This window comes from Microbacterium sp. NPDC089320 (assembly GCF_040684875.1).
Lineage (GTDB): Bacteria > Actinomycetota > Actinomycetes > Actinomycetales > Microbacteriaceae > Microbacterium.
Map to the genome: position 1 here is coordinate 1 of NZ_JBFBGY010000001.1, position 908488 is coordinate 908488.

General features: G+C 68.7%; 870 protein-coding genes, 11 tRNA genes, 2 rRNA genes, 1 other RNA gene, 3 pseudogenes and 2 riboswitches. Of the genes and pseudogenes, 326 read left to right on the forward strand and 561 right to left on the reverse strand.

Annotated elements, in window-relative coordinates; genetic code table 11:
* A 16S ribosomal RNA gene (locus AB0N61_RS00005) occupies positions 1-66 on the reverse strand; the annotation flags it as partial.
* Positions 67-660: 594 nt separating this feature from the next.
* On the opposite strand from AB0N61_RS00005, the gene AB0N61_RS00010 reads away from it, so the two are divergent.
* The gene (locus AB0N61_RS00010) at positions 661-1989 is read left to right on the forward strand and encodes a CoA transferase (RefSeq protein WP_363360866.1); all 1329 of its coding nucleotides are present in this window, start codon (positions 661-663) and stop codon (positions 1987-1989) included.
* Here the strand turns inward: AB0N61_RS00010 and AB0N61_RS00015 are convergent.
* The 4 genes from AB0N61_RS00015 to AB0N61_RS00030 all read right to left on the reverse strand — a co-directional run bounded on the left by AB0N61_RS00015 (position 1974) and on the right by AB0N61_RS00030 (position 5685).
* A complete protein-coding gene (locus AB0N61_RS00015; RefSeq protein ID WP_363360867.1) occupies positions 1974-2771 on the reverse strand; it encodes a DUF4184 family protein in 798 nt (265 codons plus the stop codon). The genes AB0N61_RS00010 and AB0N61_RS00015 overlap by 16 nt on opposite strands.
* A gap of 93 nt (positions 2772-2864) precedes the next feature.
* On the reverse strand, positions 2865-4166 hold the full coding sequence (tyrS, locus tag AB0N61_RS00020) for a tyrosine--tRNA ligase (RefSeq protein WP_363360868.1): 1302 nt from the start codon (positions 4164-4166) through the stop codon (positions 2865-2867).
* Positions 4167-4228: 62 nt separating this feature from the next.
* Complete coding sequence (locus tag AB0N61_RS00025; protein WP_363360869.1) at positions 4229-5044, reverse strand: hypothetical protein; 816 nt, start codon at positions 5042-5044, stop codon at positions 4229-4231.
* Complete coding sequence (locus AB0N61_RS00030; protein WP_363360870.1) at positions 5041-5685, reverse strand: SatD family protein; 645 nt, start codon at positions 5683-5685, stop codon at positions 5041-5043. Before AB0N61_RS00030 ends, AB0N61_RS00025 begins: the two co-directional genes overlap by 4 nt.
* A 59-nt stretch (positions 5686-5744) precedes the next feature.
* Between AB0N61_RS00030 and AB0N61_RS00035 the strand changes: the two genes are divergently transcribed.
* On the forward strand, positions 5745-6350 hold the full coding sequence (locus tag AB0N61_RS00035) for a DUF1349 domain-containing protein (protein ID WP_363360872.1): 606 nt from the start codon (positions 5745-5747) through the stop codon (positions 6348-6350).
* Between the two features lie 47 nt (positions 6351-6397).
* Here the strand turns inward: AB0N61_RS00035 and argH are convergent, their stop codons facing one another.
* The 23 genes from argH to infC all read right to left on the reverse strand — a co-directional run bounded on the left by argH (position 6398) and on the right by infC (position 31172).
* On the reverse strand, positions 6398-7828 hold the full coding sequence (gene argH / locus AB0N61_RS00040) for an argininosuccinate lyase (protein WP_363362016.1): 1431 nt from the start codon (positions 7826-7828) through the stop codon (positions 6398-6400).
* Positions 7828-8757, reverse strand: a complete 930-nt coding sequence (gene argF / locus AB0N61_RS00045; protein ID WP_363360874.1) for an ornithine carbamoyltransferase — start codon at positions 8755-8757, stop codon at positions 7828-7830. The genes argH and argF overlap by 1 nt, the downstream gene beginning before the upstream one ends.
* On the reverse strand, positions 8754-9965 hold the full coding sequence (locus tag AB0N61_RS00050) for an acetylornithine transaminase (RefSeq protein WP_363360875.1): 1212 nt from the start codon (positions 9963-9965) through the stop codon (positions 8754-8756). The genes argF and AB0N61_RS00050 overlap by 4 nt, the downstream gene beginning before the upstream one ends.
* Positions 9962-10879, reverse strand: a complete 918-nt coding sequence (gene argB, locus AB0N61_RS00055) for an acetylglutamate kinase (RefSeq protein WP_363360876.1) — start codon at positions 10877-10879, stop codon at positions 9962-9964. The genes AB0N61_RS00050 and argB overlap by 4 nt, the downstream gene beginning before the upstream one ends.
* Positions 10876-12033 (reverse strand): bifunctional glutamate N-acetyltransferase/amino-acid acetyltransferase ArgJ, encoded by a 1158-nt coding sequence (argJ, locus tag AB0N61_RS00060; protein ID WP_363360877.1) that lies wholly within the window; start codon positions 12031-12033, stop codon positions 10876-10878. Before argJ ends, argB begins: the two co-directional genes overlap by 4 nt.
* Positions 12030-13082, reverse strand: a complete 1053-nt coding sequence (gene argC / locus AB0N61_RS00065; RefSeq protein WP_363360879.1) for an N-acetyl-gamma-glutamyl-phosphate reductase — start codon at positions 13080-13082, stop codon at positions 12030-12032. The genes argJ and argC overlap by 4 nt, the downstream gene beginning before the upstream one ends.
* A 244-nt stretch (positions 13083-13326) precedes the next feature.
* Positions 13327-15477 (reverse strand): bifunctional hydroxymethylpyrimidine kinase/phosphomethylpyrimidine kinase, encoded by a 2151-nt coding sequence (locus AB0N61_RS00070; protein ID WP_363360881.1) that lies wholly within the window; start codon positions 15475-15477, stop codon positions 13327-13329.
* Complete coding sequence (gene thiM / locus AB0N61_RS00075) at positions 15474-16322, reverse strand: hydroxyethylthiazole kinase (protein WP_363360883.1); 849 nt, start codon at positions 16320-16322, stop codon at positions 15474-15476. Before thiM ends, AB0N61_RS00070 begins: the two co-directional genes overlap by 4 nt.
* A riboswitch (TPP riboswitch) is annotated at positions 16313-16406 on the reverse strand. (Overlaps the previous gene by 10 nt.)
* A gap of 22 nt (positions 16407-16428) precedes the next feature.
* Positions 16429-17391 (reverse strand): NAD-dependent epimerase/dehydratase family protein, encoded by a 963-nt coding sequence (locus tag AB0N61_RS00080; protein ID WP_363360885.1) that lies wholly within the window; start codon positions 17389-17391, stop codon positions 16429-16431.
* Between the two features lie 63 nt (positions 17392-17454).
* Positions 17455-18171, reverse strand: a complete 717-nt coding sequence (locus AB0N61_RS00085) for a DUF402 domain-containing protein (protein ID WP_363360887.1) — start codon at positions 18169-18171, stop codon at positions 17455-17457.
* 320 nt (positions 18172-18491) lie between these two features.
* The gene (gene pheT, locus AB0N61_RS00090; RefSeq protein WP_363360889.1) at positions 18492-20996 is read right to left on the reverse strand and encodes a phenylalanine--tRNA ligase subunit beta; all 2505 of its coding nucleotides are present in this window, start codon (positions 20994-20996) and stop codon (positions 18492-18494) included.
* The gene (pheS, locus tag AB0N61_RS00095) at positions 20996-22036 is read right to left on the reverse strand and encodes a phenylalanine--tRNA ligase subunit alpha (RefSeq protein ID WP_363360891.1); all 1041 of its coding nucleotides are present in this window, start codon (positions 22034-22036) and stop codon (positions 20996-20998) included. Before pheS ends, pheT begins: the two co-directional genes overlap by 1 nt.
* Positions 22037-22084: 48 nt before the next feature.
* Positions 22085-23026 (reverse strand): amino acid ABC transporter permease, encoded by a 942-nt coding sequence (locus tag AB0N61_RS00100; RefSeq protein WP_363360893.1) that lies wholly within the window; start codon positions 23024-23026, stop codon positions 22085-22087.
* Positions 23023-23679 (reverse strand): amino acid ABC transporter permease, encoded by a 657-nt coding sequence (locus AB0N61_RS00105; RefSeq protein WP_167947702.1) that lies wholly within the window; start codon positions 23677-23679, stop codon positions 23023-23025. Before AB0N61_RS00105 ends, AB0N61_RS00100 begins: the two co-directional genes overlap by 4 nt.
* Positions 23680-23738: 59 nt before the next feature.
* Complete coding sequence (locus tag AB0N61_RS00110) at positions 23739-24647, reverse strand: glutamate ABC transporter substrate-binding protein (RefSeq protein ID WP_167947704.1); 909 nt, start codon at positions 24645-24647, stop codon at positions 23739-23741.
* 46 nt (positions 24648-24693) lie between these two features.
* On the reverse strand, positions 24694-25440 hold the full coding sequence (locus AB0N61_RS00115) for an amino acid ABC transporter ATP-binding protein (RefSeq protein ID WP_167947706.1): 747 nt from the start codon (positions 25438-25440) through the stop codon (positions 24694-24696).
* 355 nt (positions 25441-25795) lie between these two features.
* Positions 25796-26734 (reverse strand): TAXI family TRAP transporter solute-binding subunit, encoded by a 939-nt coding sequence (locus AB0N61_RS00120; RefSeq protein WP_363360896.1) that lies wholly within the window; start codon positions 26732-26734, stop codon positions 25796-25798.
* Between the two features lie 38 nt (positions 26735-26772).
* A complete protein-coding gene (locus tag AB0N61_RS00125; protein WP_363360897.1) occupies positions 26773-28146 on the reverse strand; it encodes a HAMP domain-containing sensor histidine kinase in 1374 nt (457 codons plus the stop codon).
* A gap of 6 nt (positions 28147-28152) precedes the next feature.
* A complete protein-coding gene (locus AB0N61_RS00130; protein WP_363360899.1) occupies positions 28153-28821 on the reverse strand; it encodes a response regulator transcription factor in 669 nt (222 codons plus the stop codon).
* A 90-nt stretch (positions 28822-28911) separates the two neighbouring features.
* Positions 28912-29724 (reverse strand): RNA methyltransferase, encoded by an 813-nt coding sequence (locus tag AB0N61_RS00135; protein ID WP_363360901.1) that lies wholly within the window; start codon positions 29722-29724, stop codon positions 28912-28914.
* Between the two features lie 102 nt (positions 29725-29826).
* Positions 29827-30213 carry a 50S ribosomal protein L20 gene (gene rplT, locus AB0N61_RS00140; RefSeq protein ID WP_045252681.1) on the reverse strand — a complete coding sequence of 129 codons (387 nt, stop codon included), beginning with the start codon at positions 30211-30213 and terminating at the stop codon, positions 29827-29829.
* A gap of 32 nt (positions 30214-30245) precedes the next feature.
* On the reverse strand, positions 30246-30440 hold the full coding sequence (gene rpmI / locus AB0N61_RS00145; protein ID WP_060927878.1) for a 50S ribosomal protein L35: 195 nt from the start codon (positions 30438-30440) through the stop codon (positions 30246-30248).
* 72 nt (positions 30441-30512) lie between these two features.
* Positions 30513-31172, reverse strand: a complete 660-nt coding sequence (gene infC / locus AB0N61_RS00150) for a translation initiation factor IF-3 (RefSeq protein WP_167947716.1) — start codon at positions 31170-31172, stop codon at positions 30513-30515.
* A gap of 223 nt (positions 31173-31395) precedes the next feature.
* Here infC and AB0N61_RS00155 point away from each other — a divergent pair, with 223 nt between their 5' ends.
* On the forward strand, positions 31396-31794 hold the full coding sequence (locus tag AB0N61_RS00155) for a DUF1844 domain-containing protein (protein WP_363360904.1): 399 nt from the start codon (positions 31396-31398) through the stop codon (positions 31792-31794).
* 48 nt (positions 31795-31842) lie between these two features.
* Here the strand turns inward: AB0N61_RS00155 and AB0N61_RS00160 are convergent, their stop codons facing one another.
* Both AB0N61_RS00160 and priA read right to left on the reverse strand, forming a co-directional pair.
* The gene (locus tag AB0N61_RS00160) at positions 31843-32706 is read right to left on the reverse strand and encodes an SseB family protein (RefSeq protein WP_363360906.1); all 864 of its coding nucleotides are present in this window, start codon (positions 32704-32706) and stop codon (positions 31843-31845) included.
* A complete protein-coding gene (gene priA / locus AB0N61_RS00165; protein ID WP_167947720.1) occupies positions 32690-33436 on the reverse strand; it encodes a bifunctional 1-(5-phosphoribosyl)-5-((5-phosphoribosylamino)methylideneamino)imidazole-4-carboxamide isomerase/phosphoribosylanthranilate isomerase PriA in 747 nt (248 codons plus the stop codon). The genes AB0N61_RS00160 and priA overlap by 17 nt, the downstream gene beginning before the upstream one ends.
* A 407-nt stretch (positions 33437-33843) precedes the next feature.
* On the opposite strand from priA, the gene AB0N61_RS00170 reads away from it, so the two are divergent.
* Positions 33844-35124 carry an AAA family ATPase gene (locus AB0N61_RS00170; protein WP_363360908.1) on the forward strand — a complete coding sequence of 427 codons (1281 nt, stop codon included), beginning with the start codon at positions 33844-33846 and terminating at the stop codon, positions 35122-35124.
* Positions 35125-35202: 78 nt separating this feature from the next.
* Here AB0N61_RS00170 and hisH read toward each other — a convergent pair whose 3' ends face one another.
* The 4 genes from hisH to AB0N61_RS00190 form a co-directional block, all read right to left on the reverse strand.
* On the reverse strand, positions 35203-35844 hold the full coding sequence (gene hisH / locus AB0N61_RS00175) for an imidazole glycerol phosphate synthase subunit HisH (RefSeq protein ID WP_363360910.1): 642 nt from the start codon (positions 35842-35844) through the stop codon (positions 35203-35205).
* Positions 35841-36458 (reverse strand): imidazoleglycerol-phosphate dehydratase HisB, encoded by a 618-nt coding sequence (gene hisB, locus AB0N61_RS00180; protein ID WP_167947728.1) that lies wholly within the window; start codon positions 36456-36458, stop codon positions 35841-35843. Before hisB ends, hisH begins: the two co-directional genes overlap by 4 nt.
* Positions 36455-37549: a histidinol-phosphate transaminase gene (locus AB0N61_RS00185; RefSeq protein ID WP_363360912.1), complete on the reverse strand. Its 1095-nt coding sequence runs from the start codon at positions 37547-37549 to the stop codon at positions 36455-36457. The genes hisB and AB0N61_RS00185 overlap by 4 nt, the downstream gene beginning before the upstream one ends.
* Positions 37550-37640: 91 nt before the next feature.
* Positions 37641-38003: a LysM peptidoglycan-binding domain-containing protein gene (locus AB0N61_RS00190; protein WP_167947730.1), complete on the reverse strand. Its 363-nt coding sequence runs from the start codon at positions 38001-38003 to the stop codon at positions 37641-37643.
* Positions 38004-38285: 282 nt separating this feature from the next.
* Here AB0N61_RS00190 and lexA point away from each other — a divergent pair, with 282 nt between their 5' ends.
* Both lexA and AB0N61_RS00200 read left to right on the forward strand, forming a co-directional pair.
* The gene (lexA, locus tag AB0N61_RS00195; RefSeq protein ID WP_167947732.1) at positions 38286-38972 is read left to right on the forward strand and encodes a transcriptional repressor LexA; all 687 of its coding nucleotides are present in this window, start codon (positions 38286-38288) and stop codon (positions 38970-38972) included.
* 50 nt (positions 38973-39022) lie between these two features.
* On the forward strand, positions 39023-40888 hold the full coding sequence (locus AB0N61_RS00200) for a prolyl oligopeptidase family serine peptidase (RefSeq protein ID WP_363360914.1): 1866 nt from the start codon (positions 39023-39025) through the stop codon (positions 40886-40888).
* Here AB0N61_RS00200 and smpB read toward each other — a convergent pair whose 3' ends face one another.
* The 3 genes from smpB to ftsE all read right to left on the reverse strand — a co-directional run bounded on the left by smpB (position 40889) and on the right by ftsE (position 43423).
* On the reverse strand, positions 40889-41365 hold the full coding sequence (gene smpB, locus AB0N61_RS00205; RefSeq protein ID WP_060927199.1) for an SsrA-binding protein SmpB: 477 nt from the start codon (positions 41363-41365) through the stop codon (positions 40889-40891).
* Positions 41366-41450: 85 nt separating this feature from the next.
* Positions 41451-42365, reverse strand: a complete 915-nt coding sequence (gene ftsX / locus AB0N61_RS00210; RefSeq protein ID WP_363360916.1) for a permease-like cell division protein FtsX — start codon at positions 42363-42365, stop codon at positions 41451-41453.
* Complete coding sequence (gene ftsE / locus AB0N61_RS00215) at positions 42362-43423, reverse strand: cell division ATP-binding protein FtsE (RefSeq protein ID WP_363360918.1); 1062 nt, start codon at positions 43421-43423, stop codon at positions 42362-42364. Before ftsE ends, ftsX begins: the two co-directional genes overlap by 4 nt.
* A 139-nt stretch (positions 43424-43562) precedes the next feature.
* Here ftsE and AB0N61_RS00220 point away from each other — a divergent pair, with 139 nt between their 5' ends.
* Both AB0N61_RS00220 and AB0N61_RS00225 read left to right on the forward strand, forming a co-directional pair.
* On the forward strand, positions 43563-44966 hold the full coding sequence (locus tag AB0N61_RS00220) for a DUF2510 domain-containing protein (RefSeq protein ID WP_363360920.1): 1404 nt from the start codon (positions 43563-43565) through the stop codon (positions 44964-44966).
* A gap of 21 nt (positions 44967-44987) precedes the next feature.
* On the forward strand, positions 44988-46091 hold the full coding sequence (locus AB0N61_RS00225) for a DUF2510 domain-containing protein (protein WP_363360922.1): 1104 nt from the start codon (positions 44988-44990) through the stop codon (positions 46089-46091).
* Positions 46092-46105: 14 nt separating this feature from the next.
* On the opposite strand, the gene prfB is transcribed toward AB0N61_RS00225, so the two are convergent.
* The gene (gene prfB / locus AB0N61_RS00230) at positions 46106-47215 is read right to left on the reverse strand and encodes a peptide chain release factor 2 (protein WP_167947742.1); all 1110 of its coding nucleotides are present in this window, start codon (positions 47213-47215) and stop codon (positions 46106-46108) included.
* A gap of 108 nt (positions 47216-47323) precedes the next feature.
* Here prfB and AB0N61_RS00235 point away from each other — a divergent pair, with 108 nt between their 5' ends.
* On the forward strand, positions 47324-48556 hold the full coding sequence (locus AB0N61_RS00235; protein ID WP_363362018.1) for an MFS transporter: 1233 nt from the start codon (positions 47324-47326) through the stop codon (positions 48554-48556).
* The gene (locus AB0N61_RS00240; protein WP_363360924.1) at positions 48553-49107 is read left to right on the forward strand and encodes an NUDIX domain-containing protein; all 555 of its coding nucleotides are present in this window, start codon (positions 48553-48555) and stop codon (positions 49105-49107) included. The genes AB0N61_RS00235 and AB0N61_RS00240 overlap by 4 nt, the downstream gene beginning before the upstream one ends.
* Positions 49108-49159: 52 nt before the next feature.
* On the opposite strand, the gene AB0N61_RS00245 is transcribed toward AB0N61_RS00240, so the two are convergent.
* The 6 genes from AB0N61_RS00245 to AB0N61_RS00270 form a co-directional block, all read right to left on the reverse strand.
* On the reverse strand, positions 49160-49570 hold the full coding sequence (locus AB0N61_RS00245; RefSeq protein ID WP_363360926.1) for a pilus assembly protein TadG-related protein: 411 nt from the start codon (positions 49568-49570) through the stop codon (positions 49160-49162).
* Entirely contained in the window at positions 49567-50001 is a 435-nt protein-coding gene (locus AB0N61_RS00250) for a TadE family protein (RefSeq protein ID WP_363360928.1), read from the reverse strand. The genes AB0N61_RS00245 and AB0N61_RS00250 overlap by 4 nt, the downstream gene beginning before the upstream one ends.
* The gene (locus AB0N61_RS00255; RefSeq protein ID WP_363360929.1) at positions 49991-50401 is read right to left on the reverse strand and encodes a TadE/TadG family type IV pilus assembly protein; all 411 of its coding nucleotides are present in this window, start codon (positions 50399-50401) and stop codon (positions 49991-49993) included. Before AB0N61_RS00255 ends, AB0N61_RS00250 begins: the two co-directional genes overlap by 11 nt.
* A gap of 11 nt (positions 50402-50412) precedes the next feature.
* On the reverse strand, positions 50413-50625 hold the full coding sequence (locus AB0N61_RS00260; RefSeq protein ID WP_363360931.1) for a hypothetical protein: 213 nt from the start codon (positions 50623-50625) through the stop codon (positions 50413-50415).
* A gap of 87 nt (positions 50626-50712) precedes the next feature.
* Positions 50713-52335 carry a recombinase family protein gene (locus AB0N61_RS00265; protein WP_363360933.1) on the reverse strand — a complete coding sequence of 541 codons (1623 nt, stop codon included), beginning with the start codon at positions 52333-52335 and terminating at the stop codon, positions 50713-50715.
* A complete protein-coding gene (locus AB0N61_RS00270; RefSeq protein ID WP_363360935.1) occupies positions 52325-52561 on the reverse strand; it encodes a hypothetical protein in 237 nt (78 codons plus the stop codon). Before AB0N61_RS00270 ends, AB0N61_RS00265 begins: the two co-directional genes overlap by 11 nt.
* A 590-nt stretch (positions 52562-53151) precedes the next feature.
* On the opposite strand from AB0N61_RS00270, the gene AB0N61_RS00275 reads away from it, so the two are divergent.
* Together AB0N61_RS00275 and AB0N61_RS00280 are read left to right on the forward strand one after the other, a co-directional pair.
* Complete coding sequence (locus tag AB0N61_RS00275) at positions 53152-54003, forward strand: toll/interleukin-1 receptor domain-containing protein (protein WP_363360937.1); 852 nt, start codon at positions 53152-53154, stop codon at positions 54001-54003.
* Between the two features lie 328 nt (positions 54004-54331).
* Positions 54332-55027, forward strand: a complete 696-nt coding sequence (locus AB0N61_RS00280; RefSeq protein WP_363360938.1) for a hypothetical protein — start codon at positions 54332-54334, stop codon at positions 55025-55027.
* A gap of 15 nt (positions 55028-55042) precedes the next feature.
* Here the strand turns inward: AB0N61_RS00280 and AB0N61_RS00285 are convergent, their stop codons facing one another.
* The 5 genes from AB0N61_RS00285 to AB0N61_RS00305 form a co-directional block, all read right to left on the reverse strand.
* The gene (locus AB0N61_RS00285; protein WP_363360940.1) at positions 55043-55558 is read right to left on the reverse strand and encodes a hypothetical protein; all 516 of its coding nucleotides are present in this window, start codon (positions 55556-55558) and stop codon (positions 55043-55045) included.
* Positions 55559-55629: 71 nt separating this feature from the next.
* The gene (locus AB0N61_RS00290) at positions 55630-55914 is read right to left on the reverse strand and encodes a hypothetical protein (protein WP_363360942.1); all 285 of its coding nucleotides are present in this window, start codon (positions 55912-55914) and stop codon (positions 55630-55632) included.
* Positions 55915-56125: 211 nt separating this feature from the next.
* Positions 56126-57508 carry a phage/plasmid primase, P4 family gene (locus AB0N61_RS00295; protein ID WP_363360943.1) on the reverse strand — a complete coding sequence of 461 codons (1383 nt, stop codon included), beginning with the start codon at positions 57506-57508 and terminating at the stop codon, positions 56126-56128.
* A complete protein-coding gene (locus AB0N61_RS00300; protein ID WP_363360945.1) occupies positions 57495-58307 on the reverse strand; it encodes a bifunctional DNA primase/polymerase in 813 nt (270 codons plus the stop codon). The genes AB0N61_RS00295 and AB0N61_RS00300 overlap by 14 nt, the downstream gene beginning before the upstream one ends.
* 402 nt (positions 58308-58709) lie before the next feature.
* The gene (locus AB0N61_RS00305) at positions 58710-60038 is read right to left on the reverse strand and encodes a hypothetical protein (RefSeq protein ID WP_363360947.1); all 1329 of its coding nucleotides are present in this window, start codon (positions 60036-60038) and stop codon (positions 58710-58712) included.
* Positions 60039-60158: 120 nt separating this feature from the next.
* Here AB0N61_RS00305 and AB0N61_RS00310 point away from each other — a divergent pair, with 120 nt between their 5' ends.
* The gene (locus tag AB0N61_RS00310; RefSeq protein WP_363360949.1) at positions 60159-60431 is read left to right on the forward strand and encodes a hypothetical protein; all 273 of its coding nucleotides are present in this window, start codon (positions 60159-60161) and stop codon (positions 60429-60431) included.
* A 257-nt stretch (positions 60432-60688) separates the two neighbouring features.
* On the opposite strand, the gene AB0N61_RS00315 is transcribed toward AB0N61_RS00310, so the two are convergent.
* From AB0N61_RS00315 to AB0N61_RS00340, 6 genes are all read right to left on the reverse strand, one after another.
* The gene (locus AB0N61_RS00315; protein ID WP_363360951.1) at positions 60689-61417 is read right to left on the reverse strand and encodes a hypothetical protein; all 729 of its coding nucleotides are present in this window, start codon (positions 61415-61417) and stop codon (positions 60689-60691) included.
* A 129-nt stretch (positions 61418-61546) separates the two neighbouring features.
* Positions 61547-62056, reverse strand: a complete 510-nt coding sequence (locus AB0N61_RS00320) for a helix-turn-helix domain-containing protein (RefSeq protein ID WP_363360953.1) — start codon at positions 62054-62056, stop codon at positions 61547-61549.
* A 2-nt stretch (positions 62057-62058) separates the two neighbouring features.
* Positions 62059-62769 carry a hypothetical protein gene (locus AB0N61_RS00325; RefSeq protein ID WP_363360954.1) on the reverse strand — a complete coding sequence of 237 codons (711 nt, stop codon included), beginning with the start codon at positions 62767-62769 and terminating at the stop codon, positions 62059-62061.
* Between the two features lie 228 nt (positions 62770-62997).
* Positions 62998-63876 carry a type II secretion system F family protein gene (locus AB0N61_RS00330; RefSeq protein WP_363360956.1) on the reverse strand — a complete coding sequence of 293 codons (879 nt, stop codon included), beginning with the start codon at positions 63874-63876 and terminating at the stop codon, positions 62998-63000.
* Positions 63873-64730 carry a type II secretion system F family protein gene (locus tag AB0N61_RS00335; protein ID WP_363360958.1) on the reverse strand — a complete coding sequence of 286 codons (858 nt, stop codon included), beginning with the start codon at positions 64728-64730 and terminating at the stop codon, positions 63873-63875. Before AB0N61_RS00335 ends, AB0N61_RS00330 begins: the two co-directional genes overlap by 4 nt.
* Complete coding sequence (locus AB0N61_RS00340) at positions 64727-65695, reverse strand: ATPase, T2SS/T4P/T4SS family (protein WP_363362020.1); 969 nt, start codon at positions 65693-65695, stop codon at positions 64727-64729. The genes AB0N61_RS00335 and AB0N61_RS00340 overlap by 4 nt, the downstream gene beginning before the upstream one ends.
* Positions 65696-65756: 61 nt before the next feature.
* Between AB0N61_RS00340 and AB0N61_RS00345 the strand changes: the two genes are divergently transcribed.
* From AB0N61_RS00345 to AB0N61_RS00360, 4 genes are all read left to right on the forward strand, one after another.
* Positions 65757-67376, forward strand: coding sequence for a recombinase family protein (locus AB0N61_RS00345; RefSeq protein WP_363360959.1), 1620 nt, complete (start codon positions 65757-65759; stop codon positions 67374-67376).
* A gap of 866 nt (positions 67377-68242) precedes the next feature.
* Positions 68243-69235, forward strand: coding sequence for a hypothetical protein (locus AB0N61_RS00350; RefSeq protein ID WP_363360961.1), 993 nt, complete (start codon positions 68243-68245; stop codon positions 69233-69235).
* 89 nt (positions 69236-69324) lie between these two features.
* Positions 69325-70059: a hypothetical protein gene (locus AB0N61_RS00355; protein WP_363360963.1), complete on the forward strand. Its 735-nt coding sequence runs from the start codon at positions 69325-69327 to the stop codon at positions 70057-70059.
* Positions 70056-70307, forward strand: coding sequence for a hypothetical protein (locus AB0N61_RS00360; protein WP_363360965.1), 252 nt, complete (start codon positions 70056-70058; stop codon positions 70305-70307). Before AB0N61_RS00355 ends, AB0N61_RS00360 begins: the two co-directional genes overlap by 4 nt.
* Before the next feature lie 74 nt (positions 70308-70381).
* On the opposite strand, the gene AB0N61_RS00365 is transcribed toward AB0N61_RS00360, so the two are convergent.
* Together AB0N61_RS00365 and AB0N61_RS00370 are read right to left on the reverse strand one after the other, a co-directional pair.
* Positions 70382-70771, reverse strand: coding sequence for a hypothetical protein (locus AB0N61_RS00365; protein ID WP_363360966.1), 390 nt, complete (start codon positions 70769-70771; stop codon positions 70382-70384).
* A 226-nt stretch (positions 70772-70997) separates the two neighbouring features.
* Entirely contained in the window at positions 70998-71423 is a 426-nt protein-coding gene (locus AB0N61_RS00370) for a hypothetical protein (protein ID WP_363360967.1), read from the reverse strand.
* Positions 71424-71623: 200 nt separating this feature from the next.
* On the opposite strand from AB0N61_RS00370, the gene AB0N61_RS00375 reads away from it, so the two are divergent.
* The 3 genes from AB0N61_RS00375 (at position 71624) to AB0N61_RS00385 (ending at position 75812) form a co-directional block, all read left to right on the forward strand.
* Positions 71624-71989 (forward strand): hypothetical protein, encoded by a 366-nt coding sequence (locus AB0N61_RS00375; protein ID WP_363360968.1) that lies wholly within the window; start codon positions 71624-71626, stop codon positions 71987-71989.
* A gap of 114 nt (positions 71990-72103) precedes the next feature.
* The gene (locus tag AB0N61_RS00380) at positions 72104-74644 is read left to right on the forward strand and encodes a hypothetical protein (protein ID WP_363360970.1); all 2541 of its coding nucleotides are present in this window, start codon (positions 72104-72106) and stop codon (positions 74642-74644) included.
* Between the two features lie 946 nt (positions 74645-75590).
* Positions 75591-75812 carry a hypothetical protein gene (locus AB0N61_RS00385; RefSeq protein WP_363360972.1) on the forward strand — a complete coding sequence of 74 codons (222 nt, stop codon included), beginning with the start codon at positions 75591-75593 and terminating at the stop codon, positions 75810-75812.
* Between the two features lie 148 nt (positions 75813-75960).
* Here AB0N61_RS00385 and AB0N61_RS00390 read toward each other — a convergent pair whose 3' ends face one another.
* Genes AB0N61_RS00390 through AB0N61_RS00400 form a run of 3 tightly spaced genes read right to left on the reverse strand, consistent with a single transcriptional unit; the run spans position 75961 to position 77125 of the window.
* Positions 75961-76458: a hypothetical protein gene (locus AB0N61_RS00390; RefSeq protein ID WP_363360973.1), complete on the reverse strand. Its 498-nt coding sequence runs from the start codon at positions 76456-76458 to the stop codon at positions 75961-75963.
* Positions 76459-76466: 8 nt separating this feature from the next.
* Positions 76467-76715: a hypothetical protein gene (locus tag AB0N61_RS00395; protein ID WP_363360975.1), complete on the reverse strand. Its 249-nt coding sequence runs from the start codon at positions 76713-76715 to the stop codon at positions 76467-76469.
* Positions 76712-77125 carry a hypothetical protein gene (locus tag AB0N61_RS00400; RefSeq protein ID WP_363360977.1) on the reverse strand — a complete coding sequence of 138 codons (414 nt, stop codon included), beginning with the start codon at positions 77123-77125 and terminating at the stop codon, positions 76712-76714. The genes AB0N61_RS00395 and AB0N61_RS00400 overlap by 4 nt, the downstream gene beginning before the upstream one ends.
* A gap of 121 nt (positions 77126-77246) precedes the next feature.
* Here AB0N61_RS00400 and AB0N61_RS00405 point away from each other — a divergent pair.
* Both AB0N61_RS00405 and AB0N61_RS00410 read left to right on the forward strand, forming a co-directional pair.
* Positions 77247-77328: transfer RNA gene (locus AB0N61_RS00405), tRNA-Leu, on the forward strand.
* 66 nt (positions 77329-77394) lie between these two features.
* Positions 77395-78165, forward strand: coding sequence for a VTT domain-containing protein (locus AB0N61_RS00410; protein WP_167947760.1), 771 nt, complete (start codon positions 77395-77397; stop codon positions 78163-78165).
* 28 nt (positions 78166-78193) lie between these two features.
* On the opposite strand, the gene AB0N61_RS00415 is transcribed toward AB0N61_RS00410, so the two are convergent.
* Entirely contained in the window at positions 78194-79048 is an 855-nt protein-coding gene (locus AB0N61_RS00415) for a Ku protein (RefSeq protein ID WP_167947761.1), read from the reverse strand.
* Between the two features lie 58 nt (positions 79049-79106).
* On the opposite strand from AB0N61_RS00415, the gene ligD reads away from it, so the two are divergent.
* Positions 79107-81086 carry a non-homologous end-joining DNA ligase gene (gene ligD / locus AB0N61_RS00420; protein WP_363360979.1) on the forward strand — a complete coding sequence of 660 codons (1980 nt, stop codon included), beginning with the start codon at positions 79107-79109 and terminating at the stop codon, positions 81084-81086.
* Between the two features lie 3 nt (positions 81087-81089).
* Here ligD and AB0N61_RS00425 read toward each other — a convergent pair whose 3' ends face one another.
* From AB0N61_RS00425 to murI, 5 genes are all read right to left on the reverse strand, one after another.
* Positions 81090-82010: a cation diffusion facilitator family transporter gene (locus AB0N61_RS00425; protein WP_167947762.1), complete on the reverse strand. Its 921-nt coding sequence runs from the start codon at positions 82008-82010 to the stop codon at positions 81090-81092.
* A gap of 85 nt (positions 82011-82095) precedes the next feature.
* The gene (locus tag AB0N61_RS00430; protein ID WP_363360982.1) at positions 82096-82671 is read right to left on the reverse strand and encodes a dihydrofolate reductase family protein; all 576 of its coding nucleotides are present in this window, start codon (positions 82669-82671) and stop codon (positions 82096-82098) included.
* 56 nt (positions 82672-82727) lie between these two features.
* Positions 82728-83321 carry an RdgB/HAM1 family non-canonical purine NTP pyrophosphatase gene (rdgB, locus tag AB0N61_RS00435; protein ID WP_167947763.1) on the reverse strand — a complete coding sequence of 198 codons (594 nt, stop codon included), beginning with the start codon at positions 83319-83321 and terminating at the stop codon, positions 82728-82730.
* Positions 83321-84055 (reverse strand): ribonuclease PH, encoded by a 735-nt coding sequence (gene rph / locus AB0N61_RS00440; RefSeq protein WP_363360984.1) that lies wholly within the window; start codon positions 84053-84055, stop codon positions 83321-83323. The genes rdgB and rph overlap by 1 nt, the downstream gene beginning before the upstream one ends.
* 46 nt (positions 84056-84101) lie before the next feature.
* Positions 84102-84935, reverse strand: coding sequence for a glutamate racemase (gene murI, locus AB0N61_RS00445; protein ID WP_167947765.1), 834 nt, complete (start codon positions 84933-84935; stop codon positions 84102-84104).
* Between the two features lie 75 nt (positions 84936-85010).
* Between murI and AB0N61_RS00450 the strand changes: the two genes are divergently transcribed.
* On the forward strand, positions 85011-86336 hold the full coding sequence (locus AB0N61_RS00450; protein ID WP_363360987.1) for a nicotinate phosphoribosyltransferase: 1326 nt from the start codon (positions 85011-85013) through the stop codon (positions 86334-86336).
* A gap of 18 nt (positions 86337-86354) precedes the next feature.
* Here the strand turns inward: AB0N61_RS00450 and AB0N61_RS00455 are convergent, their stop codons facing one another.
* From AB0N61_RS00455 to AB0N61_RS00465, 3 genes are read right to left on the reverse strand one after another with little or no spacing between them, the layout of a single operon-like run.
* Positions 86355-86621 (reverse strand): DUF3039 domain-containing protein, encoded by a 267-nt coding sequence (locus AB0N61_RS00455; RefSeq protein WP_053096965.1) that lies wholly within the window; start codon positions 86619-86621, stop codon positions 86355-86357.
* A gap of 40 nt (positions 86622-86661) precedes the next feature.
* The gene (locus AB0N61_RS00460; RefSeq protein WP_363360989.1) at positions 86662-88227 is read right to left on the reverse strand and encodes a hypothetical protein; all 1566 of its coding nucleotides are present in this window, start codon (positions 88225-88227) and stop codon (positions 86662-86664) included.
* Positions 88203-90068 (reverse strand): ABC transporter ATP-binding protein, encoded by a 1866-nt coding sequence (locus AB0N61_RS00465; protein ID WP_363360991.1) that lies wholly within the window; start codon positions 90066-90068, stop codon positions 88203-88205. The genes AB0N61_RS00460 and AB0N61_RS00465 overlap by 25 nt, the downstream gene beginning before the upstream one ends.
* Positions 90069-90320: 252 nt before the next feature.
* Here AB0N61_RS00465 and AB0N61_RS00470 point away from each other — a divergent pair, with 252 nt between their 5' ends.
* The 4 genes from AB0N61_RS00470 to AB0N61_RS00485 all read left to right on the forward strand — a co-directional run bounded on the left by AB0N61_RS00470 (position 90321) and on the right by AB0N61_RS00485 (position 94005).
* Complete coding sequence (locus AB0N61_RS00470; RefSeq protein WP_167947768.1) at positions 90321-91013, forward strand: NTP transferase domain-containing protein; 693 nt, start codon at positions 90321-90323, stop codon at positions 91011-91013.
* 80 nt (positions 91014-91093) lie between these two features.
* A complete protein-coding gene (locus AB0N61_RS00475; protein WP_363360994.1) occupies positions 91094-92074 on the forward strand; it encodes a hypothetical protein in 981 nt (326 codons plus the stop codon).
* A 105-nt stretch (positions 92075-92179) separates the two neighbouring features.
* Entirely contained in the window at positions 92180-93778 is a 1599-nt protein-coding gene (locus tag AB0N61_RS00480) for an acyl-CoA carboxylase subunit beta (RefSeq protein ID WP_167947769.1), read from the forward strand.
* Entirely contained in the window at positions 93775-94005 is a 231-nt protein-coding gene (locus AB0N61_RS00485; RefSeq protein ID WP_363360996.1) for an acyl-CoA carboxylase subunit epsilon, read from the forward strand. Before AB0N61_RS00480 ends, AB0N61_RS00485 begins: the two co-directional genes overlap by 4 nt.
* A 196-nt stretch (positions 94006-94201) precedes the next feature.
* Here the strand turns inward: AB0N61_RS00485 and AB0N61_RS00490 are convergent, their stop codons facing one another.
* The 5 genes from AB0N61_RS00490 to AB0N61_RS00510 all read right to left on the reverse strand — a co-directional run bounded on the left by AB0N61_RS00490 (position 94202) and on the right by AB0N61_RS00510 (position 99859).
* Positions 94202-95401: an ROK family transcriptional regulator gene (locus AB0N61_RS00490; RefSeq protein ID WP_363360998.1), complete on the reverse strand. Its 1200-nt coding sequence runs from the start codon at positions 95399-95401 to the stop codon at positions 94202-94204.
* Positions 95402-95699: 298 nt separating this feature from the next.
* Positions 95700-96710 (reverse strand): hypothetical protein, encoded by a 1011-nt coding sequence (locus AB0N61_RS00495; RefSeq protein ID WP_363361000.1) that lies wholly within the window; start codon positions 96708-96710, stop codon positions 95700-95702.
* A complete protein-coding gene (locus AB0N61_RS00500) occupies positions 96707-97936 on the reverse strand; it encodes an ATP-binding protein (protein WP_167947772.1) in 1230 nt (409 codons plus the stop codon). The genes AB0N61_RS00495 and AB0N61_RS00500 overlap by 4 nt, the downstream gene beginning before the upstream one ends.
* Positions 97926-98588, reverse strand: a complete 663-nt coding sequence (locus AB0N61_RS00505) for a response regulator transcription factor (protein ID WP_363361002.1) — start codon at positions 98586-98588, stop codon at positions 97926-97928. The genes AB0N61_RS00500 and AB0N61_RS00505 overlap by 11 nt, the downstream gene beginning before the upstream one ends.
* A gap of 41 nt (positions 98589-98629) precedes the next feature.
* The gene (locus AB0N61_RS00510) at positions 98630-99859 is read right to left on the reverse strand and encodes a TRAM domain-containing protein (RefSeq protein ID WP_363361004.1); all 1230 of its coding nucleotides are present in this window, start codon (positions 99857-99859) and stop codon (positions 98630-98632) included.
* Between the two features lie 23 nt (positions 99860-99882).
* Here AB0N61_RS00510 and AB0N61_RS00515 point away from each other — a divergent pair, with 23 nt between their 5' ends.
* Both AB0N61_RS00515 and AB0N61_RS00520 read left to right on the forward strand, forming a co-directional pair.
* Positions 99883-100521 carry a nucleoside triphosphate pyrophosphatase gene (locus AB0N61_RS00515; RefSeq protein WP_363362022.1) on the forward strand — a complete coding sequence of 213 codons (639 nt, stop codon included), beginning with the start codon at positions 99883-99885 and terminating at the stop codon, positions 100519-100521.
* Between the two features lie 78 nt (positions 100522-100599).
* Positions 100600-102366 carry a biotin carboxylase N-terminal domain-containing protein gene (locus AB0N61_RS00520; protein WP_167947775.1) on the forward strand — a complete coding sequence of 589 codons (1767 nt, stop codon included), beginning with the start codon at positions 100600-100602 and terminating at the stop codon, positions 102364-102366.
* 72 nt (positions 102367-102438) lie between these two features.
* Here the strand turns inward: AB0N61_RS00520 and AB0N61_RS00525 are convergent, their stop codons facing one another.
* Positions 102439-103893 (reverse strand): NAD(P)H-quinone dehydrogenase, encoded by a 1455-nt coding sequence (locus AB0N61_RS00525; RefSeq protein ID WP_185274901.1) that lies wholly within the window; start codon positions 103891-103893, stop codon positions 102439-102441.
* A gap of 48 nt (positions 103894-103941) precedes the next feature.
* On the opposite strand from AB0N61_RS00525, the gene AB0N61_RS00530 reads away from it, so the two are divergent.
* From AB0N61_RS00530 to AB0N61_RS00540, 3 genes are read left to right on the forward strand one after another with little or no spacing between them, the layout of a single operon-like run.
* Positions 103942-104775: a purine-nucleoside phosphorylase gene (locus tag AB0N61_RS00530; RefSeq protein ID WP_363361006.1), complete on the forward strand. Its 834-nt coding sequence runs from the start codon at positions 103942-103944 to the stop codon at positions 104773-104775.
* A complete protein-coding gene (locus AB0N61_RS00535) occupies positions 104772-106442 on the forward strand; it encodes a phospho-sugar mutase (RefSeq protein WP_363361008.1) in 1671 nt (556 codons plus the stop codon). The genes AB0N61_RS00530 and AB0N61_RS00535 overlap by 4 nt, the downstream gene beginning before the upstream one ends.
* 5 nt (positions 106443-106447) lie before the next feature.
* Entirely contained in the window at positions 106448-106711 is a 264-nt protein-coding gene (locus AB0N61_RS00540) for an HPr family phosphocarrier protein (RefSeq protein WP_363361010.1), read from the forward strand.
* An 8-nt stretch (positions 106712-106719) separates the two neighbouring features.
* On the opposite strand, the gene AB0N61_RS00545 is transcribed toward AB0N61_RS00540, so the two are convergent.
* Positions 106720-108642: a PRD domain-containing protein gene (locus AB0N61_RS00545; RefSeq protein WP_363361012.1), complete on the reverse strand. Its 1923-nt coding sequence runs from the start codon at positions 108640-108642 to the stop codon at positions 106720-106722.
* Positions 108643-108807: 165 nt separating this feature from the next.
* Here AB0N61_RS00545 and AB0N61_RS00550 point away from each other — a divergent pair, with 165 nt between their 5' ends.
* From AB0N61_RS00550 to AB0N61_RS00585, 8 genes are all read left to right on the forward strand, one after another.
* Entirely contained in the window at positions 108808-109125 is a 318-nt protein-coding gene (locus tag AB0N61_RS00550; protein ID WP_363361014.1) for a hypothetical protein, read from the forward strand.
* Entirely contained in the window at positions 109122-109403 is a 282-nt protein-coding gene (locus tag AB0N61_RS00555; protein WP_167947781.1) for an HPr family phosphocarrier protein, read from the forward strand. The genes AB0N61_RS00550 and AB0N61_RS00555 overlap by 4 nt, the downstream gene beginning before the upstream one ends.
* Positions 109400-111085, forward strand: coding sequence for a phosphoenolpyruvate--protein phosphotransferase (ptsP, locus tag AB0N61_RS00560; protein WP_363361016.1), 1686 nt, complete (start codon positions 109400-109402; stop codon positions 111083-111085). The genes AB0N61_RS00555 and ptsP overlap by 4 nt, the downstream gene beginning before the upstream one ends.
* Positions 111082-112692, forward strand: a complete 1611-nt coding sequence (locus tag AB0N61_RS00565) for a PTS mannitol transporter subunit IICB (protein WP_363361018.1) — start codon at positions 111082-111084, stop codon at positions 112690-112692. Before ptsP ends, AB0N61_RS00565 begins: the two co-directional genes overlap by 4 nt.
* 551 nt (positions 112693-113243) lie before the next feature.
* A complete protein-coding gene (locus tag AB0N61_RS00570) occupies positions 113244-113675 on the forward strand; it encodes a PTS sugar transporter subunit IIA (protein WP_167947784.1) in 432 nt (143 codons plus the stop codon).
* Positions 113675-114832 carry a mannitol-1-phosphate 5-dehydrogenase gene (locus AB0N61_RS00575; protein WP_363361019.1) on the forward strand — a complete coding sequence of 386 codons (1158 nt, stop codon included), beginning with the start codon at positions 113675-113677 and terminating at the stop codon, positions 114830-114832. The genes AB0N61_RS00570 and AB0N61_RS00575 overlap by 1 nt, the downstream gene beginning before the upstream one ends.
* Positions 114833-114917: 85 nt before the next feature.
* On the forward strand, positions 114918-116237 hold the full coding sequence (locus AB0N61_RS00580; protein WP_363361021.1) for an NAD(P)/FAD-dependent oxidoreductase: 1320 nt from the start codon (positions 114918-114920) through the stop codon (positions 116235-116237).
* A 9-nt stretch (positions 116238-116246) separates the two neighbouring features.
* Positions 116247-116996: an alpha/beta hydrolase gene (locus AB0N61_RS00585; protein ID WP_363361022.1), complete on the forward strand. Its 750-nt coding sequence runs from the start codon at positions 116247-116249 to the stop codon at positions 116994-116996.
* A gap of 19 nt (positions 116997-117015) precedes the next feature.
* Here AB0N61_RS00585 and AB0N61_RS00590 read toward each other — a convergent pair whose 3' ends face one another.
* From AB0N61_RS00590 to AB0N61_RS00635, 10 genes are all read right to left on the reverse strand, one after another.
* Positions 117016-117873 carry a PfkB family carbohydrate kinase gene (locus AB0N61_RS00590; RefSeq protein ID WP_363361024.1) on the reverse strand — a complete coding sequence of 286 codons (858 nt, stop codon included), beginning with the start codon at positions 117871-117873 and terminating at the stop codon, positions 117016-117018.
* Positions 117874-117902: 29 nt separating this feature from the next.
* Complete coding sequence (locus AB0N61_RS00595; RefSeq protein WP_363361025.1) at positions 117903-119006, reverse strand: polysaccharide deacetylase family protein; 1104 nt, start codon at positions 119004-119006, stop codon at positions 117903-117905.
* A 3-nt stretch (positions 119007-119009) separates the two neighbouring features.
* Positions 119010-120125 carry an adenosine deaminase gene (locus AB0N61_RS00600; RefSeq protein ID WP_363361027.1) on the reverse strand — a complete coding sequence of 372 codons (1116 nt, stop codon included), beginning with the start codon at positions 120123-120125 and terminating at the stop codon, positions 119010-119012.
* Positions 120126-120177: 52 nt separating this feature from the next.
* Positions 120178-121470 (reverse strand): thymidine phosphorylase, encoded by a 1293-nt coding sequence (locus AB0N61_RS00605; RefSeq protein ID WP_167947790.1) that lies wholly within the window; start codon positions 121468-121470, stop codon positions 120178-120180.
* Positions 121467-121865 (reverse strand): cytidine deaminase, encoded by a 399-nt coding sequence (locus tag AB0N61_RS00610; RefSeq protein ID WP_042536471.1) that lies wholly within the window; start codon positions 121863-121865, stop codon positions 121467-121469. Before AB0N61_RS00610 ends, AB0N61_RS00605 begins: the two co-directional genes overlap by 4 nt.
* 7 nt (positions 121866-121872) lie before the next feature.
* Positions 121873-123159: an ABC transporter permease gene (locus tag AB0N61_RS00615; RefSeq protein ID WP_363361028.1), complete on the reverse strand. Its 1287-nt coding sequence runs from the start codon at positions 123157-123159 to the stop codon at positions 121873-121875.
* On the reverse strand, positions 123156-124475 hold the full coding sequence (locus AB0N61_RS00620; RefSeq protein ID WP_363361029.1) for an ABC transporter permease: 1320 nt from the start codon (positions 124473-124475) through the stop codon (positions 123156-123158). Before AB0N61_RS00620 ends, AB0N61_RS00615 begins: the two co-directional genes overlap by 4 nt.
* Positions 124472-125986 (reverse strand): ABC transporter ATP-binding protein, encoded by a 1515-nt coding sequence (locus AB0N61_RS00625; protein ID WP_363361031.1) that lies wholly within the window; start codon positions 125984-125986, stop codon positions 124472-124474. The genes AB0N61_RS00620 and AB0N61_RS00625 overlap by 4 nt, the downstream gene beginning before the upstream one ends.
* A 159-nt stretch (positions 125987-126145) precedes the next feature.
* Positions 126146-127255: a BMP family ABC transporter substrate-binding protein gene (locus AB0N61_RS00630; RefSeq protein WP_167947793.1), complete on the reverse strand. Its 1110-nt coding sequence runs from the start codon at positions 127253-127255 to the stop codon at positions 126146-126148.
* 147 nt (positions 127256-127402) lie between these two features.
* Positions 127403-128518 carry a mannose-1-phosphate guanylyltransferase gene (locus AB0N61_RS00635; RefSeq protein WP_167947794.1) on the reverse strand — a complete coding sequence of 372 codons (1116 nt, stop codon included), beginning with the start codon at positions 128516-128518 and terminating at the stop codon, positions 127403-127405.
* Positions 128519-128697: 179 nt separating this feature from the next.
* Between AB0N61_RS00635 and sdhC the strand changes: the two genes are divergently transcribed.
* From sdhC to AB0N61_RS00675, 8 genes are all read left to right on the forward strand, one after another.
* Positions 128698-129132: a succinate dehydrogenase, cytochrome b556 subunit gene (gene sdhC / locus AB0N61_RS00640; protein WP_072591539.1), complete on the forward strand. Its 435-nt coding sequence runs from the start codon at positions 128698-128700 to the stop codon at positions 129130-129132.
* Entirely contained in the window at positions 129132-129575 is a 444-nt protein-coding gene (locus AB0N61_RS00645; protein WP_363361033.1) for a succinate dehydrogenase hydrophobic membrane anchor subunit, read from the forward strand. Before sdhC ends, AB0N61_RS00645 begins: the two co-directional genes overlap by 1 nt.
* A gap of 19 nt (positions 129576-129594) precedes the next feature.
* The gene (gene sdhA / locus AB0N61_RS00650; protein ID WP_167947796.1) at positions 129595-131421 is read left to right on the forward strand and encodes a succinate dehydrogenase flavoprotein subunit; all 1827 of its coding nucleotides are present in this window, start codon (positions 129595-129597) and stop codon (positions 131419-131421) included.
* Positions 131422-131423: 2 nt separating this feature from the next.
* Positions 131424-132191, forward strand: coding sequence for a succinate dehydrogenase iron-sulfur subunit (locus AB0N61_RS00655; protein WP_167947797.1), 768 nt, complete (start codon positions 131424-131426; stop codon positions 132189-132191).
* A gap of 77 nt (positions 132192-132268) precedes the next feature.
* The gene (locus tag AB0N61_RS00660) at positions 132269-133471 is read left to right on the forward strand and encodes a YihY/virulence factor BrkB family protein (RefSeq protein WP_363361035.1); all 1203 of its coding nucleotides are present in this window, start codon (positions 132269-132271) and stop codon (positions 133469-133471) included.
* A 9-nt stretch (positions 133472-133480) separates the two neighbouring features.
* Entirely contained in the window at positions 133481-134323 is an 843-nt protein-coding gene (locus AB0N61_RS00665) for an exodeoxyribonuclease III (RefSeq protein ID WP_167947798.1), read from the forward strand.
* A 68-nt stretch (positions 134324-134391) separates the two neighbouring features.
* Positions 134392-135396, forward strand: coding sequence for a tryptophan--tRNA ligase (gene trpS / locus AB0N61_RS00670; protein WP_363361038.1), 1005 nt, complete (start codon positions 134392-134394; stop codon positions 135394-135396).
* Positions 135397-135420: 24 nt separating this feature from the next.
* Complete coding sequence (locus AB0N61_RS00675; RefSeq protein ID WP_363361040.1) at positions 135421-136191, forward strand: hypothetical protein; 771 nt, start codon at positions 135421-135423, stop codon at positions 136189-136191.
* Between the two features lie 36 nt (positions 136192-136227).
* On the opposite strand, the gene pth is transcribed toward AB0N61_RS00675, so the two are convergent.
* Positions 136228-136809, reverse strand: coding sequence for an aminoacyl-tRNA hydrolase (gene pth / locus AB0N61_RS00680; RefSeq protein ID WP_363361042.1), 582 nt, complete (start codon positions 136807-136809; stop codon positions 136228-136230).
* 119 nt (positions 136810-136928) lie between these two features.
* Positions 136929-137552, reverse strand: a complete 624-nt coding sequence (locus tag AB0N61_RS00685) for a 50S ribosomal protein L25/general stress protein Ctc (protein ID WP_363361043.1) — start codon at positions 137550-137552, stop codon at positions 136929-136931.
* Positions 137553-137774: 222 nt separating this feature from the next.
* Here AB0N61_RS00685 and AB0N61_RS00690 point away from each other — a divergent pair, with 222 nt between their 5' ends.
* Both AB0N61_RS00690 and gndA read left to right on the forward strand, forming a co-directional pair.
* A complete protein-coding gene (locus AB0N61_RS00690) occupies positions 137775-137900 on the forward strand; it encodes a hypothetical protein (RefSeq protein WP_363361044.1) in 126 nt (41 codons plus the stop codon).
* Positions 137901-137998: 98 nt separating this feature from the next.
* Positions 137999-139447, forward strand: coding sequence for an NADP-dependent phosphogluconate dehydrogenase (gndA, locus tag AB0N61_RS00695; RefSeq protein WP_167947802.1), 1449 nt, complete (start codon positions 137999-138001; stop codon positions 139445-139447).
* Between the two features lie 71 nt (positions 139448-139518).
* Here the strand turns inward: gndA and AB0N61_RS00700 are convergent, their stop codons facing one another.
* Both AB0N61_RS00700 and AB0N61_RS00705 read right to left on the reverse strand, forming a co-directional pair.
* Positions 139519-140190, reverse strand: coding sequence for an ABC transporter ATP-binding protein (locus AB0N61_RS00700; protein WP_363362024.1), 672 nt, complete (start codon positions 140188-140190; stop codon positions 139519-139521).
* An 88-nt stretch (positions 140191-140278) separates the two neighbouring features.
* Entirely contained in the window at positions 140279-141751 is a 1473-nt protein-coding gene (locus AB0N61_RS00705; protein WP_363361046.1) for an FtsX-like permease family protein, read from the reverse strand.
* A gap of 165 nt (positions 141752-141916) precedes the next feature.
* On the opposite strand from AB0N61_RS00705, the gene AB0N61_RS00710 reads away from it, so the two are divergent.
* Both AB0N61_RS00710 and AB0N61_RS00715 read left to right on the forward strand, forming a co-directional pair.
* Positions 141917-142645 (forward strand): response regulator transcription factor, encoded by a 729-nt coding sequence (locus AB0N61_RS00710; RefSeq protein ID WP_056280043.1) that lies wholly within the window; start codon positions 141917-141919, stop codon positions 142643-142645.
* Between the two features lie 26 nt (positions 142646-142671).
* The gene (locus tag AB0N61_RS00715; protein ID WP_363361048.1) at positions 142672-144135 is read left to right on the forward strand and encodes an ATP-binding protein; all 1464 of its coding nucleotides are present in this window, start codon (positions 142672-142674) and stop codon (positions 144133-144135) included.
* Positions 144136-144343: 208 nt separating this feature from the next.
* On the opposite strand, the gene AB0N61_RS00720 is transcribed toward AB0N61_RS00715, so the two are convergent.
* From AB0N61_RS00720 to AB0N61_RS00745, 6 genes are all read right to left on the reverse strand, one after another.
* Positions 144344-145918 (reverse strand): flavodoxin reductase, encoded by a 1575-nt coding sequence (locus AB0N61_RS00720; RefSeq protein WP_363361049.1) that lies wholly within the window; start codon positions 145916-145918, stop codon positions 144344-144346.
* Between the two features lie 27 nt (positions 145919-145945).
* A complete protein-coding gene (locus tag AB0N61_RS00725; protein ID WP_363361050.1) occupies positions 145946-146803 on the reverse strand; it encodes an FAD:protein FMN transferase in 858 nt (285 codons plus the stop codon).
* A gap of 15 nt (positions 146804-146818) precedes the next feature.
* On the reverse strand, positions 146819-147289 hold the full coding sequence (locus AB0N61_RS00730; RefSeq protein ID WP_167947807.1) for an FMN-binding protein: 471 nt from the start codon (positions 147287-147289) through the stop codon (positions 146819-146821).
* Between the two features lie 85 nt (positions 147290-147374).
* Positions 147375-148409, reverse strand: a complete 1035-nt coding sequence (locus AB0N61_RS00735) for a ribose-phosphate diphosphokinase (protein ID WP_167947808.1) — start codon at positions 148407-148409, stop codon at positions 147375-147377.
* A gap of 8 nt (positions 148410-148417) precedes the next feature.
* Entirely contained in the window at positions 148418-149848 is a 1431-nt protein-coding gene (glmU, locus tag AB0N61_RS00740) for a bifunctional UDP-N-acetylglucosamine diphosphorylase/glucosamine-1-phosphate N-acetyltransferase GlmU (protein WP_167947809.1), read from the reverse strand.
* 1 nt (position 149849) lies between these two features.
* Positions 149850-149921: transfer RNA gene (locus AB0N61_RS00745), tRNA-Gln, on the reverse strand.
* A 71-nt stretch (positions 149922-149992) separates the two neighbouring features.
* Here AB0N61_RS00745 and AB0N61_RS00750 point away from each other — a divergent pair.
* Both AB0N61_RS00750 and AB0N61_RS00755 read left to right on the forward strand, forming a co-directional pair.
* Complete coding sequence (locus AB0N61_RS00750) at positions 149993-150487, forward strand: MarR family transcriptional regulator (RefSeq protein WP_053097060.1); 495 nt, start codon at positions 149993-149995, stop codon at positions 150485-150487.
* 17 nt (positions 150488-150504) lie between these two features.
* Positions 150505-151428, forward strand: a complete 924-nt coding sequence (locus AB0N61_RS00755) for a pseudouridine synthase (RefSeq protein WP_363361051.1) — start codon at positions 150505-150507, stop codon at positions 151426-151428.
* Here AB0N61_RS00755 and AB0N61_RS00760 read toward each other — a convergent pair.
* The 6 genes from AB0N61_RS00760 to AB0N61_RS00785 all read right to left on the reverse strand — a co-directional run bounded on the left by AB0N61_RS00760 (position 151415) and on the right by AB0N61_RS00785 (position 158750).
* Positions 151415-152074, reverse strand: coding sequence for a methionine ABC transporter permease (locus tag AB0N61_RS00760; RefSeq protein ID WP_167947811.1), 660 nt, complete (start codon positions 152072-152074; stop codon positions 151415-151417). The genes AB0N61_RS00755 and AB0N61_RS00760 overlap by 14 nt on opposite strands.
* The gene (locus AB0N61_RS00765) at positions 152074-153117 is read right to left on the reverse strand and encodes a methionine ABC transporter ATP-binding protein (RefSeq protein WP_363361052.1); all 1044 of its coding nucleotides are present in this window, start codon (positions 153115-153117) and stop codon (positions 152074-152076) included. The genes AB0N61_RS00760 and AB0N61_RS00765 overlap by 1 nt, the downstream gene beginning before the upstream one ends.
* A gap of 100 nt (positions 153118-153217) precedes the next feature.
* Positions 153218-154138: a MetQ/NlpA family ABC transporter substrate-binding protein gene (locus tag AB0N61_RS00770; protein WP_363361054.1), complete on the reverse strand. Its 921-nt coding sequence runs from the start codon at positions 154136-154138 to the stop codon at positions 153218-153220.
* 91 nt (positions 154139-154229) lie between these two features.
* Positions 154230-156032 (reverse strand): Na+/H+ antiporter, encoded by a 1803-nt coding sequence (locus AB0N61_RS00775; protein ID WP_363361056.1) that lies wholly within the window; start codon positions 156030-156032, stop codon positions 154230-154232.
* A 123-nt stretch (positions 156033-156155) separates the two neighbouring features.
* Entirely contained in the window at positions 156156-157967 is a 1812-nt protein-coding gene (locus AB0N61_RS00780) for an ABC-F family ATP-binding cassette domain-containing protein (protein ID WP_363361057.1), read from the reverse strand.
* Between the two features lie 45 nt (positions 157968-158012).
* On the reverse strand, positions 158013-158750 hold the full coding sequence (locus AB0N61_RS00785; RefSeq protein WP_363361059.1) for an alpha/beta hydrolase family protein: 738 nt from the start codon (positions 158748-158750) through the stop codon (positions 158013-158015).
* Positions 158751-158853: 103 nt separating this feature from the next.
* On the opposite strand from AB0N61_RS00785, the gene AB0N61_RS00790 reads away from it, so the two are divergent.
* From AB0N61_RS00790 to AB0N61_RS00800, 3 genes are all read left to right on the forward strand, one after another.
* Entirely contained in the window at positions 158854-160188 is a 1335-nt protein-coding gene (locus tag AB0N61_RS00790) for a DUF222 domain-containing protein (protein ID WP_363361060.1), read from the forward strand.
* 203 nt (positions 160189-160391) lie between these two features.
* Positions 160392-160850: a hypothetical protein gene (locus AB0N61_RS00795; RefSeq protein ID WP_363361062.1), complete on the forward strand. Its 459-nt coding sequence runs from the start codon at positions 160392-160394 to the stop codon at positions 160848-160850.
* A 443-nt stretch (positions 160851-161293) separates the two neighbouring features.
* Positions 161294-161689, forward strand: coding sequence for a hypothetical protein (locus AB0N61_RS00800; protein ID WP_363361063.1), 396 nt, complete (start codon positions 161294-161296; stop codon positions 161687-161689).
* 111 nt (positions 161690-161800) lie between these two features.
* On the opposite strand, the gene AB0N61_RS00805 is transcribed toward AB0N61_RS00800, so the two are convergent.
* The 7 genes from AB0N61_RS00805 to rsmA form a co-directional block, all read right to left on the reverse strand.
* Entirely contained in the window at positions 161801-162922 is a 1122-nt protein-coding gene (locus AB0N61_RS00805) for a sugar-binding protein (RefSeq protein WP_167947820.1), read from the reverse strand.
* 60 nt (positions 162923-162982) lie between these two features.
* Positions 162983-164341 (reverse strand): multiple monosaccharide ABC transporter permease, encoded by a 1359-nt coding sequence (mmsB, locus tag AB0N61_RS00810; protein WP_167947821.1) that lies wholly within the window; start codon positions 164339-164341, stop codon positions 162983-162985.
* Positions 164338-165858: a multiple monosaccharide ABC transporter ATP-binding protein gene (gene mmsA / locus AB0N61_RS00815; protein ID WP_363362025.1), complete on the reverse strand. Its 1521-nt coding sequence runs from the start codon at positions 165856-165858 to the stop codon at positions 164338-164340. Before mmsA ends, mmsB begins: the two co-directional genes overlap by 4 nt.
* Positions 165859-166013: 155 nt before the next feature.
* Entirely contained in the window at positions 166014-167027 is a 1014-nt protein-coding gene (locus tag AB0N61_RS00820) for a LacI family DNA-binding transcriptional regulator (RefSeq protein WP_167947822.1), read from the reverse strand.
* Between the two features lie 101 nt (positions 167028-167128).
* Positions 167129-168061 carry a 4-(cytidine 5'-diphospho)-2-C-methyl-D-erythritol kinase gene (locus tag AB0N61_RS00825; protein ID WP_363361065.1) on the reverse strand — a complete coding sequence of 311 codons (933 nt, stop codon included), beginning with the start codon at positions 168059-168061 and terminating at the stop codon, positions 167129-167131.
* A gap of 13 nt (positions 168062-168074) precedes the next feature.
* Positions 168075-169142 (reverse strand): L-glyceraldehyde 3-phosphate reductase, encoded by a 1068-nt coding sequence (gene mgrA / locus AB0N61_RS00830; protein WP_363361067.1) that lies wholly within the window; start codon positions 169140-169142, stop codon positions 168075-168077.
* Positions 169143-169151: 9 nt separating this feature from the next.
* Positions 169152-170021: a 16S rRNA (adenine(1518)-N(6)/adenine(1519)-N(6))-dimethyltransferase RsmA gene (rsmA, locus tag AB0N61_RS00835; protein ID WP_363361069.1), complete on the reverse strand. Its 870-nt coding sequence runs from the start codon at positions 170019-170021 to the stop codon at positions 169152-169154.
* Between the two features lie 52 nt (positions 170022-170073).
* Between rsmA and AB0N61_RS00840 the strand changes: the two genes are divergently transcribed.
* On the forward strand, positions 170074-171327 hold the full coding sequence (locus tag AB0N61_RS00840; protein WP_363361070.1) for an MFS transporter: 1254 nt from the start codon (positions 170074-170076) through the stop codon (positions 171325-171327).
* Here AB0N61_RS00840 and AB0N61_RS00845 read toward each other — a convergent pair.
* The 11 genes from AB0N61_RS00845 to rsmI form a co-directional block, all read right to left on the reverse strand.
* On the reverse strand, positions 171306-172184 hold the full coding sequence (locus tag AB0N61_RS00845; protein ID WP_363361071.1) for a TatD family hydrolase: 879 nt from the start codon (positions 172182-172184) through the stop codon (positions 171306-171308). The two genes, AB0N61_RS00840 and AB0N61_RS00845, sit on opposite strands and share 22 nt — an antisense overlap.
* 2 nt (positions 172185-172186) lie before the next feature.
* Entirely contained in the window at positions 172187-173764 is a 1578-nt protein-coding gene (gene metG, locus AB0N61_RS00850) for a methionine--tRNA ligase (RefSeq protein WP_363361072.1), read from the reverse strand.
* Positions 173765-173802: 38 nt separating this feature from the next.
* Positions 173803-175344, reverse strand: a complete 1542-nt coding sequence (locus AB0N61_RS00855; protein ID WP_363361073.1) for a molybdopterin-dependent oxidoreductase — start codon at positions 175342-175344, stop codon at positions 173803-173805.
* Positions 175345-175387: 43 nt separating this feature from the next.
* Positions 175388-176557, reverse strand: coding sequence for a family 1 glycosylhydrolase (locus tag AB0N61_RS00860; RefSeq protein WP_363361075.1), 1170 nt, complete (start codon positions 176555-176557; stop codon positions 175388-175390).
* 12 nt (positions 176558-176569) lie between these two features.
* A complete protein-coding gene (locus AB0N61_RS00865) occupies positions 176570-178282 on the reverse strand; it encodes an ABC transporter ATP-binding protein (protein WP_363361076.1) in 1713 nt (570 codons plus the stop codon).
* A complete protein-coding gene (locus tag AB0N61_RS00870; RefSeq protein WP_167947832.1) occupies positions 178279-179193 on the reverse strand; it encodes an ABC transporter permease in 915 nt (304 codons plus the stop codon). The genes AB0N61_RS00865 and AB0N61_RS00870 overlap by 4 nt, the downstream gene beginning before the upstream one ends.
* Entirely contained in the window at positions 179190-180170 is a 981-nt protein-coding gene (locus tag AB0N61_RS00875) for an ABC transporter permease (RefSeq protein ID WP_363361077.1), read from the reverse strand. The genes AB0N61_RS00870 and AB0N61_RS00875 overlap by 4 nt, the downstream gene beginning before the upstream one ends.
* Complete coding sequence (locus tag AB0N61_RS00880) at positions 180167-181831, reverse strand: ABC transporter substrate-binding protein (protein ID WP_363361079.1); 1665 nt, start codon at positions 181829-181831, stop codon at positions 180167-180169. Before AB0N61_RS00880 ends, AB0N61_RS00875 begins: the two co-directional genes overlap by 4 nt.
* 142 nt (positions 181832-181973) lie before the next feature.
* Positions 181974-183083, reverse strand: coding sequence for a LacI family DNA-binding transcriptional regulator (locus tag AB0N61_RS00885; protein WP_363361080.1), 1110 nt, complete (start codon positions 183081-183083; stop codon positions 181974-181976).
* On the reverse strand, positions 183080-183739 hold the full coding sequence (locus tag AB0N61_RS00890; RefSeq protein WP_363361082.1) for a class I SAM-dependent methyltransferase: 660 nt from the start codon (positions 183737-183739) through the stop codon (positions 183080-183082). The genes AB0N61_RS00885 and AB0N61_RS00890 overlap by 4 nt, the downstream gene beginning before the upstream one ends.
* Complete coding sequence (gene rsmI, locus AB0N61_RS00895) at positions 183736-184554, reverse strand: 16S rRNA (cytidine(1402)-2'-O)-methyltransferase (RefSeq protein ID WP_363361084.1); 819 nt, start codon at positions 184552-184554, stop codon at positions 183736-183738. The genes AB0N61_RS00890 and rsmI overlap by 4 nt, the downstream gene beginning before the upstream one ends.
* A 48-nt stretch (positions 184555-184602) precedes the next feature.
* Between rsmI and AB0N61_RS00900 the strand changes: the two genes are divergently transcribed.
* Positions 184603-186162 (forward strand): phospholipid carrier-dependent glycosyltransferase, encoded by a 1560-nt coding sequence (locus tag AB0N61_RS00900; RefSeq protein ID WP_363361086.1) that lies wholly within the window; start codon positions 184603-184605, stop codon positions 186160-186162.
* Positions 186163-186166: 4 nt separating this feature from the next.
* Here AB0N61_RS00900 and AB0N61_RS00905 read toward each other — a convergent pair whose 3' ends face one another.
* From AB0N61_RS00905 to AB0N61_RS00935, 7 genes are all read right to left on the reverse strand, one after another.
* Positions 186167-186646 carry an Lrp/AsnC family transcriptional regulator gene (locus AB0N61_RS00905; protein ID WP_363361088.1) on the reverse strand — a complete coding sequence of 160 codons (480 nt, stop codon included), beginning with the start codon at positions 186644-186646 and terminating at the stop codon, positions 186167-186169.
* Positions 186647-186648: 2 nt separating this feature from the next.
* Positions 186649-188058 (reverse strand): amino acid permease, encoded by a 1410-nt coding sequence (locus AB0N61_RS00910; protein WP_363361090.1) that lies wholly within the window; start codon positions 188056-188058, stop codon positions 186649-186651.
* Positions 188055-189128 carry a histidinol-phosphate transaminase gene (gene hisC / locus AB0N61_RS00915; protein WP_363361092.1) on the reverse strand — a complete coding sequence of 358 codons (1074 nt, stop codon included), beginning with the start codon at positions 189126-189128 and terminating at the stop codon, positions 188055-188057. Before hisC ends, AB0N61_RS00910 begins: the two co-directional genes overlap by 4 nt.
* Positions 189129-189301: 173 nt before the next feature.
* Positions 189302-191101, reverse strand: a complete 1800-nt coding sequence (locus tag AB0N61_RS00920) for a DUF255 domain-containing protein (RefSeq protein WP_363361093.1) — start codon at positions 191099-191101, stop codon at positions 189302-189304.
* Between the two features lie 34 nt (positions 191102-191135).
* Positions 191136-191705 carry an FMN reductase gene (gene msuE / locus AB0N61_RS00925; RefSeq protein WP_363361094.1) on the reverse strand — a complete coding sequence of 190 codons (570 nt, stop codon included), beginning with the start codon at positions 191703-191705 and terminating at the stop codon, positions 191136-191138.
* 76 nt (positions 191706-191781) lie between these two features.
* Positions 191782-192618 (reverse strand): aldo/keto reductase, encoded by an 837-nt coding sequence (locus tag AB0N61_RS00930; RefSeq protein WP_363361095.1) that lies wholly within the window; start codon positions 192616-192618, stop codon positions 191782-191784.
* A complete protein-coding gene (locus AB0N61_RS00935; protein ID WP_363361096.1) occupies positions 192615-193802 on the reverse strand; it encodes a heparan-alpha-glucosaminide N-acetyltransferase domain-containing protein in 1188 nt (395 codons plus the stop codon). Before AB0N61_RS00935 ends, AB0N61_RS00930 begins: the two co-directional genes overlap by 4 nt.
* Before the next feature lie 25 nt (positions 193803-193827).
* Between AB0N61_RS00935 and hrpA the strand changes: the two genes are divergently transcribed.
* Positions 193828-197706, forward strand: a complete 3879-nt coding sequence (hrpA, locus tag AB0N61_RS00940) for an ATP-dependent RNA helicase HrpA (RefSeq protein WP_363361098.1) — start codon at positions 193828-193830, stop codon at positions 197704-197706.
* Between the two features lie 9 nt (positions 197707-197715).
* The gene (locus AB0N61_RS00945) at positions 197716-198660 is read left to right on the forward strand and encodes an NADP-dependent oxidoreductase (protein WP_363361100.1); all 945 of its coding nucleotides are present in this window, start codon (positions 197716-197718) and stop codon (positions 198658-198660) included.
* Between the two features lie 4 nt (positions 198661-198664).
* Here AB0N61_RS00945 and AB0N61_RS00950 read toward each other — a convergent pair whose 3' ends face one another.
* From AB0N61_RS00950 to AB0N61_RS01000, 11 genes are all read right to left on the reverse strand, one after another.
* The gene (locus tag AB0N61_RS00950) at positions 198665-198949 is read right to left on the reverse strand and encodes a WXG100 family type VII secretion target (protein WP_363361101.1); all 285 of its coding nucleotides are present in this window, start codon (positions 198947-198949) and stop codon (positions 198665-198667) included.
* Positions 198946-199431, reverse strand: a complete 486-nt coding sequence (locus tag AB0N61_RS00955; protein WP_363361103.1) for a hypothetical protein — start codon at positions 199429-199431, stop codon at positions 198946-198948. Before AB0N61_RS00955 ends, AB0N61_RS00950 begins: the two co-directional genes overlap by 4 nt.
* Positions 199428-199817, reverse strand: coding sequence for a hypothetical protein (locus AB0N61_RS00960; RefSeq protein WP_363361104.1), 390 nt, complete (start codon positions 199815-199817; stop codon positions 199428-199430). The genes AB0N61_RS00955 and AB0N61_RS00960 overlap by 4 nt, the downstream gene beginning before the upstream one ends.
* A gap of 289 nt (positions 199818-200106) precedes the next feature.
* Complete coding sequence (locus AB0N61_RS00965; RefSeq protein WP_363361106.1) at positions 200107-200703, reverse strand: alkylhydroperoxidase domain protein; 597 nt, start codon at positions 200701-200703, stop codon at positions 200107-200109.
* Positions 200700-201320, reverse strand: coding sequence for a CMD domain protein (locus AB0N61_RS00970; protein ID WP_363361107.1), 621 nt, complete (start codon positions 201318-201320; stop codon positions 200700-200702). The genes AB0N61_RS00965 and AB0N61_RS00970 overlap by 4 nt, the downstream gene beginning before the upstream one ends.
* Complete coding sequence (locus AB0N61_RS00975; RefSeq protein ID WP_363361109.1) at positions 201317-202336, reverse strand: putative FMN-dependent luciferase-like monooxygenase; 1020 nt, start codon at positions 202334-202336, stop codon at positions 201317-201319. Before AB0N61_RS00975 ends, AB0N61_RS00970 begins: the two co-directional genes overlap by 4 nt.
* Entirely contained in the window at positions 202333-203961 is a 1629-nt protein-coding gene (locus AB0N61_RS00980; protein WP_363361110.1) for an ABC transporter ATP-binding protein, read from the reverse strand. Before AB0N61_RS00980 ends, AB0N61_RS00975 begins: the two co-directional genes overlap by 4 nt.
* Positions 203958-204854: an ABC transporter permease gene (locus AB0N61_RS00985; protein ID WP_363361112.1), complete on the reverse strand. Its 897-nt coding sequence runs from the start codon at positions 204852-204854 to the stop codon at positions 203958-203960. Before AB0N61_RS00985 ends, AB0N61_RS00980 begins: the two co-directional genes overlap by 4 nt.
* Positions 204851-205798 carry an ABC transporter permease gene (locus tag AB0N61_RS00990; RefSeq protein WP_363361114.1) on the reverse strand — a complete coding sequence of 316 codons (948 nt, stop codon included), beginning with the start codon at positions 205796-205798 and terminating at the stop codon, positions 204851-204853. Before AB0N61_RS00990 ends, AB0N61_RS00985 begins: the two co-directional genes overlap by 4 nt.
* Before the next feature lie 22 nt (positions 205799-205820).
* A complete protein-coding gene (locus AB0N61_RS00995) occupies positions 205821-207455 on the reverse strand; it encodes a TIGR04028 family ABC transporter substrate-binding protein (RefSeq protein ID WP_363361116.1) in 1635 nt (544 codons plus the stop codon).
* A gap of 167 nt (positions 207456-207622) precedes the next feature.
* Complete coding sequence (locus AB0N61_RS01000) at positions 207623-209029, reverse strand: NtaA/DmoA family FMN-dependent monooxygenase (protein WP_363361117.1); 1407 nt, start codon at positions 209027-209029, stop codon at positions 207623-207625.
* 120 nt (positions 209030-209149) lie between these two features.
* Between AB0N61_RS01000 and AB0N61_RS01005 the strand changes: the two genes are divergently transcribed.
* The 5 genes from AB0N61_RS01005 to AB0N61_RS01025 are packed head-to-tail and all read left to right on the forward strand — an operon-like array spanning position 209150 to position 214248.
* The gene (locus AB0N61_RS01005) at positions 209150-209839 is read left to right on the forward strand and encodes a hypothetical protein (RefSeq protein WP_363361119.1); all 690 of its coding nucleotides are present in this window, start codon (positions 209150-209152) and stop codon (positions 209837-209839) included.
* Positions 209836-211128 (forward strand): aminotransferase class I/II-fold pyridoxal phosphate-dependent enzyme, encoded by a 1293-nt coding sequence (locus AB0N61_RS01010; protein ID WP_363361120.1) that lies wholly within the window; start codon positions 209836-209838, stop codon positions 211126-211128. The genes AB0N61_RS01005 and AB0N61_RS01010 overlap by 4 nt, the downstream gene beginning before the upstream one ends.
* Before the next feature lie 31 nt (positions 211129-211159).
* Complete coding sequence (locus AB0N61_RS01015) at positions 211160-212215, forward strand: LLM class flavin-dependent oxidoreductase (RefSeq protein ID WP_363361122.1); 1056 nt, start codon at positions 211160-211162, stop codon at positions 212213-212215.
* Between the two features lie 37 nt (positions 212216-212252).
* Positions 212253-213248: a Gfo/Idh/MocA family oxidoreductase gene (locus AB0N61_RS01020; protein WP_363361123.1), complete on the forward strand. Its 996-nt coding sequence runs from the start codon at positions 212253-212255 to the stop codon at positions 213246-213248.
* A complete protein-coding gene (locus AB0N61_RS01025; RefSeq protein ID WP_363361124.1) occupies positions 213241-214248 on the forward strand; it encodes an NYN domain-containing protein in 1008 nt (335 codons plus the stop codon). The genes AB0N61_RS01020 and AB0N61_RS01025 overlap by 8 nt, the downstream gene beginning before the upstream one ends.
* 19 nt (positions 214249-214267) lie before the next feature.
* Here AB0N61_RS01025 and AB0N61_RS01030 read toward each other — a convergent pair whose 3' ends face one another.
* From AB0N61_RS01030 to AB0N61_RS01065, 8 genes are all read right to left on the reverse strand, one after another.
* The gene (locus tag AB0N61_RS01030; RefSeq protein ID WP_363361125.1) at positions 214268-214561 is read right to left on the reverse strand and encodes a Dabb family protein; all 294 of its coding nucleotides are present in this window, start codon (positions 214559-214561) and stop codon (positions 214268-214270) included.
* Positions 214558-215583 carry a sugar phosphate isomerase/epimerase family protein gene (locus AB0N61_RS01035; RefSeq protein ID WP_363361126.1) on the reverse strand — a complete coding sequence of 342 codons (1026 nt, stop codon included), beginning with the start codon at positions 215581-215583 and terminating at the stop codon, positions 214558-214560. The genes AB0N61_RS01030 and AB0N61_RS01035 overlap by 4 nt, the downstream gene beginning before the upstream one ends.
* A gap of 27 nt (positions 215584-215610) precedes the next feature.
* Positions 215611-216462: a sugar phosphate isomerase/epimerase gene (locus AB0N61_RS01040; protein WP_363361127.1), complete on the reverse strand. Its 852-nt coding sequence runs from the start codon at positions 216460-216462 to the stop codon at positions 215611-215613.
* 82 nt (positions 216463-216544) lie between these two features.
* Positions 216545-217753, reverse strand: coding sequence for a substrate-binding domain-containing protein (locus tag AB0N61_RS01045; protein WP_167947865.1), 1209 nt, complete (start codon positions 217751-217753; stop codon positions 216545-216547).
* A gap of 2 nt (positions 217754-217755) precedes the next feature.
* Positions 217756-218805 (reverse strand): ABC transporter permease, encoded by a 1050-nt coding sequence (locus AB0N61_RS01050; protein WP_363361129.1) that lies wholly within the window; start codon positions 218803-218805, stop codon positions 217756-217758.
* Positions 218802-219884, reverse strand: coding sequence for an ABC transporter permease (locus AB0N61_RS01055; protein ID WP_363361131.1), 1083 nt, complete (start codon positions 219882-219884; stop codon positions 218802-218804). The genes AB0N61_RS01050 and AB0N61_RS01055 overlap by 4 nt, the downstream gene beginning before the upstream one ends.
* Positions 219881-221389 carry a sugar ABC transporter ATP-binding protein gene (locus AB0N61_RS01060; RefSeq protein ID WP_363361132.1) on the reverse strand — a complete coding sequence of 503 codons (1509 nt, stop codon included), beginning with the start codon at positions 221387-221389 and terminating at the stop codon, positions 219881-219883. The genes AB0N61_RS01055 and AB0N61_RS01060 overlap by 4 nt, the downstream gene beginning before the upstream one ends.
* On the reverse strand, positions 221386-222495 hold the full coding sequence (locus AB0N61_RS01065; protein ID WP_363361133.1) for a Gfo/Idh/MocA family oxidoreductase: 1110 nt from the start codon (positions 222493-222495) through the stop codon (positions 221386-221388). Before AB0N61_RS01065 ends, AB0N61_RS01060 begins: the two co-directional genes overlap by 4 nt.
* A 112-nt stretch (positions 222496-222607) precedes the next feature.
* On the opposite strand from AB0N61_RS01065, the gene AB0N61_RS01070 reads away from it, so the two are divergent.
* Positions 222608-223804 (forward strand): ROK family transcriptional regulator, encoded by a 1197-nt coding sequence (locus tag AB0N61_RS01070; protein ID WP_363361135.1) that lies wholly within the window; start codon positions 222608-222610, stop codon positions 223802-223804.
* Between the two features lie 29 nt (positions 223805-223833).
* On the opposite strand, the gene AB0N61_RS01075 is transcribed toward AB0N61_RS01070, so the two are convergent.
* Together AB0N61_RS01075 and AB0N61_RS01080 are read right to left on the reverse strand one after the other, a co-directional pair.
* On the reverse strand, positions 223834-224973 hold the full coding sequence (locus tag AB0N61_RS01075) for a Gfo/Idh/MocA family oxidoreductase (RefSeq protein ID WP_363361136.1): 1140 nt from the start codon (positions 224971-224973) through the stop codon (positions 223834-223836).
* Entirely contained in the window at positions 224973-225779 is an 807-nt protein-coding gene (locus AB0N61_RS01080; RefSeq protein ID WP_363361137.1) for a sugar phosphate isomerase/epimerase, read from the reverse strand. Before AB0N61_RS01080 ends, AB0N61_RS01075 begins: the two co-directional genes overlap by 1 nt.
* 108 nt (positions 225780-225887) lie before the next feature.
* On the opposite strand from AB0N61_RS01080, the gene AB0N61_RS01085 reads away from it, so the two are divergent.
* The 3 genes from AB0N61_RS01085 to AB0N61_RS01095 are packed head-to-tail and all read left to right on the forward strand — an operon-like array spanning position 225888 to position 228121.
* Entirely contained in the window at positions 225888-226499 is a 612-nt protein-coding gene (locus AB0N61_RS01085; protein ID WP_363361138.1) for a helix-turn-helix domain-containing protein, read from the forward strand.
* A 9-nt stretch (positions 226500-226508) separates the two neighbouring features.
* Positions 226509-227138 carry a DUF4166 domain-containing protein gene (locus AB0N61_RS01090; protein WP_363361139.1) on the forward strand — a complete coding sequence of 210 codons (630 nt, stop codon included), beginning with the start codon at positions 226509-226511 and terminating at the stop codon, positions 227136-227138.
* A 56-nt stretch (positions 227139-227194) separates the two neighbouring features.
* Complete coding sequence (locus tag AB0N61_RS01095; RefSeq protein ID WP_363362027.1) at positions 227195-228121, forward strand: DUF1731 domain-containing protein; 927 nt, start codon at positions 227195-227197, stop codon at positions 228119-228121.
* Here the strand turns inward: AB0N61_RS01095 and AB0N61_RS01100 are convergent.
* From AB0N61_RS01100 to AB0N61_RS01110, 3 genes are read right to left on the reverse strand one after another with little or no spacing between them, the layout of a single operon-like run.
* Positions 228118-228504, reverse strand: a complete 387-nt coding sequence (locus tag AB0N61_RS01100; protein WP_363361141.1) for a PLDc N-terminal domain-containing protein — start codon at positions 228502-228504, stop codon at positions 228118-228120. The genes AB0N61_RS01095 and AB0N61_RS01100 overlap by 4 nt on opposite strands.
* A gap of 38 nt (positions 228505-228542) precedes the next feature.
* Positions 228543-229472, reverse strand: a complete 930-nt coding sequence (locus AB0N61_RS01105; protein ID WP_363361143.1) for an aldo/keto reductase — start codon at positions 229470-229472, stop codon at positions 228543-228545.
* An 18-nt stretch (positions 229473-229490) separates the two neighbouring features.
* Positions 229491-229700: an XRE family transcriptional regulator gene (locus AB0N61_RS01110; protein ID WP_363361144.1), complete on the reverse strand. Its 210-nt coding sequence runs from the start codon at positions 229698-229700 to the stop codon at positions 229491-229493.
* A 94-nt stretch (positions 229701-229794) separates the two neighbouring features.
* On the opposite strand from AB0N61_RS01110, the gene AB0N61_RS01115 reads away from it, so the two are divergent.
* Genes AB0N61_RS01115 through AB0N61_RS01125 form a run of 3 tightly spaced genes read left to right on the forward strand, consistent with a single transcriptional unit; the run spans position 229795 to position 231272 of the window.
* On the forward strand, positions 229795-230172 hold the full coding sequence (locus AB0N61_RS01115) for a helix-turn-helix domain-containing protein (RefSeq protein ID WP_363361145.1): 378 nt from the start codon (positions 229795-229797) through the stop codon (positions 230170-230172).
* 21 nt (positions 230173-230193) lie between these two features.
* Positions 230194-230634 carry an ImmA/IrrE family metallo-endopeptidase gene (locus AB0N61_RS01120; protein ID WP_363361147.1) on the forward strand — a complete coding sequence of 147 codons (441 nt, stop codon included), beginning with the start codon at positions 230194-230196 and terminating at the stop codon, positions 230632-230634.
* Positions 230635-230669: 35 nt separating this feature from the next.
* Positions 230670-231272, forward strand: coding sequence for a GNAT family protein (locus AB0N61_RS01125; RefSeq protein ID WP_363361148.1), 603 nt, complete (start codon positions 230670-230672; stop codon positions 231270-231272).
* Here AB0N61_RS01125 and AB0N61_RS01130 read toward each other — a convergent pair whose 3' ends face one another.
* Positions 231273-231476, reverse strand: coding sequence for a hypothetical protein (locus AB0N61_RS01130; protein WP_185274902.1), 204 nt, complete (start codon positions 231474-231476; stop codon positions 231273-231275).
* A gap of 105 nt (positions 231477-231581) precedes the next feature.
* Between AB0N61_RS01130 and AB0N61_RS01135 the strand changes: the two genes are divergently transcribed.
* Positions 231582-232193 carry an NAD(P)H-dependent oxidoreductase gene (locus AB0N61_RS01135; RefSeq protein WP_363361151.1) on the forward strand — a complete coding sequence of 204 codons (612 nt, stop codon included), beginning with the start codon at positions 231582-231584 and terminating at the stop codon, positions 232191-232193.
* Position 232194: 1 nt separating this feature from the next.
* On the opposite strand, the gene AB0N61_RS01140 is transcribed toward AB0N61_RS01135, so the two are convergent.
* Complete coding sequence (locus AB0N61_RS01140) at positions 232195-232530, reverse strand: hypothetical protein (protein ID WP_167947880.1); 336 nt, start codon at positions 232528-232530, stop codon at positions 232195-232197.
* A gap of 97 nt (positions 232531-232627) precedes the next feature.
* Here AB0N61_RS01140 and pgi point away from each other — a divergent pair.
* A pseudogene (gene pgi / locus AB0N61_RS01145) lies at positions 232628-234306 on the forward strand (glucose-6-phosphate isomerase).
* Between the two features lie 62 nt (positions 234307-234368).
* Here the strand turns inward: pgi and AB0N61_RS01150 are convergent.
* The 4 genes from AB0N61_RS01150 to galU form a co-directional block, all read right to left on the reverse strand.
* A tRNA-Ala gene (locus AB0N61_RS01150) sits at positions 234369-234441 on the reverse strand.
* 49 nt (positions 234442-234490) lie between these two features.
* A complete protein-coding gene (locus tag AB0N61_RS01155) occupies positions 234491-235348 on the reverse strand; it encodes a hypothetical protein (RefSeq protein ID WP_363361153.1) in 858 nt (285 codons plus the stop codon).
* An 82-nt stretch (positions 235349-235430) separates the two neighbouring features.
* Positions 235431-236042, reverse strand: a complete 612-nt coding sequence (locus tag AB0N61_RS01160; protein WP_167947883.1) for a GNAT family protein — start codon at positions 236040-236042, stop codon at positions 235431-235433.
* A gap of 43 nt (positions 236043-236085) precedes the next feature.
* On the reverse strand, positions 236086-236973 hold the full coding sequence (galU, locus tag AB0N61_RS01165) for a UTP--glucose-1-phosphate uridylyltransferase GalU (protein WP_167947884.1): 888 nt from the start codon (positions 236971-236973) through the stop codon (positions 236086-236088).
* 40 nt (positions 236974-237013) lie between these two features.
* On the opposite strand from galU, the gene AB0N61_RS01170 reads away from it, so the two are divergent.
* The 3 genes from AB0N61_RS01170 to mscL are packed head-to-tail and all read left to right on the forward strand — an operon-like array spanning position 237014 to position 238351.
* Positions 237014-237610 carry a 5-formyltetrahydrofolate cyclo-ligase gene (locus AB0N61_RS01170; protein ID WP_363361155.1) on the forward strand — a complete coding sequence of 199 codons (597 nt, stop codon included), beginning with the start codon at positions 237014-237016 and terminating at the stop codon, positions 237608-237610.
* 15 nt (positions 237611-237625) lie between these two features.
* Positions 237626-237901 carry an FmdB family zinc ribbon protein gene (locus AB0N61_RS01175; protein ID WP_167947886.1) on the forward strand — a complete coding sequence of 92 codons (276 nt, stop codon included), beginning with the start codon at positions 237626-237628 and terminating at the stop codon, positions 237899-237901.
* A gap of 24 nt (positions 237902-237925) precedes the next feature.
* A complete protein-coding gene (mscL, locus tag AB0N61_RS01180) occupies positions 237926-238351 on the forward strand; it encodes a large conductance mechanosensitive channel protein MscL (RefSeq protein WP_363361156.1) in 426 nt (141 codons plus the stop codon).
* A gap of 86 nt (positions 238352-238437) precedes the next feature.
* Here the strand turns inward: mscL and AB0N61_RS01185 are convergent, their stop codons facing one another.
* Entirely contained in the window at positions 238438-238632 is a 195-nt protein-coding gene (locus AB0N61_RS01185) for a hypothetical protein (RefSeq protein ID WP_167947888.1), read from the reverse strand.
* Positions 238625-242293, reverse strand: a complete 3669-nt coding sequence (locus AB0N61_RS01190; RefSeq protein ID WP_363362029.1) for an AAA family ATPase — start codon at positions 242291-242293, stop codon at positions 238625-238627. Before AB0N61_RS01190 ends, AB0N61_RS01185 begins: the two co-directional genes overlap by 8 nt.
* Positions 242294-242533: 240 nt before the next feature.
* On the opposite strand from AB0N61_RS01190, the gene AB0N61_RS01195 reads away from it, so the two are divergent.
* Complete coding sequence (locus AB0N61_RS01195; RefSeq protein ID WP_363361158.1) at positions 242534-243049, forward strand: methylated-DNA--[protein]-cysteine S-methyltransferase; 516 nt, start codon at positions 242534-242536, stop codon at positions 243047-243049.
* 62 nt (positions 243050-243111) lie between these two features.
* Here AB0N61_RS01195 and AB0N61_RS01200 read toward each other — a convergent pair whose 3' ends face one another.
* Both AB0N61_RS01200 and AB0N61_RS01205 read right to left on the reverse strand, forming a co-directional pair.
* On the reverse strand, positions 243112-244749 hold the full coding sequence (locus AB0N61_RS01200; RefSeq protein ID WP_363361160.1) for a cation acetate symporter: 1638 nt from the start codon (positions 244747-244749) through the stop codon (positions 243112-243114).
* Positions 244746-245093 (reverse strand): DUF485 domain-containing protein, encoded by a 348-nt coding sequence (locus AB0N61_RS01205; RefSeq protein WP_363361163.1) that lies wholly within the window; start codon positions 245091-245093, stop codon positions 244746-244748. Before AB0N61_RS01205 ends, AB0N61_RS01200 begins: the two co-directional genes overlap by 4 nt.
* A gap of 109 nt (positions 245094-245202) precedes the next feature.
* Here AB0N61_RS01205 and AB0N61_RS01210 point away from each other — a divergent pair, with 109 nt between their 5' ends.
* From AB0N61_RS01210 to AB0N61_RS01220, 3 genes are all read left to right on the forward strand, one after another.
* Positions 245203-246060, forward strand: a complete 858-nt coding sequence (locus AB0N61_RS01210) for a LuxR C-terminal-related transcriptional regulator (protein WP_363361164.1) — start codon at positions 245203-245205, stop codon at positions 246058-246060.
* A 39-nt stretch (positions 246061-246099) separates the two neighbouring features.
* A riboswitch (guanidine-III (ykkC-III) riboswitch) is annotated at positions 246100-246167 on the forward strand.
* Between the two features lie 10 nt (positions 246168-246177).
* The gene (locus AB0N61_RS01215) at positions 246178-246504 is read left to right on the forward strand and encodes a multidrug efflux SMR transporter (protein WP_363361166.1); all 327 of its coding nucleotides are present in this window, start codon (positions 246178-246180) and stop codon (positions 246502-246504) included.
* Between the two features lie 38 nt (positions 246505-246542).
* Entirely contained in the window at positions 246543-246887 is a 345-nt protein-coding gene (locus AB0N61_RS01220; protein WP_167947895.1) for an Lsr2 family protein, read from the forward strand.
* Position 246888: 1 nt separating this feature from the next.
* Here the strand turns inward: AB0N61_RS01220 and AB0N61_RS01225 are convergent, their stop codons facing one another.
* Entirely contained in the window at positions 246889-247464 is a 576-nt protein-coding gene (locus tag AB0N61_RS01225; RefSeq protein WP_363362030.1) for a MarR family transcriptional regulator, read from the reverse strand.
* Between the two features lie 145 nt (positions 247465-247609).
* On the opposite strand from AB0N61_RS01225, the gene idi reads away from it, so the two are divergent.
* Genes idi through AB0N61_RS01265 form a run of 8 tightly spaced genes read left to right on the forward strand, consistent with a single transcriptional unit; the run spans position 247610 to position 255515 of the window.
* Complete coding sequence (gene idi, locus AB0N61_RS01230) at positions 247610-248131, forward strand: isopentenyl-diphosphate Delta-isomerase (protein WP_363361168.1); 522 nt, start codon at positions 247610-247612, stop codon at positions 248129-248131.
* A 2-nt stretch (positions 248132-248133) separates the two neighbouring features.
* Positions 248134-249225: a polyprenyl synthetase family protein gene (locus tag AB0N61_RS01235; RefSeq protein WP_363361169.1), complete on the forward strand. Its 1092-nt coding sequence runs from the start codon at positions 248134-248136 to the stop codon at positions 249223-249225.
* Entirely contained in the window at positions 249222-250127 is a 906-nt protein-coding gene (locus AB0N61_RS01240) for a squalene/phytoene synthase family protein (protein ID WP_363361170.1), read from the forward strand. The genes AB0N61_RS01235 and AB0N61_RS01240 overlap by 4 nt, the downstream gene beginning before the upstream one ends.
* A complete protein-coding gene (gene crtI, locus AB0N61_RS01245; RefSeq protein WP_363361172.1) occupies positions 250124-251725 on the forward strand; it encodes a phytoene desaturase family protein in 1602 nt (533 codons plus the stop codon). The genes AB0N61_RS01240 and crtI overlap by 4 nt, the downstream gene beginning before the upstream one ends.
* Positions 251725-252066, forward strand: a complete 342-nt coding sequence (locus AB0N61_RS01250) for a lycopene cyclase domain-containing protein (RefSeq protein WP_363361174.1) — start codon at positions 251725-251727, stop codon at positions 252064-252066. The genes crtI and AB0N61_RS01250 overlap by 1 nt, the downstream gene beginning before the upstream one ends.
* Positions 252063-252407: a lycopene cyclase domain-containing protein gene (locus tag AB0N61_RS01255; protein ID WP_363361175.1), complete on the forward strand. Its 345-nt coding sequence runs from the start codon at positions 252063-252065 to the stop codon at positions 252405-252407. The genes AB0N61_RS01250 and AB0N61_RS01255 overlap by 4 nt, the downstream gene beginning before the upstream one ends.
* On the forward strand, positions 252404-253291 hold the full coding sequence (locus AB0N61_RS01260; protein ID WP_363361176.1) for a prenyltransferase: 888 nt from the start codon (positions 252404-252406) through the stop codon (positions 253289-253291). Before AB0N61_RS01255 ends, AB0N61_RS01260 begins: the two co-directional genes overlap by 4 nt.
* 37 nt (positions 253292-253328) lie before the next feature.
* Complete coding sequence (locus tag AB0N61_RS01265) at positions 253329-255515, forward strand: MMPL family transporter (RefSeq protein ID WP_363361178.1); 2187 nt, start codon at positions 253329-253331, stop codon at positions 255513-255515.
* 4 nt (positions 255516-255519) lie between these two features.
* Here AB0N61_RS01265 and AB0N61_RS01270 read toward each other — a convergent pair.
* The 4 genes from AB0N61_RS01270 to AB0N61_RS01285 all read right to left on the reverse strand — a co-directional run bounded on the left by AB0N61_RS01270 (position 255520) and on the right by AB0N61_RS01285 (position 258244).
* A tRNA-Arg gene (locus AB0N61_RS01270) sits at positions 255520-255593 on the reverse strand.
* Positions 255594-255634: 41 nt separating this feature from the next.
* A complete protein-coding gene (locus AB0N61_RS01275) occupies positions 255635-256132 on the reverse strand; it encodes an HNH endonuclease (RefSeq protein ID WP_053099198.1) in 498 nt (165 codons plus the stop codon).
* A gap of 328 nt (positions 256133-256460) precedes the next feature.
* Positions 256461-257192, reverse strand: coding sequence for a M23 family metallopeptidase (locus tag AB0N61_RS01280; protein WP_363361181.1), 732 nt, complete (start codon positions 257190-257192; stop codon positions 256461-256463).
* 350 nt (positions 257193-257542) lie between these two features.
* Entirely contained in the window at positions 257543-258244 is a 702-nt protein-coding gene (locus AB0N61_RS01285; protein ID WP_167947904.1) for a metal-dependent transcriptional regulator, read from the reverse strand.
* Positions 258245-258343: 99 nt separating this feature from the next.
* On the opposite strand from AB0N61_RS01285, the gene serC reads away from it, so the two are divergent.
* A complete protein-coding gene (serC, locus tag AB0N61_RS01290; protein ID WP_363361183.1) occupies positions 258344-259456 on the forward strand; it encodes a phosphoserine transaminase in 1113 nt (370 codons plus the stop codon).
* Between the two features lie 71 nt (positions 259457-259527).
* Here the strand turns inward: serC and AB0N61_RS01295 are convergent, their stop codons facing one another.
* On the reverse strand, positions 259528-260202 hold the full coding sequence (locus AB0N61_RS01295; RefSeq protein WP_363361184.1) for a DUF3027 domain-containing protein: 675 nt from the start codon (positions 260200-260202) through the stop codon (positions 259528-259530).
* Positions 260186-260566 carry a cold shock domain-containing protein gene (locus tag AB0N61_RS01300; RefSeq protein WP_167947907.1) on the reverse strand — a complete coding sequence of 127 codons (381 nt, stop codon included), beginning with the start codon at positions 260564-260566 and terminating at the stop codon, positions 260186-260188. Before AB0N61_RS01300 ends, AB0N61_RS01295 begins: the two co-directional genes overlap by 17 nt.
* 138 nt (positions 260567-260704) lie before the next feature.
* Here AB0N61_RS01300 and AB0N61_RS01305 point away from each other — a divergent pair, with 138 nt between their 5' ends.
* From AB0N61_RS01305 to AB0N61_RS01330, 6 genes are all read left to right on the forward strand, one after another.
* Positions 260705-260980 (forward strand): multidrug ABC transporter ATPase, encoded by a 276-nt coding sequence (locus tag AB0N61_RS01305; RefSeq protein ID WP_363361186.1) that lies wholly within the window; start codon positions 260705-260707, stop codon positions 260978-260980.
* A gap of 10 nt (positions 260981-260990) precedes the next feature.
* Complete coding sequence (locus AB0N61_RS01310) at positions 260991-262706, forward strand: helicase-associated domain-containing protein (protein ID WP_363361188.1); 1716 nt, start codon at positions 260991-260993, stop codon at positions 262704-262706.
* Positions 262707-262717: 11 nt separating this feature from the next.
* Complete coding sequence (locus AB0N61_RS01315; RefSeq protein ID WP_363361189.1) at positions 262718-264358, forward strand: DNA repair helicase XPB; 1641 nt, start codon at positions 262718-262720, stop codon at positions 264356-264358.
* Positions 264359-264459: 101 nt separating this feature from the next.
* Positions 264460-265146, forward strand: coding sequence for a response regulator transcription factor (locus tag AB0N61_RS01320; protein ID WP_042539813.1), 687 nt, complete (start codon positions 264460-264462; stop codon positions 265144-265146).
* 55 nt (positions 265147-265201) lie between these two features.
* Entirely contained in the window at positions 265202-266899 is a 1698-nt protein-coding gene (locus AB0N61_RS01325) for a HAMP domain-containing sensor histidine kinase (protein ID WP_363361192.1), read from the forward strand.
* 125 nt (positions 266900-267024) lie between these two features.
* Positions 267025-267312: a WXG100 family type VII secretion target gene (locus tag AB0N61_RS01330; RefSeq protein ID WP_167947912.1), complete on the forward strand. Its 288-nt coding sequence runs from the start codon at positions 267025-267027 to the stop codon at positions 267310-267312.
* Positions 267313-267384: 72 nt separating this feature from the next.
* Here the strand turns inward: AB0N61_RS01330 and groL are convergent, their stop codons facing one another.
* From groL to AB0N61_RS01350, 4 genes are all read right to left on the reverse strand, one after another.
* Positions 267385-269004 (reverse strand): chaperonin GroEL, encoded by a 1620-nt coding sequence (gene groL / locus AB0N61_RS01335; protein ID WP_167947913.1) that lies wholly within the window; start codon positions 269002-269004, stop codon positions 267385-267387.
* A gap of 140 nt (positions 269005-269144) precedes the next feature.
* Entirely contained in the window at positions 269145-269705 is a 561-nt protein-coding gene (locus tag AB0N61_RS01340; RefSeq protein WP_363361194.1) for a LytR C-terminal domain-containing protein, read from the reverse strand.
* Between the two features lie 69 nt (positions 269706-269774).
* A complete protein-coding gene (locus tag AB0N61_RS01345) occupies positions 269775-270032 on the reverse strand; it encodes a DUF3263 domain-containing protein (protein ID WP_167947914.1) in 258 nt (85 codons plus the stop codon).
* A gap of 9 nt (positions 270033-270041) precedes the next feature.
* On the reverse strand, positions 270042-271034 hold the full coding sequence (locus AB0N61_RS01350; protein WP_363361196.1) for a DUF2332 domain-containing protein: 993 nt from the start codon (positions 271032-271034) through the stop codon (positions 270042-270044).
* A 69-nt stretch (positions 271035-271103) separates the two neighbouring features.
* Here AB0N61_RS01350 and msrB point away from each other — a divergent pair, with 69 nt between their 5' ends.
* Positions 271104-271508 (forward strand): peptide-methionine (R)-S-oxide reductase MsrB, encoded by a 405-nt coding sequence (gene msrB, locus AB0N61_RS01355; RefSeq protein WP_167947916.1) that lies wholly within the window; start codon positions 271104-271106, stop codon positions 271506-271508.
* Positions 271505-272053 (forward strand): nitroreductase family protein, encoded by a 549-nt coding sequence (locus AB0N61_RS01360; protein ID WP_363361198.1) that lies wholly within the window; start codon positions 271505-271507, stop codon positions 272051-272053. Before msrB ends, AB0N61_RS01360 begins: the two co-directional genes overlap by 4 nt.
* A gap of 5 nt (positions 272054-272058) precedes the next feature.
* Here AB0N61_RS01360 and AB0N61_RS01365 read toward each other — a convergent pair whose 3' ends face one another.
* On the reverse strand, positions 272059-273000 hold the full coding sequence (locus AB0N61_RS01365) for a DMT family transporter (RefSeq protein ID WP_363361199.1): 942 nt from the start codon (positions 272998-273000) through the stop codon (positions 272059-272061).
* 75 nt (positions 273001-273075) lie between these two features.
* Here AB0N61_RS01365 and AB0N61_RS01370 point away from each other — a divergent pair, with 75 nt between their 5' ends.
* The 6 genes from AB0N61_RS01370 (at position 273076) to AB0N61_RS01395 (ending at position 277929) form a co-directional block, all read left to right on the forward strand.
* Positions 273076-273729, forward strand: a complete 654-nt coding sequence (locus AB0N61_RS01370; RefSeq protein ID WP_363361200.1) for an SOS response-associated peptidase family protein — start codon at positions 273076-273078, stop codon at positions 273727-273729.
* 4 nt (positions 273730-273733) lie between these two features.
* On the forward strand, positions 273734-274117 hold the full coding sequence (locus AB0N61_RS01375) for an MmcQ/YjbR family DNA-binding protein (protein WP_363361201.1): 384 nt from the start codon (positions 273734-273736) through the stop codon (positions 274115-274117).
* Between the two features lie 103 nt (positions 274118-274220).
* Entirely contained in the window at positions 274221-275132 is a 912-nt protein-coding gene (locus AB0N61_RS01380; RefSeq protein ID WP_363361203.1) for an ATP-binding cassette domain-containing protein, read from the forward strand.
* Positions 275129-275938: an ABC transporter permease gene (locus AB0N61_RS01385; RefSeq protein WP_363361205.1), complete on the forward strand. Its 810-nt coding sequence runs from the start codon at positions 275129-275131 to the stop codon at positions 275936-275938. Before AB0N61_RS01380 ends, AB0N61_RS01385 begins: the two co-directional genes overlap by 4 nt.
* Positions 275939-275977: 39 nt before the next feature.
* Positions 275978-277243, forward strand: a complete 1266-nt coding sequence (locus AB0N61_RS01390; protein WP_363361207.1) for a histidine kinase — start codon at positions 275978-275980, stop codon at positions 277241-277243.
* Complete coding sequence (locus AB0N61_RS01395; protein ID WP_363361209.1) at positions 277240-277929, forward strand: response regulator transcription factor; 690 nt, start codon at positions 277240-277242, stop codon at positions 277927-277929. Before AB0N61_RS01390 ends, AB0N61_RS01395 begins: the two co-directional genes overlap by 4 nt.
* A 27-nt stretch (positions 277930-277956) precedes the next feature.
* On the opposite strand, the gene AB0N61_RS01400 is transcribed toward AB0N61_RS01395, so the two are convergent.
* The 3 genes from AB0N61_RS01400 to AB0N61_RS01410 all read right to left on the reverse strand — a co-directional run bounded on the left by AB0N61_RS01400 (position 277957) and on the right by AB0N61_RS01410 (position 280086).
* A complete protein-coding gene (locus AB0N61_RS01400; protein ID WP_363361210.1) occupies positions 277957-278910 on the reverse strand; it encodes an aldo/keto reductase in 954 nt (317 codons plus the stop codon).
* 92 nt (positions 278911-279002) lie between these two features.
* Positions 279003-279075 (reverse strand) — tRNA-Thr (locus AB0N61_RS01405).
* 42 nt (positions 279076-279117) lie between these two features.
* Entirely contained in the window at positions 279118-280086 is a 969-nt protein-coding gene (locus AB0N61_RS01410) for a thioredoxin domain-containing protein (RefSeq protein WP_363361212.1), read from the reverse strand.
* Between the two features lie 229 nt (positions 280087-280315).
* On the opposite strand from AB0N61_RS01410, the gene ugpC reads away from it, so the two are divergent.
* Positions 280316-281419, forward strand: coding sequence for a sn-glycerol-3-phosphate ABC transporter ATP-binding protein UgpC (gene ugpC / locus AB0N61_RS01415; protein ID WP_167947925.1), 1104 nt, complete (start codon positions 280316-280318; stop codon positions 281417-281419).
* 77 nt (positions 281420-281496) lie between these two features.
* On the forward strand, positions 281497-282801 hold the full coding sequence (locus AB0N61_RS01420) for a DUF4032 domain-containing protein (protein WP_363361214.1): 1305 nt from the start codon (positions 281497-281499) through the stop codon (positions 282799-282801).
* A 2-nt stretch (positions 282802-282803) separates the two neighbouring features.
* On the opposite strand, the gene AB0N61_RS01425 is transcribed toward AB0N61_RS01420, so the two are convergent.
* The 6 genes from AB0N61_RS01425 to AB0N61_RS01450 all read right to left on the reverse strand — a co-directional run bounded on the left by AB0N61_RS01425 (position 282804) and on the right by AB0N61_RS01450 (position 288356).
* Entirely contained in the window at positions 282804-283445 is a 642-nt protein-coding gene (locus AB0N61_RS01425; RefSeq protein WP_363361215.1) for an NAD(P)H-binding protein, read from the reverse strand.
* Positions 283446-283456: 11 nt separating this feature from the next.
* Positions 283457-284461, reverse strand: coding sequence for a 23S rRNA (guanosine(2251)-2'-O)-methyltransferase RlmB (gene rlmB / locus AB0N61_RS01430; protein ID WP_167947928.1), 1005 nt, complete (start codon positions 284459-284461; stop codon positions 283457-283459).
* A complete protein-coding gene (gene cysS / locus AB0N61_RS01435; RefSeq protein WP_363361217.1) occupies positions 284454-285857 on the reverse strand; it encodes a cysteine--tRNA ligase in 1404 nt (467 codons plus the stop codon). Before cysS ends, rlmB begins: the two co-directional genes overlap by 8 nt.
* Positions 285858-285919: 62 nt before the next feature.
* On the reverse strand, positions 285920-286510 hold the full coding sequence (locus AB0N61_RS01440) for a short chain dehydrogenase (protein WP_363361219.1): 591 nt from the start codon (positions 286508-286510) through the stop codon (positions 285920-285922).
* Positions 286511-286600: 90 nt separating this feature from the next.
* Positions 286601-287806: a 2-C-methyl-D-erythritol 4-phosphate cytidylyltransferase gene (gene ispD / locus AB0N61_RS01445; protein ID WP_363361221.1), complete on the reverse strand. Its 1206-nt coding sequence runs from the start codon at positions 287804-287806 to the stop codon at positions 286601-286603.
* Between the two features lie 67 nt (positions 287807-287873).
* On the reverse strand, positions 287874-288356 hold the full coding sequence (locus AB0N61_RS01450; RefSeq protein ID WP_053097304.1) for a CarD family transcriptional regulator: 483 nt from the start codon (positions 288354-288356) through the stop codon (positions 287874-287876).
* Positions 288357-288492: 136 nt separating this feature from the next.
* Here AB0N61_RS01450 and AB0N61_RS01455 point away from each other — a divergent pair, with 136 nt between their 5' ends.
* Positions 288493-289023 carry a DNA modification methylase gene (locus AB0N61_RS01455; protein ID WP_363361223.1) on the forward strand — a complete coding sequence of 177 codons (531 nt, stop codon included), beginning with the start codon at positions 288493-288495 and terminating at the stop codon, positions 289021-289023.
* A gap of 71 nt (positions 289024-289094) precedes the next feature.
* On the opposite strand, the gene AB0N61_RS01460 is transcribed toward AB0N61_RS01455, so the two are convergent.
* Together AB0N61_RS01460 and AB0N61_RS01465 are read right to left on the reverse strand one after the other, a co-directional pair.
* A complete protein-coding gene (locus AB0N61_RS01460; protein ID WP_053097307.1) occupies positions 289095-289778 on the reverse strand; it encodes a response regulator transcription factor in 684 nt (227 codons plus the stop codon).
* Positions 289775-290992 (reverse strand): ATP-binding protein, encoded by a 1218-nt coding sequence (locus AB0N61_RS01465; protein WP_363361225.1) that lies wholly within the window; start codon positions 290990-290992, stop codon positions 289775-289777. The genes AB0N61_RS01460 and AB0N61_RS01465 overlap by 4 nt, the downstream gene beginning before the upstream one ends.
* 221 nt (positions 290993-291213) lie before the next feature.
* Here AB0N61_RS01465 and phoU point away from each other — a divergent pair, with 221 nt between their 5' ends.
* Positions 291214-291912 carry a phosphate signaling complex protein PhoU gene (gene phoU, locus AB0N61_RS01470; protein WP_167947933.1) on the forward strand — a complete coding sequence of 233 codons (699 nt, stop codon included), beginning with the start codon at positions 291214-291216 and terminating at the stop codon, positions 291910-291912.
* 63 nt (positions 291913-291975) lie between these two features.
* On the opposite strand, the gene AB0N61_RS01475 is transcribed toward phoU, so the two are convergent.
* A complete protein-coding gene (locus tag AB0N61_RS01475) occupies positions 291976-292725 on the reverse strand; it encodes a phosphoglyceromutase (protein ID WP_167947934.1) in 750 nt (249 codons plus the stop codon).
* 60 nt (positions 292726-292785) lie between these two features.
* Here AB0N61_RS01475 and AB0N61_RS01480 point away from each other — a divergent pair, with 60 nt between their 5' ends.
* Positions 292786-293610 carry a class I SAM-dependent methyltransferase gene (locus AB0N61_RS01480; RefSeq protein ID WP_167947935.1) on the forward strand — a complete coding sequence of 275 codons (825 nt, stop codon included), beginning with the start codon at positions 292786-292788 and terminating at the stop codon, positions 293608-293610.
* Positions 293611-293648: 38 nt separating this feature from the next.
* On the opposite strand, the gene AB0N61_RS01485 is transcribed toward AB0N61_RS01480, so the two are convergent.
* From AB0N61_RS01485 to AB0N61_RS01495, 3 genes are all read right to left on the reverse strand, one after another.
* Positions 293649-294770: a folate-binding protein gene (locus tag AB0N61_RS01485; protein ID WP_363361228.1), complete on the reverse strand. Its 1122-nt coding sequence runs from the start codon at positions 294768-294770 to the stop codon at positions 293649-293651.
* 1 nt (position 294771) lies between these two features.
* Positions 294772-295374, reverse strand: coding sequence for an FABP family protein (locus AB0N61_RS01490; RefSeq protein WP_167947937.1), 603 nt, complete (start codon positions 295372-295374; stop codon positions 294772-294774).
* 164 nt (positions 295375-295538) lie between these two features.
* Positions 295539-295826 carry a hypothetical protein gene (locus tag AB0N61_RS01495; RefSeq protein WP_167947938.1) on the reverse strand — a complete coding sequence of 96 codons (288 nt, stop codon included), beginning with the start codon at positions 295824-295826 and terminating at the stop codon, positions 295539-295541.
* A 72-nt stretch (positions 295827-295898) separates the two neighbouring features.
* On the opposite strand from AB0N61_RS01495, the gene AB0N61_RS01500 reads away from it, so the two are divergent.
* The 7 genes from AB0N61_RS01500 (at position 295899) to pstB (ending at position 304095) form a co-directional block, all read left to right on the forward strand.
* On the forward strand, positions 295899-296582 hold the full coding sequence (locus AB0N61_RS01500; protein ID WP_363361231.1) for a response regulator transcription factor: 684 nt from the start codon (positions 295899-295901) through the stop codon (positions 296580-296582).
* A gap of 54 nt (positions 296583-296636) precedes the next feature.
* Positions 296637-298802: an RNA degradosome polyphosphate kinase gene (locus AB0N61_RS01505; protein WP_167947940.1), complete on the forward strand. Its 2166-nt coding sequence runs from the start codon at positions 296637-296639 to the stop codon at positions 298800-298802.
* Positions 298799-299776: an NUDIX hydrolase gene (locus AB0N61_RS01510; RefSeq protein ID WP_167947941.1), complete on the forward strand. Its 978-nt coding sequence runs from the start codon at positions 298799-298801 to the stop codon at positions 299774-299776. Before AB0N61_RS01505 ends, AB0N61_RS01510 begins: the two co-directional genes overlap by 4 nt.
* A 192-nt stretch (positions 299777-299968) precedes the next feature.
* Positions 299969-301072 (forward strand): phosphate ABC transporter substrate-binding protein PstS, encoded by a 1104-nt coding sequence (locus AB0N61_RS01515; protein WP_167947942.1) that lies wholly within the window; start codon positions 299969-299971, stop codon positions 301070-301072.
* A 129-nt stretch (positions 301073-301201) separates the two neighbouring features.
* Positions 301202-302170 (forward strand): phosphate ABC transporter permease subunit PstC, encoded by a 969-nt coding sequence (pstC, locus tag AB0N61_RS01520; protein ID WP_363361234.1) that lies wholly within the window; start codon positions 301202-301204, stop codon positions 302168-302170.
* Between the two features lies 1 nt (position 302171).
* Positions 302172-303281: a phosphate ABC transporter permease PstA gene (gene pstA, locus AB0N61_RS01525; RefSeq protein WP_167947944.1), complete on the forward strand. Its 1110-nt coding sequence runs from the start codon at positions 302172-302174 to the stop codon at positions 303279-303281.
* 34 nt (positions 303282-303315) lie between these two features.
* Positions 303316-304095: a phosphate ABC transporter ATP-binding protein PstB gene (pstB, locus tag AB0N61_RS01530; RefSeq protein WP_363361237.1), complete on the forward strand. Its 780-nt coding sequence runs from the start codon at positions 303316-303318 to the stop codon at positions 304093-304095.
* Between the two features lie 71 nt (positions 304096-304166).
* Here the strand turns inward: pstB and AB0N61_RS01535 are convergent, their stop codons facing one another.
* The 4 genes from AB0N61_RS01535 to sigK all read right to left on the reverse strand — a co-directional run bounded on the left by AB0N61_RS01535 (position 304167) and on the right by sigK (position 307286).
* Complete coding sequence (locus AB0N61_RS01535; protein ID WP_363361238.1) at positions 304167-305051, reverse strand: aminodeoxychorismate lyase; 885 nt, start codon at positions 305049-305051, stop codon at positions 304167-304169.
* 172 nt (positions 305052-305223) lie between these two features.
* Complete coding sequence (locus tag AB0N61_RS01540) at positions 305224-305853, reverse strand: DNA-directed RNA polymerase subunit beta (protein WP_363361240.1); 630 nt, start codon at positions 305851-305853, stop codon at positions 305224-305226.
* A 27-nt stretch (positions 305854-305880) separates the two neighbouring features.
* Positions 305881-306690, reverse strand: a complete 810-nt coding sequence (locus AB0N61_RS01545; RefSeq protein WP_363361241.1) for an anti-sigma factor — start codon at positions 306688-306690, stop codon at positions 305881-305883.
* Positions 306687-307286 (reverse strand): ECF RNA polymerase sigma factor SigK, encoded by a 600-nt coding sequence (sigK, locus tag AB0N61_RS01550; RefSeq protein ID WP_185274903.1) that lies wholly within the window; start codon positions 307284-307286, stop codon positions 306687-306689. Before sigK ends, AB0N61_RS01545 begins: the two co-directional genes overlap by 4 nt.
* A gap of 223 nt (positions 307287-307509) precedes the next feature.
* On the opposite strand from sigK, the gene AB0N61_RS01555 reads away from it, so the two are divergent.
* The 3 genes from AB0N61_RS01555 to AB0N61_RS01565 all read left to right on the forward strand — a co-directional run bounded on the left by AB0N61_RS01555 (position 307510) and on the right by AB0N61_RS01565 (position 309033).
* Positions 307510-308172 (forward strand): fasciclin domain-containing protein, encoded by a 663-nt coding sequence (locus tag AB0N61_RS01555; RefSeq protein ID WP_167947950.1) that lies wholly within the window; start codon positions 307510-307512, stop codon positions 308170-308172.
* 130 nt (positions 308173-308302) lie between these two features.
* Positions 308303-308375, forward strand: a tRNA-Lys gene (locus tag AB0N61_RS01560).
* Positions 308376-308484: 109 nt separating this feature from the next.
* Entirely contained in the window at positions 308485-309033 is a 549-nt protein-coding gene (locus AB0N61_RS01565) for a type 1 glutamine amidotransferase domain-containing protein (protein WP_167947951.1), read from the forward strand.
* Positions 309034-309056: 23 nt separating this feature from the next.
* Here the strand turns inward: AB0N61_RS01565 and AB0N61_RS01570 are convergent, their stop codons facing one another.
* Entirely contained in the window at positions 309057-309578 is a 522-nt protein-coding gene (locus tag AB0N61_RS01570) for a CGNR zinc finger domain-containing protein (protein WP_363361242.1), read from the reverse strand.
* A 25-nt stretch (positions 309579-309603) separates the two neighbouring features.
* On the opposite strand from AB0N61_RS01570, the gene AB0N61_RS01575 reads away from it, so the two are divergent.
* On the forward strand, positions 309604-309804 hold the full coding sequence (locus AB0N61_RS01575; protein WP_167947953.1) for a hypothetical protein: 201 nt from the start codon (positions 309604-309606) through the stop codon (positions 309802-309804).
* Positions 309805-309871: 67 nt separating this feature from the next.
* Here AB0N61_RS01575 and AB0N61_RS01580 read toward each other — a convergent pair whose 3' ends face one another.
* From AB0N61_RS01580 to AB0N61_RS01635, 12 genes are all read right to left on the reverse strand, one after another.
* Positions 309872-310399: a DUF1697 domain-containing protein gene (locus AB0N61_RS01580; protein WP_363361244.1), complete on the reverse strand. Its 528-nt coding sequence runs from the start codon at positions 310397-310399 to the stop codon at positions 309872-309874.
* On the reverse strand, positions 310396-310977 hold the full coding sequence (locus AB0N61_RS01585) for an isochorismatase family protein (RefSeq protein WP_363361245.1): 582 nt from the start codon (positions 310975-310977) through the stop codon (positions 310396-310398). Before AB0N61_RS01585 ends, AB0N61_RS01580 begins: the two co-directional genes overlap by 4 nt.
* An 85-nt stretch (positions 310978-311062) precedes the next feature.
* Positions 311063-311138: transfer RNA gene (locus AB0N61_RS01590), tRNA-Thr, on the reverse strand.
* A gap of 51 nt (positions 311139-311189) precedes the next feature.
* Entirely contained in the window at positions 311190-312746 is a 1557-nt protein-coding gene (locus tag AB0N61_RS01595; protein ID WP_363361246.1) for an alpha/beta hydrolase, read from the reverse strand.
* Entirely contained in the window at positions 312743-313900 is a 1158-nt protein-coding gene (locus AB0N61_RS01600; RefSeq protein ID WP_363361248.1) for a DNA polymerase III subunit delta', read from the reverse strand. Before AB0N61_RS01600 ends, AB0N61_RS01595 begins: the two co-directional genes overlap by 4 nt.
* An 87-nt stretch (positions 313901-313987) precedes the next feature.
* Positions 313988-314617, reverse strand: coding sequence for a dTMP kinase (gene tmk, locus AB0N61_RS01605; RefSeq protein WP_363361249.1), 630 nt, complete (start codon positions 314615-314617; stop codon positions 313988-313990).
* Positions 314614-317457, reverse strand: coding sequence for a type I DNA topoisomerase (gene topA, locus AB0N61_RS01610; protein WP_363361251.1), 2844 nt, complete (start codon positions 317455-317457; stop codon positions 314614-314616). The genes tmk and topA overlap by 4 nt, the downstream gene beginning before the upstream one ends.
* 98 nt (positions 317458-317555) lie before the next feature.
* Positions 317556-317885 (reverse strand): Rv3654c family TadE-like protein, encoded by a 330-nt coding sequence (locus AB0N61_RS01615; RefSeq protein WP_363361252.1) that lies wholly within the window; start codon positions 317883-317885, stop codon positions 317556-317558.
* Between the two features lie 28 nt (positions 317886-317913).
* Positions 317914-318258 carry a TadE family type IV pilus minor pilin gene (locus AB0N61_RS01620; protein WP_363361254.1) on the reverse strand — a complete coding sequence of 115 codons (345 nt, stop codon included), beginning with the start codon at positions 318256-318258 and terminating at the stop codon, positions 317914-317916.
* The gene (locus AB0N61_RS01625; protein ID WP_167947962.1) at positions 318258-318455 is read right to left on the reverse strand and encodes a DUF4244 domain-containing protein; all 198 of its coding nucleotides are present in this window, start codon (positions 318453-318455) and stop codon (positions 318258-318260) included. Before AB0N61_RS01625 ends, AB0N61_RS01620 begins: the two co-directional genes overlap by 1 nt.
* A gap of 54 nt (positions 318456-318509) precedes the next feature.
* Positions 318510-319382 carry a type II secretion system F family protein gene (locus tag AB0N61_RS01630; RefSeq protein ID WP_363361256.1) on the reverse strand — a complete coding sequence of 291 codons (873 nt, stop codon included), beginning with the start codon at positions 319380-319382 and terminating at the stop codon, positions 318510-318512.
* A 17-nt stretch (positions 319383-319399) separates the two neighbouring features.
* Positions 319400-320413 carry a TadA family conjugal transfer-associated ATPase gene (locus AB0N61_RS01635; protein WP_363361258.1) on the reverse strand — a complete coding sequence of 338 codons (1014 nt, stop codon included), beginning with the start codon at positions 320411-320413 and terminating at the stop codon, positions 319400-319402.
* Between the two features lie 402 nt (positions 320414-320815).
* Here AB0N61_RS01635 and acs point away from each other — a divergent pair, with 402 nt between their 5' ends.
* Positions 320816-322783, forward strand: coding sequence for an acetate--CoA ligase (gene acs, locus AB0N61_RS01640; protein ID WP_363361260.1), 1968 nt, complete (start codon positions 320816-320818; stop codon positions 322781-322783).
* Between the two features lie 69 nt (positions 322784-322852).
* On the opposite strand, the gene AB0N61_RS01645 is transcribed toward acs, so the two are convergent.
* Together AB0N61_RS01645 and AB0N61_RS01650 are read right to left on the reverse strand one after the other, a co-directional pair.
* Entirely contained in the window at positions 322853-323311 is a 459-nt protein-coding gene (locus tag AB0N61_RS01645) for a RidA family protein (RefSeq protein ID WP_363361262.1), read from the reverse strand.
* A complete protein-coding gene (locus AB0N61_RS01650; protein ID WP_167947967.1) occupies positions 323308-323532 on the reverse strand; it encodes a DUF4177 domain-containing protein in 225 nt (74 codons plus the stop codon). Before AB0N61_RS01650 ends, AB0N61_RS01645 begins: the two co-directional genes overlap by 4 nt.
* 78 nt (positions 323533-323610) lie before the next feature.
* Between AB0N61_RS01650 and AB0N61_RS01655 the strand changes: the two genes are divergently transcribed.
* From AB0N61_RS01655 to AB0N61_RS01675, 5 genes are all read left to right on the forward strand, one after another.
* Entirely contained in the window at positions 323611-326199 is a 2589-nt protein-coding gene (locus tag AB0N61_RS01655; RefSeq protein ID WP_363361263.1) for a transglycosylase domain-containing protein, read from the forward strand.
* Positions 326196-327131, forward strand: a complete 936-nt coding sequence (locus AB0N61_RS01660) for a metallophosphoesterase (protein WP_363361265.1) — start codon at positions 326196-326198, stop codon at positions 327129-327131. The genes AB0N61_RS01655 and AB0N61_RS01660 overlap by 4 nt, the downstream gene beginning before the upstream one ends.
* A gap of 53 nt (positions 327132-327184) precedes the next feature.
* Positions 327185-327258: transfer RNA gene (locus tag AB0N61_RS01665), tRNA-Pro, on the forward strand.
* A 69-nt stretch (positions 327259-327327) separates the two neighbouring features.
* A complete protein-coding gene (locus AB0N61_RS01670) occupies positions 327328-327804 on the forward strand; it encodes a VanZ family protein (RefSeq protein ID WP_167947969.1) in 477 nt (158 codons plus the stop codon).
* A complete protein-coding gene (locus tag AB0N61_RS01675; RefSeq protein WP_363361266.1) occupies positions 327801-328556 on the forward strand; it encodes an HAD-IIB family hydrolase in 756 nt (251 codons plus the stop codon). Before AB0N61_RS01670 ends, AB0N61_RS01675 begins: the two co-directional genes overlap by 4 nt.
* A gap of 25 nt (positions 328557-328581) precedes the next feature.
* Here the strand turns inward: AB0N61_RS01675 and AB0N61_RS01680 are convergent, their stop codons facing one another.
* From AB0N61_RS01680 to ffs, 17 genes are all read right to left on the reverse strand, one after another.
* Positions 328582-329841 carry an alpha-hydroxy acid oxidase gene (locus AB0N61_RS01680; RefSeq protein ID WP_363361268.1) on the reverse strand — a complete coding sequence of 420 codons (1260 nt, stop codon included), beginning with the start codon at positions 329839-329841 and terminating at the stop codon, positions 328582-328584.
* A 10-nt stretch (positions 329842-329851) separates the two neighbouring features.
* A complete protein-coding gene (locus AB0N61_RS01685; protein ID WP_363361269.1) occupies positions 329852-330574 on the reverse strand; it encodes an FCD domain-containing protein in 723 nt (240 codons plus the stop codon).
* A gap of 133 nt (positions 330575-330707) precedes the next feature.
* Positions 330708-331361 (reverse strand): thymidine kinase, encoded by a 654-nt coding sequence (locus AB0N61_RS01690; protein WP_363361270.1) that lies wholly within the window; start codon positions 331359-331361, stop codon positions 330708-330710.
* A gap of 7 nt (positions 331362-331368) precedes the next feature.
* Positions 331369-332841 (reverse strand): malate:quinone oxidoreductase, encoded by a 1473-nt coding sequence (locus tag AB0N61_RS01695; RefSeq protein WP_363361271.1) that lies wholly within the window; start codon positions 332839-332841, stop codon positions 331369-331371.
* 83 nt (positions 332842-332924) lie between these two features.
* Complete coding sequence (locus tag AB0N61_RS01700; protein ID WP_363361272.1) at positions 332925-333995, reverse strand: aspartate-semialdehyde dehydrogenase; 1071 nt, start codon at positions 333993-333995, stop codon at positions 332925-332927.
* 141 nt (positions 333996-334136) lie between these two features.
* Positions 334137-335420, reverse strand: coding sequence for an aspartate kinase (locus AB0N61_RS01705; RefSeq protein ID WP_167948085.1), 1284 nt, complete (start codon positions 335418-335420; stop codon positions 334137-334139).
* 88 nt (positions 335421-335508) lie between these two features.
* Positions 335509-336447, reverse strand: a complete 939-nt coding sequence (locus AB0N61_RS01710) for an EamA family transporter (protein ID WP_363361275.1) — start codon at positions 336445-336447, stop codon at positions 335509-335511.
* Entirely contained in the window at positions 336444-337037 is a 594-nt protein-coding gene (gene recR, locus AB0N61_RS01715; RefSeq protein WP_167947976.1) for a recombination mediator RecR, read from the reverse strand. Before recR ends, AB0N61_RS01710 begins: the two co-directional genes overlap by 4 nt.
* Positions 337037-339418, reverse strand: coding sequence for a DNA polymerase III subunit gamma and tau (locus AB0N61_RS01720; RefSeq protein ID WP_363361277.1), 2382 nt, complete (start codon positions 339416-339418; stop codon positions 337037-337039). The genes recR and AB0N61_RS01720 overlap by 1 nt, the downstream gene beginning before the upstream one ends.
* Positions 339419-339522: 104 nt before the next feature.
* Positions 339523-340602 (reverse strand): hypothetical protein, encoded by a 1080-nt coding sequence (locus AB0N61_RS01725; RefSeq protein ID WP_363361278.1) that lies wholly within the window; start codon positions 340600-340602, stop codon positions 339523-339525.
* A gap of 1 nt (position 340603) precedes the next feature.
* The gene (locus AB0N61_RS01730; RefSeq protein WP_363361279.1) at positions 340604-343108 is read right to left on the reverse strand and encodes a glycosyl hydrolase family 65 protein; all 2505 of its coding nucleotides are present in this window, start codon (positions 343106-343108) and stop codon (positions 340604-340606) included.
* Positions 343105-343905 (reverse strand): HAD-IA family hydrolase, encoded by an 801-nt coding sequence (locus tag AB0N61_RS01735; protein ID WP_363362031.1) that lies wholly within the window; start codon positions 343903-343905, stop codon positions 343105-343107. Before AB0N61_RS01735 ends, AB0N61_RS01730 begins: the two co-directional genes overlap by 4 nt.
* Positions 343906-344007: 102 nt before the next feature.
* Positions 344008-345228, reverse strand: a complete 1221-nt coding sequence (locus tag AB0N61_RS01740; protein WP_363361280.1) for an acetate kinase — start codon at positions 345226-345228, stop codon at positions 344008-344010.
* On the reverse strand, positions 345225-347348 hold the full coding sequence (gene pta / locus AB0N61_RS01745; RefSeq protein ID WP_363361282.1) for a phosphate acetyltransferase: 2124 nt from the start codon (positions 347346-347348) through the stop codon (positions 345225-345227). Before pta ends, AB0N61_RS01740 begins: the two co-directional genes overlap by 4 nt.
* Positions 347349-347408: 60 nt before the next feature.
* Positions 347409-348176: a hypothetical protein gene (locus AB0N61_RS01750; RefSeq protein WP_363361283.1), complete on the reverse strand. Its 768-nt coding sequence runs from the start codon at positions 348174-348176 to the stop codon at positions 347409-347411.
* Complete coding sequence (locus tag AB0N61_RS01755; RefSeq protein WP_363361285.1) at positions 348173-348790, reverse strand: rhomboid family intramembrane serine protease; 618 nt, start codon at positions 348788-348790, stop codon at positions 348173-348175. Before AB0N61_RS01755 ends, AB0N61_RS01750 begins: the two co-directional genes overlap by 4 nt.
* 43 nt (positions 348791-348833) lie before the next feature.
* Positions 348834-348930, reverse strand: an RNA gene (ffs, locus tag AB0N61_RS01760) — signal recognition particle sRNA small type.
* Positions 348931-348980: 50 nt separating this feature from the next.
* Here ffs and AB0N61_RS01765 point away from each other — a divergent pair.
* From AB0N61_RS01765 to AB0N61_RS01780, 4 genes are all read left to right on the forward strand, one after another.
* Positions 348981-351887, forward strand: coding sequence for a DEAD/DEAH box helicase family protein (locus tag AB0N61_RS01765; RefSeq protein WP_363361287.1), 2907 nt, complete (start codon positions 348981-348983; stop codon positions 351885-351887).
* A gap of 86 nt (positions 351888-351973) precedes the next feature.
* On the forward strand, positions 351974-352963 hold the full coding sequence (locus tag AB0N61_RS01770; protein ID WP_363361288.1) for a MoxR family ATPase: 990 nt from the start codon (positions 351974-351976) through the stop codon (positions 352961-352963).
* 13 nt (positions 352964-352976) lie between these two features.
* Complete coding sequence (locus tag AB0N61_RS01775; protein ID WP_363361289.1) at positions 352977-354188, forward strand: DUF58 domain-containing protein; 1212 nt, start codon at positions 352977-352979, stop codon at positions 354186-354188.
* Positions 354175-356430 carry a DUF3488 and transglutaminase-like domain-containing protein gene (locus AB0N61_RS01780; RefSeq protein ID WP_363361290.1) on the forward strand — a complete coding sequence of 752 codons (2256 nt, stop codon included), beginning with the start codon at positions 354175-354177 and terminating at the stop codon, positions 356428-356430. Before AB0N61_RS01775 ends, AB0N61_RS01780 begins: the two co-directional genes overlap by 14 nt.
* Before the next feature lie 39 nt (positions 356431-356469).
* On the opposite strand, the gene AB0N61_RS01785 is transcribed toward AB0N61_RS01780, so the two are convergent.
* The 13 genes from AB0N61_RS01785 to AB0N61_RS01845 all read right to left on the reverse strand — a co-directional run bounded on the left by AB0N61_RS01785 (position 356470) and on the right by AB0N61_RS01845 (position 367028).
* A complete protein-coding gene (locus AB0N61_RS01785; RefSeq protein WP_363361292.1) occupies positions 356470-357360 on the reverse strand; it encodes a rhodanese-related sulfurtransferase in 891 nt (296 codons plus the stop codon).
* A gap of 79 nt (positions 357361-357439) precedes the next feature.
* On the reverse strand, positions 357440-358174 hold the full coding sequence (locus AB0N61_RS01790) for a hypothetical protein (RefSeq protein ID WP_363361293.1): 735 nt from the start codon (positions 358172-358174) through the stop codon (positions 357440-357442).
* Positions 358171-358899, reverse strand: a complete 729-nt coding sequence (locus tag AB0N61_RS01795; protein WP_363361295.1) for an ABC transporter permease — start codon at positions 358897-358899, stop codon at positions 358171-358173. Before AB0N61_RS01795 ends, AB0N61_RS01790 begins: the two co-directional genes overlap by 4 nt.
* A complete protein-coding gene (locus tag AB0N61_RS01800; protein ID WP_167948089.1) occupies positions 358896-359612 on the reverse strand; it encodes an ATP-binding cassette domain-containing protein in 717 nt (238 codons plus the stop codon). Before AB0N61_RS01800 ends, AB0N61_RS01795 begins: the two co-directional genes overlap by 4 nt.
* 2 nt (positions 359613-359614) lie before the next feature.
* Positions 359615-361300 (reverse strand): daptide biosynthesis intramembrane metalloprotease, encoded by a 1686-nt coding sequence (gene mpaP / locus AB0N61_RS01805; protein ID WP_363361297.1) that lies wholly within the window; start codon positions 361298-361300, stop codon positions 359615-359617.
* A complete protein-coding gene (gene mpaM, locus AB0N61_RS01810; RefSeq protein ID WP_363361299.1) occupies positions 361287-362099 on the reverse strand; it encodes a daptide-type RiPP biosynthesis methyltransferase in 813 nt (270 codons plus the stop codon). Before mpaM ends, mpaP begins: the two co-directional genes overlap by 14 nt.
* Before the next feature lie 80 nt (positions 362100-362179).
* Complete coding sequence (mpaA3, locus tag AB0N61_RS01815; protein WP_363361300.1) at positions 362180-362299, reverse strand: MpaA3 family daptide-type RiPP; 120 nt, start codon at positions 362297-362299, stop codon at positions 362180-362182.
* 35 nt (positions 362300-362334) lie between these two features.
* Entirely contained in the window at positions 362335-362460 is a 126-nt protein-coding gene (gene mpaA2, locus AB0N61_RS01820) for an MpaA2 family daptide-type RiPP (protein ID WP_363361301.1), read from the reverse strand.
* A gap of 39 nt (positions 362461-362499) precedes the next feature.
* A complete protein-coding gene (gene mpaA1, locus AB0N61_RS01825) occupies positions 362500-362634 on the reverse strand; it encodes an MpaA1 family daptide-type RiPP (RefSeq protein WP_363361302.1) in 135 nt (44 codons plus the stop codon).
* Complete coding sequence (gene mpaC, locus AB0N61_RS01830) at positions 362635-363822, reverse strand: daptide-type RiPP biosynthesis dehydogenase (RefSeq protein WP_363361304.1); 1188 nt, start codon at positions 363820-363822, stop codon at positions 362635-362637.
* Positions 363812-365071: a daptide-type RiPP biosynthesis aminotransferase gene (mpaD, locus tag AB0N61_RS01835; RefSeq protein WP_363361305.1), complete on the reverse strand. Its 1260-nt coding sequence runs from the start codon at positions 365069-365071 to the stop codon at positions 363812-363814. The genes mpaC and mpaD overlap by 11 nt, the downstream gene beginning before the upstream one ends.
* Before the next feature lie 2 nt (positions 365072-365073).
* Positions 365074-366123, reverse strand: a complete 1050-nt coding sequence (gene mpaB / locus AB0N61_RS01840; protein ID WP_363361306.1) for a daptide biosynthesis RiPP recognition protein — start codon at positions 366121-366123, stop codon at positions 365074-365076.
* The gene (locus AB0N61_RS01845; RefSeq protein ID WP_363361308.1) at positions 366123-367028 is read right to left on the reverse strand and encodes a hypothetical protein; all 906 of its coding nucleotides are present in this window, start codon (positions 367026-367028) and stop codon (positions 366123-366125) included. The genes mpaB and AB0N61_RS01845 overlap by 1 nt, the downstream gene beginning before the upstream one ends.
* Positions 367029-367233: 205 nt before the next feature.
* Between AB0N61_RS01845 and AB0N61_RS01850 the strand changes: the two genes are divergently transcribed.
* Positions 367234-367321 (forward strand) — tRNA-Ser (locus AB0N61_RS01850).
* Positions 367322-367404: 83 nt separating this feature from the next.
* Here the strand turns inward: AB0N61_RS01850 and AB0N61_RS01855 are convergent.
* The 8 genes from AB0N61_RS01855 to AB0N61_RS01890 all read right to left on the reverse strand — a co-directional run bounded on the left by AB0N61_RS01855 (position 367405) and on the right by AB0N61_RS01890 (position 376417).
* Positions 367405-368004: a GNAT family N-acetyltransferase gene (locus tag AB0N61_RS01855; RefSeq protein ID WP_363361309.1), complete on the reverse strand. Its 600-nt coding sequence runs from the start codon at positions 368002-368004 to the stop codon at positions 367405-367407.
* A gap of 30 nt (positions 368005-368034) precedes the next feature.
* Positions 368035-368670, reverse strand: a complete 636-nt coding sequence (locus AB0N61_RS01860; protein ID WP_363361311.1) for a phosphatase PAP2 family protein — start codon at positions 368668-368670, stop codon at positions 368035-368037.
* Between the two features lie 30 nt (positions 368671-368700).
* Entirely contained in the window at positions 368701-369930 is a 1230-nt protein-coding gene (locus AB0N61_RS01865; RefSeq protein WP_363362033.1) for a multidrug effflux MFS transporter, read from the reverse strand.
* A gap of 283 nt (positions 369931-370213) precedes the next feature.
* Complete coding sequence (locus AB0N61_RS01870) at positions 370214-371365, reverse strand: cystathionine gamma-synthase (protein ID WP_363361313.1); 1152 nt, start codon at positions 371363-371365, stop codon at positions 370214-370216.
* A gap of 64 nt (positions 371366-371429) precedes the next feature.
* On the reverse strand, positions 371430-372806 hold the full coding sequence (locus AB0N61_RS01875) for a cystathionine beta-synthase (RefSeq protein ID WP_363361314.1): 1377 nt from the start codon (positions 372804-372806) through the stop codon (positions 371430-371432).
* Between the two features lie 89 nt (positions 372807-372895).
* Complete coding sequence (locus tag AB0N61_RS01880) at positions 372896-373861, reverse strand: carbohydrate ABC transporter permease (RefSeq protein ID WP_363361316.1); 966 nt, start codon at positions 373859-373861, stop codon at positions 372896-372898.
* Positions 373858-374997, reverse strand: coding sequence for a sugar ABC transporter permease (locus AB0N61_RS01885; protein WP_363361317.1), 1140 nt, complete (start codon positions 374995-374997; stop codon positions 373858-373860). Before AB0N61_RS01885 ends, AB0N61_RS01880 begins: the two co-directional genes overlap by 4 nt.
* A 103-nt stretch (positions 374998-375100) precedes the next feature.
* Entirely contained in the window at positions 375101-376417 is a 1317-nt protein-coding gene (locus AB0N61_RS01890; protein WP_363361319.1) for an ABC transporter substrate-binding protein, read from the reverse strand.
* Between the two features lie 281 nt (positions 376418-376698).
* Here AB0N61_RS01890 and AB0N61_RS01895 point away from each other — a divergent pair, with 281 nt between their 5' ends.
* Complete coding sequence (locus AB0N61_RS01895; RefSeq protein ID WP_363361321.1) at positions 376699-377703, forward strand: LacI family DNA-binding transcriptional regulator; 1005 nt, start codon at positions 376699-376701, stop codon at positions 377701-377703.
* A 115-nt stretch (positions 377704-377818) separates the two neighbouring features.
* On the opposite strand, the gene rplL is transcribed toward AB0N61_RS01895, so the two are convergent.
* The 3 genes from rplL to AB0N61_RS01910 all read right to left on the reverse strand — a co-directional run bounded on the left by rplL (position 377819) and on the right by AB0N61_RS01910 (position 380761).
* Positions 377819-378196, reverse strand: coding sequence for a 50S ribosomal protein L7/L12 (rplL, locus tag AB0N61_RS01900; protein WP_167948001.1), 378 nt, complete (start codon positions 378194-378196; stop codon positions 377819-377821).
* Positions 378197-378244: 48 nt separating this feature from the next.
* Complete coding sequence (gene rplJ, locus AB0N61_RS01905; RefSeq protein ID WP_053097428.1) at positions 378245-378733, reverse strand: 50S ribosomal protein L10; 489 nt, start codon at positions 378731-378733, stop codon at positions 378245-378247.
* A gap of 234 nt (positions 378734-378967) precedes the next feature.
* On the reverse strand, positions 378968-380761 hold the full coding sequence (locus AB0N61_RS01910; RefSeq protein ID WP_363361324.1) for a glycoside hydrolase family 15 protein: 1794 nt from the start codon (positions 380759-380761) through the stop codon (positions 378968-378970).
* 51 nt (positions 380762-380812) lie between these two features.
* Between AB0N61_RS01910 and AB0N61_RS01915 the strand changes: the two genes are divergently transcribed.
* Together AB0N61_RS01915 and AB0N61_RS01920 are read left to right on the forward strand one after the other, a co-directional pair.
* Entirely contained in the window at positions 380813-382177 is a 1365-nt protein-coding gene (locus tag AB0N61_RS01915) for a glucose-6-phosphate dehydrogenase (RefSeq protein WP_363361325.1), read from the forward strand.
* An 86-nt stretch (positions 382178-382263) separates the two neighbouring features.
* Positions 382264-382956 (forward strand): YqaJ viral recombinase family protein, encoded by a 693-nt coding sequence (locus AB0N61_RS01920; protein WP_053097431.1) that lies wholly within the window; start codon positions 382264-382266, stop codon positions 382954-382956.
* Positions 382957-382977: 21 nt separating this feature from the next.
* Here AB0N61_RS01920 and AB0N61_RS01925 read toward each other — a convergent pair whose 3' ends face one another.
* The 6 genes from AB0N61_RS01925 to AB0N61_RS01950 all read right to left on the reverse strand — a co-directional run bounded on the left by AB0N61_RS01925 (position 382978) and on the right by AB0N61_RS01950 (position 387161).
* Complete coding sequence (locus AB0N61_RS01925; protein ID WP_363361327.1) at positions 382978-383487, reverse strand: hypothetical protein; 510 nt, start codon at positions 383485-383487, stop codon at positions 382978-382980.
* Positions 383484-384137, reverse strand: a complete 654-nt coding sequence (locus AB0N61_RS01930) for a hypothetical protein (protein ID WP_363361329.1) — start codon at positions 384135-384137, stop codon at positions 383484-383486. Before AB0N61_RS01930 ends, AB0N61_RS01925 begins: the two co-directional genes overlap by 4 nt.
* Entirely contained in the window at positions 384134-384661 is a 528-nt protein-coding gene (locus tag AB0N61_RS01935; RefSeq protein WP_363361330.1) for a signal peptidase I, read from the reverse strand. The genes AB0N61_RS01930 and AB0N61_RS01935 overlap by 4 nt, the downstream gene beginning before the upstream one ends.
* Positions 384662-384817: 156 nt before the next feature.
* Positions 384818-385435: a SipW-dependent-type signal peptide-containing protein gene (locus AB0N61_RS01940; RefSeq protein WP_363361332.1), complete on the reverse strand. Its 618-nt coding sequence runs from the start codon at positions 385433-385435 to the stop codon at positions 384818-384820.
* A 2-nt stretch (positions 385436-385437) separates the two neighbouring features.
* Positions 385438-386058: a SipW-dependent-type signal peptide-containing protein gene (locus tag AB0N61_RS01945; RefSeq protein WP_363361334.1), complete on the reverse strand. Its 621-nt coding sequence runs from the start codon at positions 386056-386058 to the stop codon at positions 385438-385440.
* A 230-nt stretch (positions 386059-386288) separates the two neighbouring features.
* On the reverse strand, positions 386289-387161 hold the full coding sequence (locus AB0N61_RS01950) for a LysR family transcriptional regulator ArgP (RefSeq protein ID WP_363361336.1): 873 nt from the start codon (positions 387159-387161) through the stop codon (positions 386289-386291).
* A 70-nt stretch (positions 387162-387231) separates the two neighbouring features.
* Between AB0N61_RS01950 and lysE the strand changes: the two genes are divergently transcribed.
* Positions 387232-387891, forward strand: coding sequence for an L-lysine exporter (lysE, locus tag AB0N61_RS01955; RefSeq protein ID WP_363361337.1), 660 nt, complete (start codon positions 387232-387234; stop codon positions 387889-387891).
* A 19-nt stretch (positions 387892-387910) separates the two neighbouring features.
* On the opposite strand, the gene AB0N61_RS01960 is transcribed toward lysE, so the two are convergent.
* The 8 genes from AB0N61_RS01960 to AB0N61_RS01995 form a co-directional block, all read right to left on the reverse strand.
* On the reverse strand, positions 387911-388732 hold the full coding sequence (locus AB0N61_RS01960; RefSeq protein ID WP_363361339.1) for an amino acid ABC transporter ATP-binding protein: 822 nt from the start codon (positions 388730-388732) through the stop codon (positions 387911-387913).
* Positions 388719-389384, reverse strand: a complete 666-nt coding sequence (locus AB0N61_RS01965) for an amino acid ABC transporter permease (protein WP_167948011.1) — start codon at positions 389382-389384, stop codon at positions 388719-388721. The genes AB0N61_RS01960 and AB0N61_RS01965 overlap by 14 nt, the downstream gene beginning before the upstream one ends.
* Positions 389385-389387: 3 nt before the next feature.
* Complete coding sequence (locus AB0N61_RS01970) at positions 389388-390200, reverse strand: amino acid ABC transporter substrate-binding protein (protein WP_363361341.1); 813 nt, start codon at positions 390198-390200, stop codon at positions 389388-389390.
* A gap of 159 nt (positions 390201-390359) precedes the next feature.
* Positions 390360-391049 carry a 50S ribosomal protein L1 gene (rplA, locus tag AB0N61_RS01975; protein ID WP_167948013.1) on the reverse strand — a complete coding sequence of 230 codons (690 nt, stop codon included), beginning with the start codon at positions 391047-391049 and terminating at the stop codon, positions 390360-390362.
* Positions 391050-391060: 11 nt separating this feature from the next.
* A complete protein-coding gene (gene rplK / locus AB0N61_RS01980; protein ID WP_167948014.1) occupies positions 391061-391492 on the reverse strand; it encodes a 50S ribosomal protein L11 in 432 nt (143 codons plus the stop codon).
* Between the two features lie 191 nt (positions 391493-391683).
* A complete protein-coding gene (nusG, locus tag AB0N61_RS01985; protein ID WP_363361343.1) occupies positions 391684-392781 on the reverse strand; it encodes a transcription termination/antitermination protein NusG in 1098 nt (365 codons plus the stop codon).
* 41 nt (positions 392782-392822) lie between these two features.
* The gene (gene secE, locus AB0N61_RS01990; protein ID WP_042539545.1) at positions 392823-393095 is read right to left on the reverse strand and encodes a preprotein translocase subunit SecE; all 273 of its coding nucleotides are present in this window, start codon (positions 393093-393095) and stop codon (positions 392823-392825) included.
* A gap of 39 nt (positions 393096-393134) precedes the next feature.
* Positions 393135-393207: transfer RNA gene (locus tag AB0N61_RS01995), tRNA-Trp, on the reverse strand.
* Positions 393208-393399: 192 nt separating this feature from the next.
* Between AB0N61_RS01995 and AB0N61_RS02000 the strand changes: the two genes are divergently transcribed.
* Positions 393400-395223: an HSP90 family protein gene (locus tag AB0N61_RS02000; protein ID WP_363361346.1), complete on the forward strand. Its 1824-nt coding sequence runs from the start codon at positions 393400-393402 to the stop codon at positions 395221-395223.
* Positions 395224-395290: 67 nt separating this feature from the next.
* Positions 395291-398089, forward strand: coding sequence for a hypothetical protein (locus AB0N61_RS02005; RefSeq protein WP_363361348.1), 2799 nt, complete (start codon positions 395291-395293; stop codon positions 398087-398089).
* Between the two features lie 105 nt (positions 398090-398194).
* Here the strand turns inward: AB0N61_RS02005 and poxB are convergent, their stop codons facing one another.
* The 7 genes from poxB to gabT all read right to left on the reverse strand — a co-directional run bounded on the left by poxB (position 398195) and on the right by gabT (position 408212).
* The gene (gene poxB / locus AB0N61_RS02010) at positions 398195-399919 is read right to left on the reverse strand and encodes a ubiquinone-dependent pyruvate dehydrogenase (protein WP_363361349.1); all 1725 of its coding nucleotides are present in this window, start codon (positions 399917-399919) and stop codon (positions 398195-398197) included.
* Between the two features lie 99 nt (positions 399920-400018).
* Positions 400019-401383, reverse strand: coding sequence for an NAD-dependent succinate-semialdehyde dehydrogenase (locus AB0N61_RS02015; RefSeq protein WP_363361351.1), 1365 nt, complete (start codon positions 401381-401383; stop codon positions 400019-400021).
* 25 nt (positions 401384-401408) lie between these two features.
* Entirely contained in the window at positions 401409-402875 is a 1467-nt protein-coding gene (locus tag AB0N61_RS02020; protein WP_167948020.1) for an NAD-dependent succinate-semialdehyde dehydrogenase, read from the reverse strand.
* 46 nt (positions 402876-402921) lie between these two features.
* The gene (locus tag AB0N61_RS02025; protein WP_363361354.1) at positions 402922-404466 is read right to left on the reverse strand and encodes an APC family permease; all 1545 of its coding nucleotides are present in this window, start codon (positions 404464-404466) and stop codon (positions 402922-402924) included.
* Positions 404466-405350, reverse strand: a complete 885-nt coding sequence (locus AB0N61_RS02030; protein WP_363361356.1) for a universal stress protein — start codon at positions 405348-405350, stop codon at positions 404466-404468. Before AB0N61_RS02030 ends, AB0N61_RS02025 begins: the two co-directional genes overlap by 1 nt.
* Complete coding sequence (locus AB0N61_RS02035) at positions 405350-406732, reverse strand: NAD(P)/FAD-dependent oxidoreductase (RefSeq protein WP_363361357.1); 1383 nt, start codon at positions 406730-406732, stop codon at positions 405350-405352. Before AB0N61_RS02035 ends, AB0N61_RS02030 begins: the two co-directional genes overlap by 1 nt.
* A gap of 112 nt (positions 406733-406844) precedes the next feature.
* Positions 406845-408212, reverse strand: a complete 1368-nt coding sequence (gene gabT, locus AB0N61_RS02040) for a 4-aminobutyrate--2-oxoglutarate transaminase (protein WP_363361359.1) — start codon at positions 408210-408212, stop codon at positions 406845-406847.
* Positions 408213-408327: 115 nt separating this feature from the next.
* Here gabT and AB0N61_RS02045 point away from each other — a divergent pair, with 115 nt between their 5' ends.
* Complete coding sequence (locus tag AB0N61_RS02045; protein WP_363361360.1) at positions 408328-409836, forward strand: PucR family transcriptional regulator ligand-binding domain-containing protein; 1509 nt, start codon at positions 408328-408330, stop codon at positions 409834-409836.
* Positions 409837-409846: 10 nt separating this feature from the next.
* On the opposite strand, the gene AB0N61_RS02050 is transcribed toward AB0N61_RS02045, so the two are convergent.
* The 6 genes from AB0N61_RS02050 to AB0N61_RS02075 are packed head-to-tail and all read right to left on the reverse strand — an operon-like array spanning position 409847 to position 414840.
* Positions 409847-410713, reverse strand: a complete 867-nt coding sequence (locus AB0N61_RS02050) for a MurR/RpiR family transcriptional regulator (protein WP_363361361.1) — start codon at positions 410711-410713, stop codon at positions 409847-409849.
* Complete coding sequence (gene phnE / locus AB0N61_RS02055) at positions 410700-411533, reverse strand: phosphonate ABC transporter, permease protein PhnE (protein ID WP_363361362.1); 834 nt, start codon at positions 411531-411533, stop codon at positions 410700-410702. The genes AB0N61_RS02050 and phnE (AB0N61_RS02055) overlap by 14 nt, the downstream gene beginning before the upstream one ends.
* Positions 411530-412339, reverse strand: a complete 810-nt coding sequence (phnE, locus tag AB0N61_RS02060; protein ID WP_363361364.1) for a phosphonate ABC transporter, permease protein PhnE — start codon at positions 412337-412339, stop codon at positions 411530-411532. The genes phnE (AB0N61_RS02055) and phnE (AB0N61_RS02060) overlap by 4 nt, the downstream gene beginning before the upstream one ends.
* Complete coding sequence (gene phnC, locus AB0N61_RS02065; protein WP_363361365.1) at positions 412336-413139, reverse strand: phosphonate ABC transporter ATP-binding protein; 804 nt, start codon at positions 413137-413139, stop codon at positions 412336-412338. The genes phnE (AB0N61_RS02060) and phnC (AB0N61_RS02065) overlap by 4 nt, the downstream gene beginning before the upstream one ends.
* A 25-nt stretch (positions 413140-413164) precedes the next feature.
* Positions 413165-414154 carry a phosphate/phosphite/phosphonate ABC transporter substrate-binding protein gene (gene phnD / locus AB0N61_RS02070; RefSeq protein WP_363361367.1) on the reverse strand — a complete coding sequence of 330 codons (990 nt, stop codon included), beginning with the start codon at positions 414152-414154 and terminating at the stop codon, positions 413165-413167.
* 47 nt (positions 414155-414201) lie between these two features.
* Positions 414202-414840: a hydrolase gene (locus tag AB0N61_RS02075; RefSeq protein WP_363361369.1), complete on the reverse strand. Its 639-nt coding sequence runs from the start codon at positions 414838-414840 to the stop codon at positions 414202-414204.
* A 118-nt stretch (positions 414841-414958) separates the two neighbouring features.
* On the opposite strand from AB0N61_RS02075, the gene AB0N61_RS02080 reads away from it, so the two are divergent.
* Positions 414959-415612 (forward strand): amino acid deaminase, encoded by a 654-nt coding sequence (locus AB0N61_RS02080; RefSeq protein ID WP_363361371.1) that lies wholly within the window; start codon positions 414959-414961, stop codon positions 415610-415612.
* A 163-nt stretch (positions 415613-415775) separates the two neighbouring features.
* A complete protein-coding gene (locus AB0N61_RS02085) occupies positions 415776-417098 on the forward strand; it encodes an aromatic acid/H+ symport family MFS transporter (RefSeq protein ID WP_363361373.1) in 1323 nt (440 codons plus the stop codon).
* A 16-nt stretch (positions 417099-417114) separates the two neighbouring features.
* Here the strand turns inward: AB0N61_RS02085 and AB0N61_RS02090 are convergent, their stop codons facing one another.
* Positions 417115-418566, reverse strand: a complete 1452-nt coding sequence (locus tag AB0N61_RS02090; protein ID WP_363361374.1) for a helix-turn-helix domain-containing protein — start codon at positions 418564-418566, stop codon at positions 417115-417117.
* Positions 418567-418703: 137 nt separating this feature from the next.
* Between AB0N61_RS02090 and aceA the strand changes: the two genes are divergently transcribed.
* The 3 genes from aceA (at position 418704) to AB0N61_RS02105 (ending at position 422350) form a co-directional block, all read left to right on the forward strand.
* Positions 418704-420029 carry an isocitrate lyase gene (gene aceA / locus AB0N61_RS02095; protein ID WP_363361375.1) on the forward strand — a complete coding sequence of 442 codons (1326 nt, stop codon included), beginning with the start codon at positions 418704-418706 and terminating at the stop codon, positions 420027-420029.
* Positions 420030-420160: 131 nt separating this feature from the next.
* On the forward strand, positions 420161-421801 hold the full coding sequence (aceB, locus tag AB0N61_RS02100; protein ID WP_363362034.1) for a malate synthase A: 1641 nt from the start codon (positions 420161-420163) through the stop codon (positions 421799-421801).
* A gap of 114 nt (positions 421802-421915) precedes the next feature.
* On the forward strand, positions 421916-422350 hold the full coding sequence (locus AB0N61_RS02105; protein WP_363361376.1) for a hypothetical protein: 435 nt from the start codon (positions 421916-421918) through the stop codon (positions 422348-422350).
* 453 nt (positions 422351-422803) lie between these two features.
* Here the strand turns inward: AB0N61_RS02105 and AB0N61_RS02110 are convergent, their stop codons facing one another.
* Positions 422804-423874, reverse strand: a complete 1071-nt coding sequence (locus AB0N61_RS02110) for a helix-turn-helix domain-containing protein (RefSeq protein WP_363361377.1) — start codon at positions 423872-423874, stop codon at positions 422804-422806.
* 146 nt (positions 423875-424020) lie between these two features.
* Positions 424021-424530 carry an Lrp/AsnC family transcriptional regulator gene (locus AB0N61_RS02115; protein ID WP_363361379.1) on the reverse strand — a complete coding sequence of 170 codons (510 nt, stop codon included), beginning with the start codon at positions 424528-424530 and terminating at the stop codon, positions 424021-424023.
* Between the two features lie 115 nt (positions 424531-424645).
* On the opposite strand from AB0N61_RS02115, the gene ald reads away from it, so the two are divergent.
* Positions 424646-425740: an alanine dehydrogenase gene (gene ald, locus AB0N61_RS02120; protein ID WP_167948031.1), complete on the forward strand. Its 1095-nt coding sequence runs from the start codon at positions 424646-424648 to the stop codon at positions 425738-425740.
* A 69-nt stretch (positions 425741-425809) separates the two neighbouring features.
* Here ald and AB0N61_RS02125 read toward each other — a convergent pair whose 3' ends face one another.
* The 8 genes from AB0N61_RS02125 to AB0N61_RS02160 all read right to left on the reverse strand — a co-directional run bounded on the left by AB0N61_RS02125 (position 425810) and on the right by AB0N61_RS02160 (position 433912).
* A complete protein-coding gene (locus AB0N61_RS02125) occupies positions 425810-426646 on the reverse strand; it encodes a fumarylacetoacetate hydrolase family protein (RefSeq protein WP_363361381.1) in 837 nt (278 codons plus the stop codon).
* Complete coding sequence (locus AB0N61_RS02130; protein ID WP_363361382.1) at positions 426646-427053, reverse strand: RidA family protein; 408 nt, start codon at positions 427051-427053, stop codon at positions 426646-426648. Before AB0N61_RS02130 ends, AB0N61_RS02125 begins: the two co-directional genes overlap by 1 nt.
* 56 nt (positions 427054-427109) lie before the next feature.
* The gene (locus AB0N61_RS02135; RefSeq protein ID WP_363361384.1) at positions 427110-429500 is read right to left on the reverse strand and encodes a bifunctional salicylyl-CoA 5-hydroxylase/oxidoreductase; all 2391 of its coding nucleotides are present in this window, start codon (positions 429498-429500) and stop codon (positions 427110-427112) included.
* Between the two features lies 1 nt (position 429501).
* Positions 429502-431163, reverse strand: a complete 1662-nt coding sequence (locus AB0N61_RS02140; RefSeq protein WP_363361386.1) for an AMP-binding protein — start codon at positions 431161-431163, stop codon at positions 429502-429504.
* 34 nt (positions 431164-431197) lie between these two features.
* Complete coding sequence (locus tag AB0N61_RS02145; protein WP_363361387.1) at positions 431198-432064, reverse strand: acyl-CoA thioesterase domain-containing protein; 867 nt, start codon at positions 432062-432064, stop codon at positions 431198-431200.
* Entirely contained in the window at positions 432061-432501 is a 441-nt protein-coding gene (locus AB0N61_RS02150; protein ID WP_167948036.1) for a cupin domain-containing protein, read from the reverse strand. Before AB0N61_RS02150 ends, AB0N61_RS02145 begins: the two co-directional genes overlap by 4 nt.
* Before the next feature lie 78 nt (positions 432502-432579).
* The gene (locus AB0N61_RS02155) at positions 432580-433407 is read right to left on the reverse strand and encodes a PaaX family transcriptional regulator C-terminal domain-containing protein (protein WP_363361390.1); all 828 of its coding nucleotides are present in this window, start codon (positions 433405-433407) and stop codon (positions 432580-432582) included.
* A gap of 46 nt (positions 433408-433453) precedes the next feature.
* A complete protein-coding gene (locus AB0N61_RS02160) occupies positions 433454-433912 on the reverse strand; it encodes an Lrp/AsnC family transcriptional regulator (protein WP_363361391.1) in 459 nt (152 codons plus the stop codon).
* Between the two features lie 177 nt (positions 433913-434089).
* Between AB0N61_RS02160 and AB0N61_RS02165 the strand changes: the two genes are divergently transcribed.
* Positions 434090-435505 (forward strand): amino acid permease, encoded by a 1416-nt coding sequence (locus AB0N61_RS02165; protein ID WP_363361393.1) that lies wholly within the window; start codon positions 434090-434092, stop codon positions 435503-435505.
* A 56-nt stretch (positions 435506-435561) separates the two neighbouring features.
* The gene (locus tag AB0N61_RS02170; protein WP_167948095.1) at positions 435562-436761 is read left to right on the forward strand and encodes a pyridoxal phosphate-dependent aminotransferase; all 1200 of its coding nucleotides are present in this window, start codon (positions 435562-435564) and stop codon (positions 436759-436761) included.
* Between the two features lie 19 nt (positions 436762-436780).
* Here the strand turns inward: AB0N61_RS02170 and AB0N61_RS02175 are convergent, their stop codons facing one another.
* The 5 genes from AB0N61_RS02175 to AB0N61_RS02195 all read right to left on the reverse strand — a co-directional run bounded on the left by AB0N61_RS02175 (position 436781) and on the right by AB0N61_RS02195 (position 440107).
* Positions 436781-437182: a VOC family protein gene (locus AB0N61_RS02175; RefSeq protein ID WP_363361395.1), complete on the reverse strand. Its 402-nt coding sequence runs from the start codon at positions 437180-437182 to the stop codon at positions 436781-436783.
* Between the two features lie 68 nt (positions 437183-437250).
* A complete protein-coding gene (locus AB0N61_RS02180; protein ID WP_363362035.1) occupies positions 437251-438381 on the reverse strand; it encodes a UDP-N-acetylmuramate dehydrogenase in 1131 nt (376 codons plus the stop codon).
* 11 nt (positions 438382-438392) lie between these two features.
* On the reverse strand, positions 438393-438791 hold the full coding sequence (locus AB0N61_RS02185) for a MaoC/PaaZ C-terminal domain-containing protein (RefSeq protein ID WP_363361397.1): 399 nt from the start codon (positions 438789-438791) through the stop codon (positions 438393-438395).
* Positions 438791-439246 (reverse strand): MaoC family dehydratase N-terminal domain-containing protein, encoded by a 456-nt coding sequence (locus tag AB0N61_RS02190; protein ID WP_167948043.1) that lies wholly within the window; start codon positions 439244-439246, stop codon positions 438791-438793. The genes AB0N61_RS02185 and AB0N61_RS02190 overlap by 1 nt, the downstream gene beginning before the upstream one ends.
* Before the next feature lie 60 nt (positions 439247-439306).
* On the reverse strand, positions 439307-440107 hold the full coding sequence (locus tag AB0N61_RS02195) for a sulfite exporter TauE/SafE family protein (RefSeq protein WP_363361399.1): 801 nt from the start codon (positions 440105-440107) through the stop codon (positions 439307-439309).
* A 131-nt stretch (positions 440108-440238) separates the two neighbouring features.
* On the opposite strand from AB0N61_RS02195, the gene AB0N61_RS02200 reads away from it, so the two are divergent.
* Positions 440239-441810 (forward strand): AMP-binding protein, encoded by a 1572-nt coding sequence (locus AB0N61_RS02200; protein WP_363361401.1) that lies wholly within the window; start codon positions 440239-440241, stop codon positions 441808-441810.
* A 72-nt stretch (positions 441811-441882) separates the two neighbouring features.
* On the opposite strand, the gene rplQ is transcribed toward AB0N61_RS02200, so the two are convergent.
* From rplQ to AB0N61_RS02380, 36 genes are all read right to left on the reverse strand, one after another.
* The gene (gene rplQ / locus AB0N61_RS02205; protein WP_363361403.1) at positions 441883-442425 is read right to left on the reverse strand and encodes a 50S ribosomal protein L17; all 543 of its coding nucleotides are present in this window, start codon (positions 442423-442425) and stop codon (positions 441883-441885) included.
* A 63-nt stretch (positions 442426-442488) separates the two neighbouring features.
* On the reverse strand, positions 442489-443478 hold the full coding sequence (locus AB0N61_RS02210) for a DNA-directed RNA polymerase subunit alpha (protein ID WP_042538798.1): 990 nt from the start codon (positions 443476-443478) through the stop codon (positions 442489-442491).
* A 135-nt stretch (positions 443479-443613) separates the two neighbouring features.
* Positions 443614-444012, reverse strand: a complete 399-nt coding sequence (gene rpsK / locus AB0N61_RS02215; protein WP_045253826.1) for a 30S ribosomal protein S11 — start codon at positions 444010-444012, stop codon at positions 443614-443616.
* Positions 444013-444043: 31 nt separating this feature from the next.
* Complete coding sequence (gene rpsM / locus AB0N61_RS02220; protein WP_047524098.1) at positions 444044-444418, reverse strand: 30S ribosomal protein S13; 375 nt, start codon at positions 444416-444418, stop codon at positions 444044-444046.
* Between the two features lie 154 nt (positions 444419-444572).
* Positions 444573-444689 (reverse strand): 50S ribosomal protein L36, encoded by a 117-nt coding sequence (gene rpmJ / locus AB0N61_RS02225; protein WP_005050492.1) that lies wholly within the window; start codon positions 444687-444689, stop codon positions 444573-444575.
* Positions 444690-444753: 64 nt separating this feature from the next.
* Positions 444754-444975 (reverse strand): translation initiation factor IF-1, encoded by a 222-nt coding sequence (infA, locus tag AB0N61_RS02230; protein WP_017201569.1) that lies wholly within the window; start codon positions 444973-444975, stop codon positions 444754-444756.
* A 188-nt stretch (positions 444976-445163) separates the two neighbouring features.
* On the reverse strand, positions 445164-445832 hold the full coding sequence (locus AB0N61_RS02235; protein ID WP_363361406.1) for a thioredoxin domain-containing protein: 669 nt from the start codon (positions 445830-445832) through the stop codon (positions 445164-445166).
* Between the two features lie 163 nt (positions 445833-445995).
* On the reverse strand, positions 445996-446844 hold the full coding sequence (gene map / locus AB0N61_RS02240) for a type I methionyl aminopeptidase (protein ID WP_363361408.1): 849 nt from the start codon (positions 446842-446844) through the stop codon (positions 445996-445998).
* A gap of 10 nt (positions 446845-446854) precedes the next feature.
* Positions 446855-447451, reverse strand: coding sequence for an adenylate kinase (locus AB0N61_RS02245; protein ID WP_363361410.1), 597 nt, complete (start codon positions 447449-447451; stop codon positions 446855-446857).
* On the reverse strand, positions 447448-448770 hold the full coding sequence (gene secY / locus AB0N61_RS02250) for a preprotein translocase subunit SecY (protein ID WP_053097474.1): 1323 nt from the start codon (positions 448768-448770) through the stop codon (positions 447448-447450). Before secY ends, AB0N61_RS02245 begins: the two co-directional genes overlap by 4 nt.
* Positions 448771-448871: 101 nt before the next feature.
* Positions 448872-449495, reverse strand: a complete 624-nt coding sequence (rplO, locus tag AB0N61_RS02255) for a 50S ribosomal protein L15 (RefSeq protein ID WP_167948050.1) — start codon at positions 449493-449495, stop codon at positions 448872-448874.
* A complete protein-coding gene (gene rpmD / locus AB0N61_RS02260) occupies positions 449495-449680 on the reverse strand; it encodes a 50S ribosomal protein L30 (RefSeq protein ID WP_042538783.1) in 186 nt (61 codons plus the stop codon). Before rpmD ends, rplO begins: the two co-directional genes overlap by 1 nt.
* Entirely contained in the window at positions 449680-450354 is a 675-nt protein-coding gene (rpsE, locus tag AB0N61_RS02265; protein WP_363361412.1) for a 30S ribosomal protein S5, read from the reverse strand. The genes rpmD and rpsE overlap by 1 nt, the downstream gene beginning before the upstream one ends.
* Positions 450355-450374: 20 nt before the next feature.
* Positions 450375-450734 (reverse strand): 50S ribosomal protein L18, encoded by a 360-nt coding sequence (rplR, locus tag AB0N61_RS02270; protein WP_053097476.1) that lies wholly within the window; start codon positions 450732-450734, stop codon positions 450375-450377.
* Positions 450735-450736: 2 nt separating this feature from the next.
* Positions 450737-451273, reverse strand: coding sequence for a 50S ribosomal protein L6 (gene rplF / locus AB0N61_RS02275; protein WP_363361414.1), 537 nt, complete (start codon positions 451271-451273; stop codon positions 450737-450739).
* Between the two features lie 6 nt (positions 451274-451279).
* A complete protein-coding gene (gene rpsH / locus AB0N61_RS02280) occupies positions 451280-451678 on the reverse strand; it encodes a 30S ribosomal protein S8 (RefSeq protein ID WP_042538774.1) in 399 nt (132 codons plus the stop codon).
* 122 nt (positions 451679-451800) lie between these two features.
* Entirely contained in the window at positions 451801-452391 is a 591-nt protein-coding gene (gene rplE, locus AB0N61_RS02285) for a 50S ribosomal protein L5 (RefSeq protein ID WP_167948789.1), read from the reverse strand.
* Entirely contained in the window at positions 452391-452750 is a 360-nt protein-coding gene (rplX, locus tag AB0N61_RS02290) for a 50S ribosomal protein L24 (RefSeq protein ID WP_045253837.1), read from the reverse strand. The genes rplE and rplX overlap by 1 nt, the downstream gene beginning before the upstream one ends.
* 3 nt (positions 452751-452753) lie before the next feature.
* Positions 452754-453122, reverse strand: coding sequence for a 50S ribosomal protein L14 (gene rplN / locus AB0N61_RS02295; RefSeq protein ID WP_053097479.1), 369 nt, complete (start codon positions 453120-453122; stop codon positions 452754-452756).
* Positions 453119-453436: a 30S ribosomal protein S17 gene (gene rpsQ, locus AB0N61_RS02300; RefSeq protein ID WP_042538763.1), complete on the reverse strand. Its 318-nt coding sequence runs from the start codon at positions 453434-453436 to the stop codon at positions 453119-453121. The genes rplN and rpsQ overlap by 4 nt, the downstream gene beginning before the upstream one ends.
* Positions 453436-453753 carry a 50S ribosomal protein L29 gene (rpmC, locus tag AB0N61_RS02305; protein ID WP_017829202.1) on the reverse strand — a complete coding sequence of 106 codons (318 nt, stop codon included), beginning with the start codon at positions 453751-453753 and terminating at the stop codon, positions 453436-453438. The genes rpsQ and rpmC overlap by 1 nt, the downstream gene beginning before the upstream one ends.
* On the reverse strand, positions 453753-454172 hold the full coding sequence (gene rplP / locus AB0N61_RS02310) for a 50S ribosomal protein L16 (protein ID WP_167948788.1): 420 nt from the start codon (positions 454170-454172) through the stop codon (positions 453753-453755). The genes rpmC and rplP overlap by 1 nt, the downstream gene beginning before the upstream one ends.
* Entirely contained in the window at positions 454172-454927 is a 756-nt protein-coding gene (rpsC, locus tag AB0N61_RS02315; RefSeq protein ID WP_017201587.1) for a 30S ribosomal protein S3, read from the reverse strand. The genes rplP and rpsC overlap by 1 nt, the downstream gene beginning before the upstream one ends.
* A complete protein-coding gene (rplV, locus tag AB0N61_RS02320) occupies positions 454927-455325 on the reverse strand; it encodes a 50S ribosomal protein L22 (protein WP_060927232.1) in 399 nt (132 codons plus the stop codon). The genes rpsC and rplV overlap by 1 nt, the downstream gene beginning before the upstream one ends.
* Before the next feature lie 25 nt (positions 455326-455350).
* Positions 455351-455632, reverse strand: coding sequence for a 30S ribosomal protein S19 (gene rpsS / locus AB0N61_RS02325; RefSeq protein ID WP_017829205.1), 282 nt, complete (start codon positions 455630-455632; stop codon positions 455351-455353).
* Between the two features lie 12 nt (positions 455633-455644).
* Positions 455645-456484 carry a 50S ribosomal protein L2 gene (rplB, locus tag AB0N61_RS02330; protein ID WP_067121105.1) on the reverse strand — a complete coding sequence of 280 codons (840 nt, stop codon included), beginning with the start codon at positions 456482-456484 and terminating at the stop codon, positions 455645-455647.
* Positions 456485-456504: 20 nt separating this feature from the next.
* A complete protein-coding gene (rplW, locus tag AB0N61_RS02335) occupies positions 456505-456828 on the reverse strand; it encodes a 50S ribosomal protein L23 (RefSeq protein WP_017829206.1) in 324 nt (107 codons plus the stop codon).
* On the reverse strand, positions 456825-457487 hold the full coding sequence (rplD, locus tag AB0N61_RS02340; RefSeq protein ID WP_167948787.1) for a 50S ribosomal protein L4: 663 nt from the start codon (positions 457485-457487) through the stop codon (positions 456825-456827). Before rplD ends, rplW begins: the two co-directional genes overlap by 4 nt.
* A 2-nt stretch (positions 457488-457489) precedes the next feature.
* The gene (gene rplC / locus AB0N61_RS02345) at positions 457490-458149 is read right to left on the reverse strand and encodes a 50S ribosomal protein L3 (protein ID WP_363361416.1); all 660 of its coding nucleotides are present in this window, start codon (positions 458147-458149) and stop codon (positions 457490-457492) included.
* An 8-nt stretch (positions 458150-458157) separates the two neighbouring features.
* On the reverse strand, positions 458158-458466 hold the full coding sequence (gene rpsJ / locus AB0N61_RS02350) for a 30S ribosomal protein S10 (protein ID WP_017201594.1): 309 nt from the start codon (positions 458464-458466) through the stop codon (positions 458158-458160).
* An 866-nt stretch (positions 458467-459332) separates the two neighbouring features.
* The gene (locus tag AB0N61_RS02355) at positions 459333-459545 is read right to left on the reverse strand and encodes a hypothetical protein (RefSeq protein ID WP_363361418.1); all 213 of its coding nucleotides are present in this window, start codon (positions 459543-459545) and stop codon (positions 459333-459335) included.
* A 152-nt stretch (positions 459546-459697) separates the two neighbouring features.
* Complete coding sequence (locus AB0N61_RS02360; protein ID WP_363361420.1) at positions 459698-460642, reverse strand: M23 family metallopeptidase; 945 nt, start codon at positions 460640-460642, stop codon at positions 459698-459700.
* A 74-nt stretch (positions 460643-460716) separates the two neighbouring features.
* A complete protein-coding gene (locus AB0N61_RS02365; protein ID WP_363361421.1) occupies positions 460717-461226 on the reverse strand; it encodes a hypothetical protein in 510 nt (169 codons plus the stop codon).
* A gap of 79 nt (positions 461227-461305) precedes the next feature.
* The gene (locus tag AB0N61_RS02370; RefSeq protein ID WP_363361423.1) at positions 461306-462739 is read right to left on the reverse strand and encodes a sugar transferase; all 1434 of its coding nucleotides are present in this window, start codon (positions 462737-462739) and stop codon (positions 461306-461308) included.
* 150 nt (positions 462740-462889) lie between these two features.
* Complete coding sequence (locus AB0N61_RS02375) at positions 462890-464629, reverse strand: DUF4012 domain-containing protein (RefSeq protein WP_363361424.1); 1740 nt, start codon at positions 464627-464629, stop codon at positions 462890-462892.
* A gap of 73 nt (positions 464630-464702) precedes the next feature.
* Positions 464703-466772 carry a hypothetical protein gene (locus AB0N61_RS02380; protein ID WP_363361425.1) on the reverse strand — a complete coding sequence of 690 codons (2070 nt, stop codon included), beginning with the start codon at positions 466770-466772 and terminating at the stop codon, positions 464703-464705.
* Positions 466773-466938: 166 nt separating this feature from the next.
* Between AB0N61_RS02380 and AB0N61_RS02385 the strand changes: the two genes are divergently transcribed.
* A complete protein-coding gene (locus AB0N61_RS02385; RefSeq protein ID WP_363361428.1) occupies positions 466939-468066 on the forward strand; it encodes a glycosyltransferase in 1128 nt (375 codons plus the stop codon).
* Entirely contained in the window at positions 468063-469028 is a 966-nt protein-coding gene (locus tag AB0N61_RS02390; protein ID WP_363361430.1) for a glycosyltransferase family 1 protein, read from the forward strand. The genes AB0N61_RS02385 and AB0N61_RS02390 overlap by 4 nt, the downstream gene beginning before the upstream one ends.
* Here the strand turns inward: AB0N61_RS02390 and AB0N61_RS02395 are convergent, their stop codons facing one another.
* The 5 genes from AB0N61_RS02395 to AB0N61_RS02415 all read right to left on the reverse strand — a co-directional run bounded on the left by AB0N61_RS02395 (position 469029) and on the right by AB0N61_RS02415 (position 475054).
* Positions 469029-470027, reverse strand: coding sequence for a glycosyltransferase (locus AB0N61_RS02395; protein ID WP_363361431.1), 999 nt, complete (start codon positions 470025-470027; stop codon positions 469029-469031).
* A 104-nt stretch (positions 470028-470131) separates the two neighbouring features.
* Positions 470132-471181 carry a hypothetical protein gene (locus AB0N61_RS02400; RefSeq protein WP_363361433.1) on the reverse strand — a complete coding sequence of 350 codons (1050 nt, stop codon included), beginning with the start codon at positions 471179-471181 and terminating at the stop codon, positions 470132-470134.
* Between the two features lie 88 nt (positions 471182-471269).
* The gene (locus tag AB0N61_RS02405; RefSeq protein ID WP_363361434.1) at positions 471270-472940 is read right to left on the reverse strand and encodes an ABC transporter ATP-binding protein; all 1671 of its coding nucleotides are present in this window, start codon (positions 472938-472940) and stop codon (positions 471270-471272) included.
* A complete protein-coding gene (locus tag AB0N61_RS02410) occupies positions 472933-473784 on the reverse strand; it encodes an ABC transporter permease (RefSeq protein ID WP_363361436.1) in 852 nt (283 codons plus the stop codon). Before AB0N61_RS02410 ends, AB0N61_RS02405 begins: the two co-directional genes overlap by 8 nt.
* A gap of 103 nt (positions 473785-473887) precedes the next feature.
* Positions 473888-475054 carry a nucleotide sugar dehydrogenase gene (locus tag AB0N61_RS02415; protein WP_363361437.1) on the reverse strand — a complete coding sequence of 389 codons (1167 nt, stop codon included), beginning with the start codon at positions 475052-475054 and terminating at the stop codon, positions 473888-473890.
* Positions 475055-475094: 40 nt separating this feature from the next.
* Here AB0N61_RS02415 and AB0N61_RS02420 point away from each other — a divergent pair, with 40 nt between their 5' ends.
* Both AB0N61_RS02420 and AB0N61_RS02425 read left to right on the forward strand, forming a co-directional pair.
* On the forward strand, positions 475095-477428 hold the full coding sequence (locus AB0N61_RS02420; protein ID WP_363361439.1) for a glycosyltransferase: 2334 nt from the start codon (positions 475095-475097) through the stop codon (positions 477426-477428).
* Between the two features lie 132 nt (positions 477429-477560).
* Entirely contained in the window at positions 477561-479957 is a 2397-nt protein-coding gene (locus tag AB0N61_RS02425) for a glycosyltransferase (RefSeq protein WP_363361441.1), read from the forward strand.
* Positions 479958-479962: 5 nt separating this feature from the next.
* Here the strand turns inward: AB0N61_RS02425 and AB0N61_RS02430 are convergent, their stop codons facing one another.
* Positions 479963-480994 (reverse strand): polysaccharide pyruvyl transferase family protein, encoded by a 1032-nt coding sequence (locus tag AB0N61_RS02430; protein ID WP_363361442.1) that lies wholly within the window; start codon positions 480992-480994, stop codon positions 479963-479965.
* 36 nt (positions 480995-481030) lie between these two features.
* On the opposite strand from AB0N61_RS02430, the gene AB0N61_RS02435 reads away from it, so the two are divergent.
* The gene (locus tag AB0N61_RS02435) at positions 481031-482065 is read left to right on the forward strand and encodes a hypothetical protein (RefSeq protein WP_363361444.1); all 1035 of its coding nucleotides are present in this window, start codon (positions 481031-481033) and stop codon (positions 482063-482065) included.
* Between the two features lie 86 nt (positions 482066-482151).
* Positions 482152-484524 (forward strand): glycosyltransferase, encoded by a 2373-nt coding sequence (locus tag AB0N61_RS02440; protein WP_363361445.1) that lies wholly within the window; start codon positions 482152-482154, stop codon positions 484522-484524.
* Between the two features lie 380 nt (positions 484525-484904).
* Here AB0N61_RS02440 and AB0N61_RS02445 read toward each other — a convergent pair whose 3' ends face one another.
* A complete protein-coding gene (locus AB0N61_RS02445) occupies positions 484905-485723 on the reverse strand; it encodes a hypothetical protein (RefSeq protein ID WP_363361447.1) in 819 nt (272 codons plus the stop codon).
* A 176-nt stretch (positions 485724-485899) separates the two neighbouring features.
* Between AB0N61_RS02445 and AB0N61_RS02450 the strand changes: the two genes are divergently transcribed.
* The 3 genes from AB0N61_RS02450 (at position 485900) to AB0N61_RS02460 (ending at position 491729) form a co-directional block, all read left to right on the forward strand.
* The gene (locus AB0N61_RS02450) at positions 485900-487309 is read left to right on the forward strand and encodes a polysaccharide biosynthesis protein (protein WP_363362036.1); all 1410 of its coding nucleotides are present in this window, start codon (positions 485900-485902) and stop codon (positions 487307-487309) included.
* Positions 487306-488187, forward strand: a complete 882-nt coding sequence (locus AB0N61_RS02455) for an NAD-dependent epimerase/dehydratase family protein (protein WP_363361449.1) — start codon at positions 487306-487308, stop codon at positions 488185-488187. Before AB0N61_RS02450 ends, AB0N61_RS02455 begins: the two co-directional genes overlap by 4 nt.
* 68 nt (positions 488188-488255) lie before the next feature.
* The gene (locus AB0N61_RS02460; protein WP_363361451.1) at positions 488256-491729 is read left to right on the forward strand and encodes a glycosyltransferase; all 3474 of its coding nucleotides are present in this window, start codon (positions 488256-488258) and stop codon (positions 491727-491729) included.
* Between the two features lie 943 nt (positions 491730-492672).
* Here AB0N61_RS02460 and AB0N61_RS02465 read toward each other — a convergent pair.
* The 12 genes from AB0N61_RS02465 to AB0N61_RS02520 all read right to left on the reverse strand — a co-directional run bounded on the left by AB0N61_RS02465 (position 492673) and on the right by AB0N61_RS02520 (position 504460).
* Positions 492673-493338, reverse strand: coding sequence for a VanZ family protein (locus tag AB0N61_RS02465; RefSeq protein WP_363361453.1), 666 nt, complete (start codon positions 493336-493338; stop codon positions 492673-492675).
* A 142-nt stretch (positions 493339-493480) separates the two neighbouring features.
* Positions 493481-494671 (reverse strand): elongation factor Tu, encoded by a 1191-nt coding sequence (tuf, locus tag AB0N61_RS02470; protein ID WP_167948764.1) that lies wholly within the window; start codon positions 494669-494671, stop codon positions 493481-493483.
* 148 nt (positions 494672-494819) lie between these two features.
* On the reverse strand, positions 494820-496937 hold the full coding sequence (gene fusA, locus AB0N61_RS02475; protein WP_167948763.1) for an elongation factor G: 2118 nt from the start codon (positions 496935-496937) through the stop codon (positions 494820-494822).
* 85 nt (positions 496938-497022) lie between these two features.
* On the reverse strand, positions 497023-497493 hold the full coding sequence (rpsG, locus tag AB0N61_RS02480) for a 30S ribosomal protein S7 (RefSeq protein WP_050722490.1): 471 nt from the start codon (positions 497491-497493) through the stop codon (positions 497023-497025).
* Positions 497494-497498: 5 nt separating this feature from the next.
* Positions 497499-497867 (reverse strand): 30S ribosomal protein S12, encoded by a 369-nt coding sequence (rpsL, locus tag AB0N61_RS02485; protein ID WP_013584051.1) that lies wholly within the window; start codon positions 497865-497867, stop codon positions 497499-497501.
* A 221-nt stretch (positions 497868-498088) separates the two neighbouring features.
* On the reverse strand, positions 498089-498736 hold the full coding sequence (locus tag AB0N61_RS02490) for a spermidine/putrescine ABC transporter substrate-binding protein (protein ID WP_185274928.1): 648 nt from the start codon (positions 498734-498736) through the stop codon (positions 498089-498091).
* Between the two features lie 59 nt (positions 498737-498795).
* A complete protein-coding gene (locus tag AB0N61_RS02495; RefSeq protein WP_363361455.1) occupies positions 498796-499227 on the reverse strand; it encodes a hypothetical protein in 432 nt (143 codons plus the stop codon).
* 68 nt (positions 499228-499295) lie between these two features.
* Positions 499296-500321, reverse strand: a complete 1026-nt coding sequence (locus AB0N61_RS02500; protein WP_363361456.1) for an ABC transporter — start codon at positions 500319-500321, stop codon at positions 499296-499298.
* Between the two features lie 98 nt (positions 500322-500419).
* Positions 500420-500572: a hypothetical protein gene (locus AB0N61_RS02505; protein WP_363361457.1), complete on the reverse strand. Its 153-nt coding sequence runs from the start codon at positions 500570-500572 to the stop codon at positions 500420-500422.
* Positions 500573-500652: 80 nt separating this feature from the next.
* Entirely contained in the window at positions 500653-501579 is a 927-nt protein-coding gene (locus tag AB0N61_RS02510) for a sugar ABC transporter permease (RefSeq protein ID WP_363361458.1), read from the reverse strand.
* Position 501580: 1 nt separating this feature from the next.
* The gene (gene malF / locus AB0N61_RS02515) at positions 501581-503185 is read right to left on the reverse strand and encodes a maltose ABC transporter permease MalF (protein WP_363361459.1); all 1605 of its coding nucleotides are present in this window, start codon (positions 503183-503185) and stop codon (positions 501581-501583) included.
* 66 nt (positions 503186-503251) lie between these two features.
* The gene (locus tag AB0N61_RS02520) at positions 503252-504460 is read right to left on the reverse strand and encodes a maltose ABC transporter substrate-binding protein (protein ID WP_363361460.1); all 1209 of its coding nucleotides are present in this window, start codon (positions 504458-504460) and stop codon (positions 503252-503254) included.
* A 188-nt stretch (positions 504461-504648) separates the two neighbouring features.
* On the opposite strand from AB0N61_RS02520, the gene AB0N61_RS02525 reads away from it, so the two are divergent.
* Both AB0N61_RS02525 and AB0N61_RS02530 read left to right on the forward strand, forming a co-directional pair.
* Positions 504649-505137: a YajQ family cyclic di-GMP-binding protein gene (locus tag AB0N61_RS02525; protein WP_167948756.1), complete on the forward strand. Its 489-nt coding sequence runs from the start codon at positions 504649-504651 to the stop codon at positions 505135-505137.
* A 444-nt stretch (positions 505138-505581) separates the two neighbouring features.
* Positions 505582-506214: a GntR family transcriptional regulator gene (locus tag AB0N61_RS02530; RefSeq protein WP_167948734.1), complete on the forward strand. Its 633-nt coding sequence runs from the start codon at positions 505582-505584 to the stop codon at positions 506212-506214.
* A gap of 12 nt (positions 506215-506226) precedes the next feature.
* Here the strand turns inward: AB0N61_RS02530 and AB0N61_RS02535 are convergent, their stop codons facing one another.
* The 5 genes from AB0N61_RS02535 to AB0N61_RS02555 form a co-directional block, all read right to left on the reverse strand.
* Positions 506227-507240: an alpha/beta hydrolase gene (locus AB0N61_RS02535; RefSeq protein ID WP_363361462.1), complete on the reverse strand. Its 1014-nt coding sequence runs from the start codon at positions 507238-507240 to the stop codon at positions 506227-506229.
* A gap of 80 nt (positions 507241-507320) precedes the next feature.
* Entirely contained in the window at positions 507321-508694 is a 1374-nt protein-coding gene (locus tag AB0N61_RS02540) for an FAD-dependent oxidoreductase (RefSeq protein ID WP_363361463.1), read from the reverse strand.
* Between the two features lie 57 nt (positions 508695-508751).
* Entirely contained in the window at positions 508752-509813 is a 1062-nt protein-coding gene (locus AB0N61_RS02545; protein WP_167948731.1) for a polyprenyl synthetase family protein, read from the reverse strand.
* A 45-nt stretch (positions 509814-509858) separates the two neighbouring features.
* Positions 509859-510578 carry a class I SAM-dependent methyltransferase gene (locus tag AB0N61_RS02550; protein WP_363361465.1) on the reverse strand — a complete coding sequence of 240 codons (720 nt, stop codon included), beginning with the start codon at positions 510576-510578 and terminating at the stop codon, positions 509859-509861.
* Positions 510575-511138: a hypothetical protein gene (locus tag AB0N61_RS02555; RefSeq protein ID WP_363361466.1), complete on the reverse strand. Its 564-nt coding sequence runs from the start codon at positions 511136-511138 to the stop codon at positions 510575-510577. Before AB0N61_RS02555 ends, AB0N61_RS02550 begins: the two co-directional genes overlap by 4 nt.
* 61 nt (positions 511139-511199) lie before the next feature.
* Between AB0N61_RS02555 and AB0N61_RS02560 the strand changes: the two genes are divergently transcribed.
* Positions 511200-512489, forward strand: coding sequence for an isochorismate synthase (locus AB0N61_RS02560; protein WP_363361467.1), 1290 nt, complete (start codon positions 511200-511202; stop codon positions 512487-512489).
* Between the two features lie 21 nt (positions 512490-512510).
* Here AB0N61_RS02560 and AB0N61_RS02565 read toward each other — a convergent pair whose 3' ends face one another.
* The 4 genes from AB0N61_RS02565 to AB0N61_RS02580 all read right to left on the reverse strand — a co-directional run bounded on the left by AB0N61_RS02565 (position 512511) and on the right by AB0N61_RS02580 (position 515937).
* Positions 512511-513353, reverse strand: a complete 843-nt coding sequence (locus AB0N61_RS02565; protein WP_363361469.1) for a polyphosphate kinase 2 family protein — start codon at positions 513351-513353, stop codon at positions 512511-512513.
* A 44-nt stretch (positions 513354-513397) separates the two neighbouring features.
* The gene (gene menD, locus AB0N61_RS02570) at positions 513398-515062 is read right to left on the reverse strand and encodes a 2-succinyl-5-enolpyruvyl-6-hydroxy-3-cyclohexene-1-carboxylic-acid synthase (RefSeq protein WP_363361471.1); all 1665 of its coding nucleotides are present in this window, start codon (positions 515060-515062) and stop codon (positions 513398-513400) included.
* Positions 515059-515427, reverse strand: coding sequence for a PLDc N-terminal domain-containing protein (locus AB0N61_RS02575; RefSeq protein WP_167948725.1), 369 nt, complete (start codon positions 515425-515427; stop codon positions 515059-515061). The genes menD and AB0N61_RS02575 overlap by 4 nt, the downstream gene beginning before the upstream one ends.
* A gap of 108 nt (positions 515428-515535) precedes the next feature.
* Positions 515536-515937 carry a MerR family transcriptional regulator gene (locus AB0N61_RS02580; RefSeq protein ID WP_363361473.1) on the reverse strand — a complete coding sequence of 134 codons (402 nt, stop codon included), beginning with the start codon at positions 515935-515937 and terminating at the stop codon, positions 515536-515538.
* Positions 515938-515986: 49 nt separating this feature from the next.
* On the opposite strand from AB0N61_RS02580, the gene AB0N61_RS02585 reads away from it, so the two are divergent.
* Entirely contained in the window at positions 515987-516976 is a 990-nt protein-coding gene (locus AB0N61_RS02585; protein ID WP_363361474.1) for an oxidoreductase, read from the forward strand.
* Positions 516977-517005: 29 nt separating this feature from the next.
* Here AB0N61_RS02585 and AB0N61_RS02590 read toward each other — a convergent pair whose 3' ends face one another.
* Entirely contained in the window at positions 517006-518073 is a 1068-nt protein-coding gene (locus AB0N61_RS02590; RefSeq protein WP_363361477.1) for a PQQ-dependent sugar dehydrogenase, read from the reverse strand.
* 102 nt (positions 518074-518175) lie between these two features.
* Between AB0N61_RS02590 and AB0N61_RS02595 the strand changes: the two genes are divergently transcribed.
* From AB0N61_RS02595 to AB0N61_RS02605, 3 genes are all read left to right on the forward strand, one after another.
* Positions 518176-518919, forward strand: coding sequence for a hypothetical protein (locus AB0N61_RS02595; RefSeq protein ID WP_363361478.1), 744 nt, complete (start codon positions 518176-518178; stop codon positions 518917-518919).
* A gap of 16 nt (positions 518920-518935) precedes the next feature.
* A complete protein-coding gene (locus tag AB0N61_RS02600; RefSeq protein ID WP_363361479.1) occupies positions 518936-521011 on the forward strand; it encodes a DUF2156 domain-containing protein in 2076 nt (691 codons plus the stop codon).
* Between the two features lie 63 nt (positions 521012-521074).
* Positions 521075-522022 (forward strand): DUF1214 domain-containing protein, encoded by a 948-nt coding sequence (locus AB0N61_RS02605; protein ID WP_363361480.1) that lies wholly within the window; start codon positions 521075-521077, stop codon positions 522020-522022.
* 58 nt (positions 522023-522080) lie between these two features.
* Here AB0N61_RS02605 and arfB read toward each other — a convergent pair whose 3' ends face one another.
* Entirely contained in the window at positions 522081-522518 is a 438-nt protein-coding gene (gene arfB / locus AB0N61_RS02610) for an alternative ribosome rescue aminoacyl-tRNA hydrolase ArfB (RefSeq protein ID WP_363361481.1), read from the reverse strand.
* Positions 522519-522552: 34 nt separating this feature from the next.
* Complete coding sequence (locus tag AB0N61_RS02615; protein WP_363361483.1) at positions 522553-523854, reverse strand: MFS transporter; 1302 nt, start codon at positions 523852-523854, stop codon at positions 522553-522555.
* Between the two features lie 70 nt (positions 523855-523924).
* On the opposite strand from AB0N61_RS02615, the gene AB0N61_RS02620 reads away from it, so the two are divergent.
* On the forward strand, positions 523925-524542 hold the full coding sequence (locus tag AB0N61_RS02620) for a helix-turn-helix domain-containing protein (protein WP_363361484.1): 618 nt from the start codon (positions 523925-523927) through the stop codon (positions 524540-524542).
* Between the two features lie 20 nt (positions 524543-524562).
* Here the strand turns inward: AB0N61_RS02620 and AB0N61_RS02625 are convergent.
* Positions 524563-524638 (reverse strand): annotated as a pseudogene (locus tag AB0N61_RS02625).
* Between the two features lie 136 nt (positions 524639-524774).
* Between AB0N61_RS02625 and AB0N61_RS02630 the strand changes: the two are divergent.
* The gene (locus AB0N61_RS02630; RefSeq protein ID WP_363361486.1) at positions 524775-525710 is read left to right on the forward strand and encodes a hypothetical protein; all 936 of its coding nucleotides are present in this window, start codon (positions 524775-524777) and stop codon (positions 525708-525710) included.
* On the opposite strand, the gene AB0N61_RS02635 is transcribed toward AB0N61_RS02630, so the two are convergent.
* Positions 525699-526685, reverse strand: a complete 987-nt coding sequence (locus tag AB0N61_RS02635; RefSeq protein WP_363361487.1) for a WYL domain-containing protein — start codon at positions 526683-526685, stop codon at positions 525699-525701. The two genes, AB0N61_RS02630 and AB0N61_RS02635, sit on opposite strands and share 12 nt — an antisense overlap.
* Positions 526686-526746: 61 nt before the next feature.
* On the opposite strand from AB0N61_RS02635, the gene AB0N61_RS02640 reads away from it, so the two are divergent.
* On the forward strand, positions 526747-527814 hold the full coding sequence (locus AB0N61_RS02640) for an ATP-binding cassette domain-containing protein (RefSeq protein WP_363361488.1): 1068 nt from the start codon (positions 526747-526749) through the stop codon (positions 527812-527814).
* Positions 527811-528605 (forward strand): ABC transporter permease, encoded by a 795-nt coding sequence (locus AB0N61_RS02645; protein WP_363361490.1) that lies wholly within the window; start codon positions 527811-527813, stop codon positions 528603-528605. Before AB0N61_RS02640 ends, AB0N61_RS02645 begins: the two co-directional genes overlap by 4 nt.
* A gap of 91 nt (positions 528606-528696) precedes the next feature.
* Here AB0N61_RS02645 and AB0N61_RS02650 read toward each other — a convergent pair whose 3' ends face one another.
* The 5 genes from AB0N61_RS02650 to AB0N61_RS02670 all read right to left on the reverse strand — a co-directional run bounded on the left by AB0N61_RS02650 (position 528697) and on the right by AB0N61_RS02670 (position 534590).
* Positions 528697-530088 (reverse strand): DUF6716 putative glycosyltransferase, encoded by a 1392-nt coding sequence (locus tag AB0N61_RS02650; RefSeq protein WP_363361491.1) that lies wholly within the window; start codon positions 530086-530088, stop codon positions 528697-528699.
* The gene (locus AB0N61_RS02655; RefSeq protein ID WP_363361493.1) at positions 530085-530957 is read right to left on the reverse strand and encodes an N-acetylneuraminate synthase family protein; all 873 of its coding nucleotides are present in this window, start codon (positions 530955-530957) and stop codon (positions 530085-530087) included. Before AB0N61_RS02655 ends, AB0N61_RS02650 begins: the two co-directional genes overlap by 4 nt.
* Before the next feature lie 83 nt (positions 530958-531040).
* On the reverse strand, positions 531041-532216 hold the full coding sequence (locus AB0N61_RS02660; protein ID WP_363362038.1) for an acylneuraminate cytidylyltransferase: 1176 nt from the start codon (positions 532214-532216) through the stop codon (positions 531041-531043).
* Between the two features lie 38 nt (positions 532217-532254).
* On the reverse strand, positions 532255-533613 hold the full coding sequence (locus tag AB0N61_RS02665) for a polysialyltransferase family glycosyltransferase (RefSeq protein ID WP_363361494.1): 1359 nt from the start codon (positions 533611-533613) through the stop codon (positions 532255-532257).
* Positions 533610-534590, reverse strand: a complete 981-nt coding sequence (locus tag AB0N61_RS02670) for a glycosyltransferase family 2 protein (protein WP_363361495.1) — start codon at positions 534588-534590, stop codon at positions 533610-533612. Before AB0N61_RS02670 ends, AB0N61_RS02665 begins: the two co-directional genes overlap by 4 nt.
* Positions 534591-534742: 152 nt before the next feature.
* On the opposite strand from AB0N61_RS02670, the gene AB0N61_RS02675 reads away from it, so the two are divergent.
* Positions 534743-535636: a hypothetical protein gene (locus AB0N61_RS02675; RefSeq protein ID WP_363361497.1), complete on the forward strand. Its 894-nt coding sequence runs from the start codon at positions 534743-534745 to the stop codon at positions 535634-535636.
* A 37-nt stretch (positions 535637-535673) separates the two neighbouring features.
* On the forward strand, positions 535674-535958 hold the full coding sequence (locus tag AB0N61_RS02680) for a DUF4229 domain-containing protein (protein ID WP_185274927.1): 285 nt from the start codon (positions 535674-535676) through the stop codon (positions 535956-535958).
* 28 nt (positions 535959-535986) lie between these two features.
* On the opposite strand, the gene AB0N61_RS02685 is transcribed toward AB0N61_RS02680, so the two are convergent.
* From AB0N61_RS02685 to AB0N61_RS02700, 4 genes are all read right to left on the reverse strand, one after another.
* Positions 535987-536964 (reverse strand): 1,4-dihydroxy-2-naphthoate polyprenyltransferase, encoded by a 978-nt coding sequence (locus AB0N61_RS02685; RefSeq protein ID WP_363361499.1) that lies wholly within the window; start codon positions 536962-536964, stop codon positions 535987-535989.
* Positions 536965-537011: 47 nt separating this feature from the next.
* The gene (locus tag AB0N61_RS02690; RefSeq protein WP_363362039.1) at positions 537012-537659 is read right to left on the reverse strand and encodes a dihydrofolate reductase family protein; all 648 of its coding nucleotides are present in this window, start codon (positions 537657-537659) and stop codon (positions 537012-537014) included.
* A 33-nt stretch (positions 537660-537692) separates the two neighbouring features.
* Positions 537693-537983 (reverse strand): DUF4287 domain-containing protein, encoded by a 291-nt coding sequence (locus tag AB0N61_RS02695; protein WP_363361500.1) that lies wholly within the window; start codon positions 537981-537983, stop codon positions 537693-537695.
* Between the two features lie 89 nt (positions 537984-538072).
* On the reverse strand, positions 538073-538555 hold the full coding sequence (locus AB0N61_RS02700) for an Lrp/AsnC family transcriptional regulator (protein WP_363361501.1): 483 nt from the start codon (positions 538553-538555) through the stop codon (positions 538073-538075).
* A gap of 72 nt (positions 538556-538627) precedes the next feature.
* Here AB0N61_RS02700 and AB0N61_RS02705 point away from each other — a divergent pair, with 72 nt between their 5' ends.
* Together AB0N61_RS02705 and AB0N61_RS02710 are read left to right on the forward strand one after the other, a co-directional pair.
* Positions 538628-540067 carry a DUF6421 family protein gene (locus tag AB0N61_RS02705; RefSeq protein WP_363361502.1) on the forward strand — a complete coding sequence of 480 codons (1440 nt, stop codon included), beginning with the start codon at positions 538628-538630 and terminating at the stop codon, positions 540065-540067.
* 105 nt (positions 540068-540172) lie between these two features.
* Entirely contained in the window at positions 540173-540814 is a 642-nt protein-coding gene (locus AB0N61_RS02710; RefSeq protein WP_363361503.1) for an SDR family NAD(P)-dependent oxidoreductase, read from the forward strand.
* Between the two features lie 18 nt (positions 540815-540832).
* Here the strand turns inward: AB0N61_RS02710 and AB0N61_RS02715 are convergent, their stop codons facing one another.
* Positions 540833-542260, reverse strand: a complete 1428-nt coding sequence (locus tag AB0N61_RS02715) for an MFS transporter (RefSeq protein ID WP_363361504.1) — start codon at positions 542258-542260, stop codon at positions 540833-540835.
* Positions 542261-542351: 91 nt separating this feature from the next.
* Here AB0N61_RS02715 and AB0N61_RS02720 point away from each other — a divergent pair, with 91 nt between their 5' ends.
* Positions 542352-543419, forward strand: a complete 1068-nt coding sequence (locus AB0N61_RS02720; RefSeq protein ID WP_167948702.1) for a low specificity L-threonine aldolase — start codon at positions 542352-542354, stop codon at positions 543417-543419.
* Positions 543420-543428: 9 nt separating this feature from the next.
* On the opposite strand, the gene AB0N61_RS02725 is transcribed toward AB0N61_RS02720, so the two are convergent.
* The gene (locus AB0N61_RS02725) at positions 543429-544028 is read right to left on the reverse strand and encodes an NUDIX hydrolase family protein (RefSeq protein ID WP_167948701.1); all 600 of its coding nucleotides are present in this window, start codon (positions 544026-544028) and stop codon (positions 543429-543431) included.
* 113 nt (positions 544029-544141) lie between these two features.
* Here AB0N61_RS02725 and AB0N61_RS02730 point away from each other — a divergent pair, with 113 nt between their 5' ends.
* The 8 genes from AB0N61_RS02730 (at position 544142) to AB0N61_RS02765 (ending at position 555083) form a co-directional block, all read left to right on the forward strand.
* Positions 544142-544798 (forward strand): alpha/beta fold hydrolase, encoded by a 657-nt coding sequence (locus AB0N61_RS02730; RefSeq protein ID WP_363361507.1) that lies wholly within the window; start codon positions 544142-544144, stop codon positions 544796-544798.
* A gap of 257 nt (positions 544799-545055) precedes the next feature.
* A complete protein-coding gene (locus tag AB0N61_RS02735) occupies positions 545056-546660 on the forward strand; it encodes an ABC-F family ATP-binding cassette domain-containing protein (protein WP_363361508.1) in 1605 nt (534 codons plus the stop codon).
* 127 nt (positions 546661-546787) lie between these two features.
* Positions 546788-551380 (forward strand): ATP-dependent helicase, encoded by a 4593-nt coding sequence (locus AB0N61_RS02740; protein ID WP_363361511.1) that lies wholly within the window; start codon positions 546788-546790, stop codon positions 551378-551380.
* Positions 551381-551414: 34 nt separating this feature from the next.
* Positions 551415-552230: an EI24 domain-containing protein gene (locus AB0N61_RS02745; protein WP_363361513.1), complete on the forward strand. Its 816-nt coding sequence runs from the start codon at positions 551415-551417 to the stop codon at positions 552228-552230.
* Positions 552230-553003 (forward strand): DNA-formamidopyrimidine glycosylase family protein, encoded by a 774-nt coding sequence (locus tag AB0N61_RS02750; protein ID WP_363361515.1) that lies wholly within the window; start codon positions 552230-552232, stop codon positions 553001-553003. The genes AB0N61_RS02745 and AB0N61_RS02750 overlap by 1 nt, the downstream gene beginning before the upstream one ends.
* 81 nt (positions 553004-553084) lie before the next feature.
* Positions 553085-553492: a DapH/DapD/GlmU-related protein gene (locus tag AB0N61_RS02755; protein ID WP_042540126.1), complete on the forward strand. Its 408-nt coding sequence runs from the start codon at positions 553085-553087 to the stop codon at positions 553490-553492.
* Positions 553493-553545: 53 nt separating this feature from the next.
* Complete coding sequence (locus AB0N61_RS02760; RefSeq protein ID WP_363361517.1) at positions 553546-554286, forward strand: LysR substrate-binding domain-containing protein; 741 nt, start codon at positions 553546-553548, stop codon at positions 554284-554286.
* A gap of 74 nt (positions 554287-554360) precedes the next feature.
* Entirely contained in the window at positions 554361-555083 is a 723-nt protein-coding gene (locus tag AB0N61_RS02765) for a GMP synthase (protein WP_363361519.1), read from the forward strand.
* On the opposite strand, the gene AB0N61_RS02770 is transcribed toward AB0N61_RS02765, so the two are convergent.
* A complete protein-coding gene (locus AB0N61_RS02770) occupies positions 555080-555538 on the reverse strand; it encodes a glutaminase (protein WP_167948695.1) in 459 nt (152 codons plus the stop codon). The two genes, AB0N61_RS02765 and AB0N61_RS02770, sit on opposite strands and share 4 nt — an antisense overlap.
* A complete protein-coding gene (locus AB0N61_RS02775) occupies positions 555535-556749 on the reverse strand; it encodes a cation:proton antiporter (RefSeq protein ID WP_363361521.1) in 1215 nt (404 codons plus the stop codon). Before AB0N61_RS02775 ends, AB0N61_RS02770 begins: the two co-directional genes overlap by 4 nt.
* A gap of 84 nt (positions 556750-556833) precedes the next feature.
* Between AB0N61_RS02775 and purU the strand changes: the two genes are divergently transcribed.
* Complete coding sequence (gene purU / locus AB0N61_RS02780) at positions 556834-557685, forward strand: formyltetrahydrofolate deformylase (protein WP_363361523.1); 852 nt, start codon at positions 556834-556836, stop codon at positions 557683-557685.
* Between the two features lie 17 nt (positions 557686-557702).
* Here the strand turns inward: purU and AB0N61_RS02785 are convergent, their stop codons facing one another.
* Positions 557703-558755, reverse strand: a complete 1053-nt coding sequence (locus AB0N61_RS02785; protein WP_363361524.1) for a DUF561 domain-containing protein — start codon at positions 558753-558755, stop codon at positions 557703-557705.
* A gap of 103 nt (positions 558756-558858) precedes the next feature.
* On the opposite strand from AB0N61_RS02785, the gene AB0N61_RS02790 reads away from it, so the two are divergent.
* Positions 558859-559131 (forward strand): DUF6412 domain-containing protein, encoded by a 273-nt coding sequence (locus AB0N61_RS02790; RefSeq protein ID WP_363361526.1) that lies wholly within the window; start codon positions 558859-558861, stop codon positions 559129-559131.
* 62 nt (positions 559132-559193) lie between these two features.
* A complete protein-coding gene (yidC, locus tag AB0N61_RS02795) occupies positions 559194-559955 on the forward strand; it encodes a membrane protein insertase YidC (RefSeq protein ID WP_363361529.1) in 762 nt (253 codons plus the stop codon).
* Between the two features lie 12 nt (positions 559956-559967).
* On the opposite strand, the gene AB0N61_RS02800 is transcribed toward yidC, so the two are convergent.
* The 3 genes from AB0N61_RS02800 to AB0N61_RS02810 all read right to left on the reverse strand — a co-directional run bounded on the left by AB0N61_RS02800 (position 559968) and on the right by AB0N61_RS02810 (position 562409).
* Complete coding sequence (locus AB0N61_RS02800) at positions 559968-560978, reverse strand: DMT family transporter (protein ID WP_363361531.1); 1011 nt, start codon at positions 560976-560978, stop codon at positions 559968-559970.
* A gap of 44 nt (positions 560979-561022) precedes the next feature.
* Positions 561023-561907 (reverse strand): SDR family oxidoreductase, encoded by an 885-nt coding sequence (locus tag AB0N61_RS02805; RefSeq protein ID WP_167948689.1) that lies wholly within the window; start codon positions 561905-561907, stop codon positions 561023-561025.
* Between the two features lie 154 nt (positions 561908-562061).
* Positions 562062-562409, reverse strand: a complete 348-nt coding sequence (locus AB0N61_RS02810; protein ID WP_363361533.1) for an ATP-dependent DNA ligase — start codon at positions 562407-562409, stop codon at positions 562062-562064.
* 168 nt (positions 562410-562577) lie between these two features.
* Here AB0N61_RS02810 and AB0N61_RS02815 point away from each other — a divergent pair, with 168 nt between their 5' ends.
* The gene (locus tag AB0N61_RS02815) at positions 562578-563099 is read left to right on the forward strand and encodes an FHA domain-containing protein (protein ID WP_363361535.1); all 522 of its coding nucleotides are present in this window, start codon (positions 562578-562580) and stop codon (positions 563097-563099) included.
* Positions 563096-563620: a CinA family protein gene (locus tag AB0N61_RS02820; protein WP_363361537.1), complete on the forward strand. Its 525-nt coding sequence runs from the start codon at positions 563096-563098 to the stop codon at positions 563618-563620. Before AB0N61_RS02815 ends, AB0N61_RS02820 begins: the two co-directional genes overlap by 4 nt.
* 33 nt (positions 563621-563653) lie before the next feature.
* Here the strand turns inward: AB0N61_RS02820 and AB0N61_RS02825 are convergent, their stop codons facing one another.
* From AB0N61_RS02825 to AB0N61_RS02850, 6 genes are all read right to left on the reverse strand, one after another.
* Entirely contained in the window at positions 563654-564742 is a 1089-nt protein-coding gene (locus tag AB0N61_RS02825; RefSeq protein WP_363361539.1) for an alcohol dehydrogenase catalytic domain-containing protein, read from the reverse strand.
* Positions 564743-564751: 9 nt separating this feature from the next.
* A complete protein-coding gene (locus AB0N61_RS02830; RefSeq protein WP_363361541.1) occupies positions 564752-565477 on the reverse strand; it encodes an HAD family hydrolase in 726 nt (241 codons plus the stop codon).
* The gene (locus AB0N61_RS02835; RefSeq protein ID WP_363361543.1) at positions 565474-566640 is read right to left on the reverse strand and encodes a TIGR03364 family FAD-dependent oxidoreductase; all 1167 of its coding nucleotides are present in this window, start codon (positions 566638-566640) and stop codon (positions 565474-565476) included. The genes AB0N61_RS02830 and AB0N61_RS02835 overlap by 4 nt, the downstream gene beginning before the upstream one ends.
* Entirely contained in the window at positions 566637-568373 is a 1737-nt protein-coding gene (gene phnE / locus AB0N61_RS02840; protein ID WP_363361545.1) for a phosphonate ABC transporter, permease protein PhnE, read from the reverse strand. The genes AB0N61_RS02835 and phnE (AB0N61_RS02840) overlap by 4 nt, the downstream gene beginning before the upstream one ends.
* On the reverse strand, positions 568370-569215 hold the full coding sequence (gene phnC / locus AB0N61_RS02845) for a phosphonate ABC transporter ATP-binding protein (protein WP_363361546.1): 846 nt from the start codon (positions 569213-569215) through the stop codon (positions 568370-568372). Before phnC (AB0N61_RS02845) ends, phnE (AB0N61_RS02840) begins: the two co-directional genes overlap by 4 nt.
* A 128-nt stretch (positions 569216-569343) precedes the next feature.
* A complete protein-coding gene (locus tag AB0N61_RS02850) occupies positions 569344-570273 on the reverse strand; it encodes a phosphate/phosphite/phosphonate ABC transporter substrate-binding protein (RefSeq protein WP_363361548.1) in 930 nt (309 codons plus the stop codon).
* A 183-nt stretch (positions 570274-570456) separates the two neighbouring features.
* Between AB0N61_RS02850 and AB0N61_RS02855 the strand changes: the two genes are divergently transcribed.
* Positions 570457-571200 carry a GntR family transcriptional regulator gene (locus tag AB0N61_RS02855; RefSeq protein ID WP_167948680.1) on the forward strand — a complete coding sequence of 248 codons (744 nt, stop codon included), beginning with the start codon at positions 570457-570459 and terminating at the stop codon, positions 571198-571200.
* Between the two features lie 324 nt (positions 571201-571524).
* Here the strand turns inward: AB0N61_RS02855 and AB0N61_RS02860 are convergent, their stop codons facing one another.
* Positions 571525-572667 carry a histidine kinase gene (locus AB0N61_RS02860; protein ID WP_363361550.1) on the reverse strand — a complete coding sequence of 381 codons (1143 nt, stop codon included), beginning with the start codon at positions 572665-572667 and terminating at the stop codon, positions 571525-571527.
* A gap of 226 nt (positions 572668-572893) precedes the next feature.
* Here AB0N61_RS02860 and AB0N61_RS02865 point away from each other — a divergent pair, with 226 nt between their 5' ends.
* Positions 572894-573547 (forward strand): response regulator transcription factor, encoded by a 654-nt coding sequence (locus tag AB0N61_RS02865; protein ID WP_222839407.1) that lies wholly within the window; start codon positions 572894-572896, stop codon positions 573545-573547.
* Positions 573548-573686: 139 nt separating this feature from the next.
* Here the strand turns inward: AB0N61_RS02865 and AB0N61_RS02870 are convergent, their stop codons facing one another.
* From AB0N61_RS02870 to AB0N61_RS02880, 3 genes are all read right to left on the reverse strand, one after another.
* A complete protein-coding gene (locus tag AB0N61_RS02870) occupies positions 573687-575405 on the reverse strand; it encodes a DUF222 domain-containing protein (RefSeq protein ID WP_363361552.1) in 1719 nt (572 codons plus the stop codon).
* 295 nt (positions 575406-575700) lie between these two features.
* Complete coding sequence (locus AB0N61_RS02875) at positions 575701-576162, reverse strand: GNAT family N-acetyltransferase (protein WP_363361553.1); 462 nt, start codon at positions 576160-576162, stop codon at positions 575701-575703.
* Positions 576163-576307: 145 nt separating this feature from the next.
* Positions 576308-577171 (reverse strand): EamA family transporter, encoded by an 864-nt coding sequence (locus tag AB0N61_RS02880; protein WP_363361555.1) that lies wholly within the window; start codon positions 577169-577171, stop codon positions 576308-576310.
* 286 nt (positions 577172-577457) lie between these two features.
* On the opposite strand from AB0N61_RS02880, the gene AB0N61_RS02885 reads away from it, so the two are divergent.
* Genes AB0N61_RS02885 through AB0N61_RS02895 form a run of 3 tightly spaced genes read left to right on the forward strand, consistent with a single transcriptional unit; the run spans position 577458 to position 580785 of the window.
* Entirely contained in the window at positions 577458-578744 is a 1287-nt protein-coding gene (locus AB0N61_RS02885; RefSeq protein ID WP_363361557.1) for a M18 family aminopeptidase, read from the forward strand.
* 47 nt (positions 578745-578791) lie between these two features.
* Positions 578792-580237 (forward strand): cytosine permease, encoded by a 1446-nt coding sequence (locus tag AB0N61_RS02890; protein WP_363361559.1) that lies wholly within the window; start codon positions 578792-578794, stop codon positions 580235-580237.
* Positions 580234-580785, forward strand: a complete 552-nt coding sequence (locus AB0N61_RS02895) for an isochorismatase family protein (protein ID WP_363361561.1) — start codon at positions 580234-580236, stop codon at positions 580783-580785. Before AB0N61_RS02890 ends, AB0N61_RS02895 begins: the two co-directional genes overlap by 4 nt.
* Here AB0N61_RS02895 and AB0N61_RS02900 read toward each other — a convergent pair.
* A complete protein-coding gene (locus AB0N61_RS02900) occupies positions 580782-581492 on the reverse strand; it encodes an MBL fold metallo-hydrolase (RefSeq protein ID WP_167948927.1) in 711 nt (236 codons plus the stop codon). The genes AB0N61_RS02895 and AB0N61_RS02900 overlap by 4 nt on opposite strands.
* Before the next feature lie 82 nt (positions 581493-581574).
* Here AB0N61_RS02900 and AB0N61_RS02905 point away from each other — a divergent pair, with 82 nt between their 5' ends.
* Both AB0N61_RS02905 and AB0N61_RS02910 read left to right on the forward strand, forming a co-directional pair.
* A complete protein-coding gene (locus tag AB0N61_RS02905; RefSeq protein ID WP_363361562.1) occupies positions 581575-582102 on the forward strand; it encodes a WHG domain-containing protein in 528 nt (175 codons plus the stop codon).
* Between the two features lie 99 nt (positions 582103-582201).
* Positions 582202-583257: an alpha/beta hydrolase gene (locus AB0N61_RS02910; RefSeq protein ID WP_363361563.1), complete on the forward strand. Its 1056-nt coding sequence runs from the start codon at positions 582202-582204 to the stop codon at positions 583255-583257.
* Positions 583258-583275: 18 nt separating this feature from the next.
* Here the strand turns inward: AB0N61_RS02910 and AB0N61_RS02915 are convergent, their stop codons facing one another.
* Both AB0N61_RS02915 and AB0N61_RS02920 read right to left on the reverse strand, forming a co-directional pair.
* Positions 583276-584649 carry a pyridoxal-dependent decarboxylase gene (locus AB0N61_RS02915; RefSeq protein WP_363361565.1) on the reverse strand — a complete coding sequence of 458 codons (1374 nt, stop codon included), beginning with the start codon at positions 584647-584649 and terminating at the stop codon, positions 583276-583278.
* Positions 584650-584658: 9 nt separating this feature from the next.
* Complete coding sequence (locus AB0N61_RS02920; RefSeq protein WP_363361568.1) at positions 584659-585339, reverse strand: TetR/AcrR family transcriptional regulator; 681 nt, start codon at positions 585337-585339, stop codon at positions 584659-584661.
* A gap of 91 nt (positions 585340-585430) precedes the next feature.
* Here AB0N61_RS02920 and AB0N61_RS02925 point away from each other — a divergent pair, with 91 nt between their 5' ends.
* The 6 genes from AB0N61_RS02925 (at position 585431) to AB0N61_RS02950 (ending at position 592210) form a co-directional block, all read left to right on the forward strand.
* The gene (locus tag AB0N61_RS02925; protein WP_167948922.1) at positions 585431-586471 is read left to right on the forward strand and encodes an agmatine deiminase family protein; all 1041 of its coding nucleotides are present in this window, start codon (positions 585431-585433) and stop codon (positions 586469-586471) included.
* Complete coding sequence (locus tag AB0N61_RS02930; RefSeq protein ID WP_363361570.1) at positions 586468-588183, forward strand: amidase; 1716 nt, start codon at positions 586468-586470, stop codon at positions 588181-588183. The genes AB0N61_RS02925 and AB0N61_RS02930 overlap by 4 nt, the downstream gene beginning before the upstream one ends.
* Positions 588184-588273: 90 nt before the next feature.
* Positions 588274-589128, forward strand: coding sequence for a tryptophan 2,3-dioxygenase family protein (locus AB0N61_RS02935; protein WP_363361571.1), 855 nt, complete (start codon positions 588274-588276; stop codon positions 589126-589128).
* The gene (locus tag AB0N61_RS02940) at positions 589125-590120 is read left to right on the forward strand and encodes a hydrolase (protein WP_363361573.1); all 996 of its coding nucleotides are present in this window, start codon (positions 589125-589127) and stop codon (positions 590118-590120) included. Before AB0N61_RS02935 ends, AB0N61_RS02940 begins: the two co-directional genes overlap by 4 nt.
* 1 nt (position 590121) lies before the next feature.
* Positions 590122-591387, forward strand: coding sequence for an aminotransferase class V-fold PLP-dependent enzyme (locus AB0N61_RS02945; protein WP_363361574.1), 1266 nt, complete (start codon positions 590122-590124; stop codon positions 591385-591387).
* Positions 591377-592210, forward strand: a complete 834-nt coding sequence (locus AB0N61_RS02950; protein ID WP_363361576.1) for a PaaX family transcriptional regulator C-terminal domain-containing protein — start codon at positions 591377-591379, stop codon at positions 592208-592210. The genes AB0N61_RS02945 and AB0N61_RS02950 overlap by 11 nt, the downstream gene beginning before the upstream one ends.
* Here AB0N61_RS02950 and AB0N61_RS02955 read toward each other — a convergent pair.
* Positions 592188-593186, reverse strand: coding sequence for a LacI family DNA-binding transcriptional regulator (locus AB0N61_RS02955; protein ID WP_363361578.1), 999 nt, complete (start codon positions 593184-593186; stop codon positions 592188-592190). The genes AB0N61_RS02950 and AB0N61_RS02955 overlap by 23 nt on opposite strands.
* Before the next feature lie 163 nt (positions 593187-593349).
* Between AB0N61_RS02955 and AB0N61_RS02960 the strand changes: the two genes are divergently transcribed.
* The 4 genes from AB0N61_RS02960 to AB0N61_RS02975 are packed head-to-tail and all read left to right on the forward strand — an operon-like array spanning position 593350 to position 598903.
* The gene (locus tag AB0N61_RS02960; protein ID WP_363361580.1) at positions 593350-594645 is read left to right on the forward strand and encodes an extracellular solute-binding protein; all 1296 of its coding nucleotides are present in this window, start codon (positions 593350-593352) and stop codon (positions 594643-594645) included.
* Positions 594626-595663 (forward strand): sugar ABC transporter permease, encoded by a 1038-nt coding sequence (locus AB0N61_RS02965; RefSeq protein ID WP_363361581.1) that lies wholly within the window; start codon positions 594626-594628, stop codon positions 595661-595663. The genes AB0N61_RS02960 and AB0N61_RS02965 overlap by 20 nt, the downstream gene beginning before the upstream one ends.
* Complete coding sequence (locus tag AB0N61_RS02970; protein ID WP_363361583.1) at positions 595660-596550, forward strand: carbohydrate ABC transporter permease; 891 nt, start codon at positions 595660-595662, stop codon at positions 596548-596550. Before AB0N61_RS02965 ends, AB0N61_RS02970 begins: the two co-directional genes overlap by 4 nt.
* A 52-nt stretch (positions 596551-596602) precedes the next feature.
* Positions 596603-598903 carry a glycoside hydrolase family 3 N-terminal domain-containing protein gene (locus AB0N61_RS02975; protein ID WP_363362041.1) on the forward strand — a complete coding sequence of 767 codons (2301 nt, stop codon included), beginning with the start codon at positions 596603-596605 and terminating at the stop codon, positions 598901-598903.
* 6 nt (positions 598904-598909) lie between these two features.
* Here AB0N61_RS02975 and AB0N61_RS02980 read toward each other — a convergent pair whose 3' ends face one another.
* Positions 598910-599395 carry an FBP domain-containing protein gene (locus AB0N61_RS02980; RefSeq protein ID WP_363361584.1) on the reverse strand — a complete coding sequence of 162 codons (486 nt, stop codon included), beginning with the start codon at positions 599393-599395 and terminating at the stop codon, positions 598910-598912.
* Positions 599396-599525: 130 nt separating this feature from the next.
* Here AB0N61_RS02980 and AB0N61_RS02985 point away from each other — a divergent pair, with 130 nt between their 5' ends.
* The 3 genes from AB0N61_RS02985 (at position 599526) to AB0N61_RS02995 (ending at position 600724) form a co-directional block, all read left to right on the forward strand.
* Complete coding sequence (locus AB0N61_RS02985; RefSeq protein ID WP_363361585.1) at positions 599526-599873, forward strand: hypothetical protein; 348 nt, start codon at positions 599526-599528, stop codon at positions 599871-599873.
* A 177-nt stretch (positions 599874-600050) separates the two neighbouring features.
* Positions 600051-600350 (forward strand): hypothetical protein, encoded by a 300-nt coding sequence (locus AB0N61_RS02990; RefSeq protein ID WP_363361587.1) that lies wholly within the window; start codon positions 600051-600053, stop codon positions 600348-600350.
* Positions 600351-600517: 167 nt separating this feature from the next.
* Complete coding sequence (locus AB0N61_RS02995) at positions 600518-600724, forward strand: CsbD family protein (RefSeq protein ID WP_167948912.1); 207 nt, start codon at positions 600518-600520, stop codon at positions 600722-600724.
* A 46-nt stretch (positions 600725-600770) separates the two neighbouring features.
* On the opposite strand, the gene AB0N61_RS03000 is transcribed toward AB0N61_RS02995, so the two are convergent.
* Positions 600771-600935 (reverse strand): hypothetical protein, encoded by a 165-nt coding sequence (locus AB0N61_RS03000; RefSeq protein WP_167948911.1) that lies wholly within the window; start codon positions 600933-600935, stop codon positions 600771-600773.
* Positions 600936-601058: 123 nt separating this feature from the next.
* Here AB0N61_RS03000 and AB0N61_RS03005 point away from each other — a divergent pair, with 123 nt between their 5' ends.
* Genes AB0N61_RS03005 through AB0N61_RS03035 form a run of 7 tightly spaced genes read left to right on the forward strand, consistent with a single transcriptional unit; the run spans position 601059 to position 606689 of the window.
* The gene (locus AB0N61_RS03005) at positions 601059-601325 is read left to right on the forward strand and encodes a Rho termination factor N-terminal domain-containing protein (protein WP_363361590.1); all 267 of its coding nucleotides are present in this window, start codon (positions 601059-601061) and stop codon (positions 601323-601325) included.
* Between the two features lie 11 nt (positions 601326-601336).
* Positions 601337-602407 (forward strand): YbdK family carboxylate-amine ligase, encoded by a 1071-nt coding sequence (locus tag AB0N61_RS03010; RefSeq protein ID WP_363361591.1) that lies wholly within the window; start codon positions 601337-601339, stop codon positions 602405-602407.
* 50 nt (positions 602408-602457) lie between these two features.
* Complete coding sequence (locus AB0N61_RS03015; protein ID WP_363361593.1) at positions 602458-603864, forward strand: MFS transporter; 1407 nt, start codon at positions 602458-602460, stop codon at positions 603862-603864.
* A 60-nt stretch (positions 603865-603924) separates the two neighbouring features.
* Positions 603925-604620 carry a DUF899 family protein gene (locus AB0N61_RS03020; RefSeq protein ID WP_363361595.1) on the forward strand — a complete coding sequence of 232 codons (696 nt, stop codon included), beginning with the start codon at positions 603925-603927 and terminating at the stop codon, positions 604618-604620.
* Between the two features lie 17 nt (positions 604621-604637).
* Positions 604638-605432 carry an endo alpha-1,4 polygalactosaminidase gene (locus tag AB0N61_RS03025; protein WP_363361597.1) on the forward strand — a complete coding sequence of 265 codons (795 nt, stop codon included), beginning with the start codon at positions 604638-604640 and terminating at the stop codon, positions 605430-605432.
* A 37-nt stretch (positions 605433-605469) separates the two neighbouring features.
* Entirely contained in the window at positions 605470-606135 is a 666-nt protein-coding gene (locus tag AB0N61_RS03030) for a hypothetical protein (protein WP_363361599.1), read from the forward strand.
* Positions 606132-606689, forward strand: a complete 558-nt coding sequence (locus AB0N61_RS03035; protein WP_363361600.1) for a hypothetical protein — start codon at positions 606132-606134, stop codon at positions 606687-606689. Before AB0N61_RS03030 ends, AB0N61_RS03035 begins: the two co-directional genes overlap by 4 nt.
* 350 nt (positions 606690-607039) lie before the next feature.
* On the opposite strand, the gene AB0N61_RS03040 is transcribed toward AB0N61_RS03035, so the two are convergent.
* The gene (locus AB0N61_RS03040; RefSeq protein WP_363361602.1) at positions 607040-608320 is read right to left on the reverse strand and encodes a hypothetical protein; all 1281 of its coding nucleotides are present in this window, start codon (positions 608318-608320) and stop codon (positions 607040-607042) included.
* 138 nt (positions 608321-608458) lie between these two features.
* Here AB0N61_RS03040 and AB0N61_RS03045 point away from each other — a divergent pair, with 138 nt between their 5' ends.
* Positions 608459-608947, forward strand: coding sequence for a hypothetical protein (locus AB0N61_RS03045; protein WP_363361604.1), 489 nt, complete (start codon positions 608459-608461; stop codon positions 608945-608947).
* Between the two features lie 5 nt (positions 608948-608952).
* The gene (locus AB0N61_RS03050; protein ID WP_363362043.1) at positions 608953-609927 is read left to right on the forward strand and encodes a cation transporter; all 975 of its coding nucleotides are present in this window, start codon (positions 608953-608955) and stop codon (positions 609925-609927) included.
* A 121-nt stretch (positions 609928-610048) separates the two neighbouring features.
* Here the strand turns inward: AB0N61_RS03050 and AB0N61_RS03055 are convergent, their stop codons facing one another.
* Together AB0N61_RS03055 and AB0N61_RS03060 are read right to left on the reverse strand one after the other, a co-directional pair.
* Entirely contained in the window at positions 610049-610213 is a 165-nt protein-coding gene (locus tag AB0N61_RS03055; protein ID WP_363361606.1) for a hypothetical protein, read from the reverse strand.
* An 89-nt stretch (positions 610214-610302) separates the two neighbouring features.
* The gene (locus AB0N61_RS03060; protein ID WP_363361608.1) at positions 610303-611643 is read right to left on the reverse strand and encodes a cytochrome P450; all 1341 of its coding nucleotides are present in this window, start codon (positions 611641-611643) and stop codon (positions 610303-610305) included.
* 199 nt (positions 611644-611842) lie between these two features.
* Between AB0N61_RS03060 and AB0N61_RS03065 the strand changes: the two genes are divergently transcribed.
* Positions 611843-612280: an SRPBCC family protein gene (locus AB0N61_RS03065; protein WP_167948649.1), complete on the forward strand. Its 438-nt coding sequence runs from the start codon at positions 611843-611845 to the stop codon at positions 612278-612280.
* Between the two features lie 65 nt (positions 612281-612345).
* Positions 612346-613164: a CPBP family intramembrane glutamic endopeptidase gene (locus tag AB0N61_RS03070; protein WP_363361610.1), complete on the forward strand. Its 819-nt coding sequence runs from the start codon at positions 612346-612348 to the stop codon at positions 613162-613164.
* Between the two features lie 33 nt (positions 613165-613197).
* Here AB0N61_RS03070 and AB0N61_RS03075 read toward each other — a convergent pair whose 3' ends face one another.
* Positions 613198-614382: a zinc-dependent alcohol dehydrogenase gene (locus tag AB0N61_RS03075; RefSeq protein WP_363361611.1), complete on the reverse strand. Its 1185-nt coding sequence runs from the start codon at positions 614380-614382 to the stop codon at positions 613198-613200.
* Between the two features lie 219 nt (positions 614383-614601).
* On the opposite strand from AB0N61_RS03075, the gene AB0N61_RS03080 reads away from it, so the two are divergent.
* From AB0N61_RS03080 to AB0N61_RS03090, 3 genes are all read left to right on the forward strand, one after another.
* Positions 614602-615552 (forward strand): manganese catalase family protein, encoded by a 951-nt coding sequence (locus AB0N61_RS03080; protein WP_363361612.1) that lies wholly within the window; start codon positions 614602-614604, stop codon positions 615550-615552.
* Positions 615553-615705: 153 nt separating this feature from the next.
* Positions 615706-616050 (forward strand): ATP-dependent DNA ligase, encoded by a 345-nt coding sequence (locus tag AB0N61_RS03085; protein ID WP_167948645.1) that lies wholly within the window; start codon positions 615706-615708, stop codon positions 616048-616050.
* Positions 616051-616114: 64 nt separating this feature from the next.
* Positions 616115-617518, forward strand: a complete 1404-nt coding sequence (locus AB0N61_RS03090) for a threonine/serine exporter family protein (RefSeq protein ID WP_363361614.1) — start codon at positions 616115-616117, stop codon at positions 617516-617518.
* Positions 617519-617619: 101 nt separating this feature from the next.
* Here AB0N61_RS03090 and AB0N61_RS03095 read toward each other — a convergent pair whose 3' ends face one another.
* The 7 genes from AB0N61_RS03095 to AB0N61_RS03125 form a co-directional block, all read right to left on the reverse strand.
* Complete coding sequence (locus tag AB0N61_RS03095; protein WP_363361616.1) at positions 617620-618708, reverse strand: alkene reductase; 1089 nt, start codon at positions 618706-618708, stop codon at positions 617620-617622.
* Positions 618709-618770: 62 nt separating this feature from the next.
* The gene (locus tag AB0N61_RS03100; RefSeq protein WP_363361617.1) at positions 618771-619406 is read right to left on the reverse strand and encodes a DUF1684 domain-containing protein; all 636 of its coding nucleotides are present in this window, start codon (positions 619404-619406) and stop codon (positions 618771-618773) included.
* Positions 619407-619437: 31 nt separating this feature from the next.
* Entirely contained in the window at positions 619438-620013 is a 576-nt protein-coding gene (locus AB0N61_RS03105) for an NADPH-dependent FMN reductase (RefSeq protein WP_363361619.1), read from the reverse strand.
* 68 nt (positions 620014-620081) lie between these two features.
* Positions 620082-620585: a MarR family transcriptional regulator gene (locus tag AB0N61_RS03110; protein WP_363361621.1), complete on the reverse strand. Its 504-nt coding sequence runs from the start codon at positions 620583-620585 to the stop codon at positions 620082-620084.
* 76 nt (positions 620586-620661) lie between these two features.
* Positions 620662-621117, reverse strand: coding sequence for a MarR family transcriptional regulator (locus AB0N61_RS03115; protein ID WP_167948639.1), 456 nt, complete (start codon positions 621115-621117; stop codon positions 620662-620664).
* 1 nt (position 621118) lies between these two features.
* A complete protein-coding gene (locus AB0N61_RS03120; protein ID WP_363361623.1) occupies positions 621119-622840 on the reverse strand; it encodes an MDR family MFS transporter in 1722 nt (573 codons plus the stop codon).
* A 106-nt stretch (positions 622841-622946) separates the two neighbouring features.
* Positions 622947-623837: a helix-turn-helix transcriptional regulator gene (locus tag AB0N61_RS03125; protein WP_363361625.1), complete on the reverse strand. Its 891-nt coding sequence runs from the start codon at positions 623835-623837 to the stop codon at positions 622947-622949.
* A 102-nt stretch (positions 623838-623939) separates the two neighbouring features.
* Here AB0N61_RS03125 and AB0N61_RS03130 point away from each other — a divergent pair, with 102 nt between their 5' ends.
* Positions 623940-625187 carry a multidrug effflux MFS transporter gene (locus AB0N61_RS03130; RefSeq protein WP_363361627.1) on the forward strand — a complete coding sequence of 416 codons (1248 nt, stop codon included), beginning with the start codon at positions 623940-623942 and terminating at the stop codon, positions 625185-625187.
* A 38-nt stretch (positions 625188-625225) separates the two neighbouring features.
* Positions 625226-626251 carry a zinc-dependent alcohol dehydrogenase family protein gene (locus AB0N61_RS03135; protein ID WP_363362044.1) on the forward strand — a complete coding sequence of 342 codons (1026 nt, stop codon included), beginning with the start codon at positions 625226-625228 and terminating at the stop codon, positions 626249-626251.
* A 25-nt stretch (positions 626252-626276) separates the two neighbouring features.
* On the opposite strand, the gene AB0N61_RS03140 is transcribed toward AB0N61_RS03135, so the two are convergent.
* The 4 genes from AB0N61_RS03140 to AB0N61_RS03155 all read right to left on the reverse strand — a co-directional run bounded on the left by AB0N61_RS03140 (position 626277) and on the right by AB0N61_RS03155 (position 628480).
* Positions 626277-626633 carry a hypothetical protein gene (locus tag AB0N61_RS03140; protein ID WP_363361628.1) on the reverse strand — a complete coding sequence of 119 codons (357 nt, stop codon included), beginning with the start codon at positions 626631-626633 and terminating at the stop codon, positions 626277-626279.
* 96 nt (positions 626634-626729) lie between these two features.
* Positions 626730-627542: a DUF1206 domain-containing protein gene (locus tag AB0N61_RS03145; protein ID WP_363361630.1), complete on the reverse strand. Its 813-nt coding sequence runs from the start codon at positions 627540-627542 to the stop codon at positions 626730-626732.
* Complete coding sequence (locus AB0N61_RS03150; RefSeq protein WP_363361632.1) at positions 627539-628213, reverse strand: phosphatase PAP2 family protein; 675 nt, start codon at positions 628211-628213, stop codon at positions 627539-627541. Before AB0N61_RS03150 ends, AB0N61_RS03145 begins: the two co-directional genes overlap by 4 nt.
* A gap of 6 nt (positions 628214-628219) precedes the next feature.
* The gene (locus AB0N61_RS03155; RefSeq protein WP_167948634.1) at positions 628220-628480 is read right to left on the reverse strand and encodes a DUF6458 family protein; all 261 of its coding nucleotides are present in this window, start codon (positions 628478-628480) and stop codon (positions 628220-628222) included.
* Positions 628481-628596: 116 nt separating this feature from the next.
* Here AB0N61_RS03155 and AB0N61_RS03160 point away from each other — a divergent pair, with 116 nt between their 5' ends.
* Entirely contained in the window at positions 628597-629259 is a 663-nt protein-coding gene (locus AB0N61_RS03160) for a helix-turn-helix domain-containing protein (RefSeq protein WP_363361634.1), read from the forward strand.
* A gap of 59 nt (positions 629260-629318) precedes the next feature.
* Positions 629319-630515 (forward strand): DNA polymerase IV, encoded by a 1197-nt coding sequence (gene dinB, locus AB0N61_RS03165; protein ID WP_363361636.1) that lies wholly within the window; start codon positions 629319-629321, stop codon positions 630513-630515.
* Positions 630516-630525: 10 nt separating this feature from the next.
* Here the strand turns inward: dinB and AB0N61_RS03170 are convergent, their stop codons facing one another.
* The 4 genes from AB0N61_RS03170 to AB0N61_RS03185 are packed head-to-tail and all read right to left on the reverse strand — an operon-like array spanning position 630526 to position 633983.
* Positions 630526-630819, reverse strand: coding sequence for a hypothetical protein (locus AB0N61_RS03170; RefSeq protein ID WP_363361638.1), 294 nt, complete (start codon positions 630817-630819; stop codon positions 630526-630528).
* Positions 630820-630829: 10 nt separating this feature from the next.
* A complete protein-coding gene (locus AB0N61_RS03175; protein WP_363361640.1) occupies positions 630830-632140 on the reverse strand; it encodes a glycosyltransferase in 1311 nt (436 codons plus the stop codon).
* A complete protein-coding gene (locus AB0N61_RS03180; RefSeq protein WP_363361642.1) occupies positions 632134-633108 on the reverse strand; it encodes a hypothetical protein in 975 nt (324 codons plus the stop codon). The genes AB0N61_RS03175 and AB0N61_RS03180 overlap by 7 nt, the downstream gene beginning before the upstream one ends.
* Positions 633105-633983, reverse strand: a complete 879-nt coding sequence (locus tag AB0N61_RS03185; protein ID WP_363361644.1) for a WcbI family polysaccharide biosynthesis putative acetyltransferase — start codon at positions 633981-633983, stop codon at positions 633105-633107. Before AB0N61_RS03185 ends, AB0N61_RS03180 begins: the two co-directional genes overlap by 4 nt.
* Before the next feature lie 136 nt (positions 633984-634119).
* Here AB0N61_RS03185 and AB0N61_RS03190 point away from each other — a divergent pair, with 136 nt between their 5' ends.
* The 4 genes from AB0N61_RS03190 to AB0N61_RS03205 are packed head-to-tail and all read left to right on the forward strand — an operon-like array spanning position 634120 to position 638202.
* A complete protein-coding gene (locus AB0N61_RS03190) occupies positions 634120-635220 on the forward strand; it encodes a glycosyltransferase (RefSeq protein WP_363361645.1) in 1101 nt (366 codons plus the stop codon).
* Positions 635217-636356, forward strand: coding sequence for a glycosyltransferase (locus AB0N61_RS03195; protein WP_363361647.1), 1140 nt, complete (start codon positions 635217-635219; stop codon positions 636354-636356). Before AB0N61_RS03190 ends, AB0N61_RS03195 begins: the two co-directional genes overlap by 4 nt.
* Positions 636353-637363, forward strand: a complete 1011-nt coding sequence (locus AB0N61_RS03200; protein ID WP_363361649.1) for a glycosyltransferase — start codon at positions 636353-636355, stop codon at positions 637361-637363. Before AB0N61_RS03195 ends, AB0N61_RS03200 begins: the two co-directional genes overlap by 4 nt.
* Positions 637360-638202 (forward strand): galactosyltransferase-related protein, encoded by an 843-nt coding sequence (locus AB0N61_RS03205; protein WP_363361651.1) that lies wholly within the window; start codon positions 637360-637362, stop codon positions 638200-638202. The genes AB0N61_RS03200 and AB0N61_RS03205 overlap by 4 nt, the downstream gene beginning before the upstream one ends.
* Positions 638203-638234: 32 nt before the next feature.
* Here the strand turns inward: AB0N61_RS03205 and AB0N61_RS03210 are convergent, their stop codons facing one another.
* Together AB0N61_RS03210 and AB0N61_RS03215 are read right to left on the reverse strand one after the other, a co-directional pair.
* Positions 638235-638855, reverse strand: coding sequence for a cyclodeaminase/cyclohydrolase family protein (locus tag AB0N61_RS03210; RefSeq protein ID WP_363361653.1), 621 nt, complete (start codon positions 638853-638855; stop codon positions 638235-638237).
* A gap of 17 nt (positions 638856-638872) precedes the next feature.
* Entirely contained in the window at positions 638873-639259 is a 387-nt protein-coding gene (locus AB0N61_RS03215) for a hypothetical protein (protein ID WP_363361655.1), read from the reverse strand.
* Positions 639260-639368: 109 nt separating this feature from the next.
* Here AB0N61_RS03215 and AB0N61_RS03220 point away from each other — a divergent pair, with 109 nt between their 5' ends.
* From AB0N61_RS03220 to AB0N61_RS03230, 3 genes are read left to right on the forward strand one after another with little or no spacing between them, the layout of a single operon-like run.
* Positions 639369-639638, forward strand: coding sequence for a hypothetical protein (locus tag AB0N61_RS03220; RefSeq protein WP_363361657.1), 270 nt, complete (start codon positions 639369-639371; stop codon positions 639636-639638).
* Position 639639: 1 nt separating this feature from the next.
* Positions 639640-640395 (forward strand): histidine phosphatase family protein, encoded by a 756-nt coding sequence (locus tag AB0N61_RS03225; RefSeq protein WP_363361659.1) that lies wholly within the window; start codon positions 639640-639642, stop codon positions 640393-640395.
* Positions 640379-641239, forward strand: coding sequence for an ADP/ATP-dependent (S)-NAD(P)H-hydrate dehydratase (locus AB0N61_RS03230; RefSeq protein WP_363361661.1), 861 nt, complete (start codon positions 640379-640381; stop codon positions 641237-641239). Before AB0N61_RS03225 ends, AB0N61_RS03230 begins: the two co-directional genes overlap by 17 nt.
* 49 nt (positions 641240-641288) lie before the next feature.
* Here the strand turns inward: AB0N61_RS03230 and AB0N61_RS03235 are convergent, their stop codons facing one another.
* The 5 genes from AB0N61_RS03235 to AB0N61_RS03255 all read right to left on the reverse strand — a co-directional run bounded on the left by AB0N61_RS03235 (position 641289) and on the right by AB0N61_RS03255 (position 645737).
* Positions 641289-642953, reverse strand: a complete 1665-nt coding sequence (locus AB0N61_RS03235; RefSeq protein ID WP_363361662.1) for an alpha-amylase family protein — start codon at positions 642951-642953, stop codon at positions 641289-641291.
* Positions 642950-643915 (reverse strand): TIGR03885 family FMN-dependent LLM class oxidoreductase, encoded by a 966-nt coding sequence (locus AB0N61_RS03240; RefSeq protein ID WP_363361664.1) that lies wholly within the window; start codon positions 643913-643915, stop codon positions 642950-642952. The genes AB0N61_RS03235 and AB0N61_RS03240 overlap by 4 nt, the downstream gene beginning before the upstream one ends.
* Positions 643916-644051: 136 nt before the next feature.
* Positions 644052-644615, reverse strand: a complete 564-nt coding sequence (locus AB0N61_RS03245) for a DUF3618 domain-containing protein (protein ID WP_363361666.1) — start codon at positions 644613-644615, stop codon at positions 644052-644054.
* On the reverse strand, positions 644612-645025 hold the full coding sequence (locus AB0N61_RS03250; RefSeq protein WP_167948617.1) for a phage holin family protein: 414 nt from the start codon (positions 645023-645025) through the stop codon (positions 644612-644614). Before AB0N61_RS03250 ends, AB0N61_RS03245 begins: the two co-directional genes overlap by 4 nt.
* Entirely contained in the window at positions 645003-645737 is a 735-nt protein-coding gene (locus tag AB0N61_RS03255) for a hypothetical protein (protein ID WP_363361668.1), read from the reverse strand. The genes AB0N61_RS03250 and AB0N61_RS03255 overlap by 23 nt, the downstream gene beginning before the upstream one ends.
* 227 nt (positions 645738-645964) lie before the next feature.
* Between AB0N61_RS03255 and AB0N61_RS03260 the strand changes: the two genes are divergently transcribed.
* Both AB0N61_RS03260 and AB0N61_RS03265 read left to right on the forward strand, forming a co-directional pair.
* Entirely contained in the window at positions 645965-646666 is a 702-nt protein-coding gene (locus AB0N61_RS03260; protein WP_363361670.1) for a hypothetical protein, read from the forward strand.
* 52 nt (positions 646667-646718) lie between these two features.
* Positions 646719-646928, forward strand: a complete 210-nt coding sequence (locus AB0N61_RS03265; RefSeq protein ID WP_363361672.1) for a hypothetical protein — start codon at positions 646719-646721, stop codon at positions 646926-646928.
* A gap of 37 nt (positions 646929-646965) precedes the next feature.
* Here the strand turns inward: AB0N61_RS03265 and AB0N61_RS03270 are convergent, their stop codons facing one another.
* Both AB0N61_RS03270 and AB0N61_RS03275 read right to left on the reverse strand, forming a co-directional pair.
* Positions 646966-647439: a BLUF domain-containing protein gene (locus tag AB0N61_RS03270; RefSeq protein WP_363361674.1), complete on the reverse strand. Its 474-nt coding sequence runs from the start codon at positions 647437-647439 to the stop codon at positions 646966-646968.
* Positions 647436-647693 (reverse strand): hypothetical protein, encoded by a 258-nt coding sequence (locus AB0N61_RS03275; protein ID WP_363361676.1) that lies wholly within the window; start codon positions 647691-647693, stop codon positions 647436-647438. The genes AB0N61_RS03270 and AB0N61_RS03275 overlap by 4 nt, the downstream gene beginning before the upstream one ends.
* A gap of 111 nt (positions 647694-647804) precedes the next feature.
* Between AB0N61_RS03275 and AB0N61_RS03280 the strand changes: the two genes are divergently transcribed.
* The 4 genes from AB0N61_RS03280 to AB0N61_RS03295 all read left to right on the forward strand — a co-directional run bounded on the left by AB0N61_RS03280 (position 647805) and on the right by AB0N61_RS03295 (position 649925).
* The gene (locus tag AB0N61_RS03280) at positions 647805-648245 is read left to right on the forward strand and encodes a hypothetical protein (RefSeq protein ID WP_363361678.1); all 441 of its coding nucleotides are present in this window, start codon (positions 647805-647807) and stop codon (positions 648243-648245) included.
* A 50-nt stretch (positions 648246-648295) separates the two neighbouring features.
* The gene (locus AB0N61_RS03285; RefSeq protein ID WP_363361680.1) at positions 648296-648721 is read left to right on the forward strand and encodes a hypothetical protein; all 426 of its coding nucleotides are present in this window, start codon (positions 648296-648298) and stop codon (positions 648719-648721) included.
* 98 nt (positions 648722-648819) lie between these two features.
* Positions 648820-649116, forward strand: a complete 297-nt coding sequence (locus AB0N61_RS03290) for a hypothetical protein (RefSeq protein ID WP_363361682.1) — start codon at positions 648820-648822, stop codon at positions 649114-649116.
* A 119-nt stretch (positions 649117-649235) separates the two neighbouring features.
* Positions 649236-649925, forward strand: coding sequence for an SGNH/GDSL hydrolase family protein (locus AB0N61_RS03295; protein ID WP_167948609.1), 690 nt, complete (start codon positions 649236-649238; stop codon positions 649923-649925).
* Positions 649926-649957: 32 nt separating this feature from the next.
* On the opposite strand, the gene AB0N61_RS03300 is transcribed toward AB0N61_RS03295, so the two are convergent.
* The 3 genes from AB0N61_RS03300 to AB0N61_RS03310 are packed head-to-tail and all read right to left on the reverse strand — an operon-like array spanning position 649958 to position 652416.
* The gene (locus tag AB0N61_RS03300; protein WP_363361683.1) at positions 649958-650566 is read right to left on the reverse strand and encodes a response regulator transcription factor; all 609 of its coding nucleotides are present in this window, start codon (positions 650564-650566) and stop codon (positions 649958-649960) included.
* Positions 650566-652020 (reverse strand): ATP-binding protein, encoded by a 1455-nt coding sequence (locus tag AB0N61_RS03305; RefSeq protein WP_363361685.1) that lies wholly within the window; start codon positions 652018-652020, stop codon positions 650566-650568. The genes AB0N61_RS03300 and AB0N61_RS03305 overlap by 1 nt, the downstream gene beginning before the upstream one ends.
* On the reverse strand, positions 652021-652416 hold the full coding sequence (locus tag AB0N61_RS03310) for a hypothetical protein (protein ID WP_167948476.1): 396 nt from the start codon (positions 652414-652416) through the stop codon (positions 652021-652023). It abuts the gene before it with no gap.
* Positions 652417-652638: 222 nt separating this feature from the next.
* Here AB0N61_RS03310 and AB0N61_RS03315 point away from each other — a divergent pair, with 222 nt between their 5' ends.
* On the forward strand, positions 652639-653493 hold the full coding sequence (locus tag AB0N61_RS03315) for a hypothetical protein (protein WP_363361687.1): 855 nt from the start codon (positions 652639-652641) through the stop codon (positions 653491-653493).
* Between the two features lie 53 nt (positions 653494-653546).
* Here AB0N61_RS03315 and AB0N61_RS03320 read toward each other — a convergent pair whose 3' ends face one another.
* From AB0N61_RS03320 to AB0N61_RS03355, 8 genes are all read right to left on the reverse strand, one after another.
* Positions 653547-654359: an ABC transporter ATP-binding protein gene (locus AB0N61_RS03320; protein ID WP_363361689.1), complete on the reverse strand. Its 813-nt coding sequence runs from the start codon at positions 654357-654359 to the stop codon at positions 653547-653549.
* Positions 654356-655420, reverse strand: a complete 1065-nt coding sequence (locus AB0N61_RS03325) for an iron chelate uptake ABC transporter family permease subunit (protein WP_363361691.1) — start codon at positions 655418-655420, stop codon at positions 654356-654358. The genes AB0N61_RS03320 and AB0N61_RS03325 overlap by 4 nt, the downstream gene beginning before the upstream one ends.
* Positions 655417-656463, reverse strand: coding sequence for an iron ABC transporter permease (locus AB0N61_RS03330; protein ID WP_363361692.1), 1047 nt, complete (start codon positions 656461-656463; stop codon positions 655417-655419). Before AB0N61_RS03330 ends, AB0N61_RS03325 begins: the two co-directional genes overlap by 4 nt.
* Complete coding sequence (locus AB0N61_RS03335; protein ID WP_363361694.1) at positions 656460-657491, reverse strand: iron-siderophore ABC transporter substrate-binding protein; 1032 nt, start codon at positions 657489-657491, stop codon at positions 656460-656462. Before AB0N61_RS03335 ends, AB0N61_RS03330 begins: the two co-directional genes overlap by 4 nt.
* A 136-nt stretch (positions 657492-657627) precedes the next feature.
* Positions 657628-658473: an AraC family transcriptional regulator gene (locus tag AB0N61_RS03340; RefSeq protein ID WP_363361695.1), complete on the reverse strand. Its 846-nt coding sequence runs from the start codon at positions 658471-658473 to the stop codon at positions 657628-657630.
* Between the two features lie 281 nt (positions 658474-658754).
* Positions 658755-659204, reverse strand: a complete 450-nt coding sequence (locus tag AB0N61_RS03345; RefSeq protein WP_363361697.1) for an HIT family protein — start codon at positions 659202-659204, stop codon at positions 658755-658757.
* 88 nt (positions 659205-659292) lie between these two features.
* Positions 659293-660129, reverse strand: coding sequence for an alpha/beta hydrolase (locus AB0N61_RS03350; protein ID WP_363361698.1), 837 nt, complete (start codon positions 660127-660129; stop codon positions 659293-659295).
* Positions 660122-661126 (reverse strand): LysR family transcriptional regulator, encoded by a 1005-nt coding sequence (locus AB0N61_RS03355; RefSeq protein ID WP_363361699.1) that lies wholly within the window; start codon positions 661124-661126, stop codon positions 660122-660124. Before AB0N61_RS03355 ends, AB0N61_RS03350 begins: the two co-directional genes overlap by 8 nt.
* 71 nt (positions 661127-661197) lie before the next feature.
* On the opposite strand from AB0N61_RS03355, the gene AB0N61_RS03360 reads away from it, so the two are divergent.
* Positions 661198-662187: a DMT family transporter gene (locus tag AB0N61_RS03360; RefSeq protein ID WP_363361700.1), complete on the forward strand. Its 990-nt coding sequence runs from the start codon at positions 661198-661200 to the stop codon at positions 662185-662187.
* A gap of 77 nt (positions 662188-662264) precedes the next feature.
* A complete protein-coding gene (locus AB0N61_RS03365) occupies positions 662265-662603 on the forward strand; it encodes an ATP-dependent DNA ligase (RefSeq protein WP_363361702.1) in 339 nt (112 codons plus the stop codon).
* Positions 662604-662638: 35 nt separating this feature from the next.
* Here the strand turns inward: AB0N61_RS03365 and AB0N61_RS03370 are convergent, their stop codons facing one another.
* Complete coding sequence (locus AB0N61_RS03370; protein ID WP_363361704.1) at positions 662639-662941, reverse strand: YciI-like protein; 303 nt, start codon at positions 662939-662941, stop codon at positions 662639-662641.
* A 37-nt stretch (positions 662942-662978) separates the two neighbouring features.
* Positions 662979-663659, reverse strand: a complete 681-nt coding sequence (locus AB0N61_RS03375; RefSeq protein ID WP_363361706.1) for a ThuA domain-containing protein — start codon at positions 663657-663659, stop codon at positions 662979-662981.
* Positions 663660-663811: 152 nt separating this feature from the next.
* Between AB0N61_RS03375 and AB0N61_RS03380 the strand changes: the two genes are divergently transcribed.
* The gene (locus tag AB0N61_RS03380) at positions 663812-665053 is read left to right on the forward strand and encodes a Fic family protein (RefSeq protein ID WP_363361707.1); all 1242 of its coding nucleotides are present in this window, start codon (positions 663812-663814) and stop codon (positions 665051-665053) included.
* 74 nt (positions 665054-665127) lie between these two features.
* On the opposite strand, the gene AB0N61_RS03385 is transcribed toward AB0N61_RS03380, so the two are convergent.
* Complete coding sequence (locus AB0N61_RS03385; protein WP_363361709.1) at positions 665128-666114, reverse strand: alpha/beta fold hydrolase; 987 nt, start codon at positions 666112-666114, stop codon at positions 665128-665130.
* 135 nt (positions 666115-666249) lie between these two features.
* Between AB0N61_RS03385 and AB0N61_RS03390 the strand changes: the two genes are divergently transcribed.
* The 4 genes from AB0N61_RS03390 (at position 666250) to AB0N61_RS03405 (ending at position 670447) form a co-directional block, all read left to right on the forward strand.
* On the forward strand, positions 666250-667317 hold the full coding sequence (locus AB0N61_RS03390; protein ID WP_363361711.1) for a spore photoproduct lyase family protein: 1068 nt from the start codon (positions 666250-666252) through the stop codon (positions 667315-667317).
* A 116-nt stretch (positions 667318-667433) separates the two neighbouring features.
* On the forward strand, positions 667434-669086 hold the full coding sequence (locus AB0N61_RS03395; RefSeq protein ID WP_363361712.1) for a RecQ family ATP-dependent DNA helicase: 1653 nt from the start codon (positions 667434-667436) through the stop codon (positions 669084-669086).
* 115 nt (positions 669087-669201) lie between these two features.
* Positions 669202-669792: a histidine phosphatase family protein gene (locus AB0N61_RS03400; RefSeq protein WP_363361713.1), complete on the forward strand. Its 591-nt coding sequence runs from the start codon at positions 669202-669204 to the stop codon at positions 669790-669792.
* 130 nt (positions 669793-669922) lie between these two features.
* Complete coding sequence (locus AB0N61_RS03405) at positions 669923-670447, forward strand: VanZ family protein (RefSeq protein WP_363361715.1); 525 nt, start codon at positions 669923-669925, stop codon at positions 670445-670447.
* Positions 670448-670665: 218 nt separating this feature from the next.
* Here AB0N61_RS03405 and AB0N61_RS03410 read toward each other — a convergent pair whose 3' ends face one another.
* Positions 670666-671805, reverse strand: a complete 1140-nt coding sequence (locus AB0N61_RS03410) for a site-specific integrase (protein WP_363361717.1) — start codon at positions 671803-671805, stop codon at positions 670666-670668.
* A 347-nt stretch (positions 671806-672152) separates the two neighbouring features.
* Here AB0N61_RS03410 and AB0N61_RS03415 point away from each other — a divergent pair, with 347 nt between their 5' ends.
* The 3 genes from AB0N61_RS03415 (at position 672153) to AB0N61_RS03425 (ending at position 673747) form a co-directional block, all read left to right on the forward strand.
* Complete coding sequence (locus tag AB0N61_RS03415) at positions 672153-672389, forward strand: helix-turn-helix domain-containing protein (protein ID WP_363361718.1); 237 nt, start codon at positions 672153-672155, stop codon at positions 672387-672389.
* Between the two features lie 183 nt (positions 672390-672572).
* Positions 672573-672854 (forward strand): hypothetical protein, encoded by a 282-nt coding sequence (locus AB0N61_RS03420; RefSeq protein WP_363361720.1) that lies wholly within the window; start codon positions 672573-672575, stop codon positions 672852-672854.
* Between the two features lie 551 nt (positions 672855-673405).
* Positions 673406-673747, forward strand: a complete 342-nt coding sequence (locus tag AB0N61_RS03425; protein WP_363361721.1) for a hypothetical protein — start codon at positions 673406-673408, stop codon at positions 673745-673747.
* 172 nt (positions 673748-673919) lie between these two features.
* Here AB0N61_RS03425 and AB0N61_RS03430 read toward each other — a convergent pair whose 3' ends face one another.
* The 5 genes from AB0N61_RS03430 to AB0N61_RS03450 all read right to left on the reverse strand — a co-directional run bounded on the left by AB0N61_RS03430 (position 673920) and on the right by AB0N61_RS03450 (position 676660).
* On the reverse strand, positions 673920-674180 hold the full coding sequence (locus tag AB0N61_RS03430) for a DUF3892 domain-containing protein (protein ID WP_363361722.1): 261 nt from the start codon (positions 674178-674180) through the stop codon (positions 673920-673922).
* Between the two features lie 75 nt (positions 674181-674255).
* Entirely contained in the window at positions 674256-674411 is a 156-nt protein-coding gene (locus AB0N61_RS03435; RefSeq protein ID WP_363361724.1) for a hypothetical protein, read from the reverse strand.
* Positions 674412-674478: 67 nt separating this feature from the next.
* On the reverse strand, positions 674479-675492 hold the full coding sequence (locus AB0N61_RS03440; protein ID WP_363361726.1) for an ImmA/IrrE family metallo-endopeptidase: 1014 nt from the start codon (positions 675490-675492) through the stop codon (positions 674479-674481).
* Complete coding sequence (locus AB0N61_RS03445) at positions 675489-676145, reverse strand: hypothetical protein (protein WP_363361727.1); 657 nt, start codon at positions 676143-676145, stop codon at positions 675489-675491. The genes AB0N61_RS03440 and AB0N61_RS03445 overlap by 4 nt, the downstream gene beginning before the upstream one ends.
* A 2-nt stretch (positions 676146-676147) precedes the next feature.
* Positions 676148-676660 carry a sigma-70 family RNA polymerase sigma factor gene (locus AB0N61_RS03450; protein ID WP_363361729.1) on the reverse strand — a complete coding sequence of 171 codons (513 nt, stop codon included), beginning with the start codon at positions 676658-676660 and terminating at the stop codon, positions 676148-676150.
* A 448-nt stretch (positions 676661-677108) separates the two neighbouring features.
* Between AB0N61_RS03450 and AB0N61_RS03455 the strand changes: the two genes are divergently transcribed.
* Positions 677109-678188 carry a hypothetical protein gene (locus AB0N61_RS03455; protein WP_363361731.1) on the forward strand — a complete coding sequence of 360 codons (1080 nt, stop codon included), beginning with the start codon at positions 677109-677111 and terminating at the stop codon, positions 678186-678188.
* A gap of 12 nt (positions 678189-678200) precedes the next feature.
* Here AB0N61_RS03455 and AB0N61_RS03460 read toward each other — a convergent pair whose 3' ends face one another.
* Positions 678201-679640 (reverse strand): hypothetical protein, encoded by a 1440-nt coding sequence (locus AB0N61_RS03460; RefSeq protein ID WP_363361732.1) that lies wholly within the window; start codon positions 679638-679640, stop codon positions 678201-678203.
* A 607-nt stretch (positions 679641-680247) separates the two neighbouring features.
* Positions 680248-680712, reverse strand: a complete 465-nt coding sequence (locus tag AB0N61_RS03465; RefSeq protein WP_363361734.1) for a hypothetical protein — start codon at positions 680710-680712, stop codon at positions 680248-680250.
* A 29-nt stretch (positions 680713-680741) separates the two neighbouring features.
* Here AB0N61_RS03465 and AB0N61_RS03470 point away from each other — a divergent pair, with 29 nt between their 5' ends.
* Both AB0N61_RS03470 and AB0N61_RS03475 read left to right on the forward strand, forming a co-directional pair.
* Positions 680742-681335: a hypothetical protein gene (locus AB0N61_RS03470; RefSeq protein WP_363361735.1), complete on the forward strand. Its 594-nt coding sequence runs from the start codon at positions 680742-680744 to the stop codon at positions 681333-681335.
* A 12-nt stretch (positions 681336-681347) separates the two neighbouring features.
* Positions 681348-682799, forward strand: coding sequence for a relaxase/mobilization nuclease domain-containing protein (locus AB0N61_RS03475; protein ID WP_363361736.1), 1452 nt, complete (start codon positions 681348-681350; stop codon positions 682797-682799).
* Positions 682800-682806: 7 nt separating this feature from the next.
* On the opposite strand, the gene AB0N61_RS03480 is transcribed toward AB0N61_RS03475, so the two are convergent.
* Complete coding sequence (locus AB0N61_RS03480) at positions 682807-683412, reverse strand: helix-turn-helix transcriptional regulator (RefSeq protein ID WP_363361737.1); 606 nt, start codon at positions 683410-683412, stop codon at positions 682807-682809.
* Between the two features lie 43 nt (positions 683413-683455).
* On the opposite strand from AB0N61_RS03480, the gene AB0N61_RS03485 reads away from it, so the two are divergent.
* Genes AB0N61_RS03485 through AB0N61_RS03495 form a run of 3 tightly spaced genes read left to right on the forward strand, consistent with a single transcriptional unit; the run spans position 683456 to position 685242 of the window.
* Positions 683456-684088: a hypothetical protein gene (locus AB0N61_RS03485; protein ID WP_363361739.1), complete on the forward strand. Its 633-nt coding sequence runs from the start codon at positions 683456-683458 to the stop codon at positions 684086-684088.
* On the forward strand, positions 684072-684683 hold the full coding sequence (locus AB0N61_RS03490) for a helix-turn-helix domain-containing protein (protein ID WP_363361741.1): 612 nt from the start codon (positions 684072-684074) through the stop codon (positions 684681-684683). The genes AB0N61_RS03485 and AB0N61_RS03490 overlap by 17 nt, the downstream gene beginning before the upstream one ends.
* 22 nt (positions 684684-684705) lie before the next feature.
* A complete protein-coding gene (locus AB0N61_RS03495; protein ID WP_363361743.1) occupies positions 684706-685242 on the forward strand; it encodes a hypothetical protein in 537 nt (178 codons plus the stop codon).
* A gap of 60 nt (positions 685243-685302) precedes the next feature.
* Here AB0N61_RS03495 and AB0N61_RS03500 read toward each other — a convergent pair whose 3' ends face one another.
* The 3 genes from AB0N61_RS03500 to AB0N61_RS03510 form a co-directional block, all read right to left on the reverse strand.
* Entirely contained in the window at positions 685303-687141 is a 1839-nt protein-coding gene (locus AB0N61_RS03500) for a hypothetical protein (protein WP_363361744.1), read from the reverse strand.
* Positions 687142-687570: 429 nt separating this feature from the next.
* Positions 687571-688221, reverse strand: a complete 651-nt coding sequence (locus AB0N61_RS03505; RefSeq protein ID WP_363361746.1) for a hypothetical protein — start codon at positions 688219-688221, stop codon at positions 687571-687573.
* A gap of 88 nt (positions 688222-688309) precedes the next feature.
* Positions 688310-688762 carry a MarR family winged helix-turn-helix transcriptional regulator gene (locus tag AB0N61_RS03510; RefSeq protein WP_363361747.1) on the reverse strand — a complete coding sequence of 151 codons (453 nt, stop codon included), beginning with the start codon at positions 688760-688762 and terminating at the stop codon, positions 688310-688312.
* A 207-nt stretch (positions 688763-688969) separates the two neighbouring features.
* Here AB0N61_RS03510 and AB0N61_RS03515 point away from each other — a divergent pair, with 207 nt between their 5' ends.
* Positions 688970-690790 carry an NAD(P)/FAD-dependent oxidoreductase gene (locus AB0N61_RS03515; RefSeq protein ID WP_363361749.1) on the forward strand — a complete coding sequence of 607 codons (1821 nt, stop codon included), beginning with the start codon at positions 688970-688972 and terminating at the stop codon, positions 690788-690790.
* Here AB0N61_RS03515 and AB0N61_RS03520 read toward each other — a convergent pair.
* Positions 690777-693608, reverse strand: a complete 2832-nt coding sequence (locus AB0N61_RS03520) for an FAD-binding and (Fe-S)-binding domain-containing protein (protein WP_363361751.1) — start codon at positions 693606-693608, stop codon at positions 690777-690779. The genes AB0N61_RS03515 and AB0N61_RS03520 overlap by 14 nt on opposite strands.
* A 75-nt stretch (positions 693609-693683) precedes the next feature.
* Here AB0N61_RS03520 and AB0N61_RS03525 point away from each other — a divergent pair, with 75 nt between their 5' ends.
* Positions 693684-694340, forward strand: a complete 657-nt coding sequence (locus AB0N61_RS03525) for a GntR family transcriptional regulator (RefSeq protein ID WP_363361753.1) — start codon at positions 693684-693686, stop codon at positions 694338-694340.
* A gap of 3 nt (positions 694341-694343) precedes the next feature.
* Here AB0N61_RS03525 and AB0N61_RS03530 read toward each other — a convergent pair whose 3' ends face one another.
* The 4 genes and pseudogenes from AB0N61_RS03530 to AB0N61_RS03545 form a co-directional block, all read right to left on the reverse strand.
* Positions 694344-695273: an NAD-dependent epimerase/dehydratase family protein gene (locus AB0N61_RS03530; RefSeq protein ID WP_363361755.1), complete on the reverse strand. Its 930-nt coding sequence runs from the start codon at positions 695271-695273 to the stop codon at positions 694344-694346.
* The gene (locus AB0N61_RS03535) at positions 695270-695920 is read right to left on the reverse strand and encodes a MerR family transcriptional regulator (protein WP_363361757.1); all 651 of its coding nucleotides are present in this window, start codon (positions 695918-695920) and stop codon (positions 695270-695272) included. Before AB0N61_RS03535 ends, AB0N61_RS03530 begins: the two co-directional genes overlap by 4 nt.
* 50 nt (positions 695921-695970) lie before the next feature.
* Positions 695971-696800, reverse strand: a pseudogene (locus AB0N61_RS03540) (ABC transporter ATP-binding protein).
* Positions 696797-697159: a hypothetical protein gene (locus tag AB0N61_RS03545; RefSeq protein ID WP_363361759.1), complete on the reverse strand. Its 363-nt coding sequence runs from the start codon at positions 697157-697159 to the stop codon at positions 696797-696799. The pseudogene AB0N61_RS03540 and the gene AB0N61_RS03545 overlap by 4 nt, the downstream one beginning before the upstream one ends.
* Between AB0N61_RS03545 and AB0N61_RS03550 the strand changes: the two genes are divergently transcribed.
* Positions 697131-697439: a hypothetical protein gene (locus AB0N61_RS03550; protein ID WP_363361761.1), complete on the forward strand. Its 309-nt coding sequence runs from the start codon at positions 697131-697133 to the stop codon at positions 697437-697439. The two genes, AB0N61_RS03545 and AB0N61_RS03550, sit on opposite strands and share 29 nt — an antisense overlap.
* Before the next feature lie 45 nt (positions 697440-697484).
* Here AB0N61_RS03550 and AB0N61_RS03555 read toward each other — a convergent pair whose 3' ends face one another.
* The 3 genes from AB0N61_RS03555 to AB0N61_RS03565 form a co-directional block, all read right to left on the reverse strand.
* Positions 697485-698723, reverse strand: a complete 1239-nt coding sequence (locus tag AB0N61_RS03555; RefSeq protein WP_363361763.1) for an MFS transporter — start codon at positions 698721-698723, stop codon at positions 697485-697487.
* Complete coding sequence (locus AB0N61_RS03560; protein ID WP_363361765.1) at positions 698720-699391, reverse strand: GntR family transcriptional regulator; 672 nt, start codon at positions 699389-699391, stop codon at positions 698720-698722. The genes AB0N61_RS03555 and AB0N61_RS03560 overlap by 4 nt, the downstream gene beginning before the upstream one ends.
* Positions 699392-699477: 86 nt before the next feature.
* On the reverse strand, positions 699478-700530 hold the full coding sequence (locus tag AB0N61_RS03565) for a LacI family DNA-binding transcriptional regulator (RefSeq protein ID WP_363361767.1): 1053 nt from the start codon (positions 700528-700530) through the stop codon (positions 699478-699480).
* 71 nt (positions 700531-700601) lie between these two features.
* On the opposite strand from AB0N61_RS03565, the gene AB0N61_RS03570 reads away from it, so the two are divergent.
* Positions 700602-702002 carry an MFS transporter gene (locus AB0N61_RS03570; RefSeq protein WP_363361769.1) on the forward strand — a complete coding sequence of 467 codons (1401 nt, stop codon included), beginning with the start codon at positions 700602-700604 and terminating at the stop codon, positions 702000-702002.
* On the opposite strand, the gene AB0N61_RS03575 is transcribed toward AB0N61_RS03570, so the two are convergent.
* From AB0N61_RS03575 to AB0N61_RS03615, 9 genes are all read right to left on the reverse strand, one after another.
* Positions 701932-702894, reverse strand: a complete 963-nt coding sequence (locus tag AB0N61_RS03575; protein WP_363361770.1) for an acetylxylan esterase — start codon at positions 702892-702894, stop codon at positions 701932-701934. The genes AB0N61_RS03570 and AB0N61_RS03575 overlap by 71 nt on opposite strands.
* 56 nt (positions 702895-702950) lie before the next feature.
* The gene (locus tag AB0N61_RS03580) at positions 702951-704411 is read right to left on the reverse strand and encodes a glycoside hydrolase family 43 protein (RefSeq protein WP_363361772.1); all 1461 of its coding nucleotides are present in this window, start codon (positions 704409-704411) and stop codon (positions 702951-702953) included.
* Position 704412: 1 nt separating this feature from the next.
* Positions 704413-706806, reverse strand: a complete 2394-nt coding sequence (locus AB0N61_RS03585; protein WP_363361774.1) for a glycoside hydrolase family 3 N-terminal domain-containing protein — start codon at positions 706804-706806, stop codon at positions 704413-704415.
* Between the two features lie 31 nt (positions 706807-706837).
* The gene (locus AB0N61_RS03590) at positions 706838-709669 is read right to left on the reverse strand and encodes a family 78 glycoside hydrolase catalytic domain (RefSeq protein ID WP_363361775.1); all 2832 of its coding nucleotides are present in this window, start codon (positions 709667-709669) and stop codon (positions 706838-706840) included.
* Positions 709670-709737: 68 nt separating this feature from the next.
* Positions 709738-710586 carry an ATP-binding cassette domain-containing protein gene (locus AB0N61_RS03595; protein ID WP_363361776.1) on the reverse strand — a complete coding sequence of 283 codons (849 nt, stop codon included), beginning with the start codon at positions 710584-710586 and terminating at the stop codon, positions 709738-709740.
* Entirely contained in the window at positions 710583-712379 is a 1797-nt protein-coding gene (locus AB0N61_RS03600; protein WP_363361778.1) for a dipeptide/oligopeptide/nickel ABC transporter permease/ATP-binding protein, read from the reverse strand. The genes AB0N61_RS03595 and AB0N61_RS03600 overlap by 4 nt, the downstream gene beginning before the upstream one ends.
* A complete protein-coding gene (locus tag AB0N61_RS03605; RefSeq protein WP_363361780.1) occupies positions 712376-713317 on the reverse strand; it encodes an ABC transporter permease in 942 nt (313 codons plus the stop codon). Before AB0N61_RS03605 ends, AB0N61_RS03600 begins: the two co-directional genes overlap by 4 nt.
* A gap of 30 nt (positions 713318-713347) precedes the next feature.
* Positions 713348-714877, reverse strand: coding sequence for an ABC transporter substrate-binding protein (locus tag AB0N61_RS03610; protein ID WP_363361782.1), 1530 nt, complete (start codon positions 714875-714877; stop codon positions 713348-713350).
* A gap of 319 nt (positions 714878-715196) precedes the next feature.
* Positions 715197-715796, reverse strand: a complete 600-nt coding sequence (locus AB0N61_RS03615) for a GNAT family N-acetyltransferase (protein ID WP_363361784.1) — start codon at positions 715794-715796, stop codon at positions 715197-715199.
* A gap of 91 nt (positions 715797-715887) precedes the next feature.
* Here AB0N61_RS03615 and AB0N61_RS03620 point away from each other — a divergent pair, with 91 nt between their 5' ends.
* A complete protein-coding gene (locus tag AB0N61_RS03620) occupies positions 715888-716544 on the forward strand; it encodes a TetR/AcrR family transcriptional regulator (RefSeq protein ID WP_363361786.1) in 657 nt (218 codons plus the stop codon).
* A gap of 44 nt (positions 716545-716588) precedes the next feature.
* Here the strand turns inward: AB0N61_RS03620 and AB0N61_RS03625 are convergent, their stop codons facing one another.
* The 6 genes from AB0N61_RS03625 to AB0N61_RS03650 all read right to left on the reverse strand — a co-directional run bounded on the left by AB0N61_RS03625 (position 716589) and on the right by AB0N61_RS03650 (position 724452).
* On the reverse strand, positions 716589-717425 hold the full coding sequence (locus AB0N61_RS03625; protein WP_363361788.1) for an ATP-binding cassette domain-containing protein: 837 nt from the start codon (positions 717423-717425) through the stop codon (positions 716589-716591).
* The gene (locus AB0N61_RS03630) at positions 717422-719233 is read right to left on the reverse strand and encodes a dipeptide/oligopeptide/nickel ABC transporter permease/ATP-binding protein (protein WP_363361790.1); all 1812 of its coding nucleotides are present in this window, start codon (positions 719231-719233) and stop codon (positions 717422-717424) included. The genes AB0N61_RS03625 and AB0N61_RS03630 overlap by 4 nt, the downstream gene beginning before the upstream one ends.
* The gene (locus AB0N61_RS03635; protein WP_363361792.1) at positions 719230-720171 is read right to left on the reverse strand and encodes an ABC transporter permease; all 942 of its coding nucleotides are present in this window, start codon (positions 720169-720171) and stop codon (positions 719230-719232) included. The genes AB0N61_RS03630 and AB0N61_RS03635 overlap by 4 nt, the downstream gene beginning before the upstream one ends.
* 59 nt (positions 720172-720230) lie before the next feature.
* Positions 720231-721793 (reverse strand): ABC transporter substrate-binding protein, encoded by a 1563-nt coding sequence (locus tag AB0N61_RS03640; RefSeq protein ID WP_363361794.1) that lies wholly within the window; start codon positions 721791-721793, stop codon positions 720231-720233.
* A 128-nt stretch (positions 721794-721921) separates the two neighbouring features.
* Positions 721922-722875 (reverse strand): ROK family protein, encoded by a 954-nt coding sequence (locus AB0N61_RS03645; protein WP_363361796.1) that lies wholly within the window; start codon positions 722873-722875, stop codon positions 721922-721924.
* Positions 722860-724452: a family 20 glycosylhydrolase gene (locus AB0N61_RS03650; protein ID WP_363361797.1), complete on the reverse strand. Its 1593-nt coding sequence runs from the start codon at positions 724450-724452 to the stop codon at positions 722860-722862. The genes AB0N61_RS03645 and AB0N61_RS03650 overlap by 16 nt, the downstream gene beginning before the upstream one ends.
* 128 nt (positions 724453-724580) lie before the next feature.
* Between AB0N61_RS03650 and AB0N61_RS03655 the strand changes: the two genes are divergently transcribed.
* The 6 genes from AB0N61_RS03655 to AB0N61_RS03680 all read left to right on the forward strand — a co-directional run bounded on the left by AB0N61_RS03655 (position 724581) and on the right by AB0N61_RS03680 (position 733805).
* Positions 724581-725171, forward strand: a complete 591-nt coding sequence (locus AB0N61_RS03655) for a helix-turn-helix domain-containing protein (RefSeq protein WP_363361799.1) — start codon at positions 724581-724583, stop codon at positions 725169-725171.
* Positions 725172-725259: 88 nt separating this feature from the next.
* Positions 725260-726624 carry an MFS transporter gene (locus AB0N61_RS03660; protein ID WP_363361800.1) on the forward strand — a complete coding sequence of 455 codons (1365 nt, stop codon included), beginning with the start codon at positions 725260-725262 and terminating at the stop codon, positions 726622-726624.
* Positions 726621-729056, forward strand: coding sequence for a glycoside hydrolase family 2 TIM barrel-domain containing protein (locus AB0N61_RS03665; protein ID WP_363361802.1), 2436 nt, complete (start codon positions 726621-726623; stop codon positions 729054-729056). Before AB0N61_RS03660 ends, AB0N61_RS03665 begins: the two co-directional genes overlap by 4 nt.
* Entirely contained in the window at positions 729053-730534 is a 1482-nt protein-coding gene (locus AB0N61_RS03670; protein WP_363361804.1) for a glycoside hydrolase family 43 protein, read from the forward strand. Before AB0N61_RS03665 ends, AB0N61_RS03670 begins: the two co-directional genes overlap by 4 nt.
* A 4-nt stretch (positions 730535-730538) precedes the next feature.
* A complete protein-coding gene (locus AB0N61_RS03675; RefSeq protein WP_363361805.1) occupies positions 730539-731510 on the forward strand; it encodes an aldo/keto reductase in 972 nt (323 codons plus the stop codon).
* A gap of 36 nt (positions 731511-731546) precedes the next feature.
* Positions 731547-733805 (forward strand): glycoside hydrolase family 3 C-terminal domain-containing protein, encoded by a 2259-nt coding sequence (locus tag AB0N61_RS03680; protein ID WP_363361807.1) that lies wholly within the window; start codon positions 731547-731549, stop codon positions 733803-733805.
* Between the two features lie 44 nt (positions 733806-733849).
* Here AB0N61_RS03680 and AB0N61_RS03685 read toward each other — a convergent pair whose 3' ends face one another.
* The 4 genes from AB0N61_RS03685 to AB0N61_RS03700 all read right to left on the reverse strand — a co-directional run bounded on the left by AB0N61_RS03685 (position 733850) and on the right by AB0N61_RS03700 (position 738000).
* The gene (locus AB0N61_RS03685; RefSeq protein WP_363361808.1) at positions 733850-735382 is read right to left on the reverse strand and encodes a carboxylesterase family protein; all 1533 of its coding nucleotides are present in this window, start codon (positions 735380-735382) and stop codon (positions 733850-733852) included.
* Between the two features lie 73 nt (positions 735383-735455).
* Positions 735456-736148 (reverse strand): nitroreductase, encoded by a 693-nt coding sequence (locus tag AB0N61_RS03690; protein ID WP_363361809.1) that lies wholly within the window; start codon positions 736146-736148, stop codon positions 735456-735458.
* A complete protein-coding gene (locus AB0N61_RS03695) occupies positions 736145-737161 on the reverse strand; it encodes a zinc-binding dehydrogenase (RefSeq protein ID WP_363361810.1) in 1017 nt (338 codons plus the stop codon). Before AB0N61_RS03695 ends, AB0N61_RS03690 begins: the two co-directional genes overlap by 4 nt.
* 23 nt (positions 737162-737184) lie before the next feature.
* Positions 737185-738000 (reverse strand): enoyl-CoA hydratase-related protein, encoded by an 816-nt coding sequence (locus AB0N61_RS03700; protein WP_363361811.1) that lies wholly within the window; start codon positions 737998-738000, stop codon positions 737185-737187.
* 230 nt (positions 738001-738230) lie between these two features.
* Between AB0N61_RS03700 and AB0N61_RS03705 the strand changes: the two genes are divergently transcribed.
* Complete coding sequence (locus AB0N61_RS03705; RefSeq protein WP_363361813.1) at positions 738231-739769, forward strand: acyl-CoA synthetase; 1539 nt, start codon at positions 738231-738233, stop codon at positions 739767-739769.
* Positions 739770-739794: 25 nt separating this feature from the next.
* Here the strand turns inward: AB0N61_RS03705 and AB0N61_RS03710 are convergent, their stop codons facing one another.
* A complete protein-coding gene (locus AB0N61_RS03710; protein ID WP_363361814.1) occupies positions 739795-740595 on the reverse strand; it encodes an enoyl-CoA hydratase-related protein in 801 nt (266 codons plus the stop codon).
* Between the two features lie 111 nt (positions 740596-740706).
* Here AB0N61_RS03710 and AB0N61_RS03715 point away from each other — a divergent pair, with 111 nt between their 5' ends.
* The 7 genes from AB0N61_RS03715 (at position 740707) to AB0N61_RS03745 (ending at position 748016) form a co-directional block, all read left to right on the forward strand.
* The gene (locus AB0N61_RS03715) at positions 740707-741468 is read left to right on the forward strand and encodes a 3-hydroxyacyl-CoA dehydrogenase (RefSeq protein ID WP_363361815.1); all 762 of its coding nucleotides are present in this window, start codon (positions 740707-740709) and stop codon (positions 741466-741468) included.
* A 13-nt stretch (positions 741469-741481) separates the two neighbouring features.
* Complete coding sequence (locus AB0N61_RS03720; protein WP_363361817.1) at positions 741482-742486, forward strand: nitronate monooxygenase; 1005 nt, start codon at positions 741482-741484, stop codon at positions 742484-742486.
* Complete coding sequence (locus AB0N61_RS03725) at positions 742483-743637, forward strand: acyl-CoA dehydrogenase family protein (protein WP_363361820.1); 1155 nt, start codon at positions 742483-742485, stop codon at positions 743635-743637. Before AB0N61_RS03720 ends, AB0N61_RS03725 begins: the two co-directional genes overlap by 4 nt.
* A complete protein-coding gene (locus AB0N61_RS03730; RefSeq protein ID WP_363361822.1) occupies positions 743634-744812 on the forward strand; it encodes a CaiB/BaiF CoA-transferase family protein in 1179 nt (392 codons plus the stop codon). Before AB0N61_RS03725 ends, AB0N61_RS03730 begins: the two co-directional genes overlap by 4 nt.
* Positions 744809-745999, forward strand: a complete 1191-nt coding sequence (locus AB0N61_RS03735) for a thiolase family protein (protein WP_363361824.1) — start codon at positions 744809-744811, stop codon at positions 745997-745999. Before AB0N61_RS03730 ends, AB0N61_RS03735 begins: the two co-directional genes overlap by 4 nt.
* 65 nt (positions 746000-746064) lie before the next feature.
* Positions 746065-746844 carry a crotonase/enoyl-CoA hydratase family protein gene (locus AB0N61_RS03740; protein WP_363361825.1) on the forward strand — a complete coding sequence of 260 codons (780 nt, stop codon included), beginning with the start codon at positions 746065-746067 and terminating at the stop codon, positions 746842-746844.
* Entirely contained in the window at positions 746841-748016 is a 1176-nt protein-coding gene (locus AB0N61_RS03745; RefSeq protein ID WP_363361827.1) for an acyl-CoA dehydrogenase family protein, read from the forward strand. The genes AB0N61_RS03740 and AB0N61_RS03745 overlap by 4 nt, the downstream gene beginning before the upstream one ends.
* Before the next feature lie 7 nt (positions 748017-748023).
* Here the strand turns inward: AB0N61_RS03745 and AB0N61_RS03750 are convergent, their stop codons facing one another.
* The 9 genes from AB0N61_RS03750 to AB0N61_RS03790 all read right to left on the reverse strand — a co-directional run bounded on the left by AB0N61_RS03750 (position 748024) and on the right by AB0N61_RS03790 (position 759240).
* A complete protein-coding gene (locus AB0N61_RS03750) occupies positions 748024-748647 on the reverse strand; it encodes a TetR family transcriptional regulator (protein ID WP_363361829.1) in 624 nt (207 codons plus the stop codon).
* An 82-nt stretch (positions 748648-748729) separates the two neighbouring features.
* Positions 748730-750127 (reverse strand): 4-hydroxyphenylacetate 3-hydroxylase N-terminal domain-containing protein, encoded by a 1398-nt coding sequence (locus AB0N61_RS03755; protein ID WP_363361831.1) that lies wholly within the window; start codon positions 750125-750127, stop codon positions 748730-748732.
* 94 nt (positions 750128-750221) lie between these two features.
* On the reverse strand, positions 750222-751352 hold the full coding sequence (locus tag AB0N61_RS03760) for a serine hydrolase domain-containing protein (RefSeq protein ID WP_363361832.1): 1131 nt from the start codon (positions 751350-751352) through the stop codon (positions 750222-750224).
* Complete coding sequence (locus AB0N61_RS03765; protein WP_363361833.1) at positions 751349-752197, reverse strand: ATP-binding cassette domain-containing protein; 849 nt, start codon at positions 752195-752197, stop codon at positions 751349-751351. Before AB0N61_RS03765 ends, AB0N61_RS03760 begins: the two co-directional genes overlap by 4 nt.
* A complete protein-coding gene (locus AB0N61_RS03770) occupies positions 752194-754056 on the reverse strand; it encodes a dipeptide/oligopeptide/nickel ABC transporter permease/ATP-binding protein (protein WP_363361835.1) in 1863 nt (620 codons plus the stop codon). The genes AB0N61_RS03765 and AB0N61_RS03770 overlap by 4 nt, the downstream gene beginning before the upstream one ends.
* Complete coding sequence (locus AB0N61_RS03775; RefSeq protein ID WP_363361837.1) at positions 754053-754994, reverse strand: ABC transporter permease; 942 nt, start codon at positions 754992-754994, stop codon at positions 754053-754055. The genes AB0N61_RS03770 and AB0N61_RS03775 overlap by 4 nt, the downstream gene beginning before the upstream one ends.
* Before the next feature lie 63 nt (positions 754995-755057).
* On the reverse strand, positions 755058-756593 hold the full coding sequence (locus AB0N61_RS03780; protein ID WP_363361839.1) for an ABC transporter substrate-binding protein: 1536 nt from the start codon (positions 756591-756593) through the stop codon (positions 755058-755060).
* Between the two features lie 87 nt (positions 756594-756680).
* A complete protein-coding gene (locus AB0N61_RS03785; protein ID WP_363361840.1) occupies positions 756681-758234 on the reverse strand; it encodes an AMP-binding protein in 1554 nt (517 codons plus the stop codon).
* Between the two features lie 58 nt (positions 758235-758292).
* A complete protein-coding gene (locus AB0N61_RS03790; protein WP_363361841.1) occupies positions 758293-759240 on the reverse strand; it encodes a nitronate monooxygenase in 948 nt (315 codons plus the stop codon).
* Positions 759241-759447: 207 nt separating this feature from the next.
* Here AB0N61_RS03790 and AB0N61_RS03795 point away from each other — a divergent pair, with 207 nt between their 5' ends.
* From AB0N61_RS03795 to AB0N61_RS03805, 3 genes are read left to right on the forward strand one after another with little or no spacing between them, the layout of a single operon-like run.
* Positions 759448-760986 carry an ABC transporter substrate-binding protein gene (locus AB0N61_RS03795; protein WP_363361842.1) on the forward strand — a complete coding sequence of 513 codons (1539 nt, stop codon included), beginning with the start codon at positions 759448-759450 and terminating at the stop codon, positions 760984-760986.
* Positions 760983-761801, forward strand: coding sequence for a hypothetical protein (locus AB0N61_RS03800; protein WP_363361843.1), 819 nt, complete (start codon positions 760983-760985; stop codon positions 761799-761801). Before AB0N61_RS03795 ends, AB0N61_RS03800 begins: the two co-directional genes overlap by 4 nt.
* Complete coding sequence (locus AB0N61_RS03805; RefSeq protein WP_363361844.1) at positions 761798-762616, forward strand: Nif3-like dinuclear metal center hexameric protein; 819 nt, start codon at positions 761798-761800, stop codon at positions 762614-762616. The genes AB0N61_RS03800 and AB0N61_RS03805 overlap by 4 nt, the downstream gene beginning before the upstream one ends.
* A 33-nt stretch (positions 762617-762649) precedes the next feature.
* On the opposite strand, the gene AB0N61_RS03810 is transcribed toward AB0N61_RS03805, so the two are convergent.
* The gene (locus tag AB0N61_RS03810; RefSeq protein WP_363361846.1) at positions 762650-763273 is read right to left on the reverse strand and encodes a helix-turn-helix domain-containing protein; all 624 of its coding nucleotides are present in this window, start codon (positions 763271-763273) and stop codon (positions 762650-762652) included.
* 139 nt (positions 763274-763412) lie between these two features.
* On the opposite strand from AB0N61_RS03810, the gene AB0N61_RS03815 reads away from it, so the two are divergent.
* Positions 763413-765653 (forward strand): glycoside hydrolase family 3 C-terminal domain-containing protein, encoded by a 2241-nt coding sequence (locus tag AB0N61_RS03815; RefSeq protein ID WP_363361847.1) that lies wholly within the window; start codon positions 763413-763415, stop codon positions 765651-765653.
* Positions 765650-766924: an MFS transporter gene (locus AB0N61_RS03820; protein WP_363361848.1), complete on the forward strand. Its 1275-nt coding sequence runs from the start codon at positions 765650-765652 to the stop codon at positions 766922-766924. Before AB0N61_RS03815 ends, AB0N61_RS03820 begins: the two co-directional genes overlap by 4 nt.
* Positions 766925-766996: 72 nt before the next feature.
* Here AB0N61_RS03820 and AB0N61_RS03825 read toward each other — a convergent pair whose 3' ends face one another.
* Genes AB0N61_RS03825 through AB0N61_RS03845 form a run of 5 tightly spaced genes read right to left on the reverse strand, consistent with a single transcriptional unit; the run spans position 766997 to position 772255 of the window.
* Positions 766997-767737, reverse strand: a complete 741-nt coding sequence (locus tag AB0N61_RS03825; protein ID WP_363361850.1) for an SDR family oxidoreductase — start codon at positions 767735-767737, stop codon at positions 766997-766999.
* Complete coding sequence (locus AB0N61_RS03830) at positions 767734-768759, reverse strand: alcohol dehydrogenase catalytic domain-containing protein (protein ID WP_363361851.1); 1026 nt, start codon at positions 768757-768759, stop codon at positions 767734-767736. Before AB0N61_RS03830 ends, AB0N61_RS03825 begins: the two co-directional genes overlap by 4 nt.
* Positions 768756-769613 (reverse strand): fumarylacetoacetate hydrolase family protein, encoded by an 858-nt coding sequence (locus AB0N61_RS03835; protein ID WP_363361853.1) that lies wholly within the window; start codon positions 769611-769613, stop codon positions 768756-768758. Before AB0N61_RS03835 ends, AB0N61_RS03830 begins: the two co-directional genes overlap by 4 nt.
* Entirely contained in the window at positions 769610-770530 is a 921-nt protein-coding gene (locus AB0N61_RS03840) for an SMP-30/gluconolactonase/LRE family protein (RefSeq protein WP_363361854.1), read from the reverse strand. The genes AB0N61_RS03835 and AB0N61_RS03840 overlap by 4 nt, the downstream gene beginning before the upstream one ends.
* Before the next feature lie 9 nt (positions 770531-770539).
* Positions 770540-772255, reverse strand: coding sequence for an IlvD/Edd family dehydratase (locus tag AB0N61_RS03845; protein WP_363361856.1), 1716 nt, complete (start codon positions 772253-772255; stop codon positions 770540-770542).
* Positions 772256-772339: 84 nt separating this feature from the next.
* On the opposite strand from AB0N61_RS03845, the gene AB0N61_RS03850 reads away from it, so the two are divergent.
* Both AB0N61_RS03850 and AB0N61_RS03855 read left to right on the forward strand, forming a co-directional pair.
* Positions 772340-773014: an SDR family NAD(P)-dependent oxidoreductase gene (locus tag AB0N61_RS03850; RefSeq protein ID WP_363361857.1), complete on the forward strand. Its 675-nt coding sequence runs from the start codon at positions 772340-772342 to the stop codon at positions 773012-773014.
* Between the two features lie 9 nt (positions 773015-773023).
* Positions 773024-773800 carry an IclR family transcriptional regulator gene (locus tag AB0N61_RS03855; RefSeq protein WP_363361858.1) on the forward strand — a complete coding sequence of 259 codons (777 nt, stop codon included), beginning with the start codon at positions 773024-773026 and terminating at the stop codon, positions 773798-773800.
* Between the two features lie 39 nt (positions 773801-773839).
* Here the strand turns inward: AB0N61_RS03855 and AB0N61_RS03860 are convergent, their stop codons facing one another.
* The 5 genes from AB0N61_RS03860 to AB0N61_RS03880 form a co-directional block, all read right to left on the reverse strand.
* Entirely contained in the window at positions 773840-774778 is a 939-nt protein-coding gene (locus tag AB0N61_RS03860) for a carbohydrate ABC transporter permease (protein ID WP_363361859.1), read from the reverse strand.
* A gap of 1 nt (position 774779) precedes the next feature.
* The gene (locus AB0N61_RS03865) at positions 774780-775685 is read right to left on the reverse strand and encodes a sugar ABC transporter permease (RefSeq protein WP_363361860.1); all 906 of its coding nucleotides are present in this window, start codon (positions 775683-775685) and stop codon (positions 774780-774782) included.
* Between the two features lie 55 nt (positions 775686-775740).
* Entirely contained in the window at positions 775741-777051 is a 1311-nt protein-coding gene (locus AB0N61_RS03870; RefSeq protein ID WP_363361861.1) for an extracellular solute-binding protein, read from the reverse strand.
* 67 nt (positions 777052-777118) lie between these two features.
* Positions 777119-779224, reverse strand: coding sequence for a beta-galactosidase (locus AB0N61_RS03875; RefSeq protein WP_363361862.1), 2106 nt, complete (start codon positions 779222-779224; stop codon positions 777119-777121).
* Between the two features lie 132 nt (positions 779225-779356).
* On the reverse strand, positions 779357-780352 hold the full coding sequence (locus AB0N61_RS03880) for a LacI family DNA-binding transcriptional regulator (RefSeq protein WP_363362046.1): 996 nt from the start codon (positions 780350-780352) through the stop codon (positions 779357-779359).
* Between the two features lie 85 nt (positions 780353-780437).
* Here AB0N61_RS03880 and AB0N61_RS03885 point away from each other — a divergent pair, with 85 nt between their 5' ends.
* On the forward strand, positions 780438-782084 hold the full coding sequence (locus AB0N61_RS03885) for a DUF5597 domain-containing protein (protein ID WP_363361864.1): 1647 nt from the start codon (positions 780438-780440) through the stop codon (positions 782082-782084).
* 40 nt (positions 782085-782124) lie between these two features.
* Here AB0N61_RS03885 and AB0N61_RS03890 read toward each other — a convergent pair whose 3' ends face one another.
* Together AB0N61_RS03890 and AB0N61_RS03895 are read right to left on the reverse strand one after the other, a co-directional pair.
* The gene (locus AB0N61_RS03890) at positions 782125-783507 is read right to left on the reverse strand and encodes a glycoside hydrolase family 30 beta sandwich domain-containing protein (RefSeq protein WP_363361865.1); all 1383 of its coding nucleotides are present in this window, start codon (positions 783505-783507) and stop codon (positions 782125-782127) included.
* A gap of 51 nt (positions 783508-783558) precedes the next feature.
* The gene (locus AB0N61_RS03895; RefSeq protein WP_363361868.1) at positions 783559-785028 is read right to left on the reverse strand and encodes an MFS transporter; all 1470 of its coding nucleotides are present in this window, start codon (positions 785026-785028) and stop codon (positions 783559-783561) included.
* A 35-nt stretch (positions 785029-785063) separates the two neighbouring features.
* Here AB0N61_RS03895 and AB0N61_RS03900 point away from each other — a divergent pair, with 35 nt between their 5' ends.
* Positions 785064-785666 (forward strand): TetR family transcriptional regulator, encoded by a 603-nt coding sequence (locus AB0N61_RS03900; RefSeq protein ID WP_363361870.1) that lies wholly within the window; start codon positions 785064-785066, stop codon positions 785664-785666.
* Between the two features lie 21 nt (positions 785667-785687).
* Here AB0N61_RS03900 and AB0N61_RS03905 read toward each other — a convergent pair whose 3' ends face one another.
* From AB0N61_RS03905 to AB0N61_RS03930, 6 genes are all read right to left on the reverse strand, one after another.
* The gene (locus AB0N61_RS03905) at positions 785688-787103 is read right to left on the reverse strand and encodes an FGGY family carbohydrate kinase (protein ID WP_363361872.1); all 1416 of its coding nucleotides are present in this window, start codon (positions 787101-787103) and stop codon (positions 785688-785690) included.
* A complete protein-coding gene (locus AB0N61_RS03910; RefSeq protein ID WP_363361874.1) occupies positions 787100-788155 on the reverse strand; it encodes a 2-hydroxyacid dehydrogenase in 1056 nt (351 codons plus the stop codon). Before AB0N61_RS03910 ends, AB0N61_RS03905 begins: the two co-directional genes overlap by 4 nt.
* Before the next feature lie 89 nt (positions 788156-788244).
* Positions 788245-789246 (reverse strand): sugar ABC transporter substrate-binding protein, encoded by a 1002-nt coding sequence (locus AB0N61_RS03915; RefSeq protein ID WP_363361876.1) that lies wholly within the window; start codon positions 789244-789246, stop codon positions 788245-788247.
* Positions 789247-789307: 61 nt separating this feature from the next.
* Positions 789308-790318 (reverse strand): ABC transporter permease, encoded by a 1011-nt coding sequence (locus AB0N61_RS03920; protein WP_363361878.1) that lies wholly within the window; start codon positions 790316-790318, stop codon positions 789308-789310.
* Positions 790315-791841, reverse strand: coding sequence for a sugar ABC transporter ATP-binding protein (locus tag AB0N61_RS03925; RefSeq protein ID WP_363361880.1), 1527 nt, complete (start codon positions 791839-791841; stop codon positions 790315-790317). The genes AB0N61_RS03920 and AB0N61_RS03925 overlap by 4 nt, the downstream gene beginning before the upstream one ends.
* A gap of 253 nt (positions 791842-792094) precedes the next feature.
* On the reverse strand, positions 792095-792844 hold the full coding sequence (locus tag AB0N61_RS03930) for a DeoR/GlpR family DNA-binding transcription regulator (RefSeq protein ID WP_363361882.1): 750 nt from the start codon (positions 792842-792844) through the stop codon (positions 792095-792097).
* A gap of 68 nt (positions 792845-792912) precedes the next feature.
* On the opposite strand from AB0N61_RS03930, the gene AB0N61_RS03935 reads away from it, so the two are divergent.
* Positions 792913-793677: a DeoR/GlpR family DNA-binding transcription regulator gene (locus tag AB0N61_RS03935; protein ID WP_363361884.1), complete on the forward strand. Its 765-nt coding sequence runs from the start codon at positions 792913-792915 to the stop codon at positions 793675-793677.
* A gap of 93 nt (positions 793678-793770) precedes the next feature.
* The gene (locus tag AB0N61_RS03940; protein ID WP_363361885.1) at positions 793771-795825 is read left to right on the forward strand and encodes a bifunctional aldolase/short-chain dehydrogenase; all 2055 of its coding nucleotides are present in this window, start codon (positions 793771-793773) and stop codon (positions 795823-795825) included.
* A 60-nt stretch (positions 795826-795885) separates the two neighbouring features.
* Here AB0N61_RS03940 and AB0N61_RS03945 read toward each other — a convergent pair whose 3' ends face one another.
* Positions 795886-796833 carry a Gfo/Idh/MocA family oxidoreductase gene (locus AB0N61_RS03945; RefSeq protein WP_363361887.1) on the reverse strand — a complete coding sequence of 316 codons (948 nt, stop codon included), beginning with the start codon at positions 796831-796833 and terminating at the stop codon, positions 795886-795888.
* Here AB0N61_RS03945 and AB0N61_RS03950 point away from each other — a divergent pair.
* Positions 796753-797316, forward strand: a complete 564-nt coding sequence (locus tag AB0N61_RS03950; RefSeq protein ID WP_363361888.1) for a PfkB family carbohydrate kinase — start codon at positions 796753-796755, stop codon at positions 797314-797316. The two genes, AB0N61_RS03945 and AB0N61_RS03950, sit on opposite strands and share 81 nt — an antisense overlap.
* A 55-nt stretch (positions 797317-797371) precedes the next feature.
* Here the strand turns inward: AB0N61_RS03950 and AB0N61_RS03955 are convergent, their stop codons facing one another.
* From AB0N61_RS03955 to AB0N61_RS03980, 6 genes are all read right to left on the reverse strand, one after another.
* On the reverse strand, positions 797372-801013 hold the full coding sequence (locus AB0N61_RS03955; protein WP_363361890.1) for a GH116 family glycosyl-hydrolase: 3642 nt from the start codon (positions 801011-801013) through the stop codon (positions 797372-797374).
* A 192-nt stretch (positions 801014-801205) separates the two neighbouring features.
* Complete coding sequence (locus tag AB0N61_RS03960) at positions 801206-801655, reverse strand: hypothetical protein (protein WP_363361892.1); 450 nt, start codon at positions 801653-801655, stop codon at positions 801206-801208.
* A complete protein-coding gene (locus AB0N61_RS03965; RefSeq protein ID WP_363361894.1) occupies positions 801648-802016 on the reverse strand; it encodes a helix-turn-helix transcriptional regulator in 369 nt (122 codons plus the stop codon). Before AB0N61_RS03965 ends, AB0N61_RS03960 begins: the two co-directional genes overlap by 8 nt.
* A gap of 37 nt (positions 802017-802053) precedes the next feature.
* Positions 802054-802416 carry a hypothetical protein gene (locus tag AB0N61_RS03970; RefSeq protein WP_363361897.1) on the reverse strand — a complete coding sequence of 121 codons (363 nt, stop codon included), beginning with the start codon at positions 802414-802416 and terminating at the stop codon, positions 802054-802056.
* A 586-nt stretch (positions 802417-803002) separates the two neighbouring features.
* A tRNA-Ser gene (locus tag AB0N61_RS03975) sits at positions 803003-803093 on the reverse strand.
* Positions 803094-803150: 57 nt separating this feature from the next.
* The gene (locus AB0N61_RS03980) at positions 803151-804197 is read right to left on the reverse strand and encodes a hypothetical protein (protein WP_363361898.1); all 1047 of its coding nucleotides are present in this window, start codon (positions 804195-804197) and stop codon (positions 803151-803153) included.
* A gap of 102 nt (positions 804198-804299) precedes the next feature.
* On the opposite strand from AB0N61_RS03980, the gene AB0N61_RS03985 reads away from it, so the two are divergent.
* Positions 804300-805076, forward strand: coding sequence for a hypothetical protein (locus AB0N61_RS03985; RefSeq protein ID WP_363361899.1), 777 nt, complete (start codon positions 804300-804302; stop codon positions 805074-805076).
* A gap of 71 nt (positions 805077-805147) precedes the next feature.
* Here AB0N61_RS03985 and cydC read toward each other — a convergent pair whose 3' ends face one another.
* The 5 genes from cydC to AB0N61_RS04010 all read right to left on the reverse strand — a co-directional run bounded on the left by cydC (position 805148) and on the right by AB0N61_RS04010 (position 811880).
* On the reverse strand, positions 805148-806818 hold the full coding sequence (gene cydC, locus AB0N61_RS03990) for a thiol reductant ABC exporter subunit CydC (RefSeq protein ID WP_363361901.1): 1671 nt from the start codon (positions 806816-806818) through the stop codon (positions 805148-805150).
* Positions 806815-808482 (reverse strand): thiol reductant ABC exporter subunit CydD, encoded by a 1668-nt coding sequence (gene cydD / locus AB0N61_RS03995; protein WP_363361902.1) that lies wholly within the window; start codon positions 808480-808482, stop codon positions 806815-806817. Before cydD ends, cydC begins: the two co-directional genes overlap by 4 nt.
* 172 nt (positions 808483-808654) lie before the next feature.
* Complete coding sequence (gene cydB / locus AB0N61_RS04000) at positions 808655-809683, reverse strand: cytochrome d ubiquinol oxidase subunit II (RefSeq protein ID WP_363362048.1); 1029 nt, start codon at positions 809681-809683, stop codon at positions 808655-808657.
* Between the two features lie 7 nt (positions 809684-809690).
* The gene (locus AB0N61_RS04005; RefSeq protein WP_363361903.1) at positions 809691-811106 is read right to left on the reverse strand and encodes a cytochrome ubiquinol oxidase subunit I; all 1416 of its coding nucleotides are present in this window, start codon (positions 811104-811106) and stop codon (positions 809691-809693) included.
* Positions 811107-811199: 93 nt separating this feature from the next.
* Positions 811200-811880: an ArsR family transcriptional regulator gene (locus tag AB0N61_RS04010; RefSeq protein ID WP_167948546.1), complete on the reverse strand. Its 681-nt coding sequence runs from the start codon at positions 811878-811880 to the stop codon at positions 811200-811202.
* 100 nt (positions 811881-811980) lie between these two features.
* Between AB0N61_RS04010 and radA the strand changes: the two genes are divergently transcribed.
* Positions 811981-813348: a DNA repair protein RadA gene (radA, locus tag AB0N61_RS04015; protein ID WP_363361905.1), complete on the forward strand. Its 1368-nt coding sequence runs from the start codon at positions 811981-811983 to the stop codon at positions 813346-813348.
* Positions 813349-813384: 36 nt separating this feature from the next.
* Here radA and AB0N61_RS04020 read toward each other — a convergent pair whose 3' ends face one another.
* The 4 genes from AB0N61_RS04020 to AB0N61_RS04035 form a co-directional block, all read right to left on the reverse strand.
* Complete coding sequence (locus tag AB0N61_RS04020) at positions 813385-813795, reverse strand: dehydrogenase (protein WP_167948544.1); 411 nt, start codon at positions 813793-813795, stop codon at positions 813385-813387.
* 276 nt (positions 813796-814071) lie between these two features.
* Complete coding sequence (locus tag AB0N61_RS04025; protein ID WP_363361907.1) at positions 814072-814731, reverse strand: hypothetical protein; 660 nt, start codon at positions 814729-814731, stop codon at positions 814072-814074.
* 9 nt (positions 814732-814740) lie between these two features.
* Positions 814741-815244 (reverse strand): amino-acid N-acetyltransferase, encoded by a 504-nt coding sequence (locus AB0N61_RS04030; RefSeq protein WP_167948542.1) that lies wholly within the window; start codon positions 815242-815244, stop codon positions 814741-814743.
* Between the two features lie 183 nt (positions 815245-815427).
* Positions 815428-817953: an ATP-dependent Clp protease ATP-binding subunit gene (locus tag AB0N61_RS04035; RefSeq protein ID WP_363361908.1), complete on the reverse strand. Its 2526-nt coding sequence runs from the start codon at positions 817951-817953 to the stop codon at positions 815428-815430.
* Between the two features lie 227 nt (positions 817954-818180).
* Between AB0N61_RS04035 and AB0N61_RS04040 the strand changes: the two genes are divergently transcribed.
* The 5 genes from AB0N61_RS04040 (at position 818181) to AB0N61_RS04060 (ending at position 821656) form a co-directional block, all read left to right on the forward strand.
* Complete coding sequence (locus tag AB0N61_RS04040) at positions 818181-818801, forward strand: hypothetical protein (protein WP_363361910.1); 621 nt, start codon at positions 818181-818183, stop codon at positions 818799-818801.
* On the forward strand, positions 818801-819439 hold the full coding sequence (locus AB0N61_RS04045) for a hypothetical protein (RefSeq protein ID WP_363361912.1): 639 nt from the start codon (positions 818801-818803) through the stop codon (positions 819437-819439). Before AB0N61_RS04040 ends, AB0N61_RS04045 begins: the two co-directional genes overlap by 1 nt.
* Positions 819436-819666 (forward strand): helix-turn-helix transcriptional regulator, encoded by a 231-nt coding sequence (locus AB0N61_RS04050; protein WP_167948538.1) that lies wholly within the window; start codon positions 819436-819438, stop codon positions 819664-819666. Before AB0N61_RS04045 ends, AB0N61_RS04050 begins: the two co-directional genes overlap by 4 nt.
* Positions 819667-819746: 80 nt before the next feature.
* Positions 819747-820085 carry a hypothetical protein gene (locus AB0N61_RS04055; protein WP_167948537.1) on the forward strand — a complete coding sequence of 113 codons (339 nt, stop codon included), beginning with the start codon at positions 819747-819749 and terminating at the stop codon, positions 820083-820085.
* A gap of 143 nt (positions 820086-820228) precedes the next feature.
* On the forward strand, positions 820229-821656 hold the full coding sequence (locus AB0N61_RS04060) for a dicarboxylate/amino acid:cation symporter (protein ID WP_363361914.1): 1428 nt from the start codon (positions 820229-820231) through the stop codon (positions 821654-821656).
* An 87-nt stretch (positions 821657-821743) separates the two neighbouring features.
* On the opposite strand, the gene AB0N61_RS04065 is transcribed toward AB0N61_RS04060, so the two are convergent.
* Together AB0N61_RS04065 and AB0N61_RS04070 are read right to left on the reverse strand one after the other, a co-directional pair.
* Positions 821744-823474 carry a sodium:proton antiporter gene (locus AB0N61_RS04065; protein WP_363361916.1) on the reverse strand — a complete coding sequence of 577 codons (1731 nt, stop codon included), beginning with the start codon at positions 823472-823474 and terminating at the stop codon, positions 821744-821746.
* Positions 823475-823527: 53 nt separating this feature from the next.
* Complete coding sequence (locus AB0N61_RS04070; protein WP_363361917.1) at positions 823528-823806, reverse strand: MerR family transcriptional regulator; 279 nt, start codon at positions 823804-823806, stop codon at positions 823528-823530.
* A gap of 122 nt (positions 823807-823928) precedes the next feature.
* On the opposite strand from AB0N61_RS04070, the gene AB0N61_RS04075 reads away from it, so the two are divergent.
* From AB0N61_RS04075 to AB0N61_RS04115, 9 genes are all read left to right on the forward strand, one after another.
* The gene (locus AB0N61_RS04075; RefSeq protein ID WP_053097741.1) at positions 823929-824351 is read left to right on the forward strand and encodes an Hsp20/alpha crystallin family protein; all 423 of its coding nucleotides are present in this window, start codon (positions 823929-823931) and stop codon (positions 824349-824351) included.
* Positions 824352-824451: 100 nt separating this feature from the next.
* A complete protein-coding gene (locus AB0N61_RS04080; RefSeq protein ID WP_363361918.1) occupies positions 824452-825492 on the forward strand; it encodes an LLM class flavin-dependent oxidoreductase in 1041 nt (346 codons plus the stop codon).
* Between the two features lie 123 nt (positions 825493-825615).
* Positions 825616-825825, forward strand: a complete 210-nt coding sequence (locus tag AB0N61_RS04085; RefSeq protein WP_167948532.1) for a methyltransferase — start codon at positions 825616-825618, stop codon at positions 825823-825825.
* A gap of 108 nt (positions 825826-825933) precedes the next feature.
* On the forward strand, positions 825934-827166 hold the full coding sequence (glp, locus tag AB0N61_RS04090) for a gephyrin-like molybdotransferase Glp (RefSeq protein WP_363361920.1): 1233 nt from the start codon (positions 825934-825936) through the stop codon (positions 827164-827166).
* Positions 827163-827834: an NTP transferase domain-containing protein gene (locus tag AB0N61_RS04095; RefSeq protein ID WP_363361922.1), complete on the forward strand. Its 672-nt coding sequence runs from the start codon at positions 827163-827165 to the stop codon at positions 827832-827834. The genes glp and AB0N61_RS04095 overlap by 4 nt, the downstream gene beginning before the upstream one ends.
* Entirely contained in the window at positions 827831-828115 is a 285-nt protein-coding gene (locus AB0N61_RS04100) for a DUF6457 domain-containing protein (protein WP_363361924.1), read from the forward strand. The genes AB0N61_RS04095 and AB0N61_RS04100 overlap by 4 nt, the downstream gene beginning before the upstream one ends.
* A 127-nt stretch (positions 828116-828242) precedes the next feature.
* Complete coding sequence (locus AB0N61_RS04105) at positions 828243-829634, forward strand: MFS transporter (RefSeq protein WP_363361925.1); 1392 nt, start codon at positions 828243-828245, stop codon at positions 829632-829634.
* A gap of 2 nt (positions 829635-829636) precedes the next feature.
* Entirely contained in the window at positions 829637-831184 is a 1548-nt protein-coding gene (locus AB0N61_RS04110; RefSeq protein ID WP_363361927.1) for an FAD-dependent oxidoreductase, read from the forward strand.
* Positions 831181-833247 (forward strand): molybdopterin oxidoreductase family protein, encoded by a 2067-nt coding sequence (locus AB0N61_RS04115; RefSeq protein ID WP_363361929.1) that lies wholly within the window; start codon positions 831181-831183, stop codon positions 833245-833247. The genes AB0N61_RS04110 and AB0N61_RS04115 overlap by 4 nt, the downstream gene beginning before the upstream one ends.
* Positions 833248-833262: 15 nt before the next feature.
* Here AB0N61_RS04115 and pheA read toward each other — a convergent pair whose 3' ends face one another.
* The gene (gene pheA, locus AB0N61_RS04120) at positions 833263-834213 is read right to left on the reverse strand and encodes a prephenate dehydratase (RefSeq protein WP_167948525.1); all 951 of its coding nucleotides are present in this window, start codon (positions 834211-834213) and stop codon (positions 833263-833265) included.
* A gap of 62 nt (positions 834214-834275) precedes the next feature.
* On the opposite strand from pheA, the gene pgm reads away from it, so the two are divergent.
* Complete coding sequence (pgm, locus tag AB0N61_RS04125) at positions 834276-835919, forward strand: phosphoglucomutase (alpha-D-glucose-1,6-bisphosphate-dependent) (protein ID WP_363361931.1); 1644 nt, start codon at positions 834276-834278, stop codon at positions 835917-835919.
* Positions 835920-835933: 14 nt separating this feature from the next.
* On the opposite strand, the gene AB0N61_RS04130 is transcribed toward pgm, so the two are convergent.
* The 6 genes from AB0N61_RS04130 to AB0N61_RS04155 form a co-directional block, all read right to left on the reverse strand.
* Positions 835934-837034: a glycerate kinase gene (locus AB0N61_RS04130; protein WP_363361933.1), complete on the reverse strand. Its 1101-nt coding sequence runs from the start codon at positions 837032-837034 to the stop codon at positions 835934-835936.
* Positions 837031-838089, reverse strand: coding sequence for a LacI family DNA-binding transcriptional regulator (locus tag AB0N61_RS04135; protein WP_363361934.1), 1059 nt, complete (start codon positions 838087-838089; stop codon positions 837031-837033). Before AB0N61_RS04135 ends, AB0N61_RS04130 begins: the two co-directional genes overlap by 4 nt.
* 253 nt (positions 838090-838342) lie before the next feature.
* Positions 838343-839206 carry a sugar phosphate isomerase/epimerase family protein gene (locus tag AB0N61_RS04140; protein ID WP_363361936.1) on the reverse strand — a complete coding sequence of 288 codons (864 nt, stop codon included), beginning with the start codon at positions 839204-839206 and terminating at the stop codon, positions 838343-838345.
* Complete coding sequence (locus tag AB0N61_RS04145) at positions 839203-840375, reverse strand: dihydrodipicolinate synthase family protein (RefSeq protein WP_363361937.1); 1173 nt, start codon at positions 840373-840375, stop codon at positions 839203-839205. The genes AB0N61_RS04140 and AB0N61_RS04145 overlap by 4 nt, the downstream gene beginning before the upstream one ends.
* 2 nt (positions 840376-840377) lie before the next feature.
* On the reverse strand, positions 840378-841541 hold the full coding sequence (locus AB0N61_RS04150) for a Gfo/Idh/MocA family oxidoreductase (RefSeq protein WP_363361939.1): 1164 nt from the start codon (positions 841539-841541) through the stop codon (positions 840378-840380).
* A 287-nt stretch (positions 841542-841828) separates the two neighbouring features.
* The gene (locus AB0N61_RS04155; protein WP_363362050.1) at positions 841829-842782 is read right to left on the reverse strand and encodes a LacI family DNA-binding transcriptional regulator; all 954 of its coding nucleotides are present in this window, start codon (positions 842780-842782) and stop codon (positions 841829-841831) included.
* 158 nt (positions 842783-842940) lie between these two features.
* Between AB0N61_RS04155 and galT the strand changes: the two genes are divergently transcribed.
* The 3 genes from galT to galE all read left to right on the forward strand — a co-directional run bounded on the left by galT (position 842941) and on the right by galE (position 846425).
* Positions 842941-844176: a galactose-1-phosphate uridylyltransferase gene (gene galT / locus AB0N61_RS04160; protein WP_363361940.1), complete on the forward strand. Its 1236-nt coding sequence runs from the start codon at positions 842941-842943 to the stop codon at positions 844174-844176.
* Positions 844173-845369, forward strand: coding sequence for a galactokinase (gene galK / locus AB0N61_RS04165; protein ID WP_363361941.1), 1197 nt, complete (start codon positions 844173-844175; stop codon positions 845367-845369). Before galT ends, galK begins: the two co-directional genes overlap by 4 nt.
* Positions 845370-845447: 78 nt before the next feature.
* The gene (galE, locus tag AB0N61_RS04170) at positions 845448-846425 is read left to right on the forward strand and encodes a UDP-glucose 4-epimerase GalE (protein ID WP_363361942.1); all 978 of its coding nucleotides are present in this window, start codon (positions 845448-845450) and stop codon (positions 846423-846425) included.
* An 11-nt stretch (positions 846426-846436) separates the two neighbouring features.
* Here the strand turns inward: galE and AB0N61_RS04175 are convergent, their stop codons facing one another.
* The 4 genes from AB0N61_RS04175 to AB0N61_RS04190 form a co-directional block, all read right to left on the reverse strand.
* Positions 846437-847762: an MFS transporter gene (locus AB0N61_RS04175; protein WP_363361944.1), complete on the reverse strand. Its 1326-nt coding sequence runs from the start codon at positions 847760-847762 to the stop codon at positions 846437-846439.
* Positions 847759-848667 (reverse strand): polysaccharide deacetylase family protein, encoded by a 909-nt coding sequence (locus AB0N61_RS04180; protein WP_363361946.1) that lies wholly within the window; start codon positions 848665-848667, stop codon positions 847759-847761. The genes AB0N61_RS04175 and AB0N61_RS04180 overlap by 4 nt, the downstream gene beginning before the upstream one ends.
* Positions 848664-849803, reverse strand: a complete 1140-nt coding sequence (locus AB0N61_RS04185; RefSeq protein WP_363361947.1) for an ROK family transcriptional regulator — start codon at positions 849801-849803, stop codon at positions 848664-848666. The genes AB0N61_RS04180 and AB0N61_RS04185 overlap by 4 nt, the downstream gene beginning before the upstream one ends.
* Positions 849804-849879: 76 nt before the next feature.
* A complete protein-coding gene (locus AB0N61_RS04190; protein WP_363361949.1) occupies positions 849880-851313 on the reverse strand; it encodes a gamma-aminobutyraldehyde dehydrogenase in 1434 nt (477 codons plus the stop codon).
* 100 nt (positions 851314-851413) lie between these two features.
* On the opposite strand from AB0N61_RS04190, the gene AB0N61_RS04195 reads away from it, so the two are divergent.
* From AB0N61_RS04195 to AB0N61_RS04205, 3 genes are read left to right on the forward strand one after another with little or no spacing between them, the layout of a single operon-like run.
* The gene (locus AB0N61_RS04195) at positions 851414-851881 is read left to right on the forward strand and encodes an Lrp/AsnC family transcriptional regulator (RefSeq protein ID WP_056313418.1); all 468 of its coding nucleotides are present in this window, start codon (positions 851414-851416) and stop codon (positions 851879-851881) included.
* A 27-nt stretch (positions 851882-851908) separates the two neighbouring features.
* Positions 851909-853315 carry an FAD-dependent oxidoreductase gene (locus AB0N61_RS04200; protein WP_363361950.1) on the forward strand — a complete coding sequence of 469 codons (1407 nt, stop codon included), beginning with the start codon at positions 851909-851911 and terminating at the stop codon, positions 853313-853315.
* On the forward strand, positions 853312-853659 hold the full coding sequence (locus AB0N61_RS04205; protein ID WP_363361951.1) for a cupin domain-containing protein: 348 nt from the start codon (positions 853312-853314) through the stop codon (positions 853657-853659). Before AB0N61_RS04200 ends, AB0N61_RS04205 begins: the two co-directional genes overlap by 4 nt.
* Before the next feature lie 25 nt (positions 853660-853684).
* Here AB0N61_RS04205 and AB0N61_RS04210 read toward each other — a convergent pair whose 3' ends face one another.
* The 9 genes from AB0N61_RS04210 to AB0N61_RS04250 all read right to left on the reverse strand — a co-directional run bounded on the left by AB0N61_RS04210 (position 853685) and on the right by AB0N61_RS04250 (position 860965).
* On the reverse strand, positions 853685-854053 hold the full coding sequence (locus tag AB0N61_RS04210) for a hypothetical protein (RefSeq protein ID WP_363361952.1): 369 nt from the start codon (positions 854051-854053) through the stop codon (positions 853685-853687).
* A gap of 100 nt (positions 854054-854153) precedes the next feature.
* Positions 854154-855620, reverse strand: a complete 1467-nt coding sequence (locus AB0N61_RS04215; RefSeq protein ID WP_363361954.1) for a carboxylesterase family protein — start codon at positions 855618-855620, stop codon at positions 854154-854156.
* A 5-nt stretch (positions 855621-855625) separates the two neighbouring features.
* A complete protein-coding gene (locus tag AB0N61_RS04220) occupies positions 855626-855970 on the reverse strand; it encodes a type II toxin-antitoxin system PemK/MazF family toxin (protein WP_363361956.1) in 345 nt (114 codons plus the stop codon).
* Positions 855967-856212 (reverse strand): CopG family transcriptional regulator, encoded by a 246-nt coding sequence (locus AB0N61_RS04225; RefSeq protein ID WP_363361958.1) that lies wholly within the window; start codon positions 856210-856212, stop codon positions 855967-855969. Before AB0N61_RS04225 ends, AB0N61_RS04220 begins: the two co-directional genes overlap by 4 nt.
* A 93-nt stretch (positions 856213-856305) precedes the next feature.
* Complete coding sequence (locus tag AB0N61_RS04230; RefSeq protein WP_363361959.1) at positions 856306-857361, reverse strand: site-specific DNA-methyltransferase; 1056 nt, start codon at positions 857359-857361, stop codon at positions 856306-856308.
* A complete protein-coding gene (locus AB0N61_RS04235) occupies positions 857340-858389 on the reverse strand; it encodes a lipoate--protein ligase family protein (protein ID WP_363361961.1) in 1050 nt (349 codons plus the stop codon). Before AB0N61_RS04235 ends, AB0N61_RS04230 begins: the two co-directional genes overlap by 22 nt.
* 49 nt (positions 858390-858438) lie before the next feature.
* Positions 858439-859176, reverse strand: a complete 738-nt coding sequence (locus AB0N61_RS04240) for a DUF1684 domain-containing protein (protein ID WP_363361963.1) — start codon at positions 859174-859176, stop codon at positions 858439-858441.
* A 141-nt stretch (positions 859177-859317) separates the two neighbouring features.
* Positions 859318-860172: an alpha/beta hydrolase gene (locus AB0N61_RS04245; RefSeq protein ID WP_363361965.1), complete on the reverse strand. Its 855-nt coding sequence runs from the start codon at positions 860170-860172 to the stop codon at positions 859318-859320.
* Positions 860173-860227: 55 nt separating this feature from the next.
* Positions 860228-860965, reverse strand: coding sequence for a copper homeostasis protein CutC (locus AB0N61_RS04250; protein WP_363361967.1), 738 nt, complete (start codon positions 860963-860965; stop codon positions 860228-860230).
* Positions 860966-861046: 81 nt separating this feature from the next.
* Between AB0N61_RS04250 and AB0N61_RS04255 the strand changes: the two genes are divergently transcribed.
* The 5 genes from AB0N61_RS04255 (at position 861047) to AB0N61_RS04275 (ending at position 868248) form a co-directional block, all read left to right on the forward strand.
* On the forward strand, positions 861047-861487 hold the full coding sequence (locus tag AB0N61_RS04255) for a MarR family transcriptional regulator (protein ID WP_167948503.1): 441 nt from the start codon (positions 861047-861049) through the stop codon (positions 861485-861487).
* A gap of 5 nt (positions 861488-861492) precedes the next feature.
* Positions 861493-862839 (forward strand): MFS transporter, encoded by a 1347-nt coding sequence (locus tag AB0N61_RS04260; RefSeq protein WP_363362051.1) that lies wholly within the window; start codon positions 861493-861495, stop codon positions 862837-862839.
* A 74-nt stretch (positions 862840-862913) separates the two neighbouring features.
* Entirely contained in the window at positions 862914-863354 is a 441-nt protein-coding gene (locus AB0N61_RS04265; protein ID WP_363361969.1) for a hypothetical protein, read from the forward strand.
* 129 nt (positions 863355-863483) lie between these two features.
* A complete protein-coding gene (locus AB0N61_RS04270) occupies positions 863484-864665 on the forward strand; it encodes a hypothetical protein (RefSeq protein ID WP_363361970.1) in 1182 nt (393 codons plus the stop codon).
* Positions 864666-865068: 403 nt separating this feature from the next.
* Positions 865069-868248, forward strand: a complete 3180-nt coding sequence (locus tag AB0N61_RS04275; RefSeq protein WP_363361972.1) for a hypothetical protein — start codon at positions 865069-865071, stop codon at positions 868246-868248.
* Between the two features lie 806 nt (positions 868249-869054).
* Here AB0N61_RS04275 and AB0N61_RS04280 read toward each other — a convergent pair.
* The 8 genes from AB0N61_RS04280 to nrdH form a co-directional block, all read right to left on the reverse strand.
* On the reverse strand, positions 869055-871547 hold the full coding sequence (locus AB0N61_RS04280) for a tetratricopeptide repeat protein (protein ID WP_363361974.1): 2493 nt from the start codon (positions 871545-871547) through the stop codon (positions 869055-869057).
* The gene (locus AB0N61_RS04285; RefSeq protein ID WP_363361976.1) at positions 871540-872076 is read right to left on the reverse strand and encodes a hypothetical protein; all 537 of its coding nucleotides are present in this window, start codon (positions 872074-872076) and stop codon (positions 871540-871542) included. The genes AB0N61_RS04280 and AB0N61_RS04285 overlap by 8 nt, the downstream gene beginning before the upstream one ends.
* A gap of 184 nt (positions 872077-872260) precedes the next feature.
* The gene (locus tag AB0N61_RS04290; RefSeq protein ID WP_363361977.1) at positions 872261-873820 is read right to left on the reverse strand and encodes a hypothetical protein; all 1560 of its coding nucleotides are present in this window, start codon (positions 873818-873820) and stop codon (positions 872261-872263) included.
* Between the two features lie 128 nt (positions 873821-873948).
* Complete coding sequence (locus tag AB0N61_RS04295; RefSeq protein WP_363361979.1) at positions 873949-876585, reverse strand: DEAD/DEAH box helicase; 2637 nt, start codon at positions 876583-876585, stop codon at positions 873949-873951.
* A 446-nt stretch (positions 876586-877031) separates the two neighbouring features.
* Positions 877032-878012: a class 1b ribonucleoside-diphosphate reductase subunit beta gene (nrdF, locus tag AB0N61_RS04300; protein WP_167948500.1), complete on the reverse strand. Its 981-nt coding sequence runs from the start codon at positions 878010-878012 to the stop codon at positions 877032-877034.
* Between the two features lie 28 nt (positions 878013-878040).
* Positions 878041-880161, reverse strand: coding sequence for a class 1b ribonucleoside-diphosphate reductase subunit alpha (gene nrdE / locus AB0N61_RS04305; RefSeq protein ID WP_363362053.1), 2121 nt, complete (start codon positions 880159-880161; stop codon positions 878041-878043).
* A gap of 20 nt (positions 880162-880181) precedes the next feature.
* On the reverse strand, positions 880182-880643 hold the full coding sequence (gene nrdI, locus AB0N61_RS04310; protein ID WP_167948499.1) for a class Ib ribonucleoside-diphosphate reductase assembly flavoprotein NrdI: 462 nt from the start codon (positions 880641-880643) through the stop codon (positions 880182-880184).
* Positions 880644-880649: 6 nt separating this feature from the next.
* A complete protein-coding gene (gene nrdH / locus AB0N61_RS04315) occupies positions 880650-880883 on the reverse strand; it encodes a glutaredoxin-like protein NrdH (protein ID WP_363361981.1) in 234 nt (77 codons plus the stop codon).
* 389 nt (positions 880884-881272) lie between these two features.
* Between nrdH and AB0N61_RS04320 the strand changes: the two genes are divergently transcribed.
* The 6 genes from AB0N61_RS04320 to AB0N61_RS04345 all read left to right on the forward strand — a co-directional run bounded on the left by AB0N61_RS04320 (position 881273) and on the right by AB0N61_RS04345 (position 887298).
* The gene (locus AB0N61_RS04320) at positions 881273-882481 is read left to right on the forward strand and encodes an MFS transporter (RefSeq protein WP_363361982.1); all 1209 of its coding nucleotides are present in this window, start codon (positions 881273-881275) and stop codon (positions 882479-882481) included.
* Positions 882478-883392 (forward strand): sugar kinase, encoded by a 915-nt coding sequence (locus tag AB0N61_RS04325; RefSeq protein ID WP_363361984.1) that lies wholly within the window; start codon positions 882478-882480, stop codon positions 883390-883392. Before AB0N61_RS04320 ends, AB0N61_RS04325 begins: the two co-directional genes overlap by 4 nt.
* Before the next feature lie 44 nt (positions 883393-883436).
* Positions 883437-884195, forward strand: coding sequence for an alpha/beta hydrolase (locus AB0N61_RS04330; protein WP_363361986.1), 759 nt, complete (start codon positions 883437-883439; stop codon positions 884193-884195).
* Positions 884192-885352 carry an acyl-CoA dehydrogenase family protein gene (locus AB0N61_RS04335; protein WP_363361987.1) on the forward strand — a complete coding sequence of 387 codons (1161 nt, stop codon included), beginning with the start codon at positions 884192-884194 and terminating at the stop codon, positions 885350-885352. Before AB0N61_RS04330 ends, AB0N61_RS04335 begins: the two co-directional genes overlap by 4 nt.
* Positions 885353-885439: 87 nt before the next feature.
* Positions 885440-885907, forward strand: coding sequence for an Lrp/AsnC family transcriptional regulator (locus tag AB0N61_RS04340; RefSeq protein ID WP_167948494.1), 468 nt, complete (start codon positions 885440-885442; stop codon positions 885905-885907).
* A complete protein-coding gene (locus tag AB0N61_RS04345; RefSeq protein WP_363361989.1) occupies positions 885904-887298 on the forward strand; it encodes an aspartate aminotransferase family protein in 1395 nt (464 codons plus the stop codon). Before AB0N61_RS04340 ends, AB0N61_RS04345 begins: the two co-directional genes overlap by 4 nt.
* A gap of 15 nt (positions 887299-887313) precedes the next feature.
* On the opposite strand, the gene AB0N61_RS04350 is transcribed toward AB0N61_RS04345, so the two are convergent.
* A complete protein-coding gene (locus AB0N61_RS04350) occupies positions 887314-888786 on the reverse strand; it encodes a PucR family transcriptional regulator ligand-binding domain-containing protein (RefSeq protein WP_363361990.1) in 1473 nt (490 codons plus the stop codon).
* 165 nt (positions 888787-888951) lie between these two features.
* On the opposite strand from AB0N61_RS04350, the gene AB0N61_RS04355 reads away from it, so the two are divergent.
* Both AB0N61_RS04355 and AB0N61_RS04360 read left to right on the forward strand, forming a co-directional pair.
* Positions 888952-890436, forward strand: coding sequence for a CoA-acylating methylmalonate-semialdehyde dehydrogenase (locus AB0N61_RS04355; RefSeq protein WP_363361992.1), 1485 nt, complete (start codon positions 888952-888954; stop codon positions 890434-890436).
* Positions 890437-890472: 36 nt separating this feature from the next.
* Entirely contained in the window at positions 890473-891861 is a 1389-nt protein-coding gene (locus AB0N61_RS04360) for an aspartate aminotransferase family protein (RefSeq protein WP_363361994.1), read from the forward strand.
* 263 nt (positions 891862-892124) lie between these two features.
* Here AB0N61_RS04360 and AB0N61_RS04365 read toward each other — a convergent pair whose 3' ends face one another.
* The 5 genes from AB0N61_RS04365 to AB0N61_RS04385 are packed head-to-tail and all read right to left on the reverse strand — an operon-like array spanning position 892125 to position 897157.
* The gene (locus AB0N61_RS04365; RefSeq protein ID WP_363361995.1) at positions 892125-892853 is read right to left on the reverse strand and encodes a GntR family transcriptional regulator; all 729 of its coding nucleotides are present in this window, start codon (positions 892851-892853) and stop codon (positions 892125-892127) included.
* Between the two features lie 34 nt (positions 892854-892887).
* Positions 892888-893667: a 3-oxoacyl-ACP reductase gene (locus AB0N61_RS04370; RefSeq protein WP_363361997.1), complete on the reverse strand. Its 780-nt coding sequence runs from the start codon at positions 893665-893667 to the stop codon at positions 892888-892890.
* A gap of 43 nt (positions 893668-893710) precedes the next feature.
* Positions 893711-895072, reverse strand: coding sequence for an aldehyde dehydrogenase family protein (locus AB0N61_RS04375; RefSeq protein WP_363361998.1), 1362 nt, complete (start codon positions 895070-895072; stop codon positions 893711-893713).
* Complete coding sequence (locus AB0N61_RS04380; RefSeq protein WP_363362000.1) at positions 895069-895821, reverse strand: gamma-glutamyl-gamma-aminobutyrate hydrolase family protein; 753 nt, start codon at positions 895819-895821, stop codon at positions 895069-895071. The genes AB0N61_RS04375 and AB0N61_RS04380 overlap by 4 nt, the downstream gene beginning before the upstream one ends.
* The gene (locus AB0N61_RS04385) at positions 895802-897157 is read right to left on the reverse strand and encodes a glutamine synthetase family protein (RefSeq protein WP_363362002.1); all 1356 of its coding nucleotides are present in this window, start codon (positions 897155-897157) and stop codon (positions 895802-895804) included. Before AB0N61_RS04385 ends, AB0N61_RS04380 begins: the two co-directional genes overlap by 20 nt.
* Before the next feature lie 156 nt (positions 897158-897313).
* Here AB0N61_RS04385 and AB0N61_RS04390 point away from each other — a divergent pair, with 156 nt between their 5' ends.
* Positions 897314-898861, forward strand: a complete 1548-nt coding sequence (locus tag AB0N61_RS04390) for an amino acid permease (RefSeq protein ID WP_363362004.1) — start codon at positions 897314-897316, stop codon at positions 898859-898861.
* A 27-nt stretch (positions 898862-898888) separates the two neighbouring features.
* On the opposite strand, the gene AB0N61_RS04395 is transcribed toward AB0N61_RS04390, so the two are convergent.
* The gene (locus AB0N61_RS04395) at positions 898889-899161 is read right to left on the reverse strand and encodes a metal-sensitive transcriptional regulator (RefSeq protein ID WP_053097810.1); all 273 of its coding nucleotides are present in this window, start codon (positions 899159-899161) and stop codon (positions 898889-898891) included.
* A gap of 81 nt (positions 899162-899242) precedes the next feature.
* On the opposite strand from AB0N61_RS04395, the gene AB0N61_RS04400 reads away from it, so the two are divergent.
* Both AB0N61_RS04400 and cls read left to right on the forward strand, forming a co-directional pair.
* Positions 899243-900520, forward strand: coding sequence for a DUF445 family protein (locus tag AB0N61_RS04400; protein WP_363362006.1), 1278 nt, complete (start codon positions 899243-899245; stop codon positions 900518-900520).
* Positions 900521-900648: 128 nt separating this feature from the next.
* On the forward strand, positions 900649-902109 hold the full coding sequence (gene cls, locus AB0N61_RS04405) for a cardiolipin synthase (RefSeq protein WP_363362008.1): 1461 nt from the start codon (positions 900649-900651) through the stop codon (positions 902107-902109).
* Positions 902110-902136: 27 nt separating this feature from the next.
* On the opposite strand, the gene AB0N61_RS04410 is transcribed toward cls, so the two are convergent.
* From AB0N61_RS04410 to hutH, 4 genes are read right to left on the reverse strand one after another with little or no spacing between them, the layout of a single operon-like run.
* Positions 902137-903042, reverse strand: a complete 906-nt coding sequence (locus tag AB0N61_RS04410) for an arginase family protein (RefSeq protein WP_363362011.1) — start codon at positions 903040-903042, stop codon at positions 902137-902139.
* The gene (gene hutI, locus AB0N61_RS04415) at positions 903023-904240 is read right to left on the reverse strand and encodes an imidazolonepropionase (protein WP_363362013.1); all 1218 of its coding nucleotides are present in this window, start codon (positions 904238-904240) and stop codon (positions 903023-903025) included. Before hutI ends, AB0N61_RS04410 begins: the two co-directional genes overlap by 20 nt.
* Complete coding sequence (hutU, locus tag AB0N61_RS04420; protein ID WP_363362014.1) at positions 904237-905916, reverse strand: urocanate hydratase; 1680 nt, start codon at positions 905914-905916, stop codon at positions 904237-904239. The genes hutI and hutU overlap by 4 nt, the downstream gene beginning before the upstream one ends.
* Positions 905909-907462 carry a histidine ammonia-lyase gene (gene hutH / locus AB0N61_RS04425; RefSeq protein ID WP_363362015.1) on the reverse strand — a complete coding sequence of 518 codons (1554 nt, stop codon included), beginning with the start codon at positions 907460-907462 and terminating at the stop codon, positions 905909-905911. The genes hutU and hutH overlap by 8 nt, the downstream gene beginning before the upstream one ends.
* A gap of 91 nt (positions 907463-907553) precedes the next feature.
* Here hutH and AB0N61_RS04430 point away from each other — a divergent pair, with 91 nt between their 5' ends.
* Positions 907554-908291 (forward strand): IclR family transcriptional regulator, encoded by a 738-nt coding sequence (locus AB0N61_RS04430; RefSeq protein ID WP_363362055.1) that lies wholly within the window; start codon positions 907554-907556, stop codon positions 908289-908291.
* A gap of 111 nt (positions 908292-908402) precedes the next feature.
* On the opposite strand, the gene rrf is transcribed toward AB0N61_RS04430, so the two are convergent.
* Positions 908403-908488, reverse strand: a 5S ribosomal RNA gene (gene rrf, locus AB0N61_RS04435); the annotation flags it as partial.

A 908488-nucleotide genomic window follows, 5' to 3' on the forward strand; every position in this document is an offset into this window, starting at 1 on the left:
TTCGACTTGCATGTGTTAAGCACGCCGCCAGCGTTCATCCTGAGCCAGGATCAAACTCTCCGTAAAAAAGAAATGCATACGACACCGGGAAAACGATGACGCAGCGAGTTTGATGCTGACCAAAGAGACAAATTCATTGCTGACTTCATCCGTTGCCAACCCCCCGAAGAGGATTGGTCTTTGATCCAAAGGAATCTCATCCAGCCGAAGCTGAATCGAGGTTATTTGGCATTTGACAAGTGCACGCTGTTGAGTTCTCAAGGATCGGATGCTCCCACGACCCAGTCATCACAACCAGGCCCGAAGGGCAACTTCTCTATCTTAGCCATCCCGTCTCGCTTGTCAAATCAGCGCGCCGTGCGGATCTTGGATCCGATGCGCAGCTGTGGACAGCCGCAGATGGGGTGGATCTCCCATCCTAGACGCAGGCGTCTGTTCTCACAAGTGAGTGGATGTGGGAGGTGGTTCTCCGCTTGAGGGGGGTGAAGCTCTCGGCTCCTCCGCTTCCCTGTGGGGCGAACAAGTAATAAGTTACGTGGGTTCCGGGGTTCTGGCAAATCGAGCCACCACCCCCGGGCGTGTCGCCAGGCCCAGGGAGGGTGCTTTTCCCAGTCCAGCGCAATAATCGTCGAACGTCGTGGCCACGAGTACGATCACAGCGTGAGCCCGTCGACCGATCGCACCCCCGCTGCGGCACTGCTGGACCGCGTGTGGTCCTGTCTCGGAATCGAGCCGCAGGGCGCCCATGCCGATGCGCCTCCCCCTCGCGCCGTCCCCCTTCCGTCCCGTCTCGCGACGGCGGATCTCGCGTGGGCGAGCGTGCGGGCCGTGGGTCTCTCCTCCGGCATCGCGGCCCTCCCCGACCCCGACCGCATCGCCGTCGCCTATCGGAGCGACCGGGTTCTCACTGTGGACGGCCGAGCGCCCGATGTCTGGTCACCGTATTCCGGGTTCTTCCGGGCGTCCGACGGGTGGATCCGCACTCATGGCAACTACCCTCACCACGCGCAGCGGCTGCTCACCGGTCTGGGTCTGGCAAGCGACGCGTCGGGGGACGATGTGCGGTCGACCGTCCTGGCGCTGTCGAGAGCTGACGCGGTCGACCGGATCGCGGACGCGGGCGGGCTCGCCGTTCCTGTGCTGTCGGAGGACCCGAGCCACGACGCGCGACTGCGTGCGACTCCCCTGCTCCATGTCGATCGTGTCCCCGCCCCGCGACTCGCCGCATCGCAGAAGCGCGACGGTCACGATGCCGGTTCACCGCTGGCCGGCATCCGCGTGCTGGATCTCACCAGAGTGATCGCCGGACCCGTGTGCACCCGCACCCTCGCACTGCTGGGCGCAGACGTGCTGCGCATCGATCCGCCGCAGCTGCCCGAGCCGGAATCGCAGCACTTCGACACCGGTCACGGCAAGAGGTCGGCGCTGCTCGACGCACGATCCGACCGTTTCGACGACCTGGTCGTCGCGGCCGACGTCGTCGTGCTCGGATATCGGCCGGATGCCCTCGATCGTCTCGGACTCTCGTCGCACGCGCTGATCGCGCGCCATCCGGGTCTGGTGGTCGCCGGACTGAGCGCCTGGGGCAGCGATCATCCTTCTCGCGCCGGGTTCGACAGTCTGGTGCAGGCCGAGTCCGGGATCGCCATGGTGGAGACGCCCGACGGAGACCGTCCGGGCGCTCTGCCGGCTCAGGCGCTGGACCACAGCGCCGGGTACCTGCTCGCCGCCTCGATCATCTCGCTGCTCGAGCGGCAGCGCCGAGAAGGCGGCGGCTGGGCCGTGCGCACCTCGCTGCGGCGCGTGGCGGCCGAGCTCCTCGGGATGCCGCGGTCGGCGGAGGCGACGGCCGACGGCGACGTGGACCTCGATGCCCACACCGCGATGTTCGAGGTCGGCGGGCAGTCGATCACCACGGCGCAGTCGGTGCTCCCTGGCCTCGATTTCGCGGCGCCCCGACGCTGGGGATCCGATCAGCCGCGGTGGTGAACGCGCCGGAACAACGGCAGCGCCAGACAGAGCGCGAGAGTGAACGCGCCCCACAGCGCACATGCCGGCGGAAGCACCCGATAGGCCAGGTGCTGATAGGTGAACTCGCCCGTGAACGGCCCATATGCCGCGTACCCGACCATCCACGCGGTGATCAGCACCACCGGAAGAGACAGCCACCAGGCGATTCTGACGGACGACGGGATCACACGCTCGATGTGCTGGCGCGGTACCGCGCGCGTCACCCGCAGGATCGCCCAGATCCCGATGATGAGCAGCCCGATCGCGCTCGAGCCATGCTGCAGCCACTTGTACCCCGTGAACGGACCCCACATGTCGTCGAGCACGGGAAGCACATCGACTCCCCAGCGCCCCTCATGCGTGAAGAGATCCCACGCGATGTGCGACAGCACGCCCAGCACCAGCGATACCGCGAGCATCACCGGGTACAGCCGGTTCGGGCCACCGATTCCGACGGCGGTCCGCGCGGCGTCCCTGCCGGACTGCGACCAGTCGGCGGGGACTCGTCGGGCCAGCCAGAGCGGCGAGAGCTCGCCGACTGCCGGACGCAGCACCACGCGCCACAGCACGAACAGGACGAATGCGATCAGCGCGGTCCACACCGCATTGCCGAACGTGTGGGTGAACGAATACGGCAGACCCACCCCCCGGATGAACAGGGGGAGGTCCGGCGTCATGGCACCGACCGCGATCGCCGCCGGCACGAGCGGAGTGCGGATGAACGGCAGGGCGACCACCGCGTGGCTCGGCGTGAACGGCATCGGCTGGCTCCTGTCGAGTCGAACGGCGGAAGCGTGACGGCGGTCGTCCGAGATGTCTCAGACGACCGCCGTCACGCGATCAGAATCGGATGGTCACGCCAGGAAGACACCTGCGAGCGTCTTCCTGCCACGACGGAGCACGGACACCCCGCCCGGCAGAGTGCCCCGCACGGTGGCGGAATCGTCTTCGACACGGGATCCGTCGAGTGAGACCCCACCCTGGCTGATCGCGCGGCGCGCCTCGGACGAGCTGGAGACCAGCCCCGTGGCGAGGAGCGCATCGACGACCGACGACCCGGAGTCGACCGTGGCGTTCGGCAGCTCTTCGAGCGCCGTGCGCAGTGTCGACGCGTCGAGCGCGGTGAGATCTCCCTGTCCGAAGAGGGCCTCGGATGCCGCGATCACCGCGGCTGCGGCATCGACACCGTGCACGGTGGCGACCACCTCGAGCGCAAGACGCTTCTGCGCGGCGCGACGGAAGGGCTCGGACTCGACCAGAGCCTCGTACTCCTCGATCTCGGCCCTCGTGAGGAAGGTGAAGACCTTGAGCCTGCCGATCACGTCGGCATCCGCGGTGCTCAGCCAGAACTGGTACATCCGGTACGGGCTGCACATCTCGGGATCGAGCCAGACGGCGTTGCCCTCGCTCTTGCCGAACTTGGTTCCGTCGCTGTTCGTGATCAGCGGCGTCCCGATCGCGTGCGCCGACGCCCCCTCAGCCCGACGGATGAGGTCGGTGCCGCTGGTCAGGTTGCCCCACTGGTCGGAGCCGCCCGTCTGCAGGACGCAGTCGTACTGACGGTAGAGCTCGAGGAAGTCCATCCCCTGCAGGATCTGGTAGCTGAACTCGGTGTAGCTGATGCCCTCGTCGGAGCTCAATCGCGCAGCGACCGCATCCTTCTTCAGCATCGTGCCGACTCGGTAGTGCTTGCCGATCTCGCGCAGGAAGTCGATCGCCGACAGAGGCGCCGTCCAATCGAGGTTGTTGACGATGCGCGCGGCGTTCTCTCCCTCGAAGCTGAGGTAGCGCTCGACCTGCGTCCGCAGGCGTTCCACCCACGCCTCCACGGTCTCGCGGGTGTTGAGAGTGCGCTCTGCCGTCGGACGCGGGTCGCCGATCAGGCCCGTGGAGCCGCCGACGAGACCGAGCGGCTTGTGCCCGGCGAGCTGGATGCGACGCAGCGTCAGCAGCTGCACCAGGTTCCCGAGGTGCAGACTGGGAGCAGTGGGATCGAAGCCGCAGTAATACGTGATCGGATCCCCGGCGAGAAGGGCGCGCAGCGCCTCCTGGTCAGTGGACACGTGGACGAGGCCGCGCCACAGCAGTTCGTCCCACACGTTCTCGAACGTGGGGTCGATCGCCGGCGGGGCGGTCGTCAGAGCGGAATTCGACACGCGCCCCAGGCTATCAGCGGTGAGCACCCGCCATGCGCCGGTGCACAGCCGGATCGCTGCTGTCAGCTGTGGGCCGCCCACCAGACCAGGAACGCCGCGCCCAGCCCGATCACCCAGCTCACCAGGCTCCCGACCAGGAAGTACTCGGCCCGCGCCCCTGTCTCGCCGTCGCGCGAGATCTCGGGGAATCGCACGATGCCCTTGGCCGCGAGCATCGCCGCGAGGATCGGGTAGGCGGCCGCCAGCGTGAGGATCATCACCAGGATGCGCTCGAGCGGACCGATGAGACGCCCGCCCTTGAATCCGGCCCGAGGATCGGATGCCGAGATATCGGCAGAGGTGCCGTCGACGGCCACGATCTCAGCTGAGTCCGCAGCGGCGGGGCGTGCGGCGATCGGGTCCGCTGCTGCACTGTCGGTCGCGGATCGACGCAGTTCGGCGGGCCGCCACGTGTGCTCGCCGTCGAGCGCTGCCCGCACGACGAGGTTCGCCGACTCGAGGAGGAAGACCCCCGTGCCGAGCGTCAGGACCGCGAGGTCGAACGGCACGTCGCCGAACGGCGAACGGAGGTCCCACACGGTGCCGATCAGGCCGACATCGGTGCGGGCTCCCAGCCACACGACCGATCCGATGCTCACAGCGCCGAGAAGCACGGCGGGCCAGAACCCGAGTGGTGCGCGCCGATCAGACGGCATGCACCAGACCCAGAGCGCTCCGACCACAAGGCCCGCGAGCATGGGGAGCAGGGCATCGCTCACGCTGCCGACCAGCAGGAACATGACTGCCACCGTCAGGTATCCGACCCATCGGCGCGGGGCGAACTGACGGACGAGATCGGCTGATCCCACGGCGAGCAGGATGAATCCGGCGACGATCATGCGCTCGTTCCTCTCAGCGCGGCCGCGCCTTCGATCAGTGCCGCACTGCCCGCATTGCGCAGCGACTTCGAGACGCTCGGCTGTGAGATTCCCTCTGCGGCGGCGAGGTCGTGCTGCGACCTGCCGACCATTCGCCCGTAGGTGAGGCGACGCTCGCGCTCGTTCATGGCACCTACCAGCTCGTCACGGACCAGCAGGTAGGCATTCGATGCGGCGATCACGCTCTCCATGACCTCATCCTGCCCGGAGGCCCCGACAATCCAGGTCCGGGTGCGCGGCACAGTGCGTCCCTCTCTCGCGTGCACGGTCTCGATCGCCGCTCGCGCCGCGTACCAGCCCGGTCCGTCGGCCAGAGCGCCATGCACCGAGTCGACGGCGCGCACCTCCCCGATCCCGATGCCGAAGCGGAAGGCGATTCCGTCGGGAAGAGCGAGCTGGATCATGAGAAGCGACACCAGGGCGTCTTCGAGCCGGAGATAGACCCCCTGCTGCTCGTCCCCCACCGTGGGTGTGAGCGGCTGGTGCGCCAGAGGCAGGTCGGCGTCGACCCGAGCTATAGTCTCGTCGAGGATTCGCTGCGCCGCTGCGCGATCGTCGAGCTTGCGCGAGCCCACGATGTCAGCGAGTACAGCGATGACCATGTGATAACCGTATCACGAATATCTGTTGTTTATGCCTATATGGGTTATATGCTCGGAACATGCCTGAATCAGACATCATCCGCTGGGACGAAGGTTCCTGGACACACACGCCCGCCGCCCGGACCCTGATCTCCGCCGACGGCCATGCCGACGCGCATCTGGACGTGACCGCCGTCGAGGGCAGCGACGCCTGGCGACACACGGCGTACGGTTTCGTCCACGATACCGAGCACGCGCTCCTGGCGCCCCTGGCCGTGGGCGAGGCGATGGACGTCTCCTTCCGTGCACCCTGGGACGGCCAGTTCGATCAGGCCGGAATCTTCGTCCGCATCGATGACGAGCACTGGATCAAGGCGGGCATCGAGTACGCCGACGAGCACCTCGGCCTCGGAGCCGTCGTCACCGACGTCCGCTCCGACTGGTCGGTCGGATACGTCGACGACTGGCACGGCCGAGAGATCACCGTCCGGGTGAGCCGGTGGCCGGACGCGGTGATCGTGCGCGCACGCGCGGATGGCGAGGACTGGCGATTGGTCCGTGTCGCACCGTTCGCCGGTGACGCCGCCGCCTCCGCCGGCCCGTTCCTCGCCGGCCCGACCCGCGCCGGACTCGTCGTGCGCTTCACCCGCTGGGCGCGATCGACCGCCGACGTCGCGCTGCACTGACCCTCTCCGCTGGTCGGCGCGCATCGCGTCGACCAGCGGAGCGCCCGTCACAGGCCGAGAGCGTGCGCTGCGGCCTGCGCGCGGGCGACGAGTTCGGCACGCTGCTCGGCGACCCGGACAGGAGCCGTTCCCCCGGCCCCGGTTCGCGACGCCACAGAGCCTTCGATGGTGAGCACCTCACGCACCTCGGGAACCAGATGCGGGGAGACCGAGAGCAGCAGCTCGTCGGACGCGTCCTCGAGTCCGATCCCCTGCTCTTCGCACGCGCGCACGAGTGCGCCGGAGATCTCGTGGGCATCGCGGAACGGCACCCGGCGCTTCACGAGCCATTCGGCGACATCCGTCGCGAGCGAGAACCCCTGCGGCGCGAGCTCCGCCATCCGCTCGGTGTCGAAGCGCAGCGTGGCGATCATGCCGGCGAAGGCGGGCAGAACGACCTCGAGGGTCTGCACCGAATCGAAGACCGGCTCCTTGTCTTCCTGCAGATCACGGTTGTAGGCCAGCGGGAGGCCCTTGAGCGTGGCCATCAGACCCGACAGGTTGCCGATCAGGCGCCCCGACTTGCCACGGGCGAGCTCGGCGATGTCGGGGTTCTTCTTCTGCGGCATGATGCTCGACCCGGTGGAGTAGCCGTCATGCAGGGTGACGAAGCCGAACTCGCGCGTGTTCCAGAGGATGATCTCCTCGCTCAGGCGCGAGATGTCGACGCCCGTCATCGCCGTGATGAACGCGAACTCGGCCACGACGTCACGCGCTGCGGTGCCGTCGAGAGAGTTCTCGGCCGGGCGGTCGAGTCCGAGTTCCGATGCGACCAGTGCGGGATCGAGCCCGAGCGTCGAGCCCGCGAGCGCTCCCCCGCCATAAGGCGAGACGCCTGCACGATGTCGCCAGTCGACGAGACGCTCGAGCTCGCGCACGAGCGGCCAGCCATGGGCCTGCAGGTGGTGTGCGAGGAGTACCGGCTGCGCATGCTGAAGATGCGTGCGGCCCGGCAGGATCGCGTCGGGATGCGCCTCCGCCTGAGCGACGAGGGCGTCGATGACACGGAGGATGTCCCGCGCGATCACGCGAGCGTGGTCGATCAGGTACATCCGCACCAGGGTGGCGATCTGATCGTTGCGGCTGCGTCCGGCCCGCAGGCGCCCGCCCAGCTCCGGACCGAGCTCGGCGATGAGCGCCTGCTCGAGCGCGCCGTGCACATCCTCATCCGACGGGAGGGGACGCAGAGTGCCGTCGGCGACCTTGCGCGCGACAGCATCCAGTCCTTCGTGCATCCGATCGGCCTCGTCGGCCTCGAGATAGCCGGCGGCCTCGAGCGCTGTCGCATGAGCGTGCGAGCCCGCGATGTCATACGGGGCGAGGATCCAGTCGAAGTGCGTCGATCTGCTGAGCTCGACGAGCTCGGGCGACGGACCGCTCGCGAAGCGCGCACCCCACAGTGCGCCTTCGTTCGTGCCTTCGTTCTTCGAGTCGACCATCATGCGTCCTTCTTGCCGAGCAGCCAGACCAGCAGGGCCTTCTGCGCGTGAAGCCGGTTCTCCGCCTCGTCCCAGACGACGCTCTGCGGGCCGTCGATGACCTCGGAGTCCACCTCGTAGCCGCGGTCGGCAGGCAGGCAGTGGATGAAGATCGCCTCGGAATCGGCGATCTGCATCGTCTCGGGGGTGACCTTGTAGCCGCCCAGGTCGCGGATGCGGGCGAGCTTCTCCTCCTCCTTGCCCATCGACACCCAGGTGTCGGTGACGACGACGTCGGCGCCGGCGGCAGCCTCGACCGCGTCGGTGAAGAGCGTGATCGACCCTCCGGTCTCCGCGGCACGGCGGTCGGCTGCCTCGACGACATCCGCGCGCGGTGCGTACTCCGCCGGCGAGGCGATGCGCACGTGCATGCCTGCCGTGACGCCGGCCAGCGCGTACGAGTGCGCCATGTTGCTCTGGCCGTCGCCGAAGAACGTCAGGGTGAGACCCGTGAGGTCGCCCTTGTGCTCTCGGATGGTGAGCAGATCGGCGAGCAGCTGACACGGGTGGAAGTCGTCGGAGAGGGCGTTGACGACAGGAACCGTGGTGCCCGCTGCCATCTCTTCGAGCCCGGACTGCGCGTAGGTGCGCCAGACGATGGCGGCGACCTGGCGCTCGAGCACCCGCGCCGTGTCCGACGGGGTCTCCTTGCCGCCCAGCTGGCTGCTCGCTGTGGAGATGATCAGCGGCGTTCCGCCGAGATCGGCGATTCCGACCGCGAACGAGACACGGGTACGGGTGGACGACTTGTCGAAGATCACCGCGACCGTCTGGGGGCCCGCGAGCGCCTTGTTCGCCCAACGGTCCTTCTTGAGCTCGATGGCGAGATCCAGGATCTCCGCCTGTTCGGCGGGGGTCAGGTCGTCGTCACGCAGCAGGTGGCGGGTCATGCGGGTGCCTTTCCGGATTCGGCGAGGGATGCCTGTACGTCCGCGAGCGACGCGGCGAAGAGCTCGCGGAACTCGGTGAGTTCCGCGTCTCCGATGGTGAGAGCCGGGGCGATGCGCACCGTCTCGGGGTTGGCGGCGTTCACGATGAGGCCGCGCTCCTGAGCGGCGGCGACGACGTCGTTCGCGACGGGTGCGCCGAGTGCCACTCCGATGAGAAGCCCGCGGCCGCGCACTCCCGTCACGAGCGGCGAGTCGATCTCCGCGATGATCTGGCGGATCTCCTCGCCACGGCGCGCAGCGTTCTCGACGAGTCCCGCGCTCTCGATCTCGGTGAGCACGGCATCGGCCACGGCGGTCGCCAACGGGTTGCCGCCGAACGTCGATCCGTGGGAGCCGGGCGTGAAGAGCGAGCTCGCCGCACCGTAGGTGACGAGCGCTCCGATCGGGAAGCCTCCGCCGATGCCCTTCGCCAGCGTGATCGCGTCGGGCGTGATGCCTTCATGACTGAAGCCGAACCAGGCCCCGGTGCGTCCCGCACCCGTCTGGATCTCGTCGACGATGAGCAGGGCCCCGTGCTTCAGCGTGAGCGAGCGGGCAGCCTGCAGATAGCCGTCGGGAAGCTCGACCACGCCGGCCTCGCCCTGGATCGGTTCGACGATGACCGCCGCGACCCGGTCGTCGATCGCGGCCTCGAGATCCTCGATGGTCGCCGGAATGTGCTCCACTCCCCCGGGCATCGGCTCGAAGGGAGCCCGCATCGCGGCCTTGGCGGTCAGTGCGAGGGACCCCATCGTGCGTCCGTGGAACCCGTTCTCGAGTGCGAGGATCCGCGGCTTGTCCGTCCCCCCGTGCAGTCGGGCGAGCTTGAACGCGGCCTCGTTGGCCTCGGCACCCGAGTTCGAGAAGAACACGCGGCCGTCGATCCCGGCGCCAGCGAGCCGCTTCAGACGTGCGGCGAGCGCGAGCTGCGAGGGCGTCGCGAAGTAGTTCGACACGTGCGCGAGAGTCGCTGCCTGCGTCGACACCGCCTCGACGAAGACGGGGTGCGCGTGACCGAGCGAGGTCACTGCGATCCCGGCGAGGAAGTCGAGGTGGCGCTTGCCCTCCGAGTCCCAGAGGTAAGACCCCTCGCCTCGCGTGAGCATCGCCAGCCTCGGGCCCGCGTTGAGGACCAGATCGCTCGCTGCGTCATCCTGCCAGTTGCTCATGCGTTCGTCCCTGCGCTTCCCAAGACCACTTCTGTTCCGATTCCCTTGCTGGTGAAGAGTTCGACGAGCACCGAGTGCGGCACGCGTCCGTCGATGATGGCGGCGGCGTCGACGCCGCCTTCGATCGCATCCAGGCAGGCCTTCATCTTCGGGATCATGCCGGATTCGAGTGTCGGCAGCATCTCGATGAGAGCGTCCGAGGTGAGGTGCGACACGAGCGAGTCGCGGTTGGGCCAGTCGGCGTAGAGCCCGGGCACATCCGTGAGGATGACGAGCTTGCGCGCGTGGAGCGCAACGGCGAGGGCTGCCGCTGCGGCATCCGCGTTCACGTTGAGCGACTGGCCGGGGTGGTCGAGGTCGGGCGCGATGCTCGAGACCACGGGCACTCGGCCTGCTGCGAGGTGATCGAGCACCGGGGTCGGGTCGACCTCCACGACGTCGCCGACGCGTCCGAGGTCGATCTCCTCGCCATCGATCACGACACCGCGGCGACGCCCCCCGAACAGGCCGGCATCCTCACCGCTGAGACCGGTCGCGATCGGACCGTGCGAGTTGATCTTCGAGACGAGCTGCGGGTTCACCTGGCCGGTGAGCACCATGCGCACGACGCTGATCGCCTCGGTGTTGGTGACCCGGTAGCCGCCCTTGAACTCGCTCGGGATCTCGAGACGCTGCAGCATGTCGGAGATCTGCGGTCCGCCGCCGTGCACGACGACCGGCAGCACGCCGACGTATCGCAGATAGGCGATGTCCTGCGCGAAGGCCTCCTGCAGCTCGTCCGAGACCATCGCGTTGCCGCCGTACTTGACGACGACGATCTGGTCGCGGAACTTCTTCAGCCACGGAAGCGACTCGATGAGGGTCGCGGCCTTGACGGCGGCGACGTCCGGGGTGGTGTCCTGGATGTCGGTCATGAGGCGTAGGCGCTGTTCTCGTGCACGTAGTCGTGAGTGAGGTCGTTCGTGAGGATCGTCGCGGTGGCGTCGCCGACCTTGAGGTCGATCACGAGATGGGTCGCACGCGGGGTGAGGTCGACCTCCTCGCGCGGGCGGTCGGGACCACCCTCGCTGCACACGCGGACGCCGTTCATCCAGACGTCGACGTCGTAGGGATCGAACTGGGCGTTCGTCGTCCCGATCGCTGCGAGCACGCGCCCCCAGTTGGGGTCGTTGCCGAAGATGGCGGCCTTGAAGAGGTTGTTCCGCGCGACCGAGCGGCCGACCTCGACGGCCTCCCCCTCGGTCGCGGCGTGCTGCACCTCGATGGTGATGTCGTGGCTGGCGCCCTCGGCGTCGCCCTGCAGCTTGACCGCGAGCTCCTGGCAGAGCTCGGCGAGGGCCGCGGAGAAGTCCTTGAGGTCGGGCACCACCTCGGACGCGCCGTTGGCGAGCAGCGTGACCTGGTCGTTGGTCGACATGCATCCGTCGGAGTCGAGGCGGTCGAACGTCGTGCCGGTGGCGAACCGTAGCGCGGCATCCGCCTCGAGAGGCTCGAGAACGGCATCCGTCGTGATGACGACGAGCATCGTGGCGAGCCCGGGAGCGAGCATGCCCGCGCCCTTGGCCATGCCGCCGATGGTCCAGCCGTCTCGAGTGACCACCGCGGTCTTCGACACGCTGTCCGTGGTCATGATGGCCTCGGCGGCGACCTCACCGCCATCGGCCGAAAGCTCGGCGATCGCCCGTTCCGTGCCCAAGAGGACCTTTCCGCGGAAGACCTCGTCGCCGACTCCGATGAGACCGGTCGAGCACACGAGCACGTCGCCGGCGCCGACGCCGAGCAGTTCGGCCGCCTTCTCGGCGGTCTGGTGGGTCGTCTGGAAGCCGAAGCTGCCGGTGAAGCAGTTCGCTCCCCCGGAGTTCAGCACCACGGCCTCGACCACGCGATCGGCGACAGCCTGCTGCGACCAGATGATCGGGTTCGCCTTGGCACGGTTGCTGGTGAAGACGGCCGCACCGACCTTGCGCGGCCCGCGGTTGACCACGACGGCGACATCGGGCTTGCCGGTCGACTTCAGACCTGCAGCCACTCCGGCCGCTTCGAATCCTGCGGGGGCGGTGACGCTCACGGCGCGACTCCGTTCACTGAGAGGGCGCGGGACTCGGGCAGCCCCAGCGCGAGGTTCATGGACTGGACGGCAGCGCCTGCGGTGCCCTTGACGAGGTTGTCGACGGCCGTGACCACTGTCACGCGGTTGGCCGCGCGATCGATGGCCAGGCCGATCAGGGCGGTGTTGGCCCCGAGGACGTCGGCTGTGCGGGGGAACTCGCCGGCGGGCAGCAGCTGCACGAACGTCTCGTCACCGTAGGCGTCCTCCCAGGCGGCGCGGATCTCGGCGTCGCTGACGTCGCCCGCGATCGGCGCCGTCGATGTCGCGAGGATCCCCCGCGACATCGGGACCAGCACGGGCGTGAAGGAGATGCGGATGCCGTCGGCCGGAGCACCTGCGGCTGCGGCGAGCGCCTGGCGGATCTCGGGGATGTGCCGATGGGTGCCGCCGACCGCGTACGGGTTGGCGCTCCCGAGTATCTCGCTGGCGAGCAGGTTGGTCTTCAGGCTCTTGCCCGCGCCGGATGGCCCGACGGCGAGCACCGAGACGATGTCGCCCGCGTCGATCACTCCGGCTGCGACCCCGGGGGCGAGGCTGAGGCTCACGGTCGAAGCGTTGCAGCCGGGGGCGGCGATGCGTGTCGCCCCCCGCAGCGTCTCGCGCTGCTTGACACCGCCCACGAGCAGCTCCGGGACGCCGTAGGCCCACGGTTCGTGGAAGTGGCCGCCGTAGAAGGCGTCCCAGGAAGCCTGCGACGTCAGTCGATGGTCCGCTCCCGCGTCGATCACGAGCGGGGTGTCGCCGAGCGCGTCCGTGTACTGGCCGGACTGACCGTGAGGCAGAGCGAGGAACACGATGTCGTGACCTGCAAGAGTCTCGGGCGTGGTGTCCTGCAGGGTGAGGTGTGCGAGCGAGCGCAGGTGCGGCTGATGCTGCACGAGCGGCTGACCGGCGTTCGAGTGCGCCGTCACGGTGCGGATCTCGATGTCGGGATGAGACGCGAGAAGGCGCAGGATCTCGCCGCCCGCATAGCCGGAGGCGCCGGAGACGGCGACGGAATACGTCATTCTTCTACCTTAACGGTCGGACCCCTCGGCGAACGCGGGGTGCAGTGTCGGGAACCGGGGCGGCGACACCGGCACTCGACCGCCGTGCGTACGCAGGCAGAAGCGCAGGGTCGCCTAGAGTCGGCGGCCGCTGCGGCGTCGGCGCACGGCGATGACGCTCGGAGCGAGCGTCAGAGTTGCGGTGGCGGCCGAAGGCATGCCGCGACGATAGCGCGCTCGTCGCGGCATGCGCAAATCCGGTGCGTCATCTGCCGGGCGCGTGGGCTGCCGGCGCCGCGAAGAACGCGAGCTCATGAGCGCTCGAGGTCTCGAACGCGCGGAGCATGCGTCGGCGGCCTGCGGCATCCGACTGCGTCGCGGCGTGCATCACATGGTCGATCGCCTGCTCCGTCGCCTTCTCGAAGTCCGGATCGGCATAGGTCGCGAGCCACGACGCGTAGGGATGCTGCGGATCTCGGGCATATGCGCCGAACTCCCCTGCGCGCAGGCGAGTGCCGAGATCGGTGTACAGCCAGAAGCACGGCAGCACGGCGGCGACGAGCTCGGCGTAGTCCCCGCCGAAGGCCACCGAGCGGAGGTGGTCGAGGTATGCGACCGTCGCCGGCGCAGGATCGGCGATGGACGTCGCGGCCGCCACCCCCGCGCCCGGTGTCAGCCACGAAGCGTGGAGCTCGAGCTCTCCCGCGATCGCCCCGTGCGCCGAGTGCGCCCAGAACGCCTGCTCGTGCGGTGTGGGCGCGATCCGCGCGGCCGCGGCGAGCACTCGGGAGTACTCGCGCAGGTACAGCGCATCCTGTCGCAGGTAGAACAGGAACCATTCGCGGTCGAGAGTGCCGTCTGCCAGGGCACGGATGAAGGGCAGCTCGTCGACATCGGCCCGCACGGCGGCGATGTGATCCCACCACCGGTCGCGCAGATCGGCATGCTCGGGTGCGGGCGCGAGTCCCCCTCGTCGCCAGAGCCCGCCGAAGTGGTTCACGGGGCCGTGCCCGCGCCCGACGTCGAGCGCATCGCTGTGCCTCAGCGATTCCCGCAGCCAGGTCCTCGCCGAATCCACCGCGTCGACGGGAGACTCCCCTGCGGCGAGGCGAGTGGCCAGGGCCGACGACAGGGAGCATCCGGTGCCGTGCGTGTTGCGCGTCGCGATGCGCGCCCCGGGGTACCCGCGTCTCACGCCCCGGGACACATCGATCAGCGCGTCCGGAACGTCGTCGCCGCCGAGATGCCCTCCCTTGACGAGCACCGCCCCACCGGTCCGGGCGGACAGCGCGGCCCCGGCCTCCAGTGCGTCGTCCCATCCCGCAACAGGACGATCGGTGAGCGCGGCGAGCTCTGCGAGGTTGGGCGTCACGACATGCGCGCGATCGAGGAGCCCGCGGAGTGCACGCTCGGCATCCTCGTCGAGCAGCCGATCGCCACTGGTCGCGACCATGACGGGGTCGAGCACGACGATCGGCGGACGGACGGCGTCGAGCCACGAGGCGACCGTGTCGATCACGTCCGCGGTGGCCAGCATCCCGATCTTCACCGCATCGATGACGATGTCGTCCGAGATCGCGTCGAGCTGCTGACGGAGGAACTCCGCAGGAGGCACGTGCACCGCGCGCACTCCCCTGGTGTTCTGCGCCGTGAGCGCCGTGACGACAGCCATGCCATAGCCGCCGCTCGCGGCGATCGATTTGAGATCGGCCTGGATCCCCGCCCCGCCTGACGGGTCGCTCCCCGCGACGCTGAGCACACGAGGCGTACCCGATGCCCGCCACCTGCGGAGGAATTCCCGGGCCGTGCGCGTCGGGTCGGCGGCGGCGCAGATGGCGGAGACCACCGCGAGCCCTGCCGCTCCCGCATCGCGAAGATGCTCGATGTCGTCGACGTCCACGCCGCCGATGGCGACGCAGGGCAGCCCCGCCATCGCGGCGAGCGCGCGGAAGCCGTCGAATCCCAGGGCCGGCGGGTGGTCCGGCTTGGTGGTGGTGGGACGGATGACGCCGACGCCGAGATAGTCGACCGTTCCGGTGGGCAGCGCCGACACCGCGGCGAGATGCTCAGGCGTGTTGGCCGTCAATCCGATGATCGCCTCGGGTCCGAGGCGCTCACGTGCCCCCAGCACCGATGCGTCGCCCTGCCCGAGGTGCACGCCGTCGACCCGCGCTCCCCCGGCGCGAGCGAGGATCGCCGCATCGATGCGGTCGTTCACCACGAGCAGAGCACGGCCGTCGATCACTCGCGAGAGCTCGATCAGCTGATCGGCGGTCTCGGCATCCGTCGCGTCCTTGTCGCGCAGCTGGACGATGCGCACGCCACCTTCGACGGCGAGTCGCACCGTCTCAGCGACGCCCCGTTCACCGCAGAGGACGGGATCCGTGACGAGATAGAGCGAGAGGTCGGCGATCACAGCGCGTGCTCCCGCACACGCGCGGCAACAGCCAGGTCTTCCGGCTGCACGGCGGCGAGCGCGTCGAGCAGCGCGACCGCGAAGCTGCCCGGGAGCGAGGCCTGCGCCGCGGCACGCTCCGCGGCGATCGTGTAGACCAGGCTCGCCGACGCGACCGCGGTGAGCGGATCGACGGCGGTGGAGCGTGCTTCGCCGAGGAACGCCGCCATGACGGCACCCAAGGCGCATCCGCCGCCCGTGACCCGGGTGAGCAGCTCATGGCCGTTGGCGATGCGCAGCAGCCGCACACCATCCGTGACCAGATCGACCGGTCCCGACACCGCGACGACCGAACCGTGCCGCGAGGCGAGCGAGAGCGCCGCATCGGCCGCGGCATCGGTCGTGTCCGTCGCGTCGACACCGCGTCCTCCTGCGCTGCGACCTGCGAGGGCGAGGATCTCTGAGGCGTTCCCCCTGATCGCCGTGGGGCCCGCGTCGGCCAGCTCATGGGCGAGAGCGGTGCGCACCGGCAGCGCGCCGATCGCGACGGGATCGAGCACCCACGGCGTGCCGGCGGCGGCTGCTGCTGCCGCCGCTTCGAGGCCGGCCGCTCGCTGCTCCGGAGTCGGCGTTCCGAGGTTGATGAGCAGCCCCGAGGCCACCCCGGCGAACACACCCGCCTCACCGACGATGTCGACCATCGCCGGCGCCGCGCCCAGGGCGAGCAGCACGTTGGCGGTGAAACCCGTGACGACGCTGTTGGTGATGCAGTGGGTCAGAGGCGGACTGTCGCGCAGCCCTGCCAGCAGCTCAGCGGCCGAGGCAGCCAAGGTCGATTCGGAATCCGGACGCAGACGATCGCTCATTGCGACATCCCTTCGCTAGTACGAACTAGATCAGGTTCGACGGGTCTGTTCTCAGCCGCGGATGCGGCACCCCGTGTCACTGCTCGCAGTCTAGCGATGCCCGCGGTCAGTCGAGCAGCTGCAGCAGTGCGATCTCATCGGTGCGGGTCAGTCCGGCCCGGCGCTCGCGGTCGACGCCGCGGGCCTGCTCGTCATCGACCACCGCGGCGATCGTCTCGTCGAGCGGACGCAGCCTGCCTCCGGCCGCGTGGTAGCGCGCGTTCGATCTCGTCATGAATCCCGACATCCCGCTCGGCAGCCACAGCGGCAGCGATCGCTCCCCTGCCCAGTAGGCCACGCCCTTCTCGACGAGCCACTCATCCGTTGCCGTCACGGTGTCCCCGCGGTGTCCGGCACGGCGGCGCACGGCGTCGAGGACGTCGCCCAGCCGGCACCGATCGCCGATCGTGTTGATCACGCCGGTCACCGTCGTCGTCGCGATGAACTCCGCCAGATCCTCGACATCGATCACCTGCACGTCCCGCCCCTCGACGGGCGGGAGCAGCACAGGGGCGTCCTCGGCGCGCAGGAACGCAGCGGCCCAGTATCCGAAGCGATCGCTCGGGTCGCCCTCGCCCACGATCAATCCGGGGCGCACGATCAGGGCGCGATCGCCGAGAGCGCGGACGGCGTTCTCGGCAGCCACCTTCTGCCGACCGTACTCGTCGTCGGCCGTCTCGGCCGGCGCATGCAGCGCCGCCGTCTCGTCTGCGCCGACCGTGTCATCGTCGGAGTACGCCGACATCGACGACACGTAGGTCCATCGATGGGCTCGGTCGCCGAGCGACGCGACGGCGGCGGCGACATGGGCCGCATTCGACGAGACGTCGATCACGTGGTCCCAGTCGCGACCCGAGACCGCGTCATAGGCATCCTCACCGTCGCGATCGGCCAGCACCAGGCTCGCCCCCTCCGGAGACGGGCGCCCTCCCCGAGCGAGGCACATCACGGTCGAGCCGCTCACGAGCAGCCGACGGGCGATGCGTCCGGACAGCCAGCCGGTGCCGCCGAGGATCAGAACATCCGTCATGACCCCATGCCATCATCTTCGCCTGGCGAGGGGAAGAGCCTTCCGCTCATGGCGGATGCCAGGTCAGCTCGAGCGCAGTTCCGTCAGGCCCGGGAGTTCTGGCACCGTCCAGGAGGGATCGGGGCGCCAGTCGCGCCATTCCGACGCGAACGGCCAGTCGCCGTCGTGGAAGGACTCGATCGCCGCGTCCGCGTGTCGTTCGATCTGGGCCGCCTGTTCCGATGTGAGGCGCCCCTGCTCGACCGCCGCGATCACCTCGTCCTCGTCTTTCAGGTGCACCCGGCCGTCGGCCTCGATCTCGACGTCGAGGATGTGATCCGACGAGTACGTGTCGCGGTCGGTGCGCAGATGCGCATTCTCGAGGTTCACGTACCACCCCGCGAACTCCCACTCCGGACCGCTCACGTCGCTCCAGAAGAGCCACACCGACCAAGCCACTCCCGCCGGTGCGATCCGGAGGATGCCGTTGCCCCACCATTCCTCGACGATCCGTGTCCGCGGATCCAGCCATCGCCGCTCGAGCGGAACCGTGCGGATGCGCTCGCCCGTGGGAGTGCCCTGGCCCTCCTGGAGGGTGCCGGGAGCCAGCCAGGCGACCAGGCCCCGCTCATCGTCGCGCACAACCCGCATCGGCGTGATGGTCGACGCGTCGCCGGGCTGCCAGCCGGGCTTGCGGTAGTGCCAGGAGATCTGGTCGCCCGGCTCGAGGAACGGCGCCTCCCCCATCGGCCGGACGCCGTCGGGAACCGCCGCAGGCGTGCTGTGGGGAAGGATGCTCATTCCGACACGGTACCCGGCGTCCGCGCCGAGTTCCGTTCGGCTCGGCGGGGCGGTCGTATTGGTGGCGGGACGCGGGCCCGGGCCCCCCCCCACCCGGGGGGGCCGCGGCGGGCGGGGCGTGACGCCCCCCCCCCCGCACCCCCGCCCCGGCCCCGCGCACCGCGCGGCGTGGTCTCCCGCCCCCCCCCCCCCCGCGCGCGGCGGCGCGGGGGGGGGGGGGGGGGGTGGGGGGGGGGGGGGGGGGGGCGCGCCCCCCCCCCCCCCCCCCCCCACCACTCGGGTGCGGTCCGCGTGCGCGGATCAGTGCCGCCGCCGCGCCGTCAGTCGCGCAGGGACGCGTCGAAGCGCTCGGCGGCGACAGCGACACCGGCGAGCTTCGCCTCGGTCGCCTCGGCGGCGGTGAGGGTGCGATCATCGGCGCGGAATCGCAGCGCGAAGGTGAGGCTCTTCTGTCCCTCTGGGACGCCCTCTCCGCGGTAGTCGTCGACGAGGCGGATCGACTCGAGAAGCGCGCCGGCGCCCTCGGTGAGCGCAGCGCGCACGTCGCCCGCCGGCACGTCGGCTCCGAGCACGAGCGACACGTCCTGCGTGGCAGCGGGGAACGTCGACAGCGAGGCCGCGACGGCACGGGCGCCGCCGAGCGCGAGGATGCCGTCGAGGTCGAGTTCGAGCACGGTGGCGCGACCGGGAAGATCTGCGCCGGCAGCCACGTCGGGGTGGAGCTCCCCGACGTAACCGATCTCGACATCACCGACGCGCAGCACACCCGTGCGTCCGGGGTGCAGCGCCGCGCGCTGCCCCTGCACCACATCGAGGTCGACACCGGCTGCCGCCGCGATGACCCTGGCGGCGTCGAGAGCTTCGGAGAGCCCGTACGGCTGCGCCGCGCGTCCCGGCTGCTTGGCCACGACGTTGCCCGTGAACAGCGCTGCGACATGGCGGTGCTGCGGCGGGATCGACGCGTTCAGCGCGGCGAGCGTCTCGTCCGACGGACGCACACCCAGCGGGGGCACCTCGTCGGTGCCGTACTCGACGCCGGGCTCGGGCAGGAACACGACCCCCGTCTCGAACAGCGCGAGGTCGGTGAGGCCGCGCGAGATGTTGCGGTGCGCGGTCTGCAGCAGGCCGGGGATCAGCGATCGACGCAGGAACGGTGCGGAGCCGTCGAGCGGGTTCGCGAGCCGGATGCTGGGCAGATGCTCACCCGACGCCGACCCGTGCTGGTCGTTCTCGGCCTCGGTCGTGAAGGGGAATGAGGGCGTCTCGACGAGACCGGCGGCCGCCAGCGCGTCGGCGACACGGCGACGACCCTGCTGGTGTGCGGTGAGACCCCGGCCGGACGGAGGTGTCGGCAGCACCGAGGGGATCCGGTCGAGACCGTGGATGCGAGCGACCTCTTCGGCGAGAGACCACTTGTCGGTGAGGTCGGGGCGCCAGGTCGGCGGGATGACGGTCCACCCGGCATCTGACTCGGAGACCTCACCGCCGATGGTCGTGAGCGCGCCGACGATCTCGTCGTCGGAGTAGTCGACGCCGATGAGCCCCTGCACGAATCCGCGCGGGAGCTCGATGTCCGCGACGAAGACCTCGGCGAACAGGGCGCCGCCCTCGTCGGTGAGCGTGCCACCGGCGAACTCGACCATCAGGTCGGCGGCCCGGCGGGCGGCCACGAACGGCACGAGCGGGTCGACGCCGCGTTCGAAGCGCTTGGAGGCCTCGCTGGGCAGCTTGTGCCGGCGCGCGGTGCGTGCGATCGTGACGGGGTCGAACGTGGCGGCCTCGATCAGGACGTTGCGCGTCGTGTCGCTCATCTCGGTCGTGCCGCCGCCCATCACGCCGGCCAGACCGATGGGACCCGACTCGTCGGTGATCAGGAGATCCTCGACGTGCAGCGAGCGCTCCTGACCGTCGAGAGTCGTCATCTTCTCACCGGCGGTCGCGCGGCGCACCGTGATGCCGCCGGACAGCCTGTCGAGGTCGTATCCGTGCAGCGGCTGCCCGAGTTCGAGCATCACGTAGTTCGTGATGTCGATCAGGATGCCGAGGGAGCGCATGCCCGCGAGAGACAGACGCGCGATCATCCACGGCGGAGTGGGGCGGGAGGGGTCGACGTCGCGGACGACGCGGGTGACGAACTCGCTCGCCCCGACGCGGCCGCGCACGGGCGCTGTGTCATCCACGATCGCCGTGTGACCCGTGCCCGGCTGGAGCTCGGCGAAGTCGCGCTCGGCGGGGTCGCGGAACGGCGCCCCGGTGGCGTGCGAGTACTCGCGGGCGACACCGCGCAGCGAGAACGCGTATCCGCGATCGGGCGTGACGTTGATCTCGACCGCGACATCGTCGAGTCCGAACAGGCTGATGGCGTCGGTGCCGACCGGAGCGTCGATACCGAGGTCGGCCAGCACGAGGATGCCGTTGTGCTCGTCGCCGAGACCCAGCTCTCGCGCCGAGGCGATCATGCCGTCGGAGACATGGCCGTAGGTCTTGCGCGCGGCGATGGGGAACGGACCGGGAAGCACGGCTCCGGGCAGGGTCACGACGACCTTGTCTCCCGCGACGAAGTTGTGCGCACCGCAGACGATTCCGCGGACTCCTCCGTTCGCCTCGCCGACATCCACCTGACACCAGTTGATCGTCTTGCCGTTGGACTGCGGCTCGGCCTCGAGCGAGACGACCTGTCCGACGACGACGGGACCGGAGATCTCGAAGCGGTGGACGTCCTCCTCCTCGAATCCGACCGTCACCAGCGCGGCGAGGACGTCTTCGGGCGTCGCATCCGCTGCCAGATCGACGTACTCACGCAGCCACGAAAGCGGGACGCGCATCACACCACCATCCCGTACTGCTCGCTGAAACGGACATCGCCCTCTGCCATGTCCCGCATGTCCTGCACATCACTGCGGAACATGAGTCCTCGCTCCACACCCATGCCGAACGCGAAGCCGCTGTACACATCGGGATCGATCCCCGCCGCACGGAGCACATTCGGGTTGATCATGCCGCAGCCGCCCCACTCGATCCAGCGCGCGCCGCCCTTGAAGGTCGGGTGCCAGAGGTCGAGCTCGGCCGAGGGCTCGGTGAAGGGGAAGAAGTTCGTGCGGAAGCGCGTCTTGGCCTCGGGGCCGAAGAGCTGACGCGCGACGTGGTCGAGCGTTCCCTTGAGATGCGCCATCGAGATGCCCTTGTCGACGACGAGTCCTTCGAACTGCGTGAAGACGGGCAGGTGCGTCGCGTCGAACTCGTCGGTGCGGTACACACGGCCCGGGCACAGGACGTAGATCGGCACGTCGCGCTCGAGCATCGATCGCACCTGCACGGGACTCGTGTGCGTGCGCATCACGAGGTGGCGCGAGGGCGGATCGACGTAGAACGTGTCCTGCTCCTGGCGGGCAGGGTGGTCGACATCGAAGTTCAGGGCGTCGAAGTTGAACCACTCGTGCTCGAGCTCGGGTCCCTCCGCGATCTCCCAGCCCATGCCGACAAAGATGTCCGAGATCTGCTCGCTCAGCAGGGTCAGCGGATGCCGCGCTCCGACGCGCGTCCGCGAGGGAATCGCCGTGATGTCGAGGCGCTCGGACTCGAGGCGCGCCTCGACCTCGGCGGCGGCGAGCTCCTCCTCCTTGGCGGCGAGCGCTTTCGTGACCTGGCCGCGGCCCTGGCCGACGAGCTTGCCGAAGGCGGCCTTGTTCTCGGGAGCCACCTGACGCATCGAGGCGTTCAGGACGGCGAGCGGCGATCCGTCGGCGACATGCGCGGCACGGGCGGCTTTCAGTTCAGTCGTATCGGCGGCCGCGGCGATCGCTTCGAGCGCGGCCGCGACGGCGGCTTCGACCGCTTCCGGGGTGATTTCGGGAGACTCAGACACGAGACAGGAGTCTACCGGCGCGAGGCGGTCGCCCCGCGCCGGTGGACGTCACTTCGGATCGGAGCTGTCCAGCCCGCCCACCCCCCCGGTGCCGCCGAAGCCGCTGCCTCCGCGCTGCAGGGTGATGAGCTCGGTGTCGGTGCCGTCGCCATGCTGACGAGGATCCTCGGCAGCATGGATCGCCTTCACCTTGGGCGAGCGTCGGGTCTGGATCTCCACCCATCTCGCGATGCCCGACAGGATGAGGCACATGACGATGTAGATGCCGCCGATGACGAAGGCGGACTGCAGGATCGGGCGGCCCTGCTGCGACGTCAGCTGCTTCGCGTAGTACAGCAGCTCGGGGTAGGTGATGATGAAGCCGAGAGCGGTGTCCTTCATCGTGACGACCAGCTGCGCCACGATCACCGGGAGCATCGCCCTGATCGCCTGCGGAAGCAGGATGAGACGCATCACGCCGCTCTTGCGGAGTCCGATCGCGTAGCCCGCCTCCTTCTGCCCGCGGGGCAGGGACTCGATACCGGCCCTCAGCACCTCGGCGAGCACGGAGCCGTTGTACGCCATCAGCGCGATCACGACGGCCCAGTAGGGATCCATCTTGATGCCGACCACGGGAAGCCCGTAGTAGAGCAGCATCATGAACACCAGCACCGGGACGGCACGGAAGAGCTCGGTGACGGCTGTCACCGGGATACGGACCCACGCGTGCTCGGAGAGCCGGCCGATGGCCAGCACGAAGCCGAGGACCACGCTGAGGACGGCAGCGAGAGCGAACGCGGCGAGCGTGTTGCCCAGGGCCTTGAGGATTCCCATCCACACGTTGGAGAACGTGAACACGTACCACTTCTCCGCCGAGAACTGGCCCGTCTCCACCATCCTGAACACGACGAAGCCGACGGCGGCTAGCACGAGGACGACGGTGGCGACCGCGATCACCCGGTTGCGAGCGATCGCCCGGGGTCCGGGGACGTCATACAGTACAGAGCTCATCGCGCGATCCTCCAACGGTTCTCGAGATATCGCTGCAGCCAGCTCAACAGCAGCACCAGGACGACGAACACGACCGCGACCCACAGGAGGACCTCCATCGGGTTGCCGGGGCGGTCCGCCGAATCGTTGATCGTCGATCGGAGGGCCGCGAGCTCGGCGACCGAGAACCCGGCCGCGACGGTCGTGTTCTTCAACAGCGCGATGAACACGCTCATCATCGGCGGCACGACCGACCGGAAGGCCTGCGGCAGGATCACCAGACCCATCACCTGTCCGAAGGGGAGCCCGATCGCTCTGGCCGCCTCGGCCTGACCGACGGGGACGGTGTTGATACCCGCCCTCAGCACCTCGGCGACGTAGGTCGCCGTGTAGATGCCGATGGCGAGGATGCCGAGCACGAGGTTCGACAGTTCAGGCAGCCCGAGTTGCGGGTATCCGAAGACGAAGAAGAAGAACACGAGGGTCAGAGGGGTGTTGCGCACGGTGTTCACGTACACCGTGCCGACGCCGCGGGCGATGGGCACCGGTGAGACGCGCATCGCCCCCACGATCAGACCCAGGATCAGCGCGATGATCCCGCCCCCGAAGAACACGATCAGCGTGTTGCTGATCGCCTGTCCCCAGAGGTCGAGGTTGCCGAAGATGACGTCCACGCCACCCTCCCTTCTTCAGAGTGAATGGGCGGCCTCCCTGAGGAGGCCGCCCATGTCGATCAGTACGCGTCGACCTCGGGCTGTTCGACCTCGATGCCGCTGGAACCGAGGTTCGCGTCGAAGATCGCCTGCCAGATGTCGCCACCGTCGGTGAAGAGCTCGTTGATGTGCGCGCGCAGCGCGTCGTCGCCCTTCGTGAGGCCGACACCGTAGCGCTCCTCGGTGAAGAGTCCGCCCGTGACCTTGACGTCGTCGGGGTACTGAGCCGCGTAGCCGATCAGGATCGCCTGGTCGGTGGTGACCGCGTCGACCTTGCCGTCGATCAGGTCCTGCACGCAGGCGGAGTACAGGTCGTACTCCTGCGTCTTGATGTCGGGGAAGTTCGCCTTGATGTTCTGGATCGGCGTCGAACCGGTCGCGGAGCAGACGGTCTTTCCGTTGAAGTCCTCGAGCGCCTCGGCGTCATCGGCATCCGCGGCGACCAGGAGACCCTGACCGGTGATGAAGTACGGACCGGCGAAGTCGATGAGCTCCTTGCGCTTGTCGTTGATCGAGTAGGTGCCGACGTAGTAGTCGATGTCGCCGTTCGTGATCGCCTGCTCGCGGTTCGCCGAGGCGATCGGCTTGAACTCGATCTTGTCCTCGTCGTAGCCGAGCGATGCGGCGATCCAGCGGGCGATGTCGACGTCGAAGCCGGTGCGCTCGCCGGTCGTCACGTCGAGGTAGCCGAGACCGGGCTGGTCCTCCTTGACGCCGACGACGACCTTGTCGCGCTCCTGGATGGCGTCGAACGTCGGGCTGCCCTCGAGCTGCACGTCGTCGGCGACCTCGAACCAGGTGGAGTCCTCGCCCTCATCGCTGCCTGTTCCGGCGCCGGGGCTGGACGGGCTGCCGCTGTTGCAGGCGGTCAGCGCGAACAGTGCAACCGTCGCGATCCCGATTCCTGCCAGTGTCCGTGTGCGTCGCATGTGCGTCTCCTTGATGTGCTGTGTGTGCAAAGGTCTGTGAGGCTCGTCAGTGCGTGAGGAGCTTGGAGAGGAAGTCCTTGGCGCGGTCGCTCTTCGGGTTGGTGAAGAACTCCTCGGGGGTCGCCTCCTCGACGATCTTCCCGTCGGCCATGAACACGACTCGGTTGGCGGCCTTGCGCGCGAATCCCATCTCGTGGGTCACGACGATCATCGTCATGCCGTCGCGGGCGAGCTCGACCATGACGTCGAGGACCTCGTTGATCATCTCGGGGTCGAGGGCGCTGGTCGGCTCGTCGAAGAGCATGACCTTGGGCTGCATGGCCAGGGCGCGAGCGATCGCGACACGCTGCTGCTGTCCACCCGAGAGCTGCGCGGGAAGCTTCGAGGCCTGCTGGGCGACGCCGACGCGCTCGAGCAGCATCATCGCCTCCTTGTCGGCATCGGCCTTCTTCATGCCGCGGACCTTGATCGGGCCGAGCGTCACGTTCTCGAGGATCGTGAGGTGCGCGAAGAGGTTGAACGACTGGAACACCATGCCGACGTCTGCGCGCAGATTGGCGAGTCCCTTGCCCTCGGCGGGCAGGGCCTTGCCGTCGATGCTGATCGTGCCGCTGGTGATCGTCTCGAGGCGGTTGATGGTGCGACACAGTGTCGACTTGCCCGAGCCGGAGGGCCCGATCACCACGACGACCTCGCCGGCATTGACCGTGAGGTCGATATCCGTGAGCGCCTGGAAGTCGCCGTAGTGCTTCTGGACGTTGTCGACAACGACGAGGGGCTTACCGGTGGTCATCATTTCTCCAAACTAGCCAGGTCGCTCACGCGGCTCCACAGTGATGCATCGACATTTACACGTTCGTAACCACGCGACGGGGCCGATCCCGCCCGAGCACCGGAGTGCCCCACGGTCCGCCCCCGCGGACCGTGGGGGCGTCCCTGCTGCTCCGTTCCTCCCCCGAGTAGAACGTGGCAGCAAGCCTCCGACCGGATCCGATCGCAGGACGACCGGGGAGAGTGGCCGAGTCCGCGCCGCGATGAGGGGCGTGGGCTCTGTGGCATCTGACTTCTCCGTCGAATCGAGCGCGATCGACCCCCACATTGGCAGAGTGGCCCGCCGCCATGAGAGTTCTTGAGGATTTCTTGAGGCCTCAGTCGCGCTGGTCCCGGTAGTACTCGATCGCTCCGGGATGCAGGTCGACCGGCCCCGTGAAGATCGCCTGTCTGCGATCGAGCAGCGAGGCGACCGGAACCTGCCGAGCGATGGCGGTCCGAGCCTCGAAGAGTCTCGTGAGAACGTCCCGCACGACGCCGTCCGGAGTGGCGGCAGAGGTGACCAGGTAGTTCGGCACCGCCATCGTGGTCGTGGACTCGTCGAGTCCGTAGAGCCCGACGGGGAAGTCGGACGGACGGTACGCGTCGGAGTATCGCGCGTTGATCGTGGCGACCCACGTCTGTTCGATCGGCACCAGCCGCACGGGGGTCGTCGTCGCGAGCTCTGCGATGCCGGGCGTCGGGATTCCTCCCACCCAGAAGAATCCGTCGATGTCGGATCTCTCGAGCGCGTCGATCGACTCACCGAGATCGAGCTGAGGATCGGTGATCGTAGTGATGTCGACCTCCGCGGCATCGAGTGCTCGCGCCGCGATCACATTGACGCCGGAGTTCTCCGCTCCGAGCGACACGGTCCGGCCCGCGAAGTCGGCCAGTGTGTCGATCTCCGAGTCCGCGCGCACGACCACATGGAGGTACTCGTCATAGAGGCGAGCGACGGCCGTCACCGGCAGGGCCTCGTCGAAGGCTCCCACTCCGGCCACGGCGTCCGCCGCGGCATCCCCCTGCGCGAATCCGAGGAGGGCCTCCCCCGAACTCACACGCAGGAGGTTGTCGACCGACCCGGCGGTCTCTTCAGCCGCCACGCGAACACCCAACGACTCCGACAGCTCGTGAGCGAGTTCCGTACCGTAGGCGTCATAGACCCCGTTGGATCCCCCGCCGGCGATCTCGTACGCGGAGTCGTTCCAGTCGGCCGAGCGTGTGCTGCATGCGCTTGTCACGGCAGTGAGCACCAGGACGAGTGCTGTGGCCACCGCTCCCCGCCACCGTGCGCGCCGAACGCCCCGCCCGTTCACCCCTCGGCTCCGTCCGGCAGCACCAGCGAGACCAGCAGTCCGCCGTCCTCCGGCGAATCCACGTGCAGCTCCCCGCCGACCGACTCCAGGAGATCGGTCGCGATCGCGAGGCCGAGCCCGGAGCCGGGCACGTCGCCGCTGTCGTCGCTGCGCCAGAATCGTTCGGCGGCGTTCGCAGCCTGTTCGCGCGTCAACCCGGGACCACGGTCGCGGACGGTCAGCACGCAGCGTCCGCCCACCCGGTGCGCGTCGACCTCGACGACCGAATCCGCTGGCGAGAACTTCACCGCGTTGTCGATGACGGCGTCGAGCGCGCTCTCGACGATCGTGCGATCGGTGATGCTCATCACCGCGCCGGCTCCCGGCGAGTGCATCCGGATCCGTCGCTGCGACGCCACCTCCCGCCAGGCGTCCGCTCGACGGGCGGCGAGTGTGCTCAGGTCGACAGCCGACATCGTGGTGTCGGCGCGTCCGCCGCGCGCGAGTCCGAGAAGCGTCTCGAGGATGCGAGCCATCCGGCGCCCTTCCTCCCTCGTCTCCTCGACATCGTCCTTCCAGTCGTCCCCGAGGCCGGTCGAGAGATGCTCGACACGCAGCAGCAGGGCGTTGAGCGGATTGCGCAGCTCGTGCGAGGCGTTCAGAGCGAACTCCTGCTGACGTGTCATGACGCGCTCGATCTCGTCTGCCATGCCGTTGAACACGCGCGTCATCCGGCGCAGTTCGGGAGGCCCCGTGTCCTCGGCGACCCTCGTGTCCATCTCACCGCGTTCGATCGCGATCATCGCCTCGTCGAGACGCCGGACCGGAGACAGCACCCATCTCGCGAGCTGGAACACGAGCAGCACGCCGAGTCCGATCGCTGCGATGGACACGAGCGTCAGCACGAGTATCTGCTGGAGGATCCGAGTGCGGGGGGCCTCGACATCGGCGGAGAGCATCACGGCGCCGATCACGTCGCCGTCGTCGAACACGGGTTCGACGAGCGAGGACTCGGCCGCGCCCCAGGGGAACACGGGCTCGGGGGCTTCAGCCCGGCGCCCCGAGAGCGCGAGCCCCACCCTCTCGGCGTCATCGTCCGGCACGACGTCACTGCCGCCGCCCGCCGCCCACGTCCCGCCGGAGAGATCGAAGACGACCACGTCGATCCCGTACACCTCGTGGAAGCGAGTGACCTCGGCGTCGATGACCGTCGCACTGCCCGACCGCAGCGCCTGGCGCGCACTCGTCACGAAGTATCCGAGGTCTCCGAGCTGCTCGGTGTAGAACGCCTGCTGGATGCTGCGGGTCGCGCTCCAGGCCGTGGCGCCGCCCAACGACAGCAGGATCGCGACGAGCGGCACCAGGAAGACGACGACGAGACGTCTGCGCATCGGGTTCTACCCGGCCAGCCGATAGCCGACACCGCGAACGGTCTCGATCAGATGACGTCGCCCCGCCTTCTTGCGGATCGCACCGACGTGCACTTCGAGCGAATGCCCGAACCCGCGCCAGTCGGTGTTCCACACCTCGCGGATGAGCCGCTCTTTAGGGACGGCGACCCCGGGGTACCGGGCGAGCACCGCCACGATGTCGAACTCCTTGCGGGTGAGTTCGATCTGAGACCGGCCGATGAGCACCTGCCTCGCGACGAGGTCGATCTCGATCTCGCCGTCCTGCAGCCGCACGCGCGCCTCGGATTCCGGTCGCACAGGCCGGGAACGTCTCGTGACCGCCTCGATCCGGGCGAGGAGCTCGTGGACGTCGTAGGGCTTGACGACGAAATCATCCGCCCCGGCGCGCAGCCCTCTGATGCGCTCCGTGACCTGGTTGCGTGCCGTCACGATCACGATCGGCACCTCGGATCGTGCGCGGATGCGGCGGCAGAGGTCGATGCCGTCGACGTCGGGCAGACCGAGATCAAGCAGCACCACCTCGGTGTCCGCACCCAACTCGTGCAGCGCCGCGGCACCGTCTGCGGCGCGGACCGTCGCGTACCCCGATCGCGCGAGAAAGGCCTCGAGCGCAGCGGCGACACGCTCGTCGTCCTCCACGATCAGAATCCGCATCGACCCCGGTCCCCTTCTCCGCTCGAGCAGGGACAAACCTATCAGCAGGGTGGGAGGCTGCTCGCCCGTCGACGGCAGCTCCGGGGGCGATCAGGCCGAGGACGCCGCCCGCTGCGCGAATGCGCTCTCGTAGAGGCAGACACTCGCGGCCGTGGCGAGGTTCAAGGACTCGGCGCGTCCGAAGATGGGAAGCTTCAGCACCTGATCGGCCTGGTCGAGCGCTTCGTCTTCGAGTCCGCGCGCCTCGTTGCCGAACAGCCACGCCGTCGGCTCGGCGAGCACACCCTCCGCCCGAGCGCGGAGGAGATCCTCGCCCTTGACGTCCGCGGCCAGAATGCGAAGCCCTGCGGCGTGCGCCTTCTCGACGACGTCCGAGAGCTCCGCCCCCACTGACACCGGCAGATGGAACAGAGATCCGGTCGTGGCGCGCACGACCTTCGGGTTGTACGGATCGACGGTGCGGCCGGTCAGCACGACGGCATCGGCGCCCGCGGCATCGGCAGCCCGGATGATCGTGCCGAGGTTTCCCGGATCCCTGATCTCCTCGCAGATCGCCACGAGATGGGGGGATGCCGCGAAGATGTCACGTACCGACGTGGGCGCCTGCCGGACGACGGCCACAAGCCCCTGGGGGGTGACGGTGTCGGCCATCGCGTTGAGCACATGCTCCGTCACGTGCTCGACATCGATCCCGGCATCCGATGCCTTCGCGCGGATGTCCGGATGCCTCTCCCACCCGGTCGGGGTCGCGAAGAGCTCGACGATGGCCTCGGGGCTGTAGGTCAGTGCCTCGCGGACGGCTTGCGGACCTTCGAGAAGGTACAGACCTGTCTCTGCGCGCGCGCTGCGCTTGGTCAGCTTCGCGACGGCACGGACTCGGGGCGAACGGGGGTTCTCCAGCACGTTCACAGTCTAGGGAACGGCAGGAGCGTTCCCGCGCACACGGCCGACGAACGACAGAGGACGCCCTCCCGAAGGAGAGCGTCCTCTGTGGTGAAGAGCTGCTTACGCAGCCGACTTCGGAGCGTTGACGTCAGAAGGCAGAGCCTTCTTGGCCGTCTCGACCAGCGTCGTGAAGGTCGCTGCATCGTTGACCGCGAGGTCGGCGAGCATGCGACGGTCGACGGTGACGCCCGCGAGACCGAGGCCCTGGATGAAGCGGTTGTACGTGATGCCGTTCTGGCGTGCAGCGGCGTTGATGCGCTGGATCCAGAGACGACGGAAGTCGCCCTTGCGCTTGCGACGGTCACGGTACGAGTAGACCAGCGAGTGGATGACCTGCTCTTTGGCCTTGCGGTAGAGGCGCGAACGCTGACCGCGGTAACCGGAGGCGCGCTCGAGGATGACCCGACGCTTCTTGTGGGCGTTTACCGCCCGCTTGACTCTTGCCATTTTCCTGTGTTCCTATTCGTGCGTTCGGGCGCTCAGCGGCCGAGAAGCTTCTTGGCGACCTTGAAGTCGGCCTTCGAGAGCACCTGGTCCTGGTTCAGGCGGCGGGTGCGACGGCTCGACTTGTGCTCGAGGTTGTGGCGCATGCCGGCCTGCTGCTTCTTCAGCTTGCCGCTGCCGGTGATCTTGAAGCGCTTCTTAGCACCCGAGTGGGTCTTCTGCTTCGGCATCTTCTCTTCCTTCGTATGGCGCCTTCTCAGGCGACGGTGTCAACCCGCGGTGCGGGAGTCTGGGGGCGGGAGTTACTCCGCGGCGGCCTCGGCCGGAGCATCGGTGTCGCTCTTGGCCTCGCGGGCCGCCTGCTTGTTCGCTGCGCGCTGCGCGTCGCGAACCGCGTTCTGCTCCTGCTTCGCCTCGGACTTGCTCTTGAGCGGAGCCACGATCATGACCATGTTGCGGCCGTCGATGGTCGGGTTCGACTCGACGGTTCCGAGCTCGGCGACGTCCTCGGCGAACTTGCGGAGCAGACGCACGCCCTGCTCGGGACGCGACTGCTCGCGACCACGGAACAGGATCATGGCCTTCACCTTGTCGCCGGCCTTGAGGAAGCCCTCGGCGCGCTTGAGCTTCGTCGTGTAGTCGTGCGCCTCGATCTTCAGTCGGAAGCGGACCTCCTTGAGAATGGTGTTCGCCTGGTTGCGGCGAGCTTCCTTCTCCTTCTGGGCGGCTTCGTACTTGAACTTGCCGTAGTCCATGATCTTGACCACGGGCGGCTTCGAGTTGGGCGCGACCTCGACGAGGTCGAGATCTGCTTCCTGCGCAAGGCGCAGCGCCGCCTCGATGCGGACGACGCCGATCTGCTCACCCGCGGGACCGACGAGGCGGACCTCGGGGACGCGGATGCGCTCATTGGTGCGGGGATCGCTGATGCGTAGCTCCTTAGACGATGGGGATTCGGCCACCAGGATGCTGTCAGCACCCCGGGCGAAATCAGAATCGTCCCACCCGCCGGCATTCAGACGCCGGCTCCGCACCCTTCCTGCCGGCCCCCGTCTGACGACGAGATCCGGTGGAGTGCAAGACCCGGTAGCCTGGAACGGCAAGCGCGGGTGGGAAGTGAATCCTCTTTCGTGCCGGAGCATGACGCTCCGGAGCCCGACATAGTCTAACAGAAGGCAAGGCGAAGTGACGAACCAGGCATCGGATGAGGCTGCACGCGAGCGCGAAGAGCGTTGGGCACGGCAGGAGGAGGCGGCGTCCTCCGCCACGCGGGACATCGCCGATGTGCCCGCGGTCGAGGTCATCACGACCGCGGCCGTGCACCTCATGAGCGCCGCGGCGGTCAAGCTCGGCCTCGCCGACGACCCGCACGTGGCGGAGCAGCTCGACCTCGATGAGGCACGCAAGCTAATCAACGCTCTGGCCGGTCTGATCACCGCCGGCGCACCGGAGATCAGCGACATGCATGCTCGGTCGCTGCGCGACGGACTCCGCTCGCTCCAGCTCGCCTTCCGCGAGGCGTCGACCATTCCCGACCCGATCGGCAAGGGTCCGGGAGAGAAGTGGACCGGTCCGGTCAACTGACGGCCGCCGGCCGCCGCGGCTGACCGGTCGGCGTCACCGCCGCGCCGGTCAGACCGAGCGGCGCAGCTTCACGGTGAGGGAGTCGGCGAGCACAGCGACGCGATCATCCGCCGCCCATCGCTGAGCCAGACGCGCGAGCACGGCGTCCAGCACCTCACGCTCCAGTCCGTCGACCAGCTCGAGGATAACGATCAGCTCCGGTCCGCGCAGACGCGCATCCGGGTCCCCTGCTGCGACGGCGACATCGATCACCGCGAGTTCGTGCGCGACGCTCTCCTGCAGAGCGGTGAAGACCTCGGGCGAGAGGAAGCTGGGCTCCCACTTGAGGCCCTGCGCGACCGCCCACACCGCGGGACGGCGGAGGACGAACTCCGTGTCGGACGTCGGGTCGAGAACGATCAGATCCGTGTCCTCCGACGAGGCTGCGAGCGCCGCACGCACGGCTTCGACGGGGATCGGACGCGCCGTCGGATCCCAGCGCTGCATCGCCTCGACAGAGGAGAACACCGGCTGCACGCGACGACCGTCGGGGGCTGCGACCGTCACGATCGAGAGCTCCTGCGTCTTGTCGACGACGAGACCGCTGGGCGCGACGCCCTCCTCGCCCTTCTCCGCGACGAGGGGGATCAGCACGCGCGCCGACCGGAAAGCGTCGACGACGTCGGACTGAGCGCCCTCTCCCGCGCGAAATCGCACGAGCGCGTCGAGCAGGGCCGGATCGGCGGACCCGTCGTCTGCGGCATGCGGGTTCGACTGGAAGCTGCGGCCTTCCCACGGAACGCCGGCCGAATCGCCCTGGTTGCTCGACGTCTGCTCGTGGGAGCCGTGACCGACGTGCGAGCCATGACCGCCGTGCGAGCCATGACCGTCGTGCGGACCGTGGCCGCGGGCGTCGTCAGTCCCCTGCGACATCCAGCGCCTCGGCCAGCGTGAACGCGCCGGCGTAGAGTGCCTTGCCGACGATGGCTCCTTCGACACCCAGGGGCACCAGCTGACGGAGCGCCACGATGTCGTCGAGGTTCGAGATCCCGCCGGATGCCACGACGGGCTTCGGGGTGCGAGCAGTGACCTCGCGCAGCAGCTCGAGGTTGGGTCCCTTGAGGGTGCCGTCCTTGGTGACGTCGGTCACGACATAACGGCTGCAACCGGCATCCTCGAGGCGTTCGAGCACCTCCCAGAGGTCACCGCCCTCCTTCGTCCACCCGCGAGCGGCGAGCGTCGTGCCGCGGACGTCGAGTCCCACGGCGATCGCCTCGCCGTACCGACTGATCACGTCGGCAGCCCACTCGGGGTTCTCGAGCGCGGCCGTGCCGAGGTTGATGCGGGTCGCGCCGCTCTCGAGAGCCGCCTCGAGAGTCGCGTCGTCACGGATGCCGCCCGACAGCTCGACGTTGACGTTCTTGAACTGCTTGATGACCTTGCGCAGGATCGGCGCGTTGCTGCCGCGTCCGAAAGCGGCATCGAGGTCGACGAGGTGGATCCACTTCGCCCCCTGTGCGACCCACTCCCCTGCGGCGTCGAGCGGGTCGCCATAGCTGGTCTCGGTGCCCGCCTCGCCCTGCGTGAGACGGACAGCCTTGCCCCCGGCGACATCGACGGCGGGGAGGAGGGTGAGAGAGGGAGACTGCGCGAAGTCGTTCATGACGTCCTCAGGTGAGATGGAGAGGCCGATTCGTCGGCACGAGAATCGACACTAGCCCGCGTATCCGCCCGCTCCAAAACGATGACAGCAGAGATCATCCGGTGCCACGCGGTAGCCTCGATGACGCCCCTGTTCGGTCGGTGAGGAGATGTTCCATGGTGCGCGATGCGGATGCGCGAGGAGGCGGACCCCTCCGGCGCGGGAATGCGACGCCGTCCGGGACTCCCCAGGACCGCGCCCAGACACCGGCCGCAGCCGACGCGGGGTCCGCAGATCCACGCCCGAGGCCTACGGCCGAGAACGCGCCCTCGACGACGCCAGCGCCGGGAACTCGAGCAGCGGCGGCATGGGCGGCGGCATCCTCAGCGGCTCCGCCTTCCGAGGCTCCGCAGTCGGCGAGGCCCGCGATGCCGATCTCTCCGCCGCCTGCCGCGCCTGCCGTTCCGGCCACAGTGCCTGCCGCAGCGCCTGCCGTTCCGCCCGCAGCGCCTGCTGTCCCGGCCGCAGCGCCTGTCGTCCCGGCGCCGGCACCGTCCGACACACCCGTCGCCTCCGGATCCCCTGTCTCGTGGTCCGAGCCGCAGAGCTCCGGTCCCCACGGCCCCGCCCGCCCCTCGGCTCCCCCGAGCACAGCGCCATACGCGTCGGACTCCGACCTGCCGCCGACCCCGCCCCTACCCGCGCCCGCAGCCGCTCCGTCGGCCCCCAACGCCGCCGCCGCCGAGTCGGCGTCCTCGGCGTCATCGCGGCGTCAGGAGCGCGAACAGGGCGTCGGTCGCCGCTCGTTCCTCCAGGAGGAGCGCCGAGAGGAACCTGCGCGCCAGGGTGCGCGGGGGCTGCTCAATCGCGTCGGATTCACCGTGGGCCCGAGCGCGCGCGAACGCGCGATCCGCGACGACGAGCATGCCGTGAGCCGCCACTGGCCGGGGCCGCGCACGGTCGCCGTCGTGAACGGGAAGGGCGGGGCGGGCAAGACACCGGCCACCGTGCTTCTGTCAGCGGTCTTCGCCCAGTACGGCGGAGCCGGAGTTCTCGCCTGGGACAACAACCAGACCCGAGGCACTCTCGGCTGGCGCACCGAGACGGGAGCGCACGACCGCACGCTGCTCGAGCTGCTTCCGCAGACTCAGCGCCTTCTGGGAGCCCAGGGCCAGTCGGCCGACCTGGCCCACTTCGTGCATCACCAGCCGCAGGAGAAGTACGACGTTCTGCGGTCGAAGCCCGTCCGACTGGCGCACGAGAATCGCCTACGGCCCACCGATGTCGACTCCATCCACGCGATCGCGGCCAAGTTCTACCGCCTGATCATCATCGACTCCGGCAACGACGAGTCCGACCCGATGTGGCTGCGGATGATCGACCTCGCCGACCAGATCGTCGTCGCGACGACGACGCGCGACGACCATGCCGAGGCCGGCGCCCTCCTGCTCGAGGCGCTCGAGGACCGCGACGAGCGATCCGCACGGTTGGCTCGCGAATCGGTGGTCGTCGTCAGTCAGGCAGACCCGAAGGCATCCCCCGCCGAGGTTGCAGACGTCATCGAGGGATACCGGCCTCTCGCGCGCGAAGTCGTCGGCATCCCCTTCGATCGGGAGATGGTCGACGGTCACCTCCGGCTGCGAGCACTCGCGACGCCGACGCAGCGATCGTGGCTCTCAGCCGCAGCCGCCGTCGCGCGCGGCTTCTGAGCTGCTCAGCGGCCGGACCTGGCGGACCCGTCGTCTGAGCTTCGGGTCATGCGGCACGCCGAGGAGCCGCCCCCTACGTCAGGACCGCAGGCTGTCGACCCAGTTCCGGAGCAGCTGGATCCCGGCCTCGCCGGACTTCTCGGGATGGAACTGGGTGGCAGACAGCGGCCCGTTCTCGACCGCGGCGAGGAACGGATCCCCGTAGGTCGACCATGTGAGCACCGGCTGGGGGAACGGCGGGATGACGTCGAGCTCCCACGACTGCGCGGCATAGGAGTGTACGAAGTAGAAGCGTTCGTTCTCGATGCCCTTGAACAGCACGGAATCGGCGCCCGGATCGACCGTGTTCCACCCCATGTGCGGCAGCACCGGCGCGTTGAGCTCGGTGACCGCTCCCGGCCACTCGCCGAGTCCTGCGGAGTCGTGCCCGCGCTCGACGCCGTGGGCGAAGAGCACCTGCATGCCCACGCAGATTCCGAGCACGGGACGCCCGCCCGCGAGCCGACGGTCGATGATCTCGTCGCCTCCGTGCGCGTACAGCGCGTCGCGGACGGCCTGGAACGCGCCGACTCCGGGCACCACGAGACCGTCGGCCTCGAGGGCCTCCGTGCGGTCGCGCGTCAGCACCGCGTCGGCGCCCGCGGCAACGAGCGCCTTGACAGCCGAGTGCACGTTGCCGGACTCGTAGTCGAAGACGGCGACCCGCGGAGCCGTGCTCACAGTGCACCCTTCGTCGACGGGATGCCGACGACCTGAGGGTCGAGGGCCTTGGCCTGGCGGAACGCGCGAGCGAATGCCTTGTACTCGGCTTCGGCGATGTGGTGGGGGTCGCGACCCCCGAGAACGCGCACGTGCACCGTGAGGCCCGCGTTGAAAGTGATGGCCTCGAACGTGTGGCGGACCAGTGAACCGGTGAAGTGGCCGCCGATCAGGTGGTGCTCGAAGCCGGCGGGCTCCCCCGTGTGCACGAGGTAGGGACGCCCGGAGATGTCGACGACGGCTTGAGCGAGCGCCTCATCGAGCGGCACGAGGGCGTCGCCGTAGCGCGAGATGCCCGACTTGTCGCCCAATGCCTCGCGGATGGCCTGACCGAGAACGATCGAGATGTCCTCGACCGTGTGGTGTGCGTCGATCTGCGTGTCGCCCGAGGCGCGCACGGTGAGATCCGTGAGCGAGTGCTTCGCGAAGGCCGTCAGCATGTGATCGAAGAACGGCACCGACGTGTCGATACGGCTCGCACCGGTGCCGTCGAGGTTCACCTCGAGCTCGACGGTCGACTCCGACGTGCTGCGCACACGCGTGGCGGTGCGCGGGGTCTGGGCGGGGGTGCTCATGAAGCCGATCCTATCGAGGCGAGGGCGTCGAGGAAGGCCGTGGTCTCAGCCTCGGTGCCGGCGGTGACGCGGAGGTGCCCGGGGATCCCGACGTCGCGGACCAGGACACCCTGCTCGTAGAGCTGCTGCCAGACCTTCTGCGGTTCGGCCACTCCCCCGAACAGCACGAAGTTCGACCAGGATTCGTGGGGGGTGTACCCCAGTGCCTCGAGCGTCGCGGAGATGCGATCCCGCTGCTCGACGATCTCCTCGACCATGCCCAGCATCACAGCGGAGTTCCGCAGTGCAGCGACAGCGGCGGCCTGAGTGAGAGCGCTGAGGTGGTACGGCAGACGGACGAGCCTCAGGGCGTCGATGAAGGCGGGGTCCGCGGCGAGGTAGCCCACGCGCGCTCCCGCGAAGGCGAAGGCCTTGCTCATGGTCCGGGAGACGGCGAGCCGCGGCCGCCCCTCGAGGAGCGTGAGAGCCGAGACCGCCTCGTGCGGCGCGAACTCCTGATATGCCTCGTCGACGACGACGATCCCGTTCGATGCGTCGTACACAGCCTCGACGACATCGAGGCCGAGCGGTGTACCCGTCGGATTGTTCGGCGAGCACAGCAGGATGACATCGGGATCGACGTCCCGCACCTGCGCTGCCGCCTCTTCGGGCGTGATCGTGTAGTCGGGCTGTCTCGTTCCTGCGACCCAGCGCGCGCCGGTGCCTTTCGAGATCAGGGGATACATCGAGTACGTCGGACCGAAGCTGAACGCCGTGCGGCCCGGGCCGCCGAAGGCCTGGAGGATGTGCTGAAGGACCTCGTTCGAGCCGTTGCCGGCCCAGATCTGTGCCGGTTCCAGACCATGGCCCAGGTACTCGGCGAACCCCTCCCGCAGTGTGGTGAACTCGCGGTCCGGATAGCGGTTGACGTCGCGGAGAGCGACCGCGATGTCATCGAGGATGTCACTGGCCACGGCATCCGGGACGGGATGCGTGTTCTCGTTGACGTTGAGTGCGATCGGGAGAGGCGCTTGAGGCGCTCCATAGGGCGTGAGCCCACGGAGGTCGTCGCGCAGAGGGAGGTCGGCGAGTGATGCAGTCACCCTTCCCATGGTAGGCCGCCTTCGCGGCCGGGATGCCCGTGGTGACCGAGTGTGAACACGGTCACCACGGCAGCGACGATTCGGACGGACCCCGTCCCTGTCACTCCGAGTACTGCGCCGGGATCGCCAGCTCCTGCCCGATCTGCAGCTCTCCGCCGCGCAGCAGGTTCAGGCGCGTGATGTCGCCGATCACGTCGCGCGGATCAGCACCGGGGGCGACGCCCTCGGCGATCGACCACAGCGTGTCGCCCGGCATCACCGTCACGGTGGCGAAGGATGCCGTGGCGGCCTGCTCGCCCGAGGCCATCGCGCTGCCGCCGCTGAGCGCGGCGAAGGCGATTCCCGCCGCGAGCGGCACCGCGGCGATCGCGAGCACGACGCGTCGACCGCGTGCCGTCAGCTTGAGCCGCGTCGCCGGGCGGACCGGAAGGACTGCTGCGCTGCTGAAGGTGATGGTGCTCATGTCGTGCTCCTCTGCATCTACCGCTTGAGCGGTGAAGGTGGCGTAGCGTTCGCATCCGCGTCTCGGCCGGGAGCCGTGGATGCGAAGCTACGTTCCGAAGTTATCTTCGAATTCGAACATCTGTCAAGACTTCTTCGAAACACGTGGATGAGAATCACCCGACACGCTCGAACAGATCTTCCACTTCGGCGCGATTCTCGGATACGGTTTCGACAGGAACACCCCACCACGGGCCTCCGACATTCGAACCGAGACGCCGGAATCGCACACCTGAGGAGCACCATGAGCGACATCTCCGCCCCCGACGCCGACGTCCCGCGCACCCGTCGCCGCAAGAGCCTGAGCCCGAAGCAGATGGCGATCCTCGAGGTCATCCAGACATCGATCAGCCGTCACGGCTACCCGCCGAGCATGCGGGAGATCGGCGATGCTGTGGGCCTCAAGTCGCTCTCGAGCGTGACGCATCAGCTGGGCCAGCTCGAACTGAGCGGCTATCTGCGACGCGATCCGGGCAAGACCCGTGCCATGGAGGTTCTCATCGACCTCCCCGGTGCGAGTGGAGAGAACCCCGCTGATGTCGCGACACCTGTCGGCGACGCCGCGCTCGTCCCGCTGGTCGGCCGCATCGCCGCCGGCGTCCCGATCACGGCAGACCAGCAGGTGGAAGAGATCTTCCCGCTTCCCCGCCAGCTCGTCGGCAAGGGCGACCTGTTCATGCTCAAGGTGTCGGGCGAATCCATGATCGATGCGGCGATCTGCGACGGCGACTGGGTCGTCGTGCGCTCGCAGAGCAGCGCCGAGAACGGCGAGATCGTGGCCGCCATGCTCGACGGCGAGGCCACCGTGAAGGTCCTCCGTCGTCGCGACGGCCACACCTGGCTGCTCCCCCGCAACTCCGCGTTCGAGCCGATCCTCGGGGATGAGTCCGTCATCCTCGGCAAGATCGTCGCCGTCCTCCGAACGGTCTGACACCGCTCGCGCTGCCTGCGACACCGGGCGACGCGCCATAGGCTCGAACCATGTCGTCGCCGTTCGGTACCTGGCCCTCCCCGTTCACGCCCGCCCAGGTCGCCGCCTCCTCGCCGCGGATCGACGGAAGCGCGTTCGTGGCCGACGAGATCTGGTGGGGCGAGTCGGTCCCCTCCGAGGGCGGCCGCCTGACCGTGCGCAGTTCGACCGGTGCCGAGATCCTCCCCGCGCCGTGGAGCGCCCGGTCTCGCGTGCACGAATACGGCGGAGGGGCCTGGGCCGCCGCCGCCGACGGCACGCTGTTCTTCGTCGACGCGAAGGATCAGCGCGTGTACCGCATGCAGCGCGGTGGCGCTCCGACACCGCTCACCCCTCCGGGCCCGGCGCACGGCGGCCTGCGTCTTCAGCGAGGCAGGCTGCTCGCAGTGCGCGAGGACCTCTCTCCGACCCCTCACCGACGTGCCATCGTCGAGATCCCGGCGGACGGGTCGGCAGCCGACGACCCGTCGATGCTGAGGACCCTCGTCGAGGGCGCGTCGTTCTACGCGCATCCGACGCTGTCTCCCGATGGATCGCGCGCCGCCTGGGTCGAATGGTCGGGCGGACGGATGCCGTGGCAGCACGCGTCGCTGGTGCTCTCGGACGGAACCGCGCGCACGGAGCTGCCCACCCGCGCCGCCCTGCAGCCCGAGTGGACGAACGACGACGAGATCCTCTATGCCGATGACCCCTCGGGTCGCTGGGCTCTGCACCGACAGCGTGTGAGCGGCTCGCAGGCAGCCGGCCCGGCGGAGCAGATCGCCGACGCCGACGCGGACACGGGGTATGGGCTCTGGGTGCTCGGCAACCGCTGGTTCCGCCCGCTCGCCGACGGGCGGATCGTGGCCGTGCACACGAACGGTCGTGACCGGGTGGTCGTGATCGAGCGCGACGGCAGCGCTCACCGCGTACCCGTCCCCGCTGACGGCCATGTGAGCGTCGACGCCGTCGACTGCTCACGCGTGCTCCTCTCCGGGAACAGCTCGACGACCGAGCCGGGCGTCTGGTGCGTCGACGTCGACTCCGGTCATGTCGAGGTCGTCACGGGGGCGACGCCGGCGGACCCCGCGTGGATGCCGCCCGCGTCCGAAGTCCTGGTCGATGGATCCCACGGCCCCGTCCACGCCTTCGCGTACGCGCCGACCAATCCCTCGACGTCCGCGCCGGCTGCGGATGAGGAGCTCCCGCCGTACATCGTGCTCGTCCACGGGGGCCCGACCGCGCATGTGACCGGGGCGGCATCCGCCGCCATCGCATTCTGGACGAGCCGCGGCATCGGCGTGCTCGACGTCAACTATGGCGGATCGACCGGCTACGGCCGGGCGTATCGTGAACGACTCGACGGCGGGTGGGGGGTGGTCGACGTCGACGACGTGATCGCCGCCGCGCACGGCCTCGCGGATGCCGGACTCGCCGACCCTGCCCGCATCGCGATCAGAGGCGGCTCAGCGGGCGGCTGGACGGTGCTGTCGTCCCTGGTGCGAGGCGGGACGTTCGCCGCCGGGATCAGCAGATACGGGGTGGTCGACCTGCGGATGCTGAACGAGCACTCCCCTGACTTCGAGGCGCACTACATCGAGGGGCTCGTGGGCCCGTTGCCCGAGTCCGAGGCGGTCTACGTCGCCCGCTCACCCCTGACCCATGCTGATCGGATCGACGTGCCGGTGCTGCTGATGCAGGGGTCGGACGACCGCGTCGTCCCACCGTCTCAGTCCGAGGCGATCCGCGATGCGCTGACCGAGAGCGGCGTCGAACACGAGTACGTGCTGTACCCGGGCGAGGGCCACGGCTTCCGCTCGAGCGAGACGATCATCGACGCCCTCGAGAGGGAGCTCGCCTTCCTCGGACGCGTGTTCGGATTCACGCCCGCGCGCTGATCACTCCCCCACGCGGTTGCGCAGGCGCATCGCGCGCTCGGCCTCGCGGGTGTCCTGTCGCTCGCGCAGGGTCTGGCGCTTGTCGAACTCGCGCTTGCCCTTCGCGAGAGCGATCTCGACCTTGGCTCGACCGTCCGAGAAGTACAGCTTCAGCGGGATCAGCGTGTAACCGCCGGCGGACACCGCGTGCTGCAGCTTCGCGATCTCCTCGCGGTGCAGGAGCAGCTTGCGGACGCGCTTCGCCGAATGGTTGGTCCAGTGGCCCTGCGAATACTCCGGAATGTGCACGGAATCGAGAAAGACCTCGTTCCCCTTGACGAACGCGTACCCGTCGCTGAGGTTCGCGCGCCCCTGGCGCAGCGACTTCACTTCGGTGCCGGTGAGCACCATCCCCGCCTCGTACGACTTCTCGATGTTGTAGTCGTGACGTGCGCGACGATTGGTCGCGATGACCTTCTCCCCGCGTTCCCTGGGCATGATTCTCTCCTGATCCGCGTCGTGCAGTTGTTCCGGTGCCCTGTTCGGGCGCACGACAGCCTGTCAGTCTATACCGGCGGTCTGCTCAGGTGCGAAGCCAGCGACGGATCGCGAAGCCCGCCGACAGCGCCGCGAGCACGACGCCGATGCCGATCAGCACCGGAACGACGATGACGGCATCCTGCATCGACACCCAGGTCGTGATGAACGGCACGCGTCCTCGCAGGTAGCCGTCGACGCCGAAGTGCACGCCGGCGACGACCGCAGCGCTGGCGAATGCCGAGCCGAGGAAGGCCGCGAACACGCCTTCCAGTACGAAGGGTGTCTGGATGAAGCGGTTGGACGCACCCACCAGACGCATGATCCCGATCTCCTTGCGTCTGGCATAGGCCGAGAGTCTGATGGTCGTGCCGATCAGGAGGATGGCCGCGATCAGCATGAGCACGGCGATGCCGACCGCGATGTAGGTCGCGACGGTCAGGGCCGAGAACAGGGGTTCGAGGTACTGCAGCTGGTCCTGGACCTGCTCCACCCCGGCGACCCCGTTGAACGCCTCGGCGATGACCTGAGATTGACCCGGGTCCTTCATCGTGACGAAGAACACCTCGAACGCCTGCTCGGGCGAGATCACGCTCGCCTGATCCTCGCCGAGCTGGTCGACGAGTTTGGCGTAGGTGTCCTCCTTGGAGTCGAAGCTGACCTCGCTGATGAGCGGAGCCAATGCCTCGCCTTCGAGCTGCGCTCGCACGGCGTCGACCTGTTCCTGGGAGGCGCCGCCGTCGATGCAGGTGTCCTGCTCCGAGATGTCGGAGCACATGTAGACGGCGACCTGGGCCCGTTCGGCCCAATAGCCGCGCATCGTCCCGATCTGCGCCTGCATCAGGATCGCGGCGCCCACGAAGGTCAGTGAGACGAACGTGACGAGCACGACGGAGATGACCATCGAGATGTTGCGTCGCAGGCCCCCGAGGGCCTCGGCGAGGATGAGTCCGATTCTCACGACGTCGGCCCCACTTCTTCCGTGCCTTCGTCGGACAGACCGAGACGATCGGCCACCCCGAGCTCGGCGACGTCGACCTGCGGCAGCACGATGGGGTGGGTCCGCGGAGCGGCAGCAGGCTGAGCGACGGCGATCTGCTCCTCGACGACCGGCGGATCGATCGGCGCGGCCTGCGCCTCAGGAGTCTCAGACGCCGTCGGGACCGCATCCGCTGACACCGCCTCCGCCTTGCGCTGTGCGCTGAGCTCTTCGGCGAGAGCCGCACGGACCAGTGAGAGGTCGGCGGTCTGACGCTGCACCTCCTGCACAGCAGTGAGAGCAGCCGCCGCAGCGGCACCGCGCACCTCCTCGGGCACGAGACGCGGGATGTTGGACGTGTCTCCGTAGCCGCCGTGCACCTCGTCTCTCACCATCTCACCATCACGGAGCTCGATGACCCTGCGCTGCATCTGGTCGACGAAGCCGGCCTCGTGGGTCGCCATCAGCACGGTCGTGCCTCCGGCGTTGATCCTGGCGAGCAGCTGCATGATGTCGACCGACGTCGCCGGGTCGAGGTTTCCTGTCGGCTCGTCGGCGAGGAGCACCTGCGGACGATTGACGAGCGCCCGCGCGATCGCGACGCGCTGCTGCTCTCCACCCGAAAGCTCGTGAGGCATCCGCTTCTGCTTGCCGTCGAGTCCGACGAGCGCGAGGGCCTCGGGCACGGCCTGCTGGATGAAGCCGCGTGACGAGCCGGTCACCTGCAGCGTGAAGGCGACGTTCTGATAGACGGTCTTGGACGGCAGCAGGCGGAAGTCCTGGAACACCGATCCGATGTGACGGCGGAAGTACGGCACCTTGCGGTTCGCGAGCGAGCGCAGGTCGCGACCGAGCACGGCGACTCGGCCGGTCGTGGGTACGTCCTCCCGGAGGATGAGCCGCAGACACGACGACTTGCCCGACCCCGAGGCGCCGACCAGGAAGACGAACTCCCCACGCTGCACTTCGAAGTCGACATCGGACAGCGCGGGCCGCGAGGTCCCGCGATAGCGTTTCGTGACGTTCTCGAACCGAATCATGGCGATTCGAGCCTAAGCGCGCGCCTTCGTGTGCCTGCGAGCGACACCCCGCGCGGCCCCCCTGCGTGTCGCACTCCACTGCTATACATGGAGGTGCCGATCCATGCCGTCTGCGTGGACGATATTCCGAGGGGAAACCATGACGACGCCTGCAGGCTGGTACGACGACGGATCCGGACGCCAGCGGTGGTGGGACGGAACCCAATGGACCGAGCACTTCGCCCCCGTCGTGGATTCCGCCCCGTCCGGCGCCGACGACTCAGTCGCCGCGGGGAGCGAGGAGTCCGCCACGCACCCGGGTTCCGGGTCTTCCGACGCCGCGGGCGGTACCTCCACCGACGCGATCCCGGATTCCGCGGCAGCCGCAGAGACCGCCGCGTCGATCGAATCGGTCGCAGCCGTCGAGAGCCAGTCGTGGAACACCCCCGCACCCTCCGACTCACGCGTCGAAGCGCAGGCTCCGACCGGCACGTCCGCCGACGAGGGCGCGGTCGATCCCACCGCCGGCGAGACCGGAGGCGGTCACGAGCAGAGTTCCTCCGCGCCGGAGGCAACACCGCGGACCGACGACGTCGTGCCCCCGTATGCGAATGCCGCGGGCCCCTCAGACGGCGCACCCGCCTACGCGGGTGCCGCATCTCCGTCGTACCCCCAGGAGTATCCCGTCGCGCCCGCCTATCCGGGTTCGGCGGCGCCCGGGTACCCCGGCGCCACCGCCTACGCGCCCACCGGACAGCAGTACGGCGCCCCGGCCGGCTACCCGCCCGCCTACGGCTCCTCGACCCCTGCGGCTCCGGCCGGACCGTCGATCCTCGGCCTCGTCGGGCTCGGACTCGCGGCACTCGGAACGATCCTGTCGTGCATTCCCGTGATCTTCTGGCTCGGATGGCTCCTGCTGGGCGTCGGCTTCATCACCTCACTCATCTCGCTGTTCCTCAAGGGCAAGAAGTGGCCCGGCATCTCGGGGCTGATCCTCTCGGTCATCGGCGCGATCATCGCGGTCGTCATGTTCTTCGTCATCGTGTTCGCAACCGTGTCCGAGGCCGTCCGTGACCTGCCTACGGCGCCGCCGTCAAGCGACTCCGACACCGGAACCGACGACGGCACGACCGATGACGGCACGACCGACGACGGCATGGGCTCGGTGCAGGTCGAAGAGGGCACGATCGGCGATATCGTCACGCTCACCCTTCTGGGCGGCAGCGGTGAGATCACCGTCACGGACGCGCGCTGGTCGACCACTGACGGCTCGAGCGTCCCCTCGACCAACGGCGGCTATGTCACCCTCGAGACGACGTGGACCGGCGTCGAGGGCACGACGGCAGCCAACCCGCTGTTCACCTCGCTGGAGACGGCAGACGGCGTCGAAGGCCAGCTCGACTTCTTCGTGACGGGTGCACCGAACGAGCTGCTCGAGCCCGGGCAGACGGCGAGCGGCCCCATCACCTTCGACATCCCGCAGAGCGAGTCCTACGTCTTCGTCGTGACGGACGAGGCCGGGCGCGATATCGCACGCATCACCGTCACCCCGTCAGCCGGCTGAGACCAGGAGCGGGCGGCGATCATGGTGGTTCCGGCGGGGTGGTACGACGACGGATCGGGCCGTCAGCGCTGGTGGGACGGCGCGGCGTGGACAGAGCACACCGTCGCCACGGAGGCGTCGACGACGACTGCGCCATCGGACGCGCCGCATCATCGCGCCGAGCACGAGCGCGCCGACGACGAGCGCGCCGAGGACCAGCGTGTGAAGGACGCGTCCGCCGCACGCGCCTCGGGGGATCCGGCCTTCGAACCGCCCTACGCCTGGCAGTCAGGGAGTCCGTTCGCCGGCGCGCCCGGAGGAACGCCCCAGTACGGCCGCACCTGGACGCCCGAGACCTCTGCGGACGCCTTCGACCCCCGCCAGGATGCGACGGCTGGGTACGGATCCTACGGTGCTGTGTCGCCGAGGGGGGCCACCACGCTTTCGGTCCTCGGCATGATCGGACTCGGCGTGGCAGTCCTGGGAGTGGTCCTCGCGTGCATTCCGCCGATCTCGGTGGCGGGGTGGGTCCTGCTCGGAGCCGGATTCGTGCTCTCGCTGATCTCCCTGTTCCTGCGGGGTGCGAAGTGGCCGGGAGCGGTGGGGATGGTGGTGGCGGTGTTGGGCGGCATCGTCGCCGTGGCGGTGGTGCTGCTGACTCTCGGATCGGCAGGGCTCACCGCGACAGCGCCGACAGCCGCTGCGACCCCTGAGGCGTCCCAGAGCACAGACCCCGACGACACGGCAGCCGCACCCGAGGGCTCCGCAGGCGCTGACGGCGCCGAGACCGTCACGGTCAACGAGCTCGCGGTCGGCCACTGCCTGCCGCTGATGGAATGGGAGGAGGAGGTGTACGAGCTTCCGATCGTCCCCTGTGACACGCCGCACACCGATGAGGTGTACTTCATCTTCGATGCGCCGGACGGCGAGTTTCCCGGAGACGACGGGCTGCAGACCATCGCCGCAGACAGGTGCGATGCCGCGTTCGAGGAGTTCATCGGCGTCCCCTACGCCGATTCTGAGCTCGACAACTACTGGTTCGTGCCCACCGAGTCCTCATGGAAGCGGCTGAACGACCGCGCCATCCAGTGCATCGTGATCAGCTACGACGAGATCACGGGCACCCTCGAGGGCGCTGATCGCTGACAGACGAGCTGCGCTCAGTCTTCGTCCTTGCGCTTGCGCCAGCGGATCCCGGCAGAGATGAACCCGTCGAGGTCGCCGTCGAACACGGCCGCCGGGTTGCCCGACTCGTGTCCGGTGCGGAGGTCCTTCACGAGCTGCTGACCGTAGAGGAAGTACGAGCGCATCTGGTCACCCCAGCTCGCCGTGATGTTCCCGGCGAGCTCCTTCTTCTTCGCGGCCTCTTCCTCCTTCTGCAGGAGCAGGAGTCGAGTCTGGAGCACGCGCATCGCCGCCGCACGGTTCTGGATCTGCGACTTCTCGTTCTGCATCGAGACCACGATGCCGGTCGGAAGGTGGGTCAGTCGCACGGCGGAGTCCGTCGTGTTGACCGACTGTCCGCCGGGTCCCGACGAGCGGAACACGTCGACACGGATGTCGTTCTCGGGGATGTCGACCTCGGTCGCCTCCTCCATGAGCGGAATGACCTCGACCGCGGCGAACGACGTCTGGCGCTTGTCGGCCGAGCCGAACGGACTGATGCGCGCGAGGCGATGCGTGCCTGCCTCGACCGACACGGTTCCGAATGCGTAGGGCGCGTCGATCTCGAAGGTCGCCGACTTGATGCCGGCGCCCTCGGCGTACGACGTGTCGAGCACCTTCACGGGGTACTTGTGACGCTCCGCCCAGCGCAGATACATGCGCATGAGCATCTCGGCGAAGTCGGTGGCGTCATCGCCGCCGGCGCCCGAACGGATCGTGACGATGGCAGAGCGCTCGTCGTACTCGCCGTCCATCAGCGTCTGGACCTCGAGCTGGTTGATGATCTCGGTGAGCGCATTGAGCTCGGCGCGGGCTTCGACCGCGGAGTCCTCATCGCCCATCTCGTTCGCCAGGTCGACGAGGACCTCGAGGTCGTCGAGTCGACGGCCGATCCCCTCGACTCGGGCGAGAGCCGACTGCCGGTGGCTCAGGGCGCTGGTCACCTTCTGAGCGCGTTCGGGGTCGTCCCAGAGGTCCGGCACGCCGGCTTCCTCGCTGAGTCGCGCGATGTCGGAGCGGAGGGTCTCGACATCGATGACCTCGCGGATGTCACCGTAGGTGAGTCGCAGGGCCTGGATGTCGGCGGAGAGATCGAGTTCGAGCATGTCGCGTCCAGCCTAACGTGCCGCCCCTCCGGGCGGGGACGGCGTTCGGACCGGAGTAGCGTGAAGGGGGTGAGCAGCGCATCCTCCGTCCTGAAGCGATTCGGGCCGATGGTGTACCTGCCGACCGTGCTCTTCTCGCTCGGCGAGGGCGCGGTGATCCCCCTGATTCCGGTGATCGCAGCGCGGATGGGCGCCGACGTCGCCTTTGCCGCACTGGTGGCATCCGCCCTGGTCGTGGGTCAGCTGTGCGGCAACCTTCCTGCGGGGTGGGCTGTCGCGCGCATCGGCGAGCGCTTCACGATGGTGATCGCGGGCGCGATAGCCATCGCCGCCGGTGTCGGCATGGTGTTCGCTCCCTCGCTCGGCGTGCTGGCCGCATCCGTCTTCCTCCTGGGTTTCTGCGCCGCCGCCTTCGGACTGGCGCGACACGCATTCATGACGACGAGGGTTCCCCTCGCGTTCCGCGCCCGCGCCCTCTCGCTGCTCGGTGGCAGCTTCCGCCTGGGCATCTTCATCGGCCCTTTCGTCGCAGCAGGGCTGCTGCAGGTCTTCGGTTCGGAGTCCGCAGCGATCTGGTTCTTCCTGGGCTGCCTCGTCGTGATGGTGCTGCTCGTGCTGTTCGGGCCGGATCCCGAGAAGACGATCCCCCCGACCACCGCCGTGCGCACGGCCTCCCTCGCCGACGACTCCGGGGAGCCGGTCACCGGTTCGATACCCTCCGCAGCACGCACGGGCGTCTTCCGCACGATGTGGCAGCAGCGAACCGTGCTCGGTCGTCTGGGGCTCGCGGCCGCCTCGCTGTCGGCGGTGCGGTCGGCACGCCAGGTCGTGCTTCCCCTGTGGGGGCTCTCCCTCGGACTCGACGCGTCGACCATCGCTCTCGTCGTCGGCATCTCGGGCGCGATCGACTTCGCCTTGTTCTACGCGAGTGGTCAGGTGATGGACAGGTTCGGGCGTCTCTGGGCCGCGATGCCGGCGATGGTGCTGATGGGAGCGGGGTTCCTCGCGCTCTCCCTCACGCACGATATGGAGGCGGCGGTGCTGTGGTTCGGCATGTTCGCCGCCGTGCTGGGTGTCGGCAACGGCCTTTCGAGCGGCATCCTGCTGACCCTGGGTGCCGACGTCGCGCCGAAGCGCGAGCCGGCAGCGTTCCTCGGCTCATGGCGCACGCTGACGGATGCCGGAGGAGCCGCCGCTCCCCTGCTGGTCTCAGCGATCGTCGCGGTCGCCTCTCTGCCGGTCGCTGCCGCGGCGATGGGAGTGATCGGCCTGATCGGTGCGGGTGGATTCATCCGCTGGATTCCCCGTTTCGTCCCCCGCACCCGGGCTGACGAGTCATGACCGCTGCCCTCGGTGCGGACGTGCGTCGCCTGGTCGTCTCGGCCGCCGCGTCGACGGATCACGAGCGTGAGGCCGCAGCCGACTTCGCGATGTTCTTCGTCGATGATCATGGGCCCGTCCTCCGCGACGACGGTCCGCATCACGCGACCGCGTCGGCACTCGTCTTCGACCGGTCGCTCACCCGCACCCTGCTGGTCTTCCACGCCAAGGGTCAGTTCTGGGTGCAGCCCGGCGGTCATCTCGAGCCCGGCGACACCTCCGTCGTCGGCGCCGCACTCCGCGAGCTGCGGGAAGAGACCGGAGTCGACGTCTCCGCCCTCTCCGAGCCCCTCGTGTACGACCTCGACCACCACGCGCTCTCCTCGGCGTTCGGTCGGTGCGCATCGCATCTCGACATCGGGGTCGGCCTCATCGTCGGCGACGAGGCCGACCCCATCGTGAGCGACGAGTCGGAGGACGTGCGCTGGTGGGCGATCGACGCGCTGCCGGCGCAGACGCCGCACGGCTTCGCCGAACGGGTGTCTGGGATGCGCGATCGTCTCGCGCGCTGACGTCGCGCCGGATGAGGTCGTGTCTCACGGGACTCGAACCCTCGGGCGACGGTCATCCCAGGGCGGTGCGGCTGGTCCCGGTCGCCTCGAGGCGCACGCCGTCGGGTACGAACAGTGACACGAGCGGCGGCAGCCACCGGGTGGCGACCGTCACCCGGGCGGAGTGCCCGTCCGGGGTCGATGCGGCTTCCAGGATCACCGGCACTCGGAGCGCGGCGAGCATCGCGGCGGCCTGCTCCCTGACCCCCTCGTTCGTGAGGTCCGCACGCGCACTCCCCTCGTCGACGGCCAGGGTGAAGCCGTCTGCTCCGGCGAGCGCTGCGGCATCCGCGATCGCGTCCAGCCGCTTCTGCGAGATGTAGAGATCGGTCGCAGAGACGCTCACGAAGATGAGCGCCAGTGCGAGCAGCGCATAGCCGAGCGTCAACAGCAGCACGCTTCCGTCGTCGGTCCGCTGCCTCACCCTGTGCCCCACAGACGAGAGACCTTCTGCACCGCCGACCCTTCGACACCGATCGCTGCGGCGGTGTCCGAGCCGAAGACCGCGGGCATCAGCGGCAAGGCCACCGACGCCGTGATGGTGACGGTGACGATCGCGCCTGCCGACGGACATGCCGCGCCGGCTGGGAAGCAGGTCACAGTGAGGCCGGTGGATCCCTCATCGATACCGTACTGACCGGACACGTCGGCGAGCACACGCTCGCTCGTGGCGGCGGCGGTGGCCGGGTCCGGTGCGAGCGCGATGGTCCGCGCGACATGACGCGCGGCGGCCTCGACCCCCAGGGTCTGCTCCTGGATGGCGCCCAGCGCGATGATCAGATACACCAGGGGCACGAGCAGAATCACTCCCACGGTGATGAACTCGAGTGCAGCCGAACCGTCGTCATCCCGCATCCCAGGACTCCTCCGGGGCACGAGCCCGCACCTCGAGAGCGAGGGGCACCCCGAGCAGCCCGATCACCGGGAGCGTCGTGCGGATGCGTACCTCGATCGTCGGCTGATCGCCCCTCGTCGAGCGGACGACGCTCACGTCACCGGCGTACCCGGCGCCGACAGCACGGGTGATCGCCGTGCGTGCGCGTTCTGCGCCCTGCTCCGTCGTCGTGTCGGCAAGAGCGGCGTAGTAGGCGCCCTCGACGGCCGCATCGTGCACGACATTTCGCACATAGACGGCGAGAGCGAGTTGCATCACCGCGAGCGTGAGAAGTGTGAGCAGCGTTCCCACGAGCACGAACTCGACGGGACTCGATCCGCGCTCCTCACCGAGTGCGCGTCGCGGAGGTCCTGCAGGCATCGGAACACCCCTCACAGGCCGGACACACGCTGGATCGCCTGCTCGAACAACGCGCTGAGCGCCGGGCCCGCAACCGCCCAGATGAGCACGACGAGACCGGCCGTCATCAGGGTCACCAGCACCCACCCGGGCACGTCCCCCGATTCGTCGTCGATGAGCTCCTGGACAAGCCCGCGGGAGGCGGGGGCCGTGATGCGCGTGCTTCCTAATCGAGAGGTGTTCATGTCGTCCTTTCGTGATCGCTCAGCCGATGCCGAGTCGCAGGATGAAAAGGCCTGGGTAGATGGCGAAGAGCACCGACAGCGGGAGGATCAGGAAGACGAGCGGGAGGAGCGTGCCGCTTCCGTTGGCTTGCGTTCTGCGTCGTCAGCCGACAGGAACATCGAGGGGTCCAACACCCCGTGAATGGTGATCGCCTGGGGACGCCCCTGCACAACGTCCGACACGATCACCCGCACGTCGAGCAGCTCCACGACCTCGCGGCGCATAGCCGCCGATGCGTTCTCGAGACGGCCACGGGCGCGCTCCGCAAGTGCCGCCACGTCGGTGATCCGCTGTGCCTGCTCACCCCGCACCGACTGCATAGCCGTGAACGCCTCCAGGCGCTCCCGCACCTCGGAGAGTTCGCCGCGTAGGCGCTCCACGGTGGCCCGGTGCTCGTCTGGGTCGTCCGCCATGAGGTACAGGTCCTTGGCCCGGCCGATAGCCCGCTCCAACGTCGCCGCCTGCTTGCGGAGAGCAGCGACCACTGGGGCGTCGTCGTTCAGATCGGCTTCTTCGTCCACCTCAAGCCATTGGCGTGCGAGCCGCTCCAGCCGCTCCGGGTCGGCCAGCATCGCGGCGATCTCCGCCCACACCGGCTCGTCGATCGCCGGACCCCTGATCTGCGAGCACGAGCAGCGCGGCTGCTCCTTCGACCGGTACCGCCGCCCCGAGCACACGTAGTACGGGTTCGGGCGGGACTTCGTGGTCACGCCGTCATAGTGCTTGTCCATGTCGCAGGGTCCGAACAGTCGGCCGGTGAGCATCTGCCGCTGCGGGGCTGAGGGCGTCACCGATGCCTTCCTGTTGACCGCCCGCTGGAGGGCCAACCACTCCTGCCGCGTGAACACCGGGTTGCCGAGCGGCACCTTCACGGTGTCGCCGTATGTCGGTGTCCCGTCGCGGTTCATCTTCGTGACCCTCCGGGAAGCACGGTAGTTTCCGGTGGTCGCCGACCCCCACTCGGTCTCCCCCGTCCACAGCGACGGGTTCGTGACGGTCTGCCGGACCGTCTGGTACTGCCACTGCGCGGCCTGGCGCGGGTGCAACCCCATGAGGTTGAGTCGCTCGGCTACCTCTGCGGTCGAATGCCGTTCCTTGACGAACAGCCGGTACATCGCGCGGAGCACCTCACGCTCCCGGTCGTCCGGCACCGGCCGGGCGTCGCGCTTGAGCCCTTCGAGCTTCCACCCGAACGGTGGCTTCGATCCCGCCCAACCGCCTGCGCGACCTTTCGCCCGCTGACCGGCAGCGGTACGCGCCACGATTGTGTCGCGCTCCATCTCCGCGAACCCGGCCATGACGGTCCGCATCATCTTGCCCTGCGGGGTGCTCATGTCGATCTGCTCTTTCACAAGCACCAGGTCGACGCCCATCTCGGCGAAGCGGTCGGTCTCGCGGATCGCGTCAGCGGCCTTGCGGGCGAAGCGGTCGAGCTTGGACACCACGATCGCGTCGATCTTGCCGTCGCGGGCATCCTGGAGCATCTGCCGCCACTGCGGACGGTTCGCATCAGTTCCCGACAGCCCCTCGTCGACGTAAGCCCCAACGAGGTTCCATCCCCGGACCTTGATCGCGGCCTCGCAGATCTCGCGCTGCTCCGGCAGCGAGGTGTTATCGACCTGGAGGTCGGTGCTGACTCGGGCGTAGTAGGCGGCGCGCTTAGCGTTCATCGCGGAGTCCTTCGAGGTCGTTCGCGTCGTTGACGATCGCGAGAGCCAAGCTGGCGGGAATCTCGTTGTCTAACGTGAGGTCGGGGTCGTGCATTTCTGCGGCCCGGGCGACGTGCATCCGAATCTCGCGGAAGTTCTTGATCGTCTGGGCGGGATCGATCGGTCCCTGCGAGACCATAGTTGCGACGATGAACTCGTCGAGGGTGAAGCGTTCAGGCATTGCCATGATGCGTTCCTTTCGATCGGGCGTACGCCTCTCGGCGAGTTGCGTTGATGCAGTCGCGGCACCAGGACTGCCGCCCGGTGCCGCCTTTACGCTGGCGGGCGAAGTCGTCTACCGGCCGCTGCTTCTGGCAGTGCGGACAGAACTTGGTCACGCACCTTGGCAAGCCGGTGCTGCTCCGCCCGCCGTGGTCCTCTTGGTTCATCTCTAGATTCCGATACCCCTCTTGATCTGGTCTTTATCTGTACTTTCGATGAAAGCACCCGAGAATAGTCGGCCACAATTGCTACCTCCATAGGAATTACCGCCCGCGCGAGTAGCGGGCGAGGTTCTCGCTGCCCGCGCTCATGCGCCAACAGCAGGGCGCGGTCGAGGTCGGCATACGCCCACCCAGCTGCGTCGTTAACGCCGAGCATTGCTGCTAGCACCCGCTCGGCCGTTCGGGTGTCAGCCGCGGCGACCCGTGGGGTCTCCCGTGACCTCGCGGGCACCGGGACGGGCCGGACCAGGGTCGTGTCCCCCAAGGTCGCAGGAACGCCAGCCCGAAGCCGGACGAACGTTTCCGCTGTACACGCGACGCTATGGTGAGTGACGTGAAGGTGTTCATCAGTTGGTCCGGCGACAATTCCAGGCACGTCGCTGAAGCACTGCGCACGTGGCTGCCCACAGTCCTCGCCGGAGCCGTCGAGTGCTTTGTGTCGTCGAAGGACATACGTCGCGGCGAGCGCGGGATGGACGTTATCGCGAGCGAACTCGAGGATCGCGACTACGGGATCGTCGTCCTTACGCGGGACAACATGCAAAGCCCTTGGATCAATTTTGAGGCAGGTGCGCTCGGAAAGACACTCGGTGCCGGAAAAGTTGCGCCCCTCCTTCTCGACCTGACCCGAGCTGATGTGGTTGGACCGATCGCGCAGTTTCAGAGCACGCTTCTCCGCGACCGCCGAGACGTCAGACAGTTCATCGGAGACCTGGCTCACCTGACGCCCAACATCCCGGAGGAATCCATCGACGCGCTGTTCGATTCGAAATGGCCGGAGCTCGAATCGGTCGTCGACCAAGTGTCGGGAATGGACAGTCCACAGACGACACGTAGCGCTGAATCCATGCTTGAAGAAGTACTGGAGCGAGTGCGCCGTATTGAGCGTCAGGCTGCGGAGGCTGCAAACGAGGATCGGGACAGGCTCGGCCCGAACGTAGTCGAGGCGGCGCTGGTAGCCGTAACGCAACCGCCGGGTGCCCCATCGCCAAGAGTGTTTCGTAGCGCAAATCGCCACGGCCCGTCCCTGCGACTTGATACAGAATCCACCGAGGCAGAATTCGACACCGACCTTCTGCAAGCAGTCGCTGACGCCTACGACACGCAAATCTTCCTGATTCAGCAGGGCGTGACGTTCACACCAGCTGTGCGCGCTCGGCGCAGAAGAGACGATCCACTGGTGTGAAGCGTCCCGAGAGGAGAACTCATCCAAACGGACGTCGAGGAACAAGAGCCGATCAATCGTCGATCGAGACGTCCAAGGCTCTAGCGATCTCACTCCGATCCGATGCCCGCACGAAGCGGTCGAAGCGCGTCCTCTCATCCTTGGGTGCACGATCTGCCCGCGCGCATCCCGGCGGGCGTCCTCGACGTCCCAGGGGGTTCCCCGCGGCCTCTTGTACACCGAAATCGCCTGGAGGATGGTGCGCGCGTCCGCGGTCGCCGGAGAGGCTTCGAGCCGAGAAACAGCTGTAGGGATGCTGGGCCGAGGCGGAAGCCGATACGGTCGACCCATGGTGGCGAATGCACTGTTGTTACTTAGCCCGTTGGCTGTCGCCTCGACACGGAGGGGCACTAAGGAGGCGGTGCGGCGGCTTACAGGTGCCCATGACAGCATCAACGACTTGTTCGGCACGTTACATTCGCTGCGAGACGCCAAGATCAAGAGGGGCGTACCGATCGCGCGACTCTCGCACGGCGAAGTCGACATTCTCCGATCGGCCCTCGTGTTCTCCGGCGCGGGTCTCGACGCTGTTCTCAAGCAACTAACGCGCGACGCCTTGCCGACACTCCTCAGCACCCACACCGCCGCGCAGGGCGCGCTCCGGGAGTACAGCGGCCGCTTGAACACTGCGGAGCCCACAAAAGCCAAATCGATCCTCATGAGCTTGGACCCCACGAAGGCGCTTAGGGACGTATACATGGCGGACTTGACGAAGGGCAGTCTGCAAGGGCACAAGGAGCTGATCAAGCTAAGGAAGGCGCTGGGGCTTCCTGATTCTGGCGCCTTGGCCGACACCGCACTAAGTGGGTTCAGTGACTTCTTCATCGCTCGCAACCAGGTCGTGCATGAACTTGACCTTCTCAAGCCGACGGGTCCAGGCACCTTCTCGAGACGAACGCGGCGGATGAAGGAGACGCAGGACCTCTGCGACGCGGCTGTCAAGCTGGCTGGTGACTTCATCGTTGCCACCGAAAGTTACCTGTAGCTCTCACGCTCCTACTCACTGTCCACGCTCGAACTTGGGCGGTAGCTCGCGCCACCGATCCTCGACCGGCAGAGCCAATGCCCGCTCAAACCATTCAAACCAGACCGCGCGCTGGGTTCGCGTGAGATCGTGGAGCGCGGGCGGGTCCTCGTCGAACGAGAAGGCCACTATGTCAAGGAGGGTCTTCTCCAGCCGGTCCGCCTCCACGCGCCCGAGTACGTCGCCGAGACCGAAGCCGCGCTCGTGAGCCACGAATGCCAGCGTCCGGGCAAGGGCGTAGGGCGAGCGGTGCTGCTGCACTTCGGCCGCCCATGCCGGGTTGATCCGGCTGAACGTGTAGATCACCTGCCGGACAGTACGCTCCGCGTACGGCACCTCAGGCAATGGGTCATCGCGGTGCGTCTGCCGACGAACACCGAACTTGCGGTGCCGCTCGATCTGTTCACGGGAAAGCTGCGCCCAGGTGCCGATGTCGAACTCTCGCTCAGCGCGGTCGTATCGATCACGCGCCGGACTGTTGGTCTCGTTCATACTTGTTCTCCTTTGTTGGGCCCGGCGGCTGGCGCGGACGTCCGGGCGGGACGCTGCCAGCCGCCGGGGGTCTAGTTGTCGGCGGTTTCGAGCCGGGAGGTGCGCGCCTGCTCCGGCTGGCGCGCCACATCGGTCAGCAGATAGCGGGTCCCGCGCGGCTCCACCGGCACGGCCACTACGTCCCCGACAGCGAGAAGCAGGCCCAGTGCCGCGTCGTAGAGGTGCTTCTCCCGGCTATTCAGGCGACGGCGAAGATCCGAACGTGACACCCCGTGCGGTGCCTCCGAGAGCATCCGGCGAATGCGCGGAATCATGCGGCGCACCTGGGCCGCATCTGCTGCTGTTGTGTCGTTCATGAGAGCGCCTCCGTCGCGCGCGAAAAGGTTGGAAGAGATGAGAAGGTTGCGCTTCGCTGCACTCGTGCGAGGCGGTTTCGGTGGGTAGGCACACAGGTACACGTGATGAAGGGAGGGTTTTCGGAGATTCCCAAGTTGGGAGCACTAGAAAAATCCCCCCGTGAAAGGTGTGCCTGTGTGCCTATGCTCTGAGCGCCCTTGATCGCGTTCATCAGAAGTCCCCGATCCGGTCTTCGACCGTCTCGTTGACGCCGATGAGACGGAGCCCGAGAACCGCGCGCCCCTTGTTCCGGCCGCTGCCCTTCATGGGCTGTTCGCGGACGCTGGACGGGATGAGGTCAGCGATCACGGTCTCTCGAAGCTCGTCCAGCATCGTTGGGGTCGTCACCCCGACCTGGTGCCCCTGTTCCTGCCGGAACCTGTTGTACTCAGCGAGCAGTTCGCTGTTGTGAACGAACCCGGCGGGGTCGCGCACGAGGCGCAGGGTGACGAACTCCTGTGCGAGGTGCTGACTTCCGAGCCAGTCAGCGGTGCTGCGGCGCACGGACGGCGGGAACTTCGACTGATCCAGCAGGTGCGGCTGCTTGTACGCCCTCACTGCTCCCTCGACGAGCCACGCGAGCACCTCCGGGCGTGGTTGCTCGAACCACGCTTTGATCGCGGGGTCCTTCTTGCGCTCGTGGGCCTCCACAGGCTCTGCGGTGAAGGTGTACGGGAACGGGAGTTCCGCGAACCGCCGAGTGGTGCCCCGGTTGTGCGTGCGAATGCGTAGTGACGCGTTCGTCGAGATAAACAGGTCGTGACTCAGTTTGAAGTCGAATGGCCGGCCGCTGGGGAACCGCCCCTTCGCCTCCACCGAGTCGGTGATGCGCTTGACCACTGCCTCGTTCAACATCCGGTCCTCAAGTTCTTCCGCGAGGAGGAACCGCACTCCCTTGAGCGATGCCATGTGGTACTCGGGGTTGGTCCGTGCCCCGGCGCTGATCGCTTCGGGGTCGAGTCGCATCCCGTAGTCCCCGACCGCGGCCCGCACGGCGTAGGCGATCGTGGTCTTGGCGTTCGCCCCGCCGCCCTTGAGAATCGTGATCCTTGGGTGCGGCGACTGACGCCCGAACAACGAGACCCCGAACTCCAACTGTGCCCACTCCCGGGAGTCCTCCGGCACCGCCTCCAGCGCGCGTTCCCACTTCGTCCGGTCGACGTCAGGATCGAAGTTCACAGCGGTCTGTTTGGTGAAGCGGTCTCCGGGCTGGTGCGGCCGGACTGCTCCGGTCCGGAGGTCGACCACTCCGTTGGGGCAGTTGAGCAAGTCACCCTCGGCGTCGAATGTCGCAAGAGGTACGGCGAGCTTCCCTGACAGCAGCGACAGGACGGCCTGCGCCTTCTTTGCAGACCGGAGCATGTGGATCTCGCGCGGGTCGGGAGACTGCACGTTCGAGCAGATCCAGTCCGATACGGCCGCGAGTAGGGCTTCACGTGGAAGCGGTCGCCAGATGCCGTTTTCCTGGCGGAGCCAACCTGATTCGGTGTTCGCGTACTCGTCGGCCCATGCCTGCGCGAGTGTGCGTGCGATGTCGGCGTCAGTGGTTGCCATGCTTTGCCCCTCCGGACTTCTCGATTGCGCCCGCGAGGGCTGTGTTCCACTCCGCGACGGGGCTTTCCGCGGATGCGTGTGGTGTTTCGGCCCAGACTGTGGCCAGGCGGTCGAGCGCCTCAGGGACGCCGCCGTGGCCTTCGATGCCGAGCAGGACTAGGTGGGTTTGGACCTCGAGGAGCAGGTCGTGACCGGCGAAGTTCTCGGCGTCCGGTCCGGTGAAGCGGCGGACGACCTTCTGGACGGCGTGCGATGGGGTGAGGCCGGAGTGCTCGCCGAACCATGCGACGACTCCTCCGGCGTATGGCGTGCCGACTGCGCCTTCGCGGATCTTCCCGCCTTGCAGCGCGAGCGGCACGCGCACCTTGATTTGCGACACCGGCGGGAGCAGGTACGGCGTGACTACGTACCCTCCTCGGCTCTTGCGATCGACCCCGGGCACGAGCCCGTTGATCGAGGTGCTGAGGTCTCGGAACCACAGATGGAGTCCGAGCCCCGAGACCGACGCTCCCCGGAAGGTGGTGGGCGGGATGTGTACGCGTCGGTCGATGAGCGATTCCCAGCCGTCCGGCTTGCCGGGCTTGCGGTCAACGTCGATCACGGTCTTGTCGACGCGCCCAGGGGTGACGGCAGGAAGCGCGTTGGGTTTCCTCGTCCAGTAGTCGCGGATAACTGTGGGCGAGGTGTTGGCGAGGCTCTCCCAGTCGAGCCACCCCCAGTACGGGCGCTTGTCGGGCTGCACGGGGAATACGGGCCAGCCATTGGCCGCGTTGGCGAGCGCGATCTCCAGGTAGTTCACTGGGAGCCACCGCCTGCGGGGGCGTCGACAACCGGCGCGAACAGCAGTTCGCAGATCCGGCTCAGAGACTCGGGTGGGAGCGGGCGAACGTCCCAGTGAGACGGGACGTCAGGATGAAGTGTTGAACGAGACAAGAGTCAGAACCCCAAAGGTCCTGGCGTCTAGCTACGGCACCTTCTGGTGCTTCGCTGCCGGTCTACGGTGCCGGGTCCCTTCGCCCTCACCTACGCCTGGAGGTGAGTTCTCTTTCTCGTTTGTTGGCGCTTAGCGCCTTCTTCGTCCCCCATCTTACCAGCCGGAGGGGGACGTACACAGCAGTGCACGGGGGACGACGTGTCGCGCGTAACGTCGAGACGCCGCGCCCCGGTCTTTGAGGCCCGGAGGCGCATCAGCGGTCGGGAGTTACTCGCCGGTCCCGGCTGCAGCGTCGTCGAGCGCATAGCCGTTGCGATGGAAGAAAACCAACCACCCCTCAGCGGTCACCATGTTGATCGTGGCGCGTCCATCCTCTGGATCTACCTCACGCACCATGAGATTGGCGTTGGCGAAAACAGTCACGTATCCCGAGCCCTGCTGCTGGTCCTCGAAGCCGTACTTGCCCTCAAACTCGGACGACGCCGCGCGCCCATTGCCCTCACGGCAAATTCGCTCAAAGAACGTCCAGGCGGCAGGCTGGGCGCGCACCGTCCCAGTCGCTTTCTCAGCCTCTTCCGCCAACCAGATCATCAGGTACTCAGCCCTACCTGCGTCATCGGGGAAATCTCCGCCCGGAAACTGCCCGCGGAGCCACAACGAGAAGTTCTGCGCCCACGTCATCGTGTCCCGGAGATTCTGATTCAACACGCGGTACAAAGTCCGGAAGCTCTCGGGTGTGAGCGGCGGCACAGCTCCCTCACCGCCGTAACGCGTGATGCGTCGTCGCACTGCCTCCACCGCTGCATCCTCCGTAAGAACCGGAATGCGCGTGGGCGGCATGAACTCGCCGCTGAGCCGCTGGGTCCTTGCGCGGCTGACGATACCCCTCGACCCGCACAGCACCCAACGGATGTTGGGAACCCCGAGAACACGATCCCGCAGGACATCGAGCATCTTCGTTGCGTCACCGACTTTGCCCGCGAGTTCCAGATTGTCCAGAATGCACACGACGCCGCCCAAACCGCCGTCGTATGCGTCGGTCAGCACCTGGCGAATGGCGGCTGGAAGGCCACCCTTCGCGAAGCCCTCCGAAGTGTTCGGCTCATGCCCCGCACCCGCGTTCGCGTTGACTATCGCAACGCCCCCACCGGCCTGCCAGCTCTTGTACTCAGGCTTAGTCAACCAGTGCTCAAGGGCTGATAGGTTCGGGGCCTTCAATCCGACGTACTCGAACTTGTCCGCGTGCGCGATGAGCGTCTGCAAAACGATCCGGTACACCTCGGCTTCGAACTCATCTCCGTCGAGACGGATTTGGATGGTACCGGTCGCCGGTAGCCACAGTTCTCGCGATCTGGCCTCGGTCGACGCCTCAAGCAATTTGTAGGTGGCCACATTGAGCAGGCTTGTCTTACCAGCACCGACAGGACCCTCAAACGTAGGGCTCGCCAGGTCGCCCGCTATGCGCTCCATCGCGTCTTCGAGCAGCGCATCGCGCCCAGCGAGCAGCTGAGCCCCATCGGCGGACGCGGGCAAGGTCTTCTGGCTGTACGGGTTCCCGCTGAATCCGTACTTGGGCCAGATGTCAAAAAGTGCCATAGGCACGACAGTAGCGACCCATGAGCGGACAAGTCGAGGACACCGCATTCTCACCCGATCAATGTCGGACCCCCCGGTTACGCTCGGCTCAAATCTGTTCGTTATCTGAGGAGACAGCACATGGCGGTTCACTGGGTCAACTACGACCTCAACAAGTCCGGTCAGGACTACGCGAAGCTCATCGAGTATCTCAAGTCACACGACTCGTGGGCGAAGCCGCTCAAGAGCAGCTTCTTCGTGAAGACGTCGCTTACAGCGGGTCAGCTTCGCGACGGGATCAAGCAGCACATCGACTCGAACGATGGCGTTGTAGTCATCCCAGTAGACGGCCGAGGATGGGCATCGTATGGAATCCCTTCAAAGGTGACCGACTGGATGAAGAAGAACCTCTAGGGGTGGGGACAGTCCGAGACGATAGCGTCGTCTCATGACCCTCGTCGGAGAATGGACTTGCGACCACAACGGTTGCTTGAAGCACAGGATGTTGGATCTAAGTCTGGTCGTCGGGCACCGATGCTGCGGGCGTTGCGCCGAAGGACAAGCGCACAAGACCGCTGCATGGGGCGATGCGCCCCTGATCGAGCATGCCTATTACGAGGGGCTCGTCACCCCAGGCGTCTGCACCGTGTGCGGCGAGGGACCGCACTGATCTAGAACGGCACCTTTGCCCAGGGGTCCGGCTTCGGGGCCGCCCGCACGGCGAAGTACATCGATTTCTTCTCTCGGTTCTCATCGAACCACGTCAACACAAGCTGAGCCTTGTTTCGCTCGTCCGTTGATGTGACTACACCCCCGAACTCTCCGCGCGATTCTCCGGACAGATCGGGCCAGAACGCGGCATCATCAAAGGAAAACCATCCCGAGTCCGAGTTGTCCATACGAACGTTCATAGCAACGCTGCCCGGGACAAGGTTGAGGATGGCGTAACGCTGAGCATTCGGAGCGTCGCTCTTGAGCGTCACCAGCTTCCATCGAGGTTCAGGGCCGGGCAGTTTCGTCGACGCAACGCTGATCAGACTTCCCGCTTGCTGTCCCTCTCCTTCGCTCGCAATGCGATTCTCAACCATCACATCCACGAGTTTCTTCTTGAGCTTCTCCAACTCCGCCGAGTCGGCGATCGCCTTCGACGCTGCGGCCTTCGCCGCGCCCTCTACATCGGCAGAAACCACCTCGTAGAGGTTGGCGATATCGCGCCGGTGGCGTCGAACGCTGATGGGTCGCCACGACCACAACCACTTCAATCCAACGCGAACGTGTGGACCAATCTTCGGCAGGCGGGCAAAACCCCACAAGAGTGCGGCGAGGATCAAACCCCCAATGATCGTCGCGGCGAGTTGGTTGCTATTCACCCACGTCCAGAAGTCAGTCCACCAGTCCACACTGTCGAACATAGTGGCGGACCGCGCACGCTCGCCCAGCCAGAGACGGCGGGTCCAGAAACACGGAAAGACCCCGACGCCCTCCTAGGGGTGCCGGGGTCGTCCGATTCAAGGAAGATGCGCGGAGCGTCAATCCTGGATCAGGCCAGGTCGCGGCGTTGGTACTGCCGCGACGAACGTCTCCATGCCCGCGTTGAACTTGTCGAAGATCGACACGACCATCTGCATGTCCGGAGCCGCCTTCGCATCCTGTGCCGTCAGATCCGCATATGCGGCCGTGTGGTTCCGGAGCGCCTGCGATAGGAACTGCCGATCCCGGGGAGCCGTGGTCGATTCCAACAGGTCAAGCGTCTTCTCCGTCGCATCCATGATCCGATCGGAGAGTGCTGCACGCCGGTTCCGGGCGTACTCGCTCTGCACTCCCCTAGCCTTCGCCATAGCCTCAGGCGTGCCCGAAGAACTGGAGCCCGTGCGGGCGAACTCCAGCCCCTCGGTGTCCCGAACGATCCGCGAGACGGTCTGCGGGTGGACACCCACAGACTTGGCGACCTGCCCGCGCGTCTGCCCCTCACGGACCAGGCGCACGACCTCCGCCTCAACCTCGGGAGAAGTCCGGATCCCGGACTGACGCGCGGCCACGATCACGCCTGCTTCGCGACGATCGTGTCGCGGCGGAGGCTCAGGCCGTCCAGCTTCTCAACCTTGTAGTCGATCTGGATGTCACGATCCAGGTTCTCGTCGATCCCGAGCGCCGCGTAACCCTGCGGGTCGAGGCTTGCCACACGCGACATCGCACCGAGCGAAGCTGCACCCTCCAGCGCCTCAACCAGCAGGTTGCGCCATGCCGACACCAGATTGGCGTCAGCCGTCAGGTCTCGGACGCGAACAGCGGCCGGAACGCCACGCTCGACCAACTGCTGGAACACCAGCTCGCGAACCTCAGCAATCACTCCGGACGGGTCTGTCGATGCGAGCGCCTCAGGCGACACCTCGATCCACTGCGCGATCGCGGCCAGGCGAAGCGGGTTCGCCGCGAAGATGAGCGCCTCGAGCGACCGCCCAGCAGCCACCAGCGCGGCGACCTTGCGCCACTCGGCCTCCTGGAGCGCCACCTCATCAGCGTTCTTCGGCGCGAGCCCCTCGAGCACCTCCGCGATCTGCGCGTCCGCGTCAGCGTCCTTCGCCTCCGGGATCTGGTTGAGGAGCGCCGCGCGGGCGTCCATCACCTGCTTGAAGCGCTCACGGTGGAGTGCCGAGTTCGTGTAGTTCGGGTTCTGGTAGTCCACTGCCTGAGCCAGCGAACGCCGGAAGGTCGTAAAGGCCTGCACGAATGGCGCGGTGTTGACGGTCATTTTGTTCTCGATTCTCTGGGTGAACGCCGCCCTGGGGGGATCTCGCGATCCTGGGTGGGCTTCGCCCTGGGTGACCCGTCAGCCGTTGCTGGCGGGAGCTTTCGGGCGCGACAAAACCGTGCACGACCTCGTCGCACAAGTAACCACGTCGACAGAACGCATCATGCGGCCCTCCGGGCGTCCCGGAGAGCGACCTCGAACGGGAACTTCGGAAGCGTTACAGGAGCGTCAGATGCAAGCCGACCGAGCAGGGAGGAGCATCAGGATCTCCTTCCGACCGGCCTGTTCGATGAGCACCCGCTTGGCATCCTCCCGAGCGTCGCCCGCCTGCGCGTGCAGGACGGCCGAGAGCGGTGCGCCGTGCTCGAGCGCCGCCGTCACCTGATCGATGGCGCGTGAGAGTCCGGAGAGCTGCAGCCGCGCAGCCATCTCTGTGAGCGCATCGGAGAGCGGCGAGCCCGTTCCCACAGCGAGCACCACGCGGCGGAACTCGGTGGTGAGCTCGCCGGAGCCGACGGCCGAAACCCGGCGCAGGGAGTCGAGCAGCCCCTCGCCGGCCGACAGGCACAGCGCGAGGAACTCGAGCACCGTCGGCAGCTCGTCGGTCAACCGAGCGCGACGCGACGCCACACGAGCCGTGAGCCGCATGTCGTATCCGAACCCGGCGCCGGCCCCGAGGATGCCGGGGAGCAGAGCGACCGGCGGGCTCATCCGCCCGGCGATGGCGAGCGCGATCACAGCGATCGCGCCAGTGGCGACACCTGCAAGGATCCAACCGAGCTGACGCCCTCGAAAGGCTCCCTGCTCGAGAGGGATGCCTGCCTGCTCGATCCTCCGCCGCAGGGCTTCGCCGCCGCCGAGGAGGCGCTCAAAGAGGACTCGGCAGCGCAGCCAGATCCCGCCGTCACCCGCAGCAAGCATGCCGACTCGTGGGAGGGCGTCTGGAGGCAGGTCGTCGTCGGGAACAGCGTCTCGGACATAGGGCGCGATCCGCATGGCCAGCGGCGACGCCGACCATCGTGGCAAAGCCGCGAGCATGAACAGCCATCCCGCGCTGAGCGCTCCGCCGCCGAGCAGCGCGACGGCGATCGCGGAGACCGGATTCATCCGAACCACCGCCCCGGCTCGGCTAGGCGACCGATGTGGATCATGAAGCGATAGGCGATCACCGACACAGCAGCGCCGAGGCCGATCACCAGCATCCCCTCGCCGGTGCCGTATGCCGCCGCGCCCTCGGGGCGCAGCACCAGCAGACCGAGGATCACCCACGGCGCGACGGCGCCCAGCACCGCTGCCCCACGGATCCAGGACTGCCTGGCTTCGACCTCGCCCCGCAGCACGGCGTCTGTGCGCACTGACGACGACAGCGCGCGCAGGACGCCGGTGAGCTCGGTGCCGCCGACCTGCCGTGCCATGCGCAGCGTCTCGATGATCCGATCGGCGATGGGATCAGCCAAGGCGGACTTCAGCCGGTCGAGGCTCGTCTCGAAGCGGCCGGTGGCGCGCAGGTCCCTGGCGAAGACGACGAAGGCGGGCCGCATCATCATCGGCGATGACTCCGCCAGACTCGCCACGGCATCCGGCAAGGACAGTCCGACACGAATCGACGCGATCAACAGATCGCAGACGTCGGGCCAGAGTTGGCGGCGCAGTCTGCGCAGACGGAGGCGCCGGGATCGGAGGAAGACGATCGGCCCGACGGCCGCACTCGCTCCCGCCAGCCCCGCGAGGATCGGAATGGCCGTGAGGAGCCAGGCGACAGACGCGGCGGCGAGCGCGACCGTCAGCATCACCAGAAGAAGCGTGCGCGGGCGGACCGAGGCCATGCCGCCCTCTTCGAGCAGCGTGGCGAGCCGGCCCCGGTGCCTGCTCGTCGCCTCGTCAGGACGCGGCGGCCACAGCCACGGCGATGCGCACAGCAGCAGACCGGCAGCGAGCATCGCACCGAGCAGAACCGTCACCGAGCGCCTCCGTCCTGCTGACGTTCGCCGCGTCGCCAGGCCGCCTCGCCGGCGGACGCGATGTCGCCGCCGACGTAGACGGTTCTCGTGACGATCCGCCCGTCGACCACCTCGCCCGTCGGCGCGATGACCTCGTGCACCCGTCGCACTCCGGCCTCGTCGCGCACGCAATGCGCCACCAGGTCCACCGCGCCGGCGACGGCAGGAGCGATGAACGAGCGGTCGATGTTCCGTCCCGCGAGCAGCGGCAGGAGCGCGAGCTTGTCGAGCGCCTCGGCCGCGGAGTTCGCGTGCACGGTCGCAGCGCCCGGGACGCCGGTGTTGAGCGCGAGGACGAGATCGAGCGCCTCCGCGTCTCTCACCTCGCCGACCACGAGACGATCGGGTCGCATCCTGAGTGCCTCCTTCACGAGCCTGCGCAGCGTGATCTCCCCTGTTCCCTCGAGGCTCGCCTGACGGCCCTGCAACGACACGACATCCGGTCCCTGCACCGCCAGCTCGAAGGTCTCCTCGACGGTGATGATCCGCTGGCGGTCGGCGCACGAGTCGAGCAGCGCGCCGAGGAACGTCGTCTTGCCGGCGTGGGTGGCGCCGGACACCACGATGCTCTTGCCCGCTCGCATCGCTTCACGCAATGCCGCGGCGAGGTCCGCGGTCAGCGCCCCGTGGTCGACGAGTGCCGCGAGGCTGCGATAGCGGGGCAGGAACTTGCGGATGTTGACGGACCATGATCCGCGGACGACATCCGCGATCGCGACGTGCAAGCGGGAGCCATCGGGGAGCGACGCGTCCACGAAAGGCTGACTGATGTCGACACGGCGTCCTGTCGACTGCAGCATCCGCTCGATGAGATCGCGCAGTGACGACTCCGTGAGACGCAGCTCGACCCGCTCGGCGACTCCGCCACGGGCGACATGGACGCTCTCGGGCCCGTTGAGCCAGATCTCCTCGGTAACCCCGTCGATGCCCCGGGCAGAGGGTCGCCCCTAGGCGCACTCCTCCTCGACTAGATCGAAAGGGGCCATCATGACCATCACCATCGCCACCCCCACGGACCTCGTGGACCTCTACATCCGACTCAGCGTCGATGCCGAGGGCAAGGACTCCATGGAGCGCCAGGAGGCCGACCTCCGCGAGTGGGCCACGCGCGCTGGCCTCACCGTGCGCAAGGTCTGGCGCGACCGGGGTAAGTCCGGCTACAAACGCGGCGTAAAGCGCCCGGATTTCGACGCCGCTGTGGCCGCTGTCACCTCCGGGGAGGTCGCTACCCTCGCCATCTGGAAGCTGGACAGACTGAGCCGCCGAGGCGCGGGCCAGGTCGCCACGATCCTTGACGATGTCGATGCTGTCGGGGGCCGACTCCTTTTCCTTAAGGACAACCTGGACTCTTCGGTGCAGAACTCCCGCATGCTCATCGTCCTGGTCTCCGAGCAGGCCCGCGCAGAGAGCGCGAACACCTCCCTACGTGTCCGCGCTAAGAAAGTCTCTCAACGTAAGCAGGGCCTCTATCTGGGCGGCCGACGCCCCTGGGGATACTGCATCGGTGACGACCGCAAGCTACGCCCTCACCCCGAGGAAGCCCCACTTGTCCGCGAGGCCTACGAGCGTCTCATGCGCGGTGAGACGATGCTGGCGGTCTGTCGCGACTTCAACGCGCGCGGCATCCCTACCCGCTTCGGCGGCACCCACTGGCGTTCTTCGGCGCTCTCCACCACCTTCCGCTCCCCGACGCTGGCGGGTCTGACCCCCGATCACCGCGAGCAGCGCGAGACAGGCTACGAGGGGGCGGATATCCACCCCTGGCGGGACCCCGACACGGGCGAAACGGTGTCGCTCATGGCTGAGGGCGTTGCCCCCATCGTCAGCGAGGGCGAGCGCCGCGCTCTCCTGGAAGTCCTCGACTCCCGCCTACGCCAGTATGGGCGCGGGATGCGAGCCAAGAAGCAGCCCGAGACCCTCCTTGGCGGTGGTCTCGTCCTGTGCGCCGAGTGTCGCCGGACGTGCAACTCTTTCGGCGACGCCTACCGCTGCCGCAAGCGGGACTATGTCGGCGAGGAGTGCAAGCACCCACTCAGCGTCACCATTAAGACACTGGAGAAGGCCGTCAAGCGCGAGTGGGCTTTCTACCTCGCTCGCCTGGAGCCGGATGACGAGCGCCTGGGCGTCGTCGCCGAGCGCTGGCTTGCCCGCAACGACCCCGGCACCATGCGCGAGCGCGCCGACCTAGCCGACCGTCTGAGCACGCTAGAGGCCAAGCTCGCCGACGCGGACCACGACCGCTACGTGCGCGGCGTCCTGCCCGACGCCCGCTACTCGCTCATTGCCGCCGCACTAGGAGAGAAGATCAACCGCACCCGTGCCGAGCTGGCCAGCCTCCCGCAGCCGACGGCCAACCTCGGCGCGCTCCTGGACCCCGAAATATCGCTGCCCGCCATCATGGACGCGCCAGTGCTGGAGGCGCGGGCGCTCCTCCGCCTCACGATCGACAAGGTCATTGTCACGGCAGCACCGAAGCCTGGCGCACGGTTCCGCTCTCACGAGCGCGTCCGCATCGTATGGGCTGGCGAGGAGGTGGACCCCCTGACTCTCGACGTGAGTCACCTCAAACAGGACGGCAAAGCCCGCGAGCGGCGCAAAGCAGCCTGATCGGTGACGGCCTGGCTCTCATGGTCGCGCCGGAGGAGGTGGCGGTGGCCAGTGCACAGGAAGACGAAACGCTCCACGCCTATAAGTTCCTTCTTCTAGCTCTCTCTCCCTCTCTAGTGAAGATGACGTATAAGAAGGGCGTTACGTCTTCCTGTGCACGGCCAGCCAATCCCGCCCGCCACCGCCAGCCCCACCCTGAGCGTCTCCTGTGAAACTCGGCCTCGCCGCCACCTCGACATCTAGCATCCGCGGAAATACGCGGTTCGCCGTGGGCAGCCAGGCCCACTTATCTGTAGAGGGGAAAACACCTTCCCCTCCCTCACTCTTCAACGCCCTCTGGACTCTGCCCCAGAGGGCGTCCTTTTTTCAGCCTCTACGTACGTACGAAGGACCAACATGCAGACCTCCCCCTGTGAAACGTGCGGGGCATCCTCCACCTCCCGCTTCTGCACTGAGGCATGCCGCCTCAAGGAGTGGCGGGAACGCCAGGCCCTCCACCGCGAGCTGACAAGCAAGCTCCTGGCTCAGCGCGCCCGCCTCGCAGCCGAGGCCGACGCTGCCCTGGCCTCAAACGACTTCGACAGGCTGACCGCCGTGGCCCAACGCGCCGCCGCGCTCCTAGCCGCTTAGCCCTCGTTCTGCCTGGAGCTCCCCCGTCTTGGGCAGTTCCCCAGCTCCAGGCGCACTCCTCTGCGTCATTAACACGCCGCCATGCGCGGCACCTAATCGTGGTCACTTTCGGAACCCTGGCGGGTTAGACCCCGACGATGGCCCTCCTCGGCTTGCTCCCGGGCGAGGGCCATCGTCTTTTCCGCCACCCCTGACCACTCCAGCGGCGTCCGCCAGCGCCTCCACCGAAAGCCCCAATGACCCCCATCGACTTCAAGACCTCAGCCGCCAGCTACGCCGCGCACAGCCTCGGTGTCCGGCGCGCCTACGACACTGCCGATGCCTACGTGGTCGGCAGGTTCGCCTTCTCCGACGAGCTGGACGCCTACCCGTGGGGCCGCCGCGTCCCTACCGTTGCCCATGTCTGGGAGTACCTGATCCTCCCGACCCTGGACCCCGAGGCTCCGATCAACGAGGACGCCATCCGCGCGAGCCTCGACGCTCTCCCGCGCCGCTACGACGGCGGTCAGGGCCGCCGCGCTCCTCTTCCTGGCCGCGAGCACATGGACGATGCCCGTGACGCCACGCGAAAGCTCACGCCGTACTACGCGGGCTTGTATGCCGCTCTGCACATGCTCCCTCTCCCCGGCACTGACTTTGACCGTGAAGCGTTCCTCACCGACCTTTTCGCATACGGGCACGCATACCGCTCCCGCATCCTCGCCCCGGCTGGGACGAGTACCGAAAGAGTCCGCGCCTACCGCTCCCGCAAGGCCGACAGCGAGAGTCGCGCCATCCTTGACGCCTTCGACGCCGCTATGGAGGCCGGAGACATCGTGCTTGGCCAACCCATCACCCGCGCCGCTCTCGCCGAGAGCATCGGCCTAGAGCTGGCCTTCAACCTCAGCGACCGCCGCATCTTCGAGGTGCTCCGCTCCGCCGACGACCTCGGCGTGAGCGCGCCAATCTCCGTCACCGAGCGCCAGACCGTCGTCTATGTGGACGGGGTCCGCACCCGCACGCGCGTCTTCGTCTTCACCGAGGGCGACGCCACCCGGACCACCGACGACCCCCCTCAGGAGACCACCATGAACGCCACGACGGAAGTCATCCTCGACCGCATCGTTGCCGAACTCAAGGACGAGGTCCGCGCCGACCTAGCTGCATACCTCGCACAGCGGGACGCGCATACAACAACCCCCGCGCCCGTCACTGACTTGGACACCTACCGCGCCCGACGGGCAGCCTGACCGCTCCAGGCGGTCTCCTCTTCGACCCGCTGCCACGCGCAGCACCTCAATGGCCCCACGGCCACCGACCCAACCGTTAAGGACGCATCATGGCCTTCCGCCCCGCCAACCCGCATAGCAGCGACTACGCCGCCCCCTTCCCCGAGTGGATCATCTCCGCCATCCCCGGCGCTGCCGAGAAGGACGCCGCCGTAGCGGCAGCCTCCGAGGCGCTCGACAAGGCAGCAACCAAGGACGCCACCGCGCGTGCCAAGCTCGCTGAGTTGGGCGGTCCAGACGGCCCCGCCGCCCATGTCAAGCGCGCCGCCTGGGACGTCGCCGAAGACACCGCCCGAGCCGCAGCAGCCGCGCTTGGCCCCGCACGAACCGCCGTGGCCCGCGCCGCGCGCGCCCGCTTCGAGTTCGTTTACGACGCCATGGACGAGGACCCCTTCATCTCCCAGGTGGAACCGCTCTTCGCCGAGGCGTCCCGGCGCGCGAGGGAACACCTGGACGCGCTGACCTCCGCGCTGTCGGAACGTGACTACTTCCTGGGCGTCCTGGGGCGCTCACTCGACGTGGATGGCGGAAACTGGGGCCTCCGGGAGGCCCTCCACAACGTCGCCGCCTACGTGGATGCCGGTCTCGTGGATGAGGAGGATGCCGCCTGGAAGATCGTGGACGACACCATCAATGCCTCAACGCTCCTCCGCTCCACGCGCATCGAGGTGGTCAGCGCATGCGTCGCCGTCCGAGACAACGACGCGATCCCGGCGAGCCAGAAGGAGAGCCAGTACCGGGCAATCCTCGACCGCCACGGCCTCACCTCGCGAGTAGTTCGATGACCACCGCATCCCGCATCGAGCAGATGGCCGCCGAAGCAGACCAGCAGCGCGCGGAGCGCGAGGCCTCCCGCGTCTCGTATCGCGGCTCCGTTCCTGAGGACTGGCAGGACGAGTACGACCGCGTGGCGCGACGCATGCAGCCGCGGGCTGCCGCCAGCGTCATCCGGGACCGCGTCCGTCGTCGGAAAGCGGAGGCCGCCATCCCGGTCGCTGAGGCCGTCATGTCGGAACTCAGGCAGCGCTTCTAACCCCACCCCGTCCGCTCTCGCCTACCCTAGCGAGAGCGGACACCCCACCTGCGCGAGGGACCACCATGAATCACTTACTTATGAAGGATGGGCGTCCGTGGCTGTGCGATACGACGCGCTTCCGTGGCGGCCTCCAGTAACCGCGAGGCGGTGGGAGTGTTTAGCTTCCCTAGCCACTCACAGAGTTCGTCCAAGAACGCAATGCCTGACGTGCGCAACCATCTATCGCGTCTTGCGAGGTCTGCAACCAGATAGATCGCGGCGATCTGTTCGCCAGTTCCGACGCTCTGGGCGCGTTCGTCTACAGGGTAACCGTGGGCAATAGCCGCCGTTCGCAGAAACCTGTCAATCGTCTCGGTGCGACGCCGCAGCCCCAAATCGCGTGTGCTGATCAACAGCGTCACGACGGAGGTAATCAGCGTCGCTCCGATGCCGAACAGGAGGCCCACGAACCACTCTTCCATGCGCTCAGATTAGCGGCATGTCACAGCTGCACCGCGCAGGAAGGAAATCGGTGACGTGTGTTCGCGACGCCGCCACCGCCCTGGGGAGGGACTCCCCCGCCCCCGGTAGCTTCCCGCCCGGAGCGGCATAGCGACTCCCTGTGCGCGCAAGTTCCAGGGTTTACACGCCCCCAGATCGCTGTGAATGACCCCCTAGTGGCCCTCCGCGGACCCCGACCCTACGACCTCAGGCGTCTGGCTTGCCCGTTTCTTGAGAGCCACCCCAGGGAAGCAATCCGTTGTACGCGAGCGGCGTCGTGATATCCGAGTGAGTCACCGTTGTACTGATACCGGCTAGCGACGCGAGGCGGACGATTAGATCCTTCAGCGCGTCCGTGCGCCCCAGGTCCGTGTTCGGGCCAGCCACCCCGCGCAATAGTCGCATGCACTCGGCATCGTGCCCAAACAGGAGTGGGATTTCGTTGAGCGGGTCCACGAGGCGCTTCTGGTCACCGCGGTATCTCATTACCTCTCGCACGAGCGCGGTCCTCGCGTCGTCCCGCGCCCGACGCGCTGACAGCAACCCATTGACCAGCGTTGCGCTCAACGTCGCCAGCGCACCGATCACGGCACCGGCAATCGCGCCAACCAAACCGGCAGTAACGGCATCCATTTGATCCCCCCTCGCTGCCGCCCAGCATATCGGCGCTACGCCGAGGCATCCGAGGAAGCTCGACGCCGATCTAGTTCGCCTCCTGCACGCCACACATCCGCCATGCCCATCCTTCTGAGAGACCCAACTATGCCCACCACCACGACTGCCCAAGTCGCCTTCATCTCCCGCGTCCAGGTATCCACGGCTGGGGACGCCAAATGATCCGCACACACCCCACCGAGGACCTCACCGTGGAGTTCCGCGGCCAGCCCGCGACCGTCCCCCGTGCCCACGTGCTCCAAGCCGCCCAGGCAGCCTCGCTCCTGTCCTTCGTGCTCGGCGTTCTGCCCTCCCGCGCAGAGCGTCACCGCCTAGGCATCGAAAGCCAAGCCGATGCGCTTGAGTTCATGCACGCCCTCCGCGCGAGCATCGACGCGCAGCCTGACGCTGCCGATCTTCAGGCCGCCCTCCGCGACGGTCTCGGCGGCCCGCTGGCAGCCGCGGGGGTGCTACCCCGCCGCCAGCCCCACCGTCGTCGCACGCAGCCCTCACGCCGCCGCCGACGCCCTCGCACCAACCGCTAAGACCCCACCGCACCAGCCCCCGCAGCCACGCCCTTATCGGCGCGAGCTGGCGGGGGCTTTTGCGTAGCCGCGCATCACTCCGCCAGAACCCCGACCATCCGAAAGGAGGTCGCCATGTCCGCATCCGTCGGTTACGCGACCTTGAACATTATCCCCAGCGCCAAGGGCTTCGGCGCAGCCCTCAGAGGCGAAATTAACCCCGCCCTTGGCCCTGTCGGCAACGACGCGGGCAAGAAGACCGGCTCCGGCATCATCGGCGGCCTCAAGTCGATGATCGGCCCCGCCATGCTCGCGACAGGGGCGCTCGCCATGGGCCAGTTCCTGAGTGGCGCAATTTCAAGCGCATCGAACCTCCAGCAGGCCACCGGCGCGATAGACGCCATCTTCAAGTCGTCCGCCCCCGTCATGGCCGAGTTCGGCGCTTCGGCCGCGAAGCACTTCGGTCTCGCCAAGACCGAGGTGGCCGAACTCTCAGCCGTCCTCGGCGCGCAGCTCAAGAACGCGGGCGTGAGCATGGACCAGCTCGCCCCCCAGACTCAGAACCTCGTAGGCCTCGGCGCTGACCTCGCTGCCATGTTCGGAGGCACCACGCGCGAGGCCGTGGAAGCCATCTCCAGCGCCCTCAAGGGTGAGCGCGACCCCATCGAGCGCTATGGCGTCAGCCTGAGCCAGGCGCGGATCGACGCCGAGGCAGCCGCCCTCGGCTTCGACAAGGTTGGCGGCTCGCTCTCCTCCGAGGCAAACGCTGCCGCGACCATGTCCCTCCTCATGAAGCAGACGGCGGATGCTCACGGCGCAGCAGCTCGCGAGTCCGATACCTTCGCCGCTCGCCAGCAGCAGCTCGCGGCGGGCTGGGAGAACATGAAGGCGGCCATCGGCACGGCCTTTCTCCCCGCCGCTGCCGCGGCTGTCGGTATCCTCGCCGACCTGATCAACGGCGCTGGCCCGCTCGTCCAGTCCATCGGCCCTGGACTGTCCGCGACCTTCTCCGCCCTCGGCCCCGCGTTCTCGCAGCTAGGTACAGCCCTCGCGCAGCTCATCCCAAACCTGTCGCCTCTGGGCCTGGCGTTCCAGACGCTCGCCCCTGTGCTGCCTCAGATCAGCCAGCTTCTCTCGCAGGTCGCGACCGTCCTTGCCGAGACGCTCACCATCGTTGCGATGGCGCTCCAGCCAGTCTTGGAGGCGCTGACCACGCACCTCTCCGGTGTGCTGGCCGCCGTCCTACCCGTCATCGCGAACCTCCTACGCCAGCTCGCCCCCGTCATCGGCCAGGCGGCTGCAGCCGTCGGCGGCCTAGTCGCCTCTCTCGCCCCGCTGATCGGTGCCATCCTTGGCTCACTCATCCCGGTGATCCAGAGCCTCCTCCCGGTCATCGAGGGCGTCTTCGGCGTCATCGTCGCCGTGGTCACCGTTGCCCTCGACTTCGTTTCCGGGATCATCGCAGCCGTCACACTCGCCATCTCCGGCGACTGGGGCGCGGCGTGGGGTGCGATCAGCTCCGCCTTCGAGGGTGTCTGGAACGCCATCACGGCCTTCCTCGCGCCGGTCATCGAGGGCGTCGCCGCCTCCATCGGCGACACGGTCGATGGCATCAGCCAGGTGTGGAACGCGAGCTGGACAGCCATCTCCGGCTTCTTCTCGGACATCTGGGACGGCATCGTGAGCGCCCTCAAGCCGGTTGTGGCGTTCATCTCAAGCCTCATCCAGACACACATCGACATCTGGACCGGCATCTTCCTGATCTTCGCCGCCGTCCTCAAGGTCATCTGGGACGGCATCGTGTCGGTGGTCAAGACAGTCTGGAACGCCATCGTGGCCTTCCTGACACCCACCATCAACGCCATCTCAAGCTTCATCAAGGACACGTTCGAGAAGGTCCGGCGCGGTTGGGAAGTCGTGTGGGCCGCGGTATCCACCGTCTTCACGAGCATCTGGAACGGCATCGTTTCCTTCCTGACCCCGATCATCAACGGCGTCCGCACGACCATCACCAACGTGGTCAACGGCATCCGTTCGACCTGGGAGAACATCTGGAACGGCATCGTTTCCTTCTTCACCAACGCCTGGAACAACATCGTTTCCAGCGTCACGAACAAGGTCCGGGAAGTCGGCAACGTCATCGGCGGCATCCGAGACAAGGTCATGGGTGCCATCGCCGGTATCGGTGACTGGCTCCTGTCCGCGGGTGGAGACCTCATCCGCGGCCTCTGGAACGGCATCTCAAACGTCGGCAACTGGCTCCGTAGCAAGATCACCGGCTTCTTCGACGGCGCGGTGGGCTGGGCCAAGGACATCCTGGGCATCCACTCTCCGTCCCGCCGCTTCGCAGAGCTGGGCGTCTTCGTCGGCCAGGGCTTCGGCGACGGCATCGACTCGATGGCCTCCAGCGTCGCCGCGTCCGCTCGCGGGCTGGGCCAGGCAGCCATCGACGCCGTGGACGGGATGCCCGACCTCGCCATTGGCGCGCACCTGAACGGCACCAGTCGGGTCTCCCACGCCATCGAGACCGGCGACGGCGGCGCAGTTGGCCGCCGACTGGCCGCGCTCGGCACTGGCAACAGCCAGACCCTGAACTACACCCAGAACGCTGGTCAGGGCCTCACGTCCGAGCAGGAGCTGATCGTGGCCGCGCGACGCCTCCAGCACGCCTACTAACCCCACCTCCAGGGCCGCCCATCCCAGCTAACGCGCCGGGACCGGCGGCCCTGGAGTCTCAGCCCACGTCGTTACGGTCAGCAAGTTTGGCCACGATGTACAGCATCGGCCCGTCTCGCAGTGGGGCGTCAGGGTTACCTGCCTCGTGCTGTTCGATCCATACAGGACGATGCTCCCCCGCCCGGGCGTACCACTGTCGCCTCCAGTGCCCGCGAACAACCCATCGAGAGTCGCGCTTGTCTGGCTCACTTGATCGCGACGACGCAGAGGCAGGCCCGACGTATACTCGGCGCTGGTCCTCCGCCTCCGGGGGTGCATCTGTTTCCTGACTGCCCCTCAACCGGGGTAGGACCTCCCTTGCGCGGGCTTCGTTCACGCACCATCCGAGGCCAACGAGTGCTCGGGTGGCTGCCGCTTCTCCGTTAATTTCTCCCCAACTCGCCTTGGCGCGAAGCGACGGCCCAAATTGGCCGCCCTTTCTCGTCACGGCGCGGACCGTGGCGACCAGCCACGTCGGCGTGGACTCCCACCAGAGAAACCGGGCAGGCATGTAGTCGTGGCGACCCGTACCGGCTTCGATGAACGCGATGCCCGACGCCGACGGCAGGTCTGATGGCGAGCGCAGCACCGCGGACCTACCAGCGTCGATGAGCGCCTCCGAGTGCTCTTGGGAAACATAGAACCTTGGCGCGGTCTCAGCGATCCGCGCCACCTCTTCGCGCCAGCGTTCTCCCGCCGCACGCGGGATTACCTCTTCAAGACGAGTGGGCATAGCGCTGAGCATTTCCCTCAACGCCTGACTCGGCTCCTCAAGTTCTTCAAGCCCCTTGTCCCGCATCCGTCGAGATGATGCCCTCCGACCCCCATCGCTACTCATGTGACGACCGTAGCGCCCCCCGACAGCAGAAACCTCCAGTCCGAGCCTGGCCGCCGTTAGGGTGTGAGCATGACGATCAAGACAAACGGTGACTCCGCCCGCTATCAGCTCGCGACCGCGGTCGCTTCCTCGCTCGCGACTGCCGCTGGACACAAAGGGCGGATCCAGTATGAGGACACCCAGGAGGGTAAGCGGGTCGCCGAAGCTGTCGAGCGTATGATCCGCTACTACGTCGCTGGAACCGTAGATGACGAGTACACCCGCGACGCTACGGACGCGGATAGCGAGTAAGAGACTCACCAAGAGGCCCCGGCCTCTCATCATCACGATGGGAGCCGGGGCCTTCTTGCATTTCCGGCGCAGCGCACGCCACCGCGCCATGGCATACGCTGAGCGCGGGGGTCCCGAGATGCTAACTCCATAGCGGGGCCACCCACCGTCACGCTGCGCCCAGGACCTCGATTTCCGTGGAGGTGTAGCTCACGGTCTTGCCCTTGCGCGGTCCGTTCTTGGCGATGAAGGAGACCGGCACGAGCTTGAGGCGGAGGAGCGCCGGTCCGCCGACGGCGTCGATCTGGCCCTCGATGTCCTCGGCGGCGAGGAAGTGCGCCAGGCCCCACGAGTTGGACTTGAGGACGAAGATGCCCAGGTTGGGGTCGTCGGCCAGGCGGAAGGTCAGCTCGGCGGACGGGACACAAGACCACTCCCCGTTGGGACCCCGTAGGACCAGCCGCTGATGGATGGCCTTCGAGTTGGCCACGACGATATCGATGGCGGCGACCCTGCCCGGGTACAGCTCGCGCAAGCGGGCAGCCAAACACGCGTCTCCGGTCGTAACGGCCCACTCCAGACCGCCTGACTGGAGTTCCCCGACGCCGGTATCCGAGAACCCCACGTCCAGAGCCTCGGCCTGGAGTTCGCTCGCAAGGATGCGCATACCCATCCCTACGCAGCCAGCAGCTCGCCGCCGAGTTCGACCTGTACCGCCGCCATCAGCTCGGCGAGGTGATCGGCTCCGATGCCTCCCAGCGCCGGACCCGCAAGCAACAGCGCTCCAAGCCCGTCGATCCCATCGCGGCCAAGCGCCAGCTCCACAGTCTGGCCCTCGGCCAGCGTCGCCGCCCAGCCCCACGCCACACCCTCCACCTCACGCCAGCCGTGTGCCGCCACGAGTGCCTCAAGCTTGTCCATCATCGTCCCTTCTCGGCCAGCAATGTGCCCGCCCGATGACGACAGTAACAGCGTTTAAACCCCCTGATCACCACGGAAATATCTTTGCGCGAGACGCCTCGCGGGCAGCCGACACTTGGCCCAGTTCGTGTTAATCTGAAACCCCGGTGCAACGGACGCATCTCCTCGATCTCCGGATCGTCGAGGAGCGACTGCAACGGACCGAAGCCACTCACCGCGGCCAGCACGTCGCGCACGCATGCTGCTTCGTCCTCGATCATCGCCGCGCCTCGCGCCATCGCCAGATCATTGAACTTGCGCACCTCGGCCAGTGTGATCGAGCGAGCCGCGGAGGAGTCGAACGTCGGATCCGTGCCCTCGGCGCGGAGTCGCTGCCGGACGCGCTCTGCGACGAGGACGGAGGGCTGGATCACCCGAGCATCCTCGCAAGGATCCGCCGTCGCGCGCGGGAGTTATCCACAGCGCCAGCACCGGGCTGCGGGGCGGATGCTCAGCAACACAGGATCCCCCGCTCAGTAGACTTATCCCGACCGCGCGGGAGTGGTGAAATTGGCAGACACGCAGGATTTAGGTTCCTGTGCCCTAGGGCGTGTGGGTTCAAGTCCCACCTTCCGCACCGATCTGTCGCACCCCGCGCGACCGACGACTTGACCGCCGCACAGCGCACGACGACGGGAAACCCATGCATCACGCCGCTCTCATCCCCTGGCTCGACCCCGCCACGATCATCGGCTCGGCCGGCCCCTGGGCGCTCCTCGTCGTGTGCTTCATCGTCTTCGCCGAGACGGGCCTCCTGGTCGGCTTCCTGCTTCCGGGCGACACGCTGCTCGTGATCTCCGGCCTGCTGTCGCACCCCCTCGCGGGCTCCGAGCACGGCGTGTTCGGCATCAACGTGTGGATCGTCGCGCTGCTGATCGGCCTCTCGGCATTCGTGGGCGGTGAAGTCGGCTATCTCATCGGCCACAAGGGCGGCCCAGCGGTCTTCGAACGCAAGGAATCAGGTCTGTTCAGCAAGAAGAACGTCGAGCGGACGAACGCGTTCTTCGAACGCTTCGGGGGGATCACCGTCATCCTCGCCCGCTTCGTGCCGATCGTTCGCACGTTCGCGCCGGTCGCCGCGGGAGTGGGCCACATGCCGTGGCGTCGCTACACGCTGTACAACCTCATCGGGGCGATCCTCTGGGGCTTCGGTCTGACGATGTTCGGCTACGCCATCGGATTCATCCCGCCGGTCGCGCACTTCGTCGAGAGCTATATCGACCTGATCCTGCTCGCCGCCGTCGGCGGCACGGCACTCGTCACCCTCTGGCACTACCTGTCGGAGCGCCACAAGGCGAAGAAGGAGGCCGCAGCCGGAGACGGCGAGACGGACGCCGCCGAGGCGGAAGCGCTCACGCTCGACGCGGAGGTCTTCGACCGCGCTCCTGACTTCGACGGAGACGGCAAGCACTGATCTCGGTGCAGGGGGAAGGCGGGCTGACTCAGCCCGCCTTCTTCTTGCTCGGGCTCTTCTTGGCCTTCGACGTGCCGCCGGACGAATCCGACCGTGCAGCCTTGGTGCGAGCGACGCTCGCGCGAAGCGCCTCCATCAGGTCGATGACCTCACCGCTCTTGGCATCGCCTTCCGCCTCACCGAAGGCATCGGAGACATCGAACGTGTCGCCGGCCTCGATCTTCGCATCGATCAGCGTGCGCAGTTCCTTCTGATACTCGTCGACGAACGACTCGGGGTCGAAGTCCGCCGAGTAGCTGTCGACGAGCGACGCCGAGAGCTCGAGCTCCTTCTTCGAGATCCGCACGTCCTCGTCCAGCGCCGGGAACGCCGCCTCTCGGACCTCGTCGGCCCACAGCAGCGTCTGCAGCACGAGCACCTTGCCACGCACGCGGAGCGCCGCCAGGCGGGTCTTCTGTCGAAGCGTGAAGCGCACGATCGCCGTGCGATCGGTCTGCTCGAGCGTCTTGCGCAGCAGCACGTACGCCTTGGGTGACTTCGAGTCGGGCTCGAGGTAATAGGGCTTGTCGAGCGTGAGAAGGTCGACCTGGTCGGACGGCACGAACTCGACGACGTCGATCTCCCGGCTCTTCTCGGACGGCAGGGCCGCCAGGTCGTCTTTGGTGAGCACGACCGTCTGACCCTCCTCGACGTAGGCGCGATCGATGTCGGCGTAGGCCACCGTCTCGCCGCACACCTCGCAGGTGCGCTGGTATCGGATCCGGCCGCCGTCCTTCTCGTGCACCTGATGCAGCGGCACATCGTGGTCCTCAGTGGCGGAATACACCTTGACCGGCACGTTGACGAGGCCGAAGGTGAGCGCACCCTTCCAGATCGTTCTCATGAGCCCAGTGAACACCAGCTGCGCAGTCCCCGGCCAGTGCCTTGACTACGCTGGCGTCATGGTCGCAGAGGCGCAGAACGTGCAGATCGAGGGTCGTCGCCTGCGCATCACCAACCTCGACAAGGTCGTGTACCCCGAGACCGGCACCACCAAGGGCGAGATCATCGCGTACTACACGGCGATCGCCCCGCACCTCCTCCCGGTGCTCGCGGGCCGTCCGGTGACCCGCAAACGCTGGGTGGACGGAGTGGGAACAGCGGACTCGCCCGCGGACGCGTTCTTCACGAAGCAGCTCGAGCCCGGGGCGCCGGAGTGGATCCCGCGACAGGCGATCCTGCACTCGGACGGCCCGAAGGACTACCCCCTCGTCCAGGACGTCCCCACGCTGGTGTGGTTGGCTCAGGTCGCCGCGATCGAGCTGCATGTGCCTCAGTGGCGCTTCGCCCCTGACGGCCTGCCCGGGAAGCCGGATCGCCTCGTCCTGGACCTCGACCCGGGCCCGGGCGTCGGGCTCGCTCAGTGCGCCGAGGTCGCGCGGATCGCCCGAGGCCTGCTCGGCGGCATCGGACTCGATCCTGTGCCGGTGACGAGCGGCAGCAAGGGAATCCATCTCTACGCGGCTCTTCCGGGGCAGCAGACGAGCGGAGAGATCTCCGCGGTCGTGAAGGAGATCGCCCGCCTCATCGAGACCGAGCATCCGGATCTCGCCACCAGCACGATGGCCAAGGCGGCCCGTGGCGGGAAGGTCTTCCTCGACTGGAGCCAGAACAACGGCAAGAAGACGACGATCTCGCCGTACTCGATGCGCGGCCGCGCGCAGCCCTGGGTGGCGGCTCCGCGCACATGGGACGAACTGGACGACCCCGAGCTCGCGCAGCTCGACTTCGCGACGGTGCTCGAGCGCGCGGATTCCGGACCAGACCCCATCGCTCCGCTTCTCGCCGCCCACGCCGCGCTCCGAGAGACCGGTCCTGCATCCGAGCCCCGAGCAGAGGTTGTGCGCACGAGTTCACCGACCAGCCACCACCGGCCGCGCATCTCCGCCGCGACCCCTCAGACTCCATCGGCTCCCGCATCCGTCTCCCCCATGCTCGCCGAGAACGGCACCCCGGCGATCGCCCGCACTCTGAGCTCACCCTCGTGGGTGGAGGTCAAATGGGACGGCATCCGGGCGATCGGCACCTGGGCAGACGGTCGGATGCTGCTGCACGCCCGCAGCGGCACCGACATCACCGCTCGGTACCCCGAGTTGACCGCAGACGGTGCACCGTTCCTCCCTGTGTCCGACGCGATCGTCGACGGAGAGATCGTGGCGGTCGACGCACAGGGTCGGCCGAGCTTCTCGAAGCTGCAGAACCGCATGCACCTGACACGGCCGCGCGAGATCGAGCGCGAAGTCGTTCGCACCCCCATCGTCTACATGGCCTTCGATCTGCTGCGTCTGGATGGTCACGACCTCCGGGCGATGCCGCTCTCGGAGCGACGGACACTTCTCGAGGAGGTCGTCGCAGATCTCGACGCGCCGGTGCAGGTGCCCCCTGTCTTCGATGATCTCGATGCTGCTCTCGCCGCGAGCGACGAGTTCGGTCTCGAGGGCGTCGTCGTCAAGGACCCCGCCTCGCGGTATCGGCCCGGCCAACGTTCGCCCGCCTGGCTGAAGATCAAGCACACTCGCATGCAGGAGGTCGTCATCGTCGGCATCCGCCCCGGCAAGGGCGACCGCGAGGGGACGTTCGGTTCACTGCTGCTCGCGGTGCCCGAATCGTCGGGACGACTGCGATACGTCGGGAGGGTCGGCACGGGATTCACCGATCGGATGCTGCGCGACCTGCTCAGCCGACTCGCGCCGCTGCGCGTCGACTCCGCGCCGGTCGATGACGTGCCCGCTCCCGACGCGTCGGACGCGCTCTGGGTCGAGCCGGAGCTCGTCGGCGAGGTCGAGTTCGCGAACTGGACACCGGACGGCGTGCTGCGTCATTCCCGCTGGCGCGGACTCCGCCCGGACAAGAGCCCCGGTGAGGTGGTCGTCGAGTCCTGATGCTCAGGCGTGGTGCGGCTCGCAGTCCGACTGCTCGGCCGGCTCGATCTGGAACGTCGAGTGGGCGACGTCGAAATGGTGCGACAGACACCCTTGCAGATCGCTCAGCAGCTTCGCCGAGCGCCCGTCCGCGAGGAGAGCCGGGTCGACACTGACGTGAGCGCTGAACACGGGAGCGCCGCGGGTCAGCTGCCAGACGTGCACGTCGTGCACGCCGACGACGCCGTCGTAATCGAGGAGGTGCTGTCGGATCTCGCTGACCGCCGTGCCCTGGGGCGCCGATTCGGAGAGCACCGAGAACACTTCACGCAGCAGCGCGATGGCTCGCGGGATGATGAGCACAGCGATCATGATCGACGCGAGCGCGTCGGCGGGCATCCAGCCCGTCGCGACGATCACCAGGGCCGCGATGATCACCATCGCCGACCCGATCAGGTCGCCCATGACCTCGAGGTAGGCACCCCGCACGTTCATGCTGGTGCGTTGGGCACGGCTGAGCAGCCACATCGAGATCGCGTTCGCCACGAGCCCGACGACGGCGACGATCAGCATCAGCCCACCCGTGACCTCGGTCTCCCCCGGGTCGATCAGGCGACCGACGGCTTCGACGCCCACCCATCCGGCGAGCAGGATCAGGATGATCGCGTTGATCAGCGCTCCGAAGACCTCGGCACGCTGGTATCCGAACGTGCGGCGATCGTCGGCAGGTCGGGCGGCGACGGCCGCGGCGATGAGCGCGACGACCAGGGCCGAGGCGTCGGTGAACATATGAGCCGCATCCGCCAGCAGCGCGAGCGAACCGGTGAGCAGCGCACCCACCACCTGTACGACCATGATCGTCGCGGTCAGCGTCAGCGAGATCGCCAGCAGGCGGCGATGACCTGCCGAACGGATGCCGCCGGCGGCGGGCGCATGATCGTGCATGACTCCAGGCTAGACCGGCTCGCACCTGCTCAGGCGGCTCACCGGCCAGTCGGGAATGGTGATGATTCTCAGTAGGCGTGTGCCGTCAGCGCGGACGGGAGTATTCGAGCACCACGCATCCATTGTCGAACGAGCGCACCGTGTCGAGGGCGAACGGAGTCGGGGCGAAACGATGGCTCGCCATCGGGATGCCGGACCCCGCGATCACCGGGTACTTCTTCACGATGAGGCTATCTATCTCGTCGAGCAGCACGCCGGCGAGCACCGCTCCGCCCGCCAGGTAGATTCCGAGGCCGGGTTCCGCCTTGAGTGCGCGGACCCTCGCGACAGGATCCGTGCGCACGATCTCGACGTTGGCCTCGCCCGGATCGTCCAGAGAGCCGCTGAACACGACGGTCCGCAGGTGCGAGTACGGGTCTGTGATGCCGAGGGCCAGCGCGGGTTCGTAGGTCCGACGGCCCATCACGACGGTGTCGAAGCGGGTGAGCGATTCCTCTGCGCCACCGCGCGCCGCGCGCACATGCGCCGGCTGGATGTCGGCGAGTTCTGTGCCGAGGGTCTCGGCGAATGCCGGGGTCACGGGAAAGAAGTCGACCTCGTCGTCAGGGCCGGCGATGAATCCGTCGAGCGTGACACCGATGTAGTAGGTGAGTTCGCGCATGGCCTCAGAGTAACCACTACGCATGAAGCACGTCAAGCGTAGTGGTCATGAGTGGCTCAAAGGTCGACGAGCAACGGCACCAGTTCCGCGAACGCGCGGGCACGGTGAGACTGCGCCTGCTTCTCACCCGCGGTGAACTCGCCGACCGTCCGCTCGGCTCCCCGCGGCTGACCCTCCGGGATGAAGATGGGGTCGTAGCCGAAGCCGCCACCGCCGGACGCGGTGGTCGCGAGCCGGCCCGGCCAGTTCCCGACGACCACGTGCTCAGCCCCCTCCGGGGTCACGAGCGCGATGGTCGAGTTGAAGTGGGCCCTGCGGTGCGGATCAGCGATATCGCGCAGCTGGTCGAGCAGCAGCTCCAGATTGGCCGCCGCATCCTTCTTCTGCCCCGCCCAATAGGCCGAAAAGACGCCTGGCGATCCGCCCAGCACGTCGACGCAGATGCCGGAGTCGTCGGCGAGGGCCGCGAGTCCGGTGTGCGCCGATGCTGCACGCGCTTTGATCAGGGCGTTCTCCGCGAACGTCACACCGTCTTCGACGGGCTCCGGCCCGTCATACGCGATGATCTCGAGATCAGGGCGGGCGGATGCGACGATCTGCTGGAACTCCGCGACCTTATGCGGATTATGCGTGGCGAGGACGACCTTCATCAGCCTGCGATAGCCTTCAGCTGGTGATCCTTGAGGTCGGCGCAGCCCGCGACGCCCAGGTCGAGGAGGGCGTCGAGCTCACGCTTGTCGAACGGTGCGCCCTCGGCGGTGCCCTGCACCTCGACGAAGAGACCACGGCCGGTCACCACGATGTTCATGTCGGTCTCTGCGCGTACGTCCTCGACATATGCCAGATCGAGCATCGGCTCCCCGTCGATGATGCCGACCGAGATGGCGGCCACCGAATCGAGCAGCGGCGTGGCGTTCTTGCCGATGAACTTCTTCTCGCGGCCCCACTCGATCGCATCCGCCAGAGCGACGTAGGCGCCCGTGATCGCGGCGGTCCGGGTGCCTCCGTCGGCCTGCAGCACGTCGCAGTCGATCACGATCGTGTTCTCACCCAGCGCCTTGGTGTCGACCACCGCTCGCAGTGCGCGACCGATGAGACGGGAGATCTCATGCGTGCGTCCGCCGATGCGACCCTTGACGCTCTCTCGATCGTTGCGGCTGTTGGTCGCGCGGGGCAGCATCGAGTATTCCGCCGTCACCCACCCCTTGCCTTTGCCGGTGAGCCAGCGGGGCACGCCGTTCGTGAACGATGCCGTGCACAGCACCTTGGTTCCGCCGAAGCTGATCAGAGCCGAGCCCTCGGCATGGCTGCTCCATCCGCGCTCGATCGTGATCTCGCGGAGCTGGTCGGTGGAACGGCCGTCGGCGCGGACGATGCTGGTCATGGGATTCCTTCGGATGGAGGCGGATGAAACGGATGCTGCTGCCGGGCTACTGCCCCGGGACGGCTTCGGGAAGCGTGATGACGCCGGTCTGCACAAGCTGCACGTCGCGCACCTCGCGGCCCATGAGGCGGTTGGCGAGAGCCGTGAACTCGGTCGTCGAGTCACCGGTCGCCTCGTAGACATACGTGGCCACGGCGTCCGGCGATGCGAGGAGGTCGCCTCGCACGAGCTGTCGGTACACGTCCTCAGCGGTCTCGTCGTCGCTCGAGACGAGGGTCACGCCCTCCCCCATCACGTAGCTGATCGCTCCGCGAAGGAAGGGATAGTGGGTGCAGCCGAGAACGAGCGTGTCGACATCGGCGTCGCGCAGCGGGGCGAGGTACTCCTCGGCCGTGGCCAGCACCTCCGGTGTGCCGGTGATGCCGCCCTCGACGAACTCGACGAAGCGGGGGCACGCCGCCGTGAAGACCTCGAGCCGCTCGTTCACCTCGAGCATGTCCTGGTAGGCGCGTGAGCCGATGGTCCCCACGGTGCCGATGACACCCACGCGACCGTTGCGGGTCGTCGATACGGCGCGGCGGACCGCAGGACCGATCACCTCGACGACGGGGATGTCGTACCGCTCACGGGCATCACGAAGCATGGCGGCGGATGCGGTGTTGCACGCGATCACGAGCATCTTGACGCCCTGATCGACCAGACTGTCGAGGACCTCGAGGCTGTAGCGTCGCACGTCGGCGATCGACTTCGGGCCGTAGGGCGAGTGAGCCGTGTCGCCGATGTAGACGAACGATTCCCGGGGCAGCTGGGCTCGGATGGCCCGCGCCACCGTGAGTCCGCCGACACCGGAGTCGAAGATTCCGATCGGGGCGTCGTTCATGACTACTCAGCCTACCCGCGAGCGGCGCGCGCCACGCTCAGCGACCCGAACGGTCGCCCTCACTAAGCTGAGCGGATGACGACGTCCACGGCACTTCTGACCGATCGTTACGAGCTGACCATGCTCGCCGCCGCGCTGCGCGATGGCACCGCATCACGGCCCAGTGTGTTCGAACTGTTCTCTCGGAGGCTGTCAGGAGGTCGGCGATTCGGTGTCGTGGCCGGCACCGGGCGTCTGCTCACACTGCTGCGTCAGTTCCGTTTCGGGGACGACGAACTGCGGTTCCTCCGCGACAACCAGGTCGTGGATGCCGAGTCCCTGACCTACCTCGAGAACTACCGTTTCACGGGCTCCATCCGCGGCTATCGCGAGGGTGAGCTGTACTTCCCCGGCTCCCCGATCCTCACGGTCGAGGGCAGCTTCGCCGATGCTGTCGTGCTCGAGACGCTGGCCCTCAGCGTCCTCAATCACGACTCCGCGGTCGCCACGGCCGCCTCCCGGATGAGCATCGCCGCGGGCGAGCGCCCCCTGGCCGAGATGGGATCCCGCCGCGCCGCCGAGCAGTCCGCCGTGGCCGCCGCTCGCGCCGCCTACATCGCCGGATTCCACGCGACGAGCAACCTCGAAGCCGGTCGTCGGTGGGGCATCCCCACCATGGGCACCGCGGCTCACTCCTGGACGCTGCTGCACGAGACAGAGGAAGAGGCGTTCCGGTCGCAGATCGACAGCCTCGGAACGGACACGACGCTCCTCGTCGACACGTATGACATCCGCACGGGCGTCGACACGGCCATCCGAGTCGCCGGAGCGGAGCTGGGCGGCGTACGCATCGACTCCGGCGATCTGCCGATCGTCGCCGCTGAAGTGCGCGCGCAACTCGACGAGCTCGGAGCGACGGGCACCCGCATCACGGTCACGAGCGACCTCGACGAGTACGCGATCGCAGCCCTCGCCGCGTCGCCGGTCGATGCCTACGGCGTGGGCACCTCGGTGGTCACGGGGTCCGGATACCCGACGGCGAGCATGGTCTACAAGCTCGTCGCTCGGCAGGACCCTCACGGCGCATGGATCGGTGTCGCGAAGGCGTCGACCGACAAGGCGTCGCACGGTGGGCGCAAGGCGGCGTTCCGCACGCTGGTCGACGGCGTGGCCGCGACGGAGACCGTCGTCGTCTCCGACGGATTCGAAGAACTCGACACGCCCGCCGAGCATTCGGACGGACGCGCGCTGCAGACGACCTTCGTCGAGAACGGCGAGATCGACGCCGCCTTCGAAGGACCCGGGGGAACCGCCTCGGCCCGAGCGCACCATCTGCGGGTGCGGGAGGAGCTTCCGGTCAGAGCACTCGCCCTGAGCAAGTCCGATCCGGCGATTCCCACAGTCTTCGTCGACGTGGACTGAGGCACCCGCGGGGTCGGCTCAGCCGACCATCGATTCGTAGATCTCCTTGCACGTGGGGCAGATCGGGAACTTCTCCGGGTCACGGCCCGGGGTCCACTTCTTGCCGCACAGCGCGCGCACCGGCTTGCCGGTGATCGCCGATTCGAGGATCTTGTCCTTCTTGACGTAATGCGAGAAGCGCTCGTGGTCGCCCGGCTCGACGTTCTCCTCACGGAGAAGTTCTTCGAGTTCGCGATCAAGCGTTGCCACGCCGCCCTGATCGGGGCTGTCCAGGGGAGTACTCATGCCGAGAGTCTAGCCTCGGACGCACCCGGGTGGGCGGTCGTCACGCGGTCTCGACGAACTCCATCAGACGCTCGCCTTCATGCTCGAAGATGCGCCCGCCGACGCCGACACCGATCGCGAACACCGCGACACCCGTCGCGAGTCCGGCCCAGAACGTCGCGGGGGCGAACTGCGATCCCTCGCTCATCGTGAGCACGAGCAGCCAGATCGTCGGCGCGCTCACGATGATCGCTCCGAGGAACGCCGCGGCCGGGCCGTAGGCGCCGCGCGACGTGGGTCGCTGCGGCTGCTGGAAGGGGCTGTCGCCCGGGCGGGACACGGCATAGGGCGCGATCACTGACACGATGCTCGAGAGTCCGAGAGCCGACAGCAGCAGGCTCGCCCCGAGGCCGGTGAGAGGCAGAAGCAGACGCCAGTCATCGATCCAGAGCAGCGTGAGGGACACGGCGACCGCAAGCACGGGAACGGCCACGAGCATCACGGGAACGAGTCGCCCCAGCCGATCGGGGATCCCGCGTACACCGCTCGCCACGTGCGTCCAGAGCGCGGTCGAGTCGTAGGCCACGTCGTTGTGAGGCAGCCACCCGAAGAACAGCGCCATCACCGGCACGGGCACGAGCGCAGCGATCTCGAGCGGCACACCCGCCACGAGGAGCGGCAGGACGGTGAGCGCCCCGGCGATCGGGACCACGATGAGGTTCATGATGTATCGGCGGTCGCGCAGCCAGTAGACGAGGCTGCGTGAAGCGATCGCGCCGAACGCGTTCGAGGGAAGCAGGCCGAACCAGCCGAGACCGGAGCGCTCCCGAGAAGCCGCAGGACGCTCGGTCGTGGTCAGCAGCCTGCGAACGAGCCACGACCACACCACCCACAGCGCCACCGCGGTGAGAAGTGCCACGATGCCGCTGATCCAGTTGCCGGACGTGTCGTCCGTCGCGAACGAGAAGAGGAACCGCGACGATGCGGCGAAAGGAGTGAACCCGATCGTCGCCGTCAGCGCTCCGACCGCCGCCGGCACGTGCCCGTCCCATTTGAGGGATGCGAGGAACACGGCCACCGGGAATGCGATCACGACCACTGCCAGAGCGAAGAGGGCCGTCAGCTCGCGCGAGCGACGCTCGGGCAGCAGTAATGCGTTCACCGCCATGCCGATGCGGGCCGACAGGACCGTCGACAGCAACCCGACGATGCTCGTCAGCACCGCGACGAACCAGGGTGCGCCGAGCCTTATCGCCACGACGCACGCGCTGATGTTCACCGCGACGAGAGCGAGACTGGGGACGCTGACGAGCGAAGCGAGGGCGAGGATCCACGGCATCTGCCGCTCGTCGACGCCGAACACCGCGAATCTGCGGGGGTCGAGCTGGTCGACGGCGCCCACGAGGATCGGCCCGACCAGGAAACCCAGGAGCAGCGCGGCACTGCCGAGCACGATGACCGTGCGCGCGACGGCGACGGGGGCGTCATCGAGACTGAGGATCGCACCGCACACCACGGCGGTGAGCACCACTACGACCGCGAGCATGACCAGGGTGCGCACCCGACGTTCGCCGCGGAGCGATCCGATCAGAAGCGCCGCCCTCAGTCGGAGAACGTGTGCAGCCACTCGAGCCCCTCCACCTCACCGATACCACCCGAGAGCTCGACGAAACGCGCCTCGAGCGTCTGTCCCGCGCGCACCTCGTCGATCGTGCCCTCGGCGAGAACCTCTCCCCCGACGATGATCGCGACGCGCGAGCAGACCCGCTCGACGAGATCCATGCCGTGGCTCGACAGGACCACCGTTCCGCCGTGCGCGACGTAGGCGCGCAGGATGTCGAGGATGACCGCCGAGGACACCGGATCGACGGCCTCGAACGGCTCATCGAGCACGAGCACTCTCGGCGAGTGGATCATGGCCCCCGCGAGCATGATCTTCTTGGTCATACCAGCCGAGTAGTCCGAGACGACGCGGTTGAGCGCCTCTCCGAGGTCGAAGGCGCGCGCGAGATCGGCGACGCGCTTCTCGATGACCGCCGAGGCGAGCCCTCGCAGGAGTCCGTAGTAATAGAGCAGCTGCCGTCCGGTGAGTCGATCGAACGTGCGGAGACGGTCGGGCAACACGCCCATCATGCGCTTCGCGGCGAGAGGCTTCGTCGACTGATCGATGCCGCAGATCACGACCTGGCCCGCGTCGGCGCGCAGCAGCCCGGCCACGATCGACAGGGTCGTCGTCTTGCCTGCGCCGTTGGGACCGACGATGCCGTAGAACGAGCCCGCCGGAACCGTGAGATCGATACCGCTGACGGCGGTGTGATCCCCGAAGCTCTTGATGAGACCTCGGATACGGATGGCCTCGGCCCCCGACGCCGCCTCGACTCCGCTGACAGCATCCTCGGTCGTGTCGGCATCGGACACCGCCTCGACGAGTTCCGAGGTCGCACTGTCGTCGACGGCGTCTTTCTCGGCGGTGTCCACGGCAGGTGACGCACCCCCGGCGCTGTCATCGACCCTCTCGCCTTCGCTGCCGACAGGAACCGGATCCGCGGGGGCCGACTCCTCTGTCACCGGCGGCTGGTCTGTCACCGGCGACTGGTCTGTCACCGGCGACTGGTCAGGGAGTCGCGCAGGCGCCTGGGCTACGGCCTCGGCCTCTGTCTCCGCCTCTGCCTCTGCCTCTGCCTCTGCCTCTGGCGCGACGGCCTCATCGATCGGGTCCACCTGCACGGGTGCGGACTTCTGGGACGTCGCGTTCTCAGCCACGTCTCCCTCTACGGAGTCGGCGTCGCTCTCAGCCTCGGCCTCAGCGGCCGCCTTCGCCGCAGCGGCCTTCGCCGCCGCCGTCTTCGCCGCAGCGGTTCGCGCGGCCGCGGTCTTCGCCGCAGCGGTTCGCGCGGCGGAAGTGCGCGCTGCGGACTTCGCCGCCGCGCTCTTCTCCCCCGCAGCCTTGGCCGCAGCGGTCTTCGCCGCGGTCGCCTTGGCCGTCGGTGCGGAGCCCTGAGTGCCGGCAGCCTTGGCCGCCGCCTTCGCCGCAGCCGTCTTGGCCGCCGTGCTCCTCGCAGCGGCCGTCGGAGCGGCGGCGGATCGCGCCGACGACGACTTCGTCGCCGCCGCGCGCGCGCTCGCGCCGCCCGTCGTGGTCTTGCCGGAACCTGCGCGAGCGGCGGTGGTCTTCTTCGAGGCGGCCGATCGCGGCGCGGCGCTCTCGCCGCTGCGGTCGATCTTGAGCGCCGGCTCGGCGATCACCTCGACCGTGACCGCCGCCTTGTCTGCGGCGGCCTTCGACGGAACACGCGCTGCAGCGGGAGCCTTCTTGGCGGGAGCCTTCTTGGCGGGAGCCTTCTTGGCGGGAGCCTTCTCGGCCGGAGCCTTCTCGGCCGGAGCCTTGCGGGCGGGTGTCTTCTTCGGGGCGGCGGGCGCGGCGTCAGCCGCCTGTACGGTGGGGTCGTCGGAGGAAGAAGCAGTCACCGTCCTACGGTATCAACGCGTGCCGACTTTCTTCGGGTCGCCGCAACAATTCACCCCCCGCGACGATCTTCCACGCCGTTCTGCGCAGCACCTGGACGAATCTGAGTGTTGGGTGTGTACTGGATCACGAATTGACAACAGCGACGTCAACCCCCGGGGCTTCCCAGGCGCGATCGCTAGCATGGCTCTCGGCACGACGAAGTGTCCGGTCGGTTAACCGACCATGAACACATACTTCATTTAGGAGCACTCGTGACTCTTCAGACCGTCATCCTCGCCGCTGGCATGGGCTCGCGCCTCGGCCGCGCGCTGCCGAAGCCGCTCACGGAGCTGAGCGACGGACGCACGATCATGCGCCAGCAGCACGACAACATCCGCGCCGCCTTCGGATCGGACGCCCGCATCACCGCCGTCGTCGGATACCGCGCAGAGACCATCATCGACGCGTTCCCGAACGTGAACTACGTGCACAACGAGCGCTACGACGAGACGAACACCTCGAAGAGCCTGCTCCGCGCCCTCGGCGCGACCGGCAAGTCCGGAGTTCTGTGGATGAACGGCGACGTGGTGTTCGACCCGATGATCCTCGGCCGCGCGGCCGCATACATCGAACGCGACCAGTCCTTCGTGACCGTCAACACCTCGAAGGTCAGCGACGAGGAGGTGAAGTACACGGTCACGGCCGAGGGCTTCATCAACGAGCTGTCGAAGACCGTCAAGGGCGGGCTCGGAGAGGCTGTCGGCATCAACTACATCTCCTCTGCGAACAAGAAGGCGTTCATGCGCCAGCTGCAGCGCGTGGAGGACCAGGACTACTTCGAGCGCGGCCTCGAGCTCGCGATCGCTGAAGACGGCCTCCTCCTCGAGCCGATGGACGTCTCCGACCTGTACGCGGTCGAGGTCGACTTCGCCGAGGACCTCGAGCGGGCGAACCTGTTCGTCTGATCCTCTTCCACGAAAGCCCGGCCCCGTCAAGGGAGCCGGGCTTTCGGCTTTTTCGCGGCCGGGCTTCCTAGGATCGATCCATGGCCCCCAAGGTGCACAAGATCCACTCCCTCCCCGACGACGCCGCGTGGGACAAGGGGGTGCCCCCGGTGGGCTCGGCGGAGCACCCGATGATGGTCCGCGGACTCGATCGCGTGCTCGCGATCCAGCGCCCGCTCGTGCTCGCACACATCCGCAGCATCCGGCTGCGCAATCCGCAGGCATCGCCCGAGCAGATCATCCGCATCCTCGAGCGCCGCTATCTCGCCGCGGTCACCACCGGCGGTGCCGCCGTCGGCGCGACCGCCGTCGTGCCCGGCATCGGCACCGGCATCACACTCGCGCTGTCCGGCGTCGAGACGGTGGGATTCGTCGAGTCGACGGCGCTCTTCGCGCAGTCCGTCGCGGAGGTCCATGGCATCGCCGTCTCGAACCCCGACCGGGCCCGGGCGCTGGTCATGACTCTCATGCTCGGCAAAGAGGGAGTCGCCCTGGTGAGTCAACTCGCCGGGCAGGCGACGGGCCGCGGAGGAAGCCGGTCGTCGTATTGGGGCGAGCTGGTGACCACGTCGCTGCCTCGGGCGGCGGTCGGACCGCTGGTCGATCGGCTCAAGAGCATGTTCCTCAAGCAGTTCACTGCCGTCGGAGGCGCCTCATTCATCGGCAAGGCGCTGCCGTTCGGCGTCGGCGCTGCCATAGGAGGCGCGGGCAACCACATCCTCGGACGACGCGTGCTGACGACGTCTCACCGCGCGTTCGGTGCGCCTCCGATGGATCTGCCCGTCGAACTCGAACCGATCGGCGGAGCGGAGAAGCTCGAACTGCGGATGCTGCACGGCGCGCAGTTCGTCGGCGGCGCCGTGGCCGGGGCGGCCGGCTCGGCCGCCCGCGGAGTCGGATGGGCGGGTCGGCGGATCGCCTCGGTCGGTCGGGGTCGCAGGAGCGCGACCCCCGAGATCGCCGGAACGCACGACCTCCCGGGTGAGCTCGGGTCGGAGCCCTCGGGGGCACGCCGCGACTGAGGGACGAGCTCTGGGCCCCGAGCGCCGCGTCTGACGACAGGAGCCAAAGGATCCGACGACCCGTTGTAGCGAGCATCCAACGGACGGAGCCGACGCGACGATAGGGTGGAATCCGTGACGGACAAGCCCGAACTCTCGACCACCGCCGGCAGAATCGCAGACCTCCGCGCTCGCTACAACGAAGCCGTTGTCGACGCCGAGAAGGTCGCGCAGGAGAAGCAGCACGCCAAGGGCAAGATGACCGCCCGCGAGCGCATCGAACTGCTCGTCGACCCAGGAAGCTTCGTCGAGTTCGACGAGTACGTGCGCCACCGCACCACCGCCTTCGGGATGGATCGGAATCGCCCGTACGGCGACTCCGTCGTGACGGGTGTGGGCACGATCCACGGCCGCACCGTCGCGGTGTACTCGCAGGACTTCACCACCTTCGGCGGGTCACTCGGTGAGGTCTCCGGCGACAAGATCATCAAGATCATGGAGTTCGCGCTCTCGGGCGGCATGCCGATCATCGGCATCCTCGACTCCGGCGGAGCGCGCATCCAGGAGGGCGTGCTCGCGCTCAGCAAATACGGCGAGATCTTCCGCCTGAACACCCGCTCCTCGGGAGTCATCCCGCAGATCTCGATCATCATGGGCCCGGCGGCCGGCGGCGCGGTCTACGGCCCGGCGCTGACGGACTTCGTGATCATGGTCGACAAGACCAGCCAGATGTTCGTCACCGGTCCCGACGTCATCAAGACCGTCACCGGTGAGGATGTCGGCATGGAGGAGCTCGGCGGCGCCCTCACGCACAACACCCGATCGGGTGTCGCGCACTATCTCGCCCAGGACGAGGATGACGCGCTCGACTACGCGCGCACGCTCCTCAGCTTCCTGCCCGACAACAACATGGCCGAGATCCCGGGATACGAGAGCGGTTTCGAGTGGGAGACCACGGATGCCGATCGCTCGCTGAACACGATCATCCCCGACTCCCCCAACCAGCCGTACGACATCCACACCGTGATCGAGCATGTCGTGGACGCCGGCGACTTCATCGAGGTCCAGCCGCTGTTCGCCCCGAACATCGTGATCGGCTTCGGGCGCGTCGAGGGCCGCTCGGTCGGGATCATCGCGAACCAGCCGTCCCAGATGGCCGGGACGCTCAACATCGAGGCCGGCGAGAAGGCCAGCCGATTCGTGCGGTTCTGCGACGCGTTCTCGATTCCGATCGTGACTCTCGTCGACGTGCCTGGTTACCTGCCCGGCACCGACCAGGAGTGGACCGGCGTCATCCGGCGCGGCGCCAAGCTCATCTATGCCTACGCCGAGGCGACGGTGCCCCTGGTCACGGTCATCCTGCGCAAGGCCTATGGCGGCGCCTACATCGTGATGGGCTCGAAGCAGCTCGGTGCGGATGTCAACCTCGCCTGGCCCACGGCGGAGATCGCCGTGATGGGCGGCCAGGGCGCCGTAAACATCCTCTACCGCGGCGAGATCAAGCGCGCAGAGGAGGCCGGCGAGGACGTCGCGGCCGTCCGCACGCGCCTCGCAAACGAGTACACCTACAGCGTGACCTCGCCGTTCCTCGCCGCCGAACGCGGCGAGATCGACGGGATCATCGAGCCGGCGAACACTCGCGTCTCGATCGCCAAGGCGCTCCGAGCCCTCCGCGGGAAGCGCGCCGAGCTTCCCCCCAAGAAGCACGGGAACATCCCGCTGTGACCGAGCATGCGACGTCGGATGAGCATCCGCCGACGATGGAGATCACGCGCGGCGTTGCGAACGAAGAGGAGCTGGCTGCTCTCATCGCCGTGGTGAGCGACGCCTACGCACAGGAATCGGCGGAGGCCGTGGCCGAGGAGCCTCGCGTCTCCGCGTGGGAACGAACACAGCGACCGCTGCGTCGCGGGCTGCGGCGGGACATACCCTGGGGCCGCTTCGCCCGCTGACCCGGCCACATCGGAGAGCCTGCGAGACCCGGAGCCCCCCAGCCACCGGGCCACGCAGACGACCCTCCGATTGATGCGGGGCCGTCGCCCCTGGCACCCATTAACCCCAGATGGCGCATCTCTTCGATAGTACATCGATTGGAGTTATCACCGTGGGTGTTCAACCGATATACCGGTATGCGAATCGAACGGTCGTTCACTCTTCGAGGTAGAGGTCGGACGCGCGCGGCGTGAGGACCGCATCGAGCACGACGCACGCGGCACCCACGGCGCCGACATCCTCTCCCACGATCGCCCCGTCGACGCGCAGCGTGCGAACCGAGCGAGTCGCGCTCCGTCGGTCCAACTCCTCGGGGATCTCGCGCAGATAGATCTCTGCCAGGGGTGCCCAGAAGGGACCGCCGAGCACGATGCGATCCACGTCGAGCACGTTCGACAGCACCGCTATCAGCACGGCGAGATGACCGGCCGACCGCCGCACCACCTCGAACGCCGACATCTCGCCGGCCGAGGCGAGTGCGCACAGGCGTGTGAACCGCTCGCCCACTCCGTTCGCCGCGCTGCCCTCCGGGTCGTCGAGGAGCACCCCCGCTGCCTCTGCCTGCTCGACGATGGCCTGCGGCGTGCACACGACCTCGACGCATCCTCGTGCACCGCAGGCGCATGGCGGCCCGTCGGGGTCGACCATGATGTGGCCGATCTCGCCGAAGTTGTGCGTGCTGCCCGTCACCACGGCGCCCTCACGTGCGGCAGAGGCCCCGAGCCCCGTGCCGAGGTACACGAACAGGAAGGAGCTCTCGGGCGCCGTGTCGCCGGTCCACAGCTCCCCCACCGCCGCGGCGGTGGTGTCTTTCTCCAGCGTGACCTCGAAGCCGGTCGCCGCCGCGAGGACGGAGCGCAGCGGCACACGGTGCCACCCGTCGAGTTTCGGGGGGTCCACCACGGTGCCCTTCGCCGAGTCGAGCGGTCCGGGGGCGGCGACGCCGACGCCGGCGACGAGTGCGCGGTCGACGCCGGCCTCATCGACCAGAGTCGCGATCGTCTTCGCCATCGTCTCGACGATGCGCTGCGGGTCCCTGTCGTGCGTGCGCACGACGCGTCGCGCGACCACATTCCCGGACATGTTCAGAAGCACGAAGGTGATCACCGCCGGGTCGAGATGCACGCCCACCGAGAAACGGCTCTCTGCGACGAGACGCAGCGTGACGCGTGGCTTGCCGGGCCCGTTGATGGTACGCCCAGCTTCCGCGATGAGTCCCTCATCGAGCAGGCGCCGCGTGATGTTCGTGATCGTCTGGGCGGAGAGCCCTGTCGCGTCGACGAGCTCGATCCGGCTGAGCCCCTCACCGGATCGGCGGATCGCCTCGAGGATGACAGATTGGTTGAAGTCACCCATTCGAGGGAGATTGGTTCCTCGACGCATTCCCATGCCCCATCCTCTCGCACCGGCGTCGATTCCGTGTCCCCCAAAATACCTACAGACAACGACTGGACTAACCACGAGACTGAGTAAGACGCTTCGCGTTCGGCTGGTCTCTCTCTCCCAGGGTAGATAGACGATGATCGGCCACCAGCGGACGGTTTTCGGGTAACTGTTCCGCACGGCGAGGGGCTGGCGAATTCGCCGCCCCTCGCCCACTCCGTCTGACCTCGACTCTGACCTCCTCCCCCGGCCAGAGCCGAGGACAGGGGCATCAATCCTCGGGCGCAGCTCGCGGAATCTCGTGCCACACGTCGACGGCATCGTCATCGCTCTGCCCTCCGGCGCCCGCACGACCGACGACCGTGACCGCCGTGTGCGGATCCCTGGCCGCGCGGATGATCCATCGCTCCGCCTCCGCGTCGCGCAGCACCCTGGCCAGCTCGTCGCGAATATCCGCGCGCCTGGACTCGTCGACGTCGTCCAGGCCTCCCTCATCGAAGACGGTGACCACCGCGCCGCGCCTCCGCGCGTCCTCGATCGCGTCTCGCACGGCGTCATTGAGCAGATCGGCACCCCGCAGCTCATCGCGCAGCCGCCCCTCCGCCAGGCGCGCTTCGAGACGCTCCTCGTCGTTCAGTGCTCCGCGCGAGGCGACCGCGCGGCTGAGAACCGGTCCCGCGACCTCCAGAGCGAACTGCGTGCGCAGGCGGCGCTCCTTCTGGCGCACCTGCTGGGTCGCGTGCCACGCCGACACCGCCTGCTGGATTCCGGCGAGGCGCTCGGTGTCGCGCACGGCCCTGTCCCAGAAGATCACCAGGAGGTGAGCGATCGCGACCCACACGAGCGACCCGACCAGGCCGAGAGACAGCGCGACGAAGAAGCCGAGATACGCCGACGAGGTGGCGACGAGGATGAGCACGACCATCCAGCCGATGACGAATCGGCGCCGGACGATGCACACCACGCCCATGAGACCGACAGCACCGATGTACCAGGTGGCGAAGGGGGCTGTGCGCGTGAGCGGATCGAGAGACAGCGTCACGAGAACCGGGATCAGTACGCTCGAGACCAGCGTCAGCAGCGCCGCCCAGAGCGGCATCCGCACGGAGATCGCCGAGTCCCAGAGGATCGCGACGTTCACGACGACGAGATACAGCGCGATCGCCGCGACCATGAGCAAGGGCGCTGAGGGCTGCTCGATCCACCACACGCCTCTGGCGGCGAAGTACATCGCGAAGCCGACCGCCAGTGATGTCGCGACGCTGCGCACCGTGCGATTCATGGCCGCTCCCAGCCCAGCGTCACCGTGGTGCCGCACTCTCTCGACTCGATCTCGGCCGTCCCGGCCACTCCTGCCATCCGTGCGAAGATCGACGCCCGGATCCCGAGTCGGTCGGCACCGATGGCCTGCAGATCGAATCCCGGTCCGGTATCCGAGATCGTCACCGTGATCCCCTCGTCGCCGCGGCCTTCGACGAGGAGGTGCAGCCCTCGACCGCCGGCGTGCGTGACGGCGTTGCCCAGGGCCTGCCTGGCGGCGAGCACCAGCGCCCGCGCCACACGTCCCGGGATCAGGCCGATCCCTCCGCGCTCTTCAACGATCGCATCCGCGCCGAGCTCCGAGAGCGCTCGACGGAGCTCAACGACGATCTGCGCGGCGCCCACCGGCTCATCGCTGCCCTCCTGTGCGACCGCAGCCTCGGTGTTCGCCAGGCGGGTGAGAGCCTCTCGTGCCATTCCCACGGCGAGATCCTGCGCGCGTTCGCCCTCGGCCCGTTCGGCGGCGATCAACGCCGCAAGGACGCTGTCGTGCATGAGGGCGGACATCGCCGCGCGCTCCTCTTCGGCTGCGGCGGCCGCGGCCGCGCCGGCATACGAGGCGACAGCACGGGCGCGGGCCTCATCGACGCCCGCCGCGACCGAACGGAACATCCAGCCCAGTGCGATGATCACGCACCCGAGGATGAGGGTGAATGACACGTCGAAGGCCGTCGTCACCCAGAAGTCGCGCGAGAAGTCGCCCTCGACCAGGCGAACGTACCCATAGACGAACGGCAGGCACACCGCCCAGACGAACTGGAGCCAGAGCGGGAAGGCGAGCATCGCCGCCACCACGCCCACGTTCACGAGGAAGAAGATCCACGGCTGGTCCGCTGCCTTGCCGACGGGGTCGACCAGGGTCGGCCAGGCGGCGAGCGCCAGCGTGTAGACGATGGCGAAGATCCCCGACGTCGTCCGGACGCCACGACCGACGACGCACGCGACGATCATCACGATCAGGGGGACGAAGACCACGAGCAGCATCGTGATGCGCGCGGCATCCGATCCCGTCGTCGTCATGCCCGCTATCAGCGCCTGCGCTCCGAGAACGCCGGACCCGATCGCGACGACCGTCGCGAGGATGCGCTCCATGCGCTTGCCCGTGAAACGCTCGAACTCGGTCTCGACGCTACCCGGAGACGGGATCTTGCTCCAGGCCTCGCGGATGCTGAGCGGGTCAGCGGCCACTCGGCGCCCCGTCTGCGGCGACGATCCCGTCCTCCATCGCTCGCCGCAGAAGGTCGACCTTCGTCGGGGCAGGTCGCCCGACCTCGACGTACTTGACCCGGATCCGGGTGATGTTCTCCTTGGCAGTCGAGTACGCGACGCCGAGGCGCTCGGCCACGGCCTTGAGGGGCAGACCGGTCGCGTACAGCCGGAGCACCTCGCGCTCGCGCGTCGACAGCTGGGCATCGGCGAAGTCGCGATCTCCGTCGACCGCACTCGCCCACTCGACGTTGTTGAGGGCCTCGCCCTGCGCGACGGTGCGGATGGCGTCGAGCACGTCGTCCAGCGCCGACGACTTGCTGACGACGCCTGCGGCGCCCGCGGCGAGCGCCTCGCGCACGGCAGCCGGACGATCGGCGACGCTGTGGATGACGACGCTCGCACCGTCTTCGACGAGGGACCGGACGTTCTCGGTCACGGTGGTGCCGTCTCCGAGGGTCAGATCGAGCACCACCACGTCGGCCGGCTGCGACGACGTCGCGGACCTCCACTCGAGGTACGACACGACAGTGCTGCCGGAGAACACGACGGTCTGCTCTCCGTCACGAGCGCACGCCGCCTCGAGACCGAGGCGGACGGATTCGTGATCGTCGATGAGTGCGACCCTGCTCATCCGCCCAGCCTACTGAGTCGTCAGCGTCGGCAGATCATCGGTCACCGGGTGAGCAGCGCGACGACCTCGAAGTGGTGGGAGTGCGGGAACAGGTCGAACCCTCGCAGGGTGCCCACGTTCCAGCCATGCTCCCGGAAGGTCCCCAGATCGCGCGCCAATGCCACCGGGTCGCAGGCGACGTACGCGATCGCCTCGGGCGCGAGGGCGTCGAGCGCCTCGACCACTGCGCGACCGGCACCCGCGCGGGGCGGATCGAGCACCACGGCCCCGGCTCTCGTGCCGGCGGGCACGCCGGCGAGGTAGCGGTCCACCCGCGCCGTGACGGCCTTCACGTCGAGAGGAGCGAGATTCTGCTGCGCGTGAGCGGTCGCGCGTCTGCTCGACTCCACCGTGACGATGTCGGTACCGCCGAGGTCCGCGAGCGATGCGGCGAAGAGCCCGACTCCTCCGTAGAGGTCGAAGTGGGTCGCCTCCGGGTCGACGTGGCCGTCGAGGATGCCGTAGACGGCGCCGTCGAGCACGGAAGCGGCGCGGGGGTGCACCTGCCAGAATCCGCCGGCGTCGACCTGGAATCGACGGTCGCCCACCTGCTCGTAGACGACCTCGGGCGCGGGGCGACGGTGCTGCCCCTTGGCCGGACGCTCGTCGATGCGATCCCGTCGGATGACGCGGACCCGCCCGTCGCCGGCCTCGACGAGGTCGACGCTGCCTGCCTCGCCACCCGCGAGGCGGAGAGCCTCCTGCGCGACGGCCGGCCGCGCGAGCGGGTGCGAGCTGACCGGGATCACGCGGTGGCTGCGGGCGGCATAGGGACCGACGCGGCCCTGGTCGTCGACGTGCAGCGTCACTCGCGAACGCCAGCCGGTGCCGTCGCTCGAGTCCACGGCCTCGATCTCGGGAGCCTCGAGACCGGGGCCGGCGAAACGATCGAGCGCCTCGGTCAGCACCTGACGCTTGAGCACGCGCTGGTGGGCGAGGTCGATGTGTCCCAGGTCGGCCCCTCCCGGCCGATCCTCGGGCGCGCGGGAGACGTCGGCCTCAGCCCAGATGTGCGGGCGGCGATACGGGGAGGCGTCGAGGACCTCGACCGTCTCTGCCCGCCAGAAGCTCTTGGACTCTCCGGTGGAATCCTCGCTGAGGCGCGCACGGACCCTCTCACCGGGAATGGCGTCGGAGACGAAGACGACCCGACCTTCGTGTCGGGCGATGAAGGTGCCGCCGTGCGCGATGCCGGTGATGTCCAGATCGAGCAGGACTGGGGAGGAAGTCATCCTTCGAGGATACGGTGGTGAACATGCGCGTCTGCCTGGCCTCCACCTCTCCCGCCCGTCTCATGCTGCTGCGTCAGGCGGGCATCGAACCGCTGACCCAGTCGCCGGGAGTGGATGAGGATGCGGTCGCCGCAGCCGCAGCGGCCGAACGGGGATCGGAGCTGGCGCCGGCCGACCTGGTGCTGCTGCTCGCCCGAGCCAAGGCGTCCGACGTCGCGCAGCGGCTCTCCGCAGACGGAGAGTTCGACGGCATCGTGATCGGCGGAGATTCGATGTTCGAGCTCGGCGGACGCGTCTACGGCAAGCCGTACACGCCGGAGGAGGCGACGAGGCGCTGGCGGGAGATGCGCGGGGCCACCGGCATCCTGCACTCGGGGCACTCGGTCTTCCGTGTCTCTCCGGGCGCGGCCCCCATCGAGGCCACCGCGACCGCCGAGGCCTCGGTCACCTTCGCCGACGACATCACGGATGCCGAGATCGCGGCGTACGTCGCCTCGGGCGAGCCCCTGCTCGTCGCAGGCGCCTTCACGGTCGACAGTCTGGGCGGCGCCTTCATCACGCGCGTCGACGGCGACCCGTCGACCGTGGTCGGAATGTCGCTGTCGACCGTGCGCCGCCTCGCGGGCGACCTCGGCGTCACGTGGACCGACCTCTGGTCGTAGGGTCTCGTCGACGTTTCTCCGACTTTCTTGTGGAGAGTCGTCAAAGCGATCGCGAGCCTTCTCGCTAGGCTGGCAAGCATGCCTGATATCGCCAAGGTGCTCATCGCCAACCGCGGCGAGATCGCCGTCCGCATCATCCGTGCCGCCCGTGACTCGGGGATCGCCTCTGTCGCGGTGTACGCCGACCAGGACCGCGACGCTCTGCACACCCGCCTCGCCGACGAGGCCTTCGCCCTCGGCGGCGCGACGAGCGCCGAGACCTACCTGCAGATCGAGAAGATCCTCTCGGTGGCCCGCCGCTCCGGTGCGGACGCCGTGCACCCCGGTTACGGCTTCCTCGCAGAGAACGCCGAGTTCGCCCGTGCGGTGATCGGTGCGGGGATGACGTGGATCGGCCCCTCGCCCGACGCCATCGAGGCGCTCGGAGACAAGGTCACGGCCCGCCACGTCGCCGAGAAGGTGGGCGCTCCGCTGGCACCCGGAACCCCCGGGCCCGTCTCCGGCGCCGACGAGGTCGTCGCCTTCGCGCAGGAGTTCGGCCTTCCGATCGCGATCAAGGCCGCGTACGGCGGCGGCGGTCGCGGCCTGAAGGTCGCGCGTGAGCTCGACGAGGTCGCCGAGCTCTTCGAATCAGCCACCCGCGAGGCCGTCGCCGCATTCGGACGCGGCGAGTGCTTCGTCGAGAAGTACCTCGACAAGCCACGGCACGTCGAGACCCAGTGCCTGGCGGATGCCGAGGGCAACGTCGTCGTCATCTCGACGCGCGATTGCTCGCTGCAGCGCCGACACCAGAAGCTCGTCGAGGAGGCGCCCGCACCGTTCCTCACGGACGAGCAGAACGCGCTGCTCTACTCGGCGTCGAAGGCCATCCTCAAGGAGGTCGGCTACGTGGGCGCCGGAACCTGCGAGTTCCTCATCGGCGCCGACGGCACCGTGTCGTTCCTCGAGGTCAACACCCGACTGCAGGTCGAGCACCCGGTCTCCGAGGAGGTCACCGGCATCGACCTGGTGCGCGAGCAGTTCCGCATCGCCGCCGGCGGCACGATCGACTACGACGACCCGCAGCCCACCGGACACTCGATCGAGTTCCGCATCAACGGCGAAGACCCCGGTCGGGGTTTCCTCCCCCAGCCCGGGCCGATCCACGTCTTCAAGACGTTCGGCGGCCCCGGCATCCGACTGGACTCGGGCGTGACCGCCGGAGACAGCGTCTCGGGCGCGTTCGACTCGCTGCTCGCGAAGATCATCGTCACGGGCAAGGACCGCTCCGAGGCTCTGGAGCGCTCACGCCGCGCACTCGAGGAGTTCGAGGTCGCGGGTCTCCCCACCGTGCTGCCCTTCCATCGCAAGGTCGTGAGCGACCCCGCCTTCACCGCGGAGAACGGCGAGTTCGGCATCTTCACCCGCTGGATCGAGACCGAGTTCGAGAACGACATCCCGGCCTGGGACGGCGAGCTCGAGTCGCCCTCGGCCGGAGAGAACCGGCACACCGTCGTGGTGGAGGTCGGCGGCAAGCGCCTCGAGGTCAGCCTGCCCGATCGCGTCGCAGTGGCCGCAGGCACCGCCGGACGACCCGCCGCCGTCCCGCCCTCCCGCCGCAGCCACGCGACGTCGGTGAGCGCCGGAGCATCGGGAGACGCCGTCAAGTCGCCGATGCAGGCCACCGTGGTCAAAGTCGCCGTCGAAGAGGGCCAGGAGGTCGTCAAGGGCGATCTGGTCGTCGTCCTCGAGGCGATGAAGATGGAGCAGCCGCTGCAGGCACACAAGGACGGCACGATCAGCAACATCAGTGCGATCGCCGGTGCGACGGTCTCGGCCGGGCACCAGCTGCTCACGATCAGCTGACACCGTCGCAGAGACAAGAGAGGCGCCCCGCTGCCGCGGGGCGCCTCTCTCGTTGTGTCGTGACCGCGGCGATCAGGAGATGTTCGCGTTGACGAGGTGCATCGCGCGGCTCGCGTCGGTGATGCTGCTCGACAGCGACGGGTACGCGGCGAAGACGCGCGAGACCTGGTCGACCGTCAGACGACGCTCGACGGCGACGGCGATCGGGTAGATCAGCTCGGAGGCCTTGGGCGCGACGATCACGCCCCCGATCACCGTGCCCGACCCCTTGCGCGCGATCAGCTTCACGAAGCCGTCCCTGATGCCCATCATCTTGGCGCGAGGGTTGGCGGCGAGAGGCAGCTTGTAGACCATCCCGTCGGCCACACCGTCTTCGACGTCCTTCTCGGAGTAGCCGACCGTGGCGATCTCGGGAGCCGTGAAGATGTTGGAGGTGATCTTGATCAGCTCCAACGGGATCACGATGTCGCCCAGCGCATGGAACACCGCCGTGCGACCCTGCATCGACGCGACGGATGCGAGGGGGAAGAAGTTCGTGCAGTCGCCGACCGCGTAGACGTTGGGCACCGAGGTGCGTGCGACGCGGTTGACGCGGATGTTGCCCTGCTCGGTGAGCTCGATCCCGGCCTCTTCGAGACCGATGCCGGCGGTGTTCGGGATCGACCCCACCGCCATGAGGCAGTGGCTGCCCTCGACGGTGCGGCCGTCGGACAGCGTCGCCGTGACACCGGACTCCGTGACCTCGACCTTCTCGGCACGGGCCTTGGAGAGCACGGTCATACCGCCGCGCTTGAACACCTTCTCGAGCACCTTCGCGGCATCCTGGTCTTCGCCGGGGAGCACCTGCTCGCGGCTGGAGACGAGTGTGACCTTGGCGCCCAGGTTCATGTAGGCGGAGGCGAACTCGGCACCCGTCACTCCGGAGCCGACGACGATCAGGTGCTCGGGCAGCGCCTTCATGTCGTACAGCTGTGTCCAGGTGAGGATGCGCTTGCCGTCGGGCTTCGCCGAATCCAGCTCACGCGGCGACGCGCCCACCGCGACGATGATCGTGTCGGCCTCGATGCGATCGAAGTCCGTGCCGTCCTGACCCGTCGAGACGACGATGGCCGTGGGGCCCTCGAGACGGCCGTGGCCGGAGAGGATGCGCACACCCGCCTCGAGCAGCGTCGTGCGCATGTCCTCGGACTGCTGGCCGGCGAGCGCGATCAGGCGCTTGTTCACGGCGGCGAGGTTGATCGCGATCTCGGGCTTGAGGGGCTTGCCGTGCTCACCCTTGGCGTAGAACTGGACCCCCAGGTCGGCGGCCTCGGAGATCGCCACCGCAGCGTCGGCGGTCGCGATCAGGCTCTTGGAGGGGACGACATCCGTGAGCACAGCCGCTCCGCCCACGCCCACACGCTCGACCAGGGTCACCTCGGCTCCGAGCTGGGCGGCGGCGAGTGCCGCCTCGTAGCCGCCGGGACCGCCGCCGAGCACGGCGACGCGCTGAGTGCGCTCAAAAGGGGTGGAAGACATGATCTCCATTCTTCCGCAATCCTGGCCCCCGAGCCTGCCACTTCCTAGAGTGGATCCATGCCTGACACACACAGCAACCCCCTCGACGACCCGAATGCGAACCCGTTCGAGGTCGCAGCCGACGCAGCCGCCGACATCGCGCGCCTGACCGGAGTCGAGAAGCACGACATCGCCCTGACCCTCGGCAGCGGCTGGGGCAAGGCCGCGGACATCATCGGCGAGACCGTGGCGACCATCCCGGCCACCGAAGTCACCGGCTTCTCGAAGCCCGCTCTCGAGGGACACGTGGGCACGCTGCGCAGCATCCGCACCCCAGACGGCAAGAGCGTGCTGGTCATCGGCGCACGCACCCACTACTACGAGGGCCATGGCGTGCGCCGTGTCGTGCACTCGGTGCGCACCGCAGCGGCCACAGGCGCCGGGGTCATGGTGCTCACGAACGGCGCCGGCGGCGTGCGCGAGACCTGGACCCCCGGTCAGCCTGTGCTCATCAGCGATCACATCAACCTCACGGCCGACTCTCCTCTCGAGGGCGCGACCTTCATCGACCTCACCGACCTGTATTCGACGCGTCTGCGCGACATCGCCCGGAGCGTCGACCCGACGCTCGACGAGGGCGTCTACACGCAGTTCCGGGGCCCGCACTACGAGACGCCGGCCGAGGTGCAGATGGCGAAGCACATCGGCGGGCACATCGTCGGCATGTCGACCGCCCTCGAGGCGATCGCCGCTCGCGAGGCCGGCATGGAGATCCTCGGCTTCTCGCTCATCACCAACCTCGCCGCCGGCATCCAGAAGACACCCCTCAGCCACGCGGAGGTCATCGAGGCCGGCCGCGAGGCGGAACCTGTCATCTCGGCGCTTCTGGCCCGAGTGGTCGAGGCGCTGTGAACGACGAGCGTCTCGCGCAGGCGCGCGCCTGGATGAGACAGGACCCCGATCACCAGACCCGCGACGAGCTCGCTGCGGTCATCACGAGGGCGGCCGACGGCGACGACGCCGCTGCCGCCGACCTCGACGACCGCTTCGGCACGCGGCTCGCGTTCGGCACGGCCGGTCTGCGCGGGGCGCTCGGTGCGGGCAGCAACCGCATGAACCGCGTGCTCGTCGCGCAGGCGGCCGCCGGCTTCGCCGCGTACCTGCGCGAGAAGTCGCACGGCCGCACGCCGACGGTGGTGATCGGCTATGACGGGCGCCGCAACTCGCGCGTGTTCGCGACCGACTCCGCAGAGCTGTTCGCCGGAGCGGGGCTCCGCGCGATCCTGCTGCCGAGGCTGCTGCCCACCCCGGTGCTCGCGTTCGCGGTGCGTCACCTGGACGCGGACGCCGGGGTCATGGTGACCGCGTCGCACAATCCTCCGAACGACAACGGCTACAAGGTCTACCTCGGCGGCGCCGACCAGGGGTCGCAGATCGTCTCCCCCGCCGATGCCGAGATCGCCGCCCACATCCAGCGGGTCGCCGAGGCGGAGAACGTCTCGGCCCTGCCCCGCTCCGCCGACTACGAGACCGCCGGTGACGACGTCGTCGACGCGTACGTCGCCGCCACGGCGACGGTCGCCCCCGCGCCTGCGGGAGCATCCGAGCTGCGGTGGGTCTACACCGCGATGCACGGGGTCGGCTGGGAGACGCTGTCGAAGATCGTCGCCGCCGCCGGGTACCCGCAGCCGATGGTCGTCGGAGAACAGCTCGAACCCGACGCGACGTTCCGCACCGTGTCGTTCCCCAACCCCGAAGAGCCGGGCGCGATGGACCTGTCCTTCGCCCGGGCCCGTCGAGTGCAGGCCGACTTCATCGTCGCGAACGACCCGGATGCCGACCGACTCGCCGTCGCGATCCCGGACGCGTCATCGGAGAGCGGATGGCGGCGCCTCACCGGCAATGAGGTCGGGCTGCTCCTGGGCGCTCGTGCCGCCAGAGCCGCCGAGGGAACGCCGGGTGCATCCCTCGCGTGCTCTCTGGTCTCGTCGCCGGGTCTCGGTTCCATCGCCGCGCGTCATGGCCTCGACTTCCATGAGACGCTCACGGGCTTCAAGTGGATCTCTCGCGCGCCCGGCATCGTGTTCGGCTTCGAGGAGGCCCTCGGATACCTGGTGAATCCCGAGATCGTGCGCGACAAGGACGGCATCTCGGCGACCGTGGCGATCCTCGGTCTGGCCGCCGAGGCTCACGAACGCGGTCGCACGCTCGCCGACCTGCTGTCAGAGCTGGGTGACACGTACGGCCACTTCGCGAGCGGTCAGGTGTCGGTGCGCGTGCAGGACCTCTCGGTCATCGGCACCGTGATGCTGTCACTGCGCACACTGCCGCCGACGCACTTCGGCAGCCAGTCGATCGCCACTGCGGAGGACCTTCTGCATGCGGATGCGGGCCGACCCTCGGGCGACGTGCTGCGGTACCGGCTCTCGGACGGCTCGCGCATCATCGTCCGTCCGAGCGGCACAGAGCCGAAGCTCAAGGTCTATATCGACGCGGCTGCGGACTCCGCGGAGCGCGCCACCGCGATGGTCGCCGAGCTCGAGGCCGCGGTGCGCCAGCTCCTGGCAGAACGCTCGTAGCTCGCATGCCGAGACGACATGTCGTGATCAGCGCGCACAACGGGGTGCATGCGCGTCCCGTCGCCGAGCTCGTACGGCTCGTGCAGGCGCACCCGCACGCCGTGACGCTGCGGACGTCGTCGGGCGCGATCGTGGACCTCAGCAGCGTTCTCGCGCTGATGGACCTCGCACTCGCGCCCGGCGATGCCGTCGAACTCGAGACGGCGGATTCGGTCGACGCCGACGCCATGCTCGACACTCTGGCCGCGGTGCTCGACCCCCGGAGCTGACCCGCGCATCACCCGTCGATGACGGCGACGAGCTCGTCGAGGAACGCCTCGAACGTCGTGCCCCGGCGCAGGATGCGCTGCACGCTCTCACGTTCGCTGAACACCTCGACGAGCTGCTCGAACACCGTCTGGAATGCGGCGCGGTCGCTCTCGCTGAAGGCGGCGAGAGCGACCACCTGCACCCGGCCCTCGCCCCATGCGGCTGAGCCGTCGGTCACTCCGATCGCGATCGCGGTGCGCGTCGCCGACATCTGCAGAGCGTGCGGCACCGCGAGCGCGTCCGTGAACGCCGTGGACGACATGCGTTCACGGAGGATCGTGTTGTCGACGTAGTCGTCTGCGATCAAGCCGGCATCCACGAGGAGGCCACCCAGTCGGCGGATGATCGCGTCCTCCCCCTCGTCGGGCAGCGGATAGACGAAGGCATCGGCATCGAAGTATCGCGCGAGCTCGGCACGGAGCCTCGTGAGCCGACGACCTCGCCGGACGCGTGCCGCCGCCTGCTGGATCCGGTCGACATCGGCATCCGTGAGGAAGGGCTGGATGCGCACGAATCGATCCCCTGCCGCCCCGGGCTCGATCGTGCTGAGCACGAGATCGGTGTCGAACGATGCCCAGTCCGGGTCGACCTTGGTGATGACGCTCGTCACCTCGATCGCCGAGCCGAGCGACCGGTCGACACTCGATCGGAGCAGCTCGTGCAGCTCGTAGTAGCCGGGACACACGATGGTCGCCGTGAGGATCGACTCGGCCTTGCGGCTGCGCTCGAGTCGTCCGCCGACGTGCATCGCGATGTAGGCGATCTCGTCGTCGTGGATCGGCGTGCCGAGACGGTCGTGCAGTCCGCTGGCTATCGAGACGGCCACTTCGAAGATCATCGGATACGAGGTCTTGAGAGAACGGGTCAGCGGGTTGCGGGTGAGCGCTCGCTCCTCGGCGCGGCGCATCAGATTCTGCACGTGCAGGGCGAGGCGCAGCACGAAGGTCTCGTCGACCAGGTCGACCTGGAAGTCCTCCGCCGCCCTGCCGATCTCGGCACGCACGGCCGCCTCGACCCCGGAGTCGACACCGCTGCGGGCGACGTCGCCGGCGGCATCCTGGCCCGGAGCCACGATGCGGGTGAGGACGAGGGATGCGAGATGACCGCTGTCGCCGTCGCCCAGTGCGACGGCGAAGTGCTGCTGGGCCAGCCGTGCGATCACGGCCCCGACCCGCGGGATCTCCTCCCGCGCGCCGGCCGGCCCCGAATCGAGGGCGTGGCCGGCGGCGACCCGCTCTGCCGCGATCGCGATGTGCAGGAGGACGTCCGAGATCGCGAGCTCGTTGACGTAGTAGCCCTGTTCTCCGAGCTCACGCACGAGTTCGGACTTGAACGGTCCGACCGCGTCGGCAGCGATCACCCCACCGGCGAGCGCCCGGCGGAACGTCTCGGGATGGAACGACGCGGCGTCCATCTCGTCGTGCGCCAGTCGGGACAGCAGACGGCGCTGTGCCGCCTCATTGCCGCGCAGTCGCACGATCTCATGATCTCTCTCGAGGGTGAGCTCGGTGCCGTCGAGCAGCATCCGCACGCGGGCGAGGTCGGCCTCGAGAGTGGCTTCGCTCACATGCAGCGCGGTGGCCGTGGCGAAGACGTCGATCCCGTCCGGCACATCGAGCAGGGTGCGCACGAGACCGTGCAGGCGGTCACGCGGGGCGGACTCCCCGCTCTGCCGAGCACGGAGCGCGTTGCGGGCTCCCGACCCGGCGCGATATCCGGCGGGGCCGGACTCGACGGCATCCGCGGCACCCGTCCTGGCGTTCAGCGCGGCGACGTACGAGCGGATGCTGCGAGGGGTGACCCCGAGCTGATCGGCGAGGCTGGCGGCCGTCACCCACTCCTCCTGACGGAGCAGGGACGACAGGAGCTGGTCCTGGCGCTGTCGCGACATGATGCTCCCTCCTCCGTGCCGACCGCACTGTCCTGACGTGAATTCCATGATGTCAGGAAGCGGAGGGCGGTGCTCCGAAACCGACATTCCGCAGGGGCGGAAAGGAACCTGTTGGCGAGGGCACCCCGACTGTTCCCAGACTGTTCTCAGGAAAGGTGAGCATCGATGAGGATCCTCGTGGTGTGCGGCGCTGGCGCGTCGAGCACGTTCGTCGCGCAACGACTCCGTCGGGCGGCTGCCGAAGCCGGTCTCGACTGGCACGCCGCTGCCGGCATGGAGCAGTCCGTCACCGGCAGCGACCACGACCTCATCCTCATCGGCCCTCACCTCGCCGATCGGCTCGAGGCCATCCGCCGGGCCGCGCCCGCCCAGGTGGCCGTGCTCCCCGACGACGTCTTCGCCGATCGGGACGGCACCCGCACGCTGGCGCTGGCACAGTCGATCGTCTCCGACGCCTGGAACACCCCGAAAGGAACATCATGACCGTCTCTCGCACCGTCCGCATCGGCTCATCCCATGGACTCCACGCCCGCCCGGCGAAGCTGTTCGCGCAGGCGGCGAAGGACTCGGGGATTCCCGTGACCATCGCGAAGGACTCGGGGAAGGCCGTCAACGCGGCCAGCATCCTCGGCGTCATCGCCCTCGCGATCGAGCACGGCGACTACGTCACGCTGACCGCAGACGGCGACAACGCGGAAGGCGTGCTCGACACGCTCACCGAGCTGCTCACGACCGATCACGATCAGGACGCCGGAGTATGAGCGAACTGCGGGGAGTCGGCATCGGTCTCGGAGTCGCCCAGGGCGTCGTCGTCCGGATGACCGAGGCGCTGCCCGCCCCGGACGACACCCCCAGTGCCCAGGGAGCCGAGTCAGAGCGCGCGCGTGTGCGCGACGCCGTGTCGGCCGTCGCGCGGGAGCTCACCGCTCGTGGCGAGGCAGCCGGCGGCTCCGCCCAGGAGGTGCTCGAGGCGCAGGCGATGATCGCCGAGGACCCGACACTGCAGGACGAGGTCGACGCGCGCATCGACGACGGTGCCACCGCGGAGTGGGCCGTGCACGACGCTTTCGCCGGCTTCCGCGCGACGCTCGAGGCCGTCGGAGGCTACCTCGGCGAGCGCGCCGCCGACCTCGACGACATCGCTCAGCGGGTTCTCGCCCGCCTCCGCGGCGTCGATGCGCCCGGCGTGCCCGACCCCGGTCATCCGTTCGTCCTCGTCGCCCGTGATCTCGCCCCGGCGGACACCGCGCTGCTGAACCTCGACCAGGTGCTGGCCCTCGTCACGTTCGACGGCGGGCCGACCTCGCACACCGCGATCCTCGCCCGAGAGAAGGGCATCGTCGCGATCGTCGGAGCGGCATCCGCAACGGAGCTCGCGACCGGCAGCTCGGTCATCGTCGATGCCGCCGCCGGCATCGTCACCGTCGATCCCAGCGACGACGAAAGGGCACGCGCCGAGCAGCGCGCCGCCGCCCGCCGGTCCGCCGACTCCGCTCCGCTCACTCCCGGCGCCCTCGCCGACGGCACGCTGATCCCGCTGCTGGCGAATCTGGGGAAACCCGCAGACGCATCCGATGCCGTCGAACGTGGGGCTGAGGGCGTCGGGCTGTTCCGCACCGAGTTCCTGTTCCTCTCGTCGGCTCAGGCGCCGACGGTCGAGCAGCAGCGTGAGGCGTACCGCGAACTGCTCGCGGCTTTCCCCGGCAAGAAGGTCGTGGTGCGGATGCTGGATGCCGGCGCCGACAAGCCGCTGGCGTTCCTGAACGATGCACACGAGGAGAACCCGGCGCTCGGGCTCCGCGGCCTCCGGTCCCTTCGGGCGAGCGAGGACATCCTGCGCGAGCAGCTGACCGCTCTCGCCGAGGCGGACGCCGCCACGGAGGCCGACCTCTGGGTCATGGCACCCATGGTCGCGACCGTCGAGGAGACGCAGTACTTCACCTCTCTCGCTCGCGAGTACGGCCTCAAGACGGCCGGCGTCATGGTGGAGGTCCCGGCGGCAGCGCTGCTCGCGGACAGGGTGCTCGCCCATGCGGACTTCGCCTCGATCGGGACCAACGACCTCACCCAGTACACGATGGCCGCCGACCGGATGCTCGGCTCCGTCGCCGGCTTCCAGGACCCGTGGCACCCCGCCGTGCTCCGTCTCGTCCGCGAGGTCGGTGCCGCCGGAGCGCATCTCGGCAAGCCCGTCGGGATCTGCGGCGAGGCTGCCGCCGATCCGATGCTCGCCGTCGTGCTGGTCGGGCTCGGCGCGACGAGCCTCTCGATGGCGCCCTCCGCCCTGGCGGACGTGCGTCACACCTTGTCACTGCACACTCTCGACGAAGCCCGCAACTTCGCCGAACTCGCACTGGCGGCCGACGACGCCGCCGGTGCTCGCCTCGCCGTGGCGGATGCCGCGGCACCCCTCCCCCCTCACCAGAAAGAGACGACATCATGACGACGACGTCACCGGCCGCCACGAGAGCTGGCGGCCTCCGAACAGGAGTGCAGCGGTTCGGCACGTTCCTGTCCGGAATGATCATGCCCAACATCGCCGCGTTCATCGCGTGGGGATTCATCACCATGCTCTTCATCTCCGTCGGCTGGCTCGGCGGCTGGTATCCCGTAGCTGATCTCCTCGGTGGCTTCGGGAACGCCGACCTCATTGGTTGGCAAGGCGCGATGACCGCTCTCGCCACTTCCGAGGACGGGACGACATTCCCGCAATATGTGGGGTTGGTCGGCCCTATGGTCACCTACCTGCTTCCGCTCCTGATCGCCAACACCGCAGGCCGCATGGTCTACGGCGAGCGCGGCGGTGTGGTGGCGACGATCGCCACGATGGGTGTCATCGTCGGCACGAACATCCCGATGTTCCTCGGTGCGATGATCATGGGCCCGCTGGCTGCATGGGTCACAAAGAAGATGGACCGGCTCTGGGACGGAAAGATTCGAGCCGGCTTCGAGATGTTGGTGAACAACTTCTCAGCCGGCATCCTCGGAATGCTTCTCGCGATCGTAGGGTTCTTCGCCTTCGGACCGATCATGCTCGCGATAAGCACGTTCTTGGGCGCGGTCGTCGACTGGCTCGTCAGCTACAGCCTGCTTCCGCTGCTCTCGATCATTGTTGAACCAGCCAAAGTCCTCTTCCTCAACAACGCGATCAACCACGGAGTCTTCACTCCGCTGGCGCTGCAGCAGGTAGAGGAGACAGGCAAGTCGATCCTGTTCCTCATCGAAGCGAACCCCGGCCCGGGTATCGGCCTGCTTCTGGCGTTCTCGTTCTTCGGTATCGGCGAGGCGAAAGCCTCGGCCCCGGGCGCAGCGATCATCCAGTTCTTCGGTGGCATCCACGAGATCTATTTCCCGTATGCGCTCAGCAAGCCGGCTACCATCCTCGCGCTGATCGCGGGTGGCGCCACGGGCGTCACGACCAACATGCTCCTTGGCGGAGGCCTCTCATTCCCTGCGGCACCAGGCAGCATCATCGCAGTCACAGCGGCCGCCGTGACTCCGGCGGCCGGCGGTATCGCCAACCTCCTGGTCGTCTACCTGTCGGTAGTCCTCGCCGCGGCTGTTACCTTCCTCATCACGGCAGTGATCCTGCGGGCTTCTCGCAAGCGCGACCTTGAGGCCGCCGATAGCAGCTTCGACGCCGCTATCGCGCAGACCGAGGCGAATAAGGGCAAGTCCTCTGCAGCCATGGAGGCACTCCGAACGTCCAACGCGACGTCTGGCGTCGGCGTCACCACTGACCGTCGCATCGAGAACATCGTGTTCGCCTGCGACGCCGGAATGGGCTCGTCCGCCATGGGCGCGAGTGTGCTCCGCAACAAGTTCAAGAAGGCGGGGGTCGAGGGCGTCACCGTCACGAACCAGGCCATCGCGAACCTCGACGGCAGTGCCGACCTCGTGATCACGCAGCAGCAGCTGACGGATCGCGCGAAGGCGCAGTCGCCGAACTCCGTGCACGTGTCGGTCGACAACTTCATGAACTCTGCAAAGTATCAGGATGTCGTGGACCTTGTTCGGGACCAGCGCAAGAATGCCTCAACGGAGGGATAAGCCTTTCGCTAACAAAGGACGGTCCAATGAAGAACAGTCGCTTTCGATCCGCAGTCTCCGCTTCCATTGGCTTGGTAGCGGCGGTCGCATTGATTTTCGGCTCGGCGACCAGTGCGAGCGCTGATACCGGGCTCGCAAGTGTGACCAACAATGGCTCGTTGACCCTCACCGTGTGCAAGAGCGCAACATCGACGACGACATGTGGAGCCGTCGTAGGAACGCTCACGGCGGGGCAAAACAGCCAGTCGAAGTACGGCTGGGCGGACACGGACATGGTGCGAGTATCGGCTGGATGCACGTTGTCAACCTGGTCGTGGTCCGCAACCGCAGGCTACTATTGGGCGCCTTTCGCCGCGGCGGGGACAAGCGCCCGCTGGATCAAGCTCCCCGGAAACCCGGCGGGTACTCGTAACTACTCGTTCAGGATGGTCTGCTGACAATAACTGAACAACCGGTGCGCGAGCAGCGCGGCACCGACGCGTGACAGACCGGGCGGGGCGGGTGCTGCGGCATCCGCCCCGCCCCCACATACTCAGAAAGAAGGAATCACGATGAGCGTTCTCACCCTCGACCAGGTCCGCATCCACGCCGGCTCCAGCACACAGGAGGCGGCCCTCCAGGAAGCGACCGACATCCTCGTCGCGGCCGGCGCCGTCACCCCCGCCTACGTCGACGCGATGCGTCAGCGGGAGCAGACGGTGTCGACCTACATGGGCAACGGTCTGGCGATTCCGCACGGCACGAACGACGCCAAGGACGCGATCCTCGGATCCGCGCTGTCGGTCGTCCGCTACGACGGCGGCGTCGATTGGGACGGCGAGCCCGCGACCTTCGTGGTCGGCATCGCCGGTCGCGGCGACGAGCACCTCGAGATCCTGTCGCAGATCGCGATCCTGTTCTCGGACGAGGACGACGTCGCGAAGCTCAACGCCGCGCAGACGCCCGATGAGCTGTACGCCCTGCTCTCGGCGGTGAACGACTGATGAAGGCCGTCCACTTCGGCGCCGGCAACATCGGTCGCGGCTTCGTGGGGCTGCTCCTGCATCAGGGCGGATACGAGGTCGTCTTCTCCGACGTCGCCGACGCGCTGGTCGACGCCATCAACGCCGTCGACTCGTACACGGTGCACGAGGCGGGGCCGGGCGGCACCGACCACGTCGTGACCGGCTTCCGGGCAGTGAACAGCAAGACCGATCCGGATGCCGTCGCCGACGAGATCGCCACCGCCGACGTCGTCACGACCGCGGTCGGACCCACCGTGCTGCGCTTCGTCGCTCCCGCGATCGTCGCCGGCCTCGCCCTGCGCCCTGCCGGAGCCGCTCCCCTGCAGGTGATGGCGTGCGAGAACGCGATCGGCGCGACGGACACTCTGCGCGCAGAAGTCGAGAAGGCCGCGGGGGTGGATGCTGAGGAACTGCTCTCCCGAGCCGTCTTCGCGAACACGGCCGTCGACCGCATCGTTCCCGGTCAGCCGGCCGACGGCGGAGTCGACGTCACGGTCGAGCCGTACTTCGAGTGGGCGATCGAGTCTCAGGCCTTCGGCGGCGCGCTGCCGAGCATCCCCGGTGCCCATTTCGTCGAGGACCTCGCCCCCTACATCGAGCGCAAGCTCTTCACGGTGAACACGGGTCACGCAGCCACGGCGTACTTCGGCGCACGCGCCGGCATCGAGCGCATCTCCGACGCCCTGGCCGATCAGGACATCGCCGAGCGCGTCTCGGCCGCTCTCGAGGAGACCTCCGCCGTCCTCGTCGCCGAGCACGGGCTCGACCCTGCCGAGCTCGCCGCATACCGGGCGACCATCCTCGAACGGTTCCGCAACCCGGCGCTCGTCGACACGGTGCAGCGGGTGGGCCGTCAGCCGCTGCGCAAGATCTCGCGCCACGAGCGGTTCGTCGGACCGGCTGCGATGGCGGCGGAAAGAGGCCTCCCTACCGTCGCACTGGTCGGCGCCATCACCGCGGCCCTCGAGTTCGACGAGCCCGATGACGAGCAGGCGGTCGAGCTGCAGCGGCTCCTCCGCACCCAGGATGCCCTCGCATTCACCTCGCACACGACAGGGCTCGATCCCGAGCATCCGCTGTTCCCTGCGGTGCGCGATGCTGTGGTCTCCCGACAGACCGCGCTGAACGCCTCCTGACGAGGTCCTACGCCGTCTTCTGCGCCCTCTGCCGATACGATCGGCGGAGGGCGCAGTGGCGAGCACGGTGAGGTGCGGGAGCAGCATGAACAGATATGCCGTGATCGGTGCGGGTCCCTCCGGGCTGGCCGCCGCTCGGGCGTTGACGAAGCGCGGTATCGGAATCGACGGCTACGAGGCCTCGACCCGCGTGGGCGGTCTGTGGGACATCGACAACCCCCGCAGCACGATGTACGAGTCCGCGCACCTGATCTCCTCGCGCACGACGACCGAGTTCGCCGAGTTCCCGATGCGCTCGACCGTCGACTACCCCGGCCACCGGGTGCTGCGGCAGTACTTCGAGGACTATGCGGGGCACTTCGGCCTCACCGGGCTCTTCCGGTTCGAGACGACGGTCACGCGGCTCGAACCGCGCGATGACGGCTGGGATCTCACGAGCTCGGGGCCCGACGGCGTGGAGACCAGGCGGTACGCCGGGGTCGTGCTGGCGAACGGAACGCTCGCCGAACCGAACGTGCCCACCTTCGCGGGCGAGTTCGACGGCGAGGTCATGCATACGAGCGAGTACAAGTCCCCCGCACAGCTCGCCGACCGGCGCGTGCTGCTGATCGGTGCGGGGAACTCGGGATGCGACATCGCGGTGGATGCCGTGCACCACGCCTCCTCCGTCGACATGAGCGTTCGCCGTGGCTACTACTTCGTGCCCCGCTATCTCTTCGGCAGGCTGAGTGACACCCTCAACCAGGGTCGTCCGCTGCCCGCGCGCATCAAGCAGGCCGTCGACAGCCGTGTGCTGCGAGCGTTCACCGGCGACCCCGCGCGCTTCGGCTTCCCCACGCCGGACTACCGCATCTACGAGGCGCATCCGATCGTCAACACGATGATCCTCAACCACCTGGGTCAGGGCGACCTGCGGATCCGCCCCGACGTGGATCGTCTCGACGGCGCGACCGTCCGCTTCAGGGACGGGACGTCAGACGACTACGATCTGCTCCTACTCGCGACGGGGTATCGGCTCGACTACCCGTTCGTCGACCGGCGCCACCTGCACTGGAGCGGTGCCGCACCACGGCTGTTCCTCCATGTCTTCCCCTCCTCGTTCAACGGCCTCTTCGTGATGGGCATGATCGAGGCGTCGGGCATCGGCTGGCAGGGTCGGTACGAGCAGGCGGAGCTGTTGGCCGCCTACATCGAGGCGGCGGAGAACGATCCGTGTCGCGCAGAGCGATTCCGCGAGCGGGTGACGTCAGAGCCGTGGCCCGATCTGAGCGGCGGCTACCGCTATCTGCGGCTCGACCGCATGGCGTACTACGTGAACAAGGACGCCTATCGGGGTGCGGTCCGACGGGAGCGGGAGGCGCTGGAGCGCCCGCACCCCGAGCACTCTCACATCCGTACACCGTAACGTGGGTGCGTGCAGAAGAAGCGTGGTCGTCGTGTTCTGAAAGTGATCCTCTGGGCGGTCGTCGCAGTGGTGGTGCTCGCCATCGTCGGAGTGGTCGCCTGGAGCCAGATCGGCGTCATGCCGGCCGAGAAGGGCCCGCTCGCCAGCGTCGAGGACAACTCCGCCATCCACGTCGAAGATGCCGCGCAGGGCATCGTCCTCACCCCCGCCGATGGCGAATCCGACCTCGGCCTGGTGTTCGTGCCCGGGGCGAAGGTCGACCCGTGGGCATACGCCCAGATCCTGCAGAGTCTCGCCGAAGAGGGCGTCACCGTGGTGATCACCCGCCCGTGGCTGAACCTCGCCTTCTTCGACCTGCGCGGTCTCGACGCCTTCACATCTGCGGCGCCGGACATCGACGACTGGGCGGTCGGCGGACACTCGCTCGGTGGCGTGCGCGCCTGCCAGCTCGCCGCGGACGCCGAGGCCCTCGTGCTGTTCGGCTCGTACTGCGCGACGGACGTCTCGGACACCGACCTCGCCGTGCTCAGCATCTCGGGCAGCGAGGATGGACTGTCGACGCCCGAGAAGATCGCCGACGCACGCGACCTGCTGCCCGCGGATGCTCGGATGGTCGAGATCGAGGGAGCGTCGCATGCGTCGTTCGGAGACTACGGGCCGCAGGCCGGCGACGGCGAGCCGACGATCTCCAGCGACGAGATGCACGCCCAGGTCGCCGAGATCCTCGACGCCTTCATGGCGGAGGTGGCTGCAGGCTGAACCGCGTCTGCCGACCCGGTCACCCGATGACCGGGTCGAGCAGCGGATGCAGGTGGCGCGTGCCGAGAACGGATGCGGCCGCGCGCGAGCCGGCGGTCAGCGCCTCCGGAACGCCGGCACCCGCGAGCCGGGCATCGAGGACGCCGGCCAGGAACGCGTCGCCGGCGCCGTTGGTGTCGACGACATCGACCGGCACGGCCGCGACCCGATGTTCGGTGCCGTCGGCGTCGATCGCGACCGCCCCGTCGGCGCCCAGCGTGCAGACCGCGAGCGAGGCCCCGGCGTCGATGCATGATCTGAGGAAGAGCACCGGATCGGCCAGACGGTCCGCGTTGCAGAACACGGCATCCGCGGCGGCGAGGAACGGCCGGTGGAACTCGGATTCGCCGTCGTAGTCGTGCACGTCGACCCAGATCGGCCGCCCGGTCGCGATCGCCACGGGAAGCAGTCGCAGCGGCTCAGCAGCGAGGTCGAACACGATGACATCGGCGTCGCTCATGGCGGCAACGAGGTCCGCGTCGTCCTCCCCGTGCGTGACCGACGGCGACGCGAGATACAGCGACACCCGGCCGCCCTGGCGGGTCATGAGGTTCAGGTGCCGTTCGGTGGCATCGGACGTTGCCCACCGCGCACTCACACCGGCGCGCTCGAGGGCGTCGCGCACCCGGCGTCCCGGTTCGTCGTCCGCAGTGAGGGCATACAGCAGAGCCGAACGTCCGAGCGCGGCGAGGGCGAGGGCCTTCCCCGCGCTCGTGCCTCCGACGGTCTCCCAGCTCTCCTCCGCGAACTGCATGTGAGGCACCGGCTCAGGCAGCCGGTCGAGCACGACGATCGAGTTCCACGATGCGGGGCCGGCGATGAAGACGGAGGCGGTCATGGATACCATCCTGCCGTGCGCCACCCGCCTCAGCCGATCCGCTTGATGAGCGAGTCCACTCCCATGCCGTAGTCGATCCGCACGACGGGCAGGGCCAGCTTGTCCGTACCGATCTCGACATACCCGGGCTCGATGGTCCGCGCCATCTCGAACCCCGCCTGGGCGACCCCCTGCTTCGAGGTGTCGTTGTAGTGGCCGAACGGATAAGCGATCACCTCGCGCACTCCCAGCACGTCTGCGGAGGCGTTCAGATCGGCGGCGATCTCGTCGGCCGTCCAGTTCACCATGCGCCCCTTGCCGTTGTCGCCGGCCTGATGCATGTCGTGGGTGTGTGATCTGCGCAGCACGTACATCGACGGCGCGGGATCCTGCCGATCGGCGGTGATCATGAACGACGTCGACAGAAGCCCCTGCGCGTCGATCACCGGGACCGCCAGGTCGAACCAGCTCTGGTCGGCGTCATCGTCGGTGATGATCACCGAGCGAGCAGGCAGAGACAGGCGCCCGTCGATGAAGGCACTGAGCTCATCCCACGTCGGCAGGTAGAAACCGGTCGTCGCGATGTGGGCCATCTGCGCCTCGAAGTCGCCGATGTACGCGTAGTTGCCCCGGAGCCACCCGGTCTCCCCCTCGGGGTTCGAGGTGAACTGGTGGTACATCAGGATCGGCACCTGCACGTCGGCCGCGGCATTCGCCTCGGGCGTCGTCCACCCCGCGAAGAGCTCGATCTGCTGATCGACGCACACGACCGGGTCTGCTCCGTTGATCCGCGCGGCGACGGCGAACCCGGCTGCGTCCGCTTCGGTCTCGTACCAGCCGGCGAACACCCGTCCGTCCTGCGCCGGTATGGGCAGCGCCGTGTACAGCGCGTCCTGCCGCTGCAGCATCGGGTCCTGCGGCGCACCATCGCCCACGAAGCTCACGGCGCACGCGAGCGGGTCGTCGGCATCGGCGACGAGCTGCTGCGCCGGCGTCAGCGGACGCTCGATGGCGGCGGCACCCGCTCGCGGCGCGGGGACCTCGGGCGCACGGGTCGACCACGCGAACGCAGCGGCCGCGCCTCCCACGAGGACGACGGCAGCACTGACGACAACTGCAACGCCGATCCGGCGTCGCTTCCCCCCGGAAGCCATGATCTAGATGTCGAATCCGTCGGCGATCATCTCGACCAGCTCCTCGCGCTCCTCGACGGGGAGGAAGGCTCCGGCCGCCGCGTTGAACTGGAAGGTCTCGAGATCGTCGAGGTCGTACTCGAACGTCTCGACCAGGAGTGAGAGTTCACGGGTCAGCGACGTCGCGCTCATGGTGCGGTTGTCGACGTTGACCGTGACGGCGAACCCGAGCTGGTAGAGCAGGTCGAAGGGATGGTCGGCGAGGGTGTTGCCCCACGACGCGATCGCTCCGGTCTGCAGGTTCGACGATGGCGACAGCTCGAGCGGGATCTCGCGGTCTCGCACCCACCGAGCGAGGTCGCCGAACTGCACCTGCACCTCGTCGCCCTCCTGGGTGACGACCTGAAGATCCTCTGCGATGCGCACGCCGTGGCCGAGCCTCAGCGCTCGTCCGTCGATGAGCGCCGAGCGGATCGACTCGGGCCCGGCCGCCTCTCCTGCGTGGACCGTCACCGGGAAGAAGTTCTCCGCGAGGTAGTCGAAGGCGGCCCGGTGGTTCGACGCGGGGAAGCCGTCTTCCGGGCCGGCGATGTCGAAGCCGACCGCTCCGCGTCCGCGGAAGCCGACCGCCAGCTCCGCGATCTCCCGCGAACGGTCGGTGTGGCGCATGGCGGTGATCAGCTGACCGACGCGGATGCTGTGGCCTTTGCGATCCGCGGCGTCCTCACCCTCCTCGATCCCCTGCTGCACAGCCTCCACGGCCTGCTCGAGCGTGAGTCCGCGCGTGAGGTGCTGCTCGGGTGCCCAGCGCACCTCGCCGTAGATGACGCCGTCGTGCGCCAGGTCCTGCACGAACTCGCGAGCGACACGGGTGAGCCCCTCCTGCGTCTGCATCACGGCGGTGGTCAGATCGAAGGTCTTGAGGTACTCGACCAGCGAGCCCGAGTCGCCCTTCTTCGCGATCCACCTGCCGAGAGCGGCCGGCTTCGACTCGGGAATCTCGAGTCCGATCGCGTCGGCGAGTTCGACGATCGTCGCCGGTCGCACCGCGCCGTCGAGATGGTCGTGCAGCGACACCTTGGGGAGGCTGCGCAGGGATGTCCCCTGGATGGTGACATCACCGTTCGCGTCGATCGACATGGGGATTCCTCTCGGTCGCGGATTCGCTCTGTTCAGGCTAGCGGTCAGCCGATCAGGCCGTGATGCGCTCCCGCACGATCGGCCCTGCCGTCGGAGCCTCGTCGCCGATCGCCCACGATCCCTCGAGCGCCTCGAGAGCGCGGGGGAAACGGGCCTCGTCGGCAGCCGAGAGGGTGAACAGGGGCTGACCGGCGACCACCTGATCGCCCGGCTTGGCGTGCAGGTCGATGCCCGCCTCGAAGACCACGGGGTCCTCGGCCCGCGCACGCCCTGCGCCGAGACGCCACGCCGCGATGCCGAACGGCAGCGCGTCCATCTGCGACACCACACCGTCCCTGTCGGCCGTGATCACATGCGTTTCGCGTGCCGTCGGCAGCGGCGCGTCGGGGTCGCCGTCCTGGGCGCGGATCATGGCCTTCCAGCCGTCCATCGCGCGTCCGTCGTCGAGCGCGGCTTCGACGTCGGCATCCGGCTGTCCCGCGAGAGAGAGCATCTCGCGGGCCAGCGCGATCGTCAGTTCGCGCACATCGGCGGGTCCGCCGCCTGCGAGCACCTCGACGGATTCACGCACCTCGTTCGCGTTGCCGATCGCGCGGCCGAGCGGGACGTTCATGTCGGTGAGGAGGGCCGTCGTGGCGACGCCGGAGTCGGTGCCGAGCGCGACCATGGTGCGCGCGAGCTCGCGTGCCCGATCGATGTCCTGCATGAACGCGCCCGAGCCGAACTTCACGTCGAGCACGAGAGCGTCGGTGCCCTCCGCGATCTTCTTCGACATGATGCTCGATGCGATCAGCGGGATCGCCTCGACCGTGCCGGTGACGTCACGTAGTGCATAGAGCTTCTTGTCGGCGGGGGCGAGTCCCGAACCTGCGGCGCAGATCACCGCGCCCACGTCGCCCTGCATCTGGGCGAACATCTCCTCGTTGCTGAGCGCGGCGCGCCAGCCCGGGATCGACTCGAGCTTGTCGAGCGTGCCGCCCGTGTGACCGAGTCCGCGGCCCGAGAGCTGCGGCACGGCTACCCCGAACACGGCGACCAGCGGAGCGAGAGGCAGAGTGATCTTGTCGCCGACGCCGCCGGTGGAGTGCTTGTCGACGGTCTTCTTTCCGAGGGTCGCGAAGCTCATCCGCTCCCCCGAGGCGATCATCGCGTCGGTGAGCACTCGGATCTCGTCACGCTCCATGCCGCGCTGGAAGATCGCCATGGCGAACGACGCCATCTGCGCATCCGACACGTAACCGCGCGTGTAGGCGTCGACCATCCAGCGCAGCGCCTTCTCGGGCACCGCACCCCCGTCGCGCTTCGCTCGGATCACATCGACGGCGTCGAAGGGCTCAACGCTCATCGGGCGTCCTCCAGGTCTCGGGGGCCGAAGGCATCCGGCAGCACCTCATCGATCGTCCGGATGCCGGAGACGGTCTCCAGCAGCATCCCGGGCATCGCGTGTTCGTACAGCAGCTGACGGCAGCGGCCGCACGGCATGATGGTCTGCCCGTCGTTGTTGACGCACACGAAGGCCACGAGCTGGCCGCCACCCGACATGTGCAGGTCGCCCACGAGCGCGCACTCGGCGCACAGCGTCACTCCGTACGAGGCGTTCTCGACGTTGCAGCCGGCGACGATGCGGCCGTCTCCGACGAGGGCTGCGGCTCCGACGCGGTATCGGGAGTACGGAGCGTAGGCCTTGGTCATCGCGTCGGTCGCGACCTGACGGAGTTCGTCCCAGTCGATGTCTGTCATGTCTCTCCTAGGACTTGATGTACGGCCTGCCGCTGGCTGCCGGACCACGGATCTGGCCGGCGAACCCGGCGACCGCGAGCAGCGTGACCACGTACGGGAGCATCAGCATGAACTCGCCGGGGATGGGCGTCTTGAGGATCGACAGCAGGTTCTGCAGGTTCGTGGCGAAGCCGAACAGCAGTGCTGCGAGTGTGGCCCGGATCGGATCCCACCGACCGAAGATGACGGCGGCCAGGGCGATGAAGCCGAGACCGGCGGTCATGTCCTTGCCGAACTGCGGAACCGAGACCAGCGTGAAGTACGCCCCGCCGATTCCGGCGATCGCACCCGCGAGCAGCACGTTCCAGAACCGGGTCGCATTGACCTTGATCCCGACCGTGTCGGCGGCCTGCGGGTGCTCGCCGACGGCGCGGACGCGGAGTCCCCACTTCGTGCGGTAAAGGCCCCAAGCGACGATCGCGACGGTGATGAACATCAGATAGACGATGAACGTCTGGTTGAACAGCACCGGACCGATGATCGGGATGTCGCTCAGGAGCGGGATCTCGATGCGGCTGAATCGCACGGGGGTGTTGAGCGCGGCCTCGTTCGGCGCGAGCAGGGCGCCGTAGAGGAACCCGGTGAGGCCGCTGACGAGGACGTTGAGCACGACTCCGACGATGACCTGCTCGACGAGGTACTTGATCGCGAAGGCGGCCAGAACCGCGGCGACGAGCACGCCGCCCACCATGGCGCCCAGGAGTCCGATGAACGGGCTGCCCGTGACGCTCGAGAGCAGCGCGGCCGAGAACGCCCCGAGAAGGAGCTGTCCTTCGATCGCGACGTTGACCACACCGGCCCGCTCGCCGATCACGCCGCCGAGTGCGCCGAACACCAGAGGCACCGAGAGCGAGACGGCGCCGAAGAGCAGGCTGCTGACGGGAACGAGTCCGCCCGCACCGGCCCACACGAGGAAGCCGAAGACGGCGAGCACGCTGAACGCGATCACGAGCCAGATCGACGGCTTGCGATACGACCACGCGCGAAGGAACGCGAGCCCAGACAGCAGCGCCAGGATCACGATGACGACCCAGCTGGTCGGTCCGGTCGGCAGCGCCACATCAGGCAGTGCGAACGGGGATGACGGGTCGTTGAGTCGGAAGGTGCTGGTGCCGCTGCGCGGCACGAGCAGGAACAGGAGCGCCAGCAGCACGGTGGCTGCGGACAGGACGATCGGTGCCTTCAGGTGCCGCTCGCGCACGGTGGCGAGCTGCACGGTTCCGTCGGCGGCTTCGCTCTGGACGAGGGAGGTCATGCGGTCACCGCCTTCTTCGCGGCCTTGGCTCTGGCTTTGGCCGCCTTCTCCGCGTCGGTCTTGGGAAGGAAGAACACCGTGCGCAGCAGGGGCGGTGCGGCGATGAACAGCACGACGAGCGACTGCACGACGAGCACGATGTCGACCGGGATGTCCTGAGCCTGCATCGAGAACGAGCCCGCCTTCAGGGCACCGAACAGGATGCCGGCCGCGAACGTGCCCCAGGCGCGACTGCGTCCGAGCAGCGCGACCGTGATGGCGTCGAAGCCGATGCCGGCGTCGATCGTCTCGGTGATGCCGGTCGTGACGGCGCCCTGCACCTGGTTCATGCCGGCGAGACCGGCGAGACCACCGGCGAGGAGCATCGCGTACACGTAGACGCGCTGCACGCTGATGCCGGCCGCGCGTGCGGCGTGCGGGTTCTCGCCCACGGCGCGCATCCGCATGCCGAGCGAGGAGCGCTCGATCAACCACCAGACGAACAGGGTCGCGACGATGACGATCACGAATCCGAGGTCGAGCAGAGGGAACTGCGGGCCGAGGAGCGAGGGGAACTGCGCGCTCTCGGGCGTCGCATAGCCGAGCGCCTGGTTCGTCCCCGGCTTCTGCAGCAGCCCGGGAGTGCGGATCATCCACAGCAGCAGGTAGTACGCCACGTAGTTGAGCATGATCGTGAGGATGACCTCGTGGGCGCCCGTCTTCGCCTTCAGCAGACCGGCGATCGCGCCCCAGAGCGCACCACCGGCGATGCCGGCGATCAGGGTCACGGGGATGTGCAGCCAGAACGGCAGGTCGAGCTGGAAGGTGAGGAGTCCGGCAGCGGCGACACCGATGAGCATCTGACCGCGCGCACCGATGTTGAAGAGGCCGACGCGGAACGCGAGGGCGACACCGAGGCCGGCCGCGATCAGGGGGGCTGCGAAGCCCAGGGTGTTGGTCAACGGACGGATCTGCGCGGCGAAGTCCGCGCCGCGCGCGTTGAAGATCGCTCCGCGGAAGAGTGCCTCGTAGCCGTTGTACACGGCATTCCAGATGGCGATGAAGGTGTCGCTGGGCCGCTGGAAGAAGTAGACCGAGGCCTCGAGCACGTCCTCGTTCGTGAAGGCGATCAGGATGCCGCCGACCACCAGCGCGAGGAAGATCGCGAGGATCGTCGTGACGGCGCTGCCACGGAGCATCTCCTTCAGGATCACGTTGCCGCGCGGGGGCGGGGGAACGTCGCCCGTGTCACGCGCCGTCGTGGTCGTGTTCGGCGAGAGCTGGTCGCCCGAGACGTCGCCCGTCGGTCCACTCCCCTGTGGCGTGATACCGCTCATGCGGCCACCCCTCCCTCGGCGGCGCCCGCCATCATCAGTCCCAGCGTCTCGCGCGGGGTGTCGCCGGGAACGATCCCGACGATCGTGCCTCTGTACATGACCGCGATGCGGTCGGCGAGAGCTGCGACTTCGTCGAGCTCGGTCGAGACCACGACCACGGGGATGCCCGCGTCCCTGGTCTCGATGATCCGCTTGTGGATGAACTCGATGGAGCCGACGTCGACTCCTCGGGTCGGCTGCGCCGCCACGAGGAGCTTGAGCTCACGGCTCATCTCGCGGGCGATCACGACCTTCTGCTGGTTTCCACCCGAGAGCGCGCCCGCCGGAGTGTGCGGCCCCTGGGTCCGGATGTCGTACTCGCTGATCCGAGCGCGGGCGAAGTCGTCGAGCGCGCCTCGGCGGATGGTTCCGCCGCGGCTGAAGTCGGCGTCGCCGGTGCGATCGAGGATCAGGTTCTCCGCGACGGAGAATCCGGCCACGAGCCCGTCCTCGGTGCGGTCTTCCGGAACGAAGCCGACGCCGGCGTCGAGGATCCCCCGCACGCTCTTGCCGACCAGCTCCTCGCCTCCGAGGGTGATCGATCCTTCGACCCTCGCCGCGAGGCCGACGATGGCCTCGACCAGCTCGGTCTGCCCGTTGCCCTGCACCCCGGCGACGGCGAGCACCTCGCCGGGTCGCACGGAGAAGTCGACCCCGTCGACCACGATCGCGCCCGCCGCGGTGAGCACGCGCAGCCCCGAGACCTCGAGGCCGCCGTCCCCGAGCCGCGGCGGATCCTTGCGCACGGTCAGCTCGACGGCGCGTCCGACCATGAGAGACGCCAGCTCGGCGTTCGTCGCTGTGGGCGACGCCTCCCCGACGATCCGGCCCAGGCGGACGATCGTGATGGTGTCGGCGACCTCGCGGACCTCACGCAGCTTGTGGGTGATGAAGACGATGGCGGTGCCCTCGTCGCGCAGCTGGCGCATGATGCCCATCAGCTCGTCGGTCTCCTGGGGCGTGAGCACGGCTGTGGGCTCATCGAAGACCAGGACCTTCGCGTCGCGCGAGAGCGCCTTGATGATCTCGACCCGCTGCTGCACTCCGACGGGAAGGTCTCCGACGATCGCGTCAGGGTCGATGTCGAAGCCGAAGCGGGCGGCGACGGCGCGGACGTGTTCACGCGCCTTCGTGATGTCGAGGGTGCCCAGCCCCTTGGTCTGCTCATGACCGAGCATGACGTTCTCGGCCACGGTGAACACGGGGACGAGCATGAAGTGCTGGTGCACCATGCCGATGCCGGCGTTCATCGCGTCTCCCGGGCCGCGGAACCGCTGGACGACGTCGTCCAGGAGGATCTCGCCCTCGTCCGCCTGATAGAGCCCGTACAGGACGTTCATCAGAGTGGACTTGCCTGCACCGTTCTCGCCGAGCAGCGCATGGATCTGCCCCGGCTCGACGACCAGGTCGATGTGGTCGTTGGCCACCAGGGTTCCGAACCGCTTGGTGATGCCGCGAAGTTCGAGCTTCATATCTGCACCTTATCCAGAAGAGTCATCCAGAAGAGTCTGAAGATTCCGGGCGCATCTCGCGGGGATCGCCCGGGTGCGCCGTGAAAGTCGTCATGGTCCGTCCACGGCGCGGGGCGAGTGGCCACGTGCACCACTCGCCCCGCGCTGGAACTCGATGACTTACGGGGAGTTCGGGGACTCCACCGTGATGTCGCCGGCGATGATCTGCTCCTGCAGAGCGGAGATCTCGTCGAGCAGTCCGTCGGGCAGGTCGCCCTCGAACGCACCGAAGCCCGAGAGCTTCACGCCCTCGTTCTCGAGCGTGCCGACGTAGGGAGCCGGGTCGAAGTCGCCCTCGGAGGCGGCGATCGTCGCATCCTCGACCGCGACGTCGATGGCCTTCATGATCGAGAAGAGGGTGACGTCCGCCACGCTCTCATCGGCGACGGCGAGGTCGCTGTCGACGCCGACGAGCAGCGTGTCCTTGCCGCTGTCGGCGATGGCCGCCGCAGCGCTCTGGTAGATCGGTCCGCCGACGGGCAGGATCACGTCGACGCCCTGGTCGAGCACGCCCTGCGCGGTCTGCTTGGCCGTGTCGTTGGCGTCGAAGCCGCCGGTGAACGAGCCCTTCTGCGTGGCGGTGTCCCAGCCGAAGACCTCGACCGAGCCGGACTTGTCCTCGTTGTACTTCTCGACGCCGAGCTGGAAGCCGTCCATGAACACGGCGACCGACGGGATCTGCATTCCACCGAACGTGCCGACCTTGTTCACGCCCGACTGAGCCGACCATCCGGCTGCGGCGTAACCACCGAGGTACGCGGCCTGAGCGGTGTCGAAGACGAGCGGCTTGATGTTCGGGGCGTCGGTGGTGCCGTCGAAGTCGTTGTCGGCGTAGTCGTCGATGATCGCGTAGTCGATCTCGGGGTTCGCGAGCGCCGACTCGACCGTGGCGGCCGAGAGCTTGAAGCCGACCGAGACGATGAGCGAGCAGCCCTCCGAGACAGCGGTCTCGAGGTTGGGCGCGTAGTCGTTGTCGTTCGCGGACTCGAACTCGAGGGGCTTGACGCCGAGCGTGTCCGCTGCGCGGTCCATGCCCTCCTTGGCCGACTGGTTGAACGACTTGTCGTTCCAGCCGCCCGCGTCAGAGACGAGGCAGGGAAGGAAGTCGGACTCAGCCTCGCCGCCGGTGCCGCCCGATTCGGCCGGCGCCTGGCCGCAGCCGGCGAGTGCGAAGACGACGCCAGCGGCGATGGTCGCGCCGAGCAGCTTCTTGGTGGTGGAGATGGTCAACTCATGCCTCCTGAACGGTGCCGCGGCCCTCGCGGATCGCTCAAAGTTACCTAGTGTTTCGACTTTTGTGCACGTGCGAGGGCGAGGCTCTGACGAATGGTTACAAACCTGAAACCAAGACAGCCGATGAGCGGCGACCTGTGCTCATCAGAGCACGTCGCCTCGTCCGGTGAGCTTGAGCGACTCGACGACGCCCTTGACGCGCTGCGCGTGCTGCACCGTCGTCACGAGCAGCGCATCGGGGGTGTCGACGACGACGATGTCCTGCACGCCCACCAGGCTGATCACCCGCGAGGTCTGGCTGACCAGGATGCCGCTCGCGGCGTCGGACAGGACCCGGGCGTTCGGACCCAGCACCGCGAGGTCGTTCTTGCGGCCGTTCGTGATGAGCTTGGTGAGCGAGGCGAAGTCCCCGACGTCGTCCCAGTCGAAGTGTCCGGGCACGACGGCGAGACGTCCGCGACGTGCTGCCGGCTCTGCGACCGCGTAGTCGATCGCGATCTTCTTCAGTCCGGGCCAGATGCGGTCGACCGCAGGTCCTCTGCGATCGCGGTCGTCCCACGCCTCGGCGAGCTCGACCAGGCCCGCGTGCAGCGCAGGCTCGTTCGCCGCGAGCTCCTCCAGGAGAACACTCGCCTTGGCGATGAACATGCCGGCGTTCCAGAGGTAGCCCCGATCGGCGATGTACGCCTGCGCCGTGGCGAGATCCGGCTTCTCGACGAAGCTCTCGACGAGGGCCGCCTCGCGAGCACCGTCGACCACCAGCTCCGGCCCCTTCTTGATGTAGCCGAACCCGACGGCGGGCTCGGTGGGCGAGATGCCGATCGTGCAGATGTATCCCTCGCGCGCGACCTCGACGGCATCGCGCACGGCGAATTCGAAGACCCTCGTGCCGCGGATCACATGGTCGGCACTGAATGATCCGATGATGACATCGGGATCACGGCGGTGCAGGATCGCCGCGGCGAGCCCGATCGCGGCAGCCGACTCCCGCGGCTCCGACTCCAGGAACACATTCAGATCCGGTATTCCGGGCAGCTCGGCTTCGACTGCCGCGCGGTGTGCCCGTCCCGTGACGACAGCGATGCGGCCGGCGCCCGCGAGAGGCTCGAGCCGGTCCCAGGTGTCCCGCAGCAGCGAGTGCCCCGAACCGGTCAGATCATGCAGGAATTTCGGGGCGTCGGCCCGAGAGAGCGGCCACAGCCTGCTGCCGATGCCGCCGGCGGGGATCACGGCGTAGAAGTCCTCGATCGGTTGGTTCACACGGTCAGCGTATCCCGATGGGACCTCTCGACATCGAGACACTTAGGCTCCCCTTCGTCGCCCGCACCCGTCGCACGGGAATAGGATGGTGTCCGATCGGCCGTGCCTGACGACAGCAGGCTCACGCTTGGAAGACGCATCGCACGCGACCGAGTCACATCGATCCAGGGAGGACGACCGTGTCCACAAGCGCTCGCTTGACACCGTCGATTTCGGAAACCACTTCCAAGACACCGCGCGGCACCCTCTACCGGGGTCGCGAAGGCATGTGGTCGTGGGTGCTTCACCGCATCACCGGAGTCGCCATCTTCTTCTTCCTGTTGGTGCACGTGCTCGACACTGCACTCATCAGGGTGTCGCCCGAGGCCTACAACGCGGTCATCGGAACCTACAAGAACCCGATCATGGCCCTCGGCGAGGTCGTGCTGGTCGCCGGCATCGTGTTCCACGCGATGAACGGCCTGCGCATCATCGCGGTCGACTTCTGGTCGAAGGGCGCGAAGTACCAGCGTCAGCTGTTCTGGGGCGTGCTTCTCGTCTGGGGCATCATCATGGCCGGCTTCGTACCGCGGCACCTGATGCTCGCGTTCGCCGGCTTCGGAGGAGGACACTGATGACCGCGCAGACCGTCGCCGCGCCCGTCCGCCGTCAGCGCGGATTCAACCTCGAGAAGTGGGGCTGGGTGTTCATGCGCGCCTCGGGCGTCGTGCTCGTCGTGCTGATCTTCGGCCACCTCTTCATCAACCTGATGGTCGGCGAGGGCATCCACGCCCTCGACTTCGCGTTCATCGCGGGCAAGTTCGCCACGCCGTTCTGGCAGTGGTGGGACGTCCTGATGCTGTGGCTGGCCCTGATCCACGGCGCCAACGGCATGCGCACGATCGTCAACGACTACGTGACGAACAACACCGCTCGCAAGGCGCTGACCTGGGCCCTCGGCCTGGCTGCGGCCCTGCTCATCATCCTCGGCACCCTGGTCGTCTTCACCTTCGACCCGTGCCTCGGTGTGACCGAGTCGAGCACGCTGTGGGAACAGTGCCAGACGCTGGGCAAGTAGAAGAGAAGGCATACGAGAAGTGACTACCGAGACCCAGGATTCCGTCGTGCGCGACGGCGTGCATTACCACCAGTTCGACATCGTCATCGTGGGCGCCGGCGGCGCCGGCATGCGAGCGGCCATCGAGGCCGGTTCCGGCGCGAAGACCGCGGTCATCTCCAAGCTCTACCCCACTCGCTCGCACACCGGTGCGGCGCAGGGCGGCATGGCTGCGGCACTGGCCAACGTCGAGGAGGACAGCTGGGAGTGGCACACCTTCGACACGGTCAAGGGCGGCGACTACCTGGTCGATCAGGATGCGGCGGAGATCCTCGCCAAGGAGGCGATCGACGCGGTCATCGACCTCGAGAACATGGGTCTCCCTTTCAACCGCACGCCCGAGGGCAAGATCGATCAGCGTCGATTCGGCGGCCACACCGCCGAGCATGGCAAGACCCCGGTGCGACGGGCCTGCTACGCCGCCGACCGCACCGGCCACATGATCCTGCAGACGCTCTTCCAGAACTGCGTCAAGCTCGGCATCAACTTCTTCAACGAGTTCTACGTGCTCGACCTGCTGACGGTCGCGGATGCCGACGGCAAGACCCAGATCTCGGGTGTCGTCGCCTACGACCTCTCGACGGGCGAACTGCACGTGTTCCAGGCCAAGGCCGTGATCTTCGCGACCGGCGGCTTCGGCAAGATCTTCAAGACGACCTCCAACGCCCACACCCTCACGGGTGATGGAGTCGGCATCGTCTGGCGCAAGGGACTCCCCCTCGAGGACCTCGAGTTCTTCCAGTTCCACCCGACAGGACTCGCCGGCCTCGGCATCCTCCTCACCGAGGGTGCCCGAGGCGAAGGAGCGATCCTGCGCAACGCCTCGGGCGAGCGCTTCATGGAGCGCTACGCGCCGACCATCAAGGACCTCGCGCCTCGTGACATCGTCGCCCGCTGCATGGTCCAGGAGGTCGCCGAGGGCCGCGGCGCCGGTCCGCACAAGGACTACGTGCTGCTCGACTGCACCCACCTCGGCGCAGAGGTCCTCGAGACCAAGCTGCCCGACATCACCGAGTTCGCCCGCACCTACCTCGGCGTCGATCCGGTCGTCGAGCCCGTGCCCGTGATGCCGACCGCGCACTACGCGATGGGGGGCATCCCGACGAACAACGCGGCGGAGGTGCTTGCCGACAACACCACCGTGGTGCCGGGTCTCTACGCGGCAGGCGAGTGCGCGTGCGTCTCGGTGCACGGTGCCAACCGTCTGGGCACCAACTCGCTTCTCGACATCAACGTGTTCGGCAAGCGCGCCGGACGCAACGCCGTGGAGTACGTCAAGACCGCCGAGTTCGTGCCGCTGCCCGAGAACCCCGCCGGCTTCGTCTCCGGCATGCTCGAGGACCTGCGCAACAACCAGGGCACCGAGCGCATCGCCGTCCTGCGCAAGACGCTGCAGGACGAGATGGACAAGGGCGCTCAGGTCTTCCGCACTCACGACTCCCTCGAGCACGTCCTCGGGGTGATCGCCGAGCTGCGCGAGCGCTACAAGAACGTGCACGTCGACGACAAGGGCAAGCGGTTCAACACCGACCTGCTCGAGGCGGTCGAACTGGGCTTCCTCCTCGACATCGCCGAGGTCGTCGTCTACGCCGCGCAGAACCGCGAGGAGAGCCGTGGCGGTCACATGCGCGACGACTTCCCCACGCGTGACGACGAGAAGTACATGCAGCACACGATGGCCTACCTGACGGGCGACCCGCACTCGTCCACTCCGAGCGATCACATCAAGCTCGACTGGAAGCCGGTCGTCTTCACGAAGAACGAGCAGGGCGAGTTGAACTACCCGCCGATGGAGAGGAAGTACTGAGCATGTCGAACGCCATCGCCGAAGCTCCCGCGGACACGACGGAGGAGACGGGCATCCAGTCGTTCATCGTCACGTTCAACATCCGTCGGTTCGACCCCGAGATCGACGCCGAGCCGCACTGGGTCGACTACGACGTGGAGCTGTACTCCACCGACCGCGTGCTCGACGCTCTGCACAAGATCAAGTGGGAGGTCGACGGCTCGCTCACCTTCCGCCGGTCGTGCGCCCACGGCATCTGCGGATCCGACGCCATGCGCATCAACGGCCGCAACCGCCTCGCCTGCAAGACGCTGATCAAGGACCTCGACATCTCGAAGCCGATCTACGTCGAGGCGATCAAGGGCCTGCCGCTCGAGAAGGACCTGGTGGTCGACATGGAGCCGTTCTTCGCCTCCTACCGCGAGGTGCAGCCTTTCCTCGTCGCCAACTCCGTGCCCGAGAAGGGCAAGGAGCGCGTTCAGAGCATCGCGGATCGCGAGATCTTCGACGACACCACCAAGTGCATCCTCTGCGCCGCGTGCACCTCGTCGTGCCCCGTCTTCTGGACCGACGGGCAGTACTTCGGACCGGCAGCGATCGTGAACGCGCACCGCTTCATCTTCGATTCCCGCGACGACAACGCGGCGGTCCGTCTCGACATCCTCAACGACAAGGAGGGCGTCTGGCGCTGCCGCACGACCTTCAACTGCTCCGAGGCGTGCCCTCGCGGCATCGAGGTCACCAAGGCGATCGCCGAGGTCAAGCAGGCGGTCCTGCGCGGCCGTCCCTGACTCCTCAGCAGCGATGAGAACGGGCGAGCATCCTCCGGGATGTTCGCCCGTTCTCGTCGCTTGGATAGGGTGAGATCGTGTCCGAGCCCGATGCCTCAGCAGAGCCCCGTCGCCTGGATGCGGCCGTGGAGCGAGCGACCGCGCTGACGACGCGGACCCTGGGACTCTTCCCCGTGCGCGTCTGGCGCCATTTCCTGCAACACAACGGTTTCCTGCTCGCAGCGGGCGTGAGCTACCAGGCGCTCTTCGCCATCTTCGCCGCGGTGTACCTCGCCTTCGCGATCATCGGCCTCTGGCTCGGCGGCAGCCCGGAGGCGGTCGACGGTCTGATCGACATCATCAACAGCTACGTGCCCAATCTGATCCTCGAGGAGGGCGGGGTGTTCACTCCCGCTCAGGTTCAGGAGATCGCCGCAAGCACGACGGGACTTCTCGGAGTCACCGGCCTCATCGCCCTGGGAACGGTCATCTGGACGGCGATCGGCTGGGTGACCTTCTCACGCAGGGCCACGAGGGACATCTTCGGGCTTCCCCCCGACACGCGCAGCTATGTGATCCTGAAGGCGCGCGACCTGCTGGCCGCGCTGATCTTCGGCATCTCTCTCATCGCGGGCTCGCTCCTCAGCTCGGCCAGCGCCGCCGTGCTCATGTGGCTGCTGCACCTGTTGGGGTGGGACTCGGGGTCGGACGGACTGAACCTCGGCATCCGCCTCGGCACCGTCATCGTGTCGTTCGTCCTGATGTCCTCCGCCCTGGCGGCGATGGTGCGATTCCTCACCGGCACATCACTGCGCTGGCGGACCATCTGGCCCGGCGCCCTTCTCGGCGGAGCGGCGATGACGGTGCTGCAATACGGTGCGGGATTCCTCCTGAGCTACACGCCCTCCAACCCGCTGCTCGCCACGTTCGCGATCTTCATCGGCCTGCTGCTCTGGTTCCGGGTGAACGGGGTGGTGATGCTCGTGGCATCGTCGTGGATCGCCGTCGCCGCGCAGGATCGGGATCTGCCACTGCTGGCTCAGTCCGAGGCCGAGCGCCGGGTCGTCGAACACGAGACTCTGCTCATGGCGGCACGCATCCGCGTGCGCGAGGCGCATGCGGCCAGCGACAGCGCACCGTGGTACGACATGTGGGGCACCCGCAGGGCTGTGCGCACCGCCGAGCGGGAACTGGCAGAGCTGGAGGCATCCGCTCCCCCTCCCGTCGACACCGGCTCGCCGTTCGCTCAGCGACTGCTGGCCGAGCTGCAGCGAAACCGCGATGTCGGCGACCCTCGTTAGGGTGGAAGCATGCCTCATCTGCGTATCGCCACGGTCAATGTCAACGGGATCCGAGCGGCGGCTCGCAACGGCATGAGCTCCTGGCTCGACGCCGCAGACGTCGACATCCTCACGCTGCAGGAGGTCCGCGGCCAGGACGAGCATCTCGAGGCGGCATTGCCCGGATGGACCTTCGTTCACGACGAGGCCACAGCCAAGGGCCGCGCCGGCGTGGCCATCGCCAGCCGTCTGCCCGCTCTCGCGTCGCGCACCGACTTCGGTGCCCCCGACTTCGACTCGAAGGGGCGCTGGATCGAGGCGGACTTCCTCATCGGCGACCGCCCGCTGACTGTCGTCAGCGCCTATGTGCACAGCGGCGAGGCCGACACTCCGAAGCAGGACGAGAAGTGGAAGTTCCTCGACGCGTTCGGCGTGCGGCTGGCTGAGCTCGGTCAGACCGAGGGGTCGCTCGCGCTCGTCACCGGCGACCTCAACGTCGGCCACCGTGAACTCGACATCAAGAACTGGCGCGGCAACCGCAAGAAGGCCGGTTTCCTGCCTCGCGAGCGCGCGTACTTCGACAGATTCCTCGGGGCGGCGGGGCAGCCCGTCGAGGGAGTCGACGGATCGACCGGCACGGGCCTCGGGTGGGTGGATGTGGGCCGCGTGTTCCATGGCGAGGTCGAGGGGCCCTACACCTGGTGGTCGATGCGCGGGCAGGCCTTCGACAATGATTCCGGGTGGCGTATCGACTACCACCTGGCGACTCCCGCTCTCGCTGAGAAGGTCACGGCCTATCACGTCGCCCGCGCGGCGGCATACGACCAGCGCTGGAGCGACCACGCTCCGGTCGTCGTCGACTACACCTACTGAGCGACAGACGGGCGACCGCGGGCGGCCCGCGCGATCAGAGGCGACCGGTGCCGCTTAGGATTGACACCGTGACCAAACCTCGCCTTTACTCAGGAATGCAGCCCTCCGCCGATTCGCTTCAGATCGGAAACTACATCGGGGCGCTCCTGCAGTGGCGGGACCTCCAGAGCTCGTACGATGCGTACTTCTCCGTGGTCGACCTGCATGCGCTGACCGTCGCGCAGGACCCTGCCGAGCTGCGCGAGAAGACCCGCCGAACTGCCGCTCAGTACATCGCCGCGGGCATCGAGCCCTCGCTGTCGACGCTCTACGTGCAGTCTCACGTGCGCGCACATGCGGAGCTCGCCTGGATCCTGTCGACCATCACCGGCTTCGGCGAAGCCGGCCGCATGACGCAGTTCAAGGACAAGTCGGCCCGCTACGGCACCGACGCCACGAGCGTCGGCCTGTTCACCTACCCGGTGCTGATGGCAGCCGACATCCTGCTGTACCAGACGGACGTCGTGCCTGTCGGCGACGACCAGAAGCAGCACGTCGAACTGACCCGCGACCTCGCCGAGCGCTTCAACTCTCGTTTCGGAGAGACGTTCGTGGTGCCCCGCCCCGTGATCCAGAAGGACACGGCGCGCATCTACGACCTGCAGAACCCGACATCGAAGATGTCCAAGTCGGCGGAGAGCGACGCCGGTGTGCTGTGGATGCTCGACGACCCCGCGAAGTCGGCGAAGAAGATCATGCGCGCGGTCACGGACAACGAAGGCTCAGTCCGTTTCGACCGAGAGAACAAGCCCGGGGTCTCGAACCTGCTGACCATCTACGCGGCGCTCTCGGGGCGTCAGGTGCCCGCGATCGAGGACGAGTACGCCGGCCGTGGCTACGGGGACTTCAAGAAGGGGCTCGCCGAGGTCGTCGTGAGCGAGTTCGAACCGGTGCGGGCTCGCGCTCTCGAGCTTCTCGACGACCCCGCGGAACTCGATCGGATCCTCGCGCAGAATGCCTCGCGAGCGGATGCCGTCGCCGATGCCACACTCGGAGCCGTCTACGACCGGGTCGGACTGCTTCGTCGCGTCTGACGTCGCCAGCCATAGGATGGGGGCGTGACTGATCCGCAGCAGCCCCCGTCCGGTGCCGTGCCTCCTGTACCTCCCGTGCCCCGGCCGGCCGACGAGCAGCCGCAGTTCCCGCCGCCCGCCGCCTACCCCGCGCCACCGACGGCTCCGCCTGCGTCAGCTCAGACCGCGCCTCCGGCATACGCTTCGGCACCCCCGGCACCCCCGGCTTACCAGGGCGCTCCTCCCGCGTACCCGACCGCTCCCCCGGCATACCAGGGCACTCCTCCCGCGTACCCGACGACTCCGCCGGGGTACCAGGGCGCTCCTCACGCGTACCCCGACGCTCCGGCTTTCCAGGCGGCCCCTCCCGGTGCCTACCAGGTTCCGGTCGGAGGCTACGCGGCGCCTGCCGGTGCATACCAGGCCCCGGTGATCGCCGAGAAGAAGTCCGGGCTTCTCGGCATCCTGGCCCTGGTGCTGGCCGTCGTGGCGGCCGTAGTGACGCCGATCATCGCGGGCATCTCGGGGTTCGAGATCGGTCGTCGCCTTCCGGACGGTTTCGACACGACCTCACCGGACTTCCTGTCGGTCCTCTCGCCCGCGAGAGACCAGGTGCTGTGGGCGGAGATCTCGTTCTGGATCGGGACGATCCTCGGCATCGCGGCCATCGTCATCGGCATCATCGCCATCCGCAAGAAGCAGGCGCGCGGCGCGGCCATCGCCGCACTCGTGATCGCGGCGCTCGGCCCGATCATCTTCTGGGTCGTGCTGCTGGTGACGCTGTCGACGGGAACCGCGACCGGCGTGCTTCCCTGACATCCGACACTCGCGACGGGTGAACCGCCCGGTGGTTCACCGTGGAGCGTGGTGCTTCTGCTGCGCGGCGAGCAGTCCGTCCTCGACGAGCAGCTCGACCGCGTCCGCCGCATCCGATACGAGGATCGGCAAGTTGGCGCGCTCGTCCTTGCCGAATGGCGAGAGCACCCAGTCTGCGGGGTTCTGACGCCCTGGAGGGCGACCGATGCCGACCCGAACCCGCGGGAACTCCGGTGTCGTCAGGGCACGCGCGATGTCTCGGACGCCGTTGTGCCCGCCATGGCCACCGCCGATCTTGAGCTTGACGGTGTCGAACGGGATGTCGAGCTCATCGTGGACGACGATGACCTGCTCCGGCGGCACGGAGTAGAACCTCACGAGCGCCGCCACCGGAGTGCCGGAGACGTTCATGAAGGTGTTCGGCTTGGCGAGCACGAACTTGTCGCCCCCGGGACGCAGCCACGTCTCGACGACACGCGCTCCGCCCTTGTGCTCACGGAAGCTCTCGCCGCGGCGCGAGGCGAGTTCGTCGACGACCATCTGGCCGATGTTGTGGCGCGTATCCGCGTAGCGCGGGCCGGGGTTGCCGAGCCCCACCACGAGCCAGGTGGATGCCATGTGGTCGTCCTCTCGGAATGCGGGCCCCGCTCGGTGCCCGGTCAGAATACGACAGAGGGGGCGCGATCTGCTCGCGCCCCCTCTGTGATGCAGTCAGCTGTGCGCTGCGACTGCGGAGATCACTCCGCGGCGTCTTCCTTCGCAGCCTCGGCCTCGGTCTCGCCCTCAGCGGGCTCCTCGGCGGTGGTGTCCTCTTCGAGGTCGAGAACCGGAACGGAGACGGCGACGACGAGGGTCTCGGGATCCGTCAGCAGCGTCGAGCCCTTGGGCAGCGCGACGTCGGCGGCCGTGATGTGCGCGCCCTCCTCGAGGCCCTCGACCGAGACCTCGATGTTCTGCGGGATGTGCGTGGCCTCGGCCTCGATCGACAGCGTGGTCGACTCGAGGTTCGCGATCGTGCCGGCGAAGGGCTCGCCCGTCACGACGAGGGGAACGTCGATGGTGACCTTCTCGCCCTTGCGGACGACGAGCAGGTCGATGTGCTCGATGATCTGGTGCACGGGGTCCTTCTGGACGTCCTTGACCAGGGCGAGCTGCTCCTTGCCGTCGATGTCGAGCTCGAGCAGCGCGTTGGCGCGGCGGATGATGAGCGAGACCTGGTGGCCGGGCAGCGCGACATGCACGGGCTCGGTGCCGTGACCGTAGATGACGGCGGGGATCTTGCCTGCGGCGCGCAGACGACGGGCGAAGCCCTTGCCGAAGCTCTCGCGGAGCTCGGCGACGACCTTGGTGTCTTCAGACATGGGGGTTCTCCTTCGGGGCACGCAGCGACAGCTACGCGGTGGTCTTGGAATTGTTCTCGAACGCAGACACGTGAGGAAAGCCACCGGCTTGCTTCGCCGCGTCGATAACGGATGCCAGCGCACGCGCAGAAGCATCCCTCGCCGAGGTACTCCTCTCATGGTACCGGATGAGCCGGTAGGCTGAGAACACCGATCCCTCACTGCAGAACACGGAGTTCCCTCATGCTCGACGGCGCCTTCTTCTCCCACGCGATCGCCTGGATCATCGGCGCGATGACCGTGTGCGCGGCCGGCCTCAGCTTCGCGGCGCTCTTCGCCCTCGGCCGGTCGGGATACCGCAAGGACTGACCCCCGTCGCGTCCGTCACCACCCGTCACACGGGAGCACCACCCCGGACGCCGCGATAATCTGGGAGCATCCCCCTCTTCTCGATCTAGGAGCCATCTGTGCCCGAAGCATCAGCGAACATCGGAGTCGTCGGACTCGCCGTCATGGGTTCGAACCTCGCCCGCAACCTCGCCAGCCGCGAGGGCAACACGGTGGCGATCTTCAACCGCAGCTACGAGAAGACCGCGACGCTCGTCTCCGAGCACCCCGAGGCGGAGTTCGTCCCCGCCCAGACCTACCAGGAGTTCGCCGACTCGCTGCAGAAGCCGCGCACCGCGATCATCATGGTCAAGGCCGGCGGCCCGACGGATGCGGTGATCGACTCGCTGGTCGAGGTCTTCGAGCCGGGCGACATCATCGTCGACGGCGGCAACGCCTACTTCCCCGACACCATCCGCCGCGAGAAGGCCGTCCGCGAGACCGGCATCAACTTCGTCGGCGCGGGCATCTCGGGTGGCGAAGAGGGCGCGCTCACGGGCCCGTCGATCATGCCCGGCGGCTCGGACGAGTCGTGGGTCACCCTCGGCCCGATCCTGAAGTCGATCGCCGCGGTCGCCGAGGGCGAGCCGTGTGTCACGCACGTCGGCCACGACGGTGCCGGTCACTTCGTGAAGATGGTCCACAACGGCATCGAGTACGCCGACATGCAGCTCATCGCCGAGGCCTACGACCTGATCCGCCGCGGGACAGGCAAGTCCCCCGCCGAGATCGCCGAGATCTTCGCCGAGTGGAACAAGGGTGAGCTCGAGTCCTACCTGATCGAGATCACCGCCGAGGTGCTGCGCCAGGTGGATGCCGAGACCGGCAAGCCCCTCGTCGACGTCATCCTCGACCAGGCCGGCGCGAAGGGCACCGGCGCGTGGACCGTGCAGACTGCGCTCTCGCTCGGCGTCCCGGTCTCGGGCATCGCTGAGGCCACGTTCGCCCGTTCGCTCTCGTCGCACCCCGAGCAGCGCGAGGTCGCGGGCTCCCTGCCCGGCCCCGACGAGGCGTTCACCGTCGCCGACGAGACGGCGTTCATCGAAGACGTGCGCCTGGCGCTGTACGCGTCGAAGATCGTCGCCTACTCGCAGGGCTTCGACGAGATCCGGGCGGGAGCAGCCGAGTACGGCTGGAACATCGACCTCGGAGCGATCAGCAAGATCTGGCGCGGTGGCTGCATCATCCGCGCGCAGTTCCTCAACCGCATCGCCGACGCCTACGCCGCAGAGCCGGGCCTTCCCGTGCTCCTGACGGCCCCGTACTTCACCGAGGCGATCACGCGCGCACAGTCCGCATGGCGACGTGTCGTGATTGCGGCGGCCCAGGCCGGCATCCCCGCTCCGGCGTTCTCGTCGTCGCTGTCGTACTACGACGGCATCCGTGCCGACCGCCTTCCTGCCGCTTTGGTGCAGGGCCAGCGCGACTTCTTCGGCGCGCACACCTACAAGCGCATCGACAAGGAAGGCACCTTCCACACGCAGTGGTCGGGCGACCGCACCGAGATCGAGGCCGAAGACACGCACTGAGCGCAGTCCCACGCACGACGAAGGCCCCGGCGGGTTCGCCGGGGCCTTCGTCGTGTCTCACCGACCACTCGTCATCTCGTGATGTCCTGCACCGTGCCCTTCGAGAGACGCAGCCGCCTGGTCGCCCGGCGAGCGACCGCCGAGTCGTGCGTGACGACGATCATCGTGAGGCCCTCGGCACACAGCCCTTCGAGCAGCGCGAGGATCTCGTCTCGCATGCTCTCGTCGAGGTTTCCCGTCGGCTCGTCGGCGAGCAGCACCCGGGGGCGTTTCACGATCGCCCGAGCGATCGCCACGCGCTGCTGCTGACCGCCCGAGAGCTCGGTCGGCAGGTGGTCCCCGCGATCGTCGAGGCCGACGTGCGCGAGAGCCTCGGAGACGCGCGCCGCACGTTCCGCGCGAGAGAGATCCGTCGGCTCGAGGGCCATGTTCACGTTCTCAGCGGCCGTCAGCGTCGGGATGAGGTTGAAGCCCTGGAAGACGAAGCCGATCTCCTCGGCGCGGATGCGACTCAGCTCGCGGGCGGATGCCGACGACAGTTCGATGTCCCCGAGCATCAGCGACCCGGACGACGGCTTGTCGAGCGCGCCGAGCATCTGCAGCAGTGTCGATTTGCCGCCTCCGGTGGGCCCCTGGATCGTGACGAACTCGCCGGCCCCGATCGTGAGGTTCACGCCGGTCAGCGCCTTCACCAGCCGCCCCTTCTGCTGGTAGGTGCGAGTGACGTCGCGGGCTCGGTACATCGGAGCAGTGGTGTCTGCTCCACCCTCCGCGGGGGCGATATCTGCGATGGTCATGATTCTCTTCCTTGTCTGTGATGTCTGCTGAGGGTCACGCGACGGACCGCAGGGCTTCGGCCGGGCTCAGGCGCGCGGCCCGCCACCCTCCGAAGGCTCCGGCGACCAGGCCGCCGAGCACGGCGAGTCCGACAGCGGCGACGAGCACCCATGGGGTGAACGGAGCCTGCAGCACGATGTCAGCCGCCTGCTGGGTCTGGAACATGCCACCGCCACCGCCCGGCCCTCCGCCCATTCCGCCGGGGCCCGCATCGGCGCCGTTCGCCGCGGTCGCGGCCACGGTCGGCTTCACGAGATTGATGACGACGATGCCGGCGACCCCGAGCGCGAGCCCCACCGCTCCGCCGATCAGTCCCTGGACCATCGACTCTCCGGCGACCTGACGCACGACGCGGCCGTTCGACCAGCCGATCGCCTTGAGCGTGCCGAACTCGCGTGTGCGACGAGAGACGCCCGAGAGGGTCAGCAGCACCGACAGCAGCACGGCGACCGCCAGCACGATGACGGAGAGCCACGTGCCGAGGTTCGTGATCAGCGACGTCGCGCTCGAGAGCGAGCCGGAGACCGTCGAGGCGAGCTCGGACTGCGACGTGATCGTCGCGTCGGGGAGCTCGTCCGCGAGCGCGCTCTGCACCGCGTCGATCGAGGAGGCCGATTCGGCCTGCACGTACACGGTGGAGACGACGTCGCCGGCGCCCGAGAGCTCCTGGGCGGTGTCGAGCGGCAGGTAGACGTTGGCTGCGGTGTCTGCGGCGTCCGAGGTGGATGCCACGATTCCGACGACCTCGACGTCGGAGCCCGCGACATCGATCGTGTCTCCGACGGAGATCTCATTCGTGCTCGCGTAGGTCGCGTCGATGAGAGCGACGAGCGCGCCTGCGTCGTCGCTGTCGAGCGCACGTCCGTCACTGACCTCGACCGACGCGAGCGGACCCACCGATGCCATGGCCGGATCGATGCCCAGCACCGTGAAGGAATCGACGCCGAACGAGCCGCCGCCGGCGCCGTCCGCGCCGCCCTGTGGAGGTGCCTGACCCTCGGTCGGAGCACCACCCTCGGTCGTTCCGTCCTGACCCCCGAAGCCGCCGCTGGGCAGCTCGCCCGAGAACGTCGAGTTGGTGAGGCTGAGAGCCGCGGATGCCGCCGTCACGCCCTCCGTTGACGCCACCGTGTCGAGCACGGACGCGTCGAGGGTTCCGCGCACGAAGTCCGTCATGAGTGTCGACTGGCTCAGGGTCGTCGTGTCACCCTCGGTCGCACCGTCTTCCGAGCCGAAGTCGAAGCGCTGCCCACCACCCTCCCCCGGCTCCGCCGCAGCACCGGTGACGGTGAGGTCGGTGCCGACGCCGTACACCGATTCCAACGCCTGCGCCTGCGCATCCCGAACTCCCGCGGTGAGAGCGTTCACGATGATGACGAGCGCGATCGCTATCGCGAGCCCGATCGCGACGATCATCGTCTGCTTCTTGCGGCCCGCCAGTTCGCGCCGCAGATATGTCCCGTACATGTGTCTCCTTCTGCCGCGCCGTTCGCGGGGCCGATGATGACGCTAGGGACCGGACTTTTGCGAGACCGAGGGACCGATGATGAGAAGGCTATGTGTGACGGTTCTCACAGGAGACGCATAGAGCACTCCATAGAAACCCCATAGGTGATTCCGCAGAATGTACTCATGAGCACCGACCTTCCCGAACTGCGCCGCCCCGACGGCTCACCCCTGCGCATCCTCGCCGTCGACGACGAGCAGATGCTCACCGACCTGCTCGCGATGGCGCTGCGGATGGAGGGCTGGGAGGTGCGCACGGCGTCGTCCGGCCTCGAAGCCCTGCAGGTCGCGCGCGAGTTCGAGCCCGACGCTCTCGTGCTCGACATCATGATGCCCGACCTCGACGGCATGGCCGTGCTGCGACGGCTCCGCGAGTCGGGCAGCCTCGTCCCCGTGCTGTTCCTGACCGCGAAGGATGCCGTCGGAGACCGCGTCGCGGGCCTCACCGCCGGTGGCGACGACTACGTCACGAAGCCGTTCAGCCTCGAAGAGGTGATCGCCCGCCTGCGTGCGATCATCCGTCGCACGGGGCATGCGACCGCCGACGACGGCCAGTCGATCCTCCGCGTCGCGGATCTCACCCTCAACGAGGACAGCCACGAGGTCATGCGCGACGGCACCGAGATCGAGCTGACCGCGACCGAGTTCGAGTTGCTGCGATACCTCATGCGCAACGAGCGCCGCGTGCTCTCGAAGGCTCAGATCCTCGATCGCGTCTGGAGCTATGACTTCGGCGGAAAGTCGTCGGTCGTGGAGCTGTACATCTCGTATCTCCGCAAGAAGATCGACGCCGGGCGCACCCCCCTCCTGCACACCGTGCGCGGCGTCGGATACATGATCAAGGCGCCGCAGTGAGCAACACGAGGATGACCAGGCGCCCGATGAGCCTGCAGACCCGGCTGATGACCGCCGTGATCGGCTTCGTCTCGCTCATCCTCGTGATCGTCGCCGTGATCACCAGTGCACTGCTCGGAGGGACACTGGAGCAGCAGCTCCAGGAGAAGGTCATGGGCTACTCGGCAGGGGTCGCCCAGGCGGTCGGCAGCGTGCCGGCGCAGTACGCCGACATCGACTCGATCTTCGAGGGGCAGGGCTCGCGCGTTCCGCCCGGCATCCTCATGGCTGTCTCCAGCACTGCGGGGGGCACGAACGGAATCGTGTTCCCCGATACCAAGGGCGAGCTGAGCGGAGTGTCGCAGCCGCTGACGAGTGCCGATCTGGAGCGGATCGATGCAGCGCTCGACGGACGACGTGTGGGGACGGTGAATCTGGACGACTTCGGCTCCTACCTGGTCGTCGTCCAGCAGGCTCCCAATGGCGTCAATGTCGTGACGGGTCTCCCCCGCACCGAGATCCAGAATCAGCTGACGACGCTGCTCACCGTGATCGCTCTCGCGACGATCGGCGGGCTCATCCTGCTCGCCCTCACCACGGCCATCACCATCCGTGTCGGTCTCAGACCGCTCAGGGCGGTCGCCGCGACGGCCACGCGGGTGGCGAATCAGCCACTCGACCGGGGCGAGGTGCAGATCACCGAGCGCGTGCCCGCTGTCGAGGCCGATCCGCGCACAGAGACCGGGCTGGTGGGAGCGTCGCTGAATACCCTCCTCGACCATGTCAACGCGTCTCTCGCCTCCCGACAGAAGAACGAGGAGCGGATGCGACGGTTCGTCGCCGACGCGAGCCATGAGCTGCGCACTCCTCTGTCGTCGATCCGCGGCTACTCCGAGCTCTCGCTGCGTGCGCTGAAGCAGCAGGGCGGGGAGGCGGCCGTCGAGAGCACCACCACGTCGCTCGAGCGCATCCAGGCCCAGTCCCTGCGCATGACCCGCCTGGTCGAGGATCTGCTGCTGCTCGCCCGTCTCGATGAGGGACGCGAGCTGGTCTACGGCACTGTGGACCTGACTCAGCTCGCGCTCGAGGGACTCTCCGACGCGCGCCCCACCGCGGCCGACCACCACTGGAACATCGAGGCTCCGGACGAGCCCATCGTGATCGTCGGCGATGCCGGTCGCATGCACCAGGTCGTGGCGAACCTGCTCGCGAACGCTCGGACGCATACCCCTGCGGGCACCTCGATCACCCTGAGCGTTGCGCGGGAGGGCGATGAGGCCGTGCTGCGGGTGCACGACAACGGGCCGGGCATCGACCCGGGAGTGCGTGACGAGCTCTTCGCACGCTTCGCACGCGGCGACAGCTCGCGCGCACGCCAGACCGGCGGCACGGGGCTCGGACTGGCGATCGCGAAGGCCATCGTCGAGGGCCACGGCGGCCACATCACCGTCTCCAGCGAACCCGGTGACACGACCTTCACCGTGCGACTCCCGATCACCCCGACACCCTGAGTCTCAGGCCCGCAGCGTGTTCTGCCGGGACCGACCGCGTGCGCGTCTGCAGGACCCCGGCACGTCTGCAGGACCGCGGCACGGATGCAGGACGACACCAGCGGATTCGTCCGCCGAACGTGCTCCGGCCCTGCAGACGACTCGACGAGGATCCGAGGAGGAGAACGATCCCCCGGCCTCGACTGCGGATGCCCCGGACTCGACCGGCTCAGTATCCGGCGAAGGCGTCGGTTGTGAGCGAGCGCGCCTTCTGCAGAGCGGGAGCAAGATCCGCGATCAGCCGCGGCGGGCCCGAGATGTAGGAATGGCGCTCCCCGATGTCCGGAACATATTGCTCGAGAGCCGCGGCATCGAGGCGCGCGCCCTGCGCCCAGGTCCACCGCGCGGGAAGGTCGGCGGGCTCGTCCCGCGTGAACACGACCACGCGTGCACCCGTCGCGGCCAGCTCGTCACGGAAAGCGAGCTCGGAGCTGTCCGATGCCACGTAGACGAGCACCACGTCGCGCTGCTGCTCCGTCAGCATCAGCTGCCGCAGCTGCGACACGAACGGCGTGACGCCGATCCCGGCGGCCACCATCAGCACCGGCGTCTCGGCACGAGGGAGCAGGAAGTCGCCCCACGTTCCGGTCACCGCGAGCGCAGAACCCGGCTCGGCCGCCGCGAGTGCTCGCTTGTAGCTCGACGGATGCTTCTGATCGCCGTCCTTGTAGGCGATCCGGAGGGTGGGGAGGTCCGCAGGCGCCGAGACGATGCTGAATTCGCGGCGGGTGCCTCGTGCATCCGGCCGGGCGTGCGGCACGTCCAGTTCGAGATACTGCCCCGGTAGGAACTTCAGCGTGCCCTTCGCACGGAACGTCAGCTCCTGGGCGGTCGGTGTGATGAACTGCCGCTTCTCGAGCACGAGCCGCACCGCCCCGCGCAGCGCGAAGGCGAAGGCGAGCAGGTTGCCGATGAGCAGCGCGCGCTCCTGCCCGAGGGTGAAGAGCCCCCCGATCGCGATCGGCCATCCGGCGAGCACGCCGACGAGAGCCGCCACCGAGAACTGCTGCCACCGGCGCGGCGGCAGAGTCAGCGGCTCCGACAGCATGAACGCCCCGAGGAACAGGAACGGCGACTGCAGGATCGCGAACGAGAGCGCACTGCCGGCGTCGAACCCGATCGCGAACTCCTGCGCCTGAACGGCCTGCCGGAGCACCGAGACCGCGATCGCGACGAGCAGGAACACGGCGACGATTCGCACCTTCTCGGTGCGCCACAGCACGGCGAGTCCGAGGATCAGCACCGGGATGAAGAGCGAGGGGGTGCCGACCCACCAGGACGACGAGGTCCCCAGCCATTCGAAGGCTCCGAAGGACCCGAGGATCGACACGACAGCGGCGCCGAATGCCGCGGGGTTGAGGATGTGCCGACCTCGCCACGCGATCAGGTACTTGGAGAGGCTCGCGAGGGCTCCGGCGATGGCGAGGCCGAGCAGGGCATTCGGCTCGATGCCGGGGCGGAGCACGAACAGCAGGATCAGCGCCGTGACGAGCGACGACTCGATCCGCCATGGCAGACGCAGGATGCGCTGCGCCGCGGCATCCACCAGAGAGATGACGGCCGCGAGCACGACGAAAGAGACGAGGATCTCGATCGGTGTGGGCGAGACGATCACGCCGAGTGACGAGAGCACCACGGCGATCAGCGCGAGCATCAGCAGAGCGAACAGCACCAGTCGGTACATCGAGATGCCGCCCAGCAACGCAAGGACCCGCTGCCGCAGAGCGGTGATGGAGGTGATCACAGGTCTACTCTTCCCTACTCCGCCGCCTCATCGGCGGGTCGTGAACAGCTGCGCGGGGCAGCCGGGCGAGCGCTCAGCGCGCCCGTCGGTCGTCATCCGCACCCACTCGACACCCCATGATGCGGCGAGTTCCGGTCCGCCGTCGAAGAACAGCGCCGTCGCGACGGCATCCGCTCGCATCGCCTCAGGAGCGATCGCCCAGGTGGCCGCCCACGTGCGCACCGGCACGCCGGTGCGGGCGTCCAGGACGTGGTGCAGGCCGTCCCCCCACGCTCGACGATTGACCGCCGAGGCGCAGAGCGCGGCATCCTGCAGTTCGATGACGCCGATCGCCTTCGTGGGATCGTACGGATGCTCGAGCCCCACCCGCACGGCATCGCCGCGGGCCTTCATATCGCCGCCGGCGTCGACCACGAGGTTCCCGGGAACGTCGGAGAGCGCCGTCGCGACGAGGTCGACGAGGCGTCCCTTGCCGAGTGCCCCGACATCGAGGAGGGCGGGAACGGATGCCGTGGCCTCCTCGGTCGTCCAGGTCACCGACGAGGTCCAGTCCTCGGGCGCGGCGACGGGGTCGTGCGCCACGAGCGAGTACGACGAGTCGTAGCCGAGAGCGGACAGGCTGTCGGCGACGAGAGGGTTCACGGCCCCGCGAGTCGCTCGCGACAGCTCACGGTAACCGTCGAGCATGGCTCCCGCATCAGGAGACGAGATCGACCCGCCGTCCCGGCCGACTCGCGTGACCGCGGAATCCTCGCGGAACCGTGACCACTCACGGTCGAACCGCTCGATCTCGGCGCCGACCCTCTCGCGGTCGTGCACGCCGAGCTCGTGCGACGTCTCGATCTCCCAGGCCGTGCCGATCGCGTCGAAGCGCCAGATCGCCATGGGTGGTCAGGCGCCTCAGGCGGCCGCCTGCTCCTTGATCGACTCGACGGCCTCGTTGAACCCGCCGCTGGTGAGCGACGATCCCGCGACACGACTCACCTCGATGTCGTCGAGCGACTTGCCCACGACCTCATCCGAGATGCCGTCGATGAACTGACCCTGGTACTGCTCGCTCTCGCGGGCCTGCGGGTCACCCGTCACCTCGACCTCCGTGACCAGGCCGTCGGCGACGGTGAGAGTCACGGTGATCTCCTCGACCGTCTCAGGAGTCTGGTACGAGCCGTCGGCCGTGTACGTGCCGTCGGCGTAGTCGCCGCTCGTCGCCGCACCGGAATCCGTCGACTCGGTGCTCGTGTCGGTACCGGTGTCGGTGGACTGGTCCTCGGCATCGGCGGTGCCCGAGCAGCCGGCGAGCACGAGAAGCCCGGCGACGCCGGCGAGGGCGGCGCTCTTGCGAACGGAAGTCGGTACAGTCGTGCGGATCATGATGGTCCTCCCGGCCTTGATCGGTGTGTTGATTCGACCGTAGGGAGCGCGTCTATGTGCCGGCTGTGCCCGGAATATCAGCCGCCTAGGCGTCTCCGCCGAACATGCTCGTGACCGATCCGTCTTCGAAGACCTCATGGATGGCACGCGCGAGCATGGGGGCGATCGGAAGTACAGTCAGCTTGTCCCACCGGCGAGACTCGGTCAGCGGGATCGTGTCGGTGACGACGACCTCGTCGATCGAGGCGTCCTGGAGGCGCTCGGACGCCGGGTCGCTGAAGATCGCGTGGGTCGCGGCGACGATCACGCGGTGCGCGCCGTTCGCCTTGAGCGCCTGAGCGGCCTTCACGATGGTGCCACCCGTGTCGATCATGTCATCGACGAGCAGGCAGGTGCGTCCCTCGACGGCTCCGACGATCTCGTGCACCGAGACCTGATTCGCGACCTTCGGGTCGCGACGCTTGTGGATGATCGCCAGCGGGGCGCCGAGGCTGTCTGACCAGGTGTCGGCCACGCGGACACGGCCCATGTCGGGCGAGACGACAGTGAGGATCTCACGGTCGGCAGGGCTCAGAGTGCTCTGGAAGTAGTCGAGCAGCACGGGCTTGGCGAACAGGTGGTCGACGGGGCCGTCGAAGAATCCCTGGATCTGCGCGGCGTGCAGGTCGACGCTCATGACTCGATCTGCACCGGCGGTCTTCAGCAGGTCGGCGACGAGGCGGGCGCTGATCGGCTCACGGCCGCGACCCTTCTTGTCCTGACGCGAATACGGATAGTACGGAGCGACGACGGTGATGCGCTTGGCGGATGCGCGCTTCGCCGCGTCGATCATGATGAGCGTCTCCATGAGCCACTCGTTGACCGGTTCGCCGAAGGTCTGGACGAGGAACAGGTCGCAACCGCGGATCGACACCTCGAAGCGGGCGTAGATCTCACCGGATGCGAAGGTGCGGTGCTCGGTCGGAACGACCTCTGTTCCGAGTGAGGCGGCCACTGCCGCGGTCAGCTCGGGGTGCGATCGACCACCCGCGACCACGAGTCGCTTCTTGGTCTTGGCGACGAGACCCGGAGCGATGCCGTTGTCCCTGTCCAGATCGACCGTCTTCTTCTTGCGCGCCATCGTCCTGCCTACTCCGCCACTCGGGATCGGGCTGCGGCGTCTGCCGCGCCCGTGCCTGCCCTGTTCTTCTCGACCCAACCCTCGATGTTGCGCTGAGGGGCGACGCTCATGGCAAGCGAGCCGGCGGGAACATCCTTTCGGACGACAGCGCCAGCACCTGTCTTGGCGCCAGCTCCCAGCCTAACGGGCGCGACGAGGGTCGTGTGCGAGCCGGTGTGCACCTCGTCCTCGACCACCGTGCGATGCTTGTTCACGTCGTCGTAGTTCGCCGTGATCGTGCTCGCGCCGAGGTTGACGCCGCGGCCGATGGTCGCGTCTCCGACGTACGACAGATGCGGCACCTTGCTGCCCTCGCCGATCTCGGCGTTCTTGGTCTCGACGTACGCGCCGATCTTGCCGCGCGCTCCGAGGACCGTGCCGGGGCGGAGGAACGAGAACGGTCCGACGGTGGCCTCGGCGCCGATCACGGCGAGCGTGGCATCGGTGCGGCGGACGATCGCGTCCTCCCCCACCTCGCAGTCGACGAGGGTCGTGTCCGGCCCGATGATGGCGCCTTCGGCGATCGTCGTGGCCCGCAGGATGTGGGTGTTCGGGAGGATCGTGACGTCGGGCGCGAGAGTGGCGTCGTCGTCGATCCAGGTCGTCGCGGGATCGATCACCGTGACGCCCTCGAGCTGCCAGCGCCGCACGATGCGGCGGTTGAGCAGACGACCGACCTCGGCCAGTTGAGCGCGGTCGTTGACGCCGTAGGTGACGGTGACGTCGGAGACGACGGATGCCGCCACACGGCTGCCGTCGCGGCGGAGAAGCCCGGGGACGTCGGTCAGGTACATCTCGCCCTGCGCGTTGTCGACGCCCACCGACGGCAGGTATCTGCGAAGCGTCGAGACCCGGAAGACGTACATGCCGGCGTTGATCTCGCTGACAGCGGCTTCGTCGGGGCTCGCATCCTTCTGCTCGACCACGCGATCGACCCCGCCGTCGGCATCGCGGATAACACGGCCGTAGCCGGTCGGATCCTCGACCACCGCGGTCATGAGCGTCGCCTCGGCGTCGGCGGCGCGGTGCGCGTCGAGGAACGAGCGCAGCGTGTCGGCATCCGCGAGGGGGCAGTCGCCCGAGAGCACGAGCACGTCGCCGTCGAAGTCGGCGGGAAGCGCGTCGACCGCCACCTGCACCGCGCGGCCGGTGCCGGGCACATCGTCCTGGTCGATGAAGACCGCGGCCGGGTAGTCCTTCTCGAGTGCGGCGACGACCTGGTCGCGCTCGTGACGCACGACGACCTCGACGTGGTCGGCCTCGAGGCGGCCGGCCGTCGTGAGCACGTGTCCGACCAGCGGGCGCCCGCCGATCGGGTGCAGCACCTTCGGCAGGCGCGAGCGCATGCGGGTGCCCTGCCCTGCGGCGAGGATGATGATCGCGAGATTGTTCCCAGTCATGCTCCGCCGCCAGGACTCGAACCTAGACCTCACAGCTCCAAAGGCTGTCGTGCTGCCATTACACCACGGCGGACCGCGGCCCCCGAGGGCGCCGCGGGTCAAGTCTGCCACGTCCGCCTGCGTGCTACCGGCGATAATGGACGGATGACTGAGGCGGATGAGGTTGATCGGATCGTCGGCGCCTGGAACACCCAGCGCCCCGACCTCGACTTCTCACCGCTCGAGGTGCTGTCACGCATGGATCGGCTGACCAGGCTGCTCGACCGCGCGCGCAGAGACGTGTTCCGGCGCAGCGATCTGGAGGCCTGGGAATGGGACGTGCTGTCGGCGCTGCGCCGCGCCGGCGCCCCCTTCCAGCTCTCCCCCAAGCAGCTGCTGCAGCAGACCCTCGTCTCGAGCGGCACCATGACGAACCGCATCGACCGATTGGTCGGCCGCCGTTTCGTCCGACGCGAGGGCGACCCCGCCGACGGTCGCAGCGTGCTCGTGACGCTCACCGACGACGGGCGCATCCGCGTGGATGCCGCGATCACGCGCCTCGTCGACGTCGAGGACGACCTGCTGCAGGCGCTGTCACGGGGCGACCGCGATCGGCTCGCTGCGCTGCTGCGCAAGCTCAGCCTGAGCTTCGACGCGTGAGGGGCTGACGGATGGGCATGCTGTCACCTCTTCCGGTGCGCCACGGCGTCGGCGCGACACGTCTGCACCTGCCGATGAGCGGCGAGTGGCCGACGGTCGGCGCCTACATGATCGATCGCTTCTTCCACCTCGATCCCGAAGGCCTGCTCAGCCGCTTCGATCGCGGCGAGATCGTCGCCCGCGACGGCACCCCCCTCGCGCGGGACACTCCTCTGGGCGTCGAGGAGTTCATCTGGTACTACCGCGACCCGCCCGTCGAGACCCGGCTCCCCGTCGAGATCGAGGTGATCCATCAGGACGACGATCTGGTGGTCATCGACAAGCCCCATTTCCTGCCCACCATCCCCGGCGGGAAGTTCCTGCAGAACTCCGCGCTGATCCGACTGCGCAACCTGCTCGGCAACGATGAGCTGGCGCCGATCCACCGCCTCGACCGGGCGACCGCAGGAGTCCTGATGTTCTCGGCGAGGCCGGCCACCAGGGGGCCGTATCAGCTGCTGTTCGAGACACGGCAGGTGCAGAAGGTCTATGAGGCCGTGTCGGCTCGTCCGGCGGACTGGGACGCCTCGCGGTTCCCCCTCGTGTACCGCAACCACATCGTCAAGCTCCGCAACGAGCTGAAGGTGAAGGTCGACGACGAGCGGGAGCCGAACGCCGAGACGCAGATCGACGTGATCGACGCCGACGATCGCGTCGTGCACACGCTGCTGCACCCGCACAGCGGCAAGATGCATCAGCTGCGGGTGCATCTCGCAGCGCTGGGCCTCGGCATCCTGAACGACCCGTTCTACCCCGAGCTGCGCGGCGAGAAGCCCGACGACTTCGATCACCCCATGCAGCTGCTCGCCCGCGAGCTGCATTTCGTCGACCCGCTGAGCGGCGCGCCGCGGGTCTTCACCACGACGCGCACGCTGCAGGAGGCACCGATCAGCGGCGCATGATCTTGCGCGCGAGCCACGTGCCGAGCATCTGCACGAGATGCACGAACACGACGATGAGCACGATCGCCGTCCACATGACGACCGGCTCGAACTGTCGGAACCCGTAGATCTGCGCGAAGGCACCGAGGCCGCCGCCGCCGATGAGCCCTGCCATGGCGGTCATGTCGATGAGAGCCACCACGATGAAGGTGTAGCCGAGGATCAGCGGCCCGAGCGACTCGGGAATCGCGACCGTGAAGAGGATGCGGGCAGGCCCCGCCCCCATGGCTCGCGCCGCCTCGATCACGCCGGGCGAGACCGATACGAGGTGCTGCTCGACGATGCGGCCGATGGCGAAGGCCGCGGCCAGACCGATCATGAACGCTCCGGCCGTGGTGCCGATGCCCGTGCCGACCACGGCGCGGGCGAACGGCTGCGCCACGGCCACGAAGAGCACGAACGGGATCGGCCGGAAGAAGTTCACGCCGAGGTTGGCGATGACCGACACGGCCCTGTTCTCGGCGAGCCCGCCGGGACGGGTGACGTAGAGGATGACACCGATCGCGAGACCGAGGACGCCACCCAGCACGAGGGCGAACGACGTCATGTACAGCGTCTCGAGGGCGGCCTTCCAGAGGTCGGGCCACAGTTCGTTCAGACGATCCATCAGCGTGCCTCTTCTTCTGCGATCTCGGTGACATCGACGCGTCTGCCGATCTCGTCGAGGGTGCGGTCGATCACGGCGCTCTCGCCGCGGATCGCGAGGGTGAGGTGTCCGAAGGCCCGACCGCGGATGTCGTTGATACCGCCGTACACCAGCTCGAAATCGAGCCCGGCACCGGCGAGGTCGAGGAAGACCTGCGCCTGCGACGAGTCGCCGTCGCGGAACGAGAAGGTGACGAGACGACCCCGATGACGCTCCCGCAGCACGCTGAGCTCGGACGGAGTGGGGATGCCCTTCACGACCGTGCCGACGAACCGCTGCGATGCCGGGTTCTGCGGGGCGGAGAACACGTCGAAGACGTCGCCCTGCTCGATCACCCGACCGTTCTCCATGACCGCGACCTTCGTGGCGATCGTCTGGATGACATCCATCTCGTGCGTGATCACGACGATCGTGACGCCCTGCTCCTGGTTGACCCGCTTGAGCAGATCGAGCACCTCATGCGTGGTCTGCGGGTCGAGGGCGCTGGTGGCCTCGTCCGCGAGCAGGATCGCAGGGTCGGTGGCCAAGGCGCGGGCGATGCCGACGCGCTGCTTCTGGCCCCCGGAGAGCTGTTCGGGGTAGGCCTTCGCCTTGTCGGCGAGCCCGACGAAGCTCAGCAGATCCGTGACGCGCTTGTCGATGTCCGCCTTCGACCACCCTGCGAGCTTCAGCGGGTACGCGATGTTCGCCTTGACGCTGCGCGAGGCGAACAGGTTGAACTGCTGGAAGATCATGCCGATGCCGCCGCGGACCTTGCGCAGCTCGCTCTCCTTGAGAGCCGTGATGTCGATGCCGTCGACCGTGATGGTGCCGCTCGTCGCCGGCTCGAGCGCGTTGATCAGTCGCACGAGCGTCGACTTGCCCGCACCCGAGTATCCGATGATGCCGAAGACGTCCCCCTTCTCGATCGAGAGGGTGACATCGTCGACGGCCACGATCTCGGCGTCGTCACGGGTGCGGGAGGGGTAGGTCTTCGAGACGTTCGTCAGGGTGACGATCGGCATGCGGTGCTCCGGTCTGCTTCGGGAACGAAGAATCGGGTGACGCACGAAGCGCCACCCGATTCTCCCTCATCGGACGGGGGTGTCAGTCACCCCGGTCGTCCTACTTGTTGGCCTCGGTGTCCTTCTGGACCTTCTCGAGCGAGGAGACGAGGTCCTCGACGGGGGTCTGCAGCGGCACCGCGGTGTCACCCGACGACTCGAGCAGACCGGCCTGCACGTCCTCGTTCGTCTGGAAGATCTCGACGAGCTTGAGGTACGTCTCGTTGTCGGCGTCCTCGGCGCGTGCCGCGAAGATGTTCACGTACGGCAGCGCGTTCGGGTCCTCGGGGTCGTCCTGAGCGATCGCGTCATCGAAAGTGAGACCGGCGTCCTCGACGAAGTCGTTGTTGATGATCGCCGCGGCGACATCGGGCAGCGACGTCGGGATCAGCGCGGCCTCGAGCGCCGTGACCTCGACCTTGGACTTGCCCGTGTCGATGTCGGAGAGGTCGGAGAAGATCGTGCCGCCGCTCTTGAGCTCGATGAGTCCGGCCGACTGCAGCACGAGCAGCGCACGGGCCTGGTTCGATGCGTCGTCCGGGACGGCGACGGTCTCGCCCTCGGGGATGTCCTTGACGTCGTCGTACTTCTGCGAGTACAGACCCAGCGGGTAGATCGCGGTCGAGCCGATCGGCGTGAGGTCGGAGCCCGATGCCGTGTTGTATTCGGCGAGGTACACGATGTGCTGGAACTGGTTGAGGTCGATCTCGCCCTCGGTCAGTGCGGGGTTGGGCTGCTCGTACGAGCCGAAGTCGACGAGCTCGACCGTGATGCCCTCGTCAGCGGCGGCCTCGACGAACGGAGCCCACTGCGCGTCTCCCTTGCCGACGACGCCGATCTTGACGGTCTCGTTCTCGGAGTCACCGCCACCGGAGCCGGCGTCGGAGGATGCCGTCGCGCAGCCTGCGAGCGCGACGAAGAGCGGGACCGCGGCGAGCGCGGCGATGACGGATGTGGTCCGACGGGATGCTGTGATGGACATGAGTGTTCGGGTTCCTCTCTTGGGGGACTCGAATACGTTAGGCAGGCCGATACGCTCCGCGACAATCGAGTGTCACAGAGCGTCACAGCTCTCAGTCGTAGTCCTCGATGCCCTGCAGTCGAACCTGTTCGAGATCGAGCCGCGCCGAGATCCGGCGGACCACGAGGTCGTCGACCGTTCCGTCTCTTCGCAGTCCGAGCAGCACCTCGCGTTTGCGGTCGATGAGCGCGAGCTTGAGGCGCGTGTGCTCCTCGTGACGCAGCAGTGGCGACCGTTGCATGACGTCGACGTCGGCCGAGGTGGCGATCATCTGCAGAGTCCTGACCTCGCCGTCCGCGAGCTCGCCGTCGTCGCCGACGCGAGTCGCATCCGGCAGTCGCAGCGCGACCGACGCCTCCGCGGCACCGGCATCCGCTCCCCCACCGATCTGCTGTCCGCCGCCCAGTGGATCGGGCTCGTCGAGCATGACATCGAGCGCCTGCGCCTCGGCGTCGACGATCGCCTGCTCGCGCGCCAGCGCCCGCGCGTTCGAGAACTCGAGCATCTGGTAACCCTCGGCGCGCACCTTGTCGCGGATCTCCTGGCCGACGCCGTGCTCGACGGCGAGGTCGTCGAGGGCGGCGAGCGCCGCGCCCGAGATCGTCCGCTCCGCGAGCTCGTACTCCTCGGCCTCCATGTGATCGACCGGGAACCGCGCCCAGCGGACGATCGCCGGCAGCATCGGACCCTGCACGAGCAGACTGAGCAGGATCACTCCCGCCGTGACGAAGACGATCTCGTCACGTCCGGCGATCTCGCCCTCGGTACCGCTGGCGACCGGAACCGACAGGGCGATCGCGAGCGAGACGGCGCCGCGCATGCCGGCCACCGTCGACACCGCCATCGACCGGGCCTTGGCACCGCGCGACGGCAGCGCCGGGTTTCGCCGCTGGAAGGGCGCGTTCAGCAGCTGGAAGACGTACCTGACCACCAGCAGCGTCACCCACACCGCCAGGGTGATGAGCAGCAGCCTGCCGATCGCGGCCGCCGAGATCTCGTGCGCGACGAACTGCACTTCGAGACCGATGAGCACGAAGAGCGCTCCGTTGAGCAGGAAGACACCGAACGGCCACGCGGCATCGGCCTGCCTCCGCGACGAGGCGGTCGTCACCCGCGGCGAGACGTACGCGACGATGAGGCCGGCGACGACGACCGCGAGCACACCCGAGGCGTGCGCGATCTCGGCGAGCAGGAATGCGGTGAACGGGATGAGCAGGAGCGTGACGTTGATGACGATCGTCGACGAGGTCCGACGCAGCAGCAGGTAGCCGAGGCCGGCGATCACGACGCCGGCCGCCACTCCTCCGACATACGAGGTGAGTACCGACATCGTCACCGACAGCGGCGTGATGTTGCCGCCGAGCGCCAGGGAGACGGCGATCGCGTAGAGCACGAGAGCGGTTCCGTCGTTTGTGAGGCTCTCGGCCTTGAGCTTCATGAACATGCGTCGGGGCAGCAGCCTGCCGAGGGCTGCGACGGCCGTCGCGTCCGGCGGGGCCACGGCGGCGCCGAGGATCAGGGCGGTCTCCCACGGCATCCCGAACAGCAGACCGATGCCAGCGACGGCGAACGCGGATGCCACGACCAGCACCGTGCTCATCGGAAGGATGTAGCGGAAGTCGCGCCGGATCGATCGCAGCGAGGTCGTGAGGCTCTCCCAGAACAGCATCACCGGGAGGAACAGCAGCAGAACGGTCTCCGGGGGAAGCTGGATCTCGCGCAGCTGCGGCACGAAGCCGAGCAGCAGTCCGAAGATCACGAGCACGAGCGGCAGCGCGAGCCGCACGCGCGGCGCGATCAGCGTGCCCATGAGGATCGTGAGTCCGATCAGGACGGTGACCTCGAGTCCTTCCATCTGAACCTCCCGAGTACCGCAGGATCAAGCTGTGCGATCCCGGCTGGCATCGAACCCCGCCCAGAGCACAGCGCATTCGACTGCCACCGTATTCCCGCGACGGCGGAAGGACCAGACCTCTCGTCAGTCGAGCTCTTCGGTCAGCTCGAACCAGCGGAGTTCGAGCTCCTCGATCTCGGCCTGCTGCTCGCTGATCGCCTTCATCTTCTCGCCGAGGCCGGCGAAGTCCGACTGATCGTGATCTGCCAGAGCGGTCTTCGCCCTGTCGACCTGCTGTGTGAGCTTCTGGATGCGCCGCTCGAGCGACGCGACCTCCTTCTGGGCTGCGCGCAGTGCGGCGCCGTCGAGGCTGGGGGCCTTCTTCGCGGTGTTGACGGCCGTCTGCGACTTGCCCGGGGTCGAGGTCTGCAGCTCACGCAGGCGCAGGTACTCGTCGACGCCTCCGGGAAGGTGCCGCAGGTGTCCGTCGAGGATCGCGAACTGCTGATCGGTGACGCGCTCGAGGAAGTACCGATCGTGGCTGACCACCAGCAGGGTTCCCGACCACGAATCGAGCAGGTCCTCGATCGCCGCGAGCATGTCTGTGTCGAGATCGTTGGTCGGCTCGTCGAGGATCAGCACGTTGGGCTGATCGAGGAGCACGAGCAGCAGCTGCAGACGGCGCTGCTGGCCTCCGGAGAGGTCCTTCACCGGGGTGGAGAGCTGCGCGGAATCGAAGCCCAGTCGCTCGAGCAGCTGACCCGGCGTGAGTTCCTGCGCCTTCGAGCCGGAGCCCATCGTGTAGGAGGTGCGCAGCCGCGAGATCACGACACGCACCGGCTCTCGCCTGACGTCTTCGAGTTCGTCGAGGCGCTGCGTCAGCGTCTTCACCTTGACGGTCGTGCCGCGCTTCACCCGGCCGACGGTGGGCTCGACGGTGCCTGAGATGAGCCCGAGCAGCGTCGACTTGCCGGCGCCGTTCACGCCGAGGATGCCGGTGCGCTCCCCCGGCGCGATGCGCCATTCGACGTCGCGGAGCACTGTCTTGGTGCCGCCGTCTGCCGTCTGATACGTCACTCCGACGTCGAGCAGGTCGACGACGTCCTTGCCCAGACGCGACACGGCGAGCGACTGCAGCGAGATCTTGTCGCGGATCTCCGGCACGTCCGCGATGAGCTCGTTGGCCGCCTCGATGCGGAACTTCGGCTTCGCGGTCCGCGCAGGCGCGCCTCGACGCAGCCACGCGAGCTCCTTCTTCGCGAGGTTCTGACGCTTCGCCTCGGTGGCGGCGGCCATCCGGTCGCGCTCGACGCGCTGCAGGATGTACGCCGCGTAGCCGCCTTCGAAGGGCTCGACGATGCGGTCGTGCACCTCCCAGGTCTCGGTGCAGATCTCATCGAGGAACCACCGGTCGTGGGTCACGACCAGGAGAGCCCCGGAGTTCGCGCTCCACCGCTTCTTCAGGTGCCCGGCGAGCCACGTGATCGCCTCGACGTCGAGGTGGTTGGTGGGCTCGTCGAGCGCGATGACGTCCCAGTCCCCCGTCAGCAGCTTGGCGAGCGAGACGCGACGACGCTGACCACCGCTGAGGGCTCCGATCTCGGCATCCCAGGGCAGATCCTTCAGCAGGCCCTCGATCACGTCGCGGATGCGGGGGTCGCCCGCCCACTCGTACTCCGGGGTGTCGCCGACGACCGCCGCGCTGATGGTCAGGTCGTCGCTGAGCGTGTCGGCCTGAGAGAGCACACCGATCGTCGTGCCGCCGCGCACCGTGACTCGGCCCGAGTTCGGCTCCTTGATGCCGGCGAGCATCCCCAGAAGGCTCGACTTGCCGTCGCCGTTGCGGCCGACGATGCCGATGCGGTCACCCTCTTCGATGCCGAGGGTCACGGAGTCGAAGACGACCCTCGTCGGATATTCGAGATGAAGGGCTTCTGCCCCGAGAAGATGTGCCATGTCATTCCCCAGGGTAGTCGCGCGGGCTGGGGGCTCGGTCAGCGCCTATCCCGTTCCTTCGGGCTTCGCCGACCCGAAGAGTTCGGGAAGGGACGCGACGAACTCGTCGAAGTGGCTGTACCAGACGGTGTGCGCGGCTCCGGGGATGCGCCGCACCTCGATGCCGTGCGCCTCGAAACCGGCGATGTCGGCGGGCGTCACCCAGTCGCTCGGCTCGGCGCAGACGACGATCGACCCCGGGCAGGGAAGCCACGCGTGATCGGCACCGCACGAGATCGATGCCGTCGTCGCCGGATCGAAGCGTCGGGCCGCGAGAGCTTCGACCTCGGCATCCCTCTCCGAGTAGAACGGACGTGACGCGCGGAGCGACTTCGGGGACAGTCTCGCCTCGCGATCACGGGCGTATCTCTCTGTCAGGAGCTCGCGGTCGTGGCCCCCGGCGACGACGAGCGCGGCATCGACATAGATGGCCGACGCCGGTCCGAGCAGTGGGGCGGCCTCTGCGAGGACACTCGCGCCGTAGGAGTGTCCGATGGCTGCGATCAGCCGCTCCGGCGCGAGACTTCTGACCGTCTCGATCACCGACGCTGTGGCCTGCTCGATCGTCAGCCTCGCGTCTCGCGGCGACAGACCGTGACCGGGGAGGTCGATCGCCAGCACACGGAACCCCTGCTCGACGAGCAGGGGAATCACGCGCCACCAGCTGTCTGACGACCCCATCATCCCGTGGAGCAGGACCACCGTGCGAGGGCCCGCGCCGACATCGAGCGCGTGAAGGAGCATGAGGTCAGTGTCGCACGGTTCGTTACCCGGTCGTTATCATAACGGCCCTGGAATGTATCGCATCTTTGTTCGAATGTCGGTGGAGGGTGGTTGACTCGGAGACATGACAGCACTGCTCGATGCGACGGATGCGCAGATGGTGACGCTCGCCGATCTGGTGACGTCGCTGCAGGTCGCGGAGGCGACGGTGAACAGCATGATGGCCGCCCGTGACGGCCTGCTGGCGATCGCGAGTCGGCTGGCGATCGACATCGCGAGACAGGGCGACCATCCTGATCGCGGCGACCACTCGATCCGCACCATCGCAGCCGAGATCGGAGCAGTGCAGCATGTCAGCGATCGCACGATCGAGCGCCGGATGGCGGCTGCCGAACTGCTGGTCGATCGGTTCCCTGCGGTGTGGGCCGCGCAAGGCGCAGGGCGCATCAGCGCGGCTCACTCCCGGGTGATCGTGGATGCCGGAGCGCGCATCGAGTCGTCGAGCGATCGCGAGGGCTACTCCGCGGCGATCCTTCCGCTCGCCGAGGTGGAATCACCGAACCGGCTGCGCGCGCTGGCGCGCCGCATGGCGGAGCGTTTCGCTCCGACGACGGTGTCGGAGAGGCACCGCACGTCGCGCGCTCAGCGGCGCGTCTGGGTCACCGACGGCGAAGACGGGATGGCAGCGCTGCACACGCACGCGCCTGCCGCTCTCGTCCACGGCATGTTCGATCGACTCTCGCAGATGGCGCACGCGCTGCGCGCCGAGAATCTGCGCGCCAAGCGGCAGGCGGCTCGCGACGGCGGCGAATACGAGTCGGACGACCGGACCGTCGACGAGATCCGCGCTGATCTTCTCGCCGATCTGGTGCTCAGCGGCCGACCCACGGGCCATGACAGTGACGATGGCCTGCTCGGCGAGATCCTGGCGCGCATCGAGGTGACGGTTCCGGTGACGACGCTCATGGATGACGACGCGCGTGAAGAGTCGGATGCCGAGACAACGCCGCCCGCCGAGCTCGATGGCGTGATTCCGATCGATGTCGACACCGCGCGCCGGCTGGCAGGGCAGACGAAAGGCTGGGAGCGGGTGCTGACGCATCCGATCAGCGGTCGGGTGCTCGCCGTCGACCGATACCGGCCGAGTCGTCACCTGCGCAGGCACCTGCGGGCGCGAGATCAGCGATGTCGATTCCCCGCGTGCGGGATTCCGGCGCGGAAATGCGACCTCGACCACAACCACGCCGCCTCGACGGGCGGCGCGACCTGCGAGACGAATCTTGCATCGTTCTGCCGCCGACATCACATTCTCAAACATCAGACTCCGTGGCACGTCGAGCAGAGGCCGGGCGGGGTCATGGAGTGGACGAGTCCCACGGGTCGAACGTATATCGATACTCCCCCTGCGCCGAACACGGTGACCTTCACCGAGTCGGACACAGTTCGCGCCCCGTTCTGACGAGCACGCGGGCGTTCGTGTGGGGCTGTGGACAACCGTGACGCGCGCACGCCCGATTTCACTACGGTGGCGCGGTGACTCCTCCTCCATTGCGAACATCGCCCCTGCCCTCGACACATCACCGACGAGGGGACGCTGCCACCGCTCGGTGGCGGACAGCAAGCGCCGCCGTCGCGGTCATCACGCTCATGCTCGCGGGATGCGTGCCGGATCCGGAGCCCTCGCCCGCTCCCACCGCAGCATTCGCCACAGAGGAAGAGGCTTTCGCGGCTGCGGAAGAGGTGTATCGGGCATACAACGATGCTGGTAACGCCCGCATTCGGGGCGAGGCCGAGCCCAATCCGCAGGCATTTCTTGAAGGGGTGGCGCTGGAAAATGACGTCGACGCGCAGAACTCGTTTCGCGAGTGGGGACTTCGCGCCGATGGAGAGGCTATCGTCACTTCGTTCCGAGGCACCGAGGCCAACGTCGATGACCGCGTCGCAACTGTGACGAGTGTTGTATGCATCGACGTGTCCGCCCTGCGAGTCTTGAACGCTGATGGTGTGGATGTCACTCCCGCTGATCGGGGCGATGTAGTTTCTCAACTCGTCCAGTTCACAGGAGACCAAGCAAGGCTGAGAATCAGTGTTGAGAGCTCGGCGGACGGGGCCTCATGTTGAGCAAGATCGCAGCCGGGACTTTGACTCTCGGTCTAATCTTCGCCTGGCCGGCGAACGCAGTCGACGCGTCCTCTTATTGCGCTGGCGCATCAGAGAAAATGGGCTTGTGCGGCTCCACCGACGGCTCATCCCTCACCGTCTCGGGTACGCAACAGCAACCGAGTACTGACCCCGGCACGAACTCCCGACGGGGCGACGGGAGTCCTGGCGACCGCACCGGCCCCAGCGAACCATCGGGTCCGAGCCAGGAGGCGATCGATCTCGCGGAGTGCATGGACGACTCGGGAACCACGCGGTGCGCACGTCGCGCCAACCCGCCAGGGCAGCCGTCGCCCCCGTCGTCCACGCCTGGGACCCCGACGATCACAATCTCCGACCTGGCACGATTCGCTCCGGCATCCGTCCTCGCGGCCGCCGAGCCCGGGAACGTCGGGATCGCCGGGATGCCGACGAACTTCGTCGGCGCCGCAACGGCCCAGATCCAGAACGGCGAGCTTTTCGGCATCCCTCTCCGCGTTCGTTTCACGCCGGCGGTCTACGTCTACACCTACGGCGACGGAAGCTCGGCCACCGTGACCACGCCCGGCCAGACCTGGGCGTCGCTCGGCCAGGCGCAGTTCACGCCGACCCCGACGAGTCATGTGTATCGCGAACCCGGCGTGTACTCGGCACACGTGGACATCCGCTACTCCGCTCAGGTCGACCTCGGCGCCGGCTGGGTCGACGTCACCGGACAGCTCACCACCCCGGGCCCCACCCAGGATGTCCGCATCCTCGAGGCGCACACCGCACTGGTCGCCCACACGTGTGCCGAGGATCCCGCGGGAATCGGCTGCTGAACGGCATCCGACGCACAGAGTGAAGACGACCGAAGAAGCGCGCGGAGACAGACGAGCCGCCCGGAACCCGAAGGTCCGGACGGCTCGTCTGCTGTGCGAGAGCGATGTCGCTTACTGGTACGACTTCACGATCTCGAGGAGGCTCGGCACGTTTGCGTATGCCTCGGCAGCGTTCTCCTTGGTGACGATGACCGGGTCGAGCAGGTATGCCGGGACGACCTTGGCGCCGTTGTCGTACGACTCCTCGTCGTTGACGTCGACGGTCTCGCCCTTCTGCAGCTGGCCGACCATCTTGATCGACTGCTCGACGAGCAGCGTCGTGTCCTTGTTGATCGTGGAGTACTGGATGCCCTCCATGATCGACTTCACCGACTCGACCTCGGAGTCCTGACCCGTGACGACCGGAACCGGCTTGCCTGCCTGCTGCACCGAGGTGATGATGGCGCGAGCGAGCGTGTCGTTCGGCGACAGCACACCGTCGACGACGGCGTCACCGCTGTACGACGAGGTGAGCAGCGTGTCCATGCGGTTCTGCGCGTTCTCCGGGAGCCATCCCTCGGTCGCGGTCTGCGCGATCTCGGTCTGTCCCGACACGACGACCAGGTTGCCGTTGTCGATCTCGGGCTGAAGGACGTCCATCGCGCCGTCGAAGAAGACCTTCGAGTTCGCGTCGTCCGGCGAGCCCGAGAAGAGCTCGATGTTGTACGGCGCCTCGTGACCCGCACGCTCGGCGAGACCGTCGAGCAGAGCCTGGCCCTGCAGCTGGCCGACCTTGAAGTTGTCGAACGCGACGTAGTAGTCGACAGCCTCGGTGTTCTCGATCAGACGGTCGTAGGCGATGACGTAGGCGCCTGCGTCCTTGGCGGCCTGCACCTGCGTGGCGAGCTGCTTGCCGTCCTTCGCACCGATGATGATGACCTTGGCCCCGTTGGTGACCATTGCCTGGATCTGGTTCTGCTGCTCGGCGACCGTGTTGCTCGCGGGAGCGTACTGCACGTCGGCCTTGAAGCCGGCCTCTTCGAGGCCGTCCGTGAACAGCTGACCGGCGAGAACCCAGTTCTCACTGGTCTTGTCGGGGAGTGCGACACCGATCGAGGAGTCTGCCGCGAAGCCTGCTTCGGCCTCGTCGCCGGATCCCGTGTCGGTTCCGCCGCCGCGCTCACCGGAGCAGCCCGTGAGTGCGAAGGCAGCCGTCGCGACGAGCGCTGTCGCTGTGACGATGATCTTCTTCATGTGATCTCTTTCTGTGTGATGTGACGGATTCTGCGTGCGAGCGCTGCGCGGAGAGTCCGCTTACTCGGCCCTCGTCTTGTCGACGGGAGGGGCTTGGTAAGTCCTGTTGGGTTCGAAGGTCGGGGTCGCCTCCGGGTCGCCCCGACGGCCCGACCGGCGGGTCAGGAGGCCGATGAGCGACGGACGGCCCTGCTGCTTGTTCCAGACGTCGATGCCGACCGCGAGCAGGAGCACGAGGCCCTTGATCATCGAGACGACGTCGGCGCCCTGGCCGAGCAGAGCGAGACCGTTGTTGAGGAAGGCCATGACCAGACCACCGATGATCGACCCGATCACGGTGCCGATACCGCCGGCGACAGCGGCGCCACCGATGAACACGGATGCGATCGCGTCGAGCTCCCAGCCGGTGCCGTCGTTCGGACCGGACGCCTGCGAACGAGCCACGAAGATCATGCCGGCGAGTGCCGCCATCATCGACATGTTCATCATGACGAAGAAGTCGACCCAGCGGTCCTTGACGCCCGAGAGACGCGCAGCCTGGCGGTTGCCACCCACGGCGTAGATGTGACGGCCGAACACGGTGTTGCGGGTGATGAACGAGTAGATGATGACGAGGGCGAGCAGGATCAGACCCGGAACCGGGAAGCTGGTGCCGGGACGGCCCGTCGCGAACATCCACGCGGCGGCGAGCACGACGACCGAGAGCAGCACCACCTTGACGACGCTGACCCACAGGGGCGCACTGTCGGAGCCCATCTTGTGCTGCTGGCGACGGGTGCGGATCTCCCAGAAGACCAGCCACGCCACAGCGAGCAGGGCGAGGATCATGGTAGGCACGTTGAAGTCGAGCGGGAGTCCGACCTCGGGCAGATACCCGGTGCCGATCACCTGGAAGCCCTTGGGCACGGGAATCGTCTGCGCGTCACCGATCCACTGCTGCGCGCCACGGAAGAACAGCATGCCGGCGAGCGTCACGATGAACGCGGGAACCCCGACATACGCGACCCAGAACCCCTGCCACGCACCCACCAGGGCGCCGACGCCCAGGCCGAGGAGGATCGCCAGCGGCCAAGGGAGGTTCCAGTCGGCCATCGACTTCGCGACGATGATTCCGGTGAAGGCCGCCACGGAGCCCACCGACAGGTCGATGTGTCCCATGATGATGACCATCACCATGCCGATCGCCAGGATCAGGATGAACGAGTACTGGTTGATGACGTTGATCAGGTTGCCCGACGTCAGCGTCGCGCCGTTCGGTCCGTTGCGCAGCAGCGTCAGGATCTCGAAGAGGACGATGATGACGATGAGGCTGCCCAGGATGCCGAACTGGCGCAGTGACGAGGTGCCGTTGCTTCCGAACATCTTGCGGATGTCGCCGAAGTGGAAGCCGCGCTTCGTTGTCGTGAGGTCGGTGGTCATGCGGATGCTTTCTGAGTCGCGGAGGTCATGCTGCGCATGAGGGCCTCGGGTGTCGCCTGGTCGGCCGGGATGCAGTCGGTGACCCGACCTTCGAAGACTGTGTAGATGCGGTCTGAGATGCCGAGCAGCTCGGGCAGCTCGCTCGAGATGACGATGACGCCCTTGCCCTGCGAGGCGAGCTCGTTGATGATCGCGTAGATCTCGTACTTCGCTCCGACGTCGATGCCGCGGGTGGGCTCGTCGAGGATCAGCAGGTCGGGGTCGGTGAACATCCACCGGGCCAGCACGACCTTCTGCTGGTTTCCTCCCGAGAGCTTGCCGACGCCTTCTTCGACGCTGGGCGTCTTGATGCGCAGCGCCTTGCGGTAGCGCTCGGCGACCGAGTACTCCTCGCGCTCGTCGACGACGCCGCGCTTCGAGATCTTCGACAGCTTCGCCGCCACCACCGACCTCTTGATGGTGTCGAGGAGGTTGAGCCCGAGCGCCTTCCGGTCCTCGCTGACGTAGGCGAGCCCATGCTTGATCGCCGACGACACGTCGGGGAGGGCGATCTCGACGCCGTCCTTGATGATCGTGCCCGACTGGAAGTTGCCGTAGGAGCGACCGAAGATGCTCATCATGAACTCCGTGCGCCCGGCGCCCATGAGCCCTGCGATGCCGACGACCTCGCCGCGCCGCACGTTGAGGTTCGATCCCTTCACGACCATGCGCTCGGACACCGTCGGGTGCTGCACCCACCAGTCCTTGACCTCGAAGAAGACCTCGCCGATCTCGGGGGTGCGGTCGGGGTAGCGGCTCTCGAGCGAGCGGCCGACCATCCCGCGGATGATGCGGTCCTCGTTGATCTCGCCGCGCGAGATGTCGAGCGTCTCGACCGTGCGGCCGTCGCGGATGATCGTGATCTCATCGGCGATCTGCTCGATCTCGTTGAGCTTGTGGCTGATCATGATCGACGCGATGCCCTTGGCCTTGAGGCCCAGGATCAGGTCGAGCAGGTGCTGCGAGTCGTTCTCGTTCAGCGCCGCGGTGGGCTCGTCGAGGATGAGGAGCTTGACGTCCTTGTTGAGGGCCTTGGCGATCTCGATCAGCTGCTGCTTGCCGACGCCGAGCGTCTTGATGGCGACGTCGGGATCTTCACGCAGACCGACGCGGGCCAGCAGCTCGACCGTGCGCTGACGCTGCGCCTGCCAGTCAATGCGTCCGAGGTGACGGATCTCGTTGCCGAGGAAGATGTTCTCGGTGATGGAGAGCTCGGGGATGAGAGCGAGCTCCTGGTGGATGATCGCGATGCCCGCCTGCTCGCTCGCCGCGATGTCGCGGTAGCGCTGCTCCTCGCCGTAGAGCAGGATCTCCCCCTCATACGAGCCGTAGGGGTACACGCCGGAGAGGACCTTCATCAGGGTCGACTTGCCGGCGCCGTTCTCGCCGCAGATCGCATGGATCTCTCCGGTTCGGACGGTGATGGACACGTCGGACAGCGCTTTGACACCCGGGAACTCCTTGGTGATGCTGCGCATCTCCAGGATGGGGCCTGACACGACCGGCAACGTTGCTGTGGTGCTCACAAGATCTTCCTCGCGACGGGCGGCCACCTTCGATGTGACCGTTCACATTGGATTACATAGTCTACGCTCGCCGAGACGGTGTCAAGACCACTCGCGAAAATGTGGCCTTATCGAGGCGCGGACGATTCTCTCGTGCGCAGCGTCGTCTGCAGGGGCCCGAACTGCGGCACCTGCTCACCACGGATCTGCGCCAGCAGGATGCGCACGGCACGCCGACCGAGCTCAGGGAAGTCCTGATGCACGGTGCTCAGCGTGGGCGCGACATGCGCCGCCACGGGGATGTCATCGAATCCGACGACGCTCACGTCCTCCGGCACGCGGATGCCGGCATCCCTGAACCCGTGCAGCAGCCCGATCGCCATCTGGTCGTTCGCGACGAACACCGCGGTGAAGTCGCGCCGTCTGGCGAGCTCCTGCCCCGCGAAGTACCCGAAGTCGGCCGTCCAATCCCCGCGGATCGGAGGGAAGGTGGGCAGATCGGCCTCGCGCAGCGCATCGAGGTACCCGCGCATGCGCGACTCGGCCTCGATCCAGTCCTGCGGCCCGGCGATGTGGATGATGTCGCTGTGGCCGAGCCCGATCAGGTGCTCGGTCGCGGTGCGGGCCCCCGCCACCTGGTCGGCCGAGAGGGTCACCCCGTCTGACCCCGAGGCCGTCTGCAGCGACACGAACGGCATCTCGACCGCCATGCCCTTCAGCACATGGAACGTCCGCACCTGCGGCGCCAGCACGACGATGCCGTCGACCTGCTCTCGCGCCAGCTGGCGCAGCGCGCTGCCGATCGCCTCGGGCGTGGTCGCCGAGAGGTTGAGCGTCGAGACCGAGTACCCCTCCTCGCGGGCGGCATCCTCGATCCCGACGATCGAGGATGTCGGGCCGAACTCGCCCACGGTCGCCGCGAGGATGCCCAGCATGTTGGACTTGCTCGTCACCAGCGCCCGCGCCGCGAGGTTGGGGCGATAGTCGAGCACGGCGATGGCGTCGAGCACCTTCGCCTTCGTCTCGGGTCGGATGCTCGGGTGATCGTTGAGCACCCGCGAGACGGTCTGGTGTGACACGCCCGCGAGTCGTGCGACGTCTCGGATGCTCGGCATGCGGGCACGCTCGGAGGCAGTCGACATCACAGACCTCCTTGTATGTGCACGGTCACATCGTCTCTTTATTATGTATGCCAGGCGCGCCGAGCGCACCTCGCGAGAACGAGGATGCGGGTGGGGGCGGGTCAGGCCAGGATGCGCGCGCCGACCACGGGGCCGTGCACATGCAGCGAGTCGAGCCCGTGCTCGCGCAGCAGGGCCTGGACCTCCTGCGCGCCGTCGGGGCCTGCGCAGAGGAGGGCGACGGTGGGTCCTGACCCCGACACGATGCCCTGCAGGGCGCCGGCATGGATGCCGCGCAGGATCGTGGTCTCGAGTTCGGGCCGCTCGTACAGAGCGGCCTCCTGCAGGTCGTTGTAGATGCTCTCGGACAGCAGCTCGGGATCTCCGGAGCGCAGCGCCTGCAGCACGGGAGCCGGCACCTCGAGCGACAGAGGCGGATCATCGGCGAGAGCGCCCTCGGCGTCACGGAGGGCATCGAGCCGCGCGTAGACGCCCGGGGTCGACAGTCCCCGGTCGCTCGGGACCAGCACCCAGTCGAAGCGTCCCCGCGCCAGCGCCGGATTCAGCTGATCGCCTCGGCCGGTGCCGACGGCGGTGCCGCCATGCAGCGCGAACGGCACGTCGGCGCCGAGGCGCGCGGCGAGCTCATGCAGGCGCGCGGTCGAGAAGCCGGTGCCCCACAGCGCATCACAGGCCACCAGTGCGGCCGCGGCATCCGCCGACCCGCCGCCCATCCCGCCGGCGACGGGCACGCTCTTGCGGATCTCGAGGGCCACACCACCGTCGTACTCGGCCGCTGCCGCGAGCAGCTTGGCCGCGCGCATGGCGAGGTTGCGATCGTCCAGGGGCACGGAGTCGGGATCGTCGACGCCGGAGACCGTGATCGAGAAGTCGTCGGCATGCCGGGCGATCACGTCCTCATACAGCGAGACTGCCTGGAAGACGGTGGCCAGCGCGTGATACCCGTCGTCGTGACGGCCGCCCACGCCGAGATAGACGTTGATCTTTCCGGGCGCGCGCACGTGCACGGAGTCGACGGGGGCGGCGAAGCTCATCTGGCGGTTCCCGTCACAGCTCCGTGGACGTCGCCCACAGGTCGACGTCGATGGTGCCGGCCGCCTCATCGATGCGAGAGAGCTCGTCGTCGCTGAACGCCGGACCGTTGACGGCGGCGATGTTCTCGTCGAGCTGTTCCGGACGCGATGCGCCGACCAGCGCCGAGGCGACCACCGGGTTGCGCAGCGTCCACTGGATCGCCATCTGCGCCAGGGACTGGCCGCGCTGCTCGGCGATGTCGTTGAGCGAACGGAGCGTCTGCACGGCGGCATCCGACAGCGGCGCGTCGGGCAGCGACCCGCGCTTCTGCGCCCGGGCGGCCGTGCCGTCGCCGAGGTACTTGTCGGTGAGGAGGCCCTGCGCGAGCGGCGTGAAGGCGATCGCGCCGACGCCCGACTGCTCGAGGGTGTCGGTCAGACCGTCTTCGACCCACCGATTGAGGATCGAGTACGCGGGCTGGTGGATGACGAGGGGGGTGCCCAGCTCGGTGGCGACGGCGACGGCCTCAGCCGTGCGCTCGGCGCTGTACGACGAGATGCCCACGTAGAGGGCCTTGCCCTGACGCACCAGGGTGTCGAGGGCCCCGATGGTCTCGGCGACGGGCGTCACAGGGTCGGCGCGGTGCGAATAGAAGATGTCGACGTGATCGAGGCCCATGCGCGTCAGCGACTGCTCGGCGCTCGCGAGGATGTACTTGCGGCTGCCGAAGTCGCCGTACGGACCCGGCCACATGTCCCAGCCGGCCTTCGAGGAGATGATCAGCTCGTCGCGGTAGGGGCGGAAGTCCTCGGCGAAGATGCGTCCGAAGTTCTTCTCGGCCGAGCCGTAGGGCGGGCCGTAGTTGTTCGCGAGATCGAAGTGCGTGATGCCGCGGTCGAACGCGTGACGCAGCAGCGCTCGCTGGTTGTCGAGCGGGATGTTGTCGCCGAAGTTCCACCACAGACCCAGCGAGATGGGTGGCAGGAACAGCCCCGAGGTGCCGACCTGACGGTACTCGAACTGCTGGTAGCGGCTCTCATCTGCGGCGTACGGCCGGTGGAGCTCAGGGACGTTCGGACGGAAACGGGGGGACTCGGTCACCGTGCCAGATTAGCCGGTGACGGCGGCGTCTTCGATCTGCGCGACGTGCTGGGCAACACGGTGGTAGTCGTCGACCGTGAGATCCTCGCCGCGAGCGGTGGGCGCCACTCCCGCCGCCACCAGAATCTCGGATGCCGCGGCCGAGCTGCCGAACAGCCCCGACAGCGCCTGACGCAGCATCTTGCGTCGCTGGTTGAACGCGGCATCCACGATCTGGAACGTCCGGAGACGCTCATCCTCCGTGCCGCGCTCGCCCACCGAGCGGTCGAAGCCGACGAGCAGGCTGTCGACGTTCGGCACGGGCCAGAAGACCTGACGCGACACCGTCCCCGACAGCTTCCACTCGCCGTACCATGCGGCCTTGACGCTCGGCGAGCCGTAGATCTTCGAGCCGGGCTTCGCGGCGATGCGCTCGGCGACCTCGGCCTGCACCATCACGACGCCGCGCTGGAGATACGGGAACTTCTCGAGGAAGTGCAGCAGCACGGGGACCGAGACGTTGTACGGCAGGTTCGCGACGAGCACCGTGGGCTCGCCGGGAAGCTCGGTGATGCGGAGCGCGTCCGCATCGACGACGGTGAGCATGTCGGCGGGGACGCCGTGCTCGGCAGCGGTCTGCGGCAGGCGCGCGGCGAGCCGGTGATCGATCTCGACGGCGGTGACGGAGGCGCCGGCCTCGAGGATCGCGAGAGTGAGAGACCCGAGGCCCGGCCCCACCTCGACGACCCGCTCCCCCGGCTGAACGCGGGCGGCATGCACGATCTTGCGCACGGTGTTGGCATCGACCACGAAGTTCTGACCGAGCTTCTTGGTCGGGGTGACGTCGAGCTCAGCGGCGAGGCGGCGGATCTCGGTGGCGCCGAGCAGGGTGACTGTCATTGCTCCATTGTCCCCCACCGCCGGTGTCCGAGCCTGCCACTAGTCTTCAGTGATGCCCTCCCTCGGTGAACTGATCGCACCACGGCGCATGGGCAGGGACTTCCGCTGGCTGCTCGCATCATCGTGGACGAGCAACATCGGAGACGGCGTCGCTCTCGCGGCCGCTCCCCTGCTCATCGCGTCGATGACGTCGTCGCCGATCCTCGTCGCCGCCGGTGCGATCCTGCAGTTCCTGCCCTGGCTGCTCTTCGGACTCCACGCAGGCGCCATCGCCGACCGGTTCGACCGTCGACGCCTCGTGATGTTCGCCAACGCCGCGCGGGCTGTGGTGCTCGCGGGGCTCTGCGTCTTCCTGATCACCGGCACCGCGAACATCTGGATCGTGCTCGCGGTGGCCTTCCTCTACGGCACGGCAGAGGTCTTCGTCGACACCGCGGGCAGCACGCTGCTGCCGATGCTGGTGAAGCCGGCCGATCTCGGCATCGGCAACGCGCGCCTGCAGGCCGGCTACCTGGTCGCGAACCAGTTCGCGGGACCCCCGCTGGGCGCGTTCCTCTTCGCCGCCGGCACCGCCTGGCCGTTCCTCCTCGAGGTGCTCTGCGTGCTGCTGGCCGTCGTGCTCATCTCGCGCATGGCGCGCACGCCCGTCCCGCCGCGGGCGGAGAGCACGAAGTCGCACGTGCACAACGACATCGGCGAGGGGCTGCGCTGGCTCTGGCAGAACCCGCCGGTGCGCATGCTGGTGCTGATCATCCTCGTCTTCAACGTGACGTGGGCCGCCCCCTGGGGCGTGCTCGTGCTCTACGCCACCGAGCACCTGAACATGGGCGCCGTCGGGTACGGAGCGCTGACCACCGCCTCGGCCGCGGGAGGCATCCTCGCCACACTGTGCTTCGGCTGGCTCGAGCGTCACGTCTCGTTCGCGACGCTCATGCGCGTCGTGCTGACGCTCGAGGTCCTGATGCACCTCGCCTTCGCGCTCACCACCGTGGGGTGGGTGGCGCTCGTGATCATGTTCGTGTTCGGCGCCTACGCGTTCGTCTGGGGCACGATCTCGACGACGGTGCGTCAGCGTCTGGTGCCCGCTGAGCTGCAGGGCCGTGTCGCCTCGGTCAACATGGTCGGCGTGTTCGGCGGCATGGTCATCGGGCAGGCTCTCGGAGGCGTGATCGCCGAGATCTGGGGACTCACTGCGCCGTGGTGGTTCGCCTTCGTCGGAGCCGCGCTCACGCTGCTGCTGGTGTGGAAGCCGATCTCGCAGATCGTCAGCGCCGCTCCGGTGGATCAGTCGGTGAACGAACCGTAGACCCGCAGGGTGTTGGCGGCGAGCTGGGCCGACAGCTCGTCGACCTCGATGCCCAGCTCGGCCGCCATGAAGCGCACCGTGATCGGCACGAGATAGGGAGCGTTGGGACGGCCGCGCAGCGGCGTCGGCGTGAGGAACGGCGCATCGGTCTCGACGAGGATGCGATCGAGCGGCGTCACCCTCAGGGCGTCCCGCAGATTCTGCGCGTTCTTGAACGTGACGTTGCCGGCGAACGACAGGTGATAGCCGGCATCCGCGCAGATCCGGGCCATCGCGTCGTCGCCCGAGAAGCAGTGGAACACCGTCTTCTCCGGGGCGCCGACCCGGCTCAGCACCTCGAGCACGGCATCATGAGCGTCGCGGTCGTGGATCTGCATCGCGATGCCGTGCTTCTTCGCCAGCGCGATGTGCGCCTCGAACGACTCGAACTGCGGCGCACGGCGGTCGGGCTCGGTGCGGAAGAAGTCGAGGCCGGTCTCGCCGATCGCGCGCGTGCGCGGGTGGGCGGCGAGCTCGTCGATCACCGCGACGGCCTCATCGAGACGGCCCTCCTCGGCGTAGGCGGGGGCGTCGTTGGGATGGATGGCCACAGCGGCGAGCACGCGGCGATCCGACTCCGCTGCCTCGACGGCCCAGCGCGACGACTCGATGTCCCCCGAGGCCTGCACGACGCCTGCGATGCCCACGGCCGCCGCGCGATCGAGCTGCTCGGTCAGCGACAGCGGCTCGTCGCCGTCGAGGATCTCGAGATGCGCGTGGTTGTCGTAGACGGGCACGGCGAGCGGCTCGGGGGCCGCCGGGTATCGAAGGTCCTTGCGCCCGTCGCCGTCGCGTCGCTGCACGTAGGTGTCGGGCATGCTCAGGAGGCGGACTCCACGCGCGGGAACAGCGGGCTGAGACCGTTGACGCTGGTGCCGGGGCGCAGCACGCCCCAGGCGCCGGCCTCGCGGATCGGCTGGTCTTGCAGGCGCCCGAGGCTCTCTGCGGCACCGAGGGCGACCCAGAGCTTCTCGGTCGACTGCGGCATCACGGGCGAGAGCAGCACCGCGAGCGCGCGCAGTCCCTCGGCGCACGTGTAGAGCACGGTGCCGAGGCGCTCGCGCTGAGCCTCGTCGCGAGCCAGGGCCCACGGCTCGTTCTCGGTGATGTAGCCGTTGAGGGCGTCGACGATCGTCCAGATCGACGAGATGGCCTCGTCGATGCGGAACTGCTCGATCGCGGCATCCGCGTTCGACGCGGCATCCGCGACGATCCTCTGGATCTCGAGATCCTTCTCGGTGTACTCGGCGGGCGGCGGCACGATGCCCTCGAAGTACTTCTCGATCATCGCCGTCGTTCGCGAGGCCAGGTTGCCGAAGCCGTTCGCGAGCTCCGCCTGGTAGCGGGCAGAGAGGTCCTCCCACGAGAACGAGCCGTCCTGGCCGAACGCGATCGCCGAGAGGAAGTAGAAGCGGTAGGCGTCGGACCCGAAGACGTCGGTGATCTCGGTCGGCGCGATGCCGGTGAGCTTCGACTTCGACATCTTCTCGCCGCCGACGAGCAGCCAGCCGTGCGCGAAGACGCCCTTGGGCACGTCGAGACCGGCAGCCATCAGCAGCGCCGGCCAGATCACGGCGTGGAAGCGCAGGATGTCCTTTCCGACCACGTGATAGGCGGGCCACCGGCGGTCGAACGTCTCCTGATCGGAGCCGTACCCGACGGCGGTGGCGTAGTTGAGCAGCGCGTCGACCCACACGTAGATGACGTGCGACTCGTCCCACGGCAGCGGGATGCCCCAGTCGAAGGTCGATCGCGAGATCGAGAGGTCCTTGAGACCCTGGCTCACGAACGAGACGACCTCGTTGCGCGCCGAATCGGGGCGCACGAAATCGGGCTGGGTCTTGTAGAGCTCGAGCAGGCGGTCCTGGAACTCGCTGAGCTTGAAGAAGTAGTTCTTCTCCTGCAGCAGCTCGAGCGGCTTCGAGTGGATCGCGCAGACCTTGAGTCCCTCGAACGGCCCGGTGCCGTCGACGATCTCGGACTCGGGCTTGAACTCCTCGCACCCCACGCAGTACAGCGCCTCGTACTCGCCCGCGTAGATGTAGCCGCGGTCGTACAGACGCTGGAAGAACGTCTGCACATTGGTCTCGTGGCGCTCCTGCGTGGTGCGGATGAAATCGTCGTTCGCGACGTCGAGCGTCTCGAGCAGCGGGAACCAGGACTCGGTGACGAGCTTGTCGACCCACTCCTGCGGGGTGACGCCGTTCGCCGCCGCGGCACGGAGCATCTTCTGGCCGTGCTCGTCGGTGCCCGTGAGCATCCACGTGTCATCGCCGCCCTGCCGGTGCCAGCGCGCGAGCGCGTCGACCGCCACCGAGGTGTACCCGTGACCGATGTGGGGCACGTCGGAGGGGTAGTAGATGGGCGTGGTGATGTAGAACGATTCGCCAGCGGGCATGCCGTCAATTCTAGGTGGGATGCCGGGCGTCGTTACGCTCAGGCGACCGACACGTCGATGCGGTGCCACCCCTGGGCGCCGTCGGGCACGACATCGGCCGGATCCGAGGTCTGCGTCTCGCCGTCCGCGCTGATCGCGCGGCACTCGATCGTGTGCGCGCCGCTCTCAGCCGCCCAGTCGAGACGCCACTGCAACCAGGTGTCGTCGGAGATCGCGGAGGCGAGCTCTGCCCGCCGCCACTCGCCGTCGTCGATCCGCACCTCGACGCCCTCGACGCCCACGTGCTGCTGCCACGCCATGCCGGCGATGACGGCATCACCCGCCTCGATCCGGGTCCCTCGCCGGGGCACGTCGATACGCGACTGGAGCTTGATCGGTCCGCGCTCCGACCACCCCCGGTCGGTCCAGTACGCGGTGGCGCGGTCGAAACGGGTGACCTCGAGTTCGGTCACCCACTTGGTCGCGGATACGTAGCCGTAGAGACCGGGCACCACCATGCGAACCGGGAAGCCGTGTTCGAGAGGCAGCGCATCGCCGTTCATGCCGACCGCGAGCAGGGCGTCGCGCTGGTCGGTGAGCGCCTCGATCGGAGTGGACGCCGTGAATCCGTCGGAGGAGCGGGACAGCACCATGTCGGCGTCGGGATCGACTCCCGCTCTCGCGAGCAGATCCCGCACCGGATGCCCGAGCCAGAGGGCGTTGCCGATCAGGTCCCCGCCGACCTGATTCGACACGCACGCGAGAGTGACGTGCGACTCCTGCATCGGCAGGCCGAGCAGCTCGTCCCACGTGATCACGACCTCACGATCGACCATCCCGTGGATGCGCAGAGACCAGTCGGCCGGGTCGATGCGCGGCACGATGAGGGCGGTGTCGATGCGGTAGAACTGGGCGTTCGGCGTCACGACGGGAGCGAGCCCCGGGATGTCGAGCTCCGCACCTGCCGCCACCGCCGGTGCCGGGGTGGCCGCCTCGGGCAGACGCAACGCCGAGCGGATCGCCTCGATCGACCGCGTCGCACCGCGGGCGGCACTGCCGATGACGAGCGCCGCGACGCCGGTGGCGGCGACGCCGACGGTCCAGAGCAGGAACTGTCGACGTTCCTCGTGCTCGGCGCGGAGATAGGGAATCGGATGCACCCGGCGCATGAGCAGCCGCAGAGCGACGACCGCGGTCACGCCGGCGACGAGACCCGGGAGCCAGGCGAACGGGCCCGCACCCGGGCGGATCATCGCGGCCACCAGCGCCAGCACGCCCAGAGCGGCGAAGATCGCGGATCCCACGCCCGCTCGACGGGACTCGAGGATGCCGGCGAGCGCGGCGACGCCTGTGAGCACCACGGCGATCGCGGTGATCAGCGCCACCTTGTCGCCGGTGCCGAACAGCGCGATGGCCGCATCCTTGGCCCAGCTCGGCGCGAGGTCGATGAGACCGCCGCCGATCACGGCGAACGGGCTCGCGCTCGGCTCGACGACTGCGGCGACCAGCTCGGCGAGCCCGACCGCGGCGACCGCCGCGCTCAGCCCGGCGGCCGCCGATCGCAAGCGGTCTCCGCGCTTCGCGCGGACTGCGTGGCTCATGATCCGAGCGTAACCCCGGGGCAGCGCCCCGGGGTCACGCGGCTCAGAGACCGTTGCGGCGCGCGACCTCGCCGAGCCAGGCGAGCGAGGGCTTCGGAGAGCGCTCGAACGTCTCGTGGTCGAAGCCGATCAGGCCGAAGGTCGGGCGGAAACCGCTGGCCCACTCGTAGTTGTCGAGCGCGCTCCAGTGCTGATAGGCCTTCACCTCGACGCCGTCGGAGATCGCGCGATGCAGCCCCTCGAGGGCCCCCTGCGTGTAGGCGATGCGACGGGTGTCGTCGCTCGTCGCGATGCCGTTCTCGGTCACCAGCACGGGCACTCCACCGCTGCGCTCCCAGGCGCTGCGCACACCCATCTCGAGCGCCTCAGGGAAGAACTCCCAGCCGGTGAGCGTGGTCTCGACGTCGTCGGCGACCGGCCGCGGACCCTCAGGCCCGATGAAGGTGCGCGTGTAGGCCTGCACGCCGACGAAGTCGTCGCCGGCCGACTGGTCGAGGTACCAGTGGTCTCGGGGGTCGCCGTACGCGGCGAGCATCTCGTCGGCTCCCGGCTCGCCGGTGGAGTGGAAGGCCTGCGTCGCGATCGTCCACCCGGCCTGCACGCCCGCGACGGAGTGCAGGATCTCGGACGCGCGGTGGTGCGCGTCGAGCAGCGTGTCCGCGACCGCGAGGTCGGGGTTCGGCAGTCCGAAGGCGACGAGGTTCGAGGCATCCTCTCCCCCGGCGAGCATCGCCGCGATGTTGGGCTCGTTGATCGTGCAGACGTAGGTCACGCCCTCGAGGATCGGGAGCACGGTCTCGACATAGCGGGAGAACAGATCGACCGCGTCGTCGGCGCGCCAGAAGCCGTCCTTCTGGAACCACTGCGGCACCGTGAAGTGCATCAGGGTCACCGTCGGGTCGAGCCCGTTCTCGCGGGCGGTGTCGATCATGCGGCGGTAGTGGTCGAGCATCGCCCGCGAGACGAAGCCGCGCTCGGGCTCGATGCGGGCCCACTCGATCGAGAAGCGGTAGGAGTTCAGACCGGCATCCGCCAGCAGACGCATGTCCTCGGGGTACCGGTGGAAGTGGTCGGCCGCGTCGCCCGAGGGCTCGACCATGGGCGAGCCGGGAGCATGCTCCATAGCCCACCAGTTGCTGGTCGTGTTGTTCCCCTCCACCTGATGGGCTGCGGTCGCAGCGCCCCAGAGAAAGCCGTCAGGGAATGTGAGCACGAGTGCTCCTCTCTATTTCGAGATTCGGGATGGATTGGGCACCGCGTCGAGCAGCTGCACCGTGTACGGATCCTCCGGATGCTGGAGGACGTGCGAGGTCTCGCCGCGCTCGACGACGCGACCGCCGTTGAGCACGAGGATGTTCTCGGTGACGAGCCGGGCGCTGAGCAGGTCGTGCGTGATGTAGAGCATGCTGATGCCCCACCTCTCGCGCAGGTCCTCGAGCAGGGCGAGCACTCCGGCGCGCAGCGACACGTCGAGCATCGACACCGGCTCGTCGGCGATGAGCACCTGGGGATCGCTCGCGAGCGCCCGGGCGATGACCACGCGCTGGCGCTGTCCGCCGGAGAGCTGATGCGGCAGCTTGGCCGCGAACTGCTCGACCGGGGTCAGGCCGACGGTCTCGAGGAGCTCGAGCATCCGGGCTCTCGCCTCGTCACCGCGCAGCGAGGTGTAGTTGCGGATCGGCCTGCTGAGCGCGTACTCGACGGTGTGCAGCGGATTCAGCGCGGCATAGGGATCCTGGAACACCATCTGCACGTCCTTGCGCAGGTCGCGCAGGCCCCGACGACGCAGGCTCGCCACGTCGACATCGCCGAAGCGCACCGTGCCCCCGGTGGGCTTCTCGACCCCGGTGATGAGCTTCGCCAGGGTCGACTTGCCCGAGCCGGAGGCGCCGACGAGCGCCAGAGCCTCTCCGGGCTCGAGCCGGAAGGACACATCGTCGACCGCTGTCACGGGCTGCTCGCCGCGGCGCGGAGCCGGGTAGCGCTTCGACACGCCCTCGACCACGATCGCGGCATCCGCCCGGCGGGTGTCGCGCTTCGACACCGTGGGCAGAGTCTCGGTCAGATCGGTGCGCGAATGCCCCTCGCGGCTGCGGGTGCCGAGATCGACGAAGCCGGGGATCGAGATCGACTCGGCTCGAGGGTCGGCGTAGTGGCTGAGCAGCATCCGCGTGTAGTCGTCCTGCGGACGATGCAGGATGTCGCCGCTCGGCGCGTCTTCGACGATCTGCCCCTCGTGCATGACCATCACCCGGTCGGTCGCCTCGAGGACGATGCCCAGGTCGTGGCTGATGAGGATCGCGGTGAAGTGCTCGGAGCGCTGGAGATCCTTGATGGTGTCCATCACGGCGTGCTGCACGAGCACGTCGAGCGCCGTGGTCGGCTCATCGAACACCATCAGCTGCGGCTCGAGCGACAGGGCCAGCGCGATCGAGGTGCGCTGTCGCATGCCACCCGAGAGCTCGCTCGGATACCGGGCCAGCACCGCGGGGTCCAGACCGACCTTGCCGATCAGCTCGCGCGCCCGCGCATCCCGATCGTCGCGCGCCACATGGCCGTGCGCGGCGAAGATGTCACGGAAGTGGTTGCCGATCGTGCGCACGGGGTTCAGCGCGTTCATGCCGGACTGCAGCACCATGGCGAACCCGCCCTGGCGCTGACGTCGCAGCTCGTCGGCGTCGAGCTCTCGGATGTCTCGACCGTCGAACAGGATGCGCCCGCCGCTGATGCGCGCCGGGGGCTTCTGCAGCCGCGTCAGCGCGAAGCCGAGCGTCGACTTGCCCGACCCCGACTCGCCGACCAGTCCGACGAACTCACCTCGACGCAGTGTGAAGGAGACGTCATCGACGGCGGTGACCGGCGAACTGCCCGGTGAGGCGTATTCGACAGACAGGCCCTGGACATCGAGCAGCACGTCGTCCGTGGTCATGGCGGTCATCGGCCCTTCCCCTCTCGCAGGCGCGGGTTGGAGATCCCGTCCACGCCGAAGTTGATCAGTGTCAGGCTCAGAGCAAGCAGGGCGATGCACAGACCGGGGGCGAACAGCAGCAGCCACTGCCCGGTGAGCAGCGAGTTGGAGTTCTGCGCCCAGTAGAGCATGGTGCCCCAGCTGACGATGCTCGAGTCGCCGAGGCCCAGGAACTCGAGGCCCGCCTCGGCGAGGATCGCCGCGGTCGCCGCTCCGAAGAGCGTGCCCGCGATGATCGAGGTCATGTTCGGCAGGATCTCGCGGAACACGATGCGAGCCCTGCTGTCGCCCGAGAACTGCGCGGAGGTGACGAAGTCATTGCCTCGGAGCGACTGCGTCTGGCTGCGCAGCACGCGCGCACCCCACGCCCAGCCGGTGACGACGATCACGGCGATGATCATCAGGATGCCGCCGTTCTGCAGGTACGCGGCGATCACGATCATCAGCGGCAGCCCGGGGATCACCAGGAAGAGGTTGACGACGAAGCCGACCACCTCTCCGAGGAACCCGCGCATGTAGCCCCAGCTCAGACCGATCAGCACGGCGACGATCGTGGAGAGGATGCCGGCGGCCATGCCGACCAGCAGGCTGATCTGCGAGCCGTAGATCAGCTGACTCAGCACGTCTTCACCGGCGGCGGTGGTGCCGAGCCAGTGCGCAGCCGACGCGTCGGCGTTGCGCTCGAAGGTGTTCTCCTTGGGGCCGTACGGCGCGAGCAGCGGCGCGAACACCGCCACGAGCACGAACAGCCCGAGGATGATGAGGCCCAGTCGGGCCTTGCCGTTGGACCAGAGCGTGCCCACCATCCGGGCGAACGAGCGCCACGGGCTGGGAGCCGCGATCCGGTCGGAGGGAACCTTGACATTCATGGTGGAGGTCATCGGCGGGTCCTTGGATCCAGCACGCCGTACAGGATGTCGACGAGGAAGTTGGCGACGAGCACGCTGACGGTGATCATCAGGAAGAGCGCCTGCATGAGCGGGTAGTCCTGCCCGATCACGGCGTTGAAGAGCAGGTAGCCGATGCCGGGATAGCCGAACACCTGCTCCACGAGGATCGATCCGCCGACCACACCGCCGAGCGTGAGCCCGAAGCCGGTGAGGTTCGGCAGGATCGCGTTGCGTGCGGCATACCGGAGCGCGATCGTTCGCCCGTGCAGTCCGTTCGCCTCGGCGAAGGTCACGTAGTCGTCACCGAGCGTGTTGATCATCGCGTTGCGCATGCCGATGATCCAGCCGCCGAGAGAGGTCAGCAGGATCGTCACGGCCGGCAGCACCGCGTGCTGCACGAGATCGACGATGAACTCCCATGTGAAGCCCGGCGTGGTCGTCGCCGAGTAGGCGCCGGTCGTGGGGAACCAGTGCAGCACGTACCCGAAGAAGAACAGCAGCAGCAGCGCCGTCCAGAAGTACGGGAAGGTGCTGAGGAACGACCCCGTCAGCGTCGGGAGCGAGTCGAGCCACGTGCCGCGACGCCACGCGGCGGCGGTGCCGATCAGCGTGCCGATCACGAAGGCGAGGATCGTGACGATGCCGACGAGGCCGATCGTGTAGGGCAGCGCGGTCGAGACCATGCTCGACACGGTCTGCGGGTAGAAGGTGTACGAGACGCCGAAGTCGAGTCGCGCGACCTGACCGAGGTAGGCGATGTACTGATCCCAGATGGAACCGGTCGGCACTCCGAGCTGCGCCTCGATCGCGGCCCGCGTGGCATCGGACACCGGGCCGTTCTGCGAGAGCTTGGCGATCGCGGCGTCGGCGGGCGAGCCGGGCATCAGCCGCGGCAGGAAGAAGTTCAGCGTGATGGCCGCCCACAGCGTGAGGACGAACAGTCCGATCTTCTGGAAGACGTACGTCATCGGTCGTCCCCCTTCACTCGCTCGAGCCGGGTGAAGATGCCCAGCGGCGCCGAATCGTAGTTCTGCGGAATCATGTAGGGGTCATCCTCTGAGGGCCAGCCGGTGAACTTGGAGTCGTTGAACAGGCCCCAGATGCCGCCGTAGTAGAGACCGATGACCGGCATCTCGTCGTAGACGATGCCCTGCAGCTCCTGCACGATCTCGGTCTGGCGGGCGGGGTCGACGGTCTCCCGATACTCGGCGAGCAGCGCATCGGCCTCGTCCGAGCGGTACCGCTCGAAGTTGTTCGCGGTGGCCTCGCCGGACGGCACGTAGAACTCACTCGAGAGCAGGTTGTTGTAGGCCTGGTAGATGTCGCCGTTGCCCATGCCCCCGATCGCCATCTCGAAGTCACCGTTGCTGATGGCGCTCTGGTAGCCGGCCGGCTGCGGGAGCTTGAGAGACACCTTGACGCCGACGTCGGCCAGCTGGCTCTGCACGGTCTGCGCCGCGCGGGTCCAGTCCGAATAGCCGTTGGCGGTGGTCAGCGCGAACTCCAGCTGCTCGCCGTCTGCGCCGACGAGCCGGTCGCCGTCGAGCGTGTACCCCGCCTCGGCGAAAGCCGCGAGCGCGGCATCCCTGTCCTGGGTGAGCATGCCCTGATCGGGGATGCTCGGGTCGAGGTACTCCTCCTGGTTGGGGAGGATGAGGCCGGTCTGCCCGGCCGGCTCCATATAGCCCTCGGAGGCGGTCTCGGCGATCTCGTCACGGTCGAGCGCGAGCGCGATGCCGCGGCGCACGTTCACGTCGTCGAAGGGTGCGACCTCGAGGTTCGGCATCAGCGCGATCACGCCTCCCGGCGGGAACCACCAGGCGTTGTCCTCGCTGGCGGCACCCCAGGTGCCCTCGACATCGGAGATGAACGAGTAGGCCCAGTCGTATCCGCGAGTCACGGTGTCGAGCTGCGAGTTCGTCGACGGCAGGATGATGTGCTCGATCTCGATCTTGTCGGCCTGCCAGTAGTCGGGGTTCCTGTCGACCGAGTACTGCTGGTCGTTGTAGTTGCCGAGCACGAAGGGGCCTGTGCCGACCGGGTTCTCGTTGCGGTACGTGCCCGGATCCTTCACGTCGGCCCAGAGGTGCTCCGGCACGATCATGGTCTGTCCGAGGATGGGCAGCGAGGGGGCGTCATCGGTCTGCAGATGCATGATGACGTCGTCGCCGTCGACCTCGACGGTCTCGAGGTGCTGCCAGGCGCCCTTGATGTCGAGCGAGGGGTTGTCTTTGAGCAGCTGGAACGTGAACGCCACATCGTCGGGCGTCAGCTTCTCGCCGTCACTCCATTCGACGTCGTCGCGGATGGTCATCACGATCGTGCGGGCGTCGGGCTGCGACCACTCGCTCGCCAGCCACGGGTTCTCGGTGCCGTCGAGCGGGTTCACCAGGATCAGCGGCTCGTAGATCCACCGCGACGCCGTGCGCGTGTTGGTGAGATACGGATTGAAGTTCCGCGTGAAGAAGGGATTCCCCTTGTCCGCGTTGATGAGCATCGTGTCGTCGCCGATCGACGGATCGGGCTGCGAACTGATCTGGATGCTGCAACCGCTGAGCACGACGGCTGCTGCCGCCAGTCCCACGATCGCGGCTCTCCGCCAGCGTCGGAGCATGTGCGTCTTCGCCACACTGCCACCTCATGTCGTCTGTGTCATGAAGGGGGTCCCACGGGTCGGGGCGCCCCACGGCCGAAGCCGCAAGAGCGATTGTAAGCGCATACATTGGGGCGAAGCAAGGCGTCGCGCCCTGGGAGCGGTGCCAGACGGGGGCCTACGCGGGGCGCTGCGAGCTCTCGCGCACGAGGATCTGCAGGGGCAGGCGCACGGTCATCGGATCGGCGTCCGGCTGCTCGAGACGCCGTGCGAGCAGCTGCACGGCGGCCCGGCCGAGGTCGATCATCGGCTGGCGCACCGTCGTGAGCGTAGGACGCGAGAGCGCCGCCGCCTCGAGGCCGTCGAAGCCCGTGACCCGCACGTCGTCGGGCACGCGGACGCCCGCCGAGCTGAACGCCTCGATCGCCCCGAGAGCCATCTGATCGTTGGCCGCGACCAGCACCGACGGCACGCCACGGTCGATGAGCTGCTCGGCGGCGGCATGACCGGACGCCCGGGTGAAGTCGCCGCGGAGCACGATCACGTCGTCGATCGCGACCCCGGCCTCGGTGACGGCGGCGGCGAAGCCGTCCCAGCGCTGCGCGCCGTCGGGAGAGTCCTCCGGGCCGCCGATGAAGGCGATCTCCCCGGCATCCGCCTCAGCGAGCACCAGGCGGGTGAGTTCCGTCATCGCCTCGGCGTTGCTCACCGTCACATGGTCGTAGCTGTCGCCCCGCGCCGGGCCCGAGAGCACGACGACCGGGATCCGCTGGGCGAGCCGCGCGAGCACGTCGTCGGGCACGCTCTGCGCGAGCACCATCAGCCCGTCGACGCGTCCCGCGATGTCGCGCACGGTCTCGCGCGTCGGGTCGTCGCGACCGACGCCGATCATGAGCACGAACCCCTGCTTCCACGCCTCGAGCTCTGCCCCGCGCAGCACCTCGTCGAGGAACAGCATCGTCGGATGCGGCGCGCCCGCGTCGGAGGGCGCAGTCTTCTCGACGGTGAACGGCGGCGCCTCGGCCTGGCCGTCGGCGAGGACGTCGAGCACCGGTGCATCTTCCGACGCGTCGAAGCCCGGGAAGTAGAGCCCCAGCACGCCGGTGCGGCGCTCCGCGAGGCCGCGCGCGCTGCCGCTGGGCACGTAGCCGAGCGCGGTGACCGAGTCGAGCACCCGTTCGCGCGTGGCCGGGCGCACGGCATCCGGCTGCCGCAGCACGCGCGAGACGGTGGCGATCGACACTCCGGCGCGGTCTGCGACGTCGTAGACGGTCGCCTTCTTGCTCACCCTCGATCCTCCTCCGGTCGCGTGTGCACCAGGGTACTCGGCGCCGCCCGGGCGACGAGCGAGCCGTGTGGGCGGACGCTGATCTCGTCGGCCTCGCGGCCGCGGGCCTCGGTCGACACCACCTCGAAGCCGGCGTCGGCGAGGACAGCGGCGAGGGCATCAGTCGACCAGAAGTATGCCGGCGCGACCGCGTGCGCGAACGGCTTTCGCGGCTCGCCGTCGAAGAACCCGATCAGGATGCTGCCTCCCGGGGCGAGCACGCGGGCGAACTCGACGAAGATCGCCCGCACGTCGGCGGGCGGGGTGTGGATCAGCGAATACCAGGCGAGGATGCCGCCGAGCGACCCCGCCTCGAGCGGAAGGTCGCGGAACGAGCCGAGGTCGAACGGGATGCCCGGATGCCGTTCGCGCGCGGTCGCGACGAACTCCCCCGACAGGTCGATCCCCCGCACCGAGCGTCCGCCGCGACTCAGGAATCCGGTCCAGTGCCCGGGCCCGCACCCTGCGTCCAGCAGCGGGCCGTCGGTGCCATCGCGCCAGGACTCGATGACCGCGGCATCCCTGGCATCCATCTGCTCGATCGTGCCGGCGACGGCGACGTACTCCGCCGCCCGCGCGTCGTAGGCGGCGGCGACACCGGCATCCGCCGTCGTCATGTGCGAGCGGCGAGCGCGGCCTGATAGAGAGCACGCGACGACAGTCCGGTCGCCGCGGCGACCTCGGCGCATGCCTCTTTCAGACGCACACCGGACGTCACGAGTCGCTGCACCTGCGCCAGAGCGTCGTCTGCGGATGCCTCGCGGCGAGGCGCACCTTCGACCACCACGACGATCTCGCCCTTGACGCCGGCCGTCGCCCACTCGACCAGCTCGGCAGAGGTGCCGCGGCGCACCTCCTCGTAGAACTTGGTCAGCTCCCGGCAGACGGCGATGCGGCGGTCGTCGCCGAACGCCACCCCCATGTCGGCCAGAGACGACGCCAGCCGGGCGGGCGATTCGAAGAAGACCATGGTCCGAGGCTCGGCGGCGAGCGCGCGCAACGTCGAGCGCCGGTCGCCGGGCTTGCGCGGGAGGAACCCCTCGAACGTGAAGCGATCGGTCGGCAGCCCCGAGATCGACAGCGCCATCAGCACGGCGCTCGGGCCCGGGATGGCCGTGACCGTGACTCCCTGAGCCACGGCTTCGGCGACCAGCCCATAGCCGGGGTCGCTGATGGCCGGCATCCCCGCATCGCTCACCACGACGACGTCGGTCTCGATCGCGAGGGCCGCGAGCTCTGCCGCCTTCTGCTTCTCGTTGTGATCGTGCAGGGCGATCAGACGCGGACGGTTCGCGATCTGCAGAGCCTGCATGAGGCGCTGCGTGGTGCGGGTGTCCTCCGCGACGACGACCTCGGCGTTCTCCAGCACCTCGATGAGGCGACGCGAGACATCCCCGAGGTTTCCGATCGGTGTTGCGGCGAGGATGATCACCTGCCCAGCTTAGGCGGCGCCCATCGGCGGAGTGTCTAGGCTGGTGCGGTGACCGCGCCCCTGCCTCTGCTGCCTCCTCCCGAGCAGCGCCTGACGCGCTACGAGCGCCTGCGCGACCGCGTGCTGCAGGATCCCGACTGGGGACGCATGGTGCGCTGGTTCGCGCCGCTCGTTGTCACCGCTCTCGCCGCGGTGCTGCGCCTGGTCAACCTCGGTCATCCGCACCAGCTCGCCTTCGACGAGACCTACTACGTCAAGGACGCCTGGTCGCTGTGGACCCTGGGATACGAGGGCACCTGGGGCAAGGATGCGAACGAGGCGTTCATCACGCTGCAGCAGTTGCCGCTGTCGGACGCCGGGGCGTTCGTCGTGCATCCACCCCTGGGCAAGTGGCTCATCGCGTTGGGGATGGCCGTCGGGGGTCCGGACAACACAGTCGGCTGGCGCATCGCGACGGCGATGCTGGGCGCCGCCACGGTGCTGCTCGTCTATCTGGTCGCCCGCCGACTGACCGGGTCGATCGTGGTGGCGACCGTCGCCGGAACCCTGCTGGCCATCGACGGGCTCAGCATCGTGATGAGTCGCACCGCGCTGCTCGACGGTCCGCTGACGTTCTTCCTCCTGCTCGGCGCGCTGTTCATCCTGATCGACCGCGACCGGTCGATCCCCGTGCTCGAACGCGCAGACTTCGAGACCGACTCCCCCGCGCCGATGTGGGGACCCGTGCTCTGGCGGCGCCCCTGGCTGATTGCGGCCGGCATCGCGCTCGGGGCGGCCTGCGCCGTCAAGTGGTCGGGGCTCTATGCGCTCGCGGCCTTCGGGCTGTACGTCGTGGTGACGGATGCTCTGGCCCGACGCCGCGCCGGGGTCGTGCTCTGGCCGACGGCGGCCGCCTTCCGCCAGGGGCCTGTGTCGTTCGTGCTGCTCGTGCTGCCGGCGCTCGCCACCTACCTCGTGAGCTGGACGGGGTGGCTCGTCACCGACGGAGGCTACGCCCGTCAGAGCGACCCGAATCCGCTGATCGCTCTGTGGAACTATCACGAGGCCATCCTCAACTTCCACGTCGGCCTCAGCACAGGCCACCCGTACGCGAGCCCCGCGTGGGAGTGGCCGCTGCTGCTGCGCCCCACGGCGGTCTGGGTGGCCGGCGATCCGGGTCCGTGCGGCGTCGATCACTGCATCGCGGTGATCTCGACGATCCCCAACCCGCTGATCTGGTATTCCGGGGTCGCGGCGGCTCTCTACCTGCTCTACCGTCTCGTGCGCGGGTGGGCCGAGCGGCGCCCCGTCGGCCCTGTTCTCAGCTTCCCGCTGGTCGGTCTCGCGGCGACGTACGTGCCCTGGCTGCTGTTCCCCGAGCGGACGATCTTCCAGTTCTACACGGTGGCGATGGCACCGTTCCTCGTGCTCGCGCTCGCGGTCGTCCTCCGTCAGATCGCGGGGCGCCGCGAGGACACGCTGCACCGCCGCCAGTCCGGCGAGCGCACGGTGATGGTCTTCCTCGTCGTCGTGGTGCTGGTCTCCGCGTTCTTCTACCCGGTCTGGACGGGCATGAGCGTGCCGTACGACTTCTGGCTCCTGCACAACTGGCTGCCCGGCTGGATCTGACCCGTCAGTCGCCCTCCCCCGCGACATGCTCGACCAGAGGCAGCACGCGACCGGACAGGTGCGTCCGCATCGCGATCGACGACGCCGTGCGAGCGACCCCCGGCACCAGAGCGACACGGTCGAGCACTTCCTGCAGCTGGGTCGCATCACGGGCGACGAGCCGCAGCTGCATGTCGCTCGCTCCGGTGACCGTGTGCATGTCGACGATCTCGGGCACCGCGTCGGCGAGGGCCGTGGCGACGTCGTCGTGCCCGACCTTCTGATCGATCTCGACGAGGCAGAACGCGACGACCCCGTAGCCGAAGCCGGCGGGGTCGACACGGGGCACGATCGCCTCGATCACTCCGCCCTCGTGCAGTCGGGCAAGCCGGCTCGTGGCGGTTCCCCGAGCGACGCCGAGACGTCGCGCGCACTCGAGGATCGGCAGCTGGGGAGACTCGGTGAGCATGCGGATCAGCTCGGCGTCGAGACGATCGATGCGCATGGTCAGTCCACGACCGAGCGGTCGCGCTCGCTGGTGACCCCGGGGCGCGAGGCATTCCGTGTGAGTCGCGCGACGATCAGCAGCACGAGGGTCAGACCGATCGTCAGCAGCAGCTGCACGCGGGCGGCCTCGTCGATCATGGTCAGCGCGATGACACCCGCGAGGAGCGCCAGGCACAGCCAGGACAGCCAGGGGAAGCCCCACATGCGCATCGGCATCGCCGCACCCGCACGATCGGCGCGGCGGCGCAGGATGATCTGCGAGACCGCTGTCGCCGTCCAGATGATGAGCAGCGTCGACCCGACCACGTTGAGCAGTGCAGGAAGGACCACATCGGGGAATGCCCAGTTCAGCCCCACGGTGATGAATCCGAACGCGACCGAGGCCAGCACGGCCACGGCCGGCACGCCCTTCGCCGTCGTGCGCGTCGCCGCGAGCGGCGCCAGGCCGCGCTCGCCGAGCGAGTAGGCCATGCGCGAGGCTCCGTAGATGTTCGCGTTCATCGCCGACAGCAGCGCGATGACGACGATGAGGTCCATCACGAGGCCGACTCCCGGCAGCTGCAGCGTACTGAGCACTGCAGAGAACGGGCCGTCCTTGACCGCGGGATCGTTCCACGGGAGCACCGACACGATCACGAAGATCGAGCCGACGTAGAAGATGAGGATGCGCACGAGGACCTCCCGCACGATGCGGCGGATGTTGCGCGCGGGATCGTCGGATTCCGCGGCGGCGATCGCGACGACCTCGGTGCCGCCGAACGCGAAGACCACGATGAGGAGCGCCGCCGCGATGCCCGTGAGGCCGTTCGGGGCGAAGCCGCCGTTGTCGACGAGGTTGCTGATGCCGGTCGCCGGAACACCCGGGATGAATCCCAGGATCGCGCACACGCCGACGACGAGGAACACGATGATCGCGGCGACCTTGATCGCCGCGAACCAGAACTCGAACGTGCCGTAGTTGCGCACCCCGAACAGGTTGACCGCGGTCAGGGCGACGACGAAGACGAGCACCCACGCCCAGGCCGGGATGCCGGGGACCCAGGCCGCGATGATCCCGGCGGCGCCGGTGGCCTCGGCGGCGATGACGACGACGAGCTGGATCCAGTAGAGCCAGCCGACCGCACTGCCCGCGCTGCGCCCCATCGCCTTCTGCGCAAACGAGCTGAAGGCCCCGGAGCTCGGGCGGGCGGCGACCATCTCGGCGAGCATCGCCATGATGAGCACGACGATGCCGCCGGCGACGAGATAGGAGATCAGCACAGCGGGACCGGCGATGCTGATCGCCTGACCCGAACCGACGAACAGCCCGGCGCCGATCGCGCCGCCGAGTCCCATCATCGAGATCTGACTGCGGGTCAGCCCCGGGTGCAGACCTTTCGTCGTTGTCGTCGTGGTCGCAACCGCGGTCATGCGCGTGCCTCCTGCAGTGCGGTCTCAGCCTGGAGCGCTGACTGCACCCGGTCTATGTCCTCCATTGAACCCGATGAGATGCGGATCCCCTCACCCGCGAACGCCCGGGTGATCACCCCGCCCTCACGCAGCACCGACTCGAGCTCGTCGGTGCGGTCGCCCGCCGGCACCCAGACGAAATTCGCCTGCGACGCGACCGCGAGCCATCCCGCCGCCACCAGCAGGTCGTGCAGGCGTTCCCGGTGGGCGACGACCTCGTCGATGCGCTCGGCGAGTTCGTGCTCGGCGTCGAGCGAGGCGAGCGCGGCGGCCTGGGCCAGGTCCGTCACGCCGAACGGAACCGCGACCTTGCGCTGCCTGTCGGCGATCGACGACGGCGACAGCGCGTAGCCGATGCGCAGACCCGCGAGCCCGTAGGCCTTGGAGAACGTGTGCAGCACCGCGACGTGCGGATGCCGGCGGAAGAGCTCGACACCCGCGCCTTGGGACTCCGTGCGGTCGAAGTGCACGTACGCCTCATCGATCACCACGAGCACGTCGTGGGGCACGGCGGCGACGAACGCCTCGAGCTGGTCGGCGCCGACCACCGTGCCGGTCGGGTTGTTCGGGTTGCACACGAAGATCAGGCGGGTCCGCGGCGTGATCGCGGCGAGCATGGCCTCGAGGTCGTGGGTGTGATCCGCGGTCAGGGGCACCGCCACCGGACTCGCTCCGGCGATGCGCACCAGCGACGGGTATGCCTCGAACGATCGCCAGGCGAACATCACCTCGTCACCGGGCCCGGCGACCGCGTGGATGAGCTGCGAGGCGATCTCGACCGAGCCCGCTCCGACGGTGACGGAGGCCGAATCGACGCCGTACCGCTCGGCGAGGCGCTCGCGGAGCGCAGAGGCGCTCATGTCGGGATAGCGGTGCATCGAGGCGAGGCGCTGCTGCACCGCGTCGATGACGGACGCGAGGGGCGGATGCGGCGACTCGTTGGAGGAGAGCTTCGAGGCACCGGCCGGAGCGGAACGCCCCTGCCGGTAGGCGGGCACGGCATCGAGTCCGGCACGGGTGGGGAGGGTCATCGTCTGAGCGTCCTTGCTGAGATGCGGGTGCGGAGCCCTAAGGCTCCGTGAGCTGTCGCGCAACACTAGACCGGATCTCTCCGACTGGGCAATCGGTGCAGCATCCGGTGCACAACGCGCGCAACCGGCGGGGTGGATCGGGCTCAGAGGTGAGCAGACTGCGCAGGCCTCGGTCAGCGCGTGCGAGACAGCTGCGAGGGATCGCTCACAGGAAGCCGGCACACGAACGAGCGGCAGTCGAAGGCCAGCTCCCCCGCGTCGCCCTTGCCCTCGAACAGCTCGAAGCCGGCCTCCGCGAAGGCTTTCGCCTGCCCTGGCGCGACGATCGCGACCACGTCGGCCTCTGCAGCGCGCGCCGCGGACGCGAGGTCACCCGCCGGCGCGTCGGTGACGACGACCAGCTGTCTCGGCGCGTCGACGAGGCCCGCCGCCACGCGCAGCAGGCTGCCGTGTGCGAACGGCTGAGCGACAGCCTGTGCCGCATGCTCCCGCACGCGCTCGACGGCTGCCTCGCGATACCGGTCCCCCGCCCCGAGCCGCCAGGCGGCAAGGGATGCGGAGGCGACCGCGGCCGCATCCGAGGGCAGATCCCCGTCGGTCTGGTCGGGCGCTGCGGCGATGCCGTGCTCGGCGAGCAGCGGGTCGCCGTCGAGTCCCGCGATCGCCGCGTCGAGCAGGGTGCGCCCCTCGATCGCCCACGCGGCCTCGCCGGTCGCTGCGGCGAGCGCGAACAGCCCCTCGGCCAGAAGAGCGACATCGGCCGCCGTCGCGACGGCACCCGAGGCGACGCCGTCGAGCGAGGCGCGCACGAGCGATCCGGCCGAGTCCCGGTTGACTCTGAGCACGAACTCCGCGGCGTCGACCGCGACCTGCACCCACGAGCTCTCCGAGAGTGCGGCGCCCGCCCGTGCGAGCGCCGCGATCGCGAGGCCGTTCCACCCGGTGATGACCTTGCCGTCGACGGCCGGGGGCTCGAGACCTGCCCGGTCTGCGACCGGACGCAGATAGTAGCCGCCCTCGCTGCGCTGACCGTCGATCCACGACTCCGAGTCCTGAGCGGCGCCGAATCCCCCACCCGAGCGGCGGAGGGTGCCGGTGAGGAAGCCCGCGACGCCACGCGCGGTCGCTTCGTCCCCCGCGTCCAGGGCGACCGCGAGCAGCTGGGCGTTGTCGGTCAGCATCCGCTCGTAGTGCGGCACCGTCCAGTCGCGCTGCGTCGCGTAGCGGAAGAATCCTCCGTCGGCATCGCGGAGGTCGGATGCCGACATCGCGGCGAGCGCCCGCCCAGCCGATGCCGCCGCATCCGGCGCCTCCCGTCGCACCAGCGGCGTCTGCAACAGCCCCAGCGTCGTCGCGACCGGGAACTTCGGCGCGCCGCCGAAGCCGCCGAACTGCCGGTCCTCTCGCGCCGCGATCGCCTGCGCAGCGCCCGCGATCGCCGCGGCGTCCGGCAGCTCGGAGGGAGTCGTGGCGGCAGCCCTCGCCAGAGCCTCTGCCACGGCGTCCGCGGACTCTTCAGCCTGTGTCCGGCGGTCGCTCCAGGCCTCCTGCACCGCGGCCAGCACGTCACGGAACGCGGGCATCGGCTGTCGAGCCACGGGCGGCCAGTAGGTTCCGGCATAGAAGGTGCGGCCTCGCGGAGTCGTGAAGACGGTCAGCGGCCAGCCGAGATTCTGCGTGAACGCCGACGCGGCGGCCATGTAGGCGCCGTCGACATCGGGATGCTCCTCGCGGTCGACCTTCACCGCCACGAAGTCGCGATTGATCAGCGCGGCCGTGTCGGGGTCGGCGAACGACTCCCTGGCCATCACATGACACCAGTGACAGGTCGAATACCCGGTCGAGATCAGCAGCGGCACATCTCGTCGCTGCGCCTCGGCGAAGGCCTCGGGACCCCAGGGATACCAGTCGACAGGGTTGTCGGCGTGGGCGCGGAGGTACGGGCTGAGCGTGTCGGCGAGCCGGTTCGTCATACGACCACGCTACGCCGATCGCGCGGTGAGACGGTCAGGAGACGAGCAGCTCCACCGGTCGGGATGCCGCATAGCCGACGAGCGGCAGCGCGCGCTCGGCCGCGAGGGCGATGCGCGTGCGGAGCACATCGGACGCGATCACGTAGCCGTCGAAATCGGTGTCGCTGGCGTAGACCCCGAGTGGCAGCGTCAGCGCCTGGAAGAACGCGAACAGCGGACGCAGCTGGTGCTCGATGATGAGTGCGTGACGCTCGCCGCCGCCGGTGGCGGCGAGCAGCACCGGCTTGCCGACGAGTTCGTACTGTCCCACGAAGTCGAACAGGTGCTTGAACAGACCGGTGAACGACGCCCGGTAGACGGGGCTGCCGACGATCAGGAGGTCTGCGGCCTCGATCGCCACCAGCTTCTCCTCGACACGCGCCGGAAGCTGGTCGCGCCGAAGAGCACCCGCCAGCGAGGGCCCGATGTCGGTGAGCTCGATGACCTCGATCTCGACCTCGGCGCGCTCGGCGATCGCTGCGGCGATCGCACGGATGAGGGCCGTGGTCTTGCTGGGCTCGTGCAGAGAGCCGGAGACGGCGACGACGCGGTAGGGAGCTGTCATGCCGACGACGCTACTCACGACGACGCCCCGTGTCGCGGGAAGCGACACGGGGCGTCATCTGTGGACACGGAGCGTTTCAGTTCACCTCGTCGGGGTGCGATCCGACCCGGCCCGAGCCGTCGAGCGGGTCGAGCGCGTCGATGGCCGCGACCTCGGCGTCGGAGAGCTCGAACCCGAACACGTCGAGGTTCTCGCGCAGGCGCTCGGCCCGCACCGACTTCGGGAAGACGATGAATCCGCGCTGCAGGTGCCAGCGCAGCACGGCCTGTGCGGGAGTGACGTCGTGCGCCGCTGCAGCCTCGGCGATAGCCGGCGTGCCGAACAGGTCGTACTTGCCCTGGCCGAGCGGGCCCCACGACTCGATGCGGACGCCGTGCTCGGTCGCCCAGTCGACGATGTCGCGCTGCTGGTAGGCCGGGTGCAGCTCGATCTGGTTGACCGCCGGCGTCACACCGGTCTCGGCCACCACGCGCTCGAGGTGCGGAACGAGGAAGTTCGAGACGCCGATGCTGCGCGTCAGCCCCGCCTCGCGCAGCTCGACGAGCTTCGCGAAGGCGTGCACATAGTCGTCCTTGGCCGGGGTGGGCCAGTGCACGAGGTAGAGGTCCACGGCGTCCAGCCCGAGCTTCTCGAGACTCTCGGCGATGGCCTTGTTGGGCTCGTCGTCGTGGTGGCGGTCGTTCCAGAGCTTGGTCGTGATGAACAGCTCGTCGCGCGGGATGCCGGAGGAGGCGATCGCCGCCCCGACGCCCTCTTCGTTGCCGTAGATCGCCGCCGTGTCGATGTGGCGGTAGCCGATCTCGAGCGCCTCGCTCACGGCGCGTTCGGTCTCGTCGGCCGGAACCTTGAACACCCCGTAGCCGAGCTGTGGGATGGAATGGCCGTCGTTCAGTTCGAGTGCAGGAATCGTCATGAATCCACCCTACGACCTGTGATGACAGGCTGCCCAGGAGGAACTGCCGCCATCCTCGCTGCGACCCAGCCCACGAGCCTTTCGAGAGGACCGCGCCCGAACAGGATCGACCACAGCGTGGTGAGAAGGAGCAGCGCGACGGCGGTCGCCGCCCAGAAGGCGTTGCTCGAGAAGAAACCTCCGGGTCCTGCCACGAGCGCGACCGACAGCACGTGCACGCTGTATGCCGACAACGGCATCGACCCCAGCGCCCCCAGCGGAAGCAGCACGGCACGCAGCGGGCCGCTCAACAGCACGCACAGCGCGATGATCGACAGGGCGAAACCGCCGGAGCCGAGGATCTCGGCCGTGCCACCCGAGTGCGGGTCGACGGCGAAGATCGCTCGGACGACGGCGCCCCCCGGATCCGCCGCGGCCAGGGCATCGGAGTAGGAGCTCCACCCCGCGGCGGGCTCGCCTCGGGCGATCGAGGAGCCGGAGCCCAGGCGGGTGACGCCCCCGACGAGACCGAGTCCGTAGCCGACGACCATGAGCCCCACGCCCACGCCGAGTGCGATCGCCGCGGTCTCGAGCTTCTCGACGTGCAGACGCCCGAGGGCCATGCCGCCGAAGACGAACGCGAGCCACGCCGTGATCGGATACGAGCCGTACAGCACCAGGCTGATCCCGGCGCCGGACGGGTCGAGGGTGAGCGCGGCGAGCAGCGCGAGCAACGCCGGGGCCGCGAGCGCCAGGATGCCGGCGGCGAGCAGCAGCTTCCACGGCTGCCACCGGAGGAACGGGATGACGGCGACGTAGAGCAGCCCGTAGAGGGTCAGGATCACGGCGATCGGAGTGTTCAGCATCTCGAGCGCGAGACCGATCATGAAGATCACCGCTCCGCGACCGACCAGCTGCAGGCGGAGGCTCGGCATCCGCTCGGGGTCGGGCAGCACGTGGCGGCCGGTCATCAGGGCGATCGAGACGCCCGCGAGCACGGCGAAGAGGATCGATGATCGACCGTGCACGAGGTCGGTCCACGTCGACAGGTCGAACGGATCGAACGCCTCGGTCTCGCCGATGTGCGCCCCGGCCATGCCGAGGATCGCCAGCCCTCGGGCGACGTCGAGTCCGAGGATGCGCGGAGCCCGCCCGAACTCGTGGAACCACCGCGATGCGGGAAGAGGCTTCGGCACAGTGCTCACGGATGAATCGTACGATGGGAGTTCTATGCCTTCTCCCGTGATCTTCTATCCTCCCGAGCTGCCCGTCAGCGCCGCGCGGGAGGAGATCGCCGACGCCATCCGCGACAACCAGGTCGTCATCGTGGCCGGAGCCACGGGCTCGGGAAAGACCACGCAGCTGCCGAAGATCTGCCTCGAGCTGGGCCGTGAGCGCATCGCCCACACGCAGCCGCGCCGTCTCGCCGCCCGCACGATCGCCGAGCGCGTGGCCGAGGAGATGCAGGTCGAGCTCGGCACGCTCGTCGGCTACAAGGTGCGCTTCACCGACAAGGTCTCGGACGAGACGCGCATCGCGCTGATGACCGACGGCATCCTCCTCAACGAGATCCACCGCGACCGGCTGCTGCGCCGCTACGACACGATCATCATCGACGAGGCCCACGAGCGCTCGCTCAACGTCGACTTCCTGCTGGGTTACCTCGTGCGGATCCTTCCCGAACGACCGGACCTCAAGGTGATCATCACCTCGGCGACGATCGATCCCGAGAGCTTCGCCCGACACTTCGCCACGCCCGAGGGCGAGCCTGCGCCGATCATCGAGGTGTCCGGCCGTACCTTCCCGGTCGAGATCCGGTATCGGGCGCAGACCGACGAGACCGAGGAGTCCGACGAGGTCACGGCCATCGTCGCGGCTCTGCGTGAACTCGACCGCGAGGACCCGGGCGACGTGCTGGTGTTCCTGCCCGGCGAGGCGGAGATCCGCGATGCGGCGGATGCCGTGCGCGGCGCGTATTCGAAGGACCGCTCCCCCACCGAGGTGCTGCCGCTCTATGGACGGCTGTCTGCGGCGGAGCAGCATCGGGTGTTCGAGAGGAGCCGCGTCGCCGGGGTGCGCCGCCGCGTCGTGCTCGCGACGAACGTCGCCGAGACCAGCCTTACCGTTCCCGGCATCCGCTACGTGATCGACACCGGCACGGCGCGCATCTCGCGCTACAGCAACCGCTCGAAGGTGCAGCGGCTGCCGATCGAGGCGATATCGCAGGCCTCGGCGAACCAGCGGTCTGGCCGCGCCGGCCGCACCAGCGACGGAATCGCGATCCGTCTCTACAGCGAGGAGGACTTCGATAAGCGCGCTGAGTTCACCGAGCCCGAGATCCTGCGCACCTCGCTCGCCTCGGTGATCCTGCAGATGCTGTCGCTCGGCTTCGGCGACATCACCGCGTTCCCGTTCCTCACTCCGCCCGACTCGCGCGGAGTCAAGGCCGCGGTCGACCTGCTCACCGAGCTGGGCGCCGTCACCGGCAGTGGAGACTCGCCGCGACTGACCCGCATCGGCCGCGACATCTCGCGCATCCCGATCGACCCCCGCTTCGCGCGCATGCTGATCGAGGCCGGACGCCCGGGCGGCGCCGACGTCACGCGCGACGTGCTCGCGGTCGTGGCCGGCATGTCGATCCAGGATGTGCGCGAGCGCCCGTCGCAGGAGGCGCCGCAGAGCGTGCGCGATGAAGCCGACCGCATGCACGCCCGCTTCGCCGACCCGACGAGCGACTTCCTGTCGATCCTGAACCTGTGGAACCACCTCCGGGAGCAGCAGCGCGAGCTCGGTTCGAGCGCCTTCCGACGCCTCTGTCGCTCGGAGCACCTCAACTACGTCCGAGTGCGCGAATGGTTCGACGTCCACCGTCAGCTGCGATCGCTCGTGCGGGAGAAGGACTCGTCGCGGAGCGGCACCGCAGACCCGGACGCGATCCACCGCGCCCTGCTCGCCGGGCTCCTGTCGCAGATCGGCATCCTCGACGAGCGCAACACGGGCAAGGGACTCGATCCGAAGAAGAAGAGGATGGCCGAGTATCGCGGCGCGCGCGGCATCCGCTTCTCGATCTTCCCCGGATCCGCACTGCGCAAGAAGGCCCCGCAGGCGGTCATGGCCGCCGAGATCGTCGAGACCTCCCGCACCTACGCCCGCACGGTCGCCGCGATCGACCCGGCCTGGGCCGAGGCGCTCGCCGGCGACCTCGCGAAACGCCAGGTCACCGAGCCGCACTGGTCGAAGGATGCCGGTGCGGCCGTCGCCTACGAGAAGGTGACGCTGTTCGGGGTCGAGATCATCCCGCGTCGGCGTGTGCAGTTCGCCCGCATCGACCGGGCGGCGTCGCGCGAGATGTTCGTGCGACACGCCCTCGTCGAGGGCGAATGGGATCCGACGCGCATCGACAAGCGGGTGAGCGCGTTCTGGCGCAGCAACGCCGAACTGCGCAAGCGCCTGGAGAAGCTCGAGGAGCGCGAGCGTCGGCGTGACATCCTCGCGGGCGACGAGGCGGTCTTCCGCTTCTATGACGAGCGGATCCCGTCCGATGTCTTCGACATGCGCTCGTTCGAGAAGTGGTGGCGCGACGCTCTGGCGGCGACCCCGAAGCTGCTCGTGATGCGCGAGGCCGACCTGCTCGACGATGAGAGCAGAGCGGATCAGAGTGAGTTCCCGACCCGGTGGACGCAGGGCGACCAGGTGCTCGGACTCGCCTACCGCTTCGAGCCCGGTGCCGCGGACGACGGCGTCAGCGTCGTGATTCCGCTCCCCCTGCTGGCGCAGATCGAGGATCGCGGCTTCGACTGGCAGGTTCCGGGCCTCCGCGCCGAACTCGTCACGGGCCTGCTCCGCGCACTGCCGAAGGCGATCCGCCGCCATGTGGTTCCCGCCGCCGATTGGGCCGACAAGTTCGGCGCCGAGCTCGCCGGCGAAGGCCCGGAGTCGCACGGCGGCCTCCCGGCACGCACGCTCAAGGAGGCGCTCGCACGTCTCATCCAACCCCTCGCGAATCAGCTCGTCTCCGCTGCCGACTTCGAAGACGATCGCGTGCCGGCGCACCTGCGCATGAACTTCCGTGCCGTCGACGAGCGTGGTCGGGTGGTCGGATCGAACCGCGACCTCAGCGTGCTGCAGGCGGAGCTCGCCGATCGGGCGCGCAGCAGTGTGGCGCGGTCGATCGCCTCACCGCCGCGCCGGCCCGGGCCGCGAAGCGGGCCGCAGCACGTCGCCGCGCCCGCCTCGATCGAGAGGCATGACCTCATCGCGTGGACGTTCGGCGACCTGCCAGAGGTGCTCGACACCCGGGTGGCCAGCGGAGTGGTGCGCGGCTACCCAGCCATTGTCGATCAGGGCAAGACCGTCTCGGTGCGGGTGGAGGCCACGGCGGATGCGGCGGCAGCGGCGACCCGCGCCGGCGTGCTGCGCCTCGTGCTGCTGAGCGTGCCCTCGCCCTCGTCGTACGTGCAGCAGCATCTCACCAGCCAGGAGAAGCTCGCACTCGCGGCGTCTCCCTACCAGTCCGCCGCAGCGCTCATCGAGGACTGCCGGGCCGCCGTTGTGCAGAGCCTGATCGACCGGGCGCATCCCGGCGGCATCATCCGCACCGAGGCCGACTTCGTCCGTGTGCGCGACGCCGTGTCGGCATCCCTCGTCGACGACCTCTTCGCCTGTGTGTCGCTCGTGGCGCGCATCCTCACCAAGGCCCGTGACGTCGAGCGCGGCATCAAGTCGCAGAACTCTCTCGCGCTTCTCGGTCCCCTCAACGACATCCGCACCCAGCTCTCGGGCTTGCTGCACCCCGGGTTCATCTCGACGGCCGGGATCGAGCGCCTCGCGCACTTCCCGAGGTACCTCGACGGGATGCTCGATCGACTGAAGACCCTCGCGAACGAGCCAGGCAAGGACCGCACCCGCATGAGCGAGTTCGAGCGCATGGCGACGGTGTTCGAGGATGCCGGGGGCACGATCCCGCTCGCCTGGGACGCGTCTCCCGCGCTCGTCGAGACGCGCTGGCTGCTCGAGGAGTATCGCGTGAGCGTGTTCGCGCAGCGCCTCGGCACGGCTCAGCCGGTCTCTCCGCAGCGGATCATGAAGGCGCTGTCGTCTCGGGGGTAGCCTGAATCCATGGCTCGCGCGATCGTCTACACAGAGTTCGGTTCCCCTGATGTGCTGCACGAGATGGAAGTTCCTGATCCCATAGCGCTCGGCGGCGAGGTCGTCGTTCGCATCGAGGCGGCGGGCGTCAACCCCATCGATGCCAAGCTGCGGTCGGCGAAGCGGCCGTCTCCGCCCATCGAGGAACCGCGCACGGTCGGATTCGACGGCGCCGGGGTGATCGAGTCTCTCGGCGACGACGTCGAGGGATTCGTCGTCGGCGACCGTGTCGCGATCCGCGACACGCGTGGCACCTACGCGAGCCTGCTCGCGGTGCCGGCCGAGCACCTCGTGCTCTTGCCGGACGCCGTCACGGCTGCCGAGGGCGCCGGCATCGGCATCCCCGCGGGCACCGCCTACCAGGCACTGAAGTCGCTGGGGGTGCAGGACGGCGATGTGCTGCTCGTGCACGGCGGCTCGGGCTCGGTCGGGCAGGCGGCCGTGCAGTTCGCCGTGGCCTGGGGCGCCACCGTGATCGCCACCGCCAGTCCAGCGCGGCACGATCAGCTGCGTGAACTGGGCGCGATCCCGGTCGCCTACGGCGAGGGGCTGCTCGAGCGTGTGCGCGAGGCCGCCCCCGATGGTGTGACGGTCGCGCTCGACTGCGCGGGCACCGACGAAGCCATCGAGGCATCGCTCGAGCTGGTGGCCGACCGCGACCGCATCGCGACGATCGTCCGAGGCCCGGATGCCGCATCGTTCGGCATCCGTGCGTTCTCGGGCGGCTCCCCCACGCCGCTGACCGAGCAGGAGCTCGCCTGGCGGGCCGAGGCACTGCCGGCGACCGTCGACCTGATCGCGGCCGGCGACTTCACGATCGAGCTCGGGCCCGAACTTCCGCTCTCCGACGCCGCACAGGCCCACGAGCTCGTGGAGTCCGGCGAGGCCTCGGGCAAGATCGTGCTGGTCCCGTAGGCCCTCAGGACCAGACGCGGGCGGCCGTGGAGGCGGCGGCCATCGAGATCGAGTTCGCGGTGATCAGCCGGCGCGTGGCTTCGGCGAGCGCTGATCGCATGCTCCGGAGGGCGCTCGACCACTCGTGCTGCGCTCGGTCGTATGCTCGCTGTGCCTCTCCGTCCCAGGCGTCCCCCAGACGTTCGACCTCGGAATCGAGGACCGCGAGTTCACGCTCGATGGCCTTCACGGCGAGTGCGAGCTGCGCGATCGTCTCCGCGACCGCGTCGTGGCGGACCGAGACCTTCACCGGAGCTCCGAGAGTTCCTGCGCGAGGTCGAGTTCGCGCAAGACATAGGGTGCCGACACGACCTCGCTGAGGTAGAACATGTGAAAAATCGCCGCGGCCTCGTCGGCGGTGAAGATCTCGTTCGTGAACACCCGAACCGCGCGGTCGTCGCTCATGGGGATGAGGGTGGTGGTGCCGTCGACGACCTCGGGCCTGCCGACGGTGTACAGGTGGTGCTCGCCGTCGGAGCCGGGGAAACCCACCTCCACGGTCATCGCGTCGGCTGAGCCTGCGGCCTGAATGAACGAATCGTTCGCGGGCTTGAGGTAGCCGTCAATCGCTGTCGGATCCGCACCGCGCCAGATCGAATACGTGTAGTCCGTGCGTGCGTCCAGCCAATCCAGCGTGCGTCGGATCTGGTCTGGGATCGGTCTAAATTCGTCCGTCAACCAGCCCATTCGGCCATCGCTCGCGGCCTGGACGAAGGGTCCATAGAGCGTCATCGTTCCTCCGAGAGTTCGTGCGAGAGATCCAGTCGGCGCAGCACGTAGGGCTGCGCGGCGGCATCGGTGAGGTAGTAGGTATAGAAGATGACCGCGGCCTCGTCGGCGGTGAAGACCTCGTTCGAGAACACTCGCACCGCGCGGTCGTCGCTGATGGGGATGAGAGTCGTCGTGCCGTCCGCGGGCTCGGGCCGTCCGACGGTGTAGAGATGAGTCTCACCATCAGGGCCGGGAAGCCGCGCCTCGACCGTCATCGCGTCGGCGGAGCCCGCGGCCTGCATGAACGAATCATTCGCCGGCACGCGGTATCCCACGGTGCTCGACGGATCCGAGCCGGGCCAGATGATGTATGTGTACTTGGGGCCGCCATTCAGATGGCCGAGCATGAGTCGTAGGTGATCAGGGATCGGGCGATACCCGTCAGTCACCCACCCCTGCATTCCGCTTGGCGACTGCTCTCCGTGCGTGAATGGCGCTCTCATGGGATGTCCTTGTTGTCTACCCGCGTGATCAGAATGTCTTCCCCGTCCCCCCAGCAATCATGCGTCGACGTTAGCAAGCTATACGTCGTCATATGGAGACACTCGACAGAATGCCGATACTCTCGCAAAAACGACCAGCCCACCCCGGCGGTGATGCCTGCGGGGTGGGCTGGTCGTGAGTCGTCTGCTCGGGCTACGCGGGAGCCACCGGCCTGCCGATCGAGAGCATCAGGCGGTTGGCCCAGTTGAAGAAGGCCGCGCCGTGGATGACGTCGGCCACTTCGAGGTCGTCGAGTCCCGCCGCGCGCAGGCGGACGATCTCGTCGGCGCCGAAGGTGCTCGGGGTGTCGGTCAGGGCGACCGAGGCCGCGACCACCGCATTCCACCGCTCGCCAAGGTCGGCCTCCACGCCCTCATCGAGCAGCAGGTCGACGTCGTCGACCCGCTTGCTGTGGTGCGCCGCGAAGCGCGAGTGCACCGAGGCGCAGAACACGCAGCCGTTGCGGCGCGAGGCGGCGGTGGCCGAGAGCTCGCGCTCGGCACGCGGAAGACCCTCCTTGGCGTTGTAGAAGATGTCCTTGTCGACGAGCGTTCGCGCCTTGAGCACCTCGGGGTCGCGCGCGAGGAGGCGGAAGTAGTCGTTCTTCGCCCGCGACGCGTCGACGAGGCCGTCGTAGTGGCGCTCGGTCAGCTCGTCCTCGGCGAGCGGCGGCAGATGAGGGGTCCAGCCGACCTCAGCTCGCGTGAAGGACTCGGGATGCGGTGCGTCGTCGTGAAGAAGCTCGGTCATGCCGCCTCCTCCTCGGAATCGGATGCCGCGGCCACGCCGGCGGCGGAGAGAACGCTCAGTCCGGTGATCACGCGCTGCTGGAACGCCAGGAAGGACACCAGCTGCGACAGGGTGACGATGCCGTCGGCCGACCATCCCGCATCGAGCAGTCGCTGGATGTCGGCGGCCGCGGACTCGCGCGGACGGAAGACGAGCAGGTGCGCGTGCGCGAGAGCGGCAGCCAGACGCTCGCCGAGCACGCCGGCGACCTCGACCGACGGCGTGTAGCGCTGGCCCTCGGTGTTCTCATCCTGCAGACCCGCTTCGGTGTACGAGCCGAAGGGCCCGGTCACCGCAGCATCCGTGGCCTCGGCGATCACGACCGCCGCACGCTGCGGGTCGGCTGCCAGGGCGCGCTCTGCGTAGAACGTGCCCGTCGCATCCGAGTCCCCGGCGAGACGCGTGGCGAAAGCGGCGATCAGTTCGCGCTCGGCCTGCGACACCTCCGCCGTGGAGACGGGGCTGAAGAGCGCGTCGAAGCTCGCCTGCAGCTGCTCCCTGGTGACAGGGCGACGGCGCCGCAGCGCGTCGAGCTCGGGCGTCACCCCTACGATCTTGTCGACGATGTCGATGGTCATGCCTTCTCCTTGATGGTGTCGGTGAGCGTGTAGCCGAGGGCCGGTGCGACCTGCTCGGCGAAGAGCTCGATCGAACGCAGCACGTGCTCGTGCGGGGCGTCGACCGAGTGCACCTGGAACGCGACCTCGGTGGCCCTGCCGAGCGTCGCGTCGGCGGCGAGCGATTCGGCCACCTGCTCGGGGGTGCCGAGATGCGTGTCGAGCGCGACGATCAGCTCGTCGAGGTCGTCACCGGGGATCGTCTGCCCCTGGCGCCGGAATCCCTCGGCCGCGCGGCGCAGACCGACCTCGGCGAACCGCAGGGCCTCCGCACGATCGTCCGCGACGAACACCGTGCGCGAGGCGGTGACGCGGGGGGCGACCCCGTCGGGGAGCGCCTCGAGATAGGTGTCGATGATCGGATCCTGCAACGCCGCAAGCGGGGTGTGCAACGCATCCGTCGACCGCGGCTGGGTGCGCGACAGCAGCAGCCCGTGCCCGTGGATGCCGGCGCGATAGCCCCCCGGCGCCGAGAAGGTCGCCTGCCAGATGCGGTCGCCGAGGGTGCCGGCATCCGGGTAGAGCGTGTTGTCGGCGCCGATGTCGCGCCCCGCCAGGGCGTCGAGCAGCAGCCGGAGCTTGCGGTCGTAGGTGGGCGCCTTGTCGCGCACGTCTTCGCCGAACGGCACGAACGACGAGGGCGTCCCCCCGCTGCCGAGCCCGAGGTCGAGGCGTCCGCCCGAGAGCAGGTCGGCGACCACCGCATCCTCCGCGACGCGCACCGGGTCTTCCAGCGGCAGCGTGACGACACCGGTTCCGAGACGGATGCGGGAGGTCTGCGCCGCGACGCTCGCGAGGTAGACGAGCGGCGAGGGAAGGCCGCCCTCCGCCGCGCGGAAGTGGTGCTGGGCGACCCAGGCGCGGCCGATGCCATGCCGTTCGGCGTGCCGGATCTGCTCGGTGGCCAGCGCATAGCGCTCGGCCGGCGACGCGTCATCGAGCAGCCGCGTGAAGAAGGCGATCGTGGGTGCGGTCATGCGGGCTGCTCCGTTCGTCCCGGAACGGCTGCGAGCAGCTCCCGGGTGTAGTCGTGCTGGGGGTCGTGGAAGATCTCCTCGGTGACGCCCTCCTCGACGATCCGCCCGCGGCGCATCACCGAGACGGTGTGGCTGATCCTGCGGACGACGGCGAGGTCGTGCGAGATGAAGAGGTAGGTGAGGCCCAGCTCCGCCTGCAGGGAGGTGAGCAGTTCGAGGATGCGCGCCTGCACGGTGACGTCGAGGGCCGACACCGCCTCGTCGAGCACGACGATCTCGGGGTCGATCGCGAGGGCCCTGGCGATCGCGACACGCTGACGCTGCCCGCCTGAGAGCTCCCGAGGCGTGCGCTGGGCGAGATCGCTCGGCAGCGACACCCTGTCGATCAGGGCGAGCGCGCGATCCCTGCGCTCGGCGCGCGAACCCACTCCGAAGTTCTGCAGCGGCTCGGCGATGATGTCGACGACCTGCTGCCGCGGATCCAGCGACGCGAAGGGGTTCTGGTAGACGAGCTGGATCCGGCGGCGGAGCGCCCGCAGCCGCTGGCCCGACAGCCCGGTCACATCGACGCCGTCGATCTCGATCGTGCCGGCGTCCGGCTCGTGGAAGCGGGTGATCAGCCGCGCGGTCGTCGTCTTTCCCGATCCGGACTCTCCCACCAGGGCATGCGTGGTCCCCCGCCGCACCCGGAACGACACGTCGTCCACGGCGCGGAATCGCTCGCGCCCGGCGACACGGAACTCCTTCACGAGACCGGTCGCGGTGATCGCGAACGGGTTCTCGGCCGCGACAGCCGCTGCATCCCGCAGGAAGGTCGGAGCCTCGGGGCGACGGAACCCGGTCGTGAACGCCGGGGCATCGGCGAGCAGCTGCTTCGTGTAGGCGTCCGACGGGGCCGCCAGCACGTCCCCGCTCGTCCCTTGCTCCACGATGCGGCCGTCCTTGAGCACGACCAGGCGCTGGGCGCGGTCGGCGGCGACGCCGAGGTCGTGGGTGACCAGCAGGATGCTGGTGCCCTCCTCGCGGCGCAGCTCGTCGAGGAGGTCGAGCACTTTGCGCTGCACGGTCGCGTCGAGAGCGCTCGTGGGCTCGTCAGCGATCAGCAGCCGTGGCCGCAGCGCGATGGCCGAGGCGATCAAGACACGCTGGCGCATCCCGCCCGAGAGCTCATGCGGGTACTGCTGCGCGCGAAGATCCGGATCATCGATGCCGACCCGGTCGAGGAGCTCGACCACCCGTGCGCGCCGGGAGCGCCGGTCGCGGTGGCCGTGCAGCTTCAGCACCTCCTCGACCTGCGCGCCGATCGGGCGCACGGGGTCGAGCGAGGTCACCGGATCCTGCGGCACGAGACCGATCTCCGGACCCCGGATGCCGCGCAGCGCGCGATCCGTCCATCCCGAGATGTCGAGATCGCCCAGACGCACCGTGCCGCGGTCGACCCTGCCGCCCGCGGGCAGCAAGCCGAGCAGCGCGTGCGCGGTGGTCGACTTGCCCGACCCCGACTCTCCGACGAGCGCGAGCGCCTCTCCCTCGGCGATCTCGAAGGAGGCGCCGTGCACCACCTCGCGGCGGCCGGCTCGGGTGGCATACGAGACGGCGAGGCCGTCGACGGTGAGCACGCTCATCGCGGGTTCCTTCCGATGCGGTGCGAGATGCGGTTCGCGCTGAGCACGACGACGACCACGACGAGTCCGGGCAGCGCCGTGAGCCACCACGCTGTCGCGATGTAGTTGCGTCCCTCGGCGATCAGCAGCCCCCACTCAGGGGTGGGCGGCGGTGCTCCGTAGCCGAGGAAACCCAGAGTCGAGATGGCGAGGATCGCGGTGCCGAACTGCAGGGCGGCGAGGGCGACGATCGGCGTGAGCGAGTTCGGCAGAACGTGACGACGGAGCACCGTGAAGAAGGTGCCGCCGCTGCCGTATGCCGCCTCGACGTACTCGCTGCGGCGCACTCGCGCGACCTCCGACCGCATCAGGCGGGCGAAGGCCGCCACGCTGCCGAGGCCCACGGCGATCGCCGCGTTCACGGTGCCGAAGCCGAGGAGGATGATCACCGAGAGCGACAGCAGCAGGCCGGGGATCGCGAGCAGCACGTCGACGACGCGCATCAGGATGTCATCGACGACACCGCCGATCGCACCGGCGACCGCACCGAGGAGCGTGCCGAGCGCGAGACCGACCGTGACGGCGATGAGCGCGCCCGACAGCGAATGCACCGCGCCGTGCACGACGCGGCCGAACAGGTCGCGACCGAGCGCGTCGGTGCCGAACACGTGCGTGGCGCTCGGTGGCAGCAGCTTGTCGGCGGGAGTGCCGGTGAGCGGGTCGCCGGGTGCGAAGACACCGGGGATCACGGCCCAGAGCACGGCGACCGCGACGACGGCGATCGCGAGATAGAGGCCCCACGGCAGGGCCAGCAGGCCGCGCGCGCGTCGAGGGGGTCGGGTGATCGTCCCGGCATCCTGCGGCGGTGTCTCGGGCGGGGTGTCGACGGATGCGGCCACGGCGGCGACGGTCATGCCGATGCTCCTGTCTTCGCGAGGGTGCGCTGGCGCGGATCGATGAGCGGCGTGACGAGGTCGACGGCGAAGCTGATGAGCACGAAGCCGAGCGCCGACAGCAGCACGACGCCCTGCAGCACCGGGATGTCCTGGTTCGACACGGCCTGCTCGGTGAGACGGCCGATGCCGGTGCGGCCGAACACGGTCTCGGTGACGACTGCTCCCCCGACCAGCTCGCCGAACAGCACGCCGGCGATCGTGAGCGTGGGCAGGGCGGCGTTGCGGGCGACCGAGCGGGTGAGCACCCACGACGGCGGCGCGCCCTTGGCACGGACCACCGTGATGAACGGCTGCGCCTGTACCTGGTCGATCGCCCGCACGAGCACCTGGGCGAGCGGGGCGGAGATCGGCACGGCGAGGGTCAGCACCGGAAGGATGAGCCCGGCGACCGGGTCGGCGCCGACGATCGGCACCCAGCCGAGACCGAACGAGAATACCTGGATCAGCAGGATGCCGAGCCAGAACACGGGAATGGCGACGAACAGCCCCGGCACCTGACGGATGCCGTCGCGCAGCCATGCGAACGGTGCGAGAGACGAGAGCCCCGCGACGAGCACGGCGATCAGCAGCGCCACGACGAGACCCAGCGATGCGAGCAGCACGGTCGACGGCAGCGCCTCGGCGAGCATGTCCAGCACCGGGGTGCCGAACTGCGTCGAGAAGCCGAAATCGCCGGCCGCGAAGCCCAGACCCGCATGCACGTACTGCTGCCACCACGGCAGATCGGTGCCGTAGGTGGCGCGGATGCCGTCGAGCTGCTCCGGCGACAGCCCGAGGCTGGGGTCGGAGAACTTGATCAGGATCGCGTCTCCCGGCAGCAGCTGCAGCAGGAAGAAGGTGGCCGTGAAGGCCGCGATCAGAACGATCGCGGCCTGCCCGGCTCGTCGCAGGACGAAGCTCATCGGTGCACCGTGTCAGTCACGCTCAGTGCTCGGCGAGCCAGACGCCCGAGAAGGTGGGGCGACCGACCGACTCGAAGTCCACACCGTGCACGTAGGTGGCGGCGCCGTAGACCTGCGGCTCCTCGAACAGCGGGATGACGTAAGCCTGTTCGGCGATGTAGTCCTGAACGGCCTGCGATGCCTCGGCCCGCTTCTCCGTGTCGGGCTCCGAGGCGACCGCCTCCAGCAGCGCGTCGAGCTCGGCGTCGTTCGAGATCAGCGCGTCGCGGTTCTTCGTGTAGTACTGGCTCTTGATGACGTCGAAGTCCGCGCGTCCGACCATCGAGTGGTAGAACCCCGTCTTCAGCGGGTCACGGGTGTCCTCCGCGTACGAGCCCGCGTCCGCCGGCTTGACCGTGAGCTCGACCCCGACCTTGGCGAGCTGCTGGGCGACCAGTTCGAGAGTCTGCTTCGACAGCGGCTGGGGCGCGGCCTCGTAGACCGTGATCGCCAGGCGCTCGCCGTCCTTCTCGCGGATGCCGTCGGACCCTGCCGTCCAGCCGGCCTCGTCGAGCAGCTTCTCCGCCTTCTCGGGGTCGTAGGCATAGTGCTCGGACTCGTCCTTGTAGCCGAGCGCCTCCTGCGACAGCACCGAGGTGGCGACCGGGTAGTTCTCGGTGAACAGGGTGTCGACGACCTCCTGCGCGTCCACCGCGGCGACCAGGGCCTGACGCACCTTGATGTCGCTCAACACGGGGTTCTCGGGGCGCAGCGACAGGGAGTTGTTCACGCCGCGGGTCTGCGGCGCGTACAGCGTGAAGCCCGCGCTCTCGACGCGGTCCTCATCGAACGCCTGCACGTAACGCACGTAGTCGGCCTGGCCCGCGAGCAGCGAGCCGATGCGCACCGAGTCTTCGGGGGTGACCAGCACGTGCACGGCGTCGACGTACGGGCGCCCCTGGTTCTCGGCGCTCTCGGGCGCCCATGCGTAGTCCTCACGGGCGGTCAGGGTGAACTCGGTGCCGAGCTTCTCGTCGGTGAGGGTGAAGGGTCCGGCGCCGATGATCTCCTCGGCGTTGCCCGCCCCGAAGTCCTCGATCGTGCCGTCGAGCGTCTCGGGCGAGAGGAGGCCGGAGTTGATGGTCGACGTCGCCTGCAGGAAGCCCGGCGCGGGGGCGGAGAAACGGAAGGTAACCGTGTCGTCGTCGACGACCTCGCTCGAGGCGTAGTTGTTGATCGCCTCGGAGACCGTCAGGCCGCGCTCGGGGTCGCCCAGACCGTAGGTGTCGAAGTTCTTGGCGACGGCAGCGGCATCCACCGGCGTGCCGTCCGAGAAGGTGACGTCCGGCTTCAGGTTGAAGGTGTACTCGGTGGCGTCGTCGTTCACGGTCCAGTCGGAGGCGATCCACGGCTCGATCTCGAGCGAGTCGGGGTTCTGCCACGTGAGACGGGCGGTGATGTTGTTGACCACGCCGCCGTTCGGGTAGAAGCCGGCCTGCGGCGGGTAGAGGTTCGTGAACGTCTGGTGCTCGAGGTAGGTCAGCGTTCCTCCGGTGACGGGGTCTCCCGCGTCGGCGGAGGCGCCACTGGGTGCGGGCGAGGATGCGCAGGCGGCGAGGCCCGCCGCGAGGACGAGCGGAAGCGCGACGGCGGCTGCGCGGATGAGACGGCGGTTCATGCGAGTCCTCCTGGACGGGATGCTGTGGTGGTGCGGTGTGCGGGTGAACGTCACGCTAGGGACTCTCCCGGCCGAGGGGCGAATGGGGTCGTCATGTGCGGACCTGGCCTGTCACGAGACGTCATGACACGTCACCCGGCGCAATCCGACGTAACGGATGAGGCGGTTCAGCGGACCAGAAGCGAAGATGCGGCCCGCTGATCGTCGCCGACGCCGAGTCGGGCGCGCAGCGAGGAGGGCTCGCCGTCGCTGCGACCGAGCAGTCCACGGCGACGCAGCTCGGGAGCGGCGAGGCGGGTGAAGGCCTCGAACTGCGAAGGCTGGAAGGCCGACAGCACGTTGAAGCCGTCGGCTGCGCCCTCGTCGCGCCAGGTCTCGAAGTGATCGGCGATTGTCGAGGCGTCGCCGACCACGAAGGCGGCCGGCACGGCGTGGGCTGCGACGAGGTGACGCCAGGTCAACGCCGTCGCACCGTCGTCGCCGACCCGGAGTCCGGCGATGAGTCGCAGTCGTTCGACGAGCGCCGCTCCCGCCTCCCCGAGGCGCGCGGCCTGATGGTGTGTCACGACCTCGTCGAATCCCGCTGACCGCAGCGGGTCGTCGGCGTCGACGCTCAGGGCGTCGGCCAGGGCCGAGACCGATCTGTTGGCCGGGAACGCCGTGCGGGACGACTGGTGCCCTTCGTCGAGCGGGACGAGGGCGAGCAGCCGCTCGACGATGCGGTGGGCGTCGGCATCCGATGCGGCGACCACCGGCAGCACGGGCGCGATCACCGCCAGACTCTCGGGCGGGCGGCCCGACTCTGCCGCGATGTCGCGCAGCTGCCGTCGCGTGGCGATCGCGTCGGCGATTTTCGGGGCGGCGATGAGGGCGAGGTCGGCCTCGGTCGCGGCGAGCGCCCGCGACCGCGGCGAGGCGCCCGCATGCACGAGGGGGATCCGCCCCTGCGGCGGTCGGGCGACGTTCAGCGGCCCCGAGACGCGCACGTGCTCGCCCCGCAGCTCGGCGCCGCGGAGGCCGTCCGGGTCGATGAGCACGCCGCGTGCCGCATCCGCGATCCACGCGTCCTCGCTCCACGAATCCCACAGCCGTCGCAGCGCGACCACGAACTCCTCGGCGCGGTCGTATCGGCTCTCGTTGTCGGCGTGCGCGTCTCTGCCGTGATTGCCTGCGGCGCGGGGTTCGGCGCCCGTGACGAGGTTGACGCCGGCGCGACCGCCAGTGAGCAGGTCGAGGGATGCCAGCGACCGCGCGGTCGCGTACGGGTCGGCGTAGGTCGTGTTCACCGTCGCGATGAGACCGATGCGCGAGGTGACCCCAGCGAGGAACAGCACCGCACTCACCGGGTCGATGCGGGCGAGCAGGTACGGGTCACGGAATTCGAGGTCGGGCCCGGTGGCCAGCCAATCGCCGAAGAACAGATAGTCCAGCCCCGCGTCCTCTCCCTCGCGCGCGATGTGGCGGAGGATGCCGGCATCCGTCGAGGGGTCTCGATGCGCGCCCGGCTGACGCCAGCCGGAGGGATACGCGCCGAGTGTGCGCACCATGGCGCCGATGATGAGGGGTTCGGTCATGCACCCGAAAGTATGAGCGCGGTCGAGAGCCCGCCAATCGATGCGGAAGCGCAGCGAAACGGAGCGCAACACGGCGACATATGCTCCCCGAGTGTCGGAGGCCGATCGGAGGATGGGAGCATGACCACGACCTCCTCCCCCGCGCTCTGGGCGCCGCCCGCCCGCGTCCGCGGCACGCTCGCCCTCGTCACCGGCCGCGGCGAGCGCGCCGGCGTCTACGAGCGTTTCGGCCGTCGCCTGAGCTCCGACGGCTACGCCGTCGCCGTCTTCCAGGAAGACGTCGAGGCCGCCAGCTCCTGGCTCGCGCAGTCGACCGACGGTCCTCGGGTCCTCGTCGGGTCCGATGCCGGAGCCTCCGCCGTGCTCCACCAGGTGGTTCGCGGGGCGGCGGTCGACGCCGCGGTCATCGTGGGCACCCTGGTCGACGCCGAGCTCGATGTGCCCTCCGACGAGCAGCGCACGGCCTGCCCGCTGCATCTCGGGGTTCTCGCGGCCGAGGCGTCGTCCGAGTCCCTCGCCGCCGCCGAGCCGCTCCCGGCACCCGCCGATCTCGCCGCCATCGAGGTGCCGGTGCTCGCGATCCATGGTGGCGCCGACAGCGTGTCGCCGCTGCCCCATCTCCTCGAGGCGCTGCGCACGGTGCCCGACCTCGAACTCGTCGAGACCGTCGACGGACTGCACGATGCGCTCAACGACCAGTCGCACCGCAGTGTCGCCGCCTCGCTCGTGCTGTGGCTCGAGCGCCTGCGCACCGGAGACGCTCGCACGGCGATCGTCCGCACGCACGAGAGCATCGCGGTCGCCGCATGACCGAGTTCGCGACGCGGCAGATCCAGGCGGGCTACGTGCCCGGCACCCCGCAGAACAGCGCCGTCCCGCCGATCTATCAGACCGCGGCCTACGAGTTCGCCTCGCTGGCCGAGGCAGCCGACCTCTTCGCACTGCGCTCTGTCGGCAACCTCTACAGCCGCAATGCGAGCCCGACCCAGCAGGTCCTCGAAGAGCGCGTGGCCGCCCTCGAGGGCGGGGTCGCGGCCGTCGCCGTCGCCTCAGGGCAGGCCGCGGTCGCGGTGACCCTGCTCGCGCTCGCGGGTCGCGGCGGGCACATCGTCGCCGCCTCCCAGCTCTACGGCGGCACCGTCGACCTGCTGCAGGAGACGTTCGACGACTTCGGCATCCCGGTGACCTTCGTCGACCAGGACGACCCCGAGGCGTGGCGCGCCGCGATCCGCCCGGAGACGCGAGTGCTGTTCGCCGAGTCCATCGCGAATCCGATCGCGCAGGTGCTCGACATCCGCACCGTCGCCGACATCGCGCACGACGCGGGGGTGCCGCTCGTGATCGACAACACGGTCGGGACGCCCTACCTGGTGCGCCCGGGCGAGCACGGCGCCGACTTCGTGGTGCACTCGGCGACCAAGTTCCTCAGCGGCCACGGCACGTCGCTCGGCGGTGTGGTCGTCGATCAGGGCACCTTCGACTTCGGTCGCGAGCCGGCTCGGTGGCCCCAGTTCACCGAGCCCTACACGCGGGTCGGGGACTTCACCCTGTGGGAGCGCTTCGGCTCCGGGCAGGCGTTCGCCGCGCTCGTGAAGTCGAAGTACGTGCACGACCTCGGCCCCTCGTTGTCGCCGTTCAACGCCTGGCAGATCCTGCAGGGCATCGAGACTCTCGACCTGCGGGTGTCACGCCAGAGCGGCACTGCTCTCGCCCTCGCCCGGCATCTGCAGCAGCATCCGGCCGTCGCGACCGTGCACCACCCTGGCCTCGACGGCAACCGCTGGCATCCGCTCACCCAGCGCTATCTGCCGCGCGGCGGCCCCTCGGTGTTCTCCTTCGACCTCGCCGTCCCCGACGACTCCGAGACGCAGAGCCGGGTGGCGAGAGTGATCGACTCGCTGCAGGTCATCAGACTGGTGGCGAACATCGGCGATGCACGCAGCCTCGTCAACCACCCGGCGTCGATGACGCATTCGCACCTCACGGCCGATCAGCGCGCCTCTGCCGGCATCTCGTTCACGACGATCCGCCTGTCGGCCGGACTCGAGGATCCGCGCGACCTGATCGCCGACCTCGACCGCGCGCTCGCGCTGGCCTGAACGCGGTCCGATCCCCGATCCAAGGAGCACCATGGCAATCGATCTCGGCTATTGGACCCCCGTCTACGGCGGATTCCTGCGCAACGTCACGGATGAGGGCCGCATGGCTGCCACCTGGGAGTACATCCGCGAGGTGTCGGTGAGGGCCGACCGGCTCGGATTCCACACCACCCTGGTGCCCGAGCTCTACCTCAACGACCGCAAGGGTGTCGACGCGCCGAGCCTGGAAGCCTGGTCGCTGTCGGCATCCATCCTCGCCGTGACCGAGCGGCTGCGCGTGATGACGGCCGTGCGTCCGGGGTTCCATCTGCCCGCGGTGCTCGCGAAGACCGTGTCGACGCTCGATCAGATCGCGCCGGGGCGCGTCGCCCTCAACGTCGTCGCCGCCTGGTGGGCCGAGGAGGCCCGGCAGTTCGGCGGACAGTTCACGACGCACGACGAGCGCTACGTGCAGGCCGAGGAGTTCGTGACGGTGCTCAACGGCCTGTGGGAGCACACGCCCTACACGTTCGCCGGGTCGCACTACTCCCTCGACGGCACGATCGTCGAGCCGAAGCCGTCGAGCCACCCTGTGGTCTTCGCCGGGGGCGAGAGCGAGGCGGGGCGCGAGTCGATCGCGGGCTTCGCCGACGCCTACGTCATGCACGGCGGCACGCTCGACGAGGTGCGAGCGAATGTGAGCGACATGAACGCCCGGTCCGAGCGACTGCACGGCCGCCCCATCGCCGAGTTCGGGATGCCGGCGTACGTGATCGTCCGAGACACCGAGGCCGAGGCGCGGCGCGAGCTCGACCGCATCACGACGGTCGACCCCGACTCCCCCGGCTACGCCTCGTTCGAGGAGTTCCAGCGCAACTCCAAGCTGTCGCTCGAACTGACGCGTCGGGAGTACTCGGTCGGCACCCGCGGGCTGCGTCCGAACCTCGTGGGCACGGCCGAGCAGGTCGCCGAGCGCATCCACGAGTACGCGGAGGCCGGCATCACGCTCCTGCTCATCCAGGCGTCGCCGCTCGACGAGGAGCTCGAGCGGATCGCGGAGCAGGTCTTCCCGCTCGTCCCGCAGCGGACGCTCGCGGCGCTGACCTGATCGTGCGGGTGTCGGCGTCACCCCCTACGCTGAGATGATGACTGGTCTTCGTTGGGGAATCCTCGCGACCGGCGGCATCGCCGGCGCGTTCGCATCCGATCTGCGCACGGCAGGACTCGATCTCGTCGCAGTGGGCTCGCGCTCACAGGAGTCGGCCGACGCGTTCGCGGCGCGCTTCGACATCCCCCGCGCGCATCCCTCCTATGAGGCTCTCGTCGCCGACCCCGAGGTCGACATCATCTACGTCTCGACCCCGCATCCGATGCATCACGAGAACGCCCGCCTCGCCCTCGAAGCGGGCAAGCACGTGCTGGTCGAGAAGGCGTTCACCCTCAACCGCGCCGAAGCCGAAGACCTGCAGCGTCTCGCGGCAGACCGGGGTCTGCTCGCGATGGAGGCGATGTGGACGCGCTACCTGCCGCACATGGTCCGCATCCGAGAGATCATCGCCGCGGGCACGCTCGGCGAGATCCGCGCCGTGAGCGCCGACCACACCCAGCTGCTCCCCTCCGACCCCGAGCACCGTCTGAACGCGCTCGAGCTCGGGGGCGGCGCCCTTCTCGACCTCGGGATCTACCCGATCTCGTTCGTGTGGGACATCCTCGGCGCCCCGACCGGCATCCACGCCGTGAGTCGTCTGATCGAGACCGGAGCGGATGCCGAGGTCGCCACCGTCATGACCCACGACGGCGGAGCGATCTCGACCACGCTGTCGTCGTCGCGCGCCGCGGGTCCCAACGCCGCGAGCATCATCGGCACCGCGGCCCGCATCGACATCGATCGCGTCTGGTACACCCCGACCACGTTCCGGGTCGTGCAGCCCGACGGCACGGTCATCGAGGAGTACGTGTCCGAGGTCGACGGGCGCGGCATGCAGTACCAGGCGCTCGCGGCCGAGCGCCTCGTCGGAGAGGGTCTGCTCGAGGGCGACATCCTGCCGATCGCCGAGACCGTCGCGATCATGGGCACGCTCGACGAGATCCGCGCGCAGATCGGGGTGCGCTACCCGCGCGAGGAGGCGGACAATGGCTGAGGCCACCGACGCCCGCGTCGCGGTCTACCTCGACTTCGACAACATCGTCATCTCCTGGTACGACCGCGTGCACGGCCGCAACGCCTACGGCAAAGACCGTCAGCGCATCACCGAGAACCCCAACGATCCCGAGGTCACCGAGCGGCTCTCTCGGGCGATGATCGAGGTCGGTGCGATCATCGACTACGCGGCGTCCTTCGGAACCCTCGTGCTCACGCGGGCGTACGCCGACTGGTCGTCGCCCGTCAATGCGGTCTACCGCTCGCAGCTCGTGGCCCGCGCGGTCGACCTGGTGCAGCTCTTCCCGGCCGCCGCCTACGCGAAGAACGGCGCGGACATCCGCCTGGCCGTCGATGCTGTCGAAGATATGTTCCGCCTGCCCGACCTCACGCACGTCGTGATCGTCGCCGGAGACAGCGACTACGTCCCGCTCGCCCAGAGGTGCAAGCGGCTCGGTCGCTATGTCATCGGCGTCGGGGTCGCGGGTTCCACGGCCAAGTCGCTCGCCGCCGCATGCGACGAGTTCGAGGCATACGACTCTCTCCCCGGTGTCGTGCGACCGAGCAAGACCACCGCCGCGCCGGTCGTGGCGGCGCCAGAGACCACGGTCGAACCGGTGGCCGAGCCCGCCGCCGAACCTGCTGCGAAGGCCAAGTCACGACCGCCCACGAAGGCCGCCAAAGCCAAGGCGGCCGCCGCCGCGGCCGCACCGGCGGCGCACTCATCGGCGAAGCTCGACGAGCACGGAGAGGGCACCGAGCAGAGCGAGGCGACGGAGCTGCTGCAGCGCGCGCTGCGCCTCGGGCACGACAAGGCCGATGCCGACGACTGGCTGCACAGCTCCGCCGTGAAGACGCACATGCGGCGCATGGACCCGTCGTTCAGCGAGAAGGCCCTCGGCTACCGCTCGTTCTCGGATTTCCTCAAGTCGCGCGACAGCATCGCGGAGCTCGAGGAGACCGGGCACGAGCGCCTGGTGAAGTTGCGCGACTCGGCCTGAAGGTCGGCCGACCGCGACGTCACTCCTCGAAGTCGTACTCCTGGAACGCCGCGACCTCGGGCACCCAGCGCTCCGACACGAAGGCGGCGTGCGCCGGGTGAGCGTCATAGGCGCGATACGCATCCCGGTCGCGGAACACCATCGAGAACTGATGCTCGAGGTCGCTCTTCGGACTCACCTGTCGACGGACCGTGAAGTCCTCGACACCCGGGATCGACGTCAGCACGGCTCTGCCCGTCGCGAGGAACTCCCGTTCCTCCGGGCTGCCCGCCTCGTGCACGAGACGGAAGACGACGGTGTGCTGGATGGTCATGATGATTCCCCGGTCTGCTGGCTGCTGAAGGCGGCGTCGAACGACGCGGCGGGAGCGGGCCACAGCAGCGAGCGCACGTAGGCGAGGGCCTGCGGCGCCCCATGCAGCCTGTCCATCCCGGCATCCTCCCATTCGATCGAGATCGGGCCGCCGTAGCCGATCGACTCGAGAGCGCGGAACGCATCCTCCCAGGGCACGTCGCCGTGGCCGGTCGACACGAAGTCCCATCCGCGCCGAGGGTCGCCCCACGGCAGATGCGAGCCGAGCACCCCCGCGCGCCCGTTGTGGGGCCGCATCCGGGTGTCCTTGCAGTCCACGTGGTAGATCCGGTCGGCGAAGTCGACGATGAACCCGACGGGGTCGATGTTCTGCCACATCATGTGCGACGGATCCCAGTTGAATCCGAACGCCTCCCGGTGATCGATGGCCTCGAGCGTCCGCACCGACGACCAGTAGTCGTACGCGATCTCACCGGGGTGCACTTCGTGCGCGAACCGCACCCCCTCGCCGTCGAACACGTCGAGGATGGGGTTCCACCGGGCGGCGAAGTCCTCGAACCCGCCCTCGATGACGGATGCCGGCACGGGCGGGAACATCGCCACATAGGGCCAGATCGACGAGCCGGTGAACCCGACGACGGTGTCGACGCCCAGCTTGCGGGCGACCCGTGCCGCCCGCTTCATGTCGTCGGCCGCGCGGGTGCGCACGCCCTCGGCCTCGCCGTCGCCCCACACGTAGTCGCGCAGGATCGCCCGGTGACGGAAGTCGATGGGGGCGTCGCAGACCGCCTGGCCCGCGAGGTGATTCGAGATCGCGAAGATCTGCAGCCCGTGGCGATCGAGGATCTCGCGACGCGAGGCCGCGTACGCGTCGTCCTCGTCGGCACGCTGCAGGTCCAGATGGTCTCCTGATGCTGCGACCTCGAGGCCGTCGTACCCCCAGTCGGCCGCCAGCCGGGCGACCTCCTCGAACGGCAGATCGGCCCACTGACCGGTGAACAGGGTGACCGGATGCGTGGTCATGGACACTCCTTCGTATCGCGTGACGGGTCAGGCGCCGAGGGCTCTCAGCGCCTGGATGCTGCGGGAGGCGAGCTCGTCCTGGCTCGCCGCGAGCGGTCGCCAGACGGATGCGGCGACGGCGATCGTCGCGTTCTCGCCCGTGAAGCTCTCCAGCCCGAGCGGTCCCTGATAGCCCGCGTCGTCGAGGGCTCGCAGGATCTCCGGCCAGTCCGTGTGATCGTCGCCGACGGCGCCCCGATCGCTGCCGCACACCTGCACGTGGGCGATCGCCGAGCCCGCTGCCCGGATGGCATCCCCCGGACGCTTCTCCTCGATGTTCAGGTGGTAGGTGTCGAGCGCGAGTCCCACGCCCGCGCCGAGCAGCGGTGCGAGGGCATCGAGGCTCTGCTCGACCGTGTTGAGCAGGCTCGTCTCGTAGCGGTTGAGCGGTTCGACGGCCAGGGTGATGCCGGCGCCGGCGGCCTCGGTCGCGACCAGCTCGAGATTCCGGCGCAGCTCGCGCACCACTTCCGAGCGCTCCTCCTCCGACATCCGCCAGGTCGCCCCGGTGGGCGCGTAGAACGGCCCGGCGACCACCGCGGAGCCGAGCGTCGCAGCCGCCGCGATGCACGAGCGCAGGTAGTCCTGGGTGGCCGCGACGTCACCGGCACGCGCGAGCATCGAGCGACCGGGCCCCATCGCTCCCACCACGATCGCGTCGAGGCCGATGCTGTCGAGCACATCTCGCGTCCGTGCCGGGTCCCAGTCCCCGATGCTCTCGAGCGGGAGTTCGAGAGCCTGGTAGCCCATTCCCGCGGCCTTCCGCGCGAGCGGCTCGAGCGTCGCATCGGTCAGCGGGGACGTCCACACCCAGGTGTTGACGGCGAGCGTGCGAGGCATCCTGCTCCTTCGGGGATGACGCGAGTGCTCCCACCCTTCCATCCGCGGTGCGCGAGGGGAAGGGCGGGAGCATCACTGCGGGTTACGGGATCTGACGTTCCTGCCAGACCGTCGGGTAACCGGGGAGGTTCTCCCCGCCGAACTTCGCGTAGTGCCCGTCCGGCATCCCCTCGTTCGCGGCGAGGTAGTCGTCGAGCTCGGCTTCGGTGATCGGCTTCTGCGGGAGCACCCACTCCTTCGGAACCTCTTCGCCCGCGAAGATCATCTGCGCGGCGAGCAGCGGAGTGCGCCACTGGAAGTTCGAGTAGACGGGCGCGAGACCGGTCAGACCGGTGTCCTTCCACTTGCGGAGGAAGCTCATCTCGTCCTCGCCGGTCATCACCGGGTAGTCGGCACCGGCGTCCTCGAAGGCCTCGATCGCGGCGACGGCGCCGTCACCGGCATCCATCCAGACTCCCTGCACGTCGCCCTTGGCGAGCTCGTCGCTGATGATGCTCTTGATCTCGGCCGGGTCGGCGCCCGTGAAGTAGTCCACGGCCTCGATCCCCGCCTCGTCGAACAGCTTCTCGGCTGCGGCCCACCGATGCTCGAGCACGTCGACGCCCGGGAGGATGCGCAACGCCACGACCTTGTCGCCCTCTTCGAGGTTGTCGATGAGGAACTCGGCCGTGTCGATGCCCCACGCGAATCCGCCGATCGGGTGGATGAACGTGACCGGGCAGTCGGTGTCGACGCCGCGGTCGAACACGATCACGGGCTTGCCGGTCTCGCAGGCGCGCTCGACCGCCGGGGTCATCGCCGCGGTGCTGTTGGGAGAGATGAGGAAGACGTCGCATCCACCCTCCGAGATGAAGTAGTCGATGTCGGCGATCTGCGTGTCATCCGAATCCTGCGCGTCGCGGGTCTCCATCTCGCTGATCGCCCCGGCCTCCTGCAGAGCCTTGAGCTGCTCGTTCATCGTGATCCAACCCGTCTGCCGCCACGGGTTCGAGATCGAGGCGTTCGCGAAGCAGGCCTTCTTGGCGCCCTCGGCGGCGAACTCCGACGTGTCGACCATCTCGGCGTTGATGTGCTGGAGGTAGGGCTCTGTCGCCGGACCCTGCGGCTCGACGCCACGCTCCTCCATCTGCTTGTCGAAGAGCTCCTGGTCGAACCATTCGGTGGTCTCGGCCGACTCCTCGGGGTTCTCCGACTCCGCCGGCGCCACGGACGGGTCTGTCGTACACCCGGCGAGCGCGATGAGGCCGAAGAGAGCCACCCCTGCGGTGGCGATCTTCATCGATCGTCGCATTGCTAATCTCCTCTGGTTTCTGTGTGGATGGTGCTGGTTGTTACGGGTTCTGCGGTGTCTTCCCTCGAGGGGTCGGGAGGCGTCTGCGGGCCTCGCCGTCGCCGCACTCGGAAGGCGACGGCGGAGTACGCCACGGCCGCGATGATGATGACCCCCTGCACGGCGTCGCGGAGCGTCGACGGGACCCCCGCGATGTTCAGCAGCATGAAGAGCGCTTCGAGCGCGAACGCACCCGCTGCTGCGGCGACGATCCAGCCCCGGCCGCCGCCGAGCACGACCCCGCCGAGGACGACGGCGGTGATGGCGACGAACTCGTAGCCGCGGCCGACCGAGGGGTGCACTCCGGCGTATCCGACGAGGAGCACGGCCGAGAGCGTCGCCGACAGCGACGAGATCACGAAGGCGCGCGTCGTCACCCAGGCGCTGCGTGCGCCGGCGAAGTCGACGGCCGTGGCGTTGTCGCCCACCGAGATGAGCAGCTTGCCGAGCGGGCGCTTCGTGATCCAGATGCCGAGGGCCAGCCAGCCGGCCAGGATGAACACCGCCCACGGGATGAAGTCGAGGAACGGCACATCGCGGATGCCACCACGGCCGATCTCGCGGAAGCTGTCGGCCGGGTTGCCCGTGGCCGCTCCCCCGGTCCACCACATGACGCCCCCGAGAAGCGCGAGCATCATGCCGAGCGTGACGATGAAGGAGGGCACCTTGAGCAGGGTCGTGATCACGCCGTTCACGAGTCCGACGACCACCCCGAACACGATCATGAGCAGCAGCACCGGCACGGTGCGCGTGTCATCCTGGCCGACGAGGTTGCCGGCGATGATCACCTGGGCGGTGATCAGCGACCCCTGCGACAGGTCGAACTCGCCGGCGATGATGACGAAGTACTGCCCGATCGCGACGATCGCAATCGGAGCCACTCGCTGGATGAATCGCATGAGCTGACCGGGTTCCGCGAAGCTCGGGTTGAGGATCATGACCGCGACGAGCAGGATCACCAGCAGCAGGAACACCGCGCCTCGCGGGCTCACGAGGGTCCGAAGCGCATTCACGACCGGCCTCCTTCCGCAGCGGTGCTCGTATCGGCGAGCTCGGATGCCGCGGCCGCCATCTCGGATTCGGCCGCCTTGGCGGCGTCGTCTCCCCCGGTTCTCGTGCCGCCGGGGCCGAAGCGGGGGCGGCGGCTGACGATCGAGCGCCGGCTGTAGACCGCGACGGCTGCGACGATGACGACACCGCGAACGACGTCCTTCAGGAACGGGTTGACCTGCATGACGCTCATCACGTTGTCGACGACCGCGAGGATCGCGACGCCGCCGATCGTGCCCCAGATCGAGCCGCGCCCACCCAGCAGCAGCGTGCCGCCGAGAACGACGGCTGCGATCGACAGCAGCGCGTAGCCGCCCTGCTGGCCGACCGTGGGACTCCCGACCCCGAGACGGCTGGCGAGCAGCAGTCCGGCGAGACCCGCGAAGACGGAGCACAGCACGTGCGCGGCGATCAGCGGCGGACGGGTGCGCACACCCGACAGCCGTGCGATCTCGGGGTCGCCGCCGACCGCATACAGGTGGGCGCCCGTGCGGGTGCGGTTCAGCAGCAGCCAGACGACGACCGCGAGAGCGATCATGATGATCGTCGACACGGGCACGGGTCCGACTCCGGTGGCGCCGATGAGCTGGAACTCCCACGGCACGCTACCGGCGGAACCCTCGAAGTTGGTGTTGAGGATCCCCTGCAGGATCAGCCCCACCCCGAGCGTCGCAATGAACCCGTTGACCTTCAGCACGGTGACGATGAGTCCGTTGGCCAGCCCGATCACGGCGCAGACGAGCAGAGTGACCGAGACCGCGGCCGGGATGTTGGCCGGGTTGCCGTTCATGATGGTGGCCGCCAGGAGGCTCGACAGGCTCACGACGTAGGTCACCGACAGATCGAGCGATGCTCCGAGCACCACGAGGGTCTGACCGATCGCGACGAGCCCGAGGACGCTCATGCCGGTGAGGATGTCGCGGATGTTGCCCGCGCTGAAGAAGTTGCGACCGACGGTGGCGACGAGGATGGCCCCGACGATGAGGGTCAGGATCAGGATCCCGAGCACGATGACCGTCGAGTCGATGCGGACCCGCTTCATCGTGCACCTCCGTCGATCGTGGCTCCGGTGGCCGCGCCGAGGATCTCGTGCTCCGCGGATCCGGCCGGCAGCTCGGCGACGAGCTCGCCGTCGTGCATCACGAGGATCCGGTCGCTCATCCCGATCACCTCCGGGAGTTCGCTCGACACCATCAGCACCGCCTTGCCCTGAGCCGCGAGGTCGCGCATCAGCTGGTAGACCGCGTATTTCGCACCGACGTCGATGCCCCGAGTGGGTTCGTCGAACAGCACGACCTGCGGCTGGGTGAGCAGCCATTTGGCGAGCACGACCTTCTGCTGGTTGCCGCCCGAGAGGAATCGCACCTCCTGATCGAGGCCGCGCGAGCTGATCTCCAGCGAGCTGAGCACGCCGGGCACCTCGCGCCTCGACGAGGCGGTGCGCGCGGTGAAGACGCTGCGGATCACGAGGAGGGCGTTGTCGAGCACCGACTGCCCCAGCGCGAGCCCCTGTGCCTTGCGATCCTCCGAGACGAGCGCGAGTCCCGCTCGCACCGCCGCCCTGGCGCTGGTGATCCGGGTCGCCGAGCCGTCGACCCGCATCGAGCCCCGGACGAAGGGATCGATGCCGAAGATCCCCTCGACCAATTCAGTGCGTCCGGATCCCTGGAGTCCCGCGATCCCGACGATCTCGCCGGCACGCAGCGTGAGCGACACCCCGTCGACGAACGCGTTCCCACACCCGTCGAGCTCGAGCCGCGGCTCGCCCACCGCGGTGCCCTCCACAGCATCCGGATAGTACGACTGGATCGAGCGGCCGACCATGCGGCGCACGAGCTCGTCGGTCGTCAGGGCGCTCTTCTCATCGGTCGACACGAGAGCGCCGTCCTTGAGGATCGTGATGCGGTCGCAGAGGTCGAAGATCTCCTTCAGCCGGTGCGAGACGTAGATCACGGCCACCCCGCGCGAGGTGAGCCGACGGATGATGGCGTACAGCAGCTCGACCTCGCGGTCGCTGAGAGCTGCGGTCGGCTCGTCCATCGAGATGACCTGCGCCTCGAACGACAGCGCCTTCACGATCTCGACGATCTGCTGCTCGGCGACGGTCAGCGAACCGACTCTGGCCTGCGGGTCGATGAAGGAGACGCCGAGGTCGGCGAGGAGATCGCCGGTGCGACGGATCATCGCCGTCCGGTCGACGAAACCGCCGCGGCGGGGCTCACGTCCGAGATAGACGTTCTGCGCGACCGTCCGCTCGGGCAGAAGCGTGAATTCCTGGAAGACGGTCACGATGCCGTCGTCCATCGCCTGGCGCGGGTGCGCGTATCGCACCTCATCGCCGCGGTAGCGCACGACACCGTCGTCGGCGGGCTGCACACCGGCGATGATCTTCATGAGCGTGGATTTCCCCGCGCCGTTCTCGCCGACGAGTCCGTGCACCTCACCCGGGCGCACGTCGAAGTCGATGCCTGTGAGCACCTCCACTCCGAAGAACGACTTGCGGATGCCCGAGACCTCGAGCACGGGCCGTGTGATCGTCGCGGTCATGCCGCCACCTCCGTCCATCGCCCGTCCGCGACCGCCGAGGCGAGGACCGCCTCTGTCAGCACGGCCGAGCGGAGTCCGTCCTCGAATGTCGGCAGCCCGTCGGGGGTCTCTCCGCCGATCGCCGCGTAGACGTCGGCGATGAACCCGTTGAAGGCGTCCTGATAGCCCATGGCATGGCCCGAGGGCACGTGCTGCAGACGCGCCGAGTCCGGCGCCGCGGTGAGGGGGTCGCGCAGCAGGAGCCGAGACTCCTCGCGCATGCCGATCCACAGCTCTTCCGGGCGCTCCTGCTCGAAGCGCAGAGACTGCCTGGTTCCGTGGAGCTCGAGTGTGAGGGCGTTCTTGCGTCCAGCGGCCATCTGCGAGATGAGCAGGGTGCCGAGGGCTGCGGACTCGGTCTCGACGAGGATCGCGACGATGTCCTCCGTATCGACCGCGCGTCCGGCTCGCTCGGCGAAGACCCGCCGGGTGCGAGCGCTCAGCGACCGGATCCGCTGTCCGGTCACGAATTCGAGGAGATCGCAGAGATGCGACCCGATGTCGGCGAACGCCCGCGAAGGACCGCCGGATGTCGACCGCACCCGCCAGTCGTCGTCCGTGGAGAGGAGCATCCAATCCTGCAGATACGAGCAGTCGAGCGTGAGGAGCTCTCCGATGTCGCCCCGAGCGACACGGGCGCGCGCCTCCCGCACCATCGGGTGGTAGCGGTACACGAAGGGCACGGCGGCGATGCGCCCGCGGGACGCGGCGGCCTCCGCGAGCTCCCGCGCGTCCGCTGCGGTGGTGGCCAGCGGCTTCTCGCAGATGACGTGCTTGCCCGCGTCGAGTGCACGCATCGCCAGCTCGGCGTGCGTGGCGTTGGGCGTGCAGATGTGCACGACGTCGATGTCCTCGGCCGCCAGCAGCGTGGCGGCATCCGCCTCTGCTCGGCCGGCGCCGAGATCGTCCGCAGCCTGACGCCCACCGGCGGCGGAGCGGGTGGCGACGGCGCGGAGGTCGCCCCCTGCGTCTCGGGCTGCGGTGCGGTGCACGCGAGCCATGAATCCTCCGCCGAGGATGCCGGCTCGGATCGTCCCGAGACCGGTGTCTGTGACATCCGTTGTCATGGCGGCGAGTCTGACACGGGTTCCGAACTTTTGCTAGGTCTTCGGCAAAAGTTCTTTGTAACGAATCGAAAGTCGACCGAGATATGGCGCAAGTCTGTGGTTTACTGACGCAATGGTCGACGCACTCCGCACCGCCGCGGCAGCGAACCCCGGGGCGGGCGAGATCTTCCAGATCCTTCGCGACGGCACCGCTCGCACCAAAGCCGAGCTCGCGGCCATCACGGGTCTCGCCCGGTCGACGGTCGCCCTGCGGGTCGACGCCCTTCTCGCCGCCGACCTGCTGCGCCCCGCGGGCGAGGCCGCATCGACCGGTGGCCGCCCGCCGGCGCGACTCGCCTTCAACTCCCGAGCCGGCGTCGTGCTCGCGGTCGACCTCGGCGCGACTCACGCGACCAGCGCGGTGGCCGATCTCGCCGGCGTCATCCTCGACTCGCGCACCCGGACGATCGACATCGGCGACGGTCCCGAGAGCCTGCTCGACGTCATCCTCGAAGACGGCGCAGCTCTGCTCGAGGCCTCCTCCGCCGCCGGGATCCCTCTGCTGGGCGTGGGGATCGGCGTGCCTGGCCCTGTCGAGCACTCGACCGGGCGACCGACCAACCCGCCGATCATGCCGGGATGGGACCGCTTCGACATCCCCGCCTATGTGCAGCGCACGTTCGATGTGCCGGTCCTCGTCGACAACGACGTGAACATCCTCGCGCTCGGTGAGCAGGCCACCATCTGGCCGCACATCGACGATCTCGTCTTCGTCAAGGTCTCGACCGGCATCGGCTCCGGCATCATCGCCGGCGGACAGCTGCAGCGTGGCGCACAGGGGTCGGCCGGCGATCTCGGGCACGTCCAGGTTCCGAACGGCGCAGGATCGGCGAGAGAGCCCGGCGACGAGCGCGACCTCGAGGCGCTCGCGAGCGGATCGGCTCTGGCTGCCGCTCTGCACGACGCCGGATACGCGGCGCACAGTCCCGCAGATGTCGTCGACCTGGTCCGTTCGGGAAATCCCGCCGCGATCGAGGCGACGCGTCAGGCGGGACGGAACGTCGGCGAGGTGCTCGCGACCGTCGTGAACCTGCTCAACCCGTCGATCATCGTGCTGGGCGGCAGCATCGCCCGCGCCGGCGAGCACCTTCTCGCCGGGGTGCGCGAGGTCGTCTACCGACGATCCATCCCCCTGGCGACCCAGCATCTCGCCATCGTGCAGTCGCAGGCCGGTGATCGGGCCGCGGTGCTCGGGGCCGCGATCATGGTCGCCCGCGAGGTGCTCTCACCCGTGAACGTCGACCGCTATGTGGCGACGAAAGCGCGCTGACCGCGCCGTCGCCGCCACACCGGCCGCTCTCAGAGAGTCGCCTCGAACGGGTCGAAGTCGGCGCCCAACGATCCGACCTCGTCGATCGTGCTGTCGACCCGCACGAAGCTGCGCGATTCGGCGGCCTCTTCGATCGACAGCAGCGTGTCGAGGACGTGGTAGCCGAACTCGCCCGTCGCGACATGCGGCCGGTCGGCGGCGATCGATCGCGCCATGTCCAGCAGTCCGACGCCGCGACCCGAGAGGACGCCCTCCTGCTCGACGTCGACGATGTCCTGCACGGTCGGCTCCGGCGGCACGAACACACGGGACAGTGGCCGGGTGATCGTGATCGGGCCGCCGAACGTGTTCGGATCAGGAATCACGATCGTGCCCTCGGTCCCCGTGATCTCGACGATGCCCTGGCGCAGCAGAGGCGAGTCGGTGCTGTACAGGCTCTGCGCCTGACCGCCCTGTTCGAAGTCCATCAGCACGCTCAGGGTCGAGGGTATCTCGACCGGGAACTCCTGTCCGGCGAGCTCTCCGACCTGCACCGTGCGCGTCGGCGCACCCTGCAGCCCGAGCGCGGCGACGGCCGCGACCGGACCGAACACGTGCACGAGCGCCGAGACGTAGTACGGTCCCATGTCCAGCAGCGGGCCCGCGCCCTTGGCGTACAGGAACGCCGGGTTCGGGTGGAAGATCTCCGGGCCCTGCCACTGGAACGTGGTCTGGGCGAAGAGCGGGCGACCGATGTCGCCGCGGGCGATCGCGCGCTTCGCGGTCTGCACTCCGGGTCCGAGCACGGTGTCGGGCGCGACCCCGACACGGAGCCCTGCGGCCTCCGCCGCCCGCAGCAGACGCTGCGACTCGTCGCGGCTGACGCCGATCGGCTTCTCGGTCCACACGTGCTTTCCGGCGGCGAGGATCGCCTCCGACACCTCGACGTGCACGGCCGGGATGGTGAGGTTCACCACGATGTCGATCTCGGGGTCGTCCAGCACGAGGTCGACGCCGCCCGCCCGAGGGACGCCGTACTTCTCGGCCTGGGCTCTCGCGCGGTCCTCGAGCAGGTCGCCGATCGCGATCACGCGCACGTCGGGGAACGTCGTGAGGTTCGACAGGTACTGGTCGCTGATGTTTCCTGCGCCGATGATCCCGACGCCGACCGGTCCGTTTCCGATCGCCATCAGCCGGCGACCTTCTCGTCGAGGTAGACCCGGCTGCGCTCGACCGCATCCCAGAGGTCGCCCTCGAAGTGATCGAACTCGACGATCGCGAGTTCGAGAGCGGGGGCGGCTGCGATGGCCTCGACGAGCGGCACCGCGCCTTCGCCCGCAGCGACCTGGTCGGCGGGCGGGTAGGCGCTCAGCAGCGCGGGGTCGAGCGTGCCGTCCTTGGCGTGCACCGCGATCACGCGGTCACCCAGGCGCTGCAGGAGTGCGACCGGGTCGACCCCGCCGCGCGCGACCCAGTACAGGTCGACCTCGAGCACGACGCGCTCGTCGAGCAGGTCGGCGAGCACCTCGAGCCCGGTGACGCCGTCGAACACGGCCTCGAGCTCGTGGGCGTGGTTGTGGTAGCCGACGCGCACGTCGACGGTGGCACCGACGGCGGCCGCCTCGTTGAGCAGGCGTGCGGTCTCCTGGATCTGCTCGACCGACTCCCACCGCGCGGGCTCCGTGTAGGGGTCGATGACGGTGCCCATGCCGAGCACCTTCGCGGCGGCGAAGACCTCGGCAGGCGAGGGCACGGGAAGGGTGGTGCCGCTGCCGTCCGGGTTGACGAACGACTCCGAGGCGAGGAACGCGTGGCCGGAGGGCGCGGTCAGCCCCGCGGCTGACAGCGCGTCGGCGAGCGGCTGGGCCCGGCGCACGAAGTCGTAGGGCTCGACGGCCGTGAAGCCTCTCGCGGCGACCTCCTTCAGCGAGCCTTCGAGGTCGGTCTCGAGCTGGTCCTTGATCGTGAACAGCTGGATGGAAGTCTGGATCGCCACGGGTCTCCTTCGGTCGGCGGTGACGTGCGGGCCGTCATCGCCCGTCTGTCCGAGCACGCTATCACCAAATACCTCCGCGCGGAAGTTTTCGATCTGTAGACTGCGATCATGAACCAGGAACAGGATCGTCCGCGCCAACGCGGGGCATACGCGAAGGGCATCGCCCGCCGCCAGGAGATCCTCGACCGCGCCATCGAGGTCTTCGCCGCTCGCGGTGCCGACCGCACGAGCCTCCGCTCCATCGCGAGCGCCGTCGGCGTCACGCACGCGGCGCTCACCCACTACTTCGGATCGCTCGAGGAGCTGCTCGTCGCGGTGTACCAGGAGAGCACGGCGCCCGGCCGCCAGCAGCCCGACGCCCTCCCGGCCGATGCGACACCCGTCGAGCGGATGATCGAATCGGCGCGCACGAACCGCGAAGTCCCGGGGCTCGTCCAGCTCTACTCGATGCTCGTCGCGACCGCACTCGAAGAGGGGCACCCTGCTGCCCGCGAATTCGCGACGACCCGCTTCGCGCGGTTGCGCACAGACATGGCCGCGCTCGTGCGGGAGCAGCAGGACACCGGTCGCATGCGCGACGACGTGGATGCCGAGGCCGTCGCCGCGCTCGTGGTCGCCGCCTCCGACGGCCTGCAGACCCAGTGGCTGCTCGACGACTCCGCCCCGCAGCACGAAGCGCTGGCGCTGCTCGACCGACTGCTGCGTCCGGCCCCTCGCTAGGGTGAGGGTGTGACAGCACCCACCCCTGATCGACGGTCACCCTACGAACGTGCGCTCGGCGAGCGCATCTCGCAGCTCCACCCCAAGACCGCCTGGTACTTCCGCACGATTCCCGACGGTCATGTGGGCGTCGGCACCGGCGTGTTCACGACCGCGGGCTCGCGGCATCGCTGGCTGTGGCCGGCGTTCCGGATCGCGGAGTCGCTCGGTGTCGCTTTCGCCGGATGGGAGCACGACGTCCCGTTCCGCATCGAGAATCGCACGGTCGCGGGTGAGGCGCTGGCCGTCCGGCACTTCGAGCTCCCCGGACGCACGTGGGTCATGCCCGACGTCGTCGCCCTCGGCGCGAATCGCGTCCTGCGCAACGAGATCGGCCCTCGCCGCACCGTCGTCACCACCTTCGACATCGACGTGCGCGACGGAGCGGTCGTGCTGACCATCCGCCGCGTCGGGTTGCGGCTCGGACGTCTGCGCATCACGGTGCCTCGCCTGCTGAGTCCGCGCATCGGTCTGGTCGAGCGGTGGGACGAACAGCGCGAGCGGCATCACGTGAACATGACCATCGACGCCCCGCTGCTCGGACGCGTCTACGAGTACACCGGCTTCTTCGAGTACGCGATCGAGAGCGAGACCCCGTGACGGATTCCACGCCCCTCCTCACAGGCCCCGTCGTGATCGGCGGCTCGACCGGCTTCATGGGCCAATACCTGATTCCGCGTCTGCGCTCGGCAGGACGCGAGGTGATCACGGTCTCGCGGTCGGGCGCCGACATCTCGTGGCAGGACCAGGCGGCGATCGACCGGGCCGTCGACGGCGCATCGCTCGTGATCGGCCTGGCCGGCAAGAGCGTGAACTGCCGCTACACACCGCAGAACCGCGCGGCGATCTTCCGCTCGCGGCTCGACACCACCGCAGCCCTGAGCTCCGCGATCGCGAAGGCCGCGAACCCTCCCCCGTTGTGGATCAACTCATCCACTGCGACGATCTACCGCCATGCCGAAGAACGGCCGATGACCGAGTCCTCGGGCGAGATCGGCACCGGGTTCTCTGTGGAGGTGGCCAAGGCGTGGGAGCGCGCACTGTTCGCAGACGACCTCCCCCGCACGCGGCGGGTGGCGCTGCGCAGTGCCATCGTGCTGGGTCACGGCGGCGTGCTCGGCCCGCTCAGGAATCTGGCTCGGCTCGGCCTCGGCGGGGCTCAGCACGACGGTCGCTGGCCGATCAGCGGGGCGCGCCGCGCCGCCGGCACGGGGCACCGACCCGGGGCGCGCCGCGGACGGCAGCGGTTCAGCTGGGTGCACATCGAGGACGTGGCCCGCATCATCGATTTCCTCGAGGCGACGCCCGACCTCGACGGCCCCGTGAATGCCGCCTCTCCGTTCCCCACCGACAACGCCGACTTCATGGCGACCGTGCGGCGAGTGCTGGGGGTGCGCATCGGCCCGCCGATGCCGCGGTGGATGCTCGAGCTCGGCGCCATCGGGATCCGCACCGAGACCGAGCTGATCCTCAAGAGCCGGTGGGTGATCCCCGAGAAGCTGACGCTCGCCGGATTCGAGTTCGCCTACCCTCACCTCGAGGATGCTGTGCGGGAATCCTTCGACCTCGAGCGCGTCGACTAGCTCGACGCGTCCGCAGACCCGTCGCTGGCGTCACGCCGTCGTTTCTCGATCTCCTGGCGCAATCGCCACTCCTCGATCTCACGATCGAGGTCCGCGATCTGCTGCTCGGTGCTGCGCGCGTCGACCGGTGGGGCCTGGCGAGGTTCTGGGCGGCGCGCCGCGGGCCGCGCAGCCGGCCGCATCCGTGGAATCCGCAGACCCGCCTCCGAGTACTCCCTGCCGATCGCGAACCACAGCAGGCCGCCGATCAACGGCAGCAGGATCACGATGATGATCCATCCCATCTTCGGCAGGAATCTCACCTGCGCGTCGTCGCGGCGGATGATGTCGACCAGGGCGCCGACCATCAGCGCGATGACGAGGAGCGAGAACAGGAACGGCATGTGCTCAGGGTAGACGACGCCCGTGTCGCCCGCGCCCGCTACGGGAGCAGGTGGCCCGCCGCACGGAAGAGCTCGTACCACTCGGCACGCGTGAGCTCGATGTCGGCGCCCGCTGCAGCATCCTGCACCCGCTGTGGAGTCGTGGTGCCGAGCACGACCTGCATCTTCGCGGGATGACGCGTGATCCACGCCGTCGCGATCGCGATCGGAGCGACCCCGTATGACGCCGCCAGCCGATCGATCACGGTGTTCAACTCGGCGTACTCGGGGTTGCCGAGGAAGACCCCGGTGAAGAAGCCACCCTGGAAGGGCGACCATGCCTGGATGGTGATGCCGTTGATGCGGCAGTATTCGACGATTCCTCCGCCGTCGCGGACGATGCTCTGGTCTTCGCCGGCCATGTTCGCAGCGACGGGCTGAGCGAGGATCGGCGCGTGCGTGATCGAGAGCTGCAGCTGATTGGCGATGAGCGGCTGGGTGACAGCCGTGCGCAGCAGGTCGATCTGTCGCGGCGTGTGGTTCGAGACACCGAACGCGCGGACCTTGCCCGCGGCCTCGAGCTCGTCGAACGCCCTGGCGACCTCGTCGGGTTCGACCAGCGCATCGGGCCGGTGCAGCAGGAGGACGTCGATGTGGTCGGTGCGCAGCGCGGCCAGCGACCCTTCGACCTGGCGGACGATGTGCTCGTACGAGAAGTCGAACGAGCCCTCCGCGGGGTGGATGCCGCACTTGGTCTGGAGCACGATCTCGTCGCGCTCGGCGGCGCTCAGGCCCAGGGCGTCCGCGAAGCGACCCTCGCAGACGTGCATGCTGCCGCCGTAGATGTCGGCGTGGTCGAAGAAGTCGATGCCCGCGCTGCGGGCCGTGTCGTAGAGTTCGCGGATCTGCGCATCGTCCTTCTCGTTGATGCGCATCATTCCGGCGACGACGGCGGGGGCTGTGGCGGTTCCGAAGGGGATGGTCTTCATACCCCCACGCTAGTGCGGTCAGGGCGTCAAGCGTGCGACCGAGATGCCGAGAGCCTGTGCGATGTCGCCCAGATCGGCGACGGTGAAGTCGGACTCCCCCGCGAGCTTGCTGCGCAGGGCAGCGCCCGCGATCCCCGTCCGATCGGAGAGCCACGACGCGTCGCGTCCCCCGCGGCGCAGTTCCTCGGCGACGGCTTCCGCCACCGCATGTCGCACATCTGTCGTCATTCAAAGACAGTATCGCCGCATACGTGGCCCGACAAGAGTTCCGCGCACCAGTATGACGGCATCCTGGCTTCATGCCGGTGCTATCGTGACTCACGTGAAGACACCGGGCGAGCAGTTCAATGCGGCGGTCGGCCGCCAGCTCCGCGCCGAGATCGCCGCCGCCGGCAGCAGCATCGCCGCGATGGCGCGCGAGGTCGGCATCGCTAGGAGCGCTCTCGACAACTACGTGACCGGCAAGCGCTCGATCCCGGTTCCCATCCTGTACGCGGTCAGCGCGTCCCTCGAGATCGCACCGCACGTGGTGATCACCCGCGCCGAGGAGCGCCTTCGTTCCGAGGAGTCTCGCGGCGGGGCCACGATCACCGCGCTGCACCCGCGCACCGATGTCCGTGGTCGACGCCAGGATGAATCCGAAGTCGCTTTCGAGTCTCCGCTCGCACACGCCGACGACACCGACGATCTCTACGACTGACGACCACCGGCGAGGAGGATCATGGACGCCCTCCTGCGCCTGCTCGAAGAGAGCGGGCTGCACCTCGTCGAGCGCCGCGGTCGGCGCCCCGGCGGCTACGAACCGCACACGGCGACCATCCGCGTCACCCCCGGGCTCAGCGTGAGGACCACGTCCAGCGTGATCGCGCACGAGCTGGGACACGCGATGCTCGGGCACACGCCCACGACCGATCCGTCGATCCGGGCACGACAGGAACGCCGTGCCGACGAGTGGGCCGCCCGGCTGCTGATCGACGCAGACGCATACGCCGAGGCCGAGAGAGCACGAGGCGCCCATGCCCCCAGCCTCGCCTACGATCTGGGGGTGACGGTCGAGATCGTCACCGCCTACCAGCGGCTGCTGCGTCGCGTCGGCGACACCACCTATGTCGGCCCGAGGATGGGCCGGGGCCAGTGGGAGCATCGCACCCAGCTCGTGTGACTCGGGCTCGAGCCAGACGCTGATTGAATGTCTGCATGAGCTTCCGCACCACTCCGTCGCCGATCACCCTCAGCGGACGCCTCGTCGAGCTCCGCCCGCTGGAGACCTCGCATCATGACGGGCTCCTGGACGCTCTGCTCGAGGGCGATCTCTGGAAGCAGGCCTGGTACACCTCGGTGCCCTCCCCCGACGGGCTCGCCGCCGAGATCGACCGTCGCATCGGCCTCGTCGAGAGCGGGGGGATGATCCCGTTCACCGCGTTCGACGCCTCGGGCCGGATCCTGGGCCTGACGTCCTACTACGATCTGGAGGCCGACGTTCCCCGACTGCACATCGGCTACACCTGGAACCGTCCGTCGGCGCACGGCACCGGCACGAATGCGGAGTCGAAGCTGCTGCTGCTCCGGCACGCCTTCGAAGACCTCGGAGTCTTCCGGGTGGGCCTGACCACCCAGTGGGTCAACTTCCAGTCACGAGCGGCGATCGAGCGCCTCGGGGCGAAGCAGGACGGAGTCATGCGTGCGATGAGCCGGTACCGCAACGGCGCACTGCGCGACAGCGTCGAGTTCTCGATCATCGAGCCGGAGTGGCCCGCGGTGGAGGCCAACCTCGAGGCGAGACTGGCCAGACGAGCCTGACTACTCGGTGGCGTTGCCCGACCAGTTGTCCTTGCGGCGGGTGGCGGAGCCCTGTGCACGCATCACGAACGCGAGCGACAGGCTCACGATGAGCAGGCCGGCGACGAAGACGATCGCCTGGAAGTCCTCGAGCGACTGCGCGAGCCCCATGAGCCAGATGCCTCCGAGGAAGAGGATCATGAAGAAGATGAAGCTGAGGATCACGGGATCTCCTGTCGTAGCGGCCGTCCTCAAGGATACCGCCTAGCGCACACGCCTCAGCGACGGAACCCCCTGGGCGACCCGCCCCGTCGGTGGTTTCGTACAGGGATGAGCACACGACTGACTGCCCTCGCCATCTCCTGCACACTCAAGCCCTCTCCCTCGGAATCGAGCAGCGATCTGCTCGGGTCGCAGATCCTGACCGCCCTCGCGGAGCACGGAGTCGACGGGCAGCTCGTGCGCGCCGTCGATCACTCGATCAGCCCGGGCGTCGAGACCGACATGGGTGACGGCGATGAATGGCCGACCCTCCGCGAGCAGGTGCTCGCGGCCGACATCCTCGTTTTCCTGACCCCCACCTGGATGGGTCAGCATTCGAGTGTCGCGCAGCGGGTTCTCGAACGCCTCGACGCCGAGCTGAGCGAGACCGACGAGGCAGGTCGACCGATCCTGTTCGACAAGGTCGCGATCGCCGGAATCGTCGGCAACGAAGACGGAGCCCACCACATCGCCGCGATCCTGTTCCAGTCGCTGAACGACGTGGGGTATTCCATCCCTGCGCAGTCGTCGATCTACTGGAACGGCGAGGCGATGCAGACCGTCGACTACAAGGATCTCTCCGCGACACCCGAGAAGGTCGCTCAGGCCACCGCGACCGCCGTGCGCAATGCCGTGCACCTGGCTCGCGGCCTCCAGGCGGACGGCTACCCCGCCGAGTAGCTCAGGACCGGGGCGGCGTGCTCGGACTGACAGGCTTCGGCTGCACGTAGTCGTCGATCACGAGCTCGCCCGACGCATTGAGGGCGCGCATCATCTCTTCGATGCGCGCCTTCTCGATGGTGTGCGGATCGGGGGAGGTGAAGAGGAACTGCAGCGGGATGGCCGGGTGCATCCAGACGGTGAGCCGACCGGGATCGCCGCCCTCGCGAGGATGCCACGTCATCATGAAGCTCTCCTGGCGACGGAGCTTCGTGCCGACGATGACCTTCAGGTGTGCGAGCGTCTCGTCGTCGATGACGATCGGCTCCGAAGTACCGTCATATCGCAGTCTTCCCATGAAGGAAACCGTACCGCGACACGCGCGCGATCGTGTACTCGCGGGCGCCGGACGTCATCACGGCGCACCGCGCCGCGTACGGCAGTACCGTGGATCCATGACCGCTCCCGTTGATCCGACACTCACTCCCGCCTGGTCCGAGCTCGCCGCGCTGCGCGAGTCGATCACCCCCGATCTGCGCGGCTGGTTCGCCGCCGACGCCGACCGCGCGGAGCGATTCTCGTTCTCCCTCGCCGACCTCCACGTGGATCTGTCGAAGAACCTCGTCACCGGCGACGTTCTCGCAGCGCTTCTGCGCTCGCCGAGCAGACGGGCGTCGCCGAGCGATACGCCGCGATGCTCGACGGAGCGCACCTCAACACCTCCGAGGACCGCGCTGTGCTGCACACGGCGCTGCGCCGACCGGCGGGGTCCTCCCCCGCGCTCGTCGTCGACGGACAGGACGTGGATGCCGACGTGCAGTCCGTGCTCGACGCGCTGAGCGCATTCGCCGACCGAGTCCGCTCCGGTGAGTGGCTCGGCATCACCGGAAAGCGCGTCACCCACGTCGTCAACATCGGCATCGGAGGCTCCGACCTCGGACCGGTCATGGTCTACGAGGCGCTCAAGCCCTACGCGGATGCCGGGATCGAGGCCCGGTTCGTGTCGAACATCGATCCGACCGACCTCGCGCAGAAGACCGCGGACCTGGATCCCGAGACCACGCTCTTCATCGTGGCGTCCAAGACCTTCACCACCCTCGAGACGCTCACCAACGCCCGTCTGGCGCGCGATTGGCTCTGGGACGGCCTCCAGGGCTCTGGGGCCATCTCCGACGACGAGGACGCCCGCACCGGCGCCGTCGCGCACCATTTCGTGGCGGTGTCGACCGCGCTCGACAAGGTCGCCGCATTCGGGATCGATCCGGCGAACGCCTTCGGATTCTGGGATTGGGTCGGGGGCCGTTACTCAGTCGACTCGGCGATCGGCCTGTCGCTCGCGATCGCTCTCGGGCCCGACGCTTTCCGCGACCTCCTGTCCGGCTTCCACGCGGTCGACGAGCATGTGCGCACCACACCGCTCGATCGCAACGTCCCCGTGCTGATGGGTCTGCTCAACGTCTGGTACGTCAACTTCCACGGCGCGCAGTCGCATGCGGTCCTCCCCTACGCGCAGCAGCTGAGCCGGTTCCCGGCCTACCTGCAGCAGCTGACGATGGAATCCAACGGCAAGTCGGTCCGCTGGGACGGCACCCCCGTCACCACCGACACCGGTGAGGTCTTCTGGGGAGAACCGGGAACCAACGGCCAGCACGCGTTCTACCAGCTCATCCATCAGGGCACCCGGCTGATCCCGGCCGACTTCATCGCGTTCGTGAACCCGGCATACCCGCTGACCGACGGAGGGCAGGACGTCCACGAGCTGTTCCTGGCCAACTTCCTCGCCCAGACCAAGGCCCTGGCGTTCGGCAAGACGGCCGCCGAGGTCGAGGCCGAGGGAACCACCGGAGCACTCGTCGCCGCGCGCACGTTCGCCGGCAATCGCCCGACGACCTCGATCTTCGCCCCGGCTCTCACCCCGCAGGTGCTCGGTCAGCTGATCGCGCTGTACGAGCACATCACGTTCACCCAGGGCACGATCTGGGGCATCAACTCCTTCGACCAGTGGGGCGTCGAGCTCGGCAAGCAGCTCGCGATGCAGATCGCACCGGCCATCGGCGGCGACCAGTCGGCCATCGACGCGCAGGACGCCTCGACGAAGGCGCTGCTCGCGTACTACCGCACGAACCGGAAGTAGGCCGCGCAGGGCGGCAGACAGCGAAAGACCCCCGAGCGATGCTCGGGGGTCTTTCTTGTCTGTGGACCTAAGGGGATTCGAACCCCTGACCTCCTCGATGCGAACGAGGCGCGCTACCAACTGCGCCATAGGCCCTGACGTCTTCTACGCTATCACGCCCGACGGCCCTCTCGCGCCGCGCGGATCAGCCGGCCGCGCGCTTCGCGAGCAGGTCGCGGACATGCGCCTCGATCTCGGCGTCGTCGACGTAGCCCATCGTCGCGAACGGAGATGCTGCTGCCTGCGCGGCCACCGGAATCCGCACGGGCGCGGCGGGGGCCATGCGTTCCGCGCGCTCACGGAGCTCCGCGAGACGCGCCGCAGCGCGGCGCTTCTCCTGCGCGTCCAGCTCCGCCCGTGCCACCTGCGCACGAGATCCTGCGACCGACACGAGCGGCTCGGGCAGCCGACGCGGTGTCCATGTCGCCGGTCCCTGGTCGTGCAGTTCGGGCTCGACGCGCTGCACGGGCTGTTCGACGATGCGCACCGAACGCCGGGCAGCCCGAGCGGCGACAGCCGCCATCCGCTGCAGAGCGAAGCCTGCGACGACGATGACCGCGCCACCGACCCACAGCAGCAGCTGCGCCTGAACGGCGATCAGCTGCCACACGCCGATCCCGGTGATGACGAGACCGACGAGAAGAGTCGACGTGGCGACGACGCGCACCCGGCGACGAGCCCGCGCCTGCCGGATGACGGGATCAGCCCTCGTGGCCGCGAGCTCTTCGCGGAGCTTCATGAGCTCAGCGGCTTCCTTCTCGGACTGCAGACGCTTCGCGAGCTTCTGCTGCGCGAGAGCAGTCCGTGCGTTGAGTTCGAGCCGCACTTCGCTGGGAGTCTCGCTGGTCTCGGCCAAGACCCGAAGGGCCTGGTTCAGCCTGACGGCGTTGCGCTCTGCGGCGTCGTACTGAAAACGTCCGCGCCACGACGGCAGCAGGTAGAGCATCCACAGGAGCGCAGCGACGAGGACTATCACTCCCCCACTCAGCACCGGCCCGTCCATGTCGACAACGGTACGGGAACATCGATGGTCACGACGCTCAGTCAGAGCGTGTGTCGCGACGAGTTCTGACGTGAGCGGCGTGTCAGAGGGCGAAACGGTCCGACGGAGGGATCGTAGCGGCGTCCGGCGGAACCTCGCCGTTGAGCCACCGCGCGAGCACTCCCTGCGGCACGTCCTCGCGCGTAAGGGCGAACGCGTAGTGATCCCGCCAGTCGCCGTCGATGTGGATGTATCGGCGCCTCAGCCCCTCGTAGCGGAAGCCGAGCTTCTGCACGACCCTCAGGCTCGCGACGTTCTCGGGCCGGATGCAGATCTCCATACGGTGCAGGGCGTACTCGGTGAAGCAGGCGTCGGTCGCGAGCGCGACGGCGGTGGGCGTGATGCCCTTGCCCGCGAAGCGCTCGCTCACCCAGTAGCCGATGGTCGCCGAGCACAGCGACCCCCGGGAGACCCCCCACACGTTGAGCTGTCCGGCGATCTCGCCCTCGTACTCCATGACGAAGGGGTAGCCCGCGCCGTCGCGGTACTGCTGCAGCAGACGGCGGATGCTGAGTCGCATGTCGAACGAGACGGAGCCGTAGGGGACGGTGGCCTCCCAGGGCTGCAGCCAGGAGCGGTTGCTCAACAGCTCGTGCTGCAGAGCCCTCGCGTCTCGGGAGCGCACGAGGCGCAGCTCGATGGGACCGTGTCGCATCCCCGTCGCCTGATCCATCCGCGCGCTCCCGCCGCGTCGACGCCTAGAGGCGTTCCGCGAACTCCTTGAGCCACGGCCGCAGCTCGGGGCCGAGGTCGTCGCGGTCGGAGGCGAGCTGGACGATCGCCTTGATGTAGTCGACGCGATCACCGGTGTCATACCGGCGTCCACGGAAGATCACGCCCACCACTCCGGGGCCGTCCGCGCTGGTCGCCAGCTCCTGCAGCGCGTCGGTCAGCTGGATCTCGCCGCCCTTGCCCGGTTCGGTGCGCTCGAGCACCTCGAAGATCGAGGCGGGCAGGACGTAGCGGCCGATGATCGCCAGGTTCGACGGCGCGTCCTCGGGCGCGGGCTTCTCGACGAGGTCGGTCACGCGCACGGCATCCGATCCCTCGATGTCCTCGACGGCGGCGGCGCCGTACATGTGGATGCTCGCGGGGTCGACCTCCATGAGCGCGATGACAGCGGCGCCGCTGCGCTCGTGCTCGGCGATCATCGCGGTCAGCAGCTGGTCGCGCTCGTCGATGAGGTCGTCGCCGAGGAGCACCGCGAAGGAGCTGTCGCCGACGTGCGTACGCGAACGCAGCACCGCGTGGCCGAGACCCTTGGGCTCACCCTGACGGACGAAGTGGATGTCGGCGAGGTCACTCGAGTGGATGACCCGCTCGAGACGACCGGTGTCGCCCTTCTCCATCAGCTTCACCTCGAGCTCGGGGACCGAGTCGAAGTGGTTGGAGATGGCGTTCTTGTTGCGACCGATGATGACGAGGATGTCGTCGATCCCGGCACTCGCGGCCTCTTCGACGACGTACTGGATCGCCGGCTTGTCGACGACCGGCAGCATCTCCTTCGGCATCGCCTTCGTCGCCGGCAGGAAACGCGTTCCCAGACCGGCGGCGGGAATGACAGCCTTCATCTTCCGTATACCCATCCACCCAGCCTAGTGGGGATGCCGCCGTAGACTCGGAGCCATGTCCCACGACGTCGAGCATGAGAAGCGCGCACTTCGCGCAGAGCTCCGCGAACGCCGCCAGCTGCTGAGCGACTCGCAGCGGGAGGCCGCGGCATCCGCCATCACGCAGCGCCTCGATGAGCTGGTCGACGTGCTCGGAGCGCGGTCGATCTCCTGCTTCCTCTCCACCACGACCGAACCGGGCACGAGGGAGTTCGTCACCGGCGCGGTGCGCCGCGGCATCCGGGTGCTGCTTCCCGTGACGCGTGCCGACGGCCTTCTGGACTGGGCGGTGGCCACCGACGACGACGACGTCGCGGAGGGCCTCTTCGGTCTCCCCGAGCCGACCGGTGAGGTGCTCGGCCCGATCGCCGTCAACGACGTCGACCTGATGGTGATCCCCGCGGCGGCCGTCGACCGCACGGGGATGCGCATGGGCTGGGGCCGCGGGTACTTCGACAAGACCATCGGATCGATGGAGAAGTGCCCTCCCGTCTACGCCGTCATCTATGATTCCGAGGTACTCGACGTCCTGCCGAGGGAGGTTCACGATCAGCCGGTCACCGGCATCGTGACTCCCACGCAGACCCTCCACCTGTCGCCCACGCGACGCTGACCCGCGAGGATCGCAATGCCCACCTATGCCTATGCCTGCCGTGCGTGCGGCCACGCCTTCGACGCCGTGCAGAGCTTCTCCGACGACGCCCTCACGGTCTGCCCCGAATGCGGCGGCGAGCTGCGCAAGCAGTACGGATCGATCGGCGTGACCTTCAACGGATCCGGCTTCTATCGCACCGACTCGCGCGGGGGCTCCGGCACTTCCGCCTCGACCCCGGCATCATCGAAGGCGGAGCCGGCCAAGAGCACCACCCCGGCACCCGCGTCGACCAGCGCCGCGTCTTCCTGACCCATCGACTCTTCGGAGGCATCCATGCTCAAAGGCTTCAAGGACTTCATCCTCCGCGGCAACGTGATCGACCTCGCGGTCGCGGTCGTCATCGGCACCGCGTTCACCGCGATCGTCACCGCTGTGGTGAACAGCATCATCACGCCGCTCGTCTCGCTGTTCTTCAAGGCCGACGCGGCAGGCAACTTCGGACCGCAGGTGCCCAGCATCTACGGCGAGCTGGTGACGTTCCCGATCGGCGACCTCATCTCGGCGATCATCAGCTTCCTGTCGGTGGCCGTGGTCGTGTACTTCGTCTTCGTCCTGCCGATGAACACGTTCAAGGCGCACGTCGAGGCACGCAAGGGCACCGCGGCCGAGCAGCCCGAGGAGGAGCCGGCCGCAGCGACCGAGGCCGAGCTGCTCGTCGAGATCCGCGATCTGCTCGCGAAGAACGGCACGCGCAGCTGACGCGACGTCTTCTCGCAGCGAAGCGCACGGTCCGGTTCGGGCCGTGCGCTTCGTCGTCTCCCCCGTGCGTTCCCGCGTACCGGTGCTCAGTAGTGCGGAGGCACGTCCTGTATCAACCGGTCGTCGTTGGGGCCTTTCGGGCCCTTCGAGCGCTGGGGCTCTCGCACGACCCGCTCCGGGTCGGTGTCGGTGCCCGGCACCGGAGTCAGACGGGCGCGGCGCGATCCCGCGACCCGCTCGACCTTCTGTCGCGGAGCGCCGGCGTCCGGCTGATCAGCCATCGTGCGGGTCGATGAGATCGATCGGCTGGGTGTCGTCGTCGGCTCGCGCCGCGGATGCCGAGATGCCCAGGACCCCCGCGATGCGCGTCGCGGCCGTCACGGGGTCGCTGTACAGGTCGAATGCGTGCACCCGCACGTAGTGCCAGCCGAGGCGGCGGAGCACGTTCGGTCGCAGCCGAAGAGCCTCGCGCAGAGACTCTCCGCGCGACTCCGGGTCCGACTCGATGACCACGGCCTTGCCGTTGTGCTGAGCGACGAGCGGCAGCAGACCGCGGTAGTCGACGTCCACGGCCGCACCGAGGCGACGCAGCTCCCGTGCGAGGGCGAGCGTCAGCGGATCGGCGAGATCCTCCAGGCGTGCGTCGCGTCCACGGGTGGCGAGGCCTCCGAGGATGGACATCAGCGTGGCGGCGCCGAATTCGAGACGACCGTCGTCGAACGACGAGGGCCGGATCGACGAGACGATCACCATCGACCGGCGGGCGCGCGTCATCCCGACCGTCAGCAGCCGTTCGCCGTCCGGCGTGGACAGGTCGCCGAAGTCGCTGAGCACTCGGCCGTGCTTGGTCAGCCCGTAGCCGAGCGAGAAGATCACACGGTCGCGACTCTCGGCCACCGACTCCTCGAGAGTGAGCACCGCGAAGGGCTCGGCTGTGTCGCGACCGACGAAGTCGGCGACGTCCGAACGCCCGGCGAATGCCGAGGTGACGGCGGCCCGCACGCGCTCGGCGTGACGCCTGCTCGCGGTGACCACCATGAGCGACTCATCGGGGCGGTGCACGGCGTGCTCCACAACCAGTGTGACGACCCGCGCGACCTCGGCCTCGGGACTCTCCACCGCACCGGACACGGGGTCGGGCGCTCCGGTGCCGCCTTCGACATAGTCGACGGTGAGGCTTCCCCTGCCCAGGTACGAACCCGCCCAGGGCAGCGAGACGATCTCGCCGCCGTAGAACGCGTCGTTGATGAGCTCGGCGAGGTCTTCGCCACCGGCGCGATAGCTGCGGGTGAGGGTCATCACCGGCAGCAGCTCCGAGAGCCGCTCGAACACCGACACCGAGTCGAAGGGCACTTCGTGCTCCCAGTCGGGACCGGGGTCGACGGCGACGTGGAAGGCCGTCGGCAGCTGCGTGACCGGGTCGCCGAAAGCGACGACCTGACGCGCGCGGCGGATCGCGGGGGCTGCCTCGGCGAGGTTGATGGCGGCCGCGTCGACGAGGAGGACAGTGTCGAACTCGACCGAGTCGGGGATCTGCGGCACCAGGTAGGGAGACGAGATCCACACGGGGGCCAGCACGCCGACGAGGGTGGGGGCGGAGCTCACGATCTCGGCGGTCGTCGTCGCCGGTTGCTTGAGGGCACGCCTCAGGTTCTGCGACTCCTGCGGCTCATCGACGATGGCGATCTTCCACTGGTTCGCGAGCTGCCACGCGAGCAGTGGCCCGGCCATCGCGGCGTGCGCCTCGTCCACGAGGCGGAAGTCCCGCTCGAGCCGGTCGACCACCGCGGTGTTCGCCCCGAGAAGAGCCCGGTCCTCCTGCAGTGCCCGCTCGAGCAGCGTCTGCCACCAGGCGAACTCCAGCTCATCGCCTACGCGGGACTCGGAGACATGGCGGACCGACAGCTCTGCGAGCAGCGGCTCGAGACCGAGATCGGCCAGTCGATCGCGCAGCTGCGCCCGCTCGACCAGGTTGTCGAAGACGTCGGACTTCGCGGCGAGCCCCGCGAGGGTGCGCACGAGCCGGGCGACCGGGAGCGTCGAGAGCGGCTCCCTGCGGCCGAGTGCGACGTCGAGCTCGGCGAGCTCGGCCGTGACGCGCTGCCACGACGAGTGGACGTCGGCGAGCCCGAGAGGAACCTCCGGCGCCACGCCGGCCTCCACGAACCGCTGCCACTGCGTGCGCTGCGCCTGGATGCGCAGGAGCGACTCGTGCATCTCGGTGACGTGCACGCCGGGGCGCACGTACTCCTTGGCGAGACGACGCAGCCGGCGCCGGTTCGCTCCGGACATCGCCGGCGCATCGCGGCGGGAGCCGTGGGCCTGGATCAGCTCACCCAGCGGACGCTCGAAGACGGTGGGGCTGAAACGGTCGAGAGAATCGCGGATGCCCTGCAGGAGCCTCAGGTACTCGCCGAGCTCATCGATCGTCGAGAACGGTCGCATGTGCGTCTGGGCGATGAGAGCGTAACCCCGCTCGAGCAGCGCCGGCACGCTGTCGGAGTGCAGTCGGGCTGCCAGCTGATGCGCCGACTTCGCCGCATCCGTGCTCGAGAACGTGACGCCGTACCAGGGCGAGTCGTCCGGTCCGAAGCGGAACTCCCCCAGACGCGCCGCCTGCGCGAGCGCCGCAGCCGCCGAGGATCGATCGTCGGCGAGACGGCGGAGGGTCTCGGCGCTGAGTCGCGCTGAGGTCGACGGCGGTGTGGGCAGGGAGGCGAGCCTCGTGAGGTGGCGGGTGGCGTCGAGCACCGACGAGTTCGTCCCGGCGACCGGAGCGGTGAGCGCGCTGCGGTAGTCCCTGAGCACCGTGCGCAGACGCACCAGCGCGTCGTCGACATCGCTGACCTTCGGAGCGGTGGCCTTCTCGTTCCGGCCGATCGCGCGGACGAGGTCGCGCCGCACGGTCGCAGGCGAGACGGCCAGGCTGTCGAGACCGATGCCGGCGAGGCGGTGTCGCACGCCGTCGAGCGTCGAACGCCGAGCCGAGACGACCAGCACCCTCTTGCCGGCCCGCACGAGTTCGCCCAGCGCGTTGATCACGGTCTGCGTGCCGCCGGTGCCGGGGAGGGTCGCGACGGTGAGCGAGTGGCCGGCCCCGATCCGAGCGAGGAGCGCCTCCTGCTCGGCATCCGCATCGAGCAGCAGGTTGTCGGATGCCGGCGCCCGGTCGTCCGGTCCGGTGTGGTGCGGCGCGGGCCGTCGAGCCGAGACCTGCTCGCGGTCGCCGACGTGGCCGGCCAGGGCGTTGAGCACGATGTGGTCGAGGCCTCCGCCGTCGCGGGACATCGCCCCGCCCACATCTGCGAAGGTCGAGACGACCAACCGCGGCAGCACCGTGAAGGTGTCGATCGACCGAGTCGTGGCTCGGAGGCTGTCGATCACGGGCTGCGGCTTGAAGATCCCCCCGTCGTAGGCGAGGGAGGCGAGTGCCGCGGCGTCGATCGTGATGCCGAAGTGCTCCCGCGCGATGCGCACGAGCTCGGGGTTCACCTCGAATGCGCCCTGCAGCTTGAGTTCGAAGTCGGAGTGGTGCCGACGGATCGCGAGCGGGCGGAGCAGCACGGGCGCCGCGAAGTCGGCGCCGCCGATGCGCCAGCCCGCGACTCCGACCGCGAGGTGCACGGCCTCGATGCCTCGAACCGTGCGCAGCTCGGTGTTCTTGGCCGTGATCCGCTCGGCGGCGAGCCGCGCCGTGCGCAGACCGACCTCGTCGCGGTACAGGTTCGACAGCAGGGTCGACTTGCCCGTGATGAACTGAGGAAGGCTGCCGGGGTGGGCCTTCGAGATGTCGATGCTGGACTCGACCGTGTCGCGGAAGTTCACCAGCGGCGACGAGCCGCCGAGGTCAGCGGCTTCCGCACGCAGCCGCGTGCGCTCGGCCTCTGCCGCATGCGCGATGCCGAGACCGGACACCGACTCGTGCGTGTCGCCGAGGGTCACTGCGGCATCGGTCGCCGCGTCATCCGCAGCCTTGCCTTCACGTCGCCACACACCTCACACACTAAGCGCGCCTCGCCCTGCAGGCGGTATCCCGGGCGGGTTTCACCGTATTTCCGCCCGCTCGACGGCGTTCCGCGGGTTGCCGGACTGCTTCTGCACCCGAGCGCGCAGTCAGCGTGGTCTCCCCCGGTCACGCTCGCGGCGCGGCCCCCACGCCACCGCTGCAGACAGGATGGAGTCATGACCTTCCGCTATGACTTCGCACCGACTCCGTTCGGAGACGCCCTCGCGGTGTTCTCCGATGAGGGTCTCGTCCGATTCGACCTCTCGGAGTCAGATGATCCCTCGGTCCCCTGGCTCCTCGAGGACGTCGCCGCCCAGCTCCAGGCTCTTCCAGCACCCGACCCAGGCGCGGCAGACGAGGTCACCGCGCTCCTCGATGAGTACTTCGACGGCTCACCGGTGCGCTTCCACGATCACATCACCCTCGATTGGCGTCTGATCGGCGGGTTCGCGCGCACGGCGCTGCAGACCATCAGCACAATCGAATGGGGAGAGACGATGAGCTACGGCGAGGTGGCCGTGCTCGCCGGACGCCCCGGAGCAGCACGCGCGGTCGGCACCGCGTGCCGACTCACGCCTTTCTCGATCATCGTCCCCGTCCACCGCGTGGTGCGGTCGGACGGCACGGCGGGACAGTACGGTGCGCATCCCGAGCGCAAGAGGTTCCTTCTCGACCTCGAGTCACACCGCTGACCGCACACGACGGGGACCCCGACGAGTAGGCCGCCGGGGTCCCCGTTCGCGTCGACGCCCGATCAGTGGTCGACGGCTTTCTCCGCCCCGAACCCGGTCAGCGAGCGCACCTCCATCTCGGCTGCCAGGAGCGGGGACTCCGAGGTCCGGCTCGTGACTGTCCCGAGCCAGCCGAGGAAGAAGCCGAGAGGTATCGACACGATGCCCGGGTTGTTCATCGGCCACAGCACGATGTCGATCCCGGGGATCATCGATGTCGGCGACCCGGAGAACACCGGCGACAGGATGATCAGGATGATCGCCGCTGCGAGGCCGCCGTACATGCTCCAGACTGCACCGCGCGTGTTGAAGCGTCGCCAGAACAGCGAGTAGAGGATCGTCGGCAGATTCGCCGAGGCTGCGACCGCGAAGGCGAGCGCCACCAGGAAGGCGATGTTCTGTCCCTGTGCGCCGATGCCGCCGACGATCGCGAGGATGCCGATCACGACCACCGTGCGCCGCGCGACGCGCACCTCCCCGTTGGGGTCGGGCTCCACGGGGCGTCCGGACGAGTCCTTGCGTCCCTTCTGGATCACGTTCGCATAGATGTCGTGAGCGAACGACGCGGCCGCCGTGATCGTGAGTCCGGCCACCACGGCGAGGATGGTCGCGAAGGCGACCGCCGAGATGAAGCCGAGGAGCACCGGGCCTCCGAGGTACAGGGCCAGCAGCGGAGCGGCCGAGTTCGGCCCGCCGGGTGCCGCCGCGATCACATCTGCGCCGACGAGCGCTCCCGCTCCGTAGCCGAGCACCAGCGTCAGCAGGTAGAAGCCGCCGATGAGCCAGATCGCCCACACCACCGAACGACGAGCCTCCTTGGCCGTGGGAACCGTGTAGAAGCGCATCAGCACGTGAGGCAGCCCCGCGGTTCCGAGCACGAGAGCCATGCCGAGAGAGACGAAGTCCCAGGGGTTCGCCCCGTACTGCAGTCCCGGCGCGAGGATCGCGTCGCCCTTGTCGGAGTTCGCGACGGCCGCCTCCAGCAGCGTGTTGAGGCTGAATCCGTTGATCGCCAGCACCCAGATCGTCATCGCGATCGCACCGCCGATGAGCAGGAACGCCTTGACGATCTGCACCCAGGTCGTGCCCTTCATGCCGCCGATGAGCACGTAGACGATCATCAGCACGCCGACCACGGCGATCACGATCGACTGACCGAGGCGGCCGTCGATCCCGAGCAGCAGGGAGACCAGACCGCCGGCGCCCGCCATCTGCGCGAGCAGGTAGAAGAAGCACACCGCGAGCGTCGTGATCGCCGCCGCCATGCGCACGGGCCGCTGCTTGAGGCGGAACGACAGGACGTCCGCCATCGTGAACTTGCCCGTGTTGCGCATCAGCTCAGCGACGAGGAGCAGGGCGACGAGCCACGCGACGAGGAATCCGATCGAATACAGGAAGCCGTCGTAGCCGTTGATGGCGATCGCACCGCAGATCCCCAGGAACGACGCGGCAGACAGGTAGTCGCCGGCGATCGCGAAACCGTTCTGCGGACCAGTGAACGATCGGCCGGCGGCATAGTAATCCGCCGCCGTCTTGTTGTTCCGGCTCGCCCGGATGACGATGAACAGCGTCACCGCGACGAATGCGACGAAGATCGAGATGTTGAGAACAGGATTACTCTCCACCGCGAGCTCCGCGGCGGCGGCGTGGATGCGGTTCATGCGTCAGCCTGCGCCTTCTCGAGTTCTTCACGGATCTCGGTGGCTATCGGATCGAGTCTGCGATTCGCGAATGCGACGTAGCCCATCGTGATCGCGAAGGTGGTGACGAATTGCCCCAGCCCCATGAGCAGTCCGACGGTGATATCGCCCCACACCCTCTGCGACATGAAATCGGTCGCGAACGCGGCGAGCAGGACATAGACGAAATACCAGATGAGGAAGAACGCCGCGAGCGGGAAGATGAACGATCGCTGCGTCTTCTTCAGCTCGCGGAATCGTGGTGATTCCTCGACAGCGATGTAATCGATCGCTCCCGGCGAATCTGCCGTCGAATGGTCGGTCATGGGGCCTCCTTGCCTCATGTGCTGCGGCTCGCGCTGGACTGCCAGGCGAATGATAGGGTCGACGCTACGAAACGGGGAACAGCGCCGTCACCCCCGAAAGTAGGTAGTCGTGAACACCTCCACCGAGATGGAATCAGAGACCGAGCTCGTCGCCAGAGCAGTGCGCGAGCTCGCGCAGCGCACCCGGTTTCCCGTCGCCTTCGGAGGTCTGATCGACGAGGGCGTGGTCAGCGTGACGAGCATCGTCGGCAACCGCACGCACAGTCTCGACGGACTGCGGGTCAGACCCGAGCGCGGCCTCGGCGGACGGGCGATGATGGAGCTGCGTCCTCGCATGACCAGCGACTACGGGTCATCGCAGCAGATCACGCACGACTACGACGTGTTCGTGCTCGGCGAGGGTCTCAGGACGCTGCTGGCTCTGCCGATCGTGGTGAGCGGTCGTCCCCGCGGGGTCCTCTACGCGGGAGCCTGGGACAGGACGCCGGTGGGCGGCGTGACGACGGCCCCGGCGATGCAGGTCGCGCAGTCGGTCGCTGAGGAGCTCCGCGTCCGCGACGAGGTGGAGCGGCGTCTTCGTTCCGTGACGCCGGCATCCGCATCCGTCGCGCCGCGGCATCGCGAAGAGCTGCGCGAGAGCTTCGCCGAGCTCCGCAGTATCGCGGCGTCCGTCGACGACACCGACCTGCGCGCGCGCATCGCACAGGTCGAGCAGCGCCTCGTGACACTCGCGGAGGGCTCGGTCTCCACCGCCACAGGGCCGATCCCGACCGTTCATCTCTCCCGTCGCGAGACCGATGTGCTCGCCTGCGCCGCCCTCGGGGCGACGAATGCCGAGATCGGGGGCCAGCTGGGCCTTCGCGAGGGCACCGTCAAGGCATATCTCGGCACGGCGATGTCGAAGCTCGACGCGTCGACGCGCCACGCCGCCGTGGCCAAGGCCCGGCGAGCCGGCCTGCTTCCCTGACCTGCACAGGCCCTGCCCAGCGCCGAGGGCTATCGTGGATGCTGGTCGGCGCACCCCGGCCCCGGACGAGGCAGACCAGTACCCGGTGAGCGAAAAGACTGGTCCGAAAGGACCATCATGTCGTGGATCGTGCTCATCGTCTCCGGAGTCCTGGAAGCAGTATGGGCCACTGCCCTCGGCAAATCAGAGGGATTCACCAAGCTGTGGCCGAGTGTGATCTTCGCCGGGGGATTGATTCTCTCGATGCTCGGACTCGCATTCGCGATGCGCGATATCGCCACCGGCACCGCCTATGCGGTGTGGGTCGGGATCGGCGCGACGCTCACCGTCGTGTGGGCGATGGTCACCGGCGACAGTGACATCTCCTGGCCGCGGATTCTGCTGCTCCTCGGTCTCGTCGGCTGCATCGTCGGCCTGAAATTGATCGACCCCGGTCACGAATAAACTCTCATCACGCGTTTATCAGGGGTACTGTCATTCCCATGGCAAGAAGAATTGTGCACCAGCTGGTCGACGACATCGACGGAAGCATCCTGGAAGTGGGCGAAGGCGAGACCGTTCATTTCTCGCTGAATGGCACTTCCTATGAGATCGACCTGAATTCCGCGCACGCAGAAGAGCTGCGCGCGGCTCTGGAGCCGTACATCTCCGCGGGGCGACGCGCCGGCTCCGGGGCGTCGTCGCGGTCGGCCGCGCCGCGCAAGCGCCCCGGGCGCAACCCCGAGGTCGCGGCGATCAGGGCGTGGGCGAATGACAACGGCTACACGCTGTCCGAGCGCGGGCGCATTCCCGCACCCGTGGTCGAGGCGTACAACGCCGCACACTGACTCACTCTGAGGTCGCGACTCCGGGTTGAGCCCACGGCTCATCCCGGAGCGTGATCTCCTGGGCCATGTCAGACAGGAACCGGATGACGACGTCGCGCTCGTCCGGAGTGAGTCGCGCCGCCGAGTAGAAGCGCTTGGCCTGCTGGCGGCCCACCGTCTCCATGGCCGCCTGCCGCGTCTCCGGGGTGATGGTGATCGCAAGAGCCCGCCGGTCGGTCGGATGCGGCGCCCGCCTGATGTGCCCACCCTTCTCGAGGCGGTCGAGCAGCTTCGTCGTCGACGCCGACGATATGCCCAGGTGCGTCGCTATCCCGCCGGGAGTGGCCGTCGCGCCGCGATTGGCGCAGACGATCAGGTAGTGCAGCGCGCGCATGTCCGTGTCATTCAGGCGCATGTAGCGCCGTGAGGCGAGCGACAGCTTCTGCTCCGCGTCTCGAAGCTCCCCCAGCGCGCCCATGACGAGCGCGATCTGGCGCAGGTCCTCAGGGTCGACCCCGGACCGGTCGATCAGAGTGCTCCGCGGATCGGCGGACTCCACGTCGTAGATCGCCGCGTGCGCGAGGCCGTCCGGCGACATCGCCTCCTTGCGGGGCAGCACATCGGACGCACCGCTTCCGCGGGGGGTGGCGTCGGGTCCGTCCTGCATGCCATCATGCTACACACGATTGTTTCGTGTTATGTTGATTATTAGCTAAGCTAGCGAAAATCGAGGAGGTTCCCCGTTGGATGAGGTCACCCTCCTCTCTGCAGACGGCGTCGCGATCGGAGCGTTCGCCAAGGATGCGGTGCACACCACCGATACTCCGCTCCATCTGGCTTTTTCCTGTCACGTCTTCGATCGGGACGGCCGCCTCCTCGTGACTCGACGAGCTCTGACGAAGCGCACGTGGCCGGGGGTCTGGACCAACAGCTTCTGCGGCCACCCGCGTCCGGGAGAGGACATGACCGACGCCGTCCACCGCCGCGCGCAGGACGAGCTCGGCCTCAGCCTCACCGATGTCTCCCTCGTGCTGCCCGACTACCGCTACCGAGCGGTCGATGCCAGCGGGATCGTCGAGAACGAGATCTGCCCCGTCCACATCGCGATCGCAGACGGGCCCCTCTCCCCCGACCCCGACGAGGTCGCCGAGTGGGCATGGGTCGACCCCGCGGAGTTCGCCGACTCCGTCATCGGCGCTCCCTTCGCCTTCAGCCCGTGGCTCGTGGAGCAGATCCCCCAGCTGCGCGACCTCGGGGTGGTGTGACCATGACCACGACGGTGACGCAGGCTGCGCCGCGCGAGGACATGAGCACCCGTGTCGAGGAGGTGCTCCGCGAGCGCTTCGACCGTCACTGCGAGAACGCCGAGGTGTACGGACCTGAGTTCGCCGCACTCTGGCGCGCGACGGCCGACCATGCCCTCGGCGGCAAGCTCGTGCGCCCGCGGCTGCTGCTCGACATCCACCGCGCGCTCGTCCCGACCGCGGACGAGGCCGCGACGATCGGGGCCGTCGACGTCGCAACCCATATCGAGCTGCTGCACTATGCCTTCCTCCTTCACGACGACGTCATCGACGGAGACCTGACCCGGCGCAAGCGCCCCAACCTGATCGGCCAGCTCGCGGCCGGCGCACCCGCCGCCTCCGAAGAGGATTCGCTGCACTGGGCGAGATCCAGCGCGATCCTGATGGGCGACCTGATGCTCTCGGCGGCGATCATGGGCTTCGCACGTGCGGACGTCCCGGTGCACACACGTGCGCGTCTGCTCGACCTGGTCGAGCAGACCATCCTCGAGACAGTGGCCGGCGAACACACCGACGTCGCACTGAGCCACGGGATCATCGCATCGGACGTCGACACCGTGCTGTCCATGAGCGTCTACAAGACGGCCACCTACTCCTTCTCGCTCCCGCTGCGAGCCGCGGCGCTTCTCGCCGACTCCTCGGCCTCGGCAGACGAGACGCTGCAGGCAGTCGGACGTCACCTCGGCCTCGCCTACCAGCTGCAGGACGACCTGCTCTGCGTCTTCGGCGACCACCGCACACACGGAAAGGACGCCTTCTCCGATCTGAGAGAGGGCAAGGAGACGGCCATCATCGCCTTCGCCCGGACGACGAACGCCTGGCGTGGCATCGAACCGAGGTTCGGTGCGGCGGATCTCAGCCTGCAGGACGCCACCGCGATGCGCGATCTGCTGCGCGAGTGCGGAGCCGAGCGATTCGTCGTGGGCCTCGTCGGCGACCAGCTCGACGCGGTGTACGCCCTGCTGTCCGCGGCTGAGCTCGCCGGCGAGATCAGCTCGGAGGCCGCCCGATCGATCCTCGTCTCCGCCTCGCGCCTCGAAGGACGCCAGGCATGACAGGCGACGCTCGCGACTCGTCGGGTGCGAGTCTGGGGCGATTCAACCGCGCCGCCGACACGGCATCCACCGAGGTCATCCGCACCTACTCGACATCGTTCGGACTCGCGACGCGCCTGCTCGGCGAAAGACATCGTCAGCACGTGCGCAACATCTACGCGATGGTGCGCATCGCCGACGAGATCGTCGACGGCGTCGCGGCGCAGGCGGGACTCGACGGCTCCGCCCAGACCGGCGCACTCGCGTCGTACGTCGCCGAGACGCACCGCGCGATGCGCGTGGGATACAGTACGGACCTCGTGCTGCACGCCTTCGCACGCACGGCGAGGGAGTGCGGCATCGGGGAGGACCTCACGCAGCCGTTCTTCGACTCGATGGCCGCGGACATCGCCGCCGACGCGAGCTTCACCGCCTACGACGCGGCCGCGCATGAGCGCTACGTGTACGGCTCCGCCGAGGTGGTCGGGCTGATGTGCCTGCGCGTCTTCCTGCGGGATGAGCAGCGCACCGCGGCAGAGCACGAGGCCCTGACCCACGGGGCACGACAGCTCGGTGCGGCGTTCCAGAACGTGAACTTCCTGCGCGACCTCGCAGACGACACCGACCGGCTGCAGCGCAGCTACCTCGGCGACGACGGACGTCTCACCGACGAAGACCGAGATGAATGGGTGCACACCATCACGACACAGCTCGACGATGCAGCGCGCTCGATACCGCTGCTGCCCAAGGACTCTCGCGCGGCCGTCCGCAGCGCGCATGCACTGTTCGCCGCTCTGACGCGTCGGGTCGCGAGGACTCCCGCCGCGAGTCTCTATGAGCGTCGGGTGCGCGTACCCGATCCGCTCAAGGCGATGCTGGCCGCCCGGTCGGTGCTCGTGACGGCCATGGAGCGTAACCGATGAGCCGGGTCGCGGTGATCGGCGCGGGTGTCGCGGGTCTCGCCGTCGCCGGGCTGCTGGCACGCGACGGTCACGACGTGACCGTCTTCGAGAAGAACAGCCGTGTCGGCGGGCGTGCAGGAACCGTCGAGCGCGACGGCTTCCGATTCGACTCGGGGCCCTCGTGGTATCTCATGCCCGAGGTGTTCGACCACTTCTTCGAGATGATGGGCACCTCGACCCGGGAGCAGCTGGATCTGACGCTCCTCGACCCGGGGTACCGCGTCTTCCAGGAGCCCCTCCCGGACGGCCGCTCGGCACCGTCCATCACGGTTCCCAGCGGGCGCGCCGCGGTGTCGCGCCTGTTCGAGTCTCGCGAGCCCGGATCAGCCCAGGCCCTGGACGCGTACCTCGACTCGGCACACGACGCCCGCGTGATGGCCGAACGCTACTTCCTCTACAACCCGTTCACGCGGCTGCGCACGCTGATGACGCCCGAGGTGCTGCGCGCTCTTCCCCGCCTCTTCAGCCTCCTGGGCACACGGCTGCAGTCGTTCGCCGCGCGGCGATTCCGCGATCCGGTGATCCGGCAGCTGCTCGGGTATCCCGCTGTGTTCCTCGGCACCGACCCCCGCACCGCCCCCGCCATGTACCACCTCATGAGCGCTCTCGACCTCGACGAGGGCGTCAGCTATCCGCAAGGCGGATTCTGGCGCGTCGTCGAGCGCATCGCGGAGCTCACCGAAGCGGCGGGCGCAGAGATCGTCCTGGACGCCGACGTCACGGCGATCAGCACCGGCATCCGATCGGGAGATGCGGCGGTGACGGGCATCGAATGGCGCGACCGCGACGGAATCGTTCACCGGGCCGAGGCCGACATCGTCGTGTCCGGCGCCGATCTCCACCACACCGAGACGGCACTGCTTCCGCCCCACCTGCGCACCTACCCGGATTCGTGGTGGCAGCAGCGCACGAGCGGCCCCGGTGCCGTGCTCGTGATGCTGGGCATCCGCGGGTCCCTCCCCGAGCTGCCGCACCACTCCCTGTTCTTCACCGAGGACTGGGATGCCAACTTCGACGCCATCTTCGGTGATTCGCCCGAGATCCCCTCCCCCGCGTCGATCTACGTCTGCCGCCCCAGCGCGACCGACGACACCGTGGCCCCCGAGGGCCACGAGAACCTGTTCGTGCTCGTGCCGATCCCCGCCGACACGGCGCTGGGCGCCGGCGGCTCAGACGGCACAGGGTCTGCGGCGATCGAGAAGGCCGCGGATGCGGCGATCGATCAGATCGCGAGCTGGGCCGGAATCGACGACCTGCGCGAGCGCATCGTCGTGCGCGAGACCAAGGGGCCCGCGGACTTCGCGGACGATTACAACTCGTGGCGCGGAGGGATGCTGGGGCCGGCGCACATCCTGTCGCAGAGCGCGATGTTCCGCGCTCAGAACGAGTCGCGCCGGGTGTCGGGCCTCTACTACGCCGGCGCGACGACCGCGCCCGGGGTGGGCGTGCCGATGTGCCTCATCAGTGCAGAGATCGTTCTCAAGCGGATCCGCGGCGACCACTCCAGCGGCCCTCTCCACGTCGCGACGTCCGTCGTGTCCGCCCGCGGAGAATCCTGATGGGCTTCGTTTACCTGGCGCTCCTGATCGCCACCCTCGGCTGCATGCTGCTGCTCGACTGGCGATATCAGCTGTTCTTCTGGCGCGACGCCGTGAGCGCCGCGATCGTGACGGCGGTCGGGCTCGCATTCTTCCTCGCATGGGACGTCGCCGGCATCGTCGGAGGCATCTTCTTCCGCGGCGAGGCGGCGGTTGCGACGGGGATCGTCCTCGCACCCGAGCTGCCCATCGAGGAGCCGGTCTTCCTGCTCTTCCTGGTCGTGTGCACCATGGTCGTCTACACCGGTGCCGTGCGGATCCTCGCCAGACTGCGTCGCGGCGCCGAGGGGGTCGCGTCATGACCTACGTCGTGCTCTCCGCATGGTTCGTCGGCGTCGCCGTCGTCGCCGCCATCGCTCTCTCCCTCCTCGCGGGTCGGAGGCGAGCTCATCTCGGCGCGATCGCTGCGACCATCGGCATGCTGTTCGTGCTGACCGCGGTGTTCGACACCGTGATGATCGCGACCGGTCTGTTCCACTACTCTCCCGACCATCTCCTCGGGGTCCACATCGGCCTCGCACCGCTCGAGGACTTCGCCTATCCGCTCGCAGGCGCAGTTCTGCTCCCGACGCTGTGGGCGGCGCTGCGTGCGCGTCGAGGCTCTCGCGCCGCCGTCCGAGCAGAGGAAGAGGACGCCTCGTGAGCTCCTCGACCCGCGGATCCCTCGGCCGCGACGTCATGCAGATCGTCCTGTCGTCTCGTCCGATCAGCTGGATCAACACGGCGTTCCCGTTCGCCGCCGCCTACCTTCTCAGCGCCCGCGAGATCGACCTCACGCTGATCATCGGCACCCTGTACTTCCTGGTGCCGTACAACCTGGCGATGTACGGCATCAACGACGTGTTCGACTACGCGTCCGATCTCGCGAATCCGCGCAAGGGCGGGATCGAGGGCGCGCTGCTCTCCCCCCGCATCCACCGCGCCACCCTCTGGGCCGCGGTCGTGACGAACGTCCCGTTCCTCGTCTATCTCGTGGCGGTCGGGAACCCCGCATCCTGGCTCTGGCTCGCCGTCAGCGTGTTCGCCGTGATCGCGTACTCCGCGCCGAGACTGCGGTTCAAAGAGCGACCGTTCCTCGACTCGACGACGTCGAGCCTGCATTTCGTGACTCCCGCCGTCGTCGGACTGACCCTGGCGGAGGGTGCCGTCACCTCCACGGCGGTCATCGTGCTGCTCGCGTTCTTCCTCTGGGGCATGGCCGCTCATGCCTTCGGCGCGGTGCAGGACATCGCCCCCGACCGCGAAGCGGGCATCGGCTCGATCGCCACCGTGATCGGAGCTCGGGCGACGGTGCGACTGTCGATCGTGCTGTGGACGCTGGCCGGCATCGCGATGCTGTTCACCTCGTGGCCCGCGCCCCTCGGCGCGGCCCTGGCGCTGCCGTACATCATCAACGCCGCCCCCTGGTGGAACGTCACCGACGAGACCTCCGCCGGAACCAACCGGGCCTGGCGGCGCTTCATCTTCCTCAACTACTTCGCCGGATTCCTCGCGACGATGATCCTCATCCTCGCCTGGGTCTCCTGACGCGCCCTGACCCCTTCGCACCTCCGAGAGGAATACGATGTCCACCCCTGAGCACGCGCCCACCCCGCCGACCCGAGAGCGCACGCGTCGACACTCCTGGGTGCGCGTCTTCATACCCGTCGCGCTCATCCTCGTCTGGCTGGTCGGCGCCGGGCTCGGCGGCCCGCTGTTCGGCAAGGTCGATGAGGTCTCCTCGAACGATCAGACGAGCTATCTGCCCGAGTCGGCCGATGCGACCCAGGTGCAGAAGCTCCTCGGCGAGTTCAACGACAGCGACGCCATCCCGGCGATCGCGGTGTTCGTCGCGGATGGCGAGCTGTCGGAGACGGACCTCGAGACGATCTCCGATGCCGTGGCCGACGCCCCCTCCGTCGAGGGCGTGAGCGAGGATGTCTCTCCCGCGCTGACCTCGGACGACGGCACGGCCGTGCAGGCGTTCATCCCCATCGAGGGCGACGCGGAACTCGCCGATGCGGTCGACGCCCTCGGCACTCAGCTGCGGGATGCCGCGCCCGAGGGCGTCACGGTCTACATCACCGGACCCGCCGGCTTCAGCGCCGACCTCGTCGCGGGCTTCGCCGGCATCGACGGACTGCTGCTGGGCGTCGCCCTTCTCGCGGTCCTCGTCATCCTCGTGCTGGTCTACCGCTCGTTCCTGCTGCCGATCGTCGTGCTCTCGACGAGCCTCTTCGCGCTGTGCGTGGCGCTGCTCGTCGTGTGGTGGCTGGCCAAGTTCGAGGTGCTGCTGCTGAGCGGTCAGACGCAGGGCATCCTCTTCATCCTGGTGATCGGAGCCGCCACCGACTACGCGCTGCTGTTCGTCGCCCGGTTCCGCGAAGAACTGCGGGTCTCCCGAGACAAGGGAGCAGCGGTGCTCGCGGCGTGGAAGGGGTCGTTCGAGCCGATCGTCGCGTCCGGCGGCACCGTGATCGCCGGGCTTCTGTGCCTGCTCCTCAGCGACCTCAAGTCCAACAGCACTCTGGGGCCTGTGGCGGCGATCGGCATCGTGTTCGCGATGCTCGCCGCACTCACGCTGCTTCCGGCACTGCTGCTGCTGTTCGGACGCGCGGTGTTCTGGCCCCGACGCCCGAAGTACGAGCCGGAGGTGGTGGCCGAGGAGCACGGCATGCGCAAGACGGGTCTGTGGGCGCGCCTCGCACACCTGATCACCCAGCGCCCCCGTGTCATCTGGATCGTCACGACGCTGGTGCTGCTGGCCGGCGCGTCAGGCGTGCTGCAGCTGAACGCCAGCGGAGTGCCGCAGTCCGACCTCGTGCTCGGTGCATCGGAAGCCCGCGACGGCCAGGTCGCCCTGGGCGAGCATTTTCCCGGTGGCTCCGGCAGCCCCGTCTACGTGGTCGTCGCAGAAGACAGGCTGCGGGATGCCGCCGACGTGCTGCTCGCCGACGACGGCGTCGACGGAGTCTCGGTGACGGCCGCGGATTCGCCGAGCGGGTCGGCGACGGTCACCGCCGACGGGCTCGAGGCCGTGGGCCCTCCCGGGACCCCCGCCCCCGAACCCACCGTCGTCGACGGCGACGTTCTGCTGCAGGGCACGCTGACGGATGCCGCAGACTCGGATGCCGCAGCCGCCACCGTGCGTGACCTGCGTACTCAGCTCGACGACCTCGACGCTCTCGTCGGCGGAGTGACGGCCACCGCGATCGACACGAACGACGCCTCGATCCACGACCGCAACCTGATCATCCCGGTGGTCCTCGTCGTGATCATGCTCATCCTGATGATGCTGCTGCGATCGATCCTCGCGCCGGTGCTGCTCATCGTCACGACCGTGCTGTCGTTCGGCACGGCGATGGGCGTCTCGGCCCTGGTCTTCAACGGGGTGTTCGACTTCCCCGGCGCCGACCCCGCCGTGCCGCTCTACGGATTCGTCTTCCTCGTGGCCCTCGGGATCGACTACAACATCTTCCTGATGACGAGGGTGCGCGAGGAGTCGCTCGCGCACGGAACCCGTGAAGGCGTGCTGCGCGGACTCTCGATCACGGGGGGCGTGATCACGTCCGCGGGTCTGGTGCTCGCCGCGACCTTCGCGGCACTGTCGGTGATCCCGATCCTGTTCCTCGCGCAGCTCGCGTTCATCGTCGCGTTCGGCGTGCTGCTCGACACCTTCGTGGTGCGCTCGCTGCTCGTTCCGGCGCTCGCCTACGACCTGGGGCGAGTGATCTGGTGGCCGTCGAAGCTCTGGCGCAACGGCCGTGACTGAGATGTGCCCTCGACTGGATTCGAACCAGCGACCTGCCCTTTAGGAGAGGGCTGCTCTATCCTGCTGAGCTACGGGGGCGAGGATTCCATTCTAGAGGAAGCCTCGCCCCCGCCCTCCGTTCACGCCGCGAGGGCGAGGTACGGCTCCCATCTCGGGTCGCTTCGCTCGGTGCCTCGCACCGTCCAGGCGGTTCCGTGAGGAGGGCGAGGCGCGAACCTCAGCTCCCAGCGCATCTCCTGCGGAGTGCGGTCGCTCTTGGTGTTGTTGCACCGCAGGCAGCACGCGACGAGGTTCTCCCACGAGTCGGCTCCGCCCCGCGAACGCGGCATCACGTGGTCGATGGTCGAGGCGGCCTTGCCGCAGTAGCCGCAGCGGTGGTTGTCGCGACGCAGCACCCCGCGGCGCGTGACGGGAACGCGCCGGCTGATCGGGATGCGCACATAGCGGGAGAGCACGATGACGGCGGGGCGGTCGTAGACGCCGTGGCTGCCCCAGACGGGGTCGTCCTCGACACGTTCGATGACCGTCGCCTTGTCGTTCATGACCAGGACCAGGGCTCTCTTGAACGACACGATCGCGAGCGGTTCGTATCCTGCGTTCAGTACCAGTGTGCGCATCGTCATCCTCTCGATCCGCCGGGACGGCTTCCCGGCACTCTCGACTCACACGAAGCCGCACAGGACGGAAGCGTTCGCGGGGATGCAAAAAAGGCGCTGTCTACAGACAGCGCCTCATGCGCACGGCAAGACCGTGGCGTCCCTGCGGACGATGCAGAAGGACGTGACGACCGAGGGCATCCATGGTTCGGATGTTCGGTATTCGCTCCATCAGCTTCTCCCGACTATGCGACAACGGGTTCAGGCTAACCCATCAGCAGCACAGGAGGGTCAAACTGCGGATGAACGCATGAAGGCGTGTCCGCGACGAGAAGGAGTGTTCGGACGATCAGCCCGCGTTGGCGCCGAGCCAGGCGATCGGCTCCATGAGGCCGCCGTTGACCCAGACCTCGAAGTGCAGGTGGTTGGCCGTCGAGCGTCCGGTGCTGCCGACGAATCCGATCAGCTGTCCGGCCGCGACGGTCTGTCCGGCCTGGACCTGGCGCGAGCCGTAGATCATGTGACCGTAGGTCGTCTGCACGCGCTGACCGCCCACGACGCTGTCGAGCATGACGGCGACGCCGTATCCGCCGATGCTCTCGGCCGACGCGCGCACGACACCCGCAGCCGCGGCGTAGATCGGGGTTCCGGCGGGGGCCAGCATGTCGGCACCCTGGTGAGCGCCGCCGACCGTGCGGCTGACGTTGTACGAGCCCTGAGGAAGCGGGTACCTGACCTCGCCCGAGCCCGGCGACACCAGCGCATAGCGGCCGATGTCGAAGGTCGTGCCGGACGTCGCGGCCACTGAGGCGGCAGCGGCGGCAGCACGTGCTTTCGCGGCCTCCTCTGCCTTCTTCTTCTCGATCTCGTCCGGAGTCGTTGCGGTGAAGGTCCCACGGCTGAGCGGGGCTGCGGTCGCGTCGGACGCGACGACCAGCGACTGAGCGTCGACCGCGGCGAGCTGCTGGACGGTCGCCGTGGACTCGGCCGGCTTCGACGCGGCGTACGCGGGAAGAGCGACAGCAGCGACGAGAGCACCGACTGCCCCGAAGATGGCGATCGATCGCAAGGGTTTGACCACCTTGCGAGCGTCGACCCGGCTGCGAGAGCTGCGGGCGACTGCTCGATCTTCAGTTGTCTTCTGGGGCGATTCGATGTCTTTGGCCAAAACTTGGTCCTCCTGCGCCTGCGCGCTCGCAAGCGCTGGCTCGTCGGCACTCTGCTCTCGTGGCACGTATGTAGCTCGGGTACGTTGTGCGGTCTGGCCGAGAGGTCGACGAGCCTGGAAGGCGAATCCTCTCGGGTGTCGTCAGCGGGCTTCTTCGACGACTCGTCCGAGGTTACCGGAAGATAACGATCCTGTCACCCTGCGAACCTGGCAATCCTCGGAGAGGCGGAATCACGCGGATCTCGGCCCACCCGGCGCAGGAATCAGGCGGGTTCGCCGACCAGGAAGATGTGCGATGCGAGCTCGACGGGGAGTTCCAACCCGTCGTCCTTCCCGTCCATCTGGATGAGGACGTACCCCTCGTTGAAGCGGTAGTCGCCCTTCGCCCCGGGAACCACTCCTGCGTCGCGTAGCTGCTCGAGCAGCTCGGGGTCGACCTGAGCAGGCTCGGCGAGACGCCGCACGGTGCCTTCGATCGGCGCTCCGGCGGCGTTGAGCTTCTGCACGAGTCCGATGACGCCCTCATCGAAGGTGCGCGCCGGCATGTCTCCGAGCTGGTCGAGCCCCGGGATCGGGTTGCCGTACGGGGATTCCGTGGGGTGACCGAGCAGTTCGACGAGCCGACGCTCGACCTGCTCGCTCATCACGTGCTCCCACCGGCAGGCCTCCTCGTGGACGAACGCCCAGTCGAGTCCGATCACGTCGGACAGGAGCCGCTCGGCCAGCCGGTGCTTGCGCATGACGTTGACGGCCTTGCGGCGACCCGCGTCGGTGAGTTCGAGGGTGCGGTCCTCCGAGACGACGACGAGACCGTCGCGCTCCATGCGGCCGACCGTCTGCGACACCGTCGGTCCCGAGTGGCCGAGACGCTCGGAGATGCGCGCACGCAGGGGCACGATGTTCTCCTCCTCGAGTTCGAGGATGGTGCGGAGGTACATCTCCGTGGTGTCGATCAAGTCCGTCATGTGGCCCTCCGGGTCTTCTTAGGCAAGCCTACATTCCCGCGTGGGCATCGGGGCGTCATGCGGTGAAGGCACCGAGGACCCGCGCCGTACAATCAACCCATGGCGATCGAGATTCCCCGTGACCTCCTGCCCGCTGACGGCCGCTTCGGCTGCGGTCCCTCGAAGGTGCGCTCCGAGCAGCTCGAGGCGCTGCTCGCTGCAGGACCGACACTGCTCGGCACCTCGCACCGACAGGCACCCGTCAAGAACCTGGTCGGAAGCGTGCGCGAGCAGTTGGCAGCGCTCTTCCGTCTCCCCGAGGGATACGAGATCATCGTCGGCAACGGAGGCTCGACGGCGTTCTGGGATGCCGCCGCATTCGGCCTGATCGAGCGCCGCAGCCAGAACCTGGTGTTCGGCGAGTTCGGCGGCAAGTTCGCATCGGCGGCCGCTGCTCCGTGGCTCGAGGCGCCCGACGTGCGCAAGTCCGAGCCCGGTTCGCGCACGTCCGCCGAGATCGTCGACGGCGTCGACGTCTATGCATGGCCGCACAACGAGACGTCCACCGGCGTGGCGGCACCCATCGAGCGCGTCGTCGCCGACGGTGCGCTGACCGTGATCGACGCGACCAGCGCCGCCGGCGGCATCGACTTCGACGCGGCACAGGCGGACGTCTATTACTTCGCGCCGCAGAAGAACCTCGGCTCGGACGGTGGGCTGTGGTTCGCCGCCGTCTCCCCCGCCGCGGTCGACCGCATCGAGCGCATCGCGGCCTCAGACCGGTACATCCCCGAGTTCCTCAGCCTGAAGAACGCGGTCGACAACTCCCGACTCAACCAGACTCTGAACACGCCGGCGCTCACGACGCTGCACCTGCTCGACAGCCAGCTGAGCTGGATCCTGTCGAACGGCGGCCTCACCTGGGCTGGTGCTCGCACGGCGGAGTCCTCCGGAATCCTCTACGACTGGGCGGCGGCGTCCGCCGTGGCCACACCGTTCGTCGCAGACGCGGCTCACCGCTCCCCGGTCGTCGTGACCATCGACTTCGACGACAGCGTCGACGCGGCCGCGATCGCGAAGACGCTGCGCGCCAACGGAATCGTCGACACCGAGCCCTACCGCAAGCTCGGCCGCAACCAGCTGCGGGTCGCGACCTTCGTGTCGATCCACCCGGACGACGTCCGCCAGCTCACCCGTTCGCTCGACTACGTGCTCGAGCAGCAGGGCGCCTGACGCCGATCTACGACGAGAAGAGGGGCCGCGTTCGCACGCGGCCCCTCTTCTCATCTCGCTTCAGCGGAGCATCACTCCTCGTCGTCGTCCTCGTCTGAGTCCTCGTCGTCCTCGTCGTCCGGCCCGTCCTCGTCGGAATCGTCCTCGTCGTCCGTCTCGTCCTCGTCCTCAGCGGCGGAGTCGTCGAGCTCGTCGATGTCGACCCCGTCCAGGTCGCCGGCGTGCAGCTCTCGCGGCTCGGCGGCCAGCTCGTCCTCGTCGACGTCGTCGTCCGAATCGTCATCGTCGTCGTCATCGTCGTCGTCGTCGTCGGAATCGTCGTCGTCGAGGTCGTCGCCGTCGAGGTCGTCGTCGGACTCGTCGTCCTCGACCGATTCGGCATCCTCGTCGTCAGCCGCTGCCGCAGCCGCCTGCTCTGCGAGCTCCACCTGGTGGGCGCGGTACTCCGCGAGTCGTTCGGCCCACGGAACCCATTCGGGCGCGAGCAGCGCGCCGTCGCCCGGGAGCAGCTCGAGTTCGAGCACCGTCGGCTCCTCGTCGTCGACGCGAGCGACCGTGACGGTCCAGAACCAGCCGGGGTAGCCGGGGAGTCGGTTCTCGAATCGCAGCGAGACCGAGCCGTCTTCCTCGGGAAGATAGCCGGCCGCCGGTCCCACCGTCGACGCCGGAGTGATCTCGTGCAGCGCGGCGAGCGCGAGATCGTGAGCGTCGATCAGACGCTGGTCCGCCTCAGGCTTCGAGGTCATCGGCTACCTTGCGCAGAACTGCCGCGATCTTGCGGCCCTGAGATGCAGAGGGATAGCGACCGCGACGCAGGTCGCCGCCCATGCCGTCGAGGAGCTTGACGAGATCCTCGACGATGATCGCCATGTCGTCTGCGGGCTTGCGCTTCGCCTTCGCGAGGCTCGGCGGTGCTTCGAGCACTCGGACGGACAGCGCCTGCAGACCGCGCTTGCCGTCGGCGACGCCGAACTCCACGCGGGCCCCCGCCTTCACCGACGCGCCGGCCGGCAGGGCGGAGGCATGCAGGAAGACGTCCTGGCCGTCATCGGTGGCGATGAAGCCGAAACCCTTGTCTTCGTCGTAGAACCTGACCTTGCCGGTGGGCATGGAAGAAACCTCGCTGAGTCGGTGTGGAGCTGGATCGGACGCACGTGTGCGACCACCCCAGCCTACCGGTCGACGGGCATGGAATCCGTAGGTCACGATGCGGAACCGCGCGACCGTGCAACGACTAGGCTGAGACGGATGAGCACCAAGAGTCCTGAACCTGAGGTTCCCGTTCGCCGCATCGATCGCATCCTGGCGTTCACGGCACTCGGACTCGCCGCGGCGTCCATCATCTGCTTCTTCGCGATCATCATCGGCACGGCTGTCGGGATGCAGCAGGAGGACTTCGGCGCCGGCGTCTGGCCGTTCATCGCCGCGATCCCCTACTGGGGGCTTCCTGCCGCGTTCGTCATGATCATCGTGCTCCTCGTCATGAGCTTCATCCGCAAGGGGCGCGCGGCATCGCGGCCCTGAGGTATCCGGCATGAGCACGCACGCCCGACCGCTGGCCGAATGGCTCTCCGCGGCGAGCGACGATCAGCTCACCACCCTCTTCTCAGCACGACGTGTGCGCTCGGACGCCGAGTGGCAGGACTTCTTCGATGCGGCCGAGGCGCTCCTCGATCCTGCGTCGATCGCTCGGGTCCTCCCGACGCTGACACGTGACGAGGCCGCCACCCTCGTCGCAGCCTCGGCCCGCCCTGTCTCCGAGCGATCCGCTCAGCGTGCCACCCTCGAGTCTCTCGCTCTGCTGCGTCCGGACGGCTCCCCGTTTCCGCCGGTCACGCTGGCGATCGCAGACCGCCCGGCACCCGCTCCGGTCGGCGCCGGCGTCGGCGACTCCGCACCCGCGACGGACATCGCGACGGCGCACGCCGCCGAGCGCGCCTTCACGACCGTCTCCACCCTCGCCGACCTGCTGCTGATCGCACGGGAGAAGCCGTTCGCACTTCTCGCGGGCGGCAACATCAGCGCAGGCGAGAAGCGGCAGCTCAGCGAGCAGGGCGTCGCGGCAGAGTCGATCGACGCCCTGATCGCGATCGCGCTGGATGCGCGTCTCGTCGCATCCGACGCGCGCAGACTGCGTACGACGCCGCAGACCGAGGAATGGCTCCGGTCGTCCGTGGCCGATCGGTGGAGCACGCTCGTCGACGGCTTCCGAGACGCGCTCCCCCGCGGTCTCCGAACCGCCGGAGGCGGGTGGGTCGCCACGAGCGCCTGGGCCGACGCGCACCCGTGGGACCCCTTCTGGGCGGAACACAGCGCCGCGCTGATCGAGCGCGCTCGGCTGCTCGGGCTCATCGCCGACGGTGGCGGCGAGCCCGCGTGGGCGGCGTCGATCCGTCGAGGCGAGAGGGTCGACACGGCAGATCTCACCGCGCTGCTCCCGAGCGAAGTCGACCGCATCTTCCTGCAGAACGACCTGAGTGCGATCTCCCCCGGCCCGCTCGCCCCCGGCCTGGACGTGCAGCTGCGGACGATCGCCGCGCGCGAGTCCGCCGCCCAGGCGTCCACGTATCGATTCACTCCGGAATCGATAGCCCACGCGCTCGTCGCCGGCGAGACGGAGCAGTCGATCCTCGAGTTCCTCGAGGCGCTCTCGCTCACCGGCATCCCCCAGCCGCTCCGCTACCTCGTCACCCAGACCGCGCAGCGACACGGCTTGGTGCGAGTGTCGATCGATTCCGAGACCGGACGCACGCGCATCGAGAGCAGCGACCGGCACCTGATCGAGGCGATGGCCGTCGACCAGGGACTGCGGTCGCTCGCGCTCGCGAAGCATGTCGACTCGCTCACGACGCGCGTGGGACGTGACACCGTGTACTGGGCACTGACGGACGCTCGCTACCCGGCGACGCTCGTCGACGAAGACGGGAACGTCGTGGCCGGCGAACGAACCCCGCTCTCCGAGTCGACCCCGGAGCGCGAGCCGGACTACTCGTCCCTCATCGCCGCACTGCGCTCACATCAGGGGGCGGACGCGGATGCCGCGTGGCTCGACCGCGAGCTCGAGGCCGCCGTGCGCGCGAAGGCGGTGCTGCGCGTCAGCGTGGGCATGCCGGACGGATCGACGAGAGAGCTGATCCTCGAGGCGACCGGTCTCGGCGGGGGCCGGCTGCGCGGGCGCGATCGCGCGGCCGACGTCGAGCGCACGCTTCCGGTGTCGAGCATCCGCGCCGCCTCCGTCATCGCACAGTAAACTGGACAGCTATGTCTGATGGCCCCCTGATCGTCCAGAGCGATCGCACCGTGCTGCTCGAAGTCGCCCACGCGGACGCAGAGAGCGCCCGCCACGAGCTGGCGATCTTCGCGGAGCTCGAGCGCGCCCCCGAGCACATACACACCTACCGGATCACCCGGCTCGGCCTGTGGAACGCCCGCGCCGCCGGGCACACCGCCGAGGACATGCTCGAGACGCTGGACCGCTGGTCCCGGTTCCCGGTGCCGCCGTCGGTCGCCGTCGATCTGCGCGAGACGGTGAACCGCTACGGACGACTCGTCATCGAACGCGATGACGAGGGCACGCTGATCCTGCGTTCGACCGACCCTGCCGTACTCGCGCAGGTCGCCAACAACAAGCGCATCCAGCCGCTGCTGATCGGGAATCCGACTCCTGACACGTTCATCGTCGACGCCTGGGCGCGCGGTCAGATCAAGCAGGAGCTGCTGAAGATCGGCTGGCCCGCCGAAGACCTCGCCGGTTACACCCCGGGCACACCGCACGAGATCGAGCTGGCTGAGGACGGATGGACGATCCGCCCCTATCAGCAGGACGCCGTCGACGCCTTCTCCAAGGACGGCTCCGGTGTCGTCGTCCTGCCCTGCGGCGCGGGCAAGACGATCGTCGGTGCCGGAGCGATGGCCGCGACGAAGACCACGACTCTCATTCTCGTGACCAACACGGTCTCGGCGCGCCAGTGGCGCGACGAACTGCTCAAGCGTACGAGCCTCACACCGGAGGAGATCGGCGAGTACTCGGGACAGGCCAAGGAGGTCAAGCCCGTCACGATCGCGACGTATCAGATCCTCACGGCCAAGCGGAAGGGCGAGTACGCCCACCTCGCCCTGCTCGATGCGCTCGACTGGGGCCTCATCGTCTACGACGAGGTGCATCTGCTCCCCGCACCCGTGTTCAAGCTCACCGCCGACCTGCAGGCGCGTCGCCGTATCGGCCTCACCGCCACGCTCGTGCGCGAGGACGGACGCGAGGGCGACGTGTTCAGCCTGATCGGCCCCAAGCGCTTCGATGCGCCGTGGAAGCAGATCGAGGCGCAGGGCTTCATCTCCCCCGCCGTCTGCTACGAGGTGCGGGTCGACCTCCCACCCGACGACCGACTCGAGTACGCCGCCGCGACCGATGACGAGCGCTACCGCCTCGCGGCGTCCGCCCCGGCGAAGATCGATGCCGTGCGCGAGCTCATCGCGAAGCACGAGGGCGAGCGGATCCTCGTGATCGGACAGTACCTCGACCAGCTCGACTCCCTGTCGCAGTCGCTGAATGCGCCGCAGATCACCGGAGCCACCCCGATCGACGAGCGCGAGGAGCTGTATCGCGCGTTCCGCGAGGGCCAGATCTCGCTGCTCGTGGTGTCGAAGGTCGCGAACTTCTCGATCGACCTGCCCGAAGCATCCGTCGCCATCCAGGTGTCGGGCTCCTTCGGCTCTCGCCAGGAGGAGGCTCAGCGCCTCGGCAGACTTCTGCGCCCCAAGCAGTCGGGCCACACCGCGAGCTTCTACACCCTCGTCGCGCGTGACACGATCGATCAGGACTACGCGCAGAACCGCCAGCGGTTCCTTGCGGAGCAGGGGTACAGCTACACGATCATGGATGCCGACGCGATCGCAGCCTGACTGCGGAGACCGCTGCGATCACGCTCCGCTACGCGGAGGGCGAAAGCGCCGCTCCGAAGGATAATCAGCATCCGCATGGCCGAAGTCACCATAATGGGGACATGACTGATGCGCGCATCCTGGTCGTCGACGACGAGCCCAACATCCGCGACCTGCTCTCGACGGGTCTCAGCTTCGCCGGGTTCCAGGTGAAGACCGTCGCCAACGGCGCCGCCACCATCTCGGCGGTGCTCGAGGAGGAGCCGGATCTCATCATCCTCGACGTCATGCTTCCGGACATGAACGGCTTCAGTGTGACCAAGCGCCTGCGCGGGGCCGGTTTCACCGCACCGATCCTCTTCCTCACCGCGAAGGACGGGACCGACGACAAGATTGAGGGACTCAACGCCGGCGGCGACGACTACGTCACCAAGCCGTTCAGTCTCGATGAGATCGTGGCCCGCGCTCAGGCGATCCTGCGCCGCACGATGCAGGCCGATGAGGAGTCGATCATCCGGGCCGGCGAGCTGTCGATGGACCAGGACACCCACGACGTGCATGTGGGCAAGGAATCGATCGAGCTGAGCCCGACCGAGTTCAAGCTGCTGCGCTACCTGATGCTGAACCCGAATCGTGTGCTGTCGAAGGCGCAGATCCTCGACCACGTGTGGGAGTACGACTTCAACGGCGACGCGGGCATCGTCGAGAGCTACATCTCCTACCTGCGTCGCAAGATCGACCCGCACACCGAGGAGTCGGTGATCCAGACGAAGCGCGGCTTCGGATACATGCTCAAGGTCGGCAAGTAGTCCGGCATACCGCCGCACGCCGACGCCGCACAGCATCGTTCTCAGGGAGGTCCGCATGGCGCACAAGCCTGACGCGATCACCCGCTGGTGGCGGTCCATCAGCCTGCGCGCCAAGGTGACGGGTGTCACGGTCGCGGTGCTGGCTCTGGGCCTGCTCGCAGCAGGCATCGGCACCGTGCCGATCCTGCGCAACTCCCTCATCAGCAACATCGACGCGCAGCTGCCTGCTCTGGTCTCGGCAGATCTCGCCGATCGATACTTCGAGGTCACCGTCGAAGACGGCGAGACCGTCTACACCCCCACCGACTCGCCCCGCGACTTCTTCGTCGCCATCTACGACGCCGAGGGCGTGCTGCAGACGACCACCGGGAACTCCGCCAACGGTCAGCCGCTGTTCCCCGCGACCTACTCGCCTCTGGATGTGCAGGCGAACGAGGACACGCCGTTCACGATGGAGGGCACCGAGGGATCCAGCTTCCGCGCCGCGGTGGCGCGGGTGCCCGGCGAGGGCGACGGCTCGCTGCGGATACAGATCGTCGCGATGCCCCTCGAGTATGCCGACCGCATCATCGGCCAGTACTTCGGCATCTACATCACGGTCGCGCTCGTCACCATCATCTTGGCCGCTCTCCTGACGCGGGGCTTGGTGACACTGACCTTCCGACGGCTCGGGCAGGTCGAGTCGACCGCCATGTCGATCGCCGCCGGCGACTTCACGCAGCGCCTGACCGATCTCGAGCCCACGACCGAGGTCGGCCGTCTGAACAGCGCGATCAACACCATGCTCGACCGTGTCGACGCCTCGCTCGCGCAGCGGGACCGCACCGTGCAGCACATGCGCCGCTTCATCGGCGACGCCAGCCATGAGCTGCGCACCCCTCTGGTGAGCGTGCGCGGATACGCCGAGCTCTATCGCATGGGCGCGATCAAGGGCGAGGAGGACACCGCACGCGCAATGGAGCGCATCGAGAAGGAGGCGATCCGCATGGGCGTGCTCGTCGAGGACCTCCTCGCCCTCGCGCGTCTCGACGAGGAGCGCGAGCCCGAGATCCAGGCGCTCGATCTCCGGCCGATCGCCCGCGACGCCGCTCTCGACCTGCGCGCGGCCGCTCCCGCGCGCACCGTGACCGTCGTCGATCGCACCGTCGAAGCTCCGCTCATCGATGTCACCACCCGCTCCACGCCCGTCGTCCACGCCGCTCCGGAGGCGCCCACGCCGCGTGGACTGTCACGAGGCACGCTCGCCCGCCTGCGGCGGCGTCCGCGGAGTTCCGGAGCAGCCGTGCCGGCGATCGACTTCACCGAGGCTGCGGACATCCCTGTGCGCACACCTCCGATCGTGCTCGGCGAGGAGAACAAGGTCCGACAGGTCGTCACGAACCTGCTGGGCAATGCGCGACGTTTCTCGGCAGAGGAGAGTCCGATCGAGATCGTGGTCGATGCGGATCGCGTGCGGGGCACAGGAAGCATCGCGATCGTCGATCACGGCGAGGGGATCCCGCCGCAGATCCGCGAGCAGATCTTCGAGCGCTTCTGGCGCGCCGACACGTCGCGCGCCCGCGAGACCGGTGGTTCGGGCCTGGGACTCGCGATCGTGTCGTCGATCGTGAAGGCGCTGCACGGAAGCGTCGCGGTGTCGGAGACGCCCGGCGGCGGTGCGACGTTCACCGTGACTCTTCCCCTCGCGCCGTCGCGCGCGACGCCGGCGCATCTCCTCGAGGACACTCAGCCGATCGAGCCGCTCGACCTCTGACGGCCCCTGCTGCACACGGCACCCTCCGCACAGGTTCTCCACAGTGGGTGTCGACGGTCGACCCGCACCCGCGTTCGGGACCCGCCCCTCGCCTACCGTCGGAGCACATAACGAGAGGAGTTCCCATGTCCGTCATCACCGTCGACACCGAAGCAGTAGGTGCCGCCCGCGGGGCGGCGCTGGCCACGATGGAGCGTCTGCAGAACGAGTCCGCGACGCTCATGTCGCAGCTCACGCAGCTGCAGTCATCGTGGGTCGGCACCGCCTCAGCCGCATTCCAGTCGTGCGCCGAGGAGTGGCGAGGCGCGCAGCTGCATGTGGAGCAAGCGCTCGAGTCCATCGGGCACTCGCTGGGGAGCGCGGCGACGCAGTACGCGGATGCCGATCAGTACTCGGCGAGCCTGTTCCGCTGACCCGCGAATCCACGCCGCGAACGCAGAAACGCCCCGACCGAGGTCGGGGCGTTTCTGTTCAGCACTGGTGGATCAGAAGTCCATGCCGCCAGACGGGTCACCCATCGGCGCCGGAGCCTTCTCGGGCTTGTCAGCCACGACGACCTCGGTGGTGAGGAAGAGAGCCGCGATCGATGCTGCGTTCTGCAGCGCCGAGCGGGTCACCTTCGCCGGGTCGATGATGCCCGCTGCGAACATGTCGACGTACTCGCCGGTAGCCGCGTTCAGGCCCTCGCCCGAGGGGAGCTCGGAGACCTTGTTGGCGACCACGCCCGGCTCGAGACCGGCGTTGAGAGCGATCTGCTTCAGCGGAGCCTCGATCGCGACGCGAACGATGCTCGCACCGGTCGCCTCGTCGCCCGAGAGCGAGAGAGCGTCGAGAACCTTGGTTCCGGACTGGATCAGCGCGACACCACCACCGGGGACGATGCCCTCCTCGACGGCAGCCTTCGCGTTGCGGACGGCGTCTTCGATGCGGTGCTTGCGCTCCTTGAGCTCGACCTCGGTCGCCGCGCCTGCCTTGATGACGGCGACGCCGCCGGCAAGCTTGGCGAGGCGCTCCTGCAGCTTCTCGCGGTCGTAGTCGCTGTCGGTGTTCTCGATCTCGCGGCGGATCTGCGTGACGCGACCCTCGATCTGCTCCGCCTCGCCGGCACCTTCGACGATCGTGGTCTCGTCCTTGGTGACGATGACCTTGCGAGCGCGACCCAGCAGGTCGAGCGTGGCGTTCTCGAGCTTCAGGCCGACCTCTTCGGTGATGACCTGGCCACCGGTGAGGATGGCGATGTCCTGCAGCTGCGCCTTGCGGCGGTCGCCGAAGCCGGGGGCCTTGACGGCCACCGACTTGAAGATGCCCTTGAGCTTGTTGAGCACGAGAGTCGCGAGAGCCTCGCCCTCGACGTCCTCGGCGATGATGACGAGCTCCTTGCCGTCCTGGATCACCTTGTCGACGATGGGCAGAAGGTCCTTGATGTTCGAGATCTTCTGGTTGGCGATGAGGATGTAGGCGTCTTCGAAGACAGCCTCCTGGCGCTCCGGGTCCGTCACGAAGTACGGGTTCAGGTAGCCCTTGTCGAAGCGCATGCCCTCGGTGAGCTCGAGCTCGGTGCCGAAGGTCTGCGACTCCTCGACGGTGACGACGCCCTCCTTGCCGACCTTGTCGATCGCCTCGGCGATGAGCTCGCCGATGGCCGGGTCAGCAGCCGAGATCGATGCGGTCGCGGCGATCTGCTCCTTGGAGTCGATCTCCTTCGCGCTGGCGAGGAGCTCCTCGGTGATCGCTGCGACGGCCTTCTCGATGCCGCGCTTCAGCGAGATGGGGTCGGCGCCGGCTGCGACGTTGCGCAGACCCTCGCGGACCAGAGCCTGGGCGAGCACCGTGGCGGTGGTGGTTCCGTCACCGGCGACGTCGTCGGTCTTCTTGGCGACCTCCTTGACGAGCTCCGCACCGATCTTCTCGTACGGGTCGTCGAGCTCGATCTCCTTGGCGATCGAGACGCCGTCGTTCGTGATCGTGGGGGCGCCCCACTTCTTCTCCAGCACGACGTTGCGACCGCGCGGGCCGAGCGTCACCTTGACGGCGTCGGCGAGAATGTTGAGGCCGCGCTCGAGGCCGCGGCGGGCCTCCTCATCGAAAGCGATGATCTTTGCCATGAGTTTTGTCGTCCCTCCTGGACGTAGACGTTGGGTTTAGCACTCAGAGTGAGAGAGTGCTAACGCCATTCTGGCACTCGACCCCATCGAGTGCAAGCCGCGGAGAGGGACCGAGAGTGGCCCGAAGGGGGCGGGGCGTCTTACGGCGCCGCAGGCTCGGTGGTCGCGCGATCGAGGCCGATCACGACGGTGAGCTGCTTCGAGCCCGTGTCGTTCAGATCGGAGTAGAAGTCGCTCTGCTCGACCTGGGCGCCGCCGATCAGATTCGCGAGTCCGATGGCCGCGAGCTCGTCCTCATCGGCGACGTAGTAGACGGTCGTCGTCGTGAAGTCCTGGCTCGCGCTGTCGGTGGCGAACACCACGTCGGCCGCCCAGCCGCTGTTGATCAGCACATCGCGCATCTGCTCGTCGAGACCCTCGTCGGGCGACGCGTTGAGGATCATCACCGAGTAGGTGACGTCGACGACTCCGGTCTCGACGGGCGCGGGGCTCGCCGTGGGGACGGCCTCGGGGACGAGGGTGATGCGCCCCATCACCACGAGCGACGCGAAGATGCCGCCGATGACGAGCACCAGAGCGGCCACGAAAGACCAGAGCAGCACGACCCAGCCGTTCATCCCCGGGGCTTCGGCGCGGTGCGCTCCGACGCGTCCGGATGATCGGGGGACGTCGTCGAATCGATCTCGGCTGGGCTGTGACACCCCTCGATGCTAACGGCACCGGCCTCTGTATCCGCATCGAGCGGTGCCGGCGCGTGGCGGGCAGCCGCGTCAGCCGACGAAACCGGGCGTGCGCGCGGCCCTCTGCAACGATCGTGCGTCGCGGATGCGGCGCAGCCGACGCACCAGCATGGGGTCGTACTCCAGCGCCGCCTCGGACTCGATCAGGCGACCGAGGAGCTGGTAGTAGCGGGCGGCGCTCATGCCCAGCTGGGCGCGGATGGTCTCCTCCTTCGCGCCCCCGTGCCGCGGCCACGCGGTCTCCAGCGCGAGGATCGCACGATCGCGCTCGCTCAGCTCTCCCAGCATGAGATCAGATTAGGTCGACGCCCCGCCGAATCCGGCGCGCCACTCCCACCATCGCCCGAGTGGATCGGCGGCTGCGCGCACCTGCCCGTCGAGCGCCACGACGAACCCGGGCCAGCCCTCGGTCTCGACAGGAGGCTCCCAGGAGTCGAGGATCGCCGGCGGATCGATCGTCAGCCAGCGCGCACCGAGTCCGCGGATGCGCGCGACGAGGGCTTCACGTCTCTCCCGAGGGATGTGCACCAGCACACCCGGCGTCGTGACGACGAGGGTGGCGTCGCGGGGCGCCTCGGCGGCCAGCGCCTCGATCCGCTCGAGCGCGTCTCCGGCGACGAGGCGAGGAGGTTCGGATGCCGCGATGTCGAGCGCCGCCGTCACCCGCTGCTCTCGCCCCTCCTCCCCCGGCCACACCAGACCCTGGAGCCAGCGCCGGTCGCGCGCGTCTCGAGCGTCGAGCGGCGTGAGGTCGATGCCCGCACGCCACACCACGTCCGGCATCCGCAGGGGAGGGACCGCTCCGTCGACACGACTCTCGAGGATCACGCGCGAGGGCCCCTCGGCCGGGTCGAGCGAAGCGCGCAGCCGCCCGTCGGCGCCCACGACGCGATACGAGTATCTGTCGGGATAGAGGCACAGCCCCGCCGATGCACCGACTTCGAGCAGGGCGATCGGGCCCTCGATCTCGGACAGCACAGGCAGAAGCGGAGCGAGCCGCAGAGGCTCATTCGTCTGCAGACGCCGATCGCTGCACTCGGCCACGATCGCATCGGCATGCGCGAGAACGAACGACCGCCAGCCGGCGTAGCCGACGAGGTCGGCGCCCAGCATCCGCGTCACCGCGAACACGAGCGGGGGCTGACGGCGGTTCTCCGGGATCCGCGCGAGGATCGCCTGCACCTCGACGTCGTCGGCGACGCCCTGCGCCCACTCGGCATACAGGTCGCTGCGCCCGGGCGCCTCCTGCTCGGCGAAGCGCGCGTAGCGCTGCTGCACGGCATCCGTCATGAATCCATTGTCCCGTGGCGCCGAGCACCCGTGAACACGAGAGAATGGATGAGACCCCCAGGAGGACCGATGTCGTACAGCGTGGACAAGACCGAAGAGCAGTGGCGCGAGGAGCTCGGCGAGGAGCAGTACGCGGTGCTGCGCGAAGCCGCCACCGAGCGCGCCTGGACGGGCGAGCTCCTCGACGAGGGACGCGCCGGTCTCTACACCTGCGGGGCATGCGGTGCCGAGCTGTTCAAGAGCGGCACCAAGTTCGACTCCGGATGCGGGTGGCCGAGCTTCTACGAGTCGATCCGCCCCGACGCGGTGCAGCTCATCGAGGACACGAGCCTGGGAATGGTGCGCACCGAGGTGCGCTGCGCGAACTGCGGCTCGCACCTGGGCCATGTCTTCCCCGACGGCTTCGGCACGCCGACCGGCGACCGCTACTGCATGAACTCGATCGCTCTGAACTTCACGCCCGAAGAGTCGTGAACGCGCTCGAGGCCGTCAGAGCACGACAGTCCTGGTCGAAGGTCTCCGACGAGGCGCCGTCACGCGATGAGCTGCTGAAGCTCGTCGCCGCGGCCGGCCGCGTCGCCGATCACTCCTCGCTGAGACCGTGGCGCCTGATCGAGCTGCGCGGATCCGACCGCGAGGTGCTGGGCGCGGCGATCGCGAAGGCCGAGGGCGACAAGTCCCCCTCGTCGAAGCCGCTCCGGGCACCGCTGCTGATCGCCGTGGTCGCCAGCTATCGCAAGAGCGACAAGGTTCCGCGGTGGGAGCAGGAGGCGGTCGCCTCCGGCGTCGCGCACATGCTCAGCCTCCTCCTCGACGAGGCAGGATGGGGCGTGCTCTGGCGCACCGGTCGCTACACGCGAGCGAAGGCCGTGGCCAAGGCGCACGGCATCGGCAAGAACGAGGAGCTCCTCGGCTGGCTGTACGTCGGCGGCAAGCCCGCGGGCAAGAAACCCGGACGCCGCAAGCCGGTCGATGCCCGCGCGCTCGTCACGCGGATGCCGCAGCCGAAGAAGAAGTAGGACTCTCAGCGGCGTCGGCGCCGCGGCAGGGCGACGACGACCGAGGCCACCGCGACGACCACCATTCCCACGATCTGCCAGGGCGCGGGCCCCGAGGCTGCCGGCCAGACGAGGTCGATGACGACCGATGCGGCGAGCTGGCCGAGAACCGAGCCGAGGCCCATCAACAGCACTCCGGTGTGCGCGACGATGAAGGCCCCGAGCAGGATGTACGCGGCACCGAGGAGACCTCCCAGGTAGAGCCAGGGTTCGGTCGGCAGCGCATCGGGCAGGCCCCGTGCGGCTATGCTGATGCCTGCCGCCACGAGCAGTGCGATGGTGCCCGCGATGAAGCTCATGAACGTGGCGGCGAGGGGTGACTGCACGCGCTGGGCCAGCCTGCCGTTGGTCGCGGCCTGCCAGGCGATCCCGACGCCGGCCGCGAACGGCAGCAGCAGCATCCACAGCGGCGCCGTGGCCAGGACGTCGCCGCTCAAGGAGATGCCCACCGCGGCGAGCGCGCACGCGCCTCCGAGCACGCGCCCCGGCGTGATCGCGACGACGCCCGCGGGTCCGAACCCGATCCTGTCGAGGACGAGTCCGTGAAGGGTCTGTCCCGCCACGACGCCGACTGTGAACAGGGAGACCCCGAGCACGCCGGCGGTGATCCCCTGGGTCGATACGGTGAGGGCGCCGCAGGCTCCGCCGAGCAGCATCCAGAACGGGATCGTCCGCTCGCGGATGCCGCTGAGCAGGCGCCCGACGCCGCGACGAGCCGAGGGAAGACAGGCGATCACGATCGCCAAGCCCGCGAGTCCCACAGAGAAGGAGACGAGACCGGCCGCGATCCCGTTGTCGATCTCGACGCCCAGCACACCGTTGATCCGGGCCTGGACAGCCGTCATGACGCCGATCGCGACTGCTCCTCCGAGCGCGAGGGGCGGGGACAGTCGACGAGCCTGGGTCACTCGTCGACCCTAGCCGAGCGTGGTTCGTCGAGTCGGAGCGTGCACGATGTCGGTGGCCGGGCGTACCCTGACGGCATGTGCGCGAGCTACGGACTTGACCCCCGGTTCACCGACACCGAACTCCTCGCAGCCGCCGACGAGGCGGTGCTCGACGGACTGCGCGACTGGGCCGAGCAGAATGCTCGCGAGACCGTTCGCCCCACGGGCAAGAACCTTCGCAATCTCAATCCGATCTTGGTGCAGAGCGAGGCCGCTCCGACGCTCGAGGCGGCCTGGTGGGGCTTCCTCATCAACGGAGAACCGTCGAAGTTCCCGTCGATCAACACCCGCTCCGAGCGGCTGCAGGACCGCCCCGGCGGATTGAAGAGTCGGGCGCTCGTGCCCGCGACCAGCTGGTACGAGATGAAGAAGCCCGAGCGCGTGTGGCACGAGTTCCTCGTCGATGACGGTGCGCTCTTCGGCATGGCGGCGGTCACTCAGCGGGGCCGCACGCCCGACGGCGAGTCCTTCACCTGCTACTCGATCGTGATGCGCCCCGCCCCTCCGCACCTCGCCGGCGTGCACGATCGGATGCCGCTGCTGATCCCCGCGTCGCTGAGCGAGGAGTGGCTCACCGCCGAGCCCACGAAAGAGATCATCGACGAGGCTCTGCTGGCCGCGGCGACCCTCGACGAGCGCGTGCAGGTCGCACCGCGCGCCGACGACAAGGGCACGGACCGGCTGTTCTGACGACATGGAGCCGAGAGATCTCGTCGCCACCGCGGCGGAGCGCGCGCACGAGCTGCCGGGCGCGGAGCAGGAGAACCCGTTCGGTCCCGAGTGGGACGTCTACAAGGTGCGCGGACGCGTGTTCCTGCTGATCCCTCTCGACGACACCGGGAGGGTCACTCTCAAGTCGCACCCCGACGACTCGGTCGCCCTGCGCGAGACGTTCGCCGACATCGTCCCCGGGTACCACATGAACAAGAAGCACTGGATCACTCTGATACCGGGATCGTCCCTCGACGCGGAGCTGGTGACCGAACTGGTGACGGAGTCCTACCGTCTGGTGGTCGAGAAGCTTCCGCGAGGGCAGCGGCCGGTCGATCCCGAGCTGTTCGGGCGCCTCGCCCCCTGACGAGACGGGAGCGGGCATCCTCCGCGCGGATGACCCCGCCGCCCCGAGGAACGGTACCCAGGGAGGACGCGCGCGGTGTGGCGCCGTCGATAGCGTCGTAGGCATGATCACAGCAGAAGGACTCACGAAGAGATTCGGAGACAAGACGGCCGTCCAGGACGTGTCGTTCACGGTCAGACCGGGCACGGTCACCGGCTTCCTCGGACCGAACGGCGCAGGCAAGTCCACCACGATGCGCATGATCGTGGGCCTGGATCGACCGACGTCCGGCATCGCGACCGTTGCAGGGCGGGAGTACCGCAAGCTTCGCGCCCCGCTCACCGAGGTGGGCGTGCTGCTCGATGCCAAGGCGGTTCACACCGGCCGCACCGCGCGCAACCATCTGCGGGCGATGGCAGCGACCCACGGCATCCCCGCGTCGCGCGTCGACGAGGTCATCGACCTCGCCGGCATCGGCCCCGTCGCCCGCAAGCGCGCCGGCAAGTTCTCGCTCGGCATGGGTCAGCGTCTGGGCATCGCCTCCGCCCTGCTCGGGGATCCGCACACGCTGATCCTCGACGAGCCGGTCAACGGTCTCGACCCCGAGGGCGTGCGATGGGTGCGCCAGTTCGTGCGCCACGCGGCGTCCGAGGGACGCACGGTCCTGCTCTCCAGCCACCTGATGAGCGAGATGGCGCAGACCGCCGATCACGTGATCGTGATGGGGCGCGGCAGAGTGCTGGCGGATGCGCCGCTGGAAGAGCTCGTCCGCGCGTGGACGGCGAACACCGTGCGTGTCCGCACGCCCCGCGCCGCGGATCTCGCCACAGCGGTCGGCGGTCCGTCTGTCGAGATCGTGAGCTCGGCTCCCGACCTTCTCGACATCGTCGGTCTGCCCGCCTCGCGCATCGGCGATCTCGCCGCTCAGCACGGCATCCCCCTGCACGAGCTCACCCCGACCACGGGATCGCTCGAAGACGCCTACCTGGCGCTCACCGGCGACTCGGTCGAGTACCGCACGAAGGAGATCTCATGACCGTTCAGGCTCCTGCCCGCACGCCCCGACGCGTCGACTCCGGGCATCGTCTCACCTTCCCTCGCGCGGTCCGTGGCGAGTGGATCAAGCTCTCGACACTCCGTTCCACCTGGTGGTCCATCGGCATCGCGGCCGTGCTCACGGTCGGCATCGCCGTGCTCATCGCCCAGGCGATCGACATGCCGGGCTTCGAGCCGATACAGGCCGTGGTGATGCCGATCCAGTTCACGATGCTGCTCGCCGGGATCCTCGGTGCGATCTCCGTCACCGGCGAGTACTCGACGGGGATGATCCGGTCGACGATGGCGGCCAACCCGAAGCGCGGGTCGGTGCTCGCAGCCAAGGCCGTCGTGATCGCCGTGTTCATGTTCGTGTCGTCACTGGTGATCTTCACAGCCGCAGCTGTCGCGGTCTCCGCGGTGGTCGCGTCGCGCGATCAGAGCATCGACTGGTCGGATCCCGCGGCCTCGCTCCTTCCGATCGTCGTGTCGTCGCTGGCCATGTCCGTCTTCGCGCTCATCGGCGTCGCATTCGGGTTCATCCTGCGCTCGGGCGCCGGTGCCATCGCCGCGACCGTAGGCCTGCTGTTCGTCTTGCCGATCGTCGCGAGCTTCTTCACGATCGCCGGCGACGCGTGGACCTGGCTGCTCGACGCCGCGAACTACCTGCCGGTCGCCGCCGCGCAGAGCGCGATCCTCCCCGAGGGGGCGGCCCTCGAGGGTCCGGTCGCCTATCTCACGCTGGCCGGCTGGGTGGCGGCGGGCCTGCTCGCCGCCTGGGGCGTGCTCCGCACCCGCGACGCGTGACCGAGGAGTGCCGATGATCGAGCCGCGTAGAGTCAGCCGGTGACCACCCCGCGCAGCCGCAGCACCTCAGTCCGCGAGGACGAGGGGCTGCGGCTGCCGCGTCCACCCGGCGTCCTGCGCCGCTTCTGGGCGCGGCATCCCGTGGTCGCCGACGTCCTCATCGCGATCCTGTGTCTGCTCCTCTCGCTCGTTCCCGCCGGAGCGATCACCCGCGATCTTCCGATGCCTCTCGCCATCGGCGTGGCGATCCTGGTTCCCGCCGTCGTCGTCGCCACGTGCGCGACTCTCCTCTGGCGGCGCAGACGCCCACTGGTGCCGTTCGTGGCATCGTTCGCGCTCGAAGCGCTGTTCCTCTTCGCCCTGCAGCCGATCGGCGCGCCTGTTCTGCTCGTCAGCTGCTACTCCCTCGCCGTGTACCGCTCGTCGCGGGCGGCCTGGACCGGCTTCGGCATCGCGATCGGGTCTCTCGCCGCGCTCGGCGGTGCGCTCCTGCTCAGCGGCGTCATCACTCTGCAGATCGCCGCGAACGCCGTCGTGATGTCGCTGGTCCTGGGACTCATCGGCACCCTCATCGGCGTGAACGTCGGCGGACGCAAGCGCTACCTGGCTGCGGTGATCGACCGCTCCCGCCAGCTGCTCGTCGAACGCGATCAGCAGGCGCAGCTGGCTGCGGCGGGCGAGCGCGCCCGCATCGCTCGCGAGATGCACGACATCGTCTCGCACTCGCTCACCGTGATCGTCGCCCTGTCCGAGGGCGCGGCCGCGACACCCGATCCCGTGCAGGCGCGATCCGCCGCGTCCTCCGCCGCCGAGACCGCTCGCAGCGCGCTCACCGAGATGCGCGCGATGCTCGGGGTGCTCCGCGCCGACGATTCACCGCTGCCCCTCGCACCTCTCGAGCCGACCCCTCCGCAGGAGACGGTCGCCGCCGCACAGCGCGCGGGATTTCCCGTGACGCTCTCGGTCGCGGGCACGCCCTCGCTCTCCCCGGCGGTGTCGCACGCGATCGGACGCATCGTGCAGGAGGGCGTCACGAACGCGATCAGGCATGCCCCGATGGCGACCTCGATCGAGGTCCGTCTGGTGTACGCCTCGGATGCGGTGGGGGTCGAGATCGTCAACGACGGCGTCTCGGGTCCCACCGGAACGACCGGGTTCGGTCTGCGCGGCCTCGTCGAACGCGCCGCCCATTCAGGAGGACGCATCTCCTCAGAACCCGCCGAGCACGGAAGGTGGCTGCTGCGCGCCGAGCTTCCCGTCACTCCGCCCGATCCTGCCGACCGAGAACCGAAGGACGCATCATGACCGAGCCGATCAGGCTTCTCCTCGTCGACGACCAGGCTCTCATCCGTGTCGGCTTCCGAATGGTGCTCGACGCGGAGGACGATATGGTCGTGGTCTGCGAGGCAGCAGACGGCCAGGATGCGATCGCCCGGGCGTCGGAACTCCGCCCCGACGTCGTCCTGATGGACATCCGGATGCCGGGACTCGATGGGATCGCGGCCACCGAGGCCATCGTCCGAGAGAACCCCGCCACGCGCGTGCTGGTGCTGACGACGTTCGACCTCGACGACTACGCCTTCGGGGCGATTCGCGCGGGAGCCAGTGGATTCCTTCTGAAGGACGCGCAGAGACACGAGATGATCGCCGCGATCCGAGCCATCCACCGGGGCGACGCCGCGCTCTCGCCGCGGATCACGCGGATGCTGCTGGAGCACGTCACACCGAGGCTCAGTCCGACACCTGCTGCGACCCCCGCTGCGGGCGACGACGTCACGGCCGAGCTCACCGATCGCGAACGAGACGTCTTCCTCGAGATCGCGCGCGGGCTCACGAACGCGGAGATCGCTCAGGCCCTGTTCGTGAGCGAGTCGACCGTCAAGACGCATGTGGGCAGGATCCTCGCCAAGCTCGGATCCCGAGACCGCATCCACCTGGTGATCCTGGCGCACAGGATGCGTCTGGTCGACGACCCGCCCTCCGGCCGCTAGCGCGATCCGGAGGGCAGGCCGCTGGTCTCACGCCTTCGCCGGTGTCCACTCCGAGACGCGGTTCAGCGTCTCGACCTCGTCCGAGGTCAGTGCGAGCCGGGCTCCGGCGAGCAGGTCCGGCACCTGCTCCACCGTCCGCGCACTCGCGATCGGAGCGGCGACCGTCGGCTGCGCCCGCAGCCACGCCAGAGAGGTCGCCGCGATCGAGGCGCCGTGGGCGTCGCCGATCTCCTCGAGAGTGTCGATGATGCGTAGACCCGCCTCCGTCGCGTACTTGGCCGCACCCGACGCACGCGGCGAGGTCTGACCCTCGACGGCCGTCGAACGGTACTTGCCGGTGAGGAATCCACTCGCCAGCGAGTAGTAGGGCACGAGGCTCAGATCGAACTCCTGCGCCACGGGGATGATCGTCTCCTCGACGTCGTTGCGGTGCACGAGGTTGTAGTGCGGCTGGACGGCGACGGGCAGCGCCGATCCCGTGCGGCGGGCGATCTCCACCCACTCGCGGATGCGTTCGGCCGTGTAGTTCGACACCGCGACGTTGCGCACCAGACCGTCCGAGACGAGCTCGCCGAATGCGGTGACCGTCTCCTCGAGCGGCACCGTCTGATCGTCGAAGTGCGCGTAGTAGAGATCGATGGTCTCCACACCCAGGCGCGCGAGTGAGGCCTCGGCCGCCCGGCGTACGTTCGTGGCCGACAGGCCGGGGAACTCCGGGTGCTGGCTCACCTTGGTCGCCACCACGACGCCCTCGGGCTTGCGCGATGCGAGCCACTCGCCGATGATCGTCTCGCTCTCACCGCCCGTGTTGCCCGGCACCCACGAGCTGTATCCGTCGGCCGTGTCGATGAAGTCGCCCCCGCCCGCCACGAAGGCGTCGAGCACGGCGAAGGAGGCATCGCGGTCGGCCGTCCAGCCGAACACGTTGCCGCCGAGCGAGAGCGGGAAGACGTCAAGATCACTGTTTCCGATACGAGTCATATCGGGGAGAACGCGTGCTCTTCTCGCACTATTTCCCGTGTGACGATCTGTGTCGTCCCGGATCGGATGAGCGGATGCGATCCGCTGGAGAGTGCCGACTACAGGACTCGAACCTGCAACCCCCGTATTACAAGTACGGTGCGCTACCAATTGCGCCAAGTCGGCGGACACCACCCAGCTTAGCGAGGGGCGGCGGGCACCGACGAACTACGACGCGGGAGTCTCCGAGGGCACGGGCTCGGTCGTCTCGGTCGGCGCCGGAGTCGGCGTCTCGGTGGCGTAGTAGGCGTCGCTCGCGACCGTGAGCACGAACTGCGAGAACTCGCTCGGGTCGTCGAGCGCGCCCACATAGGCCTCGCCGTTCACGACGATCATGGGAGCGGCGGTGAGCACGAGGTCGTCCGAACCGACGAGCGGCCCTTCGAGCGCGCGCGACGTCGCGTCCTTGGCCCACGTGACGTAGTCCTGGTTCTCGATGCACGACCGGACGCTCTTGACGTTGTCCGAGCCGACCGCGCCGGCGATGTCGGCGAGCTGCGCGTCGGAGAAGCCGTCGGTGTTCACCTCGGGCTGGTCGTCGAGCAGGTCATGGTTGAACGCATAGAACTGGGCCGGCGAGTGGGTCGCGACACAGGCGGCGGCCGCCGCTGCCCGCAGCGAGTACTTGGTGCCGTTCGAGCTGGCCGTGAGCAGCGCGACCGGGTGGTAGGTGACCGTCGCCGCGCCCTCGGAGATCCAGTTGACGAGCTGGCGTGCGTTGGCGCGCTCGAACTCACCGGCATCCGGCGACAGGTAGTCGACGTAGACGTGGATGTCGACCGTGCTCGACGTCGTGGGCTCGGGAGTGGGCGTCGCGTCGCCACCGGCCTCGGTCTCCTCCGGGGCCGTGGGCGCCGCCGTCTCGTCAGACATCGCGGACGCGCTGATGTCGGAGACGAGGATGCCGTCGTGGCTCATCCCGCCCGGCGTGAGCTGCGGCTTCGAGACCTGGGCCGAGACGGCGAGGGTGATCGCGGTGCCGATGGCACCGACCGCGACGACGGCGATGGCGCCGAGGATGATCCGTCGCATCACGCGCGCCCTGGACTGCTGGGCGTGCACCTTCTGTGCCTTCTCCCGCACGACCTCACGCGAATTGCGAGGGCTGGGGACGTTCGGCGTCTCGTCGCTCGACATCGTTCCTCTAGACAGTCTCAGGGGGGCAGGGTGGCCCCGGACGCCACTCGGGCGGCGAACGCCGCGTTAAGCGGCCGAGATCGATGTTAACCAGCCAGGCTGAGAAATACCCAGATACACGGGCATCTGCCATACTGATTCCGACCCGATGAGGGGTCACGGCGGATCGCTCCGCCGCTCTATCACTACGGATCGTCCGGCACGTACCTGCCGGTGAAGGAGAAACACAATGGCATCTGTGACTTTCGACGAGGCCACCCGCCTCTACCCGGGCGGCACCCGTCCGGCCGTCGACAAGCTGAACCTCGAGGTCGGAGACGGCGAGTTCCTCGTCCTCGTCGGTCCGTCCGGCTGTGGCAAGTCCACGTCCCTCCGCATGCTCGCCGGCCTCGAAGAGGTCAACGCCGGCCGCATCCTCATCGGTGACCGCGACGTCACCGATGTGCCGCCGAAGGACCGCGACATCGCGATGGTGTTCCAGAACTACGCGCTGTACCCGCACATGACGGTCGCCGAGAACATGGGCTTCGCGCTCAAGATCGCCGGCGTCGGCAAGGAAGAGCGCGCCAGCCGCGTCCTCGAGGCCGCCAAGCTGCTCGACCTGGAGCAGTACCTGACTCGCAAGCCGAAGGCGCTCTCGGGCGGTCAGCGTCAGCGCGTCGCCATGGGTCGCGCGATCGTGCGTCAGCCCCAGGTCTTCCTCATGGACGAGCCGCTGTCGAACCTCGACGCCAAGCTCCGTGTGCAGACTCGCACCCAGATCGCGTCGCTGCAGCGTCGCCTCGGCGTCACCACGGTCTACGTCACGCACGACCAGACCGAGGCGCTCACCATGGGCGACCGCATCGCCGTGCTCAAGGACGGCCTGCTCCAGCAGGTCGGCTCGCCGCGCGACCTGTACGAGAAGCCCGAGAACGTGTTCGTCGCCGGCTTCATCGGCTCGCCCGCCATGAACCTCTTCAGTGCAGACCTGGCTGACGGCGGCGTGCGCTTCGGCACCGAGATCGTTCCGCTCGACCGCGACACCGTCGGCCGCGCCAACGGCTCGCAGGTCACCGTGGGCGTCCGCCCCGAGGACATCACCGTCGGCCCGGCCGACGGCAAGGGTCTCTCGGTGGTCGTCGACCTCGTCGAGGAGCTCGGTGCGGACGGCTACCTGTACGGTCACACCGACATCAACGGCAAGCGCGCCGACCTGGTCGCTCGCGTCGACGGTCGCAACCACCCGAACGCGGGCGAGACCGTCACCCTCGCCGCGAACGCAGGCCACGTGCACGCGTTCGACACCGAGTCGGGTGTCCGTCTGAACGACAAGCCGATCGTCTCCGCCTGATCGGATCCACAGACGCGGCGCGGGCTGACTTCGGTCACCCGCGCCGCTTCTGCTTTCCCCCACACGTCTGGAGAGCCATGCAGAATGCGCTGCGGATCACCGCGAGCTCGATCGATCCCGGTCTGCTCGCGCTGCCCTGGTCGACGACACTGGCCAAGTGGCCGTCCGACCACATCGTGTCGCTTCCCAAGGGGCTCTCGCGCCACCTCGTGCGGTTCGCCGATCTCTCGGGACGCGTGGTCGCCGTCAAGGAGACGACCGACGAGATGGCCAAGCGCGAGTACGAGATGCTCGGCAACCTCGCCAGGCTCGACGTGCCCTGCGTCGATCGCGTCGCCGTGATCGCCGGGCGCTCGGATGCCGCGGGCGAGCCCCTCCCCGCCGCCCTCGTCACGTCGCATCTGCGGTTCTCCATGCCGTATCGAGCGCTCTTCACCCGGGTGCTGCGTCCCGACACCGCGAACCGCCTGGTCGACGCCCTGGCCGTGCTTCTCGTCCGTCTGCACAACGTCGGCTTCTACTGGGGCGATGTCTCGCTCTCGAACACGCTCTTCCGCCGGGATGCAGGCGCCTTCGCGGCCTATCTCGTCGACGCCGAGACCGGCGAACTGCACGAAGAGGGGCTGACCGACGGGCAGCGCCTCTACGACCTCGATCTGGCGCGCACGAACATCGCCGGCGAGATCATGGACCTCGCCGCCGGCGGACGGCTGGAGCACGGAGTCGACGCGGTCGCGATCGCCGACGGCATCGTCTCGTCGTACCACTCTCTGTGGGCGGAGCTGACCGTGCAGGAGTCCTTCGCCGCGGCGGAGACCTGGCGCATCACCGAACGGGTGGAGCGCCTCAACGCTCTCGGGTTCGACATCGACGAGATGTCCATGTCGACGACCTCCGACGGCACGGTCGTCGAGATCCAGCCGAAGGTGGTGGATGCCGGACACCACCAGCGCCGCCTGATCCGCCTCACGGGCCTCGACGTCGAAGAGAACCAGGCGCGGCGTCTGCTCAACGACCTCGACGAATTCCGTGCTCGGTCGACCAAGCAGTGGGTCGACGAGGAGATGTACGCGCACGAATGGCTCACCCGCGTGTTCGAGCCCGTGGTGCGCGCGATCCCGTGGGAGCTGCGTGCCAAACTCGAACCCGCCGAGGTGTTCCACCAGGTGCTCGAGCACCGGTGGTATCTCTCTCAGGCTCAGGGGCGCTCAGTGCCGCTCGCCGAGGTCCTCACCAGCTACATCAACGAGGTGCTGCGCCACCGGCGCGACGAGGCCACCATCATGGGACCGCCCACCGAGACGATGAGCCTGCCCGTCGTCACCGGCACGCACCCCGTGACCGATGACGACGATGAGGTCGACTGGCGCGACCTCGTCTGAGGTCAGTACCCGACGGTGAAGCGCCCGCGGCGGTGCGCCGGTCGCTCGATCTCGTCGACCACGGCGAGCGCGAAGTCGGCCCCCGAGATGAACGACTTGCCGTCGGCGTCGCGCACGAGCACGTCGCCGCCATCGCGGTAGTGGCCGGTGCGCTCACCCTCGGCCCAGGGTCCGAAGACCTCTGCGGGGTGGATGAAGAACCAGTCGAGCGACCCGTCGGTGCTCTCGAGCAGCGCGAGCGAGTCGATGCCCACCTGCGCTTCGTGCCTGTACTCCTCGGGGAAGTCGAGGTCGAAGAGACGCGGTCCCTCCGGCGCGACGAGGCTCCCGCCCGCACCACCGACCACACCGAGACGGGTGCTCGTGCCTGCGAGCTCGGCGATGACGTTCCTCAGGGCGTCGAGCACCCGGTCTGTCATGTCGCCGCGCGGCGACAGGGCCGAGACGACGGCATCCGCTCCGTCGAACGCGTTCGCGAGCGACGAGGCGTCGAGCGCCGATCCCTGCACATACGAGGCGCCGTCGACCGCATCGGTCGGCGTGCTGCGCGAGATCGCGATCACGTCGTGACCGCGGTTCACCGCCTCGGACACGATGTGACGACCGGCGTAGCCGGTGCCCCCGAGAACGACGATGCGAGCCATGAGCTGCTCCCCTACTTCTTCGCGTTGCGGATGGACGACACCTGGTAGAGCGCGACCGAGGTCGCGATGCCGGCGTTGAGCGATTCGGTCACCGCCGAGATCGGGATCGAGACGATCTGGTCGCAGGTCTCGGCGACGAGGCGGGACAGTCCCTTGCCTTCGGATCCTGTGACGATCACCACGGGGCGGTCGGCCAGCTGCAGCTCCGGCAGCAGCACATCGCCGTCGCCGTCGAGGCCGAGCACGAACACGCCCTGCTTCTTGAACTCCTTGAGCTGCGTGGTCAGGTTGGTCGCCAGCGCGACAGGCACACGAGCCGCAGCACCGGCGCTCGTCTTCCACGCTGCCGAGTTCACGCCGGCCGAACGACGCTGCGGGAGAATGATGCCGTGACCGCCGAAGGCACCGGTCGAGCGGATGATCGCGCCGAGGTTGCGCGGGTCGGTGATGCCGTCGAGGGCGACGAACAGGGGGACCTCGCCCTTGTCGATGACGGCCTCGAGGAGGTCCTGCGGGTGCGCGTACTCATACGGCGGCACCTTGACGGCGACGCCCTGGTGCACCCCGTCGAAACCGGCCATGCGGTCGAGCTCCTGGCGGGTGACCTCGAGCACCGGGATGCCGCGATGCGTGGCGATCGACAGCATCTCCTTGACGCGGTCGTCCATCTCGACGCGCTGGGCGATGTAGAACGCCGACGCGGGGATCTTCGCCCGGAGCGCCTCGAGCACCGAGTTGCGGCCGGTGACGACCTCGACATCGGTGGTGTTGTCCTTCGCGCGGGCCGAGCGGTTCGGGTTGCCGCCCGACGACTGACGCTGCCCCGGCTTGCCCTTTCCGCCGGAGGCCGCGTAGCGCTCGGCCGCGGCCTTGCGCTTGCCGGCAGGGTGCCAGGCGCGGTCCTCGGCCTTGGGCGTGGGTCCGCGCCCTTCGAGCGAGCTGCGGCCCTTGCCGCCGGAGCCCTTGGTGGGGCCCTTCTTGCCCTTGCCTGCTGACGGGTTTCCTGGCTTAGCCATCGATACTCCAATGAGTTCCGGCCGGAGTGTCCTCCAGCGTGATTCCTGCCGCGGCGATCGCATCACGGATGCGATCAGCCGCCGCCCAGTCCTTGTCAGCGCGCGCCTGCGCGCGCTGGGTGATCATCGTCTGCACGAGTGCGTCGAGAGCGGATGACTGTGCATCCCCCGTCGATGCGCCGCTGACGCGGTCGAATCCGAGCACGTCGAGCATGGCGAGCACTTCGCTCCTCGCCGCCGCCGCACCCTCGATGTCGTCGGCGTCGAGCGCCGCGTTCCCTGCGCGCACTGTGTCGTGCAGGACCCCGAGCGCCTGCGGGATCCCGAGGTCGTCGTCCATCGCTGCGGCGAAGGCCTCAGGCAGCGGCGCCCGGTCCCCCCAGCCGAACGTCTGCGGAAGCATGCGCTCGGTGCGCTCGACGAACGTGCGGATACGGCCGAGCGCCGCCTCTGCCTCAGCCCACGACGACTCCGAGAGGTCGAGGCTCGACCGGTAGTGCGCGGCGGCGAGCGCATAGCGCACGACCTGCGGATCACGCTCGGAGAGCACATCGCTCGCGAGCGTGAAGTTGCCGAGTGACTTCGACATCTTCTGTCCGCCCACGGTCACGAGGCCGTTGTGCACCCAGTAGCGGGCGAAGCCGTCTCCGGCCGCCGTCGACTGGGCGAGCTCGTTCTCATGGTGGGGGAAGCGCAGGTCGAGTCCTCCGCCGTGGATGTCGAACTCCGCCCCCAGGTAGCGCTTCGACATCGCCGAGCACTCGATGTGCCAGCCGGGGCGACCGGGGCCCCAGGGAGACCGCCACGTGGCATCCGCCTGTTCATCGGCCTTCGCGCCCTTCCAGAGCGCGAAATCCTGCGGGTTGCGCTTGCCGCGTGGATCGGCGTCCTCCGCCGCCTCCATCGCATCGACCGACTGGTTGGTCAGAGATCCGTATGCCGGCCAGGAGCGCACGTCGAAGTACACGTCGCCGGAGCCGTCGGGAGCGGGGTAGGCATGACCCCGATCGATGAGGGTGGCGATGAGCTCCTGCATCTGCGGAACCGAGGCGGTCGCCCTGGGCTCGTAGGTGGGCGGCAGGATTCCGACGCCGGCATACGCCTCGGTGAACTCCTGCTCCATCCGGTACGCCAGTGCCCACCACGGCTCGACGTCTGTCGCGTTGACGAGCACCTTGTCGTCGATGTCCGTGACGTTGCGCACGAACGTGACCCGGCCGAAGCGATGCGTCAGCCAGCGGCGCAGGAGGTCGAAGCTCAGGGCGGCTCGTACGTGCCCGATGTGGGGGCCGGACTGCACCGTCGGTCCGCACACGTACATCGTGATGTTCTCGGGATCGAGAGGCACGAAGTCGCGCAGCTGCTGTGCGCGGGTGTCGTAGAGGCGGAGAGTCACCGCACAAGCCTACCGGGCTGCGGATTCCGAAGACTGGGTGCGCCTCGCGACCCTGCCGTCGCTCAGTCGACCGGGTATATCTGCCCGGTCTGCACCCCGAGCACGCTCTTCACGAACGCCTGGCCGACGCGGCGCGACGACACGGGCACGAAGCCCGGGAACGACGAGTGATACGACGGCGCATCCTCGAGCACCGACGGGCTCACGACGTTGATGCGGATGCCGCGGGGCAGCTCGGTCGCCGCTGCCCGCACGAACGACTCGATGGCCCCGTTCGCGAGAGACGCCGCGGCACCGGTGGCGATCGGTTCGCGCGCGAGGATCCCGGAGGTCAGAGTGATCGAGCCGCCGTCGCGCACATACGACGTGCCGATGCGCACGACATCCAGCTGCGAGAGGACCTTCCCGCGGAAGGCCGCCTCGTAGTCGCCGCGACCCAACTCGCCGAGCGATCGGAACGGGACCTCCCCCACGGCGACGATCACGGCGTCGACCTGTCCGACCGCGGCGAAGAGGCGCTCGATCGACGCCGGGTCGGTGACGTCGACCGACGGCTCCGAATTGCGCGACACCGCGACGATCTCGTGTCCTGTCAACGCGTCGACGGCCGTCCGACCGACCTGCCCGCCGGCTCCGATGATCAGGATCCTCATGCTGCCTCCTCCGCGTCGCGCGACGACCGCGTGACTCTCTCCGACAACGAGCGCAGACGCGGGGACATTCCCCGAACTCCCTGACGCGTGTCAGGCCTTGTGCACCATCGCCACCGCGGTCACGGCGATCCCCTCGGCCCGCCCGGGGAACCCGAGTCCGTCGGTGGTGGTGGCGGTGACCGAGACCGGTGCCCCGCCGAGGGCGGTCGACAGGATTCGCTCGGCCTCCGCACGTCGCGCGGAGAAGCGCGGTCGATTGCCCTGGAACTGCGCAGAGACGTTGAGGATCGCGAAGCCGGCATCCGAGAGGATCTCCCGGGTCCGGGCGAGGAAGACGTCCGCGTGGGCACCGGCATACTCAGGGTGCGAGGTGCCGAAGTGCTCGCCGATGTCGCCGAGCCCGGCGGCGCCCAGGAGTGCGTCCACGATCGCGTGCGCGACAGCGTCGCCGTCGGAGTGACCGGACAGCGCGGGCTCCCCCGGCCACTGGAGGCCGGCGAGCCACAGGTTCCCGTCGCCGCCGAACGCGTGCACGTCCGTTCCGAGACCGACTCGGGGTCCCGTCCATGTCGCGACGAGCTCGGCCGCCGGAGCGCCGACGGCAGCCAGCAGGTGGCGAGCGCGTTCGAGGTCTGCGGGGGTCGTGATCTTGAATCCGCTCGCCGACCCCGCGATACGACGCACGCGGTGTCCGGCGGCGGCGAACAATGCTGCGTCATCGGTGTACTCGACTCCCGAGGCGCTCGCCGCGTCATAGGCCGCCTCGAGAAGGGCGCGCGGGAATCCCTGCGGGGTCTGCGCTGCGGCGAGCTCGGAGCGATCGACGGGCGCGATGACCGCGTCTCCCGCCACCCGCTTGAGCGTGTCGACGACCGGGAGCGTCGGGATGACGCCGCTCTCCTCGTCGATCGCCTCGGCCACGGCATCGATGACCTCCGGCGGCGTCAGCGCTCGCGCCGCGTCGTGCACGAGCACTCGCGTGATGTCTCCCCAGAGCGCCTTCAGACCGGCGGCGACCGACTCCTGTCGGGTTCCGCCCCCCGTCACGACCCTGCCCAGCTCGGCGCGGTCGCCGGCAGCCGCACGCAGCTCCGTCTCCGCGTCGCCCTCGTATCCGGCAGGGGCGACCACCACGACCTGGGCGGGCGCGGCTGCGAAGACTCCGTCGAGTGCGTGCCGGAGGATCGAATGGGTGTCGACGCCGACGAACGCCTTGGGCGCGCCCGCATCGAGTCGAGTGCCGGAACCGGCGGCGACGACGATGATCGCTGTGTCAGGGACGGGAAGCATGCTCACCCGGTTCACGTTACCGGCGCGCACGAAAAAAGGCGGATGCCGAAGCACCCGCCTTGTCTCGATCCGCTCAGGACGCGAGGACCTCGTCGAGCAGTGCGCTCGCCTTGTCTTCGTCGGTCTTCTCTGCGAGAGCCAGCTCGGAGATCAGGATCTGACGGGCCTTCGCCAGCATCCGCTTCTCGCCGGCCGACAGGCCGCGGTCCTGGTCGCGACGCCACAGGTCGCGGACGACCTCGCTCACCTTGATCACATCGCCCGAGGCGAGCTTCTCGAGGTTCGCCTTGTATCGACGAGACCAGTTCGTGGGCTCTTCGGTGAACGGAGCGCGGAGCACCTCGAACACGTTGTCGAGTCCCTCGCGGCCGATGACGTCGCGGACCCCGACCAGATCGACGTTCTCCGCGGGCACCTCGATGATGAGGTCCCCCTGGGTCACGTTGAGCTTCAGGTATTTCTTCGCCTCACCCTTGATGATGCGCTCCTTGACCTCGATGATGGTCGCAGCGCCATGGTGCGGATAGACGACAGTTTCGCCAACCTCAAAAAGCATAAAAACTTGTCCTTTCGGCAACCTCAAGGATACCACAGGGGACATGCGCTAAGGTTCGCGCCGCCGCGTCCTCGGGCGGCACCCGGCATACGCATAGAATGGGATGCGGATATCCCGTCGTACCTCAGGAGGACCCGTGAAATCGCGCCTTGTCGCATCTGCCGCCATCAGCGCCCTCGTTCTTCTGGGCGCGACGGGCTGCACGTTCATCTCGCCGCAGGCGACGACGATCGAATACTCCGCCTCCGACGGCGTCAACGTCTCGGACTCCGACGGTCCTCTCGACGTGCGCAACGCCTTCATCGTCGCGAACGAAGACGGCTCGGTCGGCAACTTCATCGGCGCCGTGGTCAACCCGACCGCCGACAAGGCCACGCTCACGATGACGGTGTCAGGCTCCGAGGAGCCGTTCACCGTCTCGGTGCCCGCGGGCAAGACGGTCAGCTTCGGTGCGGGCGAGGAGCCGCTCCGCATCGACGGCCTCGACACGATGCCCGGCGCGACCGTCGAGATCCACTTCCAGTCGGGCGACGGCGCCGGCACGAAGACCGAGGTTCCCGTGCTCGACGGCGCACTGCCCTACTACGCAGACCTCGTGCCCTCCGAGTCGAAGCGCACGCCTACGCCGGTCCCGACGGACACTGCCGCCCCCGCTCCCGCGGAGTGAGTCGGCGCACGCACTGACGAAGAGGCCGGCACCCTGCGGGGTGCCGGCCTCTTCTGCATCATGACGCTTCTTCAGCCCTCGAAGCGGTACCCGAGACCTCGCACCGTGACGAGCATGACGGGCTCCCCCGGGTTCTCCTCGATGCGGGAGCGGATGCGCTTGATGTGCACGTCGAGCGTCTTCGTGTCGCCGAAGTAGTCGCTGCCCCACACGCGGTCGATCAGCTGACCGCGGGTGAGCACTCGACCCGAGTTGCGCATCAGCACTTCGAGGAGTTCGAACTCCTTGAGGGGCATGTTGATCTGCTGACCCGCGACCGAGACGGTGTGACGATCGATGTCGAGCGAGACGCGGCCCCCGTCGAGCACGCGCTCGTCCAGTTCGCTGTCGGCCTGCACCACGCGACGCAGCACCGCCCGCATCCGCGCGAGCAGCTCACGAGACGAGTACGGCTTGGTGACGTAGTCGTCGGCGCCGAGCTCGAGCCCGACGACGATGTCCACCTCCGAGTCCTTGGCCGTGACCATGATGATCGGCACCGCGGATGTCGAGCGGATCTGCCGGCACACCTCGGTGCCCGGCATGCCCGGGAGCATCAGATCCAGGAGCACGACGTCGGCGCCGCGCTCGCGGAAGGCGGCCAGCGCCCCCGGACCGTCCTCGGCGATCTCGACCTCGTATCCCTCTCGGCGCAGGAGGTATGCGAGGGGGTCGGCGAGGTCGGGCTCGTCTTCGACCAGAAGGATGCGGGTCATGCGTTCTCTCCGTTTCGGACGCGAGCCGCGGCCTTCGCCGACTTGCGCTCGCGCTTCTTCTTGTTCTTCTCGTCCTTGTCGATGCTCGGGGGAGCATCGATCCTCGGGAGTCTGATGGTGAAGGTCGACCCTCGTCCGGGACGCGACCAGAGGCGCACCTCGCCGCCGTGGCGCTGGGTGGCGTGCTTGACGATCGCGAGGCCCAGTCCCGTTCCCCCGGTGCGGCGCGATCTGGCTTCGTCCGCCCGGTAGAAGCGCTCGAAGATCCGCTCGCGATCCGCCTCTGCGATACCGATGCCCTGGTCGGAGACCGCCACCTCGACGACCGCGTCATCGGCCTTGACGCCGATGCCCACGCGCGATCCCCTCGGCGAGTAGACGATGGCGTTGGCGATGAGATTGCCGAACGCCTCGATGAGGATCTGCGAGTCGCCGCGCACCCACACCCCCCGATCGCCGCCACGGGCGAGCTCGACGCCGGCCGAGTCGGCCTGCACGACGTGCGCCTCGAGGGCGGTGGCCAGAACCTCGTCGATCGAGACGGGCCGCACATCGGACAGCGCATCATCGGTCTGAAGACGCGACAGACTCATGATCCGGCCGGTCAGCTGGCCGAGCCGAGCGGCCTCGGCCGAGATCCGGGTCGCGAAGTGGCGGACCTGCGTCGGATCGTCGGCTGCGGATTCGATGGCTTCGGCGAGCAGGGTGACGGCGCCCACGGGGGTCTTGAGCTCGTGACTGGTGTTCGCCACGAAATCCCGGCGCATCTGATCGAGGCGCTCCTGCTCGGTGACATCGCGGATGATCAGCAGCGTCATGCGCGGGCTGATCGCACTCGCCCGTGCCGACACGAGCCGGGGGTCGAGGCTGAGCCCGCCGCGCGTGATGCGCAGCGACTCGGTCGCCGAGCCGCCCTCGAGGCGCCCGCCCCGCACGAGCTGACGCAGCTCGGGGTTCTCGAGCGGTGCGCCCACCTCGATGCCGAATCGGGTGGCGGCCTTCGAGACGGCGAGCACGAGCCCCGACGAGTCGACCACGCACGCGGCGTCGTCCATGCTGCCCAGCACGGCGGTCACGCCGTCCGGAACGACGAGCGAGGCCTGATCGGCGACCCGAGCCCTGGCGCGGTATGCCCACGCCACCAGAAGCGAGAGGCCGACGCCGATCGTGAGGCCGACGGCCAACGCGAGCAGCGCGATCTGCGGCAAGGTCATGATCCCAGCGTAGAGTGCGTTCACCCGCGATCCGGCGGGTTCCCCCGCGGTGACGGCGAGCGGAGAAGTACTATTCACGTACTGGGCACCGTTCGTTAACCTTCGAAGCAGACAATCGCTTTCGGGCCTGTGCAGGAGCGCTGCGCTCTCCTCCCGCGCGAGCGGCCCGGCCGTCTCGCGCTGACACCACAGCCGAGACCCGAAAGAAAGGTTGCGCCGACATGCGCGAAGTCTTCCATCAGTCCCTCGAGGACCTGCAGTCCCAGCTCGTGGAGATCGCCGACCTCGTCACGGTCTCGATCGACAAGGCGACGCGCGCGTTCGCCACGAGCGACGTCGAACTCGCCGAGGAGGTCATCGCCGACGACGCCAAGATCGACGAGCTGGCGGTCAAGCTCGACGAGCAGGCGATCGAGATCCTCGCCCGTCAGCAGCCCGTCGCCCGCGACCTGCGCGTCGTCGTCACGGCGCTGCGCGTCAGCGCCTCGCTCGAGCGCATGGGCGACATGTCCGAGCACATCGCGCAGCTCGCCCGACTGCGTTTCCCCGAGCGCGCCATCCCCAAGGGCCTCAAGGGCACCTTCACCAAGATGGGCGAGCTGGACGTGGAGATCTCGCGCACGCTCGCCGAGCTGCTGCGCACGCAGGACCTGCGCCTGGCCGACACCATCCGCAACACCGACGACGACATCGACGAGCTGCACGCCAGTGTGTTCGAGAAGGTGCTCAGCGACAACTGGAAGGGCGAGGCCGTCGCGACCGTCGACGCCACTCTCGCCAGCCGCTATCACGAGCGCTTCGCCGACCACGCGGTCGCCGTCGCGAAGAAGGTCATCTACCTGGCCACGGGCGACTGGCGCATCGAGGAAGAGGACATCGCCCACGCCATCGAGCAGCAGCAGGAGCTCGGCCACGCCTGAGCGTCGACGAGACACACGAAGGGGGCGGATGCCGACAGCATCCGCCCCCTTCGTCGTCTTCTGTTACTTCTTGCCCTGCGCGGCCACGGCGGCGGCACCGGCGGCGGCGGCCTCGGGGTCGAGGTAGCGGCCGGGCCCCGTGGGGACGTTGTTCTCGTCGAGTTCGTAGACGAGCGGGATGCCGGTGGGGATGTTCAGCTCGGCGATGTCGTCGTCGCTGATGCCCTCGAGGTGCTTCACGAGCCCGCGCAGCGAGTTGCCGTGCGCGGTCACGAGCACCGTCTTGCCTGCCTCGAGGTCGGGGACGATCGCGTCGTTCCAGTAGGGCAGCAGACGGTCGATGACGAGCTTGAGCGACTCGGTGCGGGGCACCTCGCCGTCGATACCCGCGTAGCGCTCGTCGTGCACCTGGCTGAACTCGCTGTCGTCATCGAGCACGGGCGGCGGCACGTCGAACGAGCGGCGCCACAGCTGGAACTGCTCGGGGCCGAACTCCTCGAGGGTCTGCGCCTTGTCCTTGCCCTGCAGGGCGCCGTAGTGGCGCTCGTTCAGGCGCCAGGAGCGCGTGACGGGGATCCACAGCCGGTCGGCGGCGTCGAGCGCGATGTTCGCGGTCTGGATCGCGCGGCTGAGCAGCGAGGTGTGCAGCACGTCGGGCAGGATGCCCGCCTCGGCCAGCAGCTCGCCACCGCGGCGGGCCTCGTTCCGGCCCTGTTCGTTCAGGCGGACGTCCACCCATCCGGTGAAGAGGTTCAGTTCGTTCCACTCGCTCCGGCCGTGACGGAGCAGGATCAGGGTGCGCTTCGAAGTCATGGCCTCAGTTTATCGGCGCAGCCGGACGCGTCCACGTCCATGCCCTGCGAGGATTGACGCATGGCGTCATCTCCTCTCGGTCGGCCGACCCGCGGCACCACCGGGACGAACAGGCTGCGCCGCAACGACCGGTGGATCGCCGCGAGCCCGGCGTTCCGGCGAGCCGACGACCCTCTCGTCATCGACCTCGGCTTCGGTGCCAGCGGTGTCACGGCCTTCGAGCTCGCCACCCGCCTGCAGCGCGTGCGAGCGGATGCCGAGGTGCACGGCCTCGAGATCGATCCGGCCAGGGTCGCCACCGCGAACGAGCAGCTGCGCGAGGTGCAGGCCGGGAGCACCCCGTTCTCCCCCGGGCTGCGGGTCTCCTTCGCCCGCGGCGGGTTCGAGGTGCCGCTGCCGGCCGGACGGCGCCCCGCGGTGATCCGCGCGATGAACGTGCTCCGCCAGTACGACGAGTCGGATGTCGCCGGGGCCTGGAGCGCGATGGCCGGGCGCCTGGCTCCGGAGGGCCTGCTCGTCGAGGGCACCTGCGACGAGATCGGTCGGGTGGCGAGCTGGGTCGATGTGGATCAGGGCGGCGCACCGCTGCGGTTCACCATCTCGCTGCGTCTGGCCGACCTCGAGCATCCGAGCATCGTCGCGGAACGGCTGCCGAAGGCGCTCATCCACCGCAATGTGCCCGGGGAACGCGTGCACGCACTGCTCGTCGACCTCGATCGCGAATGGAGCCGTGCAGCGGGGCTGTCGACCTTCGGAGCGACCCAGAGATTCCTGGCCGCGGTCGGCGCCCTGCGCGATCAGGGCTGGCCCGTGCTCGGCGGCAAGAGCCGGTGGCGGCTCGGCGAGCTCACACTTCCCTGGAGCGCAGTCGCGCCGCTCCCGTGACGGCCGCTCCCGTGACGGCCGCTCGCGTGTCGCGCCGCTCAGCCCGCCTGGCGGGGATCCGGGGCGCTCGGGCGTCGGGACAGGCGGGTGAGACGAGGGATATCGGCCGTGGCACCGGCATCCGCCGGGACGATGACCTGCTGTGTCGCGGCGATGTCGGCGCCGTCGGCGCGGACGACGAGGTCGCCGATCGGCGTGCGACGCGACAGGATCGCGAGCGCGATGGGGCCGTCCTCGTGATGCCGGGCGACCGACGTGATGTGACCGACCTCGTCGTCGCCGGCGAGTACGGCATCTCCGACCGCGGGCAGCACCGCCTCGCTGCCGTCGAGGTGCAGCGCCGCGAGCCGGCGCGGCGGGTGCCCGAGGTTGTGCACCTTGGCGACCGTCTCCTGTCCGCGGTAGCAGCCCTTGTCGAGATGCACGGCGGTGCGCAGCCAGTCGGACTCGTGCGGCAGCGAGCGTTCGTCGACCTCGGCCGACCACCGCGGACGCCACGCGGCGATGCGCAGCGCCTCAGCGGCGAGGAGCCCGGCGACCTCTTCGGCGGTGAGCGTCGCGGCGAGCGCATCGGCGGCATCCGCCGTCGTGATCGCCACCCTCCAGGCGAGATCCGCGCCCGGATGATCGACGATCTCGGCGTACTGGTGACCGCCTGCGCTCACGCGCTGCCACGGGTCGGTCCAGATCAGCGGAGCACCGGCAGGAGCGAATGCCGCCGCGCTCGCCCGCTCAGCCGCAACACCCCCGTCGACGAAGCCGAGCAGCGCCAGATCGGCACGAACGTCGACCGTGGCCTGCGTGCGGAACTTCATCCGCGTGAGCCAGGTCGCGAGCGCCTCGGCGTCGCCGGCATCAGCGATGAGCCAGGTCGACGAACCGTCGTCGAGAACCCCGGCCGCGTGCTCCACGCGCCCCTGGGGGTCGAGGACGAGAAGTTCGGTGCTCTCACCGGGAGCGAGCCGACCGACCGACTGCGAGGTGATGGAATCCAGCCACCCCAGTCGTTCCGGGCCGGCGACCTCGATGACCGTCCGATCCTCGAGGGGAACCACCGCGGCACCTGCGGCGAGACGACGCTGCTCGCGGAAGGCATCGCCGAAGTGGGCGACTCCGCCGTCGCCGGCCACCGCGCCGGAGATGTCGGCGAAACCGGTCATGTCAGACCTTGGCCAATCGTGCCGACGCGTGCGATCTCATCGGTGTGCCCAGGGCCGCGATGTCCCACGCCCAGAGCAGATGGTTGTCGACGAGTCCGTACATGCGCGTCGCGGCGCCGTACTCCTTCGCTCCGGCCCCGCGGACGATCGCGTCGGAGGCGATGTCGATGCGCGGACCGCTGATCTCGCCGAGGTAGAGCTCGAGCGTGCCGTCGGCGTGCGCGAGGGAGACCTCGATCGGGAACCCGCCGGATGCCGCGCGCAGCTGCTCGACATCGTCGACCCCCCGCGTGACCGGGTCGGCGAGCGGCGGCAGCAGTCCGGGGCCGGGATCGGCGTCGGTCGCCGGCCGGCTGAGCCGCCAGAACCCGGTCTCGGCGACGAGCGGGATGGACACCGCGTGGTCGTCGCCGGTGAACGTGGCGGTGGCCGAGTAGTTGAGGAAGGGACCGCCGTCGTGGCTGAAGCTCACCCGGTGGGTGAACTCGCCCTGGAGACGCTCGTCTCCCACGGGGTAGTCGATGACCCCGGTACCCTCCCAGACGCCGACCAGCCAGGACAGCGGCGCGAGGTCGGCCGGGAGATCGGTGGGCAGCTCGAGCACGGCGCTCAGCGCTGGCCGCGGAAGAGGTTCCGCAGCACGACCACGGAGACGAAGGCGATCGCGAGGCTCGCCAGGCCCAGGAGGCCGATGAAGAAGAGTTCGAGCGCCATGAGGTCCATGGCCACCACTTTACCCTGCGGGCGGCGGAGTGTCTCGTCTGCGGATCAGGTGAGGAGCGCGGCGATGCCGAAGCCCACGGAGATGACGCCCATCAGCAGGAGAGCACCGATCGTGCTGGCACCCACGCGGAAGATGAAGCCCTGGGTGCGCCCGTACTGCAGCTGCACGGCGAACGAGAGGATCACGATCGCGCCGAACGCGACGAGCAGCCACGGCACCCGCCACTCCTCTGCGACGAAGATGCCGACTCCGATCGAGCCCACCAACGCGGCGCCCCAGACGACGAGCACGCCGACGAAAGCATTACGCGGTGCGAGCGCTGGATCCGTCATGACTCCATTGTCACCCATCAGCGCCCGGTATCATTGCGGCACGGCGTACCCCGCCGTCCGGAAGGAGTGCGTGTGGCCCAGGTCCTGGTGTTGACCAATGCTCCGGTCTCGGAGCAGGTCCTGCCCGCACTCGAGCTTCTCAGTCATCGAGTGCGCCAGATCCCGGCCGAGCCCGCCCAACTCGTGAGCGCCCCGGAGTACGACATCGTGATCGTCGACGGGCGACTCGATCTCGTCGGCGCGAAGTCCCTCTGCCGCCTGCTGCGGGCCACCGGGCAGGATTCTCCGCTGCTGCTCGTCGTCACGGAGGGCGGGATGAGCGCCCTCTCCAGCGAGTGGGGCATCGACGACGTGCTGCTCTCGACCGCGGGGCCGGCCGAGACCGATGCGCGGGTCAGGCTCGCGCTCGCACGGCGCGACGAGGTCGCGGAGCCCACCCGCGTGCAGGCCTCGGGCGTCACGATCGACGAGCAGTCGTATTCGGCGAAGCTGCGCGGACGACCCCTGGACCTCACGTACAAGGAGTTCCAGCTGCTGCACTTCCTCGCCACCCACCCCTCTCGCGTGTTCACGCGCGAGCAGCTGCTCAGCGAGGTGTGGGGATACGACTACTTCGGCGGCACCCGGACCGTCGACGTGCATGTGCGGCGTCTGCGGGCGAAGCTCGGCGACCAGGAGCAGATCATCGGCACGGTGCGCAACGTCGGCTACCGCTTCAACGTCTACGACGAGGAGCCCGTCGCCGCCGCGCGATGACGCACGCGGGCTCAGTTCACGCGCACGACACCTCACGGTGCTTAGATGTACCCCATGATCGATCCCGCACTCGCCGACGCAGGTCTCGGTGACGCTGAAGATGATGACTTCGATGCCATCGAGTCCCCGGATGCGCTCCTTCCCGACCACCGCTACCTCGATCGTGAGCTGAGCTGGCTCGCGTTCAATCAGCGCGTGCTCGAACTGGCGGAGGATCCCTCACTCCCCGAGCTCGAGCGGGCGAACTTCCTCGCCATCTTCGCGAGCAACCTCGACGAGTTCTTCATGGTCCGCGTCGCCGGGCTCAAGCGTCGCATCCTGACCGGCCTGGCCGTGCCCACGAACATCGGCCGCTCCCCCGCCGACGCCCTCGCCGACATCGCTCGCGAGGCGCACGCGCTGCAGCTGCGTCACGCCGACGCGTGGACGTCGCTGGTGCGTCCGGCGCTGGCCGAATCCGGCATCGAGATCATCGAATGGGCCGAGCTCACCGACGACGAGCGCTCCAAGCTCTCCGAGTACTTCGGAGCGCAGGTCTTCCCCGTGCTGATGCCGCTCGCGGTCGACCCCGCGCACCCCTTCCCGTACATCTCGGGTCTGTCGTTGAACCTCGCCATCCGCATCCGCAATGCCCGCACCGGACGCCAGGAGTTCGCGCGCCTCAAGGTGCCGCCCATGCTGCCCCGCTTCGTCGAGGTTCCCGGATCCGGCGAGATCAAGCGCTTCCTCTCGCTCGAGGAGCTGATCGCCAACCACCTCGACGACCTCTTCCCCGGCATGGAGGTCCTCGACCACCATGCCTTCCGCCTCACGCGCAACGAGGACGTGGAGATCGAGGAGGACGAGAGCGAGAACCTCATCCAGGCGCTCGAGGCCGAGCTGCTGCGTCGCCGGTTCGGCCCGCCCATCCGCCTCGAGATCACCGACGACATGGACGAGGTCACGATGGACCTCCTCGTGCGTGAACTCGACATCACCGACCAGGAGGTCTACCGGCTTCCCGGGCCGCTCGATCTGCGCGGCCTCTTCGATCTGTCGCGCATCGACCGACCGGATCTGCGCTACCCGCCGCACCTGCCGACCACGGCGGTCGCCTTCCAGCCCACCGGCAGCAACACGCGCGCCGACATCTTCAAGGCGATCCGCAAATCCGACGTGCTCGTGCATCACCCGTACGAGTCGTTCACCACGAGCGTCGTCGCGTTCCTCGAGCAGGCCGCGCGCGACCCGCATGTGCTCGCCATCAAGCAGACGCTCTACCGCACGTCGGGAGACAGCCCGATCGTGGAGGCCCTGATCGACGCCGCCGAGGCCGGCAAGCAGGTGCTCGCCCTGGTCGAGGTCAAGGCGCGATTCGACGAGGCCAACAACATCGTGTGGGCGCGCAAGCTCGAGAAGGCCGGCGTGCACGTCGTCTACGGCCTCGTGGGGCTCAAGACGCACTGCAAGCTGGCTCTCGTGATCCGCGAGGAGGACGGCGTGCTGCGCCACTACTCGCACATCGGCACGGGCAACTACAACCCCAAGACCAGTCGCATCTACGAGGACTTCGGGCTGTTCACCACCGACGCGCAGGTCGGCAAGGATCTGACCCGCCTGTTCAACGAGCTCAGCGGCTACGCGATCGAGAAGAAGTTCAAGCGTCTTCTCGTCGCACCGCTGCACCTGCGCAAGGGCCTCGTGCGCCAGATCGACCACGAGCGCCGCAACGCCGAAGACGGCAAGCCCGCCAGCATCCGCATCAAGGTCAACTCCATGGTCGACGAGGAGGTCATCGACGCCCTGTACCGCGCGAGCGCGGCCGGGGTGAAGGTCGACGTGTGGGTGCGCGGCATCTGCAGTCTGCGCACCGATCTCGAGGGGATCAGCGACAACATCACCGTGCGCAGCATCCTCGGCCGCTACCTCGAGCACTCGCGCATCTTCGCCTTCCACAACGACGGGGACGACCAGGTCTACATCGGCAGCGCCGACATGATGCATCGCAACCTCGACCGTCGGGTCGAGGCCCTGGTGCGCGTCGCCGACCCCGGCCACATGAAGGATCTGCTCGCCTTCTTCGACCTGGCCATGGACCCGGGGACCACCTCGTGGCACCTCGGCGCCGACGGCGTCTGGACCCGCCACTCCGAGGATGCCGCGGGCAAGCCGCTCATCGACCTGCAGGACAAGACCATGGGGTTGATCCAGCGGCGTCGTCGAGCACGGGCGGTTCGATGAGCGCGCACTCGAGCACCCAGACCGCCCGGTCGAAGTGGACGGACAAGGCCGTCTACGCGGCCGGGGCCGTGGTCTGGCGGCTCATCGACGGCAAGCTGCGCATCCTCCTGATCCATCGCACGAAGTACCGCGACGTCACGCTTCCCAAGGGCAAGGTCGACCCCGGCGAGATGCTCGCCGAGACGGCCGTGCGCGAGGTGCACGAGGAGACCGGCATCCGCGTATCGCTGGGCGTGCCCGTCGGCGTGAGCCGCTACCACCTGCCCTCGAACAAGCAGAAGGTCGTGCACTACTGGGCGGCGGAGGCCACGGCCGACGCCATCCGCGCCTCGACCTTCGTGCCGAATCGCGAGATCGCCGCCCTCGAGTGGGTCAGCCTGAAGAAAGCCCGGTCTCGTCTGAGCTACCCGGTCGACCTCGAGATCCTCGACTTCTTCGCGAAGCTCGTCGACGACGGTGTGCTGCGCACCTTCCCGGTCATCGCTCTGCGTCACGCGAAGGCGCTCTCGCGCTCGGACTGGCAGGACGCGGATGCCGCACGGCCCCTGACCGACCGCGGGCGGCAGCAGGCGAAGTCGATCGTGGGTCCGCTGCGGGCGTTCGGCGTGCGCAAGATCATCACGAGTGATGCCGTGCGCTGCATGCAGACCGTGGCGCCCCTTGCGAAGGCCCTCGATCGCAAGACCGTCGTCACCCCGAAGATCAGCCAGGACGCGTGGGAGGACGGCGACGACGACCTCCGCTCCGTGGTCGGACGCCGCGTGCGCTCGGGCAAGGCCGCCGTGCTCTGCAGTCACGGTCCCGTCCTCCCGGGAATCCTGACGGAGATCGCTCTCGCCACGGGGACCGTCCACGGCTCCTATGTGAGCAGCGCAGCCGATCTCGAGCCGGCCGCCTTCTCGGTCGTCCACCTCTCGGCGTCGAATCCGGGATCGGGGATCATCGCGATCGAGACGCACGTCCCCAAGGTCTGAGGCACCACGTCTCGCGCTGCGAGCGCTGCAGAGGCCGCATCCGACACCGGGTGCGGCCTTTCGCGTGCCCCAGAGAGTCGCGCGCCGTTCACCTTCCGTTCACCTGCCCGGGAGAGTCTCGTTAACCGTCGCGCATAGCGTCACTGTGTGCCCTGCACCGGGCCCCACCCATCCATGATCGAAGGATCCACAGTGAAGATCTCCCGAATCGCACGTATCGGCGCCATCGGCGCCGTCGCCGCTCTCGCTCTCGCCGGCTGTGCCGCGAACGAAGGCGGCACCGGCGGCTCCACCGACGCCGCGAGCGAGTCCACCCTCTCCGGCACGATCGAGGCCACCGGCGCCTCCTCGCAGGAGGCCGCACAGCAGTCCTGGGTCGCTGCCTTCCAGACCGCCAACCCCGACACGACGGTGAACTACACCGCCACCGGCTCGGGCACCGGCCGCGAGAACTTCATCGCCGGGTCCTCGAACTTCATCGGCTCGGACCGCGCGTTCAACGCCGACGAGCTCGCCGCGGGCGGCTTCGGCTCCTGCGCCTCCGACGAGATCGTCGAGATCCCCGTCTACATCTCCCCGGTGGCCGTCGCCTTCAACCTCGAGGGCGTCGACGAGCTGAACCTCGACGGCGAGACGATCGCGAAGATCTTCGCAGGTCAGATCACCAAGTGGAACGACGACGCGATCGCCTCGCAGAACGAGGGCGTCGAGCTTCCCGACCAGGCCATCGTCACGGTGCACCGCTCCGACCCCTCGGGCACGCAGGAGACCTTCACGAAGTACCTCAGCGCCGTCGCACCCGACGTCTGGACCTACGAGGCCAGCGACGAGTGGCCGCTGAAGACCGGAGAGGCCGGCGACGGCACCTCGGGTGTGGTCGACGCGATCACCAACGGCTCGGGCTACATCGGCTTCGCCGACGCGTCGCGCACCTCGGAGCTCGGCCAGGTCGCCGTGCAGGTCGAGGGCGAGTACGTCCCGTACTCGGCTGACGCCGCCGCTGCGCTCGTCGAGGCGTCGCCGCTCGAAGAGGGCCGCTCCGACCACGACCTCGCGTTCGCGGTCGACCCGGCAGCAGCACCCGCCGGCTCGTACCCGATCGCCCTCGTCTCGTACCTCATCGGCTGCGTCGAGTACGACGACGCCGAGACCGCAGGTTTGGTGAAGGCGTACTTCGAGTACGTCGCATCGGCCGAGGGCCAGGATGCCGCCGCCGAGGCCGCGGGCAGCGCCCCCATCTCGGACAGCCTGCGCGACCAGATCACCACCGCGATCGACGCGATCGTCACGGAGTGACCGACGGCTCAGCACACCGCTGAGCCCCGGTCCCGACGCCCCCGTGGTGTCGGTCGTAGGACTCGACCGACACCGCGGGGGCACCCGCATGAATACCCCGAACGTCCCTCAGAGCCTGGAGTCGCTCCGATGACCACAACCTCAACGGGTCCCGAGACCACCCGTTCCACCGGGACGCGCACCGCTCCCCGCCGACGCGGCGACCTCGTCTTCTCGGGCACCGCACTGGCGGCGGGAATCACCATCCTCGTCACCCTCGCCGCGGTGGCGGTCTTCCTCATCGTGCAGGCGATCCCCGCACTGTCGTCCGACACCTCCGGCAACCACATCCTCGAGGGCCAGTCGTTCCTGTCCTGGGTCTGGCCCTTCGTCTTCGGCACCCTGTGGTCGAGCTTCATCGCCCTGGTCATCGCCGCCCCCATCGCGATCGGCATCGCGCTGTTCATCTCGCACTACGCCCCTCGCCGCCTCGCCGGCATCCTCGGCTACATCATCGACCTGCTGGCCGCCGTGCCCTCGGTCGTCTTCGGCCTCTGGGGTGCACTCACCTTCGCCCCCATGCTCGTGCCGTTCTACAAGTGGCTCAACGAGAACCTCGGCTGGATCCCGCTCTTCAGCGGCACACCCTCCGGAACCGGAAAGACGATCCTCACCGCCTCCCTCGTGCTCGCGGTGATGATCCTCCCGATCATGACGGCGATCTGCCGCGAGGTCTTCCTGCAGACGCCCAAACTCCACGAAGAGGCGGCGCTCGCCCTGGGCGCGACCCGCTGGGAGATGGTCAGGATGGCCGTGCTGCCCTTCGCACGCAGCGGAATGGTGTCGGGCGCGATGCTCGGTCTCGGCCGCGCACTCGGAGAGACCATGGCAGTGACCCTGGTCCTCTCGCCGCTCGGCATCGTCACCTTCAACCTGATCAACCCGGAGAACCCCACGACGATCCCCGCAATCATCGCGCTGCGGTTCCCCGAGGCCCACGACGAAGGCGTCAACACGCTGATCGCCGCCGGCCTGATCCTCTTCATCGTCACCTTCGCGGTCAACTTCGTGGCCCGCTGGATCGTCTCGCGCCGCGCCGAGTTCTCGGGAGCCAACTGACATGACCGCCACCCTGACCCCCTCGCCCGCACCGTCGTCGGTCGTCGCACCCGTGCACACCACGTCGGCGGGTCACCTGCCCAAGTGGTCGCCCTGGGCGCTGCTCCTGATCGCCTTCGTCGTGTCGGCGACGATCTTCGCCTTCATGAACGCCGGCGGCGACCCGGCGGACTTCAACATCGCTCTCACGCTGGTCGTGGGCCTGCTGTTCTACATGGTCCTCATCTTCGTGATCTCGTCCGTGGTCGAGAGCCGCCGTCATGCGATCGACCGACTGATGACGGCCCTCGTGTCGGGTGCCTTCGTGGTCGCGCTCCTGCCGCTCGTCTCGCTGCTCTACACGGTGGTCGTCAACGGCCTCATGCGCTTCGACGGCGAGTTCTTCTCGTTCTCGATGCGGAACATCGTGGGCGAGGGCGGCGGCGCGATCCACGCGATCTGGGGCACGCTGCTGATCACCCTCGGCGCCACGATCATCTCGGTGCCGATCGGCCTGATGACCTCGATCTATCTGGTCGAGTACGGGGAGGGCCGCAAGCTCGCTCGCGGCATCACGTTCCTCGTGGACGTCATGACCGGCATCCCGTCGATCGTCGCCGGTCTGTTCATCTACTCCGTGTTCGCGCTCATCGTCGGTCCCGGAACCCGGATGGGCATCATGGGCTCGCTCGCACTCTCGGTGCTGATGATCCCGGTCGTCGTGCGCGGCTCGGAGGAGCTGCTGCGCATCGTGCCGAACGAACTCCGCGAAGCGGCCTATGCGCTCGGCGTGCCGAAGTGGCTGACCATCCTCAAGGTCGTGCTGCCGACCGCGATCGCCGGAATCCTCACCAGCATCATGCTGGCCATCTCCCGCGTGATCGGTGAGACCGCGCCGCTGCTGCTCACCGTGGGCATCGTGCAGGGCATGAACCTCAACATGTTCAGCGGCCAGATGGCCACGCTGCCCGTGTTCTCGTACATGCAGGCGAAGTACCCCGGCATCCCGGTCGACGCCTACCTCGAGCGGGCCTGGGCAGCCGCCCTCACCCTGATCGTCATCGTGATGGTGCTGAACCTTCTGGCTCGCATCATCGCCAAGGTGTTCGCCCCCAAGATCAACGGCCGCTGAGCCGTCATACCCGACTGAAGAAAAAGGATTACACGTGTCCAAGAGCATCGAAGTCAGCGACCTCAACGTCTACTACAGCGACTTCCTCGCGGTCGAAGGCGTCAGCATCGACATCAAGCCCAACACCGTCACGGCCTTCATCGGCCCCTCGGGCTGCGGCAAGTCCACGTTCCTGCGCACCCTGAACCGCATGCACGAGGTCATCCCCGGCGCCCGCGTCGAGGGCGAGGTGCTGATCGACGGAAAGAACCTCTACGGTGCGGGCGTCGACCCCGTGCTCGTGCGTCGTCAGGTCGGCATGGTCTTCCAGCGCCCCAACCCGTTCCCGACGATGTCGATCAAGGAGAACGTGCTCGCGGGCGTCAAGCTCAACAACACGCGCATGGCCAAGAGCGACCAGGACGCCCTGGTCGAGAAGTCGCTGCGCGGGGCGAACCTCTGGAACGAGGTCAAGGACCGTCTCGATCGTCCGGGCTCCGGCCTCTCAGGCGGCCAGCAGCAGCGTCTCTGCATCGCCCGCGCGATCGCCGTCTCGCCCGACGTGATCCTGATGGATGAGCCCTGCTCGGCGCTCGACCCGATCTCGACCTTCGCGATCGAGGAGCTCATCGCCGAGATCAAGACCCAGTACACGGTCGTCATCGTGACGCACAACATGCAGCAGGCCAGCCGCGTCTCCGACAAGACCGCCTTCTTCAACATCGCCGGCACCGGCAAGCCGGGCAAGCTCATCGAGTACGACGACACCCGCACGATGTTCACCACGCCGTCGGTGCAGGCGACCGAGGACTACGTCTCGGGCCGCTTCGGATAAGCAGCCGCTCCATGACCCCCGAGGGCCTGGCGCTTCGGCGTCGGGCCCTCAGTCGTCGGTGCGCACGCAGCTCAGTCGCGGGGCGACAGGAGGTACGCGTTCAGCTCAGAGGTGAGCGTGTGGTCGACCGGCAGATCGACGTCGTCGACGGCGGTGATCGGGGCGGCGAGGCGGACGCTCGACACGAGCCACGCCGCATCGGCCCGAGCCAGATCGGATGCCGGCACCTGCCCGTATTCCGCGACGAAGCCCCGCCCGGCGAGGTAGTCGTAGACGCTGAGCTGGGTCGTGCCGTGCAGGATGCCGCCGTTCGGCGCCGGCGTCACGAAGCGCTCCCCCACGCGGAGGATCAGCGACGCGGTCGGCGCCTCGAGGACGAAGCCATCGCGTGACAGGAAGATCGCGTCGTCGGCCCCGCGTCGGTGTGCTTCGCGCAGCGCCGCCATGTTCACGGCATACGAGAGCGTCTTGGCGCCGAGGAGCAGCCATGGCGCCCGCTCGGCCACATCGAGGTCGTATCCGCGGTCGAGGGTGACCACGCGGATGCCCTGCTCGCGCACAGCCGAGAAGTCCGATGCCGGAGCCGCCGTGACCCAGGCGGTCGGGGTGGGCCCGTGCTCGACCCCCCGGCTGAGGATGAGCTTGATGACGTACTCGCCCTGCTCGCAGTGCGCGGCTGCTCGCTCGATCGCCTGATGCCACTGGGCCTGGTTGGGAAGCGGCAGATCGCACAGCTGCGCGGAGTGGGCCAGCCGCTCGAGATGGGGCACGACCTCCTGCGCGTGCCCGTCGATCACGCCGATGGACTCGAACACCCCGTCGCCGCGCTGGGTGCTCAACTCCCCCACGCTGAGGGCCGGCGCCGCTGCGTCGACGAGAGTGAAGGTGTCGGAGAAGTCTGATCCGTCGACGTCTGCCGCCGCGGGATCGATCATCAGAGCGAAGCGCCGTGTCATGATCTGAGCCTAGGGCCCCGGGAATAGCTCCGGCGTGATCTTGTTACACTGGAGTGGCCGGGCCGCATAACCCCGGGCTCCAATTTTCGCCGCTGCGAGCGGCCTTCCGCCGAGAGGCGTTTTTGCGGCCCGGTCTTTTCATGTCCGTGAGCGGATCGTCAGCGGCTTCCGATCAGGCCAGCGCTCCCGAGCGCCACAGCACGGCGGAGGCCGACAGGTCCTGTGCGTAGCTGCTCAGCCGCAGGGCGCGGGTGGTGAGCTCGCTGGCTCGCGACGGTTCGGTCGGCTCGTAGTCGTCCGCCGTATGGGTGGCGCCCGAGGCCTGGACCCGACAGAACGCCGCCGCCCGGTCGAGGGCGACCGCGAAGTCCCCGCGGAACGCGCCCCGGAGGATCGTGTCGATCAGCGCGACGAGCTCGTCGGGGTTCGCCGGCACCGGCGCTCCGGCGATCACGGCATCCACGGAGGCGAGTTCCACCCGTCCGCGCTCGTAGAGCAGAGCAGCGGTCTGCGGATCGCCGTGGATGGCCAGCTGGAGAATGTAGAGCCGCCACAGCGCACCAGGCAGCGTGCGGGAGGGAGCCTTCGACCAGAGCTCGGCGATCTCGTCGATGCCGTGCTCGTCGGTGAAGGCGACCAGCCGGTCGGCGCTCACTCCGCTCTCGTCGGCTCGCACGCGGGCCAGCAGCGCGGATGCGGTCGCGTGCGCGATGCGCGTCTCCTCGGCGGGATCGTGACTGCCGACGATGTTGTCGAAGGCGCTGGTGGGTCGGCGCACCGGACGGGAGAACTGCTCAGGCATCAATCCAGGGTACGCGCGATCGGGGTGTCAGGCGGTGGGGATCACGACGACGGGGTCGGTCGTCGGCAGGCCCGAGGGCGAGCCGCCGTCCTGCTCCACCGTGACGGCGATCACGTCGCCCGCCTGCATCTCCCCTGCGAGCACCGCGGTCGCCTCGCCGTCTTCGGCGGCGAAGACGCCTGCCGGCACCGGGGTGTCCCCTCGGACGTACCAGAGTTCGTACGTCTCGCCCTCGGCGAGCGTCGGAATTCCGTCGGTCACAAGCACGGACTTGCCGAGTGACGCCGACCAGTGGGCGGTGGCGGTGCCACCGTTCTCGAGCGCGACGCTCGCTTGCTGCGCGTCATCGGCCGACTGGATGTCCTCGAGAGCGACCACGCTCGCAGGTCGGTTGATGTAGGAGTTGATGGCGACAGCGCCCACCCCGACGCCGACGAGCAGCGCGAGGCATGCGGCCAGAGCGAAGAGGAAGCGCAGCCGGTGCGCAGGAGCCTTGGCTGCGGTGCCGCCGCCGAGCGGTGTCGGCCAGGAGTCGGCCGCAGGCGCGGCATCCGGACCCTCGTCCGGCACCGCGGCCGGCGTCGCATCCGCGATCACGGCGTCGCCGTTCTGGGGCGTCACGGCGATGCGTGCGAGAAGAGCGGCGCGGATGTCGGGAGTCGGAGCGACCGGGGCAGCGCCGTCGGCCAGGAAGTTGACGCTGTCGGCATCCGCTTCCACGATGCTCTGCCACTCGGGGTGCGCGGCGAGCGCCGCGTGGTAGCGCTGCTGGTCATCGGGCGACAGCGCGTCGAGTGCCGCTCCTGCCGCGAGTTCTGCGAATTCCTGCTCGTTCATGCCGTCACCCCCATAGCTGTCCTCAAACGCGAGAGCCCATCTCGCATGCGTGTCTTGATCGTCCCCAGCGGTGCTCCGACGAGCACTGCCACTTCGTTCTGACTGTAACCGCCGTAATAGGCCAGGACGAGGGCTTCGCGCTGGGCCTCAGGAAGACCCGAGAGAGCGTGAACGACCTTCTCACCCTCGATGCCCAGTTCCACCGTCTCCGCGACACTGTCGTGCGCGACTCCGATGTCCCTGAACCCGGCTCGCACGTCTCGGTCCGCGCTGGACTGGGACGCCCGAACCCGGTCGACCGCACGGCGGTGCGCGATCGTCATGACCCAGGTTCTTCCCTGCCCCTTGTTCGGAGCGAACTTGGAAGCGGATTGCCAGATCTCCAAGAAAACCTCCTGGAGCACCTCCTCGCTCTGAGAGCGGTTGACGAGGACCCGGAGGATGAGGCCGAAGACACGGGACGACAGAGAGTCGTAGAGTTCCGCGAACGCGCGCTGGTCACCGTCGCCTATGCGGAGGAGCAGGTCAGCGACAGCATCCCGAGCCGTACCGTCTTCCGGTACGTCCATTCCGTCGATGACCATCTCTAACAGCATGCCGCATCCACCCCGCTTTCCCGTGCAGCCGCCACCCGAAAGTGATGGAAATGAGTCCTCTTAAGTGCGGTTCGACGAAAGCTGTTCGCCGCGGGTCCCCAAACGGATTGGATTTCGGGGTCGCGGAAAAAACTTCGTGATTTCCCCCATCCGATCCCGGTGGGGCTCCGAACGACTGTCAACGCCACGGAGAGGCCGTGGCACAGTTCTGAAGGAGCTCGAGATGTTCAGCACCAAGAAGAAGGTCACCGCAGCGATCACCCTCGGACTTGCGAGCGCATTCGTGCTCGCCGGTTGTTCCATGGGCGGAACCACCGAGGAGCCGGCGGAGTCGACGGCTCCCGAGTCGTCCGAGACGATGGCACCCGAGACCGAGACGATGGACCCGGCCGCGAACCTGGTCGGCCCCGGCTGCGCCGCATACGCAGAGGCTGTGCCGGACGGCGCAGGCTCGGTCGAGGGCATGGCGCTCGACCCGGTCGCCACGGCCGCATCCAACAACCCGCTGCTCACCACGCTCGTGTCGGCCGTCAGCGGCCAGCTCAACCCGGACGTCGACCTCGTCGACACGCTGAACGGTGACGAGTTCACCGTCTTCGCGCCGGTCGACGACGCGTTCGCCAAGATCGACCCCGCCACCATCGAGGCACTCAAGACCGACAGCGCCACGCTGAGCTCGATCCTCACGTACCACGTGGTCCCCGGCCAGGTCGCACCTGACGAGATCGTCGGAACGCACGCCACCGTCCAGGGCGCTGACCTCGAGGTCACCGGCAGCGGCGACGAGCTGATGGTCAACGACGCCAACGTGATCTGCGGTGGAGTCCAGACCGCGAACGCCACCGTGTACCTCATCGACACGGTGCTGATGCCCCCGGCCGAGTAAGGCCTGGGAACGCCGAGGCGGACACTCGGCAAGCCATCTCACCTCTCGGGGGAGGTCGGTGGGATGGAGAAGGAGCCGCTGATGACATCGTCGTCAGCGGCTCCTTCTTTGCGCCCTAGACTGGAGGGGCGGGCCTCTAGCTCAGTTGGCAGAGCATCGGACTTTTAATCCGCGGGTCGTGGGTTCGAGCCCCACGGGGCCCACCGTTATCACCGTCGGTCTCATCCGGCCACCCCCTTCACGGAATCCGTCGTCTGCGGAAGAGTCGTGGCGTCCCCATCAGGGACATCCATCCCCACGAAAGGACGCATCATGGCGACTCTCACCGACAGCCGAGTGGCATTCCTGGCGACAGACGGATTCGAGGACAGCGAGCTGACCAGCCCGTGGGAAGCGGTGCAGGGCGAGGGCGCGAGCGCCACGCTCATCGCACCGGACGGACAGCAGATCACCGGCAAGAACGGTCACGTGCAGCACGTCGACCTCACCTCCGAGACGGCCACGGCCGACGAGTTCGACGCGCTCGTGCTTCCGGGCGGTGTCGTGAACGCCGACCACCTGAGGCTCGACAAGGCATCCATCGACCTCGCACGCTCGTTCTTCGAGCAGCACAAGCCCGTCGCCGTCATCTGCCATGGCGCCTGGATCCTGATCGAGGCCGGCGTGGTCGACGGGCGGAAGCTGACCAGCTACCCGAGCCTCGCGACCGACCTCCGCAATGCCGGAGCGACGTGGGTCGACGAGGAGGTCGTGGTCGACGCAGGCCTCGTCTCGAGCCGCACCCCCGACGACCTTCCGGCATTCAACGCGAAGCTGATCGAAGAGGTCGCCGAGGGCAAGCACGCCGAGCAGACCGCGTGATCTGAGCATCCGGCGGTCCGGTGTCAGGCGCCCCCGCGCGCCCTGTGACGCCGGACCGCCGCTCTGTTCGCGCATCGCACCGAGCAGAACCGCTGGCGGCCGTTGCGCGTCACATCGACGACGACGTTCGTGCAGGGTGAGGCCTCGCAGCGGCCGAGTCGATCCATGCCTCGCGTGACCAGGTGCAGCGAGGTTCCGACGGCGAAGATCGCCCGCAGCACGTAGGGCAGCGACCGGACGTCGTCGCGGTAGTGCAGATGCCACCCTTCTCCGTCGTGGTTCGTGAGGCGCGGGTAGGCCGCCGCGTGAGCCATCTGCGCGTTGAGGATCTCTGCGCGGGCCTCCGGGTCCGGTGCGTCCACGATCGTCAACCAGTCGTCGACGACCTCTCTGACGCGTTCGCGGTCATCCGGCGCCGGGGGGAACGTCATCGTCATCCCCCTCTCGAGGGTGCGCCGCTCGATGCCCGCACGATCGGCGGGAAAGTCGTCGGCGAGCGACGCCGCGAGAAGCACCGCGTATTCACCGTAAGGGTTGAGATGCATAAGGCCATTACACCACGCTGGTGGCATGACCTCCTTGCACACCCTGCCGAATCCCACCCGATCGACGAGAATCCACGAGCATGCCTGGGTCGCGGACTCCCGGCATCCGACCAGTGAGGGCGTCGTCGTGTATGTCCGCTGCGCGGAGTGCGGCACCCATCGCGTCGATCTCGAGACTCATCCGCAGCGTCCGGCGACGCCGCTCAGCGCGGAGATCGTCAGGTGATCTGACGGCTCAGGCCGGCCAGGCCCTTCCGGCCCTGCGGATGTCGAGGGCCCCGGCATCCGCAGCGTCATGCGGTCAGCTCGATGAGCTTCCGCACGGTGCGCACATTGCGCGCGGTGCCGGCGACACCGAGCACCCGGTCGAGCACCGCCTTCGTGAGCTTCGAGGTGTGCACGCCGCCCTCGGCGTAGTCGATCCACAGGTCGTCGCCGACGAGCGCGATCCGCTCCCCCGGCACGAGTCGCTCGCGCAGGGCGTCGACCGCACCCGCCGAGGCCGAGCCTTCGAGGAACATGGCGTGCAGCAGTTTCTCGGACGCCCCGGCGAACGGCTGGTTCGCGTGCGATCGCACCAGCTGCTCGTGCGTGCGATGGACGACGGGGGTGTCGACCCCGAACTCCGCCGAGATCATGGCACGCACGGCGGCACAGGCCGATCGTGGATCGCTCGGCTGCTCGCAGACGATGTTGCCGCTGGCGATGTAGGTCGACACCTCGCCCAGTTCGGGGGCGATCAGCTCGCGCAGCCTCGCCATCGGCACCCTGCTGCGGCCCGAGACGTTGACCGCACGCAGGAGCAGGACGCTGCGGCTCACGCAGCCTCGCTCGTGATGAGCTCGGCCCCCGCGTGAGCCAGCTCAGCGAGGGCTGCGGCGCTCGGCTCGGGCGCGACACCCGCGACCAGATCCGTGAGGATCCGCACCCTGACGCCGTGCGAGACCGCGTCCAGCGCCGAGGCCCGCACGCAGTGGTCGGTGGCGATGCCGACGATATCGGCCGACAGCACGCCCGCGGCGGTGAGGATCGCTCCGACGGTCTCCCCCGCCTCCGTCGCACCTTCGAACATCGAGTACGCCGGACGACCCTGTCCCTTGTGCACATGGTGGGTGACGGCATCCGTCACCAGCAGCGGGTCGTACTCGGCGCCCGGCGTGCCCGCGACGCAGTGCACGGGCCACGTGTCGACGTAATCCGGGTTCGCATCGAAGTGGCCGCCGTTGTCGCCATCGGCCTCGTGCCAATCACGCGATGCCACGATGACGTCGAAGTCGGTCGCGTGCTGCGCGAGGAAGGCGGAGACGGCGGATGCCACGCCGTCGCCACCGGTGACGGCCAAAGCGCCGCCTTCGGTGAAGTCGTTCTGGACGTCGACGATCAGAAGCGCTCTGCTCATGCTCCGAGGGTACGCCGCTCGCACTCACCCGCCCAAGCGGGGAAACCATAAGGCCCCGTGATGTTATTCACATCACGGGGCCTGCTGGAGCCGCTTGTCAGAATCGAACTGACGACCTTTTCATTACGAGTGAAATGCTCTGCCGACTGAGCTAAAGCGGCGCGATCATCGATATTACCCGTTCACGAGCCTCATCGCGAATCGAGCCCGACTCACTCGCAGCGGACGTCGCCCTCGGGCACCACATCGTCGAGAAGGAACGCCTCCACGGCGCTGTCGACGCACGTGTTGCCCTTGTTGTACCCGGTGTGTCCTTCGCCCACGCGGGTGATCAGCACGCCCTCGTCGAGCTGCTCGGCGAGCGACTCCGACCACTCGTACGGCGTCGCCGGGTCGTTGGTCGTGCCGACCACGAGGATCGGGCCCGCGCCTTCGGCGTTGATCTCACCGCGCGTGCCGGTGGGCGGGTATGGCCACACCGAGCACGAGTCCGGACCGTTCCAGTACGGTGCGATCGTCGGCGCACCCTCGGCGATCTTCTTGTCGGTCTCTGCCTCGGCTGCGGGGTCGTCCTCGACCGGGTAGTCCATGCAGTTGTACGCACGGAAAGCCTCGCTCGAGTTGTCGAGGTAGGTGCCGTTCTCCCGACCGTTGTAGAAGTCGGCGAGGAAGAACGCTGTCGTCGGGTCGCCCTGCAGCGTCTCGTCGAGCGCCTGGGTGAGGTACTGCCAGCTGTCTGCCGAGTACAGTGCCGCGATGATGCCGGTCATCAGCGAGTCCGCGCCGAGCATGCGTCCGTCGCCGTTCTCGAGCGGCGCGGCGTCGACACTCGCGAGCAGCGCGCCGAGGTCGGCCATCGCCTCGTCGACCGTGCCGGTGAACGGGCACTGACCCGAGTCGAGGCAGTCCTGCATGTACGCCCGAAGAGCGGACTCGAATCCGAGCGCCTGGGTCGCACCGACATCCAGACCCGATACGGCGGGGTCGATCGCGCCGTCGAGCACGAGCCTTCCCGCCTTCTCGGGATACAGGTCGGCGTAGGTCGCACCCAGGAACGTGCCGTAGGAGTACCCCAGGTAGTTCAGCTGCGTGTCGCCGAGCACCGCCCTGATCAGATCCATGTCGCGCGCGGCATTGATCGTGGTCACGTACGGCAGGATGCCGCCACTGTTCGCCTCGCACGCATCGGCGAACTCCTCGTGCGCCTCGAGCAGCTCAGCCTCCCACTCGGCGCTCCCGCGCTTGCCCGCGGGGATCGAGTAGAGATAGTCATCCATTCCCGCTGCGTCGAAGCACGTGACGGCGGTGGAGTCGCCGACGCCGCGGGGGTCGAATCCGATCACGTCGTAGTTCTCGATGAGGGCGGCTCCGACCGCGAAATCGAGACTGTCGCGGATGAGCTCGACGCCGCTGGCACCGGGACCGCCCGGGTTCGTCAGCAGGGACCCCTGAGCGGTGCCCGTCGCCTGGTGGCGGACGACAGCGAGGGCGATCTCGCCCTCGCCCGGGTTGTCCCAGTCGAGCGGAGCGGTCACGTCGGTGCAGTCGAAACCCGTGCCGCACTCGCTCCAGCTGAGCGTCTGCCCGTAGAACGGCAGCAGGTCGTCGGCCACGCCCTCGGTGTCGGGAGCGTTCGTCGTCGACGGCTTCGGCGCAGCCTGCTCGGGGATCATCGAATACAGACACCCGGAGAGGGCGACCGATGCGGCGGCGAGGCCGGCGATCAGCGCGACGGCACGTCGGATGCGGGAAGTCGGGCGTTTGTTCACGGTGTCCTCCCGCTCGTGACGGTCACGAGCAAGCTCTCGAGGGCGAGCAGCGGTGCGACGTTGCGCTCCAGCGACTGGCGTGTATCGGCAAGGTGGTCGAGTACGACAAGGGTACGGGTCTCGGGCCAGGCCGCCGCGAGAGCGGCGAGGTCGTCGCGGAGCTCGCGGTTGATCAGCTCGCCGTCTCTGCCGAACTGCAGCATGACGACATCGCGGAAGAGCGACTGCAGGTCGGTGAGAACCCGGTCGATCCCGTCGCGCAGGCTTCGCGTCGCGCGTTTCTTCTGGTCGTCTTCGAGGGCCGAGATCTGCGTGCGCAGAGCGGGCGGAACGGCCTGCCCCTCGGCGATCCCGACCGTGCGCAGCAGCGATGCGCGCTCAGCCGCATCGCGCTCGGCCGTGAGCGCCTTGGCATCGTCCGTGGCTGCTTGGATGATCCGTCCGGCGACCTCGACGGCGTCGTTGACCCCGCGAACACCCAGCACCGACCGCAGAGTCTCGTCCCGGCGGCGGCGGGCGGATTCGTCGGTGGCCAGGCGCTGGGCCATGCCGATGTGACGCTGGGAATGGCGAGCGGCCTGCTCCGCGATGCCTTCATCGACTCCCGTGCGGAGCGTGATCAGACGCGCCACGTCTGCGACATCGGGCTCACGCAGTCGCAGCGAGCGGACCCGAGAGCGGATCGTCGGAAGCAGGTCGGCTTCGCTCGGGGCGCAGAGGATCCAGACGGTCTGCTCGGGCGGCTCTTCGAGCGCCTTCAGGAGCACGTTGGACGTGCGCTCGACCATGCGGTCGGCATCTTCGACCACGATCACGCGGTAGCGGCCCGCGGAGGGCGCGAAGTACGAGCGCTCGACGAGCGCACGTGCCTCAGCGATCGTGATGATGACCTTGTCGGTGCGCAGGGCCGTCACATCGGGATGCGTTCCCGCGAGGACCTGACGCATCGAGGCCTCGTCGTCCGGATGGTCTGCGACGAGCGCCGCCGCGAAGGCATGCGCGAGCGTGGAGCGTCCCGATCCGGGGGGACCCGTGATCAGCCAGGCGTGCGACAGGGCGGACGGATCGGATGCCGCATTGCGCAGCGTGTCGACCGCGGCATCCTGCCCCCACACATCGGCCCACGGGAAAGGGGCGGCGACGGTCTGGGGCATGCCCTCAGCCTAATCGGGAGTACCGACGTACGCGGCACCGCCGGGCGCCGCACGGGTCGCGACGATGTCGCCCGCCGCGACGCCGGATCAGCTGATGAGCGCCGAGACCCGATCGCGGATCTGCCCGGCGATGTGCTCGGGGCTCGCGGCGGCGTCGAGCACCAGGAACCGCTCCGGCTCCGCGTGTGCCAAGGCGAGGTACGCATCGCGCACTCGGGCGTGGAATTCGGTCTTCTCGGCCTCGAGCCGGTCGAAGGGCTTGTCGTCCGAGTCGAGTCGCACCCGCGCCGCCTCGGGATCGAGGTCGAGCAGCACCGTGAGATCAGGGAGCGCCCCCTCGGCTGCCCAGAGCGACAGCTCGCGGATCTCATCGCCATCCAACACGCGGCCCGCCCCCTGGTAGGCGACGGAGGAATCGAGGTAGCGGTCCTGCAGCACGACCTCGCCACGGGCGAGCGCGGGTCGGACGACGGTCGCGACGTGGTGCGCGCGATCGGCTGCATAGAGCAGCGCCTCCGCGCGCGGAGCGATGTCGCCGCGGTGGTGCAGCACGATGTCGCGGATCAGCTGGCCGACCTCCGAGCCTCCCGGTTCGCGGGTGCGCAGGACCGTTCGCCCCGCATCCGTCAGCCACTGTCCGAGCAGGTTCGACTGCGTGGTCTTGCCCGATCCGTCGCCGCCTTCGAGCGTGATCCAGACTCCGGAGTCCGACGTCACGAACCGGCCTTCTTCGCGGCATTCGCGGCACGGGTCGCAGCGGCCTTCTTGGCTGCTGCAGAACGAGCTGCAGCCTTCTCTGCATCGGTCGCGGCCGCCTTCTTGGCCGGGGCCTTCTTCGCCGCAGGCTTCTTCGCCGGAGCCTTCTTCGCGGCGGGCTTCTTGGCAGCGGGCTTCTTGGCAGCGCCCCGCTTGGGTGCAGGACCCTTGGCTCGCTTGTCTGCCAGCATCTGCACCGCAGTCTCAAACGTGATGTCCTCGACCTTCTGGCCCCGCGGGATCGTGACGTTCGTCTCGCCGTCGGTGACGTAGGCGCCGAAGCGTCCGTCGCGGATGCGGATCGGCTTGCCGCTCACCGGATCGGCCTCGAACTCGGCGAGCGCACTGGATGCTCGGCGGGATCCGGCGCCGTACTTCGGCTGAGCATAGATCTCGAGGGCCTTCTCGAGGGTCACGTCGAAGATCTGCGACTCGCTCTCGAGCGAGCGCGAGTCGGTGCCCTTCTTCAGATACGGACCGAACCGGCCATTCTGCGCGGTGATCTCGTCGCCGCTCTCCGGGTCGGCTCCCACGACTCGCGGCAGACTGAGGAGCTGCAGCGCCGTGTCGAGGTCAATCGTGTCGACCGACATCGACCGGAACAGCGAGGCGGTGCGGGGCTTGGGCGCGGCATCCTTCTTCGCGCCGCGCTTGGGCTTGGGCGCCTCGACGACCTCGCCGGTGGCCTCGTCGACCGCGGCGTCGTCGGAGACGGGGTCGTTCTCCTGGACGTAGGGTCCGAATCGGCCGTCCTTGACGACGACGATCTTGCCGTTGTCGGGGTTCGTGCCGAGCACCCGGTCGCCCGCGACCGGAGCGTCGATGAGCTCCTGCGCCTTGGCCTCGGTCAGCTCGTCCGGCGCGAGGTCTTCGGGGACGTTGACGATGCGCGGCTTCTCGTCCGGCGCCTCGGGGTTCGCGACCTCGAGATAGGGGCCGTACTTGCCGAACCGCAGCGTGGCGTTCTCGGTGATCGGCGTGGAATTGAGCGCGCGCGCGTCGATCTCTCCGAGGTTGTCGACGGTCTGGCGGAGACCGACGTGCGAATCCGATCCGTAATAGAAGGAACGCAGCCATTCGACGCGCTTCTGCTCGCCGCGGGCGATCGCATCGAGGTCGTCCTCGAGGGCGGCGGTGAAGTCGTAGTCGATGAGATCGGCGAAGTGCTCCTCGAGCAGGCGCACGACGCTGAAGGCGAGCCACGTGGGCACGAGAGCCTGGCCGCGCTTGGTGGCATAGCCGCGGTCGATGACGGTGCCGATGATGCTCGCGAACGTCGAGGGGCGGCCGATGCCGTGCTCCTCGAGCGCCTTGACCAGCGACGCTTCGGTGAAGCGCGGCTTCGGGGTCGTGCGGTGGCCCTTGGCCTCGGCATCCGAGATCCGCAGGTCATCGCCGACGGCGACCGCAGGGAGCGACTGGTTCTCGTCGGCATCCTTGTCGTTGCGCTTCTCGTCGCGTCCCTCTTCGTACGCCTCGAGGAAGCCCTTGAAGGTGTAGACGGTGCCCGACGCGGTGAACTCGGCCTTCTGTCCGGCGGCATCGACCGCGAGCGTGACGGTGGTGGTCTCGTACTTCGCGTCGGCCATCTGGCTGGCGACGGTGCGCTTCCAGATGAGGTCGTAGAGGCGGTGCTCCTCGCGGTCGAGTTCGGAGGAGACCGACTTCGGGGTGCGGAAGTTCTCACCCGACGGGCGGATGGCCTCGTGCGCCTCCTGGGCGTTCTTGCTCTTCGACTTGTAGACGCGGGGCTTCAGCGGCACGGCGCTGTCGCCGTAGAGAGCGACGGCCTGGCTGCGAGCCGCCTGCACCGCCTGGGTGCTCAGCGCCACCGAGTCGGTTCGCATATAGGTGATGTAGCCCTTTTCGTAGAGCCTCTGCGCGACGCTCATCGCCTGCTTGGCACTCATGGAGAGCTTTCGTCCGGCCTCCTGCTGCATGGTGGAGGTCGTGAAGGGGGCGTACGGACTGCGGGTGCCGGGCTTCGCCTCGACCTTGGAGACGGTGCCGGTTCCTGCGGCGTCGATCGCGAGGGCGAGGGCCGACGCCTTCGCCTCGTCGAGAGTGATGACGGCCCGCTTGAGCTTGCCCTCGTCGTCGAAGTCGGTGCCTCGCGCGAGCTGACCTCCGTCGACGCGAACCAGCCGGACCTTGAATGCGGACGACGACGACGCGAGCGCCTCGACATCCCAGTACTCGGCGGATACGAACGCCATGCGCTCGCGCTCCCGCTCGACGATCATCCTCGTGGCGGCGGACTGCACACGGCCGGCAGACAGCCCGGTCTTGACCTTGTACCAGAGCACGGGCGAGACGTCCCAGCCGTAGAGCCGGTCGAGGATGCGGCGGGTCTCCTGCGCGTCGACCAGGTCGGTGTCGAGCTCACGGGTGTTGCCGATGGCCGCTTGAATCGCGTCCTTGGTGATCTCGTGGAACACCATCCGCTTGACGGGGACCTTGGGCTTCAGCGTCTCGAGCAGGTGCCAGGCGATGGCCTCACCCTCGCGGTCCTCATCAGTGGCGAGCAGAAGCTCGTCCGCAGACTTGAGCGCCCGCTTGAGCTCGGCGACGGTCTTGGTCTTGCGATCGGAGACGACGTAGTAGGGATCGAAGTCGTTGTCGACGTCGATCGAGTACTTCCCGTATGCCTGCTTGTCCGCGGCGGGGATGTCCTTCTTGTCTGCGAGGTCGCGGATGTGGCCGACGGAGCTGAGCACCTCATAGCCATCGCCGAGGTACCCCTGAATCGACCGCATCTTCGTCGGAGACTCGACGATGACGAGCTTCTTGCCTTCAGCCAAGGGAGCATCCTTTCTTCGAAGCACACCATACACACCGCCGTGATGGGTTGGTCACAGAGGTCGCCTGCATTTTCGCGGGAAAGTGCCTCGCGCCGCCGTCAGATCCCCTCGGGTGGCCCGGCACGGGCTCGGGAGACGGCAGCGAGTCCAGCGTACTTCGCCTCGACCTGCACCGTCGCCACGGAGCCGTCCAGGGCGCACCCGGTGAGCGTCGCGCCGGAGGCCGCCGCGACGCGCGCCGCGAGCGCGCACGGGTCGACCTCGGTCACGACCGCCCCGCTCGCGGCGTCCGCCGCTGCGAGGGCCGCGGCGTCGGCGGCTCCCGCGGCGCGCTGTGCGGTCACGGCCGCCCCGCCGACGGCGGCGAGGCCGAAGGAGAGAGTGCTGGCGACCACCAGCACGCCGGCAGCGAGCACGGCCCCTGCCATCAGGACTCGACCTTCACGGCTCGACGCATCAGAGACCCCCTGCGAGCGCGCAGCTCGACGCGCGTACGCCGACTCTCACGAACCCACCGATCGTGACGGCAGTCTGAGCGGACACGCAGATGAGATCGCCCGAGGTGCTGCTCGACATCGACGCACCGGGCACGGCAGCTGAGAGCGCGTGCGAGGCCGCTCCCTCGCCTTCCCCTCTGCTGAGCAGACGTGCGGCATCGGCGGTCGCATCCTGAAGCGCGACCTGACGGGCGGCCGCGCCCATCGCACCGGCCCCGAGAAGGAGAACGAGCGCGACTGCGGGAAGCGCCAGCGCGAGCTCCGCAGTCACGGAGCCGCGCTCGTCCGCTCGGACAGGAGTCATCACGACACCGTGAGCGCCCGACGCACGAGGTCTGTGAGGATGCCGCGCACCTCGTCTGACCTCATGATGACGACCAGAAGGCCCGCGAAGGCGACAGCCGCCATCGTCGTGATGGCGTACTCGGCGGTGGCTGCACCGCTGTCGTCGCCGAAGAGGGCGGCGGCACTGCGCCGGGTGAGTGGAGGGATGGTGTTCATGTGTTCCTTCTTTCTGTGAGACGGATACGCCGTGCATCCGGTGGAGCTGGGCCGTCACAGCGGCAGCGGGGTGGAGGAGAGCACACTCAGCAGAAGCGGTGCGACCCCGAGCAGCAGGAAGGCCGGAAGAGTGCAGACGCCGAGCGGGATGAGCAGCGTCGTCGAGAGCTTGGCTGCGCGAAGACGACCGTCCACGCGCGCCGCGTGTCGCTCCTGACCGGCGGAGGCCCGAAGCAGTTCGCCCGCCGGCACCCCGGCAGACCGCGACAGCTCGAGAACCACGCCGATGCGCGCGTCGTCACCGCGAGACGACGCCGAGCTCTCGGCGACGAGGCGCAGCGCTCGCGGGATCGACGCGCCTCCTGACAGGGCGACCGCGACGAGCTCGGCCCGCATGCCCGGTGTTCCGGGCTCGGGGCGCGCGCGCCTGAGGATGCGCCCCGTCCACGCGCGCGCTGCGACGACGAGCAGGAGGCCGGCCACCACGCACCCCGCACCCGCGGGAGTCCCGACGATGACCCCGACGGTGTCGAAACCGAGTGCGAAGCCGAGAAAGAGGCCGGCGAGCGGCATCCGGAGCAGGAGTCTGGCTGTTCCGGCCGGCTCTGCGAGCGCGATGCGCACGTCATCGGCCGCAGACGACGCATCACGCAGCGTCTCGGCGAGCATCCGCAGCACATCTGCCAGCGGTGCGCCGACGGTCGTCGCGATCTCCCAGGCGGCCGCGAGGTCCCGCCACGCGCCGCCCTCCGCTTCGATGGCCGCGATCAGCGGGAGGCCTCCGTCGACGCGGTCCACCACGGACGCAGCGGTCCGGTCGCCGATCGCAGCGAGGTGCCGCCACGCCACCATGGGCACCGCGCCGGCGTGGAGGAGCACGGCGAGCGTCTGCACCGACGTGGCCGCATCGCCCTCGGTCTCGGCCATCGTGCGACGCCATGCTCTCACCACGGCCGGACCTCTTCGATGCCCAGTCGGTCACCGGCCACCGCGAGCTGCCCTGCCTGCGCGATGCGTCTCTGTCCGCCCGGTGCCCTGTCGAGATGGAGCACGATCGTGAAGGCGCTCACCGCCTGGCGCGCGAGTGCGGCGGCATCCATCGATGCGAGGGCACCGAGCGCTTCGAGCCGCGCGGGCACATCGCTCAGACCGCTCGCGTGGAGAGTGCCGGCTCCCCCGTCGTGCCCCGTGTTCAGCGCGGTCAGCAGCTCTCTCACCTCCTCGCCTCGGCATTCTCCGACCACCAGACGGTCGGGACGCATGCGCAGCGACTCGCGGACCAGCCGAGCGAGGCTGATGCCGCCGACGCCCTCGAGGTTCGGCTGTCGCGCCTCGAGCGCGACATGGTGCGGATGCCGCGGCCGCAGTTCGGCGACATCCTCGATCGTGACGATGCGCTCGGAGGTCGGGGCGGCGGACAGCAACGCGGACAGCAGCGTCGTCTTGCCCGTGCCGGTGCCACCGGTGATGAGGATGTTGGCGCGCTCGGCGACCAGCGTGAGAAGCCAGCTGTGCTGCCTGGCGTCGAAGGCGCCCAGCGCCCGCAAGGCCTCGAGATCGGCGGCGCGCACTCTGGGGACGCGGATCGAGAGCGCCGTTCCCGACGTCGAGATCGGCGAGAGCACGGCGTGGACGCGGATGCCGGAGTCGAGCCTGACGTCGACGCAGGGAGCCTGGTCGTCGAGATGTCGCCCGCCGAGTCCGACGAGACCGACCGCGAGGTCGCGTACCTCCCGTTCGGATGCGCTCCACCCCGACACGGGCTCGGCACCGTGCCCTCGGTCGACGAACAGCCCGGACGCGCCGTTGACGAAGATGTCGGTGACCTGCTCGTCGGCGCAGTGCTCGGCGAGGAGACCGAACGCAGGATCGACCTCCGACGACGACGGACCACCTGCGGTCGCATCGTCGACGAACGACGAGGAACCGCGCGGCTGGATGACGAAGGGATCGGGCATGAGCCGACGTTAGGCCTCTCGCCGGACGCGCGAGCGCGCCGCACCGCCGCGGTGACGAGCCGTGTGAGCAACGTCTGGACTTCACTCCCGGTGCAGAGCAGGTCGCGGCTGCCCCGGCACCGGTGGGAGCGCTCCCGAGACAGAGAAGGGCGGCACCTCACGGGGGGAATGAGATGCCGCCCACGGCGTCCCTCATGGGGGAATCGGGCACGCCAAGGCCAGAATGAGAATTCGGCTGACGTCGAGCTTACGCAAGGCGACCGTCCTGACAAAACCCGTCGGACTACCTACTTTCGACAGTATGCGATGTCAGAGCCCGAGACTAGATTCGCGATGACCTGATCGCGTCGCAGACGCGTTCACGCCCGCACGACCTGCCACGCCGCAAAGGAGCGCCTGCCGATGAGCAGCCAGATCGATCACCTTCTCGATGAGACCCGCCGGTTCCCGCCGTCCGAGGACTTCGTCGCCCAGTCCGTCTCCTCTCCGCAGCTGTATGAGCGTGCGGCAGCCGACCGCGAGGCATTCTGGGCGGATCAGTCCCGCGAGCTGCTGGAGTGGCACAAGCCGTTCACCCGTGTGCTCGACTGGTCCACGCCGCCGTTCGCGAAGTGGTTCGACGACGGCGAGCTCAACGTCGCATACAACTGCCTCGACCGTCACGTCGAGGCAGGCCACGGGGATCGGGTGGCGCTGCACTGGGAGGGCGAGCCGGGCGATTCCCGCTCGATCACCTACGCCGAGCTGACCGAGGAGGTCAAGCGCGTCGCCAACGTTCTCGAGGAGCTCGGAATCGGGCACGGCGACCGTGTCGCGATCTACCTGCCGATGATCCCGGAGGCGGTGGCATCGATGCTCGCCGTCGCCCGAGTCGGAGCGATCCACTCCGTCGTGTTCGGCGGGTTCAGCGCCGACAGCCTGCGCTCCCGGATCGACGACGCAGGAGCGAAGCTGGTCATCACCGCGGACGGCGGGTACCGCAAGGGCCGCGTCTCCGCGCTCAAGCCGGCCGTCGACCAGGCGCTCGCCGACCGCGGCGACGGGGAGCAGCAGACCGTCGAGCACGTGCTCGTCGTCAAGCGCGGCGAGAACGAGGTCGACTGGGAAGACGGTCGAGACCTCTGGTGGCATGACGTCGTCCCCGCCGCATCCCCCGAGCACGTCGCCGAGGCCTTCCCCGCGGAGAACCCGCTGTTCATCCTCTACACGTCGGGAACCACGGGAAAGCCCAAGGGCATCCTGCACACCTCCGGCGGGTATCTGACTCAGGCGGCCTACTCGCACAAGAACGTGTTCGACCTGCATCCCGAGACCGACGTGTACTGGTGCACCGCCGATATCGGCTGGATCACCGGGCACACCTACGTCACGTACGGCCCGCTGGCGAACGGCGCGACCCAGGTGATCTACGAGGGCACCCCCGACGCGCCGCACCCCGGCCGCTGGTGGGAGATCATCGAGAAGTACAAGGTCTCGATCTTCTACACCGCGCCCACCGCGATCCGCTCGTTCATGAAGACCGGTCGCAGTGTGCCCGCCAAGTTCGATCTGTCGTCGCTGCGCCTGCTCGGCTCGGTGGGTGAGCCGATCAACCCCGAGGCCTGGATCTGGTACCGCGACGTGATCGGCGCAGGCAAGACGCCGATCGTCGACACGTGGTGGCAGACCGAGACCGGCGCGATCATGGTCTCGGCGCTGCCCGGGGTCACGGCCACCAAGCCGGGATCGGCTCAGGTGCCGCTGCCCGGCATCTCGATCGACGTCGTCGACGAGTCAGGTGCGGAGGTGGGCAACGGCAACGGCGGCCTTCTCGTCGTCACGGAGCCGTGGCCGAGCATGCTCCGAGGCATCTGGGGAGACCCGGAGCGGTTCACCGAGACGTACTGGGAGAAGTTCGAGAAGCAGGGCTACTACTTCGCCGGCGACGGCGCCCGACTCGACCAGGACGGCGACCTGTGGCTGCTGGGTCGCGTCGACGACGTGATGAACGTCTCGGGTCACCGCCTGTCGACGGCCGAGATCGAGTCGTCGCTCGTCGCTCACGAGGCGACAGCCGAAGCCGCCGTCGTCGGCGCCGCAGACGAGACGACCGGTCAGGCCGTCGTCGCCTTCGTGATCATCAAGGAGAGCTACCTCTCGGCCCACGATCCCGCCGGGCTCGCGCAGCAGCTTCGCCTGTGGGTCGGCGAGCAGATCGGCGCGATCGCGCGACCCCGCGACGTGTACATCGTGGGCGAGCTCCCGAAGACGCGCTCGGGCAAGATCATGCGGCGCCTGCTGCGCGACGTGGCCGAAGGGCGCGAGGTCGGAGACACCACCACGCTGGCCGACACCGCCGTGATGAGCATCATCTCGGCGCAGGTCAAGTAGAGGCGGAAGCACCCGCTCATGCAGAACGCCCCCACCCGGGCAGGGAGGGGGCGTTCCGCATGTACCGGGTCAGACGAGGATGAAGGAGACCTCGACCTCGACCGGGCTGTCGAGCGGCAGCACCGGCACCCCGACCGCTGCGCGGACGTGACGCCCCGCGTCGCCGAAGATCTCTCCGAGCACCACGCTCGCGCCGTTGATCACGCCAGGCTGACCGCTGAACTCGGGCACGGATGCCACGAACCCGCCGACGCGCAGCACTCCGGCGATGTTGTCGACGCCGCCGGCGGCCTCGGCCGCCGCCGCGAGGGCGTTCAGCGCACAGGTCCGCGCGTACGTGGCGGCATCCTCGGCCGACACCTCGGCGCCGACCTTGCCGGTCGCGGGGAGCACTCCGGCCGAGAACGGCAGCTGGCCGGATGTGTACACGACGCCGGCGTGCACGACGGCCGGGACGTAGGCCGCGACGGGCGCCGCGACGACGGGGAGCTCGATGCCCAGCTCCGCCAGGCGCTCGGAAACGCTCATGCCGCGCCTCCTTCGAACTGGCGGGACGCCTCGGCTGCGGCGGCGAGACCGGCGTTGCCCGTGGCATCCGCCGTGACCGGGCGCTTGAAGTAGGCGACGAGCCCGCCCTCGGGGCCCTGGATGACCTGCACGAGCTCCCACCCCTGCTTTCCCCAGTTGTTGAGGATCGCCGCGGTGTTGTGGATCAGCAACGGGGTGGTCAGATACTCCCAGGTGGTCATGGCACTCCTGTCTGGCGGCAGCCGCGCCGGCGGCTGCGTCAAAGGCGGTATTCAGGGAACTCCCCTACGATCAAGCGTATGCCTCAAAAGAATCGCACGGTGAAAGGTGCGCTCGGCGGAGTCCTCGGACTCGTCGGGCTCAGTGCCGTCGCCGGCCTCCTCGTCGCGGCCAGCGTCACCCCGGTCCTCGCCATGACCGGCATCGCCGGCTCGCAGGCCCTCACCATCTTCGAAGAGCTGCCGGAGAACCTCCAGGTCGGCGCACCGATGCAGCAGTCGACGATCTATGCGACCGGTCTCGACGGCAACCCCGTGGCGCTGGCATCGTTCTACGAGCAGAAGCGCATCCCGGTCGCCTACGACCAGATCGCCCCCGTGATGTACGACGCGATCCTGTCGAGCGAGGACAAGAACTTCTACACCCACGGGGGCATCAACCTCGGCGCGACCGTCAAGGCCGCGATCGGCAATGTCGCGGGCACGACCGACCGTGGCGCCTCCACCATCACCCAGCAGTACGTGAAGAACGTGCAGGTGCAGGAGTGCGAGCAGGACGTCGATCCGGCTGCCGAGGATTACTCGCAGCAGATCGAGCAGTGCTTCCTCGACGCGGCCGTGGCCACCGGCGGTGAAGGAGTCGAGCGCAAGCTGCAGGAGATGCGCTACGCGCTGAAGATCGAGAAGGACTACTCGAAGAACGAGATCCTCCTCGGCTACCTCAACATCGCGAACTTCGGCGGCACGATCTACGGCATCGAGGCCGCCGCGAACCGCTACTTCTCGACCAGCGCCGCGAACCTCTCGCTCGCGCAGGCGGCGACCATCGCGGGCATGGTGCAGGAACCGAACAGATTCCGCATCGACCGTCCGGAGGGAATCTGGACCGACGACGCCGGCGTGGCCCACAACGGCGACGCCGACGGCTACAAGGACACGAAGGACCGCAGAGACTACGTCCTCGACCGGATGCTGGCCGATGCGAAGATCACGCAGGCCGCGCACGACGAGGCCGTCGCCTCACCTGTCACGCCCGCGCTGAGCGAGCCGCAGCAGGGCTGCGCGGCCGCCGGCGACAACGCCTACTTCTGCCAGTACGTCAAGGCGGTCATCGAGAACGACGAGGCCTTCGGCGCCACCGAGGAAGAGCGTCGCTCGAACCTGCGCCGCGGCGGCATGGAGATCTACACCTCCCTCGACCTTCGCGTCCAGCAGCCCGCGATCGACGCTGTGAAGGCGCAGGTCCCGCAGGCGATGCCCGGAATCCTCGTCGGCGGCACCGGGGTCTCGATCGAGGCCTCCACGGGACGTGTCCTCGCCATGGCGCAGAACACCGTCTTCAACGAGACGACCGAGGCGAACCTGGCCGCGGGCGAGACATCGCAGGTCTTCGCGGCCGACAAGGCGCACGGCGGTTCGACGTATGGTTTCGAGACGGGATCGACCTACAAGCTGTTCACCCTCCTGAGCTGGCTCGAATCCGGCCACTCCGTGAACCAGGTGCTCGACGGCCGTCTCAAGACGTTCAGTCCCTTCACCCGATGCGGCGACAAGGTGACGAACAGCGCCAAGATCAACAACTTCGGCAACTCGGGCGGTTCGGTGGGCAGCGTGCGCCAGTTCACCGCGCAGTCCCTGAACACCGGATTCCTGGCGATGGCGCAGCAGCTCGACCTGTGCGACATCAACGAGGTGGCGAAGCGACTCGGCGTCCACTACGGCAACGGCGATGACATCACGGTCGGCGGAACCGCCGCCAACACCGCCCCGAACGATCCGTTCCCCACGGTGCTGGGCTCGAAGAGCGTGGCGCCCCTGCAGATGGCCGGCGCCTATGCGACAGTCGCCAACAACGGCGTCTACTGCGAGCCGCGCGTGATCGACCGGGTCGTCGGCGAAGACGGCGCCGAGATCACTCCTCCCGCCCAGAAGTGCTCCCAGCAGCTCACCCCTGAGGTGGCCGCGACCGCCGCCTACGCGCTGCGGGGCGTCATGGAGGGCAACGGCACGGGAACCAGGGCCAACCCGAACGACGGCACCCAGGTGATCGGCAAGACCGGTACCGCCGAGAAGGAGCACACGATGCTCGTCGAGTCGAGCACCAAGGTCACCACCGCGGTCTGGGTGGGGAACGTCGACGGCCGCGTGCCGCTGAACGACTTCCGCAACGGCAACGGCGTCCGACTGGGCGACATCCGCTACGGCCTCGCCAAGGCGATCCAGGGAGCCGCGGACACCGTGTACCCCGCGGATGACTTCCCCCGCCCCGACGACAAGCTGGTGCGTCAGGTGCTGACGAACGTTCCCGACGTCGTGGGCAAGTCCGTCGGCGAGGCGACGTCTCTCCTCGAGGCTGCGGGCTTCACCGCAGTCGTCGGTCCCGCTGTGGACGGCCCCGAGGGAGACCTGGTGATGGCGCAGGACCCGTCCGGACAGGCTCCGAACAGCGCGACCATCACGATCTCGCCGAGCAACGGCCAGGGAGCGACGGTGCCCGACATCAGCGGGCAGTCGAAGGCGGAGGCGCAGAGCGCACTCTTCGGCGCAGGGTTCTCGTCGATCGACTTCGACGGGTCGTGCAACGGCCAGAATGCGTCGGTCACCTCCACCGACCCTGCCGCGAACACACCGACCACGAAGAGCACCTCCATCAAGGTCAGCTGCAAGTGACGTCTCGCCATTCGGCGCATCCGGCCCTCATCGCGCTCGGCGCGGTGGGGGCCGCTGGTGCCGCGGCCGCTGTGTGGGGCGTCGGCATCGAGCGCTACCTGTTCACGGTCCGCGAGGCGACCGCATCCGCTCTCGCCCCCGGCTCGGCACCCGTGCGCGTGCTGCACATCTCGGACGCCCATATGGCGCCATGGCAGCACCGCAAGCAGGACTGGCTCGCCTCCCTCGCGCAGCTGAAGCCCGACCTCATCGTCAACACCGGTGACAATCTCGGACACCGGGACGGCCTCACGGGGATCAGGCGGGCCTTCGACGCGTTCGCCGGCATCCCCGGTGTCTTCGTGCACGGCTCCAACGACGTGATCGGCCCGTCACCGCGCAACCCGATCCGTTACTTCGCCGGCCCGTCGCAACGCCCGAGGGAGCTCGACTTCCTCGACACCGATGCGATGGACGCGTACTTCACCGACGAGCTCGGCTGGACGAGCCTGAACAACACCGCTGCGCGCCTCACGGTGGCGGGCAACTCGCTGGACCTCTTCGGCGTGAGCGACGCGCACTGCGACTGGGATCGCCTGGACGATCTGCCGGATGCGATCGACGCCCTCGGCCCTCGGAGTCCTGACACATCGACGCTCGGCGTCACCCACGCGCCGTACCAGCGTGTCTTGAACGGACTCGTCGAGCTCGGAGCCGACGCCGTCTTCGGCGGCCACACGCACGGCGGCCAGGTCTGCCTGCCCGGCGTCGGCGCTCTCGTCGCGAACTGCGACATCCCGCTGAAGCAGGCGAAGGGTCTCAGCACCTGGACGCAGGGAGACCGCACCGTGCCGCTCAACGTCAGCGCCGGCTGCGGACACTCGATCTACGCGCCGGTGCGCTTCGCGTGCCGCCCCGAGGCCACCCTTCTGACCCTGACGGCGCGCGGTTGATGGCTCGATTCGGTGCTGAGCGCATTTCACTGTAGACTCGGAGGGTTGCAAAACGGGGTGTGGCGCAGCTTGGTAGCGCGCTTCGTTCGGGACGAAGAGGTCGCAGGTTCAAATCCTGTCACCCCGACAAGTAACACCGGAAGGCCGTCCTCACGGGCGGCCTTCTCCGTATCCGGACCGAGGTGAAGGGCGTCGCATGAGTCGATTGCTCCCTCCCCCGCGCCGGCACACCCGCGGCATCGCCGTCGCCCTCGCGATTCCGTTCTTCGGCGGCCTCGCACTGCTGACTCTCACGCCGCAGCGCATCGAGCAGGTGATGCCGAACCTGCTCGATCTCGTGCTGTCCACGTCGCACCGCCTGGGCTGGGAGTCTCTCGATTTCACGCGCCTCGAGATCATCGCGAACGTGCTGGTGTTCGTCCCCATCGGCATCCTCGCGTTCATCCTCGTTCCACGCCGTCTCTGGCCGTTGGCGATCGCACTCGGCCCTGCCCTGTCTCTCATGATCGAAGTCGCCCAGCGTCTCGCCCTGCCGAATCGCACGGCCACCGTGTCCGATGTCATCGCGAACTCGAGCGGCGCAGTGATCGGCGTCGCCCTCGCGATCATCGGCACCCTGCTCTTCGCCCCGAGGCGCTCTCAGCATCGCCCCTCTACTCTGGAAGCATCATGACCGCACCTGCACTCGTCGCCTTCGATCTCGACGACACACTGGCCCCGTCGAAAGAGCCCATCGACCCGCGCATCGCGACGCTGTTGCTGGCGCTGCTGAACAAGGTCGATGTCGCGATCATCTCGGGTGGCAACGAGGCGCAGTTCCGCGCGCAGGTCATCGCCCGGCTCGGAGCCATCGACGACGGGGCCGCAGCACGGCTGCATCTGCTGCCGACCTGCGGCACCCGCTATCTGCGGCACGACGGTGCGGACTTCTCGCCGCTGTACGCGCACGATCTCACCGACGAGCAGAAAAGCGGCGCCCTCACCGCATTGCGCGAAGAGGCGGAGCGTCTGGGGCTGTGGGAGTCTGACCCCTGGGGCGAGATCCTCGAGGACCGCGGCTCTCAGATCACCTTCTCTGCACTCGGCCAGAAGGCTCCTCGCGATGCGAAGCACGACTGGGACCCGTCCGGTGCGAAACGGGAGGCTCTGCGCGATGCGGTGGCCGCCCGACTTCCTGAGCTCGAAGTGCGGTCGGGCGGGTCGACCTCGATCGACATCACGCTGGCCGGCATCGACAAGGCGTTCGGCATGAAGCAGCTGGCCGAGCACACGAGCATCCCGCTCGGCTCGATGCTCTTCTTCGGCGACCGGCTCGACGAAGGCGGCAACGACTACCCCGTGCTCGCGATCGGGGTGCCCTCGGTCGCGGTCGAGGGGTGGGAAGACACCGCAGACAAGCTCGACGAGCTTCTCGCGTCTCTCTGAGGCGCCCTCCCTCCCTCGGCGCGGGTCAGCGAACCAGCGCCCCTGACGCAGAGCGCGCGACCGGTACGAGGCGTGTGAGCTGCGTGACGTGAGCGGGCTCGAGCTCGGCGAGCGAGGCGACGCCAAGGAGGCGCATGGTGCGCTCGATCTCGGTGCGCAGGATCTGGATCGTGCGGTCGACCCCGGCACGCCCACCCGCCATCAGCCCGTAGAGGTAGGCGCGGCCGATGAGGGTGAAGTCCGCACCGAGCGCCACCGCGGCGACGATGTCGGCGCCGTTCATGATCCCCGTGTCGACCATGACCGTGAAGTCGTCGCCCACGGCCGCACGGACCTCCGGCAGAAGATGGAACGGAATCGGAGCGCGATCGAGCTGACGCCCGCCGTGGTTGGAGAGCACGATGCCGTCGACACCGGCATCCCGAAGCCGCAGGGAGTCCTCGACGTTCTGCACGCCCTTGATCACGATCTTGCCCGGCCAGATGTCCCGGATCACGGCGAGGTCGTCGTAGCTGATCGTCGGGTCCATCGCCGCGTCGAGCAGCTCCCCGACCGTGCCGCCGGTGGTGCTCAGCGAGGCGAACTCGAGCTTCGGGGTCGTGAGGAAGTCGTACCACCACCACGGACGGGGAATCGCGTTGATGATCGTGCCCAGTGTGAGCTGCGGGGGGATGCTGAAGCCATTGCGCTTGTCGCGCAGCCGCGCGCCCGCGACCGGGGTGTCGACCGTGAACTGCAGAGTGTCGAAGCCCGCGGCCGCGGCACGGCGAGTGAGCTCGTAGGAGATCTCGCGATCGCGCATGACGTAGAGCTGGAACCAGTTGCGTCCGTGCGGATTGGCGGCCTTCACGCCTTCGATCGACGTCGTTCCCAGAGTCGACAGGGTGAACGGGATGCCGGCTGCGGCAGCGGCTCCAGCGCCGGCCACCTCGCCCTCGGTCTGCATGAGACGCGTGAAGCCCGTCGGCGCGATGCCGAACGGCAGCGCCGAGGGGCCGCCGAGGATGTCCATCGAGGTGTCGACGTCAGGGGCCGGCCGGAGGATGCCCGGGTGGAACTCGACGTCCTGGAACGCCTGGCGCGCCCGCGAGAGCGACAGCTCACCCTCGGCCGCACCGTCTGTGTAGTCGAATGCCGCCTTCGGGGTGCGCCTCTTCGCGATCGTGCGCAGATCGTCGATCGTGAGCGCCGAGTCGAGACGGCGCTTCTTTCCGTTGAACTCGGGCTTCTTGAACTTCATCAGGTCGAGAAGCTCGGCGGGGTTGGGAACCTGGCGCTGGACCATGGTCGTCCTCTCAATCGGTGGGTCGGATGCTGCGGGTGAGGCCCGCCGCGGTGTAGTAGCCGGTGATGTGCGCGCGCACGAGGGACTGGGCCGCGCCCGCGTCTCCCGCGGCGATGGCCTCGACGATGGCGCGGTGTTCGGCGCGCAGGACGTCGGCCATGGCATCCCAGTCGGCGATCGCCGAGGCGCCCTGCTGCACGTACGACTCGATGGATGTGCGCAGGCCGGCCATGATGGCGGCGACGACGGTGTTGCCACTCGACTCCGCGAGGGCGAGGTGCAGCTGCGCATCGAGGGCGAGGAACTCGTCGGGCGTCAGGGCGTCCGCATCCATCGCGTCGAGAACGCTGTGGGCCGTGGCCAAGTCGGGCGCAGGCTGGCTCGCGAGAGCCGCGACGACCGCGTCTTCGAGCAGCAGACGGGTGTGCACCACGTCCGCGAGGGGGAAGCCCCGCGCGGCCACCTGGAGGCGCAGGAGCGTCGACATGCCGCCGGAGGGGGTCGCGATCACGATCGCGCCCGACTGGGGCCCCGAGCCGGTCGAGGTGCGAATGAGCCCCATGACCTCGAGCACGCGCAGCGCCTCCCGGACGCTCGAGCGCCCCACACCGAGGTCTGCGGCGAGCTCGCGCTCCGAGGCGAGTCGGTCGCCGGGGCCGAGACGTCCGTCGAGCAGGTCGCGCTCGACATGTTCGAGCACGAGCCTCCAGGCGCGGGCCGGCTGCTCGGGCATCCGCTCTCCTCGTCGTGTGCGCCCGCGTCGATCGTCGACGCGTCGCTGTGGTCTGACCACAGTAGCGCGTGTGGTCAGACCACGCAATCGGAGACGCCGAGACACCGCCCGAGGGCGGATGCCGCGGAGGGCTTCAGCCCAGACGCCCGCCGGATTCGTCGAGGTAGCACGCGCCGCACAGCGATTCGTACGTCGTGATCTCGGGCGCCGCCGATCCGTCAGCGCCCTCGTCGATCGCGACCTGGTCTCCGTCGAAGACGAACCGGCCGCCGATCACGCGACCGTTGAACACGGCCTTGCGCCCGCAGCGGCAGATGGTCTTCAGCTCTTCGAGGGAGTGCGCGATGGCCAGCAGACGGGCCGATCCCGGGAAGGCGTGGGTGAGGAAGTCGTTGCGGATGCCGTAGGCGATGACCGGGATGCCGTCTTCTATCGCGATGCGGAAGAGGTCGTCGACCTGCTCAGCCGTGAGGAACTGCGCCTCATCGATCAGGAGGCAGGCGACATCGACCGATCCCCCGCGCACCGGTTCATCGGCGACGGCGCGGCGCACGCGCTCGCGATGCTCGTCGAAGAGCTCGCGGACGTCGGCATCCGGCGCGATGAGATAGTCGACCTGCCGCGTGACACCGAGGCGGCTCGCGATCTCGGACGCGCCCTTGGTGTCGATCTCGGGCTTCGCGAGCAGCACGTGCTGTCCGCGCTCCTCGTAGTTGTACGCGGCCTGGAGCAGCGAAGTGGACTTGCCCGAGTTCATCGCCCCGTAGCGGAAGTAGAGCTTCGCCACAGGCCGGTTACTCGTTGATGCCGAGCGTGGCCGCCGTCGCCGCCGTGGACGTCGCCGCCAGCTCGGGATGCGTGTTCAGCTGCTGACCGAACGTCGGAATGAGCTCGCGGAGTTCGGACTCCCAACCCGGGTATTCGTCGGGGAAGCACTTCTTGAGGAGGTCGAGCATGATCGGCACGGCCGTGGAGGCTCCGGGCGAGGCGCCGAGGAGGCCCGCGATCGACCCGTCGGCCGCCGAGACGACCTCGGTGCCGAACTGCAGGATGCCGCCCTTCTTGGCATCCTTCTTCATCACCTGGGCGCGCTGACCGGCGTCGATGAGGGTCCAGTCGTCATCCTTCGCAGTGGGCATGAACGTGCGCAGGCTGTCGACCTTCTTGGCGTGGTTCTTCAGCAGCTCCCCCACCAGGTAGGTGATGAGGTCAGGATTGGCGAACGCCACGCGCAGCATCGGCCACAGGTTGTGCGTGCGCACCTGCGACACGATGTCGAGCATCGAACCGTTCTTGAGGAACTTCGGGCTGAAGGTCGCGAACGGACCGAACATCAGCGAGGCTTCGCCGTCGACCACGCGCGTGTCGAGGTGCGGCACCGACATGGGCGGAGCGCCCACCGAGGCCTGCGAATAGACCTTCGCCTTATGCTGCGCGACGATCTTCGGGTTCGAGGTCTTGAGGAACTGTCCACCGATCGGGAAGACGCCGTAGCCCTTGATCTCGGGGATGCCCGAGCGCTGCAGCAGCTTGAGCGCCCAGCCGCCGGCACCGACGAAGACGAAGCGCGCCTTGATCTGGTTCGGCGTGCGCCCGATGGTCGTGCGGTAGTTGATGAGCCAGGTGCCGTCCTTCTGCTTCTTCAGGCTCTTGACCTCGTGGTTGGTGCGCAGCGTCACGCCCGACTCGGTGAGGTGGTCGAAGAGCTGGTGCGTCAGCGCTCCGAAGTCGACGTCGGTTCCGGCGGGCACCCGGGTGGCCGCGAACGGCTCGCCCTTGCGTCGCTGCTGCATGAGCAGCGGCGCCCACTTGTTGATGACACGGGAGTCCTCGCTGTACTCGATGCCCTCGAACAGCGGCTGCTTCTTCAGGACCTCGTAGCGGTCCTTGAGGTAGGCGACGTCCTTCTCGCCCCGCACGAAGGTCATGTGCGGGGTCGCGTTGATGAAGGTCGACGGAGCATCGAGCACGCCGCGCTCGACCAGAGACGACCAGAACTGACGACTCTGCTGGAACTGCTCGTTGATCGAGACGGCCTTGGCCGGGTCGAGCGGCGCGCCCTTCTGCTGGGGCATGTAGTTCAGCTCGCAGAGCGCCGCGTGGCCCGTGCCCGCGTTGTTCCAGGGGTTCGACGACTCCTGAGCCACATCGGAGAGTCGCTCGAACGCGACGATCTTCCAATCCGGCTGCAGCTCGTGCAGAAGGGTACCCAGGGTGGCGCTCATGATGCCACCACCGATCAAGACGACATCGACGGTTTCGGTCACCACGACAGTCTAGTTCGCGGTCACGGCACGACTGACCACGCGGACCCGGCTCGCGAGACGGGATCCGCATGGCGGCGATGCGGTCAGGCTATGGACACCAGGCGCTCGGCGAGGATCTCGGCGATCTGCACGGCGTTCAGCGCCGCCCCCTTGCGGAGGTTGTCGTTGCTGATGAACAGCACGAGGCCCCTGTTCTCGGGAGCGGACTGATCAGCGCGGATGCGCCCGACGAAGCTCGGGTCCTTGCCCGCGGCCTGCAGCGGCGTGGGCACCTCGTCGAGAACGACACCGGGAGCGGCGGAGAGCACCTCGGCGGCGCGCTGCGGCGTGATGTCGCGCGCGAACTCGACGTTGATCGAGAGCGAGTGGCCGGTGAAGACGGGAACCCGCACGCAGGTGCCGGCGACGCGGAGGTCGGGGAGCTCGAGGATCTTGCGGCTCTCGTTGCGGAGCTTCTTCTCCTCGTCGGTCTCGTTCTGGCCGTCGTCGACGAGGTTGCCCGCGAACGGGATCACGTCGAAGGCGATCGGGGCGACGTACTTCTCGGGCTCCGGGAAGTCGACCGACGAGCCGTCGTGCACGAGACGCAGTGTGTCGCCCTGGGCGAGCACGCCCTCGACCTGGCCGAGGAGCTCCTGCGCACCGGCGAGACCCGAGCCGGACACGGCCTGGTACGTCGAGACGATCAGGCGCTCGAGGCCGGCCTCGGCGTGCAGCGCCTTCAGCACCGGCATGGCGGCCATGGTCGTGCAGTTGGGGTTCGCGATGATGCCGCGGGGGCGGTCGTCGATCGCGTGCGGGTTGACCTCGCTGACCACGAGAGGGACCTCGGGGTCGTTGCGCCAGGCGCTGGAGTTGTCGACGACGACGGCCCCGGCGTCGGCGAAGCGGGGCGCATACGCACGACTCGCGGTCGCACCGGCCGAGAAGAGCGCGATGTCGATGCCCGCGGCATCCGCCGTCTCGACGTCTTCGACGATGACCGTCGCACCGCCGAACTCGATGGCCGTGCCCGCAGAGCGCGACGACGAGAACAGACGCAGCTCGCGAATCGGGAAGGACCGCTCGGCGAGAATCTCGCGCATCACGGTGCCCACCTGGCCGGTGGCGCCGACGATGGCGACGGAGAGTCCTGAGTCGGAGATGCGGGTCATGATGTTCCTTGGCGTCGTGCAGTGCAGCAGTCGAGGCTTCGGGCGCGACGTCGGGGTGCGAATGCCGCGCCTGGCGCCGATGTCAGGGTTTCGGTGAGTCTACCGTGCCGCCCGGCGATCGAGGACCGTCGGGCACGCGGCTCAGCGGCCGGTGCCGGCGTGCACAGTGGCCTCGGCGTCGCCGTCGAGTCCGTAGGCGGTGTGCACCGTGCGGGCGGCCTCAGCCAGGTCGGTGTCGCGGAGCACGACCGAGATGCGGATCTCGGACGTGGAGATCATCTCGATGTTGATCCCGCCGGCCGACAGGGCCTCGAACAGCGTCGCCGAGACGCCCGAGTGCGTCCGCATGCCCGCGCCCACGACCGACAGCTTGCCGATCTGGTCGTCGTGCACGAGGTTCTGGAAGCCGACCTCGATCTGCTCACCCGCGAGCGCCTTGAGCGCGGCGGCTGCGTCGGCCTTGGGGACGGTGAACGAGATGTCGGTGCGGCCCGTGGCCGACACGTTCTGCACGATCATGTCGACGTTCGCGCCGGACTTCGCGACGATCTTGAAGATCTCCGCCGCCTTGCCCGGCACGTCCGGAACCCCGGCGACGGTGATCTTGGCCTGGCCGAAATCGGTGGCGACACCGGCGACGATCGGTTCTTCCATGGCTGCTGCTCCCTCGGCTTCGCGAGGGTTCTTCATGCCCTCGCCCAGAACGTACGTGCCCTCGGACGACGAGAACGTCGAACGGGCGTGGATCAGGACGCCGTGACGGCGTGCGTACTCGACAGCGCGGATGTAGAGCACCTTCGCGCCGTTGGCGGCGAGCTCGAGCATCTCCTCGCTGCCGATGTGGTCGAGCTTCTGCGCCTTCGGGATGACGCGGGGGTCGGCCGTGAAGATGCCGTCGACGTCGCTGTAGATCTCGCAGACGTCCGCATCGAGCGCTGCGGCCAGGGCGACGGCGGTCGTGTCGGAGCCGCCTCGACCGAGCGTGGTGATGTCGCGGGTGTCACGGTTGAACCCCTGGAACCCGGCGACGATGACGATCGCGCCCTCGTCGAGGGCCTCCCGAAGGCGCACCGGCGTGACGTCGACGATGCGAGCGGCGCCGTGCTGCGAGTCCGTGATCATTCCGGCCTGGCTGCCGGTGAACGACCGTGCTTCAAAGCCCATCGAGTGGATCGCCATCGCGAGCAGAGCCATCGAGATGCGCTCACCGCTGGAGAGCAGCATGTCGAGTTCGCGGGGAGCCGGGATCGGCGCCACCTCGTTCGCGAGGTCGAGCAGCTCGTCGGTCGTGTCGCCCATCGCGCTCACGGCCACGACGACGTCATGCCCTGCGCGACGCGTGTCGACGATGCGCTTGGCGACGCGCTTGATGCTCTCTGCGTCGGCGACTGAGGAGCCGCCGTACTTCTGCACGATGAGGGCCACGTTCACTCCCTGGGATGTCGGGCGGATTCGCCCACCCCATTCTACGATCGGCGCATATGCGCGTCTTCGCATGTGACGGCGCGCGCGGTCAGGGCGCCGGAGGCAGAGGAGCGACGGCGGGAGCGGATCCGGCCGTGGTCGGAGGGCGCAGGCGTCCGCCGGTGGCCGCGAACCAGCAGCCCACGATGATCAGCGGGAATCCCATCAGCAGTCCCGGCGTCAGGGGCTCGGCGAGCACGATCGCGCCGAGGATGATCGCGACGACCGGGTTGACATACGTGAACAGCGGCGCTCGGACGGGTCCGACCTCGCGGATGAGTGCGAAGAAGGCCAGGAAGGCGACGGCGGTGCAGATGACGGCCAGGGCCAGGAGAGCGAGGATGGAGGGGAAGGTCGGCACCCGATGCTGGGTGAGCAGACCGATGGGCAGGTAGATCACGCCGATCATGAGCAGCGACAGGGTGATCGTGCCGAGGGAGGGGACGTCGCCGAGCTTTCGCGCGACGATGAAGGGCGCGATCGCATAGAGGATCGCGACCAGCAGCACCTCGCCCGCCGCGAGCAGACTCACCTCGCCGCCGAAGAGGCCGGGCCCCGCGACGACGATGGCCACGCCGACGAACCCCACCAGAAGACCGATCGCGCGCGCCGGGCGCAGCACACCGCGGTCTCCCCCACCCAACGCGATGAGGGCGGCGAACAGCGGCACCGTGGCGACGAGCAGACCGGTCATGCCGGAAGGCAGCGTCATCTCGGCGTGGCCGAGCAGCACGAACGGACCGGCCATCTCGACGAGGCCGAAAGCGAGCACCCACGGCCAGTGCCTCCACGCCGCCTTCAGCGCACCGCCGCGCAGCGCGAACGGGAGCAGGAGCAGTGCCGCGATGAGGGTGCGCCCCGCGACGATGGCGGGCGGCGACAGGGACTCGACGGCGATGCTGATGAACAGGTAGGGCACGCCCCACAGCAGCGCCATGGCTCCGAAGAGCAGCCAGCCGCGTCGCGAGAAGCCGCCCTGGGCGTTCACAGCACGCGCCGACCCTCGAATGCGCGCCCGAGAGTGACCTCGTCGGCGTATTCGAGGTCGCCGCCGACCGGGAGGCCGGAGGCGAGGCGGGACACGGTGATCTGCATCGTGGTGAGCAGACGGCTGAGATAGCTCGCCGTCGCCTCGCCCTCGAGGTTGGGGTTCGTGGCGAGGATGACCTCCTGCACGGTGGCGTCGCCGAGACGGGCCATCAGCTGGGCGATGCGCAGGTCATCGGGGCCGATGCCGGCGATGGGGCTGATCGCGCCGCCGAGCACGTGGTACAGGCCGCGGAACTCACGGGTGCGTTCGATCGCGGCGACGTCCTTGGCGTCTTCGACCACGCAGATGACGGCCGGATTGCGCCGGGGATCGCGGCAGATCGCACAGCGCTCCTGCTCGGCCACGTTGCCGCAGATCTCGCAGAAGCGCACTCGGACCCGCACCTCGACGAGCAGCTCGGAGAGACGCGCGACGTCGAACGTCGGCGTCTGCAGGATGTGGAAGGCGATGCGCTGCGCGGACTTGGGGCCGATTCCGGGGAGGCGACCGAACTCGTCGATCAGTTCTTGGACGATGCCGTCATACATCAGGAGAACCTCGTCGGGGGCTCGTAGGGCTCTTCGCGAACGAACGTCGCGCCGAGCACCTGGCGGATCACGGCCTCGCCGTAGCGCTGGACTCCCCCGGCGGGGGCGCGCTCGGTGATGGCCGGGGCTGCTACGGCCGAAGCCGTTCTGCGCGCCGGGGCTGCCGGCGCGGTCGTCGGCCGCGCGGACGGAGAAGTCGACCGCCCGCCCGCCGCGGGCGGAGCCGCCTGCGGCGCCGGCTCATATGACGGATCGTAGGGCGGCTCGTCGTCGAAGTACGGCGGCTCGTCGTCGATCGGAGGAGGCGAGTCGTCTCGCACGTCGGCAGAGGCGCCGCTCGGAGCCGCCTGCGCCTGAGTTGTCGGCGCGGCGGCGGTGCCCGCAGGCGCAGCGATGTCAGGGGTCGCCTGCGGAGCCGCCACCGCAGCGGGCGCAGCGAGATCGGATGCCGGGATCGCCGCAACCGCCCACTCGGTCACCGGAGCCGAGGCGCCGACGGTCTGAGGAGCCGACGACCGAGCGGCCGCGGTCTTCGTGCGCGGGGTCTCCGCGCGCGGTGTCTCGCCGTGCGTCGTCTGCGATCCGGAGGACTGAGCGCGCGGTGGATCCGCTGACGCAGGCTCCGATGCGGGCGCGTCGTCGGTCGGGCGTCCTGACGAGGCCGTCGCGGGCTGACGAGGAGCACCCCCCGCCGGCATCGGGGCCGGGAGGTACTTCACGCGCACGCCGAGCTCCTGCTCGATGGCGCCGCGAAGATGATCGGACGGGCCCGAACCCGGTGTCGTGCCCTTGAACTTCGCCACGTCGTGCTGGCTGGTGAAGCCCAGGGTCAGCACCTCGGTCTCGGTCACGTATGCGAGCGGCTGCACGGCGGTGGCCAGCAGCCACGACGTGCGGCTGACGCTCTCGAGTCGCTTGAGCACGGCCGGCCAGGCAGCGGTGATCTGCTCGAATCCGACAGGGCCGGAGGGCACGGCGGCGGCGTCGGCGTCGGCGATCGGTGGGGCCGTCGGCGTGGCATCGACGGACGGTCGTTCGGCGGCGTCGGACCCCCCGGACTCGACGCCGGACCGCGCGGTGTCCGAACCGGCCTCAGCAGACCCGGCGTCCGCCGGCGCGCTCGCGGTTGCCGGGCGATCGGATGCGGCCTGAGGGGCGGCGGCAGCCTGGGGAGCAGCCGGTGCGGCGGCCGTTGCGCGCGCCGTCGAGGAGGCGGCGGCTGGCGCGGCGGGCGCGGCGGGCGCGGCGGGCGCGGCGGCATCCGCTCCCGCGGCGAGCACACGAGCGACCATCAGCTCGAGGTGCAGTCGAGGAGAGGTGGCGCCCGACATGTCGTCGAGGGCGGCGCTGACGATGTCGGCCGTGCGTGAGAGTCGCGCCGAGCCGAAGGACTCGGCCTGCGTGCGCATGCGCGCGAGCTCGTCGTCGGCGATTCCGCGAAGCACGGAGGAGGCTTCGGCCCCGACAGCCGCGATCACGATGAGGTCGCGGAGACGCTCGAGCAGATCGTCGACGAAGCGACGCGGGTCCTGGCCCGTCTGCACCACGCGATCGATGGCGGGGAACGCCGCAGCGGCGTCGGCGTCGGCGAGCGCATCGACGATCTCGTCGAGCAGCGCAGCATGCGTGTAGCCGAGGAGAGCCACCGCACGCTCGTAGGCGACGGTCACCGTCTCGGAACCCGCGGGCGAGTCGGAGCCGGCGATCAGCTGGTCGAGAAGAGACAGGGTGTCTCGCGGCGAGCCGCCTCCGGCGCGCACCACCAGCGGAAGAACCCCGCGCTCGGCGACCACGCCCTCTTCGCCGCACAGCTTCTCGACGTACTCGAGCATCGCAGCCGGAGGCACCAGCCGGAACGGGTAGTGGTGCGTGCGCGAGCGGATCGTGCCGAGCACCTTCTCGGGCTCGGTCGTCGCGAAGATGAACTTGACGTGCTCGGGAGGCTCTTCGACCAGCTTGAGGAGGGCGTTGAACCCCTGCGGCGTCACCATGTGCGCCTCGTCGAGGATGAAGATCTTGTAGCGGTCGCGACTGGGGGCGAACGTCGCGCGCTCCCGCAGATCACGCGCGTCGTCGACGCCGTTGTGGCTGGCCGCGTCGATCTCGACGACGTCGAGCGAGCCGCCACCCGCCCGCGACAGCTCGACGCAGCTCGGGCACTTTCCGCAGGGCACGTCGGTCGGCCCCTCGGCGCAGTTGAGGCAGCGCGCAAGGATGCGCGCAGACGTCGTCTTTCCGCAACCGCGGGGTCCGGAGAAGAGGTAGGCATGGCCGACACGGTCGCCCCGGAGCGCCGTCATCAACGGTTCGGTCACCTGGGACTGCCCGATCATCTCGCCGAACGACTCGGGGCGGTAGCGGCGGTAGAGGGCTGTGGTCACCAGAACAGCCTACGGCGTGCCACGGACGTTCAGGCAGACGCGAGCCGACGATCGAGCCAGCGAACCCCGACGCGCCGCCGGGACCGATGCACAGCGGCGCGGGGTCACGATGACACGACCTCGAAGACGCCGCCGACCACCTCGACGACCCCGCCCGTGGCGTCGACCAGCTCGCCGACCGCATTCACCAGCTGCACCACGCCACCCACCAGCTCGATCGCCTCGATGACGGCTCCCGCCACCTCCATGGCCTCCTCGATGCCCTCGGTGACCCACAGCGCCTGCGACTCCGTCTGCAGCACCGCCGTCCACGATCGTTCCAGCCCGAAGAGCACCGCATACGGCAGCAGTCGCTCGTTCAGCAGAAACCTCTGCAGTCGTGCCGCCGTCGCCTCCGGCGAGACGTCGGAGCGCAGGTCCGCGCCGTCGGCCGACTGCGCGAACCGCAGCGGCTCCGCCTCGGCGAGCGCGATGTACTCGCGCATCCCGGCGAGGTGCGCGCGCAGCGGCTGCGCCGCCGGGCGGAACCGACGCCAGGGCCTCGGGGCGATCACGATCGCCGCGATCGCGCCGACCAGGCCGGCGAGCAGCACCGCGTACAGCGCGCCACCCGGTTCGCTCACCGCCCAGGCGGCGAGGAGCAGCAGAAGGCAGACGCCGATCACGAGCACCGCGGCGACACGGATCAGGAACGTCGCCCACCCACGTCGACTCCGGTCGATGAGACCGGCGGAACCGAGCCGCTTCTCGGCCTCGTCGAGAACGCGGCGCACGCGGCGGTGCAGCGCACGGGCGTCGGAGCTGAACCGTCGCACCCGTCCCGGCGTGTGATCCGGCCCGAACAGCGCCTCGAGCACGCCGAGCTCCTCGGGCGTGAAGGTCGCTCCGTCGACGATCTCCATGCCGATGGGTGCCCGCGTGCGCGATCGGCCGGCCGACGCCGACTCGGCCTCGACCAGCAGCCGCACCTTGCGCTGCACGGCCAGATCGATCAGGGCCGCAGCGACGGCCTTCCGATCCGCGTTCAGCAGCAGCGCGTCGTGCAGCACCGTCGCACCATCGGCCGGGCCGAACCGCGCCCCCGGTGACGTGACAGGCTGCACCGAACGCACCCGCTCGATCACCGCGAGCCCGAGCAGCAGCAGCGCGGGCGCGAGTCCGAACAGCGCCGCGGTGATCAGCACCTCAGTCGGTCGGTTCGATTACGGGGATCGCGGTCGTGATCACCGGGACGGATGCCGACAGCCGCGTGCCGTCCTCGCGCAGCGCGTCGGCGAACTGCCGCAGCGACGGGCGACCGGGGATGAGGGGTCCCTGATCCGCGAGCGGCACGACGACCTCCTCCTCGGTCGTGGCGATGTAGGCGACGTCACGCACCGTGAAGGACACCGGGTCTCCGGTGAGCACTCGCACGCGCAGCTCGCCCGTCGTGAGGGTGATCTGCAGAGACGACCCCTGCCACTGCAGCGGGTACGACAGCGACGGCCAGTCGGCGGGCAGCCGCGGGTCGAAGCTGAGCTCGCCGGCATAGTCGCGCATGCCGCCGAATCCGCAGACCAGCGCGGTCCACACACCTCCGGCCGACGCGACGTGCACGCCGTCCGCCGCGTTGTTGTGCAGGTCGTGCAGGTCGACGAACAGCGACTGGCGGAAGTACTGCAGCGCGAGATCCTGGTAGCCCACCTCCGCGGCGAGGATCGACTGCACCACGGCCGACAGCGTCGAATCGCCTGTCGTCAGCGGATCATAGTAGTCGAAGTCGGCCTTCTTCTCCTCCGGCGTGAAGTGGTTGCCCTGCAGGAACAGCGCGAGCACGACGTCCGCCTGCTTGAGCACCTGGAACCGGTAGATGACGAGCGGATGGAAGTGCAGCAGCAGCGGCCGCTGCTCCTTCGGCGTGTGCGCCAGATCCCAGACCTCGCGCTCGAGGAACAGCGAGTCCTGCGGGTGGATGCCGAGCCGTTCGCTGAACGGGATGAACATCGCGTCCGCGGCGCGCTCCCAGCCCTCGGCCTCGCCCTCCGCGAGCCCGGTGCGCTCGACGACCCGTGCGAACTCCTCGCCGTTGGCCTCCTGCGCCTCACGCACGACCCTCGCGGCGTAGCGCAGGTTGTAGCGCGCCATGACGTTCGTGTAGAGGTTGTCGTTCACGACGGTGGTGTACTCGTCGGGACCCGTCACTCCGTGGATGTGGAAGGTCTCGATGCCGTCGTCGTCGTTCGTGTCGGCGACGAGGCGCGATGTGCGCCAGAAGCCGAGCGTGGCCCACAGTCGCGCGGTCTCGATCGCGATGTCGATGCCCTCGCGACGCAGGAAGTCGTCGTCGCCGGTCGCACGCACGTACTTGCCGAGCGCGAAGCTGACGTCGGCGTTGATGTGGTACTGCGCGGTGCCGGCCGCATAGTAGGCCGAGGCCTCTTCGCCGTTGATCGTGCGCCACGGGAACAGTGCTCCCGCTTCGTTGAGCTGTGCGGCCCGTCGGCGAGCCGCCGGGAGCATGAGCACTCGCGCCCGGAGAGCGTTGCGCGCCCACTGCGGAGAGGTGTAGGTGAGGAACGGGAGCACGTAGATCTCGGTGTCCCAGAAGTAGTGGCCGCTGTATCCCGACCCCGAGACGCCCTTCGCGGGCACACCGGTGCCGTCGGCGCGCGCCGATGCCTGGGCGAGCTGGAGCAGGCACCAGCGGGTCGCCTGCTGGATGTCGTCCTGGCCGCCGATCTGCACGTCGCTGCGAGCCCAGAATGCGGCGAGCCACTCGGCCTGGCGATCGAACTGCGCCTGGACGCCCTCGACGGCGACGCGGTCGAGGGAGCGACGGCAGCGGTCGACCAGCTCGCGGGCCGGCACGCCGCGGGAGGTGTGGTAGCTGACGAGCTTGGTGATCGCGATCGGCACCCCGGCCTTCGCCTGCACGCGGAACACGTTCTTCGAGATGTCCGCCTCGATCAGCGTGCGCGAGGTGTAGTCGTTCTCGGTCTCGATGATGTGGTCGGCGACCACCGCCACCGTCATCCCCGAGGCGGCGACGCTGTAGGACAGCGCGGAGCGGAGCCCGTCCTGCCAGTACTCGCCGGGCTCGAGCACGCGCTCGGCGATCTTCTCGGCCTTGCGCGGGTCGAATCCGCCCTTGGCCTGGTTGGGGGTGCCCGCGTAGACGCCGGCGCCGTCCTGGCGGTTGATCATCTGGCAGCTGACCGTGACCGGCGCGTCGGCGTTCTCGACCACGACCTCGAGGCGGAGCACGGCCAGGTGGCGCTCCTCGAAGCTGACGATGCGCTCGTCGCGCATGCGCACGCGCTTGCCCGAGGGCGTCTCCCACACGACGGTGCGCTCGAGCACGCCGGTGCGCATGTCGAGCGTGCGACGGTACTCGCGCACGTCCGCCTCGTCGAACGAGATCGGCTCGTCGTCGACGTACACGCGCATGACCTTGGCATCGGGGGCGTTGACGATCGTCTGCCCCACCTCGGCGAAGCCGTAGGCCTGCTCGGCGTGCCGGATCGGCCACGTCTCGTGCAGCCCGTTGATGAAGGTGCCGTGCTCGTGGGCGCCGCGTCCCTCGATGTGATTGCCCCGGAGTCCGAGATAGCCGTTGCCGACGGCGAACAGTGTCTCGGCCACTCCGTCTTCGGAGTATCGCGTCTCGATGAGACGCCAGGGGTCTACGGGGAAGCGGTCGCGGTCGATCATGCGGTCTCCTCGTTGTCGGAGCGGGCTGCCGTGGCGGCAGAGTCGGGGGCGGCGATCTCGTCGGCCGCAGCATCCATGAACGCGTCGAGGTCCTCGACGACGACCGTCGCGCCGGCGGCGCGCAGCGCGTCGGCTCCGGTGCCCCGGTCGACGCCCACCACGGTGGCGAAACCCGCGGCGGCGGCAGAGGCCGCGCCAGAGGTCGCGTCCTCGACGGCGATGCTGCGGGCGGGATCGACGCCCAGCGCCGCAGCGCCCGCGCTGAACATGTCGGCGGCGGGCTTCGAGGCGAGGTTCTCGCGCTCTGCGACGACGCCGTCGACCACGACGCGGAAGAACGAGCGGATGCCGGCGGCCGCGAGCACCTCCTCCGCGTTCTTCGAGCTCGAGACGACGCCGAGCGGGATGCCGGCGGCGGAGAGCTTCTCGACGAGGGCGAGCGAGCCGGGGAAGGGGGCGATGCCCTCGCCGCGCAGGGACTCGGCGAACGCGGCGTTCTTGCGGTTGCCGATGCCGCAAATCGTCTCGGCCTCGGGCGGGTCGTCGACCGCGCCCCACGGGATCTCGACATTGCGGCTGCGCAGCAGACTCGCCACGCCGTCATAGCGCTTCTTGCCGTCGACGTAGTCGAAGTAGTCGGCATCCGAATACGGGGGCGTGATGCCCCAGCGCTCGAACACGTCGTCGAACACGACCTTCCACGCGCGCATGTGCACCTCGGCGGTCGGTGTCAGCACGCCGTCGAGATCGAACAGGACGCCGTCGGCGCGGAGCGGATCGGGCAGGGCTTCGGGCACAGCAGCCTCCAGGAGAAGGACGAGGGTTCCGGCACCTCTCCGTGCCACTGTGCAAGCGTAGTGCGGCTCGGCACCGAGCGGTAACCCCCGAGGACGGATCGGTCAGAGCAGGCGGAACGTCTGCCGGGCGATCTCGAGCTCTTCGTTCGTGGGCACGACGAGCACGTCCACTCGGGAGGCGTCGGTCGAGATCCGTCGAACGCCGCGCTGGCGTGCGGCATTGCGCCCGTGATCGATCTCGACACCCGCGAATCCGAGCGTCGCCATCGCCTCCGCACGCACCGCGGCCGCGTTCTCGCCGACCCCCGCGGTGAACGAGATCACGTCGACCCCGCCGAGCTGCGCGATGTACGACCCCGCGTAGGCCCTCAGTCGGTGGACGTACACGTCGAACGCGAGCGTCGCCGCGGCATCCCCCGCTTCCCTTCCGGCGAGGACGTCCCGCATGTCGCTGCGTCCCGCCAGGCCTTTGAGCCCGCTGCGCTGATTCAGGAGGGCGTCGAGGTCATCGATCGAGTAGCCCGCTCGCCGCGAGAGGTGCACGAGCGCCGCCGGATCGAGATCGCCGGATCGCGTTCCCATGACGAGTCCCTCGAGAGGGGTGAGCCCCATCGAGGTCTCCACCGATCGGCCGCCGTCGATCGCGGTCACCGACGCGCCGTTGCCGAGGTGGAAGACGAGCTGGCGCAGCGTGCCGAGGTCGCGTCCGAGGAACGCGGCGGCCGACTCGCTCACGAACTGGTGGCTGGTGCCGTGGAATCCGTACCGGCGCACCCGGTGCGCCGCCGCGAGCTCGGCGTCGATCGCGTAAGTGTAGGCGGCCGGAGGAAGGGTCTGGTGGAATGCCGTGTCGAAGACCGCGACATGCGGGACGCCGGAGAACACCTGCCTCGCCGCGACGATTCCTGCGAGGTTCGCGGGGTTGTGCAGCGGGGCGAGCACCGCGAGCTCCTCGATCTGCTCCTCGACGTTCGGAGTGACGAGAGTCGGTGCATAGAACCGCGCGCCACCGTGCACCACGCGATGTCCGACCGCGACAGGGGGATGCTCGTCGAGCAGCGGACCGTGCTCGGCGAACTGCTCGAGCATCACCGTGAACGCCGCACCGTGATCGGAGACCGGCTGCTCGGAGTCGTACGAGGCGTCGAGCATCGTGACGACGGCGTCTCCCCCGGCATCCGGACGCACCGTGTGCCGGATGGCACTGCGGTCCTGTCCGATCCGGTCGATGAGACCCGTCGCGAGCTCGTTCTCGTTCTCGATGTCGATCAGGCTGTATTTGAGCGACGAGGAGCCGCTGTTGATGACGAGGATGGCGCTCATGCGGTCGCTCCTTCGGACTGCGCCTGGATCGCCGTGATCGCGACGGTGTTGACGATGTCCTCGACCAGCGCGCCGCGGGAGAGGTCGTTGATCGGCTTGTTGAGTCCCTGCAGCACCGGGCCGATCGCCACGGCGCCCGCCGAGCGCTGCACGGCCTTGTAGGTGTTGTTCCCGGTGTTGAGGTCGGGGAAGACGAAGACGGTCGCCCGCCCGGCCACCGCCGAGTCGGGGAGCTTGGCCTTCGCCACGGCGGCATCCGCGGCCGCGTCGTACTGGATCGGCCCTTCCACCAGCAGCTCCGGTGCGCGCTCGTGCACGAGTGCGGTCGCGGCCCTGACCTTGTCGACGTCGGCGCCGGACCCCGACTCCCCCGTCGAGTACGACAGCATCGCGATGCGCGGTTCGATGCCGAACTGCTGCGCGGTCGCCGCCGACGAGATCGCGATGTCGGCCAGCTGCTCGCTTGTCGGATCGGGGATCACCGCGCAATCTCCGTAGACGAGCACCCGGTCGGCGAGCGCCATGAGGAACACGCTCGAGACGACCGTGACGCCCGGCTTGGTCTTGATGATCTCGAACGACGGGCGGATCGTGTGCGCTGTCGTGTGCGCGGCGCCCGAGACCATCCCGTCGGCCAGGCCGAGGTGCACCATCATCGTGCCGAAGTACGACACGTCGGTGACGGTGTCAGCGGCCTGCGCCAGGGTGATGCCCTTGTGCGCCCGCAGCCGCGCGTACTCCGTCGCGAACCGCTCGACCATCTCGGGATCGGTGGGGCTGAGCACCTGCGCCGCCGAGATGTCGACGCCCAGCTCGATCGCCCGCGCTCTGATCGTCGATTCGTCGCCGAGGATCGTGAGCTCTGCGACGTCGCGCGCCAGCAGGGTCGCGGCGGCGCGGAGGATGCGATCGTCGTCGCCCTCGGGCAGCACGATGCGCCGCCGGTCGGAGCGTGCGCGCTCGATGAGGCCGTACTCGAACATCAGCGGCGTCACGACGCGCGACTCGGCGAGCCCCAGCTGGGTGGTGAGCTCGCCGATGTCGACGTGGGTCTGGAACAGCCCCAGCGCCCGGTCGTAGCGACTCCGCGACTCGGGCGAGATGCGGCCCCGCGCGCCCATCACGCGCACAGCGGTGTCGTAGGTGCCGAGGTCGGTCGCGATGATCGGCACGGTCGAGGTGAAGCCGTCGAGCAGCTGCACGATCGGCTCGGGAAGCGGGAAGGGGCCGTTGAGGATGATGCCGGCGACTCGCGGGAAGGTGCCTGAGGCGTCGGCGAGCAGCGTCGCGAGCAGCACCTCGGTGCGGTCGGCCGGGATCACCACGACCGACTCCTCGGTGAGCCGCGGGAGCACGTTCACCATCGACATGCCGGCGACGACGATGGTCAGCGCCTCGCGCGCGAGACGGTCGCGGTCGCCCTTGACGAGACGGCCGTCGACCGCGGCGAGGATGCCGTTGATCGAGGGGGCCACCAGCGTGCGATCCTCGGGGATCGCCCACACCGGTGTGGTCTTCTGCGGGCGCACCGCCGCGACCGCCTGTTCGATGTCGGAGAGGTGCTCGGGGTCGGCCCGGTTGACGACGATCGCGAACAGCTCTGCACGCTCGACCTCGAGCTCGGAGAGCGCGAGCGCACCGATCTGCCCGACCGCGGCGGGCGTGCGGGCGGTGGTCGTTCCCAGCTGCTCGGCCTGACGCTGCTGGTCGCGACCGCTCAGCACGAGCAGCACGGGGGCGGCGAGGTTGGCGGCGATCCGCGCGTTGTACCCGAGCTCGGCGGGGCTGGCGACGTCGGTGTAGTCGCTGCCGATGATGACCACGGCGTCGCACTGCGCCTCGACCGCCTTGAATCGGGCGACGATGGTCGCCAGCGCGCGGTCGGGGTCGTCCCGCACATCGTCATAGGTCACGCCGATGCAGTCCTCGTAGTCGAGGTGCACCCCGTCGTGCGCGAGCAGCAGCTCGAGCACGTCGTCGCGCTCGGTCACCGACCGCGCGATCGGGCGGAAGACGCCGACCCGCGGAGTGACGCGCATGAGCGCATCGAGCACGCCGAGGGCGATGGTCGACTTGCCGGTATGGCCTTCGGCCGAGGTGATGTAGATGCTCTGCGCCACAGTCCCACCCTAGGCGCACGAGGTCATGATCTCGCTGGGTTGACAGCCGTGCGAAATGCCTCAGCAGGGCGCCGAGAGCGCATCCACCACGGCAGCGGCATCCGAGGCGTACCGCGTGTAATAGGTGGGGTCGAGGTTGATCTGCACACGGTGGATCGCGAGCGACGGATCCATCGACTGCCAGTCGGGGACTCTCGCCAGTCGCTCGTAGAACAGCGTCGCGGCGGTCGCCGGATCCATGCGCTGCTCCGCCGACCCCCACCAGTGCTGCTGCTGGAACAGCCCGATGCTCGTCGTCCGGCTGCCGTCGGGATTGGTGAACCCGCTCGTCTCCCAGTCGCCGTAGTCGATGTTGCGCAGGCTGCTCTCGCCCATCGCCGTCATCACGCCCAGGACCTGCCCGTCACGGCCGAATCCCAGCGCGGCCGCCGTCTGCATGATGGTCGCGGCGTTCTCGAGCTGCTCCCCCTGCCACCCGGCGATCCCCGCCTGGGGGAACGTGGACGGATCGGAGATGCAGATCGCCAGCGGCTTCTCGTGCGCGAGTCCCAGCGGGATCAGCATTGCGGCGAGCGCGACGGCGATGACCGCCACCGCCGACAGCGCGATGCGCCGCAGCAGCGTGGCACGCCGCATCCGCCGCTGCGCTCGACGGCGCGGCGAGGCGCGGCGCGCGGGCGGACGCTGACGGGCCGGCCTCTTGCGGGTCGCCGGCTTCTTGCGGGTCGCCGGCTTCTTGCGGGTCGCTGGCTTCTTGCGGGTCGCCGGCTTCTTGCGGGTCGTCGTGCTGCGCGCAGTCGAGCCGCGGGCGCTCCTCGCCGAGCTCATGCGCTGCGGGTCTCGGATCGGCCTCTGCCGACGAACGCTGCGAGGCCGCCGCCGATCGCGCCGAACAGATGCGCCTGCCACGAGATGCCCTCGCGGACGCCGACGACCCCGGCGAGCATCGAGCCGCCGTAGAGCCCGATCACGATCAGCGCGACGATCGCATAGAGCACGCGGTGGGAGACCCGTCCCGGCGCGAAGACCCGCATCACCGTGTACCCGAAGTATCCGAAGACGAGCCCTGACGCCCCGACGGTGAGAGCCCCCGGCGCATTCACGAGCCAGGTTCCGAGGCCGCCGATGACGGCCGCGAAGGCGGTGACGGTCCAGAACCTGCGAGCGCCCTCCACCGCGACGAGGGAGCCGAGCACGAGCAGCGGCACGGTGTTGCCGATGAGGTGCGCCCAATCCGCGTGCAGGAGAGGGCCGATGACGATGCCCCCGAGACCCGAGAGGTCCCAGGAGCGAAGACCGAATCCCGTGAAGGAACCGGGAAGGATCGCGTCGGCGAGCTGGACCAGCCACATCAGGGCGACCAGCAGCAGCGGCGCCGCGAAACGGCCGAGAGCGCTGGAGCGCGGGGAGTCGGCGGTGCGGGTCACATCGGGCCTTGTCACGTCACGATCCTGTCAGGACTGGCCCGGAGGACCCTGACAAAAAGAAAGTGACCCTCCGCGCACCCAGCAGAGCCCGGTTACCCTTGCTGCGTTTCCGCCCTGGGGGAATTGGCCTGGATGCCGCCACGCGGAGAGCCGTCGACAAGTCTAGCCGATGTCTGACCCTGCTCTTTGACAGACTGGGCAGGTCATGGATCCCCTCGCCACCGCTCCCCTTGCGACGTGGCGTTTTCGGGGCACTCTGCGCACCTACCAGGCCGAGGTCCTCGACCGGATCGCGGCGGGCGGAGCGGAGCCGCTGCACATCGTCGCTCCACCGGGATCCGGGAAGACACTGCTGGGTCTGCTGCTCGCAGCTCGGGAAGGCCACCGCACCCTCGTGCTGTCGCCGACGGTGACCATCCGCGAGCAGTGGGCGCGCACCGCGGCGGAGCTGGCGCCACAGCCCGCGGCGGTCTCGGACGACCCCGAGCGCCTCGCCGACCTGACGGCGCTCACCTATCAGCTGCTCAGCGTGACGGGGGACGGCTCTCCCTTCGACGACCTCGCCCAGGCGCTGTGGACGGATGAACTCGTGGCGAGCGGCCGCACCGACGCCGAGGCCGCGACCTGGCTCGCCGAGCTGGCGGTGGACAATCCCGCCCGGCACCGCTCCGGCATCCGCCGTCGTGCGCGCCGGGTGCGTTCGCACTTCACCCGTCAGCGCCCCTCGGAACTCGCTCGCGTGCTGCATCCGAATGCCGTCGCCCTCATCGACCGGATCGTCGCGGCGGGGGTGCGCACGGTCGTGCTCGACGAGTGTCATCATCTGCTCGACCACTGGGCGATCGTGGTGGCGTATCTCGTCGCGCGCATCCGAGAGACCGGCGCAGAGCCGACGCTCATCGGCCTCACCGCGACCCTGCCCTCGCCGGACGACGAGACCGAGTTCGAGAACTACAGCCAGCTGCTCGGAGCAGTGGACTACGAGGTGCCGACACCCGCTGTCGTGAAGGAGGGGCATCTGGCGCCGTATCGCGATCACGTGCTGTTCACCGAGCCCCTGCCCGCAGAGGCCGCGTTCATCCGACGGCACGAGTCCCTGCTGCACGACCTCATCACGCAGGTGCTCTCGACCCCCGACGCGCTGACGTATCTCGAGCAGCACCTCCAGCCCCCGGACCCTGCCGGCCCTTCCGTCGAGACACCCCTCGCCCGTCTCGACCGGGCCTTCTCGACGGACTTCGCCCTCACCCGGTCGTGCGCTCTCGTGCTGCGCGAGGTCTCACCGCGGCATCCTCTGGCCGCCTCGATCCCGCCCGCGCTGCTCGACCGGTGCACGAGCGACGACCTGCTGACCGTCCTGTCGCGGTTCGCCCAGGAACGGCTGCTCTCGGACCCCGCCGCCGTGAGCCAGTGGGAGCACGTGCGGCGGTCGCTCGCAGACTTCGGGTATGCGCTGACCGACCGGGGCATCCGTCGCGGTCGGAACCCCGTCGAGACCACGCTGGCGTTCTCCGCGGCCAAGGACCACGCCGCCGTCGAGATCCTGCGTCGCGAACTCGCCGGCGCCGACGGCGACCGGATCCGCGCGGTCGTCGTGACCGATTTCGTCGAGCACGGCAACAACCGCGGCCTGGTCGGCCACGCGCCCGCCGGCGCCCTGCGCACGTTCGACCTCCTCGCGGTCGACGCCGTCACCTCCGGGCTGCGCCCCGTGCTGCTCACCGCGCAGCATCTGCGCGTCCGTGCGGAGGATGCCGTCGACCTCGCGGCCGCGCTCGGCGACCTGATCGGCGAGCCGATCGGCATCTCGGACGGCGTCGGCCCGACACGCGACCTGCAGGCGCGCGGCGTCGGGAGCGGACGCGTGGTGGGAGCCGTGTCCGAACTGATCCGCCGAGGGGACATCCGACTGCTCGTCGGCACCCGGGGGCTGCTGGGCGAAGGATGGGACTGCCCGTCGGTCAACACCCTGGTCGATCTCACGACCGTGGCGACCTCATCCGGCACCCAGCAGCTGCGCGGGCGCACCCTCAGACTCGATCCCGCCTGGCCGGAGAAGGTCGCGCACAACTGGTCGGTCGTCTGCATGATCCCGTCGCACGTCGACCTCGACGACGCGTCCGAGTCGGTGCGTCTCCGACGTCGGCATTCGCATCTCTGGGGGCTGAGCGCCGACGGAGACGGACGGATCGTCAGCGGGCTGGGGCATGCGCTCAGCGCACACGCCCGGGAGGCATGGACGCGCGTGCTCGACAAGGACCCGTCGACATCCATCGAGGACCTCGACGCCCTCATGCGCGAGCACGTCCCTTCTCGCAGCCGGACGAGGGAGGAGTGGCGGATCGGTGAGCCGTACAGCCCGCACGAGCGGGAGACCGTGGCGATCCGCCGCGACCCGCGCTCGCCGATGCTGCGCACCGGACAGACGGCGGGCACGGGAGCCGTCGCCGGGCTCCTCGCCGGCACGGTGACGACCGGCGCGCTCATCGCCGTGCTGGCGATCGCCGGGGTCTCGTTCGCTCCCGTCGTCGCGGTGGCACTCGCACTCGCCGGGGGCGCCGTCGCTGCGGCGGCGGCATCACTGGGTGCGCTCACCCGGTCGCTGCGCGATCGCTCCCGGCCCGCCGAGATCTATCGGGCCGCGGCGGTCGCCGTCGCCCGCACGCTGCACGATGCCGGGCGCGCCGCCCGGATCGACGAGTCCACGATCGCCGCACGACCGGACGACGCCGATCCCTCCCGCATCCGCATCGAGGTCGGCGGCTCGGCTGCCGACTCACGGGCGATCGCCGATGCCGTCGAGGAGCTCTTCGCACCGGTGCGAACTTCCCGATTCCTGCTGCGGATCGACGCGGCCGGGATGCCGCGGGTTCGCCCGCTCGAACGCCTCGCCGACCGCCTCTCGCCCGGACGCACCCTGCTCGCCGTGCCGCGTATGATCGCCCGGCGACGCGCAGACGCCGAACGCTTCCGCGACCACTGGGAGACGCTGATCGGCACGTGCACGCTGCACGAGCTGACCGGGCTGGAGGGGCTGGCCCTGCTGCGCGTCGCGCGCAGCGCCGACGGCCGAGTGGACCCCGCCGAACCGCGGGCACGCGTCTGGGGCTGACCCCGATGCCGGTTCTCACCCCAACCGTAGGCAGCCGGGTTACGATCGGTTCACGCGCACCGCAGCGCCCACGCGAGAGGGAACGCATGCCAGACAACCCGCCCACGATTCCGGCCGTCATCGATGCCGAGCAGTTCGCCGCGCAGACGTCGGCCATCGTCGAGTCCGTCGGCCGGGTGATCGATGGCAAACCGGATGCGGTGCGGAGCGCGCTCGTGTGTCTGCTCGCCGAGGGACACCTGCTGATCGAGGACGTCCCAGGCGTGGGCAAGACGATGCTGGCGCGTGCGCTGGCCGCGAGTGTGGATGCGACCGTCCGTCGCATCCAGTTCACCCCCGACCTGCTCCCCGGCGACGTCACGGGCGTGAGCGTCTACAACCCCGTCGATCGCGAATTCGAGTTCAAGCGCGGTGCCGTCTTCGCGCACATCGTGATCGCCGACGAGATCAACCGCTCATCGCCCAAGACGCAGTCGGCGCTCCTCGAGGCCATGGAAGAGGGGCAGGTGACGGTCGACGGGTCGACGCACATGCTGCCCGATCCCTTCCTGGTGGTCGCGACCCAGAATCCGCTCGAGATGGAGGGGACCTACGCGCTGCCCGAAGCACAGCGGGACCGCTTCATGATGCGGATCTCGATGGGGTACCCCGATGCGGCGGCCGAGGCCATCATGCTGCGTCAGCGCGACACCGTGAACCCGCTCTCCTCGGTGCGCGCCGTCGCGGATGCGGCGTCGATCTCGGCACTGATCGCCTGGGCGCGGACGGTGCACGTCGCTCCGGCGCTCGAGGAGTACACGGTCGCTCTCGCACACGCGACCCGCGCCGACCCCAACCTCCACCTGGGGGCGAGTCCCCGGGCGACCCTGCAGTTGATCCGCGCCGCGAAGGTGTGGGCGGCGCTCGACGGTCGCGACTTCGTGATCCCCGACGACGTGACGGCGCTCATCGTCCCCGTCCTCGCGCACCGCCTTCTTCCGGCCCGGGGCGCACACCGCGCCGGGGCCCAGCCGGTCGAAGCGGCTCTCCGGCAGATCGTCGAGCGCGTGCGGGTGCCCGTGACGGCGCGCTCCTGACCTCTCGCTCGCCATGCCTCGCCGTCGAACCCTCACCCTCCGGGGAACCGGTGCGCTGCTGTGCGGTCTCGGCTGCCTGATCGCGGCGAACATGCTCGGCGCCCCGATACTCCTCTACGTCGGCCTGCTCCTTCTCGTGCTCACCGTCTTCTCGGTTCTCGTGGTGCGCGTGCCCCGGCGCACCGGGACCGTGACCCGGCAGGTCTCGACCGACCTGCTGACCGTGTCGGAGACGTCTCGGGTGACGCTGCGCTTCGCACTGAGGGCACTGCGCGTTCCGCGCGGACTCTGGCTCGATGTGCTGCCGCCCGCAGTCAGCGGCGACGCAGCGGGCGAGTACCCGTCCGAGACCGGCCAGTTGAGCTATCTGATCACCGGCGTCCGCCGCGGTGTCTGGCCGATCGGCCCTCTCGTGGTGCGCACCGTCGACCCGTTCGGTCTCGCGCAGCGCGAGCAGGCTTTCGGTGAGACCCGCACCGTGACGGTCGTCCCCGAGGTGTTCACGCTCGCGCCCCTGGCGGTCAAGGTCGGAGCCGCCGGCGGCACCGCGCACACGTCGTCGAGCCGACTCGGGCAGGGCAGCGACAATCTCTCGCCGCGGCGGTACATCCCCGGCGACTCGATGCGTCGCATCCACTGGCGGGCGACCGCGCACCGCGGACAGCTGATGGTGCGACAGGAAGAGGATGAGTCCAGCCCCGACGCTCTCGTGATCCTCGACCGCAGCGCCGCGCGGTGGGCACGTCCGGGTGACGATGCGGACCCCGCGTTCGAGGCCGCGGTGTCGATGTGCGCCTCCGTCGCCGTGCACCTCATGCAGGAGGGATACGGCGTCGATGTGATCGACAGCAGCGGAACTCTCCTGGGCACCCTGCGCGGCCATGAAGACGACCGGGACGGCCTTCTCGTCGCTCTCGCGCTGGTCACCCCTCGCGGCGGCGCCCGCGACATCACGACTCTGGTCGGTGGCACCCCGCCCGGTCCACTGGTCTACATCACCGGCGAGATCGACGACGAGGATGCCGCTCTGCTGCGCCCTGCCGGTGCGGCGGCGCCGATGCTGTTCACGACCGCACCGCGCGCCGACTCCGCCGCGGCCGCGGAGCGGAACGGCTGGCGCGTCGCGCGACTCGGCGACGACGTCGCGGAGGCGTGGGAGGATGTGCTGCCCGACCGGATCGGCGGCGCCGCGGATCACCCGGGAGCGACCCATGTCCCGAACTGAGCGAGCGGCTGAACGCCGCTCCCGCCTGTCGTGGCACCGCGAGCACGAGCTCCCCGTCGGCACGGTCCTGCCGTCGGTGCTCGCCGCGGTGGCCGGGCTCGTCGCCATGTGGCCGTTCACCTCGGTCATCGAACCCGGCAGCTGGTCGTTCGCTGTTCTCGCCGTGATCGTCGTCACGGCTCTCACGGGCATGACGTGCCGCACGCTGATGCGCGGCCGTCCGGCCTGGGCACGCGACCTCGTCACGATCGTCGTGCAGATCCTGGTGGTGATGGGCACGGTCGTCCTGCTCGTCGCGGGCGACACCGCGGTGTTCGGCGTGGTCCCCACCGAGGCGACGTTCTACACCTTCCAGGTCCTCGCCGCCTCTGCCTGGGAGGAGATCGCCTTCGGCTCGGCTCCGCTGGCCGCGTCGCCGGGACTCCAGGCAGTGATGGGACTCGGGTTCGGCGTCGTCGCCATCCTGCTCGACCAGCTGGTCGCTCAGCGCGGGGCGATCCTCGCCAGCCTGCTCACGGCGGTCGTCGGATCCATGCCCATGATCGCCACCCTCGGCGGAGTGAACGTCGTCTGGTTCGTGCTGCTCGGCATCCTGATCCTCGTGCTGCTGCGCTACACGGCGGCGCAGAATCCGGAATCACCGCGGCGGACATCTGTGGGTGTCGCCGCCGGGGTCGGCGTGGCCGCGCTCGCGGCGACCGTGATCATCGCACCGGTGGTGCCCGTCTCCGCCAGTCTCGCCGGCACCGGCACGGGAGTCACCGTCGATGCGTCGCTGCGCCTCGGCGACGACCTGCGTCAGCCGAACCCGGTCGAGGTGCTCACACTCGCGACGACGGCTGACACCGCGCCCTACCTTCGACTCACGACGCTCTCAGCGTTCGACGGACGCGTGTGGGAGCCCGATCGCGGCGACCTGCAGGCGCAGAGCGACGGGTTCGGACCCGACGAGTGGGGGGCCGACATCGAGACGACCGACCAGAACACCTCCATCCGGGTGATCCGGATGTCGAGTTCGTGGCTCCCCGTCCCGTACCCCGCGACCAGCGTGCAGGGACTCTCCGGCGCCTGGAGGGTGAGCCCCGAGAACCGCACTCTCGCCTCTAGGGACGGGGATGCGGTCGGCAACGACTACACGGTGCGGTCGCTCGAGGTGTCTCCCACGCTCGAGCAGATCCGCGCGCTTCCCGCCGCCTCGCCGATCGTCGACCCCGATGCCGAACCGGTCGACCTGCCGGACGTGATCGGCGACACGGCAGCCGAGGTCACGGCGGACGCCACGAACGACTACGACCGACTGATCGCGCTGCAGTCGTGGTTCCGCAGCCAGTTCGCGTACTCTCTCGAGACCCCGGTCGATGAGGGCTTCGACGGGACGGGGGCTGATGCGGTCGCAGAGTTCCTCGAGGTGCGGTCGGGATACTGCATCCACTTCGCGGGTGCCTTCGCGCTCATGGCGGAGAGCCTCGACATGGAGGTGCGCATCGTCGTCGGATACCTTCCGGGGGTGCTCACCGAGACCACCCGCGGCGACGAGGCGGTCTACTCGGTCTCGAGCGATCAGCTGCATTCCTGGCCCGAGGTGCTCTTCCCCGGTGTCGGCTGGGTGCCGTTCGAGCCGACCGCCTCGCTCGGGGTTCCCACCGCATTCAGCGCCGCGGCCACCGCGGGCGGGGGGACGGGCGGCGCGGCGACCCCCGCTCCGACGGCCGCCCCCAGCACCGAGCAGACCTCGGGGCCGGAACTCGAGCGCGAGGATGCCGGCGACAATGCCGGCGCGACCGGAGAGCTCCGCAGGCTGGATCCCACTCCGGTCGTGCTGACGACGTCGGCGGTGCTGGTGGCCCTGCTGCTGCCCGCGTTCGCTCGCCTCGCGCTGCGGTTCACGCGTCGCAGCCGCGCGCGTACCGGTGACGCCGGCGCCGCCTGGGCCGAGCTGCGGGCGACCATGCAGGACCTCCGGGTACCCCTGTCGGATGCCGAGACGCCCCGCATGCGCGGCGACGACCTCGTCAGAGACATCCGCGTCGATGCCGATGCCATGCGAGTGCTCGTCGCTGCTGTCGAGCAGGCGAGCTACGCGCGGGCCGGGGCGAGCGCGACCCGAGATCTCGACCCGGCTCTGGTCGACGTGACGGCTCAGCTGCGTCGCAGCGTCGATCGATGGACGAGGGTGCACGCCTTCCTGCTTCCGCGATCGCTCTTCGCGAGCCGCCGCACCGACGTCCCGCTGCTCACCTAGGTGGTTCGCTCGACCGATGGGCGAGCACGACGGACGGAATCAGGCCGCGTGGAGGTCGCAGCGCACCGAGTCGCACGACTCGCAGACGACGAACTGCGTGCGGCATGACGGATCCGGGCAGTTCGCCGTCCGCTTGCTCGGCACCCCGCATCCGACGCATTCGCCGATGACGGCCGCATGGTCCGAGAAGTCGACGGATCCGCGCTTGTCGAACACGTAGAGCGATCCCTCCCAGAGCCCGTCGTCGCCGTACTGCTCGCCGTAGCGGACGATGCCGCCTTCGAGCTGGTACACCTCGCCGAACCCGCGCGCGGTCATCAGGCTCGAGAGGACCTCGCAGCGGATGCCGCCGGTGCAGTAGGTGACGACCGGCTTGCCCTTGAGGTCGTCGTACAGCCCCGAGTCGAGCAGCTGGACGAAGTCGCGGGTGGTCTCGGTGTCGGGCACGACGGCTCCCCGGAAACGGCCGATCTGCGCCTCGAGCGCATTGCGGCCGTCGAAGAAGACCACGTCGTCACCCCGCTCCCCGATCAGCGCGTGGAGCTCTTCTGGTGTGAGCCTCGTGCCTCCCCCGACGACGCCCTGCTCATCGACGCGCAACTCGCCCGGAGCTCCGAACGACACGATCTCATCGCGAACCTTGACGCTGAGCTTCGGAAAGTCGACGCTGCGACCGTCGGAGTCGACACCCGTGCCCTCACTCCACTTGATGTCGGCACTCTTGAAGGGGGCGTACGACCGGAACGACCGCGCCCACTTCTTCAGCGCGAGCAGGTCGCCGCCCAACGTGCCGTTCACTCCGTCCTTCGAGATCAGGAGCCGACCGCGCAGCCCCAGCGCCTCGCCGAGGTCGCGCTGCCAGACGCGGATCGCCTCGGGGTCGGCGAGCGGGGTGAAGACATAGAAGAGGACGATCTTGGGGGTTGCCACCCAGAGATCCTACGTCGACTCGCCGACCGTGTTCTCGGCATCCGACCGGCCCACCCCCGATGCACGCCGTATGCGTCGCCTACGTCACGTCGCGCATCATGAACGCGATCCCGCCGGCCGTGAGGGCGGCGAGCACCCACCCGCCCGCCACGAGGGCGGCGACCGGACCGTCGAGACTCTCGTGGGGCGTGATCCCCACGGCGGAGACATCGAAGCCGAGTGCATCGAGTGTCGCGAGCAGGGGAAGGTAGACGGCGCCGTGCTTCCAGAACATCGCCACCAGCACTCCCCCGCTCAGCGACAGGGGGACGACGAAGAGCGCGACGAGGTGGGCCTGGATCACGACCCCGATTCCCATCCCCCAGAGCCCCGCCCCCGCACCGAGCACGAGGGTGGAGCCGACCGACGACCAGTCGAGCGGACCGACTCCGGACGTCAGGCTCAGCGCGGTGTGTCCGCCGCCCGCTGCCGCAAGGGCGACGACTGCTCCCCCGACGGCGGCCCCGGTGGCCCTGGCGGCGAATGTCGCACCGCGGGGCAGGCACATGAGACGCTGCGCGACGACCCCGTCTCGTCGGTCGACGGTGTAGCGGAATGAGCCGTACACGGCGGCGAGCACCGCCCCGTAGGTCGCGAGCACCGCACCGTATGGCGCCGCGAGAGAGGCCCGCACCTCCGGCGGCGCATCGACGATCCCCGACGGCGTGCTCGCGGCGACCGTCAGAGACAGGAGCACTCCGGCGACGACCACCCACAGGAGCACGACGTCGCCCGAGAAGGCGCGGAGGTGAGCTCGCAGAACCCGACCGATCATCCGATCCGCTTTCGTGCGCCGAGCCAGGCGACGACCACGAGCCCGGCGGCCCACGCCATGCTCACGCCGAGCGCGGGGGCGAACTCGAGCAGACGCCCCTGGTATCCCGGAACGCTGATCGCCGCCAGAACCAGCCCCGGCGAGAACCTCGCCAGTTCGGGAGATGCGCGCAGCAGCGCTGGTTCCACCACCATCGGGATGACCAGGACGATCGCGGCCGTGACGTAGTAGTTCCGGGTGATCCACCCGATGGCTCCGCCGATGAGCGCCCCGAGGAGCACCCCCGCCATCGCCCCCGAGTAGATCTGCCATGCCGCCGGCGTCAGCGCGAGCGCGAGGCCGTTCCTGGCCAGGATGACCGAGACACCCGCCGTCCAGACGACGAAGATGCAGATCGAGAGAACGACCGCCACGAGGGTCCCGGCGACGAGCTTCGCCGCGAATGCACGCGGGACGCCGACCGCGGTGAGAGTCCTGTCGAGCGAGCCGTAATAGCACTCGCGGGTGACCCCGTAGGCTCCGACGAAGGCCGCCGAGACGGCGCACCACGCGAGAGGCTGCAGCAGTGCGATGGTGGCCGCGCCGGGCTCGACGCCGATGAGGTCGAAGCGCGACCCGTCGGAGAACAGCACGAACGCGGGCATCAGCACGGCGACCAGATAGACCGCCAGGACGGAGAACCCGCTCGACGCTCGGAGGATCTCACTGCGGATGACGCTGGTCATGCCGACGCTCCTTCCACGAGATCGAAGTACTTGCTCTCGAGCGAGTCGGCGTCGTCCGTGACGAGGTCTCCGAGCCGCCCCGCGAAGAGAGCGCGCCGTTTGATCACGACCACCTCGTCGACGACCTGCTCCAGTTCTGCGAGCTGGTGGCTGGCGATCAGCACCGTGCCGCCGCGCTGCGCGTAGCCGCGGAGATATCGCCGGAGCCAGCGGATGCCGTCGGGATCGAGCCCGTTCGCGGGTTCGTCGAGGATGAGCGTGCGAGGGGATCCGATGAGCGCGGCGGCCAGGCCCAGTCGTTGGGTCATCCCCGTGGAGAAGGTCTTCACACGACGCCGCGCGTCTGCGGCGAGCCCGACCTCCTCGAGCACCTCGGCGACTCGCCCTCGCGGGGCGCCGGCCGCGAGGCGCGTGATCTCGAGATGCCGCGCGGCGGTGATCCCTCCTTCGAAACCGAAGCCGTCCATATGCACGCCGACGTGGGATGCAGGGTTCTCGAGTCGGGAGAACGGCACGCCGTCGACGAAGGCGCCGCCGCTCGTCGGCTTCACCAGGCCGACGAGCGCGCGCAGGGTCGTCGACTTGCCGGCGCCGTTCGGGCCGAGCAGACCGACGATCGACCCGTGCGGGACGGAGAACGACAACTCGTCGACGGCGACCCGATCGCCGTATCTCTTCGTGAGCCGGCGGACCTCGATCGCGTGGTTGTGCATGTTCATTCCTTTCCGATCTCCCCGCTGTGGAGGGATGACAGCGGCAGTTCGACACCGGTCGCCCAGAGCGCCCGCCACAGATTGCTGACACCGAGTTCGACTCGTGCCTGCCCCGTCTGAGGCAGGCTCCCGCGCGCTGCCGGCGTCTCCGCCTCGGCGACGATCACAGCCGCCACCGACACGTCGTCGGCGGTGACGGGGAACAGCGCATCGAGCGGAACCCGCGTCGGCTGCGGCGGCAGAGCCCGGAGCGTTGCGACGCCCACCCGCTCGTTCGCGAGGACGCCATTGCTCAGCAGCACGACGGGTGCGCCATCGGGCATTGTCGCCTCGACCGCCTCGCCGCCGCGCAGGAGCACCACGCGGCCTGCCTGAGTGGTGAAGCCGAACGTCGCCGTCACCTGAACGGGGATCATCGCCCCCGCGATCCCGACGCTCGCGACCAGCGCGGTGACGACCGAGAAGAATCGAAGACGCGCGACACCCGACGCCCGGATGCGACGCAGCGCTCTCGCGACGAGCAGCACACCGACGAGCACGACGGCCGCTTCGACAGCGACGACGAGCACGCCCACCACCGGGCCCCCGCCGGCGAGCGCTCGCACCAGGCGGGAGACGGTGTACACGACCAGCACGACCGGCGCAATGAGACAGGCGAGGCCGAAGGGCACGCTCCACCACCTGTCGAGGCTCCGGTCGGTCGGACGCCCGCCGAACAGCACGCGCGTCAGGAACGCCGAGCCGTCACGGATCGCGCGGGCCCGGAGGTTCGGCTCATCGAGCGCGCACATGAGCGCGATGTATCCGTCGAATCTCACGAACGGGATCAGATTGACGATGACGATGGCTGTGCACGAGATCGCCAGCAGCAGCACCGTCTGACGGATCGTCGAGGGAGGCAGCGCAAGGGCGGCGATGAGCGCGATCGCACTCACGACCGCATGCACGGCGGGCCCCGCCAACGCGATCGCCACGCGTCGGCGGCGACCGGGCAGTCGCCACCCGTCCGTCACATCGACGAAGAACGCGGGGGTGAGATAGAACAGCATGAAGCCGGCGCGGCGGGGCCTCCCGCCGAATCTCGTGAGGGTGACCCCGTGGGCGCTCTCGTGGAGCGCGGTCAGGAGCGACAGGGTCGCGACGAGGCAGACGAGGCCCGACAGCGGAATCGGCGTGGTCAGGACGCGTCGCAGTTCCGGCGCCTGGAGGACCGCCGCGAGAACACCCGCGCCGAGCAGCACGGCGACGATCGCCAGCGCGGCTCGTGGCGGCACCGGGATGAGCACGCGCTCCAGACGGTCGAAGAGTGCGGGTGCGCGAAGGGTGGCGATCTGCATCGTGAACGGGGGTCTGTAGGTCAGTCGGCCGGGTGGTGGCGTCGCGGCGTCTCCCAGGAGTCCGGAGGCCTGGAAGCGCTGCACGAGGTGCAGGAAGCTCTCGAAGGACCCGGCGCTGTCGAATCGCCGGTGCAGGTCGCGAAGGGCGGCACCGCCGTCCATCGCGCCGAGCAGGTCGACAACCGCCCCGGAGACCCTGGATGAGGGCACACCGTGGATCGACGCGATCCACACCCCTCCGTCGCCGGCGCGCTCGAAGGTGACACCGGGCGCGAGGCGCGGGCACGCATCCGCACTCAGCGCGACCGGCGTCGCGGCGTCCCGTCGGCGCAGGAAGCTAGGCGAGGGCATCGTCACCCCCGGCATCCGCCTGTCCCGCCCACGTCGTGGTGAGGAGCAGGATCTCTTCGCCGAGTGTCCTGACGGGAGAGACGGCGGGAGCGTCGTAACCGGCATCGACGAGCTCACGCGCGAGCGCATCAGGGGTGAGGAGTCCGAGACGGCTGGTGAACACGGTCACCTCTCTCTGCCGCGCCAGGTCGGCGAGCCGAACCCAGTTGACGGTGCGCTCGCCACCGTCCGCCCCCACCTGCTGGGAGAAGAGATACGTCTCGCGTCCGTCCGGTCCGGCGACGCTGATCTCCTGCTCCGTCGAGACCGAGAGGCTCCGCGCTGAGGCTCCTCCCGCGATCGTCAGGGCGAACCGGCCTCCCGGTGCGAGATGACGTCGCACGGTCTCGTACAGGCGCGATCGACCCAGCCGGTCGAGCACGGTGACGGACGTCGCGCCGATGACCACCAGATCGAACCGTCGCCCGAGCGAGAACTCGCGCATGTCCGCGACCACGCACTCGACCATTCCCGGGTCGTGCAGCGCGTTGCGAAGGCGCGACAGCATGTCGTCGGAGAGATCCACCGCGATCACGCGCTTGCCCGACCTCACCAGCGGCACGGTCAACCGCCCGCTGCCGGCTGCGATGTCGAGCACCGGCCCCTCGGCATCTCTCGCGAGTGCCAGCACCTCTCTGACCTCGGCGCGATCGGAGCCCACGAGCCTGTCGTAGAACTCGGCACCTCCACCCGCGTACAGGTCCTGTTCCTTCGCCACCGCGCCGGCCGCCGCGATGCGCGCCAAGACGGCGTCGGTCATGAGACTCGACATGTGTGCACCACCTCTCTGTCGAGAGTGTCGGGGGGTGCGGGTGCGTCACGCCCACCCGCACCCCTTGATCAGGTCGCGATCGCTGCTGCACCGCCGATGATGGCGATGATGTAGCTCGCGTGCTCCCACCATTCGAGTGGGGCGTCGATGTGTTCGAGTTCCACGAACTCGAGCTTCTCGGTATGCATTCGTACCTCCTCAGGCACTGTGCGAAGGGTGGCTGCTACGTCAGGGCGAGGATCCCGATGATCACTCCCACAGCGAATCCACGTGTCCAATCGAGGGCATCATCCTGCGCCTCCATCGCCTCGAGTTCCGTGAACTCGAGCGTCGGGGTTGCTGATCGCATACTCACCTCCTCTCCCTTCTCCTGGTCTGCGCCACGACATCACGTCGCAGCGGCCGCGCCGATGCCGATGAGCACCAGCGCGCCGATGACGCCCTGATAGAAGCTCTCCCAGCTGGGGGCGTCCATCTGCTCCAGTTCGTGGAACTGAAGTCGCGTTCCGACACTTTCGTTCATCTAATCCACCTCCTCCCGAACATCCGGCGGTCGGCTCGGACGAGCGACCGACTGAGGACTCCACGACGAATCGCGCACCAGATCGTGGAAGTCAGAGGCCCTGAGACCCGCGAGCATCGGGAGGCGATCCCCCCACGCCTCCTCTGTCGCAGCGGCGATGCGGGCGGTCATCGGCGGGCTCGGTGCAGCGGGAACGGGAATCTGCCAGCGATCGATGAGCGCGGCGATGCCGGCCGGCGGATCGAGGGGCAGATCGAACCCCCTCGCGACCCCGGTCCAGAACTCTGCGAGGCTCGCGCGATCCCCCCACCGAGCGTCTCCGGCACAGACGCGACGCCAGACTGCAGCCACGACGGCCGCTGTGGCCATCATCTTGCGCACCTCCAGCACGGATGCGACTTCGTTCGCGATGTACCAGTGTCGGGCGCTGTAGGGGTCTTCGCCCGTAAGCGCCGCGGTGCGCTGCGTCGCCGCGCTCAGACGCGCGAGGCGCAGTCGTGAGCCCGCAGCGACGTGGTCGCGGGCCACCGTGTCGATCAGCGCCCTGCCCAGAGCGATCGCGTCGCCTCTGCTTCTCGCACTCCTCCGCGAGCTCGTCGACGATCCCGCGATACGCAGGAACGCCTCCAGCGCACCCTCCCGCACCGCCGCGGAAGAGAGGCTCATCAGGTTGCGGGAGTCGATGATCGCGTGACGCGGCCTCAGTGGGCGACCGATGACGAGCCGATAGCCGCTGGCGTTCTTGAGGATGCCGACGCTGTTCGTCTCGGATGACGTGCCGAGCGTCGTCGGCACCGCCACGATGTCCACCGGCGACGGACCGTCGGGCAGAAAGGTGACCGCTGACCTCGATGCGTGTTCGACGGCGAAGTCCAGCATCCGCCCGGACGCGAGCACGAGTGCCGCGATCTTCCCGGCGTCGAGGATGGTTCCTCCGCCGACGACCACGATGACCTCCGGCGGCCGTCGAACGAGCTCCTCCGCGATCATGACCACTGCAGCGGCGTCGACCGCGCGAGCCTCGATCATGATCGTCCGCCCTCTCACTCCAGGGACGACCGCCGTGGACATCGCGGAATCGACGATCGTGAGGACCTCTCGATCGGCGGTGAGCCGACCGGCGATGCGGTGAGTGATCCCGTGCCCGTGCCACAGGGTAGGGACCCGTGCGGCGAACTCAGCGCGCATGCTCGCGCTCCCGCATCTGCGTCACTCCCGCACGCACGGCCGTCTCCACCTCGAGAAGTTCTCCGGAGTCGAAGCCATAGGCCGGGATCAGCTCGATCGCGCTCGGTCCGGGTTGCACGAGCACCCCGTTGTCGGCGATGTCTGCGACGACCCGGAGGACCTCCTCGCCCGAGAGGGCGCCGCCGCGCCGGTCACGAAGGACGAGTCCGAGGAAGCAGCCGGATCCCGTCACCTCGGCGACCAGGCCATCTGCCGTCAACCTCGTCGTCAGACTCGACAGATCGGCCGCGAGTGCCGTCGCGGTCGCCTCCACGTCTATGCGGTGCAGTTCGGCGATCACCGCGATGACGGCTGCCGCAGATGCGGGGGTCCCGGCCTGCGTCTCACCATGGACGAAGGTCCAGCCGCCGCGCTCGAAAGCTGACGCGATGCGGGGTCCGACGAGGATCGCGGCAGCGCCCGCCGCGCCGTTCGTCAGGGCCTTCGAGAGGATGAGCGCATCGGGCGCGGCCGGCCAGTCATCGGTGGCGAACATGGTTCCGGTGCGACCGAATCCCGTCGCCACCTCATCGGCGACCAGAAGGAACCCGTGCTTCTCACGCAGGGAGAGGAGCCGTGACACGAACGCATCCGAGAGCGCATGCGCCCCGCTGCCCAGCACCGGCTCGACGACCACCGCAGCGACTCGGCTCCCCTCTCTCGTCAGCAGTGCATCGAGTTCTTCTCCGTCGTCGCTGTGTGACACGTGCCTCACCGACCTGCGGTCGACGGAGTACGCGGACTGCAGCAGGTCGTCACCGCTCAGCGCGTGACTGCCGTACATCGTGCCGTGGTAGCTGCCCTTCAGACCCACGACGAGCGTTCGAGAACCGCGGCCCTGCTGCGCCCAGAACTGTCTCGTGAGCTTCATCGCCGCGTCGTTCGCCGCCCCACCCGAGGTCGAGAAGATGACCCGCCGGTAGCGTCCAGGGTTCGCGATCTCGATGAGGGCATCGGCCGCGACCTCGGCGTATCGATGCGGCGCACGGAACAGCGACAGGTAGGACGCGTCATGCATCGCGCGGTTCACGGCTTCGGCCACCGCCTGGTTGCCGAAGCCGAGCGGGACGTTCCACAGTCCGCTCGTCGCACAGAGCCGCACAGATCCGTCGGCGAACTCGATCCGATTGCCCGACGCGCCGACCGCCACCTGATCCGGGCTGAACGTGGTGTCGGCGGGCAGCATCGCCGGCCACAACGCCGTCGACATGCTCACGTCCGAACGCCGTGCAGGCTGCTCGGAGCAGGAACGCGACCGCCGAGATGGACGGCGAGCGCGGCGACGGCCTGGTCGCACAGCGCACGGGCCGTCGCCGCATCGACGCGGAGTTCGCCGGCGACCCGATCGACGGCGATGTCGACCGTGCTCGAGGTCTGGACGACGGCGACCACCGCAGCGCTCGCGGGCGTCAAGAGCTGGCGCCGTCGGGTCGTGATGTCGGCGAGCAGGAGACCGTCGGCGGTGTCGAGCAGGAAAGGATCGGTCGTCAGAGGCTCGGCGTCCGCGAAGCCGTCGTCGATGAGCGCCCAGCCGAAACCGCAGATCCTGGCGGTGCCGTTCGAGAGCGTGAGCGCCTTCAGGAGGTCGGTCGCCGCGAGATATCGCCCGATCCTCGCCGGGGTGATCGCGTCGAAGGCCGACGTCAGCGTTGCCGCCGCCTCTCCGAGCGCCATCGCGCGCGGCACCGGCGCCGCCAACACCGAGCGCAGCTCGTCGACGACACCGATGACATCGCCCCGCACGCCGACGCTGACGGAGCCGTTGGCGCAGACCCTGACGGCGCGCGGGGGCTCGAGCTCCCCGGGTTCGAGGAGGGCATCGCGGTTCGCCAGCAGCACCCTCTGGTCGAGCAACGCCGACGGGAACACCCCCGTTCGGCGGGCGAGTTCCGCATCCGCGAGGAACGCCCGAGAGCTCGATCCGTCGACGAGGCACACGACTGTGGGCCCGATGATCTGCACGAACGCGGCCGTCACGTAGTCTTCGAGCTCGACGCCACGGTCGCCGAGGAAGAGCTCGTCGCCGGTCTCTCTCAGCGCTCCGCTGTACCTCACGCAACGGGCCACTCCCTCCCACGGGCCGCTGTCGGCGGGCAGCAGCACGACGTCGCCCTCGACCGCGACCTCAGCGACGCGGTCTGCGTGAGCACCGCTCTCGACGAGGAACACCCGAGAGAACACTCCGCCTCCCCCCGCCGCCCACTCCCGCAGCGCTCGCGCTCCCATGAGGACCGAGCCGGCGTCGCCGCCATCGCGAACCATCAGGCACCCTCGGGATGCGTCGCTGCCGTATCGCGACGAGAGGATGTGCGCGAGAGGGGAATCCTGGTGCCGAGCAGCCGGCCGACATGCCGGTGGATGAACGGCACGATCTCGGTGTGCTCGCCCGCATCCGCTCGAGTGAGCAGCTTCGTCATCACGTACAGCTGGGAGATGACGCCGCCGTCGGACTCGAGGTCGGCGCGGAAGCGTCGCCGGATCTGGCCGGCGGCGTCGGGCACGGCGAGCGAGTGTCCGAGCAGGAACGCGGCGTCGTATCCCTGCGGAGCGAGCCCCCAGGCCTCCCAGTCGGCGATCGCGAACGGATCGCGATGGAGGTTGTTCCAGTGCAGGTCGCCATGAGCGGGCAGCCACTGCGCACGATCGATGTCCATATCGATCCCGAAGAACACGGAGATGCGCCTGCGCATGATGGCGGGGTCGAGCACGCTCCGATCGGTGGTCGTGTCCGAGAGTGCCGCGAGGCTGCGCTCGAGTTCCTCCCACCACGCATCGTCGAGCGCGGGGGCGCGATCGAGGACTGCGGTCGACGCGCAGGGGCGCCCCGGAAGGAGCGTCATCAGCTCGGCGCGATACACCAGCGGCCCCTCTTCCCACGCGCGAGCGTCGAGCACACGCGGCTTGGTCACATCCCGGATGGCCGACGACGCGTCTCGATTGCCCGTCCACCAGTCGCCTCGGGCCTGCTCTCGCCGCGCCCACACCACGCGCAGCCAATGGCGCGACCCGCCGTGCTCGACCGCCGACCCGATCGACCGATCACGCCAGCCGAAGCGTGCACGGCCGATCGCATCGAGCCCGAGCTCGGCCAGCGCCCTCGAGTGGGCCATGCGCAGTACCGCGCGCAACGCCGTGCCGGGCGAGATCGCCATGTCGACCGTGGTCATCGAGTCCTCCGAAGATCATCCCCTTCGCGGGGTGTGGGTCATGCCTTCACGTGACTGCATAACGTCCTCTTATGAACGTAGATAGTCGGTTTCAGCGCCCGCAAGAGCGGAGGGAATCACATACCGGTGCGACGGAATCTCGGGTGGGAGTCGGTGCGGTCATGGGCGAGCCACTCGATCGGATAGACTGTTCAGGTTGTTCCTTGGTGACGTGTCCGAGCGGCCGAAGGAGCACGCTTGGAAAGCGTGTGTTGTGCAAGCAACCGCGGGTTCGAATCCCGCCGTCACCGCCAAAAAGCATGAAGGGCCTCCGCATCAGCGGAGGCCCTTCGTCTTCGCGGCGAGCGCCACCCGTCACCGCTCGCCGTCACCGCATTCAGTCGAAGCGCACTCCGTAGCTCTGCCCACCGGGCTCCGCCGGCAGCGGCGTCATGCCGAGGCGCTCGTAGAAGGCGGCGGCGCCCGTGTTCTTCGGGTCCATGCCCAGGTGCAGCCCCCGCACTCCGCGACGGCGCAGTTCGGCGAAGAGCGTCTCGATGAGCTGTCGCCCGAGCCCCTGCCCCTGAGTCTCGGGCAGCAGGTCGATGTGGAGGTGCGCGGGGTACTCCGCGGCGTTCGCATCGCGTCCGGGCGCCTGGCTCCAGCCGTATTCGACCATCCGCTCCTCGCGGGTCGTAGGCTCAGCCGCGCGCGGATACCGCTCCTGTCGCGTCGGCCACCACTCGTCACGGAACCACGTCGCGAAGGCGTCGGTGTCGTCGGTGGCGACGATGTAGCCGATCACGCGCTCGTCGTCGGTCTCGACGACCCAGGCGAGGTCGGGGTGGCGTTCGACGTACGGCACGGCGAAGAGGTCGCCCCAGAGCGAGTCGTCCGCGAGGAACCCCGTCGCGTCGGCCCCGGCGTCCGCCGTTCTCGTGCAGACCTCGTACAGCGCGGAGCGGTCTGACGGACGATAGGGGCGGATGCGTGACACGACGGCTCCTCGACGAGTGGGGGTGTCCCGTCAGCCTATCGGCGTGACCGCCGGATCGTCTCTCTTCTGCCTGCTCACCCACGGCAGCAGCCACGCGGCGAGAACGAGCACGACCCCTGCACCCACAAGGGCTCCGCCGAGCGTGTCGGTGGCCCAGTGCACCGACAGGAGCGTGCGCGATATCGCCATCGCGATCACCCAGAGGATGCCGAGGATCGCGGTCCACACACGAGGGAAGACGAGCCACAGCACCATCGCGATCGTCGCCGCGTTGGCTGCATGCCCCGAAGGGAATGATCCGAAGTCGCTCACCACGATCATGTCCTCCGGGCGCGCGCGGCCGAACAGGTGCTTCAGCAGTTGCACAGCGCCGGCGCTCGCGAGGAACGCGACAGCGGCGAACACGGCGGCCTGCCACCGCCGGACGATCAGCAGGGCGATGATCACGAGCAGGGGCACGACGAGAATCGCCACCCACCCTCCCCCGATGTCGTTCAGCACCAGGGCGACCGTGAGCATCCAATCCGCACGGTGCTGGCCGATCGTGTCATTCCACCAGGAGTCGAAACCCGGAGGCTCGGTGTACCCGAAAGCGAGCGCCGCTCCGAGGAGCGTCGCCGCGACGAGCATCCCTATTCCCCACCACAGCAGCGTTCGTGATCTCATCGGACCATTCTGCCGGTCGGATGCGGAAAATCAGGGAGCCAGCATGCCGACAGTCCGGGGACGCACGATCAGCCACAGCGACAGGACGCCGATGGCCGCGCATCCGACCATGACGGAGGCCATGGTCGTGGCGGTGATTCCGGCGCCCTGGGAGACCCAGCCGACCACCGGCGAGATCAGCCCTGCGACGCCGAAGTTCGTGGCTCCGATCACGGACGCCGCGGTACCTGCCGCCTTGCCGTGCCTGTCGAGAGCGAGCACCTGCACATTCGGGAAGGTGAAGCCGCAGGCCGTCATGAAGACGAAGAGCGGGATGACCGTGCCCCACAGCCCGAGGTCCAGCTGGTCGGTCACGATGATGGCGATCCCGGCGAGAAGCAGGACCCCCGTCGAGTAGGCCATGACCCACTGCGGCCCGAAGCGGGCGGCGAGTCGCGAGGCCGTCTGCACGCCGGCGACGACACCGAGCGAGTTGACCGCGAAGAGAAGCCCGTACTGCTGCGCGTCGAGCCCGTGCGTCTGTTGGAACAGGAACGGCGAGGCCGACAGGTAGGAGAACAGACCCGAGAAGGTCATGCCGCCGATGATCAGGACGCCGATGAAGACGCGGTCGGAGAAGACCGAGCGATAGCGCTGCATCACGGTCGCGCCGCCCTTCTCCTGGCGACGTGCGATCGGCAGCGTCTCGGGGATGAAGACGATGGTCGACACGAGCATCACGACGCCGTACAGGGCGAGCACGACGAAGATGCCGCGCCAGGGCATCAGCGTGAGCAGCCACGAGCCGATCAGCGGGGCGATCACCGGGGCGACGCCGGAGACGAGGGCGAGCCTCGACAGCATGACGACGAGGCGGCGGCCGCCGAAGAGATCGCGGACGATGGCCATCGCGACCACGCCGCCCGCGGCGGCTCCCACGCCCATCAGCACGCGGGCGCCGCTGAGCAGCGGCAGGGTGGGCGCGTAGGCCGCGGCCACGCTGGCGAGCACGTGCAGCGCCGTCACGACGATCAGGGGGATGCGGCGGCCCACCTTGTCGCTGAGCGGTCCGACGACGAGCTGACCCAGCGCGAAGCCGATCATCGTTCCCGTCAGGGTCAGTTGGATGGCCGCGGCGGTCGTCTGGAAGTCCTGTTCCAGCACGGGGAAGGCAGGCAGGTAGAGGTCGATCGTGAACGGCCCGAGCGCGGTGAGAGCACCGAGCAGCACGATGTAGAGCGCGCGGCGGCCGTTCGAGATCGAGTCGCCGGGGTGCAGCATGATCGGCGCGGTGGCCGGGTTGGATCCGAGGGTGCGGATCGCGCCCGTCGACGACGGGATGCGGATGCTGCCTGTGGCAGTCCGCTCGTGAGCGGAGGCGGTCGGGATGGAGTCAGTGCGTGGAGCGTCGGGCACGACGGTCCTTCCGGAGTTCGAGGGGGGTGAGGTCGAGTCGCGAACGCGGAGGAGTCATCGACGAAGGTCGAATCGATTCGATCCGGGCGAAGTCTCCATGCTACAGCGCCGACGAGGACGGCGGCATCCACCGTCGCTGCCGCGGAGATCAGCCGAGGCGCGAAAGCCCCTGTTCGAGATCGGCGATCAGATCGTCGACGCCTTCGATGCCGACGGACAGGCGCACGACGTTCTCCGGCACGGCGAGCGCCGTGCCGCGCACCGAGGCGTGGGTCATGTCCGGCGGATAGCCGATCAGCGACTCGACGCCGCCCAGCGACTCCGCGAGCTGGAAGATCTCGGTCGATTCGGCGAACGACTTCGCCGCCCCGGCCCCCGCAGCGAGCCCGAGCGACAGCATCCCCCCGAATCCGCTCATCTGACGCGCGGCGACATCGTGCCCAGGGTGAGACGCGAGCCCCGGGTAGTACACGGTCGCGAACTCGGGACGAGCGGCCGCCCACTCGGCGATGGCCTGCGCGTTCTCGGAGTGCTGGCGCACCCGCACGGCGAGCGTCTTGATGCCGCGGGTCGTGAGCCAGGCGTCGAGAGGTGCGGAGACGGCACCCACCGCGAACTGCTGGAACTTCACCTGCTCGACGAAGCGGTCGTCGCGGAAGACCACGGCGCCGCCGAGCACGTCGGAGTGCCCGCCGAGGTACTTCGTGGTCGAGTGGACGACCAGATCGGCGTCGAGCGAGAGGGGCTGTTGCAGCGCGGGCGAGGCGAAGGTGTTGTCGACGACCGCGATCGCTCCGGCCGCGTGCGCGATCTCGGCGATCAGCTCGATGTCGACGATCTTGAGCAGCGGGTTGCTCGGAGTCTCGACCCAGACGATCTTCGTCTCGGGGCGGATCGCCGCCCGCAGTTCGTCGGTGTCGGACAGCTCGACCGTCGTGGTCTCGATGCCCCAGGGCGCGAGCACCCTCGTGAGCAGGCGGTACGTGCCGCCGTAGACGTCGTTGCCGAGCACGATGTGGTCACCCGGCTTCAGGATGCCGCGCAGCAGCGCATCCTCTGCAGCGAGCCCCGACGCGAACGACAGCGCACTCGCGCCGCCTTCCAGCGCGGCCAGCTGCGTCTCGAGCGACGAGCGCGTCGGGTTGCCGGCTCGGTTGTACTCATACCCCTCTCGGAACCCGCCGATGCCGTCCTGCACGTGGGTCGAGGCCTGGTAGATCGGCGGGATGATCGACCCGGTCGTCGGGTCGGGCGCCTGACCCGCGTGGATGGCTCTGGTGGCGAAGGAGTGCTCGGACATGCCTCTCAGCCTACGTCCGCCCCGACGCCCGCATCCCCTCCTGTTACGTCCGGCGTCGGAAGGATCAGCGTGAGATGTACGACAGCAGGTCCTGGCGGGTCAGCACCGTGTGCGGCTTGCCGTCGAGGGTGACGAGCAGCGCGTCGACGTCGGCGAGCGCAGCGCGTGCCTGCGCGATCGGCGCATGGATGCCGATGAGCGGCAGCCTGTCGCCCACGTGCTCGCCCACGGCATCCGCCGGCTTCGCCTCGCCCTGGAACAGGAGGTCCAGCAGTCCCTTCTCGTCGACGGTGCCGACCACCTCGCCCATCATGACCGGCGGCTCGGCGCTCAGCACCACGAGCTGAGAGACGTCGTACTCGGTCATCATGCCGATGGCCTCCAGCACGGTGTCGGTCGGATGCGCATGCACGAGATCGGGGATGCCCTCCCCCAGACGGGCCGAACGTGCGGCGAGCACGTCGGAGACCGTCTCGCCCTCCTCGACCTCGCTGAAGCCGTACGACCGCATCCACCCGTCATTGAAGATCTTGCTCAGGTAGCCCCGACCGCCGTCGGGCAGCAGCACCACCATCACGGCATCCGCAGGCAGATCCCGCGCGACCCGCAGCGCACCGACCACGGCCATGCCGCTCGAGCCTCCGACGAGGATCCCCTCCTCGCGCGCGAGCCGCCGGGTCATCGCGAACGACTCGGCGTCGTCGACGGCGACGATCTCGTGCGGCACGGTCGGGTCGTAGGCGCCGGGCCAGATGTCCTCGCCCACCCCCTCGACCAGGTACGGGCGCCCGGTGCCGCCGCTGTACACGCTTCCCTCGGGGTCGATCCCGACGATGCGCACCCGATCGTCCGACACCTCGCGCAGATACCGGCCGGTCCCGGTGATCGTGCCCCCGGTGCCGACGCCGGCGACGAAGTGTGTGACCCGACCGTCTGTGTCGCGCCAGATCTCGGGACCGGTGGTCTCGTAGTGGCTGCGGGGCCCGTTGGGGTTCTCGTACTGATTGGGCTTGAACGCACCGGGGATCTCGCGGGCGAGGCGGTCGCTGACGCTGTAGTACGACTCCGGGCTGTCGGCGGCCACCGACGTCGGCGTCACCACCACCTCGGCGCCGTAGGCCCGGAGGACGTCGATCTTGTCCTCACCGACCTTGTCCGGCAGCACGAAGACGCACTTGTACCCGCGCTGCTGCGCCACCAGGGCGAGCCCGACGCCGGTGTTGCCGCTGGTCGGCTCGACGATCGTGCCTCCCGGCCGCAGCTCGCCCGAGGCCTCGGCCGCGTCGATGATGCGCGAGGCGATGCGGTCCTTCGCGGATCCGCCCGGGTTGAGGTATTCGAGCTTGACGAGAACCGTGCACTCCACGCCCTCGGTGACGTGCTGGAGCTTCACGAGGGGCGTGTCGCCGACGAGGTCGACGATCGAGTCTGCGTACTTCATGTTCACAGCGTACGTGCGACGATGCCGCGACCGGGGCTGTGTTGCGCCCGATCGCGGCATCGTGTGCGCGACCTGTCGAGGTGAGGCGATCAGCCCTTGGTGGAACCCGCCAGGAGCCCTCGCACGAAGTACCGCTGGAGCGAGAAGAACACGATCAGCGGGATGACGATCGAGACGAAGGCGCCCGCCGTGAGCAGGTACCAGTCGTTGCCTCGGGTACCGGTGATCTCCGCCAGCAGCTTCGTGATCGGGGCGGCCGCGCCGTCGGCGAACACGAGGGCCACGAGCAGGTCGTTCCAGACCCAGAGGAACTGGAAGATCGCCACGGAGGCGATCGCCGGCATCGTCAGCGGCAGCACCACCCGGAAGAAGATCTGACCGCGTGACGCACCGTCGACACGAGCGGCCTCGATGATCTCGCCCGGGATCTCCGACATGAAGTTGTGCAGCAGGTAGATCGCGAGCGGCAGGGCGAACATGGTGTGCGCGATCCACACCTGCGCGTAGCCCTGCGAGGCGTCCAGGGGCAGCGTGACCTGCACCCCGAAGAGGTTGATGCCGCGGGAGAACGAACTGAGCAGCGGCACGAGGGCCATCTGGATCGGAACGATCTGCAGGGCGAACACGAAGATGAACAGCGCGTTGCGCCCCTTGAAGTCGATCCACGCGAACGCGTACGCCGCCATGGACGCGATCATCAACGGGATGAGCGTGGCCGGGATCGTGATCGCGATCGAGTTGACGAACGACTCGAGGATCGTCAGCTGCGTGGTGCCCGACTGCAGCACCTGCACGTAGTTGTCGAGTGTGACCTCGGGGTTGGCGAAGAACTCCCACCAGCCGCTCGACTGGATCTGGTCCCGGGGCCGGAACGACGAGATGAACAGGCCGAGGGTCGGTATCGTCCACAGCACCGCGATCAGGATGGACGCCGCCGACGCCCACGGGCGCGACAGCTTCTTGCGCGCTCGCCCGGCGGCCCCGTCGAGACCTCCGCCGGTCGTGATGGCTCGAGTGCTGGTCGAGCCGGTCTGGGCCTTCAGCGTGTCGCTCATCGGACCTCCCGCTGCTTCTTGATCTGGCGCGCGTTGTAGATGACGATCGGGAGCACCAGGATGAACAGGATCACCGAGAGCGCCGCACTGCGACCCGCCTCGAACTTGGAGAACTGCGTGTACATCTCGTTCGCGAGGACCGACGTGCCGTAGTTTCCGGCGGTCATGGTGCGGACGATGTCGAACACCTTGAGGGACGCGATCGAGATCGTCGTGAGCACGACGATCAGCGCAGGGCGGATCGACGGCACGGTGACCGCCCAGAAACGCTCCCAGGCATTCGCGCCGTCGAGCTCGGCGGCTTCGAGCAGCTCGGCGGGAACGCCCTTGATCGACGCCGACAGCACGACCATCGCGAATCCGGTCTGCACCCAGATGAGCACGACGATCAGGAACAGGTTGTTCCACGGCTGGTTGAGAAGGAACTGCTGCGGCTCTCCCCCGAACCACACGAGGATCTGGTTCAGCAGACCGATCTGCTTGAACTCGGGCCCCCGGTATTCGTACATGAAGCGCCAGATGATGCTGGCTCCCACGAAGGAGATCGCCATCGGCATGAAGACCAGGACCTTGTAGATCTTCTCGCCGCGGGTGCGGTCGATGAAGACCGCGTAGGCGAGGCCCACAAGGGTCGACACCGTCGGCACCAGCAGCACCCAGATGATCGAGTTGATCACCGACGTGATGCCGTCGGACTGGGTGAAGATCCAGAGGTAGTTGGCGAAGCCGACGAAATCGCTGCCCGAGGAGTTGAAGAACGAGGTGTACGCCGTCTGGATCGACGGGAGGATGAGCCCGACGAGCAGGAGCAGTATGGCCGGTGCCATGAAGGCGACCAGTTGGATCAGGTAGCCCGCTCCGTCGCGCGATCGATAGTCGAGGAAGAAGAACAGCGCCCCCACGGCGACGGCCACGCCCATGGCCCAGTAGTAGGAGCTGAAGAAGAACATCACCGCGAGCGGGATGAGCAGGCACATCGCCAGTCGCACCCAGGTGTAGATGGCCCCCTTGCGCGGAGCGATGTCCACGAGCAGCAGGATGACGGCGACGACCACCGCGAAGGCGATGACGACGGCGACGGCCTGGAGGACGGGCGGGAGCATGCCGATCCATTGGAAGAATTGAGTCGCGTTCACGGAATCCCCTTCATGACGCGTAAGAAGCTGCAGTTCACGCGACGGTGCGCGAACCGGATGGCGAGGAGGAGGGCCGCCCGTCCGGGCGACCCTCCTCATCAGATCAGCTGGACGGCCAGCCGGTCTCGATCTGCGTCAGGACCTCGTCGGTCGAGGTGCCGTTCACCCAGGCCACGATGCCCTTCCAGAAGGTTCCGGCACCGACGGCGCCCGGCATCAGGTCGGAGGCGTCGAAGCGGAACGTGGTGTCGGGGTCCTGAAGGATCTTGATGGTCTCCTGCAGGATCGGGTCCTTGGCGTTGTCCGGGTCGAGCCCGTTGTTGGCCGAGGTGACTCCGCCGAGGCTCACACGGCTGTTCGCCCACTCGGGGCTGGACAGGTAGGCGAGGACCTTCTGAGTGGCCTCGGAGTCGCTGAACGCGCCGACGATCTCACCGGCACCGGTGACCGCCTTGTCGTCTGCGCTCTCTCCCGGGAGCATGAACGCCCAGACGTCGCCGTCCTCGGCGATGTTCGTGCCCTCCGGGAAGAAGCCCGACAGGAACGAGGCCTGGTGCGTCAGCGCGCAGTTGCCCTCGGCGAGCGCCGGGGCGACATCGCCGAACGCGGTGGAGTTGATCGAGCGCACGTCGCCGAAGCCGGCGTTGACGTTCGCCGGGTTGAGCAGCACCGAGCCGACCGAGTCGAACGCCGTCTTGATCTGCGGGTCGGTGAACGGGATCTCGTTCGTCACCCACTGGTCGTAGACGTCGGGGCCGGCCTGACGCAGGACGTAGTCCTCCACCCAGTCGGTTCCCGGCCAGCCGGTGGCCGTTCCGGACTCGAATCCTGCACACCATGCGGGCGTGCCGGTCGCGGCCTGGATCGTCTCGGTCAGGGCGGTCATCTCATCGAGCGTGGTCGGCACCTCGACGCCCCACTCGGCGAACTTCGCCGGCGAGTACCAGATCCACCCCTTGACGTTCGCCATGAGCGGCGCGCCGTAGAACTCCCCGTCGACCGTGCCGTAGTTCACCCAGTCTTCGGTCCAGTACTCGTTCGCGTTCTTCTCGACCTCTTCGGGAGCGGGCTTCAGGAAGTCGCGCTTGGCGAAGTCGGCGAACAGACCGGGCTGCGGGAAGATCGCGATGTCCGGCGGGTTGCCGCCCTGCGCACGCGTTCCGAGCTGCGTCTCGAAGTCCTGGCTGCCCTCGTACTTGATCTCGATGTCGTTCTCCTCGGCCCAGTCGGCCCAGGACTCCTGGAGCAGCTCGGCCTCGGAGTCGACGATCGTGCCGTAGATGGTGACGGTGTTGTCTCCGCCGCCCCCACTGCCGCCGCTGTCCGTGCCACCAGGGGCACCACAACCGGCGAGCGCGATGCCCGCGACTCCCAGCAGTGCGATCGGCGCGTAACGCCGGGAACGCTGTGACAGACCCATGTGAATTCTCCTCTTCGAGTTTCACGGTTCCCCTGCTGGTTCTGCGCCGCCCCTGGGCGCAGATCGGGAACCGATTCCAGGACAACCTACCGGGGTCTCACGGCGCGGCACAATAAGCCAGGATCACAGACTGACAACCTTTCGCGACACGTCGTCCGCAGCCATGGGAGCGCTCTCTCACATTTCCTGTGGAACCGGTTCCTTTTCGGAACCGCGAGCCGTTACGCTGTGATCGGCGCGTGGGCGGGGCTCGCGCCGAAGTCATGGTCGAGGAGGACCGGATGAGTACGATCGCCGACGTCGCGGCGCGCGCAGGCGTGTCGAAGGCGACGGCGAGCCGAGCGCTCAGCGGACGCGGATACGTCTCGGAGGACACCCGCACGCGCGTCGCCGCCGCAGCCCGCGAACTCGCCTACGTCGCCCACTCCTCCGCCACGAGCCTCGCGACGGGGCGCACGCAGACCGTCGGCGTCATCATGCCGCCGGTCGATCGCTGGTTCTTCTCGGAGCTGCTCGCCGGCATCCAGGAATCCCTGTTCGCCCTCGACTACGAACTCGCCCTATACGGCATCCGCGAGGGCAGCGAGACCCGCGAACGGCTGTTCGACGTGGTGCTCCCTGGCCGACGGTTCGACGGGATCATCGCCGTCGGCATCCAGCCCAGTGCTCAGGAGCTCGAGCGTCTGCATCGCTCCGAGCGGCCGCTCGTCAGCGTCGGACCATACAGCGAAGGCTCCAGCGCGGTGTCGATCGATGACATCGCCGCCGCCCGCATCGCGACCGAGCATCTGATCGAACTCGGCCATACCGCCATCGCCTTCGTCGGCGGATCCACCGACCCTGACCACCTGAGCTTCGGCGACGCCCAGCGCGTCGAGGGATACCTGGAGGCTCTGGCCGCAGCGGGACTCGAGGCGGTCGCGAGGATCGCGGATGCCCGCCCGACGATGCCCGGCGGCTACGCCGCCGCCGTCGAGCTCCTCGGAGACCGCAGAGGCCGCCCCACCGCGATCGTGGGCGTCTGCGACGAGGCGGCGATCGGCGCGATGATCGCGGCCCGTCGGCTGGGCATCGCCGTGCCGACCGAACTCAGCATCGTCGGAGTCGACGACCATGAGCACGCCGAGATGTTCGCGCTCACGACCATCAAGCAGTCGCCGCGCGAGCAGGGGCACGAGGCCGTGCGTCTGCTGCGGCAGCAGCTGGACCACCCGGATTCTCCTCGCGAGCGCACCGTGACGCCATCCGTCCTGGTCGTGCGCAGTTCCACCGCCGGACGACGCTGACCACCGGCCACTCGCCCATCGCCCCGGACGCACGAAAGCCCCGGGCGGACCCGGGGCTTTCGTGAAGCGTTCAGACGCTTCCAGGGCGAGGCATCACGCCGCGACCTGGAACGGATTACTTGAGGGTAACCGTGGCGCCTGCCTCTTCGAGGGCAGCCTTCGCCTTGTCGGCGGTCTCCTTGTTCGCGCCCTCGAGCACGGCCTTGGGAGCACCGTCGACGACAGCCTTGGCCTCGCCGAGACCGAGCGAGGTGAGCTCGCGGACGGTCTTGATGACCTGGATCTTCTTGTCGCCGGCAGCCTCGAGGATGACGTCGAAGGAGTCCTTCTCCTCAACCTCTTCAGCAGCGCCGCCGCCTGCGCCTGCAACGGCGACGGGGGCAGCAGCGGTGACCTCGAACTTCTCCTCGAACGCCTTGACGAAGTCGTTGAGCTCGACGAGGGTCAGGCCTGCGAACTGCTCGAGCAGCTCCTCAGTGGTGAGCTTAGCCATGATGTATCTCCTAGATAGGTGGGTTTGTTGAACGAGATCGTGGGTCGCTCACGCGGCCTCAGCGGTCTCCAGCTTTTCGCGAAGAGCATCGATGGTGGCAGCAGCCTTGCCCATCGTCGCCTTCATCATGCCCGCAGCCTTCGCCAGCAGAACCTCACGGCTCTCGAGCGCGGCGTACTTGTTGACCTCGTCGGCAGAGAGGGCGTTGCCCTCGAAGATGCCGGACTTGATCACGAGAAGCGGGTTGGCCTTGGCGAAGTCACGAAGAGCCTTGGCAGTGGCGACGAAGTCACCATGCACGAACGCGACGGCCGACGGACCCTTGAGGTCGTCGTCCAGCGCGGTGATGCCAGCCTTGTTGGCGGCGATCTTGGTCAGCGTGTTCTTCACCACGGCGTACTCAGCGTCCTGACGGATGCTGTTGCGCAGCTCCTTGAGCTGGGCAACCGTCAGACCGCGGTACTCGGTCAGCAGAACGGCAGTCGAGTTCTCGAATGACTTCGTGAGCTCGGCAACCGATGCGTCCTTCTGCGCCATGGTCACTCCTTGGTGTGTACGAGGCGCCTCACGGAGGTGAGGCGCCGACCCCTGACCGCATGCAACAGAAAAGCTCCGGCGCAAGCGCACGGAGCTTTGGAAAGTTCGTGTCCTGCGCGGGCCCCTGCTGAGCAGAGCTTCGATCGACTCGCGTTCTCACGCGCGACGATGACCAGCGGTCTTCGGTTGCTCCTACTGTACCTCACCGGCATCACCCCGCCCAAATCAGACGGATCACCGACGGTGGGCTGCGCGTCCGCCGTGGCCTGCGAGCGCGTCGGCGGCTCGGATCAGGCTCAGATGCGAGAGCGCCTGCGGAGTGTTCCCCGCGTGCCGCGCGTTCGCCACGTCGTACTCCTCCGACAGCAGCCCCAGATCGTTCGTCATGCCGATCAGCCGCGTCATCAGATCGCGGGCCTCGTCGATCCGGCCGCTCGTCGCATACTGCTCGACGAGCCAGAAGCTGCAGGCGATGAAGGGATGCTCCGCACCTTCGAGCCCGTCGACACCCGATTCCGTGCGGTAGCGCCGGAGGAACCCGTCCGTGAGCAGGGTGCGCTCGATCTGCTCGACGGTGCGGAGCATCCGCGGATCGTCGGGCGCGCAGTACCCGACCTGCGGAAGCACGAGCAGCGAGGCGTCCACCTCGGTCGAACCGTAGTGCTGGATGAAGTACCCCTGGTCGACGTCGACTCCCCGCTCGTCGATCTCGCGCCGCAGCGCGTCGCGGACGGCCGCCCACCGGTCGGCGTCGCCGGGCAGCCCGTGCTCCTGCACGGCGCGGACGCCACGGTCGAGCGCCGCCCACATCATGACCCGGGAGTGCGTGAACCACTGCGGTTCGCCCCGGATCTCCCAGATGCCGTTGTCGCGGCGGTCGACCGAGGCGATCACCTGTTCGACGAGAGCCCGCTGCAGGGGCCACGAGAAGTCCCCCTCCTCGAGACCGGCGATTCGGGCGCACTCCAGCGCGACCAGCACTTCGCCGATGACATCGCCCTGGTACTGGTCGACCGCACCGTTGCCTATGCGCACCGGCGCCGCCCCTTCGTAGCCGGGCAGACTCGTCAGTTCTCGCTCGAGCAGATCGCGCTCCCCCGCGATCCCGTACATGATCTGCACCTCGTTCGGCTCGCCGGCCACAGCCCGCAGCAGCCACCGCCGCCAATGGTGTGCCTCAGAGAGGAAGCCGTGCGCGATCAGCGCTTCGAGCGTCAGGGCGGCGTCGCGCAGCCAGACGAATCGATAGTCCCAGTTCCGAGAGCCGCCGAACTGCTCGGGCAGCGATGTCGTCGCGGCGGCCACGATGCCGCCCGTGTCCCTGTTCGTGAGGGCGCGCAGCACCAGCAGCGACCGGACGACCTCGCCGCGGTGCGGACCGTCATGCTCGATCCCGCTCGCCCACCCCTGCCACCAGGAACGGGTCGCGGCGACCGCGCCGTCGACATCGAGGGGCGACGGGGCATGCTCGTGCGAGGCGAACCAGCTGAGGGTCAGATCCCGAGCCTCGTCCGTCGCGACCGTGAAGGTCGCGACATGACGGTGGTCCTCCGCGACGAGCCGCACACCCCGCACGATCACGGCCTCGGGTCCCGCGGTCGCGCGCAGGGCCGGCTCCTCGCGGGTGCCCACCTGCCGCACCCACGGCAGCCTGCGGGAGTAATCGAAGTGCAGCCGCAGCTCGGTGGTGAACTCGACGCGCCCCGAGATGCCGACGACACGGCGCACCACATCGTTCCGAGAAGGATGCAGCGGCATGAACTCCTGCACCTCGGCGACCCCGTCGGGCGTCGTCCACCGGGTCACGAGGATGAAGGTGTCCGACACGTAGTGGCGCTCGGATGTCGCCGCATCATCGCTCGGGCGCAGGCTCCAGCATCCGCTGCTCTCCTCCCCCAGCAGGGCTCCGAACAGTGACGGCGCGTCGTAGCGCGGAAGGCACAGCCAGTCGATGCTGCCGGCGCGCGAGACGAGAGCGCCGGTGCGGCAGTCGCTGAGAAGGGCGTAGTCCTCGATCGGAGCGGGCATCGACCGATTCTGACACGACTGTCGGACCCCCGGAACGGTTACGGTGGGGTCATGGCCGATGCGACGACGCTCGTGATCTTCGGGGCCGGTGGCGATCTCGCCTCCCGCCTCCTCCTTCCCGCGCTGGGACAGCTGCTGACGAGAGAGCCGACGAGGGAGGTGCGCATCATCGGCGCCGACCGCGAGGAGTGGACGGATGCCGACCTCCAGGGCGTCGTGCGCACGGCGTTCTCGTCGATGGACGCCGAGGCGGCGGCCTCCCGTGTGCAGGTCTCGTACGTGCGCGCAGACATCACGCACGCCGACGACCTGCGGTCTCTGCTGAGCGGGCTCACGGGCCAGGTGGCCGTCTACTTCGCGGTTCCTCCGGCCGTCGCCGCGGCCTGCATCGCGGCGCTCACGCCCGACATGCTCCCCGCCGGCGCGATGCTCGTGATGGAGAAGCCCTTCGGCACCGACGAGGAGAGCGCGCGCGAGCTGAACCGCATCCTCACGGCCTTGGTGCCCGAGACCCAGGTGTTCCGCGTCGACCACTTCCTGGGCCGCTCGACCACGCTCAACCTGCTCGGAGCCAGGTTCGCGAACCGCATCCTCGAACCTCTCTGGTCTGCCGAGAGCATCGAATCGGTCGACATCGTCTACGACGAGTCGCTCGCCCTCGAGGGCCGCGCGGGCTATTACGACAGAGCGGGCGCCCTGGTCGACATGATCCAGAGCCACCTGCTGCAGGTGCTCGCCGTGCTCGCGATGGAGGAGCCGGCGACTCTCGACGAGGTCGACTTCCGCGCCGCGACAGGCGCGGTGCTGCGCGCGACGACGGTCTGGGGCGACGACCCCGTGGCGTCCTCACGGCGCGCCCGGTACACCGCAGGCGACATCGACGGCACGTCGAAGCCCTCGTATGTCGACGAACCCGGAGTCGACCCGACCCGAGAGACCGAGACGCTCGCCGAGGCGACGTTCGAGGTGCGCAACGCCCGCTGGGCCGGGATACCGTTCCGGCTGCGCTCCGGCAAGGCTCTGGGAACACCCGCCCGCGAGATCGTCGTGCGCTTCCGCGCGGTCCGACACCTGCCCCGCGGACTCACCGGCACGTCTGACGGAGCGATCCTGCGCTTCTCGCTGGGCCCCGACCGCATGTCACTCGAGCTCAACCTCAACGCGTCGGAGGACCCGCTCGAACTGGAGCGGGCGACCCTGTCGGCGGAGCTGGGCGAAGGCGCGCTCAAGGCGTATGCCGAGGTCTTGTCCGGGGTCCTCGACGGCGATCCGATGCTGGCTGTGCGAGGAGACGCCGCCGAGCAGTCCTGGCGGATCGTGGCGCCCGTGCTCGAGGCGTGGCGGCGGGGCGAGGTGCCCCTCGACGACTACGTCGCCGGGTCCTCCGGCCCGGAGGCATGGACGGCTCACGACTGACCGCGCTGCGCCCGGCCGAGCCCCCGAGGGTGCGGCGAGCGGCGTGTGCGGGAGGGAGAGCAGACGACCGGGGTTACCCTCGATAGGTGACCCCCGAACTTCAAGCACGCATCGTCGCGGACTCCCGCGACCGCGTCGCCTGGATGCGGGCCCGCTCTCGCGGAATCACCGCCACGGATGTCGCCGGACTCACGAGCGAGCGGTCGATCGCCCGTGCCGCGGACTCCAAGCTCGGCGGCGGACCGCGCTTCGGAGGCAACGCCTACACCGACCACGGACGACGCCGCGAACCCGAGATCGCCGCCTGGGTGGCGGCGACGCACGGCATCCTCCCCTCCTCGGCCCTGTTCCGCGCCGAGGTCGAACACCGCCACCTCGCGACACCCGACGGCATCGCGGTCGATGCCGACGGCCGTGTCAAGCTCGCCGAGATCAAGACCACGAACAAGGCGTTCCGCGGCATCCCCCGCACCTACCTCCGCCAGGTGTGGTGGCAGCAGCACGTGCTGGGTGCCGAGCGCACTCTGTTCGTCTGGGAGGAGCACGTCGACTTCTCCCCCATCCACGACGAGCCCCGCTGCGTGTGGATCGATCGCGACGATCGAGAGATCGCGAAGCTCGTAGGCCTCGCCACCGACCTCATCGACGAGCTGTACCGGCGCACCACAGGTCAGCAGGTGCCCACACGCATCGCGGATGCCGCGGCGGCTGCCGCCGCCAGCCGCCGCGAGCACCTGCGTGAGCGCGACGCCTTCCGGGCGCTCGCTCTCGCCGACTGACCCGCCCCGTTCTGCGCGGACTCACGTGCAGACCGCATTGAGGCCGAGCAGCGCGATGGACAGCTGGCGCGACGTCCCTGCCGACGCCCACGACGTACCCGCCAGGAGGTTGGTGACCGTCAGCGTCGTGGTGCTGCCCAGGAGGTTGGCGATCAGACTCGTGAGCAGGTTCTGATTGAGCACCGCCGTGTGGGTGTAGAGCCCTCCGGTCGGCCCGGTGGTCGCGATGTTCGCCGCAGGGACGACCGCGGTGGTCGCTCCCTGCGTCAGCGTGAGGCGCACGCCGCTCGCCCCATACGGCGAGGTCCACACGAGCCGGACGTTCTGGAACACCCCCGCTCCGTTGCTGGAGACCGTGCACGCGGTGATCGTCGGCACCGGCACGCGGAAGGCCGTGATCGTCGCCCGTCCATGCTCTGAGTCCGTGTACGCCGCGTCCGTCATCCGCGCGACGGGTGCCATGCCGACGCCGAGGAGAAGCGTCAGGCCCGCCACCCCGGCGAGCACGCGGTGCCGATGCCGCACGCTCATGGCCCATCCGTACGAGACGCCGATGGCTGCGCGGGTGCTCGGTCACGATGCCTCGCAGTGAACACGAGCCCTCCGCCGAGGAGCACGGCGCCCGCACCCGCGGCCCACGGGACGAGCGGCGAGAGCCCGGTGGTCGCGAGTCCGCCGTCCGGGCCGATCACGGCCGACTCACCCGCGCCCTGAGCGTGCACCCGCACCTGCGTGGTGCCGAGGTCGTCGCCGGTGAGCGCTATCACGAGACGCAGATGAGCGGTCTCCGTGTCCGCGATCTCCAGGAGCTCGACCTCGGTGCCGTCTCGCGGAAGCACCCACTCCGACCTCAGCGTGATCTCTCCGGCGACGCAGCCGGTCGCATCCCACTCCTGCGCGCAGCCGAAGGCATCGACGACGAGCGAGGCATCCCCGCTCGCGCTCACCCCCACGGCCACGGTCCCGGGATCCGGCGCCTGTGCGCTCACCGTCACGTCCCACTGCACGGGCTGCCCCGGCAGCAGGCTCGATGCGGCATCCCAGTCCGCGGTGGATACGAGCCGGAGGACCTCGCCCTGGACGACCTGGGTCGACGGGGCTGCCCACGCCGGGCCGGCCGAGAGGAGCGTCCCGACGATGATCGCCGAGGCGCCTGCCGCAGACGCCGCACGTCGCTTCATCGCTCCGCCTCCGTCGCTTCATTTCGCGTGGCCTCGCTCCGAGCGCGGAGCGCCTTCGGGGAGCGCGGCCAGAAGGCCCAGACGACGAGGGCCGTCGCGCCGATCGTGAGACCGCCGAGCACGACGGGATCGCCCATCGCGACGATCGCGGTGGCGACGCCGGGAACGGAGAACAGCACGACGCGCACCGTCCGCACGACGTAGGGAGAGGCGTCGTCGGCCGCATTGGCGTCGCCCCTCATCGTGATCACACGCTCCTCATCGACAGCACCCGGCGAGATCGACGTGATGCGGTGAGTGACGGGAAGGTCGCCCTCACGGTCGACGGTGACGATGTCGCCGACCCCGACCTCGGATGCTGCGACGCTCTGAACGACCGCGACAGAGCCGGCGGGAATCGTCGGGGCCATGGACCCGGTACGGAACATCATGAGGGTGATGTTCGCTGCGAAGGCGACGATCACCAGCACCATGCACACGACCCCGCCGATCGCCGCAAGCCAGAGCAGGATCTCTCCCAGCACGCGGCCGAGACGAGGCCGAGTCGCGGGTGCGGACGCGAATGCCGACACCGCGGTCGCGGACGGCAGCCCACGCCGGCCGTCCTGCTCCCGCAGGCTTCGTCTCGTCGGTGCGCCCATCATCCCTCCCCGCCCGTCATCCGTCGCCACGTCTGCGCATCAGCTCGAGGCGCCGGCGACCTGCCACGTCTGGATCGCGGTCAGTCCTTGGGCGCCGTTGTCGGTGGCTGTGGGCAGCGTCACCGCGAAGCAGTAGTTCACGGTCGTCCCACCGTTGGCCGCGATCGCCTGCGTACCGGTGCCGCCGACCGACATCAGCGAATTGTCGGGAACGACCGCGGTCCCGGCGGTGTAGGTCGTGCCGTTGCAGGCCGTACCCGCGATGGCCCGCACTCCGTATCGCAGGTACGTGCCGAGACCGGTCCCCGCCGTCGACGTCACGCTGAGCTGCACCGTGCCTGCCACGGACGGATTCGCGGTTCGCACGCTGAACAGCGCGTACGTCGTGTTGCCGGGAGCCATGGCCGAGAACGGCGCGCTGAATGACAGAGCCGCCGGCGTGCCTGCGGGGTGGCTCGAGAACGTGGCGCCGTCGGTCGCGCCGACGATGTCGAACCGACCGGCGGTGAAGGTGGCGTTGCCGTGTTCGGAGTCGTTCCACGCGGCGAGGGTCATGGTCGCGCCCACGCCGAACACCAGTCCGCCCGCGAGAACCGCGCGGATCCGACGGGAGAGCAGCCGCTTCCCCTCCCGCATGCCTCTGCGGGTGTCGACCATGATCAGTCCGCGGTCGAGGTGGCCGTGAACTCCCAGGTCGCGGTCGCGGCGGCGCCCTGGGTGAGCCCGGTGCCGGCGGCCACCGCGAAGCACAGCTGCACGGGCGTTCCGGCCGTCCCGGGTGCGCCCTCGGCGAGCGGAACGGATGTCGCTCCGGTCTGCGCGCTGAGTGTGGCTCCTGTCGCGATGACGGTCCCTGTGGCTGCGGCACCGCACGTGTCGCCGGCACCGATGGCGGTGACGGTGTACGAGAGGTTGGCCTCGTTGCCTCCCGTCCCTGCCGTGATGCCCGACGGCAGAAGGGTGGCGCTGTTGGTGGTCGTGCTGTCGAGTCGCACCCAGAACGGCGCGTAGACGACGTCGCCGGGCGACATCGATGCTGCGACGGCCGGCAGCTGGAACACGAGGGCGGCTGCCGTGTCGCCGAGGTCCTCGTTGTGGTCGTCGTAGCCCGCGGTGGCGCTGGTCGTCGAGCCCTCGAGGTTGAAGCTTCCGGCGGTGAAGGTGCCGGTCGCGAACTCGGAATCGTTCCAGGCTGCGAGCGTCACCCCGATTCCGACGCCGAGCACCAGCCCTCCGGCCAGCACTGCCAGAACCTTGCGTTTCGTGTCCTTCTCAGCCATGACTTCCCCCTCAGGAATTCACGAACCCCGAATGTCTGGGGATGGCCGCCTCCGCGAGCCGCACCCGAGTGTTCGTGTCGTTCCCGACAGCTTCGTCCAATATGCAGAGGGTTTCAAGGCCTTCTGCGAAGAGAATCACCACTTGCAAGCTCGTTTGATGAAGAAATGTCCATCATCATGAGTGACCGGTCGGCTGGCTGGCGATCGGTCAGGCATGCTTCCGGCTGCGATCAGCTCGCGAGGACGCGCCGCGCCTCGCCGGCGATCTCGGCGGCGATCGTGTCGAGCACCGAGGAGCGCATGTTCCACTGCTGCCAATAGAGCGCGACTCTCAGCGGCGGCCCGCCCAGCGGCACGAGCTCGCGCTCCTTCTGGAGGAGGGGCAGCATCCCCCATCCGAGGCCCAGCCGCACGGCGAGTGCGAAGTCGTGAGACGCCGGCACGTAGTGCCGAGGCACCCCCTGCGGGGCCACACCCATCCGGGCGAGCCACTCATGCTGGAGCGTGTCGCGTCTGTCGAAGTCGACGAAGGGCGCGGCGGCCAACGCGTCTCGTGTCGCACCGGAGGGGAACCACCGCTCGAGGAAGGACGGCTCTGCCATCGCGTGGTACTCCAGCACGCCGAGTGGTGCGACGGAGCACCCCGCGACAGGCGACGCCTCGCTCGTGACCGCCGCCATCACCGTGCCCGACTCGAGCAGCCGGGCCGTGTAGTTCTGGTCGTCGCGGTGCAGATCGAAGTCGAGGTCGTGTGCGGCGGAGAGCCGCGCGAGCGGCGGCAGGAACCAGGTGGCCATCGAGTCCGCGTTGACCGCGAGCGATATGCGGGTGCGGGGTGCGTCGCCCTCGAGACCGAGTTCTGCGAGCGTCTCGTGCTCGAGCAGCGCCAGCTGTCTGGCGAGGCGCACGACGGCCTCGCCGGCCTCTGTGAGCCGAGCCGGCTTGGTGCGCACGACGAGCGCCCGCCCGAGGTGGTCCTCCAGCGTCTTGAGTCGTTGACTGACCGCGGACGGCGTCACACGGAGCAGCCGGGACGCCGCGTCCAGCGTGCCCTCGTCGGCCACGGCCGCAATCGTGGCGGCGAGTTCTGGATCGATCTTCACATGAGCAACGCTAATGGTTCACAAGGAATCCTCGCTGGTGCTCATGTTCTGGGCGTCATACCGTGGACACATGCTCTCCGTCTTCTCCGGTCTCGGTCTCGGTCTCTCCCTGATCGTCGCCATCGGCGCCCAGAACGTGTTCGTCCTGCGCCAGGGCATCCGCCGAGAGCATGTGCTGCCCGTCGTCATCATCTGCGCCGTCTCGGATGCCCTGCTGATCGCCGCCGGCGTCGCCGGACTCGGCTTCGTGATCTCGGCGGCGCCGTGGCTCGTGGTCGTCGCTCGCTGGGCGGGCGCCCTGTTCCTGCTGGCCTACGGCATCCTCGCCGCCCGGCGCGCGTGGCAGGGTGGCGAGGAGCTGCGAGTCGACAGCGCGGGCGCCGAGGCCTCGTCACCGCGGGCGAGCGGCGGCACGGCGACGGCGACACGGACGGCACTCGCTCCGGTGGTCGCGACGGTACTCGCGCTGACCTGGCTGAACCCGCACGTCTATCTCGACACGGTCCTGATGCTCGGATCGATCGCCGCGACCCACGGTGACGAGCGGTGGCTGTTCGCCGCCGGAGCGATCGCCGCCAGCATCCTGTGGTTCACCGCACTGGGATTCGGCGCCCGGTTCCTCGGCCGCTGGCTGCGCACCGAACGCGCATGGCGCATCCTCGACGCGCTCATCGCCGTCGTCATGATCACCCTGGCCGTCAGCCTGGTGCTGCCGGTGCTCGGCGGCTGACGCAGAGGGCGGATGCGCGTCAGTCGCCCTCGAGAGGCCGCAGGATGCGGGTGAGGAACCGCCGGGTGCGCTCGTGCTGCGGCGCGCCGAAGATGTCGGCCGGAGCGCCCTGCTCGACGACCACGCCCGCATCCATGAAGAGCACATGATCCGCCGCCTCGCGCGCGAAGCTCAATTCGTGCGTCACCACGACCATGCTCCACCCCTCGTCGGCGAGCTCCTTGATGACGAGCAGGACCTCTCCCACGAGCTCGGGATCGAGCGCGCTCGTCGGCTCGTCGAAGAGCAGCAGATCGGGGCGCAGCGCGAGAGCGCGCACGATGCCGACCCGCTGCTGCTGTCCGCCGGAGAGCTCGTGCGGCCGGGCGTCCGCCTTGTCGGCGAGCCCCACGCGCGCCAGCAGCTCGCGGGCCTCGGCGACCACCTCGGCCTTGGGCCTCCCCTGCACGCGCCAGGGTCCTTCGATCACGTTCTCGAGCACCGAGAGATGCGGAAAGAGGTTGTGATGCTGGAAGACCATCGCGGATCGATCGCGCAGCGCGAGACGCTTCTGCGCGCGAGTGCGCTTGGACACCGGCTCCCTCGCTGCGAAGTCGATGTCGGGACCGCCCGCCACGACGATGGTGCCCGCATCCGGCGTCTCGAGCCCATTGAGCGCGCGCAGCACCGTCGTCTTGCCCGATCCGCTCGGACCGATCAGCACGACCACCTCTCCGCGGTGCAGCGTGAGGTCGATGCCGCGCAGCACCTCGTTGTCGCCGAAGCGCTTGTGCAGGCCGCGAGCGGTGAGCAGCGCGTCTGCGGTGGACCGGGGTGAGTGCGCAGGATCAGTGAGCGACATTGCGGTCGAGTCTCCTCTCGAGTGCGCTCTGGCCGAACGACAGCACCAGGCAGATCACCCAGTACACGAGTGCCGCCGCCAGGTAGACGACCATGAACTCCAGGGTCGCGGCCGCGATCTGCTGCGCCACCTTGAACAGCTCGGTGACGAGGATCAGCGAGGCCAGCGAGGTGTCCTTCACGAGCGAGATGAACGTGTTCGACAGCGGCGGCACCGAGACCCGAGCGGCCTGCGGGAGGATCACCCTCGTGAGGGTTCGCGTGCGGTTCATGCCGACCGTGTACGCCGCCTCCCACTGCCCCTTCGGGACGGAGAGGATGGCCGCGCGCACCACCTCGGCGCCGTAGCCGCCGACGTTCAGCGACAGCGCGATGATCGCGCTGGTCCACGGATCGAGCTTGATCCCGACCGATCCCAGCCCGTAGAAGATCACGAACAGCTGCACGATCATCGGCGTGCCGCGGATGACCGAGATGTAGAACCTGGCGATCCCCGACACCACGGGATTGAGCGAGATCCGCATGAGCGCCGCGCCGATCGCGAGCACGAGACCCAGCGCGAACGAGATCAGCGCGAGCGGAACCGTCACCGTCACCCCGGCGAGGGCGATGGGGCCGAGCGAGTCGAAGAACAGCTGCCAGGGGTTCTCCATGGGCTACTGGGTCACGTCTTCGCCGAAGTACTTGTCGCTGATCTCTGCCAGGGTGCCGTCTGCGCGCAGCTCTTCCAGAGCGCCGTCGACGGCCTCGACCAGGTCGGTCTTGTCCTTGGTGAACACGAACGCCTGCTCGCCCGCCTCATCGGTCTCTGCGGCGATCTTCAGCCCGGACGGGCTGTTGGTGGTCTCGTAGTCGAGGAAGGTCAGCTTGTCGTTCACGGTCGCATCCACACGCCCCTGACGCAGCAGCTCGACGGCCTGCGCCCAGCCCTCCACACCCTCGACGGTGGCGCCGGACTCGGTCGCCAGCTCGTACCAGTTGCTGGTGAGCGACTGGGCGGTGGTCTTGCCCTCGAGGTCGTCGAACGACGAGATCGAGTCGTCGTCCTCGGCGACCACGATCACTCCCGGAGAGACCGTGTACGGGGTGCTGAAGAGGTACTTCTCCTGGCGCTCCTCGTTGATGCTCACCTGGTTCGCGATCACGTCGAAGCGCCCCGCATCGAGACCGGCGAAGATCGCGTCCCACTGCGTCTCCTGGAACTCGACCTCGAGGTCGAGCTTGTCGGCGACCGCCTGGATGATCTCGACGTCGAAGCCGGTCAGGTCGCCGGTTCCGCCGTCATCGTGGAAGCTGAACGGACGGTAGGTGCCCTCGGTGGCGACCGTCAGAGTGCCGTCCGTGACGAGGCCGAAGCCGGATCCGCTGTCACTCGAGCCGCTCTCGGCAGGGGCGGTGCTGCCGCTGCAGGCGGTGAGCGCTGCGGCGGCGACGACCAGTGCGGTGACGGCGATGAGACGACGGGACATGTGACCCTCCTGGGGTGCGGTGAGGCGCGAGTGCTGTGGCGCGGAACTCATTCACAGTACGCGGCATCCGACCCGCATCCCAACATCCGATGACGCTCGATGTCGTTTCGGAATGCAGAAAGGCCCCCGCATGCTGCGGGGGCCTTTCCGGAATCACACTCAGATGGCGTTGACGTCCAGCGGGATGCCGGGGCCGAACGTGGTCGACACGGCGCCCTTCTGGATGTAACGGCCCTTGGAGCTCGACGGCTTGAGACGCACGATCTCCTCGAGCGCTGCGCCGATGTTCTCGTCGAGCTGCTCGGCCGAGAACGACGACTTGCCCACGACGAAGTGCACGTTGGCGTGCTTGTCGACGCGGAACTCGATCTTTCCGCCCTTGATCTCCTCGACGGCCTTGGCCGTGTTGGGGGTCACGGTGCCGGTCTTCGGGTTCGGCATGAGTCCACGCGGACCCAGGACCTTTCCGAGACGACCGACCTGGCCCATGAGCTCCGGGGTGGAGACGGCCGCGTCGAACGCGGTCCAGCCGCCGGCGACCTTCTCGATGAGCTCGGCGCCGCCGACCTCATCTGCACCTGCGGCGATCGCCGCCTCGGCCGCGGGGCCGGTGGCGAACACGATGACGCGGGCGGTCTTACCGGTGCCGTGGGGCAGGATGACGGTGCCGCGCACCATCTGGTCTGCCTTGCGGGGGTCGACGGCGAGCTTCAGCGCGACCTCGACGGTCGAGTCGAACTTCGTCGAGCCGGTCTCCTTCGCGAGGGCGACTGCCTCGGCGGGAGTGTAGAAACGGTCTGCCTCGATCTTCTCGGCGGCAGCCTTGTAAGCCTTGGACTTCGTAGCCATGATTATTCTCCTCAGCCCTCGACCGTGATGCCCATGGAGCGGGCGGTGCCGGCGATGATCTTCGAGGCAGCCTCGACGTCGTTCGCGTTCAGGTCGGCCTGCTTCTGCTCAGCGATCTGACGGACCTGCTCCTTGGTGATCTTCGCGACCTTGACGGTGTGCGGGGTCGACGAGCCCTTGGGCACGCCGGCTGCCTTCTTGATGAGCTCCGCCGCGGGCGGGGTCTTCAGGACGAAGGTGAAGCTGCGGTCCTCGTAGACGGTGATCTCGACGGGGATGACGTTGCCGCGCTGCGACTCGGTCGCGGCGTTGTACGCCTTGCAGAACTCCATGATGTTGACGCCATGCTGACCGAGCGCGGGGCCGATCGGCGGCGCCGGGTTGGCTGCACCGGCGTTGATCTGAAGCTTGATCAGGCCGGTCACCTTCTTCTTCGGTGCCATATCCTCTTCCTTTCATCGAACGGATGCCGGTTGCATCCGCTCTCCCGCGAACCCGGCATCTCCGGGCTGCGGTCGTCTTCGCGCACGCCGAAGCGGCACACAAACCAGACAAGTCTACCTGATCCGAGAGCAGGTCGAGAACGCGAGAACGGCCGCCCCGCAGGGGACGGCCGTTCTCGGAGAAGCGTGCGTCAGATCATCTTCGTGACCTGGTCGAACGACAGCTCGACCGGGGTCTCGCGCTCGAAGAGCGACACGAGCACCGTGAGCTTGCCGCTCTCGGGCTTGATCTCGCTGATCGAACCGGGAAGACCCGCGAACGAGCCCTCCTTGATCGTGATGGTCTCGCCGACCTCGAAGTCGACCTCGGCCGGGAGCGGACGCGCGACGGCGACGCCACCCTTGGAGGCGATGTTCTTCGCGGTCGGGACGTCCTTGACCTCGACGAGCGACTTCAGCATGTTGAAGGCCTCTTCGAAGCGCAGCGGCGTCGGGTTGTGGGCGTTGCCCACGAAGCCGGTGACGCCGGGCGTGTGACGCACGACCGACCAGGTGTCTTCCGTGAGCTCCATGCGGACGAGCACGTATCCCGGGATGCGCACGCGGGTGACCATCTTGCGCTGGCCGTTCTTGATCTCGACCACGTCTTCCATCGGGACCTCGACCTGGTAGATCTCGTCCTCGACCTCGAGCGTCGACTTGCGCTGCTCGATGTTGGCCTTGACCTTGCGCTCGAACCCGGCGTACGAGTGGATGACGTACCACTTGCCCGGAAGCATCCGCAGGTCAAGGCGGAACGCCTCGTAGGGGTCTTCCTCGGAGTCGTCCTCGTCAGCCTCGGCAGCTTCCTCGGCCTCGACGGCTGCGACCACGGGGTCGTCGTCCTCGTCGGCGTCGACGACGGGGCGGTCGTCCTCGCCGTTCACGTCGGGGCCGTCGTAGGGGGTGACCTCGTCGGCCGCCTCCGCTGCCTGCTCGGCGGTCTCTTCCGCCACGGAATCGTTGAGGACCTCGGCGGCGGCCTCAGCCTCAGCCGCTTCGTCCAGGTTGAGAGCGTCGTTCACGATCGCGTCCGCCTCCGGGTCGTTGATGTCGATGTCGGTGTCGTCGTCCTGCGCAGCGGCGTCGTCGTCTCCGTCGACGTCCTCGATGTGGAGGGCGACGTGTTCGGCCGGGGTGGACGACCGCTCTTCCGCAGCGAGCACGTTGCCCTCCTGGGCCTCGTCCTCTTCGCTGGACTGCTCGGCAGCCGTCGCCCAGTCGGCGTCGTCGGAATATCGTTCAGTCACGTTGTTTCTTTCCAATCACTGCGGCCAGGGCCGCGAGGGCGTCAGGCGCCCGGGACCCCGAAGACGATGTGCGTCACCCAGGCGAACAGGGTGTCCAGACCGTAGACGATGCCCATGACGATGAGAACGAAGACGAGCACCACTGCGGTGAACTTGACCAGTTCCTTGCGGGTCGGCGTGACGACCTTGCGCAGCTCGGCGATGACCTGACGGAAGAACAGGGCGATCCCTGCGAAGAAGCCCGCGATGCCACGCTTCTTCTCGCGGGTGGCGCCGGCCGCGACGACCTCGCCGCGCGGTTCGTCCTGATCCATCCTGAATGTACCTTTCGTGTGTCAGCGTGTGCTGACGCGCAGGGCGGACAGGAATCGAACCTGCAACCTGCGGTTTTGGAGACCGCTGCTCTGCCAATTGAGCTACCGCCCTAGAGACCGGGAGGTCTCGGGGTGTCATCTCCATCCTGCCATCGTTACCCGACCGCAAGGACCGGGGCACGGCGAAAGAATGCAGACAACAACTGCTCGTCAAGCATACGGCATCCGTCGGTCAGCGCCGAACCGGGTCCGCTCCCGTCGTTGTTGTTAGGCTCGGCGGGCGAACGAAAAGGGAGGGGGCGCAGTGAGCGCTGACGTGCAGCAGTTCCAGGTGGACCTGCGCGGCGTCGTCGACCTCCTGAGCCGCCACATCTATTCCAGCCCTCGCGTGTATCTGCGCGAACTGCTCCAGAACGCCCGCGACGCCATCACCGCGCGGCGCGAGGTCGACGGCCAGGGCGGGAGCATCCGCATCACGGCCCTGACGGACGCGGCTGGCGAGTTCGTCCTGCGCGACGACGGCGTCGGCCTGACCGCCGCCGAGGTCGGCGATCTGCTCGCCACCGTGGGCCGCAGCTCGAAGCGCGACATCTTCGATCTCCCCCGCAGCGACTACCTCGGCCAGTTCGGCATCGGCCTGCTCAGCTGCTTCATGGTCGCCGATTCGATCGTGATCCGCTCACGCAGCGTGCGGGGAGGCCCGGCCGTCGAATGGACGGGCAGCGCCGACGGGACCTTCCGGGTCGTCGAGATCGACGACGATCTGCCGTTCGGCACGAGTGTGCACCTCACTCCCCGGTTCGACGCCGACGAGCTGCTGCGCCCCGCAGCCGTGCGCGAGCTGGCCACGACGTTCGCGGAGTTCCTCCCCGTGCGGGTGATCCTCGAGTCGTCGAACGGGGACATCGACATCACCAGGCGGGCGCCGTTCCTCGACCCCGCCGACGACATCGACGGCGCGGTGCAGTACGGTCGCGACCTGCTCGGCGCGAGCCCGCTCGACGCGATCGAGCTGAGCGAGCCGGCGACGGGCACACGAGGACTCGCCTACGTCCTGCCCTACGCTCCCCCGCCGGGCGCCCGACAGGCGACGCGCATGTACCTCGGCAGGATGCTGCTCGGCGAACGGGTCGACGACGTGCTGCCCGAATGGGCCTTCTTCGTGCGCGCCGTGGTCGATTCGACCGGCCTCGCCCCGACGGCGAGCCGAGAGTCGCTGGTCGACGACGCGGCCCTTGAGCGCGTTCGCGAACAGCTCGGCGCCGGCATCCGCCGCTGGGTGCTCGAACTGGGCCTGCGCGAGCCTCACCGGCTGGCGCAGTTCGTGGCGATCCACGAGGTCGGCCTGAAGTCGCTCGTGCGCCACGACGACGAGCTCGCGCAGTTCATCACGCGCTGGCTGACCCTCGAGACCACGCATGGGACGATGAGCATCGGAGACCTCGTCGAGCGATACCCACACGTGCGCTTCGCACAGACGGTCGACGAGTTCCGCCAGGTCGCCGGGATCTCACCCGCCTCAGAGGTGCTGGTCAACGGCGGTTACCTGTACGACGCGGACCTCGTGCGGATACTGCCCGAGCTCTACCCCCACGTGACGATCGAGCTCGTCGACGTCGCCGGGGAGCTCGACCGCCTCGACCCGCCGCCGCTGGACGATCGGGAGGCCGCCCTGGCCCTCGAGGCCCGAGCGGGCGGCGTGCTGACGGCATCCGGCTGCTCGGTCACCGTGCGCTCGATCGACCAGCCCGAACTCGCAGCGCTGTATGTCGCCGACCCCGAGGTGCTGCGCAGGATCGACCGCGGCCGCACGAAGGGCATCACCGGTGCGCTGTGGGGCGGTGTGCTCGACCGCATCGACGCGACCGTCTCGGCCTCCCGCGACGACGATCTCAGCGCGCGCCTGTGCCTGAACTGGTCGAACCGCGTGGTGCGCGCTCTCGTGCGCGTGCAGGACGACGCCGTGTTCGCCCGCACCGTGCAGCTGCTCTACATCCAGGCGCTGCTGGCCGGCCACCACCCCCTCTCCGACTCCGATCGCGCGCTCATGTCGACCGCGCTCTCGGACCTCGTCTCGCTGTCTGCCGGCATCGAAGCGGATTCGATCCCCTTCGACGACGCCCTCTGACCGCTCGCTCCCTGACCGCTCGCTCCGACCGCTCACTCCGACCGCTCGCTCCGTTCGAAGGATCTCCATGACCAGTCCGCAGACGCGCTTCTCCCAGCTCATCGAGGAGATCGACCGCACGCCCTGGGGCCCCGCGGAGCAGGCGCTCGTGGCGGATGCCGTCTCGCTGGCCGTGGAGCTCGGCGACGAGCGGCTGGAGTACGAGGCGCGGATGAGACAGACCGCATCCGCGAACATGAACGGCGCCACCGACGTGATGCTCAATTCCTTCGCGTGGTGCCTGGCCAGACACGACTCCGACCCGCAGCGGTTCCCCGCCGACCTCGATCACGGCGGGGCCGATCTGATGTGGCAGTTCAAGTGGATGGCCTCGTCTCTGCGGTCGTCGCCCGCGTTCTCGACCGAGCAGATCGCCGCGGTCCTCGACGACATGGAGACGCACTATCGAGCGGCGGGCCTCGGCATGAGCGGAGTGCTCACCGCCCGGTTCGAAGACGCCTGGGACGCCGGTCGGCTCGACGACGCCGAGGCTCTGCGTGTGCAGCTGGAGGCCACGCCCCGCGACGATCACAGCCATTGCGACGCCTGCGGACGCAGCCAGTTCGCCGGCTTCTTCGCCGAGACCGATCGGGATGCCGAGGCCATCCGCCTGGTCGAGGAGATGCTCGAAGGCGGCTTCTCGTGCGGCGAAGAGCCCGAGCACGCCCTGTCGCGCGTGCTCGTCCCCTACCTCCGTGCCGGCCGCGTCGATGAGGCGAAGAGCGCACACCTGCGCAGCTACCGGCTCGCGAAGGACAACCCCGACAATCTGCGCATCGTCGCCCACAACATCGTGTTCGCCGCTCTCACCGGCAACGAGGCACGTGCGCTCGCGCAGGTCGAACGTCATATCGGCTGGCTGGCTCATGACGGACTCAACGTCGATGCCCATTTCGCTGCGCTGGCGGCGTTCGCCTTCGCTCTCGATCGCGTCACTGCAGCGGGCCACGGCGATGCCACCGTGCGTGGCGCCGAGTCCCCCGCGCTCACGGCGTTCTTCGGCGAGCACGAGCGGCCATGGGGTGCAGCCGAGCTCGCCGCCGTGGCCTGGGCGTCGGCCGAGCGCATCGGCGCGGACTTCGATCGGCGAGACGGCACCGAGGGCCACGCGCGCAGCATCGCCCGGCTGCGCGCTCTCGCGGACGAGCACTACGACGTGCCGATCAGGTCCGACGCCTTCATCGCCGCACCCGACGCGGCCGCACCGACCGACGCTGACGCCTGGTTCGAACGGGCGATGAACCTCGCGCAGTTCGGCGCGGAGCACGAGACGCTGCAGGCCCTGCCGCACGCGCTGAGCGTCGAAGACCCGTCGAAGCTCGCCCAGCTGCTGTCGATTCGCCTCGGCATCCTGATCGCCCTCGATCGCGTCGACGAGGCCGCCGAACTGCTGCCCGCGCGCATCGCCGCGCTGCGCGGCGCCGGCCTCGACGCGCAGGCCGATCTCGAGCAGCGCCTGGGTCTCGCGACGTTCGGCCTGAACACCGCCGAGGCCGCAGCCGCGCTCGAGGACGAGCTGGCGAACACGGACGCTCTGCCCGCATGGTCGCGCGGAGATCTGGCGATCAGCCGTGCGTCTCTGCACCTGCACGCAGATGAGCCGCGCGCAGCCCTCGACATGGCCGAGATCGCGGCTCGCGCCTTCGTCGAGGCCGGCGACGCGCGTCTCTCGAACACGACGACGCTCGTCGCCATATCGGCCGTGCTGCGCAGGGGCGACATGGAGGCGGCATCCGCTCTGCTCGATCGCTTCCTGGCCCAGGACGATCTCAGCATCGGTCATCGCGCGCAGGCGCTGCAGACGCGCGCCCGGCTGCGCGGCGGCAGCGAGTCCTTCGCGGAGGGCGCTGCGGATGCCGACGAGGCGACCCGACTTCTCGCGGGGCTCGGCGCCACCACGGCCCTGGCCGGTGCGCATCTGCTCGCAGGGGCGCTCTGGGAGGACGCTGGCGACCCGGAGAAGGCCGTCACCCGCTACCGGGTCACCTCGCGGCTCGTCGCGCAGGAGGGCGGCGACCAGGCCGGCGCCGACTTCCGGCTCGCACGGGCGATGCTCGCGGCGGGCGATGCCGAGGTGGCTGCCGAGCTCTTCGGACAGGTGCTCGAGCGTGAGGAGCAGGCCGAGGTGGCAGCCGCCTCGCGAGCGATGACAGCGTCTCATCTCGCTCGCGCTCTCGGCTCGGCCGGCGAGTTCGGACAGGCGGTCGGCGCGTTCGGGTACGCCGCCGAGCTCTTCGGCGAGGCTGAGGAGCATGCCGACCAGGCTGTGTCGCTGATCGAGCGGGCCAAGATCCTCGCCCGGTTCGACGAGCACAGCGAGGCGATCGCGTCGCTCGAATCCGCATCGGAGATCGTCCGCCGGGCCCCCGAGGCGGTCGGCGCCCTCGCTGACGTGCTGCACAATCTCGGCCAGGCCTATGCGGCCGTGCAGGACGACCGGGCCTTCGCCCTCTTCGACGAGGTCGCCGCGCTCGCCCAGCAGCACGAGGCGGCATGGCTGCTCGCCGACGTCACCGACTCGCGGGGCCGGGCGCTCGCCCAGTTCGGTCGCGTCGACGAGGCCGTGGCCGCCGCGCTCACAGCGGCCGATGCGTTCGCGGCCATCGGGGATGCGGGGTCGGCCGGCGGCTCGGAGCTGTTCGCCGCCCGCCTTCTGGTCGGCGACGACCGCGTGGCGGATGCGGTGCCGGTCTACCGCAGCGCCCTCGACCACGCTGACGCGCACCCGCCGCTGCGTCAGGTCTCGGCACTCGAGCTGGGCGACGCGCTCGAGGCGCTCGGACGTCACAGCGAGGCGACCGAGGTGCGGGACCTCCTCGACAGTTAGGCGCGTCGGGCGCTGCACCTCGTCGGGAGGAGATCTCCCCTCCGGGAGGAGAAAAAGCGCAGATCCATCCTCCCGGAGGGATGTCGTCGCCACCCAGGCGGTGGCTCAGAGGAACTGACGCCAGTTCGCCCGCGCGAGGTCGAGCAGCTCGTCGCCCTTGCCTGACATCACCGTGCGGATGGCGTAGAGCGCGAACCCCTTGACCTGCGCGGCCTCGATCGCCGGGGGCATCGACAGCTCCTGCCGCTCGGTCACGACGTCGAGCAGCGCGGGGCCGTCGTGGGCGAGCACGTCGCGCACGGCATCCGGCAGGTCCTCGCTGTTCTCGACCCGTCGGGCGAAGATCCCCATGGCCTCGGCGATGGCCGCGAAGCTCGGGTTGTCGAGGGCGGTGCCGTAGTTGACGAAGCCCGCGGCCTTCATCTCGAGCTCGACGAAGTTCAGCGACGAGTTGTTCACGACGACCGTCTTCACGGGCAGCCTGTTCTGCGTGAGCGTGAGCAGCTCGCCCAGCATCATCGCGAGCCCGCCGTCGCCGGCGAGCGCGATCACCTGGCGCTCGGGGTGCGAGACCTGGGCTCCGATGCCGTGCAGCAGCGCGTTCGCCATCGACCCGTGGGTGAACGAGCCGATCAGACGCCGATTCTCGGTCATCGACAGATAGCGCGCGGCCCAGACCGTGGGCGAGCCGACGTCGGCGGTGAAGATCGCGTCGTCGGCGGCCTGCTCATCGAGCAGCCGGGCGAGGTACTGCGGATGGATGGGTCGACCGGCCTTCGTCGGCGTCGCGAGGTCGTCGAGCTTGGCCCTCGTCTTGCGATAGTGGGCGATCGAGTCGTCGAGGTGGTCGCGATCGCTCTTCTCCGCGAGTCGCGGCAGCAGGGCCGAGACGGTCGCGCCGACGTCGCCGACGAGACCGAGATCGAGCGGATGCCGCCTGCCGAGCTGCGAGCCACGGATGTCGACCTGGATCGTCGTCGCGTGCTCGGGGTAGAACTGCTCATAGGGGAAGTCACTGCCCAGCACCAGCAGCGTGTCGGCCGCCTCCATGGCCCGATAGCCCGACGCGAAGCCGAGCAGACCGGTCATGCCGACATCGAACGGGTTGTCGTACTCGATGAACTCCTTGCCTCGGAGGGCGTGCACGATCGGCGCGCCCAGCCTGTCGGCGAGCGCGATGACCTCGTCGTGGGCCCCCTCGACGCCTGCGCCGGCGAGGATCGTGGTCTTCTTCGAAGCGTTGAGCAGGGTCGCCGCGCGTGCCAGCTCGTCTCCGCTCGGCACGATCACCGGCCGCGAGCGCTCGATGACCACGGCTCGGTCGTCGGCGATCTCCGACAGGGCGACGTCGCCGGGGATCACGAGAACCGCGACCCCGCGCTGCTCGATCGCGGCGCGCATCGCGATCTCGAGAAGGCGCGGCATCTGCTTGGGGTCGGCGACGTACTCGACGTAGACGCTGCACTCGCGGAACAGCTCCTGCGGGTGGGTCTCCTGGAAGTACCCGGTGCCGATCTCGGTGGTGGGGATGTGCGCGGCGATGGCCAGCACCGGCACCCGCGAGCGGTTCGCATCGTAGAGTCCGTTGATCAGATGCAGGTTGCCGGGACCGCACGAGCCGGCGACCACTGCGAGGTCACCCGTGAGTGCGGCATCGGCCGCGGCGGCGAAGGCCGCGGACTCCTCGTGTCGCACATGCACCCAACGGATATCGCCGTCCTTTCGGAGGGCATCCGTGAATCCGTTGAGGGAGTCACCGGGAAGGCCGTAGACACGGTCGATCCCGTTGGCGCGGAGGGTCTTGACGATGTTCGCTGCGACGGTTGCCATGCTTCCAACCTACGCCCGGGTGCCTGTGCGGGCTCCGGCCCGGAGACGACGGAGGGGCGGATGCGTGTCGCATCCGCCCCTCCTCTCGCATGCAGGCCCTCAGCCGATGCGGATCAGCTTCTTGTTGACGAACTCGTCGGCGGCGAGGTGGCCCAGCTCGCGCGAGGTGCCGCTGCGCTTGATGCCGCCGAACGGCAGCTCCGGGCTGTCAGCCAGCACGAGGTTGACGTAGACCATGCCCGCCTCGATGTTGTCGGCGACCCGCTCGGCCTGTTCGGCGTCGGTCGTGAACACGTAGGACCCGAGCCCGAAGGTCGTGTCGTTCGCGAGGGCGACGGCGGCGTCCTCGTCGGCGACGCGGTAGACGACCGCCGCGGGACCGAAGAGCTCCTCACGGTAGACGTCCATCTCGGGCGTCACATCGGCGAGCACGGTCGGCGCGAAGAACGCCCCGTCGCGGGTGCCGCCGGTCAGCAGCGTCGCACCCTGCTCGACGGCCTGGTCGATCTGCTTCTGCAGGTTCTCCGCCGCGGTCTCCGACGAGACCGGGCCGAGCACAGTGTCGTCGAGCATCGGGTCGGTCGCCTGCACCGCTGCCATCGCCGCGGTGAACTTCTCGACGAACGAGTCGTAGAGATCGTCGACGATGATGAACCGCTTCGCGCCGTTGCACGCCTGGCCGTTGTTGTCGAGACGCGCGTCGACGCCCGCCTGCACGGTCGCGTCGAGGTCATCGGTCGAGAGCACGATGAACGGGTCGGATCCGCCGAGCTCCAGCGCGACCTTCTTGAGGTTGCGTCCGGCGATCTCGGCGACGGCTGCGCCGGCACGCTCCGAGCCCGTGAGCGAGACTCCCTGCACGCGCGGGTCGGCGATCATGTCGGCGATCTGCTCGTTCGTCGCGAGGACGTTCTGGTACGCCCCCTTCGGGAATCCGGCGTCGTGGTAGATCGCCTCGATCGCCGTCGACGACTCCGGGCACTGCGGAGCGGGCTTCAACAGGATCGTGTTGCCGACGATCAGGTTCGGTGCCGCGAAGCGCACGATCTGGTAGGCCGGGAAGTTCCACGGCATGATGCCGACGAGCGGCCCGAGCGACGACCGGCGCACGATCGCCGACCCCTCTCCGAGGATGGCGATCGGCTGGTCGGCCATGATCGCCTCGGCCTGGTCGGCGTAGTACTCGGCGATGTCGGCGGCGAAGTCGACCTCGCCCAGCGCGGCCTCGCGCGGCTTGCCCATCTCGCGCACGAAGACGTCGGCGAGCTCCTCGCGACGCTCACGGTGCAGCTCGGCCGCGCGGCGGAGCAGCGCTGCGCGCTCGGCCACGGTCGACGAGCGCGACCACTCGCGGTGCGCCTCGTCGGCGGCGGCGACCGCCTCCTCGATCTGCTCATCCGTGAACGTGTCGAAGGACGCCAGCGTCTCTCCGGTGGCGGGGTTGATGACGGCGTAATCGGTCATGTTCTCTCCTCCTCTGGCCGGTCGGTCAGGAGACCGGGATCAGCGTGTACTTGGTGGACAGGTACTCGTGGATGCCTTCGAGCCCGCCCTCGCGACCGACGCCGGACTGCTTGACGCCGCCGAAGGGGGCCGCGGCGTTCGACACCACGCCCACGTTGAGACCCATCATGCCGGTCTCGAGCCGGTCGATCATCCGCTGGCCGCGCTGCAGGTTCTCGGTGAAGACATACGAGACCAGTCCGTACTCGGTGTCGTTCGCGAGACGCACGGCCTCGTCCTCGGTGTCGAAGGTCGCGATCGCGAGCACCGGGCCGAAGATCTCCTCGCGGAGGATCGCCGAGCCCGCGACCACGTCGGTGAGCACGGTGGGCTCGTAGAACGTGCCGGTGCCCTCGACCGCCTTGCCACCCGCGAGCAGCGTCGCGCCGCGCTCGACCGCATCGTCGACGAGCTCTCCGGCCTTCGCGACCGCGTCCTCGTCGATCAGCGGGCCGATCGCCACGCCCTCCTCGGTGCCGCGCCCGATCTTCATCGCGTTGACGCGCTCGGTGACCTTGCGGCCGAACTCCTCGGCGACGTCCTTGTGGACGATGAAGCGGTTGGCTGCGGTGCAGGCCTGACCGATGTTGCGGAACTTCGCGGCCAGCGCGCCGTCGACCGCCTTGTCGAGGTCGGCATCGTCGAAGACGACGAACGGCGCGTTGCCGCCGAGCTCCATCGACACGCGCAACACGCCCTCGGCGGCCTGGGCGATGAGCTTGCGGCCGACCTCGGTCGAGCCCGTGAACGACAGCTTGCGCAGGCGGGGGTCGGCGATGATGGGGGCCGACAGTGCCGACGACTTCGAGGTCTGCACGACATTCACGACACCCTTCGGCAGGCCGGCCTTCTCGAGCAGCGACGTGAAGAAGATGGTCGTGAGGGGCGTGAGTGCCGGGGGCTTGATCACGACGGTGCACCCGGCGGCCAGCGCGGGGGCGATCTTGCGCGTGGCCATCGCGAACGGGAAGTTCCACGGCGTCACGAAGAACGACGGACCGACGGGGCGCTGCGAGACGACCATGTGGCCGGTGCCCTCGGGGTTGATGCCATAGCGGCCGCTGATGCGCACCGCCTCCTCACTGAACCAGCGGAGGAACTCGCCACCGTACCCGACCTCGCCGCGTGCCTCGGCGAGCGGCTTGCCCATCTCGAGGGTCATCAGCAGCGCGAGGTCCTCCTTGTGCTCCTGCACGAGGTCGAACGCGCGGCGCAGGATGTCGCTGCGGGTGCGCGGCGCGGTCGCAGCCCACGCGTCCTGCGCGGCGACGGCCGCATCCAGCGCACGGATGCCGTCGCCCGGGGTCGCGTCGGCGATCGTGCGGATGACCGCACCCGTCGCGGGGTCCTTGACGTCGAAGGTGCCCCCGGTCTCGCCGTCGATCCACTCTCCCCCGATGAAGAGGCCGGTGGGGATGCTGTCGAGCAGCGCCTGCTCAGTCTGAGTGCTCATGGATTCTCTTTCTGTGGGAGGTGGGATGCGGGTGTCGCGGGCTTCGTCAGCGTCTGCGGGTGCTCGCGGGAGCATCCATGCTGAGCGTCTCGCCGCGGAAGAACGCCGGCCGCTTGATGAACTGCCAGATCATGATCACGAGACCGACGCCGATGATGCCGACGCCGAGCACGAACACGAGACCGAGGCCGCCGATGCTCGAACCGCTGCCGTAGGCCGGATCCATCGAGTCGATGAGCGTCGTCACGAACAGCACGGCGAGGATCGCCCCGCCGACGAGCGGGAACAGGAAGGTGAAGAAGAAGCTCCTGGTCGAGTCGAACCACTGCTTGCGGAAGTACCAGACGCACGCGAAAGCGGTGAGGCCGTAGTAGAAGCAGATCATCATGCCCAGCGACAGGATGGTGTCGGTGAGGACGTTCTCACTGACGAGGCGCATCACGGCGTAGAACACGGATGCGACCACGGCCGAGACGATCGTGGAGTATCCCGGGGTGAAGAACCGCGGGCTGACTCGGGCGAACTTCTTCGGCAGGGCGCCGTAGTGCCCCATCGCGAGCAGCGTGCGTGCCGGACCGACCGCGGTGGACTGCAGCGACGCCGCCGAGCTCGAGAGCACGGCGAGGGAGACGAGGAACGCGAGCGGCCCCAGGATCGGGTCGGACAGCGCGAAGAACACATTGGCCGAGATGTCCTCGTTGGCGAGGCCGTACTCTCCCGTTCCGATGCCGGCGAACATGATCAGGCCGATCGCGAGCAGCAGGTACAGCGCCACGACGACCACGACCGTTGCCATAGCGGCGCGCCCCGGCGTCTTGGCCGGGTCCTTCGTCTCCTCGTTCATGGTGAGCACGACGTCCCAGCCCCAGAAGATGAAGATCGACAGCGAGAGACCGGCGGCGAAGGCGCTGAACGACGGCACCTCGAACGGGTTGAACCACGACCACGAGAACGCGGTGGGCTCGGGTGCGTCGCCCGAGACGGCCTTGACGATCGCGACCGTGGCGAACAGCACGAGGACGAGCACCTGGAAGCCGACGAGGATGTACTGGAACTTCTGCGTCGTCTGCATGTCGCGATACGACACGAGCGTCGCGCCGAGCATGAAGAGCAGGCAGACGACCACGTTGATGATCGGGTTGAACGCCAGGTCGGCGATCTCGGGGTTGCCGCTGAGCTGGGCGATGAGCAGGAAGAGGAACTCGACGGCGATGCCGGCGAGGTTCGACAGCACGATGACCGTGGCGGCGATCAGACCCCAGCCCGTCATCCAGCCGATCCACGGCCCGAATGCCCGCACTCCCCATGTGAAGGAGGTGCCGGAATCCGGCATCATGCGGTTGAGCTCGCGGTAGCCGAACGCGGTCAGGAGCATCGGGATGAAGCCGACGAGCATGATCGCGGGCACCTGGGTTCCGACGACGGCGACCGTCGGACCGAGCGACGCGGTGAGGGTGTAGGCGGGCGCGATCGTCGAGACGCCGATGACGACGGCTCCGAGCACTCCGACTGCTCCCGCGCTCAGCCCCTTCTGCGAGATGCCGGTCGTCACACCGGATGCGGGCTCCGTCGCCCGGTTCGTGCTGCTCATCAGCGGACTCCTGCTTCGGCGCGCGTGCGCGGGACGACGATCATGGGAACGGGCAGTTCGTGCAGCATCTTCGCTGCGGTCGAGCCCAGGAACAGGCGGCGCGGCTGCGCCAGACGGCTCGAGCCGACCAGCACGACCTCGCCGGGGAGCCACGAGAGGTTCGCGACGGCATCCTCGACGGTGTCGCCCGGGGCCTGTTCGACCTCGGCCTGCAGCTCGTCGGGGAGCAGGCTTTTGGCCACCTCGAGCACGTCGTTCGCGTGCGCGTCTCCGACCACCCGGATCGCGCCGGTGTCGAGACCGGGCGGCACGTCGAACGGCACGAGCGAGACCAGGCGCAGCCCGACGCGCGACTCGGTCGCGATCGCGGCGGCCTCGTCGAGGAGGTTGTCGGCGCCGGCGCGGTTGCCGACCGCGGCCGTCACCCGGGGAAGCACGTGGTCGTCCTGCTCGGCCGTGCCGGCGGGGGCCAGCGCGACGGGGATCGTCGACGAGTGCAGCAGCTCCGAGGCGACGCTTCCGAGGCGGTGGCGGCCGAAGATGCTGCCGCCGGCGGTGCCGATGACGATCAACCTCGCGTCGAACTCCTCGCCCGCGGCGATCAGCCCCTCGGCGAAGGACTCCGCGAACCGCACATGGCCGATGCGCGTGAGCTCCTGCGGCAGGCGGACGACGGCATCCTCGAGCCATTCCTTCGCCTGGCGACGGATGTGGTCCTCATAGGCGCGTTCGGGGGGAACCGCTGCGCTGCGGGTGCCCTCCGAGGGCAGCACGATCACCAGGTGCAGCACGGCGCCGAGGCTGCGGGCGAGCCGGGCGCCGAGCGCCGCGGCATCCGCTCCCGCATCCGTCGCCGTGTAGCCGACGACGACCGCCCCGGTCATCAGCCGACCTCGGCGGTGTCGCCGGCGGCGCGGGCGGCGTCGACGATGTTCGAGGCCGCGAGGTGCCCCATGCGGATCGCGCCGTCGACGTGCTGATAGCCGGCGCCCGCCATGTCGCTGCACGCGAAGTGGATGGGTCCGACCGCAGAGCGGAGGTCGGCACCGTAGCGGTGCAGTCCGCCCATGTCGAAGCTCGCCGCGTACGCGCCGCGGGTCCACTCCTCGGTGCCCCAGTCGCTCTCGTAGTAGACGATCGGGTTCTTCGCCTCTTCGCCGTAGTAGTGCGAGAGGGACTCGAGGATGCGCTCCTTGCGCTCCTCGGCCGACAGCTCGAACAGGTCATCGGCGTTCTGGTCGCTGACGAAGCCCACCAGGGTGCCGCGCTCATCGCCGTGGTTGGTGTTGTCATACGCCTCGTGCGACAGCTCGTAGGGGCTGAACGCGGTGCCGCTCAGGCCCTGCTCACGCCAGAACGGACGGTCGTAGACGGCGTGCACCTTGATCACGAAACCCATGGAGATGTGCTGGTGCATCTGGTGCTGACGACGCGGCAGCGGAGGCGCGAAGGCGATGCGGCTGTAGAGCACCGGAGCATGCGCGAGGATCGCGAAGCGCGCGCGCACGGTGGTGTCGTCGGTCGTGGCGGTCACGCCCTCGGCGCCCCATTCGAGCGACCGAACCGGCTGGTTCAGCAGCACGTCGTCGCCCAGTCTCTCGGCGAGCAGCAGCGGCACCTGCTGGAGACCGCCCACGACGCGCTTGTCGAGGATGAAGTCGGCGTCGACGAGGTTCGAGTACGACCCGGCGGATGCCGCCATGAGCAGCGACTGCAGCAGAGAGAACGAGTGCGTGGGCTTGGTGAGCATCGCGGAACCGGTCGCGAAGGCGAGGTTGCGCACGGCTTCGTCATCGTCGGTCTGCACGCGCAGCCAGGCGTCCCACGTGATCGAGTCCCACTCCTTCGCGAGAGGGTGCTCCCACGGGCGGTCGGGATCGATCTCGGCGACCATGGCGTCGAGGCGCTCGGTGATCTCGGCGATGACGGCCTCGGTCGCCTCCGACACCGGGAACATCTCACCCGTGAAGCGGTGCGTCCGGCCGTCGGGGCCGACGTAGACGCTGTCGCCCTCGCGGTAGCGGCTGTAGGTCTCGAGCCCCAGCTCCTCGATCGTGTCCTTCAGAGCATCCTGATCGGGCGAGACCCACTGGCCACCGATCTCGAGCATGGCGCCGTCGATGACGTCGGTCCACAGCCGTCCGCCCACGCGGTCACGTGCTTCGAGTACGGCGACCGACAGGCCGGCCTTGCGCAGGTCGTTCGCCGCCGTGAGCCCTGCGGCTCCGGCCCCGACGATCAGCACGTCGCGAGTGATCTCAGCCATCTGGTTCTCCTTCATTGGAAAGCGTTGTGCCGGCCGCGACTCGAAATCCCCCGATCCTCGTCGCGGCCGGACGTGTGGTGGCGATCGCGGACGGACCGCGAGCGCTGATCCGTCAGCCCGCGGCGGCGGCGAGCGCGGCCGCGACGACGTCGAGGCCCTCGTTCAGGAGGTCGTCGCCGATCGAGAGCGGAGGGAGGAAGCGGATGACGTTGCCGTAGGTGCCGCACGTCAGCACGATGACGCCCTGCGCGACGCAGGCCTTCGCGACGGCCGCCGTGAGAGCGGCGTCGGGCGCGTCGGTCTCGGGGTCGACGAACTCTGCCGCGATCATCGCGCCGTGGCCGCGGATGTCGCCGATGCGGGCATCCTTCTCCTGCATGGTGCCGAGACGCGTCGTGAGGATCTCGCCGATCTCACGGGCGCGCTCGATCACGCCGTCGTTCTCGAACACGTCGATCGCGGCGAGCGCCGCGGCGCAGGCGATCGGGTTTCCGCCGTAGGTTCCGCCGAGGCCGCCCGAGTGCGAGGCGTCCATGATCTCCGAGCGACCGGTGACGGCGGCGAGCGGCAGACCGCCCGCGATGCCCTTGGCGGTCGTGATGAGGTCGGGCTCGATGCCGAAGATCTCACTGGCGAACATGTGGCCGGTGCGGGCGAATCCGGTCTGCACCTCGTCGGCGATGAAGACTACGCCGTTCTCGCGGCACCATGCGGCGATGGCCGGAAGGAAGCCCTCGGCGGGAACGATGAAGCCGCCCTCACCCTGGATGGGCTCGATGATGACGGCGGCCAGGTTGTCGGCACCGATCTGCTTCTCGAGCTGCAGGATGACGCGGGATGCCGCCTCGGGTCCGGCGAGTCCGTCGCGGAAGGGGTACGACATCGGCGCGCGGTACACCTCGGGGGCGAACGGGCCGAAGCCGCTCTTGTAGGGCATCGACTTGGCCGTCAGCGCCATGGTGAGGTTGGTGCGGCCGTGGTAGCCGTGGTCGAAGGCGACGACGGCCTGGCGACCGGTGTGCTTGCGGGCGATCTTGATCGCATTCTCGACCGCCTCGGCGCCCGAGTTGAACAGGGCGCTCTTCTTGGCGAAGTCTCCCGGGGTGAGGCGGTTGAGCGCTTCGGCCACGTCGATGTACGACTCGTAGGGCGAGATCATGAAGCAGGTGTGGGTGAACTGCGCGGCCTGCGCGGCGACGGCTGCCGCGACCTTCGGGTGCGCGTTGCCGACGGTCGTGACCGCGATGCCCGAGCCGAGGTCGATCAGCGAGTTGCCGTCGGCATCCACGACCACTCCTCCGCCGGCGGCGACGGCGGCGACGGGAACCGTGTGCCCCACGCCGGCGGCGACGGCATCGGCCTTGCGTGCGAGGATCTCGGCCGAGCGGGGGCCGGGAAGGTCGGTCACGAGACGACGCTCCTGGGGGAGGTCGGGTCCGCCGAGGGGGACTGCAACAGCTGCGGTGTCGAGGAGAGCCATGTCCGTGAGCGTACGACCGCATCAGCCGGCGATGCATTCGCCCAGCTGTACAATCTGAGAGAGATCATCGCCCGAACGTACAAACGCTGATCGGGATGCGGAGGTGAAGCGGGGCATGGACGACACCGAACGGCCCACGCTGCGCGCCCTGTTCCGGCGCCGCGATCTCGGGCTCGTCTTGATCTCGGATGCGGAGGGGCTTCCGGACGGCGCCCTCGATCGCCCGCTGCGATGGGTGCACAGCTCCGACCTCGCCGACCCCACGCCGTTCCTCGCGGAGGACCTCGCTCTGCTGACGACGGGCACCCAGCTCGACGCCGGCACCGACATCGACGTCTACGTGGGACGGCTCGCGGATCGCGGGGTGCTCGGACTCGGATTCGGCACGGACGTGCACCGCGCAGCGATCCCCGACGAACTGATCGTCGAGTGCGCCCGTCGCGGCATCCCCCTGTTCGAAGTGCCCTATCGCACGCCCTTCATCGCTGTCGCCCGTGCCCACTCCGAGGCCATCGCAGCTCAGGCCTACGCCCGCCGGTCGTGGGCGCTCGACACTCAGCGCGCGCTCGCGCTCGCGGCACTGCGCCCCCGCGGACTCGATGCGACCGTCGCCGAGCTCGGCCGCCGCCTCGACGTCTGGGCGGGGATGTACGACGCCTCCGGCGCCCTGCAGCTGTCGCACCCCCGATCCGCCGTGACCACGGAACGACTGACCGAGCTCGGCGAGCGCGTCACCGAGATCCTCACCCGCGGACTCGAGGCCGGGCAGTCGCTCACGATCGACGACCAGACCTTCACGCTCTTCACGGTCGGACGCGGCGGACACCTGCGCGGAGTGATCGCGCTGGCCGTCGATGCGCTCGACGCCGAAGCCCGCGCGGTCGTGACCTCGGTGATCGCGATGGCCGGACTCGCGCTCGAGCAGAGCGACCAGCTCGCCCGCAGCAAACGCCGGCTGAACGCGCAGCTGCTCAGCTCGCTGCTCGACGACGACCCCTCTCTCGCCCGGAAGGTGCTCGGGTCGATGCCGTCAGCCCCTGTCCTGGTGGCGATCGCTGCCGATGCGCCGACCGGCCCGTTCGCCGACTGGTGGGATCGACGCCGGGCCGAGCACGGCACCGCCAGCTTCCTCGCCGAGTCGTCGGACGGCACCGTGCTGTGCCTGTCGATCGACGACGACGCGCTCCTCGACGAGGTCGCCGCGCGGTTCGGCATCCGGATCGGGGCGTCGAGCTCCGAATCCTATGACGCGTTCTCCCGCGCGCACGCGCAGGCTCTCGCCGCCCTGCGCCAGCAGTCCGGCGCGGGGGTCTTCCACTTCGCGGATGCCGCCGGATCCAGCATCCTCAGTGCGCTGGCCACCGATGAGGCGCGCCTGGTCGCAGAGTCACGGCTCGCGCCCCTCCGCGACCACGACGCCCGGTCGGGCGCCGACCTCGAACGTTCGCTGCGCACCTGGCTCGAGCATGATGCGAAGGCGGATCCCGCGGCAGCGGCGCTCGGCGTGCATCGCCACACGCTGCGGTCCCGCATCTCGCAGGCCGGGGCGCTCCTGGGCAGCGACCTGTCGTCGTTCCCCGCGCGCGCGGAGCTGTGGACGCTGCTGCAGACCGCACGGGACTAGGGGCGGACGACTACTTTCCCGCGCCCTCACCGAGGTTGTCCGAAACGACCTCGAGCGCGTGTGCACGCGCCTGCACGGCGTCCGCTCCCCGCTCTGCGGTGACGGCGGCGGCGAACACCTCGGCGAACACCAGGTAGGCCACCCGCGAGGTGTGCTCGAGTTCATCGCGGAAGCTCACCCCGGTCGGGGCGATCACGAGCGACAGCGTGGCGACCTCGGTCAGCGCTGATGAGGCGAACGACGTGAGCGCGATGACCGACGCGCCCCCGCGGGCGGCGGCGGTGGCGACGCGCAGACTCGCCTCGTTCGCCCCCGACCCGCTGACGATGAGGCAGACGTCGTCGGGGGTGAGATGGCGCGCGGCGATCTGCTGAGCGATCGCATCGGCGATGAACTCCGCAGCGCGTCCCGAGGCGGTCAGCCGCATCGCCAGGTCACTCGCGATGGGCGACGACAGACCGTTCGCGAGCACGAGCAGACGGCGGGCGGAGGCCGCGCGACGCACCGCCTCCGTCACGGTGTCGGCGTCGAGCAGACTGGCGAGCGCCGGAAGGGATGCTGCGACGCGGTCGATCTCTCCTCGCATTCGCCCGAGTACGCCAGAGCCGTGATCCGTCGGCGCATCCGTCGGCCCGCTGCCCAGTTCTGCGGCGAGGGCGACGCGGAGCTGCGGATACCCGCGATAGCCGAAGCTCTGGCACGCGCGCACGACGGTAGCCCGGCCGACGCCTGCTCGGTGGGCCAGTTCCTGCGCGGTCCATTCGACGACGGCATCCGCCGACTCGACGATCAGCTCGGCGACACGGCGTTCGGCCGGCTGCAGCGTGTTGAGCACAGCGACGATGCGCGCTGTGGGCGGGGCGCTAGACGAGAACACGTGTGCGGGCTCCCTCCATGATCCGGCGACGGATCGCCCCGGAGACGGCATCGATCAGCATCGTGACAGCGACGACCACGATGAGCAGGACACCCACCGTCGACCACTCACGGTACTGGGTATAGGAGGTCAGCATGTCGCCGATTCCGCCCACGCCGATCAGGCCGAGCACGGCTGATGAGCGCACGTTGATCTCGAACCGGTACAACCAGAACGACCAGAAGGCCGGCTCCGCCTGCGGCCAGACACCCCAGCGGAGCACCTGAAGCGTTCCGCCTCCCGCTGCTCGGGCCGCCTCGATCGGTCCGCGCGGCACCGCTTCGACCGCTTCATACCCCCACTTCCCCAGCGTGCCGATGCCGTTGATCGCCAGCGCGAGCGCGCCCGTGAACGGGGTCAGTCCGGTGACCGAGAGGATGACGATCGCGATGATGATCTCGGGAACCGCTCGGATGAGCGAGAACAGACCCCGCAGCAGGGTCCGCAGCCAGGCCGGGCCGAAGCCGCGCGCGGCGATCAGGCTCAGCGGCGTCGCGAGAAGGATGCCGAGGATCGTACCGACCCATGCCATCTCGATGCTGCGCCAGGTCTGCCAGAGCGCCTCCGGCAGCTTCTCCCAGTTCGGGGACCCGAACATCAGGATCGTGTACCGGACGATCTCGGACGGCAGATCGGCGAGCCGCGCCCAGTTGATGTCGATCGACCAGAAGGCCAGCACGACGATGACGGTGACGAGGACCCAGCCCGCCGTGAGCCATGGCCGGCGCGGCTTGTCGGGGATCAGGGCAGCGGGGCGGATCGGAGCGAGCGTCGCGGTCATACGAGCCTCCGACGGATGGCGTCCGAGACGAGGTCGATCACGATGACGACGATGAGGATCTCCAGGATGATGAGCGAGAGCTGGTCGTAACGGTAGAACGTGCGCACGGCGTCGATGAGCAGCCCCATGCCGCCGGCTCCGACGAGGCCGAGCACCGTGGATGCGCGCACGTTCAGCTCGAAGACATAGAGGGTCTGGTTCGCGAAAGCCGGCCATGCGTCAGGAAGCGCCAGCGTGCGGTTGATCTTCGCCTGAGTGGCGCCGACGGCGCGGCCCGCCTCGAGCGGACCCCGGTCGTTGGTGTCGATCGCCTCGGAGACCAGCTTCACGATGATGCCGACGTTGAACAGCAGCAGCGCGAGGATGCCGGGAAGCGCGCCGACGCCGACCATCGCCACGAGGATCGCCGCGTACAGCAGATCGGGGACGCTGCGGATGACGTTGAGGATGCCGCGCACGACGATGCGCGCCGGGGCGCTCGGATTCGTCGCCCTGGCAGCCCAGAAGCTCAGCGGCAGCGAGATCGCGGCGCCGATCGCCGTGGCGATGACCGCCATCTGCAGCGTCTCGATGAGCGGCGGGACGGTTCGCGGAAAGAAGCTCCAGTCGGGCAGGAGGAGCTTGACGATCTTGTCGGCGCCGTTCTGCCAATTGCGGGCGATCGCCGACAGGTCCGCGCCGATCCCGATGCCGGGGAGGCACATGACCACGGTGACGGCGATCACGGCGACGACGATGGCCGGCGCTCTCCACGCTCCGCGCGGTCGGGCGGGGACTTCGAGAGGCGCTGATGTGCGGCCGGTCACTCGTCCAACCGATCGTCCGGCATCAGCGAGCGACCGTAGATGCTCTCGAAGTCGGCATCCGTGGCACTCGTCGCCGGTCCGTCGTACACGATCTCTCCCGCGCGCATGCCGATCATGCGCGCTCCGTACTCGCGAGCGAGGTCGAGCAGATGCAGGTTGACGAGAACGGTTATCCCCAGATCGCGGTTGATGCGGCGGAGGTCGTTCATCACCCCGTGCGCGGTGGGTGGATCGAGGCTGGCGACCGGCTCATCAGCCAGCACGATACGAGGCTCCTGCGCGAGAGCGCGGGCGATCGCGACGCGCTGCTGCTGACCGCCGGAGAGATCGGAGGCTCGCGAGTAGAGCTTGGGCAGGATCCCGACGCGGTCGAGCGCATGGTGTGCCAACTGCCGATCGGATTCCGGATAGGCGCCGAGCAGCGTGCGCCACAACGGCGTGTGGGCCAGGCGGCCGACGAGCACGTTCTGCAGGACGCTCGCGCGACCCGCGAGGTTGAAGCCCTGGAACACCATGCCGATGTCACCGCGGAGTCGTCGCAGTGTCCGAGGCGACGCGCCGCTGACACGATGCTCTCCCACGTCGAGCGTTCCCGCCGTCACCGGCACGAGGCCGTTGATCGTTCGGATCAGCGTCGACTTCCCCGAGCCCGAGAGGCCGACGACGGCGACCATCTCCCCCGCGTCGATCTCGAGGGAGACGCGGTTCAGGCCGATCGTCCCGTTCGGGTATCGCACCGTGACGTCATCGAGGCGGATGGACCACGGCGTGGACGCCGCAGCCGGGGCTGCGGCGTCCACGCGCTGGTGGAGCTGAGGAGACAACTTACTGGAGCCCCAGGGCCTGCGCCGCGCGGGCGACGACGTCGAGCGAGTCGGGGTCGGCCGGGGCGAGCTTGGTGATGGAGTAGATGCTCGTGAGGATCTCCGACCCCCGCTCAGTGTTCGAGAAGTCCTCGAGGGCCGTCGTGATGCGCTCCTGCAGCTCGGACGAGAGGTCGGCCGAGACGGCGACGCCGTCGTTGGGGATCTCCTCGGTCATCGCGAAGACGACGACCTTCTCGCCGACGTCGGGGGTGTCCTTCTGCACGATCGTGCGGGCGTCCCAGAAGCTGAATCCGACCTCGGCGTCGCCGTTGTAGACGGCCAGCACCGAGGCGTCATTCGCCGTCACCGGGATCTGCTCGATGTCGGCGTCCGTGTCCAGGCCCGCCTCCTGCAGCGCGAGCACCGGGTAGATGTAGCCTGCCGGCGAGCCGGGGCCCAGCAGCGCGACCTTCGCGCCCTTCACCTTCTCGATGCTGTCGAGTCCGGCGGGGCCCGTCATGGCGTCGGCGCCGTTGCAGAACAGCATGCCGTCGCGCTCGACCGGCTCGTCCTCGCAGTACTTGTCGGGATTGTTCGTCATGAACTGCGCGGGGTACGTGATGTTGCCGTTGCGCTCGGTCTGCAGCACGACCGAGGCGTCATACATGTCGTTCGCCTGCCAGAGCTGCAGCGAGGGGAGGAAGCCGATCTGCGCCTGCCCGGCGCCCATCGCCTCGACCGCTGCCTGATAGTCCTTCGAGACGACGCCGGTCACCTCGATGCCGAGCTCCTCGGTGAGGTAGTCGGTGAGCGGAGCAGCGGTGTCGACCAGGCCGTCCTGGTCCTGAGAGGGGACGAGAGCGAGGACGAGCGAATCGGGGTCGGCGGCCGGGGCCGACGACCCTTCGGGGGCGGTCGTGCTGCCTGAGCAGCCGGCGAGGGCGACCGTCAGGAGCGCGCCGACGGCGACGATGCCCGCTGCAGAACGGCGGAGGGGGGAGGTGCGCATGGTGATCCTTCGATGTGTGGTGTCAGTGAGGGTGGGAGGAGGTGGGCTCAGGAGCGCAGCCAGGCCTCGAGCTGAGGAATCAGCGTCGAGAAATCGGCGGCGCGGAAGGTGGGGGTCGCGTCAGGATCGGAGAAACCGCCGATCAGCGCGGTGGCGTGGCCGCGAGCGTGCGCGGGAGCGAGATCGTTGTGCCAGATGTCGCCGATGCTCAGCACCCTGACGTTCGCGGGCAGATCGGAGAGCACGCGCTCGAGCCCGGCGGGCTTGCGGGCGCTCGTGATGATCCGGTCGAAGAGTCCGGCGAGGCCGAGCACGTCGAGCGCGTCGGCGATGCGAGTGATCGGGGCGTTGGTGACGAGTACCCGTTCGGCGTCGGATGCCGCGGCAAGGAAGTCCGCCAGTCCCTCCGGCGCGACGACCGGGGCCGCGTCGGTCGCCAGCTGCTCGCGGCTCGCCCGGTAGGCGGAGCTGAGCAGAGCAGCGTCCGCTCCTCGCTCGAGAGCAGAGCGGCGCACGGAGTCGTACCCGTCGAGGGCGCCGTCGGCGGCGGCGAGCGCGACGCGGATGCCGTCGACGAAGCCCTCGGCATCGTCGAGCCCGGCGGCCACGTGAGTGGCATAAGCGAGGACGGGTCCGTCGCCGAGCGCGATGGTGCCGTCGAAGTCGAAGAGGAGGATGGAGTTCACGGAGTTCTTTCTGTGAGGACGCTTCGTCCATCATGCTCATTGATTGTGGACAGAACGACCACGGGGAGTGAACGCCGCGTGAACAATCCGTCCATCCGCATCACGTATGGTGAGCGCCGTGTCCGAACTCGACGAACTCACCGACGCCGCGGCGGTCGCGATGGGCGGCACCGCCGCCGACGCCCGCGCGGCGATCGACGCGCTCCCCTGGTTGGACGAGTCGATCGCGCAAGACCGTGAAGCCGGGCGCTTCCGCACCTGGGGGCGATCGACCATCGTCGACGAGAACACCGCCAGGCACCTCGTGCCCCGCGCGCTCTTCGACGAACTGCATGCGCGGGCAGGCCGTCATGCGGTGTGGCCGATCGGCGATGCGGGGCTGCTGCACTGCTACGGCTACCTGCTCTCGCTCGAGCCCACCCCGTACGGCCTGAAACGCGACCGCTGGATCCATGGAGCACTGGCTGAGGCATGCGGCCTGTCGTCGGATGCGTTCACACCGTGGCGCGGCGGGGAAACCCTGCTCGCGCGGGCGACCACAGCGGCATCCGCGCTCATGCGCTCTCCCGCGGCGACCGCGTCGCACCTGCTGGACGGCCGCGAGGCCCGCGTCTCGTTCAGCAGCGCCGAAGGCCCGGCAGCACTCGCCTACGCCGTCGCGTCGACCCCCGGTGCCGCTCCGCTGCTGGTGACGACCTTCCCGGTCGCCGATGCGTCGACGCAGCTCGCGGACTTCATCGCCGATCCTCGGCTGCGCTGGAACGCGGCGTGATTCCGGTCCGATGGATCAACGCGTCACCGGTGAGCGAGGAAGCGCAGTCGCTCCAGACGGCGCTTAATATTGCATTTCTTTGACGCTCGTCATAGTTTTGCAACGCTGGCCGGCCGGCCGCATCCGCTCGACGCACTGGCGCGTCACTGCGAAGGAGACGATGATGTCCACCACCCCAGCCGCGACGACCACGGAGGCGGCCTGGCCGGTCCCTCGGTCCGTCACCGGGATCGTCCTGTTCAGCTGCTGGATGGCGATCCTCGCCGATGGCTACGACATCGGGGTGATCGGCGCCGTGCTGCCGGCCCTCGCCGAGGACGCCGCCTGGTCGCTCTCCCCCGTCGAGCTCGGCGGGCTCGCATCCTGGGCGTTGGTCGGCATGCTGATCGGCGCGCTCTTCATCGGCACGCTGAGCGATCGCGTCGGCCGCAAGCGGATGCTGCTCGTGTCGATGTCGATCTTCACACTGATGCAGCTGGGTGCCGCTCTGGCCCCCACACCCGAGGTCTTCGGACTCTTCCGTTTCCTGGGCGGCCTGGGCATGGGCGGCATCATCCCCGTCGCCGCGGCGCTCACGATCGAGTTCTCTGCGCCTCGGAAGCGCTCGCTGAACTACGGGATCATGTACTCCGGCTACTCGCTGGGCATCGTGGTGTCGGCGATCGTCGCGATCGCCCTCCTCCCCCACCTCGGCTGGCGCTGGGTGATCGCCGTCGGCGCCTTCCCCCTGCTGCTGATTCCCGTGATCGCCACGGTGCTCCCCGAATCCCTCGAGTCGCTCGAGAACCGCGGTCAGCACGACCGGGCGGTCTCCCTCGCGCGCCGCCTGGGCATCGAGCCGTACATGCCGACCGATCGCCCCGCGTCCCCCACGAGCGAACGCCGCCCCTGGCACAGCATCCTGAATCAGCTCTTCTCCCGGCGATCCCTGCGCTCGACGGTGTTCCTGTGGATCTCGCTGTTCGCGGGCCTGCTCCTGGTCTACGGACTGAACTCCTGGCTGCCGTCGATCATGCGCGCCTCCGGCTACGATCTCGGCCCCGCCCTGACGTTCCTGCTCGTGTTCAGCCTCGCGTCGGCGGTCGGCGGTCTCGTGCTCGGTCATCTCGCAGACCGCTTCGGCTCGAAGCCGATCCTCATCATCTTCTACGCCCTGGGCGGCGCCGCCTGCCTGCTGATGATGTTCCCGAACGCGATGTACCTGAACCTCGTCTTCGTGGCCATGTCCGGCGTGGGGTCGATCTCGACGTCGTTGGTGCTCACGGCCTACATCACCGACTACTACCCCGCATCCGTGCGCGCGACTGCGGCGGGCTGGGCGCTGAGCTTCGCCCGGATCGGCGCCATCATGGGTCCGATCATGGGGGGATGGCTGGCCTCGCTCGCGATCGGCGTCGAGTGGAACTTCGTCGCCTTCGCGCTCGTCGCGATCATCGCCGCCGTCGCCGTGGCCCTGGTGCCCCGGAAGCCGGCGCCGCTCACCTGACCGAGCCGGCGTCACCTCACCGCGGCGCGTGCGCCTCGAGGAACTCGTAGACATCGGTCGTGTCGACCCCGGGGAAGGCGCCGGTCGGCAGCGTCGCCAGCAGGGTGCGAGGCGTCTTCACGTTCGGCCAGGAGTTCTCTCGCCACCGGCCTTCGAGCTCTGCCGGCGCCCGGCGGCAGCAGACCTCGACCGAGTGCTTCGAGACTCCACGATGCGGGGTGTCGCGACCGACGAACCACTTGGTGTCGTCGAAGCGCACGCCCACACTGACCGAGTGCAGCCCCTCGCTCGACGCCTCGACGCGGGCGGTGCACCAGTACGTGCCATTGCCCGTATCGGTGTACTGGTAGTAGGGGTTGAATCGGTCGTCCTCGTCGAACACCACGCGGCTGGTCCACCGGCGACAGCACATCTGCCCCTCGATCGATCCGAGCCGGTCGGTGGGGAAGTTCACGTCGTCGTTCTCGTACGCCTTCGTGATCGTCCCCGACTCGTGCACCTTGAGGAAGTGCACGGGGATGCCGAGGTGGCGCGTCGCAAGGTTCGTGAAGCGGTGGGCAGCGGTCTCGTACGAGACCGAATAGGCGTCGCGGAGGTCCTCGATCGAGATCGCCCGTCGCGACTTCGCGTCCTTCAGCGCCGGCACGACGTGGGCCTCCGGAACCAGCAGCGCCCCGGTGAGGTAGTTCGTCTCGACGCGCTGGCGCAGGAACTCGGCGTAGCTGCGCGGCTCGGAGTGGCCCAGGATGCGGCTCGACAGCGCCTGCAGCACAGCGGTGCGCGCGTCGCCCTTCGCCGGCACGCTGCTCGACAGGTACAGTCGCCCGTTCGCGAGATCGGCGACGCTCCGCGTGGTCTGCGGCAGGTCAGGCGCGTAGTGCAGAGTGAACCCGAGGTAGGCGGCGATCTCGGATGCCGTCCGCTGCGTGAGCGGACCGCCCGGGTGTCCGACCGCCGCGAGGATCTCGGCCGCCTTGGTCTCGAGGTCGGCGAAGTGGTTGTCCTGCCTGCGCATGAGGTGACGCAGTTCGACGTTCGCTCGTCGGGCCTCCTCCGGCGTGGCAGCGCGCTCGTCTCCCAGCCGCTCGATCTCGCCGTGCAAGGCGAGCAGCGCCTTGAGCGCGTCCGTGGGCATGCTCTTGGCGATACGGAACGGCTCGATCCCGAGGGCCCGGAACGTCTGCCCCTTCATCGCCCGCTCGAGCGCGATCTCGATCGCGCTGCGCTCGTCGAGCGGCTCGCCCTCGAGCAGCGCGTCGATCGTGACTCCGAGAGCGCGCGCGATCGACTGCAGCTGAGTGAGCTTGGGCTCGCGTTTGCCCGTTTCGATCATCGACATCTGGCTGGGCGCTCGATCGACCGCCGCAGCGAGGTCGTCGAGGGTCATTCCCCGTGCCGTGCGCAGCTGACGGATGCGGCGTCCGATGGTGAGGGCGTCGGCGTCTTCTTCGATCGCTGAGGTGCTCATGCGGCCGATTCTGTCACAGAAACAGAATTTCGGTCGATCTTCACTCGTCGAACGGTGTTCGAGCGGCAAGAAATTCACTCAGAGTGGACACACGCCACCCGGGCTTCATCGCTCGGGCATCCAACGGAGGAGACACCATGACGAACACCGCTCAGAACCCCACCCCTCGTCCCGCAGGTCTGCGCGCCGGCGACCAGGTTCAGACGGCCGCCGAGCTCCGGGAGATCTGGGAGACGGATCCCCGCTGGGACGGCGTCGAGCGCACATACACGGCGGAGGACGTCATCCGCGTCCGCGGCTCGGTTCGCGAAGACGCCACGCTCGCCCATCGCGGAGCCGAGAACCTCTGGAACCTCCTGCACACCGAGGACTACGTGCGGGCGCTCGGCGCGTACACCGGCGGCCAGGCCGTGCAGCAGGTGCGCGCCGGCCTCAAGGCGATCTACCTCTCGGGGTGGCAGGTCGCCGCCGACGGCAACCTCGCCGGTCAGACCTACCCCGACCAGTCGCTCTACCCCGCGAACTCGGTGCCGGCGGTCGTGCGGCGCATCAACAACGCGCTGATCCGCCAGGACCAGCTCGAGCACGCCGAGGGTGAGGTCACCCAGGACTGGCTCGCGCCGATCGTCGCCGACGCCGAGGCCGGCTTCGGCGGACCGCTCAACGCCTACGAGCTCGCACAGTCGCTGATCCAGGCCGGTGCCGCCGCCATCCACTGGGAAGACCAGCTCGCGAGCGAGAAGAAGTGCGGGCACCTGGGCGGCAAGGTGCTGGTGCCCACGCAGCAGCACATCCGCACCCTGAACGCGGCACGTCTCGCCGCCGACGTGGCCGGCGTCCCGACGGTCATCATCGCCCGCACGGATGCTCTCGCCGCCGACCTGCTCACGAGCGATGTCGACGAGCGCGACCAGCAGTTCACCACCGGCGAGCGCACGACCGAGGGCTTCTACCGGATCCGCCCCGGCATCGATTCGGTCATCAGCCGCGGCCTCGCGTTCGCGCCGTACGCGGATCTGCTCTGGGTCGAGACCGGTGAGCCCGACATCGAGCTGGCGCGCGAGTTCGCCGCCGCGATCCATGCGCAGTTCCCGGGCAAGCTGCTCGCCTACAACTGCTCCCCGAGCTTCAACTGGAAGCGCCACCTGTCGGATGCCGAGATCGCGACGTTCCAGCAGGAGCTTGCCGACCTGGGCTACAAGTTCCAGTTCATCACGCTCGCCGGCTTCCACGCCGTGAACCACTCGATGTTCGACCTCGCCCGCGGTTACGCCGAGCGCGCCATGAGCGCGTACGTCGAGCTGCAGGAGGCCGAGTTCGCCGCCGAGGCGAACGGCTACACCGCCACCAAGCACCAGCGCGAGGCGGGCACCGGCTACTTCGACGTCATCTCCACCGCGCTCAACCCCGACAGCGCCACCCTCGCCCTCGCCGGCTCCACTGAAGCCGCGCAGTTCCACTGATCCCCACGCCCCCTCCACACGGCGCTGGCGCGCCGCGCGGAGCCTCCGGGCGCGTGGCCCCTCTTCGTCGACAAGTTCGGCACGAATCAAAGGACCCAATGATCATGACCACTCCCACCGCACCCCCGACCATGCACCCGACCACCGCTCCGATCCAGACGGCGCAGCAGGGCCCCGCGATCACCGTCACCGGCCCTCTGCGCGAGCGATACGAGGAGATCCTCACACCCGCGGCGATCGCCTTCCTCACCGAGCTGCACCACAGATTCGCCTCACGCCGCCACGACCGGCTCGCCGACCGCATGCGTCGCCGGTTCGAGATCGGCAACGGTCATGATCCGCGCTTCCGCGACGACACCGCGCACATCCGTGCGGATGCCGACTGGCGGGTCGCGGGCGCCGGCCCGGGCCTCGAAGACCGTCGCGTCGAGATCACCGGACCGACGGACCCCAAGATGACGATCAACGCGCTCAACTCCGGCGCTCGCGTGTGGCTGGCCGACCAGGAGGACGCCACGAGCCCGACCTGGAAGAACGTCATCGAGGGGCAGCTCTCACTTCGCGACGCCATCCGCGGTGACCTGTCCTTCCGCTCCCCCGAGGGCAAGGAGTACCACGTCACCGCCGAGCGGACACCGACCATCGTGATGCGTCCGCGCGGCTGGCACCTGCCGGAGAAGCACCTGCAGTTCACCGACCGCGCAGGGCGCCGTACCGCGGCATCCGGCTCGCTCGTCGACTTCGGCCTGTACTTCTTCCACAATGCGCAGGAGCTCATCGCGAACGGACGCGGTCCGTACTTCTACATCGCGAAGATCGAATCGAGCGAAGAGGCGAAGCTGTGGGACGACGTGTTCTCCTTCAGCGAGGAGTACATCGGCATCCCGCACGGCACGGTCCGCGCGACCGTGCTGATCGAGACTCTGCCTGCGGCCTTCGAGATGGACGAGATCCTCTACGAACTGCGCGACCACTGTGCGGGGCTGAACGCCGGACGCTGGGACTACATCTTCTCGATCATCAAGAACTACCGCGGGCGTGGTGCACGCTTCGTCCTCCCCGACCGCAGCGAGGTCACGATGACGGTGCCGTTCATGCGGGCGTACACCGAACTGCTCGTGCAGACCTGCCACAAGCGCGGCGCCTACGCGATCGGCGGCATGAGCGCCTTCATCCCGAATCGACGCGACCCCGAGGTCACGACGCGCGCGATCGAGAAGGTCTCCGCCGACAAGAAGCGCGAGGCCGGCGACGGCTTCGACGGCACCTGGGTGGCGCATCCCGATCTGATCCCCACTGCGCTGGCCGAGTTCGACGCCGTGCTCGGCGACGACCCCAACCAGGTGGATCGCCGGCGTCCCGAGGTGATGGTGACTGCGTCGCAGCTGCTCGACCTGCACATCGGGCGTCCGATCACCGCTCAGGGCGTGCGCGACAACGTGTCCGTCGCGATCCGCTATCTCGAGGCGTGGCTGCGGGGTCTCGGTGCCGTGGCCATCGACAACCTGATGGAGGATGCCGCGACAGCGGAGATCAGCCGTTCGCAGGTGTGGCAGTGGATCCACCAGGACCGCTCCACCGAGGACGGCACGGCGATCACCGCCGACTACGTCGAAGGCCTGATCGCCGAGGTGCTCGACGAGGTCGACCGGCACGACGGCGACCGATTCGACGATGCCGCCTCGGTGTTCCGCGACGTGGCCCTGCAGGAGGAGTTCCCGGCCTTCCTGACGCTCGGCGCCTACAGCAGGTTCCTCGTCGAGGACGTCTGACCCGTTCACGGCGGAGCCCCCGGGATGCCATCCACCGGCATCCGGGGGGCTTCCTCGTGCGCGAGGGGGGATGACGCCGGAGCCCGCCGTCGTCCGCAGGCGTACCCTGAGGGCATGAACGACGTGTGGTCCGACATCTCGACCGAGTTCCTTCACCTGTACCCGCGAGGACGCCGACTGATCGCGGTCGCCGGAGCGGATGCCGAGCGCTCGCGTCGAGCCGCCGACGATCTCGCCTCCGCGCTGACGGCCGCAGACCAGCGCGTCGAACGCACGCACAGCACGGATGCCGACGAAGCAGCGCTGCGCGATGAGGTGATCGCGCCGTTCCGCACCGACTCCGATCCGGCGACGGTCCTGATCGTCTCGGGCCCGGCGGCGCTGCTCAGCCCGACGGCGAGGGGTCTGTGGAACTTCATCGTGTGGCAGCTCGCAGGCGACGAAGCCCCGCACTCGATCGCCGGCGCGATCGTCGATGTGACAGACCCGGCGGCACCGACGAGGCGCTTCGCGGACTACTGCGCTCTGCCGTCATCTTTCGGCGCGTAGACGAGGAAGGATTCGCGGGTGCCCCGGTCTCCCCTGACCGAGGCACCCGCACGTCCACCCGCGCCCTGGCGCAGGTGGTCCGTCGTGCCCGACGCTCTCGCGCCTGTCCCCCGAACTTCCGGACGGGCGATTCCGCCGCGTCCGGAAGCCGTGACGGCCGATGCGCCAGGAGCGGAGCTCCGCGACGACCTGCCGTCATGACCCGCCTGGGGACACGGGCAAGCCCAGGTTAGAAGGGCATCCGGCGGTCAGGAAGCGTCGCCGGAGGTTGCGTCACCGGGTGTGCTCGGCCCGGCACTCAGAGCGTCACCTGGCACGAGATTCGCGGTCTCGTGTCACTGTCTGCTCGGCGGGAAGACAGTCGCGGCAGGCAGGTCGGATCCGTCGCCGGCCGGCGTCGGCGTCGGCGCGCATAGTCGTGAGATCAGAATCGGCCGCGCGGCCCCGACCGTGTCAGTCGGACGGCGCGGACTGCTCGTCGCTGAGCAGCATCGCCTCGGCGAGTCGAGGCGGCTGCGTGCGCGCGGCGAGGCGGAAGGCACTCGGGCTGAGCCCGACGTGTCGAGAGAACTGCGCGCGCAGCGCGGAGGCATCGGCGAACCCTGACCGCGCCGCGACGGCGGCGAGGTCCTGCGGTGGCGTCGAGACCAGCTCCTCGCGGGCGGTCACGAGGCGGCGACGCAGCAGTCGGCTCGCGGGACTCTCGTCGGTGCCCTCATAGAGGCGGAAGAGCTGACGGCGGCTCACGTGAAGATCTGCAGCGAGGTCGGCGAGACCGAACGCGGGGTCCCGGTGCCGTCGCTCGATGATGCGACCCGCCTCTGCACGGAACTCGCTCGCCCTGCTGGTCTCGCCGTCACCGGGAAACTGACGGAAGAGTCCTCTCACGAGCGCGATCAGGGCCGCCTCGGTGCCCGCGAGAGCGCCCTGACCCTGGTCGGGGTCCTTCACCCACTCGAACAGCATCCGGCCGAGCGATGCACCGGCAGCGCGCGTCAAGGGAGTGTCGGGGAACATCTCGGCCCCGCGAGCGATGACGTGACGGTACCCGGGGATGGCGGCGACGGGGACGACCACGCCCGTCGTGTCGCTCACGCCCATGTGCTCGACGGCCGACGCTCCCATACTCGACATGAACCCCATCCTGCCGACGTTCATCAGCTGGATCCCTGCGGCGGTGCGCAGTCGCTGACCACCCTGGTTCGAGGTTCCGACGATGACGATGTCCTCGTCGTCGGGAGCACCCTGCTCGTAGACGACGGTGTGCGACGTCTCGAGGGTGCTGTACAACATGGTCGCGCCGATCGACCTGCGCACGAGCGCCGCCTCGAACGCGTCCGGATCAGCAGCCCGCATCGCGCCGAAGTTCGACAGCTGGAGCATGCCGCGGCTGCCGTCCAGACGGATCACCTCGCGCGAGAACCACTCCGGCACCGCGTCGTGCGGCGCATGCTCACCCGAAGGCGCCCACAGCCCGCCGGAGAGCCGCGACAGCCAGGCAGCCAGCTCAGCGTCGTCGATCATCCGCCCCATCAGAACCCCCACCGGAGTCCGCCGCGTGCGCATCGGCTGCTCCGTCCCCGCCCTCACGATAGGCACGCGCGCGAGGTCGTGCAATATACAGCCGCGCCGCCGCCCGGTCGAGCCGAGGGACGGGGGTGCGGCCGCGTTCAGTGGAACGACGCCGCCACCGAGTTGCGGTGATAGTCGAACACGATGCTGGTCCTGGTCGAGGCGACGCTGCTCTGCGCCGAGAGGTGCTCGAGCACGAACTCGCGCATCTCCGAGGAGTCCGCGACGGCGATGTGCAGGAGGAAATCGTCGTCACCGCCGAGGAAGAACACCTGGATCACCTGAGGCAGGCCGCGCACGCGGTCGGCGAACTCGACGATGCTCTCGCGGCGAGCGCTCGGGCGAAGGCTCACCCCGATGATGGCCTGGAGGCCGGCGCCCAGCATCCGCTCGTCGACGCTCGCGTGGAAACCGCTGATGACCCCGCGTTCGACGAGTGCGCGCAGACGCGCGTGCGCGGTCGACGGCGCGACTCCGAGGTGGCCTGCGAGCTCGGCATTCGTCATCCGACCGTCCGCGCTCAACAGCTGGACGATCCTCGCGTCGGTCGCATCCAGCGCAGGCGCCCGAAGGGTGTTCGACGCAGGGGCCTCGGGTGACGTCTCCATGCGAACGATTATGCAGGATCTGGACTGGCGGCGAATGTTCTTCAGACATTCTGTTGAATGATCGACGTTTCTGCGATTCTGAGATGCACACACCCCACCGTCACCTGGAGGATCGATGAAGATCGGCGTGCCGACCGAGGTCAAGAACAACGAGAACCGCACCGCCCTCACCCCCGCGGGTGCCGACCGCCTCGTGCACGAGGGCCACCGCGTGCTCGTGCAGTCCGGCGCCGGAGTCGGGTCGGGCATCTCCGACGAGGCGTATCGGATCGCCGGCGCTGAGATCGTCGAGACCGCCGAGGAGACGTGGGGCGAAGCCGAGCTGCTCATCAAGGTGAAGGAGCCGATCGCCCAGGAATACGGGTTCCTGCGCCCGGACCTCACCCTCTTCACCTACCTCCATCTCGCCGCCGACAGGGCGTTGACCACGGCGCTCGTCGAGGCGGGCACGACCGCCGTCGCCTATGAGACCGTGCAGCTTCCCGACCGTAGTCTGCCTCTGCTCGTGCCGATGAGCGAGATCGCCGGGCGCCTGTCCGTGACGATGGGGTCGTACTCCCTCATGCGATCCGCGGGAGGGCGCGGCGTGCTCATGGGCGGCATCGCGGGCACTCCGCGCGCCAAGACCGTCGTGATCGGCGGCGGGGTCGCGGGCGAGCACGCGGCCGCGAACGCGCTCGGCCTCGGCTCCCAGGTGACCGTCGTCGACATCTCGCTGCCCCGACTCCGAGAGCTCGAGCACCGCTACGGCGGCGCTCTGCAGACGCGGGCATCGAGTCGGTATGACATCGCCGAAGAGCTCGCGACGGCCGACCTGGTCATCGGATCGGTGCTGATCCCCGGCGCCGCCGCGCCGAAGCTCGTGACCGACGACATGGTCGCGACCATGAAGCCCGGCTCGGTGCTGGTCGACATCGCGATCGACCAGGGCGGATGCTTCGAAGGCTCGCGCCCCACGACACACGACGACCCGACGTTCGCCGTGCACGACTCCATCTACTACTGCGTCGCGAACATGCCCGGCGCGGTGCCGGAGACGGCGACGCGCGCCCTGACCAACGCCACGCTGCCCTACGTCTCGGCGATCGCGGGCAAGGGATGGGACCGCGCGGCGGAAGACGATCGTGCGCTCGCCCAGGGCCTCAACGTGCAGGGCGGACGCATCACCCTGGATGCCGTGGCACGCGCGCACGGCATGCACACCGCCTGATCGTCGTCGCACATCGCAGAAGGGGCCGGGATCGAATCCCGGCCCCTTCTGCCTGTCCGATGGGCTGCCCTACGGCTCTTCGTCGAACCGGATGGTGTTGCGCAGCGCGCCGATCCCCGCGATCTCGGTCGTGACCACGTCGCCGTCGCGAAGCCACCGGGGCTCGGTCATCCCCAGCGCGACTCCGCCAGGGGTGCCGGTGAGCACGATGTCCCCCGGGCGCAGCACCGTGATCTGTGACACGTAGGCGACCAGGTCGGCGGCGTCGAACACCAGCTCGGACGTGTCGGAGTCCTGCACCAGCTCGCCGTTCACCGCGCAGGTGATGCGCAATCCGTCGCGCGGGTCCAGTTCGTCGGCGGTGACCACCCACGGACCCACCGGGGTCGTCGCATCGAACGCCTTGCCCTGCAGCCACTGCAGTGTCCGCTGCTGCCAGTCGCGCATCGAGATGTCGTTCGACACCGCGTACCCGAGGATCGCGGCCTCCGCCTGCTCACGGTCGGCTCGATGCACGTCGGCACCGATGACGACGGCGAGCTCCGCCTCCCAGTCGAGCTTGTCGGTGTTGCGCACGACGATGTCGTCTTCAGCGCCCGTCAGGGTGTCCGCGAACTTGGCGAACAGGGTGGGGAACTCCGGCACGGGGCGCCCGGTCTCGACGATGTGATCACGGTAGTTCAAGCCGCAGCAGAACACCTTCGAAGGACGCGGTATCGGGTTCGCCAACTCGTGCCCCCCGAGCTCGACTCTGGCCGGGTGCCGCAGCGCGGCCCGTGCCCGTGTCCGCCAGACCGGTGAACCGATCAGCTCCTGCGCGTCGGCCTCGTCGAGCACCACCCACCCGGCATCGTCACCGACTGCGGCGTGCATACCGTCCGGCCGTCGCACCGTCGCGAGTCTCATCAGCTCTCCTGCGGGTTCGCGACGTGCGCGACGGCCTGGATCTCGATCAGAGCCTCGGGCTGCCACAGCCGCGTGACCCCGATGCCCGCCATCGCCGGGTACTCCGTGCCGGCCAACTCCCGCCACCGGCGTCCGATCTCGCGACCGTTGCGTTGATAGGCGTCGACGTCGGTGAGATAGATGGTGACGTCGACCAGGTCCCGCGGCGTCCCTCCGGCGGCGGCGAGCGTGGTGAGCACGTTCGAGAACGCCTGGACGAACTGCTCGACGATTCCTCCGTCGACGATGTGCCCGTCGGCGTCCATGGCCGTCTGTCCGCCGAGATAGACGAACTCTCCGGCCCGCACGCCATGGGCGAATCCGCTCGGCTTCACGAGCGACTCGGGATTGATGATCTGCCGCGACATGTGCGGTCTCCTTCGTGTCGGTGTGTCTGTCGATGTGCGCGTCGGTCGACGCGGAGTCAGTGCGAGAGAGCGTCGACGGTCGTGGGTGCGGGCACCCAGCGACGGTGGTTCGACTCGGCGACGTCTCGTCGTGGATCTCTGGCGAGCGCGAGGCGGGGGCGCACCGCATCGGTGCGCGACGTCGGCGGCTTGCGCGAGCCTGCACGGAACTGCGGCACCCACTCTGCGCCCGCCCCGCGGTAGCCCTGATCCGCAGCCGCGTGCAGGGTCCACTGCGGGTCCCACAGGTGCGTTCGACCGAGGGCGACGAGGTCGGCGCGCCCGGCGAGCAGGATCGAGTTGACGTCGTCGTAGCTCGAGATGGCACCGACGGCGATCACGCTGACGCCCGCCTCCGCCGCCACCCGGTTGCGGATCGCGTCGGCGAAGGGAGTCTGATAGCTGCGACCGAATCGGGGGCGCTCGTGCTTCGCGACCTGGCCCGACGACACGTCGATCGCCGCGGCGCCGTGGGCGATGAAGGCGCGTGCGATCTCGACGGCATCATCGACCGTGTTCCCCCCGTCGATCCAGTCCTCGGCCGACAGCCGAACCGTCAGCGGCAGCTCTTCCGGCCACGCGGCCCGCATCGCATCGAAGACCTCGAGAGGGTACCTCAGCCGATTCTCGAGCGGGCCGCCGTAGTCGTCGACGCGCTGATTCGACACCGGCGACAGGAATGACGAGATGAGGTATCCGTGTGCGGCATGCAGCTCGGCGAGGTCGAATCCCGCGGCGGCGGCACGACGCGTCGCAGCGACGAACTCGTCGCGGATCGCCGTCATGGTCTCGCGATCGATCTCCAGCGGCACCTGGTTCTCCACCCCGTATGCCAGCGCGGAGGGTGCGACCACGTTCCAGTTGCCCTGCTCGAGCGGCTGGTCGATCCCGTCCCACATGCGCCTGGTCGAGCCCTTGCGCCCGGAGTGACCGATCTGCACCCCGATCATGGCCGAGGAGTTGCCGTGCACGTATCCGACGATCCGCTGCCACGCCCGCATCTGCTCATCGGAATAGAGCCCCGCGCACCCCGGTGTGATCCGCCCCTCCGGCGACACGCACACCATCTCGGTCATGACCAGTCCCGCACCGCCCATCGCCTTGGAGCCGAGGTGCACCAGATGGAGGTCCCCCGGAACGCCCTCGACCGACGAGTACATGTCCATCGGCGACACGACGATGCGGTTCTTCAGCTCGAGTCGACCGATGTGGTGAGGCCGGAACATCGCCGGTTCGGCGTCGTCGCGGCCGGGCAGCGGCGCCCCGCGGACGATCTCCGTCGCGAACTCGGGATCGCGCATCGCCAGGTTCTCCAGCGTGATCCGTCGGCTGCGCGTCAGCAGGTTGAAAGCGAACTGCAGGGGCTCCTGATCGGCATACTGTCCGATGCGCTCGAACCATTCGAGCGATGCCTGTGCCGCGCGCTGGGTGGACGCGACGACAGGACGACGCTCGATCTCATACGCGTCGAGCGCCGCGTCGAGCGACGCATGCTCATGCACACATGCGGCGAGCGCGAGGGCGTCCTCCATGGCGAGCTTCGTGCCGGATCCGATCGAGAAGTGCGCGGTATGCGCCGCGTCTCCGAGGATCACCAGATTCTCATGGTGCCAGCGCTCGTTGCGGACCGTCGTGAAGTTCAGCCATTTGGAGTTGTTGGTGAGCACCTCATGACCGTCGAGCACCTCGGCGAAGATCTCGCGGATCTTCGCGACGGAACGCTCGTCGCTGACGCCGGGAGGGAAGACATCATGCTCGGTCGCATCCAGCCCGGCCGCTCGCCACACGTCCTCGTGCATCTCGATGAGGAAGGTGCTCCGCTCCCGGGAGTAGGGGTACCCGTGCAGCTGCATGACGCCGTGCGGCGTGTCGAGCACGGCGAACGTGAACGCCTCGAACACGCGATCCGTGCCGAGCCACATGTACTTCGAGACGCGTCGATCGAGGTCGGGACCGAACGTCGATGCGAACTGCCCCCGCACGAACGAGTTGATGCCGTCGGCGCCGAGCACGAGGTCGTACTCCTGCATCAGTTCCGCGGCGTCGGGTGCCGGAGTGCGGAAGAGGATCGTGACGCCCAGCTCGAGGCAGCGCTGCTGCAGCAGCTGCAGCAGCTCCTTCCGCCCCATCGCGGCGAATCCCTGGCCGCCGACGGTGTGGGTCTCACCGCCGAAGATGACGTCGATGTCGGTCCAGCGCGCGAACTGCTCGCCCATGCGCTGCGCGATCACCGGGTCGGCGTTCTCGATCCCCCCGAGTGTCTCGTCGCTGAACACGACTCCGAACCCGAACGTGTCGTCCGGGGCGTTTCGCTCCCAGACCGTGATCTCGTGGGTGGGGTCGAGCTGTTTCATGAGAGCGGCGAAGTAGAGCCCCGCGGGGCCTCCGCCGATGACGGCTGCGCGCATGTCAGACTCCTCGGGTTTCTGTGACGGCGACGTCGGCCGAGGCGGCCGCCCGTTCGCGAAGGATGAAGTGCTGCACCTTGCCGCTCGGATTGCGGGGAAGCGCAGGGAGATAGTCGACCCGTCGGGGGCATTTGTACACCGCGAGCCGGGCCTTGACGTGGTCGAGGATGCTCGCCGTGAGCGCGTCCGACGGGATGACCCCCTCGCGCGTCACGACGAACGCGACGACGATCATCCCGCGCTCGGGGTCCTGGCAGCCGACGACAGCGCACTCGAGCACATCCTCGTGGCCGAGGATGACGTCTTCGACCTCCGGAGCCCCGACGTTGTAGCCGGCCGTCACGATCATCGAGTCGTTCCGCGCCTGGAAGGTGAAGTAGCCGTCCTCGTCCTGCACGAACGTGTCGCCGGTGATGTTCCACCCGTCGTGCACATAGACGCTCTGGCGCTCGTCGTCGAGGTAGCGGCACCCGGTCGGGCCGATCACGCCGAGCCGACCAGGCTCGCCTGCTCCGAGCTCCCGCCCGTCCTCGTCGAGGATGGCCGCTCGATAGCCGGGCACGACCCGGCCGGTCGTGCCGGGACGGATGTCGTCGCCGGATGCCGAGATGAACACGTGCAGCATCTCGGTCGCGCCGATGCCGTTGATCAGTCGGAGTCCGCTGGCGGCCTCGACCGCCTCGAAGGTGGAGATGGTGAGGTGCTCCCCCGCCGCGATGCCGATGCGCAGCCGCCGCAGCTCGCCCGCGAGGCCCTCCTTGATGATGCTGCGGTACCCCGTGGGCGCGGTGTAGAGGACGGTTATGCCGAGCGGCTCGATGAGCTTCGCCAGTTCGACAGGAGTCGCCCGCTCGACGAGCACCATCGCACCGCCGGTCCGCAGGGGGAACACGACGTTTCCGCCGAGACCGAACGTGAACGCCAGCGGCGCCGTGCTGGCGCTCACATCGTCGGATGCGAGGTGCAGCACATGTCGGCCGAACGTGTCGGCGTTGGCCAGGATGTCCCGATGGAAGTGCATGGTGATCTTGGGCACCCCGGTGGTGCCGCTGGTCGCGCCGAGGAGCGCGACGTCGTCGGCGGCCGTGTCGACGGCGATGAAGTCACCGCTCTTCGCACCGCACGCGACCACCAGGGAGTCCGGCTCGCCTCCCGCGACGATCACAGCCGGCGCGTCCTCGAGGCCCGCGAACGCCTCCTCCGCGTCGGCGCCGCCCCGATGATCGATGACGGCGACGCTCGGCCGCACCCGCTCGACGATCGGACGCAGCTCCCGGGCACGCCACGCCACCATGGTCGTGACGACGACCATTCCCGCCTTGAGTGCGCCGAGCCAGCAGGCGACTGTCCACGGGCCGTTGAGCATGCGCAGCAGCACCCGGTTGCCCGGCACGAGTCCGTGGTCCTCGACGAGGACCTGAGCGAACTGGTCAGCTCGCCGTCGGAGCTCGTCATAGCTCCACGACGTTCCATCGGCGAGCAGGATCGCGGGTCGGTCGGGACCGAAGCGGTCGATCGTGCGATCGAGCAGTTCGACGGCGGCGTTCAGCCGCTCGGGGTATCGGACGTCCGGGATGGTGAACTCCAGGGTCGGCCACAGGTCGGTCGGCGGCAGCGCGTCACGCGTGAACGTGTCGACGTGCGCGGTGGGGGAAAGCGTCATTGCTGGTCCCTTCAGGGGCGAGGTCGTGAAGTGGTCAGAGCGGACGACCCGGGCGGATCATCCCCTCCTGTGCGACGGTGGCGACGAGTCGGCCGTCGCGGGTGAAGAAGCGTCCGAGTCCGAGACCGCGGCCGTCGGAGATCGCCGCGCTCTCCTGCGCATAGAGCAGCCAGTCGTCTGCGCGAGCGGGCGTGTGGAACCACATGGCGTGATCCAGGCTCGCCGTGGCCAGTCCCTCGGAGCGCCACGGAAGACCGAGTACACGCAGCACGGGTTCGAGGATCGTGTAGTCGCAGACATAGGCGATCGCCAGCTGGTGCGTGCGCGGGTCTTCGTCGAGCCGATCGAACGCGCGCACCCAGACCGCCTGGTGGGCGGTGCGCTCCCCCTCGACCTCGACGTAGACGGGGCCCGGCACATGACGCATGTCGAAGCTGCGTCCGTGCGACCAGTACTCGATGTCGTCGCCCGAGAGTCCGGAGAGCACCTCGGCCGAGGAGCGCAGCAGCTCAGGCATCGGCGCATCCGGCATGAGCGGCCCGTGCTCCGGGAACGACTCAGGGACGTGGAACGACGTGGTCGCCATGAACGCGAGTCGGCCGTGCTGATGCCCGCGAACATGCCGCGTCGAGAATCCTCGTCCGTCGCGGATGATCTCGACCTCGTAGTGCACCGGCTCCGCGGTGTCGACGCCGCGCAGGAACGAGCTGTGCACCGAATGGAGGGTCCGATCCCCGTCGACCGTGCGGAGGGCCGCTGCGACGCTCTGCGCCACGAGGTCTCCGCCATAGGCCTTGGGCCACGGCACCGGTTGCGGCTGGGCCTCGAACGCCCGCTCGGCGTGAGCCGACTCCACCTCGACCAGACTCATCGCCCTGTGGAAGGCGGCAGACGTGCTCATAGGCGGCGGAAGCCCTCGAGCGTCGAATCGTCGACGTCGGCGAGGTTCACGACGATGTTGTCGGGTGTGCGCGTCGTGAGCCACACCAGCTCTTCGGTCACCGACATGTTCGCCTCGACGTGCGGCATGAACGGCGGCACGAAGACCCAGTCGCCTGCCGTCATGTCGAGGTGCTCCCGGTATCCCTCGCCGAAGTAGATGCGCGCCCGTCCGCGCAGGACGTATCCGCCCGTCTCAGCTTCGCCGTGGTGATGCGGCAGCGATCGGTAGCCCGGGTCGTTCGACACCTGACCGAACCAGATCCTCGTGGCCTCGGTGTGCTGGGGCCCGACGCCGGAGACCCGGATGCAGCCGCCCGACGACATCGTCTGCGTGTCTTCTTCGCCGCTGCGGGTCACCTGGGGGATGCGCTCCCAGTGCAGTTCGTGCTCGGTCATGCAAGCTCCTTCGCTCGGTGTCGAAGAAGTGTCACATACGTGACGACCGTCACGCAAGCGCTACAGCGATATGAAGCGTCAGGTCATGACGGAGTCGACGAAGCGCTCGGCGGCAGGCCCGAGCGCGGCGTGCAGATCATCGAAGACACGCGCCGCTTCGACGCCCACCCACCCCTCGGGAAGGAGAGCCAGCGGCAGCCCGGGGTCGAGGTACACGAGGCGCCGCCACTGGGTGATCGCGCGGACGTGCACGGCGAAGGCGAGCCGCTCATCGGTCTCGCCGCTCATGCCGCGGAACGTGTCGATGAACCCGCGGTACAGCGGCTCCATCGCCGCAAGGTCCCACCACTCTCGCACGGCATCCTCGAGCGGGCCGCTCGAGAGACGCGAGCCGAGGAACAGCTCCACGTAGCCGTCCAGCCCCGAGCCGGCGAGAGCGGTCTCGGCCTCCTCCGCGATCAACCCCGGCGCGATCCAGAGACCACCCGTCACCTGTCCGAAACCCAGCCGCTGCAGGAGCTTGCGCAGTTGATGGCGCAGCGGACGCTCGCTCTCGGGAACGCTGAACGAGGCGAGCACCCACTGATCATCCGACTCCGCGCGTCGAGACTCGAAGATGCGACGGTCACCGGCCGCGAACACGTCCTCCAGGGATGACGACAGACGGTAGGCGCCTCCGCCCTCGCTGACGAGGATGCCGCGCTGCTTCAACCGCGAGACGGAGGAACGCACGACGCCCGCGTCGACGCCGAGCGCCGACATCATCTCGATCAGCGCCGCGATGCGGATCTCGCCTCGGTGCGCGCGAACATGGCGACCGAACACCGTGACGATGAGATGCTGCGGACGGACGGCCGCCTCGGGGATCAGATCGTCCGTGTCCACCGCATCCTCATCCGCCGTCATGTGACCTCAGCGTAGCGGGCACCCGACGCGTCCGAGCGGAGGCGGGTCACGTCGGCATCGCACCGATCGCATGCTCGAAGATCAGCTGCGTCTGCGACTGCCCGAGATCGGGATGCGAACCGATGTGCACCCTGATGAACTCGCGCAGGGCGGGCACGTCGGCCATCGCCACGTGGATCAGGATGTCGCGATCGCCACCGAGGAGGAACACCTGCTGCACGCCGGGGATCGCCTGCATGACGGGTACGAGCTCGGTGACCTGGCTGCGCGCGTGATTGAGCACGGCGACCGAGATCAGCGCGCTGATCGCCGCCCCTGCGGCTCGCGGATCGACGTCCGCGCGGTAGCCGCGGATCACTCCCGCGTCCTCCAGCATGCGCACCCGCCCGTGACAGGTCGACGGCGCGATACCGGCCCGGCACGCGAGCTCCTTGTTCGACAGCCGTCCGTCGTGGGCCAGCTCTCGGAGGATCGTCCGGTCGGCATCGGTCAGCGCGAGGGTCATGGTTCTCCTGTCATCGGCTCAGTGCTCGAATCCTGTTCGACATAGCGGGCCTATCTCGAATCATCTTCATGACTGTGCCATTGCCGCCGAATCCTTGCAATACTCGCGACGCGCTCCGGACGAGCATCCTCGCCGCAGCGCCTTCCGACCCGCATGCACAGACGCCGAAGGACGACCATGGCTGAATTCTCCGACATCCAGACCCGAGAGATCGGCCTGCAGAAATCACTCACCGCGCGGCAGCTGGGCATGATCGCTCTCGGCGGGGCGATCGGCACCGGCCTGTTCCTGGGCAGCAGATTCGCGATCGGCTTCGCCGGCCCCAGCGTGGTCCTGAGCTATCTAATCGGCGGAATGATCGCGCTGCTCCTCATGGGAGGCCTCGCCGAGATGACCGTGCAGCACCCGACTTCCGGGTCGTTCGGCGCCTACGCCGAGCACTACATCGGACCGCTGGCCGGCTTCCTGGTCAGGTACATGTACTGGGGCTGCATCGTGCTCGCTGTGGGCACGGAGGTGACGGCGGTGGGCGAGTACATGCAGCTGTGGTTCCCCGAGGCTCCTGCGTGGATATGGGTCGTGCTGTTCGGTGGAGCACTGATCGTCGTGAACGCGATGAACGTCAAGAGCTTCGGCACGCTCGAGTACTGGTTCTCGGCCATCAAGGTGTTCGCGATCATCGCGTTCATCGTGGTCGCCGGCTGGTTGGTGTTCTTCTCCGGAGATCAGAGGCGCGGAGTGCACAACTGGGGAGCGGAGGGCGGGTTCATGCCGAACGGCCTGAGCGGCATGTGGTTCGCCGTGATCGTCTCGATCTTCAGCTATCTCAGCGTCGAGATGATCGCCGTCGCGGCCGGCGAGGCCGCCGAGCCCGAGAAGGCGGTCAAGAAGGCGTTCAGGGCGACCGCGTTCCGACTGCTGGTCTTCTACATCCTCACGCTCTCCCTGATCGTCTCCATCGCGCCGGTCTCAGAGATCCTCTCCGGATCGAGCCCCTTCGTGACCGTGATGCAGGGCATCGGCATCCCCTTCGCCGACTCCGTGCTGAACTTCGTGGTGATCATCGCCGCGCTGTCGGCCATGAACAGCCAGCTGTACGTCTCGACACGGATGATGTTCTCGCTGTCGCGCGCCGGTGACGCGCCCCGGATCTTCGGCGCGGTTGCAAAGAACGGTGCGCCGGTCAACGCACTCCTCCTCTCGACCGGCGGCATCGCCGTCGCGACCGTGATCTACGTGCTCGCCCCGGCCGATGCGTTCACGATGATGTTCGCGATCTCGATGTTCGGAGCGCTGTTCACGTGGTTCATGATCTTCGTGACGCACATCGCGTTCCGTCGTCATCTCGCCGTTCGGGGCGAGAAGCCGAAGTACTCGGTCCGGGGCGCTCGCCCCGGAGCAGTCATCGGCGCGGTCCTCATGTTCGCGATCGCGATCTCGACCGCGCTCACCGAGGAGTTCCGCGCGACGCTGCCGTTCGGCGTTCCGTGCCTCGCCCTGGCGATCGGGGCGTTCTTCCTCGTGCAGCGACGGCGGCGCGCCACGGCAGCACCCCTGGCGGCAGCGCCGTCCGCGACGACGAAAGAACCGTGATTCTTGTCGACCATCCATCCGTCATCGCACGGGGCGAGCCGAGTACGCTCGTAGTCGTGACCGAACGCGCTCCTCTCTCTCGCAAGCTCTCCGCCATCGCCGAATCCGCGACCCTCAAGGTCGATGCCAAGGCCAAGGCGCTCAAGGCCGAAGGCAAGCCCGTCATCTCGTATGCCGCCGGCGAGCCCGACTTCGCGACCCCGCAGTTCATCGTCGACGCCGCGGCCGAGGCCCTCGCCGATCCGGCGAGCTACCGGTACACGCCGGCACCGGGCCTTCCGGCGCTGCGCGAGGCGATCGCCGCGAAGACGCTGCGCGACTCGGGCCTCGAGGTCTCGCCCTCGCAGGTCATCGTCACCAACGGCGGCAAGCAGTCGGTGTACCAGGCCTTCCAGGCAGTGGTGAACCCGGGCGACGAGGTGCTGCTGCCCGCGCCGTACTGGACGACCTACCCCGAGGCCATCCGTCTGGCCGACGGCACTCCGGTCGAGGTCTTCGCCGGTGCAGACCAGGACTACAAGGTCACGGTCGAGCAGCTCGAGGCCGCGCGCACCGAGCGCACCACCGTGCTCGTGTTCGTCTCGCCGTCGAACCCGACCGGATCCGTGTACACGGCCGAAGAGACCACGGCCATCGGCGAGTGGGCGCTCGAGCACGGCATCTGGGTGATCTCGGACGAGATCTACCAGAACCTCACCTATGAGGGCGTCAAGGCCACGTCGATCGTCGAGGCGGTGCCCGATCTCGCCGGCCAGACCATCCTCGTCAACGGTGTCGCGAAGACCTACGCCATGACCGGATGGCGTGTGGGCTGGATGGTCGGCCCCGCGGACGCCATCAAGATCGCCGGCAACCTGCAGTCGCACCTGTCGAGCAACGTCAACAACGTCGCGCAGAAGGCCGCGATCGCCGCTCTCAACGGCCCCCAGACCGAAGCCGAGCAGTTCCGCGAGGCATTCGACCGCCGTCGCCGCCTCATCGTGTCGGAGCTGTCGAAGATCGACGGACTCGTGGTGCCGAACCCGCTCGGCGCGTTCTATGTGTACCCCGATGTGCAGGGCCTGCTCGGTCGAACGTGGGGCGGCACGACACCGACCACGTCGCTCGAGCTGGCCGACCTCATCCTCGAGCAGGCCGAGGTGGCCGTCGTTCCGGGCGAGGCCTTCGGCCCCTCCGGGTACATCCGCATGTCCTATGCGCTCGGCGACGATCAGCTCCTCGAGGGCGTGCAGCGGCTGCAGCGACTGTTCGCCTGACGCCCGCCGGCTGGTCGGCTCACACCTCGTCGTGGAAGCCGATCAGCCAGCGGATGCCGTAGCGGTCGGTGACGGTGCCGTCGTAGTCGCCCCACGGGCGCTTCTGCAGGGCGTCGATCACTCGACCCTGCTCGGCGAGCCGATCGAACCAGCTCGTCAGCGTCGATGCGTCGGCGGTGCCGAGCAGAGAGAGGAACATCCCGCTCATCTGCACGGCGTCGTCGTCGGCACCGGCATCCGCCCCTGCCAGTTCGACGGGCCCCGTGAGCTGTCCATGCGCGATCGCATCAGCCGGCCCGTCTGCCCGGCCGGCGGCTGCGTAGTCGACCAGCTGGAGCTCGCCTCCGAAGACACCGCGATAGTGCTCCAGCGCTTCGGCCGCGTTTCCGGGAAACAGCAGGTACGGGATCAGTCCGCTCATGCCGCGAGTGTACGGGGAACGCGTGAGGTTGTCAGGCGGGCACCGCGCCGCGGCTCAGCCCGCTGTCGTCAGAGTTCGACGCCGAGAAGCACGGGCTCCGGCTGCAGCACGAGACCGAACTCCGCATGGACGCGGCTCTGGATGAAGCGCGCGAGCTCCGAGACCTCGGCCGCCGTCGCGCCGCCGCGGTTGGTGAGCGCCAGTGCGTGCTTGGTCGAGACCGACGCCCGCGACCGCGGGAGCTTGAACCCCTTGCGGATGCCGGCCTGCTCGATCAGCCACGCGGCGCTCACCTTGACGTCGGGCGCCTCCGCCTTCGCGGGAGGAACGTAGCCGTCGTACGAGGCGAGCGGGATCACCGTGACCGCATCGAGATCGGGCGTCACCGGCCAGCGGGGGCACTCGGGCGGCAGAGCGCGCGCCGCGACCTCCGACACGATCGCGTTCTGGAAGAACGAGCCGACCCCGTGGGTGTCGGGATCGTTCTCGTCGAGCAGCATCCCCTTGGAGGCGCGCGTGGCGAGGATGCGCTCGCGCACCCAGGTCAGCGGCACAGGGGCGTCGGAGTCCAGAGCGAGAGCCCTGCGCAGCTGCTCGCCGCGCACCTCGCGCTCGTCGGCGACGAGAAGATCGACCGTGACCGAGAGGATCACCGCACGGCGCTGCGGCACGCTGCCGTAGTGGTGCTTGAGCACGGAGGTGCGGAACCCGAGCCCGAGTTCGGATGCCGGCACCACCGACACCTCGCCCGTGGCCTCATCGATCAGCTCGACCTCGACCAGGGTCTCCTGGATCTCCTGCCCGTACGCCCCGATGTTCTGCACGGGAGACGCGCCGACGGTGCCCGGGATGCCGCTCATGGCCTCGAGACCGGCGTATCCGTGCTCGACCGCGTAGGCGACGAGGTCGTCCCAGCTGTGCCCCGCCTGGGCGCGGAGCCGGATGCGTCCGGCGTGCGGAGAGGGGAGCTCTTCGATGCCGCGGGTGAGGACGCGGATGACGGTTCCTTCGAAGGAGGCGTCGCCGATGAACAGGTTGGATCCGCCGCCGAGGACGAACCACTCCTCGCCGCGCGACCACACGTCGGTGAGCGCGTCGATGAGCTCCGCGGTGGTCGACGCCTCGAGCATCCGCTCGGGGGCACCACCCGTGCGCAGAGTCGTGAGTGCGGCGAGTCTGAGCGGCTCGACCTCGTGCACGGCGCCGCCCATCAGGAGACGACGCGCAACTGCGCCTTGACGAGGACCGTCGTCTCGCCGAACGTGACCTTGAGATCGATCCGCGTCGACTCGTCGTCGACCGCGCCGACGGTCGCCACGACGTGCAGGTCGGCCCCGTCCGTCGGGTGGACCACGACCGGCTTGGTGAAGCGCACGCCGTAGTCGACGATGCGCGTCGACGGTTCGAGCGCGGCCACGACCACCGAGGACGCGATGCCCATGGTGAGCATGCCGTGCGCGAGCACTCCCGGCAGGCCCACCTCGGCGGCGATGTCATCCCGGTAGTGGATCGGGTTGAAGTCGCCCGATGCTCCGGCGTAGCGAACCAGCGATTCGCGCGTGAGATGGACGGTGCGCTCTGCGACGACGTCTCCGACAGCGAACGGCATCACTCGGCTCCCTCTTCTGCGCCGACCAGCAGCACGCTGGTGGCTGTCACGACGTGCTCGCCGGCGGCATCCGTGATCTCGGCAGCGCTGGTGATCATGGCGTTGCCGCCCATCATGCGGATTCCGGTCACCCGCAGCTGTCCCGTGAGCTCATCCCCCGCGACGATCGGGCGCGAGTAGGCGAACTTCTGCTCGGCGTGGATGGTGCGCGCCAGGACGATGCCCGAATCGGGCTCGGCGAGAAGCTGCTGGAGGGTGTGGTCCTGAATGACCATCGCGAACGTCGGGGGCGCCACGACGTCGGCGAAGCCGGCTGCGCGAGCCGCCTCGACGTCGGTGTGCTGCGGTGCGTCTGCGAAGACGGCACGCGCGAACTCGCGCACCTTCTCACGGCCGACGAGGTAGGGGGGCGTCGGCGGGAACTCCCGGCCGACCAGATCTTGGTTGACTGCCACCCTTCGATCCTACGTTCTCGGTCGCGGGGCTCGGTGCCTGCCGGCCGGAACTAAGGCCCCTCAGTCCTTCTTCTTGCGACCCTTGACCGCCTTCATCGCCATCTGCACGGCGATGACGACGAGGTATGCCGCGAACAGCATGTTCCCCACCAGCGGATCGATCAGCGTGGCCAGCCATGCGCCCAGAGCCGTGGTCGTGCAGGCCGACACACCGACGATCGCCGCAGCGACCAGATCGACGTTGCGGTTGCGGAGATTCCCGATCGTGCCCGAGATCGCGGTCGGGATCATCATGAGCAGCGACGTGCCCTTGGCGACGAGGTCGCTCGTGCCGAACGCGAGCATCAGCACGGGCACCACGATCACTCCCCCGCCGACGCCGATGAGCCCCGCGAGGATGCCGGTGCCGATGCCGACGATGACGAGCGCGAGCCCGTTGAGCAGCTGCAGCTCGAACTCCGCGTCGCGAGAGGGGACCACCAGGAACAGGCTGACGATCACGATCACGAGGAAGCCGACGAAGAACCAGCGCAGCACCGTCTGAGAGATCCTGGGCAGCAGACGGGTGCCGATCTGCGCTCCCACCACGGCGCCTGCCGCGAGGATGAGGGCGGGGATCCACGCCACCGATCCGCCGATCGCGTAGGAGATCACGCCCACGGTCGCCGTCGGGACGATCGCCGCGAGCGATGTGCCGGCGCCGAGACGCTGATTGAAATGCAGGAACAGCACGAGCAGAGGAACGATGACCGTGCCGCCGCCGACTCCGAAGAGCCCGGAGAGAAGGCCGGCGATCAGGCCGATCCCGGTGAATGCCGTGTAGGCGCGAGGCCCTCTGCTCAGGGTCTCTGCATCACTCACCGGATCAGCCTACTCCCGGGCATCGCGCCCCGCTGACGGGTTGCACCCGCACCCTGGGACTCGGTGCCCTGCTGTGCGACACTGGATCGCATCAGACGGCGTCGTCGATGACCCGGATCGGAGGAGATCTCATGGTGCGCAGCTCTTATCCCGATGTCGAGATCCCGGCGATCTCGATCCATCAGTTCCTGTTCGGTGACGTCGAGGAGCACCGCCTCGACGCCATCGCGCTCATCGACGGCGTCAGCGGTGCCGCCACGACCTACCGTCAGCTGATCGCGCAGATCGATCTCTTCGCCGGTGCTCTCGCGGCGCGTGGCGTGGGCGTCGGAACCACGGTGGGCGTCCTGTGCCCCAACATCCCCGCGTTCGCGACGGTCTTCCACGGCATCCTGCGCGCAGGGGCGACGGCGACGACGATCAACTCGCTGTACACCGCCGAGGAGATCGCGAATCAGCTGACCGACGCCGAGGCCGCATGGCTGATCACGGTCTCGCCCCTGCTCCCCGGCGCGAAGGCTGCCGCGGCGGCGGTCGGGCTCGACGACGACCATGTGATCGTGCTCGACGGGGCCGAGGGACACCCCTCGCTGCCGGCCCTGCTCGGCGAGGGCCACCCCGCCCCCGAGGTGACCTTCGATCCGGCGACGCATCTCGCGGTGCTCCCCTACTCCTCGGGCACGACCGGCCGACCCAAGGGCGTCATGCTCACCCACCGCAACCTGATCGCGAACGTCAGCCAGTGCCGCTCCACGATCTCGCTCGGGGACGACGACCGCGTGCTCGCCGTCCTGCCGTTCTTCCACATCTACGGGATGACGGTGCTGCTGAACTTCGCACTGCGGCAGCGCGCGGCACTTGTCACCATGCCGAAGTTCGACCTCGCTGAGTTCCTGCGGGTCGTGCAGGAGCATCGCACGAGCTGGGTCTTCATCGCACCGCCGATCGCCGTCGCGCTCGCGAAGCATCCGCTGGTCGATCAGTTCGACACCTCGGCGATCAAGGTCATCTTCTCGGGGGCCGCTCCGCTCGACGGCGCGCTCGCATCCGCGGTGGCCGCCCGGCTGGGGTGCACGGTCTGCCAGGGCTACGGCATGACCGAGACGAGCCCGGTCACCCATGCGATCCCCTACGACCGTCCCGACATCGATCGGTCATCGGTCGGGCTGCTGCTCGCCGACACCGAAGCGAGGCTCGTCGCGGAGGACGGCTCCGATGTCACGGCGCCGCCCGAGGGTGCGAGCGAACCGGGCGAACTGCTGATCCGCGGTCCGCAGGTGATGGCCGGCTACCTGAACCGGCCCGAGGCGACCGAAGAGATGCTCGACAGCGATGGATGGCTCCACACCGGGGACGTCGCGACGGTGACGCACGACGGCATCTTCCGCATCGTCGATCGGCTCAAGGAACTCATCAAGTACAAGGGCTATCAGGTCGCACCGGCCGTGCTCGAGGCGGTGCTGCTCGAGCACCCGGGCATCGCCGATGCGGCCGTGATCGGTGTGCTCGACGATGACGGACAGGAGGTGCCCAAGGCGTTCGTGGTCGCGCAGCAGGGCGCCGAGCTCGACGCGGATGCCGTGATGGCGCACGTCGCCGCACATGTCGCGCCTCACGAGAAGGTGAGGCAGGTGGAGTTCGTCGACGCCATCCCCAAGTCGGCATCCGGCAAGATCCTGCGCAAGGATCTGCGCGCACGCTGACGACCGCTCCCGAGAACGAAGAAGCCCGCCGTCCCTTGCGGGGCGGCGGGCTTCTTCGAGTGAGCGAGGTGCTTACTCGGACTTCTTCTCGACGGCGTCCTCGGCGGCAGCCTCGGCTGCCTCACCCTCGGCCTGCGACTCAGCGCCTGCCTCGACGGTCTCGTCTGCAGGAGCCTCCTCAGCGGGGGCCTCCTCGACGACCTCGGCCGGCTTGTCAGCCTTGGCAGCCTTCTTGGTGGACTTCGCCTTGGGGGTGACGGGCTCGAGAACGAGCTCGATCACGGCCATGGGCGCGTTGTCACCCTTGCGGTTGCCGACCTTCGTGATGCGGGTGTAGCCACCCTCACGGTCTGCGACGAGCGGTGCGATCTCGGTGAAGAGCGTGTGCACGACGTTCTTGTCGCCGATAACCGAGAGAACGCGACGACGAGCGTGCAGGTCTCCGCGCTTGGCGAAGGTGATCAGGCGCTCGGCGAGCGGACGCAGGCGCTTGGCCTTGGTCTCGGTCGTCTTGATCGACTTGTGGGTGTAGAGAGCCGCTGCGAGGTTGGCAAGCAGCAGGCGCTCGTGGGCGGGGCCGCCTCCGAGGCGGGGACCCTTGGTGGGCTTGGGCATATCTAGCTCCTGGTCAGGAAAGGTCGGGTCAGCTGGCCTCTGCCAGATGACAATCCGGGTGGGTCAGAAGGACTCGTCTTCGCTGCCGCCGTAGAAGTGGGCGCCGTCGAAACCGGGCACCGAATCCTTGAGCGACAGACCGAGCGAGATGAGCTTGTCGCGCACCTCGTCGACCGACTTCTGGCCGAAATTGCGGATGTTCATGAGCTGCGTCTCCGACAGGGCGACGAGCTCGGAAACAGTGTTGATGCCCTCGCGCTTCAGGCAGTTGTACGAGCGCACGGAGAGGTCGAGGTCCTCGATCGGCATCGACAGCTCGCTGGAGTTCACTGCCTCCACCGGCGCCGGGCCGATCTCGATGCCCTCAGCCTCGACGTTCAGCTCGCGGGCGAGACCGAACAGCTCGGTGAGCGTCTTCGCAGCCGAAGCGACCGCGTCGCGGGGGCTGATGGCCGACTTGGTCTCGACGTCGAGGACGAGCTTGTCGAAGTCGGTGCGCTCACCGGCACGGGTGGCGTCGACGCGGTAGCTGACCTTGAGCACCGGCGAGTAGATCGAGTCGATCGGAATCTGACCGGCCTCGGCGTACTCGTTGCGGTTCTGCGTCGCCGAGACGTAGCCGCGGCCACGCTCGATCGTGAGCTCGAGCTCGAACTTCGCGGTCTCGTTGAGCGTCGCGATGACGAGCTCGGGGTTCTGGACCTCGACACCGGCCGGAGCCGAGATGTCAGCGGCGGTCACTTCGCCCGAACCGGTCTTGCGCAGGTACGCGGTGATGGGCTCGTCGCGCTCCGACGAGACCACGAGCTGCTTGATGTTGAGGATGATCTCGGTGACATCCTCCTTCACGCCGGGGATCGTGCTGAACTCGTGCAGCACGCCGTCGATGCGAACGCTGGTGACCGCGGCGCCGGGGATCGACGACAGCAGGCTGCGACGAAGCGCGTTGCCGATCGTGTATCCGAAGCCGGGCTCCAGAGGCTCGATGATGAACCGGCTACGGTTCTCGACGATCTTTTCCTCGGTCAGTGTGGGACGCTGTGCAATAAGCACTCTGTGTTCCTTTCGATCACATGCCCGCTATATGACATGTGGTGGGGTGAGGTCTTGAGTTTTGGGAGTCGTTGCCCGCGCTGGCGGGCGTCGAGCCGCTCGGACCCGAAGGGCCGAGCGGCTCAACAAGCCGGATCAGACGCGGCGGCGCTTCGGCGGACGGCAGCCGTTGTGCGCCTGCGGCGTGACGTCCTGGATCGAGCCGACCTCGAGGCCGGCGGCCGTCAGCGAACGGATCGCGGTCTCGCGACCCGAACCCGGTCCCTTGACGAAGACGTCGACCTTCTTGACGCCGTGCTCCTGCGCCTGGCGGGCGGCCGACTCGGCAGCCATTCCTGCGGCGTAGGGCGTCGACTTGCGCGAGCCCTTGAAGCCCACGCCACCCGACGATGCCCAGCTGATGACAGCGCCGGACGGGTCGGTGATCGAGACGATCGTGTTGTTGAACGTCGACTTGATGTGGGCGTGGCCCAGCGCGATGTTCTTCTTTTCCTTGCGGCGCGGCTTGCGCGCGGCGGCCTTGGGTGCAGCCATGAAAGTGTTCTCCTAGTCCCTGGGGCCGCGCTTAGCGGGCCTTCTTCTTGCCGGCGACGGTGCGCTTCGGGCCCTTGCGGGTACGGGCGTTGGTCTTGGTGCGCTGACCACGGACCGGGAGGCCACGACGGTGGCGGATGCCCTCGTAGGAGCCGATCTCGACCTTGCGGCGGATATCTGCGGCGACCTCGCGGCGCAGGTCACCCTCCACCTTGTAGTTGCCTTCGATGTAGTCGCGGAGGGCGATCAGCTGGTCGTCGCTGAGGTCCTTCACGCGGATGCTCTCGTCGATCTCCGTAGCCTTGAGGATCTCGACCGAGCGGGTACGGCCGACGCCGTAGATGTAGGTAAGGGCGATCACCACGCGCTTATCGCGCGGGATGTCAACGCCGGCAAGACGTGCCATGCGGTTCTCCTGAGTGTTGTGGAGGTGTGGAGCAGGATCGGTGCTCGGGCCTCCGCCCCGAGGTGTCCCCCACTCGCGTGGGTTCTGATCCTGCCGTTGTGTGTATTGAGTTGTGAGTCTGATCCGAAGAGTCCGCCGGCGGGCCGGCGGGCGCTCAGCCCTGGCGCTGCTTGTGGCGCGGGTTGCTCTTGCAGATCACCATGACGCGGCCGTGGCGGCGGATCACCTTGCAGTGATCGCAGATGGGCTTGACGCTGGGGTTGACCTTCATGATGTTTCCTGTTCGCTGTCTTCACCGGGCAGGCAGAGTGCCTGGGGTGTTACTTCTCGACCGATCAGCGGTAGCGGTAGACGATTCGTCCGCGGGTCAGGTCGTAGGGGCTGAGCTCCACGACCACACGGTCTTCGGGGATGATGCGGATGTAGTTCTGCCGCATCTTGCCGGAGATCGTTGCAAGGACCTTGTGTCCGTTGGAGAGCTCAACGCGGAACATCGCGTTGGGCAGAGCCTCGGAGATCACGCCCTCGATCTCGATGACACCGTCTTTCTTAGCCATAGCCTCGCTGACGCTTCTGCAGACCGGTCGATCTGCGGTGGGTGATTGGATTACGATGCCTCTGCCGATTCAGACACGCCGAATCAAGGCGCAAGGCACCAAAGATCTATGTTATCCGACAACGAGAGTTCCGGCAACCTGAGCAGGATGCTGGAACTCTCGTGGCGCGAATCGCGATCGCGAGGTCGTCAGCTGATCAGATCGGTGAACTTCTTGAAATCAGCCTGGTTCTGAAGATCCAGGCGCGTTCCGTTCACCTCGACCGTCGGGGTGCCGGAGATCTCGTGCGCCTGCGCCTGGGCCTTGCCGAACTTCCGGTAGGTCTCGTCCGTGATGCAGGAGACCGCGTCGTCCGCCCCGACCTCCGTGGCGAAGCCGGCGAGCTGCTCATTGGTCAGGCCCGACGAGTTCTCGGCGGGCTGGTTGTCGAACAGTGCCTTGGCGAAGTCGAGGTAGAGCTCCGGGTTGGACTCCGCGACGCATACGGCCGCGCCCGCCGAGCGGGAGGAGTACTCGGTGCCCTGCGAGAAACGGTCGAGGATAGCGATGGGGTGGTAGGACAGCGTGATGCGGCCGTCCGCAGCAGCGGTCTCGAGCGCCTCACCGTACTGCTCTTCGAAGCTCTTGCATACCGGGCACTGGAAGTCGACGAAGATCGACACCTCGTCCTCGCCATCGCCGAACGAGATCGCGCCCGTCTCCGAGTTGAACGAATCGTTCGCCTTCGGCGTCGCACCGGGGTCGGTCGCCTGGTTGTTGAGAGACACGACCACGAAGGCCAGTACGGCCAGCACGACCACCACTGCCGCCGAGACGCCGATCACGAACCAGTTGGTGTTGCTCTTCGCGGCTGCCATTGCTTTCCGTTTCTGTCGAGGCCCGCCCGTCGCGGGCCCGGCGTGAAGTCTGCAGGTGCATGCGCACCCATATACCCATTGTGCCCGGAGAAACCTATGTGCGCGTTGTGACGATGCTCTGCGTTGCGGCGGAAGCGCTCGCAGCCCCCCGTCGGGCCGGACGTCAGGCGATCGGGGTCGGAATCACGCCGAAGGTCGCGAGGCCGGCCGCTCCCCCGTCAGGCGCGGTGAGCACCCAGATGCCGTCTGCGTGCACGGCGACGCTGTGCTCCCAGTGCGAGCCGTCCGTGCCGTCGACCGTCGAGACGGTCCAGTCGTCATCCTCGACGAACGTCTCGTCGCTGCCGGCCGTGACCATCGGCTCGATCGCGAGCACGAGTCCGGGCTTGATCTCAGCCCCGGGATCGGGAGTGCGGTAGTTGAAGACGCTCGGCGCCTCGTGCATCTTGCGGCCGATGCCGTGGCCGACGTATTCGCGGAGGATCCCGTAGGTCTCACCGGAGACCGCCGAGGAACCCTGCGCCTCGATGTAGCCCTGGATCGCCGCGCCGATGTCACCGAGGTGAGAGCCGGACGCCATGGCGGCGATGCCCGCCCACATCGAGCCCTCGGTCACCCGGGAGAGCTCCTCGCGCTGCGCGACGACCTCCGGGCGGGTGTCGTCAGGAACGACGACGGTGATGGCGCTGTCGCCGTTCCAGCCCTGGTACTGCGCGCCGCAGTCGACCGAGACGATGTCCCCGGCCTGCAGCACACGTGCGCCGGGGATGCCGTGCACGACCTCCTCGTTGACCGAGATGCACGTCGTGTGCCGGTAGCCACGCACCAGCTGGAAGTTCGACTCCGCGCCACGCGAGAGGATCACGCGGTTCGCCTCGGCGTCGAGCTCGAGCGTCGTGACCCCGGGTCGGATCATCGGACGCACAGCGTCGAGCGCAGCGGCCGTGATGAGACCGGGCTCCACCATCGCGCGCAGCTGCGCCGGGCTCTTGTAGATCGACTTGCGGAACATCGTGCGGTGATCAGGCAGCGAGACGCAGACCGCGAGCGGTCAGCGCCGCGAAGACGCGCTCGGTGATCTCATCGAGACTGCCGACGCCGTCGATACGGTCCACGATGCCTCGCGGGCCGTACACCTCGAGGATCGGAGCCGTCTCATGCTCGTAGATGTCGAGGCGATGGGCGATGGCCTCGTCGGTGTCATCCGATCGCCCCTGCTCCGCCGCGCGCAGCTTCAGACGCTCGATGCTCTCTTCGCGCGGGACGTCGAGCAGGATGACCGCGTCGAGCGACTCGCCGCGGGCGCCGAGGAACGCATCCAGGTGCTCGACCTGAGCGGCGTTACGGGGATATCCGTCGAGCAGGAAGCCCTTCGCGGCATCGTCCTGCGACAGGCGGTCGCGGACGATCTCGCTGGTGAGCTCGTCGGGAACCAGGTCACCCTTGTCGAGGATGGCCGTGACCTGCTGACCCAGGGCCGTGCCCTCCTTGATGTTCGCGCGGAACATGTCGCCTGTGGAGACCACGGGAATGCCGTAGGACTCGGCGATGCGGACGCCCTGTGTGCCCTTGCCCGATCCCTGCGGACCGACGATGAGGAGACGAGCTGATCGAGTCATCGGAGGAGCCCTTCGTAGTGTCGCTGCTGCAGCTGTGCATCGATCTGCTTGACCGTCTCGAGACCGACACCCACGATGATGAGGATCGAGGCGCCGCCGAACGGGAAGTTCTGGTTGGCGCCGACCGTGGCGAGAGCGATCAGCGGGATCAGCGCGATCAGACCGAGGTAGATCGACCCCGGCAGCGTGATGCGCGTGAGCACGTAGTCGAGGTACTCGGCAGTGGGACGGCCGGCGCGGATGCCGGGGATGAACCCGCCGTACTTCTTCATGTTGTCGGCGACCTCGACCGGGTTGAAGGTGATCGCGACGTAGAAGTAGGTGAACCCGATGATCAGCAGGAAGTACACAGCCATGTAGATGGGGCTGTTGCCGGTCGTGAAGTTCGCGCTGATCCAGGTGACCCACGCGGCCGGCTCGGAGCCGTCCTGCGGGGTGTTGAACTGAGCGATCAGCGCCGGGATGTACAGCAGCGACGAGGCGAAGATCACGGGGATCACACCCGCCATGTTGACCTTGATCGGGATGTACGTGTTCGTGCCGCCGTAGGTGCGGCGACCGACCATGCGCTTGGCGTACTGCACCGGGATACGGCGCTGGGACTGCTCGACGAAGACGACGAGACCCATGACGATGATTCCGACCAGGAGCACCAGCAGGAAGACCTCGAAGCCCTTGCTCTCCCAGATGAGCCACATGGCGCCGGGGAAGGTGGCGGCGATCGAGGTGAAGATGAGCAGCGACATGCCGTTGCCGATGCCGCGCTCGGTGACGAGCTCGGCGAACCACATGATGAGGCCTGTGCCTGCGGTCATCGCCATGATGATGAGCAGCTGCGCCCACCACACGTCGTTGGTGAGGAGGTTCTGGCACGCGGCGATGTCGGTCGTGCCGAACAGCTGCCCGCTGCGGGCGACCGTGACGAGCGTAGTCGACTGCAGCAGCGCGAGCGCGATCGTGAGGTAACGCGTGTACTGGGTCAGACGGGCCTGGCCGGCCTGACCCTCCTTGTGCAATGCCTCGAAGTGAGGGATGACCACGCGCAGGAGCTGGGTGATGATCGTCGCCGTGATGTACGGCATCACACCGAGGGCGAAGATCGAGAGCTGGAGGAGCGCGCCACCTGAGAAGAGGTTGACGAGTCCGAGGAGTCCCTCCGTCCCGGAGTTCAGCGCGAGGCACTCCTCGACGTTCGGGAAGTTCACGAACGGAGCGGGCACATTCGAGCCGAGCCGGTAGATGGCGACGATGGCGAGGGTGAAACCGATCTTCCGACGCAGGTCGGGCGTGCGGAAGATCCGCGCGATGGCGCTAAACAAGGACGTCCTCCTGAAAGGTTGCCGATCCCACAAGGACGGCTGAAAGAACAGGCTAACCCATAAGAGGGGCCGGAGAATCTCCGACCCCTCTCATGAAGTGGTTACTTGACGGATCCGCCAGCCGCCACGATCTTCTGCTCGGCGGAACCCGAGACCTTGTCGACCGCGACGGTGAGCTTCACGGCGATGTCGCCGTTTCCGAGAACCTTGACCTTCTCGTTCTTGCGAACGGCACCCTTGGCGACCAGGTCGCTGATGGTGACGTCGCCACCCTGGGGGTACAGCTCCGCGAGCTTCTCCAGGTTCACGACCTGGTACTCGACGCGGAACGGGTTCTTGAACCCGCGCAGCTTCGGGGTGCGCATGTGCAGAGGCATCTGCCCACCCTCGAAGCCGACGCGAACGGTGTTGCGAGCCTTCGTGCCCTTGGTACCGCGACCCGCGGTCTTGCCCTTGGAGCCCTCACCGCGACCGACACGGGTCTTCGCGGTGTTGGCGCCGGGGACCGGACGCAGGTGGTGTACCTTCAGCACGCCGGGGCGGGATGCCGGAGCATCCTTCTTCGGCGCTGCCTTCTTGGCGGCCGGCTTGGCGGCCTCGGCCGAGGCCGCGGATGCCTTCGCCGGAGCCTTCTTGGCAGCGGGCTTCTTCTCGGCTGCGGCCTTGGGAGCGGCAGCCTTCTTCGAGGACTTCTCAGCCTCGACGGCTTCGTTCTTCTCAGCCATTAGTCGATCTCCTCAACCTTGACGAGGTGGGCGACGGTCTTGACGTAGCCGCGCGTCTGCGCGTCGTCGGGGCGAACGGTGCTGTCACCGATGCGCTTCAGACCGAGGCTGCGCAGCGTGTCACGCTGGTTCTGCTTCTCGCTCACCTTGGACTTGACCTGCGTGACCTTCAGGCGCGCAGCCATCAGGCACCTACCTTCTGTGCGGCGATGGCGTCAGCCTCCGCACGGACGAGACGCGCGGGTGCGACCTGGTCGAACTCGAGGCCACGACGTGCGGCGACCGCACGGGGCTCCTCGAGCTGCTTCAGAGCCGTCACCGTCGCGTGCACGATGTTGATCGTGTTCGACGAGCCGAGCGACTTCGACAGCACGTCGTGGATACCGGCGCACTCGAGCACGGCGCGGACCGGACCACCGGCGATGACACCGGTACCGGCAGCAGCGGGACGGAGCAGGACGACGCCTGCTGCAGCCTCACCCTGCACGGGGTGCGGGATGGTGCTTCCGACGCGCGGAACGCGGAAGAAGTTGCGCTTGGCCTCTTCGACACCCTTCGAGATCGCCAGAGGGACCTCGCGGGCCTTGCCGTAGCCGACGCCCACCAGACCGTTGCCGTCACCGACGACCACGAGAGCGGTGAAGCTGAAGCGACGACCACCCTTCACGACCTTCGAGACGCGGTTGATGGTGACCACGCGCTCGAGGAACTGGTTGTCCCCGCGGTCGCGCGAGTTGCGGTCACGGCCACCCTGGTTGCGGTCACCACGGCCACCGCCGCGGCGGTTGTCGCGCTGAGACGGCTCTGCCTGCGTGGTGCCGGCAGCAGTCTCGGAAGTGGCAACTGCCGCTTCGGTCACTTCGTTCTCCTTGTTGTCACTCACAGTGCCAGACCCCCTTCGCGGGCGCCGTCGGCGATGGCGGCGACACGACCTGCGTAGCGGTTTCCGCCACGGTCGAACACTGCCTCGGAAACGCCGGCAGACTTCGCACGCTCAGCGAGAAGCTCGCCGACCTTGCGGGCCTTGGCGGTCTTGTCACCCTCGAGCGAGCGCAGGTCGGTCTCGAGCGTCGATGCCGACGCGACGGTGTGACCCTTGCTGTCGTCGACAAGCTGCACGAAGACGTGGCGAGCCGAGCGGTTGACGACGAGGCGCGGACGCGCCTCGGTGCCGACGACCTTCTTGCGAAGGCGGGCATGACGACGCGCGCGGGCGTCAGACTTTGACTTGAGAGCCATGGTTACTTACCACTCTTTCCGGCCTTGCGACGCACGACCTCGCCGGCGTAGCGCACGCCCTTGCCCTTGTACGGCTCGGGCTTGCGGATCTTGCGGATGTTCGCAGCTGCCTCGCCGACAGCCTGCTTGTCGATACCACTGACGGTGAGCTTGTTGTTGCCCTCGACCGTGAGCGTGATACCGGCGGGCGGGTCGATGAGGACCGGGTGCGAGAAGCCGAGGGCGAACTCGACCGAGCTGCCCTTCTGAGCCACGCGGTATCCGGTTCCGACGACCTCGAGACCCTTGGTGTATCCCTGGGTCACGCCGATGATGTTGTTGCTGATGAGCGTGCGGGTCAGGCCGTGAAGCGACCGCGACTCGCGCTCGTCGTCGGGACGAGTGACGAGAACCTGGTTCTCCTCGACCGCGACCTCGATGGGCTTTGCGACCGTCAGGGTGAGCTCACCCTTGGGGCCCTTCACCGCGACCTCACGGCCGTCGACCGAGATGGTCACGCCCGCGGGAACGTCGATGGGAAGTCGTCCAATACGCGACATTTTCGATTACCACACGTAGGCGAGAACTTCTCCGCCCACGCCCTTCTGCTCTGCCTGACGGTCGGTGAGAAGACCGGAGGAGGTGGACAGGATGGCCACGCCGAGTCCGCCGAGGACCCTGGGCAGCTCGGTGGACTTCGCGTACACGCGGAGGCCGGGCTTCGACACGCGCTTGATGCCCGCGATCGAGCGCTCACGGTTGGGGCCGTACTTCAGCTGCAGGGTGAGGTTCGTGCCGACGCGAGCGTCAGTCGTCTCCCATCCCGCGATGTAGCCCTCCTGCTGGAGGATCTCGGCGATGTGCGTCTTGAGCTTGCTCGACGGCAGGGTCACGGAGTCGTGATGCGCCGAGTTCGCGTTGCGCAGACGGGTCAGCAGATCTGCGACCGGGTCTGTCATTGTCATTGTTGTTTTCCTTTGTTCATGAGGTTCCGGCTGCCGTTACACGACAGACGGCCTGCGATGACACGCAATCTTCAATTGTACGGGATCGGGCGGGGCGCTGTGTGCGCCCCGCCCGACACCGATTACGCCTGGGCGTCTTCCGAACGGAAGGGGAACCCGAGGTGACGCAGAAGCGCGCGACCTTCGTCGTCCGTCTTCGCGGTGGTGACGACGGTGATGTCGAAACCGCGAACCCGGTCGATCTTGTCCTGATCGATCTCGTGGAACACGCTCTGCTCCTGGAGACCGAAGGTGTAGTTGCCGTTTCCGTCGAACTGCTTGCCCGAGAGGCCGCGGAAGTCGCGGATGCGGGGCAGAGCCAGCGAGACGAGACGGTCCAGGAACTCCCACGCACGGTCACCGCGGAGGGTGACGTGTGCGCCGATGGCCTGGCCCTCACGCAGCTTGAACTGCGCGATCGACTTGCGAGCCTTCGTGACGAGCGGCTTCTGACCGGTGATCTTGGTGAGATCGTCGATCGCGCCGTCGATCACCTTGCTGTCACGGGCCGCTTCACCGACACCGGTGTTCACGACGACCTTGACCAGACCGGGGATCTGCATCACGTTGGTGTAGCCGAACTCATCCTGCAGCTTCTGCTGGATCTCGGCCTTGTACTTCGCCTTCAGGCGGGGCTGGATCTTGCCAGCCACCGCAGCGTCGGTGGTTGCCATCAGAGGTCCTTACCTGACTTCTTCGCGTACCGCACACGGACGGTGCGCTTGACGCCGTCCTTGGTCTGCTCCTCGACGCGGTGGCCGACCTTGGTCGGCTTCTTGGTCGAGGGGTCGACGAGTGCGACGTTCGAGATGTGGATGGAGGCCTCGACAGTCTCGAGGCCGCCCGTCTTGGTGCCACGCTGCGTCTGGCCGACGCGCGTGTGCTTGGTGACGTAGTTCACGCCTTCGACGATGACGCGGTTCTTGTCGGACAGGATCTCGAGGACCTTGCCCTGCTTGCCGCGGTCGCCGCCACGCTCCTGCGTGGCTCCGGTGATGACCTGAACCAGGTCACCCTTCTTGATCTTCGCCATGACTTAAATAACCTCCGGCGCCAGCGAGACGATCTTCATGAACTTCTTGTCACGAAGCTCGCGACCGACCGGTCCGAAGATACGGGTGCCGCGGGGCTCCCCGTCGTTCTTCAGGATCACGGCGGCGTTCTCGTCGAACTTGATGTACGAGCCGTCGGGACGACGCGTGGACTTGACCGTGCGGACGATGACGGCCTTGACCACATCGCCCTTCTTGACGTTGCCGCCCGGGATCGCGTCCTTGACGGTCGCGACGATGGTGTCACCGAGTCCGGCGTAACGACGACGCGAGCCGCCGAGAACACGGATGGTGAGCAGCTCCTTCGCGCCGGTGTTGTCGGCGACCTTGAGGCGGGATTCCTGCTGGATCACTTGGCCTTCTCCAGAATCTCCACCAGACGCCAGCGCTTCGTGGCGCTGAGCGGGCGGGTCTCGTTGATCAGGACGAGGTCGCCGATGCCGGCGGAGTTCGCCTCATCGTGCGCCTTGACCTTCGAGGTGCGGCGGATGACCTTGCCGTAAAGCGGGTGCTTCACGCGGTCCTCGACCTCGACCACGATGGTCTTGTCCATCTTGTCGCTGATGACGTAGCCACGACGCGACTTGCGGTAGCCACGGGCATCCGCATCGCGAACATCGTGTGCTGCGTGCTCAGCCTCGACGGCAGCTTCCTTCTTGGTGGCCATCACTCAGCCTCTTCCTTCACGGCGTCGTCAGCGGAATCCGCCTTCTTCGCCTTCGACTTGGTCGCCTTCTTGGCCGGAGCCTCGACGGGAGCGGGCGTCGCACGGATGCCCAGCTCACGCTCGCGGATCACGGTGTACAGGCGCGCGATGTCGCGCTTGACGGCGCGAATGCGGCCGTGGCTCTCCAGCTGGCCGGTGGCCGACTGGAAACGGAGGTTGAACAGCTCCTCCTTGGCCTTACGCAGCTCCTCTACGAGGCGCTGGTCTTCGAACGTGTCGAGCTCCGCCGGGGCGAGCTCCTTGGTGCCGATCGCCATTACGCGTCGCCCTCCTCGCGCTTGATGATGCGTGCCTTGAGCGGCAGCTTGTGAATTGCTCGGGTCAGTGCCTCGCGAGCGAGTTCCTCGCTCACACCGGAGACCTCGAAGAGGACGCGACCCGGCTTGACGTTGGCAACCCACCACTCGGGCGAACCCTTACCGGAACCCATGCGGGTCTCGGCAGGCTTCTTGGTGAGCGGACGGTCGGGGTAGATGTTGATCCACACCTTTCCGCCACGCTTGATGTGACGCGTGACCGCGATACGAGCGGACTCGATCTGGCGGTTCGTGACATACGCAGGCGTGAGCGCCTGGATGCCGAACTCGCCGAAGGAGACCTTCGTGCCACCAGTGGCCTGGCCGCTACGGCCGGGGTGGTGCTGCTTGCGGAACTTGACCTTGCGGGGAATAAGCATCAGGCAGACGCTCCTTCTGCGACAGGGGCCTCGTTGCGCGGCGCGCGGCGGCGGTCGCCACCACGGTCGTCACGACGGGCCTTCGGGGCGTTGGCCTGCTCGCGGGCAAGCTCCTTCGCGGTGAGGTCACCCTTGTAGATCCAGACCTTCACGCCGATGCGGCCGAAGGTGGTCTTGGCCTCGTAGAAGCCGTAGTCGATGTTCGCGCGCAGCGTGTGCAGCGGCACACGACCCTCGCGGTAGAACTCCGAACGGCTCATCTCGGCGCCGCCGAGGCGGCCGGAGACCTGGATGCGGATTCCCTTGGCGCCAGCGCGCTGCGCGCCCTGGAGGCCCTTGCGCATCGCACGACGGAACGCCACGCGAGCAGAGAGCTGCTCGGCGATGCCCTGTGCGACGAGCTGAGCGTCAGCCTCGGGGTTCTTGACCTCGAGGATGTTCAGCTGGATCTGCTTGCCCGAGAGCTTCTCGAGGTCGCCGCGGATGCGCTCGGCCTCCGCGCCACGACGACCGATCACGATGCCCGGACGGGCGGTGTGGATGTCGACGCGGACGCGGTCACGGGTGCGCTCGATCTCGATGTTCGAGACACCGGCGCGGTCGAGCTGCGTCTTCAGCAGGTTACGGATCTTGATGTCCTCGGCGACGTAGTCGGCGTAACGCTGACCCGGCTTCGTCGAGTCCGAGAACCAACGCGACACGTGGTCCGTGGTGATGCCGAGGCGGAAGCCGTACGGGTTTACTTTCTGTCCCATTACTTGCTCGCCTTCTTGTTGCTGTCGCCTGCGGCAGCCGGAGCCGCCTCAGGCGTCGAGAGCACGACCGTGATGTGGCTCGTGCGCTTCTTGATCTGGAAAGCGCGACCCTGTGCACGAGGCTGGAAACGCTTGAGCGTCGTCCCCTCGTCTACGTAGGCGTTAGCCACGTACAGGTCCTGCTCGTCGAGGTACTCGCCGTCGCGATCCGCCTTGACCTGCGCGTTGGCCATGGCCGACGCGACAAGCTTGTAGATCGGCTCACTGGCGCTCTGCTGTGCGAACTTCAGGATCGCCAGAGCCTCCTGGGCCTGCTTGCCCTTGATGAGCGCGACGACACGACGAGCCTTCTGAGGGGTCACGCGGATGTGTCGCACGCGTGCGATGGACTCCACCATTTCTCTCTCCTCTATCGCCCCCGCGTCAGCGGCGGCGGCCCTTCTTGTCGTCCTTCTCGTGGCCGCGGAAGGTGCGGGTGGGCGCGAACTCGCCCAGTTTGTGGCCGACCATGGTCTCGGACACAAACACGGGGATGTGCTTGCGACCGTCGTGGACCGCGATCGTGTGACCCAGCATCGCCGGGATGATCATGGACCGGCGAGACCAGGTCTTGATGACGTTCTTGGTGCCGGCTTCGTTCTGCACGACCACCTTGCGAAGCAGGTGATCGTCGACGAAGGGGCCCTTCTTAAGACTGCGAGGCATCTTCTCTTACTCCTACTTACGCTTCTTGCCGGCGTTACGACGACGCACGATGTACTTGTCGCTTTCCTTGTTGGCGTGACGGGTGCGACCCTCAGCCTGGCCCCACGGGGAGACGGGGTGACGTCCACCGGACGTCTTGCCCTCTCCACCACCGTGCGGGTGGTCGACCGGGTTCATCGCGACACCACGGACGGTCGGGCGAACGCCCTTCCAGCGCATGCGGCCGGCCTTGCCCCAGTTGATGTTCGACTGCTCGGCGTTGCCGACCTCGCCGATGGTCGCGCGGCAGCGCGCATCGACGTTGCGGATCTCGCCCGAGGGCAGACGCAGCTGAGCGAAGTTGCCGTCCTTGGCGACGAGACGGACGGATGCACCGGCCGAACGTGCCATCTTGGCGCCGCCACCGGGACGGAGCTCGATCGCGTGGATGACGGTACCCGTCGGGATGTTCTTCAGCGGGAGGTTGTTGCCCGGCTTGATGTCGGCACCAGCACCCGACTCGACGACGTCGCCCTGCTTGAGCTTCGCCGGCGCGAGGATGTAGCGCTTCTCGCCGTCGAAGTAGTGCAGCAGCGCGATGCGAGCCGTGCGGTTGGGGTCGTACTCGATGTGAGCGACCTTGGCGTCCACGCCGTCCTTGTCATTGCGACGGAAGTCGATGACGCGGTACTGGCGCTTGTGGCCACCACCGATGTGACGGGTCGTGATGCGGCCCTGGTTGTTGCGACCACCGGTCTTCGAGAGCGGGCGCAGCAGCGACTTCTCCGGCGTCGATCGGGTGATCTCGGCGAAGTCAGCCACCGACGAGCCGCGACGGCCCGGGGTCGTGGGCTTGTACTTGCGAATAGCCATTATTGTCCTTATCCCCCGGGTCAGCCGATTGCCGTGAAGATGTCGATGGTGCCCGACTTCAGGGTCACGATGGCGCGCTTGGTGTCCTTGCGCTTGCCGGTGCCGAAGCGGGTGCGACGAGCCTTGCCGACGCGGTTGAGGGTGTTGACCCCTGCGACCTTGACGCCGAAGATCTTCTCGATGGCGAGCTTGATCTCGGTCTTCGAAGCGCGCGGGTCCACGAGGAAGGTGTACTTACCCTCGTCGATGAGACCGTAGCTCTTCTCGGACACGACCGGCTTCAGGATGATGTCGCGCGGGTCCTTGTTCAGGGCCGTCTGGAGAACAGATGCCTGCTCGCTCATGCGGAGACCTCCTGGTTGGCGCCGGACTTCGAGGCGATGAAGCCCTCGAGCGCGGCCTGGGTGAAGACGATGTCGTCGGAGACGAGCACGTCGTAGGCGTTGAGCTGGTCGTACGTCAGCACGTGAACGTTGCTGAGGTTGCGGATGCTCTTGAGCGCGAGCTCGTCGCCACGCTCGGTGACCACGAGGACGTTCTTCGATGTGGCGACCTGGGCGAGGAAGCCCGCGGCGGCCTTGGTCGACGGCGCGCCGTCGGTGCCGAAGGTGTCGATCGCGTGCAGACGGTCACCGCGGAAGCGGTCGCTGAGCGCACCCAGGAGGGCGGCGGCGATCATCTTCTTGGGGGTGCGCTGCGAGTAGTCGCGCGGCTTGGGGCCGTGCACGATTCCACCACCGGTCATGTGCGGCGCGCGGATCGAGCCCTGACGGGCGTTACCCGTGCCCTTCTGCTTGAAGGGCTTGCGGCCTGCACCCGAGACCTCACCGCGACGCTTGGTCGAGTGGGTTCCCTGGCGAGCCGCCGCGAGCTGCGCGACGACGACCTGGTGGATGAGCGGGATGTTCGTCTTGGCGTCGAACAGTTCGGCGGGAAGCTCGATGGAGCCTGCCTTCTTGCCGTCTGCCTTGAGGACGTCAAGCGCGAGAGTGGAGTCAGCCATGATCAGGCACCCTTCACTGCGTTGCGGACGTAGACGATACGGCCACGAGCACCGGGGACGGCGCCCTTGACGAGCAGCAGACCCTTCTCGATGTCGATGGCGTGCACCGTGAGGTTGAGGACGGTCACGCGCTCGCCACCCATGCGGCCGGCCATGCGCATTCCCTTGAAGACGCGGCTCGGGGTCGACGATGCGCCGATCGAGCCGGGCTTGCGGTGGTTGCGGTGCGCACCGTGCGAAGCCGAGACGCCCTTGAAGTTGTGACGCTTCATGACACCGGCGAAGCCCTTGCCCTTGCTCGTGCCGACGACGTCGACGAGCTGGCCGGCTTCGAAGGTGCCGTCGACCGTGAGCTCCTGGCCCAGCGAGTAGTCAGCGGCATCCGCGGTGCGGATCTCGGTGACGTGACGACGCGGCGTGACGCCTGCGGCCTCGAAGTGCGCGGTCAGCGGCTTGTTCACCTTGCGCGGGTCGATCTGGCCGTAGGCGATCTGAACGGCGTTGTAGCCGTCCTTCTCGGGGGTACGGATCTGCGTGACCACGTTCGAGGCGAGCTCGATGACGGTGACGGGAACGAGCTTGCCGCTCTCGTTCCAGACCTGGGTCATGCCGAGCTTGGTGCCGAGCATGCCCTTGGAAATCTTGGAGTTGATGTCAACCATGTCCGACCTCAGAGCTTGATCTCGATGTTGACATCGGCAGGCAGGTCGAGACGCATCAGCGAGTCGACGGCCTTGGGCGTCGGGTCGACGATGTCGATCAGACGCTTGTGGGTGCGCATCTCGAAGTGCTCGCGGCTGTCCTTGTACTTGTGGGGCGACCGGATGACGCACACGACGTTCTTCTCGGTCGGAAGGGGCACGGGACCGACGACCGTAGCGCCCGCACGGGTCACTGTGTCGACGATCTTGCGTGCGGACGTGTCGATGACCTCGTGGTCATACGACTTCAGGCGAATGCGGATCTTCTGTCCCGCCATTGTCTGCTCTCTCTCTTTAAGCGTCTTACCGACCTGGGCCGGGTGACCCAGGGGCATTGGACGCACGTCGGCGCTGTTCGCGCCTCGGCACTCGAACGGCTCTCGCGAGTCGATCTGCTGCACCACTGTTCTGCTGTCATGCCGCACGCCTCTCAGCGAGCGGATGTCCGACCTCCGCCGCGCACGGCGAAACCCTCGTGATGAAGATGTCGGGATCGTTCTGCCACCCGCGGCCTAGGTCCCTGCGCGTCTGCGCCGCCTATGCACTGTCGTGGTGGTGATCCGGCTGACGCTGAGCGCGCCGGAATGTCGAACCTGTCTATTCTGCCACGGCCGATTTCACTTGCGCAAACCCGGGCGTGTCGCATTCACTGAGCATCCGCTGAGTGGGCACCCCAGCCGTCGGATCGGCGCCTCTGATCGACGCCGCCGACGACCCCTCAGCGCGCTGAGGAGAGCGGGGCGAGGCATCCCCATGCCTCGCCCCGCTTGGGGAGGGCGTTCAGTGCGAGGGGGCACACCGAACGCGAGGACTCCGGCGTGAAGGGACGCCGGGATCCTCGACCGAGGGCGCGGCGAAGCGACCGCCGCGCGGGCGGGATGACGTCTGAGCGCACAGAGTGCGCGCGTCGCACGATGATCCCCAAAATCGTTATCCCCAGTTTGACGCGGCGAACCGCGTGAATTCGGGAGGTCGAACCCCTTCGACGTCCCTGATCGCAAGTTCCCCGGGCGATCGACACCCATTCTACGCGGACGCCGCCGCGAAACGCGATACCGACGAGCGGAATACTTCGTGGCGGATGCAGAAGAGCGGCGACTCCCCCGATGGAGGAGTCGCCGCTGCGGACGTCAGTCGCGCGATCTCACTCGTTGCCGACGGCCTTGTCGGCGCTGTCGCGGATCTCGTCGATCTTGTCAGCGGCCCCGGGCGCGAGCTTCTTGGCGAAGTCGGCGACGCCGTCGAGCACCTTGTCGCTGATGTCCTCGGCCTGCTCGCTCTTCACTGCCTCGGCGATCTTGTCCTTGTTCTGCTCGTACAGATCCTTGCCCTTGTTGACGGTGTCATCGATACCCATGCAGTCCCCCTTGTGTGCGATCAGTGCGTCGGGTCCCCGACGCACGTTCATTCTGCACGCAACGGGTCGCGGGCGGAAGGCGCACGGGAGTCGACATCATCGGGGCACTCCTGCCGCGGCTGCGACGCCCCCCTCAAGCGGAAGACGTCTAGCTACGACTGCCAGTAGTTCTTCTTGAAGACGACCTGCGTCACCCTGACGCCTGCGTTGAGGGTGCGGATCTGCGCGGTGAGGCGAATGGGACCCGACAAAAAGTAAGGTAACGAGTACTGGCCGTAGGTCCATGAATTATCGGCTGTCGCCGCAGTCGCGGGGACCTCGATCGCAGGCTGAGGCGAAGTCGCGACCACGACGCCGCTCGAGTTTAGACTCTCAGCCACAGCTCGGAGCTGGAAGCCCTTCGTGACTCCAACGGCGCCGATGTAGAGCGCGATGTCACCTGTCTCTTTGATCGCCGAGCTGCTTTCCGCAAGGAAGAATTCTCCTGCGGTGACGGGAATTCGAGACCAGACGCCCTCACGCACAACGGTGTTCCAAGAGTATGTCGTCGACTTGTGTAAGGGCACGGGATCCTCCGGTGGGGGCGGGTAAGGGCCGGGGTCGACATAGTTCTCAAAGTCGACCGAGTTGGTGAATCCCAGCTGGACAGGCGTGCCGCCGATCCAGAGGGAGACGTGGACGTGAGGGCCGTAGCCGGTCTCGCTGCCGAACCCTGAGGCACCCGAGTAGGCGATGACCTGACCCCGCGAGACGCGCGCGCCCAAAGGCACCAGACTCGACTGCAGGTGCAGATAGCGGATGTAGTTGCCGTCGTCCGCTCGAAGCGCCAGATAGCGTCCGGTCGCCGTCGTCGTCGAATCCTTCCGATCGACGATGACCCCGTTGGCAGCCGCTCGGATCTCCGTGCCGGTGGTCACCGCGTAGTCAGTGCCCGGCTCACCCGATGGCGGATTCCGGTTCTTGTGCCCCTGCCAGGAGCTCGAGATGCGAACATCGCCGCAGGGCCGGAGGTACGTGCCGGCCGCGGTCGCGCTGAGCCCCCGGGAGAACAGATCCCACCCGATGGCCGACGCACCGATCGCCGTGCCCGCAGCCATCAGCATCACGCGTCGCGAGAAGATCGGTTGTGTTGGCGGGCTGGTCGAGGGCTCGGCATCCCCCGCGTCGCACACTAGCGATCGCCGCCTTCGTTCTCGCCGCGGATCAGGTTCTCGATCTGCTCTTCAGGGAGCGGCTCGAGGGATGCCGACGACATGCCGAGCTCAGGCGCGGCGGGCGAGCCGCCGATCGTGCACTGGGCCTGTGCGTCGAGCCCGGCAGCCTGCGCCGGAACCAGCACGAGCCATTCGGGCGACACCAGTCGCTGCTCGATGCGCGTGCCCTCGACCGTGAACGCGACGTCGGCAGGAAAGGCCGAGAGGGTCGCGTCTATACAGATCTGCGCCAGCTCTGCAGCGGCGAACCCGCCGAAGCCGTCGGTCGGGGTCGCGGTCGGCTCGGGGCTCGTCGGCGGTTCAGCGGGCTCGCTGGTGGCAGACGGCGTGGCGTCGGGCACCGCCGTGGCGGTGGAGGTGGGCGCCGGGCTCGACGCGCCCGGCAGCGCGGCACATCCCGAGGCACCGCCGACCAGGATGACAGCCAGAGCACTCGCGGCGACACGCCAGGCATGGGGGGATCTCATGATTCTGAATGTACCGAGGGATAGGGCCGAGCCCGGGGATACGACTCGGACTGTCGCGGCGAATGTCGTCGAAGCGACGTCAGTGCGCCGTGGCGCCGGGGGCGACCACAGTGCGGACCGTGCGGAACAGGATGATGAGGTCCTGCATGAGCGACCAGTTCTCGACGTAGTACAGGTCGAGGCGGATGGTCTCCTCCCACGACAGCGACGAGCGTCCGCTCACCTGCCACAGCCCGCTCATGCCGGGTTTGACAAGAAGCCGACGATGAGCGAAGTCATCGTAGAGCTCCACCTCGGACGCGCGCTGAGGCCGGGGGCCCACGAGGCTCATGTGCCCGAGGAACACATTGACCAGCTGGGGCAGCTCGTCGATGGAGTGTCTGCGGAAGAAACGTCCGACTCTGGTGATGCGCGGGTCATCGTTGATCTTGAACAGCGGCGTCCTCGCGTCGCCCTGCAGATCGAGCAGGGTCGCCAGCTGGTCGTCCGCGTCGGCCACCATCGACCGGAACTTCAGCATGCCGAAGGTGCGACCTCCCCGGCCGATCCGCTCCTGGTGGAAGAAGATGCTCCCGGGGCCGTCGATGCGGATCGCGATGGCCGCGATGAGGAAGACCGGCGACAGGACGACGAGCAGCAGCGAGGATCCGACGATGTCGAAGGCGCGCTTGAGGAACCGCTTCGCGCCTTCCATGCGGGGGAAGTCGACGTGCACGAGGGGCAGACCGGCGACGGGCGTCGCATGCATGCGTGGCCCGGCGATGTCGGTCAGCACGGGCGCCATGATGAGTTGGATGTCGCGGTCGGACACCGAGTACCCGAGGCGACGCATCGTGAGAGGGTCGAGATCGTCGGAACCGACGATGATCAGGGCGTCGAAGCGCACCTCGTCGAGCACTTTCTCGACGTTGGCGATGTCACCGAGCACCTCGAAGCCCGAGATGTCGTCAGCGGAGGTGCGCTCGGTGATCACGCCGACGATCTCGTACCCGCTGCTCTTGGCGCGTCGGATCTCCCCAGCGACGAGGGCAGCCTTGGACGGCTCTCCGATCACCACCGCCCTGTGCAAGTAGTGCCCCGTCTTCTGCCGCCCGCGCAGCCACTGGCGGCACATCCACCTCGACAGGAGGAGCAGCACGAGACCGAGGGGGAACACGACCGCGATGAGCGCCCGCGACAGCTCCATCCCGAGGAAGAACGCGATGGCCACCGTGACGGCGAAGGCACCCACCGACGCATTGACGATGCGACGGTACTCGTCGGCTCCGTGACCGACCGTGTGGCGATCACGGGAATCGGCGACATCGAGCGCGATCAGCCAGAGGATGCCTATCGCCGCCACCACCAGCAGATACGACACTCGCGGCCCCCCGGGCCAAGAGACGCCCGTCAAGAGTCCGGGGAGCACGATAATCGCGGAGATGATCAGCGCGAGCAGCACGACGATGAGGTCGTTGTAGAAGAGCCGACTCGCGTAGAGCCGGGTCCAGGCTGCCCGCCGCGGCTTCTTCATGCGGACCGAGGCAGTGCTGCTGGTCGCCGGCACAGGGCCGGAGACACCGCGGTCGAGTTGATCGACGACGACCCTCACCCCCCTGGACTGCGCTGACGTCAGACCCGAGCAAGTATATCGGTCTGCGTGCGCTCCGCGACGGAGACCGGATCAGCCTGCACAGCCGTCGGCGACAACGGGCTTCTCGCCCCGGACCATCGGATTGGTCTGCACCTTGAGCGGCCCGTAATCGCCGTCCGGCCCGACGAACGTCGCTGCGACATCGACCGAGTCACCCGGGTCGAACCATGCCTCGAACGCGACGACGGGTCGACCGAGATCGTCGATGTCGCGATGCATCACCGTCACCTCGTCGCCGTTCACAGTCGCGTCCGCCAGCGTCGTCCCCGGAGGGCCGTAGATGTAGATCCAGTCCCGGAAGCGGGCACCGAAGGTCATGCTCTGCACATAGCGGGGCAGCGCCTCAGCCTGCCGCTGCGTCAGGGGCAGCGTGAGAGAGGCGGTGGCCGTGAACGTCGCGGTATCCGCTTCGCAGGTCGCCGTGGCCGTCGTCGCGGTCTCGGTGAAGTAGTCGATCTTCGAGCCGTTGCTGTTGTTGAAGTAGATGCCCACAGTGGTCGTGTCGGAGTTCTCCGTCGGAAGCACGCCGCTGATCCGAGCGCCCTCGATTGCGTCGGCGACCTGCTCGTCGTCGCTCCAGGCGAGAACGCTGCCCTGCGAGGCGCTCTCGTTGATCGCCCACAGCATGTCCTTCAGATCGAAGTCGCCGGTGGCGACTGCGTCGAAGACCGCGGCGGCGGTGTCGGCGAAGAATCCGTCGACGAGGTCCGGTTCCTTGTAGGAGTCCCAGCGGCCGTAGACCTCACTGAGCAGCAGTGAGACGGCGTTGTCCTCCGCGAGCATCTCGCCCGAAGCGAGCTCGATCGGACCGGTCGCCTTGAGGATCCGCGACAGGGCGAGCGGGTCGATCGACACCACTCCTGCGATCTCGTCGTCGGCGATGTCGCGCTGCCACCAGGCGCGCATGATCTTGGCCGCCGTCGGAAAGTCAGGGCGACTCATGCTCGTGTTGATGTGGTCGACCAGGTAACTCGTGTAGAGGTCGGTGGCGCTCTGCGGCACATCGACGTCGACGGCGACGCCGTTCTGATAGTTGCCGCTGTCGCCTTGCGCGCCGATCGAGATCGCTCCCTGATCCACGCGAACGAGCGTCTGCGCAGCAGCGCTGCCACCGAGGGCGAGGGTCTCGGCGTTGTTCTGGAAGACGAGGAGGTAGTTGCGCTCGCCGTCACCCCCGAGCATGTCGGGGAGGACGGCGATCATCGGTGCGGCCGCGGACATCACCTCGTCGACGTCGTCGACTCCGTTACGCACCACGGACACGAGGAAGGGCGATTTCGAGACGGAGTCCAGCCCTTCGGCGAGTTCGGTGATGTGCTGCGCCTGGTCGTCGGTCGCATGGAGGAGACGCTCAGTGATCGATCCGGTCGAGTCTTCATCCCCCATCACGGGCAGCGCGACACCGTTGACGAGCGCGTCGAGCGATTGAGAGGCGAGACGCACCCCCTTGAGGTTGTCGCCCGCGGCCGGAATCCACTCCATGAGCCACCACACCGGATCGGATGCCGCGGCGCCCGCGCTGGCTGCGCTCTCGGAGAGTTCCGGAAGCACGGTGTCGACGTCGGCATCCCCGTCCTGGATCTGCCCGATGAGCTCCTGACTCCTGATGAGTCCGTCCTTCACGGTGATCGCGCGGAGTCCGACCCAGCAGACCGCGAGAAGGAACGCGATGACGACCAGAGCGACGATCACCCAGACGCGGCGTCGCCGAGTGCGGCGTCCGGACTCCGGTTCATCGATGCGCTGCGCATCCTGACGAGCTGCGCTCATGAACGGTATGCCTTTCGTGCGGAAGAGATCGTGTGAATTGTACCCGCGGCCCCTGAGTCCGCCGGGGCGCCCATCACTTCGCCTCCGCGGAGATGAAGACCGGGGAGGCTCCGAGAGTCAGCGTGACCTCGCCGTCTTCGGGCTCGACCGAGCGGGTTAGACCGGTCATGTCGGTGACGGTCAGCGGCACGTCCGACGCGAATGTGCGCTCGACGTCGCCCTGCGCCGCCCAGGCGATGCGGGTCTCGTCGTCTCCGGATCCGAAGACCTCGACCGTGGTCGAATCGTCGGACTCGTCGGTGGTGAATGCCTTGTCACGCAGCTGAGTGATCATCAGCGCCTGAGCGAAACCACCGGCCTTCGGCGCCAGAGCCACGACGTTCTCGCGGGGCGCGTTCTCGTAGAGTCCGAAGTTCGCCTCACCCGCCGCAGGATCGGGCGTGTCATTGACCAGGTCGTACCAGAAGTACTTCTCGACCCCGTTCGCGAAGGCCAGCGCCTGATTGCGGACCATCATCTGCCCCTGCTCGAGCGCCGAGACGCCGTCGTAGTGCGTGGGGAAGCCCATCTCCGTGACCCACACCGGCCGGGTCTCCCCCGCCACCTCCTGCATGTCGGCGTAGGACTGCTGCACCGTGCCGGCGATCAGATCGGCATCGCGGTCGATCCACGACTCGTACGGGTGGTAGCTCGCAGCATCCGTCACGGCCATCCCGCCCGCCTGCCAGAACCCGCGGAACCACTCGCTGTCGTAGAGTGCCGTGGATCCCGTGACGATCGGGAGGTCGGGGTACGCGGTGCTGACGTGGTCGCGAACGGACTGCGCGATCGGCACGTAGCACGCGGGCGCAGGCCCGCAGGCCGTGTCGTTCTCGCGGTGGTTGAATTCGTTGAGCACCTCGAGCCCGACGAGGTCGAACCTGTCTGCAACGGCCTTCGCATAGGCGCCGTACGCCTGGATCGCGGCCTCGTTGCCCGGCGCCTTCCTGGCGCCGTAGAGCCGGTTGCCGTATACGACGAGGCCCAGCAGCTTGACGTCGTTCGCGTGCATGCGCTCGAACTCGCGCACGTAGTTCTCGTCCCAGACGTACTGGCCCGCGACCTTCTCGTTCCGCTCCCACGAGATGTCATTGCGCACTTCGGCGAAGCCGAGCGCGGCCGCGAGAGTACCGGTGCCGATGAAGGGATCCTTCTCGACATGTGCGCCCACTCCGAAACGGCCGTCCTGCGCCACAGAGATGCCCTCGGCGTCGATCACGGCGACGTCGGTCTGGATCTGGCGTCCCGAGGAGTCAGTCACGGCAACCGTGTAGTGGCCCTGCGGCACCCCGGTCAGCGGCAGCGCCGACAGCGGTCCGCTCGACGAGGACTCGCCGGTGATCGGATCGCCGCCGGCCGTCGAGGTCGCGCTCCACTGCACGGCCCCCTCGGGCAGCGAGACGGCGAGCAGAGCGGACCGGCCGGTCATGACGAGCGAGTCGTTCACGATGCCGGCAGGGGTCTGTACCGCCTCGAAGGAGCCGTTCGGCACGAGGTTCTCTCCGCCGTCCGCGGTGATCGACACGTCGTCCATGCCGAATCCGCGCACGGCACCCGAGAGCACGACATCGAACGAGGACGCGGCGGCCTGATCGGCGGCGGTCGTGAACGGGAACTCGATCGCCTGCCAGTCCGCATCGAGCTCGGGCAGCGTGAAGGTCTGACCGGCTACGGTGAGGCGCACACCGCTCTCGACCTCCTCTTCGGCGAGCACTCGCGCAGAGATGCTGAGCGTGTAGTCGGTGGCCGGCGCGAGAGCGACGGGAGCGGATGCGGCGACGATGTCTGCATCGTCCGCCGGCGCATCCACACGCAGGGACACAGACCCCTGCGCGGCGTCTCCGACTTCGGGCAGGACCGTACCGACCGTTCCGCGGCCCGCGAGCGTCCACCCGTCGATCGTCGCCCGCGCGACGTTCGTGACGGGGACCTCGGCCGGCGCCTCCGTGACGATCGGCGTCGGAGTGGCCTCGGGCGACGACGATGCTTCCGGCTCAGGCTGCTGCCCGGCGATGACCATCGCCGTCGCGGCTCCCCCACCGACGAGGAGCGCGGCGACCGCGCTCGCGATGATGATCGTCTTCTTCGTCGCGCGCTGAGCCATCATGTGTTCCCCCCGGGTGTCCGATCCCAACATATCGGGTCGAGTCGAGACCAACCTGACAGCCCGTCGAGGCCGCGTGCACAGAAGTTCCCTAGACTCGACGCATGCGTGCCGAGGCTTCGTCGAGACTCCGTGCCTCCGCGCCCGCCGGGTCGAGGTCGGCGCAGTGAGCGGCGCCCTCGTGCACGAATGGCTCGCGCCGAGAGGCGGCTCCGAGAACGTCTTCGAGGCACTCAACACGGTGTTCCCGGACGCCGCACGCTATTGCCTGTGGAACGACAGCGAGGGCAGATTCGTCGTCGACGGTGAGACGTGGCTCGCGCGCACGCCGCTGCGCGGACACAAGGCCGCAGCCGTCCCGCTGATGCCTCTCGCCTGGCGGACTCTTCCTCGCGTGGATGCCGACTGGGTCCTCACGAGCACGCACCTCTTCGCGCACCATGCGAGGTTCGCGGGCTCTGCGCGGGATGCGCCGAAGCTCGTATACGCGCACACTCCCGCTCGGTACATCTGGAATCCCGAGCTCGACCTGCGCGGCGACACGCTCGCCGCCAGGGCGGCGGCGAAGATGCTGAAGGGAATCGATCGCAGGCGCGCCCAGGAGCCTGTGGCGATCGCCGCCAACAGCGTGTTCGTGCAGCAGCGCATCGCCCAGGCATGGCATCGCGAGAGCACGGTGATCCACCCGCCCGTCGACGTGACCGGCTTCACCCGTCCGCCCGCGCCGGACGAGCGGGACGACGCCGTGTTGGCCGCCCTGCCCGAGACCTTCCTGCTCGGCTTCTCACGGTTCATCCCCTACAAGCGGTTGGACCTCGTGATCGAAGCCGGCATCGCCGCCGACGTGCCTGTGGTGCTGGCGGGCTCCGGACCGGATGAGGCTCGCCTGCGCGCGATCGCCGAAGAGCGCGCGCCGGGTCGTGTGTTCTTCGTCGCCGCGCCCGGCGCGGAGCTCTATCGCGCACTTCTGCACCGTTGCATCGCCCTCGTGTTCCCGGCGGTGGAGGACTTCGGCATCGTCCCTGTCGAGGCCATGGCAGCAGGCAAGCCGGTGATCGCCTCCGCTGTGGGCGGCACCGCAGAGACCATCGTCGACGGCCGCACGGGCACGTTCGTCGAGCACTGGTCACGCGACGAACTGCGCCGAGCTGTCGATGCGGCCGCGCGCGTCTCCTCCGAGGCATGCAGAAGGCAGGCGGACAACTTCTCCGAGGCCGTGTTCGCCGAACGCATCACCTCGTGGGTGGCGGATTCCCTCGACGACGCCCGCACGACCGAGACGAGGAGCGCGTGACACTTCTCGTCGACGACCGCTACCGCGGAGCGCACGGAATCGGTCGATACGCCGCGGAGGTCCTCCCTCGCCTAGCCCTGCCCTGGGAGTCTCTCGACCTCGGCGGGAGCCCGTTCTCGGCGGTGGACGCATTCCGCCCGGTCGGCCCCGCGTCTGCCGCACATGCGCTCGTGTACTCCCCCGGCTACGGCGCGCTCGTGCGCGCTCGGAGGCAGCTGCTCACGCTTCACGACCTCATCCAGCTCAGCGGGCCAGGGCTCGGACGCTGGAAGTTCGCGGCCTACTACGCCGGTCCCGTCAGGAACGTCGTGCGCCGAGCCGGTGTCGTGCTCACGGTCTCCGAGACGTCGGCGCGAGTCCTGCGCTCATGGGTGCGCGATGACGCGGTCGAGATCGTCAATGCCGGGAACGGCTGTTCGGAGGCCTTCCAGACGCGACCCGACACGATGCAGCGATCCGATCCCTACGTCCTCTACGTCGGCAACGGCCGTCGCCACAAGAACCTCGACACCGTGCTCGACGCCCTGGCCGTGGCATCTGACGTCCGTATGGTCGCCGTCGTTCCCGCGCAGGAGATCGCCGACCTGCAGAGCAGGGCGACGCATCGCGGCGTCGACGCCAGGGTTCGCTGGGTGAGCGGCGTCGACGACGACGACCTCGCCGACCTCTACCGAGGCGCCTCGGCGACCGTGATGCCTTCGACGCTCGAAGGGTTCGGGCTGCCCGCTCTGGAATCGATCCGCTGCGGCGTTCCGGTCGTGTACTGGTCGGGGTGCGACGCGGTGGCGGAGATCGTGGGCGACCGTGGTCAGGCGGTGTCCTCCGCCGACGACGCTCGGGAGTGGGCGCACGCCCTGACTGAGGCGGTGACCGCGGGACGACGGGTCGAACCCCCGGAGGGCTATGACTGGGGACGCACCGCCGAGGTCGTCTCGACGACGATCACCCGATTCCTCGACTGATCACGCCGCGCGAGGCGAGAGCGTCAGAAGGAAGTCCTGCAGCGAATCGGTCTTCCGCTCCCACGACGCGGCCGATGCCGCTAGCCCACCGGCGCGATTGGGCGAAGGATGCGCGAGCGCGCGATCGAGCGCAGCATCCGCGTCCGCGTCGTCGGCGTAGACCTCGACGCCCAGCTCGGACGATGCGCGGATGCCGGGCGTTTCCCGCGCCACGACGGCGAGCTCGGCTGCCAGATACTCGTAGAGCTTCATCGGGCTGCGGCCCGCATTGAGCGGGTTGTCGGAGAGCGGCAGCAGACCGACGCGCGCCGTGTGCAGCAGTGCAGGGACCTCCGCGTAGGGAAGCGAGCCGACGAGCAGCACGTTCGAGGGCATCGGCCGCGGCGGATGTGCATCAGGGCCGGCGACGACGAACTCGACGCCGGGTCGAGCACGCGCCCACCCCGCCACGCGCTCCCAATCGAACCTGTCATCGAGAGCGCCGACGTAGACGCAGCGGTCGGTGCGAGACCCCTCGGCCGTGCTCGGCGGGGCGAAATGCGCGGCCTCGGCCCCGTTCTCGAGCACCAGCGCCGGGATGTGGAGCTCGCCGAGCCCGCGCAGGACTTCGTCGGATGTGGCGACGACGGCGTCGACCTCATCGAGGATGCGCCGCTGCAGCGCGTGTTTCAGCCCGCCGGGGTAGAGATCGGTGGGGCGGTAGATCACCCGATCCGCGAGCGAGCGCACGGACGAATCCCAGAGCAGCGGCTGATCGATGAGCACGACATCGAATGCGGGGTCGATTCCTTCGCGTTTCAGCATCCGAGCCACGCTGGGCGCACCGACGGGCGCGGGCAGGATCGGGCGTGGAACGAGCTGCAGCACTCCATCGTCGTCTCGGCGGGCGTGACGCGGCACACGCGCCAGGTGCTGCCGACCGACGCGTCCGGTCAGCCGATGCATGAGGGAGATCGGAGTGCTCACGTGCACGACGTCGGCTCCGCGGTCTGCGAGCACCCGGGCATAGTGGTGACTTCCGACCCGGAATGCGCCGAAAGGATGACTGTGCGAGAGGAAGAGGATCCGCTCGGGCCGAGTGCTGTCTCGCGAAGCCGCAGGGGTCATTCTCGCACCCGGCGAACACCGTCGCGGATCTGCTGCTGGACGTCGTCGAGAGCCGCCGCCGCGAGGCGCACGCGTTCCGAGACCTCTGCCGCACGTTCCGGAGTCGGGAGCAGCACCTCGCGCATGCGCGTCGGGTCGCTCGCGGATGAGTCGACCGAGAGGTCGTGCACACCGATCGCTGCGAAAGCCTTCGTGATCTTCTCGGTCGGGGCCGGCACGAGTTCGACGGGGATCGCCCCGCTCAACGCGGCGAGCACGAGCACGTGCATGCGATCGCTGACGACGACCTTCGCGGCGTCGTATCGCTGTCGGAGGCGTTCCTCCTGGAGGACCGGATCGGTGTCGCCCCAGCCCTCGAACTCGCCGCCGAGCAGCCGGGCGAGCTCGCCTGCTCTGCTCTCGTCCTCACGCACCTGGACGACCGTGCGGAGCGAGAGGCCGGCGAGGTCGGCAGCCTCACGCACCGCAGCCACCCAGGCGGCATCCGGCAGTGCGCGCGTGCCACGCAGGCTCACCAGCAGTTCTGAGCGCTCAGCCCACGGAAGCCCGGGACGTATCCCGGCCGAGAACCCGATGTCGGGTGCGAGCGTGCCGCATCGCGCGACCGCGAGCGTCGATTCGTCGCGCCACAGCGTCACCTGCGAGCGGCGGGCTGCGGCTCGGTGGATGGCGAGAGCCGGCTCTGACGGCGCGCGGATGCCCCGCGGCGGCCGGATGACGACGCCTCCCTTCAGACGGACGATGATCGTCTCGGCCAGGAACACGAGTTCTCTGAGCTCGTTCCCCCGATCGAGCGGGATCTCGCCCGCTTCCAAGACCAGCACCGGACGGCGCGGGGCGAAGAGGAGAAGACGGAGCCAGCGCGGCACGGACTTCTTCGAGCGCAGGACGATGGCGTCTGCCGGCAGATCCAGCTGTCTCAGCCAGACATCGGGAGCGTCTCCCACGTAAGCGACCAGCTGATCGCTCGTTCCCGACGCCCATCCCAGCGTCTCGCGGCGGATCAGCGCATCGCCGATGTTGCCGGCGGGACCCGTGAGGGACACGAAGGTCCGGGTTCTCCGGGGCGCTCTGGACGAGGGAGGAACCAGACGGCGCATGAGGTAAATCTAGTCGCTTCGATGGGGCGGACGATCAGGGCGTCGTCGTTCCCGTTTCCGGATCCACGACGGGAGGCTCGATGACGACGGGTGGTGTGGTCTCCCCGGGAATCGGCTCGGTCGGGGGCACGCTCGGCTCCACGGGCTCGACCGGCACGACCGGTTCGGTCGGGGTACTCGGCTCCGGCGCGGGGGCCTGCGACGGGCGCCGGATCGGAGTGGTGTCCTCCTCGGGCTCTTCCGGCAGTACGCGCGTGACCGTGACGGCCGCGCTGACTCGCACTCCGGCCTCATTCGCCGCCGTGACCGTATAGACGACGGCTTCGGACGCGCAGGAGAAGGGCACTGCTCGGTCGGTGAGATTTCCCGGAAGAGCCGCCGCGATCGGGAGCTCGAGGGCATCCACCTGCGCGTCACCGGACCCGATCGCGACGCTCTCCGCGTCGTCGATCTGCCAGCTCAGCAGCACCTGGGCGTCCTCAGCTTCCTCCGAGGCGCATTCGATCGTCGCAGTGTTCGCCGTGAAGCTCTTGATCACCGGATCGGCAGTCGCTGTGGGCGGCGCAGATGTCGGGCGCGCCGATGGCTCAGCCTCGATGGGCGCGGCGACACTGCTCAATGTGCCGATGATAGCTCCGGCGGCGACCGCGAGAAGCACTGCGACGCCGGAGAGCACCATCAGCAGCACACTGCGCTTCCTCGTGCGCTTCTCTGCACGACGATGGCGCTCGCGACGGGCACGCGCGCGTGGCTCGCCTGCACCGGAGGAGAGTGTCGCGGCAACCGGAACCGCACTCGTCGAATGACTGTCTATCTGCTGATCGACGGATGAGGCGTCGAAGCCGACCGCGATCGGTGCGTTCTTCGTCGAAGGCTGCGGCGCAGACGCTGCACCCACAGCATTCGCTCCCGGATTCTTCGTCCATGCGATGTACTCGGCGATGACATCGTCGGCGGGGCCGTCGGCGATGAGCTCCCCCTTGTGCACCCAGAGAACGCGCTCGCAGGTCTCCTTTAGTGAGCCGACCGAGTGGCTAACGATCATCACGAGCCCCGCGCTCTCGCGCAGCTCGTTGATGCGCTTCTCGCTCTTGGTCCGGAATCGTCGGTCTCCCACGGCGAGCGCCTCGTCGATCAGGAGAATCGAGTGCGCCTTCGCGGAAGCGATCGCAAACCGCAGCCGCGCCGCCATGCCCGAGGAGTATGTGCGCATCGGGTGATAGATGAAATCGTTGAGCTCCGCGAAATCAGCGATCTCATCGACGTGTTCGGCCGCTTCTTCCGGCGTGAAGCCCATCGCCAGGAGCCCGAGGCGGATGTTGTTCTCGCCCGAGAGCTCGGGCACGAGTGCCGCGTTCACACCGAGAAGCACCGGACGCTCTCGAGCGAAAATCCGTCCCCCGGACGGCGGGATGAGGCCGGTCATGGCGCGAAAGAGCGTCGACTTACCCGAACCGTTGTGTCCGACGACGCCGATCGATTCACCCTCTGTGGCCGTGAAACTCACCCCGCGCAGCGCAGGGACAGTCTGGAGGTCACGGCCGCCCCTGATGGTGCGCAGGCTCGTCAGCGATTCGCGAGCGGTCATGCGCTTGCCCGACGCGTATACGCGGTAGTTGATGTGCACGTCGTCGGCGACGATCATCGCTCGGGGTGCATGATCGACAGCGGCCGGCCGCTGGTCGGGAAGCAAGAGGTCAGTCACTGAGGCCGTACCTCGGCTCGGCCTGCCAGAAATACACCACGCCGACGACGATCATCCCGAACGCCCAGATCGGTGCCGCGATCCAGGCGAGCAGCGGGGCTGAATAGCCGTCGAGAAGCACATCGCGTGCGATCGCGATGAAGTCGTAGATCGGGTTGAGGTGCACGATGGTCAGCAGCGTCGGATAATCGGCGAGCGCGCCGTCGACGTCGAAGAAAATCCCGCTGGCATAAAAGAGCACACGGGTCACGATGGGGATCAACTGCTGGACATCTCTCGTGCGCACGGAAATGCGAGCGACGATGAGGGCGACCCCGAGGTTGAACACGCCCATCACCGCGAAAATTGGGACGATGAGCAACCAGGACCACGAAATCGGTTCGCCGAAGATCAGCAACAGGATGCCAAGGAGGAGAACGACCGGAATCATCCTCATCGCCTGCTCCGCGATCACGGAGATGGGCAGGAGGATGCGGGGGAAGCCGAAGCTCTGCACGAGCTTGGAGTTGCTCGTAATCGCCTTCGAGCCGTTGCCGAAGCAGCCGGTGAAGAACTCGAAGACGAACACCCCGACGATGAGGAACTGCACGAAGTTCTCGGGTCGCGCGGCACCCGAGAGGATGAAGTGGAAAATCACCCCATAGGTGATCGCGAGCGACAGTGGCTTCAGAACGATCCAGAGGACGCCGAGCCGATTCGGCAGCAGCCCGGAAATCAGACGGCTACCTGCGAGCCGGACCGCGAAGGCGCGAAGTCGCCATGTCTCAGCGAGATAGCCGCTCAGCCGAGGACGGGTTCCCACCTCGGTCAGACCGGCAACCGCGGGCGCAGCGATCGCTCCCATTCGGATTCCTCTACCTCTCTCTACCCTGACGCGCGCTGTCCGATAACCAGGGCAACATATCGGAACATGCTACCCCAGCCACTATCCGAGGTCTGAGCGACGCTCAGTCGCGGCCGTAGATGTCGCGCGTGTAGATCTTGTGGGCGACGTCGTCGAGCGCCTCCGTCGAGCGGTTGGCGATGATGACGTCGGCCCGTGCCTTGAACTCATCGAGATCTCGGACGACCTCCGAGTGGAAGAACTCGTCTTCCTCGAGCGACGGCTCGTACACGACGACCTCGACGCCCTTCGCCTTGATGCGCTTCATGATGCCCTGGATCGACGAGGCGCGGAAGTTGTCCGACCCTGACTTCATGACGAGCCGGTAGACGCCGACGGTCTTCGGCTCTCGAGCGAGGATGTCGGTGGCCACGAAGTCCTTGCGGGTGCTGTTCGCATCGACGATCGCCGCGATGAGGTTCTGCGGCACCTTCGAGTAGTTGGCCAGCAGCTGCTTGGTGTCCTTCGGCAGGCAGTACCCGCCGTAGCCGAAGGAGGGGTTGTTGTAGTGCGAACCGATGCGCGGGTCGAGTCCGACACCCTCGATGATCTGCTTGGTGTCGAGCCCGTGCACCACCGCGTAGGTGTCGAGCTCGTTGAAGTACGCCACGCGCAACGCCAGGTAGGTGTTGGCGAAGAGCTTGATCGCCTCGGCTTCGGTCGACTCGGTGAGCAGCACGGGCACGTCGGTGGCGATCGCACCTTCGAGCAGAAGCGCGGCGAAGGCCTCTCCGACAGGCCCGCGGTCACCGACGACGATGCGCGACGGATAGAGGTTGTCGTGCAAAGCGCGCCCCTCCCGAAGGAACTCGGGCGAGAAGACGATCGACGCCTGGGGATGAGCTGCCTTCATGCGGGCGGTGAATCCCACCGGGACCGTCGACTTGATCACGATCGCGGCGTTCGGGTTCACGGCGAGCACGGTGTCGATGACGCTCTCGACCGACGAGGTGTCGAAGTAGTTGGTGACCTCGTCATAGTTCGTCGGCGTGGCCACGACGACGAAGTCGGCATCCCGATAGGCCTCTTCGGCGTCGATCGTCGCCGTGAGGTCGAGCTCGTGCGTGGCGAGGTAGTCCTCGAGCTCGACGTCGGCGATGGGCGACACTCTGCGACTCAGCAGCTCGACCTTCGCCGGGTCGATGTCGACAGCGAACACCTCATGGTGCTGGGCGAGGATGACGGCGTTGGACAGGCCGACGTATCCGGTCCCGGCGATGGCGATCTTCATGCCCTCAGGCTATCCCGGCCCGCGGATAGACTCGTGCGCGATGACACCGCGCCCTCTGCTCTCCATCGTCATGCCGGTCTCGGATGACGACCCGACTGTCGCGACGGCTCTCGAGGGCGCGCTCGCGCAGAGCCTCGTCGACATCGAGATCATCTGCGTCGACGATGCCTCGACCGACGGCACCGCCGAGGTGCTCGAGCGATTCCGACGACGAGACCCGCGCGTCCGCGTCGTGCGCCACGAACGCAACCTGTCGGCGTTCCAGGCACGGCGCACCGGGGTCCTCGCGGCGAGCGCCGACCACGTGATGTTTCTCGACGGCGACGACGAGCTGGCCCCGGATGCCGCCGCGACCGCCATCGCGAAGGCTGAGGCGACGGATGCGGACATCGTCGGGTTCGGTGTCACGGTGGTCGAGCGCGACGGCCGCACCGGCAGCCCCTACGAGGTGCGCCTGCAGCCGCCGCAGCAATCGCTGATCGGCGACGATGTCCTGCGCGCCCTCTTCCCGGTGGGGAAACCCGCCCAGGGGCAGCTCTGGCGATTCCTCTTCCGCACGAGCGTGCTGCGCGAGGCGTACTCTCTCGTTCCCGAAGACCTCGTCCTGCCGCGCATCAACGATCTGCCGCTTCTGTTCCTCGCGGCGGCGCTCTCCTCGAGCTACGCGGCCGTCCCCGACAAGCTCTACCGCTATCACTTCGGTCGCGGCGGCAGCGGGCACCGCGTCGACACCGTCGAGCGTGCCAAGTTCTACACCGGCGCGATCCGCTCGGTCGATGCGATCGGATCGGCCGTCGATGCCGTCGCCGCTGCTCACGCCGACCCGACCCTCGTCCGCGATGCCTACGCGTCGGTCCGCTCATCGATCATCGGGTATGTGTGCTTCCAGCTCGTCGAGCACAGCGACGACGCCGTGCTCGACGATGCCCTCGCGCATCTGCACACGGTGGCCAGCGCGCACGATGTCGTCCGGGCGGCCGCGCGGTTCTATCCAGCGACCCTCAGGGCCCTGAAGTTCCACGCCGAGTGGCAGGGCCTGCCCGAGAAACCGGTCCGCAGCATCGTGCTCGTCACGTCGACGGTGCGCACCGGAGGCGTCTCGGCCGTGCTCGCCGCGCAGGCGCGCTATCTGCACGAATCGGGTCACCGGGTGATCGTCGTCGCGCGCAACGGCGGGAGCGATGCGAGCGCACTGCCCGCCGGCATCCCGTTCATCGAGCTGACCTCCCGGCAGCTTCCCGCCCAGCTCGCACAGTGGGCGGAGATCTGCCGCACGCATCAGGTCGATGTCATCATCGACCACCAGGTGCTCTACATGGACACCTGGCCCGAGTTCGCGCTCGTCGCGCGAGCCGAGGGCGCCGCGACGATCGGCTGGCTGCATAACTTCGTCGCGCGACCCGTGTACGACGGCAACGGTCGGCTGACGCTCATCGAACGGTGCAGTGCGACCCTCGCTCAGCTCGTGACGCTGTCGCCGCTCGACGTCGCGTACTTCCGGCTGCGCGACATCGAGCACGTGGCCTACCTGCCCAATCCCCCATCGGCCCTCATGCTCGAGCCTCCGACCCGCCCCGGCGCGAAGACGCCCCCGTCGGAGCGACTCGAACTGGTGTGGTGGGGGCGACTCGAGCAGCGGACGAAACAGGTTCGGGAGCTCATCGAGGTCGGTGTGCAGCTGCGTGCGCTCGGTGTGCCGTTCGCACTGAAGATCATCGGCCCCGACTGGGACGACGTCACCGCGAAGAAGCTGAACACGCTCGCACGGCGGCGCGGAGTCGGCGATGCCGTCATCGCTGTGGGCCCGTTGCGAGGGGCCGCCCTGGTCGCCGCGATCGACGGCGCGGATGCCTTCATCTCGACGAGCATCATCGAGGGATACCAGCTCACAATCGCCGAGGCCCAGGCACGCGGGCTGCCGGTGTTCATGTACGAGCTCCCGTGGCTGACGCTCGTGCAGGACAACGAGGGCGTCGTCGCCGTGTGTCAGGGAGACGCGCGCGGCCTCGCAGCGCGGCTCGCCGAGACGCTCGCTGACCCGGAACGCTATGCGCAGCTGTCGCTCGCTTCGTTGGACGCCGCGTCGAGGGCTCGCGACCACGACTTCGCCCAGCTCTACCGCGAGGTGGTCACCGGAACGCTCTCGCCGGATTTCTCCCCGTCCCCCACCCTCGACGACGCCCGCGCGCTGCTCGGCCTGCTGGTGTTCTTCGCAGATCGCGCGGACGGGCGGACGATGTCGCCGACCGATTCACCGACATGGGGCAAGCGCGTGTGGCAGTCCGCAGCGCCGCTCGGCCGCGCGACTCTGCGACGCGTCCCGGGACTGCAGCCGCTCGCTCACCGGGCGAAAGGCTGGCTCGGCGCCCGCTGAGCCGTCCGGAGTCGCAGATCCGCACGGGACGCAATCCTCGCCAGACGACCTGCGGCTTAGGATGGCAACGAGCCAACCGGCGCACATCGAACGTGTGGCCCGCGCATTTTCCTGAGATCTCCGGAGTCTTCCATGCCAACCGCGCCCCGCGTCTCGATTGTGATTCCGCTGTTCGACGACGCTGAGACCGTTGCCGCCGCTCTGGAGAGCTGCCTCGGGCAGACACTCGCAGAGGTCGAGATCATCTGCATCGATGATGCCTCGACAGACGGCACTGGAGACGTGGTCGAGCGATTCCGTGAACGCGACTCGCGCATCCGTCTCCTCCGGCAGCCACGAAACCTCACCGCGTTGCAAGCCCGACGTGTTGGAGTCATCGAAGCGACCGCACCCTATGTGCTCTTCCTGGACGGCGACGACGAGTTGCACCCCGATGCCGCCCAGAAGGCTCTCACGGCTGCGACGAGACACGGCGCGGACATGCTCGGGTTCAGCGCTGAAGTAGTCACACCCGATGGACGGATCGTCGGCGGGTACCAGAAGCGACTCGCCCCGCAGCACACCGCACTCTCCGGATCAGGGGTCCTCAACGGACTGTTCCCGTCGGGCGCGCCCGCGCAGGGGCAACTTTGGCGTTTCCTGTTCCGTACGTCACTCCTTCGCAATGCGTACGAACTGCTACCGACCGACCTCCAGCTCCCCCGGGTGAACGACTTGCCGCTGTTGTTCCTGGTCGCAGCGCTTGCCGACAGCTACGCGTCGATCAATGACCGCCTTTACCGGTACCACTACGGACGAGGTGGCAGTGGTCAGGCAGTCGAGACTCTGGATCAGGTGCACTTCTACGCCGACGCGATTCGATCGATCGACAGCATCCGACCCGCGGTCCATTCGATCGCACGCACCCGCAGCAACCCTGGCCTTCTTCTCGATGCCTACGACTCCGCTCGGATGTCGATCATCGGGCATGTGCTCTCGCATCTTCTGACCCACACGGCTCCGCATCTCACGGGTGACGTGCTCGCGCACTTGAACACCTGCGCTCCCCCGGTTGATCTCGTCTTGGCGGCAGCGCTCTTCCACCCTGAGACGCTTTCGGTGCTGAAGCGCCACAGTGCGCCGATCGAGCTCGGCGACGCCCCGGTCCACAGCGTCATGTTGACGACTCGGTCGCTCAAGACCGGCGGCGTCTCGAATGTCCTGCTCGCGCAAGCCGCGTATCTGCGGCAAGCGGGGTATCGAGTGCTCATCGTCGCTCGGAGATTTGACAGCAACCGCAGCCTCGTGCCGGAGGGCGTCGAATTCGTCGAGATGGTCGGCCGAGGTCTGCCGGAACGGCTCATGGAATGGGCCGCGATCTGCAGGTCGCGATCTGTCGACGTCATCATCGACCATCAGGTGATGTATTCGCGCGACTGGCCAGAATACGCGCTCACGGCCCGAGCCCTGGGCGTCGCAACGATCGGGTGGCTCCATTCTTTCGCAGGGCGGCCCACCTACGACGGCAACGGGACACACGGACTGCTGAAGGAGTGCCTGCCCCTCCTGTCGACCACGGTCACCCTGTCGCTGCTCGACGTCGCGTTCTGGAAGCTACGCGGCGTGGAGCGCACCGTGTATCTGCCGAACCCGCCCTCGCCGCTGATGCTCGAATCACGAGGCGAGGCGATCGCGCGCAGCCTCCCCGACGGGCGAATCGAGCTCATCTGGTGCGGTCGTCTCGACGACCACACCAAGCGCGTCAGCGATCTGATCGAGGTCGCGGAAGAGCTTCGCACGCTTTCCCTCGACTTCCACATCACGGTGATCGGCCCCGACGGAGGCGACCTCACCGCGGACCGGTTCAACGAACGCGCCCGCGTGCGCCATCTCGACGGTTTCATCGAGGCCGTCGGAGAAAAGCGTGGACAGGATCTGATCGACGCGCTCGACGGCGCACACGCTTTCGTCACCACGAGCGTCATAGAGGGCTATCAGCTCACGATCGCCGAAGCCCAGGCTCGGGGTCTGCCTGTGTTCATGTATGAGTTGCCATGGTTGACGGTGGTTCAGGGGAATGACGGAGTGGTTTCGACTCCGCAGGGTGACGCTGCACGCCTCGCTCGACAGATCGCTGAGGTCTTCGGCTGCGCCGAGAGATACGAACGACTCGCCGCTGCATCGCTGGTCGCCGCCGCGCGGGCACGATCTCACGACTTCGCCGACCTGTACGGGCGGCTGATCACAGGCTCCCTGCCGTCTCGGCACTCCCCCCTCCCCACTCTCGAAGAGGCGCAGGCCCTTCTCAACTGGACCATCTTCTACGCGGACCAGCACACCGCGCGAGGTACGGACTCGACGCCGCGCCAGCGCGACGAGGGTCACGCGAGAAGAGGGCGTATTGCAAAAGGTTCCGGGGGGCACGGCTCATCATTCAGGCGACGAGTCTGGGAAACCGCGCAACCGGTCGGGCGCACGCTTCTCCAGGTCGTTCCTGCGTTTCGGCCTCTTGCTCAGCGCGCTAAAGCGATGATGACCGCCGGTCACTGACACCGTTACAGGTCGAGCACCCCCCGGATCCGCGTTGTGAGTGATTGGATCGCAGCACGTGAAGCCTGGACTGCGGCTTCTAGTCCGGTGCGCTCGGAATCGACTCTGTCCGCACGCCCGGCGATGCTGTCGTGGTGCCCCGTGAGTGCACCGAGCCCGGCTACCGCAAGAATACGCTCGATCTTCTGCGGATCGGAAGCAGTCCCGAGCGGATACGCTCCCTCGGTTGCACCCATGATCAGCGCGTGTGCGCGGTCGCTCACGACTGCGAGTGAGCGCGCGTAGACGCCGCGTACATGGCGGTCGAGGTCATCATGCCTGGTACTCGGAGCGCCCAGATAGTGCCCGTTGAGGACCTCCGCCAACTGCACGGCGCGAGGGGCATCGCGGGCGACCTGTGCGACGGTCGCGATTGTGGTACCGGTGCGCTTCGCGAACCCTCGGACGGCGCTGATCCAGGAATCATCCGGCCACGGACGATCGAAACGCAGGGTCACGGCGGTGTACGGCCGATCGCCCTCGGTTCTCCAGGCGGAGGTCGATGATCCCTCTGCGAAAGCCCAGTCGGGCGCAACCCGGCCGAAACCGGCAGCGTCGCGTGAACCGGAGTCTCGCCACGAGACGAGGGCAGCTTCCCGCAAGACGGAGTCAAATCGCACTGTTGCCGCGGTCTCCAAGTCTTTGAGGCCAAGCCCCGCAGCAATGACCAGGCCACCTCGACGAACGACACGCTCCATTTCTCGCGCCCTATCGGGCTGCGGATACGGCTGGTCTGCATGAGGGCTGATCTCCCCCGCATTGACGACGTACACGGGGCGCGGCACGCTCTCCGCAGACAGCAGCCAACCTTTGCGATCTGTGTAGAGTGCGCCATTCGAGAGGTGCGGAAGACCGGAGACGTAGTCCGATGTCTGCCCGAGCAGATGCACGTGAACGCGCGCACCCGCGTGCGTCAGCGCACGGAGAAGTCCCGCACGCAGGGCCGAGTCGCCGAGGTTATCGTCTTGCCCGGACGGCTGAACGAATGCGTCCCTCATCGATAGCCCTCCACACGGCAACCATAGTATGGAGACGTGATCTCGCTCCCCGGTGACGCGCATCCCGCACCGCGGCCCGTCGTGCAAGAGGTGCACCGCCCGACGGCGCCCTTGCTGCGCTACATCGATCAGATCGTCGGCAGCGGGAGCGAGTATGTGGAGTTTCGCTTCTCGCAGGGCGTTCTGACTCGGTTCGACATCGACATACTCCACGTCGCGGACGAGAATCTCGGCCATCTCCTGGGGACACCGGATCTTGATGCGCCCACGTCGCCACTCGCAGCCGCTGCGCTTGTGCGCAATCTGCGAAAGCACGACATTGCCCTGGTCCGCACGCTATCCCGGGCTTCCTCCGAGACACCAGGCGGGCGGTCGGCGCGGTGGACGCGGTCACTTCTCGACAAGGCGACTGAGGCCTTCATCGTATTCGACGAGTCGACACCGACCCCAGACGCAGGAAAGACCACCCTCATCCCGCACGCCCACTACCGCGACCGCTTCATCGGATATCCCCGAGCGGCACTCGTGCGCAATCGAATTCTGTCCATCGCCGCCGCCGAGCTCCCCGCAGCAACGGCGGAGCTGCTGGGGATAACGCGGGCTGCGAATACGGCCGGCCTCGAACTGCGGGTGGTCGGCTCAGCGGCGCCGGCTCTTATGCGCGCGATCGAATCCGAAGCAGCGCGTCATCCGCGGCATCTGTCCGCGCGACTCGAAGCCCTTTCGGACGGCGCACAGGTGCAAGAGATCGATGCCGCGGAACTCACGATCGTTCCCGAGACGCGCAGCATCGAGGACTACCAGACGCTTTTCCTCGTGCTCTCCCTCGATCGCCCGGTTCTCACGCCTGGCACCGAAGCCATGAAACGGCTTGCGCAGGAAGTGGGGCCGGAGTGGCTACACCTCAGCGATGGCCCAGTGACCGCGGATGCACTGGATCTCGCACTCGCGCGTGTTCGGGCGATCCCCGCGGGGGCCCGACCAAACCTGGACGGACGCAGCCTGCAGGCGACCCAGAACGCCTATGGGGTGTTGTTCGAAGACGCGGCGCACCGGCGATCCAACTCCTGAATCTCCTCGCGCTAGGATCGTCGAGATCATTCGCGCGGCCGCGCACCCGCAGCATTCATTCGTCTCCCACTCTCGAGGTAGTACCGGTGTCCAGTTCCCCCCGCGTATCGATCATCATCCCGTTGTTCAACGACGAGGAGTTCGTCGCGGCCGCGCTTCAAAGCTGCATGGCACAGACACTCGCAGACATTGAGGTCATCTGTGTCGATGACGCATCCACCGATGCGACGGTGGAGATCGTCGAGAATATCCGTCGCAGGGATGCGCGGGTCCGCTTGGTCCGTCAGCCCGAGAATCGGTCGGCCTTCCAAGCGCGTCGGATCGGCATCGAGGCCGCGAATGCTCCGTACGTCCTCTTCCTGGACGGCGACGACGAGCTCGCACCACACGCGGCATCTACCGCGCTACGCAAGGCCACATCTACGAAAGCGGATGTTGTCGGCTTCGGCGTGGACATCGTCGCGGCCGATTCGCGCACCCCAAAACGCTTCGAGGCCGCATTGCAGCCGAAGTTCGGCGAGCTGCGCGCCCCCCACATCGTTCCCACACTGTTTCCGGTCGGCGAAGAGGCCAACGGGCATCTTTGGCGATATCTGTTCGCGACATCATTGCTCAGGGGCGCCTACCAGAATCTCGATCCTCACCTGAGCTTCTACCGGGCGAACGACCTGCCAATCACCCTGCTCGCCCTCGCGCAGGCGAAGAAGTATGTGTCCCTCACCGAGCGCCTCTACCGCTACCACTTCCGCCGCGGGACCAGCGGGCACGCGGTCGACGACGTCGAGCGTTTCGCGTTCCTCTTGAGTGGAGTGGAGGCAATCTCCGCCATCGGTGGTCAGATTAGGCGGCTGGCCGAGGAGACGACCGATCCGCAGTCGCTTCTCGGCTGCTACGAATCAGCTCGACTGCACATGATCGCCAATGTGATGCGCAGCTGCATACGGGACACTTACGGGGAGCTGCAGCGCACCTGCCTATCGATGTTGGAGGCTCACGTCGGCAGACTCGACGTCATTCGAGCTGCGGCCGGCTTCTGCATCGAGGCCCTCGAGCTGCTCTCTCTCACCGCACCTGAGCCAGTCGACCGTCCCGCTAAGCGGCGCAGCGTCCTGCTGCATACAGCTCACCTCGACACCGGCGGGTTGCAATCGGTCTTGCTCGAGCAGGCCGCGGCGCTCGCCTCCGCGGGTCATACGGTTACCATCGCGGTTCTGCGGCACACCACACGGCAGCTCCAGCTTCCTCCCGGAGTGTCGGTCGAGCTTGTGACGGGGTCCGCCGTCTCCCGAATCGATCGCTGGCTTGAGATCTGCCGTGATCGCGGAGTCGATGTAGTCATCGACCATCACATTCTCTACAACGAGAACTGGGCCTGGCACGCGCTTGCCGCGCTGACTGCGGACATTCCGACGATCGGGTGGATTCACAACTTTGCCTTGCGGCCCGTGTTCGACGCGAGTCAGAGGACGTCATTTCTCACAAGGCACCTGCGCCTGCTCTGGCGCGTCGTCACGCTATCCCGAGCGGACGTCGCCTTCTGGAAGCTGAGGGGACTGGAGCATGTCGTCTACCTGCCGAACCCGCTGTCGCCTCTTGCGTTGCAAGCGTTGGAGACTCAGTCGGTACGTCAACACACGAGCGGGCGCATCGAACTCGTCTGGTGGGGACGTTTGGATGGCCCGACCAAACAGGTTCTTCATCTCGTGGACACCGCTCGAGAGCTGAAGGCCCGCGATGTCGACTTCAGGTTGAAGATCATCGGGCCGGCATCGAACAACCTGACTCCGGAGGAAGTGCGGGCTGCCGCCATCGAACGAGGAGTCGACGATCTCATCGACCTCGTCAGTGAGCTCGATGCCGGCAATCTGACAGCGGAACTGTCGAACGCCCATCTGCTCGTGAGCACGAGCGCGATTGAGGGTGCACCGCTCACGCTCGTGGAGGCACAGGCTCTCGGCATTCCCATCGTGATGTACGACCTTCCATGGCTCTCCGCGGCGCGCGGGAACGATGGCATGATCAGAACCCCGCCTGGCGACCCGGCAGCGCTGGCCGACGCGATCGCGGCTGTCGCGAGCAGCCCCGAAAGGTACGAAGAGTTGTCGAGCGCATCGCGATCGTTTGCGCGCGCGGCAGCAGCCGTAGACGTCGACGCGCTCACGGTGGCGATAGTGGCAGACCACATTCCTCCGGAGTTCTCGCCCGAGCCCACGTTGGACGATGCTCGTTTGTTGATCGACTGGCTAGTCCGCTTCGCCGAGCGCAACGCGCGCGACGGCGCGCAGGGGAACCCCCGGGAACTCCATTCGTTGCGACGCACGCTAGACCGCACGCGACGAAGGCTCGAACAGATCACGAGGGGTCCTTCGTACCGCGTGGGTCGTGTCGTCACTCACGTGCCGCGCCAGCTCGCGGCGCTCCTCAGTGCGGTGAAGAGCAGGATGTCGAACACATCATGATCTGGAAACGGAAGCGCGCGCTCATTGTCGGCCCGTATCGCGCCCACAACTTCGGCGATGATCTCGTCGGGGGCGGCGGAACATGGGTGACACGTCGGGACCCAAACCTGGCGCGTCACATCTGGATCTCGTCGCGAGAGCTCAGATGAGTGACGCGCTTTCGAAGACGAAGGTGTACGTCATTAGGGCGCGTCTGCCAAAGAGTGTCGCCCTGGCGAGGCGGTCTAGAGGACGACTCCCGAACGATACGTAACGGCTAACTTGTAACGCGTCACGGTTCCGCGCCACTTCTTGACGAGTTCGAAGGACCGCTCGGCGACGGTTCAGTTCGACGGCCTCCCTTGGACCGTCACGCGCTACCCACCGACACAGGAGTTCAATCACTGCTTCCCGGGCAAGATCTCCATTGAGGTCTCGAACGGGATTCGCCGCCGAGCCATGTTCCACGCGAGCTTCGCGAAGCTCGAAGCATACGGAGCTATGATGCGCTGCGAGCGCGATAGGACCAGGAGATCCGCGACGGACTCTATGAGACCCTCGCGGGAGTTGTACGCGCCTGCTTTGGGCAAGGAGACGACGCCTGACACGGCTTCTCTGATGCGTTCCTCCGCACTCCAGACGTCGCACGACAGGTAAAACACCGCATCGGGGCGCTCTTCACGTATCGACAACATCCTAGCAATGAACCATTCCAGGGGTGATTCGGCGAGCGTCTTCTGGTGGGTCAATGTTGGATGCGCTCTGACCTGCACTCCGACAAACTCTTGACCCAGGCGTCCCAGCGGCGCAGCGCTTAGGTCCCGCACCTCCTCAGTCGGACGGAGTTCCGGCAGCATGGTCGACCAGTGCCGACTGCCACCGAACTGCGGGATCGCACCATTCCCGACCACGGAAATTACGGGCTCCCCACGGACCGACTCCAGATCTCCGAAACCACTCTGCGAGAAGAACTCGACCGCCGGTGTCGGTCCTGGCTCGTCAATCGCGGTGCCTCCGGAGTACTCCCAAAGCTCGTCGAAACGGGCGCCAAATCGCTTGCCATCCTGCTCGCCGACCGGCCAGTGATAATAGAAGGTGCGTCCCTCGACATCCGCGATCGACTGAGCGGACAGCACAAGCGGCAACCGATTCCCTAGCCCGCTCCGCATTGGCGACGTTGCGACGAGGGCAGGCGAAACAATCTCATCAACTGTAGGCACCGCCTCATGCTAGCCGCCGTCACGTGCAAATGACCCCCACCTGGCCCAGAAGGCCGGAGGAGCGCAGCCAGCGGCGACAGCAGGGCATGCCCGTGATCTTCGATGATCGTTCGCAGCAACGCGTGGAGGGGATGCCGAGATATTCCTGGCAGGGGCCCCTGTAGGATCGACGGGTGATGGTAGAACCCGAGGAACTGCGCAGCCCGGAAAAGATACTCGTCGTAGGTCACGGTGTAGCTGGGATGGCGATCGCGGAAAACGCTCGTTCAAATGGCGACACTGTGGTGGGGTTTCTCGACGATGAGGTGATCGCTGACGAGATTCTCGGCGTGCTGGCGGATGTCAACCGGGTCGTACGTGAGCAGGTTGTCGACAGCGTGTACTTCGCGATTCCGACGATCGAGGCGAAGCGCCTTCGCGAATTCTTGGTGGGACTCGACGGAACCGATGTGCGATTGTCGATCCTGCCGCGGACCTATAAGACGATCGCTGCTGACTCCGTGAGCATCAATGACCTTACGGATGTAGACGTACTTCAACTCGTCGGACGGGAGCCGGTGAAGCATGATCTGCTTGAGGCACGCGAACTGGTCGCCGGAAAGCGTGCGATCGTGACCGGCGCGGCGGGGTCGATCGGGTCGCGTCTGGTTGAGCATCTACTCGATCTTGGCGCCGAGACGGTAGTCGCGTTCGATTGGTGGGAGAACGGTCTCTTCCGCCTGTCTCACCAGTTTGATGATCCGCGACTGGTTGTAGTCGTAGGCGATGTGAAGAACAGCAAGCGTATTGAAGGCTTGTTCAACGATCACCGTCCCGACCTGGTCTTCCATGCTGCGGCGTACAAGCACGTGCCGATGGCTGAGCAGAACTCGGCCGAGACAATCGCGAACAACGTGTTGGGAGCCGAGGTTGTCCTCTCTGCTGCCATCGCCGCGGGGGCGAGCCACGCCGTCTACGTGTCGACTGACAAGGCGGTGCGCCCCACGAATGTGATGGGCGCGAGCAAACGACTCGGTGAACTGCTGCTCCGGGACCTCGCCGCCGATTCCGGCAACACTAAACTCACTGCCGTGCGGTTTGGGAACGTATTGCAGAGCAACGGTTCAGTCATGGAGACGTTCCGTCGCCAGATTGAAGCGGGTGGTCCCTTGACTGTCACTCACCGCGACGTCACGCGTTACTTCATGACGATCGACGAGGCTGCGCAGTTGATCATCCAGTCCGCGCTCATGGGAACAAATGGCGACATCTGCGTCCTCGACATGGGGGAGCCGGTGCGAATCATGGATCTCGCTGAGAGTCTGGTGAAGGCAACCGCTCCCGGGGTCGAAATCAGAGTGACTCAGCTTCGCCCTGGGGAGAAGCTGTACGAGGAACTCACCTACAACCCGGATTTGGCTACAAGCACAGGGAACAGGAAGGTCTTCATCCTCAAGGTCGAGGAAGAGATGGACGTGTCGGTCGATCGTATTCGCGAAGTCCTCGCCGCGGCTCGCACCAGCGACCTCTCCGATGACGACGCCCGACGCGCTCTGCGCGAGATGGGCTTTGCCATCGCGCCGCTTGTCGAGGTCGCACCCGCGTGAGCGTGCCGGCCGCCTCAACGGTTCTCGTCACCGGCGGCGGTGGTCGACTAGGACGACTTGTCGTGGGGGCACTGCGAAGCCGAGGCACGCGTGCTCTCTCGCTTGCGCGCAAGCAAGTCAGCAATTGCTCGGATGATCTGGTTGCCGACTTGGGCGATCCCGACGCCGTGAACGACGCGGTGCGTGGCGCCGCCATCGATGTCATAGTGCACCTCGCCGCCGTCGTGCACGGCGACGAGGTTGTTGCAGCCAACAGGCGGTTGGATCTCGGGCTGCGTTCGCTCATCCGCGCAGCTGAGCCGTCCGCAATCGTCTTCGCGTCCAGCAGTGCGGTTTACGGTGACCGTCAACGGGAAGCGCTGACAGAAGAATCACCGGCACTGGGCGATTCACCTTATGCAGTTTCGAAGCGCGCAACAGAGGACCTACTGCGTCTTGAGTGCGCTCGACGGGCCAGTCTTTCGGTCACTACCCTGCGCATCTTCAATATCGCGGGTCCCGACTTTCCCGATTCGCTCGTGCACCGATTGATCGCCGCGGATCCCACCCGGCCAGTGAGTCTCCGGCCCCTCGACTCCTTCGTGCGCGACTACATACATCAGGCTGATGTTGTGCGTTCCATACTCGCAGCACATGAGCGAGCACGACCGGGGTACCGGACGCTCAATGTTGGGGCTGGCGTGCCGATCTCCACTCGTCAGCTGCTCCGCTCTCTCGATGTCTCTGATGACAGCTGGATCGAAATCGACGGCCCTGTAAGCTCGAGCTGGGCCGACATTGCTGCAGCGGTCCGATGCCTCGGCGTGAGGCCCGTGGCAGTCCCGTCTCCGGACTGGGCGGGCAACGACCCGGCGGGCGTCAGACAGAGCCTGCGATAGGGTGAGATATCGCTGCCGCGCGAGTCACAATGAGAGGCGCCGCGGGTCAATTCGAGTATGAGAGCCATATGTTGACACTCCCCGCAATATCGATCATCATCCCTACGCACAACGACGAGGAGTGGATCGCCGCGGCTCTCGAGAGTTGCATTCAACAGACCTTCGGATCCCTGGAGGTCATCTGTGTCGACGATGCGTCGACCGACGGTACTCGAGAGATTATCGAGAGGTTTCGTGCCCGGGACTCCCGCGTGCGTCTGCTTGTGCAAGAGGTCAACGGTTCAGCATTTGAAGCTCGCCGACGGGGAGCAGAAGCTGCCTCGGCGCCTTACCTGCTGTATCTGGACAGCGACGACGAACTGGCTCCGCGTACTGCCGAAGCCGCCATCGCGCGCGCAAGAGAATCCGGCGTCGATGTTGTCGGTTTCGGAGTAGAAGTAGTCAACGTGAACGGAGGGCGGATCCCGAGTTTCGCGAAGGACATCCAGCCGCGGCATGCGCGTCTGGCAGAGGCGGATATACTTCCAAACCTCTTCCCACCGGGCAAGCTCGCCCACGGACACATCTGGGGATACCTCTTCCGCACCGAGCTGGTCCGGCACGCGTATGGCCAGATAGCCACAGGACAGTATGTTCCTCGTGCGAATGACTTGCCGATCGCCTTCCTCGCACTCGCGAGTGCAGCAAGCTACGCGTCGATTCCGGAACATCTGTATCGCTATTTCTTCCGACGCGGTGCCAGTGGCCATCCCGTGACCAACACTGCTGATTTCTCTTTCTACCTGGGCGCGGTCAGGTCGATTGAGCTGATTGCGGACGCAGTGTCGCACCTTCCCGCGGGCAGCGATCGCGGGAACGCGGCGCGCGCGAGCTACGACTCTGCGCGGCTGTCGGTAATCGGGAACGTTCTCGCTGCATGCGTTGAGGTCGCGGATCGCGCACTGCAGGCCGACTGCTTGGCGATGATTCGCGATTCGGTGAGCGACACGGATATCGTCCGTGCGACAGTCCGATTCGCCCCCAAGGCGCTAGAGATGCTTGCGCGGAACGTTGACCGTGCCGCGCAGCCGCGCACTCATGTGCGGAGCGTCGTTCTGTCCACAGCGGACCTTCGCACTGGAGGTGTCCAAGGCGTGGTCGTTTCTCAGGCGCAGTCCTTGCTCGACGCCGGAATCGCGGTGACGATCGCGACCCAGCGCGACGAAGAGTCTGTATACGACCTTCCGACTGGGGTGCGAGTCGTTCGCGTCGAGGGGGACTCGCTGGCGGAGCGGGTCGACGCGTGGATCAGTATCTGCCGAGAAGCGCGCGCGGATCTCGTGCTCGACCACCACGTGCTTTACAACCGTGTATGGCCAGCGTTCGCTCTCGCGGCACGTTCAATTGGTGTGCCCACAATTGGTTTCCTGCACAGCTTCGCTCTTCGCCCTGTCAGGGATGACAACGATCTCCTCTCTTTCCTCGTGCGTTATCTTCCCCTGCTCGACACTGTCTCGACGCTGTCATCGACGGATGTCGCGTTCTGGAAGCTCCGAGGAATTCAGCATGTCGTGAGGTTGCCGCACCCCCCCTCGCCGATGCTCCGCGAGCTGGCGCGGACCAGCGAGCCGAAGGCGCCGCCCGTCGGCCCACTCAAGCTTGTGTGGTGGGGACGGCTTCAGCAGTCCACGAAACAGGTCCGATCCCTCATACTCGTCGCAGCCGAGCTCCGACGCATCGGGATCGATTTTGATTTGACCATCATCGGCCCCGACACAACAGATCTCTCCGCTGCGCGTCTGCTCGAAGATGGGGAGAAACTCGGAATCGCTGACGTTCTCACAATGCCGGGCGCCCTTCACGGAGATGAGCTGCGTCGCGCGGTGAGCCAGTCTCACATATACGTGTCGGCGAGCCTGATCGAGGGGTCTCCTCTAACTCTCGTCGAGGCTCAGGCGATGGGACTGCCCGTTGCGATGTTTGACCTGCCCTGGTTGGAAAACCTCGTGCAGAACGACGGAGTACTTGTCGCGAAGCAGGGAGATGTCCGCGATCTAGCCCAACAGATCGCGAGGTTGGCGACGGACCCCGAACTGTACGTGGAAACATCCTCTGCTTCTCTCGAGGCCGCCCGCCGCGCGACCGACTTCGACTTCGCCGAACTCTACGCGATGCTGTTGGAAGGTAGACTTCCGGCATCCTTTTCGCCAGAGCCGACGACTGCGGATGCGCAGCTTCTGCTGGAGTGGACCGCGTTCTATGCCGAGGCGAACTCCGCAAAGCATCATCGTCAGAACGTGGAGCGACTTGCGCTGCGGGACGAGGTCCGGGCTCTGAGGCGGGGATCCGCTCAACGGGAGAACGTGAAGTTGCGCGAACAACTCCAGAGCATGAAATCAAAGTTCTTCGAGCAGCGAGAGCGAACCGCTGAGCTGAAACGTCAGCTGCGCAGACGGTCGGTTCGGCGTCTGCTTCGGGTCGAGGGGCTGAAGAGACGGTCCACAGCGCTGATAAGCGGGACGCGCACGTTAGTCGCGTCGCTGGCCGAGAACAAGGTTCCTCAGCCGGTGACGCCGCGGGAAGCCCGCGCTATCGGACGACGCCCCATTATGAGGGCAGTCAAGCGCGCGAACACCCGTGCCATGCCGGACGTGTCCGTGATCATCCCGGTGTACAACTCGGCACCGTGGCTTGAGGAATGCATTCAGAGTGTGCTCAAGCAAACCGGCGTAAAGCTCGAAGTCATCTGCATCAACGACGGATCGACCGACGATTCTCGCGAGATCCTGGGGACGTTCGCCGACCGCGATCAGCGTGTGCGCATAATCGATCAAGAGAACAGCGGGCAGTCGGTCGGGCGAAACGCAGGACTGGACGCGGCCAAAGGCCGTTACGTAATCTACCTCGACAGCGACGACTACTGGTCGCAGGATTCCCTGGCCGAGTTCGTGCGTCAGGCCGACGCCGAGCGGCTGGACGTACTGCTCGTGGAGGGGCACGCGTTCCGGGACGGCGACATCGCCGATGATGTGTGGAGCCGGTACGAGCGGTACTACCAGCGCTCGAAGGAGTATGGTCCGGTCCGTGATGGCGTAGGACTGATGGTCGAGATGCGACGAACCGGGGACTACCGCGTGCACGTGGGCATGTATCTGGCGCGGACGGAATACGTGCGACGCGAAGGCGTGCGCTTCATCCCCGGTATCGTTCATCAAGACAACCCCTACACGTTCGAACTGATTCTTCGTGCGGATCGAGTTGCTCACCGTCTCGTCGATTTCTACGCACGTCGTCTTCGCCCCGGGTCGACTATCACGACCCTAAAGGCAGCGAGTTCAGCGAAGGGTTATTATCTCGGCTACATCGCGATGAGCCGTCAGCTGGCGAGCCGACCGCTAGCGGCCGACGATGCAGCGACGCTTAGCGATCTCGTCCACAACGTCTTCGTGAGCGGCCGCAAGCAGTTCGTGCAGCTTCCCAATCATCTAGGGGACGAACTCAAGCAGTTGGACCCGAGCCCCGACGCCCAGCTGATCTTCCGGACCTGGAGGAGTTCCAGGTAGAAGATGGACAGTCGCACTGGTCGAGTTGCAAGGCGACCGTCTCGATAGTTTGCGGAGCGCAGGACTTTGACTCCCACCGCCAGGGATTGGAGCCGAGGCAACCGAGCGCGTTCCTCTGACCAGTACTCGAGCAAGTCCCGTCCCTTCATCCGGTCGGCATGTGTCGTCGGCGATGATCAGTGAGATCGGGACGAGGTGACCTGCAAGACACTGAGGGGGCGGGATACCGTGCATGAGTCCGTGTCCAGCGCGTTGGATCGTCTACGAATGTCATCGACATCGGTCGCGGTGTCACGATCCGCCACTGCTCGATAGTCATCAAGGCGGTGGGCGCTCTGGCCGCGTGACCGTTACGCGTCGATCGCGGTGTCCGGGCTGTCGGTCTCTCGACGGTCGAGCATTTTGCAGACACGCAAGGTGGCCGGATCGGGTGACCGAAGGTTCGTACTAAAGAGGCTTGGTGTGGGCCCGTATCAAACGGTTTGAACGATCCCACCGACGCGTCCGTCGGCCCGTGATCCCGTCTCGCGGCGCATCTCGACGAACTTCAGTGACGGAAATCGCCGAGCCTCAATCTGCATACAGCGTCGTTCCCGCGGCTCGCGTAACGCGACCGAGTTGCGGACGGCGGCGACTAGCCGCTCGACCGCAAATCGTGAGTCGAGCGAATTAATGATTGGTGACTTGTCCAATGATGACAGCCAAAGCAGCAACGGGCGCTCAGAAGACCGAGTGGATCCACCAGCCGGGCCGTGGCGGACTGTCGAGCACCCGTAATCTGCCCTCCCGCAAACAGGTCTGGTGTTGAGTAACGCCCGCCTCTACGGCCAGCGCGACATGCGCTCGTCACACGAGGTCGTACAGACGCACCGCGCTGCCGACCGCCAGCCTCGCCCGGCACTTGCCGGACGAGCCTATGGACAGGAACGGAAGCCTGGACGATTCAAGACACCGGGATCCGCACGGTGGGGGCGTCCCCGGTCTCCCAGAAGTCCGCATCCAGCACCCGCGTCACCGGATCGGGCTCCTCCGCCCACGCCGGCGACGATTGAACCGGCTGAGGCGCCCGCGCCGCGGCACGAGCGGCGTTCTGCCGCTGCAGCTCGGCGGCGGCAGCGCGCCGCTCCCAGAGCTCGCGCTCGATCATGGTGCGGTCCCTGGCGTGGATCAGTCCCCGCAGGATGACGGCCAACAGCAGGCCGATGTATCCGCCGAGCGTGTTGGACAGCACGTCGAGGACGGTCGAGACCCGCTCGTCCAGCGCGATGCCCTGCGTGACCTCGATCGCTCCAGAGAAGGCGGGGAGCAGGAAGATCGCGAGCCACCATGCCTTGCGAGAGAGGGCGAGGCCGAGCAGGAATCCGAGCGGCACGAACATCGCGATGTTGGCCGTGAACTCGAGCTTGTCGTAGCCGAACCACTCCGGCACCCCGAGATTGTGCAGTGCGCGGAGTACTCGTCCGGCGATGCTGTCGAACTCGAGCTGCTCGGGCTGCGGCCACATCGTGACGAGCAGCACGAAAGCCGAGTACACGATGAGCAGCAGCGTCGAGATCCACAGACGCGCGTGGCTGCGGGGCGGCGGCGGTCCGACCTGGATCTGCGTCATGGTCGCGTTCCTCTCATGCCCGGGCCGGGCGACGACGCCTGCGGGCAGGCTCGGCCATGCTATCTGCACCGGATGACACCCACCCGGGTACCACAAAGGGGTCGGACCCGAAGGCCCGACCCCTGTGCGAGAAAGCAGATGCTTACTTGATGATCTTCGTGACCGTACCGGCGCCGACGGTGCGTCCACCCTCACGGATGGCGAAGCCGAGGCCCTCCTCCATGGCGATCGGCTGGATCAGCTCGACCGTCACGTCGGTGGTGTCACCAGGCATGACCATCTCGGTGCCCTCGGGCAGCGTGATGACGCCGGTGACGTCGGTGGTGCGGAAGTAGAACTGCGGGCGGTAGTTCGTGTAGAACGGGTTGTGGCGGCCACCCTCGTCCTTCGACAGGATGTACGCGGTGCCCTCGAAGTCGGTGTGCGGCGTGACCGAACCCGGCTTGACGATGACCTGACCGCGCTCGACGTCCTCACGCTTGGTGCCGCGGAGCAGCAGACCACAGTTCTCGCCGGCCCATGCCTCGTCGAGCTGCTTGTGGAACATCTCGATACCGGTCACCGTGGTCTTGACGGTCGGACGGAGTCCGACGATCTCGACCTCGGAGTTGATGGCCAGCGTGCCACGCTCGGCGCGGCCGGTGACGACGGTTCCACGACCGGTGATCGTGAAGACGTCCTCGACGGGCATCAGGAACGGCTTGTCCTTGTCACGCACGGGGTCGGGGACGTTGTTGTCGACGGCCTCCATGAGGTCGAGGATGGACTGCGTCCACTTCTCGTCGCCCTCGAGTGCCTTCAGAGCGGAGACGCGGACGACAGGAGCGTCCTCGGCGAAGCCCTGCGAGGCGAGCAGCTCGGAGACCTCGAGCTCGACGAGCTCCAGGATCTCCTCGTCGTCGACCATGTCCGACTTGTTCAGCGCGACGAGCAGGTACGGAACGCCGACCTGCTTGGCGAGCAGCACGTGCTCACGCGTCTGAGCCATCGGGCCGTCGGTGGCGGCGACCACGAGGATCGCGCCGTCCATCTGAGCAGCACCGGTGATCATGTTCTTGACGTAGTCGGCGTGGCCGGGTGCGTCGACGTGCGCGTAGTGGCGCTTCGGGGTCTCGTACTCGATGTGCGAGATGTTGATGGTGATTCCACGCTGACGCTCTTCCGGCGCCGAGTCGATGGAAGCGAAGTCGCGCTGCACGTTGGTGTCAGACGGGAACTTGTCAGCAAGCACCTTCGAGATCGCTGCGGAGAGCGTGGTCTTGCCGTGGTCAACGTGACCGATGGTTCCGATGTTGACGTGCGGCTTGGTCCGCTCGAACTTGGCCTTAGCCACTGGGTCCTCCTCAGGACGTCATGTAGAGGGTGCCGGGCACTGGATTGCGACCGGTTCTCTACGGGTGTGAATCTCAGTTTAGTAGAGAGGGAATGTGAAGTTGTAGGTGACCTGGGAGCCGGGCCGGAACCCGGCTCCCAAGAAGTTGTTACTCGCCGCCCTGGTGCTTCTGGACGATCTCGTCGGCCACGTTGCGGGGAACCTCAGCGTAGCTGTTGAACTCCATCGAGTAGACGGCGCGGCCCGAGGTCTTCGAGCGCAGGTCGCCGATGTAGCCGAACATCTCGGACAGCGGGACGTGCGCGCGGACGACCTTGACGCCTGCAGCGTCTTCCATCGACTGGATCTGGCCACGACGCGAGTTCAGGTCGCCGATGACGTCGCCCATGTACTCCTCGGGAGTACGCACCTCGACCGCCATGAGCGGCTCGAGCAGCGCGGGGTTCGCCCGACGAAGGGCTTCCTTCATACCCATCGAACCTGCGATCTTGAACGCCATCTCCGAGGAGTCGACGTCGTGAGCAGCACCATCGACGATGGTCGCCTTGACACCCACGATGGGGTATCCGGCGAGCACGCCGACGTTCATCGCGTCCTGGAAGCCGGCATCGATCGAGCCGATGTACTCACGCGGGATGCGACCACCGGTGACCGCGTTGACGAACTCGTACGTCTTTTCGTCGTCGAGGTCGAGCGGCTCGATGTTGAACTGGATCTTCGCGAACTGACCCGATCCACCGGTCTGCTTCTTGTGCGTGTAGTCGTACTTCTCGACGCCCTTGCGGATCGTCTCGCGGTACGCCACCTGCGGCTTGCCGACGTTGGCCTCGACGTTGAACTCGCGCTTCATGCGGTCGACGAGGATGTCGAGGTGCAGCTCGCCCATGCCCTTGATGGTCGTCTGACCGGTCTCGGGGTTGAGCTCCGTGCGGAAGGTCGGGTCCTCCTCAGCGAGCTTCTGGATGGCGACACCCAGCTTCTCCTGGTCGGCCTTGGTCTTCGGCTCGATCGCGACCTCGATGACGGGCTCGGGGAACGTCATCGACTCGAGGACGACCGGCGAGGCCGGGTCGGTCAGGGTGTCACCGGTGGTGGTGTCCTTCAGACCGATTACGGCGTAGATGTTGCCCGCGGTGACCGAGGGGACCGGGATCTCCTTGTTGGCGTGCATCTGGAAGATCTTCCCGATGCGCTCCTTCTTGCCCTTGGTCGAGTTGACGACCTGGGCACCGGAGTCGAGCTGGCCCGAGTAGACGCGCACGTAGGTGAGGCGACCGAAGAACGGGTGGACCGCGACCTTGAACGCGAGAGCCGCGAACGGGTCCTTCGCGTCGGGGTGACGCTCGATGATCGTGTCGTAGTCCTTGGGGTCGTGCGCCTGGATCGAGCCCACGTCGAGCGGGTTCGGCAGGTAGTCGACGACGGCGTCCAGCATCGGCTGCACACCGCGGTTCTTGAACGCGGAACCGCAGAGGACCGGGTAGATCTCGGAAGCCACGGTGAGCTTGCGGATCGCGCCCTTGATCTCGGCGACGGTCAGCTCTTCGCCACCGAAGAACTTCTCGAGCAGAGCGTCGTCGGTCTCGGCGACGGTCTCGAGGAGCTGCTGACGGTACTCGTCGGCCTTGTCCTTGAGGTCGGCCGGGATCTCCTGGATCTCGTAGGAGGCGCCCATCGTGACGTCACCCTTGGAGTCACCGGCCCAGACGAGCGCACGCATCTCGACGAGGTCGATGACACCGATGAAGTCGTTCTCCGCACCGATCGGCAGCTGGATGACCAGCGGCTTGGCGCCGAGGCGGTTGATGATGGTGTCGACGGTGAAGTAGAAGTCCGCGCCGAGCTTGTCCATCTTGTTGACGAAGCAGATGCGGGGGACGTTGTACTTGTCGGCCTGACGCCACACGGTCTCGGACTGGGGCTCGACGCCCTCCTTGCCGTCGAACACGGCGACAGCACCGTCGAGGACGCGGAGCGAGCGCTCCACCTCGACCGTGAAGTCCACGTGACCGGGGGTGTCGATGATGTTGATCTGGTTCTTGTTCCAGTAGCAGGTCACGGCGGCAGACGTGATCGTGATGCCGCGCTCCTTCTCCTGCTCCATCCAGTCGGTGGTCGAGGCACCGTCGTGGGTCTCGCCGAGCTTGTGGTTGACGCCCGTGTAGAACAGGATGCGCTCGGTCGTGGTGGTCTTGCCAGCATCGATGTGAGCCATGATGCCGATGTTCCGAACCTTGTTCAGGTCGGTGAGCACGTCTTGTGCCACAGGAGTGTCCTTATCTTTTGTGCAGTCGTACTGCGAAGAGGGGGGTGCCCGCCCCCGATGTGTGATCGGGGGCGGGCGAAGCTGTTTACCAGCGGTAGTGAGCGAACGCGCGGTTCGACTCGGCCATCTTGTGCGTGTCCTCGCGGCGCTTGACCGCTGCACCGAGACCGTTGGACGCGTCGAGGATCTCGTTCTGGAGACGCTCGGTCATCGTCTTCTCACGACGACCCTTGGCGTAGCTGACGAGCCAGCGCAGTGCGAGGGTGTTCGCACGGTGCGGCTTGACCTCGACCGGAACCTGGTAGGTCGAGCCACCGACGCGGCGGCTCTTGACCTCGAGAGTCGGGCGCACGTTGTCGAGCGCCTTCTTCAGAGTGGCGACGGCGTCCTGACCGTTCTTCGCCTCGACACCACGGAGGGCGTTGTAGACGATCGACTCGGCGAGCGACTTCTTGCCGTCGACCAGGATCTTGTTGACGAGCTGGCTGACGATCGGAGCGCCGTATACCGGGTCGTTGACGACGGGACGCTTGGGGGCGGGACCCTTACGAGGCATTGGACTCAGCCCTTCTTCGCGCCGTAGCGGCTGCGAGCCTGCTTACGGTTCTTGACGGCCTGGGTGTCCAGGGCGCCACGGACGATCTTGTAACGGACACCGGGGAGGTCCTTGACACGGCCTCCACGGACGAGCACCAGCGAGTGCTCCTGGAGGTTGTGGCCCTCACCGGGGATGTAGGCGGTGACCTCGGTGCCGTTGCGGAGCTTCACACGAGCGACCTTGCGCATCGCCGAGTTCGGCTTCTTCGGGGTGGTGGTGTAGACGCGGGTGCAGACCCCGGCCTGCTGCGGGTTCGACTTGAGTGCAGGCGCCTTGGTCTTCGAGACCTTGGGCGAGCGACCCTTGCGAACCAACTGCTGAATGGTTGGCACGTTCTCTCCTCATAATGCTGCACGGTGACAGCGTGATGGGTTTCACATCAGTGACCCACCGGCACGCCGGAATCGACGAGCCTTTGTGGTGGTGGGTATGCCGTGGGGGCGGACCGGCATGGTGCCGACGCCCAGCGCGCACGTCGAGACGTGCACACACCTGATCAAGTGTAATGCCGCGTAACGTGGTGGTCAAATGGTCGCAGCGGTCGGGGCGGCCGCTAGGACTGGTCCGGGTCGAACGGCGAGTCGAGCGAGTCGGTGAGTTCGGCCAGCAGTGCCTCGATCTGCGGCTCGACGTGCTGCGAGATCGCTGCCTGGATGTAGATGCGGTGGCGCAGCAGGATGCCGCAGATCTCGCGGCCGACCATGTTCGCATACTCGTCGGCGAGGGCGACCTCCTGCCGCAGTGCCACCTTAGCCTCGTCGCTCAACGGCGGCAGCGGCGGCAGTTCATCGACCGCCTCGTCCGCCATGCCGGCGATCGTGAAGAGGAACGGCGCACCGGGGATCGGTTCGGGATCGAGCGGCAGCCCGTCGAACTCGGGATCCAGCCCGTCGGCCGGACGGTAGCTGCGCGCGCGGTTCCGGGCGGCCTGCTGGTCGAGCTCGCGCTGCAGCATCGGCAGGTTCCGGGCGGTGTACTCGGCCACGGCGTGGTCGACGATCGTCTTGATCCGCGTAGAGAGGCCGTGCTGCACCCCGTGCGGCGTGTTCGAGCCGATGCCCGCCGCCGACAGGATCGGCGAGCCCAGGCAGCGCCGACAGGGCGCGACGCGACCGCGATGAGTCGCCGGCTCCCAGCGCGGCACCCACAGCAGCCAGGCCGCGACGGCCTGGTCGACCTGCGTCTCCAACGAGCGCTCCACACCTAGAGCGTACGGCGCGCGCGCTGCTACCACCGAGATTTCGGCACGACGGCGGGGCGTCACTCCTGTTCGTCGCGCTCCCAGGGCCACTGCGGATGCTGAGCGCGCGTGCGCCGGAGCGCGATGCCGCCCCAGGCGGCGATCGCCGCGGCGATGAGGAGCACCAGGCTCGCTCCGCCGCGGACGAGATCGCCCGCGACGACCGTCGCCACGATCAGATCCCCGCTCGCGGCGGCGACCGCGATCCACATGACGACCAGGTGCGCGAGTGCGGCAGCCAGCCCGACCGCAGGTGCCGCGAGGAACGACGGATGCGAGCGCCGCAGCGAGCCCCAGAGCGACAGCGCGAATGCCACGACCGCCGCGAGCATCGCGACAGCGCCCGGCACCTGCCCCAGACCCGGGACGGTGATGATGTCACTGTCGGTGGCCACGCTCAGCGCGCCGAGTCCGAACACCGCCAGCGCGAAGAAGCTGATCGTGGCGAGCACCAGCGCCAGGATGACCGAAACCCCCGGGGACGCGGGTCCACGGGGGTTCGGCGATGACATGTTCGTGACTACCTCGAGAGCGTCGGACCGGCCTCGAGCGTGCGCTCGTACTCGCGCTGCGCCTCGGCGTTGAGTTCGGTCTTGCGCGCGCCGCTGCGGGCGACCCAGGCCCCGAACCAGATGGTCAGCTCGCGTCCGAACACGAAGGCCGCGATGGCGAGCGGGTGGAAGAGCTGGGCTCCGATGAGCTCGCTCCCCTCCCGAGCGGTGAGCAGCCAGAAGGGCGCCTCGAAGAGCGCGCCGAGGATGTGTCCCCCGTAGGCGATGAGCCCCACGATGATGCCGAAGACCACCCAGAGCCCCCAGCGTCCGCGGTTGATGAACGCGCCGAGCAGCCAGAAGCCGAAGAAGAACACGACGACCGGAACCCAGTAGCCCCAGGTCATCAGCGGAGCGAGTGCGGCCTCGCCGATGTTCTCCCCCGTGATGTCGCCCGCGACCGCGCGGAGTCCGAGCGTCGCGCCCAGGTAGAGGATGGCGAACGCGATGGTCGCGAGCAGCCCGATCGCGCCGGCGGTCCCCCGGTTTCCCCGCTCACGGGGAGGTTCGGGCGCCTGCACGAAGATCGGCTGCTGCTGCACCGGAGCGATGACCGGCTCGGCAGGGGCCGGTTCGGCGGCGGGCGGCTCGGACGGGACGATCCGGGTCTCGGTGTTGTCGACCGACGAGTACGCGGCTCCGGCGAGAGCGGACTGCTCATGCGCGGCGGGCGGGGTGTACGCGGCGGTCGCGTCGGCATCCGTGTTCCACGACGTCGTCGTGGCGTCTGCGTCGTCGAGGTACTTCGGGTCGTTGAGCTCGGGTGTCGCGAAGGTGCCGGGGTGATCCTTCTCGGCCGCCTCGAATGCGGCGAGATCGGGGTCGACGGCAGGCTGGGCGGGTGTCGGAGCGGACGTCTCGTGCGCGGGGTCCGCGGGCGTGCCGTGCACGCCTGCACCCGCTGCAGCGGCGGCGTCGAGTCCAGCGTTCGCGCTGTCGACGACGTCGTTGACGTCCTTCGGCCGCTCGGGCTGGGGAACCTCGGGGTCACTCATGGGGGTGCGCCTCTCATCGGATGTGTGCATTGCGAGATTACCGCCGCGCGTCCGCACCGCTCGGGAGGCGTGCCGACGTGTCGTCCAGCCCGTGATCGCTAGGGAAGAGTCGCGCGAAGGGTGTCGCCGACGAACGATGTGACGACCGGCACGATCGGCATCGAGAACCAGACGAGAGCGCCGATCACGCCCGCGCAGAGCACTCCGGCCACCCAGCTGATCGCCGGGTTCCGCCCGGCCACACGCGTCATGTCATCACGGTACGACCACCCTGGCGCGAGTCGCGGTCGCAACGCCGTGAACGCTGCGACCACGACCGCTGATGAGTCGATCAGCCCTTCGTGGCGCCCGCGGTCAGTCCGCCGACGATGTACCGCTGCAGGAACAGGAACAGGATCATCACCGGGATGGCCGCCATCACAGCGCCGGCGGAGAAGGCCGACCAGTCGGCGTATCGGGGGTTCGCGACGAGCTTCGTCAGACCCACCACCAGGGTCTGCTGCTCGACGTCGACGAGCATGACGCTCGCGATCACGTACTCGTTGACCGTGCCGATGAACGACAGCAACGCGACGACGGCGAGGATCGGCGCGACCAGCGGAAGGATCATCGTGAAGAAGATGCGCGCGTGCCCGGCGCCGTCGATGCGGGCCGCCTCGTCGAGCTCCATCGGCAGGGTGTTGAAGAACCCGTACATCAGGTAGGTGTTCACCCCGAGCGCGCCTCCGAGGTACACCAGGATCAGGCCCGTGTGCGTATTGAGGCCGATGGCGGGGAACCAGTCCCCCAGGGTCGACATCAGGAGGAAGATCGCGACCACGGCGAGCAGCTGCGGGAACATCTGCACGACGACGATCGTGACGAGGCCGATGCGGCGGCCCGCGAAGCGCATTCGCGAGAAGGCATACGCGGCGAGGGCGCCGATGAACACCGTCACCGCTCCGGTGACCACGGCGATCACGAGAGTGTTCAGGAACCACAGCCCGTAGGGGTTCTGGGGGTCGGTGAGGATGCGCACGTAGCTGTCGAAGCCGAATGCCGAGAACAGCTGGTTCGATCCGGTGAGCGTGCCGTTCGGGTTCAGCGACGCCGAGACGACGTACAGCAGCGGGAACAGCGCGAACGCGCTGACGACGATGGCGACGACATGGCGCCATCCTGTGTCGGCGAACCATGCACCGACGCTCCGGCGACGGGGGGCGAGGTTCTGCTCGACGGCGGCAGGGCGGGCGGCGGTGCGCGTGTCCGTGATGCTCATGTCAGTTCAGCTCCTCGAGGGCCTTGGTCTTGCGGAAGCTGATGATCGAGATCGTCGCGACCACGATGAAGATCAGGATCGTGAACGCGGAGGCGAGACCGTAGTCACGGGACTGCCCCGTGAACGCCACCTTGTAGACCATCGAGATCAGGATGTCGGTGTGCCCGACCGGGATGCTGACGTCGTCGAACCGCGGCCCGCCCTTGGTCAGCATGTAGATCAGGTTGAAGTTGTTGAAGTTGAACGCGAACGACGAGATCAGCAGCGGCGCGACAGTGACGAGCAGCAGGGGAAGCTTGATGCGACGGAACACCTGCCACGGGTTGGCACCGTCCATCACCGCGGCCTCGTTGACGTCTTCGGGGATCCCCTGGAGGGCGCCCATGCAGACGAGGAACATGTAGGGGAAGCCGAGCCAGAGGTTCACCAGCAGCACCGAGACCTTCGCGAGGTTCGGATCGGTGAGCCATGGGATGTCCGCTCCCCCGAAGATCACCTGGTTGATGAAGCCGAAGCTCTCGTTCATCATTCCGGCCCAGACGAGCGCGGAGAGGAACGCCGGGAAGGCGTACGGGAGGATCAGGATGATCCGGTAGCCGTTGCGGAACCGCATCCGCGTGTTGTTGAAGACCAGCGCGAGGAGCAGCCCGAGGAAGAATGTCGTGGCGACGGAGAGCACCGCGAACACGAACGTCCAGATCGTGACCGAGATGAGCGGTCCGCGGATGGAGTCGTCGGTCACGGCGCGCACGAAGTTGTCGAATCCGACGGTGGTCTGCCAGCCGGGAAGCAGTTCGTCGCCGTTCTCGGCGATGAACGACCCCTCGCCGGTGTCGGAGTACACGACTCCGGTCGTCGTGTCGGTGATGGTGTCGGCATCCGCGTCGTACTCGAGGGTCGAGACGTACAGATATCCGTTCTGTCCGTCGGGGGCGCGCAGGCTCCCGTCGTTGGGGTCGTCGCTGAACGGCACCGAGAGCGACTCGAGCTCTTCGGACAGGGTGAACACCTGCGCCAGCGGCAGCGTGGTCCACCCGTCGACCGACGTGGCCTGACCGCCGTCGAACTCCGCGTCGACCTCCTGCAGAGGCTGCTCGGCCGTGCCGAGCAGGGCGTCGCCGGATTCGGGATCGGTGACCAGGAGCCCATAGGTGCCGAACTGCTCGACGACCGTGACCGGATAGGTCGGGGAGTCCTCGACACGCTCCTGGGCGGAGGCGAGGAGCGAGGAGATCGCCTGGTCCTTGGTGCCGTTGTGGCCGGTGCCGTAGTTCGTGAAGCCGATGTACCCCGTGTACAGCAGCGTGAACACCTGGAAGACGATCAGGAAGATGATGCCGGGCGTGAGGTACTTCGCGGGGATGCGCTTGCGGGAGAAGTAGATGTAGTTGACGAGCACGGTGACGGCGACGACCAGGCCGAGCACCAGCCACTCCTGCTGTCCGAAGAGGACGAATGCGGCATACAGCGCGATGGCATCGACGATCGCCAGCAGCAGGATCTTCAGCAGCATCCAGCCGATCGGCCCGGATGCGGCCTCGGCGATCCCGGCGGCCTGGCGCTGGCGCTTGGTGAGTGGAGCCGTGGGCTCGGCGGTCTGTGTCATCTCGTCCCCGTCGTCGAGCTGCCGGGGCGGACGAGGTCCGCCCCGGCAGGGATGGTGCTGGGTGTCTTACTTGATCGCTGCAGTGACGTCGTCGACGAGCTTCTGCCACGTCGTCGTCGGGTCGGAGCCGTTGATGATCGCGGCCTCGGCCACGCCCCAGAACTCCCAGACCGAACCCATCGCGGGGATCGCGGGCATCGGCACGGCATCCGCGCCGACGGCCTGGAAGCCGGCGATGATCGGGTCGGAGGCTGCGGAGTCGGCGGCGGCCGTCAGTGCGGGAAGGATGTTGCCGGCCTCGAACAGCTCGAGCTGGACCTCTTCGGTGCCGATGTAGTTCACGAGGAAGTCGTTCGCTGCGACCTTGTTCTTCGACTCGGAGCTCACGAAGAAGCCCTTGACGCCGGCGAACGGCGATGCGGTCTCGCCCGTGGGGCTCGGGATCGGGTCGATCGCGACGTTGATGCCCGCCTCGGTCGCCGCTCCGACGTTCCACGGGCCGGTCAGCCAGAAGGCCGCGGTGCCGTCGAGGAACTGCTGCTTGGCGATCTCGCCGTCGATGTCGGTGTTCAGCGTGCCCGCGGCACCCTGCGCGGAGAGCCAGTCCGCGAACGCGAAGCCGCCCTCGCTGCCGAGCTGCAGGTCGGTCGGGTCGTAGCTGCCCGAGTCGTCGGTGCCGAAGACCGGGGCGCCGAACGCCGTCTGGAACGGGTACAGGTGGTACGGGTTGCCCTCGGTGCCCTGCTCGACGACGAAGGTGCCTTTGGAGATCATGTCGTCGAAGCTGGTCGCGGCTGCGGGGACCAGGTCGGCGTTGCGCAGCACCGCGATGTTCTCGACTGCGTAGGGGAGCATGTAGACGGTGCCGTCGTAGGTCGCCGCCTGGAGGGCGACGGGCAGGTAGTCGGCCGACGAGTCGCCCAGCTCGAGCGGGGCGACGACGCCGTTGGTCGAGAGCTCGCCGAGCCAGTCGTGCGCGCCCATGACCACGTCGGGACCCTTGCCGGTCGGCACCTGCTGGATGAAGTCGTCCTTCATGTCGTCGACGGACTTGCCCACGAGCTCGACCTTGACGCCGGTCTTCTCCTCGTAGGAGTCGGCGGCGCTCTGCAGCGCGTCGACGCGCTCGGCGTCGACCCAGACGGTCAGCGAGCCGCCGTTCTCACCCTCGGACGCGTCGCCGCCGTCGGTCGCCGTCGAGCAACCGGCCAGGGAAAGAGTCGAAACGATCGCGATGACGCCGGCGGCGACGATGCCCCTCTTGTTCACCTTCATTGGTGTGTGCCTCTCTGAGTGCTGGTGGCCTGCAAGGACTGCAAGCGCTTACAGTATGCATCGATAACGACGAGAATCGCAATGCAAGGAACCTTCGATACCAAGCTGTGACCGCGGTATGACGGGTGAGGCCTGATGGAAGCGCTTCCAAGTGAGCGTGAAAACGGCCATGTCGATACACTTTGGGTATGGCTGACAGTTCCTTTGACATCGTCTCGAAAGTGGATCACCAGGAGGCCGAGAACGCCCTGAACCAGGCGCGCAAGGAGATCGAGCAGCGCTACGACTTCAAGGGCACGGGCGCCTCCATCGCCTGGAGCGGCGAGCAGATCCTGATCATCGCCGGCACCGAGGAGCGTGCGAACGCCGTTCTCGACGTCTTCCAGTCGAAGCTCATCAAGCGAGGCATCTCGCTCAAGAGCCTCGAGTCGGGCGAGCCCTTCGCCAGCGGCAAGGAGTTCCGCATCGTCTCGACGCTCAAGGACGGCATCTCCTCGGAGAATGCGAAGAAGATCAACAAGATCATCCGCGACGAGGGTCCGAAGGGCGTGAAGAGCCAGATCCAGGGCGACGAGCTTCGCGTGCAGTCGAAGAGCCGAGACGACCTGCAGTCGGTGATCGCGCTGCTCAAGGGCGCGGATCTCGATCTCGACCTGCAGTTCATCAACTACCGCTGACCCCGGACTGGCCCAGGACGCACAGGGGACGGATGCCGCGGCATCCGTCCCCTTCTCTATGCCCGAGATCCCATTCCGGTATATGAGTCGACGTGCCCGAGACTGGATGCAGTCGCGTCCCGATGCGACAGACGATGCGGCGATGCATGACGCGCTGCCGGACCACGGTTCCGCGCTTCGCGGATCGCGGTTCCCGCCTTGTGGGGACTGGGCGCAGATCAGCTCCGTGCACCCCGTCGTCTGTGGTCGGCGAGTGTCCCAAACACTCGCCGACCACAGAATTCACCCGTACTCGATCCTGCGATGACGCGCCGATGACGAGCGTCTGCGCGCTCGTCCGAAACTCGTCTGTGGATTATTGGCATCGCGATCCACTTCGTGATGTAGTGGCCGTCCGGGCACATCATGGGGAGCCCGGATCTGGAAAGCAACTGGGGGCAATCCATGACCAACAACTCGATGACGAGTATTCGAGAAAGCAAGCAGCTCTTGGCCGAGGAGGTGTTCCAGCACATCGGCGCACAGATCGTCGACGGCGTGCTGGAACCGGGATACCGCATCCGCGATGTCGATGTCGCCGAAGAACTGCACGTGTCGCGGACTCCGGTGCGAGAGGCGTTACAGCGCCTCGAGCGTCTCGGTCTCGTGACGATGTACCCGAGCAGATACACCGAGGTCACCGCTGTCACTGCCGAGACCGTCGAGCAGACGCTCGAGTTCGCGGGGTATCAGGCGGGCGTGGCTGCGCGGATGGGCGTGGCCCGAATGAGTCAGCAGGAGCGCGAGAACCTCGCAGCACTGGTCGAAGACATGTTCACGGCGCTCGACGACGACGTCCACATCTCCAACACCCGGTGGGCGGTGTTCTCGTTCCTCAGCGCTCGCAGTCGCAACGCGCAGCACCAGGTGCTGATCAACGACGCGAGCATGGCGCTGTTCCGCAACCTCCGCGGCTGGAGCGTCCCCGAGAACGACCGCATACGCATGCTCCAGGTCTATCGCGACTTCCGCGATGCGGTGCTGCGCGGCGATGCCGACGACGCCGAGCGGCAGGCACGCCTGATGCACTACGTCTGACGGCTCGTCCGATCACCGTCGACGCGCGGCCGTCCATCCTCTGACCCAGCGGTCGAGGCGGTCATAGGCGTCTTCCCTGGCCGCATGTCGCGAGAGGAAGACGTCGTGCAGGGCACCGTCGATGCGCTCGACGGTGACGGACGGCCCGAGCTTCAGCGACGCCCGCGCGATGTCGTCGACGACCAGAACCGAGTCCGCTCTGGTCAGGTCCTCGGACCATCGCGTGGGCGTCGCTGAGCGCGCCGACAGCAGCACGCATACGGGTGCGTCGATCGACAGCCCCGCCGCGACCTTCGCGTGTCCGGTGAGGATCGCATGGAACCATCCCGCGTGCACGGCCATCGTCTGCGCAGGACGCCAGACGAGATTCACCTCGACAGGGTCCTCCGGATCGGCGACCTCCTGCTGCGCGCGGGTGTAGAAGCCGAGGTCGACCTGCGGGGCGACGTCGCGAGGCGCCCACCTGGCCTGCAGCTCGGCGACCGGAGCGATGAGGGGGCGGGCGGAGGCGACTTGGAACTCGAGCCAGGGACTGTTCAGAATCACCGCATGCGCGGTGTCAGGGTGCCGCGACGCCCACAGGCTCAGGGTCAGTCCGCCGGTCGAATGACCGAGCAGCACGAGCCGTCGGGCGGATGCCGAGCCTGCACTGCCCCGCCCCATCGCCGAGAGCGCGGCGGCGATGTCCTCGTCATACGCGACGAGGTCGGTGATGTAGCCCGGCGTCTGTCCGTCACGGAGACTCCGGCCGTACTTGCGCAGGTCGAGTGCGAAGAAGCGGGCACCCCGGGCGGTCCAGAAGCGCGCGAGTCGCTTCTGGAAGAAGTAGTCCGACCAGCCGTGCACGTACAGCACGTCGACGTCGGCGAGCGGAGCGCTCTGCCCGCGCAGGCGGTCCCACCATGGCCGCTCGCGCGGCAGCGCGCGCACGAGCGTGGCGACGAGCGGCCCCTCGTCATCCTCGCCGAGTTCGAGCGTGAGCTGCTCGAACTCGTCGCCGAGGATGTCCGGTATCCACTCAGGCATGCCGCCAGGCTATCGAACCGGTGCCCACCGGGGGGATGCCGTTCTGGGCGCGACGGGTGCTGGCTCCGATCCCGCGTCGGTCACTCTCCGCGGGAGACGCGCACCATCTCGTCGCGAGGCACGACCTTGACGCGGGCGCGCTCGTGCGGCGCCCCGAGGGCGATCTCGTGCTCGTCGAGTCGGTGCCAGCCGTCGAGATCGGTCCACTTCACGCCGCGCTCGAGAAGCAGGGCGGGGATCGCCTCTTCGGACGGGTCCTCCGGGTGCCACCACGACCCCTGGTCGTTGATGATGTGCCGCACGGTCTCCATGGCATCCGACTTGGTGTGGCCGATGAGGCCCACCGGCCCGCGCTTGATCCACCCCGTCGCGTAGATGCCGGGCATCTGCTGGTTCGAGTCCTTGGCGAGGACCTGGCCCTCGCGGTTGGGGATGACGCCGTGCTTCTTGTCGAAGGGAACACCCGGAAGAGGCGAGCCGAAGTAGCCGATGGCGCGGTAGAGCGCCTGCAGGGGCACCTCGCGCATCTCGCCCGTGCCGACGGCGCCGCCCTGTCCGTCGGGCTTCGTGCGCTCGTAGACGAGTGCCGCGACGCGACCCGCATCGTCCTTGCGGACCTCCACCGGACGCGCCCAGAAGTGCAGGTGCAGACGACGCGAGGCCGTGCCTCCGGCGTTGTTCGCCGAGTCGCGCTTGCGCCATGACTGCAGGATGCGGTCGATGACCATGACCTGCTTGTTGCTGGCCACGGCATCCTTCGACGCCTCGTCGTAATCGAAGTCCTCGTCGTAGACGACCATGTCGACGTCGCGCAGCTCGCCGAGCTCACGCAGCTCGAGGGGGGTGAACTTGACCTGAGCGGGACCCCGCCGACCGAACACGTGCACGTCGGTGACGGCGCTCGCCTTCAGGCCCTCGTAGACGTTCTCGGGAACCTCGGTGACGAGCAGGTCCTCGGCGTGCTTCGCCAGCATGCGGGCGACGTCGAGAGCGACATTGCCGTTGCCCAGCACGCCGACGGATGCCGCATCGAGCGGCCACTCGCGCGGCACGTCGGGGTGCCCGTCGAACCAGCTCACGTAGTCGGCCGCGCCGTAGGCGCCCACCGCGTCGATGCCCGGGATGTCGAGCGTCGTGTCCCGGATCGCGCCCGTGGCGAAGATGACCGCGTTGTAGTGCTTCTTCAGGTCCTCGAGGGTGATGTCCTCGCCGAATCGCACATTGCCGAACAGGCGGATGTCGCCGCGGTCGAGCACATCGCGCAGCGCGGTGATGATGCCCTTGATGCGGGGGTGGTCTGGCGCGACACCGTAGCGGACCAGGCCGTAGGGCGCCGGGAGCTGCTCGAAGAGATCGATGGAGACGTCGAACTTGCGCTCGGCCTTCAGCAGGATGTCGGCCGCGTAGATGCCCGCGGGGCCCGCTCCGACGATGGCCAGTCTGAGCTTGGTCATTAGGGGTCCTTTCGTATGCCGTCACGCCCGGCGCACGCGGCCGAAGCCGCGACACGGTCAGCTGGAGCGCTCGACGAGGGTCTCTGCGAAGCGGGTGAGGGCTTCACGCACGGTGCCACGCGGCAGCGGGGCGAGCGCGTCGATCGCATCCTTCGTCCAGGAATGCGCGAGCGCCAGGGTCTTCTGCGTTCCGACGTGGTCGCGGAGCTCGGTCAACGGCCCGTCGAGGATCGCGGGGTCCGAACCGTCGGCGATCAGCGTCACACCGTCGTCGATGCGCGCGGCGAGGTCGACCGACGCTGCATCGGTCTCGGCCTTCAGCAGCAGGTACGGCATCGTCGGAACCCCGGCGCGCAGGTCGGTGCCCGGCACCTTGCCGGTGTCCTCCGGCTTGGCCGAGAGGTCGATGACGTCGTCGAGCAGCTGGAAGGCGACGCCGATCTTCTCGCCGTACACGCGCAGCGGCTCTTCGTACTCCGACGGAGCGTTGGAGAAGATCACGCCTCCCTGCGTCGCTGCGGCGATGAGAGAGCCGGTCTTGTCAGCCAGCACCTGCAGGTAGAACTCGATGGGATCGTCGTCGGGCTGAGCGCCGATCGTCTCGTGCATCTGCCCGAGGACGAGACGCTCGAAGGTGTCGGCCTGCAGGCGGATGGCCCGCTCGCCCAGGCGTGACATCAGCTGGCTCGCGCGCGAGAACAGGATGTCGCCGGTCAGGATCGCGATGTTGTTGCCCCACACGGTCTGTGCAGCGGGCACGCCCCGGCGGCGATCGGCACCGTCCATGACGTCGTCGTGGTACAGCGAGCCGAGATGGGTGATCTCGAGGGCCTTCGCCACATCGATCACCTGGTCGGTGTTGCCGTCGCCCAGCTGGGCCGCGAGCAGCGTCAGCACGGGCCGGATGCGCTTGCCACCGGCCTCGTAGAGGTAGCGGCTGGCGGCATCGGCCAGCGGGTCGGCCACGCGCACGTCGTCGGCGAGGCCGGTCTCGACGAGCTCGAGCCCGTCTTCGATCGCCTGTGCGATGCGCCGACCGGCGGTGCCGATGAAGACACGGTCGCTGAAACCGAGACGGCTCGCCAGTCGCGAACCCGGGGCTACGCGGCTCGAAGTCACGGTCTCAGCCTACCGTCGTCAGGTGGTCGGGTTCGCGCGTCGCATTCACGCGGGCTTGAACGCCCGGTGCAGCGCGACGATCCCGAACGAGAGATTGCGGTACTCGACCTCGGTCCACCCGGCCTCGCGGATCCACGCGGCCAGCTTCTTCTGGTCGGGCCAGTCGCGGATCGACTCGTTGAGGTAGTCATAGGCCTCGCCGTTGGTTCCGGCGATGCGGGCCACACGGGGAAGGACCTGCGAGTTGTAGAAGCGGTACGCGGCGCGGAAGACCGATCCCGGAGGTGTCGAGAACTCGTTGATCACGAGGCGTCCGCCCGGCTTCGTGACGCGCAGCAGCTCGCGCAGCGCCTTCTTGGGGTCGTTGACGTTGCGCAGCGCGTACGACATGGTGACGGCGTCGAACTCGCCGTCGTCGAACGGCAGATCGGTGGCATCCGCCTGCACGAATGAGAGATTGCGGATGCTGCCGTGACGGCGCTGCCCCTCGGCGAGCATGCCCGGCGAGAAGTCGGCGGCGACGACCTGTGCGCCGCTGCGGGCGAGAGACGCCGAGGACGACGCGGTGCCAGCCCCCAGGTCGAGGATCTTCTCCCCCGGCTTCGGGGCGACGGCCCTGGTCGTCGCCGCGCGCCAGAGCGCGTCATTGCCGACCGTCATCGCCGTGTTCGTGCGGTCGTAGCCCGCGGCGACCTGGTCGAACATGCCGCTGACGCGGGCGGGGTCCTTGCCGAGATCGGCGCGGTTGGCTTCGTTCGAGGTCACACGCCCAGTCTAGGCGCGAGGTGCAGCGCGTCGAGGCGGTCGAGCCAGAGATCCGGCGTCGCGTCGTCGAACGGAGCGATGCGATCGCGCACCCGCTGCTCGAGGTCGAGCGCCAGAGCCTCGAGTCTGGTCATGACCTCGGCGGGATACCCGTAGCGCGCGCTGTGCTCGGCCCACTCGTCGCGGTCGTCGACCCAGGTGCCTCGGGGCCCGTCGACGCGCACGACGTCGAGGTCCATGTCGATGCCGAGCGCCAGCAGCGGGTCGTCCGACCAGCGGACGTCCCATCCGATGTCGATGTAGACCCGCATGCCCTTCGGATGGTCGCGGTTCACGGTCAGGGCGAAGTCGGGCTGCCGCGGCACGAGCGTCACATTGGGCGCTTCGGCGATAAAACCGGCGCCCGGTCGAGCGCTCGTCCAGCCGACCGGCTGGCCGATCCAGTCGCCCCACTCGTCGGCTCCGAGGTACACGCATTCATGGCGCCAGTGCGGCGATCCGTCCCACTTGCGCCACTGGAAGATCATCTCGGTGCCGGGTGCGGGGCGGACGTCGCTCATGCACTCAGCGTAGGCGGGCCCCTCTCATCCCGGTCGCCGGGCGACGAACTAGGCTGGAGGAGTGAGCAGCAGGCTGGTCGTGGAGACCCGAGAGATCGATCCGGTCGAGGATCTCCTGGCCTACGCCGACCCGTCGCGGCCCCTCGCCTGGCTGCGCCGCGGTGACGGCATCGTCGCGGTCGGCGACGGCATCGTCGAGACGATGCGCATCCCCGCCGGCGCCGCGCCCCTCCGATCCGCCGCGATCGCTGAGGCATGGCGAGACCTGACACAGGATGCCGAGATCGACGACGACCTCGAGCTCCCCGGCTCCGGTCTCGTCGCCTTCGGCGCACTCACCTTCGACGAGGACTCCTCGGCCGACAGCATCCTCCTGGTGCCGTCGCTCGTGATCGGTCGACACCACGGGCGCACCTGGCTCACCCGCATCCGCTCTGTGTCGGCCTCCGACCCGCAGCGCCCCGTATCTCATGCACCTGCCGATGTGGCGACGATCGCCTATGGTCCGCATTGGGCCGGCACGGTCGGTCCCGGTGCGCAGAGCCCGCAGGGCTACCAGGACTCGGTGCGTCGAGCACTGGAGCGCATCGCGGCCGGCGAGCTCAGCAAGGTCGTGCTCGCACGCGACCTCACCGGCAGCATCCCCGCCGGTTCCGACCTGCGCCGTCTGGTGCGCGCGCTGTCGACCGGGTACCCCGACACGTGGGCGTTCGCGGTGGACGGGCTGATCGGCGCGAGTCCCGAGACGCTGGTCACCGTGCAGCAGCGCACCGTCACCGCCCGCGTGCTCGCCGGAACCATCGGACGAGGAGCCGACGCGGATGCCGACACGGTCGCATCCGCCCACCTCGCCTCGAGCACCAAGGACCTCGACGAGCACGAGTACGCCGTGCAGAGTGTGCTCGCCTCGCTGCGTCCGCACACGCGTGCACTGGCGGCGAGCGAGCAGCCGTTCCTGCTCAAGCTGCCGAACCTCTTCCACCTGGCGACCGATGTCGAGGGCGAGCTGGCCGACGGCGGCTCATCGCTCGACCTCGTCGGCGCTCTGCACCCGACCGCTGCAGTGGCCGGCACCCCGACGTCCGCGGCGATCGCCACGATCCGCGAGCTCGAGCCGTTCGACCGTGGCCGCTATGCCGGTCCGGTCGGATGGGTCGACGCGGCCGGCAACGGCGAGTGGGCCATCGCGCTGCGCTGCGCGCAGTTCACGCCCGCGCAGGCCACGCCGGCCGAGTCCGACATCGCCGTCACCGCCTATGCGGGCGCCGGCATCGTCGCGGGCTCGGACCCCGAGTCGGAGCTGCTCGAGACGCGGGTGAAGTTCCGTCCGCTGGTCGACGCGCTGGCCTAGGATCGGCGCGGTGCGCGCCGGTCAGCTCGCCGCGAGGCGCTTCTTCTCGGCCTCGACGTCGAAGTCGGGTGCGGGCCACTGCGGGTCGATCCGCTGCAGCGCGTCGAGCAGCAGCTCCTGGACCGCGAGGCGGGCGAACCACTTGTGGTTCGCCGGGATCACATGCCACGGAGCTGCCGCGGTCGAGGTGCGCTCGAACACGATCTGATACGCCGCCATGTAGTCGTCCCACAGCAGGCGCTCGTCGACATCGCCCGGGTTGTACTTCCAGTGCTTGTCGGGCCGCTCGAGTCGCTCCATCAGTCGGGACTTCTGTTCGTCGGGCGAGATGTGCAGCATGACCTTGACGATGCGCGTGCCCGATGCTGCGACCTCGGCCTCGAACTCGTTGATCGCGTCGTACCGGCGTTCGATCTCCTCGGCGGGGGCCAATGACCGCACCCGGCCGATCAGGACGTCTTCATAGTGCGAGCGGTCGAAGACGCCGATGAAGCCGGGCTCGGGAAGACGCGGGGTGACGCGCCACAGGAAGTCGTGCGCGAGCTCCTCGTCGGTCGGGGCCTTGAACGCGGTGAGCGCCACGCCCTGAGGGTCGACGCCGCCGACGACATGACGCACGATGCCGCCCTTGCCGGCGGAGTCCATCGCCTGCAGGATCAGCAGCACCGAGTCCTTCGCCTCGCCGACGCGACTCTCGGCGAAGAGCCGTTCCTGCAGCTTGTTGAGCTCGTCGAGGCCGGCCTCGAGGTCGGCCTTGCCGTCGGCTTTCGCGCCGCTGTACCCGGGAGTGCTCTGGGGATCGACGTGGGAGAGGCGGAATCCCTCCCCGACCTGGAGGGTCTTCGCCCACTCATGCGCTGTCATGCGTTCATCCTGCCACTGCGCCTCCGCGCCGGTGGCGAAGCATCTCAGCGAGCCAGCGGGACCTCGATCAGCTGGCGGCCGCCGGCCGGGGTGGTCAGCGCCTGATCGAGTGCGGTGCGGGTCGTCACGCGCTGGTACTCCCAGCCGTAGGCGAGCGCCAGCTGCTCGAGGCGCACCGCGTGCCGGGTGTAGAACGCACGGTCGAGGTCGGCGCGATCCGCCGTGCCTGCGACCTCCAGGCCGTCGAAGATCGTGCCGCCGCCGTCATTGCCGACGACGACCTGGATGCGAGGCTCGTGCTCGTCCGGCGGCAGGAGCAGTGCCCCGACATCATGCAGGAACGTGAGATCGCCGAGCAGCACGCGCGTGACGCCGGGGGCTCCCCCGGCCTGACTCGCGAGAGCGATGCCGGTGGCAGTGGCGATCGTGCCGTCGATCCCGGCGAGCCCGCGGTTGGCGTGCACCGGGACCTTCTTGCCGCCGAGCACCGCATCGGCCACCCGCACGAGGCGCGACGAGCCGAAGACGAGCCGATCGTGCGGCCAGGTCGCCCGCCACACCGCGTCGGCGAGCAGCTCGCGGTCGAGTGGTCGACGCACCGCCGCGAGCTCGGCCTTCACCGCGTCGCGGCGCGCCGACGGATCGGTCGACGTGAGCCCGTCCTGGTCGGGGGCGCGTTCGGTGAGGTCCACGACGCGGTCGGCGGATGCCGCGAGCCATGCGCCGAGCCACTCGCGGTCGGCCACTCCTGGTTCGACCGAGACGGACGCAGCCGCGGTCGTGCGACCGTTGAGGTCGAGGCTCTCGCCACCGCGGCGCACCGCGATCACCTCGACATCCGCCCGAGAGAGCAGGCGCGCGACCTCGCGGCTGAGGGTGGGGTGCCCGAGCACGACCGCGCGCTCGATGCGGCCGCCCAGGCCCTGGTCGCTCAGCAGCGCACGATAGCCGTGCACGACCTGGCGTCCGAAGCGCGCACCGCTGACGATCTCGGCGATGAGCGGCCAGGACCCGGCGTGTGCGACCTCTTCGGCATCCGGGCCCGCATCGGCTCCGGCGATGACCACCGTGCGGGGTCCTCGCCTGAGCACGGTCGGGGCCGCAGCAGCGGGTCCGGGTGCCTCGCCGGGCACGATGTCGATGATCGGGGTGTCCCCCGACAGAGGCTCGCGCGAGGGCAGATTCAGGTGCACGGGGCCGGCGACGCCGTCGAGGCCGTGCGCGGCCGTCGCTCCCATCGCCACAGCGACGGCATGAGCCGCGAGACCCGACCAGTCACCATCGCCCGGCACCGGGGCATCGATCTGCTCGCGCGCCCAGGAGGCGAACATGCCCGGCTGGATGGTCGCCTGATTGGCTCCCACCCCGCGCAGCTCGGGCGGCCGGTCGGCCGTCAGCAGCAGCAGCGGCACCCCCGAGTGGAAGGCCTCCATCGCCGCGGGAAGTAGGTTCGCGGCTGCGGTCCCCGAGGTGCAGACCACCGCGGCGGGCACGCCCGTCTCACGGGAGAGACCCAGGGCGGTGAAGCCGGCGACCCTCTCGTCGATCCGCACGTGCAGACGCAGGTGCCCCTGATTGGCGGCATGCACGGCGGCGAGCGCGAGCGCCTGGGATCGGGACCCCGGAGAGAGCACGAGATCGCGCACGCCGTGGCCGATCAGGTCGGCGATCAGGGATGCCGCAGCATCCGTCGCCGGCGATGTCGTCACGGACGCGGGTCCGGCGCCGTGCCGCCCGGTGCGGCTCCGTCGTCGGTCTCGTCCTCGAGACGAGCGAGCTCCTCTTCGAGACGACGGATGCGCGCATCCTGCTCGCTCTTGCTGATGCTGCGGAGGAACTGGGGGTCGTCGTCGGGCGCGATGATCGTGATGGCTCCGCCGTTGTCGTTCGCGCGGCGACGGCCGATCGTGAACCAGAGGATGCCCCCGATGACGGGGATGACGATGACGATGGCGATCCAGGCAGCCTTGGACACGCCCCGGTGTCGCGTCGGCGGCTGCACTGCGCAGTCGACGATGCTGTACACCCAGAAGATGGCGGCCAGGAAGCCACCAACGATCAACAGTCTCGCCACCCCTCCAGTGTAGGCGGGTCTGTGCCAGGTGGACCTGCCGGGGCGCTCCGGGCAGGCGCCGATGCCCGATTGTTAGACTGCGCGGACCGTGCGAGCCAGGGATGCGGATCAGAGGAGCCCCCGGGCGAGGAGCGCCTCCTGGTACGCGTCGGCCTTGGCGCTGATCACCTGACGGCAGGCGATCAGCGTCTCGATCTGCGCATCGAGGGAGCGCTCGTGCGCGCGCAGCAACGCGAGACGCTCGGCCTCGTTGCCGCTGCCGGCGCGCACCAGCGCGGCGTATTCACGCAGCACGGCGATGGGTGCACCCGATTCCCGCAGTCGCGCGAGCAGTGCGAGCCACGCGAGCGTGTCGTGGGCGTACACGCGCCGACCGCCGGGGGTACGCGGCACGTCGCGAGGGAAGAGCCCTTCTGCCTCGTACCAGCGCAGCGTGTGCACGCTCACGCCGGCCAGACTGGCGAGCTCACCGATGCTGAACGTGCGCGTCGTGTCGATCACATCCTCCACGGGGACTCCTCCTTGACCTCGAGTGCACTCTAGATCGTACGGTCGGAGCATGACAGATGCACTCCCCCCTCTCGACATGCTCGCCCGCCAGCAGCCCCTCGCCTCGGAGTTCGGCTATCGCTCCACCGCGGCCGAGGTGATCGCCGGGATCGATCTCTCGGGCAAGACCGCGATCGTCTCGGGTGGATACTCGGGGCTCGGACTCGAGACGGTCCGTGCGCTCGCGGATGCCGGAGTGCGAGTGATCGTGCCCGCACGCCGCCTCGACGCGGCCGAGAAGGCGCTGGCCGGGATCGACGCGGTGGACGTCCGCAGCGCCGACCTCGGCGACCTGGAGTCGGTGTCCGCCTTCACCGAGACCGTGCGACGCGACGGACGCCCGATCGATCTCGTGCTCGACGTCGCCGGCATCATGGCCACCCCGTTCGGTCACACGGCGCAGGGCTTCGAGTCGCAGTTCGGCACCAACCACCTCGGCCACTTCGCCCTGGTCGGAGGGGTGGCAGACCTGCTCCCGGAGGGCGCGCGCGTCGTCTCCTACTCCTCGGGCGGGCACTTCCGCTCCCCCGTGCGTTTCGACGACATCCACTTCGAGACCACGCCTTACGACCCGTGGGTCGCATACGGGCAGTCGAAGACGGCGAACGCACTGTTCGCCGTCGGGCTCGCCCGTCGTGGCGCAGAGCGCGGCATCCTCGCCTTCTCGGTGCACCCGGGCGGGATCATGACCGAGCTGCAGCGGCACGTTCCCCGAGAGGAGCTGCTCTCCCGCGGCTGGATCGACGAGGACGGCACCCCGAACCCGCGTTTCAAGACACCTGCGGAGGGAGCCTCGACGGGACTCTGGGCCGCCACGGCTGCCGAGCTGACCGACCGCAGCGGCGCCTACTGCGAGGACTGCTCCATCAAGGGCGTGGTCGCACCCGACCACGCCGACATGACCACCGGCGGCGTGAAGGAATGGGCGATCGATCCCGAGGCCGCCGAGCGGCTGTGGGCGCTCTCAATCACCGCGACGGGAGTCGACGGCTTCGCCTGAACGGCTGGCGGTCGTACGGTGCCTGCCGTCTAGTCGTCGGCGAGACGGAGGATGCGGTCGTCGCCGGACCGGGGGCTTCCACGGCCGTCGGTGTTATTCGTGAGCACCCAGAGTGTGCCGTCCGGTCCTACGACGACATCGCGCAGCCGGCCGAGCTCGCCCACGAACAGCTCGGTGCCGGAGGTCAGGTCATCGAGCGGCACGACGCGCAGTCGCTCGCCGCGCAGATTGGCGATCACGATCTCGGATGCCGTGACTGCGATGCCGCTCGGACTCGCCTGATCGGGCCGCCATTGCTGCACGGGGTCGACGTGCTCTCCGTCGTCGGCCATCCCCTCGACCTCGGGCCAGCCGTAATCGCCGCCGGGCTCGATGATGTTGAGCTCGTCCCAGGTGTCCTGTCCGAACTCGCTCGCATACATCGTGCCCTCGGCATCCCAGGCGATTCCCTGCGGGTTGCGGTGCCCGTAGCTGTAGACCGGCGACTCGTGGAAAGGGTTGTCCGACGGCACCTCGCCCTCAGGAGTGAGGCGCAGGATCTTGCCCGACAAGGCGTCGAGGTCCTGAGCGCTGTCACGGTCTCCTGCGTCGCCCGTCGTGACGTACAGCATCCCGTCCGGCCCGAACGCGATGCGCCCGCCGTTGTGATTCCCCGCGGCGGGAATGCCATCGAGCACGGTGGTCGCGGAGCCGAGCGACAGCGCGCCGGCCTCTCCGACGATCGCCCGCCGCTCGACGCGGTTCTCCCCGTCGGCGGTGAAGTAGGTGTAGAGCTCGCCGTCGTACACCGCGAGCCCGAGCAGACCGCCCTCTCCGCCCGGCGAAGCCCCATCGATCACCCCGACCTCTCGGGCTTCGCCGTCCTCGGCGATCTCGAGCACACGGGCGGTGTCGCGCTCGCTCACCAGCGGGACGTCGTCGTGGAACGCGATCGACCAGGGCGCATCGAGATCCTCGGTGGACGACTCCACCCCCGACATCGGCGTCGAGGCAGGCTGCGCCGCGCAGGCCGAGAGCAGCGCGACGGACGCCGTGACCGTCGCGATGGAGGCGCGCCGACGGGTCGTGGAGGGGCGGGGACGCGCACTCGCTGTCATGTCTCCATCCAACGCGGAATCGATGCCGAACGACAGTGTCGATCCGATGCGCTCGACGATCACCCCATTCCCGGGAACCCGATGCAGGAGCACAATACCGATATGAACGAGGGCCCGCCCCGGGATCGGCCCACGCCCGCGGAGGAACCGGCAGGGCCGAACGATGACGACGCGCCGCCGCGCGTGGGCGCGGAATCGGACGCGATGCTCAGCCGACGCGCGCAGCTCCTCGCCACCGAGCACTGGGGACTCCTCGCCGCACGGAGCACCGCGCAGAGCGAGGTGCTGTCCCGCATCACGATCTTCCTGACCCTGGTCTCCGCCGGACTCGTGACCATCGGACTGCTCGGTCAGGCCTCGGACTTCGGCGGGTGGTTCGGCGGCGCATCGCTCGCGATCCTCGCGTTCCTCGTCGTCATCGGCGTCATGACCCAGGTGCGGGTGATGAACGTGTCGGAGGAGGACATGATGTACGTCGTCGCGATGAACCGCATCCGCGGTGCGTACGTCGATCTGGACCCGGCGGTCGCCGACGTCTTCCTCGCCTCGCCGCACGATGATGAGCCGGGCATGAAGCGCACGTACTCCTTCCTCCGGCCTCGTCGCCTGAGCGTCCTGGTGGGCAGCTCGGTCATGCTCCTCATCGTGGTGAACGCGTGCGTCGCGGGGATGCTGGTCGGCGCGGCCGTCATCGCGGGCGGTGGTGCGTTCGCCTGGGCGATCGCGCTCGGCGTCGTCGCAGGATTGCTTCTCGCCGCCGGCTTCATGACGTTCGGCGGCGTCGGCTACCGGTGGGCCTGGCGCCATCACGAGCCGCGACGTTCCACTCCGGAAGGCGACGCGTGATCGCTACGCTGAGCGCATGACCGAGGCGCGAAACCCCCCATCGCATCCCGTTGCCGCCGTGCTGCGCCGCATCCCGGCCACGATCGCGATGGTCGCCGCGATCCTCGTGGTCGGCGTGATCTGGCAGGGTCTGTGGAGCCCCTTCGAGGAGACCGAGCTCTTCGGCACCGTCGCGTACGGCCTGCCCAACCTCGCGCAGGGCATGTGGTGGACGCCGTTCACCGGCACCTTCTTCGTCAACGCGCCCTGGGTGTACGTGTTCACGATCTCGGGGTTCTGGGGCATGGCATACCTCGAATACCGCCGCGGCACCAGAGTCGCGCTCGCCTACTACTGGGTCGGGCAGCTCTTCGCGATCCTCGCCACCGCGCTCGTGCTCTTCTTCGCGTCGCAGCTGCCGTGGGCGTGGGCTCAGGAGCAGGCCCAGGCGCTCGACGTCGGCGCCTCGGGCGGCACCATGGCGTGCATCGCCGCCGCGATCGGTCTCTTCCGCCCGCCGTGGCGAGTGCGCGGCTGGCTCGTGCTGCTCGGCTTCGTGTTCATCGCCATGCTGTTCTGGGGAAAGGTCGCCGACCTCGAGCACCTGCTCGCGGTTCTGCTGATCCTCGCGGTCGACCGCAGCCTGCGCGTGCAGCGGACCACGGTGCGCGAGCAGCGCCTCATCGCCGTGATCTCGCTCCTGGTCCTCGGGGCGGTCGAGATCATCACGACTCTCGTCGCGACCGACGGACCGTTCGGTCCGACCGACCCCGCGTCCGGAGGGTTCCTCGACCTCGCGCTCGACCTCGTCGTCATCGTCGTGCTGGTGAACGGGCTCCTGCGCGGCCGGCGGTGGGCGTGGGTTCTCGTGATGCTGCTGGGCCTGTTCAACATCCTCGTCGCCGCCCTGGTGCTGATCCTCATCACGGTGTTCTCGCAGGCGCAGGTCGACCTGCGCTGGGACGGCGAGACCGAGCTCGCGCTCGCCAACGGCTTCCTCTGGCTGATCCTGCTCGTCTACCTGATCGCCGTGCGCCGCGCGTTCCGCGCGAGACGCAAGTCGCTCCTCGGCATCCAGCCGGCCCCGACGGTCGACGACGTGAAGACCGCGCTGCGCGCTCATGGCGGCGGCACGCTGTCGTGGATGACGACGTGGGAGGGCAACAGCTACGCGCGCAGCGAGTCGGGGATCGTCGCCTACCAGCGACGGGCCGGTGTGGCGCTCGCGCTCGCGGATCCGATCGGGCCGCCCGCATCACGCGCAGACGCCGTCGCGGAGTTCATCCGCGCTGCAGAGCTCGCGGGGCTCGTGCCGTGCTTCTTCAGCGCAGATGACGCCACCCGGGATGCCGTGCCCGCGGGCTGGCGCAGTCTGGTCGTCGCCGACGACACCATCGTCGACCTCCCGGGTCTGCAGTTCACGGGCAAGCGGTGGAACTCGGTGCGCAGCTCTCTCAATCGGGCAGGGCGCGAGGAGATGACCTTCCGGCTGACGCGACTGGCCGACGAGTCGTGGGGCGTGCGGCAGCAGCTGCGTGCGATCTCCGAGGCATGGGTCGGCGACAAGGACCTGCCCGAGATGCGGTTCACGCTCGGCACGCTGGAGGAGGCGGAGGATCGCGAGGTGCGGCTCGCTCTCGCGATCGCGCCGAACGGCGACGTCGACGGCTTCCTGTCGTGGCTGCCTGTCTATGGCGAAGGCGGCGTCGTGCGCGGATGGACGCTCGACCTCATGCGACGCCGCGACGGGGGCTTCGCGCCGGTCATGGAATACCTGATCGGGTCGTCCGCGGCGCAGTTCGCCGAGGAGGGCGCCGAGATCATGTCGCTCTCGGGCGCTCCGCTCGCGCACGACTATCCGCCGGATGCCGGCATGATCGCCGTTCTCAGCGAACGCCTCGCCGAGGCGCTCGAGCCCGTGTACGGCTTCGGCTCGCTGCACCGCTTCAAGCAGAAGTTCCACCCGCGCTACGAGACCATGTACCTGCTCTTCCGCGACGAGGGCGACCTCGCGGCGATCGGCACGGCGCTCACCCGGGCTTTCCTGCCGGATGCGACGCTGCGGCAGTTCGCGGGAGCAGGGCTGGAGCTGGTGCGGGGCGGCACGGACTGACCTCTCACCCGCCGGGGGCGATGGTGCCGGGCTCGCCGGCGTCCGACCGGCCAGGATGAGGCCATGACCGACGCCCCTGTTCCCGTCACGTTCGCGAATTTCGCCGAGATCGAGACCGCCCGCATGTTCGCCGCGATCGCGGCATCAGCGGGCGGGTCGAACCGGTGGAACCACTATCGAGTGCCCACTCCGATCGACCAGCAGACCGTGATCAGGATGAATCGCGACACGCTGTACAGCGCTGCGATCATCGACGTCTCCGAGGGGGCGACGATCACCGTCCCGGATGCCGGCGACCGCTACGTCTCGGTCATGCTGGTGAATGAGGGCCATTACATCAACCGGGTGCTGCACGAGCCCGGCGTCCATTCACTCTCGGCAGACGACCTCGGCTCGGACTTCGTGCTCGCGGCGACTCGTATCCTCGTGGATTCCGAGGACCCCGACGACGTGGCGGTCGTGAATGCGCTGCAGGACTCCCTCGCACTGACCTCTGCCGGAGGGAGGGAGTTCTCCGTCCCCGTCTTCGACGAAGCGAGCTTCACCGAGACGCGCGAAGCGATCCTGACCCTCGCGAAGGGTCTGGGCGGTCTGGAGCGCGCCTTCGGCAGAGCCGAGGACGTCGACCCCGTGCGCCATCTCCTCGGGACCGCGGCGGGCTGGGGCGGGCTGCCGGAGAGCGAGGCCTTCTACATCAACGTCGACCCTCGCCTGCCGGTCGGCGAGTACACGCTGCGCGTCGGCGACGTACCGGTGGACGGCTTCTGGTCGGTGTCGCTGTACGACGCACAGGGGTACTTCGCTCCGAACGATGCCGGTGAGTACAGCGTCAACAGCGTGACGGGCGTTCGGGATCCGGACGGATCGATCACGGTGCGATTCGGCGGCGACCCCGCCCTGCCCAATGTGCTTCCCCTCACGCAGGGGTGGAACTATCTGGTGCGCCTCTATCGACCGCGACCCGAAGTGCTCGACGGCACGTGGACGTTCCCCTCGCTCGCAGTCGGCTGATCTCTCACCGGACGGGGTCCTGCCACGCGGGCATCACCGGCGCGGCGCGACGCGGGGTTCAGTCGCTCGGTCGCCGGCGGAGCTGTTTGACATCGGTGCGCCGCTGCTTCGCCGCGAGCCGCCGCTCTTTCGACCCCCGGCTCGGCTTCGTCGCGCGGCGCTGCGGCGCCGGCGGGCGCAGCGCCTCGGCGACGACGGCAGCGAGTCGTTCACGAGCAGCGTCGCGGTTGCGCAGCTGGGCACGGTGCTCGGATGCGGTGATCGTCAGCACGCCGTTCACCAGCCGTCCCCTCAGCCGATCGAGGATCCGGTCGCGCTGATGAGAGGTGAGGGCAGTGCTGCCCGCAGCATCCCAGAGCAGCTCCACCCGCGAGTCCGCGGTGTTCACGCTCTGCCCGCCCGGACCCGACGACCGCGAGAAGCGCCACGACAGCTCGGCCTCGGGGATCGTCAGACCCGACGAGACCCGCAGACCGGGGCGGTGAAGACTGGGCATGAGTCCATCATCCCCCGACGGCGGATCCCGCGTCTCAGCGGCGGGCGTCGACGGCAGGGCCGGGGATGCCGATCGAGTGGGCCCCGGCATCCTGCGTCTCGCCCTGCGTCTTCGCGGTGTTCGCGATGTGCGCCCGGGAGACGACGATCAACGCGACGACCATCAGCGCGACGCCGAGCCAGTACGGGGCCGCGTGGCTGACCGTGACGTACAGCGCACCGGCGATCAGGGGCGCCGCGGTGTTCATCGCGGCGTTGAGCGACTGGGTCGCTCCGCCAAGCCAGCCCTGCTCGTCGTCGCCCACCGCGTTCGACATGGCTCCGTCCATCGCCGCCGTCGATGCGCCCTGACCTGCGGCGAGCATCAGCGCGCCGACGATGAACACCCACGGCTGGGCGAAGATCGAGGCGACGACCGCGAGCCCGGCGAGTCCGATCGCCTGCGCGACGATGCCGCTGATGATCACGCCGCGCTCGCCGATGCGAGGAAGCAGGATGCCGAGCAGCACGCCCTGGATCAGGATGTCGATGATGCCGACGCTCGCCGTGAGCAGCCCGATCTGCGTCGGCCCCCACTGGACCGAGTCCAGCGCCAGCACGCTGAAGTTGTTGACGAAGAAGCCGAACGGGAGCGCCAGGAGGCCGAAGCCGATCATCAGACCGCGCAGCTCCTTGCGGCTGAAGGCGTCGGTGAAGACGGCGAACGGCTGGATGTCGCGCACCGAGATGCGCGCGATGCGGTTCTCGGGCGCGAGGCTCTCGGGCAGCAGGAAGATGCTGAGGATCGCGATCACCAGAGCGACGGCGGCGGTGAGGAACACCGGCAGCTGCAGGCTGACGGCCGCCAGGAGGCCGCCGATCGCGGGACCGATCATCATCCCGATGCCCGAGAGGGCGCCGAGCAGACCGAACCGCTGAGCGCGCTTCTCGGGCGGTGTGATGTCGGCGAGGTACGCGAAGAGGGCGGGAAGATCGCCGGCGGTCAGGCCCTGGATGACGCGAGCGAGCACGAGCACCCAGATCGCTCCTCCGATGCCGAACAGGGTCATCGCGAATGCCGCACCGAAGGCGGCGGCGATGATCACCGGTCGTCGACCGAAGCGGTCGGACAGGCGCCCAAGGAAGGGCGCGACCAGGAAGGCGCACAGGCCGTTGATCGCTTCGAGGATGCCGACCCAGATCGCGAGGTCGCCGTCGTGCGACACGTACTGCAGCACGACGAAGGGCAGCACGGGAAGCACGACGGTCATGCCGACGACGGTGAGCATCGTCAGCACGATGAGCATGGTCCAGGCGCGCTTGTCGCTGCGCGCAGGCGATGTGTTTAGTGAAGTCACTCCGAAACTGTATCAATACCAGTTTTGGTGTCAACCCACTTTTGGATCCGGTTCGCGATACGGTGGCTGCATGACGAACGCTGAGCCGATCGGTCGCCGCGAACGCAAGAAGGCCGCCACGCGCAAGAACATCTCCGACGTCGCGACGATGATGTTCCTCGAGCGGGGGTTCGACAACGTCAGCATCCGCGAGGTGGCCGACGCGGCCGACGTCTCGCCCACGACGGTGTTCGCTCATTTCCCGCAGAAGGAGGCGCTGGTCTTCGACGAGGACGACGAGCAGCGCGACCGGCTCGTCTCCGCGGTCCGCGACCGCGCCGACGGCATCACCGTGAACCGCGCGATCCACGACTTCTACGCGGCCGAGGTGCACGCCAACCTCGCCGAGCACGGCGCTGAGGTGTCGCAGGTCTTCTCCCGGTTCCTCAACGAGACCCCGGCCCTGCGCGACTACGCCGCCAAGATGTGGCTCCGCCACGAAGACGCGCTGGCCGACGCGATCGCGGTCGACCTCGGATTGACCGAGCCCACGCATGAGATCCGCGTGTACTCGCGGTTCGTGCTGCAGATGCAGCTGCTCGTCACCGAGAGCGACGACCAGCTCGGCATCCTCGCCGCCGGATTCACGGTGCTCGAGAACGGGTGGGCGCCTGTCGAGGCGCGGATCGTCGCGGATTCGCAGGGCTGACCGCGCGTCGCCGGACGGAGTGGACGCGACGGCGGGAGTCGAACCCGCAACGCCGTCAGATATGAGCTGAGGCCCGGGACCGCCCGGATCGCCGCGATGGCACTGACGCTACCCGGCGCCGACCGGGAAGGCCAGGAACGTTGCGGGGATTGACACAGTGAGTCCGCGCATGACAGGCGACGACGCGCGTCGTCACCTGCCGGCGTCGAACGAGCGGTGTACCGTCGCGACCATGGCAGCCGCAGACGCCCCTCTGACGACCGGGCAGAAGACCCATCGCTATCTGCGTCTGTCGCTGGTCCTGATCGTCTTCGCGCTGATCCTCGGCGTCGCACTGCAGAGCATCGTCGTTTCATGGGAGCCGCTGGTCTTCGGCTGGAACCCGCTGCCGTCGATCAGCCATGCGTTCTACACGCCGGTCCGCGACATCTTCGTCGGCACGCTGATCGCGGCATCCGTCGCCCTCCTCGCCCTTTCCGGACGAAGTCGCGCGACGACCCTTCTCGACGTGTGCGCGGTGTTCGCGCCACTGATCGCGATCGTCCCCGTGGGCATCGCCCAGTCGAGTGCCGGCGACCGGATGTTGTGCCCGACGGTGCAGGAGTGTATCCCCCTCGACGCCGTAGCGAGCGCGAAAGCGGGCATCGCGGTCTACGCCGTGGTGGTCGTGGCGGTCGTCGTCACGATGGCGCTGATCCGCCGCCGCACTCGCACCCCGAATCGCTCGGCGACGCTCGTGTCGCTCATCGCGCTCGTCACCGCCGCCGTGGTCGCGGTGCTCGCCTTCGTTCCGGCGCTCGACGAGGGCTTCCCGTTCAACCTGTGGCCGATCGGCAGCATCCACTTCGCTGTGACCCTGGTGTTCTTCGGCGTGTTCGCGGTGGTCCCGATCCTCTATGCCCGCGGCCCGCTCGACCCTGACGAGACGCCGCCCACACCCCGGCAGCGCATGATCTACCGGTGGATCTCGGGACTGATGATCGCCGACCTGGTGGTGCTCGTGGCGGCGCTCCCCTTCCGTCAGGCCTTCGGGGAGACCCCCGTCGTGCTGGTCGGCGAGGCCATCGCCCTGATCCTGTTCGCCGTGTTCTGGTGCGTGCAGACGTTCCAGCGGTGGGACGACTCGAACCCGCCCTCGATCATCGCGCGCCGAGCGTCACCCGCGTGAGCCGGAAGCGGGTGCGTCGAGCGCCCGCAGCAGCCGCTCCAGCGATTCCCGCAGTTCCGCGCGATGAGGCTCGGGGAAGCTCGTCGTGTACTCGACGCCCTCGGGGATCCACAGCAGTGCATACATGGCCTCCCGCCAGTCCGACCCGCCGAACGGCCACCGGGTGCGGCCTTCCCCCTCGGCCGTCGCCCCCTCGGACCATGGGCCGAACATGGCCTCCATCGTCGTCAGCGGAAGGTCCATCACGGCATCCGCCTCGATCTTCTGCGGAGTCCACGATGCGGCGATCAGCATCCGCTCGTCGATCTCCTCCTCGCTGATCTCGCGGCGGGTGAACAGCACGCGGGTGTGCTCGACCGCGAGGATGCGGTCGACGCGGAAGGTCCGCCAGTCGTCACGATCGAGGTCCCAGCACAGCATGAACCACTTGCGTCCGGAGGGAGCGAGCGCGTGCGGCTCGACCCGTCGGATGCTCTCGGCCCCCGCCCCGTCGACATACCTCAGACGCAGTCGCTCGTGATCGCGGGTCGCCATCGCGATCTCACCCAGCACCGCCGGTGACACGACCGGTCCTTCTCCGATCCGCGGCGGATGCACCGAGGCGGCGAGAGCGTTCACCCGCTGCCGGAGCGCGGACGGCAGCACCTGCTCGAGCTTCGCGAGCGCGGTCAGTGTGACCTCGGGCCCGCCGACGAGCTGCTGCGTCGCCGCGACGCGCAGCCCGATCGCCATCGTGACGGCTTCGTCGTCGGTGAGCAGCAGCGGCGGCACAGCGCTGCCGGCGTCGAGGCGGTATCCACCGGCGGCACCGGGGGTCGACTCGACCCGGTATCCGAGTTCGCGAAGTCGGTCGACATCACGGCGCACGGTGCGCTCGGTCACCCCGAGGCGACCGGCGAGCTCGGCGCCCGGCCAGTGCCGGTGCGTCTGCAGCAGGTTGAGCAGTGCGAGAGCGCGCGAGGTGGTGTCGGACATGACCTCAGATTGCCAGATATCGCGGACAGGATCTGTCCTGGTTGATTCCTACTCTCGAGCCATGTCGAACGAATCCATCATCGAAACCGAAGGCCTGTCCAAGGTCTTCACCGTCAAGAAGACGCCGGTCCATGCGGTCACCGACGTCTCCTTCACCGCGGTTCGCGGCGAACTCGTCGCGTTCCTCGGTCCCAACGGCGCGGGCAAGTCCACGAGCCTGCGGATGCTGACGACGCTGATCCCGCCGACGTCGGGCACTGCCCGGGTGGTCGGCCATGACATCCGCACGGATGCCGCCGGGGTGCGCGCCCGCATCGGCTACGTCGGTCAGCTCACGAGTGGAAGCTTCTCGCAGCGCGTGCGCGACGAGCTGCTGAGTCAGGGCGCGTTCTACGGCATGAGCCGTCGTGCCAGCATCCGCCGGGCCGACGAGCTGATCGAGTCTCTCGACCTCGCATCGTTCGCGACGCGCACGGTGCAGCAGCTCAGCGGAGGGCAGAAGCGACGGCTCGACATCGCACTCGGGCTCATGCACGCCCCGCCGCTGATCTTCCTCGACGAGCCGTCGACCGGCCTCGACCCGCAGAGCCGAGCGAACCTCTGGGAGCACATCCTCGACCTGCGCACCCAGCACGGCACGACGGTGTTCCTCACGACGCACTACCTCGAAGAGGCCGACCGCTATGCCGAGCGCGTGATGGTCATGGACAAGGGGCGGATCATCGCCGACGACGACGCGACATCGCTGAAGGCGACGCTCGCCGGAGATGTGCTCACCTTCGGCTTCGCGAACGAGGCGGATGCGGCGGCTGCGCGCCCCCTGATCACAGGGCTCAGCACGTCCGATGCGGCTCTCGACGGCGATTCGGTGTCGCTGGCCGTCCCCGACGGCGACCAGCTGCTGCCGGTGATCGTCCGAGAGCTGGATGCCGCCGGCATCCTCGTCCGCCGGGCGACCGGTGTGCCTCCCACTCTCGACGACGTGTTCCTCGCCCTCACCGGGCGCACGCTGCGCGAAGCGGGAGAGGGCGGCGCCGGTGAATCCGACATCGACGCGGCGTCCGACAGCGAGGGCGATGCCGCCCCCGGCAGCACCGGCTCGAATGACAAGACAGGAGTCCTCTCATGACCACCACCGGCCTTTCCCACACCGACACCCTCGTGCGCGCGAACCTTCTGCGCGATACGAGGAATGTGCTGACCCGCGAGCTCAAGCCGGTGCTGCGTGATCCGTTCACACTGATCTTCAGCCTGCTGCAGCCGCTCGTCTTCCTGGGCCTGTTCGCGCCGCTGTTGATCGGCGGTTCCGGTCAGCCGGCCGGCGAGACACTGGCCTGGTTCGTGCCCGGGGTTCTCGTGATGATCGTCCTGTTCGGCACCGGAGCGACCGGGTCGAATCTGCAGTACGAGATGATGACGGGCTCGCACGAGCGCACCCTGGTCGCCCCGCTCGCCCGCTCATCGCTGCTCGTGGGTCGAGCGCTCAAGGAGATCGCACCGATCGTCGTGCAGGCTCTCGTGATCGTGCTGATCGCCTGGCCGTTCGGGTTCGCGATCGACATCGCCGGGCTGCTGATCGGACTCGCCCTGCTGGCTGTCTTCGGCGTCGGACTCGGCTCGCTGTCGTACTCGCTCGCCCTCGCCACGAAAGATCGGGAGTGGCTGTTCTGGGGAGTGCAGCAGTCGCTGATCTTCCCGCTGTTGATCCTGTCGGGCATGCTGCTGCCGCTCGACGACGGCCCTGCGTGGATGCGCGCGGTCGCCTCTGTGAATCCGGTCAACTGGGTCGTGCAGGCCGAGCGGGCGCTGTTCGCCGGGAACCTCGGCGACATCACGGTGCTCTGGGGCTGGGTGTCGGCGCTGGCCGTCGCGGTCGTCGGACTCGTCGTGGGGGTTCGCGCCATCCGCCGCAGCAGCTGAGCCGACGGGCGGGCCCTTCCGGTCGCACTTCGTGCCGTGCCGCCGCGCCGGACGCGGCACGAAGTGCGACCGGAGCACCGTCAGTCCGCCCTCAGCGCCGGATCGAGTCGTGGAAGGGGTTCGGCTCGAGCGTGAAGTCGGTCGAGGCATCGGCCCAGGTGCCGCCACCCGCAGACGAGCGTCCCCGGCGCACCGCCCCGAGGAGAGTCGTGGCGGGCACGCCCAGGGCAAGCGCGGCGGTTCCGCGGAGGGTGCGGTCGTTCGACCCGAGCACGCTCGCCCGGTGCCACGCCTCGTGCATCGAGCCACCGCGCGCAGCCGGCACGCGCTTGGCGGGGAGTCCTCCCGCCCGGCGCAGCGCCACGAGCTGCTCGACGTGCTCCCACCAGGTCGACTCCGCCGAGGGGTGGAAGTAGTTGTCGCGCAACCAGACGGGGTGCGGATGCCGGAAGCGCCCGGCGACGACCTCGCCGCGCCCGCCCAGCAGACCGCTGCCCACGAACACCGTGTTCAACAGGCTCTTGCGCACTCCGAACGAGTCGAGGGCGATCACGGGCACACCCTGCGCCACCGCCTCGACCGCGGCGGTGGAGCTGACGGTCACGAGTCCCGCGGCCGTCGACAGCGCCTGGGCCATCGACCCGTACGAGACGACGAGGTTGGCGGGCCGCTTCGCGGGAAGCAGATCGAGATACGCGTCGCGTTCGAGGTGCGTCTCGGACTCCCCCGGACGCGACCGCAGCTTGACCACCACACGACGGTTCGGGTCGGCCTCCGCCGCACGCACGAGCGTCGCGGCGATCTCGGCCCGCTCTTCACGGCCGGTGGGAACGAGCGCCTGGGCTGCGAACACGATGTCGGTCGCCGGCATCCGCACCGCCCGAGGCTCGGACGGCCGCTCAGCGACGAGGGTGCCTGACGGACCTGCCGAATCGGCGGCGAGCACGCGCGCCCGATCCGCCGGCACCATCCGTGATCGCGACCGTGCGAACGGCAGGGTCGCGAGCGCCGTCGGCACCTGCACCCCGATGCGGCGGCCCAGCTCGGCGAACGCTCGCTCCTCGCGATGCGAGTGCACGACGAGCAGATCGGCATGGCGCCGATAATCCAGAGCGCCTCGCTGTGCGGGGATCGCCATGCCCGGAAGGCCCGCGACGACGACCGGACGCACGGCGAGAGCGTCGACGACTCGGCCCAGCAGCCGCACGAAGGGTCCGCGCCCGGCGAGCAGCACGACGTCAGGGCGCTGACCCTCGAGCCAGGCGGCCACCCGCGCGAACGACAGGCGGGTCACGTCGTCGGAGAGCATCCCCGTGCCGGCCAGCGCGCTCCGTTGCTGGTCGACGCTGGCGGTCAGCGGAGTCTGCACCAGCAGCAGGTGCGGACGGATGCCGGGCACGCTGCCGAGCAGCGACGCCGACCACTTCACGAATGAGTCGGCGTCGGCGATCGCGACGACGCGCAGCGAGCCCGATCCGCTCATGCCGGGACGCGGCGCAGCTTGGCCATCGGCGCCCGCTCGCTGTCGAAGACGCGCTTCACGCCGTCGCCGAGGGCCATCTCGATCACGCGGATGTCGCGCACGAGGTGCTCGAGTCCGGTCGGCTCGAGGGATGCCGCGTGGTCCGATCCCCACATCGTGCGGTCGAGCGTGATGTGGCGCTCGACGGCGACGGCCCCGATCGCGACGGCAGCGAGCGAGATCTGCAGTCCGCGCTCATGGCCCGAGTAGCCGACCGGAACGCCGGGGTAGCGGTCGCGCAGGGTGGCGATCGCGCGCAGGTTGGCCTCTTCGGGCTCGAGCGGATACGTCGAGGTCGCGTGCATCAGCACCACCCGGTCGGTTCCGAGTGTCGTGAGCGCGCGGTCGATCTGCTCGATCGTCGACATGCCGGTCGAGAGGATGACGGGCTTGCCGGTCTCGCGGAGTGCGACGAGCAGCTCGGTGTCAGTCAGGCTGGCGGAGGCCACCTTATGCGCGACGACGCCCAGGTCTTCGAGGAAGTCGATGCTCGGCACGTCCCACGGCGACGCGAACCAGTCGAGGCCCAGCATCGTGGCATGGTCGCCGATCGCGATGTACTCGTCACGTCCGAACTCGACACGGCGTCGGTAGTCGAGGTAGCTCATGGTGCCCCACGGCGTCTCGCGCGGAACGTCGCGCATGTGCTCGGGGGTGGAGATCTCGGGGGTGCGCTTCTGGAACTTCACGGCGTCGGCTCCGGCTTTCGCCGCGACATCGATCAGACGCTTGGCGAGGTCGACGTCGCCGTTGTGGTTGAGGCCGATCTCCGCGATGACATACGCGGGGTGGCCACCGCCGATCACGCGTGAGCCGATGCTGACAGTCATGGTTCCTCCGGTCTCGAATGGCCTTGTCTCCTGAGTACGCGCCGGGGGTGAACGCGACACGACGGCAGGGTTACCGGCACCGGTCAGGCGGGCAACACCCGTTCGATCAGCTCGCGGACGGCGCCGTGACCGCCCGCCCGCGTCAGCACGACCCTGGCGGCCTCGAGCACCTGCGGATGCGCATCGGCCACCGCCACCGGCCAGCCGACGATGCGCAGAGCCGGCAGGTCGTTCACGTCATTGCCCAGGTATGCGATGTCCGCGAGCTCGATGCCGACCTCCTCCGCCCACCCCCGCAGTGCAGACTCCTTGTCGTCGATGCCGTGCAGCACGGGAACGCGCAGCTTGTCGGCCCGAGCCCGCACCACCGCGTTGACCTCGGTCGAGAGGATCAGCATCGGGATGCCGGCGCGCCGCAGCAGCGACACTCCCATGCCGTCCTCCCGGCTCACCCGCACGCGTTCGATGCCGTCGGCGTCGACGGTCGCCGTGTCGTCGGTGTGCACGCCGTCGAAGTCGGTCACGATCGCCCGCACCGGCACCCGATCGGGGCTCTCGTGCAGGGCCGCGAGCGCGCGGGCGATGCGGAGCTGCTGCTCGTCGTCGATCTCGATCGCCGTCCACTCGGGCACCTCGGCGATGCGGATGCGGCCGAAGAAGCGGTGCTCTGCCTCACGGAATCCGTCGGCGCGGAAGACGTAGAACGCGCCCGTCTCGAGGTGATGGGGCTCGCGATCCTGGCGGCGAGGGCGACGCGCCGCATCGTGGTTGAGGGCGACCGCCTCAGCATCCGCACCCTGCGACCAGAGGAATCCGTAGGTCTCGTGCGCCGCGAACATGCTGTCGGCCCGGCGCTCGCGCACCTCGCGCACGGCGGTCGACAGGGCATCGCGCGGGATGAACGGCGACGTCGCCTGCAGGAAGGCCACCACGTCAGTCCGCTGCCCCTCGGCGTCGAGCTCGTCGAGCGCGTGCAGGATCGCCGACTCCGACGACGCCGTGTCGCCGGAGATCCCCGCCGGTCGCCGCACGACCCTGGCCCCGGCCGCCTCACTCACTGCGGCGATCTCGTCGTCGTCGGTCGAGACCACCACGAGGTCGATGCCGTCGGTCTCGATCGCCGTGCGCACGGCGCGTTCGACGAGGGGCACGCCGCCCACACGGCGCAGGTTCTTGCGCGGCACGCCCTTCGACCCGCCGCGCGCGGGGATGATCGCGACGACCCTGCCGGCATCCGTCCTCTGCTGGTGATCGATCATGCCGCTCGTCCCTTCGCCGTCCATGCCGTTCATGTCCGTCATCTCCCCCTGAGCACACGCCATGCGCGCATGAGCCTGCGTCGTGCGGCGATCACCGTCAGCCGCGCCTGCTCCACCCGGCCGATGCCGCCGACCGGGCGCAGCGTGCGATGCACCACGCTCTGGCGCGGCGCCCCGGGCAGCCGCAGTTCGATCAGCCTCTCCGGCGTGAAATACCGGTCCCGGTCGGACGGGCTCATGCCGGAGAGCAGCTGCTCGGCGCGATCGCGCAGGTGCGCCGCGACGACGGGCTGCATGGCATATCCCACTGCGTCGATCAGCAGCTGCATGCGCTCGGGGTCGCGATACGGGGAGCCCGGCCTCGTCAGCGCATCGACGATCGTCGCGGGTACCCGGTTGCTGTTCTCATACGGAACCAGACGCGAGAGCACCGTGTCGGCACCTACGGCCTCGATCTCTCGTCCGAAGAGGGCCCTAACGGTCGGCAGGGCCGTCGAGAACCCGGCGATGACGGCCGTCGCGTCGATCCGCTCGGCGAGCGTCTCTGCGGCGAGCGCACCCCGGTACTCGCGGAAGTCGATGCCGTGGGTCGCGGCTCGCTCACGCAGGGCATCGCTCAGCCGGGGCGGGGCCGAGGGGTGCGGCTTGAAGACGATGTGCTGCGGCCGTCGCCCGGCCGCCCGGTCGATCATCTGCATCTGCAGCGCCGCCTCCTCGCCCTCGCTGACCAGACCGAGAGCGGAGAGGTACTGACCGAGCACGAGCACGGTCGGCTCTCCGTCGAGTGCGTTCTCGAGCTCGACCGTGTCGTCGACCGCCTCAGCGGTCTCGGCGAGCACCGCCCGGAACAGGTCGGGCGGGATCGCCACCGGTCGGGCGACGGGCGAGCCGGCCAACGGCGTGACCCCCGGCACGACATCGGCGTGCACCACGCGCGAGATCCGGGCGGTGACCGTATGCGGCATCCGCACCCTCATCGGCGCATACGTCATGAGCCCATCGCCGATGACGGAGAGACGCGCATGGGGGAAGAGCAGCATGAGAGTGCGGGCCGGGGCGACCTGGGGGCTCTGCACGAGCACTTCAAGATCGTCGGGATCGAGCCGCCATGCCCTGGTCAGTAGCCGCCTCAGCAGCGGCAGGTCGGCGGCCTCCGGCTTCCATGAGCTCGGATGCAGCGGCCCGAGCAGCGCATCGAGATCCTCGATCCGGTCGAATCGATCGCGCAGGCTCGCGAGCGCCGGGTCGGCGAGGATGCCCACGGACGTCTCGGGCACGCGGGATGACACGAACGGCACGAGGATGCGCTCGCCGTGGTCACCGAGCAGCCCGCCGTCCAGCGCGGCGGCGGCAGTGGCGAGCCCGTAGGCGCTGTGCACGGCGAAGAGCTGCGTCATGCCGCACGCCCGACCGTCCGCAGCAGCGGAGCGAGCACGCGGCGCCGCGGCCCGTCGAGGCGAGACAGCACGGCCGACGTCTCGCCCTCGGGCAGTCGGGCCAGCAGTCCGCGGAGGCCTGCGCGCATCTCGGCGCGGAGCGACGGTGTCATCCGCCTCGCTCGCACGAGGTGCCGCGACGAGAGCGCCATCACGCTCCACACGGCTTTCGGCAGGAATCGGTCTGCCTCGGCATCCGCTTCGACGATGTCGAGCACCTCGCCCATCGCGCGCACGAAATCCAGCTGGCGGCGGTCGCGCACCTGGGTCAGCGATGTCGACACGCCCCTGCGGTAGAGCAGTGCGGGAGCGTCGACCACCGCGAACGACCGGGCGTGCAGATGCAGACGCCAGATCCACGGACGATCCTCGGCCGTGAACAGACCGGGTGTGAAGCCTGCGAGGCCCTCGTCGATCACGCGACGGTGCAGGATCCCGGCCCACGCGAACGGGTAGTCGACCATGGTCGGCTCGTTGTCGGGAAGGATCGCCTCCCGCGGTGACGATGCCGTCTCCCGCCAGGGGTGCGGTGCCGGCACGAGGGTGCGCACACCGTCTTTCACCGTGACGTGATCGGTGCGGAGCACGTCACAGCCCAGCTCGTGCAACCGGCGGACCAGCACCGCGAGCCGCCCCGGCTGCATCCAGTCGTCGCCGTCGACGAAGCAGAACGCGTCGCCCTCGACCAGCTCGAGCCCCTGGTTGCGGGCACTCGCGAGTCCCTTCGGCCGAGCGTTGGCGATGACCTCGGCGTGCGGGAAGCGATCGGCGTATCGGCGCATCAGCACGCCGGTCTCGTCGCGAGAGCCGTCGTCGATCGCGACGAGTTTCAGCGCCGAGGGGTCATCGAACTGCCGTGTCAGCGTCTCGAGCGTCGTGCCGATATAGGCGCCTGCGTCCTTGGCGGGCAGGATGACGGTGACGAGCGGTGTGCGCACAGAACTCCCCGGGTCGACGGTGTCGGAATGCTCGCAGGTGCTTCTTGCCGATCGGCGGCCTGCGGGTGAACACACGGTGACGTGATCTCGGTGCACCACTGCCTGTCCACGGCGGATTAGCCCCACGCCCGACGATCGGCGACGATGGGAGCATGCTCTGGCCGTTCGGAACCACGTGGCGCCCGGTGCGGCAGAAGCGCCGCACCACGGTCGACCTGCGCTGGCTGAGCGCCCGCACCTGGACCCGACGCTGGTACCCGCAGGGCATCGACCTGGGGCTGTGGCATGGGCGGCGGACGCTCGCCGTGAGCTGGTTCCGGCAGCAGCTCGACGGACACCACCTGGCCTCGCGGGTGGCGTTCGTCGACCTCGAACGCTCCCGTCATCTCGACGTGCTGCTCGTCACCGAGGACGACGGCGAGCTCCAGCCCGCCCGGATCCACGCCGGCGGACTCGCCTGGTTCGACGACCGCCTGTTCGTCGCTGCCACGGGCCGCGGCATCTGGGAGTTCGACCTCGCCGACATCCGTCGCGTCCACGGCGCGGACGCGCGACGCCTCGCGGGGCAGAGCGGGCGCGGCCTGCGCGCCACCGCACTCGTCGCCGTGCGCACCCGAGTGCACCCGCTCGACCTCCGCTGCTCGTACCTCGGCCGTGTCTACGACGACGACGGGACCCCGCTGCGACGGGTGCTCATCGGCGAGTACGCGCGCGATGAGAAGGGGCGCATCGCCGAGTTCTCGGTGCCGGACGGCGAGGGCGACGACTTCCGCGAGATCGGCCGCTTCTCCCCCGGCATCGCGCACATGCAGGGCGCCGTCCGCTGGGGCGACCGGCACTTCGTCTCGCAGTCGGACCACATGCGCCCCGGCGTCCTCTGGACAGGAGACCGCGATTCCCTGACGCGCGACCGAGTGCCGCTGCCGGTCGGCTGCGAGGACCTCGCGCTCGATCTCGACGAGAAGCTGCTGTGGTCGCTCGGCGAGCACCCCTGGAAGCGCGTCGTGCGCGGCATCCCGTTCCGAGCGCTCGGCATCGACGGCTGACAGCAGACCCCTCAGGTCACGAACGTAGACTGTGCGGGTGAAGAACCGTGCACCTTTCCTCGTCTACACCGTGCTGCGTCTGCTGGCCTTCCTCGTGCCGCTGGCGATCATGTGGTTCTTCTTCCCGATCTTCCGCGAGTACTGGTGGCTCGCCGCGATCTTCGCCACCCTCATCGGGGTGAGCATCTCGATGCTGTTCCTGCGTCGTCCTCTGACCGACGCCTCGGCCCGGATCGTCGAGCGCCGCGAGGGCAAGAGCTCCGACGCGCAGAAGGATGCGGACGTCGAGGACGACGCGATCGACGGCGCCGAGAGGTCCTGACACCCCGATCGCCGGTTCGATCGGTGGTTCAGCCGGCGAGCGCCCAGTAGAACGCACCGGCGTAGAGCAGTGCGGTCAGCGATGTCAGCGCCAGGGCTGTGACGAGCTCCTTCGCCTGGCGGTAGGTCCAGACGATGAGGATGGCCGGGAGACCTGCGAGCAGTGCGAGCAGACCGATCCACGCGATCGGGTACAGCAGCGCGATGACGGTGAGAATGCCGAAGGGCACGATCACGAACAGCGTGAAGAGCACCTGGGTCGCACGCTTGCCGATCAGAACCGTCAGCGTGCGCTTGCCGACGAGCCGATCCTGATCGATGTCGCGTAGGTTGTTGGCGAGCAGCACCGCACAGGCGAAGAGGCCGGCCGCGATCGCCCCGAGCCACGCCTGCTGAGGCAGTTCGAACGCCTGCACCCACGTCGTGCCGAGCGTCGCGACGAGGCCGAAGAAGATGAAGACGAACACCTCTCCGAGCGCGTTGTAGCCGTAGGGGCGCTTGCCCCCGGTGTAGAACCAGGCGGCGATGATGCAGGCGGCGCCGACGGCCAGCATCCACCACTGCTCGGTGCGGATCACGATCGCGACACCCGTTGCTGCGGCCAGCGCGAAGAAGACCAGGGCGGCGACGAGCACGGTGCGGGGCTTCACCCGACCGGATGCCGTGAGGCGAGCCGGTCCGACGCGCACGGCATCCGTGCCCCGGATGCCGTCGCTGTAGTCGTTCGCGAAGTTCACCCCGATCTGCAGCAGGACGGCGACAGCGAGGCACGCGAGCGCGATCACCCAGTGGAACTCCGGGCCTGTGCTGCGCGCGGCTCCGGTGCCGATGACGACGGGGGCGACGGCGAGCGGCAGAGTGCGCAGGCGGGCGGCGCCGATCCAGTCGCCCACGGTGACGGGGCCCGCGTCGATGACCGTCTGGGTCGCGGGATTGCCGCTCGCCCTCTTCGCGGGATTGCCGCTCACCCGGGTCTGGTTCTTCTTGCGCTTCGAGGATGCTGCCACGGAGGAGATCCTACTGGGGGCGCCGATGGACGCCCCCGGGCCGGGCGTCAGGAGCGGCGGAAGTTCAGATGGATGACGCCGCTCTCGGCCACCTCGGACCGCAGTTCGTAGTCGTTCTCGATGCCGCGCAGTCCATCCCAGATGCGCTCCCCGCTGCCGATCACGAGCGGATTGACGGCGAGATGCAGCCGATCGACCAGGCCCGTGCGCACGAACTGCCGCACGACGTCGATGCCACCGCCGACGCGCACATCCCGGTCACCGGCCGCCGCGGTCGCCCGGGCGAGTGCGTCCTCCGGGGTCGTGTCGACGAAGTGGAAGACCGTTCCGTTGGCGAACTCGATCGGCTCGCGCTGGGAGTGCGTCAGCACGAACACCGGCACCTCGAACGGCGGCTCGTCGCCCCACCATCCGCGCCACTCGGGGTCGTCAGGATTCTGGTGCAGCCCGAACATCCCCGCGCCCATGATCTCGGCGCCGACGCCCTCGAAATACTCCTGGGCGTATCTCTCGTCGACGCCGGTCGTGCCGGCGCCGGACGTGTCGCCGAGCACGCGGCTGCGGAACGTCCACGTCGCGGTGTAGGCGGCGACCAGCCGCGACCAGTCCTCGCCGAACGGATTCTCGGGTGTCTGGTCGGTGGTGGTCGCGAATCCGTCGAGGGAGACGTTGAGGTCGACCCGGACTGCCATGATGCTCTCTCTTCTGCAGGTGACTGGGGATGCGGGTCAGGCGTTCGGATTGGTGTCTTTGCCGTCGAGCCAGAGCGTGTCTGAGGCGTCACCGTGCGCGCCACCCTTGCCGACGTGCTTGTCGCTGATCTTCGGCCCCTTGAGGATCACGTGCACCATGGCCTGGGCATGGCCGTGACCGAGGCTGTACTCCTCTTTGAGCCAGTTGAGCACCACGGTCGACTTCGTGGTCTCGTCGAAACCCTGCTCTTTCGCGAGCTCGACGAACTGGCGCGGGGTGAGGCCGGTCTGGGTCTCGACCTTGTCGAGGTATGCCTGGAAGGACATGGGTGCTCCTGGAGATCAGCGTTGAAGAGGAACCGCACGATCATGATGGCCGATGCCACCGACATCGCGCACCCCCTGCGGCAGGATCGCTACTCCGCGGCGTCGGCGTCGGCGTCGGCGTCGGCGTCGGCCGTGATGATCGGCCGGTGCTCGTAGTAGGTCTGCAGCACGACCGTGGTGCGAGTGCTCACGTTCGCGGCGAGTCTGATGTCGCGCACGAGCTCTTCCAGCGCGCGCGGCGAGGCGACCCGGACGAAGAGCATGTAGCTGGCGTCACCGGCGATCGAATGGCACGCCTCGATCGCGTCGAGGTGCTCGAGAAGCTCGGGCGCGTTGTCGGGCTGCGCCGGGTCGAGCGGGGTGATCTCGATGAACGCGGAGAGCGGGGTGCCGACCAGCTCGGGGTCGAGGATCGCGCGGTATCCGGTGATGATCCCCCGCGTCTCGAGACGACGCAGACGGGACTGCACGGCCGAGACGGAGAGGCCCACGGCGTCCGACAGCTGGGAGAGCGTCGCCCTGCCGTCTCGGGACACCTCGGCCAGGATCGCGCGGTCGACAGAATCATCCATGGATGTAAGATTATCGTCAGGATTCCGTATATGCCGGAATCTTTCCGCCAAACTCTCCGATCGGAGGTCCCGATGTCCATCATTTCCGCTCACAGCACCGCTGTAGACGCCATCGTCGGCGAACCCGAGGTCGTCGAGGACGCATCGACCGCCGAGCAGAGCGCAGCATGGGCGCAGCTCAAGGACGCCGCCATCGCGATCCGCGAGATGCAGGTCAAGGACGGCTCGATCCCGGATGCCGCGCACCACGCCGCCGCGCGCGACCTCGTCGCCGCGATCACCTCCGGCATCCGCGCCCTCGCTCCCGCCTTCCCGCACGACGCCGAGTACCTCGCCGCCTCCGTCGTCGACTTCGACCGGTGGGTCGCCGAGGGCTTCGGAGTCCCCGACTTCCTCGACTCGCTCATGGCCTTCCAGCCGCAGCAGCACCGCGTCGACGGCATCCGGCACCTGGTCGTCTTCCCGATGTACACGCAGAACGGATCGAGCGAGCGGCTCGTCGAGGCCCTGATCGTCGAGACGATCTGGCCCGAGTTCATCGCCGCGCTCGAGGCCGGCGACTACGGCAACAAGCTCTTCGTCTCGCTGCGCCTCGTCGACTTCACGCCGGGTTACGACACCAACTCGGCCGTGCTCTTTCCCGAGACCGTCGCGATGCGCGAGATCCCCTCGTTCACGTGGGGCGCGATCTTCCAGGACCGCGAGGCCGCCCGCTACCGCCGGGTCACCCGCGCCGCCGCCGAGATCACGAATCTCGCGCTCCCGGAACGCGCCGCCGCCCTCCTGGACGACCAGGAGATGGCCGAGAAGACGTTCGTGATGTGGGACATCATCCACGACCGCACGCACATGCGCGGCGACCTGCCGTTCGACCCGTTCATGATCAAGCAGCGGATGCCGTTCTTCCTCTACTCGCTGGAGGAGATGCGCTGCGACATGACGGCGTTCCGCGAGTCCGTGAAGATCGAGCGCGCGTTCGACGCCCGCGTCGACGCCGGCGAGCAGCTCTCCGAGACCGAGAAGGAGCTGCACGAGTACGCGCACCTGGTGCAGTACGCCGTCATCTTCGACCGGATCTTCCGCTTCGCGATCACGGGCACCCGCACGCGCAACTACGACGCGGTCGGCGGACAGCTGCTGTTCGCCTGGCTGCACCAGCGTGGCGTGCTGCACTGGACCGACACCGCTCTCGCATTCGACTGGGAGAACGTGCCGGATGCGGTCGTGGCTCTGGGCGACGCGATCGACGACCTGTACTGGCACTCCATCGACCGCCCGAAGGTGGCTCACTGGCTCGCCGCGTACGAGCTCGTGCGCGGAACGCTCACGCCGCACCCGGCATCGCAGTGGGCCCGCGGCCTGTCGGACGAGATCCTCGCCGGCGCCCCGAAGGGGTACACGGATGCCGTGATGGACGACGAATTCCCCCTGTCGATGTTCTTCGAGACCCTCGAGAAGAAGATGAGGACGGTCATCGAGTCGACCGTCGGCATCCGAGGCACCGACGACTGACTCGCGCATTTCTGGGGTCCGTTCGCGGGGGCGATCGGACGCAGCGTCTGCGGCCATCCCTGCGCGGGGTGGCCGCAGAACTGTTTCTTCACGAGAGTTGAGCACATGAGCGTCACAAATCGCAGAATCGTCCTGGCCGGAGCCACGAGCCCCTCGGGCCTCACCCTCGCGCGTGCACTCGTGGACGCGGGTGCCCGGGTGATCGCGACCGGCCGATCGGCGGAGCGACTGGACTCGCTGCGCGCAGTCGGCGCGCACGTCGAGGTGGCGGATGCGACGTCGCTCGAGTCCATGGCAGACCTCGCATCACGCCTCGACGCGGTCGATGCCGTGATTCCCCTGGTCGGTGGCTGGCGCGGCGGCGGCGGACTCGCCGGACAGACCGACGACGACCTGGACGCCCTCCTGCCGGCATTCCGGGCCGTGCGCGCGACCAGTCGTGCGTTCGACTCCGCCCTGCGGGCATCGGACGCAGGCCGTTTCGCGATCGTCTCGTCGACTGCAGTGGGTCGTCCGCTGGCCGGAGGGGCGAATTACGCGGCGGTGAAGGCGGCGAGCGAGGCCTGGGCACGCGCAGTGGCGCAGGGGTTCGCGAAGGCGGCACGGGATGCCGAGGAGCCGCTGCGCGCGGCATCCGTCGTCTTCCGGGCCAAGGCCCTGGACCCGGACTCGCTCGTCCCGCGAGTGCTCGCCCTGTGGGACGCCGAGGCCGCCGCTCTCAACGACCAGGTCGTCGCGCTCGACTGATCCGCACAGCGCGTCGGGTCAGCGACGCGCCTCGGGCACTTCGGGGGGCGTTCCTCGGAGCGGCGGCGGAGCCTCGACGGTCGACTCCGCCGCAGAGCGTTCGCCTTCGCCTTCGCCTTCGCCAGGATTCTGCTCGGGTGCGTTCGCGTAGAGCTCTGTGAGCTTGCGATACGACTTCGTGAAGAACGCCAGCGTCGCGGCGATCACCATGATGATGCCCGCGAACAGGCAGATCAGGGCGATGCCGCGAGCGTCGCCCTCGCCCAGCAGCCACTCCCACTGCTGCTGTCCCTCGGGCGTCTTCATGTACGGGATGATCAGGAACTCCGCGATCGGAGCGATCAGGAACGCCGTGATCGGAGCGGCCGCCGCTTCCATCGCCGCGGCGACGCCGAAGACACGTCCCTGCCGGTCGTACCGGACCACCTTCTGGATGATCGTCTGCTCGGCCGCCTCGACGGGCGGCACGAGGGCCATGTAGATCCACATGCCGATGACGTAGAGCGGCCACCATTCGCGCAGCATGAAGACGGACCCCAGGACTCCCATCGCGATCACGACCAGCAGCAGGGTGCGCATGGGTTTCGGTCCGAGACCGAACTTCGCCACGAGCCCGCCGCCGATGAGGAACCCGGTCGACGCGAACGCCAGGGCGAACCCCCACATCTGCGCATCGAAGAGAGTCAGGCCGTAGGGATCCATCAACGCCATGTACACGCCGCCGATGAGGTTGTTGAACGTCGAGAAGATGATCAGCGCGAACAGTCCCGGGGCCAGCCGGATCGCCGTCACGCTGCCGCGGAAGTCGAGGGCGCTCTTGGCATCGGGGTCGGGCTGCGGTGCACCCTCGGGGATGCGGATGAAGAGCAGGTGCACGAAGGTGAGCACCATCGCCCCGATCGCGATCGCGAGCGTCCATCCCATGCCCAGGAAGCCGATCGACAGACCGGAGAAGACGCTCGTCACGAGGAACGCGAGTCCCTGCACCGTGCCGACCAGGCCGTTGGCGTTGGCCCGCCGGTCTTCGGGCACGAGCAGCGTGACGGTCGTCGAGAGCGCGATGTTGCGCAGCTGCTCGATCACCCCGCCGAACAGGATGATCGCCGAGAAGAGCCAGAACCACGGCCCGCCGAGGTCGAGCAGCTCGGCCTCGGGCTGCCAGACGTAGAGGACGCCGGCTATCAGGAACGCCACCGCGGAGATGACGCTCGAGAGCAGCATGACCGTGTGCTTGCGGTTGCGATCGACGATCGTGCCGAAGATCATCGCGAAGAAGGCGATGAACAGCATGTACGCGCCGCCGATGACGCCGGTCGCGAGCACGGACTGCGTCTCGATGTAGACCCAGAAGGTCAGCGCGAACCACAGGAAACTCGTCGTCACGTTCGCGATGAGCGTGTTGACGAGGACGTTCGCGAAGGCGGTCTTCGCAGCGGTGCGCTCCATGAGTTCGAGGGTAGGCGGGGGCACGGACATTCGGAAGGCCGGTCGATCGGCCACGGCATCCGCCGCCGACATCCGGCAATAGGCTTGTGCGGTGACTATTCAGCATGATCCCGCGGTCCGTGGCTTCGCCAGCGACAACTATTCCGGTGTCCACCCCGAGGTCCTGACGGCCATCGCCGCGGCGAACGGCGGCCACCAGGTCGCGTACGGCGAGGACGCCTACACCGCACGTCTGCAAGAGGTGTTCCGCACGCACTTCGGCGAGGGCGTCCAGGCGTTCCCCGTGTTCAACGGCACCGGAGCGAACGTCACCGGTCTGCAGTCGATGCTCCCCCGCTGGGGCGCCGTGGTCGCGGCATCCTCTGCGCACATCAACGTCGACGAGGGCGGAGCGCCCGAGAAGATCGGCGGGTTCAAGATCCTCGCCGTGCCGACCGACGACGGCAAGCTCACCCCCGAGCTGGTCGACCGCGAGGCCTGGGGCTGGGGCGACGAGCACCGCGCGCAGCCCCTCGTGGTCTCGATCACCCAGTCGACCGAGCTCGGCACTCTGTACTCCGTCGACGAGATCCGTGCGCTCGCCGACCACGCGCACGAACGAGGAATGACCCTGCACCTCGACGGCGCCCGCATCTCGAACGCGGCCGCCGCGCTCGACCTGCCGCTGCGTGCGTTCACCCGCGACGCCGGCGTCGACGTGCTCAGCTTCGGCGGCACGAAGAACGGCGCCATGCTCGGCGAGGCCATCGTGGTGCTGAACCCCGAGGCGTCGAACGGACTGCAGTACTCGCGCAAGTTCAACATGCAGCTGTCGTCGAAGATGCGCTTCGTCTCGGCGCAGCTGATCGCCCTGCTCGAGGGCGACCTGTGGCTGCGCAACGCCCGGCACGCGAACGCCATGGCACAGCGCCTGCGCGGCGAGATCGAGACGGGCATCTCCGCCGGAGAGATCGCCGGCGTCACGTTCACGCAGCCGACCCAGGCGAACGGCGTCTTCGCACAGCTGCCCGACGGCGTCGCCGACCGGCTGCGCGAGAAGTTCCGCTTCTACGACTGGGATGCCGCGCGCAACGAGGTCCGGTGGATGTGCGGCTTCGACACCGAGGAGTCGGACGTCGACGAGTTCGTCGCCGAGCTCGCGCGTCTCACGACGCGCTGAGCGGATCGACTAGCGCAGCAGGCCGAGGTTCGCGAGCGCCAGCCGGATGAGGGTGCCGCGTCCCCCCTCCATCTCGGCGGCGACCGCGTCGGACGCCGCGGCCTCGGGCGAGAACCACGTGACCTCGAGGGCATCCTGGCGCGGCTCGCACGTGCCGGTGACCGGCACCACGTATGCGAGCGACACGGCGTGCTGACGGTCGTCGTGGTAGGCGCTGACACCCGGGATCGGGAAGTACTCGGCGACCGTGAAGGGCAGCGGCTGGGGCGGCAGCAGCGGGAACGCCATCGGGCCCAGATCGTTCTCGACGTGCCGGAACAGCGCATCGCGGATCGTCTCGCCGAACCGCACGCGACCCGAGACGATGGTGCGGGTCATCTCGCCCATCGGCGTCGAGCGCAGCAGGATGCCGATCTCGGTCACCTGCCCTGAGCCGTCGGTCCTCACCGGGATCGCCTCGACATAGAGCATCGGCAGGTGGCGCCGCGCCTCCGCCAACTCGAAGTCGCTCAACCACCCGGGGTTGGAGTCGCGTGAGGGCTGTGCGGCGCCGAAGCCCTCGATGCCGTCGTCGGGCTCGGGGTCGGGATCAGGTGTGCGGACGGCCATGTCTCCTTTCTACCAGCAGCGCCCTCGCCCTGACACCGACTCGAGGCCACGTCCGGCATACGATCCGACGATCATCGGCCGCGCATGTCGGAGGGCGCTGGCAGGATGGGACCGTGAGCGAAGAACTGATGATCGACGGGCTTCTCACGCGCTGGTCCGCGGACGATCGCGCGGGAATGCCGCTGCTGGTGCTGCTGCACGGCTACGGCGCCGACGAGCATGACCTGTTCGGGCTCGTCCCCTATCTCCCCGACGGCATCGCGGTCGCCTCCGTCGCCGCGCCGCTCGCTCCGCCGTGGCCGATGCCCGGGCGCTCCTGGTACGCCATCGAGGGTCTCGACGGCCGCAGCTCCGCATCCGTCACCGTCGCCGCAGAGGCCTTCCTGCGCTGGCTCGACGATGCCCGAGCCGATGCGCCGACCGTGGCACTCCTCGGGTTCTCGCAAGGCGCCGCCGTCGCGCTCCAGGCCCTGCGCCTCGCTCCGCACAGCGTCGACACCGTGGTGGCCCTGAGCGGTTACGCCGCGCCCGGCGATCTGCCCGCAGACGAAGCGCTGGTGGAGTCCCGCCCGCAGGTCTTCTGGGGCAGAGGCACCAACGACCAGGTGATCCCCGAGGCGCTCATCGCGCATACCGCCGAGTGGCTTCCGGCGCACTCCGAGCTGTCCGGACGCGTCTACACCGGGCTCACGCACAGCATCTCGGAAGAGGAACTCCGAGACGTGCACACATTCCTCACGAAGTGGCTGGAGCGCTCGACCGAGGCGTGACGCGCCCCACACGCCTCCGCGACACGCCCGGGGTTGCGCGCGAGCGACACGCCCGGGTATCGTCGTGGAGTCCTGTCCGCCGTGTCTGGAAGTCCTTTGATCTGATCCGTCGCCTCCGCGCTCATCTTTCCGCGCGCTGACCCGACGATCGCCGACTCCACGGCAGACCACCGCCCGCTGTCCATCGACAGCGACCCGCTCAGACGGGTCCTCGGGCGACCGGTGTCAGTGCACCCTCGCACTCGACAGGAGACACCATGTCCGTCCCCACTCTTCACTCATCGGTCACCCTCGACCGACTCACCTTCACCTGGCCCGACGGCACGTCAGCACTCGACTCGGTCTCCGGATCGTTCGGATCCGGTCGCACCGGCCTCGTCGGTCGCAACGGTGCCGGAAAATCCACGCTGCTGCGGCTGATGGCGGGAGAACTGGTCCCGACGGCCGGACACCTCACCACCACGGGCGAGGTCGCCTACCTGCCCCAGCAGCTCACGCTCGACGTCGACCGTCGGGTCGCCGAGCTCCTCGGCGTCGCCCCCGCGCTCGATGCGGTGCGTGCGATCGGCGCGGGCGATGTCGATCAGGCGCACTTCGACGCGGTCGGCGACGACTGGGACATCGAAGCGCGCGCGGAGATGTCCCTGGCAGACGCCGGGCTCGCTCCGGAGTTCCTCGATCGCAGGGTCGGGGAGCTGTCGGGAGGCGAGGCCGTGCTCGTCGCGATCGCCGGCATCCGCCTGCGACGCGCGCCCATCACCCTGCTCGACGAGCCGACCAACAACCTCGACCGCGACGCCCGCGCGAGACTCGCGGCCATGGTCAGGTCGTGGAAGGGCACGCTCATCGTGGTCAGTCACGACCTGTCACTGCTCGAGCTCATGGACGACACCGCCGAGCTCTACGCCCAGACGCTGAGCGTGTTCGGCGGACCGTATTCGGAATGGCGCGCCTGGTTGGACGCCGAACAGGAGGCGGCGAGGCAGGCCGAGGTCACGGCGAAGCAGGAGTTCCGGAAGGAGAAGCGCCAGCGAATCGATGCCGAGGTCAAGCTCGCCCATCGCGCTCGCACGGCGAAGAAGGCCGAGATCGAGAAGCGGGTGCCGAAGATCATCGCCCACGGCCGCAAGATGGCGGCCGAGGTCTCGGCGGGCCGGCTGCGCACCGAGGTGGGCGCGAAGGAAGATGCCGCCCGAGCAGCCCTCGACGAGGCCGGACGGCGTCTGAGGTCTGATGCATCGATGAAGATCGAGCTGCCGGATCCGCAGGTGTCGCGCAGTCGTCGCATCGCGACGATCGGCGACGGCGAGAGAACGTGGATCATCCAGGGCCCCGACCGGGTCGCGCTGATCGGGCGCAACGGCGCAGGGAAGACCACGCTGCTCGAACGGCTGGTGACAGACGCCGGCCCTGACTCCGGAGCGCGGCTCGTCGCGACGCCTCACACCGACCGCATCGGATACCTGCCGCAGCGGGTCGACGGGCTCGACGACGGCCGGTCGGTGTTCGAGAACATCGCGGATGCCGCGCCGCAGGTGCCCGAGAAGGAGCTGCGCAACCGACTCGCGAGGTTCCTCATCCGAGGGGCCACCGCCGAGCGGCCGGTCGGCGCGCTGTCAGGCGGCGAGCGCTTTCGCGTGGCTCTGGCGACGCTGCTGCTCACCGACCCCGCTCCGCACCTGGTGGTGCTGGATGAGCCGACGAACAACCTCGACATCGACACGGTCGATCAGCTGGTCGACGCGCTGCGTGCCTACCGCGGCGCGGTGCTCGTCGTCAGCCATGACGACGCGTTCCTCGCTCGTCTCGACCTGGGGCTCACGCTCGAGATCGGGGCCGACGGGTCGCTGACGGCGAGGTGATCTCCGTCGCGTCGGCTCCGCTGACCGCGCTCCCGTGGTCCCCGGTGTGCGAGGCCATGCCTACCGCATGGCCTCGCACCGGGACAATGGCGGAGCCGATGTCGGTGGCACAGGCGATGATGGAGGGATGAGCGACGTGCTCGACCGTTTCACCCCTGCCACACAAGATTGGTTCCGGGGTGCGTTTCCCGAACCCACGCCCGCTCAGGCCGGTGCGTGGAATGCGATCTCGGCCGGCAAGCACGCGCTCGTCGTCGCGCCGACAGGGTCGGGCAAGACGCTGTCGGCGTTCCTCTGGGCGATCGACAGCGTGTTCCGGGAGCGCAGCGAGCAGCCGGCACCCTCCACGACGCGCACGAAATCCGCAGACGCCTCGCGCACGCGCATCCTCTACATCTCGCCGCTGAAGGCGCTCGGCGTCGACGTCGAACGCAACCTGCGCTCGCCTCTCATCGGCATCGGCCAGTCGGCGAGGCGGCTCGGCGTCGAGGCCCCCTCCGTGACGGTCGGCGTCCGCTCGGGCGACACGACCTCGAGCGATCGCCGCAAGCTGGTGTCCGATCCGCCCGACATCCTCATCACGACTCCCGAGTCTCTGTATCTGATGCTCACGAGTCGCGCCGGCGAGACCCTGCGCGACGTGCACACGGTCATCATCGACGAGGTGCACGCTGTCGCCGCGACCAAGCGCGGCGCCCACCTCGCGGTGAGCCTCGAGCGTCTCGACGCCCTGCGTCGGATCCACGGCCACGACGAACCCGCGCAGCGCATCGGCCTGTCGGCCACCGTCCGTCCGATCGACGAGGTCGCGCGGTTCCTCGGGGGCGCCGCACCGGTCGAGATCGTCGCCCCGCCGGCGTCCAAGACGTTCGAGCTGGGCGTCGTGGTGCCGATGGACGACATGACCAACCCGCCACCCCCGCCCGGCGCGCCGAAGGATGCCGCTGACGTGGCCGATGCGGACTACACCGAGGTCACCGGCTCCGTGTGGCCGCACGTCGAGGAGGCGATCGTCGATCGCATTCTGCAGAACAAGTCGACCATCGTGTTCTCGAACTCGCGCCGCCTGGCCGAGCGCCTCACCGGCCGACTGAACGAGATCTACTCCGAGCGCATCGGCGTCGCGCTGCCGGAGTCCTCCGTTCCGGCGGCGATGATGGCCCAGGCCGGCGCCACAGCCGGGGCCGACCCGGTGCTCGCCAAAGCGCACCACGGCTCGGTCTCCAAAGAGCAGCGCGCGCAGGTGGAGGAGGAGCTGAAGTCCGGCGTGCTGCGCTGCGTGGTCGCGACCAGCAGTCTCGAGCTCGGCATCGACATGGGTGCGGTCGACCTGGTGATCCAGGTCGAGGCACCGCCGTCGGCGGCCTCCGGTCTGCAGCGCGTCGGGCGGGCAGGTCACCAGGTCGGCGAGATCAGCCGCGCCGCGCTCTTCCCCAAGCACCGGGGCGACGTGCTGCACACCGCGATCGTCACCGAGCGGATGCTGGCGGGCAAGATCGAGGCGATCCAGGTGCCGCGCAATCCGCTCGACATCCTCGCCCAGCAGACGGTCGCCGCCAGCGCGCTCGGGGAGATCAGCGTCGAGGAGTGGTTCGAGACCGTCCGCCGTTCGGCTCCGTTCCAGTCGCTCCCCCGCTCGGCCTACGAGGCGACGCTCGACCTGCTCGCCGGACGCTTCCCCTCCGACGAGTTCGCCGAGCTCCGCCCTCGCCTGGTGTGGGACAGAGACGCCGGCACGCTGACGGGGCGCCCGGGCGCGCAGCGCATCGCCGTCACCAGCGGCGGCACGATCCCCGACCGCGGGCTCTTCGGCGTCTTCGTCGCCGGCGAGGCGACGGGAGCCCGCGTCGGCGAACTCGATGAAGAGATGGTCTACGAGTCGCGCGTGGGCGACGTCTTCACGCTCGGCACGACGAGTTGGCGCATCGCCGAGATCACGCACGACCGGGTCAACGTCATCCCGGCCTACGGTCAGCCAGGCAAGGTGCCGTTCTGGCACGGCGACGGAATCGGACGGCCGTTCGAGCTCGGCGAGGCGCTCGGGAAGTTCTCCCGTGAAGTGTCGGGGGCGACTCCCGAGAAGGCGGCGCAGCGGCTCATCGAGGCCGGGCTCGACGAGCAGGCGCGGATGAACCTCATGGCGCACCTGACCGAGCAGCGCGAGGCCACCGGAACGCTGCCGACCGATCGCACGCTGACGGTCGAGCGCGGGCGCGACGAGGTCGGCGACTGGCGGGTCATCCTCCATTCCCCGTACGGCATGAAGGTGCACGCACCCTGGGCGTTGGCGATCAACGCGCGCATCCGGGAACGACTCGGAGTGGAGGGCTCGGCGGTCGCGAGCGACGACGGCATCATCGTGCGCATTCCGGATGCCGAGGCCGAGCCGCCCGGGGCCGAGCTCTTCGTGTTCGACCCGGATGAGCTCGAGCAGCTCGTCACGCAGGAGGTCGGAGGCTCGGCACTGTTCGCGTCGCGCTTCCGCGAGTGCGCCGCCCGCGCGCTGCTGATGCCGCGCATGAATCCGAACAAGCGCACCCCGCTGTGGCAGCAGCGCCAGCGGTCGGCGCAGCTGCTCGAGGTGGCGCGAAGGCACCCGACCTTCCCCGTGATCCTCGAGACTCTCCGCGAGGTGCTGCAGGACGTATACGATCTCCCCTCGCTCCGCAGGCTGGCCGTGTCGATCGCCGATCGACGCATCCGACTCGTCGAGACCCAGCCGTCTCAGCCCTCGCCGTTCGCGCGCGACCTGCTGTTCGGCTACGTGGGCGCGTTCATGTACGAGGGCGACTCCCCGCTCGCCGAGCGGCGGGCGGCAGCGCTCTCGGTCGACCCCGCGCTGCTCGGCGAGCTTCTGGGCACGGTCGAGCTGCGGGAGCTGCTCGACCCCGAGGTCATCGCCCAGTTCGAGAGAGAGGCCCAGCGACTCGACCCCGAGCGACGAGCGCGAGGCCTCGAGGGCGTCGCCGACCTGCTGCGGATGCTCGGTCCGATGGACGCCGCCGAGATCGACGCACGGCTCGATCCCGAGACCGGTTCGGCATCCGACCACCTCGACGCTCTGATCGCCGCCCGTCGTGCGATCACCGTCACGGTGGCCGGCACCACGCGGGTGGCGGCGATCGAAGACGCAGGTCGACTGCGCGACGCGCTCGGTGCGGCGCTGCCCACGGGCATCCCCGTCGCGTTCCTCGAACCGCTCGCCGATCCCCTCGGCGACCTCGTCGCACGTTACGCCCGCACGCACGGGCCCTTCACGACGGATGCCGTCGCCACGCGCTTCGGTCTCGGCGCCGCCGTCGCGAGGCACACGCTGCAGAGGCTCGAGCACTCCGGCCGGCTGACCAGCGGCTACTTCCTGCCCGAAGCGTCGGGCACCGGAAACGAGACCGAATGGTGCGACACCGAGGTGCTGCGCCGCCTGCGGATGCGGTCGCTCGCCGCGATCAGGGGCAGCGTCGAGCCCGTGTCGCCCGAGGCGTATGCGCGATTCCTGCCCGACTGGCAGCACCTCGGCCGTCCGCTCGAGGGGGTCGACGGCGTGCTCGCCGTGATCGAGCAGTTCGCCGGTGTGCCGGTTCCCGCCAGCGCCTGGGAGTCGCTCGTGCTGCCATCGCGGGTGCGCGACTACTCCCCCGCCCTGCTCGACGAGCTGACGGCCGCGGGCGAGGTGATCTGGTCGGGTCATGGCACGCTCCCGGGCCGCGACGGCTGGGTCTCGCTGCATCCCGCAGACCTCGCGCCCTTCACCCTGCCCGAACCCGACGACGAGATCGCCGCCGACTCCCTCGAGGCGCGGGTGCTCACCGCCCTCGACGCGGGCGGCGCGTACTTCGCCAGCCAGCTGAAGGAGATGACCGGCGCCGACAACGAGCAGTCCGTGCTCGAGGCGCTGTGGGCGCTGACCTGGGCCGGCCGGGTCACCAACGACACGTTCGCCCCGATCCGGTCGCTGCTGGCCGGAGGCTCTCAGGCTCACCGGGTCACGCGACGCGCACCGCGCACGCGCACCTACCGCGGCATGTCGCTGGCGCGCACCGCTCCCCGCCCCACGTCGATCGGCGGGCGCTGGTCGCTGCTCCCCTCCATCGACACGGATGCCGCGCGTCGCGCGACCGTCACCGCCGGGCTGCTGCTCGACCGCTACGGCGTCGTCACCCGCGGCGCGGTGCAGGCCGAGGGCGTGCCGGGCGGATTCGCTCAGACGTACCGCGTGCTCGCCGGTTTCGAAGAGGCTGGGCACTGCCGCCGCGGCTACGTGATCGAGAGGCTCGGTGCGGCGCAGTTCGCGGCATCCGCCACCGTCGACCGCCTCCGCACGTTCGCCGGACTCGCCGACCCGCCCCCGCGGAAGGCCGTCACGCTCGCCGCGACCGACCCGGCCAACCCCTATGGCGCAGCTCTCGGGTGGCCCAAGCGCGACGACGTCTCGCATCGACCGGGGCGCAAGGCCGGCGGCCTGGTCGTGATCGTCGACGGCTCGCTCGTGCTCTACCTCGAACGCGGTGGGCGCACGGTGCTGTGCTTCACCGACGATGCCGAGGCGCTGCGCGCCGCAGCGACCGACCTGGCGACGACCGCCCGAGAGCGACGCCTCGACACCCTCACGGTCGAGAAGGTCAACGGCGAGGGCGTGTACGGCACCGAGCTCGCTCTCGCTCTGCAGGAGTCCGGGTTCGTCGCCACCCCCCGCGGCTACACGCTGCGCAAGGCGATCTGACCGACGTGACGACTGCGACTTCTAGGCTGGACGCATGATCGCGGAGTTCATCGACGGTGTCCGCACCCTGCTGCGCGGCTTCGGCACCTGGCGACGCCGACCAGGGCTCATGGCCCTGGGTCTCGTCCCCGGCCTCATCGCGGCGCTGGTGCTGCTCGCGGGACTCGTGCCGCTGGCTCTGTCGCTCGGGCCGATCTCCGACGGTCTCACCCCCTTCGCCGACGGATGGATCCCGGCGTGGCGCACCGCGTTGCGCGCCGCGGTCGGCATCGTGATCTTCGCCGCAGCGCTCGCCCTCGCGAGCGCCGTGTTCAGCGCCCTCGCCCTGACGATCGGCGACCCGTTCTATCAGCGCATCTGGCGTGCGGTCGAGGCCGATCTCGGTGATGCACCGCCCTCCGACGGCGGCGGATTCTGGATGGCGGTGGGTGAGGGACTGCGCCTGGTGGTCCTCGGCATCCTGATCGCGATCGTGGTTCTGCTGCTCGGCCTCATCCCTCTCGTCGGAGGCTTCCTCGGGGCGGTCGGCGGCGTCGTGCTGTCGGGACGGATGCTGGCGCGCGAACTCACCGGGCGGGCGTTCGATGCCCGCGACCTCACCCCCGCCGACCGCGCCCTGCTGTTCCGGGGCAGTCGTGCCCGTGTGCTCGGCTTCGGCGTCGCCACGCAGCTGTGCTTCCTGATTCCCGGCGGGGCGGTCGCGGTCATGCCCGCCGCCGTCGCGGGCGCGACGACCCTCGCGCGCACCATGCTCGAGCGTTCCCCGCTGCCACAGCACTCACCACAGCACTCACCACAGCACAGCCCCGCGGCGCCTCCTCTGCCGCCACCCGGACCGGGGAACGCCTGATGCCCGAGGGCGATACCGTCTTCCGCACCGCCAGACGTCTCGAGGAGGCGCTGGTCGGCGGCGAGGTGGCGCGCTTCGACCTTCGGGTCCCGCGCTTCGCGACGCTCGACCTGACGGGCCAGCCGATCGTCGCATCGATCCCGCGGGGCAAGCACCTGCTGCTGCGCATCGGCGACAGCACGCTGCATTCCCATCTGCGCATGGACGGAGCGTGGCTCGTCTATCGAGCGGGCGAGAAGTGGCGGCATCCGGCGTTCAAGGTGCGCGCGATCGTCGGCACGGCGCAGCGCGAAGCCGTGGGCATCGACCTGGCCGAGATCGAGGTGGTGCCGACCCGCGACGAAGACGAGCTCGTGGGGTATCTCGGCCCCGATCCGCTCGGTCCGGACTGGGATCCCGTCGAGGCGGCGAGGCGGGTGAGCGCCGACACCCGCAGCATCCACGTCGCCCTCCTCGATCAGCGCAACGTCGCAGGGTTCGGCAATGAATACGCGGCGGAACTCCTGTTCCTGCGCGGAATCCTGCCGACGACCCCGGCACCCGAGGTCGACATGCCCGCGCTGCTCGACCTCGGTGTGCGAACGATTCGCGCGAACCGCGATCGTCGCCATCGCACCTTCACCGGGGTCGACCGCCCCGGTCAGGGAACCTGGGTGTACGGACGTGCCGGACGCCCATGCCGCCGCTGCGGAACCGTCATCCGACGGGGCGAGCAGGGCGCGGATCCGACCCGCGAGAGGATCACATTCTGGTGCCCCGTGTGTCAGCGATGACCCGCATCCATGCTCGGGAATGAATCGGGCATCCCCGTGGTTGTTGATATATCCGGAGAACTCCGGAACACGGGAGGAATCGTGGGAAAGAACTACGTCGACATCGAGAACGACCAGGGCGCCACGCTGCGGTACCGCAAGCACGCCAACGGTCGTGGTCTCGTCGCGCACGGCGCGAAAGTCCATCCGAAGGCGCACGTCGAAGCAGGCGCTTACATCGAACCGGGCGCCCGTATCGGCGCGGGGGCGACCATCGCGCGCGGCGCGTGGATCGAACCGGATGCCGTGATCGGCGAGGGTGCGCACGTCGACGCGCACGCACACATCGGCCAGGGTGCCGCGGTCGGAGACGGCGCGCACATCGGCGTCCGCACGGAGGTCGGAGCGGGAGCGCGCATCGTGCGCGGAGCACGCATCGGCGACGACGAGACGGTCGCCGCCGGACTGACGGTCGCCACCGACCCGAAGGGGCTGTGGCTCGCGGCCTGACCACGGCCACGGCTCCTGTCGTCTCGCGGCACGCTCCGGGTACCCTGGACCACATGGCGACTCAGGGACGACGGCCGGCGGGACGCGCCGGCAAGGGCTCGCCCGTGCGGCGCAACAAGGCCGCACCGGCTCAGCGGTTCCCGCCGCCCAAGCCGCCGAAGAAGACCGCCAAGGTTGTGTTCGATGCGCCGGACGCCGAACCCGAGCAGCCTCGCACGTTCCGACTCGGGGTCGTGCCCGGCGCCACTCCGGGCAAGTGGATCGACGCGTGGAAGCAGCGGATGCCGCATGTCCCCGTCGAGCTGATCACGATCACCGTCGCCGCGCAGCGCGAGGCGATCGACGACCTCGACGCGGCGCTGGTGCGTCTGCCGCTGCCTGACGAGGGCCTGCACGTCATCACCCTCTACGACGAGGTGCCGGTGGTGGTCGCCTCGATCGAGTCGCACCTGCTCGCGGCCGATGAGCTGACCGTCGACGACCTGTCGGGCGAGATCGTGATGGTCCCGGCCGACGGTCCGCTCGGTCCGATCGACATCCCGGGTGCTCGCACGCCCGCTTTCGCACCACTGTCCGTCGCCGACGCGATCACCACCGCTGCGACCGGCACCGGGATCGTGATCGTCCCGATGTCGCTCGCACGGCTGCACCACCGCAAGGATGTCGACCACCGGCCTCTGATCGACGGTCCGTCGTCGACCGTCGCCCTGGCCTGGCGCCGCGACCACACGACCCCCGATGTCGAGACGTTCATCGGCATCGTGCGCGGTCGCACCTCCAACTCCTCCCGATGACGCGAGAGCGACGGCTGACCCGAGCGCGAGCGCTGGCGACGTCGACCGTGGCCCGTCGTCGTTAGACTCTCGGGGTGGTCTCGCTTCTCTACGTCTGTGTGCGCCCCGAACTCGGGGCGGCGGATGCCGAGCACGCCTCGTTCCGACGGGCGCTCGGCGTCGACGTCGTCGACCGCCTCGATCTCCTCACCGAGCGCCTCGACCCTGCTCGCCTCTCGCGATACAGCGGTGTCGTCGTCGGCGGCTCGCCCTTCAACGTGAGCGACCTCGAGAAATCCGCCGTGCAGCTCAGGGTCGAAGCCGATCTCGAGCACATCGCCCGGCTCGCGATGGAGTCGCAGATCGCCGCCTTCTTCACCTGCTTCAGCATCGGAGTTGTGACGCGGATGCTCGGCGGCCAGGTCACCTCGGACACCCCCGAGTCGGCGAGCGCGACGGTCATCGAGACCACCGCGGCCGGCGCTGCGGACCCGGTCTTCGGTCCGAGTGCCCCGGCACTCACGGTCTTCACCGCCCACAAGGAGAGCGCGGCGGCGCTGCCGGAGGGTGCGGTGCTGCTCGCCACCAACGACACCTGTCCCGTGCAGGCCTACCGGGTGGGCTCGCACCTCTACACGGCGCAGTTCCATCCGGAGCCGACCCCGCGGGATTTCGCCGACCGGATGACGTTCTATCGCACGACCGGGTACTTCGACCCCGATGAGTTCGACCTCGTGCAGGGTCAGGTGCTCGCTGCATCGGTGACCGAGGGCGCGGCGCTGCTGCGTCGTTTCGCTCAGACGTTCGCCGCAGCCTAACCGCGCGACAGCTCGACTCGTTCGCGAAGGTATGCCTCGAGCGGCATCCATCCGCCCGCGGTGCTCCAGCGCACGGAGGGCACCGTCTCGATCATCGCCAGAGGCCCTGACGCTCCGCCGGCGTCCACCGCGGCGAGGTCGATCTCCGACCATCCGATGTGCACGACGTCGCCCTCGTCGAATCCGCCCCGCAGCGCCAGGGCACGACGGGCTGCGCGCTCGCGTGCGGACTCCGCGGTGTAGCCGCGGCGTCCGGGATCCGCAGCCCGAAGCACCTCGGCCGTCGCGAGGGTGTGCGTCTCGGTGAGCAGCAGCACGCCGAGATGCCACGCCTCGCCCACCTTGACGATGCGGTGCCCGCGCCACCGCGACTCGCGCTCTTCGCCGAGTCCTTCCTTGGGCAGGCCGGCGAGCGCGTGCACGGCCTCGGCGATCAGCGCGGATGCCGTCGTCACAGTTCCCCCTGAGGCGTCTCGCGCACGAGTGTCGGTTCGACCAGTCGCGCCGCATCGCCGCGGAGCGTCATCCCGATCAGCGGGAACAGCAGCACCGACAGCATCCCCGCCCCGACGAGCGCGGCCGCCGTGCCGGTGTCGATCATCTTCTGATCCACACCGATCGCCGTCACGGCGACGATGATGGGCAGACCGGTGGCGGCGAGCAGCCCGATCGCCGCACGGTCCTTGGCGCGCGCACCGGACGGCGCCGACAGCTGGGCGGTCGTTCCGCGCAGCACCAGCAGGGCGACGAGGAACAGCGGCAGCATCAGCATCGCCGACGAGGATCCGGTGAGCGCCTGCAGGTCGAAGTTCACGCCCGTGTAGAGGAAGAAGATCGGCACGAGGAACCCGAAGGCGATGGCCTCGAGTTTGGTCTCCACAGCCGCGGCGTCCTTCTCGGGAGCGCGCGCCATGATGATGCGCCAGATGGCCCCCGCGACGAATGCGCCCAGCAGCATGTCGAGATCGAGCATGACGCTGAGGCCGACCAGCGATGCGATCAGCAGCAGCACGAACCGCACGCCGAACTGGTCGGAGGTGTGCAGAGTCGCGCGCACGAACGAGTGCAGTCGCCCGTGCGGCATCCTCCGCGCCATGAGCACCGCGAGACCCGCGAGCACGACGAAGGCGAGCAGCACGGCGGTGGCCAGCGGGGTGGTGCGCGTGCTGAGGAAGAGCGAGATCGCGATCAGCGGCAGGAACTCCCCGACGGCTCCGATCACGGTGACCGCTCGCCCGAACGGGGTGTCGGATTCCTTCGCATCCCGAAGGATCGGCATCAGGGTGCCGAGAGCGGTGGAGCTGAGGGCGATCGCGATCACGACCATCCCCTCGCCCGGCGCGAGGAAGAAGCCGATCCCGATCCCGAGCACCACGCTGATGGCCCATCCGATCGAAGCGCGGACGAGGGGCCGGCCGGCGACCGAACGGAAGTCGATCTCGGATCCGGCGATGAAGAAGAGCATCGCGAGGCCGAAGTCGCTGAGCTTCTCGAGGATGGGCGTCGGCTCGACCCAGCCGAGCACCGCTGGTCCTGCGAGAATCCCGAGGACGAGCTCGAAGACGATGATCGGCACGCGGATGAGGGGCCGGATGCCGCGCGCGAGCAGCGGCGCTGCCACGGCGAGCAGCGGGATCAGAACCAGCCCGAGATCGCCCGCGTCCACGCTCCCAGAGTAGCGACCCCTCGCGACGATTCGCCCGGTGGTCTCATCCACGGCAGAATCGATGCACACCCCCGAGGAGTCCCCATGTCTCAGCCCGACACCGCCCGCCTGCTGATCGCCTGCGATGATCAGCCCGGCATCGTCGCCGCCATCGCCGGCGTGCTCTCCGCGCACGGCGCGAACATCATCTCCCTCGACCAGCACTCCACCGACTCCGAGGGCGGTCGGTTCTTCCAGCGCACGGTGATCCACCTTCCCGGCCTCGCTGCCGCCCGAACGGCCCTCGAGGCCGACCTCGCCCCGGTCGCCGAGCGCTTCGGCATGGAGTGGTCGCTGCACGACACCGCCCGCCGCAAGCGCGTCGCGATCTTCGTGTCGAAGTACGACCACTGCCTGATGGAGCTGCTGTGGCGCACGCAGCGCGGCCAGCTCGACATCGACGTCACGATGGTCGTCTCCAACCACCCCGATCTCGCAGAGTCGGTGCGCTCGTTCGGAGTGCCCTTCGTGCACATCCCGTCGGGCGACAAGCAGGCGATGGAGCAGCGCCAGCTCGACCTGCTGCGCGGCAACGTCGATCTCGTCGTGCTCGCTCGGTACATGCAGATCCTCACCGACGACTTCATCGAGGGCCTCGGCGCCCCGATCATCAACATCCATCACTCGTTCCTGCCCGCGTTCATCGGGGCCAACCCGTATGCCAGGGCCAAGGACCGCGGTGTGAAGCTCATCGGAGCCACCGCGCACTATGCGACAGCGGATCTCGATGAGGGACCGATCATCGAGCAGGACGTCACCCGCGTCACGCATTCGGAGTCGGCCGCCGATCTGCAGCAGCGCGGCGCCGACGTCGAACGCCTCGTCCTGGCGCGTGCCGTCCAGTGGCATGCCGAGGACCGCGTGATCGTGCACGGCCGCTCGACCGTCATCCTCTGAGCGGGCGAGACCGGGGATCAGGCGTTCTCCGGCACTCCCGCGAGCAGTTCGGCGAAGGTGTCGGCCGCGGTCGAGGGCGCGGGATCGACCAGCGCTGCAGCCTGGCCCATCCAGAGCGACTGCAGCTCGCCCAGGTTCTGCTCACCCGCGGCCGCGCGGAATCGTCCGGTGAGCCAGTTCTGCATCGGGAACGGGGCGATGGTTCCGCTCGCCTCGATCGCCCGCACCGCACGGTTGCGAGCGCCCCGGGCGAGCCGGCCGCTCATCGCCTTCGTGAGGACGGTGCCGTCGGCGGCGGTGGAGCGGATGGCGTCGCGATGCGCCTGGTTCGCCGCCGATTCCGCCGTCGCGAGGAATGCCGTACCGACCTGCACCGCTGACGCCCCGAGCGCGAAGGCTGCGGCGACACCGCGTCTGTCGGCGATGCCGCCGGCCGCGATGACCGGCACGTCCACGGCATCCACGACCTGCGGCACGAGCGCGAAGGTTCCGACCAGCGACTCCTCGGCCGGACGGAGGAACGACACCCGGTGGCCGCCGGCCTCGAAGCCGGTCGCGACCACGGCGTCGACCCCGGCATCCGCGAGTGCGACGGCTTCGGCGACGGTCGTCGCGGTTCCCACGACGCGGATGCCGCGCCGATGCGCCTCGTCGACGATCGCCTCGGAAGGAACCCCGAAGACGGTGCTCAGCACGGGCGGCGCCGCCTCCCAGATCGCGTCGAGCTGCTCGTCGAGGGGCGGCAGATATCGTTCGGGGCGTGCGGGCACCTCGATGCCCACGGCATCGAAGAACGGCTGCAGCGCCTGAGCGAACACAGTGTGCTGCGGGTTCGGCTCGATCTCGTCGCCGGTCGGCAGCCAGACGTTCACCGCGAACGGGCGCGACGTCGCTGCCCGCAGCGACGCGATCGTCGAGCGGATGCGGTCGGCATCGTATCCGTAGAGCCCGTAGCCGCCCAGACCCCCCGCCTCGCTGACCGCCGCGGTGAGCCCGACGGACGAGAGTCCGCCGAACGGACCGAGGACGACGGGGTGTTCGATTCCGAGCAGCGCGCGCAGATCACTCATGCGTCGAGGCTATCCCCGCTCACCGACCCCGAGGCGATCGAGCGATCGATGCCCCGTTCGGATGCCGGTGATAACCTCGGCGTGAGGGTTCAGGGAGGCGCGCATGAGCGAATGGTTCGGGCAGATGCTCGGCTTCGTCGCGGCCGCGCTCGGGATCATCGCGGTGCCGGATGCCGCGGCCCTCGGTCTCGCCATCGCGCTGATCGCCCTGACGACGCTCACGATCGCCGTCGCCCTGAGCGTCGCACCGCGATCGCCGGGCAGCGCCCCGCATCCCCTGCGGGCGATCGACGTCTCGACGCTGCTCGCGCAGAGCGATCCTGACGCCGCGGGTCACCCGCGTCCTCGTGCGCCGGGAGTCGCCGTCTCCGCGTAGTCCGCCCTCGTGCGGGACTGCGCGGCTTTCGCCGACCCCTCCCGACACACGAACGGACTTCCATGGACATCTTCACCTTCCCACCCCTGACCTTCCTGCTCGACGCTGCGTACGGCGCCCTCGCCGGGCTCTCCGCACTGCTCGAACCCCTCGCCGGAGCATCCGCCGCCGCACTCGCCGTGGTGCTCGTGACGCTTCTCGTGCGCGCGCTGCTCATTCCCGTCGGCGTCTCGCAGGCGAAGGCCGAGCAGACCAGAGCGCGCCTGGCTCCTCGACTGCGCGAACTGCAGCGCCGACACAGGAAGAACCCCGAGCGCCTGCAGAAGGAGATGCTCGAGCTCTATCGCTCCGAGAACACGTCTCCGTTCGCCGGGATGCTGCCGGTCCTCGCCCAGGCGCCGGTCGTCGGCATCCTCTACACCCTGTTCATCCGCCCCGAGATCGCCGGGCATCCGAACGACCTGCTCACGCACGACCTGTTCGGGGCGCCGCTGGGGACCAGCTTCGTCTCCGCGGTCTTCGGCGGCACGGCGACCCCTGAGACGCTGTGGGTCTTCGGGGCTCTGATCGCGGTGATGGTCGCGGTGGCCGAGATCTCGCGGCGCGTCTTCCGGCCGGCGCCGGTCGACGACGACTCTCCGCTGAACTCGCCGACGATGCTGCGTGTGACCAGCGCTCTGCACTATCTGACGGCCGTGTTCGCGATGTTCGTGCCCCTCGCCGCCGCGCTGTATCTCACCGTGACCGTGGTGTGGACGCTGGTGCAGCGCATGCTGCTGCGGCGCCGCTATCCCCTGCCGGTGCCCGCCGTGGTCGGCGCGTGAGGGGGCGGTCGGTCAGTCGGGCAGCGGGATCGGAGCGGTGAACGGGCCGGGCTCGTCGTCGTCGGGCCCGCTGTCGGGTCCGGTGCCGGCACGATCTCCGGCACGATCTCCGGCACGGTCTCCGGCACTGTCTCTGACGGCGGCCGCATCGTCTCGACGGCGCTGACGTCGGACGGCGAGGGTGGTGCCGACGCTCGCGGCGACCACCAGCGCGATCGCGAGCACCCGCAGCGGGGTCGCCGACTGCCCGAGGATCACCCACCCGGCGAGCGTCGCGAATGCCGGCTCGAGGCTCAGCAGCACGCCGAACACCCGCTGCGGCAGCCGACGCAGCGCCGCGAGCTCGAAGCTGTAGGGGATCACCGATGACAGGACGGCCGTGACCGCGGCGAGCAGCAGCAGCTGCATGTCACCGGCGACGGTGATCGCAGCCGGCACTCCGACCGGTATCAGCAGCACGGCGGCGACGACGAGTCCGACCGCGAGTCCGCTGCTGCCCGGGATGATCGCACCGACTCGGGCACTCATCCGGATGTACATCGCCCAGAAGCCGGCGGCGATGAGGATGAACACGATCCCGAGCGGATCGAGCGGCTCGGCGCCGATCAGTCCGTCGACGCCGAGCAGCACCATCCCGAGCAGCGCGACGCCCACCCAGGCGGCGTCGACGAGCCGCCTGGTCAGCACCGCCGCGAGCACGAGCGGCCCGAGGAACTCGATCGCGACGGCAGGACCCAGCGGGATGCGCTCGATCGCTGCGTAGAAGAAGCCGTTCATCGCGGCGAGCGAGAGGCCGAACAGCACCGCGGCGAGCCACTGCGCCTTCGTCCAGCGGATCGGCCGCGGGCGCACGATGACGACCAGCAGCAGAGCGGCGATCGCCACGCGCAGCGAGGTCACGCCCCACGGGCCGAGCACCGGGAAGAGCTGAGCCGCGACGGCGGCCCCGAACGGCAAGGACAGGCAGGAGCAGACCACGAGCGCCACGCCCACGAGCGGACGCGACGACGTGGACTGCTTCACCCACCAAGCCTACGGCGCGGGCGGATGCCGGCGAACCCGGCCCGTCAGAGGTGCTTGCCCCCGGTGACCGCGAGCACTGCGCCGGACGTGTACGAGGACTCGGCGGACGCGAGGTACACGTACGCACCGGCCAGCTCGGCGGGCTGTCCGGCTCGGCCCAGAGGCGTATCGGAGCCGAACGTCTTCACCCGCTCGTCGGACCAGCCGGTGGCCGGGATCAGGGGCGTCCAGATGGGCCCGGGAGCGACGGCATTCACGCGGATGCCGCGCTCCCCCGCCTCCTCGGCGAGCGCCTTCACGAACGCGACCTGCGCAGCCTTGGTCATCGCGTAGTCGATGAGGTTGGGCGACGGCTCGAAGGCCTGCACCGACGCCGTGACGATGATGCTCGACCCCGATTCCAGATGGGGGTATGCGGCCCGCGCCGAGTACAGCAGCCCGAAGAGGTTCGTCTCGAACACGCGGCGGAATCTGTCGGTCTCGAGGTTCTCGAAGCCCTTGATGTCGTGCTGGTACGCGGCGTTCAGCACCAGGATGTCGATGCCGCCGAGGGCGCTTCTCGTCTCGGCGACGACGTCGGTCGCGAAGGCCTCATCGCGGATGTCGCCGGCCAGGCTCAGCCCCTGCCGGCCTTCGGCGCGCACGAGTTCGATCGTCTCGTCCGCATCCGCCTGCTCCTCCGGCATGTGCACGATCGCCACGTCCGCTCCTTCCCGGGCGAAGGCGATCGCGACGGCTCGACCGATTCCGGAGTCGCCGCCGGTGATCAGGGCTCGCCGCCCCTCGAGCCGGGCGTGGCCCACATACGACTCCTCGCCGTGGTCGGGAGTCGGGCGCATCTCGTCTGTCAGCCCCGGCTGTGTCTGCTGCTGACCGGGGAACTCCTCGTCGCGGTGCTGGCTGCGGGGGTCGGGCGTGCTGTCTGCCATGGTGTCTCCTCTTCCTCGCGGCTCGCCACCTTCGTTCGTGGCGAGAGCCGGGCGTCCACCGAGACTCGCGGTCGCTCGGCACCCTCGGCAGGGGGTTGACAATCGGCGCCTCGATCGACGATCGGGGCGCGGCAGGTGAGCGGCTCCGACCCGCTCAGGCTCTGGGAGCGGAGGGCTCGTCGGCGGGCGCGGCCGGACCGGACGTCTCCTGCGGCTCGGGAACCAGATACAGACCGCCCGGCGCGCTCGCGGTGAAGGCGAGCGCATCGATCCAGGCCCGGTTGATCGACGGCTGCCTGCTGCCGAAGTACTTGAAGACGAGCGAGCTGCCCGGCTGCACCCACACGGTCGTCCGGCCGCCGCCGACGCTCGCGTCTTCGCGCCAGCTGAACGGGAAGGGCTCGGCGCGCCGGAGCTTGGCGGTCATCACGAGCTGCAGGTGTGTGAGGGCGCGATCCTCGATCTCGGTCTTCACGCTGCCCTCGTAGATGAACTTGCCCATTCAACCTCTCCTCTGGTGTGCAGGTCTTCGCCTTGAGTTTATGGGAACACCGACCCCGACGCGTCGGCCGGGCGGGCCGTCCATACGGGTGCGGAGCGAGCCGAAGTCAACCCCCTGCGTGCGGTTCCCTTCGCCGATATCCTGGCAGGAACCGCGAGGAGACCCACCATGAACGCACGACACATCGACGACCGTTCCGACGAGGGCTACACCCCCACGACCACCCACGCCGAGTTCGGCGAGGGCAACCCGCGCCTGCGGGTGACCCGCGACGGCGAGCGCGCCGAGTTCGCCCTCGAGGTCGACGTGGTGCGCATCGGCTCCGCAGCCGACAACGAGCTGCGGCTCGAGGGCGCCGACCCTGTGCATGCGACGATCACGCACGATGACCGCGACGAGTACGTGCTCGAGCTCCACGGCGCGGGCGAGATGAACAGCAACCCCGAAGCCACCGCCACCCACCCCGGCGACCGCACCCAGACGCTGCGCACCGGCGCCCGCTTCACCGTCGGCGAGTGGGAGCTGGTCTACGCGCGCGACGAGTTCGCCGACCACGGCCGCCCGTACGGCGGACGCCTCGGCGGCGAGTACTCCGACCAGCCGCTGCAGCCGGCGCGTCCCGACTACTCCGACGAGGCGAGCATCGAGTCCGACGCACCGACGCACGCCGACTCCGCTGAAGAGAAGTGACAGCAGAGCAGTCTCCGCTCGAGCGCATCAGCGAGGTCGCCGCTGAGCGCGGGCTGCGCATCTGCGTGGTGGAATCGCTGACCTCGGGACGTCTGGCGAGCACGATCGGCGCCGGTGCGGCTGCCGGCGACTGGTTCGCCGGCGGCATCGTGGCCTATCTCACCGAGGTGAAGGAGCGCCTGCTCGGACTCACGCCCGGCACGGATCCGTGCTCGCCCGAGTGCGCGGAGCACCTGGCCGAGAGCGCGCTGCGGCTGTTCGACGCCGATGTCTGCATCTCGACCACGGGTGTGGGCGGGCCCGACCCCGAGGGCGGGCATGAGCCCGGCACCGTCTATGTCGGATGGGCCACGGGCGACGGCGTCGGCCATCGCAAGCTGTCGCTCGGCGGGGACCCGCAGGAGATCCTCGACGAGACGGTCGACACCGCCATGCGGCTGCTCGCATTCCACGCCGAGGGCATCCGCCCCGCGGGGCCGCGGCGCTCGGCACCCGCGTCCGCGGACGGCCCCTCGGACTGAGTTCCGCCCCTCGCGGCGTCGGCCCGCGTCAGCTCAGCGCCCGGGTACGACCCCGATGCGCAGTGGTGCACCGGGAACGGATGCCGCGGCGATGGCCTCGTCGATGTCGGCCAGCTGTCGCACCTCGCCGACGGCCTCCGCGAACGGATACGCGCGTCCTCGTCCGGCCAGGAACCCGACCGCCTGCGAGAGCTCGGATCCCGTGTAGTTATGCACGCCGGTGACGGTCACCAGCCGTCGCACGATGCTCTCGGCGTCGACCGGCACCGGCTCTGCGGGAAAGACGCTTCCGACCAGCACCACCGTGCCCCCGGTTCCGACGCCGTCGAGCGCCTCCGCCACCGCGTGCCCCGAGGCCTCGATCACGACATCCGGGTCGCGGTCGATCCGACCGGCTCCGAAGCGCGCGGCACGAGCCAGCCGTTCCGGTGAGGGGTCGAGAACCTCGACCGCCGCGCCGTGCTCCACCGCGATCGCCGCGGCCGAGAGTCCGACGAGTCCTGCTCCGTGGATGCGCACGGTCGCGCCGTCGAGGTCGTGATCGCGTGCGGCCCTGGCGACGGCGGCCCAGGCGGTCGCGGTGGCGCACGAGGCCGGAGCGAGCACGGCAGCCGGCAGCGACTCGGGCACCCGGACGATCGTGGTGCCCGACCGCACCTGGACGTGCGAGCCGAAGGCGCCGGTGAGATCGCCGTGCACGCCGATGCGGTCATGGCCGTATTTGCCGAGCGTGCGACACTTCTGCGTCACACCTCGCGCGCATCGGTCGCAGATGCCGCATGAGATCGTGACCGACCAGACGACCCGGTCTCCGATGCGCACGGGGGTGCCGTCGACAGTCGTCGCCCCGCCGTCTCCCATGGCGATCACGCGTCCGACGCTCTCATGGCCGAGCACCAGCGGTACCGGCGACGATCGACGCCCCTGCACGGTGTGCACGTCGGACCCGCAGATGGTCGACATCTCGACCGACACCAGCACGTCGTGGTCACCGAGCGCCACACCGGGCACGGCGATCGTCTCGTGCGGGTGCCCCTCGCCGATCCACACCATGGCGGTGGCGGCGGGTCGCAGAGCGACGTCGCGGCGGTGGCCGGGAGGACGGATCAGCAGTGTTCCCATGTCGACGCCTCAGACAGACGGCACGAGTGGGAGCAGTCCACGCTCGGAGAGCGCGCTGCGAAGCTGCGTCACGTCGTCGAGCACGACGTCGGCGCCGGCGAGCCGGAGTGCAGCCGATTCGTGTGCACCCGTCAGGACCCCGGCGACGAGACCCACCCCTGCGCGGCGGCCCGATTCGACGTCGCTGACCGTGTCTCCCGCGACCGCGACCGCTGCGACAGACGACGTCTGCATGCGCAGGAGCGCCGTGAGCACGAGGTCGGGCGCCGGGCGTCCGCGGCCCGCGTCGGCCGGAGAGAGCGCCAGATCGACGAGCTCGCGCCACCCCAGACCGTCGAGCAGTGCATCGCGGGTGACGGGCGCGAATCCCGTCGTCAGCACGACACGCAGGCCGGCGTCCTTCAGTCCCTGGATCGCATCGGCCGCGCCGGGGATCTCGGTGACCCCCTGCTCGGCGACGATCTCGGCGTAGGCACCCTCGAAGGCCGCCGTCGCTCGTTCAGCCGCCTCGCGATCGCCCCCGGCGAGATGCGTGAAGACATCGATCTTGGACTGCCCCATGGTGGCGCGCACGTGTGCGAGCGCGTCGTCCCACGGCATCCGATCTGCGACTCCCGTGCGTTCGGCGGCGCGCTGGAACGCGGTCTCCACGACTCCGTCGTCACGCACGGTCGTGCCGGCCATGTCGAGCACGATGAGTTCGAGTGCGGGAGCTGCGTCGAGCTGAGTGGTCATGGGGTTCCTTCCCTTGCAGGTGTCCACCCGAAGGCGGCGGTGAGATTCTCTTCGGCGAGCCCCAGACCCGTGGTCATTCCGATGCCGGTGGTCGCGGCGAGCACCAGCACCCCCTCGTCGACCGTGTCGATGAGGAACTCCTTCGGCGCCTTCGCATAGACGCCCTGCCAGCGCTCGAGCACCCGCGGGGCCGGCATCTCGAACAGCGCCTCCGCCTCGGTGAGGAATGCGGCGAACGCGGCCTCGGGCTGGAAAGGCGCCGGTGCGGTCGACGCGGCATGCGAGTCGCCGATGATGAGCGTGCCGTCGGGCAGCTGTGTGTACATCTGATTGAGGTCGAGCGCGGCGAGGTCGGGACGCTCGGAATGCAGACGGTCGCGGAGCGCGCCGGCCGCGGCACTCTCGGCGAAGCGTCCGTAGCGCACGAGCGACCACCCTGTCAGCAGCGGAGCGGAGAGCGGATGCGAGAGGGTCACCGCCGCGCGCATCATGTCGAGGGCGCAGCGCACGACGCCTGACCGCTCGGCGACGTCGGGCAGCAGCTGGTCGACGTCGTGATTCGCGGCGACGACGACCGCGCCGGTGCTGATCGCACCTCGCGTCGTCTCGACACGGCGTGCCGAGACCGAGGTCGCCTGAGTGCGGAATCGGAAGTCGACGCCCCGTCGTGCGAGGTGTCGCACGATCGCCGCGGCGGCGGTGCGGGGATCGGTCTGCAGGTCGGTCTCGATGTGCGCTCCGCCGAGGAGTCCCCGGCGACGGAGCGGCGCGAGACGCAGCAGCTCGTCGGCATCGAGCATCCGGATGCCGCCGTCGATCGCCGCCTGTTCGAGCACCGCGATCTCGTCGGCGTGACGCGCGGCGACCAGCGTGCCGGACTCGCGGATCCAGAAACCCGCATCCTGGGCGAGGCGCAGCCAGAGGTCGCGGGACACGTCGGCGTAGCGCCGCGCCTCCCCCGCCTGCGCGCCGATGCAGAGATGCCCGAAGTTGCGGATCGTCGCGCCCACCGGAGCATCCGCTCTGTCGACGACGATGACGCTCAGCCCCCGTCGCACCGCCGCATAGGCGGCACCGAGACCGATGATTCCCGAGCCGACGACCACGAGGTCGGCCGAGTCGGCTGAGGGGGCGGTGCCGTTCGAGGCGACGATGCCGTTCATCGGAAGACCTTCCGCATCCACATCGCGAGTCCCTCGACCACCAGCACGGTGACGAGGATCATCAGCACGATCGCCGTCACGGTCTCGTATCGCGACCCCTGACTGGCGTTGAGCAGGTAGTAGCCGACGCCGCCTCCGCCGACGATGCCCAGGATCGTCGCCGCGCGGATGTTGGTGTCGAGCATGTAGAAGCTGTGTCCGATCAGTGCCTGCATGCCCTGCGGAACCGTCGCCGAGGCGTAGGTCTGCAGTCGAGTGGCGCCGACTGCGCGCAGGGCGCGCTCGGGTCCGCGATCGACCTCTTCGAGCGAGTCGGCGATCAGCTTGCCGAGCAGGCCGACGCCCCCGATGGCGAGCGCGATGACGCCCGCCTGGGATCCGAGACCCGTGATGACGACGAGCACGATCGCGAGGATCAGCTCGGGGATGCCGCGGATGCCGACGAGCAGGAAGCGCGCGATCCCTCGTGTGCCGGCGCCCGGCGCGACGTTGCTCGCCGCGAGAGACCCGAGAAGCAGGGAGGGCAGAAGAGTGAGCACGGTCGCCGCGAGTGCGATCGCGACCGTGTCTCGCATGGCGGCTATCATCGCCGATGCCTCGTAGCTGCCGAACGATGGCGGCCAGAACCTCGCCGCCACCTCGGGGAGCTTGGCCCAGAACGTGGCGAAGTCCATCCAGTTGATCTGGCTGACCACGACGCTGCCGATCACGACGAGCACCGCGGTCACGATGCCGATCGTGTTGCGCACCCGCTCGGCTGTCCAGGGGCGACGCACGGCCGTCTGCGGGCTGGTCGCCCACGCCGGAAGAGCCGTCGACTGCGCGGCCGTCGTGTCGTGCAGACGCGGGTGGATGAGGCGATCGATCCACGACCGCGTCTGCCGCTGCTGGCCGAGCATCGCTCCGCGCACCAGGCTCGAGACGATCTCCATCACCACGCACAGGACGAAGATGACCAGCGCGATGCCGAGACCCTTGCCGTAGTTCAGGGCTTTGAAGGCGTACGACATCTCGAGGCCGAGCCCGGCCACGCCGACATAGCCGAGCACGACGCTGCCGCGCAGGTTGATGTCGTTGCGGTGCAGCACCGTCGCGACCCAGCTGGGCAGCACCTGGGGAAGGATCCCTGATGCGAACTCCTGCATCTTCGACCCGCCCGCGGCACGGATCGCGAGCCGCGGACCCTCATCGATCTGTTCGATCGCATCGGCGAACATCTTCGAGATCATCCCGATCGAATGGATGCCGATGGCCAGGATGCCGGGCAGGGTGCCGAGCGAGAACATGAGCACGAACGCCATCGCGAGCACCACGTCCGGCAGCGCCCGGGTGAGCACACCCACGAACCGCGCGGCGACACGCCATCCGCTGCCGGGGGTCGTGTTCGACGCGGCGAGGTAGGCGATCGGCACCGACAGGGCTGCGGCGAGCAGGGTGCCGACGAGCACGAGCCCCACGGTCAGGGCGATCAGCCACGCGAGGTCGGCAGGTTCGGGGAACGAGAGGCCGCCCACGCGGGCCACGAAGTTCTCGGCGTTGCCCCAGCTCTGCACCATCGCCGGGATCGAGATGCCGACCTCGTCGACCGCGAGGATGCCGAGCACCAGGAGCGCCAGCAGGGTCAGACCGGCCGCGATGCGCTCGGCCGAGATCGGGCGTCGAGGAGCGCGATCGGTGACGCCGGCCCTCGCGGGGGCCACGGGGGTCCGCGACGTGTCGGAGACGACGGTCACGACGCTCGCGCCTTGTCGAGCTGGGCGACATCGACCGTGATCGGGGTGAGCTCATCCTGCACGGCCCGGATCTCTGCCGTGGTCGTCGCGACGCGGCCGTAGATCTCCATGACCTCCGCCTTGGTGAGGTCGCCGGTCGGGGTGTCGAGCACGATCTCGCCGTGACGCAGACCGACGATGCGGTCGGCCCACGAGATCGCGAGGTCGACCTGGTGCAGGCTGCAGACGACCGTGAGCCCCTCGTCGGCGGCGATCTCGCGAATCAGCGCCATCACCTGGTCGCTGGACTCCGGATCGAGCGACGCGACGGGCTCGTCCGCGAGCAGGATGTCGGGCTTCTGCATCAGAGCGCGGGCGATCGCCACGCGCTGCTGCTGACCGCCCGAGAGCGTGTCGCTGCGCTGATAGGCGCGGTCGAGCAGTCCGACGCGGTCGAGGTGTTCGAGGGCGCGCAGCTTCGCCGCCTTCGAGTAGCCCCACAGGCCCAGCCGCGGCCCGCGGACCTCCGACAGCGATCCGGTGAGCACGTTCTCGAGCACCGTCAGCGACGGCACGAGCTCGAACTGCTGGAAGATGAATCCCACCCGGCTGCGGAGGCGGCGCAGCGCCTTGCCCTTCAGCGTGGGGACCGCCGAGCCGAGCACCTCGATGTCACCCGAGGTCGGGACCTCGAGACCGTCGAGGTGGCGCAGCAGTGTCGACTTGCCTGAGCCGGAGAGCCCGAGCAGCACGACGATCTCGCCGCGCGACACCTGCAGCGATGCGTTCTTCAGCGCGGTGGTCGAGCCGAAGGTCTTCGTCACGCCGTCCAGGCGGATGAGGGCATCGGATGCCGTGTTCATGTGAGTTCTCCAGGGTCGTGGCGTCGAGCGTGATTCTCTGCGGGTGAGCGCCCTGCGGTCCGCAGCTCCCGCAGGGGCAGGAGTGCGGAACGAGGGCGCTCGGCTGACGATGCGTCAGCGATCGGGCGTCAGCCCTGGCACTGCTCCGCTTCGGTCTCCTTGCAGATGTCGCGGATCAGGTCGTAGTACGCGTCGTCGACCGGCTTCGTGGCGAAGAACACGCTGCGGAAGGCATCGGTGTCGGCTCCGTCGATCCCGGCGGCGATGATGTCGTCGATCGTGATCTCCGACAGACCGTCGATGAGCTCCTGCACGACGTCGTCGGGCAGGGTCGACGAGTAGACGAGGGGCGCTCCGGGGACCATGGTCTCGTCGACGACCTTCACGGCATCCGACTTCTCGACCTCGGAGTCCTCGGCGAAGCCGACCTCGCACTCGACGCCTTCGCCGACCTTCTGCACGCTCACGTCGTGCTTGCCCGCGAAGACGGGCGTGATGTCGGTCTTGGGGTCAATGCCCGCCTCGAGCAGGTTGTAGGAGGGGAAGAGGTATCCCGACGTCGAGGACGGGTCGACGAAGCAGACCTTCTTGCCCGCGAAGTCGTCGATGCTCGAGATGTCGCTGTCGGCGGGCACGATCGCCTGGGAATAGTAGCCGGGCTCCTGGCCCTCTTCCGTCACGATCGAGGAGATCGGGGTGAGCTTCGCTCCGTTGTTCGTGGCGGTGACGTAGGTGAACCCCGAGAACGACGCGACGTCGACCTTGCCGGCGACGGCCGCCTCGATGAGCGCCGCGTAGTCGGTGGACTCGTGGTACTCCACGGTCTTGCCGGTGATCTCGGCGATGTAGTCCATGAGCGGCTGGTAGTTCGTCTCGGTGTCGACCGAGTCGGGCACGACGCCGAAGACGAGGGTGTTCTCGTCGACCGCGAACCCGCCGGCGGTCGATGACGCATCGGCACCGGACGCGCCGGTGGCCTCAGCGGAGCCGGAACAGGCGGCGAGGCAGAGCGCGAGGATCGCGGCGCCGGCGAGTACGGGGAGAGCGCGGAGCTTCATGAGGACCTTTCAGAGTGGGAGGGGGTGATCCACGAGCCACTCTGACAGGGCACGGACTAAGATATGTACCTAACTTGCAAGAGTTCAAAGTCCGTTCACCCCCGCGTTCCCCGGGTGAACGCCGGTGGAACGCATGACCGCTCCGCTCGGCCGCGTTGTCCGAGCGCGAAGTAGTATGCCTATGTGGCCGAAGCTGTATACACCCAGATCGCGGACGACCTCCGGGCGCAGATCGCGGCCGGGACCCTGCGCCCCGGCGATGACGTGCCCACTGAGGCGGAGCTCGCCGAACGATGGCGCACCTCGCGCGGTCCGATCAGAAACGCCCTTGCCGCGCTGCGCGGAGAAGGCCTGATCGAGACGGGGCGAGGCCGCCCCGCGCGGGTCGTCTCGCGCAAGGCCAGTCAGGCCGTCGACGTGTCGGTGCCGTTCACACGCTGGGCCCGGGATCTCGGCGTGACTCCGGGAGCGCAGACGCAGGAGCTGAGCCTCCGCCGGGCCGGTGACCGCGCAGAGCTCCTCGGGGTCTCCCCCGATGACACGATCGTCAGCGTCGTGCGGCTGCGGCTGCTCGACGGACGGCCGACGATGCTCGAGCGACTGTTCTACACCGAGGCGGTCGGACGGCGACTGTTCGATGTCGACACCGACGAGATCTCGATCACCGAGTACCTCGGGTCGCTCGGACACCCGATCGTCGGCCTCGAGCACCAGATCGACGCGGTGGCGGCCGATGAGCAGGATGCCGCTCTGCTGCGCGTGCCGCAGGGCACGCCCATCCTTCGACTCAGCCGCATCTCTCGCGACGAGAACGGGCGCGTCTTCGAGGCATCCGAAGACCGATACCTCAGCGAGGTCGTGCGGTTCACGGTCGCCGCGTCAGGGATCTCGACGGACGGGCACTTCATGCGTGCCGTAGGCGGCTGACAGCCGACCGATCGGCATCGATGCCTCGGATGATCCGAGGAGAGAAGCCGATCGCGAGCGCGATGGGGATCAGATTCCAAAGACCGCGCTCGCGATCACAGCGCTGGGGATGCGCTATTTCTGGGGTATACCCAATGTAAGCGCCCGGCTACACCATGGAACACGGTCTATAGTCGAGACCTACCCTGGACTTTCGTCTAGATTTCGCGCCTCAAGCCCCGGAATTCCGCGGATGTCTTCCGTAGAGTACCGGAATACCGGTCGGCAATCTGCCCCGTGCGCGGTCGCGGATGCGGGGGCGCGGGCGGCGTCAGACGATCGGCGTCAGACGATCGGCAGGAGCGCGGAGACGACCCAGCGGCCCTCGACTTCTCCGGCGCTGAACTCGCCGCTCGCGCCGAGGACGCGTTCGGCCATGCGACCGATGCCGGTGCGGCTCGAGGAGAGCTCGCGACGAGGCGTGACGGAGAGCGGGCTGCTCACCGTCATCTTCGCGGCGTCGTCGTCGATGTCGAATCGGATCGCGACTTCGCCCGCGCCCGCGTACTTGAGGACATTGGTGGCGGACTCGCGCATGATGCGGGCAAGGATGATCTCGGCGGCCCGCGGAATGCGTTCGTCGGAGGGGTCGCCCTCGACGGTCACGGTGTGGCCGGCGGACTCGAACTCCTGCGCAGCCTCGTCCACGGAGGCCGCCAGGTCACCGGAGGGCATCCCTTCGGACCGGGGTCCGTCGTCTGCGAGGTCGATCACGAAGCGGAGGTCGGTCATCGCCTTGCGCGCGGCGATGCGGATCGCCTCCTGCGAATCGCTGCTGGTGCGGTCGTCGTCGAGCATCTGCACGTGCAGCGAGACCACCGTGAGGTGGTGCGCGATGCTGTCGTGCAGCTCGCCGGCGATCCAACGTCGTTCGGCGAGTACTGCTTGGCGTTCCTGTTCGGCCTTCTCGGCCAACTGCTCCTCGAGAGTCCGCCCTCGGGCGAAGGCTATGCGAAGAGCGAATCCCACGGCTCCGGCGACGGTCGCGGTGATGAGGTAGATGCCGAGGTTGATCGGCGTGCTTGTCTCTCCGAAGGCAACGAGTGCCGTCGCGAGGAGGAAGACTCCCGCGTAGGAGAGGATGAGCGCATTCCAGCCGAGTCGCATGATCAGCGCCGCAGCGAGGGCGGCGACTGTCAGGACTTCTGTCTGGGTTCCCGTGAGGAACGAGAGCGCGAACACGACGGCGAGTGCGCACGTCGCGATGAGGGGCCACCAGAGATACAGCACGAGCACGGCGGTCGATGCGATGCTCACCCCGGCGACGAACGGGTCCACTCCCGGAGGGAGGAACAGTCCGACGATGCCGAAGACGACGATCGTTCCGACGATCGCGAGAACCGCGATGCGTTCGATCGTGCTGAGCTTCTCTCCCTTCCCGAGCCGTGAAACGACGGAGTCGTCGGAGCGGGGAGGACTAAAAGCCATGCTTCAGTATCTCCTAATAGCCAGGTAGATTAGCGAGTGAAGCCAAAGAACTGGTTGAATGCCTGCCAGAAAGTCATAGTGATTCACCTCCGTGATTGAACTTTTGTGAAGTAATAAGTTCATCTTCTCGGTGATCTGCGCGCCGCACATCTGTCTCTCGTCTAGACATCGCTAGCCAAAGGTCTAATACCTCGCGGCGCAGGTCCACCCCGGTTAGGCTTCCTCCATGTCCCAAATCCGCGTCGTGATCGTCGATGACGATCCCCTGGTGCGCTCAGCGCTCTCTCACTTCGTCTCACGCGACCCGGAGATCACGGTGATCGCCGAGGCAGAGTCCGGGCTCGAGGGCATCGAGGTCGTCGAACGCGAACGTCCTGACGTGGTGATGATGGACGTTCAGATGCCTGAGATGAACGGCATCGAGGCGACGGCGGTGATCAGCGAACGCTGGCCTGAGATCAAGATCCTCGCGGTCACCACGCTCGACGGCAGCGACACCGTGCTTCCGATGCTCAGCGCCGGCGCGTCGGGGTATCTGTTGAAGGACTCCAGCGCGGCGAGCATCCTCGAGGGCGTGCGGGAGGTGTACAGCGGGGCGAGTTCGCTGTCGCCTCGGATCGCCTCACTGCTGATCAAGCATGTGCGGGACACCGAACCGGTCGGCGGCGACGACACTCTCGAGGCGCTCACGGATCGCGAGCAGGAGGTGCTGCAGCGACTCGCTCAGGGGATGTCGAACGCGGAGATCGCGCGCACACTCATCGTGTCGGAGGGGACCGTGAAGGCGCACCTCGGACGCATCATGTCGAAGTGGCACGTGCGCGACCGCGTGCAGATCCTGGTCACAGCAGCGCACGCCGGCCTCGTCGACTTCCGCTGAGGAGTCGACTTCCTCAGGAAGAGAGTGCGCGGCAATGAGCGCGAGGTGACCAGCTGCCAGCTGTGACGACGCAGTGACGAGCGCATGCCGGTGACAGCCCCGTGGCCACGAAGCCGGGGTCGCGAAGATCGGCCGCGCGTCACTCCGTTCGGACGAGGCGTCGCTGCCTGCCCAGCGCGGGGAGGCTGAGTCGTGGTGTGCGCCAGCGTTGGGCGGGGTCCCACCAGTTCGGTCCGCGGACTTCGGGTAGCCCCTCGTTCATGCGGATCTCCCACCCGGAGGTGCCGAGGGAGCGGTGGTGCCACCAGCACAACGGAACACCGTTGTCGGTCGTCGTTGGACCACCCCGCGCATGCTCGGTGACATGGTGGATCTCACACCAGGACGCGGGAACGTGGCATCCGGGGATGAGGCATTCCTTGTCGCGGGCGATGATCGCCCGGCGCTGGTACACGGTGAACACCCGGTCGGTGGTACTGATCCCGATAATGCGCCCCTCATCCATCAGCACCCGCTGGATCACCCCGGCGCACGCAGTCTGCGCGGCGACCGAGACCGGCACGTGCGCACCAGAGCCGGGAATGGTCGCCCACCCACCGTTACCCGCGCTCGCACCGACAGCAGCACCGAATGCAGAACCGCCCGCGTTCGTGCCGACGGCAACACCGACAGCAGAATCGCCCGCGCCCGCACCGACGGCAACACCGACAGCAGAGCCGCCCGTGTGATGGGCGAGGTCTTTCGCGTCGACGGTCACGACGAGGACCGGGGAGGCACCACCGAGCGTGGGCATGTCCTTGTGGCGGGCGGCGATCGCGAGAGCGGCGGCGAGAGCGTCGTGGCGTTTCTGCGCCGCGGTGCGGTCATCGAGCACGCACCGCGGATCCGAGTTGAACGGATCCGCGTCCTCTGGATCGTCGACCCCATCGGCCGCCGGATCGGCATCGGCATCGGCATCGGCATGCGAGACGTCGGCATCCGGAGAATCGGCGTCTGCGCCTGCACCTGCACCTGCACCTGCACCTGCGTCACCAGCACCGGCCCCGTCGCTCGGGGTGAAGTGCACGCCGGGCAGGGGTGGCCCGTCGCCTTTGGGGTTGAGGAGTGCGTCGATGATGAGCTGCAACTGCGCGGCAGCCTCCGGCGTCAGATACCCACGGATCGCATGCACCCCGTCCCGGAGCCGACCGATCGTGATGCCACGCTTACGCCGCGCCTCCTCGTCCTTCGGTTCTTCCCCATCCGGGTCGAGCATCGACGCGAGATCCTCCCCGAGCGCCTTCAGGTCCTGCGTCGTCGGTGACGGCCCCGGCGCCTCCGCGCCCGCACCCGCATCCGCGCCCGCATCCGGGTCCGTGTCGTCCGTGTCGAGGCCGTGCCCGCGTGCGAACCCCGCCAAGGCCACATCGGCCGCCAACCGTTGATCCACCCTCAACCGGTCCCACACCCGCTCGATCGGACCCGTCGCCGCCAGAAACCCCGCCACACCGATCACCCCGTCCAGCAACGCCAGACGCATCTCCGACCACCGCGCCGGCATCCGCTCCCCCGCCAGACTCACCGGCCTGCGCACCAGATCCACCACCCGGTCCACCCGGACCGCACCCCGCACATCCACCCCGACCGTCCGCCGCACCAGCTCGTTCATGCCCCGACACCCCGCCGAATGCGGAAAGTCACCCGGATCCCCGGTCGCGATCGTCTCCACGATCACCGCCTCCGCCCGCCGAAAGGCCGCCCCCGCCCCCTGCAGCACCGTGATCCGATCCGCGTCGCTCAACCCCGCCAAAGCATCATCGGACAGCACAGTATCGAGGTCGGCGATGACCCGATCCAAAAGCTCCGCCGTGCTGTTCATACCCCACAGTCAACCCGACACCACCGACATTCGACCCCCAAACCAGGCCGATTTACCCCAGATCAGACCACGTATTCCAATCTCCCGGAATGCCGCGTGAACGGCACCACGCAAAGACGGGGACCGTGCGAATCGGACCGCGCAAAACCGGCACCCCACGGAACCGGCACCCCACGGAACCGGCACCGCGCAAAACCGGAGACTGCGCGAGCGGCACCCCGCAAAACCGGCACCCCGCGAAACCGGCACCGCACAAAGCGGGCACCGCGCGCAACGGGCAGCGCCACCCCCGTGGTCAGCGCCGGAACGGTCCGGCTCTCATGAAGACGTCGATCGCGTCCTCACTCTCGAGCACGAAGCCGTGCCTCTCATACAGCCGTCGTGCCGGACTGCCCTGCAGCACATTGAGGCGGAACGGTCGGTCGGGGCCCGCCTGTCGCTGGGCCAGGACGTCCGCCAGCACCGCGGATCCGAGGCCGCGGCCCTGCTGAGCGGGATCGAGGTAGAAGTGCTCGATCCACGCCCCGTCGATCTCGGGCCTCACCGCGATGAGACCGACGTCGTCTCCGGCGACGACGATCACCCGCGTGTTCTGCGGGACGAACCCGTTGAGGAACCGCTGTCGCACATGCACCGGGTCGAAGCGTCCGAGTCGCTCCAGATCGGGTCGCATGACGATCGCTCGGAGCTCCGACATCCACGACGCATCCGACGGCGTGCTCTCTCGCAGACTCCACCCGACGGACACAGCATCCATACAATCACGCTCGCGACCCATCCTCAGGGACAGCGACAGCAGGACAGCGACAGCGACAGCGATAGCGACAGCGACAGCGACAGCGACAGCAGCATGACCGCGGCACCACGACAGCGGCACCACGACAGCGGCACCAGGACAGCGGCTACAGCGCGAGCAGCACGATCCCGCCGGCGACCACCGCGGACGCGGCCAGACGCCACCCGGGCCGGCTCTCTCTCAGAGCGAAGACCCCGAACAGGCTGACCAGGACGACACTGACCTCGCGCAGCGGCGCGACGAGAGCCACCGGAGCGATCTGAATGGCCGTGAGCACGAGGATGTACGACAGCGGCGACAGGATGCTGAACGCCACGATGCGCTTCCACTGGGTGCGGCCGAGCGCGCGCACGGCCGCCCACCGGCCTCGAACGCCGAGGGAGTAGAACGGGATCTCGAGCAGCATCGTCCCGACCATGAAGGCGACGGGCGAGAGGTTCCAGGTGCGCACGGCGTTGGCGTCCCAGATCGTGTAGAGGGCGATCGCAACGCCCGTGAGCAGCCCGAACACGAGCCCGGGATCCAGCCGTCGCGACCGATCGGTGCGGCCCCGGTCGACGAGACCGATCGCGACGACTCCGAGGATGACTGCTGCGACGCCGATGAGCGCGAGCGTCGACGGCCGCTCTCCGAGCACGAGCACCGCGATGATCACCGAGAGGAAGGGCCCGGTTCCCCGCGCCGTGGCGTAGACGGTCGAGAGGTTGCCCTCGCGGTACCCGCGCTGCAGCACCGCCATGTAGGCGACATGGAGCACGCCGGAGACTCCCACGCCGAGCAGGAATGCCAGCACGTCATCGGTGCCGAGCCCGCCGGTGAACGGCACGACTCCGATCCAGACGGCGGTTCCGCCCACCGCGCCCCACCAGAGGAACGGCGTCCCCGCCCGACTCACGCCATGGGCGACGATGTTCCACGCGGCGTGCGCGACGGCTGCGGCAATGACGAGAGCGAAGGCGAGAGCGGACATCAGAGACCCTTCCGTTCATCGCGGGCGCGACGAACAGGGTCCTCCGGGCTTTTGTCCTGTCAGATGACGGCACTCCTGCGGAGGAGCACCGTGGCGCCGCTCGGACCAGTCGGGACGAACCCCGGAACCCTAGGCGCTATCGAGATCGACCGTACCGGCCGATGGTGACCGGAAGGTGAACGACACCCGTCGGGTCATCGGGTCATCGGGTCATCGGGTCATCGAAGAGATCGCGCACCGAGTCGCCGATTACGATCGAAGGACCGCCCCCGCAGGAAGGTCGCTCATGCCCGTCACCCCGGACGCTCTCGCCCACGCCGAGGATCTCGCCGACTTCGTCGCCGCCTCCCCCTCGAGCTATCACGCCGCCGCCGAGGTCGCCCGGCGACTGGAGGATGCCGGTTTCACGCGCCTCGAAGAGGACCAGGCCTGGGACGTCTTCCCCGGCGGACGCTACGTCGTCGTGCGCGACGGAGCCGCGATCGCCTGGACGGTTCCGGCGGGCGCGACGGCCACCACGCCCGCTCACATCCTCGGCGCTCACACCGATTCCCCCGGCTTCAAGCTGAAGCCGCAGCCCACCACGGGATCGAGGGGCTGGCTGCAGGCGGCCGTCGAGGTCTACGGCGGTCCGCTGCTGAGCTCGTGGCTCGATCGCGAGTTGCGTCTGGCCGGACGCCTCGCACTCGCCGACGGACGCGTGGTGCTCGCCGACACCGGAGCGCTGCTGCGCCTCCCCCAGCTCGCGATCCACCTCGACCGCGAGGCGAACACCGGCCTCGCGCTCGACAAGCAGTTCCAGACGCAGCCCGTGTGGGGCCTGGGCGACCCGACGCAGGAGGACATCCTGGCCGAGCTCGCCCACTCCGCGGGGGTCTCGGCATCCGACATCCGCGGCTACGACGTCGTGATCGCCGATACCGCGCGCGGCGCGATCTTCGGCAAGGACCGCGCGTTCTTCGCCTCGGGTCGCCTCGACGACCTCGCCTCGGTGCATGCGGGGGTCGTCGCACTCGAGTCCCTGGGCGAGGTCGCGACCGGACCCATCGCGATCCTCGCCGCATTCGACCACGAGGAGCTCGGCTCGAACTCCCGCTCGGGCGCGGGCGGCCCCCTGCTCGAAGACATCCTCGGCCGCGTGTACGACGCACTCGGCGCCGACGCCTCCGAGCGTCGCCGCGCGTTCTCGGCGTCGTGGTGCCTGTCGAGCGACGTGGGCCACTCGGTGCACCCGAACTACGTGCACAAGCACGACCCCGTGGTGCAGCCCGTGCTCGGCTCCGGCCCCATCCTCAAGCTCAACGCCAACCAGCGCTATGCGACGGATGCCGTCGGCTCCGCCGCCTGGCGGGGATGGTGCGACAGCGCCGGGGTGGTCACGCAGGAGTTCGTGTCGAACAACAACGTGCCCTGCGGCTCGACGATCGGCCCGATCACGGCCACGCGCCTCGGCATCCGCACGGTCGACGTCGGCATCCCGATCCTGTCGATGCACTCGGCGCGTGAGCTCGCCGGTGTCGCGGATCTGCACGACCTGACCCTCGTCGCGGGAGCGTTCTTCGCCGGCCGATAACGACCGCCAGCGCGCCCGCGGGCCTCGCGCAGTGCCAGGATGATGGCATGACGGACATCAAGCCTGCTCTCATCGAGCGCGCGGGCATCGAGATCATCCCCGAATCCGAGCGCACGGCGAAGCCGAGCGATCTCTTCTGGCCGTGGTTCGCGGCCAACGTGTCGGTGTTCGGCATGTCGTACGGATCGTTCGTGCTGGGCTTCGGCATCTCGTTCTGGCAGGCGACCATCGTGTCGATCGTCGGCATCGTCGTGTCGTTCCTGCTGTGCGGGCTGATCGCGATCGCCGGCAAGCGCGGATCGGCGCCGACCATGGTCCTCTCGCGGGCCGCCTTCGGCGTGCAGGGGCAGAAGGTGCCGGGCATCGTCTCGTGGTTGACCTCGATCGGCTGGGAGACGTTCCTCGCGATCATGGCCGTGCTCGCGACGGCCACCGTCATCACGCAGCTCGGCGGCGACGGCGACAGCATCGCGCTCAAGATCACCGCCACCGTGATCGTCGCCGCGCTGATCGTCGCCGCGTCAGTGCTCGGCTATCACACGATCATGAAGCTGCAGTCGGTGCTCACGTGGCTCACGGGCATCGTGACGGTGGTCTACATCGTCCTCGCCGCCCCCAGCATCGACCTCGCCGCCGTCCTGGCGCGCCCTGACGGCGGGATCGGCCAGGTCACGGGCGCGCTGGTCATGGTCATGACCGGCTTCGGCCTGGGCTGGATCAACATCGCCGCCGACTGGTCGCGCTATCAGAAGCGCTCGGCATCCGATGGGGCGATCGTCCTGTGGAACACGATCGGCGGCTCGGTCGCCCCCGTGATCCTCGTCATCTTCGGTCTGCTGCTCGCGGGGTCCGACGACGAGCTCAGCGCGGCGATCGCCGCCGACCCCATCGGCGCCCTCGCGACGATCCTGCCCATCTGGGTGCTCGTGCCGTTCCTGCTCACCGCGGTGCTGGCCCTCGTGTCGGGTGCGGTCCTGGGCATCTACTCCTCCGGCCTCACGCTGCTGAGCCTCGGCATCCGCATCCCCCGTCCGACTGCTGCGGCGATCGACGGCGTGATCCTGACTCTCGGCACGATCTACGTCGTGTTCTTCGCCACCGACTTCCTCGGTCCGTTCCAGAGCTTCCTCATCACACTGGGGGTGCCGCTGGCCTCGTGGGCGGGCATCCTGATCGCCGACATCCTGCGCCGCAGGAAGGACTACGACGAGCAGGCGCTGTTCGACAGCCGCGGCCGCTACGGCGCGTGGGACTGGACGTCGATCGGCACCATGGTGGTCGCGAGCGTGATCGGGTGGGGCTTCGTGCTCAACGGATTCGCGGATGCCGCGCCGTGGAACAACTGGCAGGGCTACCTGCTCGGTCTCGTCGGCGGTGTGGACGGCGACTGGGCCTACGCCAACCTCGGAGTCTTCTTCGCCCTCGTGCTGTCGTTCGTCGTGACCTGGTTCGCCCGGGCCGGGAGGATCCGCGCGCAGGAAGCCTCGGCATGAGCGACGGCCCCTGGCTGGTCGTGATCGACCCGCAGACGATCTTCGCGTCGCCCGACTCGGCGTGGGGCTCGCCGTTCTTCGCCGAGACCATGCCTCGGATCCGGCAACTCGCCGAGGCCTTCGGCGATCGCGCGATCGTGACCCGCTGGGTGCCGACGGCCGATCGATCGACCGCGTGGGGTGCCTACTTCGACGCGTGGCCGTTCGCCGACCGGCCGGCGACCGATCCGCTGTTCGACCTCGTGCCCGACGCGGCCGGTCTGTCGCCGCATCCGACGCTCGATCTGCCGACGTTCGGCAAGTGGGGTGCCGAGATCGAAGCGATCGTGGGTCACGGGGCGCACGTCGTACTGGCGGGCGTCGCGACCGACTGCTGCGTCATCTCGACAGCCCTGGCCGCAGCGGATGCCGGGGCGCACGTCACCGTGGCCGCCGATGCCTGCGCGGGCTCGACGGCGGAGAATCACGCGGCGGCGATGCAGGTGATGGGTCTCTACCCGCCGCAGATCACGGTCAGCGACACCGCCTCGGTGGTGTCGGGGCGCTAGGCCCCCGCGCGCACGGCGGCCACGATGTCGGCGGGCGATCCGCGCCACGGGGCTCCGTGCCCGGGCAGCACCCAGGATGCCGACACGGCGGCGAGCCTGTCGAGAGAGGCGATGGCTTCGGTCGGCTCATCCGTGAAGGGCGCGGGCTGAGGGCCCACCTGCCCCGTCAACACATGGCGCGTGGTGAGCGCATCACCGACGAACACCGCGTCCGCGGCGGGGATGTGCACCGCGATGCTGCCGGGCGAGTGTCCCGGCATCCCGATGACGACCGGCGAGCCGGGCAGGTCGAGCACCTGGCCGTCATCGACGGTCACGACGTCGGTGACGTGGCGCGTGCGCAGCGCGCTCTTGCGCAGTCCGTAGGCGAGGAAACCGAGCATCGGACCGATGCGTGCCGGCCCCATCGGAGTCTTCGGCTTCTCACCCGTGCGCACCCGGTGCGCATCGGCGCTGTGGATGAAGACGGGCACGCCGGCTTCGCTGCGCAGTCGCTCGGCGAAGCCGATGTGGTCGCTGTCTCCGTGGGTGAGCACAAGGCCACGGATGTCGGAGAGCGGACGCCCGAGTTCCGCGAGCGTGCGCTGCAGGTCGCTCCAGTGGCCGGGCAGTCCCGCGTCGACGAGCGTGATCCCCTCGGGCAGATCGACGAGGTATGACGCGACGACGTCGTTGCCCAGTCGGTGCAGGTGTGGTGCGAGCTTCATGGCCGTTCCCTTCGCGGTGGTCTACGATGGCTACACTACGTAGCGATCATAGCTACTGTCAATAGCCATGAGGGAGACCCCGATGCCGACGCCTGAACGAACCTCGCTGACGGCCATCGTCGACGCCGGCCGAGAGATCCTCGAGTCGGCCGGACCCGCGGGACTCACCATGCAGGCGGTCGCCGAGCGGGTGGGCGTGCGGGCACCGTCCCTGTACAAGCGGATCCGCGATCGGGACGCTCTGCTGTCAGCGGTGGCCGCGGCCTCGGCCGACGCGCTGACGGTCAGGCTCGACGCAGCGGGCGACGACCTCCCGCTCCTCGCCGCCGCATACCGGGCCTTCGCGCACCAGCATTCCGAAGCATTCCGCCTGCTCTTCACCGCCTCGGCACCGGAAGACGCCCTACACCGGGCGTCCGCCCCGGTGCTGCGCTCCTGCACCGAGCTCGTGGGAGCGGAACGGGCGCTCGACGCGGCTCGGCTCTTCACCGCGTGGGCGACAGGGTTCCTGCAGATGGAACTCGCCGGAGCCTTCCGCCTGGGCGGCGACGTCGACGAGGCGTTCGAGTACGGCATGGGCCGCATCCTCGCGGGGCTGACCTCCTCGTGAACTCGGCTGCTCGGGCGGTGCGGTGACCCTGAGCTCGGCACGCGCCATTCCCGAGCGCAACCGGAATACTGCCAAGATGATGCGCGGAGAGGGGTTTCCATGACCGCGAGCGCGCATGATGACGAATCGAGCCACCCGACCGCGGCTCGTCGCCCGTGGCATCGCACGAAGGTGGCGGTGGCGCTGGTCCTGATCGTCGTCGGGGTGGTGGTGATCATCGGCGCACTCACTCCCTGGCCGTCGGCGATGGTCATCCGCTCGGTGTTCACGAAAGGCGGCGACGAGACCGCGGCCGAGATGGACAAGCACGTGCCGGACACCGAGCTCACCGAGCAGCTCGACGTCGCGTACGCGGAGGGAGGCGCCGACACCACGATGGACGTCTTCACGCCGGCATCCGCTTCCGGGCCGCTCCCAACGGTGGTCTGGATTCACGGCGGCGCCTGGATCTCGGGGTCGAAGGAGAACGTCGATCCGTACATGCGCATCCTCGCGGCCGAGGGATACACGACGATCGCCGTGAACTACACGATCGGGCCCGAGGGCGTGTATCCACTCGCGGTCGATCAGCTCAACGACGCGCTCGCCTACGTCGACGCACACGCCGAGGAGCTCGGCGTCGACCCGACCCGGATCGTGCTCGCCGGCGACTCCGCCGGAGCGCAGCTGGCCAGCCAGATGGCGACGCTGATGACGAGCCCCGACTACGCCGAGATCATGGGCATCACCCCGGCGCTCGAGGCCGAGCAGGTGGTCGCGACCGTGCTGAACTGCGGTGTGTACGACCTCGCCGCCCTCGCCGAACTCGACGGCCTCGTCGGATGGGGACTGAAGACCTCGATGTGGGCGTACTCGGGCACCAAGACCTGGGCGGAGGGCGCGACCGGATCCACGATGTCGACGATCGACTGGGTCACGGAGGACTTCCCGACGACCTACATCTCGGGCGGCAACGGCGACGGCCTCACCTGGCTGCAGTCGATCCCGATGGCGCAGCGCCTCGATGCGCTCGGCGTCGATGTGACCACGCTCTTCTGGCCGGCGCCCCACGAGCCCGAGCTGCCGCACGAGTACCAGTTCCATCTCGACCTGCCGGACGCCCAGACGGCCCTGCAGAAGACCGTCGAGTTCCTCGACGCGCACACCGCGCGCTGAGCGGTGCGCGGTTCCTGGCTACTTCATCGTGTCGAGGATGCCCACGAGGCCGTCGAAGGTGGTGAGCGGGTTGAGGATCGCGAAGCGGGTGTTCGGCCGACCCCCGTGCGAGCTCGGCACGACGAACGCGCGCTGCGAGTCGAGGAGCTCGTCGGACCAGCGGTCGTAGTCGCCGCGATCCCAGCCCTCTCGTTCGAACACGACGACGGAGAGTTGCGGGTCGCGCACGAGACGGAGCTCTGGCCGCGCGGCGATCTCGGCGGCGATGCGCTGCGTCAGAGCGAGCGTCGCACTCACGGCATCGCGATAGGCGGCCACCCCGTAGGTCGCGAGCGAGAACCACAGCGGCAGCCCGCGCGGGCGGCGGGTGAGCTGGATCGAGTAGTCCGACGGGCTGAAGTCGCCCGCGTCGGTCAGGGTGTCGAGGTATTCGGCGTGCTGGGTGTGGGCGCGCCGGCCTGCATCGGGGTCGCGGTAGATCAGGGCGCAGCAGTCGAAGGGGGCGAACAGCCACTTGTGCGGGTCGACGATCACCGAGTCGGCGCGCTCCACTCCGGCGAAGACGCCCCGGGCCTCGGGTGCCAGCATCGCCGTCAGCCCATACGCGCCGTCGATGTGCAGCCAGAAGTCGAACTCGTCTTTCAGTGCCGCGATGCCGGCGATGTCGTCGACGATGCCGAAGTTGGTCGAGCCGCCGGTGGCGACCACCGCGCAGATCTCATCGCCGTGCTCGGCGAGCGCCGCGCGCACCGCGTCCGCCCGCAGCACGCCGTCGTCGCCGGCGGGCACGAGCAGCACGTCAGCATCCATGACCTTCGCCGCCGACTTGTTCGAGGAGTGCGCCTCGACGCTGCACACGATCTTCCAGCGACGAGGGAGCTGCTTGCCTGCGTCGAGCAGCTTGGCCTTCGCCGCCTCGCGTGCCGCGACGAGAGCCGACAGGTTGCCGATCGTGCCGCCCTGCACGAACACGCCGCCCGCGGTGTCGGGGAGGCCGAACTCGGAGGCGAGGAACGACAGCACCTCGTTCTCGGCATGCACGGCGCCTGCGCCCTCGAGCCAGCTGCCGCCATAGAGGCCGGATGCCGACACGACGAGGTCGAACGCGATCGACGCGATGGTCGGCGCGGTCGGGATGAACGACAGGTACGCGGGGTGGCTCGTCGTGAGGCAGGCCGGGGCGAGGATGTGCTCGAACACGCTGAGCGCACGCTGCGAACCGAGACCCGCGTCGGTGATCGTCCTGCCGACCAGACGATCGAGCTCGGCCGGCGACTGGGGCTTGTCGAGCGGCACGTCGGCCGCGAGCATCCGCCGTCGCGAATAGTCGAGCACCGCGTCGACGATCGCCGTCGATTCGGCCGAGGCCGCGTGCATGCGTTCTGCTCCCATGAGCTGTCCTTATCTGAGGTTTTCTGCGGGCTGTGCAAGCTGTGAAGCGCCCGGCGCGGGAGCTTCTGTCGTGGAAGCTTCTGTCGCCGGGACGTCGAGCACGGCGGTGAGCGTGCGTCGAGCGAGGGCCGCTCGATCACGCGGCGCCCAGTGGACGAGCGAGTGGGCGCTCATGCCGTCGACCATGGCGAGCAGCATCCACGCCGACGAGCCGGGGTCGACCCGCAGTGCAGGGTCTTCGGCGATCGCCCGGGCGATGAGGTCTTCGAGGGCACTGTGCCAGAGGTCCATCTCGGCGCGGACCCGGGCACCGAGAGCCTCGTTGCGGGTGCCGAGCGCCCACGACTGCACCCACACCATCGCCACGTCGTCGCGGGAGTCGTCGAGCAGCGTCTCGATGAGTCGCAGCAGGTTCGTGCGCAGGTCGACGGCGGGATCGTACGAGCCGATCACCTCTTCGCGCTCGGCCGCGACGATCGCGGTGAAGACCTCGGCGACGAACGACTCCATCACAGGCCTGTAGTGGGCGACGAGAGCCGGAGTGACGCCGACCCGCGCGGCGACGGCGCGCACGGTGAGAGCCTCGAGACCGCTCTCGGCCGCGAGCGACACGGCGCCGTCGACGATCGAGCGTTCGCGCTCTTCCGGCGGCAGCCGGCGCGGGGCTGCGGCTCTTGACGTGGTCTCCATCACGGGCTACCGTATCACTCGTTGATCGCGTGTTCAATAGCGACGGCGACTCTCGTTCCCGAGGTCGCGATCAGCAGCGAGGGAGACAATCATGGCCTGGCACATGCCCGCCGAGACCGCACCGCACGACCGCACCTGGATGGCGTTCCCCGCCGAGGGGCCGACGCTCGGCGAGACCGCGGCCGAGCGCGACGAGGGCTATGCGACCTGGACAGCCGTGGCCCATGCCGTCTCCGAGTTCGAGCCGGTCACGATGATCGTCGACCCTGCCGAGGTCGCGCGTGCGCGGCGAATGCTCAGCAGCGCGATCGACATCGTCGAGGCGCCGGTCGACGAGTTCTGGATGCGGGATTCCGGTCCGACCTTCGTGATCGACGACGAGCGTCCCGGCGTGCTCGGCGCGGTCGACTGGATCTTCAACGGGTGGGGCGCGCCCGCATGGGCGCAGTGGCAGAAGGCGGCGCAGCACGCGCGCGTCATCGCGGGCGCCGTCGGGGCCGAGCTCGTGAGCTCGACCCTCGTGAACGAGGGTGGCGGAATCCACGTCGACGGCGAGGGCACCGTGCTGCTCACCGACACCGTGCAGCTCGATCCTCGCCGCAATCCCTACGCCGACAAGGCGCGCGTCGAAGCCGAGATGGCCCGCACTCTCGGCGCCTCCACGGCGGTGTGGCTCCCCCGCGGCCTCACCCGCGACTACGACGACTTCGGCACGAACGGCCACGTCGACATCGTCGCGACGATCGTCTCCCCCGGTCGGCTGCTGCTGCACGACCAGCGCGATCCCGCGCACCCCGACCACGACGTCACCCGCGCGCTCCGCGCCCATCTGAGCGAGCAGACGGATGCCGCCGGTCGTCGCTTCGAGATCGTCGACATCCCCGCGCCCGCCACCCTGCGTGACGACGAAGGCTTCGTCGACTGGAGCTACGTCAACCATCTGGTCACCAACGACGGCGTCGTCGCGTGCGGGTTCGGCGACGACAAGGCGGACGCCGCCGCGAGGGCGATCCTCTCCGACGTCTATCCGGGCCGCCGGGTCGTCACCGTCGACGCACGCCCGCTGTTCGATCGCGGGGGTGGCATCCACTGCATCACCCAGCAGCAGCCGAGCGTGGGGGTGGTCGCATGATCGACGTGGTCGAGGCCTCCATCGCCGAGCTGCGGCGAGCGCTCGAGACGGGCGAGGCGACGGCCGTCGAGCTCGTCGACGCGTACCTCGCGCGCATCGCCGCGTACGACGGCCCCGACACGGACACGGCCCTGAACGCGATCGTCGTCACGAACCCCGAGGCGCGCGCCGAGGCCGAGGCATCGGACGAGCGGCGGGCCCGCGGCGAGACCCTCGGGCCGCTCGACGGCATCCCGTACACCGCGAAGGACAGCTACCTGGTGCGCGGGCTGACCGCCGCCGCCGGCAGCCCCGCCTTCGCGAGCCTCATCGCGCAGCGCGACGCGTTCACGATCGAACGTCTGCGGGCTGGCGGCGCGATCTGCCTCGGGCTCACGAACATGCCCCCGATGGCGAACGGGGGCATGCAGCGAGGGGTGTACGGCCGGGCCGAGAGTCCGTACAACGCCGACTACCTCACCGCGCCCTTCGCCTCGGGGTCGTCGAACGGCTCGGGGACCGCGACGGCCGCGAGCTTCGGAGCGTTCGGCCTGGGCGAGGAGACCTGGTCGAGCGGCCGCGGGCCCGCCACGAACAACGCCCTGTGCGCCTATACGCCTTCGCGCGGCGTGATCTCGACCCGCGGCAACTGGCCGCTCGTGCCGACCATGGATGTCGTCGTGCCGCACGCGCGCACCATGGCCGACCTGCTCGAGGTGCTCGACGTGATCGTCGCCGACGACGCCGAGACGCGCGGTGACTTCTGGCGCGCCCAGCCCTGGGTGTCGCTGCCGCAGTCGTCAGAGATTCGCCCCGACTCCTACCCCGCGCTCTCCGACGACGCGTCGGCAGCTCTGCGCGGCATCCGCATCGGCATCCCCCGCATGTACATCAACGCGGATCCGGATGCCGGCACCGCGGCTGAACCGGGCATCGGCGGCCCCACAGGGCAGCGCATCGAGACGCGCGCCTCGGTGATCGAGCGCTGGGAGTCCGCACGACGCGACCTCAAGTCCGCAGGCGCGACCGTGGTCGAGGTCGACTTTCCCGTGGTGTCGAACTACGAGGGCGACCGACCGGGTGCACCCACCATCGCGACGCGCGGTCTCGTGTCGCCGGAGTATCTGCGACGCGAGATCGTCGACCTGTCGGCGTGGGGGTGGGAGGACTTCCTGCAGGCGAACGGCGACCCCCGACTGCACACACTCGCCGCCGTCGACGGAGCGACGATCTTCCCGCATCCGGAGGGCGCACTTCCCGACCGCTACACCGGCTTCGATGACGACATCGCCGAATATCCCGAGTGGGTGCGCGACAACCCGGGTGTCGGATTCGAGGACATGCCCGAGCTCGCCGACGGCCTGCGCGGCCTGGAGGAGACCCGTCGCATCGACCTCGAGGAGTGGATGGACGAGCACGAACTCGATGCCGTCGTGTTCCCGGCCGTCGCCGACGTGGGGCCCGCTGACATGGATGTGGACGAGGCGTCCGCCGATCTCGGCTGGCGCAACGGCACCTGGATCGCCAACGGCAACCTGACCGTGCGCCACCTCGGCATCCCGACCGTGACGGTGCCGATGGGACTCATGGCCGACATCGGCATGCCGATCGGCCTGACGTTCGTGGGTCGCTCCTACGACGACACGGCGCTGCTGCGTCTCGCCGCCGGGTTCGAAGCGATCGGCGCACCGGGCGAGCGCCGCACCCCGCCGCCGAGGACACCGGCGCTCTGACCTCGCCGACCCGGGTGGGACATTTCACTATTGTGACGCCCGACACGATTGTTATATGTTCTTCCTGTCCATCACGACAGGAAGCGACCCATGACCACCGAGAAGAACGAGCGCGAGCTCGAGGCCGGCATCGTCACCGATCTGTCCGGGCGCATGACGTACGGGTCGTATCTGTCACTCGACCAGCTGCTCACCGCACAGCACCCGGTCAGCGTGCCCGAGCACCACGATGAGCTGCTGTTCATCATCCAGCACCAGACCACGGAACTCTGGCTCAAGCAGCTGCTGCACGAGCTGTCGTCCGCCCGAGAGCTGCTCGCGAGCGACGACCTGCGCGAGGCGCTGAAGCGGGTCGCTCGCGTCAAGCGCATCCAGGACGTCATGACCCAGCAGTGGGCGATCCTCGCGACGCTCACCCCCACCGAATACGCGCAGTTCCGCGGCGCGCTGGGCAACTCGTCCGGCTTCCAGTCGGTGCAGTACCGCGCCGTCGAGTTCGCACTGGGCAACAAGAACGAGAAGATGCTGAGCGTCTTCAGCGATCACCCCGCCAACCTCGCACTGCTCACCGCCGAGTGGCACAAGCCCACGCTCTATGACGAGTTCCTGCGCTACGCCTCGCGCCGGGGATTGCCGATCCCCGCCGAGATCCTCGACCGCGACGTGCGACTCCCCTACCGCGAGACACCGGCGCTCGTGCCGGCGATCCGCGAGATCTACCAGAACCACCAGCAGCACTGGGACCTCTACGAAGCCTGCGAAGACCTCGTCGACCTCGAGGACAACTTCCAGTTCTGGCGCTTCCGCCACCTCAAGACGGTCGCCCGCACGATCGGCATGAAGGTCGGCACCGGCGGCTCGAGCGGGGTCGGGTTCCTGCAGCGCGCCCTCGACCTGACGTTCTTCCCCGAGCTCTACACCGTGCGCACCGAGATCGGCGGATGATGCACGCGGCGACCTTCTTCGACGGCGAGGGATGGCGTGACGGCATCATCGACCTCGACGGCGAGCGGATGCTGCTTCGCGACGCGCCACCCGCCGCAGATCTGCCCCGCCTCGACGGCGTGATCATCGGAGGCTTCACCGATCACCACGTGCACCTGCAGCTCGTGGATCATCTGCTCCTGCAGGAGTCGACGCTGGGTCGCGTCGTCGACCTCGGCGCGACCCCGTCCGTCGTCGCCGCGCTCTCGGCGAAGCTGGGCGAGGCCAGAAACGCATCCGCAGATCCGCCCCCGCACGCCGTCATCGTCGACTTCGCGGGCGCCTTCCTGACACCCGTCGGCGGCTACCCGAGCGACCGCGACTGGGCCCCGGCGGGATCCTTCCGCGAGATCGCGAGCGCAGAAGCGGCGCACGCGGCTGTCACCGAGATGGCGGATGCGGGAGCATCCTGCATCAAGGTGGCCAGCAACGCGACCGCTGGCCCCGTCTTCGACGACGCTCTCTTCCGCGCGATCGTCGCCGCCGCCTCGGCCCGCGGACTCCCCGTCGTCGCCCATGCCGAGGGAGCGGGTCAGGCGCAGCGCGCCGCTCGCCTCGGGGCCGCCCGACTCGCCCACGCTCCGTTCTCCGAGCGCCTCGACGATGACGAGATCGACGTGCAGGCCGCATCCGTCGCCTGGGTCTCGACCCTGTCGATCCACGACGCCGGCAGCGAGGAGCGGTCCATCGCCGTCGACAACGTGCGCCGCTTCCGCTCAGCCGGCGGAACCGTGCTCTACGGCACCGACATGGGCAACGGCCCGACACCTGTGGGTCTCAATCCGGCCGAGCTCGCGGCCCTGCGCGACGCCGGCATGGAAGGCGTCGACCTGCTGCGCGCGTTCGCCCCGCAGAACCCCCTCGACTCCTCCGCACTCCTCCTCAGACTCCCCGGCACCGACGCCGACCCGACACTCGCCCGCCCGCTGACCAGCGCTGATCTGAAGGCTTGACATGACCGACTCACCCGCGACCGCGACCGCCACTCCTCGCGCCGACAGCACCCTGCTCGACCTTGCACATGCCCTCGACGCCGCCGACCCGCTGCACGCCCATCTCGCGGCCTTCGCGGACGCACCGGGCGTCGGCGCATACCTCGACGGCAACTCGCTCGGCCGTCCGCTCAAGGACACACCCGAGAAGCTCGCCACGTTCGTGCGCGAGGACTGGGGCTCCCGCCTGATCCGGTCGTGGGACGAGCAGTGGATGGCCCTGCCGATGGAACTCGGTGACCGCATCGGGCGCGTCACGCTCGGCGCCGACGCAGGCCAGACCGTCGTGGCCGACTCGACGAGCGTGCTGATCTACAAGCTGATGCGCGCGGCCGCGTCCGCCGACCCGTCGCGCACCGAACTCGTCATCGAGGCAGGCAACTTCCCGACCGACCGGTTCATGGCCGAGGGCGTCGCCGCCGAGACCGGCATGACCGTGCGATGGATCGAGCCCGATCCGGTGCTCGGGGTGCAGGTCGCCGATGTGGTCGCCGCGATCTCGGCGAAGACGGCGCTCGTGTCGCTCAGCCACGTCGATTACCGCTCCGGCGCTCTCGCCGACATGCCGGGCATCACCGCCGCCGTCCACGAGGTCGGCGCGCTGATGATGTGGGACCTCTGCCACTCGGCCGGGGTGATCCCGATGCAGCTCGACGCCTGGGGCGTCGACATGGCCGTCGGATGCACGTACAAGTACCTCAACGGCGGTCCGGGTTCCCCCGCATTCGCCTATCTGCGGCGCGAGCACCAGGGCGTGCTGCGGCAGCCGATACAGGGATGGTGGAGCGCGGCCGATATCTTCGAGATGGGCCCGCAGTACGTGCCGGCCGGGGACATCCGTCAGCTGCTCAGCGGAACTCCCCCGATCACCTCGATGCTCGCGATGCAGGGCATGCTCGACCTCATCGAGCAGGCGTCGGTCGAGGCGATCCGAGAGAAGTCGCTGTCGCTCACCGATTTCGCGGTCCGCGCCCACGACGAGCTGCTCGCTCCGCTCGGCGTGCGCCTGCTGAGCACCCGCGACGCCGCCCAGCGCGGAAGCCACGTGACCATCGGTCATCCCGACTTCCGCACGGTGACGCAGCGGCTCTGGGCCGACGGCATCATCCCGGACTTCCGCTTCCCCGACGGCATCCGCCTGGGACTCTCCCCTCTCAGCACCTCGCATGTCGAGACGCTCACCGGCGTCCTCGCTGTGCGCGACGTGCTGGAGTCGCATGACCGCTGAGCTCGGCGTCGGGTCGGTGCTCGACGACATCGACGCCCGCCCCGGCAGCACCGCCTCCCTGCTGCGCACTCTGGTCGGGCTGTATCTGCGACCGCTCGGGGGCTGGATCTCGACGGCCGACCTCGTCGCGCTCGCCGGCGATCTGGGGATCCCCACGGCGCAGGCACGCACCGGCGTCACCCGCCTCAAGCAGAAGGGACTGCTGCTCGCCGAGCGCAGGCACGCGGTCGGATATCTGCTGAATCCGGATGCCGCGGCGATGCTCGAGCGCGGCGATCGGCGCATCTTCGAGATGCGCGAGATGACGGATGCCGACAGCTGGTGCCTGATCTCGTTCTCGATGCCCGAGAGCGCGCGCGCCACGCGTCACCAGCTTCGCCGCCGCCTGCACTGGATCGGAGCCGGCGTGGTCTCTCCCGCCCTGTGGATCTGCCCCGGGCACCTGCAGGGCGAGGTGCAGGAGATCGTCGACGATCTCGACGCGAGCGCGTGGGTGACGCTGTTCCCGGCCGGCACTCCGACCACGGCACGCTCACTGCCCGAGGCTGCCGCCGACTGGTGGGACCTCGAGTCGCTGCGCGCCGAGCACCTCGGATTCCAGGCCTCGCTCACGACGCTGCCTGCCGCCCCGTTCGCCGCGTACGTGCAGCTCTTCGACCGCTGGCGCGTGCTGCCCTACGTGGATCCGGGGCTGCCCCCGTCGATGCTGCCTGCGGACTGGCCAGGGCGGCGCAGCGCGGCGGAGTTCCACAGACTGTCCACCGAGCTGTCGGATGCCGCCTGGCAGCGCGTGCGCGAGGTCACCTCGGCGGGGCGGTCGTAGCCCGCACCACCAGCCGCGTCGGCAGGATCACGTGCATCTCGTCGATCTCCTGCCCCGCGAGCAGTGTGAACACCATGTCGGCCGCGACCGCTCCGAGTCGGCGCATCGGCTGCTGGATCGTCGTGAGCGGCAACGCCCTCCGTGTGGCCTCCGGCACGTCGTCGAATCCGATCACGGACAGGTCGTCGGGCACCCGCAGTCCGAGTTCGTGGGCGACGTCGATCACCGCGATCGCGGAGAGATCGTTCGCGGCGAAGATCGCCGTCGGACGCGAGTCGCCGCTCAGCATGATCCGTGCCGACTCCCTGGTCGCATCCAGCTCGTAGCGGCCGATGCCGATGAGCGACGGGTCGAGAGGGATCCCCGCGTCCGACAGAGCCCGGCGGTAGCCGGCGTCGCGAAGCCCTGCCGAGCGCAGATCGGGGCGGCCGGCGAGGAAGCCGATGCGGCGGTGGCCCAGTTCGATCAGGTGCCTGGTCGCGACGAGCGCGCCCCCGAAGCTGTCCGACTCCACCGTGGGCAGGTCCGCCCGCCCCGTGTGCGGGTCGATCGCGACCACGGGGATCTCGGTGCCGGCGCTGACGACCGTCGGCGTGACCATGATGGCGGCGTCGATCAGCGTGCCGGAGAGTCTGCTCAGCGACCGTCGCTCCCATCCGTCGCCCGCGCCGAGGTTCGAGCCGCTGTAGGCGAGCAGATCGAACGCCGTGTCGTGCACGGCCGACCCCACGCCCTTCAGGATCTCGGCACTGAAGGGCTCGAAGTCCGCCAGCAGCACGCCGATCACGCCGGTGCGTCGCGCGCGCATGCTGCTCGCGACGAGGCTCGACTCGTAGCCGAGCTCCTTCACCGCGTCGAGGACCCGCTGCACGGTGGCATCCGCGATGCCGTATCGGCCGTTCACCGCCTTCGAGACGGTCGACACCGATACGCCCGCCGCTCTGGCCACGTCATGGATCGTCGTCCGTGCCCCCATGAGAGGCCAGCGTAGTCCGTCGCGATCGCGCGTGGAAACTGTTTTCGAAAACGTTTGACGACGATGCGCCCCGGATGGAGACTCATGCCACTGCGGTCTCGCCAGAGTGTCCGCAGGCGCCCCGCAGCGACGCGGCGCGCAACTCGATGAGGAGAACGATCACATGAACAGCAGAAGGCTCCCCCTCGCCTCCGCGGTCACCGTCCTGGCCGTCGGAGCGCTCGCGCTCTCGGGCTGCACCGCAGACTCGTCAGGCTCCGGCGACGGCGGCGACACCAGCATGACCCTGTGGCACAACTCGACGACCGGTCCCGGCGTGGAGTTCTGGGAACAGACGGTCGCCGACTTCGAGAAGGACAATCCGGGCGTCACGATCGACATCCAGTCGATCCAGAACGAGGATCTCGACGGCAAGCTGCAGACGGCCCTCAACTCCGGAGACGCGCCCGACATCTTCCTGCAGCGCGGCGGCGGCAAGATGGCCGCGATGGTCAAGGCCGGCCAGCTCAAGGACCTCACCGACGCGATCGCGGGCCCGGCGGCGGAGGAGATCCCCGACGCCTCGTACTCGGCGAACAGCCTCGACGGCAAGATCTACGCCATGCCCGTCGCCGTGCTTCCCGGCGGGCTCTTCTACAGCCAGGATCTCTTCGACCAGGCAGGGATCACCGAGAACCCGACCACCCTCGACGAGCTCGAGGCCACCACCGAAGCGCTCAAGAGCGCCGGCATCGACCCGATCGCACTCGGCGCCAAGGACGCCTGGCCCGCGGCGCACTGGTACTACTGGCTGGCACTGCGCGAGTGCAGCTCGGACACGCTCGCCGCCGCGGCGGACGAGATGGACTTCAGTGACGAGTGCTGGGTGCGCGCCGGCGAGGACCTGCAGGCGTTCGCCGAGACCGAGCCCTTCAACTCGGGCTTCCTCACGACTCCCGCACAGCAGGGCGCGGGCAGCTCGGCGGGGCTCATCGCGAACCACCAGGCCGCGATGGAGCTCATGGGCGCCTGGAACCCCGGGGTCATCGGCTCGCTCACCCCTGACCAGAAGCCGCTGGCCGATCTCAGCTGGTTCCCGTTCCCCGAGGTCGAGGGCGGAGACGGAGAGCCGGGCTCGATGATGGGCGGCGTCGACGGCTACTCGTGCTCAGTGGACGCACCCGACGCCTGCGTCGACTTCCTGAACTACATCGGCACCTCGGACGTGCAGACCGCGTACTACAAGGCGTTCAACGCTCCGCCGGTCAACACGGTCGCCCAGGAGGCCGTCACCGAGCCCTACCTGCAGACGATCCTCGAGGCCTACAACGCCGCTCCCTACGCGACCCAGTGGCTCGACACCGTCTACGGCCAGAACGTGGGCAACGCGCTGAACGTCGCCGTGGTCGACCTGCTCGCCGGCAACAGCAGCCCGGAGGACCTCGTCGAGGCTGTGCAGGATGCCGCAGCGAAAGCGTGACACGCGTGCCCGGCTGGAAGTGATCCTTCTGGCCGGGCCCGCCCTGCTCGTGTTCCTCGCCTTCGTCATCTTCCCGGTGGTGATGGCGGCGTACTACGGGTTCTTCAGCTGGCAGGGCTACGGCCCGCCCACCGACTTCGTCGGGTTGAAGAACTACGCCACGATCCTCCAGGATCCGCTGTTCCACGACGCGCTCGCCCACAACGGGTTCATCCTGGTCTTCTCGCTCGTGTTCCAGGGTCCGGTCGCGATCCTGCTCGCGCTGCTGCTCAACCGCAAGATGCGGGGCCAGTCGCTGATCCGCGTGCTCATCTTCGTGCCGTACGTGATCTCCGAGGTCGTCGTGGGCACCGGGTGGAGCCTGATGCTGCAGACCAACGGCGCGATCAACGACATGCTCACCGACATGGGGCTGGGGTTCCTCGCGACCGACTGGCTGTCCGACCCGGACATCGCGATCTGGACGCTGATGGTCATCATCACCTGGAAGTACATCGGCTTCGCGGTCATCCTCTTCCTGGCGGGCCTGCAGGGCATCCCCGAGGAGCTGCACGAGGCTGCCGCGATCGACGGCGCATCGTTCTGGCAGATCCAGTGGCGCATCACTCTGCCGCTGCTGGCGCCGACTCTGCGGATCTGGGCGTTCCTGTCGATCATCGGCTCGCTGCAGCTGTTCGACCTCGTCTACATCATCTGGGGGCAGTACATCGCCTCGACCGCGGGCACCTCAACCATGGCGACGTACATGGTCTCCGAAGGCCGCAACGCCGGCAACTACGGCTACGGAAACGCGGTCGCCGTCGTCCTGTTCCTGATCTCGCTCGTGGTCGCCCTCATCTATCAGCGTGCGGTGCTGCGCAAAGACACCGACGGCGCACTCACCGGCGCGTCCGGTCGCACGCGCGGCTCTCGGTCGCGCGCGTCGCGGGATGCCGGCCGGCGCGTCGCCGCCGATGACGCCGACGCCACCGCCGGTGCCACCGCAGAGGCCACCCCACAGAAGGAGTACGTCCGATGACCGCCACCTCGGTGCTCGTCACCCAACGTCCCGCCCGTCTCGGACGCGCGGGACGCGGCGCCAAGCCCCCGCTGCCGTGGGCGCACCCGACCGTGTACTTCGTCGCGCTGATCGCGGTCGGGCTCATGCTCGCGCCCATCGCGTACATCATCACCGGCGGGTTCCGCACGAACGCGCAGATCACGACCGATCCGTCGGGGTTCCCCGACCCGTGGGTGGTGTCGAACTACCTCGACGTGCTCACCGGAGACGTGTTCTGGCGACTCGTGGGCAACTCGACGATCGTGGCCCTCGCGACGACCGCGGGCACGGTCGCCCTCGGGCTGATGGCGGCCTACGTCCTCGCGCGATACCGGTTCGCCGGCCGCGGCGTGCTCTACGCCTTCTTCGCCGCCGGCCTGATGTTCCCGCTGACCGTGGCCATCACGCCGCTGTACATCGTGGTGCGCAGTCTCGGGCTGATGAACTCGCTCGGCGGAGTGATCCTGCCGCAGATCGCCTTCGCCCTCCCGACGACCATCATCATCCTCGTGCCGTTCCTTCGGGCGATCCCCGACGAGATCGAGGAGGCCTCGTTCATCGACGGCTGCAGTCGCATCGGGTTCTTCTGGCGAATGGTGCTGCCGCTCTCGCTCCCGGGAGTGATCACGACGGGCATCCTCGCCTTCATCGGCAGCTGGAACGGCTACCTGCTGCCGCTGTTCATCCTCAACGACGCCTCGGCGTTCACCCTGCCGCTCGGCGTGCAGTCGTTCGCCTCGCAGTATTCGGTCGACACCGCGAAGGTGCTCGCCTTCACCTCGCTGTCGATGATCCCGGCGCTGATCTTCTTCAGCCTGTTCGAGCGGCGCATCGTGGGAGGGCTGACCGGTGCCGTCAAGGGCTGATGCCGTCGCCGTCGCGACCCCCCACGTCGACGACAACGAGAAAGAGAACATGATGTCGCAGTACACCGGCTCCGCGCCGCGCTCCCCCCGCGTCGAGGAGCTCCTCTCCCGCATGACCCTCGAGGAGAAGCAGGCGCAGCTCGTCGGCTTCTGGGTGGATCAGGGCGTGGAGGTCGTCGCGCCGATGTCGGGCGAGAAGAAGAGCTCGTCCCGCTACGAGGACGCCTCCCGCCACGGGATCGGACACCTCACCCGCGTCTACGGCACGCGTCCGGTCGACCCGGTGGAGCGTGCCCAGTGGCTGTGGGGCGAGCAGCGCCGCCTCGCGGAAGAGACCCGCCTGGGCATCCCCGCCATCGTGCACGAGGAGTGCCTGACCGGCCTCGCCGCGTGGAAGGCCGCGACCTTCCCGACACCGCTCGCCTGGGGCGCCGCGTTCGATCCCGAGCTCGTCGAGGAGGTCGGCCGGGCGGTCGGCTCGTCGATGCGTGCCCTCGGGATCCATCAGGGTCTCGCTCCGGTGCTCGACGTCATCCGCGACCCGCGCTGGGGTCGGGTCGACGAGTGCATCGCCGAAGACCCGCTGGTCGTCGGTCGAGTGGGCACGGCCTATGTCCGCGGCCTGCAGTCCGAGGGCGTGCATGCGACCCTCAAGCACTTCATCGGATACTCCGCATCGAGGGGAGGACGCAATCACGCCCCCGTGAGCGCCGGCCGGCGCGAGATCGAGGACGTGCTGCTCCCGCCGTTCGAGACGGCGATCCGCGAGGGCGGCGCCCGCAGCGTGATGAACTCGTACGTCGACATCGACGGCGTGCCCGTCACTGCCGACGCGCACTACCTCACCGGCATCCTGCGCGAGCGATGGGGCTTCGACGGCGTGGTCGTCTCGGACTACTTCGCGGTCGACTTCCTGCAGAGCATGCACCGCGCCGCCGCCGACTCGGCCGAGGCCGCCAGGCTCGCACTCACCGCAGGAATCGACGTCGAGCTGCCCTCGCCCGATGCCTTCGTCACGCTCGCCGAGCAGGTGCGCGACGGCCGCCTGCCCGAGGAGATCCTCGACAGGGCGGTCGGTCGTGTGCTCGCCCAGAAGGAGGAGCTCGGACTGCTGGATGCCGACTTCGACACCCCTCCGACGGCGATCGACCTCGACCCTGTCGAGCACCGCGCACTCGCTCGGCGACTCGCCGAGGAGTCGGTCGTGCTGCTGAGCAACGACGGCACGCTTCCCCTCGCGGCGACGTCGACGTCGCGGATCGCGGTGATCGGCCCCAACGCCGACAGCGCCGAGGCGCTGATGGGCTGCTACTCGTTCGTCAACCACGTTCTCGCGCATCACCCCGGCACTCCCGCGGGCATCGACCTGCCGACCGTCGCCGCATCGCTGCGCGACGAGTTCCCGGCGGCCGAGATCGTCTCGGCGATCGGATGCGATGTCGACGGCTCCGATCGCTCCGGCATCCCTGCCGCCGTCGAGGCCGCCTCATCGTCCGATGTCGCCGTCGTCGTCGTGGGCGACCGCGCGGGCCTGTTCGGACGGGGCACGGTCGGCGAGGGCAACGACGTCGACGACCTCGAGCTCCCCGGCGTCCAGCGCGACCTGGTCGAGGCCGTCGTCGCGACCGGCACCCCCGTGATCCTCATCGCGATGACCGGGCGTCCGTATGTGCTCGACTGGGCGCTGCCCGCTCGAGCGGGTGCGACCGGGACGATGACCGGGCTCGGAGCGGTCGATGCGACAGACGTCGCGGACGCAGCCCCCGCGGGCAGACCGGCGGCGGTGCTGCAGACGTTCTTCCCCGGAGAGGAGGGCGGCCCGGCGCTCGCGCGGCTGCTGAGCGGTCGTGTCGCGCCGTCGGGTCGTCTGCCGGTGTCACTGCCGCGGTCGGCGGGCGCGCAGCCCTACTCGTATCTGCACCCGGTGCTGGGCGGACGGACGGATGTCACGAGCGCCGACTCGACGCCCGTGCGGCCCTTCGGCTTCGGCCTCAGCTACACGACCTTCGCGCACGACGAGCTCACCGCACCGGCATCGGCCGCCGCGGGTGGGACCGTCCGGGCGACGGTGCGCGTGCGCAACACCGGAGATGTGGCCGCGACCGACGTCGTGCAGCTGTACGCGCACGACGAGGTCGCGAGCGTGACGCGCCCGGTCGCCCAGCTGCTGGACTTCCGGCGAGTCGCGCTCGCGCCGGGCGCCGAGGAGATCGTCGAGTTCGACGTGCCGATCGACCGGCTCGCGTTCACCGGTCTCGACGGGGTCCGGCGCGTCGAGCCCGGCGCGATCCGCCTGTGGGTGGGCGGCGCCTGCGACGACGAGGAGACGGTGGCCCGACTCGAGATCGTGTGAGACGGGTCAGCCCTGGACCGCCGCGATGAACGCGGCGACGTGCTCCTGCAGCTTGACGATGCGCAGCTCACGGGCGAGCTCACGGTCATAGCCGTCATAGGCCAGCGGCGGCAGGACGCGCACGTTCTGCGAGCATCCGAACTCGGCGCAGACGAGGGTGCCGATCGTGTCGCCCTTGCGACCGGCCGGCCCCGCCTTGCGCGCGACGTACAGCTGAACGTCGTTGCGCAGGGTGACGTCCTCGCACCACGAGCACTGCGCCCTGGCGGTCACCCGCTGTTCGGCGCGCTGCAGGATCACGCCCGTGAGCACGTCATCGATCCAGGCGACGACGTACGACCGACGGGGCAGCTTGGGGTCGACCCAGCCGAGGTAGTCGAGCCCGTCGAAGTCGAGCTCGGCGAACCCGGCCGGCAGGTTCAGGTCGGAGACCTCTTTGCGGGAGGCGTTGAGGAAGGAGGCGCGCAGGGTGCGCTCGTCGATGGGACGCATGAGAAGAGAGCTTTCGTGATGGGGAGCGGCGAGTCTACGCCCGTTTGTTTCCGAGCGTGTCGGCTCGGGTTCCCCTGCCCGCGCGACCGACCTACTCTTGCCGGAACGTCCGCTCACGAAGGAGACCACCGTGTCCACGCCGCTGAACCACCTTTCGCCCCTCTCGGTGCGTGAGCGTTCTGCGTGCATGTGCCGCCACGGATTCGCATGCTCCTCGTTCGAGGCGGGTCACGCGCTGCACCTGATCCAGGCGCGCATCGCATCGGCGACCCCGACGGAATGGGCCGACGCCATCGTCGAGCACGCCGACGCGGGCACGGGCGAACTGACCGTGCGCACGCTCGACGGTGCGTCCCACGCTTTGTGGAACGCTTCCGGCGCGGCACTCGAGGCTCCTGCGGGCACGCCGATCGCCCTGCACGTGCGCTATGGCGTGCTGGCCGTCGGTCGCACGCAGTTCAACGTCGCGCTCTCGTGAGCGCGCTCGCGTGATCGCTCGGTCGTGATCGCCGCTGCTCAGGCGGTCGCCATCATCATGTCCTTGACCGCCATGCAGGCATCCATGCAGTCCTTGCACGCCTGAGCGCACATCTTGCACACCTCGCTGTGGTCGGCGTGCGCCATGCACTCATCCATGCACGTCTGACACATCGCGATGCAGGCGTCGAGCATCGCCATCATCGAGGCCGGAGTCATCCCCTGCATCCGCATCATCGATCGCATCATGGTGTTGCACATGTCGGCGCAGTTCATGCACGCGGGCGCGCAGTCCATCATCTGCGTCGAGCACACCGTGCACGCCTGCTCGCAGGCCGAGCACGCGTCCATGCAGGCCTGCATGACCGACATGTCCATCGCCGCCATGTCGGGCATCGACATCATGTTCGAGCGCATGGCGCCCATCATCATCGAGTCCATGTTCCACCGCTTCCTTCGTCGACCGCAGCCGAGGTGAGAGCGGGCAGGACCACCCGCCTGGGGCCAGGTTAGTCGCCGTCGACGTCTGCGTCGACGGTGCGGCCGTGTTGTCACGCCGTGCCGTGGTTGTCAATCCCGTGTGCAGGATCCTCGGGTCGTGCGACGGTGGACATCCATTGATCGACTGATGAAAGGAATCGCGCCATGAGTGGAGCAGACGACATCAAGAACGCAGCTGAGAAGGCCGGCGGAAAGATCAAGGAGGGCGTCGGAAAGGCGACCGACAATGAGCACCTCGAAGCCGAGGGTCGCGCCGACCAGACGAAGGCTTCGGTCAAGCAGGCCGGAGAGAACGTCAAGGATGCCGCGCACAATGTCGGGGACGGCCTGCGGGACGCCACCAGGGACTGATCCTTAACGACAGTGAGGCCCGCCGAAGCGGGCCTCACTGCGTGGATCAGCGGGTGCGGTTGCCCGAGATCGATCGGATCAACCAGGCGATGACCGCAATGGCCAGCAGCACCAGGCCGACCCACAGGAGGAACTGCAGGGACTGTACGAGCCCGCCGGTGATGGCCAGGATGATGGCGATCACGATGACGATGATCAGCAGGATGTTCATCGGTGTTTCCCTTCTTGGGGGCGCGGGGGAGTGCGCCCATCGGTCACTCAACTTAGACCCTCGGCCCCTCTACTCGGAGGGCCTTGACGCGGGGCTTCCCGCCGTGCGAGAGGAGCAGACGACATGCCAGGACGCAGGAACAACTCACTGAAGGATCCGGAGCTCTACGAGGAGCTGCGGGACGACGGAGCCTCGAAGGAGAAGGCCGCCAGGATCTCCAATGCCGCCGCGCGTGACGGACGCAGCGCCGTGGGGAAGCGAGGCGGTGAACACGGTGACTACGAGGACTGGACCGTCGAGGAACTGCGCAGACGCGCCAAGGAGATCGGCCTCACCGGTTACAGCGGCAAGCGCAAGGCCGAGTTGATCTCGGCTCTGCGCGACCATTAGGGCCGGCGCCTGTGGCCCGGTTCGGTGTCGAGGAGGAGTTCGTCCTCCTCGACGAGCAGACACTCGTGCCGTCGGCTATGAGTCCCGAGACGCGGGAACGCATCCTCGCAGAGGTGGGCTCGGGTCTCACCCCCGAGTACCTGACCTGTCAGATCGAGTCGGCGACGGAGCCGTGCGTCACCCGAGCGGATGCCGAGAGGCAGCTGCGCCGGACTCGCAGCCTCCTCCGTGATCACGCCGGCGCGCAGTATGGGATGTTCGCACCGACGGGGACTCCCTTCATCTCCCCCAACCGGTTCGCGGTGTCCCGCTCCGCCCACTACGACTCCGTGGCCGCGCAGCTCGCCGAGATCACTCGCGAGCACGAGGTCAACGGCCTGCACATCCACGTCGAGGTACCCGATGACGAAGAGCGGGTACGCGTGCTCAACCGGGTGCGGGCCTGGCTGCCTGCGCTGCTCGCCATCTCGGGCAATGCGCCGTTCTCGCACGGCAGGGACACCGGGTTCGACAGTTGGCGCAGCATCCTCATCCGTCGCCTCCCGTCGTCGTGGAGCCCGCCTCACTTCCACGATCTCGATGACTACCGACGTCGGATCGCCGAGTTCGTGGACCTCGGCTCCCTCGCCGATCCGAGCTCGCTGTCGTGGACCGCGAGACTCTCGGAGCGGTTCCCCACCGTCGAGGTGCGCGTGTTCGATGCCCAGCTGACGATCGACGACACCCTGCTGGCGGTCGCCCTCACCCGCGCCCTGCTCGTGAGCGATGCGCTCGACGACTGCGCCGTCGTCGAGCTCGACGCGATCGACGCGTCGCTCTGGACGGCTGCCCGGTTCGGGCCGGGCGCTCGCCTCGTCGACCCCGCCGACGGCCGGATCGCGCCGGCGTGGAGCGTGGTCGACCGCCTGGTCGACAGAATCCGCCCGACGCTCGCCCACCTGGGTGACGACGAGTTCGTGGATGAGGGGATCGCTCGCATCAAGGCCTACGGAACCGGTGCGCAGCGCCAGCGTGCGGCCTATGCCGAGCGGGGCAGCGCCGGGCTCCGCGACCTGTATCGAGCGAGCACCGCCACGGCATGATCGACCCGCCGACCGCCCCGAAGGGCTGCGGGCAGCAGTAGGGTCGCCGTGTGGCATCCTCTCGCTTCGCGCCTCTGCAGCGGCTCGTGATCTCCGTCGCCGTCCTCGCGTCCTTCGTGACGTTCCTCGACGGCACCGTGGTGACCGTCGCCCTGCCCGCGATCAGCAGCGAGCTCGGCGGTGGCATCACCACCCAGCAGTGGGTCGTCGACGCCTACCTCATCACCCTCAGCTCCTTGATCCTGCTCGCGGGGTCGCTGTCGGATGCGTACGGGCGAGTGCTCGTGATGCGCATCGGCCTGATCGCCTTCGGCATCGCCTCGGTGGCGGTGGCTCTGGCGCCCGACCCCCTCATCCTCATCATCGCCCGCGCGGCGCAGGGTGCTGCGGGTGCACTGCTGGTGCCCAGCTCACTCGCGCTGATCACGGCGACCATGCGGGCCGACGTGCAGTCGCGGGCGATCGGCGTCTGGACGGCGTTCACCACCGCTGCCCAGCTCGTCGGCCCCCTGCTCGGCGGGCTCTTCGTCGACTTCCTGTCGTGGCGCTTCGTCTTCCTCATCAACGTCATGCCGATCGCCATCACCCTCGTGCTCCTCTCCCGACTGAAGCTCACGGAGCACCCGAGCGGCGTACGGGTCGACTGGCTCAGCGGCGCGCTGTGTGCGCTCGGCCTCGGCGCCATCGTGTTCGCACTGATCGAGCAGCCGAACCTCGGGTGGCAGTCCCCCGCGATCTGGCTGCCGGGAATCGTCGGAACAGCCCTGTTCGCGTGGTTCCTGGTGCGCCAGCAGCGGTCGGCGTCACCGCTCATGCCGCTCTCGCTGTTCCGGGTGCGCGATTTCGCCTGGGGCAATGTGGCCACACTCTTCGTCTACGCCGCACTCTCGCTGAACGGCTTCGTCGTCGGTGTCTACCTGCAACAGGGAGCCGGCCTGAGCGCCACCGCAGCGGGCCTCGCGAGCCTGCCGATGACGATCCTGATGATCCTGGTCAGCTCGCGGGCCGGAGCCTGGGCAGGTCGGTTCGGACCCCGCATCTTCATGACGGTCGGTCCTCTCATCATGGCCGTCGGTGCCCTGATGCTGCTGTGGGTCAGCGAGGACTTCTCGTACTGGTCGCAGGTGCTCCCGGCGATGATCGTGCTGGGCCTCGGGCTCTCGTTGACGGTGGCACCGCTGACCTCGGCCATCCTCGGCGCGATCGACGAGTCCCGCTCGGGCATCGCGTCGGCCGTCAACAACGCGGTCTCGCGCGTGGCCGGACTGCTCGTGGTCGCCATGATCTCGACCATCATCGGCGGCACGCTCGACCTCGCCGGCTTCCACAACGCGGCCTGGGTGACCGCTGCGCTGCTCGTGCTCGGCGGGGTGGTGTCGTGGATCGGCATCCGCCGCAATCCGGCCGAAGAGGTCGAGACGCCGGCGGTCGACGGCGCCCCCTCGCCGATCGGTTGACGATGTCGGTGCTCGGGCGCACACTGGGGGCATCGTCTCTCTGACCACCGGAGGTCCGCCGTGAGCACGACTGAGACTCCCCTTCCGCCCGTCGTCGACGCCGACACGTGGCGGCGCGAACTCGATGCACTGCGCGTGCGCGAGAAGGCGGCGACGCGAGAGCTCGATGCGATCGCGGCGCAGCGACGGCGGCTGCCGATGGTCGAGCTGCCCGACTACACGCTCGTCGGCGAGGACGGCCCGGTGCGGCTGCCCGAGATCTTCGGCGCGCACCGCCAGCTCATCGTGTACAACCACATGTGGACCGACGGCAACGAGTGGCAGTGCCCCGGGTGCACCGGCTTCACGTCGCAGTTCACCCGCCTCGACGTCCTCGAGCGCTACTACGACGCTCGCTTCGTGATCGTGACGAACGGACCGATCGATGAGGCGCTGGCCTACCGCGAGCGGGTGGGAAATCGTATGACCTGGTATTCGAGCGCCGACAGCACCTTCGGAGCCGATCTGGATGCCGGTCCGAACGAGGGCTTCGGCGTGAACGTGCTGCTTCGCGACGGCGAGACGGTCTACCGCACGTGGCACACGAACGGCCGCGGAACCGAGCGCATGAGCCAGTTGCAGGGACTCGTCGATCTGCTTCCCTACGGCCGCCAGGAGGAGTGGGAGGACTCCCCCGCCGGATGGCCGCAGCACGGCACGTACGATCGAGGGATGGGTTCGAAAGAGATCGCCGCACTGTACGGGGCCGGCAACTGAGGCGCGCGACGGTCGCGATGGCCGCCATCGCCGTGGTCGTCGCGCTCTCGGGGTGTGCCACGACCGTCTCCGACCCGCCCGCGCCGTTCACACCCCCACCGGCGGGAGCGACCCCCGACTACCAGCTCGGCGGCGGATACGACCCCGCCGATGGGGTCGGCATCGTGGGGCGCGACCGCTCGGACGAGCCCGCCGAGGGTTTGTACTCGGTCTGCTACGTGAACGGATTCCAGACCCAGCCGGGCGAGCTCGACACCTGGCCCGACGACCTCGTGCTGCAGAGCGACGGCGCGCCGGTGTTCGACCCGGACTGGCCCGACGAGGCGCTGCTCGACACCTCGACCGATGAGCGTCGTGAGCGGATCGCCGAGATCGTCGCACCGTGGATCGAGGGGTGCGCGGCGTCGGGGTTCGATGCCGTGGAGTTCGACAATCTCGACTCGTACACCCGCTCGGGCGACGCGCTCACGCTCGACGACAACCTCGCCCTCGCGACGCTGCTCGTCGACGTCGCGCACGATGCCGGGCTGGCCGCCGGGCAGAAGAACGCCGCGGAGGATGCGCCCGAACTGCGCGAGCAGGCGGGCTTCGACTTCGCGGTGGTCGAGGAGTGCTCGGCCTACGAGGAGTGCGCGGCGTTCACCGACGTCTACGGAGACGCCGTGATCGACATCGAATACACCGACGAGCTGCCGCGCTCGTTCGCCGAGATGTGCGCCGACCACGATGCCCCCGCATCGATGGTGCTGCGAGACCGCGACCTGGTCACCCCGGCGGCCGACGGGTACGTGTTCGAGACCTGCGACCGCTGACCGTCGCCCCGGAATCACACATCGATATGCTGGCCCCGTGAGCATGACGGGGGATCACCGCAGCCGCGCGCGGGCGGCCACGATGCGCGCACGGGGCGCGATCGCCGATGTCCCCCGTCCCCTCTGGATCGTCGCGGCTCTCATCGCCGCCGCCCTCATCGTCGTGATCGCGGCAGGGGGCCTCGCCACGGCCCGCGCCGATGTCGTCCGAGTGAGTCAGGGCGACGAGATCCGCACGGCGACCTACGCGATCACCGTGCTCGACACGCGGCTCGCCCGGGCAGTGGAGTCGGAGGGCCTCGACGCGGAGCCCGGCGAGACGCTGGTGGTGATGCGCGCGACGATCGAGAATCTGTCGACCACCCCGATCGGCGTCGGATCGACCGCCGATCTCACGAAAGCGAACCTCATCAACACCGACCGACCCCTGCTCGACCTGGTCGGGGCCGTGCCCACCGGTGCGTCCACGGCGGTGTGGCGCGCCGACGGGTCGGCGGGACAGGTCTTCCTGCAGCCCGAGGTTCCCGCCGAGGTGATGATCGCCTGGACCGTATCCAGCGAGAGCGTCGCCGACGAACTATCGCTCGAGGTGCACGAGGCCGAGGTCAGCGTCGGAGCGGTCCTCCTCTCATCCCATGTCGTCACATGGAACGCCGGTGACGTCGCCGCGAGCGTGACCCTGCCGGTGAGGAGCGCGACATGAGGCGCGCACTGCCGTGGATCGTCGGCGGGGCGCTGGTCGTCGGCGCAGGGGCCCTGACCGCCGCCACCCCCTCGGACGACTCTCTCCAGGGAGCGTTCGGGATCCACGGCGCCGTCGGAACCACCGTCACGTCGCGCGACCTCGTGGTGACGGTGACCGACGCGACCTTCTCCGACGAGGTCGTCGGCCCTGACCCCGAGTGGAGCGCCGACGGCAACTGGCTGATCGTGACCCTCGTCGCGGCCGCGCCGACGACCGAGGTCGACGCCGCGATCAATCTGGCGACCCTCGCCGTGGCCGACCGGGTCTTCCAGGCCAGCGAGCGCCCCTCCGACTCGCTGCAGGGCACCCCGCTGCGGGTAGGACTGGATACCGTGGGCACCCTCGCGTTCGAGCTGCCCGACGACCTCCGCACGGGGGCGGCCGAGCTCCGACTGACCCCGTCGTTCTTCACGCCGGAGCTCGACGACCTCGTCACCGTGTCGCTCGACCTCGGCGAGCTGCCGCGCGCCGACAGCGTGGAGCTGGAGTCCCCGGAATGGACCGCGCCGTGACCTGGTGGCGGTCGCAGCGCGCCGCGTTCGCCGCCCTCGCGCTCGCGGCCATCACGGCCGCAGGCGCCTACCTGTGGCTCGACGTCCTCCCCTCGCTCCGAGACTCCGGCACCGTCACCGCAGCGGACGAGACAGCGGAGGTGTCCGAACAGACGATCACCCTCGGTGCAGTCACCTGGGACGAATACGAGGCCTCCGCAGGTTCGCGCACCCTCAGCGTCCGGATCCGCGCGAGTGGCGGGCCGGACTCCGGATCCTGCACCGTCACGACGCTCACCGATCGCTCGTCGGGGCGCACCTGGGTGTCGTCGCGCCAGGGGCTCGACGTCCCTTACGACGACGGCGAGAGGTCATGCATCGCGTCGGCGACGTCGTACGGCATCCAGCTGGTCTTCCTGCTCCCCGATGATGCCGTCGGCCCCTTCGACCTCGACATCGGCACGACCGGAGAGGTCGCCCGCTTCCGCATCGATCCCTGACGGCCGCGTGTCGAGGCCCGCGTGCGGACGACCGATCACCTGATCGTAGGCAGTGGCCACGATCGCCACCCGAAGCGGCTCGGCGACAGTGGCGACGGCGAGGCTCACCACCGGGAAGACCCCCACCCAGAACCACGGCTCATGTCCGCCGATCGCGCTCAGCACGCCGCGCGTCGCCCACTGCTCGGCCAGGCTCCAGGCCGCATACGCGAGCGTGAAGGCGCCGTAGAGAAGGGGGCCTCCCCGCCAGATCACCGTCACGGCGGCCCAGAGTCCTTCGAGGCGCATGACGACCGTGCGGGCGAGGCCCACCGCCGCACCGCGCACCGCGCCGCCACCCCACCGCGCGAAGGGCGGTGTCGAGTCGAAGGTCGTGCCGAAGATCACTCCGGCGACGGTGAGCCATGCCGCGGGGACCAGCAGAGCGGCCACCAGGATGCCGACCAGCCACGTCACCGCCTCCCAGACGGCGGCGACCGGTGTGATGTATACGGTGAACCAGCCGCCGAACCCCTCGAGCCACCCGACGACCTCACGCCCCGCGAACCACTCGAGCACGCCGTTCCACCACCGCGCCACCAGGGTGAAGAGCATGAACGTCCAGAGGACCTCCGTGTAGGCGGCGATCACGACGGTCCACCGCGGCAGTCGGCCGGCGAGGCGCGCGAAGACAAGGCGCGCGATGAGCGCGATCACCAGCACTGTGACGGGGAGAACCCCCACCCCGATGAGTCCCCCGCGATCGCCGAGCTGATCGAACTCATAGCCCGATTCGGCCAGCGCGATCGGACTCGCGATGCGGAAGAACTCGATCTGGTCGACATCGAGCAGCCCCCACGCGGTGTAGAAGGCGAAGAACGGCAGGATCGCCGCGAGAGTGGCCGAGCCGAACTCGCGGATGCCGCCGGCATCCTCTCTCCGGCTGTGCGGCAGCGACGGTCGCACCGTGAGATACATCGCGACGTACGACACGAGACGGGCGGCGACCGCCAGCGGCAGCAGCAGCAGGCCGCCGAGCGTGGTGTGTCCGCCGACGACTCCCGCGAGCTCGATCAGCACGCGATGCAGTGCCTCGCCCCCGAGGTACCAGGCCATCAGCGCCACGCCATGCCGGGCGAGGACGCGACCGAAGGTGCGGAGGGCCTGGGGCATGTGCCCTACCGTACCGCTGGATCGGCGTCGCCGAGCCGCATCAGGATGCCGGTCAGGGTCTCGCTCGCGGCATACTCCGCGGCACATCGAGCGTCAACCCGGTTCCCTCCTGCCGCCCTGCGGCGGCACCATATCGTCGTGAACGCATCGTCGTGGACTCCCCGCCGCGCGGTCGCATCCGCAGTGGCGCTGCTGCTCGCGTGCGCGCTCTCCGGCTGCGGCCTGACCATCCCCGCCGACCCTGACGGCACCCTCGACACCGTGACCGACTCCGACCTGCGGGTCGGCGTCTCGGCCGATCCCGGGCTCGTCGACACCGAGGGCGACACCCCGAGCGGCAGCATCCCCGACCTGATCGAGGGATTCGCCGACAGCATCGACGCGGACGTCGACTGGACCGAGGCGTCGGAGGAGACCCTGGTGGGGATGCTCGAACGCGGCGATCTCGACCTCGTCGCCGGCGGCATGACCGATCAGACGCTCTGGGCCGACAAGGCGGGCGTGACCCGCGGATACCCCGGAATCGCGGGTGCAGACGGTCGCTCCATCGTGATGCTGGTGCCGCTCGGCGAGAACGCGTTCCTCAGCGCGCTCGAGCGCTACCTCGACGCGGAGGTCGGGTCGTGACGGAACTGAAGCAGTTCGGGCGCACGGAGCTGCCGGATGAACAGCAGAAGGCGCTGCGCACGGCGATCCGCTGGGAGTGGTTCACGATCGCCTACACCTCGGCGACGATCGCCGTGATCGCGCTCGTCGTCGGCAACTCCCAGGCCATGCGCACCGCGTGGATCGAGGACATGCTGTCTCTCATCCCCCAGTTCGCCTTCCTGATCGCCCTGATCTTCGTGCGCCGCCGGCCGACGCTCACGCACCCCTACGGGCTGCACCGCGCGATGGGCATCGGACACCTCGTGGCGGGAGTCGCCCTGCTCGCCGTCGGCCTCAACCTCGCTCGCGAATCCGTGGTCGGGCTCGTCACCGCCGAGCATCCGACGATCGGCACCGTGCAGGTGTTCGGGCAGACGATCTGGCTCGGGTGGCTGATGGTCGCCGTCATGGCCGTCGTGATCGTCGGTCCGGTGTTCCTCTACGGGCCGGCGAAGTCGAAGCTCGCCCCCGTCCTTCACAACAAGCTCCTGTACGCGGACGCCGACATGGCGAAGGCCGACTGGCAGACCACCGTCGCGTCGATCGTGGGCGTGCTCGGCGTGGGTGCCGGGTTGTGGTGGCTCGACGGAGCGGCGGCTCTGTTCATCAGTCTCGGCATCATCTGGGACGGCTTCCGCAACACCAAGACCGCCGTGATCGACCTCATGGACCAGCGAGCCCGGACGTACGACAGCAGGCACCCGCATCCGCTCGCCGGCGACGTGATCTCGACCATGCGCTCCCGCCCGTGGGTCGCCGACGCGGGAGTGCGGATGCGGGATCAGGGGCAGGTCTTCCACATCGAGGCGTTCGTGGTGCCCCAACGCAAAAAGGTGTCGCTGAGCGACGTCAGCGACCTCGCGGCCCGCATCACCGACCTCGATTGGAAGGTGCAGGATGTGGTCGTCGTCCCGGTGGAAGAGCTCCCCGACGGCGTCGACACCTCGGGTCGCGAATGACCGTGACCCGCGGATCCCCGAGGATGACGACGCCAGGACGCCCACCGCACCAGTAAGGGGGAGTCTGTGCGGCGGGCGCCGTAGCCGATCGCTCGAGGCGACCGGCCGCTGTCGACAGGCGTCAGAGCTCGTCCTCGTCGTCGTTCCGATCTTTCGTGCCGGCGGCGTCGGGATCGTTCGGAACCGGGTCCTCGGACTGCTGACGGGGCGCGAGCTCGTCGGGGATCATCGGCGACTCGTCCGCCTCGGCTCGCCCGTCATCGGGTGTGGATTCGATGTCTGACATGGTGCTCCTCTCGTCGGCGTGCGCAGTCCGGTCAGCATGCCGGGGCAGTCGGGTCGACGCGCACCCCTTGACAGAACGCCGTCACGCGCTCAATGGAACGGGCACCCGCGAGTGGCGGATGCCGATGCGGCCGACCGCACCGCGCCGCCGGAGCGGGGCTTGGTGGGCAGCCGACGCCGATCGACGTCGAGACCCTTCTCGAGGATCCGCAGGTCGGGGTCGCTCAACACCGTGATCGCCGCGGCCAGCCCTGCGATCGCGAGCTTCTCACCGGGGCAGCGGTGCCCCGTGGCGACGCCGGCACCGCCGTGGGGCACGAACGCGGCGAGCGCCTCGTAGTCCTCGATGCCCCGGAAGCGCTCGGGGTCGAACCGCTGCGGATGCGCCCAGAAGCGGTCATCCGCATTCGTCCCCTGCAGATCGAGGACGACGCGTCCTCCCGCCTCCACGCTCTGGCCGTCGATCTCGATGTCTGCCGTCGCCCAGCCGGGAAGCATGGGGACGAAGGGAGAGGTGCGCCGGATCTCCTGCGCGAACATGATCGACAGGGGTCCGCCGACGAGCGAGCCGCGTTCGGCGGCCTCGGCCGCGATGCGCTCGCGCCAGTCGGGGCGCTCGTGCAGCTCCTTCGCGGCGAAGGCCACGAAGCGCGCGACCGCGATCATCGGACGGATGCTGTTCTGCAGCTCGACACCGGCGATGCGCGCGGGCAGCAGCTCGCCGTGCTGGTCGCGGTGGTGCGCCCACTGCTCGAGCGCCGTGCCGGACTCGGCCCGGAGCGCCCCGTGCCGCACCGCCTCGATGAGCCGGGCGGAGTGACGGTCGGACCACCAGCGATTCGCCAGAGCGGCGACGTAGACGGGCGAGTAGGGCGAGCCGAAGCCGTCGACGATCTGAGCGAGCCGTGCCGACCAGCGCGTCTTCGCCGCGGGCGTGCCGGGCACACCCGCCCAGCCCATGATCGCCCGGCCCAGTGCTCCGACCGCGGCGTCATAGGCGCTGCGGGTGCCGCCGTCGAGCCATGCCTGACGCTCGGCCTGCCATTCGCGCTCGAGCCAGGGAGTCAGGCGCGCGACCTGCTCGTCTTCGTAGGCGACGTCGACGAAGGTGGCCTTGCGATGCCGGTGGGGTGCTCCATCGAGACTGTGCACGGAGCCGTGTCCGAACAGGCTCTCCTGCACGATCGTCGGCATGGCTCCGTGTCGGGCGATACGGCTCTCGTCGTAGAAGAGCTCCACGCCCTCCACGCCCCTGACGAAGACGGCGTCGCTGCCGAGCAGGCGCATCGGCGCCGATCTCGCGCCCGGTGGCACCCGGCGCCAGATCCGCGCACCGAACCCGTAGCCGCGGGTGAGCAGGGTGGGAGCGTCGTCACGAGCCAGGGCGCCGAGCTTTCGCGCCGCGCGCGCGGGGATGTCGATGAGTGCCATGCTGCGACACTCGCAGAGACGCGATCGCAGGTCGAGGGGGAGGCGTGATCGAGGACCCTGTGCTAGTACGGATCGGGGCTGGTGCCATCGCGGAGCGGGTGCCATGCGGGGCTGCACTCCCCCGGGGGCAGGCGTCAACCCCCTGTCCGTGGACCGGATGGGGGCGCGATCATCGTCACGACGCGAGAGGAGTGCCGAGATGGCGAAGAACGTGCGCACGATGGACTGCCAGCCCGACGATGTCTTCCGGGTACTGAGCAACGGGTGGCTGTACCCGACGTGGGTCGTGGGTGCCTCGCGCATGCGCGACGTCGACGAATCGTGGCCGCAGCCGGGAGCCCGGCTGCATCACTCGGTCGGGGTCTGGCCGGCGCTGCTCGACGACACGACAGTGGTCGAGGAATGGTCGCCGCCGAACCGCATGGTCATGCGGGCGAAGGGGTGGCCGATCGGTGAGGCCCGTGTCACTCTGCGGGTGCGCAAGTACGACGGCGGCACGATGGTGCGCATCGACGAGGAGCCGGTCAGCGGTCCGGCCACCCTGGTGCCGAGCGTGCTCACGGCTCCCCTGCTGCGCTGGCGGAACTCCGAGACCCTGCACCGCCTCGCCTACCTCGCGGAAGGACGCGCCTCCTGACGGGGATGCACACCCCATATATTGGGTCGTGAACCGCGACCTCCGCGGAGACGGAGGGACGCAGGATGACCGAGATGGCGCAATCGGGCTGGCGACGGTTCTGGGAACAGGGCGGCTGGTGGCGCGCCGTCGTGCTCGTCGTCGTGTACTTCGTGCTGTACAACGGACTGTCGCTGCTGCTCACCCCGATCGCGGATCAGATCGATGACCCGCAGAGCGCCCTCGGCATCCTCGTGTTCTACGTTCTCCCGATCCTCGTCGGGTGCCTGCTGCTCGTCGCGTTCGCGGCATCGGTCGGCTGGCTGGGCGAGCTCTTCGGGCGCCAGCCCATCGGCGGGCGGGGCTGGATGTGGATCGCTGTCGCCGTGGTGCTGCTGTTCAACATCCTGCATCTGCTCTCGATCGACTACGGAGCCGCCGGGTTCCAGGTCGTCGCGACCTGGCTTCTGGCCGGGCTCTTCATCGGATTCGCCGAGGAGGTGCTGACGCGCGGTCTCGTGGTCACCATGCTGCGCAGGGCGGGCCAGCGCGAGATCGTGGTCGCCGTGATCTCCTCAGCGCTGTTCGCCCTGCTCCACGCCGGCAACCTGCTCACCGGGCAGTCGCTGTTCGCCACACTCTTCCAGCTCGTCTACACGTTCGCCTTCGGCGTCTGCATGTACCTCGCGATGCGGGTGACCGGCACTCTCATCGCCCCCATCCTGCTGCACGCCAGCACCGACCCGAGCATCTTCCTGCACACCGCGTACCCGGTCGAGGGCGCGGTCGGATCGATCGCGGGACTCGGCAACATCGTCGTGATCGTCGTGGGTCTGATCGCCCTCTTCTTCATCCGCGGGCGCGTGGAGCGGACGCAGGCGGCCCCGAGCGTCGGAGCCGCCTGACCGTCACGCGCCCGACGGTCGCGCCGCTGAGTCTCAGACCGTCGAGGGCTGCAGCACGACCTTGATGCAGCCGTCCTCCTTGCGCTGGAAGGTCTCGTAGAGCCCCGGCGCATCCTCGAGCGGTGCCGTGTGGGTCATCAGATCCATCACTCCGAGCGGGTCGGAGAGGTCCTCGACCAGCGGCATCAGGGTGTCCGTCCAGCGCTTCACGTTGCACTGTCCCATGCGGATGCCGATCTGCTTGTCGAACAGGGTCTTCATCGGCAGGATGTCGGCATCGCCCGCATAGACGCCGCTGAGCGACACCGTGCCTCCGCGACGCACGACGTCGATCGACGCGTATACAGCGGCGAGACGGTCGATCCCCGCCTTGTCGAACACGGCGCGGGCGGCAGGGTCCGGCAGCAGCCCGACGGCCTTCTGCACGAGCGCGACACCGGCGTTGCCGTGCGCCTCCATGCCGACCGCGTCGACCACAGAATCCGCTCCGCGTCCGTCGGTGAGGTCCCGCAGCTCCGCCACGACGTCATCCGTGAGGTCGAACACCTCGATGCCGTGTCGTGCCGCCATCTCCCGGCGTTCGGCGACCGGGTCGACGGCCAGCACCCGGTAACCGCGGTGAGCTCCGATGCGGGCGGCGAACTGCCCGACGGGGCCGAGTCCCATCACCGCGAGCGTCCCGCCCTCGGGCACGTTCGCGTACTCCACCCCCTGCCACGCCGTCGGCAGGATGTCGCTCAGGTAGAGGTACCGCTCGTCGGGGAGGTCGGAGGCGACCTTGATGTGGTTGTGGTCGGCGAGCGGAACCCGCAGGTACTCGGCCTGACCTCCGGGCACCTGACCGTAGAGCTTCGTGTATCCGAACAGCGCCGCGCCGCTGCCGTACTCCGTCACCTGGGTCGTCTCGCACTGCGACTGCAGGCCGCGCAGGCAGAAGAAGCAGTGGCCGCACGAGATGTTGAAGGGGATGACGACGCGATCGCCGACCGCCAGGTCGCGCACGGCACTGCCCACCTCGACCACGACCCCCATCGGCTCGTGACCGAGGATGTCGCCCTTGTCGAGGAACGGGCCGAGCAGTTCGTAGAGGTGCAGATCGGAGCCGCAGATCGCTGACGACGTGATGCGGACGATCGCATCCGTCGGGCGCTCGATGACCGGATCGGGTACCTCCTCCACCGCCACGTTGCGTGTTCCCTGCCAGGTGAGTGCCTTCATCGTCAGCCTCCTCGTTGCGTATCGAACGGCCACCCTCCACCAGCGATGACGGATCCGACAGAGGGTTGACACACCCATCGCGCGCGTCGACGCGGGCGCGCCCGCGGGCACGGCCGCGCATCCTAGGACCATCTCCCCGCGACGTCGAGGGAGGGGCGCGACCTCCCGGGCGAGGCGCACAGTTGGCCCCTCACCCAGACACGACCGACGGAGGCCGACATGTATTTCCATCTTCAGGAGTTCATCAACGAGATCGCACAGGACGAGCCGGATCCCGCCGCGGCGAACGCGCTGCAGGAGGGCCTCGGCGGCCAGTTCGGCGAGATGCGCACGATGATGCAGTACCTCTTCCAGAGCATCAACTTCCGGGGCCCCGACGGCAAGCCGTACAAGGACCTCATCCAGGGCATCGGCACCGAGGAGATCAGCCACGTCGAGCTCATCGGCACCACGATCTCGCGGCTGCTCGACGGATCGCCCCAGTACCAGGGCAAGCCCACCGACCCGGTCGACAAGCCCGGTGCCGGCGGCGCGACTCCCCTGAACATCGCCCTCGACACGAGCAACATCCACCACTACCTGGTCGGCGCGCAGGGGGCGCTTCCCGTCGACGCGGCCGGGAATCCGTGGATGGGCAGCTATGTCTACAACTCGGGCAACCTCGTGCTCGATCTGCTCTACAACCTGATGCTCGAGTCGACGGGTCGCCTGCAGAAGTGCCGGCTGTACGAGATGACCGACAACAAGACCGCGCGCAGCACGATCTCGTACCTGATCGTGCGCGACCAGGCCCACGAGAACGCGTACGCCAAGGCGCTCGAGACGCTCGGCGTGAACTGGCGCACCTCGCTGCCGATCCCGAAGACCAACGCCGAGCAGTTCCCCGAGGTCAAGAAGCTGCTCGACCTCGGTCTGCAGAGCAAGCAGTACTCCTTCGATCTCACGGATGCCTCGGAGGCGGGCAAGATCTTCCAGGGTGCATCGCCGTCGAACGACGGGACGACGCTGGACGCGAGCGAACAGGCCCCGGTCGGCGCACCGATGACGATCTCGCCCGAACGCCTCGAAGAGTTCTCTCCCGGGGCCGACAAGGACCTCAGGGCACTGATCGAAGCGACCGCCGCGATGGAGATGGCCGACATCGACGCCACCTTCGGCCGCATGAAGTGATGAGCGGCACGCGACGCCACCCCGGGCGACACACGGATCGCTGAGCACACGAGAGGCGCACTGAACATCGGAATATGGGAAACTGGATGCACCAACGGTGATCATTCGATACGCCTCGTCTCGCGGGCACTGTGGCGGATCGGGGAGATCATCATGGGCAAGTTCATCTACGAGGGAACCGTCAAGTCCGACATCGAGGACAGGGCGCTCACGCACCTGCAGCTCGTGATGACGGCGAAGCTCAGAAGAGGCGAGCCCTTCTCGTTCTCGTGGCGCGACGACATGGGTGTCGGCGGGGGCCGCACGACCGTGTGGGTGCACGCCGGCAGCTCCCTCGTCTTCAAGTACAGCGGCAGCCGCCAGCCGCAGATCAACCGCGCGTGGATCGAGGCCCTGGCCTTCACCGCGAACGCTCCCGGCGGCCTCCGCCTCGTGAGCGAGCCGGCCGAAGGCGCAGCGCCGCCGGTCGAGCGCATCGAGGTTCCGGCGCAGGCCTGACCGTTCTTCCTCCTCGCGACCCGCGGCGTCCGCCGTATGGGTCGCGAGGAGGAAGAATGGGGTGGTGTCCCCGAATCCCGAGCGGCGACTGCTCGCCTCCGTGCGCAGGATCCTGCACACCGATCCCTCGTCCGTCGCCCACACCGAGGCGATGCCCGTCATCGACGAACGCACGGTGCCGCGTGTGCTCGACCTCGCGACCCGCATCGGTGAATCGATGTTCGGCGTCGGCGCCTCAGCGCACGAAGTCACGCTCGCGATCACACGCGTCTGCGCCGCATACGGCATGCGCGACGTGCAGGTCGATGTCACCTACAACTCGATCACGGTCTCGTTCCACCTGAGCGGCGAAGTGTGGCCCGAGACTCTCGTGCGGGTCGTCCGCGTCGCGGCACCCGACCACGCCAAGCTGCAGCGAGTTCAGGCCCTGGTCGCCGACATCGACGACGGGCTCGATCTCGAGTCGGCCCGATCGACGTTCCGCGCGCTGCGCCGAGTGCCGTTCGGCTACCAGCAGCCGGTGGTCATCGTGGCCCGGGCGCTGCTCGCCGTCGGAGTGAGCATCATGCTCGGGGCCTCGCCCCTCATCGTCGGTCTCACCTTCGTCGCGGCGCTCTGCGCGGCACTGACCCAGGCAGGACTCGCCCGCGTGCGCGTTCCGCTGTTCTTCAGTCAGATCGCCGGAGGCTTCGTGACGACCGTCGTCGCGGTCGCCGTCTCGGCGCTCGGAGCGGCCGGCATCGAGCCGTTCGTCGGCATCCGCCCGTCGATCATCGTGGCGTCGGGCATCGTGCTCATGCTCGCCGGACTCACCGTGGTGGGGGCCGCTCAGGATGCGATCGACGGATTCGCGCTCACCGCCGGGGGACGCATCCTCGATCTGACGATGCAGACGCTCGGAGTGGTGATCGGCATCCTCGTCGGCCTCGAGCTCGGCAGCGTGCTGGGCTTCACGATGGGCCTGCCTGACGACCCCGCCCCGTTCGGCCCGCTTCTCAACCAGTTCGTCGGCGCGATCATCATCGCGATCGCCGTCGCGGTGTTCAACGGCGCGGGGCTGCGGATCATCCTCGTGAGCGGGCTGCTCAGTGCCGTCACGATCGCCGGGTACTCGGCGACGGTCGGGCTCAACCTGCATCCCGCTGCGGCGAGCGCGATCGGCGCCCTGCTCGCGAGCTTCGTCGGGATGCTGATCGCGGTGAAGCTGCACGTCCCGTCGGTCGCGGTCACCACGGCGGCCATCGTGCCTCTCGTGCCCGGTGTCGCGGTGTTCCAGGGACTGCTCGAGATGATCCACGCCGCCGGGTCGACGACGGGCGTGGTCGGGATCGGCGGCTCGCTGGTCGATGCGGCGGTCATCGGCATCGCGCTCGCGTCGGGAGCGTCGCTCGGGCTGTACCTGGGGACGCCCGTGCGCGCCACCCTCAGCAGCGTCGCGAAGAACCGGGCGCGCATCGTGCGGCGCTGACCTCGACGGCGCCGACGGCGGCGCTGACGGCGGCGCTGACGTCGACGGACTCCCTGACCCGTGGCCCGAGCGTCTCAGACCGCGGGTCAGCGTGTCCGGGGTCAGGCGTCGGTGCGCACGGACTCGAGCGAGGGGTAGTCGGTGTACCCCTCGGCGGTCCGCCCGTAGAAGAGCGCGGGACGCGGCTCGTTGAGCTCGGCGTCCTGACGCCAGCGCTCGACGAGGTCGGGGTTGGCGATGACCGGACGGCCGGCGGCCACGGCATCCGCCCATCCCTCGGAGACGAGCATCTCGGCCTCGTCGCGGGTGGTCTGCGCGGCGAATCCCGAGTTGACGATCAGCGGAGCGCCGGCCGTGCGGCGGATGCGCTGCACGAGCTCGCTGGTGGGCACGGCGCTGAGCACGTCGATGAACGCGAGGCCGAGCGGTGCGAGCACCTCGGCGAGGGCGAGGTAGGTGGCGAGGGCATCGGCGTCGTCCTCTTCGAGCACCCCCTGGATGTTGTGCTGCGGCGACAGGCGGATGCCGGTGCGGTCGGCCCCGACCGCCTCGGCCACCGCCGACGTGACCTCGATCGCGAAACGGGCGCGGTTCTGGGGCGATCCGCCGTACCGGTCGTCACGGATGTTCGACACCGGCGACAGGAACTCCTGCACGAGGTAGCCGTTCGCGCCGTGCACCTCGACCCCGTCGAAGCCTGCGGCGATGGCATTGCGCGCGGCCTGCACGAACTGCTCGACGACCATCGGGATCTCGTCGAGCGTCAGCGCGTGAGCAACCGGCATGTCGACCTTGCCGACCGGGGTGTGCGTCTGACCGGGGGCGGCGAGTGCGCTCGGTGCGACGACTCTCGACTCCCCCGAGATCGCGGGGTGCGAGACGCGGCCGCCGTGCATCAGCTGCATGACGATCGTGCCGCCGGCCTCGTGCACGGCATCCGTGACCGGCCGCCATCCTTCGATCTGCGCGGCAGTGACGATGCCCGGCTGCCCGGCGTACGACTTGCCCTCGGCCGCCGGCCACGTGCCCTCGGAGATGATGAGCCCCTGGCCCGCGCGCTGGCGGTAGTACTCCACCATCGTGTCGGTGGGCACGCCGTCATCGTCGGCACGGGTGCGCGTGAGGGGCGCCATGACGACGCGGTTGGACAGCGAGAGGGCGCCGAAGACGGCCGGTTTGAAGAGAGTCACGCTCAGGGGTAAGCCGCTCGACGGACGAGGTATTCCCCTGCGGCGAGATGCAGCCCGGACGCTCAGTCGGCGACGCGGCCGTACATCTCGCCGACCGGCACCGCGACCTCGAGCACGTTGCCCGGCTGGGCGAGCGGGCAGGCCCACGCGGGGTCGTAGGCGCACGACGGGTTGTAGGCGAAGTTGAAGTCGAGCACGATCGTGCCGAGCTCGGCATCCGATCCGAGGTCGGCACCCTTGATCGTGTCGATCAGGTAGCGCCCGCCGCCGTAGGTGCCGCCAGGCCGACCGGCCAGAGCGTCGCGCACCGGAATGAAGATCCCGCCGCCATAGGTCGTCAGACGCCACACGTCGAGCGAACCGGCGTCGGGAACCTCGACGCGGCCGATCCGCTCGAACGGCACCACGCCGTCGGTGCCGGTCGCGAACTCGAATCCTCCGGGCTCGGCCTCGAGGATCGGCAGCTCGAAGCGCCACTGCGGATCGTACGACGCGATGGGCAGCCCCTCGAACAACGGGCGATCCTCCCCCATCAGCGGGGTCGCCGCGTGGTGCAGCAGCAGGTCGTCGCGCTCGATGCGCCAGAGCTCGTGCGCCTCTTCGGCGGAGTCCGCCCGACGCACCGCGTCGTAGAGGGCGAAGACACGGCGTCGCCAATCGACGACCTCTGCGGCGGTGCGGGCTTTCGTGAGCGTCATGTGGTTCAGGCTACGCGGCTCGCGCCCGGGTTCACCCGTCGGTGTCGCGCGGCAGCACGGTGAGCACGCGCTCGATGTGGTCTCGGAACTCCACCAGGTAGTCGCGCAGGAAGTTGGCGGTGCCCTCGTTGTGCACCGTTCCGTCGTCGGCGAAGGTCTCGGGCGAGAACTGGATGTACGCCTCGGGCGCCGTCATCTGACGGGCGTTGCAGAAGCTCAGCACACCGCGCAGGCTCTGCTGGGCGACCGCCGTGCCGATCGCGCCGACCGAGGCCCCGATCACCGCGGCGGGGATGTGGTCGAACGAGTTCTGGCCCCACGGCCGAGACGCCCAGTCGATCGCGTTCTTGAGGCCGCCAGGGATCGAGCGGTTGTACTCGGGCGTCACAAAGAGCACGGCATCCGCCGAGGCGATGGACTCCTTCAGATCGACGGCCACCGCGGGATAGTCGTCGTCGTAGTCCTGGCTGTAGAGAGGCAGGTCTCTGATCGGGATCTCGAAGAACTCCAGATCAGACGGCGCCAGCCTGATCAGCGCCGTTGCGAGGATGCGATTGATCGAGGTGGACGAGAGGCTTCCGACGAAGTATCCGACCCTGTATGCCATGACTGTTCCTCTTTCCCGTAGTGGTGGGATCAGTCTCGTCGCGGCTCGCCGTGGAGTCCAGCCCCTCCTCAGTCGCCGAACGCGGCCAGGAGCTCGGCGAAGTGGTCGAGGTCTTCGGCGGTCCAGCGGCGCAGTCGCTCGCCGAGGCGCTCCTCGTAACGAGCGCGCGCGAGTGCCACCCGCTCCTGCGCCAGCGGGGTGGCGACGAGCACCCGCGCCCGCCGATCATCCGGGTCGGGGACGCTCTCGACCAGGCCGAGCTGTTCGAGCTGGCGCACGTGCCTGCTGACCGCCGACTTGTCGGTCTGCAGACGCTCGATGATGGCCCCCGCCGAGGTCGCCTTGCCGGTCGCGATCGATGTCAGCACCTGGTAGCCGAGAGGCTGCAGGTCGGGATGCACGGTGGTCGCGGCCTCTCGCCAGCTCACCCGGATGCGGGCGAAGAGCCTGCCGAGCTCGTGCTCGACCCGGGAGATCGCCTGATCGAGCTCGGCCGCCTCGATCGGCGCAGAACCGTCGGTGTCGGCGGCGGGCGCGCCCGGGCGGGCGGGTTCGTCGGGCGAGGCACTCATGCTCGCCAGCTTACGGCGAAGCCCCGCCGTCTCAGAGACGGCGGGGCTTCGATCGATGGGCGTGGTCGCGAGCCGATCACACCTCGGCCAGCAGGCGGAACACCTTGGATGCCGCCTGGATCTCGTCCTGCGTGAGCTCGGCCACGATGGTCCGCAGACGCGTGGCGTGGTCGCGTCGGAGCTCGACGAGCGCGGCGCAGGCGGCCGGCGTGGGGGTCAGCACCCGCAGCCGTCCGTCGCGCTCGTCGGGCCGCGACTCGATCAGACCCAGCTCCTCGAGCATCCGCACCTGACGGCTGATCACCGATTTGTCCATCTCGAACCGCTCGGCCAGCTCATGGGCGTTCGCCGACTCGGCCCGCTCGATGAAGGTCAGCAGCTTGTAGCCGCCGACCTGCAGCTCGGGGTCGATGCGCGCCGCCGACTCCTTCCAGAGCGTCCTCGTCCTCGCGAAGATGAGGTTCAGATGCGTCTGCAGGTCGCCGAGGGCGGTGTCGACGTCGGCGGGTTCGAGAGCCGCGGAGGTGGTCATCTCAGCGCCCCGACTCCCGCTCGTCGCGCTCGAGCACGGTCGTCACCGAGCCGGTCGTGGGGGATGCGGACTCGGTGCCGGAGATGCGGATCGCTCCGGTCGACATGCTGGCGCCGACCTCTGCCTCGGAGACCTCGAGAACCGATTCCTCGGCCTGCTCGCGCAGCTGCTCGGCAGCGTTCTTCGTCGACAGCGGCTTGTTCTTGATGAACGCGATCGCGATGATGGCGATCACCGCGAGCGGGATGGCGATGATGAACGCATCGGCGATGCCGTGGCCGTAGGCGCCTTCGACGATCGCGCGGATCGTGTCGGGCAGCTGTGAGACCTTGGGCACGTCGCCCGAGGCGAGGTGCGTGAGGGCGTCGACCTCTTCGGGAGTCGTCGGCGTGAAGCCGTCGAGCGCATCGGTGATGTAGTTCGCGACGCTGGTCGACAGCGAGGCGCCCATGACCGTCACACCGATGGTGCCGGCGATCGTGCGGAAGAAGTTGACGTTCGACGAGGCGGCGCCCAGCTGCTGCGGCGCGGTGTCGTTCTGCACGATGAGGGTGAGGTTCTGCATGACCATGCCGAGGCCTGCGCCGAGCACGAACATGTAGGTCGCGACGAGCGGGAACGGGGTGTCGTAGCGCAGCGTGGCCATCAGGCTGACGCCGACCGTGGTCAGCATGGCGCCCGTGAGCATCCAGCCCTTCCACTTGCCGAAGCGGCTGACGAGCTGGCCGATGATGATCGACGCGCCCATCTGACCCACGATCATCGGGATCGTCATGAGACCCGACTCGGTGGGTGTGGCGCCGCGTGCGAGCTGGAAGTACTGGGCCAGGAACACCGAGGTCGCGAACATCGAGACGCCGATGGCGATCGAGGCGATGACCGACAGGGTGAAGGTGCGGTTGCGGAACAGCGACATCGGCACGATCGGTTCCTTGACGAAGAACTCGACCGTGATGAACGCGGCGATCGCGACGCCTGCGGTGACCGCGAGCATGATGCTCGTCGAGGAGTCCCAGTCGAACTGGCTGCCGCCCATCGACACCCAGATGAGCAGGGTCGAGACGCCGACGGCGAGAAGCACGATGCCGAAGTAGTCGATCGAGACCTTGCGGTCTCGCTGGGGCTTGGGCAGGTGCAGCGTGAACTGCAGCAGCACGAGGGCGAGGATCGCGAAGGGCACGCCGACGAAGAAGTTGGAGCGCCAGCCCCACACGTCGGTGAGGAGTCCGCCGAGCAGCGGACCGCCGATGGTGCCGAGGGCCATGATGCCGCCGACGACGCCCATGTACTTGCCGCGCTCGCGCGGCGAGATGATGAGGGCGACCGCGATCATGACGAGCGACATGAGTCCGCCGACGCCGATGCCCTGGATCACGCGGACGGCGATCAGCATGTTGGTGTCGGTCGAGAAGCCGGCGATCACCGTGCCGACCGTGAAGATGATCAGCGAGAGCTGCACGAGGATCTTGCGATCGACCAGGTCGGCGAGCTTGCCCCAGATGGGGGTCGAGACGGCGGTGGCCAGGAGGCTGGCCGTGATGACCCAGGTGTACTGCGACTGGGTGCCGCCGAGGTCGGCGATGATGACGGGCATCGAGGTCGACACCACGGTGCCCGAGAGCACGGCGACGAACATGCCGACGACGAGACCGGAGATCGCGGTGAAGACCTCGCGTGGCGAGCGGACCGCGTCGCCGTGAGAGGTGGGTGAGATGTGAGTCACAGTGGAGAGCTCCTGTGTAGAAAGTTGATAAGAGTCAACTATACGCCTATTGGTTGCGAAAGTGCAACTGTAGACCGGGAGCAACCATCTGTCGGCGGGGCGTCGCCTAGCCTCGGCTCCCGTCCCGAGTCGACTCGACGACACCCTGCTGCAGAGACCACGATGCGAGCAGCGCGAGACGCTCGGCCGAGGGCGAGCCCGGCTCGGCCGAGTAGATCAGCAGCACGTTGCCCGGCTCGGCGGTGATCGCGAGCTCCTCGTAGGCCAGGGTCAGCTCTCCGACGAGCGGATGCCGGAACCGCTTCGTCCCGGCGCCGTGGATGCGCACGTCGTGCGCCGCCCACAGCCGACGGAACGTCTCGCTGCGCGTCGACAGCTCGCCCACGAGATCCTGCAGCCCCTTGTCGTGCGGGTCGCGCCCGGCTTCGGCTCGCATGATCGCGACGCACATCTCGGCGAAGAGGTCCCAGTCGGGATAGAAGTCGCGCGCCGCCGGATCGAGGAACTGGAAGCGGGCGAGGTTCGGGGTGCGGCCGCCGTCACCGATCACCGGCGAATAGAAGGCACGCGCGAGATCGTTCGTCGCGACCAGGTTCTGGCGGGGATCGCGGACGAACGCGATCGCGTCGGTGATCGACGACAGCGCCCACTGCAGACTCGGTCGAGCGGCCGCGGGCTTCGCTGCTCGGCGGCGCGAGCGACCGCTCGACGGTATGCCGTCGGCGGCGCGTGCGAGATCGAGCAGATGCGCGCGCTCGGCGTCGTCGAGCTGCAGGGCGGACGCCAGCGCGTCGAGCACGGCGGCCGAGGCGCCGGCGATGGCGCCGCGTTCGAGCTTCGCGTAGTACTCGACGCTGACTCCGGCGAGCGCGGCGGCCTCGCTGCGTCGCAGACCGGCGACCCGCCGGTTCCCGCCGGCCGGGATGCCCACCGACTCGGGCGCGACGCGCGCACGCCGACTCATGAGGAACTCGCGGACCTCGGATCTGTTGTCCATGCTCAGGACGCTACCCCCGCCAGCGCCCCGGAGGGAGGCTCTCGCAGTACACCCCTCGACAGGGACTCCCTCCGGGCATCCGGCAGGCGCACAGTGGACATCATGACGACCGCAGCCCGCCCATCCGTCGACCGGATGCTCCCCGCCCTGCTGCTCCTGCTGACAGTCTTCGGGCCGATCTCGATGGACCTGTATCTGCCCGCCCTTCCGGCGCTCACGGCAGAACTCAGCGCGGCCACCTCCGTCGCACAGCTCACCGTGACCGCCTGCCTCGTCGGTCTCGCGGCCGGTCAGTTGATCGCCGGTCCGGTGTCCGATCGATACGGCCGCCGCGGCATCCTGCTCGTCGGCATCGTGGCATACGTCCTGACGTCGATGCTGTGCGCGATCAGTCCGACGATCGAGCTGCTCGTCGCCGCGCGGTTCGTCCAGGGGCTCGCCGGCGGCGTCGGCATCGTGATCGCCCAAGCGGCCGGCCGCGACGCCTTCTCGGGCGGCGAACTCATCCGCTTCTACGCTCGACTCACCGTGGTCGGCGGCTTCGCGGCGATCGTCGGCCCACTGCTCGGAGGCCTCCTCAACACGATCATCGACTGGCGGGGACTGTTCGTCTTCCTCGCGATGATCGGCGCGGCGATCCTCAGCATCGTGCTCGTGCGATTCGGTGAGACGCTGCCGGCCGAGGCACGGACGACGGGCGGGATGGGCCGCACCGTGAGCTACTACCGGACGCTCCTCAGAGACCGCGTCTTCGTCGGCGCAGTTCTGAACCAGGGGCTGATGTATGCCGCGCTCTTCGCCTACCTTTCGGGCGCGACCTTCGTGCTGCAGGACATCTACGGCCTCTCACCGCTCGGATACGCCCTCGCCTTCGGCGCGAACTCGGCGGGATTCATGGTCTTCGGTCACCTGGCCGGACGCTTCTCCGAACGGGGACACGTGCACGCCGCACTCGCGATCGGCGTCGGTACCGCAGCGGTCGGAGCACTCGGTCTGCTCGCCGCAGGAATCGTGCCGATGCCGCTGTGGGTAGTGCTCGCGTCGCTGTTCGCGCTCGCTGCCGGCGTCTCCATCTCGTCGCCCCCGGCGGCGACCCTCGCCCTGGTCGGATACCCGCAGATCGCCGGAACCGCATCGTCGCTGCTGGGAATGGTGCGGTTCGGCTTCGGGGGCGTCGCCGCTCCGCTCGTCGGCGTCGCCGGAGCGATGAGCATCCTGCCGCTCGGTGTCGTCACCATCGTCGCGACCCTGCTCGCCGCCATCGCCCTTCTACCTGTCGCCTCCGCACGGGGGCGCACTGTCCCGGAATCGTCTCCGCTCCCGACCTCATCCACCGCCCTCCCGCACTGAAAGAGAACATCATGAGCACAGACACCAGCACCGACACCATGCGCGCCGTCGTCATGCACGCCCCCGGGGACGTCCGCGTCGAGGAGATCCCCCGCGCCTCGATCATCGAGCCGACGGACGCCGTCATCCGCGTCACCGCCACCTGCATCTGCGGCTCCGATCTGTGGCCCTACCGCGGCATCGAGCCGGTGACGCACCCGACTCCGATGGGTCATGAGTACATCGGCGTCGTCGAGGAGATCGGCGACGAGGTCAGCGACATCACGGTCGGCGACCTCGTCGTGGGGTCGTTCGTCGCATCCGACAACGCCTGCGAGATCTGCCAGGCGGGATTTCAGTCGCGCTGCATCCACCAGGTCATGATGGGCGGCGTCGGCACCCAGTCCGAATACGCCCGCATCCCCCTCGCCGACGGCACCCTCGTCGCCGTCGAGGGCCAGCCCACCCCGGCGCAGACCCGCAGCCTGCTCGCGGCATCCGACGTGCTGGGCACCGGCTGGTTCGCCGCCGTCGCCGCCGAGGCAGGGCCGGGCAAGACCGTGGCGGTGGTCGGAGACGGCGCCGTCGGCCTGCTCGCGATCCTCGCGGCCCGGCAGCTCGGAGCCGAGCGTGTCATCGCTATGTCGCGCCATGCCGATCGTCAGGCGCTCGCGACGACGTTCGGGGCCACCGACATCGTCGAGGAGCGCGGCGACGAAGGCGTCGCGAAGATCAAGGAGCTCACGGGAGGGTACGGCGCCCACTCCACCGTCGAGGCCGTCGGCACGCAGGAATCGATGATGCAGGCCATCCACGCCACCCGCCCCGGTGGACACGTCGGGTTCGTGGGAGTGAGCCACGGCGTCGAACTCGACGGACTCGACCTGTTCTTCTCGACCGTGAGCATTCTGGGCGGGCCGGCGCCGGTGCGTCGGTTCCTGCCCGAGCTGATCGACCTCATCATGACCGATCAGATCGACCCGGGTGTCGTCTTCGACCTGACGCTGCCCCTCGAGCGGGCGGCCGAGGGCTACGAGGCGATGGATCAGCGTCGCGCCACGAAGGTGCTGCTCACCACCGACTGATCAGAACGCGCGGATGTGCTCGCGATCAGCGCATGTTCGCGGCGGAGCCGTCGAGGTCGAGATCCACGTCGACGTACCAGTCGCCCTGCCCGGCGGACTCGCCGGAGTCCCGAGAGTCCGGGTAGAGGCGATGCGCCTGCAGCTTCGCCGCGTGCTCGCTGAAGTCGGGCTCGCGGTCCTCGAACTCGTGCGGTCCGACCAGCAGGTCGTTCCCGACGCCGATCACCAGGTCGGCACAGTCCTCGCGTCCGTCGACGAGGATGGGGATCTCGACGGCGTCCGCCTCGCCCTCTTTGGCCACTGCTGCGGCGAGAGTCACGAGAGAATCCGCCACGTCATCCGTGGTCACCAGCTGCTGCCCTGCATACGAGACGATCTTCATGGGTCCATCCTGGCCGACCGGATCGATTCGCCGGGCAGGGTTGCGCGGCGACACACGGTTCGGTAGGCGCTCGCGCCTCGTCGGGAGCGGGTCGCGTCACATCCGCGCGTAACGGGCGCGGGCGAAGCAGAACAGGCCGTACAGGGCGAGGCCGGCACCGACCACCCAGAGGATCACGGCACCGAACGGCAATCCGGCCAGACTGCGCAGCGCCGAGTCCAGACCCCCGGCCTTCTCGGGGTCGTGCGTGAGCGCCGCGATGACGAAGAGCACACCGGCGACTCCCACGGCGATCCCCTTGGCGACATAGCCCGCCGTTCCGAAGGCGGCGATGCCCGAACGCGCTTTTCCGGACGGGACCGAGAGATGCTTCATGAACGCACGGGTGACGCCTCGGACGATGAACGCGATGCCGACAGCGGCCACTCCGAGCCCGACGAGCACGAGCAGCACGACACCGGCCGGCACCGCGAGCAGCTTCGCGCTGAACGACTGGGACGATTCGGACGACTGCGAGTGGCCGCCGAGCGCATAGATCAGCGCCGTCGCGCCGATCGCCAGATAGGCGGCGGCCGTGCCGAGGAACTTCGCGCGGTGCGCCCACTTCTTCTTCGCGTCGGGATCCCGCTCGACGACGGCCTCGGCGATCTGCCAGATCGCGAGCGCGAGCAGGCCGAGCACGATCAGCCACAGCAGGAACACCCCCGCCGGCGACTTCTGGATCTGCTCCATGGCACCGCCCTGGTCGGCGTTCTCCGAGCCGCCGCCGGTGGCGATCGAGATCGCGATGCCCCCGATGAGGATGTGCAGGATGCCGAGAACGACATAGCCCACGCGCGCGAGGACGCGGAAGACGGTCGAGTCCTGGGCCGCCCTCGCGGTGGAGGCGGCCGAGTCGCGTGTGTTCATGGGTTCACGGTGCTTTCGATCGGTTCTTCGGAGATGTCGGATGCGGAGGTCGCGGACGCGAGGCGACGCGCGCGGATCGCCTCCATGCAGCCCCAGACGAAGGTGGCGACGGCGACGCCCTCGAGCATGCCTGCGACGACGTCGCTGAGCCAGTGCGCATGCAGGTAGGTGCGGCTCCACATCATGAGGAGCACCCACGCGATGCCCACGACCCAGACCCATCGGCGACGGAGCACGAGTGCGAGCACGACGACGACCGTCGTGGCGACGGCGGTGTGCCCGGACGGGAAGGAGGTCGCGACGCTCTCGGCGAGGGAGTCCGCGGGACGCGTTCGCCCGATCACCGCCGCCATCGTCGCGCCGATCGCCACGACGGCGACCATCGCGATCGCGAGCGTCGCAGCATCCCACCGCCGACCACGCCAGACGAGCGCCGCGATCAGCACGGCGCCCAGGACGATCATGCCGATGGTGCCACCGACCACCGCCGGGACCCAGGCGACCACGACCCAGATGTCGCTGGTCAGCGAGACCATGAGGTCGTGCCACCAGACGTCGATGGCGAGCGGCTCATGTCCGCCGAGAGCCACCACGGCCCGCAGCAGCACGAAGGCGAGCGTCGCTGCGAGACCGGCGACGATCGCGCCGGTGCCGCGCTGCACCTCAGGCACGCGTCCTCAGGCGAGGGGCTCGTTGTCGCGCATGCTGCGACGGGTCACGCGGTCGCCGGTCGCCGGGTCGACGGCGGTGCGGTCGATGGTCTCGGTGCGACGGCTGCGCATCACGAGAACGAGGCTGATCAGGAACACGACGACTCCTGCGCCCATGAGGATGTAGCCGATCAGATCGAGATCGACGTAGCCGCCGGTGTCGATGTTGAGTGCGAAGACGAGGATCGCTCCGATGACGAAGAGCGCGATGCCGCTGCCGATGCCCATATGTCCATTCCTCTCCGAGGCCGCGTCCGCGGTCTCGCGACGACCAGAATATGGTCAACCGGGATTGAGTCAATACCCGTGGACACGTCCGGAACCGCGTGATATGGATGGGAACGATGACTGATCTCGAACGCCGCGTGGCGATCTTCGCCGCACTCGCCGATCAGACGCGCCTGCGCATCGTCGACCTGCTCACCCTCGGCGACCTCTCGTCATCGGAGATCGGCTCGACGCTCGACCTCAGGTCGAACCTGATCTCCCACCACCTCGGCGTCCTCGAGTCCGCTCGCATCATCACGCGTACGCGATCGGAGTTCGACAGGAGACGCAGCTACATCGGTCTCCGGCCCGAGGTGTTCGACACGCTCGCGCCGCCGAGCGTCACTCCCCCGGGTCGCGTGCTGTTCGTGTGCACCGCGAACTCGGCCCGATCGCAGCTCGCCGAGGTCATCTGGCGCGATGTGAGCGCGATCGATGTGGCATCCGCCGGCACCCAGCCCGCCGCCGCAGTGAACCCCGAGGCGCTGGCGACGGCCGAACGTCACGGGCTCATGATCGATCCCGCCCGGCCACCGCGCCACGTCGACGAGGTGCGCACCGACGATGACCTGGTGATCACGGTGTGCGACGACGCCCACGAGCGGATGTCGACGGGCGACGACCTGCACTGGTCGGTGCGGGATCCCGCCAGGATCGGCACCGCCGCCGCTTTCGACAGCGCCTTCGATTCGCTCTGCCAGAGGATCCGCGCTCTCTCGTCTCGACTGATCGCAGCCTGACGGGCCTCAGCCGATGTCCCCGGCCCGTGCGACGATCTGCACGTCGACGGGAGAACACGATGCGGGGCGAAGCCACCGTGCTGCACGCCGACCTCGACGCGTTCTACGCCTCGGTCGAGCAGCGCGATGCGCCCGCGCTGCGCGGCCGGCCGGTCATCGTCGGCGGCGGGGTGGTGCTGGCGGCGAGCTACCAGGCCAAGGCTCGCGGCGTGCGCACCGCGATGGGCGGCCGCCAGGCGCTCGAGCTGTGCCCGGATGCGGTCGTCGTGCCGCCCCGCATGGAGGCCTACTCGGCAGCCAGCAGAGACGTGTTCGCGATCTTCCGCGACACGACCCCGCTCGTGGAGGGGCTCTCGATCGACGAGGCCTTTCTCGAGGTGGGCGGGCTCAGGCGCATCGTCGGCACCCCCGAAGAGGTCGCGGTGCGGCTGCGCGAGCGGGTGCGCGCCGAGGTCGGCCTCGCCATCTCGGTCGGCGTCGCCCGCACCAAGTTCCTCGCCAAGGTCGCCAGTGCGGTCAGCAAGCCCGACGGACTGCTCGTGGTCGAGCCCGACCGCGAGGAGCAGTTCCTCCTCCCCCTGCCGGTCGAGCGCCTGTGGGGCGTCGGCGCGGTGACGGCCGAGAAGCTGCACCGCTACGGCGTGCACACCGTGGGCCAGCTCGCCGAACTCGAGGCGGCGACGGCCGAGCGGATGCTGGGCAGGGCGGCCGGCGCCCACCTGCACGCCCTCGCCCGCCTGCGCGACCCGCGCCCGGTCGACACGACCCGGCGCCGCGGCTCGATCGGATCGCAGCGCGCCCTCGGCTCGCGAACGCGCACGGCCGAAGAGCTGGATCTGTTCCTCACCCAGATCATCGATCGACTCGCCCGCCGTCTGCGTGACGGCGAGCGCGTGTGCCGGACGGTCGTGCTGCGCCTTCGCTATGGAGACTTCGCGAAGGCGACCCGATCGCACTCTCTTCGTGCGCCGACCGACCGCACGGCCATCCTGCTCGACGTCGCGAGGACCCTGCTCACCACGGCATGGCCCGAGATCGAGAAGCGGGGCATCACCCTCATCGGGGTCTCACTGTCGCAGCTCGACCGCGCCGAGAACGCGCAGCCCGAACTGCCCATCGACTGGGGCGACGAGCAGCGGCTCGACTCGGTGCTCGACACGCTGCGCGACCGTTTCGGCGCCTCATCCGTCTCGCGTGCTGTGCAGCTCGGGCGCGATCCCGGGTGGTCGAGTCCGGTGCTCCCCGAGCACGAATGAGGGTTCCGGGTCAGAGCTGATCGAGCATGAGCTCGCCGCGCGAGTTCAGCTGATCCATCATGTGAGCGACCCGTTTCGGGTCGATCGACGGCATCGCCGGATCGTCGAATTCGAGGATCAACGGAATGCTGGGGTGCACCCAGATGGTCATGCGACCGGATGTCGCCTCGGGCCGTGCGAGCCAGGTCATCATGAAGCTCTCATTGCGGCGCAGCTTCGTGCCGATCACGATCTTGACGTGAGCCAGAGTCACGTCCTCGATCTCGATCGCCGGCCGCGAGCTGTTGTACTCCAGTTTCCCCATGAGGAGAACACTACGCTGAGCCGAACTGGTTGCGACCGCCCCACCCTCCGACCCATGCCTCCACCCGCGGGTCGGGGCGCACCGCATGCACGCCGTCCGCCCGGACGCTCACGGTGTCGAAGCCCTCCGCCGTGCCCCAGCGCGCGGCGCGCCGGAGCGCTCGTCGCGACCGCAGCACACCCAGGGACGAGCCGTCTACGTCGACGAGATCGACGGTGCCGACGTCGCCGGCGCCGATGCCCGCCACCTGTTCCGCGATCCATGCCGGCTCGAGAACCACGACCGGCCGGTCGAGCTCCCAGAGCACTCTCGCGTCCGGTGCGTCGCCCCCGATCACGACGCGCGGGTCGTCGACGTCGAGTGCGGCCTCCGCGTCGAGGACCACGTGCGCGCGCGGGAACGCGGCCAGGATCGAATCCACCGCGATGAACAGCGCCTCGCGCGTGTGCGTCCCGCGCAGCCGGACGACGAGGTCGGGGGCTCGCGACAGCAGCCCGCGCGGAGCCGAGCCGCCGACCGGGATCGACGAGACCAGTCGCAGGGTCTGGGCGTTCGCGCGCTCGAGTCCCGAGCCGCTGCGCTCCGCCCACTCGGGTCCGTCGTGCCACGCCACGGCAGAGGGGACGTGCGCGAGCACGGCTCCGGCCTGCCACATCCGATGCGCCCACTCCCAGTCCTCCCCGCCATAGGCCGAGAACGACTCGTCGAACCCGCCGGTCTCGTCGAACAGGCGACGCGAGCAGGCGATGACCGCGCCGATGACGAATCGGTACGACCGGTCGTCGGCGTCGAGGAGGTCACGGCTGCGTGCATACTCCTGCGTGAGCCACGCCGGCTCCGGCAGCTCGCGGCCCACCACGGCCTCGATGACGGGCGTCTGCGCATGGATGCCCGAGAAGTCGGCGTGCCGGCGGCGCCCCACCGTGACGGCCTCGGGAAGCAGCGCGGGAAGACGGGTGAGGGCTCGCACGTACCCGGGTTCGGGGGCCGTGTCGGCATCGAGGAAGCAGAGCACGTCGCCGGTGCTCGCCCGCACACCGAGATTGCGAGCGGCGGCGAGGCGGAAGCCCCGGTCGTCCTGACGCACGAGGATCACCCCCGGTGGCACGCTGACATCGCCGGAGGACCCGTCGTCGGCGACGATGATCTCGAGGAGCTCGGACGGATAGTCCTGCATCGACAGGGCCGACAGTGTGCGGGCCAGTTCACCGGGCTGCTCGTAGTGGGCCACGATCACCGACACCCTGGGAAGGACCTGCGGGTAGACGCCGTCGAGCGAGTCCCACCGGTTGCCGACGACCCACGGACGCGGCGTCACCACGCCAGACCGCCCCACCACTCCACGTACGCCTCGGCCGCGTCGGGCCACGACATCGGCAGCCGTGTCAGCCCGTGCCAGGTCGTCTCGGGTCGTTCGATCGCCGCACGCGCCGCGACGGCCAGCTCCGATTCGTCGACGGTCTGCAGGGTCCCGGGGCGCAGGGCCGCCATCTCGTCCATGTAGCGGTTGCGCACCGCCACGGGCCGTCGCCCCCAGCCGATCCATGATGCGAGGGACCCCGACGCCGACACATGTCGATGAGCGATCACCGGCACCGACACGGCGCGTCCTCGCCGGGCGATCTCGTGGTCGTCGAGCCAGCCCGTGACCTCGACGTCGACTCCCCGCGCGGCGGCGCGACGGACGAACTCCTCGAGCTCTGCGGCGTGGCCGTCGGACGCGCGACCGAGAACCGTCATCCTCGTGATGCCGGCGGCCTCGGCCGCCCTGGCCGCCTCGTCATGCCCCTTGCCCGGATAGAAGTAGCCGAGCACCCCGATCGAGCCGTCCGCCGGCGGCCGCGGCGCGTCAGGCTGGAGCTCGACCGGAAGCGGGATGCTGACCGCCGGCCCCGTCCACACGCGCTCTTCGCCCAGCAGCGCACGCTCGTGCTCGCTGTTGACCGCCACGCCTCGCGCCGCCTCCGCCACGGCCGCGTAGGCGGCTCGCCGACGCGGCAGGTTCCGCTCGCCGTCGGACGCCTGGGGCACGTCATGCAGGGTGACGCTCACCGCGCGGCCGGCGGCGAGCGCGACGAACGCCTGGGACGCCTCCTCGGGAGAGCGACCCCAGAGGCGGTCGGTGAAGTGCACATGCAGCGGGGCACCGCGATCCGCCGCATCCCGCTGGTCTGCGTCCACGATCTCGATCGACGGATCCGTCGCTCGGACAGCCTCTGCCATCTCCCGCCCGTACATCGCGACGCCATGGGTTCCCGGGTGCACGAGCAGCCGCGGGGCGGCGCTCACGATGCCCGCCAGACGTCGAGGAGGGGCGCGAGACGTGTCACGGCGGCGTCGACGAACTCCGGGTGGTCGGCGTACCACTCGAGGTGGGCGGCGCGCACCTCGGCGTCGTCGACCGCCACCCCGTCGAGGATCCAGTGAGCGCTCGGCTCGTCGGCCAGCCCCCAGGCCTCGACGACCTCGGGTTCCACCGGCGCGCGCACCGAGTTCAACAGCGGCCGGCCGGGGCCGGTCGGGCCGCCGGTGTGGCCGAGCGCCTCGAGAATGCGGGCGCCCAACGGCATCCACACCGCGTTGCCAGGATGGTTGACGGTGCGCATGTGATCCGCCGTGACGGAGTCGAACAGGTCGGAGACGGCCACATCGGCCTTCTGCTCGCGCTCGCGCAGCGTGTCGACCGACATCTGCCCCACCGCCCGCACCTCGGCGGGCGCGAGCGCGGGGACCACGGGGATGCCGGCGGCGGCGGCGAGCGTGCGCACGTCGTGGTACGCCACGACAGGCGGATCCGCCTCGACCCCGGGCACGCGGAACGCGGACTGGAACGGGTGCAGCCCCGCGAAGCGCACCGGAGGCACGGTCAGCACGCGAGCGTCGGTGGTCGCGGCGATCTGCCGCGTCCCCAGCGGCAGACCGCGATAGTCGTCGCGGATCGGCTGGCTGACGACGACGTCGGCGAGGCCGGCGAGCTCGTGCAGGCGCGTGGCGTCGGCCGCGGTCATCTCGTGCACGGCGGGGATGCGCACGAAACGGTGCTCCGGCGCATCCATGACCATGCGCAGAGATTCGGCCTGGCAGTTGCCGACGACGAGGCCGAATAGTTCGGGAAGCGGCGCGAGCCCGAAGAACTCGGCGTAGTGCCTCTGACGCGCTAGCACCAGAGAGCCGTCTGGCGCAATGCCCGTGCGCACTTCGGGATCAGGGCTCATCATTCGAACGTACCCCTTCGATCGCATCAGTCGTGCGCCCCCGTTTGCTGTGCGGTCACCCCCGCCATCGCGACCCCGCACGTCGATGCTCTGTCCGCCAACGGAGAACCACATCGTCACCGAACCCGCCCTCATCCGCATCGCCGCGATCCCCGCAAGTCACCCCTACGTGCGCGCCATCGCCGACACGCAACGAGTGCAGGTCCTCCCCGACCCTCCCGTTCCGGGTGCGCCCGCGGACGTCTGGTGGCCTCCGGTGGCTCTCACTCCGCAGTGGCTGGTCTCGCATGCGGACGAGTTCGATGTGCTGCACGTGCACTTCGGTCTGGAATCCTTCTCACCCGACGAGCTCCGCGAGGCGCTGGAGACCGCGCACCGGCTGGGCCGCCCCGTCGTGTACACCGTGCACGATCTCGAGAACCCCCAGCTGGTCGACCAGGGTCCGTACCGAGAGCTCCTCGATGTGATCGTCCCGTCGGCCGATCACCTCGTCACGCTCACGGCGACCGCGGCCGACGAGATCGAACGGCGGTGGCACCGGCGCAGCACGGTGCTCGCTCACCCCACGCTGCTCGACGCCGCGCCCACGATCGACGGCGCGGACGACGGGACCGTGCGGGTCGGCATCCACCTGCGCGACCTTCGCCCCAACATCGACGCCGAGGGTGCAGTGCGCACGGCCATCGACGCAGCGGGACAGCTCGCGCAGGACGGTCGGGCCGTCGAGTTCGACATCCTGCTCAACGAGCACACGCGAGATGACGAGACGGCAGCCCGCGTGATCGCTGCGGCGCACGACCACCCGTCGGTGCACGTGCGGCGCACGCCGCGTCTGAGCGACGCGGACATCGACGCCTGGATCGGCGGACTCGACCTCTTCGTCCTGCCGTACCTGCACGGCTCCCACTCGGGGTGGGTGGAGCTCTGCTACGACCTGGGGGTTTCTGTTGCCGGCACCGACGTGGGCCACATCAGGTCGCAGCATCCGGACGACTTCTTCGTCGTCGAGCTCGACGACGCGCGGACGCTGGTCGAGGCGGTGACACGCGCGCCGGATGCGTCACGCAGGTCGGAGATGGCGACCCGCCGGTCGGAGCGGGTGGCCGAGCGGCAGACGATCCGCACCGCCCACGCGCGCCTGTATGCCGAGGCGTGTGCACACATCACCGAGGAGGTCGGCGCATGATCGGTCGCGAGAAGCTGCGGGTGCTGATCGTGGCCCCCGAACGTCATCCCCTGCGCCAACCGCACGCCGGCGGCCTGGAGGCCGTGGTCTGGAACCGCGTGCGATGGCTGCGCAGCCGGGGCCACCACGTGGAGCTGTGCGCGGCGGAGGGCTCGGATTTCCTCGACGACGACACCGAGCTGCACCTGCCGAGTCCTCGGTGGCTTCGGGCTCGGGATGCGTCCGACACCGACTTCCCCGAGGGGCACCGCCGCCGCATGACCGACGCCTTCGCCCGGGTGCGTGATCGACTCGACGATGCGGAGACCCGCGTCGATGTCGTCGACAACCACAGCCTGCACGGCGATCCGATCCTGTGGAGCCGTGATGTCGGGGTCCCCGTCGTGACGACGCTGCACACACCTCCCCTCGCCGACATGGTGATCGCCTCGAACGCGCTCGACGGCTCGTCGCCGCATCGATTCCTCGCGGTCAGCCAGTACACCGCGCGTGCGTGGTCGACCGAGGGCGTCGAAGCCTTCGTGTTCACGAACGGCGTCGACACCGCGCAGTGGAGGCTGGGCGCGGGCGGAGCGGACTGGGTGTGGTTCGGTCGGATCGTGCCCGAGAAGGCACCTCATCTCGCCATCGACGCCGCTCGACGCGCAGGCGCGCGTCTGAAGCTCGCGGGCCGCGTGGGCGACGCCGCGTACTTCGAACGCGAGGTGCGCCCGCGCCTCGGCCGTGGCATCGACTACGTCGGCGCTCTGCGACAGCCGGAGCTGGCCGGGCTCGTCGGGGCGTCGTCGGTCGCTCTGGTCACGCCGGTGTGGTCGGAACCGTTCGGGCTGGTGATGGCCGAGGCGCTCATGACCGGCACGCCCGTCGCCGCGTTCGACTCGGGTGGGACCAGCGAGGTGCTCGCCGGAATCCCCGGCACCGCCGTCGTGCCGGCCGCCGACACCGAGTCCCTCGCGCACGCCGCGACGGGCCTGGTCGAGCAGTCGCGGAGTGGACTGTCGCGCCAGGATGTGCGAGATGCCGCCGCGGCACGCCATTCGCTCGAACAACGACACCGCGAGATCGAGCGGGTGCTCACGATCGCCGCTCAGAGCGCGATGCCCGACACCGAGCTCGTCGAGGCGGTCGGAGCATGATCGCCTGGTACGTGCACCATCACGGGTGGGGCCACCTGACGCGGATGCAGGCGATCCGCCCGCATCTCGACGACGAGGTGACGGTGTTCTCGAGCCTGCCAGAGCCCGAGTCCTCGCCACCGCGGACGACGTGGGTGCAGCTGCCGTCCGACTCCGACGCGGTCGTCGGGCCCGACGGAGTGCGCCGGGAGGCGCACGAGCTCGGCGACGTCACGGCGAACGGCACCCTGCACTGGGCACCCGTCGGGCATCCGGGGCACCAGGCTCGCCTGTCCGCGATCGCGGAGTGGGTGGCTGTGCACCCGACCGCGGCCTTCGTCGTCGATGTGAGCGTCGAGATCGCGATGCTCGCCCGTCTGATGGGCGTGCCGACGATCCTCTTCGCGCAACCCGGCGGGCGCACCGACGCCCCCCACCGGCTGGGATACGACCTCGCCGACCGCATCCTGACGCCGTGGCCGCAGGGAACGATCGAGGCGACCGCGCTCGCGGGCCGCGAGCAGGTGCGGCCGCTCGGCGGAGTGTCGCGCTACGACGGCCGAGCCCGAGTCGCCGCGGGCGACGATCACGCGCGCCGCGTGCTGTTCCTCGGCCGCGCCCTCGATTCCGACCGGCTCGCCGAGGCGATCGAGCTTCTCCGGGCTGACGGGTGGGTCGTCGAGAGCGCCGGCGCGAACGGAGACGATCGGGTCGACGACGTCTGGCCGCTGCTGTGCCGCGCCACGGTCGTCGTCAGCGCGGCAGGTCAGAACAGCATCGCCGACCTCGCGGCCGCCGATGCCCGCGCCGTCGTGATCGCCCAGGAGCGGCCGTTCCGCGAGCAGGAGGACATGGCCCGCGTGCTCGCCGAACGGGGGTTCGCTCAGAGCCTTCCGGTCGACGCGACGCCCTCTCAGGTGGTGGACGGCATCCGGCGAGCAGCCGACACCCCTCCGCGCTGGCACGCGTGGCAGGTCGACGGCGCTGCCGCCCGGGCGGCCGCCGCGATCGAGGAGGTGTCCCGATGATCGTCCGCGTCGCCGTCATCACCCCGGCGTCGATCAATCGTCTCGACCATCTGCAGCGTCAGCGGCGGTTCCTCGATGAGGTGGGCACGGCGGGGCTCGAGGTCGTCCGCATCGAGGCGTGGCTCGACGCGGACGCCCCGCCGGTGCCGCCCCCCGGCCTGTTCGTGCACGTGCCGCCGGGCGACCACGGCATGCGCGTCGGCGCGGCGCGCAACGCCGCCGCCTCGCTCGCGCTGACTCACGACGTCGACCTGCTGGTGTTCCTCGACGTCGACTGCCTGCCGGGGCCGAGGCTCATCGAGCGGTATGTCGATGCGGCACGCGCCCACCCGCACGACCTCCTCTGCGGACCCGTGACCTATCTGCACAGCGTGCAGCGCCCGTCGACGTCGCGCGACCTCAGCATCCTGACGCGTCCGCATCCCGCTCGTCCGCTGCCCGAGGGGGATGCCGTCGTGCCGGCGACCGATGACGAGTTCGATCTCTTCTGGTCGCTCTCGTTCGCGGTGACCCCCGATGCCTGGACGCGCCTCGGCGGATTCGACGAGGTGTACGAGGGCTATGGCGCCGAAGACACCGACCTGGGGCGTCGCGCACGATCGCGAGACATCGGGCTGCGATGGGTCGGCGGTGCGCACGCCTATCACCAGTGGCACCCCGCGGGCTCTCCGCCGTGGCGCCACCTCGACGACATCCTGCGCAACGGTGCCCTGTTCGCCGAGCGCTGGGGCGAATGGCCGATGCGCGGCTGGATAGACAGCTTCGTCGAGGCCGGTGCGGTCGAACCCCACGGCGAGGGCTTCCGCCGCGTCGATCGCGCGAGCACGCCCCGTCGCTGAGACGGGCGACCGCGGCCCGGCGACGAGGCCGGTCAGTCGAGTCGCGAGGACAGCTCCTCGACGATGAGCGCGACCTCTCGCGCGGCATCCGCCATGCGCTCGCTCTCGGCACCGAGGTCGGCGACCTCGGCATCCGATGATCCGTGGCGCCGCGCGATCTGCAGATTCGCGCGGACGTTCATCGACGCCCCCGCGAGTCCGGCACGCAGTGCCTCTGCGGCCACGGCGAGATCGACCGCGATGTGCGGGTTGCCCGCGTCGACGAGCACCGCGACGTCGCGCAGCATCCGCACCCCGATGGCACCCACCACCGCTGCCGACCGAGCGGCCTCGACGGCGGCTTCGCGCACGCGCTCGTCACGCGAGGCGTCGTCGGTCGGCAGGGCGAGGGCAGCCCCGAAGCTCGCGGAGACGACACCGTCCGCCTCGACAGCCCGCAGCGCCTCGGCACGCCGACGGGCGAGCCGATCGACGCACTGCGACGCCCGAGGGTCATCGTCGGAGTACCCGCCGACCATGCTCATGAGCGAGGCGGCGATCGCGAGCATCACCCCCGACGCGGACCCTCCGCCGGGCGAACCGGTGGGGCGGCTCAGAGCGTCGAACCAGTCGTCCATCGGGGTGGACGCGGGGATGTCGGCGGAGTCCTGCATGAGCGTCACCCTACGAGCTAGGACACGAGCAGAGGGAGCAGCGACACCACGAGTCCCACGAACCCGACGCCGGCGAAGACGATTCCCAGGGTGCGGATGACGCGTCTCGTGTGCGGCGGCTCCCCGACCCGTGCATGGGACGGATTGTTCGCACTGACCACTCCGTCGGCCCAGCCGACCTCCGCCGACTCGCCCCCGCTCAGCGGTCTCTCATGGAAATCTCCCCCCGCGAACCAGCGGGCGAGCAGCACACCGTCGCGCTCGATGATCGCGATCTCGGCGGGCAGCCACGGCCCCTCGATGGTCCGGATGAGGAAGGCGATCAGCAGCATCGGCAGACCGAGGCCGAGCCCGACCCACGAGAGCACCTCGCCGACGAGAGCGAGGGTGTCGAGGGTCTGCATGATCTCATCGTAGAGAGTCCGGTTAACCCTCGTCGGCCTCGGACGCAAGCCCCTCGGCACACGCGCCTCGATCGCCTAACGTCGCCGACACGAGAGGGAGGAGCGCACGGTGAGCACGAGCATCGAGATCGACGGCCGGAACTTCGTGCTGAGCGACGATCGACCTCTGCGGCAGGTGATGGATGAGATCGAGGCCGCCGCCTCCGCCGCGCCGACCTTCGTCACCCTGTCGGGCGAAGAGCGCAGCATCAGCGTGCTCATCCGCCCCACCACGCGTGTCGTGATCTCCGTCGACGGCCCCGGACGCGCGCAGGACGCCGCACGCGCCGAGCAGGACCGCGGCGCGTGGGACCTCCCGTTCGACGATTGGGAGTTGTGACGTGCAGGAGCTGTGGCTGGTCAGGCACGGTGAGAGCGTCGGCAACGTCGCCGCGACGGCCGCCGAGGCCACCCGTGCAGAAGTGATCGATCTCGCGACCCGAGACGCCGATGTGCCGCTGTCGGCCACCGGCGCTGAGCAGGCGCGCGCCCTGTCGGCAGCGCTGAACGAGGGCCCTGTCACTCCGCAGGTCGCCTGGGTGTCGCCCTACCTGCGGGCGCAGCAGACGTTCGCCCTGAGCATGGAGCACGTCGCCGGCATGGAGGGCGTCGCGGGCACGGAGCATGTCGCGCGGGTCGAGCGCGTGCTCACCGACGAACGGCTGCGCGACCGAGAACTCGGAATCCTCGATCTGCTGACGCGGTGGGGCGTGGCCGCCCGGCATCCCGAAGAGGCCGATCGCCGGGCGCGGCTGGGCAAGTACTACCACCGGCCGCCCGGAGGCGAGTCGTGGGCCGACGTGTCGCTGCGCCTGCGGTCGTTCCTGCGAGACGCGCTGGCCGACGACGCGGGTGTGGGCCTCGTCGTCGCGCACGATGCGGTCGTGATGCTGCTGATCGCGCTGCTGACCGGCATGGACGAGACGCGGCTGATGCAGTTCGCCTCGACGAACACGGTGCTCAACGCGTCGGTGACGCGGCTGCGCCTCGAGAACCAGCAGTGGCGGCTCGTCGACTTCTCGGACGTGAGTCACCTCGCCGCGCTCGGAGCCGACATCACCGTGCACCCGGGGAGCCCCGATGCCCGCCCCGAGTGAGGCGACCAGGGTCACCCCGCATCTGCTGCACGGATGGGGTCTCCCCGACCCGGGCGAATCGAAGAAGTCGCGGGGGACGGCGATGATCATCGGCGGCTCGCCCCTGTCGGCCGGCGCTGTCGTGCTGGCCGGCGAGGCCGCGCTGCGCATCGGAGCGGGCAAGGTCGCGGTGACCACCGACGCCTCGATCGTCGACGTGGTGCGCATCGGCTTCCCCGAGGCCGGAGCCTACGAGTCACCCCCTTCGGACGAGCCGGTGTCGGACGACCTGCGCGACGCGATCGAGGGAGCGGATGCGGTGCTGGTCGGTCCCGGTCTGGACGACCCCGAGCACTCCACCGTCTGGCTGCGGCGGCTCGCCGACCTCGACATCTCCTGCCTCGTGGTCGATGCCTTCGCCGTCGGGGCTCTGCGAGACGTGCCGCGCGCGGATCTTCCGACGTCCCTGATCGTCAACGCCAACCTCGACGAGGCCGAGCTGCTGCTCGGCCGACCCGTCGACGACCTCTTCGCGGATCTGCCGCAACTCGCGCGGGAGCTCGATGCCGTGATCCACTGCTACTCGGCCGTGGTGTCGCCCTCTGGCGAGGTCTGGCGCCTCGACGACGGCGGCCCCGGGCTCGGCACGGCGGGATCGGGAGACGTGGTCGCCGGCGCCATCACGGGTTTCGCCGCTCGCGGGATCGCTCCGGAACGCGCAGCCGTCTGGGGAGCCTGGGCCCACGCCCGCGCGGGCGACCGGCTCGCCGAGCGCATGGGGCTCGGGTACCTCGCCCGCGAACTCGCGCGCGAGCTTCCCGCCGCGGTGCTCGAGGCCTCGCCTGCTCTCGGCACCGAGGACTGAGGTCCTCCCCCGGCCTCCGAGGGTCAGGTCCTCCCCCGGCCTCCGGGGGTCAGGTGATCCTGCCGTCGCCCGGCCGTGAGACCCGAAGCCAGCGGTACCCGTATGCCGGCACCTCCAGTTCCACCTCCCCGTTCGGCCCGAGCGTGACATGCGAGGGCTCGAGGAGGTCGATGAGCCGCGTGCCGTCGGGTTCGGAATCCAGGCGGAACGAGGTGGTGACCGGCACCTCGGCGAAGTTGTGCAGGGCGATCATCCTGCCCACATCGGCCGTGAGCGAGTGCGCGAGAAGCGACCGGGCTGGCTGGTCGATCACGTCGAACGTGCCCCACCCGAGTTCGGGCGAGGTCCGGTAACTCGTCGTCAGAGCGCGGATGAAGTGCAGCATCGACCCCCGGTCGTCGAGCTGCGCGGCGACGTTGACGTGCTCCGGCGCGTATCCGTCGGACGGCGGACGAGCCACGAGGCGGCGGGGCGCGGCATCCGAGAACCCGCCGTTGCGATCGACCGACCACTGCATCGGCGTCCGGACCGCCTCGCGGCCGGGGATCTCGATGTTCTCGCCCATGCCGATCTCCTCGCCGTAGAAGAGCACCGGGGTGCCCGGCAGGGTGAAGAGCAGGCTGTAGGCCATGCGGATGCGGCGAGGGTCGCCCTCGAGCATCGGCGGCAGGCGTCGGGTGATGCCGCGCCCGAACACGCGCTGACGCTCGTCGGGAGCGAAGGCGTCGAACACTTCCTGTCGCTCGCTGTCGCTGAGTTTGTCGAGAGTCAGCTCGTCGTGGTTGCGCAGGAAGTTGGCCCACTGCACCTCCGCTCCGAGGCCGGGGCGGGCCTGAAGAGCCTCGATCAGCGGAGCGGGGTCCTTGCGGGCGAGCGACAGGTACAGCGACTGCATCCCCACGAAGTCGAACTGCATGGTGAGCTCGTCTTCGTCGTCGCCGCCGAAGTACTGCACCTGCTCGTCGTACGGCAGGTTGACCTCGCCGAGCAGGATCGCCTCGCTCGACCGGCGCTGGAGGAACCGGCGCATGTCGCGCAGCAGATCGTGCGGCTCGGGGATGCCCGCCCCCTCGGGGATCTCGAGGAGGAACGGCACCGCGTCGACCCGGAAGCCTGAGATGCCCAGCTGCAGCCAGAAGCCGATGACCTTCGCGATCTCGTCGCGCACCCGGGGGTTGGCGATGTTCAGGTCGGGCTGATGCTCATAGAAGCTGTGCTGATACCACTGCCCCGACTTCTCGTCCTTGCCCCAGATGCCGTTCGCCTGCCCCGGGAAGACGGCGTTCTTCTGCCCCTTGGGGGGTGCGTCGTCTCGCCAGACGTAGTAGTCGCGATAGGGCGAGTCGATGCTGCGTTTGGCGGCGAGGAACCACGGATGCCGGTCGGAGGTGTGATTGACGACCAGGTCGACGATGACCCGCATCCCTCGGTCCCGCGCGGTGCGGACGACCTCGACGAAGTCGCCGTGGGTGCCCAGGCGCGAGTCGATGCCGTAGAAGTCGCTGACGTCGTAGCCGTCGTCGCGGTCGGGCGTCGGATAGAAGGGCATCAGCCACAGGCAGGTCACGCCGAGCTGCGAGAGGTAGTCGATCCGTTGAGCGAGTCCCTGCAGATCGCCGACGCCGTCGCCGTTCGAGTCGAGGAACGTCTCGACGTCGAGGCAGTAGATCACCGCGGTCTTCCACCACAGGTCGCTCGTGTCGGTGATCTTCACAGTCGCTCCTTCAGAGCCGGGATGAGGTCGGACGCGGCCGCGTCGAGGTATCGCGACTGCTCGGCGCCGACGTGATGCAGATAGACGCGGTCGAATCCGATCTGCGCCAGCTCGGCGATGCGGTCGGCGAGCGCGGTCGCGTCGTGGTCGATCAGGACCGCGTCGCGCAGCCCCTCCTCGTCGAGCCCGACCAGCGCCGCCTCGAAGTCCTCGGGCTGCTCCAGGTCCCAGGTGACCGGAGGCGCCAGCAGCCCGTTGCGCCACTGCTCGCGCGCGATCGCGAATGCCGCGTCATCGCTCTCGGCGAGGCTGAGATGGATCTGCAGGATGCACGGCCCCGTGCCCCCTGCACCTCGGTAGGCATCGACCACGCGCTGCAGTGCGGCGGGTTCCTGGGCGACGGTCGCAAGGCCCTGCGCCCAGGATGCCGCCCACCCCGCGGTCTCGGCGCTCACGGCTGTCGCGAAGAGCGGCGGCGGTTCCGCCGGTCGACTCCACACCCGCGCCCGATGCACGCGCACGAGGCCGTCGTGCTCGACCTCCTCGCCCTCGATGAGTCGACGGATCACGTCGACGCTCTCACGCAGACGTTCGTTGCGGATGCTCTTGTCGGGCCACCCTTCGCCCGTCACGTGCTCGTTGACCGCCTCTCCGCTGCCCATCGCCGCCCAGACGCGGCCGGGGAACATCTCCTCGAGAGTGGCGAACGCCTGCGCGATCATCACCGGGTGATACCGCTGACCCGGAGCGTTGACCATGCCGATCGAGAAGCGGGTGCGCGCGAGTGCGGCGGCGATCCAGCTCAGGGCGAAGCCCGACTCGCCCTGAGCCGTGGTCCACGGCGCCAGGTGGTCGGAGCACATCGCCCCGTCGAAGCCCGCGCGCTCCGCCGCGATCACGGCGTCGAGCAGGGCGCTCGGTGGGATCTGCTCGTGCGATGCATGGAAGCCGATGAACACCATGCGCCGAGTCTGGCAACGAAACGCGGCGCGACGGCAGTGGTGGACACTCCGCAGCGAGTCTGGCAAGATGCGCGGGCCTCGGAAACTCGTCGAGGGCGGATGCATCCGGAGATGCATCCGCCCTCGACGTGGCGGTTCAGCTTCCCGAGAGGTTCTGCTGGGCGTGCTGGGCCTGCCCCTTCACCTCGTCGGCGGCATGCTCGGCCTGGTCCTGCACCGCAGCGACCGACTCCTGGGCGGACTCCTGCACCGCGGCGACCGAGTCCTTCGCCGGCTCCTTCAGGTGCTCGCCGACCTCCTTCGCCGCATCCGTGATCTCGTCGACCAGCGGCTGCGCCTGATCCTTCACGGTGGAGGCGAGTTCCTTCTCCTTCGAGGATGCGGGAATCAGCGAGGCAAGCAGCAGACCGGCGCCGAAGGCGATGAGCCCCACCGCCATCGGGTTGCCCTCCGCCTTCGCGACCGCACGATCCTTGACGTCTCCCACGTGCGATCCCGCGTCCGACAGCGACGAGCCGGCGTCATCCGCCGCACCCATCACTCGCTCGCGCACCGAGGTGAAGGCGCCGCGCACCTTGCCCACCTGGCGGTCGACGATCTTCGACGGTGAGACCTTGTCGGCGAGGGCGTCGACGTCGAGCCCCAGGTCCTGGCGCGTGCGCTCGATGTCGGCACGGATCTCTTCGGGTGAATCACTCATCGGTTCTCCTCATTCCTTCTCAGCGTTTCGGGTATCTCTTTCAGCGTGTCGACCGTCTGCGGGACGCCCTCCACCTTTGCCAGCTGTCCTCGCCCGACGGCGAACAGGATGCCGGCGATGATCGCCCAGATCAGCGCGACGATGACGGCGGACCATCCGCCGCCGACCAGTTCTCCCAGGGCCCACCACAGAGCGACCGACAGGAAGAACACGGCCATGAGTGCGCCGTATCCGGCAGCGCCCATGAGGCCCGCGCCCTTCGCGGACTTCGACGCCGCGTCCTTCAGCTCGGCTTTGGCCAGGGCGACCTCCTGACGCATCAGCGTCGAGATGTCTCGCGACACCTCACCGAGCAGATCGCCGATCGAGGTCGACGCGGCCTTCGCCTCAGACGGTGTCGGGTCGGTCATGGTCCGCCTCCCCGAGGATGTCCTGTCGGCCCGACGCCGTCTGCGCGTAGAGAGGAGTGCTGGCGGGCGGGGTCACGGACGAGCCGACCGGCACCGGCACCGCGGGGTCGGGGTGCACCTGTGCGGGCGCAGGGGCAGGGGTCACGGTCGACGGAGCCGACCCGGATGCCGACGCGGCCGCCTTGTCGTCGGCTGCCGATGAGGCCAGTGCTCGGGTGAGCCGACCGGCGACGACGCCGACGACGGCCGCGGCGAGGATGAACGTGCCCGGCTTGCGTCGGGCGTAGCGCTTGACCTCGGAGAGAACGGCCGCCGGGTCGCGGTCGCCGAGCCAGGTGGAGGCGGCGGACAGCCGCGAAGACACCTGCTGGACGAGGTCGGCCGCGATGCCGGTTCCCGATGACGACGAGGCCATCGAGTCGAGTTCGTCGCTGACCGAGCGCAGCCCACCTGCGACGCGCTGCTGCTGGGTGTTCGCCTGATCCGCGAGTTCGCGCTGCGTCTGAGCGAAGAGGTCCTTGGCCTGGGCTTTCGCTTCACCGGCGACCGAGGCCACCTCGTGCTTGGCCGTGCCGAGGACGTCCTTCGCCTGCTCTGCGGCGGTGTCCTTGAGATCGGCCGCCTCGTGCTTCGCGGCGTCCACCGTGCCTGACGACTCGGGGGATGCCACGCCCGAGCCCTGAGGCCCCGACGTCTCATAGCTGTTCGACATTGGTGCTCCTTTTCGCAGTCCGATCGGTGTGACCGGTGGGTCAGGTCTAGACCGCGATCTATTTCGGTCGAACCACCCTTGCCTCGATGCGCTCCGGGGTGTAAAACGCACGGGTGCGCGGCGCCCACGCAGGTGCCGAGCGCCGCCGCGGGTGCGGGATGGTACGCGCAGACGACGCATCGCGCAATCGTCTGTGGTGCACGCTCCCGGGTTCCTAGGTTCGCCGCATGAGCGAGCCGCGCAGCACCCCCGACCCCCGCCCGACCCCCCGGCCCGAGGCGGCCCGCGATGCCGAGGTCGTGACACCGACCCCCGCCCCCGACGCGGCGGCGAATCCCGACGCGGCCGCGGCGAACGTCCGTCACGAGGGCGTGCGGCCCGACGAGGTCCACGACCGCGAGAAGTCCGAGTTCGGCGGCTTCAAGTTCGGCTCGGCGTTCTTCGGCTGGCTCACCGCGATGGGGACCACTGTGCTCCTCACCGCGCTCGTGTCGGCCATCGGCGCCGCACTGGGCGTCGGCGCCGATGTCAGCGCCGACGAAGCCGCCGACGTCGCGATGAACGGAGGAGCCGTGGTCGCGGCGATCGTCATCGGCGTCGTGCTGTTCGTGTCCTACTTCGCCGGCGGGTATGTCGCCGGCCGGATGGCACGGTTCAGCGGCGCCAAGCAGGGCATCGCCGTGTGGATCTGGGCCATCGCGATCGCGATCATCGTGGCGATCGTGGCTGCCATCGCCGGGTCGCAGTGGGACATCCTCGAGAGCCTGAAGGGTTTCCCCCGCATCCCGATCACCCCTGAGAGCGCGACCCTCACGGGCATCCTGACGGCTGTCGGTGCCGCGATCGTCGCCCTCGTCGGCGCGATCCTCGGCGGCCTCGCGGGCATGCGGTTCCACCGCAGGGTCGACCGCGTCGGTCTCGGGCGGTGACTGGACGGGCGCCGGCCGGAAGTACCGTCGTCAGGCACGAGAGGAGGACATCGTGACGATTCTCGAAGTCGCCTACGGCGGCGTGACCTATCGGATCGCAGGCCGCAGCATGCAGGAAGTGCAGCTGCACATCGCCGTCGCGCTCGCCTCCCCCGACCCCGGGTGGCTCGAAGCCTTCGACGGATATGGCAACCGCACCCCCTACGAGCTCCTGATCACCCCCGGGGTGCCGATCGCCATCTGCGCCCTGCCCGAGGAGTGAACGGCCGGATCATTCCCACCGCAGTAGCCGCAGGACGCTAGCTCGATCCGGCGTCGCTCTCGACGGGCTGCCGACTGGCCGACTCGCGCACGCGGAACCACAGAGTGAGCTCCATGATGGCTCGACCGATCATGTCGTGATCGCCCATGCGGAGGTCATCGAACGAGTCGCGGTATCCCGAGCCCATGTCGGGCGCCGGAGCGATGAGGGCCTGATATCCCATCGTCCAGTCGTGAAAGCGCCGTTCGTGCAGCGGCTCCTCGATCAGCACGCGGACGTCGTGGTGGCGCGGATCCCGGCCGATCTTCGCCATCAGGTCTTCGACATCCGACCGGGGCCCCTCGAGGATCTGCACGAATTCCCCACCGCGGTAGAGCAGCATCCCGGTGATGTCGCGCTCGCTGTTGCGCTCGCGGCTCACTGCCAGAAGTTCTCCGAGCTCGCGCTCGCCGAACGGCTGCGTGGCGCTGCTGCAGTAGACCAGAGAGACGAGCGGATTCTTCTCGCTCATTCGGCATCCCCTTCCCCGCTCTGGTGCGCCGTCGACTGCGCGCCGACCGTCACCGCGGCGGTCACCGCTGCCATCGCTCGTTGATGGTCCGCGAAGTCGCCGATCGTGTGCGAGGTGGCATCGAAGGCCCGCCACCCGCCGTCGGACTGGCGGTCGACGTAGCCGAGAAAGGAGCCGTCCCGGCTGCCCACGTAGAAGCCGTCTGCCACGCTCGCCCAGAGAGGGCGAACGGGCGTCGGCGATTGATCACCCATGTGCTCAGCGTACCTTCGCGAATCCGGGCGGGCTCGGAATCATCCTCGAGGCGGATGCCGATACCTCGCATGCACGATGCCGAAACGCCGCCGCCCGGCGAGGCTTTACACATGAACGCACGAATCGCCCTGGCCGCACCTGCTCTTCTCCTCGTGGGGGCGCTGGCGCTCACGGGATGCGCCGCCTACGACAGCATCGTCCACAAGCAGGCCACGTCGACCTTCGACGACCTCGATGCCTTCGCCGCCGGCGCAGAAGCGGATGCGGACTGGATTCCCGCCGACGCCACCGCGATCACCGTGCGCACGTCGACGATCGACGATGCCCCGGATGCGGTCATCCTCCTCACCAGCGAATCGACGCTCGGCGAGGGCTGCGTCGAGGTCGACCGGCAGTCCGCGCCCGCCTGGGTGCTCGACGACGCCCCGGACCCCTATGCGGCGAAGACGGTCTTCGCCTGCGGCGACTGGGCCGTGATGGACACCGGCGACGGCTGGTTCGGCTGGACCCCGAACTCGGAGGCCGAACGCAGCGCTGCCGCTGCGGGCTGAGCGTCTCAGCGCGGGGTCCGAGCTCTGCGAGGATGAACGATACTGAGGTCATGACGAGCGTCACGGAGGACACGGACTGGATGCCGGCGACGCTGCGCGTGGCGTTCACACTCCTCGGCGCGATCACCGTCCTCGCCGCGATCCCCCTGCTCGGGGCCATGGTGTTCATCGGCACTTGGTCGAGCGGGTGGACGCGACTCCTCACGCTCTTTCCGATCGCCGGCATAGCCGTGCTGGTCAGCATCACCGTCCTGGTGATGACCCGCCATTCCTGGGCTCGCTACGCGACAGTGATCTTTCCGGCGTCGATCGTCGTCGCGGTCGTGGCGATGGTCGGCTCGCCGGATGCCGTTCCCGTACTGCTCCTCGTTCTCGCCCTCAGCGTGATCGCGGTCATCCTCCTCTTCGTGCCCTCGTCTCGCGCATACTTCACCCACCCGTCCGAGCTCGGATCCGCGACGGATGCCGAGAAGTGAGACAGTCTGGTCGTCCCGCATCTGACGGGTCACTGCCAGAAACACGGCTCTCAGACAACCCCAGAATTTCGGGATGCATGCGGGCGTATGGTGGTGATATGCGTGGAGAAGCACAGAGCGGGCTCGAGACGATGGTGCAGACGTCGGTGACGATCGACGGGTCGAGCTGGGTCCTGTCTCAGGATCAGGATCCGGACGACCTGCGTCGTCGCATCGAGGACGCGATCGTCGCGCCGGGGAAGTTCGTCCACCTCGTCGTCGTCGGCAATCGCGCCGTGAGCGTGCTCATCACCCCCACCAGTCGCGTCGCGGTCACTGAGGCGACCGTGCAGTTCGACGCCCGCGACACCGGCGATGTGGACTTCCCGTACGGCGGGTTCTACGACGCGCTGTGACGAACCCCCCGGAACCTGTCCTGTGACCAGGCGCACTGCCCCAAGCCCCTGAAAAGCAGGTCGTCGCGTGCAGAGACGCGCGGGCCCATCCGAGAGAGCCTCGGCGACGAACAGCCAGTATGCGCCGCCTCCGTACCTTCGCGTCCGTCGTAGCCCTCGCCGTGGGTCTCGCGGGGTGCAGCGGTGCACCGGTGCCGGAACGCGAGCCCTCGGCATCCGCGGGGACCGGACCACTCGTCGCGTTCTACGGTGACTCCTACACGCTGGGCACCGGGGCCACCGATCCGTCACTCCGCTGGTCGACGATCATCAGCGAAGACCGTGGTTGGCGGGAGTACAACCCAAGCGTCAACGGCCTCGGGTTCGTGAACCATCGAGAGAGCTTCGATGAGAACGACCTGCCGGAACTCGTGATCGAACAGGAGCCGGACATCGTCTTCGTGACGATGGGGCTGAACGACAACTTCAGCTACGACCGTCGCGCCGATCTCATCCGGGAGACGATCACGGCTGACCTCACGCGCATCCGCGACGCCCTCCCCTCGGCGCGGATCATCGTCGTCGAACCGTTCTGGTACACCGACGATCGCCCGGCATCCGTCGACCAGATCATCGCCTGGGTCGAAGACGCAGCGGCAGAGATCGATGCGGACTGGATCCCCGGCGCGAGCCGCTGGCTCGACGGCCACTACGCCGGTTCGGACAGCAGCTGGATGGCGGCGGACGGCCTGCATCCGTCGGACGTCGGGTACGCACAGATGGCCGACCGGATGGATGCGGCGCTCGCACAGCTCGACCCTCCGCTGTAGAGGCGTCCGCCCGCGGCCGCTGCCCTCCGCGGTCAGCTCAGGTTGTCGCGGGCCCAGAGCGCCGCACTCGTGCGATCGGCGACTCCGATCTGACGGAAGATGCTCCCCAAGTGCGCCTTCACCGTCCGTTCGGCGATGCCGAGTGCCGCCGCGATCTGCTTGTTCGCGAGCCCCTGTGCGACCAGACGCAGCACCTCCCGCTCCCGCTGGCTGAGGTCCACCGCTGGCCGGTCCGGGCCGAGCAGAACTCCGGCGACGCGCGGATCGAGCGGGGCGTGCCCGGCGTGCACCGAACGGACGGCACCTCGGAGGTCGGCGGGTTCGGCATCCTTCAACTGATAGCCCGTCGCACCGGCCTCGATCGCTCGCCGCACACGATCACGGTCGGTGAACGAGGTGAGCACGAGCACGCGTGTGCCGCGTGCGGCCTCGCGTACCGCGCGGGTCGCCTCGATTCCGTCCATCACCGGCATCGACAGATCCATCACGACGACGTCGGGAGTGTGATCGGCGACCAGCCGCACGGCCTCGGCACCGTTCGCGGCGGACGCGACGGTCTGGATGTCGCCGTCGGCGGCGAGCACCGAGGCGAGTCCCTCTCGGACCATGGCGTGGTCGTCGACCACGAGGACTCTGATCATCAGGGGTGCGCCTTTCGCGACGTGAGAGAGGGCAGCCGGAGCCTCCAGTGCACACCGGCGCCGGGCGCGGTCGCGACGGCGAGCTCGGCTGCACCCTGCTGGGCGAGGTCGCGCAGCACCGTGGTGCCGAGATGCCCGCCGACGGGCACGGCGTCGAGCACCCCGGGATCGAAGCCGGGACCGTCGTCGACGACATCGAGGATCGCGTCGTCGCCCACGGTTCGCAGGCGGATGCTGACACGGCACGGCACCGCGTGGGTGACCGCGTTGCGGAGGGCTTCCTGGGCCACCCGATAGACGAGCTGCTCGTCTGCCTCGGACAGGTCGGGGGCGGGCGTAGCGAGGTCGAGCTCGACGTCGGCGGAGCGGCTCCGCGCCGTGGCCGCGAGGTCCTGCAGTGCGTGCGCGAGACCCGCGGCGGCGAGCCCCGGCGGGTAGATGTCCATGAGCAGGGATCGAAGGACGCGCACGTTACCCCGCACGGAGGCCGCGACGTCTCGGAGCCTCGCTGCGGCGCCCTCCTCGCCGGCCCGCGCCGATGCGTCCGCGGCGCTCTCCGCGGCGAAGCTGGTGGCGACGAGTTCCTGCACGGGGCCGTCGTGCAGCGTGCCTGCGATGCGGCGACGCTCGGCATCCGACGCGTCGACGGCGTGCTGCAGCAGATCGGCGCGACGCGAGTCCTCCGCGCTGAGGCGCCGCAGCAGACCCCAGACGATCGGCGCGGTGAGCACGATCAGCAGCAGGAGGCTGCTCGTCGTGACCCCGGCGAATCCCCGCCACAGATCGGCCGAGCGGGCGGCCACCGGCTCGTACGGGAGGTACACCTCGAACAGCAGCTGCTGCCCGTCCGGCGCCCAGACCGGGCGGTAGACCTCGAGCAGCCGCGATCCCGACTCGAAGACGTTCTCCTCTTCGGAGAGATCCGAGATCGACGCCCGCGTCGAGGGGCGCGCGAGTGCCTCACGCTGTTCCTCGTCGAGCGCGAAGGTCCGCCCGATCAGCTGCTCCTCGTCGGCGTACAGCACCTCACCCTCGGGGCTCCAGATCTTGACCCGCACGACGTCGGCGCTGAGCACCTGCTCGCGCACGACGCGGTCGAACTCATCGACCGCGTCGGGCTCTCCTGCCAGAAGCGCGGCCGAGAGGTGCGGCTGGATGACGGCATCCGCGAGCACTTCCGTCGTAGTAGCGGCGTCGTTCACGGCTTCGCGTTCCGCAAGCCACTGCGCCGCCCACGCTGCGAGCAGCCCGACGGCGATCAGCACGGCGACCAGCCCGAGCGCCAGCCGCACGATGATCGTGCGGCTGGCGGGCGGCCGTCGTCCGTCCGATCCGTTCGCGGGAGCGGCGACGAGCGTCTTCCAGACCGCAGCAGGCGCGGCGCCGACCGCTGCCGCGAGGGGCTCGGTGGGGGCCTCGTCGGGCCGGACGGGGTCGGGGGATCCGGATCTCACTCAGTCGTCTCCGCCGTGTCCGCCGTGGTCGTCTCCGCCGCGCTCATCGTCTCCGCCGTGGCCCCCGTGATCGTCTCCCCCATGGTCGTCCCCGCTCGACGATGACGTCGGTGACGGCACCGGAACGACGCCGCCCTGCACATCACGATCGTCGCCCGGTTCGACGCGCTGGTCGCGCGGCACGTCTCCGCCATGGTCGTCGACCGGCGTCGCGCTCGGTGACGGCGTCGAGTGGATCGTCGGAGACGGTGACGGGGTCGAGATCTCGCCCGATGCCGGAACGCGGACGGGCACGGACTCGGCGAACGAGGCGTTGCCCCAGAGGCCGATCAGGGCAGGCGCCGCGACGAGCACGAGCGCTCCTGCGCTCCAGAGAATCCGCTTCGTGGTGTTCATGGTTCGACCTCGCATCCATTGTGTCCTGCGCCCCGCGTCGGGTGAAGCACGGTGATCGATCAGGCTCACTCCAGACTCCGTGGCCACCGCCTCGAGCACCATCGGACCTTGGTCGTAGTACCGATCACGGCCACGGCGGTACTACGACCAAGGTCCGATTGCCGCCCATCCGTCACCGCCCGGAATCTGGTGTCACCCACTCGAACCGAAAGAGGTATCCCGATGCATCGCAACTCCGTCCCCCGCCGTGCGTCCGTGCTCGTCACGGCGCTGCTCGCGGCATCCGCGCTCCTGCTCACGGCCGCTCCCGCCCAGGCCAAGACCAGCGCGTCAGGTGGTGACTACGCCGTCACCGTGAACGGGACGACGTACAACCCGGCGTCCGGCAAGGACATCAAGCTCGAGAACCTCCCGGTCTCCGGCCCCGTCACCGTCAGCGGACGCCACAACAGGTTCACGATCGACCCTGCGACGCTCGGCGTCTACGACTACACCCTGACCGGGGCCGCCGACTCCCAGCGCATGGTGACGACGCCGACGGTCGTCTTCGCCTCGAAGGTCCCCACGCTCACTCCGGCGCAGCTCTCCGGCGTGCGGCTGTCGCGCCTCGAGGTCAAGGACGACGCGGTCGTCGCGATCTTCACGACGACGGCCGGCAAGCTCAAGATCCAGGCGAAGGACGGCGCCCAGGGCGGCATCTTCCAGATGGAGCCCGAGTTCGCCGCACCGGTCGAGATCGTGCACACGCTGGCACCGGGCGTCTTCTACTTCGTCAACGAGTTCACGGGCAAGGTGAACTTCGGCGACGGGCGCGACGCGGTGGCGACGGGAGCGGGAGCGCACCAGATGCTCCTCGGCAAGGACAGCCCCCAGGTCGCGACCAAGACCTTCCAGTCGGGCACCGTCACGAAGTGGGTCGTGCAGTCGGGCGGCCGCATGGGCGGCGTGCTCGGCGAGGATGCCATCGAGCTGTCCGCCGGGGCCACCAACTGCACGAGCCAGTGCCAGGCGCGCAACCGCATCAACGGATCGCTCCCCGTGCCTCCGAACCCCACGAACCCCACCCCGATCGGCTGACCCCGCCGACCGCAGAGCGGCCCCTCGCCTCCGCGAGGGGCCGCTCCGTCGTGTCACGACGACGTCTCGAGCTGGTGGTGACGCCCGATCGGGAGCATCAACGGCTTCCCCGAGGTGGGGTCGACGATGATGCGGCTCTCCATGCCGAACAGGTCGCGCACGACGTCGGTCGTGAGCACCTCGCCGGGCGCCCCGACAGCACGCACATGCCCCCCTTCGAGAGCGATGAGGTGATCGGCATAGCGTGCTGCGAGATTGAGATCGTGCAGCACCATCACGACGGTGGTCCCCCGCAGACGGTTCAGGTCGGTGAGCAGGTCGAGGACCTCGATCTGATGGCTCACGTCGAGGAACGTCGTCGGCTCGTCGAGCAGCAGCACCTCGGTCTCCTGCGCGAGAGCCATCGCGATCCACACACGCTGGCGCTGCCCGCCGGAGAGCTCGTCGACCGGTCGGTCGGCGAGCGCCGCCGTCTCGGTCACATCCAGCGCCCGGGCCACGGCGAGGTCATCGTCGCGGGTCCACCGGGTGAACATCCCCTGGTGCGGATGCCGTCCACGGCCGACGAGATCCGACACCGTGATGCCCTCGGGCGCGATCGGCGACTGGGGCAGCAGGCCGAGAGTCCGGGCGAGCTCCTTCGCCGGCATCCGATGCACCTCTCTGCCGTCGAGCAGCACGTGACCGGCGCGCGGGGCGAGAAGGCGAGACATGGATCGCAGCAGCGTCGACTTGCCGCAGGCGTTCGGTCCGACGATGACGGTGATCTCGCCCGCCGGGATCTCGAGGTCGAGGTCGGTGATGACGGGCCGGTCCGTGTAACCGAGGGTGAGCCCCTCGGCAGCGAGCGTGTGCGACGACGTCACAGGGAGCCTCCGGTTCGGTTGGTGCGGATGATGAGGTAGACGAGGTACGGCGCGCCGAGCGCGCCGGTGACGACGCCCACCGGGAAGCGGGTTCCGAGTGCGTACTGGCCGATGAGATCGGCGACCAGCACGAGGAGTGCGCCGACGAGCGCAGAGGGCACGAGCATCGACCCGTGGGGTCCGACGATGCGGGCCGCGATCGGTCCCGACAGGAACGCGACGAACGCGATCGGACCGGCGGCGGCGGTTCCGAAGGCGATGAGCCCGACGGCGGCGATCACCACGATGATGCGCGTGCGCTCGACACGGACGCCCAACGCCGCCGCGGCATCCTCTCCCAACCGCAGGGTGTGCAGGTCCCGCGACTGCGAGAGCAGCAGTGGGCCGAGCACGACGAGCGCAATCAGCGCGGGCAGTGTCGCCTGCCAGCTCGCCCCGTTCAGGCTCCCGCTCAGCCACCGGACCGCCTCCTGAAGATCCCACTGCCCTGCCTGCGACAGCACGTAGGCGGTGACGCTCTCGAGCATCGCCGCGACTCCGATCCCGATGAGGATCAGGCGGGTCCCTGCCACGCCGCTCCTGCTCGCGAGCGCATAGATGAGCAGCGCGACGATCAGGCCCGCGGCGATCGCGATGACCGACACCGCGGTGCCGCCGAGCCCGAGCATGACGATCGCGAAGGCGGCGGCCGCGCTCGCTCCGGCGCTGATGCCGATGATGTCCGGGCTCGCGAGCGGATTGCGGAGCATGGTCTGAAAACTGACACCCGCGAGTCCGAAGCTCAGCCCGGCCACGACGGCGAGCACCGCGCGAGGCAGTCGCAGCCGGCCGACGGTGAAGGTCGCGCCGTCGACGTCCTGCCCCAGGATCACTCCCAGCACATCGCCGAGCGAGTAGACGGTGCGGCCGAAGACGAGAGATGCGACGAAGACCGCGAGGATCAGGATCGAGAAGGCGGTGATCACGGTGCGCCGGCGGCGCGATCTTCGCGTGCGGCCGGCGCCGACGACTGCGGCCGTCGCCTCGTGGCCGGTGGCGGCGAGAACAGAAGCGGCGGTCACAGCTCGCGCACCTTCTGCCGACGGACGATCGCGATGAACACGGGACCTCCGATGAGGGCGGTGAGGATGCCGACGTCGATCTCGCTGGGGCGCGCGATGATGCGCCCGAGGATGTCTGCCAGTAGGAGGAGCGCGGCGCCGCCGGCCGCGGAGAACGGCAGCAGCCACCGGTAGTCGGGGCCGAAGATCAGGCGGAAGAAGTGCGGGACGACGAGTCCGACGAAGCCGATCGGTCCGGCGAGCGCCGTCGCGGCGCCCGCGAGGACGACAGCACCCAGGGCGGCGAGTCCCCGGGTCGCGGCGACGCGTTCACCGAGCCCGGCTGCGAGATCATCGCCGAGGGCGAGCGAGTTGAGCCCACGCCCGGAGGTGAGGCTCAGGAGGAACCCGACCAGGAGGAACGGGATGACCAGGCCGATCGAGTCGAACGTCGCACCGCCGACCCCGCCGATCTGCCAGGAGCGGATGGTCGCGGAGATGTCGGCGCGCGGAAGCGAGATCGCGGTCACGAAGGAGGCGAGCGCGGCGGAGGTCGCCGCCCCGGCGAGAGCCAGCTTCAGCGGGGTCGCTCCCCCACGCCCCAGGGAGCCGACGACATACACGAAGACGGCCGCCACGGCCGCGCCGGCGATCGCCGTCCAGATGTACGCGGAGGCGCTGGACAGGCCGAACCAGGCGATGCTCGCGACGATCGCCAACGAGGCTCCCATGTTGACCCCGAGGATGCCGGGGTCGGCGAGCGGGTTGCGCGTGACGCCCTGCATGACGGCGCCGGCGAGGCCGAGAGCTGCCCCGACGAGGATGGCCAGGACGGTTCGCGGCAGACGTGTCTGGACCGCGCCCTGGCTCAGGTTCTCCACGCGGCCGGACAGCCCGGCGATGATGTCGTCCCACGACACATCGCGTGACCCGACCGCCACCGAGGCGAGCGCGAGGGCGATGACGGCGACGACGAGGACGAGAAGCCAGAGGAGACGCAGGCGATTCGGACGCCGCACCGTCTGCACGGTGGCGGCGCCCGAATCAGTGATGGTCTGCGTCACTTCGCGTTGTCGGCCGCTGCGCCCAGAAGCGCCAGGTAGTCGTCCAGCACGAACGAGATCGCGAGCGGCGTCGGGTTCGCGGCGGTGCCGACCGGGTCGGAGCCGAGCAGCACGATCGAGCCGTTGGCGACGGCCGGCATCTGCGACAGCAGCGGGTCGCCCTCGAGGGTCTTCACGAGCTCCTCGTCGCCGTAGGTCACGATGACGTCGACGTCGGCGAAGGTGTCGATCTGCTCGGCGCTGATGGTGCCGGAGAACTTGTCCTTGTCCTTCGAGGCGTCCGCGATGCTCGCCGGAGTGGTGAGTCCGAGATCCTCGAAGAACGCGGCCCGCGTGTCGTTCGCGGTGTAGAAGCTGACCTCGCTCAGATCGCTCGGGTCGACGTGCGTGAGGAACATCGTCGACTTGCCCTCGAGCTGCGGGTATTCCGCCATCGCGTCCTGGATCTCTCCCTCGATGTCCGCGACGAGCTGCTCGCCCTCGTCCGCCATGCCCATGCCCATCGCGCTGAACTCGATGACGTCTCGCCAGGACGTCGCCCACGGCCCTTCGGGGTAGGCGACGACGGGGGCGATCTCGCTCAGGGTGTCGTAGTCCTCCTGAGTCAGCCCCGAGTAGGAGGCGAGGATCACGTCGGGGTCGGTGTCGGCGACGGCCTCGAAGTCGATGCCGTCGGTCTCGTCGAACAGCACCGGCGTCTCGGCGCCGAGCTCGTCGAGCTTCTCCTTGACCCACGGCAGCAGCCCGTCGCCGTCGTCGTCGCCGAAGTTCGCCGCGGCCATGCCGACCGGCACGACGCCCAGCGCGAGGGGAACCTCATGGTTCGCCCACTGCACGGTGGCCACGCGCTCGGGCTTCTCCGCGATCTCGGTCGTGCCGAGCGCGTGCTCGATGACGATCGGATATCCCTCTCCCGACGAGGTCGATTCGGAGTCCGACCCGGACTCGGGGCTGGTGCTGCAGGCAGTGAGGCCGACGACGACAGCAGCGACGGCTGCTCCCGCGATGGCAAGACGATGGGCGCGCATGAAGATCTCCCGTGCGTGAGTGGGGTGAGTGCCTCGGAGCAGCTGAGCACTCCATGGAGTGGATCAGATTAGGTGAGGCTTACCTCACGTTAGTGCGAGGTCGCTCACGTGCGCAAACGCGCGAAACGGCCCTTCCCTATCGCGGAACGGACACCCGGAACGCGCTCGGTGTCACCCCGGTGGCGCGCTTGAAGGCGGCACCGAATGCGCTGACGGTGGCGTAGCCGACATGTGCGGCGACGTCCTCGGGGTCGGATCCGCCCGCCAGCATCTCGATGGCGTGGCACGCGCGCAGCACCGACACCCACTGGCCGAAAGCGAGACCGGTCTCTCTCTGGAACGCTCGGGTGATGGTGCGCGGCGTGGCCCCGAGTTCCTGCGCCCAGTCGTCGAGGAGCCGCCGATCGCCCGGGTTCGCCTGCAATGCCTGAACGATCGGTCGCAGCCACGGAGAGGCCGGCACCGCGACGACGAGCTCGCGGCCCGACGGCGTCAGCACGTCCAGAGCCATCGCCTCGGCTATCGACCGCGACTCCGCACTGAGCGCCTCGTCCGCGAGCCGCAGAAGCACCATCTTCAGCAGAGGCGTGATCTCGATCGACACGGGCCGTTCCGCCAGCGGGCTCACTCGGCGGACGTCGAAATGCGTCGCGCGGTACCAGGTGCCCGCCGTGGTCGACGCGGAATGGAGGACTCCCGCCGGGATCCACACCCCGACGGACGGCGTGACCGTCCAGATGCGATTGTCGACGGTCACACGCGAGGCACCGCGCTCGTTCCAGAGAAGCTCGTGGGTCGGATGCGAGTGAGGAAGCCAGGACGTGTCGCGGTCGACAGCATCGTCGAAGGCGTTCACCGCCCACGGCACGTCGACGGAACCCGCACCGAAGGCCGGGAGCGCGATCGTGGCGACCGTGTCATCGGGGCCCGTGGCGTCAGCACCCGTGGCGTCAGCACCCGTGGTGTCAGCGCCCGTGCTCACGTCCACTGTCATCTCCCGTGCTCATCGCCTGTCGTCCCCGCGCGAGCGCGCGGACCGCCTTCTGATCGTCCTGGACTGGTGGAGGCTCCCTGAGCCTCCACCAACGATACGACCACCGGATTCCCACAGTGAGCCCAGGGCGGGATGCGGCGATCGCTGCCGTCGTCGAGTGGCGCCTCTCGCAGACGGAACCGCGATGCGGCCCACATCCCCCGAGCGACGGATCGTGTCAGCGGGTGCAGACGATTTGGGACCGGACGGGGAGCACACCGCACCGCCGGCTAGAGCGCCGCCGCAAGGATCTGCGCATATCTCGCCCTGGCGCCGGGGTCGGAGGGGACGCCCGGCTCGTAGGGAAGCTCCATTCGGTCCTTGCCTTTGTCCCGGTACCGCGGGATCACGTGCAGGTGGAAGTGGAACACCGTCTGCCAGGCTGCAGCGCCGCAGCAGTTGAGCACATTCACGCCCTCGGCGTCGAGCTCCGCGTACATCGCTGTGGCGATCCGCTGTGCGGCGAGAGTGGTCGCCACGAGATCCTCGGGTGGAACGTCGAGAAGATCGGTGCTGTGGCGCTTGGGGATGACGAGCAGGTGCCCGTCCGAGCCGGGATCGATGTCCATGAACGCGAGCGTCTGGTCGTCCTCCACGACTTTGTCGCTCGACACTCTGCCCGCGACGATCTCGCAGAACACACAGCTGGTATCCGTCGCCTGGGATCCGTCGTGGTTCATGCATCCATGATGTCGTACTGGTTCGTCCGTGCGCCGCCGCGTTCTCGATGCTCGCGGCGACCCACAGCCTCACTCACCGGCGTGTCGGCTACCGGGGCGGCCCCGCATCGCCGTCGGCGAGAAGCGCGCGGATCGCCGCGGCGAAGGCGTCCGGCGCTTCGATCGGCACGAAGTGGCCACTCCCGGGAACCGGCGTCAGCACAGCATCCGTGAAGTGCTCGGGGAGCCGGTCGGCCCACGCGATCGGGAACAGCGGGTCGTCGGTGGGCCAGAGCATGATCGCGGGCGTCGCGATCGGCGCCGAGTCGCCCGTGTAGCCCCGGTTGGCTCGATACCACTGGATGCTCGCCGCGAAGGCGCCCGGGCGCGAGTAGGCGGCGATCACCTCATCGTGCCGCGGATGCTCGGATGCCGCGTCGGGCCCGCGCCAGGCTCGCCAGATGTGGTCGAGATAGCTGCGCACGGCGTCCGGTCTTCCGTCGATGAGGTCGACGGCGACCTGTTCGCGGTGGAAGTGCTGGTACCAGAAGACGGATGCCAGGGCCGGATCCGCTGAGCGATCGCCGATCCCGGGATACGCCGGGGTGAGCACGGCCCCGTCGAAGCGCCCCGGCGCGAGGCGGAGGGCCGCCTGCGCGATGCGGCTGCCGATGTCGTATCCGGCGATGATGGTGCGGCCCCTCGGTCGGTCGCTGTCGGCGTCGCCGTCGTCGCCGCCGATCTGCGCGAGCACGCGACGGGCGTGCGCCTCAGCGGTCGCCTCCGAGACCGGGAGGTCTCCGTCGAACGCCGTCCCGAATCCCCTGAGGTCCGGGGTGGTGACGTCGGCATCGGGCAGGAGATCGACGACGCGGTCGAAATCCGACGGCAGGCCGGGCCAGCCGTGCAGAAGCACCACCCTGTCGCGCACACTCTGCTCAGACATGCTCGGCCTCCTCGACCTGTGCCCCACGGGTGGTGGGTGTCGGACGGGGCCCGCCCGCCGTCTCGGCTTCCGGTGCTCCGGCGCCCGGCCCCGCCGGCGCTCCCTGCAGACGCGACGCCACCGCGATCAGCGCGCGCATCACGTTCTGCACCGACGCGTACGCGAGGGCATCCGGCCGAGAGAGGATGTCGACGTGTCGCACGAGCTCGACATCGGCGAGTCGGACGAGCACCAGCCCGTCGACCTCGAGCGCCGTCGAGGTCGCGCGCGGCATGATCGCGATCGCCGCCCCGGTTCGCACGACCTGGGCCGTGACCGAGAACTCGTTGATGCGGTGGGAGACGCGCAGCGGCCGGCCCGCCCGTGCGGCCAGATGGTCGAGAACGCCGGCGAGCGGGAATCCGTCCTGCACAGAGACCCAGGTCTCGTCGACGAGATCGGCGACGGTGACGCCGGCCTTGCCGGCGAGGGGATGCCGCGCCGAGACCGCGATGTTGAGCGGCTCGGCGAGCAGCGGCGTGACCACGACGCGGTCCGCGGGCCAGGGCGGGTCATGCGCGAGGCGGTGCGCGATGACGAGGTCGTGATCGGCGGTGAGACCGGGGAACTCCCGATTCGGCACGTCGGCATCGGTGAGGTGCACCGGCGTCGCGCCGTCGAGCTCCTCGAGCAGAGCGCCGAACAGCCCCAGCCCGGCACTCGTGAACGCCGACACTCGCACGGGAGCGGAGCTGTTCTCGAGGAGGCCGGCCACGGTCTCGCGCGCCTCGGTCAGCGCTTCGTCGACGCGGAGGCTCGCTGCGGCGAGCGCGTCGCCCGCCGACGTCAGCACGAGCACGCGTCCGCGCCGGGTGGTCAGCGGCACCGGCGTTCGCGCCTGCAGGTGCGCGAGCTGCTGCGACACCGCGGAGGCCGACACGTGCAGAGCGGCGGCGACGGCCGCGACGCTGCCGCGGTCGCGGAGTTCTCTCAGCAGACGGAGATGCACCGGATCCATAAGGTCAACCTTACGACAGAGCATAGACACTGCGCATTGCTCTTCATCGTGTCCCGAGCGAGAGTGAGGGGATGCGTCGCGGTCCTCTTCCCCCTGTGCTCATCGATCTGCTGTTGGTCTCCGTCGCGGCCGTGTGGGGAGCGAGCTTCGTCTCGGCGAAAGCCCTCGCCGCCGAGGTGGGCGTCGCCTCGGCGCTCTCCCTGCGCTTCCTCGTGGCAGCCGCCGCTCTGGGAGTGATCTGCGGGCTGCGCCGGGAGCGGATGCCGCGTGGTCGCGGACTCGCCATCGCGGCGCTGCTCGGATGCTCGCAGGCGGCGGTCATCGGCCTCGAGACCTGGGGCGTTCACCTCACGTCTGCGACCAACGCGGGGCTTCTCATCAGTCTGGCGCTGATCTTCACCCCGATCCTCGAGAGCCTGGCGGCGAGGTCCTGGCTGCCGCGGTCGTACTTCGCGGCCTCGGTCGGCGCCGTGGTCGGAGTCGCGCTCCTCGTGTCGGGCGATGGGCTGCGCGCACCCACCACGGGCGACGCCCTCGTGATCGCCGCGGCTGTCGTCCGTGCCCTGCACGTCACCGCGAGCGCCCGGCTCACGCGGCGTCGCGACGACAGCACTCTCGCGGTGGTGTTCGTGCAGCTGCTCGTGTGCGCCGCCGTGTCATCGCTCGCGGCCGGGTCGGAGCTCCCCCGCTCCATCGCCCGACTGAGCTGGGCGGGATGGGCGAACGCGCTGTTCCTCGGTCTGCTGTGCTCGGTCTTCGCGTTCGCCGTGCAGCTCTGGGCGGTGCGTCGCACCTCGGCCACCCGCGCCAGCATCCTCATGGGCACCGAACCCGTGTGGGCTCTCGTCGTCGGCGTCCTGATCGGCGACGACGCCGTGGGAATCGCGGGACTCGTCGGCGCCGCGCTGATCATCGCGGCCTCTTACGTCGGGCAGGCGATCGAGCGGCGCCACCGGGAGCGGGCCCTCGCGGAGTGCGAGGAAGTCACGCCAGCGGAACAGATACCGCGGAGAGTAGGTCACCATGCGAACCCTCGGCCGACGCGCGCGACATCTGTGTGACGCTGGAGCTACCACCGAGCGACCATCTCGGTCGCGCCTCTTGGCACGGGCTCCGTGGCGACGCAGAGGAGCCCATCATGGGCAAGTTCATCTATGAAGGCGCACAGAAGACCGAGATCGAGGACCGCGCACTGACGCACCTCCAGCTCGTGATCACGTCGAAGCTCCGCCGCGGCGAGCCGTTCAGCTTCACCTGGCGAGAAGACATCAGCGTCGGCGGCGGTCGCACCACCGTGTGGATCAACCCGGGCAGCACTCTCACGTTCAAGTTCTCCGGGAGTCGCCAGCCGGCGATCAACCGGGCGTGGGTCGACGCGCTCGCATTCACCGCGAACGCGCCGAGCGGTCTCTACCTCGTGCCCGAACCCGCCGGAGCGGTCAGCACGGATGCCCCTCGGGTCGCTGTTCCTGCCTGAGCCCAGAAGCCGACTCACACGGCGCGACCCGGAGACTAGGGGCGCACCGGAGTAGCCGCGCCGTTCCCGACGACCGTCGTCCACGGCTTGGCCTTCCACGAGAGGACGAGGCCGCCGGTGACGTAGGGGTCGACCTCGGCGAACTCGCGGGCAACGCTCAGCGGATCGTCGCCGGTGAAGATCAGCAACGCCGTGTACGGTCCGTCACCAACGGCGCCGCCCAGCATCAAGTCACCGCGTTCGACCGCCGCCCATGCCTTCTCCAGGTGAGCGGCGCGCAGCGCGTCACGCCGGTCGAGGTAATCGTCGACATAGGTGTACTCAAGGATCGCGTGCATGTTTTGCCTCATCTCTCTATCCACTCCGCGGGCGCGCCTACGACGACCGCTGAGTCATGGCATCAATGGCCAACCCGAGCGCGGCGAGATGCCCAGGGTCATCGAACGCGAGGCTGTCATGACCGAGAGCGTCATACACCACGGGCTGGGGGCCGGCGGTCCGCATCCACATGGCCGGGGCGCGCCCACCGTGCTCGTCATCGAATTCGAGCAGGACGTGGAGATCGTCAGCCAGGCGGAGGTCGAGGTACCGCTCGTCCTCCGTCTCGAAGGCCGACACGCCTGGGAGGCGCGAGGCATCAGGGCCGAGGTGTACCCGAGTGCGCGACTGCGGCGGGTGCCAGCTCACCCCGGGGATCCACCGTCCGCCGAGCGCTTCCTCCCACTCGGGAGCATCCTCGAAGGCATTGGCGCTCGCGTGCATCGCGAGAATGGGTGAGTGGGCGATGAGGTTCCTGAGCCCCACTCTCGCCCGAGCATCACGCGGCGAGGGGTCACCATCCGTGGGCCTGCCGAGATTCACCAGGAGGAGCGCGGGCGGCTCGCCCATAGGATCCGCATATCTCGCGAGAGCATCGTCGACATCAGGTGGGCTCTCCACGACGATGCCCTTCGCGGTGAGCAACTCGATGATGGGCGATGCAGTGTCGCCGAAGGGATGCCACGGGTCGGCGTAGCGACCCACCCCGATCAGCGCCAGCACAGTGCGAGTGGACACGGCTCACCTCCAGCGGTCTCGAACGGGATCAGCGACATGATGTCAGGAATGTGCGTCAGATGCGTCTTGCACCCGCCGAGCTCTGCACGTCAGACGGGGGCGACTCATCTTTTACCCACACCTGATCACATAAGTGTTGGTATGCTGGGGTGATGTCCACGTCTTCGCCCCAAGACCGCATCCCCATCGACGCGGTCTCGAGCGAGACACTCGACTGGGCACCGCGCGCACCGGGGATGTTCTCGCGGGCTGAGGTCGTGCGACAGACCGGGCCGTACGAGCCGACAGTCACGGCCCCGATCGCGGGGTGGAGCCCGCAAGTCCCGAGCGATGACGCCGCCGATGTCGAAGATGCCACACGCCAGCTGGTCGCGTTCGATGAGCATGCACGGCTCGCGCTCGGCACCCACAACCCGGCCCTGGGCCCGATGACCGCGATCCTGCTGCGCACAGAGTCAGCGTCCAGCTCGCAGATCGAACAGCTCACGACATCGGCGAAGCAGCTCGCTCTCGCCGAGATCGACGAGGGCGACAAGACGAACGCCCTCACCGTCATCGGCAACGTCCGCGCCATGGAGGCAGCGCTCGCGCTTTCGGACGAGATCTCCGAGGATTCGATCCTGCAGATGCACCACGCTCTGCTGCGTCACCAGCCGGGCCTCGAGCACGAAGCAGGTCTCTACCGCCAGGAACAGGTCTGGATCGGTCCCGGCAACGCCGGCCCGCGCCAGGCGGAGTTCACTGCTCCCCGCCACGACCGAATTCCCGGTGCGATCGGCGACCTGGTTCGCTTCGTGAAGCGCCAGGACATCTCCGTGCTCGTCCAGGTAGCCGTCGCTCACGCCCAGTTCGAGACCATCCACCCGTTCGTCGACGGCAATGGCCGCACCGGCCGCGCTCTCGCACAGTCGATCCTGCGCAACAAAGGTCTCGTCGGTTCGACCGCCGTACCGATCTCTGCAGGACTGCTCGTGAACACCGGGCGCTATTTCCACGCACTGACCGCTTTCCGCGCCGGCGACGCCGGTCCGATCATCCGCGAGTTCGCCACAGCGAGTCGCATCGCCGCGTCCACGGGGACGCAGCTGGTCGACGACCTCGTCGCGCAGTTGAAAGAATCCCGCGCTCTGCTACAGGGCGTCCGTTCCGACGCTGCGGTCTGGAAGATCCTCCCCGCGCTCGTCGGACAGCCCGCGGTGAACACGAAGTACCTCATGAGCGCGCTCGGACTCGGCGAGATGGCAGCGCTGCGCGCGCTGGACACACTCACCGACCGCGGGGTGCTCGCCGAGACGACCGGCCAAGGACGCAACCGCGTCTGGCAGCACCGCGGGATCTTCGACGTCCTCGACGGCTACGCCGAGCAGATCCGCCGGATGAGCGCCCGAGGCTAGCCACCCGCCAGCGCGGGGTCTAGTTGGCGACCCACCCCTGCCGGTTCGTCTCATCCGTCCTGTCGGGCACGACGTCAGCCCCGGTCCTGCCACGCGCCGGCCCGGTACGCGCGCCACAGGATCTGCGCATGATCCTCCTTCGCCTCGGCCACCCCGGCCTCATCGCCGCGCAGTGCACTGACCCATTCCCGCACCCGAGCGACGACCGCGCCGAGGATCATCGCGAGATCGGTCCGCACAGGAGGCGGGGTGAGCGCCTCCTCATCCAGCATCCGGCCCTTCGTCGGCAGGTCGTCGTCGAGGTGCCGCATGGTGAGCTTCGCGACGCCCACCGCGTGCGCGTTGATGATGGAGTGCGCCGCACCCTCGATCTCCCAGCGCGACGCCGTCGGGCATGCTGCGATCAGCCGCGAGTGGAAGCGTCGGGACGACGTCGCATCGTGCTCGCCGCGGATGAACAGCATCCGTGTCGAGAGGGTGCCGACGGCATCCGTGATGCGGTAGCGCAGCATATGCGGCAGCACCCGGAGAAAGTACACCGGGCCGCAGAGGATGTAGGCCGCGACGGCGATCATGGCCAGGTGCAGCGACTCCCGCAGGGATGACTGCAGGAACCGCACGGCCTGTCGGAACACGGTGGCCTCGTGCTCGTCGACCACGGGACTCACGAGAACCGCGTGGTTCAGGTCGGTCCTGCGGGTCAGCACCTCGGTGACGATCTGCGAACCCATCGAATGCCCGATGAGCACGGGGGATGCCAGGTCGTAGTGGTCGAGGACGGCCTCGACCTGATCGGCGAAGAACGCGATCGACGGCGTGCGGCCGCGAGGCTTGGCGACGCCGGCGAATCCGGCGAGGTCGAGGGCGTAGACGTCGCTGCGCTGCGCGAGCGTGGGGGCGAGGAACTCGAAGTAGCTCGCCGCGACGCCGATGCCCGCGACCAGCACGAACGGCTCGCGACCGGCCGCCGCCGTGGTCGTCACGCGCGTCACCCGTGTCGTCGCCGACGGCGAGGTCACGTGCTCGACGATGATCTCCGGTCGGCCGCTGTCGCTCGTCACCCCTCCACCCTGCCAGGTCGAGCCGTCGTCTTCCTGATCAGGCTCGATCCGTGTTCCGCCGCCGCGACGGTCGTGCAGGTGCAGTCAGATCGAGCGAGTGTCGGCGATGTCGGAAGCCCGGAGTAGACAGGGGTCATGCGATCGACGTCTCCTCTGCTCGACGTGAGGCGGATCTATGCCGAGCCGGATGCCGCGCGCTCGCCCCGCGGTCAGGAGATCATCGCCCGGTGGCCCGACGCGACGATCGTGCCGGTCGCGTCGCACTGGCAGATCCCCGAGGTGCACGGCGACGAGCGCAACGTCGCCCGGTGGGTGCGCATCAAGACCGAAGCGCTGGTGCTCGGCGAGAAGAAGAGCGTCGCCACGCGGCTCAACGGCCGCTCGGCCGACTTCATCGCACCCTCTCTCGCGAACGGCTGCGCGATGGCCTGCGCCTACTGCTACGTGCCGCGGCGGAAGGGCTACAGCAACCCCGTCACCGTGTTCACGAACATCGACCGCATCACCGCGCACCTCGCGCGACACATCAGCAGACAGGGGCCGAAGGCCGAGCCGAACCAGTGCGACCCCGACGCATGGGTCTACGACATCGGCGAGAACAGCGACTGCTCGGTCGACGCGATGATCAGCGAGAACGTGCGCGACGTCTGCGACCTGTTCCGCATGCATCCCACGGCGAAGGCCTCGTTCGCGACCAAGTACGTCAACCGCGAGCTGCTCGACTGGGACCCGCTCGAGCGCACGCGCATCCGCTTCTCGCTCATGCCCGCGGCGCTCGCGAAGGTCACCGACATCCGCACCTCACCGATCGCGGAGCGCATCGCGGCGATCGACGACTTCGTCGAAGCGGGATACGAGGTGCACCTGAACTTCTCTCCGATCATCGTGACGCCCACCTGGGTCGAGGAGTGGACCGAGCTGCTCGTGCACCTCGACGATGTGCTGTCTCCGGCCACGAAGCGACAGCTCGCGGCCGAGGTGATCTTCCTCACCCACAACGAACGGCTGCACGAGGTCAACCTCGGCTGGCATCCGAAGGCCGAGGAACTGCTCTGGACGCCCCCGACCCAAGAGGCCAAGGTGTCGCAGAACGGCGCCGTCAATGTGCGGTACCGCGCCGACCTGAAGCGCCGGCACGTCGACACCTTCACGCAGCTCGTCGCCCGACACCTCCCGTCGTGCCGCATCCGCTACGCGTTCTAGCGCAGTGCATCGCCGCCGGCGCGACGAGCGGCACCGGCGAGGGGATGCCCTGCGCCGCCGACACCCGGATGTCAAGGCTCGCGCGCGAACCGGGGCGCGCGGATACCGTCGCAGACATGAGCTCTTCCCGCACGTCCTCCCCCACCGTCGACGACATCGCCCGCGACGGTTTCGGGTGGGCGGAGCTGCTGCCCGGCCAGCGGGAAGCGATCACGTCGGCGGCCGCCGGACGCGACACGCTCCTCGTGCTCGCGACGGGCGGCGGCAAGTCGGCCGTCTACCAGGTCGCCGGGGCGCAGCGGGGCGGTGTCGTGCTCGTCGTGTCGCCGCTCGTGGCTCTGCAGGCCGACCAGCTCGCTTCCATCCGCGACGCTCCGGCTGCCCCGCCGGCGGTCGCGCTCAACGGCTCGACGTCGGCCGGCGACAGCGCCCACGCGTGGGATCTCATCGACGGAGGCGGCCCGGTCTACGTGCTGCTCGCCCCCGAGCAGCTGGCGAAGGAAGACACCGTGTCGCGTCTCGCCGCCGCCGGCGTCAGCCTGCTGGTCGTCGACGAGGCGCACTGCGTGTCGTCGTGGGGGCACGACTTCCGCCCCGACTACGCGCGCCTCGGCGATGTGCGTCGCGATCTCGGGAATCCGCCGGTGCTGGCCATGACCGCGACCGCCTCAGAGCCGGTGCGCGCCGAGATCATCGAGAAGCTGGCGATGACCGACGTCGACGTGCAGGTGCACGGTGTCGACCGCCCCGAGATCCGTCTCGTCGTGCACCGTCACGAGAGCGATGCCGAGAAGAAGGCGGCCGTCGTGCAGGAGGCTCGCACCTGGACGGCGCCGGGCATCGTCTACGTCGCGACCCGCGCCGAGGCCGAGAGCTACGCCGACGAGATCGCCGCAGACGACCGCAGCGTGGCGGCGTACCACGCGGGGCTCAAGGCCGCTGAGCGCCGCGACGTGCAGGACCGCTGGCGCGACGGCACCCTCGACGTCGTCGTGGCCACCTCTGCCTTCGGCATGGGCATCGATCGCGCCGACGTGCGCTTCGTGCTGCACGCCACCGTCACCGAGTCGCTCGACGCCTACTACCAGGAGATCGGCCGAGCCGGGCGCGACGGCGAGCCGGCCACCACGGCTCTGCACTACCGTCCGGAAGACCTCGGGCTGCGGCGCTTCTTCACGAGGCGGTCGGTGCGCACGGCCGACATCCGCGCGCTGCGCGCCGCGATCGCCGCGAAGCCGGGCCGCACCATCCGTGAGCTTGCGGACGACATCGACAAGCCGACGCGCACGGTCACCCGCCTCGTGAACGACCTCGTCGATGCGGGCGTCGGCGACACCGCCGACGGTGTGCGGCTGATCAGGCCGATCACGGCTGCCAGGGCGGCGAAGGCCGTGCGCGAGACCCTCGACTCCCGCGAGCGCATCGCCGACTCGCGATTGGCCATGATGCGGGCGTATGCCGAGACCACCCAGTGCCGCCGACGGGTGCTGCTCGAGTACTTCGGGGTCGACGGCCCCGCCTGGTGCGACAACTGCGACCGCTGCGAGCAGCGCGACGCGTCGTCCGCCGCCGCCGACGACGCCGCGATCGCGGACGCACCCGTCACGATCGACCAGATCGTCCGGCACCGCGACTGGGGTGAGGGAACGGTCACGGGCGTGGAGGCCGATCGCGCGACCGTCTACTTCGCGTCAGAGGGCTACAAGGTGCTCTCGTTCACGGCGATCGACAGCGGTGCACTCGAGGTCGCGGAGCCTGTGGGTCGCTGATCGCGCGCAGCGATCCGCCGATCAGCGGCTTGCCGCTGATATCTTGACGGCTACGCTCCGTGCCACGGGCCACGCCAACCACCTGCGCGGCGGTCTCTTTCGAAAGTTCTGCTCTATGACTCTCTTGCGCCTGATACGACATGGCCAAACGCTCTGGAACGCTCAGGGACGCATCCAAGGCCACGTCGACATCCCTCTCAACGATGAAGGGCGGGCGCAAGCTCACGGAGCGGCGGACGGTCTCCGAGGGTTGCGGTACGCCGCGGTCGTCACGAGCCCCCTGGAGCGTGCGGCATCGACGGCGGCAATCATCGCCACTGATCTCGGCCTCTCGAACGTGGAAATAGATCCTCAGCTCGTCGAGCAGACATTCGGCGCTGCTGACGGTCGACTGTGGTCGGAGTTGGACGGCATCCTCGAAGGCGGCCCGATCCCCGGTGCCGAGACGCACCTGGCGTTGGCGAAGCGAGCGACATCCGCGCTACGCCGGATAGGCGCGAGGTTTGCCGGTCGAAACGTGATCATCGTGAGTCACGGAGCCTTCATCAACGCCGTGAATCGTCACGCGACGCATGGATCTGGCATGAATGCGGAGCCGGCGGCCAATGGCTCCATCCACGACATCGTCTTCAGCGACGGCCAGCTGGTCCCTTCGCTACCCGTCCTGCACCACACAGACGCCGACCGCATTCTCGAGAGTCGCTGAGCCTGTCGCGGGACGCCCCGCGCGATGGAGGAGGCGCGATGCGGGGCAGGGATGCGACTAGGCTCGTCTGATGCTTTCAGGCCCTTTCGGGAAAGTTGCCGTCCTTCCCGTAGCGATTCCGCTGGGCGTGGTGGTCTTCATCGTCCTGCTCCTCGTCCTGCGCAAGCGAGCGCCCCTCACGTGGCCCCGCGTCTTGGTTGCAGCCGCGGTAGCGGTCTACGCCGCTGGCATCTTCGCCAACACCGTCTTCCCGATCTACCTGTTCCCCGCGCGCAGCGAAGAACCGTACGTGCCGCACCTCGCGCTGATCCCGTTCTATGACTACGAGGTCGAAGACGCGTTGACGAACATCGCCGTCTTTCTTCCGCTCGGAATACTCATCCCCCTGCTCCAGCGCCGCCCGACCTGGTGGAAGATCCTCGCGACGGCAGCCGGCGTCAGTGCCGGGATCGAACTGGCTCAACTCGGCGCGGACGACTTCTTCAACGGCGGTCACATCGCCGACATCAACGACTTCATGTGGAACGTCACCGGGGGCCTCCTCGGATACCTCCTCTTCCGCCTGATCTCGCGAGCACCGACACTCTCACCGCTCGTGGACCGGTTCCGATGGCACGACGCCACACGTGAACGCGCCCCGATGCCCTCGAGCTAGGGACGATTGGCACCACGACTGCACCACGCCCCACCCCGGATACGGAAAAACCCCCTCACGAAGAGGGGGTTTCCATGGCGGTGACGGTGGGATTTGAACCCATATCGATGCCCAGCGAACTGTGCGTGGGAGGTCGGAATCAGCGGAAAAACGGGGAGGTCGCTCACATCTGCGCACATCGGTTCACGGTGCGTCGCATGCGTTCCGTTACTGCTGCGTTACTGCTGAAGCGCAGCGGCTCGCTGACGGTCCAGCGCCGAAGCAACATCGTCCAAGTCGTCATCGAGCAAGTCGGCGTACGTGTCGAGGGTCATCGCGGCACTCGCATGACCAAGCATTCTCTGTACAGCCTTCACGTTCGCACCAGCGCTGATCGCCAGAGACGCCGCCGTGTGCCGCAGATCATGGGGCGTGACTCGCGGCATGACGGCACGGATGCCTTCGCCGCGCGAACGCGCCTCAGCGGCATCCGCCGCATCCTCTCGCCGCGCCCGTTTGCAGGCACCTGCAAACCATCCCGACTGGGCATTACCCTGCCGAAGGTACCCTCCAGCATCCGCCGGAAAGACCAATTCGTCCGGTCGTTTATACGACGCAGCTCGCGTCATCGCGTCGTCCAGAAAGGCCGGATATACGACAGTCCGCCTCTCGTGGGTCTTCGGCGTACCGACGACGACATGCCCATTGACGGTCACCGCGTTCGAAGTGATGTTCAGCCTGCGCCGCGACAGGTCGATGTCCGCCACCTTGAGCCCGGTGGCCTCTCCCCAACGGAGCCCCGTGTAGGCCAGGAAGCGCACCAGGTCCGGGTAAAGCGATGCGTCTGCCAGCCGCTCAACCTGCTGATGGGTGAGGTAAGCCCTCGGCTTCGGAACCTTCCGAGGTGTCTTGACGTCGCGTGCCGGGTTCGATTGGAGGCGACGGTCCCGCACAGCACCGTCCAGAATCGCAGCGAGCACGCCGTGACAGCGCTTGACGGTCGTGGCCGACCGCTTCCGGCTCAGCTCCGCCACCCACGCGGATACCTCGGTGTGGCGAATTGTTCCGACTTGGCGATCTCCCCAGACCGGCTCAACGTGGACTCTCCACGCGCTCTCATCACTGTGCAACGTCGACGGCTTGACCGCCGCTCCGTGTGCCGTGAGCCACGCTGCACCAAGCGTGCCGACCGTGACGCGTGATTCGCCCGGCGCGATGTATGCCCCTTGGAGCTTCGCCGATTCCACCGTGGTGAGGTACGCCTCCGCGTCGCGCTTCCTCGTGAAGCCGGCCTTCCGAGCGGTCTTCCCGTCCGGCTTGCGGTATCGCGCCTCCCACCGCTTGCCGTCTTTGGTCTCGTACGAGTAGGCGCTGCCCATCGGTCCTCCGCAAGTCCTGCTCTCAGTGTGGAGATGCGAGCTTATGGCACACCACTGACATATGCGCCAGTACTTCATCGACGACGCCGACTTCGGTTTTCTGCTCACAAACGAGCGAAAACGTGTGCTACGGTGTCGTGCGTACACGATTCTGCAGCCCGAAAGTAAAAGGCTAGTTTCCGAATTCCTTCCATGTTGAGCCCAGCTCGGGCGGTAACCCTCCTGGAAGCTTCGGGGATGCGATAGAGACGGTGCATCCGCACCAACCGCTTCACCGCCATTGGCCGGTTCACGACGACCAGATGGAGCGGGTCTCTTGGAGAGAAAACCACCTCCAAGGGATCCGTATGCCTACCTCGACCACGCTCCCCGCTCCGTCAGTCCTCGCGACGCTCATCACGCCGACAGCGCTCGCAGAGGCACTCGGTACTACTGAGCGCACTCTCAGTGAATGGCGTATCCGCGGCACTGGTCCCGCGTTCATCCGTGCAGGCGGCAGGGCCGTCCGCTACAGGCCCGAAAGCGTCGACGAGTGGTTGTTGGCTCAGGAGCGCCGTAGCACTGCGGAAGAACTCAGCGCGTAGTCGTTTCTTTCTTGCGAATGCACCCCGGATCCGCGTCAATCGCTTAGGCGATGTCTACAGCCGTTCATCGGTACGCGCGCATTCCGCGGCACCGCGAGTCGCCTCGCGCATCGACGCAGGCCCCTACAAGCCGGACCCCGCGAGTCGGGGTCGCTCCCCATCCGAAACGTTGAAAGGCATGCCATGAGAATGACCACCTCCCAACTTCGAGCAAAGCAGATTGCCGAGCTTCAAGCAGAGCAGTCCGCGTACGACAAGCGGATCGAAGAAGCTATGCAGTCCGCCGGATACGCACGATGCGCACTGGCCGAAGATCTCTATGAGCTTCTGGAAATCAGGCCAGAGCATCGAACCCGCAAGAGCCGCAACGGTGAAACGATGCAGGTCGCGAGCGATAAGGACGAGTCGATTCGCTCGGCTCGTCTGCTTGCGGCTGTCGCTCAGCTCATCGAGCCGGCAACCTAAAGTAGTCAGTAAACAGGCTCGCCAGGAACACCTGGTCGGCTTGCCTGAGAGGGAGGTCCGACAGTTGCGTCATCGAGCCTCCCTCTCCTCGAAGGCCTCCATCGACCTGCCGAGCGGGTCGGACTCCGTCACCCAAGGGCGCTGCGCGCAGATAGGCGCGGACGTCCGTAAGCTCGGGCTTTGCGAGCGAGGCCAGGAGATCACGGTCACCAATCCCTCCTTCGCAACGTTGAGCGAATTGGCTTGACTGTCCTCGCTCCGCTCACGATTCGAGGCCGGGCATCACTTCCAGCGCATAGATGTCGGACAGGAACGGAGGCCGCATGGCTGCTGCCATAGGAATTGTCGTCGATCGACCACGCAGATGACGTCGGCATCGAAGCAACCGCGGCGAGACGAACACGACGCTTCACGAGTGGCAGGCATGTCACTTCGTCGCGCGCCGAGTCCCCGATAAAACCAGAAAGTGAGCCTCGCGCATTTCTGCGGAAGGCTCTCTTACTTCGACCTCCAGTGGCTTAGACGAGTCCAGAGGTTTGAGCAGCTCAATCTTGGTCGACATCGTCTACCTCTGCTCCAACAATTCAACGACCTCTGTTACGGCTGCCGAGATTCAGCGGACTTCCGCGGCAACCGGGGATTCTGAGCGGAAGTTCCAACCACGCGTCAAGCGCGGCTGGAACCGCCTGAGCGCCGAACAGCAGGCCAGTATCATCGTCCAGTACAGCGGCGCCACCACTTCCACAGCGCTGGCCGAGGAGTTTGGCGTCGCCCAGTCCACGATCCTGCGCATCCATTGCGAACCTTGCCTCGTCGTCCGACCGCAGCCGATGACATCAGAACAGGTGAGCAAAGCCGCAGACCTATACGAATCCGGTCTCTCGCTCTCGTAGGTCGCCAAGCGACTCGACGTGAACCAGGAGACGATGCGCGTGGCCATCTTCAAGGCCGGCGTCACACTCGGCGAGCCGACGAAGGCGAAGAGCGCTTAGCGGGCACCCTTGAGAAGCATGAAGGACCGCCCCTCATGCGCGGGAGCGGTCCTTCACTCTTCACTCCCCGCCATCACAGGTCCGGGAGATCGTCCAGGTTGTTGCGGGTGGTGTTGTCGCGGTCGGTGCGGAGGTACTTGCCAGTTGCGCCGCTGACGACCCGGATCTCGGTGCGCTTCTCGGGCCACTGGACGTAGTACGTGTGGATGCGGAGCTCGATGTCGCTGATGGCGTCTGCCTTCGCGCGCGGCGACCAGTACTGGATCGGCGTGCCGATGGCGGTGATATCGCCGTCGCGGTTCTTGCGGGAATGGGTTACTCGTCGTTCTGCCATGATTCCTTACTTTCTTGATGAGGGCGAGATGAAGCGGTGACGAACGGAGCCAACACGGGGCCGGCTCCGCTTCGATCAGTTCTCGTTGCGGACGCCCTTGTGCTGGTTGGAGCTGCCGTTCATGATGCGGCCCGTCGAGGTGTCGCGCTTGAACCAGGTCTTGCCGACCTGGAACTCGCTGTGCCCCTTGACCGCACCGACGCGGTGACCGCGTCCCATGTTCTTCGCCATTTCCGGCTCCATCTCCGGGGCTGACGGTCAGCCCCTCACTATGTAGTCGGAGCAGGACGCGATCGAGTTAGCGGCAGCTCTCGCAGAGACCGTCGACGAGTAGGTGGCGCTGGAAGAGTATGTAGCAGCCGGTGCAGGCTTCCTCGGTCTTGGCAGTTCGATGGCACTGACAGTTCTTGCAGACGGGGCAGAACCCCTTGCCGCACGTGGGGCAGGGGTAGCCGCGGAACGTACGGGTCTGTCCGCAGCAGAAGACGGTCAGCAACGGGCGCGTGTCGAACTCGCGCGGCTGGATCATGTAGCCGGGGTCGACCTTCCATATGTCGTGCCCCGCCAGTACTGCGATCATCCGCCTGTCGTCGGCGATGGCGTCGGCGTAGAAGTCAGCGGTTCTCCCCCATGAGTCTTGCCAGGCGATCCGCCGCGTGAAGGTAGCGCCTGGAGCGATCTGTCGTAGCGCGTGGGCTTCTCGAAGTGTCTGCCCGCGCCACGGATAGACGACCGGCCAGCCGTCGTCGGGCTCTGGTTGGATACTCGCGTGGGCGACCTGGCCGTCGAAGCGGTCGATGAGCACGACGGCGCCGAGCCCCCGAATACGGCGAGCGATCGCGATCGCGCAGGCCTGGTAGCTAGCCTGGCTATTGTCGAAGAGGTCCTGCACGTGGCGCGCGCGGACGAGGTCGGCCCCGACGATCTCTGTCGTGAGAGCATCGGGTAGTAGTAGGCGTTGCGCGATCTGGTCGCACACCGTCTCAAGAAGCGCAGGCGGATCCGCCTGATCCGCGATCCAGTCGAACAGTCCTTGGTCTTGCTCGACGACCCAGTGGCCGAGCTCGTGCGCGAGGGTGAAGTTCTGACGCCGGCTGTTCGGCGTGGGCGCGTACAGGATGACGCCGTCGTCGAGGAACGACATCCCATCGCAGAATCCGCCATCCCCACGGCTGGCGGCAAGCGAGTCCACCGCGCGCACCGTCAGCCCCATACCGGTGGTGAGCGCGTCGAGCGGGTCAAGGACGAACTGCTCCTGAACCCCGGGATCGAGAATCCTGACGGCGCGCTCGATCCACGGCCCAAGCTTCATGCGCCCCTAGTGCTTTCAACGGAGTCCACCAACGCTTCAAGCGACTCAAGCAGAACGTCAGCCTCGGGTGCGCCACCACGATGCACGGCCACCAGCATCCGGGACTCAAGCGCGGACGCCGCCAGCGCGATAGTCGTTCCCTGGATCCGCGCCCAGCGCTGCGCCAGCGCCTTGAACGCTTCGGACCCCACGACGACAGCCAACCGAGCTCGCTCCGGATCCGCCCCAGACGGGCGCCGCAACCGGTCGGCGTCCACACCGGACTCCTCCGCGAGTGCGTTGATCAGGGCAGGGACACGGGGCAGGTTCTTGCCGCTCTCCCAGGTGAAGATGTCTCTGCCCGTCACGTCCCACCCTCGATCGGTAAGTCGCTTCGCCAACGCGCTCACGCTCAGACCCGCACTCCTCCTGGCCCCAGACAGCGCCTTTCCGTCGAGCTCCAGCTCAGCGTCGGGTACGAGGCCAAGCATTGCAGCGACTGGATCATCATCAAGCGGTGGAGCGGTTTGTTGGCTCGCCCAAGCGAGATCGGCGGCCTCGAGCAGCTTGCGAAGCTCGGGGCGATTCACGTCCGCGCTCGCGGCAAGCGCTGACCGGCCTTTCCGCGCGTCAAGAATATCCGCGAGTTCCTGGTCTCGGTCATCCGAGTGCATGGTCACCCTCCTTCCTCCACTGCTGCGTTGATCTCTGACAAGACTCTCGTACTGATCTGGCTGACGCGACCCGGAGTGACGCCGAGATCCGCAGCAACGTCATCCCTCGGACGATCCCGAACGATGTACTGGGCCAGGACATAGTGCTCCTGCGCGCCGAGACCCGCGATCACCGGCCTCGCACGTGCCATCTTCTCGAGCCGCTCCAGAACATCGTCATCGTCCGGCGATCTCACGCCTGGGACGTACTCCTCAGAGAACTCGACACCCTTCCTGATCGCGGCCGAGCCAACGATGTCGAGCGCTCTGCGCTTCGCCGTCACGACGAGCAAGGCCTCCCAGCTGCGCGGCGCTTCCGGTGGCGGCGCCTTCATGAGGGACACCACCGCTTCCTGAACCGCATCATCGGCTAGGTCGACTCGTCCACTGCCGCGCAGCACTTCGTAGGCGACTCCGTACATCGCGTCGCGATGCTTCTGATACAGAGCCGCCCAGTCGTAAGAGGGATCAGCCATGTGCAGGCTCCTCGCCCCGTGCACCCATCTCTTCACCTCCATCAGCGCCGATGGTCGTCGCTTCAAAAGGTAGTCGGGACAGAACACGAAACGGTTAGTGACGCTCCGGCGAGTCGGTCGGTCGGTCGGTCGGTCGGTCGACAAGCGTGGGCCCGGGCGAAGGCTGTAGCTGGGAATCAGACGCCCGTTGTGGAGGCGACCGTCGAACGGCGTCAATCATGACACCTCCGGGCTCTCAGACGCCCCCAAGACAAGCCGAAGAACCGCTCGAAGAAGACCGACAGCGCTTCGACGACCCGCCGCTTGAGGTCGCCGTGACCAGCTTCGCGGTTGAATCGCGACACGGGCGGCAAGGTGCGGGTGATCTCCGTCCAGTGGTCCGGAGTTGGCCGTCGCGTCCGTAGCGACTGCTTGAGTAGAGGGTGGCAACGACCCGAAGGAGTCACCCATGTCCACCATCGTCATTGAGGACGAGCCCGACGACGACGCACCTCGCCGCGACCTGGCCGAAATGTACGCGTCGCTGTCCAACGTGGCGGCGTTCAACCGTGCGAGCCTTGAGCTGATCCTGAATGCCGTCAACGAGACCGTTCGCCTCCAGAACAGCGGCTGGCTGAAGCAGCTGGCGGCGATTGACTTCCAGCCGGCCATTCCGAAGGAGCAGTTGGCTGCGCTTTCGTCGACTATCGCGGCTGCAGCGATTCCTGTCGTCACGGTCCCGGAGTTTCCGGCGCTGCAGAAGCTCGCGCAGCAGCTCTCCGCCTCGATCACGGCCGCGCACTCGGCGACGTATGCCGATATGGCGGCCAAGCTGACCGCTTCGCTGCCGATGCCGGACCTGAGCGGCATCCAGGCGCTGTTCAAGTCGCTGGACACGGAGAAGTGGCGGGAGTGGCTCCGCTCTGCGCACCGTCCTTCGAACTGGACGGACGAGATCGAAGGGCGCATCGACGAGATCATCGCCATGATCGACTCCGACGGCATCCCCGTGGCGTGGGTGCCGCGAGGCGAGATCCTTCAGGCACTGCTGGACGCGCCGTCAGCCGACGAGCGCTCGCTTCTGCTGATCGCGCACCGTGACGAGATTCTTGAGGACTGCCAGCACACCCTTGCCCGGGTCGAGGAAGAACCAAGCATCCCGACGCTTCCGCTCGCACAGAAGGTATTATTGGGGGCCACGGATGGACACTGGGAGCTCGCCGCACTTTCGGCGGTCGCGGTAGTGCATGGCATTGTGGAGGCGCTGCGCTGGGCCTCAGCGCAGCAGAACGTCGCCGCGCACCACGCACTCAAGCCGACTGTGGGGCGGGAGCACCTGGTCGAGCAGGCGACGAGGGCGCCGCTGATCCGCTTCTACGACGACTGGAACGAGAAGTCCGGTAAGCCACGACCGACGCATGTAACGCGCCACGTCGTGTCGCACAAGCTCGCGCCCGACCAGGTGAGCGAACGCAACTGCGTCGTGGCCATCATGTTGATGTGCTCCCTGCTGCGCACAGTCTACGAACTGGAGCTTGGCAGCGCCTAAGCCGCCGCATAGTCAGGCGGAGACTCCTTCGGTGGCCTCAGGCACTGTGGAAGCCCAGCCGCCCTCATCGTCCGCGATACGAACATGGTTCGCTTCGAACTGCTGCTGCACGGTCCAGAGCTCCGATCCCTCTCGGTAGCGGCCGAGCAATTCGTCGGCGGAACCCGTCAAATGGGCAGCCAGAAGCCGCACCACCAACTCGTTGATCACGCTGACGAGGTACGTCTCGACATGATTCGGGAAGGCGCCATTGTCGGCGTGCTTGACCCGCCGGTAGTTGTTCGAGATGGCGCGGGCGAGGCCGACCTGGCTGTGGATAGAGTCACCCCACCGGATCCCGAGAAGCTCGAGGCAGCGGTACACGTACGTCGCCATGGTCGGACGTCGACGCGAGCCGTCGTAAGTGGCCTCCTCCCCCGGCCGCTGCCCGAGGATCTGCCCCGCAGCCTCCAGCGCCATCGACGTCGACATCACCACGTCCTCTGTGAAGCGCTGACGCCGACCGATCACAGCCACCGCTGGCAAGATAAACCTCTCCCACTGGTCGTAGACGTCCGCCCACCGAGCGAGCCCCTCTGCCCCCACCTCCTGGAGCACCAGCAGCGGGCGTCCGAGCTTCTTGTCGGTGGGGATCGGCTGCGCCCGCTCGCGAATTGTGCGGGCGCTGATCAGCTCGACGAAGGGATAGCTGTAGATCTCGCCTCCCATGAGACGAGCCGGAATCGACTCGTCCTGCACCCGGTGCTCACGAGCTGAAAGCGCGGTGCCGAACAGGAAGACGAGAAGGTGCATGACTTTGCGCTGCTCGACGAGATGATCGAAGAAGGGGCGCGGCTCCGCAAACTCCGACTCGATCACGACGTTGTCGGCAATGACATGCGTCCGGCCGTACCCATCCGATTGCTCGGACGATGTCCAGTGCGATCCCACCCGTAGCGTCGCGGCGCCCTGAGTCCACTCGACCTCCTGCGGACTCTCAACGGTGATGGTCAGCGCCTGCGTCCGCCCCTGCTCGTCGGTCCGCGACTCCGACTCGAAGGCAGTCATCCGCGCCCAGCGATTCAGGCCGTCCACCCGGCTGCGACACGTCTTGATCACGAGTGGCTCCGAGAGCCCACCATCACGCTCGTATAGCAGCGTCTCCTGCGGCGCGATCTGCCCACTACCGATCCGGGAACCGGACGCTTCAGAATGTCCTGCCCACCGGCAGCCGTAGAGCATGACGGCGCCGTCGCGCGTGCGAAGGAGCAGGTTCTCCTGCGGCTTCATCTGGCGGAACCACTCGTCGACATACGCAAACTGCTCCACCGCGAAGCCGGGGAGGTACGGGATCTCCACTTCAACGCCGGAGTCCTGGACCCGGAGCGTCGCCCCGACGTACGGCGTCTCTTCCGCGCCATCGACAAGGAGCCCTGCCAGGCTGTCGCCAAAGTCCAGCTTCTCGATACTCAACTGCGTCGTCCTCTCTGCCCAGAACGCCGGCCTCGACGTTCCCCGAACAGTACCCGGACGCCACCGACATTCCGGCAGGCGTGAGTTGTCCACAGCGCCGTCGTGATTTCTACGTCGGGCGAAGCCTTGCCAGGAACCCGCGCACGCTTCACAGTCAGGCGCGTAAATAGGACCAACATCGTGAACACGAACATCAAAGAACGGATCGATCAACTACTCACCACCGAGATGGACCGCGCAGGCTTATATACGCCGCGAAACGACTTTCGCCTTCCGAACCGAGGCGACGAGAGCGTCCGTCAACCCGGTGGCGTCAACTGTGCCGTCCGGGATCGTGACCCGGGTCAAGAGCTCGAGGCGTTGGTCGTCAGTGAGCTCCAAGTACTTCGCATGATTCAGAGCCGATGATTGGTTGCCCGCGGCGCGGGCGATCGCATCAAGCTTCGTTCGTGCCGCCAGCAGGTCTCTCTGGCTCCGAGTCGGACCGAGAAGACTTGCGTCGGAGTCGGCGGGTTCATCTGCGGTTGTGAGCAAGAACCACGCCGTGCCGACGCTCGAAGTCTCAATCCAGTTATGCAGGTCTTCCAGACATCGACCGTCGCGTCGCCTAGCGAGCCACGCCGATCGACGTGGTGTTTGGTCTCCCACAGTTCAACGGTTGGCCTTCTACGTCGAAGGTGATGTCGTCGACCGTCTCGATCGACAGCCGCAACGCAACATCGGTGTCCATCCGCCGCAGCGCGTCGAGCAGCGCACACTCCACTTGCGCGAGGTAGCCGAGTGCAGATCCCGCGGCACTGAAGCGGTTGCTGTCGACGTTGCTGATAACACCGGACCGTATCAGGGCCCCCGCCGTACTCCGCGAGTAGGCAAGACGCAAGCGGACTTCGTTGGAGTCGATCAATTGCGGAGGACGACGATCGATCTCGCTCTGACGGATCTGGTTGAGCCACGGCAGTACGCCTTCATGCTTTCTGGCTCTGCGCGGCCTGGACGCCGCGGCGCGACCGCTGGCCGCGAGGCTTCCCGTGAGCTGCCGGCGCATGCCAGCCGCGCTCGAGTCGATTGTCATACGGATAAACTGCTTGTCATCGTTGGGCTATGCTCACAATACGCTCATATACGAGTAAGCAGCGGGCCGGTCTGCACTGGGATTCGATCGAGGTGGACCGAGAGATGACAGCGACCGGAAACGCGAAGAAGCAGACGACAAGGCACACGCGCCGCAAGAAGACGACCTTCGGTGAACGCCGCAGCATCCGCTTCAGCGAAGAGGAGGAGCGCAGCGTCCAAGACCTGCGCGAAGCGATCGCGGTGCGGTCAGGACGCGCGTTGGAGGACGTCACGTTTAGCGAGGCGGTTCGACTCCTAGTGCGCGACAAAAAGAGCGCTGCAGAGATGGAGGCCCGTGCTCTCGCTATCCAGCGCGGCGACGGGAACGCATCCGAGTGGGGCCTCTGGGCGATCTCGGAGCGACTCGGATACGAGATCGCGCCGATGCGAAGGTACATCGCACGCATCGGCGGCGACCTCAACCGAATCGCCGCTCGCCTTGCCACAGAAGAGACAGTCCCATTCGAGGATCTCGTAGCCGCTTTGCGCGCCGTGGCGGAGCTTCGAAACGTGCCCGATGATATCGAACGTCGCGTCGCTCACCTCGTGCAGCGCGGTCTTCCCGAGCGAGGCGCGAAGTAGTTGGCTGTCGTGATGGCGAGCTCCACGCGCTCCGCTGACGACCTCATCCGCTACGTCCTCGAGCCCAAGAAAGATCAGCGAGGCGAGCGCTACGTAATGGCATCCGGGACGGGTGGACTGCTCGTGTCATTGGCCAAAGACCAAATGCGAGATGTTCGCGAGAAGTGGGGTAAGAATCAGCCGGGCGCGTATGTGCAGGCGTATCACGTCATCCAGAGTTTCTCATCGAACGATGAGCTTGACCCCGACGATCCGAGCGATTGGATGACTGCGCAGGACCTCGGTGTCGCACTTGCCGAAGAGGTGTTCGCAGGGCGCCAAGTACTAGTCGTCACACAGCGGGACGGAGCCGGCGGTTGCCTCCATAATCACCTAGTCGCCTCGAGCGTGAACACCACGACGGGCGACAGTTTGAACAGTTCGGCCGTCATGCACGCGCGTCTGGTCGAGACGCATGAGACGGTTCTGGAACGCGAAGGGTTCGATCAGTCCGACGACTTGAAGCAGGCATATACCGACGCGCTGGATCGCCGTGTTCTCGGCGAGCCCAGCAGATTGCGCCGCGCGGCGACGAAAGAGCAGCGCGCACTGATTGAGGCAACACGCCACGCACAGTGGCAAGCAGAGCGCGCGACTGCCGAGCCGGGTTCAGCACTTCGGCTCGAGCCATTCAGCTTGCTTGTTCTTAAGCACCGCATCGACACCGCAGTGACGGCCCGCAGCACGACAGACTGGGTCACGTTTGTCACAAACGCTCAGACCGAGGGGGTGATTGTCGAGCGCGCGGAAGAAGTTGATCTCGTGTCGTTTGGCATGATGCGTCGAATGCACGACGGATCCTTCCGTGCGCCTACGGCCAGTGATCGCCGCCGCGGTTCCACGATTGGCGAGGGTTACACCGCGACGGCCCTCGAACAACGTATCGCCAGCCAGCTCGACGCGATTGCGAGGTCTGCGCGCACGATGACATCCGTCTTGACCGCGGAGGACGAAAGAGAAGTCGAGGCCCGCATGGCCATCTATTGGGCGGAGTTCGAGAATGAGCGCGCGAAACCGTTCCGTGCGCGGAGGTCGTTTGAGCAGCAGCCTCCGGCAGACATCCCGTCGGCGGCGACAATTGATGCGGATCCGAGCGACTCTCCGATTGTCGCGCCGACGAGTGACCTGCAGAGAGAACGCGACTTGGACGACCTCCGCATGGAGCTTGAAGGCACCTCTCTCAAGAGTCTCCCGGCGCCGGCCTCTGCCGGCGCCAGCGACACCTTCAACCAATCGAACCCCGGCACCGAGATCGGCATTGACCACGAAGCTCCGCAGTCAACTCCGACGTCACCCGCACCTGAGAACCGCGATGCGAACTCGATTGCGGAGGCGAGACGACGCAGACCGAGACGACAGGCGATGCTCGACTTCGATATGCACGACGATCCGTCGCCGCGTATTGAGGGCGAGCTAGAGCTATAGTCGACGGCTAGCGACTGCGGAGGTCCGGCACCGGCTTCGGAAGAAGATCCTCGATTGGAACCTGAAGCACCTGAGCGATCGAAAGGATTGAGCGAAGCGCGGGGTTGGCTGCTGTGCCACGCCTGGACTCGCCGCTCTCGTACTGGCGGTAGATGAAGCGGCTCAGGCCAGCGCGAGAAGCCACTTCCTCCTGGCTCAGTCCTGCCGCGAGGCGAAGCCTGCGCAGCTGCACCGAGAGCTGCAGTACGAAGGTCTGCCACTCTGCATCCGCTGCGCTAGCTCCTTCCGTCACATCCTCAAGCGTTTCGAGGATGGCAGCCTTGTATGGGCTTACGCGTAAGCCATAGTGTTGTGTACGGGAAGCCGCATCCGCAACGCTTGCGAGACCGGCCGGTTCCCCTTTTCGGCCGAGCGACGTCCGCAGGCTGTCGGGACGACAGAGTAAGAGCGAAAGGACGATAGCGGCGATGATCAATCCGCGATCAAGACGCAAATCCAACACTTGGTGGGGCGGTAAAGGCTGCCCGCCGGCCGCATGGATCGCAGCGTTCGACGACTTCACCCAGGGAGCTTCCGGCCGCGAATGGGGCCTGGCAGCGTCGCTATTCGTCATGCACCATCATCGCAAACACTCTGAGGGACCGACCTTCCGCGAAGTGTTCGAGCACCTTCTGCCCGAGACAAACGGAGCGCCTTCGTTTCTTGCCGGGTGGGAGCCATCCGAGCGGTTGCAAACCGTCCACCGCTTCAGGTACTTCGTACTGTCGAAGTGGAGCCAGCGGGGGTTCGTCGAGTTTGACAAGGGTGTCAGTCGAAGCCTCCGCACGGGTCCGCAGTTCCGAGAGATCGCGATCCGGGAACGCCACATCCAAGACCTCGTCCGAAAGAAGCCCCCGCGATCGGGGCGCGGGCCGAGCGACGCCGTGGCGGCTGCGACGCTTGCCCCAAAAGGCGCGGCGGCCCGACTTCGCATCACCGAGACCGCGTTGAGGCGCCTTACGAAGGCGGGATACCTCCGCCGGGTCACACACGAAGGTCAAGCTCTCTATCCGTCCTGGCAGTTCTCACCCCAGCCGGATAAGCCTGTCGTCGCCGGCATAGAGGTCGTCGCCCCCGCCATCCCGGAGCACTGGCCGTTAGCTGCAGAACACTACTTCATGGCCGCCCCGCGTATGGAACTTGCAGTAGACGGTCGGCACCGCTCCCCCAGCGACTGGCTCGACCTGGGAATGAATCCACACATCGTCGCCGGCATTCTCGAGAAGTACTCCTATGACATCGGCCGATGAGCACGCGGCGAGCGCGGAATCGGAGCCGTGGACTCAAGCCGACGCTGACACGGTTTCGGAGTCCTTGAATCTGCTCATTGAGACGGCTGCGGAGCAGGGGCGCGACGCAAAGCTGGTGAGCGCTCTGTTGACCACTATGACGGCGTTCATCGCAGACCGGGGTGCGGACGTCCTCGCCCCGCCAGATCCGGACCATCCGGAGCGTCGGCTCCGCCCTGAGTTCAGAGCACGAATCGATGCGGTTGTCGATTCTCTGAGCGACGACGAGACCGCCGCCTTCCTCGGAATCGGCGTGCGACAGGTGCGGCGACGTGCGCATGAAGGAGCGCTCTACTTCTTCACCGTGGGAAAGCGACGCCGCTACCCCGCATGGCAGTTCGATGAACTGCTAGGCGTGTTGCCCGGTCTTCGCGACATCTTGCGGGCTATCCCCGAAGACTGGACTCCCGAGCGAGCACAGCTGTTCATGTCTGGGGTAGGTGCCGAACTCAGGATCGCCGACGAGCCGATTGCACCCCGGACCTGGCTCGTTGTCGGCTTAGACCCGATGGAGATCGTCAACCTCATCCGGGAGGGCACGGAACAGAGTGGATAAGCGATCATCGACACCCGAAGAGGTGAAGCGCGCACTCGCTGCCATCGACAAGGGCCATCAACTCGAGGGGAAGCAACTGAACGCGCGCGATCTCGACCGCGCTCAGCGCATTCTGAAGGGAGAGCTCAGCCCGGCGGAGGCCCGGGTCGAGCTGAAGGAAGCGCTAGAGGTAGTCATCGACAACGAACGAAGGCACGCGGAGGCCATTGGCTGGACGGACGCGGCTCCCACCAGGGCTCTCGCCCGCCGCCTGACGGCGGTCCTAGGGCCGACCCTCGTGTCCACTCTCGCCGGCTCGAAGGACCTCCGCGCCGCCACAGGATGGGGTTCTCCGAACGGGACGCTGCCGAGTGCTTACGCCTCGCTTCGGCTGGAATGTGCCTACGACGTCTGGCACAAGATCAGCGCCGCTGAAGGTGACGACGTCGCTAGAGCGTGGTTCGTCGGCGGAAACCCCTGGTTAGGAGACGACTCACCCATCACAGCAATTCGCGAAGGTCGGTTCGGGGACGTTATCAACGCGGCTAAAGCGTGCGTTGACGATTCATTCAGCGGGTGAGCGAGCGGTCCGGCCGCGAACGCCTGCGCTGCTGTGCCAATGTTTCTTCTCGAACTCAAATTATGTCCGTCTAGAACGGTCGTCCTGAGCTACTGACCTGGCGGGACCCGGCGGTCTGCGCTGATCGTTCGAGTGGAGATGCCAGATCGGCCATGCCTCCATCATCGCCAACCGATCGGGTTCGAGCTGCTTCTCCAGGTAGGCTACTTCGCCGGCGTCGTCGAGAAGAAGCGCGCAGGCGATCTCGAACTCGAGAGACTGTGCGTCGCCTATCCGCGCCTGTTGCCGCTTCATCTCCCTGATCGCTGCGAGGTCGTCCGCGGTGAGGGAGTCTGTCCGCCAGAGGATCTGGTACCTGTTCAACTGGTGTCGTTCGAGATCCCTGCCCTGCGCGATCAGCCAGTCGTTGAGGTCTTGCGCCGCGGTCAGAAGCGCCGCCTTACGTGGTCCCGCGCTGTCGGCCGCGGAGATGAGCGCGATGACGCGGAGGTTCGCGAGCTGCAAGGTCGTGGGCTGATCGATCAGTGCTTCGTACGCGTCCACGATCGCGCTCAGGCGCAGGTTCAATACCGTGGGGAGATACTCGTCCTCGACTGTGTCGTAGACGGTGACGGGGACGCCTGCGCGCGAGGGGTCGTCCTTGTCGTCGTAGCGATACATGTGGGGTGCGGCCGCGTCGAACGGGTCCACGAGGCGCCAGTGGCCCTCCGTCGAGCCAGGCAAGAAGAGGAACATCAGATGCCAATCGGCGATCCGGACCACGAATCGGCTGATCTCCCCCGTCTTGTTCGTAGGCTCCTCGCCTTCGATGAGTGATCGGTAGAAGTTCATCAGCTCGCGCAGCTGTGCATCCGAGACGTCCTCGAGGTCGATCAACGTCGTATCTACATCGAGCAGTGTGAACAGCTCCTGCAGTCGACGCATGAAGCGAAGCTGACGCTCGAGGGAGTCGTCCTCGTCCTCGTCGCTCATCTCGTAGGTGGACTCCCGCCCCTCCAGCGCGATCGTCCGAGTCGTCTTCACCGCGGAGAAGAACTCGAGCGCCTTCAGCTCGTCTGCAAAGTTCCCCGCGAGCGTGAGGGTGAAAGAGCTTGTCTGCACACCCGCCTCCCCCTTGAAGATGATCGTCAGACCGCCGGCGAGAACGACCTCCACGCGAGTCGTGTCCAGTCGTCTCACGAGGCATTCGTCGTAGGTGATGTCGCCGCAGCGGATCTGGAAGGCCACGCGCTTCTGGGCGTATTCGGCGGGAAGGATCTCGAGACGCCCGCCGAGGGGTACCTGCATGCCGCTCGTCGTCGTCATTTCGAGCGCGACGTCCAGTCGACTCGCGTCCAGCGTCAGGGGGCCGTCGAAGCTGAGATCGCTCGCGGAGTGCACGGTGAGGGACGCAATCTGGTCGAATAGCGCCGGATCGAACCCCATCGACGTGTTCTGCCGTTTCGTGTTCAGCGCCAGCGCCACCACCGACTCGAGCTTCGCCGAATCCTTCGTCAGGGTGGTGAGTGGGACAGAGATGGTCTTCTGTTCCAAATCCGCCTTCGCCAGTAGCCCCTCGATCCCGAACGGGGACAGCACGGCGTAGTAGGCAGTCTGCTTCAGAGTCTTCGGGTGGATCGTCACCACGAAGTAGAGCACGCCGGAGTTGGCCTGAAAGGCAATCAGGTCGGTGCGCGCGACCGGGAAGGACGCGAGTAGGCCCTTGATCTTGCGCCCCTTGACCTGCACGTCGACGCGACCCCGCCAGTCAGCCTTGCTGCGACCGAGACCCTCGTACACGTCGATGTGTCCGTCGGTGAAGGGTGTCTTGTCGTTCGATGCGATCTGCGCCGCGAGATGAGGGCATCGCGCCACGAGCTCGGTGATCTTCGATACAGCTAAGAGCTCGACGTCTGCCACGGAGACATCATCTCAGTCGCAAGCGAGGAGCAGCCGATCCATCGATAGATGCGCCAACAATCCGTGCTGTCGGCGCACCCCCTTTCCGTAGTTCCCTGTCCAGCGTTTGGGAGCGATCAAACTGTCCACCCATCCAGACCGTCGCCGCGACTCGACCCAACTCTTTCACTGACACGGTGGCCGACGAGAGCCCGACCCCGCTCGGCGGTCACACGGCGTCTTCGAGTCGGCGAGCCCGCACCCGGGCCCGATCTACTCTGCGACGACGCAACCCGCCGCACACCGGCTCAGCCCTATCTCACTTCAACGTCTAGCCCATTGCCGACGATAAGAACAGTTATCCGGACTTTCGGCGCGAGTATCTCGCTCGACTTCCCTGCCGGCCCGTCTACCGACGATGAGCTGGCTGCACGCCGTCAAGTCGCCACGTCAGATGACGAGAGCGCTTCTAGCCCTGTTCCAGCGCGCCCATGAGAACGCGAACACCACTGCGCTCAACAGGAACAGCGTGCCGTACGCCATCCGGCCGGCAGGCGGCAGGGCGAACTGTGGAAGCGCCAGGGCAGCGAGCACGCCGATGGGCCATACACCCCAACCGGGAAGCCCCGCCCGCTGACACATGAGCGCGAGACAGATGCCGGCGACAGCGATCAACAGCAACCCGACGCCGAAGATCGCCACCGCCGCCGCGTTGCCTCGGATGTCGGTACTGAGCGTCACGACGTCGACAGGCACTCCCGCCTGCGCAGACCTCCCGATCTCATGCAGCGCGAACGTCTCCGCTCCGTAGTACGGGAGCACGAGAGCTGCGCCGACGATTCCACTCGCGCGTCCGAGGGCCGCCGCCCGGGGACGAGCGCTCGCGACCTCGGTACGGACGATGGCATCCACGAGCAGAGCGAAGGCGACGAAGGATGCAGCGCCGGACAGGTGCGACACGATCCACAGCGGACTGGCGAGCGCTTCGGCCATGGCCGCCGTATCCTCAGCGACATCGCCCCAGGGCCTCGTCAGTTGGAACGCGGCCATCAGGACTCCGGCGATCACGGCGTAAGCGCGAATGGACCTTCGTGACATCATCTCTCCTCCAGCGACGGGCTTTCCAACCGCGGGCGCGAGAGTACTCATCCAAAGTGAACAGCAGGCCGTACCGGCGGGTAGCGCGATTTCATGACTCCCTGGCGAGCCGATGCAACTCCCGGTTGATCGCCGTGAGCCCCGTTTCCAGGGCGACGAGTTCGCCCTCATCCAGACCGTCGAGCACGTCCCGGCCGAGCTCGGGTCTCGCCCCGATGATCTTCGCCACCACATTATGGCCGAGCGGAGTCGCGTGCAGTCGACGGACTCGGAGATCAGCGATGTCCGGAACCCTCTGTACCAGCCCCTGACTCACGAGACGCTCGACGAGCTTTGACATCGTGGCCATCGATACGGCGAAGTCCGCGACGAGGTCGGTCACAGTCACCCCCTCGCGGGCGACGACCGAGGTCAGCACCTTGAGCTGCTGGATCGTGAAGCGGGACTCGAGCAGGGGGCGGACGACCCTCGGCAGCGACCGCACGGAGATCGCCACGGTGAGGGCTTCGATGCGTTCGCGTGCCTCGGCGGGGTGGTCGGTCACTCACTCACCGTATCCACCCGAGGTGGGCCGGGGCGAGATGCGGGTGCGGGTGCGGTTCCTATGGATGTCCTGAATCCCCTGGCGCAAGTACTTAGCTTGAAGCTAACCTCTTGCGGAAGGAACCACATCCGATCCGCTGACGAATCGGGCCGGGCGTCGCTCCTCCCTCGCGGCGCTCGACCCTCAGCGGCCGAGAGGAGCGCACCCATGAGCGAGACCGCGATCGACATCCACGCCATCCGCGAGCGCTATCGCGCGGAACGAGACCGCCGCCTCCGCCCCGACGCGACGCGCCAGTACGTCGGCACGACCGGGTCCTTCGGGTATTACGCCACCGACCCGTACACCGCGCGCACCGAGCGGGGCGCGGTCGCCGACGAGGTCGACGTGCTCGTCATCGGCGCCGGTTTCGGCGGCCTGCTGACGGGCGCCGCTCTGCGGGACGCGGGCTTCTCCTCCATCCGGCTCATGGATGAGGCGGGCGATGTCGGCGGGACCTGGTACTGGAACAGGTACCCCGGCGTGCGATGCGACATCGAGTCCTACGTGTACATGCCGCTCCTCGAGGAGACTGGCTACATGCCGAGCGAGAGGTACGCGACCGGCGAGGAGATCAGGCAGCACGCCGTCCGGATCGCCGAGAAATACGACCTGTACCGCGACACCCTGTTCCAGACCCGCGCGACATCGCTGACGTGGGATGACAGCGCGTGCGACTGGCGCGTGCAGACCGACCGCGGAGACGACTTCCGCGCGCGCACCGTGGTCGTATCGTCCGGAACCCTGACGCAGCCGAAACTCCCCGGCATCCCGGGCATGGCGTCCTTTCAGGGGCACACTTTCCACACGAGCCGCTGGGACCACTCCTACACGGGCGGCGCCGCGGACGGCCGGCTCACAGGACTCGCCGACAAGCGCGTGGCCGTCGTCGGCACCGGCGCGACCGGCCTGCAGGTCATCCCCGAGATCGCGGCCCATGCGAAGGAGCTCATCGTCTTCCAGCGCACACCCTCGACGGTCGACATCCGAGACAACCGACCGACCGACCCGGCCTGGGCAGCCGGCCTCCGGCCGGGGTGGCAGCGTGAGCGCATGGACAACTTCCTCGCCGTCCTCGCGGGAGAACCGGTCGAGCACTCCCTCGTGACCGACGGGTGGACGGCGACGACGAGCCTGCAGCGGCACATCCTCTCCGGGGCGACGGCGCTCACCGAGCCGGGCGTCGACGCCGCGCAGCAGGACGAGCTCGACGACGCCCGCACGATGAACCGCATCCGCGCCCGGGTCGACGCCGTGGTCGAGGACCCGGCGACCGCGGAGGCGCTGAAGCCCTGGTACCGGTACATGTGCAAGCGTCCGGGCTTCAGCGACCACTACCTTCAGGCCTTCAACCGCGCGAACGTCTCCCTCGTCGATACGGCCGACACACACGGCATCACCGCCGTGACCGCCGACAGCGTGGTCGTGGGCGATGCCGCCTACCCGATCGACTGCCTTATCTTCGCGACCGGGTTCGAGACCGGCGTCTCCGGCGTGATGTCCGGAACGCTGCCGGTGACGGGCCGAGGTGGCGCCAGCCTGCTCGACGCGTGGCGCGACGGCCCGCGCACGCTGCACGGCTTCTCCACGCACCGATTTCCCCGTCTCTTCCACCTGGGCGCGGTACAGAACGCGAACTCGGTGAACTTCGTCCACATCCTGCAGGAGCAGGCACGGCACATCGCGGCGATCCTCCGGCGTGCGCGCGAGGTCGGCGCCGCCCTGATCGAGCCCAGTGAGGAGGCCCAGGAAGCCTGGACTCGGGAGGTCCGCGAGACGGCGCACGACACGACCGCTTTCCAGTCGGAGTGCACGCCCGGGTACTACAACGGCGAGGGCACCCGCTCGATCACCGGCTTCACCTACTCCCCAGGCCCCGTCGCCTTCCATCGCCTGCTCGCGGACTGGCGGAAGGGAGACATGAGCGACGTCCTCGCGGCGCCCGCGCAGGACCCACGAGCCGACGATCTGGTCGTCACGGCCGGGTGAGTCGCTCCAGCACCTCGATGACGTGCTGGTACGGCCGCTCCGTCGCACGGGTCATGCCGATCTCGCAGGTGCGGTTGGCCGAAACGTAGGCGTCGAATCCCGTCTCCTCCTCGGCACGCGCGAGCTCCGCCGCCTCGACGGCCGTGGCGCTCGCCGTGAGCTCGGGGTGCAGCATTCCGCGGTCACCGGCGAACGCGCAGCATCCCCAGCCCTCGGGCACGAAGACATCGTCGGCCACGGCCGTCGCGAGCGCCGTGAGTGCGCCCGTGGCGCCGAGCGCCGTGGTCGAGCATGTCGGGTGCACGGCGATCCGGTCGAGCTTGGTGGCCACGCTCACTCTCGGGAGCACCTCGCGCGCCACGTAGGTCGTCGCGTCCTCGATCACGAGGGAGGCGTACTCCGGGCGGCCGGCGGCGGCCTTCGCGAGCATGACGTGCAGGCCCTCGGTGCAGGATGCCGCGTCGCACACGACCGGGAGCTCGCCCTCGCGGCTCGCGGCCCACAGCGCATCGAGCACGCGGTCGGTCATGCGGTCGTAGCCCGAGAGGTGCCCCTTCGACTTCCAGGGGGTGCCGCAGCAGAGTCCCCCGGCGTCCTGCGGCACGACGAAAGCGATCTCCGCGCGCGACAGCAGCGCGCGCAGCGCATCCCTCGATCCGACGCCGTGGTCCTCGGGGCCGAACATCGTGCCGATGCACGCGCCGAAAAGCACGACCTCGGCGTCGGCCGGGCTTTCGACACGCAGCGGCTTCGACCCGCCGCCGGGCAGCCCCGCGTCGTACAGCGGGACCGTGTCGGCACCGAGCACCGCACGCCCCGCCCTGGTCACCCCGGTCACGAGAGGGGCGGGCATCGCTTCCGCCACCGAGAGTGCCAGTCCGCCGATGCGCGTCACCGCGCCCCACCCCTTCGCCGCGACGTCCCACAGGCCGTCCGCGACCGCCGACGCCTGCTCGGCGCGCAGCCGCCGCACGAGGTCTCCGGTGTTGATGTCGACCGGGCAGGCGACCGCGCACATCCCGTCGACCGCGCACGTCTGCACACCCTCGTAGTCGTAGTCGGCGCGCAGCTCTCTCAGGAGCTCGACGTCGCCCTGCTCCTCCGCCCAGGCCATGTCCCTCCGGAGCACGATGCGCTGGCGCGGTGTGAGCGTGATGCTCTTGCTCGGGCAGGCCGGCTCGCAGTACCCGCACTCGACGCAGCGGTCGACCTCCGTCTCGACCGTCGGCACGCGCTTCAGGTCTCTGAGGTACGAATCGGGGTCCTCCGACAGCACCACGCCGGGGTTGAGGATCCCTGCGGGGTCGAGCAGGCGCTTGACGTCCCACATCAGATCGGTGAGATCGTCTCCGTACTGCCGACGCACGAACGGCGCCATGATGCGACCGGTGCCGTGCTCGGCCTTGAGCGACCCCTGCTGACCCAGCACGAGGTCGACGAGGTCGTCGGTGAAGCGCCGGTAGCGGGCGACGCTGTCGGCGTCGTCGAAGCGCTCGTTGAGCAGGAAGTGGACGTTGCCGTCCTTGGCGTGCCCGAAGATCACCGAGCCGTCGTAGCCGTGCTCGTCGAACAGCTCGATGAGCCGCTCGCACGTGAACAGCAGCCGGTCGACGGGGACGACGATGTCCTCCAGCAGCGCCGTGGTGCCCGAGGGCCGCGCACCGGCGACCGCCGTGTAGAGACCCTTGCGCACATGCCAGAGCGCCGCGCGCTCGACCGGGTCCGTGGTGAGGGCCGCGTCGACGACGAGCGGGAGGGTACGCACGTGCGACAGCGCGACGTCGGTGGCGAGCGCGAGGGCATCCGCATCGGCGGCATGCACCTCGACCAGGAGCGCGGCGTGCTGATCGACCGGGATGTCGGCGATCGCTCTCGGCACGTCGCTGAGCCCCTGCGCGACGCGGAGCGATGCCGCGTCGAGCAGCTCGATCGTGGCGAGTCCGAGGTCCACGAGACCGGGGAGCGCCGCCATCGCGTCGGAGAGCGTCTCGAACACGAGCAGCCCGGTCGCGATCGCCGGCCGCACCTCGATGGTGCGGAACCGCGCCTCGGCGACGAAGGCCAGCGTGCCCTCGGAGCCGATCACGAGATGCTCGAGGATCTTCACCGGCTCGTCGAAGTCGAGCAGCGCGTTGATGCCGTACCCCATGGTGTTCTTCATCGAGAACTGCCGGCGTACGAACTCCGCGCGCTCGGGCGACGACAGCAGCCGCTCGCGCAGCGCGACGAGTCCGGAGTGGATCTCGGGCTCGCGGGCGCGCAGCACCTCGTCCGCATCCGCGGCGCCGGTGTCGAGGACCGTCCCGCTCGGCAGCACGAGCAGCAGCGAGTCGATCGTCCGGTAGGAGTTCTCGACCACTCCGCAGGCCATGCCACTGGAGTTGTTCGCGACCACGCCGCCGATCGTGCAGGCGATCTCGCTCGCCGGGTCGGGGCCGAGCTTGCGGCCGAAGCGCGCGAGTCGCGTGTTCACCTGCCGGACGGTCGCTCCCGGCCCCACGCGCACGATCCTGGCGTCGTCCTCGACCGCGATGTGGCGGAACGCGCTGCGGGTGTCGACGAGAATGTCGCCGGACACTCCCTGCCCGGAGAGGCTCGTGCCCCCCGACCGGAACGTCAGGGTGCGTCCGGCGTGCCGCACGGCCTCGAACACGCGCGCGACGTCGTCGGCCGACGCCGGCGACACCACGGCGTTCGGCACGAGCAGGTAGTGCGACGCGTCGTGCGCGCGGGCGAACCGGTCGATCGACCGCGAGTGGACCCGGGTCGAGGGGGCGAGCAGAGCGGTGTCCAAGGGCTCGGCAATGGTCGTCGACATGGCGGCTCCTCGACATCGGCGGCGGATTGTCTGACAAGTATACAGACTGCCGAAGGGATCGATAGGATCGAGCGCATGGCGGACAGGATGACGACGCTCGGCGTCGTGGGCGTGGTCGACGCCGTCGTGGGGCGACTGCGCGAGCGCATCCTGTCGGGCGACATCCGCTCCGGCGCTCCCGTCACCGAGGCCTTCGTGTCAGAGGCGTGCGGCGTGGCCCGCCCCAGCGCGAAGGCGGCGATCGAGCAGCTCGTCGCCTCCGGGCTTCTCGCGCGCCGTGCGCACCGGACCGCTCGCGTCGTCGGCATCGACGCGGACATGGTGCGCGATGTCTACCGGACGCGCATCCGGCTCGAGAGCGCGGCACTGCGTGAACTCGCGGCACGCGGCGAGGTGCCGGCCGACGCACTCGTCGCCAACGCCGAGATCGCCGCCCTCGGGGAGGGCGCCGACCCGGCCTCGGTCGATCCCGATCTACGCTTCCACACGGCGTTGATCGATGCTCTGCGCAGCGAGCGCACCGGTCGCATGTACCGCAGCCTGCTCGACGAGGTGCGGCTCTGCATGGCGCAGGTGCAAGGGCGGCGCCTGCTCGATGCCGCGGCCATCGCCACGCAGCACGCCGAGATCCTCGTCGCCGTCTCCGCCGGCGACGCCGACAGAGCCGCGCGGCTGCTGCACGAGCACCTGACGTCCGCGGAATCCCGTCTCGTGTCGGCGCTCGACCGGTAGTCGCTACGCCTGGCGTCGACCCGTCGCCGCCGCGAGAGCGGCGCGCATCGCTTCCGCAACCGGCGTGGGCTCGACGCCGAACGTCGACTCGAACAGGCTCGAGTCGAGGACGTACGGCACCGAGTACTGGTATCGCATCTCGTGCGTCTCCCGCGCGGCGGTGTCGAAGAGAGCGCCGAGCCGCATCGTCAGGCCCCCCATCACGGCCAGCCGCGCCCCCCGCCCTGCAGCCGCCTCGACGTACTCGCGTCCCGTGAGCGGGGGCGCCGTCGGAAGGTGCCAGACACGCCCGGCAGCCCGCGGGTCCGCGCCCAGCACGGCCAGTCCGTCCGCGATGTCCGGCACCCAGGTCAGGGAGTGGGGCAGGTCGGCGTCGTACAGCCACATGGGGCGCTGTCGGGCCGCGATCCGATCGACCACGAAGCGGTTGACGACGCTGGTCGGGGCATCGATCCCGTAGAAGTCGGCGCTGCGACCGACGACGAGGTCGAGGCCGCGCTCGGCTGCGGCGTAGAGGGTGCGCAGCGCCTGGGCCCGCACCTCGCCCTTCGCGCTCCGCGGGGCCAGCGGGGTGGACTCCGTCATCGGGCCGCTCACCGCCCCGTACGCGTAGACGTTGTCGAGGTAGACGAGACGGATGCCGCGGGCCGAGGCCGCCGCCGCGGCGTGAGCCACGATCGTCGGCCACTGCGCCCTCCACACCGCCGAGGAGTACGGGAGCCCGGCCACGAGGTACGCGACGCCCGCCCCGTCGAGCGCCGCAACGACGGCATCCGCGTCGAGGAGGTCCGCGATCACGGATTCCGCGGGGGCGAGGGCGGATGGGCGACGGCCGACCGACCGCACAGGGAGGCCTCGACCGAGCAGCGCCCGCACGGTCTCCCGACCGACGACGCCGTTGCCGCCGAGGACGGCGTGCACCTGCCCGGTCATGCGTCCACCGCCCGACTCCCTGCCCCGCCCGGTCGAGCACGCGAGCTCGCCTGCTCCTGGGCCAGGCGCCGCAGGCCCGCGAAGAGCGGATCGCCGAGCACCGTGCCGACCACCATGAGCTCGGCGACCCCCGCGCGATCGTCACGCGAGTCGAGCAGGTCCATGTCCGCCCCGGCCGCGACCGCCGCGGCGGCGGCGTACCCGCTCAGGTAGGCGTCGGAGACCGTCGCATCGATCGCGGCGAATCCGTCGAGGGCGAGCGCCGCCTGGACGATCCCGGGATTGGCGTCGGAGACCGCCCATCCCGCGCGCGCGGCCAGTTCCCCGATCCGCTCCACGGAGCCGGCCGACGGCACGGCGTTCGACGCGGAGGCGTCGCCCATCGCGTGCTGCGCCTCGGCGAACACGTGCTCCACGGGAGCGCCCTCGTCGTCGACGCGACCGAGCACGCGGCCCGCCGCGGCCACCGAGAGCCCTCCCGTCTCGAGCAGCGCACGGATGAGCCGCACGCGACGCACGTGCTCCGCCGAGTACTGCGCCTGGTTGGGCGAGGTCTTCACGCCCGCGGGGAGCAGCCCTTCTCGCCGGTAGTACTTTACGGTCGCCACAGAGGCGCCGGTCGCCATGGCAAGTTCGGATATTCTCACTATCGGATAGTAACACTACCCATCACTCCGAGGGAAGGGCCACCCTCTCGTCAGCGCGCCGCCGACGCGGCGAGCGCGCGCCGGTCGGCCCGACGCTCGGCCTGACGCTCCGGATCAGGCACGGGGGCGGCCAGCCATAACTTCTGCGTGTAGGGGTGACTCGGCGCGCTCGTGACGCGGTCGCCGTCGCCGTACTCCACGATCTCCCCGTGATACATCACGGGGACGCGGGGACTGAGATCACGGACCACCGCGAGGTCGTGCGAGACGAACAGGTACGCGACCCCCGTCGCCTGCTGGATCTCGGTGAACAGCGACAGCACCCGCGCCTGGGTCGACAGGTCGAGCGCCGAGACGGGCTCGTCGCACACGATCAGCGAGGGCTGCAGCGCGAGGGCACGCGCGATCGCGATGCGTTGCCGCTGAACTCCCGCGGCAGACGCGAGGCGGAGTCGGCCGGGAGCCCGACCTGGTCGAGCAGCGTCCGCACCCGCCGTGAGGCGTCAGCGGCGCTCATCCTGGCGACGCGCAGCGGCTCGGTGAGCGTCTGCTCGATCGTCAGAGCGGGGTTCAGCGACGAGTACGGGTCCTGGAAGACGACCTGGATCTCCTCGGATAGGCGCTTGCGCCCGCGACGGGACAGCCCGCCGATCTCCTCGCCACGGAAGCGGATGCTCCCGGCGGTCACAGGGGCGAGTCCTAGCACCGCCCGGCCGAGGGTCGTCTTGCCCGATCCCGACTCGCCGACGAGACCGACGCACTCCCCCGCCCTGACGTCGATCGACACGCGGTCCAGCGCTCGGAAGGGTGCGGCACGGAATCCCTTGCCCGGGTACTCGACGACGAGGTCGTCGACGACGAGGAGAGGCTCACGGGTCACGATCGGACTCCTTCCACGAGGGTGCGGTCGTCAGCGGGCTCCGCCAACGGGCCGCGTGCAGGGCCCTCCTCGAGGATCGCGTCGAAGAGGGAGCGGGTGTACAGGTGCCGGGGGTCGCGGAACACCGACAGCACGGGGCCGGTCTCGACGATGAGGCCCTGCTGCATGACCGACACCCGGCCACAGAGGTCGGCGACGACACCGAAGTTGTGGGTGACGATCAGCACGCTCACGTGCAGCTCGTGCTGCAGCTCGCGCAGCAGATCGAGGATCTCGGCCTGCACGGTCACGTCGAGAGCGGTGGTGGGCTCGTCGGCGATGATCAGCTCCGTGCACGTGGGCTCGTCGTCGGCCGACATCCGCGGCACGGCGACCGTCGAGGTCGAGGGCACCCGCACGGTGCTGCCCGTGTCGCTGCTGTCGACCTACAGGGAATGGCTCGACCACCCGGTGGTCGGCCCGCGCATCACCGAGATCGTCGACGGACGCGGCGGGCTGCGCGGACGCATGGGCGATCTGTACAGCGACGACACCGGTCGCGACACCGTCTACAGCATGCCTCTGGCCGACCTAATGGAGTTCCCCGGGGTGCCGCTGACGCGGGCGGATGCCGACGACCTCATGGCCGCACAGCACTGACGACCGCGCAGACCGCCCGCGGGCGGCGGACGGGGCGGGGAGCACTCAGGTGCTCTCCGCCCCGTCGGCGTGCAGCCGCCCGTTGTTCCAGGCGACGACCCCGAGGGTCGCGAGGCACACGCCCGCGACCGCCGCGAGCGAGACGGCGTAGGGCACGAACGGGAGCGCCGCCGCCAGCAGCGCCGGCAGGAGGAACCCGACGTAGGTGAGCGAGTAGTAGACGCCGGTGAGCCCGGCGAGGTCCCGGGGCGCGGCGATGGCCTGCACCTGGATGAGACCGGCCAGCACGCAGATACCGTACGACGACCCCAGCACCAGGGCGACGACGAAGGCGAACGCGGGATTGCCGCTGAGCGAGGCGAGGCACGCCATGACCATGCCCGCCGACATCCCGGACAGGCCGATGACGTTCGCCCGACCCCCGGTGCGGCGGTTGAGCCAGGGCACGAGGTTCTGCGTCGCGGCCCCCGCGCCGAGGGTGAGGACGGTGAGGACGGTGGCGTAGATCGTCGCCGACTCCCCCAGGCTCTCCTGCGCGACGGCGGGCATGATCGCGTACGCGACGCCCGCGGCCGCGAACACCCACGGCGCGAGCGGGGCGATCACGCCGCGGAAGCGGACGTGCCGCGCGGCGGGCACCCGCAGATCACGCCACCACGGCCCGGCCGCACGACGGGCTTCGCGCACCTGGGGAGTGAGCGACTCGGGGGCGAGCGCCGCGGGCACCAGGGCGATGAGGGTGAGCACCCCGTGCACGACGAACGGCGTCACGGTGGGCGCGGGCGCCCACTGTCCGAGCGCCCCCGTGACGCCGGCGCCCAGGCCGAAGCCGAGCGTGAGGGTCAGTGAGGCGCGGGCGGCGCCACGCGCCGGACGACGCGGGTCGAGGCGATCGAAGGGCGGCGACGAGAGCTCCTTGATCCAGCTCGTCCCCACCGCCATCGCGATGCCGACGCCGACTCCGGCGAGCGCGCGCCCGGCGCACAGCAGGGGCAGCAGGTGCAGCCCGGTGGCGATCATGGCGCTGCCGGCGACGGCGGCCACTGCTCCGGCGAGGACGAGGGGGCGGCGTCCGTACGCGTCCGACAGCGCCGAGGCCACCAGCAGGCCGGGGATGAGCCCCGCCACGTACATGCCGAGGAGCAGGTTCGCCTGCCACGGGTCGTACGGCCCCTCGTGCTCGTAGATGCTCAGCAGCGGGGTGAAGTGGTTGCCGCCCCACGCCAGCATGAACAGCACCGGCGCGGGCCCCGCCCAGGCCCGACGCCCGGGGATCCCGCTCACCACGCGTGCCCGGCGCCCTCGTCGTGGCCCTCGTCGACGTGCCGACGCAGCTGGGCGGCGAACTCGGCCGACGGCGACCCGGCGAGGCGGGCGAGCTCGTCGTGCTCGGCGAGGAGGACCGCCGCTCGCGCGGGGCGCTCCGCGAGGGCGAGGTGGGTGAGCCGGGCGAAGCGCGGGCCGAGCGCTCTCATCACCTCCCGGACCACGCCGTTGCCGTCGGCGCCGATGATCGCCGCGTGGAACGCGAAGTCCGCGTCGGCGAAGGCGCCCGAGTCGGTGTCGGCCAGCGCCCGGCGCTGCGCCTCGAGCGCCGCACCGAGGGTCTCGATCAGGCTCTGCAGAGCGACGGGCGCGGTCGACGCGCGCTCCAGCGCGGCGATCTCGAGCGTGGTGCGCAGCTGGAGCAGATCGCGACGCTCGGCCGGTGACGGCGCGGTGACGATCGCCCCCTTCTTGGGCAGCAGCCGCACCAGGCCCCACCGCTCGAGCTGCAGCATGGCCTCCCGCGCGGGGGTGCGGCTCGCGTTCTCGAGCGCGGCCGCATCGGCCTCGGTCAGCAGCTCACCGGGCCCGATCGTCCCGTCGACGATCGACCGCGCGAGTCGCGCCGCGATACGGGAGCCGATCGACGCGTCGACATCGTTCCAGGGCAGCGCGGATACATTCATGGATAAATACTATGATGCATCTATCACGATGCGCCAGCGACGTCCCCGGATCCCGCGGGAACGGTCGGGATCGAGGGCGTGCAGCCTCAGAGCGCCCGGGGCGTCGGGGGCGCCGTGGTCGTGCGCACGACGAGTTCGGGGCGGAGCAGCAGGTGCGAGGCCTCCCCACGCCCGCCGATGCGCTCGAGCAGAAGACGCCCCGCCGATGCCCCGACCTCGTGGCCCGACTGGTCGACGGTGGTGAGCCCGATCGGTCCGATCGAGGCGATGCGGGAGTTGTCGTATCCCGCGAGCGAGTACGCGTCAGGCGCCGATCGACTCCCCTCCCAGAGCTCGCTCATCATGCCGAGCGCCGTGATGTCCGCTCCCGCGAAGACGGCGGAGGGCGGATTGTCGAGGGCGTCGATCAACCGCACGGCGTCGCGCCCTCCCTCCAGGCTCCACTGCGTGTCGATCACGACCGCCTCGTCGGACAGGTCGTGCTGCGCCATCGCCTCGAGGAACCCCGCGAGACGCACGCTCTCGGGACGGTGCGACTCCGCCGCGACCTGATGGTTCGCGACGAAACCGATGCGCCGATGACCGAGCGCGACCAGGTGGTCGACCACGAGCCGCGATCCCAGCTGGTCATCCCCGGACACGGAGTCGACGCTCGGCGAGGCCGTGTGGCTTCCGACGACGACCACCGGTATCTCTCCCGAGACCCGTTCGAGGTCTGCCGGCGAAACGAGCGGGGCGACGAGGATCAGACCGTCCATCTGGTGATCGATGAGCGCCTCGATCGCCTGGTTCTGCGACGCCGCGTCATAGCCGCCCGGAGACACCAGCAGCTCGTAGTCGCTGGGGCGCAGGACGCTCGCCAACCCGTCGGCGATGAGGCTGAAGTACGGGTTGTCGATGTCGGACACCATCATGCCCACGGTGTAGGTGCGTCCGCGCATGCCCCTGGCCGGACGATGCGGGCGGTACTCCAGCGCTTCCATGGAGGCCTGCACGCGCTCCTTCATCGCGTCGCTGACGCCGTAGGCGTTGCGCAGCACCTTCGACGCGGACGCCGTCGACACGCCGGCGTGCCGGGCGACGTCGACGATCGTGGCGCGCTTCGTCCGCGCGGGACGGCCCCCGTCGGTGTCGGTCATCCGCCCGCTCCTCTCGCCCGCCCTCGGCTCCTCGGTGATACCTGAGAGAACGTTATCCGACATCGGCTAGCATGGAGGTCCCCGCCACGCTCGTGGCGTCCGCATCCCCGGCACCCGGTGTGAGCAATGGGTACCGGCTGGATCCCGCTGACATGAAGCAGCGCCACTCGTCCTCCTTCGCGTCCTCGTCGTCGTCGCACCCGCCCGCCCCGGATCGCCGACTGCCCGTCGTGAGCCTCCTCGCGCTGGCCTCGGGCATCTTCCTCGCCCAGACCGCCGAGTTCCTGCCCGGCGGTCTCGTCCCGCAGATCTCCGACGACCTCGGCATCGGCGTCGGACTCGTGGGGCAGATGGTGACGGTCTTCGCCTTCACCGTCGTCGTCGCCACGGCCCCGCTCGCGATCGTGACGGCCAGGATCGGCCGCAAGACCCTCGTGGTCGTCAGCCTCGCGATCCTCAGTCTGAGCAACGTCCTGGTGGCGATCGCCCCCGCTTTCGAGGGCATCGTCGTCGGACGCGTGGTCGGCGCCCTGGCGCACGGCCTGTTCTGGGCCGTGGTCTCGACGTACGCGGTCGAGATCGTCCCGCGCGAGAAGCTCGGCCGGGCGATGGCCTTCACGGCCGCCGGCGGTTCGCTCGCCGGCATCCTCGGCATCCCGATCGGCAACGCGCTCGGAGAGCTGTTCGGCTGGCGCCTCGCGTTCGCATCCGTCGCGGTCGCCGGCGTGGCCGTCACCCTGGTGCTGTGGCGGTGGCTGCCGCGCATCGACAGCGCTCCCGTCGACGCGCGCACGCCCCGTCGACGCATCGCCTGGGACAGGACGGCATTCGGGATCGCCGTGATCTGCGTGCTGATCCTCGTGCTGGTGCTCGGCCAGACCTCCTTCGGCCCGTACACCACCGTCTGGCTCGAGGACGTCGCCGGACTCGCGCGCTCGACCGTCCCCCTCTACCTCCTCATCACCGGCGCGGCGGGAGCGCTCGGCGCCGTCGCCGCGGGCCACCTCTACGACCGGTACCCGCGCGCCACCTTCGCGGTCTCGGGCGCGCTGCTCGCCTGCTGCATGGCGGCGTTCCCGCTCGCCGCCGACGGCGGCCTCTCGCCCGCGCTGCTCGCGATCGCGATCGGCTCGAGCATCTCGTTCGCCGGACTGCCGATGATGCTGCAGACGCGCATGATGCACACCGCCTCGCCGGCCATGCGCCGAGTCGCCGGAGCAGTGCAGACGACCGTGTTCAACATCGCGATCGGCGGGGGCGCCCTGCTGGGCGGTCTCGTCGTGAGCGGCATCGGGGTGCAGGTGCTGCCGTGGGTGGCCGTCGGCGGGGCTGTCGTGACGACGCTCCTCGCCCTGCTGTGGGACGCAGCGCGCGCGTCCCCGGTCGGTGCGGATCGCGCGGTCAGGCCTGGGAGTCGAGCCACCGGGCCAGACGGGGCCAGCGCTCCGCCCCGCCGCCCTCATGCCCGTTGAAGGGGAAGACATCGACCTCGGAGGGCCCCGCGTAGTGGTTGCGCGCGGCGTACACGGTCGACGGCGGGCACACGACGTCCTCGAGCCCCACCGAGAAGAGGGCGGGGGCGGTCGCGCGCCGGGCGAAATTCACCCCGTCGATGTACGACAGGGTCTCGAACACTGTCGTCGCCGCCTCGCGCTGGATGCGGAGGAGATCGCGGATCTCGCGGTACGGCGCCGCATCGGTGTACCCCACCGCCCGCTCGAAATGGCAGAGGAACGGGACATCCGCGATGAGCGCGCGGATGTCCGACACCAGGCCGGCCACCGCAAGCGCCAGTCCACCGCCCTGACTCCCGCCGGCGACGGCCACGCGGTCGGGGGCGACGAGGTCGAGGGCGCGCATCGCGTCGACGGCGAGTGCCGCGTCGGTTATCAGCCGTCGGTAGTAGTACGTGTGCGGATCCTCGATGCCCCGCGTCATCATGCCGGGGACGGCGGGCCCGGCGCCCCAGGGATCAGGGGTCGCGCCGACGCTCCACCCGCTGCCCTGCCCGCGCGTGTCCATGACGAGATGCGCGTAGCCGGCGGTCGCCCACGCGAGGTGCTCATGCGCCAGACCCCGTCCGCCGCCGTAGCCGACGTACTGCACCACCGCTCCGCGCAGCGGGTCACCGTCGGCGGGTGTGATCAGCCAGCCGGCGATCCGCTCGCCGCCAAACCCCGAGAAGCGCACGTCCCGCGCCACGACTCCCGGCAGCAGCGGATCGGCGGCGCCGACCGAGCTCGGCGTCGTGCACGCGCGCGACTCGGCGAGCGTGCGCGCCCAGAACTCGTCGAAGTCCGCGGGCTCACGCACGTCGGGCCGGAACCCCTCGAGCTCGTGAAGGGGCAGGTCGAATCGGGACATGGGTCTCCTCGCGGATCCTACGGGTGGGTGCGAGCGCGTACCGGTCGGGGAACGCCTCAGCGACCACGGTAGGTCATCGTGCGCAGCAGCGTGTCGCTCGACGCGTCGCCGACCGCGAGGACGCGCCCCGTGAAGCCCGAGGCGACCTCGGTCGACACGTAGCGGCCGTCGAGACGGGCCAGCTCCGTCCAGGCGTCACCGTCGCGGACGGCGAGCAGGATCTCATCGGGGCCCGCGTCGCCCAGCGGCACCGTACGCTCCTGAGACGGCACCGCCGAGATCCGCACGGAGACCCGCTCCGTTGCGCCCGCGACCTCGTGCGAGGCGACGATCTGGCTGAAGCCGCCCACCGTGCGCACCGCGCGCACCCTGTCGCCCTCGACCTCGAGCCGGTAGGAGTGCCGGGCGTCGATGCGCAGCTCGAACGAGCCGCTGAGCTCGGCCTCGGCCTCCCACGTGAGGTCGGTCACGCGCACGCACAGCGCCCGCCCCGCCGGCACGCGCGCCGCACCGTCGGAGAGGTCGATCTCGGACAGGTCACCGGCGGGAACCACCCAGCGCGGGTGCCAGGCCGCGGCCCCGCCCGTGAAGTCCTCGGCGAAACCGGGATCGGTCGTCGGGATCTCGTAGCGGTCGGTCACGAACACCGGCCAGCCGTCGACCCAGTCGATCCCGGAGAGGAAGCTCTCGCGTCCGAGCACGTGATAGCCGGGCGTGCTGCCGGCGGGACGCACGCCGAGGTACACGGCCGCCCAGTCGCCCTCTGGCGTCTGCACGAGGTCAGCGTGACCGGTGTGGACCACCGGAGCGAAGGTGCTCCGACGCGTGAGGATCGGGTTCGCCGGGCATCCCTCGTACGGACCCTCGGGGCGCGGCGCGCGGGCGACGGTGACCGAGTGCCCCTTCTCCGTGCCACCCTCGGCGAACATCAGGTACCACCAGTCGCCGATGTGGTACAGATGCGGCCCCTCGGCGGCGGGCATCCCGCTGCCCTGCCACACCGGGTAGGACTCGCCGAGGAGCTCGCCGGTGGCGGGGTCGATCGCGACCTGGTGGACGTCGATGCCGCCGACCTTCCAGTTGAAGCGATGCCAGGTCACCAGGCACACGCCGTCGTCGTCCCAGCAGATGTCGGGGTCGATGCCGATCGCTCCGCGCACGTGCACCGGCTCGCTCCACGGCCCCGCAGGGTCGGAGGCCGTGACGATGATCTGCCCCGCATCGAAGTCCGACACGTTGGTGGTGATGTAGTAGAACAGGCCGTCCCGGTGGCGGAGGGTCCCGGCCCACAGGCCGCCGGAGGGACGCGCGGCACCCTCGACGAACTGCTCCCGCGTGGTCATGACGTTGCCGATCTGCGTCCACGTCACGAGGTCGGTGCTGTGGAAGAGCGGCACCCCGGGGAAGTACTCGAAGCTCGACGTCGCCAGGTAGTAGTCGCCGCCGACACGGCAGATCGTGGGATCAGGGTGGAAGCCCGAGACGATCGGCGTCACGCTCGCGTTCGTCGACGCCACGTCACGCCTCCGACACGGCGACGTCGGTGAGGAACGTGCGCTCGGCCGACCCGAGCACACGCGGAGCGCCGACCACGTCGAACGAGCCCTCGAGGGCACGGTCGTCGGAGTCGAGCCCGACGAACACGTCGACCCGCGCCGGCTCGACGGCGAAGTCGCGCGCGACGTTCGTGTAGCCGAGCTGCGTCGCGTCGATCGTGAAGGTCACCCGGCGCGAGTCTCCGGCCTCGAGCACGACCCGGGCGAACCCGCCGAGCTGCTGCGCCGGCCGGGTCACACCGGTGGTGTTCACCCGCAGGTACAGCTGCGGCACCGCGGCGCCCGCACGGTCGCCCGTGTTGGTCACGGTCAGGGAGACCTCGGTGCGGCCGAAGGCGTCGATCTCGCCCCCCACCGCGAGGTCGGAGAGCGCGAACGACGTGTACGACAGGCCATGACCGAACGGGTACAGCGGACTCGAGGGCATGTCCAGATAGAGCCGGTCGGTGCCCGGCGGAAGCGGGTTGCGCTGGGCGGTGCCCGCCTTGTGGTGGTGCACGAGGGGCACCTGGCCGACGTGCCGCGGCACGGTGTAGGGCAGGTGTCCCGACGGGTCGACCGCCCCGAAGAGCGCGTCGGCGACGGCGGCCTGGCCGAAGGCCCCGCCGAAGGTCGCCACGACGATCGCGGCCGCGTCGCGCACGACCGCGGGCAGGGCGTAGGCGCGCCCCTGGGTGAGGACCACCACGAGGCGCTTGCCTGTGGCGGCGACCGCCTCGGCGAGCTCCTGCTGCGCGGCGGGGAGCGCGATGTCGGCGGAGTCCGAGCCTTCGCCCTCCGTGCGCTCGCCGTTGAACCACAGGCTGGCGCCGCCGAGCGCGAGCACGACGACGTCGGAGTCCTTTGCGGCGGCGACGGCGCGCTCGATGCCGCCTTCGATCGGCCGTGTCAGGGTCGAGCCCTGCTCGGTGACGACGGATGCCGCGTGGGCGGCGATCGACGCGTGGAGAGGCGTGGCGTCGTGGCTCTCGGCGAGCAGCTGCGCGGGATCGCGCGGCGGCAGCACCGCGTCGTTCCATTCGGCGATGTTCTTGTCGACGCCGACGGCGTTCCCGAAGCCGCCGGACGACATGACCTGCATCATCTCGCGCCACGCGGGGAAGGTGTAGGTGGGGAACTGCAGCTTGACCGCGTCGGCGTGCGGGCCGATCACCGCGACGCGCTGCGTGCCCGGCTCGAGGGGCAGGATGCCGTCGTTCTTCACCAGCACGACGGAGCGTGCCGCGAGCTCCCGGTTGAGGTCGAGGCCCTCGGCGGCGACGCCGGCGACCTCGATAGTCTCCTGCGGGTACGGGTGCTCGAACAGGCCGAGGTCGAACTTCGCGACGAGGATGCGGTGTGCCGCGGTGTCGAGCAGGTCGACCTCGATGGCCCCGCGCTCGACCTCCGCGGCGATCGTGTCGCCGTAGCCGTACGCGACCGGGTTCTCGGTGTCGAGTCCGGCGCGCAGCGCGAGGCGCCCCGCCTCCGCCGGGTCGGCGGCATTGCGCTGCCGGTCGACCATGTGGTCGAGCGTCGTGTAGTCGGAGGTCACGAAGCCGGTGAACCCGAGCACATCGCGCAGCAGGTCGGTGAGGATCTCGCGCGAGGCCCCCACCGGGATGCCGTCGATGTCGGAGTAGGAGTTCATGACCGACGCGAGCCCGGCCATCTGGATCGCGGCCTCGAACGGGAAGGCATAGGTGTCGCGCAGCGCACGGGCACCGATCTCGACGCCGCCGAGGTTGATGCCCGCCTCCGGCTTGCCGTAACCGACGAAGTGCTTCGCGGTGGCCACGACGCCGTCGGTGAGGCGACCCTGGAGCCCGCGGGTGAAGGCGACGCTGAGCGCGGCCGAGAGGTAGGGGTCCTCGCCGTAGGTCTCGTGCACGCGGCCCCAGCGCGGATCCGGGGCGATGTCCATGTTCGGCGACAGCGCCTGGCGCAGCCCGATGCGGTGCATCTGCACACGGATCACGTCCGCCATCTCCTCGATCAGGTCGGGGCTCCACGTCGCGGCGAGCCCGATGGCGGTCGGGAAGACGGTGTGCCCTCCTCCCATGACGCCGTTGAGGGCCTCGGTGTGGATGAGGGCGGGGATGCCGAGACGGGTGCGCTCGACGCTGACCCGCTGGATCTGGGTCGCCAGACGCGCGGTGGTCGCGGGGTCGTCGGAGGCGAGGTTGGAGATGTGACCGGGGTTGCGCTTGAGCATCCGATCGAGTTCCGGCGGCTCGGCCCCGTCGTGCGACGTGAGCTTCCAGGGCTGGACGGCGGTGAGCTGCCAGGCTTTCTCGAGAGTCGTCATCTCGCGCAGCAGGAGGTCGGCGCGCTCTCGGCTGGAGAGCGCCGCGTTCCGGTGGTCGTTCGAGGTCATGTCTGGTCTTTCTCGGTGGGGCGCGGGGTGCTCAGGCGGCGACGCGTGCGGTGGCGGCGATGACGGCGGCGACCTCGGCGTGCACGGGGTGCTCGCGCGTGAGGAAGCCGCGTCCGCCTTCGATGTGCTCGGAGATGATGAACGACGCCTCGCCCGCCGGCGCGTCGAGGTAGTCGGCCACGAGGCGCAGCGCGTGCTCCTCTCCTCGGGGCGTGAGGTCGGCGCGCGTCGTCGCCGCGACGACGGCTTCCCACGCCTCCTTGTCGTCGATCAGGTCGCGGATGGTGCCGGCGGTGAGGTCGACCCGCACCGAGGACTCATCGGCGATGCTCCAGCGGTGCTCGCCGTGACGGGCCGTGACGACCTCCACGGATCCGGGTAGCACGACCTCGGCCTCGACGCCGGCCGGGATCGTCGCGGTGACGACGAACTCGCCCCCGACGCGCTCCCACGCCACGGCGATCTCGCCGTACGGGCTCTCGTGACGTGCCGATGCCCTGTCGAGCTGCGCCGGCGGGACCGGCGCGATGCGCACCCGGCGGTAGGCGGGCTCGATCGGCTCGAGACCCGCGATCGCGCAGTGCAGGGTGTTCGCGATCGCGCCGAGCGCGAAGTGGTTGAACGAGGTCATCTCGCCGGGGTTGATCGACCCGTCGGGCAGCATGCTGTCCCAGCGCTCCCAGATCGTCGTCGCGCCCATCGTCACGGGGTAGAGCCACGAGGGGCAGGCGGTCTGGAACAGGAGCCGGTACGCGAGGTGGGCGTGGCCGGAGTGGATGAGGGCATCGCACACCAGGGGCGTACCGACGAAGCCCGTCGCGATCCGGAACCCGCTGGTGCGGACGAGATCAGCGAGACGGCGTCCCGCCTCCTCCCGCTGCGAGGGGGTCGGCAGCAGGTCCCACTCGAGGGCGAGCGCATAGGTCGTCTGCGCCTCGGACATCAGCCGTCCGCGCGGGGTGACGTAGGCGTCGGCGAAGGCGGCGCGGATGCGCGTCGCCAGCAGGTTGTAGGCGGCGGCGGTCTCGGCGTCGCCGATCACCGCGGCCGCCTGTCCGACGATCCATGCGGAGCGCGCAAAGTGGGCCGTGGCGACGACCTCCTCCGCGGCCTTCGCGTCGCGGGGATCGTGCGGCGAGGCGCTCGGGTCGAGCCAGTCGCCGAACTGGAATCCTCCACGCCACAGCAGATCGTCTCCGGCGAGCTCGGCGATGCGGTCGACCCACGCGCGCATGCTCGGCAACTGACGACGCAGCAGCTCCGCATCCCCCGCACGCTGGTAGAGGGTCCACGGCACGATCGTCGCAGCATCGCCCCACGCGGCGGTCTCGGGGTCGTCGACCCGGTCGCGGTTGGTGTTGGGGACGACGTGCGGCACTCCGCCGCTCGCATACTGCTCGGCCGCGAGGTCAGCGAGCCACGACGTCAGCAGACCCGAGACGTCGAAGAGGAACTGTCCGGTCGGGCCGAAGATCTGGGCATCGCCCGTCCAGCCGAGACGCTCGTTTCGCTGCGGGCAGTCGGTGGGAATGTCGACGAAGTTGCTCCGCGTTCCCCAGACGACGTTCTCGTGCAGGCGGTTCAGCAGATCGTGCGACGAGTCGAACCATCCGGTCCGCTCCAGATCGGTGCCGACGAGGACCTGCACGATGTCGTCCGCGCGCAGATCCGGAACGCCCGTGACCTCGGCGTACTGGAAGCCGTGCAGCGTGAGCACCGGCTCGAGGACCTCCTCGCCCGTCCCCGCGAGGGTGTACGCGTCGGTCGCCTTGGCGGTGCGCAGCGGACGCACCCCGAGCTCGCCGTCCTCCAGCACCTCGGCGTGACGCACGACGACCTGTGTCCCGGCCGCGAGTCCACGCGTGCGCAGACGCACCCAGCCGACGGCGTTCTGCCCGAAGTCGACGAGCGTGCGGCCCGAGGGCGAGGTCCAGATGCGCACGGGCGCGTGCATGCCGGTCGGGCGCACGGGCCCCGCATCCGGGGCGACGAGCTCGGCGGTCGCCGAGTCGACGACCTCGACGGGCACGCGGGGCGTCAGTGCGGCATCGCGGCGCAGGTCGGTCGTCTGGCCGTTGTAGAGGTCGTCCTCGACGATCTGGCCCTCGTGCGCGGTCCAGGACTCGTCGGTGGCGATGCGCTGCACCGTGCCGTCCTGCAGGACGATCTCGAGCTGCGCGCACAGGGCGAGGCGATCGCCGTACAGAGCGCGCTCCCCCAGGTAGCTGAGGTAGCCCCGCCACCAGCCGTTGCCGAGCAACGCGGAGACCTCGTTCGCGCCCTCGACGATGAGCGAGGTGACGTCGTAGGTGAAGTAGCGGAGCCGGTCGTCGTACGAGGTCCACCCGGGTGCGAGAACGGTGTCGTCGACCCTCTCGCCGTTGAGGAACGGCTGGGAGATGCCGTGGGCGGTGGCGTACAGCCGTGCGGAGCGCACGGGGCCCGCCACGTCGAACGTGCGCGAGACGATGGGGGCCGGCTGGTCGAGGCCGCCGATGCCGACGGGCGAGACGAACGACGCCGCCCAGTCCTCGGCGTCGAGCAGTCCTGCCTCGACCGTCGACGGAGCGCCCCAACTCCCCCAGGTATCACCGTCCTTGACGCGCACCCGCACGGCCGCCGCCTCGCGGGAGGAGAGCGCCTCGGACGGCCAAGCAACGAGGACCTGCTTGTCGCCGTCGACGCGGTGGACCGTCCGTCCGTGCGACGTGGTGACCTCGATCTCGGCCGCCGCCGCGGTGAAGCCGTCCTCCGCTCCGGAGATGCTCCACGACAGCCGCGGAGCGGCAGTGCCGACTCCGAGGACTCGGGGGGCGCGGGGGAAGTGCTCGAAACGTGGGGCGCTCGGGACGGCGGTGGTCATGTCGTTCTCCTGCGGCGGCCGCGGATGGTGGCTGCCGCTGTCTTCGGTGGATGTCGTGAGGGCGATGGTCAGGACGCGGAGCGCTCGCCGGCGGCATCCGCCGCCTGCTGCAGCATCCGCTGGCGTTCGGCGCGTCGCTCGCGCTGCTTCCTGGGGTGCGCGATGGGCGCGGCCATCTGCAGGCGGTGCGTGTACTCGTGGCGCGGTGCCGTCGCGACCTGGTGCGCCTCGCCGAGCTCGACGATGTCGCCCTGGTAGAGCACGGCGATGCGATCGCTGATCGAGTTGACCACGCCCAGGTCATGGCTGATGAACAGGTAGGCGACGCCGGTGCGCTCCTGCAGCTCCTTGAAGAGCCCGAGCACCGTGGCCTGCGTCGTGACGTCCAGCGCGCTGGTCGGCTCGTCGCAGATGATGACCGCCGGGTCGAGTGCGAGCGCCCGCGCGATCGCGATGCGCTGACGCTGCCCGCCCGAGAACTCGCGGGGGTAGCGGCGTCCGGCATCCGCCGGGAGTCCGACCGCGTCGAGCAGCTCTCGCACGCGGGTGCGCCCCCCGCTCACACCTGCCGCGGCGAGCGGCTCGACGAGGATGCTCTCGACGGTCATCGACGGATTGAGCGAGGTGTAGGGGTCCTGGAAGACCACCTGGATGTCGGATGCCGCGCGGCGGCGCTCCGCCCTCGAGACGTTGCTGATGGTGCGGCCGCGGAACGAGACCGACCCCTCGCTGACCGGCGCGAGGCCCAGGATGGCACGACCGATGGTCGTCTTGCCGGAGCCCGACTCGCCCACCAGGCTGAGCGTCTCGCCCGCGTGGAGGTCGAAGGAGACGCCGTGGATCACCTCGGTCGTGCTGCGCCGCTTGCCGGGGAAGCGCACGACGAGGTCGCGGACCTCGAGGATGGGCTCGTTCACTTGTCGTCCTCCATCAGCTCGACGCTCCGGGAGGACGCGAGCAGCCTCTTGGTGTAGTCCTGCGTCGGCGCCTCGAAGAGATCCTCGACATCCGCCTTCTCGACGATGCGGCCGTCCTTCATCACGCTGACGGTGTCGCAGAGATCGGCGACGACCCCGAGGTTGTGGGTCACGAGGATCATGGCCAGACCCCGCTCCTCGCTCAGCCTGCGGAGGATGTCGAGGACCTCCGCCTGGATCGTGACGTCGAGCGCGGTGGTCGGCTCGTCGGCGACGATGATGTCGGGGTCGGAGGCGATCGCGCCGCAGATGAGGACGCGCTGCGCCATGCCGCCGGAGATCTCGTGCGGGTACAGGCCCATCACACGCTTCGCGTCACGGATGCCGACCCGTTCGAGGAGGGCGGTCAGACGCGCCTCCGCGTCGCTCTTGCTCATCGGGCGCGCTGCGCGCAGGCCCTTGATCAGCTGCGCGCCGATCGTAAACGTCGGGTCGAGGTTCGACATCGGCTCCTGCGGGACGTAGCCGATGCGGGCGCCGCGGGCCGCGCGCTGCTTCTGCGGGCTCTCCAGCAGGTCCTCGCCGTCGAGCAGCACGGATCCGCCCAGGATGATCGCCTCGCGCGGGAGGATGCCGAGCGTCGAGAAGGCCATCTGCGACTTGCCCGATCCGGATTCTCCGACGAGTCCGTGGATCTCGCCACGGCGGATGTCGAGGTTCGCCCCGTGCACGACCTCGCGGACGGTGCCGTCCGGTGCCGGGTACCCGATGCGAAGGTCGCGGATCGACAGGAGCACGTCGTCGGAGCTGCTCAGCTCGGACTGCTCACGACGGCTGTCGTCGTCGGCCTCCCGCAGGGAGGCCACCGACGCGGCGATCGCCGCGCGGCGCTTGCTGCGCGACAGCACCTTGCTGCGTGCCGACGACTGCAGCACGTCGCTGAGAGCGTTGCCGAACAGGATCAGCGCCAGCACGCTGATGGTGATCACGAGCGCGGGCCAGAAGATGCTGACGGGGTTGTTGTAGATCGACTTGAACGACTGCTGGAGCATGATGCCCCACGACGAGCTCGTCGGGTCGCCGAGGCCGAGGAAGGACACGCCGGCCTCGATGCCGATGCCGGCGGCCATCGTGAAGGAGCTCTGGATGATCACCGGCGCCCGCACGGCCCAGAGGACGTGCCTGCCGACGATGCGCAGGTCCGAGAGACCGACGACACGGGCCGCATCGACGTACAGCTCGTTGCGCACGGTCACGACGATCGAGCGCACGAGTCGGTAGTAGGAGGGGGCGATGAGGAGTCCGAAGACCGCCATCGCGACCGGGATGTTGGGACCGGTGAGCGCGTACAGCGCGATGAGCAGCACGATCCCGGGGAGCGACATGATGATGTCGGTCACGAAGTTCGCGATGGTCTCGAACCGGCCGCGGTAGAACCCGGCGACGAGACCCGACGTCACACCGATGAGCAGCGAGACCACGGTCACGATCGCGACCGCGAGCACGGTCGACTGCGAACCCCAGATCAGCCGGTTGAGGATGTCGCGACCCGCGGCGTCGCCGCCGAGGGGGTGACCGGGGCTGAACGGCGCAGAGTTCGCCGCCGACAGATCGGTGGAGTTCGGGTCGCCCGTCGCGATCAGCGGCGCGAAGGCGGCCGTCAGCAGGACGATGGCGAACCACAGCATCGACACGACGGCGATGGGGTTCTTCACGAGCTTGCGCAGCACCGGGAAGCGGCGCTGGTCCTCCACGCGCTCGACGGTGGGGGTCAGTGCGGTGGTGGCGTTCATCGCTTCCTCGCCTTCGGGTTGAGCGCCTGGATGAGAAGGTCGGCGGTGAAGTTGATGACGAGCACGATGAGCACGGTCACGAGCACGGTGCCCATGACCATCGGCACGTCGCTGATCTTCGACGCCTCGGTCGCGAGCTGGCCGAGGCCCGGCAGCGCGAACACCTGCTCGATGAAGACCGCGCCGCCGAGGAGGCTGAGCGTCGTGAGGCTGACCACGGTGAGTCCGGGTGCGGCCGCGTTGCGCAGCGCGTGCTGGAAGATGATCGGCCCCTCTTTCATGCCGCGGGCACGGAGGGTGCGGATGTAGTCGTTGCCCAGCGTGTCGAGCATGGCGGTGCGGAACTGCTGGGCGCCGCCGGCGACGGCTCCGACCAGGAGCGACACCATCGGCAGGATGATGGATGCCACCCACAGTCCGGGGTTCGTCGCGAACGGCGTGAAGCCGGTCGCGGGGAAGACGCGGAGGCTGATCGCGAAGGTGAACACCAGGGCGATCGCGATGATGAAGTTCGGGACGGCGGTGCCGGCGACCGAGATGAACTGCACGATCCGGTCGAGCGCGCCGCCCTTGACCGCGGCGCCGACGCCGAGCAGGACGCTCAGCAGGGCCGTGAGGATCAGCGCCGGGACGATCACGGAGAGCGTGACCGGCACGCGCTGCGAGAGCGCGGCGACAACGGACTGCCCGCTGTAGAAGGACCGGCCGAGGTCGCCGGTCAGGGCGGAGACGAGCCAGTCCCCGTACTGCACGAGGAGCGGACGGTCGAGACCGAGCTGCACCACCTTCGCCTGCACGCTCTCGGGGGTGGCCCCGATGCCGAGCACCGAGGACGCGATGCCCGTCGGGTTGCCGAACATCATCGAGAACGTGATGAAGGTCGTCACCAGGAAGACCCCGAGTGATCTCACGAGGTTCTTCAGAAGGTTGAACAGCACAGCTGGTCTCTCCCGTCCGCTATTCGAGGGTTACTGGAAGTCGCGCAGCTTGGGCGCGAGGGCCTCGATGTCCGAGTCCGTCGGGATCGAGAGCTGATCGGCGTCGTACGCGAAGTGCGTGCCCTTGTACACCAGCGGGGCCTGCCATGCCTCGTCGATGATGTGCTGGTTGATCTCCTGCTCGATCGCCGGCACGTCCTCGGGAGCGGCCGTGGCGAGCTGGTTGTAGCGCGACATCACGAAGTCGTCGGACTGGTCCGAGAGGTTCCACCAGCCGTCGGTCGAGTCCTCGACGTAGATCTGGAACGTGGAATCACCCAGGTTGCCGAGCTCGAACAGGACCACGGGGTAGGTGCCCGAGAGAAGGTCCTCGATGGCGTTCGCGCCCGAGAGCACCTTCTCCGTCGCACGGATGTTGATCGCGCCGAGCTGCTCGATCACGTACGGCATGATGTGGTCGAGGTTGCCGTCGAGCGACGGGAGCTCGATGTCGAACCCATCGGCGTAGCCCGCCTCGGTCATGAGCGCCTTCGCGGCGTCGACGTCGAAGGGGTACGGGTCCTCGAGGTCCTCGATGTACGCGTCGGATCCCTTGCGGAAGGTCTGCGCGGTCGGCTCGGCGTTGCCGAGGTAGATCGAGTCCGCGATGGCCTGCTTGTCGAAGACCATGTTGATCGCCTGGCGCACGCGCAGGTCGCCGAGCGCCGGGTACTTCACGCCCTCGTGGTCGGTGAGCAGCAGGCGGACCGTCTGACCCTCGAAGTCCTTGATCTCGAGACCGGAGGACTCCGCCTCGGCACGCGCCTGGTCGGAGACGAGACCACCGGCCACCTGACCGGTCTTCAGGGCGGAGACCATGGCGGACTCGTTGTCGAGCACCTTCACGACGAGGTTGCTCTTCGTGTAGTGGTCGGCGTTCCAGTGGTCCTCGTTCTTCGTGTACACGTACTCGGAGCCGACCGTGGTCTTGTCCATGTCGATCACGTAGGGTCCCGAGCCGAGCGGCTCGTCGAGGAAGTCGCCGGACTCGAGGTAGTCGGCGCTGGTGATGTTGATGTCGCACAGCAGGGTGTTCACGAGCGGCTGCGGCTCGGCCCACTCCAGGGTGACCGTTAGCGGGTCGACGACCGTGACGGTCATGCTCGCGTAGTCGGCGGCGCGCGCGCTCTCGGGCTCCGCCATGTAGTCGTAGCTGGCCTTGATGTCGTCGGCGGTGAGGTCCGTGCCGTCCGAGAACTTCACGCCCTCGCGCAGGTGGGCGGTCATGCCCTTGTTCTCGGGGAGCAGGTCCCACGACTCCGCGATGTCCTCCTCGAGGCCCGCGGTCGAGTCGCACTTGACGAGCTTGTCCCAGACGGCGTCGGCCGGCCAGTTCTGGTAGCCGGGCTGGACGCGGGGGTCGAAGCCCTCGATGTCCTGGCTCATGGCGAGCGTGAGCGTGTCGGCGCTGCTGTCGGCGGAGCCGCCGTCGGTCGAGCCCGAGCATGCCGAGAGCGCGAGGGCTCCGACGACTACCACCGAGGCGACGGCCGCGACGCGGCGGCCATGCGGGTGAATCATGTGTACTCCCTTGTAGGTGATGCCCAGCCGGATCCCCATAGAACCGGCGTACGAGAACGAGACTCCGATGGCGTTCGCAGGACGCTCAGCGATTTTGTAGAACGTTCTCTAAAATCGAGAGTAAGCGACCGACGCGGATTCGACAAGCCGGAAGCGACCGCCGTCCTGTAACGAATCGGAAACATGCGAACAGTGCGGCGCACACCACGCGTGATCATGTCGTCATGCGACTTCCGTCGCAGCGCTCACCAATCTCCGCGTCCTCCCGGTCGAGCAGTTCCCCGACCGACACGGTGCACCGGGGCCCGCGTGTCGTCGATCAGACCAGACGCAGTCCGAATCTCACGCTGCGCTCGTCCTCGGACACGGTCTCGAATCCGACTCTCGGGTAGAACCGCAGTGCACCCTCGTTCTCCTTCGACACGTCCGCGTGCACCCCTGCGACACCTGCCGCGCGCAGCGCGGAGCCCAGCTCGGCGATGAGGGCCCTCCCCCACCCCGCCCCCTGCGCCTCGGGGAGCAGGTCGATGTGCAGATGCGCGGGGAAGGCGTCGCTCACGAGGATGTCGCCGTGTCCGCGCGAGTAGCCGTACCCGATCATGCCGTCGGTGCGCGAGGCGAACGTCGCGGGCATCGGCCACCGCTCGCCGTTGCGGGGCCACCAGGTCGACCCGAACCAGCTCTCGAAATCCCCGCTGTCCGGCGCACCCACGATGTACCCGATGGGGCGCCCGTCGTCGGACTCGACGATCCGCACGAACTCGGGGTGCCGAGCGAGGTACGGCAGCGCGAACAGCTCCGGCAGGATGTCGTCGTCGTCGAGCTGCCCCGTGGCGTCTGCGCCGTTGTCGGCGGTCGCGAGGCAGATGCGGGCGATGGCGGGCTCATCCCCGGGGCGGAACGGTCGCATGAGTGGCATGGTGGAAGTGTAGAAGAGAACACCGCGAAAACCCCAACGCATCGGTAAATTCGCAGTAGAGTGACACCACATCGCAGAGAACGGGGGCCGGATGCCCGCACGAGAGACCTCCCACCCGGAGCCGACGGACGTCGGCCCGGACGAGGGAAAGGTCGCGACGAGGCGTCGCGGGCCGTACGCGAAGACCGCGCGCACTCGCGAGAGGATCGTCGACGCGTGCGAGACGCTGTATGCCGCGAAGGGCTTCCGCTCGACGACGGTCAAGGAGATCGCCGAACTCGCCGGCATCAGCGACCGCGGCCTCGTGCACCACTTCCCCACCCGGGAGGACCTCCTGCTTGCGGTCCTCGAGCGGCACGAGGACCGGTCCTCGATCGCGATCACGAAGACCGACCCCCTCGAGGCGCTCCAGGCGCTTCTCGCCCAGGAGCGGGCGCTCGAGCGATCGCCCCTGCTCGTCGAGCTGCGCCTCGCCCTCTCGTCGGAGGCGACCGACCCCGGGCATCCCGCCCACGAGCACTACGCGCGCAACTACCGCGAGCTGCGCGAGTACCTCACGACCGTCTTCTCCGACCTGCGCACACGAGGCGACCTCGTCTCCCCTCAGGACGACCTCACTCTGGCCGCCTCGTTCATCGCCGTCAGCGACGGCCTGCACATGCAGCGGGCCTACGATCCGGATGCGCTGTCGCCGGCCGACGGCCTCCGCAGCCAGCTCGTCCAGAGCATCCCCGCGCTGGCGCTCTGACGCCGCACGGCCGGGCGGCCGGGTGCGTCAGAGCGCCGGACGCCTCAGGCCGTGTCGAGGGCGAGAGCGGCGCGCCGACGCGCACGTCGCTCGGCCTGCCGCGCCGGGTCGGCCACGGGCGAGGCGAGCAGCAGCCGCCGCGTGTAGGGGTGCTCCGGTTCGTCCGTGACGACGCGGGCGGGCCCCGTCTCCACGATGTCTCCGCGGTACACCACGGCGACCCGATGACTGATGTGACGGACCACCGACAGGTCGTGGGAGACGAACAGGTATGCCACCCCCGTCTGCTTCTGGATGTCGATCAACAGGTCGAGCACGCGCGCCTGGGTCGACAGGTCGAGCGCGGAGACCGGCTCGTCGCACACGATCAGGCGCGGGCTCGGCGCCAGCGCCCGCGCGATGGCGACACGCTGACGCTGCCCGCCGCTGAACTCGCGCGGCAGCCGCTCCGAGGCGTCCGCGGGCAGACCGACCTGGTCCAGCAGCTCCGTCACCCGGGCGCGGGCATCGCGCCCGGTCGCGCCGTTGGCGACGAGCGGCTCGCTGAGGATGTCGCCGACGGTCATCGACGGGTTCAGCGAGGTGTAGGGGTCCTGGAAGACCACCTGGATGTCACGGGCGAGCCGGCGACGCTCCGCGCGACCGGCAGACGTGATGTCGGTCCCGTCGAAGCGGATCGATCCGCCGCTCGCGGGCACGAGGCCCAGCACGGCGCGTCCGATCGTGGTCTTGCCCGAACCGGACTCGCCGACGACGCCGAGGGTCTCGCCGCGACGCACGGAGAGCGAGACCCCGTGCACCACCTCGACCGGCGCGGCGCGGAACCCCTTCCCGGGGAAGCTCACCCTGAGGTCGTCGACCTCGAGCAGTGCAGCGGTCATCGGGCGACCTCCATCGTCTCGAGCGGCAGCTCTTCTCGCACCGTCGCCTCGTCGAGGATGCTCCGGAGGAGGCGCTGCGTGTACTCGTGCGTCGGCCGGGCGAAGACCGCACCGGTCTCCCCCGTCTCGACGATCTCGCCTGCCTGCATGACCGCGAGGTCGGTGCAGATGTCCGCGACGACACCGAAGTTGTGCGTGACGAGGAGCACCGCCATGCCGAGCGTCTCCTGCAGGTCGCGGAGCAGGTCGAGGATCTCGGCCTGAACCGTGACGTCCAGGGCGGTCGTCGGCTCGTCCGCGATCAGCAGCTTCGGCCTGCTGGCGACCGCTCCCGCGATCAGCACGCGCTGGGCCATGCCCCCCGAGATCTCGTGCGGGTACGACCGGAACGTCTTCTCGGGGTCGGCGATCCCGCACCGCGAGAGCAGGGCGAGGATGACCTCTTTCGCCTCCCCCTTGCCGAGACCCTGCGTCGACCGCACGCTCTCCAGCAGCTGGGAGCCGATCGTGTAGGAGGGGTCGAGGTTCGACATGGGCTCCTGCGGGACGTACGCGATCTCACGGCCGCGCAGGCCGCGGAGCTGCCGATCGGTCATCCCGACCAGCTCCCTGCCTTCGAGGCGGATCGACCCGGAGGTCACGACGGCCTCGTTGGGGAGGACGCCGAGGATCGCGAAAGCGGTCTGCGTCTTGCCGGACCCGGACTCGCCCACGAGGCCGAGCGTCTGACCGCGGGCGACGTCGAGGGAGACGTTCTTGACGACCTCGTGCAGGGTGCCGTCGGGGCGCGGGTAGGCGATGGCGAGGTCGCGCACCTGGAGCAGCGGCGCCTCTTCGTCGACCTCGGTGAGCGAGACGTCGGCGAGGACCCGCTGACCGCTCCCGACCTTCGCGGGGGCCGGCTGCGACCCTTCGAACGCGTCCCGCAGCGCGTTGCCCAGGAGCACCAGCGATGCGGTCATGAACCCCAGCAGCAGACTCGGCCAGAGGAACTGCAGCGGGGCGATGTACAGGTTCGTGAACCCGGCGGAGATCATGGCGCCGAAGCTCGGGATCTCCTTGGAGCCGACACCGAGGAAGGCGAGCCCCGCCTGCAGGCTGATCGCGGCGCCGGCCAGGAACGCGGCCGCGATGATGATCGGCCCCCGGACGACCACGAGCACATGACGGAAGAGGATGCGCCCGGTGCTCAGTCCCGCGACGCGTGCGGCGTCGACGTACAGCTCCTCCTTGACGCCGAGGACGAGGTTGCGCACGATGCGGTAGATGTTCGGCGAGAGCAGCACGCCGTAGATCAGCATCGTGATGCGGTAGTCCCCACCCGTCACCGGCATCAGGAGGATGAGCAGGAGCAGACCGGGGAAGGTCATGATGAGGCTGAAGATCCACTCGGTGGTGCCCCGGGTGCGGCGACCGAAGTAGCCGCCGAGGAGACCGGCCACCGTGCCGATGAGCACGGCGACCCCGGTTCCGATCAGTGCCGACACGACACTCGTGTTGATCGAAAACAGCAGCCGCGAGAGGATGTCGCGCCCCTGGCCGTCGCCGCCGAGCGGGTGCCCGTCGGTGCCGACGGCGGTGTTGACCGCATCCACCGCCGCATCGTTCGGGCCGTGCGGTGCGATGACCGGGGCGAGGATCCCGAGCACGACGATGGCGAGGAGGATCGCCCCGCTGATCACCGCCTGGGGATCGCGGACGAGGCGGCCGAAGGGACCGCGGCGCTTCTGCGGGCGCGTGGCCTCGATGGCCAGCAGCTCGGTGGAGGGCGGGAGCGCCACGGGCGCCGTCTTGTCTTCGGAGGTCACGACAGCTTCACTTTCGGGTTGAGCCAGGCGTTCGCGAGGTCGGTGGCGAGGTTGACCACGGTGACCATGAGCACGCTGAACACGGTGAGGCCGAGCAGCATCGGCACATCGGCCTGCAGGGCGGAGTTGAATCCGAACGAGCCGATCCCGGGAAGGCCGAACACGTTCTCGATGATGAGCGCGGCGCCGAACATCGCCATGAACTCGAGCGACATCACGGTGAGCGCGGGCCCCGCGGCATTGCGCAGCGCGTGCCGGAAGACGATGGAGCCGGTGGGCACCCCGCGGGTGCGCATGGTGCGCACGTAGTCCTTGCGGAGCTCGTCGACCATGGTGCCGCGCACCTGCGACGTCATGCTCGCGACACTGGCGACCACCAGCACGATGACCGGCAGGGTGATGCTGCGGACCCAGGAGCCCGGGTTCTCGGCGATGGGCGTGTACCCGGTCGCGGGCAGCCAGTGCAGCGTGACCGCGAACACGTAGACGAGCACGATCGCCAGCAGGAGCCCCGGCACGATGTAGCCGATCAGCGAGACGATCTGGGCCACCCGGTCGGCGGCACCTCCGCGTGAGGCCGCCCAGACACCCAGGGCCACACTGATGATCACGGTGATGAGCAGGGCGGGCACGATCAGCGAGAGCGTGACGCCGAGGCGCTGCAGCACGGTGGACGCCACATCGAGACCGCTGTACACGGAACTGCCGAAGTCACCGCGGACGGCACCCCAGAGCCAGTCGCCGTACTGCACGAGCAGAGGACGGTCGTAGCCGAGCTTCGTCATCATCGCCGCCAGCGATTCCGGCGTGATCGAGTCGCCCAGCAGACGCCGCGCGACGGACTCGAAGGACGTGCTCAGCAGCAGGAAGGTGACGAAGGTCACCACGATCACGAGGATCAGCGACGTTCCGAGACGTCGGAGGATGTAGCCAGTCAAGGGTGTGCTCCTAGCGAGGAGTGCGGCCGGGCGCGGAGACCGCGCCCGGCCGCACCGAATCAGTCGGACTCGGCGAGCCCGAACACGCGGATCTCGTTCATGCCGCTCTTGCCGGTGTCGAGGTAGGCGACGCCGTCGCGGGTCACCCAGACCGGATCGATGCGGGCGATGGGTGCGGTCAGCGCGATCTCGACCGCGTGCTTGTTGAGCGCCTTGTACGCGTCGGCGGCCTCGGACTCGTCGGTCGTGCCCTCGATCTCGGCGGTCGCGGCGTCGAGGTCGGCATCCGTGTAGCCGCTCGGGTTGTTCTGTCCCGCACCGAAGTTCTGCTCGAGGATGCCGGGGTCGCCGCCGGTGAACGAGCCGAACGCGATCGTCATGGCGTACTTGCCGCTGAAGTTGATGCCGTCGGTCTCGTTCGGCGGAGTGGCGATCCAGTCGAGCGTGATGCCGGCGTCGGCGAACTGCTGGGAGAGCAGCGGCTCGAACTGCGTCGTCATGTACGTGCTCGGCACCGGAAGGGTGAGCCCGTCGGCGTATCCCGCCTCGGCGAGGAGTTCCTTCGCCTTGTCGACATCGTGCTCGTAGTACGAGTCGAGGCTCTCGTCGTAGGCGTCGCCCTCCGGCCCGAACAGCTGGGACGTCGCGGTGCCCGTCTCGGGGAGCAGCGCCTTGACGATGCCGTCGCGATCGAGCGCGTAGTTGATCGCCTGACGGACCCGCGGGTCGCCGAGCGCGGGGAACTTCTCTCCCGTGCGGTCGAGGATGATCAGCTCGGCGATCGTCGCGCTGCTGACCTGCTGCACCCGGTACGCCGGGTCGGTCTTGATCGGCCCCAGCTGCTGGGGGTTCACCGTGGACGCGTAGATCTCCCCGGCCTGCAGCGCGTTGAAGGTCGCGGTCGGGTCGGCGAAGACACGCACCGTGATGCTGTCGAACGGGAACGCCTCGGCGTTCCAGTAGTCGTCGCGCTTGTCGAGGACGTACGTCGACCCCGCGACGGTCTTCTCCGTGTCGAGCGTGTACGGGCCCGAGCCGGTGGGGTCGGTCTTCGTCTGCTCCGCGTCGACCGTCGCCGGGTCGGCGATGACGCCGGTCGCGTTCACCAGCGTGGTGACGAACGCGGGGTCGTACTCGCTGAAGCGCACCTCGACGGTGCTGTCGTCGACGGCGACGACGTCCTCGACCGACTCGAACCGCCCCTGCTGGGTGCCAGGGGTCGTGCGCGTGCGGTTCATGGTCGCGGCCACGGCCTCGGCGTCGACCGGGTCTCCCGAGCTGAACGTCATGCCGTCACGGAGGGTGAGGGTGAGCACGCGTCCGTCCTCGGAGTACTCCCACTCCTCTGCGGCGTTGCCGACGATCTCGCCCGTCTCGACGTCCTTCGCGAGCAGCGTGTCGTAGACCGCGCTCCAGATGTACGCGGTCTGCCCCTCGTAGAGCATCGCGGGATCGAGGTTGGCGGGGGCGCCGATCGATCCGATGATGAGCTCATGCGTCTCGCCCTCGCCGGCGCCTTCGCCGGTGTCGGGACCCGCGCAGGCCGCGAGCGTCGCGGCGACGGCCCCGACGGCGACGACCGCGGCGAGACGCCGGGCTCCTCGGTGTGCTGTGTGATTCATGGTGTACGAACTCCTTTGATTCGCAGGTTCTCCTGCAACGGGATGCCTGGCCCGTGAAGGTGGCGGGAGTGGGCGTATTGGCAGAGTAGCCAAATTCTCGTTGCAGCGAGATTTTTATTGTGTTTCGATCAGGTGACAAGTACGGGAAGGCGGGCCCCGAGCCCGTGGAGCGCCGCACCCGAGGCGGCGGCCTCCGGCCCGGAGGCGAGCATGAACCGCTGGTCGAGCCGAAGGGATCGGACGAACGGCGACACCTCGGCCCTGGCCTGGAGGAGGGCCCTGACGGGCCCCACGAGAGCGTCCCCGAGGCCGGCCACACCCCCGCCGACCAGGATGCGATCGGGGTCTACCGTCAGGGCGAGGAGCTGCACCGCCCAGGCGAGTCGCTCGACGAACCCCTCGAGGACCTGCACCGCCCGGTCGTCGCCCGCATCCGCCATCTCGACGAGCCGGCGCGGACCGCCGCCCTCGCCCTCCGGCCATTCGCGGTCGATCCCCGGCCCGGACAGCACGAGCTCGAGGCATCCGCGCTGACCGCAGCCGCACGGTTCCCCGTCGGGATCGATCGGCAGGTGGCCGATCTCACCCGCGGCGGCCGACTCGCCCCGCGTCATCTCGCCGTCCGACACGAGCCCGACGGCGAGGCCGGTCCCGATCGAGATCAGCGCCAGCGAGTGCGCGTCGGGATCTCTGCTCGACTCTCCGAACGCGGCGAGCGCGACGTCGTTCTCGACGCGCGCGGGAAGCCCCGTGCGAGCGGTGACGAGCGCCCCGAGCGGGCAGTCCTCGAGTGCGACGTTCACGGCGAAGACCACGACGCCCGCCTCGGGGTCGACGAGCCCGGGGACCCCGACACCCACGCTGACGGCGCGCAGGCCGGGGAGCAGGTCGGCGATCTCCGTCACCACGGCGGCGATACCGTCGACCACGCCGAGGTCGCCGCGGATCGTGGGCCGGCGCACCGAGGCGCGGACCACCCCGTCGCGGTCGACGGCGACGCCCAGCGTCTTGGTGCCGCCGACGTCGATGCCGATCGCGACCTCGTCGACCCGCAGGTCGTCGAACGCTACCCGCGCACCCATGACCGCCTCCAATCGACGGAATCGACCTCGAACCACTCCCAGCCCGATGCGTCCCAGAGCAGAGCGTGGTGGGCGATGCGTGAGCGGAAGCCCTCCCAGTCGGAACGTCGGCTCCCCGCCCACGCGACCTCGGCCACGGCGGGCAGACGCGGCAGGAGCAGCGCGTCGATGTCGGATGCCGCGGTCACGCTCTCGCACCAGATCGCCGCCTCGACACCGCGGATGCGCGACGGGTCGACACCCGCGAGGACGGTCGTCGGGTCCCATTCCAGGTAGTCGCGCACGGGCGTCCCCGGGTAGTACTGGAGTCCCACGCGAGAGCGCTGCTCCTCCTGGGCGGGGTCGGTCGACGCCTCGGCGTGCGGGCGGTCGAGATAGGCGTGCGAGATGGGTGAGACCACGACGTGCGTGCCCTTCTCGAGGATGCGGGACCGGTCGCCCATGGCCTCGGCGAAGTGGGCGACCATGGCCGCCATGCTGTCCTCGGGGATGTCGCTCCCGCTCTTCGACCCGGCGGCGGACTCGTCACGGGGCGCGTCGATGTCGAAGTCGACCCAGTACTGGGCGGTGTGGTCGGGGCCGACCGCGGCGCGACTCGTCTCCTGCCACCCGACCGTGCTCTTGCTGTGGGCGGCCACGGCGGCGATCGCATGCTCGACGAAGGACTCGTGGGCGGCGGCATCCATGCCGAACGCCTCGTCCCCGCCGATGTGCACGAAGGGCCCCGGGGTGTTCTCGACCAGCGTGCGCACGACGTCGTCCACCAGTCGCCATGCCGCCTCCGAGTCCGGCGACAGGTTGGCGATCGGGAACGGGCCGCCGAGGTTCGCGGCATCCGCGGGGTTGAGCTCTGGGTAGGCCCGCAGCGCGGCGGCCGCATGACCGGGCAGGTCGATCTCGGGGACGACCGTGATGAAACGTCGCGCGGCATACTCGACGATCCGCCGGTACTCCTCGATCGTGAAGTACTCGCGCGTGCCCGCCGTGGCGGGCGTGAGCCGCGGCCATCCCGGGATCTCCAGACGCCACCCCTCGTTGTCGCTGAGGTGCAGGTGGAGGACGCTGAACTTGTAGAGCGCGAGGAGGTCGATGACCTGGAGCACGCGTTCGACGGGGCTGAAGAAGCGCACCACGTCGAGCGACAGCGCGCGCCACCCCCAGGCGGCGCCGTCGCGGATCACACGGGCACCGATCGCGGTCTCCGACCCGGCGAGCAGCTGGACCACCGATGCCGCTCCGCGCGAGAGCCCCTCCTCGTGATCGGAGCTGACCCTGATGCCCGACGGCGTGATCGCGATCTCGTGCTCTCCGAGCGCCTCCCGCGAGGAGGGCGACAGCGGACCGCTCCCGCCCTCGCCGCGCAGCTCGAACCTGACGTCTCCCGCCGCCTCGTCGGCGACACCTGCGCCCTCGAGGTCTCGCGCCGCCCAGGCCGCCGCATCCCGTCGGAACATCTCCGCCACGGCGACCGCGCGCTCGTCCGAGGCGCTGACACGGACGATCGATGCGAGGTCGAGGGTCTCGGCAACGGTCGCATCGGTGGCGACGGTGGGGATGATGTGCAGGGTGGTCGTCATGCTGGCTCTCGGTCGGGGTGCGGGGAACCGACGCAGTCGACAGCGACGGTAGAACAAACAGTACATGGGTCTGTTTCTTTGTCAAGGATGCTTTCAAAATCCCTCCGATGCCGCGTTACGATGCGCAGATGGCTTCCTCGAACTACCCGAAAGGCCTCGCGAAACGCGAGGAGATCCTCACGGCCGCCCTCGCGATCGTGGCCGAACGCGGTTACAACCGCGCCACGATCCGCGAGCTGGCGGAGGCCGCAGGATTGAGCAAGACCGGCCTGCTGCACCACTTCGGCACGAAGGAGGAGCTCTTCGCCGAGATCCTCCGACGCCGCGATGTCGTCGACGAGGCGCAGATCGAGAGAGCGACCTCTGCCGGGCTCGATCCGAAGATCTCCGACCTCCCCCGCCTGAGCTCCGGCGTGCCCGGTCTGGTGCAGCTCTACACCCGCTTCTCCGCCGAGGCCACCGACCCCGAGCACACCGCCCACGACTTCTTCCGCGAGCGCTACGAGCGCGCCCGCGAGCGGTCCCGTGCCGTGCTGGAGAAGTTCCGCGCCGAAGGGCGGCTCCCCGCATCCGTCGACCCGGAGCAGGCCGCGACCGCCCTGGTCGCGCTGCTCGACGGCCTGCAGATCCAGTGGCTGTACGACTCGTCGATCGACATGGCCGCGGAGGTGGCGTTCTTCCTCGCCCAGCTCGGCCTGGACTCCCCCGCGTCGGAGTGAGCCGGCGACCTCCCGGGGTTGCGGATCAGAAACAGACCGTTGTACTGTTTTTGCGAGTCGTCACCGATGCGGCTCGGGAGAGGCCGACATGGAGCGCGACAGCACCGAAGCGGCGCCCGATGCGCCGACGGACCCCTTCGCCCTGCTGCCCCCCGACCTGACCGACGCACATCCTCCGCGCACCGCCCGGAGGATGCCGTGGCCGAGCATCCTCGTCGTCCTCGTCGCCCAGCTGGTCATCTCGATCGCCCTGATCACCCCCTCGACGTACTCGCTCGCCGTCTGGCTCGACGGGAACCTCCCCGAGACGAAGGACAGCCTGCTGGCGTTCGCGATCGGGGCGTCGAGCCTGGTCTCGATGCTCGTCGGCCCCGTCGTCGGGGCGATCAGCGATCGGACCCGCACGCGGTGGGGGCCTCGGCGGACCTGGCTCGTCGCCGGGCTCCTCATCGGCACCGTGGGATCGGCGATCCTCGTCACGACCGTCAGCCCGCTCCAGCTCGTGGTCGGATGGTCGATCGCCGCCGTGGGCTACGGCGTCTCGAACAACATCGTGCTGACACACCTCAGTGACCGCCTCGTCCCCGCGCAGCGGGGACTCGTGCTCGGCATGAGCAGCGCGGTCATCTACGTCGGCCCCGTCGCGGGCGTGCTCATCGCCGGCGCCGTCTCGGGGGCGCAGCCGCTGATGTTCGCGATCCCCGCGGCGGCCGCGCTCGTGGGCGGGGGGCTGCTCGCCGCGGTGATGACCGACCCGCCGCTCACCGGCCCCGTGCCCAGGCTCCCGATGCGCCGACTGCTCGACGGGTTCTGGTTCTCCCCCCGCCGCTACCCGCGATTCGGCTGGGTCTGGCTGAACCGCGCGATCTTCTTCGTCGGCGTCTCCTTCATGACGCTCTACACGGTGTTCTTCCTCTCCTCCGCGCTGCACCTCGACCCGGCCCGGATCGCACTCACCGCGTCGCTCGCCGGCGTCATCGGCATCGCCGCGTCGACGCTCGCCGGCACCGTCGCGGGAGCGCTGTCCGACCGGGCGAGCTCGCGCCTGCCGTTCATGGTCGCCGGCATCCTCCTGCTGTGCGTCGGGCTGCTCGTGATCGCGACCTCGACCACACTCCCGCAGTACCTCGTCGGCACCACCGTCAACGCGCTCGCGATGGGCGTCTACAGCGCGGTGGGGCAGGCGCTCCAGTTCGACGTGCTGCCCTCGGACGACGTGCAGAACGGCCGCTATCTCGCCATCCTCGGACTCGCGATGCAGATCCCGAACGCGATCGGCCCCTTCCTCGCGGCCGGCGTGCTCGCGCTCGGCGGCGGGCAGTACGCGTTCGTCTACGTCGCGGCCGCCGCGGTGGTCGCCGCCAGCATCCTCCCCCTGCTCGCGCTGCGCCGCCATCGGCGCGCGCACGCATCCGATCAGCCATCCGCCCCCGAACGCAGGAGAACCGCGTGACCTCGTACGACTTCAACGCCGACTGGACGGTCGGCCCCCAGGTGAGCGTCTTCAACAAGCTGATGGGCCCGTCGGCGGCCCAGCCGGTGACGCTCCCCCACGACGCCCTCATCTCGCAGGAGCGCTCGGCCTCGCATCGCGGGGGCGGCGCGTTCTTCCCCAGCGCGGCCTTCGAGTACCGCAAGACCGTCGAGGTGCCGGCCGAGTGGCGCGACCGCGCGGTGTGGCTCCGTTTCGACGGCGTCTACCGCGATGCCGTGGTGTTCGTCAACGACGCGCTCGCGGGGCATTGCGCGAACGGCTACGTCCCGTTCGACATCGACGTCTCGCCGTTCCTCCGCTACGGGCAGGAGAACGCGATCCGCGTCGAGGCGCGGACCCACGACGATTCGCGCTGGTACGCGGGAGCCGGCATCTACCGTGATGTCGTCCTCGAGGTCCGCGACCTCATCCACATCGAACCGGGCACCGCGCACATCAGCGCGACCGACATCGACGACGATCGCGCCGTGGTCGATGCACGCACGACCGTCGTGAACCGGACCAACGAGACGCGCACGGTACGCGCGCGGCTCACCGTGACCGACCGCGACGGCGTCGTCGTCGCCTCGGCCGACGATCCCGTGACCGTGATCGCGGGCGGTTCGATCGCCGTCCGCAGCCGTGGATTCCTCGAGTCGCCGCACCGCTGGGACATCGACGACCCCTACCTCTACCGCGCGACGGTCGAGCTCGTCGACGACGACGTCGTGATCGGCGAGGAGACGACCGACCTCGGGATCCGCACGCTGCAGCTCGACCCGCGCCGGGGCCTTCGCCTCAACGGCAAGACCGTGAAGCTCCGGGGCACCTGCCTGCACCACGACAACGGCATCCTCGGGACCGCATGCTTCGCCGACACGGAGATGCGCAAGATCCGCCTCCTGAAGGAGGCCGGCTTCACCGCCGTCCGCAGCGCGCACAACATGATGAGCACGGCGATGCTCCGCGCGTGCGACCGTCTCGGCATGATCGTGATGGACGAGGTCTACGACGTCTGGACGGTCCAGAAGTCGTCCTTCGACAGCTCGGTGAACTTCCTCGAGTCGTGGCGGCACGACGTCAGCGCGATGGTCAGGCGGGACCGGAACCACGCCTCGGTCGTCTTCTACTCGATCGGCAATGAGATCCCCGAGACGGGGAACGCGCACGGCGGGCGGATCAGCCGCGAGATGGCGGATCTCATCCGTGAGCTCGACCCGGCCCGCTACGTCACCAACGGCATCAACGGATTCGTCTCCGTGCTCGACGACGTGATCGCCCTGATGGCCTCGGGAGCGTTCGGGGGCGGCGCCGAGCAGAAGGAGTCCGGAGGCGTCAACGACGTCATGAGCTCGTCCGCCGACGGCATGAACCAGCTGAACCGGTCGGAGCTCGTCACCGCCAAGACCGAGGAGTCCTTCGCGGCGCTCGACGTCGCCGGACTCAACTACGGGGACGCCAGATACGCGATGGACGCCGAGCGCTTCCCGAACCGCGTCATCGTCGGCAGTGAGACGTACCCCGGCCGGATCGGCAGCAACTGGCCGCTCGTGCAGGAGCTCCCGCATGTGATCGGCGACTTCACCTGGACGGGGTGGGACTACCTGGGCGAGGTCGGCATCGGCCGCCCTCGCTGGGAGGGCGAGGACCTCCGGCTCGAGGCGGCCTACCCCTGGCTCACCGCGTGGTGCGGCGACATCGACATCACCGGGCGCCGACGCCCGGCGTCGTACTTCCGCGAGATCGTATTCGGGCTCAGGACCGATCCGTACATCACGGTGCGCAACCCCCTCACGCGCGAGCGCACGCAGCTCACGGGCACGTGGTCGTGGGCCGATGCGGAGAGCACGTGGTCGTGGGACGTGGAGGACGGCGCGGCGATGACCGTCGAGGTGTACGCCCCCGGCGACGAGGTCGAACTGTGGATCGGGGATCGTTCGCTGGGCCGTCGCCCGTCGGGCAGAGCCGTGGACTTCACCGCGTCGTTCGAGGTGCCGTTCGGCGCAGAGGACCTCACCGCCGTGTCGTACGCGGAGGGCGTCGAGACGGGGCGGAGCACGCTCCGCGCGGTGCGGGGCGAGGCCGCGGTGCGGATCCGTCCCGAGCAGACGTCGACGGCACTCGCACCGGGCGCGCTGCTGTTCGTGCCGATCGAGATCCAGGACGACGCCGGCACCGTCGTGACGCACGTCGATCGGACGATCGAGGTCAGCGTGAGCGGGGCCGCCGAACTGCTCGCCTTCGGCAGCGCCCGCCCGGACAACGGCGAGGGCTTCTCGTCCGACGCGCACCGTTCCTTCGGCGGCCGCGTGCTCGCCGTGCTGCGCCCCACCGGCGTCGGCAGCATCACCGTCGAGGCCCGCGCCGCGGGTCTCGGCATCGACTCGATCGAGCTGGAGGTCACCGCATGAGCACCCCGATCATCCCCGGGTTCCACCCCGACCCCTCGATCTGCCGGGTGGGCGACACGTACTACATCGCGACCTCGAGCTTCGAGTACTCGCCGGGAGTGCCTATCCACCGCAGCGCCGACCTGCTGCACTGGGAGCTCGTCGGCAACGCCCTCGACCGCGACTCCCAGCTGCGGCCCTCCGCCGGTGCGAAGGACAGCGGGATCTACGCCCCGACCCTGCGTCACCACGACGGGCGGTTCTGGCTGACGACGACCGACACCTCCCGCCCCTTCGACGGCCAGCTGATCGTGCACGCGGCGTCCGCCGAAGGCCCCTGGTCCGAGCCCGCCTTCGTCCCCGCGGCGGTCGGGATCGACCCGGATCTGGTGTGGGACGAGGAGGGCACCGCCCACCTGAGCTGGCGCTCCTTCCATCCCGACCTCGACGGCATCGCGTCCCTGCCGATCGACCCGATGACGGGTGAGGCGCGGGGCGAGGCGCGCCTCCTCTGGGCGGGCACCGGCCTTCCCCACATCGAAGCGCCGCACCTGTACCGGATCGACGGCTGGTGGTACCTCATGGTCGCCGAGGGCGGCACCGAGCGGGGTCACGTCGTCTCGATCGCACGCTCGCGCACCATCCACGGCGAGTACGAGGCGTGCCCCGCCAACCCGATCCTCACGCACCGCAGCACAGCGCACCCGGTGCAGAACACGGGCCACGCCGATCTCGTCGAGAACCCCGACGGCTCCTGGTCCGTCGTCTACCTCGGAGTGCGCCCCCGCGGCAAGACACCGGCCTTCCATGTGAACGGACGCGAGACCTTCCTCGCCGGCGTCGACTGGGTCGACGGATGGCCGCGGATCGACGAGGGCCGATACGCCGTCCCCGCGACCGATCACTCCTTCACCGACGATCTCACCGCCGCATCGCTGCACCCCCGGTGGATCGCTCCCGGCGCGCTCGCGACGTCGTTCACCGCGACCGGTGAGCGCGGAGCCCTGCTGACATACTCCGCCGAGCGGCTCTCGCCGTCGATCCTCGCCACGCGGGCCCTCGACGGACTGTGGTCGGCCGAGATCGAGCTCGAGGACATCGACGGCCACGTCCGCGTCCTCGTCCGTCATGACGACACCCACTGGTACGGCGTCGACCTCGTCGCCGACGGTGCCGAGAGCACCCTCGCGATCGGCCCCGCCGTCGCGCACCCGCGCAGGGCCGCCGTCGACGCCCGCGGACGCGTGACCGTCGGCATCCGGGTGCGGCATCGCCCGGCCCCGCAGCCGTACGGCGCGAACCCCGAGCCCGACATGGTCGGCTTCACCGTGCGCTCGGGCGACGGCGAGACGGTCGATCTCGGCGAGTACGACGGACGTTACCTGTCGACGGAGGTCGCGGGAGGGTTCACCGGACGCGTCTGGGGGATCGAGATCCTCGGCGGCACGGCGCGGGTCACGGCGGTGCGCTACGCGTCGCACCCCGGCGACGAGGCCTGAGACGGTGAGCATCCTCCCGCCCTCCCGCCGCCCTCTCGGGCGGTCCGGCCTGTCGGTGTCGCCCCTCACGCTCGGAGCGTGGAAGTGGGGCTTCTCGCCGTTCTTCCCCGATGAGGAGACCGGCGACGAGCACGATGCCCGCATCGGGGCCCTGGCCGACGCGTTCCTCCGCGGCGAGCTCCCCAGCACGACGCTCGACACCTCGAACACATACGGCGACTCGCGCTCGGAGGCCCTCATCGGGGAGGCCCTGCGCCGTGTCGGCGGGGTGCCCGAGGGGGTCGTCGTGCAGACGAAGCTCGATCGGCACCCCGAGACCGGGGACTTCTCCGCCGCACGGATGCGCGAGTCGCTCAGCGAATCGCTCGACCGCCTGGGACTCGAGACCCTGCCTCTGCTCTACCTCCACGACCCGGAGCACATCGGCTTCGAGGCCGCGATGGCGGCGGGAGGCCCGGTCGACGCGCTCGTGGCGATGAAGGAGGCCGGTCTCGTCGAGAGCATCGGCATCTCGGGAGGACCGGTCGACATGCTCGACCGTTTCGTGCGCACGGACCTCTTCGACGCGCTCATCACCCACAACCGGTTCACACTCGTCAACCGCGCGGCGGACGGCCTGCTCGACACGGCCGCGGAGCACGGTCTCGGGATCATGAACGCGGCGCCGTACGGCGCCGGCGTCCTCACCGGGCATCCGCGGTACCGCGAGATGTACGCCTACGGCCGCATCGGTCGCGACACGGCACGCGCCGTCGCGCTCCTCGACGACCTCTGCACCGCGGCCGGGGTGCCGCTCGCCGCCCTCGCCCTGCAGTTCAGCCTGCGGGATCCCCGCATCCACAGCACCATCGTCGGGGTCTCGGACGTCGGGCGCGCCCGCGAGCTCGAGACGCTCGCCTCGTTCCCCATCGAGCAGGCGCTGCGCGACGAGGTCGAGGGCGCCCTCGCGGGCCTCCTCACCACCACCGACATCTGACGACTCCGCCGAGTCGTCCTCTTCGAAGGATCCGCCATGACGATCACGCCCGCCCCCGAGACCACTCCGGCGTCGGTCTCCGCGCTCACGCTGGAGGAGAAGGCGTCCCTCGGCAGCGGCGCCGCCTTCTGGACGACGAAGGCCGTCGGGTCCGTGCCCCGGCTGCTCCTGACCGACGGGCCGCACGGCGTGCGCAAGCAGATCGCCGCGGACGACCACCTCGGCATCGCGCCGAGCGCGCCCGCCACCTGCTTCCCTCCAGCGGCGGGCCTCGCCCAGAGCTGGGATCCCGCGCTGGTCGAGCGCGTCGGCGCGGCGCTCGGCGTCGAGGCCGCAGAGCGCGGCGTGAACGTGCTGCTCGGGCCGGGGGTCAACATCAAGCGCGACCCCCGCTGCGGGCGCAACTTCGAGTACTTCTCGGAGGACCCGGTGCTCAGCGGCGACCTGGGCGCCGCGTGGATCCGAGGCGTGCAGAGCGAGGGGGTGGCCGCGTCGGTCAAGCACTTCGCCGCCAACAACGCCGAGCACGACAGGATGCGCGCGAGCTCCGACGTCGAGCCGCGCGCACTGCGGGAGATCTACCTGCGGTCGTTCGAACGGGCCGTCCGCGGCGGGCAGCCGTGGACGGTGATGTGCTCGTACAACCGGATCGACGGGGTGTTCGCGGCCGAGAACCGCTGGCTGCTCACCGACGTCCTGCGCGGCGAGTGGGGTTTCGACGGGGCGGTGGTGAGCGACTGGGGGGCCGTGACCGACCGCGTCGCCTCCGTGCGGGCAGGGCTCGACCTCGAGATGCCCGCGCGTGCCGGGAGCGACGACCAGGTCGTCGCCGCGGTCCGCGACGGCTCGCTGAGCGAGGAGAAGGTCGATCTGGCGGCCCGGCGCGTGGCCGCGCTCGCGCACCGCGCCCGTCCGCGGCGGCCCGAGCGGGAGGACGCCTCCCGCGCCTCCCACCACGACCTGGCCCGCGAGGCCGCGGAGCGCAGCATCGTCCTGCTGAAGAACGACGGGGATGTCCTGCCGCTCTCCCGGTCAGGACGCATCGGCGTCATCGGCGAGTTCGCCGCCACGCCCCGGTTCCAGGGCGGCGGCAGCTCGCGCATCAACCCGATCCGGGTCGACGACGCACTGTCCGCGATCCGACAGGCCGCCGGCGATGCCGAGGTCCACTACGCGCAGGGGTTCTCCACCTCGACCGACGAAGCCGCCGACGACGGGGCACAGCTCGACGCCGCCGTCCGACTCGCCGAGGCGAGCGATGTCGTCGTCGTCTTCCTCGGGCTCGGCGACCACGACGAGTCGGAGGGGTTCGACCGCGACCACATCGAGCTGCCGCCGGTGCAGCTCCGCCTGCTCGCCCGGGTCGCCACCGCGAACGCGCGGATCGTCGCCGTCCTCACGCACGGCGGCGTCGTGCGACTCGCGCCGGTGACCGCGGCCGCCTCTGCGGTCCTCGACGGCGCGCTGCTCGGCGAGGCCGGCGGATCGGCGCTGGCCCGCGTGCTCTTCGGCGAGGTGAACCCCGCGGGCCGCCTCGCCGAGACGGCCCCGATCCGCCTCGAGGACTCCCCGTCCTTCCTGTCCTTCCCGGGAGAGCACGGCCACGTCTCGTACGGCGAGGGCGTCTTCGTGGGCTACCGATGGTACGACGCGCGGAGGCTGGACGTCGAGTTCCCGTTCGGGCACGGGCTGTCGTACACGTCGTTCGACCACCGTGACCTGCGCCTCGAGCACACGGCGACGGGCGTGCGGGCCGTCGTGTCGATCACGAACACCGGCGCGCGCGCCGGTCGCGAGGTCGTGCAGCTCTACACCGCGCTGTCGGACACCCGCGTCTCCCGGGCACCGCGCGAGCTCCGGGCGTTCGGCGTCGTCGACCTGGAGCACGGCGAGAAGCAGGATGTCGTGCTGGATGTCGACATCGCCGCGCTGGCTCACTGGGATCGGCGCGTCGAGGGCTGGGTCGTCGAGGGCGGCCGCTACCTGGTCGAGGTCGGGGCGTCGAGCCGCGACATCCGCGTCTCCGGCACGATCACCGTCGACCGTCGCGGCGACCGCCCGGCGTTCACCGCGGAGTCCACGATCTCCGAGATCTCGGAGCATCCCGCCGGAGCCGGGATCCTCTCGGCCCTCCTGGGGGGCTCGCGATCCGACGACGCCGCCGGGCAGGAGCTGGGGATGGATCTCGCAAGGATGCTCGCCTCGTTCCCGCTCAACCGGCTCGGGCCGTTCGGGACCCCGGAGGGCGCCGGTCGGCTCGAGCAGGTGCTCACCGCCCTGAACAGCGAGGACTGAGTCGAGGGCGCCGGCGGCCCTCCGGCGCCCTCGACTTCGCGATGTCAGCGCAGCGGCGCCGCCATGTCGACGTCCTCGGGCAGCTCCGCCCCCTCGCCGATCGGGGAGCCGAACGCCTGCACGACCCGCTCCGCACCCCAGTGCCGCCAGCCGGGATCGCCGTCGTGGACGAAACGCGCCCAGGCGCGCATCATGTCGCGCGAGACGGCGTGGCGCTGCAGGCCACGTCCGGTGAGCGGGATGCGTCCGACCGTGCCGAACACGTACGCGAGCTCCAACGAGTGGCATGCGCCGAGGAGTCCGTCGAGGACCTCGGTGGGCTGCTGGAACTCGTACGCCCAGACTCCCGCGGCCTTCGCGGAGGCGAGATCGGCGACATCGCGCGAGGGGCCGATGAAGGTGAGCCAGCTCATCCGGCGACCGAGCAGCAGGTGGGGCGCCTCGTGCGGATGCCGGGCAGCGAGATCGGCGTAGGTCACGCCGTCGATGTGCGCGAGGGCGTCGACCCTCTCGGCGGCTCGGGCGGCGGTCAGGTCGGCCGTGAAGTCGGGCTCGGCGGAGAGCAGGAACGTCGCCTCGTGGCTGGTCCAGCCCACCAGGAGCTCCTTGCCTCGCAGCCCCTCGGACGCCTCGTCGCCGAACGCGTCGCCCGGCAGGTCGACCGGGTCGAGGCACGGGCCGAAGCCGGTCACCGCGGCGAAGTCCGGCTTCTCGTCGCGGTTCGGGAAGAACCCCTGCGTGCGCAGCCCCGCCTGCACGGCGAGCAGACGCTCCAGCGGCAGCCGGCGCAGGTCGGCCACGGTGTCGACTCCGGCATCGGCGAGCGCGCGCTCGGCGACCGCCGCCGAGCTCTCGGGCCGCGCGGGCTTGCCGAACGGCCCGCTCATCATGATCGCCCGTGAGAAGAGCTCTCGTGCCTTCGGCATCGCCGTCAGCGCGGCGACCTTTCCACTGCCGCCCGACTGGCCGCACACGGTCACGCGCGCGGGATCCCCGCCGAACGCGGCGATGTTGCGCTGCACCCACTCCAGGGCGGCGACGATGTCGAGCATCCCGGCGTTGGCCGACCCGGCCTCGCCCTGCGCCCGCAGGTCGAGGAAGCCGAGCAGGCCGAGTCGGTGGGTGACGGTCACGACGACCATGTCGGCCGCGGTCGCCAGAAGGTCGCCGTTGAACGACATCTCGTTGCCGGAGCCGAAGCCGAAGCCGCCGCCGTGGAACCAGACGAGGACCGGCAGCGACCGACCGTCGCGGTCGGACGGCGTCCACACGTTGACCCGCAGGCAGTCCTCCGAGATCGCGCCGCTCTCGACCGGAGACGCGCCCCGGGGCATGAGCAGCGACAGCACGGGGCCGAGCAGGGCGGGAGCGCTGAGACGAAGATCGGGCTGCGGGGCCGACGGCCCGAAGACCAGTGCGTCGCGGACCCCCTCCCACGCCTCGACCGGCTGCGGCGCCCGGAACCGGTTCTCTCCCGAGGTGTCGGCCCCGTAGGGGATGCCGAGGAAGCGGTCGGCGCCGGCGATGCGCACTCCGCGCAGCTCGCCGTGCTCGACGGTCGCGTGCACATGGGACATGGGGTGTTCCTCTCGTTCGTCCGCGTCGACGTCGACGCGGGGTCGTGGCCCGCCGTGGGCGGTCCGGGGCCGTTCAGGCGTCGAGCACGGTCACCGCGTCGTCGACCACGGCACGGTCGGTGCGGAAGCGGTTCGCCGGGTGGGCCTCGTCGGCCAGGCCGAAGGAGATCGCGCAGACGACGAGACGGTCATCGGGGATGCCGAGCTCCGCGCGCACCTCGTCGGAGTGCATCGCGATCGCCGCCTGCGGGATCGTCGCGACCCCGAGCGCGGTGGCGGCGGCGACGAAGTTCGCGACGTAGCCGCCGCAGTCGACCGCCCCGTACACCCCCTGGTCGGCGTCGCTGGTCACGATCGCCACGTGCGGGGCGTCGAAGAACGCGAAGTTGCGCAGCATCTGCCGCTGCCGACCCTCGAGGTCGGCGCGCTCGATGCCCAGGCTCTCGTACAGTGCGAAGCCGGCGGCCCTGCGCCGCTCCTGGAAGACCCCCCGGTATGCCGCGGGCGGGGCGAGGTCGGAGACCGGCTCCCTCTCGCGCGCGGCCTCGTCCAGTCGGGCGGCGAGGCGATCACGGGCGGCCCCGGAGAGGAGGTAGACGTGCCACGGCTGGGTGTTGCACCAGGACGCGGTGCGCTGGGCGAGCTCGAGGATCCGCTCGATCGTCTCCTCGGCGACCCGTTCGGCGCGGAAGGCGCGGCAACTGTACCGTTCTCGCAGGATGCGCTCGAGCGCGGCTCCCGCGCCCGGCCCGACGGCGTCGGTCATGACGGCACCAGCACGTGCTTGCCGACCGCGTCGCGACCCGAGATCAGCGCGAGCACCCGCCCGGCCTCGGCGAGCGGCGCGGCGGTCGGTCGCGCCGGCTGCAGCTCACCGCTCGCGAAGAGCGCGAGCAGCTGCTCCAGCAGCGCGACGTTGCGCACCCGCCCCCCGGGTCGGCGGATCCAGTCGCCCCAGTCCACCCCGATCACGCTGCGATTGCTCAGCAGGACCTGGTTGACGGGCAGCCGGGGGATGCCGCCGGAGGCGAATCCGAGCACCAGCAGTCGACCGCCCTCGCCGAGAGCGCGGAGCGCCTGCTCGGTCGCCTCCCCGCCGACCGGATCGATGACGATGTCGGCCCCACTGCCGGTCGCGGCGCGGATGCCCTGTTTGAGCTCGTCGTAGCCGATCGCGGCCTCGGCGCCACGGGCGAGCGCCGCCTGTCGCTTCTCGTCGGACGAGGCGACCGCCACGATCCGCGCACCGCGGCTGCGGGCGATGTCGATCGCAGCCGAGCCGATCCCGCCGGCGGCCCCGAGCACGACGACCCGATCCCCCGGCTCGATGGAGACCCGGTGCGTCGCCGCGAACAGGACCGTCAGGTAGCTCTCGATCGCCGCGGCGAGGGGCACAGGGTCGACGCCGTCCGGCACGATCGCCAGGCCGTCCGCGGGCAGGACGACGTGCGTGCTGAACGCTCCGCCGAGACCGTCGAGCACGGCGGCGACCACCGAGCCGAGCATCGTGTCGGGGGCTCCGTACCCCACCGCGACCACGGTGCCGACGAGGCAGTTGCCCGGCGTGAAGGGCAGGTCGGGGGAGACCTGGTATCCCCCGCGGACGACGAGTGCGTCGACGAAGCTCACCCCCGCGGCGAGGAGCTCGACCACCACCTCGCCCGATGCCGGCGAGGGCACGGGTTCACGCCGGGCCTCCAGCTCTGCCCCCTCGCCCAGGGCCGTGCACACCATCCGGGTCATCGCCCGCGTCGCCGTCTGCGCCGTCTGCGCCGTCATCCGTCCATCCCTCGTCATCTCCGTCACACCCTCTCGTCCGTGTCTGCCTCGACAGGCACCCGCGGCGCCCAGCGCGGCTCTCGCTTCTCGAGGAAGGCCGCGACACCCTCGTAGCGGTCCGGCGAGTCCTCGATCCGCGCGAGCGCGGACGCCGTCGCGCTCCAGCCCGCCTCCGTGCGATCGGCCTCGACCGCCCGGAGCGCGTCGAGCACCGCCGCGACGGCGGAGGGCGAGTTCGAGACGACCTCGTCGGCGAGCGCGAGAGCACCGTCGAGCGCGGCACCGTCCGCGACGACCTCGTTCACGAGACCCCGCGCGTGCGCGTCGGTCGCGTCCAGCGGACGCCCGGTCAGCGCGAGCCGCCGGGCGGCGACCATGGGCAGCGACTCGGACGTGCGGAACAGTCCGCCGCAGGTCGGCACGACACCGCGGGACACCTCGGGAAGGCCGAAGCGGGCGGATGCGCCCGCCACCACCATGTCGCAGGCGAGCACGAGCTCGAACCCGCCGCCGAGTGCGGCGCCCTCGACCGCGGCGATGAGCGGGGTGCGGCGGGGCCGTCTGATGAGCCCGTACTCGCCGCCGCGCGCGGTCGGGGGCCCCGCACCCTCTGCGAGATCGGTTCCCGCGGAGAACACGGTCGCGCCGCCGGTCAGGACACCGCAGCGGAGGTCGGGATCGCGATCGAGGAGGTCGAGCGCCTCATCCAAGGCGGCGGTCATGCTCGCGTCGATCGCGTTGCGCTTGTCGACCCTGGTCATGGTGATGACCAGGGTGCGTCCGCGCACCTCGAGAGAGACACGGGCCTCGTCGGGGATCCTGTCGTCGTCGGCGGTCACGGCGCCAGCCTAGGTCATTTAGCGTACGTTCGCTAGACATGCTCCTGATCCGTTGCCCGGACGCACGGCGAGGTTGACAAGGGCGTCCCGGTCGGGGCACCCTGCTCTTAGTTAACGCCCACTCAGTAGGGCGTGCTCGCGCATCGTCGACACGCGATGCCGCGCCGGTGCACGATGGACGTGCACTTCCAGGCTCATGAACGGACATGGCCGAAGGAACGGAGTCATCGATGACCTACCCCGGAGCGCACCCCGCCGAGCGTACGGCGATCCTGCACGCCGACACCGGGCGCACCGTCACCTTCGGAGAGCTCGACAGCCGCTCGGACGCCCTCGCACGGTTCTTCCGCGATGCCGGCGTGGCCCGCGGCGACACGGTCGCGTTCCTCGCCGACAACGTGCCGGAGGTGTTCGAGCTCTACTGGGCGGCCCACCGCTCGGGTCTGTACGTCACGGGGCTGAACCACCACCTCACGCCCGCGGAGATCGGCGCGATCCTCGTCGACAGCGACGCCAAGGCGCTCGTCGTCTCGCCGGCCCGCGGCGAACTGGCCGCGGCCGCCCTGCGCACCGCGCCCGCCGTGGGCATCACCCTGACGACCGACGACGGGGCCGGGGGCACGGGGACGTACGAGCAGGCGATCGTCGCCGGCGCCGCCGCCGCGCCGCTGACCTCGCAGCCACTCGGCGCGACCATGCTCTACTCCTCCGGCACGACGGGCCGCCCCAAGGGCATCCGTCCGCCGCTCAGCGGGCGACAGGTCGACGAGCCCGGCGATACGGTTGTCGCGATGGCGTCGTCGCTGTACGGCATCGACGAGTCGACCGTCTACTACTCCCCTGCGCCAGTCTACCATGCGGCGCCGCTGCGCTGGGTGCCCGCGGTGAACGCCCTCGGCGGCACCGTCGTGCTGCGCGACCGGTTCGACGCCGAGCAGACGCTGCGCGACATCGAGGAGTACCGCATCACGGCGGGACAGTTCGTGCCGACGATGTTCGTGCGACTGCTGAAGCTGCCCGAGGAGGTGCGGCGGTCCGCCGATGTGTCGAGCATGCGCACCGCCATCCATGCCGCGGCATCCTGCCCGGTGGAGGTGAAGCAGCGGATGCTGGACTGGTGGGGCGATGTCGTGTACGAGTACTACTCCTCGACCGAGCTCAACGGCGTCAGCGCGATAGACCCGGCGACCTGGCGCGCGCACCCCGGATCCGTGGGGCGCGCGATCGTCGGGACCCCGCATGTGTGCGACGAGACAGGCGCGGAACTGCCCGCCGGCGAGGCGGGGCTGCTGTACTTCGAACGCGATGCGGTCGCCTTCGAGTACCACCGCGATCCCGAGAAGACACGTGCGGCCCAGCATCCGTCGCACGAGCTGTGGACCACGACGGGAGACGTCGGCTACCTCGATGAGGACGGCTTCCTCTATCTCACCGACCGCCGCGCCTTCACGATCATCTCGGGGGGAGTGAACATCTACCCGCAGGAGATCGAGAACGCCCTCGCCCTGCATCCGGCGATCCTCGACGCCGCCGTGATCGGCCTCCCCGACGAGGAGTGGGGGCAGTCCGTGACGGCCGTCGTGCAGCCGGCGCCGACGGCGACCCCCTGCCCCGAGCTCGCCGAGGAGATCGTGACGTTCCTGGGCGAGCGGATCGCGCGCTTCAAGGTGCCCCGGCGCGTGCTGTTCACCGACGACCTGCCCCGCACGCCCACCGGCAAGCTCGTCAAGGGCGCGCTCGTCGAGCGGTACTCCACGGCCGCGCCCTGACGTCGAGCGCGACGCCCGGCGCGGCTCAGCCGCGCCCGGCCGGAAGGTCGCGGAACGCCGGCCGCCGCTTCTCGGAGAACGCCAGAGCGCCCTCGGCGAAGTCCGATGCGCCGAGCAGGGCGATCTGCCCCTCGCGCTCCCGGGCGAACGCCGCGCCGAGCGCGTCGAGCGTGGCCGCGTTGACCGCCCGCTTGGTGCGGGCGAACGCGGCGGCCGGGCCGGCGCGGAACACCCCGACGACCTCGGCCACCGCCGCATCGAGTTCGAGGGGCGCGACGACCCGGGCGACGAGCCCCCGCCTCTCGGCTTCGCACGCGTCGAGCCGCTCCGCCAGCAGCGCGAGCCGCATCGCCTCCGCCCGGCCGACGGAGGCGGCCACGATCGCCGTCGCGCCGCCGTCGGGCATCAGGCCGACCCTGGTGAAGGCGAGCTGGAAGTAGGCTCCCTCCGCGGCGATCACGACGTCGGCGGCGAGCGCGAGGGGCACGGCGACGCCGGCGCACGCGCCCTCGACGACGGCGACCACCGGCACCGGATGCGCGAGCACCGAGGCGACGAGGCGGTTCGCCGCATCGATCGTGCGCCCCGCGACCACCGGGTCGGTGAGTGCGTCGGCGGCGCCGAGGTCGATGCCGGCGCTGAACGCCGCCTCGTCGCCGCGCAGGACGACGGCCCTCGTGCCGCCGGGCAGGTCGTCCAGCGCATCGGCGATCGCCGCGAGCAGCCCCTCGTCGACGGCGTTGCGGCGCTCGGGGCGCCGGATGCGGATGGTCGTGACGCCCGCGGAATCCGCGACCTCGAGTCCGGTGATGGTGTTCGTCGTCATCGGTCGTCTCCCTCGACTGTTGCGATGAGTGGTGGCTACGGCTAGGTTAGCGAACGCTAGGTATTCTCACTAGCGGATGTATCGCGCACCGTTGCCGACGAAGGGACTCCCATGGACATCACCGAACAGGTCGCACTGGTCACGGGAGGAGCCTCGGGGCTCGGACTGGCCACGACGAGGGCGCTGCGCGCCGCGGGAGCGAGGGTCGTGATCGTCGACCTGCCCCGCTCGCCGGGCGCACAGCTGCAGGACGCGGATCCCGACGGCATCCGCTTCGCGCCCGCCGACGTCCGCGACGAGGCGCAGGTCTCCGCGGCCCTCGACATCGCCGCGGAGCTCGGCGATCTGCGCGTCGCCGTCAACTGCGCCGGCACCGGCGACGCGATCAAGGTGGTCGGCAAGCAGGGCCCCTACCCGCTGGACGCGTTCCAGCGGGTGATCGACATCAACCTCGTGGGGTCCTTCAACGTCATCCGCCTCGCGGCGGAGCGGATGCAGCGGCTCGACCTGCGCGGCGAGGAGCGCGGCGTGATCGTGAACACCGCCTCGGTCGCGGCATACGAGGGCCAGATCGGGCAGGCGGCCTACTCGGCCTCGAAGAGCGGCGTGGTCGGGCTGACCCTGCCCGTGGCCCGCGAGCTGGCCGCGACGCAGATCCGCGTGAACACGATCGCCCCCGGCCTCTTCGACACGCCCCTGCTCGCCTCCCTGCCCGAGGCGGCGCGGGAGTCGCTCGGCAGCCAGGTGCCGCATCCGAGCAGGCTGGGATCCCCCGACGAGTACGCCGCGCTCGTCGCCCACATCGTGGCGAATCCGATGATCAACGGCGAGACGATCCGCGTGGACGGCGCCATCCGCATGGCGGCCCGGTAGAGAGGCGACGACCATGATCCGCACCCGCTTCACCGAGACCTTCGGCATCGAGGCCCCCATCGTCCAGGGCGGCATGATGTTCGTCGGACGCGCCGAACTCGCAGCCGCCGTGTCCGAGGCCGGCGGGCTGGGCACCATCACGGCGCTCACCCAGCCCACCCCCCAGGCGCTGCGCGAGGAGATCGCACGAGCACGCGACCTCACCGACAAGCCCTTCGCGGTGAACCTCACGATCCTGCCGTCGATCACACCGCCGCCGTACGACGAGTACCGGCAGGCGATCCTCGACTCCGGCGTGACGATCGTCGAGACGGCCGGTTCGAATCCCGCCCCGCACCTGCCCGCCTTCCACGACAACGGCATCAAGGTCATCCACAAGTGCACCAGCGTGCGGCACGCGGTCAAGGCCCAGTCGCTCGGCGTCGATGCGATCTCGATCGACGGGTTCGAGTGCGCCGGCCACCCCGGTGAGGACGACATCCCCGGCCTCGTGCTGATCCCGGCCGCCGCCCGCGAGATCGAGATCCCCATGATCGCGTCCGGCGGTTTCGCCGACGGACGCGGCCTGGTCGCCGCGCTCGCGCTGGGCGCCGACGGCATCAACATGGGCACGCGGTTCGTCGCCACGGTCGAGTCCCCCGTGCACCATGCGGTCAAGGAGCACATCGTCGCCTCGTCCGAGCTCGACACCGAGCTGATCCTGCGGCCGCTGAACAACACCTCGCGTGTCGCGTCGAACTCGGTGAGCCGCGAGGTCGTGCGCATCCTCGACGCGGGGGGCGAGTTCGCCGACGTCCGCGATCTGGTGGCGGGTGCCCGCGGACGCACCGTGTGGGAGACCGGAGACGTCGAGGCCGGGATCTGGACCGTCGGCACGACGCAAGGCCTGGTCCACGACATCCCGACGGCGAGCGCGCTCGTCTCCCGCATCGTCGCCGAGGCCGAGGAACTCATCCGCGGCCGTCTCGCAGAGACCCTCGTCGCCGACGCCTCCGCTCTCATCGAGGCCGCGCGATGAAGGACGACTTCTACGACGACGACCACCGCGCGTTCCGCGAGGTCGTGACCGAGTACGCGGCCCGCTCCGTCACTCCCCACTACGAGCAGTGGGAGCGCGAGCATCTGATCGACCGCCGCGCATGGACCGCGGCCGGCGAGGCAGGGCTTCTCGGCATGGCCGTGCCCGAGAGCCTCGGCGGCGGCGGCGTGGACGACTACCGGTTCCGCTGCGTCGTGGCCGACGTGCTGGCCGACCTCGGCGCGACGTCGCTCGCAGCGGGCTTCGCCCTGCAGGACGACATCGCCATCCCGTACATCGTCGACCTGGGCACCTCCGAGCAGCACGACCGATGGCTGCCCGGACTCGTCACCGGCGAGTCCGTCTCGGCGATCGCGATGACGGAGCCCGGCACCGGAAGCGATGTCAGGGCGATCACCACCTCCGCGGTCCGTGACGGCGACGACTGGCTGCTCTCGGGTCAGAAGACGTTCATCACCAACGGCATCCACGCCGATCTCGTGATCGTCGTCGCACGCACCGGAGACGACCCGCGCGCGTCGCTCACGCTTTTCGTCGTCGAACGCGGCGCCGCGGGCTTCGAGCGGGGCCGGCGGATCGACAAGATCGGCATCCACGCGCAGGACACCGCCGAGCTGTTCTTCGACCGCGTGCGCGTGCCGGCCGAGAACGTCCTCGGCGAGGTCGGCCGGGGCTTCGTCCACCTCATGGAGAGGCTGCCCAGGGAGCGCCTCTCGATCGCGTACGCGGCGCTCGCGGGGGCGACCGCCGCCCTGCGGTGGACCGAGGACTACGTGTTCGAGCGCTCCGCCTTCGGCACCCGGGTCGGCGACTTCCAGAACACCCGTTTCGTGCTGGCCGAGCTCGAGACCGAGCTCGACGTGACCCGCGCCTACGTGCAGCGGGCGGTGCGCGCAGTGGACGACGGATCGCTGACGACCGCCGACGCCTCGAAGGCGAAGTGGTGGGCGACCGAGCTGCAGCAGCGCGTGGTCACCCGCGGCCTGCAGCTGTTCGGCGGGTACGGCTTCACCGAGGATTACCCCATCGGCCGCGCGTACCGCGACGCCAGGGTGCAGACCCTCTACGGCGGCACGACCGAGATCATGAAGGAGATCATCGGACGAGACATCGCGGGCAGGCACACGTGAGCGCCGGCCCGCTGTCGGGGCTCCGCGTGATCGAGCTCGCGGGCATCGGCCCGGGGCCGCACGCCGCCATGGTGCTCGCCGATCTCGGCGCCGACGTGGTGCGCATCGACCGGCCGGTGCCGGGGCTCCAGCTCACCTCCGACGCGCCGGACTGGACGCTGCGCGGCCGCCGGTCGATCAGCGTCGACCTCAAGGCGCCCGAGGGGCGCGACACGGTGCGCCGTCTCGCCGCCGAGGCGGACGTGCTCATCGAGGGCTACCGGCCCGGGGTCGCCGAGCGGCTCGGCGTCGGCCCCGACGACCTGCGGCCGCTCAACCCGCGGCTCGTGTACGGCAGGATCACCGGCTGGGGACAGCACGGCCCCCGCGCCCACACGGCCGGCCACGACATCAACTACCTGTCCCTCACCGGGGCGCTGCACGCGATCGGCCGCGCCGGTGAGCGTCCCGTGCCGCCGCTGAACCTCGTGGCCGACTTCGGCGGCGGCTCGATGCTGCTGCTGGTCGGTGTGCTCGCGGCGCTGTGGGAGCGCGAGCGCACCGGGAGCGGGCAGACGGTCGATGCGGCCATGGTCGACGGCGTGAGCCTTCTCATGCAGCTCACCTGGTCGATGTTCTCGAGCTCCGACTGGGTCGCCGCCCCCGGCAGCAACCTGCTCGACGGCGGCGCCCCCTTCTACGACACGTACCGCTGCGCCGACGACCGCTTCGTGGCGGTCGGCGCGCTCGAGCTCCCGTTCTACCGCGCCCTGCTGGACGGGCTCGGTCTCGACCCCGCGGCGGTCCCCGACCGCGACGACCCGGCCCAGTGGCCGGCGCTGCGTCAGGTGCTCGCCGCCCGCTTCGCGACGCGCGGTCGCGACGAGTGGTCGGCCGTGTTCGACACCACCGATGCGTGCGTGACACCGGTGCTGAACCTCGACGAGGTCGCGGACGACCCCCACATGCGCACGCGCGAGAGCGTGTCGGCGTCGGAGGGGACGACCCAGGCGGCGCCCGCACCGCGGTTCTCCCGGCATCCCGCCCCGCCCGCGCCGACCAGGCCGCCGGCGCCCGACGACCAGCGCGCCGAGATCCTGCGGGACTGGCTCGGCGTCGACACCGCCGGTGCCGCTGACGACACGGCCGCCGCCCCCTCATCCGCCATCCCCCAGGGAACAGGAGTCCGCTCATGACCGAAGCCGTCATCGTCGACGTCGTCCGCACCGCATCCGGCCGCGGCAAGCCGGGAGGCGCGCTGCACGGCGTGCACCCCGTCGATCTGCTGTCGACCGTGCTCGAGGCGCTCGTCTCGCGCACGGGGATCGACCCCGGTCTGGTCGACGACGTGATCGCGGGCTGCGTGCAGCAGGTGGGCGACCAGTCGTTCAACGTCGCCCGCAGCGCGCTGCTCGCCGCGGGGTTCCCCGAGCACGTGCCAGGCACCACGATCGACCGCCAGTGCGGGTCGAGCCAGCAGGCGGCCGTGTTCGCGGCCCAGGCCGTGATGTCCGGCAGCCATGACATGGTCATCGCCGCCGGAGTGGAGTCGATGAGCCGCGTCCCCATGGGCACGGCGTCGATCGGCCGCGACCCGATCGGCGACCGCCTGCACGCCCGCTACCCCGAGGGTTTCGTGCACCAGGGCATCTCGGCCGAGCTGATCGCGGCACGCTGGGGCTTCTCCCGGGAGGAGCTGGACGCGTACGCGGCACGGTCGCACGAGCTCGCCGCGCGCGCGGCCGCGCAGGGCCTCTTCAACGACGAGATCGTGCCGGTCACGGTACCGGGGCCGGACGGCCCGCTGACGCACGCGGTCGATCAGACGGTGCGCGCGGCGACGACGCCCGAGGCGCTCGCCGCCCTGTCGCCGTCGTTCCCCGACGAGGCCGTCGCCCGCAGGTTCCCGCAGATCGACTGGCGCATCACCCCCGGCAACTCGTCGCCGTTCACCGACGGCGCCTCTGCGGCCCTCATCTGCTCGGCCGAGAAGGCGGCGGAGCTGGGGCTGACCCCCCGGGCGAGGTTCACCGCGTTCTCGGTGGTCGGCGACGACCCGATCTACATGCTCACCGCCCCCATCCCCGCCACACGGAAGGTCCTGGACAGAGCGGGACTCACCGTCGACGACATCGACGCGTTCGAGGTCAACGAGGCGTTCGCCCCCGTGCCGCTGGCATGGGCGCGCGAGGTGGGCGCCGACCTCGAGCGGGTCAACCCCCGCGGCGGCGCAATCGCGCTCGGCCACGCCCTCGGGTCGTCGGGCACCCGACTGCTCGCGACCCTCGTCAACCATCTCGAGGCGACGGGCGGGCGATACGGGCTGCAGACGATGTGCGAGGGAGCCGGCATGGCGAACGCCACGATCATCGAGCGGATCTGACCGCATCCGTCCGGCGCGGCACGTCGCCCGGACCCCATCGCATCACCCCGACAGAGAGGGAACCCATGTCCGTCGTCCTCATCGAGCAGCGCGGCCACGTCGCCGTCATCACCCTGAACAGGCCGCAGGCGTTGAACGCCGTCGACACAGAGCTCGCCACCGCGCTGGGCGACGCACTCGAGGACGCGGGCCGCGACGACGGCATCCGTGCCATCGTGCTCACCGGCGCCGGGCGGGGGTTCAGCGCCGGGTACGACCTCAAGGCGTACGCGCGAGGCGAGTCCGCCGAGCACCGCGACCACCCCGAGTGGGGCTTCGGCGGCGCGGTCAGGCATGTCGTCGACACGCCCGTGATCGCCGCGATCAACGGCTTCGCCTACGGCGGCGGCGCCGAGATCGCGCTGGCGGCCGATCTCGCCGTGGCCGGCGTCTCGACCCGGATCGGCTTCCCCGAGGTGACCCGCGGACTCGTCGCCGCGGGCGGGGGCGCGATCCGCCTGCAGCGGCTGCTGCCCCGCCGGATCGCTGCGGAGCTGCTGTTCACGGGTGAGCCGATCTTGGCCGCCCGTGCCGAGGAGTTCGGCCTGGTGAACCGCGTCGTGCCCGACGACGAGGTCGTCGACGCGGCGGTCGACCTCGCGGCACGCATCGCCCGCAACGCGCCGCTCGCCGTCGCCGCGTCGAAGCACTTCCTCCGCGAGGCCGACCGGCACGGGTCGGACTGGGACGACTCCGTGTGGACGGCACAGGACGAGCTGGTCATGCCGGTCTTCCGCACCGAGGACGCCGCGGAGGGCGCACTCGCGTTCGCCGAGAAGCGCGAACCCCGATGGGTGGGACGATGAGCACCGCGACGGCGGTCCGGGGACGCCGGGCGCGCATCGAGCGGCTGCTGCCCTCGGCGGAGGCGTACGATCTGCTCGAGCTCGTCGAGGAGTTCAGCGCGAAGGAGCTCGCCCCGATCGTCGACGCCCACGAGCGCGCGGGCAAGTACCCCGAGGGCCTGTTCCGCTCGCTCGGCGAGCTCGGACTCCTCGGGCTGCCGTTCGGCGAGGAGTGGGGCGGCGGCGAGCAGCCCTACGAGGTCTACCTGCAGGTGCTCGAGGAGCTGGCGCGGACCTGGGCCTCGGTGGCGGTGGCGGTGAGCGTGCACACGATGGCGACCTCGGCCGTCATCGCCCACGGCGACGACGAGCTGCGGGCGCGATTCGTCCCGGCGCTGCTCGACGGCAGCACGGTCGCCGCGTACAGCCTCTCGGAACCGCATGCGGGATCCGACGTGTCGGCGCTGGCGTGCCGCGCGGTGGCGGGCCCCGACGGCTATCGCGTCACCGGGGAGAAGTCATGGATCACCCACGGCGGCGTGGCCGACGCCTACGTGCTCTTCACGCGCACCGCGCCGGGCGCCGGCGGCGTCACAGCCTTCGTCGCCCCTCGGGACCTCGACGGGCTCACCTTCAGCACCCCGCTGGAGAAGATGGGCCTGTCGGCCATTCCCACGGCATCCGCCTACCTCAGCGACGCCCTCATCGACCGGTCCCTCCGTCTCGGCGAGGAGGGCAAGGGCCTCTCGATCGCGCTGGGCGCCCTCGACTCCGGCCGCCTCGGCATCGCCGCGGTCGCGACCGGGCTCGCCCAGGGTGCGCTGGATGCCGCGCTCGACTACGCCACCGAACGCGAGGCTTTCGGCAAGCCGATCATCGCGCACCAGGGCCTCGGCTTCCTGCTCGCCGACATGGCCGCCGCCGTCGACTCGGCACGATCGGCCTATGTCGACGCCGCGCGTCGTCGCGACAGGGGCATGCCGTTCACGCGCCACGCCGCGGTCGCCAAGCTCACCGCGACCGACTCCGCGATGCGTGTCACCACCGACGCCGTCCAGGTGCTCGGCGGAGCCGGGTACACCCGCGAGTTCCCGGTGGAGCGCTACATGCGCGAGGCGAAGGTCATGCAGATCTTCGAGGGCACGAACCAGATCCAGCGCCTCGTCATCAGCCGCAGTCTCGGCGCCCGCTGAGCGGGCGTCAGCGCGCGCCCTGGTCGTCCTCGACGACGGCCAGGGCGATGCGCGAGTAGCGCTCTGCGAGCTGCTCCGGTGAGACCGGGCCGTCGGCGCGGTACCAGCCGGCGATCCCCTGGCACATGGCGAGGATGGCGCGCACGCACTCCTGGGGCTCGGCTGTGCGGAAGCGCCCCGCATCGATGCCCTCGCGCACGCTCTGCGCCAGTGGCGCCTGGATCGCGTCGCGCGCCTTGATGTACCAGGCGAGGTTCTCGGGCGTGAGAGCGCGACGTTCGCCGTCGAGGAAGGCGACGTCGCTGTGGTGCGCCATGTACACCGTGATGCCCTGCACGAGGGCGGAGAGACGCGATGCGGGGTCATCGTCCGCTTCGGCGAGAGCGCCGTCGATCTTCGAGGTCAGTGCGTCCAGAGCGCGCTGCAGCAGAGCCACGAGCAGAGCCTGCTTGTTCTCGAAGTGGTAGTAGATCGCGGGAACCGTGACCCCGACCGCGGCGGCGATCTCGCGAACCGACGTCGCGTGGTAGCCCTGCACGGTGAACCGCTCCAGCGAGGCCGCGAGGATGGGAGACAGCTCGAGCGGAGCGAACTCCCGCCATCCCTGCGTTGTCGTCGCCGTGTCTTCCACTTACCGCTCCTCTGAGATCTGTGCTTCGGCCAAAGATACGCCACCCACCGCGCGATACCGGTGAGCACACGGGGTCGCGACGTCAGCCGAGCCCTGCGAGATCTCTGACATAGGCGACCGCGCGGGTCGAATCGAACTCGCGGAGGATCTGCAGCTTCTCGGCCTCGAAGGATCCCTCCGCGTGCGTGGCGAGAACGCGCTGGTAGCCGCCGTACGCCCGCGCGGTGAGATCGGAGACGAAGTTCGCGATCCGCAGACGCTCCTCTCCGGGCACGGCGCCCGCGTAGTACTTCTCGAGCACCGACCGCACCTCCGGGTTGTCCCAGTCCCCGACCCCTGGGCCGGTGATCAGCAGCCCGCCCGCGAGATCGACGAGGTGCGCGGTCGCCGCGCCGTACCCGTGCGCGAAATGGTACTTCGCCATGTTGACCGTGAGCGGGTCGGGGCGGAAGACCCCGTTGTCGTCGGCGCCGCGCAGCGCGGAGAGCTCCGCGAGGGAGCGCACGGTCTCGGCCCACGTGATGAGCTCGGTGAGCTTCGCGCGCACGTGGCCCGCCTTCGCGATGCCGTTCGCCTCCGCCATCAGCACCGCGGAGCCCACCACCATGTCGAGCAGCGGCAGCTTGTAGTTGATGGCCGTGAACCGGTGGAAGTCGACGAACGCCAGCGCCAGCGGACCCGCCCTCTCGGGTTCGCGGTTCAGGAACACGCGGTCCTTCGGCACGCGCACGTCGTCGAACACCGTGAGCGACTCGAGGAGCTTGTGCCGCGACGAGAGCGGGTGCTCGAAGGTGTTGGGATCCCCCTCGGAGAAGGGCGAGACGTACAGGGTGAGCCCTGGCGTGTCGGCCGGCACCGCGAACGACACCGCCCAGTCGCGGTCGTCGCGCCCCATGGCCCTGGTCGGGAGCACGACGATCTCGTCGGCGTTGGCCGAGAACGACGTGTGGGTCTTCGCTCCGCGCACCGTGATCGAGTCCGCGTCCTCGTCGACAATGCGCAGATAGAGGTCGGGGTCCTTCTGGGCGGACGGCCCCAGAGACCGGTCGCCCTTCACATCCGTCTGCGCGACGGCGAGCGCGAGGTCCTCTCGCGCGACCCGCGCCGCGAAGGCCTCGGCGTTCTCGCGCCCCTGGCCCGCGGTCGCGCGCAGCAGCGCGAACAGCGCATCCGATCCGACCTCCTTGAGCACGATCGTGCCGCCCCCGAGGCGGGAGACCTGCTCGATGAGCCGGCCCCGCCGACGCAGGTCGTCGATGCTGCGCGGCGGCACCCAGAACGCGGAGGTCGGCTCGCCGCCGACGTCGGCGACCGCGAGGTCCGGATGCGAGTCGTGGATCGCATACCCGAGCGCCGAGTGCCCGACCGCCGGCGCGAGCTGCGGGTGGGCGGTGACGTCGGCGACACGCTCTCCCTGGTAGACGACCCGGCGTCCGTCGCGGAGCCCTGCCCGGTACTCGTCGGGGGTGCGTAGCGTCATGGTCGGTGTCTCCTCTGGTCTGCGGCCGGGGACGATGCCCCGGCTCGGGGCGTGCGCTGTCGCGCGGATGCAGGGGGTGCGGCGGGGTGCCGGTTCAGTCGGTCGCGGCGGCGAGCAGCTCGCCGATCTCGCGCGCCGCATCGGCCGCACGGGGGTCGGCGCCGCCCGGCCACGGCCCGCGGGTCGTCGTCCAGGCGAACGCGACACCGGTGTCGGGGTCGACGCAGGCGAGGGCACCGCCGCCGCCGTCGTGTCCGAACGCGCGCGGGCCGCCGAACCGACGCTTGCGCCACGGCTTCTGGAACACGATCGCGAAGGCGCGGTCGTCCGCCGCGAGTACCTCGTCGTAGCCGCGTACCTGCTGCTGGCCGATGAGGTCGACCGTGTCCTGGCCGAACAGCGCGTCGGCTCCGTCGACGCCCGTCACGGCGACGGCGAGCAGGCGCGCGAGACCGCGCGCGCTGCCCACCCCGTACGCGGCCGGGTGCCCGGAGCGCCAGCTCGACGGCTCGTTGACGAGCTCCGCGCCGATGTCGGCGAACGTCACGAGGGTCAGTGGCGAGAACGACAGCTCCCTCGGGTCGCCGACCGGTCGGTGGGCGGGGAACGCGTCCAGCCGTCGCCCCTCGTGCTCCGAGGGCAGCCCGAGGAAGAAGTCGATGTCGTGGGGCGCGCGGATCTCGCTCTCGTAGTACTCCTTGAGCGTGCGGCCGGTGATGCGGTGCACGAGCTCCGACGCGAGGTTGCCGATCGTCAGCGCGTGGTAGCCGAACGCCGAGCCCGGGTACCAGAACGGCGAGGTGTCGGCGAGGCGCCGCGCGGCGGCGTGGTCGTCGAGCAGCTCGGCCCTGCTGAGTCCCGGCGTGGCCTGCGGGACGCCCGCCTGGTGCGAGAGCAGCTGGCGCACGGTGACGGCGTCCTTGCGCCTCGCCGCGAACTCGGGCCAGTAGTGCGCGACCCTCTCGTCGAGGTCGAGCAGCCCGCGCTCGATGAGGAGTCCGATCGTGATGCCGATCGTGTTCTTGGTGGCCGAGAACGGCACGACCATCGAGTCGGCCGCCATCTCCCCCGCCCACACGTCGAGCACGGGCCGGCCGTGGTGGAAGGCGACCGCCTGGAACGACAGGTGGGGGTCGGCGGCGAGGTGCCGCTCGAGCCCCGCGACGACCGCGTCGATCCGCTCGTCGGCTGCGCCTTGTAGCCGCTGTCCGTCGATGTTCCTCATGCGGTCTCCTCCATCGCCGTCGCGACGCGCAGCGCTTGACGCTCCGCACGGCGCTCGGCCTGCTGATCGGGGTCGGGGACGGGCGCGGCCATGAAGAGCCGCTGGGTGTAGGGATGCTCCGGCGCCGAGGTGACCCGGTCGCCGTCGCCCGATTCGACGATCTCGCCCCGGTACATCACGGCCACCCGGTGGCTGATGTGGCGGACGACGGCGAGGTCGTGGGTGACGAAGAGGTAGGCGACGCCCGTGCGCTCCTGGATCTCAATGAGCAGGTCGAGCACGCGCGCCTGGGTCGAGAGGTCGAGCGCCGACACCGGCTCGTCGCACACGATCAGCCGGGGCCGCAGGGCGAGCGCCCTGGCGATCGCCACGCGCTGCCTCTGGCCACCGGAGAACTCCCGCGGCAGCCGGTCGGCGGCATCCGCCGGCAGACCCACGTGCGCGAGCAGCTCGTGCACGCGATCACGGGCTTCTGCCGTCGACACCCCGGCCACGGTCAGCGGCTCGGTAAGGATCTGCTGGATCGTCATCGACGGGTTCAACGACGAGTACGGGTCCTGGAACACGACCTGGATCTCGGAGCTCAACGCCCGACGGTCGCGGCGCGAGAGGTGGGAGATGTCCCGCCCGTCGTAGCGGATCGACCCCGCCGTCACCGGGGCGAGGCCGAGTGCCGCGCGACCGAGCGTCGTCTTGCCCGAGCCGGACTCGCCGACGAGGCCGACGGTCTCGCCGGGCAGGATGTCGAACGAGACCCCGTCGAGCGCCCGGAAGGGACGCGCACGGAACCTCTTGCCGGGATACTCGACGACGAGGTCGTCGATCTCGAGGAGTGGAGCGGTCATGCGGTGCCTCCTGTCGTGCGCAGCGGCCCGCGGGCGGGTCCGCCGTCGAGGATCGCGTCGAGAAGACCGCGGGTGTACGGATGCTCGGGAGCCGAGAAGATGGCGCGCACCGGCCCCTGCTCGACGAAACGGCCGGACTGCATCACGGTGACGCGGTCGCACAGGTCGGCGACGACGCCGAAGTTGTGCGTCACGAGCAGCATGGCCATGCCGCGCTCCGCCTGGAGTCCTCGCAGCAGGTCGAGCACGTCGGCCTGCACCGTGACGTCGAGAGCCGTGGTCGGCTCGTCGGCGATGATGAGGTCGGGGTCGGTCGAGATCGCGCCGGCGATGAGCACGCGCTGGGCCATGCCGCCCGAGACCTCGAACGGGTAGGCGTCGAAGGTGCGCGCCGGATCGGGGATCCCCACCCGCTCGAGTAGCTCGAGGGCACGCGCCTTCGCCTGCGCGGTCGACATCCCCATGTGCACGCGCAGCGGCTCGACGAGCTGGCTGCCGATCGTGAACGACGGGTCGAGGTTGCTCATCGGCTCCTGCGGGATGTATCCGATGCGTCTGCCGCGGATGCCGGCGTAGGCGGCGTCGGAGGCGTCCGCGAGCTCGGTGCCGTCGTAGACGATCGAGCCGGCGGTGACGTGCCCGCCGCGGGGCAGCAGCCCGAGCACGGCGAACGCGGTCTGGGTCTTGCCCGAGCCCGATTCGCCGATGAGGCCGTGGACCTCTCCGCGGGCGATGTCGAGCGAGACGCCGCCGACGACCTCGACGTGCGAGCCGTCGGGCTGGTCGTAGCCCACCCGCAGACCGCGCACCGCGAGCAGCGACGGACGGTCCGACCTGCCGTCGTCGTCGTGCAGTACGACCTCCTCGTCCGCGATCACGGTCAGGTCGTCGGCATCCGCCGTGGCGTCGCCGCCGCTCATCGAGAACGAGGTGGTGACGGCCGCGATCGACCCGGTGGCCGTCGTGACCGCGCGCCGACGCCGTCGGCGCACCGAGACCGCACGCTCGAGCTCGTCGCGCATGACGTTCGCGAGCAGGGTGAGCGCGATGCAGGTGAGGGCGATCGCGAGCGAGGGCCACAGCATGAGCAGCGGCTCGCGGAAGATCGCCTTGAACCCGTCGTTGAGCATGGATCCCCAGGTCGGGACCGACGAGTCGCCGAGCCCGAGGAACTCGAGCCCCGACTGGATGGCGATCGCGATGCCCGCGATGATCGCGGACTGGATGATGATCGGCGCGCGCACGACGGACAGCACGTGGCGGCCGATGATGCGTGAGTCGGTGAGCCCCGACACACGCGCGGCGTCGACGTACAGCTCGGAACGCACCGCGGTGACCGAGGCGTAGACGAGTCGGAAGTACGCGGGCGAGAGGAGGATGCCGAAGATCAGCATCGCTATCCACACCGAGGGGCCGACGACGGCGCGCGCCGCCAGCAGCACCACCATCCCGGGCAGAGCCATGTTCAGCTCGGTCACCCACGTCGCCGCGGTGTTGAACCACCCCTGGAAATAGCCGGCGATGAGCCCGGCGACGACGCCCAGCACGAGCGCCGTGACGAGGGCCACCAGCGCTGCCGCGATACTCGTCTGGGTCGAGGCGAGCAGGCGCGACAGCACGTCGCGACCCGCGCTGTCGGTGCCGAGCAGGTGCGCGGGCCCTGGCGGCTGCAGCACGGCACGGATGTCGGAGTAGTTCGGGTCCTGCGGCGCGAGCAGCGGGCCGACGATCGCCAGCACCGCCATCAGGGCGAGGAAGACGAGGGCGGTGACCCCGACGGGGCGACGCAGGAGGCGGCGGAAGAGCGAGACGCGCACGGGCGCCGGTCGCACCGCCGCGGGAGCGGAGATCGCGGTCATGACAGTCGGACCTTCGGGTTGAGGGCGGCCTGGGCCAGGTCGATGAGCAGGTTGACGACGAGCACGAGCACCGCGAAGACGATCACGAGGCCCATCACCACGGGGATGTCGCCCTGCACCGTGGAGCGCACGGTGAGCTGCCCCATGCCGGGGATCGCGAAGACCTGCTCGACGATGACGGCGCCGCCGAGCAAGCCGATGAACTGCAGGGCGAGCACCGCGAGGGCGGGGCCGCCCGCGTTGCGCAGCACGTGTCGGTAGACGACCGATCTCATCGGCAGTCCGCGGGCTCGCAGCGTGCGCACGTAGTCGCGCGACATGCTGTCGACGACGGATCCTCGCACCTGCTGCGCGACGGCGGCGATCGCGCCGATCGAGAGCGCCGCGATCGGCAGCGTGATCGACGCGAGCCACCCGACGAGCGAGTCGTCGGGTGCGACGTATCCCGTCGCCTTGAACCACCCCAGCCGCACCGCGAAGACGAGCACGAGGCCGAGCGCGATGAGGAACCCGGGGACCGCGAAGCCGAGCATCGTGAGCAACTGCACGGCCGAGTCAACCCAGCCGCCGCGGCGCGCGGCGAGGACGCCGAGCACGACCGACACGACGGCCGAGATGAGCACCGCGCCGATCACGAGTGACAGGGTGACTCCGAGGCGGTTGGCGACGCTCGTCGTGACCAGCTCGCCCGAGAACCAGCTGCGGCCCAGGTCGCCGGTGAGGGCCTGCCCCAGCCACTCCCCGTAGCGCACGAGCAGCGGGCGGTCGAGACCGAGTTCGGTCGTCTTCTTGGCGACGACCTCGGGGGTCGCGGTGTCGCCCAGGATGCGGCGGGCGATGTCACCACCCGCCATGTACAGCAGCGAGTAGGCGATGAGGGAGATGACGGCGATCAGGACGAGTCCCGATGCGATGCGTCTCAGGGTGAAGGCCAGCATGGCGGATCTCCTGCGGATGGATCGGATGCCCCTCCGCCCTGTGCGGGCGGAGGGGCAGGGGGCTCACTGCTTCGGCGCGAAGCTGAACAGCGAGGGGTAGATGTTCGTCGGCCAGTACTCGAAGGTCGTGTCGGCGTCGACCGCGAAGCTGCCCTCGACGCGGAAGAACGGCGCGAACCACGCCTGCTCGACGATGTGGCGGTTGAGCGACTTCGCCGCCTCCGCGCCCTCCTCCTCGGTGCCGAACTGCATGGCCTCCATGTACTCGGTCACCTTCGGGTCCTCGGTCCCGAACGGGTTGAACACGGCATCCGGGCCGAGCATCGTGATCGCGGTGTCCCAGTCGGGGCTCTGCGCGAGCGACATCCAGGTCATCCCGTACTTCGGCGTGAGGATCGACGACAGGAAGTTCCCTGCGCCCGGGTCCTCGTAGGTGACCGTGATGCCGATGTCGGCGAGCTGCTGGGCCACGAGGTCGAGCGACGTCTGGAACGCGCTGATCGACGGCATCGTCACCTCGAACCCGTCGGGGTAACCGGCCTCGGCGAGGAGGTCCTTCGCCCCCTCGGGGTCGTACTCGTAGTACTCGTCGAGCTCCGGGTCGTAGGACGGCGAGCCCGGCTGGACGACCTGCTGGGTGACGGTGCCGTGGTCGGCCTGGATCGCGGCGAGCAGCGCCGGGCGGTCGAACGCCATGTTGATGGCCTGGCGCACCCGCACATCGGCGAGCTCCGGTGCGATCGAGCCGTCGCGGTCGAGCAGCATCATGCCCTGGAAGTCGAGCTCGGTCGAGTCGATCGACCACCCCGCGGCCTCGATCTCGGCGAGCGCGTTGTTGTCGGCGCCGGCGCCGTTCGCCTCGCCGGCGAGGATCGCGTTCATGCTGGCGGTCGGGTCGGCGATGATGTTGATCGTGAGGGCGTCGTACTTGATCGCGTCCTGGTCCCAGTAGTCCGGGTTCGCGCGGTAGACGTACGACGTCGAGGTGACCGTGGCGTCGGTGTCGAGGATGTAGGGGCCCGAGCCGATCGGGTTCGTCGCCACATCGGGGTCGTCGAACGACGCCGGCGAGGCGATCAGGCCTCCGGCGATCGCGAGCTGGGTGACGAGACCCGGGTTGGGCGCCTCGAGCGTCACCGTCACCGTGTGGTCGTCGACGGCGGCGTACTGCTGGCCGACCATGTAGCCCGAGATCTGGGCGGTGCCGTCGCGCAGCCGCTCCAGGCTCGCCACGACCGCCGCGGCGTCGACGGGCGTGCCGTCGGTGAACTCGGCGTCATCGCGCAGCGTCAGGGTGAGCACGGTGTTGTCGTCGTTGTACTCCCAGTCGGTGGCCAGCGCCGCCTCGACCTCGCCCTCGTCGTTCTGCCGCAGCAGTGTGTCGTACACCGCCTGGAAGAAGGGGCTCCTGGTGCCCCACTCGGCGCCGGCGCCGATGTCGTAGCTGGTGGGCCCGCCCAGGGAGATGAGGGTGAGCTCGTCTCCGCGCGCACCGTCGCCGTCCCCGTCGCCCGACGGGTCCCCGCCCGCCGAGCACCCCGTCAGCGCGAGCGCGGCCACGGCCGCCAGCGCTGCCACTGTTCTGATCCGGAACATCATCGTCCTCTCGTAGGCGGTGAAGCTCGTCCGTCACCGCTGCGCCGATCGTAACAGTTCTACTGATCGCTCGCTAAACACTTTTCACGCCTAGAGTCGCAGGGCCTTCTTGTCGACCTTGCCGACCGGCGTGAGGGGCAGCTCCCGGGCGAACCGGACCGTCTTCGGCGCCTGGACGGCGCCCTTGAGATCGCGCACCCATGCGCGCAGGTCGTCGGCGCTCGCCGCCCCCTCGTCGCGCAGCACCACCGTGGCCGCGACGGCCTCTCCCCAGCGCTCGTCCGGAACGCCGTACACGGCGGCCGCGCTGACCTCGGGATGGCGTGTGAGGGCGTCCTCGACCTCGCGCGGGAAGACGTTAAACCCGCCCGTGACGACCATGTCCTTCTTGCGGTCGACGATCGCCAGCAGGCCGCGCTCGTCGATCCGGCCGATGTCGCCGGTGTGCAGCCAGCCCCCCGCGAGGGTCTCCGCGGTCAGCTCGTCGCGACGCCAGTACGAGTCCATCGCCGTGAGCGCGCGGACGCAGATCTCCCCCGCCTCGCCGGGTGCCACCTCGTCGCCGGCGTCGTCGCGCAGGCTGACGCTCGTGCCGTGCACAGGGAACCCGCAAGTGGCGAGCACGTCGGGGTCCTCCGCGACGTGCTCCCCCCGAGGCAGATAGCTGATGGGATAGCACTCGCTCTGCCCGTAGAGCTGGGCGAAGACGTGGCCGATGCGGGTGTGCGCCTCGGCCAGGCGGGTGAGCGCCATCGGCGAGGCGCCGTACAGGGCGAGCTCGAGCGACGAGAGGTCGGCGGCGTCGAGGCCGGGGGCGTCGAGAAGGTCGTAGACCATGGTCGGCACGAGCAGGGTCATCGAGATCCGCTCACGGGCGATCGTCTCGAGCACCACCTCCGGACGGAAGCCGTTCTGGAGGTGCACGGATCCCCCGCGGTGCAGCACCGGGAGGATCTTCGTGCCGGCGACGTGCGTGATCGGGGCGACGGCCAGGTACCGCGGGCGGTTGGGAAGCTCGAAGTCGGCCAGGATCGCGCGGGCGTGGTTGAGCACGCTGCGGTGCCGGTACGCGACGCCCTTGGGGCGGCCGGTCGTGCCCCCGGTGTAGTTCAACCAGAGGACGTCCTCCGGTGCGCCGACGTCGAGCGGCCGGTGCGCGCCGACCTGCTCGCGCGCCTCCGAGAGCGCCACCGCCGCGGCGGTCTCGTCCGAGGGACGGAACGTCACCAGCCGGTCGAACGCGGCGGTCGCGTGCAGTTCGGCGGCACGCGGGCCGAACGCCGCGGCGTCTGCCACCAGCATCCGCACCTGCGCGTCTTCCAGCTGGTGCAGGTGGTCGGCGAGCGAGCCGCGCGGGTGCAGATACGTCAGCCGCAGTCCACTGCACCAGGCGGCGACCGCGCAGATCCACGAGTCCACGTCGTTGCCGGCGAGCACCGCGACGCCGTCTCCCCTGGCCATCCCCTCCCGGGCGAACACCGCCTGCGTCCGCCCGACCGCGTCGAGCACCTGCGCGGCCGTCATGCTCCCGCGCGCACCGGCATTTCCCCCGCCCCACGAGAACGCCTCGGCATGCGCCCGGCGTCGCAGCGCGGCGAGCGCGGTCGAGCCGACGGTGGGGGGACTCTGGTGGGCTTCGGCCATGGCGACTCCTTCGTCGTGGCGGTGTCGCGGCGCGACGTGCGCGACCGCGGGGACGGGATCAGGTGTCGTACTCGCGCGCGATCCGTGCGATGAGCGCCGCGGCCGGCTCCACCCGATCGACGGCCGAGACCGTGTGACCGGCGCTGCGGATGTCGCGCCACCGCCGCGGGCCGACGGCGCCGGAGCCGTAGAGGGCGGTCGCGTCCTCGGGCTCCACGTCCTCGTCGAGGTGATCGGGGTCGAGTCCGGCGGCGACGATCGAGGCGCGCAGCATGCTGGAGGGCAGCCCGGTGAAGGCGCGGGTGAGCACGACGTCGTCCATCGAGCTCTCCACGAGCATCGTCCGGTAGTCGTCGGAGGCCAGGCTCTCCTCGGCCGCGACGAACCGTGTGCCGAGGTAGCCGAGATCGGCGCCCAACGCCGTGGCGGCGCGCAGGGCGACACCGTCTGCGATGCCCCCGGCGAGCACGACGAGCCCGTCGAAGTGCGCGCGCACCTCTCGGACGAAGGCGAACGGGTTGAGTCGGCCGGTCTGCCCGCCCGCGCCGGCCGTGAGCAGCACCAGCCCGTCGACGCCGGCGGCGATCGCGCGCTCCGCGTGGTGCATGCTCGCGACATCGGCGAGCACGACGGCACCGGCGTCCTGCAGCGGGGCGACGACCGGGGCCGGCGAGCCGACGCTGGTGATGACCATCTCGACGCGATGCCGCACGAGCATCTCGAGGTCGTCGGCGAGGCGGGGCTGGCGGATGATGAGGTTGGCGCACCACGGCGCCCACGCGCGGTCGTCGGCGTCGCGCTCCCTCTCCCATCCGGTGAGCCACTCGTCGAGTTCTGCGACGGAGCGGGCGTTCGCCGTGGGGAACGCCCCGATCACCCCCTCGCGGCATACCGCGGAGACCAGACGGCGGCCGCTCACCCCGAGCATGGGTGCGGCGATCGCCGGGATCCTCAGTCGCCCGGACAGGGCGTCACGGACGGCCGCAGCGGACTGCTCGGTCGACATGCGGCCTCCAGGACGCGCTCCGCGAGGACGACGCGGTGTCCGGCGCCGATGCCTCGCGATCTACTTACTGATCGTTCAGTTCACGCTACAAGGCGGGGCGGCGAGGGGCAAGAGATCCGAGAATTTACTTAACGTTCGATCAGTAGGGATGCTAGGGTCGCCGCACGACGGCACGCCGACGTGTGCCTCCGGTCAGATAGGACGACGATGTTCCGCAGGATCTCCACCGCCGCAGCACTCCTGGTCACGACCGCGCTGGTCGCGACCGCGTGCTCGACCACCCCCGGGCCCGACGACGAGCACGGAGGCCGGGCCGACCGGCTCACCCTCGTGTCGATCAGCGCGCCGGTCAGCTACGACATCGGCCTCGGCGCCGAGACGGGCACCAGGAGCCAGTACTTCGAGGCGGTGTTCGACACGCTGCTGCAGCAGGATGCGGCGGGCGACATCGGCCCGCGACTCGCCACCGAGTGGGAGTACGACGACGAACGCACCCGGCTGACGCTCACCCTGCGCGATGGCGTCGAGTTCACCGACGGGACGCCGGTCGACGCCGCCGCCGTGGTCGCCAGCCTCGAGCGCCTACGAGACGGCACCTCCCAGGCCGCCGGGCGCCTCACCGGCCAGGAGTACGAGGTCGTCGACGACGGCACCGTGGCGATCTCTCTTCCCGAGCCCGACCCCGGACTGCTGAGCGCGCTCTCCACCAACGCCGGGCTGATCGCGTCGCCCGCCTCGTTCGACGACCCGGACGTCGAGACCCGACCGGTCGGGTCGGGGCCCTATGTGCTAGACGTCGACGCGACCGTCTCGGGCACGACGTACTCGTTCACCGCGAACGAGGACTACTGGGACGCGGATGCCGTGCACTACGACAACCTCACCATCAACGTGATCGCCGACCCGACGGCCATGCTCAACGCGATCCTCGCCGGGGAGACCGATGCCGCGGCCGCCGACAACCGGTCGCTCGCCGAGATCGAGGGCGCCGGCTGGTCGCTCACCGATCTCGAAGGCAGCGTCGAGGGCATGCTCCTGCTCGACCGCGACGGCACGATCGAGCCCGCACTCGCCGACGTCCGGGTGCGCCAGGCGATCAACATGGCCTTCGACAGGGAGGCTCTGCTCGATGCCCTGCAGGACGGTCACGGCACGGTCTCGGAGCAGGTCTTCCTCAGCACCTCCCCGTCCTTCGACCCCGCGCTCGACGAGCACTACGGCTACGACCCCGAGGGCGCCAGGGAGATGCTCGCCGAGGCGGGCTACCCTGACGGGTTCGCGATCACGATGCCGTCGATCGGCGCGTACCAGACGACCCTCGACCTCGTCGCGCAGCAGCTCGCCGACATCGGCATCACGGTCGCCTACGAGGACCCGGGGCCCGGGAACTTCGTGACGTCCGTGCTCGCCCCCAAGTACGCCATGACCTGGATGTCGGTGGGACTCATGCACGAGTGGGACCACCTGGCGTTCCTCGTCACGCCCGATGCGACGTTCAACCCCTTCGCGACGCGCACCGACGAGGTCGACGGACTGCTCCGCGAGATCCAGTTCGGCGACGAGGAGCAGGCGGCGACCGCGACCTCGGCGCTCAAGGAGCTCCTCGTGGACGAGGCCTGGTTCGCGCCGTTCTTCCGGGTCGACGGACACTACGCCACCTCGCCGGAGACGACGTACGACGCCGACACGTGGGTCCTCGGCTCGTACCCGTCGATCTTCGGCTTCTCGCCGGCGGCGGCGTCGTGACCGCCGCCCGAAGCGTCGCCCTGGGCGCGCGCGACCTCGCCGCGCGGCTGTGGGACCTCGACGACGCGGCCCTGTGGGGCGCACCGGAGACCCCGGTCGAGCGCATCGTCGTCGCGTGGGCGGTGACCGCCGAGATGCTCGAGTCCGTGGAGCCGGGGACTCTGCTCGTGTGCCGCGCGCACCCGTTCTTCGCGTCGCCGACCCACTGGCGCACCCCCGCGATCCTGTTCGGCGGCGAGGGCTGGCCCTTCCGCGCCGCGGGCGACGACGTGCTCGTGCGCAAGCGCGCGGCGCTGCAGGACGCGGACGCGGTCATCGCGTGGGCCCCGGACCTGTGGCACGTGGGCCCCGAGGCGGCCGGCGCCGCGTTCGGCAGGACGGCGGGACTGGACACGCGGATGGTCGGCACGACGGCGGTCGCCGACATCGCGCCTGTGCCGTTCGACGACCTGCTCGACCGGGTGCTGCCGTCCTGGGGGGCGACACGCGCCCTCGTGCTGGTGGACCCCCCCGGCGACGTCCGGTCGGTGGCGCTGCTGCCGGGGATCGCCTCGCCCGACGACATCGCCGCCGCCGCAGAGGCGGGGGTGGACACGATCCTGTGCGGCGAGGTCGTCGAATGGGAGGGCGGCCCGTTCGCCCAGGACCTCGCGGTGCTGGAGCGACCGGTGGGCGTCGCCGCGGTGGGCACGGCCCTCAGCGAGCAGACGGTGAACGAGGTCGTCGCGGAGCGGGTCCGCGCGGACGCCGACGGTCTCGACGTGACGGTCCGCGCCGTGCCGGACGCGACCTGGACACCGGAGGAGGCCGCATGACCGCGACGACGGACACCCCGACCACGGCGCAGGTGCTGCGCCGGATCCACGACGACGGCGCCCGTCGCGGCCACGTGTGGACGACCCCGACGGTCGACGGGGTCGTGCACGGCGACGACTCCCGACCGCTCTCGGGGATCGCCGTCACGTGGATGAGCACGATGCCGGTGCTCCGGGCGGCCGCCGACCGCGGCTGCGACCTGGTCATCAGCCACGAGCCGACCTTCTGGCACCATCGCGACGAACCGCCCACCGAGGCCGGCGCCGCGCTGCACCGGCGCAAGCAGGAGTGGCTCGACGAGCACGGGATGACGGTCGTGCGCTTCCACGACCACCATCACGCCATGTTCGACGTCGACCCGGTGCTCGACGCACTGTTCGAGCGGTTCGGATGGCGCGACGAGACCGTCGGGCCGACCCTGTACGGCCGCTCGCACGTCGGCCCCGTCGACCTGCGCACGCTCGCCGGGCGGATCGCGCAGGCCGTCGGCGAGGAGGCCGTGCGGGCGGTGGGCGACCCCGATGCACTGGTGCGGACGCTCGGCTACGGGGCGCACGACCTCGCCGGCTGCCTGGCGCCGCTGCGCGACGCCGAGGCGGTGCTCGTCGGCGAGGTGCGCGAGTGGGACGCCTTCGAGTACTTCCGCGACGCGGCGCACTTCGGCCTGGACGCCAGCCTCATCGCCACCTCGCACCGCGCTCTCGAGAACTGGGCGAGCGAGCCGACGGTGCGCTGGCTCGCCGAGCTCGTGCCGGAGGTGGCCGTGTTGCCGATCGACACCCCCGCGCCCTTCCGCGTGCATCGCGTGGGCTGACGACCACCGGGGCGGGATGCCGGCCGGCGGCGTTCAGGCGAACAGCCGGTCGGCGAACCGCTCCCACTCGCGCACGAAGTCCACCGCGTCCCTGTCGGTCAACCATCGGAGCTGCAGCCCGTCCATGGCCGCCATGGTCTCGCGCGCGGTGGTCTCGCGCAGCGCCGCATCGACACCGGAGGCCGCGGCCGCACGCTCGAACAGGCTCATCGCGATGCGCTCGCGGCGCACGAAGTAGTCGTGGGCGGGATGCTCGGCGGCGAGCGCCTCGCCCTGCAGCACGGCGTACAGCTGCACGATCTCGGGCTGCGCGGCGTTGCGCTCGACGGTCGCCACGCACAGCTCTCGCAGTCCGAACGGTGCGGGATCCGCCTCGAGGGCGGCGACGTCGACGCCTAGCCGCGACGCGAGCGCATGCCGGTCGAGACGGTCACGGTACTCGAGGACGGCGGTGAGCAGTCGGTCCTTCGACCCCACGTGATGCAGGACGCCCGCTTCGGTGATGGCGCACTCCAGCGCGACCTCGCGGACCGTGAGGCCCCAGAAGCCGCGGCGCGCGATCAGCCCGGTCGCGGCCGCGAGGATCTGGTCGCGGCGGCTCTCCCGATCGAGGCGGATGCGCCGCCCCGCGCTCGCGCCCGTCTGCCGTCCCGTCACATCGACCTCTCGCCGTCTTCCCGCGATTCTAGGCGATCCTCGGCGCGGCGGCGGGTTGTGGAGCCGGTTCCGATCTGCTCTACTTACTACTTAGTAGGCATTCAGTAGTGCCACGACGACTCGATGACGAGAGGGAATCATGACGACGACGCCAGCGACCACCACCACCCGCGACGAGCAGGCCGACGCCGCACCGACCGGCGCCTTCGCCGCCGCGCTCGCCCGTGTCGCCCAGGGCGCGCACGCGCAGGACGAGGCCCGGCAGCTCTGGGAGGGCCTGACCGACCATGAGCGCCTCTGGCTGCTCGACGGCGACACCGAGTTCTGGCCGGGGATGCGCTCGCTCGCCACCGGCGGATACCACGGCGACACCCCGTACGTGATGGGCGCGGTGCCGCGTCTCGGCATCCCCGGCGTCCGCTTCGCCGACGGCCCGCGCGGGCTCGTCGTCGACGGGTCCACGTGCTTCCCCGTCGCCATGGCGCGCGGCGCGACGTGGGACGTCGAGCTCGAGGAGCGCATCGGCACGGCGATCGGCGAGGAGGTGCGCGAGATCGGCGCCAACTTCTTCGGCGGCGTCTGCATCAACCTCCCGCGGCACCCCGCCTGGGGCCGCATCCAGGAGACGTACTCCGACCAGCCGGTGATCCTGGGCGCGATGGGCGCGGCCGCCGCGGCGGGCGTCGAGCGCAACGCGATGGCCTGCATGAAGCACTACGCGCTGAACTCGATGGAGAACGCCCGCTTCACGGTCGACGTCACGGTCGACGAGGCGACGCTGCACGAGGTCTACCTGCCCCACTTCCGCACCGTCGCCGAGGCGGGGATCTCGGCCGTGATGAGCAGCTACAACTCCGCGAACGGCGAATGGTGCGGCCAGAACGTCGAACTCCTCGACACCGCGCTGCGCCAGGACTGGGGCTTCGACGGCGTCGTGATGACCGACTTCGTCTGGGGCCTGCGCGACGCCGCCGCCTCCGTGCGCGCCGGCCTCGACATCGAGGCGCCGTACCGGCAGCAGCGGGCGAACGCCCTGGAGGACGCGCTCGAGGACGGCGAGATCACCGAGGACCAGGTGCGACGCATCGGCGAACGCATCCTCCGCACCCAGCTCGCCCACTACGCACGCCGCGCCGCGGACGGCACCGAGGGCACGAGGGGCGGCGACGCGCACATCGCCCTCGCCCGAGAGGCCGCGACCCGCGCCGCCGTGCTCCTGAAGAACGAGACGCGCGACGCCGCACCCGCCCTGCCGCTCGACCGCGGGGCCGTGTCGTCGGTCGCGGTCGTCGGCCGGCTGGCCGACCTCGTCAACACGGGCGATCGCGGGTCGTCCGACGTGCACTCGCGGTACGTCGTGACGCCGCTCGCCGGCATCCGCGCCGCACTCCCCGACGCCCGTGTCGTCACGGCCCCGGCCGACGCCGACCCGCAGACCGCCGCCGACGCGGCGCGCGGCGCCGACGCGGCGGTCGTGGTCGTCGGCTTCACGGCCGAGGACGAGGGCGAGTTCATCGACGGCTCGCTCGCCAGCAGCGAGGCGCTGCTCGCGCTCTACCCCGAACCGCGCTCCGAGGCCGAGGCCGCCGACCGCGACGTCGTGATCGAGGCGTTCAGCCGCGGCAAGAGCATCGTCGGCACGCGCGCGAAGGGGGGCGATCGCCGCGATCTGCACCTGCGCGCCGAGGACGTCGCGACCATCCGTGCGGTCGCCGCGGTGAACCCGCGCACGATCGTGATCGTGGTCGGCGCCGGCGCGGTGCTCATGGAGGAGTGGATCGACGAGCCCGCCGCCGTCCTGCTGGGCTGGTACTCCGGCATGGAGGGCGGCAACGCCCTCGCCGACCTGCTCGTCGGCGCCGCCAGCCCGTCCGGCCGCCTGCCCTTCCCGATCCCCGCGTCCGCCGACCACCTGCCGCCGCTCGACATCGACGCCACGAGCATCACCTACGACCGGTGGTACGGCCAGCGGCTGCTGCAGCGCGACGGGGTCACGGCCCTGTTCCCCCTCGGCTGGGGACTCTCGTACACGACCGTCGAGCCGGTCGAGCTGAGCGTGACCGCCGATGCGTCCGCCGCGACGGGCACGGCGACGGTCGTCGTCGAGAACACCGGCCCCACCGCCGTGCACCACGTCGTGCAGGTCTACGGCACCCGAGGCGACGGAGAGCGAGCGGGCGAGCGCGAGCTGCTCGGCTTCGCGGTCGCGGAACTCGCCCCCGGTGCGCGTGCGACCGTCGAGGCGCCCCTCGACCTGCACCCGCTCGGTCGCTGGGACGCCGAGCGACGCGAGGTCGTGGTCGGATCCGGCCCGGTGACGATCGAGGCCTCGTCGTACTGGGGAGACCCCCGCGCCCTGACCTCCGAGGTCGCGCTGTGACGCTGAGCGAACCCCGCACGGCGGAGCCGACATGGACGGGGACCGTCGACGACGCGGCGCAACCGCGGCGTCCGCTCCGCGTGGGCATGGCGGTCGCTCTCGGCATCCTGCTGGTGACCGGCCCGTACATGGGCGTCAACGCCGTGCTCCTGCCGGCGCACGTCGCCGTGATCTCGCCCGACGGCAAGGCCGGGGTGCTCGCGCTCATCGCCGCCGTCGCGATGCTCGTGGCGACGATCGCGAACATCGTCGTGGGCGCGCTGTCCGACCTCACCCGCTCGAGGTGGGGCAGACGCGCGCCGTGGATGGTGGGCGGCTCGATCGGCACCGCCGCGACCCTAGCCGTGGTGCCGATGATCGACACGGTCCCCGGCCTCGTCGCGGTCTGGTGCGTGCTGCAGCTGTCGCTCAACGCCGCGATCGCGCCGATCATCGCCGTCATTTCGGACAGGGTCGCCCCGCGTCATCGCGGCACGATCTCGTCGATCTACTCGCTCGGATACTCCGGCGGCATCTACGGCGGCCAGATCGTGGGCGCGCAGTTCCTCGGCGACGTGGGCACGGGCTTCCTGGCCCTCGCCGCGCTCACCGTCATCGCCGGCCCGCTGTGCGCGCTCCTGATGCGCGAGCCCAGCAGCCTCGACATGCCGAAGCGACGCCTCGACGCTCGGGCGATGCTCGCGACCTTCACGTTCCCGATCGCGGGGGCACGCGACTACTACTTCGCGCTGATCGGCAAGCTGCTGATCGTCGCCGCGAAGTTCGCGATCGCGGGGTATCAGCTGTACATCCTCACGGACTACATGCTGCTCACCGAGGACGAGACCGCGCGCTACGTGTCGCTCATCTCGCTCTGCCTCATGCTCACCGCGTTCGGCATGGGCGCGGTGGCCGGGCCGATCTCCGACCGGCTCGGACGGCGTCGGCTGCCCGTCGTCGCCGCCGCGGGACTCATCGCGATCGGGGCGCTGTTCCCGTTCCTCAGCCCCGAGCCGTGGACGATGATCGTGTACGCCATCGTCGCCGGCATCGGCATGGGCGCGTTCAACTCGGTCGACCAGGCCCTCAACATCGAGGTGCTGCCCGATCCGGCGACGACGGCGAAGGACCTCGGCATCCTGAACCTCGCCAACACCGGCGGTCAGGTGCTGGGCCCGATCGTCGCCGCCGCCGCGATCGCGGTGTCGGGCTACCAGGGCATCTTCGTCCTCGCCTCGGCGCTGGCCGTGCTGGGCACGATCCCGATCCTCCTGATCCGCTCGGTGCGCTGAGCGCACCGACAGAGAGGGGGAGGGAGGGGACGACACGTCCCCACCCTCCCCCTCTCCGCATGCCCCCCCGGGTCACCCCACGCGCAGCGTGCTGAGCCCCCCGTCGACCGTCAGCACGGTTCCCGTCGTCGAGCCCGCCAGCGGCGAGGCGAGGTTCGCGATGGCGAACGCGAGCTCGGCCGCGCTCACCAGGCGCCCCAGCGGCTGGCGTCGACGCAGGTTCTCGGCGGCCACCTCGGCATCGTCGGCCGAGTCCACGATCCGCTTCACCCACGGTGTGTCAGCCGTGCCGGGGGCGATCGCGTTCACGCGGATGCCGTCGGCGAGGTGATCCGCCGCCATCGCGTACGTCATGGCGATCACCGCCCCCTTCGACGCGCTGTAGAGCGCCCGGTTCGGCAGGCCGTTCGTCGCAGTGACCGACGCCGTGTTGACGATCGACGACGCCGACGAGCGCCGCAGCCAGGGCAGTGCCGCCCGCGTGACCCGCGCCGTCCCCACCACGTTGATGTCGAGCACCCGATGCCATTCCGCGTCGTCGTTCGCCGTGACGTCCCCCGCCGCGCCGATGCCCGCGTTGTTGATCAGCACGTCGATGCCGCCGAAGTCGCGGGCGATCTGCTCGACCGCGGCCTGCACCTCGTCGGCCGACCCCAGATCGGCACGCACCATCGGTGTCTCGGCATCCGTCGACGCCGCCCGATCGATGATCGCGACGCGCGCGCCACGGCGCTGCAACTCGGCGACCGTCGCCGCCCCGATGCCGCTCGCGCCGCCCGTGACGATCGCCGTCAGCCCCTCGAAGTCGCTCATGGACGCCCTTCCTCTCGCAGTGAAACGTGGATCTTCGGCCCCGGTCCCGCCCCCGCCGGCCTCTCTCCCGCGAGGATGCCGGGGAGGTCCTCCAGTGCCACGGTCGCCGCGACCAGGGGCCGGGGGTCGACCGCTCCGCTGGCGTATGCCTCGATCGTGCCGGCGAGACCGGGCGACGCGCTGAGGATGCCGACGGCCGTGACGTCGCGCAGCGCGAGGTCACGGGTGTCGATCGTGCTCGGCGAACCGGCGAGGCCGACGTAGACCACGCGCTTGCCCGGCTCGACGAGATCGAGCGCCCTGGCCGGCAGATGCGGGGCGTTCGACGCCTCGATCACGGCGTCCCATGCGAGATCAGGCAGGGTGTCCTCGGTCCACGCCCCCTCGACGCCGAGCGATCGCGCGAACGCGAGCGACCTCTCCGACCGGCCGAGCACGTGCACCTCGGCGCCCGCGGCCCGCGCGAACAGGGCGCAGAGCAACCCGATCGTCCCGGGGCCGGTGACCAGGCAGCGGTCCCCGGGCGACAGCTGAGCGGCCTGCACCGAACGCTGGGCGTTGCCGCCGGGTTCGACCAGCGCACCCGCGACATCGTCCACGTCGTCGCTCAGGCGATGCAGCGACGAGGCGGGCACCGCCACCTTTTCGGCGAGGGCTCCCGGCAGGCCGCCGCGGATGCCGAGCTCGAACCGCTCGGCGCAGACGTGCTGCAGCCCCTGCGTGCACCGCCGGCAGCGGCCGCATCCGAGCATGGTGTCGCCGGTGACGCGCGCACCCAGCCAGTCTCGGTCCACTCCTTGGCCGACCTCGCTGACGACGCCCGCCCACTCGTGCCCGATCCTGATCGGGTACTCGGCGTGCCCGGTGTGCAGGTAGGCCATCTCCCCGGTGAAGAACTCGATGTCCGTGCCGCAGATCCCCGCGCGGCGCACGTCCACCACGACCTCGCCGGGTCCGGCGACGGGTTCGTCGACCTCACGGATCTCGGCCGCCCCGGGAGCCGTGATGACGAGCGCTCTCATCGGGGCGCCACGACGGACTGGCGCTGGCGGCCGAGTCCGTCGATGCCGAGCTCCATCACGTCGCCGGGCTGGAGCCAGATCTGCGGGTCGAAGCCCATGCCCACTCCGGGCGGCGTGCCCGTGTTGATCAGGTCGCCCGGTTCGAGGACGAGGAACTGGCTGATGTAGTGGACGATGAAGTACGGGTCGAAGATCATGGTCGACGACGAGCCGTCCTGACGCCGGACGCCGTTCACGTCGAGCCACATCCCGAGGTCGGAGACGTCTGGCACCTCGTCGGGCGTCACCAGCCAGGGGCCGGTGGGGTTGAAGGTCTCGGCCGACTTCCCCTTGAGCCACTGGCCGCCGCGTTCCAGCTGGAAGGCGCGCTCGCTGACGTCGTTCACCACCACCCACCCCGCGATGTGCTCCCTCGCCTGCTCCACCGAGTCGAGGTAGCTCGTGCGGGCGCCGATCACGATGCCGAGCTCGACCTCCCAGTCGGGCTTGGTCGCCCCGCGCGGGAGGCGCACGTCGTCGTTCGGGCCGATGAGGGTGTTCGGGGACTTGGTGAACAGGATGGGCTCGTCGGGGACGGCCTGGCCGGTCTCGGCGGCGTGGTCGCTGTAGTTCAACCCGACGCAGATGATCTGATGCGGCCGTGCGATCGGCGCTCCGATCCGCGCATCCCCGATCGGGACGCCCCCGGACAGCGCGCGCTCGGCCACGAGCGGACGGATGCGGTCGAGACCGGCTCCGGCGAAGAACGCCTCGTCGAAGTCGTCGACGACGTCGGAGAGGTCAAGGTAGTGGTCGTCCCCGACGAGGGCGGCGGGCTTCTCCGCGCCGGCGGGTCCGATGCGCAGCAGTTTCATGCGATGCCTTTCGATACGCCCTCGAGGACTCGAGAGCGGTTCCAGTGGTGTGCGGGCAGACCGCGCACGCCGGGGCGCGCGGTGAAGAGGCGGCCGGCGAGCGGATGCGACGCGCGCTGCTCGGCGGTCATCCCCTCCGTGGCCGTGGTGATGACGAGCACGTCGAGGTCGTCTCCCGCGAAGGTCGGGCACGACACGTGCGGCACCGGGAGGTCGACGCGGGAGACCACGGCGCCCTCGGGTGACAGGCGGAGCACGCAGCCGTCGCCCCACATGGCCACCCAGAGGTCCCCGGTCTCGTCCACCGTGAGACCGTCGGGGTAGCCCCCGTCGGCGAACTCGGTCAGCACACGGCGTGCGCCGACATCGCCGGTGGCGGGGTCGTACTCCCGGACGTGGATCCGTCGACGGAGGGTGTCGACGGAGTACAGCGTCCGCCCGTCCGCCGACCAGGCGAGGCCGTTGGACAGCGTGAGGTCGTCGTCGATCACCCGTGCGGCGCCGCCCTCGACGACGAGGAGGAGCTCGGTGTCCGTCTCTCCCTCGCCCTTCGTGCCGACCACATAGCGCCCTCGCGGATCGGGCTTGCCGTCGTTGAACCGGCGCTCCGCGCCATCGATCAGCTCCGGGCCGCCGGTGATCCGCCCGTCGAGCTCGCGCACGAAGAGCCGATGGGTGCCGGCGACGAGCAGCCGTCCGTCGGGGTCGACGGCGACGGCGCCGGCCGTGTCAGGGAACTCGACCCGCTCGTCGACCACGATCAGGTCGTCATCCGAGAGATGCCCGATGTGCACGATCCCGGCCATGATGTCGACCCACAGCAGCCGTGACCGCTCCGCATCCCACGTCGGCCCCTCGGCGAGGAAGTGGGACTGCGCGGTCGCGACCCGCACCGGATGGCTCGTGTCCTCGGTCATCGTCGCTCCTCAGTGCGATTCCCGCGAGACGGCGGATCCGGAGGAACCCACCAGGAAGTCCAGGTCGGCCCCGCGATCGGCCTGCAGCACGTGGTCGACGTAGAGCCGTTCCCACCCACGCCGGGGGTCGGCGAACCCCTCGACCGTCGCCGCGTTCGGCACCCGCGCCTCGAGCTCCTCCGCGGGCACGTCGAGGTCGAGCCTGCCCGCGCGCACGTCCAGGCTGATCCAGTCGCCGGTCTGCGCGAGCGCGAGCGGACCGCCCGCCGCGGCCTCCGGGGTGACGTGCAGGATGACGGTGCCGTACGCCGTCCCCGACATCCGTCCGTCGCAGATGCGGACCATGTCGCGGACGCCCTTCTCGAGCAGCTTCGTCGGAAGCGGCATGTTCGACACCTCGGGCATCCCGGGGTACCCCTTGGGGCCGCATCCTCGCAGCACCATCACCGAGTTCTCGTCGATGTCCAGCTCGGGATCGTCGATCCGCTCGTGGAAGTCCTCGATCGAGTCGAAGACGACGGCTCGGCCGCGGTGCTTGAGCAGGTGCGGCGACGCCGCCGCCGGCTTGATGATCGCGCCTCCGGGCGCCAGCGATCCGCGCAGCACGGTGATCCCGGCGGCGGGCTGCAGCGGCCTGTCCCTGGGGGTGATGACGTCGGCGTCCCAGATCTGCGCGTCCGCCAGGTAGTCGACGAACGGCTGGCCGGTGATCGTCAGCGCGCTGGGGTCGAGGAGGTCGCGCACCTCGCGCATGACCGCGAGGAACCCGCCCGCCCGGTACAGGTCGTCCATGAGGTATCGGCCGGCCGGCTGCAGGTTGACCAGGAGGGGCACCTGCGCGCCGATGCGGTCGAAGTCGTCGATCGTGAGGTCGATGCCGAGGCGTCCGGCGATCGCCAGCAGGTGGACCACGGCGTTGGTCGAGCCGCCGATCGCGGCGAGCGCCACGATGGCGTTGTGGAAGTTCGCGGCCGTGAGGAAGGTCGACAGGCGCCGGTCCTCCTCGACGAGCGTCACGGCGAGCCGGCCGGTCTCGTGGGCGGCCTCGAGCAGGCGGGCGTCCGGTGCGGGCGTGCCCGCGAGGCCGGGGATGATCGTGCCGAGCGCCTCGGCGACGAGGGCCATGGTCGAGGCGGTGCCCATCGTGTTGCAGTGCCCCTTGCTGCGGATCATCGAGGACTCGCTCTTGAGGAACATCGCCTCGCTCAGCGTGCCCGCTCGCGTCTCCTCCGACAGACGCCAGACGTCCGTGCCGCACCCGAGTGCTTCATTGCGGAAATGTCCGGTCAGCATCGGGCCCCCCGGCACGACGACGGCGGGCAGATCGACGGATGCGGCAGCCATGAGAAGCGAGGGGATCGTCTTGTCGCACCCGCCGAGCAGCACGACGCCGTCGATGGGGTTGGCACGGAGCATCTCCTCCGTCGCCATGGCCGCCATGTTGCGCCACAGCATCGCGGTGGGTCGCACCTGCGTCTCGCCCAGCGAGACCACCGGCAGCTCGAGCGGGATCCCCCCTGCCTCGTAGATCCCGTTCCTCACCGACTGCGCGACCTCGTCGAGGTGGGAGTTGCACGGCGTGAGATCCGACGCCGTGTTGGCGATCGCGATCTGGGGACGCCCGCGGAACGCACTGTCCGGCGTACCGCGCCTCATCCACGCCCGGTGGATGTAGGCATTGCGGTCGTCACCCGAGTACCACTCTGAACTTCGCAGTGTCGACATTTTCATCTTTCGGAAAAGAGATCTATAAAATGAAATTACAGCTAGCATAGCCCAAGGCCGGTGGCCGGCGAACGAGGAGGATGCATGCGACGCGCGATCGTCACGGGAGGAGCGAGCGGCCTCGGTGCCGCGACCGCCGAGAGACTGCGGGACGACGGCGTCGAGGTCATCACCGTCGATCGCAGCGACGGCGCCGACGAGCAGGTCGACATCACGGACGAGGGCGGCATGCAGGAGCTCGCCCGCCGTGTCGGCCCCGTCGACATCCTCATCAACTCGGCCGGGATCGTCGGCCCGAACGAGCCCCTGCTCGACACGCGCGTCGACGACTGGCGACTCACGCTCGGCGTCAACGTCGTGGGCACGGTCCTCGCCATGCAGGCCTTCGTCCCGGGGATGGTCGCCAACGGCTGGGGGCGCGTGGTGAACTTCGCGAGCATGGCGGGCAAGGACGGCAATCCCGATCTCGCGGCCTACTCGGCCTCGAAGGCGGCGGTGATCGCGTTGACGAAGTCCGCCGGCAAGGAGCTCGCGACATCGGGAGTACTCGTGAACGCGATCGCCCCGGCGGTGATCGCCACGCCCATGAACGCGACGACCGCCCCCGACGTGCTCGCGCACATCACCGGCCTGATCCCGATGCGACGCGTCGGCGAGGCGTCCGAGGTCGCCGAGCTCGTCGCCTGGCTCGCCTCCGAGCGGGTATCGTTCTCGACCGGCGCGGTCTACGACATCAGCGGTGGGCGCGCCACCTACTAGGAGGACGACGTGACGGAGCCCGCACCTGACGGCGAGCGCCTCGCCGGCACCGACCGCGTGCTCGCGGTGCTGCTCGAGCTCGGTGCGCATCACGCGGGAGCGTCTCTCGACGACATCTCCTCGGCCATGGGCATGCCGAAGCCGAGTGTGCACCGGGCTCTGGACTCGCTGTGCCGTGCGGGACTGGCCGCACGCGTCAGCAGGGGGCACTACATCCTCGGCGACGGGTTCCTCCGTCTCGCCTTCGCCCACCACGCGGCGCGGCCGGACACCGCCCTGATGACGCCGATCCTCGAGAAGCTGTCGGAGCGGTTCTCCGAGACCGCGCACTATGCCGTGCTCGACGGCGCCCATGTGGTGTATCGCGCCAAGACTGACCCTCCCGTGGGAGCCGTGCGCCTCACCTCGATCATCGGCGGTCGCAACCCGGCCCACAGCACGGCCGTCGGCAAACTGCTGCTGAGCCGCACCGTCGCGTCCCGCGGCGAGCTGGACTCGGTGCTCGGCACCGCGCCGCTGGAACGGCGGACGCCGCGGACCATCGTGGACCCGGACGAGCTCTGGCGGGAGCTCGGCACCATCCGCGAGCAGGGGTTCGCCGTCGAGGACGAGGAGAACGAGGCGGGTGTCGCCTGCCTCGCCGTCCCGGCCCCCGCGACCCCCCTGGCCCCGCGGAGCACGCCGGGGGGCCTCAGCATCAGCGCGCTCACGTTCCGCACGCCGCTGACGACCCTCGTCGACGCGCTCCCCGCCATCCGCCTGATCGCGGGCGGCGACGCCGCGTGACGTCCTCGGGACTCCGCGTGCGCCCCGAGGAGTCCCCCCTCACCCCTTGACGCCGCCCGTCGCCAGACCCGACACCCAGTACCGCTGGAGGAACAGGAACGCTACGACGAGCGGGATGATCGAGACGAATGCCCCCGTCAGCACGGTGGAGAAGAGCACCTGTGCTCCGCCGCCGGCCGAGGCGTTCGCCTGCCACTGCGCGAGGCCGACGGTCACCGGGTAGAGCGCGGGGGTGTTGAGCATGATCAGCGGGAGGAAGTAGTTGTTCCAGGTCGCGACGAGTTGGAACAGCAGCACCGTGACGAACCCCGGCGCCATCAGCTTCAGGGAGATCGTCGCGAAGGTGCGCAGCTCGCCCGAGCCGTCGATGCGAGCGGCCTCCAGCAGGCTGTCGTCGACGGAGTCGGCCGCGTAGACCATCATGAGGAAGACGCCGAACGGGCTGATCAGGGACGGCAGGATGATCGCCCACGGGGTGTCGGTGAGGTTGGCCGCCGCGAACACGAGATACGTGGGCAGGGCCAGCGCCGTCACCGGGACCATGATCGATCCCATGATGACGGCCACGACGGCTCGGCGTCCGGCGAACCGGTACTTCGCCAGCGCGTAGCCGCAGGCCGTCGCCAACAGCGCGGAGCCGACGGCGCTCACCCCCGCGTAGAGCACGGTGTTGACCATCCACCGCCAGAAGACGCCGTCCTGGAACGTCGCCAGGTTCTCCAGGTTGGTGAAGAACTCGAACGACGTGCCGATCCAGAGCCCGAACGTGGCGAAGAGGTCGCTGTTGTTCTTCGTCGTCGAGAGCGCGAGCCAGACGAGGGGGACGACGAAGTAGAACACGGAGGTCCACATCAGCACCGTGAGGACGGTGCTGCGGCGACGGCCTGCGCCGCTGCGTCGCCGCCGACGGGCTCGTTCCGGGACCGTCGCGGTCACCGTGTCGAGCGTCGCGTCGGGGAAGCGGGTGTCGAGCGCCATGTCAGTTCTCCTTCCGCGCCGCGCGGGTCTGCACGATGAACGACAGGATCGCGATGGCCAGGCCGAGCAGGAACGCGATCGCCGCGGCGTAGTTGACGTCCTGGTTCTTGAAGGCGAGGTTGTAGGCGTAGAGGTTGGGGGTGAAGTCCGAGCCGATGGCGTTCGGCGCGAGCGTGAACAGCAGGTTCGGCTCGTTGAACAGCTGGAACGATCCGATGATCGAGAAGATCACGACGAGGGTGATCGCGGGCCGGAGGGCGGGGAGCTTGATACTCCACGCGATGCGCCACTGGCCGGCGCCGTCGAGCTCCGCCGCCTCGTAGAGGTCGGTCGGGATCGAGCGCAGGGCGGCGTACAGCACGATCATGTTGTAGCCGACGAATTCCCAGATCAGGATGTTCATCGTCGAGCCGGTGATGTTGCCCGCCGAGAGGAGTTCCGGGCCGGGGAGGCCGATCGCCTCGAACACCTGGGTGATCAGCCCGAAGTTGTTGCCGTAGAGGTAGCCCCACATGAGCGTCGCGACGACGCTCGGCACGGCGTACGGCACGAAGATGAGCAGTCTCGCCCACTTGCCGCCGCGCACGCGCCCGCTGTCGAGGGCGAGGGCGAAGAAGACCGACAGCGCGAGACCGATCGGCACCTGGATGAACAGGAACAGCGACACGGTGCCGAGACCCGACCAGAAGCTCGGGTCCTGGAGGGCGCGGGCGTAGTTGGCGAAGCCGCTGAACACCGAGCCCCCGACGAGCTGCGACGTGAACAGGCTCAGGTACGCCGCGTAGAGCAGCGGAACCACGAACATCGCCAGGAACACGACGAGGAACGGGATGACGAGCAGCCAGGCGGCCCTGGTCTGTGGCGCGTGCAGACGCTGGCGTCGCCGCGCGCTGAGTGTGGTGCTCATGGTCTCTCTCCGGGTGGTCGACCGCCCGGGGCGCGCGCCCCGGGCGGTCTGGGCGCTACTTGACGGTGAAGCCCTGCTGCTCGGCGTACGAGACGACCTTGTCCTGCCAGTCGTCGAGAGCGGCGAGCATGTCGCCGCGCTCGGTGATCGCGGTGCCGACGGTCTCGTTGAACGAGGTGTTGACGTAGTCCATGAACGGCACGAACTCGAACTCGGGGTCGACCGTGGTGGCGATCTCGGAGTACAGCTTGTTAACCTGCTGGCCGGCGAAAAAGTCGCTCTTCGCGTCGGTGAACTCCGGCGATTCGAGCGTCTCGATCGTCACGGGGAACAGCGAGGCCTCGGTGGCGAGGTGCAGGGTCGAGGCGGGGTCGCTGTTGACGAACGACGCCAGCTCGTAGGCCGCGATCGGGTTCTCGGTCAGCGCCGTGACCGCGTTGGACGATCCGCCCCAGTTCCCTGAGATGTTCTCCCCCGCTTCCCACTGCGGCACGCCCGCGGCCTGCCACAGCCCGGCGGTGTCCGCGACCGTGCCCTGCAGGAACTGCGGGCCCCAGGCCGGCACCACCCAGCTGGCGAACGATCCGCGAGAGAGCCCCTGGTAGAACTCGTCCGTGAAGTCGGGGACGACGGAGACGAGGTCGTTCTGCACGAGGTCCTGCCAGTAGCCGATGACCTCCTTCGCCCCGTCGGAGTTGAGGTCGATCCCGACCTCGGTGCCGCCGTCGTACGAGAAGGGCTTCACCCCGGCCTGCCAGAAGTATCCGATGATCTGGGGCATGTCGTTCCCGGGCAGGTTCGTGATGTACGACCCGGTCGTGTCCTTGATGGTCTGCGCGGCGACGGCGTACTCGTCCCAGGTGGCCGGGGCCTCGGTGAGGCCCGCGGCCTCGAAGATGTCCGCACGGTACAGGGTGCCGAGGGGGCCCGAGTCCTGCGGCACCGCCCAGACGCCCTTGTCGTCGGCGACCTGGTTCCAGGTCGCCTCGGTGAAGAGGTCGGCGAGGTCCGCGCCGCCGTACGGCGTGAGATCCAGCAGGCTGTCGGTCTGCCGGAACGACCCGATGTAGTCGTAGCCGAGCATGAAGACGTCCGGGAATCCCTTGCCGGACTTCAGGGCGGCGCGCAGCTTGGTGTACTCGTCGGCACCGGAGCCGACGTTGACCACCTCGACCTCGATCGCCGGGTACTTCTCCTCGAACATGTCGACCGACTCCTGCACGCCGTCCACCCACGACCAGTAGACGAGCGTGGTCGGGGTGGACATCGCCTTGTCGATGTCCTCCTGGCTGACGGGACCGGTGGGCTTCTGCGACCCGGCGTCGGGGCCGCTGCATCCGCTGAGAACGATTGCGGCCGAAGCCACGAGCGCTCCCAGCGCCATTGCTGTGTGACGGGTTCTCATCTTCTCTTTCCGTGTCTCTCTGGCTGGCTCATCCGACCGGGCGGTCGGAGGAGGCCTCGAACAGCAGGGCGGCCCGCGGTTCGAGGAGTAGGGGGGCACCCGAGGAGTGCAGCTCTCCGGTGAGGACGTCGCGCACATCGCCCGGGGGCGAGACCGTCGCGCGTTCCCCCGACCAGTTCGCGACGAAGCTCACCTCGCGGTCGCCGGTGCGACCGGTGACGACGGTCGTCGCCTCGTCCGCGGCCCAGCGCTGGCGCGCCGTGTCGGGCACGAGCCACGCGCCGACGGCCCGGGCGAGCTCGGTGTTCGGCACCGTGCCGACGTAGGTGACGCGGCCTCTCCCGTGCGCTCGCGTCGTGACGGCGGCCCTGGACCCGAGCTCGTTGACGGCGTACTCCGCGATCACGTCGGCATCCGACACCTGGAGGACGTCCATCCATTCCCGGCCGGCGGCTCCCGGCGCCGCGACGAAGCCGTCGCTGCCCGTCACGCCCAGCTCGGCCGTGAGGGTCGACGACTCCTCGTACGAGATGCCCGCCGCGGACGTCAGCCGAGCCGGCGCCTCCTCGGCCCGCGCACGCGCGAGGTGGTCGCCGTACCCCGAGCGGATGCCGAGCACGAGGTGCCCGCCCTGCTCCGCGTAGGCCGCGAGCGTCTCGAGCACCTGGTCATCGGCGATGTACAGAGCGGGGACGACCATGATCGGATGCCGGGCGACCAGCTCGGCGACGGGGATGTCCTGCAGCTGGCGCGTGTGGCGGATCCGCGTCTGCACTCCCGCGTCGAACAGTCCCCGGTAGAACGCGTCGAAGATCGTCGCGTACGCCCGGTCGTCCGGCCCGCCCGTCGCCTTACGCAGGGGCGGATCGAACTCGAACGCCCACTTCGTGTCGGTCGAGTAGACCATCAGCACGTCGGAATCCGGCTCGTACCCGTCGAGGAGGTCGCCGATGCCGCGGATGTCGGCGCCGAGCGCGGCCACCTCGCGATAGATCCGTCCGGGCTTGCCGCTGTGCGGCAGCACGCCTCCCCAGTAGGTCTCCGTGCCGAAGTGGAGCGTGTGCCAGTGCCAGTACTCGATCATCCGCCCTCCGCGCGACAGGAGCGCGAAGGCGGCCTGGCGCAGTTGGCCGGGATACGGGGGGAAGCTGTCGGAGGTGTTGCCGACCGACTGGGCGTTCGTCTCGGTGACCAGGTACGGGGCCTGGGCCGACGAGAACGCGCGGTCGCCCCACTGGTGCAGCGCCCACACGCCGGACGACCACCAGAGCTCCTCGGCCTCCACGGCGGTCGGGATGTCGAGCCCGTCCTGCATGCGGTAGTACGGGTTGCCTGCCACGACGTCGAGCCCGGCGACGATCTCGTCGTCCGACACCTGCGCGCGCGAGTACGAGAGGCAGGTGGTGATGAACTGGTCACGCCGCGCGTACTCGCGGACGAGACGCGTCTGCCACCCGATGAGCTCGTCGGCGAGGCCGGCCTGGAAGCGCCGCCATTCGATGTTGTACTGCGGCTGGGTGTTGCCGTCCGGACGCCAGAGGTCGGCCCAGTCCGACAGCCGATGCGACCAGTGCACGAGTCCCCATTCGCTGTTCAGCCGCTCGACCGTGCCGTAGCGGTTCTGCAGCCATGCGACGAAGCGCTGGAACACGCTCTCGTTGTGCGGCATCCGGAAGCCCGGCTCGTTGTCGACCTGGAAACCGATCACGGACGGGTGCGCCGCGTAGCGCTCGAGGATGCGGCGGGTCACCCGCTCGGCGTAGAAGCGGTACGCGGGCGAGCTCTGGTCCATCTCCTGGCGATGCCCCCACCCGAGCCGCTCTCCCGTGCGCACCTCGGCGGCGATCTCCGGATGCATCCGCTGGAGCCACGGCGGGACGGCATAGGTCGGCGTGCCGAGGATGACGCCAATGCCGCGGCGCTGAGCGCCGTCGAGCACCGGCCGCAGCCAGTCGAGCGCGAACACGCCCTCCCGCGGCTCCCAGGTCGACCACACCGACTCCCCCACCCGAATGACCGTGAAGCCGGCGTCGGCCATCAGGTCGAGGTCACGGTCGAGGTCCAGCGCTGGCTGGTACTCCGCGTAGTACGCGGCCCCGAACAGGACGCCGGAGAAGGTCGGAGTGGATGCCATTCGTAGAGGTCCCTTGACGCTGTTGTCGACAACATTGCCGAAGTTGTCGACAACATTTGGTGATTGCGTCGAGCATGTCAGGTCGCGAACGTCCGCGCAACACGCGAAGGTCACGTTTCTGTCAAGGCGACTTCACTTACGACGGGCCGTGGAGTCGCGCGCGATGACGTAGGGAGCGGTCGGCGCGGCGATCGGCACCCCGACGACTCCCTCGATCGACGTCAGCAGCGCGTCCATCAGCACACGCCCCTCCTGCTCGAAGTCCATGGCGACGGTCGACAGACTCGGACGCACGTACTTCACCTCGGGCAGGTCGTCGGTGCCGATGACGCTCAGCTCCGACGGCACGTCGACGCCCTCGTCGGTGGCGGCCGCGATCAGTCCGATCGCCATGCTGTCGCTCGCCGCGGCCACGGCCGTGATGCCCTTCTGCTCGGCATCCAGTCCGCTCCAGAGGTCGTACCCCGACTCGGGGGTCCAATCGCCGTGCAGCATCCACGCGACCTCGCCGCCCCCGCGGACGAACTCCCGCGAGAAACCCCCCGCGCGCCCCTGGGACGCGAGCCACATCTCCGGCCCCGCGAGGTAGCCGACTCGCCGGTGGCCCAGCTCGAGCAGGTGCTCGGCGGCGACGATGCCCGCCAGCTCGCTCGTCGACGGGCTGTCGCCCTGTGCCCCGAGCTCGGACGCCACCACCAGCGGCACCCCGATCTGCTGTCGGCGGATCTCCGCGACGACGACCTCGGTGTTCGCCAGCGCGACGATGCCGGCCACCTGATGCTCCGTCAGCACCTGAAGGGAGGACACCACCGATCCGGGGCTCGTGCCGTCCGTGACGACGACGTCGAGCACGTACCCTCGCGCGTGCGCGAACGCGCTCGCGGCGGCGAGGATGCTCCCCGGGCCGTTGGCGTCGATCCGGTCCGCCAGCAGGCCGATCCGGTTCGAGTGTCGCGAGCGCAGCAGTCGGGCTGCGGCATTGGGGCGGTAGTCCAGCTGCTCGACGGCCGCCGCGACCCGCTCGCCCGTCTCCGGCCTGACGGCGTTGGACCCACGGAGGTAGCGGGTGACGGTCTGATGCGAGACGCCCGCGACACGGGCGACGTCGTAGATCGTGGCGGGCTTCATCAGCACGCACCCTTCTTGTCGTCGAGCGAACCCTCATTGTATGGTTGCGGTCACATTGTTGTCGACAACATGCAGGGAGGCCGTCGTGGGCGTCAACACCGAGGACAGCTCGCCGACCGGGCGGCACGGCGCACGCCGCCCCCGGGTCGAGATCCGATCGGGGCGCCGCCAGCTGCTCGTCGACGGCCGGCCGTTCCTAGTCCTCGGAGCGGAGCTGCACAACTCCAGCGGATCGTCCCCCGCGGCCCTCCGCGCCGGGCTGGATCGCACGGTCGAGCTAAATGCGAACACCGCGCTCGTGCCCGTCACGTGGGAGCTCCTCGAGCCGACGGAGGGAGAGTTCGACTTCGAACTCGTCGACCTGCTCCTCACGGAGGGCCGCGATCGCGGCCTCCGCGTCATACCGCTGTGGTTCGCCAGCTGGAAGAACGGGCGCTCCAGCTACGCCCCCGCCTGGGTGAAACGCGACGCCGATCGCTTCGAGAGGGTGCGCGTCGACGCGGATCTCGCCATCGACGACCTCACGCCGTTCAGCCCCGCGAACCGTGCGGCGGACGCCGCGGCCTTCCGTGCGCTCATGCGGCGGATCGCGACGCGGGACCCTGACGCCGCCGTGGTGCCCATGGTCCAGGTCGAGAACGAGGTCGGGTTGCTGGGAGCGAGCAGGGACCGCAGTGCATCCGCTCTCGCCGCGTTCGCGGGCGAGGTGCCCCGCGAGCTCCTCTCCCGGCTCGAGGACGGCGCCGAGCTCCCGGTCGCGCACGCGTGGAGGGAGCACGGCGCACGGGCCTCCGGCACTTGGGAGGAGGTCTTCGGCTCAGGGGCTCGCACCGACGAGGCCTTCATGGCGTGGGGGTACGCGACGGCCGTACAGCACATCGCCGCGGCGGGCCGACGGGAGAACGACGTGCCGCTGTTCGCCAACGCCTGGCTCGACGGCGACGACGTGGTCACCGCCGACAGCCTCACCGGCGGGCGGGAGCCGGGGATCTATCCCAGCGGGGGGCCGGTCCTGACGGTCGCGGAGGTCTGGCGCACCTTCGCCCCCGCCCTCGATCTGCTCTCCCCGGACATCTACGTCGGCGACGTCGACCGCATCTGCGCGGCCTGGTCGGCCGTGAACTACGGCGGGCTCCTGATCCCCGAGATGCGCAGAGACGATGCCGGGGCGGCCCTCGCCTTCCTCGCCCTGGGCGCCCATGGCGCCCTGGGCGTCTCCCCGTTCGGGATCGACTCGGGACCGGCCGACGACACGGCGGCCTTCCGTGACGCGTACCTGCTCCTCCGGGCCGTCGCTCCGGCGCTCACGCGCGCCGCGACGGACGACATGGCCGGCTTCGTCCTGCACCGCGCCGACGACGAGGCGGAGATCGCGATCGGTGGTCAGCGCTTCACCGCGCGCACCACCCGCGCATCCGCCGACCCCTCGGTGTCGCCGGGCGGCTACGGTCTCGTGGTGCGGACCGAGGACGACGCCTATCTCGCGGTCGGCCGCGGGTTCTCGCTCGAGCCGCTCCCGCGCGACGGCCGTCGCTCGGGCATCCTCAGCGTCGACGAGCTGCTCCCCTCGCCTGACGGGCTGCGTCCCGGTCGGCGGCTCAACGGCGACGAGACGCTGGCGGGCTCGGCCTGGATGCACCCCGCCCGCGGCCATGCGGCACCGGGCAGGCTCCCGATCGCCACCGAGGGCCAGAACTCCGGCATCACCGCCTGTCGGCTCTACGCCTTCTGAGCCCCGCCGGGTGCCCCCGGGCCCCCGCCGCGGAGGCCCGTCACTCCGCTCGTACGAGGAAGGTGTTGAACGAGCCTGCGGGCAGCGTGGCCGTCATGGTCGCGCCGCCGAGGTCGACGCTGATCGAGTCCTCCCTCGACAGCGGGTTGTGCATGACGACCACCGTCGACCCGTCGGGGTTGCGGAACGCGATCGCGTCGTCGTACCCGGTGAGGCTGTAGGTCGGCAGCACCACGGCCTCGACCTGGACGAAGTGCGAGGCATGGGCGAGCACGTAGTAGTCAGGGGTGAGACGATACGTCCCGCTCGTCGCGTTGACCGACACCAGCGAGTTCTGCGGCCACCCCCAGGTGCTCACACCCGGCTCTTCCAGGGCGATGTTCCAGTAGCAGTACGCGTGGGCCCCGTGCGCGAGGTAGTGCCGCAGCAGCGCCCACGCGTGACGCGCGAACCGCCAGTCGTTGCGGCCGTCTCCACACTCCTGCTCGGTCTGATAGATCCGCAGCCCCGGGTGGTCGCGATGGAGCAAGGGCGCGGCGTCGCGTCCGGCCCACTGCACGCCGACACCGGTCACGGCGTCGCGGACCACCTCGTCCTCGAGCATCCGGTCGATCAGTCCCGAGTCGCCGCGCTCGAGCGTGCCGAGGAAGACCTCGACGCCGCGGCTCCGCATCTGCGGGGCGAGGTGCCGCACGAATCGCGCGAGCCCCTCGGGAGTCCACGTGCAGCTCGGGAACACCTGCGTCGAGTTGAACTCGTTCTGCGGCATCACCATGCCGACGGCGATGCCCTGTTCCGCGTAGGCGTCGATGTAGCGGCCGAAGTACCGCGCGTAGGCGTCGAGCACGTCCTCCTCGAGGCGGATCATGTCGGTCCCCTCGCTCCCGCGCTGATCCTCTCGCAGGCCGTTCTCGGTCTGGAACGATCCCGGCGCCGGCCGCGTCGCGGCATAGTGCCCGTTCGTCTTCATCCAGGCGGGCGGACTCCACGGCGATGCCCAGACACGCAGGTCCGGTCGCACGGCCGACGCCGCCCGGATGAACGGGACGAGCGTGTCCAGGTCGTTCTCGACACTGAACGCGTCGAGCGCGAGGTCTCCGTCGACCTCGTCGTACGAGTACCACGACCGCGCGAAGTCGCTCGCCCCGATGGGGGTCCTGCCGATGACGAGACCCGCGCCCACGCCCGGGGCGAACAGCGTGCGCAGGACCTCAGCGCGGTCCGTGTCCGAGAGGCGCCCGAGCGCGAGCCATCCGAGTTCGCTGAACGCGGCCCCGAAGCCCTCGATGCGCTGTGCGGGGCGGTCGGACTCGACGAACACCGACGGGATCGGGGTCTGCGTCGATCCGAACGCCGCCCCCGTCTCCCGACGCCAGGGCGCATCCTCCGTGCTGACGATCCACTCGACGCGGGATCCGGTCATGAACAGGCCTCTCTCATGCGGTGGTGCGTCGAGGATATCGGGTTCGCACCCTCAGAGATCGCCGTCGACGAGCGCTGGCCAGGCGCCGACACCCCGCGGCGCGCGAGGGATGAGGAGAGCGGCGCCGGCGCTGACGACGGCCGCGCCGAGACTGATCAGCAGCGCCGAGCGGAACCCCTCGGGCGAGGCCGCTCCCCCGATCGCCGTCGAGGCGAGGACGGTCGCGATGACCGCGGACGCGAGGCTCGTGCCCAGGGAGCGCATGAGGGTGTTGAGCCCGTTCGCCGCTCCCGTCTCGTGCACGGGCACGGCCTTCATGATCAGGGCGGGCATCGCCGCGTAGCCGAGGCCGATGCCGATGCCGATCACGGTGTTGACCACCAGCACATGCCAGGCCTGCAGCTCGAGCAGCGCCGCGACGAGGTAGGTGACGGCGATCACGACCGCCCCTCCGATCAGTAGCGGCTTGGGCCCGGTCTTCCGCTCGATGAGCCCGGCGACGGGGGACATCGCGAGCATCGCGAGTCCGGCGGGCATGAGCAGAAGGCTGGAGTCGAGCAGCGAGAGCCCTGTGCCCCCCGCGGCGACGGGCAGCTGCAGCAGCTGCGGGAACACCACGCTCGAGGCGAAGAGCGCGAATCCCATGGCGATCGACGAGAGGTTCGTGAACAGGACGGCCGGGCGCACGCTCACCCGCACATCGACGAGGGGGTTGCGCACCCGCAGCTCGACCAGCACCCAGACCCCGAGCACGACGGCGCCGCCGATCAGCAGGGTGACGGTGGCGGGCGACGCCCACCCCCAGTTGTTCGCGTTCGAGACCGCCATGAGCACGGCGACCAGGCCGATGCCCAGTCCGACGACGCCGACGGTGTCGATGCGCCCTCCGGTGCGTGACGCGCTCTCGGGCACGAACCGGGCGACGAGCAGTGCCGCGACGACGCTGAGCGCGGACGCCGTCCAGAACAGCGCGTGCCAGTCGAGGGTCTCCACGATGATCGCGCTGACCGGCAGGCCGATCGCCCCACCGACCCCGAGTGTGGCGCTGACCAGGGCGATCGCGGAGCCCAGCCGATGCGGCGGCAGCACGTCGCGCAGCAGCGAGATGCCGAGGGGGATCACTCCCATCCCCGCCCCCTGCAGCGCACGCCCCAGGATCATCGGTGCGACGTGGAACGACAGCGCGCAGATCAGCGACCCTGCGAGCAGGAGGGCGAGGAGAGTGAGCGCGACACGGCGCTTGCCGTACATGTCGCCGAGCTTGCCCGCCACGGGCGTGCAGATCGCCGAGACCAGCAGGGTCACCGTGATGACCCAGGAGGCCAGGCCGCGATCGGTGTTGAGCAGGCCGGCGAGGTCCGACTGGAGGGGGATGAGGATCGTCTGCATGAACGACGCGCTCATCCCGGCGAAGGCGAGGACCGCGATGACCGGGCCGCCCCGCACCGTACGACTCGTTCCGCTGTCCATCCGCTCGTCGAGCACGGGGCCTCCTCTGTTCGCGGTGAGACTGAATCTCACATATGCGATAGCGTATCAGTTACTAGACTGACCGGATGCGATCCGACTGGCACACGCAGTCCCGCGACATCCTGCGCGCCCGACTCGCCGTCGCCGCGACGGACATCTTCGCCGCGGAGGGGTTCGACGCGGTGTCCGCGGAATCGGTGGCGCACCGGCTGGGCATCTCGCGGGCCACGTTCTTCCGGTACTTCGCGAGCAAGGACGAAGCGGTGCTCAGCACGCTCACCGCCCCCGACGGCGGCTACGGACAGATGCTCGATGCGTTCGACGGCCTGGAGGTCCTCGCCGGCGAGTCCGTCTGGGTCGCGATCACCCGCACGCTGACCGCTGTCGGGCAGCTGAACGAGCGCGGCCAGATCGCCGTGCGCGATCGGGTGCGGATGGTCATGACGACGCCGTCGCTGCGCACGCGGTTCCAGGAGGACAGACGCGAGCGGGAGACGAGACTTGCGGACGCGCTCGAGCGCTCGCTGCGCGACCGCCTCGTCGCAGAGGTCGCCGCGGCCGCCTCTCTCAGTGCGCTGGACGCCGCGTGGCGACGGTGGGCCGCCGACACCTCGGGGCGTTCCCGATTCATCGACGTGGCGCGTGACGCCTTCCAGGCGCTCGAGGCGGCAGGGTCGTCTCGACCCTGACCGCCCGCTGCGCGCGACCGCTCAGCTCACCGCCGAGAGCGCTGCGAAGCGGTCCCTCGCGTCAGCGTACGCGGCATGCGCTCGCTCATCGGGGAGGAACTCCGCCTCGATCGTGACCGATGACGCCCGCAGCGCCTCGAAGCCGCCGATCTGCCCGGTGGCGACACCGGCCAGCATCGCCGCCCCCTGCGCCGCACCGTGTCCGCTCCGGGGCCTCAGCACCGGGATGCCGAGCACGTCGGCCTTGATCTGCAGCCACGCGTCGGACGACGCGCCTCCACCCGTGCTGACCAGGGTGTCGATGTCGAAGCCCGCGCCGCGCATCGCGTCGATGTCGCGGGCGAGGGCGAGGGCGTTGCCCTCCATCGCGGCGAGCATCAGGTCGGTGCCGTCGGTGGCGAGGTCGATGCCCGCGATCACGCCGCGTGCTGCCGCGTTCCAGGTGGGGGTGCGCTCCCCGGCGAGGCTGGGCACCATCATCACGCGCCCCGGGCGGGGCCGCGCGAGGATCTGCTCGGCGGAACGCAGGTCGTTCGCGGGATCGAGGCCGTTGACCCAGTCGACCGTCGCGCCGGCGGTGACCTGCGCGGTGATGAGCAGATCGGTACCGGGCACGCAGTGCCGCGAGTGGATGAAGCCGGGCACCGCGGCGCCGCGGGACACCGCGAGCATCGTCACGCTCGAGAACCCGGTCATGTCGACGAGAGGATCACCGGGTGAGATCACGCCGGCCTCGAGGGCCGATCCGATCGCGTCGATGCCGCCCGCGACCACGGGGATCCCGACGGGCAGACCGGTCTCGGCCGCGGCCTGCGCCGTCACCGAGCCGACGATGTCGGTCGAGGCGACGAGCGGGGGCAGCATCGACAGAGCGGGAACGGCGTCGCGCAGGGCGGGGCCGAAATCGCCGAGATCCTCGTCGAACCCCTGCATGAGCGACGCCGTGACGTCGTCGAACACCTCGACGGCGGCCAGACGACGGAGGAGGAAGCCGTTAGTGGACAGCACGCACGACGCCGACGAGAGGGCCTCGGGCCGGTGCGCGGCGAGCCAGGCGAGCTTGGCCGTGCCGAAGAAGGGGTCGGCGCCGTTGCGTGAGTCCGGCACGACCTCCGCGATGCGTGCGGCCTCGTCGGACGCCCGCCGGTCGAGCCAGGTCAGGGCCGGGCTCGTCGGCTCTCCGTCCGATCCCACCGGCACGAGCGTGGGGGCCTGCGAGGTGACGGCCACGGCACTCACCTCGAGCCCTGGCAGCACCGCGGCGAGCGCCGCGCACAGGGCGCGCCACCAGTCGCGGGCATCCTGTTCCGCTCCCGCCCCCTCGGTCTTCGTGGGGTACGGCACCGAGCGGTCGGCGACCCGACGTCCGTCGAGATCGATCGCGACCACCTTCACCGAACTCGTGCCGGCGTCGATGCCCAGGAGAGCAGCGGTCACAGCAGGGCCGCTCGGGCGCCGTCGGCGAGAGGGCTCATGGCGGGCTCGCCGTTGAGGAAGCGGCGCAGCTCCTCGGCGACGCCGCGTGCGGCGCGGGTCGCGGTCTCCTGGCTGGCACCCGCGATGTGAGGGGTGACCACGACGTCCTTGCCCTCCGCCGCGAGGCGGAACAGCGGGTGCGAGAAGTCGACGGGCTCCTGCGGGTACACGTCGAAGGCCGCCCCGCCGAGCGTGCCGGACTCGATCGCGTGCGCGACCGCGTCGTAGTCGACGAGACCGCCGCGAGCCGCATTGACCAGGAGCGCTCCGGGCTTCATGAGTGCGAGCGTAGCGGCGTTGACCATGTGCTCGGTCTCCGGCGTCAGCCGGGCGTGCACCGAGACGAGGTCGCTGCGGCGGAAGACCTCCTCCGCCGACGAGACCTGCTCGACGCCCTCACCGAGTCGGCCGGGGGCGAGATAGGGGTCGAAGACGAGCACGTGCGCGCCCATCGCGACGAGGGTGCGGGCGACGTGCGAGCCCACCGCGCCCGCGCCGAGGAGGCCGATGACGGAGCCTGCGACCTCGCGACCGACGGCGTCCGAGCGGTACAGGTCGCCGCGCCAGGTCGCGTCCATCAGGCTCTTTTGCGCGAGCGGGATGCGCCGCATCAGCGCGAGCGCCAGCCCGAGGGTCATCTCGGCGGTGGCGACGCCGTTGCGCCCGGGGACGTTCGCCACCTGGATGCCGCGCTCGCGTGCCGCGTCGACGTTGATGTTCGTGGGGCCGCCGCGTGAGACGCCGATGAAGCGCAGCTCGGGGACGGCATCCATGACCCGCTCGGTGAGCGGCGCCAGCTGGGTGAGGATCGCCGTCGAGCCTCGCAGCGCCTCGATGAGCTGCTCCTCGCTGCCTGAGGCCTCATCGACCTCGGCGACACGGCCGAACGGGGTGTCGGGCCAGGAGAACTCCATCTCGGCGATGTCGAGTCCCTCGGGCACCGCCCGCTCGAGCTCGGAGCGCAGCAGCGAGGAGCGGATGAAGCGGTCGCCGGCGGCGAGCACTCGGATCATGATGCGGGTCCTTCCGTCGCGACACCTGTCGCGTCTTGCATGGGAGAGAGGGCGGGAGGGCCGCCCGCGCGAGCGGGCGGCCCCAGGGGTCATCCGCCGTAGATCTCGTCGTAGTACTCCTGGGCGTTGGAGCCGTCGATGACCTCGATGGGCATGTACTGGTCCTTCTCGACGTCGCCGCCGGCGAGCAGGTCGATCGTGATGTCGATCAGCGCGCGGCCGTGGGCCTTGCCGCCCCCGAGGCTGATGGACGTCTTCTGCGGGTCGCCGTTGATGATGTTCTGGATCTCGTTCTCGGTCGCGTCGATGCCGAAGAGGCCGAAGGACTCGAAGTCGGTGATGCCGGAGGACTTCACGCCCTCGTTGCCGCCGACCGCGCCGCCGCCGCCGATCGTGGCGATGACCTTGAGGTCGGGGTTGGCCTGCAGGAAGTTCTCGGCGTTGGCGACGCCGTCCTCGGCGGTCAGCGCGGGGGCGGTCGCCACGAGCTCCGCGTTGGGCGCGAGCTCGGCGATGGCCTCCTTGATGCCGTTCGCGCGGTCGATGATCTCCGGGAAGCGCGGGAGGTCCATCAGCGCCCACTGCACCGTCTCGTCGGCGTCGAAGTTCTCGTTGATCCAGGCGGCCGCGGCCTCGCCGTTCGCGTAGCCGGTGTTGTAGGCGTCGACGAGGTACTGGGCGTCGTAGTTCTCGAGGACCTGCGTGTAGCCGACGACCTTGATGCCGGCGTCCTGCGCCTTCTTGGTCACGTCTACCAGCGCGTTCGCGTCGACCGCGCAGATGATGATGGTCGAGACGCCCTGCTGGATGAAGTTCTCGATCTGGGTGACCTGCGCGGCGGCGTCGTTGCGGGCGTCGACGTAGGTGACGCTGAGCCCCTCTTCCGCGCCGTACTCCTCGGCCTCCTGCACGAGCTCGGCCCACACGGGATTGCTCAGGTCGGAGAAGGTGATGCCGACGGACTGGTCGCCGCCGGAGGACTCCTCCGCGCCGCCGCCGGCCGGGCCGCCGGTGGTGACGGCGGAGCAGCCGGACAGGAGCAGCGCTGCGGCCGCGGCGGCGGCGAGGGCGAACGTGCCGATCTTCTTCATGGTGTCTTCCTTACTGTGTCGGGTTCGATCGTCCGTCTTTGGAACGACCGTCGGAGTGATGTCAGGACTGGGGGGATGCGGGCGACGCCGGCACTGTCAGCGGGACGCCGCCGATCTGCGCGCGTCGTCCAGGTGTGTTCTTCGACATGGCGTCGTAGATCACGGCCGCGAGGAGGATCGCCCCCTTGATGAGCAGTTGCACGTACTCGCTGACGTTCATCAGCACGAGGCCGTTGTCGAGGACGCCGACGATCAGCACACCGACGAACGCGCCGAAGAGCTTGCCGCGGCCGCCCATGACGCTGATGCCGCCGAGCACGCAGGCCGTCAGCACGCTGAACTCGAAGCCGGCGCCGGTGGCGGACTGCGCGGAGTTCAGCCGTGACAGCAGCAGGATCGCCCCGATCGCGGTGAAGAAGCCGCAGAGGGCGTAGACGAAGATCAGCGTGCGACGCGTGTTAACACCCGAGAGGCGCGCGGCCTCGATGTTGTTGCCGATCGCGTAGAAGTAGCGGCCGATGTATGTCTTGTTCAGGATGAAGAGCCCGATGCCCCAGACCGCGATGAGGAAGAACAGCGAGATGGGGACGATGCCGAACAGCGCGCCCTGGCCCAGCAGGGAGAACTCGGCGGGGAAGCCGAAGATCGGCAGGCCCTTCGAGATCAGGTAGCTCAGGCCATTGAGCATCATCATCATCGACAGGGTGACGATGAGCGGTGCGACGCCGGTGAGCGTGATGATGAGGCCGTTGAGCACACCGATGAGGGTGCCGAGCACGAGTGACGCGAGGCACGCGATGTACCAGGGCAGGCCCACCTGCGCCATCAGCATGCCGGTCACGACCACGTTGAGCGAGATCTGATAGCCGACCGAGAGGTCGATGCCGCCGGTGATCAGCACGAACGAGAAGCCCACGGCGACGATGCCGAGCGTCGCGACCTGGCGTCCGATGTTGAAGATGTTGCTCGGGTCGAGGAAGTTCGGCGTCATGACGCTGAACGCGATGACGAGGACGACGAGCACCAGGAGGATGCCGAGGTCCTTGGTCCGTGCCATCAGTGTGGTCTTCATTCGGGTTCTCCTTGCGCGGCCAGGGCCATGACGGCCTCCTGGGTGATGTCGTTCTTGTGGAGGATCCCCTCCTGGACGCCCTCGCGCAGGACCACGATGCGATCCGACATCCCGATCAGCTCCTCCATGTCGGAGGAGATCATCAGGATCGTCTTGCCTGCGGCGGCGAGGCGGTTCATGATCAGGTAGATCTCGACCCTCGCACCCACGTCGATGCCGCGGGTGGGCTCGTCGAAGATGAGCACCTCCGGGTCGGTGGCCAGCCACTTGGCCAGCACGACCTTCTGCTGGTTGCCGCCGCTGAGGTTGCCGACGATCTCCGAGCCGCTCGGGGCCTTGATGCGCAGGTCGCGCATGTACTCCGCGGTGAGGTCACGTTCGGCCTTCGGCGAGACGACGGTCCCGCGCGAGAGCTTCTTCTTCAGCAGCGGCAGCGAGATGTTCTGCGAGATCGTGAACGGCAGCAGCAGCCCGTGGCGCTTGCGGTCCTCCGGCACGAGCGCGATCCGGTTGCCGATGGCCTGGATGGGTGTGCGCGAGACGACCGATCGGCCGTGCAGGCTGACCTCGCCCGCCTCGATGCGCTTCGCTCCGAAGAGCAGTTCCATGAGCTCGGTCCGACCCGCGCCGATCAGCCCGGCGAAGCCGAGGATCTCCCCGGCCCTGGCCTCGAAGCTGATGTCGCGCACGCCGTTGCCCGTGACGCCCTCGACGCGCAGGGTGACCTCTCCGGGTGCGGTGTCCCGCGTCGGGTACCCCTCGGTGAGCTCGCGTCCGACCATGAGGCTGATCAGCTCGCCGCGGGTGGTCTCCGAGGTCGGCTTCGTCGCGATGTGCTGGCCGTCGCGCAGCACCGAGACCCGGTCGGACAGCCGGAAGATCTCGTCCATCCGGTGCGAGATGTACACGATGGTCATGCCCTCGGCACGCAGGGCGTCGACGACCGCGTACATGGCCTCCACCTCGGCGGCGGTGAGCGGGGCCGAGGGCTCGTCCATGATGAGCAGTCGGGCGTCGAGCGAGAGCGCCTTGGCGATCTCGACGATCTGCTGGTAGCCCGTGGTGAGGTCTCCGACGAGCGCCCGAGGGTCGATCCGCACACCGAGGCGGGCGAACAGACGCGCGGCGTCCGCCTCCATGCGCTTGCGATCCAGCACGGGACCCCTCAGCAGGTAGTGCCCGAGGAACACGTTCTCGGCCGCGTTGAGGGTCGGGACGAGGGTGAACTCCTGATAGATCACGGCGATGCCGAGATCCTGGGCGAGCGCGGGCGTGAGTCGGTCGTACTCCTCGCCGTCGACGACGATGCCGCCGCTGCTGGGCGGGATCGCCCCCGCGAGCACCTTGATGAGGGTCGATTTGCCCGCGCCGTTCTCGCCAACGATCGCGTGGACCTCGCCGGGACGCAGATCGAGCGTGACGCCGCCGAGCGCGCGGACGCCCGGATAGAACTTGGTGATGTCGGTGAGGGTGACATCGATCGCCGAGGACCGGGTGGCGGTCGACGCCGCGTCGACGCTCACGGCGTCACCGCTTCATGGCGGGGATTCGGGTTCCGCGTGACCATGGAACACACTCCTTCGTGCAGGTTCGTTCGAGTACAGGATGTTAGATCAAGTTAGCTTCTGTCAAGTCTTGTTCGATAAAGGAAATGTAACGACATGTCGACGCGGCGCAGTCCGGTCGTCGACGCGCGCGACTCGAGGGCCGGACTGCGACGCGTTGCACCACCGGTCGGCGCTCATCAGCCGCGGTGGGCGCGGACGCCGCTCGGGGTCAGACGATCTCGGGGACGACCGGTCTATATTGCGCGATGTCCGCCTCGTCTGGGTCGAGCTCCGTGGCGAGCACCGCGACCCTGTCGAGCGCGATCGACGCGGCGGTCGCGCTGCCGTCGAGCTTCTCGGCGTGCACGCCGATCACGACCTGTGCGGAGGAGCGCACGAACGCGCGCTTGAGCTCCGCCTCCTCCAGGGTGTCCTCGTAGCAGGCCCGGAGGTCGATGGCCGCGGCCGAGGCGAAGAAGCGCGAGAAGCGCATGTTCTCCAGGAACGCCGTGGCCACGGGGCCGACCAGCGAATCGGAGCGTCGATCGGCGGCGCCCCCGGTGAGGATGGCCGTGACGCCGGGCTTGTCCTGCAGCACCTGGAAGGTCGAGAGGCCGTTCGTGACGACGGTGAGGTCCTCGGCGGCGACGATCTCCTGCGCGAGGCGGTTCACGGTCGTCGAGGAGTCCATCGCGATCACCCCGGTGGCCGGCACGAACGGGAGCAGCTTCGCCGCGATCAGTGCCTTCTCCTCGGCGTGCGAGCGCTCACGCCCGTGGAAGCTCACGGGCCCGCTGTACACGGCGCCGCCCCGCACACGACGCGCGATGCCCTGCGCCTCCATGGCGGTGAAGTCGCGGCGCACGGTCATCTCGCTCACCCCGAGGGTCTGGGCGGCATCCGTGAGCGAGATCGCCTTCGACTCCCTGAGGCGCGACAGCAGCCAGTTCCACCGCTCTTCCGCCGCCAGAGACTTCACACGGCCAGTATACGAACCTCACACGATCTCACACGCCGATCGCACAGGCGTCCCGATAGATTCGCGGTATGGGTCTGACGGGAAACCTCGACGCGCAACGACGTCGGGACGAGCTGGTCGCGCTGGCGGAGAGCCCGCAGGGCGTGATGATCGACGACGCCGCTGCGCGGTTCGGGGTGTCCGGCATGACGATCCGCCGCGACATCCTCGAGCTGGAGGCCGAAGGCCTGGTGCGACGCATCCGGGGCGGGGCGACCGCCCCGCCCCGCGCGCGGCCGTTCGATGCCCGGCGCGCGGTGCGGGCCTCGGCCAAGCGCGCGATCGCCGAGAAGGCCGTGCAGCTCGTGCCGCGTGCGGGCGTCGTCGCGTTCGACGCCTCGACGACGATCAGCACGCTCGCGGGATCGGTGGGGCCGCGCGACGGACTCACGGTCGTCACGAACGCCTTCGAGACCTTCCAGACACTCGGCCCCCTCGACGGCGTGACGGCGGTGCTGTCCGGCGGCGTCGCCGAGCCGACGACGGGCAGCCTGACCGGGGCGATCGCCCGGTTGACGCTGCGGTCGCTGTACTTCGACGCCTTCTTCACGTCGGCCGACGCCCTCGACCCGCTCGACGGGACGTCCGAGGTGTCCGTCGACGAGGCGGACGTCAAGCGCGACCTCGCACGCAACGCCGCCATGACGGTGCTGTGCGTCGACATGACCAAGCTCGGCCGTCGATCGGTCGCACGCGCCCTCGACGCCGCCGACATCGACGTCCTCGTCACCGACCTCGATCCCGACGACGAGCGGCTCGACCCGCACCGCGCCGACCGTCTACGCATCCTCTGATCCGCCCTTTCCGCCTCGGTTACTTCATGTTATTTTTTACATAACATGACATTGCGACGCCCGGTCGCTCTGCACTCGCCGCCAGGAGATGTGATGACCAACCCCACTGCCGCCGCGCTCATCGAGCGGTCGAACCGCTTGGGTGCCGATCCGAAGAACACGAACTACGCCGGTGGCAACACGTCGGCGAAGGGCACCGAGACCGACCCGGTGACCGGTCAGCCGGTCGAGCTGCTGTGGGTCAAGGGCTCCGGCGGTGACCTGGGCACGCTCAGGGAGCAGGGCCTCGCGGTGCTGCGCCTCGACCGCATGCGCGCACTCGTCGACGTGTACCCGGGCCTGGAGCGCGAGGACGAGATGGTCGCCGCGTTCGATTACTGCCTGCACGGCAAGGGCGGTGCTGCGCCGTCGATCGACACCGCGATGCACGGCCTCGTCGACGCCGCGCACGTCGACCATCTGCACCCCGACTCGGGCATCGCGATCGCGACCGCCGCCGACGGCGAGGAGCTCACCGCGAAGATCTTCGGCGACAAGGTCGTGTGGGTGCCGTGGCGCCGCCCCGGCTTCCAGCTCGGACTCGACATCGCGGCGATCAAGGCCGCGAACCCCGCGGCGATCGGCTGCATCCTCGGAGGCCACGGCATCACCGCGTGGGGTGACACCTCGGAGGAGTCCGAGCAGAACTCCCTCTGGATCATCGACACCGCAGCCGAATACATCGCGGCCCACGGCAAGGCCCAGCCCTTCGGCGGCGTGCGCGCCGGATTCGAGGCTCTGCCCGAGACCGAGCGCCGCGAGCGCGCCGCCGCGCTGGCCGGTACGATCCGCGGTATCGCGTCGACCGACAAGCCGCAGGTGGGACACTTCACCGACTCCGACGTCGTGCTCGACTTCCTCGCCTCCGAGCGCGCGCCCGAGCTCGCCGCACTCGGCACGAGCTGCCCCGACCACTTCCTGCGCACCAAGGTCAAGCCGCTGATCCTCGACCTGCCGGCCACGGCATCCGTCGAGGAGCAGATCGCGCGCCTGCACGAGCTGCACACCGAGTACCGTGCCGATTACCAGGCGTACTACGACGCGCACGCGTCGACGGGCTCAGCGACCCAGCCTGCGTCGCCGGCGATCCGCGGCGCCGACCCGCTCATCGTCCTGGTGCCGGGCGTCGGCATGTTCTCGTACGGCGCGAACAAGCAGACCGCTCGCGTCGCCGGCGAGTTCTACGTCAACGCCATCAACGTCATGCGCGGTGCCGAGGCGCTGTCGACCTATTCCCCCATCTCCGACGCCGAGAAGTTCCGCATCGAGTACTGGGCGCTCGAGGAGGCGAAGCTGCAGCGGATGCCGAAGCCGAAGTCGCACCAGGGACGCATCGCGTTCGTGACCGGCGCCGCGTCCGGCATCGGCAAGGCCATCGCCACCCGTCTGGCTGCTGAGGGTGCGTGCGTCGTCATCGCCGACCTCGACCTCGAGAAGGCGCAGGCCGCCGCCGCGGAGCTCGGCAACACCGACGTCGCTATCGGCGTCGCCGCGAACGTGGCGGATGCCGACGCGATCCAGGCCGCGCTGAACGACGCCGTGCTCGCGTTCGGCGGAGTCGACCTCGTCGTCAACAACGCCGGACTCTCGCTGTCGAAGCCGCTGCTCGAGACCACCGAGAAGGACTGGGACCTGCAGCACGACGTCATGGCCAAGGGCTCGTTCCTCGTCTCGAAGGCCGCCGCCCGCGTGCTCATCGACCAGAAGCTCGGCGGCGACATCATCTACATCTCGTCGAAGAACTCCGTCTTCGCCGGTCCGAACAACATCGCGTACTCGGCGACGAAGGCCGACCAAGCGCACCAGGTGCGGCTGCTCGCGGTCGAGCTCGGCGAGTTCGGCATCCGCGTCAACGGCATCAACCCCGACGGAGTCGTACGCGGGTCGGGCATCTTCGCCTCGGGCTGGGGCGCGAACCGCGCCGCAACCTACGGCGTCGCCGAAGAGGACCTCGGCCAGTTCTACGCCAACCGCACGATCCTCAAGCGCGAGGTCGTCCCCGAGAACGTCGCGGATGCCGTATACGTGCTCACCGGCCCCGAGCTGTCCCGCACCACCGGCCTGCACATCCCGGTCGACTCCGGCGTCGCCGCCGCCTTCCTCCGCTGAGGCGCGGACTCCCCTCCTCGATCGGGGAGGGGAGTTCGGACGCGCCGATCCGCACGGCGGTCAACGATCGCAGAGCGCGTGCTCGATGATCGCGAGCACCGCGGCCGTGCGATCACGGTCGACGTGGGGGTCGGCGCGCCCGCGCACGAGGTCGACGAACCGGCCGACGACGGGCCGCAGATCGAACGGCGGGAGGTCGACGACCGTCGTCCGCTCGCTGCCGCCATGGCGCCGCACGGTGAGGCGGCGCGGCTGGTCGACGGCATCGATGAGCAGGGTCGCGTCGTCGCCCTGGATCTCGCTGCCTCGCGGGGAATCGTCGACCTTCGAGTACGCGACCTCGCCGATCAGCGTGCCGTAGTCCAGCAGCAGGCTCCCCGCGCCGTCGGCACCCGTGGCGATCGTGCTCGACAGCGCCTGCACCGACCGCGGCCGGCCGAACAGCTCGACCATCGCGGTGAGCGGGTACACGCCGATGTCGCGCAGCGCTCCCCCGCCTGCCGGGTCGAAGACGCCAGGGCGCTCCCCTGCAAGCACCCGGTCGTACCGCGACGAACGCCGGCAGAGCACGAACGAGGCGCGGCGCAGCGTTCCCAGCCCGTCGAGCGCCCGGCGCACCAGGCCGAACCCCGGGTCGGGCACGGTGCGGATCGCCTCGAGCAACACCAGGCCGTCTGCGTCGGCGTGACGCCAGAGCTCGGTGAAGCGCTCCGACGACAGCACGGCGGGCTTCTCGACGAGCACGTGCCGACCGTGCCGCACCGCGAGGTCGATCCATGCCTCGTGCGTCGCGTTCGGGGTCGCGATGTAGACGGCGTCGATGCGGGGATCGGCCCAGATCCGCTGGGGATCGCCTGTCGCGACGGCTACCGATTCGATGTCAGCTGGGGGCTGTCTCCGCGACCGATCCGGCCCACGGTCGGGATCGTGCACACGGGATCCATCGCCGCCCTGCTGCCGCCCGGTGCAGACGCCGTCGCGTCGATCATCAGCAACGCTCGGTCCCATGCGTTGATCACCTACGACCCCAATATCCGGCCCGCCTTGCTACCCAATCACGCATCAGCCGTGTCCGGCGTCGAGCGGATGGTGAGCCTGGCAGACGTCGTGAAGACGAGCGACGAGGATCTGCACTGGCTCTATCCGGGCTCGCCTCCGCGCTCCATCGCGCGCGAGTGGCAACGACTCTGCGCCGGACTCGTTATCGTCACGGAGGGCGCGAGTGGAGCCTACGCGGTGGGCGCCACGTTCGAGGTCGGCACCCCGGGTGTCAACGTCTCGGTCGCCGACACCGTCGGTGCAGGCGATTCGTTCATGGGCGCGGTGATATGCGAGATGCGGGATCAGCGACTCTGGGGCGCAGACCGCCGCGAAGCGTTGCGCCGACTGGACGTGGACCGGGTGCGACGCATGCTCCGGCTGGGTGTCGAGGTGGCGGCGGTCACCGTCTCTCGTGCCGGAGCGAATCCACCGACTCGGGCCGAAATCTGAACGCGTGTGCGGCCGGGGAGGTCACCGAATGCGGCGAGCTCCCCGGCCGCTCCGTTCAGTACGCCCCGAGGTCCTGCCACGGGCCGGACGGGTCACCCGGCGTCTGATTTCGGGTCCACCACTTCGCCTTCCAGAGGTGCCCGTTCATCGCCACGGTCTCCCCGCCTGTGTACACCCACGAGATCGTCCACGCCCGGACCCCGGTGCCCGCAGCCGGGACGAGAACGCCCTGCTCCATCCACGACCCGGTCGCGGTGGCTCCGGGCCTCTCGTTCTGCGTCCACCACTGAGCGACGTATACGGCGCCGTTGTAGGACACCTGTGCGGGCTTGTCGTAGGCCTTCGCCGCCTCCCACGCGGGAACGGACGACGCGGGATCGACGAGGGTGAACGTCAGCGCGCGGGTGCTCCCGGCGACATCGTGCACGACCATCTCGTTGACGCCGAGCACCGCCCCGAACACTCCGGGTTTGACCGCGTTCAGGTCGGACCATTGGCTGTCGGTGAGATCCTTCACCACGCCGTTGAGAGTCACCCTGTCGACCTTGTACTCGTCGAACAGCTTGAACGAGATCACCTGGTAGCCCGCGGCGGCGCTGCCGACGGTCTCTGTGCCGCCGGTCTTGACGGTGATCGTCGGCGCGGTCACGTCGAGCACGAAGGTAAGGGTGGCGACGTTGCCGGCGACGTCGTACACCTTCAGCTCGTTGCTTCCCGACGTGGCGCCGAGGTTCCCCGGCACCAAGCCGTCCAGGTCGGTCGAGGTGGCGTTCGACAGGTCCTTCTCCACGCCGTTCAGCGTGATCCTGTCGATCTTGCCGGCATCGGACAGCGTGAAGCTCACCTCTCGGAAGACCCCGTCCTTGCCCTTCGACTCCGGCTTCACGGTGATCGTCGGCGCCGTCGTGTCCGTGCTCTTCAGCCCGGCGATAGCCGCCGCGAGCTTCTCCTCGATGCGATCGATCTTCTTCTGCGTGTTCGCGTTCGACCACATCGCGTCGGTCGCGTCCTCCTGGGCGCGCACGAGCTTGCGCCAGGTGGCCGGCGTGTAGTCCGCATCGAGCATTCCCGCGGTGGACTCCAGCGTGGCACGGAGCCCGGCCTTGCTGACCGACGTGTCGAGCGCGTCCATGATCTGGAACACCGCGAGGTTGCCCTCCCACCCGGGATACAGGTTGCCGAACGCACCACCGAGCGTGTTCGGGCTGTTGAACTCGATCGCGTTGGCCGGGTCACCCCACAGGTCCCCGGCGATGTCGGCGCCGGCGGCGAGCCCCTGGTCGACCAGGGCAGCGTTGCCGAGGGTCTTGCCCGCGCTGATCTGGTACGCGGCGTACGCGTAGTCAGCCATGGGGACGCCCATCTTCGGGAGGATCGACGGCGTGGTCTGGAGGTGCGTCTCGTAGTGGCTGTAGTCGACGACGTTGTCCAGACCCGCGCGCTCCGCCAACCACTGCGAGAGGAACGTCGCCCGGTGTGCGATGTTGGAGTCCCCACGCGTGTCGTCGGACGGGTCCTGCGGTGTCCCGTTGTCGTTCAGCACCAGCGCCCGGTACTGGTAGTAGCCGCTCTCCTCGAGCCAGAACAGCTCCTCGAAGTCAGCCCGCGCTGCGTCGAGCGCGGTCTCCCACCCGGCGATCACGGAGGCGCTCTCGTGCTGCATCCTGCCCGCCTCGATCATCGCCTCGAGGGCGAGGATGTACAGCGAGGACGTGTAGGAGTCGAACCTCGCGGTCCCCGCTCCGTCGTTGTAAGCGCTGGCCATCCCAGCCTGGGCCGTGTTGAACGTGTTCTTGCCCGGCGCCTCCGGCAGCGCGTAGTCGTCCGGCACGAGATCCTGCAGGAAGCCGATCGTCCGCACCATCGCCGGATAGACGAAGTCGAGGAACTTCCCGTCCTTGTCGTGCCGCTGCGCGTAGTCGTACATGCGGTAGAGATTGTTCGAGGGTCGGTCGATGAAGGATGACCGACCCGGTTCGGCGCCGTATCCTTGGTGCCAGGCGATGAAGGGGTTGTCACCCTCGCGCTCGGTCACGGAGAAGTCCCACGGGTCACCCTGCGAGTTCGCATCCATGATGCTCTCGGCCTTGGCGATCATCCGATCGCGTTCGATGTTGGGGAAGAGGTCCGTGTAGACGATCTGGCTGTAGATGCCGATCTCGCCGCCCTGACCGTTCGTGGAGGCTCCCCCCGAGTTCGCGTCGACGCCCATGTAGTTGTGGGTGCCAGGCACCTCGTTGCCGGCACGATCGGCGGGGATGTGCTCCGCGAGTCCGCGGTCGGCGAGAGCCTGGAGGTCGTTGTCGTCGGACACAAGACCGTTCTCCCACACCGAGGTATGGAACGGCAGGTTGGCCAGCTGATTGAGCGCGGCCTCCTTCAGCCAGTCGGGGTAGTCGTTGTCATCCGCGATGGGCTTCCACCACTTGAGCACGTCTTTGAGGTTCTTGTCCTTGTTCTTCAGCGCGTCCTTCGCGATGTCGAACGACTGGTGGAACGCGTACGACCCGTGGACGTACTCGTTCTGCGCGTTGGTCTTCGCCCCGTAGAACTCGGTGTAGCGACGCATCCACACGGTGGAGTTGTCCTGGAAACCGACCTGCGGGAAGTCCCACGTCATGACCAGGGGGATCGTGGTCGTCTCGCCGGGGGCCAGGCGTGCGGAGACCGCGATGGCCCCCGCCGACGCCGAGTCGTCGAGCGCGTCGTTGCCGAGCGTGCCGTCAGCGAACGCGGAGTATATGTCGGTCCCGTCGCCGTCCGCATCCCACGACGTCACGTACGACACGGTCTGACCGGGAGCCGGCTTCGCCGCGATCGTCCACTCGGACTTGTAGGCATCGGCTGTGTTCTCGTCGGAATCGGACGAGAGGGTCACCGCCTTGATGCCCTTCGCCTCGTGGTACTCGCTGGTCAGCCCCTCCCGCACGGTCGCGGGCTCGATGCCCTCATGACCGGCGACGTTCGGCATCGTGAACATCGTGGAGACGTCGGCGGTCTCCGTGATGCTGGGGTTGGTGATCTGGATGTCGAAGTAGGCCACCGGCAGTGAGCTGCGCTTGTCCTCGCCCGCCACGATGGGCGAGTAGAACCGCATCTGCACGTCGCTCGCGAGCTTGTCCGTGTCGTAGTCCATCCAACCGAAGGGGTACAGGGCCGAGTAGTCCGCCTCCCCGGTGTCGAGCGTGTTCCATCCCTCAAGCGGCGACTCCCAGCTCTGCGCTGGGTCCGTGCTCTCGGGGCCGTCGCTCGCGAGGGTGGTCAGCGTCGGCGCGCCGGCGCCGACCTTCTCGTAGATGTGGAACGCAGCCTGGGGCAGCGCTCGCACCTCGTAGGCGTGGTTGTCGCCCTGGGACCCTCCGAACCACCACGGCCCGAAGGTCCCCGACTGGTTGACCATGAAGTTGCCGGCGCCGATGCCCCCGAGGGGGATGCCCATACCGGCAGTCGCCGACGGAAAGAAGGCGCAGTACTGGGGGAAGATCTGGCACAGCGCGCTGGAGGCGACCGGACCGATGTCGCCGAGAGGCCGCACGGTGGCTGCGGACGGTATCTCGAAGCCGGCCGGTTCCTCGGCCTGAGCCGCGCTCGTCGGCGTGAACGTCGTCGCGACCAACGCCGAGAGCAACGTTGCGGCGATCACAGACATACGGCGCTTCGCGCGCATGACCGCCACGGGGTGGGGCTCGACGCCCATGTGGACTCCTTTGTCACGGGTGGGAGAACGTCTAGAGAACGTTCTATGTGCAACGTTCTACACGAGATGCAACAAATATCGCAAGAACCCACCAACCCAGAGACCTTGGTTCACACCCCTCGTCGAGTGATCGATTGCTAGCGAGACGCGACGATTACTCGCCTATGAAGAGTGAGACTCGGCGCGGACAGCTCAGTCCGCGGTTTCGTCCATGCCGACCTGAAACTGGAGTTCGCCCCGTTGCATGATCGGCATCAGCAGCGGAGCGGAGAAAACACGCTGAGTGAGGTCTGCGATCGATTGACGCGCGTACGGCAGGATGTGCATGATCGCGACGTTATTGACGAACTCTTGCATCGCGCCCGAAGATCCTTCCCCAAGGACGACTCCATCGAGTTCGTACTCGGCGGCGATATCGCAAGCGATCTGTCCGATCGGCACAGTGATCGATGTTCGGAACAAGATACGGAATCCAGCCTCATCTGCGCGAGCGGCGATGTTTAGCGCGTACTCGGGCGAGATCTCGAAGTCCTCTGACGCCTCCACGTCTATGTCGCGGTGGCAATGGAGCCGGGTAGCCGCTATCGCGGTCAATGAAGCTGCCTGGACGAGATCGTGGACAGAGAGAACCGGATCAGGCATATTGCGCTTTCATGACCATAGCACCCGACTGCCACTCCCATGACATAGTCGGCACCGCCTTCCACTGCGCCGATGAACCGCGAACGATCGCGTCAAACTGCTCCGCGAACTGGCAGCAGCGATCCTCGACGACGTGATCGATGGTCGCACCGACAGCGAGTGCATACCGCCGAACGGAGCTCAGCGTCGGATTCGCATCGTAGCGCTCGAAAGAAGCGACCGTCGGCTGGCTGACGCCCATCCTCTCGGCGACCATCTCCTGCGTGAGGTGATGCTTCTTGCGGAGCGAGATCAAGTCGCTCATGAGCTTGTCGTGCGACTCAACTAGAGACTCAGCGAGGTCATCGAGGTGCTGGATCATGGCGTGCTCCCCTGGCTCATAGATCGAACTCTATATCTTACGCTTCGTCGCTGGCAATTCCCCAAAAATCATCGGCTCCGTGGTTGTACCAGCCGATGGCGACGTCGATCTCGGCGTCCTGCGCTGCGTACACGTCAGCAGCGTCGACATCCTTCTCGTGTGCGTGGTGTCCAACAAAGTGCCCTGGTCGCGCGACGGGCTCGGAGTGATAGAGCCGCACCACGACCTTCCCGAACCGTTGGGTGCCGTCGTCCAGCCGATCGGTCACTGCGATGTCCTGCCAGCGAATCTCATAAAGCGGCGGAGGATTCAAGACGTCGACAGGCTTGACCTCATCGACGGGCTCAAGCTCTCCGCGCTGCGCCTTCTCTAGACGCTTTTTGAACTCGGCCCTGACCATTGCCGAGGTCCATTGGTTCCAGAGTCGCCCTTGAGGCGAGACCGCTGCGACCAACTTAGACACTGCAGCCCCGATGTGGTCGTCCGTGTCGCAGGCGGGATAGCCGTACCAACGAAAGTCCAACGGCATCCCGCCGCTGCATCTCGATGGAGTGTCATATCGCACAGCCCGATCCTAGCCACGAGTCCCGACATCGGTCGGCGGCGGCGTCTTCGCGACGCCCTCTCATGATCACCTCCATCACCGCCAAGCGGCGCCGGACGGGCATTTCTCCCTTGACATGGGAGCATTCCAAGGAAGGCGTGACAACCCGTGGCGCCGTTGGAGGTTGCGACCCAGGGACCTCACCACACACAGCACACTCTTCGGAGCAGCGCTCTTCGCGCCAGCACGGAACGGACCTCACCGGCGCGTCGAGCTTGCGCCAGTGTCGAGAAAATGCGGGGCAGTGGAGCGCCGCCAATCACGTTCGATTCACGCTCACGTCGCTGACGAACGGTTACCGCTGCGTTACCGCGACCGATTCTCCTGAGATGACGAAGGCCCCGCATCCCCGGCATATCAACGGGGGTCGGGGCCTTCGTGGTGGCGGTGACGGTGGGATTTGAACCCACGGTAGGGGGTTACCCTACACAACTTTTCGAGAGTTGCACCTTCGGCCGCTCGGACACGTCACCGCGGACTAGCTTACGACAACGTGGGCCACGGCGCGAATCGAGCGCGTCGGCGCCTGATCACCAGGGCGCGGCGACCTCCGCGTGGGTGCGCAGGATCCCGTCGGTCGTCCCCTCGGGCGCCCGGCCGATGCCGCACTCGGTCGCGACGCCGAACTGCGGCACGACGCGCTGCGCGGCCGCGATGCGACGCTCCGCCCCCTCCGCGCCGTCTTCCCGGTGCACGAGCCCGAGATACAGCTCTCCGTCGTACTCGAGCCCGGCGAGCGGCGCGTAGTACTCCTCGTCGTCGCGCTCGATCGGCACGGGCAGGTGCAGCCAGGTCAGGTCACGAGCGGATGCGGTGATCACGGCGTTCGCGTAGCGCACGAGGTTCGCGGCATCCGTCGGCTCGAAGAAGTGCTTCTCGGCGACGTCTCCGTAGCAGAGGTGCACCCCGACCTCGACGTCGACCGGCACGGCGTCGATGAACGCGGCCAGGCGGTCCACGAGACCGGGGAACGGATCGCCCTCCCACCACACGTCCATGACCCGGCCGAACGCGGGCGCCGCCTCGATGACGCCCATCTCGCTCGCGACGTCCCACTGGATGGCGAGGTCGTCGTGCGGGACCGCCGCGAGGATGCCGTCGAGCTCGCGCAGCAGAGCTGCGGTGTAGACCGGGTCGATGGCGGCGCGGTCGTCGCCGAAGAAGAACGACGACACGACGGCGACGGTGGTGGGCAGCGAGACCTGGAAGCGGGTTCCTGCGGGCACGACGCCCTCATCCCGCAGGCGGGTGAAGACCGCATACGACTGGATCGCGGCATCCGCGTAGCCGAGCGGCGGCAGCTGGAGCCTCGCCGCGTCCACCCCGTCGGCGATGCGCAGCGGTCGCGCGTCGATGCCGGCCTTGAACGGAATGGGCTCCTCGCCGATGCGCTCGATGCCGTCGGCCTCCCCGAGCACGTCGGGCTGGAACATGATCCAGTGGAATCGCTTGCCCACCTCGCCGTCGGGGATGCGGCGAAGCTGTGGGCCGAGCAGTGCGGCGGCGGTGCGCATCGTCGTCTCGGCGTCGTCGAAGTTCACGCTGCCCACGAGGAGGGCGCCCTGCGGCTGAGTCATGCCTCCAGAATATCGGCGCCACGTTTTGCCCGGCCGCTCCCCCGGCACTCACCGAGCCGCCTGGTTAGGATGGCCTAAGGGACCAGACTCGGAGGGGACACGATGGGCTTCATCACATCGGAGGCGCTGGCGGAGACCGGCTACGTCGTGCTCGACGACCACGACCAGGCAGCCGACCCCGCCGAGTGGCTCGACCTCGAGTACATCGGCTGGCGCTCGTCGGGCGTCACGCGCTTCGCGCCGCTGGCGAGCTACGCCGGCGAGATCGAGTGCAACGGCTTCTGGAACCAGACCCCTCCCCGCACCGACAAGGACGGCGTGTGGGTCGCCTCGCAGGTCGCGATCGCGCCGACGCTGCAGCGCCGCGCCCTCGAACCGGGAGCCGGCGTGGGACGCTGTCGTGTCATCGAACTGCAGCCCAACGACTACGCGGATGCCGTCTACAACCTTCATCAGGACGACAACAACCGCCTCAACGAAGACGGCACCGGCTGGGTCGTGCGGGGCTATTACAACCTGTCCGACGACACCGATTCGCTGCTGCTGCTGCGCTCCGACCGGTTCGACCCGGCGACCGAGATCCGCCTGCCGCTGCGACAGGGATCCCGCATCATCGTCGACACCCAGCGCTTCTGGCACGCGGTCTGGCATCGCGGCACGACCCCGCGCTACGCCCTCATCACCTCCTGGACGTCGGGACCCGAGCTCGACGCTTACATCGAGGCCAACCACGGCGACCCGCATCCGGCGACCGTCGACCTCGACCCGCAGCTCGTCGACGACGCGCAGGTCGAACTGCACCGCCGCATCGAAGAGCGCCGCCGCGTCTTCGAGGCCCAGGGCATCGTGATGCAGCCGCGCGCCGACCTCAGCGTCTGATCCTGCCGCTCAGACGTCCGTCTGCAGGACGCCGGCACACCACCCGATCCCCCGATCCCCCGATCCCCCGACTATGCCGAGACGGTGCGCCCGTCTTCCAACCGGACGACCCGGTCGACGGTTCCGATCGGGGGCGCGACGTGCGAGATCAACAGCACGGACTGCTCCCCCGCGGCGTGCAGCAGGTCGCGCAGCAATGCGTCGGATGCATCGGGATCCACGCCCGCCGTGGGCTCGTCGAGCACGAGCACGGGGAAGCCTCTGAGCAGTGCGCGCGCCAGAGCGATGCGCTGGGCCTGACCGCCGGAGACGAGTCCGCCGCGGTCGCCGACGCGTGCGTCGAGTCCACCCCGCTCGCGCACCCACGCGCCGAGACCGACGCGGTCGAGCACCGCCAGCAGGTCGTCGTCGGTCGCCGATTCCCGGGCGAAGAGCAGGTTCTGGCGGATGTCCTCATCGAAGAGCTGCGGGCTCTGCTCGCACAGCCCGATCGTGCGGCGCAACGCGGGACCCGAGAGCGCCGCCGCGTCCATGCCGCCCACGGAGTACTCCCCGTCGATCCGCAGGAACCCCACGAGCGCCGCGGCGAGCGAGCTCTTCCCCGCGCCACTCGGACCGGCCACCAGCACGCGCTCCCCCGGGCGCACGTCCAGGTCGATGCCGCGCAACGCGGGCGTCCCGCCGGGCCACCACGCTCGCACACCGCGGAGTCGCACGGCGGGAACGCCGAGGATCTCCGCATCCTCGCCGTCGTCCGACCTCAGTTCCGCCGGCATCTCCGACGGCAGGACCTCGACGATGCGTTCGGCGCTCGACCGCACGCTGCGCCATGATGCTGCGGCGATCGGCACCGCGCCGAAGACCTCGAACACGACCATGGGCACGAGCACGGCGACCGCGAGCCAGGGTCCGTCGATCGCTCCCGTCGCGAGACCGGGGGCAGCGGCCGCGAGCGCCCACACCGATGCGGCGCCGGCGACCGCCGACACGACGCCGGCCGCGATCGCCTGCGCGAGGGATGCCCTGCTCACCGCGCGACGCAGCTCGGCATCCGCCTGCCGCACGCGGTCGCGAGCCTGCGGTTCGGCCCCGAAGGCGATCAGCACGTCGAGCGTGCCGAAGTAGTCGGTCAGCGCGGCAGAGAGGTCGCCGCGCCTGCGGGACACCAGCGCCTCGGCACGAGACCCGAACACCCACCCCAGTCCGATCGCCGCCACCGCCGCGATCACCAGGCAGGCGGCGAGAGTGAGCGCTGCCGGCACCGACACGAAGGCGAGGAACCCGACCGCCCCGAGGGCGACGAGCCCCGAGACGGCGAGCGGCTGCACCACGCGAAGCGGGAGGTTCTGCAGGTTCTCGACGTCGTCGACGAGAGCCGACAGCACCCGCCCGTGGTCGGTGCGGCCGAGCCCTGCCGGCGACAGCGGAGTGAGCCGTCGCACCATGTCGGCACGCGTCGAGGCGAGCTGACGCAGCGCGGCATCGTGTCCGCTCAGCCGCTCGAGATATCGGGTCACCGCCCGCGACACGGCGAAGAACCGCACGCCGACCACCGCGATCGACAGCGGCACGAGCGAGTCGACGATCGACGCGCTGACGATCAGCCAGCCGCTCACCGCCAGCAGGCTCACCGCCGCACCCGCTGAGAGGAACCCCCAGATCGCGCCGGGGAGGAAGCGTCGAACGGGCGGCTGTGCGAGACGCAGGACCTCGCGGATCCGTGCCGAGGCGCTGACGCTCATGCGTGCACCCCCAGCTCGACGACGTGATCGGCGATGGCCCGGGCCGAGCGGCGGTGGGAGACGAGGAGGACGGTGGCTCCGGCATCCGCTCGCTCGCGCAGCGAGGCCCACAGCCGTGCCTCGGTGTCGGGATCGAGGGCGCTCGACGGCTCGTCGAGGGCGAGAACGGCATCGGGGCGAGCGGCATGCCGATACAGGGCTCGGGCGACGGCGACGCGCTGCGCCTGGCCACCCGACAGTCCGCTGCCCTGCACGCCGAGCTCGAAGGATGGGTCGAGGTCGTTCGCGCAGGCGTCGTCGAGCGCACGACGGATGCCGTCGGCATCGGGTGCGTCGTCGCCCAGAGCCACGTTCGCGGCGATGGATCCCCGGCTCAGCTGGGGCCGCTGCCCGCTCCACGCGAGCCACTCGGATGCCGCGAGCCCGCGCACGTCGACCCCGCCGACCGAGGCGGTGCCCTCGAACCCGACCGCACCGCGCAGGGCCGCGAGCACACTGGACTTGCCGGCGCCGCTCGGCCCCTCGATCAGGGTGATCGTTCCGGGCGTCGCCGAGAACGACACGCGCGGCAGATCGCGCACGCGCAGGCCGGCGATGACCAGGTCTCGCGCCTTCCCCGTTCGCCGGTCGGGATGAACGCCATCCCGACCGGCGGTCAGCCCGTGGGACGGGCCCGCGTCCGACATCCGTGCGGAATCGTGAGCATCGCCCGCCCGCGCCCCCGCAGCGTCGAGCACCTCGAACACGTCCTCCGTCGCCGCGACCCCCTCTGATGCGGCGTGGAACTGCACCCCGACCTGGCGGATCGGCAGGAAGGCCTCAGGCGCGAGCAGCAGCACGAACAGACCGACCTCGAGCGAGAGGTCTCCTGACAGCAGCCGGAACCCGACGCCCACCGCGATCAGCGCCAGGGCGAGCGAGGCCAGTAGCTCCATCGAGAACCCCGACAGGAACGAGAAGCGCAGCACCTTCATGGTCTCGCGACGGTACTCGTCGGCCGTGCGCTCGATCTGCGCGGCGGCGCGACGCTCGCGTCCGAACAGCCGCAGCGTCGAGAGTCCCTGCACCGTGTCGGCGAATCGCGCCGCGAGGCGCTGCAGCGTCTGCCACTGCCGGCGCTGCACGGTGCGGGTGGCGATGCCGATCAGGATCAGGAACAGCGGGATCAGGGGCAGCGTGATGAGCGCCGTCAGCCCGCTCGGCCAGTCCTGCCACCACATGACCGCGAGCAGCACCGGCGTGGCGATGACGGTGAGCACGAGCTGCGGGATGTACCGGGCGAAGTACGCGTCGAGCGCTTCGAGGCCGTGCCCCGCGGTGACGGCGAGGCTTGCCTGGTTGCGCTGAGCGAGCCAGCCGGGCCCGAGGCGGCCGACCGCGGCGATCAGCGCACCGCGCAGCTGCATCCCGGTCTTCGCCGCAGCGCGGGTGCCCGCGGCATCCGAGGCGGCGATCAGCACTCCGCGCAGCAGCGCCAGGCCGAGCAGCCACAGCAGGGATGCCGTGACGTCGCGCCCGGCGAGCGCGCCGGTCACGGCATCCGTCAGCATCCAGGCGAAGGCGACGGTGACGGCGGTCTGCACGACCCCGATCGCTCCGGAGAGCAGCAGGAATCCGCGTGCCGCGCTCGCATACCGCAGGAGGCGGATGTCGACGGGCTTCATGCGGGGGCCTTTCCGGTCGCAGTTCGTGCCGTCTCCACCGTAGCCGTCAGCGTTCCCGTCGCAGTTCGTGCCGCCCCGCTGTCAGGCCAGCGGCACGAACTGCGACCGGAAGCCACGCCGAACGCGACACCGGACGCGACGCCTGATGCGACGCCGAAGCAGAACCCGTGTCTCACGCGTGCGCCGGAGCCCCCTCGATCGAGCTGCGGGTGACGCGCTTGCGGAAGATCCAGTACGTCCACGTCTGATACGCCAGCACGAGCGGCAGCGCGATCAGTGCGGTCCAGCTCATGATCGTCAGGGTGTACGGCGTGCTCGAGGCGTTCTCGATCGTCAGGCTGAACGCGGGGTCGATCGTCGACGGCATGACGTAGGGGAACAGCGCAGCGAAGAGCATCACGACAGCGGATGCCACGGTGACGGCCCCTGCCGTGAATGCCCGACCGTCACGTCCGCGCATCGAGAACAGCACCGAGGCGATCAGGGCCAGGGCGGCGACGAGCCCGCATCCGACGACCATGAGCATCAGCGGAGACTCGCGATTCCAGGCGATGCCGATGGTCCACAGCACCGTGCCCGCGGCGGCGAGCACCGTGGGCCCTGCGGCGAGCTTCACGAGGCGACGAGCATCCGCATGCACCTGTCCGTCGGTCTTGAGCGAGACGAACAGCACGCCGTGCAGGAAGAACAGCAGCAGGGTCGTGACACCGACGAGCAGCGAATACGGGTTCAGCAGGGCGAAGAATCCACCCACGTAGATGTGGTTCTCGTCGATCGCCACCCCCTGCACGATGTTGCCGAAGGCGACCCCCCACAGCAGTGCGGGCACGGCCGAGCCGATCACGATCATCCGGTCGAAGCCGGCCTTCCACTGCTTGCCCTCGCGCTGGTGCCGGTACTCGAACGACACCCCGCGCAGGATGAGCGCGAGCAGGATCAGCAGCAGCGGCAGGTAGAACCCGCTGAACAGCGTCGCGTACCACTCGGGGAACGACGCGAACAGGCTCGCACCGGCGACGATCACCCAGGTCTCGTTGAGATCCCAGACGGGGCCGATCGTGTTGATGACCTGGCGACGCGAGACGTCGTTCTTGCCGAGGAACGGCAGCGACATGCCCACGCCGAAGTCGAATCCGTCGAGCACGAAGTAGCCGACGAAGAGGAAGGCGACGATCCAGAACCACATGTATTCCATGACTATCCCTTTCTCAGTACACGACCGACGGCAGCTGGGCCGTCTCCTCGTGGGGCTGCTCTTCGGTGTCCGGACCCTTCTGGGCCGCACGGATGATCAGACGGATCTCGACCACGGCGAGCGCGGCGTAGATCGCGGTGAAGGCGATCAGCGAGATCAGCACCTCGACGCCGCTCACCCCCGGCGAGACGCCGTCCTGCGTGGTCATGAGCCCGAAGACGATCCAGGGCTGCCTGCCCATCTCGGTGAAGACCCAGCCCATGATGTTGGCGACGAGCGCGAGCGGGAACGACCAGATCGCGAGCTTCCACATCCACGGTGCCGGCGGCTTCTTGGCGCCCTTGCGGGTGACCCACAGGCCGACGACGGCGACGAGGGCGGCGGCCATGCCGAGGCCGATCATCCAGCGGAACGCCCAGTAGGTGACCCAGAGGATCGGGGCGAACTCTGTGAGGCCGGTGTCGGCGAACGTGGTCGCGTACTCGGCGTTGAGGTCGTTGATGCCGTGCACGCACGCGTCGAACGTGTGCGTCGACAGCAACGAGAGCAGATACGGCACGCGGATGCTGAACAGCTCGGAGCTGCCGTCGGGGGTGCCCAGCGTGAACAGGCTGAACGACGCATCCGGCCCGCACACCGTGTTGAAGGTCGCCTCGGCGGCGGCCATCTTCATGGGCTGCGCCGCGTACATCGCGAGGCCGAGCTGGTCACCCGTGAGCACGACGCCGGCGGTCGAGACGATCATCGCCCACAGGCCGAACTTCAGCGAAATGCGCATGGTGTCGAAGTGCTGGCCGCGCGCCAGGTGCCAGGCCGAGACCGAAATCACGACACCGGCGGCGAACATCAGCGCACCGAAGATCGTGTGCGGGAAGGCCGCGAGCGCGACGGGGTTGGTCAGCAGGGCCCAGAAGTCGGTGAGCTCGGCGCGGTTCGTCTCGGGGTTGAAGACGTACCCGACCGGGTTCTGCATGAACGCGTTGGCGGCGATGATGAAGTACGCCGAGAGGATGCTGTCGATCGAGACGCACCAGATCGTGGCGAGGTGCAGCTTCTGCGGGAGCTTGTCCCATCCGAAGATCCACAGGCCGATGAACGTGGCCTCGAAGAAGAACGCGAGCAGCCCCTCGAACGCGAGCGGGGCGCCGAACACGTCACCGACGAAGCGCGAGTAGTCCGACCAGTTCATGCCGAACTGGAACTCCTGCACGATGCCCGTCACGACGCCCATGGCGAAGTTGATGAGGAAGATCTTGCCGAAGAAGCGGGTCAGGTGCAGGTACTGCACCTTGGCGGTGCGCACCCACGCGGTCTGGAAGATCGCGGCGACGAGCGCCATGCCGATCGTCAGCGGCACGAACAGGTAGTGGTAGACGGTCGTCAGACCGAACTGCCATCGAGACAGGACCAGCGGGTCCAACCATTCCATGAGCCACTCCTTCTTCTGTGCCCTGGGTGCCACGCTAACGACGGGCCTGCCGCCCCCGATGGGCCGCCGACCGTGAAAAAGGCAGATGCGCGCCTAGGCGGCAGACATCTCCGTCAGACGCAGCTGCACGGTGCAGTCCGCCGGGAGGGCGGAGGCGCGCACGGCCTCGGCGGCGAGCGGCCCACCGGCTTCGGTGAGCACCCCCTGCATGAGGCCGAGGTGCACGGAGCACAGCATCGGACGGTCTTCGGCGCGACCCGCGGCATGCGGGCACGGGCTGAGGTCGACCGTGAGCTGCTCGTCATCGACGACGGGCTCGAAGCCGCTCTCCTCCAAGTGTTCGATCAGGGCGTCCAGCTGGTAGGTCGCGTCGCGACCCAGAGCCGATGCGGATGCCGGAAGCACGCGGCGCAGCAGGTCGCCGCGCTCGGCGGCCGCCTTGGCCTTGTTCCGGGCGATGGGGCTGGAGGCATCCGCGGCACCGGTGACGGCGCTGTACAGCGTGCGGGGCCGACCGCGGGTGGTTCGGTGCTCGCTGGCCTGGATGACGTAGCCGCCCTCGATGAGGCGCTGCAGGTGCTCGCGCACGGTGTTGGGATGCAGGCCGGTGGCCTCGCACAGCTCGCCGATCGTGCGCTGCGCACGAGTCGACACGGGGCCGCCCCCGAGCTCGGTGCCGCCGTCGGTGCGCGTGCCGCCCTCGAACAGCGCGTGCAGGATACGCACTCGCGAGAAGGTCGAGATCGGCCCGCAGACGGGCCCGCCGTTGGCCATGAATCCAGTATCCCGTGGCCACTCGGGGTCTCGGGGTGGTTCGGCCGTGAATAATGCCCCGGGCGATAGGGATGTCTGATCTCGGCGATAGCCTGGCTGCATGGCCACCCGAAAACCTGCACCTCCTGCGTACGTCTGCACCGAATGCGGGTGGACGACCGCCAAGTGGGTGGGCCGCTGCGCCGAGTGCCAGCAGTGGGGAACCGTGCAGGAGCAGGGCACCCAGACGGGAATCCTGAGCCGGATCACGCCGCTCGCGCCGACGGCGGCGAAGGCCGCGCGACCGATCACGCAGATCACCACCGAAGATGCTCCGCGCCGCACGAGCGGTGTGGGCGAGTTCGACCGAGTTCTCGGCGGCGGCATCGTTCCGGGAGCCGCGATCCTGCTCAGCGGCGAACCGGGTGTCGGCAAGTCGACGCTGCTGCTCGAGGTCGCCGCTCAAGCCGCCCGTTCGGGCCGCCGCGTGCTCTACGCGAGCGCCGAGGAGTCTCCCGCACAGGTGCGCCTGCGCGCCGAGCGCACCGGGGCGCTGCACGACGAGCTGTACCTCGCCAGCGAGACCGATCTCGCGACGATCCTCGGTCACATCGACGAGGTCGCCCCGCAGCTCGTCATCGTCGACTCGGTGCAGACGGTGTCGTCGTCGCTGATCGACGGCGCGGCCGGCCAGCCCAGCCAGGTGCGTGAGGTCGCATCGACCCTCATCCGCGTGGCCAAAGAACGCAGCCTGCCGATCATCATCGTGGGCCACGTCACGAAAGACGGCACGGTCGCCGGGCCCCGTGTGCTGGAGCACCTGGTCGACGTGGTCTGCCATTTCGAGGGCGACCGGCAGACGTCGCTGCGATTCATCCGCGCACTGAAGAATCGCTTCGGCCCGACCGACGAGGTCGGCTGCTTCGAGATGACGGGCGCGGGCATCGCCGAAGTGCCCGACCCCTCGGGTCTCTTCCTGTCGCAGGGCGCGACCGAACCGGGAACCTGTGTCGCCATCTCCCTCGAGGGCCGCAGGGCGCTGCCCGTCGAGGTGCAGGCGCTGACGATCACGACGACCGCACCGAATCCCCGCCGCGTCGTGCACGGACTCGACTCCTCTCGCGTCGCCATGGTGCTCGCGATCCTCGAACGCCGCGCGGGCATCAAGACGAGCGCACTCGACGTCTATGTCTCGACCGTCGGGGGCGTGCGCTTCACCGAGCCTGCGGCCGACCTCGCGATCGCGATCGCCGTGGCGGGGTCGATCCAGCAGATCTCGGTGCCTCGCACGGTCGCCGCGGTCGGCGAGCTCAGCCTCGCGGGCGAGATCCGGCCCGTCACGCAGTCGACACAGCGTCGCTCCGAGGCCTCACGCCTCGGCTACGACCAGGTCGTCGACGACCGCTCGAAGACGCTGCGTGCGGCGCTCAACGACGTGCGTGCGCGCAACACCAGCCGGCGCAGCGAAGCAGACATCCCGCCGTTCTGAGTCCCGGGCGATGAACGCGTGCCGCGGAACCGCGGCTCAGGCGTCCAGAGCCTTGAGCAGCTCTTCGGGGGAGGCCTGCATCGGGTGCGGGCCGGCGATGTCGAGGAACACCGTGGTGATCGGGTGGGCACTGAGGAACTTCCGCAGCCAGTCTGCGGTGTAGATGCCGACGCCCGGAGGCAGATTGGCCGGCTTGTTCTTGGCGTCGCTGAACAGCAGCAGCGCGAGATCCCCGGAGTTCGGGTCGCGATAGGTCCAGACCTCGCCGCTGTCGAGCGGGTTGTCGCGGGCGCCGGGCTTCACGAGCGGCACGACCGTCGTGCCGTGGCGCAGGGCGAGAGCGACCGCGGCGATGTCCTGCTTCTCCAGCGCCTGGGCGAGAGCATCCGATCGGAAGTCCTCGGGCGCGGGCTTGTTCTTCGCGGACTTCGCCTTCTTCGATGCCATGCATCCAGCATATTCAGCGGACGGGGCAGCACGGTCCGAAACCGGCCGGACAGAAAGGGGCCCTCTCGAGTCCTCCATTGGGGACTGGGGTACTCGAGAGGGCCCTCGGACCCTCGGGGCGGCATGTCGAAGCGCTGGGGACGCTGTGCTCGACGCCACTGGGGATGGCATGTGCTGCAAGTCTGCGAGGGTCACTCCAATGGTATCCCAAAGAAACTGCAGTGTCACCTGAAACTGAGTGCAGGACTGTATTCGAGACCTTTGGCCAGTGCCGGCTCAGTACAGCAGGATCTGCTTGGTCGTCGTTCCCTTAAAGCCGCCGATCTCGACGGCGACGTGATACGAGGCTCCGCCGCCGGGCGCACGAGGACGATTCTCGTCCGCACAGGTCTCGACGCTCGACCGCGTGCGATCCCAGGTGACCGGCACCTTGCTCGTCACCGTCGTGCCGGCGGTGAGCGTGGCGACCATGCTGCTCGGGTTCTCCTGGCAGTCGGTCGAGGTCCACCAGACATCGGTGCCGCTCGACACCGTCATCCGCTGCGTCGTCGACCCCACGTCGATCGCGCAGTCGGTCGAGCCGCGGTTCGTCAGCGAGATCGAGAGCTGCGGCAGGACGCCGGGCTGGTAGGAGTCGGCATCCGTGACGGCCGCCACCTCGACGTCCTTGGCTTCGCACGCGACGATCCCGGGCGTCTCATCGGCAGACGGCTCGGGAGAGGCCGACTCGTCCGCGGGCGCGTCGGATGCGGTGGCGTCCGGCGTCGGGGATCCCGAGGCGGACGCACTCGGCGAGGGGGTCGCCTCGGCGGCGCTCGCCCACGGGCGCGCCACGAGCAGCCACACCGCGCCGCCGATGACGGCCACGATCAGGACCGCCGCGATGAGGGTCACCAATCGTCGGCGACGATAGACGGCGGAGGAGTGGCGAGGCATTGATTCAGGTTAGTTGAGGCTCTTCAGCATCCTGGTGTTGCCGAGCGTGTTCGGCTTGACGTGGGCCAGATCGAGGAACTCCTCGACACCCGCGTCACCGCTGCGCAGCAGCTGCGAGTAAACATCGGGGTCGACCACCTGCTCGCCGATGATCGAATACCCCCGGCGGCCGAAGAATTCGACCTCGAAGGTCAGGCAGAACAGGCGGCTGAGACCGAGTTCGCGCGCCTGCTCCTCGAGCGCGCCCACGATCGCGCCGCCGACGCCGTGGTGCAGCCAGTCCCCGCGGACCATCAGGGTGCGCACCTCGCCGAGGTCTTCCCAGAACACGTGAAGAGCACCGCATCCGATCAGTTCGCCGTCGGCTTCGGCCACGACGAACTCCTGCACGGCGCCGTAGAGCACAGCGAGGTCCTTGCCGAGCAGGATCCGCTGCTCGACCATCGGCTGCAGGAGGTTCCGGATGCCGATGATGTCGGCGCTGCGTGCAGGCCTGACGATGTACTCGCTCACATCATCCAGCCTAGAACGCGTCACCTCCCGAGACCCTGAACCACCCCCACCCCCGTTCGAATCGCTTACTTTGCAGATCCTCGGGCCCGAAAACTGCAAAGTGCGCGATTCGAAGGGGAGGAGGTGGGGCCAGGACACATAGAAGGGGCGGATGCCGCAACATCCGCCCCTTCTGTGTGTGGGTCACTCCCCGCTGGCGACCGCCAGGTCGGGGGTGCCGGAGATCGCTCCGCCGGTGTTGACGCCGACGGCGACCTTCTCGCCACGCGGGCCGTGCTCGAAGAGGAACTCGCCGTCCTTCGCGTCGACCTTCACGTGATCGCCGGGGTTCAGCTCTCCGTGCAGGATCTTCTCGGACAGACGGTCCTCGACCTGGTGCTGCATCGCACGACGCAGCGGACGGGCACCGAGTGCCGGGTCGAACCCGATCTCGATGAGACGCTCCTTGGCGGCCTGCGAGAGCTCGATCGTCATGTCGCGGTCGAGCAGACGCTCGCCGAGGCGCTTCGTGAACAGATCGACGATCTGCACGAGCTCTTCCTTCGACAGCTGCGGGAACACGATGATGTCGTCGACACGGTTGAGGAACTCGGGCTTGAAGTTGCGCTTGAGCTCTTCGTTGACCTTGCCCTTCATCCGCTCGTAGTTCGTCGAGCTGACGCCCTCGATCTGGAATCCGACCGGACCACCGGCGATGTCACGAGCACCGAGGTTGGTGGTCATGATGATGACGGTGTTCTTGAAGTCGATCACGCGGCCCTGACCATCGGTCAGTCGACCCTCTTCGAGGATCTGCAGCAGCGAGTTGAAGATGTCCGGGTGGGCCTTCTCGATCTCGTCGAACAGCACCACGCTGAACGGCTTGCGGCGCACCTTCTCGGTGAGCTGGCCACCCTCTTCGAATCCGACGAATCCGGGAGGGGCACCGAACAGACGCGAGACCGTGTGCTTCTCCCCGAACTCGCTCATGTCGAGCGAGATGAGAGCGGCTTCGTCGTCGAACAGGAACTCGGCGAGCGCCTTGGCGAGCTCGGTCTTTCCGACACCCGTGGGGCCGGCGAAGATGAACGAGCCCGAGGGACGCTTCGGGTCCTTGAGACCGGCACGCTGACGACGGATCGTCTTGGAGAGCGCCGCGATGGCCTCCTCCTGACCGATGACGCGCTGGTGCAGCGCCTTCTCCATGAAGACGAGACGCGAGGACTCCTCTTCCGTCAGCTTGAAGACCGGGATGCCGGTGGCCTGTGCGAGCACCTCGGCGATCAGACCCTCGTCGACGACCGCCCGGGTCGCGACGTCACCCGAGCGCCACTGCTTCTCGAGGCGCAGGCGCTCGGCGAGGAGGCTCTTCTCCTCGTCGCGCAGCGCTGCCGCCTTCTCGAAGTCCTGGTCCTCGGACGCGATCTCCTTCTGCTCGCGCACCTTGGCGATCTTCTCGTCGAATTCGCGCAGCTCGGGCGGGCTCGAGAGGATCGACAGGCGCAGGCGTGCGCCGGCCTCGTCGATCAGGTCGATGGCCTTGTCGGGCAGGAAGCGGTCCGACACGTAGCGGTCGGCGAGGTTCGATGCCGCGACGATCGCGCCGTCGGTGATCTGCACCTTGTGGTGCGCCTCGTACCGGTCGCGCAGCCCCTTGAGGATGTTGATCGTGTGCGGGAGGCTCGGCTCGTTCACCTGGATCGACTGGAAGCGGCGCTCGAGAGCGGCATCCTTCTCGAAGTGCTTGCGGTACTCGTCGAGCGTGGTGGCGCCGATGGTCTGGAGCTCGCCACGAGCGAGGAGCGGCTTGAGGATGCTGGCCGCGTCGATCGCGCCCTCGGCGGCACCCGCACCCACGAGGGTGTGGATCTCGTCGATGAAGACAATGATGTCACCGCGCGTGCGGATCTCCTTGGTGACCTTCTTCAGGCGCTCCTCGAAGTCACCGCGGTAGCGGGAACCGGCGATGAGCGAGCCGAGGTCGAGCGAGTAGAGCTGCTTGTCCTTCAGCGTCTCGGGCACATCGCCCTTGACGATCGCCTGGGCGAGGCCCTCGACGACGGCGGTCTTGCCGACGCCGGGCTCACCGATCAGCACGGGGTTGTTCTTGGAGCGACGAGACAGGATCTGCATGACCCGCTCGATCTCCTTCTCGCGCCCGATGACCGGGTCGAGCTTGTTGTCGCGCGCGGCCTGGGTGAGGTTGCGACCGAACTGGTCGAGCACCTGCGAGCCGCCCTGAGCGCTCGGGGTGTCGTTCGACTGCGCGCCGACGGCTGCCGGCTCGCGGCCGGGTGCGCCGGAGAGCAGCTGGATGACCTGCTGGCGCACCTTGTTGAGGTCGGCGCCGAGCTTGACGAGGACCTGGGCTGCGACACCCTCGCCCTCGCGGATGAGGCCGAGCAGGATGTGCTCGGTTCCGATGTAGTTGTGACCGAGCTGCAGAGCCTCGCGGAGGCTGAGCTCGAGCACCTTCTTGGCGCGCGGCGTGAACGGGATGTGACCGGTGGGCTGCTGCTGGCCCTGACCGATGATGTCCTGCACCTGCTCGCGAACGGCGTCAAGGGAGATGCCGAGGCTTTCGAGCGCCTTGGCTGCGACGCCCTCACCCTCGTGGATGAGGCCGAGCAGGATGTGCTCGGTGCCGATGTAGTTGTGGTTGAGCATCTTCGCCTCTTCTTGGGCGAGGACGACCACTCGACGGGCTCGGTCCGTGAATCTCTCGAACATGCTGTGACTCCTTATTCGCACTGGGGCGAAGCGAGGATCCCTCGACGGTCTCCGCGCCTGTACATCGAGAGTAACCACCGTGCGGATGCAGTATGCCCGTGTTCGCCGTCGGCATAGTGCCGTGACTGTCGGTGACGACTCTCTGGCATGGCCGGGGTTGACGCGATTATCGACTGTCGTTATGTTAACGATTATCGGTAACAACGACTCTCGATAAGGAGTGGATCATGACGTCGACGAAGGACCGCATGCTCTCGCGAGGCGACACGGGTGCCATGATCGCCTTCTGCCTCGCCGGAGCGCTGATCGCCGCCGTCATCACGGTGCACTCGATCGTCCGGATCATCGAGCTCGCTCGCGGGACGAACGTCCCCGTGCTGGTCGAGTTCATCGCCTCGAACACCTCGGTCGACGTGCCGCTGACGTCCGGCGGCACGGTCGCCCTCGGCCTCGACAGTGCGACCATCACCGCACCTCAGCTCACCGTCGTCGCGTCCGTCGTGGGCGTCATCGGACAGGTGGCGCAGATCGTCACGGTCATCGTCGTGATCGGATGCCTCATCCTGCTCGCACGCAGCACGCTCAGGGGACGGATCTTCGGCCGTCGCAGCACCGCGCTGGTCGCGACGGCCGGCATCACCGGACTCCTCGGCTTCTCGACCGTGCGGTTCTTCGACAACATGCTCGCGAACGCGACCGTCGCCGACGTCACCGACAACGGCCTCGAGAACGCCGTGATGAGCGTCGAGCCCTTCACGTTCATCCTCGCCGCCTTCGTCGTCGCCCTGATCTCCACCGTCTTCTCCATCGGCGATCGCCTGCAGCGCGACACGGAAGGACTCGTCTGATGACCGTCACCACCAGCACGACGCGCTCTCAGACCGCCGATGCGATCACCGTGATTCTGTTCGGTGCGGCCGCTTTGCTGGTGACGGCGATCAGCACCGTTCTGCGTGTGCTCGGAACGTTCCGCGACCAGGGCATCGCATGGTCGATCCCGATCGACGAACAGCCGATCGACGCCACTGTGGGCTCAGGAGCCGCGTCGGTCCAGGGGATCGCTCAGGATGCGATGGTGTTCGCCACAGGAGTGGATGGCGCCTCGACCGCAGCGATCATCGGATCTCTAATCCTCTGGGCCCTCGCTCCGCCGATCGTGATCGTCGCCGTGATGCTCGTCGCATGGAACTTCCTCCGCGGACGCTTCTTCGTGAGAGGCAACGCGCGGGCTTTCGACGCGATCGGCTGGACCCTCGTGCTCGCTCCGATGTTCATTGTGCTGCTCGAGAAGATCGGGCTGAACGGGGTGTCCGCCGCAGCAGGCCTCGGCTCCGGCGAGCCGGTGCATCCGATCGAGTTCTGGGCGATCGTCCCGATCTTCGCGACAGGCGTGGCCGTGGGGCTCATCGCCGCCGCATTCCGTCAGGGCATCCGCCTGCAGCGCTCGAACGCGGCGCTCGAGGACGACACCAGGGGGCTCGTATGACCCCGGCAGAGAGCGACGACGAGCTCACCGGCATCCACTGCCGACTCGACGAGCTGCTCGCGGAGCGTGGCATGACCCTGACCGAGCTGAGCGCGCGGGTGGGTGTGAGCATCGTCAACCTGTCGGTGCTGAAGAACGACCGTGCACGGGCGATCCGGTATTCGACCCTGCGCGCGATCTGCGATGCGCTGGGCTGCGAGGTCGGCGATCTGCTCGTGCTCGCCTAGCCGGGCCACGGTCTATCAGCGGAAGTCCGCGCCCCGCAACCCCTTCTATGGATTCGCTGTGAACGCCTAGCGTTTACCGCATGAAGCTCAACGACCGGAACCTGCGCACCCCCTCCCGCATCCTCATGGCCCTGCCCATCGCCGCCCTCGCCTTCTCGCTGGCCGCCTGCGGGGGCTCCTCGCGCCCCGCGGTCGACGACGTCGCCGACGGCATCCAGAAGGTCTACGAAGAACAGGGACTCGGCGATGTCGTCACCGACGACGTCGCCACCTGCTTCGCCGACGCTCTCGTCGACTCCGACCTCAGCAACGAGACCCTGACCTACATCGCCAACGGCGAAGACAAGCAGTCCAGCGAAGAGGACAAGGCGCTCACCACGCAGATCCTCACCGACAACCTGGAGAAGTGCGCGGGCTGACGCACCCCGAACGACACCGAGGGATGACGGATGCTGCGGCATCCGTCATCCTTCGTCATCTCCGCCCGCATGTCGGTGCGCGACTCCTAGCGTTGACCGATGGCGCGCACAGGGCGCGCACAGATTCTGGAGTCCCCAATCCAATGAGCACCACCGTCCGCGCCGCCAAGGCGCCAGACACCCGCGGTCCCGTCCGGAGGCTGCTGACGTCGTTCGGCTTCCAGATCCTCGCAGCCCTCGTCCTCGGCATCGCCGCCGGTCTGATCGCCCGCCAGCTCGGAGCGACGGGCGACGAGCCGAACGGCCTCTCGGCCACCCTCGACACGATCGGCAGCTCGTACGTCACACTGCTGCGCACCGCCGTGGTGCCGCTGATCTTCACCGCGATCGTCGCCAGCATCTCGAACCTGCGACGTGTGCAGAACGCCGCCCGACTGGCCGGCCAGACCCTGCTGTGGTTCGCGATCACCGCATTCATCGCCGTCAGCATCGGCATCGTGCTCGGACTCGTGATCCAGCCCGGGTCGCGCGCGGGCGACGACCTCGCCCCGAGCGCCCCCTACACCGTCGGCACCTGGTGGAACTTCCTTCTCGGCCTGATCCCGCAGAACTTCCTCGGTCTCAGCGTCAGCACCAACGCGGGCGCGACCGAGGGCACGTTCTCGTCCAGCGTGAACTTCAACATCCTGCAGATCATCGTGATCGCCGTCGCCGTCGGCATCGCGGCGCTCAAGGCCGGCAAGAAGGCCGAGCCGTTCCTCGCCTTCACCGAGTCGCTGCTCAAGGTCATCCAGCGCGTGCTGTGGTGGATCATCCGCATCGCCCCGATCGGCACGTTCGGCCTGATCGGCGCGGCGGTCGTCGAGTACGGCTGGGAGAAGCTCGCCTCGCTCGGCTGGTTCGCGATCGCCGTGTACATCGGCCTCGCGATCGTGCTCTTCGTCGTCTACCCAGTGCTCGTGAAGACCAACGGGCTGTCGATCAAGCAGTACTTCTCCGGTGTCTGGCCGGCCGTGCAGCTGGCATTCGTCAGCCGCTCGTCGATCGGCACCCTGCCCCTCACCGAGCGCGTGACCGAGCGCAACCTGGGCGTGCCCCGCTCGTACGCGTCGTTCGCCGTGCCGTTCGGCGCGACCACCAAGATGGACGGCTGCGCCGCGATCTACCCGGCCATCGCCGCGATCTTCGTCGCCCAGTTCTTCGGCATCGAGCTCACCCTCGTGCAGTACCTGCTGATCGTGCTCGTCTCGGTCGTCGGCTCGGCGGCGACCGCGGGCACGACCGGCGCGACGGTGATGCTCACGCTGACGCTGTCGACCCTGGGCCTTCCGCTCGAGGGCGTCGGCCTGCTGCTCGCGATCGACCCCATCCTCGACATGGGCCGCACCGCGGTCAACGTCGCGGGCCAGGCGCTCGTGCCCACCATCGTCGCCAAGCGCGAGGGGATCCTCGACGAGGAGCTCTACAACGCGCCTCGCGAGGGACTGCCGTTCGCCGACGACTCGGCCGACGACGACGCGCCCGAGACGGATGCCACCGCGTCGGAGACCGAGCGGGCCGGCATCCGCTGACCTCGCTCCATCATCGCCCGAGCGCCTCGCCCCTCTCCCGGGGCGGGGCGCTCGTCTGTCGTCGGCTGTGCGCGACCCTGTCGCCGGCTACGCGCGCCCCTGCTGTCGTGTCGCACCGCGCGTGTCGAGCGCGAGCTCCTCGGCATCCATCGCGGTCATCAGCTCGCGCATGAGCTCTTCGTCGAGATTGCCCGCATCGCGCTCCGCGAGCAGGATGTCACGGCGCACCTGCAGCCACCCCCGACTCAGGGCGGCCAGGTCGTCGAAGGAGGGCCGGGCGACGGCATCCTCGACCTGCTGCGCCTCGTCGGTGTCCTTCTCGACCCGGGTCATGCGCTTCGTGAAGGCATCGAAGACGCCCAGGTCGACCTCGCCGTACTTGGCCTGCCACTCGACGCGCTTCTCGGCGAGGAACGCCTTGCCCGCCTCGCGGCTCTTCTCCCGCACCGCGGCGAGCGCGCGCTGATCGTCGTCGTGATCGACGTCGCCTTCGATCCCGAGGCGGCGGATCAGCATCGGCAGCGTGAGCCCTTGCAGCAGCAGCGTGCCCACGGTGACCACGAACGCGACCACGACGATCGCGTGCGAGGCCTCTTCGTCGAGCGTCGCGAGATCAGCGGCGGCGAGCGCGATCGCGAGGGTGACGACGCCGCGCATCCCAGCCCACGAGATCACCGCGCTGTCCTTCCATGTCAGCTGGAGACCCGCCATCTGTTCGCGCACGATGTGCGTGCGCAGCTCGTCGGCGGTGAACTGTCCCCACCGTCGGGACCTCTCGTGACGCTTCTCGAACTCGCCGTTCTGCACCCCGCGATCCCAGCGCTCGAGGCGCCTGCGGTCTTGGAAGTTCGCCCAAGCGCTCGTCGGATAGATGTAGAGCGGGCGCACCACGAGCACGACCAGCAGCACGATGCCCGACAGCACCAGGATCTGCTCGACGGACTCACTGCCCAGGTCGCGCAGCACCCGCGGGAACTGCAGACCGATGTACGCGAACACGAAGCTCTCGAGCAGCAGATCGGCCGACAGCCACAGCGGCTTCTCCTGCTGACGGGTCGTGTAGTCGGTGCGGGGCGAGTTGTATCCGACGTAGAGCCCCATCGCCACGACCGCGAGCACCCCCGATCCGAGCAGGTGCTCGGCGATCGCATAGGCGCCGAAGGGCGCGAGCAGGCCGAAGGTGCCGATCACGACAGCATCGTTGATCCGCATACGGAGCTGATGCAGCAGGATGCCGAAGACGAGACCGATCGCGACCCCGACGGCCACGGCCAGCAGGAACTGCACCACCCCACCCCACACCGACACGGTCGCGCCCGCGAGGATCGCCGCGAACACGCGGTAGAGGGTGAGCGAGGTCGCATCGTTGATCAGGCTCTCGCCCGAGAGCACCGTCATGATGCGGCGGGGCAGACCCAGCTTGCGGCCGATCGCGGCGGCCGACACCGCGTCCGGCGGCGCAACGATCGCACCGAGCAGCAGAGCGCCGGGCAGGGTCAGCGACGGCATGATCCACCAGGCCACGAAACCCACCGCGAGCGCCGTGAGCAGCACGAGCCAGATCCCGAGCCGGCGGATCTGGGGGAGGCTGCGCTTGAATCCGACGAACGAGACGTCCAGCGCCGCGGAGTACAGCAGCGGCGGGAGCACGAGGTTCAGCAGCAGATGGCCGTCGATCTCGACATCCGGCACGAAGGGCAGGAAGGATGCCGCGAGCGCCACGATCGTCACCAGAAGCGGGGCCGGCCACCCGCGCCATCGGGCGACCGCCGCCACGACGACAGCACCGACGAGCACGTAGAAGATCTCGGCATCCATGCCCCTAAAGTACTGCGCGTCTGGATGCGCGCGGGGCGGTGCGGGGCCGGGGATCAGTCGTTGGCGAGCTCCTCGCGGAGGCCGGCGTTCTCATCCTCCAGATCGAGCACGCGACGGATGCCGACGATGTTGATGCCTTCGACGCGCAGCCCGGTCACCCGACGGATGCGCTCGAGGTCGTCGTCGCTGTAGCGGCGCGTGCCGCCCTCGCTGCGGGCAGGCGTAAGAAGGCCCTTCGCCTCGAAGAGTCGCAGGCTGGCCTCGGGCACCCCGCTGAGCTGCGCGGCGACGGCGATGCCGTAGACCGGCATGCTCGGGTCGCGATCATTCATCGGCACCTCCCTCTCGACGCACTTGCATTCTATCTCGGGTTGTTCTATAAAAAATCTATAGCAACGGTTGCAGATAACCTGCACCACCAACGCCCAACCGGGCCACACGAAAGGAGACACTCATGGCCATGTCCTTCGATCCGTTCAGTCAGCTCGACCGCTTCGCTGCGAGCGTGCTGGACTCCGTCCGCGCACCGCGTCTCATGCCGGTGGACCTCTACCGCGACGGCGACCGGTACATCCTGCACGCCGATCTTCCCGGCATCGATCCGGGGTCGATCGACGTCGACCTCGACGGCGGACAGCTCACGATCCGCGCGCAGCGCACGGCTGACGGTCGCGAAGGCGTCCGCTGGCTCGCACGCGAGCGCGGGGCGGGCTCGTTCCTGCGCCAGTTCTCGCTGGGCGACGGCGTCGACCTCGACGCGATCAGCGCCTCGTACGAGAGCGGCGTGCTCTCGGTGATCATCCCGGTCAGTGAGCGCGCGAAGCCGCGCAAGATCGAGGTCGAGTCGAGCGACAACCGACAGTCGATCACCGCCTGAACCCCAGTGGACCGGGGCTCGAACCCGGCCCACCCCGCTTCACCGGCGATGGCGGGGGCGGACGGGAATGCCCCGCCCTCCCCCGCCGTTGCATTCGGGGATGACTTCCACCGCACTCTCCGTCCTCGACCTCGTCCCGGTGCGCACCGGCCAGACCAGCGCCGAGGCGATCTCCTCCTCGATCGATCTCGCCGCCACCGCCGACCGGCTCGGCTACCGCCGCTACTGGTTCGCCGAGCACCACAACATGCCGGCCGTGGCATCCACCACTCCCCCGGTGCTGATCGCCGCCGCCGCGATGCGCACCGCGCAGATTCGTCTGGGCTCCGGCGGCGTCATGCTGCCGAACCACGCTCCGCTCATCGTCGCCGAGCAGTTCGCCGCCCTCGAGGCCATCGCTCCCGGACGCATCGACCTCGGCCTCGGCCGCGCCCCCGGCAGCGACCCCGTCATCACCCAGCTGCTCCGCGGATCGGGCACCACGAGCGACGTCGAGCAGTTCCCCCGCAACGTGCAGGACATCGCCGCTCTCATCTCGGGCGAGGGCGCGACCGTGCGATTCACCTCGGGTGGCGAGTACACGGTGCACGCGACACCGTCTGCCACGGGAAGCCCCGAGGTGTGGCTGCTCGGATCGAGCGACTACTCGGCGCAGCTCGCCGCATCCCACGGTCTTCCTTACGTGTTCGCGAACCACTTCTCGGGGCAGGGCCTCGAGCGCGCCCTCGACCTGTACCGCTCGGGCTACCAGCCGAGCGAGGAGCACCCCGAGCCGCGGACCTTCCTCACCGTGAACGTGGTGGCCTCGCCCACGCAGGAAGAGGCCGAGGCCCGTGCTCTGCCGCAGCTGCGCATGATGTCACGGCTGCGCCTGAACAAGCCGCTCATCGCCCTCGAGACCGTCGAGGAAGCGCTCGCTGCGGAGTCGGATGCCGCGACCGAGCAGGTCGTCGAGGCCGCTCGCTCACGCTGGTTCGTCGGCACCGGCGAGTCGGTCGCGGCAGAGGTGCGCGCGTTCGCGGAGAAGCACGGCGTCGACGAGGTCATGCTGTCGCCCGTCGCCGGGGCCTACGAGTCCGAGCCGCGCGACGCCGCCGCCGGGCGGGCCCAGACGCTCGAGCTCATCGCCGCAGCGCTCTAGGCGGCGCGCTGTCGACCACCCCCTACCGCGCCACGAACGCCGAACGTCGCAGAAACCCCGCTCCAGGTCTGGTATTCCGGCACTTCGGGGCGTACCCTCGCCAGCAACGGAAGGGGTTCGATGATGAGCACTACCAAGACCCTGGCCCTCTGGGTGGCGTACGGCACGAACGGGGTCGTCGGCAGCATCCGGCACGACGACGAGGGCTACACGGTCGTCATGGCCGGGTCCGATGCCGCGACGGGCACGTATCCGACCCTCGAATCGGCGAAGGGCGCGCTGCACTCGCACATGCTGCCAGGCAGCGGCTGGCCGTTGTTCCGCGAGCACTGACTTTCGAACGGGGAAACAAGGGGAAGAGGGGCGGCGCGGTCGCGGGGCATCCCCGCGGCCGTCGTACGCTGACTGCATGCGACTGACCACTCCCCTCGCTCCTCCGGCATGCTGACGGTCGACGAGCAGCGGGCCAAGGTGATCGCCGCCACCCGACCGCTGGATGCCGAATCGGTGCCGATCGCACAGGCGGCCGGCCGCGTCCTCGCCGCGACCGCGCACGCACGGGTCGACGTGCCGCTGTTCGACAATTCCGCGATGGACGGATACGCGGCGCTGTTCAGCGACGTCGAGGCCGCCACGGCCGAGAATCCGGTCGAGCTCGAAGTGATCGCCGACCTCCCCGCAGGGTCAGCTGACGAGCCCGAGCTGAGTCGCGGGCGGGCCGCGCGCATCATGACCGGCGCTCCCGTGCCGCCCACGGCCACGGTCGTCGTACCCTTCGAACACACCCGTGACGGCCTCCGCACGTGGGACGCCCCTGCCGTCGTGATCACGGCGCCGTTCCGCGAGGGTGCCAACATCCGCCGCCGCGGTGAGGAGCTGCGAGCCGGCGACGTCGTCGCGGCAGCAGGCGTCACGCTCGGCCCGCTGCAGCTCACGGCCATCGCCGCCACCGGGACCGACACCGTGCGCGTGCATCGCCGACCGCGCGTCGCCGTGATCTCGACCGGAAGCGAGCTCGCCGCCCCCGGCGCAGACCTCACGCGCGGGCAGATCCCCGAGTCGAACTCGGTGCTGCTGGCCGCGCTCTGCGCCGAGGCGGGAGCCGAGGTCGTCTCGGTCGACACGGTGACGGACGAGGATGCCGCGTTCGCCGCCCTCGTCGATCGCGCGCTCGATGACGCCCGCGCCGACGTCGTGGTCACCTCCGGCGGAGTCAGTGCCGGCGCCCATGAGGTCGTGAAGAACGTGCTGCGTGATCGCATCGAGTTCGTGGCGGTGGCCATGCAGCCGGGCAGACCCCAGGCCTTCGGACGCCTCGCGGACGCGCTCGTGTTCGGCCTCCCGGGCAATCCGGCGAGCGTCGCGGCCTCGTTCGAGGCGTTCGTGCGGCCGGCGCTGCTCGCGCTCCAGGGCCGCGCAGGGGTGCAGCGTCCGATGCTCCGCCTCGCCACCACTGCGGCGTGGTCCAGCCCGGCGGGACGACAGCAGTACGTGCCCCTCACCCTCGATCGATCGGACCCGGCCGCCTGGTCGGTGCGTCCGGCGGCCGCCGACGGGTCGTCGGGCGCCCACCTGGCCGCGGGACTCGCGAGAGCGGATGCCTATGCGGTCGTGCCCGCCGACGTGTCGGCCGTCGCGGTCGGTGACCTGGTCGACGTGATGCTGCTCTCATGACCGAGCGGCACGACACCGAGCACCACAAGAGCGAGACGCGCGCGACCGAGACGCGCGCGACCGAGCCGACCGCCGCGATCATCCTCGCCGGAGGGAGGGCGTCGCGGCTCGGCGGTGCCGTCAAGCCGCTGCTCGACGTCGCGGGGCGAACCCTGCTCGACCACGCCGTCGCGGCCGTCGACGGGTGCGACCCCGTCATCGTCGTGGGCCCGTCGGCGCCGACTCGCGACCACGTCGTCTGGACCCGCGAGTCGCCCGAGTTCGGCGGACCGGTCGCGGGCATCGCCGCCGGCCTCGCCCTCGTCGACACCGCTGACGTGCTGCTGCTGGCGGCCGACCTGCCGAACGCCGTCGACGCAGTGGCGCTACTGCACCGGCATCCCCGCCTCTCCGGCGGCGAGGACGGCGTCTGCCTGATCGACGCGTCGGAACGGATGCAGTGGCTGGTCGGGCGCTACCGCGCCGATGCGCTGCGCGCGGCCCTCGCGACCCTCCCCGACGGCGGCCGCGACGCGTCCCTGAGATCGCTGCTCGCGGGCCTGCGCATCAGGGCTGTTCCGGCGGGAGAGCTGGCGACGGATGTCGACACGTGGGACGATCTCGAACGTGCCCGCGCCGCGTCACCGACGTCCCCCCGCGGCAGCGCCCCTGACGAGGAGACGACATGACCGACAAGCCGAAGCATCTTCCGGTCGAAGCCCTGGACGACTGGACCACGGCCGTCTGCACGGAGCTCGGGATCGATCGCACATCCGTCGACGTCGCTCTGCTTCTCGATCTCGCCCGCGATGTCGCACACGGCGTCGCCCGACCGGCGGCTCCGCTCAGCGCCTACCTCGCCGGTCTCGCAGCGGGACGAGCCGGCGGCGGCCGCCAGGACACCGCTGCCGCGGTGGCCGCGATCACCGAGCTGGCGGCATCCTGGCGAGCAGACGAACGCGATTCCTGAAGTTCTCTCATCGCCCGCCTCTCCGATGTGATCGAGAAGTAATCGTGCGGTAATCGCACTTGCGCGGGCCTGCAACATCCGGCCCCTACGTTCAGAGCATTCATCCTCTCGAACGCCAGGAGCCGCGATGTCCCAGACCATCGGAAGAAGCAGCGTCGACACCTCCGCCGTGACCCTCACCCGGCGGAACGGCCGCTGGATCGACGGATGGAACCCCGAGGATGCGACCTTCTGGGCCGCCGAGGGCAAGGCCATCGCCCGTCGGAACCTCGGCTGGTCGATCTTCGCCGAGTTCCTCGGCTTCATCATCTGGCAGCTCTGGAGCATCGTCGTCGTGCTGCTTCCCGCCGCCGGGTTCACCCTGAGAACCACCGAGTCGTTCTGGCTGATCTCGCTGCCGAGCCTCGTCGGTGCGACGCTGCGGTTCCCCTACACGTTCCTCGTCGCCCGCTTCGGCGGACGCAACTGGACCATCGTCTCGGCGCTGCTGCTGCTGATCCCCGCCATCCTGCTCGGCATCGTCGTGCACGACCCCGAGACCCCGTTCGGCGTGCTGCTCGCCGTGGCGGCGCTCGCGGGCTTCGGCGGCGGCAACTTCGCCAGTTCCATGGCGAACATCACCTACTTCTTCCCGCAGAAGGAGAAGGGCTGGGCGCTCGGGCTCAACGCGGCCGGTGGCAACCTGGGCACCTCTGTGGCGCAGCTCGCGGTGCCGATCGTCGTGTCGATCACCGCCGCGTCGACCTTCAGCCTGTCGTTCGCCGGATGGATGTGGGTGCCGCTGATCCTCGTGGCCGTGTGGGGCGCCTGGCGCCACATGGATAACCTGTCGTCGGCCAAGGCGGACTTCGCCGGGGCCGCCGCCGCACTGCGCGAACCGCATCTGTGGGTGCTGTCGCTGCTCTACATCGGCACGTTCGGGTCGTTCATCGGGTTCTCCAGCGTCTTCCCCAAGCTCATCGCCGACACCTTCCCCGAGTTCTCGACGTTCCAGATCGGCAGTGCCTCGCTGTCGCTGGCGTTCCTCGGAGCCCTCGTCGGCTCTCTCGCCCGCCCCTACGGCGGCAAGCTCGCCGACCGGTTCGGCGGGGCGCGCATGACGATCGCCGCGTTCGCGCTCATGATCATCGGGGCGCTCTCGCTGCTCGTCACCCTCGAGGCGAACAGCTTCGCGCTCTTCCTCGGATGCTTCCTGCTGCTGTTCATCGCGGCCGGGGTCGGCAACGGGGCGACCTACCGGATGATCCCCAACGTCTTCGCCGCCCGTGGTGCCGCGACCGCGGGCGATGCCCTCGGTGTCAGCACCCAGCGCAAGGGCGCGGCGGCCCTCGGGCTGATCTCGGCGATCGGCGCCTACGGCGGATTCGTGATCCCGCAGGTGCTGGCCGCGGCGAAGAGCGGCACCGGGTCGTACGCTCCCGCATTCGGCGGGTTCGTCGCCGCCTACATCGTGCTGCTCCTGATCACGGTCTTCGTCTACCTGATCCCCCGGCCCTCGCTCGCCGGACACCGGATCTGATCATGACCGAGCGCATCGTCGTCATCGGCGCGGGGCCTGTCGGCATCCGCTTCGCCGAGGAGCTGCTGCCGCTCGTGGCGGGCGGTCGGGCGACGGTCACCGTGCTGGGGGCCGAGGCGGCCGATCCGTACAACCGGGTGCTGCTCGCCGAGCTCGCCGTAGGCGAGGCGTCGCGCGAGGAGCTCACTCTCGCCACGTCCGCGAGTCTTCCCGGTGTGGATCTGCGGCTGGGTGCACGAGCAGTGCGGATCGATCGCGATGCACGGGTCGTCGAGCTGGCCGACGGGTCGGCCGTCGGGTACGACCGCCTGGTGCTCGCGACGGGTGCACGATCGATCGTCCCGTCACTCGACGGCCTCGAGACGCTCGGTCGCGACTCCACCGGCCTCGACAGCACCCTCACCGCGGGGGTCTGCGTGCTCCGCGATCTCTCGGATGCCGAGCAGGTGCGCGCGGTCGTCGCCCGCGGCGGCCGGGTCGTGGTGCTGGGCGCCGGGGTGCTCGGGATCGAACTGGCGATGCTGCTCGCGGATGCCGGTGCCGTCCCCTCGGTGGCCCACTTCGGTCCGATGCCGATGCCCCGCCAGCTCGATCGCGGGTCGGCGAGCATCCTCTCGACCGCCCTCTCCTCTGCGGGCGTCACGCTCGTGCCGCACACTCGCGCCGAGGGCGTGATCGGCGTCGAGGGCGACGACGGCATCCGCCGGTTCCGAGCGCTCGCGAGCTCCGACGGCAAGCGCATCGAGGGCGATCTGCTCGTGCTGTCGTGCGGCGTGAGAGCGCGCACCGAGCTCGCCGAGGCTGCGGGGCTCCGCGTCGGCAAGGGTGTGCTCGTCGACGGCGGGCTGCGCTCGTGGTCGGATCCGCGCGTGCATGCGATCGGCGACTGCGCGCACATCGCCGACCCCACCGAGCATCTGCACGACCGCGAGGTGCCGGGCGGGCCGCACGGTCTCGTGGGGCCGGGCTGGCGCCAGGCGAGCTGGCTCGCGGCGCGGATCGCGGCCGAGCTCGGCGCTCACGACGACGACCATGCCGCCGACTTCGCCGACGAGCACCCCGGAGTCGTCGTGCTCAAGGGCGAGCTGGTCGACATCGCATCGGCGGGCGATGTCTCGGCCGACCCCTTCGCCCCCGTCCCCGCCGGCGAGGATGCTCCCGGCATCGCGGTCTGGGCCGATCCCGAGCACGGCGCCTACGTCAAGATGGCGACGCGCGACGGCATCCTCACCGGATTCGTGGCGGTCGGGATGCCGCGAGCCGCCGCCGAGCTGAGCGTGCTGTATCTGCGCGGCGGCGAACTGCCCGCCGACCGCTCGCTGCTGCTGCGCCTCGACGATCCGGACGCCGATGCGATCGCGCCGGCCGGGCGGGACGCGACCCTGTGCATCTGCAACGCCGTGACCGTCGGCCAGATCGAGGACGCGATCGACGACGGCTGCTCATCGGTCGCCGCTGTCGGCGAGTGCACCCGTGCCGGCACCGGATGCGGAGGATGCCGCGCGCGCATCACTGAGCTGCTGCACGCCCACGCGGGGGCCGTCGCATGACCGACACCCACTGCCCCTATTGCGCGCTGCAGTGCGCGATGACGCTGACCCCGACCCCGGGCGCTGCGGTGCCGGTGACCGTCGCCGGACGCGACTTCCCGACCAACCGCGGCGGTCTGTGCAAGAAGGGGTGGACCTCGGCCGAGCTGCTCGCCGACACCGGTCGCCTCACCGCTCCGCTCGTGCGCGGGGCCGACGGCGAGCTGCATCCTGCGGAGTGGGACACGACTCTCGACCTGATCGCCGCACGGCTGCGCCGGATCGCCGACGAGGACGGCCCCGATGCGATCGGAGTCTTCGGCGGCGGCGGACTCACGAACGAGAAGGCCTACCAGCTGGGCAAGTTCGCGCGCATCGCGCTGCGCACCTCGCGGATCGACTACAACGGGCGCTTCTGCATGTCATCCGCGGCCGCTGCCGCCAACCGCTCCTTCGGGATCGACCGGGGCCTGCCGTTCCCGCTGACCGACCTCGACACCGCCGAGACGGTGCTGCTGCTGGGGTCGAACGTCGGCGACACCATGCCGCCGTTCGTGTCGCATCTGCAGGGGGCCAGAGCCCGCGGCGGACTCATCGTCGTCGACCCTCGCCGCAGCTCGACGGCACGGCTGTGCGCCGACGGCGCCGGCATCCACGTGCAGCCCGTGCCGGGAACCGATCTCGCACTGCTGCTCGCGCTGATCCACGTCGTGATCGCCGAGGAGCTGTATGACGACGGATATGTGCGCCAGCGCACATCGGGCTTCGAGGCCCTCCGCCAGTCGGTGTCGGCGTGGTGGCCCGAGCGCGCCGAGACCGTCACGGGGGTGCCGGCGCGCAGCATCCGCGATCTGGCGCGCAGACTGGCGGAATCGGACTCGACGTACATCCTCACCGGCCGCGGCGTCGAGCAGCATGTCGACGGCACCGACACCGCGACGGCCGCCATCAACCTCTCACTGCTGCTCGGGCTGCCCGGCACCCCCGGATGCGGCTACGGCACCCTCACGGGCCAGGGCAACGGCCAGGGCGGTCGCGAGCACGGGCAGAAGGCCGATCAGCTGCCCGGATACCAGTCGATCAGCGACCCGGCCGCCCGCGCTTCGGTGGCGGCCGTGTGGGGCGTCGACCCCGGCACACTTCCCGGACCGGGCGTCCCGGCCGTCGAGCTGCTGCAGAACGCCGGACTCCCCGGGGGCGTGCGAGCGCTGCTCGTGCACGGGTCGAACGTGTTCGTGTCGGCGCCGAACGTCCAGACCGTGCGCGAGGCCCTCGGACGCCTCGACCTGCTCGTCGTCTCCGACTTCTTCCTCTCGGAGACCGCGCGGGCCGCCGACATCGTGCTGCCCGTGCTGCAGTGGGCCGAGGAGGAGGGCACGATGACCAATCTCGAGGGTCGGGTGCTGCGTCGGCGTCGGGCCGTCGATGCCCCGGCCGGTGCTCGCAGCGAGCTGTGGATCATGGCTGAGCTCGCCCGTCGCCTCGACGCCCCCGGCACCTGGAGCCTCGTGCCGTCAGAGGTGTTCGACGAACTCGCCCGCGCCTCCGCCGGCGGCCGCGCCGACTACTCGGGCCTCAGCCACGAGCTGCTCGACCTCGGACTCGAGGCGCACTGGCCCTTTCCGATCGGCAGCCTCGGCACCCCTCGGCTGTTCGCCGACCGGTTCGCACACGCCGACGGGCGCGCGAAGCTCGTGGCCGTGCGCGCTCGTTCCCATCCCCCCGCGGGCGGTGAGCGCCTGAACCTCGTCACCGGGCGACTGCTCGAGCAGTATCAGAGCGGAACGCAGACCCGCCGCATCCGCGAGCTCACCGAGAAGCGACCCCATCTCGTCGCCCAGCTGCACCCCGCGACGGCCCGACGTCACGGGATCGGCGAGGGCGACGGCATCCGCATCTCGAACTCCCGCGGCACCCTGCAGGCGCGCGCCGAGCTGACGCACGACATCAGGCCCGACACGGTGTTCCTCCCGTTCCACCACCCGGATGCCGAGAGCGCCAATCTGCTCACCGACGACCGGGTCGACCCGCACTCGGCGATGCCCGAGTTCAAGCGGGCGCTGGTCGAGATCGGCGCGATCTGACCGCGCGGGCCGGGTTCAGTCGTCGGGCTCGCCCGAGAGGATGCCGCGCAGCCAGTCGCGTGCCTCGACGAACACGTCGTCGTCGTAGCGCTCGGGGTACTGCACGATCTGGCGGTCGGCCCGGGGGTAGGACCCGAGGAAAACCACACGCGGGCTGAAACGACGGATGCCGAGCAGGGCGTCGGCCATGCGCTCGTGCTCGATGTGCCCGTCGGCGTCGATCACGAACCGGTAGCGCCCGAGCTCGTCGCCGATCGGCCGCGACTGGATCAGCGAGAGGTTGATGCCGCGGGTCGAGAACTGCTCGAGCATCTCGAGCAGCGATCCGGGGTGGTCGTTCGGCAGCTCGACGATCAGCGAGGTCTTGTCGGCGCCGGTGGGAGCCGGCGCGGTGGTGGTGCGGGTGACGAGCACGAACCGGGTGACCGCCTGGGCGTTGTCTCCGATGTTCTCGGCCAGCACGTCGACGTCGAGGTGCTTCACCACACCGGGAGCGGCGATCGCCGCCTGTGCGGGAAGGGTGCCGTCGAGCACGCCGATGGCCGACGCCACGTTGCTCGCCGCGGGCACGTGGGAGTGCGAGGGCATGTTCGCGCCGAGCCAGCCGTGGCACTGCGCGTAGGCGACCGGATGCGCCGCGATGACCTGCACGTCGTCGAGGGTGGTGCCGCGCGGGGCCACCAGCACGAAGTTCACCCGCACGAGATACTCGCCGATGATCCGCAGTCCGGGGATCGTGGCCAGAGCGTCCTGCGTGGTCGAGACTCCGCCCTCGACCGAGTTCTCGATCGCGATCATGGCGGCGTCGCTGCGACCCTCCAGCACGTCGGCGAGAGCTTCGCCCACGTTGTGCACGGCACGCCAGTCTTGACCTCGGGCTTCAGCGACCTGTTCGAGCGCCGCTTCGGTGAATGTTCCGGCGGGGCCGAGATAGCTGTAGGTGCGGCGTTCAGTCACGCGTTTCACCTTAGGGCACCCGCAGAGGCCCAGAAGATGCGCGGATGCCGAGATGGGGGCAGACTGTCTGCATGACGAGCCGCGCCGGCCTCCCTGCCGAGGAATCTGATCTGATCGATGTCGACGAGCTGATCGCCGCGTACTACGACCGCGTGCCCGACCCCGGCGTCGCCGCCGAACGGGTCGCGTTCGGCACCAGCGGACACCGCGGGTCGTCGCTCAGCAAGAGCTTCAACGAGAATCACATCCTTGCGACCACCCAGGCGATCGTCGACTACCGCGCGAGCCAGGGCATCACCGGCCCGCTCTTCCTCGGCCGCGACACCCACGCCCTCTCGCTGCCCGCCGAGCGCAGCGCCATCGAGGTGCTGGTGGCCAACGGCGTCGACGTCCGCGTCGACTCGCGCGACGCATGGGTGCCGACGCCCGCGCTCAGCCACGCGATCCTCACCTACAACCGCGACCTCGCACCGGATGCCGCGGGCCGCGCCGACGGCATCGTCGTCACCCCGTCGCACAACCCGCCCCGCGACGGCGGCTTCAAGTACAACCCGCCGCACGGCGGACCGGCCGACACCGACGCGACCGGCTGGATCGCCGACCGCGCCAATGAACTGATCGCCGGTGGCCTCGCCGACGTCAAGCGCGAGCGGTTCGCCGACATCGACTGGGACGCGCTTCCGGGCTACGACTTCCGCGATGCCTATGTGCGCGACCTCGCGACGATCATCGACATCGACGCGATCCGCACCGCCGGAGTGCGCATCGGCGCTGATCCGCTCGGCGGCGCATCGGTCGAGTACTGGGCGCTCATCAAGGAGGTCTACGACCTCGACCTCACCGTCGTGAACCCCGAGGTCGACCCGACGTGGCGCTTCATGACGCTCGACTGGGACGAGAAGATCCGCATGGATCCGTCCTCCCCGTCGGCGATGGCCTCGCTCGTCGCCAAGAAGGGCGACTACGACGTGCTGACGGGCAACGACGCGGATGCCGATCGCCACGGCATCGTCACCCCCGACGCCGGGCTCATGAACCCGAACCACTACCTCGCGGTCGCGATCGACTACCTGTTCTCGCACCGCTCGGAGTGGCCGCGCGACGCCGCGATCGGCAAGACCCTCGTGTCGTCGATGATCATCGACCGGGTCGCCGAGTCGCTCGGTCGCCGTCTGCTCGAGGTTCCCGTGGGCTTCAAGTGGTTCGTGCCCGGTCTGCTCGACGGCTCGGTCGCGTTCGGCGGCGAGGAGTCGGCCGGAGCATCGTTCCTGCGCAAGGACGGCACGGTCTGGTCGACCGACAAGGACGGCATCCTGCTGTGCCTGCTCGCGGCCGAGATCATCGCGGTGACCGGCAAGACGCCGTCGGAGCGGTACGGCGAGCTTGAGCAGGCGTTCGGATCGTCGGCCTATCAGCGCGTCGACGCCCCGGCGACTCCCGAGCAGAAGGCGACGCTGGGCAAGCTCGCTCCCGAGGCGGTCTCGGCCACGACCCTCGCGGGCGAGGAGATCACCGCCAAGCTGTCGCACGCCCCCGGCAACGGCGCGGCGATCGGCGGCCTCAAGGTGCAGACCGAGCACGCCTGGTTCGCGGCACGCCCGTCGGGCACGGAAGACGTCTACAAGCTCTACGCCGAGAGCCTGCGCGGAGCCGAGCACCTCGCCGAGGTGCAGGCCGAGGCCCGCGCCGTCGTGTCGGCCGCCCTCGGGGGCTGACGCGCCGCGGCGAGTCAGACCGAGCGGGCGAGCAGCGCTCCGGCCTCGCGCAGCCACCGCGCGGGGTCGGAGAGGGCCGCGTCCGACGACCCGGCGATCTCGGTGAGAGACGCGGATGCCGCGAACAGCGCGGTCTCGGAATCGGCTGTGATGCGTCCGGCCGCGAGCAGGGCCGTGGCCCCAGCCGATGCCGCGAGGCCGGCGATGAACGAGGGCACCTTGCCGTCGCCGGACTGACCGTCGTACGACCCCTCCCCCGTGACGACGACGTCGGCGTCGGCGATCGCGTCGGCGAGTCCGATGAGCTCTGCGACCTCGGCCGCTCCTGGGGCGAGCGTCGCCCTCCAGACGACCAGCGCGCCGCCCGTTCCGCCCGCGGCTCCGGCCCCCTGCAGTGCGGCGTCGAGGGCGAGCAGGTCGGCGAGTCGAGCGAGCCCCGCATCCACTTCGGCCAGCTCCGTGAGGGCGAGCCCCTTCTGCGGCCCGAACACGGCCGCCGCACCCCGGGGTCCGGTGAGCGGATTCGTGACGTCGGTGAGCACGCGCACGTCCGGGGCCGCGCGCAGCCCGCTCAGGTCGACCGAGGCGATGTCGGCGAGGCCCCGCGCTCCACGCACGACCGGCGCACCCGACGCATCGAGGAACCGAGCGCCGAGCGCAGCCAGCATCCCGGTGCCCCCGTCGGTCGACGCGCTCGAACCGATCCCCACGATGAGACGCGTGACACCGTGGTCGAGTGCCGCGGCGATCGCCTGACCGAACCCGGTGGTGTCGGCATCCCACGGTCGCAGCTCGTCGAGCAGTTCGATGCCCGAGGTCGAGGCGAGGTCGACGACGGCAGTGTCGCCGGGAGCATCCGTCGAGGCCGGCAGCAGCAGCCAGCTGGTCTCAACCGGTGTGCCTGCGGGACCGTCGACGACCACCGGCATGCGTCGCGCTCCCGGCACGGCCGCCTCGAACGCCGCGACCGTGCCCTCACCGCCATCCGCCATGGGCCGGTGCACGAACGTCGCCGACGGCTCGACCGATGCCCAGCCTTCGGCGAGGGATGCCGCAGCATCCGCCGCGGTGATCGTGCCCTTGAAACTGTCCGGCGCCAGCACCACGCGCGTCATGACGCGATGCCGGGGGTGCTCGCGCGCACGATGACCTCGAGCGGAAGCGGAGCCTGCTGCCAGTCGGTGTCGACCGTCGCGCGGAACGCCTGATACCCGACTTCGCTCAGCGGCACGCGCACGGTCGTGAGCGCCGGGGTGACGTCGCTGCTCGAGGGCACGTCGTCGAAGCCGCAGACCGCGATGTCGGTGCCGACCTCTCGACCGGCCTCGCGGATCGCGGCCATCGCGCCGATCGCCACCACATCGCTCATGCCGAACACGAGGGTGCCGGGTTCGACGCCCTCGCCCAGGGCGGCCGACATCGCCTGCGCACCGGACTCCCGACGGAAGTCACCTCGGATCACCCGTTCGATCGACCCGCCGTCGGTCGCGAATCCGGCGCGGAACCCGGCAAGACGCTCGTCTGACGTGAGCACTCCCTCGGCCGCGCCGATCGCGATGGCGCTGCGATAGCCGAGAGAGGCCATGCGGCGACCGAGCGCCTCGGCCCCGGCGCGGTTGTCGATCTCGACGTGGCGGTTCTCTGCACTGCCGGCGCCGAACGTGACGACGCGTCCGCCGAACCGGGCGTACTCCGCCAGCTCGCGCGACGTGTCGGAGTCGGTCGGCTCGTTCGTGCGCGATGCGGCGAGGATCAGGCCCTGAGGTCGCTGACCACGCAGAGCCCGCACGATGCGCGCCTCACGCGCCGGATCACGCTCGGTGATGGCGATCGTCACGACCAGTCCCTGTTCGTCGGCTCCGCGGGCCACGCCGGCCGCGATGAGTCCGAAGTACGGGTCGGCGATGTCAGCCACCAGCAGGGCGATCACGGGCGAGCTGCCGCGGGCGGTCGCCTGCGCCGACGCGTTCGCCGTGTAGCCCAGTTCGGCGGCGGCCTGCTCCACGCGCTCGCGGAACGACTCGGCCACTTTGCGCTCTGACCCGTTGAGAACGCGGGATGCCGTGGCGAGCGAGACGCCGGCCTCGCGGGCGACGTCGTGCAGGGTCGGGGCTGCGCCCCGTGAATGCCTCGGCTGACGCGCACGGGAAGGGCTTTCCTGCTGACTCATGCCCTGAGCATACTGCGCCGAGACGGCGATGACGGGGGCGTCGCGGGGCTCGGGTCGGGCCCACCTCAACATAGGGCGCGGTCGGTCCTGTCTGCGAGGTGCGGGTCGAGTCGTGCCGTCTGCAGGACCGAAGCACGGATGCGGGCCCGAATCGGCGTTCCGGTCCTGCATCCGTGCTCGTCTCCTGCAGATGGTCGGCGCAGAGGACAATCGAGATGGCGACCGGCTCCGCCAGGCAGATCGCTCACGCCCGTCAGCGCAGGTGCGGCGAGACTGCGGCGCCGAACGTCTCGGCCGTGCGGCGCACGACGTTCTCGGGAGCATCCGCCCAGATGTCGGCATTGAAGATCTCGACCTCGATGTCGCGGTCATAGCCCGACTCGATCACGGCGCGCGTGAGCGAGCCGAAGTCGATCACGCCGTCGCCCGTGTAGTGCCGAGACAGCAGCACGTCGGCGGCGAGCGGGGTCTTCCAGTCGCACACCTGGTAGGTCGCGATGCGCCCTTCGCGGCCCGCACGTGCGATCTGGTCGAGCACCTGAGGATCCCACCAGATGTGGAAGGTGTCGACCGCCGCGCCCACGACGTCGGCGTCGAAGTCGGCGGCGATGTCGAGCGCCTGACCGAGGGTCGAGACGACCGCGCGGTCAGAGGCGTACATCGGATGCAGGGGCTCGATCGCGAGCGTCACACCCGCCGCCTTCGCATCGGCCGCGAGCACGCCGATCGCATCGCGCACTCGCTCGCGCGCGCCGATCAGGTCGCGGGATCCCGCCGGGATGCCGCCGGCGACGAGCACGAGCACAGCCGTCGACCCGTCGGCCCCCGCGGCGGCGAGCGTCGCGGTCTCCTCGATCGCGCGCCGGTTGTCGTCGAGCGCGGCGACGCGCTCGGGTCCGTCCGGCAAGGTGAAGAAGCCCCCGCGGCAATGAGTCGTGAAGCGCAGCCCCGAATCCGCGAGCATGCGCGCGGCGGCATCGAGACCGACCTCGTTCACGGGCTCGCGCCACAGACCGATCGCCTGGATGCCGGCATCCGCCGTCACCCGCAGCGCGGTCGCGAGGTCGGCGTGCTTGATCGTGGCCTGGTTGATCGACAGGCGCGGGTCGACGGTCACAGCGAGACTCCGTTCAGGCGCAGCATCCCGTGCCAGCGCTCTCGCGCGAGCTCGGGGTTCTCGAGGGCGAGCGAGGCGTTGGCCAGCTCGACGATGCGGCTGAGATGCGGAAGGCTGCGCGCCGAGTGCAGCCCGCCGACCATCTGGAACGCGGGCTGATGCCCGTTGAGCCAGGCGAGGAACGCCACGCCCGTCTTGTAATAGAAGGTCGGTGCCGCGAACACCTGGCGACTGAGTTCTTCGGTCGGACCGAGGATCTCGAGGTAGCGCGCGGGGTCTCCGGCATCGAGCGCCTGGATGGCGGCGGAGGCGACCGGGGTGATCGCCGCGAACGCTCCGAGCAACGCATCGGAATGCCCCTCGCCCTCACCCACGGTGTCGCCGCCGATCAGGCCGACGTAGTTGAAGTCGTCGCCCGTGAACATGCGCACGCCCTGCGGAAGCCGCTCGCGCACCGAGATCTCGGACTCCGCGTTCAGCAGGCTCATCTTCACGCCGGCGACCCTGTCGGGGTTCTCGGCGATCACGTCGAGCAGCACCGCGGATGCCGTCTGCCAGTCATCCGCGCCGAAGTAGCCGGCGAGCTCGGGGTCGAACGCCGTGCCGAGCCAGTGCAGCACCACGGGCACCGACGCCGACTCCAGCACCTCGCGGTAGACGCGGCGGTAGTCGTCGGCATCCGTCGCCACCCGCGCGAGATGACGCGAGGCCATCAGCACCGGTCCCGCCCCCTGCTCCTCGGTGAAGTGCAGCTGCTGCTTGTAGGCGTCGATGACCTGGTCGAGCGAGATGTGCGACTCGGCGACGTGGTCGGTGTTGACGCCCACCACGACCGAGCCGCCCTCTTCACGCGCGACCTCGGCGCTGCGCGAGATGAGCTCGCGCGTCGCTGCGGCGTCGAGGCCCATGTTGCGCTGCGCGGTGTCCATGGCGTCGGCGACGCCCAGGCCCCACGAATAGACATTGCGGCGGAACGCGAGCGTCGAGTCCCAGTCGATGTCGGCCGGCTGACCCGGAGTGTTGTCGGCGTGCACCTTCGGCACGACGTGGGCAGCGGCGTAGGCGACGCGGCTCCGCAGCGGCGAGGTCGGACGGGAGTATCCACCGCCCTCGCGCAGCTCGGCATCCGTCACCGCGCCCGCGGCGTCGAGAAGTCGGAGAGTCGTCATGCTCAGCCCAGCGTCAGCGGCTCGAGCGCGACCTTGCGGCCCTCGGCGCTGGAGGTCAGCCCCGCCTCGGCGAACTGCACGCCGCGGGCACCGGAGAGCAGATCGAAGGGGTACTTCGTGCCCTCGACGAACGAGACGAGGTACTCCTCCCACTGCTGACGGAATCCGTTGATGAAGACGTCGTTCGTGGGCACCTTCTGCCAGTCGGTGTCGTAGTCGTGCGTGTCTTCGAGGTCGGGGTTCCACACGGGCTTCGGCGTCGCGTTGCGCGGCTGGATCTTGGCGCCGAAGAGTCCGACGACCGCGGATCCGTGCGTGCCGTCGACCTGGAACTCGACCAGCTCGTCGCGGTTGACGCGCACCGTCCAGCTCGAGTTGATCTCGGCGACGATGCCGCCCTCGATCTCGAAGATGCCGTAGGCGGCGTCTTCGGCGGTGGCGGTGTAGTGCTCGCCGTTCTCGTCCCAGCGGTCGGCGATGTGCACGGCGGCCTGCGCGTAGACGCTCTTCACCTCGCCGAAGAGGTTCTCGAGCACGTAGTTCCAGTGCGGGAACATGTCGACGATGATGCCGCCGCCGTCTTCGGTGCGGTAGTTCCAGCTCGGGCGCTGCGCGGGCTGCCAGTCGCCCTCGAAGACCCAGTAGCCGAATTCGCCACGCACCGACAGGATGCGACCGAAGAAGCCCGAGTCGATGAGGCGCTTGAGCTTCTGCAGACCCGGCAGGTAGAGCTTGTCGTGCACGACGCCGGTCTTGACGCCGGCCTCATCGGCGAGACGCGCGAGCTCGAGAGCCTCGTCGAGCGACTCGGCGGTGGGCTTCTCGGTATAGATCGCCTTGCCGGCCGCGATCGCCTTGCGCAGCGCCGAGGCACGGGCCTTGGTCACGAGGAAGTCGGCGTAGATCTCCCACTTCGGGTCGGCGAGTGCGGCGTCGAGATCGGTCGTGTAGTCCGCGATGCCGTGCTTCGCCGCGAGCTCGGCGAGCTTGGCCTCGTTGCGCCCCACCAGCAGCGGCTTCACCGTGATGCGGGATCCGTCGGGCAGCTCGATTCCGCCCTCGTCGCGGATCGCGAGGATCGACCGCACGAGGTGCTGACGGTAGCCCATGCGCCCGGAGACGCCGTTCATGATGATCCCGATCTCGCGGGTCGTCGCCTGTGACATTGCTGGTCCGTTCTGTGGGAAGCCGTGCGCCGGTATCCCGGTGGGTAAGCGCTTTCCGGTAGCTTGCCACGAGTCGGGCGGGTGCGCAAGTGGCGCGCGGAAACCGCTATCCGGGTTTCTGGATGTGACCGACGCCCGTCCACCCGACGTGCGGGGCCACATACGCATCGCGGAGCCGCGTCTCCGGGGCGGAAGTGACCCCGCAGCGGGCGGCGGGTGCGGAAGTGACCCCGCAGCGGGCGGCGGTGCGGAAGTGACCCCGCGGCCCGACGGCGCGGGGTCGCGCGTCAGCGAGTGCTCGAGCGTTCGACCAGGAGCGTGGGCACCACGACAGCGGATGCCGCACCTTCGGCGGCGCCCTCGATATCGGCGACGAGCAGGTCGACCGCCCGGCGCGCCAGGGCCGCGAAGTCCTGTCGGATCGTCGTCAGCGGCGGGCGGTAGTTGGCGGCATCCGGCACGTCGTCGAATCCGATGACGCTGACATCCTTGGGAACGCTCCGTCCCGCGTCGGCGAGCGCGCGCAGCAGGCCCAGCGCCATCTGGTCGTTGGCGCAGAAGACCGCGGATGCTGCGCTCAGCGCGTCACCCGCGGCGTGTCCGGCCTCGGCCGACCAGTCGCCGCGCACGACGGCGGGCGGCTCGATGCCGGCATCCGCGAGCGCGCTCCGCCACCCGCGCTCACGCTCGGCCGCCGCGAACGAGTCCGCCGGGCCCGCGAGGTGGTGCACGGTCTCGTGCTCGAGGCCGAGCAGGTGGGCCGTCGCCACGGCGGCGCCTCCGGCATGGTCGCTGTGCACGACCGCGAGGTCGGCTGACCCCGGAGCATCGACCACGACCAGACGCAGGCCCGCGGGTCGCTCGGCGGCGGGCACCAGCGCCGATGCCTCGTTCAGCACGATCGCGCCGTCGACCTCCTGCTCGGCGAGGCGCTCGAAGGCGTCTGCGACGCTGTCGCCCGCGGTCACGAGCGTCAGGGCGTACCCGCGCTCGGCCGCAGCCTCGGCGGTGGCCTGCAGCATCCTCGAGTTGCCGACGGTTGCGAGGGTGGTGACGACGAGTCCGATGGTCTGCGAGCGGCCGGTGCGCAGGGCGCGGGCTGCACGGTGGGGGCGGTAGCCGAGGTCGGCCATCGCCCTCTCGACGCGTTCGCGAGTCGCAGGGTCGACGCGAGGGCTGTCATTGACGACGCGCGACACGGTCTGACCCGAGACGCCTGCGCGCGCGGCGACCATCGCCATCGAGACGCGACCCGACGGAGCTCGTCGCCGACGCGGACGATCGGTGTCGCGCGGCAGATCGTCGTCGCGGAAGAGATCGTCGCCCACGGTGCCCCCTCCTCGCCGGACACATGGCCGGCGTGTTGACGTTACCACGAGGCTGTGCGTACCATGTTTACGTGAACACGCCCGAATCTCCTGAGCTTCGAACCGAGACCCTCTCCGCCGGCATCGTCAAGCGCGCGACGACGCTCGCCGACGGCCGCGAACTGATCTACTTCGACGACCCCCACACGACGCTCGGCGCCGAGCGCGCCGTCGACAGCCGCACGCTCGACGCTCGCAGCGAGACCGCGACGATGCGCCTCGACGTGCTGACCGGCGACTGGATCACGGTCGCCGCGAACCGCCAGAACCGTGTCATGATGCCGAGCGCCGACGCCGATCCGCTCGCTCCGCAGTCGCCGACCAACCCTTCGGAAGTGCCCTCGCTCTACGACGTCGCCGTCTTCGAGAACCGTTCGCCCGCCTTCGGCCCCGCCCTCGCCGAGGCCACCGGCACCGCCCCCCAGGCGAGCAACCCTCCTCGCGGGCTCGACGACCTCGCCGCCCTCGGACTCGGCCGCACGCGCACCTCGGTCGGACGCTGCGAGGTCGTGTGCTTCAGCCCCGAGCACACCGGATCGTTCGGCACGCAGTCGGTGACCCGCGCCCGCACCGTGATCGAGGCCTGGGCCGACCGCACGGCGGCGCTGTCGAAGCTCCCCGGCATCCAGCAGATCTTCCCGTTCGAGAACCGCGGCGAGGCCATCGGCGTCACGCTTCCCCACCCGCACGGCCAGATCTACGCGTACCCCTACGTGACGCCGCGCACCACGCGCCTGCTCGACTCGATCGACCGCACGGCGCCCGATCTGTTCCAGCACATCCTCGAGTCCGAGCAGGCGTCGGAGCGGGTCGTGTTCCGGGGCGAGCACTGGACAGCATTCGTCCCCTTCGCCGCCCGCTGGCCCCTCGAGGTGCACCTCATGCCGCACCGTCACGTGCCCGACTTCGCCGAGACGACGGATGCCGAGCGCGACGAGCTCGCTCCCCTCTATCTGCGACTGCTCCGCGGCGTCGACGCGCTCTACGACACCCCGACGCCGTACATCGCCGCGTGGCACCAGGCCCCGGTGAACGTCGGCCGCGACAGCGTGCGCCTGCACCTGCAGCTGACGAGCCCCCGCCGTGCCGCCGACAAGCTCAAGTTCCTCGCCGGATCCGAGGCCGCGATGTGGGCCTGGGCCGCCGAGGTCACCCCCGAGCAGGGCGCCGCCCGCATCCGCGAGGCCATCGGGAAGGCCGACGCCGCCCACGACCAGACCGCACCCGCACCCGCACCCGCAGACACCGCAGACGAGGCATCCGCATGACCACCACACAGGACGCCGCGCGCGCGCTCTTCACCGACCTCACCGGCCGCGCCCCCGAGGGCGTCTGGTCGGCACCGGGCCGCGTGAACCTGATCGGCGAGCACACCGACTACAACGACGGATTCGTGCTGCCCTTCGCGATCCCGCACCGCACGGTGGCCGCCGTCGGCACCCGCGACGACCGCCGCATCCGCGTCGCGTCGACCTTCGCCGACGAGCCGGTGGAGGTCTCGCTCGACGACCTCGACGAGCTGTTCCCCACCCCGACCGGCACCGCGCCGCGCGTGCCGGAGTGGGCCGCCTACCCGCTGGGCGTCGCGTGGGCCCTGCGCCAGGCCGAGGGCGTCTCCGCCTCTGCCGCCACCGGCACCGGGCTCGACATCGCCATCGCCTCCGACGTCCCGGTGGGCGCGGGCCTCTCGTCGTCGGCCGCGATCGAGGGCGCCACGGCATCCGCCCTGAATGAGCTGTGGGATGCCGGGCTCGACCGCACGGCCCTCGCCCGCGTCGGCCGGAAGGCCGAGAACGAGGCCGTCGGCGCCCCGACCGGCATCATGGACCAGATGGCGTCGATGCTCGGCGAGCCGGATGCCGCGATCTTCCTCGACTGCCGCTCGCTCGATGCGAACCTCGTGCAGGTGGGCATCGCCGAAGCGGGCCTCGCGATCCTCGTGATGGACACCCGCGTCAAGCACGCGCACTCCACGGGGGGATACGGCGAGCGCCGGGCCGCCTGCGAACGCGGTGCCGCGATCATGGGCGCCGAGAGCCTGCGCGACGTCTCCGTCGCCGACCTGCCCCGCGCCGAACAGCTCATGGACGACGTGACCTTCCGTCGCGTGCGCCACGTGGTCACCGAGAACCAGCGCGTGCTCGACACCGTCACGGTGCTGCGCGAGCAGGGCGCCCGAGCGATCGGGGACCTGCTCGTGGCCTCGCACGCGTCGATGCGCGATGACTTCGAGATCTCCGTGCCCGAGCTCGACACGGCGGTCGAGACGGCCCTGTCGGCCGGTGCGATCGGCGCTCGGATGACCGGCGGAGGGTTCGGCGGGGCCGCGATCGCGCTGATCGAGCAGGACTCCGTGCAGCGCGTGACGGATGCCGTGACGGCGGCGTTCGCAGCATCCGGTTTCGCCGCTCCCGTGATCTTCACCGTCACGCCGTCGGCCGGAGCGCACCGCGACGCGTGACCGAGCTCGCGGTCGACGCCTCAGGTTCTGTCAGTCGCGACCTGAGATACTGAACACTTCCCCACCCCGAGGAGCACAATGTCCTGGATCGTGACCGGCGGCGCCGGCTACATCGGCTCGCACGTCGTTCGCGCACTGGCGGATGCCGGGCTCACCCCCGTCGTTCTCGACGACCTCTCGAGCGGCGTCGCCTCATTCGTGCCCGAGGGCGTCGCCTTCGTGCAGGGCAGCATCCTCGACCGCGAGCTCGTCGAGCAGACGCTGCGCGATCACGACGCCGAGGGCGTCATCCACGTGGCCGGATACAAGTACGCCGGTGTCTCGGTGCAGCGTCCGCTGCACACCTACGCGCAGAACGTCGAGGGCACCCGGGTGATCCTCGAGGCGATGGATGCCGCGGGCGTCAGCAACATCGTGTTCTCGTCGTCGGCTGCCGTGTTCGGCACTCCCGATGTCGCGCTCGTCGTCGAGGAGACGGCCAAGAAGCCCGCGAGCCCCTACGGCGAGTCCAAGCTCATCGGCGAGTGGCTGCTGCGCGACCAGGCGATCGCGACCGCCGATTCCGACAAGCCGCTGCGACACACCTCGCTGCGCTACTTCAACGTCGTCGGCTCGGCCGACCCGTCGGTCTACGACGTGAGCCCGCACAACCTCTTCCCCATCGTGTTCGAGAAGCTCATCGCGGGAGAGACCCCGCGCATCAACGGCGACGACTACGACACCGAAGACGGCACCAACGTGCGCGACTACGTGCACGTGGGCGACATCGCCGCCGCCCACGTCGCGGCAGCGAAGCGTCTCGCCGGCGGCGAGCCGATCGAGGCCGCCTACAACCTCGGCTCGGGCGACGGCCTCAGCGTGAAGCAGATCATGGATGCGGTCGCACGCGTCACGGGCATCGACTTCACCGCCGAGATCGGCCCTCGACGCCCGGGAGACCCCGACCGCATCGTCGCGACGGGCGAGCTCGCCGCCCGTGACCTCGACTGGAAGATGCGGTACACGGTCGACGAGATGGTGCGCACGGGCTGGGAGGCCCGCCGGGCCGCATCCTGACTCGGGTCTCGTCAGAGATCGCGCGTGCGGATCGGGTAGAGCCAGAAGCACAGCCACGCGAGGGCCGCGAAGACGAGCGGGATCACCGCCACCATCACGCGGATCCCGCCGTCGACGGCCTCCGGCTGCGCGTCGCCGAGCGAGGCGTCGAAGCCGGATGCCGTGAGCACCGCAGCCGCCACGACGGCCTGCAGCACGACCGAGCCGCGCACGACGAAGCCGTTCACCCCGAAGTAGGCTCCCTCGCGGCGATGACCGGTGCGCGTGGCATCCTCGTCGATGATCTGGGCGAGCACGACCTCGAGCAGCTGCAGCAGACCGCCGACGCCGACTCCCACCGCGACGCCGATGAGCGCGGCGGCGAGCACGGTCGACGGCAGCAGGTAGCCGAGCACGGCGATGCCGAACACCGTGACGCTCCCCAGCAGTGCGGCGCGGGGTGAGGTGCGTCGCACGATCGCGCTCCACAGCACGATCGACGGGATGGCGGTCACGAAGATCGCCCCCAGCAGCAGGCTCGCCTCGCCCTCGGCGGCGCCCAGCGAATAGCGCACGTAGAACGGCAGCGCGGCGAGGATCACGGCGATCGACGTCTGGATGAACAGCGAGCCGAGCACGTAGGGCACGAACGCCCGGTTCGCGAACGTGTAGGTCAGCTGGTCGCGCCAGCGCATCGCCTCGGATGCCGCCTCGGGCACCCGACGCTCGACCATGCCGCCGAAGAACGACCACACCAGCAGCGCGAGGCAGACGGTCGCGAGCACGACGGCCATCCCCGGCCACCCGATCGACCCGTACAGCGCGGGGGCGCCCGCGGTGCCCAGCACCATGCCGAGGATCGCGAAGATCTGCCGGGGCACGTTGCCGCGCGCTCGCTCGTCGGTCGTGCGAAAGATCTCGGGGAACAGCGCCGAGATGTTCAGCACCACCACCACGAAGGCGATGTCGTACACCGCGACCACGATCAGGAACCAGACGATCAGCCCGGCGGTCGGCAGCTCCGGCGGCATCCACACCAGCGCGAAGGCGAGCACCAGCGGCACGATGCCGAGACCGATCCAGGGGATGCGGCGCCCCCACGGCGTGCGGATGCGGTCGGAGAGCGCCCCGACGACCGGATTGAGCACCGCATTCAGCACGCCGTGCGCGATCATCGCCGCGGCGACCCAGCCCGGCGCCACGCCCAGGTGGGTGACATAGAAGTAGACGACGAACGCCGAGAACGTCTGCGCCATGAGCTGGGTCGGGAACCCGGATGCTCCGAAGGCGATCGTCTGCGCCCGCGTGGGGGCGGCATCGAGACGCCGGTCGCGCAGCCTCGTCGTCAGCGAGGTCATGCGCGGCGACTCCGCTGCAGATCGCGCAGATCGCGCCAGCCGAGTCGCACGAGTCCCTCGTCGGCGAACGCCTGCAGCACGAGGGGGTCGGAGAGCAGGCGCAGCTCGTGTCCGCGCTTGGCGGCGCCGAAGTCGACGGCCGCGCGCAGCTCGTCGTCGTCGACCATCGGATGCAGGTAGATCTCGGTCACACCGGACGGAACCGCGCGCAGCAGCGCGATGAATCCGTCCCGCACCTGCTCGTACGACTCATCCGGCGCCTCTTCGAACGGGTGCGTCCACAGCCGGTCGACGATCTCGACGCCGAGGGCGTCGGCGGCGGCCGATGCCTCGGCGAGTTTCGCCTGCAGCGCCGCGTCGTCTGCGGTTCCCTCCATGGTGCGCGGCAGCCGGAACGGCAGGCCGTGTCGGGCGGCGAGCTCGAACACCGGACCGAGGAAGTCCCGCCCGGTCAGCACGCCATAGACAGACCCCATGTGGTTGTCGAGATGAGTGACGTCCACGCCGGCATCCAGGGCGGCCTGCAGCTGTGCGGCGATCTCGGCGGTGACGTGGTCGACCGACGCGAGCTCTTCGATCGCGAGGACGCCGGCGGGAAAGTACCCCGCGTCGTCGACGAGCGTCGTGCCGGTGCCGGTGAGCGGCCGCCAGCGGTAGTCCGCCCACTCGCTCGTGAGCACGAGGTGCACGCCGACGTCGAGATCGGGGTGCGAGGCCGCGAACGCCAGCGCCTCCGGCGCCCAGGGGCAGGGCACCATGAGCGTCGTCGAGTCGATGCGCCCGGCATCGAGCAGCTGCATGATCGCCGTGTTGGCCGCATGGCACATGCCGAAGTCGTCGGCGTTGATGATCACGCCCCTCGCTCGCGGCGCGAGGCCGAGGCGGTCCGCGAGGTCTGGGGTCATCGTCGACTCCTGTTCGATGCGGGAAGCAGTCGGGAGAACACGGTCGCCCGGAGTCCGGATGCCGCCTCACCGATCGCGCCGACCAGCGGCGCCTCCGGCCCGAACGACGAGACCACGAGCGTGAGCGGGAGCTGGGGGGCGAGTTCTTCGGCGAACGCGACTGCGGCTCCGGCGAGCGCCGGGTGCGCGGCCGTGCCGCTGAGGAGGAATGCCTCGGGGTCGAGCACGAGGGCGATGCTGCCCGCGATCAGGGTGAGTCTGCGTCCCATCTCGGCGGCCATGGCGAGTGCGGCCGGATCACCGGCGGAGGCGGCGTCGAGGTGCTGGTCGATCGTCTCTTCGGGGTCGCGGCCGTTCGCCAGGGCGAGGTCTCTCACCACGGCGTCGCCGAGCACAGGGGCGCCGATCGGCAGAGGGCTCTGCGGCAGGTACATGACCTCGCCGGCGACGCCCGAGAATCCCCGGTGCAGCGAGCCGTCGATCACGATGCCGGCACCGAGTCCGTCATCGAGCAGCAGCAGGGCGAAGCTGCTGAGCTGTGCGCCGGTGCCTTCGGAGAGTTCGGCGAGCGCCGCGAGGTTGACGTCGTTCTCCACCCGCACCGGGCAGCCGAGGCGCGTCGACAGGGCGTTCTTGAATGCGCCGCCGTCGGGGCCCTGATCATCGCGGATGCCGCCGTCGGCGGTGACGATGCCCGGGATGCCGACGACAGTGAGCAGCAGCGGACCGGTGACGGCCCGTCGGCACGCGTCGATCAGGCCGGCGATGTGCTGCACGCGGTCCCCGCGCACCGGAAAGGCCGCGTGGCTCTCAGCCCGCACCGCCCCGGTCGGGTCGACCAGTGCGACATGCGCGGCGTGCGCGTCGACGTGCACCGCGGCGGCGAGTCCGAGCTGCGGATGCAGCGAGACGCGCCCCGCGGCCGGTCCGCGTGTGTCGCGGTCCATGCCGGCAGCCGCGACCGCCGACGACGATTCGAGCATCCGGAGCACCTGCGTCACCGCCGTGCGCGACAGCCCCGTCTCGACGACCAGTTCGGCACGGGTGAGCGGGCCTCGGCGCGCGAGCGTCTCGAGGATGGCGCGGCCGTTGAGCGTGCGGAGCAGGGTCTGGGGCCCCGCGAGTGGTCGTGCCAAGTTGATCCCCCCGGATTCGACGTCCGCCCAGCTTGACACATCGCGTCATACGTGTCGAGAGACCCGCGCCGCAGCGTCAATCCAGCGCTGACATCACGTGCTTGATGCGGGTGTAGTCATCGAAGCCGTACTGCGAGAGGTCTTTGCCGTAGCCCGAGTGCTTGAAGCCGCCGTGCGGCATGTCCGACACGAACGGGATGTGCGTGTTGATCCACACGCAGCCGAAATCGAGATCCCGCGAGAAGCGCATCGCGCGGGCATGATCGGTCGTCCAGACCGATGACGCGAGGGCGTAGGGCACGTCGTTCGCCATCTCGAGCGCCTGCTCCTCGGTCTCGAACGCCTGCACGGTCAGCACCGGTCCGAAGATCTCACCCTGCACGGCCTCATCGTCCTGATGCAGGCCCGACACGATGGTCGCCTCGAAGAAGAAGCCCCTCTCGCCCTGACGCGACCCGCCGGTCTCGATCGTGGTGTGCGCGGGCAGACGATCCACGAAGCCCTGTACCTGAGCGAGCTGAGCAGCGCTGCTGAGCGGGCCGTAGAGCACACCCTCCTCATGCGGGGCGCCCGTGCGGGCATCCGTCTTCGCCTTCTCGACCAGCGCGGCGACGAAGTCGTCGTGCACCGACGCATGCACGAGCACGCGGGTGGCTGCCGTGCAGTCCTGCCCGGCGTTGAAGAACGCGCCCGTGACGATGCCCGATGCCGCCTTGTCGAGGTTCGCATCGGGGAAGACGATCGCCGGCGCCTTGCCGCCGAGTTCGAGGTGCACGCGCTTGACGTCGTTCGCCGCCGATCGCGCCACGGCCATCCCGGCACGCACCGAACCGGTGATGGCCACCATCTGAGGCGTCGGATGCTCGACCAGGGCCACTCCGGTGTCGCGGTCGCCGAGCACCACGTTGAGCGTGCCTGCGGGCGTGTGCAGCGCGACGATCTCGGCGAGCAGCAGGGTGGTCAGCGGCGTCGACTCGGCGGGCTTGAGCACGACCGTGTTGCCGGCGGCGAGCGCGGGAGCGATCTTCCACACGGCCATGTTCAGCGGATAGTTCCAGGGGGTGACCTGTCCGATCACGCCGATCGGCTCGCGCCGCACGAACGAGGTGTGGCCGGCGAGGTACTCCCCCGCAGCGCGTCCTTCGAGGCTGCGCGCGGCCCCCGCGAAGAACCGCAGCTGGTCGATCGACTGCACGATCTCGTCTGCCACGAGAGACGCGCGCGGCTTGCCCGTGTCCTGCGACTCGAGGTCGGCGAACTCCTCGGCGCGCGCCTGCATCTCGTCGGCGATGCGGAACAGCGCGAGCTGGCGGTCGGCCGGGGTGGTGTCGCGCCAGATCGGGAATGCGGCGGATGCGGCCGCATACGCCGCGTCGACGTCAGTCGCGTCCGAGACCGGCAGCTCGCCGTAGGTCTCCTCCGTCACCGGGTCGATCAGCGGCATCCGCTTCTGTCCGCTCGCGGGAACGTACTGCCCGCCGATGAAGTTCTGGAGAAGATCTGTCGCCATGACGGCCATGCTAGCGATCCGAGTGCGAATACAGAAGAGTCAGATGATCGCAACGATGGAATCAGTTGCCAGCGGGCCTCCATGCTGTCAATATCGACACATGAGCGCCACGCCGAAGCAGCCCGTGTTGGATGACATCTCGAAGCGGATCGTCGAGCTGCTGCAGGAGGACGGCCGCCGGCCCTACGCCGAGATCGGCCGAGAGGTGGGGCTCAGCGAGGCGGCGGCGCGTCAGCGGGTGCAGCGGATGACCGAGGCCGGCATCATCCAGATCGTCGCGGTGACAGACCCGATGCAGCTCGGATTCAACCGCATGTCGATGATCGGCATCCGCGTCACCGGCGACCCGCGGCTCATCGCCGAGGAGCTGACGAAGATCACCGAGCTCGCCTATGTCGTCGTGACGCTCGGCACCTTCGACATCCTCGTCGAGGCGGTGTGCGAGAGCGACACCCACCTGCTCGATCTGATCGCGACCCGCATTCGCACGATCCCCGGCATCACGCATACCGAGAGCCTGCTCTACGCGGGGCTCTACAAAGACCTCTACAACTGGGGCACGCGCTGAGGCGCGGCCCGGAACCGGGAGAACATCATGGGAACCACGGTCTTCGAACGCCGCCGCCCCGCGGATGCCGTCATCGACGCCTCGCTGCGTGACACCGCCTTGAGCGTCTTCTGGCTCGACGACGTGGAGCGCGTGTCGCATCCGTCGCTCACCCGCAGCATCACCGCCGACCTCGCCATCGTCGGCGGCGGCTATGCCGGGCTCTGGACAGCCGTGCGCGCGAAGGAGCGCGACCCCGAACGTCGGGTCGTGCTGCTCGAAGCGTCGCGCATCGCGTGGGCGGCATCCGGTCGCAACGGCGGATTCTGCGAAGCGAGCCTCACCCACGGTCACGAGAACGGTGTCAGTCGTTGGCCCGACGAGATCGACCGCCTCGAGAAGCTGGGCCTCGAGAACCTCGACGCCATCGAAGAGACCGTCGAGCGGTATGGCATGGATGTCGACTTCGAGCGCACCGGTCAGCTGGCCGTCGCCGTGGAGCCGCACCAGGTGGAGTGGCTGCGTGACGAGGAGGGCTTCCTCGATCGTGAGGCCGTGCAGGCCGAGGTGCACTCGGATACATTCCTCGCGGGGGCCTGGGAGCGCGAAGGATGCGCGCTCGTGCACCCCGCCAAGCTCGGCCTCGAACTGGCCCGTGTGGCGGTCGAACTCGGCGTCGAGATCTACGAGAACTCGCTCGTGCGTTCCGTCGAGGGTGACGGGTCGAGCGCGATCACGCTCGTCACGCGCGACGGCGGGCGAGTCAGAGCGGATGCCGTGGCGCTGGCCACCAACGTCTTCCCCTCGCTGCTCAAGCGCAACCGACTCATGACCGTCCCCGTCTACGACTACGTGCTCATGACCGAGCCGCTGACCGACGAGCAGCTGGCCTCGATCGGGTGGTCGAACAGGCAGGGCCTGGCCGACAGCGCCAACCAGTTCCACTACTACCGGCTCACCGCCGACAACCGCATCCTCTTCGGCGGATACGACGCGGTCTACCACTTCGGGGGCAAGGTGCGCCCCGAGTACGAGGATCGCGCCGAAAGCCACCGCAAGCTCGCCTCGCACTTCTTCACAACGTTCCCCCAGCTCGAAGGGCTGCGCTTCACGCACCGGTGGGCCGGAGCGATCGACTCGTCGAGCCGCTTCTGCGCGTTCTTCGGCACGGCCCGCAAGGGTCGAGTGACCTATGCCACCGGGTTCACCGGGCTCGGCGTCGGCGCCGCGCGGTTCGCCGCCGACGTCATGCTCGACAAGCTGTCGGGCGAGTCGACCGAACGCACCGAGCTCGCGATGGTGCGCGAGAAGCCGATCCCGTTCCCACCCGAGCCCGTCGCCTCGGTCGGCGTCAACCTCGTGCGCGCCGCGATGGACCGGGCCGATCACAACGAGGGCAAGCGCAACCTGTTCCTCAAGACGCTGGACGCCGTCGGCATGGGCTTCGACTCGTGAGCGCCCTCGCACCCGGCACGGGAGTTGATGCCGCCGCACTGCCGCTCACTCATGAGCCGCTGCCGGCCGACGACGTGATCATCGGTCAGCCCACGACGGCGGTACATGAGCTGGCCACGCTGGGAGAGGTCGAGGTCGGAGTCTGGGAGATGACGCCGGGCACGGCATCCGATGTCGAGGTCGACGAGGTGTTCGTCGTGCTGTCCGGTCACGCCCGCATCGAGTTCGTCGAGCCCGTGCTGCCTGCGATCGAGGTCGGTCCCGGGTCTATCGTGCGGCTCGCCGCGGGGCAGCGCACCGCCTGGACGGTGACCGAGACGCTGCGCAAGATCTACATCACCTGAGGCAGGCGGCCACCTGCTCGAGACGTCAGGCGCGGTTCCAGGGCGGGAGCGGATGCTCGCTCGCAGGTTCCGGCCAGCCGATCGAGACGACGCACGCGAAGAGGACGACGACGACGCTGAGCGCGACGAGAACGGATGCCGTCACTGTGGCTGCCTTCGACGGAGCCTGGCCTCCACCGCGCATCGTGAGAGCCGACAGACCGAGCAGAACGAGCCAGCCCACGAGACCGAAGATCGAGAGCCCCACGCCGATCTCGCTCTCGACGTCTTCCCAGAAGCTTCGCTTGATGAACCCGTTCGCCCAGCCCAGGCCGGCACCGCTGAATCCTGCTGCGGCGATGAGGCCGAGAAGGGTCGCGACGACCCACAGGAGGAGTCCGCCCAGCATGCGCATGCTGTGAACCCTATCTGCCGGTCGTCGTGACCGGCGGAGATATCGCGTACCCGCGCCCGGGACATACGCGATTCGAGACAGCACCGGGTTGCGCAGGAACTCAGACCAGCGCGCGCACCGACGCGTACGCATCGGCGACGTCACGGGTGGGTCGGTCGTAGACCCGCACGATCCCGGCATCCCCCTCGTGCCTCGGCCAGCCGGGGTCGCCCCTCGTGACGAACGCCACGGCCCCGCCGTGCAGCTCGTCGGCCAGTTCCTGCGGCGGGTTCGGCCCGGCGAGCGCCTCCATCGACGGACCGTCGAGGCAGTCGAAGAAGAACGGCACGTCGAGGCAGTGCTCGGCGAAGCCGAAGTGACCCGACGGCCACGAGAATCGGTAGAGCCAGGTGGGGGCGTCGCCCCGGGCAGCCGCGATCCGGGGCACGCCGGCGCGGAACATCCGGTCGGTGAGCAGTCGTCCCGCGAGCCGCGCCTTGCCGAGACGGGCGATGTCGGCGTTCGCGGCGAGGTACTCGCCGCGAATGCTCTTGCGCAGGCCGAGCCGATTCAGGAGCACGCCCTGCGGCACCCAGCGCAGCGCCTTCGCCGCACGTCCGGTGAAGGCCATCGTGAACTCGTCGTCGGCGGCGCCGATCACGAGAGGCTTGTCTGCACCCACGCCCGCTCGCAGGGACTCTCCCGTCGGCCGCGTGAGAAGGTCGCCGTCGATCGCCGGCCCGAGGGGCAGGCCCTCGTCGATCATCGCGGTCATGGACGACGGCCCGAGTTGCGTCGCCTTCTTCTGCAGAGCGAGCAGCCGCTCCTCACTCACGGTCGAGAGACCGGCCACGGTGGGGTCGACGCCGGCTGCCGCGGCGAGCGCTCGCCCGAACGCCTCGGCCCGCGCCGACGACACGTCGCCGAGAGCTCCCGAGATCGCATAGACCCCGTGGAACAGGTGCTGTGCGGCCTCCATACCGAGCAGAGTGAGCACGGCCCCGCCACCCGCGGACTGCCCGGCGATCGTCACCAGGTCGGGGTCCCCGCCGAATGCGCCGATGTTCTGCTGCACCCATTCGAGTGCCAGCAGCCAGTCGCGCACTCCGCGGTTCGACGGGGCGTCGTCGATCCAGCCGAACCCGTCGAAGCCGAGGCGGTACGAGATCGACACGGTGACGACGCCGTCGCGGTTGAAGTTGCGGCCGTCGTACCACGGACTCGCCGGAGAGCCCGCGAAGTACCCGCCGCCGTGGATCCAGACGAGCACGGGCAGCCCGGATGCCGTGGGGTCAGGCGTGAAGACGTTGACGTTCAGCGTCGAATCGCCCTCGACACTCGGCTCGGGGATCAGCGTCACGCCGGGGTCACCGCGCTGCGCGGTCGCTGCGAACTCGAGGGCGTCGAGCACGCCGCCCCAGGGCGCCTTCGGCACCGGAGCCTGGAATCGCAGGTCGCCGATCGGCGCCTCCGCGAACGGGATGCCGAGGAAGGCCGCCGACCGCGGTGCGCCGCCGTCTCCCGTGGTCGGGCGCCAACGCCCCCGCACCCGCCCTGCGGCGGTCTGCACCTCGATGTACTCGGTCATGATTCTCAGACTCCCAAGACGAGACGGATGCCGGTGCCGATCTGCGCCATCAGATAGGGCGCGAGATGGCCGGCCGGGTAGGTGTCGACGAACTCTCGGGTGACCGGACCGATCTGACCCACATTCGCCACCGAGTCACGATCGAGCCCTGACGCGGCGGCCGGCACCAGCACGTTGCCGGGGAATCCCTCGAGAGCGGTGTTCGACGTCAACGGCACGACCAAGACGGTATTGATGTTCGTATCGAGCAGCCAATCCTCCTGAACCACGACGGCAGGACGCACTTTCGCCGGTTCCGACCCACGCGGAATCCCGACGTCGACCCAGACGATGTCACCCCGGCGGATCACCAGTCGGTGCTCTCGCGCAGCCGCTGCTCGTTGGCTCGCACGAACACCGCGTCGGCTGGGTCGATCTCAGCCTGCGCCAAGATCTGGTTCGCGATGCGGGTCAGGTCCGAAGTGCCTTCCAGCTCATCGGCCAGACGTCGTCCGGCGAGCTGGAAGAACTCCGACCGGTTCATGCCGTGCCGCGCGGCCACGCGTTCAAAGCGAGCGAAGTCGCCATCGGGCACGGAGATCGCCGTCTTCATGGCAAGAGTATAACCGGTCATACCGCGAGAGTACCCAGGGCATCCGACATTCGCGGGTGCGGCGACGACGCCGGTCAGGGCCGACGATGAGGGTTACTCGCTGAGCTCGGTGACCACGGCGTGCGGCATCCGCTCGGTCATGACGCGCACCGCCTCGGGGTTGTCGTCGACGAGCACCGCGTCACGCCCGAGCGCAGAGGCGACAGCCCCGGTCGTGCCACTGCCCGCGAAGAGGTCGAGCACTCGGTCGCCGGGACGGCTCGATGCCCGCACGATGCGCCGCAGGATGCCCTCGGGCTTCTGCGTGGGGTATCCGGTCTTCTCCCGTCCGGTCGTCGGCACGATCGTGTGCCACCACACGTCGGTGGGCAGCTTGCCGCGGGCGGCCTTCTCCGCCGTGACGAGACCCGGGGCCATATAGGGCTCGCGGTCGACGTCGTCGGAGTTGAACACGTACTCGCGGGGGTTCTTCACATAGACCAGGATCGTGTCGTGCTTGGTGGGCCAGCGGCGACGCGACTTCGCGCCGTAGTCGTAGGCCCAGATCAGCTCGTTGAGAAAGCAGTCACGGCCGAACACCGCATCGAGCATGACCTTCGCGTAGTGCGCCTCTCGATAGTCGAGATGCAGATACAGCGTGCCGTCGTCCGCCAGCAGTCGCCACGCCTCTTCGAGCCGAGGCATGAGGAACGCGCCGTAATCGTCGAAACGGTCGTCGTACGCACGCAGCATCCCGCGCACCCGCTCGTAGGCGTGACCGTGGAAGCCGTGCCGCACCTCGGCGCCCGAGCTCGCTGGTTCAGGGCTCACGACGGCCGGGGTGACAGCCGCATCCGCTCCGGCGGATGCCGGGACCTGGGTGTCGGAAGCACCGGATTCTTCCTGCGTTGTGAACGTGCGACGGGCCGTGACGACCTGCCGTTCCTGCATCCGGCCCGTGTTGAAGGGCGGATCGAGGTAGACGAGCGTGAACGACGCCGACGGCAGGGTGGCCGCGACGGCGAGGTTGTCGCCCTGGATGATCGAGACGTCACCACGGACGACGGCAGCGGGATCGACCGCAGCGGGGGCCGCGGGAGCGGGATCCGCCGCCCCAGGGTCAGACGAGGGGTCAGGCGCGGGGTCGGTCACGGAACCCGGCGCAGCCATGCGTCGGTGGCGAACTTCGACTCCACGAGCGCCTCGGCATCCGCATACTCGTCCGGCGTGATCGCGCCGTCTTCCGCCGAGGTGAGCGAGCGGAAGGTGTCCTTGAAGCGCTCGATGATCTCGGCGCGGGCGAGGCCCGTCTGACTGCGCAGCGGATCGACGCGCTTGGCCGCTGAGGTCGTGCCCTTGTCGCTGAGCTTCTCGCGACCGATGCGCAGCACCTCGGTCATGGTCTGCCCGTCGATGTCGTACGACAGGGTCGCATGGTGCAGCACTCCCCCGTTGGCGAGGCGCTTCTGCGCGGCTCCGCCGATCTTGCCCGACGAGCTGGCGATGTCGTTGAGCGGCTGGTAGATCGCGTCGATGCCGAGTGAGCGCAGCGCCTGCAGCACCCAGTCGTCGAGGAAGGCGTACGAGTCGGCGAAGGTCATGCCCTGCACGAGGGATGCCGGCACGTAGAGCGAGTAGGTGATGATCTGCCCCGCGGCCATGAGCATCGCGCCGCCGCCCGAGATGCGACGCACGACGTCGAACCCGTGACGGGCAGCGCCGTCGGGGTCGACCTCGTTGCGGTACGACTGGAACGAGCCGATGACGACAGCCGACTGATCCCACTCCCAGATGCGCAGGGTGGGACGCCGACGCCCCTCGCCGACGCGGGAGGTGAGCACCTCGTCGAGGGCGAGGTTCATGCGGGGCGAGACCGCCTTCTCGTGCACGATCTCCCAGTCGAAGTCGTTCCAGCCGGGGGCTGTCACCAGAGCACGACGCACGGCTGTTCCGACGGCCTCGGGCGTGAAGCCCAGCAGCTGCGCCCCCTCGGGCAGCGCACCGCGCACCGCCGCGGCGATGGCGGTGGCATCCGATTCGACCGGCAGGCCGGTGACCGCCTGGTCGATGTCGTCGAGCGCCGAGTCGGGCTCGAGGAAGAAATCGCCGGCGAGGTGGAAGCGAGCGATCCTGCCGTCTTCGACCTCGAGGTCGACGACGACGAGCTTTCCGCCTGGAACCTTGTATTCACCGTGCACGGTTACAGCTTAAGCCGCGGCCGTCGCCCGAGAGCGGTGCGCCGCGGATTCAGCGCCCGAGCACGACCGCACGCTCCCCCGCTCGGATCGGCGCCGAGAAGCGGTTGCCCGGCGGCGGCTGGGGGCACACGTACTGATCCGAGAACGCGCAGGGCGGCAGATAGGCGCGGTTGAAGTCGATGATCACCGAGCCGTCGGATGCCGGTTCCTCGACCGGAAGGAAGCGGAATCGATAGGTCTCGGTGCCGTTGGTCCCGTCTGCGAAGACGACACTCAGGCCACCGTTCGGAGTGCGCGTCGCGGCGAGCGCCACCGGGACGCCGTCGAGCGTGAGTCGCAGCCGTCCGGCGAGATCGGTGTCGTGCGAGCGCCCGTCGATCGAGGTGACGGTCATCGTCTCACCCGGGGTGGGCTCGAACGCCGCGGCGATCCGCCATCCCTCCCGAGGCGGATACGCGTCGATCGCGCTGAACCGCTCCCGCTCGGGTCGTCGGGGGTTGAACACCCGCAGCGCGACCTCGCCGTGCCGGTCGAAGACGCGCAGCTCGCGGCGTCCGAGCCGCAGCGTCTCACGGCCCCTCAGCGTGATGACCGACCCGGACGCGCCGAGATCGCTGCCGCGGATGCCCCCGTCACCCGTGAGCGCCCAGAGACCCGGGACCCCCTCGACGGCGGCGGGTTCGGTGATGAGCCAGTTCGTCGACTCGAGCGCGGCAGGCCCGTACTCGGCGCCGGCATAGCGCTCTCGCGCGTCATGCCACGCACGCCACTCGTCTTCGAATCCCACCCCGCACCTCCCTCTCGCCGCGAATCTATGCGGAGGGGAGACCGATGTGCCGGGATGATGTCACGCGGATTCACCCGCTGTAACGTCCGTTCACAGGGCGTAACACGCCGACGCGCGAGGCGCGCCGGCGAGCACCCGCGGTCAGCGGGCCGGTATGCGCGCGTCGAGCCACGACAGGATGTCTGCGCGCACCTCGTCCTGCTGCAGCTCGTTCAAGATCTCGTGACGCGCGTCGGGGTACACCAGCGTGGTGATGTCGGTGAGACCCGAGCGCGTGCGGTACTCGTCGGCGAGCTTGTGCACGCTGCGCGGACCGCCGACCGGATCGTCGCGACCGACGAGAAGCAGCAGGGGGATGTCGTGGCCGAGGTTCTTGCGCGGACGGCCGTAGAGCTTCGCCGCCTCGATGGGTCCGAAGAGCTTCAGCAGCGGCTGGTTCGTGGTGAGCGGATCCTCGTCGAACGACGTCCACACTGCCGGGTCGCGGCTCAGCCATTCCAGACCGGTGGCGTCGTCGGCGGCCCAGCGGGAGTTCAGCGGCGCGGCGTTGAGCGAGCCCGGCATGCGCAGGGCCGAGCCCGAGAGGATCACCGCATCCCAGGCCTCGGGGTGGTCGTTTACGAGCATCTGCGCGAGGAAGGATCCCCATGAGTGGCCCAGCAGCACGAGAGGCAGATCGGGATGCTCGTCTGCGATGATGCCGGTGAGCTGCCAGATCGCCGCTTCCGCCGCGCGCATGCCGCCCTTGCCGAGACGACCGAGCTTCTCGGGTCCGCCGTGCTGACGGATGCCGGTGCGCCCGTGCCCCCGGTGATCGTCGGCGTAGACGACGAAGCCGGCCTCGGTGAGCGCACCGATCAGCGCGCTGTAGCGCCCGGCGTGCTCGCCCACACCGTGCAGGAGCTGCACGACTCCCCGCGCATCGCCGACCGCCGGGTGCACGTCGTAGACGATGGCGATGCCGTCGGCATCCGTGAATTCACGCGTATCGGTCACGCCCCCACCCTACTGAGGGTGCGCGGCATGCGTCAGGTCGACAGCGTCGGACCCGTCAGTTGGTCAGTGCGGCGATGACGCCCTGGGCGATCTCGAGATCGGTGACCTCGTATCCGCCGACGCCGTCTGCGGCGGAACCCATGCGCACGCCCCCGTCTTCGCGCACGGTGCGCTTCGCGGAGAAGTGCAGGGCGTCGACGCCGGCTGCGGCGAGGGCGGCGGCACTGGCCGCATCCACTCCGCTGCCCGCCATGATCTCGATCTCGCCCGCGGCCTCGGCGACGAGCGCGCGCAGCGTGTCGATGCCGTCGATTGCGACCGAGGCGCCGCCCGAGGTCAGCACGCGGCGAAGGCCCAGTGAGCGAGCGGAGACGAGCGTGGCGATGGGGTCGGGCGTCACATCGATCGCGCGATGCAGGGTGACGGACGCTCCCCCGGCGGCGTCGCGCAGACGCCGCATGGCCGGGATGTCGAGCAGGCCATCGTCGTCGAGGGCGCCGATCACGACACCGTCGGCACCCGCGTCGATCGCGCGGCGGACATCGTTCTCGGCGATCGCGATCTCGTCGGCGGAGTAGCGGAACCCGCCCGCCCGAGGCCGGACCAGCACGTGCACCTCGACCCCGACGGCATGGGCGGCGTCGATCGACAGGTCGAGGGTCGCCGGCGACGGCGTGAGGCCGCCCAGCGCGAGCGCCTGGGCCAGTTCGACTCGTGCGGCGCCGACGGCTCCGGCGATGCGCACTCCGGCAGGGTCCTGGACGGCGATCTCGATCGCGGGGGTTCGGGTCACCCGTCCATTGTGACGTGTGCCACGGGTGCGTCCTGCCACGGACTTCCGATCGCCGCGAAAATTACTTAGACTGTCTAAGTAATGTCTGCGTCTGATGAATCCCTCCAGCTCACCGCGACAGATCTGCGCATGGCGACCTTCCGGCTCGCACGGCGCCTGCGATGCGCTCGAGCCGTCGACGCGATGAGCGATGCCCAGCTCGCGGTGCTCGCGACGCTGCGCATGCACGGCCGCCGCACGATCACCGCGCTCGCCGAGCGCGAGCGGGTGACGGCCCCGTCGATGACGAACATGATCAACGGGCTCGAGGAGCAGGGATTCGTGCTCCGCACACCGGATGCCGAAGACCGCCGCCGCGTGCAGGTCGACATCACCGAAGCGGGCACCGAGATCGTGGAGCAGACCATTCGTCGGCGAGACGAGCTGCTCGCCGAGATGCTCGGCGAACTGGACTTCACCGAGGAGGAGCTGGCGACGCTGCGCGCGGCGAGCGCCCTGATGCGAAAGGTGGTCGACCGATGAGCGCGATGTTCCGTTCCTTCTCGAACATCAACTACCGCATCTGGTTCGCCGGCGCCCTCGTCTCGAACATCGGCGGGTGGATGCAGGCGACCGCCCAGGACTGGGTCGTGCTCACCGAGCTCACCGACAACGACGCCGCGGCCATGGGCGTCACGATGGCGCTGCAGTTCGGTCCGCCGCTCGTGCTCGTGAGCGTGACGGGATGGGTCGCGGATCGTTTCGAGCGCCGCCGCATCCTCATGGCCACGCAGTCGGCACTGCTGCTGCTTGCGATCGCCGTCGGTGTGCTCCTGCTCAACGGCGTGATGACGCTGCCGATGATGTTCTGCTTCGCCGCAGCGTTCGGCGTCGTCAACGCCTTCGACGCACCCGCGAGGCAGGCATTCGTCTCGGACATGGTCTCGGCCGGTGACACCTCGAACGCGGTGGCCCTCAACTCGGCATCCTTCAACCTGGCCCGCATGATCGGCCCGGCCGTCGGAGGACTGCTGATCGTGGCGATCGGCTCGGGGTGGGTGTTCATCGCGAATGCGGTGACGTTCCTCGCGATGCTCGTCGCGCTGCTGATGCTGCGCACGGGGCAGCTGGCGCCCCGCCCGAAGAATCGCCGCCCCGGCGGACTCGCCGAGGGCTTCCGGTATGTGTGGGGGCGCAGCGACCTGCGCGTCGTGTTCGTGACGGTGTTCCTGATCGGCGCCTTCGGCATGAACTTCCCGATCTTCGCCTCGACCATGGCGATCGAGTTCGGGGCGGGTGCCGACGGCTACGGGGTGCTGAGCTCGGTGCTCGCGATCGGCTCGCTCGCCGGTGCGCTGCTGGCCGCCCGGCGTGACCGCGCCCGGGTGCGCGTCGTCATCCTGGCCGCGGGCGGATTCGGGGTCGCGGCGTTCATCTCGGCATCCATGCCGACGTACCTGACCTACGCGATCACCCTCACGTTCACCGGCTTCATGATCGTGACGCTGCTGACCACCGCCAACGGCTACGTGCAGATGACCACCGCACCGGCCCTCCGCGGCCGCGTGCTCGCGCTGTACATGGCGGTGATCATGGGTTCGACGCCCATCGGTGCGCCGATCGCCGGATGGGTGGCCGACACGTTCGGGCCGCGCACCGCGATCATGCTCGGCGGCACCGCCGGCCTGGTCGCGTGCGCGATCGGCGCGATCTGGGTCTTCATCTCGGGCCGGTTGCACCGCGCGGAGGGCAGCCGATTCCTCGTGACACTCGACGAGACCCGACCGCTGAACATCGTCGACGAACCCGAGATCCTCGAGAAGAAGGCCGACCCGGTCGAGTTCAGCGACGAAGCGGCGGTCACGACGCCGATCCGCACGTCGAAGAAGGACTGATCCGCGGATCATCGCGTGGGGGCCGTTTGTCAATGCCCTCCACGGGGCGGACGGGGCGGACGTAGTGTCACGTCATGGACCAGAACACAGGACGCACCCCGCACCCCGAGCAGCCCGCAGAGGGTTCGCCCGACGTGATTCCCGAGCACAACACTGCTCCTGACGGCCAGTCGACGGCGGATGCCGAGCGTCAGCCCGACGAGCTCGACGGCAACGCCCAGGGCTCGACCCAGGGCGGCGCGATCCAGGGCGACAGCTCACACGGCGACTCTCCTCGCGGAGCCATCCAGGGCGACGCGGAAGACGGCAATGCTCAGGGCGCAGCCCAGGGCGGCGCGATCCAGGGCGACAGCTCGCACGGCGAATCACCGCGCGGAGCCATCCAGGGCGACGCGAGCCCCGACCGCGACGCGGCCATCGGCGGCGACGAGAACACCGAAGACCAGCTGACCGCCGACAACGAGGTCGAGCAGGACACCCTGCGCACGCTGGACCCGAACGACACCCCCGCCTGACGCGGGGGGCTTGCGGAGGGGGCGGATGCTGCGGCATCCGCCCCCTCCGTCCGTCCCCTTATGCACGCGGCCATCTCAGCGCTAATATTCGCGTACCGAATTGGTGCTGGGGACCGATGGAGGCTCACGATGACACTCGATGATGATGTCGCAGCGAAGGCCAAAGCAGAACGGGAGGCGGCGGAGGCTCTCGCTCGCAAGGCCGTGCATGAGGAGAATGCGGCGAAGATCGCCGATGAGAAGGCAGCGATCGAGCTGGCGGAGTGGAAGGCCGCGGCAGGAAGCCGACAGCGCACCACGGAACTGGCCGCCGAAGCGGCGGAGCTCGACAACATCGCGAAGCAGCAGACCGTCTTCGGCGATGCGACACCGGAGCTGAAGGGTCTGGAGCGCGGCAAGACGACCGCGCCGGATGGCGTCCTGTATTCGACCCTCCTGACCACCAAGGCCCTGGCCGATGCGGCCGGCATGGTGAGGAAGGCGGTCAAGGCGACGGACAGGAATGCCTACCGGATCTTCATCACCTCCGACCCTGATCTGCTGAGTCGCGATGCACTGCATCGCAGCACGATGTCACGACTGGAGACCCTGACGATTCTCGTGCAGGGCTTTCCGGGCCCGGGAGGTGTCGGTGATCTCGAATCCGGCGGGGCACTCAGCGCCGCTGCGGCGGCCGCCAAATTGATTCCGGGACTTCTCGAGCTCTTCGCCGCCAACCGCACGATCACGTCGGCCGCGATCACCGTCGACGACGAGCAGGTCGTCACGGCGGTGGCGGGAGCCCTCGCCGCCGCCGAAGGGGATGATTTCCTGTTGCTCGACGACACCCGCTTCCTCTCCGGAGACACGCAGGTGCAGGCGAAGCGGGACGAGCTGGAGGCGGCGACCGCCGAACTGCAGATGAAGGTCGCCGACGAGAAGGCCAAGCCCGAAGGGGCTCAGGATTCCGCATGGCTGGCACAGGTGCCGACGGTCATCAAGGCGGGGCAGGATGCGCTCATCGCGCTCGACACCGTCCCGAGCGGACAGAAGATGAGTCCCCTCACTGCAGCGATGGCTATCGAGCTCGTCCGCGCCAACAAGTGGGACTTCGTCCTCGTCGTTCAGTCGGCCGGCGGTTCGGCAGCTCAGCTCATCAGCGATCGCCCGCTCGCCATGAAGGACCCGATCTACATCGCCGGTGCTGTCGCCCTGAGCTACAGACTGGTCAGGCCTGACACATCTCAGGTGGCCGCCGCGGGTGTCGTTGCCGGTCGCGCAGAGCTGAAGGGAACGGTCGGGAGCACGATCGACCTCGTCGGCCTCGGGTAGGGCGAGGCCGAGCAGGACGCCCTGCACACGCTGGGCCGAACGACGCCCAGGCCTGACGGATAGTCATGACCAGACGACGAAAGGGGGCGGATGCCGCAGCATCCGCCCTCTTCGCTGTGTTCAGCAAGCGTGTGCCGCGTCGACACAATTGGTCCGGATTCGACGTAGTTGGCTCAAGTGCCGACTGAAGTCAGTCTGTCCTCCGCCCCCGCTGCTGAAGCGTAGAACGTGGCACTGATTCTAAGCCCAGACAAATCAGGTGTTGCCGAGTACCTCATGTCCACTCGGCTGGTGCCCGCTGAGGCGTCGCAGCTGCTCGAGGCGTCAGATACTCCAGGGAGACGTGCAGAACAATCCTGTCGTTCAGGACGGGGACAAGGGCGCCTACATTACTCTGTGAGCAATGCTCCACGGCACGCAGAATCCGCGCGGTATCGTCACACCAGAGACATCAACATCCGAGAGACCAGGAGGAAGCGTGCGGGAACGGTCAACGGTGCGCGCCGACTCCGCGCCGAGCGGAGAGCAGCAAGATCGAGTTGGCACCCCAGTCATCGACCGGCTTGATCTCCTCCCTTTCGACAAGTTGAGTTGGGAGCGGTTCGAATCGATCCAGCTCACGGTGATGCTCGAAGTACTGGGACTGAGAGAAGAACGCCACTACGGAGACCCCGGGCAGAAGCAACTGGGCCTTGACCTCATCGCGACCGCCGCAGACGGCAGCGTGACGGCTCTTCAGAGCAAGAATTACGCGAAGAAGGCGTTTACCGCTGCGACGCTTCGGGAAGCAGTAGATGCGTTCCGGAACACGCGTCGCCCGTTCACCGTCAACCGCTTCATCGTCGGAGTAAGTCGGTTGGTGCGCAGCAGGGAGGTCATCGACGAACTTGTCCGACTCCAGTCTGAGTTGCAGCCTCGCCTCACCCTGGAGCTCTGGGACGCCCACCGGCTGTCACAGCTTCTGCGACCCCACCCGGACATCGTGAGCCGATACTTCACGGACGAGACCGCACTCAGCTTCTGCGGCCCCTACGCAGTCAGACAACCCGTCATCGCCGACACCGACGCACGTCTCTTCGCCGACGCGGTCACTCGCTCCCCCGAGCAGCTCACCGGCGCACAGTCCCTCCTCGATGAGGCGGATACGTCCGAAGTCCCGGCTGCAACAATCGCCCTCATCGAAGCAGCGCAGACCAAACTACGTGATGCTGGTTTCGGAGCACATGCAGACCGCCATGAGCCGGCCCGCGCGAAGTTGCTCGTCGCCGTCGGACGCGAGCGTCAGGCAGCGAGACAGCTCGTAGATAGTGTCTGGGCAGCACTGGACAGAGGCCTGACAGGCAACGCCCAGTCGGTCTCGCAACGCCTCAGCACGCTTGAGAAAGAGCTCGAAGACCCCTCATCGATTGCGGATCTGCTGAAAGTTCCGCCTGCAGCCTTCCGCCTCTACTTCAATCCGCTGGGCCAACTTCCCGAACCCTCTTCGCTCTTGGTCGGTGAAACGAGCGACCGCGCCCGGCTGCTCGTCCTCGCCGGCGAAACTGCATTGGCGCTTGATGACCACGAATGGCTCCGGGTCGCCGCACCCAGCTTCGGTGCACATACTGACGATACGTCCGTCAACGAGACCCACCGAATCCGCCTGCAACTCCTGGTCGCTGAAGCGACCGAAGCCTGGGTGCCACTACTGGACAGTGCCCGGCGGCGGCTCATATCCTCGGACCTGACACCACTGATTGCTGCACGGTACGCCCGCTACTGCGCACTGCACGAGCAGATCGATGAAGCCGTCACCCGGTGGGAGGAAGCGGCGGCACTTGCCTCCCTCGCACGGCACTGGGACGACGCCGGAACCTGGATCCTCAGTAAGCGCGCATATCTGAGTCACTGGCGACCATTTGACAGTGGAGATCTCATCGCATTGGAGATCGCTCTCGGCGAACAGCCGTATCCAGCCCCGTCGCCTGTCCCCCGGGCAGCTCACGCCTTCGAATCCGCATACGACGACCTGCGACAGGAGAACCTCAGAAGTGCCGGCATCGCCGCGCAGCGAGCTCTCCGCGATGCTGTTGCACTCGCGGATTGGGCGGGGGAACGAAAGGCACGCAACCTCCTGGCCGCGGTGATGAAAGCATCCGATGAATCAGATCGAGCGGCCAGGCTTCTTATCCGCGCCTCCGCGACTAACGAAATCGAGAAGCTGGGTGAGACCAACCCGAACCGATTCATCGATGTCGTCGACGAGCTCGAAGGCTCAAATCACTGGACGGTCGGCAGCGCATACCGCCTCATCGCGACGCAGGCAGACATCGTCCCAGATGACCGCGTCGATACCATAGCCGCGCACGTGCTCGCAGACCTGCGCGCAGCTGAGGGCGGCTCGCTACGAGATGTCACCTTCTACTCATCCTCTCGGTTCAATAACGCCCTCAAGGCGCTCGCAAGGCTCGGTGAACGACTGTCCGAAGCCGACGCAGACGAAGTGCTCGCGTTCTTCGAACGTCAACCGGAGGTGGAGCCGAACCACTACCGCTACCACGACGAGGACGAAGCTGTCCTGGTCGCGCGCATCGCCGGCGCTCATCCAAGCCTCGCGCCCCGCGCTCTCGCCCACCTCGTACCACTGATGGCGCGAGCCCAAGGTGCCCGCAAGAGCTCTGCCCTAAGCGCTCTCGACCAATACCCCGAATTGTCCCGCGCCGCCCTCGCCGCCGTAGTCGGCGAAGGCGAAAGCTGGGCCGCAGAGATGCTCGCCTATGCCGATCCGAACGACGTGACACCATCGGCGTCCGCTGCTGCGTTGAATCGCATGACGACCCCCCTCGCGCACTCCCCTGATGTCCACACGGTGGGCACTAACGCCATCGGCGACTCGCTCCTCCTTGTCAGTCAGCCCTCGCCCGAGCGTGAACGCGTCATCGAGGAGATGATGCGCCGAGCTGAGGATCCTCACGTCAGCGGATTCGACAAGGGCGACTACCTCGCAGCGGCAACGAATCTCGCCATAGAGCTCGATGATGAATCCAAGCAACGCCTGTTCCCGAGGGCGGTCACACTGTCCACGGGGACCGATCTGTCCGAACGGGACATGTTCGACAACCAGTTCTCGCACCCGCTCAGCGCCGTTCGTTTGGAAACCACGGGGAGCGACATCCGTGGGCGGGCAACGCTCCTGGCGAGTCTTCTCGCGACAACGGAGACCGAACACGAAGAAGTCCGCCGCATCGTCTACACACTGCTGGGAATGGGGTCCGACGCGTTCCCTGCTCAAGCACTCCGTCGTTTGGGGGACAGCGTCAAGGACGATACGGCGTTCCTGTCCGGTCAAGGCTGGGCCATGCGGTGCCTCGCGTCCCAGCTGTGGGTTCGACACGGGGGACCATCACACGTCGGAGATCGCCTCTCGACCGACGAAGACGTTCGCGTCCGGGAGGTATTCGCTATGGCGCTGGCCGAGAGCACTCCGAAGACGACAGAAGCTCACGTGCGCTCGCGTCTTTCGCAGGATCCTTCGTACCGCGTGCGTCGAGCGATGTCTCGAGAACGAGGGCGGCCGTCGGGAGCGTCTCCTCGACGAGCCTGACTGCGATAAGAAGGGCCGCCGGAACAAATGGCGCCTAGACCCGCGAACTTCCCTACGCGTACCGCGGGGACAACCGCGCCATGCCATCCCAGTTCTTGGCTTGCTCCCAGCTCGTTACGTAGATGCGCCAGCCCTCGTGGTCGTGAACGACGAGGCAACGCTGTCCTTCGCTCCGGAACGAGCCCGGCATCGGAACGACGATGGCCCGAGTCGGTCCGACGATCTCGGTGACACGCGACTCGATTCGCCGGATCACGACCGTCTTCGGCGTCGCCCGTATCACCTGATAGAAGTTGACATAGTCATGATCTCGACCCCCATGTGGACGTGATGATGTCGTCGCAGGCGAACGGATGGATGTCGGTGGAGTGCATGGGCGGTCCTGAAGAGGTGGATTGGGAGAGCCATGCGGCGGCTCCCATGCTCCATGCGCGGTGCTCGTTCATCCCCGAGCAACCCATGTTCCACTGCCCAGGGCGCTGACGCCTCGATGACAGGCGACTGCGGACCGGGACGCTGCAAACGTTCAGCCACGCGGCGCTCGACCCGAGCGACGAGATGCCCGCGACGCGGCCAAGCGGCGTTCGCGCTCCCATCCGTGGCGGAGTACTCATCATGATGCGCGGTGATGCCCGCTCAGCCACCACCAACTCAGTGGAGATGATCACTCCTGCCGTGATCTTCCCTCGGGAGCAGCAGTGAAAGCACCATGGCAGGTACGCATGCTCAAGCAATCCTTGAGTATCGCCGATCGCACTGCGATCTGTCGCCAGGCGTCTCTCCACGACCACGCCGAGCAGATGGGGTTATTCATCGTCCTGAGCGAGCTCGTCGATATAGGCGACCATGGTTGCGGCCTCGTCCCCCGCTACGCCGTGAACGGTCAATGCCTTCAGGAATGCCGGGCGTAGACGTCTTCTGAGGTCGACCGGAATGATCTCCATGGTGAGCATGTTGCCGGCATACGCGAGCACACGCATGACAGCGGTGTTGGCCTCCGCGCTTTCTGCCACCTGGTTATCGAACAGAACCCGGCTGTCGCGCCTCGTCGCGCTGTGCCCCGCGGAAGCGAGGAGAATCGAGTAGGCGAGCACCTTCGCCGAGCGACGCACATCACCGTGACGCAACCATACGTTGGCCGACGGCCAGAGCTGCTCAGCGAAAAGCAGCTCCGTATGGTTCTTCTGTGAGGAGCGCACGAAGCGTTCGAGCTGCCTTCCGAACGCAGCACCATTCCGCTGGCTAGCGAGGGCATGGAGCATGAACCCTTCGTAGATCGGACGTCTGCTGGGAGCCGCTATGCCTCTGGCCTGCTCCCAGTAGCGATACGCATCATCGAGATCGCCGTCAGCGAATGCAAGCGAAGCGAGCGCACTCGCAGCACGGGACCGCGCGTTCTCATCGCCAGAACGCTCAGCAAGCTCCTCCGCGCGTCGAGCGACAGCACGCGCCTGGTCATGATTCGAGGCGTCGTCGTCGTTGACGAAGGTGTTCGCCAGTGACGCGAGCGCCAACGCTGCCCGTTCGTAGTCTCCAAACGCCTCCGCCTGCATCGCGGCTCTCTCAAAGTGCGGACGCGCGTCGAGCGGGTGATGCGCTCGCGCATGAATCTCGCCGATGTTCATCGCGACCAACGAACCCAGAACACGGTCACTGCGCTCCCGCGCGATCTCGCTGACCGCTCCGAGGCGTTCGAGCGCCTTTTCGTCGTCATCCATCTCCATCAAGACCAAAGCAGAGTCGTTGAGGGCGTTACCGAAGACGGTCGGCTGTTCCGCAGGCGACAGTTCCTCAAGCGCATCGTCGTACAACGCCAGCGCGACATCCAGAGCACGGTACGAATGCTCCGCAATACCCGCATAGTCGAGAAGCAGAGATGCATGTGGACCGTCATCCGTACTGAGAAGACGTGCGGCTGAACGCAGATGGTCGAGCACCTCAGATGAGTCTGCGCCCGCGTCCATCAGCAGTAGTCCCGACAACCTGAAGCACTCGCCCGCAAAGCCTGGAGACCCACCCACGGCATGAACTGCGAAATTACGAAGCTGCCGAGCGCCCTCCCGCAGACTCCCAGATGCGAGCCAGACCACGCGGAGGTTCCTGATCCCGCGGCTTGCCCATTCCTCGTCGCCCTCCTCCAGCAACTGCTTCACTACGTCCAGCAGGACCTGCTCCGCCTCGCCGAGCCGCGACGCCTCTTCCTCGGCGGTCGTTTCGGCTACTCCCCTCCCGGCGAGTGCTTCAGACACAAGCACCGCTCCCAGGTCGGCCAGTGCCCTGGTTCGTGGAAGTCCCACTGCCCTTTCAACAGCGCGGCGCAACAGCGGGATTGCCCGCTCGAAGTCTTCGATCTTTGCGTAGTCGATGGCCAGTTCGTGAGCAGCGTCCGCGACCATCCCCGGGTCACCGGCGTCATCCGCCGCCGCGAGAGCGCGCTCTGCGTACGCGATAGCTCGCAACTGATGGCCAGCGTCCCTCTGTGACTGCGCCAGATGCCCCAGTGCCGTGACCTGCAGTTGCGTATCGCCCCGGCGCTCAGCATTCCGCACTGCGCGCCGGAGTTTAGCTCGCCCGGCTCGTACTTCACCGTCGACGATGTCTATCACGGCGCTGCGCGCGAGCCACGAACCCGTCAGATGAGGGTCGCGAGCGTCTTGCACGCGCTGCTCAAGGCGTCGCAGGCGCTGGCGAGCGTCGTCGATGCGATCCTCTACTGCTGCATACTCGACGAGGTTGAGTTCGGTCCCAACTACGCCGACGATATCGCCGAGCTTCTGGTACCGTTCGAGCGCATCCGCCGTCACCTTGCCGGCCTCAGCGATATCGCCCGCCTCGTGCTGCACGGCACCGAGGCTCTGAAGGAGTTGTGCGGCTCGGAGCGAGTCGCCTGTCTCGTCGGCGACTTCCGCCGCATCGCGATACAGCTCCACGGCGTCACCGGTCCGCCCTTCGCGACGGGCAATGAACGCGACGACGGCGAGAATCCTCGACGCCACTTCGCTCGTCGGAGCCTCGGTGCGGATGCGACGCGCGCGTTCGCTGACCGGCGTCTCGCTCTTGTACTCATCGAGCACGGACTCGAGCGGGACACCCAACACGTAGGAGACACCGATACTCGCAAGGGCGTTCGCGGCGGCGAGAGCTCCGTACCCGGCGAGCTCACCAGCAACATCCGCCAGCTCGGCGACGTGCTCGTCGTCTCCCCGTTGGTAGGCGCGCATGAGCGCGCCCATAACGAGCTCGTGACCGTTGTCGAGATCCCGCCAATTGTCGGGGAGCTCCGGATCCCACTCAGTCATCGGCCCCTCCGTCCGGAAGGCGTTCACGGCGGTCGATGGTCGCCAGTGTCATGGCCCTGACGATGGCGCGTGACAATGCATCATAAACAAGGGAGTCGAGCTCATCCGCGTTTTGGAAGTTGCGTGTGACGACCTCGGACGTCTGCTGCTCTCTAATGAATTCGGAGACGTCCTCTGGAAGTTTCGCATCCTTGCGGATGAGAATGTACCGGTTCGCTCCGCCCTCCCGCGCCGCGAGATACTCGGCATAGACGATGGGAGAAAGCCCTCCATCCACGAGGAGGATGAGGCCGGAACTTGTTTTCGCATACTTGACGCACTCGTGCTCGGAGTGCAGTTCGCCCACCGCCGCGTCGCGTTCCCAGAACCAAGCACGATGCCCAGACACGCGGTCGACAGCACCCGCGGTCACGAGGCGTTCTGTGTCGAGGGTTGTCCTCATCCGGGAGCTGATGAAGACGCGTGCATGGTCGTGGTCCCTGCCGTAGACGATCTCGTCCCTCAGCTCTTGCGAGACCTTTCTACCCAACGCCGGTCCTCCTCCCGATCCCGCGACCACTCTGCCAGATCATCGGGTGCGGAGAGGTCACCGGGCTGTCAGTGCGCCACGCGACCGCGCGCCTGAGGCCCCGTCGTAGCATCTCCCGGGGTGACCTTCCCATCATGTTCTGCCCATCAGACGAAGCAGCGGCCTGTGCTCGTTGAGCCGATGCTCAGGATTCCTCGGGCGGCAGGCCGAGGGCCTCTGCCGCTCTGTCAATAGCTCGGAACACTCGCATCGAATCCCAGGTATCGAGTAGCAGAGGGTTCTCGCGGCCCTTCGCCTGCGTGAGCGCCGAACTGAGAAGCATCACGTTGTCTTCTGCAGCAGCGGCAGCTTCGAGCAGCGCCCGGCCAAGCTCCGCAGCGTCAAGGAGGACTAGATTCTCGAGCTCTCCCACGGAGAGCACCCCAATGGGGTACTCGGCCTGGTCCGTCATCCGCTCTCGAATCAACCAGTTCTGGTTGAGATAGAAGGGTTCCAGCGTCACGACGATCCCGACTCGACGCTTGGTGGTGTTGATCTCCGGGTGGCGCTGGCTAATCAGGTCGATGTGCCGGTTCGAGCGGTTCAGCTGGAAGATTCCTTTGCCAATGCTGTCTTCAATCGAGCCCATCCAGAGTTCCCCGCCCACGCGCAGCGACTCAATCGGTTGCCGCGCTTTACATTCGATGAGCACCAACACATCGGGTAGGTCGAGGAACCAGTCGCACGAATCGATGGAGTTGCCAGCTGACTTGTATGGCACCTCAGGGAGGACCAGTCGCTCGCCGCCGACGAGATCAAGCTGTCGGCCTGTGTAGTGCTGGAACACCGAGCCGAGGTCGGTGGCGAAGGCGTTACGGAGTTCGGTTGGAGGTAGGAAGTAGATTGACGGCGGGAGCGCCTTCTGGATAACTGCTTGCGTCCACGGTGCTACCGACTCAGAGGCGATCCCCTCAACAAAGGGCCTGCTGGTGAGGGGGTTGAAGGCGAACTTCTTCTGAGAGCTGGGGAGAGAGTCTTGCCATTCTCGATTGGTCTTCTTGAAGTCAGCAATGGTCGTCACGAGGTGTTCGGTGAAGACTCGCCGAGCGGCATCGAGCGGGAATACCTCCGAGAGTTCGAGCATTCCTGGAGCGTCGAGAACGCCGAGCGACACGACACCGGCACGCTGCTGCGCAAGGACTGAGAAGAGGAAAACTGATTCGATGTAGTCGTCGAATGTTATCCCCCCAGTGATCCGTTCGAACCACCCCGGGGTCATCACCTTTGGTGCGAAGTCTTCCGGGAGTTCGACCGCCGACCCGAAAAGCAGCACGGAACGAGCCACGCCCGCCAGAATCGAGCGCTGCCCGGGGAACTGTTCGAAGAAGATGCGCGCCAACATCCGGCCCAACTGCTCCCGCGCAGCGTCGATGAGCTCCGGCGGCAGGTCATCGGCTCCTGCGAAGGGGGCGCGGTCCTCATCGAGGAGTTGGGCGTTCATGCTACTGAGCCGCAACAAGGTGGTAATGTCCGCCCGTTGACGGCCAGGGCCCCCCCAGGCGAGTGCTGTCCGTGCAACGTCGGCGATAGTCCAGGGTGTCACGCCATACTGTTTCCACTCGTCGATGTCTTCGTCGTTGGCGAACATCGCGGTCACCCTCGCTGCCTCCAGGAGCAGGCTGTCCCGGTCAGCCTTGCGGACAGCCAACTTGAATTGATCCCACGTGACGGGGCGGGCCTCTTTTCGGCCGGGATGCCTCTGCATCTCAGACTTCTCCTCTATCTCGTCCTACTGGTTCAGATGGAGCTTTCGTCCATGGGGTGCGGAGAGGGGCGGCGAATTGGTGGTCGCGACGTCCGAAGACCGACCTTTGGATCCCCTTCGTCGCTGCGCTAAGCTCCTCCACGGATCGGGTAGCCCGTTAGCCGCTCCTTTACCTGCGACGGAAGCACGCGGTGGTCCCAGAGGTGCTGTTGGATCGCCGCTTTCGCGTTAGCGTCGGTCAGGGTCACCCCGGCGCGGATCGCAGCGAGGGCGCGATGAGCGGTATGAGCGATGTCGAGAATCTCGTCTGGAGTGCACAAGTGCAGATGCGCGGCAGCGATGGGGACAGCCCCCGGCTCGACCACCTTGCTGGGGGCGACGATGACACCGACGGATCCCGCCGGAGGCTCCTCCTGGTCCCTCAAAGCGGCGAGCGAATCGAGCTGAGTGTTGGCCTTGCGGACGTAACCCATGCTGAGGCTGTTCGCGGTCTGTTCGCTCTTGGCCTCGACGGTGACCCACAGATCCTGCCAGACCCACGCCGCGTCGCAGTTGCCATCACGGGAAGACTTCGATGAATCGGCGCCGAGGAACCGGCCCAGCTCAACGAGACCGAGCTCGTACTGGGTAGCCTCTGTCTGACCCAGCTGGTTCAGCATGGTCTGCGAGAGAGTTCCGAATCTGCTGGCAGATCGAAGCGGTCCGCTGACGAGGGCAAGCACCCGGTCGACGGCGTCATCGTCCCATGCATCCGGGATGACCTCAGCAGCCGGCAGCGGTTGCATCTCTCGCAGCCACACCGCACCCGGCGACGCGCCATGCGCGATGCGCAACATCTCCGCCGAGCGAGCCGTGGCCGCGACGTTCCCCTTCTCAGCTGAGAGCCCGAACCATGCGCTGGCGAAGTACGCCCACAACGCGCGGTACGAGCGCGCATCTCGATCCGTCAGCCCCTGGAGCACTGCAACTGCAGCCCTACCCGCGCCTTCCCAATCTTCCTGCCATGCCTTCTGCCAGGCGCGGACCTCACGTGGGGCGCTCTCCGCCAACTGCGTGGCCAGGGGCTGAGCGACCCGCTCGGCACGCGACCGATACGTAGCGATGGCATCCTCACCGTTATCGCGCCAGTCACCGTCCTGCTCGAGAGCGCTGTACGTCAAGGCGACGAGGTTGGTGTAGTTCGTGCTGCTCGCCGCCAGACCGAACTCGATCTCCGCCTGAAGGTCGACAGGCATCGACCGCACGTTGTCGGGGTCCGACAGGTACCGCATCAGGTCCTGGCCAGTGATGGCAACGACTGCCCAGTCCTGTGGTCCGCGCGTGCACCGGCCCGCCCCCTGAACGATCCGGGTGCGCACGCGCTCGGCGAGCACCTCCCCCGCACGCAACTTCCCGCTCAGGAACTTGTCCTGCAAGTGAGACGCGGTGGGCACACCCGACATCACCATGAAGCGGCACGAGTCTCCCGCCAAGTCCATGCCGTCATAGCGGTTCGCAGCGAGCAACGTCCCCGCCTCCGCGTCCTTGAACTTCGCGACTGCCTTGTCCGACGCGACGATCCTCTCCGCCTTCGGGATGTCGAGGTGCCCGGCGATACCGGCACTGTCCGACTTGCTCTGCGTGAGGATGAGTCGCTTGTCGACCAGGTCCGCAATCCGCTTCAGCGCTGTCGGCTCCTCGTCGACATCGACACCGTCCAGTTCGTCTGGATCCGGTTCGATGGTCGTGTCATAGTCGGCGTCGAACCGCGCAAGGTCGGGGAAGACGAAGAACCGCCGGCCGCTGCCTGTCCGCTCCCACGCCTCCGGAGCCGCGATCCGAGCGATCTCGGTTCGGCCGAACGCGCGCTCGAGCTCACCGGCCTCACCGAGCGTCGCAGACAGGTACACCCGCTGGGCAGGGTCCGTGTAAGCGGCATGCTCGAACGTCGGCGGGATCATCGGACGGATATACCAGTTGCTGCGCGACACGAAGAACAGGCAGGACGTCAGGTGCTCCCGAATCATCTGGAAGCGCCACGACTCCTGCGAGTACTCCTCCAGCCCTGCATCGAGCACCGAGATGATGTTGGCGAGAGCATCGTGAACAGCCCGCTGCGGGAGCAGACGCACCTCACCGACAGACGCAGTGTCGGGCCCCTCGCCGACCATCCGCGCCGCAAGGTGAGAGTCGAGGGTGTCCCCGAACGCGTCGAACAGGTCGTCGTACACGCTCGACGTCCGTTTCACTTCCAGCGCCCATGCCTCGGCGACATAGCCCTCGGCCGCGTGTGCATCATCGAACAGCACTGTCTTCGCGTTCTTGAACCGCGAGTTCGTGTTGAAGATGTGCGAGTAAGTGGTGACAGCAATGGCCTGAGCCCGCGTGTACGCCGAAATGTGTCGTGGGTCCCAGTCGTGGTGGGAGTCAACGAGAACGTGCGCGTTGATCCCCTGCTGCGCCGCAGCTTCTGCCACCTGGATCGCCAGCTGCCTCGTGGGGCACGCGTAGACCACCCGCTGCTGATACGCCCGACGTCGCCACTCAGCAATGAGCAACCCCACAAGAGTCTTGCCTGACCCTGTCGGTAGCTCGAGGGCCACGTCAGGATCACTGAGGTGGTCACGGTGGTACTCGCGAAGTTGATCCACCTGATGGGACCACAGTGCGCCGACTCCGTCCCTCCGACGACGAAGCTCACCGAACAAAGTCTCAGGCGAGTCCGTCGCTTCCTCCGCCCGAGGCGCAGAAGGGAACACAGGTCGCGGTGGGCGTGCATCAGCCATGACGGGCCTCCGTGCTTGGTAATTGCAGACTCTTGACGAGCGGGAATAGTTGCCGGAACTACCTCTGGTACAACCGCACCCCGAGGGACTCTTCGAGCATCACCATCGCCCGCAGATGTGGCCATGCAGCTCCTGTGAGCACCGCCTCACGGACCCCTCGTCGAGCCCGGCCTCGCTCGCCACGCGGCGGATGCTCTTATCGCCCATCGCGCCTCGCAGATTCATGACGAACTGCCGTGTCGCCTCACCCGCCGGGTCAGGAGATGGCTCGTCCGGCCACGAAGCGGTGAGATCCTTCGGAGTGGGGTGCGGTTTGTTCGGCATATGCCTCGCACCCCACTCTCAATGGTCTCTTGCGCCAACTGCCGAATCAGTGCCGGGTCGTATAACGCGTGCCAACTTCAACATGTGGCGGCGCCGCAATGCGTGACTCCGCACAAAGCGACTCAGAAGTCCCAGTCGTCGTCTTCCGTGGCCTCAGCCTTGCCGATGACGTAAGAGGAGCCGGAGCCCGAGAAGAAGTCGTGGTTCTCGTCGGCGTTCGGCGAGAGCGCCGACAGGATCGCCGGGTTCACGTTCGTCACGGTCGAGGGGAACATCGCTTCGTAGCCGAGGTTCATCAGCGCCTTGTTGGCGTTGTAGTGCAGGAACTTCTTGACGTCTTCGGTCAGGCCGACACCGTCGTAGAGGTCCTGCGTGTACTGCACCTCGTTGTCGTAGAGCTCGAACAGCAGGTTGAAGGTGTAGTCCTTCAGCTCCTGACGACGCTCCTCGGTCTCGTTCTCGAGACCCTTCTGGAACTTGTAGCCGATGTAGTACCCGTGCACGGCCTCGTCGCGGATGATGAGGCGGATCAGGTCGGCCGTGTTCGTCAGCTTGGCCTTCGACGACCAGTAGATCGGCAGGTAGAAGCCCGAGTAGAAGAGGAACGACTCGAGCAGCGTCGAGGCGACCTTGCGCTTGAGCGGGTCATCGCCCTGGTAGTAGTCCATGATGATCTGAGCCTTCTTCTGAAGGTTCGGATTCTCGGTCGACCAGCGGAACGCCTCGTCGATCTCCTTGGTCGACGCGAGCGTCGAGAAGATCGAGGAGTAGCTCTTCGCGTGCACCGACTCCATGAACGCGATGTTCGTGTACACGGCCTCTTCGTGAGGAGTGATCGCGTCGGGGATCAGCGAGACGGCGCCGACCGTGCCCTGGATCGTGTCGAGCAGGGTGAGGCCGGTGAAGACCCGCATCGTCAGCAGCTGCTCTTCCTCGGTGAGCGTGTTCCACGACTGGATGTCGTTCGACAGCGGCACCTTCTCGGGCAGCCAGAAGTTGTTCACCAGACGGTTCCAGACCTCGAGGTCCTTGTCGTCGATGATGCGGTTCCAGTTGATCGCCTGAACGCTGTCGACCAGCTTGAGCGGGGGGTGGGGAGTCATGATTCGTCGTTTCTCGTGTTCAGGGAGCTCAGAGCATGCAGGAGACGCACTCGGTCATGTCGGTGCCCTCGAGCGCCAGCTGACGCAGACGGATGTAGTAGATCGTCTTGATGCCCTTGCGCCATGCGTAGATCTGCGCCTTGTTGATGTCACGCGTCGTGGCGGTGTCCTTGAAGAACAGCGTCAGCGACAGGCCCTGATCGACGTGCTGGGTGGCGGCGGCGTAGGTGTCGATGACCTTCTCGTAGCCGATCTCGTACGCGTCCTGGTAGTACTCCAGGTTGTCGTTCGTCATGAACGGCGCCGGGTAGTAGACGCGACCGAGCTTGCCTTCCTTGCGGATCTCGATCTTCGACGCGATCGGGTGGATCGACGACGTCGAGTTGTTGATGTACGAGATCGATCCGGTCGGCGGCACGGCCTGCAGGTTCTGGTTGTAGATGCCGTGCTCCTGGATCGACGCCTTCAGCGCCACCCAGTCCTCCTGCGTCGGGATGTGCTTGCCCGCGAAGAGCTCCTTGACCTTCTCGGTCTCGGGCACCCAGGCGCGCTCGATGTACTTGTCGAAGAACTCCCCCGACGCGTAAGTCGAGTCCTCGAAGCCGTCGAAGGCCTGCTTGCGCTCGATCGCGATGTTGTTCGAGGCGCGCAGCGCGTGGAACAGCACCGTGTAGAAGTAGATGTTCGTGAAGTCGATGCCCTCTTCGGAGCCGTAGTGCACGTGCTCGCGAGCGAGGTAGCCGTGCAGGTTCATCTGGCCGAGGCCGATCGCGTGCGAGCGGTCGTTGCCGTCTTCGATCGAGCGGACCGAGCGGATGTGGCTCTGGTCGCTCACCGCGCTCAGCGCACGGATCGCGGTCTCGACCGTCTGGCCGAGGTCGTCGGCATCCATCGACAGCGCGATGTTCATCGAGCCGAGGTTGCAGGAGATGTCCTTGCCGATCTGGTCGTACGACAGGTCGTCGTTGTACGTGGTCGGCGTGTTGACCTGAAGGATCTCGCTGCAGAGGTTGGACATGTTGATGCGGCCCTTGATCGGGTTGGCCTTGTTCACCGTGTCCTCGAACATGATGTACGGGTAGCCCGACTCGAACTGGATCTCGGCGATGGTCTGGAAGAACTCGCGAGCGTTGATCTTGGTCTTCTTGATGCGCGGGTCGTCGACCATCTCGCGGTACTTCTCGGTGACCGAGATGTCGCCGAAGGGAACGCCGTAGACCTTCTCGACGTCGTACGGCGAGAAGAGGTACATGTCCTCGCCGTTCTTGGCGAGCTCGAACGTGATGTCGGGGACGACGACACCGAGCGACAGCGTCTTGATGCGGATCTTCTCGTCGGCGTTCTCACGCTTGGTGTCGAGGAAGCGCATGATGTCGGGGTGGTGCGCGTTGAGGTACACCGCACCGGCACCCTGACGAGCGCCGAGCTGGTTGGCGTAGCTGAAGCTGTCTTCGAGCAGCTTCATCACGGGGATGATGCCCGAGGACTGGTTCTCGATCTGCTTGATCGGCGCGCCGGCCTCGCGGATGTTCGAGAGCAGCAGCGCCACGCCGCCGCCGCGCTTGGAGAGCTGGAGAGCGGAGTTGATGCCGCGGGCGATCGACTCCATGTTGTCTTCGATGCGCAGCAGGAAGCAGCTGACGAGCTCGCCGCGCTGGGCCTTGCCCGAGTTGAGGAAGGTCGGGGTCGCGGGCTGGAAGCGGCCGGAGATGATCTCCTCGACCAGGGCGACGGCGAGCTGCTCGTCGCCGCCGGCGAGGCCGAGGGCCGTCATCACGACGCGGTCTTCGAAGCGCTCGAGGTAGCGCTTGCCGTCGAAGGTCTTGAGCGTGTAGCTCGTGTAGTACTTGAAGGCGCCGAGGAAGGTCTCGAAGCGGAACTTCTTGCCGTAGGCGAGGTCGTTGAGCTTCTGGATGAACTCGAGCGAGTACTGCTCGATGACGGCCGGCTCGTAGTACTCCTTCTCGACGAGGTAGTCGAGGCGCTCCTTGAGCGAGTGGAAGAACACCGTGTTCTGGTTGACGTGCTGCAGGAAGTACTCGCGTGCGGCCCGCTTGTCGGCGTCGAACTGGATCTTGCCGTTCGCGTCGTACAGGTTCAGCATCGCGTTGAGGGCGTGGTAGTCCAGGCCCTCGTAGGTCGGGTTCATCTTGAACGCCACCGTGTCCGTCACGGAGTCGGCTCCTGCCTGCTCGTCAACTGCGGTACCCACCGTCGCTCCAATCCGTCGCTCACGCGATCTACATCGTCTTGTGTGCCGAAGATCTCGAGCCGATACAAGTGAGGCACGTGGCACTTGCGGCTGATGATGTCACCGGCGAGACAGAAGGACTCGCCGAAGTTGGTGTTGCCCGCCGAGATGACCCCGCGGATGTGACGCCGGTTGCGCTCGTCGTTGAGGAACCGGATGACCTGCTTGGGCACCGCGCCTCGTTCGACGCCGCGCCCCTCACCCCCACCGTAGGTGGGGGTGATCAGCACGAAGGGCTCGTCGACGACGAGTTCTTCCTGCTGTCGGAGAAGGGGAATGCGTCGGGCCGGGAGCCCGAGCTTCTCGACGAAGCGCGCGGTGTTACCCGAGGCGCTCGAGAAGTAGACCAGGAGCGGCGCGGCGGTCGCGACGGCGCTCATGGCGGATCACGCCAGACGCGAGGCGAGCTCGTCGATCTTGTCGGGACGGAAGCCCGACCAGTGACCCTCGTCGGTGACGACGACGGGTGCCTGCATGTAGCCGAGCGCCTTGACGTGCTCGAGCGCCGTCGCGTCTTCCGACAGGTCGAGGATCTCGTACTCGATGCCCTTGGCGTCGAGCGCGCGGTAGGTGGCGTTGCACTGAACGCAGGACGGCTTGGTGTAGACCGTGATCGACATCTTTTCGCTTCCCCTCAATCTCTGATTGCTTCGTGTTCTCAAGCTTTTTGCCGGCAGACCCTCACCGGGATCTCAATACTACATATAGGTACGGACATTCGGGGTGACCACTAGGGGTAGTAGTTACATACGTGTAGTTTTCCACCGCTCTCCACTGTTACAACACAGGTTCTCCACCGTTTCTTCCACAGGCACAGCCCCCTTGACAGCTCCTGCGAACCGCGTGAAATCGCGGCTGGGAACGACCTGTGAGAGATCCATCCACAGGGGGGACCATACGGTCGACCTCGGACATCGGATTTTCTGTGGAAACTCGACGCGGGCGTGTCGCGGCGTGTCGCGCGCGTCCGGCTTGGACCCGCGTCGGCGCCTCCCGGTAGCGTTGACCCGTGGCGGGATATCGGGACCTTCTTCGCACGCCAGGTGTGGCGCGCATGATCGCTGCACAGCTGACCGCTCGCTTCCCCAACGGGATGACCTCGCTCGCGATCCTGCTGCACGTCGAGCAGCAGACCGGGTCCTACGGCTCCGCCGGTCTCGTTCTCGCCGCCACCAGCGTCGGCCAGGCGGTCGCCGGCCCCATCACGAGTCGGTGGATGGGTGCCTGGGGCATGCGCCGCGTGCTCACCCTCACGCTGACGGTGTGCGTGCTCGCCGTGCTGGGGCTCGCGCTGCTCCCCCTCAACGTCCCCGGGTACATGGCGCTCGGCATGATCGCCGGACTCTCCACCCCGCCGGTGCAGGCCGCGGTGCGCACCATCTATCCGAAGCTCGTGAACTCGTCGCAGCTCACTCCCCTCTTCTCCCTCGACGCGTCGCTGCAGGAGATCATCTGGGTGCTCGCCCCCGTGGCCATCACCCTGGTGTCGACGCAGATAGGCACGGCCGTCGGGCTGCTTCTCGTCGCGGTCGTCCTCGTCGGCGGGGGCGCGTGGTTCATCCTCTCCCCCGAAGTCGGTCGCGTACGCATCCCGCGCAGTCGCAGCGCGCTCGGCAAGGTGGTGCTCAAGCCCCCGGTGCTGCTCGCCACCGTCATCGGCTTCCTGCTCATCGGAGCATGCTCCGCGGTCGAGGTCGGCGTCGTGGCGACGTTCGAGCACGGCAGCCTGGCAGCCGGTCTCGTGCTCGCGGTATTCGCCGTCGGCAGTCTCGCCGGCGGGCTCTCGTTCGGACACATCCCCATCGGCCCGTGGGCGATGGCCCGCCGCCTCACCATCGTCACCCTCGGCCTCGCACTCACGATGTTCTCGCTCAACGAGTTCTGGCTCGGCGGCACCCTGATCGTCGCGGGCATCGGCGTGGCACCGGCTCTCGCCGTGCTGTTCGCCATCACCACGGCGAGTGTCAAGTTCAGCGAGACCGCTGAGGCGTTCGGCTGGGCGGGCACCGGTCAGCTCATCGGCGCGGCCGCGGGCTCCGCCGTCGCGGGCTTCCTCGTCGATGCGACCGACCCGCGCGGGGCCTACCTCGCCGCGACCCTCTTCGCCGCGGCGGGACTCGTCGTCTCGATCGTCTTCATCCGCTTCTTCCCCGACCTGCGTCATCGCGATGCGAGTCCGCACCCCGACACCGAACCCCTGGCGGTCACCCCTTCATGAGCTCTGCGCCCTCCCCCGCATCCCCCGCACCCGAGGTCGTCTGCGTCGGCGAGTCCATGGGACTCGTCACCGCCCTCGGCGCCCCGCTCGCCGAGACCGAGACAGCGGCGCTCGGTCTGGCCGGGGCAGAGGGCAACGTGGCCGTCGGTCTTGTCTCGGCAGGGCACCGGGCCGCCTGGGCGTCGCGCCTCGGCGACGATCCGATCGGCATCCGCATCTCCACCGAGCTGGCCCGCCGCGGCGTCGATCTCTGGGTGGAGACCGACGAGGATGCTCCCACCGGCGTCATGTTCAAGGACCCGGGCGTCGAGTCGTCGTCCGTCTACTACTACCGACGCGGGTCGGCGGCGTCGCTGATGGCTCCGGGCTTCCTCGGCGCCACGCAACTGGACGGCGTCCGCATCGTGCACACGACGGGCATCACGCCCGCGCTCTCCCCCACCTGCCGCTCGATGGTCGATCAGCTGTTCCTCGACGCCCGCACGGCCGGAGCCCTCGTCTCGTTCGACGTCAACGATCGCCGCGCGCTGTGGACGACGCAGGAGGCTGCCGACACTCTCACGCGTCTGGCGGATGCCGCCGACATCGCCTTCGTCGGACGAGACGAGGCCGAGCGCATCTGGGGCACAGCCACTCCCGCCGAGATCCGCGCCCATCTGCCGACCTGCGGGCTGCTCGTCGTCAAGGACGGCGACGTCGGCGCGACGGCGTTCCACGGCGGGGACGAGCCGGTGTTCGTGGCGGCCCCGAAGGTCGAGGTCGTCGAGCCGGTCGGCGCCGGCGATGCCTTCGCCGCGGGGTTCCTCGCCGCCACGCTCGACGGCGCCGAGCTCGCAGCCCGGCTGAGTGCGGGCCACGCCGCCGCAGCGCGCGTTCTGACGACGCACGGCGACCTGCCTCCGCTGGCCTGAACTCGGAACGCCTCTCCGTCGCGACGCGGTCGTAGGCTTGCTGCATGCCTGCACCGCTCACGCTGCCCCGCATCTCCTGGGGCGACCCGGCGTCCGATCGCCGAGTGCTCCTCGTGCACGGCCTCGGCTCGTCCGCGGCTCTCATGTGGCGGGTCGGCGCTGCCCTCGCCGACGCCGGGTGGCACGCGACCGCCGTCGACCTGCGCGGTCACGGCGACGCTCCGCGCGCCCTCGACTACTCGGTCGCCGCCTATGCGGCAGACCTCGCCGCGACGACGCCCGACGGCGATGGGCCATGGGATGCCGTCGTCGGCCACTCGCTCGGCGGAGCGTCCAGCACGGCTGCCGCGGCATCCGCCCCCGACTGGACACGCCGACTCGTGCTCCTCGACCCCGCGATCCTCGTGGGCGGCCGGGATGCCACGATCGTGCGGAAGAGCCAGGAGCGTGCGTTCGCCGACAATCGACTCGAACTCGTGCAGCAGGAGCATCCGCACTGGCATCCGCAGGACTGGGAGCTGAAGGTCGACGCGGTGCACCGCGCGAGCGCCTGGGCGATCGAGCAGACCAGTGCGCAGAACACCCCCTGGGATGTCACTGCGGATGCCGCACGACTGACCGTTCCCACCCACGTGATCGCCTCCGATCCCGCGGTGTACAGCATCTTCACCGGCGACGTCGCGGCCGACGTGCTCGCGTCGAACCCGCTGATCACGATGTCGGTCGTCGAGGGCGCGGGCCACTCCCTGCACCGCGACAAGCCCGACGAGACCATCCGCCAGCTGAGAGAGGCCCTCGCGTGAGCACGTTCGACCCGACCGCGTATCTTCCCGACGACCTTCTCGAGCGCATCCGCGAGCGCGCCCCGATCCACGACCGCGAGAACACGTTCCCCGAGCAGGACCTCGCCGAGCTGCGCGATGCGGGTTACCTGTCGATCCTGGTTCCCGCCGACCGCGGTGGCGCGGGCCTCGGACTGGCCGAGGCGGCGATCCTGCAGCAGCGCCTGGCGTCCGCCGCACCGGCCACCGCGCTCGCGATCAACATGCACCTGGTCTGGACCGGCGTCGCGAAGGTCTTCTCCGACCGTGGTGTGCCCGGGCTCGAGTTCGTGCAGGACGGCGCGGTGGCGGGCGAGGTGTTCGCCTTCGGGATCAGCGAGGGCGGCAACGACCTGGTGCTGTTCGGCAGCGACACCGAGGCCGCGCCCACCGACGACGGCGGCTACGCGTTCACCGGCACCAAGATCTTCACCTCCCTCGCCCCCGTGTGGACCAAGCTGGGCCTGCACGGCCTCGACACGACGAGCGCCGACGCTCCGAAGCTGGTCTTCGCATTCGTCGACCGCACCGACGCGGTCGTCACCGGCGACGACTGGGACACCCTCGGCATGCGAGGCACCCAGAGCCGCACGACGCGTCTCGACGGAGCCACCGCGGATGCCGCGCATGTGGTGCGCCGCATCGATCCGGGCCCCAACCCCGATCCGATCGTCTTCGGGATCTTCTCGGTCTTCGAGATCCTGCTCGCCTCGGTCTACACCGGTATCGCACGGCGCGCGCTCGACCTGGCGGTGCTCACCGCCCAGATGCGTCGATCCAAGAAGACGGGTGCGACCTACAGCCAAGACCCCGACATCCGCTGGCGCATCGCCGACATGGGCCTCGCGTACGACGCGCTCCCGCCGCAGATCGCGGTGCTCGCGCGCGACGTCGACGAGAAGGTCGACAACGGCGCTCGGTGGTTCGCTCTGCTGTCGGGGGTCAAGCACCGGGCCATCACGATGTCGAAGCACGTCGTCGATCAGGCGATGCTCGTGGCCGGCGGCGGTTCGTACTTCTCCTCGAACGAGCTCTCACGGCTCTACCGCGACGTCCTGGCGGGGGCGTTCCATCCCTCCGATCCCGAATCCGCGCACTCCACTGCGGCGAGCGCCTGGCTCGGCCCGCTCGAGGCATAGGCCAGTATTCTGCGTTTTCGTCGCTGAGCCTCTATCGATTCTGCGGAATCGGTTGAAAGCAACCCGTTGCGGTGCGAGGATCGCATCATGCCGTCCTCGAAGAAGCATCCCCCTCTGGATGATGTCGCCAAGACGATCATCGAGCTGCTCCAGGAAGACGGGCGACGCTCGTACTCCGACATCGGACGCGAGGTCGGGCTCAGCGAGGCCGCCGTGCGCCAGCGCGTGCAGCGTCTCACCGAGTCCGGCGTGATGCAGATCGTCGCCGTCACCGACCCGATGCAGCTCGGCTTCCCGCGTCAGGCGATGATCGGCATCCGCGTCTCCGGCGACACCCGCGTGGTCGCGGAGGCGATCGCGGAGATCCCCGCGATCGACTACGTGGTGATCACGGTCGGCTCGTTCGACATCCTCGCCGAGGTCGTGTGCGAGGACGACGAAGACCTCCTCGCCCTCATCAACGACCACATCCGCCCGATCGACGGAGTGCTGTCGACCGAGACCTTCATCTACGCCAAGCTGCAGAAGCAGCTCTACAACTGGGGGACCAGATGAGCACGCAACGCCCGACACCGTCCGAGGCCGAACTCCAGGCCATGGCCAAGGACCACCTGTGGATGCACTTCACGCGGCAGTCCACGATGGAGAAGAGCGGAGTGCCGATCATCGTCAAGGGCGACGGCCACCGCATCTGGGACTCGAAGGGCAAGGAGTACTTCGACGGCCTCGCCGGACTCTTCGTCGTGAACGCCGGCCACGGACGCCGTCGTCTCGCCGAGGCCGCGGCGAAGCAGGCGTCCGAGCTGTCGTTCTTCCCGCTCTGGTCGTATGCGCACCCGGCGGCCATCGAGCTCGCGGACCGGCTGGCCGACGAGGCCCCCGGCGACCTCAACCGCGTGTTCTTCTCGACCGGCGGCGGCGAGGCGGTGGAGACCGCGTTCAAGCTCGCGAAGCACTACTGGAAGCTGATGGGCAAGCCCACCAAGCACAAGGTCATCTCGCGCTCGGTCGCGTATCACGGCACCCCGCAGGGCGCGCTGGCCATCACCGGCATCCCGGCCATGAAGTCGATGTTCGAGCCGGTCACGCCCGGCGGCTTCCGAGTGCCGAACACCAACTTCTACCGCGCGGCCGAGATGGGCGGCCCGAGCGACGACCTCGAGGCCTTCGGCCGTTGGGCCGCCGACCGCATCGAAGAGATGATCCTGTTCGAGGGCGCAGACACCGTCGCCGCCGTGTTCCTCGAACCCGTGCAGAACTCGGGCGGATGCTTCCCGCCCCCTCCCGGCTACTTCGCCAGGGTGCGCGAGATCTGCGACCGTCACGACGTGCTGCTCGTCTCGGACGAGGTCATCTGCGCGTTCGGTCGCCTCGGACACACCTTCGCGTGCACGGGCCTCGGCTACGTGCCCGACATGATCACGTGCGCCAAGGGCATGACCAGCGGCTACTCCCCCATCGGCGCGACCGTCATCAGCGACCGGATCTACGAGCCGTTCTCGAAGGGCGACATGTCGTTCCCGCACGGCTACACGTTCGGCGGGCACCCGGTCTCGGCGGCGGTCGCCCTCGAGAACCTCGCGATCTTCGACGAGGAGGGGCTCAACGCGCACGTCCGCGAGAACTCCCCCCTGTTCCGCGCCGAACTCGAGAAGCTCCTCGATCTGCCGATCGTCGGCGACGTGCGCGGAGACGGCTACTTCTTCGGCATCGAGCTCGTGAAGGACAAGGCGACGCGCGAGACCTTCGACGACGACGAGTCCGAGCGGCTGCTGCGCGGCTTCCTCTCTCCCGCACTGTTCGAGGCCGGGCTCTACTGCCGAGCCGACGACCGGGGCGACCCCGTGATCCAGCTCGCGCCGCCGCTCACGGTGGGGCCGAGCGAGTTCCGCCAGATCGAGCAGATCCTGCGCGGTGTGCTCACCGACGCGCAGTCGGTGCTCTGACCCCGTCGATCCGATTCAGGCGGATGCCGCGGTGCGCCGCCTCGCGAGCAGGGCCAGGTGCAGCGCCGCGATCGTCTCGCCGTCGTCGAGGTCGGCGCCGAGCAGATCGCCGATCAGAGTCAGGCGCTGATAGAAGACCGACCGCGACAGGTGGCTCGCCGCCGCTGCGGCCGAACGGTTGCCCGGGTGCGCGACGAGGGCGGCGAGCACGTCGAGCAGGTCGCCGCGGCGCTCCCTGTCGTGATGGATCAGCGGCGCCAGCATCCGCTCGCTGTGCTCGTGCAGCCGGTGATCGTCGCGCAGGGTCGCGACGAGGCGCTCGAGCGGGCGGTCGTCGACGCGGCGCACCCTGACCCCGGCCTCGGCCCGGTCGCTGTCGGCGAGGTCGCGCGCGGCACGCAGCGAGCCGAGCAGCCCGATCACATCGTCGGCGGCTGGGCCGACGAACACCGCCCTGTCGGGGCCGGCGATGCGCAGCACGACCTCGTCGGTCAGCACGACGGATGCCGGCAGCGACAGCAGCGCGACATCGTCGCCCCCGACCGGGGCTGCGACGACGGCGCACCCCGCCTGCCGCGCGCGATACGCGAGCTCGCTGATCGACGCCGAGCCCCGGACGACGATCCCGTGGCACTGCCGGTCGGTGAGGGCGAAACCGCCGGCCCGCAGGCGCGCATCGATGTCGTCGGCCGTGGCGAACCGCGCTCCCAGCAGGTCGTCGATCACCGCGCGCTGAGCGAGCAGCGACCATTCCGTGTCGCCGCCGTCGGCGATGCAGCCGAACGCGAGGGCCGTCGCCCCCTGCTCGAGCACCGTGAGTCGTCCGGCAGGGTGCGTCGGACCGGGCAGAGCGAGCAGCGTGCCCCAGCGCACCCCGCGCGCCTGCACGGGCACCCCCTCGGCGTCGCCCCGCGACCTCAGGACCTCGGCGATCGGCATGTCGAGCCCCTCGGTGGCGATCACCTCCCCCGCGAGATTCTCGAGGACCACCGGCGCGCGCAGCGCCCGCGCAGTCTCGGACACGACGACGTCGGCCGGCGCGCCCCTCAGGCTCAGTGCGGTGAAGAGCTCATGCAGATGCTGGCGCTCGTGCAGAGCGTGCGTCTGCGCGGCGATGAGGGCGTGATGCACCGCCTCGGTCACCGCGACGAACTTGACCTCTCGCGTCAATGCGATGAGAGCCAGTCCGGCCGTCTCGCACAGGTCGACCACCGGCGCGGGCACCGCGTCGCGGGCCGTGCCCACCTCGAACACGATGCCGGCGATGCCCGCGCGATGCAGGCTGGTCGCGAACTGCCGAAGCTGCTCGACGTCGCTCGGCCAGCCGGCTCCCGTCGTGAGCAGCAGTTCGCCGCCGTCGAGAAGCCGCGCGACGTCGGGGCTGTCGGAGACATGCACCCACCGCACCGCGACATCGAGGGCGGCGCCGCCGACGAGCACCGAGGGTCCGCCCTGCTGCACGGCCGCCTCGGAGAGGACGTCGGACACCGTCAGGAAGGCACCCTCCTCCGGACGTTCTGTCCGGACTTGCCCGAAGTCACTACGTTCTGACACCTGTCCGCCCTCGTGCGCTCTGTGATCATGGGAGAGAACCCAGCGTAGCGAACCTCGGTCAGAGTGTTCGATACGGATCACGCCGCACGAAGGAGCCCCGTGGACATCGTCCGTCACCTCATCAATGGAGCAGAGACCGCCGATGCGGCGCGCACGGGCCAGGTCTTCGACCCCGCCACGGGAGAGGTGACGAAGCACGTCGCCTTCGCCTCCACCGCCGAGGTCGACGAGGCGATCCGTGCCGCGGCATCCGCTCTGCCCGCGTGGCGCGAGACGAGCCTGATCAAGCGCGCCGACGTGTTCTTCCGCCTGCGCCAGCTGCTCAAGGAGCGCACGCCTGAACTCGCGGCGATCGTCACCTCCGAGCACGGCAAGGTGCTCTCGGATGCCGCGGGCGAGGTCTCGCGCGGCATCGAGAACGTCGAGTTCGCCGCCGGCCTGGTGCACCTGCTCAAGGGCGAGCGCAGCGAGCAGGTCTCGCGCGGCGTCGACGTGCACTCGGCCAAGCAGCCCGTCGGCGTCGTCGCGGCGATCACGCCCTTCAACTTCCCGGTGATGGTGCCGCTGTGGATGGTCGCCTCGGCGATCGCCTGCGGCAACACGGTCGTGCTCAAGCCCAGCGAGAAGGACCCGTCGGCCGCCGTCTGGATCGCGAAGCTCTTCCAGGAGGCCGGTCTGCCCGACGGCGTGCTCAACGTCGTGCACGGCGACAAGGAGGCCGTCGACGCGCTGCTCGACTCCCCCCGCGTGAACGCCGTCAGCTTCGTCGGCTCGACTCCCATCGCCCGCTCGATCTACCAGCGCGCTGCCAACGCGGGCAAGCGCGTCCAGGCGCTCGGCGGCGCCAAGAACCACATGGTCGTGATGCCGGATGCCGACATCGACGCCGCCGCCGACGCCGCGGTCTCGGCAGCCTATGGCTCGGCCGGCGAGCGCTGCATGGCCGTCTCGGTGCTGGTCGCCGTCGGCGACATCGCCGACGACCTGGTCGCTGCCACCGCCTCGCGCATCGAGGGCCTCACAATCGGCGCCGGCACGGATGCCGCGAGCGAGATGGGCCCGCTCATCACCCGTGAGCACCGCGACCGCGTCGCCTCGTACGTGACGGGTGCGTCGGCCGAGGGGGCCACGGTGGTGGTCGACGGCACGACCACGCAGTTCGACTCCGACGGCTTCTTCATCGGCGTCAGTCTCATCGACCGGGTCGCGCCGGGCATGAAGGTCTACGACGACGAGATCTTCGGGCCGGTGCTCTCGGTCGTACGCGTCGAGACCTACGCCGACGCGGTCGAACTCGTCAACGCGAACGCCTACGGCAACGGCACCGCGATCTTCACGCGCGACGGCGGCACCGCCCGCCAGTACGAGTTCGACGTCGAGGTCGGAATGGTCGGCGTCAACGTTCCGATCCCCGTGCCGATCGGCGCCTACTCGTTCGGTGGATGGAAGGACTCGCTGTTCGGCGATTCGCACATCTACGGACCGGAGTCGGTGCACTTCTACACTCGGTCGAAGGTCGTCACCACACGCTGGCCCGACCACACGCCCTCGCAGATCGACCTGGGCTTCCCGAGCAACCACTGAGCTCCCGAGCAGACACCGAGAACTGAAACACGAGACATGACGAACTTCACCGATCGCCACGGCGCATCGCATCCGCTTCCGGCCCCCGAGGCCGAGGCACAGGTGCGGGCGGACGACCGCGGCCACGTCTTCCACTCCTGGAGCGCCCAGGGACTCATCGACCCGCTGCCCGTCGCCGCGGGCGAGGGCTCGACGTTCTGGGATTACGCCGGCAACGCCTACCTCGACTTCTCGAGCCAGCTCGTGAACCTCAACCTCGGGCACCAGCATCCCGACCTGGTCGCCGCGATCCAGCAGCAGGCGGGCCGCCTCTCGACCATCCAGCCGGCGATGGCGAACGACGTGCGCGGTGAGCTCGCGCGACTCATCGTCGAGGTCGCCCCCGAGGGGTTCGAGAAGGTGTTCTTCACGAACGGCGGCGCCGAGGCCAACGAGTATGCGGTGCGCATGGCCCGCCAGTCGACGGGCCGACACAAGGTGCTCTCGATGTACCGCAGCTATCACGGGTCGACCTCGACCGCGATCTCGCTGACGGGCGACCCCCGTCGGTGGGCGAACGGCACCCCTGATTCGGGCGCCGTGCGCTTCTTCGGGCCCTACCTCTACCGCTCGCCGTTCCACGCCGAGACTCCGGAGCAGGAGTCCGAGCGCGCGCTCGCCCACCTCGAGCAGACGATCCAGCTCGAGGGCCCCGCGACCATCGCCGCGATCATCATCGAGACCGTGGTGGGCACGAACGGCGTGCTCGTGCCGCCGCCCGGGTATCTGCAGGGCGTCCGCGAGCTGTGCGACCGCTACGGCATCGTCTACATCGCCGACGAGGTCATGGTCGGCTTCGGCCGGCTCGGCGAGTGGTTCGGCATCGACGCGTACGACGGCCGCCCCGACCTGATCACCTTCGCCAAGGGCGTGAACTCGGGCTACGTGCCGCTCGGCGGCGTCGTGATCTCGGAGCGCATCGCGAAGGCATTCGACACCACCCCGTTCGCCGGTGGTCTCACGTACTCGGGTCATCCGCTCGCGTGCGCCGCGGGTGTGGCGACGTTCGAGGTGTTCCGCCGCGACGGCATCCTCGAGCGCGTGCGCGATCTCGGCGAGCGCGTCGTCGAGCCGACCCTGCGCCGCTGGGTCGACACGCACCCGAGCGTCGGGGAGGTGCGCGGCCGTGGTCTGTTCTGGGCGGTCGAGCTCGTGCGCGACAAGGAGACGCGCGAGCCGCTCGTCCCGTTCAACGCGAGCGGAGCGGATGCCGCGCCGATGGCTGCCTTCGCCGCGGCCGCGAAGAAGGCAGGTGTCTGGCCGTTCACGCACTTCAACCGGATGCACGTGGCGCCGCCGCTCGTGATCAGTGAGGACGAGCTGGTGCGCGGTCTCACCGTGCTCGACGAGGCCCTTGCTGTGGCAGACGAGCACGCCACTCGCTGACCCTCGCCGGGCGGGCATCTGCGCACGGTCGCAGATCCCCGTCCCGGTCGCAGGGTTTGCCGCGAATCACTGCGACACGGTGCAGAGTTGCGACACGATGCAGACGGGGCCGCGGCGGGCCCATCCCGGCGGGCATCTGCACCCGGTCGCAGATACCCGTCCGGGTCGCAGGGTTTCCGCCGAATCACTGCGACACGGTGCAGATCCACGACGCCTTGCAGATCTGCAGCCTCATGCCGGGGCGACCTCGTGCCGGGGCAGGGTCAGATCAGGAACCCGCGCAGCAGCGCCTCGGAACCTGCCAGGTGGTCGCGCATGGCGGCCTCGGCGGCATCCGGGCGTCCGGCCAGGATCGCCGTGACGATCCGCTCGTGCTGTTCGCCCGAGTGCTGGATGTTGCGCGGCATCAGCGGGAACGTGTCGAGCCAGGCGTTGACGTCTGCCCGGTTCTCGGCGACCAGTGCCACGAGCGAGGGGATGCCGGCGGCCTCAGCGATCGCGAGGTGCAGCAGTGTGTCGAGTCGGCGGTACTCCTCAGGCCCGGCCGGCAACGCCGCCTCATGCCGTGCCCACAGGTCGGCGCGGGTCGCGGCATCCAGCGTCCGCCCCGCCGCAGCCCGCACCGCTCCGGTCTCGAGCACGAGACGCAGCCCGAGCACGTCGTCGATCTCAGCCGCGGTCACCGCACCGGCATCCGAGGGCTGCGGCAGCGGGTCGGCGACGAACGTGCCACCGTACCTGCCGCGCTTGGGCACGAGGTACCCGGTGTCGGCGAGCTCGCGGATCGCCTCGCGCACGGTGTCGCGACTGACACCGAACGATGCGGCGAGCTCGCGCTCGGGCGGAAGCGACTCCCCGGGCGCGACGACGCCGAGACGGATCGTCTGCACGAGGCGAGCGACCGCGTCCTCGAGGGCGTTGCCGCGGCGCAGCGGCCGGTAGACCGCCCGGCGCACCTCGACGAGATCGCCGTCGGATGGGTGCTCGCTCATGCGTCTCAGCCTGTCACAGCGACATGACTCCGCTTCACAGCGGGGTGACGTAGGCGTTGGTGATGCCGCCGTCGACGACGAAGGCACTGGCCGTGATGAACGACGAATCATCCGAGGCGAGGAAGGCGACAGCCGCGGCGAGTTCCGACGGCTCGGCGAATCGCCCCATCGGCACGTGCACGAGTCGTCGCTGGGCCCGCTCGGGGTCCTTGGCGAACAGCTCCTGCAGCAGCGGAGTGTTCACAGGACCCGGGCACAGCGCGTTCACACGAACTCCCTGTCGCGCGAACTGCACGCCGAGCTCCCGCGACATCGCCAGCACGCCGCCCTTCGACGCGGTGTAGCTGATCTGCGAGGTCGCCGACCCCAGCAGGGCCACGAACGACGCGGTGTTGATGATCGATCCTCGCCCCGCCGGCACCATGTGCCGAAGCGCGGCACGACTGCAGAGGTACACGCTCTTGAGGTTGACATCCTGCACGCGATCCCAGGCCGGCAGCTCGGTCGTCTCGATCGAGTCGTCGTCGGCGGGCGAGATGCCCGCGTTGTTGAAGGCGATGTCGATGCGTCCGAACTCCTCGGCGACCCCGTCGAACAGCGCGTTCACCTTGGCCTCATCGGCGACATCGACCAGACGGAACGCCCCGCCCACCTCGGCCGCCGCCTTCTCGCCCGTGGCGGGGTCGACGTCGGCGATGACGACGAACGCGCCTTCCGCGGCGAAGCGCTGGGCTGTGGCGAAGCCGATGCCGCTGGCTCCGCCCGTGATGATGGCGACACGGTCCTTGAGGCGCTGGGTCAGATCGATGGTCATGTGTGTTCTCCGTTGCAGGATGGGAATGCGGGCAGGAAAGCGGTCAGGATTCGTCGGTCGCGAAGAAGACGTTCTTGGTCTCGGTGAAGTGCTCGGCGGCGTCGGGACCGAGCTCACGCCCGAGTCCGGATGCCTTCATGCCGCCGAACGGGGTCGCGTAGCGCACCGACGAGTGCGAGTTCACCGACAGCACGCCGCTCTGCACGCCGCGCGACACCCGCACCGCGCGTCCGAGGCTCTCGGTCCAGATCGAGCCGGCGAGACCGTAGGCGGTGTCGTTCGCCAGGCGGATCGCGTCGGCCTCGTCCTCGAACGGCATCACCGCGACGACGGGGCCGAACACCTCCTGCTGGGCGATCCGGTCTGACGGGTCGGCGAGCACCACGGCGGGGGCGAACCAGAAGCCGTCGCCCTCGGGTGCGCTTCCCCGGAACGCGATGGTCGCGTCGTCGAGGAAGCCCGAGACGGTGTCGCGGTGCGCGGCCGAGATCAGGGGCCCCATGTCGGTGTCGGCACTCGACGGCTCGCCCACCCTCCAGGCCGCGACCGCCGGCTCGAGCAGCTCGAGGAAGCGGTCGTAGACCGACCGCTGCACGAGCAGGCGGCTGCGGGCGCAGCAGTCCTGTCCGGCGTTGTCGAACACCGAGCCGGGCACCGCGGCGGCCGCCTTCTCGAGGTCGGCGTCGGCGAAGACGATGTTGGCGCTCTTCCCGCCGAGTTCGAGGGTGACGGGCTTGAGGGCGCGGGCGCATCCGGCGGCGACCTCGATGCCGACCTCGGTCGACCCGGTGAACACGACCTTGCGGACGTCCGGATGCTCGACGAGCCGCTGCCCGACGACAGAGCCCGACCCGGTGACGACCTCGAACAGCCCGTCGGGCAGGCCCGCCTCGAGGGCGAGCTCGCCCAGACGGATGGCGGTGAGAGGCGTGAGCTCTGCGGGCTTCAGCACCACCGCATTGCCTGCGGCGAGCGCCGGCGCGAATGCCCACGCCGCGATCGTCATGGGGAAGTTCCACGGCACGATCACGCCGACCACCCCGTAGGGGTCGTGGAACGTGACGTCGAGTCCGCCGGCCACCGGGATCTGTCGTCCGGACAGGCGCTCGGGGTCGGCCGAGTAGTAGTTGAGCACCTGCGCGACGTGGCCGGCCTCCCAGCGAGCGGATCCGATGGGATGCCCCGAGTTCAGCACCTCCAACTGTGCGAGCTCTTCCGCAGCGCCCTCCACCGTGCGCGCGAACGACCGGAGGGCATCGGCGCGCGCGACCGGGGCGAGCGCGGCCCATCGGCGCTGCGCGGCCACGGCTCGCGCGATCGCGGCATCCGTCTCTTCGATGCCGGCACGCGCGACGTCGCGGATCGCCGCACCGGTCGAGGGGTTGATGACTGTGAACGCGCTCATCGGGCGTCCTCCTTCCGCCGCGCGGCGAACGCACGGGCCTGTGAGACGAGATCGGCGAAGAGCCGCCGGTCTTCGGCGTTCTCCTCGGGATGCCATTGGACGCCGACGATGTGGCCGGCCGAGGTGTCGACGAAGGCCTGCACGAGCCCGTCGTCGGAGTGCGCCGCCGCCACGAGCCCCTCGCCCAGGCGGTTGACGCCCTGGTGATGGTAGCTGTGCACGCGCATCTCGGTCTCGCCGATGATGTGGGCGAGCGGAGTGTCGGTCGACACCTCGACGTCGTTCTCGGCGAAGACGCCTCCGCCGATGCGGTACTTCTCGGTGCCGAGCGATTCGGGCAGATGCTGCTGCAGCGTCCCGCCGCGGGCGACGTTCACCAGTTGCAGACCACGGCAGATCGCGAGCACGGGGATCCCCCGACGCTCGGCGGCCTGAAAGAGCGCGAGTTCCCATGCGTCGCGATCGGCGCGGGCGGGATCGGTGAGCGGATGCCGGTCCTCGCCGTACAGCTCGGGAGCGACGTCGGCGCCGCCGGAGAGCACGAGACCGTGCATGCCCGAGATGGCCGCGTCCGCGGCATCCGGGTCCTGCGGAGGAAGGAGCAGCGCGATGCCCCCGACCGACGTGACGCTCGTGAGGTACTGCTCGGGCAGGAACGCCGCCCTGACGTCCCACACCCCCTGCTGCGCGCGCTCGAGATAGGTGGTGACGCCGATGAGCGGACGCGGGTCAGAGACGCTCGAAGCCACGGATGCGCTCCCAGTCGGTGACGGCCGCGTCGTAGGCCTCGACCTCGATGCGCGCCTGGTTGAGGTAGTGCTCGACGACGTCGTCGCCGAACGCCTCGCGGGCGACGGTCGACTCGCTGAAGAGCTTCGCCGCCTCGCGCAGCGTCGTCGGCAGGTGGTCGACGGCATCCTCGTAGGCGTTGGCGGTGAACCGTTCGGGCAGCGGCAGCTCGTTCTCGATGCCGTACAGGCCACCGGCGATGATCGCCGAGATTCCGAGGTACGGGTTCACGTCTCCGCCGGGCACCCTGTTCTCGACCCGCAGGCCCGATCCGTGGCCGACGACGCGCAGCGCGCAGGTGCGGTTGTCGACACCCCAGGCGACACCGGTCGGGGCGAAGCTGCCCTTCGCGAACCGCTTGTACGAGTTGATGTTCGGTGCGAAGAGCAGGGTGAACTCCCGCAGGGTCGCGAGGATGCCGGCGATCCAGTGCTCCATCACGGGGCTGAATCCGTGCTCGCCGTCGCCCGCCATCACGGGCGCACCCGACTCGTCGCGCAGCGACAGGTGGATGTGACAGCTGTTGCCCTCGCGCTCGTTGAACTTGGCCATGAATGTGAGCGCCTTGCCGTGCTGCTCGGCGATCTCCTTCGCGCCGTTCTTGTAGATCGCGTGCTGGTCGGCGGTCTCGCGCACCTCGGCATAGCGGAACGCGATCTCCTGCTGGCCGAAGTTGCACTCGCCCTTCACGCCCTCGCAGTAGAGCCCTGCACCGTCCATGCTGTTGCGGATGTCGCGCAGCAGCGGCTCCATGCGGGTCGAGGCGAGCAGGTTGTAGTCGACGTTGTAGTCGGTGGCCGGCGTCAGTCCCTCATACTTGCGCGCCCATGCCTCACGGTAGGTGTCATCGAAGACGATGAACTCCAGCTCGGTGCCCGAGTACGCGGTCCAGCCGCGCTCGGCGAGGCGGTCGCGCTGGCGATCGAGGATGGCGCGCGGCGATGGTCCGACCGGTTCGCCGTTCTGCCAGACCAGGTCAGCCATCACGAGCGCGGTGCCCTCGAGCCACGGGATCCGTCGCAGCGTCTCGACGTCGGGCTTGAGCACCATGTCGCCGTAGCCGCGGTCCCAGCCCGACATCGCATACCCGTCGACCGTGTTCATGTCGACGTCGACCGAGAGCAGGTAGTCGCAGGCCTCGGCCCCGTGAGCCAGGATGTCCTCCTGGAACAGCCGCGCCGACACCCGTTTGCCGACCAGTCGCCCCTGCGCATCCGCGAAGGCCACGATCACCGTGTCGATCTCGCCGGCGGCGATGCCGGCATCCAGCTGTTCGATGCTCAGGTTGCCCGACATCCGACGCTCCGTTCTCGTGCGGTGAAGCGATCGGCCGATCGGCTTCGCCCTCAGAGTAGATCACCTCGTCGTTTAAAGGTAGACGAAACCACCATTGACTGTCACAATCGTCCGCAAGGTGCACCCGGTGCCTGCACGCATGCGAACGGAGAGCGGATGTCCCAGCAGAGCAATGAATCCCGCAAGGTCGCCGGAGCGACCTATACACGCGCCGGGAGTGAGTACTTCGAGAAACGGACCCTGAAGAGGTCGGCCGGAGTCTGGGGCCTGTGGGGCCTGGCAGTGGCCGCGGTGATCTCGGGCGACTTCTCGGGATGGAACTTCGGCATCGACTTCGCGGGCTTCGGCGGGATGCTCATCGCGTTCGCGATCCTCGTGGCGATGTACTACGGCATGATCTTCGCTATCGGCGAGATGGCGGCCGCGATGCCGCACACCGGAGGGGCCTACTCGTTCGCCCGCTCGGCCATGGGCCCGTGGGGCGGTCTCGTCACCGGCGCCGCCGAGACGATCGAGTACGTCGCGACCACGGCGGTGATCGTCTACTTCTCGGCATCGTACGCCAACGGCATCACGACAGAGCTGCTCGGCCTCGAGCTTCCGGGCTGGGTCTGGTACCTCATCCTCTACATCGTCTTCATCGCCCTGAACTCCGCGGGCGCCGCCATCTCCTTCCGCTTCGCGATCGTCGTCTCGGTGATCTCCATCGGCATCATCCTCGTGTTCTCCGCCATGGCGCTCTTCTCGGGCGCCTTCTCGTGGGACGCCCTGTGGGACATCGTCCCCGACGAGGGCCAGACCGCATTCCTCCCGCACGGCGTCCTGCCGATCCTGTTCGCCCTGCCCTTCGCGATGTGGTTCTTCCTCGGCATCGAGGAGCTGCCGCTCGCTGCGGAGGAGTCGCACAACCCGACCAAGGACATCCCGAAGGCCGGCTTCTGGGCCCGCGGCACCCTGATCGTCACCGGACTCCTCGTGCTGTTCCTCAACACCGGCGTGATCGGAGCGGAGGCGACCGGCACGGCGGGTGAGCCGCTGCTCGACGGCTTCCGCGCGATCGTCGGCGACCAGCTCGCCGCCGTGCTCGCGCTGTTCGCGCTCATCGGCCTGCTCGCGTCGCTGCAGGGCATCATGTTCGCCTACGGACGCAACATGTACTCGCTCTCCCGCGCCGGCTACTACCCGCGCTTCCTCTCGCTCACCGGCAAGCGGCAGACGCCGTGGGTCGCGCTCACCGTCGGCGCCGCCATCGGCTTCATCGCCCTCGTCGTGCTCGACGTGCTCACGGCTGTCGACTCCGAGGGCGCGGGATCCGTGGCGGGCGCGATCGTGCTCAACATCGCCGTGTGGGGCGCGGTCGTCGCCTACGGGCTGCAGCTCGTGTCGTTCATCATCCTGCGAAAGAAGTTCCCGAACGTCGATCGCCCGTATGTGAGCCCGTGGGGCATCCCCGGGGCCGTGATCGCGCTCGTGATCGCCGCGCTGATCTTCGTGGGATTCCTGCTCAACCCGACGTTCGGCCCGGCGATCATCGCGATCGCCATCGTCTATGCGATCATCCTGCTCGGTTTCGGCCTGTTCTTCCGGCACCGCCTCGTGCTCTCGCCCGAAGAGGAGTACGCCCTGTCCGGCGGTTCTCACGGCGACCCGCAGGCCGAGGGCTACGACGCCATGGAGGGCGAGGTCTTCGACGAGAAGCGCTGAGGGCGCGGGAGCGCGACAGGCCCGACCCTACTTGCGGTCGAAGTCGAACGCCTTCAGCAGTTCGTCGACGGCCTTGTCGCGCTCCTCGCCCCCCTCGTCGAACATGTGCGTCACGTGCGTGCGCAGATGATTCTCGAGCAGCAGGCGATTGAGGGACTCGAGCGAGCGCTGGATCGCGCGGGACTGCGTGATGATGTCCATGCAGTACTCCTCGCTCTCGATCATCCGCGCGACTCCGCGCATCTGACCCTCGAGGATGCTCGTGCGGTGCAGCGCACGCTTCTTGATGTCTTCGATCACGCTTCGAGGGTACTCGGCTCCCGGGGCTGTCAGGCGTCGGAAGCCGACCTCGGCGAGACCTTCGCGTGAAAGGATGACGTCATGCCGCGCACCCCGATGGCCCTCCTCTCTCCCGCCGATCAGGAGCGGCTCCGTGCCCTGCGCCGGATGAAGGCGGTCGCTCTCGGCGCCCTGATCTTCATGGCCGTGGTGTTCGTGATCGCGTTCGCGTTCCAGGAGCGGCAGTCGTGGCTGGGCTACGTGCGCGCCGCCGCGGAGGGCGGCATGGTGGGCGCTCTCGCCGACTGGTTCGCCGTGACGGCCCTGTTCCGCCGGCCGCTCGGTCTGCCCATTCCGCACACCGCGATCATCCCGAATCGCAAAGACGAGATCGGCCGCACGCTGGGCGAGTTCGTCGAGACGAACTTCCTCGAGGCGAGCGTCGTGCGCACCAAGCTCGCGAGCACCGCGATCGCGAAGCGCGCCGGAGAATGGCTGCGCGAGCCCGCCCACGCCGAGCGCGTGGCAGCCGAGGGCGCGACGATCGCGACGGCCGTTCTCAACGCCCTCAGCGACGACGACGTGCGCGACCTCATCTCCGACCTCGCTCGCGAGCACCTCGTCTCTCCCGAGTGGGGCCCGCCCGCCGGCGCCTGGCTCGAGAAGATCGTCGAGGCCGGCGCCCATCACGGCGCGGTCGACCTCGCCGCCGACAGCATCGGCCGCTGGCTCGATGCGAACGCCGAGTCGTTCTCGGGTCTCATCTCACGGCGCCTCCCGGGTTGGGTGCCGAAGCTCGCACACCGATTCGTCGACGACACCGCCTACAACGAGGCGGTCAGGTTCGTCCGCGCCGTGCAGGCCGACCCGACACATCCGGCCCGCATCGCCGTCGACGGATACCTCGCCCGCCTCGCCGACAATCTGCAGAACGACCCCGAGACCAGGGCGAAGCTCGAGAACGCGAAGTCGTCGCTGTTCGACAGCCCGCGCGTGGGCGCTCTCGCCGCCGAAGCCTGGAACACGGCCAAGAACGGACTGCTCGCCGCCCTCGCCGACCCCGAGAGCGGGTTGCGCGTGCGCGCGGCTCAGGCCCTGAGCGAGGTCGGCGAGAGGCTCAGGACGGATGCCGCACTGCAGCACCGTGTCGACACCTGGGTGTCGGACGCCGCGGTGTTCCTCGTCGACCGCTACCGCCACGACATCGCGTCGATCATCACCGACACCGTCGAGCGCTGGGACCCGGCCGAGACGACCGAGAAGATCGAGCTCATGGTGGGCCGCGACCTGCAGTACATCCGCCTGAACGGCACGTTCGTCGGTGCACTCGCGGGCCTTGCGATCTTCACGATCGCGCACCTGCTGATCCCCGGGGTGTGAGTCGGCGCAGCATCGCACCAGCCGGGTGAGGGCCTGTGGAGCTGCGGGCCCACCGCTGCTAACGTGCACGCCACCGGTGCGCGCAGCCCGCTGCGTGCGAGATGCCGGCATCCCTCGAAGGAGGCGTCATGGACTCGCTGCTCTCCGCGAATGTGGTCTGGTCGGTGCTCGCCGTCGCGGCGTTCTGCATCAATGTGCTCGCGCTGATCTACATCCCCCGCGACCGCAAGCCGACCGCGGCCATGGCCTGGCTGCTGCTGGTGTTCCTGCTCCCGTTCGTCGGCATCGCGCTCTACCTGCTGATCGGAGACTTCCGACTGCCGAAGAAGCGCCGTGACGAGCAGCAGCGCATCACGGCGATGATCGCCGAGCGCGCCGTCGACCATTCGGATGCCGGGGCTCCGCGCTGGCTGCAGCGTGTCGCGCAGCAGAACCATGCCCTCACCGGTCTGCCCATGGTCGGCGATTCCTCGGCGCAGCTGATCGACGACTACCAGGCGTCGATCGATGCGATGGCCGCGGCCATCGATTCCGCCGAGCGGTACGTGCACGTGGAGTTCTACATCGCGGCCCGAGACGAGACGACCCGAGGGTTCTTCGACGCGATGGAGCATGCCGTCGCACGCGGTGTGACGGTGCGCCTGCTGGCCGATTACATCGCCTCGCGCAAGATCCCGAAGTCGGTCGAGACCTTCGCCGAGCTCGACAGGGTCGGCGTCACGTGGGCATGGATGCTGCCGGTGCGGCCGTTCAGGGGCGAGTACCAGCGCCCGGATCTGCGCAACCACCGCAAGCTCGTCGTCGTGGACGGCAGAGTCGGTTTCGTCGGCTCGCAGAACCTGATCTCCCGCGACTACAACTCGGAGAAGAACATCGCGCGCGGCCTGATGTGGCAGGAACTGGTGTCTCGCGTCGAGGGACCGGTCGTCGCCCAGGTCGATGCGGTGTTCCTGTCGGACTGGCTCATCGAGACCGGTGAGGACCTGTCCTCGGCCGAACGCGTGCCACCCACTGCAGTCCCCGCGTCCCCACCCGCCGATCTGCACTGCCAGATGGTTCCGAGCGGACCGGCATACGGCACCGAGAACAACCTGCGGATGTTCCTCTCCCTCATCCACGGAGCCACCGAGAAGGTCATTCTCACGAGCCCGTACTTCGTGCCCGACGAGGCGATGATCTATGCGATCACCACGGCGTGCCAGCGAGGGCTCGACGTGCAGCTGTTCGTCTCGGAGCTGGGCGACCAGGCGATGGTCTACCACGCACAGCGGTCGTACTACGAGACGCTGCTGCGCGCCGGGGTGCGCATCTTCCTCTATCCCGCGCCGTACATCCTGCACGCCAAGCACTTCTCAATCGATGACGACATCGCGGTGATCGGCTCGAGCAACATGGACATCCGCTCCTTCAGCCTCAACTCCGAGATGTCGCTGCTGGTGCGCGGCGCATCGTTCGTCGCGCAGATGCGCGAGGTCGAGCAGAAGTACCGCTCCGCCGGGCGGGAGCTGACACTCGACGAATGGCTGCGCGAGCCCGCGAGATCGACCTTCCTCGACGGCCTGTTCCGGCTGACGTCGGCCCTGAACTGAGCCGGCCGCCGGCGCAGCCGACGGCGCTCACCGCGTGGCGAGAGCCGCGAGCATCTCGAGCACGCAGAGAGCCGCGAGTCGGACCGTCCGCATGTCGGCGGTGTCGGCGATCGCGTCGACCTCGGCGATGTCGGCGCTGACCACGCGGGGATCCCCGACGATCGAGCGGACGAGCGCCCTCAGCTCCCAGGCGGCGAAGCCACCGGGAACGGATGCCGGGCAGCCGGGTGCCGCCGCCCGGTCGACCGCGTCGACGTCGACATCGAGGTGGATGCGGGCTGCGGCACCCGCTCCGGCGGTGCGCGTGGCCTCGGCGACGACGTCGTCGATGCCACGGCGCCGCACCTCGTCGAGGGTGATCACGCGGATGCCCCATTCGGCAGCGCGCGCCGCGTAGGCCGCCGAGTTCGCGAAGTCGGCGATGCCGATCTGCACGATCCGCGTCGGGTCGATCCGCTCGCCGTCGGGGGCGTCGTCGATCAGCCGGCGCACGGGCGACCCGTTCGAGATGCCGTCGCGCAGATCGAAGTGCGCGTCGATCGTGATGAGGCCGGTGGCTCCGGCGCCCCGCGCGACCGGATAGGTCAGCGCGTTGTCACCCCCGAGCGCGATCACGAGACGGGCCGCGTCGGCGAGCTCGTGCACGCGCGTGACGGTGGCCGCGATGCCATCGTCACCGTCGGGCTCCTCGACATCCCCGGCGTCGAGAACGCGCAGTGCGGTGCCGAGGTCGATGACCGGCGGGCCCATGATCGTCGCGCTGTAGCGGGTGAGCGCCTCGCGGATCGCGGCAGGTGTCGCGTGCGCCCCGGTCGGCGACAGCGACGTCCGCCAGGTCGGCACGCCGAGCAGCACGGCATCCGCATCGTCCCCGGTCGCGAAGGCGGGCCAGGAACCTGCGCGCGGCCAGAGGTCATCGTGCGACAGTGCCATGGTTCGTCCTCTCTGGAGTTCCGGATGCCGCGAAGACCGCCACGCCGTCTTTCCAGACCTGCTCGACGAGCGGCACACCCGGTCGATAGGCGAGATGGATGCGGGTCGGCGCCTTCAGCAGCACCAGGTCGGCGCGGGCACCGGGGGCGATCGCGCCGACGTCGTCGCGCCGCAGGGCCAGGGCTCCGCCGGCCGTGGCCGACCAGACCGCCTCGGCGGGAGTGAGACCCATGTCGCGCACCGCGATCGCGATGCAGAACGGCATCGACGAGGTGAAGCTCGAACCCGGGTTGGTGTCGCACGCGATCGCCACGGTCACGCCCGCGTCGATGAGCCGACGTGCGTCGGGATACGGCTGGCGCGTCGAGAACTCGACACCGGGCAGGAGGGTGAGCACGGTGTCCGAGCCTGCGAGCGCCGCGATGTCGGCATCGGTCAGGTAGGTGCCGTGATCGACGGAGGCCGCGCTCAGCTCGACCGCGAGGCGCACCCCCTCCCCGGGCCCGAGTTGGCTCGCATGCACGCGGGGCGTGAGGCCCTGGGCGATCCCGGCTTCGAGGATCCGCCGTGACTGCTCGACCGAGAACGCGCCGGTCTCGCAGAACACATCGATCCATTTCGAATGCGGAGCGCACGCGTCGAGCATCGGCCCCGTCACCAGGTCGACGTACTCGTCCTCGCGGTCGGCGTACTCGGCGGGCACCACATGCGCTCCGAGAAAGGTGACCTCCGGAGTGACCTCGGCGGCGAGCCGCACCAGCCGCTCCTCGTCGCGCACACTGAGGCCATATCCGCTCTTGATCTCGACGGTCGTGGTGCCCTGCGCGAGCATCTCGCCGACGAATCCGCGCAGACGCGCGCGCAGCTCATCGTCCGTGGCCTCTCGGGTCGCCGCGACCGTCGAGCGGATGCCGCCGGCGGCGTACTTCTGCCCGGCCATCCTCGCCTCGAACTCGGCGGCGCGATCGCCGCCGAACACCAGGTGGCTGTGGCTGTCGACGAATCCCGGGATGACGGCTCGTCCTGCCGCGTCGACGATGACGTCCGCTGCCGGCGCATCCGCGGAGGATCCGACCCAGGCGATCCGCTCACCGTCGATGAGCACTGCGGCGTCGACGAGCGTGCCGCAGCGGTCGCCGTCGGCCGAGAGGACGTTGGTCGTCAGCTCGGCGATGTTCGTGATCAGCGAGGTGGTCACAGCATCGGCACCTTGAGTCCGCGCTCCCGGGCGATGTCCCGAGCGTGCTCGTATCCCGCATCGACATGGCGCATGACTCCGGTGCCCGGGTCGTTGGTGAGCACTCGTTCGAGCTTCTCGGCGGCGAGCGCCGATCCGTCGGCGACGGTCACCTGTCCGGCGTGGATCGAGCGCCCGATGCCGACTCCGCCGCCGTGGTGCAGCGACACCCACGACGCACCGGATGCCGTGTTGAGCAGCGCGTTCAGCAGCGGCCAGTCGGCGATCGCGTCCGAACCGTCCTTCATGGCCTCGGTCTCGCGGTACGGCGATGCCACCGAACCGGAGTCGAGGTGGTCACGGCCGATCACGATCGGCGCGGCGAGCTCGCCCGAAGCGACCATCTCGTTGAACTTGAGCCCCGCCAGGTGGCGCTCCTTGTATCCCAGCCAGCAGATGCGTGCCGGCAGCCCCTCGAAGTGCACGGTCGAGCCGGCCTTGTCGAGCCAGCGATGCAGAGCCGTGTCTTCGGGGAACAGCTCGGCGATCGCACGGTCGGTCTTGTAGATGTCCTCGGGGTCGCCCGAGAGCGCCGCCCAGCGGAAGGGGCCGCGGCCCTCTTCGAACTGCGGACGGATGTACGCCGGCACGAATCCCGGGAACTCGAACGCGCGGTCGAAGCCACCGAGCTGGGCCTCGGCGCGGATCGAGTTGCCGTAGTCGAAGACGGCGGCCCCGGCATCCTGGAACGCGACCATGGCCGCGACGTGCTGCGCCATCGACTCGCGCGAGCGGCGGGTGAACTCGTCGGCATCGCGCTCGGCCTCGGACTTCCACTCGGCCACGGTCATGCCGACAGGCAGGTAGGCCAGCGGGTCGTGCGCGCTGGTCTGATCGGTGACGATGTCGATCGGCACCTCGCGGCGCAGCAGCTCGGGGAACACCTCGGCCGCATTGCCCACGACGCCCACCGAGAGCGCCTCGCCGGCATCCTTCGCCGCGACGACCCGGGCGATCGCCGCGTCGAGATCGGTCGTGTACTCGTCGAGGTAACCGTGCTCGACACGACGCGCGAGGCGCGATTCGTCGACGTCGACAATCAGCACCGCCCCGTCGTTGAGCGTCACCGCCAGCGGCTGCGCGCCGCCCATCCCGCCGGCGCCGCCGGTCAGGGTGAGCGTCCCCCTGAGCGAGTCCCTGCCGAGCGAGCGGGCGACCGCGGCGAACGTCTCGTACGTGCCCTGCAGGATGCCCTGGGTGCCGATGTAGATCCACGACCCGGCGGTCATCTGGCCATACATGATGAGGCCGAGCTCCTCGAGCTTGCGAAACTCGGGCCAGGTGGCCCAGTCGCCCACGAGGTTCGAGTTGGCGATCAGCACGCGCGGCGCCCACTCGTGCGTGCGGAAGACACCCACCGGCTTTCCCGACTGCACGAGCAGCGTCTCGTCCGGCTCCAGTTCGTCGAGGGTGCGAACGATCGCGTCGTACGCCTCCCAGCTGCGCGCCGCCTTGCCCGTGCCTCCGTAGACGACGAGGTCTTCGGGATGCTCGGCGACCTCGGCGTCGAGGTTGTTCATCAGCATCCGCTTCGCCGCTTCGGCGCCCCAGCTCTTGGCGGTGCGCTGGTTGCCGCGGGGGGCTCGCACCGTGCGCGGTGCGGCGGTCGGAGTCGTATCCGTCGTGAGGTCAGTCATTCGCGTGCTCCTTTGCGATGCGGGCGATTGCACCGGACTGCACGAGTGCGGTCACGGCTTCCATGTCGGGCGAGAGGAATCGGTCGGGCCCGGGGCCCTCCACGACCGTGCGGACCAGATCGCGCACGGCGCCGGTCGCGGGTCCGGCCTGCAGCGGAGCGCGGAGGTCCAAGGCACGCGCGCCGGTGAGGATCTCGATGGCGATGACACGGCCGAGACCGTCGATCGCACGGCGCAGTTTGCGCGCGGCGGCCCACCCCATCGAGACGTGATCCTCCTGCATCGCCGACGACGGGATCGAGTCGACGGATGCCGGAACGGCGAGGCGCTTGAGCTCCGACACGATCCCCGCCGCCGCGTACTGGGCGATCATCAGCCCCGAATCGACGCCCACCTCGTCGGCGAGGAAGGGCGGCAGACCGTGGCTGCGTGCCGGATCGAGCGCTCGATCCGTGCGGCGCTCCGAGACGGAGGCCACATCGGCGACCGAGATCGCGAGGAAGTCCAGCACCGCAGCGACCGGTGCTCCGTGGAAGTTGCCGTTCGACTCGATGCGCCCGTCGACCGTGATCACGGGGTTGTCGATGACGCTGGCGAGCTCACGCTCGGCGATGCTCGCCGCATAGCCCATCGTGTCGCGCGCGGCTCCGTGCACCTGCGGCGAGCACCGCAGCGAGTACGCATCCTGCACGCGGCCGTCTTCGGGACCCTTGTGGCTGTGCACGATGGGGGAATCTCCGAGGAACGACCGCAGGTTCGCCGCCGACAAGGCCTGACCCGCCTGGGGGCGGAGCGCCATGAGATCGGCGGCGAAGACGGCATCCGTGCCCAGCTGCGACTCCACCGACATCGCAGCGGCCATGTCGGCCGAGAGCAGCAGCGTCTCGAGGTCGTGCAGCGCCAGCACGAGCATGCCGAGCATGCCGTCGGTGCCGTTGATGAGCGCGAGTCCCTCCTTCTCGACGAGCGTCAGCGGCTCGATGCCGGCCGCGGCCAGAGCGTCGGATGCCGAGAAGAGCTCTCCACCCTCGTTCCGAACGTCTCCTTCGCCCATCGTCGCGAGGGCGATGTGCGCGAGCGGAGCGAGGTCGCCGGAGCAGCCCAGTGATCCGTACTCGCGCACGACCGGGGTGATGCCGGCGTTCAACAGCGCGGCGTAGGTCTCGACGACCACGGGACGGACTCCGGTTCGTCCCGAAGCCAGCGTCTGCAGCCGAAGCAGCTGCAGCGCGCGGACGACCTCACGCTCGACCTCGGCGCCGGTTCCCGCCGCATGGGAGCGGATGAGGCTCGCCTGCAGCTGCAGTCGACGATCGGGGGCGATGAACGTCGTGGCCAGTGCGCCGAAACCGGTCGAGACACCGTAGTGCGGGCGGGGGTCGGCTGCGAGTCCGTCAATGACCCTGCGAGTCTCGGCGACCCGCTCGAGGGCGGCGGAGCTGATCGTGACGGGGGCACCGTGGCGCGCGACCGCGACGACGTCGGCCGGGCTCAGCGGTGCATCGCCGACGAGGACGTCGATCGCGACAGAAGGAAGATCGGTCATGTCTCGATTCCACACCCGACAGGTCGCACACGACAGGCGATCGTGCCATCCTGTGTCTGTGATACCAGACACTCGCGAGACCGCCGCCCAAGTGCCGGCGGCACACAACACTCTGCGGATCCTCACGTATCTCGCCGGGCGCCCGGCTCCCGTGGCCGCGTCGGCGATCGCCCGCGAGCTGGCGCTGCCCCGATCTACCGTCTATCACCTGCTCACCACGCTCGCTGCGCATGGGTTCGTGCTGCACATGAAAGAGGACCGACGATGGGGCCTCGGCACCTCGGCCTTCGAACTGGCCGGTGGATATGCGCGGCAGCAACCGTTGGCGAGGGTCGGCCGCCCTCTTGTCGCCGCCCTCTCGGATCGCCTGGGTGAGAGCACGCACCTGGCGGTGATGAGCGGCGGCGATGTGCTCTACATCGTCGAGGAACGTGCACCGCGGAGACAGGCACTCGTCACGGATGTCGGAGTGCGCCTGCCCGCACACCTCACGGCGTCGGGGCGTGCCATGCTGGCGGCCCTCCCCCGGGAGCAGGTCCGCGCGCTCTATCCGAGCGCCTCGGCGTTCCCGAATCGTACGGGCCGAGGGCCGAGGAAGCCGAGCGAACTGCGCGAGCTGCTCCGCACTGTGCGAGAGCGCGGCTACGCCACCGAGGACAGCGAGGTGGCCGACGGCCTGCGCAGCGTCGGAGCCGTGGTCCGCGACCACGCCGGCTGGCCCGTCGCCGCAGTGGCGGTGACCTGGGCGGGCGGGGAGCTCGACGAGAGCGCCCTCGCGGATGCCGTGATCGATACGGCGTCCGTACTCGAGTCACGGCTCAAGCGCTGACCTCACGCGGGCGCTTGCGCCTGCGTGTGCGTGTGCGTGTGCGTGTGCGTGTGCGCACACGTTAACGCAGAAAAGCCACCCAGCATTGGGTGGCTTTTCTGTTTAAAAGGAGTCCGGCGGTGTCCTACTCTCCCACAGGGTCCCCCCTGCAGTACCATCGGCGCTGTGAGGCTTAGCTTCCGGGTTCGGAATGTAAA

What these genes read in the sequence shown, in the direction of transcription:
- AB0N61_RS00015 (WP_363360867.1), bottom strand. Translation starts at nt 2,771, where the DNA reads ATGCCGTTCACGCCGAGCCACGCGGTGGTCGCCCTGCCGTTCATCCGC.
- AB0N61_RS00025 (WP_363360869.1), bottom strand. Translation starts at nt 5,044, where the DNA reads ATGATCGTCGCCGGATTCATCCTGCTCGCCGTGGGATCAGCCGATCTC.
- AB0N61_RS00030 (WP_363360870.1), bottom strand. Translation starts at nt 5,685, where the DNA reads ATGGTCATCGCTGTACTCGCTGACATCGTGGGCTCGCGCAAGCTCGAC.
- AB0N61_RS00035 (WP_363360872.1), top strand. Translation starts at nt 5,745, where the DNA reads ATGCCTGAATCAGACATCATCCGCTGGGACGAAGGTTCCTGGACACAC.
- argH (WP_363362016.1), bottom strand. Translation starts at nt 7,828, where the DNA reads ATGGTCGACTCGAAGAACGAAGGCACGAACGAAGGCGCACTGTGGGGT.
- argF (WP_363360874.1), bottom strand. Translation starts at nt 8,757, where the DNA reads ATGACCCGCCACCTGCTGCGTGACGACGACCTGACCCCCGCCGAACAG.
- AB0N61_RS00050 (WP_363360875.1), bottom strand. Translation starts at nt 9,965, where the DNA reads ATGAGCAACTGGCAGGATGACGCAGCGAGCGATCTGGTCCTCAACGCG.
- argB (WP_363360876.1), bottom strand. Translation starts at nt 10,879, where the DNA reads ATGACCGACATCCAGGACACCACCCCGGACGTCGCCGCCGTCAAGGCC.
- argC (WP_363360879.1), bottom strand. Translation starts at nt 13,082, where the DNA reads ATGACGTATTCCGTCGCCGTCTCCGGCGCCTCCGGCTATGCGGGCGGC.
- thiM (WP_363360883.1), bottom strand. Translation starts at nt 16,322, where the DNA reads ATGAGCGATCGTCTGCGTCCGGATTCCGAATCGACCTTGGCTGCCTCG.
- AB0N61_RS00080 (WP_363360885.1), bottom strand. Translation starts at nt 17,391, where the DNA reads ATGACGGATGTTCTGATCCTCGGCGGCACCGGCTGGCTGTCCGGACGC.
- AB0N61_RS00085 (WP_363360887.1), bottom strand. Translation starts at nt 18,171, where the DNA reads ATGAGCATCCTTCCCCACAGCACGCCTGCGGCGGTTCCCGACGGCGTC.
- pheT (WP_363360889.1), bottom strand. Translation starts at nt 20,996, where the DNA reads ATGCGCGTCCCGCTTTCGTGGCTGCGTGAGTACGTCGATCTGGCAGCG.
- AB0N61_RS00100 (WP_363360893.1), bottom strand. Translation starts at nt 23,026, where the DNA reads ATGAGCTCTGTACTGTATGACGTCCCCGGACCCCGGGCGATCGCTCGC.
- AB0N61_RS00110 (WP_167947704.1), bottom strand. Translation starts at nt 24,647, where the DNA reads ATGCGACGCACACGGACACTGGCAGGAATCGGGATCGCGACGGTTGCA.
- AB0N61_RS00115 (WP_167947706.1), bottom strand. Translation starts at nt 25,440, where the DNA reads ATGACCACCGGTAAGCCCCTCGTCGTTGTCGACAACGTCCAGAAGCAC.
- AB0N61_RS00125 (WP_363360897.1), bottom strand. Translation starts at nt 28,146, where the DNA reads ATGCGCAGACGTCTCGTCGTCGTCTTCCTGGTGCCGCTCGTCGCGATC.
- AB0N61_RS00130 (WP_363360899.1), bottom strand. Translation starts at nt 28,821, where the DNA reads ATGCGGATTCTGATCGTGGAGGACGACGAGCGTGTCGCCGCTGCGCTC.
- rplT (WP_045252681.1), bottom strand. Translation starts at nt 30,213, where the DNA reads ATGGCAAGAGTCAAGCGGGCGGTAAACGCCCACAAGAAGCGTCGGGTC.
- rpmI (WP_060927878.1), bottom strand. Translation starts at nt 30,440, where the DNA reads ATGCCGAAGCAGAAGACCCACTCGGGTGCTAAGAAGCGCTTCAAGATC.
- AB0N61_RS00160 (WP_363360906.1), bottom strand. Translation starts at nt 32,706, where the DNA reads ATGTCGCAGGGGACTGACGACGCCCGCGGCCACGGTCCGCACGACGGT.
- priA (WP_167947720.1), bottom strand. Translation starts at nt 33,436, where the DNA reads ATGAACGACTTCGCGCAGTCTCCCTCTCTCACCCTCCTCCCCGCCGTC.
- AB0N61_RS00170 (WP_363360908.1), top strand. Translation starts at nt 33,844, where the DNA reads ATGCCGATCTCTCCGCCGCCTGCCGCGCCTGCCGTTCCGGCCACAGTG.
- hisB (WP_167947728.1), bottom strand. Translation starts at nt 36,458, where the DNA reads ATGAGCACCCCCGCCCAGACCCCGCGCACCGCCACGCGTGTGCGCAGC.
- AB0N61_RS00185 (WP_363360912.1), bottom strand. Translation starts at nt 37,549, where the DNA reads ATGGGAAGGGTGACTGCATCACTCGCCGACCTCCCTCTGCGCGACGAC.
- AB0N61_RS00190 (WP_167947730.1), bottom strand. Translation starts at nt 38,003, where the DNA reads ATGAGCACCATCACCTTCAGCAGCGCAGCAGTCCTTCCGGTCCGCCCG.
- lexA (WP_167947732.1), top strand. Translation starts at nt 38,286, where the DNA reads ATGAGCGACATCTCCGCCCCCGACGCCGACGTCCCGCGCACCCGTCGC.
- AB0N61_RS00200 (WP_363360914.1), top strand. Translation starts at nt 39,023, where the DNA reads ATGTCGTCGCCGTTCGGTACCTGGCCCTCCCCGTTCACGCCCGCCCAG.
- smpB (WP_060927199.1), bottom strand. Translation starts at nt 41,365, where the DNA reads ATGCCCAGGGAACGCGGGGAGAAGGTCATCGCGACCAATCGTCGCGCA.
- ftsE (WP_363360918.1), bottom strand. Translation starts at nt 43,423, where the DNA reads ATGATTCGGTTCGAGAACGTCACGAAACGCTATCGCGGGACCTCGCGG.
- AB0N61_RS00220 (WP_363360920.1), top strand. Translation starts at nt 43,563, where the DNA reads ATGACGACGCCTGCAGGCTGGTACGACGACGGATCCGGACGCCAGCGG.
- AB0N61_RS00225 (WP_363360922.1), top strand. Translation starts at nt 44,988, where the DNA reads ATGGTGGTTCCGGCGGGGTGGTACGACGACGGATCGGGCCGTCAGCGC.
- prfB (WP_167947742.1), bottom strand. Translation starts at nt 47,215, where the DNA reads ATGCTCGAACTCGATCTCTCCGCCGACATCCAGGCCCTGCGACTCACC.
- AB0N61_RS00235 (WP_363362018.1), top strand. Translation starts at nt 47,324, where the DNA reads ATGGTGTACCTGCCGACCGTGCTCTTCTCGCTCGGCGAGGGCGCGGTG.
- AB0N61_RS00240 (WP_363360924.1), top strand. Translation starts at nt 48,553, where the DNA reads ATGACCGCTGCCCTCGGTGCGGACGTGCGTCGCCTGGTCGTCTCGGCC.
- AB0N61_RS00250 (WP_363360928.1), bottom strand. Translation starts at nt 50,001, where the DNA reads ATGCGGGATGACGACGGTTCGGCTGCACTCGAGTTCATCACCGTGGGA.
- AB0N61_RS00255 (WP_363360929.1), bottom strand. Translation starts at nt 50,401, where the DNA reads ATGCCTGCAGGACCTCCGCGACGCGCACTCGGTGAGGAGCGCGGATCG.
- AB0N61_RS00260 (WP_363360931.1), bottom strand. Translation starts at nt 50,625, where the DNA reads ATGAACACCTCTCGATTAGGAAGCACGCGCATCACGGCCCCCGCCTCC.
- AB0N61_RS00265 (WP_363360933.1), bottom strand. Translation starts at nt 52,335, where the DNA reads ATGAACGCTAAGCGCGCCGCCTACTACGCCCGAGTCAGCACCGACCTC.
- AB0N61_RS00270 (WP_363360935.1), bottom strand. Translation starts at nt 52,561, where the DNA reads ATGGCAATGCCTGAACGCTTCACCCTCGACGAGTTCATCGTCGCAACT.
- AB0N61_RS00280 (WP_363360938.1), top strand. Translation starts at nt 54,332, where the DNA reads ATGGTGGCGAATGCACTGTTGTTACTTAGCCCGTTGGCTGTCGCCTCG.
- AB0N61_RS00285 (WP_363360940.1), bottom strand. Translation starts at nt 55,558, where the DNA reads ATGAACGAGACCAACAGTCCGGCGCGTGATCGATACGACCGCGCTGAG.
- AB0N61_RS00290 (WP_363360942.1), bottom strand. Translation starts at nt 55,914, where the DNA reads ATGAACGACACAACAGCAGCAGATGCGGCCCAGGTGCGCCGCATGATT.
- AB0N61_RS00295 (WP_363360943.1), bottom strand. Translation starts at nt 57,508, where the DNA reads ATGGCAACCACTGACGCCGACATCGCACGCACACTCGCGCAGGCATGG.
- AB0N61_RS00305 (WP_363360947.1), bottom strand. Translation starts at nt 60,038, where the DNA reads ATGGCACTTTTTGACATCTGGCCCAAGTACGGATTCAGCGGGAACCCG.
- AB0N61_RS00310 (WP_363360949.1), top strand. Translation starts at nt 60,159, where the DNA reads ATGGCGGTTCACTGGGTCAACTACGACCTCAACAAGTCCGGTCAGGAC.
- AB0N61_RS00325 (WP_363360954.1), bottom strand. Translation starts at nt 62,769, where the DNA reads ATGACCGTCAACACCGCGCCATTCGTGCAGGCCTTTACGACCTTCCGG.
- AB0N61_RS00330 (WP_363360956.1), bottom strand. Translation starts at nt 63,876, where the DNA reads ATGAATCCGGTCTCCGCGATCGCCGTCGCGCTGCTCGGCGGCGGAGCG.
- AB0N61_RS00345 (WP_363360959.1), top strand. Translation starts at nt 65,757, where the DNA reads ATGACCATCACCATCGCCACCCCCACGGACCTCGTGGACCTCTACATC.
- AB0N61_RS00350 (WP_363360961.1), top strand. Translation starts at nt 68,243, where the DNA reads ATGACCCCCATCGACTTCAAGACCTCAGCCGCCAGCTACGCCGCGCAC.
- AB0N61_RS00355 (WP_363360963.1), top strand. Translation starts at nt 69,325, where the DNA reads ATGGCCTTCCGCCCCGCCAACCCGCATAGCAGCGACTACGCCGCCCCC.
- AB0N61_RS00360 (WP_363360965.1), top strand. Translation starts at nt 70,056, where the DNA reads ATGACCACCGCATCCCGCATCGAGCAGATGGCCGCCGAAGCAGACCAG.
- AB0N61_RS00365 (WP_363360966.1), bottom strand. Translation starts at nt 70,771, where the DNA reads ATGGAAGAGTGGTTCGTGGGCCTCCTGTTCGGCATCGGAGCGACGCTG.
- AB0N61_RS00370 (WP_363360967.1), bottom strand. Translation starts at nt 71,423, where the DNA reads ATGGATGCCGTTACTGCCGGTTTGGTTGGCGCGATTGCCGGTGCCGTG.
- AB0N61_RS00375 (WP_363360968.1), top strand. Translation starts at nt 71,624, where the DNA reads ATGATCCGCACACACCCCACCGAGGACCTCACCGTGGAGTTCCGCGGC.
- AB0N61_RS00380 (WP_363360970.1), top strand. Translation starts at nt 72,104, where the DNA reads ATGTCCGCATCCGTCGGTTACGCGACCTTGAACATTATCCCCAGCGCC.
- AB0N61_RS00385 (WP_363360972.1), top strand. Translation starts at nt 75,591, where the DNA reads ATGACGATCAAGACAAACGGTGACTCCGCCCGCTATCAGCTCGCGACC.
- AB0N61_RS00390 (WP_363360973.1), bottom strand. Translation starts at nt 76,458, where the DNA reads ATGCGCATCCTTGCGAGCGAACTCCAGGCCGAGGCTCTGGACGTGGGG.
- AB0N61_RS00395 (WP_363360975.1), bottom strand. Translation starts at nt 76,715, where the DNA reads ATGATGGACAAGCTTGAGGCACTCGTGGCGGCACACGGCTGGCGTGAG.
- AB0N61_RS00410 (WP_167947760.1), top strand. Translation starts at nt 77,395, where the DNA reads ATGCATCACGCCGCTCTCATCCCCTGGCTCGACCCCGCCACGATCATC.
- AB0N61_RS00415 (WP_167947761.1), bottom strand. Translation starts at nt 79,048, where the DNA reads ATGAGAACGATCTGGAAGGGTGCGCTCACCTTCGGCCTCGTCAACGTG.
- ligD (WP_363360979.1), top strand. Translation starts at nt 79,107, where the DNA reads ATGGTCGCAGAGGCGCAGAACGTGCAGATCGAGGGTCGTCGCCTGCGC.
- AB0N61_RS00425 (WP_167947762.1), bottom strand. Translation starts at nt 82,010, where the DNA reads ATGCACGATCATGCGCCCGCCGCCGGCGGCATCCGTTCGGCAGGTCAT.
- AB0N61_RS00430 (WP_363360982.1), bottom strand. Translation starts at nt 82,671, where the DNA reads ATGCGCGAACTCACCTACTACATCGGTGTCACGCTCGACGGATTCATC.
- rdgB (WP_167947763.1), bottom strand. Translation starts at nt 83,321, where the DNA reads ATGAAGGTCGTCCTCGCCACGCATAATCCGCATAAGGTCGCGGAGTTC.
- rph (WP_363360984.1), bottom strand. Translation starts at nt 84,055, where the DNA reads ATGACCAGCATCGTCCGCGCCGACGGCCGTTCCACCGACCAGCTCCGC.
- murI (WP_167947765.1), bottom strand. Translation starts at nt 84,935, where the DNA reads ATGAACGACGCCCCGATCGGAATCTTCGACTCCGGTGTCGGCGGACTC.
- AB0N61_RS00450 (WP_363360987.1), top strand. Translation starts at nt 85,011, where the DNA reads ATGACGACGTCCACGGCACTTCTGACCGATCGTTACGAGCTGACCATG.
- AB0N61_RS00455 (WP_053096965.1), bottom strand. Translation starts at nt 86,621, where the DNA reads ATGAGTACTCCCCTGGACAGCCCCGATCAGGGCGGCGTGGCAACGCTT.
- AB0N61_RS00475 (WP_363360994.1), top strand. Translation starts at nt 91,094, where the DNA reads ATGGCCCCCAAGGTGCACAAGATCCACTCCCTCCCCGACGACGCCGCG.
- AB0N61_RS00490 (WP_363360998.1), bottom strand. Translation starts at nt 95,401, where the DNA reads ATGGGTGACTTCAACCAATCTGTCATCCTCGAGGCGATCCGCCGATCC.
- AB0N61_RS00495 (WP_363361000.1), bottom strand. Translation starts at nt 96,710, where the DNA reads ATGAATCGCACGGTGCGCAGCGTCGCGACATCACTGGCGGTCGGCTTC.
- AB0N61_RS00505 (WP_363361002.1), bottom strand. Translation starts at nt 98,588, where the DNA reads ATGAGCAGGGTCGCACTCATCGACGATCACGAATCCGTCCGCCTCGGT.
- AB0N61_RS00510 (WP_363361004.1), bottom strand. Translation starts at nt 99,859, where the DNA reads ATGACTTCCTCCCCAGTCCTGCTCGATCTGGACATCACCGGCATCGCG.
- AB0N61_RS00515 (WP_363362022.1), top strand. Translation starts at nt 99,883, where the DNA reads ATGCGCGTCTGCCTGGCCTCCACCTCTCCCGCCCGTCTCATGCTGCTG.
- AB0N61_RS00520 (WP_167947775.1), top strand. Translation starts at nt 100,600, where the DNA reads ATGCCTGATATCGCCAAGGTGCTCATCGCCAACCGCGGCGAGATCGCC.
- AB0N61_RS00525 (WP_185274901.1), bottom strand. Translation starts at nt 103,893, where the DNA reads ATGGAGATCATGTCTTCCACCCCTTTTGAGCGCACTCAGCGCGTCGCC.
- AB0N61_RS00530 (WP_363361006.1), top strand. Translation starts at nt 103,942, where the DNA reads ATGCCTGACACACACAGCAACCCCCTCGACGACCCGAATGCGAACCCG.
- AB0N61_RS00540 (WP_363361010.1), top strand. Translation starts at nt 106,448, where the DNA reads ATGCCGAGACGACATGTCGTGATCAGCGCGCACAACGGGGTGCATGCG.
- AB0N61_RS00545 (WP_363361012.1), bottom strand. Translation starts at nt 108,642, where the DNA reads ATGTCGCGACAGCGCCAGGACCAGCTCCTGTCGTCCCTGCTCCGTCAG.
- AB0N61_RS00550 (WP_363361014.1), top strand. Translation starts at nt 108,808, where the DNA reads ATGAGGATCCTCGTGGTGTGCGGCGCTGGCGCGTCGAGCACGTTCGTC.
- AB0N61_RS00555 (WP_167947781.1), top strand. Translation starts at nt 109,122, where the DNA reads ATGACCGTCTCTCGCACCGTCCGCATCGGCTCATCCCATGGACTCCAC.
- ptsP (WP_363361016.1), top strand. Translation starts at nt 109,400, where the DNA reads ATGAGCGAACTGCGGGGAGTCGGCATCGGTCTCGGAGTCGCCCAGGGC.
- AB0N61_RS00565 (WP_363361018.1), top strand. Translation starts at nt 111,082, where the DNA reads ATGACGACGACGTCACCGGCCGCCACGAGAGCTGGCGGCCTCCGAACA.
- AB0N61_RS00570 (WP_167947784.1), top strand. Translation starts at nt 113,244, where the DNA reads ATGAGCGTTCTCACCCTCGACCAGGTCCGCATCCACGCCGGCTCCAGC.
- AB0N61_RS00575 (WP_363361019.1), top strand. Translation starts at nt 113,675, where the DNA reads ATGAAGGCCGTCCACTTCGGCGCCGGCAACATCGGTCGCGGCTTCGTG.
- AB0N61_RS00580 (WP_363361021.1), top strand. Translation starts at nt 114,918, where the DNA reads ATGAACAGATATGCCGTGATCGGTGCGGGTCCCTCCGGGCTGGCCGCC.
- AB0N61_RS00590 (WP_363361024.1), bottom strand. Translation starts at nt 117,873, where the DNA reads ATGACCGCCTCCGTCTTCATCGCCGGCCCCGCATCGTGGAACTCGATC.
- AB0N61_RS00595 (WP_363361025.1), bottom strand. Translation starts at nt 119,006, where the DNA reads ATGGCTTCCGGGGGGAAGCGACGCCGGATCGGCGTTGCAGTTGTCGTC.
- AB0N61_RS00600 (WP_363361027.1), bottom strand. Translation starts at nt 120,125, where the DNA reads ATGTCGATCGACGCGAACGGTGATGTCACCATCCAGGGGACATCCCTG.
- AB0N61_RS00605 (WP_167947790.1), bottom strand. Translation starts at nt 121,470, where the DNA reads ATGAGCGTTGAGCCCTTCGACGCCGTCGATGTGATCCGAGCGAAGCGC.
- AB0N61_RS00610 (WP_042536471.1), bottom strand. Translation starts at nt 121,865, where the DNA reads ATGACAGACATCGACTGGGACGAACTCCGTCAGGTCGCGACCGACGCG.
- AB0N61_RS00615 (WP_363361028.1), bottom strand. Translation starts at nt 123,159, where the DNA reads ATGACCTCCCTCGTCCAGAGCGAAGCCGCCGACGGAACCGTGCAGCTC.
- AB0N61_RS00620 (WP_363361029.1), bottom strand. Translation starts at nt 124,475, where the DNA reads ATGAGCGGTATCACGCCACAGGGGAGTGGACCGACGGGCGACGTCTCG.
- AB0N61_RS00625 (WP_363361031.1), bottom strand. Translation starts at nt 125,986, where the DNA reads ATGAAGCTCGAACTTCGCGGCATCACCAAGCGGTTCGGAACCCTGGTG.
- AB0N61_RS00645 (WP_363361033.1), top strand. Translation starts at nt 129,132, where the DNA reads ATGACCGCGCAGACCGTCGCCGCGCCCGTCCGCCGTCAGCGCGGATTC.
- AB0N61_RS00655 (WP_167947797.1), top strand. Translation starts at nt 131,424, where the DNA reads ATGTCGAACGCCATCGCCGAAGCTCCCGCGGACACGACGGAGGAGACG.
- AB0N61_RS00665 (WP_167947798.1), top strand. Translation starts at nt 133,481, where the DNA reads ATGCCTCATCTGCGTATCGCCACGGTCAATGTCAACGGGATCCGAGCG.
- pth (WP_363361042.1), bottom strand. Translation starts at nt 136,809, where the DNA reads ATGGCATCCACCTGGCTCGTGGTGGGGCTCGGCAACCCCGGCCCGCGC.
- AB0N61_RS00685 (WP_363361043.1), bottom strand. Translation starts at nt 137,552, where the DNA reads ATGTCTGAAGACACCAAGGTCGTCGCCGAGCTCCGCGAGAGCTTCGGC.
- AB0N61_RS00690 (WP_363361044.1), top strand. Translation starts at nt 137,775, where the DNA reads ATGCTCGACGGCGCCTTCTTCTCCCACGCGATCGCCTGGATCATCGGC.
- AB0N61_RS00700 (WP_363362024.1), bottom strand. Translation starts at nt 140,190, where the DNA reads ATGTACCGAGCCCGCGACGTCACTCGCACCTACCAGCAGAAGGGGCGG.
- AB0N61_RS00705 (WP_363361046.1), bottom strand. Translation starts at nt 141,751, where the DNA reads ATGTACGGGACATATCTGCGGCGCGAACTGGCGGGCCGCAAGAAGCAG.
- AB0N61_RS00710 (WP_056280043.1), top strand. Translation starts at nt 141,917, where the DNA reads ATGAGCACCGACCTTCCCGAACTGCGCCGCCCCGACGGCTCACCCCTG.
- AB0N61_RS00715 (WP_363361048.1), top strand. Translation starts at nt 142,672, where the DNA reads ATGAGCCTGCAGACCCGGCTGATGACCGCCGTGATCGGCTTCGTCTCG.
- AB0N61_RS00725 (WP_363361050.1), bottom strand. Translation starts at nt 146,803, where the DNA reads ATGGCGATCTGGCGCTTCGACGCGATCGGCACGGCCTGGGAGATCGAG.
- AB0N61_RS00730 (WP_167947807.1), bottom strand. Translation starts at nt 147,289, where the DNA reads ATGATCCGCACGACTGTACCGACTTCCGTTCGCAAGAGCGCCGCCCTC.
- AB0N61_RS00735 (WP_167947808.1), bottom strand. Translation starts at nt 148,409, where the DNA reads ATGGCGCGCAAGAAGAAGACGGTCGATCTGGACAGGGACAACGGCATC.
- glmU (WP_167947809.1), bottom strand. Translation starts at nt 149,848, where the DNA reads ATGACTGGGAACAATCTCGCGATCATCATCCTCGCCGCAGGGCAGGGC.
- AB0N61_RS00750 (WP_053097060.1), top strand. Translation starts at nt 149,993, where the DNA reads ATGACTGAGGCGGATGAGGTTGATCGGATCGTCGGCGCCTGGAACACC.
- AB0N61_RS00755 (WP_363361051.1), top strand. Translation starts at nt 150,505, where the DNA reads ATGCTGTCACCTCTTCCGGTGCGCCACGGCGTCGGCGCGACACGTCTG.
- AB0N61_RS00760 (WP_167947811.1), bottom strand. Translation starts at nt 152,074, where the DNA reads ATGGATCGTCTGAACGAACTGTGGCCCGACCTCTGGAAGGCCGCCCTC.
- AB0N61_RS00765 (WP_363361052.1), bottom strand. Translation starts at nt 153,117, where the DNA reads ATGCCGATCGTCACCCTGACGAACGTCTCGAAGACCTACCCCTCCCGC.
- AB0N61_RS00770 (WP_363361054.1), bottom strand. Translation starts at nt 154,138, where the DNA reads ATGTCCATCACAGCATCCCGTCGGACCACATCCGTCATCGCCGCGCTC.
- AB0N61_RS00775 (WP_363361056.1), bottom strand. Translation starts at nt 156,032, where the DNA reads ATGGAAGGACTCGAGGTCACCGTCCTGATCGGACTCACGATCCTCATG.
- AB0N61_RS00780 (WP_363361057.1), bottom strand. Translation starts at nt 157,967, where the DNA reads ATGGCACATCTTCTCGGGGCAGAAGCCCTTCATCTCGAATATCCGACG.
- AB0N61_RS00785 (WP_363361059.1), bottom strand. Translation starts at nt 158,750, where the DNA reads ATGCTCCTTCACGCGCTCGATGTCGGCGCGGGCCCTCGCACGGTGGTC.
- AB0N61_RS00790 (WP_363361060.1), top strand. Translation starts at nt 158,854, where the DNA reads ATGACAGCACTGCTCGATGCGACGGATGCGCAGATGGTGACGCTCGCC.
- AB0N61_RS00800 (WP_363361063.1), top strand. Translation starts at nt 161,294, where the DNA reads ATGCCGACGAACTTCGTCGGCGCCGCAACGGCCCAGATCCAGAACGGC.
- AB0N61_RS00805 (WP_167947820.1), bottom strand. Translation starts at nt 162,922, where the DNA reads ATGAAGAAGATCATCGTCACAGCGACAGCGCTCGTCGCGACGGCTGCC.
- mmsB (WP_167947821.1), bottom strand. Translation starts at nt 164,341, where the DNA reads ATGACCACCGACCTCACGACAACGAAGCGCGGCTTCCACTTCGGCGAC.
- mmsA (WP_363362025.1), bottom strand. Translation starts at nt 165,858, where the DNA reads ATGCGCAGCATCACCAAGGAGTTCCCGGGTGTCAAAGCGCTGTCCGAC.
- AB0N61_RS00820 (WP_167947822.1), bottom strand. Translation starts at nt 167,027, where the DNA reads ATGTCGACTGCCTCCGAGCGTGCCCGCATGCCGAGCATCCGAGACGTC.
- AB0N61_RS00825 (WP_363361065.1), bottom strand. Translation starts at nt 168,061, where the DNA reads ATGAGCTTCGCCGCCCCCGTCGACTCCGTGCACGTGCGCGCGCCCGGA.
- rsmA (WP_363361069.1), bottom strand. Translation starts at nt 170,021, where the DNA reads ATGACAGTCACCCTGCTCGGCGCCACCGAGATCCGCCGCCTCGCCGCT.
- AB0N61_RS00840 (WP_363361070.1), top strand. Translation starts at nt 170,074, where the DNA reads ATGCCCTCCCTCGGTGAACTGATCGCACCACGGCGCATGGGCAGGGAC.
- AB0N61_RS00845 (WP_363361071.1), bottom strand. Translation starts at nt 172,184, where the DNA reads ATGCCCGACACCTACGTGCAGCGACGCGACGGCGACGGGCGCAAGGAC.
- metG (WP_363361072.1), bottom strand. Translation starts at nt 173,764, where the DNA reads ATGCCCGCTGGCGAATCGTTCTACATCACCACGCCCATCTACTACCCC.
- AB0N61_RS00855 (WP_363361073.1), bottom strand. Translation starts at nt 175,344, where the DNA reads ATGAGCCACGCAGTCCGCGCGAAGCGCGGAGACCGCTTGCGATCGGCG.
- AB0N61_RS00865 (WP_363361076.1), bottom strand. Translation starts at nt 178,282, where the DNA reads ATGACCGCCATGACCACGGACGACGTGCTGCTCGATGTCCAGGGCCTG.
- AB0N61_RS00870 (WP_167947832.1), bottom strand. Translation starts at nt 179,193, where the DNA reads ATGACCTCCACCATGAATGTCAAGGTTCCCTCCGACCGGATCGCGGCT.
- AB0N61_RS00875 (WP_363361077.1), bottom strand. Translation starts at nt 180,170, where the DNA reads ATGACGTACGTCTTCCAGAAGATCGGACTGTTCGTCCTCACGCTGTGG.
- AB0N61_RS00890 (WP_363361082.1), bottom strand. Translation starts at nt 183,739, where the DNA reads ATGACGACGGCGGATGCCGGTGTCGCCGCCGCCTACGACGCGCGGGCG.
- AB0N61_RS00905 (WP_363361088.1), bottom strand. Translation starts at nt 186,646, where the DNA reads ATGCGCATCGATCGTCTCGACGCCGAGCTGATCCGCATGCTCACCGAG.
- AB0N61_RS00910 (WP_363361090.1), bottom strand. Translation starts at nt 188,058, where the DNA reads ATGACCGCGGTTGCGACCACGACGACAACGACGAAAGGTCTGCACCCG.
- hisC (WP_363361092.1), bottom strand. Translation starts at nt 189,128, where the DNA reads ATGACCCTCCCCACCCGTGCCGGACTCGATGCCGTGCCCGCCTACCGG.
- AB0N61_RS00920 (WP_363361093.1), bottom strand. Translation starts at nt 191,101, where the DNA reads ATGACGAACCGGCTCGCCGACACGCTCAGCCCGTACCTCCGCGCCCAC.
- msuE (WP_363361094.1), bottom strand. Translation starts at nt 191,705, where the DNA reads ATGACAGCTCCCTACCGCGTCGTCGCCGTCTCCGGCTCTCTGCACGAG.
- AB0N61_RS00930 (WP_363361095.1), bottom strand. Translation starts at nt 192,618, where the DNA reads ATGACGATTCCTGCACTCGAACTGAACGACGGCCATTCCATCCCACAG.
- hrpA (WP_363361098.1), top strand. Translation starts at nt 193,828, where the DNA reads ATGCCTTCTCCCGTGATCTTCTATCCTCCCGAGCTGCCCGTCAGCGCC.
- AB0N61_RS00945 (WP_363361100.1), top strand. Translation starts at nt 197,716, where the DNA reads ATGGCTCGCGCGATCGTCTACACAGAGTTCGGTTCCCCTGATGTGCTG.
- AB0N61_RS00955 (WP_363361103.1), bottom strand. Translation starts at nt 199,431, where the DNA reads ATGACGCTCTATGGACCCTTCGTCCAGGCCGCGAGCGATGGCCGAATG.
- AB0N61_RS00960 (WP_363361104.1), bottom strand. Translation starts at nt 199,817, where the DNA reads ATGCTCGGCCATCTGAATGGCGGCCCCAAGTACACATACATCATCTGG.
- AB0N61_RS00965 (WP_363361106.1), bottom strand. Translation starts at nt 200,703, where the DNA reads ATGACCGAGCTTCTTCACGACGACGCACCGCATCCCGAGTCCTTCACG.
- AB0N61_RS00970 (WP_363361107.1), bottom strand. Translation starts at nt 201,320, where the DNA reads ATGACCATCGACATCGTCGACAAGATCGTAGGGGTGACGCCCGAGCTC.
- AB0N61_RS00975 (WP_363361109.1), bottom strand. Translation starts at nt 202,336, where the DNA reads ATGACCGCACCCACGATCGCCTTCTTCACGCGGCTGCTCGATGACGCG.
- AB0N61_RS00980 (WP_363361110.1), bottom strand. Translation starts at nt 203,961, where the DNA reads ATGAGCGTGCTCACCGTCGACGGCCTCGCCGTCTCGTATGCCACCCGA.
- AB0N61_RS00985 (WP_363361112.1), bottom strand. Translation starts at nt 204,854, where the DNA reads ATGACCGTCGCCGCCGTGGCCGCATCCGTCGACACCCCGCCCGAGACA.
- AB0N61_RS00990 (WP_363361114.1), bottom strand. Translation starts at nt 205,798, where the DNA reads ATGAGCTTCGTCCTGCGACGAGCCGGGCAGGCCGCGATCGTTCTGATC.
- AB0N61_RS00995 (WP_363361116.1), bottom strand. Translation starts at nt 207,455, where the DNA reads ATGAACCGCCGTCTCATCCGCGCAGCCGCCGTCGCGCTTCCGCTCGTC.
- AB0N61_RS01000 (WP_363361117.1), bottom strand. Translation starts at nt 209,029, where the DNA reads ATGACCGAACCCCTCATCATCGGCGCCATGGTGCGCACACTCGGCGCG.
- AB0N61_RS01005 (WP_363361119.1), top strand. Translation starts at nt 209,150, where the DNA reads ATGACCACGACCTCCTCCCCCGCGCTCTGGGCGCCGCCCGCCCGCGTC.
- AB0N61_RS01010 (WP_363361120.1), top strand. Translation starts at nt 209,836, where the DNA reads ATGACCGAGTTCGCGACGCGGCAGATCCAGGCGGGCTACGTGCCCGGC.
- AB0N61_RS01015 (WP_363361122.1), top strand. Translation starts at nt 211,160, where the DNA reads ATGGCAATCGATCTCGGCTATTGGACCCCCGTCTACGGCGGATTCCTG.
- AB0N61_RS01020 (WP_363361123.1), top strand. Translation starts at nt 212,253, where the DNA reads ATGACTGGTCTTCGTTGGGGAATCCTCGCGACCGGCGGCATCGCCGGC.
- AB0N61_RS01025 (WP_363361124.1), top strand. Translation starts at nt 213,241, where the DNA reads ATGGCTGAGGCCACCGACGCCCGCGTCGCGGTCTACCTCGACTTCGAC.
- AB0N61_RS01030 (WP_363361125.1), bottom strand. Translation starts at nt 214,561, where the DNA reads ATGACCATCCAGCACACCGTCGTCTTCCGTCTCGTGCACGAGGCGGGC.
- AB0N61_RS01035 (WP_363361126.1), bottom strand. Translation starts at nt 215,583, where the DNA reads ATGACCACGCATCCGGTCACCCTGTTCACCGGTCAGTGGGCCGATCTG.
- AB0N61_RS01040 (WP_363361127.1), bottom strand. Translation starts at nt 216,462, where the DNA reads ATGCCTCGCACGCTCGCCGTCAACACCTGGGTGTGGACGTCCCCGCTG.
- AB0N61_RS01045 (WP_167947865.1), bottom strand. Translation starts at nt 217,753, where the DNA reads ATGCGACGATCGATGAAGATCGCCACCGCAGGGGTGGCTCTCTTCGGC.
- AB0N61_RS01055 (WP_363361131.1), bottom strand. Translation starts at nt 219,884, where the DNA reads ATGAAGCGGGTCCGCATCGACTCGACGGTCATCGTGCTCGGGATCCTG.
- AB0N61_RS01060 (WP_363361132.1), bottom strand. Translation starts at nt 221,389, where the DNA reads ATGACCGCGACGATCACACGGCCCGTGCTCGAGGTCTCGGGCATCCGC.
- AB0N61_RS01065 (WP_363361133.1), bottom strand. Translation starts at nt 222,495, where the DNA reads ATGACAACGGATGTCACAGACACCGGTCTCGGGACGATCCGAGCCGGC.
- AB0N61_RS01070 (WP_363361135.1), top strand. Translation starts at nt 222,608, where the DNA reads ATGGTCGACGCACTCCGCACCGCCGCGGCAGCGAACCCCGGGGCGGGC.
- AB0N61_RS01075 (WP_363361136.1), bottom strand. Translation starts at nt 224,973, where the DNA reads ATGGCGATCGGAAACGGACCGGTCGGCGTCGGGATCATCGGCGCAGGA.
- AB0N61_RS01085 (WP_363361138.1), top strand. Translation starts at nt 225,888, where the DNA reads ATGAACCAGGAACAGGATCGTCCGCGCCAACGCGGGGCATACGCGAAG.
- AB0N61_RS01095 (WP_363362027.1), top strand. Translation starts at nt 227,195, where the DNA reads ATGGGCCAATACCTGATTCCGCGTCTGCGCTCGGCAGGACGCGAGGTG.
- AB0N61_RS01100 (WP_363361141.1), bottom strand. Translation starts at nt 228,504, where the DNA reads ATGCCGTTCCTGTTCTCGCTCCTCGTCATCGCGCTGATGGTCGGCGCC.
- AB0N61_RS01105 (WP_363361143.1), bottom strand. Translation starts at nt 229,472, where the DNA reads ATGAAGACCATCCCCTTCGGAACCGCCACAGCCCCCGCCGTCGTCGCC.
- AB0N61_RS01110 (WP_363361144.1), bottom strand. Translation starts at nt 229,700, where the DNA reads ATGACGACAGATGTGCGACATGCGGTGGCGGAAGCCGTCGCCGAGGAA.
- AB0N61_RS01120 (WP_363361147.1), top strand. Translation starts at nt 230,194, where the DNA reads ATGGACGCCCTCCTGCGCCTGCTCGAAGAGAGCGGGCTGCACCTCGTC.
- AB0N61_RS01125 (WP_363361148.1), top strand. Translation starts at nt 230,670, where the DNA reads ATGAGCTTCCGCACCACTCCGTCGCCGATCACCCTCAGCGGACGCCTC.
- AB0N61_RS01135 (WP_363361151.1), top strand. Translation starts at nt 231,582, where the DNA reads ATGAGCACACGACTGACTGCCCTCGCCATCTCCTGCACACTCAAGCCC.
- AB0N61_RS01140 (WP_167947880.1), bottom strand. Translation starts at nt 232,530, where the DNA reads ATGGGAAGACTGCGATATGACGGTACTTCGGAGCCGATCGTCATCGAC.
- AB0N61_RS01155 (WP_363361153.1), bottom strand. Translation starts at nt 235,348, where the DNA reads ATGGACGGGCCGGTGCTGAGTGGGGGAGTGATAGTCCTCGTCGCTGCG.
- AB0N61_RS01160 (WP_167947883.1), bottom strand. Translation starts at nt 236,042, where the DNA reads ATGCGACACGGTCCCATCGAGCTGCGCCTCGTGCGCTCCCGAGACGCG.
- galU (WP_167947884.1), bottom strand. Translation starts at nt 236,973, where the DNA reads ATGGGTATACGGAAGATGAAGGCTGTCATTCCCGCCGCCGGTCTGGGA.
- AB0N61_RS01170 (WP_363361155.1), top strand. Translation starts at nt 237,014, where the DNA reads ATGTCCCACGACGTCGAGCATGAGAAGCGCGCACTTCGCGCAGAGCTC.
- AB0N61_RS01175 (WP_167947886.1), top strand. Translation starts at nt 237,626, where the DNA reads ATGCCCACCTATGCCTATGCCTGCCGTGCGTGCGGCCACGCCTTCGAC.
- mscL (WP_363361156.1), top strand. Translation starts at nt 237,926, where the DNA reads ATGCTCAAAGGCTTCAAGGACTTCATCCTCCGCGGCAACGTGATCGAC.
- AB0N61_RS01185 (WP_167947888.1), bottom strand. Translation starts at nt 238,632, where the DNA reads ATGGCTGATCAGCCGGACGCCGGCGCTCCGCGACAGAAGGTCGAGCGG.
- AB0N61_RS01195 (WP_363361158.1), top strand. Translation starts at nt 242,534, where the DNA reads ATGACCTTCCGCTATGACTTCGCACCGACTCCGTTCGGAGACGCCCTC.
- AB0N61_RS01200 (WP_363361160.1), bottom strand. Translation starts at nt 244,749, where the DNA reads ATGAACCGCATCCACGCCGCCGCCGCGGAGCTCGCGGTGGAGAGTAAT.
- AB0N61_RS01205 (WP_363361163.1), bottom strand. Translation starts at nt 245,093, where the DNA reads ATGACCGACCATTCGACGGCAGATTCGCCGGGAGCGATCGATTACATC.
- AB0N61_RS01215 (WP_363361166.1), top strand. Translation starts at nt 246,178, where the DNA reads ATGTCGTGGATCGTGCTCATCGTCTCCGGAGTCCTGGAAGCAGTATGG.
- AB0N61_RS01220 (WP_167947895.1), top strand. Translation starts at nt 246,543, where the DNA reads ATGGCAAGAAGAATTGTGCACCAGCTGGTCGACGACATCGACGGAAGC.
- AB0N61_RS01225 (WP_363362030.1), bottom strand. Translation starts at nt 247,464, where the DNA reads ATGTCGCCGGACGGCCTCGCGCACGCGGCGATCTACGACGTGGAGTCC.
- AB0N61_RS01235 (WP_363361169.1), top strand. Translation starts at nt 248,134, where the DNA reads ATGACCACGACGGTGACGCAGGCTGCGCCGCGCGAGGACATGAGCACC.
- AB0N61_RS01240 (WP_363361170.1), top strand. Translation starts at nt 249,222, where the DNA reads ATGACAGGCGACGCTCGCGACTCGTCGGGTGCGAGTCTGGGGCGATTC.
- crtI (WP_363361172.1), top strand. Translation starts at nt 250,124, where the DNA reads ATGAGCCGGGTCGCGGTGATCGGCGCGGGTGTCGCGGGTCTCGCCGTC.
- AB0N61_RS01250 (WP_363361174.1), top strand. Translation starts at nt 251,725, where the DNA reads ATGGGCTTCGTTTACCTGGCGCTCCTGATCGCCACCCTCGGCTGCATG.
- AB0N61_RS01255 (WP_363361175.1), top strand. Translation starts at nt 252,063, where the DNA reads ATGACCTACGTCGTGCTCTCCGCATGGTTCGTCGGCGTCGCCGTCGTC.
- AB0N61_RS01265 (WP_363361178.1), top strand. Translation starts at nt 253,329, where the DNA reads ATGTCCACCCCTGAGCACGCGCCCACCCCGCCGACCCGAGAGCGCACG.
- AB0N61_RS01275 (WP_053099198.1), bottom strand. Translation starts at nt 256,132, where the DNA reads ATGCGCACACTGGTACTGAACGCAGGATACGAACCGCTCGCGATCGTG.
- AB0N61_RS01285 (WP_167947904.1), bottom strand. Translation starts at nt 258,244, where the DNA reads ATGACGGACTTGATCGACACCACGGAGATGTACCTCCGCACCATCCTC.
- serC (WP_363361183.1), top strand. Translation starts at nt 258,344, where the DNA reads ATGGCGATCGAGATTCCCCGTGACCTCCTGCCCGCTGACGGCCGCTTC.
- AB0N61_RS01295 (WP_363361184.1), bottom strand. Translation starts at nt 260,202, where the DNA reads ATGACCTCGAAGCCTGAGGCGGACCAGCGTCTGATCGACGCTCACGAT.
- AB0N61_RS01300 (WP_167947907.1), bottom strand. Translation starts at nt 260,566, where the DNA reads ATGCCCACCGGCAAGGTCAGGTTCTACGACGAAGACAAGGGTTTCGGC.
- AB0N61_RS01305 (WP_363361186.1), top strand. Translation starts at nt 260,705, where the DNA reads ATGAGCACCAAGAGTCCTGAACCTGAGGTTCCCGTTCGCCGCATCGAT.
- AB0N61_RS01310 (WP_363361188.1), top strand. Translation starts at nt 260,991, where the DNA reads ATGAGCACGCACGCCCGACCGCTGGCCGAATGGCTCTCCGCGGCGAGC.
- AB0N61_RS01315 (WP_363361189.1), top strand. Translation starts at nt 262,718, where the DNA reads ATGTCTGATGGCCCCCTGATCGTCCAGAGCGATCGCACCGTGCTGCTC.
- AB0N61_RS01320 (WP_042539813.1), top strand. Translation starts at nt 264,460, where the DNA reads ATGACTGATGCGCGCATCCTGGTCGTCGACGACGAGCCCAACATCCGC.
- AB0N61_RS01325 (WP_363361192.1), top strand. Translation starts at nt 265,202, where the DNA reads ATGGCGCACAAGCCTGACGCGATCACCCGCTGGTGGCGGTCCATCAGC.
- AB0N61_RS01330 (WP_167947912.1), top strand. Translation starts at nt 267,025, where the DNA reads ATGTCCGTCATCACCGTCGACACCGAAGCAGTAGGTGCCGCCCGCGGG.
- groL (WP_167947913.1), bottom strand. Translation starts at nt 269,004, where the DNA reads ATGGCAAAGATCATCGCTTTCGATGAGGAGGCCCGCCGCGGCCTCGAG.
- AB0N61_RS01345 (WP_167947914.1), bottom strand. Translation starts at nt 270,032, where the DNA reads ATGCTGGGAGAGCTGAGCGAGCGCGATCGTGCGATCCTCGCGCTGGAG.
- AB0N61_RS01350 (WP_363361196.1), bottom strand. Translation starts at nt 271,034, where the DNA reads ATGACGGATGCCGTGCAGCAGCGCTACGCGCGCTTCGCCGAGCAGGAG.
- msrB (WP_167947916.1), top strand. Translation starts at nt 271,104, where the DNA reads ATGTCGTACAGCGTGGACAAGACCGAAGAGCAGTGGCGCGAGGAGCTC.
- AB0N61_RS01370 (WP_363361200.1), top strand. Translation starts at nt 273,076, where the DNA reads ATGTGCGCGAGCTACGGACTTGACCCCCGGTTCACCGACACCGAACTC.
- AB0N61_RS01375 (WP_363361201.1), top strand. Translation starts at nt 273,734, where the DNA reads ATGGAGCCGAGAGATCTCGTCGCCACCGCGGCGGAGCGCGCGCACGAG.
- AB0N61_RS01380 (WP_363361203.1), top strand. Translation starts at nt 274,221, where the DNA reads ATGATCACAGCAGAAGGACTCACGAAGAGATTCGGAGACAAGACGGCC.
- AB0N61_RS01385 (WP_363361205.1), top strand. Translation starts at nt 275,129, where the DNA reads ATGACCGTTCAGGCTCCTGCCCGCACGCCCCGACGCGTCGACTCCGGG.
- AB0N61_RS01395 (WP_363361209.1), top strand. Translation starts at nt 277,240, where the DNA reads ATGACCGAGCCGATCAGGCTTCTCCTCGTCGACGACCAGGCTCTCATC.
- AB0N61_RS01400 (WP_363361210.1), bottom strand. Translation starts at nt 278,910, where the DNA reads ATGACTCGTATCGGAAACAGTGATCTTGACGTCTTCCCGCTCTCGCTC.
- AB0N61_RS01410 (WP_363361212.1), bottom strand. Translation starts at nt 280,086, where the DNA reads ATGTCGAGCGACGAGACGCCGAACGTCCCCAGCCCTCGCAATTCGCGT.
- ugpC (WP_167947925.1), top strand. Translation starts at nt 280,316, where the DNA reads ATGGCATCTGTGACTTTCGACGAGGCCACCCGCCTCTACCCGGGCGGC.
- AB0N61_RS01420 (WP_363361214.1), top strand. Translation starts at nt 281,497, where the DNA reads ATGCAGAATGCGCTGCGGATCACCGCGAGCTCGATCGATCCCGGTCTG.
- AB0N61_RS01425 (WP_363361215.1), bottom strand. Translation starts at nt 283,445, where the DNA reads ATGGCTCGCATCGTCGTTCTCGGGGGCACCGGCTACGCCGGTCGTCAC.
- rlmB (WP_167947928.1), bottom strand. Translation starts at nt 284,461, where the DNA reads ATGGCTAAGCCAGGAAACCCGTCAGCAGGCAAGGGCAAGAAGGGCCCC.
- AB0N61_RS01440 (WP_363361219.1), bottom strand. Translation starts at nt 286,510, where the DNA reads ATGAGGATCCTGATCATCGGAGCCGGCGGGCAGGTCGGTCGGACGGCC.
- AB0N61_RS01450 (WP_053097304.1), bottom strand. Translation starts at nt 288,356, where the DNA reads ATGCTTTTTGAGGTTGGCGAAACTGTCGTCTATCCGCACCATGGCGCT.
- AB0N61_RS01460 (WP_053097307.1), bottom strand. Translation starts at nt 289,778, where the DNA reads ATGACCCGCATCCTTCTGGTCGAAGACGAGCCCGACCTCGCCGACCCC.
- AB0N61_RS01465 (WP_363361225.1), bottom strand. Translation starts at nt 290,992, where the DNA reads ATGACCTTGCCGCAGATCGCGCTGCTCGCGTTGGCCGTCGGCCTCACG.
- phoU (WP_167947933.1), top strand. Translation starts at nt 291,214, where the DNA reads ATGCGCGAAGTCTTCCATCAGTCCCTCGAGGACCTGCAGTCCCAGCTC.
- AB0N61_RS01475 (WP_167947934.1), bottom strand. Translation starts at nt 292,725, where the DNA reads ATGACTTCGAAGCGCACCCTGATCCTGCTCCGTCACGGCCGGAGCGAG.
- AB0N61_RS01480 (WP_167947935.1), top strand. Translation starts at nt 292,786, where the DNA reads ATGGCGTCATCTCCTCTCGGTCGGCCGACCCGCGGCACCACCGGGACG.
- AB0N61_RS01485 (WP_363361228.1), bottom strand. Translation starts at nt 294,770, where the DNA reads ATGACCGGTTTCGCCGACATCTCCGGCGCGGTGGCCGGCGACGGCGGA.
- AB0N61_RS01495 (WP_167947938.1), bottom strand. Translation starts at nt 295,826, where the DNA reads ATGACGGATCCAGCGCTCGCACCGCGTAATGCTTTCGTCGGCGTGCTC.
- AB0N61_RS01505 (WP_167947940.1), top strand. Translation starts at nt 296,637, where the DNA reads ATGATCGATCCCGCACTCGCCGACGCAGGTCTCGGTGACGCTGAAGAT.
- AB0N61_RS01510 (WP_167947941.1), top strand. Translation starts at nt 298,799, where the DNA reads ATGAGCGCGCACTCGAGCACCCAGACCGCCCGGTCGAAGTGGACGGAC.
- pstC (WP_363361234.1), top strand. Translation starts at nt 301,202, where the DNA reads ATGACCACAACCTCAACGGGTCCCGAGACCACCCGTTCCACCGGGACG.
- pstA (WP_167947944.1), top strand. Translation starts at nt 302,172, where the DNA reads ATGACCGCCACCCTGACCCCCTCGCCCGCACCGTCGTCGGTCGTCGCA.
- AB0N61_RS01535 (WP_363361238.1), bottom strand. Translation starts at nt 305,051, where the DNA reads ATGACACGGCGCTTCGCTCTGATGATCGATCCCGCGGCGGCAGACGTC.
- AB0N61_RS01540 (WP_363361240.1), bottom strand. Translation starts at nt 305,853, where the DNA reads ATGCCTGAGCAGTTCTCCCGTCCGGTGCGCCGACCCACCAGCGCCTTC.
- AB0N61_RS01545 (WP_363361241.1), bottom strand. Translation starts at nt 306,690, where the DNA reads ATGAACGAGCAGGAATTCGCAGAACTCGCGGCAGGAGCGGCACTCGAC.
- sigK (WP_185274903.1), bottom strand. Translation starts at nt 307,286, where the DNA reads ATGCTGTTAGAGATGGTCATCGACGGAATGGACGTACCGGAAGACGGT.
- AB0N61_RS01555 (WP_167947950.1), top strand. Translation starts at nt 307,510, where the DNA reads ATGTTCAGCACCAAGAAGAAGGTCACCGCAGCGATCACCCTCGGACTT.
- AB0N61_RS01565 (WP_167947951.1), top strand. Translation starts at nt 308,485, where the DNA reads ATGGCGACTCTCACCGACAGCCGAGTGGCATTCCTGGCGACAGACGGA.
- AB0N61_RS01570 (WP_363361242.1), bottom strand. Translation starts at nt 309,578, where the DNA reads ATGCATCTCAACCCTTACGGTGAATACGCGGTGCTTCTCGCGGCGTCG.
- AB0N61_RS01575 (WP_167947953.1), top strand. Translation starts at nt 309,604, where the DNA reads ATGACCTCCTTGCACACCCTGCCGAATCCCACCCGATCGACGAGAATC.
- AB0N61_RS01585 (WP_363361245.1), bottom strand. Translation starts at nt 310,977, where the DNA reads ATGAGCAGAGCGCTTCTGATCGTCGACGTCCAGAACGACTTCACCGAA.
- AB0N61_RS01600 (WP_363361248.1), bottom strand. Translation starts at nt 313,900, where the DNA reads ATGCCCCAGACCGTCGCCGCCCCTTTCCCGTGGGCCGATGTGTGGGGG.
- AB0N61_RS01615 (WP_363361252.1), bottom strand. Translation starts at nt 317,885, where the DNA reads ATGGCAGGGGCCGTGCTCGCTGCCGGCGTGCTGGTGGTCGCCAGCACT.
- AB0N61_RS01620 (WP_363361254.1), bottom strand. Translation starts at nt 318,258, where the DNA reads ATGACTCCTGTCCGAGCGGACGAGCGCGGCTCCGTGACTGCGGAGCTC.
- AB0N61_RS01625 (WP_167947962.1), bottom strand. Translation starts at nt 318,455, where the DNA reads ATGAACACCATCCCTCCACTCACCCGGCGCAGTGCCGCCGCCCTCTTC.
- AB0N61_RS01630 (WP_363361256.1), bottom strand. Translation starts at nt 319,382, where the DNA reads ATGGCCGAGACCGAGGGCGATGCGGCCACGTCGGTGCAGACGCTCGCC.
- AB0N61_RS01635 (WP_363361258.1), bottom strand. Translation starts at nt 320,413, where the DNA reads ATGCCCGATCCCTTCGTCATCCAGCCGCGCGGTTCCTCGTCGTTCGTC.
- acs (WP_363361260.1), top strand. Translation starts at nt 320,816, where the DNA reads ATGAGCAGCCAGATCGATCACCTTCTCGATGAGACCCGCCGGTTCCCG.
- AB0N61_RS01645 (WP_363361262.1), bottom strand. Translation starts at nt 323,311, where the DNA reads ATGAGCGTTTCCGAGCGCCTGGCGGAGCTGGGCATCGAGCTCCCCGTC.
- AB0N61_RS01650 (WP_167947967.1), bottom strand. Translation starts at nt 323,532, where the DNA reads ATGACCACCTGGGAGTATCTGACCACCCCGTTGCTGATCCACAACACC.
- AB0N61_RS01655 (WP_363361263.1), top strand. Translation starts at nt 323,611, where the DNA reads ATGCCTCAAAAGAATCGCACGGTGAAAGGTGCGCTCGGCGGAGTCCTC.
- AB0N61_RS01670 (WP_167947969.1), top strand. Translation starts at nt 327,328, where the DNA reads ATGAGTCGATTGCTCCCTCCCCCGCGCCGGCACACCCGCGGCATCGCC.
- AB0N61_RS01675 (WP_363361266.1), top strand. Translation starts at nt 327,801, where the DNA reads ATGACCGCACCTGCACTCGTCGCCTTCGATCTCGACGACACACTGGCC.
- AB0N61_RS01680 (WP_363361268.1), bottom strand. Translation starts at nt 329,841, where the DNA reads ATGGTCCAGCGCCAGGTTCCCAACCCCGCCGAGCTTCTCGACCTGATG.
- AB0N61_RS01685 (WP_363361269.1), bottom strand. Translation starts at nt 330,574, where the DNA reads ATGCCCGAGCAGCCGGCCCGCGCCTGGAGGCTCGTGCTCGAACATGTC.
- AB0N61_RS01700 (WP_363361272.1), bottom strand. Translation starts at nt 333,995, where the DNA reads ATGACCCGCATCTCCGACTCAGGACTCTCCGTCGCCATCGTCGGCGCC.
- recR (WP_167947976.1), bottom strand. Translation starts at nt 337,037, where the DNA reads ATGTATGACGGCATCGTCCAAGAACTGATCGACGAGTTCGGTCGCCTC.
- AB0N61_RS01730 (WP_363361279.1), bottom strand. Translation starts at nt 343,108, where the DNA reads ATGATCGACCGCGACCGCTTCCCCGTAGACCCCTGGCGTCTCATCGAG.
- AB0N61_RS01740 (WP_363361280.1), bottom strand. Translation starts at nt 345,228, where the DNA reads ATGAGCGCCATCCTCGTCATCAACAGCGGCTCCTCGTCGCTCAAATAC.
- AB0N61_RS01750 (WP_363361283.1), bottom strand. Translation starts at nt 348,176, where the DNA reads ATGAGCTCGGCGAGGAGCGCCCGCGGCTCGACTGCGCGCAGCACGACG.
- AB0N61_RS01765 (WP_363361287.1), top strand. Translation starts at nt 348,981, where the DNA reads ATGGATCCCCTCGCCACCGCTCCCCTTGCGACGTGGCGTTTTCGGGGC.
- AB0N61_RS01770 (WP_363361288.1), top strand. Translation starts at nt 351,974, where the DNA reads ATGCCAGACAACCCGCCCACGATTCCGGCCGTCATCGATGCCGAGCAG.
- AB0N61_RS01775 (WP_363361289.1), top strand. Translation starts at nt 352,977, where the DNA reads ATGCCTCGCCGTCGAACCCTCACCCTCCGGGGAACCGGTGCGCTGCTG.
- AB0N61_RS01780 (WP_363361290.1), top strand. Translation starts at nt 354,175, where the DNA reads ATGTCCCGAACTGAGCGAGCGGCTGAACGCCGCTCCCGCCTGTCGTGG.
- AB0N61_RS01790 (WP_363361293.1), bottom strand. Translation starts at nt 358,174, where the DNA reads ATGATCGGTCGGGTTCTGCGAGCTCACCTCCGCGCCTTCTCGGGCGAC.
- AB0N61_RS01795 (WP_363361295.1), bottom strand. Translation starts at nt 358,899, where the DNA reads ATGACCAGCGTCATCCGCAGTGAGATCCTCCGAGCGTCGAGCGGGTTC.
- AB0N61_RS01800 (WP_167948089.1), bottom strand. Translation starts at nt 359,612, where the DNA reads ATGCACAACCACGCGATCGAGGTCCGCCGGCTCACGAAGAGATACGGC.
- mpaP (WP_363361297.1), bottom strand. Translation starts at nt 361,300, where the DNA reads ATGCCCTCGCCTAGCTTCCTGCGCCGACGGGACGCCGCGACGCCGGTC.
- mpaM (WP_363361299.1), bottom strand. Translation starts at nt 362,099, where the DNA reads ATGACCGACGCCGTCTTGGCGCGCATCGCGGCGGCCGGCGCGGTGGCG.
- mpaA3 (WP_363361300.1), bottom strand. Translation starts at nt 362,299, where the DNA reads ATGCATACCGAGAAGCTCGAGTTCGTGGAACTCGAACACATCGACGCC.
- mpaA2 (WP_363361301.1), bottom strand. Translation starts at nt 362,460, where the DNA reads ATGCGATCAGCAACCCCGACGCTCGAGTTCACGGAACTCGAGGCGATG.
- mpaA1 (WP_363361302.1), bottom strand. Translation starts at nt 362,634, where the DNA reads ATGAACGAAAGTGTCGGAACGCGACTTCAGTTCCACGAACTGGAGCAG.
- mpaC (WP_363361304.1), bottom strand. Translation starts at nt 363,822, where the DNA reads ATGCGCGCTGAGTTCGCCGCACGGGTCCCTACCCTGTGGCACGGGCAC.
- mpaD (WP_363361305.1), bottom strand. Translation starts at nt 365,071, where the DNA reads ATGTCGACGGCGTTGTGGCCGGCGATGCTGCCCGCCGACACCACGTTC.
- mpaB (WP_363361306.1), bottom strand. Translation starts at nt 366,123, where the DNA reads ATGGTTCGCGATGGCGGCGACGCCGGCTCGGTCCTCATGGGAGCGCGA.
- AB0N61_RS01845 (WP_363361308.1), bottom strand. Translation starts at nt 367,028, where the DNA reads ATGACCACGGTCGACATGGCGATCTCGCCCGGCACGGCGTTGCGCGCG.
- AB0N61_RS01860 (WP_363361311.1), bottom strand. Translation starts at nt 368,670, where the DNA reads ATGAGATCACGAACGCTGCTGTGGTGGGGAATAGGGATGCTCGTCGCG.
- AB0N61_RS01865 (WP_363362033.1), bottom strand. Translation starts at nt 369,930, where the DNA reads ATGCTGCACCCCGGCGACTCGATCTCGAACGGCCGCCGCGCGCTCTAC.
- AB0N61_RS01870 (WP_363361313.1), bottom strand. Translation starts at nt 371,365, where the DNA reads ATGTCCGAGCACTCCTTCGCCACCAGAGCCATCCACGCGGGTCAGGCG.
- AB0N61_RS01875 (WP_363361314.1), bottom strand. Translation starts at nt 372,806, where the DNA reads ATGAAGTACGCAGACTCGATCGTCGACCTCGTCGGCGACACGCCCCTC.
- AB0N61_RS01880 (WP_363361316.1), bottom strand. Translation starts at nt 373,861, where the DNA reads ATGAGCGACACGCTGAAGGCCCAGACCGGCTCGACCAGCACTCGAGCC.
- AB0N61_RS01890 (WP_363361319.1), bottom strand. Translation starts at nt 376,417, where the DNA reads ATGGGTCTGTCACAGCGTTCCCGGCGTTACGCGCCGATCGCACTGCTG.
- AB0N61_RS01895 (WP_363361321.1), top strand. Translation starts at nt 376,699, where the DNA reads ATGAGTACGATCGCCGACGTCGCGGCGCGCGCAGGCGTGTCGAAGGCG.
- rplL (WP_167948001.1), bottom strand. Translation starts at nt 378,196, where the DNA reads ATGGCTAAGCTCACCACTGAGGAGCTGCTCGAGCAGTTCGCAGGCCTG.
- rplJ (WP_053097428.1), bottom strand. Translation starts at nt 378,733, where the DNA reads ATGGCGCAGAAGGACGCATCGGTTGCCGAGCTCACGAAGTCATTCGAG.
- AB0N61_RS01910 (WP_363361324.1), bottom strand. Translation starts at nt 380,761, where the DNA reads ATGCCCGCTCCGATCGAGGACTACGCCCTTCTCAGCGACTGCCGCACC.
- AB0N61_RS01915 (WP_363361325.1), top strand. Translation starts at nt 380,813, where the DNA reads ATGGCCGATGCGACGACGCTCGTGATCTTCGGGGCCGGTGGCGATCTC.
- AB0N61_RS01925 (WP_363361327.1), bottom strand. Translation starts at nt 383,487, where the DNA reads ATGAGCGTGCGGCATCGGCACCGCGTGCTCGCCGGGGTGGCGGGCCTG.
- AB0N61_RS01930 (WP_363361329.1), bottom strand. Translation starts at nt 384,137, where the DNA reads ATGAAGCGACGTGCGGCGTCTGCGGCAGGCGCCTCGGCGATCATCGTC.
- AB0N61_RS01940 (WP_363361332.1), bottom strand. Translation starts at nt 385,435, where the DNA reads ATGGTCGACACCCGCAGAGGCATGCGGGAGGGGAAGCGGCTGCTCTCC.
- AB0N61_RS01945 (WP_363361334.1), bottom strand. Translation starts at nt 386,058, where the DNA reads ATGGCTGAGAAGGACACGAAACGCAAGGTTCTGGCAGTGCTGGCCGGA.
- lysE (WP_363361337.1), top strand. Translation starts at nt 387,232, where the DNA reads ATGCTCTCCGTCTTCTCCGGTCTCGGTCTCGGTCTCTCCCTGATCGTC.
- AB0N61_RS01960 (WP_363361339.1), bottom strand. Translation starts at nt 388,732, where the DNA reads ATGTCGCTCACTGATCCTGCGCACTCACCCCGGTCCACCGCAGACGCG.
- AB0N61_RS01965 (WP_167948011.1), bottom strand. Translation starts at nt 389,384, where the DNA reads ATGGAGAACCCCTGGCAGCTGTTCTTCGACTCGCTCGGCCCCATCGCC.
- AB0N61_RS01970 (WP_363361341.1), bottom strand. Translation starts at nt 390,200, where the DNA reads ATGTCCCGTCGTCTCATCGCCGTCACCGCACTGGTCGTCGCCGCCGCA.
- rplA (WP_167948013.1), bottom strand. Translation starts at nt 391,049, where the DNA reads ATGGCTACGAAGTCCAAGGCTTACAAGGCTGCCGCCGAGAAGATCGAG.
- rplK (WP_167948014.1), bottom strand. Translation starts at nt 391,492, where the DNA reads ATGGCACCGAAGAAGAAGGTGACCGGCCTGATCAAGCTTCAGATCAAC.
- secE (WP_042539545.1), bottom strand. Translation starts at nt 393,095, where the DNA reads ATGGATCAGGACGAACCGCGCGGCGAGGTCGTCGCGGCCGGCGCCACC.
- AB0N61_RS02005 (WP_363361348.1), top strand. Translation starts at nt 395,291, where the DNA reads ATGACCAGTCCGCAGACGCGCTTCTCCCAGCTCATCGAGGAGATCGAC.
- poxB (WP_363361349.1), bottom strand. Translation starts at nt 399,919, where the DNA reads ATGGCAACCGTCGCAGCGAACATCGTCAAGACCCTCCGCGCCAACGGG.
- AB0N61_RS02015 (WP_363361351.1), bottom strand. Translation starts at nt 401,383, where the DNA reads ATGACCGATTACGCCGTCATCAACCCCGCCACCGGAGAGACGCTGGCG.
- AB0N61_RS02020 (WP_167948020.1), bottom strand. Translation starts at nt 402,875, where the DNA reads ATGAGCACTCAGACTGAGCAGGCGCTGCTCGACAGCATCCCCACCGGC.
- AB0N61_RS02025 (WP_363361354.1), bottom strand. Translation starts at nt 404,466, where the DNA reads ATGAGCAGCACGAACCGGGCGACGGAGCCCGCATCCGGTGTGACGACC.
- AB0N61_RS02030 (WP_363361356.1), bottom strand. Translation starts at nt 405,350, where the DNA reads ATGACCGGGGCGGTCGTCGTCGGCTACACGGCGACGGATGCGGGAGCG.
- AB0N61_RS02035 (WP_363361357.1), bottom strand. Translation starts at nt 406,732, where the DNA reads ATGGCTGAGATCACTCGCGACGTGCTGATCGTCGGGGCCGGAGCCGCA.
- gabT (WP_363361359.1), bottom strand. Translation starts at nt 408,212, where the DNA reads ATGGCTCTCCTCGACACCGCAGCTGTTGCAGTCCCCCTCGGCGGACCC.
- AB0N61_RS02045 (WP_363361360.1), top strand. Translation starts at nt 408,328, where the DNA reads ATGGACGACACCGAACGGCCCACGCTGCGCGCCCTGTTCCGGCGCCGC.
- phnE (WP_363361362.1), bottom strand. Translation starts at nt 411,533, where the DNA reads ATGACCGCGACGCTCGCTCCGATCCGCCCCGCTGCCCTGATCCCCGAC.
- phnD (WP_363361367.1), bottom strand. Translation starts at nt 414,154, where the DNA reads ATGCGCACCTCCCCCCTCCGCCGTTCTGCAGCGGGCATCGTCGCCGTC.
- AB0N61_RS02085 (WP_363361373.1), top strand. Translation starts at nt 415,776, where the DNA reads ATGTCCACCACCCCAGCCGCGACGACCACGGAGGCGGCCTGGCCGGTC.
- AB0N61_RS02090 (WP_363361374.1), bottom strand. Translation starts at nt 418,566, where the DNA reads ATGAGCACCTCAGCGATCGAAGAAGACGCCGACGCCCTCACCATCGGA.
- aceA (WP_363361375.1), top strand. Translation starts at nt 418,704, where the DNA reads ATGACGAACACCGCTCAGAACCCCACCCCTCGTCCCGCAGGTCTGCGC.
- aceB (WP_363362034.1), top strand. Translation starts at nt 420,161, where the DNA reads ATGCACCCGACCACCGCTCCGATCCAGACGGCGCAGCAGGGCCCCGCG.
- AB0N61_RS02105 (WP_363361376.1), top strand. Translation starts at nt 421,916, where the DNA reads ATGAACGACGTGTGGTCCGACATCTCGACCGAGTTCCTTCACCTGTAC.
- AB0N61_RS02110 (WP_363361377.1), bottom strand. Translation starts at nt 423,874, where the DNA reads ATGATCGACGACGCTGAGCTGGCTGCCTGGCTGTCGCGGCTCTCCGGC.
- AB0N61_RS02115 (WP_363361379.1), bottom strand. Translation starts at nt 424,530, where the DNA reads ATGGAGACGTCACCCGAGGCCCCTGCGTCGAACACCCTTCGGGCGCCT.
- ald (WP_167948031.1), top strand. Translation starts at nt 424,646, where the DNA reads ATGAAGATCGGCGTGCCGACCGAGGTCAAGAACAACGAGAACCGCACC.
- AB0N61_RS02125 (WP_363361381.1), bottom strand. Translation starts at nt 426,646, where the DNA reads ATGAGACTCGCGACGGTGCGACGGCCGGACGGTATGCACGCCGCAGTC.
- AB0N61_RS02130 (WP_363361382.1), bottom strand. Translation starts at nt 427,053, where the DNA reads ATGTCGCGGCAGATCATCAATCCCGAGTCGCTCGTGAAGCCGAGCGGA.
- AB0N61_RS02135 (WP_363361384.1), bottom strand. Translation starts at nt 429,500, where the DNA reads ATGCGCGCAGCCGTCATCGGCGGAGGCCCCGCGGGGCTCTACTTCGCC.
- AB0N61_RS02140 (WP_363361386.1), bottom strand. Translation starts at nt 431,163, where the DNA reads ATGACGCTTTCCCCCACCGCGCACGTCGACACGTTCACGCGTGACGCG.
- AB0N61_RS02145 (WP_363361387.1), bottom strand. Translation starts at nt 432,064, where the DNA reads ATGAGCACGTCTGCCGCCTTCCACAGGGCGATGAGTCTGGTCGAGGTG.
- AB0N61_RS02150 (WP_167948036.1), bottom strand. Translation starts at nt 432,501, where the DNA reads ATGACCGAGCACGAACTGCACTGGGAGCGCATCCCCCAGGTGACCCGC.
- AB0N61_RS02155 (WP_363361390.1), bottom strand. Translation starts at nt 433,407, where the DNA reads ATGACGGCGGATGAGGATGCGGTGGACACGGACGATCTGATCCCCGAG.
- AB0N61_RS02160 (WP_363361391.1), bottom strand. Translation starts at nt 433,912, where the DNA reads ATGACCCTCGCGCTGACCGATGCCGACCGGACGATCCTCCGAGAGCTG.
- AB0N61_RS02165 (WP_363361393.1), top strand. Translation starts at nt 434,090, where the DNA reads ATGGCTGAATTCTCCGACATCCAGACCCGAGAGATCGGCCTGCAGAAA.
- AB0N61_RS02175 (WP_363361395.1), bottom strand. Translation starts at nt 437,182, where the DNA reads ATGAGCGGACTGATCCCGTACCTGCTGTTTCCCGGAAACGCGGCCGAA.
- AB0N61_RS02185 (WP_363361397.1), bottom strand. Translation starts at nt 438,791, where the DNA reads ATGCCGTTCGCTGTCGGAGACGTCGTCGCAGAGCGCACCGTCCATCTC.
- AB0N61_RS02200 (WP_363361401.1), top strand. Translation starts at nt 440,239, where the DNA reads ATGGTGCGCAGCTCTTATCCCGATGTCGAGATCCCGGCGATCTCGATC.
- rplQ (WP_363361403.1), bottom strand. Translation starts at nt 442,425, where the DNA reads ATGCCCAAGCCCACCAAGGGTCCCCGCCTCGGAGGCGGCCCCGCCCAC.
- rpsK (WP_045253826.1), bottom strand. Translation starts at nt 444,012, where the DNA reads ATGGCTGCACCCAAGGCCGCCGCGCGCAAGCCGCGCCGCAAGGAAAAG.
- rpsM (WP_047524098.1), bottom strand. Translation starts at nt 444,418, where the DNA reads ATGGCACGTCTTGCCGGCGTTGACATCCCGCGCGATAAGCGCGTGGTG.
- rpmJ (WP_005050492.1), bottom strand. Translation starts at nt 444,689, where the DNA reads ATGAAGGTCAACCCCAGCGTCAAGCCCATCTGCGATCACTGCAAGGTG.
- infA (WP_017201569.1), bottom strand. Translation starts at nt 444,975, where the DNA reads ATGGCTAAGAAAGACGGTGTCATCGAGATCGAGGGCGTGATCTCCGAG.
- AB0N61_RS02235 (WP_363361406.1), bottom strand. Translation starts at nt 445,832, where the DNA reads ATGGCAGCCGCGAAGAGCAACACCAACTGGTTCGTGATCGGCGTCTCG.
- map (WP_363361408.1), bottom strand. Translation starts at nt 446,844, where the DNA reads ATGTTCCGCAAGTCGATCTACAAGAGCCCGGCGCAGCTGCGCGCGATG.
- AB0N61_RS02245 (WP_363361410.1), bottom strand. Translation starts at nt 447,451, where the DNA reads ATGACTCGATCAGCTCGTCTCCTCATCGTCGGTCCGCAGGGATCGGGC.
- rplO (WP_167948050.1), bottom strand. Translation starts at nt 449,495, where the DNA reads ATGGCTGAGAAGAACGAAGCCGTCGAGGCTGAGAAGTCCTCGAAGAAG.
- rpmD (WP_042538783.1), bottom strand. Translation starts at nt 449,680, where the DNA reads ATGGCTGCGCGCCTGAAGGTCACGCAGGTCAAGTCCAAGGTGAGCGAG.
- rplR (WP_053097476.1), bottom strand. Translation starts at nt 450,734, where the DNA reads ATGGCTCTCAAGTCAAAGTCTGACGCCCGCGCGCGTCGTCATGCCCGC.
- rplF (WP_363361414.1), bottom strand. Translation starts at nt 451,273, where the DNA reads ATGTCGCGTATTGGACGACTTCCCATCGACGTTCCCGCGGGCGTGACC.
- rpsH (WP_042538774.1), bottom strand. Translation starts at nt 451,678, where the DNA reads ATGACAATGACAGACCCGGTCGCAGATCTGCTGACCCGTCTGCGCAAC.
- rplE (WP_167948789.1), bottom strand. Translation starts at nt 452,391, where the DNA reads ATGGCAACCACCGACGCTGCGGTGGCTGGCAAGATCCAGCCCCGCCTG.
- rplX (WP_045253837.1), bottom strand. Translation starts at nt 452,750, where the DNA reads ATGGCGAAGATCAAGAAGGGTGACCTGGTTCAGGTCATCACCGGAGCC.
- rpsQ (WP_042538763.1), bottom strand. Translation starts at nt 453,436, where the DNA reads ATGGCCACCAAGAAGGAAGCTGCCGTCGAGGCTGAGCACGCAGCACAC.
- rpmC (WP_017829202.1), bottom strand. Translation starts at nt 453,753, where the DNA reads ATGGCGATCGGCACCAAGGAGCTCGCCCCGGCGGAGCTCGACACGTTC.
- rplP (WP_167948788.1), bottom strand. Translation starts at nt 454,172, where the DNA reads ATGCTTATTCCCCGCAAGGTCAAGTTCCGCAAGCAGCACCACCCCGGC.
- rpsC (WP_017201587.1), bottom strand. Translation starts at nt 454,927, where the DNA reads ATGGGACAGAAAGTAAACCCGTACGGCTTCCGCCTCGGCATCACCACG.
- rplV (WP_060927232.1), bottom strand. Translation starts at nt 455,325, where the DNA reads ATGGTGGAGTCCATCGCACGCGTGCGACACATCCGCGTGACCCCTCAG.
- rpsS (WP_017829205.1), bottom strand. Translation starts at nt 455,632, where the DNA reads ATGCCTCGCAGTCTTAAGAAGGGCCCCTTCGTCGACGATCACCTGCTT.
- rplB (WP_067121105.1), bottom strand. Translation starts at nt 456,484, where the DNA reads ATGGCTATTCGCAAGTACAAGCCCACGACCCCGGGCCGTCGCGGCTCG.
- rplW (WP_017829206.1), bottom strand. Translation starts at nt 456,828, where the DNA reads ATGAGCGAGCAGGCATCTGTTCTCCAGACGGCCCTGAACAAGGACCCG.
- rplD (WP_167948787.1), bottom strand. Translation starts at nt 457,487, where the DNA reads ATGGCTGACTCCACTCTCGCGCTTGACGTCCTCAAGGCAGACGGCAAG.
- rplC (WP_363361416.1), bottom strand. Translation starts at nt 458,149, where the DNA reads ATGGTTGACATCAACTCCAAGATTTCCAAGGGCATGCTCGGCACCAAG.
- rpsJ (WP_017201594.1), bottom strand. Translation starts at nt 458,466, where the DNA reads ATGGCGGGACAGAAGATCCGCATTCGCCTGAAGTCGTATGACCACGAG.
- AB0N61_RS02355 (WP_363361418.1), bottom strand. Translation starts at nt 459,545, where the DNA reads ATGGGTATCGATGACACCGTCAACAAGGGCAAGGATCTGTACGAGCAG.
- AB0N61_RS02360 (WP_363361420.1), bottom strand. Translation starts at nt 460,642, where the DNA reads ATGGCTGCGGGCACGGCGATCGGTGCGTCGGCCATCGGGTGGGATCTG.
- AB0N61_RS02365 (WP_363361421.1), bottom strand. Translation starts at nt 461,226, where the DNA reads ATGAGATCCCCCCATGCCTGGCGTGTCGCCGCGAGTGCTCTGGCTGTC.
- AB0N61_RS02370 (WP_363361423.1), bottom strand. Translation starts at nt 462,739, where the DNA reads ATGAAGAAGCCGCGGCGGGCAGCCTGGACCCGGCTCTACGCGAGTCGG.
- AB0N61_RS02375 (WP_363361424.1), bottom strand. Translation starts at nt 464,629, where the DNA reads ATGAGCGCAGCTCGTCAGGATGCGCAGCGCATCGATGAACCGGAGTCC.
- AB0N61_RS02380 (WP_363361425.1), bottom strand. Translation starts at nt 466,772, where the DNA reads ATGGCTCAGCGCGCGACGAAGAAGACGATCATCATCGCGAGCGCGGTC.
- AB0N61_RS02410 (WP_363361436.1), bottom strand. Translation starts at nt 473,784, where the DNA reads ATGGGAGCGATCGCTGCGCCCGCGGTTGCCGGTCTGACCGAGGTGGGA.
- AB0N61_RS02415 (WP_363361437.1), bottom strand. Translation starts at nt 475,054, where the DNA reads ATGAAGATCGCCATCGCCGGGACCGGATACGTCGGCCTGTCCAACGCC.
- AB0N61_RS02420 (WP_363361439.1), top strand. Translation starts at nt 475,095, where the DNA reads ATGACACCGCGCCCTCTGCTCTCCATCGTCATGCCGGTCTCGGATGAC.
- AB0N61_RS02425 (WP_363361441.1), top strand. Translation starts at nt 477,561, where the DNA reads ATGCCAACCGCGCCCCGCGTCTCGATTGTGATTCCGCTGTTCGACGAC.
- AB0N61_RS02430 (WP_363361442.1), bottom strand. Translation starts at nt 480,994, where the DNA reads ATGAGGGACGCATTCGTTCAGCCGTCCGGGCAAGACGATAACCTCGGC.
- AB0N61_RS02450 (WP_363362036.1), top strand. Translation starts at nt 485,900, where the DNA reads ATGGTAGAACCCGAGGAACTGCGCAGCCCGGAAAAGATACTCGTCGTA.
- AB0N61_RS02460 (WP_363361451.1), top strand. Translation starts at nt 488,256, where the DNA reads ATGTTGACACTCCCCGCAATATCGATCATCATCCCTACGCACAACGAC.
- AB0N61_RS02465 (WP_363361453.1), bottom strand. Translation starts at nt 493,338, where the DNA reads ATGACGCAGATCCAGGTCGGACCGCCGCCGCCCCGCAGCCACGCGCGT.
- rpsG (WP_050722490.1), bottom strand. Translation starts at nt 497,493, where the DNA reads ATGCCTCGTAAGGGTCCCGCCCCCAAGCGTCCCGTCGTCAACGACCCG.
- AB0N61_RS02500 (WP_363361456.1), bottom strand. Translation starts at nt 500,321, where the DNA reads ATGAGTGACCCCGAGGTTCCCCAGCCCGAGCGGCCGAAGGACGTCAAC.
- AB0N61_RS02505 (WP_363361457.1), bottom strand. Translation starts at nt 500,572, where the DNA reads ATGACGCGTGTGGCCGGGCGGAACCCGGCGATCAGCTGGGTGGCCGGA.
- AB0N61_RS02510 (WP_363361458.1), bottom strand. Translation starts at nt 501,579, where the DNA reads ATGAGCATCACGGACACGCGCACCGCCGCCCGCCCTGCCGCCGTCGAG.
- malF (WP_363361459.1), bottom strand. Translation starts at nt 503,185, where the DNA reads ATGACACAGACCGCCGAGCCCACGGCTCCACTCACCAAGCGCCAGCGC.
- AB0N61_RS02520 (WP_363361460.1), bottom strand. Translation starts at nt 504,460, where the DNA reads ATGAAGGTGAACAAGAGGGGCATCGTCGCCGCCGGCGTCATCGCGATC.
- AB0N61_RS02525 (WP_167948756.1), top strand. Translation starts at nt 504,649, where the DNA reads ATGGCTGACAGTTCCTTTGACATCGTCTCGAAAGTGGATCACCAGGAG.
- AB0N61_RS02530 (WP_167948734.1), top strand. Translation starts at nt 505,582, where the DNA reads ATGACCAACAACTCGATGACGAGTATTCGAGAAAGCAAGCAGCTCTTG.
- AB0N61_RS02535 (WP_363361462.1), bottom strand. Translation starts at nt 507,240, where the DNA reads ATGCCTGAGTGGATACCGGACATCCTCGGCGACGAGTTCGAGCAGCTC.
- AB0N61_RS02540 (WP_363361463.1), bottom strand. Translation starts at nt 508,694, where the DNA reads ATGACCAAGCTCAGACTGGCCATCGTCGGAGCGGGCCCCGCGGGCATC.
- AB0N61_RS02555 (WP_363361466.1), bottom strand. Translation starts at nt 511,138, where the DNA reads ATGAGCGACGTCCGCCCCGCACCCGGCACCGAGATGATCTTCCAGTGG.
- AB0N61_RS02565 (WP_363361469.1), bottom strand. Translation starts at nt 513,353, where the DNA reads ATGACAGCGCATGAGTGGGCGAAGACCCTCCAGGTCGGGGAGGGATTC.
- AB0N61_RS02585 (WP_363361474.1), top strand. Translation starts at nt 515,987, where the DNA reads ATGACAGATGCACTCCCCCCTCTCGACATGCTCGCCCGCCAGCAGCCC.
- AB0N61_RS02590 (WP_363361477.1), bottom strand. Translation starts at nt 518,073, where the DNA reads ATGACAGCGAGTGCGCGTCCCCGCCCCTCCACGACCCGTCGGCGCGCC.
- AB0N61_RS02595 (WP_363361478.1), top strand. Translation starts at nt 518,176, where the DNA reads ATGAACGAGGGCCCGCCCCGGGATCGGCCCACGCCCGCGGAGGAACCG.
- AB0N61_RS02600 (WP_363361479.1), top strand. Translation starts at nt 518,936, where the DNA reads ATGACCGAGGCGCGAAACCCCCCATCGCATCCCGTTGCCGCCGTGCTG.
- AB0N61_RS02605 (WP_363361480.1), top strand. Translation starts at nt 521,075, where the DNA reads ATGACCGACGCCCCTGTTCCCGTCACGTTCGCGAATTTCGCCGAGATC.
- arfB (WP_363361481.1), bottom strand. Translation starts at nt 522,518, where the DNA reads ATGCCCAGTCTTCACCGCCCCGGTCTGCGGGTCTCGTCGGGTCTGACG.
- AB0N61_RS02620 (WP_363361484.1), top strand. Translation starts at nt 523,925, where the DNA reads ATGACGAACGCTGAGCCGATCGGTCGCCGCGAACGCAAGAAGGCCGCC.
- AB0N61_RS02630 (WP_363361486.1), top strand. Translation starts at nt 524,775, where the DNA reads ATGGCAGCCGCAGACGCCCCTCTGACGACCGGGCAGAAGACCCATCGC.
- AB0N61_RS02635 (WP_363361487.1), bottom strand. Translation starts at nt 526,685, where the DNA reads ATGTCCGACACCACCTCGCGCGCTCTCGCACTGCTCAACCTGCTGCAG.
- AB0N61_RS02640 (WP_363361488.1), top strand. Translation starts at nt 526,747, where the DNA reads ATGTCGAACGAATCCATCATCGAAACCGAAGGCCTGTCCAAGGTCTTC.
- AB0N61_RS02645 (WP_363361490.1), top strand. Translation starts at nt 527,811, where the DNA reads ATGACCACCACCGGCCTTTCCCACACCGACACCCTCGTGCGCGCGAAC.
- AB0N61_RS02650 (WP_363361491.1), bottom strand. Translation starts at nt 530,088, where the DNA reads ATGAGCGGATCGGGCTCGCTGCGCGTCGTCGCGATCGCCGACGCCGAC.
- AB0N61_RS02655 (WP_363361493.1), bottom strand. Translation starts at nt 530,957, where the DNA reads ATGACTGTCAGCATCGGCTCACGCGTGATCGGCGGTGGCCACCCCGCG.
- AB0N61_RS02660 (WP_363362038.1), bottom strand. Translation starts at nt 532,216, where the DNA reads ATGATCGATCACCAGCAGAGGACGGATGCCGGCAGGGTCGTCGCGATC.
- AB0N61_RS02665 (WP_363361494.1), bottom strand. Translation starts at nt 533,613, where the DNA reads ATGACGCAGCTCTTCGCCGTGCACAGCGCCTACGGGCTCGCCACTGCC.
- AB0N61_RS02675 (WP_363361497.1), top strand. Translation starts at nt 534,743, where the DNA reads ATGCTCTGGCCGTTCGGAACCACGTGGCGCCCGGTGCGGCAGAAGCGC.
- AB0N61_RS02695 (WP_363361500.1), bottom strand. Translation starts at nt 537,983, where the DNA reads ATGTCCTTCCAGGCATACCTCGACAAGGTCGAGACCCAGACCGGCCTC.
- AB0N61_RS02700 (WP_363361501.1), bottom strand. Translation starts at nt 538,555, where the DNA reads ATGGATGATTCTGTCGACCGCGCGATCCTGGCCGAGGTGTCCCGAGAC.
- AB0N61_RS02705 (WP_363361502.1), top strand. Translation starts at nt 538,628, where the DNA reads ATGTCCATCATTTCCGCTCACAGCACCGCTGTAGACGCCATCGTCGGC.
- AB0N61_RS02710 (WP_363361503.1), top strand. Translation starts at nt 540,173, where the DNA reads ATGAGCGTCACAAATCGCAGAATCGTCCTGGCCGGAGCCACGAGCCCC.
- AB0N61_RS02715 (WP_363361504.1), bottom strand. Translation starts at nt 542,260, where the DNA reads ATGGAGCGCACCGCTGCGAAGACCGCCTTCGCGAACGTCCTCGTCAAC.
- AB0N61_RS02725 (WP_167948701.1), bottom strand. Translation starts at nt 544,028, where the DNA reads ATGGCCGTCCGCACACCTGATCCCGACCCCGAGCCCGACGACGGCATC.
- AB0N61_RS02735 (WP_363361508.1), top strand. Translation starts at nt 545,056, where the DNA reads ATGTCCGTCCCCACTCTTCACTCATCGGTCACCCTCGACCGACTCACC.
- AB0N61_RS02740 (WP_363361511.1), top strand. Translation starts at nt 546,788, where the DNA reads ATGAGCGACGTGCTCGACCGTTTCACCCCTGCCACACAAGATTGGTTC.
- AB0N61_RS02745 (WP_363361513.1), top strand. Translation starts at nt 551,415, where the DNA reads ATGATCGCGGAGTTCATCGACGGTGTCCGCACCCTGCTGCGCGGCTTC.
- AB0N61_RS02750 (WP_363361515.1), top strand. Translation starts at nt 552,230, where the DNA reads ATGCCCGAGGGCGATACCGTCTTCCGCACCGCCAGACGTCTCGAGGAG.
- AB0N61_RS02760 (WP_363361517.1), top strand. Translation starts at nt 553,546, where the DNA reads ATGGCGACTCAGGGACGACGGCCGGCGGGACGCGCCGGCAAGGGCTCG.
- purU (WP_363361523.1), top strand. Translation starts at nt 556,834, where the DNA reads ATGTCTCAGCCCGACACCGCCCGCCTGCTGATCGCCTGCGATGATCAG.
- AB0N61_RS02785 (WP_363361524.1), bottom strand. Translation starts at nt 558,755, where the DNA reads ATGAGTGATCTGCGCGCGCTGCTCGGAATCGAACACCCCGTCGTCCTC.
- AB0N61_RS02790 (WP_363361526.1), top strand. Translation starts at nt 558,859, where the DNA reads ATGAGCGAATGGTTCGGGCAGATGCTCGGCTTCGTCGCGGCCGCGCTC.
- yidC (WP_363361529.1), top strand. Translation starts at nt 559,194, where the DNA reads ATGGACATCTTCACCTTCCCACCCCTGACCTTCCTGCTCGACGCTGCG.
- AB0N61_RS02805 (WP_167948689.1), bottom strand. Translation starts at nt 561,907, where the DNA reads ATGGCAGACAGCACGCCCGACCCCCGCAGCCAGCACCGCGACGAGGAG.
- AB0N61_RS02810 (WP_363361533.1), bottom strand. Translation starts at nt 562,409, where the DNA reads ATGGGCAAGTTCATCTACGAGGGCAGCGTGAAGACCGAGATCGAGGAT.
- AB0N61_RS02815 (WP_363361535.1), top strand. Translation starts at nt 562,578, where the DNA reads ATGAACGCACGACACATCGACGACCGTTCCGACGAGGGCTACACCCCC.
- AB0N61_RS02825 (WP_363361539.1), bottom strand. Translation starts at nt 564,742, where the DNA reads ATGGGAACACTGCTGATCCGTCCTCCCGGCCACCGCCGCGACGTCGCT.
- AB0N61_RS02830 (WP_363361541.1), bottom strand. Translation starts at nt 565,477, where the DNA reads ATGACCACTCAGCTCGACGCAGCTCCCGCACTCGAACTCATCGTGCTC.
- AB0N61_RS02835 (WP_363361543.1), bottom strand. Translation starts at nt 566,640, where the DNA reads ATGAACGGCATCGTCGCCTCGAACGGCACCGCCCCCTCAGCCGACTCG.
- phnC (WP_363361546.1), bottom strand. Translation starts at nt 569,215, where the DNA reads ATGAACACGGCATCCGATGCCCTCATCCGCCTGGACGGCGTGACGAAG.
- AB0N61_RS02850 (WP_363361548.1), bottom strand. Translation starts at nt 570,273, where the DNA reads ATGAAGCTCCGCGCTCTCCCCGTACTCGCCGGCGCCGCGATCCTCGCG.
- AB0N61_RS02860 (WP_363361550.1), bottom strand. Translation starts at nt 572,667, where the DNA reads ATGGCTTTTAGTCCTCCCCGCTCCGACGACTCCGTCGTTTCACGGCTC.
- AB0N61_RS02865 (WP_222839407.1), top strand. Translation starts at nt 572,894, where the DNA reads ATGTCCCAAATCCGCGTCGTGATCGTCGATGACGATCCCCTGGTGCGC.
- AB0N61_RS02870 (WP_363361552.1), bottom strand. Translation starts at nt 575,405, where the DNA reads ATGAACAGCACGGCGGAGCTTTTGGATCGGGTCATCGCCGACCTCGAT.
- AB0N61_RS02875 (WP_363361553.1), bottom strand. Translation starts at nt 576,162, where the DNA reads ATGGATGCTGTGTCCGTCGGGTGGAGTCTGCGAGAGAGCACGCCGTCG.
- AB0N61_RS02880 (WP_363361555.1), bottom strand. Translation starts at nt 577,171, where the DNA reads ATGTCCGCTCTCGCCTTCGCTCTCGTCATTGCCGCAGCCGTCGCGCAC.
- AB0N61_RS02885 (WP_363361557.1), top strand. Translation starts at nt 577,458, where the DNA reads ATGCCCGTCACCCCGGACGCTCTCGCCCACGCCGAGGATCTCGCCGAC.
- AB0N61_RS02890 (WP_363361559.1), top strand. Translation starts at nt 578,792, where the DNA reads ATGACGGACATCAAGCCTGCTCTCATCGAGCGCGCGGGCATCGAGATC.
- AB0N61_RS02895 (WP_363361561.1), top strand. Translation starts at nt 580,234, where the DNA reads ATGAGCGACGGCCCCTGGCTGGTCGTGATCGACCCGCAGACGATCTTC.
- AB0N61_RS02900 (WP_167948927.1), bottom strand. Translation starts at nt 581,492, where the DNA reads ATGAAGCTCGCACCACACCTGCACCGACTGGGCAACGACGTCGTCGCG.
- AB0N61_RS02905 (WP_363361562.1), top strand. Translation starts at nt 581,575, where the DNA reads ATGCCGACGCCTGAACGAACCTCGCTGACGGCCATCGTCGACGCCGGC.
- AB0N61_RS02910 (WP_363361563.1), top strand. Translation starts at nt 582,202, where the DNA reads ATGACCGCGAGCGCGCATGATGACGAATCGAGCCACCCGACCGCGGCT.
- AB0N61_RS02915 (WP_363361565.1), bottom strand. Translation starts at nt 584,649, where the DNA reads ATGGGAGCAGAACGCATGCACGCGGCCTCGGCCGAATCGACGGCGATC.
- AB0N61_RS02920 (WP_363361568.1), bottom strand. Translation starts at nt 585,339, where the DNA reads ATGGAGACCACGTCAAGAGCCGCAGCCCCGCGCCGGCTGCCGCCGGAA.
- AB0N61_RS02925 (WP_167948922.1), top strand. Translation starts at nt 585,431, where the DNA reads ATGGCCTGGCACATGCCCGCCGAGACCGCACCGCACGACCGCACCTGG.
- AB0N61_RS02930 (WP_363361570.1), top strand. Translation starts at nt 586,468, where the DNA reads ATGATCGACGTGGTCGAGGCCTCCATCGCCGAGCTGCGGCGAGCGCTC.
- AB0N61_RS02935 (WP_363361571.1), top strand. Translation starts at nt 588,274, where the DNA reads ATGACCACCGAGAAGAACGAGCGCGAGCTCGAGGCCGGCATCGTCACC.
- AB0N61_RS02940 (WP_363361573.1), top strand. Translation starts at nt 589,125, where the DNA reads ATGATGCACGCGGCGACCTTCTTCGACGGCGAGGGATGGCGTGACGGC.
- AB0N61_RS02945 (WP_363361574.1), top strand. Translation starts at nt 590,122, where the DNA reads ATGACCGACTCACCCGCGACCGCGACCGCCACTCCTCGCGCCGACAGC.
- AB0N61_RS02950 (WP_363361576.1), top strand. Translation starts at nt 591,377, where the DNA reads ATGACCGCTGAGCTCGGCGTCGGGTCGGTGCTCGACGACATCGACGCC.
- AB0N61_RS02955 (WP_363361578.1), bottom strand. Translation starts at nt 593,186, where the DNA reads ATGGGGGCACGGACGACGATCCATGACGTGGCCAGAGCGGCGGGCGTA.
- AB0N61_RS02960 (WP_363361580.1), top strand. Translation starts at nt 593,350, where the DNA reads ATGAACAGCAGAAGGCTCCCCCTCGCCTCCGCGGTCACCGTCCTGGCC.
- AB0N61_RS02965 (WP_363361581.1), top strand. Translation starts at nt 594,626, where the DNA reads ATGCCGCAGCGAAAGCGTGACACGCGTGCCCGGCTGGAAGTGATCCTT.
- AB0N61_RS02970 (WP_363361583.1), top strand. Translation starts at nt 595,660, where the DNA reads ATGACCGCCACCTCGGTGCTCGTCACCCAACGTCCCGCCCGTCTCGGA.
- AB0N61_RS02975 (WP_363362041.1), top strand. Translation starts at nt 596,603, where the DNA reads ATGTCGCAGTACACCGGCTCCGCGCCGCGCTCCCCCCGCGTCGAGGAG.
- AB0N61_RS02980 (WP_363361584.1), bottom strand. Translation starts at nt 599,395, where the DNA reads ATGCGTCCCATCGACGAGCGCACCCTGCGCGCCTCCTTCCTCAACGCC.
- AB0N61_RS02990 (WP_363361587.1), top strand. Translation starts at nt 600,051, where the DNA reads ATGCAGGCGTCGAGCATCGCCATCATCGAGGCCGGAGTCATCCCCTGC.
- AB0N61_RS02995 (WP_167948912.1), top strand. Translation starts at nt 600,518, where the DNA reads ATGAGTGGAGCAGACGACATCAAGAACGCAGCTGAGAAGGCCGGCGGA.
- AB0N61_RS03000 (WP_167948911.1), bottom strand. Translation starts at nt 600,935, where the DNA reads ATGAACATCCTGCTGATCATCGTCATCGTGATCGCCATCATCCTGGCC.
- AB0N61_RS03005 (WP_363361590.1), top strand. Translation starts at nt 601,059, where the DNA reads ATGCCAGGACGCAGGAACAACTCACTGAAGGATCCGGAGCTCTACGAG.
- AB0N61_RS03025 (WP_363361597.1), top strand. Translation starts at nt 604,638, where the DNA reads ATGGCCGCCATCGCCGTGGTCGTCGCGCTCTCGGGGTGTGCCACGACC.
- AB0N61_RS03035 (WP_363361600.1), top strand. Translation starts at nt 606,132, where the DNA reads ATGAGGCGCGCACTGCCGTGGATCGTCGGCGGGGCGCTGGTCGTCGGC.
- AB0N61_RS03040 (WP_363361602.1), bottom strand. Translation starts at nt 608,320, where the DNA reads ATGCCCCAGGCCCTCCGCACCTTCGGTCGCGTCCTCGCCCGGCATGGC.
- AB0N61_RS03055 (WP_363361606.1), bottom strand. Translation starts at nt 610,213, where the DNA reads ATGTCAGACATCGAATCCACACCCGATGACGGGCGAGCCGAGGCGGAC.
- AB0N61_RS03060 (WP_363361608.1), bottom strand. Translation starts at nt 611,643, where the DNA reads ATGGCACTCATCGACATCCCCGCGCGCGCGGCGCGAAAGCTCGGCGCC.
- AB0N61_RS03065 (WP_167948649.1), top strand. Translation starts at nt 611,843, where the DNA reads ATGGCGAAGAACGTGCGCACGATGGACTGCCAGCCCGACGATGTCTTC.
- AB0N61_RS03070 (WP_363361610.1), top strand. Translation starts at nt 612,346, where the DNA reads ATGACCGAGATGGCGCAATCGGGCTGGCGACGGTTCTGGGAACAGGGC.
- AB0N61_RS03075 (WP_363361611.1), bottom strand. Translation starts at nt 614,382, where the DNA reads ATGAAGGCACTCACCTGGCAGGGAACACGCAACGTGGCGGTGGAGGAG.
- AB0N61_RS03080 (WP_363361612.1), top strand. Translation starts at nt 614,602, where the DNA reads ATGTATTTCCATCTTCAGGAGTTCATCAACGAGATCGCACAGGACGAG.
- AB0N61_RS03085 (WP_167948645.1), top strand. Translation starts at nt 615,706, where the DNA reads ATGGGCAAGTTCATCTACGAGGGAACCGTCAAGTCCGACATCGAGGAC.
- AB0N61_RS03100 (WP_363361617.1), bottom strand. Translation starts at nt 619,406, where the DNA reads ATGACGCTCACGAAAGCCCGCACCGCCGCAGAGGTCGTCGATTGGCGA.
- AB0N61_RS03105 (WP_363361619.1), bottom strand. Translation starts at nt 620,013, where the DNA reads ATGGCATACAGGGTCGGATACTTCGTCGGAAGCCTCTCGTCCACCTCG.
- AB0N61_RS03110 (WP_363361621.1), bottom strand. Translation starts at nt 620,585, where the DNA reads ATGAGTGCCTCGCCCGACGAACCCGCCCGCCCGGGCGCGCCCGCCGCC.
- AB0N61_RS03115 (WP_167948639.1), bottom strand. Translation starts at nt 621,117, where the DNA reads ATGACCACCTCCGCGGCTCTCGAACCCGCCGACGTCGACACCGCCCTC.
- AB0N61_RS03125 (WP_363361625.1), bottom strand. Translation starts at nt 623,837, where the DNA reads ATGGACAACAGATCCGAGGTCCGCGAGTTCCTCATGAGTCGGCGTGCG.
- AB0N61_RS03130 (WP_363361627.1), top strand. Translation starts at nt 623,940, where the DNA reads ATGACGACCGCAGCCCGCCCATCCGTCGACCGGATGCTCCCCGCCCTG.
- AB0N61_RS03135 (WP_363362044.1), top strand. Translation starts at nt 625,226, where the DNA reads ATGCGCGCCGTCGTCATGCACGCCCCCGGGGACGTCCGCGTCGAGGAG.
- AB0N61_RS03140 (WP_363361628.1), bottom strand. Translation starts at nt 626,633, where the DNA reads ATGAAGATCGTCTCGTATGCAGGGCAGCAGCTGGTGACCACGGATGAC.
- AB0N61_RS03145 (WP_363361630.1), bottom strand. Translation starts at nt 627,542, where the DNA reads ATGAACACACGCGACTCGGCCGCCTCCACCGCGAGGGCGGCCCAGGAC.
- AB0N61_RS03155 (WP_167948634.1), bottom strand. Translation starts at nt 628,480, where the DNA reads ATGGGCATCGGCAGCGGCATCGCGCTCTTCGTCATCGGAGCGATCCTC.
- AB0N61_RS03160 (WP_363361634.1), top strand. Translation starts at nt 628,597, where the DNA reads ATGACTGATCTCGAACGCCGCGTGGCGATCTTCGCCGCACTCGCCGAT.
- dinB (WP_363361636.1), top strand. Translation starts at nt 629,319, where the DNA reads ATGCGGGGCGAAGCCACCGTGCTGCACGCCGACCTCGACGCGTTCTAC.
- AB0N61_RS03170 (WP_363361638.1), bottom strand. Translation starts at nt 630,819, where the DNA reads ATGGGGAAACTGGAGTACAACAGCTCGCGGCCGGCGATCGAGATCGAG.
- AB0N61_RS03190 (WP_363361645.1), top strand. Translation starts at nt 634,120, where the DNA reads ATGCTCTGTCCGCCAACGGAGAACCACATCGTCACCGAACCCGCCCTC.
- AB0N61_RS03195 (WP_363361647.1), top strand. Translation starts at nt 635,217, where the DNA reads ATGATCGGTCGCGAGAAGCTGCGGGTGCTGATCGTGGCCCCCGAACGT.
- AB0N61_RS03200 (WP_363361649.1), top strand. Translation starts at nt 636,353, where the DNA reads ATGATCGCCTGGTACGTGCACCATCACGGGTGGGGCCACCTGACGCGG.
- AB0N61_RS03205 (WP_363361651.1), top strand. Translation starts at nt 637,360, where the DNA reads ATGATCGTCCGCGTCGCCGTCATCACCCCGGCGTCGATCAATCGTCTC.
- AB0N61_RS03210 (WP_363361653.1), bottom strand. Translation starts at nt 638,855, where the DNA reads ATGCAGGACTCCGCCGACATCCCCGCGTCCACCCCGATGGACGACTGG.
- AB0N61_RS03215 (WP_363361655.1), bottom strand. Translation starts at nt 639,259, where the DNA reads ATGCAGACCCTCGACACCCTCGCTCTCGTCGGCGAGGTGCTCTCGTGG.
- AB0N61_RS03230 (WP_363361661.1), top strand. Translation starts at nt 640,379, where the DNA reads ATGCCCGCCCCGAGTGAGGCGACCAGGGTCACCCCGCATCTGCTGCAC.
- AB0N61_RS03240 (WP_363361664.1), bottom strand. Translation starts at nt 643,915, where the DNA reads ATGGTGTTCATCGGCTTCCATGCATCGCACGAGCAGATCCCACCGAGC.
- AB0N61_RS03245 (WP_363361666.1), bottom strand. Translation starts at nt 644,615, where the DNA reads ATGAGTGATTCACCCGAAGAGATCCGTGCCGACATCGAGCGCACGCGC.
- AB0N61_RS03250 (WP_167948617.1), bottom strand. Translation starts at nt 645,025, where the DNA reads ATGACCGACCCGACACCGTCTGAGGCGAAGGCCGCGTCGACCTCGATC.
- AB0N61_RS03255 (WP_363361668.1), bottom strand. Translation starts at nt 645,737, where the DNA reads ATGTCGAACAGCTATGAGACGTCGGGGCCTCAGGGCTCGGGCGTGGCA.
- AB0N61_RS03260 (WP_363361670.1), top strand. Translation starts at nt 645,965, where the DNA reads ATGAGCGAGCCGCGCAGCACCCCCGACCCCCGCCCGACCCCCCGGCCC.
- AB0N61_RS03270 (WP_363361674.1), bottom strand. Translation starts at nt 647,439, where the DNA reads ATGAGCGAGAAGAATCCGCTCGTCTCTCTGGTCTACTGCAGCAGCGCC.
- AB0N61_RS03275 (WP_363361676.1), bottom strand. Translation starts at nt 647,693, where the DNA reads ATGGGTGATCAATCGCCGACGCCCGTTCGCCCTCTCTGGGCGAGCGTG.
- AB0N61_RS03280 (WP_363361678.1), top strand. Translation starts at nt 647,805, where the DNA reads ATGAACGCACGAATCGCCCTGGCCGCACCTGCTCTTCTCCTCGTGGGG.
- AB0N61_RS03285 (WP_363361680.1), top strand. Translation starts at nt 648,296, where the DNA reads ATGACGAGCGTCACGGAGGACACGGACTGGATGCCGGCGACGCTGCGC.
- AB0N61_RS03290 (WP_363361682.1), top strand. Translation starts at nt 648,820, where the DNA reads ATGCGTGGAGAAGCACAGAGCGGGCTCGAGACGATGGTGCAGACGTCG.
- AB0N61_RS03295 (WP_167948609.1), top strand. Translation starts at nt 649,236, where the DNA reads ATGCGCCGCCTCCGTACCTTCGCGTCCGTCGTAGCCCTCGCCGTGGGT.
- AB0N61_RS03300 (WP_363361683.1), bottom strand. Translation starts at nt 650,566, where the DNA reads ATGATCAGAGTCCTCGTGGTCGACGACCACGCCATGGTCCGAGAGGGA.
- AB0N61_RS03310 (WP_167948476.1), bottom strand. Translation starts at nt 652,416, where the DNA reads ATGAACACCACGAAGCGGATTCTCTGGAGCGCAGGAGCGCTCGTGCTC.
- AB0N61_RS03315 (WP_363361687.1), top strand. Translation starts at nt 652,639, where the DNA reads ATGCATCGCAACTCCGTCCCCCGCCGTGCGTCCGTGCTCGTCACGGCG.
- AB0N61_RS03335 (WP_363361694.1), bottom strand. Translation starts at nt 657,491, where the DNA reads ATGCGCGCCCATCGTCTTGCCATCGCGGGAGCAGCCGTCGCTGCTGTC.
- AB0N61_RS03345 (WP_363361697.1), bottom strand. Translation starts at nt 659,204, where the DNA reads ATGAACCACGACGGATCCCAGGCGACGGATACCAGCTGTGTGTTCTGC.
- AB0N61_RS03350 (WP_363361698.1), bottom strand. Translation starts at nt 660,129, where the DNA reads ATGTCTGAGCAGAGTGTGCGCGACAGGGTGGTGCTTCTGCACGGCTGG.
- AB0N61_RS03355 (WP_363361699.1), bottom strand. Translation starts at nt 661,126, where the DNA reads ATGGATCCGGTGCATCTCCGTCTGCTGAGAGAACTCCGCGACCGCGGC.
- AB0N61_RS03360 (WP_363361700.1), top strand. Translation starts at nt 661,198, where the DNA reads ATGCGTCGCGGTCCTCTTCCCCCTGTGCTCATCGATCTGCTGTTGGTC.
- AB0N61_RS03365 (WP_363361702.1), top strand. Translation starts at nt 662,265, where the DNA reads ATGGGCAAGTTCATCTATGAAGGCGCACAGAAGACCGAGATCGAGGAC.
- AB0N61_RS03370 (WP_363361704.1), bottom strand. Translation starts at nt 662,941, where the DNA reads ATGCACGCGATCCTTGAGTACACCTATGTCGACGATTACCTCGACCGG.
- AB0N61_RS03380 (WP_363361707.1), top strand. Translation starts at nt 663,812, where the DNA reads ATGTCCACGTCTTCGCCCCAAGACCGCATCCCCATCGACGCGGTCTCG.
- AB0N61_RS03390 (WP_363361711.1), top strand. Translation starts at nt 666,250, where the DNA reads ATGCGATCGACGTCTCCTCTGCTCGACGTGAGGCGGATCTATGCCGAG.
- AB0N61_RS03395 (WP_363361712.1), top strand. Translation starts at nt 667,434, where the DNA reads ATGAGCTCTTCCCGCACGTCCTCCCCCACCGTCGACGACATCGCCCGC.
- AB0N61_RS03400 (WP_363361713.1), top strand. Translation starts at nt 669,202, where the DNA reads ATGACTCTCTTGCGCCTGATACGACATGGCCAAACGCTCTGGAACGCT.
- AB0N61_RS03410 (WP_363361717.1), bottom strand. Translation starts at nt 671,805, where the DNA reads ATGGGCAGCGCCTACTCGTACGAGACCAAAGACGGCAAGCGGTGGGAG.
- AB0N61_RS03415 (WP_363361718.1), top strand. Translation starts at nt 672,153, where the DNA reads ATGCCTACCTCGACCACGCTCCCCGCTCCGTCAGTCCTCGCGACGCTC.
- AB0N61_RS03420 (WP_363361720.1), top strand. Translation starts at nt 672,573, where the DNA reads ATGAGAATGACCACCTCCCAACTTCGAGCAAAGCAGATTGCCGAGCTT.
- AB0N61_RS03430 (WP_363361722.1), bottom strand. Translation starts at nt 674,180, where the DNA reads ATGGCAGAACGACGAGTAACCCATTCCCGCAAGAACCGCGACGGCGAT.
- AB0N61_RS03435 (WP_363361724.1), bottom strand. Translation starts at nt 674,411, where the DNA reads ATGGCGAAGAACATGGGACGCGGTCACCGCGTCGGTGCGGTCAAGGGG.
- AB0N61_RS03440 (WP_363361726.1), bottom strand. Translation starts at nt 675,492, where the DNA reads ATGAAGCTTGGGCCGTGGATCGAGCGCGCCGTCAGGATTCTCGATCCC.
- AB0N61_RS03445 (WP_363361727.1), bottom strand. Translation starts at nt 676,145, where the DNA reads ATGCACTCGGATGACCGAGACCAGGAACTCGCGGATATTCTTGACGCG.
- AB0N61_RS03450 (WP_363361729.1), bottom strand. Translation starts at nt 676,660, where the DNA reads ATGGCTGATCCCTCTTACGACTGGGCGGCTCTGTATCAGAAGCATCGC.
- AB0N61_RS03455 (WP_363361731.1), top strand. Translation starts at nt 677,109, where the DNA reads ATGTCCACCATCGTCATTGAGGACGAGCCCGACGACGACGCACCTCGC.
- AB0N61_RS03465 (WP_363361734.1), bottom strand. Translation starts at nt 680,712, where the DNA reads ATGACAATCGACTCGAGCGCGGCTGGCATGCGCCGGCAGCTCACGGGA.
- AB0N61_RS03470 (WP_363361735.1), top strand. Translation starts at nt 680,742, where the DNA reads ATGCTCACAATACGCTCATATACGAGTAAGCAGCGGGCCGGTCTGCAC.
- AB0N61_RS03475 (WP_363361736.1), top strand. Translation starts at nt 681,348, where the DNA reads ATGGCGAGCTCCACGCGCTCCGCTGACGACCTCATCCGCTACGTCCTC.
- AB0N61_RS03480 (WP_363361737.1), bottom strand. Translation starts at nt 683,412, where the DNA reads ATGACGAATAGCGACGCTGCCAGGCCCCATTCGCGGCCGGAAGCTCCC.
- AB0N61_RS03490 (WP_363361741.1), top strand. Translation starts at nt 684,072, where the DNA reads ATGACATCGGCCGATGAGCACGCGGCGAGCGCGGAATCGGAGCCGTGG.
- AB0N61_RS03505 (WP_363361746.1), bottom strand. Translation starts at nt 688,221, where the DNA reads ATGATGTCACGAAGGTCCATTCGCGCTTACGCCGTGATCGCCGGAGTC.
- AB0N61_RS03515 (WP_363361749.1), top strand. Translation starts at nt 688,970, where the DNA reads ATGAGCGAGACCGCGATCGACATCCACGCCATCCGCGAGCGCTATCGC.
- AB0N61_RS03520 (WP_363361751.1), bottom strand. Translation starts at nt 693,608, where the DNA reads ATGTCGACGACCATTGCCGAGCCCTTGGACACCGCTCTGCTCGCCCCC.
- AB0N61_RS03525 (WP_363361753.1), top strand. Translation starts at nt 693,684, where the DNA reads ATGGCGGACAGGATGACGACGCTCGGCGTCGTGGGCGTGGTCGACGCC.
- AB0N61_RS03530 (WP_363361755.1), bottom strand. Translation starts at nt 695,273, where the DNA reads ATGACCGGGCAGGTGCACGCCGTCCTCGGCGGCAACGGCGTCGTCGGT.
- AB0N61_RS03545 (WP_363361759.1), bottom strand. Translation starts at nt 697,159, where the DNA reads ATGTCGGCCGACGACGAGCCCACGTGCACGGAGCTGATCATCGCCGAC.
- AB0N61_RS03560 (WP_363361765.1), bottom strand. Translation starts at nt 699,391, where the DNA reads ATGAATGTATCCGCGCTGCCCTGGAACGATGTCGACGCGTCGATCGGC.
- AB0N61_RS03565 (WP_363361767.1), bottom strand. Translation starts at nt 700,530, where the DNA reads ATGACCGACACCGACGGGGGCCGTCCCGCGCGGACGAAGCGCGCCACG.
- AB0N61_RS03570 (WP_363361769.1), top strand. Translation starts at nt 700,602, where the DNA reads ATGGAGGTCCCCGCCACGCTCGTGGCGTCCGCATCCCCGGCACCCGGT.
- AB0N61_RS03575 (WP_363361770.1), bottom strand. Translation starts at nt 702,894, where the DNA reads ATGTCCCGATTCGACCTGCCCCTTCACGAGCTCGAGGGGTTCCGGCCC.
- AB0N61_RS03585 (WP_363361774.1), bottom strand. Translation starts at nt 706,806, where the DNA reads ATGACCTCGAACGACCACCGGAACGCGGCGCTCTCCAGCCGAGAGCGC.
- AB0N61_RS03590 (WP_363361775.1), bottom strand. Translation starts at nt 709,669, where the DNA reads ATGACCACCGCCGTCCCGAGCGCCCCACGTTTCGAGCACTTCCCCCGC.
- AB0N61_RS03600 (WP_363361778.1), bottom strand. Translation starts at nt 712,379, where the DNA reads ATGAACGCCACCACCGCACTGACCCCCACCGTCGAGCGCGTGGAGGAC.
- AB0N61_RS03610 (WP_363361782.1), bottom strand. Translation starts at nt 714,877, where the DNA reads ATGATTCACCCGCATGGCCGCCGCGTCGCGGCCGTCGCCTCGGTGGTA.
- AB0N61_RS03615 (WP_363361784.1), bottom strand. Translation starts at nt 715,796, where the DNA reads ATGCCACTCATGCGACCGTTCCGCCCCGGGGATGAGCCCGCCATCGCC.
- AB0N61_RS03620 (WP_363361786.1), top strand. Translation starts at nt 715,888, where the DNA reads ATGCCCGCACGAGAGACCTCCCACCCGGAGCCGACGGACGTCGGCCCG.
- AB0N61_RS03625 (WP_363361788.1), bottom strand. Translation starts at nt 717,425, where the DNA reads ATGACCGCTGCACTGCTCGAGGTCGACGACCTCAGGGTGAGCTTCCCC.
- AB0N61_RS03640 (WP_363361794.1), bottom strand. Translation starts at nt 721,793, where the DNA reads ATGAATCACACAGCACACCGAGGAGCCCGGCGTCTCGCCGCGGTCGTC.
- AB0N61_RS03645 (WP_363361796.1), bottom strand. Translation starts at nt 722,875, where the DNA reads ATGGGTGCGCGGGTAGCGTTCGACGACCTGCGGGTCGACGAGGTCGCG.
- AB0N61_RS03650 (WP_363361797.1), bottom strand. Translation starts at nt 724,452, where the DNA reads ATGACGACCACCCTGCACATCATCCCCACCGTCGCCACCGATGCGACC.
- AB0N61_RS03655 (WP_363361799.1), top strand. Translation starts at nt 724,581, where the DNA reads ATGGCTTCCTCGAACTACCCGAAAGGCCTCGCGAAACGCGAGGAGATC.
- AB0N61_RS03660 (WP_363361800.1), top strand. Translation starts at nt 725,260, where the DNA reads ATGGAGCGCGACAGCACCGAAGCGGCGCCCGATGCGCCGACGGACCCC.
- AB0N61_RS03670 (WP_363361804.1), top strand. Translation starts at nt 729,053, where the DNA reads ATGAGCACCCCGATCATCCCCGGGTTCCACCCCGACCCCTCGATCTGC.
- AB0N61_RS03680 (WP_363361807.1), top strand. Translation starts at nt 731,547, where the DNA reads ATGACGATCACGCCCGCCCCCGAGACCACTCCGGCGTCGGTCTCCGCG.
- AB0N61_RS03685 (WP_363361808.1), bottom strand. Translation starts at nt 735,382, where the DNA reads ATGTCCCATGTGCACGCGACCGTCGAGCACGGCGAGCTGCGCGGAGTG.
- AB0N61_RS03690 (WP_363361809.1), bottom strand. Translation starts at nt 736,148, where the DNA reads ATGACCGACGCCGTCGGGCCGGGCGCGGGAGCCGCGCTCGAGCGCATC.
- AB0N61_RS03695 (WP_363361810.1), bottom strand. Translation starts at nt 737,161, where the DNA reads ATGACGGCGCAGACGGCGCAGACGGCGACGCGGGCGATGACCCGGATG.
- AB0N61_RS03705 (WP_363361813.1), top strand. Translation starts at nt 738,231, where the DNA reads ATGACCTACCCCGGAGCGCACCCCGCCGAGCGTACGGCGATCCTGCAC.
- AB0N61_RS03710 (WP_363361814.1), bottom strand. Translation starts at nt 740,595, where the DNA reads ATGACGACGAACACCATCACCGGACTCGAGGTCGCGGATTCCGCGGGC.
- AB0N61_RS03715 (WP_363361815.1), top strand. Translation starts at nt 740,707, where the DNA reads ATGGACATCACCGAACAGGTCGCACTGGTCACGGGAGGAGCCTCGGGG.
- AB0N61_RS03720 (WP_363361817.1), top strand. Translation starts at nt 741,482, where the DNA reads ATGATCCGCACCCGCTTCACCGAGACCTTCGGCATCGAGGCCCCCATC.
- AB0N61_RS03725 (WP_363361820.1), top strand. Translation starts at nt 742,483, where the DNA reads ATGAAGGACGACTTCTACGACGACGACCACCGCGCGTTCCGCGAGGTC.
- AB0N61_RS03735 (WP_363361824.1), top strand. Translation starts at nt 744,809, where the DNA reads ATGACCGAAGCCGTCATCGTCGACGTCGTCCGCACCGCATCCGGCCGC.
- AB0N61_RS03740 (WP_363361825.1), top strand. Translation starts at nt 746,065, where the DNA reads ATGTCCGTCGTCCTCATCGAGCAGCGCGGCCACGTCGCCGTCATCACC.
- AB0N61_RS03745 (WP_363361827.1), top strand. Translation starts at nt 746,841, where the DNA reads ATGAGCACCGCGACGGCGGTCCGGGGACGCCGGGCGCGCATCGAGCGG.
- AB0N61_RS03755 (WP_363361831.1), bottom strand. Translation starts at nt 750,127, where the DNA reads ATGACGCTACGCACCCCCGACGAGTACCGGGCAGGGCTCCGCGACGGA.
- AB0N61_RS03760 (WP_363361832.1), bottom strand. Translation starts at nt 751,352, where the DNA reads ATGAGGAACATCGACGGACAGCGGCTACAAGGCGCAGCCGACGAGCGG.
- AB0N61_RS03765 (WP_363361833.1), bottom strand. Translation starts at nt 752,197, where the DNA reads ATGACCGCTCCACTCCTCGAGATCGACGACCTCGTCGTCGAGTATCCC.
- AB0N61_RS03770 (WP_363361835.1), bottom strand. Translation starts at nt 754,056, where the DNA reads ATGACCGCGATCTCCGCTCCCGCGGCGGTGCGACCGGCGCCCGTGCGC.
- AB0N61_RS03775 (WP_363361837.1), bottom strand. Translation starts at nt 754,994, where the DNA reads ATGCTGGCCTTCACCCTGAGACGCATCGCATCGGGACTCGTCCTGATC.
- AB0N61_RS03780 (WP_363361839.1), bottom strand. Translation starts at nt 756,593, where the DNA reads ATGATGTTCCGGATCAGAACAGTGGCAGCGCTGGCGGCCGTGGCCGCG.
- AB0N61_RS03785 (WP_363361840.1), bottom strand. Translation starts at nt 758,234, where the DNA reads ATGGCCGAAGCCCACCAGAGTCCCCCCACCGTCGGCTCGACCGCGCTC.
- AB0N61_RS03790 (WP_363361841.1), bottom strand. Translation starts at nt 759,240, where the DNA reads ATGTCGACCGAGCAGTCCGCTGCGGCCGTCCGTGACGCCCTGTCCGGG.
- AB0N61_RS03795 (WP_363361842.1), top strand. Translation starts at nt 759,448, where the DNA reads ATGTTCCGCAGGATCTCCACCGCCGCAGCACTCCTGGTCACGACCGCG.
- AB0N61_RS03805 (WP_363361844.1), top strand. Translation starts at nt 761,798, where the DNA reads ATGACCGCGACGACGGACACCCCGACCACGGCGCAGGTGCTGCGCCGG.
- AB0N61_RS03815 (WP_363361847.1), top strand. Translation starts at nt 763,413, where the DNA reads ATGACGACGACGCCAGCGACCACCACCACCCGCGACGAGCAGGCCGAC.
- AB0N61_RS03825 (WP_363361850.1), bottom strand. Translation starts at nt 767,737, where the DNA reads ATGAGCGACTTCGAGGGGCTGACGGCGATCGTCACGGGCGGCGCGAGC.
- AB0N61_RS03830 (WP_363361851.1), bottom strand. Translation starts at nt 768,759, where the DNA reads ATGAGAGCGCTCGTCATCACGGCTCCCGGGGCGGCCGAGATCCGTGAG.
- AB0N61_RS03835 (WP_363361853.1), bottom strand. Translation starts at nt 769,613, where the DNA reads ATGAAACTGCTGCGCATCGGACCCGCCGGCGCGGAGAAGCCCGCCGCC.
- AB0N61_RS03840 (WP_363361854.1), bottom strand. Translation starts at nt 770,530, where the DNA reads ATGACCGAGGACACGAGCCATCCGGTGCGGGTCGCGACCGCGCAGTCC.
- AB0N61_RS03845 (WP_363361856.1), bottom strand. Translation starts at nt 772,255, where the DNA reads ATGTCGACACTGCGAAGTTCAGAGTGGTACTCGGGTGACGACCGCAAT.
- AB0N61_RS03850 (WP_363361857.1), top strand. Translation starts at nt 772,340, where the DNA reads ATGCGACGCGCGATCGTCACGGGAGGAGCGAGCGGCCTCGGTGCCGCG.
- AB0N61_RS03860 (WP_363361859.1), bottom strand. Translation starts at nt 774,778, where the DNA reads ATGGCGCTCGACACCCGCTTCCCCGACGCGACGCTCGACACGGTGACC.
- AB0N61_RS03865 (WP_363361860.1), bottom strand. Translation starts at nt 775,685, where the DNA reads ATGAGCACCACACTCAGCGCGCGGCGACGCCAGCGTCTGCACGCGCCA.
- AB0N61_RS03875 (WP_363361862.1), bottom strand. Translation starts at nt 779,224, where the DNA reads ATGGCATCCACTCCGACCTTCTCCGGCGTCCTGTTCGGGGCCGCGTAC.
- AB0N61_RS03880 (WP_363362046.1), bottom strand. Translation starts at nt 780,352, where the DNA reads ATGAAGCCCGCCACGATCTACGACGTCGCCCGTGTCGCGGGCGTCTCG.
- AB0N61_RS03890 (WP_363361865.1), bottom strand. Translation starts at nt 783,507, where the DNA reads ATGACCGGATCCCGCGTCGAGTGGATCGTCAGCACGGAGGATGCGCCC.
- AB0N61_RS03900 (WP_363361870.1), top strand. Translation starts at nt 785,064, where the DNA reads ATGCGATCCGACTGGCACACGCAGTCCCGCGACATCCTGCGCGCCCGA.
- AB0N61_RS03910 (WP_363361874.1), bottom strand. Translation starts at nt 788,155, where the DNA reads ATGATCCGAGTGCTCGCCGCCGGCGACCGCTTCATCCGCTCCTCGCTG.
- AB0N61_RS03915 (WP_363361876.1), bottom strand. Translation starts at nt 789,246, where the DNA reads ATGAAGAAGATCGGCACGTTCGCCCTCGCCGCCGCCGCGGCCGCAGCG.
- AB0N61_RS03920 (WP_363361878.1), bottom strand. Translation starts at nt 790,318, where the DNA reads ATGAAGACCACACTGATGGCACGGACCAAGGACCTCGGCATCCTCCTG.
- AB0N61_RS03935 (WP_363361884.1), top strand. Translation starts at nt 792,913, where the DNA reads ATGGGTCTGACGGGAAACCTCGACGCGCAACGACGTCGGGACGAGCTG.
- AB0N61_RS03940 (WP_363361885.1), top strand. Translation starts at nt 793,771, where the DNA reads ATGACCAACCCCACTGCCGCCGCGCTCATCGAGCGGTCGAACCGCTTG.
- AB0N61_RS03945 (WP_363361887.1), bottom strand. Translation starts at nt 796,833, where the DNA reads ATGGGACCGAGCGTTGCTGATGATCGACGCGACGGCGTCTGCACCGGG.
- AB0N61_RS03955 (WP_363361890.1), bottom strand. Translation starts at nt 801,013, where the DNA reads ATGGGCGTCGAGCCCCACCCCGTGGCGGTCATGCGCGCGAAGCGCCGT.
- AB0N61_RS03960 (WP_363361892.1), bottom strand. Translation starts at nt 801,655, where the DNA reads ATGCCTGATCCGGTTCTCTCTGTCCACGATCTCGTCCAGGCAGCTTCA.
- AB0N61_RS03965 (WP_363361894.1), bottom strand. Translation starts at nt 802,016, where the DNA reads ATGATCCAGCACCTCGATGACCTCGCTGAGTCTCTAGTTGAGTCGCAC.
- AB0N61_RS03970 (WP_363361897.1), bottom strand. Translation starts at nt 802,416, where the DNA reads ATGGTCAGGGCCGAGTTCAAAAAGCGTCTAGAGAAGGCGCAGCGCGGA.
- AB0N61_RS03980 (WP_363361898.1), bottom strand. Translation starts at nt 804,197, where the DNA reads ATGACTCAGCCGCAGGGCGCCCTCCTCGTGGGCAGCGTGAACTTCGAC.
- AB0N61_RS03985 (WP_363361899.1), top strand. Translation starts at nt 804,300, where the DNA reads ATGGGCTTCATCACATCGGAGGCGCTGGCGGAGACCGGCTACGTCGTG.
- cydC (WP_363361901.1), bottom strand. Translation starts at nt 806,818, where the DNA reads ATGAGCGTCAGCGCCTCGGCACGGATCCGCGAGGTCCTGCGTCTCGCA.
- cydD (WP_363361902.1), bottom strand. Translation starts at nt 808,482, where the DNA reads ATGAAGCCCGTCGACATCCGCCTCCTGCGGTATGCGAGCGCGGCACGC.
- AB0N61_RS04005 (WP_363361903.1), bottom strand. Translation starts at nt 811,106, where the DNA reads ATGGAATGGTTGGACCCGCTGGTCCTGTCTCGATGGCAGTTCGGTCTG.
- AB0N61_RS04010 (WP_167948546.1), bottom strand. Translation starts at nt 811,880, where the DNA reads ATGGCCAACGGCGGGCCCGTCTGCGGGCCGATCTCGACCTTCTCGCGA.
- radA (WP_363361905.1), top strand. Translation starts at nt 811,981, where the DNA reads ATGGCCACCCGAAAACCTGCACCTCCTGCGTACGTCTGCACCGAATGC.
- AB0N61_RS04020 (WP_167948544.1), bottom strand. Translation starts at nt 813,795, where the DNA reads ATGGCATCGAAGAAGGCGAAGTCCGCGAAGAACAAGCCCGCGCCCGAG.
- AB0N61_RS04025 (WP_363361907.1), bottom strand. Translation starts at nt 814,731, where the DNA reads ATGCCTCGCCACTCCTCCGCCGTCTATCGTCGCCGACGATTGGTGACC.
- AB0N61_RS04035 (WP_363361908.1), bottom strand. Translation starts at nt 817,953, where the DNA reads ATGTTCGAGAGATTCACGGACCGAGCCCGTCGAGTGGTCGTCCTCGCC.
- AB0N61_RS04040 (WP_363361910.1), top strand. Translation starts at nt 818,181, where the DNA reads ATGACGTCGACGAAGGACCGCATGCTCTCGCGAGGCGACACGGGTGCC.
- AB0N61_RS04045 (WP_363361912.1), top strand. Translation starts at nt 818,801, where the DNA reads ATGACCGTCACCACCAGCACGACGCGCTCTCAGACCGCCGATGCGATC.
- AB0N61_RS04050 (WP_167948538.1), top strand. Translation starts at nt 819,436, where the DNA reads ATGACCCCGGCAGAGAGCGACGACGAGCTCACCGGCATCCACTGCCGA.
- AB0N61_RS04055 (WP_167948537.1), top strand. Translation starts at nt 819,747, where the DNA reads ATGAAGCTCAACGACCGGAACCTGCGCACCCCCTCCCGCATCCTCATG.
- AB0N61_RS04060 (WP_363361914.1), top strand. Translation starts at nt 820,229, where the DNA reads ATGAGCACCACCGTCCGCGCCGCCAAGGCGCCAGACACCCGCGGTCCC.
- AB0N61_RS04065 (WP_363361916.1), bottom strand. Translation starts at nt 823,474, where the DNA reads ATGGATGCCGAGATCTTCTACGTGCTCGTCGGTGCTGTCGTCGTGGCG.
- AB0N61_RS04070 (WP_363361917.1), bottom strand. Translation starts at nt 823,806, where the DNA reads ATGAATGATCGCGACCCGAGCATGCCGGTCTACGGCATCGCCGTCGCC.
- AB0N61_RS04075 (WP_053097741.1), top strand. Translation starts at nt 823,929, where the DNA reads ATGGCCATGTCCTTCGATCCGTTCAGTCAGCTCGACCGCTTCGCTGCG.
- AB0N61_RS04080 (WP_363361918.1), top strand. Translation starts at nt 824,452, where the DNA reads ATGACTTCCACCGCACTCTCCGTCCTCGACCTCGTCCCGGTGCGCACC.
- AB0N61_RS04085 (WP_167948532.1), top strand. Translation starts at nt 825,616, where the DNA reads ATGAGCACTACCAAGACCCTGGCCCTCTGGGTGGCGTACGGCACGAAC.
- glp (WP_363361920.1), top strand. Translation starts at nt 825,934, where the DNA reads ATGCTGACGGTCGACGAGCAGCGGGCCAAGGTGATCGCCGCCACCCGA.
- AB0N61_RS04095 (WP_363361922.1), top strand. Translation starts at nt 827,163, where the DNA reads ATGACCGAGCGGCACGACACCGAGCACCACAAGAGCGAGACGCGCGCG.
- AB0N61_RS04100 (WP_363361924.1), top strand. Translation starts at nt 827,831, where the DNA reads ATGACCGACAAGCCGAAGCATCTTCCGGTCGAAGCCCTGGACGACTGG.
- AB0N61_RS04105 (WP_363361925.1), top strand. Translation starts at nt 828,243, where the DNA reads ATGTCCCAGACCATCGGAAGAAGCAGCGTCGACACCTCCGCCGTGACC.
- AB0N61_RS04110 (WP_363361927.1), top strand. Translation starts at nt 829,637, where the DNA reads ATGACCGAGCGCATCGTCGTCATCGGCGCGGGGCCTGTCGGCATCCGC.
- AB0N61_RS04115 (WP_363361929.1), top strand. Translation starts at nt 831,181, where the DNA reads ATGACCGACACCCACTGCCCCTATTGCGCGCTGCAGTGCGCGATGACG.
- pgm (WP_363361931.1), top strand. Translation starts at nt 834,276, where the DNA reads ATGACGAGCCGCGCCGGCCTCCCTGCCGAGGAATCTGATCTGATCGAT.
- AB0N61_RS04130 (WP_363361933.1), bottom strand. Translation starts at nt 837,034, where the DNA reads ATGACGCGCGTGGTGCTGGCGCCGGACAGTTTCAAGGGCACGATCACC.
- AB0N61_RS04135 (WP_363361934.1), bottom strand. Translation starts at nt 838,089, where the DNA reads ATGAGTCAGCAGGAAAGCCCTTCCCGTGCGCGTCAGCCGAGGCATTCA.
- AB0N61_RS04145 (WP_363361937.1), bottom strand. Translation starts at nt 840,375, where the DNA reads ATGACGACTCTCCGACTTCTCGACGCCGCGGGCGCGGTGACGGATGCC.
- AB0N61_RS04150 (WP_363361939.1), bottom strand. Translation starts at nt 841,541, where the DNA reads ATGTCACAGGCGACGACCCGCGAGATCGGGATCATCATGAACGGCGTC.
- AB0N61_RS04155 (WP_363362050.1), bottom strand. Translation starts at nt 842,782, where the DNA reads ATGGCGATGGTCGCCGCGCGCGCAGGCGTCTCGGGTCAGACCGTGTCG.
- galK (WP_363361941.1), top strand. Translation starts at nt 844,173, where the DNA reads ATGACCACCACACAGGACGCCGCGCGCGCGCTCTTCACCGACCTCACC.
- galE (WP_363361942.1), top strand. Translation starts at nt 845,448, where the DNA reads ATGTCCTGGATCGTGACCGGCGGCGCCGGCTACATCGGCTCGCACGTC.
- AB0N61_RS04175 (WP_363361944.1), bottom strand. Translation starts at nt 847,762, where the DNA reads ATGACCTCGCTGACGACGAGGCTGCGCGACCGGCGTCTCGATGCCGCC.
- AB0N61_RS04180 (WP_363361946.1), bottom strand. Translation starts at nt 848,667, where the DNA reads ATGACCCCAGACCTCGCGGACCGCCTCGGCCTCGCGCCGCGAGCGAGG.
- AB0N61_RS04190 (WP_363361949.1), bottom strand. Translation starts at nt 851,313, where the DNA reads ATGGCGACAGATCTTCTCCAGAACTTCATCGGCGGGCAGTACGTTCCC.
- AB0N61_RS04195 (WP_056313418.1), top strand. Translation starts at nt 851,414, where the DNA reads ATGAGCGCCACGCCGAAGCAGCCCGTGTTGGATGACATCTCGAAGCGG.
- AB0N61_RS04200 (WP_363361950.1), top strand. Translation starts at nt 851,909, where the DNA reads ATGGGAACCACGGTCTTCGAACGCCGCCGCCCCGCGGATGCCGTCATC.
- AB0N61_RS04210 (WP_363361952.1), bottom strand. Translation starts at nt 854,053, where the DNA reads ATGCGCATGCTGGGCGGACTCCTCCTGTGGGTCGTCGCGACCCTTCTC.
- AB0N61_RS04215 (WP_363361954.1), bottom strand. Translation starts at nt 855,620, where the DNA reads ATGACCGAGTACATCGAGGTGCAGACCGCCGCAGGGCGGGTGCGGGGG.
- AB0N61_RS04225 (WP_363361958.1), bottom strand. Translation starts at nt 856,212, where the DNA reads ATGAAGACGGCGATCTCCGTGCCCGATGGCGACTTCGCTCGCTTTGAA.
- AB0N61_RS04230 (WP_363361959.1), bottom strand. Translation starts at nt 857,361, where the DNA reads ATGGCTGCGCCGGGTTCCGTGACCGACCCCGCGCCTGACCCCTCGTCT.
- AB0N61_RS04255 (WP_167948503.1), top strand. Translation starts at nt 861,047, where the DNA reads ATGTCTGCGTCTGATGAATCCCTCCAGCTCACCGCGACAGATCTGCGC.
- AB0N61_RS04260 (WP_363362051.1), top strand. Translation starts at nt 861,493, where the DNA reads ATGTTCCGTTCCTTCTCGAACATCAACTACCGCATCTGGTTCGCCGGC.
- AB0N61_RS04265 (WP_363361969.1), top strand. Translation starts at nt 862,914, where the DNA reads ATGGACCAGAACACAGGACGCACCCCGCACCCCGAGCAGCCCGCAGAG.
- AB0N61_RS04270 (WP_363361970.1), top strand. Translation starts at nt 863,484, where the DNA reads ATGACACTCGATGATGATGTCGCAGCGAAGGCCAAAGCAGAACGGGAG.
- AB0N61_RS04275 (WP_363361972.1), top strand. Translation starts at nt 865,069, where the DNA reads ATGCTCCACGGCACGCAGAATCCGCGCGGTATCGTCACACCAGAGACA.
- AB0N61_RS04280 (WP_363361974.1), bottom strand. Translation starts at nt 871,547, where the DNA reads ATGACTGAGTGGGATCCGGAGCTCCCCGACAATTGGCGGGATCTCGAC.
- AB0N61_RS04290 (WP_363361977.1), bottom strand. Translation starts at nt 873,820, where the DNA reads ATGCAGAGGCATCCCGGCCGAAAAGAGGCCCGCCCCGTCACGTGGGAT.
- AB0N61_RS04295 (WP_363361979.1), bottom strand. Translation starts at nt 876,585, where the DNA reads ATGGCTGATGCACGCCCACCGCGACCTGTGTTCCCTTCTGCGCCTCGG.
- nrdF (WP_167948500.1), bottom strand. Translation starts at nt 878,012, where the DNA reads ATGACTCCCCACCCCCCGCTCAAGCTGGTCGACAGCGTTCAGGCGATC.
- nrdE (WP_363362053.1), bottom strand. Translation starts at nt 880,161, where the DNA reads ATGAACCCGACCTACGAGGGCCTGGACTACCACGCCCTCAACGCGATG.
- nrdI (WP_167948499.1), bottom strand. Translation starts at nt 880,643, where the DNA reads ATGAGCGCCGTCGCGACCGCCGCGCCGCTCCTGGTCTACTTCTCGAGC.
- nrdH (WP_363361981.1), bottom strand. Translation starts at nt 880,883, where the DNA reads ATGTCGATCACGGTCTACACCAAGCCGTCCTGCGTTCAGTGCAACGCC.
- AB0N61_RS04325 (WP_363361984.1), top strand. Translation starts at nt 882,478, where the DNA reads ATGAGCTCTGCGCCCTCCCCCGCATCCCCCGCACCCGAGGTCGTCTGC.
- AB0N61_RS04330 (WP_363361986.1), top strand. Translation starts at nt 883,437, where the DNA reads ATGCCTGCACCGCTCACGCTGCCCCGCATCTCCTGGGGCGACCCGGCG.
- AB0N61_RS04340 (WP_167948494.1), top strand. Translation starts at nt 885,440, where the DNA reads ATGCCGTCCTCGAAGAAGCATCCCCCTCTGGATGATGTCGCCAAGACG.
- AB0N61_RS04345 (WP_363361989.1), top strand. Translation starts at nt 885,904, where the DNA reads ATGAGCACGCAACGCCCGACACCGTCCGAGGCCGAACTCCAGGCCATG.
- AB0N61_RS04360 (WP_363361994.1), top strand. Translation starts at nt 890,473, where the DNA reads ATGACGAACTTCACCGATCGCCACGGCGCATCGCATCCGCTTCCGGCC.
- AB0N61_RS04365 (WP_363361995.1), bottom strand. Translation starts at nt 892,853, where the DNA reads ATGAGCGAGCACCCATCCGACGGCGATCTCGTCGAGGTGCGCCGGGCG.
- AB0N61_RS04370 (WP_363361997.1), bottom strand. Translation starts at nt 893,667, where the DNA reads ATGACCATCGATCTGACCCAGCGCCTCAAGGACCGTGTCGCCATCATC.
- AB0N61_RS04375 (WP_363361998.1), bottom strand. Translation starts at nt 895,072, where the DNA reads ATGAGCGCGTTCACAGTCATCAACCCCTCGACCGGTGCGGCGATCCGC.
- AB0N61_RS04385 (WP_363362002.1), bottom strand. Translation starts at nt 897,157, where the DNA reads ATGTCGGGCAACCTGAGCATCGAACAGCTGGATGCCGGCATCGCCGCC.
- AB0N61_RS04390 (WP_363362004.1), top strand. Translation starts at nt 897,314, where the DNA reads ATGTCCCAGCAGAGCAATGAATCCCGCAAGGTCGCCGGAGCGACCTAT.
- AB0N61_RS04400 (WP_363362006.1), top strand. Translation starts at nt 899,243, where the DNA reads ATGCCGCGCACCCCGATGGCCCTCCTCTCTCCCGCCGATCAGGAGCGG.
- cls (WP_363362008.1), top strand. Translation starts at nt 900,649, where the DNA reads ATGGACTCGCTGCTCTCCGCGAATGTGGTCTGGTCGGTGCTCGCCGTC.
- AB0N61_RS04410 (WP_363362011.1), bottom strand. Translation starts at nt 903,042, where the DNA reads ATGGCACTGTCGCACGATGACCTCTGGCCGCGCGCAGGTTCCTGGCCC.
- hutU (WP_363362014.1), bottom strand. Translation starts at nt 905,916, where the DNA reads ATGACTGACCTCACGACGGATACGACTCCGACCGCCGCACCGCGCACG.
- hutH (WP_363362015.1), bottom strand. Translation starts at nt 907,462, where the DNA reads ATGACCGATCTTCCTTCTGTCGCGATCGACGTCCTCGTCGGCGATGCA.